Below are 663,981 nucleotides of genomic sequence, written 5' to 3'. Positions count from 1 at the left end.
CCGTGCCAATCGTGATAAACTCCTCAGCATAAGCCGCAGGCGACAAAAATGCGGCGATTGCGAAGGCTGTGATAGAAGATTTTTTGAGCACTTTGACACTCCTGTTGTCAGTTTTTTTGATCCTTGTGAGAATGGCTGATCCACCCGAAACTTCGTTTGGAATCAGCCATTCAGATGGCAAGGAACTAAGCGAAACCAGACAAGGCGTGTCTATACGGTAGATTACGTATAGGCTGGTGATTCAAAGAGCAGCCACCGCGATACGGCCTAGGTGAAAAGACCGTCTGGATTGACTATTGGACACAACAGCACAGCAACCCTTCCATCAAGATCACTCAGAGCCGGCCCGCAGGCGCAGATCACTGCGTGCGACGCTGGCGCTATGTCTGGCGGGGCTGCAATTCGTAGCGGTGCTGTCCGTGACATTGTCGACTTTTGTCAGCTCGGAAAAAGCCCTGCTACGGCAATCGCGGATTTCTCTGAACGAGGTCAGCGTCAATGTCATTGGCCAGGTGCGGAACTTTCTCAATCCGGCACAGCAAGTATTGGATGCCACCAGGCGGCTGGCGGAAAACGATGTGCTGGATATCAACGACACTTCGGCGCTGGAAAGCCATTTCTTTCAGCAAATTCAGGTGGCTCCGCAATTGGCGGGCATCTATCTGGCGGACCACAGCGGGCGGTTCGTCTATGTCATGCGGACCGAGGAGCCAGGCCGGTATCGCACAAAGGTGATCCCGCCCTTTACCGCTGAACTGACCGAGCATCCGGCAAGTTTTCAGTGGCGCAATGACCGGTTTACCCTTTTGGAAACGGCGCAATCCCAGACAGATACTTATGAGGCGCGCACCCGGCCTTGGTTTAGTATGGTATCCGAGGCGAAGGCCCCGATCTGGACCCAGCCTTATATCTTCTTCACCACCCGTCAGCCGGGGATTACGTATGGGGTGCCGGTTCTGGATGACGAGGGAAACATACGGGCCATTCTGGGGGTGGATATTCAGATTGACGCCCTGTCGGGGTTCTTGCTGGATATCTGGTCAGAGCGCCGCGGGGCCGCGCTGGTTTTGAACGAGGATGGTTCTGTCCTTGCCCACCCAACTCTTGTTCTGATCGACCAGGACGCGGATTTTGACAATCCTGAACTGCCAATGGTGGATCAGATTGACGACGAATTGGCCCGCCAGGCCTTTGGTGCTTTGGCGCAGAGGGGCAGCAGTCAGATCACCGGACCTGTTCATACTGATTTCGAGTTGGACGGTCAGGACTATGTTGCCATGTTGATCGATGTCTCGGAGCCCGGTTTGAACTGGCTGATCGGGCTCTATGCCGCCGAGGATAATTTTATTGGCGAAGTCAAAAAGAACCGGGTGCAAGGGATCTGGATTGCCCTGTCCATTGCGATTCTGACGGGCGCCATCGGTCTGGCGCTGGCGGACCGGATTTATGCCCCTGTGCGCATGTTTGCCAGTCAGACGCGCCGCCTGTCCAGTGGAGAGATCCCGGCCGGAGAAAGCCTGCACAGCCCCTATCGCGAGCTCGAGGATACCGGCGCGGCGCTGGCGCAGCAGGTGAGGCAGCGGCAGCGTTTTGAGGCGGCCTATGGGCGCACTTTTGATTTGGCGTCGCGTGGGATGGCACAGATTTCTCCCGAAACCGGCCGGTTTCTGCGGGTGAATGAGCAGCTTTGCGATATCATGGGGTATCAGCCGGGTGAGCTGGAAAAGATGACGCTGGCTGATATCCTGCCTGCAGATGGCAAGCAGATCGCTGTGACACTCCGCGAAACGCTATTGCAGGATTCTGAGTTTATCGTTGAAAATCCCTTTGTTCGAAAGGATGGGTCGAATATCTGGCTGCGTGTGAACGCGATTTTAATTCGCGACGAAAGTGGCGCGCCAGATCATGCGGTGGCCATTATCGACGACGTCAGTGACCGCAAGCTAGCCGAGGCTGAGGCCAGTCGTCTGAGCCGCGACCTGTCCCATGTGGCACGAGTGAACCTGATGGGGGAAATGGCATCGGGCTTGGCGCATGAGCTGAACCAGCCGCTCAGCGCGATTTCATACAATGTCGATGCGGCCATTATGACGCTGGACGAACTGGGCGAGACGGACCCGGAGTTGACCGAAATTCTCAGCGATGTTGACCGTCAATCGCGTCGTGCCGGTGACATCATTCGTGCCTTGCGCGATATGGTCCGCAAGGACCGGGGGCGGCAAACACCTTTCGAATTGGGGGGCCTAATCGCGCAGACCATCACCCTGATGGAGGCCGAAGCCAAAGCCCATGATTTAGCGCTGAGATATGATCGGGTAGACCTGCCGCCGGTGATCGGAAACCGGACTCAGATCGCTCAGGTTCTCGTGAATTTGCTGCGCAATGCGATCGACGCCTTGGCTCGAGACTCAGCCGGGGTCGGATCTATCGTGATCACTGCACATGCCGCAGAAGATGTTGTCGAAGTCCGGGTCGAAGACAACGGGCCCGGGGTTAGTCCCGATGTGGTACTGTTCAACACCTTCGACACACAAAAGGCCGAAGGCATGGGATTGGGTCTTTCGATCTGTCGCACGATCATCAAGACGAATGGCGGTGAAATCTGGCATGACCCGTCTGTTCTGTCGGGCGCGCGGTTCTGTTTCACCTTGCGGCGCAGCGACCGTTCCGGGAAAGAAGATACATGACCGAATTGACCGTCTATATCATTGATGACGATGATGATGTTCGTATTGCCTTGTCCCGTTCTTTGCGCAGGCGCGGCATGACGGTTGCGCATTTCCCGGATGCTCAGAGCTTTTTGGATCAGGTCGACGCAGATGCTGCTGGATGCCTTGTCCTGGACTACGGGATGCCCGACATGGACGGGCTTGAACTGCAAGATTACCTTGTCCGGCAGGATTCGACCCTTCCGATCATCTTCATCTCGGGGCATGGTGGCATCCCGGAATCTGTCCGTGCCACCAAGGCGGGGGCGATCGACTTTCTGGAAAAACCCTTTGACCTGAGCGTTCTGACAGACCGGATCGCAGTGGCTTGGGAGTTCGGAGAGAAGTTGCGCCAGCAAAAAGCGCGACGGCTGGATCTTGCGGAAAAGCGAGGGCGCCTTACGGATCGGGAAGACGAGGTATTGCAGTATATTCTGCGCAACCCCGGCCGCACCACCAGCAAAGAAATCGCAGCAGAATTGAATATCAGCCCGCGCACGGTCGAAATTCATAGGGGGCGCATTCAACTGAAAGTTGGGGTGAAAACCACAATCGAACTCTATGAGTTGTTTGGTAGATCGCCCTAGAGGTCGAACAAGAAAGCGCCCAGCCTACTGGCGGCCGGGCGCAGGTTCATCTCGACAGATTGACGGTTCGACTTCGGCTTTCGCGATACAAATGCCTCGGCTACGCGCGCATATTTGCACCGTTGGCATCGTATGCAGGTCCCCCCAGAACTTCGGCGTCGTAGAACTCGCCCAGGATTTCCACCTGCAGCTTGGTTCCCGGTGCCGCACTGCCCGAGGCGACATAGCCCATGGCCATCGACTTGCCGACACGGTGGCCGTAACCGCCGGACGAGACATAGCCGACCGCTTCGCCGTCTTTCAGGATCGCTTCGTCGTTTGAGACGTCGATACCGTCCACGTCGATGGTCATGGTGACCAGCTTTCGTGCCACGCCGTCTGCCTTGAACTTCTCGGTCGCTTCCCTGCCTACAAAGTCCTTCTTCCAGTTGATGAAGACATCCATGCCGGATTCGACCGCATTGAAATCAGGGCGGAAATCGGTGGTCCAGACGCCCCAGCCTTTTTCAAGGCGCAGCGACATCAACGCGCGTGCGCCGTACCAGCGATAGCCCAGATCGGCCCCGGCCTCTTCGATCGCCTCGGCCAGACGCAGCAGGTACATCGGCTTGCAGTAGATCTCAAAGCCCAGCTCGCCCGCGAACGAGATACGGTTCAGGATCACCGGCACGCCGCCTACGAAGGTCTGGCGCAGATCGCGGAACTTCAGCGCATCGGCGTTTACGTCGTCGCGGGTTATACGGGCCAGCAGTTCGCGCGATTTGGGGCCTGACAGCGCGATCCCGTGCCAGTCATCCGAGACATTGGCATAGCTCACGTCCGCAGGCAGGTCCGTTTCGAACCAGCGGCGGTGCGCATCCTGCATTGCGCCCGATCCGAACAGCATGAAATGGTCATCGCCCAGACATGCCACGGTCAGGTCACCGTACAGACGGCCTTTTTCGGTCAGCATCGGAGTCAGCGCCAGACGGCCCGGTTTCGGGACATAGCCTGCAAGAGTGCGGTTTAGGTAGTCTCGCGCCCCCGCGCCCTTGAACTCGTGCTTGGCAAAGTTGGCGATCTCAATGCCGCCCACGGCCTCTTGCACGGCTTTTACTTCGCGCGCCACATAGTCGTGGCTGCGGTTCCGCTCGAAAGTCGGGGTTTCATGCGCGTCTTCGGCGTTGTCAGCAAACCACAGCGCGTTTTCCAGGCCAAAGCCCTGACCCATCACCGCCCCCTTTTCGATCAGACGATCATAGAGCGCGGTGGTTTTCTGCATCCGGCCCTTTGGCAGCGTTTCGTTCGGGAAAGTCATCACGAAGCGACGCTCGTAGTTTTCCGAGGACTTGATGGTGCCCCAGTCCGGTGTTGCGAACTCGCCAAAGCGGGCCACGTCCATCGCCCAGACGTCGATCGAGGGCTCGCCGTCGATCATCCATTCGGCCATGGTCAGGCCAACGCCGCCGCCCTGACAGAAACCTGCCATGACGCCCACAGCGACCCAGTAGTTCTTCATGCCCGGAACCGGGCCGATCATCGGGTTGCCATCTGGGCCAAAGGTGAATGGGCCGTTGATGGTGTCCTTGATGCCGGATTCACCGATGGCGGGGATACGCTCGAACGACATTTCCAGACGGTCGGCGATGCGGTCCAGATCGGGTTGCAGCAGCTCGTGGCCGAAATCCCAAGGCGTGCCATCGACCTTCCACGGGGTCGATTTCGGCTCGTAGGTGCCCAGAAGCATGCCGTGGCGTTCCTGACGGAAGTAAATGTTGGCCTCATAGTCGATACCCGCAGGCAGACGACCGGCTTCACCCAGGATCTCCATGCGGTCCCTGATCATCGGGATCGCATCGGTGATCAGATAGTGGTGCTCCATCGGCTGCACCGGCAGGTGGATGCCCGACATATGGCCCACCTCACGCGCCCATAGGCCACCGCAGTTCACGACCTGCTCGGCATTAATGACGCCTTTGGGGGTGGTCAGATCCCAGCTACCATCAGGGCGTTGGGTCATCGACGTCACACCGCAATGGGTGAAGTATTGCGCGCCGTGGTGACGGGCGGATTTCGCAAAGGCGTAGGTCGCGCCTGAGGGGTCCACGTCGCCGTCCTGCTCATCCCAGAGCGCGGCGTGGTAGTGTTTGGGATCGATCAGCGGGTGACGCTCGGCCAGTTCCTGCGGGCTGATGAATTCCTGATGCAGGCCCATGTAACGCGCTTTCGAACGCTCGCGCTTGAGATAATCGTACCATTCCTTGGTCGAGGCCGCGTAGAAACCGCCGGTGATGTGCATGCCGACCGAGTGGCCCGAGGTTTCCTCGATCTCTTTGTACAGATCGATGGTATAGCTTTGCAGGCGCGATATGTTGGGGTCCGAGCTGATCGTGTGGATCTGACCCGCCGCGTGCCAGCTGGAGCCTGAGGTCAGTTCATCGCGTTCCAGCAGGACAACGTCCTTCCAGCCGAACTTGGCCAAGTGGAACAGGATCGAACAGCCTACAACGCCGCCGCCGATAATGACGACTTTGGCATGGGAGGGCAGTTGTTTGCCGGATGTGGTTTCATCTTTTTGAATCTCGGGCATGAGAGGGTCCTGTGTCTTTCGTTTAGCTGGGGAAGGGGGCTGTCTGCCCCCGCCGCGCTGGCGCGCGATTCCCACCGAGGATTTTTTTGGCCAGATGAAGAGATCCCGGTGCTAGTACCAGGCGTCTGGGATTTCTTCTTTGCGCTTGGCAACATAGGCGGCCAGTTCTTCTTTCTTGGCCTCGTCCATCTCAGGCGGCTGGTAGTCGTTCAACATTTGGTTCCAGCGTTCATAGGCGCGGCGGCGCATGTCCTTGGAGCCGCCTTCTTCCCAGCTTTCGACATTTTCGCTGTCGCTCAATCTGGGCTCATAGAACGCGGTCTGGTAGTTTCGCATGGTGTGGGCGCAGCCTAGGAAGTGTCCTCCGGCCTTGACCTCGCCATAGGCGTCGCGTGCAAAGGCCTCGTCACTAGTATCCAGGCCCTGGCTGAGCACTTTCTGGTAAGAGCCGAGACGGTCGGCATCCATGATCAGTTTTTCGAACCCGGTGCACAGGCCACCCTCGAGCCAACCGGCTGAGTGCAGCACGAAGTTGGCTCCGACCAGCATGGTGGAGTGCATGGAATCGGCGGATTCGTAGGCGGCTTGCGCGTCTTCGATCTTGGAGGCGGTCAACGAGCCGCCGCAGCGCAGTGGCAGGCCAGCCCGACGGGCCAGTTGTCCGATCGCATAGTTCGACATCACCGGTTCAGGCATGCCAAAGGTCGGTGCGCCGGATTTCAGCGACATGGATGACAGGAAATTGCCCAAGACAAAGGGCGCGCCGGGGCGCAGCAGTTGCACATAGGCGCAGACCATCATCGCCTCGGCCATGGCCTGTGAGACGCTGGCGGCAGTACTGACAGGACCCATTGCGCCGGACAAGATGAACGGAACCACGATCATGCCTTGGCCGCGAGTCGAATAGACTCGCGCCGCTTCGGTGACAACGCGGTCGACCAGCAGCGGAGAATTCGTGTTCACGTTGCCCATGATGACGCAGTTTTCGCGCATGAAGTCCGCGCCAAAGACAATCTCGGCCATGTCGACACTGTCTTGCGCCCGGCTCATCTCGGTGATTGCGCCCAGATGCGGTTTGTCGCTGAGGGTCATATGCGCAAACATCATGTCCAGGTGGCGCTTGCTGACCGGAACATCGCAGGGCTCGCAGGTGACGAACCCGCCATGATGCAGATATGGGTGCATGTAGGTCAGTTTGACCAGCTTTTCGAACGCGTCGATGTCGCCATAGCGGCGACCGCCCTCAAGGTCGCGTACGAAGGGCGCGCCGTAGACAGGTGCAAAGACCTGATTGCCTTCTCCGATCACCACTGATCGTTCGGGGTTGCGCGCGATTTGGGTAAAGCTCTTAGGTGCCTTGGCGCACAAGCTGCGAATCCATTGTGCGTCGGCCCGCACAATATCCCCTTCGACCCGCGCACCTTCACGTCGCCACAAATCCAGCGCCTGCGGATCGTCGCGAAATGCGATGCCTACATCCTGAAAAATCCAGTCAACCTGTGCCTCAAGCCGCGTCAGGGCCTCTTCGGTCAGAGGGTCGAAAAACGCCAGTTTGCGCTGGATGTATGGGGAGGCCGGAACCGAACCGGGCTCTGAACTGTGGGACCGGGATTGACGCGAACGCCGAGCCATAGTGAATCACTCCATTCTTTTTCGACATATTAAGACCTTGAAATGGCACTGTGATGCTTGAAAAAAAGAATGCGTAGCATAAACAGTATTTATGCAAGAACTCTGGAAACTTCTCGGATCTCCGCGGCATCTCGTGGTATTTGAAGCTGCCGCAAGGCTTCAATCCTTCACGCGGGCTGCGCAAGAGCTTAACGTCCAACAACCGGCGGTCAGTGTCGCGATCCGACGTCTTGAGGAGGGGTTGGGAACGGCGCTTTTTACCCGAAGCCACCGTCAGGTTGTCCTGACCACGGCAGGCGAGAGGTTGCTGGCCGATGTAACCCGCGCTTTTGAACAGCTCGCTCTTTCTGTCTCATCCATCCAACAGCTTGGTCAGACCGGATATGTGACTCTCAGCGCTTCGACGGCTTTCAATAACTATTGGATCATGCCGCGCCTTGCTGACTTGCAGCAGCAACACCCGCAAATTGACCTGAGATTGCAGTCCAGCGACCGGGACCCCGACATCGACGCGGAAAACATCAGTCTTGCAGTGCGGCAGGGGGACGGGAACTGGCTGGAATGCGAAAGCGCCCTGATCGCGCCCGAGGTGATCTATCCGGTTGCATCACCGCGCGTCATGGCGGCGGCTGTTGATCTGCGTAGCTTGCCCAATCTGCTGACCCAGCGCTTGATCCACTTGGAAGAGCCCATTCGTCAACGTCCAAGTTGGCGAGATTGGTTCGCGAATTTTTCGGTCAATACAGCGGTGCCGCAAACGGGTCTGCGTCTCAATGACTATGCTCTGGTCCTTCAGGCTGCTATGGCCGGTGAGGGCTTTGCCTTCGGTTGGAAACACCTGACAGACCGGCTGATTGAGCAAGGTCTGTTGGCGGCCAGACCGGAATGGCAATGGACAACGGGGAAGGGGTTTTACCTTATCTGGTCGAAGAGAAGACCCTTGTCTGATGATGCGCAGAGGGTCAAGGAATGGCTTCTTGCCACCGCGCAAGCAGAAGCCGGATAGACCTGCACAAAAGGGACCGTCTGGCCTTACATCAAATATTTTCCAGTACCTGCTGAAAGAAGCGGGCTGCTATCCCGAAGAGCCGACGCGGAATAGTGTGACCAGTAAACGGAGCCCTCGGCCGTCCACGTTTTGTCCTGAACACTTTGTGCGCTTGACGCAGAAAATACTGTGATATAGCGCAGAAGCGCACCCTTAACGGTTTTGGTGCGCGACCAGGCGGCGATTGAGGCGTTAATGTCCCCACCCCAAAAGTTTGTGTTCTTTCTGACGGATGAGTTTTCGCATCTGGCGTTTTCCTGTGCAGTCGAGCCTTTGCGAATTGCAAACCTGATCAGTGGTAAAGAACTATACGAATGGTCCTTGCGCTCGGAAGATGGGGTATCGGTTACGTCGTCGAACGGGTCTGAAACGCTGGTGGACGGGGATTTTTCTGTCGTCCCGAAATGTCATAGGTTGCTGGTGTTGTCTGGCATCAACATGCGCAATCATGTCAGCCGCCCCTTGTTGGCGGCGCTACGGCGTGAACGCGCAAAAGGAACAGAGATTGGTGCGCTGTGCTCGGGCGCATGGATATTGGCAGAGGCCGGTTTTCTGGACGGTATGAAAGCGGCCATTCATTGGGAATATCACGACAGCTTTATGGAAGAGTTTCCAGATGTGAATCTGGTGCGCAGTGTCTTTGTCGCGGACGAAAAATACATCACTGCCTCTGGGGGTACGGCGACCGCGGACCTGATGCTGCATTTGATCGAAGCGGATCACGGTGAAGACCTTGCCTTGGATGTCGCAGACCAGATGGTCTATGTCGCCGTTCGCAACGCCACCGCTGAACAGCGCGTTTCTTTGCAATCCAGAAATGGGATGCGCAACAAACATCTGGTCGGCGCGATCCGTGTCATGCGCGATCACATCGACGAACCGGTCTCGCCTTCGGTTATTGCAACGCAGCTCGGCATTTCGACCCGCCAACTTGAAAGGTTGTTCGGAAAATACCTGAATTCGACTCCAAAAAAATACTATGTCGAAATGCGCATGGACCGCGCACGGACGCTGTTGTTGCAGACCGAGGATTCGATCACCGATATTGCGTTGGCCTGCGGATATGAAAGCCCCGGTCATTTTTCGAAAGTCTATCGTGCCCATTTTGGCGTTTCGCCTCATGCGCAGCGCAACAAGATAGACTAGCTTCAAACGCCAGGGCCGACCCGGGGCTTCGAAGGTTGATTCGTGTCCCGTGCCCTTGTCGTGTCGCACGCGGCACCATCATGTCGCATCTATCAAATATGCTTCGCTCATTTTGACGCAGCCGCGTTCGGCAACTGCCATATTCTGTGAAAATCCTGGAGAATCCCGATGACCACAGAAACTCGCACCCGTTCCCGCTCTGGCGGTCGTTCTGCCCGGCGGGCCATTCGTACCGCTCCGGTGTTCGACATGCTTCCCGGCTTGACCCGCAACTTGCCGGTTTGTGAAGTCATGGACGGCGCCCAGGTAGAGTTGATCGACAATGCGGCCATGGACATTCTGGAGAATGTCGGTGTCCAGTTCCGCGACCCGATCGCGCTGGACGACTGGAAGAAGGCTGGTGCAAAGGTCGTTGGCGAACTGGTCTATCTGGATCGCAACATGGTGCGCGAGTTGATCGCAACCATCCCGGCGCAGTTTACATATCACGCGCGCGATCCGAAAAAGAATGTGAAGCTGGGCGGCAAGCACTCGGTCTTCGTGCCGATGACCGGCGCGCCCTTCCTGCGAGATCTGGAGGATGTGCGGCGAAACCCGTTGCTGGAAGATCTAGCGATGTTCCACAAGTTCAGCCAGATGATGCCGGCGCTGCACAGCTCGGCCCACCATATTGTCGAGCCCTACGATCACCCGATCAGCCAGCGTCACTTGCGCATCACATATTCGTCCATGAAATATTCCGACAAAATGTTCATGGGTATGACCACTTCGCCCAAAAACGCCGAAGACGTGATGGATATGTGCGCGATCCTGTTCGGCGATGAGTTCATCGACAACAATCCCGTCACCACGGGGAACTGCAATGGCAACAGCCCGCTGGTATGGGATGAAACCATGCTGGGCGCGATGCGCGCTTTCAGCCGACGCAATCAACCCGTTTTGTGCTCGCCCTTTGTGCTGGGTGGCGCAAACACGCCGGCATCCGTTCCCGCCACCGTGGCGCAGCTGACGGCTGAGGCCTTGTCGGCGCTGGCCTATACACAGGTGATCCGCAAGGGGGCCCCGGCGATCTGGGGTCACTATCTGTCGACTGTGTCGATGAAATCCGGCGCGCCGATGGCGGGCACACCCGAGATCAGCCTGATGAACTTCATGATCGGTCAGATGGCGCGGTTCTATGATGTTCCGTGGCGCACCTCGAACACTTTGGGCGGTGCCAAGACCTTTGACGCGCAGGCAGGCTACGAATCCGCAACAACGCTCAGTGCGGTGATCCATGCCGGTGCGAACTATATCTGGCACTCCGCCGGTTGGAACGAGGCGGGAATGCATTGCTCGGTCGCCAAGTTCATCGTCGATGCGGAACAATGCGCCATGGCCTATCGCATGGCAGAAGGCCCCAAATGGCACGACTTCGATCAGGCGCTTGCCGCGGTTCCAGATGTTGGGCCCGGTGGTCACTACTTGGGCCATCCGCACACGCAAGACAATTTCCAGGAGGCGTTCTTCATGCCGGAACTGTTCGACAACAACTCGATCGAGCAATGGCAAGCAGAAGGCAGTGTCGAGATTACCGAACGCGCGTTGAAACACGCCAAAAAACTGTTGGCCGAGTACCAAGAACCCAAATTGGACGAAGCCAAGAACGAAGAGCTATTGGATTACATCGCGCGCCGTGAACGTGAGATCCCTGCAGCTGATGAACTGAACCAGACTTACTGAGAAAAGTCTCTCCCCGTACTGGCCCGCCTCAATAGGCGGGCTTTTTTTCGAGGTGGGAAAACAATGTTGCGGGCAACCGAGCGGATCCGCCCGGCGCCCTGACTATTCTACACGCGCGCGCCATTCCTTCCACCGAAGCACGGCGTTGCCGCCGATTTCTCTGAAGGGTTGCGGTGGCAGTCGTTTTGGTTGAGCTTCTGCCGAGAAGTGCTGTGAGATGGCTGAACTGTGACCGCAGGCGAGTTCTGCCGCCGCGATACCTGTGAGGGTTCCGCGCGCAGTGCCCAGCCCGTTTTGAACGCAGCCGGAATAGACCCCGGTGTCGATTTCGCGGGTGACTGAAACGCCGTTCAGGCTCAGGCACAGGTGACCTGCCCATTGGTACTGCATCTTCATGCCAGCAAGCTGGGGGAAGCGCGCGTCGAATTTGCGCTGCATGACCTTTGAGGCGCGCGTCAGGTCGCGAGCAGTAGCGGTCATGCCGGGTCGTAAGGCGGCGCAGGTTCGGGTGATGATGCGGTTGCCGCCTTGTCCGGTGTCAATCCGGCGCATGGTGGTGCCCATGGGATCGGACGGGGTCACTCCCCAGCGGGGTTGGCCGCCCAGTTTCTCCAACGCATCGCTGCCCAATTCCGGGGTCATCGACGCAAACAGAAACAGATGCATCAAACGGTCGCGCTCGATCCCAAAGCTTTCAAGGTGGCCGTTGACGGTCAGGATCACCATGGGTGCCGTGACGCTGCCTTTCTCTGCCTGCACGCGCCAGTCTTTGCCTTCGCGGGCAAAGCCGGTGACAGGGCTGTTTTCAAAAAGACGCACGCCTTGCCCGACCAGACCGTCCGCCAACCCGCGGATATAACCGGCGGGCTGCAACATCACCGTACCTGACGTGTAAAGCCCTGACGTATAGTGGTGCGAGCCGGTCAGTTCATACATTTGCCGAGCATCCAACGTCTGGCTTTCTTCGCCCAACGATGTCAGGTGCTGCGCATAGCTTTTGTTGTGCGCCTCAGCCGTGTCGCTGACCGCCCCATTGACCTTGCCCGCCGGGTCAAAATAGTTCGGGTCGATTTGATATTCCTTAACGGCCATGCGGGCAAAACGGATCGCTTGTCGGTTCAGATCAATCATCTTGCGATCGTCACCGCTGCCTGCATAGTCGTCCGAGGCCAGATCATGCGGCAGGTCGATCATGAAACCCGAGTTTCTGCCTGCTGCGCCTTCGGCGATCCGACCGGCCTCAATGACCACAACTTTGGCCTCGGGTTGCAACTGTCTGATACGGCGTGCGGCTGTCAGCCCCGCAAAGCCCGCCCCAACAACGACAAAATCAGCAGTCTGGTCCTCGTCCAGCTCCGTCGGCTGAGCTTGCGGACCCAGAATCGTGTTCCAAGCAGCCGGTCCGCGTTGGACCGGCAGGGTTTTAGCGGTGTACCGCGTCAATTCACAGCCTCATCGGCGTCATCGGCAAGATCAATCCAGATGGTTTTCAGCTGGGTATATTGATCATGGGCATGGACCGAGTTGTCGCGGCCGCCAAAGCCCGACTGTTTGTACCCGCCAAACGGGGTCGAGATGTCGCCTTCGCCAAAGCTGTTGACTGTGACAGTCCCAGCCCGCAGGGCGCGGGCACCGCGAATGGCGCGTTTGGCATTGGCGGTGAAGATCGACGCACACAGGCCGTATTCGGTGTCATTTGCGACCGCGATTGCCTCGTCAAAGCCCGAGACTTCGATCACCGACAGAACCGGGCCAAAGATTTCTTCGCGGGCCAGAACGGCATTGTTGTCTGCAACTTCGACAACGGTAGCCTCGACAAAACCGTCCTTGGCGGTGCCGCCGATCAGCACGTTTTCAGCCTGATCCAGATAGCCGCAAACCTTTGTGTAGTGCCCCTCGGACACCAGCGCGCCCATGCGGGTTTCCGGGTCCAACGGGTCACCGATATTCCACTGTTTGGCATGATGCGCGATGCGCTCCAGCAGCTCGGCCTTGACGTCCTTGTGCACGATCAGACGGGACGAGGCCGAGCAGTTCTCGCCCATGTTCCAGAACGCCCCATTGACCAGATGCTGGGCCACGCGGTCCAGGTTTTCTGCATCATCTATCACGATGGCGGGGTTCTTGCCGCCCATTTCAAGCACCACCTCTTTGGCGTTGCTTTCCGCCGAATAGGTCAGGAACCGCTTACCGGTCACGGTCGAGCCGGTGAAGGACACCACGTCGACATCCATGTGGCGGCCAATGGGTTCGCCCACATCGGCCCCGCCGCCGGGAACAATGTTGAGAACACCGGCTGGAACACCGGCCTCCATCGCCAGTTCGGCCACACGCAACGCCGTCAGCGTGGTTTCCGCCGCTGGTTTGATCACCAGCGAACAACCCGCCGCCAGCGCCGGACCGATCTTCCACGCCAACATCAGCAGAGGGAAGTTCCACGGCAGCACAAGGCCGACTACACCGATGGGTTCGCGCACGACCATTGCGATGTGATCGTCAGACGCGGGTGACACCTGATCATAAATCTTGTCGATCGCCTCAGCATGCCACTTCAGACAATGAATCGTCTCGGGCACATCCACCGTTTCGCAATCATAGATGGTCTTACCGCTATCGATGCTTTCCATCACCGCAAGCTCCCGCGCATTGCGGGTCATCAGCTTGCAGAGTCGGATCAGTATGTCCTTGCGTTCGGACGGGTGCAGTTTCGACCAGCGGCCATCGTCAAAGGCTTCGCGCGCCTTTTCGACGGCAAAATCCACATCTTCCGCACCACATGCGGCGATCTCGGCCAGAGTCGCGCCGGTCGCCGGGTTGGTGCTGGTGAAGGTCTTGCCCGAGATCGCCGGACGGAAGCTGCCGTCGATAAAGGCACCGGTGGGCAGGTCCAGACCCGCGGCGATGGATTTATATTCGTCCTGTGTCAGCAAGCTCATGCCTTATCCCTCCGCCACGATGTCAGCGATTTTGCGTTTCAACACGCGCGTGACCTGTTCCAGCGCGCGTTTGTCATCCTTGTTCAGACCCTTCAGCGGCGGGCGCATGATGCCCGCGTCGATACCGTTCATGGTGACGCCGTGCTTGATGGTCTGGATGAACTTTCCACCCTGTTCCAGCACATGCATCAGCGGCAGCATGGCCGACATGATGCGGCGGCCTTTGTCAAAGTTCCCCTGGACCACGCAGGCATTGTACAGCGCCACATGTTCCGCTGGCAGGAAGTTCGACCCACCACAGACCCAGAACGGCGCGCCCCAGGCAAAGAATTCCAGCGCCTGATCGTCCATGCCGCAGCCCAGCTGGATATGCGGATAGTCACGCGCCAGCAGGTGTACCCGGTTGATATCGCCCGAGCTTTCCTTGATGCCGCAGAAGTTGCGGCTGCGACCCACGCGATCCAGAAACTCTTCGCCCATCATGGTGCCGGTTCGGTGCGGATAATTGTACAGCATCACCGGCAGATCAGCCGCCTTGTCGATGGTCAGCGCGTTCAGCGCGTTTTCCCGGTCGGTGGGCACCGAATAGGCCGGGCTGGCCAGCAGGATCGCATCTGCGCCAATCTCACGCCCGCCTGTCGCCAGCGCAATGGAATCCGGCGTCATCATCGCACCGGTGCCGACGACCAGCGGCAGGCGGCCATTCAATCGTTCATGGGTGAACTTCGCCAGCTCCAGGCGCTCGGCCACCGGCTGCGCATAGTTCTCGCCGGTGGACCCGCCCGAGATCAGGCCATGCACACCGTTTTCGATGAGATATTCGATCACATCCGACAGCGCGTCCCAGTTGACGCTGCCATCCTCGTGATATGGGGTCACGACGGGCGTGTAGATCCCTTCAAATTTGAACAGGGGTGTCATTTACATCCTCATGCAGGGGTTTTGCGCGCAAATGATCCAAGCGGTACATCAAGCCCTGCGGGCGTGACGAACAGCTCGATCTGGTCGCGAGACAGGTTCCAATGGTCGATGGCCAGCTGCGCGGCAGCCGCCTCATCGCCCGCCTCGATGGCGGCGATGATGGCATCGTGCTGACTGCTGGCGACTGATAGGTTTTCGGCCATGTGTTGGTCCTGCGGCTGATAAAAGGTCATGCCAATTCTGGCGTGGTCAATCAGCAGTCGCTTGAAGGACGGCAACAGATAGGTGTTATCTGCCATGGTGCCGGTAATCTCGTGGAACAGGTTGTTGGCCATTGCCCGGTCCGCACCCGAACCCGAGCGCAATGCCGTCTTGAAGTCTTCCTGTGCGGCTTTCAAATCGGCAAGTTGAGCAGTTGTGGCATTCTTTGCCGCAAGGCGCAGAATTGCCCCATAAATCATTGGTGCGGCCAGAAAGAAATCACGCAGGGTCGTGTACGACATCCCGGTTACCCGCGCACCGCGGTTTTCGCGAAGCTCCAGATACCCTTCGCCCGCTAACAGTCGGAACACTTCACGCAAGGGCGTGCGGGACAAGTCGAACTCTTCTGACAACGTGGCTTCGTCCAAATCTTCCCCTGGCGTCAGTGCAAGCGTCATCACCGCTGTTTTCAAATGCTCATACAGCTGCGTTTTCTTGCGTCGGGATGCATCTTTCATCTCAGGTCCTCTCATCGCGCGCCCCTGCGATCTGTGAAATCAGAATCGCGACAATGGGGGTTGTCTCTCGGTCAGATACCTTAAAATGCAAGTTGTATACAATTAAAATATTTTATCATCCGCACATAATTTTTGCTCGAAGGTCCAGGTGTAGGCCCTGTGATTGGTCGGCGAGGCCATGGGGCAGGCGTGGCGCGCGATGCGCACCCTGCGGGGTGCAACACTGGCCGTTCAAGACGGTAAAGTCCGGACATACAATTGAGACATGACCCGACATCCCCCTGAGACATAGAAACAGAACAATCATGACATCCGAATTCGATCTTGGATTGTCTGCTCGATGCGGGGCGATCAAACAGGTTTAAATTCTGTCCAATTCAACGCCGTCGGTTTGGGTTCATGCATGGATACAATTGATACAAATAGCGACATCAAATGGAAAAACTGTCATGGTTCTTTAACCTGTTCGCCAGTCGAACGCTCGCAAAGGACGGTGGTTTTGGAAGATTTTGCCCTACGCTCCGAACTTGACGCCAATGCGGCCATTGCCTTGCTGGAAGATGCGTTTTCCGGCGTCGCCTGCGGTATGGCGCTGTTGGATGAAGATCTGAATTTTGTTCTGGTTAACGAGAGCTTTGCGGATATCGCGTTCGGTGGTGAAACTGCATCTCGGTTTAGCGGGAAAGTGGACAAGATACCATTCGAGAACTGGTCTCTGGATCATTTCCAAACCCCGGATGGTTTGGAAGAAGTAGGGCTCAAGGCCGATCTGCGAAGAGCCATTACATCTTGCGAGCAGGGTATGGCATGGAAATTGCGGGACGGGCGACAATTTCAGGCTTCAGCCAAACGCGCCCAAATTGGCGGATATCTGGTCTCGACGACCGAGGTGACACCCCGCGATACGATGGAGGCCGCCGAACGCGCGCGGAACATGTTGCGTGAAGCGGTGGACGCCTTGGATGACGGGATCATGTTGTTCGACAGCGACATGAATCTTGAGGTCTTCAACACCCGCGCCTCTGAGTTCTTTCAAAGAGATGGCAACCGTTTCGAACCAGGCCAGTCGTTCGAGGCGATCTGGCGCCGTCTCGCGCTGGAAGGATTCTGGGTTCTGGAGGACGGCGTCGACCCAGAAGACCGTGCGCGGCTGGCGGTTGAAAACGTGCGAAACGGGGCCAAATACCGCGAAATCCGGCTGTCTGACGGGCGTGAACTGTTGGCCTCGTCGCACAAGACCGATCAGGGCGGGTACCTGCTGGTTTACCGCGATCGCACCGATCAGGCGCGGGTGGAAAACCTTCTGGAAGACGTCATCGAAAACCTGCCCGTGGGCGTCGCGGTCGAAGATGCAGACCATCGCCTGACCCATTGCAATGACGCGTTCAGCCGTTTCTACGGTATTTCGGGTGACGAATTGAAATCGCTATCGCGGGCGGATCGCATCGCCCAATTGTATGACAAGCTCGAGGCCCTGAACGACGTTCCTTGCGACGGCTTCCCGCTAAGCGCCCAACGCTCGATCATGCGCGCCCATAGCGAACAGTTCATCCCTGTTGAGATGAAATTCAGGGACGGGCGCCACATCCTGGCCGAACGTGCCTCGACCACACGGGGCGAGACCATTTTGGTGATGACAGACACGACCTCGCTGAAGGAAGCGCGGGATATGCTGCTGGACGCTTTTCAGGCGCTGGATGAAGGCATGGTGCTGTGCGACGGGGACATGAATTACGTCTTTGGCAATGACGCCTGGAAAAAGATGAATTTCGAAGGGGCTGAGCACATGATCCCCGAGGTCGGAGACAGTGTCGTTGAAAACCTCGCCGCCCTGATCGCCATGGGGCACTACGACATGGGCGGCATGTCGGGCGAGGAATACATGCAGTGGATGATGTCCGAGATGTCCCAGCACGGCAAACGGGCGCATGTGAAGTTCGCCAACGGCCGGCACATCACGGGTTCATCGCACCTGACCTCCTACGGTGGTGCGCTGCTGTTTGTGCGTGACATTACCGAACAGCAAAAGCTGGAAGCTGAACTGGAGCAACAGCGCGAGATCGCGCATCAGAACGAGAAACTTTCGGCTTTGGGCGAGCTTCTGGCTGGGGTCGCGCATGAGCTGAACAACCCTTTATCTGTTGTTTTCGGCTATTCTCAGATGCTGCAGGGCAAAATCAACGACCCGGTCTTGTCGGAACGTGTCGACCTGATCTGCCAGTCTTCGGAACGGGCGGCCAAGATCGTGCGTACTTTCCTGGCCATGGCACGGCAACGTCCTACTAGCATGGAACCCTGCCCGGTCAATGACATCTTGGAAACGGCGCTTGAGGTCTCAAGCTATTCCTTGAAATCCAACGGAACCGAAGTGGTTGTCGATCTGGACGGATCAGATCCCCATGTTACGGGGGATTTCGACCAGCTGGCACAGGTGTTTAGCAACCTGATCGTCAACGCGGGACACGCAGTGCGCAACAAGGGTGCGCGCGGGAAGATCACGGTTCGAACCCGGCATGAAGGCGGGCAGGTGCAGATCGACATTTCGGACAATGGCAACGGCATCCCCAAGGACATCCAGCCACGCATTTTTGAGCCCTTCTTCACCACAAAGGATGTCGGCGAAGGAACCGGGATTGGCCTGGCCTTCAGCCATCGGATCGTTGAAAGCCACGATGGCACTTTGACCGTGGCCTCGACCGTGGGGCAGGGGGCCACATTCACCGTTCGCCTGTTGGCATCGGAAGATGACAGCGTTCTTCTGACTGGTCCCGAGGTTGAACACCTGTCCAGCCGCTCGGTTCTGGTGGTGGATGACGAAGAGGGCGTCGCGCGGCTGATCACCGATTTGCTGACCGAGGCGGGATATACAGTGACCATGTCCACCGATCCGACTGCTGCACTGAAGTTGGCCGAGGCACAACAATTCGATGCGGTGCTGAGCGATTTCAAGATGCCTCAGATGAGCGGTGATACTTTCTATCGCGCTCTGCGGGCTGTTGCCCCGGAAAATGCCGCCCGAACCGGATTTATCACCGGTGACGCGATGAGTACGCAGGTCACAACCTTTTTCAAAACCTCGAAACGCCCCCATATCGAAAAACCCATTATGAAAGATGAGCTGCTGTCCCTGCTGACATCCTTGATCGGAGACTCCACGACATGACCGCCCCTCGAATTGCTATTTGCGATGACGAAGCCCCCCTGCGTCGCATGTTGCACGACCATCTCAGCGAATGTGGATATACCGTGGATCAGGCAGCCAATGCACAGGAATTGGCCGAACTACTGGAGGCCGGAGAGCCCGATCTGATCGTTCTGGATATTCGTATGCCAGGCAAGGATGGCCTGACCGCTTTGCGCGAAATCCGCGAAACCTCGACCGTTCCGGTGATGATGCTGACGGCGGCAGGGGATGTGGTGGACAAGGTGCTGGGACTGGAGTTCGGGGCCGATGACTATCTGGTGAAGCCAGTGGATCTGCGCGAATTGCAGGCCCGCGTCAACGCCGCCCTTCGGCGGAACAAATTTCAGACTGACAAGCAGGAATCGCTGAACAGGTTGTCGGGCACGGTACCTTTTGGAACCTGCCGCCTCGATCTGGATCAGGCCCGGCTTTTTGGTGCCGATGGGCAGGAAATCCCGATCACCGCGATGGAATTCAGCCTGTTGCGGGTTTTTGCAGAAAACCGCGGGCGTGTGCTGAACCGTGACCAGCTGCTGGAACAGGCCCATGATCGCGGGTGGGAGCCTTTCGACCGCTCCGTCGACCTGCGTATCTCTCGGATCAGGCGCAAGGTCGAACACAACCCGACAAAGCCCGAGGCGATCCGAACCGTGCGCGGCATTGGATATGTCTTCAGCTAGAGCGCTGCGGCCATGGTGAACCACACCCGCCGATAAAACGTCAACCCATTGATACAAATGAGACAAACCGCAACATCCTGCTGAGACAGACGGGGCGGATAAGGGGCTATGACAACCTTTTTGTATCGGAGAAACCCTATGCGTCTTGTTAAACCCGCCATCCTGACAGCCTGTATGTCGACCGGTATCGCCGCGCAGGCAAACGCGTGCGACATTGAACATTCCCTACGCTACTCGATCGACGGGCAGGGTGAGCACAGCGTGCATTTGAATGACGTCCTAATCGACAAAGGCGACCATTCAAGCGGTTTCGCGCGGCTCAGCAAAGGGCTGGTGGCCGGCATCAACGAGGTTTCGATCGCGTTCACGGCCCGTGATGCAAACAGCACGGCGCGCTACAGCGTCCACAAAAGCTGCAAGGGCGGCCTTCCAGATGAAACCCCGATTGCGCAGGTTAGCTTTGACAGCACGGCGACCAAGACGCTGCAATTTGACACCGAAGTGCAGGACACCGCAATTTATCCCGGCGTGGAAAGAACCGACGGCTCTGGTCTGATGGCCGCCGTGCAATCGCTGCAGGATGCCATTCGCAGCCGCAATAGCGACGCAGTGTTTGCTTTGCATGGGCCTCTGCTTGCCAACATGGTGGCCAACGGCGCGCCGCTGGAACGGATCAATGCGCATGTCGGCGGTATGATTGCCGAAGGCGAGCTGCACATTCAGGACGAGCTTGAGATGAAAGCTGTTCTGGACGGTCAAGCCTGGCAGGTGGTTGGCCCGCGGGGTGAACCGCCCGTGTCCATTACCCGGACGCATTCTGACGGCACCCATGGGTGGTCAAGTGGTACGTTGTGGATCTTTGTCGACGGAGCATGGGCCATTCTGGAACCCTGAGCGGAGGGTGTCGCGCCTGCGGGCGCAATGCAGCAAATCCCAAGAATTGAAACCCCAGCGCCCCGTTTTGCCCCTCTTCCGTGTCTTATCCAGTGAACTGACAGCAAAAGGGGTATTTGAAATGGTCGGAAAAACACTGATCCTTGGAGCCGGGCGGGGCGTTGGGCGCGCAACGGCGACCGCGCTTGCCAAAAAGGGACGAAACGTTGTTGCGGTATCGCGCTCGGCTGTGGATCTGGACAGTTTATGCGCGGAAACAGACAACGTCACGCCCGAAGTCATGGACGCGTCCGAGGATGGCGCGGTATCGGATCTGCTTGGAAAACACGATCCACACACGGTTCTACATATCGGTGGGATCAAACCGCAGATGGGGCCGATCAGCAGCTATGACTGGTCGGATTTCTGCGCGCCGTGGTTCAACGACACCAAGATAACCTTCGATCTGGCACAGGCCGCGTTGAACGGTGCCATACCGCAAGGCGGTACCGTCCTCACCTTTGCCAGCGGCGCAGCCCTGAACGGATCGCCCTTGTCCGGGGGGTACGCGGGGGCAAAACGTATGCAGCATTTCGTGATGAACTACGCGCAGATGGAAGCAGACAAACGCGGGCTCGGTCTGACCTTCGCCACGATCTACCCCAAACAGTTGATCGCGGGCACCGCCATCGCGCAAGAGGCAGCGAGAGCTTATGGTCAGATGCGCGGCGGCGGTGCGGCCAGCTTCATGCGCCAATGGGACACCCCCCTGACACCCGAGGCGATTTCTGCGCATATGTGCACCTTGGTCGCCCATCCCAAAGCCGGGGCCTATGGCATTGACGGCGCGGGCGTGGAAAACTTGGGGTGACATGAAGCCTGATTTGCCAACGACCAATGCCGCCCTGACCGCTGCACTGACGACACTGCGTCCTGATCTGCATCGCTTTCTGTCGCGTATGATGGGATCCGTCTTTGATGGCGAGGACGTGCTGCAAGACGCAATGCTTGCCGCGCTGCGCGCCATTGAGACGGGGGCTCGGGTCGAAAACCCCCGTGCATGGATGTTTCGGATCGCTCGGAACACCGCGCTCAACGCCATCCGCGCCCGAAAGTCGGAGCAGGCCATGAAATCCCGCCTGAGTCATTTCAAAGAGGTCACACAAACTTTGCCGGTTTCGGGCGGGACGGCGGATACGTTGCGCCCTTTGATGACGCTGACGCCCAGACAGCGCAGCGCTGTTATCCTGTTTGACGTGTTGGGATACAGCGCTAGCGAGGTGGCCGATATCTCGGATTCCAGCATCGACGCGGTCAAGTCGACGCTCAAACGTGGACGCGCGGCGCTGAGATCCGCGCCATCGGAGCAGCTGGGCGATCTGAACGACACTGACAAAGTGCTTTTGGCGCGATACACTGCCTGCTTCAACGCACATGACTTTGATACGATCCGCGCCATGCTGGCGGAGGAGGTGGCGCTTGATGTCGTCAGCATCGAACACCGCACCGGCGCTGAGGCGGTGGGCGGGTATTACTCAAACTACGCGAAGGTGACGGATTGGATGATGGTGCCCGGCCATGTGGACGGGACGCCTACGGTGTTGGTCTTTGACCGTGAAAAACCCGGCATTGCCCCGGTCTATGTCATTCGCCTGACCTTTTCGGACCAAAAACTGCTGCGCATTCAGGACTTTCGCTATGCGCGTTACGTGATGCAGGATGTTCACTGGCGGCGGGTATAACCTGATTGTCTCAGTTCAGGATGATAGACCATTCGCCGTCGATCCTGGCCCAATAGGTGCCAAGGGGCTGTGTCCAGGCGCTGCCATCGTACTTGTAACGGGACGTCAACGCCACATCGTACCCATCGGTCAGGCGTTGGAAGATCCTGCCATCAGCGGCGGGATAAAAGGTACTGTTTTCGGGCAAGTCAAAGATACCTTCTGTCACGGCATGGATCAGATGAGCAACAAGGGCATCCCGATCCAACCCGCCTTCGACACTCCTGTCTATGACAAGTTGCAACGCGCTCAGTACGGCTTGCGCATCCCGCGCAAGGACTGTGTCGCGAAACGCGTCATAGGCCGCAGCCAGCCCGTCAGGGTCCCCGGGTTCCAACGCTTCAAACAGAGGATTGCCGGGTTTCGTCAAATGAACCGAGAATGCCACTTCGCCCCCGCCAGACAGGTCAGCCTTGGAAGACGCCGCTTGACTTCCAAAACCCCCGGCACAGGCGGACCTGATCTGAAACATCGCGCTCTGATCACCTTCAAATCGAATGTGAACCCGGTTTTCGCCCTGAATGTTCCACTCGGCAAAGCCCAGAACGTTTTCATCTGGACCTACGAATTTGCGGTAGTACACGTCATTCAGAAAGATAATCGCGTGGCCGTCTTCGATGCTGAATTCAAGGACGTGTTTTAGATTGCAGCTTTGGGCGGGATGGGCCGCAATAGCAGCCGCAAAAAGGGCTGGTTTCCAAGGAAACATCATCTCTCCTGTCAAATTTTCGCAGAATAGGGTGTCGGCTTTTCCGTCCATCCTGCCCGTGCCGTGTGTCTGTAGTAGGTTGCGCCTCGTATCAAATGTATCACTGTCGCTCGGGTCAGATGCAGCCCTGAGAACCCGAAAAAGTGGTGGAATTACAATTGATACACTCCGCGGCATGCGGATGATACAAAGCGCATTCAGCATCCCCTCATCACGCGAAGATGGGCTGTTTTGCCCTCGCGGCTAGCATGGGGCAGGTCATATGAGCGCGACGAATTTCGTCCTTTTCACGATGGGGGTCGGTGGCACGGCCTTCGCCTTCTGGGGACTCTATACGCAGGCTGGGCAACAAAACTTTGACGGTATGAGCGGCATGATACCGTTCGCCGCTGGGGTTTTGGGCGTGTTGTTTCTGTTTCTGGCCATTCTTTTGGCGGGCTATCAGTATTTCTTTTCACCCATGGCTGTCGCGCCGGTGCCCCCGACTTTTCCTGATGCGCCGCGATACTCAGAGCAAAATCACTGGGTGTTGCTGCTTGCCCTTGTCGCGATGCTAGGCCTGTTTGATCTGTTCTGTCGCCTTACGGTTGGGGTTTCCGGTATCCTAATTGCGATTTCATGGTTCGAGGGCACCGGGTCTCATTGGGTGCTGGGCGCGCTTTTTGTCTTTGTGCTGTTTCTGCACGCCTTGTTTGCATCAACCTCGCTTGTCACCATCCATGCCCGGTATTTTGGCCAACCGGAACGCTCGGTCGTGGTTGGCCATGATTTGCACAACGAGGTGTTCCGGCTCTATCCCGCGGGCGAGATTGTCGCGACGTCCAGCGCCGTCCACGATGACAACGACGTGTTCACCGACCGTTTTTCCGATCTGCGATGGGAGAAAACCCTGCGGTTCGGCCAACGGGCCGAGGATACCTTGGGCTGGCAATCCTTCACCACAGCCGCAGCGATCAAGGCGGGTCTAATGCACTGCCTGACCTTGGCGATCCTCGGGCTGTTCTTTATCGGGCTGATTGGCTGGTCTGTCGACTATCAGGGGGATTTGGGTGATAGCTCGGGCCGACCCCTGGAAGATGGCTTTGCCTGGCTTTGGACCCATCACAGGGCTTTGTTTCTGGGCGCGGTTGTCGGCGGCACAGTCGCGATGATAGCTCTGGCCGCCTCGGTTCATGATCCGAAATTGGTTGCGCAACTTCAACCGGACGAGGTTTTTGCGCAGCTCCCCGATACAATCCAGTCCGGTGCGGTTGTTCAAGGCATTGTTACAGATCACGCCATTGAACAGTTGCATTTCAAAAACCAGTCTGGCCCGCGCGTCTCGCACTACAATGTATTGGTTCGCTTGGATGGGATTTTCGCCCGTCCGGTCTGGATGCGGATCTGCCTGGGCACTCAGAAATCGGTTCGTCTCTGGTTGGAAGGCACCGTCGCACAACAGGAATACGCCCAACCTTTTGTTGTGCAGCAGGATCTGTCGATCATGCCGCAATCGCTTCATGGTCAGCGGGTCGGGATCAGCGGTGAGTAGTTTCGTGCTTAACCCACAAACCAAGTCGCTTTCTTGCAGGATCACATAATGACCACACCCCCTCTCTCATGTTTCTGGAAGGGTTTGTCAGCGGTCTTGTCTACAGTGAATTGCAGCGCACTGCCGGTTAGTGAAGCGTTCGCGCAAACGGTTGCGGATAGTATGATATTGGCTGAAACACCTGTTCAGGAGGAAAAGCTTGAACTGGCTCCGGGCGATGACGGCGACCTTCGCCTTGAATGCCTCGAGGGGACCATGGACGTGATTGTCAACTCGGGGACCTATCGCCTTACCGATGGCGAAATTCTGGCGGTTCCGATTGCCAAACCCAGTGAAGTGGATCTGGAGTGCAGGTTTGCAAATATCAGGTTCTCGGCTGGAACAAAATGCTTTACACGCGGGCATCTTCGCGCGTTCTTTCTAACCGGAATGGCGATTTTGGAATGTTTTGACAGGCCGGTGCCCGCCTCACTTTCTGATCGAAGCTGATTTGGCCTGGAACTGCCTGTCCGAACCCAAATCAGGTTCAAGCCTTGTCTCTTTCCATCTGTTCCGGTCTTTCGATTGGGCGGTTGTCATCTCGGTACAAGGCCAAGTGCGCCCGAATGGCGCCGATGCATTCCGGTAGATCGCGGGCAATGGCGGCGTCATAGATCGCCCGATGTTCACGGCGTGTCAACTGAGAGAAGCCAAACCCTTCAATTCGGGACACCGCGCACATTCGGAAGGTGTCGTAGACCGATTTGTAGATCCGCATCAGCAGATCAGAGTTGCACGCCCCCAACAGTGTGCTGTGAAACACCCAGTCCTGCCGGGACCAGCGTTTGACAAACGGTGTGACATCTTCTGCTTGCTCCATACGCGCCTCGATATAGTCGAGGTTATGATGTGCCGCGTTCAGCGCCATCTCCCATTCGAAATCGCCCTGTTTCAATGCCAGCTCAACCGCTTCGCATTCCAACACCATTCGCAAGTGTGCCGCCTGTTGGAACGTTTCATCTGAGTGTTCCACGGCGCGAAACCCGTGGTTCTTTTCATTTTCGACAAACCCTTCACCGGCCAGGCGTAACAAAGCTTCGCGCAATGCTGCGGTCGAGCATCCGAATTCGTCTTTCAAGTGCTGTGGTTTCAGCCGCTGGCCGGATTTCCAACGCCCCCAAATCAACCCATCGCGCAGGGTGTCGTAAATATCGGCTGATGACGTGCTGTCAGGGGATATGTCCATGCCAAATGCCCTATGGGGCGGTTGTCATGGGGTCAAGAAATTTTGGCGAGAATTTTCCATTTCATTTTGCGGGCCATGTTCCAGAATTCAGGACTTTTGCATCCACCGGAACATTTGGAAATGGTCGAGACAGCGAAACGCCTCTGTCTCAGGTTACCCATCATTACCGCGCGGCGGTGGTGACAAAGAAATAGACCCACTCGCCCTTGAAATCCGGGTTGTCCGCACGGACTTCGGCAATGCGGGTCTTGAGGAATTGCAGATAGCCTTCGGCGGGTTCGACCAAGGGCCGCTCTGTCTGGTAAAGCGGCTCGGACGCGGCGAATGCGACGGCGATTTCCTGACCGTAGGGAGGGCCGATGGTGATGAACAAGCCCGGGTCACCCTGTTGCGCCGCGCCGACCTGTAACCGAGCCTTGGCGGGCGTTAGCTCCATCGGGGTGGAGGTGTTGGGTCTGAGGTGGATCACCTGTCCTTCGGCATCGAAATAATCGACATAGACATAGGCGTCATAATCGGCACCGGTCAGCTCCAGTACTAGTTGCTGGCCGTCAACATAGCGAAAGTCGCGAGCGTGGATATCCTGTCCGATCAGCAGCGGATTGGTGATCTGATCAGTGGATTGCGGCAGGCCCACATCGGCAATCCCGCTGAGCGCGCCGCATTGCGGGCGGGGCAGGATGCGAATGTTGTCATCCACCCGAATGTTGCTGCCCATCTGCGCTTGCAAGGCGGTCAAGACAGGGTTGCGCAATCCATCCTCAGGGATATGACCGATGACTTCCAAAGTATTGCTGTCAGGCCGAAACTGCACCTGAAGCCGCGCGCAGGGCACTTGCGCCAGCAGGCCGTCTATCCCGTCCCGCAGGTCTTGCGCGCTGGCACCGGCATCCTCAGGTCGCATGAAGCTTTGGATCGCAGCCAGTGAGACAGGGTCAATAGGGCCGTCGCCAGAGGTGGAAAAGACCTCGGACGCGCTGGTTTGCGGAACATCAGGGATGGTCTGGGGCAGGGCGACAGGTTCAGGTTGCAGAGGTCGGGCCTTCTGCGCTTTGGGGGCCGTAAGCTGGGCCGCCTGCGCCGCTGGCGGGTTCAGGACTACAGGTTGCGCTGACACTGCAGCCGAAACCAGTTGCACCGCTGCAACCTCAGCCGCTTGCAGCGGCGCGGCCTCGGCGGTGGTCTGAGCAATCACTGTGGCCCCGATGTCCTGAGGCGTTAGAGCCTGCGGCGCGGGTTCGGCGGCCACGACGGCTTGCTGTGGCAGGGGCGCGGCGGTGGCAGAAGACTGCGCGATTGCGCTTTGACCCAGTTGCGCTCCGGTGGCGTCCTGAGCCTGTGCGGCCTCTGGTTCTGGTCGGGCTTCAATGGCCTGACTTTGCTGCACCCGATGCGCTGAAAGCTGCATCCGGGTTTCGGGGACGGGCTGTTCCGCTACGGGATCAGGCTGAACGCTCCAGACAAGGGCGATCGCCCCACCGACATGCAGCAAGACCGAGCTTACCAACCCGATCCCCCATATAACCGGCCCCCGGATCACCGCACCGGCCCCGGTGGCGTCACCACCAGCACCACATCGCGCGCGCCCATCGCCTCGAACTGCGCAATCCGGGGTAAGATCGCGCGCAGGGCGGCGTCTCGGTGGGCGTTGATGCGGATTAGGACGTCCGGCTGCGTCGTCAGCAACGCCTGAATACGCGGTTCGATCTGGTCGGGTTCAATCGCCTCACCGTCCAGCGCCATGGTTCCGTCAGCGGCAACGGACAGGGTGACGCCACCTGCGGGCATGTCCGCACCGGTCAGGGCTGTGGGTGGTGAAACTTCGAAGGGCGCGGTGGCATCCATGCGACCGATCAGCATGAAGAAGACCAGCAGAAAGAACACAACGTCGATCAGGGCAATGATCGTCTCGGGGTGACGGCGCGGGGTGGGGCGGGTGATCTTCATGGGCGCGCCTCAAGCCGGACCACGCGCATGTTCACTGCCCCGGCGCCGGTGACAGTATCCATGACCGAGACAAGCGCTTGCAGTTTGGCCCCACCGGTCGGCAGAATGATGACCTGAAGTGCAGGGTTCGCTGTCAGGCGCGCCGTCATCTCATCGGCTAGTGCGTCCAGCGCCATCGCCTGCCCGCGATGATAGGGCGCCCCATCGCCACCAATACGAACCAGAAAGGTTTCCGAACCCGCCTGACCCGACGATGCCTGCGCAGGCCGATCGGATTGCGCCAGCGCCGGGATCATGTCGAGGTTCAGATAGGTCGACGTCACCATGAAAAAGACCAGCAGAATCAGCATCACGTCAATCATTGGCACCAACGAGATCAAGGGCCCCGTCGGTTTGCGTCTGTTCAGGCTGAGATCGCTGTCCATCGCCATGATCCTAATGCGCGCCGCGCTCCTCCAACACCATCAGACGGCCAACTGCGTTCTCGATGGATTGCGCGCCGGCCTCGGCCCGGCCCGACAAAAGCGAGGCGCCGATGGCGGCCGGAATGGCAACAACCAGCCCCGCAGCGGTGGTCAGCAACGCTTGCCAGATCCCTCCGGCCAGAACCGAGGCGTTGGCTGCACCCTGCGCCAACTCAAGCTCCTGAAACGACTGGATCATCCCAGTGACCGTGCCCAAAAGCCCCAGCAGGGGTGAGATCATGGCGATCAGCTCCAACACACGCAGCCAGCTGTTCATGGCGGCAAATTCCAGATTGCCGCGTCGGGTCAACTCGGCCATCAGGGCGGGGCCCTTGAAGCCGTCGATCAGCGCCTGCATGGCATAGGCGCAGACCCGATCGGCAGGGGATTTCCCCGCCGCAACCGCCTTTTGTGCGGTCTGCCGGTCGCCGCCCGACCATTGAACAAAGGCCGCATCCCGCGCCGGTCCGCCCGCGCGCACCGGGGCTAGCTTTATCACTTTGACGACGATCACCGTCAGCGAGAGCAGGGACAACAGCCCGAGAATGGCGATGATGGGCCCTCCGGTGCCCAGATTTTCCAAACCCGGCATGGCTTATTGCGCCAGATTGGCAGAGGTCTTGCTGTCCAGCGCCAGCAAAGGGAAGCAATCGACCGGGTCCGCGTTCTGCGGTTTGCAGGCGGGCAGATCGTGCAGCAGAACCTCTGATATGTCGGAACAGTCAATCTCGGGGATCTCGAACAATTTCAAAACCGTCCGTTGCACCGGCAAGGGGGCTGCGTCGATCGACAAGAGCCGGTCAATTACCCCGTTGGTATCAAGGATGGCCAGCGACATCTCGAACGCTTCAAAACTGTTGCCGGTCTGGTTTCGAAACAGAAAGAAGGCCCGGCAGCCGCCGGATTCGCCGGGTTCGAACTTGTTCAGCTCGATGGAAAGCTTGCCGTCCTCGGCCTGCGCGGTGACAGCGGCAAGCGACAGCGCAATGGCCGCGAATAGTCGTGATTTCATTCTTCTCCCCATTTTCCGATCTGGCAGTCTTGTTGACCAAACTCGCAAGCCCGTTTGCCGGTGAGACGCGGACCGGGCTTGTCTGATCATTGCAGCAACACCCCGCAGCCGAGAAGAAAAAAATTCCCGTGCAAGACAACTAACTTGGTTAGACATAAGAAAAAACGCGCCTCGGCGCTGGTGCGACCAAGTCATGTCGCAAAAAAAACGTATTTATTAGGTTTGACTTTACACCGGGTATGCGGCTGATTCATCACAGTGACTGCGCATGATGTGCGAAATGTGAGAAAATGTCGTGGCCCTGTGAAGTAGTTCATTTAGGTCGTCAACGATATCACGTTAAGCGGTGCCAACAAACAGACAAGTGGTGAATAACCGCGATGTTATTGGGGAGAGTATGAATTTATCGTCTTATCTGGAGCCCAGAAGCGAAGACCAGCCAAGCGGAGAAAACCTGGAATACGATCCGGCGTTTACCGATCTGGAAATAGCCGCGCAGCCCGGTGAAGAACGGCAGATGGGTGACGAGGTGGTCGCCGCCGAAGAACAGGATTGGGCTGAAGTCGAGACCAAGGCGCTGGCGGTCATGGAGAAAAGCCACGATCTGCGCGCTGCAATCTACCTGGGCGAGGCCGTGCTACACACCAAGGGTCTGCCCGCGTTTGCGACGACCCTGAACTATGCGAAATCCCTGCTTGAGGATTTCTGGGACACTTGCCACCCTGAGTTGGACGAAGACGATGGCGACGCCACGATGCGGATCAACGCGGTGCGTGGTCTGGCCTCGACCGACCGGATGGTGCGGGCGCTGCGGCGCACCGGTCTAACCGACAGCCGCATGTTCGGGCGCATGACCCTGCGCCATCTGGATGTTGTGGATGGCCGGATCAACATGCCCGCCGATCTGGATGATATACCGGATGCCAACGGCGTTGCGGCGGCCTTCAAAGATACCGATGACGAGGTTTTGGCGGCCAATGCCGAGGCAGTGTCTGCTGCGCTGGAAGATGTGGGTGCGATTGATGCGGTGTTTACGGACAAGACACCGGGCGAAGGCCCCAATCTGGACCCGCTGATCGAGGCGCTGAAAAGCATCCGACAGGCCTTGGCAAAATATGCCGATGTAGGCGAGGTTGCCGCCGAAGATGTGGCCGATACAAGTGCCCCCGCCGCAGCCCCGGCTGTTGCGGGCGGTGCCGGTGGCGTGGCCCCTGCGGGTGGCGGTGCGATCAACTCGCCCGATGATGTAACCCGGATGCTGGACCGCATCATGGACTATTACGCGCGGTGCGAGCCTTCCAGCCCGCTGCCAGTTTTGCTGGAACGCGCCAAGCGGCTGGTCAACGCGGACTTTCTTACGATTATCGAGGATATGGCCAAGGAAGGTCTGGACGAAGTGCGCCAGATTGGCGGCCTGAAAACCGATGATGACGACCATGGATTTTAATCCACTTCCGGCAAGGCCGGGGCGTGGACGGACACAAAAAACTGACGGATGAATCGAGGAGCAACAGATGGCTGACAGTTCACAAAAATTCATAGCCCGGAACAGGGCTCCGAGGGTTCAGATCGAATATGATGTGGAGCTTTACGGCGCCGAGAAAAAGGTACAGCTGCCCTTCGTCATGGGCGTCATGAGCGATCTGGCGGGCAAGTCCGAGGTGGAACAGCCTGCTGTTGCCGACCGGAAATTCCTGGAGATTGACGTCGACAATTTCGACGACCGGATGAAGTCGATGGCCCCGCGTGCCGCCTTTACCGTGCCCAACACGCTGACCGGTGAGGGAAATCTGGCCGTGGATATCACTTTTGAAAGCATGGATGATTTCAGCCCCGCCGCCATCGCGGCCAAGGTCGCACCGCTGAAAGAGCTGCTGGATGCGCGCACACAGCTGTCCAACCTGATGACCTATATGGACGGGAAAACCGGGGCCGAAGATCTGATCTCGAAAATCATGCAGGACCCAAGCCTGCTGAAGACACTTGCTGCGCAGCCCAAACCGGGCGGCGACGCTGCCGAGGAGGAATAAAAGATGGCCGATCAAGAAGCCAAGGTAGAAGCCACTGAGGGCGCAACAGCGTTCGGGTCCTCGGAATTCGAGGCTCTGCTGACTAAGGAATTCCGCCCGAAATCGGATCAGGCGAAAACCGCCGTTGAAAGCGCGGTCAAGACGCTGGCCGAACAGGCGCTGGCCAATACCGGCCTGATCTCGGACGACGCGCTGCGCTCGATCGAAGGGATTATTGCCGAGATCGACAAAAAGCTGACCGAACAGGTCAACCTGATCCTGCACCATGAAGAATTCCAGCAGATGGAAAGCGCGTGGCGCGGTCTGCACTATCTGGTGAACAACTCTGAAACCGACGAGATGTTGAAAATCCGCGTGATGAACATCTCGAAGAAAGACATGCACAAGACCCTGCGCAAGTTCAAAGGGACGGCATGGGATCAATCGCCGATCTTCAAGAAGCTCTATGAGGAAGAATTCGGCCAGTTCGGTGGCGAGCCCTATGGCTCGCTGGTGGCCGATTATCATTTCGACCACAGCCCACAAGATATTGAGCTGTTGGGCGAGATGTCCAAGATCGCAGCCGCAGCCCATGCGCCGCTGATCACTGGGGCCAAGCCCAGCCTGTTCCAGATGGACAGCTGGTCGGAACTGGCCAACCCGCGCGATCTGACCAAGATCTTCCAGACCCCGGAATACGCCGCATGGCGGTCCCTGCGCGAAAGCGAGGATTCCAAATATGTTGGTCTGGCGATGCCGCGTTTCCTGGGCCGTCTGCCCTACGGCTCCAAAACCGAACCGGTCGAGGAGTTTGCGTTTGAGGAAGATACCAGCGGCGCCAACAGCGACAGCTATAGCTGGGTCAACGCGGCCTATGGCATGGCGGTGAACATCAACCGGTCGTTCAAGGAATATGGCTGGTGCTCGCGCATTCGCGGTGTGGAAAGCGGCGGTACGGTCGAAGGCCTGCCCGCGCATACATTCCCGACCGACGATGGCGGCGTGGACATGAAGTGCCCGACCGAGATTGCAATCTCGGATCGGCGCGAGGCGGAACTGGCCAAAAACGGTATGATGCCTCTGATCCACCGCAAGAACACCGACTCGGCCACATTCATCGGCGCGCAATCGCTGCACAAGCCTGCGGAATATGATGATCCGGATGCCAGCGCGAACGCCAATCTGGCCGCGCGTCTGCCTTATCTGTTCGCCACCTGCCGCTTTGCGCATTACCTGAAATGCATGGTGCGCGACAAAGTCGGGTCGTTCAAAAGCCGTCAGGACATGGAAAGCTGGTTGCAGGAATGGATCAACCAGTATGTTGACTTCAACGCCGACATTTCCGCCGAAGCCGAGAAGGCACGCAAGCCGCTGGCCTCGGCCGAGGTTGTGGTCGAAGACGTCGAGGGCAACCCCGGCTATTACTCCTCCAAGTTCTTCCTGCGGCCGCATTATCAGCTTGAGGGCCTGTCGGTATCGCTGCGCCTCGTGTCTAAGCTGCCGTCCGAAAAGTCCGGTTAAATCAAAAACTTCGACGGCATGTGAAGTGGTTCACTGCCGTCGAATCAAACCTCGCATATCTCAGTGACATCACTAGTCCTTAAAGGAAGGTAAAATGGAAAACGTATTCATCAAAATGGACTTCCCCGGTGAAGCCCGTGAAAAACAACACTCTGGCTGGATCGCTTGTAAAGAGATCAGCTGGGAAGTTGCGCGTACCCTGGATATGGGTGACATGGGCACAACCCAACGTGGATACGCGAACGCGAATTTTGGTAAGGTCTCATTGACGACTGAGCTGAGCCAAGCGTCGGCCAAGCTGATGACGTATGTTGCCTCGGGCCGCGCCAACAAAGAGATGAAAATTCACCTCTGCCGGTCGGGCGATGACGAAAAGAAAGGCATGGAGCCTTACCTGATCTTCACTCTGCGCGACGCTATCGTCGACAGCTATTCGGTCTCGGGCGGTGAGGAATCCATTCCGTCGGAAAACTGGACTGTTGCCTATCGCGGTATCTCGATCAAATACCGCATTGCCGATTTCAGAGACGGCAAGCTCAGCGATTGCAACGAGTTCAAGTGGAACCTGGAAACCGGCGACGTCAGCTGATTTTCCCCACGATCCGGGCTTTGGCGGTATGTGCCGCCCAAGCCCACATTACCCAATTCTGACGATACGAGGGCCGCATGACGCCGGAAGACCATCTAAGAACAGGCGATCTGACTGCCACGCTTGCCGCCCTGCAAGACAAGATCCGCGCAAATCCCGCAGATGCGAAGCTGCGGATTTTCCTGTTTCAGCTGCTTTGCGTTCTGGGTGACTGGAAACGTGCGATCACCCAGTTAAAACTGAGCGCGGAAATGGACGAAGCGGCCACGATGATGGCCAAGACCTACCGCGAGGCAATCATCTGTGAGGTCTACCGCGAAAAGGTCTTTGCGGCGGAAAAGACGCCGATGATCTTTGGCGAACCCGAAGAGTGGCTGGCCCATCTGATCGAGGCGCAGAAACTGACTGCGGGCGGCAACTTCGATCAGGCGGCCGAGATGCGCGCCAAGGCTTTTGACGCGGCTCCTGCCACTTCGGGCACCGTGAATGGTGAGCCGTTCGAATGGATCGCCGATGCCGATATGCGGCTGGGTCCTGTACTTGAGGTCATCGTGAACGGGCGCTATTTCTGGCTGCCTTTCGCGCAGATTTCACGGCTTGAGATTGAGGCCCCCAGCGACCTGCGCGACGCGGTCTGGACCGCCTGTACCCTAACTGTTGCCAGCGGCGGCGAAGTCGCGGCGCTGATCCCGACGCGCTATCCCGGCACGACCCAGCAGGGCGACGACGCTGCACGGTTAGCCCGCGCGACAAGCTGGGTGGATGCGGGGTCCGAGACATTCGTGGGGCTGGGCCAGCGTCTGCTGACGACGGATCAATCGGATGTTGCGCTGCTGGATGTGCGCGAACTGGTACTGAACGTGGCCACCGAGGCCGGGGAAGCGGCAGGAGATGGCTGAGAAGACCCTTGCCGAACGCCTTCAGCCTTCGCTGCTGGACCGGCTGACTGACAATGCGCCGGACCAGTTGAAAGAAGGGCGCGAAGCGCGGGTCATCGACGTCGGGCGTCTGCGCGAGATTATCCAGCGCGACCTGTCGTTGCTGCTCAATACCACCGATCAGTCCGATCTGATTGATGAAGATATCTATCCCAATGCGGCCAAATCGGTTCTGAACTATGGCATCCGCGAAACCTCGGGAGCGTTTTCGACCTTGCGGCAGGCGCAGCGTATTCAGCGCTCGATTTCAGATGCGATTGAGGCGTTCGAGCCCCGGATCGTCAAGGGTTCGGTCTCGGTTGATTTGCGCTCTGAAAAGGGATCGGGCGAGATGCACGTGGAATATGACATCCGTGCCGTGATGTGGGCGCAGCCAATGCCGCTGGAACTCTATCTGCGCAGCCGGGTCGATGTAACGACCGGCGAAGTCGCAATCGAGCGGAGCTAGCGAGATGGACACACGGCTTCTGAAACACTACGAAACCGAATTGGCCTTTCTGCGTGAAATGGGGGCCGAGTTCGCGGCGGCCTATCCCAAGATCGCATCCCGTCTGGGCATGGAGGGAATCGAGGTCGTCGACCCCTATGTGGAACGTCTGCTGGAAGGCAGCGCTTTTCTGGCCGCGCGGGTGCAGCTTGAGCTTGAGATGCAGTTCCCGGCCTTTACGTCGAACCTGCTGGAAATTGTCTATCCCCATTATCTCGCGCCAACGCCGTCCATGATGGTGGTGCAGTTCGAACCGGATGTGGCCAATGCGGCGCTGAAGGAAGGTTATGACATTCCGCGCGGCACACCGTTGCGTTCGCATCTGGCCGAGGGCGAACAGACCGCCTGCGAGTTCCGCACCTCAGCGGACATGACCATGTGGCCGATCGAGATTACCGAGGCCGAATATATCGACGGTCGCGGTGAGCTGGTCGCGGCAGGAGTGGCTAGGGATACCGAGGCACGGGCCGGTATTCGCCTACGGCTGAACCGCACTGACGGCGCGCCGATGGCCGAGCTGGCGCTGGACAACCTAGTGCTGCATCTGGACACGCAAGGCGGCAAGGCCTGGTCACTGCATGAATTGCTGGCGACCCAATGCGTGGGCCTGACCGGGCGTTCGACCGATCGCCGCGCCGATTGGGCTGTGCGTTTGCCCGCGGCGGATGTGACCCCCAAAGGGTTTGAACGCGACGAGGCCCTGTTGCCGACCCCACGCCAGTCCTTTGACGGCTACCGCCTGCTTCAGGAATATTTTGCCATGCCCGAACGGTTCCTGTTCGTGGAACTGACAGGTCTGCAGCCGGCTTTGCAGAATTCGGCAGGCACGGATGTCGATATCTATATTCTCTTGCAGGACGGTATGCGCGATGTGGCCCCAGCGGTCACCCCTACGGCTTTTGCGCTGAACGCAGTTCCGGCGGTGAATCTGTTCCACCGCCGCTGCGACCGGGTGCATCTGACGCAGATGGACACGCAGCACCATGTGGTGCCGAACAGGACGGCCGGTCTGGACTACGAGATTTTCTCGATCCAGCGTGTCATCGGCATCAAATCAGATGATGAGGGCGACATCCCCTTCCGCCCCTTCTACAGCGACACAGACCTGACCGCAGCGGGCGACAACCACAGTGCCTATTACACGATCAAGCGGCGGATGCGACAGCGCAACGAAAAGGAACGCCTGCGCGGGGTACGCACGTCCTATCTGGGGTCCGAAGTCTATCTATCTTTGGTGGACCGGGCCGAGGCGCCGTATCCCGGCACGCTGGATCAGCTTGCGGTCGAGGCGCTGTGTTCGAACCGTGACCTGCCGATGCTGCTGGCAGCCGGTGGGGCGGATGTGTTTCATCTGCCCGAAGGTGGCCCGGTCAAATCAGTACGCACGCCGGTAACGCCGACCCGGCCCCATGCCACGTTGGCGCAGGGCGACGCGGCGTGGAAACTAATCAGTCATCTCAGCCTGAACTACCTATCCATCTCGGGCGATGGCAAGGAGGGCGGAGCCGGGGCGCTGCGCGAATTGCTGGGCATTTACGCGCCGTTGGGTAACCGCGTGACCGAGAAACAGCTTGAGGGCGTCGTCTCGGTCAACAGCCGCCCGATCGTGCGCCGCATGAGCGACGAGGTAATAAGCACCGCCGTACGCGGGCTCGAGATCACGCTGGGCTTTGACGAAAGCTTTTACGAAGGCACCAGCGTCTACGTTCTGGGCGCAGTGCTGGAACGGTTTTTCCGCAAATACACCACGATCAACAGTTTCACGGAAACCGTTCTGAAGACCGAAAGACGAGGAGAGATTGCCAGATGGCGACCGGCAGCGGGTCTGGGCAGGGTCATTTGAACCTGCTTGCCGCTCTGGCGGCGCATCCTGAAAGGCATCACGTCTTTCAGGCGCTTCGCGTGATCGAGGCGCATTATGCTGACGCGCCCCGTCTTGGGGAATCGCGCCGCCCGCGCGAGGACAAAGTGCGGCTGGGGCAAGAGGTCTCGCTGGCCTTCCCGCCCAGCACGCTGACCCGGTTTGAACCTGCCTCGGATGATGCACCGGGCAAGCTGAGCAACTTGTTCTTTGGCTATTTCGGCCCGCAGGGGCCCTTGCCACTGCATCTGACCGAATTTGCCCGCGACCGGCTGCGCAACCACCGCGACCCGACCTTTGTGGCCTTTGCCGACATGCTGACGCACCGGATGCTCAGCCTGCTGTATCGCGCCTGGTCTGCCGCTGAACCCGCACCCAGCTTTGATCGCGGCGATGATCCCTTTGAACAGAGGGTGGCCGCACTGGCCGGGTACAAAGGCACCGGCTTCGATAATCGAGACGCGATGTCGGACATGTTGCGGCGCTTCTTTGCGGGGCATTTGGGGTCAGGTACCAAAACGGCTGAAGGCCTGATCGCGATCCTGTCCGACTATTTCGGCGTCGAGGCACATGTGCAGCAATTCGTCGGCACCTGGCTGGAGCTAGAGCCCGACGACACATGGCAATTGGGTGCACCTGCGCGGCTGGGGCAATCCACCAGTATCGGCAACCGGGTCTGGTCGCGGTCTGCTAAGTTTCGCATCCGTCTGGGGCCCGTCTCGCTGGAGGACTACAAACGCCTGCTGCCTGGCGGGGTGTCGCAAAAACGTCTTGAAGCGATCCTGCGCACCTATGTCGGTGACACGCTGGATTGGGAGGTCAATCTGGTGCTGGCCGGTGACGAGGTGCCGCGCGCCTCGCTGGGCGGTACAACCCAATTGGGCCACACAAGCTGGATTAGAACCCGCGATGACCCGGACGAGGCCCGTCCGGATGCAGAGGATCTGATCCTATACCCCGGATACATGAACCAAGAATTCGAGGCCGACAAATCGGCCCCCAACGAGAGGTATTGAAGATGACGGAAATCAGCCGCGTGTCGCTGTTTGGCAAGCTGAACAAGCTGGGCTATCAGGCGATCGAAGGGGCCACCGTATTCTGTAAGATGCGGGGCAACCCTTATGTCGAAATCCAGCACTGGCTGCACCAGATCCTCAACGGTCAGGACAGTGATATTCACCGCATCATCCAGCATTACGATCTGGACCCCGGCAAGATCGCTTCCGAACTGACCCGTTCGCTGGACATGCTGCCGCGCGGGGCGTCTTCGATCTCGGACCTGTCGGATCATCTTATGGACGCGATGGAGCGGGGCTGGGTCTGGGGCTCGCTTCTTTATTCCGACAGCAAAGTGCGGACTGGGTATCTGATCCTCGGCATGCTCAAGACGCCTGCGTTGCGCAACATTCTGGCCAGCATGTCGCCGGAACTGGCGAAAATCGGCGCTGATGATCTGGCGGACAGCTTTGGTGAGGCCACCGAAGGCTCGCCCGAAGACACGCTGGGTGCGCAGGATGGCTCGAATGTTGGTGGCGGGGCCGAGCCGGGCGAGGCCAGCGGCGCGATGGCCCCCGGTGCCATGGGCAAGGGCGAGGCGTTGGAGCAATTCTGCACCGACCTGACCGAACAGGCCCGCAACGGTGAGATTGACCCGATTGTGGGCCGGGATGAGGAAATTCGCCAGATCGTCGATGTGTTGATGCGCCGCCGTCAGAACAACCCGATCCTCACGGGTGAGGCCGGGGTGGGTAAGACCGCCGTTGTCGAAGGGTTCGCTCTGCGGATTGCGCGTGGCGATGTGCCGCCTGCGCTGAAAGATGTGCGCCTGCTGGTGCTGGATGTGGGTCTGTTGCAGGCTGGTGCCAGCATGAAGGGAGAGTTTGAAAACCGTCTGCGTCAAGTGATTGACGAGGTGCAGGCCAGCCCAACGCCGATTGTGATGTTTGTCGATGAAACGCATACTCTGGTGGGCGCGGGTGGCGCCGCTGGCACGGGCGACGCGGCCAACCTGCTGAAACCGGCGCTTGCACGGGGCACGTTGCGCACCATCGGCGCGACCACATGGGCGGAGTACAAGAAATACATCGAAAAAGACCCGGCTCTGACCCGGCGATTCCAAGTTGTGCACGTCGAAGAGCCCGATATCCCCAAGGCGGTTCTGATGATGCGCGGCATTGCCTCAATGTTGGAAAAACACCACCGCGTGCAGGTATTGGATGAGGGGATCGAAGCGGCGGTGACTCTGTCCGCCCGCTATATCCCCGCGCGGCAATTGCCGGACAAATCAGTCAGCTTGCTGGACACGGCCTGCGCGCGGGTCGCGGTGTCTCAGCACGCGGTTCCGGCCGAGGTCGATGACAGCCAGCGCCGGATTGAGGCTCTGACCACCGAGTTGGAGATAATCGAACGGGATGAAACTGCTGGATATGACGTCGCCGACCGGCGCGAGGCGGTGAATGCCGCAAAAGAGGCGGAAGAGGCGCGGTTGGCCGAACTCAACGGGCGTTGGGAAGCCGAAAAGAAAGTGGTCGAAGACATCCTCGATCTGCGGGCTAAACTGCGCGCCGGCGGACAGGAGGTCGAAGGCACCGGCACCGCCGAAGGCGAAGCCGCGACCGAAGAAGCACCGGGTGCACAACCCATCGACCGCGACGCGCTGCTTGCGGAACTGAAGGCCAAGAACGCCGAGTTGGAAGAGGTGCAGGGCGACAGCCCCCTGATCCTGCCCATCGTTGATCATCAGGCCGTGGCCAGCGTTGTCGGCGACTGGACCGGTATACCCGTGGGTCGCATGGTCAAGGATGAGATCGAGACGATCTTGAACTTAGAAGACCGTCTGGCGCAGCGCGTCATCGGTCAGGATCACGCGATGAAGATGATCGCCAAGCGGGTGCAGACCAGCCGCGCGGGGCTCGACAACCCCAACAAGCCCATAGGTGTCTTTATGCTCGCAGGTACCTCGGGTGTCGGTAAAACCGAAACCGCGCTGGCGCTGGCTGAGGTGCTTTACGGGGGCGAACAGAACGTCATCACCATCAACATGTCCGAATATCAGGAGGCCCATACGGTCAGCAGCCTGAAAGGCGCGCCTCCGGGTTATGTCGGCTATGGCGAGGGTGGTGTTTTGACCGAGGCGGTGCGACGCAAGCCGTATTCCGTGGTGCTGTTGGATGAGGTCGAAAAAGCCCACCCCGACGTACACGAGATTTTCTTTCAGGTCTTCGACAAGGGCGTGATGGAGGATGGCGAAGGCCGTGTGATCGACTTCAAGAACACGCTGATCCTGCTGACCTCGAATGTCGGCACCGAAATGATCATGGATATGTGCGCCGATCCCGACCTGATGCCCGAACCCGAAGGCATGGCCAAAGCGCTGCGCGATCCGCTGCTGAAAGTGTTCCCTCCCGCCCTTTTGGGACGTCTGGTGACGATCCCCTATTACCCGCTTAGCCCCGATATGCTGGGCGAGATCACCAAGCTGCAACTGGGCCGCATCAAGAAACGCGTACAAGAGGCCCACGGCGTGCCGTTCGAGTACACGGATGCGGTGGTCGAAGAGATCGTCAACCGCTGTCAGGAGTTGGACAGCGGTGGGCGCATGATTGACGCGATTGTGACCAACACGATGCTGCCCGACATATCTGCCGAATTCTTGCGTCGTATGATGGAAGGGCACGAGGTGTCGAAAGTCACGATCGACGTCAAGGACAATGATTTCACCTATGGTTTTGACTGATCCCCGGCCACACCGGGCAGAAAAAACTCTGTTCTGAAATTGAGTTCACAGAAGGCGCCTTAAGAACTGTGGTTGTTTGAGGCGTCACTGCAAAAGGGAAAGGAAAACCAGTGGTTAAACACGTTGTCATGGACATGAAAAAGGTCCCCATCAAGGTAACAGGCCTTGAGATGGTGAAACCACCAGAACTGTCGTTCAAAGTGGTTGTCGAGCTGGACAAGAAGATGGAAAAAGGTGTCGAGAAAGACCCTCTTTTGCAGCAGGAATTTCAGGCCTCGGCCAGCGAGGTTTTGGAGCAGACCAAGAAGACGATCGAACAGAAATGCAAGGTGTTCGACAAAGCGTTTGTTCAGATGGTTAACAAGGGCGCATCCGACAAGGACATGCAAAAGCAGCTCAAGGGTCTGAACGACGCGATCAAGAATGACATGAAGATCGCTGAAAAAGGCGCTGAGCTGGCCGCGCAAAAGGCGTGGACCAAGCTTCAGGCCAAGAAAAAGGAATGGAAGAAGTTCAAGATCAAGGTTGCAGTGTCCATTGCAGGCACCGTGGCCGGTCTGGCTGTGTCCATTGCGGCGATGGCGACCTCTCCGTTCTCGGGGGGCGCGGGGGCCGCGTTCGGCATTCTTGGGCTGATCAAATCTGGTGTGTCGCTGGCCAAGGATATCGGCAAGCTTGCAACGGATATCGATACTGCCAAGAAACACCTGTTGGTCGAGTTGAAGGTAGTTGAGAAAGCCGCCCAGAACAAAGGCCTTTACGCCGCAAACGAAATTTCCGCCGCCGTGCTGAATGAATTCGTGGGCGTCGCACAACCTTCGATCAAGACCGTCGAAGATGCGGCGGATACGCTCAAGGCGAAATACGCCCAGATGGTCGTCAAGGTGCATGATCTGTCCAAAAAGCTGAACAAGGTCCTGAAGGAACAAGACAAGCTTAAGGCCGAGTTCTTGAAAGAGGTTGCCAGCAAGCTGAAGAAGCATCCGGTGAAGGACAAAAAGGCCCAGTTGACCATGATCAGTAAGGCTTTGGACACTGCATTGGCACCCAATTACAAGGCGGTCGATGAAGCGATCAGCAAGGTCCAGATAATGTATGCGGACACGCGAACATGGGCCCCGAAGATCAAGGACCTGATGAAGCGCGTCGCGCAGTTGAAGATCAAGGACCCCAAGGGCCTCAAGGTCTTCCGCGAAGGACTGAAATTTGCCGCGCTGGCCACATCGCCGATCGACGGAAACGCGATTGCGAACACCACCAAGGATCTGGCTTTGGGTGTCGGCGGCGCGGTTGGCGGGTATGCTTATGACAAGATCACCAGCAAGGCGCTGGACGGAACGGTGTTTGACGCCGCCTGACGCAGGTCAGGGTAAAGAATACGGGGCGCGCGGGTAGGACCGTGCGCCCCGAACGGACGACAGGAGGCAAAGTTGGAAACCGGAATCGGAAAGGGTGAAACGCTCCGTGATGCTGTGCGCGAATTTGTCGAGCGCAGGACGGTCACGAACACGATTTTGGGTGTGATCATCTTCAACGCGATCACGCTGGGCCTGTCCACCTCGTCGTCGATTCAGGCCAATATCGGTCATATCCTGAGCGTTTTCGACCAGATTGTTCTGGGCATCTTCGTCACCGAGCTGCTGCTGAAATTCTACGCCTATCGGATGAGCTTTTTCAGCAATGCCTGGAACATCTTTGACCTTGTGGTGGTGACACTGGGCCTGTTGCCCAACCGCGATGGCCTATCCGCCCTGCGGGGGTTGCGAGTCATCCGCGCGATGCGCTTGCTGTCGGTCATTCCGCAGATGCGATCCGTGGTGCAGGCATTGCTGGACGCGCTGCCAGGGATGGGCGCGGTGATCATCATGATTTCGATCGTGTTCTATGTCTTTGCCGTCATGGCCACGCTGATGTACGGTCCCGATTTCCCGGAATGGTTCGGCACGCTTGGTCGGTCTCTTTACACGCTGTTTCAGGTCATGACGCTGGAAAGCTGGTCCATGGGCATCGTGCGCCCTGTGATGGAGGTGCATCCCACCGCATGGATATTCTTTGTGCCCTTCATCGTCATCACTGCGTTTTCGGTGCTGAACCTGTTCATCGGTCTGCTGGTCAACACGATGCAATCGGCGGTGGAGGATGATGCGGTCGAGGAGTTCTCTCACCTTCGGGATCTGGTGCGCAGTGAAACAGATATCGTGGACGACCGGGTGAAAGAGCTGCTGGTCGAGGTCAGAGCCCTGCGCAGCGAAGTGGCGGAATTGAAAGGACAGGGGGATGGCTGACAATTCCCAGAAATTCATCGCGCGCAACAGGGCGCCGCGGGTTCAGATCGAATATGATGTCGAGCTTTACGGCGCCGAAAAGACGGTGCAACTGCCCTTCGTGATGGGCGTTATGAGCGATCTTTCCGGAAAATCCAAGGCCGAGACACCCTCGATATCCGACCGCAAGTTTCTTGAGATCGACGTCGACAATTTCGACGACCGCATGAAGGCGATGGCCCCGCGTGTCGAATTTGCCGTGCCCAACACGCTGACCGGCGAGGGCAACCTGTCTGTCGATCTGACCTTCGAGAAGATGAGCGATTTCAGCCCTGCACAGATCGCTTCGAAGATCGAGCCATTGCAGAAACTGCTTGAGGCCCGGACACAACTGGCCACGTTGTTGGCCTATATGGATGGCAAGGCCGGGGCCGAGGCGCTGATCGAAAAGATCCTGGCCGACCCGGCTTTGCTGGCGACATTGGCCAACAGCCCGGTTGACGCGCAGGACAGCCAATCGACGCTGGACGCCCTACGCGAAATGGCCCCGGAAGACGCGCCTCAGGACACTGCGGTCGCTGATGCGCTGGCCTCATTGCCCGAAGCCGAGGACACAGCGCCCCGGGATGAGACCTCGGATGTCTTGTCCGAGTTGTCCGCTGCAGCCCCCGAGAGCGCGCCGGAAGATACAACTGTGCAGGATGCGCTGGCCTCTGTTCCAGACGCGGTTGAGGCCGATGCCGAACCCGATGTCACCGCCGGAGTGCTGTCCGGCCTTGCCAACGCCGCCCCCGACGAGGTCCCGCAGGACACTGCAATCGAAGATGCGTTGGCGTCTATCCCCGAGACTGAGGAACAAGACGCGACAGATGACAGCGCGGATATCCTTTCGGAGCTTGCCGACGCGGCGCCCGAGGATGAGGAGGATACCAGCCTCGACGACCTGCTCGGCGATCTCGCCGATATGGCTCCGGATGAGGACGTTGAAGATACCTCTGCAGCCGATGCTTTGGCCTCGCTACCCGATGCGGTCGCGGAGGAAGATGCGGATGACAGCGAAGACATCCTCTCGGACCTTGCCGACGCTGCACCTGAGGATGAGGACGAGGATACCAGCCTCGACGATCTGCTCGGCGATCTTGCCGATATGGCTCCGGATGGGGACGACGAAGACATTTCTGCTGCCGATGCTCTGGCCTCACTACCCGATGTGGTCGCGGAGGAAGATGCGGATGACAGCGAAGACATCCTCTCGGAGCTTGCTGACGCCGCACCTGAGGATGAGGACGAGGATACCAGCCTCGACGATCTGCTCGGCGACCTTGCCGATATGGCTCCGGATGAGGACGTTGAAGATACCTCTGCTGCCGACGCTTTGGCCTCGCTACCCGATGCGGTAACAGAGGACGACGCGGATGACAGCGAAGATATTCTCTCGGGTATCGCTGCCGCCGCACCCGAGGAGGAAGACGAGGATTCCAGCCTCGATGACTTGCTGGGCGACCTTGCGGATTTGGCCTCCGACGACGAAGTCGGCGACGAATCCGACGATATTTTGTCAGACCTCAGTGACGCGACGCCCGACGAGGAAGATGAAGATACCAGCCTTGATGACCTGCTGGGTGATCTGGCGGATATGGCGTCGGATGATGATGAGGCTGAGGACAGTTCGACCGATGACGCCTTGGCGTCTTTGCCCGATGTGACCGAGGACGAGGATGATGACACGGATCTAGACGATCTGCTGACGGATCTTACCGATGACTCTGAGGAAGCGGACGAAGATGAGACGGATGATATTCTGAGCGCTCTCCCGGATATTGAAGAGGAGGCGGATGCAGATGACCTCGACGATATTCTGGGCGATCTGGCGGATACCGCGCCAGAGGAGGACGAAGCAGACGATCTGGATGCGCTGCTAAGCGATCTTTCGGACGACTCGCCCGAGGAGGACGAAGACACCAGCCTCGACGGTCTGCTGGATGATCTGACAGCAGAGGATGAAGACACGCCAGAGGATGATCTGGATGCGCTTCTGGCGGATGACACCTCTGACGATGATCTGGACCTCGATAGCCTGCTGGCCGATGACGCGGACGAAGCGGACGACGGGGATGAGTTCGATCTGGAAAGCTTGCTGGGCGATGACGACGAGCCTGCCTCGGACGATACGGACGATTTCGACCTCGACAGTCTGCTGGCCGAGGATGATGATACAGATGACGCCCCGACGCCGGACGGGGCCCAACCGGATGGTGAACCGGTGCTGGCCTTCGGCCGTATGAGCGCCGACCGGCCCGAGCCTGAACAGTTGAAACGCAGCCGGTTCCGCATTGCCATCTTTGGCGATTTCTCGGGTCGGGCGGCACGGGGGCAGATGGAAACAGGCGATGCGCTGGCTGCGCGCGCGCCGATCCTACTGGACCCCGATACGGTCGAAGATGTGATCTCAGGCTTTGCCACCACGCTGGTTCTGCCTATCGGCAAGGACGGCGCGGGGATCGAGGTCAAGCTGACCGAACTGGACGATCTGCACCCTGACGAACTTTATGAAAAGGTCGAGCTGTTCGAAGGGCTGTCGGGCCTGAAAAGCCAGCTTGGGGCCGGGGCAACCGCCGAACATGCGGCGAAGCAATTGACCGCTTGGGGCGAGGAATTCGGACGGGCCGTGGTTCCACCGCGCAAGACTTCGGGTGGCAATACCGTGCGGGCCGACTTGAAGCTCAGCGATTTTCAGAAGCTGATCGGGGACACGGACGGAGAGCTGGCGCAGCCTTCTCCGGTGGATGATCTACTGAAACGGGTGGTCGGGCCGCATATTCGCAAACTACCAAGCCCGGACGTTGCGGCGATGAAAACAGCAGTGGATGAGGCGCTGAGTGCGGCGATGCGCATGGTTCTGCATCATCCCGAATTCCAGTCGATCGAGGCGCAGTGGCGCAGTCTGGACCTGATCGCGCGCAGCGTTGAGGACGACGATACGCTGGACGTGATCCTCTATGATGTCTCAGCCGAGGAAATTGGTGCCGATCTGGCCTCGGAGGAAGATCTGGCGCAGACCGGTTTGGTCCGGCTGCTGACCGAGGAGCCGTTGGATGAGGAAAACGGGCGCGGCGGCTATTCCGCCCTGATCGGGCTTTATACGTTCGAGGAAACCCCCCCTCATGCCGAGTTGCTGGGACGTATCGGCCGGGTCGCCGCTCATGTGGATGCGCCTTTCATCAGCGCAATCACGCCCGCCTATTTGGACGTCAAGAAAGAGGACCGCCACCCGCTAGTGGTCAAGGCCTGGGACACGTTCCGCGCCATGCCTGAGGCCGGGCATGTCGGCCTTGCCTCGCCGCGCTTTTTGCTACGTCGGCCCTATGGGGCCAAATCCGAGCCCATCTATGAGTTTGAGTTCGAGGAATTCACCCAAACCGAAGGTCTGCGTGGCATGCTATGGGCCAATCCGGCGGTTCTAGTAACGATCCTGCTGGCGCGGTCCTTCAAACAGAATGGTAAGGCGATGAACCTCGGCTCGGTTATGAGCCTGAGCGGGGTGCCCTATCATTTCGTCAACGACCGCTATGGCGATCAGGTGGCGTTGCCTTGTACCGAACGCAACCTGTCGCTGGACAAGCACGAACATTCGGTTCAGCGGGGCTATATGCCGGTGCTTTCCGTCAAGGGACGGGATGAGATCCGGCTGGGATCGTTCAACTCGGTTGCAGGACAAGAACTTCTGGGGCCATGGTCAGGCGTTCCCGCCCCGGCGCCGTCGCCCGATATCCCCGCGGAACCTGAGTCTGAAGACACCCCCGCCGAGGAGGATTTCAATCTGGACGATCTGGGGCTGGACGACGATACCGGTTCTGACGATGACGCGTCGGATGATGTTGATGATTTGGACGACTTCCTTGCTTCCTTCGATAACGACACCGATGAAGACGAGGATGATGATGAAATGGACCCGGAGCTGGCCGCTCTGCTGGCCGATCTATAACGGCGTGTCCAACGCGATTTGGAAGGATTAGGAAATGTCTGACAATCTGCAAAGCAAGGAATGGCCGCTTCGGATCACCGGCAGTTACAAGTACAAGGAAGAAGAGCTCGTCATCCGCCGCGCGATCATCAACGAGAAGATGGGCGAGCTGACCGAGATACAGGTTGAGATGCTGTCGTCTGACAAGACCATCAAGCTGGAAGAGCTGCTGGGCAAAATCCTGACGATCCACATGGCTTCGGGCGAGGGGAAAGAACGCAAGTTCACCGGCACGATCGTGCGCGTTGAACGGCTGGCGCTGCGGGATGGGTTCGTGCATCTGCTGGCCGAGCTGCGCCCGTGGTTCTGGATGCTGCAACAGACCACCAACAGCCGCATCTTCCAGAACATGACGGTCGACAAGATCATCGAGGACGTTTTCAAAGCGCACGGATTCTCGGATTTCCAGAAGAAGCTGAGCGGAACTTATGAACAACGGGAATATTGCGTCCAGTACCGGGAAACCGATTTCGACTTTGTCTCACGCCTGATGCAGGAAGAGGGCATCTATTACTTCTTCGACTATGCCAAGGCGAATAACAAATATGAAACGTTGGTCCTGTGTGACGGGCTGTCGGGGCACACGCCGCTGAACGGAATGCCAGACCTGCTTTACCGGGCGGGCGACGACTACAAACAGCGCTTGTCTGACAGCGTGACCGAATGGGCCACCGCGCAGCAGATCGTTCCCGGTGTCGTTGCCTTGGGCGATTTCAATTTTGAGACACCCAGTGCCAAAATGGCCTCGGTGTCGAAAACCATCCTTTCGCCCGATCACAAGCACAATAAATATGAGCTGTACGACACGCCCGGTCATTACAGCGACGCCAACAAGGGCAAGCCGCGCGCGCAGGTTCGGATGGAGGCTGAAGAAACCGAATATGACCGCCGCCGGGGTCGTGCCTCGGTCCGGGCAATGGAGGTCGGAAAGACCTTCACCCTGAAGGAACATCCCGACAAGGATCAGAACCAGGAATATCTGGTCACGGCGGCCACCTTCTATTTGCAGACGACCGAAGGCTACGGATTTGTAAAGAACGAAAAGGATCTGGATACGGGTGCGCTGGAGTTTCCTGAAGACAACAGCGAAATGTATATGGTTGAGTTCGACGTTCAGCCCAAGAAGGTCCAGTATCGCAACGCCCGTACCACGCCCTGGCCGGAGATTGCCGGATTGCACACCGCAATTGTTACCGGCCCAGCGGGCAAAGAAATCTACACCGATAAATATGGCCGGATCAAAGTGCAGTTCCACTGGGACCGTGCAGGTAAAAAGGACGAAAAGACCTCGTGCTGGGTGCGTGTTGTCACCCCGTGGTCCGGTAAGAACTGGGGCATGATCCACATCCCGCGGATCGGACAGGAGGTCGTCATCCAGTTCGAAGAGGGCAACCCCGACAGGCCGATCTGCACCGGCATGTTGTATAATGCCGAAACGATGCCGCCTTATGATTTGCCAGCAAACCAGACGCAGTCGGGTATCATGACCCGGTCGTCAGAAAAGGGCAAAACCGACACGTTCAACGAACTGATGTTCGAGGACAAAGCGGGGGCGGAACTTGTGCGCTTTCAGGCACAGAAGGATCACCAAAAGTTGGTAAAGAACAAATCGACCATCACCATCGGCTATGACAAGTTGGACACGGGCGGCAATGGAGGCGACGGCTGTCTAAGCCAGGTGGTCAAGAAAGACGTTGATGAGACGATCAAGGAAGGTGATCACACGTTCAAGATCGAAAAGGGCAATCAGGACGTTTTCATCAAAACCGACCAGACGGAAACGGTTGAAGGCAAATCCACCCGAACCGTCACCGGCAACAACACCGAGACGATAAAGCAGGGCAACAAGACAACGACCGTGAAAATGGGGAACATTCAGGTCGACGCCAAGGCGGGGAAAATCACAATAACCGCGATGCAGTCGATCGAGCTTAAGGTCGGGACCTCTTCGATCAAGCTGGATCCGACCAGCATCACCGTCAAAAGCACGATGATCAACGTTAAGGCAAACGCCAAGCTTGACGCAAAAAGCCCACTGACGACGGTCGGCGGCGATGCTATGCTGACCCTCAAGGGTGGCGTGACGATGATTAACTAGGGGTCGGATGGATGAGCGAACGATTTGCCAATTTGACCAAGACACCCCAGATGCCCGCGGCCCGGATGCTGGCCGATGCCAATGCGCGATTGGGCACCAAGCTGGACGCGCCCGCCAGTGCGCCTCTGGATGTGGTTCTGGCTGAGCTAGATGAAAAAGGTGCCCCGATTGACATGCTACGACTGCTGGGCGTGGCTCTGCCGCCGCGTGAACGGGTATGGTGGTCCTGTCTGGCGGCGCGCGACTATATCGGCGAGGCGCCTGAACACAACACGCCGTCGCTGGCAGCGTCTGAGGCTTGGGTTTTTCGCCCGACGCCCGAGAATCGTGAAAAGGCCGAACAGACGATAGACTTGGCCGATCCGGATGATGAGACGATAAATTGCGCCATGTGCGCGCTTTATGCTGATGGGACACTGGGTACAGGTGAACTTGCTGGGATGACCGCTCCGCTTGGCGCGGCCGAGGCGCTGGCCTTTGCCATGAATGTCACCGCGATGGGTTATCATGAGGGCGACTTCGATGCCTATGTGCAATTGCTGATCGACCGTGGGCTTGATATCGCCCGTGGTGGAAACGGCAAGCTGGAGGCTAAGGAGTAGATATGGGATTTCCTCAGGCCCGCGTTGCGGATCTCCACACCTGTACCTTTCTGGCGCCACCGCCTGCGCCCCCCGCGCCGGTGCCTGCGCCGATGCCCATCCTGCCGCCCTGCTGCCCGACAGTGTTGGTGGGCAAGATGCCTGCGGCGCGAATATTTGACATGGCCACACCCGCCTTTCCACACCCGATCATCAAAGGCTCGGCGACGGTTTTGATTGGCAAGATGCCAGCTGCGCGGGTGATGGATACATGCGCCTGTGGCGGGCCCATCGTCAAAGGTGAATTTACCGTGCTGGTCGGAGGATGAAGACAGAAGAATGACGGTCACGCTCAAATTCCAATCCACCGGCGTCGTGCCGGGCGACGGGCGTCCTGTATCGATGCAGGGGGGATCGCTGACCGTAGGGCGTGGTCCGGCCAATGATCTTGTTTTGCCCGACCCCGAGCGGACGCTCAGCAAGAACCATTTCGTGATCGAGGATCACAATGGCAACGTGGTGATCGTGGACCTGTCGACCAACGGGACCTTTCTGAACTATTCCAAGATTGCTTTGGGTCGGACGCCGACGCCGCTGAACAATGGCGATGTGCTGACGGCGGGCGGTTATGAGATGGTGGTCGAGATCGGTGCCGATCTGCCTTCGTTCGAAGAGATGATCCCACAGCCGATGCAGCAGGGCAATGTCTCGCCCGGACAGTCGCAAAACGCGCCGGATCCCCTGGATTTGCTGGACGCGTCCTCGCCGGGCGGGGATTTTCTGGACGACCTGCTGGGTGGTGAAGCCCCCAAAGGGCCGGGCCAGATCGCAACGCCTGATCCCATGGACGAACTGCTGCCACCATTGGGTGATGATGACCCTTTCTTTGCCAAACCGGCGGATGCGCATCAGGGCATGGGGGCGAGCGACCCGATGCACAACCCCTCGGCTACGGATGCGTTTTCAGCGCCCACCAGTGGCGACGGCGCGAACCTGATCCCCGACGATTGGGATGACGATTTCCTGTCGCCGCCAGAGCCGTCCTCTTCGGACCCGTTCGCCGCGCCACCGCCGGAACCTGCCGCTCCACCGGCCAAGCCAACACCGGGCGGGCGGGCGGTCCCACCTCCGCCGTCGGAACCAGTGGCACCGGCGCCTGCGCCCGAGCCTGCAAATGAGCCCACAGTGGTCGAAACGCCTGCGCCTGCTGCGGCAAGTGGCGATCAATCCGCCGCCCGCGCGCTGCTTGAAGCGCTTGAGGTGGACGATCTGCGCATCGACGACGCCGATCTGCCCGCCACGATGGGCCGGATGGGACGCGTGTTACGGGCAATGATCACGGGTCTGCGCGAAATTCTGATGACGCGTACCTCGATCAAGTCTGAATTCCGGATTGATCAGACCATGATCAGCGCCGGCGGAAACAACCCGCTGAAATTTTCGATCAGCGCCGAACAGGCGATCGAGGCGTTGGTGAAACCGCGGGTCAAAGGCTACCTCGCCTCCGAGGAGGCGACCGCCGAGGCGTTGAACGATATCAAGGCCCATGAGGTCGCCATGGTCACAGGGATGGAGGCCGCGCTCAAAGGCGTGTTGTCGCGGCTCGACCCCGAGGTGCTGGCCGGGAAAATCGAAGGCTCCGGCAAACTTGGGTCACTTTTCAAGGGTAAGAAGGCCCAATATTGGGAAGTGTATGAAAAGATGTATGCGGAAATTTCGGATCAGGCCGAGAATGATTTTCACGATCTCTTCAGCCGGGAATTCGCGCGTGCGTATAAGGAACAGCTGGAAAAGCTGAAGTAACGCCCCAACGGGCGCAATAACAAGGGAGGGCAGCCATTGTCCTGGGACAGCAAGGTGCTTTGGACCGAAGGGTTGTTTTTGCAGCCCCACCATTTCCAGCAGGCCGACCGGTATACCGAGGCGCTGGTGGCCGGGCTTGCGCGCCGGGTGACACCCTATGCCTGGGGGCTGAGCGCGCTTGAGCTGGATGACGAGGTGCTCAAGGTCGGGCAAATAGCGCTCAAATCCTGTTCAGGGCTGACGCCGGACGGGCAGGTGTTTCGCGTACCGCAGGCCGAAGACCATCCGCCCGCTTTGGAAGTGCCCGAAACGATCAAGGATTGCGTTGTTTACCTGACCGTACCGCAGCGGCGCCAAGGCGCGTCCGAGGTGGATCTGAGCGGTGCGGAACAATCCGTCAGCCGCCTGCGTCCCGCCGAGCAGGAAATCACTGACGTGATGAGCCAGCAGAAAAAGCCGGTAACGCTGGGTGTTGGTAAGCTGCGACTTCAATTTGCACTGGCGGTGGACGATCTGGCCGACAAGCTGGCCATTCCGATTGCCCGCATCATCGAAGTGCGCCCGGACAAAGAGATTGTACTGGATCGCGGCTTTGTGCCCTCGGTCCTGGATGTGCGCGCAGCCCCGGCACTGGCGGGGTTCATGAACGAGCTTGAGGGAATGCTGTCGCACCGGATGCAGGCGCTGGCCGGGCGGCTGTCCGAAGGCGGACCTGCCAAGGGTGCCGCGGAGATTTCGGATTTCCTTCTGTTGATGGTGATCAACCGCAACCTGCCGCTGGTGCGCCATTTCGCCAATATCGAAAACGTGCATCCCGAACACGCCTACCGCGTTTGCGCCGCACTAGCTGGCGAGTTGGCGACCTTCATGAGCGCCGAGAAAGAAGCAGTGCAATTCCCCGCCTACCAGCACGACAACCTGACCGAAAGCTTTGCCCCGGTGATCCGAGTGCTGCGCCAATATCTCAGCTCGGTGCTGGAGCAGACGGCGATCTCGATCCCGTTGGAGCCGCGCAAATACGGCATTAGCGTCGGTGTGATTGCTGATCGCAAGCTGATCGGCTCGGCCGGATTTGTGCTGGCAGTTAATGCGGATATCCCCGCCGAAGACGTGCGGCGGCACTTCGCGGGTCAGGCCAAGACCGGCCCGGTTGAGGAAATCCGCCAATTGGTGAACTCGGCCCTGCCAGGCATCACCTTGCGCCCGCTGCCGGTCGCGCCGCGCCAGATCCCGTACCATTCGGGCGTGGTCTATTTCGAACTGGACGCAGCCAGCCCGTATTGGAGCAAGATGACCACTTCGGGCGGGATCGCGGTGCATGTGTCGGGGCAATATCCCGGCTTGCAGATGGAGCTGTGGGCGATCCGCAATCAGTAGCCGTCCGGGCCGCTGATTGGTACGAAACAAATTGATGGGGTTGCTTGCGTGGACCACTGGACTATGCGGGCGCTGTGAGGAAGCAGGTAGATCATGTCCGACAACGATCCTTTTGCCGAACCGGACGATACAGATAAGACGGTCATCCGCCCCAATCCGGGTGGACGACGTCAGGCCGGGACCATGCCGCAACAACCTGCCGCGCCTCAGCAACCGGCGGGCTACCCCGAGCCGATGGAAGCGCCACAGCCACAGCCTGCCGCAGATGGGGGCGGATATGGCGTGCCACCGGCGCAGGCCCCACAGTCGCGCCCGCCACAAGGCGGTGGGGAACAGGTGGCCGCAACCGGGATGAACCGGCTGAACGCCTGCGCCGCGCCTTTGTTTTCGCTGATCAGTCGTATACGCAACCGCGCCCAGCACATGGACCCTGACAAGCTGCGCCAAAGCGTGGTGGCCGAGGTGCGCAGCTTTGAAAATGCCGCCCTACAGGCGGGCATCCCAGCGCAATCGGTCAAGGTGGCGCGTTATGCTCTATGTGCGACGCTGGATGATGTCGTGCTGAACACGCCGTGGGGCGGTCAGTCTAGTTGGGCGACGCAATCACTTGTTGGCACCTTCCACCGAGAAACAGTGGGCGGGGATCGGTTCTACGACCTTTTGGCGCGGCTGGAACAGGAGCCTGCGAACAATATTGAGCTGCTGGAATTCGTCTACATGTGCCTGTCGCTTGGCTTTGAAGGCCGCTTGCGGGTCGAACAAGGCGGCCCGGATAAGCACTTGCAAATCCGGCAGGGCTTGGCGCGGGTCATCCGAGCGCAACGTGGCCCTGTCGAACGTGATCTGGCCCCGCATTGGGAAGGCGTGGACAAGCCTTACCGCGCGCTTAGCATGTGGAAGCCGGTCTGGATCGCGCTAGGCGTGACGGCGCTGTTGCTGGTGATCGAATTCAGCGGCCTGTCTTACGTTTTGTCGAACAAGACCGAAAATCTTGTGGGACAGATGTCGGTGATTGACGCGGGCCCGGTGACCGAGTTGCAGCGCCGCGCGCCACCGCCACCTCCGCCACCTCCGCAGGCGCAACCTCAGATCGCGAAGGTCGTCGAATTCCTTCAGCCCGAGATTGATGAGGGGCTGGTCGAGGTTTTTGAGAAAGGCAATACGCTGGTCATCCGCATCAAGGGGTCGGGCATGTTCGGGTCAGGCTCGGACAGTCTGCAAGACAAATTCCAAGAGCCGGTGCGCCGGGTCGCCGTGGCGTTGAATGCCGAGCCGGGCACGGTGATCGTGACCGGACATTCGGACAATGTACCAATCCGGTCAGCGCGCTTTCCATCCAACCTCGCCTTGTCGCTGGCGCGCGCAAAATCGGTGATGAATAAGATGTCGCCCGAATTGACCGACCCCGATCGCCTCAGCGCCGAAGGCCGGGCCGACAGTGACCCGATTGCCGACAATTCCACCCGTGAAGGCCGCGCCACCAACCGCCGGATCGAAGTCCTGTTGGTGCAGGAGGATACCCAATGAACATCCGTAGATTCTTCAGGTTCGTTTTCATGTCGATCTACACCGTGCTGTTCTTCACGGCGACGGCGCTGTCCTTGTGCCTGTACTTCTTTGGTCCGCTGATCGGGTCGGACGAATGGCGCCCGCTGGACGGGATGACCACCCGGCTGATCTGGTGCGGTGTGATCTACGCATTTTTCCTGATCATCGCACTGACCATTTTCTTTATCCGCCGCCGGCGCGAAAATAAGCTAACCGAAGAGATCACCGAGGCCGTCAGCGATGGCGGCGACATGATCGACAGTGAAATTTCAGAGCTGCGCGGTAAGCTGAAAACGGCGATGGCAGCGCTGCGCAAATCCAAGAACGGGCGGCGGCATCTGAATGAGCTGCCGTGGTACGTGATGATCGGCCCGCCGGGCGCGGGCAAGACCACAGCCATTGTGAATTCCGGCCTGAACTTTCCGCTGGCCGATGAGATGGGTAAAACTGCGATTGGCGGTGTGGGCGGCACGCGCAACTGCGATTGGTGGTTCACCGAAAACGCCGTTCTTATCGATACGGCGGGGCGTTACACGACGCAGGAAAGCGATGCTCAGGTCGACAACGCGGCGTGGATTGGGTTCCTGGGACTGCTGAAGAAATACCGAAAGCGCCAGCCGATCAACGGGGCGATGATCGCAATCTCATTGTCGGATCTGTCTTTGCAGGATGAGATCACGCAGAAAGAACACGCAAAAGCCGTGCGCCGCCGTCTGGAAGAGCTGCGCGAAAAACTAGGCGTGCGCTTTCCAGTTTATATCCTGTTCACCAAGGCCGACCTGATTGCCGGGTTTGCCGAGTTCTACGACAATCTGGGCAAGGAAGACCGTGAACAGGTCTGGGGTTTTACCTTACCATTGGATAAGTCCCGGTCTGAGCAATCTCCGGTCGCCGCCTTTGACGAGGAATTCGCGTTGCTGCTGGGCCGTTTGAACGCCCAATCGCTGGAGCGGATGCAGACTGAAACCGACCCCCAGCGCCGCGCCTTGGTTGCGGGCTTCCCGATGCAGGTGGCCTCATTCCGCAAAGTGGCGCATGAGTTCCTGACCGAGGTGTTTCAGGACAGCCGCTATCAGCACCGTCACATGCTGCGCGGGGTCTATTTCACATCCGGCACGCAAGAGGGCACCCCCATTGACCGGCTGATGTTAGGCATGGCGCGCACCTTCGGGATTGGACGTCAGGCGATTGGTTCGGGGCAGGGCTCGGGTCGATCGTACTTCCTGACCCGCCTGTTTGATCAGGTGATCTTCCGCGAGGCTGGTCTGGTCAGCGCCGATGACAAGGTCGAGCGGCGGTATAAGATCACCAAATGGGCCTCGGTCGCGGCGACGCTGATTGCCGCTGTTGCAGTGGGTGCCCTGCTGGTGCGCAGCTTTTCGGGCAATTCCGAGCTGATCGCTGAGGCGCAAGAGGGCGTTTCCGCCTATCAGGCTGCAGCGGCGACACTGCCACCCAGCCCGGTGGGCGACACCGATCTGGTGCCGGTGGTGCAGGCGCTGAACACGCTGCGCGATCTGCCTGCGAACCCGACCCTGTCCGACCCGGACCCTGAAACGCGCCTGACCTATGGCCTGTATCAGGGGGATGTGATTGGCACGCAGGCGACACAGACCTACCGCGCGGCGCTGAACCAGCGCCTTCTGCCGCGGCTGCTGTTGCGTCTCGAAGAACAGATGAGCGCCAATATCAACAACCCCGACGTGCTGTATGAGGCGCTAAAGGTCTATCTGATGTTGGGTTTGCAAGGGCCTATGAACCAGAACCTGGTCAAGGAATGGATGAATATCGACTGGACGGTGTCCTTCCCCGGCCCCTCGCGCGAGGAATTCCGCGCCGATCTGAACGACCATCTTGAAGCGCTGCTAAGCCAGCCGATGCAGGCCGTGGCCCTGAACGGGCCGATGGTTGAGCAGATACAGGGCCTGCTGTCCGAACTGCCGTTGGCGCAGCGGGTGTATAACGGGATCATCTCAAGCCCGTCCGCGACGGCTCTGCCGGAATGGCGGATCACCGAGGTCGGCGGCCCAGCGGTTGCGCGCGTTCTGGTGCGGTCTTCGGGAAAACCATTGAATGACGGGATCGAGGGGATTTTTACCTATCGCGGTTTCAATGACGTATTCGTGGGCGAAGCAGTTGGCGTAGCCAAACGGGTGCAAAAGGAAAGCTGGGTTCTGGGCCCGCGCGGCGAGGCGGAACAGACCGAACTGGCGCTGGCGGCGCTCAGCCGCGATGTTCTGGACCTGTATTACAACGACTATATCGCGCGCTACGACGCGATGCTGGGCGATATCGACATCGTACCGATGGAAAGCCTCAGCCATGCGGTCGAAGTGACCAATGTGCTGTCCGGGCCGACCTCGCCTATCGTCAACATCCTGAATTCGATCTCGGACGAGACGAAGCTGACAGAAAGCCGATCGGTTCTGCCCAATTCCGAAGCGCTGAGCGATGGGTTGTCCAGCGCAGCCAGCCTTGAGTTGCAATCGGCGACCTCGGTCCAGACGCAAATTCTGCTTGAGGCACTGGCTAAGTCCAGCGGCGCGACGGTGTCCGAGCCGGTGCAGGAGCCGGGTCAATATGTCGAAGATCGCTTTGCCTGGCTGCATCAGCTTGTTGATCGGCCCGAAGGGCAGCCCTCACAACTGGATCAGTTGATGGGGTCGTTGACGGGTGTCTATCAGGAACTGAACAAGATGTCCTTCAGCGGAACCTCGGGCGGTGAATCCGGGCAGGCTTTGCAGCAATTCCAACAGGAAGCGGCGCGCATTCCCGGCCCGATGGAACGCTGGGCGGTGCAGATCATCGACGGATCTTCGGGGATCACTTCGGACAGCACGCGAGCCTCGCTAAATGCGCGCTGGCAGGCCAATGTGCTGCCCTTTTGCGAGCAGGTCGTCACCGACCGTTACCCGTTCAGCCGCAGATCAGGTGCGGATGTGGCGATGGGCGATTTCAGCCGGTTGTTCGGCCCGCAAGGTCTGATCGACACGTTCTTTACGGACAACCTCGCCAAACACGTGGACATGCGCACGCGCCCATGGAGTTGGAAAAGCAGCGTGAACGAGGCCGATCTGGGCATCAGCCAGGCCGTTCTGACCCAATTCCAGAACGCCGCCGAAATCCGCGAGGCCTTCTTTGCTGCCGGACCACAGCCGCAAGTGCAATTCCAGATCATGCCCGAGGCGCTGGACCCCAAGGCCAAGGGCGTCACGCTTGAGATTGACGGCCAGTCGCTGGAGTTCCGCCATCGCGGCGGGCTGCCGTCGCCGATGGCGGTTACGTGGCCGGGGCAGGTCGGGTTGGCGCGGGTCACGTTCCAGCCCGACAAGCGCAACATCGAAAGCGTGCTGTCCAAGGACGGGCCATGGGCGTGGTTCCGTCTGCTGGACGCGGCCGAGGTGCGACGGACCAACGTATCGGACCGCAAGAAGGTGATCTTCAACGTCGGTGGCCGCATTGCGATCTTCCAGTTGCAATCCGGCTCGGTCATCAATCCCTTTGCCCTTCCGGCGCTGCAAAAATTCAGCTGCCCTAAATCGTTCTGATGCAGCGCAGCGGATTTGGCGCATTTGGTAAAATGCCGTCGGTCGGGGATTTCTTCCGACTGGGGGTGACGCAGGATTTCGTCCAGCCGTGGGACACGTGGATACAGCACAGCATGTTGGCCACGTCTGAGGCTTTAGGCGCGTCATGGGATGCCCACTACATGTCGGCCCCGATCTGGCGGTTCTGTCTGGCGCCGGGGCTGGCGGGGCCGCAAAAGATGCTGGGTGTACTGATGCCCTCGGTGGATCGGGTCGGGCGACGTTTCCCGTTGACTCTGGTGGCTGGGGTGTCCAACGAAGGTTCGGCCATTCTGACCCATTTCCGCGCGGATGCCGTGTACCGCCAGCTCGAAGATTTGGCCCTGGCTGCGCTTGAGGACGACATGACCCGCGACAAGCTGGCCGAGGGGCTAGAGGAGCTGCCCGTTCCATTGCAGGAACCCACATCCCCGGTCCGTGCCGAGGGCAAAACGCTGGTTCTGACGCGGGGCGAGGTCTCGGACAGCCTGTTGCCTGACCTTGCGGCGGGGCTGGTGTCGCATCGCTATCACACTCCGACAATCTGGAGCACCGAAATCGCCGGTGTCCCCCGCATGATGGTCTGCGAAGGTTTACCGCAAGGGGCAAACATGCAAGGCTTATTCAATCTTCACGCGTCAGTCTGGACCGAGGCACGACCAATATGAATTCAAGTCACCGCGTTCGGTACAGCGCCCGCAGCCATGTGGGCCTCAAGCGGAAGCTCAATGAAGATGCCATTCTGGCTCTGCCCGAAGAAAGCCTTTGGCTGGTCGCCGATGGTATGGGGGGTCACGAGGGTGGGGATTTTGCCAGTCGTTTGGTGGTCGATATGGTGGCCGCAATCCCGCCGGGCCTACCACCCGCGGACCGTCTGGTCACGTTGCGCGATGTGCTGCAACAGGCCCATGCCGCGATTGTGCGCGAGGCCGAGGCGCGCGGCGGCAAGACCATAGGCACCACCGTGGCCTGCATGATGCTGGCCAATGGCCATTTCGTCGGGCTATGGGCAGGCGACAGTCGCATCTACCTGCTGCGGGACAATCAGATTCAGATACTGACCACCGATCACTCGGTTGTTGCCGAACTGGTGCTGGCCGGGCAAATGAGCTGGGACGAGGCCGAGCAGCATCCGCAATCCAACGCCATTATCCGCGCGGTCGGGGTCGGGGATGTGCTAGAGCTGGACAAGATCCGGGGCGAAGTTCAACCGGGCGACAGGTTCCTGATCTGCTCGGACGGGCTGAGCAAATACGCGACCTTCCCGATGCTGCAAAAGGCTCTGTCCGAGATGCCGATTGAAACCGTCGCCGACCAGTTGATCCAGATCGCGCTGGACGGGGGCGGGGCTGACAATATCTCGGTGATCGTGGTCGATATTCCCTGAACCCCGCGCTATTGCGCGAGGGTGGTCAGGATACGGCTGTCCAGCGACAAAATCTGCGTTTCCACATTACGATCCTGTTCGCGCAGCGCCTCGGCATATCCGGCAGCGGATTCTGTGGTTGGGCGCAGCGTGTCGAACAGTTGATTGTCGGTATGCAGCACGATCACCTTGCTTTTGCCCAAGGTGCTATCATCGACCTGAAAGGCAATGCCGCCGTTTTCCTGACTTTCCGGAATGGAATAAGCCACGCGCACTGACAATGGCCCACTTTCCCCATCCCGCAGCGCGGCGATACCATTTTCCTGACGCGTGACATTGGGCAGCAGGTGGAACACATTGCCCGACACATCCAGCACCGAGACAGACAGGAACCCGTCTTGCACATCCTGCGGCAGGTCTACGTCGATCACCGGGTTCTGGCCGACAACGTAGTCTCCGGTCGGATTGGGGGCGTCGTTCTGTTCACCGTTATAGAACGCTATTGAGATATCGCTGGTGGGTGCTGTTGGCAGGAAATTCTCGATCAGGCAAAGAGTCGGGTTCAATACATTCACGCCGCCCAGATCTATCGGTCGCGCTCCGACCAAAGCGGTTAGAGCAGTGTCCAGCCCAGTCAGGCTGTCTTGCGAGGCCAAGGTGCCAATGACCCGAACCGGGGTCTCGGGGCCGTATCCGGCAGTGGGGGCATTCTCCAGCTTTAGCGCGCCGCAATCGGCTAGACCGGCCAGGATCGGTCGGATATCTGCGGCGGGCAGGAACAGCGGCTCAAGCTCCAGCTCGACAGTGCCTTGCAGTCCGGCGGGCAAGCCAGCCGAGTAAAGCTGTTCCAGCTTGTCATGCAGCGCCTGATCCGTGGTTTGCCCTGTCAATTGAGCGTCGTTTCCATTCACGACCAGCCGCCATTCATCCAGCTCCATCACTGTGTCGATAACGTCGCTGACCGCAGCGCCCCAGCTTTCCGAGATATCTCCGGACGCCAGCGTCAAATCAACCGTCCCGCCCTGATCGGTGATCTCGCGGGTCATGGCATCACGAGTGTCTTCCGAGGGCACAAAGCCGACGGCGCGCGGCGGCAGGCCCTCGCGCTTGTCCGCCACCAGCGTATAAGGTGCGGCCACGGGATATTGGGGCCCGGTAAAGCTGTCGAATGCGCCGCTGAAATAGGCACCGGCACCACCGCCGACAATGACCAGCGCGCCAAGGGCAGCAACCAGCCCGGTGCGTGATTTCTCGGGCGTTTGGGCTGGAGGTGCGGCGGGCGCGGCGACGGCAGGGGCCGGCTGCGCAGGAGTCGCTGGTTTACTTTTGGGAACGATAATCGTCGCGTCGTCATCGGTGTCAGCAGGGGGGGCTTGCACCTGTCCCGAGCGGGTCGAGGACAGAGCTCGCAAAACATCGCTGGCCGATTGATACCGGTCATCGGGGTCCGGCGCGGTCATCTTGTCCAGCACGGTTTTCAGAGGCTCGGGCACATCTGCAGTGTCCAGCGGTTGCTTTTTGCTTTCCACAACCTCCAACAGGTTACGCCCGGAATTGGCCTTTTCGCCACGGAAGTTTGCCAGCAGCAGCGCGCCCAGCGAATAGATATCAGTGCGCTGGTCGGTCTTGCCCGACAGCTGCTCGGGCGCGGCGTAGGCGTATTTGCCCGCGAACTCTCCGCCCACGATGGTTTCGGCACCGGGGTTGGTGTCCTTGGCGATGCCAAAGTCGATGATTACCGCCTGTGCCGGATCACCGTCACGCAGGATGATGTTGTCCGGGCTCAGGTCACGGTGGACGATGTTGCGCGCATGCGCGGCCTCAAGCCCTTCGCAGACGCGTTTGCAGATGGTCAGAATATCGTCTGCCGGCATGGGGCCATCGGCCAGTTTCCGGTCCAGCCCCGGCCCATCGACGTAGTCCATCACCAGATAGACATGTCCGTCGGCAGTGCGGTTGTTTTCAGAATACCGCACCACCGCGTCATGGCGGATGTCGCGGATTTCTTCCTCGCGGGTCAGCAGGACCAGATAATCTTCGTTGCTGGAGAACTCGGCCTTCAGCACCTTGAGCGCAGCCAAGCGCCCCGAAATTTCCGAACGCGCCCGGTAGACATCCGAGGTTCCGCCCCGCCCAAGGATCGCCTCGATCCGATATGTGTTGTTCACTAGATCGCCCGGCTGAAACAGATCGCCTGCGCGGGATTCAGTCATGCTGCCCTCGTTATTCTTTTGTCTTCAGAGGCTACGGATTCAGCCGAGGGCCTGGAATTCGACGCGACGGTTTTCGTCTGCGCGCGGATCGGATTTATTCAGCGGCTCGGCCTCACCCACGCCCAGCACCTCAAGCCGTTCGTCGGCGATACCGCAATCGCTGACTAGGAAACGTTTGACCTCTTTCGCGCGCAGCAGCGACAGGTTCTGGTTGTAATCCGCAGACCCGGCGCTGTCGGTGTGACCGATAATCTGGAAGACGCTCACATCCACGTTTTTCATCGCGTTACACAGCGCCGACAGCTTCGGCTTTTCGTCGTCGCGCAGCGCGGCAGATGCGAAATCGAACCGGACCTGAATATTGACCTGATCTTCGGCCGCAACAGGCTGATATTCCGCAGGCGCTGCGGCTACGGTGGTTTCCTCGACCGCAGTGGCGGCGGTATCGGTGTTGGACGGCACGATGACCAACCCACGCGTCTTTTGCTTGTTGAACGCGTCGGTGATCTCGTCTTCCGTCAATTCAGTGCTCTGCGCCAGCACAACCTGCGCCGAACAAATCAGCGCCACAACCGGCACCGCGATATATTTCCGAGGCGAGAATGCAATCATTACCAAAGTCCTTCCCTGTTTGACGGCAAGAGTATCTGTGCCTCAGGGACGCGGCAATGAAGAATGTCACATATAGGAGGCAGAAACGCAGGCAAATGCGTGACATCCCGACCGGTGGCTTTTAGGTTTGCTGCGACAGGCACGACAAAACAGGAAAATAAGGCAGATGCGCATTGTTCCAGCGATCATTCTTGGGGTCGCGATTATCCTTGCTCCGGTCATCTGGTATGTCTTCCCGCTGATCGTTCCAATTGAAGACGATTTCGAAGGGCCCGCCATCGATTCAGGCGCACGGATCGAGATCGAGATGCTTAGCCAGCAAGTTGAGGATATGCGCGCGGAAATTGAACGGCTCTCGCTTGAGATTTCGCGCGCTCAAAGCGGGGCGGCGGCACCGTTGCAGGGGGTCGATGGAGCGGATGATTATGGCTATGACAGCTCAACCCCCAACGAAATTATTGATGCCTATGCGCAGGTTGTGCTGATCGCCGACCGCAACAACGTCAATCAGGATCTGCAACTTGCCAGTTCATCCTTTCTGAAAGAGACGTTTGGACTCCCGCGTGAAGACCTGACGGATAGTTGCCAATCCATGACCAATCCGCGTCTTGAAGAGAATTTGGTGCTGGAAGAGGTCGGGCCGGTTCGTGTACGCATGCTGAAACCTGCAATCGAATCTCTGCGAACGGTGTTCGACAATATCCGCCGAACCGACCCCGACCTTTATGATCGTATCAACACGGCCGGGTCGCTTTGTGTGCGTCGGGTGCGCGGAGCGACATCGTCGGCCTCGGCGCATGCATATGGTCTGGCTGTCGACCTGAACGTCGACGGGGTTCTGGATACGCTGGGTGACGGGAAAACCCAGCTGGGCCTGACCATTCTGGCTGATTTCTTCCGGCAGGAGGGCTGGGTCTGGGGCGCGGCCTGGGGGCGCGAGGATTCGATGCATTTCGAGGTCAGCCGCAACAAGATTGAAGAGTGGCTAGAACAAGGACTTTTATGATTTTGTGTGTTGCACACGGTATTGTGAACTGGGACACGGACAACCATAGAATCAACTGAGATATGTATAGCCGCAATCCAAACGGGTATCCGGTGGTGGGAAATACAATCTTGCTTTGGCCTGGGGGCTGGGCTTTTCTAGGTACTGTTTCACGATTTCAGCAAGGGTAGCGAATGCCAAGATCTATGTATCGGACGATCACGCGAATTCCACGTCTCAGCATGATATTTGTATTCGTGACCATTGGTATTCTTGCGCTTTCTGATATGGCGCTTGCACAAAGCGCATCGAACCTTGCGCCATCTACGTTTCAGCCGCAAAATCAACGCAATACCGGGCCCGTTACCGTTGCACGCGATCCCGGTGCCCCGGTCCCGGAAGGTGCAGACCGGCTGTTTGTGACTGTTGGTAGGGTCGAGATCGAAGGCGCGCTGCCGCAGATGGAGGCCGCAAATGATGCCTTTATCGCGCGCCTTTCCGGCAAACGTGTTCCCGCGTCCGAGATCTTTGCTGCCACCAATCGTCTGGAAAGTGCTTACAACAATGCGGGGTTTGTCCTTAGCCGGGTCGTTCTGCCGCAACAGACCTTGCGCGACGGCGGGACGCTTCGGATCGTCGTGGTTGACGGGTTTGTCGAACGCATCGACGCTTCGAAAGTGCCCGAAAGGGTGCGCGATCGGGTCGTCAAAATTACCGAGCCGCTGATCGGAAAACGCGGCATTAAGCTACAACAAATCGAACGAGCCTTGCTTTTGGCGGGGGACACGTTCGGCATCCGGTTGGCCTCGACCCTGTCGGCGGGTCAGGCCAATGGTGGCACCGTTCTGACACTGGATGGTGAGTTCAAACAATTCACTGGCTCTTACGGGTTCGACAACACCTTGTCCGATGATCTTGGCCCCGTGAACCTGAGCCTTGGGCTGGAGTTCAACGGCCTTCTGGACCTGGGTGAGACATTCTATTTCAACCTTGGCGGCTCGCCCACGCGGTTCTTTTCGGACGATGCCGAATATCGAATTCTGGCGGCGGGTGCAGTGTTCCCCATTGGCTACAATGGCCTGACGATCAACGCCGAGGTCACGTCGAGCACAGCACAGCCCGACACCGATTTTCTGCCGAATGAAAGCGAATTCGAACGGTTTTCGCTACGTCTGTTTTATCCCTGGATCCGCTCCCGGCAGCTCAACTTGTCGTCGCAATTGATCCTTGATCGGATCAGCGACACGCAGGATCTGCTGATCGGCCCGTTCGAAATTCCGATCTTTGACGACGATATTAGCGTGCTGCGCGCGACGTTGGATGCCACGCGCGCCTATGACCATGGGGGCTTCCTGCGCGGCGGTGTGGTGCTGTCACGCGGTTTGGATATTCTCGGAGCGCGGACCTCGGTCGGGCCGGGCGAAACCCCGTTCTCGCGGCAGAATGCCGAACCCGAGTTCACCAAACTGGTTCTGTCGGGGCAGTATCAGCGCCCCCTGAGCGCCAACTGGTCGCTTAATGTGAACGGTCGGATACAGACGAGCTTTGGCGATGCGCTGGTGACGTCGGAACAGTTCAGCATTGCAGGCACCAGCGAACTGTCGACCTTTGACGCGGGGTCCCTGCGCGGTGATGATGGTTGGGTGGTTAGGTCCGAGGTCGGACGGTCCCAGCGTGTCGAAGTGGCGGGTTTTCCTCTGATTCTAAAGCCTTATCTGTTTGGCGCCTATGGCGAATTGGGTATTGAAGAGCCAACGATTCTAGAACAAAGCACAACCACGGCCTATTCCTACGGGATTGGGGCTGATCTGATTACGATTGAAGACTCGACGTACAAGTCGGGATCATTACGAGTTGAATATGGGAGGGGTGAACGCGATGACCTGGGGGAAGACGAAAACCGCTTCAGTATTGTTGCTAGTCGTAGGTTCTAAGTACCGCAACAGCATGCTGCGGGGTGCGATCCTGTCGGCAACGGCGGCGCTGTGGGGCACGACGGCGCTCGCGCAATCGCTGCCAACTGGTGGGACCGTGGCAGCTGGCACCGTGACGATCACGCAGCCCAGCAGCACGCAGTTGGACATTTCGCAAGGGTCGAACTCGGCCATTGTTAACTGGAATGGCTTTTCAATTGGTGCCGATTCAACGGTCAATATCTTCCAACCCGGACAGCAGAGTGTGATCCTGAACCGGGTGACGGGCGACACGACCAGTGAAATCCTTGGCCAGTTGAATGCCAATGGGCAGGTGTTCCTGGTTAACCCCAACGGGATTTTCATCGGTCCGAATGGTGCGGTCAACGCGGGCGGCTTTGTGGCCTCGACCTTGAACATAACTGATGAAGACTTCCTGAACGGGCGCAACAATTTTGCCGGAAACGGAGCCTCGGCGGCGGTGGAAAACGCAGGCACGATCTCGATCGTACCGGGCGGCTATGCGGCGCTGATCGGCGGCAAGGTCTCGAACTCGGGTCTGATCCGGGTGCCGCTGGGCAAGGTCGGGCTTGGCGCGGGTGAGCAGGTGACGCTGGATATTTCCGGCGACGGCTTTTTGCAGGTTGCTGTGCCCTCGGACAGCGATGACGCGATGATGGAGGCGCTGGTTACCAATTCCGGCCGGATCGAGGCCAATGGCGGATCCGTCCACCTCAAGGCAGCCAGCGCCCGCGATGCGGCGCGTCAGGTGATCAACATGTCCGGTGTGATCGAGGCGCAATCAGTGGGAGGCGTGTCCGGCGCTGTTGTGCTTGGCGGCAGCGGCGGTGCGGTTCAGGTCAGCGGCCGAATTGACACTTCGGCGCAGGAAACGCTGGTGGCAACCTCGCTACGGCCTAAAGTGCGCGGGGGATCAATCACCATAACCGGCGAAGCGATCACACTGGCGGGCGCAACGTTGAGCGCCGACGGGGCCGGGGGTGGCGATGGCGGCACCATTCTGGTCGGCGGCGATTTCCAAGGCGGCGGCACGCTTCCCACCGCGCAGACCACTTTTGTAGATGCGGGTACGACGATCTCGGCCGATGGCGGGGATGAGGGCAATGGCGGCCGCGTGGTCATCTGGTCCGACGATCTGACTGAATTCCATGGCCAGATCTCGGCCCGTGGTGGGGATATTTCGGGCGATGGCGGCTTTGTCGAGGTCTCGGGTCAGACCGATCTGGTTTATCGGGGTTTTACCGACCTTCGCGCCGCGAACGGGGAAACCGGCGAACTGTTGATTGATCCGGTGAACATAACGATCCCGGGCACGTTGACCGAAGCGGGCCTGGAAGCCCAGCTTGAATCTGCGGATGTGTTTCTGACAACGTCGATGGCCGGGTCGGATGCGGGTAATATTACGATTAACGCCGATATCGACTGGATGGCAGCCAATACGTTGTTCCTGGTCGCGGATAACGTGATCACGATCAATGGTGCGATCAACGCAGTCAGCGGAGGGTTGCTGTTGAACGCAATGGGAGCGGTTGACGGCGTTGGCCGGATCACCACCGGCCCCGGCGGCAGCATCAATGTGGCCACGTTCAACCTGGTGGCTGGTTTCTGGGACCAGGTCTCGGCCACATTGCCCAGCTTTTTCGCGGGGGATTTCATCGTCTCGCCCAACGCCACATTCCTGCGCGCCACGGGCGGAAACGGATCTGGCGCGAATCCGTTTCAGTTGACCGATGTCTACGGGTTGCAGGGCCTGAACGGCTCCAGCCAGTCATTTGCACTGGCCAACGACATCGACGCCTCGCCCACGTCCAGCTGGTCCTTCGGCTTCGTGCCTGCCGACTTTTCAGGCACGCTTGAAGGCAACCGCTTTGCGATCGACAACCTGTTTGTGAACAACGATTTCGTATTCGGCGGTCTGTTTGGAACTTTGAATGGCACCGTGCGCAACCTGAGCATCCGCAACGCCAACGTGACAGCGCAAGGCGGCGGCATTCTGGCCGGTGAAAACACCGGCACAATCTCAGCCGTCAGCGTCTCGGGGCGGTTCAACGGCAGTGACGACGTGTCAGGTGGCCTGGTCGGCATCAACAACGGCGGCACGATTGTCGACAGTTTCTCGACCGCGACCGTTTCGGTCGAACAGATCGAGGCCGATTTCGTCGTTGCAGGCGGTTTGGTTGGCGAGAACTCGGGCACGATCCGGCGTTCGCACAGTGTCGGCCCGGTATTGGGAGTTGGCTTCGGCGACTTCATTATGGGCGGCCTGGTGGGTGAGAACTCGGGCACCGTGGTGGATTCCTATTCGAACTCGAATGTCGATGGCACCAGCCAGTTCTCGGGACCTGCCAACACGGTAGCGGTCGGCGGGCTGGTCGGGTTCAACAATGGTGGTTCGGTCATACGCAGCTATTCCGACGGGTTTGTCGACTTTTCCGGCAGCGATTTCCCCTCGCTGGGCGGGCTGGTTGGCATTAACACCGGGTCGGTTTCAGCCTCGTTCTGGGATACGGAAAACTCGGGTCAGGGAACCAGCGCCGGTGGGACCGGTCTGACCACGTTTCAGTTGCGTGATACGGAAACCTTCTTTGCCATCGCTTCGGCTGCGGGGTGGGATTTCACTAATACATGGGCACCCGGTGTTGGCGAAGTCGGCCCGGCGAATTACACCACCTCGCCGGTGGTGTTCGCTATCCCCGATAATATCGCGGTACTGGATGGCGAAGAGCCACCAAACTTCACCACCGGCACGATCAATGGCGGCCCCTCGGTTTACCTGTTTGGCCCCGAGTCGGATTCACTGGACACCTCGACCGTGTTCCAGGGGCTGGAGTTTTTCGAAACCGAAGGGGGTGAGACCTTTTTCTTCCTGACGACGGACTTCCTGTCCAGTGCTGCAGATGTTGGCTATCAGGTGGCATCCCTTCCCGGCGCGGTCGTTACCGTTATCGACCCAATCCCGGTGCCGCCAACGCCCGAGGTCGAGGTGACGCCAACCGTTGACACAACCATTACCGGCGGCGGCGGAGGAGGTGGGACTGCCGTGACAACCGTGACCGAGGCCGAAACCGCGCTTGGAACGGTTGACAATGCCTCGCAGGAATTTGGAGGAGAGATCGCCTCTTGCGCAAGCAGCGGTGACAACGTCAGCGAGTATCTGGCCTGCTTAGCCGAGGCAATGGACGACTATGCCTCTGAGCTGGACGGTATCGTGAAAGGCCTGCCGCCGGGTCTGGAGTCGGTGGGTGACATCATTCGCGGTGCCAGCGCGGGTATCCGCGAGGCTGGTGACGAAGCCAATCGCCGCCTGTCGCTGGCCACTACCGCCGAAGAGCGCAACGCCATCCGCCGCGAGGCGGTTCAACAGGCCCGTCGGCAGATCCGTCAGGCCCAACGTGAGATCCGCAAGGCCATCACGTTGATAAGAGCAACCGATCCCGAGCTTGCCATCGTTCAGAACCAGCAGGTAGAAACGATTGTGGCTGCGGTCGGTCAAGCGGAAATCGGACTGACCCGCGCCATCGGGCTTTGATACGTCGGAGAGTGGACCTGTGCCTCTGAAACGTTGCTTCGCAGCGCTTATCCTGATGTTGTTCAGCGCAACCATGGTGCTGGCGGATAAGCGAGTTGCGCTGATCATCGGCAATTCCGATTACGTGTCGGTCAGCCCGCTGGACAACCCGATCAACGATGCCTCGGATCTGGCTATCGCGCTGGAAGGGCTGGGGTTCGAGGTGTTTCTGGGCACCGACCTGACTCGGGATGAGATGTTGTCGCTGGCAGAGTCCTATGGCACGACTGCTGCGGATTCCGATGTATCGCTATTGTTCTACGCCGGGCACGGGTTTCAGGTGAACGGACGCAATTATTTGGTCCCTGTCGATGCGCAGATCACCAAGCCCGAAGACATCCCTGAACAGACCATCCAGATGGAGGAATTCGTCAACCGGATGGAACGCTCGGACGGCATCCGTCTGGTGTTTCTGGATGCCTGCCGCGACAACCCGTTCGAAGGAACGGGACTCGAGGTTGGTGGCGAGGGTCTGGCACGGGTTGGCAGCGCGGCGGACTTCATGTTCGCCTATGCCACCCAACCCGACAACGTGGCCTATGACGGCACCGGCCGGAACAGCTTTTTCACCGAGGCGCTGCTGAGCCATATTTACACACCCGGGCAGGATATTTCGGATCTGATGATCTCGGTGCGCAAGGACGTGCTGGCCTCGACAGGGGGAAGGCAGATTCCGTGGGATAACTCGTCCCTGACGCGGCAGTTCCGGTTCGACAATAGCCCTGTCACGGCGTCTGAGGAGACGCTGCTGTGGCAGGTTGCCGCCAATGCGCAGGATGCGTCCCTGATGCAGCTCTATATGGATCGCTACCCGCAGGGCGCACATGTGAATGAGGTTGTGGCCTTTTTGGACCGGGCCGGGCAGGGGCAGACACTGACCCGCGCGGTGGCTGTCGAGGACAAAGACGAACAGGCTGAGCGTCTGTGGAAGCTGGCGCAGCGCAGCCGGATGCGCCCACTGCTGGAGTTCTATCTTGAGCAATATCCCGACGGTGCCCATGCGGCACAGGCGCAGCGTCTGATCGCATCCATCCCGCGCCCCGAGGACAGCACACCCGGCGGTATCTGCGAACGTCTGGCAACGCATCCACGCGACCGCACGGCCAGCATCCCCGGCGTGCCCTTTAGCCGTCTTCAGGAAAATGCCCTGACGGCCATTCAGGCGTGCAGCGCTGCAGCGGCGCAAACGCCTGATTTGACGCACTACGTGGCACTGTTGGCGCGAGCGACGATTGCCGCCGGTGACGTGGATCGGGCGGTAACGCTTTACAAGCAAGCGGCCGAAGCCGGGGACCTGCGGGCCATGGTCTCGCTGGCACAGCTGCATGAGGGCGGCACAGGCGTGTCGCAGGATCAAGCCAAAGCGCTATCTTTGTATGAACAAGCCGCCCAAGGGGGCAGCTTTGATGCGATGATCAATCTTGCCGTAACTCTGTTTGAAGGTCAGATCGTCCCCAAGGACGAAGCGCGCGCAATCGCGCTGTTGCAACAGGCAGCGAATGGGGGGTCAGCCAAGGCGACTTTCAATCTGGGCGTTCTGGCGCAGGATGGAATTACAGGTTCGCCCGATCAGGCACTTGGCTATTTCCAGCGCGCTGCACGTGAAGGCGAATATCAGGGCTATTTGGCAGCGGCGATCCTGCTGGACGAAGGGCGCGGCGTGCCCCGCGATCCGCTTGAGGCCGCGCGCATGTTGCTGCGTGGCGCGGCTGAGGATGACGGGGCGATCATGAACCAACTGTCGCTGGCCTCGGACCAGTGGACGCGCGAGACGGTGATGGAAGTGCAAAAGCTGCTGCAAAAGGCCGGGTACTACAACAGCACCATCGACGGTGTGCCGGGGCCGAATTTCATCTCGGCCCTGCAACAATGGCGCAGCGGCGGGTTCGATCCGATCATCCTGGCGGCGAACTGACGCCTCTAGTTCACCGGCACAAATTCGATCCGGCGGTTGCGGCGTTTGCCCTCTGCCGTGTCGTTCGAGGTCACGGGGCGGCTTTCGCCATAGCCCACAGTTACAAGACGTTCCGGCGCAATCCCCTGATCGACCAGATAGGCGTTCACCGCCTGCGCCCGCCGTTCGCTGAGCACCCGGTTGGCCGCATCTGATCCATCACTATCCGTGTGCCCACCGATCTCGATCGTCAGGTCCGGGCAGCGGTTCACGATGTCATGCAGGTTGGTTAGCAGCGGGATCGAGGCGTCGGACAAGCGCGCGCTGCCCGAGTTGAAATAGATATTGCCGGTGCGGGACAGGATCTCCATCCGGCCTTCGCAAGCCTCGCGGTCCAGATCACCCTTGGTCTCAAGCGCCGCAGCGCCGGGGGTGGCCGCAGCCGTGATCAATTGCGGCGGGGTGCCCGCCTGGGCGCGGTCGAACACAAACCCAAAGCTGACAAAGCCAAAGGGCAGTATGTCGACGCCCGCGGCCTCTTGCAGCTTGCCGCGACCCTCTTCGAGGTTGAAATCGGGCAGGGCGATGGCAATCGGCGTGGTATTGGCCACCGCCACGCGGTCATTGTCGACCAAAGTGATGGCGACCTGCGCGACGCCATCCTTGGTCACACCGTGTAGCGACAGAGAATAGGGAAGGTCGATGATCTTGTGCCGGGCCTGATGCAGGTCGACCAGCTTTTCGGGCGGAAGCTGGGCGGTGATAATGGCCTCGGGGTATTTGAAGGTTTCAAAGAACAAAAAGCGCATCCGCACGTTGCGCAGGTCGATCTTGGTATCCACGCTGTCCATCTGCACCCGGATCTCGGCGGCACCGTCCGGGCCGATCACGCCTGACAGGCTGGCAAACCCGCTATTCTCCGCGACCGAGCTTTTCTTGACCGACAAGAATTGCAACTCGGACGCGGCACCATCCAGCGTCCAGCCGTGTTCAAACGGATCAGCGCTTTGCGCCCATGTCGCGTTGGCCAGCATAAGGCTGGCTATGGCAAAAAAGCTTCGCATCAGGTTTGAACGCGGCATGTGTGACCCTCTTCCTATGCTTGATCGCCAATCCGGGATATGTCAGGCGATGGCCACAATAAAGTCAAACGATAGATTTAGATATATTCAGATTGGCATGATGCTACGACGTCACGGGTGTGATAAAAGAACGGCGACAAAGGATCCGACGTGTTTCGCATTTTCTACCCTCTGATTGCAATAATCAGCCTGGTATGGACCAGCCTCGCCTGGGCCGAGCCGCGCATTGCGCTGGTGATCGGAAATTCGGCCTATGGTTCAGTGTCGCCGCTGGACAATCCGGTCAATGACGCGACGCTGATTTCCGGCAAGCTGACCGAGCTCGGGTTCGAGGTTCGTAACCTGACCGACAGTTCCCAGATCGAAATGAAGCGTGCCATTGCCCAGTTTGGCCGCGATCTGCGGCAGGGGGGCGAGAATGCGGTGGGTCTGTTCTACTACGCGGGTCACGGGGTGCAGTCCTTTGGGTCGAACTATCTGCTGCCCGTTGATATCTCACTGAGCGACCCGGCCGATCTGGACCTGATGGCGGTCGAAGCACGCTCGGTCCTGCACCAGATGGCCTCGGCACATAACAAAACCAATATCGTCATTCTGGACGCCTGCCGGAACAACCCGTTCGAAAATCTCGCCGATATGGATGACAACGGTCTGGCCGAGATGAAGGCCCCCACGGGCACGTTTCTGGCCTATGCCACTGACCCCGGCGGCGTCGCGCTGGACGGTGAAAAGGGCAACAGTCCCTTCACGCTGAGTTTGGCGAGCCATATCGAAACACCGGGGATGGCCATCGAACAATTGTTTAAGAAAGTCCGCGTGGATGTGCTGGAACAGACCCGAGGGCTGCAAACGCCGTGGGATACTTCTTCGCTGACGCAGGATTTCGCTTTCTCCCCTCAGATCCAAACACCAATCGTCCAGAACCAGAGCGAAGATGAGCTATGGCATGAGGCGATCACAAACCGTGATCCGGTGCAAATCATGCTGTTCATGCGCGCCTATCCTGACAGTGTTCATGCTGACGAGGCCAGCGATCTACTGCAAACCGTGCTGGCCGAATCTTTCGGCACTGTGCCGCAACTCAAAGAACCGGCGCAAACAGTGGTCGAGGCGAACGAAACCGAACGTCTGATGTATGAACTGGCACTGGCTGATGACACGGTCCACGCCTACGAGGTCTATTTGCAGAGCTTCCCCGAGGGGGCGTTTTCAGACAAGGCTGCTGAACGTCTTGCAGCCTTGCAGTACGGCGAGGAAACCGTCACCCGCAAGACCGAGCCGGAGGCCGAGGTGTCAGAAATCGCGCCATCGGGCGATACCCCGATGACGCTGGACTCGATACTGGATTTCGGAAACGACCATGTGCGCGGACAGACGATCAATCAGCTGGTGGCAGGCGCGCCACTGTTTCCCCCGATCGAAGGGTTGCCGGATGAGCTGTGGAAAGACCAGTCTTGCTCGAACTGCCACCAATGGACGCCCGAGGACCTATGCAATCAGGCCCAGACCTATGTCAATCGCCCCGAGGCCGGGAATGTCGCCAAACAGCACCCATATGGCGGCGGTCTGAAGGTTAACCTGCGCCGATGGGCATTGGGCGGATGTCAGGGCTAAGGTCCTAGCCCGACAGTTTCGCCAGATCAGCGCTGAGCGCGCGTGCATCCGCGATGCTCTTTTGCAGGGCTGCAAGCCGGGCATCTGGCGTTGCACCGCCGGGGGCGTCGTTCAGGACGCGGTCAATGCGTGCGGCTGTTGCCGCGTCACCTCCTCCAATCGCATCCCGCTGTTGCAGTATTTTCAGTTTTAGCTGGGCCAATTCTGTTTCGGACCTGCGAATTTGCGCGGCCAACGCATCATTTCGAGCCTGCGCCGAAGCAACGTCACTCTCGGCGGAGGCGATCCGGTCGTCATAGGCTCCGGTGGCAATGCCCGAAACCCCGGCAAAGAACCCTCCATCCGCCGGGTCGGTCGTGGTCTGACATGCGGCCAGCACAATGCAGGGCAGGGCGGCAAAGCGGATCATTCTGTCCCCCATTACAACGACGACGCCAGATCGCTTGCGATCCCGCGCATTTGGGTGATCTGGTCCGACAGCGCTGTCAGGTCTGCATCAATGGGCGATGCCGTCTGACCACGGGCAATTGTCAGCGTTCGAGCCTCGGTGAACTCGGCCTGTCGTTTGGTGGCACCGTCTATGGCCAATTCCATCTGGGTAAGGTTGCCGTTGGCTTCAGCCAGTTCTTTTTCGATCAGCGCCGGGTCCGCCTTGCCCGCAGCGATGCTGGCGTTCAGCGCGTCCAACTCAGCCTTCTGGGCGGCCAATACTTGGTTCATGACAGTCAGCGTTGTCTGCATCTCGGAGGCGTTGCGGTCCAGATCTTCTCGGATCTGGCGCAGTCGTGCCTCGCGGCCGGCATAGTTGCGCTGAACAAAGGCCACATAGGTGCCGGCAAGCGCGCCAGCCCCCAAACCGATGGAAATCCCGCTTCCCGCATCGTCGCTACCACCCAGCCCAAAGCCGATCCCGCCGCCAATCGCACCTCCGGCGACGGCACCCTGAAGGATGGTCTTTTGCATGGCAGCGGCCTGTTTGACCAGATCTGCCTCGGCCTGCGTTGACCCAGTTGGCGCTGTCGCCGGGGCCGAAGTCTGGCTGCTGTCGCCGCAAGCCGACAGGACCAGAGACAGTGTAACAAGACCTGCGCCTATTCGGGTGGGATAAAATCGGCCAGCCATTGGTAACTTCCTTTTCTGCTATCATCTGCTTGCGACACATGCCGGAGGAACAGCGCCGCATCCCGACGCAATTGCGCGTCGGCAAAATTCAGGTCACGCGACTCCGACGCGGCACTTACAATCGAAATATTTATGTCGGGCGGGAAAAACACGACGGCGCGGCGTAGCACTTCGTCGTAGTAGCTGCGACTTTGGTCCAGCCGCCGCAGGATGATCCCGCGTGAACGGTAGATGTCGTAGATATCGTTTCGCGCCTGTTGCAAAACGGGCAGAGCGCTGTCATCTGAGCGGGCAATATCTTCGATTTGGCGCAGGGCATCTTCGGCAATGGTCAGTGTGCGTTCGACGCTGCGCAAGGCCACGATATCAGTGCGCAGCCGTTGCATCGTTGTGGCTGCCAGAAAAACCGAGACTTGCGCCGCATCCTCGAACAATTGCGCGGCCGAAGCGTTTTCAGGCATTGGCAGTCCCTGCCGGTACCTGTCTAACGCCGGGCCAAGATCACGGGTCAGCGGGTCAGTCAAATGCCCCAAAGCCATCAGGGCCGAGGCAAGTTGCTCGGGGTCTGCCTCGGTCATTGTGGTGGGGATTGGAGCGGCAATAAGAGGTGTCGCACCGTCCAGCCCCGATAGTTTCTCGTGCGCGAAAGATGCGAACAATCCGTCTGGAAAGGTCTGCAAATAGGTTTCGAACGCCCGTTTGTCTGAACTCGAGGCGATCTGCCTCCAATGTTCCAGATCGGCAGCGATGTCGTCTTGGGGCGTGCTGCCCGGCAAGCCCGGCGCAAAGCTATGTTCGTCCAGAACCGATTCCTCAACCCAAGGGATCTGGCGCCCTTCCGTCTCGAGCACAACTTGCTGGCGGACCCGACCCAGCATCAGTCGAACGTCCAGATCAGGGGTTGAGATATGGTCCAAAAGCCCCGAGGTGAACACGCTGTTCTGACCTTCGCCGTCATAGGCCACATTGCCGGGATCCGTGGCATAGGCGATCAACAGACCAGCGCCGCCGCGCATTCGGACCAGCCCTTGTTCCACTAACCCACTATCCGAAAACGGATTATTGCGGCAGGCGTCCAACAGCAGGATGCCAACATCCGGCCCTGCCTTGGCCATCACGTCCCGCACCCGGTCCAGCGTCATCGAACTGCGCTGCAGCGAGCCGAGATCTGACCCTTGGAAATCGGTGCCGATCAGGTAGTTCGCCCCACCGATTTGCACCCCGTGCCCGGCATAAAAGAACACGGCCATTTCCGCCCCTTGCGCCGCGATACCGAATTGATCCACCGCGCGTTCCATGGCTGCGGCGTTCTGGTTTAAGGCCTGAATGACGGTAAAGCCCAGCTCCTTTAACGCGTCGCTCAAGGCGGAGACATCATTGCCGGGGTTGCGCAGCGACATATCCGGCGATGCATAGTCCGAATTGCCGATCATCAACGCGACACGGTCCGAAGCAAGTAGCGGAGATGCACAAAGAACCGCGCAGAAAAACAGGGCAACTCGGCCAGCAATCAGGCGGATCACATTCATATACTCACATTACCGCAAAGAATCGAAAGACCACAATTCGTTTTCCCGCACGACGTTAAATTCGCGGGCTAGGCCGCGCCTGCCGCCTGGGACACAGTTTAGCTTGTCCGTTCCTTTGCCAGCCGTTTGGCAGCCTGATCCCCGGCAACGTCGACCTGATGCTTAAGCTCCTGTGCCACAACAATCATCGCCGCATGCGGGTTCAATTCGGTGTCCAGCGGGCGATAGCTGTTCAGCGCCTCAGACAGTTTTTTGGTGCGCTTCGCAAAGCTGGAAAGAATAGCGTGATCAGCAGAGTCGTCGGGGACAACATAGTTTTCGAGCAATTTGTTGATTTCCGGTGTCTTGAAATACCGAGAGTCCATGCCCGGTTTCGATTTCACCGCGCTGGCCTTGATCCGCGACCAGGCTTTCACGTCGGGCTCCACATCACAGGGCAACCAGTCCACATCCGCGTGCGAACCAATGGTTTCGAACTCTTTATCCTGCAGGGCCGCGCGCAGATAGGCGACCACGCCCTGACACACGTCCGCGCTGTCTTCGAACGCCTCGGGCGTCAGGCCACAGCTTTGCAGCGCGCGGCGGGCCTGTGCGTCGCCATCGATACAGGCACCATAGGCCAGAACGCATTTTCCAAGCGTGGTGTTGACCTTGATCGCTTCACGGGCGAGGCGGCGGTTCTTGGGCTGCTCGCGCGCCAAAACAAACAGCTCCCACCCCTTCTGGATTTGTTCGCGGCCATGTTTCCCGAACCAATAGCTGTTGAGGAACTTGCCGATCTTCTCGATGCTGGTCAGAACAGCCGCGCCGATATGCGTGGCATCGGTCAGCCGGGCAATTTCGGCCCCGACGCCAGCTGAATCGGCGGCGACCTGCGCCGCATCATGGGCGGTGCCTGCGATCAGCACGTCCCGCTCGCCTACCACGGCAGGTTCATAGGGGCTGTAGCTGCCACGTATCGCATTCATCTCGCGGCTCCATTTGTTCAGCGACTTGCGGCGGCGATGCAGCTTGATGCTGTCGGCAATCAGAGTGCGGATCTTGCCCAACAGTGCCGCGCCCGGCATGGCGGCCAGCAAAATGCCGGTAGCCCCTTTGGTGGCTTGATCAATCATTTTGATGCGCTGGTCGGTTTTCTTGACCTGCAGGGTCAGTTCCTCGACCGCCGACATCGCCCGCTCATACTCTTCAGCATAGATTTTCGGGTCGGAATATTGGTCCAACCGCGTCAAATCGGCCTGTTTTTTCAGTTTTTCAAGCCACTCGTCCTCTTCATCGATATCCGCCTCGACCGAGGCGACGAATTTGGGATCCTTCAGCAAAGTGGCGGTCACGTCGTCATAGAGAACCCGCACCTCGGCTTCGAGCTTCTTGTTGTTGCGTGTGGGTCGTTTCTCAATCTCGTCGATCTTGTCGATCATCGAGTCCAGTTTATCGTCCAGCGCCTTTTCATCTTCGGGTGACAGGTCAAGCGCGGCCACGTCGCGCGCATCCTGCGAAACCATGCTGTCGTAAATTTCGCCCAATTTTTTGAGCGCGCCCATAACCGCAGTCGGATCGGCCTTGTCCGGGTCCAACGACAGGAACAGTTTCACATCCTTCTGGTCCTCGGGCAGCTTGTATTTCTTGACCATGGCGCGGCATTTATCCATCGCCTTTTTCACCTTGACCCGGTCGGTCATAAAGCTTTCGTCTGCGATTTGCTGAGACAACTCGCGCGCTTCGTCCATGACCCCGCGCTGATCGGCGACGGTTGCCATGTTGCCGCTCATGCCGAAATCGGTCTGACCCCCGGCATGGGCCTCTTCCTCGAACGGGTTGGTTGCAAAGGGCGAGTCGCTGCCGTGGCCGCCCCAACCGGCCTCGATATCGCGCGCGTCCTTGTCGACGCGGACCGCATCCCCCTGCAAACCGGCGGTACCTGCAAAACTTGCCGCCACAGGCAACAGGGCCAGTTCCTTGACGAACGTGTCCCAATCACCTTTCTGGGCGGCCGCCACCATCTTGTCGATCATCTGGGTCGACATCCCGATGGCCTTGGCCAGCATCCCCCACGAGGCGGCCTCGTCCCGGCTGTCCTTGCCGGTGTCGCCCCAGCCGCCATCTTCACCCTTGGTGCCGCTGGCCGACATGCTTTCGCCTGCCGCGTCACACAGATCGGCGACCGCTTCGACCACCAGCTCGCGCGGATCGCGCAAGGTTCCCTTGGCCTTGGCCTCAGCCAGTTCGCTCAGCTTCGAGACTGCTTTTAGCCCGGCCTTTCCGGCCAGAATCCCGAACTTGGTCTTGTGTTCGCGGTTTTGCGTATCGGCGTCGCTGGTCAGTTCCTTGGCGGTGCTGCCGGCGGTCATGCCTGCCGCGAAGGCATCGGCCATCGCCCCGGCCAGACCAATCGCCACCTCGCGTTTCTTTTTCTTCTTGTCCCGCGCGCCTTCAACGGCCTCGACCGCACCAAGAGCTGCTGCAACTGCGCATTTGCGGGCAGCGTCCTGCCGCACGTATTCCCCATAGGCCTGGGTCATCTTGGCGGCCTTGATATTTCCCAGCTCGCGCTCAAGCTCGGCCTTGTCTGTCACTGAGGCGGTTTCCATCTCGGCCAGAATCCGCTTTTCTTCGCCCGCCAGCCAGTCGTCGTAGTCGCCTTTGCCGCCGTCCTCTTTGAATTTGTCGAATTGTGCCTGCGTCAATTGCAATTGCGTGACCTTGGCCTCGTCCTCGGCCAGTTCGGACAGGGTCATGCCGTCCTTGATCTCAAGATCCGCATATTCCAGCTTGTTCTGTTCAACCGACACGCCGTCCAACTCATTGCGCAGCTGAATCAGCTTTTCTTCGTCTTTTTCCGTCTCCATCTGCGCAACAAGAGTTTCTTCTTCCTGCGACAGCCAATCCTTGTAGCTTGTCGCGCCTTCCGGGTGGGCCTTAGCATAGCGCGCTTCGGTCAGATCAGATTGCGAAATCTTGGGGCGGTCCTCTTCGTCCATCTTCTTGATCTCGGCGATGGTTTTGCCGTCAATTACCAGATCGTCATATTCGTCGGGCATTTCATCATACGGGACGACATCGCCTTCGATCACATCCGCGCCCTTGAACTTCATGAATTCCGCAATATCGTCGCGGCTGGCCTCGGTGATCGACAGATTGGCGTAGTCGAGGGCCTGCGAACTTGCCAAATTCGCCGCGCCAATCAGTAATTTGGCGTTGCGCAGACCCGACCCCAGCTTGGAGCCGCCCATTTCCTGCCCTTCTTCTTCCGCCATCAGGCGGGTATAGATCGCGGTGGCATTGCTGAACACGTTCAGCCCCTCGGAAAAACTGTCGGGCACCAGGTTGGACGGAATGACCCCTTCGCGCACCAGCGGGGTCCACAGTTCCTTTTCGATGTCGCGGTCGCTGAACAGCCGCTTGCCATCCTTGCCTTGCAGCTTGGCAAGATCGTTGGATTTTTCGATCAGCGGTTCTAGCTTGGCATACATCTCGCGGATTGCAGCGGCGGCCTCGGGCGAGGAAAAGGCAAATTCCTCGTCGCCCTTTTTCAACTTCTTGAACTCACCCGCACGGTCGGCATAGCTGTCCCATTCGGCGTTCTCGATCTCGACCGGGATTTTCTTGTCGCCCACATTGGCCAGAACCTGAATGCGCTTGGGCGTTTTGATGCCCATCTTTTTCCACACAAGTCCGGCAGCAGGGTTCAGGGACATCGTGCTTTCGATGTTCTTGTCGTAAGTCATGACGACGAAATCCATATCGGACAAATGCGTCTTGAGGTCGGATTTGATCTTGTCGAATTCTGCGGTCTTCAACGTCGCGTCGATGAAACTCTGACGCTGTTCGAAATCATGCAGCTCATTGGCCAGTTCAGGGGCCAGAGTATCATTTTCACCGCAGACCTGTTTCAGCCATTCATGTTCTTTTTCAAATGCCATGATCTTTGTCCCCGGTTACGACTGTTTGACTTCGGCCAGAAGGTCGGCTTCGGTTTTTTCGAGGAAGTAGAGGAACCTGCGCACCGGGCGCCCGCCGTCAAACGGGTTGGTCTTGTAAAGCCCGCCGATCTTGCTTTCGTCCAGAAACCGCCTGTTGCGGCGGATCATGGCAAAGGCCTGTTCGCGCAGCGCAATCAGTTCGGGCATTTCCGCATCCTTGGCGCTTTTAATCAGATCTCGACATTCACCTGCCAGTTCCATCTTCAAGCTAACCTGTTCGGCGACGGATTTGATCGATTTTTCGTTGTTGTCGATCAAGGCCACAACCTTTCGAGCCGTTTCATCCGCGTCATCCGCATCGCTTGCCTTGATGGAAACAGGCTTGACGTGTTTGCCGTAAAACTCGTCTATTCCTTTGAAATAGGGCCTCAAGCTGTCGATCAATCTGTTCAGGATCATCTCGAACTTCTCAGCGGGCGGTTTGCCTTTCAGGTCCAGCGTCACATTTGCATCAGCAAACTCGCGCGCCTCGTCCATCAAACGTTTCGCTTCGTCGCGCAGCTCGTCCCAATCCTCGACCGTGACGGCAGATTTCGCGCGGCTTTTCAGCGCTTTCAGCAAGGTCTCATTGCTCTTGAAACTGTCCAGCACCGCCCCTTTGAGGTGTTTCTTTTCGGTGTCGATAAGATTGGAGAATTGGTCCCGCGCCTGTTTGTAGCGTGCCTTGGCTTTTTCGGCCTTTTCGTTTTGATCGCCTGACGAGTGCAGGTCCTGAAGCGCCTCTTTGAAGGCGGTACTGCCATGTCCCTTTATCGCGGCAACCAGATCCGAGGCGGTGCTCTTGTCCGAAAGTCCCTTGAAGGCCTTTTCTGCCTGGCTCAGCAAATTGATCTGGCGATCAATTCGGGCGACAAGCTTGTTCAACTCGGGATTGGCATCGTATTCGTAGGTAGTGTGATCGCCGATTTCGACCATGCCCCAAATTCTGGAAAACTCGACATCGAAGGTTCCCACATAGTCTTTGCGGTCGGCGGCGGCCTCAAGGGACTTCAGCATGCTCGCGTCGATTTTAAGGCCGTCGACCTTGCCGCCCTTGCCACTGCTATCCAGTTTTTTCGCAAAAGCCTTCAACGTTTCCTTGAATTGTTTGACATAAGCCTTGGTCTTGTCCTTTTGGGCGGATTTGAAGCGGCTTTCAAAATCCTTGTAAAGCTTGCGATGATCTTCCGCCGTATCGACCTGAGCACTCAGGTGCTTTTCAAAATAATTCAGGGTTTTGAGGCACTCGGGCAGGTTTGCAGGGTCTTTGACCTTTTCATTCGCGTCATCAAACTTGTCCTGATAATGCTGTTTCAGGGCCTCGGTGTATTTCAGAACGCCCTTATCCAGTAGGGTCTGCCACCGCTGGGCGCATTTTTCATATTCGACATAGTCATCGACATTATCCTCCAGAACTTTCAGTTCGGCGGCCATCTCTTGTTCGAAGGTTTCCAACAGCTCCAGATCGGCGCGGCCCAGTTCTTCGGACCCCGCAATCAACTGCATGACCTCAAGATTTGCGGCCAGCGGACGCAGCACTTCTTGCGGCAATCCGGTCAGACCGCGTCGGATCAACGGAATCGAGCGGCGGGTCTGCAATTCGCCGTGGCCCGTGGCATCCGCGCCTTCCTGTTTGATCTCATGATCCGAGATGGCCAGATATTTGGCCAGCTTTTTCTCATGAAACTCGGCGCATTCCTTGAAAAAGGCTGCCAGCAGTTTTTCACCGGCAGCGACTTCTTTTACCACCTTTTTCTGCCATGCCAGGATCTTGTCGACATCCTCCTCGAAATGGTCCTTGGCCTCGTCAAGTTTGGGCAGGTGCACATAGTTGGGCATGGTGTCGTTGAACTTGGCCAGCGCCTCGAAGGGTTTGTTCTTTTTGTCCTTGTATCTTGACGCGTATTTCTTGCGCATGTTGCTTGCGGTGATACGCATGTCCCTCATATGCCGGGTGGTATCGACCACCTCGCGCGCCAGGCTATCCAGCCGGTTGGCGTCGGCTTCGTCGGCCAGTTCTTCGGTCGATTTCCGGCTCGCGACCGCCTGTTCCAGATCCTGATCCTCATTCCCCAAAATCTCGCCTTTCGGGGTATCGGCGGCTTGGTTTTCGGACAGGGCCAATTTTTCGAGCGTCTCAAGGTACAGCAAACCATTCAGAACCGCCTGAGCTTTGGAATAATCCCCATCGGCGCACAGTTTCTCGGCCACTTTCGCGGCCCGTTTCAGCACGCGCTGCCCCCGGCGGGCGAGCTTGTCGTGATCGCTGTCCTGATCGCCCTTTTCGGCCTTTTGGTCTTGCAGATCGGCCAGATCGCCCCGCACGGTCTTGAGTTTCAGGTCAATCGAGGCCTTGAGCGCCGCAACTTTCTTGTCGCGCAGTTTCTTGTCTTTTTGGTGGTCACGGAAATCAATCGGATGCCGCCATGCTCTCAGCAGCTTGACCTCCTGCGAGGACAGCTCGAACTTCTCTAGTTCCCGATCTGTAAAAGTGAACAGCTCGGGGTCGAACTCATCAAGATCGGCACCCTCTTCGGTCATACCATAAAGCTGAGCTGCCGCCTGACTGATTTTCTCTTCGATGGACGTCCCATCGGGCCGGTCGGGCACCACTACGGATTTCAGTTTTAGGGCTGCCATCAACTTGGCGGCAAAATCGCGCGCCCGTTCGGCTTTTTTCGGATCTACAGTGTCGTCCAGTTCCTGAACTTCTGCGCCTTCAGGCATTTGCTTTCCCCCCAACGGACCTTTTAACTGGTGCTCAAGGCCTGTTTCATCTGTTCGACCGCCCCACCCAGCGTTTCGGCCAAAGTCATCGATACGTTCAGATCATTTCCATCCATGATCTGAATGGCCTCGTTCGTGTTCAGGAACTGGCCCATTTCGTCAAAAATGCTCTGCGCTTCGGCCTTGGCGTTGGGCAGCTTGTCCTCATTCGCGGCGTCAAGGCCCAGAAAGGCCGCATTCAACCGGGTATAAAGATTGTCGGAAAATCCGGTCAGGCCGTTATCGGCCAGAATCTGGCAATTTGGGTCTGGGAAACCCGCCAGCTCTTTCCGCAAGGCTTCGATCTGACCATTGGCCTGAGTGCAAGCCGCATCCCAGATATCGCGCACGCGTTTGGCCGCTTCCCGACCAAGCGGACCGGGGTCAAGACCTGCGGGGGTCGCATCAGCGCCTGCCAATTCCTGTTCGATCATCGCCAGCGCTTTCAGCGCAATAGGGTAGTCACCGGCCTCGGCCCGCGTGACCGCTTGCGTATATATCTTTTTGGGCTTTGCGAACTGTGCCGCATCCCGTTTCAGGGCCGCCGCCAGCATCGGTGCAATCCGGGCGCGCTCCTGTTCGTATTTCTGCTTGCCTGCCAGAGCGTCAGTCTGCCGGGTTTCGGGCTCCGCAGTACTCCCCGCTTGAATCTGGCCGGACAGAGCTTTGAGAATTTTCAACGCCATCTCAAAATTGCGCGCATCCGCTTCGGCCACCGCCTTGACCCAGGCCGCGTTGGCTTTGCCGCCGTCGATCCGGCCTGCATCGATCGCTTTTTTCAGAACGGGCTCAAACTTGGCCGAGCCGATTTGCCATTTCTTTTCGTTCAGATCGATAGGTGCAGGCGCTTCCTCGGGTTGCTGGTCTGCAGCGGTCATCGACTGAATCACCCGTTTGGCGACCTTGATCGCCCCGGCATAGTCGGTCTCTTCATCGCCGATCCGCACCGCATAGGTCCAAGCGGCTCTAATCTTGGATACATCGCCAGTCGAGGTCTTGAGGAATTGCAGTATTTTGGGTTCAACGGTCGATTTCAGCTGTTCCCATTTCGCTTGAAGCGGGTCGGGAGCTTGGGTTTCCGCGGTATCGCCCTCGGCATCCGCATCTTCGCCATCCTGTTCGATCAGGTTTCCCTGAGCATCCAGGATACACACTTTCATGGGCAGCTTGGCCAAAGTCAGAAAGGCGCGGGTCTTTTTGGACAGCCCGCCCAATTCATCGGAAAGAAGGGTCAAGTTTAGCGTATTGCCGTCAGCGTTACAGGTTCCAAAGGCGACCTTGGGAGTTTCTCCGGCCTTTTTCGCGTTTCGGCCCAACAGGTCTGGGGCCTTGATGCGGTCCAGCAGGAAAACGGTAGTGTCAGATTTCTTCCCCAAGCAAATAGCGAAATTGAGATCCCGTTTTCGGGCCGCCGCAATATGACCTTTGAGGTCTTTTACTACTGTCTTGTCCAATGCCATCTCTATGCCTCCCCCGAGCGCAAGAAAACGCGACGGTGCTGGCGGTAAACAAGATTTGCGACAGCACTTGGTAACGATCACACTTATAACTTCGCACAAATTTGAAATCTTTGCGCGCAAAACTCAACGAATTTTTGGTTTCTTTTGTGTTTAGTCTATGCCTTTGGAGTGTTTATCCGCCCCAACGCGTCCAAAACGGCAGCGCCGGTTTTAATTCCATCCAGAAATCTGACAATCTCCAAATTCTCATTTGGTGCGTGGTTAGCCTCGTCTGCGTTGGCATAAGGAATAACGAAGGCGTCCTTGCCTAATAATTTTGTAAAGACATAATCTGGCAGGGATCCCCCTACCGTGGGATAGATCAGAGGCTCGACCCCGCGGGCCGCGACAATCGCGTCGCGCAGTGGTTTGGCATATGGGCTGTCCAAGGGTGTCTTCGACGGCAGCATCCCGTTGTGGCGCACCACCTGAACGTTCGGGGCATGTCTGGCGACATGAGCCTCGATCCGCTCGAAAACGTAATTTGGCGTCAGCGGCTCAACCAGACGCACGTCGCATTTGGCAAATGCCTCATTCGGTAGAACCGTCTTGCTGCCGGGTCCGCCATAGCCGCCATGCAGGCCATTGATGGTCAGCGTCGGGTGGAACATCAGCCGGTCCCAATAGGGGCGCTCGAGCGGATCGTCCATCTGATCCAGTGCCAGATCTTCCATCACCGCCTTTTCGTCGTCAGGCAGGCGAGCCACGGCGTCGCGTTCCAGATTGGTTGGCGGGATCACCGGTTCGGTCAGGCCCTCAACCGTGATGTTGCCGTCGGCGTCTTTCATCGTGGCCAACAAGTGAACCAGCGTCCAGATCGGGTTGGGCACCACGCCGCCGTAATTGCCGGAGTGCACATCTCGCGCCGCCCCTTTGGCCACCAGATCGAACGAGGCCACGCCGCGCACGCCAAAGGTAATCACGGGCGCGCCGCTTTCATGCAGAGGCCCATCCGAGGTAACAACTAGGTCGGCTTGTAGTCGATCCGCGTTCTGTTGCACGAACTCGGCGATTTGGGGTGAACCGATCTCTTCTTCACCCTCCAGCAGGAAGATGACGTTGCAGGGCAGGGTGCCGTTCACGGCCAGATGCGTCTCAATCGCCAGAAGCTGCGCGAAGTGCTGCCCCTTGTTGTCGCCAATCCCGCGGGCCCAGATGCGGCCATCCCGCAGCGTTGGCTCGAAGGGCGGGCTGACCCACTGGTCCAGGGGGTCAGGGGGTTGTACGTCATAATGACCGTACAGCAGCACGGTGGGCTTTTCGGGATCAACGGTGGCGTGGCCTAGCACGAAGGGATGTCCCGGTGTTTCGACCAAACCAGCATCGAACCCAAGATCGGAGAGAAACCCGACCAGCATGGTCGCGACCTCGCGTATGCCAATGTCATGGGCCGAGATCGACGGGTGGCGCACATAATCCATCACCCGCGCGATGAAACTGTCGGCCTGCGTGTCGATATGGTCGAAAAGGGCTTGGGTCATTCTGTGTCTTTCATAAGAAATAGAGCGCCCGATGGGTGGACCGTCGCGGCCCACCCGGGTGCGATCAAGGCGGTGGTGTCCAACTGGGTCAGGATTGCCGGTCCGGTGATTGTGGCCTCAGCCCCAAGCGCTGCGCGGTCATAGATTGGCGTCTCGGCCAGCCCGGTTGGCCAATAGACCTGTTGCATCTGCAAGGGTGCGGGCTGGTCAGTCTTGTCCAACGTCGGAGTTTGCACCGGAGCGGTCTTGCCGACGGCCTCGATCCGCAATGTGACCAGCTCAATCGGAGCATCCAAAACGAAGCCGTACAGAGACCTGTGCGCCTCGCGGAACCGGGTTTCCGTATCGTTAGGTGTTTCGGCCCAATCGATCGCGATTTCCCCACCCTGTCCGTGAAAGCGCAGTAGGGCGCGGGCCTTAAGCGCCCTCTGCTCGGGCGCAATGCCTTCGTGATCCATCCAATCAGAGGCATCTTGCGTCAATTCCGCCACGATGCTGTCTCCCAAATCCTGATCGACCGGGCCAGGCTTAGGCAACGCCCGGGTGAATTCGGCCTTCATGTCGGCGGCCAACAACCCTGCGGCACAAAGTAGCCCAGGCGCGGCGGGGATCATTACTTGGTTGATCCCCAGTAAATCGGCCAAAGCACAACCATGCAGCGGGCCAGCCCCGCCAAAGGGAACAAGGGTGAAGTCGCGCGGGTCATGGCCGCGCTCGACGGAAACGGTGCGAACCGCGCCCACCATGTTGTTGTTCATGATGGCCAGAATGCCCTGCGCAGCCTCTTCCGGTGTCAGGCCAAGCGGGCGGGCGACATTGTCGGTGACGACGTCTTTGGCGGCCGTAACATTCAAAGACATCGCGCCGCCCAGCAGGGCATGGGGCAGGGTGCCCAAAGTGACATGCGCGTCGGTGACGGTGGCTTCGGCCCCGCCATGCCCATAGGCCGCCGGTCCGGGACGCGCCCCGGCTGAGTTCGGCCCGACCGACAGGGTGTTATGCGTCACCGCAGCGATAGACCCGCCCCCGGCGCCGATTGTCACCATATCCACCATCGGCAGGGACAAAGGCCATTCACCCACTTTGCCCTGTTGGGTCAGGTTGATCTGCCCGTCGCGGATCAGGCAGATATCGGCAGATGTGCCGCCGATATCCACAGTGATGACATCCTTAATCCCGCACGCCGCCGCCGCATCGACCGCGCCCACCACGCCTGCGGCCGGGCCAGACAGTGCGGTTAAAGCAGGTGCCGTGCGGATCGCTCCGGTCCCCGCGACACCGCCATTGGATTGCATCAGCAACAGAGGCGAGCTCGCCTGCGCTTCGGCCAGCCGGTTTTCCAGACGTGAGATATAGGTTGATACCCCCGGCATCACATTTGCGTTCAAGACGGTGGCCAGAGAGCGTTCGAATTCGCGCACCACAGGCAGAACATCCGTAGAGCAAGTGATGGCTACATCCGGCAGCGCCGCGCGCAACAGCTCGGCCACGCGTTTTTCGTGGGCGGGATTGGCATAGGCGTGCAACAGGCAGATGGCGATGGCCTCGACCTGCTGGGCGCGCAGGCTGTCCACCAGCGCGGTCACGCTACTTTCGTCCAGTTTTTCGACCACATGACCGCCGGTGCCGATCCGTTCATCGACCTCATGAATGCGGTCTGCCGGAACGGGCCTTGCCGGTTTGACCCAAGTGAACAGATTGGCGTGGCGCGGGATGTCTTGTCGCCCGATCTCAAGCACGTGGCGGAATCCGCGGGTCGTCACAAGGGCAGTGCGCGCGCCTTTGCCTTCGAGGATCATGTTCGTGGCAACGGTGGTACCGTGCAGAACGCGCGACAGGTCGGCGGCGCTAATCCCCGCATCCTCCAACACCATGTTCACGCCGGTCATAAACGCCTGCGACGGATCACTGGGCACCGAGGCGGTCTTGGCCCGCCACACCGCGCCAGAGCTGCGGTCAAGCAACGAGATATCCGTGAAAGTCCCGCCTATATCAACGGCCACGGCAAAGGACGGGTCAAAGAACATATCAGACGAGGGCATCGACATACTCCTGTCGGTAAAAGCGGCGGGTTTCGGGCCTGTTGGTGCGCAGGGTCTGCGTGGCTTGCACGTCCAGCGTGTCGCTCGCGACAACCACACCATATTCGGACCGGGCGGCATCAGCGGTGACAAAGCCGCTTAGAACATCCTGCAACACGGTCTCTGCGGGCCGGTCATAGGGATGGCCGTAGCCACCACCGCCCCCGGTCTCGATCCGCAGGATGTCGCCGCGTTTGAGCATGTTACCATCCGACAGCGGATCAAGGCGCACCTCTTGCGGCGTGCCCGGGTTCACGATGGCGATGCCATGGCGACCAGATTTGCCGCCGTGAATGCCCCATGGCGGGTTCTGAACGCTGTCGATACGGATGGCGACCATGGTTTCTTCGGCCAGAATTTCATATTCGCGGACGATCCCGCACCCGCCGCGATACCGACCCGCTCCGCCGGAATCCGTAACGATGCCATAGCTGCGCATGGTCACGGGATAGCCCGCTTCCAGAAACTCGACCGGATAGTTTTCCTGCGCCACGAAATAGACCGCATCTATTCCGTCCGCCGTGGACCGTGCGCCATAGCCAACGCCGATCCCATCCGCCAACAAGTAGGGTTCCAGCGTCCCATCCTTGGTGCGGTACTTCCCGCGCATGATGTTGACCACATAGGCCGAGTTCGCCGCCGGGGCTTCACCACCGCCCGCGTTCAACAGCCCGCACATGGCCGATATCATCCGCATCGCGGTCAGGCCGCGCAGACCCAGTGGGGCGGGGTATTCTGGTTGCAGAAAGCTGCCCTTGCGAAATAGGACCTCGTCCAGCGCATTGGGCCCCCCTGCATTGCAGACCTGACTGGGATCACCCCCCAGATAAAACAGACCCAGTGCCATACCGGGCACGCCGTTGTTCATCAGGTAGTTGATCGGGCCGGGGGCCTGATCGTCACTGTCGCGGGCGTCGAAAGTGAAATGATCCGTACCATCTGCGCCCTTTGCGCGAGTTAGCGAGAAGCGCATGTGGAATGGACCGTTGCCGTGCCCATCTGTGTCAATCGCGTCGGTGAAGGAATAGGTGCCGTAGTCGAAAGTCTCGGCCATCTTGTCCCGCACCAGATTTCGCGTGCGTTCCAGCAACTGCGCCAACGCGTCTTCGGTCACGTCCGGCCCGAACCGGTCGAGGATTTCACCCACTCGGCGCACGCCAAGTTCGACACTGGCCATGAGCGCGCGCATGTCGCCTTCGCTCTGCTCTGGATAGCGGGAATTGCGGTGGAAGATATCCAGCACAGCCTGATTGACGCGGCCCGCCTCGACCATCTTGGTCACGGGGATCATGACGCCTTCCTGAAAGATGTCGGTGGCATCAGGGCTGATCGAGCCGGGACGCAAGCCGCCTATATCGGCGAAATGCGCCCAGCTCATGACAAAAGCGCAGACACGGCCCTCACGAAACACCGGGGCCAGCAGGACCTGATCGTTGGAATGGGAAATCGCGCCGTATGAGCCGTAGCAGTCATTGTACCAGTAGACGTCGCCGTCCTGCATCGTCTCAATCGGGAATTTTTCCAACACGGGTCGGGTCATGTCGCCAAAGATCGGCACCATCGACCCCACGGCCATCGTGCCATTGCCGTCAAACAGCGCCGTATAGAAATCCTTCTTTTCGCGGATAAAGGCGGAAATGGCCGTGCGCTCGATCAGCGCCTCCATCTCGGATTGCGCGGCGGCAATGGCCCCGCGGATGATTTCGAGCGAGACCGGATCGCACAGCGCTGCTGTTCTAAGCGTTGAGGGCTTGTTCATGATCATCTCCCATCTGGTGAGCTGAGAAAAGGCACGGTGACGTAAACCGTGCGCGTATATGTGGCTGCCCCTGTCATTCTTCAGCGAAGTGACACGCGACGCGGCGCGTTCCTATGGGGCGAGGCATCGGGACTTCGTCGGCGCATCGGGTTTGCGCGCGGGGGCAGCGGTCGCGGAACACGCAGCCCGAAGGCGGATTTCGCGGGTCCGGGGCACCGCTGCCTATGGGCAGGGGATCGTGGCTTTGGTCCACATGGGGCGTAGGCACCGCCGCGACCAGCGCCTGACTGTAAGGGTGCAGTGGGGCATGCACGATGTCCTCGGTCGGGCCGTCTTCCATGATCCGGCCCAGATACATGACGATGGTGCGGTCACAGACATAGCGCACCAGCGCCAGATCGTGGCTGATATAGATCGCCGTCAGCCCCAGCCGGTCGCGCACATCGCGGAACACGTTCAACACGCCCGCCCGCACCGATACGTCCAGCATCGAGACAGGTTCATCCGCGACCACGAATTCCGGCTGAAGGATCAGCGCGCGGGCCATGACGACGCGCTGCAACTGCCCGCCGGAGAGTTGATGGGGATACCGCTCCAGAAACTGTTTCGGATCGCCCAGCCCGACCAACTCCAGCGCGTCGATGACGCGGGTATGCCATTCGTCACGCGGAATGCGGGCGTTGGCCAGCGGTTCTTCCAGCGTCTTTCGGATGGAATAGCGCGGGTTCACCGCATCGAACGGGTTCTGGAAAATCATCTGCGACCGGCTGCGGAAGGAGCGCAGCTCATCGCCCGACAGATCCTTGATCTCTTGCCCGTCAAACCGGGCCGAGCCACCCGTCACCTCCTCCAACCGCACAAGGATGCGACCCATCGAGGTTTTTCCGCAGCCGGATTCGCCCAGCAGACCGACGCTTTCGCCCTTGTTCAGGGTCAGCGTCACGCCATCCACTGCCTTCACGGTTGAGGGCAGCCCCATCATCGCTGAGATCGCGTTGCCGATCTTGTAGTGCAACTGCGCGTTTTCCATCTGGATCATCGGTTGTGTCATGCGGCGGTCCCCCATGTCGCAGGGTCCTGCGCCACTTCGCGCAAGGTGGCGGCCTCATCGGCACGATGGCAGGCGACGTGATGGTCGGCGGCGGCTTCAGTCAGCGGTGGCTCAGTGCTGCGACACAGTTCGGTGGCGAAGGGGCAGCGCGGGGCAAAGCGGCAGCCTTTGGGCGGATCAATCAGGTCCGGCGGGCTGCCCGCGATAGGGGTCAGAACACCGGTTCCGGCGGATTGCAGATCGGGAAACGCGTTTTTCAGCCCCATCGTGTAGGGGTGCAGCGGTTCATTCAGCAGGGTCGCGGTGTCGCAGTTTTCAACGACCTTGCCCGCGTACATCACCACCGTGCGGTCGCAGATATAGGCCACGACCGAGATATCATGCGTCACCATGATGACAGACAAGCCAAGGTCGCGTTGCAGGCTGCGCAACTGGTCCAGAATCTGGCGCTGAATGATGACGTCTAACGCTGTAACCGGCTCATCCGCCACGACCAGTTTCGGGTTCAGCGCCAGCGCCAGCGCAATCGCCGCGCGTTGCCGCATGCCGCCCGAGAATTGATGCGGGAAATCGCGGAGGCGACCCGGATCAATCCCCACCATCTCAAACAATTCGACGGCACGCGCGCGGGCTTGTTGCTTGCTCATCCCGCCTCGGTCGCGCAGCACCTCCAAGATCTGATATTCTACGCGATAGACGGGATCGAGCGAGTTCATCGCCGATTGTGGAATGAACGAAATATCGCGCCAGCGCAGGTTGTTCATTTCACGCTCGGACATCGCGGCAAGGTCTTGTCCGGCGAACTGCATCGCGCCGGCGGCAATACGCGCATTGTCGGCAATCACGCGGGTCAAGGCTCGGGCCATGGTGGTCTTGCCGCAACCTGATTCCCCTACCAAACCGACGATGGCGCCTTGCGGGACGTCGAAAGACGCCTCACTGACCGCGACCACATCCAGTGCGCCCACCTGATAGGCAATCGACAGGTCTTGGATGGAAAGAAGCGTGTCAGCCATTGTCAGCGCCCCAGCTTCGGAAACAGCAGGTTTTCATACCCACGCGAGATGAAGAAACCGGCACTGACCACAAGGATGATCGCCAGCCCCGGCGGGATGAACCAGTGATAAGCTTGCCGCGCCAACGCCTGACTCGCAAAGGCGTCCTGCAGCATGAAACCCCAGCTAATCGCATCCGGATCGCCGAAACCTAGGAAGCTGATTGATGCCTCGGTCAGGATGGCCCAGCCAATGGCGATCGAGCCATACAAAAAGCTCAGCGGCAGGATATTCGGGGTGATGTGGCGCAGGATGATCTTCAGATCGGAAGACCCGACAACACGCGCCGCCTCGACATATCCGCGCGAGCGCAGGGACAGGACCTGCGATCGGATCACCCGGCCCGTGTCGCGCCATAGCACCAACGCCATGGCGATGACCGTGTTCCATATCGACGGCTCGGAAAAGGCCGAGATCACGATGACGAAGGGCAGGAACGGGATGCCGAAGGCCACATCGGCCAGTCGCATTAGAAAGGCGTCGACACGGCCTCCGAAATACCCTGCCAGCAATCCCACGACCGAGCCGATGAACGCCACCATGAACGCCGCCGTGAACCCCACCAACAAGGCTGATCTGGCCCCCCAGACGATCTGGGAAAAGATATCGCGGCCAAGGGATGTGGTGCCTAGAATATGCCCCTCTTCCCCCGGCAACAGGTCCGAGGCGAGGTCGTAGTCCTCGGTATAAAGGATCTCGGTCGGGTCGTAAGGTGCAATCAGAGGCGCAGCGATGGCCGTGAAAATGAACAGCGCATAGATGATCAGACCTGCCAACGCGAACGGGTCGCCAACTGGCAGCTTGATCGCCTCGAATATGCGCGCAATACCTGAGGAGGTTGCCTTGACGCTGGTATCAGGCATGGGAAATCCTCGGGTCCAGGAAAGTATAGAGAAGATCCGCAATCAGGTTCATCGTGATGACCACGATGGCGATCATCAAAAATGCCCCTTGCGCCAGCGGATAATCCGAGGCGGCGACCGCGTTCACCAGCTCTCGCCCCAGACCGGGCCAGGAAAACACGCTTTCGACCACCACGTTGCCCTGAAGCTGATAGCCCACCGCGATGGCGAACGAGGTCATCACTGGCAGCAAAGCGTTTCGCGCGCCGTGCCGGATCACCACAGCCGAGGGCGACAGCCCCTTGATCTTGGCCATGGTGACGAAATCCTCTTTCATCACATCCAGCATGTTCGACCGCATCAGCAGCAACGGCAGTCCTTGCGAGTAAATCGCCAGTGTCATCATCGGCAGGAACAGATGCGAAAGGAAATTGGCCGAGGTATAAAGCTGCCACAGGCTGTCATAACTGGTGCCGGCTGACCGCGTGCCGCCAGCGGGGAACCAGCCCAGCGAGAAGGAAAAAATCGCCAGTAGCACCATGCCCAGCCAGAACTCAGGCATAGCACGGGTGGCCAGAACGGCGGGTAAGGCAGCAGCCTCGAACCGTGAATTGCGCTTCCAAGCCAGCCATGCCCCGGCGAGGATGCCGAATGTGTAAGCCACGATCAGGGATGAGAATGTCAGGATCAGCGTATTGGGCAGCAACAGCATGATCCGTTCGGCCACAGGTGTGCGATAGCGGAAGGAATAGCCAAGCTCACCCTGCAACAGATTGCCCAGATAGGTAAAATACTGTTGCCACAAGGGTTTATCGAGGCCAAATTGCCGGATCAGCGCCTCTTGCTGTTCGGCCGTGAAGGTCGGATCAATATAGGCGGCCAGCGGATTGCCGGGCATTAGACGGAACATCAGGAACAGGATCGTCACGACCGCCCAGAGGACGAGCATCAATTGCAGCGTACGTATTAGGAAAGGCTTGAGAGTGCTCATCTCTGTCCTGAAAGCGCCCCGGAGGGTTGGTTTGTAGTGGGAAGAATGGCGCGGCGGTTGCCCGCCGCGCCAGCCCGACGGAGATCAGTCCGCGAGTGTTTCCTTAACTCCGTCGGGATAGGTCAGCCGATCCCCGACGCCGCCATAGCCGGCCTCTTGCAGGATAGACTTGGCTACGTCGCTACCGGCTTCGAACCCGGTCACGACATCTTCGGCGTGCCAGTATTCCAACGCCGGGGAGACGACAGAGTTGGATGGAACGGCGAATTTCTTGAAGGCCGCGTTTACGATCAAGCGACGGTCGACCGCAGCCGACAACGCACGACGGAAGGCCGGGTCATTGAACGGCGGACGGCGCAGGTTGAAGGCCACGTAGCGGAAGCCGATATCGACCGTCGAGACGACCTCGAGGTCGCCATCCTGCTCGGCGGCATCCAGCAGCACTTGCGGATCGCCCTGGAAATCAGTGAGGAAGTTCAGCTCACCCGACCGCAACATCCCCAACGCGGCTTCGGCGTTCGGAACCAGACGCAGGATGAAACGCTCGGCCTTGGGGGCGTTGAAGTGATCGGCATTGGCCTCAAGCACGATTTCCTCATTCGGCAGCCAGCGCACAAACTTGTACGCGCCCGAGCCAATAGGGGTATCCTCCTGATAGCTTTCCGCATTCTCATCCTTCGTGGACAGATCGGCCAGAATGGGTTCCCACACATGTTTCGGGATGATGTTGATCTTGGCCAGGCTGGACGTCAGGAACGAGGCTGAAGGCGTATTCAGTGTGAACACGATTGTGTTGTCGCCCTCGACATCGACACTGGCGACATTGCTGCCAAAGGGCGCATACATCGGCGCCTCGCCGCCGGTGGTTGCCGCGTATGAAAAGACCACATCGTCAACTGTGACGGGCTTGCCGTCGTGGAATGTCAGGCCATCGCGCAGGGTGACAGCAATGGTTGTATCATCGCGCCAGTCATAGCTTTCCGCTGCCCACGGCTGCGGCAGGCCATCGGGACCCACACGGAAAAGACGGTCATAGATCAGTTCCGTCAGCCAATTATCGGTCACGCCCGAGATATAAAGCGGGTTCACCGCAATCACGTTGTCCGAGCTGTTGACGATGATATCCTTCTGATCGCCCGTAGGCGTCAGACCCAGCCACGTCCAATAGCTGCGAATGCCGATACCCGACTGATCCACCACCGAGGCAGGGTCAAACACGGTCTTGTCAAAGGCAAAGGCCTGCTGAGGATGCACCAGCATCATATTTGGCTGATCGGCGTCCAGAATTTCCTGCGCTTTCAGCACCAGTTTCTGCCGCGCTTCAGGGTCGACCGTCACGCGCTGTTCTTCGACCAGTGCGTCATATTCGGGGTTCTTGTAGCCGATGAAGTTATACCCGTTCTCGGCGGTTGAAGAATGGAACAGGTTATAGATGATTTCATCGGGGTCGGACCGCTCGGGCCGTCCGGCCATTTGCCAGGCCGTCACATCCCAGTCTTCGCGGTTATACCAGACCGCATCGGCCATTTGCGACCAGGGCATGACATTCACATTCACATCCAGCCCCAGCTTGCGCCATTCCTGGGCAATCAGCTGGATGGCCTGAAACTCGGCCGGTTGCGCGGCTTGTGGCCGTGTCAAAAGCTCAATCGTGCGGATTTGGTCCTGCGCGCTGGCACTTGCGGCCCAGAGCGATGCTCCGACGGCAAGTCCGGCAGCAGCCGTAACAAGAGTCTTCAATGTCGTTCTCCCGTTGGTTCGCCCACGATGCGCGCGGGCTGTTTTCATCATGGCGGTCGTTGTGGTGCCGCCTTATGCGCAATATCCGCTTCACGATTACCACCGTCTTGCAAGGTGATATTATTGTTTTACTCAATGAAACGTGTTTGCTATTGTTCATTCAGTAAAACATAGATTCGTTTAAAAGCAAGAGTGTCAGGGCTGCGCGTGTCACAAGATTCTTCCTACGCTGGAAAAGACCGAAAGTCGTATCGCATCGACGCGGTGGCCCGTGCCTTGCGCGTGATGGAGGCTTTGGCCGAAACCCCCGGCATCGGCGCGACGGCTCTGTCTGAACAGTTGGGGCTGACCAAGTCGATCGTCTTTCGCTTGCTGCAAACACTGGAGGAAGACGGCTATGTCCAGCGCGACCAGGAACGTGCGATCTATTCGCTTGGATACCGTATCGCGCTGCTAGGCGAACGGGTCGGGCGCGAGGGCGCCTTGCTGCAAGTGGCGCGCCCTGTGATGGACGCGCTACGGGATGATACGGGTGAGAATGTCAATCTAGTGATACGGGAAGCCACCGCGTCTGTGGCGATCGCAACGCGTGAGGGATTGCACAGTATAAGGCTTTTTGCGCAGCCGGGGCGGCGCGGGCCTTTACATGCGGGCGGAGCATCGATGCTGCTGCTGGCCTATGCAGAACCTAGTATCCGCGACAGTGTTCTCTCCTCTGAGTTGGAGCAATTCAGCCCGCACACCATCACCGATCCCGACCGTCTGCGCGAGGTTTTGCTGCTGATCCGGACCAACGGATACAATGTCGCGATCAACGATCTGGATGACGGGGCCTTTTCTATCGCCGCGCCGATTCAAAACAGCGCGGGCGAAATCATCGCGGGTATCTCAGTCGCCGGGGCCTCGGTCCGGTTGGATGAAGTGCGTCGGGCGAGCTACATCAAAAAAGCTATTGCTGCTGCCAATGAGATCTCAGAAAAGCTGACATTGGGCTGAGAAAAACCTTCGCTTTTGCGTCGAGTGCTTTCCATTTTTTGCAATTTCCGAGCTAGGGCAGCCGGCCTTGCGCGGAATCATTTTGTCTGCATATGTTTTATTAGACGCTACATCGTTGCACTCAATAAAACACTGGAGAAGCCTATGACCCCTCAGGAAACCGCCTTGCTGGACCAGGTTACGATTGATGAGCCTTGGGCGCTTGTAGAAAGCTTCTCGACCTTCAAGCGCGAGCATCCCGATGACGTCAATCGCGGCATGGATGAGGTGGTGGAACGTCTGACCAAACACGGCGTAGAAGTGAAGGTACATGAACCCGAGCTGTTCCTGAGTCTACCCGGTCAGGCCCGCATCGAAGCGGGCGGCGTGATTCACCGGGCCAAACCGCCTGCGTTCAGCGCTAATGCGCCTAACGGGTTCAGCGGACCTCTGGTCTATATCCGTGGCACGACCAATATGGATGAAGAGGACGCCTTTGAAAGCCAGCTTGAAGCGGGGCCCGAAATGGAAGCCCGTGTTCGAGGCAAGATCGTTCTGACCGAAGGGTTTGCCAGCCCGGCTATCATCTCGCTGATGGAAGGGTGCGGCGCAGTTGGGGTGATTGCGATCAATCCCGGCGTCGATATCCATTGGGGCATCTGCACGACGATCTGGGGCATCCCAAGTGTGAGTGACCTATACCGTAAGCCAAACATTCCGGCGGCGGCGGTGAATATGGAAAGTGGGCAGGCCCTGATCGAGCTGGCGAAATCCGGGGGTGATGCCACGATCTTTACCGAGATGGAGGAAGGCTGGTTCCGTTCAAAACTGCCCGAAATCACCATTTCCGGCACAGAAGAGCCTGAGAAATATGTGCTACTGCACGGTCATCTGGACAGTTGGGATGTGGGCGTCGGCGACAATGCCACCGGCGACGCGACGATGCTCGAGGTCGCGCGCGTGCTGTGGGCCAATCGGGACAAATTGCGGCGCACGGTCAAGATCTGCTGGTGGCCCGGACATTCGACCGGGCGGTACGCCGGATCGACCTGGTATTCGGACACGTTCGCGCTGGATCTGGATGAAAACTGCGTGGCGCAGGTGAATTGTGACAGCCCAGGCTGCCGGTGGGCGACCGAGTTCATCCATGTCTCGGTCATGTCCGAAGCGCATGATTTTCTGGCGGGGGTTATTCAGGATGTGGCCGGAAAAACGCTGCAATCCGAACGGCCGCATCGGGCCGGGGACTATTCCTTCAACGATATCGGGATTTCAAGTTATCTTATGCTGTCCTCGGCCATGACCGACGCGCATCGGGAAGAGCTGGGGTACTACGCCGTCGGTGGGTGCGGTATGAACATCGCCTGGCATACCGAAAATGATACGCTTGAGATCGCCAACAAGGATATCCTGTTGCGCGACATCAAGGTCTATCTGCTGGCCGTTTTCCGCAACGCAAATGCGGGTCTTCTTCCGATGGACTGGCGTGCGACAGCGCGGGAGTTTCAGGCGACGATCGCGGATTATCAGCAGCAGGCCGGGGACGGGTTCGACCTGTCAAATGCCGCCTCTGCCGCAGACGATTTGCTGGCGGAATTGGAAACCTTCTACGACCGCGCCGCCAAGGGAGATATCCCTCAGGCGAAGGCTAACGCGGCTATTCAGGACCTTGCCCGCATATTGGTTCCGCTGAATTTCAACCGCTCGGACCGGTTCCGGCATGATCCGGCCCTGACCATTCCACCCCTTCCCGGATTGGAAGAAGCAACAAAGATAGCGTCCCGATCCAAAGACCTTTGGGGGTTTTCACGAACAGAACTGGTACGGGGTCAGAACCACGTGATCGCAGGTCTGAGACGCGCGCGCGCGCGCTGCGCCATCTAGCCCGGGGGTTGCAGGCGCAGAAATTGAGACCAACTCCTGTGGTCGGGTAGCAAAACCCGGCCATTCATTCACACAGAAGTTTCATTTCTGATGCGTGCAACAAACTCCATGAAGGCGCGGATCACACGGACATCTGCCCGCTGCGTCAGATGAATCATGCTTTCTCCCATTTGCAGATCAACCCCTTCTAGCGGGATCTGCCGTATGCGATCATCCCGGCCAAATTCGGCCTGGGAAACGAACCCGATCCCTGCCCCCGAGGCGACCAATTCGCGCACGGCTTCGCGCCCTTCAGCGACAATGGCGGGATTTAATGTAATTCCGGCGCGCCGGGCTTCATCCTCCAGTTTCTGACGGGTTTTGGACCCTTTTTCGCGAAAGACCAAAGGATGGTTCTGCAATTCGGACATCGACAGAGACAGCAGATCATCCGAGACACGTTCGCGTGCGGCAAATCCGACGATCCGGGCTGAACCAAGGTCCAGCAAGGTCATGTCTTTTCCGGGGGAGGGGCTGCCAACAATGCCGATTTCCGCATTATAGGCTCGCAATTCGTCTAAAACGTCGTTCGTATTCCCACTGCGGACGGTGATCGTGATGTTGGGGTACGCGGCCCGAAACTGCCCCAGATAGTCAGTCAGGTGATGCGCGGAGTCGGCGATTATGCGCAACTCTCCATCAATGGCTGCGCGAGATTCCGACAGGAAATCTTCGATCTGCGCTTCGGTCTCAAAATATTGCTTTGTGAACCGGAACAGACGCTCTCCTGCGGCGGTCAAGACCACCTGCTTGCGATCACGCTGAAACAAAAGCAGGTCATGGTCCTGTTCCAACCGTCGGACCTGTTCCGAGACAGCGGGCTGGGTCAGAAACAGCGCTTCTGCCGCGCGGGAAAACCCGCCGTGTAAGGCCACATGATGAAAGGCACGAAGTTGACTGTAACGCACGAGGAACCACCGCAGCTCGATGTATAAGCCAGATTTATGGATAGATTGATAATAGCAATTTTACATATGGCAAACCTCGTTGCAAATCAGGCGTGAAAACCTGGTGCAGGATCTTGATATGACCGGACACGACACAGCGATCCCGAGGCCGAATATGGGCGAACCCTATCTTCTGACACCCGGCCCGCTGACCACTTCTTACGCGGTGAAACAGGCGATGTTGCGGGATTGGGGAAGCTGGGATGAAGATTTCCGAGCCATGACGCGTGAAATGCGTCGTCGGTTGCTGGCGCTGCTGGGCGAAGGTGCGGATGCGTTTGACTGCGTTCCCATGCAAGGCAGCGGCACATTCGCGGTCGAGGCGATGCTGGCCTCGTTCATTCCGAAAGAAGGCAAAGCGCTGGTGCTGGCGAATGGGGCTTATGGGCTGCGTTCGGCGCAGACGCTCGCCTATCTGGGGCGCGAACATGTGGTGCTGGACAAGGGCGACTACCTGCCGCCGCGCGGCGCGGAAGTGGCCGAGATTCTGGCGCATGACCCCGCGATAACCCACGTGATTGCTATCCACTGCGAAACAAGTTCCGGCATTTTGAACCCGGTCGAAGAAATCTCTGAAGCTGTCTACGCGGCGGGGCGCAAGTTGTTGATCGACTCGATGTCTGCTTTTGGCGCGATTGAGCTGAAGCCCTCCGACATCAGGTATGAAGCTGTCGTGTCATCGGCCAATAAATGCATCGAAGGCGTGCCGGGTTTTGGCTTTGTCATCGCCCGCAAGGAGGAGCTTGAGGCGGCCAAAGGCAATAGCCACTCACTATCGCTGGATGTGCATGCGCAATGGGCGCATATGGAAAAGACCGGCCAGTGGCGATTTACCCCGCCCACCCATGTGGTTGCTGCTTTTTTGGAAGCGCTGAAAGCCCATGAAGCCGAAGGTGGTGTTGCCGCGCGCGGCGCTCGCTATAGCCGCAACCGCGATGCGATGGTTGCGGGTATGCGCGCATTGGGGTTTGAGACGCTGTTGCAGAACCGTTGGTTGAGCCCGATCATCGTGACTTTCTTTTGCCCTGCGGACGAGAAGTTCGTTTTTGACCGCTTCTATGAGTTGATGAAGGGCAAGGGCTTTATCATCTATCCTGGCAAGCTGACTGTAGTGGACAGTTTCCGCGTCGGCTGCATCGGACAGATGGATGAACATGTGATGCGGCAGGTTGTGGCCGCCGCCAAAGACAGTCTGACCCAAATGGGGGTCGCCAGCGCGACACCTCCGGCGCAGGCTCTGAAAGAACGCGCCAAACTGGCCGCATAAGAGACAAGGACACGCCTATGACCATTCAAACTCCCGTGACCGCGAATGAGCGCGTCTACCCGTCCCCCAAAGTCCCCGCCATCGCCATCTGCCTGGACGGGTGCGAGCCGGAATATCTGGAAGTGGCCATTGCCAAGGGCCTGATGCCGACACTTAAACGTATTTGCGAGACTGGCACCGACCGACTGGCCCATTCGGTGATCCCCAGCTTTACCAACCCCAACAACCTGTCCATTGCCACCGGTCGTCCGCCGATTGTCCATGGTATCTGCGGCAACTACCTGATCGACCCTGACAGCGGCGAAGAGGTGATGATGAACGACGTGCGCTTTCTGCGCGCGCCGACCATCTTTTCGCAATTCTATGATGCGGGCTATCGTGTTGCCATGGTCACCGCCAAGGATAAGCTGCGCGCGCTGCTGGGCGCGGGCCTGAAATTCGACGAAGACCGCGCGGTGGCTTTTTCTTCAGAACGTTCGGGCGAGACTACCAAGGCCGAGCATGGCATCGACAATGCCAGTGCTTGGCTGGGCATGCCGGTGCCCGAGGTATACTCGGCGGATCTGTCCGAATTCGTCTTTGCCGCAGGCGTCAAGCTGCTGAAAGAGTTCAAGCCCGACATCATGTATCTGTCGACCACGGACTACATCCAGCACAAGTTCGCCCCCGAACAGCAGGGCGCACTGGATTTCTTCGCCATGTTCGACAAATACCTAGCGCAGCTGGATGAGATGGGCGCGGCCATTGTCGTCACCGCGGACCACGGCATGAAGCCCAAGCACAACGCTGCGGGTGAGCCCAATGTGATCTACGCGCAGGATCTGATGGATGAATGGCTGGGCGAAGGTCAGGCCCGCGTGATCCTGCCGATTACTGACCCCTATGTGGTCCATCACGGCGCGCTTGGCGCCTTTGCTACCGCTTATCTGCCCGAGGGCGCGGATCGCGCGGAGATCATGGCCAAGCTGGACGCAAGGGACGAGTTGATCCTGGTGGTGGATAAGGAAGAGGCAATCAAACGCTTTGAGCTGCCCGCCGACCGGATTGGGGATATCGTGATGATCTCGAGCGAGAATATGACGATTGGAACCTCGGCCGACCGTCACGATCTGGCCGCGCTGAAAGAGCCGCTGCGCAGCCATGGCGGCTTGACCGAGCAAGAGGTGCCCTTCATCGTCAACCGGGTCGTTGACCTAGGCAACGCGCCCGATCTGCGCAACTTTGATGCGTTTTTCTACGCCACAACAGCGGCGGCACAATAAGTTATGAAAGATCAGCCCATGACCGAGATCAGAAACGAAGGGATGCGTATCGGCGGCGAGATCGTCTTTACCGACGAGACCGTGCCAGTCCTGTACCCATACACCAACGAGGTGGTTGGCCACGTCCCCGCAGGCAAGGCCGAACATGCCCGCAAGGCGTTCGAGATTGCCGCTGCCTATAAACCGAAACTCACCCGCTATGAGCGCAGCCAGATCCTGCAGCGTGCCGGAGAGCTGATCGGTGAGCGCCGCGAATACCTGGCCAAGTGGTTGGTGCTGGAGCTTGGCATCTGCCACCAGCACGCGATTTATGAGACCAAGCGCGCGCAGGACGTTTATCAATTCGCCGCCGCCGAGGCACTGAAGGATGACGGTGAGATTTTTTCCTGTGACCTGACCCACAACGGCAAGGACCGCAAGATCTTTACAACGCGCGAGCCGGTGAATGCGATTAGCGCGATCACGCCCTTCAATCACCCGCTGAACATGGTCAGCCACAAGATTGCGCCCTCAATCGCCACCAACAATTGCATGGTGTGCAAGCCGACCGAATTGACGCCTCTAACGTGCCTGACGCTGGCTGATATCCTCTATGACGCCGGTCTGCCGCCCGAAATGTTCCAGGTGGTCACTGGCTGGCCGAACGATATTGGTGATGAGATGATCACCAATGACCACATCGACATCATAACCTTCACGGGCGGCGTACCGGTGGGCAAGTTGATTGCGTCTAAAGCAGTATACAAACGACAGGCGCTGGAACTGGGAGGCAATGACCCGCTGATCGTTCTGAATGACCTCTCGGACGCCGATCTGGATAAGGCAGCAACTATCGCCGTGGCCGGAGCAACTGGGAATTCAGGCCAGCGCTGCACCGCGATTAAGCGCATTCTGGTGCAGGACAGCGTGGCGGATAAGTTCGTGCCGCTGGTGCTGGAGAAGGCAAAGAAGATCAAGTTTGGCGACCCGCAGGACCCGGATACCGAACTTGGTTGTGTCATCCATGACAAGGCTGCTGAACTGTTCGAGAATCGCGTCTATCAGGCCGAGAACGAGGGCGCAGAAATCCTCTATCACCCTGGTCGCCAAGGCGCGCTGCTGCCGCCCATCGTGGTAGACAAGGTGCCCCATAACAGCGAGCTGGTGATCGAGGAAACCTTCGGCCCGATCATTCCCATCGTCCGCGTGCCAGACAGCGACGAAGAGGTCATGGCCATTTCGAACTCGACCGAATTTGGCCTCAGCTCGGGCGTTTGCACCAACGACCTCAATCGCGCCATCGCTTTTATTAACGGGTTGAACGTCGGCACCTGCAACATCTGGGAACAACCCGGATACCGCATCGAAATGTCACCCTTCGGTGGTATTAAGGACAGCGGCAACGGGGTCAAAGAAGGCGTTATCGAAGCGATGAAATTCTTCACCAACGTCAAAACCTATTCCTTGCCCTGGCCGGGGTAAATTGAAAGGCGTTCTTGTCTGCCGACGACAGAACCTTGGTGCCCGACTCTGGCCGATCGGGCGTCAGCTACGTTTGGGCGCGCTCAGCCGTGCGGATGTACCGCAATTTGAATTCCTGTTCGGCCTGATCATCGACATCGACTGTCTCAGGGTGCCTGAACGATCCTGAGAATGCTTTCGACGTTGAAATTCAGACGTTCTTCCAAAGCCTGCTCGTCCATCATGTTGCGCTGAAACAGAAATGATCCCGTAAAGCGGTTGGTCAGATAGTAATAGCCAATAGCCGCAATCGTAATGTTGAGCTGGGTTGCATCAATGCCCGCGCGAAATTCGCCAGTTTCCTGACCGCGCTTCAGGATCGACTCGACCATATCGACAAGTCCTCGGGTCGAATCCTGCAAGCTGGTCAGCGATTTGATATGCCGGGCGCGATGCAGGTTTTCACTGTTGACCAAAGTAATGAACTCGGGATTTTTGAGGTAGTATTTCCACGTAAATCGCACCAGGGATTCCAGTGCGTCTGACGGCGACAAGCTTTCGAGGTTCAGCTTGCGCTCGGCGCTGCGGATATCAAGATAGGCCTCTTCCAGAACGGTTCGGAACAAGTCCTCTTTGCTGCCGAAATAGTGGTACAGCATCCGCTTGTTAGCATCTGCCCGCTCGGCGATTTCGTCAACGCGCGCGCCACCCAATCCGTGTTTGGCGAATTCTTTTTTGGCCGCATTTAGTATTCGGGCCTTGGTCGCCTGGGCATCCCGCTTTCTACCCTTCTTTTCTGGTTCGCCCACGTCCTTGGTCCTCAATACTTTTTGTTACTGGCTTCTCTGCAACTTCAATATTTCAAATCCTGTTCCAGCGAAACCATCCAGCCGCGCAATATTGCAGTCGACCGCAGCCCAATTTGCGATCTGGGTTTCCTTTTCTTAACGCTTGACACATGCTCTCGTAAAGAAGTAACTAGTTAGTGCATAAAATTCGCACCTGAGAGGGTGTGTAGCTTGCGCCGAGGGGGAGCGGCACGTGCGTGTCTTTGCTTCTGACTGCGGATCCAAACGGGAGGACGTAATGTCATTTATCAAAAAATACATCGAACAAGAGACGATCACGCGTCGTAATCTGTTGCTTGCATCGGCTTATGGTGTTGGTGGTGCTGCGATTTCCAGCATGTTGGGGGGCATGGCGCGTGCGGCTATTACCGACCCGACAGTTGCATGGTCCTATCGCAACCGCACCAACCCATACTGGAACGAGATCGTTTCGGGCGGCGAGGCGTTTGTCGAAAGCCTGGGCAAGCCCAAGGACTTCCTGACTCACCTGATCAACGAGGGCTCTTCCGAGAAATCCTTGGCGGACGTCAAGGCGTTGCTGTCCAAAACCAATGGTGAACTGGCATTGGCCATCGACACCAATGATGCGCCCAATGCGCGTCCGGTGGTGGAAAGCTGTGTCGAGGCAGGTGCGTATGTATCCACGCTGTGGAACAAGACCGACGACCTGCACCCCTGGGACTTCGGCGATAACTATGTCAGCCACATGAGCTGGTCCGATGAAGGCCCGGCCGAACAGACGGCGCGAATTCTTCTGGATGCCATGGGCGGTTCCGGTGGGGTTGTTCATCTGGGCGGTATCGCGTCAAACAACCCTGCGATCGAGCGTCTGGCTGGACTGAACAACGCGCTGAAAGACTACCCCAACGCAGAATTGCTGGCAGCCGAGCCTGCCGACTGGGATACTCAGAAAGCCAATCAGGTCATGAGCGCTTTCCTGACCCGCTATGGCGACGACATCAAAGGTGTGCACTGCGCCAACGACACCATTGCTTATGGCGTGCTGGAAGCGCTGCGTGCGGAAGGTATCGAGGATATGCCCATCGTATCTTATGACGGTAACCCGCAGGCGGTTGAACTGGTCGGCGAAGGCAAGATTCTGGCCACTGTCTTTACCAACCCGCATTGGGGTGGCGGCATCACGGCGGCGCTGGCCTATTATGCCGCAACCGGTCACTTCAAGCCGTCCGAAGAGCCCAACGAGCACCGCGAATTCTACGGCCCGACCATCATGGTCCGCCCTGAAGACGCACAGGCGTTCAAGGCTGAATATCTGGACAGCGTCCCGACTTATGACTGGAAGGATTTCTGGTCCACGTCGAACGGCCAGATTCAGTATAAATAAAGTGATGGCGGGCCGGACGTGATCCGGCCCGCTCACACGGGTCTGCGGCGACAGCGACCCCCACCAATTCACTCAGTGGGAGAAAGCACGTGAGCAATGTGCTGACACGGGATGTTCTGATCAAATGGGCGCCCCTGATTGTCCTTTTGGTTCTGGTCCTGTTTTTCACAATGATGGAACCCCGTTTCTTTTCGCTGCGCAATTTCGCGCGGATCGGGATTTCGTCCGCACCGGCGTTGATGGTCGCAATCGGTGTGACCTTCATCATCATCATGGGCTCGATTGACCTGTCGATGGAGGGCACGGTGTCGGTTTGCGCTGTGGTGTTTGCCTTTGCCTTTATCGCCTTGGGCGGCACGTTGGCGTCGTGGGCGTGGCTGGCGATCCCGCTGGCGCTGTTGGTTGGTGGGGCCATAGGATTCGTGAACGGGCTGGTCCATGTCCTGCTGAAAATCCCGTCGTTCATGGCCTCACTTGCAATGGGTTTCGTTGGCACTGGGTTCGCGCTGCTGTTGACGGGCGGTGACCGTATCCGAGTCGAGGATGACCTGTTCCGGTCCCTGCTGACCGAGCGTTGGTTCGGGTTTCCTATCATGTGCTATGTCGCGCTGCTGTTCCTGCTGATCGCCTGGTTCATCCAGTCCCGCACCACGCTGGGTCGGAATTTCTACGCTGTCGGCGGAGGCGAGGAACTGGCCCATGCCTCGGGCCTGAACGTCAATCGCGTGCGGATCATGGGGTTTGCACTAGCCGGTATTTTCTATGCGGTTGGGGCCTTGTTGGCTGTGGGTCGGATCGGGATCGCGGAAACCGCGACCGGGTCGAACTTCATGTTCGTGTCGATTACTTCTGTCGTTGTTGGCGGCACCGCGCTGTGGGGCGGGATCGGGGGTGTGTGGAACACTCTGATCGGGGTCTTGATCGTCAACGTCATCAACAACGGCATGGTTGTGATCGGGTTGCCCGGCTACGTGCAGGACGGTGTTCTGGGCATATTGGTCATCGCTGCGGTGGTTCTGTCGACCGACCGTAAATCCGTAACCTTCGTGAAATAGGGGCGGGCAGATGTACGAACTGATCAATGTCGACAAGAAATTCCCAGGCGTCCACGCTCTGAAATCTGTGGATTTCAAGATCGGACGCGGTGAGATCGTGGGCCTCGTTGGTGAAAACGGCGCGGGCAAGTCCACGCTGATGAAGGTCATCTACGGCGCCTATCAGCCCGATGGCGGCGATATCACCATCGATGGCACCAAGGTTCGCTTTCAGAACCCGCGTCAGGCGATGGATCACGGCATCGGCATGGTGTTTCAGGAACAATCCCTGATCACCAACCTGACCGTGATGGAAAACATCTTTCTGGGGTTCGAGCAGCAATTCGTCAGCTATGGAGTGATCAACTGGAAAGCCATGGCCGAGGCCGCGCGCAAGCAACTGGCCAAGGTCAAGCTGGATATCGACCCGGCGACCACGACCTCGAAACTGTCCTTTGCACAGCGACAGCTGGTCGAGCTGGCCAAGGTTCTGACGCTGGAAGAACGGATCGATGGCGATCTGGTCATCCTGCTGGATGAACCGACCAGCGTGCTGGCCAAGGAAGAGGTTGAGCTGCTGTTCAGCCTCGTGCGGGAACTCACCAAACGGGCGTCCTTCATCTTTGTCAGCCACCGCATGGACGAGGTTCTGGACCTGTCAGACCGTATCTATGTGATGAAGGACGGCGAGGTTGTGGACGTTGTCGCCCATGATGACGCCGATGTGGATGCAATCCAGCACAAGATGGTGGGCCGCGACGTCGACAAGGAATATTACCGCGAACAAAAGCAAAAGCCCTATCAGGCCGAGGCGAAACCGTTGGTAGCCTTCAACGATGTCTCTGTGGCTGGAAAATACTCCGATATTTCATTCGACCTGCGCCCAGGAGAGGTTCTGTGCCTTGTCGGTACAGAGGGATCGGGGCGTGAGGCGATCCTGCGCACGATTTTTGGTCTGGAAACTCCGTCTTCGGGAACCGTCGCCCTCAAGGGGGAAACGGTTACCAAGTTTAACGCGCAGGCCGGGGTTGCCAATGGGGTCGGTTACATCCCTCGCGAACGCAAGGTCGAAGGCATCGTGGCCGGGATGAATGTGTATGAGAACATGACTCTCAGCCAGATGGGCAACTATGCCAATTCCGGCGTGCTTCGCATTGGTGAGGAGAAATCTCTGGCCAAGCAATGGATCGACCGTTTGGCGATAAAAACCCCCGATGTCTACAAGGATTGCGGCGGGCTGTCGGGCGGCAACCAGCAAAAGGTGGTGCTGGCCAAATGGCGCTCGGCGGGATCAGACATCATCCTGCTGGATCACCCGACGCGCGGTTTGGATATCGGCGCCAAGGAAGATGTCTATGACATGGTGCGTGAGATGTCGGATGACGGCGTCGGCATCATCTTGGTGGCAGATACGCTGGAAGAGGCCATCGGCCTCAGCCACAGCATAATCGTTCTCAAAGACGGTGTTGCCCAAAAACGTTTCGATTGCAGCCCAGGGGACAAGCCGTCGCTTTATGACCTTGTCCACCACATGATCTGAGGCCGGACCCATGAGCTTTGAACGCATCAAACCCCATCTGCCCTGGATCACGCTGCTGGCGCTTGTGCTGGTCGTGGGGGCTGCGGATGCTAATTTTCTGCGCCCGGCGAACCTGATTTCGATGATGGCCGACATTGTGCCGCTGTTCATCATGGCGCTTGGGATGACCTTCGCGATCTATATCGGCGGGATCGACCTGTCGGCACAGTCGGTGGCCAATATGACCACGGTTGTGGCGACAATTGCCCTGCCGACTTTTGGTATCGGCGCGGCGTTGATCTGTATTCTGGCCGGCATTGTTCTGGGCGCTGTCTCTGGTTTTGTGACGACTCGGCTATTTGTGCCGTCCTTTATCTCGACCCTGGCAGTGGGCGGCATCGCCTTTTCGGCCGCACAATACATGTCGGGTCAACGGGCTTTGTTCATGGATGCAGAGATGCGGGATTCGACCTTTGGCTGGATGACCGGCTCGGTCGCTGGTTTGCCCGCGGAATTGATCATTGCTGCAGTGCTGGTTCTGGGCGCGTGGTTCCTGCAGTCGCGCACCACCTTTGGGCGCGCGCTCAAGGCTGTCGGGGCAGGGGAACCGGCTGCTGTTGCCTCGGGGCTGAATGTTAACCGCATCAAGATCATGGCCTTTGCCCTGTCCGGTGGACTTGCGGCGATTGCAGGCTTGCTGTTCTCGGTCAAACTCTCCGGAGGCTCTCCCACTCTGGCGAACGGGTTCCTGCTGCCGGCAATCGTCGCGGTTCTGGTCGGTGGCACACCACTGACCGGAGGAGTAGGCGGGGTGATCAACACGCTGATCGGTACACTCATCGTGGCGGTAATTCGATCCTCGATGCTGTATTTCGAGGTGGACGCCACCCAGCAGCAGATGGTGTTTGGCCTGATCCTGATCACGGCTATCGCACTGACCATCGACCGCACAAAGCTGAGGGTCGTGAAATGACCGGAACCATGAGAGCGGCCGTTTTGGTGAAACCCGGCCAGTTCGAAGTTCAGGATGTGCCCCGTCCTGTCCCAGGTCGCGACGAGGTTTTGATCCGCATCTCTCGGGTCGGGATCTGTGGCACGGACATGCACATATTCAACGGGCACTACGCGGCCGAGAACCTGCCCATGATTCCCGGTCACGAATTCACCGGAACGATTGCAGAGCTTGGCCAGGGTGTCACGGGGCTGACCATCGGCGCGCCTGTGGTGGTCGATATGAATATCGGTTGCGGTACCTGCTATTGGTGTCGCCGCAATGAGATCCTGAACTGCCCCAATATGCAACAAATGGGCATCACGATGGATGGGGCTTTTGCCGAATATATCTCGGTGCCCGCGCGCTTGGTGATCCCTGCGCTCGGTGATGTAAGCGCCGGGGTTCTTGCCCTGACTGAACCGCTGGCCTGTGTCGTGCGTTGCGCGCGCAAGGCGAACATCAGTTTCGGTCAATCGGTTGTCGTGCTCGGCGCGGGCCCTATCGGCAACTTGCATGTACAACTGCTTCGCACAATAGGAGCGGCACCGATCATCGTGGCCGATCTGTCCGAGGAGCGCGTCAAAATGGCGCTGGAGGCCGGTGCAGACGTGGGTGTCAGCGACCCCACAAAGCTGAAAGACACTGTTCTGCACCATACAGATGGACGCGGTGCGGATGTGGTGATCGAAAGCGTGGGACTGCCTGCGCTTTACCAACAAGCGACGCGCCTGATCCGCAAAGGTGGTCACATCGCGGCTTTCGGTATCACCGGGGCGGGTGAGACCTTACCTGTCGATATTCTTCAAACCATTCTACAAGAGAACTCGATCAAGGGTTCGGTCGCGGGCATGGGGCAGGATATGCACGACGCGTTGACGCTGTTGACCTATGGGCGGATCAAAACCTGTCACTTTACCGGCGCATCTTATCCACTGGATCAGATACAGGCCGCTTTTGACAGTTTTGTCGACCGTCCGCAGGACCTCAAGACGCAGATAGCATTAACAGACTAGCCGCAATGGGAGGAGCGCACATGACTGTAGAAGTTTACACATCCAAACCCGAAGGCATGATCCCAAACAGCCGGTTTCCCCTGCTGATCCATCGCGGCGCAATACCCGGTGGCGGCGTGGATGCGGTCAAGGCCAGGTTTCGCAGCAATGGCTGGGGGAACAATTGGGAATATCCAGGTGTCTATGAATACGCCCATTTCCACTCGACTTCGCATGAATGTCTGGGCTGCGCGATTGGCTGGATGGAGTTCAACCTGTCCGTCGAGGGCTGGACCCGGGTCAGGATCGAGGCGGGCGATGTCATCGTCATGCCCGCCGGAGTCAGCCACGAGATGGTGGGTCATTCCGACGATATAATGATGGTCGGCGGCTACGCCGGGGGTCGCGACTGGGACAACATTCAGGAAGCCTTCCTGACGCCCGAGATGTTTCAGGCGGCCGCCAAGCGGATCATGATGCTGCCTATCCCGGACAAGGACCCCGCAACCGGGGATATCCTGCACCAATGGCATGATGCGCCGTCCTCTGTGGATGGCGGGTGGAATGATTTCCGCGACGGGCTGGACGCCTCGGCCTGACGCGCGCTTATTTCGGAGACCAGATGATGGACCAAAACGCACAGATACTGACGCCACCCTCCGAACCTCGTGAGTTCGGGTTCTTCATGGAGGGCAGCTGGGTACCTGCCGGAGACCGCGATCTGTTCGAGCGGTCTTCGCCCGGACATGGCGTGCCAGTTACACGTATTCCGCGTTGTACAGAGGACGATCTGAACACCATTGTCGCTTCGGCCCGCACGGCCTTCGACGACCGCCGGTGGTGTGGGTTGTCCGGGGCCGACCGCGCGGCGGTCTTGCTTAAAGCCGCTGAGTTGATCCGCCAGCGCACCGATGAAATTGCCTATTGGGAGACGCTGGAGAACGGCAAACCCATCAGCCAGGCGCGGGGCGAGGTCAGCGGTTGCGTTGGCATGTTCGAATTTGCAGCAGGTTTGGCGCGGGCTCTGCACGGTGACAGCTTTAACAACAGTGGCGATGGCGCCATGGGGATTGTCACACGCGAGCCCGTTGGCGTGGTTGGCCTGATCACGCCTTGGAACTTCCCTTTCCTGATCCTTTGCGAACGGGTGCCTTATATCCTCGCTTCGGGCTGCACGATCGTTGCCAAACCTTCCGAGGTGACCAGTGCCACGACCTTATTGCTCGCCGAGATCCTGTCGGAAGCGGGATTGCCGGATGGTGTGTTCAACGTGGTCACCGGATCAGGCAGCGTGATCGGCCAGAAGCTGGCGGAACACATGGATGTGGATATGCTGTCCTTTACCGGCTCGACCGCTGTTGGTCGATCGGTCGTTGCAGCGTCGGGGCAGAGCAATTTCAAAAAGCTAGGCTTGGAACTTGGGGGCAAGAACCCTCAGATCGTCTTTGCCGATGCCGACCTAGAAGACGCAGCCGATGGCGTAGCTTTCGGCATCGCATTCAACACGGGCCAGTGCTGTGTATCCGGCGCGCGCTTGCTCGTTGAACGCTCGGTTGCAGAAAAGTTTGCAGGCATGGTCGCGGACAAGCTGCGCAAGGTCCGCGTGGGCGATCCGTTGGACGAGCGCACCCAGGCGGGCGCGATCACGACAGACGCGCAGAACCGCACCATCCTGTCCTACATCGCCAAGGGTCAGGAAGAGGGCGCGACCCTGCTGATCGGGGGCGGAACGCCCGAAATCGCGGGTGGGCAATATATCGACCCGGTCATCTTCACCAATGCGACCAACGACATGGCCATCGCGCGGGAAGAGATTTTTGGACCGGTTCTGGTCGTCATCCCTTTCGACACGATTGACGAAGCGATCTCGATTGCCAACGATACTGAATACGGTCTGGCGGCAAGTGTCTGGACCAAGAATATCGACAAGGCGCTGACGATTTCTCGCCGTGTTCAGGCGGGACGGTTCTGGGTCAACACAACCCTGGCTGGGGGACCCGAACTGCCGATTGGCGGATTCAAGGCTTCTGGTTGGGGCCGCGAGGCCGGGATGCATGGCGTCGAGGAATATACGCAGATCAAGTCGATCCATGTCGAGATCGGCAAACGGTCACATTGGGTAGAGTAATGGCAATCGGATTTGACTATATCATCGTTGGTGGCGGATCAGCGGGCTGTGTTTTGGCCAATCGCCTGACCGAAGACGGCGCCGTCAAGGTGCTGCTGCTGGAGGCGGGCGGAAAGGACAATCACCCGTTGATCCACATGCCTGTGGGCTTTGCCAAGATGACGGACGGGCCGCATACCTGGGGTTTTAACACCGTCCCGCAAGTCAACGCCAACAATCGCGAAATCCCCTATGCTCAGGGCCGGGTGATCGGTGGTGGAAGCTCGATCAATGCCGAGGTGTTCACGCGCGGCAACCCGGTCGATTATGACCGTTGGGCCAATGAGGAAGGGTGCGAGGGCTGGGCCTTCAAGGATATCCAGAAATACTTCATTCGCTCCGAACGCAATGCGATCCTGTCCGGAGACTGGCACGGGACCGAAGGGCTTTTGGGTGTGTCCAACATCCCAGACCCGCAAGAGATGACCCGCGCCTTTGTACGCTCGTGCCAAGAGGCGGGCATCCCTTATAACCCGGATTTCAACGGGGCGGTTCAAGAAGGTGCAGGCGTTTACCAGACGACCACTTGGAATGCGAAACGCTGCTCGGCTGCTGTAGGATATCTGAAACCTGCGATGTCGCGCGGGAACCTGACGGTCAAAACTGGGTGTCAGGTGCATCGGATTGTCATCGAAAATGGCCGGGCGACCGGTGTTGAATTCGATCAGGGCGGACAGGTTGAGACGGCATCGGCGGATCAGGAGGTGCTGATCACTTCGGGCGCTATTGGAACACCCAAGCTGATGATGTTGTCGGGTGTCGGCCCCGCCGCGCATCTGCGCGAGCACGGGATCGAGGTGAAACAAGACTTGCCCGGTGTGGGTGAGAACCTGAACGACCATTTCGGCATCGATATCGTGGCCGAACTGAACGGGCACTATAGTTTGGACAAATACAACAAGCCCCATTGGGCGGCCTGGGCTGGAATACAGTATTACCTGTTCGGCTCAGGGCCTGTTACTTCGAACGTGGTTGAAGGCGGGGCGTTCTGGTATGGAGACGACACGGCCACGGTGCCGGATCTGCAATTTCATTTCCTTGCGGGGGCCGGTGCCGAGGCCGGGGTTCCCAGTGTGCCCAAGGGCAGTTCGGGCATTACGCTGAATTCGTATACTGTCCGTCCCAAGGCGCGCGGCACCGTACGTCTACGTTCGAACAAGGTCGAGGATATGCCGCTGGTCGATCCCAATTTCCTGGGTCACCCGGATGATCTGAAAATCTCGGTCGAAGGAGTGAAGCACAGCGTCGATATTTTTCGGCAGAAAAGCCTTCAAAACTACATCCGCAAAATTCACTTCCCCGGTGACAACGTGAAAACACAGGCCGAATACGAAGCCTATGCCCGCCAATATGGCCGTACCTCCTATCACCCAACATGTACTTGCAAAATGGGTGTGGATGAGATGGCGGTGGTCGATCCGCAAATGCGGGTGCGCGGGGTTGATGGGCTGCGAATCTGCGATAGCTCGGCGATGCCCAGCCTGATCGGATCAAACACCAACGCACCGACAATCATGATGGCCGAAAAAGCATCGGACATGATCCGGGGCAATCACTGAACTTGAAAGCGTTCCCCAAACTGGCGGTGCCGTATCCCGGCACCGCTTTTTTTCCTTAGTCCCACTCGGGGGCCCACGGCACTAGATCTTCGGTTACAATCCGGTATCCGGTTTGGGTCATCGCGTCGATCCGGTCCATGTCGATGCTGGACAGCGTGAAATCCATAACGTCGAAATTGGCCTGAATGTTGGCCCGTTTGGTGGACATGGTGTTGATCGACACCCCTTTTTGCAGAATCCAACGCAGCACGACCTGCCCCGCCGTTTTTCCATAGCCTGCGCCGATCTCGGCAAAAAGCGGATGCTTGAACACCTCGCCGCGCGCGACTGAGCAATAAGACGACAGCGGAATACCTGTCTCGGTGGCAGCGGCTAGCAGGACATCCTGATTCAGCAAAGGATGAAACTCGACCTGGTTCGAGACAATCGGCGCATCAATGATTTTTACCGCGTCACGCATCATCTGGGCGGTATAGTTCGATACACCAATATTCTTCGCCAACCCCTTTTCATAAGCTTGCGCCAGCAGTTGCAGCGAAGGTGCGATATCCCCTCCGATCGGCGGCCAGTGCAGCAACAGAACATCGACATAGTCCAGACGCAGTTTCTTGAGGCTTTCCTCGACCGAAGGCAAGAACTCTGCTGCGCCAAAATTGTCGGGGTGCACTTTAGTTGTCACGCAGATCTCTTCGCGGGGCAATCCCAGATCGGTCAGCGCGTCACCGGTTTCTTTTTCATTTCCATACATTTGTGCTGTATCGAAGGAACGATACCCAACCTCAGCCGCGATGCCCATTGCGGCGCGAAGCTCTTTCTCGGTCAGTGGAAAAGTGCCAAATGTACGTTGATTGGTATTCTGAAAGTATATGTTCACGATGATGCTCCCAAAGGACAAGTTTGCAAGTAACCTAATAGTTACTTGTATTCTGGTCAATTCCTTCGTTTTGGTAATTTCAGTTGCCTTTTGTCGCCCGCCAAGGCATAAACTTATAACCAATTAGTTACTTTCGTGAGGATCGCATGACAAAGCAGATGACAGCGCGCGAAGCGGCCAATCTCGTACCGGATGGGGCGACTGTGGCGGTGAATTCGTCCAGCGGTCTGTGCTGTCCCGATGCGGTTCTGAAGGGTTTGGGCGAACGTTTCGATGAGGAAGATGCGCCGACAAACCTGACCACCATTCATCCCATCGCGGCCGGAGATTTCTTTGGCACCAAAGGGGTCGATCATATTGCCAAACCTGGTCTGCTGACGCGGATCATTGGTGGCTCGTATCCGTCAGGTCCCAGCAATGCTGAACCGCCCTTGATCTGGCAGATGATCACGGGCGAGCAGGTGCGGGCGTATAACGTGCCCTCAGGCATCATCTTCGACATGCTGCGCGAAGCGGCGGCCAAACGGCCCGGTGTTCTGACCAAAGTGGGAATGGACACCTTTGTCGATCCTCAGATCGAAGGCTGCGCCATGAATGCAGCGGCGCGGGCCGAGCCCATTGTCAAACGAATGGAGTTTGAGGGCGAAGATTGGCTGTATTTCAAATCCATGGCCCCCAACGTTGCCATTATCCGCGCGACCACAGCTGACGAAAAAGGCAACCTGAGCTTTGAGCATGAAGGAGCCTATCTGGGCGCGATGGAAATGGCACTGGCGGCTCGCAACAATGGCGGTGTGGTCATCGCGCAGGCAAAGCGGATCGCGGCGGCGGGCAGTATCCGTCCCCATGACGTACATGTGCCGGGTATTCTGGTGGACGCGATTGTCGAAGCGCCCGATCAGTTGCAGACCACTGCCACAGAATACGACCCCGCAATCTCGGGCGAATTGACCCGTCCCATCGAAAGCTTTCGCACGGCCGAGTTCAACATTGGCAAGGTCATTGCCCGCCGCGTCGCGAAAGAACTGAAAGACGGCTGGGCCGTCAATATCGGTTTCGGCATCTCAGCCAACGTTCCGCGCATTCTGGTCGAAGAGGGGCTGCATGGCTCGGTCACATGGATGATTGAGCAGGGCGCAGTGGGCGGTGTGCCGCTGTTGGATTTCAAATTTGGCTGTTCGGCCAATGCCGAGGCGTTCGTGCCGTCACCGCATCAGTTCTGTTACTTCCAGGCGGGTGGCTTTGATGCCTCGCTTCTGTCCTTCCTTGAGGTGGACAAACACGGCTCGGTCAATGTCTCGCGCCTGTCGGCCATCCCGCACCGCACGGCGGGGGCCGGAGGATTCGTTGATATCACGGCGCGGGCGCGCAAGATCGTGTTCTCGGGCAATTTCAATGCGGGCGCAAAAATGACGGTCGAGAATGGGCAGATCACCATCCTGAAAGAGGGGAAAGTGGCCAAGTTTGTGGACGAGGTTGACCAGATTTCCTTCTCGGGCCAGCGCGCGCAGATGCAGGGGCAGGACGTGACCTATGTGACCGAGCGCTGTGTGATCAAACTGACCGATGATGGGCTGATGATCACCGAAATTGCACCGGGCCTAGACTTGCAGCGGGATATTCTGGATCAGGCAGCAACTCCCTTGCTGGTCTCGGAGGATTTGAAAACCATGGATGCCGATCTGTTTGATCCGGCATTGATGGGATTGGAGTTGCAGTCGGCGTGATGGACCATTTCCTGCTCGATATCCAAAACGGCATAGCTCGGCTGACGATCAACCGCCCGGACCGGCTGAACGCGCTGACCGAAGCGATGATGGATGATCTTTTGGCGTTGTGTCGTCAGATCGAAAGGGCAGAGGATGCACATGTTGTCATTCTGACCGGTGAAGGCAGGGCGTTTTGCGCAGGCGGAGACATTGATGCCTGGGCCGATCATACGCCCGATGGATTTGCGCGGCACTGGCTGCGCGACGGGCACCAGGCCTTGGACGCTTTGGCGCGGCTGCGGCAGCCGGTGATCGCTGTGCTGAACGGTCATGCGTTGGGGGGTGGGTTGGAACTGGCTGCTTGCGCCGATCTGCGCATCGCCGAGGCGCATATCCGAATTGGCCAACCCGAACCCGCCTTGGGCATCATTCCGGGCTGGTCCGGTACACAACGCACCGTGCGTCGTTTCGGAGCGCAAACCGTGCGCCGCATGGCACTGTTCGGAACTCAGTTCGACGCGGTCGAGGCCGAGCGTCTGGGGTTGGTGGATCAGGTCGTTGAACAAGGCCAAGGTCTGGCTGCCGCGACCGAACTGGCCGAAACGCTGCGCCATCGTGGGCCTATTGCGACCGAGTTGGTCAAAATGCTGATCAACGCCGCCGAGGGCGAAGAGCGTGAACGCGTTTTCGAAGTTTTGGCTGGCCGCGCTGCCGCTATGCAGCCCGAGCTTCAGACCGGGTTGGCCGCCTTCAAGGCCCGCAAAAAAGCAGATTTCTGGAAGTAACATCCAAAGGACACAAGCATGATCCGCCACCTTGTCCACCTGCGCTTTACTGACACCGTGTCAGAGGGTGAAAAACAAGCGCTCTACGATGATCTGGCCGCGCTTTCGGGCCATATCGACGGCATTCTGGATTTTCAGCACCGTAAGAATATCTCGGTCGAAACGCCCCTGGTGCGGGGGTTCAACGACATGTTCTGGTTTGATTTTCGGGACATTTCGGTGCGTGACGCTTACCTTGTGGACCCCACCCATCAAGAAATTGGCGGACGGATTGTGGCCAAACTGGAGGGCGGCGCGGACGGCGTCTTTGTCTGCGACATCGAGATGTAGCACCCGACAGCGCAGGTCAGTCCGCCGTGGCAGGGCCTGCGTGACGCTCAGCAACAGGCGCGAAAGCGGCTGACGATCGTGTCTAGAACCTCATCGGGGTCGTGTTTCCACCAGTTTTCGGCCGAGAAAATCTCGACCTCGCACAGCCCGTAATAGCCGGCAGATTCTACCGCATCACGCAGGGCACGCAGATCGGCGACGCCGTCTCCCATCATACCGCGATCGAGTAAGACGTCGGTCGTGTCGGCCAGCCAATCACACAGGTGATATCCCAATATGCGGCCTTGCGCTCGGCGGGCCAACGTGTCGGCCAGCGTAGTGTCCCACCAGACATGGTAAACGTCGATGGCAACGCCCACATTTTCTGCTCCAACAGCATCGCAAACATTCAGCGCATCCGCCGCTGTCATCAGACAGGTCCGGTTCCCGGCTGTCGCGGGGTTCAGGGGTTCCAGCGCTAGGTTAACGCCTCGGTCCGCTGCATAAGGCGCCGCCCGCGCCACCCGGTCGGCCAGGATTTTCTGACTGTCCAGAACGCCTTTGGTTCCGGGCTCTGGTCCGCCAGTGACGATAGTCAGGACGTTCGTCCCAAGGCCTGCGGCCTGATCAATGGCCAGGTAGAAATCATCCATAATCTGCTGGTCCGAGGGCAAGGCCAGCGGTCCGGTCAGAAATGGCGTCCGGCACAGACCGACCACTTGCATCCCTGCCGCGCGCACCCGGTCGCCGATTTCCACCTCGCGCCCACTCAACTCGCGCCGCCAGAAGGTGATGCCGCCATAGCCGAGCGCCGCGCAGGCGTCGATCACCTGCTCGGGCGACCATCCGGCACCATGGCCATCAAGATTGTGGCCTAACGTAGCCGTATTCAGCGCCAGCGCAGAATGATCGTCAGAGAAATCGCGCAAAAATCAGACCCCGTAGAGCTTCAGCATATGCCCCATGCGCGAAACCGCCAGATCAGGGTCGCGCAACAAGCCGCATTCATCTGCCATTTTGAAGCAATCGGTGAAATAGGGCAAAGACCGGGTCGCCTGCGCGCCGTTCAACATCACGAAATGATCCTGAAACCCGTTCAGCCATGCCAGAAACACCACGCCGGTTTTGTAGTATTGCGTGGGCGCGCGGAATATGTGCCGGGCAAGTGGAACGGTCGGGTCCAACGTCGCGCGGAAGGCCGCGGTATCACCTTCGCTCAGTTTGCTGACCGCATAGGCCGCCGCCGGGGCGAGGGGGTCGAATATCCCCAGCAGGGCGTGCGAAAAGCCTTGCTCATCACCCTCGATGAGTTCGGGGTAATTGAAATCGTCGCCGGTATACATCTTGACCCCGTCCGGCAGAAGGCGGCGCATGATGATCTCTTTTTCCGCGTCCAATAGCGAGATTTTAATGCCGTCGACCTTGTCCGGATTAGCGCGGATCACGGTCAGTGCGGTGTCCAGCGCATCGTCAAAACCTGCGCCACCCCAATACCCAGCAAGCTGCGGGTCAAACATCTCGCCCAACCAATGCAGGATAACCGGGTGATCGCAGGCCTCCAGCACATCGGAATAAACTGCGATATAGTCATCCGGCCCCGTCGCAACCTTGGCCAGCGCCCGAGACGCCATCAGGATAATGCGTCCGCCCAGCTTTTGGATTGCTTCGACCTGCTCCAGATAAGCGCGGCGGACATCGTCCAGCGATGTGGCATCTGCTGGGTCCAGATGATCCGTCCCACAGCCATTGGCGACCAGGGCATCCGGCAGCTCTTCTTTCGTGCGCCGGATCAGCTCTAGTGCTCCGGTCCAGTCCAGCCCCATGCCGCGTTGGGCGGTGTCCATCGCTTCGGCGATGCCCATACCCATCCCAGCCAGATAGTGGCGGAATTCCATGGTCTTGGCCCAATCCACCTGAGCGGGACCTGTAGGGTCGTGATCACCAAACGGGTCCGCCACGACATGGGCAGCGGAATACAGCACGCGGGCCGAATTGGGCGTCAGCTTCGACGGCGCAACAGGGGTGCCGACAAGGGCATAGTCATGCAGCGTTCCGGCCGTATCAGGCAGTTTGATCTTCATCAGTCGACCTCAGAAACGGGGGACCAGCATCCCGGCATCGGCCGAGATCACCTGTCCGGTGGTATAGGGAAGTTTGCCGCTGGCCAGCGAGGCGATGATATTGCCCATATCCTCGGGCTGACCGACACGTGGGAACAGGGTCAACCCATCCTTGGCGCGCTGTTCATAGCTGTCGATCACCGGGGCGGTCATCTCGGTCGCGATCAGTCCGGGCTGCACGTCGTAGACCGCGATATTCTCGGGACCCAGCCGCACGGCGAAGGTTTTCGACACCATAGCCGCCGCCGCTTTTGACGCGCAATATTCCGCGCGCGGCGCCGCGACTGCGGACGCGTTTGACGAGGTCACGTTGACAATTGAATGGAACGCGTTTGCATCTCGATCCCGCGCCAGCAGACGTTTGGCAAAGGCCTGAGACAGAAAGAACATTGCCTTGGTGTTGATTTCCATACAGCGGTCATAGCTTTCTTCGGACACCTCCAACAGATCTCCGCGCTGAAGAACGCCAACGCCGGCATTGTTGACCAAGGTCGTCAGAGGGCCCAGCTGGTATTCGATGGCCGACAGTTGCTCTTCATGAGCGTCGATGGCCGAGACATCGAACGCAGCCGCCACGGCCGGAACACCAAGGTCGCGAACCCTGTCCAGCGCGGCCTGCAACTCTGCGTCCGCTTCCGGGCCGTTCACAGCGATGGCAAACCCTTGTTTTGCCAAGGCTATGGCAGCCGCCAGGCCGATCCCGCGGGACGATCCTGTTACTAATGCAACCTGTCTGCTCATGTAGCAGCCCCTTTTGCAAGTAGTTCCCGTGCGATGATCATACGTTGAATTTGGTTGGTGCCTTCATAAATCTGGGTGATCTTGGCGTCGCGGTAAAGCCGTTCAACCTCAAAACCGCGAATATACCCGGATCCACCAAAGACTTGCACCGCATCCGAGGACCGCTGCACAGCCATGTCACCGGCAAAGCATTTTGCCATAGAACATGCCTTGGTTGCATCCTGACCTGCGTCGATCTTGTAAGCGGCAGAATGAACTAGCAAACGGGCGGCTTCGACGTCTTTGGCAATATCGGCCAACAACCACTGGACACCCTGAAAATCTGAGATCGGCTTGTTGAACTGTTTGCGCTGCTTCGCATAATCCGTTGCGGCTTCTAGACCGGCCTGACCGATCCCCACTGCAAGAGCAGCGATGCCTACGCGGCCTTTGTCCAGAACGCTCATCATCATGTGGAACCCGCGCCCTTCTGTGCCCAACAGCGCATCGGCCGGCAGGCGCACATCGTCGAAGGAGAGCGGGCCAACCTGGCTGGCGCGCTGGCCCATCTTGATCTCTTTCGGGCCGCGCGTAACGCCGTCAGCATGCAGGTCGACCATGAAAATCGACATGCCGCGATGCCCGGCCTCGGGGTCGGTACGAGCCAGAACAAAACCCACATCCGCAACGGGCGCGTTGTGAATCCAGATTTTACCGCCATTCAACACCCAGCCGTCGCCATCACGTACCGCCATAGTCCGGATGCCAGACACGTCGGTGCCCGCTTCGGGTTCCGTGATGCAATAGGCAGGGCGCATTTTTGCGGCCAGCAATTCCCCCAACCATTTGCTTTGTTGCTCGGCCGTCCCGTGGCGCACCAGTAGGGTCGTCACTAATTCAAGAAGGCCACATTGATCCGCGATTGAGGCGTAACCATGAGATAATTCCTCCATCACCAAGGCATAGGTTAAAGTGTCGAATCCGGGCCCTCCCAATTCTTCAGGTACGCCGATACCGAACAGGCCGAGTTCAGCCATTTGGTCATAGATTTCAGAAGGAAAACGAGAATCGCGATCTAGTTCTTCCGCGGCGGGGCGAATGACATCCTGTGCGAACTGGCGGGTCATATCGCGGACCTGGATATGTGTTTCGGTCAGAAACATGGTGGCGTCCCCAAATGTAACTAATCAGTTACTAATATGATGTCCTAGGTGCCCGCGTCAAGTGGCTTGATCGAGAGTGTGAATTGATATAAATAACCAAACAGTTACTTAAAAGAAGGCAGATCGGACCGCCCCGGTTTGCGCAAGGGAGGTTTGCATGACACCAAATTCCAAGGCCAAATTCGGCCGCGTAGATCTTGAAGTATCCACCTTCGGCTTTGGCACTGCGCCGATTGGCAACATCTTTCGCGAGATTGACGAGCAAACCTCGGACGCGATGATTCAGCACGCTTGGGATGCTGGTGTTCGCTATTTCGACACGGCACCAATGTACGGCCACGGCCTGTCCGAATTGCGCACCGGTCAAAGCCTGCGCTGGAAGAATCGGGACGATTTCATCCTGTCCTCCAAGGTTGGGCGCGTTCTGAAACCGGCGCGCCGTCAGGATATCAACTTTGAACCTTGGACCAATGCTGCCCCCTTCACCATGCATTTCGACTACAGCTATGACGGTGTGATGCGCTCGTTCGAGGACAGTCTGCAACGCATGGGGCTGGAACGGATGGATATCTGCTTTATCCACGATATCGACGTGTTCACCCGTGGCGACGAACAGCCCGAAGTGTTCAAGCAGGCAATGGATGGGGCCTGGAAGGCACTGGAAAGCCTGCGCAATCAAGGCATTGTCAAGGCGATTGGCGTAGGCGTCAACGAATGGGAAGTCTGCCACGCCGCCTTGGAACAGCGCGACTTTGACTGCTTTCTGTTGGCCGGACGCTATACGCTACTGGAACAGGATGCTTTGAATAAATTCCTTCCCATGTGTGAAGAGCGCGGCGCCGCCGTTGTCGTGGGAGGGGGGTTCAACTCAGGCATTCTGGCGACCGGCGCCAAAGAAGGGGCCAAGTACAACTATGCGCCAGCCCCGGCAGACATAATGGAAAAGGTCCGTAAAATCGAAGCCGTCTGCGCCGAGTATGATGTTCCACTGCCGGCAGCCGCGCTGCAATTTGTCGTCGCCCACCCGGCGGTACCGACCTTCATGGCTGGAACACGGACGGTCGAGCAGTTGGACCAGAACCTCAACTGGTTCAGCCACGACATTCCATCCGATTTCTGGGCCGATCTGAAAACCAAAGGGTTGCTGCGCGAGGACGCTCCGGTTCCCGCATGACTGGGCTCCTAAAGGCCGGCACCTACGGGTTTCATGACCTGGAAACCGGTGATCTTATACATACCGAAACGGCCGAGATATCGGCGGACCTGATCACGAGCTTTGCGAACCTGACCGGGGACCGTTACGCGCTGCACCTGGATGATGACGTCGCGCGCGCTCGGGGCTTCAGGTCTCGGGTGGCCCATGGACTTTTGGTGCTTTCGGTGGTCGATGGGCTGAAATTCCAGGCCGAAGCAAAACTGGGTGGTCTTGCTTCGTTGGGTTGGGATTGGCGTTTTGAAAACCCGGTATTTGCGGGCGACAGGATACGAGCTGTTCTGACGGTGACGGCAAAACGCATCACCGCGTCTGGCAAGCGCGGGATCATCGCGTTCCACTTCGATGTTCTGAACCAGGATGATCAGCGGGTTCAGCAGGGTACCAACGAATTGATCTTTGATTTATAGATGGGGAAGAGATGTCGGTTTCGATCTCGAAAAAGATGATCACGTACAGCGCGGCGTCCACAGCCGTTCAGGCGGCCATAGGGTACGCTCAGCAAAATGGCTGGGCAGTTGCCGCAATCGTCGTTGATGCCAGCGGTCACATGCTGGCGGCGGGGCGGATGGACAACGCGCCTGCGGCTGTTGCTGGATTTGCATTGGACAAGGCCCGAACCGCGGTTCTTGGCAAATCCACCCAGGATTTCGCAAAACGCATGCTGTCCGGGCCAGAGCTCCAACTGGGAATGGTCAATCGCCCCAATATTTGCGCATGGGAGGGCGGGATACCGGTTCACGAGAATGGAGTTCTGATCGGCGCGATTGGCGTATCTGGCGCAGCAGGGCCAGAGGACGTGCAATGCGCCAAGGCCGGACTCGACGCGATCGGCCTCTGACCTCAAGCAATCAATGCCCGGCTTCTGGCGTTGCCAGCGCCGAGCGCGCACCGAAACGAAAGCCCGGCTTATGCAGCCGGGCTTTTGAGCTTTGAGCGGCTCAAAGCCCCCATTTCTCGCGGTTCTGGTCGAAGAACCCTTGGGCTTTTTTGACTTCGATCCAGTTGTTCACATAGTTGATCCAGACCTGATCGCCCTGCGGCAGGATCATCGCAATCGGCGAGGGTGACCGTGGGCCCGCATTCTTGACTCGCACAACCGGGAATTTTTCTTCCAGCGTTGAGCCTTCGATATTCGAGGTGATGAACACGTCGGCACGCCCGGCGATCACCTCCTGAAAGCCGCGGGCCGGGGCCTCGACCACTTTGATCTCGGCATTCGGGAACCATTCACGCACACGTTTTTCAAAGGTGGTGCCCAAAGTGGTGGCGACCTTGACGCCCGGCTGGTTGATCGAGTCATACCCGTCGAACTTGTCAGCCTTGTCCTTGGTTGTGTAGGGGAACAGTTCGACCGAGATATAGCTGTCCGAAAACCCCGCGACCTTCATGCGCGGCGGTGAGATCGAGGCCGAGCCCGTCAGGTGGTACTTGCCTGCCACGACGCCGTTGACCAGTGTTTTCCAGTCGGTCGGCACATACTCGACCTCAACCCCCAGATCGGCGGCCAGTTCGTTCATGATGTCGATGTCATAGCCCTTGTAGCTATTGGTCGCCGGATCGCGCAGCGACATAGGGTTCCAATCCCCCGTCGTACCCACCTTCAGCACGCCGGAATCCAGCACCTCGTTCAGGGCCGACTGCGCGTGGGCTGCACCCGTCACGACCAGACTAAGCGCCGCAATGGCGGCGGCTTTGCATATACTCTTCATGGACTTCTCCTGTTGGTGGTGTTTCGACTTCGTGGCCGCTTTCGAGGTTGATTTAAGCGCAAAGCCAAAGATAACCTCAAGAAAATATTCTAATATCAACAAAAAGGGGCAGGTCGGCCAATGTCAGAAGCCGCCATAGAACTTGCGGGCGTGAACAAATGGTTCGGCGACTTTCATGTTCTGAAAGACATCAACCTGACCGTGAATGCCGGGGAAAAGGTCGTCATTTGCGGCCCTTCCGGGTCGGGCAAGTCCACGGTTGTCAGATGTATCAACCAATTGGAAAAGCACCAGAAAGGCGCGATCCGGGTGGATGGGGTCGAGCTGACCGACGATCCCAAATCCGTCGCCACGATCCGGTCCGAGGTTGGCATGGTGTTTCAGCAATTCAATCTGTTTCCGCATCTGACCGTGCTTGAAAACCTGACCCTCGGCCCGATCAAGGCGCGAGGCCTGTCCCGCAAGGAGGCCGAAGAAAAAGCCCGCCACTATCTGGACCGCGTCCATATCCCCGATCAGGCCGACAAGCGCCCCATTCAGCTTTCGGGTGGCCAGCAACAGCGCGTCGCCATTGCCCGCTCTCTGTGCATGGAGCCGCGCGTATTGTTGTTCGACGAGCCGACCTCGGCCCTGGACCCCGAGATGATTTCCGAAGTGTTGGACGTCATGGTCGAACTGGCGCAAGAGGGGATGACCATGGTTGTCGTCACGCACGAGATGGGTTTTGCCCGCAAAGTGGCCGACAAGATGATCTTCATGGATGCCGGTGAGATTGTTGAGGAAGGGCACCCCGAACATTTCTTCACCAACCCGCAATCCGAGCGCTGCCGCAAATTCCTGTCGCAGATTCTACAGCACTGAGAGAGGCCGATGAAAAAACTTCTGCTGATCGTGCCCTTGCTGTTGCTGGCGGGCTGTTCTTCGTCCCAGACTTGGGGCTGGTATGTGATCGACCCGACCACGCAATCGGGCTGGACGAATGTGAAATTCCTGATCTCGGGCATGTGGGCGACGATCCAGATCTCGCTGATCGCCGCCGTGCTGTCGATCGTACTCGGCCTGATGGTCGCGCTGCCCGGCCTGTCAGAGAAACGCGGCTGGCGCTGGGTCAACCGGATCTATGTCGAATTCGTTCGCGCGATTCCTCTGCTGCCGATGCTGTTCTGGGTGTTTTACGGCCTGCCCATCGTGTTCCAGTCCATGGGGTTGAACATCCCAATCGATCCTTTCTGGGGCGCGATCATCACGCTGGCGATTTCCGACAGCGCCTTTACGGCCGAGATTTACCGAGCGGGCATTCAATCCATCGCTCGCGGCCAACGCGAGGCGGCGCAGACCATCGGGCTGAACTATGTGCAGACCATGCGCTATGTGATCCTGCCGCAGGCGATCCGGCGCATTCTGCCGCCGCTGGCCAACCAGTTTATCTACATCGTCAAGATGAGCGCCTTTGCCAGCGTCATCGGGATGCAGGAACTGACCCGCCGCGCGAATGAGTTGGTGGTGACGGAATACCGCCCGCTGGAGATCTATACGCTGCTGATTTTCGAATACCTGATCCTGGTTCTGATCATCAGCGCGGGCGTACGTTGGCTGGAACGCCGCATGGGCGCGGATGAGCGCGGATAAGGAGAAATAGTCATGGACTGGAAAGACTTCATGGCCGAGACCGAGGCCAATATCGGCACCCTGTCAAAAGAAATCCCCGACACAGTGCGCGGCTTCGGTATCATGGGCAAGGCGGCGAAAACCGACGGCGTCCTCAGCGAAAAGACGAAGGAATTCATTGCTCTGGGGATTGCCATCGCCACTCGCTGCGACAGTTGCATCGGGTTCCACGTCAAGTCCCTGGTCCGTCTGGGGGTCACGCGCGACGAACTGTGCGAGGCCCTGTCCATGGCCACCTATATGGGCGGCGGCCCATCCTTTGCCTACAGTGCCAAAGCACTGAAAGCCTTTGACGAATTTTCGGAGTAACCCCCATGCGTCCTGATCTGGCCGGAGCTGAAGGCTACATTCGCAACACCTGGTATGTCGCCGGACGGTCCGAAGATTTTGGTCGCAACCTGACCGCCCTGCGTATGTTGGACGAAGAGATTGTCATCTACCGCGACACCGTTGGCAAAGCCATCGCGCTGGAAGATGCCTGCCCACACCGCAAACTGCCCCTGTCCCAAGGGACAATCGAGGGCGACCACGTGGTTTGCGGCTATCACGGGCTGACCTTCGGCTGTGGCGGCGAATGCGTCAGTGCGCCGACCCAGTTGGATAACCCCCCGCGCCGCGCCGCAGTGCATGCCTATCCGGCCGAGGATCGCTGGGGCTTTCTGTGGCTGTGGATGGGCGACCCGGAGGAGGCCAGCACAGATGATATCATCGACATCCCCAATTTCGACAACCCGGACTGGGGTAAAACCCAAAAGGGCGCGATGGAAATGGCGTGTCACTACCTTTATATTATCGACAACCTGCTTGACCCCAGCCATGTGGCCTGGGTGCACCTGACCTCATTCGCCGGGGCCGGAACCGACAACCGCCCGCTGGATCTGGAGGAAACAGAGAACGGAGTCATCGTCTCGCGCTGGATCGCGGATGAGCCCGCGCCACCCTATTACGCTCCAATCTTGCCCTTTGGCCCAAGCTGTGACCGCAAGCAGCACTACGAATGCCGCCTGCCCGCGACGGCGATCAATATGTCCGTCTATACTCCAACGGGCGAGGGCGGGGCGGACCGGCCCTTTTCAGCAAACGCGTTTGTCAATATTTCGTACAACTTCATCACGCCGGTCGATGGTGAGAATTCACGCTATTTCTGGTTCCAGCATCGCAACATGCATGCGGATGACACGGCCATGTCCCAACGCATGTTCGACGGGGCGGTCATGGCGTTCAACGAGGACAAAGAGGTGCTGGAACATGTCCAGACCGGCATGGCCCGCCGCAAGACCGGGTATATCAATCTGGGGCTGGACGCAGGCGCCATGCGGTTCCGCGCCCGTGTCGCCAAACTGATCGCCGGGGAAGAGGCCGCGCGACTAGCTGGCTGACAACCGACCGTTCGGGCCTTGTCCGACCTGTTGCGCAGGGGCGTCGAACACGGCCCGGATGCTGGGATAGGCCTCGAGAATATCGGAACCGCCCTCAATCAGCTCGGGCCGGAACACGCCGTGCTCCCACACGGCCACGCCGTCGACGCGGATTGTGGGGTCCAGCACGTTCAGGCAGATCTCGCCCGGCGCATAGTTTCCGCAGGTATGGAAATGCATCAAACGGGGGTTCCCAAAGGCCGAGCCGCTCCAGCGTTCGTAATTCTCATGCGCGGGGGTGGGGTAGGCGCAGCCAGGGTGAATGCCTGCGTGCCAGGAATGCATTGTCATCGGGTCTAGGTCGAACATCTGGCCGACCTTCTCGTAGTGCATCTGCGCGCAATGCACGTCCATTGGATGGCCCGAGAAGCCCGTTAACCTGTTGTCTTCAAACGCGACCGCAAGCGGTTCCTGCAAATCGCAGCCATATGGTTCGTAGAATTTCGACCCGGTCCCGACCAGAAACCCATCCTGTATGACCACGCCCGAAAACCCCGCCGAAGGTACCGGCGCAAAGACCGACATTGGAAAGCGGGTCACGCTGACATCCGCCGCACTGGCGGTCGGGAATGCAGCGCCCGGTCCGCAGAAATCGGTGCCAAGCGGGCAGGTGACATGAATATGCGTCGCATCCGCCAGCGCTGTGTTCACCGCATTCTTGAGAGCGACAAACCCCGCGTAGTCGGCCGAGCCAAATCCCGATCCCAACATCTCGACATCCAGCGCATAGGACATGATCGGCCGGATATTCGAAATCTCGGGATTAAAGCGAAGCTGATCACCCGTGCGCGACAGGAACAATGTGCGATCGGCTGCCTTCATTTCAGCCACGACGGACTGCGGCAATCGCGCTTCCATCGGGTCAAAGGGTATGGTTTGCACCGACGCCCTGACGCCGTTCTGACGGGCGCATTCCACAATAACATCAGCGATCTCGGAATCGTAATAGGCGTAGTCGGGGTCTTCGCGCAGCACAAGAAGGTGGTCGCCTGACGACAACCCGGCGCAGTTGAACAACAGGTTTTCAGCGCCCGCTTTCTGGTTCGGACGAATCATGATGGTGGCTCCTGCGCGATGTCACAGTGCAGACTATCCCGCTCACGATCCTGTGATCTAGCAAAAATGACTGTGCAGGAAAAATATCTGCTGACACCCGCGTTGCCTTCGCCCATAACCTGAGGTCGTTCTAGACAGGAGGCCCCGGCATGAGCGCTTGGATCGAAATGGTTTCGGATGATCAGGCCGAAGGCCGGTTGAAAGAGCTTTTGGACAAGGCTCGCACCCCGCATGGCACGGTCGACACCGTCATGCGCGTCCATTCCCTGCGGCCCGAAACGATGAACGGGCATGTCACGCTGTACCGCTCGGTCCTGCATTCCGACGACAACCAGCTGCCGTTTTGGTTTCTTGAGATTGTGGCCAGCTATACTTCGATACTGAACGATTGCACCTATTCGCTGACCCATCACTTCATGAATGTGCGCAACCTGTTGAAAGACCAAACCCGCAGCGACCGCATCTTTACTGCCCTGAAGGCGCACCGCCCCGAGGATGAGTTCGAGGGCAAAGAACTGGCGTTGCTGCGATACGCGGGCAAATTGACCACCGATGTCGGCCGAATGGTGAAATCGGACTTTGAGGCTTTGAAAATCGCAGGTTGCTCTGACGGAGAGATCCTCGAGGTCAATCAGGTCTGCGCCTATTTCAACTATTCCAACAGATTGCTCAACGGGCTTGGTGCAACGACCGAGAATGATGTCATTGGCTACTACAAGGCCGATGAGTAACCACAATAGGTGCCGCGCAACGCGCCCCTTGGACAGCAACGAACTAAAACCACGAGGCGACAATGCACATCAAATCGTTCGGCGTTGAAATGTGGATGAACGAGTTCGAGACAACTTGCGAGCTCAACCTGGCCGAAACCTGTGTGGAATCCATCACGTTGGGCGAGTTGTTTGAGATGTCTGGTCAACACAACAGCATTCTGAATGACCTGTCGGCGATGAAGATGTCCTATGGCGCAATCGAAGGGTCGGATCGGTTGCGCGATGCAATCAGCGGCATGTACGAAACCCTGAACCGTGACAATATCCTGACCACCCATGGCACCATCGGTGCCAATGCACTGGTACATCAAACGCTTGTGTCGCGTGGGGATCACGTGATTTCGGTCATTCCGACCTATCAGCAGCATTATTCGATACCCGAAAGCATTGGCGCAGACATCCAACTGTTGCACCTGCGGTCAGAAAACGCGTTCCTGCCCGACCTGGACGAGCTGCGCGCGATAATCCGCCCAGATACGCGGTTAATTGCGATCAATAACCCCAACAATCCAACCGGTGCGCTGATGGATCGTGCGTTGCTGGACCAAATCGTGGATATCGCCCGAAGCGTGGACGCCTGGCTGCTATGTGATGAGGTGTATCGCGGCACCGACCAGACCGGCGGCGGGTTTACCGCATCGGTCGCGGATATCTACGAAAAGGGGATCAGCACAGCCAGCACCTCAAAGACGTTTTCATTGGCGGGGCTGCGCGTGGGCTGGATTGCCGGACCAAAAGACATGCTGAACCAGGTGATGATCCATCGCGACTATAACACCATCTCGGTCGGTGTCGTGGACGAGTTTCTGGCCGCAATCGCGCTGGAAAACCGTGACAAGATACTGGCCCGCAGCCAAAGGATCACGCGCGAGAACCTTCAGATTGTAAAGGACTGGATCGCGTCGGAACCTCTGTTGAGCTGGGTCGAGCCTATGTCCGGTACCACCGCGCTGCTAAAATACGATCTGCCGATGACATCGCGCGATCTATGCGTCGCGCTATTGCAAGAAGAAGGCGTGATGCTGACCCCAGGCAGCGCGCTGGAAATGGAAGGCTGGCTACGGCTGGGCTATACTAATCCGACGGCAGATCTGAAGCTGGGGCTGGAACGTTTTTCGGGTTTCCTTACTCGTCATCGAGCCCACACAAGCAGCTGAAAACAAAAGCCAAGGGCATAGCTTGTGTGTTTGCTTGCGGTCCGAAAGCGGCTGAACAAAGGCCACTTCAAGTTATCGAATACGTCTTTAGTTGTTGAAGCAATCCAAAACAATGGGGTTCCCGTCCACATCTACAGCGCCCACATCAAATTTGATTTGAGGCGCGATTCGGGGGCGCGTGAAGGCAATCGAGGCGTATCTGCTTGGCGAGATGATAAAATCACCCAGTAAAGGAGTGTAGTCCAAAAAAGACTCGGTCATCAGCATCGTGTCGCCTTGCGCGAATAACGGAATGCGACTTGCGTACAAGTCTATTTCGTCATTTGTCAGGTCCAACAGCCCGTCAGTGGATTCGGACCAACAGAACTCCAGCACCCGTTGCGATTCATCCGCGCAATTTTCGGTACATTCGACCGTCGATATGCGCAGCTCGGTTGGATAGCCGTTATCAGTCAGGAACCTGAAGACACTGTCCATCCCGTCGAAATAGTTGGCATCAATAAAACTGTCTTCACGGCTAACCATGTCGGATACCGTATAGGTCGCCTTCGACTGGATATAAGACACCCGGATCGCGTCCTGGACCACAAGGCCGCCAGAGGTCAGTAGAATCAAAAAAGGAAGCACCATCCCCATTTCCACAAGTGCTGCGCCGCTTGTGTCATCTTTAAAGCGGAGGATTGCACAATGAATAGCGCGGGCATGTGTCTTGAGTTTGGAAAACATCAGAAGGGCTCGTTCACAAAGGCAGATTTTGAAACAAGGGCGAAATTGCCGAACTCATCATAGCGTGGCAAAGACCGCAAAGCGTTTATCGGGGGAAACAGAGAGCGCTGGATCAAACAGGCGCGTGCAATCATCAACTGATTTTCGATACCTGCCGTGAAATCAATCGGCGGCATATAGCCGTCCTCGGGAGTCGTATCCAGGCAATTGGTTTGACCCAGATCCAGATTCCAAACCGATCTTTCAACTTCGCGCACCTGCAACAACAGGCTTTCCGAGCAATCCCAGAGAATGATCCGGGCCAGCGTTTTGGCACACATCGCATCTTTGACGCTGTCGTGGTCTGGGTTGGGGATCAGACCCAGTCGCAATTCGCGAAATGTCTGGTCGGTTACCCGATCGAGAGAGATCTGCCGCATCTTCAGATGGGCAAACTCAAGCGTCAGAAAGAGCATCAGCAAAAGCAATGGCAGACAGAGCGCGTATTCGACCAGGACTGCACCATCTTCGTTTTTGCGCCAGCCCCGGATGCGCTGAAAAAAGGTCCCGTTTGCACGCCCGTGCGTTGCAGCAGAAGGGGTGGGGATTTTTGCGAAATTCATCATGATTCAAACACTCCAACTCAACTACTGCGTAAGGCGCAGGCGGTTGATTTGACGCGCAATCGATTGAAACGCCGAGTCGATGTCCAAGCTATTTACGTCATAGAAAAAGGCAGGGGACGAAGCGCAATCCAGCAAAGTTGCGTCACCCTGGGCATAGGTATCCATACCAATGGTAAAGATAGTGATGCCGTTATCTTTCGCTGCCTGACAGATTGCCGACGTGCGCGGATTTTTCGAGGTGTTTACCGTTTGGTCGATAATCCGGTTGTAATGGCCGACAGCGCTCCTGCGTCTGTCAACTCTGGCGAGAACAAGCTCGGCAAATCTGTATACCGGGAATTGGGCCCATACCTCTGGCCAAGTCAATTGAACCAGCGTTCCGTTCGGTCGGCTCACCCACCGGGCTGTAGATATTTCGAAAAAATCGTTGCGGGTTCTGGGGCGGTTCTGGAAATAATAGAACCTGTTTGTTCCACGTACCTGGACCACAGGTGAATTACCGGTCCTAAACGGCGGCTTGACGTCATAGCTCTGCGTGTTTTCTCCATCCGACATGACGATCAGATACTTGACTGTCTCATCGCTGGTGAATTCGTCGGGGACACCGCGCACGGCCGGACCAGACAGATATTCAAACCCCGGCTCAGTCGACAGAGATGACAAAACCGGTCGCAACGTAGGGTCCAACAAAGCGGCCCCCCATTTCGTCGCCATTTCAATCGAGGTAAAGCCGCCCGGCTGCATTGCTCTGATGCGCGCTTTCAAGACTTCGGGGTCTTCTGACCACGGTACAATGTCACGGGTCGCCGAATCTGTAGGGCAGGCGACCGTACCACTGGTGACCGAACGAGCCCCCGTACTTGGAGCATGATGCGCTGTCCGGTTCAACAAATCCGTCGTTGAAATCGCCGTGGTCTGATAATCAACCTCGTCGCTGAACGTCACGCAATGGGACAGGTTGTGCTCTGCCGTAACCGAGAAATTGCCCAACAGGGCTTCGCCAACCGAAACCTGTGTCGCAAAGGGTACGAGCGATATCGTTGTTCGCCCCGGCTGTCCAGGTCTGGGTTGCACCGCATCAACAAAAGCCTGAGCAGCAGGGATCAAAAGATCCATCCGAGACGGCGTTGACGCTGGGCCGGACGTCGCGCCCGGTGCCCAAGACATTGATCCTGAGTTGTCCAGCGCCACGGCAATTTCCAAATCCTGACGCGATTCCGTAGCGGCGCCGGCGACGGCCACATCCCAAGCTTCGTTGCCGACAACACGGGACAGGTATGCCGGGAGACGTTCACTGGCTTCGATCGATACGGTTCTCTCCGCAATGCCGCTGACAACAGTTACGTTATCCAGATTGTCTGCCAAACCTGCCTTGGCGAAAAAATCTTCGACCAAATCCTCGGGATCGAGCGTTTGCTCCAAATCAGCTGCCGCCAGGCTGGCTGCATCGGTTGTGTTTTGCAGCTTAACCCGTGTGTCCTCGGTCAGCGCTAATTCGAAGGCATATCCGATGAAGGCCATCATCGGGATGAACATTATCGCAACCAGAACCAAAACACCGCCTCTAGTGTCGCGCCGAAACCGCTCAGGCAGGCCACCGGAATTCATTAGATCGCAGTGTGGTTTCTTGTGTGAAGGTGCTCTGTTTTGCCCTTCGTTCAAATCCTCAAAACTCATACCCATCTGAACAACTCATTAAGTGTTGGAACCGTTGAAACGTCGAAAACAAACAGAACTTTACACCAAAATGAACCAATGATGAACCCAAAATGAACAAATTCCGACAAGATTTGGCCACAATCGTTAATTTGAAATAGTCGTTGAGGTAGACGCAAGGTTGCTGGAACCTTGTTTGCGCTTGGTAGCAGGTCAACACTCAGGTTTATAAAATTGCCTTTTAATCATGATGTTACGCCGAGTTGCACGCGATTGGAGAAGCTTTTCCCAAAAAGACTCCGCAGCCTTTTGGCCACGAAGCAAACTACCAGCGCAGATGTGGTGGTTTTGTTGTGCCCTGACTCTCAAACCTTTGAAATTCAGCTGATTACTCCGGATTTCGGCGACGATAGGGCTGTGGCGACTGCATTGTTTGCAAGAATCAAAGCAATGTTGCCTCTGAGCCAGTCGTATCAAGCGTGAAACCGGAAGTACGCATTGGATCGTTTGTCCAATAGCAGGCAGATCGCCGACGGTTAGATCACTGCGCCAAGGTCACTTGTTTGAGCCCGTCGAAAATTTCAGATTTGGCACTATCACTTAGACAGGGAACCGACAGGGCCACGTCAAAATCTGCGTGGTCTACATCGTCTATTTTGCCGTTTTCAGAAATTTCGTTGCCCAATTCGGTCAGGATAGTCTGACCTAGCCGCAGCAATTCAGGACGGATATCTGCCACAAGATCAAGCGGGTTTGGTACTTGAGTGTCGCCGCTTTGCCACTGGCTGAGCCAGCACCGCTGGATAGCCTTTGCTGCTTCGATCTGAGCGCGAAAAAACATCTGGACACTGGGGCCGGCCAGACCGGCCTGTTGGGAAGCTTCCACAGCGGCTTTCAGAACCACCGCTTCACGCGCGAGGTCTTCCACGTCGACCTCGTTTCGATACTTCCACGCGGCGACACCCTTCATCCATGACAGACGGTCGTTGATGGAATTAAACAGCGCATCCGTATCTGCGCGCGGCTGCGCAGAAGTCACCAAAAGCATGCAGACAAAAAGGCTAAAAGTCCCAATAGATTGTTTTAGCATGAACTCTGATCGTTATTTGGGGCGCAGTCGGTGCCGCGGAACTTGCGACTATTTCATAGTTTGTTTAGCCCAATGCGTTGTTGCGAACCACAAGAGTTGCGGACAGGGTCGTTCAGGGTCGTTCAGGGTCGTTCAGGGTCGTTCAGGGGCGGTTCCCAGAGATCGTTTTGATCAAAGGTTGCAGGTGTTTTTCGTACCGGCGCCACTTCTCTTTCGACGTCGCATAGAGAGGCTGGCGCACCTGCTGCACGCTGGCGGTGCGGACCCGGCGTTTGCCGGTATAGAATTCAAGGCAACTTTCTGACCAGTCCAACCCGCAATAGTCGATGAGCCCGCGCGCGACCTTGTCGATATCATCCACCAGCGCCTCATACCGGATCGTATGGAAGGCATCTAGAGGCAACACCGCCTGCCAATGCCTCATTAACCGCGTGTAGGCGTTGTAGTAACGCCCCAGCTCGACTTGGTCATAGCTGTGCAACTGGCTGCGTTCGAACAGGCGTGTGTAGCAGGACAGGCAGATATCCAGCGGGTCGCGGGTAACGTGAATGATCCGGGCATTGGGCATTAACGCATGGATCAGGCCCACCAGTTGGAAATTCGCGGGCATCTTGTCGACCACATGGGGCGCTTCACCGCCCAAACGGGACAGAATGGCCACGTAGTCTTCGGCGCGGCGGGTCAGATCGGCGCTCGACAGACCGTTAAGGGCGTGCGGTACGTTGTTGCGCCCGTCAGGCAGCGAGCCAAAGAGCTGTTGCATTTCATTCAACTCTCCGGCCCCGGCCACCAGCGGGTGGGCGTCCAGAATGGATTCCGTCAGCGTGGTGCCCGACCGAGGCATTCCCAGCACGAAAATCGGTTTTGCGCTAGAAATGCCATGGCGGCGAAGCTGCGCGATCCGGTCGGCTGTAAAGGTAGCAATCAGATCGTCGGTCAGCTTGTCCGTCTCGGCCGCATCGTAGGAGATCAAAGACCGCTTCAACTGCGCGCCTGCCTCGAATTGCGCGAAGGCCTCGTCATAACGTTGTAGCTTCTCGTAGCATTCCCCCATCGCAAACCGATACGAGACCGCCTTTTGCGGCAACATCTCGGCGGCCTTTGTCAAAGCCGCCTCCAAAGCTTGAAACACCGGACTATCCTCGGTGATCTTATTCAGCCGCGCCAAGGCGATTTGCGCGCTTAGCGGATCATCCGAGGTTTCGGCGGCGGCGGTGAACGCATCCCGCGCCGCGTCGAAATCGCCCTGTTCCATCGCCAGATGCCCCAGCGCCAACCGACTGGAGGTCATGTCCGGCTTGATCGCAAGCGCTTTGGCATAAAGCGCACGTGCGCTATTATCGTCCCCCAAATGCGCTTGGACCAACGCCATTTGATGGCAAGCCACCGCGCTTTCGGGGTCCAGCTTCAAGGCTTGTTCAGCCTCGATCAACGCCAGTTTGGGGTGGTTCTTTTCAAACAAGACCTGCGACAAACCCACGTAGCTTTCCGTCTTTGTCCCATCCAAAGAGATGGCGGCGCGAAAGGCTTTCTCGGCCTCATCCAAATTGCATTCCAACAGCGCGATACGGCCAAAATTGCGGCGCAGCTCAGCATCGCGCGGCGCAGTTTCGGCATGTGCTTCTGCCACAGAGCGGGCGGCGGCGACATCTTCAAGCTCAATCAGGACCGAGATCAGGTTGTTGACGGTCTCGGACGATGCTGGGTGAAGCCGAAGCGCCTGACGATAAAGCTGGGCTGCCTTGGCGCGGTCCCCTTGATCACGGGCGATGCTGCCCAGATTGTTCACAGCCCTATCCAAATCAGGAGACAGAGCCAACGCCCGTTCTTGTGCGGCTCGGGCTTTCTCAAGGTCTTCAAGGTCATAATAAACCAGACCGAGGTTGGACTGCGCCGCCGCATGCCCCGGCGCCAGACGGACTGCCTGTTCCCCGGCGGCGCGGGCCTGATCCAATTGCCCTGCGCTGCGCAGAATTTCAGTGTAGTTGGCAAGGTATTGAACGCTGTCGGGGCGCAACTGAACCGCGCGCTCAACCGCCTGTATGGCCGCATCGGTTTGTCCGGTCTGGAACGCGATCAGGCCCAATATGTGATGCGCGTCTGCATGTTTGGGGGCGGCAGCGATGATTTTGGACAAAAGCGGCACGGCTTGTGTCAGCGCACCCTTCTGGTACTGAGCCATGGCCAGCGAAAAGGCCTCCTGTACCGAGATCTGCTGACCCTGCGCAGTCATGATGCTCCTCCTCTGACACGGTGCCCGGTTATTCGGGTCCGGGCTGGTGTGAGAAAGGTGGTAGAGCATTCCTGACAATGCGTCCATCCGCCAGCTACGGCGGGTATGGGGTCGCTAAAGGCGATGATGACGTTTTCGTGTGATTAACCGCATAGACCCACGGCAGTTTCAATTTTAGCATGGGGTAGAAATTTACAGAAAAGGTGAAATGCAATGTTCCCAGACCGTAAATCCATCCTCCCGCTTCTTGTGATCGCATCAACCGCCATCGCGGGGATCGTTCAGGCAGACGACACCGATACCGAAAAGATGTCATTCTTCATCACCAGCATCGGGAAAGGGGATGGTGCCAATCTTGGCGGTCTGGAGGGGGCTGACGCCCATTGCAACGCATTGGCTGCCGCCGCCGGTTCATCCAAGACATGGGCGGCATATCTGAGCACAAGCATGGTGATCGACCGCAACACCGATCCGATGACCATCACCAACGGTATATCGGCGCGGGACCGGATCGGGACTGGCCCGTGGTATAATGCCAAGGGGGAAATGATTGCGCAGGATGTCGACAGCCTGCATTCGGACGCGGTCAATATCAGCCTGCAAACCGCGCTGGATGAAAACGGCAATCCGGTGAACGGGCGGGGCAGCAAGCCCAACCGGCATGACATTCTGACCGGCTCGGACAGTGCGGGGCATTTCTCGACCTCGGGTGGAGACAGCACATGCAGCAACTGGACCAGCAACAGCCCCGACGGATCGGCCATTGTCGGGCATCATGATCGCGTTGGGCTGAACGATGCGCGCAACATGGTGTCGTGGAATTCGTCCCACGGCTCGCGCGGGTGTGGCGAGGGCGATCTGCCCCGGTCTGGTGGCGCTGGCCTGTTCTATTGCTTCGCGGTCGACTAGCCTGATCCTGAAAACGTGACCGCAGCGCATGGGGCAAGGGTGTTAGAGTTCTCGTGACCGAGTTGGGAGAATTCCATGACCAGACTGCTTCTTGCGTTTGCAGCCCTTTTTCTTGCCACCAGCGCCGCGTTTGCCGAAACCGTTCGGTTCAAGGCGGCGGACGGAGTTGTTGTCACCGCCGATTTTCAAAAGCCCGGTGCCGCCTATGACACCGTCCTTGTCCTTTATCACATGGCCGGGGCCAGCCGGGGCGAATATGGTGATATTGCCAAGCGGCTGAACGAAATTGGCTATGCAACGCTGGCCGTCGATCAACGCTCGGGTGGCAAGTTCAACGGCGTAAAGAACGAAACCGCCGCCAAGGCAGGCGGCAACGTGGCATACACCGAAGCGATCCCCGACATGCAGGCTGCGTCAGCCTGGGCGCGTAAGAACGCGGGCGCGCGTCATGTCGGAGTTCTCGGGTCCTCGTATTCCGCGGGTTTGGTTCTTGTCCTCGCCGCGCAGGATCGCAAATTCGCCGATGCTGTCATGGCCTTTTCGCCGGGTGAGTATTTCGGTGGCAAGACCTATGTCACCAAACGGCTGGGTGATTTAAAAGATCCGGTCTTTTTGACCTCGGCCCGGAATGAGGCCGGTCAGTGGAAGCCCTTCGCCTCCAAAATCGCCGGTCCCGTCACCGGGTTTCAACCAGACGGGCGGGGTCGGCACGGGGCGTCGGCTCTCGTCAGTGCGGATGGGGCCGAATACTGGGCGGCACTAACCGCTTTTCTAGCCACGCACCTACCGGCAAAGGGAGGGAGTTGAGCGCATACCGCTCAACTTCTTTTTGACCTCGCTGCCCGGGTCTTAGTGACGTTTCTTGGGCGGGATCAGATCTGTGATCGTACCCTCGAACATCTCGGCGGCAAAGTTCACCGTCTCACTGAGCGTCGGGTGCGGGTGGATCGTGTGGCCCAGATCGACTGCGTCTGCACCCATCTCGATGGCCAGCGCAGTTTCGGCGATAAGATCACCTGCATTGGTGCCCACGATACATGCCCCTACGACGCGCTGATCTTCGGGATTGAACAGCAGCTTGGTGATGCCTTCGGACCGGCCATTGGAGAGGGATTTGCCGGATGCAGCCCAAGGGAACACGCCTTTTTCGAGCTTGATCCCTTTGGCCTTGGCCTCGGTCTCGGTCAACCCGCACCATGCCACCTCGGGGTCGGTATAAGCGACCGAGGGGATCAGCTTGGCGTCGAAGAACCGTTTGTGACCGGCGGCCACTTCGGCGGCGACCTTACCTTCGTGCACGGCCTTGTGTGCCAGCATGGGCTGGCCGACCAGATCACCGATGGCGAAAATGTGCGGCACACCCGTGCGCTGCCGGTTGTCCACCGCGATGAAGCCACGTTCATCAACCACAACACCCGCCTTTTCGGCGTCGATCAGCTTGCCATTGGGTTTGCGACCCACGGCGACCAGAACCTTGTCGAACGTGTCGGTGAAGCTTTCGCCCTTGTCATCCTCGAACGTGACCTTGAGGCCCTTTTTCAAGGGCTCAATCGCGGTCACTTTGGTCTTGAGGAAGATGTTCTCATACCGGCCCTTGATGCGGTTCATCAGGGGTTTGACGATATCCTTGTCGGCACCGGGGATGATCTGATCCATCAGTTCAACCACGGTGATGTTCGACCCCAAAGCGTCATAGACACAGGCCATTTCCAGACCGATGATACCGCCGCCCAGAACCAGCATCCGCTTGGGCACATCCGCCAGTTCCAGCGCCCCGGTCGAGTCGATCACGCGGTCGTCGTCATGCGGGATAAAAGGCAATTCAACCGGTTCAGAGCCCGCAGCAATGATGCATTGGTCGAAGGATACAGTGGTAATGCCATCGTCGCCCACAACTTCGATCATGTTCGGGCCCGAGAAACGGCCATAGCCGCGCACAATCTGAACCTTACGGCCTTTGGACAGACCGTCCAGACCGCCGGTCAGCTTGCCAACAACGCTGTCTTTGAAGGCGCGCAGCTCGTCCAGGTCGATCTTGGGCTTTCCGAAGCTAACCCCGTGTGCGCCCATCTCTTCGGCTTCGGTGATAACCTTGGCCACGTGCAGCAGCGCCTTCGAAGGGATACAGCCCACGTTCAGGCAGACGCCGCCCAGTGTCGGGTTGCGTTCGATCATGACCACCTTTTTGCCCAGATCGGCGGCACGGAAAGCGGCGGTGTAACCACCGGGGCCAGAGCCCAGCACAACTACCTCGGCATGCACATCGCCTTGACCGGTCGCCGTGCCGGTGGCGGCCACGGCCTGCGGCGCGGCGGGTGCCTCTACCGGAGCAGCTTCGGGCGCGGCCCCATCGGCTGCTTCCAATGTCAGGATCAGCGCACCTTCCGAGACGTTATCGCCTTCGGACACGGCAATCGAGACCACTTTGCCTGCGGCGGGGGAGGGGACCTCCATCGTGGCCTTGTCGGATTCCAGCTCGATCAGTGGGTCCTCGGCGGCGACGGTGTCGCCGACCGAGACAAGAATGCTGATCACGGGCACATCGGAGAAATCACCGATATCGGGTACTTTGACGTCCATCTGATCTCTCCTTACCACATCAGCTTGCGCATATCGCCCAACAGCGTCTTGAGCGTCACGCAGAAGCGCGCGGCCAAGGCGCCATCGACGGCCCGGTGGTCATAGCTGAGCGACATTGGCTGCATCAGGCGCGGCACAAATTCCTCGCCATTCCAGACCGGCGCCATTTTCGAGCGGGTCAGGCCCAGGATAGCCACCTCGGGTGCGTTGACGATGGGGGTAAAATGCGTGCCGCCGATACCGCCCAGCGACGAGATCGTAAAGGTCGCGCCCTGCATGTCGTTTGACTTCAGCCCACCTGCGCGGGCCTTGCCGGACAGCTCCATCAGGTCCTTGGAAATCTCGACAATCCCCTTGCGGTCCGCATCCTTGATGACCGGAACCACCAGCCCGTTGGGTGTGTCAGCCGCAAAACCGATATTGTAGTAGGATTTGCGGATCAGCTTATCGCCATCGGGATGGATGGACGAGTTGAACTCCCAATGCTGTTTCAACGCACTTACCGAGGCTTTGACGACAAAGCTGAGCAGAGTAACGCGATAGCCTTCTTCCTTGGCCATCGTATCCATTTCCTTGCGGTACTTGTCCAGATCGGTGATGTCCGCTTCGTCATTATGCGTCACATGCGGGATGTTCAACCAGGACCGGTGCAGGGCAGGGCCCGACAGCTTTTTGATCCGCGGCATTTCCACATCTTCCACGGGGCCGAATTTCGAGAAATCGACAACGGGGATCGGCGGGATGCCCATGCCGCCCGCCGCACCGACAGCAGCCGGGGCCGCCGCGGTTGAGGTTTTCAGGAACTTGGTGACGTCTTCGCGCAGGATGCGACCCTTACGGCCCGAGCCGTTGACCTTGGACAGGTCAATATCCAACTGGCGTGCAAAGGCGCGCACCGATGGCGAGGCGTGGGCCTTGCCGAACCCACCATCCACAACGGGTGCGGGTGCCGGGGCAGCAGGTGCTGCGGCCGGGGCCGGAGCGGCCGCAGAGGCGGGGGCTGCCTCAGCCGGGGCAGCCGGGGCCCCTTCACCTTCCAGCAGCAGGATCAGCGCGCCTTCAGACACGTTGTCGCCCTCGGCCACTTTGATTTCCTTGACGACACCAGCGGCCGGGGAGGGAACCTCCATCGTTGCCTTATCGCTCTCCAACTCGATCAGCGGGTCTTCGGCGGCGATGGTGTCACCGACCGAAACCAAAATGCTGATGACGGGAACGTCCGAGAAATCCCCGATATCCGGGACTGTTACTTCGATTGCCATGTCTATGTCTCCTCGTGCCCCGTGGCCTTAAACCAACCGGGGGTTCGGCTTGTCGCCGTCAATTTCATATGTCTTGAGCGCTTTCTCGAGCTCGGCCTTGGTCACAGCACCTTCGCGGTACAGATCGACCATGGCCGCCGCCGCGATGTGGTTGGCGTCGACCTCGAAGAACCGGCGCAGGTTCACCCGGCTGTCCGAGCGGCCATAGCCATCCGTGCCCAGCACGGTGTAGCGGCCCGGCACAAAGGCGCGGATCTGCTCGGCGTAGTTCTTCATATAGTCGGTGGCCGCAATGATCGGGCCTTTGGCTTTGGACAGCTGCTCGGTCACGTAAGGCACACGTTCTTCAGCCAGCGGGTCCAGGCGGTTCGCGCGCGCCGCGTCCTGACCATCGCGGGCCAGTTCGTTGAACGAGGTTGCCGACCAGATATCCGAGGTCACGCCGAAATCTTTCTTCAGCATCTCGGCGGCTTTCATCGCCTGCACCAGAATGGTGCCCGAGCCCATCAGGTTGACGTGCTTCTTGCCCGGCTTTTTGACCTCCTGGAACCGGTAGAGCCCCTTGATGATGCCTTCTTCAGCGCCCATCGGCATATCGGGATGGGCATAGTTTTCGTTCATCAGGGTCAGGTAGAAATAGATATCCTCCTGATTGCCATACATCCGTTGCAGGCCGTTCTGGATGATCACCGCGACCTCATAGCTGAAGGTCGGGTCATAGGTGATGCAGTTCGGAATGGTGCCCGCAAGGATATGGCTGTGCCCATCCTCGTGCTGCAACCCTTCGCCGTTCAACGTGGTCCGACCGGCAGTGCCGCCCAGCATGAAGCCCCGCGCGCGGCTGTCGCCTGCGGCCCAGGCCAGATCGCCAATCCGCTGGAACCCGAACATCGAGTAGTAGATGAAGAACGGGATCATCGCCACGCCGTGGTTGGAATAGGACGTCGCCGCCGCAATCCAGTCGGCCATGGCTCCGGCCTCATTGATACCCTCTTGCAGGACCTGACCGTTGGTCGTTTCCTTGTAGAACATCATCTGATCGGCATCTTCGGGGGTATAGTTCTGACCCGCTGGATTATAGATGCCCACGGAACGGAACAGCCCCTCCATCCCGAAAGTGCGGCTTTCATCCGGCACGATCGGAACCACGTTCTTGCCGATCCCTTTGTCACGCAGCAGCGTGGTCAAGATGCGGACAAAGGCCATGGTGGTCGAAATCTCGCGATCACCCGTGCCTTTGAGCTGCGCTTCGAACTTGGACAGGTCCGGGATATCCAGCGCAGGTGCGGTGCTGTCGCGTTTGGGGAACTCACCCCCAAGCGCTTTGCGCCGGTCCGCGAGATAGGCCTTTTGTGCATTGTTCAGCGACACGAACGGCGCGTTTGGCAAATCTTCGTCGCTGACCGGGATTTGGAACCGGTCGCGGAAGGCGCGCAGTTGATCTTCGGCCAGTTTCTTTTGCTGGTGTGTGGTGTTCTGACCTTCGCCAGCCGAACCCATGCCATAGCCTTTAACGGTTTTCACCAACAGGCAGGTTGGCGTGCCCTCATTCTCGGTTGCGCGTTTGAACGCGGTAAAGACTTTCTCAGGGTCGTGTCCGCCCCGACGCAGCGCCCAGATCTGATCGTCGGTCCAGTCTTCGACCAGCGCCGCGGTTTCGGGGTACTTGCCAAAGAAATGTTCACGGATATAAGCGCCGTCCTTGGATTTGAAGGTCTGATAGTCTCCATCGACCGTCTCATCCATCAGCTGGCGCAGACGACCGGTGGTGTCTTTCTCCAGCAGCTGATCCCAGCCTTTACCCCAGAGCAGCTTGATCACGTTCCAGCCTGCGCCGCGGAAGTCGCCCTCAAGCTCTTGCACGATCTTTCCGTTGCCGCGCACAGGGCCGTCCAAGCGTTGCAGATTGCAGTTGATAACAAAGATCAGGTTGTCCAGACCTTCGCGCACGGCAAGGTCAATAGCGCCCCGGCTTTCGGGTTCGTCCATTTCACCATCACCTAGGAAACACCACACTTTGCGGTCGGCCATGTCGATATGGCCCCGGTTGTGCATGTATTTCATGAACCGCGCCTGATAGATCGCCATTAACGGGCCCAGACCCATCGAAACGGTTGGGAACTGCCAGTAATCGGGCATCAGCCACGGGTGCGGATAGCTGGACAGACCTCCTCCGCTGACTTCCGAGCGGAAGTTTTCCAACTGCTCTTCGCTGATGCGACCTTCCATGAAGGACCGGGCATAGATGCCAGGGATCACGTGGCCCTGAAAGAACACCAGATCGCCGCCATGAATCGCCGATTTCGACCGCCAGAAATGGTTCAAACCGATGTCATACATGACCGCCGACGAGGCGAATGAGGCGATGTGCCCACCGTATTCGCTGCTGACCTTATTACGCCGCACAACGGTCGCCATCGCGTTCCAGCGGTTGATCGTGCGAATGCGCCATTCCATGTCCTGATCGCCGGGAAAGGCATACTGATCATCGACAGGAATGGTGTTCTGATAGGGCGTCGTTGCCGAAAACGGCAGGGTCGCCCCAGCAGCGCGCGCCTTTTGCACCGCTTTGTCCAGCAGGAAATGCGCGCGATTGGCGCCATCCCGTTCGATGACGTCTTCGATGGCGTCCTGCCACTCCTGAGACTCGATTGGGTCGATGTCGGGTTCAAGGTCTTTCATGTGGCAGGGTCCTTTCTTGTGTGTGTCCGCGCGTCAGACGAAGAACTGCGCGCCGTTGGCAGAGATGGTCGAGCCGTTGATGAACTGACTGTCATCCGAGGCAAGGAAGGCCACGCAACGGGCGATCTCCTCGGGCTCGCCCAGCCGTCCCGCTGGGATTTGTGCAATGATCGACTCGCGCACCTTCTCGGGTACGGCCATGACCATCTCGGTTGCGATATATCCGGGGCAGATCGCGTTGGCGGTGATGCCAGCCCGCGCGCCCTCTTGCGCCAGAGATTTGACGATACCCAGATCGCCCGCCTTGGTTGCGGCATAGTTCACTTGCGCGAACTGACCTTTCTGACCGTTGATCGAACTGATGACGATGATACGGCCAAACTTGCGCTCGCGCATACCGGGCCAGATTGGATGAACGGTGTTGAACACACCGGTCAAGTTGGTGTCGATCACGTCTTTCCACTGGTCCGGGGTCATCTTGTGGAATGGTGCGTCGCGAGTGATGCCTGCATTGGCCACGACAACGTCAATGGGTCCGAGGTCCGCTTCGACTTGCGCGATACCTGCGGCCGAGGCTTCGTAATCGGCAACATTCCACTTGTAAGTCTTGATACCTGTCTCGGCGGTGAAGGCGGCGGCCTTTTCATCATTCCCCGCATAAGTCGCGGCTACATTATATCCTTCAGCCTTCAACTTTCTGGAAATCGCTTCGCCGATACCCCGGCTACCACCGGTTACAAGTGCAGTACGTGTCATTTTCAATTCCTCCAATTAGTCAGAAACTTTGACCTAACTCACTTTGTTACGTAGCGTAATTTTCAGCGTACGGATAGGCCTGAGCGGAATACCAGCTATGCGTCTCAGGAAAAGTTTAACGTTAAACTATCTGAAAAACGCCACGCATAGCCTTGGGCGATTTACTTGATCCCTTCGTCATAGTTGCGGGATTTTGACATCTTGCCGATCCCCGGATTGAAAGAGTTTGTCGGATCGCAACACGTGTAATGCGCCGCAAGGTCGGGTTTGGCCTTATAGAGATGTCCGACATTATGTTCCGCCGGATATTCAGCACCACGTGCGTCGAACAGCTTCAGCATCGCAGCCTTCAGTGCTTTGGGATCCGCCCCTTTGCGCACCACATAGTCCTGGTGCATCACGTGACACATGAAGTGGCCATAGTAGAGTTTGTGAACAATCTGATCGCTGATCTCGGGCGGCAAAACCTCAAGCCAATCACGATCATTGCGGCGTAGGGCTACGTCCAGCGCGATGATGTCCTCGACCTCATCTGCGTGAATCGCCATGTAGCGCACCGCAGCACCAGCGGCTGCAAACCGGTGCAGACCCGCGATCTTGGCTTCGCGGGGGGTGCATTCGAAGAAACCTGCATCGCGCCCTTCGAAGAAGCCGGGCAACCAATTGCGGATCGCCTCGATGCCATCGTCCTTCATCTTCAGGATCAGATGATGTTCATAGGCCTCTCGGTATTCGATCATCCTCTTGGGCAGGACCTGCGGCAGGAGGCTGACTGCGGCCTGCATGAACCGGTCGGTGAAATTGCGCAGAAAAGGAATGCGCCGTAAACGTGCATCCACTGCGCCCTTCAGCGCAAAGAACATCGGCAAGCGATCTGTGCCCAACTTGTCGATCATCCACACCGTGTCCTTACCGTAGGCCTTAGTGATGTCGAACACGTCGCGCTGCATGTACTCGGCCGAGACTGGCAGGGACGCGAATTGCGACAGGATATGCCGGCGCAACTCGGCCAGATCGTCTGGGGAGTTGGTTCCGATATAAAAAACCTGTTCGGCCTCGTTCTTGGCGAAAGTGTCCAGACGCACGGCAAACACAGCCATTTTTCCGGCTGAACCCGCAGATTCAAACAGCTTCGCCTTATCCGCATTGTATCGTGCGGGCGTTTCGGCATCCACGTCGCGCACGATCTGCGCATAATCACTGGCCGAGGCGCGTTTATTCGTGGCCCCCGGATTGCGCTCGAACTGACCAGCATCGAGATTTGACAGTATCTGTTCCGGTGTCTCACCCAGGTCAATGCCCAGGTGGTTGACCAGCTCTAACGTGCCGTCTTCGGTGATGCGGGCATAGACCGACAGCTCGGTGTAAACCGGCCCGCGTTCAACCAATGAGCCGCCCGAGTTGTTGCAGACCCCACCCACAATCGACGCCCCGATGCACGAGGATCCGATCACCGAGTGCGGCTCACGCCCCATTGGGTCCAGCAACTTTTCCAAGGCAAAGAGTGTGGCACCGGGAAAGCTGACAACCTGTTCACCGCCGTTCAACGGTACCAGAGTGTCCATGCGGCGGGTGTTGATCAGAACCACATCGCGGTCATAGCGGCCCGAGGGTGTGGACCCTTCTGTCAGGCCGGTATTGGCGGCCTGCATGATGACGATCTTGTCGGCGGCAACGCAGGCTTGAAGAACTTTCCACTGCTCAAGCAGGGTGCCGGGTTGTACGACGCACAGCGCCTCGCCCTCGCCCGACCTGAACCCACGGCGGAACCGCTCGGTGGCGCGGGCGCCGGTCAGCACATGGCGTGACCCGACGATGGCGCGGAAGTCGGATATGAGGGTGTTGTTGGTCATGCCGCGGTCCGATGTACCTCGCCCTGAACCGTCATCGGATCGCGGAACCGCAGGTTGCTGCGGGACAGTTGGTCAACCCGGGTGACGCCCATCAGCTTCATGTCGCGCTCGATCTCGGCCCGCATCAGCCTCAACGCGCGTTCGACACCGGGCTGACCGGCAGCGGCCAGCGGATACAGATAGTGCCGTCCGACACCAACCGCTTTGGCCCCCAACGATAGTGCCTTCAGCACATGCGTGCCGCGCTGAATGCCGCTATCCATCATCACGTCCAGCTTGTCACCCACCGCGTCCACGATCTCGGCCAGTTGGTCGAAAGGTGTGCGCGAGCCGTCCAACTGGCGACCGCCATGGTTCGACAGGATGATCCCGGTGCAGCCGATCTCGGCCGCGCGGCGGGCGTCCTCGACGGTCATGATCCCCTTAAGGCAGAACTGACCGTCCCATTCGCGCACCATCTGGGCCACATCGTCCCAGTTCATCGACGGGTCCAGCATTTCGGTGAAATAGCCGCCGATGGAACTAGCCCCGCCGCTCATGTCCACGTGTTCATCCAGTTGCGGCAGGCGGAATTTCTCGTGCGTGACATAGTTGATGCCCCACATCGGTTTGATCGCAAACTGGATCATGCCGCCCAGCGTCAGCCGGAACGGGATCGAGAACCCCGTGCGCAGGTCACGTTCGCGATTGCCGCCGGTGATGCTGTCTACGGTCAACATCATCACCTCGACACCCGCCTCTTTGGCGCGCTGCATCATGGCCGAGTTCAGGCCCCGGTCTTTGTGGAAATAGAACTGGTAGACTTGCGGGTTTTTGTGTTTCTGGCGTAGTTCCTCCAGCGAAACGGTGCCCAGCGAGGATACGCCGAACATGGTCCCGTATTTCTCGGCCGCCGCCGCCACGGCGCGCTCGCCCTGATGGTGGAACAGGCGCTGCAGTGCGGTGGGCGAGCAATAGATCGGCATGTCCAGCTTTTGCCCCATGACGGTGACGGACATGTCCACGTCCTTCACCCCGCGCAACACCGATGGCAGCAGATCGCAGCGATCAAAGGCGTTGGTGTTCTCGCGATACGTCACCTCATCATCCGCGCCACCGTCGATATAGTTGAAGATCGGTCCCGGCAGGCGGCGCTTGGCCAGTTGGCGGAAATCGTGGAAGTTATGGCAATCGGTCAGACGCATGTCTCTTCCTCCTATCAATACGCGACGGATGGCAGCCAGGTGGCCAATGTGGGCCACAAGAAGACCAACGCCAGCCCGGTCAGTTGCAGCAGGACAAACGGGATGATGCCCTTGTAGATGTCGGTCAGTTTAATCTCTGGCGGGCAAACGCCCTTGAGATAGAACAAGGCAAAGCCAACCGGAGGTGTCAGGAAGCTGGTTTGCAACGTGACTGCCACTAGGATCACGAACCAGACCAGCGCGGGTTCGTCCAAGACGCCAAAGCCGGGGATGTCGATGCCCAGCCCATTCACGATCGGGCGCATCAGGGGCAGGACGATCAGGGTGATTTCGATCCAGTCCAGTACAAAGCCCAGCAGGAAAACGATGAACAGGATGAACAGCACCGTGCCACTTGCACCGAACCCGGTGGATTGCACCACATGTTCGATCAACTCATCGCCGCCGAGTTCGCGCAGCACATAAGAGAACACGGTCGCGCCCAGGAAGATCGCAAAGATATAGGCGGTGGTGTTGAAGGTCGACACCAGCACGTTCCACAGCTTTTGGAAGTTCAGCTTGCGATAGCCCAAGGCCAGCAGGGTCGCACCCAATGCACCGATGCCTGAGGCCTCGGTTGGCGTGGTCAGGCCTGCAAAGATCGAACCCAACACCGCGAGGATCAGCAGCAGCGTCGGGATGACAGCGATCAACACGTCTTTGACGGCTGCCCAATCGGGGGCCGTAGCGCCCTCGGGGACAGGGGCCGCGTCGCGTTTCACCAGCGCCAAGATGAAGATGTAAGTCAGGTAGAGGCCACCAATGATCACTCCGGGGAAGACGGCGGCCATGAACAAATCACCCACCGACAGGGCCATCTGGTCGGCCATAATGACCAGCATGATCGAGGGCGGGATTAGAATACCCAGCGTGCCCGACGCGGAAACGACGCCCGCCGCCAGCGTAGGTTGATATTTCTGCTGCATCATTGAGGGCAGCGAGAGCACGCCCAGCAACACGACAGACGCACCAATGATCCCGGTTGAAGCCGCAAGGATGATCCCGATCAGGGTCACGGTGATCGCCAAACCTCCGCGCACTGTGCCAAAGAGGCGCTGCATCGAAGACATCAGGCGCTCGGCCACGCCGGATTCGTCCAGCATCAGACCCATGAAGATAAACATCGGCAAGGCGACCAGAACCGCATTGGACATGGTCGCGTAGACCCGGTTCACCACCGCACCCAGCGTCAGATAATCCAGCCCGGTAAAGGTGCTTTCCAGCCCCGTCCACAGCATCAGGTCGTTGTCGAACAAATAAGCCAGCCCGCAATAAGCGACACCGACACCCGCCAGCACCCATGCAACCGGATAGCCGGTGAAGAGCAGCGCGATGAAGGTCAGGAACATGGCGATGACCAGCTTTTCTTCGGTGGTCTCCACCAGGAAGGTCAGGCCAACGCAGACGGCGGCAAAGACGGCCAGTACCAGCAGAATGCGGCGCAGGGAAGCGCCCTCACGTTCGCTTTCGGGGCCGTAGATCAGCGCGTGGCCGTCATGGATCAGCCGAGCGAGGGCGGCCAGCGCCAGCAGCACGAAGCTGATCGGAATGACGGCCTTGAACGCCCACCGTGCCGGCAAGCCAGTCGGGCTGTCAGAGCGTTCGTTGACGCGGAAGCTTTCGTAGAAATAGTCAAACCCCTGGTCGATCATCAGATAGATGAACGGGGTCAGCAGGGTCAGGATGCCGATGACTTCGATTACTCGCTGGGCGCGTCGGGAAAGCTGCATATGCAGCACGTCCACACGCACATGGCTGTCGGTGATCAGGGCATAGGAAATGCCGATCATCGTGACGATGCCGTAGAAATGCCACTGGATCTCATCCAGCTTGGGATAGTTCTGGCTGAAAAGGTAGCGCAGCGAAACCTGTGAAAAGATCGCTGCCATCAGCAGCACATTCGCCCACATCACGACATGCCCAACAGCCTTTACGCTCGAGTCGATGGCAACGGCAATTTTCTGGCGGTCTGTATCGGGGTGCTCCAGGAGGCCTTCATAGGCTTCGACCGGATCATTGAGGTCTTTAGGCGTGGCCATGGGTAATCCTCGCTCGGTTGACCGGCTTAGCCGCGGTCAAGGGATTGCAGGTACAAATCCTGAGAGAACCAGGGCGGCAGACGAAGGCGCCGCCCCGGCAGCATCAGCAATTTAGCTTACTGACGGGGGAGGAACGCGTTGGTTTTCCACAGGTCATAGCCTTCGCGGAACTGGGTCATGTCATCCATGACCTTGGCAAAGAAGGCGTCGTTCGCAGCCTCTTCAGCGGCAACCTCTTCCCAGGTGGCGCGGAAGGTATCCAGCATCTCGGGCGACCACTGCTTGATGGTGACACCGTTGTTTTCAACGTTGTCGATCAGTGCGGCGTGCTGAATCGCCTCACCTTCAGCAAAGCTGTCGGTCATCGAGGCCTTACAGGCATTTTCGATGATCGCCTTGTGCTGATCGCTGGCTTCGTTCCAAACGTCTTTGTTGATCATCAGCTCAAACACAGTCGCCTGCTGGTGCCAGCCGGGGAAGTAGTTGTACTTGACCAGCTTGTGGAAGCCCAGACGGGCGTCAATTGCAGGCATCGAGAATTCGGTCGCGTCAATCGCGCCTTTTTCCAGCGCCGGGAAGATCTCACCACCGGGCAGCAGCGAAGTGGCAACGCCCAGTTTCTGCATGACTTTGCCGCCCAGACCAAAGAAGCGCATCTTCAGGCCGTTCAGGTCTTCGGGGCTGTTGATCTCGGATGCAAACCAGCCTGATGTTTCAGGCGCGATAACTGCGCAGGGGATGACATGGACGTTATAGCCCGCCTGGTCATACATTTCCTGATACAGCGACATACCGTTGCCATAGTAGAGCCACGCCATGTATTCGCCGGCTTCGGGGCCGAAAGGTACCGCCGAGAACAGCGGTGCAGCCGGGATTTTACCCGCCCAGTAGCCGGCGGTTGTGTAGCCCGAGTTGATCTTGCCAGTCGACACCGCGTCCAGAATTTCAAACGGCGGGACCAGTTTGCCGGGTTCATAGACCTTCATCTTCAACGTGCCGCCCGACATCAGCTCAAGCTGTTCGGCCACGCGCGGAATAGGCGAGCCCAGACCGGGCAATTCGGTCGAGAATGCGATCGGGGTTTTCAACAGCAACTTATCAGCGGCAAGCGCGGGTGCAGCCATCAGGCTGGCAGCAACCGCAAGGCTCGTCAGGGTCTTTTTCATGAATTCTCCTCCGGGATGTTTCGGACGCAACGTCCAATCAATCTGTGACGCAAGGTTGTCTGGCGCCTTGAGTGGTCAATAAAGTTTACCATATCAATCAGTCAACAACTTTATTTACCACTGGCTTGGTCACGCAACTGCCCATCGGTTTGAAATTTTTCGCAACTGGAAAGAGTGCAAGAGCACCCGGCTTCAGTTTCTTTGCGATTTTTCTCTTTCAAAACAGTGAAAAGTGTACTTTCCGGGAATACAACCTGGCGGCAAATATTAAGTTGAATACTAAGGTCTCAAAGGTTAACTTATTTTACCAAGTGCTATGTACAGGACCCTGATCAGAAAGGCGGCCCGACATGACCCCAACTGCGATTTTTGAACCGATTGGCCACGAATCACTGGCGGACGCGGTGGTTGCGCAGATTGAAGATCTGATTGCCTCGGGCGTGTTGAAACAGGGTCGCAAGCTACCATCCGAGCGAGAGCTGGCCGAAATGCTGCGGGTTTCACGTCCAAAACTGCGCGAAGCGCTGCATACGTTGGAAGAACGCGGTCTTGTCACCACGCAGCACGGAGAAGGCACTTTTGTCGCCGCCCTGACCGGAAGCGCCATGTTGCCCGCTTTGCTGGCGCTCTATGAACGGCACGAACCGGCATTTTTTGATTATCTGGAATACCGCCGCGAACAGGAAGGGTTTGCCGCCCGTCTGGCCGCGCGTCGTGCAACCTCGGCAGACAAGGAGCGGATCTCTGAAATCCTGGCCGAGGATGAACGCGCTTGGCGTGAAGGGGATGCTCTGGCTTCGCGAGAGGCGGATTTCGCGCTGCACGCAGCCATTGTCGACGCAAGCCAGAACGCAACGTTGATCCACATGATGGCGTCAATTTATGAACTGACCCGCCAAGGCGTCTTTTACAACCGCGATTTTCTGAAAACCATCGACGGAACCGGCAAACAGTTGATGGAACAGCATCGCGAACTGGGGCAGGCCGTCATAGACGGCGACGAAACCCGTGCACAGAAAGCCGCGCACGATCACATCGATTTCGTCGAGGAATCCTTCAAACTCGGGCTGGAAAGGCGGCGTCGAGAAGCCATGGCGGAAAAAAGGCGCATCTTGTCGAACTCGATGTCGAAGTAGCGATCTGCAACCTGTCAGACGCCCGCGTTGCAGATCAACTCGTCACCGGCAAGGTGATCGATCAAAGCACGGACTCGGGTGGTAAGGCGGCGGTTCTGAGGGAACAAGGCGGCGACGACATAGGGGGTGACGCGATGGTCGGAGAACAGTTCGACCAATGCACCTGATTGCAGTTCTCTGGCGACCGTATAGGCCGGACATCGCGCGATTGCCGCGCCAGAGACCGCAAGCTGTGCTGACGCGGCCGGAGCATTCGCTTTCAACCGCCCATTCACCTGTACTGCCACATCCTCTCCATCAATACTAAACCGCCACAAGGCGGGTTCGGACATGTTGCCGTCCAGAATGCAATCATGGTTTGCCAACTCCAATGGATGTTGAGGCACGCCAGCACGCGCCAGATACGCGGGCGCCGCACAGATGATCAGGGGCATCGGCCCCAACTGCCGGATCTTTAGCGAGCTATCGCGCATCGGACCGATGCGGACGGCCAGATCTAGCCCTTCCTCTATGATCGACACGCGACGGTCGGATAGTTGCAGATCAATCTCGACCTCGGGATGTAGGGTGGCGAAAGCAGCCAGAGACGGCGCAAGACGGACAGAGCCAAACCCGGTCGGCGCCGAGATTCGAATAACGCCCTGCAAGGATGTCTGGGCATTTCTGACCGTTTCCTCCAACTCGTCAAACCCGTCCAGTAGCGGCTCACACATAGCCAGATAGGTCGCGCCCGCATCAGTCAGAGACACGCTGCGTGTGGTCCGGTTCAGCAATTGCACCCCCAGCGCGTCCTCCAAATCAGCCACGTATTTGCTGACCAGTCGCGCAGATTTGCCCAACCGCTGGGCGGCGGCAGTGAAAGAGGCGTTTTTGGCCACCAGCGCAAATGCGCGCATTCGGTCTATCTTATCCATGGTTATTGCGCCCTCTCAGGGCTTAATCATCCACCAAAAGTGGCAATTATCATCAACCCGTGCAAGCGTTATCTGTCGCTCCAGTTCACAGTTATTCAATGATCGGAGCCACAACATGTCTAACCCAGTTCGCATTCACCATTTCCCAAAGTCAGGCCATGCTCACCGGGCGCTGGTTTTCGCCAAGCTGGCGGATATCCCGCATGAGGCTGTCTTTGTCGATCTGGTCGCTGGTGCGCATAAGACGCCCGAGTTTCTGGCGATGAACCCCAACGGCCAAGTACCGGTTTTGGAAGATGGCGATGTGGTTGTCTCGGACTCGAATGCAATTCTGGTGTATCTCGCCCGTCAATACGCGCCGGACTGGATGCCCAGCGATGCGGTCGGGGAAGCTGAAGTCCAGAAATGGCTGACCCTGGCTGCGGGCGAAATCGCCTTTGGCTCATGCGCGGCGCGCTTGATTACTGTCTTTGGCGCCCCGCTGGACGTTGACTTCGCGGCAACCACCGCTGCCAAGGCGATGCAAAAGCTGGAAACGGGTCTGGAAGGCCGCGATTGGCTGGTCGGGGATCAACCCACCATCGCTGATGTCGCCGCCTATTCCTACACCGCCCATGCGCCCGAGGGGAATGTCTCGCTTGAACCCTATCCGAACGTGCGCGCTTGGATTGCCCGATTCGAGGCGCTGAACGGGTTCGAAGCCATGCCCGCAACCGCCGCTGGCCTTGTGGCCTGAACCAAACCCGCCCCAAGGTCGGCATGTCTGGCCTTGGGACTTTTGGCAACCGAAGGGATCAGGACGATGACCGATGCCGCAACTCCGTTCCACGCAGGCGAACTTGCCGCGCAGCAACGCGCGGGCGTTGGCTATATCGCCACAAAAGGCGCGCCTTTCATCCGAGAGTTCATGCCCGACCAGCACCGCACCTTTTATCAGGCGCAACCCTTTCTGGTTGCTGCGTCCGCAGACACAAAAGGCCGGGTCTGGGCGAGTATTATCGAAGGGCGCGATGGCTTTGTCCGGTCCCCTGACGCCCACACAATAACCTTGGACACAACCCCGGATCCATTCGACCCGCTGGCGCAGACACTGACAGCCGGAGCCGATATTGGCGTGGTCGGAATCGAGCTTGCAACAAGGCGACGCAACCGGTTCAGCGGCAGAACGCGGCCAACCGATAGTGGGCTCGCCATAGATATCCGTCAGACATTCGGCAACTGCCCCCAATATATCAACGAACGGGACTGGTGGCGGGTTCAACCCAACCAGCCCGTCCGGCCACTAACATCGGAAAGCCTCAATTCCGCACAGATCAAGCGGATTGAAGCCGCCGACACTTTGTTCATTGGCTCTGGTCAGCAAGGACAACAAGGGGCGGCCTCGAACGGGTATGATGCGTCTCACAGGGGGGGCGAGCCGGGATTTGTTCGCGTGATCAGCCCAAACCGTCTGCGCATCCCCGATTACTCGGGCAACAACTTTTTCAATACGATTGGCAACTTGCTCCAGGACCCTCGCGTCGGGTTGCTGTTTGTCGATTTCGAAACCGGTGGACTGTTGCATCTGACCGGGCGCGCCACGATTGACTGGTCTCCCGAAGAAGCGCGCGATCCGAACATTCTGCGCATGATAGAAGTCGAGTTCGACGCCGTGATCGACCGGCCCGAGGCGCTGACGCTCAGATGGTCAGCGCAACCGACACCATCCCGGAAATTGCTCGTCACCAACAAGGTTGTCGAGGCTGAGGGGATCACGTCCTTCCATCTTGCGGCAACCGACGGCGATCCGCTGAAGTTGTTTCAAGGCGGTCAGCACCTGCCCATCGCATTGGATATCCCGTCGCATGACAAAAAGGTCCGCCGCACCTATTCCCTGTCAGGAACAGCAGGAGGCGGCCACTACCGGATAACTGTCAAACGCGAGGCCAGTGGTGTCGCCTCACGTTTCTTGCATGATAACGTGGCCATCGGAGATGTTGTCGAAGCCAAGCCGCCCACCGGGGATTTCATCATTCCCCAAGGTGATGCGCCTTTGGTTCTGGTCAGCGCAGGCGTCGGTTTAACGCCGATGCTGGCAATACTGCACCAGCTCGCGGGGCAGGGGAGTCAACGCCCGGTCTGGTTCGTACATGCCGCGCGCAACGGGCGCCACCACGCCATGGCGGACGAGGTTGCACAGCTTGTGGCTACAAACCGCACCCTTAGAAAACGCATCTTCTACAGCACACCCGACAGCACAGACCAGCTGGGACAGGACTTTGACGCGACAGGTCGGATTTCGGCCACCGACCTTCTGGCGTTGGGTGTCGGACGCGATGCCCACTACATGCTGTGCGGCCCATCTGGGTTTGTAACCGATCTGAAATCGGGGCTTGAGAACGCGGACGTGCCGCCCGACCGAGTTCTGTTTGAGGTTTTTGGAACGACTAAATCATAGCTGTGAGAAAGCTATTTTGAATTTCGAACCCGGTATCAAAGGGTAGACAACCTCTTGTTGCGCAGCCTAACTTTTGGGAATTCGCAAAGGTAATGTGGTCGATCCCGGGTTCGACCCGCAGGATCGAAGGAGCGGGCCATTTCAGACGGAAACGCCAACGCAGCCGAAAATCGGTTCGTCCATCTTTCGACCCAAAAATTCCGCCCCAAGGAAAAGTTTGAATTCTGGCGCAGCCTGCACCCGTGGATTTCTATGGACGCGTCGGACCGATCGCGCGAGGCCAACTACAAAGGCCAGCTTTCCTATTTTGGCGCGCCCTCGGGCGCGACCTTCGGATTTACCCGTTCAGACGATACGACCACTTATTTCGGTCAACCGACGGGGGACTATTTGGTTCTTAGCTCGACAATTTCCGGGGCCGTTCGTCTTGAGACCAAGGATGGCGACGGCCAGACGGTAACGGCGGGGTCGAACCTGGTTGTTCTGGACGGTTCAGTCCCAGTTTCAACCCGCACACGAGATCATTCGCATGTCTACATGACCCTTCCGATGGAGCTGATCCGAGATCGGTTAGGGGCCGAGGTCCGTCTCTCGGGCAGGGGGGTTGCCCATATGGCACCCAATGGGTTGACCCCCTTCCTGGAAAGCCAGTTGCATATGATGGCCAAGGACTGCGCCCAGCTTTCTGAAGTTGAAACTCTGCATCTGATTGACTCGTTGCAAAGCCTGGCTCTGGGGGCCTTGTCGCGCCTGGGTTCTGATCCGCCACCTGCGGGCGCCCCTGCGCAAACGCACGCACTTCATACTGCTGCGACGCGTTACATCGCATTAAATCTTGGGGACGAAAACCTCAGGGCCGACTCGGTCGCGGATGCAATCCAATGTTCCAGATCGTCCCTGTTTCGCGCGTTTCAAGACCACAACGACACGTTCGGCAATCATATCCGTCGCGCAAGATTCGAACTGGCAAAATCCTATTTGGTGAACCAGCCAGACTTGCCGATCCAGATCGTGGCCCATCTTTGCGGCTATAAAACCCCGGAATCCTTTGGTCGGTTCTTCCGCGAGCAGGCCGGAATGACAGCATCGGCATATCGAGACAGCGGCGTCTAGACCTTTCCTATCCTAAATTCCTTGATCAGATCTTGGTTCTGACACGTTTTGTCAGGCGATTGAGACGTACTGGCAGGCCAATGTTCTGTCGAGTTGACCTGGCTTGTATATCCTCGTCTTTAACTTGGCACCTTCGGTTGATGTGGCTCTCCGGTCAACTAGCGACAGGTTGCTTCACAGAATGGGGTCGACCGAACACGTTTGAAAATTCCTCGTCAATCTAAGCGATATCGCGTCGAAGTTTTCCCTAATAACGGCTGACGCGATGCCCATCCCCGACTTCTGGCGATCACCTTCATGATCTTGGATCAGTTGCCCTGCAGGCTATGAGCTGGTCCTGATTGAAGTACGCCTTCTGGTCGGGGATGGGGTTTTCATAACTCCTGACTGGCTCTTGCCAAGACCAGATTGGTTTCGATTCAGTTCGCTCGCAATTTAACCAATTTCCCTTGGTTTCAAACTTGGAGACTTAAGCGGAAAACAGTTCTTTTAGCCTGCGATCCAGCGCCCGGTCGTCATCGATCAAAGCGGCAATAGTCGGGCGCGACAAGGCACGGGCTCGATAGGCGTTGAGATTTGGAAAGGCCGAGTGATCAACTTTTGCATGATCCGACAAAACGAAGAACCACGTCAGATAGGCATCCGCCGCCGAAAACCTGTTACCCAACAGATAATCGCGCCCGTTCAAATGATCCTCAATTATCTGAAACCTGAGCGGTGCCAGAGCTCGTACACGATCTTTCACTTCATCCGTGGCTTCCTTGTAGAACACCACACGAAACAGCCCCTTGTGCAGTTCCGTCGCGCAGAAAGCCAGCCAGCGCAGCATCTGAAAATACTCCGGGCTGTCAGGCGATATCCGGAAATCATTGTCTTTGGACTGTGCCTGAATCCAGGCAATGACTGCCGAGGTTTCGGTTAGTTTGGTTCCATCGTCAAAGCTGAGAACCGACACTTGCCCCAAGGGGTTCACGTCATAGAGCGAACCACCTGCCGCCAGATTTTTACTGCGCAGGTGCAACGGCTCAATTTCCAGTTCGACACCTGCTTCGGCTGCGGCGAACCGCGCAGCCAATGAACATGTGAATGGGGCATGAAAAAGCGTTGGCATAAACAGGTCCGATCAATTGCATTGGTAAGTTACTGCGCTCGGCAGAATAGACTCAAACTTGTCTGCAAGGACAGGCGTAAATACGGGGTCCGAACCTTGAGAAAATCCGCTTTCGTGATCGCCTGAAGGGTTAACTTGACGAGCGTCTTTTTGACGGTTGTAGTGCAAAAATACGAATTTGGATCGGATCGAATTATGCGAATTTTTGTGCCTTTTCTGGCGGCCACTTTCTTTCTGGCATTCTCGCTGAGCGCGGCACTTGCCGAAACTCAAGCGCACACAACCACCTCAGTTCATATGCGCGCAGGGCCAGGCACAAACTATCCCGTGGTGGCTTCATTACCGCAAGACGCAACGATCGAGCTTTATGGCTGTCAACCGGGCTATACTTGGTGCGACGTCTCCTGGAATTCGGCGCGCGGCTGGATCGCTTCGAACTACATTTTGGTTGATAGCGAGGGACAGACCAAGGTGATGAACCCCGTCATCGCAGCCGCATTGGGAATTGCCATTGTAGAGTTCAGCCAGGCCTATTGGGAAAACCACTATCAAGCCTATCCCTGGTTTGCGTATTGGAACCGCTACTACCATCCTTATCACCCAGCCCCCGGGCCGTATTGCTACCATTCACCACAAGACCCAGCCTGTCACTATCCACCGCATGATCCGAACCGGCTGTATCAGCCTGCACCGCATCATCCCTTCTATGGAAACGGATACTTCCATTTTCACCGCCACTGACTGGCACGGGTATTGTCGCTGAGAGCCTGAGGATAAGATCAGTAAGGTCGTGTTCAGCTGTTTGACCAGTGAACTTTTTGTTGGCGTTAAATAACACACGGTTTTTAACATAACATGGATTACAAGATCTACTACTGAAGCAAGGCGCGCTAACGAGCGCATGCGTCTCCTTTCATAAGATAACGAGTTAGAGAGGCAAAATTCCTTGGATTGAACCCGTCTACGCGACGCCGTCTGTGCATCTCAGTTTCGGAACGGCCCAGAAGTTCAAAGGCCAAACACATCCATGGCGTTCTTACCCGCCTTGAGCCCTGCGACCCATTCGGCTTCTTTGCCGATTTTGTCCTTCACGTCGGATAGAAGATCACGGGCAGCAACCGGAGAAAGGACCACAAGTCCGTCACGGTCACCCAAAATCAGGTCACCCGAAGCTATTTTGCATCCGCCGAAAGAGACTGATGCATTGATTTCTCCATCGTTGGCGCTGGTGGGGCCACGGGGCGTAATGCTTCGGGCGAAGACAGGAAAATCCTCCCATGAACCCAGCGTGTCTATGTCACGTACGGCCCCATCTACAACAACCCCTTTGCAGCCGAGGTCCCTCAGGTGCCCGCCTAGAATTTCACCTATCATGGCGAATTCGGTTTCACCGTTGGCGGCAATCACAACAACTTCGCCGGGCTTTGCATGGTCTAAAACGTGAATGACGCCCCCGAAATCAGGTGGCGAAACCGAGACAGTCCGGGCCCGCCCCAGCAGATGCAGTGGCCCGGCAATTAAGGTTCTTACCTGAATCGCCGGATCGATCAGACTGGATGGCTGCAAGTCGGCCACGATACTGGCGGGCACACCCCGCCACGCCTCGACTTGGCCCTGACTTAAGGGAATGTTTTCGGGATGTATGGTTACCGACATTCTTTACCCTTTCTCGGCAAGTTGACGCTGAACAGCTTTCGCCAATCGTTGGACGGCTTCGGTCAGTTTGGCCTCGTCGTTTAAGGTGAAATTCAGACGGATCCCCTGCCTGTTTTCCCCATGGGCATCAAAAACGCTACTAGGCGAAATACAAACCTTTTCGTCCAGCGCAATTTCAAACAAGCGGTCCGTGTCGATACTCTCATCCCGCGCACGAGCCCAGACAAACATGCCGCCTGCGGGCACCTCCCATTCGAACCACTCCGCCAGATAGGAATTCAGAGCCGCACACAGGGCATCTCGTCGCCTGCGATACATGTCCAGGACCTGCGATTGTGTTGCCTTGATCAAGTCGGATTTCAGGATTTCATACGTAATACGCTGGGTGATACCGCTTGTGCACATGTCCGACCCTTGTTTGGCAAGTGTCAGTGCGGAGATCATCTCGGGCCTCGCAATCACCCAACCCACGCGTAGACCAGGGGAGATCAGCTTCGACATCGTGCCCAGATAGACGGTGTTGGACAATTCCCCAGTCTGAAGCGCTAGATCAAGCAGGTTCGGGGGCAAAGGACCGTCGTAGCAAAGACTGCCATAGGGATCGTCCTCGACAAGCCATGCCCCGGTTTGACGGGACGCAGCCAGCAAGGTACGGCGCGCCTCCAATCCGACCAATCGTCCTGTCGGGTTAGAGAAATTGGGCACAGTATAGGCAAACTTTGCGCCTTTCATGGCTTGAAACGGGTCGAACGCGGCGGCATTCAGATCCATGTTTCGAAAGCGCGGGCGACGGGGTCGCCATGCGTCAAGGGCTCCCAGATAGGTCGGAAACTGCCCCGCAATCAGATCCCCTTCGTTCAGCAAGACCTTTCCCAACAGGTCGAGCGCCTGCATGCCGCTAGTTGTTATCAACACATTTGCGGCAGTCAGTTTTACGTTTTTGGTAGAAAACCGGTGCGCAATGGCATTGCGCAATTCCGGGAGGCCTTCGATCGGACCATATCCTAGTGTCTCGGTCGGGTGGGTCTCAATAACCCTTTGGGCCAGTTTTGCGATCTGGGGACCGGGATAGGTCGCAGGTTCAGGTAGCCCCCCAGCTATGTTGAGCAGACCGGGAATTTGACCGGCCGCGAGAAAAGCTCGTGTGATTTCATTTGTCTCAGACAACCAACCGGCAAAGGCTGCGGGCTCGACAACCGGCTCGCCCACACGTTCCAGTTTGTTTTCCAACTTCACATTAAGTCTCCTGATCGGTTCTTCGGGAGGATAGCCAATGTCGCGCGCGCTTTCTCGGCGTTCTTCGCTTTTATCCCTGTCAATATTGATGATTTGTGCTAACTTTTAGCTTTAAAATAGAGGAAAACGTTAATGTCCGACCCGGATAGTATCGACAAGCGCATACTGGCGGAACTACGGCGCGATGGGCGCCTTGCCATAAGTGATCTTGCCGAAATTGTTGGGCTTTCACCGACGCCCTGCGCCCGCCGGGTCAGAAAGCTTGAGCAGGCCGGGATTATTCGCGGGTATCACGCAGACATCTCGCCGGAAAATCTTGGGAAACAAATCTGTGTGCTGATTTCAGTGAAACTGGCGAAACACAACCCAGACGGCCATGCGGTTTTTCAACAAACTGTAAAACAGAGTTCCGAGGTCTCGGAATGCCTGATGGTGACCGGTGCGGCGGATTATATCCTGAAAGCCTGGTTTCCGGATATCGAGGACCTGCGTCTGTTCATTACCACCACGGTTCAAAACCTTCCCGAAGTTGCCGAGACCTCGACAATGTTGGTTGTGGGGCAAACCGATACCGGATTCGAGATGATGTGATCTATGTGATTGCGCCCTGCAAAACAGTGTCAGCCTACGCGCAAAATGTCACAAGGACGGCAAGGTCAACGCGATCCCTGGGAAGGCGATCAGCAGCACCACAAGCAATAGCGAGCAGAAAATGAACGGGAAGGCCGAGGTATAGATCTCGCGCATCGTAGTGCCTGGTGGGGCGACGCCTTTCATCACGAACAGCAGCAGCCCAAAGGGCGGCGTCGTAAAACTGATTTCCAGCGACAACAACATGATCAGGCCGAACCAAATCGGATCGAACCCGAGCGTTTGGGCCAGCGGGAAAAAGATCGGTACCGTCAGCAGCATGATCGAGATTTGCTCCATGAACATGCCCAGCAGCAGTAGGACGGCGAACATCACCGTCAGCATCGCCAGAGGGGCCAGATCGAACGCAATCGCCCAATTGACCAGCCCTCGGGACGCGCCGGAAAAGGCCAAGAGCTGACTGAACGTCGCCGAACCAAAGACGATCAGGTAAGCCATCAGCGTTACTTTGAGCGCGCCAATGACGGACTTCTTCATCGCCTCCCATGTCAGGCAGCGAAAAACGGCAGCGAGGATCAGTACACCCAATGCCCCGAAAGCCGCCGCCTCGGACGGGGTGACAAAGCCTTTGATCATTAGAACGATGATCACGACCATGACGCCGACCATCGGAACCACCTCGGTCATCAGCAATTTCAGGCGGTACCCCATCGACATCGGTTCGACGTCATAAGCCGGTGCGGCGGTCGGGTCGATCCGGGTCTGCAACCAGATCGTTCCGATATAGAACCCGGCCAGGATCAGGCCGGGAATGACACCCGCGATCAGCAACGCAGCGACGTCGATCTGCGCCAGCGTGGCCAGCAGAACCGCAAGCGCCGAGGGTGGGATGATGATCGCAAGGCCGCCCGTGCCCAAAATGGGGCCGATGCTCATGTGCGATTTGTAACCACGCCGCTTCATCTCGGGCACCATCAGCGACCCCAGCAGCGCGGTGGACCCCATCGACGACCCGGACAAAGTAGAAAAGGCCGTTCCCCCCAGAACAGTCACATAGCTGAGCCGCCCGGGCAATCGGCCAAGCAGCTTGTCGATTGCGTTGAACATTCGCCCACCAAGGCCGGTGTGAAAGAAAATCTCACCCATCAGCAGAAACAGCGGGATGGGCATCAGGGCGTATTTCGTCAACGCCCCCAGCCCGTTGTTGAGCAGCTGTGTCACCCCGCGCTCGCCGCCCATGAATACCCACGCCCCCAGAATATTCGCGGCCAGAAAGGCCAGCGCAACCGGCATTCCGATGGCCATCAGGAACACGATCGAGCCCAACAGCAGGGCAAGGGCCTCGTACCATTCCATTATTCATGTATCCCTGCTTCGCCGCTGTGCATCAGGTTAGGGCCAAACACAAAGCGTGAAAATTCAATCGCCATCAGCCCAAAGGACAGAGGAAAGGCGATAGTCAGCATCCAGCGGGGGAAGTAGTAGGCGCGCGTATCATAGTCCCCGCGTTCGATATTAGTCAGAACCAGATCGCCCCCCTGCCACGCAAGGATCAGGCAGACCAGCACGCAGGCAGCTGCGACCGAACGGCTGACGATCCGGCGCAGGTGCAATGGCAGAGCAGCCGTAACCAGCTCGATATGTACATGGCCCTTTTCGCGCACCAGCCAGGGAGCGCCCAGCATCGTCATATACAACAGCCCGTATTCGGCCGAGGTGAACAGCCACGCAAAAGGCTGAAGCCCTGCATTGCGCATCAGCACCGAGGTAATAACAGACAGCATAAGCCAGACCAGCAACAGCCCCGCCAGAATGGCCATGCCAAAAAGCACCGCATCATAGGCCTTTTTCATGGTCATGCCTGCATTGCCCCGAATTCCGGTCAGGCCCGCAGGGTTTCCGCGGGCCTGCCCTTGGTCTTAGTTTGCTGCGTCGAGATCGTAGAACAACTCGATCAGGCGATCATAGTTGTCGGTTCCACCCGGCTGTTCTGCCATAAGGCCATTCATCCGCTCCCACGTTTTTTCGCGCGCAGCGGCAAGGTAGTTCGCCTTGGCTTCACCTTCCAAGCTGACTACGGTCATGCCTGCAGCATCCAGCGCGGCGAAATCATCATCCCGTTTGCTGCGCAGGGCTTCGACGCTGTCTTTCTCATGCTGGATCGCCACGTCTTGAAGGATCGTCTTGGCCTCATCCGACAGCGAGTTCCAGCGCTCCAGATTCACAATGACGCCCAGATCGGTCGAGAAGAAACAGGGTTCGATCCGGTAGTTCAAAAATTCGTTCCATTTCAGGTCGATCAGACCGATCTGGGTCCAGCCGGTCGCGTCCACGACACCGCGTTGCAGGGCTGAATAGACCTCACCCGTTGGCAAGTCGATTACCTGCGCGCCCAGATAGTTGGTGAAGAACGCATTATACACGTTGTTGCCGCGCAGCTTTAGCCCTTCGACCTCAAGATTGCCATCGGCGTCAAAGCTGGGCTCATTCCGGGTCCAGAGGTTGTAGCAAACACCACTGTCGAACCAGCCGAGATACTTCAGACCCATTTTTTCCTGATGAATCTGATCGATCAGCTCTATCCCGCCATTCTGGCGGGTCTCAATCGCGGTCAGGTTTGAGGCTACCATCGCGTCTTTTTCAGGCAGCGCACCGCCGTAAAAAGAGCCCGGCGTATAAACCATATCGACAATGCCATCGCGCACCGCGTCGGGTTGCTGGAACATGCCGATGGCCTCGGGGCCACCGCGCACGTCAATCTGAATGACACCTTCACCCGCCTCGTTCACTTTATTAACAAAATCCAGAAAGCTCTGGGTGTAGATCAGAGTTTCAGGAAAGGCGTGCACGGCAGAGATTGTTTCTTCCGCCTTGGCTGCTCCGGCAACCATCACGGCTCCGGCGAACAGGCCAGCCAATGAGTTCAGTTTCATGAGTCTTCCTCCACATGTTGTTGGGGCAGTTTTCTGAATGCGCCCCTTGTTTTCGTGGCCTTTTGGCCTGTTGCGTCGTCTTTGCGCGACGTGGCTTATTCGCAAAGTGCAGGCCATGCCCAAGGCGCGGTCTGACTGCGGTGGTGTCGGTGAGCACGGATTGTCTGCGCGTGCTGTTGGGTCAGGTCAATGTCATCCCAGCCATTGATCAGCTTGACGCGCCATCCTTCGTCCAGTTCAAATTTCTCAGTGCGGCCTTCCAAAGTGAACCGGCCTTCGGGCAGGTCAACCGAAAGCTCTGCGGGCGCGTCTGTCAGTGTCTGAATAAGGCGTTCGTGCGTCGAATTGCTTACCCGTGCGGGTAGTAAACCGTTGTTGATTGCATTATTGGCGAAAATGTCGCCAAAGCTGGGCGCAATGACGGCGCGTATCCCAGCATCGACCAGAGCGTATACCGCTGCCTCGCGGGATGAACCGCTACCGAAATTCTGACCTGCCACCAGAATACTGATGTCTTCATGCCGGTTGAGCGGGAAGTCTGGGTGCAATTCTTCATCAGCGTTGCGCCGCATATCGTGCAACAGGTACCCTCCGTACCCATCGCTACGCGGAACCGACATGAACCGCGCAGGGATCAGTTGATCGGTGTCGATATTGTCAACAGCCAACGCCAGGGCCCGGCCCGTATGCTTGCTCCACCCGGCCATCACGCAGCCCTGCCCTGCAAAAATGGTCGAACATCCGTGATCGTACCTGTCACAGCAGCTGCAGCCACCATTGCCGGAGACATCAGATGCGTACGCGCACCGCGCCCCTGCCGGCCGCGAAAGTTACGGTTGGTCGACGAGGCGCAGCGCTTGCCTTCACCGACCAGATCGCCGTTCATTCCGACACACATGGAACAGCCGGATGCGGCCCATTCCAATCCGGCATCGGTGAAAACACGGTCCAGCCCTTCCGCTTCGGCCTGCGCCTTGACGCGCGCAGATCCCGGCGAGACCAAACCCGGCACTTTCGCACCGCGTCCGGACAAGACCAACGCGGCCTCTCGCAGGTCTTCGATGCGGCCATTTGTACAGGATCCGATAAACACCTGATCTACAGGGATGCCGTCCAGCGCGCGCCCCGCTGCCAATCCCATATAGTCCAGCGCATCGCGGGCGGCATTTGCCTTAGCAGGGTCCATCACGTCCGGATTCGGGATTGATGCTGATACAGGTAGTGCCTGTTCCGGACTTGTGCCCCATGTCACGGTCGGAGCAATGCCGGACGCATCCAGCGCAACGTCGCTGTTGAATACCGCACCTTCATCAGTGGTCAGCTTTTGCCACGTCCGGCAGGCCGCCTCAAAATCCGGGCCGTTCGGCGCATGTTCGCGGTTTTCGAGATAGGCAAACGTCACCTCATCAGGGGCCACCATGCCGAAACGCGCGCCTCCTTCGATGGACAGATTGCACAGGGTCATGCGACCCTCCATGGACAAGTCCCGCACCGTCTGCCCCGCATATTCCACTGCGTGACCTTGCGCACCACCTGTGCCCAGCATCGCAATCCAGTTCAGCGCGATATCCTTGGCCGAGACACCCGGACCCAACTGACCATTCAATGTAATCCTCATCGCCTTGGGCTTGCGTTGCCAGACGGTTTGCGTCGCAAGAACATGCGCAACCTCGGTCGCGCCGATCCCGAAAGCCAAAGCCCCAAAGGCGCCGTGCGTAGATGTATGGCTATCTCCGCAATTAATCAGCAGACCCGGCAGTGTCAGCCCAAGTTCCGGCCCGACCACATGCACGATACCCTGTGTCGGATCATCCAGATCGAAAATCCGCAGATTGTGCCGGGCAGCGTTGTTGCGCAACGTCTGGATCATGCGGGCAATCTTTGGATCAGAAATCCGGCCGCGATCGCGCGTCGGCGCATAGTGATCGACAACCGCAAAGGTCAGATCCGGTTCGGCCACGTGCAATCCGCGCTCTGCCAACTTGGCAAAGGCATGGTGCGAGCCTTCATGCACAAGATGCCGGTCCACCCACAGCAGCGACACGCCATCATCGCGCCGCAGCACCTCATGCGAGGCCCATAGCTTGTCGAGCATTGTACGCGGGGCGGTCATTCCTCGGCCTCGCTGCGGCCGATGGCGGGTTCCCAATGACGGGCTGACCCGGTTCCGACCCGCGCCAGAGGCATCTCAAGGCGGAACATGTCAGGCCGGTAAAGACCAGACAGGTATTCGACCCCATTGCCTTCGACATCCCGCACAATCCGTTTCAACGACAGCAGCGCCGAGCCAACCGCGACGCCCAAAGCCTCTGCCACGTCGGGGCCCGCAAGCGTTGCCGACACCGTCTGGTGCGCCTCTTCGATCTGCACGCCACCCCGTTCCAGCAGTTTGAACAACGGTGTCGTTGCAAGATCGCTTTCCGAGTAATTCCGGGCAATTTCAGCAGGAACATATGTTGTCAGGTGAGAAAACGGCACATCGTCTGTCAGGCGGACCCGCGTAGCAATCTGCACCTGCCGGTCGTCCTGAAGACCCATGGCTGTCGCCACCGCCTCGGGCGCTTTCCCATAGGAAAACGACAAGAGCCGGGCCGTCGTGCTTTGGCCCATTTCCACAAGCTGCGGCATCAAGGTGTTGAAGTCCATCGCCGCCCGCGCCCCATGCGGCGACCGGCCCGATACCCGTGTGCCACTGCCCGCGTGCCGTTCGATCAGGCCGTTGCCTGCCAGCGCCTCAAGCGCACGCCGGATGGTTACGCGGGACACGCCGAACTTCTCAGCCAGACGCTGTTCGCCCGGCAGGGTCTCCCCTGCCGACAACTGCCCCTCGGTGATCTGATCGCGCAGAGACAGGTAGACGCGCTGCGCCTTGGTTCCGTCCGGAAGATTGGCCGCTTTGATCTGGTTCACCCGATGATTCCCCTTTCCCAGCATTGGCAATCGTAAGAGGGACACTTCGAAAATCAAGCTTTAGTATTATGGGTCTTTCAAAAATAGTCTTACCATTGATGGCAAAGCTGTATTACAAATAATACCAATTGTGAGGGGTAAGCGGCGTGCCAATTGTCGAGCTACATGTGATAGAAGGCTATAGCGCCAAAGAAAAACAACGACTTGGCCAAGCATTGACTGACGCAGTGCGATTCGTCGTGCCTGCTCCGCCTGATCTCGTCACGGTGCTTATCCATGACCTCCCACCTGAAGACTATTACCGGGGTGGCCAGACCAGACAGCCCGCGCCAGCGAAGGATGACCCCGAAAAGATCGTCCGGGCTTTTCTGGCGGAGATGAGTGAACGCGCGCTCGACAAAGCGAAGACCCGACTGGCACCGGGTTTCGTGATGCACTTCCCCGGAGCACAACCGATGCACGACTTGTCCGAGTTGATGGACTGGGCGGCGCCGCGCTATCGCAGCATCGCCAAGAGCTATGAAGGCTTCGATGCAATGCAAGGCGTAAGCGACGCCGCGATTGTCTATTGCCGGGGCACCTTGTCCGGGCAATGGCCCGATGGGACCCCTTTCGAAGGCATCCGCTTTATCGACCGGTTCGAGGTCGCCGACAATCTGATCACGCAGCAGGATGTCTGGAACGACATCGCAGAAACAAGGGCACAGGCATGAGCGAGATTGACCCGATCACTCTTTCGGTTCTGGCAGGTCGCATGGAACAGATCGCAGATGAGATGGACGCAACCCTGTTCCGCGCGGCTTTCAACCCCATCATTGCCGAGGCGCATGACGCCAGCCACGGGCTATATTCGGCCACAACTGGCGACACATTGGTTCAGGGCAAATCCGGCCTGCCGATCTTTGTGGGCGTGATGTCATTTGCGGTGAAGGCTGTGATCGAAAAAGCTGCTGCAGATGGCGATCTGGAAGACGGCGACATTTATATCTTCAACGACGCGCATATTGGCGGCACGCATCTGTCGGACATGCGATTGGTGCGGCCCTATTTTCGCGATGGTCAGCTATTCTGCTATCTCGCCTCGGTCGGGCACTGGCATGACGTGGGCGGTGCGGTTCCCGGAAACTACAACCCCGCCGCAACGGATGTATTTCAGGAAGCGTTCGTTCTTCCGCCCGTCAAACTGGCGCGGAAGGGCGAGGTCAATCAGGACATCATCGACATCCTGCTACGCAACACCCGCCTGCCCCAATCCGCCATGGGCGATCTGAACGGCCAGTTGGGGGCGCTTGATCTGGGCGTTCGGCGAATGGATGAGCTGCTGGACGAATACGGCGCGGACACCGTATCAGCCGCGCTGGAGGCACTTGGCCATCGGGCCAAGGCGCTGATGCGCGCCGAATTGCAGGACCTGCCTGATGGCCGGTGGGAGGCCGAGGATTTCCTTGACAATGATGGCATCACGGACACGCCCCTGCGCATCAATATGGCGCTCGAGATATCGGGCGACCGGATGGTTCTGGATTTCAGCGGCTCTTCGCCTCAATGCGCAGGGCCGGTAAATATCGCTCTGCCGACGACTGTCGCAACGGCCTATGTTGCCATCAAGCATGTCTTCCCATCCCTGCCCGCCAATGCCGGGGTGATGCGGCCCATCGAGGTCATTGTGCCCGATGACAGTCTGCTTTCGGCCAAGTTCCCGGCCCCGACCGGCGGATATACTGAAACCATCTTACGAATGATCGACGTAGTCTTTTCCGCCTTCGCCAAGGCCGCGCCGGACCGGGTGGTGGCCAATGCCTATGGCACAATCAACGCTCTGTCGATTGCGGGCAAACGGTCGAACGGACAGCCTTGGGTAATGTTCAGCTTTTTCGGCGGTGGGCACGGCGGCTCGATCGAAAGCGACGGGTTGAATCACGGCAATGCGCCAATTTCCACTGCCACGATCCCGCCGATGGAAATCCTAGAGGCCGCTTATCCCGTTATGTTCCGGCAATGGGCCCTGCGCCCGGACAGCGCCGGGGTCGGGGCGCATCGCGGCGGTCTTGGGGCCGTCTATGAAATCGAAGTGTTGGAAGAAAACGGGGCCGAGGCTTTTTTGTTCGGCGAACGCGGACGTTTTGCGCCCAAGGGGATCGTCGAAGGTCAGGATGGCGCGATGAACGTCTTCACTTACGAACAGGATGACGGCTGGAAAGCCCCGCCTTTGGTTTCGAAAATGCGAGGGATCAAGTTGCGCCAAGGGCAAGCCGTCCGGTTGGAAACCCCCGGTGGCGGGGGATATGGTGCCGCGAAACACCGCGCGCCGGAAGAGATCGCCAAAGACGTTTCACGCGGTTTGGTCAGCCCCGATCAGGCGGATCAGGCCTATGGTTCCGCCTGGCGGGAGGTGGTGCAATGACCGGACATATGATTGGCGTCGATGTTGGCGGTACCTTCACGGATGTCTTCGTGTTGAACGAAGAAGATGGCACCGCAACCGTCGCCAAGGTGCCCACCACCCGCCCGGATCAGTCCAGTGGTTTCCTTGACGGAATCAGGCGCGAGGTCTCAGACCTGTCCGAAATTGCAGTGGTCGTGCATGGCACCACTGCGGGCACGAACGCCTTGCTGGAACGCAAAGGCGCGAAAACTGGGGTGATCTGCACCCAAGGTCTGCGCGACGTGCTGGAGATGCGCCGCCGCGACCGCCCCCGCACATGGGGGCTGCGCGGTGGTTTCGAGCCCGTCGTGGACAGACGCGATCGGCTGGAGGTGCCAGAGCGCACCTTGGCCGACGGCAGCATCCGCACCCGGGTCGATCTGGGTGCCGTGCGTGCGGCGGCCAATCAACTGCGCGATCAGGGATGTGAGGCCGTCGCGATCCTGTTCGCCAACGCCTATGCCAACCCCGAAAACGAGACCGCCGCCGTGGCAGCGGTGCGCGACATCTGGCCTAACCCGCATGTTTCGGCCTCATCCGAAATCCTGCCGGAAATCCGGGAGTTCGAGCGGTTTTCGACCACCGCGCTGAACGCCTATCTGCAGCCCGAGGTTTCGGGTTACTTGAACCGGCTTGAGAACGCACTGCACTCGGGCGGGTTCGATGGTGAGTTCATGATCGTGCAGTCCAACGGGGGTGTCATGGGCGTTGGTACCGCGTGCCAATTGCCGGTGCGCACCGCCCTGTCTGGCCCAGCCGCAGGGGTCATCGCAGCCGGTTACATCGCGCAATCGGCGGGGTTCGACAATGTTATCACCGGCGATATGGGCGGCACTAGTTTTGACGTCTCGCTGATTGCCGAAGGGCAGACGATGCTGTCGGCCCAGACTTCAATCGACTTTGGCATGGTCGTGCGCAACCCCATGATCGAGATCACGACCATCGGCGCAGGCGGCGGGTCAATTGCTTGGGTCGACAAGGGGGGGTTGCTGAATATCGGCCCGGAAAGTGCCGGTTCGAACCCCGGCCCGGTGGCCTATGGGTTGGGCAATGACCGCCCGACTGTGACCGACGCTAACGTGGTGCTGGGCCGGATCGACCCTGACAATCCCATTGGCGGCAAACTGGAAAGACTGGATGTCGAGGCGGCCCGTCAGGCGATTGACACTCATGTGGGTCAGCCACTTGACCTGTCCACGGTTGAGGCCGCCGAGGCCATCCTGCGTGTCGCCAATTCTCGCATGGCAGGCGCGATCCGACTGGTCAGTATCGAACGCGGGTTTGATCCCAAGCGGTTCGTCTTTATGCCCTTCGGCGGTGGTGGAGCACTGCATGCCGGGGCCATGCTGGCCGAGGTCGGCATCGCCCGCGCCATCGTTCCGCGCTATCCTGGCGTAACCTCGGCGATGGGCTGCGTGATTGCGGATATGCGGCAGGATTTCGTACAAACGATCAACACGCTGGTATCGCAGTTGGACAGCACCGCGATGGGGGCTTTCATGCAGGATCACGTCGATCAGGGTATGGCCTTGCTGGACGCCGCCCGAACCACGTTCGAGGCACGCGAAATCTCGTTCGAGCTCGACATGGCCTATGTGGGACAAACGCACACGGTACCGGTGCCGCTGACTGTCACCGTGTCGGACGGAAAGGTCAATCCGCCGGACAGCGCGGCCATAGAACAGGCTTTCGACACGGCCTACAACGCCACCTATGGCAGGCTACTGAAGAACGGTGTGCGCCGCATCCTGAACCTGCGCAGCGCGGTTACAGGCAAACGGCCGAAGTTCGACCTGTCCACGCTGGCCCCTTCAACGCAAGGCCCGGTACAGCCAATGGCAAAGCGGCAGGTCCACTTTGCCCAAAACTGGTATGACACGGCGATCTATGACCGTCTGTCCCTGCCGGTCGGGACAATTGTGCAAGGGCCCGCGATCCTGACCCAGCCCGATACAACGGTGCTGATCGAACCGCATCTGCAAGGCCGCGTGGATGCCTACGGCAACACGATCATCGAACCGCGGGAGGCGTGAATGAGCGATCCGAACACCTGGGACCCACAAAAGACGGCCCTTCTGACCATCGACCTGCAGAACGATTTCCTGCATCCCGAAGGCGCCTATGGCCGCGCCGGGCAATCGGCCCCCGCCATTGCGGCTTTGCCCGACCGCATCGCGCCGTTGGCACGGCGGCTGCAAGAGGCCGGAGGGCGCTATTTCTCTGCCCAGTTCACGCTGGTGCCCGATCGCAATGGCGAGCCGCTGATCGCCCCACACCTGAAACAGTTGCGCCCCTTCCTGACCACGGGCGATTTCGCCCCCGGAGAGTTCGGTCACGCATTGGTCGACGCGCTGCAACCTTGCGACTTCGTCATCGAAAAGGTTGCCTACTCTGCCTTCTACCAGACCCGGTTGGAATACCTGATGCGCGCCGTGGGGATCGAAAACCTGATCGTTGGCGGGATAGTTACCAACGGCGGCGTTGCCTCGACCCTGCGCGACGCGCATCTGCGCAATATTGAAACTGTGTTGCTGACCGACGGCTGTGCGGCCTTCCGGGATGAAGTTCATGAGGCAACGATCCTGTCACTGGGCACGGTCACACATCAACGCACCTGCGCCGAGGTCCTGAATTGGCTGGAGGGCGCAGCATGAACCTGAAATCCCGCCTGCAACGGCAAAAAATTCTTGTCGCGCCCGGTGTCTATGACGGGCTGACCGCCTCGCTTGCCGAAAAGGCGGGGTTCGAGGCGCTGTATCTCAGCGGGGCCGCCGTGGCCTATACGCGGCTTGGACGTCCCGATATCGGCTTGTCCACTGCCTCGGAAATGGCCGACACCATGACCCTGATCGCGGATCGGGTTGGGCTGCCGGTTATCATCGACGCGGATACCGGCTTTGGCAACGCGCTAAACGCACAGCGTACCATGCGGCTGTACGAACGCGCCGGAGCCTCGGCCCTACAAGTTGAAGACCAGACCTATCCCAAACGCTGCGGGCACCTGTCGGACAAATCGCTGATCCCGGCGCAGGAGATGGCCGGAAAGATCGCCGCCATGGCCGATGCACGCGCCAGTGCCGATACGCTGATCATCGCGCGAACGGACGCTATCGCGGTCGAAGGCTTCTCGGCCGCGACCGACCGCGCCGAAACCTATCTTGAGGCAGGCGCGGATGTGCTGTTCATCGAGGCTCCGCAGAGCCGAGAGCAACTCACCGCCATTGCCGACCAATTCGCCCACCGCGTGCCCCTTTTGGCGAACATGGTCGAGGGGGGCGCGACCCCCATACTCGGGGCCAGCGATCTGGAGGAGCAGAGCTATTCCATCGTCATCTTCCCTGGCGGTATCGTAAGGGCGCTGGCCAAGACGGCACAGGCTTATTACCAAAGCCTTGCCGCAAACGGCTCCAACAAACCCTTTGCGGATCGCATGTTCGACTTCGGTGGCTTGAACGAAGTTATCGGAACCGCCGATATGCTGGAAGCCGGGGCGCGCTATGACGACCCCCAGAGTTGAAAGCGCCCTGCCCGACCAATTTGATCTGAAGACCGGCACTTTGATTGTCGGCGCTGGCGCTTGCGGCATGGTCGCGGCCCTGTCTGCCGCTGAACAGGCGCAAGATGTGTTAGTGATCGAGGCTGACCCGGTCCCCAGCGGCTCAACCGCCCTATCCGCGGGGTTGATCCCAGCTGCGGGCACCCGATTGCAACAGGCCGCGGGGATCACCGATTCTGCCGCGCTGTTTGCAAACGATATTCAGGCAAAAGCCCATCATCAGAACGATCAGGCATTGGTTGACCTCCTGGCAGGGACTGCCGCAGAGGTCATTGACTGGCTGACCGATCGGTACGGCCTACCCTTTTCGGTTGTGACGGATTTCGACTATCCCGGACATTCCCGCAGACGGATGCACGGCCTTCCGACCCGCTCGGGCGAGGAACTGATCAATGCCCTGCGCAGCGCCTGCGAAGACGCGGGTCTGGACATCATCTGCGACCGTCGCGCAACGGTGCTGTATCGAGACGACGACCAGATCCTCGGTATCGCTGTCACCGGCCCGGATGACCTCGTCGAAACCATCGAATGCGACCGTCTGATCCTTGCCTGCAACGGGTACGGCGGCAATCGCGAACTGGTCGCCCAACATATGCCCCAGATCGAACAAGCCTTGTGGTTCGGCCACAGCGGCAACCGGGGTGAGGCCGTTTTGTGGGGTGAAGCACTGGGGGCCGACTTGCAGAACCTCGGTGCCTTTCAGGGCCACGGCAATGTCGCCCATCCACATGGCATCCTGATAACCTGGGCCGTCATCACCGAAGGTGGCGTCCAGGTGAACCGCGACGGCCAACGCTTCTGGAACGAGGCGCAGGGCTATTCCGAAGCCGCCCGTGCTGTGCTGTCTCAACCCGGTGGTGAAGCCTTTGCCATCTTCGACGAGAGCATCGCGGCGATAGCGCGCCAGTTTGAGGATTTCAAACAAGCCGAGGCAGTTGGGGCCATCCATTCGGCAAATTCAATTCAGGACCTCGCGACCCGCCTCGCCATGCCTGCTGACTCCCTGGCACAAACGCTGCGGGACATATCGGAAGGCGGTACAGACAGGTTTGGCCGCACTTTCAGTTCACCCCCTCTGACCCCGCCCTACAAGGGCGTACGTGTCACCGGTGCCTTGTTTCATACTCAAGGTGGTTTGAAGATCGACGCCTCAGCTCGGGTGCTTCGTGCAGATGGTGCTGCGATCCAGAACCTTTATGCTGGAGGAGGCGCCGCCTGCGGTGTCTCGGGTACCGGCGACAGCGGATATCTGTCAGGAAATGGCTTGCTGAGCGCGGTTGTTTTGGGGCGAATTGCTGGGCGACAGAACGGAGCCTTTCGTAGTCGCTAAAACTTCTAGGCCCGTCATTTTTGTCTGCGCGCAGCATCTTTGTCCGGAAAAGCGCGTGAAAACCTTGATAAACAGTAATCGCTGATCGGTTTTGGTAGCGCATCTTTTTGCTGGTCAAACCGCCCAAGGCAGCATCGCGCCAAGGTCGCGCGGCGGTGCAAATTGTGCTAGGGTCAGGACCTTGGATGCTGCGTATTGCTTTTTCTGGATTTTCGCCGCTCGCGCTTTTGCTGGGCCTTTTTTGTTATGCGGACCGGTTATTGCGTTGGCGGAAATCTTGGGCGCCAAATGCATGGCGCCTGTGATCAGAAACGCACAATATGACTATGTTTCGAACCTTCCCAACACATCCAATAACGCGCAGGACGTCGCCGCAGCACTGGGGCGTATCCACTTTGATGTGACCGAGCTCTACGATCTGGACTATCGCCACATGCGGCTGGCTCTTCGTGATTTTTCCGACAAGGCGGCGGGGGCCGATGTGGTGTTGGTCTATTTCGCCGGCCACTGGATCGAGATCGACAATACCAACTACCTTATCGCCTCCAATGCTAAGCTTAGGAATGACAGTCATAGACTTGGTCAACATGATCCGCAAAGGTCAATTCACGCCCGGATATCGTCCGATTCAACGGTTCGCGCAATTGGCAGGATAGTCACCTTTCCTGCTCAACCTACGTTGCCTTCGAAGAAACTCGCGACAAAACCCGTCGCCGGGCAGCCTGAAGATCTCTAATTCTGCCAGGAACGGCCTATTGACTGCATCGGCTTAACAACCGGGCAGAGCAATCTTTTGGCCGACCCGGACTGACCACCTCAGAATTGCTACGTCCGGTCATCGGGACTGATCGTCTGCCCTGCCGCGTCGAAAAATTGCAGTTTCTCGGGTGCAAAATGTAAGCCGATTTGTGATCCGGCCCTAATCTGTGTGTCCCCGCCAAGGCGAACCGTCACTTTCTCTTCAAACCCGCAATCGACGATGATGAACATATCGGCGCCAAGATACTCGACCACCTCAACCTTGCCGTCGCTGTGACCAGAGCCAGGTTCGACGACACTTATATGTTCCGGACGGATGCCCAGCATCGTGGCCGTACCAGTCCGATCAAACGGGCCACCTCCGCCGTTTTCCAGCTGAAACTGATCACCGGACACGGTGCAGGGAATGACGTTCATTTTCGGGCTGCCGATGAACTGCGCAACGAATAGGTTGGCGGGGCGTTCGTATAATTCGCGTGGGGTGCCGACCTGTGCGATCTTACCGAATTCCAGCACCACGATACGATCGGCCAGTGTCATCGCCTCGACCTGATCATGGGTCACGTAGATCATGGTACGGTTGAGGCTCTGGTGAAGCTTGGCAATCTCATAGCGCATTTCGACCCTGAGGGCCGCGTCCAGGTTTGACAACGGCTCATCAAACAGGAAGGCAGTGGGGTCACGCACAATGGACCGACCGATCGCCACGCGCTGTCGCTGGCCGCCGGATAAGTCTTTGGGTTTGCGCTCCAAATAGGATTCCAGCTTGAGGACCTCGGCGGCTTTTCCCACACGTTCGGCAATCTCGTTCTTGGATACGCCAGCCACTTTCAGCGAGAACCCCATATTTTCAGCCACAGTCAGGTGCGGATAAAGTGCGTAGGACTGGAACACCATGGTCAGCCCACGCTTTGAAGGTGGATTATCGGTGACGTCATCCCCATTGATCAAAAGTGACCCACGCGAGATGTCCTCGAGCCCACCGATCATCCGTAACAGGGTCGATTTACCACAGCCCGACGGGCCAACGAAGACGACAAACTCGCCCTCTTCGATCTTTAGGTCGATGCCTTTGATCACCTGCACTTCGCCGAACCATTTCTCGACGGATTTGAGTTCGATGCTGCCCATCAGTTTCTCCCTGCCCAATGCAGCCAGACGGCGGCAGTCCATGTGAACGAATTGCCACCGGCAGGACTCCCGGTAATCGGATCGTAGTATTCGGCAAACCCGTGGCCTGCGATCAGACGACCGGTTTTCAGGCGCAGCGCTTCGGCCTCAACCCCGTGGCCCATATCCTTCAGACCGAACCCCGCCAGCATGTTCATGAACGCCCATGTTGGCCCGCGCCAATATCGGCGTTCATCGAATTTGGGCGATGTGGGATCATAGCTGGGGATCGGGTGCGGAACCGTAGTCAGAACAGTTTTCAATCGGTCCAACATTTGCTGGGATTCGATGCCTGCATACCAGCACAGATAGCTTGCATTTGAGACGCTTTCAGCCCACTGGCCCGTATGCGCATCTCGAGCGTCAAAGGCTCCCAATGTTTCGTTCCATAGTGACTTTGCACCGGCGTCGAGCCGGTCCACGTCAGCACTAAGGCCTTCAGCACTGATCCCCAATTCCTCACTGATCGTCAGCAGATCGCGGGCGGCGCGTAGGGCTGTGAAACTCATGGTCGGGTCGGCAACACGGAACGGGTTCTTCTCCAGCAATTGCTGCTGATCCCAGCCCGCTTCACGCCCAATCTGCACTAGTTTGATGTAGCGGTCATAGTCGTATTTGGTGGGCCGGTCGGCGCTGTTCACGTGGCTGGTGTCGCGGCGCTGGTATTCCCCCACGTCCGAGGCATCAATGCCCGCCATCGCGCCATCCCAGTCCGGTGCATTGTCACGCCCTGCCTCCCACGGGTGGGTGGTGCAGACCGCGCCTTGATCATCAAGACGCCATCTCATAAACCACTGATGCCAAGCCAACATGGCCGGGAACAGGGCGCGGAGGCGGTCTTCACCAGCCGCGGGGTCTTTCTCCCATATCCGCCGCGCCATGGTGGCCGCCAGTGGTGGCTGGGTTACGCCAGACGAGGCAATTGGCCCAGTTCCGCCCCAGACATCCGGCCCGGGAAAATAGCCCGGATCCGGTTTGTGAAACAGGATATGTGGGAGCATTCCGTCATCCCACTGGCCCGAGAATAGCGTCTCAAGCTCAGTCCAGGCACGGTCGATATCGAACTCGGCAAAACCCAGCGCGGCGACCGCGCTGTCCCAGTTCCACTGGTAGGGATAGAGCCCGCTGGTTGGGATCGTATAGCCGCCCCGATCGTTGGCAATCAGGATATTGCGCGCGGAATCCGTCGGCGAAGTAAAGTGGTTCATGTCTGTCATCCTTTGACCGAACCTGCAGTCAGGCCCTTGGTCATGAAACGTTCAAGCCCCAGAAACAGGGCCATAATCGGAATGGTGGCAATCACCGCGCCGGCCATCAGGTGTTGGCGTGGGATTTCCGAGGAGTTCAGCATTGTGACGCCTCGGGTTAGGGTGAATTTCGAGGGATCGTCCAGCAGCATGAAGGCCAGAAGGAATTCGTTCCAAGCGATCATGAAGACATAGAGCGACACCGAGGCCAGCGCAGGAAGGCTGAGCGGCAGGGTGATCTTCCAGATCACTGCCAGGCGCGAGAGACCATCCATCAGACCAGCCTCTTCCACCTCGGTCGGGAGACCGCGGAAATACCCCTGCAGCATGTATAGCGCGACCGGGATAGTGGTGACCGGGTAGATCATGACGATGCCAAGGATCGAATTCCGCAACCCAGTGAGCGAGAAAGCTATATAGATCGGCAGCGCCAGAACGATCATCGGCACCATGTAGATCAGCAGAATCGAGCGTGAGAATGCCTTTTGGCCCTTGAACCGGAACCGCGCGACCGCATAGGCCCCTGGAATGCTGAAAGCCAGTGTGATGAAGACCGTCAGCACCGAGACGTAGAAGGACGTCCACAGGTACGAGCCGAAATTGAAGTCGCGGAACAGTTCTGTGTAGCTGCGAAACAGCGCCCAGCCCTGATCCAAATCCAGCGAGAAATCCAGCGGGTTCTGCAACAGGGCCTGTTGAGATTTGAGGCTGGTCATCACCATCACGTAGAAGGGGATGACGACGATGGCCGTGAAGAAGATGTATCCAAAACCAGTGCAGAACCGGATCACAGCGTCTTCATATTCATGACGGGTAAGTTCGCCAAAGGGCAGTTCTTTCAGGATTTCCGCCATCGACAGGTGCATAACGGCAGCAATCGCCACCACAGTGACCAGCACGGCCTGCAATGTGGTGTCCGAGCCAATCAGAACCGGGCCAAAACTGGTCAGGCAGGTTAGACCCAACAGGGCCGATACGCCCAGACGCGCAGAGGCATGGCGGGCCGGAAAGCGGACATACGCCAAACCCGCAAGTGCGCCCCAGATGACGCTCAGCAGAACCTGCGGACGGAAAGCAGCACCCGTGGCGAAGGACATTGTGACCGCGATAGTGGTAGCGATTACAACCAGCCAAAGCGCGCCTAGGATCGGGCCAGTGAAATAACCTTGTCGCATCACAGACCCTCCTCACGGCTAATGAACTTGAAAAAGACTAAGCTGAAGGTGATCAGGCACAGCAATATGACCACGGCCACAGCCGCGCCCGCCCCGATATTCGACACCGCAAAGGCCTGTTCATAGACGTTCACAGTCAGCGTGCGGGTTCCTGCATTGCCACCGGTCAACAGGAAGATGTCGTCGAATTTGTTGAACGTCCAGATGAAGCGCAGCAGGAACAGGACCGACAAGATGCCCAGCAGTTGCGGGATGCTCAGCAGCCAGAACTTCTGGAACGGTGACGCGCCATCCATATCCGCTGCCTCATACATGCTGCTATCGATGGACTGCATCCGCGCCAGAATGAACAGGAAGGACAGCGGGAAGTAGCGCCAGATTTCAAAGACGGTGACCATGATCAGCGCCAGCGGGCGTTCCCCGAAGAAGTTGATCGGCTCGCTGCTTAGCCCCATCTGCACAAGCAGCGCATTGGCCGAGCCTGAGAAGGGGTCGAACAGTGTTACCCAAGTAAAGGCCACGGCGATGACGGGGGCCACATAGGGAAACAGGTAAAGACCCCGGATGAACCCTTGTCCCTTGAAACTTTTGTTCAGTAGCAGGGCTGCAAAGAGCCCCATGACAAGTGCGCCGATGGTGCCGAAAACCGTGTAAAACAGCGTAACCCACAGCACGCCCCAGAACTCGTCGCCGTCGAACACACGGGCGAAGTTCTCCAGGCTGAACTCGAAATTCGTCAGAACACTGGGGCCGCTGCCAGTGACTGTTGGTTCTGACCCTTCAACCAGATCTTCGAACGCATCCGGGTCACCATCGACCGCAACAGGGACGCGAATACGCTCGCGTTGGCCACCTTCCAGCGTACCAAAGTCGCAGAACAGCTCTTGCCCGGTTAACGCACAAGGGGCTGCAATGTCGCCGAGTGGCATCACGCCATCGGGCAGGACATCCCGGACGGTCACGCCATCAATCGCAATATCCTGACTGGAGTTGCGCAGGCGGTATTCGATCCGCAGATCATCACCCGATCCACGCAGGCTTTCACGCACGACCGGTGCAGGAGGGCGCAGGTCAGACAGGGTGAAGGGTTTGAAGCTGATCCAGAAGATCGCCAGCAGGGGCAGGATCACAACCAGCGACACACTGATGATGGTCGGAGCCAGCAGCGTCCAGGCCAGACGCGCCTCGCGTTTGGCTAACGCCCCGGTTCCGGTCGGTGGGGTGGCCGAAGTCATAGTTTACCTCGAAGGGTTTAGGGGCAGCGGCGCGCACGCCGCTGCAGGTGCCGGGGTGGTTACTGAACCTTGCCCAACTCTTCGTTCATTGCCGCGATGGCTGCGGCCGCGTCGATCTCGTCGTCGATATACTGGCGCACGACGCGGTTTATGGCCTGGCTGTTGATCATCTTCGATGCCAACGCCAGTTGGCCTTCAGCCACACCCCAGCGCTGTGCCACATCCAGGCCGCCAACGATTTCGTCGATCATGGATTGTTCGTACAGATCACCCAGCGGGGCCTTGCGATCGACACCAACAGGTAGCTCTGCCCAGGCTTCCGAGAAAGCGGTTGGGTTGTCGGCATTGCCACGGCGGACTGGGAACTTGCCTTCCGGCGCGATGGCCAGCGTCTGGGTGTAACCTTCGTCCATAGCGTATTTCACGAACTCCATCGCTGCATCGGTATCGGCATCATTGGTGATACCAAAGTACCGCACATCCCCCCAAGCCGCGCCATCAGGGTTCGACGGACCCGACAGTTTGGTCACGATGCCGGTCTTGCCGGCCAGATCGCGCGAGGTCGGGTCGTCGTTGATCGTTGGCGGGGCGCTGTCACGCAGACCGGCCAGTTCGTCCAGTATGAATGGCGACCAGATGATCATCGCGGCCTTGCCGTCAAAATACAGTTCGCGCGATTGTTTCCAGAAAAGCTCACCCGGAGGTGACGCTTTGGAGATTGCTTTGTAGAAATCCAAAACTTCGGTAGTCTTGGCTTCGTCCAGCGGTTGGAACCCATCAGGGCCAACGGGACTGACGCCATTGGCGAGGAACACGTGCTCCAGCACCTGGCTCATGAAGTTTTCGTCAACCTTGGTGGCTGAGACAAACCCGTACATTTCCGGCGGGTTGTGCAAGGCTTCCAATGCGGCCTGAATATCCGCAAAGCTGTCGGGGGCCTCCAAACCCGCCTCGTCGAACAGGTCCTTGCGGTAAACGACCATCTGCGTCCAGCCATCGACTGGAACCGAGGCGGTTTCGCCGTTGAACGCAGCCATCGCCAAAGCACCGGGTGCAAAAGTGTCTGCGCCCAGTTCTTCGATCACTTCGGTCGCGGCTTCGGTGTCCAGAATGCCAGCCTCGGCCCAGGGCAACGCGTATTGCAGCGTGTGATAGACAACGTCCGGCAGGTCGCCAGCAGCAAAAGCGGCAGTCGCGCGTGTGCCCAGATCGCTTTCGGTGACAGGGATCACCTCGACCGTGGTGCCGGTTTCGGCTTTGAACTGGTCCGCCATCTCTTGCTGTTTGGCCAGGCGTTCGGGCTGCTCTTCAGTAGTCCAAAAACGGATTGTGTCGGCCTGCACGGATAGCGCTGTCAGCGCCAGCGCAAGTGACGAGCCAAGCATCAGCTTCGCAGCTTTGGGTGTTAGTTTCATCGGTGTCCTCCCCGGTTGTGTTCACGTCAGATGGTTTAGTTTCTGTGCCAATTCGTGTGACGTCAATTTTGGTGGCCCGTCAGAGCCACCTTCGATCAGAGTGGCCTCGGCCAGTTCTCGCAAGTCTGCAGCCACTTCGCCGCGGATTTGCCGGATCAGTAATGTCGCCAGCCGTACACCCGCCGCACGGGAATCGACGGAAAATGTGGTCAGTGCGGGCCGCGCGTAACGGCATTCCGGAATGCCGTCATAGCCAATCACCGAAACGTCGCGCCCGATCTCGAGCCCCTGATCCTGCGCATCCGCGCAGAACCCCAGTGCGGCGAGATCGGTCGCAAAGACAATCGCTGTTGGAGGTTGATCCCAGGCCATCAGTACTCGTCCCTGCGCTGCGCCATCTTCGCGCGTGCGCGCACCCTCCTGGATCAGATCCGGATCCAATGGCAGACCAGCAGCGTGCAGACCCTCGGCATAACCGTCACGGCGTAGATGCGCGTAGTTGAACTTGGGATCGCTCCCGACAAAGCCTATGCGTGTATGCCCCAAATTGCTCAGCCGCAAAACGGCATTGCGCATCGCGCTTTCCCCGGCAATGTCGAACCACGAAGTCTCGTCCCAATCGTTCGGTTGTCCATAGCCGGTACGACCATACAGGATATGAGGCACCCCAAGACTGCGCAGCAGGCCGATACGTGCATCCTTCACCGCTGTCCGCGGTAGAATAAACCCATCGGCTTTCCGTTCTTCGTAGAGGCGGCTAAGAACTTTTAGTGTGTCTTTCTCGGAGGTCGCCGTGGAAATCGTCATGGTCCAATCCAGGCAGCTTGCTGCTTCGCAGGCTCCGGCCAGAAAGTCCTGCAAGAAGGGATTGTGCTGATCCGGTTCCTCGCTGTTGATAACCATCGCTATCGCACGAACTTGCCCGGTTCGGATCGCCTGCGCATGGCTGAGCGGGCGGTATCCCAATACCCGAGCCGCTTTTTCAACACGTGCGCGCGTCGTCGAAGAGATATCCGGATACCCGTTGAGCGCGCGTGAAACAGTGCTTTTGGACAAGCCCAGATGCGCGGCCAATTCGTCCAGTTTCACCCGGCCCGAGACGGTTGCTGGACCGGATTGGTCACGCGGTGGATATGAAAGATTCGCAGTCATTGAAGCTATTTGTTTGCTCCGAAACCGGTTTCGGCAACAAAAAAGTTAAAATAAGTGCAACCTGGTTATTTTTTGAACGCTTTAAGGATCGCACCAATAATGAAAGGAAACACGTAGAAGGAGTTTGGCTCTCCTATCCCGACCGAGATGGTCAGGCGCAAGTAGCAAAACGAAACAGCGGAGCAGGATAGCAGGTTCACCAAGAGGCAAACCCGCCGAGCCGATCTCTTGATTTCGTGCAAAGTTGTGATCCCGACATCCATTGCGGGCCTCTGCCACGGGCCTATTGTTGCCTCGAACTGCAGACGGGTTTTTATCGGTCTTTGGGATGTTGTTAGCCAGTGAAAGGACACCTCATGAACTCTTTGGCTCAAGCTCTTCTAGGAGCCGCCGTATTCAGCGCTTCAATGGGTATTGCAGTGCATGCAGGCGATCTACAGGCTGGTGGTGAGATAGCTGGTCAATGCGCCGCCTGTCATGGCAATGCCGGGATCAGCACCGCAGATAATTTTCCAAACCTCGCAGGTCAAAAAGAAGGTTATATCAAGGCGCAATTGAAGGCATTCAAATCAGGGACGAGGAAGAACGATCTGATGAATGCAATTGCCGCAAACCTGACCGACGCGGATATCGAGAACCTGGCTACTTATTTTGCCAGTCTGCCCGGAGATGAAGCCGGCGCGGTCGCGAATAATGAAACTGGTTTGGACGGGTCACTCTTGAAGCTGCCAGAGGACTACGAAACAACTTTCACCCGATATCATCGCAAAGACTATGACGATCGCAAGCAAGTGCGGTTTTTCAGCGGTAACGACATTGCACTTGCCGGAGTGGCGGATGGAGGGCCTTTTGAACCCGGAGCCTATTTCCTTGTGGAAGTATTCGACGCCAAGAAGGACGCCGATGGCAATCTGCTCAAAGATGCCGAAGGCCGTCTTATCGCTGGTGAACGAAAGTTATACACCGCGATGGAAAAACGAACCGGGTGGGGTGATGGCGTGCCCGATATCTATCGAAATGACAACTGGCGGTATTCCGTGTTCGAAGCTGATGGCAGCAACAAAGTCGGCGTAAATGAAGCGCCCTGCATGGCGTGCCACAAGCCCCTGACAGAGGATGATTATGCCTTTACCGTTGATTGGGTGGAAGGTTTCCAATTCTCAAAGACAATCGGGTATTCTCACAAACTTTTAGAGTAAGTGTTTGAAGTTCCCTGTGCCTCATTGGCAAGGGCCAGTTGCAGAAAGACTAGCACCAAGGTGTTTTTTCCGCTCGACCTTGCCAGTGGGCTCTGGATGCCTATCGAATACGCCTTTTTGCCCACTGGCAATTGCATTTCTAGGCTGGATTGAGCCGGCTAATTGCGTTCTGATTTGACGACAACGCTTAAAAGTGCGCCGCTTTCTTGCGACGCGTCGATGATGACCTAGTGTGGGCCCAGGACGTTCGCGAAAACTTTGACAGTCGGATTCTGATGGCTTGCAACGATTGCTGGTCGGTGCCTTACATGTCGAAGCCAAAGTTGTTTAAGACAAAAGCGAACCGGTTATTCGACCCGCATCGCTTCGGTTTCGATGTTGATATCCACCTGATCACCCACCAGACCGTTTCCTACGCCATAGGCCATCCCAAACTCGCTGCGTTGGACCGATGTGTCGATAGACAGGCCAAGAACCATACGTTTGTGCCCGAACGGATACGTATCGGCTTTGTTGAGTTTTACGTTCAGCGTCACCGGTTGTGTGATCCCTAAAATCGTTAGGTCTCCGGTCACGGTACCCGCATCCGCCGAGGCCGGTTGACCCGCCATGGCGGTGAAGGTGATTTCCGGAAACTCGGACACATGAAGAAAATCTTTTGCCTTTACGTGCCCATCCCGCGCGTCGTGGAAGGTGTTGACGCTGTCGGACGCGATCACGACTTGCACATTCGCAAGTTCCTGCGTGTCGGTGTCATAGTCAAAGCTGCCCCGAACCTCACCAAAGATGCCCAGCGTTTTTGCGAAACCGATATGCTCGACCGTGAAGTAAACCGCTGTGTGATCGGGGTCGAGCTCATACCGGGCCATCTCAGCAACGGCTGCGACTGGGGTGGTGGCGATCAGAAAGCTTAAGGCTAGGTGGCGCATCGGTGGCCCTCGTCAAGTTGTCGAGTTAGGGTGCAAGACTTACCTGTACATAGTACGCATTCCGCATCGACAAAGAACATCAAATGTACGCTACCCGATTGATTTGCGTCACCTGGAACATTCACCGCGCTCGCGGGCATGACGGCCTTGTCGATCCTTCGCGCATCCACGGGGCCGTTGCATCAGACCTTGCCCCCCTAGCTCCAGATATCTTTGCCCTGCAAGAGGCGGATGAAGAGTGCAGGCCGCATGCAGGTCTTCTTGACATGAACCGGATATCGGCCGAGACCGGGCTTACCTATCAGCATGACGCGCCCGGCATGCGTTGGGGTCGTGACAGTGATGGGTTTCTGGGGACCATTCTGTTCCTGCATCCGCGCTTCAACGTCAGGCACAGGGATGTACTGGACCTGCCCGGCCATTGCTATCGCGGCGCGGTTGTCATCGAGGCCGTGTGTGACGGCATTTCCGTTCGTGTTATCTCGACACATTTGTCCCTGTTCCAGCCTTTGCGCGTCATTCAGATGCGGATCGTCGGTCAATACCTGCGTCGCCGCCCCGAGATGCAAAACATACTGCTGGGGGATCTGAATGAATGGCGGCCCTGGGGAGGGGCGATGTTTCAGCACCGTCTTATCGGGAGGTCGCTGAGCGGGCCGGTACGGGCAACTTTTCCAGCCAAACGCCCACTATTGCCCCTGGACCGGATTTTGACGGATCGCGAAGGCGCCGTCCGGGACATGCAGGTCTGCACATCGCGGGCCCTTCGCAGTGCCTCGGACCACCTGCCCTTGAAGGCCGAGGTCCTAATCGAGAAATCTGGTGAATAAAATGGCGTTTCAAGTGTTATCACATTAGCCAAAGCGGAATTACGCACTAATTTGAGTATGATGGTAACAGACGACCCGAAGAAACTACCATGAAAGCGCATCGGCCCCTGGGCCCGGTGACCCATTCCCAAGCGTTCTCGCCTGTGTCTGTATTTGCAGGGCAGGCAGTGGTGATGGGCGCAGGGTTGGCTCTGGCAGCGTCGATGGCCCTGCCCTCGGTCTTCTGGGCATTGTCCGCGTTTCTGGTCGCGACGGTCCTGTCTGGTGCGGGGTTGGTCAGCCGCTATCCGCACAACGTGCTGGGGCTGTGCAACACAACAACGCTGCTACGCGCCGCCTTGGTTGCTTTTCTGTTCGGCACCCTGTTCTTCACGACTGAGGTCTCTGGCTGGCTAGTCTTTGCGGTTGGTGCGTTTGCCTTTGCTCTGGATGGGTTGGATGGGTGGTTTGCCCGAAGGTCCGGTCTGCAATCCGACTTTGGCGCGCGGTTCGACATGGAAACGGACGCCGCGCTGGGGGCGGTCCTTGCGCTTTGGGTGATGTTGTCGGGGACCGCGCAGGCCTATGTGCTGATTTTGGGGTTCGCGCGTTACGCTTTTGTTGCGGCCGGGTGGGTTTGGCCGCAACTGCGCGGGAACCTGCCCCCTTCGTTTCGCCGCAAAGCAGTCTGCGTGGTCCAGATTGCGGCGTTGCTATTGCTGGTCTTCCCGCTGACCCCTGCCGCTGTGCTGGCGCCGCTGTCACTAACGGCGTCCTTGGCGCTCAGCTATTCTTTCGGGGCCGATATTCACTGGCTGTTGCGCCGATCGAAATGAAGCAGGTCCTGACACTCAGCCTCGGAACCGGCCTGATCTTTTGCGTACTGGTCCTGCCCAACCATCCCGGCACGATGACGTGGGCCGCGTTGAATCGCTGGCCGTTGGAATTGCCTGTGATCGTTGCGCTGATGATCGCCCTTGGCCGGTTGCGCGGACTGGCGACGGTGACTGCGCTGTTGTTGGTTGTCGCAACGCTGGTAAAAATTGCCGACTATGGCACGTTCATCGCCTATAACCGGACGTTCAACCCCATCGTCGATTTGTTCCTGATCAACGCCGGGTTCGGCCTTTTGACAACCAGCTTGGGCCTGCCGCTGACGCTTATGTTGGTGGTGCTGGGCAGCGCAGCCCTAGTCCTTTTGTTTGTCCTGCTTCAGTTCGCGTTGAAAGCCTGGGCCGATCTGCCCACACAAAACTGGATGCGAGGGGCGGCGGCGGCAGGTGTGCTGATGGCCGGTACATGGGCCGTTGCGGATGTGGGTCACCACCTTGACCAGTGGCGGTTCGAAGCCAGCCCGCCAGGTACGGCCTGGACCTCTCGCCTGATCTACAAGCGCGGGGCCGAGATGCAGGCGACTGCCGCCGATCTTGCCCAATTCCGCCGCAACGCGCAGTCTGACCCGATGCTTCAGGCCCAAGGCTTGCTTGACATGCTGGAAGGCCGCGATGTGCTGCTGATTTGGATCGAAAGCTATGGGCGCGCCAGTTTCGACAACCCGCTTTATGCACAAACGCATCAGCAAACCCTGCGGAGCGCCGAGGCCGCGATCAGAGAAACCGGCATGTCCATGCGCAGTGGCTGGCTGACCTCTCCGACGGCGGGCGGCGAAAGCTGGCTGGCGCATGGAACGCTGGCAACGGGGCTGTGGACCTCGGATAACGGGCGATACAACGCGATGATCGCCAGCGGTCGAAAATGGCTGTTCCACTACGCGCAGAGGGCTGGATACCAGACGGCAGCCATCATGCCCGCCATCACGCTTGCCTGGCCGGAAAGCAGCGCCATGGGTTTTGACCACGTGTTTGCCGCCGCAGACATTCCCTACCAGGGCAAACGCTTCAATTGGGTCACGATGCCCGATCAATTCACGCTTGCCGCCTACCCGGACCTACTGCCCCAATCCGCGCAGCCGCGCTTTGTACAAGTGGCGCTGATCTCGTCACATGCCCCCTGGACCCCGGTTCCCCGGATGATCCCTTGGGAGGAGATCGGAGACGGTTCGGTTTTTGACCAAATGGCCCAGCAAGGCCCCGCCCCCCGCGAGTTGTGGAAGGACCGAGACGCCGTGCGGGACGCCTATCGGCGGTCGGTCGATTATAGCTTGCAAGCCGTGTTTGCCCATGTGGCCAATCTGGGCGCGCAGGCGCCTTTGATCATTGTTGCAGGAGATCATCAGGCCGCAGGATTTGTGGCAGGTAGCGACAACCGCGATGTCCCCTTTCATGTCATTGGCCCGTCCGAGGTGGTGTCGCATCTCGCCCATTGGGGGCTGAGCGACGGGCTTTTGCCCGCGCCTGACACGCCGGTACGGCGGATGGATCGATTCCGCGATGACTTTCTGAGCGCATTCTCGTCCTTCGAGCCATTGGCGAAGGCCGCGCCATGATGGGACGTATGGGGCGCATACTGGGATCACTGGCGCTGTTGGGCGGCCTTCTTTGGTTCAGCGCTGCTGGCGATGTCTGGGCGCGGCTACGTGAGACCGACCTATACTGGGTTTTGGTCGCGTTCGTGGCCCTGACATGCAGCACGCTGTCGATGGCACGGCGCTGGCAACTGACCGCAGGCGCACTTGGGCTTGAGCTGTCCTATTTCGGCGCGGTGCGAGAATACTATCTGTCCCTGCTTGCCAACTCCGCCTTGCCCGGTGGCGTCGTCGGAGATGTCAGCCGCGCCATTCGCACCCGACATCACGGCGACCTGAAAAATGCAGCCCAATCGGTGCTGGCCGAGCGTCTTTTGGGTCAGGCCGCGCTACTGGCGATTGTGTTTGGCGGTTTGTTCTGGGCTCTGTTGATACCGGGCGGGATCGCATGGCCTGCGGCGACCGGCTGGCTGATAGCCGGCGCTCTGGCCGTTGCGGCGGGTCTGGTGATCTGGCTTGCAAAGGTCAGGATGACGGCGGGTTTCACCCGATTTTTCCTAAGGTTGCTGTCCCGGCGTGATATCACGGCGCATGCGGTTTTCGCGGCGGTTTTGCTGATACTGGGACTGTACGCCTGCGCCCGTGCCACCGGTACGTCCTTGCCGCCAGAGGCCTGCTATACCATCCTGCCCTTGGTCTTGTGTGCCATGATTGTCCCGCTGTCCATCGCCGGATGGGGCTGGCGCGAAGGTGCTGCCGCAGCGCTGTTCCCGCTGGCTGGTGCCACGCCCGAGGCCGGAATAGCGATGGGCATTTGCTATGGTGCTGTCATGTTACTGGCCGCCCTACCTGCGATTGGCTTTCTTCTTCTTTCAACCGACCATGCCCATAAGCGCAAACCATTGGAAAACGTATGATGAGTGCTGTTTTTGCAATACCCGGCGACAAAGACCAGCGCACTGGCGGCTATATATATGACGCCACGGTTTTGGACCTGCTGAATAAAAGCGGCTGCGCGACAACGCATCTGGAACTGCCCGGCAGCTTTCCCGACGCCCCGCCGCAGGACATGTCCCGAGCTGTGCGGGCGTTGAACGCCGTACCCGCCTCGGACCCGGTTATAATTGACGGTTTGGCCCTTGGCGCGATGCCGCCTGACGCGATTGCCGCGCTTGCTGCGCCTGTCATTGCACTGGTGCACCATCCGCTTGGTCTTGAAACCGGCACTGATCCGACCAAAGCTGCCGCGCTAATCCGCAATGAGGCCGCAGTTTTGGAACAGGTCGCGCATATCATCGTGACCAGCGCCCATATCGGACGGACGCTCCGATCCGATTTCGGGGTGCCTGCCGACAAGATCACCGTGGCTGCGCCCGGATTTGAACGTCCTCGCGCCGTTTCAGCGCCGGTTGACCCCCCGCTTATCCTCAGCGTTGGTCTACTGGTCGAACGCAAGGGGCATGACGTGCTGATCCGCGCGTTGGAGCAGATATCGGACATCCCGTGGCAAGCAGAAATCATAGGTCGGCCGCAAGACCCCGCCTATGCCGCCGCGCTCCAGGCACAGATTAAAACGGCGGGTCTGAAAGACCGCGTAACGCTTGTGGGTGAAGTCGGTGGCACAGCGATCGAGGCGGCCTATCAGCGCGCCTCTCTCTTTGCTCTGGCCACCCGGTACGAAGGCTATGGCATGGTCCTGAGCGAGGCGATGCTGCGCGGCCTGCCCGTCGTCTCATGCGCAGTCGGCGCGGTCCCGGACACCACCGGTGATGCGGCAGAGTTGGTCCCCCCGGACCAACCCGAGGCTTTTGCCCACAAGCTGCGCGCGCTGTTGCAGAACCCCGACCATCTTGCGCACATGGCCCGCGCCTCGGCTTTGCGGGCCGCAAGTTTGCCAACCTGGCAGGACACCGCAAACCAGTTCGCCAAAGTAATCGAAAGGTTTGCGTCATGACCTGCGCCCTCATTTACACCATGCAGATGCTATGAATTGGAAAGCTCATGTTTGCTGTTGAAGTCCGCGACCACGTGATGATCGCACATTCCTTGCCCTCGCCCGTGTTTGGCCCCGCTCAGGGGATGCATGGGGCCACATTTGTCGTGGATGCCGCTTTTTACACCGCCGATCTGGACGAAAACGGTCTGGTCGTCGATATCGGCCTGGCCACCGAGGCCCTGGCCCAGACGCTGGCCCCGCTGCGCTATACTAATCTGGACGAGGTGCCTGCCTTCAAAGGCAAGATCACTACAACCGAATTCCTTTGCCACCATATCTGGGAACAGTTACGCGATGTCGCAAAGACAAGAGGGCTTGGCGACAAAGGTCGCCTCAAGCGTATCCGCGTGCAGCTACACGAAAGCCATGTCGCGCGTGGGTGGTATGAAGCAGACCTCTGAAATCGGCTTTGAACCCGACTGGCTCAGCCTGCGGGAACCGGTCGATCACCGGTCTCGGGATCAGGATCTGCTGCGGCGTGCTGCGGGCTGTGTCGCTGAGGGGATGACGATCCTTGATCTTGGCAGCGGCACGGGTTCAACCGCTCGCGCCTTTGCCAATGCCGGATTTTCGGATCTCAACTGGCGGTTTGTCGACAATGATCCGGCCCTGTTGCGTATCGCGGCCTCGCGGCATCCCAACGCGCAGTGCGTGCAATGCGATCTGAGCCGCATCGACGGTCTTGATCTAAACCGGGTCGGATTGATCACAGCTTCGGCCCTATTCGACCTGATGCCCGAAAGCTGGGTGGACGCTCTAGTCAAGTGGGCCAGCGCAGCCGGTATTCCGGTTTACACGGCGCTCAACTATGACGGCGTGATGCGTTGGTCCCCCGCAGACCCACACGACGAGGGCGTCACCCAAGCCTTTAACCAGCACCAGCGAACCGACAAGGGGCTGGGACTAGCACTTGGCCCCGAAGCCGGATCACGCTTTGCAAGGGTTTGCGCGGCAGATGGCTATGCGGTCAGTTCGGCCCAAAGCCCCTGGCAACTTGGTGCTGAGGACACCACGCTGCACGCCAAGCTGTTGGCCGGAATTGCACAGGCCGCGCATGAGGTTGGCAAGGACGAGGCCCAGGATTGGGCCGCCGCCCGACAAAAGACACTGTCCCAGACGCTTGGTTTCATCGGCCATACCGATCATCTGGCGGTCCCAAGATGAACAACGGCAAGCCGGAATACGGAGATAACGATGCAGGACGTTGACGTAACACCCAAGGTCTGGGACCGTATCTTGTCTGTCCGTGCCGGTCACGGATGCTTATGCGACCCCGATTGGAGCGAAGGCGAAAAGCAGGCCCTTTCGATCTATGGCGCTCTGGCGCAACCGAAGTCCAGTGGCCAGGTCATTGGTCAGATTGGGCAGTCGCTGGATGGGCGCATTGCCACCGTATCGGGCGATGCCAAAGATATCTCGGGCAAGGATGGCCTTGTCCATCTGCACCGTCTGCGGGCGCTGTCCGATGCGGTTGTGATCGGGGTCAAGACAGCTCTTCACGACAATCCTCGTCTGACCGTGCGCATGGTCGAAGGTGAGAACCCCGTCCGCGTGATCATCGATCCAAACGGGCGCATGCCGGACGATATCGGGTTGATGCAAGACAGGTCAGCGCATTGCATTGTCATCCAGTCCGTCGACAAAGCCCGTCCCGATCATGTCGAGGTGATTACACTGCCGTGCACCCATTGGATTTCACCCGCACAAATCCTGAATGCCTTGCAGCAGCGGGGATTGAACCGCATCCTGATCGAAGGCGGTGGCATCACCATCGCCAAATTCCTTGAGGCAAATCTGTTGACCCACCTACATGTCGCCGTCGCGCCCTTGCTGATCGGCGCCGGGCCACAGGGCCTGACCACCTCTCCAGTCGAGCGTCTATCTCAGGCGCTGCGGCCCCGGACGGATGTCTATGGGCTGGGCTCGGATGTGCTGTTCGATTGCGCATTTGAACCCGCCTCTGCGCAGATCAAGCCATACCCCCTGCCCTGCCGGGCCGCCGTCCACACAAACTGACAGCGGCCCCCGGCACAAACCCGAAGATCAAAGGCACACCATGCAAGCCAATTCAGACCAAACGGCCCGCGCGTTGTGGATCACCCAAGCCGGAAAACCCGCGCTTCTGGACACGGTCCTTGGCGACAGTCCCGACGGCGTACGGATCAAGACGCTATATTCCGGCATCAGTCGCGGGACCGAGCGTTTGGTGTTTCGCGGGCAGGTTCCTAAGGCCGAGTTCGACACGATGCGCGCCCCTTTTCAGGAAGGCAGTTTCGAATTCCCTGTCAAATACGGCTATGCCGCCGTCGGAAGCATTCAGTCCGGCCCTCGGGCAGGAGAGCTCGTTTTTGCCCTGCATCCGCACCAAACGCAGTTCAGCGTGCCATCATCTGCGGCCATCCCAATCACTCCATCGGTCCCTCCCGCCCGTGCCGTGCTTGCCGCCAACATGGAAACCGCACTGAACGTTCTGTGGGACGCGGGGCTCGGCGCCGGTAGCCGCGTTACAATCGTCGGGGCTGGGGTAGTCGGGGCCCTGACGGGGTATCTCTACGCCCGCATGCCCGGAACCGAGGTCTGCCTTGTCGACACCAACCCCGACAGAGCCACAATTGCGCAGCAGTTGGGTTGCGACTTTGCGCACCCCGATCAGGTACCGCAGAATTCCGATGTGGTGATCCATAGCTCGGCCACATCTGCGGGGCTGGCGACCGCAATCGCCGCAGCCGGGGTCGAAGCCACCATCGTCGAAACCAGCTGGTACGGCACCCAACCCACCACCGTGCCACTGGGGGGCGCCTTTCATCGCAAACGCCTGCGGATAATCAGCAGTCAGGTCGGGCGTATTCCGGCCCATATGGCCGCACGCTGGACCTATGGAAAACGGCTGCGTAAAGCCATCGACCTACTTGCAGACCCGGTTCTGGATGCTCTCATCTCGGGTGAGACGGAATTTGACGATCTGCCACAAAGCTATGAGGCGATTTTGGACGCCTCATCAACGCTTTGCCATCGGATCAGGTTTGCCCGGGATTGACCATGGTGCTGGACATACAACACTGGCTTCCGTCAAACGCGTCGCACCATTTGACGGCCATGGCCGACGCCGCGTTAAGCGCCACGGCCGGCTTGCAGCAAGCCTTTGCAAACCGCGACGCGCTGCAGGTCGAACAAAAGACCAAGGGCGATTTCGTCTCACAGGCCGACCGCGAGGCCGAGGCACAGATCGCCCGGAAGTTGACCAGTGCCTACCCGGACTACGGCTGGCTGGGCGAGGAAACGGGCAGCCGCCTCGGTCAAGGAACCGACTTGCACTGGGTTGTTGATCCATTGGACGGCACGACGAACTTCGTGAAGGGCATTCCGCATTGGGCTATCTCAATCGCGCTGTGCGACAAAGACGAAATCGTCGCCGCCCTTGTGTGCGACCCAACAAAGAACGAGGTATTTTCTGCCGAACGTGGGACCGGGGCCTATCTGAACGGTGGACGCATTTGGGTCAGCGGCGAGAGCGACACACAAAACGCACTTTTTGCCACCGGGGTCCCTGCTGGCGCGCGGGTGACGTATCTGAAAGCTGCATTGGCGGATATCGAACGGCTGATGCCGAGCTGCGCAGGGATCAGACGCGGCGGCGCGGCGGCGCTTGATCTGGCTTATGTTGCCGCAGGCCGCGTTGAGGGCTATTGGGAGCGCAACCTTGGCGCTTGGGATATCGCCGCCGGGCTGCTACTGGTCCGCGAGGCCGGAGGATTGGTTCAACCCCTTTGGCCAAACACCGACATTCTGGCGACTGGGTCCCTGATTGCGAGCAATTCCGAACTCGCCACAGTGCTACGCAAGAACATCTTATGAAAACGCTCGGCAGATTGCGCCCGCGGAAGGTTGTCCTCTAAGGTGTTGTTTAAGAATTTCTGCCTAGCCATTTCGATTGGGATCGAGCAACCGAAGCCTTTGTCCTAGACGTGCCCGACGGATGGATGAAGATAGGCCACCTGTGGCATCGTAGCGGGGCTCATCCTTCTTCTAAAACCCGACTCTATCTTTACTGGTGAAACGGTTTCTATTCTGGATCACCTGAGCAGCACCGCTTCGGGCAACTATCTGACCAATGCGGACCTAGGATGCGAAAATGCGCAGCATGATTTTTTGCCTAAACAGTAAAATTAGATAGCTTTTTCTTATACTTATACTAAACGCCGACTGCAGACAACCAGCGTCCACACTGAGTCAAAACCGGTACGACAACACCGATAATTCGCTGCTTGAAGCACCGTCCAAAATACTTCTTGACGTTTTGTTGAAGCCTGTGGTTTTGTATATGAAACCGTTTTGCGGTGAATCGTTAAGATCGGCGAAGGGAGGCGCTGTGATGGCGAAGCAAGAGTCGGCGCTTCGGGCGCAACAAGGAACCGAAAGTCAGATTACCGTGTCCCTCAGCGGGATTGGTATGTCGTTTTCCGGTGTATCCGTTCTCCGAGACGTCGATCTGGTTTTTGACGGCGGTGAAATCCACACTCTCATGGGTGAGAATGGTGCCGGGAAAAGCACGCTGGTCAAGATCATCAGCGGCGTACAGAAGCCGACATTCGGAACGTTCCAGATTGACGGGGAAACCGTCACGTTCGACTCGCCGCGCGATGCGGAACAGCACGGTATCGTCATCATGCATCAGGAGCTGAGCCTGATCCCCGAAATGACGGTGGCCGAAAATGTTTTGCTGGGGCATGAGCCGCGAAAATTCGGCACCTTCATCGACCGCAAGGCTCTGAGGCAGAAGGCACGGCAGGCCCTATCGCGGTTCGGATTCACACTGGATATCGACACCCCGGTCAAAGACCTGCGTGTCGGAGAACAACAACTGGTTGAGATCGCACGCGCACTGCTGATGAATGCGCGATTGCTGATCATGGATGAGCCGACCTCGGCCCTGTCGCAGGCTGAAGCCGATATTCTGATGGAAGTCGTGCGCGATCTGGCGCTGCAGGGCGTCGCGGTCGTCTATATCTCTCACCGGATGGATGAGGTGTTCGAAATCTCGGATCGGGTCACGGTTCTGCGCGATGGTGACTTGATCGGAACGCGTCTGGCATCCGAGACAACATCCGCCGAACTAATCCGAATGATGGTTGGCCGCACGGTTGAGATTAACCCCGTTGAACGCCAGAACCCGGCGCAAGACGAAGTGGTTCTGCAGGTCGCGAACCTGTTGGCCTGGACCGGTAACCGCAAAGTTTTGGAAGATGTGTCGTTCGACCTCAAACGCGGAGAAGTGCTGGGCATTGGTGGCCTGCTAGGAGCCGGTCGCACCGAGCTTCTGGAAACACTATTCGGCGCGCGCGGCGGGAACTATCACGGGCAGATCACGCTGGAAGGCAAACCGCTGCGCCCGGTTAAACCGCAAGACGGGGTTCGCAACGGGCTGGCGCTGATCACCGAGGACCGCAAGGGGAACGGGCTGTTGCTCGAACGGTCAATCTCATCGAATGTGGCGCTGCCGCTGATGCCTTTGCAATCGCGATTTGGGCGGTACTCGGACGTCGAGCAGCGCAAACAGGCGTTGAAGGCGATCGAAACACTGAAAGTGGCGGCCACAGGGCCGGATCACCCGGTCGGAAAGCTGAGTGGGGGCAACCAACAAAAGGTCGTTTTGGGCAAATGGTTGGCGACGCAACCGCGTGTACTGCTGCTGGATGAGCCTACCCGTGGCATCGACATTGGTGCCAAGGACGAGATTTACGATCTGGTTGGACGGCTGGCAGATCAAGGCATCTCGGTCTTGTTCGCAAGCTCGGAACTATCCGAGTTCATGGCTGTCTGCGACCGCATGATCGTGCTGTGTGAGGGCCAGATGGCCGGAGAGCTTTCGCGCGACGAAATGACCGTGGATTCGATCAAAGCACTTGCGATGCAATTCCGCTAAGCGCTTGATCCTTAATCGAGAAAAGACATGACTGTTATGGAACCCAATAGCCCAACCTTAGAACAAAACCGCACCTCGGGCGCGGTGTTCATGCGGCTGCTGAACAAGACGAAACTCTACTGGGGCCTGGTTGCTCTGATCCTGTTCGGGGCGTTGACCTCACCGGTTTCGTCCAAGGGCAACAACATCTTTCTGTCGCTGGGCAACCTGACAGACATCCTGCGTCAGGTCTCGGTCACGGGCATTGTGGCGGTGGGCATGACGATGGTGATTTTTATCGCTGGTATCGACCTGTCTGTCGGGTCCGTCATGGCGCTGGGTACCGTGATATGCGCGATGTTGCTGACGCAAGAAGGATGGACCGCGGCAAGCTATTTTGGCGTGCCTGCCACCGGGATCGTCCTGTTTGTAGCCATCGCCGCCCTGATTTATTTCGTGCAAAGCAACCTGAACCGCACCTCGGACACAGCGGCCACCACAAGCGCGCCGTCACGGATGCTAAGCCGTCTTGTTGCCGCTGCAATTGCCATCGGTGTGATGGTTTGGCTGGCCGGTCAGGTGATGCCCAAGTTTGGCGTCTTGGCTGTGCTGATTGTGGTGCCCTGCATTGGGGCCGTGATGGGGACAGTAAATGGCGCCTTGATCGTCTATGGCCGCCTGCAACCCTTTATCGTGACGCTTGCAATGATGGTGGGTGCGCTGGGTCTGGCGCGTGTGATTGCCGGGCAGGATACCGCTGTCTATCCGGTCTACACCGGCAGCAACGCGACCGAGAATTTCGAAGTGCTGCGTCAATTGCTGTGGGGTGTTCTACCCGTGCCGGGCCTGTTCTTCCTTGCCGTCCTGCTGATCTTTTTCCTGATCACCCGTTTCACCACCTTCGGCAGCTATCTGATGGCTATCGGCGGCAATGAAGAGGCCGCGCGTCTGGCTGGCATCAATGTGGGCCGCAACAAGATCATCACCTATGCGCTGGCGGGCGGTTTGTCCGCGCTGGCTGGGGTGTTGTATGTGGCGCAGTTCCGCCAGGGCAAACCGGATGCCGGTCTTGGCTTGGAGCTGGACGCGATTGCGGCCGTGGTCATCGGCGGCACCAGTCTGATGGGTGGACGCGGCGCAATCATGGGAACATTCGTTGGGGTCCTGATCTTTGGCTTCCTCAGCAACATCCTGCAATTGAACAACATCGACAGTAACACGCAGCTGGTGCTGAAGGGCATCATCATCGTGGTCGCCGTCCTGCTTCAGGAAGGGCGATTTGAAGAGATCTTTGTCATGGCGAAAGAGCGCCTGGGCAGAGGGAGGAGGCTCTGACCTCGAATCTTGGCGGACCAAGGTCAGAGCAATCAGAACGCGGGAACATTGGAGTAACCCGCATCATGACTAAGGAGTAGACTATGAAAAGAAGAACATTTGGCAAGAGCCTGATGGCTGCCACCGCGCTCGCAACTTCGTTTTCGGCCTCGATGGTACTGGCGGCTGACAACTATGTGATCGGTTTCTCGCAGGTGACAACGGTTGAACCCTGGCGTGTCCAGTTCAACAAAGACCTGCGCGCCGAGGCCGACCTACACGACAATGTCGAGCTGATCATCGCCGACGCAAACGACCGCACCGAAAAGCAGGTTGCCGACGTCGAAAACTTTATCCGTCAGGAAGTTGACGCGATCCTGATCTCGCCGAAAGAATCCGCCGGTCTGACCGGTGTGGTCGAACAAGCCACTGACGCGGGCATCCCCGTCTTTGTTCTGGACCGTAACGTCGACACCGACAAATTCGTTCAGTGGGTTGGCGGCGACAACGAACTGATCGGCCGCGAGGCGGGCAAGTTCGCGTTGGACCAGCTGGGTGGCGCGGGCGCTGCCAAAGGCACTATCGTAGAAATCTGGGGGGGTCTGGGCACGCAAGCCGCGCACGACCGCGCCAACGGTTTCCACGAAGCCTTTGAGGGCGAAGAAGGCGTTACCTTCCTGCTGGATCAACAGTCGGGCGACTGGAAGCAGGATCAGGCCTATGACATCATGTCGACCGCCCTCCGTAACTATGAAGACATCACAATGGTTTACGGCCACAACGACCCGATGGCCTATGGTGCATATCTGGCAGCCAAAGACGCAGGCCGTGCCGATGACATCATCTTCATTGGTGTTGACGCGCTTCCGGGCGAAGGCGTGACTTGGGTTGCCAATGGCGAGCTGTCGGCCACCTTCCTGTACCCGACCCCCGGTGCAGAAGGCCTGCGTCAGGCACTGAAGCATCTGAAAGGTGAAGACGTTCCAAAATCGGTTGTCATGGGCACCGAGGCGATCACTTCGGAAAATGCTGGTGACGTCCTGAAGAAGAACGGCCTGTAAGGACCGTTCAGGCCGGTTTCCTTTCTCCTCCCTGTCGGGATGGCCGGCCGGACAAGCAGGGGCTTGCGCCCCTGCTGTTTTTTTTGGGAAAGCTACAAGAAAAGGTTCCGCCCATGTCCGAGCAAAAAACGAAACTTCAAAAATACTCCGCCCCCGCACTGGAAAAGGGGTTGGATATTCTTGAGTTTCTTTCGCTTTCGGACGTTTCCCCTACCCTGTCGCAACTGGCGCAGGGAATCGGGCGGTCGAAAAACGAGATCTTTCGCATGATGATCGTGCTGGAAGAACGCGGATACATTGAGCGGCAAGAAGGCGATCTGTTCAAATTGACAGGTAAGTTGGCTTTGCTGGGCGGCGACCGCACGGATAACGGCAAACTGGCCGAACTGGCCGAGCCGTATATGAATCGGTTGGCCGAGGAAATTGAGCTGTCCAACCACCTTTGGGTACCTAATGGCAAAAAAGAGTTGATCGTCGTCAACAGCGTTTCATCTTCGCAGAACTATGGGGTCACGGTTCAGGTTGGATACACCACCCCCGTGTTTCCGACCTCGGTCGGCGCATGTTTTCTCTCAGATTTTGCGCGCGAACACGACCGGTTAACCTTTCTTCGCAGCATCGTGCCCGGCGAAAGCGAAGACGCACTTCAGGAGTTTTCCGATCAAGCAGCAATCTGTGCCGAGCAGAACTATATTTCGCTTAGCAGCCCTGAAAGCAACGCGATCAGCGAGATTTCAACGCCCATCCGTCACGGTGCGGATCAATCCGTTATCGCGTCGCTGACAATCCCACATTTCGCATCCGCCCTGATCGACAACCGGCGCGAATTTGTAATCGACGCGCTGAGGGCAACTGCAGCACAGCTACAGACTAGTATTGCGACACGGATGCCGCTTCCGCGGACACCCTGGCATCAACTAGCCTGAGCATTGGTCAAAAGCATTCAGACCCCCTATACCCATCTCCAAAAACTAATGATCAGATTGCATGGAACTAGTGCGACGATTGCCAATCGGCAAATACCCGCATTCTCCTTTCCAAAGGGACTTTCCTAGCAAAATTACAGGATCAAACGCGGTAACTCGAACTATCCCGAAATGTCCTCGCATGTCGGGTATTCGTCCTCGAATATCATTGAGAAAAGCCCGCTTCGAGAGGATTTTTCACACCAGCGTTGAGCACTAACGTCGCCATCTATTCGTGGTGGTGGCGCTGATAGAGTTTTCGGAGGAGATAAAAATGGGCGAAATCACGCAACAGAACATTTGGCCGGACATGCAGATCGAAATAGATCCCAACAGCTACAGCTCGGTTGTTGAGATGTTCGAACAGGCCTTCCTGACATATCCCGAAAAGACAGCATACGTCGGGCTCGGCGGAAGCCTTTCCTACGCCGAAGCGGATCGGCTGTCGCGTGATTTTGCGGCGGTTCTGCAAGCCAAACTGGGCGTCAAGAAGGGCGATCGCATTGCGCTGATGGCACCGAATATTCTGGCGTTCCCGATTGCTATGCTGGGTATCATTCGCGCCGGTGGCGTGCAGGTGAACGTCAATCCGATGTACACGCCGCATGAGTTGGAACATCAGTTGAACGACGCCGGTGCCGAGATCATCGTGGTCTTTGGCGGCTCGACTTCCACGCTGGCTGAAGTGGTGGACAACACACCAATCAAGACGGTGATCACGATTGATCTGGGCGACACCACAACAACCAAAATTCCAAGCCCGCCAGTTGATGAGCGGCTGTCAAACACGCTGCGCTTTGCCGAATTGCTGGATGACGGTGAAGAACTGGACTTTGATCCACCGGTGATCACCGGGGATGACTTGCTGTTTCTGCAATACACCGGTGGTACAACCGGACTGTCTAAAGCAGCCGTTTTGACCCATCGCAACCTTGTGGCCAACACCGAGCAGACCAAAGCCGCGTTGCCGGAAGCCATGCGGCACGGGCAAGAGGTCGTTGTAACCCCCCTGCCACTCTATCATATCTTTGCGTTGATGGTGAATATGATCACCTACAGTTCGATCGGGGCGACAAACTATCTGGTGGCTAACCCGCGTGATCCAGAACAGCTGATTTCGGCCTATCGCGACAGTGGTTTTACGGTATCGACTGCCGTAAACACACTGATTGCCGGGTTGGCAGCCCATCCAGGTCTGAAGGACATTGATTTCTCGAACTACCGCGCGATGATCGGCGGCGGCGCACCGGTTCAGGAAGCCGTTTCAAACCGCTGGAAAGAAGTAACCGGCCATCACGTGCTGGAAGGTTATGGCATGTCCGAAACCTCTCCGGTGCTGACGCTGAACCCGATGGGGCAGGAAGAGTTCTCGGCCGCCGTGGGGTATGCGCTGCCTTCGACTGATATCATTTTTCTGGACGAAGATGATCATCAGGTCGGCGTTGGTGAAGCGGGTGAGATTTGTGCCAAAGGTCCGCAGGTCATGCAGGGTTATTGGAACCGCCCGGAAGAAACTGCATCGAACTTTACCGAAGATGGCTACTTCCGAACCGGCGATATCGGTGTGCGGGACGAAAATGGCCTGATCAAAATTGTGGACCGAAAGAAAGACATGGTTCTGGTCTCGGGCTTCAATGTGTATCCGAATGAAATCGAAGCCCATGTGGCCATGTTGGACGATGTTGCCGAATGCGCCGCAATCGGAGTGCCGGACGAGAAAACAGGCGAGGCGATCCGTTTGTTCATCAGTCTCGCCAACGGCTCTGACCTTACGTCGGATCAGGTAATTGAACATTGCCGTCAAGGACTGGCCGGGTACAAAGTTCCTAAACAGATCCGGTTCCTTGACGAATTGCCCAAATCAACCGTGGGCAAAATCCTTAGAAAAGACTTGCGGGAGTTGTGAACGATGACTCAGACAAAGAATTTTCCCGACGCCTACACTGTTGAGAATATCGAGGATCATGTGGGCCGTGTTTTCGGCCCCAGTGATCCGGTAACTGTTGATCAAGAGCGCATTCAAGGATTCGCGGACGTAACCGGCGATCAGCAATGGATCCACGTGGATGCCGAGCGGGCAAAGACCCATAGCCCCTTTGGCGGCCCCATCGCTCATGGCTACCTGACCCTATCGATGCTGGCCGCAGCCCAGATGGACTTGGGCATCGTGCCGGAGGGCAGCAAAGGTGTGATGAACTATGGGTTGGACAAGGTGCGTTTTCTGTCACCGGTTCCCAGCGGCGCTGACGTCGAAATCTCGGCTGTTCTAACTGGTGTCGAGCGCAAAGACGGCAATCGTATCATGATCCACTCGACCGTCACGGCACAGGTGGTCGGAGCGGAAAAGCCGGCTTTGATCGCCGAAACTCTGGCGATGGCCTTTAGCTAAAACTCCGAAAACAGGAGAACAAAGATATGTCTGACAAAGACCCCAAAGACGAAGGTTTCGCCGGCTCGATCTCGAATTTCTATGGCGCACTGGCAAAGCATCCCATGGAGCTGATGCGCATGGGCATGAACACGAGCAACGAGCTTTTCAGCGTATTCAGTGGCCTGAGCACTGCAAAATCCGAAACTACGGACAAGCGCTTTGCCGACCCGGTCTGGGACAGCAATCCGGCGTATCGTGCTCTCAAGGAAAGCTACATTGCCTGGTGTCGCAATGCCATGAAGGGCATAGACGACCTGGATCTGGACCACCGTGACACAGAACGTCTTCGTTTGCTCACCAACACCTTTTTGGACACCTGGTCGCCGACCAATGTGCTGATGGGTAACCCCGCGGCGATGAAGAAAACTCTGGAAACTGGCGGCGAAAACGTGGTGGCCGGGTTTCGGAACTTCATCGATGATGTCGTCAATAACAACGGGATGCCATCCTCGGTTGACCGTTCGAAATTCACCGTCGGAGAAAATCTGGGCATCACAAAAGGGGATGTCATCCACCGCGACAGCCTGCGCGAGTTGATTCAATACGCGCCCCAAACCGAAAAGATCAAAGCTACGCCGATCCTGATCGTGCCACCTCAGATCAACAAGTTCTATGTCTGGGATTTGTCACCCGAGCGGAGCCTTGTCGAATTTCTGGTGCGCGAAGGCTTTACGGTTTTCATCGTATCGTGGCGCAACCCTGGCCCAGAAGACGCTGACTATGGGCTTGACGAATATGTCCGTTCTCTGGACGAAGCTTCAGAAATCGTGGCCAAAGTCAGTGGTTCGGACAAGATCCACGTCGCGGGCGCCTGCTCGGGTGGGATCACGATGTCGATGTTGCTGAGCTATTGGGCCGCGAAAGGCATAGACCGCGCCGCAAGCGCCACCTTCTTGGTCACCATTCTGGACACCGATGGCGCCGCAAACACCTCAATGGGTCTGTTCGCAAACCTGGAAATCCTCGCCCTGGCCAAGATGATTTCAAAGACTAAAGGGGTTATCGAGGGCAGTGATCTGGCCAAGGTATTTGCATGGCTGCGACCGAATGATCTGATTTGGTCCTATTGGATCAACAATTATCTAATGGGCCAGAACCCGCCTGCCTTTGACATCCTTTACTGGAATGACGACACGACCAATATGTCCGCTGCTTTGCATGGCGACTTCATGGCGCTTCTGGAAGCCAACGGGTTGAAGAACGGTGTAAGCCAAGTGTTGGGTGAAACCGCTGATCTGTCAAAAATCACCTGCGATTCATTCGTACTGGGTGGCACCACGGATCACATTACACCGTGGGAGGGCTGCTATCGCACCGTGAACATGCTGGGGGGAACCTCTGAGTTTGTTCTCAGCTCCAGCGGTCATATTCAAGCCATTGTAAACCCACCGACGAACCGCAAGGCCAAATTTCAACGCATGGCCAACCCGCCCAAGGACTCGGAAACCTTTGTTCAGCAAGGCACCGAAGTCGACGGTACATGGTGGCTGCATTGGGCCGAATGGTTGAGTAAACGATCCGGCAAAGAGATATCTGCTCCGGCATCAACCGGAAGCAAGGACTTTCCAGCCCTTTGTGCCGCGCCTGGAAATTATGTTCATCAAAAAGCAGGTAAGGCATGAGAACGAAGCTGATCGCTGAAGAGACAACGGTAAAGATAGCCACCGCCAGCGTGTGGGGAAGGCCCGTGCGGTATGCCGATTACCACCCGGAGAATGCCGAGCAGACTTTGCTGTTGTTCAACGGGATTGGCGCAAATATCGAAAGCGCCAATCGCTTCATCAGCAGCTTTGACAATGTCAGGGTGATCATATTCGACGTCCCCGGTGTTGGCGGCACGCCAACGCCAACCTTGCCCTATCGACTGTCTCATGTCGCCGACATCGCGGCCACCCTGCTCAATCAGCTTGAAATTGAGAACGTCCACGTCTTCGGTGTTTCATGGGGTGGCGGTGCAGCGCAGCAGTTTGCCTATATGTACGATCACCGTGTCTTGTCTCTGACCCTAGCGGCAACGGCCGCCGGGGCAATCATGATTCCGGGGTCGCCGAAAACCCTGTTGAAGATGATGACCCCCAAGCGTCACAGTGATGCATCCTTCATGATCGACAACGCAATGACGCTGTATGGCGGAACTGTTGCCGTTCAGGAAGAACTCATGCGTGAGTTCTCAGATGCTTTGGACCACGGCACACCAGTCGGTTACCTTTACCAGCTTTCCGCGATGGTAGGGTGGACCAGCTGGCACTACCTTCCCAAACTGAAAATGCCTGCTCTGGTCTTGATGGGTGAAGACGACCCAATCGTCCCTGTCGTCAATGGCCGCATTCTTGCCAACCGCCTGGCCCACGGCAAGCTTGAAGTTCTGCCATGCGGACATCTGTTTATGGTAACCATGCCTGAACAAACAGCACAGCGTGTCGAGCAGTTCATTAAGGACGGCCATTGAGGAAGCTGGGCATGGCACGGCAGGGCCTTGGTCTACGGGAAATGCGCCTTGCGGCAACAGGCATCCTTATTACCCTTGTTTTGATCTATCTCGCGACATTCACGGCAACGGATCCAGGGTGGCCAACAAAGCTGCTTAGGGCCGCCGCCGGTGCTGGAATCGTCGGCGCGCTGGCGGATTGGTTTGCCGTCGTTGCCCTGTTTCGGCACCCTTTGGGCGTACCTATCCCCCACACAGCCCTTCTTCCAAGAAATCAGCAGCGTGTCGCGGTCAATGTCGGGCGCTTCATCGAAGACAATTTCCTGCAATCCGATCTGATCGTGAGCAAATTGCGAAACAGTGAGATATCTAAAAAGATCGCAATTTGGTTTCTGGAAGGCGATCGTGCTGACTATCTTGTCAGGCGCCTCATATCTGGCCTGAACCAGGCCCTGAGGGCAGACCTGAATGACGACGTGCAGGCTGTTCTGAGCAAAATGATCCGCAGACTGATTCACGAAGCCTCTGCGGATCCTAAAATGGCGTCCGAAATATCAAAACTCCTCCAATATGGGTTGACCGGACCAACGCTGACACGCGTCGTCTTTTTTTTGAGAGAAACCGTCGAAGAAAACCATAGCGCCGTTCGCAGGCTTGTGCGGGACAACAGCCGCTGGTGGATCGCGTCCCGGCTGGATCGAAACGCGTCCGAACTTATTGTGAATGGGTTGATCTCGGTTCTGGACGAACTTGCGAAACCCGAAAGCGAGTTGCGTCTGGATTTTGAACAGGCTGCCTCGGACATCCTGCGCAATGTCTCGAAGACCGATCAGTTGCAAACAATCATTGATAGTGTCGTGCAAGACTACACCCAAAATGACGCGTTTGAAGGAAAGCTTCGCGATCTGATCTGCAACCTTAAAAACAAGTTTGCTGACTATCTGGACAGCCAGGAAGCCATGGACGCAATTCAGGCGTCGCTGCGCAAGACCGCACAAGATCTAACGCAGAATCCAGTTCTGCAAGCAAAAGCGGACGATACGATTGCACGTTTCGCAGACAGCTTGCTGCCCGAAGTTCGCCCGCTTGTTGGATCATTTGTAACCCAAACCATATCAGAATGGGATCCGGACCTGTTGGTCGAGCGTTTTGAAACCGAAACAGGCAAAGATCTTCAGTTCATCCGTATCAACGGGTCACTGCTTGGGTCTGCGATCGGCGGTGTTCTGTTTTCCGTCGAGCACCTTTTCAGCTAATAAAAAAACCCGATGTCTCTGGACACCGGGTTCTTTGTCTTTACTCGCGCAAGGCTTACTTTTTGTCAGCCTTTGCCACGGCTTCGTCAACAGCGTTGAACAAAGGCGCCAGAGCAGCTTTGCTTTGCTCTTCGGCGATGTTGCTCAGGTCTTTGATCTGACCGCTGACCGCTTCGATCTGCTTGATTACGAACGCCTGGTGCTGTTCGGCAACTTTTGCAACACTGGCGGCTTTCGCAATGTTGCGGCCATGTTCAACAGTGTTGTCCAGGTTGGCACGGGCGAAATTGATCAGAGCCCGGTCAAATGCAACGATGCCATCAAAGGTCTTACGGATGGTTTCGTTTGCTACCGAACCGTACTGGCTCAGGTTTTCGCCATAGCCTTTGAAGTTCTTTGTAACGTCTTGGTACGAATCCGCGATGGACTGAACCATTGCGGTAACGTTCTTTTCTTCGGTCGATGTGGGTGCCTTTGCGGCAGTTTTGGGCGTAGCCATTTTGGCCTCCTTTTCAGTCAGGTTTGCTTGACAGGATGAATATACCTCTTGCGGGTGCTGCATTGCAACAAAATTGCTGCACTGCGGCATTCGCGGTGAGACTACTTATTCATTTAAAAACAACATCTTAAGCCGCATCACTCTAAGCTTCGAAATTACGTCAGGTCACTTTCAGGTCATTAATCGCTGAACGGCCAAGCCCCTTGGGCAGCGATTGGCAATCCGTTCCGCAACGTCCGGATTGCCAGCCTACAACGGCCTTAAAACTCGGGTAAAAGGTGCCAACAAGGTTCGCGGCAAAGCGTTCAGGCCGCAAACTCGTCTTCGCCGATTTCCATCAACGAATCCGAACCGCTCTGAATACTGGCAGCCAACGACAGGGTGCGCGGTAGTAGCTTTTCAAAGCAGAATCTGGCGGTTGCGAGTTTACCTTTGTAAAATGAAAGCTCAGTCGAACCCGCGTCTAGCGCCTGCTGCGCGGCGACAGCACTTTTCGCCCAGAAGAAAGATAACGTGACGTATCCCGAATACATCAGATAGTCGACGGATGCCGCACCAACCTCATTCGGATCAGCCTGCGCGACAACAGCGATTTCCTGGGTCAGCTTCCGCCAATCGTCGCATTTCATGTGCAAGGTCTGAAGAAGACCGCCCAAGTTTTTTGTTCCGGCGTGCGTCCGACAAAAGCTCTGAATTTCATCAATAAAACTGCCTAGTGCAGCGCCACCATCCAACAGGATTTTTCGACCCAGAAGATCCAGAGCCTGGATTCCCGTGGTCCCCTCATAGAGTGTTGAAATCCGCGCATCCCGCAGGTTCTGCTCCATACCCCATTCTGAGATGTATCCATGCCCGCCAAAGATCTGAACGCCATAGGATGCGGCCTCGTAACCGGCCTCTGTTAGAAACGCCTTGGCGATTGGTGTCAAAAGAGACAGCATCGCGTCTGCGGCCCGACGCATTTCGGGGTCGGCGCTGGTTTCGACTGTATCCACAAGCTTCGCGCAGTGCAGAACCAGACAACGGCCACCTTCAGCAACCGCTCGTTGCGTCAGCAACATCCGTCTGACATCTGGATGAACAATGATTGGGTCAGCGGCCCGCTCGGGGTGATGCGCACCTTCGGCTGCGCGCATCTGCAACCGTTCGCGTGCATAGGCCAAAGAACCTTGGTACGCGCGTTCCGCATGGGCAACGCCTTGTTGTGCCACACCCAAACGGGCGACGTTCATGAAAGTGAACATACACGCCAATCCCCGGTTCTCGGGCCCAATCAGGAACCCGCGGGCCTGATCGAAATTCAACACACAAGTCGAGCTTCCGTGGATGCCGTGCTTTTCTTCCAGCGAACTGCACACCACTCCGTTTCTGTCCGTGACCGATCCTTCGTCATCAACGTTGAACTTGGGCACGATGAACAGCGAGATACCCTTTGTTCCTTTGGGCGCGCCTGGCAGACGGGCAAGAACAATATGCACAATGTTTTCGGCCAGATCATGGTCGCCACAGGAAATAAAGATCTTGCTTCCGGTGATGGCATAGCTTCCGTCCGCATTGGGCTCTGCACGCGTTCGAACCAGCCCAAGATCTGTACCACACTGAGGTTCCGTAAGGCACATTGTGCCAGTCCAATCGCCAGAGATGAGCGGCCCCAGAAATTTCTGCTTCTGCTCCATACTGCCGTGACGGTTGATGGTCTCCAGCGCGCCGTGGCTTAGGACTGGGTACATTGTCCACGCCCAGTTTGCAGTTGCCATGAACTCGCTGACAGCGGTTCCGAAAGAGGCAGGCAAACCCTGCCCGCCAAAATCGGGATCGCCTGAGATCGAGGACCATCCGTTTTCTGTAAACTTCGCGTAGGCCTCGGCAAATCCGGTCGGAGTTTTTACATTCCCGTTTTCCAGACGGCATCCCTCGGTGTCGCCGATGCGGTACAAAGGCGCCACTTCCTGTTCGGCAAATTTGCCCGCTTCTTCCATGATCGCAGTCATGAGGTCCACATCCGCCTCAAAATCGGTGTCCAAAGCATCGAGATGGGCGTCGTAATCCAGGACTTCCTCAACCACAAAGCGGGCATCTCGTAGCGGGGGCGAGTAAACGAGCATATCTTATCTCCTCTCCTCTCAGCATTTCGGCGCCGATTTACGGAACGGATGAAGGCTGAGTCACAAACTTGTTGGACTTTACCGGCCATCAGACTTGATTGTTTATGGCCCAGCAGGACATAATAAATGACATTTCAGGCCAATTCTGCTTGGAACTGACGATCTGGCGTGTTGGGGAGGAACGTTGGGCGCACGAATATACAATACGGCAAAGCTGCACGCTGCAATGAATGCTTTGGAGCAGCACAATATCGACAGCCAACATATTTTTCACGGCACGGGGTTAGGCGCGGACCAGCTTCAGGATGAAGATCTTCGCATTTCATCGTCTCAGGTCATTCGGGTATTCCAGAACATCTCTGAAAAGCGATGGCATCCTTACATTGCTTATGAAATCGGCAACAGCATGCACGTTTCATCGTATGGCCTTTACGGGTACGCGGTGCTTTGCAGCGTTACCTACCGCGACACTGTCGAGTTTGCTCAGAAGTACCATTATCTGGCGACGCCAACGGCCAGCCTAAACTTTCAGCACTCAAAAGATGTGACGGCATGGGAGTCTGAGCCTTCAGTCGACAGAAACGTTACCAAAGATTTCTATTCATTTCTCGTCTGCGTTCAGATGGGTATCTTCAATTCGCTGCATAAAGACGTGTTGGGATCGGGGTTCGAAACGCACCTGATTCAAGTGCGTTTTGGTGAAGACAGTCCTAATTTGTTGCCCGCGGATGCTGCACCGAAAATTGAGTATGCCAGCGACAATAATCGTTTTCACATCAGGCCCGAAACCATCGATCAAAGATTGGAACTGGGAAATCATCTGACGTTCAAGCAGGTACAGCAGATCTGCGAAACAGAACTGTCGGAACTCATGAGACAAGAAGGCATCGCTGGCAAAGTCAAAAAGACAATTGTTCAGAACGCCGCTTTCTCTGAAACGATGGAAACGATCTCGGATCAACTTGGTCTCACCAGTAGAACCTTGCGCAGACGTTTGAAACAAGAACAGACGACCTTCAGCGAAATTGTCGACTCCGCGCGTACAGAACTGGCGATGAAGTACCTAAGGCGAGCCGACCTGAGCACTGACGAGATTGCTTATGTTCTTGGTTTTTCCGAGACTGCAAGCTTTGTACGCGCCTTCAAGCGTTGGACCGGAACAACACCCAAGAGCTTCCGATTGCCTCAATAACCCTGTCGCAATCAATGTCCTAAGGTTCCGTAGAATTTCGACAAATTCACCTTTCTCGCATCCGGTCGAAAGAAAGAAGAGATTTCTGTGCCCAGACGCAATCACTGAGAGTGCTTCCGAAATCCAAATCCCAAGTCCGACCGAAGCAGATGGCTAGTGGTTCAGAGTTGTTTCGGCGATGCGGAGTGTATGGAGTCATTGCCCAAGCAATATTGTCCGAAAATGTTAGATACTTGTCCGCCTCAGACGTGTTTGGTGCCCAGGCAAGATGACATACGCTTCAAAATCTTGCCGCGACTTGAAGCTCGCGACTGTCTAACAGAGGCACTCAGGTGACTTCCCTTTTTCGACCGATAGCATTCTTCGTCGTTCTGTTGGCCGCCGCCGGCGGGGTCTTACTGGTCGAATATACGCGGCCTAAGACCCTGATCGTTCAGGGTGAAGTCGAAGCGACGCGTATTGATTTGGCAACACAAGTACCGGGTCGTGTATCATCTGTGAATGTGGATTTCGGCGATCGTGTAAGTGCGGGTGAGACGGTAGTCATCCTCAACAGCCCTCAACTTGAGGCCGCCATGACAGCTGTCGAAGCGGCCTTTCTGGTGGCCAAGGCAAATCGTAATCTGGTCTTTTCGACACGCGCCGAAGTAATCGACGCACGTTCGGCCGAGTTGGAACGCGCGCGTGCGGCATTGGTTTTGGCAGAAAAGAACCATGAACGGATATTCAAGCTTGTTGAAAGGTCAACAGCGTCGGTTCAGCAATTGGACGAGGCCTTGAATAATCTTAGCGCAGCGCAACGTGCGGTGCAGGCCGCAACAGCCAATCTTAAATTATCTCAAAACGGCAGCAGTGCCGAAGAAAAGGCCGTTGCTGAGGCCCAGGTTGCACAGGCTGCGGCCGCTGTGCAACGTACCAGTACGGACTTGAAAGAACTCACGATCTCGGTTCCGATCGACGGACAAGTGACCGCCCGGCTGGCAGAACCCGGAGAGCTCTTTTCAGCCGGGGCAATCATGTTGTCTGTCGTGGACATCGACAACGCATGGTTCACCTTCAATATACGAGAAGATCTATTAGGCGACATTGCAATCGGCGACGTTTTGGATCTGCGCGTTCCCGCCCTGAACGACCGCATTGTCCCCGGCAGAATAAAAGCAATCAATGCCGAAGGCAGCTACGCCAACTGGCGCGCGACCAAAGCCACAGGTGATTTCGACCTGCGCACGTTTTCGGTTCGAATAGAACCCTTGACTCAAGACCTCAACCTGCGACCCGGTATGAGCGCGCTTATAACCTTGCAGAGGGGTTGAGCGATGCCGGGTAGACCGTGCGCCGGACTTCAACGGATCCTTCGGCGCGAGTTGCGTCAGATCGCGCGTTATCCGGCCTGGATAGTGATGTTGGTGCCAGCTCCGATCGCTTTGTTGGTGGTTCTGTCACTGATTTTTTCAGATGGGCTGCCAACGGACTTGCCAGTGGCTGTGGTGGATCTCGACCGCACGACCTTGTCCCGTCAGGCCATCCGGATGGTCGACGCAACCTCGGACGTTGACGTGGCACTTCAGGCTTCTTCCCTTGCGATCGGCAAAGAGGCGCTGGTGGCGGGCGATGTATATGCCGTGGTGTATTTGCCTGAGAACATGCAGCGCGACCTTCTGTCCGGCCGACAGCCTGAGGCGATCACCTTTTACAACAACCAGTATCTGACTGTGGGCAGCATTGTCGCTCGCGCGACAACCAGCGCCTTGCAGACATTTTCGGCCGGCGTCTCGCAAAGCGCCCTTATCTCAAGCGGGGTATTGCCTGAAGCCGCGCGCGAGGCTTTGGTTCCCATCTCGGTCCAGACCGCGCCGCTTTTCAACCCTGCCCTCGACTACGTGCAATTTTTGCTGGCCGCTTTGATGCCGGCCACATTGCAAGTCTTCATGATTGCCAGCGCAGCCATGGCGGTTGCCCGCGACATGCGCGTTCGTTCAGGTTCATCAAGGTTAGTTACACTGGGTCGAACGCCGTTCGGCGTTCTCGCGGGAAAACTGGTGCCTTACGCGGTTTTCAGCCTGTTTTCCCTCATCGTTGCTGACGCAATTATTTTTGGTTTCTTCGGCGCCCCGTTTCGGGGCAGCATTCCTGTCCACATGTGCTACACGGTTTTATTTGTCCTGTCCTGTCAGTGTTTTGGCGCAGTTGTCGGGACGCTGGCTGGCGAGGCCGTTGGCGCGCTAGGTCTGTCCGGTGTTCTGGCCGCCCCGGCCTTTGGGTTTGCCGGGGTCAGCATTCCACGGTTGACCATGAACACCTTTGCATGGTCTTGGGGCAGTTTGCTGCCATTGGTACCCTATCTACAGCTCAGAACCGATCAGGTTTCGCGCGGTGTGTCACCAGAGGTGTCGCTGTCAGGGTTTGCATGGCTGACCGCGCAAGTCCTCATTTACGGCTCTCTGGCAGCGCTGCTTCTGTGGCGCAAATCCAGACCGCGTGCCTTTGGTCAGGAGGGGCTGGCATGATTGCCTTATTCCACGCGGTATGCACGTCACTTAAGAACTTGTGGTATGACAAGAACGCGCGATCTGCGATGATCGTGGCGATCTGTATCTATGCACTGCTTTACCCCCAACCTTATGCGAATGAAGTTGTGCGGAACGTTCCGATTGCGGTCGTCGACTCGGATCAATCTACGGCTAGCCGAGAGTTTTTGCGGCGGATTGACGACACCGACTCGGTCGCCATTCATGCAGCCAATGACAATCTTCTTGCGGCGCAAGAGTTGTTTTACGCTCGGGAAGTCTTTGGGGTCGTATTGGTGCCGGCCCATTTCGAACGTGATCTACTGGGCGGCCTTCCATCCTCGGTGGCGGTTTTCGGTGATGGTGGGCACTTCACTTTGTACCAGTCGTTTTCCGCCGCCGTGCGAAACGCCAGCCAAAGCCTAGGCACCGAAGTTCGAATCCAACGGCTGGTGTCCTCGGGCATGGACAGCAATCGGGCACAGTCCATCGTCTCTCCACTCGAGATCACTGCGGTTCCGCTTTTCAATCCGCACGGTGGTTTCGCGACCTATATCCTGCCGGCGGCATTTGTTTTGATCCTGCAGCAGACTCTGTTGACCGGTATCGGATTGCTGCACGCGGGACGCCCTCAACTAAAGGGGTTGGAACTGATCGCGAGCCCATTGGCATACATCCTTTTGTACTTGATGTGGATTGTCGTCACCCGACTGCTCGTGCCAGCGGCCTATGGGATTTCTCGTGTCGGCGACATTCTTCCGATGTTGGTTGTTGCCCTACCTTTCCTGACGGCTGTCACGGCTATGGGCTTTGCTTTGCTGCGTGTTTTTCCGACCCGTGCGTCGATGATGTTCTTTTTGCTGTTGCAAGGCTTGCCGCTGTTTTTCTTGTCCGGAATTTCCTGGCCGACTGAATCCATCCCGGACATCATCCGTCTTATCGCGTTGGCAGTACCATCCACTTCGGCAACGGCTGCGTTTGTTCAGGTGGACCAACTGGGGGCAACCCTTCATCAGGTGTTGCCAAGCCTAAAACTACTTGCGGTACAAACACTGCTGTATGGCGCGATTGCCGTATTGCCAAAGAGAAGCAAGGTGGCACCCACTGCTCTGCGGTGATGTCGAAAAGGTCAGACGAGTCAACGTTTTGTCCTGAAATGGCATATCCGCAAACCCTAACTTTCCTTACGTAATGCCCCAAAACTACGGAATCAGGCCGAACACCGGCCATTGCCTGGAACGATAGGGTTACGACTATGGACCGGAACACCAAGACTAGCCAATGCATTAGGCCTGCGCAGGGGGAAACTCAAATCTCCGATCACTTCTTCGAGGCTGTATTTGAAAGGTCTTCCGGTAGGTGTTTTGAAATGAATCAGCAAAGTGGTTTTCCGTTCGAACTTGAGAAAAAAAAAGGCTATCAGGATGTCCTTTAGTGGTCGTAGAATTTTCCAACTGCCAGCCCTCACCCTCCTCGCGTTAGCTGCCTGTAGAGAGGAAGAAGTTTCCAAAACTGAACTGCCGCCTCGGCCAGTCTTGTCCATTGTGGTTGCAGATGTTGAGTCGGTTCGGCAAGCGACATATCCCGGACGCGCGCAAGCGGTTCGCGAGGTTAACATCGCGTTTGAAGTGCCCGGAAAAATTTTGGCGCGTCCCAGTGATGTTGGTACGACTGTAAAGCAGGGGGACGTTCTTGCCGCCCTCGATTCCGATCCCTACGTCGCCCGGGTCCATGCGCTGGAAGGACAACGTGCTGCGCTGGTGGCTACACTGGAAAATGCGAAGACTGAGTTAACCCGCCGCGAGCAGCTGGCGCAGAACGATTTTGTTGCCCAAGCGCGGGTAGATGATCAGATTGCACTGGTTCGGGCCACGGAATTCAATATCGATGCGGTTGAAGGGCAACTGGACGAAGCCCGGCTGAACCTTGGCTATACAACTCTTGAAGCCCCGTTTGACGGGGCAGTATCCAACACCTATGCCGAGCGATTTCAAAACGTTACGGCCGGTCAGCCAGTTTTGCGACTTCTCGACACGTCTCGGATTGAAATGGAGATTGCGGTTCCAGAAAGCCTGATAAATCTCGAGGAGTATGTCGAAGCTATCGAGGTTGAATACGCAAGCCTACCTGGTGTCAAAATTGAAGCGCAAATAGCGCGGGTCGGAAACGAAGCATCGGAATCCACCCGGACCTATCCGGTTACAATCGTGATGGAACAACCTGAAGGGGCCGAGATTCAACCGGGCATGGCCGGCCGCGCAACAGCGTTGGTCCGACTGCCCGAAGACTACGCCCAAACCGGGATTCAGGTTCCGGCTTCAGCGGTGTTCTCGCCCAATACATCTTCCGGGGACGAGGCCTTTGTCTGGGTCATCGACCCGGAAACCAGCACTGTCAGCGCAACACCCGTCACTGTAACATCTTTTGCTGATCGCGGTTTGTTGGTCACTGGTCTTGAACCAGGGGCAAGGATCGCCACTGCGGGGGTTAACACCCTGCAGGAAGGGCAAGAAGTCTTGTTGCCCAAAGTCGGAGAATGAACTGATGTCGATTGCGTCAATTGCGGTTCAGAACCGGTCGGTCACCTATTTTACCCTGTTTCTGATCCTCGTGATCGGTGCGCTCAGCTATTTTCGACTGGGCCAATTGGAAGATCCTGAATTTACTGTAAAAACAGCCATTGTCGCCACGCAGTACCCCGGTGCAAGCCCGTTGGAAGTTGAGCTGGAGGTGACGGACAGGATCGAAACGGCAATTCAGGAAATGCCCGAGCTGCGTTTTTTGACGTCGTTCTCTCATGCCGGTCTTTCAATTGTAAAAGTTGAGATCGAACAGGAGTTCTGGGCAGACCGATTGCCACAGGTCTGGGACCAGTTGCGTAACAAGGTACGCGATGTTGAAAGCCAGTTGCCACCGGGCGCCGGAACCCCTCTGGTCGCGGATGATTTCAGCTTTGTGTATGGCTTCGTGCTGGCCGTAACCGGTGATGGTTTCAGCCATGCCGAGCTTGAGGAATACGTCAAATCCATCCGCAAGGACCTGAACCTGGTTGAGGGCGTTTCTCGCGTCGAAACATGGGGCGTGCAGCCCAAGGTCGTCTATCTCGACGCATCAGAACAGCGTCTGCAGGATTTGGGCATATCGGCACTTGATTTTGTGTCGACCCTGAATGTGCAAAATCAGGTTGTCGAAGCAGGTGGGCTGAATATCGGTGATCGCCGGTTGCGCATCGCGCCGACAGGGCAGTTTCAATCACCACAAGATATCGGCGATCTGCAGCTGCGACCGGCTCTTGCCGATACGGTTCTGGATGCGGTCGAGAATCTAGATGCTCCGCTGGATCTGCCAATTCAACGAGATGCCGAGATCGTGCGGCTGCGGGATATTGTGGAAGTCCGTCAAGGCTATCTTGAACCAAAGTTCACCGAAATGCGCTATAATGGCTTGCCCGCTATCGGCCTGTCGATTGCCAACGTGTCCGGCGGCAACATCGTAGATACCGGCAAAAACCTCGAGGTCGCATTGGCCGAGATTTCCGCCCGCCTGCCCGTCGGGGTGGAATTGCATCGCGTGGCCTGGCAAAGCGATCTGGTTACCCAAGCCATCGACAGCTTTGTCGTCAACCTGGCCGAGGCTGTTCTGATCGTTCTGATCGTTGTGGCCGTGTTCATGGGTTGGCGGATGGGGATTATCATCGGCGCCGCGCTGCTGTTGACAATTCTGGCCACGTTTATCGTCATGTTTGTGCTCAAGATCGACTTGCATCGGGTGTCTTTGGGCGCGCTTGTCATTGCCTTGGGCATGATGGTGGACAATGCCATTGTCGTCGCGGACGGCATGGCCACGCGCCTGCGCAAAGGCATGGCCAAGGTTGACGCCGCGATCGAGGCCGCAAGCCAACCCAGTGTTGCGCTATTGGGCGCAACCATTGTGGCGTTGATGGCCTTCTTTCCGATCTATGCCTCTTCGGCCAGCGCCGGAGAGTATGCCGGGTCACTCTTTGTGGTTGTAGCAATCTCGTTGTTGATAAGCTGGATTATCGCAATGACGATCACGCCGCTTATGTGCATTGACCTGCTCAATCCTCCGAAAGAGATCGAGACACCCCGCGAAAGCGTCTTTACGCAGGTATTCCGCAATGTTCTCGGGGCGTGTTTGCGTCACCGTGGGATTACGGCTGTGGTTGCCGTGGCCTTGTTAGGGTCGGCTCTCTATGGGTTTGGCTCGGTTGACCGTCTGTTCTTTACCGACGCCACCCGGCAGCAGTTCATGGTGGATATCTGGGCCGAAGAAGGCAGCACCATTGATCACACGTCCGAACTGGCACAAAGGGTCGAAGAACGTCTGGCCGATGATCCCCGCGTCGAAGGAATCGCCACTTTCGTCGGCTCGGGTGGCCCCAGGTTTTATTTACCTGTTGACCCAGAATTTCCGTACGCCAGCTACGCGCAGGTTGTTGTGAACACCACAAGTCTTGAGGTGGTGAACGACCTGATTGCAGAGCTTGACCCGTGGACCATCGAAGCAGTGCCCGAGGCCATGGTGCGAGTTCGCAAATACACAGCAGGTCCCGGCAACACCTGGCCGTTCGAGGTGCGCTTTAGCGGTCCGGCGAATGCAGATCCGGCCGTCTTGCGTGATCTGGCTGAACAGGGGATAAACATCCTGCGCGCTTCAAATCATGCCAAAGATATCCGGCATGATATGCGTAATCGCGTGACCAAACTGGTGCCAGACTATAATCAGGTCACAGGTATTTGGACCGGGACTTCCCGCAACGATATCGCGAACGCTACAAGAGTTGCATTTGACGGTATGCCTGTTGGCCTTTACCGCCAGAACGAAGACCTGTTGCCAATCATCCTGCGCCGCACTGAAGAAGAACGTCAAACCGCAGCCGGAAATTTCGACAGTTTGCAGGTCACACCTGCCTTCACCACCAAAAGCTTGCCATTGGCCGCTGTCACGGATGGGGTGGGTGTCGAAATTGAAGATCCCACCATTGTCCGTTGGAACCGCCAGCGCTCTATCGCCGTTCAGGCGAGTCCGGTGGGTGTGACACTGCCCGCTTTGGTTCAGGATGTACGGGACCAATTCGAGGCTATCGAGTTGCCCCCTGGCTATCATCTGGAATGGCGAGGTGAGACTTTCAGCACCGCCGACTCGCAAGAGGCTTTGATACCCGGCTCAGGCCCTGCAGTGGTCATCATGGTGTTTATCATCGTGGCGCTATTCAATGCGTTCCGCCCGGCGCTGGTGATCTTTACGGTCGTCCCATTTGCCCTCATCGGCATCACCGGCGGATTGCTCGCGTTCGGTCAGCCGTTCTCGTTCATGGCATTGCTGGGCGCGATGAGCTTGGTTGGTTTGATGATCAAGAACTCGATCGTGCTGCTGGATGAGGTCAATGTGAACCTCCAACGTGGGCTGGAGCCATACGACGCTCTGGTCGAGGCAGCGGTTTCACGTTTGAACCCGGTATTGCTGGGTGCGGCCACGACTATTTTGGGAGTGTTGCCATTGCTACAGGATATCTTCTGGGTCGCGATGGCGACGACCATCGCTGCGGGTTTGACCATTGGTACAATGATAACAATGATCATGGTGCCCGTCTTCTACGCGATCTTCCACGGTGTTCGGCCAAAGTCAACTTGACGTTGCAACATCCAATCGGAGCATGTCAGAAGGCCATTTCTGAGTGTTTACTCCCGCCGTTGCTTCACGATCCTCTGGAAGGAATGGACGCCCCCAGTATTGAAGAAACACGCTAAGAGCGCGCGACTAACTCGCGCGCTCTTATGACTAATGGACGGCGTTCGCTCACATTGCCTAAACGTCGGAAAACGCGTGCCTCAGCGACTGCAAACACGAAGATGGTACGGATCAATTTAGTTCACAGGCTCGAGTGGTCTTTCCGCCTCACGCCTGTAGACGGTATCTACAGATCCCGGATCGCGCTCAATTCGCCATGATGACCCAAGTGTCCGAAGCCGACGCGAAGCACTTGGGTCGGAAAATTAAGACAAACAATCTTGGACTGACTATTTGAAGACCGGCTTTCGGTTTTCTGCAAACGCCTGAAACGCTTCCTGAAATTCGCTATGATCAAGCTGAGCAGCAAAATCCGTCAACTCTTCGGTGACCCTTATCCAGACATCACCCGTAAGAGGGCGGCGCAGAAGCGCTTTGGTTTTCATCAAAGCGTTCGGTGGCAATTCACCAAGCTCGGAAACCGCGGCTGAAACCGTGTCCTCCAGATCCTCGGCGGCGACAACCCCACTGACAAGCCCGGTTTCAAGCGCAACTTGGGCAGAGAACATCCGGCCCAGAAGCAAAAGTTCCGCCGCTTTGGCCTGCCCCATCAGACGCGGCAGGATGTAGCTGGCCCCGGCTTCGGGTACCAGACCAAGGTTGACAAAAGGCAGACGGAATCGCGTGCCTTTGGCCGCATAAATCAGATCACAATGCATCAGCATTGTTGCGCCAACACCGATGGCCACTCCTTCTACCTGTGCGACAATCGGCTTGGGGAATTTGATCAACGCTTCAAGAAAAGCCACAACGGGCGGATTTTCACCAGAGGCCGAGTTGTGAAAATCGCTCACCATGTTGCCGCTGGTGAAATCACCGTCTGCACCGCGCAGCCAAACCACTCGAATTTCAGGGTCTTTGGCTGCGGTTGTCAGGGCTTCGGCCAGACCAAGATACATCGACCGATCGATCGCATTTTTTTTGCCGGGGTTCGACATCGTTATACGCAGGGTAGAACCCAGTTTCTCGGTCGCGACACCTTGCGTGGCTGTATTTTCGTTCGTCATTTTCGTTTCTTTCGCAGGTCTATTTTCGGGTTGTCTGTTAGGCAGCGTTATAGCCAGCCAGGCGTTCGCTGATGATCTGATCAGCCTCGGACATGACGCGGTCCAACAGCTCCTGGCAGGACGGCACGTCATTGATCAGGCCAACAACCATGCCGCAGGACCAAGCACCGCTATCCATATCCCCGCCCTGCATGATACCCGGGTAGACACCGGCCACTTCGTCGATGATGTCTTCGAACTGAATTGTCTCACCCTTTTCTTTTTCCTTGGCCAGAATGCGCTCGACCGCCGGGTTGGTCATGACCCGTTCCGTGTTGCGCAGCGGGCGCATGACAAGGCGCGTGTCCAGTTCGGTCGCCGCGACGATGGCGTCCTTTACGTTCTGATGCACAGGCGCTTCCTTGGTGGCAACGAAACGCGTACCCAGATTGATACCCGACGCCCCCATAGCCAACGAAGCCACCAGCGAGCGGCCATCGGCCTGACCGCCGGACGCGACGAAGGGGATCTCCAACTCATCCGCGGCGCGGGGCAACAGGATCATGTTGGGCACGTCATCCTCGCCCGGATGCCCGCCGCATTCGAACCCGTCAACAGATACGGCATCGCAGCCGATTTCCTGCGCCTTGAGAGCATGGCGAACCGAGGTACATTTGTGGATCACCTTGATCCCTGCATCCTTAAGATACGGCATAACCTGCGCCGGGTTGCGCCCAGCCGTTTCTACAACTGTGACGCCACCGTCGATGATCGCCTTGATTAGGGCCGGGTAATCCGGCGCGTTGACGGTTGGCAGAAACGTGACGTTCACTGCAATAGGTTTGTCGGTCATATCCTTGCAACGCGCGATCTCATTTGCCAGATCGGCGGGCGTTTTCTGTGTCAGTCCAGTGATCGTTCCCAGACCGCCAGCATTTGAAACGGCGGCTGCGAGTTCGGCAAACCCGACATAGTGCATCCCGCCCTGAATGATTGGGCGTTCAATGCCAAAGAGTTCGGTAATTTCGGTTTTCATGGCCTTGGCCTCCGTGATGAGTCTGTTGTTGGCACCGCCTCTCAGGTGCCTCAGTTTTTGCGATTGGGGGCGGCGCCGCCGCCCCTTACCCCAGTTTTGATGCACCTAGCCAACCTGAACGTCAGATGAAAACAGGTGTTCGGCCAGCGTTTCCCCGACCTTTGAAACCGTTGCTCCGTTCTGTCCCGAAAGTGCTAAAGGTACGTGCATCCTGTACGCCGTTTTTCTATTCGCGATACGGTGTGTCATACCGGATTCTGGCGGAAAGCATGGCGTGACGTGGGGTCGAACTGGATTGCCGGTTCACTAGACGTCGGATCAGCCGGGTGTACTGTCACGACGGGCCAGAGAATGCCGCTTCACCTGAAAACCCTCGCGATTGTCAAATTTTTCAAGATAGAGCTGTCGTTCCCTTGTGTCTGGTCGGAAACCTACAACCAGAGCATATGTTAACAGGCACGGTTTTCTTCAGGAGCACACATGAGCAATACGTATTTCGCACCAAAAGGTGGGCATCCCGGACAAGACCAGTTGCTGACAGATCGCGCCGTGTTTACTGACGCCTATGCCGTCATCCCTAGGGGCACAATGCGGGACATCGTCACCAGTTTTTTGCCCTTTTGGGAAGACACGCGACTGTGGGTCATCTCGCGCCCGCTGAGCGGCTTTGCCGAAACCTTTTCGCAATACATCATGGAAGTTCAGCCCGGCGGGGGCTCTGACCGGCCCGAGACCGATCCCGAGGCGCAAGGCGTCTTGTTCGTGGTCGAAGGCAACGCGACATTGCAGGCCGGCGGTACCACCTATCAGCTCACCCCCGGTGGCTATGCCTATCTGCCTCCTGAAACCGATTGGACCTTGCGAAACCACGGTGAGGACACTTTGCGATTTCATTGGATCCGCAAGGCGTACGAAGCTTTAGAAGGGCTGGGCACACCTGATATCCTTGTTCTCAACGAAAACGACATTGCGCCAACACCGATGCCGGGCACGGATGGCAAATGGGCGACAACGCGATTTGTAGACCCAAACGACTTGCGCCACGACATGCATGTGACCGTCGTGACTTTTGAACCCGGCGCGGTCATCCCATTTCTTGAGACGCATGTGATGGAACACGGCCTGTACGTTCTTGAGGGCAAGGCCGTTTATCGCCTGAACAATGACTGGGTCGAGGTCGAAGCCGGGGATTATATGTGGCTGCGCGCCTTCTGCCCTCAGGCATGCTACGCAGGTGGGCCAGGGAAATTCCGGTACTTGCTATACAAGGACGTGAACCGCCACATGGCGTTGCGGACTGGACCCGCAGCGTTTCCACGACATCAGCGCCTTAGGTCCGCGGCAGAGTGACGACACCCCCGATCGCCTGCGTCAATTGATGGGCTGCCTCGATGACGGGGCGGCTTAGTCGCTCGATCTCGGCTTCGCTCACACGGCTTGTTGGCCCGGACACCGATATCCCGGCCACCGCTTCTCGATTGATATCGAACACGGGTGCTGCAATGCATCTCATGCCCGTGTTCTTTTCTTCGTTATCAATCGCGTAGCCCTGCGATCGGATGGCTACCAGATCCTCTTTCAGTGCATCCGGCTGCGTAATCGACCGATCCGTGAAAGCCTGCAACTCGGCGGCGGCCAACAAGCGATCCAGCCGATCTTCATCCATATAAGCCAACAGAGCCTTCCCAATACCCGAAGCATGCATCGGGGACAAAGTGCCCGGAGGGAAGAATGCACGGATGCTGGCGTGTGTTTCCACCTGGCTCAGAAACAACACTGCCCCTTCTCTCTCGACGCCAAGATTGGCGGTCTCTCCAGTCGCTTCCATCAGCTTTCGCATGACGGGCCGTGCCCGATCAACAAGGCTGGTTCGTCTAAGAAACCGCGAGCCTATAACAAAGGCGCGCGGGCCAATATGCCAGACCTGTTCATCACGATCGAATTCGACAAGCCCCCTGCCCTCCAGCGTCACCAGAATACGATAAACCGTTGCTGGGGACTGCTTCATTTCATCGGACAGCGTCGTCAAAGCCTTCCCTTGCGCTTCGCTCAGATATTCGAAAACCTCCATCGCCCTATCTAGGGACTTGATGGTATTTTGCGCGGTCTTGTCATCCCATCCTCGGGGTCTTCCCCTGGCTTTGCGACGGGACTCAGGCTCATTGTTCCGGAAATCCATAAAATACCTTTGATCTGTTTTGAAAGCTTAATTCATGATATGAAAAATGTAAGCTTATGACAACTATAAGATAAATGTCATTATCTGTATTTTGAAAAGTGTTTTCAAAATAATTTCCCGACGAACGCCTTGGTCGTATTGTTTGGTCAACGACGGAAGGAGACCACCCATGAGCTTTCAAAACCCCGTTTTCATTCCGGGTCCGACCAATATCCCCGAGAGCCTGCGCAAGGCCTGCGATATGCCCACGATCGACCACCGCTCGCCGCTGTTTGGGCAAATTCTGCATCCCGCGCGTGCCAGTGTTCAGAAAATCCTGAAAAGCAAATGCGCCGAGGTTTTTATCTTTCCGTCCAGCGGGACTGGCGGCTGGGAAACCGCTTTGACCAATACCCTGTCAGCCGGCGACAAGGTTCTTGCAGCGCGCAACGGTATGTTCAGCCATCGCTGGATCGACATGTGTCAACGTCACGGGTTGAATGTGAAAATCGTTGAAACCCCTTGGGGCCAGGGCCTGCCCGCCGACCACTACGAAGAGATTTTGACCGCGGATGCGAACCACGAAATCAAGGCGGTTATAGCCACGCACAACGAAACAGCAACAGGCGTAAAATCGGATATTGCTGCCGTGCGCAAAGCATTGAACGCCGCCAAGCACCCCGCCATGCTGTTTGTCGATGGAGTTTCGTCCATTGCATCCATGGATTTCCGCTTTGACGAATGGGGCGTAGACGTTGCGGTGACCGGATCGCAAAAAGGATTCATGCTACCCGCCGGGCTTGCCATTGTAGGCTTTAGCAAAAAAGCGATGGAAGCGACCAAAACCGGCACCTTGCCCCGCACGTTTTTCGACGTGCATGACATGGCCAAGGGTTACGCCAACAATGCCTATCCCTACACGCCCGCCGTCGGGTTGATGAACGGTCTCAATCAGGCTTGCGACATGTTGCTGCGTGAAGGTCTAGAAAACGTCTTTGCCCGCCACTACCGCATAGCTGAAGGTGTTCGCGCCGCCGTGAGCGCCTGGGGGTTGGAGCTTTGCGCAGCCAACCCATCGGTGTATTCAGACACCGTCAGCGCGATACGCACGCCGGACGGCTTTGATGCAACAGACATCGTTACCCATGCCGCCGAAAAATATGGCGTTGCTTTTGGTGTCGGGCTCGGCGAGGTCGCCGGTAAGGTGTTCCGTATCGGGCACCTTGGCAGCCTGACCGATGTCATGGCGCTGTCCGGCATCGCCACAGCTGAAATGTGTATGGCCGATCTGGGACTGAACATCCAATTGGGCTCGGGCGTTACGGCTGCACAGGAATATTATCGCGGTCATCCAGCCGTCGCGCAGAAGGACGCTGCATGATGAAGGATTGCACGATGTATATCCCGACCTACGAAGATATGCTCGACGCCCACAGCCGGATCGAGCCCTACATCCGCCGCACCCCGGTTCGAACCTCGGACTACCTCAATGAACTGACCGGGGCGCAGTTGTTCTTCAAATGCGAGAACTTCCAGGAACCCGGCGCCTTCAAAGTGCGCGGGGCTACCAATGCCGTGTTCGGCCTCAATGAGGAACAGGCAAAGAAGGGCGTCGCGACACATTCGTCTGGCAATCACGCCTCGTGCCTCTCTTATGCTGCAATGAAGCGGGGCATACCGTGCAATGTCGTCATGCCGCGCACCGCGCCACAGGCAAAAAAGGACACGGTTCGCCGCTACGGTGGAAAGATAACGGAATGCGAACCCTCTACCTCGTCGCGCGAAGCGACATTTGCCGAGGTTCAAGCAGCGACGGGCGGCGATTTCGTTCACCCGTATAACGATCCAAGGGTGATCGCCGGGCAAGGCACATGTTCGCGTGAATTCATAGAACAGACGGATGGCCTGGATGCTGTTGTTGCCCCGATCGGAGGTGGCGGCATGGTGTCTGGGACGTGTCTGACTCTTTCGACCTTAGCGCCCGAGACTGCAATCATCGCAGCCGAACCCGAGCAAGCCGACGACGCCTATCGCAGCTTCAAAGCAGGGCACATTATCGCCGATGATGCTCCAAAGACAATCGCCGACGGTCTTCTTGTCCCCCTGAAAGATCTCACGTGGCACTTCGTGTCGAACCACGTTTCCGAAATCTACACGGCCACGGAACAGGAGATCATCGACGCAATGAAGCTGACGTGGAAACACCTTCGGATCGTGATGGAGCCGTCCTCGGCCGTTCCATTGGCCACGGTACTGAAGAATCCAGACGCGTTCAAAGGCAAGCGGGTCGGTCTGATCATCACCGGTGGCAATGTCGATCTAGACAAGCTGCCCTGGCTGACTGTGTGACCACCCCCGACAGACATCAATCCCGATATAGGAACACGGAAATGAAAGACATGACCAATCTCGACGAATTCGAAGTCGGCTATGACATTCCGGCCAAGCCCGGAATGGATGAAGCCGATATCCAGACCCCTAGCCTCGTGCTGGATCTCGATGCACTGGAACGCAATATCAAGAAAATGGGCGACTATGCAAAAGCGCATGGTATGCGCCATCGCGTGCACGGGAAAATGCACAAATCTGTGGACGTTGCAAAACTTCAGGAAAGGATCGGTGGCGCCGTTGGTGTTTGCTGTCAGAAAGTTTCCGAAGCGGAAGTTTTCGTTCGCGGTGGCATCAAGGATGTTCTGGTATCAAATCAGGTGCGTGACCCCGCCAAAATCGACCGTCTTGCCAGCCTGCCAAAGCTGGGCAGCCGCATCATCGTCTGCGTGGACGATGTGGACAATGTCGCAGACCTGTCCGGCGCGGCCGTCGATCACGGGACGCAATTGGAAGTTTTTGTGGAAATCGACTGCGGTGCCGGGCGTTGCGGTGTCACGACAACCCCAGAAGTGATTGAGATTGCCAAAGCCGTAGTAGACGCCGAAAATCTGAAATTCACGGGCATCCAGGCCTATCAAGGCGCGATGCAGCATCTCGACAGCTATGAGGCGCGTAAAGAAAAGCTCGACACGGCGATTGCCATGGTCAAGGACGCTGTTGAAGGGCTGAAGGCGGAAGGCATTGAATGCGAATTGGTCTCGGGTGGCGGTACCGGATCTTATTACTTCGAATCCAACTCGGGCGTGTATAACGAGTTGCAGTGTGGGTCTTACGCTTTCATGGACGCCGATTACGGCCGTATTCTGGACAAGGACGGCAATCGCATCGACCAAGGAGAGTGGGAGAACGCCTTTTTCATCCTGACAAGCGTTATGAGTCACGCCAAGGCTGACAAGGCAATCGTCGATGCCGGCCTCAAGGCACAGTCGGTTGATAGTGGCCTGCCGGTCGTCTATGGGCGCGACGATGTCGAGTATATCAAATGTTCGGACGAACATGGCGTCGTCATGGACACGGACGGGGTACTCAAGGTCAACGACAAGCTCAAGTTGGTTCCGGGGCACTGTGACCCAACCGCGAACGTGCATGATTGGTATGTCGGCGTGCGCAACGGCAAGGTTGAAACCGTTTGGCCCGTATCTGCCCGCGGCCACGCGTATTGATGCCCGACACCCAATAGCAGGCAAATCCGGCTCAAAAAGCAGCCCGACAAGTCGCCCGTGTGCGTTCGCTTCCTTCCAGAGACGCACACGGGCGCGTGAATTCTGAGTGGAGAACAACATGTTGATCGTACCCGAGCGCGAAATCGGTGACCTGATGACCCGACAAGCCGCCTTTGACGCCGTCGAAAAGGTTTTTGCTGCGATGGCCGCTGGCGATGCCTACAATTTTCCCGTTGTTCGGGAAGCCATCGGGCACGAAGATGCGCTTTATGGCTTCAAAGGCGGCTTTGACCGCGCCGGCCTTACGCTGGGTTTGAAAGCAGGGGGCTATTGGCCGAACAACCTGGAAAAGCGCGGGCTTATCAACCACCAGTCCACCGTTTTCCTGTTCGATCCCGACACCGGCAAACCTTCGGCCATGGTGGGTGGCAATCTTTTGACCGCACTGCGCACTGCGGCGGCATCCTCTGTGTCGATCAAGCATCTCGCGCGCGCGGATGCAAAAGTGATCGGTATGATCGGCGCCGGCCATCAAGCCGCCTTTCAACTGCGCGCAGCACTCGAGCAACGTGCATTTGAAAAGGTCATTGGCTGGAACTACCACCCGGAAATGCTGCCCAACATTGAAAAGGTCGCCAATGAATCAGGCGTTCCATTCGAAGCGGTAGAACTCGACGGAATGACCGAAGCAGATGTGATCATCTCAATCACCTCGGCCTTTTCTCCTTCGCTCATGGCCAACCATGTCAGCCCTGGAACGCATGTCGCCTGCATGGGCACCGATACCAAGGGAAAGCAAGAAGTTGAAGCCGCGTTGTTGGCAAAAGCATCCGTCTTCACGGACGAGGTTGCGCAATCCATCACAATCGGCGAGGCGCAGCATGCCGTGGCCGAGGGCTTGATCAAGGAAAGCGATGTGGCACAGCTCGGCGCGGTTATCAACGGCACGAATTCCGGCCGGATATCGGACGATCAGATCACCCTGTTCGATGGCACCGGAGTTGGACTTCAGGATCTAGCGGTGGCCGCGTCCGTTGTAGAGTTGGCCGTAGAAAAAGGGATCGCTACCGACGTTGATTTCTGAGGGTCAAGGGAAACATCCGACACAGAACTAGTTGCACAAAAAGCTTGGCCACCAGTTCTTTTTCCGGTGGCTTTTTTTAGTCCATGATCATGAACGGCTCGGGGAACCAATATTCCTCAAGGTTGGGCCCGCTGCCAATTCTGTCCACGACCGCAAATAGACCCGGATCGTGAAGCGGGGTCAGCACGCCATGCCAGGTGTTGCGGTGGTAATTCACGCCCTGCCCCGGCGTTGTTTTGAAAGCCTCAGGCCTACCGGGGATGCCATCTTCATCACGAGCGACGACTACGACGAAGGGTTTGTCCGACAATGGCAGAAACGCCTGACTGCCGTCCGGGTGACGTTCAACCATTTCCAGCTTAATCGGAAGGCTGAAAGCCTTGGACTGAAACACGCTGATCCCGGCGCGACCGCCGTTGAAATCAAGCAAGGCACGGTCGTGATATCGAGCACAATTGCCTTGATTGATGTATTTGTCCGCGTTGCCAGACACCTCGATGACATCACCAAAGGGCGCGAAAACTTGCGACGTCAAGGGCCGGAGTTTCAGCGCAACCGTCATCCCGCAAATTTCTCGATCAAGCGCAGTTCTGCAATCCGCTCGACCTGGCGGCAGGCTTCGGCAAATTCGGTGTCCCGGTCGCTGTCGATGCGGCGATGGAATGCGTCAAGGATGCTTGCCTTCGTGTTGTCTTTGACCGCGATGATGAAAGGGAAACCAAACTTGGTGGTATATGCCTCATTCAGCACGGTGAACGTTGCGCGCTCATCATCGGTTAACATATCCAGACCGGCCCCGGCCTGTTCGGCGGTGCTTTCCTTGGTCAGCCGTCCAGCGGCAGCCAGCTTGCCGGCCAGATCTGGGTGGGCCGTCAGGACATCAAGCCGTTTCTCGGAAGGTGCCGTTCGAAAAACCCGCGCAAGTGCGTTGTGGACGCCAGCTGCATTGTCATGGGTTGGCCCCAGCTCAAGCTCATATGCGCCTTCCGCAATCCACGGGCTGTGTTCAAACACTCCGCCAAATTCGGACACAAAGGTAGACTGGTCCATTTCGGACGGGGTTAGGCGTTGCATGGGGGGGTGTTCCTTTGCCCAGTGGTCGGCAATCTGTTCGCGCGTTGCGAACCAGACGCCATCATGTTTCTTGAAATAGTCCAGCGCACGTTTCAGCGCCATCGCGCGACCTGGCCGACCAATCAATCGACAATGCAATCCAATCGAAAGCATTTTCGGCGCCCCTGCCTCACCTTCGGCATACAGCATGTCAAAACTGTCTTTCAGATAGCTTTCAAACTGTTCGCCATTTGTGAAACCTGCCTGGATCGCAAAACGCATGTCGTTGCAGTCCAAGGTATATGGCATGATCAACTGATCTTTGCCTCCGGTCTTGGTCCAATATGGCAGATCATCCGCATAGCTGTCAGCGATATACGCAAAGTCGCCTTCCTGGGCAGCCAGATCGACCGTATTCATCGAACAGCGGCCCGTATACCAACCGCGCGGAGGCTGACCAGTAACTTCAGTATGCAAGCGGATGGCTTCACGGATTTGAGCACGCTCTTCCTCCGGAGCCATATCCTTATGTTCAATCCATTTCAGCCCGTGACTGGCGATCTCCCATCCTGCATGCTTCATTGCCGCAACTTGCGCAGGAGCACGCGCCAAGGCAGTAGCAACCCCATAAACGGTTATCGGCAGATCCTGCAAAAGGTGATGCACACGCCAGAATCCCGCGCGACTGCCGTATTCATAGATCGACTCCATATTCCAGTGCCTCTGCCCCACCCACGGGGCGGCACCGGTGACCTCCGAGAGAAACGCCTCAGAGGCGGGGTCACCATGCAATATGTTGTTTTCACCGCCTTCTTCATAGTTCAATACGATTTGAACCGCGATCTTGGCACCATTTGGCCAGTTCGCTTTGGGCACTCGCCCAGCGTAACCGGTCATATCTCGTGGATAAGGCTTCACGTCAGTTTCCTTCTACTTGAATTGATCAATACCCCAGATAATTCGAGATATTTTTCAAAAAATACGAAAAACAGCTTCGGACAGTCTGCCTTTGCCCATTGACAAGAAATAAGATTAGTAACTGGGTGACTTGAGGAGTAGCGCAAATGACTGGTTACCTAACCACCCACGTCCTGGATACCGCGCGGGGCTGCCCCGCCCAAGGGTTAAAAATCGAGCTTTTCCGCATCGACGGCACAGATCGCAGTTTACTGAAAACACTGGTTACCAACGATGACGGCAGAACTGACGAACAAATATTGCCCGAAGCTGAGTTTTCGACAGGCGAGTTCGAGTTGATCTTTCATGCAGGCGCATATCTCGACGCGTCCGGTACCCCGCCCGAGGACCCACGTTTTCTAGATGTGATACCCATTCGCTTTGGGATGTCCGAACATTCGCATTACCATGTGCCTTTGCTTCTTTCACCCTTCGGGTATTCAACCTATCGCGGCAGCTGAGTAGTTTACCGAGAAGTATTGGCCGCAGCTATGGATGATCCAATACGTTCAATGATGAACTCCATGAAAAGCCGCGTCTTGGGGTCCTGCATGCGACGATGCGTGAACAGGCACGCCATCTGAATCGGTTCCGGGGGTGTTTTTTCGGCCACCGGGACCAGTTTTCCCGACTTAAGATGCTGGAAAATCTCAAATATCGGTTTCAACGCGATCCCGTGACCAGCAAGAGCCCAATCGGTTAGCACGTCACCGTCATCTGACTCATAGCGTCCCGAAACGCGAAACCGCTTTGGCCCGGAAGAGGTTCTTAGCAGCCATTGAAACTCGGTCGCGCCCGGAAAGCGCAGGCTCAGACACTCGTGGTTGTCGGCGATAATGTCATCACCGCTTTCAGGCATTCCGCGGCTTTTGATGTATTTCGGAGATGCACAGAGAACCCGCTCCACATCAGCTATCTTGCGAATACGCAAGTTGCTGTCTTCCGGCTGACCAAGGAAAAACGCCAGATCCAGCCCTTCGGTCGTCAGATCCACCTTTCGATCTGTCAGCCTGAGCCTTACATTCACCTCTGGATATTCAGCTAGAAACTTTGGCACTTGCGGCGCGATCAAGCGGCGACCGACCCCCAACGGGGCGGCAACATAAAGTGACCCTTTCAGGTTTTCAGTAATATTAACGATCTGCGCTTCTGCTCTTTCGACCGCCTCAAGAATTTCAGCAGCCCCCCGGTAGAACGATTTTCCCTGCTCGGTCGGGGTCAGGCTTCGTGTGGTGCGCTGAAACAATCGCACGCCCAGATGCTCTTCCAGTTGGGATATTCTTGCCGATGTCACAGCTGGAGAAACCCTCAGATCACGACCTGCCGCAGACATGCTGCCCAACTCGTAAACCCGGACAAAAGTTCTGATGTTATCTAGGTATGACATTTTTTTGCATTTTTTGATACTGCTTGGTCTTTGCTAGCAATACCAGAACAAATCGGACTCGCATAGAGTGCCGGAAAAAGGATACTGAGGAGCAAAGCCATGTATGACCTAGCCGTAATCTGGGAGTGGGTCGCCTTTTCTGTCCGCTGGCTGCACGTGATCACTGCGATGGCGTGGATTGGGGCGTCTTTCTATTTTATTGCGCTTGACCTCATGCTTAAACCGAACGCTGCGCTGCCGGATGGTGCCTATGGAGAAGAGTGGGAAGTCCACGGGGGCGGGTTTTACCACACCGTTAAATATCTGGTCGCACCCGCCAGCATGCCCGAGCACCTGACCTGGCACAAATGGCAGAGCTACACGACATGGCTTTCAGGTGCGGCATTGCTGATGATCATCTACTGGGTCGGAGGCGAGTTGTTTCTGCTTGATCCTACCAAAGTGGATCTGGCGCTGTGGCAGGGGATCTTGATCTCTGGCGGGTCACTGACAATTGGCTGGCTCCTTTATGATTACATGTGCAAATCCAAGTTAAGCGATCATCCCACCCTTCTCATGCTGCTCTTGTTTGTGATCCTCGTGATCATGTCCTGGGGCTACAATCAGATTTTCACCGGACGCGCGGCGCTGTTGCACCTTGGTGCGTTCACAGCCACCATCATGACGGCCAACGTGTTCTTTCAGATCATGCCGAACCAGCGAATTGTGGTCGAGGACCTCAAGGCAGGTCGAACCCCGGACGCCAAATACGGTAAGATCGCGAAGGTTCGTTCCACCCACAACAACTATCTGACATTGCCTGTCGTGTTTCTGATGCTGTCAAACCATTACCCGTTGGCCTTCGGGACCGAGTATTCGTGGATCATTGCCAGCCTGATCTTCCTGACGGGCGTGACCATACGGCACTACTTCAACACGATGCACGCAAATGGCAAGGGGCCGCATTGGACCTGGGGTGTTACGGTCATTCTTATGGTCGCGATCGCCTGGTTGTCTTCCGTTCGATCCGGCGAGACCTGGGAAGACGCAGAAGCGCGCGAACTGACGCCTTACGAGCAAAAATTTGCGTCAGCCGCCGGGTTCGAGGCCGCATATGACACCGTGCTGGGCAATTGCTCTATGTGTCACGCCCGAGAGCCCGTCTATGGCACGATGAAATGGGCGCCCAAGAAGGTCTACCTTGAAACACCCGGTGACGTCGCCCGACAGGCCGACCAAATATATCTTCAGGCAGGGATCAGTCACGCGATGCCGCCGCCATCCGCGGTTCAAATGGATGATGAAGCGCGCAAGACGATCATAGCATGGGTAAAGGAAGTCAGGGCTCAGTAAAACCGGACAGTACCAACCAGCGAAGGCGAAATCAGTCTAGTTTCTGATCTCGCTTGTTTTCAGTGAGACACAAAAAATCGCTTACTGTTCTGCGCGATATGTTCGACGAACAAACGCACCTTGGGATCCTGAAGCTTTTTGTGCGGGTACAAACACCCAAAAATCGTCGGCACTGGTGGCGTCTTTGGAAGGACCTCGACCAACTGTCCATTCACCAGGTATTCCCGCACGTCAAATCGGGGCTTGTTGACAATCCCCTTTCCTGCCAGCGCCCAATCCGTCAGCACGTCCCCATCATCGGCGTCGTACTTGCCGCGGACTTCCAACTTTCGAGGACCCATATCGGTATTGAGAGACCAAAAATATTCGGGCGATCTGGGATAGCGCAGCAATAGGCAGTTATGCGTCGGCTGTAGCAGGTCGTCTGGAGTATTGGGCACGCCGAAGTTGGACAGGTAGTCAGGCGACGCGCAAAGGACACGGTCGCAATCCGCGAATTTTCTCAGCTTCATGGTGGAGTCGCCGGGCTCTCCTATGAAGAACGCGATATCCAGGCCATCGGCCATTATATCCACTTTGCGGTCGGACAGGCGCATGCGAACCTCTGTTTCCGGGTACAGATCCGAAAACTCCGGGACCAGCGGCGCAACGATTCTACGACCGACACCCAATGGTGCGGTGATGCGAATTGCACCTCGGGGGGCGTCGGAAAAGCTGGCCACCCGCGCTTCGGCATGATCAAGCGCCAGCAGGACCGCTTTGGCTTCCTCATAGAATACGGAACCAACTTCGGTCGCCGTCATCGAACGGGTTGTTCTGTTGAACAGCCGCACACCCAAATGGTTTTCCAACTCTTTCAACCGCTTGCTAGCCACCGCCGGAGTCAACCTCAGATCGCGCCCGCCGGACGTGATGCTTCCCAGTTCCATCACTCTGACAAAAACCCGCAAACTTTCGATATATGACATTCAACCCTCCCGATGCGGTCAGATTGCGCTGAGGACCTGCTTTTTTCAATGATCAGTTGAAAGTATTTTCCATTTCCGACGATTTTAAGACTCAATCGTTGACTCTATGGTCCCCCGGTCACCTCCAAGCAGGCAGGGAGTAGGGAGAGCTTCATGACGTTTCGTACCGACATTCGTTTTGTCCTGAACGGCAGGGATGTGACCGTTCCAAGCGTGTCAGCAAACCAAACTCTGTTGGACTTTTTGCGACTGGAGCAACGGCTGACCGGCACAAAGGAAGGCTGCGCCGAGGGCGATTGCGGCGCATGCACTGTACTTGTCGGACGGCTTGGAAAGGCAGGTCTTACCTACGTGCCAGTTAATGCCTGTATTCGCTTTCTTGCGTCTGTAGACGGGTGTCATGTTGTGACGGTTGAACACCTTTCCGGGCCCAATGGACGCCTGCATCCGGTTCAGCAAGCCATGATCGACCATCACGGCAGCCAGTGCGGCTTCTGCACACCGGGCTTTGTGATGGCCCTGTACGCGCTTTGGATGAAAACGCCAGAACCGAGCAAAGAACAGGTCGAAACTGCCCTACAGGGTAATCTTTGCCGCTGCACCGGATATGAACCGATTGTACAAGCCGCGATAGCCGTCAGTCGCTATGGCACCCCAGCATCGGATCATCTGAATACCGAACGTGAAACCATGACATTGCGCCTGGCTGCGCTGAAGGACGGATTGCGGGTCGTTTCTGGCCCAGAGGATAACCTGAGTATCCTTCCTGCCTCTGTCGATGACCTGGCCGTCTGTCTGCAAACCTATCCAAAAGCCACGATCATTGCAGGGGCTACCGATGTTGGTCTTTGGGTCACCAAGTTTCTACACAAAATTGGGCCGGCGATCTTTATCGGTCATCTTGAAGACCTGCAAACAGTTGAACGACAGGGTTCCTTCCTCCTGATAGGAGCTGGCGCAAGCTACACCGATTGCCAAGAGCACCTGTCCAAGCACTTGCCACACCTTTCCCGGTACTGGGATCGCATTGCAGGATGGCAAGTGCGGAATATGGGCACGGTCGGCGGCAATATCGCCAACGGGTCGCCCATCGGGGACACGCCGCCAGTGCTGATCGCGCTCGGCGCCGAGATCACATTGCGTCGCGGTTCGGATATCCGGGCATTGCCACTCGAGGCTTATTTCCTTGAATACGGCAAACAAGACCGCCAACCGGACGAGTTTGTCGAAAGCATACGCGTTCCTCTGCCGAAACCCAATGATCTGGACGCGGCCTACAAGATTTCCAAACGCCGCGATGAAGACATTTCATCGGTCGCGGTCGGTATCCATATGACGGTCACGGACGGCATCATCAGCGATGCGCGCCTTGCATTCGGTGGCATGGCCGCCACTCCTAGGCGGGCCACTGCCACGGAAACAGCTTTAAATGGCCAGCCTTGGTCCCGCGAAAGCTTTGAGACCGCCGCTGCGGCACTGGCGCAGGATTTCTCTCCGCTCACGGATTGGCGCGCATCTTCAGATTACCGAATGCTGACCGCGCAAAATCTGCTGCTCAGGTTCTTTCTTGAAAACGACGCCGAAACAACTGGCCCTTCGCAGCTGGCCTGTGTCTGACAAGGAGACCCACAATGAAAGACAACGTTTCCATTATTGGCGCGCCGCACACAAACGTTAACCACGACAGCGCAGTCAAGCATGTCACCGGACGCGCCGACTATACAGACGATATCGCGCTGCCCGAGGGCACTTTGCACGCATATCTCGGTGTCTCAGACGTCGCACATGCCAAGCTTATAGGCATTGATTTCGCAGACGTTCTGGCAGTGCCCGGCGTGGTCGGGGTGATAACTGCAGATGACGTGCCAGGGGTCAACGACATCAGCCCGACACATCTGAATGATGAACCCGTTTTTCCGACCGACACTATTCAGTTTCACGGCCAGCCGTTGTTCGCAGTGGTCGCCGAGACCCGTGACATCGCGCGGCGCGCAGCGGAGTTGGCAAAGATAGAATATAAGGCCTTGTCGCATGCACTGGATCCGATTGCGGCGCAGGAAGCCGGGTATCCGCATGTAACAGCACCGCTCAAGCTGGAGCGCGGCAACGTAGACGCGGCACAGGAAACGGCCCCAAACAGAATCAAGGGTCGGATGCGGGTTGGTGGGCAGGATCATATGTATCTTGAAGGCCATATCGCCTTTGCCCTTCCGGGTGAGGACGATGACGTGGTCGTGCATTGCTCGACGCAGCATCCGTCGGAAGCACAGCACATGGTGGCCCATGTGCTTGGGGTGCCTTCCAATGCAGTTGTGGTCAATGTGCGCCGCATGGGCGGTGGTTTTGGCGGCAAGGAAAGCCAGATGAATCTGTTCTGCGCCGTGGCTGCCATAGCTGCGAAGAAGTGGAACCGAGCGGTCAAAATCCGGCCCGACCGGGATCAGGACATGACCGCCACAGGCAAACGCCATGACTTTGTGATCGACTATGACGTTGCCCATGACGACGACGGCCGCATTCAGGCCGTCGATGGCTGCTTTGCCGCGCGCTGCGGGTATTCGGCAGATCTGTCAGGTCCGGTCACCGACCGGGCGTTGTTTCACGCAGATAACGCGTATTTCTATCCAAATGTGCGCCTGAACAGCCGCCCGATGAAAACCAATACGGTGTCCAATACCGCCTTCCGCGGGTTCGGAGGGCCTCAGGGCGTGATCGCCGCTGAGCGGATGATCGAAGAAATCGCCTATGCCACGGGGAAAGACCCGCTGGATATTCGCAAGTTGAATTTCTACGGCTCAGGGGACCGCAACATAACCCCATACCATCAGGAAGTCGAAGACAGCATTCTCGACCGGCTGGTCGGAGAGTTGGAAGAGACATCGCAGTACCGCCAACGCCGTCAGGACATCATCGCGTTCAACAAGACCTCTGCTATTCTGAAGAAGGGCATCGCGCTGACGCCGGTCAAATTCGGCATCTCGTTTACGGCCACATGGTACAATCAGGCCGGGGCGCTGGTGCATGTCTACAACGATGGATCAATCCACCTGAACCATGGCGGCACCGAAATGGGGCAAGGCTTGAACACCAAGGTCGCGCAAGTTGTGGCCGAGGCCTTTCAGGTCGATTTCAGCCGGATCAAGATCACCAAAACAACCACTGAGAAAGTTCCCAACACCTCGGCCACTGCGGCGTCAAGCGGGACGGATCTGAACGGTATGGCAGCCTTGAACGCGGTTGAGCAGATCAAAGACCGTCTTGTGAAATTCGCCTCCGAAACCTGGGGGGTCACGTCTAACGAAGTGATCTTCCTCTCCAATCAGGTACATATCGGTCAAGATGTTCTGCCCTTCGAGGCCTTTATCAAACAGGCTTATCTAGCGCGCGTGCAACTGTCCGCAGCCGGGTTCTATAAAACCCCAAAGATCCATTGGGACAGAGCAAAAGGACAAGGCCGCCCGTTCTATTACTATGCCTATGGTGCCTCATGTTCCGAAGTGACGATTGACACGCTGACCGGTGAATATCGGGTTGAACGCACAGATGTGCTACATGATGTCGGACGCTCACTGAACCCGGTTCTCGACAAGGGTCAGGTTGAAGGCGCCTTTCTTCAGGGCATGGGCTGGCTAACCACCGAGGAACTTTGGTGGGATGATGCCGGTCGCCTGCGCACCCATGCACCTTCGACGTACAAAATCCCGCTCGCATCGGATCGCCCGCGCAACTTCAATGTGAAGCTTGCCGATTGGTCCGAGAACCGCGAATTGACGATCAAACGGTCCAAGGCTGTTGGCGAACCCCCATTCATGCTGGGAATTTCGGTGTTCGAGGCGCTGTCGATGGCGGTCGCTTCTGTCGCCGATTATCGGGAATGCCCTCGTCTGGATGCTCCGGCCACGCCGGAACGTGTGTTGATGGCCGTTGACCGTTTGCAGAAAAGCACTTGAGCCATGAACTCTGCCTTGTCCCTGAAAGAGTTTCTGTCCGCACAGCACAGCGTGATCTGCATCGCGCTAACGCGCGTACGCGGGTCCTCGCCGCGCAATGAGGGGACAGAAATGTTCGTAGCCCCCGAGGCGCTTTGGGGCACCATAGGCGGCGGGCAATTGGAATTCTTGGCCATCAATGCCGCGCGGAAGATGCTGGCTGATGGGGTTCTGCATCAAAAGATGGATGTGCCGCTGGGGCCCGAGATCGGCCAATGCTGTGGCGGACGGGTCGAGTTGAAACTGAACCGTATGCGCGCATCAGATAGGCACTCTGCTACGGAACGGGCGGCGCGTCGTGATAAAACGTTGCCCCATGTTTATGTGATGGGCGCCGGCCATGTCGGACGTGCACTGGCCAACCAGTTTCAGCATTTGCCTGTGCGTTGCATTCTTGTTGATACAAGACCCGAGGAAATCGAACTTTGCTCGGCGAATGTCGAAACTCGCGTAAGCGCAATCCCGGAATTCGAAATTCACGGTGCACCCGAAGGCAGCGCATTTGTCGTCCTGACCCACGATCACGGGCTGGATTTCCTGCTTACAACTGCAGCTCTTGAACGTCAGGACGCCGCCTATGTAGGCATGATTGGATCTGCGACAAAGCGGATAAAGCTCAGGAATTGGGCGCATAGACACTGTGACGGACAGTCCATCGAACATTTGAGATGCCCCATTGGGGCCAGCGGTAGCCGCGACAAGCGGCCCAGCATCATCGCCGCCTTCGTGGTATCCGAGGTGATGGCTGAACTGACCTCTGAAACTGCCGCGACCGCCCCGACCGGGGCAAACCAAGCGCCCCTCGTGGGCCACTATCACAACCGGAAAGGGAGATTGGCCTGACACTTGTCGGGCTATTCCGGTCATATCAGAGGAGGAAACCGTCATGGACGGGAGGACCTACGAATATAAGCTGTTTACGCGCAGCGATTTCAGCGCTTTTTGGGCGCTTTTTACTGACAACCTGGTAAACTTGCTGATCCTGTCTGGGGTCTGTCAATTCGTGTTCCAGATGCCGGCCGACATCGTGTATGGCCGTATCGTTCCAGGTGCGGCGATTGCAATTTTGGCCGGGGTCGCTGTTTACACCTATCTTGCCAAATATGCGGCAACCTTAAAGGGTGAAGATGTCACCGCGTTGCCTTACGGCATCTCGACACCGGTCATGTTCGTCTACCTTTTTGGTGTGATCGGGCCGATTTACTGGGCGACCAACGACCCAATGCTGGCTTGGCAAGTGGGCATCGGCGCCGGTTTCATGGGGGGCATCGTCGCGGCATTGGGTGCCATCGTGGGACCTTACCTCAAGCGCATTACCCCACGCGCGGGGATGTTGGGCACGCTTTGCGGGATTGCCTTGGTCTTTATCGGCTCCGTGCCGTTAGCCGAAGTTTTCGAGAACCCCATCATTGGTTTCACATCGCTGCTGTTCATTCTCTGGGGTTTGATCGGTCGTTTTCGCCTTCCGGGCAACGTTCCGGCCGGGTTGGTTGCGATTGCTGCCGGTACGGTCATTGCCCTTGTTCTGGGCGAGTCCAAAATTGACACAAGCGGTATCGGATTCTACCCCCCGATCCCCTATATCGGAGACCTGATCGCCGGTGTGCAGTACCTGTTCGCCAACCCGGAACTGTTCCTTGTTCTGATCCCAGTGCAAATTTACAACTTCATCGAAACCATGAACAACGTGGAATCGGCCGAAGCGGCCGGGGATCACTATCCGGTTGGGTTGTGTCAGGTTACCGATGGTGCAGGTACGATGCTGGGGGCTGTGTTCGGTTCGCCGTTCCCTACCACCGTTTACATCGGTCATCCGGCGTATAAGCGACTTGATGCACATGCAGGATATATCGTGGGCGTCGCGGTCGTGATTGCCGCTGCTGCCTTTGTCGGTTTTCTGTCTTTCCTTGCGGGGTTGATCCCGATTGCCGCTGCAGCACCGGTATTGGTGTTTGTCTCTGTCAGCCTGATCACCAATACCGCCTGGGCCGTAAAACCGATGCACATGGCAGCCGTATCTTTCGCGATCTTGCCGCACATTTCGGCCTTCTTGATGGTCAAATGGGGATCACTGATGAATGCACTGCGCAGCTCAGGCGTCGAGGGGCTTCCTTCGCTTGGTGACGAAGGCCTGACGGCCGCACTTCTCATGGAAGGGGCGCATTACGAGGGGCACCTTGCCCTGAGCCAAGGCGCGATCATCACAGGGCTGATCTGGGGTGCGATAGTGGCTGACGTAATTGATGGCCGCTTTCGGATGGCCGGAGCGTTCGCTCTGGCAGGTGGCCTTATGTCCTCGGTTGGGATCATTCATGCATACACGTTGCAGATGCCTCAGTTTGACGGGATCACCGTCGGCTACCTGATCGTCGGAACCTTCCTTTACGTGTATCCGATGCTCGCACCGAAAGGAGATCTGGAGCACCGCGTGATTGTCCCGGATGAACCTGACTTCATCGACGACAACACGCCGGCGCAGCAGGCCTGATCCGCATTGGGGCAGCCGCGCGGGCTGCCCCATCTCACCCCTCCTATAAACGAGAATTTTCATGACCCAGAGATTGCTGCGTGGTCGTCTGCTGACCTTCCATCGTGAGCCTCAGAACGGCAAAGACTTGAGCGCCTACACCTATCTTGAAGATGGCGCCCTGTTGATCGAAAACGGGATTATTCAGCAAACGGGCCCCTATGCCGAGCTGAGTGCAAAAGCCGTAAACGTGCCAGTGACGGATCACCGCCCGCATCTGATGATGGCCGGTTTCATCGACACACATATTCACTTCCCCCAGGTTCAAGTGATCGCCTCTTGGGGGGCCCAGCTCTTGGATTGGCTCAACAACTACACGTTCCCGGAAGAAATCCGGTTTGCGTCCGACGAACACAGCACGCTTATGGCGCGAGCGCTTTTCGATCAGCTTGTCGACCACGGCACAACGACTGCGGTCGCCTATTGCTCGGTCCACAAAACGTCGGCGGATGCATTTTTTACCGAAGCGACCAGGCGGAACATGCGCATGATTGGCGGCAAGGTTCTGATGGACCGGAATGCGCCCGACGGTTTACGGGACACGTCACAATCCGGCTATGATGACACAAAAGCCCTGATCGCCGATTGGCACGGCAAAGGTCGCAACGGCTATGTTATCACACCCAGGTTTGCAATCACGTCAACGCCGGATCAAATGAGGATGGCCCAGGCATTGGCACGGGAACATCCCGATTGCCACATCCAGACTCATTTGTCGGAAAATAAGGATGAGATCGACTATACAAAGCAGCTCTATCCGCATGCGCGCGATTACCTGGATGTTTACCAGTCCTTTGGACTGTTGGGGCAAAAAACACTTCTCGGGCATTCCATCCACCTCGAGGCACGGGAGATCTCGGCAATTGCAGAAACCGGCGCGCACCCTGTTTTTTGCCCGACCTCAAACCTGTTTCTAGGTAGCGGCCTGTTTGACCATAAAGGTCTGAGCATGCGCGGCATTTCAAACGGGATTGCGACGGATGTTGGTGCAGGCACCAGCTATTCGATGCTGCAAACCCTCAATGAAGGATACAAGATCCTTCAGTTGCAAGGTATGGCGCTGCATCCGTTACAGGCATTCCATTGGGCAACCCGTGGAAATGCCCGCGTTCTGGGCCTTGAAGACAAAATCGGCAGTCTCGATCCCGGAACCGAGGCGGATATCGTCGTCCTGAATGCGCGCAGCACACCGGCTATGGCCCTGCGTATGGATCGCGTTGACAGCCTTGCTGAAGAACTGTTCGTCTTGCAAATTATGGGCGACGATCGCGCGATTGAGGAAGTCTATATTTCAGGGTCACCCAGCAAGACCGTCCCGAAACAAGAAGCCGCTTCCACCCGCGCCCAAGTAACGGCCTAGCAGCGCCCGAAACGAAAATCCAAGCTGACCACTGTGACGGTCACACGGTTTTGGCGGACAGCGGCACTGCATCGAGAATTCCGTAGGGGTCCCAGTTGCTACCGAGTTAGACTGGCCACGACTCAGAATACCCTCAAACACCTGTGCTTTCGGAAAGGATGAACCATGCCCGAAGTCAAAGTTGCGCTGATGACCGGTACAGGCCAAGGCATCGGTCGAGGTTGCGCCATTGAAATGGCCAAGGCTGGCTACAAGGTCTCGTTGATGTCCCCGTCCAATCGATCGATCGAACTCGCACAAGAGCTTGGGGGAATAGGCCGTCGGGGCTCTGTGTTGGATGTCGATGATCTGCAAGCGATGGTCGACGACACCATGCACGAATATGGACGTATCGACGCAATTGTCAGCAATATGGGCCACGGGGGGTCAGTGCCCCAAGCCATCAAAACGGTTGGGTTCGACCCCGACTTTGACGGGCCGCTTCTAGAACTCAGCGACGCGCTGTGGCATGAAAGTTTGGACATGTATGTGCTGAACGTCGTCAAGATTGCCCGTATTGTCACTCCCATCCTGATTGAACAAGGTGGCGGCGCCTTCGTGAACATTTCATCCATGAACACGATAGAACCCCGCGCGCCCTACCCGATGAGCATGCTGCGCGGTGCCCTGCACAGTTTCTCAAAACTGTATGGCGACCGATATGCCCGTCACAATATTCGCATGAACAATCTGCTGCCAGGCTTCTGTGAGAACGTAAACCTGTCGGACCGCGCGCGTCGGGAAATCCCAGCTCAGCGGCCCGCAACCTTCGAGGAAATTGGACAGGCTTGTGTATTTCTTGCCAGCGAAGGGGCCCGGTATATTAATGGTCAGAGTATCCTGTCTGATGGCGGGATGAACCGCGCGGTACGCTAGGTGCAAGGCTGGAAAAGATGATCGTCAAGACACTCGAAGACATTTTGGGGACAGAACGGGATGTCTCTGGTCCGGGATGGAACAGCCGAAGATTGCTGCTGGCCTCTGACCGCATGGGATTTTCGCTGACCGACACAATCATCAAAAAGGGCGCGGCGCTTGAGTTGGAATACACCCACCATCTAGAGGCGTGTTATTGCATCGAAGGTCAGGGGCAGATCAGGGCTGCTGATGGCGAAACCTGGCAATCCCTTGAACCCTTCACCCTGTATGCACTGGACCGGCACGATCGGCATGTGGTGCAGGCCACTAACGCCGACCTTAGACTTGTCTGCGTTTTCACACCACCGCTCAGTGGGCAAGAAGTGCACCGGGACGATGGCAGCTATGCCCCGACCGAAAATCTTGAATAAGGCAGGTACTAAGCAGAGGACCTGCCAGCCGGAACCGCCCAGTGCTTTCTGTCAATCAGACCCTCGCTTTTTCGAATGCACTCCAGGCAGTTTCGAAGGCTTCAAAATCAAATCCCGGCTGTCGGGCGGCGTCCAGGATGATACGCTCGGTCGACAAAAGATTTTGAATGGCGGCTTCCAGTTGATCAATAATGTCTTCCGGCACAACCAACGCCCCATGTCGATCGGCGTGGACCAAATCGCCGGGGCACACCTCAAGTCCAAAGATTGAAACCGGCGTGTCAATCTCGCGGACATGGACAAAGCCGTGACTTGGCCCGACGGAGCCTGCGATGACCGGAAATCCCTTGGGCATGTCCCCAAGATCACGCATGACGCCATTGGTCAGGACGCCCGACATGCCGAACCCTTTATGAACCGTTGTATTGATCTCACCCCAATATGCACCGACGCATTCGGGATGGTCCGTATCCTCGACCACCGCGATGGTTGGGCCGGGCGGTTCGGCCATATATTTGTAGTAGGCCATGCGACGTGTTCGAATGACCTCTGGCGGCTCATTCGACGGGTGAACTGCAGCTATCTTGGCCGTGCGCGCGTAGCCAACGATCGCGGGTTCTTCAGGAGCGGAGCAGAGCATTGTACCGCGTGTAAACCTGTTGAACCCGCGCTGGCCCTGCGCCACTTCGATGGCGTTGCAGACAGTCGGCGTATCGACCTTACGAAGCAAAGACAAAAGAGACGGTGTCATGTGTTCTCCAACCAGCTCGAAAGGGCTTCTGTTGTTTCGTTTGGCTGTTCCAATGTAGGCAAATGACCTGCCCCATCGACGATTTTGAACGTGCTGTTTGGCAAGAGATCATCCATCAACTGATGACGCTCGATCGGGCATAGCCCGTCTTCTCGCCCACACAGAACCAATGTCTGTCCGCGATAGCTGGACAGAACCGCGCGCTGGTCTGGTCGGTTCATTAGTGCTTGCGACTGGCGCAGAAAGACGTCCGCTCCCAGATCGACCGCCATTTCCATGCAAAGATCCAGTATGCGGCCCTGACGAGAACTCTCGGCCAGATAGTTGGGTTTCATTTCCTCGCGCATCACTTGCTGCAGGCGACCTGCACGCACCGCTTCCATTTGCGGCCCGCGACGAGCTTTCACTTCAGGCAACTCGGCCAACGGATTTGTATCGAGCAACGCCAAACGTGCGACACGGTCGGGGGCTTGACGCAGCACCTCCATAGCCACAATCCCGCCCATCGACAGGCCCGCCAGTGCAAAGTGCGGTGGGGCATTTCCCAAGATGTCAGCTGCCATTGCCTCGACGCTATCGTGTTGGCTTAGCGGAAAGGTCATGACCGGCAAAACACTGGACAATGTTTCGATTTGAGGGCCAAAAAGCCGCGCGTCACACATCATGCCGGGCAAGAAGATCAATGGGGTCATAAGGAAACCAGCTTTGCGCCCTCTGACAGTGCGGACAGTTTGGCATAAGCAATCTGCGGATCGACCGCGCCGAAGCCTGCAAATGTTCCAAAGCCACAATCGCTGCCAGCAATCACCCGGTCGGCCCCTACAATCTGGGTAAAACGTTCGATCCGCTGGGCCACGAGTTCGGGATGTTCAACGAAGTTGGTGGTCGTGTCGACCACGCCCGGGATCAGAACTTTGTCGTCGGGAATCTCGGCCTTGCGGTCACGAAATACTGTCCATTCATGTGCGTGGCGCGGGTTCGAAGTTTCGAACAATACATAGCGTGATTTGGTCGCCATCAGCGCGCCAAACACTTTGTCCATTGCGATGTCGCAGCAATGCGGACCCTCGTAGTTGCCCCAGCAAATATGAACCCTCACGCGCTCTTGCGGAACGTTTTGAAGCGCATGGTTCAGAGCCTCGACATGCATATCCGCAATCTTGACGAACTCGTCGTCTGAAAGGTCGGTGAACAGCATGTGGCGGGACAAAGCCAAATCCGGACAATCCAATTGCAGATCCAAACCTGCGGCGACAATGGTTTCGTACTCCTCTTTCATAACGTCGGCCAACGCCGTCAGATACGCTTCGCGCGACGGATAGAAATCATTTTGCAAAAACAACGAGATTACACCCGGTGAGGCCGCGTTCATAAAGCCATGTTCGACCCCGTGCTGCGCCATAGCCGCTTTGAGGTTGGCAAGGTCTTTTTCCAGCTCTCCCTGCCCTTTGGACCGAACCTCGCCAGTGCACATTGGCCGTGCGTATTGCGGCGTGCCCCCACCCTCAGCCAGCCGTTGAAGAAAGCTGGGAAACATCTTCAAATCTGCGGGCGCGTTGCGGGGGCTGTCACCTGAAAATCCAAAATACCGATCCTTGACATAGGTCGCGTATGAAATTTTCGACGTTTCACCGTCACTGACTATGTCCACGCCGGCTTCGACCTGTTTACGAACCGTTTCGGAGACTGCATTTGCCATGCAAGCGTCAAAAGCATCCCCGACATAAGGCGTGTCGTTTTCGCGGGCGAAAATGAAATCCACAACGTCCTGCGTTCGAGGCAGAGACCCAACATGGGTGGTTTTGATCGTCATCAGAGCCTCCTGATATTTTTGCGCGCATTTTTGGCCTGCGCGTCTATGGTGTCCACGCTCATCCTATCCAAGTGGGGCCCGCCGGATCATCCGTTGCCGTGATCCGATAGAGACCCGCCTGCCCTGTCATCGAAGGGTTCACACAATAGGATTCACCAGGCAGGACCAAAGCCGTGTCACCGGTGGACAATGTGGTTTCATGATCGTTGATCGAAATGCGCCAGTGGCCGCTTGCAGGCATAAGAACGACGGCAGATGCTGCAACGGTTGGTTCGGTAACAGAAGTCCCCCGTCCAAGGAAATCGACCTCAAACCCGGGTTTGTCCTTGATTATTCCATTCTCACCGATCACCCGAACGGGCTTTTTGGCCGACAAAGCCATTAGGTCCCAATAGCGCGCAACATATTTGCCTACGACATCCTCAACCGGAACTTCGGGGTAGTCCTTCAATTGCTCTTCAGTCAACAGAGGCATCGGATGCACATTGTGTGGCAGTTCCTGCCCCTTTTTGGAATCGTACAAAACCCCATTGTCACCCAGCATCAAACCATGTGCCTGCGCATCTTCAATAACCTGAGGGGCCCAGGTCACTCCGCCGCCTGCATCGTCGCCGCCCAGGATCGACATGATCATCCCATAGTCCTGACCGACATTTTCGAAACCTCGGAAAATACCCGTGGGAATGTTGAAAATATCGCCTTCTTCGGCAATGAATTCACCCGCTGTGCCATAGCGGCCCCAGAAGAACCGCCAGCGCCCTTTAGCGACGAAAAAGACCTCGGCTGTGGTATGGCTGTGCAGTGAATTCCGGCATTTCGGAGGCTGCCCCGCAGCACCAATGTTAAAGCCAATCTTATCGGTGATATGGACGTGCTGATCGGGGCTTTCGGACACGCCACCGCCGATGATGGTAAAGTTCTCTTTCTGATCGCTGCCCGGAGTATGGGCGTCGATGAAGGCGGTTTTGCAGGGCTGCAGTTCGCCGTAGCGGACGATGCGTTGTTGGATTGTGCTCATGATGGTCTCCTTGAAAATGGGGGTGATGGGATCAATCCCGTCCCCCGGGAGGTCGGTTGTTCAAACGCCGCGCGCGCAGCGAGGCGCGATGCGTGTGAAAGCGCCGCGCCGCCTGACTGGCGTTCAGGGAGAGGCACATCGCAGCCACTCAGCCCTCCTGTCCCTGTAGCAGGATCTGTTTCCAGACCGAGGTCTCGTCGAACAAGGTGTATTCCCGGCGCAGCTGCGGCTGGCCGGCGATCAACTCGCCGAACTCACCGTGGCTGATGCCCAGAACATAGACCTGCGCACCTGTTGGCGCGCCAAAGACACCCCAGCCATCATGCTTGCCCCACAGGCTCCAGCGGATCGCGGCGCGAGGGGGCATATTCGGGTCATCGCGGCCAATCTGGTGCTCGATCTTGAACTCTGCGTTGGGGAAGCTGGCGCGCAAACCCATCCAGAACCGATCCACTGAGTCCCAGCCGTGACCGGTAACCCCGCCTACATACTCGGACTGAACAGCGCGGTCGTATTCGGTTTCGATTGCGCCCATATCGGCATTCATGATCCGGGTCAGGATATCGGCGTAACGCTGCCCCCATTCATTGTCGTTGCCGGTTCCCTTGTAGGGACCGGGCTGGTCGATCTCGGGTGTCAGCGGTTTGACACAGTTCTCAGGTCCACCTTCGCGCGCGATCAGATCGGCGGCGTATTCTTTGGGGTCCCAACCCATCTGACGCACGATCGCCCCCTGATCGCGGATCAGCCACTCGTCATTGATCTGATTGTCGATGGCGTGGCAGTCGGCGAGAATCCGATAGCGCAGTTTGGTTCCGGTCGCTTTACCGTAAACACCTTCGGCCAAATGTGTCGCGGTCGAGATGATCCGGTGCGAACTTAGCATCCCCTCTTCCGGAGTACCGGACCAGATAACATCCTCTCCAAGCAATTGACGGTCAGGAAATTCGGCCAGAGTCGCCATAGTCGCGCCGATGACGTTCTGGTTGCCCAGCACCACCGACCCGGGCGAGCGCACGACGATATCCTTGCTATAATAGTCATGCAGCGTGACGATGCCGCGATCTTCCCAGATCTCTTTGGTGATCCCGATGATGTAGTCCGGAAAATCCCGGAATTTCGGATCAAAGCCCTTCATGTCTCAGTCCTTTGTGGTTTCCACCCCTTCGGCAAACGCGCCGAAGTCCGCACGACCAGAGGCCCGTCTATGGCCACTTTGCGTGGTTCGGCCGTGGCCGGGGTGTCGATGTGGTCAAGCAAAGCGGTGACGGTTTCAGCCACCATCAGATTGGCGCGCTGGCGGATTGTCGTCAGGTTATAGGCGGGCCACCCGGCGGGCGGCACGTCGTCATAGCCGATGACCGAGACATCCTCGGGCACGCGCAGGCCCAGTTCAAAGCGGATCACGTCCATCACCGCCAAAGCCATGTGATCATTGGCCACAAACACGGCGTCGGGCCGTTTGCCGGGGGCAACATCAAACATCCGGCGGGCGGCGGCGCGGGCGTTTTCGGTGTGGAAATCTCCGACATCATGGGCGAACACATCCTGCCCACCTTCAGCCAGGGCCGCACGGAACCCTGCCTCGCGGTCACGCTGGGTCGAGGCACCCTGCCAACCCGCGATATAGGCGATACGCTTATGTCCTCCGGCCAGTAGAAACTCAGCCACTTTGCGCCCGCCCGCATAGTTGTCCGAGGCCACCGTGGTGATCCCATCAATATCCTGCGAACGGTTGAACAGCACCACCGGAACGCCGGCCTGCTGACAGCGCGTGGCGATATCCGACGACATCGGAACCGAGGCAAGAATGACTCCGTCCACCTGATAATCCAGAATTTCATCCATCACGCCATCAATATTCCCGGCCGAGCGTGAGGCCATGAAAATCAGCACGTGATAGCCTTGTTCCTGCAACGCATTGGAGAGCTTCTCCAGGGCCTCGGGGTAGAAGTAATTCTCAAGATACCCCACCACCAAACCGATGATGCGGCTTTTGCCCGACACCATGGCGCGGGCCAGAACATTGGGCCTGTATCCCAGTTCAGCGGCGGCTTTGCGCACTTTGTCTTCGGTCTTTTTGCTGACGGATGCACCAGGCGTAAACACCCGGCTGACCGCCGATTGGCTGACACCGGCCAGTTGCGCAACCTGCAGGGATGTGACCTTTTCAGCCATCAGTCCGCCGTCCACCCGCCGTCAATCAGCATCGAGGTACCGGTCACCAGCGCCGAGGCGTCTGAGGCCAGATAGGTGACCGCCCCCATGATGTCTTCGACTTCGCCCACGCGGTCGAGCTTGATCTTCTCCATGATCCAAGCGGCACGTTCGGGGTTATCAAACGTGGATTGTGTCAGTGGCGTGCGAATGAAAGTCGGGCAGACGGTGTTGATGCGGATGCGCTGTTTGCCCCATTCGATAGCCATCGCTTTGACCATGCCCTCAAGCCCGTGTTTGGTGGCGCAATAAAGCGCCCGGTCCACGCCACCCACATGGCCCATCTGGCTTGAGATATGAATGATCGACCCCGGCCTGTCCGCCGCCAGCAGCGCCTTGGCCGCATAGGACGACAGAAAATAGGCCGAGCGCAGATTGACGCTGGTAACTGCGTCGAAATCTTCAGGCGTGGTCTCCACAGCCGGGCTGTGGCGGGCGGTTCCGGCGGAGTTGACGACCACGTCAAAAGTACGGCCTTCGAATAGCTGTTTCAGCGCCTGCAAGTCGCCCTGATCCACCACGGTGGCCTCGGCCGACCAACCCTGCGCCTGCAGTGCGGCGACTGTCTCAGCCAGGCGATCCGCCCCGCGCGCAGCACAGACCACATGCGCCCCGGCCTCGGCAAGCGCCACGGCGCAGCCCTGACCGATGCCCGAGGAGGCACCGGTAACCAGCGCGGTTTTACCGTTTAGCGAAAACAAGGGGGTGCGGGGCAGGTCAGTCATCAATTCATTCCATCCGGTATTTCAATACGGCCCATATTCCGGGCCTTGTTGAATTCCCGCAGACGGGCGAACACGTCAACTCCCAGTTGGCGGTATGCGTCCAGAAGATCGACCAGAACCCAGTTTTCGCGGATCAGGCCATTCTCGAGCCGCCAGAAATCCAGGCTGCGCATGGTGATCCGTTGGCCCGAGGGCGCAATCCCCATCCAACCGTCATGGGTCACCGTCTGGATCATGTTCGGCCAGCCGGTGACGGCGGCATAGTCGCCATCGCCGAAAAAGTGATAGGTGATGTCATCCACATACTTCCCACGATCCGGCATCCCGTTCAGGAACGGAATCTGGTGCCAGTTGCGAAACCCAGCATAGCCGCGCCCAGTGCCGATTCCGGCGGGACCGTACCAGTTCATGCGGGGGTGCCAGAACTTCTCCATCTCCATAACCTCTGGCCCGCCCTCTGATGGGTGTTTCTTGAGGTGATCCAGCATGTCGATGATGTGCTGGCATGTCTGCTGGCCTTTATCGGCATCATATGGCCCCGGCAACAGACCATCCTGCGTCGCTGGGCCCGGAACATGCCATTCATGCCCAAGACTGGGGGCCATGGGCCAGGCGTTGGCCTGCATCATCACTTCGGGGATGTCCCACAGCGCCTGCATCTCGACGATCTTGCCGTCGCGGAAGCGATAGAATTCATGGAACCGCATTGTCACCTGATGGCCGGTCGGCGGGATATCCAGCCAAGGCCCGGTGAAGGTGCCGGTATAATAGCCGCCGCAACCGACCCAATCCGCGCCGTGTTCATCCGGCCCGGCCATGACGATGTAGTCGCGCCGCTCCAAATCAAGCCATGCGTCCAGCAGACCCTTAAAGGCGGTGTCATAGAAGGCATCGCTGCCGGTGCTGTCGCCAAACGGATGGCACAACCGAAACAGGGCGTCCGGGGCGCTGACCCTGGCCAGCGCCTGCCGCACACCCGTTTCGGTAAAGTCATACATAGCCGCCCTGACCGGCGCGATCAGGGCTTTATGCTGCGCATGAATATCACTCATTCGGCGGCGTCCCGATAGGGGGCCGCCTCGCCATAGGGCACGTTGATCCCGCCATAGCGGCGGACGCGGACGTTGCATTGCTCGGCATGACCCACAAAGCCTTCCAGCATACACAGGCGCGAGCCATATTCGCCGATCAGCGTCGCCGCCTCATCAGTCAGAACCTTCTGATAACTGTGTGTTTTCAGGTATTTACCTACCCAAAGCCCGCCGGTATAGCGCCCGGCTTTTTTGGTGGGTAGCGTGTGGTTGGTGCCAATCACCTTGTCACCGTTCGACACATTGGTGCGCGGCCCAAGGAACAGCGCTCCGTAGCAGGTCATGTTCTCAAGGAACCAGTCATCGCGGTCGGTCATCACCTGCACATGCTCAGAGGCGATATCATCGGCGACCTGCAGTATCTCGTCATAGGAGTCACAGACGATCACCTCGCCATATTCTTCCCAGGACACTTTGGCGGTGTCGGCGGTGGGCAAGATGCCCAGCAGGCGATCGACCTCAGCCAGAGTATCTTCGGCCAGCTTGCGCGAATTGGTCAGCAAAACGCAGGGGCTGTTATAGCCATGTTCGGCCTGACCCAGCAGGTCGGTGGCGCAAAGCTCCGCATCCGCTGCAGTCTCATCGGCGATCACCATGGTCTCGGTCGGGCCGGCGAACAGGTCAATCCCCACGCGGCCAAAGAGCTGGCGCTTGGCTTCGGCCACAAAGGCATTGCCGGGGCCGACCAGCATGTGCACGGGATCAATGGTTTCGGTTCCCAGCGCCATGGCGCCAATGGCCTGAATGCCGCCCATGACGTAAATCTCATGCGCGCCGCCCAGATGCATGGCTGCGATCACTGCCGGGTTCGGTTTACCCTGAAACGGAGGTGTGCAGGCGATGATCCTTGGCACACCCGCCACGCTGGCCGTCGCCACCGACATATGGGCCGAGGCCACCATCGGGAACTTGCCGCCGGGCACATAGCAGCCCACGGACTGCACCGGGATGTTCTTGTGGCCCAGAATGACGCCGGGCAGGGTTTCAACCTCGATATCTAGCATCGAGTCGCGCTGCGCCTGCGCAAAGTTGCGCACCTGTTCCTGCGCGAATTTGATATCGTTCAGCTCGCGCTCGGTCAGTTGGCCGATCAGCTCGTCGATCTGATCTGGCGACAGGCGAAACGAGGCGGGGGAATAGTTGTCGAACTTCTCGCTCAACTCGCGCACGGCGGCATCACCCCGGGTTTCGATGTCCTTCAGCGTGGCCTCGACCACGGCGCGGGTCTTGGCGTCATCCTCGGCCCGGTCAGCGTCGGACTTACCGCGTTTGAGATACTCGATAGCCATAATCCTGATCCTTACTTGTCGGGGCGAGGGGCGGTTTTCTCACCTCGGTCAAAGGCTTCCCAGCCCTCGCCGTTGAACAGATCCACACCCAGCTGCGCGGCCACATGGGCGAAATCCACGTTCACCCAGTTGTCGACGATCTTGCCATCGACCACTTTCCAGAAATCCATGTAACGGATTTCAACCCGTTTGCCGGTTGGGGCGATTCCGAGGAATTCGCCGGAATGGGTGGCCTCTTGCCGGCCAAAGGCGGCGGCCCATTCGCCCATGTAAAGACGCGCTTCGTCAATGCAGGTCTTGTCGGAAAACGCCGCCTGGAAGGGGCGCTGCCAGTTGTCCTGAAACTCTTTCAGGCCAGTTTTGGTGCCACAGCCCTGATTACCCAACCAGCGGAATCCTTGCGAGAAGAACTCGCCGATATCATCAATGCGGTGGTCATTCAGACCATCGACCATCGTCTCGATCACACGTCGCGTTTCATCCGTTTTGGACATGTCCGTATCACGGGTCAGAACGGCTTGTTCCGGGCGGGAACCCTTCATTTCTTTATCCTTTTACTGCGCCAGCGGTCAGGCCACTGACGATTTGGCGTTGGAAGATCATCACAAGGAAGAACAGCGGGGCGATGATCGACACCGCGGCAGCCACGGCGACCACCTGATCGGTCGTCGTTGTCTCGCGGTTGAACATGCCCGCAATGGCGGGGACCATCGTCTGGTTCTGCGCATCAAGCAGCAGCGAGGTCACAAGAAAGTCGTTATAGGCCAGCAGGAAGCTGAACAGCCCGGTAGTAATCACCCCCGGCCACATCACCGGCATGATCACCCGGCGGAAGGCCTGAAAGTGGTTGCAGCCATCAACCCGCGCGGCTTCGTCCAGTTCAGCTGGGATGTTCTGAAAGAACGAGCGCAGCATCCAGATGGTGAACGGCTGGTTGATCGCCACCAGCACCGCAATCACGGCGAAAGGCTTGCCATAAAGCGTCGGCGCATTCTCACCCAGAATAGGCGCCAGCCATTCGGCCGAATTGATGAAAACCGGCAGATAGCCCGCCACCAGCACGGAATGAGGCAGCGCGCGGAAGATCAGTGCGATCAGCAAAATCCAGAAGGCCAGTGTCGAGCCCGACCGCGCCAGGCCATAGCCGGCCAGCGTGCCTACGGTCAGCGATACGGTCACAACCCCGGCGGTCACGATCAGCGAATTTTTGAAGTTATTGGAGAAGCCCCGATCGACCCAAACGGTCTTGTAATGCTCAGTCGTTACGCCCAACACATCGCGACCCAAGGGGCCGAACAGTGGGTTCAGGATGTTTAGAACCGCGGGCAGGACAACAAAGAACACCAGCAAAAAGGCGATCAGCGCGACAAGCACTCCGACCACCCAACCGAACCATTCCTGACCCGGTGATGTGTATTCCTTGATCTTCGCGGGCAGCACTTTGGTCACGATCATGGCCGCGCCCCAGATCACTGCGATGCCAAGGATGATATCCAGAACCGACAACCCGTTGCCTGTGGCCAGCGTCGCGGGGCCAAAGATCACGTTCAGCGCGTTGCTGTCATAGGCATCCACAGGGGATTTGACGCTCATGATAGCGATCCAGACGATCGGGAAGGCGGCGACAAGGCACCAGAACGCGAGGAAGATGTTCGAGGTCAGCCGCAGGCTGAGAGGTTGGCGAAGCGCGCGCGAGGACATATCAGTGGCCTCCTTTATGGTCGCGCCAGGTGCGGCGCAGCGGCAGGATCAGAAGAAGGACGATCCCGATCATTGTCAGCATCGCGCTGGCCGAGGCCCGGCTGATCGACCGGTTGCCCGCCTGATCCGGCACGAGGAAGTCGAAGGTCAGCCATTGCAGCGAGATGACATAAGCTTGGCTCGAGAAACCGACGATCTCTTCGAACACCCGGTAGGCGTCCATCAGGTGGATCATCGACACGAAGATGATCAGCGGCATCAGATGCGGGATGACGATGTATTTCATGCGTTGCCAACGAGTCGCCCCATCGATCACGGCGCTTTCGAGACTGTCCTGGTTGACGGTCTGCAACCCGGCATAGAACACAACGGCCGCAAACGGGGCCACGTGCCAGACGCGGTAGAACATCATCAGGATTTCAATGGTCCACGCCTGCGCAAACAAGGCAATATCGCGGTTCAGCCACCACTCCAGCAGCGCGGTCAGGATGCCGTCCCCACGGAACAACCAGTTGATAGACAGTGCGCCGATCACCGGCGTGATGATGAAGGGCAATAGCGAAATAAAGATCACCGGTCCGCGGATTGACCCCGCGGCGTTGTTGATCAGAACCGCAATACCCAGCCCGAACCCGATGACCAGTGGCAGCGTGATCAGCGTGAATGTCAGTGTGAAACGCAGCGCCTTCCAGAAATTGATGGTGGACAGGACCGACCAATTGCCCTCAGTGATCGCGCGCCATGCCCGCTCGGGCTCCAGCACGTTGCGATAGCTTTGCAGGCCAACATATTCCGTCCGCGTGATAACCTCACCATGTTCATCCAGCTTGGGCTGCGATTTCAGCTCGGTCACGCAGGTCTGGGTCAGGAAGCCGGGCGTGCAGGTTTCGACCTCGACCGTCTCATAGACGGGTTGGGTGATATAAAAGCTCTGCTTGAACACGCTAACTAGTGGGAACGCGATAAAGAGAAGCATCATAAAGACAGAGGGGCCAACAAAGGCGGCAAATGTCCGGAAATTCATGGCTCTGCCTTTCTCATGGTTCTCGGGTGGGAAAAGAGGGAGGGCACGGGGCCCTCCCCAGAGAGGATCAGTTACTGATCAGACCGGCCTCTTTCGCGGCGGTGATGTAATCCGCCTCGATATCGGCCAGCGCGGTTTGCGCATCTTTGGCACCGGTCAGGTAATCGGCCAGACCATTGCCCAGCGACGTGTGCATGATGCCCATGGGACCAGATGCAGGATATGGTTTGGCACCACCTTCTGCCGAGGCCGCAGCGCCTGCAGCCAGCTCACCCGGTGTGTACGCCGTGCTCAGCCAGACAGCGGTGTCATTGTTTGCGCCAACCATCTCGGCATCGATACCTTCCATCACCAGACGGAAGGCCGCGTCTGCTTCTTCATCGCTCATGTTCGAGGCCAGGACGATGCCGTCCCACCAAACGGTCGTGGCCGGAACCGAGGACCCCATCGGCGCTGAGGCCATCGTGACCTTGCCGACAACTTGGCTTTCAGCCTCATCATTCATGGCAGCGGCCCGGCTGGCCCACAGGTTGGCCATGGCAATTTTGCCCTGTTGGAATTGCTGCTGGACATAGGTGGAGTCCGAGACGAGGTATTCCGGGTCCATATAGTCCGTCATCGCTTTCAGCGTTTCCAGCGCAGCTACGCCTTGCGCATTGTTGATTGCGGGCATGTTGCCGTCACCAAAGAATGCGCCACCTTCGCCCAGATACATGTTGACGAATTCCTGACCAAGGTTCCAACCGGTCTTAAAAGTGCCCCCGATCGGATAATCCATTACACCGGCTTCTTTGATCTTGGCCGCTGCGTCTATTATCTCGCCATATGTCTTTGGTTCTTCGATGCCCAGATCAGCCAAAACATCATTGCGATACATCAGGTGCTGCGCATTGACCATGAAAGCAATTGCCATTGTCTTGCCATCGACTTTGATCAGCTGGTTCGGCAGCAGGTTCTGGCCGTATTTTTCGACCAGATCATCCAGAGGCCGGATTGTGCCTGCGTTCAGCAAGGGCACAAGGGTCGCGTTGGAAACGCCGCCGATTTGATAGAGCGACGGGTTGGCAGCAAAGGCTTCGGGCTGCTTCTCGCGGAATTCCTGATCCAGCGAAGCGCTGAAGTTGCCGCATTCGGCCATCGCGTCCGTCACCGCTTTCCACGCTTCGAAACCCGCTGATAGCGACTTCAGCGGCACTTCGTTTTCATAAGAACAGGCCGCCGATGCACCGCTTGCTGCGATGGCCATGGCTCCTGCCATTAGGATCGTCTTGAGTTTCATGCGTTTCTCCCTGTCAGGATGGGTCCGTCGTCGACGCCCGGACCGCTGTTATGCCCCGAAGGGCTGTTGGCGGGGTTACTCCCCGATCCGCGCACCGCTTCCAGCTTCGAAGAGGTGACAGATTTCTGTAGGCACCGAGAATGAGACATCATCCCCGATCTCGGCGCGGAAAGATTTATCGGCCTTGACCGACACCAAAGCTCCACCGACCCGGACCGAGATCATGGTCGCGTCGCCCAGCAGCTCCAGCGTGTAGATCGGAGCGGTGATCTGGCCTGCGCCTTCAGCAAGGCTGGCATCCTCGGCCCGGAACCCCAGAGTCATAGGGCCATCAGGCGCGCTGACCGGAATTTCAACATGTTCAGCTCGGAATACGCCGCCTGTGACCTCTCCTTCCATCAGGTTCATGGCCGGCGAGCCGATGAAGCTGGCCACGAAAGTATTCGCGGGACGGTCATAGATTTCGGTCGGACTGCCGACCTGTTGCACCACGCCCTGTTTCATCACCACAACACGGTCGGCCAGAGTCATCGCCTCGATCTGGTCGTGGGTCACATAGATCGTCGTCACCGCCAACTCATGACTGAGGTTCTTGATCTGCGCCCGGGTCGAGACCCGCAGCTTGGCATCGAGGTTAGACAGAGGCTCGTCCATCAGGAAGACATTCGGTTCCCGCACGATGGCGCGGGCCAGCGCCACACGCTGCCGCTGACCGCCCGACAGTTCGGCCGGTTTGCGATGCAGAAAATCGTCAAGCTCGACCATAGCGCTGGCGCGGCGCACCTTGTCGTCATGGGTCGCTGGATCGATGCCGCGCACTTTCAGCGGAAAGCGGATGTTTTCATAGACGTTCATGTTCGGGTACAAGGCATAGCTTTGGAACACCATCGCCACGTCACGGTCCTTGGGTTCCAGATCATTGACGACCTTGCCGTCAATCAGAATCTCGCCCTCGGTCACGTCCTCAAGCCCGGCGATCATCCGCATCGTGGTGGTCTTACCACAGCCCGACGGGCCCAGCAGCACCAGAAACTCGCGATCTGCAATGGTCAGGTCGAAATTGTGAACCCCAATGAACGAGCCCCATCGCTTACCCACGTTGCGTAACTGAATTTCCGCCATGGTGCCCCCACAAAGATTCGCTTGCATACGTTTGCAAAACTGTAATTCGCATATATCAAATCAGGCAAGACATTTTTGCATACGTATGCAAGAATATTGGGAAAAACGCCCGATCAAAAGATTCGCGCGCCTCGCAACACTCTGACAATAAATGGAAAAATCGTGAGTTTTCAGACCCAAAAAAAACTTGTCTATGCGTTTCAAACGGCCATGGATACCGCAACAGAGCATGACATCCCAAAGGTGATGAGCCAATTCAGTACGACGGATTTGAAGTGGCGTGGTTTTCATCCCTTCAACGAAATCACCGGTGCTGACCAGGTTGCCCGGCAGTTCTGGCAACCTTTGAGGTCCAGCCTCGCCCACATGCAGAACCGTGTCGATATCCTGTTCGCGGGGCACAACTCACTACATGACCCAGACGACGTATGGGTCGTTTCCATGGGACATTTGATGGGGTTGTTCGACAAACCGTGGCTGGGTATCCGCGCGACCGGCAAGATGGCGTTCCTGCGGTATTGCGCATTCTACAAAGTCTCAGGCGACCGGATTGTCGAAACAGCGATGTATTTCGACATTCCGCATTTGATGGTGCAGGCTGGGCAAAATCCGTTTCCCCCGCAAACAGCGGCGCATTTGGTCCAACCCGGGCCGTTGACCCATGACGGCCTGCTGTGGAACGAGCAACCCATTGAAGAAGGCAATAAGACTCTGGCGCTCATCAATGCTATGATCTCGGATCTCGGGCAGTGGAACAGCGGAATGACATTGCAAGAGGAATTGGCCCGAACCTGGCACCAGGACATGATCTGGTGGGGGCCCGAGGGTATTGGCGCGACCTACACAATAGACCGTTATGCCAAACAACATTCCGGGCCCTTTCGTGCAGGTTTCACAGAACGCTCAAAGACAGAACATGTCTGTCGGCTGGCCGAAGGAAACTACGGCGGCTTCTTTGGCTGGCCAAACTTCACTGCAATACCGTCAGGAGGGTTCATGGGCATGCCATCCACTGGCAAGCCGGGCGAGTTTAGGGTGATCGACATTTATCGGCGCGCCGATGATAAACTGGCCGAAAACTGGGTGTTAATTGATTTGCTGCATTTTTGGAAACAGCAAGGGGTGGACGTTCTTACTCGGACAACGGGGATCAAACAAACCGGAGGATGAATGTGGACTTGCGCCACCTCAACTCCATAGAAACGGTGTAGAAAACAAGCATTTCTGGAAGTCGCGCACAAGGCGTGTACGGGTTTGCCAACAAAACATCGGTCCGCATTGCCCGCTGGATGCATTCGATAATGCTTTGAAGCTGCGGGCAAGACCGCCAACCAAATGAGTCATCTCCACTAGACTTTTCAATCCCCTATCGTACTGTTGCCGCATTATTTGGTCGGGGTATCCGTGTGTCGGTCAGGGTCGTATCACTCGTCTTAATGGCGTCGAGTTGGCTGTTTTGCGCGATCTCAGCTGCTTCTGGGGAAACTCTGTCTCATTGGGTGCAACTTGGACCGGATCGCGAAATAGTTGTCCGTGTTATCTCGGCGTCGCCAAAATGTCCTTTGCTACAAGTCGAAGGCCGTTCTGTCGCCATGCAGAAAAGGGCAACACCATCGGCCCAGTTCCCGGGCCACGTTTGCGAGCATCGGGCGCAGGAAACCCCTGGTCAGATATCTGTGGACACAAAGGTGCTCCCAACGCTCAGCCCGACCGTAGAACGTATCGCTGTCATTGGTGATACCGGCTGCCGCATTCGCGGAAACAGGGCCCAGGCCTGCAATGATCCGAGTGCCTGGCCCCTGACGAAAATAGCAGAGGAAGTCGCGTCCAGATCGCCGGATTTGATCATTCATGTCGGCGATTATCTGTACCGGTCTTCGGAATGCCCGGACGCGGAAAAATGCGGCGGCTCACCATTCGGAGACACGTTTCAGGCCTGGTCTGCCGACTGGCTAACCCCGGCGGAACAGCTGTTCCAGGCCGCGCCGTTTCTTTTTCTCAGGGGAAATCACGAAAATTGCGGACGTGGAGACAAAGGGTGGTTTCGGTATTTCGCAGACGGCCCGGTGCCGTCAGATTGCCCAGCAGTTTCCCAGCCATGGATCACATCTGTCGATGGGTTGGATCTGATCGTATTTGATTCCTCCGCCGGTCCCGCGCCTCATAGCAGCCCCGACTTGCTACCGGAATATTCGCAAATGGCGCGCGATCTCTTCGCAAGAACCAATGGCGAAGGCTGGCTTCTGACACATCGCCCGCTTTGGGCGAACATGCGCGCATTTGGGGAGCTGATTAACGGGGATGACACCCAGCGCGCAGCCTTTGGCGGTGCCATGCCCCAGGCCGTCACCCTCATCCTGTCGGGTCATATTCATGCGTTTCAAGCCATCGACCTGTCGGACGGTCCGGTTCAAAGCATCGTCGGCAACAGTGGCACGCAGCTTGATCCAATGCCCACAGGCGTTGCAAGGGATATCGAAATCGCCGGACACTTGGCAGACCTTGTGGTCAACAATGGCGAATTCGGTTTCTTGATGTTGACCAAGGGCACTGACAATACATGGCTGATGGAGGCCATTGGGGACACCGGGCAGGTTCAAATTCGGTGCCAGTTGGCCGAAAGCAGGCTCACCTGCATTTAACAGGCAGTCACTCTATGGCCTTGTTGGAAACCCAAAGGAGTTACTGAATCAGCCCACGAAAACGCGCCAGCAGGATAGGCGTCAGATACATCGGGATTTGGTAACACCCCACAAAAATCAACAATGGGGCCGCTGCCTCTTCCGGCAAAACGATCAGGAACAGGGCAATATTGCGATTGCCCGCGTAGATCGCAGTTGGAATGGACATGTCCAACCGTGCCCAGTTTGAAACCAACAATGCCCCGCTGACGAGGACGAAATTGATGGCAAGCGCTGCCATGAGCCAAAGAAGCAGAGCCAGAGGTTCGGTTTGCAAAAGCGGGCCTATCGCGCTCATCAACCCGACCACGACGACGCCCAGCAATAGGGCGGAACACCCGTCCAAGGCACCCTGTTCCCTTGGCTGCCCCATAACGGGCAACAGATGACGAATGGCAAATCCGATCCCGACCGAAACAAGGATCGCTGCAAGAAGGCCAAGCGACAAGCTGATCCCACTCAAAACCCCTCCACCAGCAGGGTCGAGGATAAGGAACACCGGAAGGGCCGTGATCGGAAACAACGCCGTTCCGATGACCAAAATCCGCATTCCCGGTGCCGGGTCCTGACCCATCATGATCGCGAAATTCGGAGCACCTGTCAGTGAAGGCGCAGCCAGCATCAAGGAAACCGCCATGGCCAAGGGGAAGTGCAATAGGTCCAGCGCCGCCAAGGTTACAATCACGATCAGCGGCAACACCGCTTGCAGAGCCACGATGCGCAGCACTGTCGCAGTCAAATCACTTTGGACACCCAACGCCTGTTTTGCGCCTACACGAATGCCGGTGACCAGCAGCAGCAAAACCACTAGAACCCCGACCCACGGACGCAGAAACTCGGCAAGGCCTGGGGTCAGCAATCCTGCAATTAGCCCGGCAATCAGGCAGTAGCGGCCTTGCTGCCCCAGCCAACCAAGCGCTGAAACCACCTGTCAGGGCGCCTGTCGCATGGTTTCAGGCAGCCACATGGCAACATCCGGGAACCAGATCAAAACAAAGCACATCAGCACCATGATCATGAACATCGGAAACGCAGCGCGGGTGATATAGCCCATCTCATGCTCTGTCATACCCTGCAGAACAAAAAGGTTGAAGCCGATCGGGGGCGTGATCTGCGCCATCTCGACCACGACGACGACGAAGATACCAAACCAGATCAGGTCGATCCCCGCCTCGCGCACCATCGGTTCGACCACCGCCATGGTCAGAACAACCGAGGATATTCCGTCCAGAAACATGCCCAGCACGATGTAGAACACCATCAGGATCATCAGCAACTCGAAGCGCGATAGCTCCATCGCGGCGATGCCGTCCGCCAAGGCGCGCGGCAGGCCGGTAAAGCCCATGGCCAGTTTCAGAAACGCAGCGCCCGCAAGGATCAGGGCGATCATAGCCGAGGTCCGGGTCGCCCCCATCAAGCTTTCCGTAAAGGTGTTCCAATTCAGCGACCTCTGACTGGCCGCAAGAACCAAGGACCCTATGACCCCGATGGCTGCAGCTTCGGTCGCGGTGGCGTAGCCCGCATACATCGACCCGATCACCACAAAGATCAGACACATGACCGGGATCAGAAAACGAGAGTTCTTCAGCTTTTCACCAAAGCTCATGAACGTTTCCTGTTTCGGGTTCCAGGCACCCGAGAACCACGAATACAGCGCCACATATCCCATGAACATCAGCGCCAGACACAGACCCGGAAACACCCCGGCAAAGAACAGTTGCGTGATGCTCTCATTCACGGTGACGCCATAGACGATCAGAGCCAGCGACGGAGGGATCATCAGACCCAGCGTCGCAGCACCCGCCAATGTCCCGATTACGATCCGCTCGGGGTAGTTGCGCGCCCGCAGTTCCGGGATGGACATCTTACCAACCGTGGTCAGCGTCGCGGCAGAGGATCCGGACACAGCCGCAAAGACCGTACACCCCACAATATTGGTATGCACCAATCCTCCGGGCAGCCGCGCCATCCAGGGCGACAAACCGCGGAACATGTCTTCGGACAGTCGCGTTCGGAACAGGATCTCTCCCATCCAGATAAACAGCGGCAGCGCTGTCAGAGTCCAACTGGAAGATGAAGCCCAGATCGTGGTGATCATCGTGTCGCCTACCGGGCGGGTCGTGAACAGCTCCATCCCGACCCAGGCCACGCCCATCAGCGCCAGGCCAACCCAGACGCCTGTGCCCAGAAGAAGGAACAGGACGAACAGGAACAGAGAGATTGCATAGATTTCTTCCATCGCCCTACTCTCCGAAACTCTGATCGACGAGATCACGCTGAATCCGGTGATCGCCCCGGAAAATGACATGCACGAGGTGATCGGTCAGCGAGATGGCGAGAATACCGCCCCCGACGACCATGACAGATTGCGGAATCCACAATGGCGTCGCATCCTGTGCCTGGCTGACTTCGTTGAATTTCCAAGACCAGTACGTGAACCAATAGGCGTAGTAGACAAAGTACCACATCACAGCTGCCGCAATGGTGAAGCACCAGATTTCCAGCACCCGACGAAACGCCTGCGGGACAGCGTTCAACAGGATCGAAACCCGGATATGCGCGCCCCGGTTCAACGCATTTGCAAAGGCAAAAAAGCTAGCCGCTGCCATTGCATAGCCCGCGTAATTCGCCGCACCGGGAAAGATTTCACCCGTCCAGCGCGCTACCATCTGCGCAACGATCAGCAACAGGATGGCGATCAGGCATAACGCAGCCAGCACACCGGCCGCAAAATAAAGAAGATCGAGAAAGCGGCGCAGGCCGCGCAAGGCACCCGTCATAGGTCGGTCTCCGGGGCAGAAAAGGCCCGGACCAGTTCAGAGGTCCGGGCAAAGGTACTTATTGCGCTGCGTTATACGCGTCCAGAATGGCCGCACCGGTATCACCCGCCGCTTCCAGCCACTCGGCGGCCATGGTTTCACCCACGCCCCGCAGATCGGACATCAACTGATCACCCGCCGGAGCAACCGTCATGCCGCCTTCGGCCAGACCTGCCAGGGTGAAGCCGGTATATTCCTTGGCGCGCCATGTCCCCGCGTATTCGGCCAACTCGGCACAGGCCTTGATCACGTTCTTGTTCTGATCAGAAACGCCGTTCCAAACGTCGTTGTTGATCAGCATGTAGTTGCGCGGCAACCACGCGTCGACGGAATAGAAATGGCTGAGGCTTTCCCAAACCTTCCGGTCATAACCGGTAGCCCCAGACGACACCATTGACTCGGCCACGCCTGTCGCAAAGGCCTGGCTGATCTCAGCCGCTTCGATGGACACGGGCAGCATCTTGGTCAACTCGGCCATGCGGGCTGTTGCATTGTTGTACGAACGGAACTTCAACCCTTCCATATCAGCGATGGAATTCACTTCCTTGTTAAAATACAGCCCCTGCGGCGGCCACGGTACAGAGTAGAGCATCGTCATGTTCTGCTCGGCTAGCAAATCCTGCACGTGCGGCAGCGCCACTTCGTACAGCTTCTCATGCTCGTCAAACGAGGACACGAGGAAGGGAACCGAATCCCAACCGAAGATGGCACTTTCATTCTGATGTCCGGACAGCAGACGCTCACCTATCGGCACCTGGCCGGTTTGAACCGCGCGTTTGATATCGGCCCCTGCATAAAGCGACCCGGAAGGGTGCGTGGTAATCTCGATCTCACCGCCGGTTCCGGTGGTCACACATTTGGCAAATTCCGCACCGGTTACTGAATGAAAGTTCGAGCCCGAATACGCCATGGGCAGATCCCACTTTTCCTGTGCAGTAGCGGGAAGCCCCAACACGGTCGCCGTGGCAATGGTTGCACAAGTTGTCGTAATTTTTGTCATTTTAGTCTCCCTGATGGTCAAAACTTCGCGGCTTCATGCAAAACGCATGGGATCAAATGCACCGATGTCGGTGTTGACTGGTTGGCCCGCGACAAGACCTGCGACGATCCTTCCCGTTTTTGGGGCACCGGTCAATCCAATGTGGTGATGGCCAAAAGCGGTAAACACCCCGGTTTCTCGCACCTCTCCAATCAGAGGCAAGCTGTCCGAGGGGGCCGGACGGTGTCCAAGCCAGGGCACCTCTGCCTTGTATGTCAGGTTTGGAAAGGCCGCCTTGGCCGTACGGCGCAACAGGTTCAGGGCTGCATCGTTGGGACCTGCGTCTAATCCGCCGAACTCGACCACTCCGGCGCAGCGCAAGCCCGCAGCCATTGGCGTTGCTACAAATTTCCCGCTAGCCACCATGATGGGATGGGACGGGCCACTTTCGGCGTCTTCGAATATGATGTGATAGCCACGCTCGGTCTCAAGTGGAATGTCCAAGCCCAGTTTCTGCATCAATGGCTTCGACCAAACACCTGTCGCCAATATCAGCTGATCGCAAGGATGCGGTCCTGCCGATGTCAAAACAGCGGACACCTTATCGTCCGTCATCTCGACATCCTTGATCTCGGCCTGCTGAATGGCGCCGCCGGCAGCTTGGAACACGTCTGCCAGAGCTTTTACATATCCACCGGGGTCCCGGACATAGCCATGATCCGCCATCGTTGCCAACAAACCGACCGAGGGCGCAAGGTTCGGCTCAAAATCACGCAGCGCACTTCCTTCGCGTATGATCGGTTCAAATCCCGCATCCCGACGCAGACCCCAAGTGTAGCTGTCCGCTTCGAAGGCCGCCCGGTCGGTATAGGCAAAGGAATAATCACTCTCCTGCACCCAATCCGAGGCGGCTGTACCCGCAACCAGGGATTTGTGTTGCTCGACACTGTCGGCGACGATTGTGGTCAACCCGCTGGATATGCGGCGGGTGTCGCTGTCATTTGCGGTGCCCAGATACTTGATCAGCCATGGCAGCAATTTCGGAAAGTATCCCCAGCGCACAAACAGCGGAAAGTCCGGGTTCATCAGCATCTTAGGCGCTTTTCGCACCAATCCCGGTGCCGTCACCGGCGCAACCGAACAGGCGGCGATCACGCCTGCATTGCCATGAGACGTGCCTTCGCCCGGCGGAAGCCGATCTATGATCGTCACGTCTGCATCAGAAAAGCGGCGCAGCCAGATACCTGTTGATACGCCGACAATTCCCGCACCTGCTATGATGATCCGTTTTGGAATGGTCTCGCCCTCTTTCTGTATACAGATCAATGCACAGTATTGCCTTCAAAGCAAGCCTTGCGTATTTTAGCTGCAAATCTCAGGGAAAACGGTTGTGACACTCGCAGTTTCCAATACCGAAGACACAGTCAGCACAGTTTATGCGCAGCTGCGATCCATGGCGGCCTCGTTTGCGTTCAAACCGGGCGAGCGGATCAACGAATCCGCACTGTCCCGCGACCTTGGAGCCAGCCGCACCCCCTTGCGCGAGGCTTTGAACAGGCTGGTGGCCGAAGGGTTCGTCGATTTTCATGCCGGGCGTGGATTTTTCTGCCGGGCCCTGACCGATGAGCGGATTACCCATCTGTACCAGGCGCGCATGGCCATAGAGTGTGAAACAGCACGCCAAGCAGCACTACGCGCCGAGTCCGACGCCCTAGACGACATCAACGCCTCGCTGGACAGTACAGCAGACGAATATGCCACGTGCTCGGATCCCTTGCGGTTGTTGGAGCTGGACGAGGCGTTTCACATGAACCTCGCGCGATTGGCCGACAATCCCGAACTGACGCGGCTGCTGACAACGATTTATGATAAGATCCGATTTGTGCGCGCGGCAGACCTGCGCAGCTTGCAGGCCGCTGGGCGGACCACAACCGAAAGGCATCGCATCATACTGGATCTGGTCCGGAATGGGGACGCAGAGGGCGCAGCGAAAGCGATGCGCCAACATATCGAAAACCGTGCGCAGCATGCGTCAGCCGCCGTGCGCCTTGCCTTCGCAGATCTTTATGCCCCGCAGGATACACCCTGATGACAACATTTGGCGGTAAAACCATATACGGAGCATCGGTCGGCATCCTGATGCTAAACACCCGATTTCCCCGCATTCCGGGCGATATCGGCAACGCCGGCACCTGGCCCTTCCCGGTGCAATACAAGATTGTCTCAGCGGCCACGCCAGACAATGTGGTCCGCGGCGATGCAACCCCGCTGCTGGGTGCATTCATAGAGGCCGGACAAGAACTGGTGGCCATGGGCTGCGATGGCATTGCCACTAATTGTGGCTTCCTCGTCCCGTTCCAAACCGAACTTTCGCGCGCGCTTGGGGTGCCTGTTGCATCATCCTCGCTGCTTCAGGCCCCGCTGATCCGTCAATCCCTGCCCGCCGATCAGGAACTGGGTATCCTGACGATCTCGTCCGAAACGTTGACCACCGCCCATCTTGATGCCGCCGGCATCCCCGAGGGAACTCCGGTCGCCGGCACGGGTGCCGGGTCTCATTTCACCACGCTCGTGTTGGGCGATGCTGCAGAGATCGACTTTGAACAGGCGCGCATGGACAATGTTCGCGCAGCCCAAAAGCTGGTTTCGGACCACCCCAATATCGGCGCGATCCTTCTTGAATGCACCAATATGGTCCCCTACGCCGCCGATATCCGCCGCGCGACGGGGCGTCCCGTTTTTTCCATCTACACCTACCTGCTTTGGTTCCAGTCTGGCTTGCTGCCACGGCGGTTCCCATCGCATCTTGACGATATCCCGCAGGACCAGCCATGAGCGACCATCGCATCATCGACCTGCGTGTCCATTGCGTTCACATCCCGGCGCAGGCCGTCCACTCACACGGTTCGGGCGATGTGGGTGGTATCAACGCAGCCCTGTGCGAATTAACCACAGATAGCGGCCTGACCGGATGGGGTGAGGCTTCACCCTGGCCCGTCTTTACCGGCACGCTAGAGGCCGCCGCCGCCGCGCTGCATGTGCATCTGCGACCGCACGTCGTTGGTCAGGATCCATGCCAAGTAGAGCCGACCATGACGCAGGCGGATCGCGTGCTGGTTGGTCATCCCGAAGCCAAAGCCGCTCTTGAGTCGGCGCTACTGGACCTGACCGGTCAGATCACCGGGTTGCCCATTGCCGAATTGGCCGGCGGTAGGCATCGCGGCGAAATACCGTTGAGCTTTTCGGTTGCGAATCCCGATTTCGGGGCCGACCTCGAAGATATTGCCCGCTTGTGGGGCGATGGGGTGCGTCTGTTCAAACTCAAGACCGGGTTCGCCGATCATGCTTTCGACCTCATGCGGCTGGAACACCTGCGTAACACATATGGCGAGGCAATACGCCTGCGGATCGACTATAATCAGGGGCTTCTGGCCTATGACGCCATCCGCCATATTCGCGACCTTGAAGCTTTCCGCCCGGATTTCGTCGAACAGCCGGTCCGGATGCATGAACGCGAAGCGTTGGCCCAGATCACACGCGCCGTCGATGTCCCCATCATGGCGGACGAGGCCGTGTTCAACGTGCATCAGGCGCTTCAGGGCGCCGGTGATCGCATTGCAAACATCTTTTCTTTAAAGACCGCCAAATCAGGCGGCATCCGGCGCTGTATCGAGATCGCCGCGATCGCCCGCGCAGCGGGGATTGATGTCTACGGAGGATGCATGTTCGAAACCTCGATCGCGCACATGGCAGGCGCCCATCTTATGGCGGCCATCCCCGACCTGACGCTGGGGTGTGAGTTCTACATGTCCACTTACTATGCCCAGGCCGACATTGCGCAGTCGCCCTTCCCCGTCCGGAACGGTCATGTGCAGGTTCCCAAAACGCCGGGGCTGGGCATCGCCCCGGACCCCGACATGTTGGGGCGGTATCGCACCCAGCTTTTGAAGGACACATGATGGCCGAATTAATACGAATGAACGGCGCGCAGGCTTTGTTGCGGATGCTTGAGCTGCACGATGTGACCCATGTGTTCGGCTTGCCTGGCGAGACAACCATTGGCTGGTACAAGGAATGGCGCGCCAATTCGGACATTGAATTCGTCCTCACCCGCGACGAACGCACAGCCTCATACGCGGCCGAAGCCTATGCCAAGATCACCGGCAAACCCGCCGTGCTCGAAGCACCAAGCCCCGGCGTCACCCATTGCAGCCCCGGCATCACCGAAGCGTTTCTCAGCTCGGTGCCGGTGATTTTCTTCTCGTCCGATATCCCGATCAATCAGGACAAAAGGCACGGGCTGACCGGGGTCGATCAAACAGCACTGTACGATAGCATCTGCAAGGAATCCTTCACGGTCACGAACGTCCGAGAAATTCCGTTTCTGCTGCGCCGAGCGTTTCGCGTCGCGACCTCGGGCCGCCCTGCCCCTGTTCATATCCGCATCCCGATCAACATCTTCGGTGAAGAGGCCGACCTGAACGACCTTTATGCCGAACCGGAATACGCAGCCTATCCGGCGCACCGACCCGTAGCCGATCACGGCAAGTTGCGGGGCGCCATCGACGCGTTGCTTTCGGCCAAGCAGCCCGCGATTGTCTGCGGCCAGGGTGGGCTGATCTCGAAGGCGGGTGACGTCATTCTGGAACTGGCCGAGCTTCTACAAATCCCGGTCGGAACAACCACGCCCGGCAAGGGTACTATACCCGAAGATCATCCCCTGGCGCTGCGGGTCATCGGTGCGCGTGGCGGTATGGAGTATTCCAACCAATATGTGCACGACGCCGATCTGATCTTTTTCATCGGGTCCAACACCGACAGCGCCGCGACCGATCATTGGAAACTGTATGGCGACCCACAGAACAAGACCTTTCTGCATCTCGACATCGCCGAGGCCCATATCGGCAATAACTTCCCGGTCAAGATAGGCCTTGCTGGTGATGCCCGAGCCAGCCTAGCCTATATGCTGGAAATCCTGAAATCCGAGCATCCGGGCTTGACCCGTCCCCGTATTGATCTGACCCAGACAAAGCGCACGGCGCTAGACAAGGTGTTCAACGCGAATATCCCGATGCCAGAGGGAACGATATCGCCCGTGAAGCTGTCGCAAGTGTTGGACCGGATCATGCCTGCCGACGCAATCGTCACCTCCGAACCCGGCGTCAGCGCTATTTACCCTTCTGCCCTTCTGACCTTCCGTGAGGCCGGCCGTCGCTATATCACCAATTATTCGATGGGCGCGTTGGGCTATGCCATTCCTGCGGGTCTTGGCGCGTCTTACGCCACCGAAGGGCCGATCATATCGCTGACGGGGGATGGGTCGATCGGGTTTGTACTGGGCGACATGGAAACCGTAAAGCGGTCGGGCAAGAACGTGACCATCATCCTGAATCGAAACGACAGTTTCGGTTGGATCCGGGGCGAGGCCATCTTGCTGGATGACGTCGACGCGCCCTGGACAACCGATTTCGGCGCCGTGGACTATCTGAAAGTGGCTGAAGGCTTCGGCTTTAAGACTGCCCGCATCACATCCGAAGACGAGATAGAGCCGATCCTGACACAGGCGATATCAAACCATGGCGCGAATTTTATCGAGATCATGGTCCCAACGCAGGACAAGATCATCCCCTTTGTCCCGAATTGGGTCCGCGTGGCCCGAACGAAAAATCTGCCTCATTTCTATTGATGGCCCGGGACAGCTACAAAAACTGCTCCTTGTGAATCGCCCCAGCCTTCCAGAGGGGCGGCCAGCAGATCATCCTCGAGAAGGTGCTGTCAATTCCACGACAGGCCCACAAGCTGCATGTCGGAAGGTAGCCCATGCGTCATTGCACAGCGCCGGACACAAAGAGGCCAAGTTTCTGATCTAAGTAAAGATTTAGGCCATTCTGGCCTCTGGTGCATTGTTGCGACAAAACTGTTCTATGAGTTAGGTTATCTGGCATGACATCCTTACAGAGTGACCTGATACAAGCCATCTACGACACCGTTGTCGCCCCCGAGGGCTGGCAGGACGTGTTGGACCGGGTGGCTGAGGCGGTGGACGCGCGCGGCTGCATCATGTTCGACCTCGTCGAAGATGCTTATGGGAAACAACAGCTTGTCGCCCCATTCATGTCGTCGCGATATGATCCGGCGGCAGTCGCGGGCTATGCCGAGGCATTCGCCAAATGGGAAATTGAAGACCAACGGCTTTTTGCTCGTCATTCCTCGATGGGTGACCATATAGACGTCATTGGTGAGGAAGTATTGGCCGAAACGCCCGAGGCCGTCGCCCGCCGTCCCAATGCTCAGGCAATGGCCGAATTCGGTATCATGCATCGCGGCGGCGCGTTGCTCAGCCGTGACCAACCGATGCGCGATCGGTTTTCCGTCCAGTTTTCGCGCCGCCACGGCCCATTGGGACAATCGGACAGAGCAATTTTATCAACCCTTCTGCCCCATATGGCAAAGGCCTGCGAATTGGCCCGACCCGTTCGACAATTAAGGTTGAGGTCTCAGGTTCTGGTTGACGCAATCGACCAGTTGAGGATCGGGATTTGTCTAGTTCGCGCGAATGGAACAGTGCTGGTCCACAATCAGGAGTTTCAGCGCCAGCTGGAAGAGGTCCGACTATTCCGCGTGACGCCCGAAGGCCGGTTGGAACCCCAGGCCGAAAAACACGGCGACTGGTTTCGTCGCATGACCCGTTCCGCAGGAAAACATGGCCGATTTGGTGCCCGACCCCGGAAAGAAGCCTTGGCTGCCGAAGATGAAACCGGACCTGTTCTGGCGGTTGAGATCGTGCCGCTTGCGTCGGATCGTGTTCTTGGCGAGCCTATTGAAAATACATTCATGGTTTGCAGTCTCGATACAAGCAGCGGCTTGGAACTCAACCAAGAGATGATCGACAAAGTACTTAAGCTGACCCCGTCGGAAAGCGCTTTGGTTACGCTTCTGGCTGAGGGCATGACAAACCGCCAGATCGCTGAACGCCGAGACCGTTCTACTGACACCGTCAATGCACAGGTTAAGACGCTCCTGTCCAAGACGAGTTGCTCTAACAGAACACAACTTATACGGCGCGTTTCCAGTATTGGCGGGCAATTTTTGACCAGCCGTTAACCCATTTGGGCGATGCGCCCGATAGAAATTAGCGGCCAAATGAATTGGACTAGGTTGGAGGAGCAATTACCATGTCTATTTCACTAGTTAATTATTTTCAGGGACCAATACTAACCGCTGTGAGTGTAACGGTTGCTACTTCTCTGGCTTCTCCGACCTGGTCACAATCAACTCTGCCGAAAATCGCAACATCGTGCTCACAAGGGGATGCGATGTGCCTTGATCAGGGCTGGAGTGATGAGCGCCGCCAATGGTGGTACACGACATCGCAGGGATCTCGCCTGTTGCCGCTGGACTGGGCCTTGGCGCTAAAGTCGGCAAATGGCGAAAATGAACTGTACAGCTCGGAAAGCCTTGTCGCATTCGGGTACCTCCCCAACCCGTATTCGCAGGACAACCCGTATGGATTGCCAGTCGGCTTTGCCGTGGACCATGACTCATCTGAAGATGCCGACCTGATGTGCGACCGTTTTCCAACAATGTGCGGCGCTGGCACAATGCGCGCACCTTGGGTTGGAATGAACTGTTCGGCCTGTCACACGACGGAAATCACCTTTGAAGGGCAGCGCGTACGCGTTGAAGGCGCGCCCACGCTGGCGCGGTTCGACGATCTGGTCAACAGCACGCAGAGCGCGCTAGAAGCGACGATTGCCGACCCAGATCGGATGCATGAATTCGCGCGCTTAGTGCTGCACGGCCCGGTGAATGACCAGACCAAAGCCGGTCTGGCAACTCAGTTGCAGGAACAAATCGATTGGATGGCGGCGCTACACGACATCAATCATTCCGATGTCACAGCCGGGCCCGGCCGTTTGGATGCCCAGGGTCACATCCTGACAAAAGTGTCGATGGTCATCGGCGCAGAGACGCCGTCAAATGCATTCTCGGCCGATGCACCGGCCAGCTATCCGTTTATCTGGAACACACATCAGCAAGCCAAGTTGCAATGGAATGGAATTGCCGAAGCCAGTGAGCCGATCCGGGTTTGGGGACGTGACACCGAGCTGACAGCACTTGTCAGGAACGTTTCCGAGGTTATTGGCGTGTTTGCTCATATTGAGGCCGATGACGGCTGGGCGATACGCGGCTATGACAGCAGCGTGCGCGTGCGCAACATGGTTGGATTGGAACGCCTGTTGTCGCAGATGACATCCCCCGTTTGGCCCCAGGACGTGCTTGGTGAGATTGATGCGCCCTTGGCGGCAAGGGGCAAAGACCTGTTCGAGGCTAATTGTAGGGGTTGTCATGCGCCTCTCGATCCCACAGATCTGGAATCGTCCGCGCAGATCGAGATGTTTGGCCTTGATGAGGCGGGGACAGATGTTTTCCTAGCTTGCAATACCTATCTTCGCACAACCGACGCAGGGAACACTGCCGGGCAACGCAGCATTCCTCTGAAGGGCGAGTGGATCGAAGAAACGGACGCGATCCACAAGATGCTGACCAATGCCGCCAGCGGGGCCATTGTCGGCAAGCTGGGTGAACTGGCCGATGCGGTATTTTCGCAAGTTGAACCAGAGGATGGGCGGGTCGGTTTCAGCGGCACGGGTGACAGTCCAATCTTGCCCGGTGTTGCAGACGAGGAAAAACGAGCCCAGGCAAAGGAATGTCTGAACACTGATCACCAGCTACTGGCTTACAAGGCGCGCCCTCTCAACGGGATTTGGGCCACTGCTCCCTATCTGCACAACGGATCGGTTCCCACACTTTATGATTTGCTTTTGCCTGCCGTGGCCCGCAACGTAGGTGAAGAGGTGACCGTCGCCGGTCCAGTACGCCCGGAAGAATTCGGTATCGGCTCTCGCGAGTTCGATCCCGTTAAGGTAGGCTATGTCAGTGATGTGCAAAATGCACCCTGGGTGTATCGCGTGCGCGATTCCGCCGGAAATATTATTCCGGGAAATTCAAACGCCGGTCACGATTACAACAATTCTGATCTGACCGACGACGAACGTTGGGCTATCGTGGAATATCTCAAAGGGCTGTAGGTGCCCATGAAGCTCCACGATCCTGACCAAGATCAAGGGAGAGATGGCATGTTGCATGGAATAACTCGCGCGTGTTCATTGGGACTTGTTCTAAGCGCAGTAGCGACCTGTGTCCTGGCCGAGATGCAAGACCAAGAAGTCTTCTGGACTGCACCAGCGGCAACCGGAGTTGAAGCTCAGCGCGCGCAGGAAGACCTTTATCTGAATCTGTTCAACACGGGCCGGCTTCGCTTCAAGTTGGTCCCGATGGGGGACCATAAGCGTCTTGAAGACGTGATGCGGGATCAGGGCGCTTGGGTCGGACCGATGACTGAGCCGGTGGCCGCGATGCTTTGTGCGGTCAACGGATCAGGTTGCAATCTGACCACAGCGCCAGTTGCCCAGGCACAGATAACCGACCACGGTGCGCATGTAGCCGGACTAGTAGGCGTCGGTCAGAACTGGACAGTCGGGAAGAACGATCTTGTCTGGATTCCCGATGTTGAAATCGTGCAGGTTTCGACCCCTGCCCCGGCCGAAAATGACGCTCGAGTCGAGATCAGGGGATTAAACGTCCAAAACCGGTGCCTGAGTGCAGATTATTGCGTCAATGACTACCAGCCCGATATACCTGGTTGGAATGTCAAAGGTCGCCTGCGCGAAGTCGTGGTGGCCACCCGCGACGCCGAAGGTCAGGGGCGCGCTCTGAAACTGATACCAGAGTTGAACGCACGTATTGAGCTGAGCGAAGACCCGTTACCCGACTACCAGTCAATCAAGTCTCAGAACAGCCTGCCCTACGATTTCCGCGACCCCTCTTTTCTGAAACTGGATGCTGGAATTGGGGCGGGCATTGTCGGTACCTTCTCAATCGAATCCCAAAGCACAACGTCGGATTCAAACGTCCACGCCCTGAGCGGCTACCAGCGTGAGCCGCTATCTGAGCACAGCCAAAAACTGTTTGATCATTTCTGCAACACGCAGCTGCACGGTAGCTGCCCGGATTTGTCCGACAAAAACCTGGACGGCCTTGTTATCGGTGTGATGGATCAGACACCGGAACATCGCCATTGCGATCTTGATATCAATGCCAAGGTTCTGGTCGACAACGAATTCGTTCCGACGCAAGCCTCCGGAGAAGCCGACGATGATGCGGCATCAACCGACACAGCCGTCGGATGTGATACCATGCGACTGGCCGGGCAGGTGCAGGGCATCGACCACGGAACTCATGTCCTAGGCATCATTGCAGCACCCCAAAACCAACGGGGCATAAGTGGGCTGCTGGGTGGGTTTGAGGACCTTTCTTATCTTCTCATACCGTTCAGTGAAACCGATGGCGTGCTCATCGACGAAGCCAAGGCACGCCAATTGGCCGATGCAATCGACAGCGCCGGATCCCTAAACGTCAGCGTCATCAATCTAAGCTTTTCCTACAACCTTAGGAACATAAGGCGCGCAGATAAGATTGGGGAAGCGATCAAGAAATGGCACCCCAGCATTCTGTTCGTTGTCGCCGCCGGCAAGGGCGGAAACCTGTTCACAGCGCCACCGGTCTCGTTCGGACAACCAGACGAGCTGCCGCCCTGTCTAAGCCCGCCAGCTTGCTATGCCAGTCACGTCGAGAACATCATCGGCGTGGTTGGATTGGAAACGGATCAGGACAATCTGAAGTTGCTCCACAATCTAAGCGACCCAACACAGTTTCGAACAAACTACGGGGCTTCTGTTTTTGACATCGGCGCGCCGGCTCGGGATATCCTGTCGACCGTTGGTGTGGATGGATTCGGGCCGCTGTCGGGAACCTCGCAAGCGGCACCGCAAGTGACGGCAGCCGCCGCGCTTTTGAAGAAAATCTCAGGCGCGAACCCGATCCAGGTCCGCCAACGGCTGACCTATACAGCGCGTATGTCGATGGATTCCATCGACAAAATCAACGGCGGTGCCTTGGACGCCACCGCTGCATTGCGCATTGACAAGGACTGGTTGCACATGGCCGACAACTGCAAGGTTGCGGGCGAATTCATCACGCTTGTCCGTGTCCTTGACGGAACGCCGCAAGAGGGCAGTTTCGATATCGTCCCCAACGACCAAGGCCCGTGGAGATATGTTCCGAAATTCGACATGCGCCGCATCCACTGGAATGCCGACGAAAACAAGGGCGTGTTTTTCTTTCGCGACGGACGCAATTTTACACGAATGGTCGCCTCGTACCTGTCTGCGCAAGGAAAGCAACATTTCTTGCGGATGCGAGTCGACCGGGCGTCCGAGGATTGCGCCGACAGCGTCAAGCCAGGTAGTGTGGCAGAGTTTCAATTATCACAAGTCGTCGACTATATTTCTCAGATGGACTGATGAGAGTGCGAGTCGCCTTCATAGCAGCTGTCCTGGGCGTTCTGGGCTACGAAGTCGCCGCCCAACCTTATGTAGGCAGCATAGTTGAAGACATCTCGACGCCACTCGCCTTTCCGCCTGATCAAGACGGGCTGACCTGCACAGGGTTGGTGTGGAACTTTCGCGTGGACGCGCCCGTACTTCCGGGCAACATCAAGCAACCCGAAATGAGGGTCCATCTGAACAATTTGGTTTTGCCCGACAACGACGCGTTTCACATCGAAATCGCAGACACATCGGGCAATGTCGTCGAAACGCTGGATCGGGCCGTTTTGGCGGGTCGCTCTGATATCTGGACCCTTTCAATCTCAAGCATTGCCGCAGAGGTATCGGTATTTGGTTGTGACGCCCTGACAGGGTTGGCTTTCGAGATCGACCAAATTGCATTTCCCTTTGAGGATTTGGAGCTGGAATCCCTTTACGGAACCAGCGATCTGATCGAAACGAACAGCTATACCGGCGCCGACAGCGATCTTGTTACCGAAAGCGCTAGCTCCGTCGCGCGCCTGTCGGTTATCAAAGACCGGACGGAAACCTATTGCACGGCGTTCCGGATAGGTCCTGATTTGGTGCAGACCTCAAGTCATTGCATTTCCGATGAAACGGACTTTTGCGAAACCACTCAGATCTGGTTTGACTATCACAAAAACGAATTTGGCCTACCCATTACTGGCCAAAAGGTCCGATGTCTTGAAATCGTCGACAGTGCCGCCCCTACCCAGGCGGATACGACCATTCTGCGAGTTCATCCCGAGCCGCATGCGGCCTACAAAATTGCCAGTTTCACGCCCGATTCACCGCAAGAAGGAGACCCACTGTTTGTACCGCAACACCCCGGAGGGCTTCCCCAGAAGCTTTCAATCGCCGACTGCGTTCGCCAGGAAGATATGCGCACTCAGGCACATCCCAACGCCTACGGCCACACTTGCGATACACTGCGAGGATCGTCAGGTGCCCCCGTTTTCAATCTGGCCGGAGAAGTCGTTGGCCAACACCGCGCGGGCCACACTAACCCCGAGGTCACAAATTGCCTGAACCTTGCGACACTTCCCCATTTGCTCGACCTGTCCACTGGCGTAACCGGACAGACCACAACAGCAAGCGCAGAGGCCTGTTGATGCCTAGACCAAACACTCCAACCGACTTATTGCTGTCGCTTGTGCTTGTCGCAGTATGGATTGCCTTTCCCGGCCCAACGGTGGCGCAGCCCGTCACCAAAGAAAACCCCAACGCAGATCAGCAAGCGATGGTCGATCACTGGACACGGCAGGCTCTGTCTGACGCAGTGAACGCCGGATTGCCTGTCCCGCAAGCCAACTATGAGGATCTTCTGCTGGCAGAGCCGCATCCGAGAGAAGCGTCTCAGTTGCTCGATGGACGGTTCACTGGCGAGACCGATCAGATCGCTCCGCAGGATGTCAATATCGCAGACCCGAAATCGGTTGCGTCCGTGCAAGAGGAAGCCGCGGGCATTGCCTCGGACGGTGCGTTTTTCTCTAGTTCTCGTCTTGTCCCCATGGATGCCAGGTTTCACTATCCCTACAGATTGAACGGTAAGTTGTACTTCACCAAATTCGACGGCAAGAATGAGGTCTGTTCAGCAGCGGTTCTACGCCCGAGACTGCTCTTGACCGCAGGGCATTGTGTGCATTTCGGGCGCAATAAAAGCTCGGGGTTCTACAAGAATTTCAAATTCGTACCTGCGTATCACGAAGGCCACGCGCCCTATGGCGAATGGTATTGGACCTGGGTTGGCACAACCCAAAGCTGGTCAGAATCCCGTCGAAAATTTCCCAACATCGCCGATTTCGCAATCATCGAAGTAGCCGATCAGAACGTCAACGGACGGATGATGCGGATCGGTGACATCGTGGGATGGGCGGGGTTTCGTACTTTCGCGCTTTCGCCCAATCACACTAAACAAGTAGGCTACCCGCAGAACCATGACAGCGGTGAGATCATGCATCAGGTCGATAGCGCATGGCATGCCGACGGTCAGGAAGGTGTTTCATTCTATGGGTCAGACATGCGCAATGCGTCTTCCGGCGCTGCCTGGTATGAGAATTTCGGTGTACAGGCGACAGGCCAGGTTGGAGCTCTTTTCGCCAGCCCAAACCGCATCGTAGGAGTGACATCCTTTGGTTTTGCAGAACAGGGAAAAATGATTCAGGCGAGCTCGCAACTCAACGATGAATTTCTGGACCTGCTATCCGTAGCCTGCCAACGCAAGATCGGAAATTGCTGACGATCCCTTTTCAAAGCCACTCTTGTGACCTGTTGATTTGCGAGTTGCCGATGGAACACCATCATACGGTCCATCATTTCTAACTTGTCATATTTGAGACCGGTGAATAGACATTCGGCCCATGACAACAGCCAAGCTCGCAAAAATTGATCACCAGCCCGCCACTCTGCGCGATATGGTGCAAGACAGGATGCGAGAGGCCATTGTCGAAGGTGTGTTTCAGCCGGGCGAGCGGCTAGTCGAACGCCCGCTATGCGAACAGCTTGGGGTGAGCCGGACAGTCATTCGGGAAACGATCCGCTATCTTGAAGCCGAAGGGCTGGTTGAGATCTTGCCCGGTCACGGGCCTATCGTCGCCTCCATGAGCTGGGATGACGCCCGTCAGATTTATGATATTCGTCGCCTGCTTGAAACGGCTGCGGCCGAGCAATGCGCGCGCAATATCGACGAAGACATCACCCGCAAGCTGGGGGCTGCGCTGAAGCGATTGCAAAAGGAATCCAAGGGCAAGACGCGGGGGGCTTTGTTCCGGGCAACTTCGGATTTCTACCAAGTGGTCTTTCATGGCGCAGGACATCACATTGCCTGGGAGGTCGTGCAACGTTTGAACGGTCGCATCAGCCGGCTTCGCATGTTGACGCTGACCTCGGCTGACCGTACCCGACCCGGCATTTCTTATATGGAAGACATTTTTTCCGCGGTCGTATCAGGCGATCCCGCCGCAGCGCGACGTGCCATTCAGCATCATCTGGACGAGGCGACGTCGGTCGCGGAACGTGTGTTTGCATCGCAGGATAATGGGCAATGACAGATCGGCCAAAAGGCTATTGGATCGCCAATGTCACCGTGTCAAACGCTGAGGCCTATTCCGACTATCAAGCGCTTGCACCGGAAGCCTTTGAAAAATACGGCGGCCGGTTTTTGGCACGGGGCGCGGCGGAAACGCTAGAGGGCCAAGACTGGCAACGGCGCGTCATTATCGAATTTGACAGCATAGAACAGGCTCGGGCTTGCTACAATTCGCCAGAATATCGCCTTGCACGCGAAAAACGGGCCCATGCTTGTCAGGCGGATATCGCTCTGATCGAGGGGTTGAACGGCGGCTGAGTTGCCTGGCCAAGCGCCATGAAGGCTCAAACACCTTGTATTCGCCGCAGGCGTATCGGGGCGAGTTTGGAATCAAGACGCGTCGCCGCATGTTTCAAGTCCATAAAACTCCAAACTCATCAATGTCTCGCCGTTATACTGAACGGTATCTAACCTTATTCCGCTTTCCAAACTTCATAACCTGACTTTTCGCACGCCGCGGACCCGTCGCGGAGACGCCCGGCCAAGGTGTTTTCAGGATTGACATCTTGGTCGATGGTATACCATCTTACCTTAAAAAACCACGACCTGCGATGGAGCCACAGCAATGCCTGCTGAAATTCGAAAAACACTGCTGCATGTCGAAGAGACGCTGATCGAAGGTGGCAAAACCGCCAAGACCCCGCTGAAGATGATCGCGGCGATTGCAGTGATCAGAAACCCCTGGGCCGGTCAGGGCTTTGTCGAAGACCTGCGCCCCGCGATCCATGATTGCGCACCAGGGCTGGGCGAGTTGCTAACCAGGATGATCCTGGATGCATCCGGCGGCGGCGACAAGGTCGAAGGTTATGGTAAATCCGCCATCGTCGGCGTGAATGGCGAGGTCGAGCATGCCTCGGCCCTGATCCACACGCTGCGGTTCGGCAACCACTATCGTGAAGCAGTGGGCGCGAAGTCCTATCTGGCCTTCACCAACACCCGTGGTCCCGCGAGCGCGCCGCTGCAAATCCCGCTGATGGACAAGAATGACGGCGGCAGACGCAGCCACTACCTGACCATTCAGCTTTCAGTCGCCGATGCGCCCGCGCCGGATGAGATCGTAGTTGCTCTGGGGGCATCGATTGGTGGACGTCCGCATCACCGTATCGGTGACCGCTATCAGGACCTCAAGGAATTGGGCCATGACGTTGACAACCCTGCGGCTGTCTAAGCCTTTCGGGCGCGTTACCTATTGCGAGGCGGGGCGAGGTGCCCCGCTGGTCTTGATTCATGGCGTGGGCATGCAGTCGGCTGCATGGCAGCCGCAGATTGAGGCGTTCTCGACGCAATACCATGTCATGGCGCTGGATATGCCGGGACATGGGGGCAGCGACGCGTTGGGCGGCACGCCAAAGTTACCGGACTATGTGGCTTGGTTGCACGCGGTTGTCGCCGCTCTGGATTTGGGGCCGGTCTGTTTGGCCGGGCACTCGATGGGCGCTCTGATCTCGGGCGGGTATGCCGTAACTCACCCGCAGAGGGTGGCGCGTGTTGCTTTGCTGAATGGCGTTTTTCGCCGCACGCAGGCTGCCCGAGATGCAGTAACAGCCCGCGCGCTTGAGATCCGCAAGGGCAGTTTTGATCTGGAAACGCCGCTAAAACGGTGGTTCGGTGACGCCCCGTCTGAACAGGTCGCCAGCGCCAAAGTGGCTGGATGGCTGTCTTCGGTGAACCTTAAGGGCTACGCTGATGCCTATGGGGCCTTTGCGGATGGGGATGAGGAATATGCGGACGGGTTTGCCAAAATCCCTTGCCCATTGCTGGCGCTAACCGGCGCACTGGACCCAAATTCGACGCCTGAAATGGCGCAGGCCATGGCAGATGCAGCTCCGCTGGGGCGCGCCGCCACCATCGAAGGTGAGCGCCACATGGTCAATCTGACAGCGCCCGAACAGGTCAATGCGATACTGGCCGACTGGTTGCAGACCCCGATGGAAGAAAGGGAAACCGCATGACGAGTTTTGATCCACGCGCGCTGAGGAACGCGTTTGGGGCATTCATGACCGGCGTCACGGTTGTGACGACCCATGATGAAGACGGCAACCCGCTGGGCTTTACCGCGAACTCATTCAGCTCGGTGTCGCTGGATCCGGCACTGGTGTCGGTCTGTCTGGCCAACAGCTCGCGGAACTATGAGGCGTTTGCCAATGCCAAGGGCTTTGCCGTCAACATCCTGTCGGAATCGCAAAAGGATGTGTCCAACACCTTTGCCCGCCCAGTCGAAGATCGCTTTGCCGCCGTGGACTGGCGCCCCGGTCCTGTTGGGTCGCCCGTGTTCGTTGGCGTCTCGGCCTGGTTTGATTGTTCGACCTTCAAAACGGTCGAAGCGGGCGACCACCTGATCCTGATCGGCAAGGTCGAAGCCTTTGACACCTCGACCGCGCCGGGGCTGGGCTATGCCCGTGGCGCCTATGTCACCCCGGCCGCCGAAGCCGAAGCGCTGAGCCAGAGTACAAACCTGATCGTCTCGGCCCTGATCGAGCGTGAGGGCAAGGTACTGCTGATCGGAAATGATCAGGGTCGTCTGACGTTGCCCGAAACCAAGACCGGAAAGAACGGGGCCTCAGCCGCCCTGAATCGTCTGATCGAGCAATGTGGTGTCCGCGCCGAGCCGGGGTTCATCTATTCCGTCTACGAAGACGAAGCGCGCGAACAACAGCACATCTCGTTCTTGTGCCAGGCGGCCGAGGGGGAACCCACCCAAGGCACCTTTACCGAACTGACTCAAACCACTCTGATGGACATTGCCGATGCCGCGATGTGCACCATGTTGGAGCGGTTCGCTCAGGAAAACCGCATGGGCAATTTCGGGGTCTATTTTGGCAATCAGGTCAGCGGCAAAATCCGCCCGATCTCATCTGAAAAAGAGTGACGCAATGAAGTTCTCGCTTTTTGCACATATGGAGCGCATCGATCCGAAGGATGATCAAAAACAGCTTTATGATGAATTCGTTCAGCTGTGTCAGATCGCGGATGAGGCCGGGTTCAACTCGGTTTGGACGGGTGAACATCATGGGATGAACTTCACTATCGCCCCGAACCCCTTCATCAATCTGGTGGACCTGGCCAACAAGACCATGAATGTGCGTCTGGGCACAGGCACGATCATCGCACCCTTTTGGCACCCGATCCGTCTGGCTGGCGAGGCCGCGATGACCGATCTGATCACCGATGGCCGGCTGGAACTGGGCATCGCGCGCGGGGCTTACTCGTTCGAATATGAACGCATGATGCCCGGTATGGACGCGTGGGAGGCTGGCCTGCGCATGCGCGAACAGGTTCCGGCGATCAAAAAGCTCTGGGCCGGGGACTATGCGCATGACGGCGAATTCTGGCAGTTTCCGAAAACCACCTCTGCCCCGCAACCGGTGCAAAAAGACGGTCCGCCGATCTGGATCGCCGCGCGCGACCCCAACAGCCATGAATTCGCCGTGTCCAACGGATGCAATGTGCAAGTGACGCCGCTGTGGAACGGAGACCCCGAGATTGAATCGCTGATGGGCAAGTTCAACGACGCCTGCGCCAAATTCCCTGATCAGCCGCGCCCCAACATCATGTTGCTGCTGCACACCTACGTTGCCAGCGACTCGGACGATGCGAAACAGGCCGCAGTCGAGTTAAACCGGTTCTACAACTATTTCGGCGCCTGGTTCATGAACAAGCGCGAGATTAATCAGGGTCTGATCGATCCGCTGTCAGACGACGACATCGCCGCACATCCGTTCTATACGCCGGAAGCGATTCAGCGCGATTTGGCCATCGGAACCGCCGAAGAGCTGGTGGAACGGCTGAAGAAATACGAGGCCCTAGGATATGACGAGTATTCTTTCTGGATCGACAGCTCAATGCCATTCGAGCGCAAGAAAGCCTCGCTTGAACGGTTCATCTCGGATGTGATGCCAGCTTTTCAGTAAGGACAGAATATGCAACAGTTTCAGCAGTATATCGACGGTGCTTTCTCGGACGGAGCCGCACAGTTCGAAAGCAAGGACCCGGCAACCGGCCAGCCCTGGGCTTTGATGCCCGAGGCCCGCGCCGAAGATGTGAACCGGGCCGTTTATGCTGCCGAGCGGGCATTTTTTGATCCCGAATGGACCAATATGACCGCAACGCAGCGGGGTAAGCTTTTGCTGCGCCTGTCAGAGCTGATCGCGGAAAACGCACCGCGTCTAGCCGAGCTTGAGACCCGCGATACCGGCAAGATCATTCGCGAGACGTCCGCCCAGATCGCCTATGTAGCCGAGTACTACCGCTACTACGCCGGTCTGGCTGACAAGATCGAAGGGGCTTTTCTGCCCATCGACAAGCCGGACATGCAGGTCTGGTTGCGGCGTGAGCCTGTGGGCGTCGTGGCGGCGGTGGTTCCCTGGAACTCGCAACTGTTCCTGTCGGCGGTCAAGATCGGCCCGGCTTTGGCGGCGGGGTGCACGGTCGTGCTGAAAGCCAGCGAGGAAGGCCCCGCGCCGATGCTGGAATTTGCTCGAATCTTCGATCAGGCGGGTTTTCCCAAGGGCGTTCTGAACATCATCACCGGATTCGGGCCTGATTGCGGATCGGTCCTGACCAGCCATCCGAAAGTGGCCCATGTGGCCTTTACAGGCGGCCCCGAAACCGCGCGCCATATCGTGCGCAATTCTGCCAACAATCTGGCCTCAACCTCGCTGGAACTGGGCGGGAAATCTCCGTTCATCGTGTTTGAAGATGCCGATCTCGACAGCGCCGTGAATGCGCAGGTGTCGGGGATTTTCGCGGCCACCGGGCAAAGCTGCGTGGCCGGATCGCGCCTTGTGATCCAACGTTCGATCAAGGACGAATTTCTGGCACGCTTGAAAGAAAAGGCCGAGAATGTGGTGATCGGATCACCTCAGGACATGGCGACCGAGGTTGGACCGCTGTGCACCCTGCGTCAGCGCGACCGTGCTCTTGACCTGATTGACCGGTCCGTTGCGCAGGGCGCGCGACTAGTCATTGGCGGGCAGGTGCCCGAGGGTGCGGGGTATTTCTTCCCCCCGACCATTCTGGATTGCACCGACGCGCCCGATGCGCCCTGCGTGACCAATGAATTCTTTGGCCCTGTTCTGTCGGTCCTCAGTTTTGAGACCGAGGCCGAAGCGCTGGCCATCGCCAATGACACGCAGTTCGGTCTAGCCTCGGGCCTGTTCACCCGCGACCTGACCCGCGCACACCGCATGATGCGGGGCATTCGTGCGGGCATCGTCTGGGTCAATACCTACCGCGCCGTCAGCCCGATTGCGCCGTTTGGGGGCTTTGGTTTGTCAGGGCACGGGCGCGAGGGAGGCGTTGAGGCAGCGCTTGAATACACAAAAACCAAAGCGGTGTGGCTGCGCACCAGCGATGACCCGATCCCGGACCCGTTTGTGATGCGGTGATTGCGGCAATTCGCGCGCCCGACAGCTGCGAGTTCCTGCATAAAACCATGAAAAGCCTGACCAGGACAACAAAGAAGCGCCAGCCTCCAACGTTGTTGAAAATTCCTCATTGGGATTGAATGCTTATTGAGGGGCGTTCACTGTAAACCTTGATTGGAATGTTGGACTTCAAACCCAACGGCACAACCAAGCAGAATTGGAGCGTCAGCATGGCTTGGCCCAGCAACCACAGGACAACCGAAGAGGATCGCCAGCGATGGCGTGACACATACGCCGATAGCGACGCTGCCGCAGGTATCGTAACCACGGAAGATTTCGAGCCCTTCAAACAGCGCAACGATATGTTCACCCGCGCATTCTGGGACGATACGGTGCGGTCGAAACATACGGATGGCTTCTTTCAAAGCTACCGAATGAAGGCGAACTATCGCAACGGTGACGGGTTTCGGCAAAAGGATTTTGCCCTTCGCAATGCCAGTTGGCTTATCTCCGATGTCATCAGCAATCGCTCGGCTGATCAGGGGCGGCGTGAAGGCTTTCAGGCACCGATCTCGGAAGACACGCCCGTCGCCGAAACCAAGGTAGAGATCGATAATCCAATGGCCATGGCGGCAGAGATCAAGCGTATCGCCCGGTTCTTTGGCGCAGATCTGGTTGGGCTTACCGATTTCGATGACCGTTGGATCTATTCCAGTCGCGTTGACACGCGGGATTTCTCGGACGCCGAAAATACGCTGCCCGTGGGGCTGACCAGCGTGATCGTATTGGGCCACAAAATGGATCAGGAACTGGTGGCAACCTATCCTTCGGCTTTGGCCGGAGCAGCCACTGGGCGCGAATACAGCCACGAGGCCGCAATCGTCATACAGTTGGCTGCCTATATCCGGAACTTGGGATATCAGGCGGTACCCTCAATGAATGATACCGGGCTGGTTATTCCCTTTGCTATCAAAGCCGGGCTGGGCGAATACGCCCGCAACCAAATGGTCATCACCCCGGAATTTGGCCCTCGGTTGCGGTTCTCCAAGATTTTCACCAACCTGCCTTTGAGCCATGACGCTCCGCGCCCGCTGGGGGTTCGGGCGTTTTGCGACATTTGCACCGAATGCGCAGATGCCTGTCCGGCAAAGGCCCTGCCCTATGGCCCACCCGAAGTCAGCGCGGCATCCGAGGCATCAGCCATCCAAGGTGTGCGCAAATGGACATCGGACGCCAAAGCCTGTTTCCAGTATTGGGCCAAACTGCAAAGCGATTGCGCGATTTGTATGCGCGTCTGCCCATTCAATCGCGACTTTGACAAATTGACCGACCGGCTTTGGCGAAAACTTGCACTTGGCCGCTGGCGCAAACTGGCCTTGTGGCTGGACAAACGCAGCAACCGAGCCAAACGCCTGAAGCCCAAGGATTGGTGGGACGGCGCATGACGGCAACGCGGTTTGTGCAATCTTATCGCCAGTGAGGTGGATAGGCCGCTTCGTACCCAGGAATAGCCTCTATTCGCCGCGCCCAGTCAGCAAGGTTCGGATAGTGTTCGTCCAGGGGCAGCACCTGAAGATCCAGCCCATCAGCGCCATCATAGTTAGCCCCGCGCAAAAGCTGCATCACGGCCGGAAAGACGATTAAATCGGCGGCCGAAATATCGGACCCGCAGACGAAATGCCGATTGGCAAGGTTCGCCTCCAGAGCTGACAGTTCCTGATACACAAGCTCGATTGCCGTCATGATCTCGTCGGCCTTTTCCGCTGAACGTTTGCGGAAAATTGGCCGGACCAAATTGCCAATCGGCGCTCTGAGGCGATCTCCGGCTTCACAGACGGTCTGCCATATTTCCGCAGTCTGCACCTTGTCGGTTCCGAACAGTGGCGGCTCTGCATAGGCCGCATCCAGATAGGCCAAGATCGCGTTGGTCTCTCGCACCGTTACGTCGCCATCCACAAGCACGGGAACATTTCCACGGGGATTGATCGCTAGAAACTCCGCACTCTTCTGCTCACCTGCCGAGTTGCTCAGGCGTCGCGCGTCGTAAGACAATCCTTTGACAGCCAGAGCGAGCATGACGCTCCAACAAGGCGGGCTTCCGCTTATGAAATAGCACGCGCGATCTGTCATGATGTCCTCCGATGCGTATGGCTAACCCGCCGCGGAGCATCTTGGCAATATGTCTGGCGATCAAAGGTTTGTGGGCTTTAAAACATGCCTTTGGGCAATAACACGGATAGCCGGGAGCGGAGTATCAAGCTGGGATTCAAGCAACGCAAGCCGTAAGAGAACGTCGCGAAGTTGCGTCAAAAAAGGCCTTATTCCACATATTGCTCTTTCATTTCTGCATCCAAAGTAGAACCAAATTCGCAAAATTCCGAATCTAATCTATGATAATTTCGGATACGCCAGTTTGTCGTCTCTGACACTTGATGGGCGGCACACCGGCGTGTTTCAATTTTCTGGCCACCCGGCGCAGATGGCCTTTGGCCGCAAACCAAGGAAAGGTCAGCTTTCCCAAAAACCTAAAAGGGCGAAACGACCCTACTAATACTCATAACAACACCAACAGAAAAACGACCAACGTGGAGAAATCAGATGAAGAAACTTACAACGCTTTTGGGGGGCGCATCCGTGGTGATCGCCGGACCGGCAATGGCCGCAGATATTGTTATCGGCGTTCCAAACTGGGCGTCAGTCAATGCCACAGCCCATATCCTCGAGGTTGTTATCGAAGAAAACCTCGGTCTGGATGTTGAACTGCAAAACGGCACCAACCCTATCGTATTTGAGGCGATGGACAGCGGATCGATGCACGTCCATCCCGAAGTCTGGATGCCGAACCAGCAAAACCTGCACGACACCTATGTCAAAGACAATGGAACTGTCGTGATGAACCAGAACCCCGTGCAGGCTGAACAGGGCATGTGTGTGCCCACCGCCACCGCCGAAAAATATGACATCAAGTCTATCGACGACCTCAGTGATCCGGACAAGATGGCCATCTTTGACACGGATGGAAACGGAACACCCGAGGTGTGGATCGGTGCGCCGGGGTGGGCTTCGACCGTGGTCGAGAAAATCCGGGCCAAGTCTTATGGCTATGACCAGATTTTCGATCTGACCGAATATGAAGAAACCATCGCTTATGCCAATCTGGCAAACGCGGCGAAGGCAGGCGATCCCTGGATCGGGTTCTGCTACAGCCCGCACTATATCTTTGTCACGCAGGATCTGACTGTTCTGGAAGAGCCCGCGCATGATCCGGCAACCTGGACCATCGTGCAGCCGACAGACGACCCGGATTGGCTGGAAAAATCCGAGGCATCCTCGGCCTGGAACGGGGCAACTCTGCATCTGCACTATGCCAAAGAGCTGGAAGAGAACTTCCCTGAGGTGGCCGCTCTTTTCAACAATTATCAGATGAGTGGCGATGACCTGAGCGCAATGGGCAAGGCACTGGCCGTTGACAATATCGAAGCCGCAGAATTTGCCCGTCAGTGGGTAAACGACAACGAAGACACCGTCATCGGGTGGCTGACAAACTAAGTCGCAGATATCCGGGCCGCCGAGATCTTCCCGGCGGCCCTTTGCATATCTGCGGGCGAAACTTCGCCGCACGAGGGACATATGGACGAACCTGTCGTAAAACTAGAAAATGTCTGGAAAATATTCGGCGCGCGCGCCGAGGAAGCCATGGCTGCCGTTAGGGCGGAAGGAATTGGAAAACCCGAAGTTCTGGAAAGATTTAATTGCGTGGTCGGCGTCCAAGGTGCGACGTTCGAAGTCCCCAGAGGAGAGATTTTCTGCATTATGGGCCTGTCCGGCTCGGGTAAGTCGACGCTGGTGCGCCATGTCAATCGGCTGATAGAGCCGACCGCCGGAAAGATCGAAATTCTAGGGCAGGACGTTTCGAAGATTTCCGAGTCCGAGCTGCGCCGTATCAGGGCACAGCAGATCGGAATGGTGTTCCAGCACATGGCGCTGATGCCGCATAGGTCCGTGCGCGATAACGTCGCCTACCCGCTTGAGATCAGAAAAATATCTAAATCCAAACGCTGGGCAGTATCGGACCATGCGCTCGGCCTTGTGAACCTCACCGGTTACGAGGATCGTTTGCCCAAAGAGCTGTCTGGCGGGATGCAACAGCGGGTGGGTATTGCCCGGGCGTTAGCCTCGGACCCCGAGATCCTGCTGATGGATGAACCCTTCTCGGCGCTGGATCCATTGATCCGGCTACAATTGCAAGACCAGTTCAAGGCGCTTGTGGCGCAGTTGCAAAAGACCACCCTGTTCATCACCCACGATCTGGACGAAGCCATCCGCATCGGCCACCGGATTGCGATCATGAAGGATGGTGTGATCGTTCAGATCGGCACTCCGGAAGACATCGTGATGAACCCCGCCGACGATTATGTGCGTGAGTTCGTTCAGGGCATTTCGAAACTCAAACTGGTCAAGGCGCACTCGATCATGGAGCCGATCGACAGCTATGCCGGGCCACTTGATGGCGCCCCGCGCGCGGATGAAGGCTCGGATCTGGATCAGTTGATTGATCTGGCAGTGGGAACTGATTTGCCCGTCGTCATCACGGATGCGGGCAATGACATCGGTGTCGTGACCAAGCCGCGCCTGCTGCGCGGCATTCAGGGGGGCAAAAATGACTGATGCAACCGCCGAGGTAAAAGTAACAGCAGCCTCCGACATCGAAGTCGACCGCGAAGCTTTGGACAAGTCCATTCAGGAATTTGCCGGCCCGAACGGAGATTATTATGTAAACGCGTTCCACAAAATTCACGACGCGACCAGCGCAATGCCCAATACCTTCAACAAATGGGCGGCAGCGCTGGGTCCGCTCTGGTCAGCCTCCCGCGCGATCTGGGGGATGTTCTGGGCGTTTTTGATCCTTGAGATCATCGCATGGGTCCAGATCGGGCGCGGCGCATGGGGCAATCCGGGGGCCGAGTTTTCGGACCGGGCAGCCGGACAGTTGGACCGTGCCGCCGAGTTGTTGGAACGCGCAGCAAACGCAACCGAGCAGTCGGATATCGATCGGTTCACGCGTTTGGCTGAAAACATCCAGAAGGCAGCAGATACCAGTCTGGAACGGGCGGCAGCTGCTCAGGCCGAAGCGACGGGAATCCTGCTCACCGGTCTGGTCATGCTCGTTGTATTCAAGCTGATACAGGGCCTTTACGCTGATCGCATCTATGAAAAACAGTATTCCAGATGGCGCATTGATCCCGACAGTACGGAAAGCGGCCGGTCCACGCGCAACACAGTTCTGGGCGCAGTGCTTGTAGCAGCGATCGCGCCGCTGATCGTCTATAAGTTCACGGTCAATGCGTCGATTGCGATGCTGGACGCATTCCCGGAAAAAGAGGTCTCGGCACTGTTTTTGGGTGAAGATGGCGGCACGTTGTTCTCAAGCCTTGCCAGTTGGATGGAGGCCAAGATCGACGCCGCAGCCCTTGCGGGCGGGGATGTGTTCGACGGGATTGTTGCCGGGGTACGCTCTGTCCTGGATGCGCTGACGGTGGCGTTGATCGGATCGCCGTGGCCGGTGGTGATGTTAGTGATCTGCGTCACCGCGTGGCGTGCGGCGGGGCCGCGCGTGGCGATCTTTACTGCCGCGTCTTTGGCTTACATCGCACTTCTGGGTTACTGGGATGTCGCGATGGAGACTGTGGCCCTGGTTGGTGCTGCCGTGTTGCTTTGCGTGGTAATCGGCATTCCGTTGGGTATCTGGTTTGGCAAATCAGCACGGGCCTACCGTGCGGCTGAACCGGTGCTGGACCTGATGCAAACGCTGCCCGCATTCGTCTATCTGATACCAATCATCGCCTTCTTTGGCACTGGCAATCCGCCGGGCATTCTGGCCACGATCATCTTTGGCATGCCGCCGGTGATCCGCCTAACGGCGCTGGGGATGCGAGGCGTGCCCGACAGCATCAAAGAGGCTGCCGTGGCCTTTGGCGCCTCAAAGTGGCAATTGCTCAAGGATGTTGAGATTCCGCTGGCGCTGCCTTCGATTATGACCGGGGTGAACCAGACCATCCTGATGTGCCTGTCGATGGTGGTGATCATCTCGCTAATCGGCGGCGGCGGTCTGGGCAAGGAAATCCTTGAGGCGCTACAATATGCGGCCAAGGGTCCGGGTCTGCTGGGCGGCTTTGCCATCCTGTTCTGTGCCATGGTCATCGACCGGATCGTGCAGGGGGCCTTCCGGCGAGAAGACGAGAAAATCTGAATGCATGCGCCCCCGCTTGACGGGGGCGTTTTTTTGAAGGGGGTGCAGATGGCCGACCGCTATGAACAGTCGATGATGGATAACCTCTATTGGTGGGGCGTGCCGACCCTGTTTCGCTGTCCCAATACCGGGCCCGAGGGTCAGGACATCGCCTTGGTCGGCGTCCCGCATTCCACCGGCAACGGCACGACTGAGCGGGATCAACATCTTGGCCCGCGCGCGTTGCGCCATGTCTCGGCCGTGCAACGCCGGGTGCATTCGGTGTTCGAAATCGACCCGTGGAACAGCGCCAAGATCGCCGATGTGGGCGACGTGCCCTTTCCGCGCGCGAATGACAACGAGGAATGCATCGAGCGTATCACGGCATTTTTCAAGGACATCGACGCAGCAGGCGCGCGGCCCGTATCAGTGGGCGGAGACCACTCGATCACCGGCGGCATCGTGCAGGCGCTGGGGCGTGGTCAACTGGCTAAAGGTGAGCCGATCAGCTTCCTGCATCTGGACGCGCATACAGATGTATTTACCAAGGTCGATCACTTTTTGGGCGCAAAGAAATCGGCCGCCCATTGGGGCGCTTACCTGGCCGATCAGGGGCACGTTGATCCAACGCGGTCTATGCAGATCGGTCTGCGAGGTCACCCGCGCAGTCTAGACTGGCTGCAACCGTCTTATGACTATGGCTACAACATCGTCACCATGCGCGAGTTCCGCCAGCGCGGGCTGGAGGACGTGGTGGCGCAGACGCGCGAAGTGTTGGGCGACCGTCCGGTCTATATCACCTTCGATCTGGATTGCCTCGACCCGACCGTCGCGCCCGCGGTGTCCAATCTGGAACCCGGCGAGAAGGGCTTCGAAATTGACGAAGCCGTAGGGATTTTGCGGGCCGCGCGCGGGCTGAATATCGTCGGCGGAGACGTCGTCTGCATGATGCCCACCAAGGACAGCCCCAACAACATCACTGCTTTAACGGCAGCGGCAGTGATGTTCGAGATGATCTCGATGATCGCCGAAAATGTCCGCTAGCGGCGGGCGTCCACGGCTTGCGCCAGAACACAGAGCAGTTCGAACATCAATGATATCCCCAGCCACGCGGTGCTGCCCGAAGCGTCGAAGGGTGGAGAAACTTCAACCAAATCGGCCCCTACGAGGTTGATCCCAGACATTTCCCGAATAACTTGCTGGGCCTGAAAGCTGTTTGGGCCGCCGATCTCGGGCGTTCCGGTGCCGGGGGCAAAGGTGGGGTCGACGAAGTCGATGTCATAGGTGCAATAGGTCGGCGCATCACCGACAATACTGCGCACCTCGGCCATCACATCGCCGATGCCGCGGTCGAACAGTTCTTCGATACGGATGATGCGGATACCCTGCTCCTCTCCCCACTCGATATCCTCGGTGTTATAGGCGGTGCCACGAACGCCGATCTGGACAAAGCGTTTGGGGTCCACCAACCCTTCTTCAACCGCGCGCCGGAAGGGGGTGCCATGGGTGAACTTGTGCCCACCGAAATAGGTGTCGAACAGGTCCGTGTGGCTGTCAAACTGGATAAGACCCAGCGGACCAGACCCGGCTAGTGCGCGCAGCACCGGCAAGGTGGTCAAGTGATCGCCCCCGGCCGTCAACGGAGTAATGCCGCGCGCGTGCAAGTCGGCGTAAAACATCGTGACGCGGTTCAGCGTATCCTCAATATCCACTGGGTTTGGCGCGACATCCCCAAGATCAGCACAATTGACCAACGAGAATGGCGCAACACCTGTCACCGGGTTCATTGCGCGGATCATCGTCGAATAGTCGCGCAACTGACGCGGCCCATGCCGTGCACCGGGGCGGTTGGTAGTGCCGCCATCCCAGGGGATGCCAATCAGGCCCAGTTCGACCTCGGCGATGCGTTCGTGATCCAACGTCATGCCCGGCAAACGCATGAACGTCGGAATCCCTGCAAACCGGGCCAGATCCATCGCCGAAACCGGCTGAAAAAAAGAGTTGGTCATGTGGTTCCTCTACCCTGTCATACTGCGACCCTAGCCGCTGACATCAGACTTGGGAATGGCCGGAACGGTTCAGATCAGAATATCAAAACGCCCTCGGATTTCGGCGTCTTGCTGAGGTGTGAGATATTCAGGATGATGGGTATCCAATATGCCTTTGGCCTTTTCCCGCGCAGCAGCCCAGGCGTCTGTTGCGCCTTCTTCTTGCCAGGTGCGGGGTTCATTCCGGTCGGCCAGCGACGGATAGAAATAATCGCGCTCCATCGCTGCATAAGTCTCGGCGCTGCCCAGAAAATGGCCGTCCCCAAGCACAGATTGGCATATCGCCTCAAAACCCAGATTTTCTTCGGTTACTTCGACTCCGCGCAAAGCCCTGTATGTGTGGGAATGCATTTCATCATCCAGTACAAAACCCTCGAAACTGGCCCCCAGCAGGGATGCCGTCATGCCTGAACTTTCGTAGATCAAGTTCCCTCCTGCCAAAGCGGCGGCCAAAGACGTCATCGCTTTTTCAACGCCGTATTGCGCGTCAATGGCCTTGGCGTCGGTCATTGACGCCGCCACGCCGGATGGCAAGCCTAGCCAGTTGGTGATTTGCGCGGAAGCAGCATTCAAAATCGCCGTCTCGCCACTGCCCCCGGCAAACGCTCCGGTGCGCAAATCTACGACAAAGGGCCAGTTCGAGAACACCATCGGAAAACCGGGACCGATTGTATTGACCATCACCAGACTAGCCAATGTTTCGGCCAGTGACTGGGCCAGAAACCCTGCAAGCGTTGCCGGTGCCGTTGCTCCCGCTTGGGCGGCTGTAATACAGGACATCGGGATGTTATGGGCGACGCACTCATAGACTACGTCCACCGCATCCTCGCCGTAGCGCAGCGGTGAGATCACCGGACTGATATGGGCCTTCAGAAAAGGCCGTTTGGAAAATTCGCCTGGCCCACCAGCCGCAATGTCCAGCATTTGAACAATAGGAGCTACGTTTTCGGCCAGCGTGAAAGAGGTCGCCACAGGTTTAGTCGTGTTGCGCAGCAGCGCATAGGCCGTGTTGATGTCCAGATCGCGCACGTCTGTCACATCCGTGGCCACGCAACAGCGCGTAAACCAGCTGACATTGGAAAGCATGTCTTGCAGACGCGTAAAGTCATGCAGATCGGCCAGGGTTGACGGGCGATACAACCCGGTCTCCAAATCCAGCGTCTGGACGGCTGCGCCACCAGTGCCGAAATACACGCTATCACCGCCTACTTCGATCGACCGCACCTTATCGCGGCCATGAAAGGTAAATGTCTTGGCGGCCGTCTGAATCGACCGCTGCACCATGGCGCGTGGAAAGACCAGCCTCTCTCGATCTCTCGGCTGAGCACCGGCTGCACGCAAATCCGCGGCAAGACGGTCGGGCACATTGCCCATGCCAAGCGTCTCCAGAAGACGCAAAGCTGTCTCAAAGATCTGGTCCAATTCTATCGGAGACAGAGGTTTGAACGCCCCGCCCCTCTGGCCGGGTGGACAGGGGTCGACAACCGGCCTGGCCGCGCGCTGCGCGTGCCGGGCCTTTCGACCGCTTCGCTTACCGCTTTCTGCTGGCATCGTACCTCTTACTGCCTATCTTTCGGCCAGCCTAATCGGCAATCACAGCCATTCGCAAAAGCGAACTGCGAATATCAATATCCTCAATCGCCGTTTCGATTTTTCCACACTGACAACACCTCTGTTGTCGCGCTGCTTCGTTCTTACGCAAAACTGGCTTTGTACCAAAAGGAGCATTGCCGATGAAGTCTCGCACCAAAGCTGTTGTGATCGGCGGCGGGATCGCCGGGTGTTCAACACTCTACCATTTGACACAGGAAGGATGGACCGACGTTGTTCTCGTCGAACGGAATGAGCTGACATCAGGCACGACATGGCATTCGGCTGCCCAGGTGACGAACTTTGGCATGAACCAGACGATGGTAGGGCTTAAGTCACACTCGATCCGGCTGTACAAGGAACTGGCCGAAGACCCCGACTATCCGATCAACTACCACCACGGCGATGGCGGCATCCGTTTGGCCAATACCGAGGCGCAGATGCAGGGTTATCGCCACTTTGCCTCGATGGCGCGCGGGATGGATGTGCATTTTGAGGTGATCGATGCACAGGAATGCGCGCGGCGGCATCCGCTGATCTCGACCGAAAACCTGATCGGCGGACTTTGGGACCCGCTTGATGGCGATATCGACCCGGCGCAGCTGTGTCAGGCCTTGGCCCGTCGCGCCCGAAAAGCAGGGGCCGAGGTCTATCGCAACACACCCGTCACGGCCCTGACCCAGCACAGCGACGACACGTGGACTGTACACACAGAACATGGCGACATTGACTGCGATGTTGTGGTCAATGCCTGCGGATACCGCGTGAATGAAGTCGGTGCGATGATGGGGGTGCATCATCCCGTCGCCTCGATGGAGCATCAGTATTTTCTGACCGAAGAGATCCCCGCCATCCGTGATGCGGGGCACCGCATGCCCCTGCTGCGCTGTCCGATCAGCGACTATTATTGTCGGCAGGAAAAGAACGGGCTGTTGCTGGGGTTCTATGAACAAAACTGCAAGACGTGGGGCATGGACGGGATCGACCCGAATTTCGTCAATGCGCTCTGCCCCGATGATCTGGACCGGGTGACCGACGTGTTGGAGGGCGCTTTTGCCCGCATGCCAGCCCTGATGGAGGCTGGGGTTCACACCGTGGTCAACGGCCCGATCACCTATACCATCGACGGCGCGCCTCTGGTCGGGCCGATCCCTGGCAAGCGCAACGCATTCTGCATCATCGGCCTGCGGGCAGGTCTGGGCGAAGGCGGCGGCCACGGTTGGCTGTTGGCGCAGCAGATCGTGCATGGTGAGGCATGCTATGACACATGGTGCCTCGATCCGCGCCGGTTTACCGGGCATGCGAATGTGGAACTGACCGCTCTGAAAGCCATTGAAGACTACCAGAATGAGTTTCGCTTTCACTTCCCCCACGAACACCGCCCCGCCGGACGACCGGCGAAGACGACGCCATTGACACCGGTGCTAGCGGCCGAAGGGGCTGAGTTCACGGTGATCAACGGATGGGAAAGGGTGGACTATATCAAGCCATCTCCTGAATTCACCCACGCCCTCAGTTTCGATTTTGACGAAACCTTTGATCTGGTCGCCGCCGAGGTTGCCAGCGTGCAGGCCGGCGTCGGGCTGGCCGAGGTTAACGGTTTCAACCGAATTGAGATCACCGGCGCTGACCGGCACAGCTTCCTGGATCGGATGCTCTGCGGCATTGTCACGCGAAAGACCGACCGGGTCGGTTTGGGCTATCTTCTGAACCAACATGGCATGATCAAGGCCGAGGCCACAGTTGCCAACCTGCCCGCCAGTGACCGCGGGCCCGAGAGGGTCTGGTACGGGTCAGCAGCTGCCAGCGAGTTCCATGACATGGATTGGCTGATCCGCCATATACGGGCAGATGAAGACGTGCAACTGCGAAGCCTGACCAATGACCAAACCATTCTGATCCTTGCAGGCCCCAAGTCGCGCGATGTTCTGTCGACCTGCGCGCGGGGCGACTGGTCGGCGCAGGCCTTCCCGTGGCTCAGCTTGCGCGAATGTTATGTCGGGTTCGCCCCGGCCACCGTGATGGCGGTTAGCTTTTCCGGTGAGCTGGCCTATGAAATTCACGTCCCCAACGCTTCGCTTTATGCGGCCTATCTGGCGTTACGACAAGCGGGTGAAGCGCACGGGCTGAACCTGTTCGGCGCCCGCGCGGTTGAATCCATGCGGATGGAGAAAAGCTTTCTGCATTGGAAGGCCGACCTGATCACAGAGTTCGATCCTTTTGAAACCGGTCTGGAACGCTTTGTGAAACTGGACAAAAGCGATTTCATCGGCCGCGATGCGCTGCTGAAACGACAATCTAACGGCCCGCGCAAAAAATTAGTCGCCTTGCAGCTTCAGGCTACTGACCGGCCTGCGCATCCGGGCGCGTCACTGATGCAAGACGGTCAGGTCGTCGGCACTGTCACTTCGGGCGCATGGGGACATCGGGTTGGCCTGAACCTCGCACATGCGTTTGTGAACCCAGCGCTAGCCGAAGTCGGAACCGAGATCGATCTGGATTCCTGCGGACAGATCGTGCGCGCCACGATCATTCCGCCATCCCCATACGATCCGGGGTTTGACCGGGTGAAGGCCTGATTTCATCCTCTCTGGCGAATTTCCCGTTGCCGTGGGTCGAAAACTTTGCTTGGCTTTGTTTCGAGGAAATCGAAACAACGGGTGTTACACGTGTCCAAAGCTCTAAGCCTGCGCTGGTTGGAAGTGTTCCGTCTGGTCGCCAAGTCAGGGTCGATCCAACAGGCTGCGTCCGAGACCAGCTTGTCGATCAGCACTGTCTCCAACCACCTGCGCAGCCTTGAAGCCGCGCTGGGGGTTGAGCTGGTCGACCATGGTCGGCGACCAATGGGCTTGACCCCAGCTGGTGAGGTCTTTGCCCGCTATGTGCGCGACGGACTGACCGTGCTGAAACGGGGTGAAGCCGAAATTCGATCCGGTAACTGGAAACACGCAACCGATCTGCGCCTAGCTCTGATTGACGATTTCGACAATCAGATCGCGCCGGATTTGTTCCGCTTTCTGGCGCAGGCGCTACCTCGTTGCAGTTTTCGCCATTACACTCGCCCCAGTCACGAGATTCTCGCTAACCTTCAGGAACACAAATTGGACGCCGGGGTGGCCACGCGGCCGTCAGAACGGACCGACGGGCTGATCGAATACCCTCTGATGCGCGATCCATTCATCGTGATTTTACCAATGTCCTATCAGGGTGCGCCCGAAAACCTGCTGAAGCCGGACGCGGAATTGCCCCTGCTGCGCTATTCTCGGGACTACATGATCGGCAAGCAGATCGAGATTCAGTTAACCCGCAGCAAATACAACCTGCCCAACCGGTTCGAGATGGAGTGTAATCATTCAATCATCGGGCTGGTCGCCGAAGGCAGCGGCTGGGCAATCACGACGGCCGCATGTTTTCACCGGGCTCAACGGTTCCATGACAGCGTCAAAGCGCTTCCGTTTCCGGGTCGGAACTTTGTGCGGACGGTCTCACTGTTCACGACGGAAGTGTACCCTGAAACAACTTCGAAACTGATCCAGAAGGTCATGACTCAACTGATCCGCCAACACTTTACCGAGCCGATGGCGGGAAGCCATGGCTGGCTAAAGAACGACTTCCGGACGATGGAAGGCGAGGCAGCCTAGCCTTTCGCCGGTGGGCCCAACGACTGACGTTCGACAATATGCGTATCCAGCCTTGATCCTGTTCCGTCTGACTGTTGTTCCAACATCGAAACCAGTTCCATAGCCGCCCTGCGCCCCATTTCCCGATGCGGGACGTGAACGGTCGTCAAAGCCGGTGAGACGATGCGGGCCAGTTCAATGTCATCGAACCCGGTGATGGACACATCGCGCGGCACGTTCAAACCCATTTCCCTGGCCCGATGCAGGGCACCAACAGCCAGAACATCGTTCCCGCATAGTACTGCGGTGGGCCGAACGCTCTGCGACATCAACCTATCGAACGCCGCGGCGCCATTTTCGATTTCATAAGATGTTTCAATGATGGTCAGGTCCAAAGGCGAAATACCATGCCGGGCTGCCGCCTGTTCTATTCCTTCGATCCGAAGTCGCGCCCGGTCATTGCCGGACCGAATGCCCGAAATCACGCCAATCCGCCTGTGACCCAGACCGATCACCCGGTCGGCCAGTTCGGCCATGGCGGCGCGGTTGTCAAATCCAACCGAAGGCAATTGTGCGTCCGGCAGAAAAGACCACGCAATCAGGGCCGGGATTTTGCGGCGCTCCAGCTCTGTGTAAATCTGCGGCGCACGATCATGCCCGATCAACAACAACGCATCCGCCCCCCGCGCGATAAGGGTGCGGATCTGCTCCTCTTCAATTTCGGGTTTGTAGGCCGAGCTTGAGACCAGCAGTGTATAGCCATGTGTGTGCAGCTCTTCCTGAAAGGCCTGCAGACCACGCGCAAAGATCGCGTTCTCCATAGTCGGAATGATGGCCCCGACGGTCAGGCTGCGATTCGCTGCCATGACCCTTGCAGCAAAGTTAGGCATGTAACCCAGCGCATCAACGGCCGATTGCACCCGTTCGCGCGTCGCCTTGACCACCCGGTCGGGGGTATTGAGACAGCGCGAAACGGTTGCGGTCGAAACTCCGGCCATTTTGGCGACATCGTCCAGTGTCGGCGCCGTTCGAAGTTTTGACATTCCCAATCCTGCCATTTGTCTTTGCCAATAAGTCTAGACGCAACGGCCGCCGTAGGAAAGCAATTATGTAAGCGCTTGCAATTTACATGTAAGCGCTTACAAATGATGTTGAACCGAATCTCGAGAAAGCCCAAGACATGTTCCTGACCGCATCAGTTATCGTCTTCGTGATCTACTTTGCGAACGTCGCAGTGGGCGCTTTTGCGGGTGGCGCATTTCTCGGCGATGTCGGAGAGATGTTGGTTCTGTTCGCGGCGTCGATCCTGTTCGTTGTCGCAATTCTGAAAAAGGAGGCTGATCGCAACGCAGAACGCGACGGCTGACTTTTTTGCTTGGGAGGGCAAACAATGAACAAGGATAAACTGGAACTGGCGTCGGCCGAGCGCCGCAATTTCCTGAAGCTCAGCGCCACGGGGGCATTCACGGCAGCCCTGGTCGCCGGGGCCGGCGGAGTGTTGTGGTCATCCGAGGCCGCCGCGCAGACCGCAAAGGAAGAACGCGAGCGTGAAAACGCGGCCGATCATGTGATGACCATCGCCACGGCCTATGTGCTGGGTGCGTCACGCAGCTATCCAATCATGCAGCTGGACCTGAAGGAAAACATCCAGAACGCCACAAACGGCAAGGTATATGTCAAACTAGCCCCCGGCGGGCAGTTGGGTGCGGGCGGATCGCTGGTTCAGAAGGTTCAGGGTGGTACAATTCAGGCCGCACAGCACTCGCTGTCGAATTTTGCACCTTTTGCCTCGACCGTTGACCTGATCAACATGCCGTATCTTTGTGGCTCGAACCAGAAATTCACCAACCTTGTGAACTCGGACACCTGGAAGAACGAGGTGCATCCCAAGGTCGAGGCCGCCGGCTTCAAGGCGCTGTTCTACGTTGTGATCGACCCGCGCGTGGTTGCGGTGCGTCAGGGTGGCAATGCAATCATCACGCCGGGCGACATGAGCGGTGTGAAGTTCCGCGTTCCGGGCTCGAAGATGCTGCAGCAATATTACCGTATGGCGGGCGCAAACCCGACGCCGGTTGCCTGGGGTGAGACCCCTTCGGCCATTAAGCAAGGTGTCGCGGATGCGCTGGACCCGTCAGTGGGCGCACTGTTCGTGTTCGGTTTCAAGGATATCCTCAGCCATGTGACCTTCACGCAGGCGGTGCCGGACAGTCAGGTCTATTCCTGTAACCTGGAGTGGTTCAATTCGATGCCGCCTGACGTTCAGGAGGGTATCATGTGGGGTGCGGAAATGACCGCGCATCAGAACCTGGCCAAAGTGCCCTCGGCCCGCGCCTATGCCATGGCCGAACTGAACAAGGCGGGGGTCGAGTTCCACTCGCTCAGTTCCGATCAACTGGCCGAATGGGAAAGCGTCGGCGGCTATCAGAACGCCGAATGGGATCCGTTTAAGACCGAGCTTGCCGGGTCGATGGACGCCTTCGAAAAGCTGGTCGAGGCCGCTGGCACGCAGGGCAAATACTACGTCCACGACGCTTAGCAGACAGGCGGCGGGCGCAGCGAGTGAGCCCGCGATCTTCCAAAGCAGCCGGACCTGAAGCAGGCCCGCCAAAAAAGGCTATGGCCCGGTTGCTCTTTTGCCGAGGGAACAGATGACCCTACTTCAAAACATAGACCGCAACGCCGAGCGCTGGCTGCTGCTGGTGTTTTACGTGATGCTGGTCATCACCATGGCCATCGAGGTTCTTCGGCGTGAGATTTTCGCTTTCTCGTCGATCTGGGGCGAAGAGATCGTCCGCTATTCTTTCATCTACCTTGCGTGGATCGGTGCGGCAGCAGCCGTAAAGGAACGCGCCCATATCCGCATCGACGTGATCATGCACTACCTTGGGCCGCGTCCCAAGGCGCTGCTGTATATCTTTGGAGATCTGGTGATGTTCGGCGTGGCGGTCATCGCGCTCTACTGGTCGTATGAGGCGGTGCATGTTTCGGCCAAGTTCGGTTCGGTGACGGACGGGCTGCGGGTATCGAAGGTGTGGTTCCTGATGGCCGTGCCCACCGGTTTTGCGCTGATGATCTGGCGTCTGATCCAGTCACTGATGCGCGATCTGAAATGCCTGAGGGACGGCACGCCCGTCTTCGAAGGCGACAAGCTGTTTGACTGAGGGGACACGTAATGCTTTGGGGTTCTCTCAATCAAACCGTTGAACTTGGGTGGGATTTCTACCTGCCTGTGATCCTGTTCGTTGGTCTGATTGCCTTGGCTGTGCCCGTCTGGGCGGCCATCGGCACCGCCGCCATCGTGATGCTGGTCATGTCCGGCGACCTGCCGTTGAGCCTTGTGGGCGAAAGCCTGTTCACCGGCATCGACGCCTTCGCCCTGACGGCCGTACCGCTGTTCATCCTGACCGGGGACGTGCTGGTGCGCACGGGGTTGTCGCGAAAGTTTCTGGACGTGGCCGAGGCGTTGACGTGTTTTGCCAAGGGTGGCTTTGGCTCGGCCACTGTTCTGGTCTGCGGCATGTTCGCGGCGATCTCGGGCTCGGACGCGGCGGGCGCTGCTGCGGTGGGCCGAATGACGATCAATCGGCTGGTCGAAAGCGGTTATCCCCGCCCCTATGCCTGTGCGCTGGTCGCGGCAGGGGCCTGTACCGGCATCCTGATCCCGCCCTCGATCGCCTATATCATCATCGGTCTTGTGCTGGGTATTTCGGCCTCGACCCTGTTTCTGGCCGCCCTCATCCCCGGATTGGCCATTCTTGTCTCGATCCTCGTGACCAACATCATCATGAACCGCATCTACGCCTACGAGGGTGGCGGCATGATGACCATGGGCGAATGGCTGGCCAATCTGGGCAAGGCGCTGAAATCCGGCTGGTATGCGTTCATCGTGCCGGGGATCATCTTCTACGGCATCTTCTCGGGCCGCCTGACGCCCACCGAGGCCGGTGCGACCGCTGTCGTCGTCACCATCATCATGGGCTTCATCCTGCGGACGCTGACGTTGGCTGATTTCCCGTCGATGCTGGTCAGTTCGGCTAAGGTGAACGGGGTGATCCTGCCGATCATCGCCTTCTCGGCTCCACTGGCCGAGGCACTGGCGATCATGGGCGTACCGCAGGGGTTCGTGACGGCCGTCACCTCGCTGACCGATGACCCCTATCTGCTGATCCTGCTGATGATCGGTATCCTGATCGCCGCAGGCTGCGTGATGGAGACGACGCCGAATATCGTGATCCTGGCTCCGATCCTGAAACCGCTGGCGGACAATATCGGCATGAACGAGATTCAGTTCTGCATTATGATGATCACCGCATTGGGTGTGGGCTTTATCACCCCGCCTTTGGGTCTAAACCTGTTCGTTGTTTCCGGGATAACCGGAGAATCAATTCTAAAAATCGCGGCGCGCGCCGTGCCCTTTGTTCTGACCATGCTGATCGTGGTAATCCTGATCGCCTATGTACCGGCGGTGTCGACGACATTGCTTCCTGCCATCTACCAATAGGACCTGCTGACCATGCCCCGTGACTATCTGAAAAAGGCGACATTGACGGCGCAATCTCATGCGTCCGAAGTGCACGACACGGTCAAGACGATCCTTGCCGAAATCGAGGCGGGTGGAGATGCAAAGGCGCTGGAATACGCCGCCAAGTTCGACAAGTTCGAAGGCAATGTGCTGATGACACAGGCCGAGATTGACGCCGCCATTGCATTGGTGCCCGAGAAGCTGAAGGCCGACATCCGCTTCGCCCATGACAACGTGCGCCGATTTGCCGAGGCCCAGAAAGCGACCGTGTCGGACGTCGAGGTTGAGATCGTACCAGGCGTGACCGCAGGCCAAAAGGCGATCCCGGTGGACGCGGCAGGCTGCTACGTCCCCGGCGGGCGCTACAGCCACATCGCCAGCGCAATCATGACCGTGACCACAGCCAAGGTGGCTGGATGTCGTCATATCACCGCTTGTTCGCCCCCGCGTCCCGGTGAAGGTGTGGCCCCAGCCATTGTCTATGCCGCCCATATCTGCGGTGCCGACAGCATCTTGGCCATGGGCGGGGTACAGGGCGTGGCCGCGATGACCTATGGCCTGTTCGGCCTGCCGCGCGCGAATATCCTTGTGGGCCCGGGCAATCAGTTCGTAGCCGAGGCCAAGCGCATCCTCTATGGCAAGGTCGGCATCGACATGATCGCCGGTCCCACAGACAGTCTGATCCTTGCCGACAGCAGCGCCGACGCGCATGTGGTGGCAACCGATTTGGTCAGTCAGGCCGAGCACGGCTACAACTCACCCGTTTGGCTGGTGACGGATGACCGGGCTTTGGCGGAAAAGGTGATGGAGCTGGTGCCCGCCCTGATCGAAGACCTACCCGAGTTGAACCGAGAGAATGCCTCGGCCGCGTGGCGCGACTATGCCGAGGTGATCCTGTGCGGCGACCGAGAGGAAATGGCCGCCTGTTCCGACTCTTACGCGCCCGAACACCTGACCGTGCAGGCCGAGGATCTGGAGTGGTGGCTGGATCGGCTGACTTGCTACGGCTCGTTGTTTTTGGGTGAGGAAACGACAGTGTCCTATGGCGACAAGGCCACCGGCACCAATCACGTCCTGCCGACTTCCGGCGCGGCCAGCTATACCGGAGGGCTGAGCGTTCACAAATACATGAAGATCGTCACATGGCAGCGGGCCACCCGCGAAGGGTCGAAGCCCATCGCCATTGCGACTGCGCGGATTTCAAGACTGGAAGGCATGGAAGGCCACGCCCGCGCTGCCGATGTTCGGCTGGCGAAATACTTCCCCGATGAACAGTTCGACCTGTCCGCAGATGGATGACCCGCGCGCGCTTTTTGACCTGACCGGTCGGGTTGCGTGTGTCACCGGCGCCAGTTCCGGCCTTGGGCGGCAAGCGGCCAAGGTTCTGGCCGCCGCCGGAGCAAAGGTCGTGGCTGTAGCCCGTCGACACGATGCTTTGGCCGGGCTGGTCGCCGAGATTGGTAACAGCGCGGCCATGGTCGCCGCCGACATCGCGGATAGGGACCAGATCGAAGCGGTGGCGCAAGATATCTCGGACCCTTTCGGACCGCCGGATATTCTGATTCACGCCGCTGGAATCAACACCCGCGAAGCGGCAGATGACGTGACCGGCCAGGGTTGGGATGCAACGCTGGCCCTGAATCTGAGTGCACCGTTTTTCCTGAGCCAAGCGCTGGTCCCTGCCATGAAAGACAAGGTCTGGGGCCGCATCGTCACGTTTGCATCCCTGCAAACCACCCGCGCCTTTCCCGGCGGTATCGCGTATGGCGCGACCAAGGCCGGGATCGGCCAGTTGACCCGCGCCATGGCCGAGGCCTGGTCGCCCCACGGTATCACCGCCAACGCCATCGGGCCGGGATTTTTTCCGACCGAATTGACACAAGCCGTGTTCGACGACGCCAAAAGGGCCGAGCGCAACGCCGCCCAGACCTGTATCGGGCGCAACGGACGGATGGAGGATATCAACGGGCCGATCCTTTTCTTATGCTCAAGGGCCTCGGACTATGTCACCGGACAGGTCCTGATGGTTGACGGGGGGTTCACAGCAAAATGAAAGCACTGGTGTATGAAGGCGTGGAACATGTGGCCTATCGGGATATGCCCGACGCGGCGCCTCAGGATGCCGAACATCTGATCCGGGTCGAGGCGGTGGGTATCTGCGGCTCGGACATGCACGCCTATCTGGGGCACGATGCGCGACGTCCTGCGCCGCTGATCCTGGGGCACGAAGCCGCCGGGGTAATCGTGGGCGGCCCACGCGATGGGGACAGGGTGACAATCAACCCTCTGGTCCATTGCGGCACCTGCACGGCCTGCCAATCGGGCCGGGTCAATATCTGCCCTAACCGCCAGATCATCTCGATGCCCCCCCGCGAAGGGGCCTTTGCGCAATACGTCGCCATGCCGGACCGCAATCTGGTGACGGTGCCTGACGACGTGCCGCTGGCCAAAGCAGCATTGGCCGAACCGCTGGCAGTGAGCTGGCACACGGCCCGGCTAGGGCTGGAGGCGCTGCATCCCGCGATGGATCGGCGCGCCTTGGTCATCGGCGGTGGCGCCATCGGGTTGGCCGCAGCGCTGGCGCTGAAGGCAATGGGTGTCAGCGATGTCACCATCACGGAACCCAACGACGCCAGACGCACATATGTGGCGAGTATTTGCCCCTTCAACCTGCGAGCTGAAACAACCGAGACATTCCCACTGGTCGTCGACGCGGTAGGCTTCGCAGCGACACGCCAGGCTGCCTCGTCACTGGTCGAACCGGGGGGTGTGATCGCTCATGTCGGCCTGGGCGACGGGGGCGGCGGGTTGGACATACGCCGTATGACCTTGCAGGAAATCACATTTATCGGCACCTATACCTATACGGTCGAGGATTTCCGCCAAACCGCAAGTGCCATTTTTGATGGCAGGCTGGGCGCACTGGACTGGATCGAAATGCGGCCCCTGTCCGAAGGTGCCGATGCGTTCCGTCAGTTGCGCAACGGATCGGTGGCCGTGCCCAAGATCATCCTCACGCCGTGGGATTAGGCCCGGCAGAAACGGAGGCATTCATGTATCAGAAAATTCTTGTGCCCATGGCGCTGGATCACGACATTTCACCCCACACACTGCAGGTGGCCCGCGCATTGGCTGCCGATGACTGCGAGATCGTGGCCTTGCATGTCTATGAGATGCCGCAGGGTTCGGTCAGCGCGTATCTGGACAAGGATGTGGTAGATGAAGGCTTTCGCGCCGCGCTGAATTTGCTGCGCGACAAGGTCTCGGGGCTCGAGGGCGTGAGGCCGGAAATCATCAAAGGCCACACCGCGCGTACCATCATTGATTTCGCCAATGAACACAGCTTTGACTGCATTGTCATCGGATCGCACAAACCGGGGCTTAGCGACTATTTCCTTGGCTCAACCGCCTCACGCGTCGTGCGCCATGCAGGCTGCGCAGTGCATGTGCATCGCCGAACCTAAACCGCTCATCGCGCTGGCAAAGCGCCCAATACAGGACGGACACACAGGATATGAACATAGACAAAAAGATCACGGATGATCTGGTGGCCAACGATATCTCGTTCGTCACCACCGTTCCGTGCAAGCAACTGGCCGGAGTTATTGCCGAGATTGACGCCCATGACAGCATCTACCACATCCCGTCGAATAAAGAGGATGAGGGCATGGGCCTGTGCGCGGGCGCATGGATGGGGGGCAAGCGCCCTGCGATCATCATGCAGAACACCGCGATCGGGGTAACGATCAATACGCTGGCCACGCTAATCCAGTACTACCGGATGCCCTTGCCCATGCTGATCTCGTACCGGGGCGAGCTGCGCGAACCCATCGCCTGTCAGGTGGAAATGGCCGTTCACACCAAGGCACTGCTGGCACAATTGAATATCCCGACCTACCACTTTCACAATCAGGCGGATGTCGAGGAACTGGATGCGATCCTGAAATACACCTTCATGTGCAACAAACCGGTCGCCATTCTGACCGACGCCAATTTCTGGGGAGGCTACGGCGACCAATGATCCGTTCTGACGTTTTGAAAGAAATCGCTCCGATCCTGCGTGAACAGCTTGTGGTCTGCAATATCGGTATTCCCAGTCAGGAATTGCACGCCATCGACGATCAACCCAGCAATTTCTATATGCTGGGGACAATGGGTCTGGCCTCAAGCATCGGCCTGGGCCTGGCGTTGTCGCAGCCCAAACCGGTGATAGTCATCGACGGTGATGGCTCGGTCCTGACCAATCTGGGCACTTTGCCGACCATCGCCAACAACGTAGCCGACAATTACATCCTGCTAATCGTCGACAACGGCTCTTACGGCTCGACCGGCGATCAACCGACCTACGCGGGACAGAAAACCTCGCTGACGAAAATGGCCGAGGCGGCAGGCTGCGAGCGCGTGATCGAGTGTCAGGCCGAAGACACCGGCCGGGTGCTGCAAGAGGCGCTGGATGCCAAACAGATGACCATCATCGTGTGTAAATGCGAAAGCGGAAACGCCAAGATGCCGCCGATCACGATGGACCCAGTCGTCATCCGCGACCGCTTTATGAAAACCGTGATGGCCTGATGCTAGCCACCATCCACAGTGCCGAAGATGCCCGTCGTCTGGCGCGGCGGCGTCTTCCGTGGATGGTGTTCGACTACATAGATGGCGCAGCCGGTACCGGACAAGGTGCGATACGCAATCGCGCGGCACTGGACGCCATGACCCTGTGTCCACGGGTATTGCGGGATGTCAGCGAGCGGACGTTGGAAACGCGACTTTTTGGCAAGCCCGCGCAGCGCCCCTTTGGCATTGCACCGATGGGCATGTGCAACCTGTCCGCGCCCGGTGCCGATCTGATGCTGGCGCGGTTGGCGGCGCGTTATGCCATACCTCTGGGTGTATCGACCGTCGCCTCGACCCCTATGGAGAAGCTGATCGAGATTGCCGAAGGGCACGCCTGGTTTCAGCTCTATTTCAGCGGAGACGGCGCGGGAACGTTCAAGCTGGTCGATCGCGCAAAATCAGCCGGGTACAAGACCCTTGTGCTGACCGTCGATGTCCCCGAAGTGGGTCGCCGCCCGCGCGAACTGCGCCACGGGTTCAAGATGCCCTTCCGCATCGGTCCACAGCAGTTTCTGGACTTTGCGATGCATCCTTGCTGGTCCTTGGCCACATTGCGGTCGGGAAAGCCTCAGATGGCCAATTTCCTGATGGAAGGTTACGAGTTCGACCGTACAGAAAGCCGAGCCAAAGCCACGTGGGAAACGCTGGCCCGCCTGCGTGACCAATGGGACGGAAACTTGGTGCTGAAGGGTATTCTAGACCCCGAGGACGCGCTGGCCGCAAAATCCGCCGGAGCCGATGCGGTTCAGGTGTCCAGCCACGGCGCACGACAGTTGGACAGCGCCCCAGCCGCCTTTGACGCCCTGCGCCAGATACGAGATGCCGTTGGGCCGGAATATCCGCTGTTTTACGACAGCGGGCTACGCTCGGGTGAAGACGCAGTCAAGGCTATGATTTCCGGCGCCAATTTTGTGTTCTTCGGTCGGGTCATGCAATACGCAATCGCCGCCGCTGGCGAGGCTGGGCTGCATCAGCTCTGGGACGTATTGAGCGATGAATTTAGCATCACAATGGCCCAGATCGGGGCCACTTCCATCGACGATCTAAACCCCTGACCATTTGGCTGAACTCTTCTGCCCAGGCTTTTTGACCACCAATTTCTAGGTTGGCTTCGTGGGTTCGGTCATCAGATGTGCAGCGGACTGGTTGAACAGGGTGGCGTGTTGCTGGGCCGTGGCCTTGCCCGAGAACTGAGCGTCCTTGTGCAGGTTGATCGCGTCGATCACCGCCGGGCGCGCTTTGATACGCTGACGCCAAGCGGCCACATTGGGGAACCCGTCCAGTGAAACTCCCAAGGGTTTCGCAATAAAGGCCCAAGGGAAACACATCATGTCCACGATGGAATAGCGATCCAGCATATACTCCCGACCTTGCAGCCAGGTTTCCATCACCGCCAGCGCGCGCTCGAATTCGCCCTTGTAGCGTTTATGGGCGTAGGGCTGATCTTCGGGGCTGTAATTCACGAAGTGACTCAGCTGCCCACCCATCGGGCCTTGGTTGGCGGCCTGCCAGAACAACCACTCGTTAAAGGCTATCCGTTCGGCCGGGGTTTGCGGCCCGAACTGTCCCGTGCGCTCAGCCAGATAGAGCAGAATTGCGCCGCTCTCGAATACGGTTTGCGGCCCATCAGGCGCGTCGTGATCGACAATTGCGGGCATTTTCGCGTTGGGGCTGATGGCGCGGAAGGCAGGCGTGAACTGGTCTCCGGCGCGCAGATCCATTGGGACGGTGCGATGCTCCAACCCCGTTTCGCCCAGCATGATCGCCACTTTCCAGCCATTCGGGGTAGGAGAATAGTAAAAGTCGATCATGAGGCGTCTCCTGACTGCGCCTCGGCGCGTACTGCGTCTGTATGTTCGCCCAGCTCTGGCGCCGGGCGCAGATCGGTTGCGGGAGTGCCGTGAAATACGGCGGCAGGGCGCGTTTGACGCAATCGGCCCGCCGAGGGGTGGTCATATTCTACGATCATCCCGTTGGCGTGCAATTGCGGATGTTGGCGCATCTCTTGCCGGGTCAGAACAGCGGCACAGGGCACCCCTGCCTTTTCCAGTTCGGCCAACAGGGTGTCCCGGTCGATTTCCTGCACGATGGTCTGGGTCAACTCCAGCCGGGCATGGCGGTTGATGTCGCGCAGCTCGGTCGTTTTAAAGCGTTCATCCTCCAGAATATCCGGACGGCCTGTGGCTTGGGCCAGCGCCTCCCAGTGCTTATTCTGCATGATCGAAATGCTGAGATAGCCACCGCTCACCCGGTAGATCAGGTCGTGGAAAGACTGGCTTTCCTCTTTCTCCATCTCATCGCCAACGAATGTGTGGCCGTTCATATCCGAGGCCCAAAGGAAAGCTGCCACCGTGTCCAGCATCGACAGGGTCACTTTCTGCCCCTGCCCCGTGCGTTCGCGTGCGAACAACGCAGCGGTGACCGCCTGGCTCGCCTGCACCGCCGTCAACTTGTCGGGCAGAATGGTGCGCACCAGACGCGGGCGTTCCTCGTCCGAACCCGCCTGAACCGTGGTCAGGGCCGACAAGGCCTGAATCAGCGGGTCATAGACCGGTTTATTCGCCAATGGTCCATCGAACCCGAAGCCCGAGATCGACATATAGACCAGACGCGGATTCAGAGCGCTTAACACCTCATAGCCCAGGCCCAAACGATCCACGACACCGGGGCGGAAATTCTGGATGAACACATCTGCGGTTTTGACCAGAGACTTGATCATCTCGATATCGTCAGGGTTCTTCAGATCCGCCACTACCGAGCGCTTGTTGCGGTTGTTATTGAGGTATGAGGCCGAATGCCCACCCCGCCGCGTGGCCACATGGCGGGTAAAATCGCCTTCGGCGCGCTCGATCTTGATGACATCTGCGCCCTGATCGGCCAGGATCATCGTGCTCATCGGGCCCGAGACCACAGCCGTCAAATCCACCACCCGGACGCCCGACAGCGGCCCGTTGCGCCGAAGGTTTTCGCTTTGTGTCATCGCCAGTTCCTTTTGATCCCCGCGCCGATGCTAACTCCGGCACCGGCCAGAACGTAGAGCAAAAAGCTGGGGTGTCGTCGTCCAATATGCAAGCACCCGCTGCAATTGCGCCAGTTTTGTGGACCAAGTGCTCACCTGTGAGGCCGTTTGCTGAAAACGCTTTGGCAACTCATCTTGTTACAAGCCTCAGGCGTTCTTCGGGCATCCCTGCGCAGCGCTTCATCTGTTGTACTCGCGCTGCGAATGTCTTGACGACCGCCGCACTAGACAAAGCCTTTTACCTGTAGGAACCTGTGGCCAAACAGAAAACAGGGAGACGTTTGATGAAACTGCTTTCCAGCACAGCTTTGGCTTTGATGGTCTCTGCAACGGTGGCGTATGCCGCAGGCGGCGGAGCCTGTGCAGTGGACAAAACACTTGTGGAAGGAACGCTGACCATCGCCACTGGGAACCCGGCCTATTATCCTTGGGTGATGGATGATGCGCCCGAAAGCGGTCAGGGGTTTGAAGCGGCTGTTGCCTATGCCATCGCTGATAAAATGGGTTTCAGCTCGGATGATGTCACCTGGGTCCGCACCAGCTTTGATGAGGCGATTCAACCTGGCGCGAAGAATTTTGATTTCAACATGCAGCAATACTCGATCACCCCCGAGCGCGAGGAAATGGTCGATTTCAGCCTGCCATACTACGCCTCGGCCATGGCGGTTCTGACAACTCAAAATGTGGTCGACAACGGCGCCCAAGCAACATTGGACAGCCTCAAGGGTTTGAAATGGGGTGCCGTGGCCACCACGACTGCGCTGCCGATCCTCAATGACCTGATCCAACCTGCGAGCGATCCGCTGCTTTACAATGACAATGCCGATGTGAATGCCGCCATTATGGCGGGCCAGATCGACGCCGCACTGTATGATCTGCCCACGGCACTATATCTGTCGGCCGTGGTGGTGGAGGGCGGCGCGCTCTTGGGTCAGTTCCCGCCGGACAAGTCGGAAAACCCCGATCAGTTCGGACTTCTGATGGAGGAAGGGAACCCGTTGAAGGAATGCGTCGACGCGGCGATCTCGGAACTAACGGAAAGCGGCGAGCTTGCCGCTATCGAGGCCCAATGGCTGGCCGAGGCCACGGGTGTTCCGGTCATCGAATAAATGAGCGAAACATCGGTGCAGAACAAGGCGACCGAGCGCTCTAGCTCGGCGCCCACGCGGCGTGAGGTCTATGAGGCCGGGATTCGGCGGCGCTCGAACCGGATCGCGTTGACTTCAACAGCTATCGTGGTGCTGGCCATTGTGGTGCTAGTGCCGCTTGCCCCCGGCTGGGATGCTGTACAGCGCGCCTTTTTCAACGGTCGGGTCTTTGCGGCGACGTTTCCCGGCCTGCTCGAGGCCTTTCTGCTGAACGTGATGATTTTCGCGTGGTCCGCGCCGCTTATTGCCATCACCGGCCTTGCCATTGCGCTGTGTCGCGACACCCGCGCGCCTGCGCTGTTTCCACTTCGGCTGTTCGGGATTGCCTATACCGATGTCTTCCGCGGCCTGCCGGTGGTTCTCGTCATCTATATCATTGGCTTCGGGGTGCCCGGCCTTGGCCTACCCAGGCCCTGGAACAGCCCCTATATCTGGGGCACCTTGGCGCTGGTGCTGGTCTACTCGGCTTATGTGGCTGAAGTTATCCGTTCCGGCATCGACTCGATCCATCAGTCACAACGATCCGCCGCAGCCTCCTTGGGTCTGAGCGATCAGGACACCATGCGTTTTGTGGTCTTGCCGCAGGCTGTCCGCAACGTTGTTCCTGCCAATATGAACCTCTTCATTGCCTTGCAGAAGGACGTGGCGCTTTTGTCTTTCATCGGTCCGGTCGAGATTTTTCGTCAGGCCGGGGTCTACAAATCGCTTTACGCGAATTTTACGCCCTATGTCGGTGCCGCGCTCATCTTCCTAGCCCTGACCATCCCTGCCACACGATATGCAGATTATCTGATGAACAAGCAGAACCGGGCGCGCACATGACGACGAAACTATCCTTGCGAGGGGTACGCAAACGGTTTGGCGATCACGAAGTCTGCAAAGGCATTGATCTGGACGTGGCCGAGGGCGAGATGGTCTGTCTGATCGGGGCGTCCGGGTCTGGCAAGTCGACGCTCTTGCGCTGCATGAACCTGCTGGAACCGATTGACGATGGCGCAATCTGGCTGGACGGCGTGGACATATCCGAGCCGGGGCTGGACCCACAGCCCGTGCGTCAGCAAATCGGCATTGTATTTCAAAGCTATAACCTCTTTCCCCACATGACCGCAGCCGAGAATGTGATGCTGGCCCCGCGTCGTGTACGTGGTTTGAACCGGCAAGACCTGCTTCCAAGGGTAACGCAGCTTTTTGCCCGCTTCGGGTTGGGCGAACGGATGGGGCACTATCCAGATCAGCTTTCAGGTGGCCAACAGCAACGGGTGGCGATCATCCGAGCGTTGGCGATGGAGCCCCAGATCATGCTCTTTGACGAGATAACAAGCGCGCTTGATCCCGAACTTGTGGGCGAGGTGCTGGATGTGCTGCGCGATCTGCGACAGCAGGGCATGACCATGGTGCTGGCAACCCATGAGATGGGTTTTGCTCGAGAACTGGCTGACAAGGTCTGCTTTCTGGATGCAGGTCGTATTCTGGAACAAGGCCCGCCCGAGGTACTTTTTGCCGCGCCGCAAGAAGAACGCACCAAGGCCTTTCTTGCGCGGGTCCTCTGACCATATTGGTCCCGCCCAGTGGGCGTCCGCAACATCCTTTGCTGCATCGTTTCCACCTTTACTGTTGCGCGCAGGCATCTTGTTATGGGTTGATCAAAGCAACTTGGTACTTGTCGAGAATTTCCGCCAGTTCAGCACCGTAAGAGAACAGGGGTTCGCTGCGGACTGATCGGACTTTGGTCATCCCACGTTCAAATACTGCCACATTAGACTGTTCATTCAGGCGGGATGAAAAAATGATCCCGTCGGGCTGATCTTTATGTTCATGAATGGCCAGTGACCAAATCTGTCCCAATTCATGAGACTGTGCCCGGACCGCATCTGTCGGGATCCGATAAGACAGGGTGCCTGACCCACGGAGGTCCAAAAGTTTCAAAGGTTCTGTTGTGGCGATTTGAACTATCGACCATCCTTGCAGATACTTTCGAGAGATGGGGATACCTTCTTTGCCGGCGCCCAGCCCGCTGTCGCGTATGATGGCTTCTAAAACGCAAGTTTCGACACTCGTCCCGAAATAAACAGTCGCGTACGCATCGGCAGTGCCGCTACCAATCCTGGGATCTGAGAAACGGCTTGGAGCGGGGCGAAACCCCAACGGGTTTGGATATCGTGTCTGAAACGCGCGAAAATGCGGCACCTGGTCAAGGTCAACAAGATTGAGATCGCGCGCGTGGAATGCCTCGGTCGGCAGGAATTCATCAGGAAACAGACTGTCTGGCATTAAGTTGTGCTACCGCCAAGTACACCATCTATATGCGCCAGAACTTTTGAGGCTTCTCCACGGCGAAGTTTTTCGTAGACGGGCTCTCCTTGCGCATCCGGAAAAGTTTCGGTCAGCATCCGATAGGCCGTCCAGGCGTCACCGTCCAAACGATCAATGACCTCGCTTAGTCCCTCAATTGTTTCTCCGGTCGGCAAGATTTGCCACTCGGGATATTTGAGCGTCTTCGGCCCCCCGCGCAAAGCAAGAAGCTGTCCCGATTTGCGGCGCTTGTCGATTGCTTGGCGTGTAACACCAATGAGATCGGCCAATTGAGGTGTGGTCAGCATCTCATCACCAGCAAGCACAGCTTTGCTCGCGGCAACGCCGCGTCGTTCAGCGGCGCGCAGTGCCTTCTCAAGCGGGCTATTGACCACGGAACCTGTCGACTTTGAAACTTCGACAAACTTTGCCAAAGTATATGATTTTTCGCGCCGACCGCCTCGGGCGTGTTTACCCTTCGAACCCTTCTTGACACCTGCCGTAAGCGTCTTTGCGGCGGGGATATCGGTATGAATCCTGACACTTCCCTGAACATACTCAACGTTACTGACGGCATGCTCCACGCCATAGAAGGCCTTTTGCGTACTAGGGTTGCCTGTCTGCGGAATGCTCGGCTCGGAACTATGACCAAAGGCCACAACCTCCTCTTCGCCCAGGTTGGACAACATGGTCCTCAAAGCGGCCCCGAGATCGGCATCACTTGCATTCATATCGAACGATGACACCTCAACCCCACCGGGCATCGCGGCGGAAGTTCCTGTTTTCATGTTTGTTTTTCGGGTCATATCGGAAACCGTTTTTGTGAAAGCGTGAGAAGCGATCAGTCCGCACTAGACTTCAACGGACACTGCTACGCTCTGCCAATATGGTATCAATTGACCATTTTGTCAACTTTAGCAACCTAGTCAACTTTGCCAACCTAACAAAAGCACCCGGAAGATTCCCTGTATGAAACTGACAACTCGCTGAAATGAATTATGAAATGCCCCAAATACGCCACCTCAGCGGACGATTGAGTGCACCTTAGCTACCACGATTTCCCACTAGGAGATTCATCTTCAACATAGCTACGGAGCGCGTCGATATCCGAAATCTCGGCATGGTTTCGATTGATATTCACACCAACTGTTTTGAGCCTGGAAAACGCTCGGCTTAGGCTTTCGGGTTTCATTCCCAAACGACCGGCAATAAGCATCTTGTCGTAAGGTAGCGACACGTCGCAACGACCTTCGTCGCTGTCGCAAAGGTTCAACAAAAACTCGGCGACCCGCTGAGCGCCCGTTTGCGCCTTGAGCTGCTCTAGTTGAGCGACCAACGAATGCAAATGGGTAAACGTGGACGCCAGGATTGATATTCCTATTTCGGGGTCCTCTTTCATCAACGAGATCAGGATCGGGCTGGGGATATGCATCAATTCGCAAGCCGATACCGCTTCGGCTGATACCGGATACGGTACGTTTCGCAGGGCCACAGCCTCGCCAAAACTGTCGCCGCGCTTGAAAACACTGACGACAGCTTCTGCGCCGGTCGGTGTAATGCGAAACAGTTTAATCCACCCCGCCAGTACAACGTGAACAGCCTTCGCAGTTTCTTCCTGAAGGAAAATTGTCTCGCCACGATCATATTGCCGCCATATCGCATGGCTCAACAGCGTCTCGACGTGCTGATCCGGCAAACTGCGCAGCAAAATCGACTGACGTGCGATCGCTTTTTGTGCTTCATGAGGCAAGAATACTCTCCCGGTGTCTTTTAAGCCGCCGAAAAACCACCGTCCGGGCAGACTGTCTTTAAGTTATGTCAAACCCGCAGCGTTCGCATCAATCTTTTGATGCCGAGTCAACTTGACAATTGTCATGTCGAAAGCTGCACGCCTGGCTTACCCTTGGTGCAACGCCAGCAATCCGGGGGAGCACGAAATGGACTACGAGCGATTTTTTACCCAGCGCCTTAATGCCCTTCGGGACGAAGGAAACTATCGTGTATTCATAGACCTGCAACGACGCTGCGGGTTTTTTCCCAATGCAAGGCAAACCGATGGCACCGCAGAACGAGATGTGCGCATCTGGTGTTCCAACGACTATCTGGGCATGGGTCAGCACCCCGCTGTCATTGCCGCCATGCATGACGCGCTGGATCGCTGCGGCGCAGGTGCGGGCGGCACGCGCAATATTTCGGGCACCACCCATGACCACGTGCTGCTTGAGGCTGAACTGGCCGACTTGCATGGCAAAGAGGCCGCGCTGCTGTTCACCTCGGGCTATGTGTCGAACTGGGCGGCGTTGGGGACGCTGGCGGCAAAAATTCCAGACCTGATCGTTTTCTCTGATGCGCTGAACCATGCCTCGATGATCGAAGGCATCCGCCACTCACGGGCACAGAAGGTGATCTGGGCCCATAACGACCTTGCAGATCTTGAGGCCAAGCTGGCCGCAGCCGACCCCGACGCGCCCAAGATGATCGCCTTTGAATCGGTCTATTCCATGGATGGCGATATCGCGCCCATCAAAGAGATTTGCGATCTGGCAGATAAATACGGCGCGATGACCTATTTGGACGAAGTCCACGCCGTCGGGCTGTATGGCCCCTGCGGCGGCGGTATTGCCGAACGCGAAGGGCTGATGGATCGCCTGACCGTGATCGAGGGCACGCTGGGCAAAGCGTTTGGCGTGGTGGGCGGCTATATCGCAGCATCCGCCGCGCTGTGCGATTTCGTCCGCAGCTTTGCCAGCGGGTTCATCTTTACCACCGCGCTGCCGCCCTCGATTGCGGCCGGGTCTGCGGCCTCGATCCGGCATCTGAAACAGTCGAATGTGGAACGCGACCTGCAAAAAGCCCGCGTCGCGCAGGTTCGGGCGCGGCTGGATGCCGAAGGTATTCCGCATCTGCCCAACCCCAGCCATATCATCCCGGTGATGGTGGGCGATCCGGTGAAGTGCAAATTTATCTCGGACACGCTGCTGGAGGAGTTCGGCATCTATATCCAGCCGATCAACTATCCCACCGTCCCCAAAGGCACCGAACGTTTGCGGATCACGCCCTCGCCCGTGCATACGGATGACGATATCGACCATCTGGTCGGTGCGCTGTCCGCGCTGTGGCAGCGTTGCCAGATCGCGCGGATGCCGATGGCAGCTCAATAACCAAAGCGCCCCCACGCTTGAAAGGCCGTCGCCCCTTGGGGTGGCGGTTTTTCATATTAGGTAGAGGCCAAACAACACCACTGCAAAGCAAATCAGACCAAAGCTGAAGCCGCGCAGCCAGGCAGGGCTGTGAGCAAGGTCCAAATAGCGGGCCAGGATGAGGCGCGATTTGATCAGCGCCAGCAACAGGATCGCTGCGGCCAGTGCCGATCTGGGGATCGGCAACGGGATCAGCAGGGCCGACGCAACAGTCAGCGCCAGCAAAGCCACCCAGGTGCGTGTGAGCGGGTTCAGGAGCCTCCGGCGGCCGTATTTGGAACAAGAAGAAAGTGCGGACATCGCCCTTATCCCAAAAGGTAAATAACAGGGAACAGCATTATCCAGACCAGATCGACCATGTGCCAGAACTGGGCGCCCGCCTCGATGTTGCGGGGGTGGTCGTGCCAGGCGACCAGCAGAAGCACACCCACACCGGCCAGCACATGTGCCGCGTGAAAGCCGGTCAGCAGGTAGTAGAATAGGAAGAACGGGTGTGTTTCGAACGAGATGCCCTGGGCGGCTTTGTCCGCGTATTCGATCCCTTTGATGATCAAAAAGACAACACCCAGAAGGGCCGCGCCGATCAGGCTGAACCGCGCAGCTTTGCCACGCTCAGTCTGCCGCCAATGCAGTGCCATTGCCGCCAGATACCCTGACGTTACCAGAACTGCGGTATTCAGGGCGGCTCCGGTTCGGTGCAGATGCGACTGCGCCTCGGCAAAGCCTGTCGGGTCGGTCAGGCGCACACCCATGAACGCGATCAGGCCCGCACCGAAAACCAGCAGTTCCGAAATAATCAATACCCACATCAGCAACTCGCCCGGAAGCTCGTCGATCAGAGAGCTGCCGCTCATGCGCCCACCAGTTGGCGGTAGATCTGTGGCAGCGCCATGGTCAGGCGGTGCGGGTCGGGGATGACGGCAAAGCCCCCCTGCCCGAACATGCGTGGGAACCAGCTTTTGCCGGTCTTGTCGATGGTGACGCCAAAGACCGATTGCCCGGCGCGGCGCGCCTCGCGGATCGCCATGCAGGTGTCCTCGATGCCGTGGCGGCCTTCGTAGTGGTCCAGATCGTTTGGTTTACCGTCTGTGATGACCAACAGCAAGCGGCGTTTTCGGTATTGCACCGCAAGATCGGCCGAGCAATGGCGGATCGCGGCCCCAAGCCTCGTGTAGTGGCCTGGACGCAGCGAGGCGATGCGTTGTTCGACGGTGCAGCCCATCGGCTCATCGAACTGTTTGCAGCGTTGCACATAGACGCGCTGGCGTTTCAGCGAACTGAAGGCGTGGATGGCGAAATCGTCGCCGCAGGCATTCAGGCCCCAGGCGAGTGCGGCCAACGCCTCGCGTTCGATGTCGATTACCGCGCGACCAGTGACAGCACTTTCGGTCGAGCGGCTGACATCCAGCAGGATCGAGACCGCCAGATCGCGTGCCTCGGGGCGGGATTGCATCCAGATACGTTCATTGCCTTCGCCGCTGGCGAAGCGGTCCGTTTCAGCGCGCACGGCAGCTTCGATATCCAGCTGATCGCCATCAAGATGGCCGCGCGTCATGACGCGGCCGGGACGCAGGGCCTCGAACTGACGTTTGACGGCGCGGATGCGGCGGGCGGTGGCGGGGTCTTTGTCAAACTCGGCGGAGTCGTCGCGTATATCGGCTTCGGACAACAGGACGTTCACATGGTCGGGCAGGTATTGGCCAGTGCGCACATCCCATTCGGGATAGAGGATGCGGCCAGACAGGCGTTCGCGGTTCACATCCTCGGGGGCCAGATCCAGATGTAGCTTAAGCTTGGTGGGCGGGGCTTTGGAAATCTGGCCCAACCCGATCTCTTCCTGATCGTCCGCGGCTTTCTTGGCGTTGTCGGGGTCGTCATCGTCGATGCGCCGGTTGATGTTCAGGAACTCAGCCCAGCTGAGGATGGCTTCGAACTTATGCAGGATGAAACTGTCACTGCGGTTCGCCTGATCCGATTTGCGACGGCGAGCGCGGTGGGTTTTTTCGCCGGATTCCTCAGGTTCACCTTCAGTGTCGGGGTTCTCGACCTCATTGTGTTCGGAAAAGCCGACGGTGCGCAGCTCTGGCCACAGGGGCACCGGGCGAAAGCGTTGATAGCCGCGCGGGGCCTCAGCCTGAAGGTCCAGATAGGCGCGGGCCCGGTCGGACAGCGGATGGGGATCACCCAGCATGTTTCGGATGATGTTTTCAACCGCCGCTTCGGCAGGGGGCAGATCGGGGACGCTGCGTTGATGCAGCAAACCCTTGCACAGCTCGGCATATAGCGGGCGCAGGCCGGGGGCATCTTCCAGGGTGTCCCTGACCATCTGCCGGGCCGCAGCCAGCGCGCGCAGATCAGCGCGCAGCAGGTCGGTTTCGTCTGTGCGGGTTCCGGCATGGGCCGCTGCAGCGGCCAGCCAGACATAAAGCGCACCATTGGCCTCGCGCAGCGGATAGACCGCTAATCGGTCGGGCAGACGCAGAACCTCTCCGTCGAACGAGGCGCGCGGCATCAGTTCGGCCTCGGTCGCCAGTTTGCGGCGCCAGCTTAGACGGTGGCGTGAAATCTCGGGTGAGACCGGGCGCAATTCAACGCCCGGGCTACCCCCAAGTCCTCTAAAGAGGACGGCCAGCCGCCCCGCGACCTCTGAGAGGTCGACCGCGGCTCCATCATGCACCTTGGGTGCATCGAGGCGGCTGGCAAGGGTGTGCCACAGTTTCCCGATCGTTTCTTCGGGTTCCCATGGCTCAAAATCGATCCTGACCATCGGCCGGCCTCACCCAAAGACAGCCGTGACAAGATCGAGGAGCCCGCGTTTGATATCCTCGTCATCTGTCAGAGGTTCAACCATAGCGGCAAGGATGGCGCGGTCGGTGGACATGCCCTGTGCGATCAGTGTCGCGGCATAGACGACCAAACGGGTGGAGACGCCTTCCTCAAGGTCCTGACCCTTGAGCCCGCGTAGCTTGTTCGCCAGCCGGATCAGCGGCTTGCAGCGTTCCAGCGGCAGGCCACTTTCCTTGGCGACGACTTCGGCCTCCATTTCAGGTGACGGAAAATCGAACTCCAGCGAGAGAAACCGCTGCCGGGTCGAGGGTTTCAGGGTTTTCAGGATATTCTGGTATCCGGGGTTGTATGATGCGACCAGCATAAAACCGGGCGCGGCCTCAAGCTCTTCGCCGGTGCGGTCGATCGGCAGGATGCGCCGGTCGTCGGTCAGCGGGTGCAGCACGACGGTGACGTCTTTACGGGCTTCGACCACCTCATCAAGGTAGCAGATCGCGCCTTCGCGCACCGCGCGGGTCAGGGGGCCGTCGACCCAGACCGTTTCACCGCCTTTCAGCAGATAGCGGCCGATCAGGTCGGCAGCAGCCAGATCGTCATGGCAGGCCACGGTATAAAGCGGGCGGCCAAGCCGGGCGGCCATATGGGCCACAAACCGGGTCTTGCCGCAGCCTGTCGGGCCTTTCAGAAGAACCGGCAGGTCGTTGTTGTAAGCGGCGCAGAACACATCGCATTCATCGCCTTGGGGCAGGTAGAAGGGGGCGTTTGCCGCCCCCTCACTCAGTTTCATGGAGCCGTCCATATCCATCACTCCGCAGGGGTTTCAGCTGCGCCGGATTCAATCACCTCTTTCCGGGGGACCCAGAGCGAGTAGATGAACAGCAGCGCGCCAAGGACAACGACCACACCAGACCCCAGACGCATCCAGTAGAAGATCGCAATCTGGTCCTGCACATCCATGAAGTAGTCTCCGACCACCCGCTGCATGTGTGTCTGGACGGTGCCACCGAAGGTCAGCACAAAGGTCATGAAGACCATGCCCGAGGACATCAGCCAGAACGATCCCATGTTCAGCACCTGATTATACGGATCGCGGTTTTTCAGGATCGGCATGGCATAGCTGAAGATCGCCAGGTTCAGGCAGACATAGGCGCCATAGAAGGCCAGGTGACCGTGGGCTGCGGTGATCTGCGTGCCGTGGGTATAGTAGTTCACCCCGTGCAGCGTATGCAGGAAGCCCCAGACACCGGCACCAAAGAAGGCCAGCGTCGCACAGCCCAGCGACCACAGCAGAGCGGCCTTGTTGGGATGGTCCCGGCGGCCTTTCCAGACCATGACAAAGGCAAAGGCCATCATCGCAAAGAACGGGATCACTTCGAGGCTTGAGAAGATCGACCCGATCCACTGCCAGTAGGCAGGCGTACCGATCCAGTAGTAGTGGTGCCCTGTGCCAAGGATGCCAGAGAACAGCGCGGCGGCGACGATGACATAGAGCCATTTCTCGACCACCTCACGGTCCACGCCTGTCAGCTTGAGCATCAGATAGGCCAGGATCGACGCCATGATCAGCTCCCACACGCCTTCAACCCACAGGTGGACGACATACCACCAGTATTGCTTGTCGAGCGACAGGTTGCCGGGGTTATAAAAGGCAAACAGAAACAGCAGCGCCAGACCCCACAGACCCAACAAAAGGATGTTGGTGATCGCGGTCTTCTTACCCTTCAGCACGGTCATCGACACGTTGTAAAGGAAGATCAGCGCGGCAACGACGATGCCGGCCTTGACCCATTTGGGTTGTTCCAGGAACTCGCGTCCCTCTTTACCCAGCAGCCAGTTGCCTTCGAACAGGTTGAACGTATAGGTCAGCACCACGCCCAGTGTTCCGAGGATCAGGATCGCCAGTTGCGCGTAGGCCAGCGTGGGCGAATGAATTTCGCGTTCCGCCTCTTCGGGGATCAGAAAGTACGCCGCACCAAAGAAGCCGGTAATCAACCAGACGATTAGGGCATTGGTATGCAGCATCCGCACGATGTTGAACGGCAACAGATCAGCCAGGAAGTTCGGAAACACATAGATCAGACCGGCCAGCAGGCCGCCGATCACCTGGATCGCGAACAGGCCCATTGCGAATGCGAAATACGCGTAGGCCACTTTTTGGGATTCATATTTCATTGTTCCGGTTCCCTTCTCAGCCCGCCTCGTTGGGCGGCCAGTCCTGAGCGTCAATATTGTCCGTCCAGATCAGGAAGTTCGCCAGATCGCGGATCTCTTCGTCGCTGAGGTTGAAATTGGGCATTTGCCGGCGACCGGGAATGCCGGTCGGCTGCGCCTCCATCCAGCCCTTGAGGGACTCAAAGGCCGATTCCGGGTCGTCCAGCACGCCCCAACGGGTCATGACGTTGCCGACTTCGGGGGCATAGTATGCGCCCTCGCCCAGGATCGTATGACAGTTGATACAGGCGTGTTTTTCCCAGACATGTTTGCCCCGGACCACGCTTTCATCCAGCTTGGCGGTGTTTTCCGACCGCAGGATATACAGATGGGAATGGGCCGACAAAGCCAGAAAGATGAGGATAAAGAACAGGGACCCGCCGTAGAATATATTGCGAGCCATGCTCTTGGTCATGACTTCACGCATTGCGCTCTCCTTTGCGCAGATTAGCTAGTATGGGCAGAATGGAGATTGGGCAGGCCCGGCTCCTTAACGAAAGTCAAGCCTGTGGGATTTTACGCGGATCGGGCTGCGCGGGCGCCCGTCAACGCGGGCCACATCGCAAGCAGATACAGGGCAAAAGCCGCAACCCACAGCCCGTCCGACAGCAGCATCGCCACCAGATAGCCCGCGTTCAGATCGGTGCCGATCCAACGGGTCAGCGCGGCGACGGCCATCAGCCCGTAGGCCACTACCATCGGTCCCGGCGCGACCAAATCGCGCCCACTGTGACCCAGTGCGGCGCGACTCATGACGGCCAAGGTCATACCCCCAACACAGCCGATGCCTAATACGTGCAGCGCGGCGACCTCATTGCCCAGGCCAAGCCCGGCCAGACCCCATAGGATCAGACCCAGCGCCAACATGCCCAGCCCCAGATGCAGCGCCAAAAGGATCGGTTGGTGCAGGGTCCAGCGAGTGCGCCAGCGTGCCATGCGCAGAACCTGAACCCCACCCAGCAGCAGGGCCAACGCCGCGGCAACCCGACCTATGCCGAAGACCAACACGCTCAGCGGCAGGGTCAGCGCCAACACCATCCCCGCCCTGTCCAACGCCGCGACAGATACCGGCCACTCCGCCTCGGGAACAGCGGCACGTTTCATGGCGTTGCGAGTAAAAGCTGGCGTAATCCGTCCTCCTAAAATGGCGATCATCGCACACAAGGTCAGCAAACCTGCGCGCAGGCCGGTTTGCAGCGTGTTTTCCGTCACCCCCATCCATTCCAGATGCGTTAACAGATCCGCCACCCAGATGAAGACCAGCAACAGCAGAAAAATCATGTTTTGCGGCTTCGGCCGCCGCATCAGCTGAGTCGCGATCTTGGCCGCCAGTATCGGCACAAAGGTCAGATCAACCGCCGCAACCAGAACCGGTGATATCATCCCTGAAAACCACATGGCCATCCGCCCTGCCAACCACATTGCGGCAGCCAATGTAATGAACCGCACGCGCGCGTCCGCCGCTCCTGTCCAGTTGGGAACTGCCGTCAGAAAAAACCCACCAAGCGCTGCGGTGGCATAGCCGAAAACCATCTCATGCGCATGCCACATTGGGGGCGTCATCCCGTAGTTCGGTGCCAGATAGGGCACGCTTAACCACAGACCCCAGACCAACCCGGCAAATAGGCCATAGAGCCCAGCGGACAGAAAGAAAACGCGAAACCCTTCCCCAAATACGCGGGTTAAGATTGTGGGCATGGCTGCTCTCCTTGACGGTTTTGGTCATCCTATCAAGGCGCTCAACCGCACTGCTTAACCAAAGTCAAAACCCGGCAAACATGCCCGTAAGACTCAGATTTTACTGCCGGATTTTCAGGTTTTTTCGCGGCTGACGACAAATTGCCTCGGCACTGTTGACTTTCGTCAAGGATCACCGGTCGCCGATGTCTCAGGCTTGGACCTGCCTCACCAGCAAACGGAGAGTGATCATGTCACTTGGAATCAGCTACAATAAAACCGGTCGCGCCTTTGGGGTCGGTTTGGCGATGCTGCTGGGCAGCGTCGCTGCACCTGCCCTGGCAGAAGAGCCAACCCTGAGCAAGGAAGCCTTTGAATCCTCGAAACAGCTGTACTTTGAACGCTGCGCCGGTTGTCACGGCGTGTTGCGCAAAGGGGCAACAGGCAAAAGCCTTGAGCCTGTGGTCGAGAAGAAAAATGACGATGGCACCGTCACCGTATCCGGTACCCTGAAACTGGGTCAGGAACGGCTTGAGAAGATCATCGCATGGGGTACCGAAGGTGGGATGAACAACTTCTCGGACGTCATGACCGAGGACGAAATCCGCGATATGGCGACCTACATCCAGATGGAGCCGCCCAAGCCGCCCGAGATGTCGCTGGAACAGATGATGGCGACCCGCAAGGTCTATGTGGAACCCGAAGATTACCCGACCGAGCCTCTGCATGGCCGCAACTGGGAAAACTTCTTTGTCGTCATTGAGCGTGACGTAGGCAAGGTGGCCGTGATCGACGGTGATACCAAGGAAGTGCTGGCGCATATCCCAACCGGCTATGCCGTGCACGTTCTGAAAGCGTCCGAGCACCATAAACTGGAAGAACCGGAAAATCCGGGCCGCTTCTGGTACACGATGGGCCGGGACGGCAAGATGACCAAGATCGACCTGTGGCAGAACCCTGAAAACATGCTCGTGGCCGAAGTCACCATTGGGTATGACGCCCGCGACGTGGCTGTTTCGGGTGACGGTAAATACGTCATCGGTGGGGCCTATTGGCCGCCGCACTTTGCAATTGTCGATGCCGAAACCATGGAGCCGAAAAAGGTTGTCTCAACGCGCGGTGTGAACGTGGACGGGGATTATGTGGAAGAAAGCCGTGTGGCCGCCATCTACACCACCCCGAACGAGCCCACATGGATTGTCGCCGTCAAGGAACTCGGCCAGCTCTGGCAGGTGGACTACACCGACCTGGACAACCTGCGGATCGACAAGATCGACAGCGCCAAGTTCCTGCATGATGGGTTCTTCGACCCAACCGGTCGCTACTTCCAGATCGCCGCAAACGCGTCGAACAAAATGGTTGTCGTCGATACCCAGACTCACAAGCTGGAAGCACTGATCGACACTGCGCCGCTGCCGCACCCCGGCCCTGGTGCAAACTGGGATGACCCGAATTGCGGTCCTGTTGCAGGCACAACCCACCTGGGCGAAGGCACGGTCACCGTTTGGGGTAACGACCCCGAAGGTCACCCCGATCAGGCATGGCAGACTTGCTATGAAGTTGAAACCGATGGACCCGGTCTGTTCATCCGGACCCACCCGGAATCAGACTATATCTGGGCCGACCAGACCAAACACCCCGAGCCTGAAATTCAGCAATCGGTGCAGGTCATCGACAAGGCCACCGGTGAGATCGTGAAAACGATCCAGATCACCGAAGAGGAAGGCAATGTCGCCGTCCACTTCGAGTTCAACCAGGACGGCTCCGAGGTCTGGGTTTCCAAGTGGAACCGCTCGACCTCGAAAGAGCCTAACGGTGAGATCGTGATCTTCGACGCCAAAACGCTGGAAGAGAAAGCGCGCGTGAAAGGTCTGTTCGCGCCGACTGGCAAGTTCAACGTCTACAACCGGTCGAACCACGTCACCTGACGGGTTCAGCACCAAACACCAGAAAGGGCGGGCCCCTCGCCCGCCCTTTCTTCGTTTGACTTCTCATCAAAATCCACAGGCCTGACACCCAGGGCCAGAAAAGAAAGCCATAACGGAGACTGGATATGACCTCCGAACCGGAAAAGAAAAAACCAATCTGGCGCCGGTATTTCCTGTGGGGAATGCCCGTGGCTGGAATCGCCGCGGCCTTTGTCGGCGGCATCATCTTCTGGGGCGGGTTCAACACCGCCATGGAAGCGACCAACACCAAGGAATTCTGCGTCTCGTGCCACGAGATGCGCGATTTCGTTTACGAAGAATACACCGGAACGATCCACGACGTGAACCGTTCAGGCGTCGGCGCCGTCTGTTCCGATTGCCACGTGCCGAAGGACTGGACGCACAAGATCATCCGCAAGATCAAGGCGTCTAAAGAGCTGTATGGCAAGATGGTCGGTACCATCAACACGCGCGAGAAATTCGAAGCCAAGCGCGTGCATCTGGCGATGAACGAGTGGGAACGGATGAAGGCCACCGACTCGCGCGAGTGCCGTAACTGCCACGATTTCGAATCCATGATGCCCGAGTTCCAGAAACCCCGCGCACGGCAGCAGCACTTGAACGCGATGACCGTGGGTCAGACTTGTATCGACTGCCACAAGGGGATTGCCCACTCGGATGCCCGTGATCGGGCGGATGAGGAGTATCTGGAAGAACTCGAGGCGCCGAACCCGGCCTTTATCCGCGAGATACCGGCTGAATATCTGGCCAGTCTGGAACGGATCGAAGCCAAAGAGGCGGCAGAGGCTGAGGCTGAAAAAGCTGCACGTGTTGCGCAGCAAGAGGCGGTGCAGGCCCAGATCGCAGCAGCTGTAGATGCAGCTGTGGCCGAGGAACGGGCCAAAGCCGCTGGCGAAGAGGCCGCCGCGCCCGCTGAGGGTGGCAGCGATGTCGGCACGAATATCGACTGGAATGCGGTCGCCAGCGCTGACATGAAACTGTTCTATCCGGGTCAAGCCTCGTTCGAATGGGTGCAGAATGGTCGATCACATGGGGGCGCACGGCCTTTGACCAAGGGCGGCGACAAATGCACGACCTGTCACGCCGCCGAGCTGGACGCGATCGGCAACAAGATTGTTGCCGGGGGAGAGCTTGAACCGACACCGATCCCCGGAAAACGCGGTGTGATCGACGCAACCGTGCAGGCGGCCCATGATGATGAGAACCTCTATATCCGCCTGCAATGGCCGGATGCGGGCCACAGCCCTGCCCCGTTCGTGGATGGTGGAAAGATGGACCCCGACAACCAGATCAAGGTGGCCATGATGATCACCGGCACCGGTATCGAAATGGGCGATCAGGTGGGTTGCTGGGCCTCGTGCCACGCGGACAACACCTATATGCCCTTTGATCCGGGCGCCGAGGAGATTGCAGCAAATGCGGATGTCTCGGGCCGTCTGGCCGCTCAGGACACAGTGACTAAGTATATCAGTGAAAGCCGGACCGAGATCGACACCAAAGGCCGCCGGGGCAAGCCTCTGGGTGGTTGGGACAAGCTGCACGCGGCTGAACAGATCGAGCAATATCTGGCTGATGGCACCTATTTGGACTTGATGCGCGTCTATGCCGATGGCAGCGCTAGCAACGGTTATCTGTTGGAGCAACGCGTGGTCAATGACGGCGAGATTGCCGCCTCGGCCAGCCTGGACGGCGGAATGTGGACGGTGGTCTTTACCCGTCCGCTGAACTCGGGCGCACCGGGGGATGTGCTACTGGAAGCAGGCAAAACCTACACCGTCGGTTTTGCAATCCACGATGATTTTGCCGCCGCCCGGTTCCACCACGTGACGCTGGATACCAGCCTGGCGCTAGACGACGACAGCGCGTTCATCAACGTGGTTAAACAGTAAACGGCAGGGGCCGGACGATCCGGCCCCTTCCCCAAAGAAGAGGAGATTTGGACGATGAAACCCCAACACCTTCTTCCCGCCCTGCTGCTTCTGGCTGCGCCCGCATGGGCGGATGACACTGCCGAACTCTGCGCCGAAGCCGAAGACCGCTATGTCGAGCTGTTCGGCCAGCCCTCATCCGCGGTCGAGGATGCCGAGGTGGTGTTGATGTACAAATACACCTTCTGCCCGGTCGACCTGACGGTCAAACCCGGGACCACGGTGCGCTGGGTCAATGTGGACAAGCGCACCAGCCATTCGGTGTTGCTGAAAGATGGCAGCGAGCCCGAAAGCGACCGGCTTTTCCCCGAGGAATCGGTTGATCTGACCTTCCTCACCCCCGGCCCGCAGGACTACCTGTGCGGACCGCATTGGGAGACACAGAACATGATCGGAATGATCACCGTCGAACCCTGAGCCGAGGCAACCATGCAGGCAGAACAAAGGAGCGCGGGCGCAAATCCCGCGCTCCTTAACTTTAGTCAAGGCAAGGCGGCCGAGAATGCGGGAACCTTGGGGCAAGACACGCCCGGCCTGCCCAGCAACGTCCCAGACACGCAGCGCGATTCCGGGTTCCGACTACATTCAGATCAAGCGAGTTAGCACATGAGCGGTAAGGTTTTTCTGATTGGCGCAGGCCCCGGCGACCCCGAGCTGATGACTCTGCGTGCGCTGCGGATGCTGAAGGAAGCGGATGTGGTTGTGTACGACCGTCTTGTTTCGGCCGATATTTTGAACCTGCACGCGGATGGCGCGCGGTTAGTCCCCGTGGGTAAGGCGCCCAAATGCCATACGGTGCCGCAAGATCGGATCAATGAAATCCTCGTCGACGAAGCCCGCGCCGGTCACACAGTCGCGCGCCTTAAGGGCGGCGATCCCATGATCTTTGGCCGTGGCTCTGAAGAGGCCGCCTATCTGATGGACCGTGGCATTCCTGTCGAATACGCGCCGGGGATTACGGCGGCGCAGGGGGCATCGTGCTCCACTGGCGTGCCGCTTACCCATCGCGGGATTGCTACGTCGGTGCAATATGTCACCGGGCACCGGCAGGCCGACAAGGTGCTGGATCTTGACTGGAAACGGCTGGCCGACCCGGACTCGACATTGGTTGTTTATATGGGCGTCGCCAATATCGGCCAGATCGCCATAGGCCTAATGACCGAGAACCTGCCCGGATCAACCCCGGTTCTGGCTGTCGGCAAAGCGACGACCCCGAATGAGCGCCGCATGGTGTCCCGGCTGGATCGGTTGGCGGCGGATGTGCGCGAGGCTGATCTGAAAGCGCCTACGCTGTTCATCATCGGCAAAGTGGTTTCGCTTTATGCCGAAAAGCCTTTGGCAGAGCTGTTGGAGCAAGCACATGGCTAGTCTCGCCCATCGCCGACCAGGGTTTCGCGACGTCGCGACGACCCGCAGTGCAGGCTGGACCGCGCGCGCCGCTCTGACAACCGCCGTGCTTGTGGCCACAACCGCCTTTGCCGCCGACACGCTGGACCCCAACGCCCTGAAACGGCTGGTCCACCAAGATTGCGGCTCGTGCCACGGGCTGTCGCTAAAAGGTGGACTTGGGCCCGATCTCCGACCTCAAAATCTTGAACACTATGACGCCGAAATTCTGACAGGCGTGATCCTTGACGGCATCCCAGACACCGCAATGCCCCCATGGCGACCCTTGATCAGTGAAGAAGAAGCCGAATGGATCGCCCGTTACCTGTTGCAACAGGAGACCCAATGAAACACCTCATCCTCACCCTTGCCGCGACCCTCTTGATGACCACGGCGCAGGCCGAACCCACAGCCACCGGAGATCTGGGCCTTGTGATCGAACGGGCCAAGGGCTCGGTCCTGCTGGTCGATCAATCCGACCGCGCCGCGCTGGCCCGGATCGAAGGGCTGGGCGACCTGTCCCATGCCTCGCTGGTCTATTCGCCCGACGAACGCTTTGCCTATGTGTTCGGGCGTGACGGAGGGCTGACCAAGGTTGATATCGTCACCCGCCAGATCGTGAACCGCGTCGTGCAGGCGGGCAACGCCATCGGCGGCGCGATTTCGGACGATGGCAAACTGGTCGCCGTATCCAACTATGAACCCGGCGGTGTGCGGGTCTTTGATGCGGATACGCTGGAGATGGTCGCCGACATCCCCACCGACAGCAAAACCATCGGTCTGGTCGACGCGCCTGGCCGCCGGTTCGTGTTCACCATGTGGGACACGGGCGAGACCTGGATTGCCGATTTCTCCAAGGGTGACCCGGCGATCACCAAGATCACCAACATGGGCAAAAACCCCTATGACGCGCTGATCACCGCCAATGGCCGCACCTATATCACCGGCCTGTTTGGCGAGGACGGTCTGACTGCGCTGGACTTGTGGGCCGAGACGCCCGAACCCATCCGCGTGCTGCCCAATTACGGACGCGGGCAAGAGGAAATGCCAGTTTACAAGATGCCTCATCTGGAAGGTTGGGCGCTGTCGGGCCGCGAATTCGTGCTGCCCGCCGTGGGTCATCACGAGGTACTGTGGATCGACGCCGACACCCTGACCGAGACCGGTCGCACACAGACGCACGGCCAACCGGTTTTTGCCATGGCACGTCCTGACGGGCGGCAGGTCTGGGTGAACTTTGCCCACCCGCTGAACGACACGGTTCAGGTGATCGACGGCGTCAGCAAAGAGATCATCCACGAATTCAAACCAGGACCCGCCGTGCTGCATATGGAATTCACTCCGCGCGGACATGAGGTCTGGATCAGCGTGCGCGATGCCAACAAGGTCATGGTCTACGACACGCAAAGCTTCGAGAAACTACGCGAGATCGAGGCCGACAGCCCATCCGGCATCTTCTTCACCGCACGTGCACACAAAACGGGGCTGTGAGATGATACATATCACCGACCCGATTGATCGCCGCCTGCTGGATGAGTTTCAACGCGATTTTCCTGTCACGGAACGTCCGTTTCAGGTTTTGGCAGATACTCTGGGTCTGGAAGAATCCGAAGTTCTGGATCGTCTGGAGCGGATGCGCAAAACCGGACGGATCACGCGGGTTGGAGCTACAATTGCGCCGGGCGCAGTTTCGGCCAGCACCTTGGCAGCCGTCGCCGCTCCGGAGAGCCGTTTAGAAGAGGTGGCCGCGCTGATAGACGCGGAACCCGGCGTTAACCACAACTACCAGCGCGAGGATGAGTGGAACCTGTGGTTTGTGGCCACTGGCCCAGACCGCACGCATGTAAACGAGACGCTGGCACGGATTTCCCGGCGCACCGGGTTACGCGTTCTGGACCTGCGGTTGGTGCGCCCGTTCAACGTCGATCTGGGCTTCCGCATGTCCGGCGCGGCGCGCCAAGTGCCTGGCCCGCGCCGCGTTGACCGTTCAGTCATGCGGGATGGCGACCGCTCCGTGTTGCAAGCACTCAGTTCCGGTTTGCCTCTGGTGGCCAAACCCTATGCTTTGCTGGCACATGCGCTGGGATGCAATCCCGCTCAGGTTATGAACCGGATCAGAGTTCTGCACGCGGCTGGTATCATTTCCCGGCTGGGCGTCATCGTGCGCCACCGCGCACTCGGATGGTCGGCCAATGCGATGGTGGTCTGGGACATGCCCGCCGAACGGGTCGAAACAGCAGGGCCCGCACTGGCCGCCCATCCCGGTGTGACCTTGTGCTACGAGCGCAACCCCGTCGAAGGCGTCTGGCCCTATCGTCTTTATTCCATGATCCATGCGCGTTCACGCACCGAGGCTCTGGAGATTCTGGCCGGGGCCTCAGCGCTACCCGAACTGTCGGGAACCAAGCACAAAGTTCTGTTCTCAACCCGTTGCTTTAAACAGACCGGTGCGTTGATCCAAGCCAAAGAGGTGGCCGCATGATGCTGGATGACACCGACCGCGCGATCCTGAACCGGATGCAAGATGACCTGCCGCTGACCTCGCACCCCTATGCAGCGATTGCCGACGAGTTGGGGATCGAGGAATCCGACCTGCTGGCCCGGTTGGGCCACATGAAAGAGGACCGCGTCATAACCCGGTTCGGACCTTTCTTTGACGCAGCCGCAATGGGTGGTGCCTTTTGCCTCTGCGCCATGGCCGTGCCTGCGCAGGAATTCGAAACCGTCCTGACCAAAGTCAATGCACATCCCGAGGTGGCGCATAATTATGAGCGTACGCACCGGCTGAACGTGTGGTTCGTTCTTGCGACCGAGACGCCCGAGGGGATCGCAACGGCAGCCGAGGCCATCGAACGGGATACCGGGATCACGGTCCTGCAATTTCCCAAACTTCAGGAATTCTTCATCGGTTTCCGGGTAGCAGCATGATTGACGCAAAAGAACGAGAGATTGTCGAAGCGCTGCAAGGCGGTTTGCCTTTGGTTCCCGCTCCCTATAGGCAAGTTGCCGATAATCTGGGGTTGGAAGAAGACGATCTTCTGTTCCGCCTGGCCGATATGAAATCGCGTGGCGTGATCCGGCGCATTGCCGCGGCGGCCAATCACTACAAGTTGGGCATGACATCGAACGGAATGACCGTCTGGGATGTCGAGGATACGCGGGTTGCCGATCTGGGCCCGCAGATCGGACTGCTGGCTTTTGTGACCCATTGCTATGAACGCCCCCGCGCCCTGCCCGACTGGCCCTATAACCTGTTCGCCATGGTCCATGGATCGGACCCGATCGAGGTCGAGGAAAAGCGCGCGGAGATTGCCGCTATCCTGGGTGATGCCTGCCGGGCGCAGGATATCCTCTATTCCACACGCATCCTGAAAAAGACTGGGCTGCGCCTGAAACAGAAAGGCTGAGGACCATGTTCCGCCTGACCGAATACATGCATCAACTGGTCGCCCCGACCCCGGTACGCCCGCGCCGCACCGGCCCGGTGAAGCCGGTGGTGATCTGGAACCTGACTCGGCGCTGCAACCTGAAATGCCGCCATTGTTATACCGTCTCGGCGGATGTGGCGTTCCCTGGCGAGCTCAGTCACGCTCAAGCCATGGTCACCCTTGAGGATTTGGGCCAGTTTCGCGTCCCGGCCCTAATCCTCTCGGGTGGTGAGCCGCTGGACAGGTTCGATTTCTTCGACATCGCCAAACGCGCCCGCGATCTGGTGCCGATGCTGGCGCTGTCCACCAATGGCACGCGGATTTACGATGAGACAGCCGACATGATCGCCGATGTGGGGTTCAACTATGTGGGCATCTCACTAGATGGGCTCGGCGCCACGAATGACTGGTTCCGCGGCGTTGAAGGTGCCTTTGCCGATGCCTTGCGCGGTGTGCGCGAATGCAAAAAGCGCGGTATCAAGGTGGGTCTGCGCTTCTGCCTGACCGAGGGCACCCAGCACCACCTGCCCGATCTGCTGCAACTGTGCAACGACGAAGGCGTGGACAAGTTCTATCTGTCCCATCTGGTCTATGCCGGGCGCGGCGACAAGAACCGGGGCGAAGATGCCGAACATCTGCGCACGCGCAAGGGCTTGGACCTGTTGCTGGACCGTGCGTGGGAGGCGGCGTCTGGCCGGCGTCCTCTGGACATCGTCACCGGCAATAACGACGCTGATGCAGGCTATTTCCTGAATTGGGTGCGCGCGCGGTTCGACGCGGACAAAGCCGCCCATGTGCGGGATCATCTGGCGGCCTGGGGCGGAAACTCCAGCGGGTTGGGCGTGGCCAATATCGACAATCTGGGCCGCGTGCATCCGGACACCTATTGGTCCGATTACACGGTCGGAAATGTGAAAACCAAACCGTTTTCCGAGCTGTGGACCAGCAATGATCCGATGCTCGCCATGTTACGCACCCGCCCGCGTCCGCTGAAGGGACGCTGCGGGGCATGCACGTTGAAGGACGTCTGTGGTGGCAATACTCGTATCCGGGCTTTGCAACTGACCGGCGATCCCTGGGCCGAAGATCCGGCCTGTTACCTGAGCAATCAAGAAATCGGTGTCGAAGATGCGCTAGAGCGGCTGCAAGTGACGCCATTCCGGGGGAAACGTCATGATCCGGCGCATCAATTCTTCTGACACTCTGAAAATCAGCGCGCTGTGCGCCCTGCTACTTGCGGGCACCTCATGGGCTGACGCGCCTTCGGATTACGCGGAATACTGCGCCTCGTGCCATGGCGAGAGCCGCTTGGGCGGCGTTGGCCCGGCGCTGATCCCCGAGACGTTGAAACGGATGCGCGGCCCCCGCGTGGCTGCCGTGATTGCCGAAGGACGCACGGCCACTCAGATGCCTGCCTTTGCCCATGAGCTGGATGCCTTGCAGATCGAAGAATTGGCGGGTTGGTTGAAATCCCCGTTGGAGACGGACCCCGAGTGGGGTGCAGCCGATATCATGGCCAGCCGTACACTGGACGATGACTATGTCCCTGTCGATGCGCCGATCTGGGACAGTGATCCGATGAACATCACTCTGGCGGTTGAGACCGGCGATCACCATGTCAGCGTGCTGGACGGCGACACGTTCGAGGTTCTGGACCGGTTTGAGACGCCGTTTGCCGTGCATGGCGGGCCGAAATTCAGCCCCGATGGGCGCTATGTGTTCATCATGTCCCGCGATGGCTGGGTGCAGAAATACGACATCTGGGCGCTGAAACAGGTGGGGCGCGTGCGCGCGGGCCTGAACAGCCGCAACATTGCAATGTCAGGCGATGGCAAATGGGTAGCCGTGGCGAACTATCTGCCCAATTCGTTGACGTTGCTATCGACCGAGAATCTTTCGGTGGCGTCGGTTATCGAAGTGAAAAGCAAAAAGGGTGTGCCCAGCCGAGTCTCGGCCGTGTATCAGGCGCCGCCGCGTGAAAGCTTCGTGCTGGCGCTGAAAGACGTGCCCGAAATTTGGGAGGTCTTCTACGGTGCCAACCCGCCGCAATTCGGGCTGGGCCATGATTTCCGCATCGAGGGCCAGTTCAAAAATCCTGACCCGTTCCCGGTGCGCAAGATCACCACGCCGGATTATCTGGACGATTTCTTTTTCGACCAGAGCTATGAATACGTTATGGGCGCCTCGCGCGATGGCAAGGGTGGACAGGTGATTGATCTGGTAATCGGGCACAAGGTGGCTGATCTGGACCTGCCGGGCATGCCGCATCTGGGATCGGGCATCACATGGCAGCATGGCGACACAACCGTTATGGCCACACCGCATCTTACCGATGGCACGGTGTCAGTGATCGACATGAAAAGCTGGGAGACCGTCAAACGGATCAAGACCGAAGGGCCGGGGTTCTTCATGCGCAGCCATGAGAACTCGCCTTACGTCTGGACCGATGTGTTCTTTGGCACTAACAAGGATGTCATGCATGTAATCGACAAGCAGAGCCTTGAGATCGTGAAGACCCTGCGCCCTGCCCCCGGCAAGACCGTGGCGCATGTGGAGTTCACCAAGGATGGCAGCCACGCTCTGGTGTCGATCTGGGAGGATGATGGCGCAGTGATCGTCTATGATGCGCAGACGCTGGAAGAGGTCCGCCGCCTGCCGATGCGCAAACCGTCTGGAAAATATAATGTCTGGAACAAAATCACCTTCTCGGAAGGCACCAGCCACTGACGGGCGCTGGCCGGTCTGGAAACTGTCCATCCTGCTTTACCCGGCCACGGCTTTGACCGTGGCCATCAACCTGTTTTTGGCTGGGTTGATCGCGCATACCCTTGGTTTTGCGGTCATTCCCCCGGTGACAGCGCTGATCTGGTCAGTGCCGTTGGGCGTGCCTGCAAGTTGGCTGGCGGGTCGTTGGCTGCGTGGACTGATGGATGAGGCCGACGGCTAAGTCGCGAAAACCTTCGCACCTAACAGAAGTCAAGTATCGGTCCGAGAGATTCCCCTAGAACTCTGGAAAAGAATACCGAGTTGGATTCTCTATGCCCGCCTCTAACCCTCTGCACAACCTCCCTGTTCGCGCGTCCCGCGTGGCTTGTGCATGGGCGGGCACCCTTCTTCTGCTGTTGCAAATGCTTGGCCCGGTTCTGGCGAGTCCCGGTCAAAGCATATGGGTGGAGATCTGCTCGGAGGCGGGGGCGGTTTGGGTTCAGGTGGACCTTGAGGAGGAGACCGATGACCCGACCGCGCCCTGCCCGAAATGCGCCGATTGCACCTTGTGTGCCGTCACCACGCTGGCGCAGTTGCCCGATCAGCCTCATCTGGTCCTATCCCAGAAGGCCGGCCTCGCCCTGTACCGGTGCGCCGATCAGAACCAACCCCATGATCAGGCCCGCTTGTGGCCTGAAACCCGAGGGCCCCCGCACGCAAACCTAAAAACAACTGAACGCGCCCCGCGCGCTTCCATGGCGTCTACTCAAAGTATCGGAGGTGCGCCATGGTCGTAAGTCGCGCATTCCAAGCCCTGCTGGCCTTCACCCTGTCCTGCCTGATGGCGATCAGCGCCCATGCCGACAGCCTCGCCAGCTTTCTGCCCGAGATTGAGCCTGCCGATTTGGTGCCCGGTGCCGATGCCTTTGGCCCGGTGCGCGAGGACGTCATGGTTGCCCCCGTTCTGAAAGGAGGCGAGACGGTGGCCTGGGCGTTCCTAACATCCGATTTCGTGGGCACCACCGGATATTCCGGCAAGCCGATCCACGTGGTTGCTGCCATCAATGACGAGGCGGTGTTGACCGGGGTGCAACTGGTCAAACACTCGGAGCCGATCGTGCTGATCGGCATTCCCAATGCGCGCATGGTTGAGCTGACCGAAGGCTATGCCGGGCTGGACCTGAAGGTTGAGGCCGAGACGGGCGGTGAGGGGCATGACCTTGATATTATCTCGGGCGCGACCGTCACGATCATGGTGATCGACGACAGCCTTGTGCGTGGTGGCATCAAGGTGGCGCGCGCGTTGGGGTTGGGCGGATTGGCACCGGCGCAGGCCGACGGGCCCAAGCGCGAGGTCGATATGGCGCAGGACGCCATCTATGACTGGACGACGCTGTCGGGCGACGGCTCAATCCGGCGACTGACGCTGGATATCGGGCAGGTCAATGCCGCGTTTGAGGCGACGGGCGATCAGCGCGCGATCAAACGCCCCGAACCCGGTGAACCCGATGACACCTATATCGACATGCATTTGGCACTGGTCTCGGTGCCGTCGATCGGCAAGTCGCTGCTGGGCGAGGCCGAATATCAGAACATGGTCGACTGGCTGGGCGAGGGCGAGCAGGCCATTCTGGTGCTGGGACGTGGGGCCTACAGCTTCAAGGGATCGGGCTATGTCCGGGGCGGGATTTTCGACCGTATTCAGCTGATCCAAGGCGACAATTCGGTGCGGTTCTTTGACAAGCAGCAGCGCCGTCTGGGCGAGGTTGCAGCACCGGATGCGCCCAGCTTCACGGAACTGGACATCTTCAAGATCCCCGCCGAGGCTGAATTCGACCCGGCCGAACCCTTCCGCCTGCAACTGCTGGCGCAGCGGGCTGTTGGCGCGGTCGAAAAGACCTTTCTGACCTTCGATCTGGGCTACAGATTACCCGAACACTATCTGCTGCCCGTTGCGGCCACCGTGGTCGTCGATGACGCCAGCGGTGAGGCTGCGGCAAAGGCTGCGCTGTGGCAGCGCATCTGGAAAGACCGCGTGGTTGAGATCGTGATCCTCGGCGCGATGCTGCTGGTGCTGACGGCGACCTTCTTCTTCCAGTTCCACGCCACCATGAATGCACGCGTGTTCTACTGGTTCCGCATCAGTTTCCTGACCATGACGCTGTTCTTCATCGGTTGGTACGCCAATGCGCAGCTGAGCGTGGTGAACCTTATGGCGCTGGCGGGCAGCCTGCGCACGGGCTTCTCGTGGGATGCCTTCCTGCTGGACCCGCTGGTGTTCATCCAGTGGTTCGCCGTCGCCGCCGCGCTGCTGTTTTGGGGACGCGGGGCCTATTGCGGCTGGCTGTGCCCGTTCGGTGCACTGCAAGAGCTGACCAACAAGATCGCGCGGGCCTTCAAGGTGCCGCAATGGATCTTGCCTTGGGGTCTGAACGAACGGCTCTGGCCAGCAAAATACATGATCTTCCTAGTGCTGTTCGGGATCAGCTTTGTCTCGATCCCGCTGGCCGAAACCTATGCCGAGGTCGAGCCGTTCAAGACCGCGATCATCCTGAAATTCATGCGAGACTGGCCTTTCGTGGTCTTTGCGCTGGCCTTGCTGGGGATCGGGCTGTTCATCGAACGGTTCTACTGCCGCTATCTGTGCCCGTTGGGCGGTGCGCTGGCGATCCCGGCCCGTATTCGCATGTTCGACTGGCTGCGCCGCTACAAGGATTGCGGCACCCCCTGTCAAACCTGCGCCAATGAATGCCCCGTTCAGGCAATCCACCCCACCGGTGAGATTAACCCTAACGAGTGCGTCACCTGCCTGCATTGTCAGGTGCTCTATCAGTCCGAGGACAAATGCCCCGTCGTTATCCGCCAGTTGAAACGGCGGGCCAAGACAGGGTCGGTGCAGATGAAGACTCCACTCGGACAACCACCGGCGAACCATCCGAACGCCAAACCGCAAACCGTTTCTTGATTGGAGGGACGATCATGTCAGACCAAGAAAACAAACTGAACATCACACGCCGCGGAATGCTGGGGGCGACCGCCACCGGTGCCGTAATTGCCGGGACCGGCCTGGGTTCGACCCTGATGACCGCGCGCGAAGCCAGCGCCGCCGCCAAGGCCCATCTGGAGCCGGGTGAGCTGGACGAATATTACGGCTTCTGGTCTTCAGGCCAGACCGGTGAGTTGCGCATTCTGGGCGTGCCTTCGATGCGCGAGCTGATGCGGGTGCCGGTGTTCAACCGCTGCTCGGCCACCGGGTGGGGCCAGACCAATGAATCGCTGAAAATTCTGACCGAAGGCCTGCTGCCCGAAACCAAGGAGTTCCTGGCCGCAAACGGCAAAGTTACCTATGACAATGGCGACCTGCACCACCCGCATATGTCCTTCACCGATGGCACCTATGACGGCCGCTATCTCTTCATGAACGACAAGGCGAACACCCGCGTGGCTCGTGTGCGTTGTGACGTGATGAAATGCGACAAGATCATCGAGATCCCGAACGCGCATGACATCCACGGTCTGCGTCCGCAGAAATACCCGCGCACCGGCTATGTCTTTGCCAATGGCGAACATGAGGCACCGCTGGTAAATGACGGCCAGATTCTCGACGATCCGTCCAAATACGTGAACATCTTTACCGCCATCGACGGCGACACGATGGAGATCGCATGGCAGGTGATGGTGTCGGGCAACCTCGACAACACCGACTGCGACTATCAGGGTAAATACGCCTTCTCGACGTCCTATAACTCGGAAATGGGCATGAATCTGGCCGAGATGACCGAGAATGAGCTGGACCACGTGGTCGTGTTCAACCTCAAAGGCATCGAAGACGCAATTGCTGCGGGGAACTATCAGGAGCTGAACGGCGTCAAGGTCGTAGACGGCCGCAAAGAGGCTGGCGGCAACCTGACCCGCTACATCCCGATCCCGAACTCGCCACACGGTGTGAATGCCGCGCCCGACAAGAAACACATCATGATCAACGGCAAGCTGTCTCCGACCGTGTCGGTGATCGATGTCGAAAAAGTCGACGCGCTGTTTGCCGACAACGCTGATCCGCGCTCGGCCATCGTCGCGGAACCGCAACTGGGTCTTGGCCCGCTTCACACCGCGTTCGACGGCAAGGGCAACGCCTATACCACCCTGTTCCTGGACAGCCAGGTGGTGAAGTGGGACATCGCCAAAGCGATCGAAGCCTATGGTGGCGCGGACGTCGATCCGATCCTCGACAAGGTGGACGTGCAGTATCAGCCGGGTCACAACTCGACCTCGATGGGTGAGACGGCTGAGGCTGACGGCAAATGGCTGATTTCGATGAACAAGTTCTCGAAAGACCGCTTCCTGAACGTGGGACCGCTGAAGCCTGAGAATGAGCAGCTGATCGACATCTCGGGCGACAAGATGAAGGTGGTCCATGACGGCCCGACCTTTGCGGAGCCGCATGACTCGATCCTTGTACACCGGTCCAAAGTGAACCCGGTCAATGTCTGGGATCGCAACGACCCGATGTGGGAAGATGCGCGCAAACAGGCCGAGGCCGATGGCGTCGATCTGGATTATGGCGCGGATGAGCCGATCCGGGATGGCAATAAGGTGCGCGTCTACATGACCTCGGTCGCCCCTGTGTTCAGCATGGAGAAGTTCACCGTCAAGCAGGGCGACGAAGTCACCGTCTATGTCACCAACCTGGACGATGTGGATGATGTAACCCACGGCTTCTGCCTGTCGAACTTCGGTATCGCGATGGAGGTTGCCCCGCAGGCCACCGCCTCGGTCACGTTCATTGCCGACCGTCCGGGCGTGCATTGGTTCTATTGCCAGTGGTTCTGCCACGCGCTGCACATGGAAATGCGCGGCCGGATGTTTGTTGAGCCGCGGAGCGCGTAGTCATGCGTTGGTCCCTGCTCATACCGCTCCTGCTCGGCTCGCCCCTTTGGGCGACGGACTGGGATGTGCCCAACCGGGCGGGGGCCATCAATCAGATACTGGCGCAGGCGGCGGATGGGGATACCCTCCGCCTGAGCCCCGGCACCTATGCCGAAACACTGGTTCTGGACCGGCCCATCACGATTGACGGGCTGGGACAGGCCACGATTGACGGACAAGGCGAAGGCAGCGTTATCACCGTGACCGGACCCGGCGTGACGGTGCGCGGGCTGACGGTGATCGGCTCCGGTTCAGACCATGACGGGATCGACAGCGGCATCCAACTGACCAAAACGGCCACCGCGCCTGTGGTCGAGGATAATGTGCTGCTGGGCAATCTCTATGGCATCGACATCCACGGGGCCAAGGACGGCATCGTGCGCCGCAACCGGATCGAAGGGCGGCAGGACCGCCACATGAACGCGCGCGGCAATGGGGTCTATGTCTGGAACGCTCCCGGGGCCGTTGTCGCCGACAATGACATTCAGTTTGGCCGCGATGGGATTTTCGTGAATTCTTCGAAGAAGAATTTGTTCACCGGCAACCTGTTTCGTGATCTGCGCTTTGCGGTGCACTATATGTATGCCGACAACTCCGTGGTCAGCAACAACGTCTCGATCGGCAACGATCTGGGCTATGCGGTGATGTTCACCTCGAATGTCAAAGTCACCGACAATGTGTCGATTGATGACCGCGAACATGGCGTGATGCTGAACTATGCCAACAAGAGCGTCATCACCGGCAATGTGGTCAAAGGTGCGAAAGAGAAATGCACCTTCCTCTATAACTCGAACAAGAACGACTTCACTGACAACTGGTTTGAAGGCTGCGGCATCGGCATCCACTTTACCGCCGGGTCCGAACGCAACCGGATCGTCGGCAACGCCTTTGTCGGCAACCGGACACAGGTGAAATATGTCTCGACCAAATGGGTCGAGTGGTCAGAAGACGGGCGCGGAAACTATTGGTCCGATTTCGCCGCCTATGATGTGGATGGCAACGGCGTGGCCGATGCCCCTTATCGCCCCAACGATTCAATGGACCATGTGCTGTGGACCCAACCCGCAGCCAAATTGCTGCTCGGCTCACCTGCCGTGCAGCTGGTGCGTTGGTCGCAATCGGCCTTCCCGGCGCTGTTGCCGGGAGGCGTGGTGGACAGCAACCCCTTGATGCAAGCCCCTGAACCCCCAGCTATGAAAAAGGTGCCTCATGACGGATAAGGCCCTGACGATTGACCAAGTCTGCAAAGACCGTGGCAAGACCCGCGTTCTTGACGATATCACCCTGTCTCTTGCCCCCGGTCAGCGCGTTGCGCTGCTGGGCCATAACGGTGCGGGCAAGTCAACGCTGATCAAATCCATCCTTGGCCTGACGCCGATCCATGGCGGAGCCATTCGGATCGGAGACGTCGCCCCCGGTACGGCGCAGGCGCGGCGAAAGACAGCCTACTTGCCCGAGGCGGTATCCTTCCACCCGGCCTTGACGGGCCGCGAACAACTGACACTGTTTGCGCAACTTTCGGGTGCGCAAGCAGATGTGCCCGGCCTGTTGGAGCGGGTCGGCCTCAGCGATGCGCTGGACCGCCGGATCGGAGCCTATTCAAAAGGAATGCGGCAGCGTCTGGGTCTGGCGCAAGTGCTGCTGGGTCAGCCCAAAGTGGCGTTGCTGGACGAACCGACCAGCGGGCTGGACCCAATCTCGCGGCAGGATCTCTATGCCATCATTGACGAATTGGCCGGGCAAGGCACCGCTGTCCTGATCGCCTCCCACGCATTGACCGAGGTCGAGGCGCGTACCGACCGCATCGCCATCATGCGCAAGGGTCGCATGGTGGCCGATGATACGCTGACCAACCTGTCGGCGCTGGCCGGTCTGCCAATCCGCCTGAAAGTGCGCGCCAGTACCAATCCTGACGCGTTGGCCGCCGAACTGGGTGGCAACCGGATCAACGGGGCTTCGGTCGAACTGCTCTGCTCTCCTGAAGACAAAATGGAGGCCCTGCGCCGCATCGCCGGGTTGGGCGACGCGGTGGCGGATGTTGAGATGACCCCGCCCAAGCTGGAAGACCTCTATCGCCACTACGCACAGGAGGGATCGCGATGACCCGCTTCCTTGCCATCACTCGCACCGAAATGCTGATCCTGCGCCGCAACCGCTGGCTGCTGGTCGCGACGTTGATCATGGTGCTGTTCGCGCTGGCGCTGACCTTTGCGGGCAGCGCGCCAACCGGCACGCTGGGGGTCGATATGCTCACCGTCTCGGTCGCCTCGATGACCACACTGTCGGTCTATCTTGCGCCATTGCTGGCGCTGATGATTTCTTTCGACGCCATCGCAGGCGACGTGGACCGGGGCAGCCTTTCCCTATTGTTGTCCTATCCTGCAGGGCGCGGAGAAATCCTGTTGGGCAAGTTCACCGCCCATCTGGCCGCGCTGGCCTTCGCCATGACCGTCGGCTTTGGCACGGCAGGCGCAGTGGCCGCCTTCTTTGGAGGCGCGGGGGCCGAAAGCCTGATAGCTCTGACGCGACTGATCCTCACATCCATCCTGCTGGGCGCCGTCTTTCTGGCGCTGGGATACCTGCTGTCTGCCCTGGCAAAGGGGGCTACGGCGGCAGCGGGTCTGTCGGCCGGGCTATGGCTGGTTTTTGTTGTCCTCTATGATCTGGGCCTGTTGGGGGCCGTCGTCATGGACAAGGGCGGCAGCTTCACCCAATCCGTCTTTCCGTGGGTGATGGTGGCCAACCCGGCCGACGCATTCCGTCTGTGGAACATTGCCGCGACCGAGGGTGTCGCCATGGCCTCCGGCATGACCGGGGCCGCGCAGGCCCTGCCCTTCTGGGCCGCGCCCGCCTCACTTCTGATCTGGCCGGTGCTTGCCTTCGCGCTAGCGCGACTGGCCTTCCGGAGGGTCGAACCATGAAGCGCCTATGCCTGATTGCCCTCATTGCCCTGACCGCCTGCAAAGAAGAGGTCGCCGAGGCCCCCGACCCGGTGGATCTAACCCCCGATGCGCTGAGTTTCTTCTGCCAGATGAACATCGCCGAACATGGCGGACCCAAGGGGCAAATCCATCTGGAAGGCTACCCTACGCCGCTCTTCTTTGCGCAGGTCCGCGACATGGTGGCTTATCTCAAAAGCCCCGAACGTGACGCCGCCATCACCGCCGTATATGTCAGCGACATGAGCGTCGCACCCAGTTGGCGACAACCCGGCATTTCCAACTGGATCGCCGCCGCCGACTCCACCTTTGTAGTCGGCGCCAACGTCGCGGGGGGAATGGGCGCGCGCGAAGTTGTGCCTTTTGGCGATGCCAGCGCGGCGCAGGCCTTCATCGACACTTATGGCGGCGCCGCCCTGACCCTGTCCGATATCCCCGATGCCGAAGTGTTGGGCCCCGTCGATCTGAACCTTGCGCTGGAGACCCCGTCATGACCGCCCTGACCCGCCGCCGGTTTCTGGCTATTTCCGCAGCCTGCGCCTATACTCCGGTTGCCGCCGCTGCGTCTGCGCGATGGCACGGCTCAGCATTGGGCGCAAAGGCCAGCCTACGCGTGGAAGGACTAACCAACACTGAAGCAGCACCCATTTTCGATGCCGTCACGGCCGAGCTGACCAGGCTTGAGAATATTTTCAGCCTGTATCGCCCTCACTCTGAGCTGAGCCGACTGAATACTGATGGACACCTGATAGCACCGTCACCCGAACTGTTGAAAGTTCTAAGCTTGTGTTCCGCGTTGCATGACGCCTCGGACGGCGCGTTCGACCCAACGATACAACCTCTCTGGATGGCGTTCGCCAAAGGAGCGGAACTCTCTGAACTGAATCGCGCGCAGCGCGGGATTGGATGGCACAAAGTGTTAGTAAACACGAATGCAATCCGCCTGCCAGATCCGGGATTTTCAGGATTGACCCTGAACGGAATTGCCCAGGGCGAAATCACTGATCGTATCGCAAGTCTGCTAAACGGGTTCGGCCTGCGCAATATTTTGGTTGATATGGGCGAGATATCAGCCCGAGGCACCCGTAGCGATGGAAGCGACTGGCAAGTCGGCCTGGCAGGTCCCAAGCATATCGTAAGGGGGCGGCTTTCGTTACGTGACCGTGCTGTCGCAACCTCGGCACCGGCAATGATGAAGCTGGCTGCGGGACATCACCACATTCTTGACCCAAAAAACCGAATGGCACCGCAGAGTACTGTGTCCGTTTCTGCCGCAAATGCCGCCTTGGCAGATGGGTTGTCGACTGCGCTATGCGTGACACCAGATAGGAAGGTCAGGTCAGTCTTGTCCCACTTCCCGGACGCCAAACTTGAGATGCTCGTCCCCTAGGCTCAGGACCCATTGATTTTCGTTTTGCTGCCAACCATGGCGAAGAAAAGACGGTCAAAATCTTCCTCTCAGCAATCGCGCTCGCCGCTTTGGTGATCTATCGGCCATGAGGCCTGAGCCTAAGCAGCAACTTGGGACTACGGCTGCGCTCGGTCTTGTCAGCGCATTTTTTACCGGATTCCGTTTTCGGTAAGACACTGTTCAATGGGGCCGGTAAGAGCCTGGTGTCGTGAGCGTCTCGCCGGAACGAGTCTCAGCACAATCAAATGAGCGCCCGAGACCTTATCCGCGGAACTTTGCTGCCGTAACCCTAGCAATCATCTCTTTCGGGCGGCTCAACGCCGATTACAATTGTCAACGCAGTGGAAACGCATCCGGAGTGATCTGCCCTGTCTCCGCTACTGTCCAACCGCGTGTTTTTAGTGAGTCCGTCGCTAAACCGGACATCTCGTCCGAAACAAAAAGCACGATGGGACCTTCGGTCGCCTCTGTAAGATTGGCAGAGAATGCATCCAGCGTTTCGGTCCAGCTCAGGTAGTCTACCGGAGCCATGACCACGGAATTGCCACTACCTCCGACGCCAATGATTGTGCCTTGTACGCGCAACTGGGACAGTGATTCTTTGGTCACGTGATACGTCCTGAACATGTCCAAGGTCTGCACCAGGAAACGCGCCTGACCTTCCGAGCCCACACTCAGGATCAACGGAAGGACATCCGCCCGGCCTTGCACCCCCTCAAGCGATTTCAATGAATCCGCCACCACAGCTTGCATGCTGAGCGTATAGTAGCTGTGCCGCAAAAAGCGGTCGACTTGATCACGCGGCACGCCGACGAACAAAAGCGTTTCCTCAACCTGCACGCGCAGATCACCGGGGGCGGTATCCCAAACCCAGTCACTGAGCCGCGAGGATGACGACAGGACCAACCCGCCCGGAACCAAACTGGTCAAGACATTGACGCCAAGCCCCCCGGCGAAGGCCGCCCAAGTAACCTCATCCAGCCGCGTGGCCAGGAGTTGATTGGTGGTATAGGGATCGACGCCCAATTCCTTGGCCAGACGGCGGCGCTGTTTGTCAAACCCAAGGATATTTACAGCAACATCTCCGCTGGCGCGCGCGACATTCTCAGTAAAGCTGCCCTGCGGACCGGCTTGTGAATCTGCCGAGCCTCCGGGAAGGTTAGAGGTGGTCTCGGGATCAACGCCGGGCAAGTTTCCCTCTCGGACATCGCCCAGTTTTTGCAGCCCCGTCTTGGCCGACCGTCCGGTACGTTTGAGAAACCGCCCGACACCTTCGGGCACACCTTTCAGAGTTTCCTTCGGCTGCTTCGCAAATTGGCGCAGGTTTTCAAACGTCTCTCCGGCTGTGTCTTCGGCAGCGTCGATGAATTGCTGGTCATTCTGGATATGGTCCAGCGCAGCAAGAGCTCGGATTTCGGCCAACCGCGCCTGCAACATACCCGGACCAGAGGCCGAGAATTGCCCGAACTGCGTCTCGATGCGGTAGGTCGCCATGTACCCATCCGTCGGGACCTGTTCGTCGATGCGATAAATCTCGGTCGCAAGCGGAACGTCCTGAACGCTTTCCTGCGCAGACAGTATGGGCTGTGCTTCATACTCGGCACTGAACGCAACTGTTGGCACAAACAGCAACACAATAGGAAATGCCTTAACAAAATTCATTCGTTCCATCCCTTTTCCGCGCATCCCGGCCAAATTGCACAAACACGGAACACGGGGACGCTGCAGATCTTCAATCATCCCGACAGCAAGCACCGAGATGTCTTTCTTGTCCAGTCCGGGGCTCCATACTGCGACGGGGGGGGCTATGGCGACGGCGTAGATGTGGAAGCCCATCTTGCGCTAAAGCTGCGATCCAATAGGCAAAATGGCCAAAAACCCGGCCTTGATATGATCAAAGAAACTACCGGTGGGTTCATGTCGGTTCAGCAAGATCGCACCATCCTCGCGGTAGGACCTCCAGGTGACGCGTTTTTCCTCGTCATATTGGACCGAATAGGTGTTTTGCTTCAAAGCTTCGTCAAGCGCAGCAACCGCGCGTCGCGTCAGGTCCGGCGAGTCCACAAGCACGCCCATTTCTGTGTTTATGTTGACCGACCGCGGGTCCCAGTTGAACGAGCCCACGAACAGGTATCGCTCATCGATGGTAAATGCCTTCGTGTGCAAACCCGCGCGCGACTGACCCCAATTCACCCCCCGCTGATTGACCCGGTCCGAGTCAGGGCGCAGTTCGAACAGTTCCACGCCCCCGTCCAATAGAGCGCGGCGTTCCCTTGCATAATGCGCATAAACCGGCGCCACATCGTTTGACGCCAGCGAATTGGTGACAACACGCACCTTAACCCCGCGATCCTCGAGTTCGCTCAGCCATTTAACCCCTCGCTTACGGGGCACAAAATAGGCTGAGATGACGTCGACCGAGCTTTCAGCCTTTTGGAAATAGGGTACCAACTTCGAGGCCAGAATGGGCTGATCATTGTCGACACCGGCTGCCTTGGACGGCGGGTCGGAATACAGTTTGGCCGGAACCCAGTCTAGCCTGAGCGTCTTGAGGGTAAAAGTCTCTTGCGCGGTCTTCTTGACCGCTGCCGCATACGGTGTTTTCAGGGCTTCATCGACCAGCGCATTCAGACGCACGCGGGCATCTGCCAGACCCAGAGTCTCGGGTTCGCCAATCACCGCACGGGCAGGAACAGCAAATTCGCTGTTCCAGTATTCGTCGAAATTGTCGGACACCTCGTTCACCACAGGCCCGGCGACGAAGATATCCAGATCTGCATAGTTAAACTCTTCCTTGGCCAGGAAGTACTCATCCCCCACATTGCGACCACCAACGATGGAAATAGTGTTGTCGACGGTTATGGATTTGTTATGCATGCGCCGGTTGATGCGTTTGAAATCGGTCAAACCTGCAACCAGCAGGCTTTGGTCACGCCAGAAAGGATTGAACAGCCGGATCTCGATATTTTCATGAGAATCCAGCGCGGCAGTCATCGCGTCGTAACCCGATGTATCCATGTCATCCAGCAGCAGCCTGACCCGTACACCGCGATCCGCCGCGTTCAGCAGGCTCAGCGCAAACAATTGCCCGGTCAGATCGTTGTGCAGTAGATAGTATTGCGCATCTATTGTCACATCCGCCTGCGACGCCAGAACCAGACGCGCGGCCAGTGCCTCTTCGCCGTTGCTGATCAGCTTGACACCCGACCGTCCGTCACGTGGATCACCCAGTTTGCGCACCGCTGTCGTCAACCTGCTATTGGAAGGGCTCTCGACCGCCCGCGATGGGACTTGAACAAAATCCCTAGGCCCAGCCGAACAGGCCGCCAGAGCGATCAATCCCAACAAAGGCCAAAGCAGTTTTCTCGGCATCTTCCTTCTTCCTTTAGCCTTAGTCGTTTGCCCGGATCGGTTGGGTTCGACGTCTCATTTACCGACTTACCTTAGCACCTTAGTATCCTGTACCGAGCTTTTTCGCATCGACCGCAAAGTACAGTTGGGAATCTCGCCAAAATCGCTTTCACTTTGCAGGGCGATGGCGGCGTTGGTTCTTAACCGAATCCAACGCCGCAAACGCTCTGATGCCTTCTGGAAATGCGATACGACCGGATGCTGGAATCGACGCGCAGGATCAGTTCACAGGCTGCCATTCCTCAGTCGGATCAAACCCGGTTATGCCTGCCGCCTTTTCCAGCGTGTCCTCGCCCAGAACAGCCTCGAACACGACACCGTTTTCCGAAACCATGAAACTGTGCACGCCGGTCTCTCCGAATTCTGCTGGAACGGCCAAAAGGGCATGACCCGCAACCATGTGGCCATTGACGATGTAGTCCATCGCTCCGCCGGGCGCCGCATCGGTTTGCTCTGTCAGGATACGGAAATAGTAACCTGAAAAGGGCTCGGGCGCGAAGTCGGTTTCGCCGTCACTGAAGCCAAAAGCCGAAGCGCGCGCGAAAAGCTCACCCAACAGCGTGTCTTCGGATGCCCAGAACAGCCCATCCCGCTGATCGGCAGAAGTCGAAATGATCTGGCTTGCGAATTCCCTGACCCCGTCGCCGTCTTGATCCTGCGACCGGAAATCGGCCTGTATTTCGACATAGGCCTCCATCAATTCGATCACGTCCAGCTCGTTGCGGCCGATTTCGCGCAGACGCACTTCTTCCCGGCCTGCGTCGTTGTCGAAAGACCATGATGTGTCCGTCTTTGCTATGGGCACCGGGAACAGCCAGCCTTCCTCACCCAGCGCAATCAGGACCGAGCCATCGTCTTGCGGCACAAGCCGATAGCCTTCTTTGTAGAGGGACAACAGTGCCAGCTTGTTGATCTTGTCCTCGACCGGGTTTCCATCGGAAAGATAGTCCGCAGCCTCTGGCCCGAAGACGGCCAGAGCAGCACCCACCTCAGGGCTTTTCAGCGCTGCGACCATCGCCTCAAGCGCCTCTTGCGGAGAGGCATATGCGGCAGGTTCAGCCCAGGCCGGACCAGTGAGAAATGCGGTGATTGCAGTTGCTTTGATCAAAGTATTGGTCATGCTCTTATCTCCTCCGCTGGGCTTTTTGGTGGCTGGCTTTGCCCCGTTGCGAAGCCGAGCGTGCTTTTTGCCCGCTGGATTTCTTGTGGGTCGCCTTCGGCTTGCTTACCGCTTTGGGCTTAGAGGCTTTGGTGACATGGGACTTGGTCCCGGATGGTTTCTTAACCGCTGGCTTTTGGGTCGGTTTCTTCACGGCCTTATTCGGCGTGGCCCGATTGACCTTGGGCGTACCCCCATCCTTCATGGTTTTCCGAACTGCTTCCGTTTTGGCCTGCGATCCGGGCCGGGAGATATCTGGCGCACCGGATTTCTGGGACAGTTTGCTTCGCAAGGCATCCGCGCTGCTGTCACCTTTGTCTATCGGCAGCTTGGTCTTACCCCCTGGATCCTTTTTGGAGGCAATCTTGTCTCGCGCCTGATCTTTCTTTCGATCATCCGGTTTCCAGCCATCGTCAGGACGATTGATGTTACCGTTCCCGATATTGACGTCATTGCCGATATTCACATTGCCGTCGATATCCAGATCAATATTCGGGTTTCGATAGATCGGGCCCCCACCCCAACCCCCGCAATTTCGACAACCCCAGTAGTCATTCCAGTCGTCGTCATCGTCAAAAATGGCGTCGATCAGGGCGAATGTCCCAAACGCGATAGCTCCGGTGACAATGGCGTCGCCAACAAGGTTGCTGTTGCTGTCGGTATAAACGACCTGAGGGTCATATTGCGGCACATAAACAACTTCGGGATCCGCAGGTTGGATAATGACGGTTTCGTCTTCCGTGACCTCGACAAGCTGTTCTTCACCCGATACGAGCGCACCGTTGTTGATCGCCTGGGTCCGCATGGTCTGAACGGCGACCATCACCTCGTCACTTTGGGCAAGCATGGCGTCGCCCATGGTTTCGGTCCATTCGATATGGGTGGCCATATCCTCGATCACTTCAGGGAAGGCGACGGCCAGAACCTCAACGCTTTCGTCCCATTCTTCGGCTTCGACGGCAGCTTGAATGACTTCGGGTTCCTCGCCGTCCATGCTGGCCAGCAACCGGTCGCTTTTGACGACTTCCATCGGGTTGGTCGCCGCAACCAGTATCTGAATCAAAAGCGTGTCCGGAAACAAAGCAATCGGCGCGACGAGATTTTCTAGCTCGGCCTGGGTAAGCAGATCGGTGTCTGAAATAGGTTCCGCGACACCCTCCTGTTCGGACTGCGCCCCCACTAACGTCGGTGTGAAAACCAGAAACGCGGATACAATCCAACGAACGATATCAGCCATATCTCCCCCCCTTTTTAGACAGCAAATGTCCGAGGTCCAATTCGCCGCGGACACACTGGAAAACTCATCCCGTTATTCGAATGCTTAAATTTATCTCATGTTGTCGCGGGAGGGGCTTCTATGTAAAGGGCCTTTGGCTCAAATGTCGGAACACCTGTTTGAAGAAGAGCATGGGTACTGCTGGTTTGCCGCTGGTACCTTCGACATTGGGACCCATGCACGACCACGGGCGAAGCCGGCGAGATCTCGCTGTTTTTTACAAACCGATCAAGCGACGTTCGTAGCCCGTACGATTTTTCGAACAGCGTTCGCTGCGTCAGGCCGGTCTCACGTCCACACCCTTAGAGCAACTCAATTCGGCGCGCTCTCTTGGGGCAAATAGCGATCCAACAGGGCGTCAACCAGACCCGAAAGAAGCCGGTCACCTTCTGGCTGATCAACGCGCAGAATATCTTCCAAAATGATGAACTGCTCCATTCCTGTCGTCATCGCCAACCGCTTTTTCAGATCCTCGAAGTCTGAGGGATTCATTCGACCACGAACAGGTTCAAGCGCTTCGCCAAATGCAGCCACGCGTCGGGCCCCCCGTATGTTTCTGCGCGCGTCCTCCAAAGCTGCCTTCAGTGACTCTGCCAGGAACTGCCGGAAATAGGCTTCGTGATCACGTGAGAAATCCAAGTAATATTGCGCAACCTTTTGCACACGGCTTCGTACGTCAGCGAGATCTTCCAATAGGCGCGAAGTCGGCAAAACCTCGAAATCCAACGTCGCATCAAGCGCCAAAACTCCGGGGTCTGAAAAATACCTGTACACGGTCGCACGGCTGGTTTTCGCACGATCCGCAACTTTCGCAAGAGTAACCTCTGTACCCTCGGCCATGATGTCGCGCGCCGCTTCCAGCAACGCCTCTCGGGTCCGGTTTTTCTGATTGGTTCGTGGGGCCAATATTCAAGTTCCTAAATGTTACACTTGTCTTATAAAGAGATGTATGTATCATAAACTCACTTTGATTTTAGTAAAGGGAATCTTCAACGTGGAACAGACTCGCCCGCGCATTTATCACCTTTTCGGCAATCTCTTGACCTTTCACGCGTTCCCTGCGGAGACCGGGGACAAATACGCAATCGTCGAAATCAAGACTGCGCCCGGAGCAGGCGCGCCTCCAAACCATCATGCCGGAGAGGAAGAGAGCTTCTTTGTTTTGGAAGGCGAGTTCGAATTTATGGTCGATGGGCAGACGCTTGGCGTTCGCGCAGGTGATTTTGTGAAAGTACCCGATGGAGCGGTTCACGCGTTCACATGTAAGGGGCCCCAAGCAGGTCGTTTGCTGTGCATCAACGCGCCCGGCGCAATGCATGACACATTCTTCACCGAAGCGGGTGAAGCAATGCCGGACAGCACGACAGAAATTCCTGAACCCGACGGCCCGCCAGACATCCCAGCAATCGTAGCTTTGGCAGATAGAATCGGCATGACAATCCTCGCGCCGGATCATGCTCCGACCTGAAGCGGGTCCTTTGTTCACGCGAGATGGGAGTACGAAAAATGAAATGCATAGGTTTGTTTTTGACCCCAATCCTTCTGCCGCTGGTCGCGATGGCTGAGCCGAGTATCGAACGCGGTGAGTACCTTGTACGAGGGCCAGCTGCGTGCGGAAATTGTCATACACCGCAGGGCTCCAACGGCCCGGACATGTCCAATGAGTTCGGTGGAATGTTGGTCGAAAAGAACGAGATGATGGAGGCCTGGGCCGTCAATATAACGCCAGGTAGCCGGATTGCAGACTGGAGCGACGCAGACCTGGTGCGCGCAATTCGGGAAGGCATCCGCCCGGACGGTTCTGTCATCGGACCGCCCATGCCCATCGGGCTTTACCGCAGCCTTAGCGACGATGACGTTATGTCCATGGTAATGTTCCTGCGCACCGTCCCCGCGAGCAAGAATGAAACGCCTTTTTCAACCTACAACTTCCCCCTTCCGCCCAGCTATGGGCCGCCTGTGGGCCCGGTGACGGCCCCGCCCGCTGGACCAAGCGTCGAGTACGGAGAATACCTCGCCGGGCCAATTGCACATTGTATCGAATGCCACACTACCTTTGGGCCACAAGGACCAATGTTCGACACGCATCTTGGCGCCGGAGGTTTTGCCTTTCACGGTCCGTGGGGGGTCTCCATTGCACCAAACATCACATCGCACGAGGATGGGTTAGCCCAATATAACGATGATGAGTTAAAGATGATGATCGCTTCGGGTGTACGGCCCGATGGCAGCCGAATGCGACCCCCAATGGGGTATGCGCATTATGCCCAGATGTCTTCAGATGATCTTCAGGCAATTGTCCTGTACCTTCGGACAATCCCGGCTCTACCGGACCCATGACTGGTCTGACACCGCCAGGTTTTTGTTGGGGTTCCCAGGGAATTTTGTAACGCGCGCGTTGCTGAAACAGAGCACAACAAATAGGCCAAACAGTTTTCACTATTCGGCGTTCTATTGCTTCGCTTGGCGGCCAAGAATGCCATGGCCACCGACCCTAGAGCGGTGCCAAGGGCGGATCGTCAAGACCATGGGAGACGGAATTCTGGTCGAATTCGCGTCTCCGGTCGCCGCGCTACGCGCCGGCCTGCAAATACAGGACAGTATGCACGCGCGGGAAGTAGGCGAACCAAAAGATCACCGTCTGCGGTTTAGTGTCGGGATAAACCTCGGTGACGTCGTAGTAGATGGCGATGACGTATTGGGCGACGCTGTGAACATAGCCGCTCGGTTGGAGAGTTTGTCGCCCGTTGGCGGCATCTGTATCTCGCGCCAAGTACGTGATCAGGTGAATGGACGCATAGACGCTGAATTCACGTCACTCGGGCTGCAAACTGTAAAGAACATTCCAAATCCGTTGGAAGTCTAGAGCGTAGACGTTGTAGGTGACGACGCCATTCCAGTGGCTCAGACCGGCCGCGACGTGACGAGTGTCGCCGGGTTGCCGTTTGAGATTGACACGGACGACCAGGATCAACTGTTTCTTGCGTCCGCATTGGTGGAAGATGTCACCTCTGCACTAGGACGTTTTCGACGGGGTGGAAACCGCTTGCGGGTCTCGGCGCGTTTGAACGGCGCAAAAGACGAAGAACAGGTTTGAGCCAACCACTGGGATGGGCCGGCAGACGATTTGTTCGCCATTCTCCACCAACTCACCGGGGCCATCGTCATGGGCGTCGAGCCCGAGATTGGCGCGCATGAGCGTATGCTTTCCCGCTGCGCACCGACCCACAGCCTTTCAGCCTAGGAGCTTTGTCAGCGCGATTTTACCATTTTGCACTCGCCACCCCCGAAGCGATGACAGAGTCACAACCTATTTTCGAAGCGGCCATCAAGGCAGATCCGGGCTATGCCCTGCCGCAGGCACTGTTGGCGCGCCAAAAATATTTACTGCCGAGACTGGGCGTTGCGAAAGACCCTGTCGCCACGATTGCCCATGAAGAAAAAGCCCGACGCGTATACCCGTACGATCCCGTGGTTTGGGCATTTCTGACCACGCAGGCAGCGGGGCTGGTTTGCCGGGGTGTTGAAAGCGACCTGGAGGCGGCAGAAGAAAGATCGCGCGAAGCGATACTTGCAAACACCAAAGTCTGGCATCCCGCAGCCATAGCTGCGCTTTCAGCGACGCGGCGCGGGGATCATGACACGGCGCAAAAGCTGGTTCAGCGGGCGAAAGAGACATTGCCAGTGTTCAGCGCATCCATGATTAGGCAGTCTCTCGGCAAAAGCGCGCAGACCGAGCCCTGGTCAAGCATTGCGGCAATGGTCGAGGAAATGGATCTTCCTTGATCCACGCTCACCACTTTGGCATTCACCGATCAAGCCAAGATTTTAACGGGCTACCGCTCTTTGACCGGAGTACCGCCAAATAGGTCACTCTTGTTTGTCTCGATGAGACTCCAACGCCATTTCGTCCAGAATACCGAACGCCACCGGATAAAAGTTTTCGAACAGATCAATTACCGCAGATTCCTCTGCAGGATGATGTTTGCCGTCGGCATCCGTCAGCCGTCCCATCCGATACACAATCTCGGTCCCTTCTTCCACCGGGGCCAATTCATAGGTCTCCAGGTTTGTAAGGCCCTCGATGGACGAATTGTGGAGAATATCGGTCACATATTCGAATGGATTCCAGTCGACGATCAGCATCTGAAAGTGAGCCGCCTCATGAATGCAGTGCAGGCGGACACCGGCTGACGTACGCGACACATCCCCTTCCCGATAGGCGTCTCTCAACATCATCCATCGCATCTTGAGTGCGGGGTCCGTAAGCATTTCCCAGGCAACCACCGGCGGGGCCTTCAGTATGTGCCGGGTTGTGAATACAGCCTCCTCATCGGTCACGCGCACAGGCCCGGCGATCTCTCGGTATTTTTGCCAAGCTGCCGCAAGGTCATAGACCCGCATGGGTACGTCACCAAAATGCTCGAACTGAGCGCTATATTGCATGAGATCCGATGTGATACCCATCGCCTGAAAAGCGTCTTCCGAGAACAGCGCATAGCTGCGTATCCCGGTCTCTTCCTTGACATCGGTCTTCGCCATGCGATGGACAAGTATGACATCGGCACCCGAGATATCCTTCATCGGACCGATCGACAGTTCTTCAAACTTTCCGTGATGCGCAAGGATTTTCAGATCGAGGTCGGCGACGTTCCGGCATGCATTGCAAGGGCAAGTCGTGTTCTGCACGATGTTCCGGCGGCGTTCGGCGAACGCTCGATACAGGCTTTCGCATATGTTGAGGAACGTTTCGCCAGATGGGAACGGCCCGCTGGAATAGGCAAGAACAGCGTCCCCTTCAAGGCCCCGCAGTTTCATCGGGTCTTTCAGCTCAAAAACAATCGCCTCAAGTAAAGACCGTATGATCGGGTTGGCGTGCTCCAACTCTGACCGCGTCAGATATCCGGTATACCCGGTAATATCGGCGATTAGTAAGTAACCGGTTTGAACTGGCATTCCCGTCTTCCCATTTACGCCCTGCCCGATGACTGTAGCTTCCGCCATAGTACCGGACAAGCAGATCAGCCCTGTCCCCTAGGCAGGAGCCCCGCGGAACAAAATCCGCATAGTTGGTCAGATACGACCACTGAAGCCAAAGGCGGTCCGAGGCGGTGCCAGTCGTGGAATGGACACTGCTATCCGAGGCTTTAGTTGTTGGTCCGCTGTTCCCAGTTTCGCTTGAGCAGGAATTGGTTCTTGAAATTTCTGAGGCCCAGCATCACTTCTGAATCCACGATGTCCTCGACCCCATGTATATGGTCTTCAAGGAAGGTCGCCAAATCGTCCGGCTCGTCGCAGACCAGTTCCACCATCAGATCGAACCGCCCCGTGACCCACAGGATATAGACAACACTGGAAACGGCACCCAGACGCGTTGCCACCGCTTGCGGTGTCGTGCCCGGCGCCACCTTCAGACAGATCATTGCATCAGCCTTGTATTCCGTGGCGGTCGGGTCCGCGATGGCCACGATCCGTAGCAGGCCCGCCTCTTTCATCGCGTTGACGCGATTGCGCACCGTGCCCTCGGACACATCGAGTTTTTGGGCAATCTCGGAAAACGGCATCCGCCCGTCCAGCTCAAGCATACGGACGATCTCACTGTTCAGACGCTCATCCACCGAATGCGTGCTGCGCTGACGCAAGGGTCTGTCCGCTTCTGGTTTGCGCGATAAGTTCACAGCGCGTCCTTCTTGTGTCTGTCGGCCCAACGGCCCGTTTTGTGAACTCCGATCATAAGGTCCAACCCGCCGGGACAGCAAACCGATTTCCGGCCCGATGCATCCTGACCCCGCTTATTGCTGCAAAAGCGCGCGGATATTGTCATCCAAAGCCGCCGTAAAACCGGCATCGTTGCCAGGATTGGCCGCGCAATGGCCCCAGGGCGAGTCATAAGGACGGAACCGGGCGTTTGGCATGTGCCGGGCCTCGATCTCGTTGTCTTCGGGCGGGAAATACAGGTCCTGCGTGCAGGGCATCAGGATGGCGCGAGCCTTGATGGCGCCCAACGCGGCCTTGAAATCGCCGCTATACAATGGCCCCGCCGCGATATCACCCGCTTGCCACGTCGCCAGCTTGGCCAGCAGATTGTTGGCATCCCAACTTTCGACATGATCAATCTCCCAATCCAGCAGCAGATCTTCGATCGTGTCGAACCCCAGCTGTTTATACAGTCCCTCGCGGTAGAAGGTCTGCGAAAACGCCCAGCCCGCATAGACACGGCCAAAAGCTTTTAGTCCGGCAACTGGCGGGCTGTCATAGTCGCCCCCGTTCCATGCCTGATCAGCACAGAGCGCGGCCTTCACCCCTTCGAGAAAGACGAAGTTATGCGGCGAGGTCCGGGCCGAGGCGCAAAACGGCAAGATCGCCTGCACCATGTCGGGGTATTGTGCCGCCCATTGATAGGACTGGCATCCGGCCATTGACCAACCGGCCACCAGCGCAATCCGATCGATGCCGAGATGGTCATGGATCAGCCGGTGCTGCGCCGCGATATTGTCCCACATCTGAACCAGCGGAAAACGCGGCCCGTCCTGTGGTGCGAGCGTGTTCGTCGGGGACGAAGATCGCCCGTTGCCAAACAGGTTCGGGCTGACGATGAAATGCCGCGCCGGGTCAATCGCGCGACCCGGGCCGAAAAACCCCTCGTTTCGGGAATTGGTGCCGGTGTAGAAGGTGGGCAGAACGATCACATTGTCACGTTCGGGCGCAAGCGTGCCATAAGTCTGATAGGCCAGCTTCGCATCCCGCAACACCGCGCCGGACAACAGTGGAAAATCGCCTAGCTCAAGAATCTGATAGTCTTGCGTCATGCCCGCCTCTGGCTGTTGGACCCGAGCGACCCCAGGGCCGTCCGAGGTGGAAATCAATAGAGCCGCAGGTATTCCTGCACTTCCCAATCCGTTACGGATTGGTGGTATCGCTCCCACTCGTCGTTTTTGTATTCCAGATACGAGTTGCGCATCACCGGTCCCATCACATGCGCGGCCATGTCGTCACCACGCAGCGCCTGAATGGCGTTCCACAAAGTACGCGGCAGGCGTCGAATGCCAAGTTCAGCCAGTTCGCTTTCTGTTTTGGAATACAGGTCGAAATCCGTGGGCTTGCCCGGATCGATCTTTTTCTTGATGCCCTTCACCGCGCAGCTCAAATGCATCGCCATCGCCAGATAGACATTCATGGTCATATCGCAGGCACGGTTTTCGATGCAGTGGCGGCTTTGCGGCAGACGGAACTGGGCTGAGCGGTTGTTGAACCCATAGGTGATATTGGTCGGCGCCCAGGTCACGGTGCCACCCTCGAACCCACCCACGCGCGGGACCAGACCATTATACGAATTCACCGTCGGACAGGTGATGGCAGTGATCGCCTCGGCGTGCTGCATCAGGCCGCCCACGGCCCAACGGCTTTCATCCGACCAGCCGCCATCGGAGGTTTCAAAGATATTCTCACCGGGGCGGCTTTCATGCTGCATCGACATATTGATATGCGCGCCCGAACGCCAATCGCCCACTGTCGGCTTGGGCATAAAGGTCACGAAGCAGCCATGCTTCTTGGCGACTTCTTTCAAAACAATGCGCAGAAAAGCCAGCCGATCGGACATTTCCAGCATGTTGGTATAGTGGAAATCCAGCTCAAACTGGGAATAAGCACCCTCGGCCACCACGTCGTGCAGGTTCCAGCCCAGCCCTTCGATAATGTCGATCATGTCCTTTAGGAAGGGCATCGAATCCACCGAATATTCCACGTCATAGCCAAAGGCCTGACGGCGCGGGCGCAGGCCCTGTGCCGGGTCGTCGTCGAAGGCTTTCACAGGCTGACCGTTTTCATCGTATTTCATCACGATAAACTCGGGCTCGACCCCGGCATAGCCAATGTAACCTTCCTGCGCGGCCTCGTGCATGGCGCGTTTCAGGGCCTGACGGGGGCAGACGTTGTAGGGTGCGTCCTCCCAGTAGAGGTCCGAGAACATGATCGCCATCGATGTGTCCCACGGGCAGACATAAACCGCGTCCAAATCGGGAACCACCACTTGATCGCTGTCGGCGGGGCTCAGCTCGGGGACGTAAGAGATCGAGTGCACAGCGAATTGCGGCCCCTTGCCCAGACACAGCGCCTCAAAATCGCTTATGGGGACAGGTTTGGTCTTTGGGATGCCGTGCAGGTCGATCCATGCCCCCATCACATATTTGACACCCGCATCCTCAAGGCGCTTTTTCACCTCAGGGATCTTGGGCCGGTTGCGTTCGACCGCGTCGTGAAAGCTGTCGTAGTAGATTTTGGCAGTGGGATTATCTTTTGGCATCTGGGCCTCCTCCTGTCAGCGGGCCGGAGCCCCGGCAATTAGCCGGGCACAAAGTCGTCGGGGTCGATGCCGGGCACTTGCGTGATACCGGCCAGTTGCTTCCAGTTATGGGGATAGGCGGCATAGAAGATCACACAGCGTGCGTCCGCCTCATACGAGATGTGATTGTCCTTGGGGATATACAGCACGTCGCCGCGGTTGCAGATATAGGTTTCGCCGTCGCACACCAGCCGGAAGGTGCCTTCCAGCACATAGATGATCTCATCACAGGTCAGATCCCACGGCACCTTGATGTTCTTTAGAACGTTGATCCCACCGCACATGGTCTTGCTGTATTCGCTTGTGACCATGGGCTTGATATAGGTGTCGCTGTCGCTTTCACCGATCGCGTTATAGCGATCCTCGACCAAATCCCATTTCATAAGTCTTGGTGCATTGCCCATGGTTCACGCCCCTTCCTTGGCCAGATGTTTCAGAATGCTTTCGTTCAGCTCGACCTTGTAGCCGTCCGGGTCCTCGCAGAACGCAATGACGCGGGTGCCGTTCTTCATCGGACCGGCCGGGCGAGTGATATTCACGCCTGCGGCCGCCAGTTCTTCGCAGGCCTTATAGACATCCGGTGTCTCGATGCAGATGTGGCCCCAGCCATTGCCCTTTTCATAGGGGTCTTCCTGATCCCAGTTCGCCGTCAGCTCCAACGTCGGGAACTCGGCCTCGGGGCCGTAGCCGATAAAGGTGTTGGTGAATTTGCCCTCGGGGTAATCGGTGCGTCGCAGGACCTGCATGCCCAGAATGCCGCAGTAAAATTCCAGCGACCTCTCCATGTCCATCACTCGCATCATGGTATGCGCCAAACGGAATCCACTGCTGATATTCTCGCTCACTTTGGTCTCCTCAATTCAGTGTTTTTCGAGTGTGGTCACATCCTGCGCCACCAGTTCCTGAAAGGCGCGCACGCTGTCTTCCCAAGCGGGCGACAACACGCCCCCGGCCTCGGAAACGGTCGAGGACCGACCCAGTTGCAGCCGCTCGGTCATCTCGTGATCTTCCTTGTGCACGTCCCACCACAGCTTTTTGAGGCCTTCGATCGCGTCGGGCGTCAGGGTTTGACCCTCGGTGGTATAAAGCGCCCTTTTCTGGACCATCGTTCCAGGACCGGTCGGAATGTTCAGGTAAACCCCCATCTGGTCAGGGAAATACCGACCCAGAATGAAGTTGGGATACAGCGTCAGATAGCGCGAGCTGACGCCCAGACTGCCGGATGTCCCGATCTCTTCATCCAGATCGACCGCGCTGCCAAGGCAGTTGCCGTCAACGATGGTATAGTGGTCGGCAAGCGGCTGATCCGTGGTCGAGGCATGGACGAACTGCACGTGATAGGGTTCGATGAAGTTCTCCATGATGAACTTCCAGTTGCATGCGATCTCTCCGAAATCGAGCGTTCCAATACAGTCGACCTTATCCCAGTCGATGCCCTCCAGACGCGCCTGCATCGAGGCGGAATAGGCATCGAAATCCGGCGCGCTACCGTCGAGATTGACGAAAACCCAATCGTTCCAGACATGGCTGCGCACCGGCACAAGGCTGTTTTGCGACGCGTCGAACCCTTCGGCCTGATGTTCGTTTACACCGCCGAAATGGGGTGCGGCACGCAGTTTCCCGTCCAGATCATAGGCCCAGGCGTGATAGGGGCAGCGGATCAGCTTGCCCACATTCTTAGGCGCATCCACCAGCGTCAGGCAGCGGTGGCGGCAGATATTGTGGAACGCCCGGATTTCGCCCGCCATATTGCGGACCAAAAGCAGCGGATGCCCGGCCAGCGTGACCGGCACCGCATCCCCGGCGGCCTGCAATTCATGGACAAACCCGACACAGACCCAGTTGCGCGTAAAGACCGAGGCACATTCGGCCTCCCAGAACTCCGCATCCTTGTGGGCCGCCGCAGGCAAGCCCCGTTTGGGTGTGGTTTCTTCGTAAAAAGACTCAAGCAACGAAGAGATCGTATTCATCGTTCAAGTTCCTGACGCAGAGTTTCAAAACCAAAATCGCAGGTGGGCTGCGGGTGTGTGGCCAATGTGGCTGTCAGGAAGTGAACTGCGAAATAATCACTCTGTCTAGATTTTTCTGCGAATTCGTTAAACTATATTGAAGTATCAGTAAGTTTATGTCGCATTTAGACCACTACTTTGTCGATTTCGTACCATTCTCACTAAAGAGTGACCCGACTGCCATAGGACAGCCGGGTCACGTTCTACCAATTTCGAAAGGAGGTCTGCGGTATCCGCAGAATCGCGGTGCCCGTTGCAGGCGGCGGACAACACCAAAGGCCCCTGTCCCGTCGACAGCAGGGCCAGAACAGGGCACCCTGCCCGGTCAGATATCCAGCGTGTTGTCTTTTTCCCAGCGCGAGAAATGCGACACGAACGAATTCCATTCCTGATGCTTCATCTTCAGGAACGCGGATGAGAATTCATCGCCCATCATCGCCTTCAGTTCCGTGTCCTTGTCGTATTCGCGCAGCGCGTCCAGCATGTTCAGCGGCAGCTTGGGCGCATCTGTGACAGTGTGCCCTTCGGCATACATGTCGATATCCCAGCGTTTGCCCGGATCAGCCTTGGACCGGATGCCCGACAGACCGGCGGCGATGATGACCGCCTGCAACAGGTAGGGGTTGGTGGCCCCATCGGGTAGACGCAGTTCGAACCGGCCCGGTCCGGGGACTCGCACCATATGGGTGCGGTTGTTGCCGGTCCATGTGACCGTATTGGGTGCCCATGTAGCTCCCGACATGGTGCGCGGCGCGTTGATGCGCTTGTAACTGTTTACCGTCGGGTTGGTGATCGCCGCCAGCGCGCTGGCATGTTTCATGATACCGCCCAGAAAGTGCTTGCCGCGCTCGGCCAAACCAACCTCGCCCGTCGGGCCATCACCTTCGCCTGCAAATACGTTGGTCTCGGCAACAGCCCCCGGTGCATCCCAGACTGAGATATGGGCGTGACAGCCATTACCTGTTAGCCCCTCGACCGGTTTGGGCATGAAGGTGGCGCGGAACCCGTGTTTTTCGGCCACGGATTTGGTCATGAACTTGAAGAAGGAATGCTTGTCGGCAGTACGCAGAACATCGTCAAACTCCCAGTTCATCTCGAACTGGCCATTGGCGTCCTCGTGGTCGTTCTGATACGGACCCCAGCCCAGATCCAACATATAATCGCAAATCTCGCGCACCACGTCATAACGGCGCATCACCGCCTGCTGGTCGTAACAGGGTTTTTCAGCGGTATCGAACGGGTCGCTGATCTGCTCCCCATCGGGGGTGAGCAAAAAGAACTCGGCCTCGATCCCGGTTTTGACATGCAGGCCTTCGGCGGCGGCCTCTTCGATCAGGCGGCGCAGCACGTTGCGCGGAGCTTGGGCGACGTCCTCGCCCTCCATCACGCAATTGGCGGCGACCCATGCAACCTCGGGCTTCCACGGCAGTTGAATGACCGAGGACGGATCGGGCACCGCCAGCATGTCGGGATGCGCGGGGGTCATGTCCAGATAGGTGGCAAACCCGGCAAAGCCCGCGCCCTCTTCCTGCATCTCGGCGATGGCTTGTGCGGGGACCAGCTTGGCCCGTTGTCCGCCAAACAGGTCCGTGAATGAGATCATGAAGTATTTGACACCATTATCCTTGGCGAAAGCGGCAAGATCCGTCGTCATACGCGTCTTTCCTTTCCCTGTTGTTGCAAAAAGCGCGCCCCCCGGTCAGGGTCGCGCCCGCTTGTCTCAGAACCCCGGCTTGCCCGGATACCAGTCTGTTCCCGCCAGAGGCACGCGCGCCATGGCGGCGGCTTCCATCGTCAGGGCGCACAGGTCTTCAGGCTCCAGATTGTGCAGATCATTGTGGCCGCAGGCGCGCGCGATGGTCTGCGCCTCAAGCGTCATGACCTTGAGGTAGTTGCGCAGACGCCGCCCGGCCTCGACCGGGTCAAGGCGCGCGGCCAGTTCCGGGGCTTGCGTGGTGATGCCTGCCGGATCGCGACCCTCGTGCCAGTCGTCATAGGCCCCGGTGGTGGTGCCCAGCTTCTGATACTCAGCCTCCCATTTCGGGTCATTGTCCCCCAAGGCGATCAGGGCCGCCGTGCCAATGGCCACCGCATCTGCACCCAAAGCCATCGCCTTGGCCACATCCGCGCCATTGCGAATACCGCCCGAGATCACAAGTTGCACCTCGCGATGCACACCCAAGTCTTGCAACGCCTGCACGGCTGGGCGGATACAGGCCAGCGTCGGAATGCCCACATGTTCGATGAACACATCCTGCGTGGCCGCGGTGCCACCCTGCATCCCGTCCATCACCACCACATCCGCCCCGGCTTTCACCGCCAGCGCCGTGTCGTAATAGGGACGCGTCGCGCCGACCTTCACATAGATCGGTACCTGCCAACCGGTGATTTCGCGCAACTCTAAGATCTTGATCTCAAGATCATCCGGCCCGGTCCAGTCCGGGTGCCGACAGGCCGAGCGCTGGTCGATCCCTTTGGGCAGGGTCCGCATCTCGGCCACGCGGTCGCTGATCTTTTGACCCAGTAGCATCCCGCCACCGCCGGGTTTGGCGCCCTGCCCCACCACAATCTCGATCGCGTCGGCTTTGCGCAGATCGTCGGGGTTCATGCCATAGCGCGAAGGCAGATACTGATAAACCAGTTTCGAGGAATGACCGCGTTCCTCGGGCGTCATACCACCGTCACCGGTGGTGGTCGACGTACCGGCAGCTGACGCTCCGCGACCCAGCGCCTCTTTCGCGGGGCCAGACAGCGCACCGAAACTCATGCCCGCGATGGTGATCGGGATATCCAGCTGGATCGGGTTCTTGGCAAAGCGCGTGCCCAGCGTGACCGAGGTGTCGCAGCGTTCGCGATAGCCCTCCAGCGGGTATCGGCTGACCGAGGCCCCCAGAAACAGCAGGTCGTCGAAATGCGGCACCTTGCGTTTCGCGCCGCCGCCGCGAATGTCATAGATACCCGTGGCCGCCGCCCGCCGGATTTCCGCATTGACCGGGTTGGAAAACGTCGCAGACTGTATCGGCATCGTGCGTGGTGTGTGATCGTCCATAACCGTCTTCCTCAGTATTCTGCCGCGTTGTCGACATCGAAATTGTAAAGCTGCCGGGCCGAGCCATAGCGTTTGAACTCTTCGGGCTTGGCATCTGCGCCTGCGCGCTCCAGCAGGTCGGCCAGCAGGGTCAGATGCTCGGGTCGCATCTCTTTCTCGATGCAATCGGCACCCAGACTTTTAACCGAGCCGCGCACGAATAGCCGCGCCTCATAGAGGGAGTCCCCCAACGCATCGCCCGCATCACCGCAGACCACCAGCGTACCGGCCTGCGCCATAAAGGCGGACATGTGGCCGATATTGCCATGTACCACGATGTCGATCCCTTTCATGGAAATCCCGCAGCGCGAACTGGCATTGCCCTTGATCACCAGCAACCCGCCATGGCCCGTGGCCCCGGCATACTGACTGGCGTCACCTTCGACGATCACGGTGCCCGACATCATATTCTCAGCCACGCCCGGCCCGACCGAGCCTTCAACCCGGATCGTCGCCTGTTTGTTCATCCCAGCGCAGTAATAGCCGGTCGAACCCCTAACGGTCACGTCGATCGGCGCATCCAGACCCACGGCGATCGCATGGCTACCCTTGGGGTTCACCACTTCCCAACTGGTCTGGTTGGTGTCGGCGCTCTGCGCCTGCAGGGTCGCGTTCAGACCACGCAATCCGTTTTCAGCGACATCGTAGCTCTGCATGTCAGTGGCTCCAGAAGTAAACGGTGGCGGGTTCGGGTTCCCAGACGCGGGCGTCTTCGATCCCTGGCAGGTTTACCAGCGCGCGGTACTCGCTGCCGAAAGCCACGTATTGATCGGTTTCGGCCATCACCGCCGGCTTGCAGGCAATCGGGTCGCGTACCACGCCAAACCCGTCCTTGGTGCCGACCACAAAAGTGAAGAACCCATCCAGATCCTCAAGGCTGCTTTCCAGCGCCTCACCCAGTGTTGCCCCATTCTGCATCTTCCAGGTCAGATAGGCGGCGCCGACCTCGGTATCGTTCATCGATTCAATCCGCACCCCTTCGCGCATCAGCTTGCGGCGCAGCGCGTTGTGGTTTGACAACGAGCCGTTATGCACCAGACACTGATCGCCGCCGGTTGAGAATGGATGGGCGCCTTCAGTGGTGACGGCGGATTCGGTGGCCATGCGCGTATGCCCGATCCCGTGGCTGCCATGCATCGACGACAGCGAGAAACGAGCCGCCACGTCCTTTGGCAGACCAACTTCTTTGTAGATTTCAATCGCATCACCATCCGACATGACGCGCATGGCGGGGCGCATCTCACGGATCGCCTGCCGCGCAGTATCGACCTTGTCAGCCTGCATCGACAGCACCGCATGCGTGTCATTGGCACGCAAATTGACTTCAGTTCCTACCGCCGCACTCAGATCTGAAGCGAGAGTTGCGAAATCGGCATCCGGGCTATCCGACTGCACCGTCATCTTTGCCTGGCCTGCCGACTGGGAACCATAGATTGCGATGCCGGCACTGTCGGGGCCGCGATCGGTCATGGTGATCAGCATATCGGTCAGCATTGAACCCAGTCTGGGCTCGAGCGTTTGGTCTTTGAGAAACAACCCCACAATCCCGCACATCGTCTGAGACCTTCTCTTGTTGTGTTGCCGATACCCTAAACCACGTCCCTCAGGGAAATCTACCCTTAAGAAAATTTTTTTCCCTATGCGAAAATACGTCTAGACAGATTCCTAAGGCGAAAGCGCTTTCATTTTCCTCATGGTAGGATAACTTTGCTGCCAAGAAAGACCGCATGAACGGGCAAACTGCGAATCGAAGCGGAAGGAAACAGGTGGCAAAACTGACCCAAGACCCGCATTCCGTAAGTTCAGGTGATCGAGAAAAGGTTCTTGAAGTCGCCATCGGCCGAGAAGTTCACGCCTTTCGCAAACAGCAGAACATCACTGTTGCAGATCTTGCGCAGATGACCGGGCTGTCGATCGGAATGGTGTCGAAAATCGAAAACGGGAATACATCGCCTTCTTTGACGACGCTTCAGGCGCTGGCGGATGCACTGTCGGTTCCACTGACCAGTTTTTTCCGTCGGTTCGAAGAACGACGGCTGGCCGTTCACACCAAGGCCGGACAAGGGGTCGAGCAGGAGCGAGAGGGCACACGCGCCAACCATCAATACAACCTGCTGGGCACCATAGGCGCCAACACGTCAGGCGTGATCGTCGAGCCCTATCTGATCACTCTGACCGCTGAATCCGACACCTTTCCGACCTTTCAGCACAGCGGAATTGAGACGATCTATATGCTGGAAGGCGAGGTTGACTACCGCCACGGTGATCAGGTCTATCCGCTGAAACCCGGCGACACGCTGTTTTTCGAGGCCGATGCGCCACACGGCCCCGAGCGTCTGGTCACGTTGCCCCTTCGCTATCTGTCTATCATCAGCTATCCGCAGACAAACTGAAGGGCGCCAGAAATTCAGCCGTCAAATATGGTTTGCGAAATAAGTCCAGTGACCAAACCCAAATCAGCCGACATCGATTTCTCGCATTCGTAAGACTTGACCGGGCATTGACAAGCATTGGAACGCCTTTCCCGACATTGACTTGGGACTTGTCTGACCCTTTTGAAGAAATCGACCGCTTTCAGGCCGACATGTCCTTAGGATTAGCACATCAGGTCGAAGACGACTTAATCATCAGGAACTTCTGTCAAACGACGCTCGTGCCAATAGCCCACGTACCGATAGCAGGACCGAAAGACAAAAGACCGATTTGGATCGTTGGGGCAAAGCAGCCGGGACCCTGATCCGGTTGTACGAAAGCCAACAAGTTCCGACAGAAGTGCACTGAGGTCGCGGCTCAGGTATCACTTGCAACCTTCCCTGCTCTTTCTATGCTTTCATTTGGTGGGTCTGGCCCACGGCCTATGCGCCCCAAGTCAATGATTTTACGCGACCTAATAAGTTGAAGAGCAAGACTAATACACAAAGAGCTTCGTCAAGAGCCAGATATTCAGTGCTTCAGGAGGGAACACCATGAAGAGAATTATTCAAACCGCCGCATTGAGCGCGGCTGCTTTCATTTCAGCCATTGCCGCAGGCAATGCGGAAGAATGGCGATTCAACAATTTTCTACCCGAAACCCGCCCAGAAACGGCAGAGCTGGAACGCTTTGTCGAAGAGGTCAACGCGGCCCTTGAAGGCGAGGATAAGCTGAAGCTTTATAGCGGCGGATCGCTGGGTCTTCCGAACACGGACACCCTGCGGTTCCTGCCAAAGGGTGCGGTCGAGATGAGCCTGATCTGGGCGAACTATCTGGGACGTGACGCGCCAGCGCTCAGTTCAGTTGTGGTTCAAGGCACCATTGGCTCGATCGAGGAATTCGAAAAGGCGATCCCGACAGTGCGCGAGATTTATCAGGAAGAGTTTACCGATTGGGGCGTGACCTCGGTGGGGTATGTGCCGATCCCGATGTTATCTGTGTCGGTCTTCTGCCGGGATGAGCCGGTGCGCACCATTGACGCGCTGAAATCGAAAAAGCTGCGCGTTTGGGCTCGCGATCAGGTTGAAACCTTCACACGCCTTGGGGTCGCCGCGCAGATCATTCCACAGGAAGAGATGTATGTGGCGCTGAAAACCGGCGTGGTCGATTGTGCACTTTATCCTGCGCTTTACGCACACACAGTGTCTTTGCAGGAGGTCGCCAAATATGCCTCGTTCCTGTATCCGATGGCGTCCGGCCCCTATGTGATCGGGGTCGCCACCGACAAATGGGACGCTACGGATGACGCCACCAAGGCGGCAATTGCGACCGCCGCAGACGCCTTGTGGGAGCGTACCAATCAATACGAGGACGATTTCGAACGCGAGCTGGCCGCACGTGAGCAGCTGGTCGCAGATGGTGTCACCTGGGGAGAAGATTTCTCGCAGGAAGACCGCGATCTGTTTGTGTCGAACGTCACCGAAATCTGGGCTGAACTCGCGGAAGAAGCTGGCGGCAACGCCCCTGCCTATCGTGAGCGTGTCCTGACCGCCCTGGGCCGCTGACGTCAAAATGGCGCTTAGTCCGGGAAACATTATCGCGCGGGGGCTGGACCGTCTGGCCCTTGCGTGCGCCGTTGCTGCGGCCCTCGGAATGGTCGCCATTGTCGGCATCATTGTCACCAGCGTATTGATGCGCAAATTTGCCAATACGCCGCTGCACATCACCGAAGAAGTGGTCGGCCTATTGCTCAGCGTTTCGTTGTTTCTAGGTCTGCCGATGGTGACGTTGCGGGCCAAACATGTGCGTGTGGCACTGTTGGCGGATTTTCTGAAAGGTCGACTGCATGTCGCAATACAGATCGCCGCCCTTCTGGTAGGTATCGTTTTTTTCCTGTGGTTGATCGTCGAAACTATTCCTTGGTTCGAATTCGCCTTCAAGCGCAACCTTAAAACAGAAACCACGCGCATTCTGCTTTACCCTTGGATGGCGCTTATGCCGCTGTCGCTTGGGCTGACTCTGTCTATCTTTGTGGCACGCCTTGTCGGCATTCTGGACAGGGTGGACGACGCCGAGGCCGACATCAAATGACCCCAACGAAAGAGACCAATAAATGTCGTTCTGGCTGACGTTGACAGGCGCGCTTGTTGCCACCGCTGGCACGGGCGTGGCCCTTGGAGCGGCGCTTGGTCTGACCGGGTTGACCATTCTGCACTTTTTCTCGAACGGGGCCACGTCGCTGGCTGTGGACGCAATCTGGAGCGTCTTCAATTCGTTCACCCTCAGCGCAGTTCCCATGTTCATCCTTCTGGGCGAGGTGCTACTGCGCAGTGGAATTAGCGAGCGGGCCTACTCCGCCTTTTCCCCGCTGTTTCGTCGCATCCCGGGGGGCTTGCTGCACACCAATATTGCAGTTTGCACCCTGTTCGGCGCGGTCAGCGGATCCAGTCTGTCTACGGCTGCGGCGGTGGGTTCGGTCGCATACCCTGAGATGTCGAAACGCGGCTATGACAAGGATACGATTGTGGGCAGCTTGGCGGGCGGCGGTACTTTGGGCCTGCTGATCCCGCCCAGCTTGTCTTTTCTGATCTATGGCGCGCTCACTGAAACCTCGATCGGGCGCCTGTTCGCCGCCGGTATTATCCCTGGTTTTCTGGTTGGTCTGATGTTCATGGCGTATCTGTTGGTCAGATGTACCCGAAATCCGGCCCTGGCCCCGCGCGACGAAGCCCCATTGCCGCTGCGGCAGACACTGGCGGGGTTCAAACAAATCTGGCCGTTGCTTGCGCTGATCATTGCGGTCATCGGCAGCATTGTCGGAGGGCTGGCGACACCGACCGAAGCGGCAGGCGTGGGCGTTGTACTGGCCGTGATCATTTCCTCCATATGGGGCGACCTGACCTGGAAGAAGCTTGTCGAAGCGGTCTATCAGTCGGTTCTGTTGTTTGCGTCGGTTGGGTTTTTGGTGCTAGGCGCGACGATACTGGCGAAATCGACCAGTATTCTGGGCGTGCCGCAACAGATCCTAGAAGTCGTGGCCGAAAGCGGGATGGGCACATACAGCGTGCTGTTGATCGTGGTGCTGATCTATCTGGTGCTGGGGTGCTTTTTCGACGGATTGTCGTTGATGATCATGACCTTGCCGGTCGTATTCCCATTGCTGACCGGGCTGGGCTTTGACCCAATCTGGATCGGGGTCATCATCACCATCGTCATCGAGATTGGTCAGGTCACACCCCCAGTAGGGCTTAACCTGTCGGTCCTGACCGCGCTGACCAACAACGAGGTTGGCTTGGGCCGTGTGGCAATTGCGACAGTTCCATACTGGCTCATCCACCTGTTGACCATCTTCATCCTGACGGTGTTCCCGGCACTAACCCTTTTTCTTCCCAACCTTTTGTTCTGAATGAGCGTAGTTGAGCTCTTGCAACGGACTGTTCCGGCCGAACAGGTTGTGTTGCAGAGTTTTTCTGCTAGCCAATGAGACTCGGCGTGTCTTCAAGTTAGACGGCCAGTTTAGCGAATTGTCGAAAGGGGCAGAGTCCAGGCGTGAATCGGCCCTCGTGGATCATCTTCGCGACTTCGATTTCAGCAACGGTTGCTGCAGTAAAACCGAAAGCTTTGAACCCAAGCATTGGTCAAGTTCGCCTTTTGATGAACCGGTGGTCCTGTCCACGATGTTGTTCTAGTGTTTCTGCCTCACCACCTCGACTGGAATCGGACATCAAAAGCCCTTCAGCATTTTGTTGATGGCTTTGATACCTGCTGTTTCTGCGCCGCTTTTGTCGATGACGATCTTTCGCGGCGACCCGCGGCTTCAGCGATCACGCCGGAATACCGTGTAACGCATCGGTTCAGTGTTGTGTGGTCTACCGCAACGCCGTGCACGGGTATGATTTCTTCTATATGTCGATAGGAAACACCGTAGCTGACGAAACCAGGGGCAATGGTCAAAAGTGTGAAACGCAAGCTGGTGCAAGCGCCAGTTTCGTTTTCCTCAAGATCAAAGTGCGGTTCGGCCAGCTTCGCCTATTGGGTTACGGCCCAGACCTGTCGTTGAGCAAGCTGCACTGCGGCTTCACCAAAGCGGTCACTCAACAGCCAACCGCAATACAGCAGGGGCAGTCCACCACCCAGACATTCACTGCTTACACCCAGTTCTTACGCCGCAAGAAGTTAGTCACGTCAGAATGTTTGATAACTTACTGGTTTTTCCACCCTTCAATCAGCCCGACCGCCGCCTGGGCGTAGCTCTGCGGAAACTGATCCGAGGTTCGGGCTTTCATAATCGTATGAAGGCCCAGCAAAAGACCGATCAGCACCCGTGCAGCCTCATCCGGATCGACCTCGGAACGGATGGCCCCGTCAACCTTTGCCCGGCTCAGTATCGCCGCAAACCGCCCTTCCAGTGCAGTCAGGTACCGCTCGATTCGCGTGTTGACCTCGGGATCAGAGCGGTCGAACGAACTAATCGAATTAAAGGCAAGACACCCGGCATCCTCAATCTTTGGCATTCGCTCGGCTGATACGATGCCCCGGAACCAACCAGCCAGATCGTCCAGCGCATAGGTTTCGGGATCAGGAAAGTGCCGGGCTTCGGCATTGTCCAAATAAGCATCCAGAGTCTTTAGAAAAAACTTTTCTTTTCCACCATAAGTGGTTTGGAGCGTGAACCGTGTCAGCCCCGTCTGCTGCTCCAACTCCCGCGTGCTGGCACCGTGGTATCCCCTTCGCCAAAACAGGTCCAAGGCACCCGCCACAGCACTGTCGTGATCCGTCTTGCGTTTTCGCGCCACAGATTTCTCCTTGCTATTTCTATCCATGTGGATAGTAATAAGTTCCTATCCACATGGATAGCATTAGAGATGCGCGGCAGCAAATGCTGCGTGATCGCACCTGAAACGGAGACCTGACATGACCGCCATCGACCCGGCACCCGGCGCATTAAAACCCGTCACCCTGCGCATGATCTTCATCCTGAACGCGCTGAAAATCCTGCTGGCCTTTGGTTTCTTCGCCGCCTTCAAATTCTACGGCCTGCAGGTCGGAGAGCTAGCTGGCCCGCAAGCCGCCAACCTGATGCTCTATACGATGCTGGGTTACATGGTCACCTTTGCCTGCATCGTCGCTTCCATTCTCAAGCGCAGCATGACCGGTATCCGTGCCGCAATTGCTGTTGATTTTCTGGTCTCGATCCCGGCGACAGCGGTTGTCGGCTTTGTCATCGCGATCATTAGCATGGGCCTGACATTCACCACCACTGTCCGCGCGTATTTTGCCTATCGTGTTTGAGATGAGCTCTTTGGCGAGTCACCCAGACATGATCGACGGGCAATGTATCTGCGGCGCGGTGCGCTATCGGGTGCAAGACAACATGACCGCCTTCAAATTGTGCTATTGCAACTTTTGCAAAAAGGCCTCGGGCTCGGCCCATGTTGCGAATGCTTTCACCACGCCTGACCGGATCGAATGGCTGGAAGGTCAAGAGCAACTGACATCTTTCAATGTGCCTAATTCCCAAGTGCGCCGGGTGTTTTGCCGAAGCTGCGGGACATCGCTTCCATTCAAGACACAGAACGGCAAGTTTCTGGTTGTCCCAGTCGGCAGCCTGTCACGCCCGCCGTCCCAGCCCGTTAGCGCGATTGTCGGCTGGGCGTCCCGACCCGCATGGTATAATGAGGCGCTGGGGTTAGAAGGCGTGGTCCTCCCGTTGAACTGAGCTGGACGTCCGCGCTGGGTTTTGCATTTTGCGAACATCAGGTCTGTGGTGGATATCGGCAAAGGCATTCATTTCCTGCAGGAAGATAATCCCCATCTGATCGGAGAAAAGCTGGAGGAGTGGTTGGCGCGCCTGCCCGCATGAACCTGTCCTGCCATCTGTAGTTGTTGAACCGTATACATAAATCAGATTTCCTGATTTTATGCTCTGACTATCGCCCAACGCGTTCAAAGGCCAAGCACCGGAGGGAACCCTGTTGAATCTGACGATCCCCATTCCTTTGATCCTGGCGGCTGTCCTGCCCGCTTTTCTGGACCGGTGCTCTGGGTCCGATACCAGCATCGCTCTGGGTGTGTTGGCGCGCGACCGGGTGGCCTTGACCGCGACGGCCAGCGAAATTGTCGTCGATTTACCAATTGCCGAAGGTTCCGTGGTCAAGGTAGGCGACACGCTGGTTCAGCTTGATCCCACATTGCAAAGCGCCAAGCTGGCACTGGCGCAGGCAGAACTGGAAAAGGCACAGGCCACGCTTCTGAAACTGCAGGTCGGACCGCGCGAGGAAGAAATTGCGATTGCCGAGGCCAAAGTAGCAGGCGCTGTTGCGCGTCTTGCCGATGCCGAGGCCATCTATGACCGAAATGCCAGACTGGTCGAGAACTCGGTCGTGACCGAGGCTCAGGTGGCAAATGATCTGGCCATGCGCGATTCCGCGCGGGCTGAATTGGCCAGCGCTCAGGAATCGCTGAAAGAGCTGGAAAACGGCACCCGTCCCGAAGATCTGGCGGTCGCCGAGGCCAATGTGCGAGCTGCCGAAGCCTCGGTCGCCGCCGAACAGACATTGCTGGATGATTTGACGGTCATAGCCACCCGCGACGGCGTTTTGGATTCCCTGCCGTGGAATTTGGGCGAGCGGGTGACATCCGGCAGCCCGGTTGCCGTGATGGTCACGGGCCAGACGCCTTACGCGCGCGTCTATGTACCCGAACCACACCGCGTCAATCTGAAACCCGGTGACACGTTGGAAGTGCGCGTAGACGGGCTGGCCGATCCGTTGGATGGCGTGATCCGCTGGATCAGCGACGACGCGTCCTTCACCCCATATTACGGGTTGAACAAGGACGACCGCACGCGCCTTGTCTATTTGGCTGAGATTGACCTGCCCAATGCCTCACCGGACCTGCCTGCCGGGGTCCCCGTACAGGTCCCCATGCCATGAACGATGTGGTCGTCTCGACGAAGGGCTTGACCCGCCAGTTCGGGGAAAACATCGCCGTCAACAATCTGGATCTTGAGATTCAAACCGGCCAGATCTACGGGTTTCTGGGACCGAATGGCTGCGGCAAAACCACGACAATGCGCATGCTGACTGGGCTGCTGACCCCCAGCAGCGGTGCGATCTCGGTTTTGGGCCGGTCAATGCCCGAAGCGGCTGAGCCGCTAAAAAATGAGATCGGGTACATGACCCAGATATTCTCGTATTACCGCGACCTGACGGTGCTGGAAAACCTCAGGTTCGCGGCGGAGATTTACGGCATTCCGGTAAAAACGGCCAAAGATCGGATCGATGAGTTGCTGCACACTTACGATCTGACAACGAATATCAATCAACTCAGCGGAAGCATGAGCGGCGGGCAACGTCAGAAACTGGCCCTTGCTGCAACCGTAATGCACCGACCTAAACTGTTGTTCCTGGACGAACCGACCTCGGCCGTTGATCCCGAAACACGTCGCACCTTCTGGGAACAACTGTTCGATCTGGTAGATCAAGGCGCAACGATGATCGTTTCGACCCATTTCATGGACGAAGCCGAGCGCTGTCACCGGCTGGCGATCCTGCAACACGGTGTGAAAAAGGCGGACGGGTCTCCGCGCCAGTTGATGGATGATCTTCAGGCCGATGTAGTTGAGGTTGAAGGGCCGGATCTGAGAAAGGTCAAACACGCGCTGGATGGCAAACCCAAGATCCTGTCGACCGCGCAAGTCGGGTCGCGGCTGCGTGTGCTTGTGGACAAATCCGAACCTCAACCGGTGGACATGTTGCGCGGCCAACTTGCTGCGTTTCCTGGCCTGTCCCTGACCCCGCAGAGGCCAAATCTGGAAGACGTGTTCGTCAGCGCCACACGGGGGCCAGAACAGTGATCTCGCCACGCCGCATCGCTGCTGTACTGAAGAAAGAACTGCTGCAACTGCGGCGGGATCGGATGACCTTTGCCATGGTCATCATGATCCCGCTGATCCAACTGCTTCTGTTTGGATACGCGATAAACACCAACCTGCGCCATGTCCCTGTCGCGGTGGTGGACCAGTCCGGAACCGAACTCTCCCGCACGCTGGCGCAGATCGTTCAGGCGACGCAGGTCGTGACCATCACCGAGCAGTTGACCACCCCACAAGAGGCCGAACGCGCAATAACCGAGTCCCGTGTGCGTGCTGCGCTAATCATCCCCCCGGACGTGAGCCAGCGCCTTGCCCGCAGCCCGTCTGTCGGGCTGGGCCTGCCCAACGCAACCAACCAGACAAGCAGCCGACCGGTTGCCCATTGGATCGTGGATGGTTCGGACACGATGGTGGCCAGCGCGATCAAGTCCATGCGCACAATGCCTTTGACAGAACTGCTGAAACAACCACCAAACCGGCAGGTGCCCACGTTCGAGGTGACGCTTTACTTCAACCCCGAGCAACGGTCGGCGGTCAATATCGTGCCGGGTCTTGTCGGCGTGATCCTGACCATGACGATGATCCTATTCACCTCAGCCGCCATCGTCCGCGAACGCGAGCGGGGCAATATGGAAATGCTGATCAACACGCCAATCCGGTCGATCGAACTGATGATCGGAAAGATCATCCCCTACATCTTTCTGGGCCTGATACAGGTCGCAATCATCCTCGGCCTCGGGCATGTCCTGTTCGATGTGCCAATAAACGGCGGATTGGGCACTCTGCTTGTTGTGACTTTGTTATTCATCGTCGCCAGCCTGTCGCTTGGGCTGGTGATTTCCACGCTTGCGCAGAACCAATTGCAGTCGATGCAGATGACCATCTTTGTCCTGCTGCCCTCAATCCTGATGTCAGGTTTCATGTTCCCTTTCGACGGTATGCCACCACCCGTCCAGATGATCGCTCAGGTCCTGCCGGCAACCCATTTCATGGACATGATCCGCGGCGTGGTCCTTCGTGACGCGTCGTTATACGAGTTACGCTGGGGAATTCTCTGGATGATCGGATTTGCGATATTCGGATTGCTGGCGGCAACTCTAAGATTCAAGAAACGGTTGGGTTGAAGATCGACCCTGATCTGCCGTTCCAGATTGGTACTGAATTCTGCAGTCGCATTCTACATTGCTGACATTTGCCAGACCTTCGATCTCTTGACCGGCGACGGCGTTGGTATGTTGGCGGCTCAGATCTGATGTACAGGGGCTGGCATTTTTCTTTTGGGGCCAAAGTGCTACAGGCTTGGCCGCGCAGTGGGCCAGCCGCCCGCCGTCAGGCGGTGACAAACACCTTCATTCCGATGGTGTCGTGGAAAGGAGCGCAGTCCATATCTGCAATACTAGCACCATCTACTTTGATGCGTCCTGTGCGCTGGAGACATCAAAGTCGCAAGATAGTCGACCCAACTTTAGTGTCGCCCATTGGCAACTTCACGAACCGTATTTGTAGGGCTTATGAGGGCAGGACTATTGCCCAACGACACTTCATTGAGAAAACATCTGAAGCGGCATGAATGTCACCTCATATACGAGATGACAATTGGGTTTATGCTTTTCGCGGCTCTTGCTGCGCGTGAGGACGATTTAAAGTCACAAAAGGTTGCAAGCCTCTCGCATCTCAGGCCAAAACAGCGCAGATGTTTGGCAAGGCTTGAATGACCGAGTTTTCAAGTCTCACCGTACCATTCGAATTGGACCTGCAGGTGCGCGGCATCTGACTGAACAAAAGGCAAGGCTTCGCTTTGAGCACTACAAGCAGCAAGTCGAGCTGCGCCAACTGAGCATTGGGTGGCCGAACACGAAAGACAGTATGCCAACGGGAAAGCAGTACGGGTCCGGGCGCACAAGCGAGGACAACCAACAAGCAGGGATGTACCTACGCGCGTCATAGGCTCGAAAATAAAGAGGTGAGTTTCTGACAATTGTTTATGAAGGGTAAGCGCGCAGCTACATTTTTTAGTACGGCCCAATCCTGCCATTAAACTGTGTGCTTAAACACCGCAGCCTACTCACATTGCGGACATTCACTGCCTTCATCCAAAAATGCCTTGCAGACCTTAGTATTACAACCTGAACGGCATACACATAGAGCGCTTTGCAGTTTTCCCCCTACATTCAATCCTATTGCAGCAAGTAGAATCAAACCGGTGAGACGCCGTTTACATTCAGATAGATCGCGTAAAGGCTGCTTGTTCCCGCCGCGAACAGTCGGTTCAGCTTGGCACCGCCAAAACACACATTTCCTACCATCTCGGGCATGTGGACCTTGCCGATCAGATCTCCTTGGGGGTTCAGGCAATGAACACCGTCTGCGGCGGAACTCCAGATGCGGCCGTCGCGGTCTGGCCTGAAACCGTCGAACAATCCGGCAGAGCAATTGGCGAAGACCTCACCTCCTGAAAGGGTTTTTCCGTCGTTCGATACGCTGAACCGGCGAATATGGGCCGGACCTTCCGGGTCATGCGTGATACCGGTATCCGAGATATAAAGTGCGCTCTCATCCGGTGAAAAAGCCAAGCCATTGGGTTTGACGAAATCAGTTGCAACCGCTGTGACCTCACCCGATGTCGGGTCTACGCGATACACGTGGCACACGCCAATCTCGCTTTCGGCGCGCTCGCCTTCATAGTCCATCATGATCCCGTAGGATGGGTCCGTGAACCAAATGGACCCATCCGATTTAACAACGACGTCGTTTGGTGAGTTCAGGCGCTTTCCCTGCCATGCGTCCGCCAGAACCGTGATGGATCCATCATGCTCGGTTCGGGTGACACGTCGGGTTAGGTGCTCGCACGACACCAAGCGTCCCTGCCGGTCTACCGTGTTGCCATTGGCGTTGTTGGAGGGTTGCCGAAACACCGAGACCGAACCATCTGTATCGTCCCATCGCATCAGGCGGTTGTTGGGAATATCCGACCACACCAGATAACGCCCGGCGGCAAACCACGCCGGGCCCTCGGACCACCGTGCACCGGTCCATAACCGCTCGACCCGAGCATGGCCGATGAAACAGGCCTCGAATTCGTTTTCGATGACTTCAAAACCGGTTCCGTCGAGAACGCCGTACATCCGTTTTCTCCTTCGTTTTTCTGTTTTCCTGGGGTGAAAAGCTGCGCACTCCAGGCAGTTCCGGGTCAGGCCAGAGATGGCCCAAAGGACCGTATAGGGGCGGTCACCTGACGATTGCGACCGTCAGGCACTTAGGCCTTTCAATTCATCCGGCAGCAATGCGTCCGGGATGTTTTGATAACTGACCGGGCGCAGCCAGCGTACGATCGCCAGTGTGCCGACGGAGGTCGCACGGACATCTGTGCTGGCCGGATAGGGCCCGCCATGCATCATTGATGAACACACCTCGACTCCGGTGGGATAGCCGTTTGCCAATAAACGACCTGCTTTTTCCTCGAGAATGGGCATCAGTGACTTGGCCAACGCGGCATCCGAGTCGTCCAGATGCAAGGTCAGCGTCAGCTGTCCTTCCAGACATTCCGCCAGCTGTTGCATCTGCTCTGTGTCGTCACACAAGACGATAATGCCAGCAGCACCAAATACTTCGTGCTGCAGCTTGGGGTTCGCCATCCACTCCGCCGCACTGACTTTGAACAAAGCAGGCACAGCGGCGCGTTTACCCGTCGCGGCACTGCAAGACGTAACCTCGACCATCAGATCGCGGAATTCGCGAACCCCCTGCTCATAAGCGCCAAGGATTCCGTCTGTTAGCATTTTCTGCTCTGCCGTGTCGTTCAGCGCGGCGACACAGGCGGTTTCCAATGCATCCGCATCCGGGCCTTTCAGCATCACGGCAACCCCGGGATTGGTGCAGAACTGTCCGGCCCCCATGGTCAGAGACGCGGCCCAGCCAGCGCCGATCTCGGTCGCGCGGGCACGCATCGCGTCTGGAAGGCAGAACATAGGATTGACCGAGCCAAGCTCACCATAAAAGGGGATAGGGTTTGAACGCGCATGGCATAGATCATAAAGCGCCCTGCCCCCGGCGAGTGATCCTGTAAAACCGACGGCAGTGATCTCGGGTTGCTGAACAAGGGCGGAACCCACCTCGCGCCCTGATCCTTGCAAGATCTGAAATGTAGCAGCTGGCATGCCGCAAATCTCGATCGCCTTGGCAATGGCTTGTCCTACAAGTTCAGCAGTGCCTGCATGAGCGCTGTGTCCCTTGACGATCACCGGGCACCCAGCAGCAAGGGCCGAGGCGGTGTCCCCGCCCGCCGTGGAGAAGGCGAGCGGGAAGTTCGACGCACCAAACACGGCCACTGGACCTATTGCTTTGTGCGTCAGGCGCAAATCCGGACGAGGGAGAGGTGTCCGGTCAGGGAGGGCGCCTTCTTTACGTATATCGAGATACCCAGTCTCTTCGATCAGATCTGCGAACATGCGTAACTGGCCCGTTGTGCGTCCACGTTCACCCACCAGCCGCGCCTCGGGCAGGCCTGTCTCAGCCATGCCGGTTTGCGTGATCTCGTCACCTAGCACATCCATCTGTTCGGCAATCGTGCGCAAGAATGTGGCGCGCTCGGTCCGCGATTTACCCGAGTAAGCGCGGAAATCGCAACGTGCGGCGCGGCACGCGTCATCCACCTGCGCGGCGGTGGCCTGAGCAAAGCTTTGGCCGTCAAGATCGTCTGAGGCACGCAGATTGTCTGACCCGACCCATGCGCCGTCGATCAGATTTTGTCCAAGTATCATTTTATTTTCCCCAATTCAGGACCATTGGGTCCAGCGGTTTTAAAAGGTCTATCAACCGGTCTCGGATGGCCGGTTGCAGCGGATCAATGGGATGGCGGCAGAACTCGGACCCGATGACGCCCCCTTCGACCATCGCCGCTTTGCAGGATTGCCAGCCGCATTGGCGGTTTTCATGGTTGATCACCATCGCCACCCGGCCATAGGCCGCCGTCGCCTCATCTACACGGCCTGCAAGGTGATGTGTGATGACCGGCTTTATCTGGTCCACGATCATGCCTGAGGTCATTGAGCCCGTCGCCCCTGCATCCAGATCGGCCAGTAAGGTTATGCCTTCCTCGCCATCAAAGGGTGCTTCAATCGCCTCTCCGCCTTCGGCAATCAGCGCCCGCAGCTTGTTCGCGGCGCGAGGGCATTCGATTTTGAACAGCTTCACCATCTCAATCTCTTGCGCCATCCGCACCAGCAACGGCACCGGCAGATCAACGCCCGACAAGGGCGCGTCTTGGACCATGATCGGAATGCCGACCTCGCCCACGGCTGCAAACTGATCATAGGTCTGCTGCGCGGTCCCCTTCAGAAGCGCCCCGTGATAGGGCGGCATCATCATCACGATGTCCGCGCCCAGATCTTTGGCGAATTTGGCCCGTTCCACTGCGATCTGCGTCGCAAAATGGCTGATCGTCACGATCATCGGCACGCGGCTCGCGACATGTTCAAGGCTGAGCCGGGTCAGGATCGCGCGCTCCTCATCCGAGATCAGGAATTGCTCTGAGAAATTAGCCAAAACGCAGATCCCGTCCGCGCCTTGATCGATCAGGCAATCCAGAACGCGCTTCATCCCTTCCAGATCAAGTGTTCCGTCTTCGTGGAATGGTGTCGGCGCAACGGGCCAGATACCGGTATAGCTCATGGACTACTCCGTAATCTCAAAGTGTTTCAGGTGTTTGTCCGTGATCTCAATCCCCAGACCGGGCTTATTGTCATCCAGATCAAGGAAGCCGTCCACCGCCTCGGGGTCACCTTCGAAGATGTAATAGAACAGCTCGTTACCTACCTCGACGTCGAAGACAGGGAAATATTCGCTGATCATGCAATTCGCGTTGGCCATGGTCAGATGATAATTATGCATCTGACCTGCATGCGGGATGACCGGTATCTGATGCGCCTCGGCAATCGCGTTGATCTTTTGTGCCGCCGTAATACCGCCCACGCGGTTGGTGTCATATTGCAGGACGCTGACGGCCTTTTTCTCGATCAAGTCCTTGCACCCGATGATCGAGAATTCATGCTCACCGCCCGAGATCGGGACGATGTTCATCGCATTCAGCTCGCGATAACCTTCAACATCGTCGGCAATCACGGGTTCTTCCAACCAGCGCGGTTCGTATTTAACAAGCTTGGGCAGCATGCGTTTGGCATAGTCCAGGTTCCAGCCCATGTAGCATTCGACCATCAGATCGACGTCATAGCCGATGACCTCGCGCACGGCCTCGACCCGTTTGAGGTTTTCACGCATGCCCGCCATGCCGTCCTTCGGCCCCCAGCCGAACCGCATTTTATAGGCGGAATAGCCGTTCTTTTGCGCCTCGGCGGCCTCGGCCTGCATCACATCGATCGGGCCAGAGTAGAGCTTGGAGTAATACACCGGGATCTTTTCCTTGGTGCGGCCACCCAGCAGTTTGAACACTGGCTTACCCGCCAGTTTGCCCATCAGGTCCCAGATCGCCAGATCAACGGCCGAGATCGCGATCATCCCGATCCCCTTGCGCCCCCAGGCGTGGCTGCGGCGGTACATCTTTTCCCACAGATAGGCATAGTCGAACGGGTCCTCGCCGATCACCAATGGCGCGAACCATTCGTCAATGGCGGCCTTCACCACCGAGGGTGCGAGGGCTGCGTTGCCGATGCCGATGGTGCCGTCTTCGGTTTCGATCTCGCAGGTCAGCCATTGGTGAAACCGGAAAGACGACATCGCATCGCCTTTTTCGTACAGCACGTCCGACGCGTTGGTGCAGAAATTGCCGGTGGGCGGGACGGTCGGTCCGGTCCAGTTCCAGACGCGGGTGCGTACGGATTTAATCTTGGTCATCTTTGTCCTCTCAGTCCGCGCGGCGTTCGGCGCGATGTGTTTTGGCCATGCGCACCAGCAGGTCGAATGCCTGCCGCGTTGCGCCCGGATTGGCCTTGTTCTGTCCGGCGATATCAAAAGCGGTGCCATGAGCCGGTGTGGCAACGGGGATGGGCAAGCCACCTGCAACCGTCACGCCGCGTTCAAACCCCATCAGCTTGATCGCGATCTGGCCCTGATCGTGATACATGGTCACGACCGCATCGACCTCGCCCCGCTGCGCCTTGAGGAACACCGTGTCCGAAGGCCATGGGCCCGTTACATTCAACTGTTTTTCCTGTGCTTGGCGCACAGCGGGTTCGAGGATGTCAATCTCCTCGCGGCCAAACTTGCCATTGTCCCCCGCATGCGGGTTCAGCGCCGCGACCGCGATGTTGGGGCGCGCCTTACCCGCCTTGCGCAGCGTGTCATTGGCCAGGTTGACGGCCTTCAACACCCCCTCTTCTGTGATATTGGCCGCGACATCCTTGAGGCCGATATGCGAAGTTACACGGGTCGTCATCAGCTCATCCAGAACGTTGAGTTCCGAGTGATAACCAGTATGTCCCATATAGCGCGCCATATAGCGGTGCTCATCCTCGGCATTCAGCCCTGCGGCGGTCATTGCCGCCTTGTTGAATGGCCCAAACAGAATGCCATCGACCTGTCCCTCCATCGCCAGATCCATGGCCTTGTCCAGACAGCGTAACGCGGTCGTGCCGCCCTCAACCGTTACTTCAGCAAGCTGGACATCCCCGGGCGAGATCGTGTCCATCTCAAGATGGATCAGGCCCGGCTGGTCCGACACTTCGTTTATTGTATTTAGCGGCACATCTAGTTCCGCATGCGCGGCACCGCGCTGCCAGAGGTGACTGTCACCAACCAGCACGATATCGGCAGCGTCCTGCACCCCCTCCTGATTAAGCAGTTTGGCGATCAGTTCCGGCCCGATACCCGAAGGGTCGCCGGGAACAATTGCAATGCGGGGTTTGGTCATGCCGCTTTCTCCCAATGTCTCGAAAATCCATCGGGCAAGATGACCATGACATCTGGCTCGTTGCCCGTGTCGAAAGTTTGAACCACCTCGAACGTATCAAGGTCGAACCGCTGCACCTGTTCGCAATCAACTGCGATGTAGGCAAAGTCCGCTTCGTCGTCGATACACAGGGCCAAAGGGTTCGCTGGTGTTTTTTGTTCGTGCAACAGCTTGCCTGTCGCTTCGTCAAAAACGGAAAACGACCTGCCAAAATGGTTCATTGTCAGAAGACGATTGCGCTTTTCATCGTAGTAGATGCGGCAGGGATCGTTGGGCGTCGGAAACGTGCGTTCGATCTCAAGCGTCTTCGTATTGATTACAGCCACTGTGTTCGAAATGCGTTGCGAGGTATAAAGCGTCGCTGTTTCTTCACGCAGGCAGCGCCCTTCGGGCTTTTGTCCGGTCTTGATCGAGATAGGCTCGATCGAGGCGTCGTAAGGATTGAACTTGGTAACGTCGCCTGACGTCAGATTCATCGCAAAAGCCGTCAGGCCGTCTTTGGTCAGCGCAAAGAGGTGCCCTTTGGTGCCCCCTGTTGGCGTGATGTGATCCCAACCCTGGTCGAAAGCGCGAGGGTTTTCCTTGACCAGCAAGTGACCCGACCATTCCGACAGGACGTAGAGACGCCCCTGCCCATCCAGCCCAATCCCGTGGGGTCGCGCGTGTTCACCCAGATCGTAGACGTGAACGATTTTTCTCTCTCGGATATCAATCACGATGACCGAGCGGCCGTGATTGCCAGCTATGTCTGAATTCTGCACACCGTAGTGACCCACATAGGCATAACGAAATTCGTCATCCACAACGAACTCGTGGGGGAACTGCGGCAGCTCCAGACACCCCTGCGATGCGCCGGTGTCTATGTCGTACCAGCTTATTCGATGGCTGCATTTTTCAACCAACATCATGGACTGCGCCATGTAGACCTCATCTGAATAGTAGATTGTCGAGGTGTCTGTGGCCGACCACTCACATATCGGCCACAGACGCACTCCTTAGCGTTCCAGCGCCCCGACGCCTGAGAAGCGGAAGGCTTCCTGTTCCAGCGCGTCAAGTTCTTCGGCACTCATCTGATCATGAGCAACCGTGATCCGGCCAAGGAAAACAAAGGGCAGTTCGTCTTGACGTCCTTCCAGATGCGCCTTGATCGCCTCGGCCGTGGCGGCCCCAACGTCATCGCCCATACGCATCGGCGTAGCATCCAGCTCACCCCGGCGGATGGCATCCAGTTCAAGGCCTGTGCCGCCCCAGCCGGTTGAGAACACGTCTTTCTCTTTGCCGACCGCGACCTGAGCCTCAACCGATCCCATCGCCATTGCAGTGTTGGCGTTGTGGATAATTGTAGCCTCGGGATAGGCTTGCAGGATCAGGCTGGTGCCTTCGAACCCGCCTTCACGCTGATACTCGCCGTAGTGTTCGTAAACGGTGTTCCAATTGCCTTTCTCCTCGACGCAGGCCTTGAAATCACCCGAGCGCTGATCGTCCGTGATGCCCGGAATACCCCGGTTCATCGCCATGGTCACATCATTGCCAAGACGCTCCAGCATGTAGTCGCACATGGTCAGTGCGCCCGCAGCCGAACTGAAGTCGAACCACGCATCGGGCTGATTGGTCAGGTCTTTGGGCGGTGTGTGGAAGGCCCAGACAAAGGTCGCAAAGCCGTCATTGCCTGCCATCTTGTCAATATTGTCGGCCTGAATGGCCAGTTCTGACGGCCCGAAGATCACGAAGTCATACAGATCTGCATCCTGAACCACCTGGTTGGCATAGGTCGATTGCAGGCTGTGCTCAATCTGGCGGCTGGCAAACTCGGTCGTCTCGTATTCAATACCCAGCTCTTCCAGACGTTTTGTCATCGCCAGATAATTACGCGCCCAGAAATCGGACGTATCCGCAGACGGATAGATCAGCGCAATCTGCAACGGCGCATCCTGCGTACCGGTGTATTTCACGGCTTCCGCGCCAGTCGTTGCCTGAAGCGCCTCAAGCTTGCCCTCGGCATTCACTTCGCCGGGCACCCAGTAATCTCGGTCGCCGATGCCGGGCAGTTCCTTCAGAGGCAGCTTGGTTTCCGCCATGGCCGAAGCGGCACACAGGCAAAACAGGCTTGTCGTCAGTAGTGCTTTGTTCAATTGTTTCACGGTAAGTCCTCCCTTTCGCGAACATTGTGGGGTCTTGCAGGTGCGCCAGGACTCCTACCTCCGGGCGCACCACTTTGATTGCCTTAGCCGCTTGGCGCAGGCTCGGTTGCCAGTCCCGCCCCAAGGGCCAGCAATAGGATCAGGGCGCCGATCAGCGCTGCAGAGAAGCGGATGAGTTTCTGCGCCTCCTTGCTGCGCAGAGCCGCCATCAGGCCATGCGCCCCGTCCCGGTCTTTCTTTTGCATCCAGGTGTACAGTGCGACCGAGCTGACTATCACCACACCCGAGGCGACGGATTGCCAGAAGAATTCGATCCGCAGGGTCACCAGCGCGTTGATCATCATCGACAGCAACAACACCCCGGCCAAAGATCCAATCATCGAGGCACGCCCGCCGAACAGGGACGTACCGCCGACAACAACCGCAGCGATGACGTGTAGATTGAAATAGGGGGCCGAGGTTGCCTGAATGGCGTTCAGCTTTCCGGTCAGCATGACACCAGCCATGGCTGCTGCAGCGCCCATCAGAACATAGGCATAGATCTTGTGGCGATCGACGGCGACACCGGTCATCTCGCTGGCCTCGGGGTTCGAACCGATAGCAATGGTGTAGCGCCCGAAATAAGTGCGGGTCAGGACCACGTAGCCGATGGCCATTGTAATCAGCCCCAGGACCACCGGGACTGGAATAAAGCCCGGGATCTGACCCCGTCCAATTTCCGTGATCAGGTCCGGGAAACGGGCCAGAACCAGACCTTTGGCAATCACCAGCGCCAGACCGCGATAGACCAGGTCCATCGCCAGTGTGCCGATCAAGTCGGGAACTTTGAACCGGGTAATGACCAGACCATTGATCAGACCCATCAGCGCCCCAAGGACAATTGCCAGAGGAACGGCGACCCAGGCGGGAAACCCGTATTGTTTGACCAAAAACGCCATGAGGATCGCGGACAGCGCCGCGATTGAGCCAATAGATAAGTCGATCCCGCGCTGGGTGATAACGAAAGTCATCGCCATGGCCATCGGCATATAGAGCGCCGCGTCCAGCAGGATCAGGTTCAGGTTGGTCAGACGGAAATATCGCGCGGGTTCAGCAATGCCCATAAAGATGAGGATCGCCAAGATCATTACCATTGGACCAATGAACGCCAGATAGGGCTCTAGCCGGTCCATGATGGTCTTTTGTTCGGGATTTGTGGTGGTTGCGGACATGTCGTTCTCCTTCACGCGGCCGCATCCTGGGCGCCGACAATCAGGCCCAGTACGTCTTGAACGGAACTATCCGCAGTTTTGACAACGCCAACGGCGCGCCCTCGGCGTTGCACATGAACGCGGTCGGCGACCTCGAAGACGTCGTCAAGCGAGTGTGAAATCAGTATTACGGCCAGACCCTGTTCGCGCAGCGCCTTGATCAGTTTCAGCGTCCGCGCGGTTTCTTGCGGACCCAAAGCTGCGGTGGGTTCGTCCATCACCAGCAAGCGAAGGTCTTCGTGATAAACCGCACGCGAAATGGCAACTGCCTGACGCTGACCGCCCGAAAGGCTTTCCGTCATGACATCCATTGACCGCAGCCGGACACCAAGGCGTTCTTCCAAAACCCGCGCGGCCTCGGTCTTCATGCGTTTGTTGTCCAGAAACGGAATGCCGAAAACGTTCTTGGTCAACTCATTGCCAAGAAACATGTTCGCTGCCGGCGACAGATGATCAGCCAACGCCAAAGTCTGATAAACCGCATCAATGCCATTCGCGATTGCGTCAGAGTGGCTGGCCATCTCCAACGGTTTTCCATCCATCAGAATGTGGCCTTCGGTCGGCTGATACACTCCGGTCAAAATCTTGATCAGGGTGGACTTACCTGCCCCGTTATCTCCAACAATAGCAAGCACTTCGCCCGCATATGCGGTCAGATCCACATCCTGCAGCGCCGTCACACCGCCAAAACGTTTGGTTATTCCTTGCATTTGAACCAATGGCTGGTCGCTCATGGTTTCCTCCTCTGCGCAAAGCTCCGCCATGGCGGTCAAAAGACCGCTGAGTTGGCTGTGCGCTGTGTCATTTTTTGAACGAGGCCCCTACCGATTCAGGCAGGGGTCGCCTGTTCGCTTACTTGCCCCAGATCTTTGCGTAAGCTTCGCGGTAGGGGCTGTCGGGATCGAACTGATTGCTGTCGCCAAGTTTTGCCAAACCTTCCTCGGTCACCAACGCAGGCGACGTGACATAGCCCGAGCATGGCTCGCCCTGAATGGCACGGTTCAACTCGTCGACCAATTGCCAGCCCTGCAGGTTCAGCGGCTCGGCCACTGTAATTGTCTGGTAGTTGCCGCTGCGGATACGTTGGAAAGCGGCCTCTGATCCATCACCAGCAGACCCAGCCTGCGGCCCATCTTCGGACGAGATACCCGCCGCCGCCAATGCAGGCCCCATGAAGTCGAAGTATAGATCGTTGATTGCAAGCGCATGGGTCCACTGATCACCATATTTCTGCAACAGGCTGGTGGTCAGCGGCCCCATCCGCGCCGAGGTATCGGCGATGGGCGTGTCGACATATTCAAGCACCGTACCGCCGGCAGCCTCAATGGTTTCCTTGATCCGGTCCGCTTTGTCGATGGCGATCTGATAGGTCGAATCGGTGAAGATGATGGCACCAACACCATCGGCGCCGTCATCCATCGCCCATTCCGCGGCCACCTCAGAGACGGTCATGGCATCGGTCGAGACATTGGCGAAAATTCCTCCGGGTGCGTCACACCCGATCTTGGGACCGGAGTGCCAGGCCACCATCGGAATGCCTGCGTTCACCACGCCTTCCAACGCGGCCTGCTGTTCGATGGCATCGAAGCCGTTGATGATAATCCCGTCAGGTTGCAAAGCCAGTGCCTGGCCAATGGCCCCGGTCCGGCCCTGAATAGAACCCGCACCGTCCAGAACGCGCACGTCCCAGCCAATGGTTCCGACGGCTTCCTCGACGCCATTGGTGACGCCCAGAATACCGCCGTTTTTCAGATCGCCCGCGACGACGACAATGGATTTACCCTCGGCGGCTTTGGGTCCGCTGGTGGGGCCGTCGAACGCCGTCTCGGCGGTCACCGGAAGTCCCAAACCCGTCAGAAGCGCAGCAGCGGATACTGCCATGAAAGTCCGTTTCAGCATAATCTCCTCCCTTATGCCGTTTACTTTTGAGCGCCTTTGCGACGCTGAGCGTAACCGGCAATACCGATTGCAATCAGCAGCGTGACACCGTTGAACATCGGCTCGACCCAGAAGGATCCTCCGAATTGCTGAATGCCCGAGATGCCAACAGCCAGGATCGCGACACCCACGACTGTTCCCCAAACATTCACGCGTCCCGGCTTGATGGTCGTGGACCCAAGAAAGGCCCCAACCAAAGCAGGTAACAGGAATTCAAGACCGACCGAGGCTTGCCCGATCCGCAATTTCGACGCCAGCAGCACTCCGGCAAAAGCCGTGATCAGCCCCGAAGACATGAAAGCGCCGATGACGAATTTCCGGGTCGGAATACCGTTCAGTTGCGCAGCGCGCTGATTGGCCCCAATCGCATAGAGATACCGGCCAATCGGCGTGTATTCCAGGATCAGCCACATCGCGACCGTGATACCCAGCACATAAAACCCCGTGATTGGCAGGCCGAACACGAAGGTGCCGTTGATTGCGTAGAAACTATCCGGCAACGCCCCAACCATCTGACGTCCGCCCGTGTGCCACAGTGCCAGAGCGTACAGCACCGTGCCCGTGCCCAAGGTCGCAATGAAGCTGTCAATTTTGGCCACCTCGACCAGCAGTCCGTTCAGGAACCCGGTTAGCAAACCCAGCGACAGGACGATTGCCACGGCAATCGGCCATGGAATTTCAAACGTGGTTTGTAACGAGATCGCAAGGATATGCCACAGCACGATCCCATATCCCACGGTTAGATCGATACGACCCGCCGCCATTGGGATCATCGCCCCCAGCGACAAAAGCGCGATAATCGCCTTGTCCGAAATAATCGCCCTTAGATTCAAAAGGGTCGGGAACGTGTTTGGCAGCAGGATGGAAAACAGGATGATCAGAAAACCTGTCAGCAAAACCAGGCCATAGACCGGTAGGAACCTGAGGATCCGTGTCTTTAGCGAAACATCTTTCAGCTCGGCCTTGGTTGGTTCCAGCGCATTGGATTCAAGCGATTGCATTCTCGTATTCCTTAACTCGCGACGGCGTTCGAGGCCGAAGCAGCTTGTATCAGGTTTTCAGTGGTCAGTTCGGTTCCGGTCAATTCGCGCACGATCTGACCCTGACTGAAGACAATGGCGCGATGGCAGATGGCTGCAACTTCCTCGAAATCGGTGGAAACGACGATGATGCCGACGCCCTCTTCCATTGCACGGTTCAACAGCGCGTAAATTTCTGCTTTCGCACCAACATCAACCCCCGCGGTTGGATCTTCGCAGATCAACAGCTTGCGTTTGGTTTCCAGCCAGCGTCCGATGACCACCTTTTGCTGGTTTCCGCCCGACAAGCTTTCAATCGCCATACTTTGATCATTGGGAGACAAGGCGACGTCCGCACCGATCCGGGTGGCGCTCTCTGTTTCAGCTTTGTGGCTCATGAACGACAACAGCGACCGCCCGATCGCGGCAGGGTTCAGGAACGTGTTCTCTCGGATGGTCAGTGACATGGCGACGGACTCTTCAGTTCTGTCCCGCGCAACCAACCCGATCCCTGATGCCATCGCTGTTTGCGGCGTGCTCAGGTCAGGCGTTTCACCATGCAGGGTTATCTGGCCGCTAAACCCTTCCGACCCGAACAGCGCGCGCGAGACGTTTTCATGACCCGCCCCGCGCAGCCCAACCAGCCCGACGATTTCATTTGTCTGCAACTGGAAGCTGACGTTGTGCGCTGCTTCCATGTTCAGGCCAGACACCTCAAGCAACGTTGCACCCGGCGGCATGTCTGGTTTCATCACCTGCCGCGTCTTGCGGCCGACGATCATATAAACCAACTCTTCGGGTGTAGTGTGGTCAATGCTGCGCAGTCCGACCATCTCTCCGTCTCGTAGCACGGCAACCCGATCAGCAATCTGAAAAATCTCATCCAGCCGATGCGACACATAGATCATGCCGACGCCTTGTTCCTTCAACGGGCGGAGGGCTTCGAACAGTCGTTCGACCTCGTCCGCAGGTAGGGATGCGGTTGGTTCATCCAGCACCAGATAGTCACAATCTACGGCCAAAGCGCGGGCAATCGCGACCAGAGACTTCTCGGTCCGCGACAAGTCCTGAACCCGCGTGGTCGGATCGAATTCACATCCCACCTTGTCCAGCGCGTCCTGTGCAAAGCTATCCACGGATTTCCAATTGATCAAACCGCCTTTTCGGGAATAGCCCAGAGCAAGCGCAATGTTCTCGGCCACGGTCATCCATTCGATCATGCCGAGATCCTGATGGATAAACGCCACGGACTGACGCTCGCCGAACCCGCCTGGACGATGTTCGTAGGGTTCACCGTTGATCAAAACCCGCCCTTCATCCGCTTTGTGAATTCCGCCGAGGATTTTGATGAGGGTCGATTTCCCGGCTCCGTTTTCTCCCAGTAGGGCAACAATCTCTCCGCGCTCGACATTCAGTGACACGTCGCGCAGCGCATAGGTGCCTCCGAAATGCTTCTTTATCCCGTCAAAGAACAGATTGTTTTGCGCTGTGCCGGGCACGGCTGTCTCCTCCTGGACTTGGGTCACCCTGATGCTCCTCAACATCGTATTGAGTTACCCGTAACGTTACGCTAGCATTCGCACAGACCCGCCCATTGTCAATAAAAAAGAGTTACCCGTAACGTAAATGAGCAGCGACACTGATAAATCAAGTAAAAACAATAAAGTAAGCCTTGCCGAGGTGGCAAAAGCTGCGGGTGTGTCTAAGATGACGGCCAGTCGAGTCCTGCGCGATGAAGGCGGGTTTTCGGAAAAAACGCGCGCGAAGGTTATGGCCGAGGTGGACAGGTTGGGCTACCTACCGAATCGGCTAGCGACGGTTTTTGCGGGCGACAAAAAATCCACTTTTGTCGGGGTCAGCATCCCTGAACTGGGCAACGAAATATTTGCGCAGGTTCTGGAAGGCATCGACCGAAAACTTGGTGCATTTGGCCACCAGACGGTGCTGGGACTGACCGAGCATGAAATCGACCATGAGGAAAAATGGATTGAGACCGTACTGTCCTGGCAACCTGCCGGGCTGATCATTACCGGTCGCTCACATAGCCAGAAAGCGATCCAGATGTTGCGCGGTGCTGGCATTCCTTTGGTCGAAATCTGGGACTTCAATTCCAGCCCTTTGGACATGTGCGTCGGGCTGAACCACTTTGACAGCGGCTATAGCATGGGTCGTTATCTGGCCGGAATGAATTACCAAAAATTCGGCTATGTCGGCACATCTCATGACGTGGCGAACGCGGCAACCGCACGCCTTAACGGCTTCTCTAAAGCCATCGAGGATGCAAACGGCCGACTGGAAAAACAACTGCTCCTAAAAGATACGCCAGGGTTTTACACCGGGTTCTACGGCACCGAGCAGCTGCTTGCCTCGCATCGCGATATCGAAGTCATATTCTATCAGAACGACAACATGGCGATTGGCGGGCTTCACTATGCCCAGAAAATCGGCCTGAGCGTTCCGGAAGATATCGGCATCGCCGGATGGGGCGATTTGCCAATTTCGGCAATACAACCTTATCGGCTGACATCAATCGCAGTTCCCCACCTTAAGATTGGCCAGATCGCAGCCGAGATGGTTCTGGCTCAGATCAACGGTGAACCAGCCAAGTCCACTACGGATGTCGGGTTTCGACTTATTCCAGGGAGCACAGTAAGGAAGTCGAGATCGGCTGAGTAAACACCGAAGCGGTGCGAGGAATGTATGCCAGTAATCGGCCCTCTACTTCCGTTGATCGGCGGGCATCGTCGAGGAGGCGCAGCGAACCAAAGGAAATATTCGCAGCACGCATACTATCAAAGCGAAGGTGTGAGTGAACTGAAGTCTAAGCCCGAACCAGCGGGGCTATGGTGTTGTTCACAGCTTTGAAGGCTCCAACGTGGCATAGTGCCAAGCCTCGCTATTGCCCCTCAAGCCACAGCAAAATTGCGCTCCAGTTCTTTACTGCCTTAGTCAACGCCTGAATCTTTCTTGAGTTAAGAACAAAGTACCCACCGGTAGCAGTAAGAAGCAAAAAGTCAGGCGACCGGAACGCGAACTAAATAGCACTTCGCAGCTGAATGAATCGGTCTTATTGTTCCTAGAAAAGGGGGATTGACGTGAGCAGAGCCGATATTTCGATCCCGGACGGGTCAAACCAGAGCCTTGATATCGCCATCTCAGCTGACGGGACTGCGGAAGTGGGGCGAACCTACAAAATACCTGCCCGATGCGGTATCGCTGTCAGGCTTGCGCGGGGGCAGGTTCTAAACATCGTAAATCCAAGTGGTCATCAGGTCTGTGACTTCTTCGCCTTCGCTGCCGAGAACCTAAACGAACATCTTTCGATGCCTCATCTGCACACTTCGATTGCATCAATCTTTCCAAAGGTTGGCGACGCCCTTGTCAGCAACCAGCGGAGGTCTTTGCTGACTATCGTCGCGGACACTTCGCCAGGCGTGCATGACACAGTTATCGCCTGCTGTGACCACGCGAGGTACCGCGAACTGGAATGTGAAGGGTATCACGACAATTGTGCGGACAACCTGCGCATGGCGCTTATCGCTATCGGGCTGAAAGCGCCGCTCATCCCCGCCCCGTTCAACATCTGGATGAATGTGCCGCTCAACCCGGACGGATCAACCAGTTTTGAAACTCCGGTCGCGCGGGCGGGCGATCGAATATCTTTGCGGGCCGAAGCCGATCTGGTCGCCGTGATGTCGGCCTGCCCTCAGGACATGACGCCTGTAAACGGCGAAGGGGTTGCGCCGGACAAACTGGAATTCTTTGTGTCAGCGGGCTGAACCGACAGCGCAGAAAAACTAGTTCTGAAGACGAGTTGTCAAAGCATAGGCGAGCGCCGTCCGAAATATCGGGTGAAGTATTAGAGCACTTTGTGGCCACACCTCGCGAACGGGGGCCTCGTGCAAAACACAGTATCCTGTGAAACGCGCGATATCTTGAAATCTGTTTCAACGATCATTGTGTTAAGGTGACAGAGATGGTCGAACTTATTGCTCTCTTAAGTATTTATTACAAATGCACGGCTCTTGCTGTCGATGACAAATTGACTCAATCAGAACGCTTTGCATGCAATAACGCCTATCAAGAAGCCAAACGGATATTTGTCCATGATAGTTTGGACAGCGAAGAAACGCGTTTGACAGCGCAGCAGAACATCCTTGCCTACAGACGCTTCAAGAGTTGGGAGTTTGAAAACGCTGATCTGGTTCGTGAGTTGCGAGCCGCGGAATAAGAAGCGACCCAATTGAGGATGAAGGCGTTCCAAAAGACGAACCAAAACACCCGCTACCGTTGCCACAATTCTGTATCGGGGTGGAATTGAGACCAAGCAAACCAAAAGGCTTGGTGGCTGCCAAGGTCTGATCCGTCTTTGCCTACGGCCCTAATCCCGCCGGCCGTAATTTCCAACCGAACGTTTTCGACAACAATCTCGTCTCCGCGTTGCAAAGCCAAAAGCGCGGTGCTTCTTTGAAATGCAACAGGCTTGCCCGAGGCTGTCAAAACACCAATGATATCCTCGTGAACGGGCAAACGCGGGTCGACATCACCGATCGGAAAGATGGGGCCGTTTGCGTCCCGTCCGTTGCGGAAATCGGGATCGCGACCCAGCGCATAGCGCTCAAGCAAAACCGTGGTATCCGGATACTCCGCTTTCCACGTGCCCCAGTCGGTAGTGATGACTGTGGCTTGATCAAGCTGCAAGCCTTTCTCGGCCAAGGGGCCCGTTACGGCGTGACCCAAGAACGTGTCAAACACAGAGTAGGTGTTCAGGTCGTACATCACTTTGTTGGATCGGTTCAGCAACCCCGAAGTCCGCAGAATCGGGCGCTCGATCCCCTCGGGCAAACCGTCGGTAAAATAAGCCTGCGCAGCCCCACACAAAGTGCAGTACGGAATACCGAGATCGCGACCACCCAAAGTGTCGTTTACCATCTCGCGCACTTCCATAATACGACGCGGATAGGCCCGATGTTCCCCATTTATAGAAATGCCAAAAACGACGTCGTCGTCTTGCAACCAAGTTGCGTCTTTGGCACTGCTGGTCTGTGGGTTGTCGGCGGCGGGGATACAATTGCATCCATTGTCAGTCGTGTCATAGAGGCGGTCATCAATAAGCACTCCGCCCCAGGATACCATCCTCCAGTCGATGTCGCCTTCGACAAAGATGCGTTCCCATCCGGGTACGATATTGGTGAAAATCGACCGTTTGTACGAAAGATATTCAGGCGGTGCGGGAATGTCCCACGCAATAAGATGGTCCGTCAAGTCACCCCAGCTGTTATCCAGCCTGATCTCTTTCCCCAAGAGCGCTGAAGCGGCAGTCGTCAGTTCTGTGTTCAACTGTTCTGAGGGCACAAATCGCATCAAATCGCTGATGATCCACGCCAATCGCGGGTCACCAGAAGATGCGATTTCAGCTAGTGCAAGCTTTTGATTTTCATCCCATGTCGACAGAACAACGCTGTCAACGAACGCAACCCGAAGCGCAAATTGCATCGCAGGGCTCAGCGGGTCCGTCGGCAGATCTGGTGGGTGGCCGAACTCTTCTATCACGTATTCAGGCAACTGCTTTGCCGTTTGTGCCTGCAACGGCTCCGAGTAAATAAAAGTCAAAATAAGAAACGACGCTGCAAAAAGAAGGCACCCAAAAGCATGGCTTTTGCGTGTCATCAACAAAGCTTTTTGATCAACCGTCTCCATAACCCCACCCATTGTCTGAGCACATACGCGCCTGAATGTCGTTGTTTCAGCAATACGACCCTGCGTGGCGCCCCGCGAAAGGTTGGACGATCTGCGCACGCAGGCAAAATCACTTTTGCGCCAAGCTTTGTGAACCGAGGCAAGCGGGCCAATCCAAGGCCCCAGCAGAGCCTTCAATACAGCGCGCCAATCTGCCAAACATGATCTCGATCCGATTGCGGCTCTTGTCGTATCGGACGGCAGTGTTGCGCTGTTTGCGACCCGGGACGCTCGCGCCAATCCCTATTTCTTTCACCGTTTCTCTGATCCAATCGGCACGATAGCCGCGGTCACCCAGCACCCATTCGACATTTGACAGACTGCCGATTAATGCTTTCACACCAGTTTTGTCGCTGACCTGACCCGCGAAGACAAATAGTTTCAAAGGGCGTCATTCGCCCTTGTGCATAAACCAATGGCGCACCATGGCTCATCTGTCACAAACCGCATGTCACTTTGCGTTCATGCCACCCTTGGTGCGCCCGATCTAACATGTTCAACGCTCGTTTCGAACGCGATGAATCACGCAGCAAATCGAAGTCAATTGGTCCTGAGCCTAGACAGCCTCGGATGGCAGGCCTCATGGTTTACTGCAGCTCAGAGATAGGAAAGACCATGATCGCGAAGCGAATGGAAAACCTGTACCCAACAAGATACGAAGCAGATATTGGCGTCACCCTTACACCGATCCTGTTAATGCAGGCGCCTCCTGCACTCGATAATGGGCGTCTTGGTCCGCACGTTCTGGCAGCGATCGGCGCCCATGTGGGGGCGACACACGGTGTCCAAACTGGGCGCGCGTGCCCTCAGCCATTTGCGAGACATAAGCTCTGAAGACCATCATGATCGACGAAGTCCACAACTAGCTCGCGGGCGGCTGTCGCGAGCAATGGCGTTTCCAGTCGAATGTGTATCCTGCTCAGACAGTTTCACAACTGTCCGACTTACACGCAAAAAGTCCCTGGTATCTCTCTGCGTCATTGGCGCTACGCTAGGTCTATGACCTGTAAGTCCTGTGCTACTTGCTTATTACCTCTCAGCACAGCGTCAGGCGAAGAGTTTCAAGTTCCCATGCGGTTGAAAGTCCGAGCTTTGAAAGGCGCAACCTGGTTGGAGCAACTATATTGCCTCGGAAGTCAGCATGTTGGTCGGTGAGTGGATTTGGCGCTACAGGTCGTACGGGTAGAACTTCGTCACGCGAGGTTCTGCTCCAAGTCTGGCCATGACCAGTTTGCTATGCTCGCTGCCGTGCACCTAGTGATGAAGCGACCATTGGCGGCTGTATCTATTGCGATGTGTCTTAGTCCCACGGCAGGTTTGGCATTCGCTGATCGACGCAACATATTCGATCAATTCGTTCACCTTTCATGCAGTTCGCTAGCCCCGGCAAAAGATGATCGCACATTTCAGAAGACCCGGTTGCCAGCACGAAACTCTGAGAACATAACGAAACCCGATTTTCTGGCAGCGGTGAAAAAGGCAATCGAACAAATCGGTGTAAAGGCGGATCGCACCTTCGAAATAGGTCGCCGGTGGCCTGTGGATACCCGTGAATTAAGGGAAAAAACCGGGCCAAATGTCCGGCAACTTGTCTGCGTCTTGCAATCTTGGTGTCGCGGCTTAATGCGTGAACGGCCATATTGATGCAAATATGGCCGTTCAATTGATGATTAGTTCGGTTAAGACACCCGCCACAAGGCACAGCGATCAGGAGGATCGCCTGCTTTTGGCAGTCCGCACAAAAAACTATGCGTTGGCCAGGCGGGCGTTCACGTACTCCCAGTTGACGATACCGTCGACGACAGCAGCAACGTATTCTTTGCGGCGATTGCGGTAGTCGACGTAGTAGGCATGTTCCCAAACATCGATACCCAAGAGTGGGACCATGTCGTGCACAAGCGGGTTTTCACCGTTTGGCGTCGACAAAACGACTAGTTTGCCCGAGTTGTCTATGGCCAGCCAGCCCCAACCAGAACCGAATTGTTTACTGGATACATTGACCAACTGCTCGCGGAATTCTTCAAAACTTCCGAAATCACTCTCGATCTTTTTCTGCAGGCTGCCGGGCACGCCGGTGCCGCCCGGAACCAGCATTTTCCAGAATTCGGTGTGGTTCCAGTGCTGGCCTGCATTGTTTAAAACGGTCTGATATGTCCCGCGATCCGCAGCCGCGGTCTTGATGATATCTTCCAGAGACTGGCCCTCAAGACTGGTTCCGGGGATCAGTTTATTCAAGTTGCGGGCATAACCGGCAGCATGTTTGCCGTGGTGCAGCTCCATCGTTTCTGCTCCAATTACAGGCTCCAGCGCACTGTGGCTGTAATCAAGGGACGGGAGTGTGTAGATTTCGGCGGCATTTGCTTTTTTTGCAAAAGCCGGGGCTGCAGCAACCAACAGACCCGAGCCGGCAGATGCAAGAAAACCGCGACGCGTTAGAGACATTTTTCGATCCTTTCCATTGCCTGCCGATTGAGCCGACAGATGTCTCAAAAACACCTGTCTGAGGCTTTTATTCGAAAGAGTTGGTGTACAAATCGCCGCACAGCTCGTTTGGGACAAGGCGATTGCGGATCACGGTAGGCCGTCTACCGCGCGGGTTACTCAGGTTCTACAACCTTACTGCACAGGTCGACCAGAAATTCGAGCGTAGTCTGGACATGTGGATAGGGGGCGATGTCGCTATGGGTCAGAACCCAAAGATCCAGTGATTGCGTTAAAAAGCCAGGCAGGGCTTCAATCAAATCTGGATTGTCCCCGGCCATAAACTTCGGCAGTGCGGCAAACCCCAGTCCGCTTTTGACTGCAGAGAGTTGAGCGTTTACGTTATCTGTTCTGGCCGCAATATTGCACTGATCCGTTATTTTTCGGAACTCGGTTTCCTGGACCGTGTTTCCAAGTGCGCCAGTGGCGACGACCACGTTATGCCCCAGAAATTCGTCCAGCGTATGGATCGGCTCAAGGTCGCACAGGTATTCCCGTGACGAGTAAATACCAAATTTTACTGTCCCAAGCTTTACCGCATTCACTCTGTACGCTTCTGGCTTACCCAGACGAACGGCAATGTCAGCCTCGCGGTTGTGCAAATTTACCTTCTGATTGGACAAAAGGAGGTCGATCTTGATGTTCGGATTCAACGTGTGAAATTCGATCAGTTTGGGCGCCAGCACCGACGCACCGAACCCTTCGGGCGCAGCGACCGACACCCTGCTGCCTTTGAAGTCACGATGCCCGCGCGCCACTTCGCCCATATGGCAAAGTTCCGTTTCGATCCGTTGCGCGATTTTCAGAATATCCTCGCCAATTGGTGTAAGCGCGACGCCCGTTGTCCCGCGATCAAACAGCGGCAGGGACAGCGCTTTTTCCAGGTCTCTCAACTTTCGCCCGACCGTTGCCGGGCTTTCGGACAATTGCGACGAGGCGCCTGCGATGCTTCCTGAACTCGCGACCGAAACGAGGAAGCGCAACAAGTCCCAGTCCTGTACCGGAATCTTTTCTAATGCGTCTGTCGCCGCGTTGTTGCTCATCTGTCCACACCCTTGTTCTTTACTTACTTTTTCACAATTCAACAGAAAAAAAACCGTCTTCAACTTTACTTGTTGTTTCGTGATTGGAAAAAAATTTCACAATTTTTTCTAAGACTTAACGTTTTATCCGAGGTCCCTTCTCAATTGATGATCCACCCTTCATTTTTGAATGGTTGAGACGAGTTTTCCCAAGCTCAGGTAACGCCGCGTGAGCGCATCAGCGTTTGCTTATTAGCTTGGAGTGTAAAATGAACCCTGATGAAATAATGAGCCCGATTATCGAGGGCGACGAGAACGACAATATGCTGATGGGAACGCCCGAAGACGACATTATCAACGGTCTGGGCGGCGATGATCAGATTGAAGGCCTCGGAGGCAACGACGTTCTGACTGGCGGTTTGGGCAATGACATGTTGGATGGTGGCGAAGGTATCGACACCGCAGCCTTCAATGACATTGACGTGCCCGTCGACGTTGATCTGGTCGCAGGTGAAGCAACGCGTGAGACAGGTTTCTCGGTTTCGATCGTAGATCAGCCTTTCGTAAACTTTGGTGATCCTGAAGACAGCCTGGTTGACGAAGCGCTGGCCGGAAATCTGTACTACAACATCCACACAGCCGATTTCCCCGGCGGTGAGATCCGTGGTCAGTTGGTGGTTGACGAAAACAACCTGGATCAGGACGGCAACGGTACGTTGACTCTGACCGCAGTACTGGATGCTGCACAAGAGCCCGGCCCGCTGTCGGATTCGTTGGCAACAGGTACAGCCAGCGTCACTGTCACTGTTGTTGACGGTGTCGCAACCTACTCGTCCGAACTGTCGGTAACCGGCCTGGCCGTATCCGACCTGCTGACCCCGATCCCAGGCGTGGTTTCGGCGATCCACCTGCACAACGCACCCGCCGGCCAGAACGGCCCGGTTGTGCGCGACTCGCTGGTTGATGCCGGTGGCGAACTGGCAAGCGCCGAAGAGGTTTCGGAAAACCCGTCGGGTGTTCTGAATGTCGAAGAAGTGACCACTCCGGATTCGGAAACTGACACTCTGACCAGCATCGAAAACATCATCGGTTCGGATGACCCTGACAACCTGATCGGTGACGAGAATGACAACGTTCTGACCGGCGGTCTGGGCGATGACACGCTGGATGGCGGCGAAGGCATCGATACTGCAGCCTTCAATGACATCGATGTTCCTGTCGAAGTTGATCTGGGTGCAGGCACAGCAACACGTGAGACAGGGTTTTCGGTTTCGATCGAGGATGCACCTTTCGTGAACTTCGGTGATCCTGAGGACAGCCTGGTCGACGAAGCGCTGGCTGGAAACCTGTACTACAACATCCACACCGAGGATTTCCCCGGTGGTGAGATCCGTGGTCAGTTGCTTGTTTCTCAAAACAACTTGGACCCTGAAGGGAACGGCACACTGGTTCTGACCGCACGATTGGACGCAGCTCAAGAGCCCGGCCCGTTGTCGGATTCAGAAGCAACCGGCTTGGCGACCGTGACCGTTACTGTTGAAAACGGTGTCGCAACCTACTCGTCCGAACTGTCGGTAACCGGTCTGGCCGTATCCGACTTGCTGACCCCGATCCCAGGCGTGGTTTCGGCGATCCACCTGCATAACGCGCCCGCCGGTCAGAATGGCCCGGTTGTGCGCGACTCGCTGGTTGACGCTGGTGGCATCCTGGCAAGTGCCGACGAAGTCTCCGAGAACCCCTCGGGCGTGACCAACATCGAAGAAGTGACCTTTGCTGTATCTGAAACCGATAGTCTGAACAGCATCGAAAACGTCATCGGATCGAATGACGGTGACGTACTGATCGGTGACGCGAACGACAACGTGTTGAACGGCCTGGACGGCGACGATGTTCTGAGCGGTCTGGGTGGCAACGATACTCTTAACGGCGGTGCAGGGGATGACACTCTGATCGGTGGCGGCGGTACCGATATCATCGATGGCGGCGAAGGCTTCGACACCAACGACTTTTCGAACATCAACGTGGGCGCCGCAGATCCGACGATCGCAGGTGTTCGTGTCACGCTGGCTGCTGATGGCAGCGGTACGGCCGAATACAATGGCGGTGGCGGAAATGGTCCTCTGATCCAAGAAACCTTTACCAGCATCGAAAACATCACCGGTTCGTCCAACGATGACGAGATTGTTGCGACAGGTGCTGCTCCGAACACCATCGACGGTGGTGCGGGTGATGATTTCATCGCTGGTGGCGGGGGTCTGGATGACCTGAGCGGTGGCGAAGGTATCGACACCAACAGCTTCCAGGGCATCGGTGCCGAAGTGATTGCGGATCTGGCAACAGGAAGCGCATCTTACGCGCCAAATGAAAACGTCACGATCTTCGAGACCTTCGACGGGTTCGAAAACCTGGATGGGTCTGCCAATGACGACCAGCTGTTTGGTGACAGTGGCGCCAACACCCTGACCGGCAATATCGGCAATGACCTGCTGGTTGGCCGTGGTGGCAACGACATTCTGGAAGGCGGCGAAGGCAATGACGTCCTGCAAGGCGGCGGCGGTAACGACATCACCGATGGTGGTGAAGGAATCGACACTGCTGATTTCCAAGACATCGGGTCTTCGGTCACAGCTAACCTGGCGAACGGTACTGCGACCTATGCAGCGCCGAACGGCAATGCGGTTGCGGACCAGCTGATCAGCATCGAAAACCTGACCGGGTCGGTCAACGACGACTTCCTGACTGGTGACGATGGTGACAACCTGTTGGCAGGCGCTGCTGGTGACGACGTCATTAACGGCGGTGCCGGCAACGATATCATCCGCGGCGATGCTGTCGGTGAAGGCGAAGCTATCACGGTGTCGGTGACCAACACACTGGGTGAAGGCGGAACCTTCCTGACACCCGTCTGGTTCGGTTTCCACGATGGCGCCAACTTTGATCTGTTCACAGTTGGTGAAGAAGCCAGCCTGGGTCTGGAACGTCTGGCCGAAGACGGCAGCGTCGAAGGTATCGCGGCTGAATTCAACCAGCAGGTTGGTGACAACGGTGTTGATGCGACAATTATCGGCGGCATCGGTGCTCCGGGACCGATTGATCCGGGTGAAACGGCCAGCTTCACGCTGAACGTCAATCCTGATCAGGTTGGGCAAGGTTTCTTTACTTGGGCAACCATGATCATCCCTTCCAACGACGCCTTCCTTGCCGTACCGGATGACGCGCTGGCTGATCCCATCTTTGACGAAGAAGGCAACTTCATTGGCCCGATTGTCATCGAACGCTTTGGCAACGATGTTCTGGATGCGGGAACCGAGGTCAACAATGAAGAAGGTGCAGCCTTCCTCAACCAGACCGCGCGCGATCAGGGTACTGCCGAGAACGGCGTCGTGGGTGCGCACCCGGGCTTCAACGGCTCGGAAGGCAATCCGGATGGTGAGCCTGTCAACATTCTGGGTGGAACAACCGCTGCCAACACGATTGTTGACCCGATCGAAGGGGACTTCACCCGCAACAATGGTGAAGAGCAGCTTCTGCGGATCGTGATCGACATTGCAGAAGGTGGCAATGACGAACTGTTCGGTGGTGCCGGCGACGACATCATCGATGGTGGCCGTGGCGACGACATCCTTGATGGTGGTGCCGACAACGATACCCTGATCGGTGGGTCTGGCCGCGACACGTTCACGTTCCGTCGTGGAACGGGCTTCGACGTCGTGGCGGACTTCTCGGCCAGCATCGAAGACGGTGACTTCCTGGATGTGTCAGACTTCGGTGTCACGCAGCTCGAAGAGCTCAGCATCACAGCCGATGGTGAGAACACCGTAATCGACCTGGGCAATGGTGATCAGATCACTCTCGAAGGGGTTAGCCCCGATGAGCTGGTGGCCGAGAACTTTATCTTCGCTGAAGAAGAAGTTGTCGCTCCGACCAATGGTGATGACGATCTGGTTGGCGGCGTTGGTGACGACGAGATCGAAGCTGGCAACGGCGACGATATCGTTGAGGCCGGTGCAGGCAACGACGTGGTCGACGGTGGCAATGGCGATGATGATCTGGATGGCGAAGCCGGAAACGATCAACTCATCGGCAGCAACGGCGACGATGATCTGGTCGGTGGTCTGGGTGACGACAACCTGGATGGCGGCAACGGTGATGACCTGCTGGAGGGCGGCGATGGTGCCGACACTCTGGACGGTGGTCGCGGTGACGACATCCTGGACGGCGGCCTGGGCAACGACATGATCGAAGGTGGTCGTGGCAATGACGTCATTGATGGCGGCGAAGGTGATGACGACATTTGCGGTGGTACCGGTGATGACATCATCAACGGTGGTGCTGGCAATGACCGTCTGGAAGGGAACCGCGGTGCGGATACCTTTGTCTTCGAAGCTGGCTTTGGCGACGATGTCATCGCTGACTTTGAAGCCTTTGCCAACGGCGACACACTGGACCTGACCTCGGCAGCGTTCGACCTCGACGACTTCGAGGATCTGGCCGCAGTCGCGTCGCAGGACGGTGATGACGTTGTCATCGACCTGGGTGCCGAAGGCAGCATCACTCTGCTGGGTACTCAGCTTGCCGACCTGAACGAAGACAACGTTCTGGTTTAACCCAAACACGGCGGCGGCCCAGACGGTCGCCGCCGTTCCATTCCTTTATGTCAGAAAGAGGGCCACCATGTCCCATAGTCCCCTCAAACGTACCGAGCTTGAGCAAGCGTTCCGTGCTGCTCGCCCGGGTCTTTTTGCCACCGGTGTCATCAGCATGGTGATCAACCTGACGATGCTGACCGGTCCTTTGTTCATGATTCTGGTTTATGACCGGGCATTGCCCAGCCAGAGCTACCAGACCTTGCTGGGTCTGAGCGTGCTGATGCTGGGGCTGTATTCTGTGTTTGGCCTGCTGTCCCTGGTGCGGTCCCGCATTCTGGTGCGTATCGGCAACCGGCTTGGCAACACGTTGGAAAAACGCGTTTTCGAGGCGCAAATTGAACGCTCGGTCAAGGAAGGCGGCGCCAAGGGGCGCGATGCCGTGGGCGACTTGGGCACGTTGCGCGACTTTATGGGCGGCTCGACCCCAGCGGTTATTTTTGATGCCCCCTGGACCCCGATCTATCTTGGCTTTGCCTATCTGCTGCATCCTTGGCTGGGCTATGCCGGTCTTGCCGGTGTGGTGTTTTTGCTGGCGGTGGCCATGCTCAACAACGTGCTGACGCAGCGCGGCGTAGCACGTGCCAACCAGTTTCAGGTTCGCAGCAATCGCGTTCTGAACGACGTCAGCCGCAACCATGAAGTCGCCCACGCGATGCGGATGCGCGACGATCTGTATGACCACTGGCACGGTCTGAACGGACAGGCACAAGTGAAACAGAGCCAGATCAGCGACATGGCGTCGACACTGTCATCCATCTCGCGGACCGTACGCTTGATTTTGCAATCCGCCGTTCTGGGTTTGGGTGCCTATCTTGCCATTTCGGGTGATCTGAGTGCCGGTTCGATCATTGCGGCCTCGGTTCTGGTTGGGCGCGCGCTTGCTCCTGCCGAACAGGCGATCGGTAGCTGGCGGCAATATGTTCTGGCCAGCGCTGCCCGCAAGCGTCTCAACAGCTTGCTGGAAGACTATCCTCCTGCCAGCCCATCGGTTCAACTGCCGCAACCGCGCGGTGTTCTCGAGCTGAAAAACGTCTTTGCGACCACCCCGAACGGCGGTGCAACGGTACTGCGAAACGTCTCCCTGTCGCTGGACCCTGGTGAGGTGCTTGCGGTTATCGGCCCCAGTGGATCGGGTAAATCCACGCTGGCCCGTGTGATCGTCGGTACGTTGGAACCCAGTCGGGGCAGCGTGCGGCTTGACGGCGCGGACATGAGCTATTGGAACGCCCTGCAACTGCGCGACTCTGTCGGCTACATGCCGCAGACGGTCGAGCTGTTCGACGGTACGGTCCGCGAGAACATTGCCCGTTTCCAAGCCGATGCCAGCGACGCCGATGTTGTCGCAGCGGCCCAAGCGGCAAATGCGCATGACCTGATCCTGAAGCTGCCCGATGCCTATGACACGTCTCTGGGCGAAAGCGGTAGCGCGCTGTCGGGTGGCGAGCGTCAACGGATCGGTTTGGCCCGTGTTCTTTACAAGAATCCGTCCCTGATCGTGCTGGACGAGCCGAACTCGAACCTGGATGCGGCTGGTACGGCGGCTTTGTCGATGACGATTGATCGTCTCAAAAGCGAAGGACGAACCGTTGTCATGATCGCGCATCGTCTTGGTGCCTTGAATCAGGCGGACAAGGTTCTGGTAATGGATGGCGGCAGGGTCTCGGCCTATGGCCCGCGGGACGAAATCCTTCGGACCTACTCGGAAAACCGCAACAAGAAAGCCAGCGCAGACGCAGAGACTGCTGCGCCAAAACGTGAGGGTAAGACCAATGCGTAACGCAAAGACAGCTCCGGCAGACGGAATTGGAAAGTGGGTTCTGCTTGGAACCGCGATTATGGGTCTGATGGTAGGCGGGCTAGGTTATTGGTCCGTTGCGACCCGCATCGACGGCGCGATCGTTGCCCCCGGCATGGTGGCGCTTGAGACGGATCGCCAGACGGTCCAGCACCTTGAAGGTGGCATTATTTATGAGATCCACGTCTCGGAAGATGATGCCGTGAAACAGGGGCAGGTTCTTGTCAGCTTGGACACGACGCGCGAACAGGCGGAACTGAATGCGCTGAGCAGCCAGATTGCAACTCTGACCGTTCGCAAGGCGCGGTTGCAAGCTGAATTGGCCAACCTGGACTTCCTGTCTTTCGCCTCGGAATTTGATCACAGCGAAGATATTCGCGAGATTTTCGAAAGCGAAGCGCAGCTTTTTGAAAGCCGTGCGATGGCAAAAGCTGCCAATATCGCTCAGCTTGAAACCCAGAAGGACGCGCTGTTGGCTCAGGTGGCAGGCCTGCGCAGCCAGATCAAATCGCAGGAAGCCAACCAGAGACTGACCCAGGAAGAGCTTGAGACTGTTTCGGTCTTGAACGACAAAGGTCTTGCAAACGTGACACGACTGCTTCAGGTGCGCCGCGCTGCGTTGGATATCGAAGCAAGCTTGTCCACGAACACAGCTCAGATCGACAGTGTGCAGGCCCAGATCGCCGAGGTCGAAAGCGCACTGATCAGCAATGCGGCCACATCCCGTGAAGCAGTCTCGACCGAACTATCCGACGTATCTCAGCGGTTGCGCGAAGTCTTGGAACGTAAGACAACAGCTCAGGACCGAATTGCTCGCAGCCAGATATTGGCGCCGCTGGACGGTCGGGTTCTGAACCTTGGATTCCACACCAAAGGTGGCGTTGTCGCGCCCGGGCAGGCGATTATGGATATCGTTCCGGTCGCCGAGCAGCCCATTCTTATGGCGAATATTCCCGTCACCGAAATTGACAGGGTCGTTCCCGGTCAAGACGCGCGGGTTCGTCTGACCGCGTTCAATTTCAACCAGACCCCAGAGTTGAATGGGTCAGTGAAATGGGTGTCGGCTGACACGTTGTCAGACCCTGCGACAGGCGCTGTTTACTATAGTGCCGAGGTAGAGATTCAATCCGAGGAATTTGCCAAGATCGAGGACAACGAGTTGGTTCCCGGTATGCCGGTGGAAGTACTGGTTTCAACCGGGGAACGACTGGTCATCTCATATCTGTCGCGGCCCATTCGGGATGCCATGTCCAAGACGTTCCGGGACGAATGAAACGGTAATTCCGCCCGAGAGGGCGGAATTTGTTTAGCAGGCAAGAACAATGAGAATCTCACTCGAGGCAATTGAGTCGTTTGCGATCCTGTGTAAGGTCAAGTCCTATTCGAAGACGGCTAAAGAGCTGGGTCGATCTCAGCCAGCCATAAGCAACAGGATCCGATCGCTTGAAACTCTGGTCGGGGTCAACTTATTTGAAAATGGTGACCCCAATCTAGCGTTGACGGAAAGCGGCCGCGAACGTCTGGATTGCAGCGAGAAAATACTGCAAAACATACATCGCATACGGAACATCTCAGACAGTAGAGGCAGCCAGCCTGTTCGCATCGCGTTTTTGTCAACGATCGAAGCTTTCCTGAATCCCTACAATTTATTTCACACGGCCCCCGATATCGCCCGGTCCTCGTTATTTATAGAAATGCAAAACTATGATGACCTCGAAGATCAAATTCGTTTCATCGAGGGGAATGTCGCGTATTCGGTCGTTCGGGACGAAAACTTGCCGTCACTCCGGAAAAGCTGGCCATTCACTATGCGCTGGATCGCCAGCTCTGATTTTCCATTAGAGAATTTCGGGGGCAGCACTCAGCTTCCGATAGTAGAGCTTTCTGAATTTGTTAGGTTTTCCAATGTCTTTTATTCAAAACTCGAATCCTTGGGCGTCGGATATAAGGTCGTATGCCGCGCGGCGGGCATCAACTCTTATCTGAATGCGATTTCTGCCGGTCTTGGCATCGGTTGCATCGGCGATTTGTTCGTCGTGCAAAAGATGAAATCCAGAAACCTGCGCTTTCTTGATAAAAGTTTAGGAGATTTTGGGCGACTCCATTTGGGTCGGTTCAACGTTGGAGATCTTTCCTACGACGCCGCAAAAGCGACGGGTATTTTTGATAAAGCAATCGACAATCAAAACCGGGTAATGCGGGAGTTTTTGTCTTCGATTTGAGCTGAAGTGTCCCAATCGGATTGGAAAGGACCTTCTCGCAGGATTGTGTTTCACACTTTTCACCGGTGACCTTGAAGTACATCTTTCGAACAAGCTGAATGCAAAGGCCGTTTTCAAGGCGGCATTGCCCTTATGTGCGCAAAATAAACACAAAATGACCACTTCACCGCCAACCCAGAAAAACTGGACAATCGTAGCACCTGATTGCTTAGCACCGGCATCGTTGAAGCGTAGGATTTTTCAACATCGAAAGCGCCTTAAAGTTCAAGGCACAGACGAAAGAATGTCGGTATTACATCGACGGGTTCCAAGTAGCGGCCACCTAACTTCGAACGCAAATCAAAAGTCCGTTCCGCGCAGATTGCCAAATCTAGGCTTGGGTCGACGTTAACCTATGGCGTATTGTGCCACTTTACCCTCGTCCCATTCCAAACCCATTCCCGGGCGATCGGGCGGGGTTACTTTGCCGTTGACCACTTCGTATGGGTCCTTGAGGATTGGATTCGCCCAATCGACCCACTCCAACCAATGCGCGCCCGGATCCGCACACATCAGATGCGTGCTAACCTCAGGGAAAAGATGCGACGACACCGGCCATCCTGCGGCGCGTGCAAGGCTTGAGGCCTCGAGCCAACCTGTTACCCCACCGATTTTCATGGCGTCTATCATGACCAAATCAAGCGCCCCCGCGCTTGTCGCTCGCGCCATGTCACCCGGCCCCCAATGGTTCTCACCCCCTTGAATAGGAATGGTAGAAACTGCGCGCAGTTCGGCCAGCCCATCATAATTGTCGAACGCAATCGGCTCTTCTATCCATCCCAACTTCTTCCCGGCCAAGACGGTTAGCCGCTGTTTTGCCTCAGCTACTGACAGCCCCTGGTTATAGTCAGTCACAATTGTCGTCGCCTCGCCGACCGCGGTCCGCACCTCGTCCAACACAGCCAGATCAGTGTCTACGTCGGGATAACCCAGCCGAACTTTCAAGGCTGAGAATCCGCCCTCTGCCAACAAGTCCCGGGCCTCGCCCGCAACCCTACCGGGTCCAATCAAGCCCATTCCATTCGAGTTGTAAGCGGAAAGAGCTTTCGCAGCGCCGCCCAGAACCTGATACAACGGTCTGCCAATAGACTGCCCAACAGCGTCCCACGCTGCCATGTCTATCCCGGCTATGGCCATCAGTGTAACCCCCTCGGTCCCCAGCAGTTTGAACTGCCCCAAGAGGCGCGTGTGCAGTCCACGCGGTTCCGCAGGAGTTCCTTCCACTACCGGCGCCAGATCGCGCAATAGAGCCGCCGTGGCTTTTAAGGCAATCGGAGAATACGTGAACAGGTAACTGCGGCCAACGGACCCATCACTTCGTTCGAGATCAATCAGCACCAAAGGGGCCATCGTAACCTGCCCGGTCATCACAACGACAGGGCGTCGCAATGGAACCAATACAGGGCAGATCTTCAGCTTTGTGATGGTGATTTCTGACACAACAACCAAGCCTTTCTTTTGCAGATTTAGAAGGCCACAGCGACCAGTTCTTTCGTTCACCAAAACCTACGCACAGAGCCGCTTCATCGCAATCACTGACCCCGAGCCTTAAACCTGTTCCTCAAACGCTCCGGGTTCCAATTCATCCCAGAACGCAAAGATAGCAGTCGCGTTCAATCCGGATCGCCATCCATGCGCGCGAAAATGCTCGCGATCCAGATCATCTGACAAGCCCGATAGAAAGAGCCTTTTATCTGCGTCGCGTTGCGTGGGGTTTCGCCGCGAAACCAAATCTTCAACCACCGACAGTTTCCGCGCCCGTTCCGTGCGCTCGGCCGCGCGACTTTCATATGCCTGATCTTCTTGTGCCTGATCAGCCTTTCGCTTCCGAGCGGCCTCCAAAATCTCGGGGCTGGGATCGGAAGGTACGGGCTTATCCGGAACTTTGTAGTCATCGCGCAAAGCCGCAGACAGATACCCTATCGTCGACTTTACGCCCTGTTGCCGTTCATTCATGTAATCCAGTTTTTGCTGAACATAGTCCTCACCATGTTCGGCGATCCATTGTCGGGCCAACCGATCCGCGACCCCCTGTTTACGCAGTTTTTTGTAAACCGGAAGATTACGGACCCCATCGCCGTCATCAATTTGGAACATGGCCATCTGCGGATTTTCCCGGATCAGAAACCGAATATCCGTGACCGCCCTGCCCTTTTTGCGAAACTCTGGTTCAATCACGATGTCCGAGCTTTTGTTCACCTCAGCCACTGCTGGCTTTATGATCTTGGCGTTCAAATGCTTGAAGCTGCCGTAATAGTCGCTGCCATCCACGCCCATCAGTTTGCGAAATACATCCAGCGCCCACCATCCCGTCGACCCGGTGCGTACAAAACGGTAGCAATTTTCATATAAGGCCAAGCCATGGCCTGAGCTGAAATTACGTTGGATATGTACATTGATCAGTGCATAGATCTTCGGATCGAACAGCTTTTGCGCCAACGCCGGAGAGTAAGCGTATTCGCAGATACCATTCTTGAGTTTGGCAAAACTCAAAAGCGACGAAACACCCCATTCCTGCCGCCCTTCTTCATCCAGCATGTCCCATTCGGCCACCGTCTCGGCAAGGGCGCGCAAGCTGGATCTGAGTGTGTCAAAATCGTTGGAATTATATCCGACCATCATGGCCAGCGTCCGCGCATCAATCGTGTGGGTCGCAGCTGATGTCAAAGTGTCGTAGGCATTTAGCAGCAATACATTTGACAGTTTACGCTGCAACAATGTGAGCTTGCCGCTGATATGAATAGCGGCAACGTTCTTTTTCACGGTCTCACGCCGCAGCGCGCCCGTGAGAGTATCCATATTGACCTGTGTCTCTGGCATTTTCCTGCCTGACTGCTCGTTTGCGTTATTCTGTCACGAAAGGTACCTTGATTTCAATTCTTATTGGGTGCCCAAATACAGGATGAGATACGTCCTGTAGACAGGTACCTTACTAGGTTGAACGGCGTGTCTTTCAGAGTTGATCTAAGGAATAGGACAACAGCGATCATCACGTGACGCTGAAACTAGGGGCTAAACGGCAATAATAGACTCCTTTTTCAGCCATTTGTGACGTCCCGAGAATCGGCGCTCTTGTTCCCGAGAACGGCAACCTTTCATCCCGCATTTGGGTTCCATTGATCCCGTATACAGGTACCCAACAGCCTGAATTCGGGTACCAAGTTGCATCTACCATGTTGATAATAAGTAATATTACAGCTGCAAAGTTTCTAAATACCCTAAAGAATCAAAACTATTTGTCGCTGCTTTTTCCTCGAATCCTACAGGTTTCGCAGCGAAACTGATTCCACAACCGCCTAAAACCCGAATAATTTTCAAACAAGGATAGCCCAAGAACAGAATGTACGTTAGATTGATGAATATACGCTGATAAGGCGAACATTTTCTGAGGCACCGACAGTGAACAAACCTGCACAACCTAGCCTGCCCCCCTATCTGAATCTTGATCCAGAGGCTGCGGCTGTCCGATTACCGGATCCTATTGGGACTCAGCGATTCGCGAAAGCTGCCGCTTTTTGCGCCAAAGGTCGTGATGATCTTGCCCGTCGTGGATACGCGCCCGATGGTGAAAAACGCTTGCGACGGTTTTCCACATGGGAAATCACCAAATACCTTATCCCGGTCGCTCCCGCCCATCTCCGGCGTGTGCTCAAGGCCAATCCAGAACTTCCTCAGGGCGAGGGAGAGGGCGGGTCCAAGTGGTTCACGTTGGAAGAAGTGCTGGCCCTACGCAAGTTCTTTGCCAGCGAAGGGGTCAGCACGAAAGAATACCTACCCTATCGTCCCGAAGGTCTGCCCGCCAAGGTGGTTTCGGTGGCGAACTTCAAGGGTGGTGTTGGTAAAACCAGCACCGCCGCGCATCTGGCCATGTCAGCCGCGTTGGACGGCTACAAAGTCCTGGTGATCGACTTGGATAGCCAAGGTTCGATGACTTCGATTTTGGGCGGCAATGTTGCAGATGAATGGCAAACCGTGTTTCCGCTGATCGCCAAGGACTATGCGCGTGCTGTTCAGCAGGAAAACCAGGTTCGTGCCGCAGCAGAGCAGCCGGAAATTCAGCTGGATGAAACGTTGCGAGAGGCGCTGACCACTCAGCCGCATGACGTCATCCAGAAAACGCATTGGCCCAATATTGACCTGATCGGTGCGCAGTTGAACCTTTACTGGGCCGAATTTCAGATTCCCGTCTGGCGTATGGGATTGCGCAGTTGGCCTCTGTGGGATGGATTGACCAACTTTTTGAACGATGACGGTGTTCTGGATGCGTATGACGTCATCTTTCTGGACACACCCCCTGCCCTTGGCTACCTGACCATCAATGCGCTGGCCGCGGCCGATATCTTGCTGGTGCCGCTTGGGGCGTCTTTTCTGGAGTTTGATTCAACCGGCCGGTTCTTTGACATGCTGTATTCGACATTCGCCAGTATCGAAGATGGCGAAAACACAGCCCACCGCGCTGCTGGATTGCCTGAGATGAAGTTCGAATGGGACGTGGTCCGCGCGATCATTACGCGGTTTGATGCGAGCCAACAGACCGATATGGCCAATGTGATTCAGGCCTATTTCGGCGATTTCATGAACGCTTATCGCCAGGATTATACCGCTCTGGTCGGACAGGCCGGCGAGCAAGTGAATGGAATCTACGAAGCGGATTACCGTGAATTCAACCGAGAAACATATGTCCGCGGACGCGAGACATTCGACAGAACCTATGCCGAGTTCAAAGAGCTTTTGATCGGATGCTGGTGGCGGGACGCTCAGATGGAGGAGCAGGCAGATGGCTAAGCGCAGAAGATTGACCGCACCGGACGCCACCGCGTTGCAGGAGATGGAGGAAGGTTTCGCCGCGAAACCGCAATCCAATCCGTTTGAGACCAACTCACTGACGCCCCCAATTGCACAGGTTGCGGCCGAGGCCGCAGCCCTCTCGGGCATGGCCGCTGTCACGGATCGCGCTGCCTTGGCTCAGGATCAGGGCGATGCCGAGCGTTGGCGCTTGGCGCAAAGTGACGGGTTGGTTGCACATAAGGTTGCTCTGGATGAGGTCGAGCCCGACTACATTCGGCGCGATCGACTGGACATCAACGAAGAGGAAATGGCGGAGTTGATCGAGTCCATCCGCGCGCATGGTCTTCGCACACCGATCGAAGTCACCGGGCTTGAGGACGGGTACGGGTTGATCTCGGGGTATCGGCGGTTTGAAGCGTTTCGGCGTTTGGCTGCGACGGATTCGAATTTTGCAGAGATCCCTGCATTCATCCGCGATGCCGGAGCGGGGCAGGGTGCTTATGTCTCGATGGTGGAAGAAAATGAGTTGCGCTCGAACCTAAGCCACTATGAGCGGGGGCGTATTGCGGTGTTGGCTGCAGGGCAAGGTGTGTTCGACTCGGTTGAAGACGCGGTCAATGCCTTGTTCTCGACTGCGTCCAAAGCCAAGAGATCTAAGGTTCGCAGCTTTGCGGTAGTGCATGAGGCCCTGGGCGACCTGCTTCAGTTTCCGACGGAGTTGACGGAGAAAGCGGGCCTCCAATTGGCGGCAGGATTGCGCAACGGTGCTCAGGCGCGATTCCGTGAGGCGCTAGACGGGGCCGAGGTACTGGATGCCCGATCGGAATGGAAGCTTCTGGAGCAGGCGGCAAAGGACGCGCCCGTGCAGCCTGTCATCAAGTCCCGAGGGGGACGTCCGCAACAGGTCGAACGCATTGATCCTGTGGCCTTGGCAAATGGAGGTTCGTTAAGCGCCGAGGTCGCACCGGGCGAGGTGCGTATCCGGGTAGAAGGGCGAAGCCTGGATCGTGAGGCCGTTGAAGTGCTGCTGCGTCAGCTTGCAGATCACATCGGTTAGTTTCGCTGCGAAACCCGCGTTTCAACGCTCGTTTGAAGCGATGTCTAGGGTGTCGGGTTTGTCTTGGGTGGGGCAGGGAAGGATTCTTGAGTGTGGTGTCAATGTGTGCTTCATTTGAATTGATCAAACTACTGGCAGGGCAGGGCTTATGACCCGACGGTGTAGTGACATCGACTTTGTTCACAGAAATCACCAGTAGAAAGTAGTGCGCAAAAAGATTTATTAATGAGCATTAAGTTCCAGAGATGCTGGAATACAGGACTATGCCGGAGAGCCTGACTGACGCGGGACGGTTCCTTCGCTCAGACAGAATGAAATCGAGGTTTTCTCTTGCTTTGCTGACCGCTCGATAGAGAAACATCCATTTTTCACAAATAAGGATTTTTGTCTCGTCTATACGCCATGAGCGAACTCAGACCCACTTTTGACAGCGGGCCCGTTCCGCGACCGGAGGTGCGAATATGATGATCCAACTGTTCTAGGTCGCGCGATCCACCTATACCCCTCGCTTGGGCATGATCTTTTCCTGATCGCGCTACGACGCGCCGTATCGCAGTTAGAAATAGACTCAGAGCAAGATCATATCCTTTGGATGAGGCACGTCCTTGGACGAGCCGGCTAACACCTGGCGACCACTGTTCTGGGAGTTTACTCGCCGGATCTTCGAACAGATCAGCGGGCAGACTACAGAGTTTGTGACAGAGCCGTTTACCTCGAATCTGTTGCAAATACCATTTCCGACATGCGGACTCGGTGTGTCAAAAGCTAAGCCCTTTTCGTAGCGCAAATTCTGAATTTAGTTCTCAAACCGCAAAGCAATGTTTTTTTGCGTTGCCACGCTTTGGCAAGTCAGAATCAGCCCCTTTGCAATGTCACCGTCGTCAAGCGCGATCCGGTTCCGCATATGGACGGCGCCTTCGGTCAGGTGGGCGATGCAGGCCCCGCAAACACCGGACTGGCAACTGAACGGCGGGTTTATTCCTGCTGATCGCGCAGCTTCGAGTATGGTCTGGCCCGCAGCAACCGGCAACTCATTCGACCTGCCGTTCATCTCAATTCGAGCCGTCGCCTCGATGCCGGGTACACTCATGTCGCTTTCACTATCTCCGCCGAAGCTTTCAAAGTGGATGCGGCTGTCCGGAACGTCCAGATTTTGCAGTGACGCCCGTACTTCTGCGTTCATGCGACCGGGGCCGCAAATCCAGTACTGAGCATCTTGGGCGACGGGAGGTGTTTCGGAAATTGCAGCCAAAATGGCATCAGTACCTACCCGCCCCGTACGCCAGGGGCTGAGCCAACTAAGTAAAGTAGGGCGTGACAACACATGGCGCACAGTAAAACGCTGCGGGAATTGCGCTTGAATCTGATCCAGTTCATCCTTGAAAAGAATGCCGCTTGCTTCCGTGTTGCCAAAGACCAGATGCGCAACCGAATGGGGTTCATCGGCCAAAACGGCATTGATCATCGCATAAAGAGGCGTGATGCCGCTGCCTCCACCGAAGAAATAATGCGTGCGCCGTTTCAAAGGCCCGGGCTGCAGCTTGAAATGTCCGAATGGCGGCATGACATCGACGGCGTCGCCAACCTTCAGGGTGTCACCCACGTGGTTCGAGACAATCCCATCTTTCACACGTTTCACGGTAATGCGCAGCGCAACCCCGGGTGGGTTCGAGATAGTATAGCTTCGCCTTTGCTCTTGCTCGTCCAGCTGAAACCTGACCGTCAAATGCTGACCGGCTGTCCATTGAAACAGATCGGTCGCGGAAGATGGAACATCAAAGGTGACGCTGGTAGCGGCCCCCCCAATCTCTTTGCGGATTTCTGACACAGTCAGAGAATGAAAGTCACGTTGCATCGGGAAATCCAATCATCGGTAGTCGCAAGTTGTCGTCAAAGACCGGATCACCGTTCCACCCAAGTAGGTTTCAAAGACAAATTCATCTGTCTGACGCATCTTTCCAGCATATCCCTGCCATTCATAATCCACCTGGCTCACGGCAGTGACGTAGCGGGTATCTTCCTCGGATCGCGCAGTTATCTGAAGTTCAGATCGTGCGGTTTCCGAGTGCCCCTCCAAAGCCTTGGTGAAGTCGGTTTCCTCCGCATCGGCGCTATCAGAGATCCGATATGAAAAACAATCATCCTGCTGACCCGGCCCGTATTTAAGTACGACCCGGTGCGTGGCCTCAGGGTGCCAGTTGTCCCATGTGGCCAACAGGCTCTGTTCGTCCTGGGCCTGCAAAATACGCGCAGCCATGTCCTCGGGGGCCTCCGACTGTGCTGTTAGCACCAGAGCCGAAGCGACTGCAACGCCGATCAGGGTGGCTTGGATGGATTTCATGATCCGTTTCCACATCGTTCAGTCGTCTTGCATGAAGGCCAGCACGGCTTTCTGGTGCTGCGTGATCGGGCTTTCGCCAACACCGGCAGGACCGATTTCAAGGTATGGACTTTTCAGAGACTTCTGCTGTTGTTCGCAGGCATAGATATCCTCGGTCGTGAAATCTCCGGATGCCATTGGGTCATCGTCACCAGCCGCATCATCACCGTGGTACTTTGCGCCGCCGAAATCCTTCCAGAAGCCCCAGCTTTTCCACTGTTGTTTCTGAAACGCCCAGTCCGAAACATTCGCCAGCTTTGTGCGATTTTCGATACGCGTCAGATCAGGCGCCAGAGGCGTGATGATGAACAAGTTCCAGCTTTCTTCGCTGGCCCCGATGCCGATACCCGGAAAGAGCATTGGAACCCATGCCCCGACATGCGGTTCAGGTATTGTACGCGGCATTGGCAAGTTGGCTTCGTGGTCCTTGGCGTATTCTGCTGATGGGGGCTCCCAAAAGTGGTAGTGCGGCCCCTTCCAACCGTATTCCGCCTTTGCATGGTCATACATGTGCAGCGTGTTCGAATGCAGATGGCTTAGGTGGTAGACGTCGACGTAGTTCTCAACAACGATCTTCCAGTTGGCCTTGATCTCATAGCTGTTTCTGCCATCAACATATTCGACCAACGCCTCGGGTTTGTGAGGGCCGAGAAAAGGATCGACCTCGCCGAACCACTTCGCCAAAGTCGGCGCGTCCGGGTCGGGATGCACAAACATCATGCCGCGCCAAACATCGACGCTTGCAGGCTTTAACCCAAGACAGGTCTTGTCGACACCGTTCGGAAACTCGGACGCCTCGTCAGGAACCGAGATCAGGTTGCCTTCCAGGTCATAGGTCCAGTCATGATACGGGCAGGTCAGCGCCTTTTGCGTTTTTCCAACTGCGCGGATCAGTTGGGTGCCCCGATGACGGCAAATATTGTGAAAAGCGCGCAGACGGTGATCACGACCCATGACAATGAACAGGTTGTTCAGGCCTGCCTGAACGGAAATGTAATGCCCCGGGCCCTCGACATCCTCGACCAATCCCGCGAACCGCCAGGTGCGCGAAAAGATTTGCCGCTGTTCCCGATCGAACCAGTCCTGAGAGGTATAAGCCGAGACCGGCAGGTGGTGGTACATTTTGGTCATGTCAATTCCTCAGGCAAGCAGGTGGGCGTATTGCGGAAACAGGCTGGCGGCGATCATCATCAGTCCCGACAAAGCCCACAGGCAAACTATGGCCCAGTAGAGCAAAGGGTCGTCATCTCGGTTGATCTCGAAGACCAGAAAGGCTTGCCGGTTCAGAACGGTTGGGACGATCCACCAAACAAAAAGCAGCCCCCATACCCAGTAGAGCTCTAAGACGGTGGCGATCAGCAGGATAGGCAAAGCAATGTAATTCGCCGTTCTGGCATGGCTCATGGCGTTGCCTCCAGAGTGGAGGCCAGCAAAGAGGCCGCCAGTTTCAATTCCGCACGCCAGACTTTGGGTGGGTCCAGCCGCGACAGGGCGTCCATACTGACAAAGATTGCAGAAATTCCCTGAGTCACGGCGCGAATGTGTGTATCTGGCGCGTTAGGGGTGGCACGCCTTAGGATATCCTCGACCACATCGAAAAACTCCGTAAGGCTGTCCATCAGATCTTGCCTCAGATCCGGACGATTCGGAACCGCGACCACCAATGCCTGATAGGCCAGCATCAACCGTGGATCGGTCCCGCTATCGTCGGCAAACAGTGCGTCTACAAGGTCAGACGGCGTTGCTCCGCCTGGCAGCGCCTGTCGGAGCCCTTCCAGCGACTCAGAAAAACCTGCAACAACGTAGCCGGCCAAGGCGGTTACCATTTCGTCCTTGTTTCCAAGGTAGTGACGCAGAAGCGGTCGTTTCACGCCAGCCATCTCGGCGATCCGCTCTTGCGTCGCACCGTTAAGCCCGAACCGCGCCACACATGTGAGATATGCGTCCAGAATTTCCTGAGATCTTTGGTCTTTTAACGAAGGTCGCGGCATATTGGCCCTATAAATTGTCAGTGATGACAAATAACTATGCTCGATAGTTTGTCAATGGTGACAATTTAACTTCTTCGTCTCAGGAAGGGTCGCAGTTTTTCGGTTGATACAAGGGAGGCGAGGCTAAGCGTGTGAGGCTTGCCTTCCACCAATCTCCGCATCGCGTCGGGGTCCAAGGGCAACGACTTCAGAATGCTGCCGGCCACTTAAACTTCTGCCTGGCTTCTATTCATTGGAACCTAGCGACAATGACCAAAAAAACCTTTGCGAACAACAAGCCTTAAGTCTTAAGCCGATGGTGAAGCATCTGCGGAAATGAGGTTCGCGACTGGAACAATCTGTGCGGTTATTTGATCTCTAAGCTGAGTGAGAGTCATCTCATCCTGTTTGATGAATTCGATAAACGCCTGATTTAATGCACTGAAGACAAGCGCGCCCAAATCTGTTGCCACCAGGTTTCGGCGAACTTTTCCTCGATCCTGCAGAACCGCAATCAATTCGGTTACTTGCGCCACCAACCGACGATCCTGTTCCGCATAGCGCCGACCGCTTGGCGTGTTGGGGTGTTCAATAGAATGGGCAATCGCCGTGCGCCACATTTCCTTTGAGAGGTATTCAAGCGAGTGATCGTAATACTGGAAAATCAACGCCAGTATCGCATCATCAACGCGCTGCGGAGGGTCGGTCAGGATGGGCGCGCCTGCGGCGATGACCTCTTCGACTTCCATCGCAACAGTTGCAATCAGAATGTCGCCCTTGGTTTCATAGTAGTTGTAAACTGTGCCGACAGACACTTCGGCCATTTCTGCCAATTCTTCGATTTTCACGGATCTATACCCGTGCGACCGGAATTTTATGGATGCAGCTTCGAGGATGCGACGCTCGCGCGCTGCTTTTTGCCGCTCTCTTAATCCTGCCATTTGGAAAAATGACCTCGTGTAGCACAAATCCAAATTTAGAGTTGACTAAAAAGATGAGGCTGTTCAAGTTTTTTCGAACAGACCCACTCAAAAACCGGGCGACCCACAATCAACAGGAGATGAGGAATGCAAACCGGACGTAAAATCCTTGGTGTGTCGGCACTGGCCCTGATGGCTGGCAATGCCTGGGCCGAAGGCGAACTGAATGCGCTGGTGTGGTGTGACCATACCGATCCCGAACTGATCGCTCCGTTTGAGGCGAAGCATAACGTCAAGGTCAATCTGCGGGAATACGAGGGAACGGGGGCGGCACTTGCACTGCTGGAGCAATCCAGGCCCGGCGACTGGGACGTGCTTGTGGTCGACGGGATCGATGTGTTCCGCGCAGTCGAGGCCGGTGTTCTGGCCCCGCTGCCCGAGGGCGCGGTCTCGACTGCGGATTACTTCCCCGAAGTTGTCATGGTCGAAAATAACACAGTTGACGGCGTGACCTATGCCGTGACCGAGAAATTTGGCTACAACACGATCTCGTACAACTCGGCCAAGGTCGATCCCGCTGATATGGAAAGCCTGAGCACTGTCTGGTCCGAGAAATACGACGGGCGGATTTCGATCTATGACTACTACCTGCCCGTGATGGGGCTGGCCGCCATTGCCGAAGGCATTGCAACGGACGCAATTGGCGCGGGAGATTTGGCAAAGATCGATGGTGTCCTTTCAACCATGCGAAGCCGAGCTGCCTCGGTCGCGGGGGTGGTTGCGGCGCAAACAGCACTGGCGACAGGCGAAGTAGATATCGTTGTGGGTGGGGGTGAGTGGCTGACGGCCGTGCTCGCCTCGGAACAGCCGGAACTGACATGGACCATCCCCAAGGAGGGCGCGGTTCGCTGGGCGCAATCCATCGGCGTGGTCGAGGGGGCCAGTAACCCCGATCTGGCGGTTGAGTTCATCAAGTACATCACCAGCCCCGAAGGGCAGGCCCGTCTGGCGACGTCTTCGTGCTTTTGGGGAATGCCCGCAAATGCCAAGGCCGGAGACGTTCTGACCGACGCACAAAAAGACATCCTGCGCTGGGATCAACAGCCTGACTATCTGGCGTTGACACAGCTTTACCCTGCGCCGGATGCAGATCTGGACATCGAAATGCAGGATCTGTGGCTGGAAACTCTGCAGCAGTGAACATGTCCAAGGACCAGGTCCGCGGCTGGGGCTTTGTAACCCCGGCCCTGCTGTGGACCATCGCCTTTTTCATCGTGCCTTTCGTTGTGATGGGCGCGATGAGCCTTGCTTCGCTTGAAGGGCGAACGCTTGTTTGGGATCTGTCACTGGCCAACTACGCCGAGCTGCTTGAAAAGAAATATCTATGGCGGGCGATCCTGGTTTCGCTGGAAATCACACTGACGGTGACGGTGATCTCGGTCGTGCTGGCTTATCCGCTGGCCTGGATCATTGCCTTTCGTGTGTCACCGCGCTGGCAGCGATTGGCCTTGCTGCTGGCGATCCTGCCGTTCTGGACATCTTACGTGGTGCGATCTTATGCGTGGCTGCTGGTACTGGCGCGTGAGGGTGTGGTGAACGAAACGCTGATGTGGATCGGAGCCATCGCCGAGCCGATCACGCTGGCCAATACGCGCTTTGCGACGGTGACGGGCTTTGTGCATTTCTTTGTGATGCTTCTGACCCTGACGATCTATGCCAACCTGATCCAGCTGTCCCCGAACTATCGCCGGGCGGCAATGGACCTCGGCGCTAACGCGTTTCAAACCTTCCGGCACGTGATCTTGCCGTTGACTCTGCCCGGTATCGTCACCGGAGCATTCTTGACCTTTGTCCTGTGTATCGGCGACTACGTCACGCCGCAGATTCTGGGCGGCAACACCGAACTGACCGTGCCACAGGTCATCATGGTGCAACTGGGACGGCGTGCGGATTTCCCGCTGGCTTCGGCGCTGGCCATTGTCTTGATGAGCATCGTCGCGCTGGCCTATCTGCTGTCAGCCCGCTGGTTAAGGCTTGACCGGTTATGATGCGCTTTCTGCCCTGGGCGTACCTGATCGCCGCTTTTGTCTTTATCTACCTTCCGGTGGGCGTGCTGGTCCTGTTCTCGTTTCAGGAAGGATCGCTGCCTGTGCCACCGTTCAACGGGCCGTCCCTGCAATGGTACCAGACCATTCTTGGGGACGAGGATTTGATGGCAGCGCTGCGCAATTCGATCCTTGTCGCGTTCGGGTCGTCTGCGGTTGCCGTGGCGCTTGGGTTTCTGGCGGCATACGGGCTTGCGCGGCACGTTCTGCCGGGATCGGCCCTGATCCGAGGACTGCTGATCGCCCCCCTGACGGTCAGCTACCTGATCGTCGGGCTGGGCCTGCTGATCGTTCTGACGCGCTCGGGCTTTGGCGTTTCGCTTTGGACCGCAGCCATCGGGCATGTGGTCATCAACTTGCCGCTGGCTTTCGCCATCATCTATGCCTCGATGGGAGCGCAACAGCAAAACGCCGAACGCGCCGCCCGTGATCTGGGCGCGTCCGAGCCCAAGGTGATCGTGTTGGTGACAATACCGATGTTACTGCCCTCGATTGCGGCAGCCTTTTTCTTGTCGGTCACACTGAGCTGGGATGAGTTTATTATCTCCTTCCTTCTGACCCGTTTTGACGTCACCTTGCCGGTTGAAATCTGGTCGCTGCTCAGGTCGGGCCTGTCGCCGCAACTGAACGCAATCGGCAGCTTTGTCTTCTTGATTTCAGTTGCGGTTGTGCTGCTGCTGGAACTCACCATCTTTCGGAAAGGCCGCCAATGACCGCGTCTGTCACGTTTTCGGGTCTCAATCACTGGTTCGGTCAGTTTCAGGCGCTGTCCGGGATCGACCTGCAGATCGAGGCCGGTGAATACGTGACTTTGCTGGGCCCGTCCGGCTGCGGTAAGACCACTCTTTTGTCGATCCTAGGGGGGTTTCTTGAGCCTACCCAGGGCCGCGTCCTGATCGGCGGTCAGGACATGACCCGTGTAGCGCCGGTCAAACGTCCCACGACCACGGTGTTTCAGGATTATGCCCTGTTTCCGCACATGTCCTTGCGCGACAATGTTGGCTTTGGCCTGCGTATGAGCGGTATGGGTCGGAAAGACCGCCACGCACGCGCCGAACAGATGCTGGATCTGGTTGGTCTGAAGGATGTGGCGCTCAAACGTCCTCATGCCTTGTCCGGTGGGCAGCGACAGCGCGTCGCCCTAGCGCGGGCCCTGGCGGTCAATCCGGACGTTCTGCTGCTGGACGAACCGCTGGGCGCGCTGGACCTCAAGCTGCGGCGATCCATGCAGGATGAGTTGAAAAGCATTCAGCAACAGATCGGCACAACCTTTGTCCACGTCACCCATGATCAGGAGGAAGCAATGGCGATTGCCGACCGGATCGTGGTCATGAGCCGGGGCCGGATCGAAGATCACGGTACCCCGGACCGGGTCTACCGCTATCCGGCAACCCTGTTCACGGCGGATTTCATGGGCGAAAATAACCACATTTCAGGTGTGAAATCCGGGGCGGGTGTAGAAACACCGTTTGGACTTTTGCCGGCCCAGAACGCCCCGGCCTCGGCCAAAGCCGCAATCTGTTTGCGCCCCGAGGATATCCGCGCCGACGATCAAGGCTCGTTCCCGATGGGGCAGGCCACGGTGACTGCGGCGGCGTTTTTCGGAACCTATTGCCGGGCGCACCTGTCGCCGGCCTGTGCCCCGGACCTGAGCCTGACGGCCTATCTGGCCCCTGACCGCCCTTGGGCGCAGGGCGATGTGGTATCGGTGTCCGCAGATGTCGAGAATTTTCGCCTGTTCGAACCGGAGACCCCCTGATGCAACGCGCGCAACCGCAGGATTGGTACCGCACAACCCGCAAAGGTGAAGACGTTACCCTGATCGATGAGCCTTTCATCACGCCTTTCTATCGCTGCAACATGTGGCATGTACGTGGGCGCGACCGCGATATGCTGGTCGACAGCGGCATGGGCGTTGTGTCGCTGCGAAAATGGGTGCCTCTGGTGACCGAACGTGCGTTGACGGCGGTTGCAAGCCACACCCATTTCGACCATATCGGTTGTCATCATGAGTTTGAGGACCGCGCGGTCCACAGGGCCGAAGCCGATATTCTGGCCAACCCGACGCGCGTGGCGACGCTGGCCGATCCTTATGTGACGGACGAGATTTTCGACAGTCTTCCGCCCTTGCCCTACCGATCCGACACGTATGCGGTCAGCGGCGCGCAGGCGACGCGGCTGCTGGACGATGGCGATATTGTCGATCTTGGGGACAGGCACTTCGAGGTGATCCATACACCGGGTCATTCACCGGGCGGAATTGCCTTGTGGGAGGCCGCGACGGGCATCCTGTTCTCGGGCGATATTGTCTATGATGGCGAGTTGATCGAAGACACCTATCACAGCAATGCTCAGGACTATTACCGCTCGATGGTGCGCTTGTATGATTTGCCGGTGGAAACCGTGCATGGGGGTCACTTTCCCAGCTATGGCCGGGATCGCCACCGCGCAATCATTCGCGCGTGGTTGGAAGGAAAGAACACGGCGCCATGACTGGCCTGCCCACCAGGATGAAAGCGGCGATCAGTACGGGGCCGGGTGCGCCGCTGGTCGTGACCGAGGTACCAGTGCCCATAGCAGGTCAGGGTCAGGTTCTGGTCAAACTGGAAAGCTGTGGGATTTGCCACAGCGATCTGCATCTGCGTGATGAAACGTTACCCAACGACGCTTATCCCAGAGTGTTTGGGCATGAAGGGATAGGGCGCGTTGTGGCTGTGGGTGCAGGTACTTTCAAGGCTCCGACTATTGGCGCGCGTGTCGGGTTGCCATGGCTTTACGACACCTGCCTTGCCTGCAAACCTTGCCGATCCGGGCTTGAGAACTATTGCCCAACGCAACAAGCGCGGGGCGTTGAACAGGATGGGGCTTTTGCAGAATATGCGGTGCTTGAGGCCCGCTTTGCCTGCGAAATCCCCGATCAGATCGACCCCATCACAGGCGCACCGCTGCTGTGCGCAGGGCTTACTGCATGGAGCGCGCTGAAACGCTCCAAGCTTGAGGCAGGCCAAAATGTTCTGATCATCGGGGCAGGGGGTTTGGGGCAATACGCTGTCCTGATCGCCAAAGCCCGTGGCGCGCGGGTGATCGTCGTGGATCAGGACCCTGCCAAGTTGCAGACGGCGCAAAACCTGGGGGCGGACTTGGGTATCCTTGCCGGTCCCGAAGCAGGCGCGGCTGTACGGCAGGCCGGAGGTGCCGATGTGACGCTGAACTTTGCGCCAACCCCTCGGGTCTGGCAGACAATCAAGGACGCTGTGAACCCGCTGAGCGATATTGTGGCTGTGGCTCTAGTGGATGATCCGGTTGATCTGTCGATGCTGTGGCTGATCGACGGGGGGCACAGGGTTTACGGTTCCTCTGTTGGGACACGGCAGGATTTGTTGGACTTTCTGAACTTTGCGGCGCAAAACCCTTTGGCAGTGAATGTTGAAACTGTACCGTTGGATCAGGTAAACCATGCGCTGGATCGGCTGCAAGCGGGGGATGTAGCCGGCCGTTTGTGCGTGGATTTCAGTCTGTAGCCAAGTATGTCACGACCCCGTTGCAGATCGTTGCCGCAATGGCAGTGTCGCCTGCGTTGCTGTCCGTTAGCATCCGGTCCAGCACCACTATATCAGCCAGCAAGCCGGGCGCCAGACGCCCAAAATGATCATCGCGGCGGCAGGCATAGGCCCCTTCGCTGGTATAGGCGGCAAGGGTGTCTTCAAAACTCAGACGCTCGTCCTTTTGATCGGCGTCCCAGACCTGCCGGGTCAAGGCGATGTCGATCCCGGTCAAAGGTGGCAGGGCTGCAATCGGCCAATCGCTTGAAAAACAGACACGCGCGCCCGTCTCTTTAAGAGTCCGCCACGTATAGGCGTCGGGCCATTGGTCCCTGCCGATGATCGAGGCCAGAGGCTCCAGCGGGAAATCCCCGCACCCCGGCGGATGCGGCGGCATGAACGAGGCGACCACATCAAGCGCGGCAAAGCGGGGCCGGTCTGCAGGGTCTAGCAACTCGATATGTTCTATCCGGTGCCGATTGCCCTGCGGGCCGTTGGCAGAGCGGGCGGCCTCATAACCATCCAACACCGCGCGTACGGCCCCATCCCCAATGGCATGAACCGCGATCTGGAACCCGCGCTTGTCCAGTTCCACCGCCAGATCGGAAAATCGGGCCGGGTCATGCAGCGGCGCACTTTTGTGGCCGGGTGTATCGGGGTAGTCCCGCACCCGGTATCCGGTGTGCGCATCCAGCGTGCCGTCCATGAAAAATTTGACCCGGTTGCACCACAGCATCGGGCTGTCCAGCTTACGCCGCATCTGCTCGGCAATCTTGATGTTTTCGACGGGTTCGCCGGGCGTGAAGTGATAGGGCAGCTCAAGCCGGCAACACAGATCGCCCTCGGCCTCGATCTCTTGTAGAAGACTGGCCTGATAAAGGTTGCCGTCCATATTGATGATCGTCGTGATACCGTGCTGGGCGCAGTATTGCAGCCCTTCGCGCATCAATGCCTTGTCGGTCTCGCGCTGAGCTTGCGTCACTTCTTGGGCCGGTTCGACCCCCTCCAGCCCCAGAACCTCGCGCCCACCATGGCGGCCAAGCGCCTGTATCGTGGCAACGGCCGGAGGCTCAATCAGCGTGCCAGTGGCGATCCCGTCCGGGTCCAATTCAATATGCGAACCCGGTCCCAGATCGCGCCCCCGTAGCACATCAGCAGCCTGTAGCGCCGCGGTATTTGCCCAGCCGTTGTGAAAATCCGCGCTTTGCAGCAACAGCGGGCGATCGGGGCATATCGCGTCAAGAATATGCCGGTCCGGATTTTGGCCACCGTCAAAACTCGCATAGGCCAGACCCTGTGCCACAAGCAAGTTGTCATCAGGGTTTTGTGCGGCAAATTCCTGAATGGCGCGGGTCAGTGCTGCAGTGCCCGTGATCGCCTCAAGCCGCAATACCTTCAGGGAATAGGCGCCGAAAAACAGATGCATATGGCTTTCGACAAAGCCCGGCAGAACCGTTGCGCCCTCGGCGTCGACGACCCGAGTGTCGACGGTACATAATGCCTTGATCTCTTCCGTTGATCCAACCGCTGCGACCCGATCCCCCGACACGAATATCGCCTGCTGTCGCGGGCCACCGGGCTCCATCGTGCGCAGATCGGCATTCACGATTGCAAGCGAAGAGGTCATGCGCGCGGCTTTCGACTAAGGGTGGGCTAGATTCAGTGCCACGGTGTCTGACAAATAGGGGTTCTCGTCGCGCGATTGGGCATAGGCATCTGGATCAATCGAGGCCGAGATCACCTGCCCGCCTTCCCCAGCAAAACCCAACTGCTGACCGTCCGGGGCCACGATCGAGGACATGCCCTGATAGGCATAGCTTTCGTCAGAGCCCGCGTGGTTGGCATAGACGACAAAGACCTGGTTTTCGAAGGCGCGTACCGGCACAACCTGTTGCGTAATGAACGCTCCAGCGGGGCCTTTGGCCATCGCGGTCGGCACAATGATAACCTGTGCCCCGGCATGCGCTAACCGACGCACGTTTTCAGGAAATTCGATATCGTAGCAAATCAGAAAACCAAGGGTTAGACCGGCCATTGTGGTCATCACCAAGGACCGCTCGGGCGTCTGGAAGATACCTTTTTCATAGGGGCCATACAGACAGTTTTTGCGATAGATCAGCGGACTATCAGAGTCATCACTGTCGATGATCATGGCGCTGATATAGCGGGCGTCGCCCTCGGCCTCTGGGAAACCGGCGACTAGGCTGACGCCGCTGTCCCGTACGGCTTGGGTCAACCGTTGCACCCATGGCCCATCCTTCGGTTGCGCCAGATCACGTAAGATCGCGCCGCGCCCGTATCCGGTGATGGCCAATTCAGGCGCAACCAACAGGTCTGCTTCCGAAGCGTGCAAGGCTTGTTCGATTTGGGTCAGCCGATCCTCGGTGCTGCCTTCGGCTTGCATCTGATATGCGGCGATCTTCATGTCACGCGTCCCTTGTTCCGGCGCAGTTCGATCAAATTTTCAGCGCCTGCAGCTGTGACGGTATTCAGCACGCTAGAATTTGCAAATAGTGCGTTGCAAAACGATACATTTCTCTGGCTCAATGCAAGGATGAAAATCACAGGCTCAGATATCCATCTTTTGACTGTTTTTGACAGTGTTGTTCGGAACCGGGGATTTTCGGCGGCTCAGGTTGAGCTGGGCCTTAGCCAGCCCACGATCTCGAACCACATCACCGCGCTCGAGGAACGTCTGGGCGTGCGTCTGTGCCAGCGTGGACGGCGCGGGTTTTTGCTGACTGAAAAAGGGCGGATGGTGCATCAGATCGGTCTTGCGCTGATGGACTCTCTGGATCAGCACTCGACCCATCTGGCCGAGTTAAAGGGCAACCTGGTAGGACGGCTGAAACTGGCCGTCGTGGACGCCACCACAACCGATGAGGCATTCAAACTGCCCCAAGCAATCAAGCAGTTCACCGAGGCCGCTCCCGCCGTGCGCATCGACCTTGCGATTTCCGAGCCGCAAGATATTCAGCAAGGCGTATTGGACGGTACGTACCATATCGGATTCGGAAGTTTTGATAATGTGAGCAATGGCTTGCATATAACCGATCTGTATTGCGAACATCATGCGCTTTATTGCTCGGACACCCATCCGTTGTTCTCGGCACCCGCGGACGCCCTTGGTGACGATACCATTTCTCAGCACGCTTGGGTTCATCGCGGGTATTGGAATCAGCAAAGGCAAAAGACCCAGCATTCCTCGGATCGAGACCTTTTTGTACAAGAAATTGAAGCGCAACTGATCCTGATCCTCAGCGGGGCCTATATCGGGTTATTGCCGCTGCATCTGGCCGCTGACTGGGAAGGTCGGGGGCGGTTGCGGCGCTTGCCCAACAGCAGCCGCGACTACTCTTGCGACATGCAGATTGTCACGCGATCCGGTGCGGCACCCAAGGTAAACACGCTATTCATCCAGATCCTTCGGCAGATGTACCAAGGGGATTACATTGCAAAATGAAAATGTAAGAGTTTGTGGAACGCTATTTTTTGACCCAATTGGGCGGCGTACGGTCCAAGAGACCCTTGTATGACTTCAGCCGCAGGACCCTCAATGCCAGACACGACCGCGCCGCGATACAATCAGCCTTTGGGTGGCAACGACATGCCCCGTTTCGGAGGCGGCACGACAATGATGCGCCTGCCAGCGCAGGAAACCGCCGCCGGGCTGGACGCTTGTTTCGTGGGTATTCCGATGGATATCGGCACCTCGAACCGGACGGGTACGCGTCACGGGCCACGTGCGATCCGGGCCGAAAGCTGCATGTTGCGGCCCTTCAACATGGCCACGGGCGCGGCTCCTTTTGCCAACATGCAGGTTGCCGATATTGGCGATGTGGCGATCAACACGTTTGATCTGAAGAAAACCATGGACATAATCACCGGCGCCTATGATCAGATTCTCAGCCACGATGTCGTTCCGGTCACACTGGGCGGAGATCACACGCTGACCTACCCGGTGCTGCGCGCGATCGCCCGCAAACATGGCCCAGTAGCCTTGATCCATGTGGACGCGCATTCAGATACGAATGACGAAATGTTTGGCGAAAAAATTGCCCATGGCACTCCATTCCGCCGTGCGGTCGAAGATGGGCTGCTGCAGAATGACAAGGTGTTCCAGATTGGCCTGCGCGGGACGGGTTATGCGCCTGACGATTTTGACTGGGGCCGCAATCAGGGCTTTACTGTCATTCAGGCCGAGGAGTGCTGGCACAAATCCCTGACCCCCCTAATGCAGGATATCCGCGCGCGGATCGGGGATGTGCCGACCTACCTGACCTTTGATATCGACAGTCTGGACCCGGCCTATGCGCCCGGAACCGGGACGGTCGAAATGGGCGGGCTGACCAATATTCAGGCGCTCGAAATCGTGCGCGGTTGTGCCGGGCTGAACCTTGTCGGAACCGATCTGGTCGAGGTCTCGCCGCAATATGATGTCAGCGGCTGCACTGCGCTGATCGGGGCCAACTTGGCCTATGAAATGCTTTGCGTCCTGCCCAAGAACCGGGCCAACTGAACAAAACCAACAGGAGATCACAATGCCAACCACCCTTTCACGCCGCCGATTTTTAGGTACCGCTGCCGCAACCGGGGCTGCCGCGCTGGCCGCACCCGCCATCGTGCAAGCCGCCCAGTCACTTAAGGTTGGAACCTATGGCGGGTTCTTTGAAGACAGCTTCAAGCAGTTCATCTTCCCCGAATTCACCAAGGCCACCGGGATCGAGGTGAACTCGGTGGCCGTACCTACCGGCGAGACATGGCTGGTGCAGATCAAGAACGCTGCCCGCGCCAAAACCGCCCCTGCGGATGTGTCGCTGATGGCGGGTATCCCGCGCAGCCACGGGGCGGATCAGAAAGTGTTCAAGGCGCTGGACGACTCCAAAATCCCGAACCTGTCGAACATGCCTGACAGGTTCAAGGACCGCTATGACGACGGTACCCTGTACGGCGTCGGCGCGGTGTCGTGGTATATCACTCTGTGCACCAATTCAGACGAAATCCCTGACGCGCCGGATAGCTGGGCCGCGCTGTGGGATGAAACCTACAAGGATCAGATCGGTCTGCTGGGCCTCGCGTCGAACTCGCATATGCTCGAAGTGACGGCGGCCACTTTCTTTGGTGGTACGGATATTCTGGACACCAAGGACGGTATCCAGCAGGTGTTCGACAAGCTGTCTGAACTCGTCCCAAATGTACGGCTTTGGTACAAAGACGAAGGCGCGTTCCAGCAGGCGCTGCAGGATGGTGAGATTCCGATGGGCCAGTACTATCACGACGTGGCGGGTCTTGCCGCTGCCGAAGGTTTCCCGGTGGTCTCGACCTTCCCGAAAGAAGGCGCGGTTGTGGATTCGGGCTATTGGATCGTGCCCGAACACGCCCAACCGGTGGATGAGATTCACGAGTTCATCAACTTTATCTCGGCGGCCGAAACGCAGGCCCTGTTGTCGCGCAACGTGGGCACCGCGCCGGTTGTCGACCCTGCGCTGACGGATTTGACCGAAGAAGAACTGGCGGCCGTCAGCAGCCCCAAAGCGCCGATCGTGCCGCGCTATGACATTTACAAGGATCACGCGGACTGGATTTCCGACACCTGGAATCAGATGATCGCGGGATAACACCACTCACGACACTGGCCCGTCCCGCGCAGGTGGGGCGGGCCGCTTCCTTTGTTGAAAGAATAGACCCTTATGCCCGGTTTAAGCATCGAAAACGTCACCAAGAAATTCGGCACCGTGACGGCCGTCAAAGATGTGAACCTTCAGTTCAATACCGGCGAGATGATCTGTTTTCTGGGCCCGTCTGGCTGTGGCAAGACCACTCTGCTGCGGATGATCGCCGGGCTGGACGAACCCACGCAAGGCACGATCCGGTTCGAGGATCAGGACCTGACCGGCGTGCCCGTACATCAGCGCAATATCGGCATGGTATTTCAGTCTTTTGCGCTGTTTCCGCATCTGAATGTGGGCGAAAACATCAGCTATGCGATGCGCATTCGGGGTCATTCCCGGTCGGAATGCGAAGACCGCGCGCGGCAGTTGCTGGATATGGTTCACCTTCCGGGGCTTGAGGATCGCAAGATCTCGCAATTGTCGGGGGGTCAACGTCAGCGCGTGGCTATCGCGCGCGCCTTGGCACTGAACCCGCAGGTGTTCCTGCTGGATGAGCCGATGTCAGCGCTGGATGCCAATCTGCGCGAGGTCATGCAGATCGAGCTGCGCAAGCTGCAGCAAGAGCTAGGGATCACTACCGTCGTCGTCACCCATGACCAGACCGAGGCGATGACGATGGCCGATCAGATCGTGGTCATGGGCAAGGCGCAGGTGCTGCAGACCGGTACGCCGATGGAGATCTACAAGACCCCGGTCGACAAATTCGTGGCCGGGTTCATCGGCACCAGCAACCTGCTGCCTGCCAAGATGTCAGGGCCTGACAGCGTGCATGTGAACGGGGCCGCTCTGAACGTGGGCGGCAACACAGGTCATTTTGCCCAAGGCGATGACGTTCTTCTGATGACCCGCCCGGAAGAGGTGTTCGTGCATCACCCCTCAGATGTGGATGTGGCCAATTCGGTCACCGGCACAGTGACATTCGTGCGCGATATCGGCGCCACGATCGAGATTTTGGTGGATTGCGCCGGGCACGAGGTGATTTCGGTCCTGACGCCAAAGGACTGGCCCAATGTGAAAGTGGGCGATCAGGTCCATGTAGAAATGCCTGCTGCGGCCTGCAGCGTTCTGGCGGTTTAGGAGGGGCGGGATGCAGAAAAGCGCGCTTTCCCGCTATATCGGGCTGATCCCGTCCTCGGTGATGATCGGGGCGTTTTTTGTGATCCCTTTCGTCCTGATCTTGCTGACCAGCGTGTCCACGCCAACCGATGACGGAGGCTATGCCACCGGCTTTGACCTGCAGCATTTTGAACGCTTCCTGACGTGGTTCTACATCGAACGGGCGCTGTTCTCTGCAGGTCTGTGCGCGCTGATCGCGGTGCTGAGCCTGCTGATCGCATACCCCTTCACATATTTCCTGACCACGTTCCCGCCGCGCACGCAGACATTCTGGCTGATCTACATTCTGGCGCAGCTGTCGCTGTCCGAGGTGCTGATCGCCTTCAGCTGGCAAATTCTGCTGTCCCGCACCGCAGGCGTGGCCAATATCCTTGTCTGGTTTGGCGTGATTGAGAAAAGCTTTGCCATGACCCCCTCTGCAGGCGCAGTGGTGGCCGCGCTGGTCTATCTGACCGTGCCGTTTTCGGTCCTGCTGCTGTTTCCCGCGCTCAGCCGGTTGGACAAAAGCTTGATCGAGGCATCGCGCACGTTGGGGGCCTCGCCTTTGCGGACGTTTTTCACGGTGATCATTCCCGTTACGCGGCCTGCGATCATCTCGGGCGGGGTCACGGTATTTGTGCTGACGCTGGGGGCCATCATCGTGCCGCAGGTTCTGGGCAAGCCCGAACATTGGACGCTGTCAGTGCTGATTACGGATCAGGCGATATTCAATTTCAATATGCCCTTTGCCTCAGCGCTGGCGGTGGTGTTGCTGGTTCTCAGCGCGACGGTGATCTGGCTGGTCACGAAATTCTCGGGGAAAAAGGCATGAGAGCGCTGCGCAGTATCTATCTGGCGCTGTTTGCGCTGTATCTGATCGGACCGATCCTTGTGATCGCGGCCGTGTCTTTCAACGCCAAAAAGTTTCTGGCCTTCCCGCCGCGCGGCTTTTCCTTCCGCTGGTATGCCGAGGTTTTCGTGGCGAATGACTGGTTCACTGCTTTGAAAAACTCTTTGTTCATCGCCTTTGCCTCGGCCAGTCTGTCGGTTCTGATCGCGATGCCGGTGGCATATTTCGCGTGGCGCTATGGCCTGCGCTATGCCAAGGCGCTGCTGGCGCTTGGGGTGGCACCGTTCATCCTGCCGCCTGTGATCATGGCGCTAGCCTTCCTGCTGTTTTTCACCGGGATTGGGCTGAACGGGTTGATGATCAACGTCATCATTGCCCATGCGGTCTTCCTGCTGGCGCTGCCTTTGGTCACGATCTCACTGGGGTTGGAAAGCGTCGATCACGCGCTGATCGAGGCCAGCCAGACCATGGGCGCCTCGAACGCCGTTGTCTTCCGCACGGTGATCCTGCCGATTGCCGCCCCCTTTGCCTTTGCGGGGTTTGCGTTCTGCTTTGTCCTCAGCCTGAATGAATACATCATCGCGCTCATGACCGTGGGCTTCTCGGTCGAGACGCTGCCGATCAAGATTTTTAACGCCCTGCGCTATGGGTACACGCCGGTTATTGCGTCGATTGCGGTGATCTTCATGGTGATCAATATCGTGATTTTTGCCCTGATCGCGCGGTTCTCGAACCTCGCTCGTATTCTCGGCGCGATGGAGTAACCGAGCCATGCCCCATGATCACGATCCTCTGGAAGAAGGCCCCGCCTTGCGCGTGCGCGCGTTGGAAGAGTTGATGGTGGCCAAAGGCCTGGTCAAACCCGAAACGCTGGACAGCATCGTTGAATATTATGAGCGCGAAACCGGCCCGCGCAACGGCGCGGCTGTGGTGGCGCGTGCGTGGACGGACCCAGAGTACAAAGACTGGTTGCTGCGCGACGGTTCTGCGGCGATCAATGCGATGGGGTTCAGCGGGTTCCAGGGCGAACATATCCGCGTGGTCGAAAACACGGATGCGGTTCACAACGTCATCGTTTGCACCTTGTGTTCCTGCTATCCGTGGCCGGTTTTGGGCCTGCCGCCCACATGGTACAAAAGCCCCGCCTACCGGTCGCGTGTGGTGCGCGAACCCCGTGCGGTTCTGGCGGAATTTGGTGTCAGCCTGCCCGATGAGGTGCAGATCAAGGTTTGGGACAGTACGGCCGAGATCCGCTATCTGGTTCTGCCACGCCGCCCCGACGGGACCGAAGGGCTTTCCACCGAAGAACTGGCTGATCTTGTCACCCGCAACGGCATGATCGGCACGGCTTTGGTTTAGGGGCAGGGGATGGACGGCATTCATGATATGGGCGGGATGCACGGGTTTGGCCCGGTGCCCTGCGAACAGGACCGGGCGTTTGACCACGACTGGCAAAAGCGCGCTTTCGCCCTGACAGAGGCTTTGGCGTGGTCCGTACCTTTCTGCGCCGATGAACACCGCGCCGCGATTGAACGTATCGCGCCGGAAGACTACTTGCGGCTGGACTACTTCGAAAAATGGACCGTGGCCGCCACAGCGCTGGTACAGGCGGCAGGTCTGGTTGATCCGCAGGAAGTCGCATCGGGCCGCAAACGGTTCGACATTGCATTGGTCGACCACCCAGCGGTTGGCCCGGCTGACATACTGGCGGCCACCAAAGCAGGGGCTGAGATGACATTTCCCGCAACCACCGCCGCGCCACGCTTTACCGTTGGCCAGTCGGTGCGCGTTCTAGCCAATAGCCCCGCCGGCCATACGCGGGTGCCGCGCTATGTGCGCAACCACGTGGGACAGATCACCTTGAATGCCGGAGTTTTCCAGTTTGCCGACACCATGGCCGTAGGGCAGGGACCTAGCCCGCAGCATTGCTACTGTGTTGAGTTCTTGGCGACCGACCTATGGGGCAATGACGCGGACCCGAAGGGTCGTGTCTGCCTGGATCTTTGGGAGAACTACCTTGAACCCGCTTGACGCGCATCAACAGGCAGCAGCCCAGCTACGCAGCTCTATTCCGGGGCTAAGCGAAGATAACCCGTTGTTCAGGGCTCCCTGGCAGACAAGGGTCTTCGCCCTTGTTGTGGCTCTGGTCCAACAGGGGCACTTTTCCTGGGCCACTTTTCAATCCCGATTGGCAGCGTTGGTGACAGAGACCGAAAAGCAGAAACATGCAACTTCGGCCGCGGCGGTGGAAGGCCTCTATTTCAATTGCTGGCTGCAGGCGATTGAAGAAACGCTGGAAAGTCAGGGGATGTTGAGTGCCCGAGACATTGACCAAAGGATTGCAGTAGTGCGTGAAACCGTCAAAGAAATCAGAGCTGCGCAATCTGGATCCTAAGGCCCCAAGACAACCTCACCTGCTCAATATCGAGGGTACTGGGGTAAACCGGTCGATTTCGGTACCCGCCTCAAAAGACCGGTTGGTAAAGTCACTGATGCCGGGCTAAAGCGCAGCTTCGGGTTCCGCCGAAATCTGCCCCTCCTGCACCACGGGTATCAGTGAAAATCTTTTCGCTATTGGTTTCAACTGAATGTCAGGTCACGGTTTCCGGCCAGCACGGACTGTAGAACCCGGGTGACTTGTGACCGCCGCATGACACGCGGAACAGCATAGGATGAGCGCGCTTCAGCCAGCGCATCGCTGGAAATTACACCGAAGTCCTTTGATTGGAGGTCGGTCAGGCTGGCGGGAATTCCAACGCGGTCCGCTAGGGCATCGACACGGGAAATGAACTGCTCGGCCAACAGGTCTGTGTCGTTTGAAGCGCTGGCAGTCAGTATTTGTTCCAGCTGAGCAAACCGCGCGGCGCAGGTCTTTTTGTTGAACCGCAACACACGCGGCAGAATGACCGCGTTGGCCAAACCATGGGGCGTATTGTAGTGCGCACTGATCTAATGTGAGATTGCATGCACATACCCCAGGCTGGCCTTGGTAAAGGAAAAGCCAGCCAGGAACGATGCCAGCGCCACCATCTCACGCGCATGTTCGTCATGACCATTTTCATAGGCAATCGGCAAATATTCAAACAGCAGCTTGATCGCCATTGCCGCATCGCGGTCGGTGTCGTCAAACCGATTGCGCGAGGTATATGCCTCGATCGCGTGGGTCAATGCGTCCATACCGTTGGCGGCAGTCATGGGCGCTGGCAGAGATTTCAGCAACCCGGTGTCAAAAGCGGCGGCAATCGGGATGTATTTCGGATCAACAAAGAACTTTTTCTTGTGCGTTTCGGTGTCCGATATCACCGCCGCGTTTGTCACCTCGGAGCCGGTGCCCGATGTGGTCGGTACCACATAGAACGGCAGCAGCGGCGCGTCGACTTTCAAAGTGCCGGTCAGCTTTTTCACCGACTTACGACTGGTGCTTGCGGCCGCAATCACCTTTGCAGCGTCGATGGCTGAACCGCCACCCACAGCAAAGACGGCATCGCATTTATTGTCGAGGCTGGCTTTCAGCCCCGCTTCAACTACGGCAAATGTGGGGTTCGGGATGATGCCGTCGAAGGTTGTCACGTGACAACTCCGGCCCTTCAGAAAGGTGATCAGGTCATCCAGCATTCCGTTTTGCAACAGAAAGCTGTCCGTAACGATCAAAGGACGCCTCTGCCCGTTCACCACCATCAAGTCGGCCAGTTTGCGGGCTGCATCCGGGCCTGAAAACGTTAGTGGTTTTTGCGGCGTGTAGAACGTGGACAGCGCCCGCAATGCGATACGAATAGGAGCGTGAAGCATGACAATCATCTTCCGTTAGCAATTGGCTTTTAGGGTGGCCCGACCCTTTGCACAGTTGGGGAGAGAGCGAAGGGATGCGCAGAGGATCGGAGCCAATTCTGCGGGTTCAGGGTTTCTGAACCGACGCAGGTGAAACTTGACGAGCAGTTTGAAGATCTTGCTGTCCCAAGATGTGCCAACGAACGTGTTGCCGTCCAATTTGCCTTCGCGGACAAAATCATTGGCATTTGAGAAGCTCGGGCCTTTCTCTTTGCCGTGACAATACCCCACCCCAGATGACCTGACGCCGCCAAAGGGTATGTCATCAACGTTCACTTGGGTGACAACGTCGTTGATGCAGACACCGCCCGAGTGGGTCTCGTGGGACGAGGCAGGAACATTCCGGTAGGTCGCCTGCAGCTCGGCAGGGAGATCGGGACCTGCATGGTCAAGTGCAACGACGTTCCGAACAGACATGGGGGTCTCTCACTCACGACTTAATGGGACAAGCACTGGCTTGAAACGTGCTACTAACATCGGGATTGGTCGGGCTTGAAAACATGTTCTAAGGGGACAAGTTTCTATCAATTTCGGACATGCGATTCACTGTGTTTCAAACGTGAACAGACGGTAAGAAACGGAAAACGCCCAGCCAGCGGGTCGGGCATTCCTTTGATAGTGACACCTGTCTACGAGACGAAATACAACGTCAATTCGGGAATGAAGGTTACAAGCAACAAAGCGATCAACATTAGGATGATGAAGGGGATGACCGACAGGCTTACCTCTGCGAACCGTTTCTTGAATGCCCCTGAAGCGACCAGAAGATTCAGCCCGATTGGCGGCGTCAGTAGGCCGATCTCCAGGTTGATGATCATGATGATACCCAGCTGAACCGGGTTGATCCCGAAATGCGCCGCAGCGGCCAGCAGAACCGGACCTAGCAGCAAAATGGCTGAAACAACATCGATCAGGCAGCCGACCAGCAGCAGCGCTGCGTTCAGTGCCAACAGGAAGGTCACCTTGCTGGTGAAAACGGTTTGCAGCCAGTCGGCAAAAGCCGCCGGAACCCCCTCGATCGCCAGAACTGACTTCAGCGAAAGCGCGACCGCGACGATCGGGAACAGAGTACCCAGCATTACCGCGGTCGAGACAAACTCTTCGAAGAAATCTTTGGATGACAGTTCGCGATAGACGATGAGTTCAACGAGAATGGCGTAGCCCACGGCCACGGCTGCAGCTTCGGTTGGTGAGAAATAGCCCGAGTAAATCCCGCCGAGCAGGATCACGGGGGTCATCAGTGCAAAGATGCCCTTACGAACAGCATCCCACAGCCGCTTGACCGAGAACGTCCCGCGCGCGTTGTTCAGGTTTGTGCCCATCGAATACAGCGCGAAGATAGCGGTCAGCAGAATACCCGGTATGATCCCGGCCAGAAACAAGTCGGCCACATTGGTCTCGGTCACGATGCCATAGATGATCAGCGGGATCGACGGCGGGATCAGAATGCCCAGCGTCCCCGCCGAAGTGACAGCCCCAATTGAGAATTTTTCGGAATACCCTGCCTCTTTCAGGGCCGGGTACATCACCACACCAACGGCCAGCAAGGTCGCAGCGGAGGAGCCGGACACAGCCGCAAACAGTGCGCAGGACAGGACCGACGCCATGCCCAGACCGCCTGGCATCCAGTCGGTCGCGGCGCGGACCATGGCGATCAGGTCACGGGCAATCGAGCCGCGCGACATCAGCTTTCCCGCAATGATATACATGGGAATGGCCAGCAGAACCTTATTGTCCATCGACGACCACAGGTCCTCGATAACATAAAGGACGTCTCCCCCGGCCCAGACCAGCTGGATATAGGCCGTGACGATCAGCAGGATCAGCACAACGTTCTGGCGCAGAGCCAGCATCGCGATGACGATCCCCAGAAGAATGATGCCGTCCATGTCAGATCTTCCTCAGTTCGGTTTTCACCATCGGGTCCCAGGCAAACATCAGATGTTTCAAAGCCGAGGACGCCAGCGCGTATGGCACAATGATCTGAACCGGCCAGAGCAAGATGTTGACCACCGGGACACGGTCGGCGAATTCCTTCGATTCCATGACGAACTCGACCGCGAAATAGGCGAAGACGAGCAGCAAAATCCCCGAAATCAGATCACCCAGCCGGTCGACAAAGGCGAATTTCAGGATGCCGTCGGCAAACTCGGGTCGGAAATGGGCGCCGCGCCCGGTGGCAAGGGTCAGACCGACCATTGCCGCCAGAATGCTGCACAGAACCGCAGTTTGCTGCGCGCCCCACAGAGCTTGCGATAGAAACTCGCGCGCGATCACATCCGCCAGCAGAAGCAGGGTTGTGGCAGCATATGCTGAAGCTGCCATAATGGCTTCGATCCTCATCAGAAACCGAAGTAGACCCATTGGATTAAGACCCGCAGGCTTGCTTGGCGGCTTCGATCTGCTCAAGGATCGAAACAGCTTTGGGGCCTAGTTGTTCAGCCAGTTCCTCGCGCAGCCCATCGGATGCGGCGCGCCAAGCAGCGGCTTCTTCGTCTGTCAGGTGTGCAACCGGAACACCAGCTCCTTCAAGTTGACCCAACAGAGCGGTTTCAGCACCCAGGATCGTGGCCGACAGGCCGGTGCCGCCCTCTGTGAAAGCCGACAGCCATTCTTTCTCTTGATCGCTCAGCTTCTTGTAGCTCCGGCCCGACACAGCAACGGTGCCGATCAAACGGGTGTGGTTGCTGACAGTGACATGAGGGGCCACTTTGTGGGTCCCGATGGCGATGCCGAACACGCCGGGTAGGAATGCCGCCTTGACGTTTCCGGTCTGCAAGGCCGGGATCGTGTCAGAGGTGCCCATCGGCACACCTACCGCACCAAGTCTACGTGCAAACAGTTCATCCGCCGTGGTTGCAGCCACGCGGACTTTTTGACCTTCCAACGCATCAGGAGTTCTGGCCGGTTCCTGCGAGAAAACCAGGTAATTGCCAACCTCCATCCAGGTCAGCGGCTCAAGGCCCGAATCCTGCAGGCTTGGGCCCAAAATCTCGCTCAGATGATTGAAGGCGACACAGCTGCCCTGTTCCGTGCTGTCATAGAGAAATGGCGAAGACACAAGATCCAGTTCCTGTCCAATCAGGGACAATGGAATGTTGGACACCATCACCAGATCCACACGACCCTTCATACCTTGCCGCAGGATTGTCTGTTCGTCGCCCAGCTGCGCATCGCCAATGACTTCGATTTTCAGTTCGCCACCTGACATCTCGGCGATCTGATCCGCAACACCCTGCGCCCATTGGCCCCAAGGCGATGACAGTGGCGCAACGGTTCCAAGTTTCAATACTGTTTCTGCCTGAGAGGCGGTACTGGTCAGGCTGGCTGCCAGTGCAATTCCGGCGACAAAAGATTTGAGTTTCATATTTTCCTCCTCACGTATTGGTCGCGGCGGTTGTCTTCCACCGACACCGGGGTTTCCGCGTCAAGCCGACGCCGGCGTTTCCAATTCCGTTAATGAAAGATTTGGCTTTTTCAAAAAATGTCGCGACTGGCCAGATAGTTGTCCTAAGCGGACATCTCGTTTTTTGACGCTAGGTAAAATTGGGAAATGTGTGTTTCACGCTGAATTGCTTTTGCTCCAGCTCACCTGAGCGGGAATGGCCTTGTTGTGCAGCACCGGCTTTGCCCGGCCTACATTGGATTAAGTACGTCCTAAGGTGTTCATGATTTTTAAACGGACCTCCCTCCTGTCCCCAAGAAGGTAGTGGCATTCTTCCGTCCAAAACCGCACTCGCAGCGATTGTCATGCACTGGCTATGAGGCCTGAACTTAGGGAGACAAAACTCAGACGGATCTCGGATCCGTTTTGATGAAAGAATTGGATGTTGCAGAGCAACCTTCCGAGCTATCCCTGCAGCCCGTGTTTCTTGATTTTGTTGTAAAGCGTGCGCGTGGTCATACCCAATTCTTCGGCGGTCTGCGCGCGACGGAAACCATTTCGCGTTAGGGCCTCGGCAATCCAGTCCCGCTCGGATACCGCGGCCCGAACCGGAGTTTCCTCTCTCGGAGCTTTCGAAATCCCCGTCGTTTTTTGGCGAAGGAAGTCGATAGCCTTGAGGTCAATCGTGGACCCTCCGGATTTGCGAATTGCACGCTGTACCGTGTGCTGAAGCTCGCGCACATTCCCGGGCCAATCGTGTTCGAGCATCAACCGCAACGCAGCGTTTGAAAACTTCGGAGGCTCGCCGCTCAACTGCCGCCCCAGATATATGGCCAGTTCAGGGATGTCATCCACCCTCTCGCGCAAGGGCGGCAGGGTGATTTCGTGACCGGAGATTCGATAATAAAGATCCTGACGAAACGCGCCCATCTCAATCAGGCCAGGGATGTCTTGGATGGTCGTCGAAATGATCCGCGCTTCGGCCCGTCTGAGTGTATGATCCCCAATCCTCTGCACGGTCTTTTCGTCGGTGAATTTCAGTATTTTGCCCTGATACGCAGGCTGTAAGGCGGAAATTTCGTCAAAGATGAGCGTGCCCCCGGAAGCCAGCTCCAAAGCGCCACGCTGAGTGCCCGTCGTTCCCAATGCGCCGGGGGCCTTGCCCAAAAGATGCACACCGCCTTCTTCGTTGTCCAAGGCGGGGCAATCCACAACAACGGGCTGACGCCGCGCTGCGGGCCCTGCCTCGTGCAATTTGAGGGCAGCGCGGCTTTTGCCGGTTCCCGTTTCGCCGATCAACAGGATCGGGACATCCTCATAGGCAAGATCATCAAGCTCTTCTCGGATCAACTGCATGGAGTAGGAAGATCCAACCAGTTCATGTTCAGTGGTTGGCGCACCGGTTTCGATCCGTGACAAGCTGGGAATGGCGGTGAACCCCTTTGTCACCTCATTCAACGTTTGTTCCACTGGCAGCCGGTCCAGCGTCGAGCCGGCCACGAAACCCTGCACACCGCAAAGTCGCGTAATCGCCAATGCTTCTTCGGGCGAAGTGATGGGTCCGCCATGGCAAAGCTTGTCCACCGAGGTGGGAACTCCTTCGAGAACGCGGTCAATTTGGGCGGCAGCTTTCTCTAACGTCAGGTGTGTGTTGACCCCGGTGCCACCGCTTGTGAATCCGATATTTACGCAGATTGCCGTCGCCCCGGCGTCGACCATTTTACGGGCTTGAGCGTTAGTCTGGACGTAAGCGAACACCCCTAACCCAATATTTGTTGCTTTCTTGACCATTGTGATTTCCCGGTCCAGCCCCAAGCCTTCCCGCTCGATCGCGGCGCCCAGACGTCCGTCGATCAAAGTTGTCGACGGGAAGTTGCAGATGCCGGAAAACCCCAGCGCTTTGGTGCGCCGCACCAGTTCCGCAATGTCGAGATTAGGATCGCTGACCGAAAACCCGGCATAGATCGGCGCGGTACACCGCCCCAGCATTTCGCGTTCGGCAAATTCAATTACCCACTCATTGGCCGCGCGGACCGGAAGGAAGCTGGTCAGGGAGGATGCCCCTTGAACCCGAAACCGTCCAGCATTTAGGGCCAGCAGGTAATCGGCCCCCGCCTTGTCCGCTGCCTTTGCGGTCAGGCCAGACCCGACCACGGCGGCGAACAGAAAGTTCTTGTCGCGCGCGCTCATGCTGCGGCCTCGTGCCGGACCAGCCCGTCCACGTTCAGTGTACCAAGGGGGACCGATCGTTCATGCCAGTCCGAGGTATAGGCATAGATAGCTACTTGCGGAACCTCAGCCCGGATCGTGTCGATGATGCGCTGCAGCGACCCAAGCACTAGCGCGCCGCTTTCCGCGGTTTCCACCTCAAGCAGTCCGGGATGTAGCACCAGACTTTCCAGCCCTGCCTTCAGAGCCGCGCGGGCTTGCGCGAGCGAAAGGAAGAACGCCAAAGTTTGGAACCCGGCCCGTTGGGCACGGGCCAGAAAGTCATATTCGAACTCGGGCGAGGCCGGGATGGTCGACATGGATTGCCTCAACGACCCGTCCAGCAGGATAGAAGATGGCCAGTTGGTGATGCCGCGATAGCCCAGCTCATACAACTGAGCAAACAAAGCCGCCTCGGACCCGAACGGGTCGCTGGCCAGCAGTGCGGCCCAACCGCCCTGACAGGGGGTTTCGCGGACGGCCCTGTTATGATCCAGCCGCGGCATCACAAATGCCAGATCAGCTTGCACGGCGGTCAGGCCGTTCAGAGCAGGGCAATAGATTCGGTTATCCGAAGGGGCAGCGGTAGACTGCGTACCGGTGAGCGTGAGAGTTGTCATGAACCTATTTAGGAAAGAATTTCCCTTATTGAGAAGTAATTTCTCACGTTTTCTGATATTTCCCAAAACAAAAAATGAGAATTTGGAATAACATATTGAAAACTAACATTTAAAAATTGATCTCCAAAACCTCTCGTTTCTGTTTTTGCCCCGTTTTCTGCGCCATGCTGCCCCTCAACGGGAGGAACCATGACACTATTTCTGATCGTCACCTTGAACGGGTTGACGCTAGCAGCGCTCTACTTTTTGGCGGCCAGTGGCTTCAGCCTGATCTTCGGGCTGATGCGCACTGTGAACATGGCTCATGGGGCATTGCTGCTGCTGGGCGGCTATGTCGGATACAGCATTGTCGATGTTACCGGGTCGTGGGGACTGGGTGTCATCGGCGGTGGTTTGGCCGCAGGTCTGGCCGGTGCCATCGTGCAAGCGGGGATTCTGGGTTGGATGCAGGGGGATGAGCTGCGTCAGACTCTAGCCTCGATTGCGATTTCAATCATCATGGCCGATCTGATGCTGTGGTACTGGGGCGGGCTAACCTATCAAGTAGAGCTGCCGGATGCCTTGGCCGGGGGGCAGCGCCTGCCGGTTCTGGGCGTTGGGTACGCCAATATTCGTCTGGCGCTGATGGGCTTTGCGCTGGTGGTCGGGATTGGCCTGTGGTTCCTCATCCAGCGGACACGTTTTGGTGCTGTGATCCGCGCGGGCGTGGATGATCAGGACATGCTGCGGGCGCTTGGCTATCCGATCAACCGCATCTTTGTCGTTGTGTTTGCCTTGGGCGGCATGTTGGCCGGAATGGCCGGGGTCGTCGCCGCCAGCGCGCTGTCGATTGCGCCGGGCACGGACCTGCAATTCCTGCTGTCTTCGCTGGTGGTGGTTATCGTTGGCGGTATGGGCTCGATCGGCGGGGCTGCGCTCGGTGCGCTGCTGGTCGGTCTGGCCGAACAATACGGTCTAGCCTACGCACCCACCTACGGCGTGGTGTTTACCTTTGCGATCATGGTGCTGGTGTTGGCGGTGCGGCCGCAGGGCTTGCTGGGAAAGGCCGAGCAATGAAACAGGCGCTGACCCTTGTCCCACTGCTGATCCTGCCCTTCGTGTTGAACGACTTTTGGCTGACGCAGGTGGCCACACGATCACTGATCCTGGGCATCATGGCGCTAAGCCTGAGCTTTCTGGCCACCTATTTGGGCGTCGTGTCCTTTGCGCAGGCCACAATGGCCGGGATGGCGGGCTATACCATCGCCTTTTTCGGACCGAACAGCGTGGGGATCGGCGTGCAGTTACCGTTCTGGGTCTCGATCCCGCTGGCGCTGACGCTGGCCGTGGTGTCCGGGGGGCTGATTGGTCTGATCGCGCGCCGGTCGCGGGGGATCTATGCCATCATGATCACGTTGGCGATTGGGGTGGCGTTCTTCTACTTCACCCGCCAGAACTATGCGCTTTTCAATGGCTGGACCGGCTTCTCCGGCGTCCGCGCGCCGCAGATTGCTGGCCTCAGTCTGCGCGATCCGCTGCCCTTGTACTTATTGTCTCTGGGCGTCGCTGCGCTGGCGCTTGCACTGGTCAGCGGCTTTGTCCGTTCGCCGCTGGGCCTGACCATTCAAGCGGTGCGTGACGCGCCGGGACGGGTGCTGGCGCTAGGGATTTCCGTTACCACACCCATCGTTGCGGCTTTTGCCTTCTCGGGCCTGCTGGCCGGAGCAGGGGGCATCCTGAACGTCTGGTATCAGGAACGCATCTCATCCTTTTCAGTCGGCCTTGGGCCCATCATCGACATCCTCATCATCTCGGTCATCGGCGGCTTACGCCATCCGGGCGGGGCGTTTGTGGGTGCGGTGGTCTTTGTCCTGCTGGACACCTTTGCCGTCGACCTGATCGACCGCGAGCGGTTCAACACACTGATCGGCGTCGTGCTGCTGCTCATCGTGATCGTAGCCCCCGGTGGGCTTCAACAACTGGCAAGCGACTGGATGGCGCGGCTGCGCCGTCCCGAGGCCCCAAAGAAATCAACTGTCTGAGCAAACTCATAGGGAGGAACCTGAAAAATGAATAAGCTCAAAATGGCTGCATCCGCGCTGGCGCTCTGCGCAATGGCGGTGCCTGCATCTGCCGAAGACGTCAAGATCGGCGTGATCTCAATTCTCGAAGGCGCGTTTGCTGCTTTGGGTCAGGATGGGATCCGCGGTGCGGAACTGGCGGTGCTGGAAACCGGTGGAGAGGTCGACGGCAATAAGATCGAAGTCATCACAATGTCGTCCGACGCCAGCCCCGACAGTGCTGTGAACGCAGCCCGCAAACTGATCGAGCAGGACGGCGTGGATATCATCGTTGGCCCGCTGTCGGGGTCCGAGGGTCTGGCCCTGCGCGATCTGTCGAAATCCTATCCCGGCGTGACCTTCCTGAACGGATCGTCGGCGGCACAGGATACAACCCTGCGCGACAGCTCTGACAACTTCTACCGCTTTGGCGGCGACGGGGCGCAATGGATGGTGGGCGTGGGCGACTATGCCTTTAACGACATGGGCTACAAATCCGTGGCTGTGATCGCCGAGGATTACTCTTTCCCCTACACGCAGGTTCTGGGCTTCATGACCGAGTTCTGTGAAGCAGGCGGCAAGGTGCCCGAGAAGTTCTGGACGCCGATTGGCAACAAGGATTACTCCTCGGTCGTCTATTCGATCCCGCAGGATGTTGATGCGCTGTTCGTGGCGCTGGGTGGCGCGGATGCGGTCAACTTCCTGACGCAATACAGCCAGGCGGGCGGCGACAAGCCGATCATCGGCGGCTCGATCACCATCGACCAGTCCATTCTGGACAGCAAAGGCCCGTTTAAAAAGCTGCTGGTGGGTGCGCCTGCGGGCACCCCGACCGTTGGTGATTATGACGGCGACGAATGGAAAGCCTTTACCGCCAGCTACACCGAAGCCTTCCCCGATGGCTTCTCGGCCCCCTCGATCTTTGCGCATCACTATTACATGAGCGCAAAGGCTGCGATGCTGGCGCTGGATGAGGTTGATGGCGACTTGTCCGACAATCAGGCGGCCTTCCGCGCGGCGCTGAACGATCTGACTTTCACCACCCCCACCGGCGGCACCATGCGGCTGGATAAGAACCGCAATGGCGTGATCGACAACTTTGTCACAGAGGTCTACGAGCGTGAGGATGGCACGCTTGGCAACCGCGTGGTCAAGGTTGTTCGCGATGTGGATCAGCTGCTGGGACAGGACGAAGAGGCGTTTCTGGCCTCGGGTCCGGTCAGCCGGGACAACCCCTCGTGCCCGTAAACCACTTACATAACACCGCCAATGCCCTGGAGGTCCGGGGCATTGGCAAACGCTTTGGCGGGTTCTGGGCGGTGCAGGATATCGACCTGACCGTCCGCCCCGGCGAGCGGCGCGCGATCCTTGGGCCGAACGGGGCGGGCAAGACCAGCCTGTTCAACGTGCTGACCGGAGATACCAGTGCCACGACCGGCCAGATCACCCTGTTTGGCGACAGCGTAACCCGTGAGCCGATCAACAAGAGAATTCAACGTGGGCTGCGTCGAACGTACCAGCACGCCCATCTGTTCAACGGCCTGACCGTGCGTGACACGCTGTTTCTGGCCGTGGCCGGGCTGCGGGGCAGTTGGCGGCAGGTATTGCCCCTGCGCGCCACTGACGCACGGCTTGCCGAGTCCGAACGTTTGGCCGAGATCGCAGGCGTGGCGGATGTGCTGGACCGCGAGACCTCGGAACTGAGCCACGGTCAGCGGCGACAGCTTGAGATTGGGATCGCGCTGGCCGAAAACCCGAAGATTTTGCTGCTGGACGAACCGGCGGCGGGGTTGTCGCCAGCCGAGCGGCCCAAGCTGAGCGCCTTGCTGATGTCACTGCCCAAGGATGTGACCGTGGTGCTGATCGAACACGATATGGATATCGCGCTGCAGACTTCGGAGAGTGTCTCGGTTCTCTATAACGGGCGGATGTTGGCCGAAGGGTCGCCCGACGACATCATGCGCAACGAGGATGTGCATCGCGTCTATATCGGAGGCGCCCATGGCCACTGATCTGCTGGAAATCCGCGGGCTGGACCTGCGCTATGGCTCAAGCCACGTCTTGCATGGCGTCGGCCTGAACGTGTCGGACCGCCTGCTGGGTATTCTGGGGCGCAACGGCATGGGCAAGACCAGCCTGTGCAACGCGATCATGGGACTGCATCCGCATTCGGCGGGGGAAATCCGCTTTGATGGCGTCGATATGACCGGACTGCCGCCCGAGAAACGCGCGCAGATGGGGATCGGCTACGTGCCGCAGGGGCGGCGGGTATTTCGGTCTTTGACGGTCGAAGAACATCTGCGGATCGTCGAACGCAAGGGTGGCGCGTGGTCGATAGACCGGGTTTATGAGACATTCCCGCGCCTGAAGGAACGCCGTCGCAATCTGGGCGACAGGCTGTCAGGCGGTGAACAACAGATGCTGGCGATTGGCCGGGCGCTGCTGCTGAACCCGCGCCTGATGGTGCTGGATGAGCCGACCGAGGGGCTGGCCCCCGCCATCGTCTCGGACGTGATTGATCTGATCGAGTTGATCGCAGGCGAAGGCATTGCGGTGTTGCTGGTCGAACAGAACATGCACGCGGCTTTGGCCGCCGTGCAGGATGTGGCCATCATGGTCGGCGGAGAAGTGGTCGAGCGGATGACGGCAGAGGCTCTGGAAAACGATCCGGCGATGCAAAAGCGCCATCTGGGGCTGGAACCCGGGCAGTCGGGCTAAGGGAGGGAAGGATGACAAAAAGAGCTTACGTGATCGGAACCGCTGACACCAAAGGGCCGGAATTGCGATACGTGCGCGATCTGATCGACGCAGCGGGGATGGAAACCGTCTTGGTCAACGTTGGCACCAAGGGCGGCGAGACCGGCATGGAAGTGACTGCTGCCAGTGTCGCCGCCTGCCATCCCGACGGGCCGGCGGCGGTGTTCGTGAATGATCGCGGGCAGGCCGTGACCGAGATGTCGCGGGCACTGACCGCCTTTGTCCTGGGCCGCGACGATCTGGGCGGCATCATCGGGCTGGGCGGCTCGGGCGGCTCGGGGATCATTGCTCCGGCCATGCAGGCTTTGCCGATTGGGGTACCCAAGGTGCTGGTTTCCACCCTCGCGTCGGGTGACGTCTCGGCCTATGTTGGTGCGTCGGATGTGAACATGTTCCACCCTGTAACAGATGTATCGGGGCTGAACCGCGTCTCGCGCCGGTTGCTGGGCAATGCGGCACACGCGCTGGCGGGGATGATGGCGAACGACGTGCCTGAGAACACCGATGATCGCCCCGCGCTGGTTCTGTCGATGTTCGGCGTCACCACGCCCGCCGTGCAGGCCATCACGGAAGGGCTGGCCGATGACTACGATTGCCTTGTCTTTCACGCCACCGGCAGCGGGGGCCGGTCGATGGAGCAACTGGTCGATCAGGGTGACGTTGCCGGGGTGCTGGACATCACCACCACCGAAATCTGCGACCTGATCGTGGGTGGGATGCTCAGTGCAGGTGAAGACCGGCTCGACAGCATTGCCCGCAGCAAACTCCCTTATGTTGGCTCGTGCGGCGCGTTGGATATGGCGAATTTCTGGGCACCCGATACGGTGCCCGCACAGTTCAAAGGGCGCAATTTCTATCACCACAACGCGCAGGTCACGCTGATGCGGTCCACAGCGGAAGAATGCGCACAGATAGGCGCGTGGATCGGCAACAAGCTGAACGCTTGTGACGGTCCGGTGCGCTTCCTGCTGCCCCTGCGGGGCGTCTCGGCGCTGGATATCGAAGGTGGAGCCTTCCACGACCCGGCAGCCAATGACGCACTGTTTCAGGCGCTGCGCGATACGGTGACACAGACCCCCGACCGACAACTGATCGAGTTGGACATGCACATCAACGATCCCGACTTTGCCGAGGCGGCGATCGCCAATTTCAAAGAAATCTACACCAAGAAGGATACCTGATATGGCAGTCACGGGACGCGCAGACATCCTCAGCCGCTTGCGGGCAAAGATAGCCGCTGGCCAAGTCATCATAGGTGGCGGTGCAGGCACCGGCCTGTCCGCCAAATGCGAAGAGGCCGGCGGCATCGACCTGATCGTCATCTACAACTCGGGTCGCTACCGCATGGCCGGGCGCGGATCTCTGGCGGGCTACATGTCTTACGGCAACGCGAATGAGATCGTTGTCGATATGGGGCGCGAAGTTCTGCCGGTCGTCAAGGACACCCCTGTTCTGGCAGGGGTAAACGCCACCGACCCATTCTGTCTGATGGACAAGTTTCTGGATGATTTGGGGGCAATGGGTTTCGCAGGTGTGCAGAATTTTCCCACGGTGGGCATCATCGACGGCCGCTTCCGGCGCGAACTTGAGGCCACCGGAATGTCCTATGACATGGAGGTCGAAATGATCGCCAAGGCCCATGAGCGCAACCTTCTGACCACGCCATACGTTTTCAGTGCTGACAACGCTGCCGAAATGGCGAAGGCGGGCGCGGATGTCATCGTCGCACATTTCGGTCTGACCACGGGCGGAACCATCGGGGCCGGGGACAGCGCACCGGATATAGCCGAATGCGCACGGCTTTACGACGAATGGGCCGCAGCGGCGCGCGCTTATCGCGACGACCTGATCTTTATCTGCCATGGCGGCCCATTAGCAGAACCCGAGGATGCACAGAAGTTCCTGGACCTCTGCCCGGACTGTCATGGCTTTTACGGAGCATCATCGATGGAGCGTCTGCCCACCGAACGGGCGATTACAGCTCAGACTGCAGAATTCGGAAAGCTGCAGCGGGGGGTTGAACGCTCTAAAGGGGTCGCATGACGACAAAACACCAACTTGCAGAACTAGTGCGCAATCAAAACACGATCGGAGAATAGGGATGATCGGAAAATTCATGCTTTCGGCGGATACACCGCAGGAAACGCTCGATTGGGGTAAGTTGAAGTGGATGAGCAGTCCGCCCGCTACAGGCGCCGGACAGCTTACGGTGATTGAGGTCAGCCTGGCTCCGGGCCACGGCCACAATTTTCACAAACACCCCGATCAGGAGGAAGTTATTTACTGCGTCGCGGGTGAGGTCGAACAGTGGCTTGGCAAGGAAAAGCGGGTGATGGGACCAGGGGACTCCGTCTTTATTGGCGCGGATGTGGTCCACGCCACGTTTAACATTGGCGATCACGAAGCGACTCTTCTGGCAATTCTGGGACCATGTGTCGGAGATATGGGGTACGAGATCGAAGATGTCGCGGACAAGGTGCCTTGGAACGGTCTGCGTTAGATTGCAGAAAAAGCGCCTAGGATTTTTGCACAAGAGTGCAGCCTTATCACTTCTGGACTTGGTGAGCAGGTCCAGACGCTGGATGGTGAAGGCCCACAATGCGAGATCATGTTTGGCTGCGTTAGCGGCTGGCACCTGTCGCGAAGCGGTACGACGTTTTCCTCACAGCAACTGCCCTCGACGCTTTGATCGTCTGTTGACTGTGAGCCCTGAGCCTAGCGTTGTTCCTGCCCGGTCCCAAGCACCTTGACCTCCAGCCAGTGGAAGGCAACTGCGATCAGGCCAGCGACCAGAATGTAGAATACCGCCAGCAACAGCAGTGGTTCATAGATGATGAACGTGTCCGAACGCACCCGCGATGAAACTGCATAAATGTCGACAACAGTGATGGTCGCCACCAGAGGTGTCGCCTTCATCTGCAAGATGGTTTCGCCGCCCAAAGTCGGCAACACATTGCGGATTGCTTGTGGCAACCAGATGCGGCGGAACATCGTCAGTCTGGGCATGCCGAACGACTTGGCGGCCTCTAGTTGCCCCTTGGCAACACCTTTGAAGGCCCCGCGCATAACCTCGCCCTCGTAGCCTGCATAGGACAGGGTCAACGCCAAAACCGCATAGGGCCAGGCCTGCCGCAGATACGGCCAGAGTTCAGACGAGCGTATCCACGGGAACTGAGGGAACAGTGACCCGAGACCGTAGTACAAAAGCCAAAGTTGAAGCAGCAAGGGCGTGCCGCGAATGATGGTGCAAAACGCTTTGGCCGGGGCAGCAAGATACCAAGGTCCAACAGCCTGCGCCAACCCAAGAGGCACCGCAAGACAGAACCCAAGTACGACCGTGACGACCAGCAGCCAAATTGTCGTCCAAATACCTTGCAAGGCCAGCGGAGCGTATTTCGGCAGCCAGTCCCATTGCAGCGAGACGGCACACCAGATGACGATCCCTGCGAAAATCAGCATCATTGCGACGCGATGCGGTTGCATCAGAGATCTAAGACTGATCATTTACTACCCCCTGTCAGAGAGGGTTGGCCACGGCGGGCCCATTTTTCAATCCGGCCGAAAATGACGCCAGAGCACAGGGTGACCATGAGGTACAGAAACCCGGCAGACAAGAAAAAGGTAAAATAGGCGCGGGTGCTGCTGGCGGCTTGTCGGGTTTCAAGGGTCAGTTCGTTGAAGCCAACGACTGCAAGCAGCGCGGTGTCCTTGGTGGCGATCAGCCATAGATTGGCCAGACCGGGCACGGCAAAGCTCATCATCGCTGGTATCGTTACGCGGCGCATGGTCATGAAGGCTGGCATGCCATAGGACTTGGCAGCTTCGATCTGGCCGGGCGGTACAGCCTGAATGGCCCCGCGCAGAATTTCGGTGGCATAAGCCCCCTGAACAACGCCCAGCACCCAGATGCCAGCGGCCACTCCGTTGATCTCGACCCGTCCGCCACCTACGGCTGCGGATATCTTGTTAATAATATCCGACCCTACATAATACAGGATCAGGATCAGGACCAATTCCGGCACAGCCCGGATAACGGTCGTGTAAATGGCAAGAAGATCGCGTGTGACCTTCCCGCCGTATAGTTTGCCATAAGCTCCGAACAGTCCGATCACTAGGCCGAGCGCATAAGCACCAAAGGCGATTTGCAATGAATTGGACAAACCGCGCAGCAGATTGCCGCCCCATCCCGGAGGCGAGAGCGACAGCAGCTCCGCGCTCTGCGCCAAACCTAGCGATTCCAGTAGTCCGGTCACGTTAATGGCTTAGTAGATGCTGGCGGAGAAGTAGTTCGAGGTGATCTTTTCATGTGTTCCATCCGCCAGGATGGCAGCGATACCCTTGTTCAACGCCTCTCGCAGATCATCTTGCCCTTTGCGGACACCGGCCCCAACGCCGCGCCCCAGAATGGCAGGATCATCTTTAACGGCCCCTTTGATTTCACAGCAGGCACCAGCGTCGGAATTCACAAAGTCCGCCATTGCGATGCTGTCGGCCTGTGTGGCGTCGATCCGGCCCGCAAACAGGTCCTGATTGGCTTCGTCCTGAGTTTGATAGACGCGCAGTTCCGCATCTTTGAAGTATTCTTGTGCATAGGCCTGGTGGATGGTCGAAGCCTGCACGCCAACAACTTTGCCCGCTAAGGATTCCGGAGTTGCATCGATATCGATCGACTTATCTGCGACGATGACCGCAGGAGTGTTGTAGTAGGGATCGCTGAAATCAATGGTTTTCAGACGTTCCTCGGTGATCGACATCGAGGCCATGATGGCGTCGATCTGCTGACCCGTCAGCGACGGGATGATACCGTCCCACGCAACCGGAGTGATGACGCAATCAAGTTCGGCCGCCGCGCAAACAGCGTTGATCACGTCGATCTCCCAGCCGACCCAGGTGCCGGAGCTGTCAAGCGACGCGAATGGCGGATAGGGTTCGGCAGCGATGCCAATCTTGACCTCTTCGGCACTGGCGACGCCAGCTGAAAGAAATGCAGCAGCAAGGCTGGATGCAAATATTTTACTGATTTTCATTATGTTACTCCCTGTTGGCTTTGTTTTGTTGGACTATGCGACCGAACTTAGAAACTGCTTTAATCGTTCAGACTTGGGGTTACCGAAAACCTCGGCAGGTGGTCCCTGCTCTTCAATTCGGCCTTGATACAGATAGACGACGTGATTGGCGACTTCGCGTGCGAACTTCATCTCATGAGTCACCAGCAGCATCGTCCGCCCTTCGGACGCGAGATCGCGGATCACGGTCAGCACTTCACCGACCAGTTCGGGATCCAGCGCCGAGGTCGGCTCGTCAAACAACATGACCGAAGGATCTACGGCCAGCGCTCGGGCGATTGCCGCGCGCTGCTGCTGTCCGCCGGATAGATATGCAGGGTAAGTGTCGGCCCGGTCGCCCAGCCCCACGCGCTCTAGCAACTCATGCGCACGCGCAATGGCCTGAGCTTTGGGAACCTTGAGTACGTGCACCGGCACTTCGATCACGTTCTCCAGAAGCGTACGATGGGTCCACAAATTGAACTGCTGGAAAACCATCGCCAGCCGGGTGCGTATACGCTCGATCTGTCGACGATTGGACGGGCTGCCATCGTCGTGCATCTCGACCTGCTCGCCACCTATCGTGATCTTGCCCGAACTCGGAGTTTCCAGGAAGTTGATGCAGCGCAACATTGTCGACTTGCCAGAGCCCGACCCCCCGATGATCGCGACGACATCGCCTTTATGCGCAGTCAAGGACACGCCTTTCAAAACCTCTAGCGGGCCGAAGGACTTGTGCAGGTCTTCAACCTTAATCGCTTCGTCATTCTCTGTCGTATGATTTGCGGGTGTAGCGGCTTTGGCTGCGTCCATATCCAGGCATCTTCTGATTTCAGCTTGCAGTAAGCCCCGAATCTCGTGATTATGCAAGTGTATAATAACTTCATGTCATGGATATGCCCGCGGTGCAGGACGATAGCCGAAAATTTACGCGTGAGTCCGCTGAGCATCGGCGCGAGGCATTGATATTGGCAACTCTGGACCTGATCGCCGAGATGGGGGTGCGTGGCGCAACTGTGCGTGAGATCGCGGCGCGTGCAAACGTGACCCAAGGTTTGATCCGACACTATTTCACCTCGAAAGACGAATTGGTGCACGCGGCCTACGAGCATCATATGAATACGCTGACCGTCAAAACGGCCGCCTATACCGGGGAAGGGACGGCGGTGTCTCGGTTGTCGAACTTTGTCGATGCGTCTTTGCGGCCACCAATTGTCGATCCCAAGGTCGTCGCCCTTTGGGCCGGATTTCTGAACAAGGTCCAGACGGACCCCAAAATGCAACATGTCCACCAGCGCACTTATGACTACTTCCGAGACCATCTCGAAGCGCTCATCGTCGCTGCGCTCAAGGAAACCCGGCGCGATGTGGAACCCTTCGAGGCGAAACAGTTGGCGATCGCGTGCAACGCGGTGATCGACGGCCTCTGGCTGGAAGGCGGTGCGCTTCCGGATGCGTTTGCCGAAGGCCAGTTGCCCCAGATCGGCCTAGACTCGGTCGGCGCAATTCTAGGTATCACGTTGAACAAAGAGGCAGCAGAGTCATGAGAACCTCAGCAGTAACAGCTCGGTTGGCGGGTTTGGGTGGCGCCAAATGGAGCGTACACCTGAAAGCTCGCGAACTTGTCAAAGCAGGTGCTGATATCGTCGAGATGACGATAGGTGAGCCGGATGTTCCTGTGCCCGCCTCTCTGATCGAGACTACGGTACATTCGCTGCAGGCAGCGCGGACGGGATATTCCAATGGTCGTGGAGAAGAGGGCCTGTTGGATGCGTTGGCCGAGCGATACTCGCTCCGCCGGGGACGCAGTTTTAAATCTGAAAACATCCTCTGTTTTCCCGGCACGCAAACCGCCCTTTTCGCGGTTATGGCCGGGGTTGCTGAGGCTGGCGACGAGGTTCTGGTCGGCGATCCGATGTATGCCACCTACGAAGGTGTCGTGCGCGCGTCAGGTGCAGACATGGTGCCCGTTCCCTTGCGACCCGAGCATGGATTTCGCCTTCAGGCTGAAGACATCGCCAAACGGATAACGCCGCGCAGCCGTGCGATCTTGCTGACGACGCCGCACAACCCAACCGGTGCGATCCTGACTGCGCAAGAAATTGCGGAGATCGGGCAATTGGCAATCGCGCATGATTTGTGGATCATAACGGACGAGGTTTACGAAGACCTGGTCTTTGAAGGGTCACAATTTGTCTCGCCCCTTGCGTATACGGAATTTGCGGATCGCGTCATCGGAGTTTCATCCATTTCGAAGTCACACGCTGCGCCCGGCTTCCGCAGTGGCTGGTGTGTCGGTCCATCCGACTTCTGCGAGGCACTGCTGCCTTATTCTGAAACCTTGCTGTTCGGAAATCAGCCCTTCATCGCCGATATGACCGAGAAGGCGATCCGTGACGGGTCAGAGGTTGCCTCTGGTATGGCCAAACGGTTCGCGCGCCGGGCCAGTTTGCTGGCGGATCGCTTGGGGGCCGACACTGAACTTGTTGTGCACCGTCCCGAGGCTGGGATGTTCGCACTCATTGATGTTGCGAACACCGGTCTTGATGGTGAGGCCTACGCATGGCGCTTGTTGCAAGCCGGAGTTGCTGTCATGCCGGGCTCGGCCTTCGGCGACAGCCTGAAGAACTGGGTGCGTGTGGCATTGACGATCAGTGACGATGATTTCGCCACCGCCATCACCCGCATTGTTGATCATGCCAACAACATACCGCGTGAGGTCGCATGAGCGCTCTGACAGTTGGGGAAGCTTTGGTCGCAGAGCTTCGGCGCCGAGAGGTGGCCTGTGTGTTCGGTATTCCGGGTGTCCATACCATCGAGCTGTACCGCGGTCTTGCGGCATCTGGCATTCGACATGTTACCCCTCGGCACGAACAGGGCGCAGGGTTTATGGCGGATGGCTATGCACGTGTATCGGGTAAGCCGGGCGTAGCTTTTGTGATAACCGGGCCGGGTTTGACGAATACGCTGACCCCTATGGCCCAGGCACGGTCGGATTCAGTGCCCTTGTTGGTGGTGTCCGGTGTTAACCCGACGGCATCGCTTGGAAAGGGCATGGGGCATCTGCACGAGCTGCCCGATCAACTGAAACTTGCGCAAACAGTCGCGTTGCTTTCTGAACAGGTTTCTGACGCCGATCAGCTGGACCCGGTCGTAGACCGCGCCTTTCAGCGTTTGACCACCGAGCGGCCCGGGCCCGTGCATATCGAGGTTCCCTTGGATGTGGCTGCCCATCCCTATGTCGCGGCGCCCATTGCCCTTTCCCACACCGAGTGTCAGGCAGGTACTGATCTGATCAGTGAGGCTGCAAGCCGACTGGCCGAGGCTGGGCGCGTCGTAATTGTCGCCGGTGGTGGTGCAAAGCGCGCAGAGGGTGCTTTGCAAGCGTTGGCCGAAGCGCTTGACGCGCCGGTTGTGCAAACCGTCAACGCCCGAGGCCTCATGCATGATCATCCACTGACTGTGCCTGCCAGCCCCAGCTTGCCGGCCGTGCGCAACTTGATTGAAGACGCAGATTGCGTGCTGGCATTGGGAACCGAACTTGGCCCCACCGATTTCGACATGTATGCAACCGGCCAGATGGCAGAGATGCACGGTCTGATCCGGGTGGACCGATGCCGTGATCAACTGGCCCGCCATACAGCCAAGGTTGCGATTCACGGAGATGTCGAACTGGTCGCACCTGTGCTGGCCGCGTCATTGCCAAAAACGGCAAAAAAGGGCGAAGGTGAAATGCGGGCCAAGCTTGCACGCACCGCTGCGTTGGACGAAATTGGCCCGGACTATCGCGAAATAGTTGATATTCTCAATGCGATCCGCGATGCGGTGCCCAATGCGCTTGTGATCGGGGACTCAACCCAACCGATTTATGCGGGTAACCTGTACTATGACCACGACCGTGCGGGTGGCTGGTTCAATGCTGCAACCGGATATGGTGCGCTTGGCTACGGAATTCCTGCGGCGGTCGGAGCTGCAATCGCCGCCCCTTCCACCCCTGTGGTGTGTATTGTCGGGGATGGTGGCGCCCAGTTTTCCCTTCCTGAAATCATGGCCGCCGTCGACGAAAACCTGCCTGTCATCTTCGTGATTTGGAACAATAGCGGGTACGGAGAAATTGCAACGTCGATGAGGGACGTCGGTGTAACAGTGATCGGTTGTAATCCTACGCCTCCCGATTTTGCGGCAACCGCAAAGTCTTTTGGCATTCCGTATCTTGAAGCTCGTGCGGAACCACAAGTGGTTGCGCGAAAGTTACGCGACGCTGTCGCCGTGAAAGGACCGTCCATGATCGAAATCACTGCCGCAAAACTTGCACCCACGAAAGACTGACCCATGACAGACCCCACTTTCGAGTTTTCACGCGCCATCACCCGTCGCCCTGCATCCACAATCGCAAACGGGCTGCGCGCTGAGGATGTCGGCGATCCAGATCTTGATGGGATGTTGGCAGCGCATCAGGCATATGTGGCTACCCTAAAGAGCACGGGTGCAGAGGTGATCGAGCTTGGTCCGCTCGATACCTTTCCAGACGCACAATTTGTCGAAGACACTGCTCTTTGCCTCCCTCAAGGCGTGGTTCTGATGCGGCCTGGTGCGCCATCGCGCATGGGCGAAGTCGCCGAAATGGCTCCGACCCTTCATGACTGCTACGATACGGTACGTGCGATCGAAGGCCCTGGTCATATCGAAGGCGGTGATATTATTGTAACCGGTCGGGAAATTCTGGTGGGCCGATCAGATCGTACCGACGCGGAAGGTGTCGCTGAACTGGCAAGGATAACTTCTGATTGGGGACACAAGCTGCGGGAAGTCTTCACGCCCAAAGGTGTGCTGCACTTCAAAACAGATTGTTCGCTGATGGATGCCGAGACCATCTTGTCCACCCACCGACTGGACGCATCAGGCTGTTTTGACGGCTACCGTGTGTTACATGTCGCCGAAGGAGAAGAAGCCGCTGCCAATGCCATCCGTTTCAACAATCTGGTGCTGATGGCCGCGGGCTTCCCTCGAACGGCCGATATGCTGGACCGCGCAGGCTATGAAGTTGTCGAGATAGACAACACCGATTGTGCCAAGTTGGACGGTGGTATGTCATGCCTGTCTCTAAGGCTTCCCTAGAGGTATCGCCAAGTAGTTCTGTCGCAAACTCTGGCCTATATGTATTGGGCTTGCGTCTAAAGTAACGTCTGTCGACCCAGAAGATGCGTTGCGAATTTGTGTCTAAGCCGACCGGCCATATCCCTGCGGCATCTTCCGGTGGGGGGTAAACCGGCAAGCCATCTGAATCGGGCCCGGCGGTGTTCCGCCCTAGGTTCGGTGAGAGGATGCCGCCGTCGCGCCGGACCTTCTCCAAAACGTGCCAAGAAAAGAAGCTTTGGTAGAAAGGTTGCGATCGTGGGCAAGAATCATATGACGACGACTGCAAAGATCTGGATCAGAATGAAGGGCATGACTTGGATTAATAGTGCGCCGATTACCAAGGTTCGAGCCATTGCCAAGCCAGGTTATCAGCTCGTGGCCCGCGCCAACTGACGGAACAGTTTGCCCGAGTTGAAGTCACACAACGGGCATCCGAATTGAGCAGATCCACATTGGATTTGTTGAAGCGTTAGTCGGGCGTTGCGCCGATTGAAATGATCTGCGTGCACAATGTGGTGGCCGCAGCAAGTGACCGAGCCGTGGTCTGGGCCATGGTCGGCAGGATCATCCATTCCAATGCCCACGCGCTGCCGGATCGTTCCTGTTCATGCACCATAGCATGGTGCATCCCGGACACCTGTACGGCGTTGAACCGCGCCAGTGTTACCAGCAGCTCAGCCAGAATGGGGTTCTGTTTGTGCGGCATGGCCGAAGATGTTCCGCCACCGGACAGCCTGATCTCGTCCACACCTTGTTGGGCCATCAGGCAAACATCCTGCCCCATCTTTCCCAGTGACCCCGAGATGCGCGACAGCAGATCGGCATACGCCACCAGTCTGTCGCGGGTGGTGTGCCAGCTTTGATCTGCCACATGCAGCCCAAGGGCATCGGCGATATGCTTCGCAAAATCGTGCTGCGCAAGCCCAATGGTCTGACCATCCCCGACGGGTCCGGCCAGTTGTACGCATTCCACGCGCGGGCGCAGGTCGGATAGGCTTTGGTGATAGCTGCGCAGCGGATCGCGCCAGGTTTTGATCCGGTGACCGACCAGGACGGGCAGGGCAGCCTGCATTCGCGTGCGTCCCATGACTTTGCGTCCGCCAAACTGTTCACTTAGATCGGCCAGCACGTCCGACAGCTGCGATAGGCGCGCTTGCAACAGGTTCGTGGTCTCACGCAAGGTCAACGCTAAGGCCGTGTCCATCACGTCTTGGGATGTTGTTCCGGTGTGAATGGCTTTGGCCAGTGGTCCTGCATCCGATGTAAGGGCCTGAACCAGTGCTGGTACAGGCAGCCCATCCGCCATGGTGCCAGCGCGCAAGGTATCCATACCGGGCACGGCTTGTTCAATCCATGCGGCAGCAGCGTCTGCTTGGTCGGCGGGGATTTTGCCGGTTGCGCCCAAGCCGCGCGAATACGCGGCCTCGAAGGCCAACATATGGGTAAGTGACCGCTCCGCCGACCAGATCTCTTGTGCCTCGGCATCTCCGAACAGGCCCGAAAACCAGGGGTGCGAGAACAGATCGGTCATAGTCTACGTCCTTATCTTGGGTCGTCCGGCCTAGCGTTAGGCCGCAGCCGGGCGCAGGCCCAGAATGGCGCGCGCCTGGTCTACACTCGCAACTGGGCGGTCGTGGGCGTGGCAAAGATCGACGGCTCTCTGCACCAGCGCTGCATTGGACGGGGCAAGCGTGTGGCGATCCAGACGCACGTTGTCCTCCAGCCCGGTGCGCACATGCCCGCCCGCCGCGATGGACCATTCGTTCAGCTTGATCTGCCCAGCCCCGATCCCGGCGGCGCACCACGGGACGTCTCCGAACAGGCGGTGCACGGTTTTGACGTAGAAGTCGAATACGTCACGATCCACGGGCATTGCATTGCGGACGCCCATGACAAATTGGACATAGGGCGTATCGGGCAATTGCCCCTCGCGGTGCATCCGGGCCGCTTGCAGGATATGCGAAAGGTCAAAGGCCTCGATCTCGGGTTTGACGCCGTAGGTTGCCATCTCGCTGGCCAGCCAGTTCACCAGATCGGGCGGGTTTTCATAAACGCGCGTCGGAAAGTTGTTCGATCCCACCGAAAGCGAGGCCATATCCGGGGACAGCGGCAACATACCCCCGCGCGCTTTGCCCGCGCCGGACCGCCCCCCGGTTGAAAGCTGTACAATCATGCCGGGGCAGTGCGTTTCGATCCCCTCCTTCAGCGCTGCGAACAAGTCGGGGTCCGAGGTGGGTTTGCCCTCGGCGTCGCGCACATGGCAATGAGCGATGGAGGCTCCGGCCTCGAAAGCTTCATGCGTGCTTTCGATCTGCTCCGGCACGCTGATGGGAACGGCCGGGTTATCGGCCTTGGTGGGCACCGATCCGGTGATCGCCACACAGATGATGCAGGGGGTTTGTGAGACAGGATCAGACATCGAAAAACACCGTTTCTGAAGGGCATTGTAATTGAATATCGAACCGGTAGCCGCCTTCCACCTGTTCCGCGATAAGAGTTTGCCTGCGCACGGGCTGCTCAATCAGGTTCAGCACCGGATCCGACGCATTTGCCGCCATTTCATCGGGGAAATAAAGCCGGGTGTTGAGGCCCAGATTGATCCCACGAGCAACGAGCCACAAGTTGATATGCGGGGCCATCACTGTACCGGTTTGGTCGGTTACAGCGCCTGGTTTGATCGTGTCGAACGCCCATTCGCCCGTGTCGAAATCCGGAATCACACGGCCCCAGCCACGAAAGCTCGGATCAACAGAGCCCTGACTGGGATAAACGCCATTTGCATCCGCCTGCCATGTTTCAATCAGTACATCCTTGACCGGCGCGCCGGTTCCGTCGCGCACCACACCGCGTACAGTGATCTTCGTCCCTGACGCATCTGGACCCGCGATGTCACGGCCCAACTCGTGCCGGTAGATATCGAACCCGGCGTCTCCGGGGGCCAGCCCGATATGCACATAGGGCCCCGCGGTCTGTGAGGGCGTTTCCTTGAGATAGTCCAGCTTTTGCACCATGGTTAGTTCCCCTCGGGCCGGTTTTCAAAATAGGTCGACCGCAGCCCGCGCAGCACGATGTCGAATTTATAGGCAAGACAGTCGAAGGGAACGGAGGCGTTGATATCCAGCGCGGCCACCAGTTGGTCAATCGCGCGCGGGTCGGGGATCGTGTTGATGATCGGGCACTTGGCAATCAGCGGGTCGCCTTCAAAGTAAAGCTGCGTGATCAGGCGCTGCGCAAAGCTGGTTCCGAAGACTGACACGTGAATATGCGCAGGTCGCCAACTGCTGACCCAGTTGCGCCAAGGATAAGCGCCGGGTTTGACAGTGCGAAACCGGTAGTAACCCTGATCATCGGTCAGCGTTCGACCGCAGCCGCCGAAATTCGGGTCGATGGCGGCCAGATAGGTATCTTTCTTGTGACGATACCGCCCGCCTGCATTGGCCTGCCAGATCTCGACCAGAGTATTGGGCACCGGGCGGGCGTTTTCATCCAGCACCCGTCCGTGCAGCAGTATACGTTCACCCACCGGATCACCGGTTGTTGCGAAATTGCGCAGCAAGTCATTGTCCAGCGGGTCGATGTCACTATGGCCAAAGGTCGGGCCGGACAGCTCGCTTGTGGTTCCTTCCAACGACAAAAGCGGCTGTGTCGGAGACCGCGTCACGCTGGTCTTGTAGTTGGGGTCCAAGGCTTGCGGATGCCAGGCCCGGTCGCGTGGGAAAAGCTGGGTCATTCCGCCATGTCCTCCATCTCGGAAAAGGTTTGTTTGGCAAGGGCAATGGCCCGATTGGCGCAGGGAACGCCTGCATAGACGGCGGCGTGCAGGAAAGCCTGAAGGATATCGTCTTTCGAAGCCCCGGTATTGGCGCAGGCGCGCACATGCATGGGGATCTCGTCAAAGTTCCGCGTCGCGGCCAGGAGTGCCAGCGTAATCATAGATCGTTCGCGCGGGGTGATCGTGTCATCCGCCCACAGCGTGCCCCACGCGGTTTCGGTGATCATGTCCTGAAACGGCGCGTCAAAGGCGGTTTTCCGGGCCTCGGCGCGATCCACATGGGCGTCGCCCAGAACCTTGCGTCGCACGGACATGCCGGTTGCATGGCGTTTCATCACGTTCCCCTTTTCGTCGGTCATCTTCAATAGGGCAACCCTACATAGTTTTCGGCCATCGCCTTTTGCGCGGCTTCATTGCTGCGCAGAAAGTCAATCTCGGCCCGTTGCATCTTGAGGTCAAATTCGGATTGGTCGGGAAAGCGGTGCAGAAGTGATGAAAACCACCAACTGAACCGCTCGGCCTTCCAAACCCGCGCCAGAGCGTTTTGTGAATAAGCGTCGATCCCGGCTTCAGACCCGTCGCGGTAATAGTCCTTCAAGCCCTGAAACAGGTAGTGCACGTCCGAGGCTGCCGTATTCAGCCCCTTGGCCCCGGTCGGGGGCACGATGTGCGCCGCATCCCCGCACAGAAACAGCCGCCCCCAGCGCATCGGCTCGGTCACGAAGGAACGCAGTGGCGCGATGGATTTTTCGATCGACGGACCGGTTACAAGGCGATCGGCATATTCCTGTGGAATGCGGCGTTTAAGCTCGGCCCAAAAGGCGGCATCGGTCCAATCTTCCGGATGATCGGACAGGGAACACTGGATGTAATAGCGACTCAGCGCCTCGTTGCGCATGGAGCACAGCGCAAAGCCGCGATGGGACGAGGCGTAGATCAGTTCGTGATGCACAGGCGGGGTTTCGGACAGAATGCCCAGCCAGCCAAAAGGATAGATCTTTTCGTATTCGCGCCGGACCGACAGCGGGATGGTTTGGCGGCTGACCCCGTGAAACCCGTCGCAGCCCGCGACGAAATCCGCATCGATACGCTGATCTTGCCCATCAGTGGTGAAGGTCACATAGGGGGCGTCGGATTCAGCGTCACGAATGGTGACGTTTTCGGTGTTGAAGATCATCGCGCCACCTGCGGCTTCGCGCGCGTCATAGAGGTCACGGGTCACTTCGGTCTGGCCGTAAACCAGAACCGGGGTGCCGGTATGGTGTTGGAAGTCGACCCGAAAGCAGTCCTCTTCGACCGCGATCAATGTGCCGCTATGTTCAATTGCCTCAGCATGCAGGCGCGCGCTGACGCCTGCCTGATCCATCAGGTCGACAAAGCCTTTCTCCAACACGCCCGCACGGATGCGTCCCAGCACATAGTCCTTCGTCCGACGTTCCAGAACGATGCTGTCGATTCCCTGCGTTGCCAGAAGCTGTGACAACAGCAAACCTGACGGCCCTCCGCCGATCACAAGAACTTGTGTCCGCATCTGATCCTCCTGTCCCCGCTGCGCAGGATTGCATTGCAGACGGGGTTTCGCAACGCATGGATGCCAGCATACCGTTGCGATTAAAGCATAAGGGGGCCATACATGACCCTATGCGATGGCCGGATACGGGCTGTGCAGGTTCAAAGGCTTTGACCTTGCGACGAAAACAGCGACAAAAAAGTTGCGATATTATGCATGTTATGCATTAAACTGCATCATGGCGCATCGCGCAGAGGAGGAGGAACCAATGAAGATCAAACGCACGCTCATCGGGGCGTTGGGGGCTTTGACCCTTGGCATGGGAACGGCGGCAAACGCGGCCGAGTATGAATTCAACCTGCAAAGCTTCTTGCCTGCCCAGGCGACGATTCCATCGAAAATCATCGACGTCTGGGCCGACAAGATCGAAGAGGATTCGGGCGGACGCATCGAAATCACCCGCTATCCCTCGATGCAACTGGGCGGCAAGCCGCCGGAACTTCTGGATCAGGTGATCGACGGCGTGATTGACATGACCTGGAACGTCATCGGTTATACGCCGGGCCGCTTCCCGTCGACCGAAGTGTTCGAGCTGCCCTTCCTGGTGAATGACGCCAAGCCCGCTTCGGCCGCGTTCTGGACCTTGCTGGAAGAAGACATTGCCGCGCGTGAGTTCTCGGACGTGAAGGTTCTGGGTGGCTGGGTCCACGGCCCCGGCATGATCCACGCCAACAAAGAGGTTCTGACGCCAGACGATTTCAACGGCATGAAAATCCGTGGCGCCTCGCGTCAGGTCAATGCCTTGCTCAGCACATTGGGCGCGACCCCGGTGGGTATGCCTGTGCCCGCGGTGCCCGAGGCGCTGTCCAAAGGTGTGATCGACGGCACGACCATTCCGTGGGAAGTGACCAAGGCGCTGAAAGTGCCGGAACTGGTGGAGAATCACACCGAATTCACCGGGCCGATGATGTATACCGTTACCTTCGTTCTTGCCATGAACAAGGACAAGTACGCCGCACTGCCGGATGATCTGAAGGCCGTCATCGACGACAACTCGGGTTTGGAATTTTCCATGTTCGCAGGCGAAGTCCAGCAGGGCTATGACGAGCCCGCACGTGAAATCGCGCTGGATCGCGGGAATAACGTGGTGACTCTGGACGCTGAACAATCCGCCGCCTGGGCCGAGGCCGCACAGCCTGTCTATGACACCTGGCTGTCCGAGATGAACGAAAAGGGCATTGACGGTCAGGCCCTGATCGATCGGGCCAAAGCGTTGATGAACGAGTACGGCAGCTAAGCCGGACCTTCCGCGCGGCGTATTCCGAACGCCGCGCGGCAATTATTCCAAAATCTGCATCGGCACCGTTGGTGGAGGGGACATGCACCAAACGATAGAAAAGCTGGCGCGCGGCATGGCATTGCTGGGCGGGGCGGTTCTGACGGCTTTGATCCTGTTGATCTGTATCTCGGTTCTGGGCCGGTCCCTCAATACATTGCTGCATGGGTGGCTCGGGCAGGTTGCGCCGGGCTTTTCCGAATGGGCGCTAGGGTTGGGCGTCGGGCCCATCAATGGCGATTTTGAGATTGTCGAGGCGGGCGTGGCCTTTGCAATCTTTGCTTTTCTGCCGCTCTGCCAGTTGAATTCGGGTCATGCGGTCGTGGATATTTTTACCTCGAAACTATCGCCTCGGGTTGACCGTATCTTGCGGATGTTGGCCGAGGTGGTCTTTGCCGCCGTTTTGGTCCTGATCGCGGTGCAGTTGTTTGGGGGCATGATGGCGAAGCTACGGTTTGGCGAGAATACGTTTATCCTGCAATTCCCCGTCTGGTGGGGTTACGCCGCCAGCTTTTGCGCAGCCGTAGTGGCGGCGGTCGTTGGTCTTTATATGGCGGGCATCCGCATCCGCGAATGCGCGACAGGAAAGGAACTCCTGCCGTGAGCGATCTCGCCATCGGGTTGCTGTCCTTTCCCGCTCTGCTTTTGTTGATTTTTGCCCGCGTGCCGATTGGGTTGGCAATGTTCGTCACCGGTCTGGTCGGCATCGTGACCGTCACCGGAAACCTGAACATTCCGCTAGGTCGTTTGAAATCCGAGACCTACACGACCTTCTCAAGCTATTCGCTGTCGATTGTGCCGATGTTCCTGCTGATGGGGTATTTTGCGACACTGGGCGGGATGTCTACGGCCTTGTTTAAGGCTGCCGAGGGCTTTCTGGGTCACCGCAGGGGCGGTGTGGCCATGGCCGCGATCGGAGCTTGCGCGGGGTTCGGGGCGATCTGCGGATCGTCGCTGGCCACGGCGGCCACGATGGGGCGCGTGGCGCTGCCTGAGTTACGTCGGTATGGCTATGCCGGTGGCTTTTCTACCGCCACGCTGGCCGCAGGAGGGACGTTGGGCATTCTAATCCCGCCTTCGGTCGTGTTGGTGATCTACGCGATCCTGACCGAACAGAATATTGCCAAGCTGTTTCTGGCCGCATTTATCCCCGGCGTTCTGGCGGCTTTGGGTTATGTGATTGCCGTCTCGGTCTATGTGCGCCTTTACCCAGACAGCGCCGGAACCCGTCCCGCCGTGCCCTACCGCGAACGGTTTCGGTTGCTGCTGGACGTCTGGCCCGTGCTGGTTGTCTTTGGCGGCGTCGTCGGCGGCATCTATGCGGGGTGGTTCACGCCCACGGAAGGCGCTGCTGTAGGGGCGGCTGGAACTGGCTTGATCGCGGTTGCGAATGGGGGGCTGACATGGTCGACGCTGAAAGACAGTTTCACCACCACAGCCAAATCCACCGCGATGATCTTTTTCATCATTCTGGGCGCAGGGTTTTATAACGGGTTTCTGGCGCTGACGAATGTGCCGCAGGAACTGGCGAATTTCGTGTTGAGCCAGGGCTTCAGCCCCTGGGCAATTCTGGCGCTGATCCTGGTGTTTTACCTGATCCTGGGCTGCGTAATGGATAGCCTCAGCATGATCCTGTTGACGATTCCCATCTTTTACCCGGTCATATCTGTGCTGGATTTCGGCTTGGTCGACCTGATCGCGATGCAACATGATGCAGCCCGTGCTGCGATGGCCGGAGCTGCCGACATCGCTCCTGAGATTCGTGCTGAAGTCGAAGCCCTGATGGCTTCGGGGGCCGAGATTAGTCGCGATTTGCAGAAAGAGATCGATATCCGCATCACACAAGGCATGGCGGACCGCATCGCCGAAGAGCGCACAGCCATCTGGTTCGGTATCCTCGTGCTGATCGTAGTAGAGGTAGGGTTGATCACGCCGCCGGTCGGGATGAATCTGTTTGTGATCAACACGATGGACCGTGAAACCCGCATGACCGAGACCTACAAGGCCGTGCTGTTCTTTGTCGGATCTGACATCCTGCGTGTTGTCCTTTTGGTGCTGTTCCCGGCGATCACCCTATTCCTGATCCCATTTGGCTGACCTTTGCTGAGTTGTGCAAGAAAATGCACAAACGCAAAAAACACTGTTGCAAACATATCCGGGAGATGTGCATTATAACGCATATTTCAGGCGTCGAGGCGGAATTTTCCAAAAACCTCGATTCGAATGATCCCCGAACGAGGCGACCCATAGGGGAGATGGGTCGCGCAGCAGGGTGATTGTTTTTCCGGCAAGCAGCCGCTGGCCTGTCGAGGGGAGGAGGAACCCGTGTCAGAAAACCAGAATGCAGCCCTTTGGTTTGTGGATCGTCACCTGCGCGAAGGGCGCGGTGACAAAGTGGCATTTCACGAGGCCGACGGACAGCAACGCACCCTGACCTATCGCGCCTTGGCCGAGGAAAGCGCACGGTTTGCGGGCGCGCTGGCGCGCCATGACGTGCGCCGGGAAGAGCGCGTCGCGATGGTCGTGCTGGATCAGATCGAATTTCCGATCCTGTTCTGGGGCGCGATAAAGGCCGGGGCCATTCCCGTGCCGATCAACACATTGCTATCCGCGCCGGTTTACGCCGCGACCCTGAACGATAGCCGCGCGACGGTCCTGATCGTATCGGCCAAGATGTGGGACACGGTCGCACCTGCGATCCAAGGCAACACAAATCTGCGGCAGGTGATTGTCATAGGCGACGCGCCCGATGGCACCACCAGCCTTGAGGCGTTCATGGATGGGGCCACGCCAGTGGAAACCGTCACGTCGGAAAGTGATGAGGCCGCGTTCTGGCTCTATTCCTCGGGCTCGACGGGTTTGCCCAAAGGTGTGCGCCATGTGCAGTCCAGCCTTCGGGCTACCGCCGACACATTCGGGGCGCAGGTGCTGGGTATCCGGGAAGAGGACGTGGTGTTCTCGGTCGCCAAGCTGTTCTTTGCTTATGGGTTGGGCAACGGGCTGACCTTTCCGCTGTCGGTTGGGGCAACGACGATCCTGCTGGGTGGCCGCCCAACGCCGGATGTGGCGTTTCAGATCATCGCCGCGCACAAGCCGACGCTGTTTTGCGGTGTGCCCACCTTCTTTGCCGCGATGAATGCGCGGTTCGAGGCGGGCGATCTACAAAGCGAACCAAATCTGCGCCTGTGTACATCGGCTGGCGAGGCGCTGCCGCGTGAGGTGGGCGAAGCATGGGAGAAGAATATGGGCGCGCAGATCGTAGATGGCGTGGGCTCTACCGAGATGCTGCATATCTTCCTGTCAAACCGGCCCGGCGACATTGTCTATGGAACCTCCGGCACGGCAGTGCCGGGCTATGACGTGCGTCTGGTCGACGAAGCCGATCACGAGGTGGGCGATGGCGAAGTGGGCGAGCTGCTGGTGCGGGGTCCTTCCTCTGCCGAAAGCTATTGGAACCGGCGCGAGAAATCGCGCGCGACTTTCGAAGGGCATTGGACCCGGACCGGCGACAAGTATGAGCGCACAGCCGAGGGTCGCTATATCTATTGCGGGCGCACGGATGACATGTTCAAGGTGTCTGGCATATGGGTCAGCCCGTTCGAGATTGAACAGACGCTGATCGAACATCCCGCCATTCTGGAGGCCGCGATTGTGGCCCATGCCGACGAGCAAGGCTTGGACAAGCCCCGCGCCTTTGTCGTTCTGAAAGATGGTCAAAGCGCGGATGCGATCGGGGATCTGAAGGACTTTGTCAAAGACCGGATCGGCAAGTGGAAATATCCGCGCTGGGTCGAGGTGGTGGACGATCTGCCCAAAACCGCAACCGGCAAAATCCAACGTTTCAAACTGAGGGAAACCGCATGATCTGGCAGGATGGCGGCTCGGGCCGCATGGATGTGAACGGCAAGGAATTGGAATACGGCATCTGGGGCCCTGCGCCACAGGATGCGCCGACCATCGTGATGCTGCACGAAGGGCTGGGGTGTTTAGCGATGTGGCGGGATTTCCCGGTCGAGATTTCGGCGGCAACCGGTTTTGGTGTTCTGGCCTATTCCCGTGCTGGCTATGGCCAATCCGATCCAGCAGAATTGCCGCGCCCGCTGGACTACATGACCGTCGAAGCGCAGCAGGTTCTGGGTCCCGTTCTGGATCAGGCTGGCATTCGGCGGGCGGTTCTGCTGGGCCATTCCGACGGTGCGACGATCGCGGCGATCTATGCGGGTTCGGTCTCGGACCAGCGGGTGCGGGGGCTAATCCTGATGGCGCCGCATTTCTTTACCGAAGAGATGGGGTTGGCTTCGATTGCCGCCGCGCGGGAAGCGTTTGATACCGGCGACCTAGCAGGGCGGCTGGCGTCTTATCACCGCGACCCGGCGGCGACATTTAATGGCTGGTGTGATGCGTGGCTGGACCCCGGTTTCCGCACCTGGAACGTGGCGGATGTTATCGACTACCTGCGCATTCCGACGCTTGCGATTCAGGGGCGTGAAGATCAGTATGGAACACTGGCTCAGATTGCCGAGGTTGAAACCCGCAGCTATGCCCCGGTCGAAACAGCGATACTGGACAATTGTCGACACGCCCCTCAGTTTGATCAACCCACAGCAACCCTGACAGCAATCGCAGAGTTCACCGCCCGGCTTGAGCGGTTGGAACACGCAATGCCTGAAATGGCATGACCAGCGACTGTTGGCCTCCGCACGCTTACGTACCGGGTCAGACAGCGCGTCACCCCGAAGGTCTGTTTGACCCGCTGAAAACCGGCCTGTCGGATGTTGCGCCGTCGGATCTGCAGAATACATCGGCCTGGACCAGCGGTTTGGCCTTTCTGAGCGAAGGGTATTTTTGGGAGGCGCATGAGGTGCTCGAGGCCGTCTGGCTGGCCTGCCCACCAAATTCGCCAGAACGTCTGATGGTGCAGGCGATTATTCAATACGCAAACGCCTGTCTGAAAGGCCGGATGGGGCAGCCTCGCGCGATGGCGCGTCTAGTGACCTTATCCGACGATCTGGCTCGCGAGGCGATGGACCGGGCAGGAGGGGCTGTTCTGGGTTTGCATGGTGAAATGTGCAAGATAATGCACAAGATAGTAGAATTGGGGGATGAGAATGGCAAAAAATGTATCTAGAAGATGCGTTATTTTGCACTCATTCCTTTACTCGATACATGCAGCGCACTATTCTGCATGACTGAACTTAGGAGTTGCACATGACCAAGGTCATCAATTTTCAGACCGATCCATCGCAATATCGCCATTGGCGGGTGGAATATGATGGGCCGGTTGCGAACCTGTTTATGGATGTCGACGAAGATCAGGGATTGTTCGAGGGGTATCAACTCAAGCTGAACTCTTACGATCTGGGCGTCGATATCGAACTGGCCGATATCGTGCAACGGATGCGCTTTGAGCACCCCGAGGTGAAAGTGGTTGTCATGCAATCCGGTAAGGACCGGGTGTTCTGCGCGGGCGCGAATATCCGCATGCTCGGCGGCGCGGCGCACAGTCACAAAGTGAACTTCTGCAAATTCACCAATGAGACGCGCAACACCTACGAGGCTGCTGAAAAGGACAGCGGCCAGAAATATATTGCTGCCGTCAAAGGCGCCTGCGCCGGGGGTGGTTATGAGCTGGCGCTGGCCTGCAACCACATCATGCTGACCGATGACAGCACCTCCTCGGTCGCACTGCCCGAGGTGCCGCTGCTAGCGGTTCTGCCCGGCACGGGTGGGCTGACGCGGGTGACGGACAAACGCAAGGTGCGGCGCGATCTGGCCGATGTGTTCTGCTCGACCGAAGAAGGGGTCAAAGGTAAGCGGGCACTGGATTGGCGTCTGGTGGATGAGGTCGTGCCGAACTCCAAGTTCGACGCCACTGTGCAAGAACGTGCCCGCGAATTCGCCGCTGCGATGCCCAAGCCGCATGCTGCCGGGGTTGTTCTGGGTCCGTTGGACAAGACGGTCGGCGAAGATGGCTCGGTCACATATAGCCTGATTGAGGTGGCTGTTGATCGGGATGCCCGCAAGGCGACCGTGACGATCAGCGGCCCGGATGCCGACGCGCCGCAGGACATGGCCGCGTTCACCGCGCAAGGGGATCAGGCCTATCTGTTGCGGCTGGCGCGCGAACTGGACGACGCAATTCTGCACCTTCGCCTGAACGAAATGGAACTGGGCCTGCTGGTCTTCCGCACCCAAGGCGACCCCGAACTGTTCCAAGCGCATGAGGCGTTGTTGCTGGCCAATCGCGATCACTGGTTGGCTAATGAGGTGCTGCAATATTGGAAGCGCCTACTGAAACGGATCGACGTCACTTCGCGTTCGATGTCGGCGCTGGTCGAACATGGCTCGTGCTTTACAGGTATTCTGGCCGAAATCCTGTGGGCGGTGGATCGTACGTATATGATGGAAGACGAGTTCGAAGGCGACAATCGTCCCTTGGCGACGGTCACTCTGACCGATGCCAATTTCGGACCTTTGCCTATGGGCAATGATCTGACCCGGCTTGAAACCCGGTTCTATGGCACGCCCGATGCGGCTGGCCAGATGGAAGACCATAAAAACACCGCGCTGGATGCCGAAGCCGCTGACGAGTTGGGCCTTGTGACGATGATCCTGGATGACATCGACTGGGAAGACGAGATCCGCATCTTCGAGGAAGAGCGCGCCTCGTTCAGCCCTGATGCGATGACCGGGATGGAGGCGAACCTGCGTTTCGCCGGTCCCGAAACCATGGAAACTCGCATCTTTGGCCGCCTGACCGCGTGGCAGAACTGGATTTTCAACCGTCCCAATGCGGTGGGTCCCGATGGCGCGTTGCAACGGTACGGCACCGGGTTGCGCGGCGAATATGACATGGAACGTGTGTGACAGGTTCCCCCCGAGCTTCATCAGGAGAAAGACATGCTAGACGTCATCAACGTAAGTTACGACACTCAGATCCCCAACAATGTCGGCCTGAGCCAGGACCGCAAGGTTCTGAAAGCGCTTGAGAAATGGCATCCCGGCTATATCGACTGGTGGAACAAGCTGATCCCACAGAACTTTCAGGACTCCATGGTTTACCTGCGCACCGCCGTCAGCGTCGACCCCAAAGGTTGGGCCAAGTTCGACTATGTGAAAATGCCGGAATACCGCTGGGGCGTTCTGCTGGCTCCGCAGGTCGAAGAGCGCATCATTCCAATGGGTGAGCATAAGGGTGAGAAAGCATGGCAAGAGGTGCCGGGCGAATACCGCAACATGCTCAAACGTCTGATCGTCATTCAGGGCGATACCGAGCCGGGCTCGGTCGAACAGCAGCGGTTCTTGGGTCTGACCGCGCCATCGCTTTATGACATGCGGAACCTGTTTCAGGTCAACGTGGAAGAAGGCCGCCACCTGTGGGCGATGGTCTATCTTCTGCAGAAATATTTCGGCAAGGATGGCCGGGAAGAGGCGGATGACCTGCTGATCCGGTCCTCGGGCTCCGAAGAAGCGCCGCGGATGCTGGGTGCCTTTAACGAAGAAACACCCGATTGGCTGTCCTTCTTCATGTTCACCTATTTCACTGACCGTGACGGCAAGATGCAGCTGGAAAGCCTTGCGCAATCTGGGTTTGACCCGCTCAGCCGGACCTGTCGCTTTATGCTGACCGAAGAGGCCCACCATATGTTTGTGGGCGAAACCGGTGTCAGCCGTATCGTGCAACGCACCTGCGAGGCGATGAACGAGGCCGGTCTGACCGACCCTTATGATATCGGCAAGGTCCGCGATCTGGGCGTGATCGACCTGCCGACGATCCAGAAAAAGCTGAACCTGCACTATTCGCTGTCGCTGGACCTGTTCGGGCAAGAGGTTTCGACCAATGCCGCCAACGCTTTCAATGCGGGTATCAAGGGCCGGTATATGGAGAACCGTATCGACGACGACCACATGCTGCAAAGCGACACTTATGCAGTGAAATCCATTGTTGATGGGGCGATCGTGACGCAGGATGTGCCCGCGCTGACCGCGATCAACATGCGGTTGCGCGACGACTATGTTCGCGATGCCTCGGGCGGCGTCGGGCGCTGGAACAAGATCATTCAGAAAGCCGGGATCGAGTTCAATCTGGCCCTGCCAGACGAGGCGTTCCACCGTCAGATCGGCGTCTTTGCCGCGATCAAGGCTAATCCCGAAGGTGATATCATCTCTGAAGCGGAATGGGCCGCGAATGCCGACAAATGGCTGCCGTCCAAGGAAGATGGGGCCTATATCCAGTCGCTTATGGTGCCGTGCTATGAGCCCGGCAAATACGCAGGCTGGATCTCGGCCCCGAAGGTCGGGATCGACAATAAGCCCGGCGATTTCGAATATGTGAAACTGCACATGGCTTGATCTTGGGCCTGTTTGGCAGGGTAGTGGGGATCCCCTCTGCCCGCCGCATCTTGCCAGCCAACGCGGGAAGGACATGGATGATGGCAGCGGAACGTTCCGCACTCAGCGCAGACAAGGCCGAGATACAGCCCAATCACTCGGTGATCCGGGGGCGTTGTCTTGGCTGTGACACCTGCACCGGAATCTGCGCTGCACTTATCGACGCCATGACCCTTCCCGCCCTTATCCAGCGACGGCATAAATCATGAACAAACCCATCAAACAGCACCTGATCGACCCGGAAATCTGTATCCGTTGTTACACGTGCGAGATGACCTGCCCCGAACAGGCCATCGAACATGACGACAACAACGTGGTTGTAAACGCCGACCTGTGCAATTTCTGCATGGATTGCATCCCGGTCTGTCCGACCGGCTCAATCGACGAATGGCGCGTGGTGACCGAACCTTACAGCCTGGAACAGCAATATGAGTGGGAGGAGTTGCCGGAACAGGAGGATCTGGGCTCGGATGACGCCGACACCGGGATAGAGGCGCTGGATGATGCGATGGCCGCGTTGCTGGCCGATGCCCATAAGGGTGCTGGTGGCAAGTCCAAGGCCCCGGCCACGGCATCGAAACCCACGATCAACCTGTACAATTTGGGTAAACCTGTTCAGGCCGTTGTGCAGGGTAATTACCGCCTGACCGAGGCGTCCTCGGACAGTGATGTGCGCCATATCATTCTGGATTTTCAAGGCCGCCCGATGCCGGTTCTGGAAGGGCAGTCGATCGGGATCATCGCGCCCGGCACAACCGATGAAGGACAACCGCATCTGCCGCGGCTTTATTCTGTGTCCAGCCCGCGGGATGGCGAACGTCCCGGTTTCAACAACGTCTCACTGACCGTCAAACGCGAAGAGGGCGGCGTTTGCTCGAACTATGTCTGTGATCTGCAAAAGGGTGACACGGTCAATGTCACCGGTCCATTCGGATCGACTTTCCTGCTGCCCGACGACCCGGATGCGCGTATCCTGATGATCTGCACCGGCACCGGCTCGGCCCCGATGCGCGCCTTTACCATGCGCCGTCAGCGCAAGGTGGGCACCATTCACGGTGGCATGACGATGTTCTTCGGAGCCAGAACGCCTGACAGCCTGCCCTATTTCGGGCCGTTGCAGAAAGTGCCCAAGACGCTGTTGGATCAGCATCTGGTATTCAGCCGGCAAGAGGGGCAGGACAAGGAATATGTTCAGGACAGGATGCTGGCCAAACGGGACATCGTTGCCGATCTGCTGCAAGACCCCAACAGCTATGTCTATATCTGCGGCCTGCGGGATATGGAGGACGGGGTTGAGCAGGCCCTGACCGAAATTGCGGCGGGCGTAGGGCAGGACTGGACCGCGCTACGGGACCAGATGCGCGACGCCGGTCGGTACCACGTGGAGACCTATTGATGTCGGCCCGGCCAGCCTCGGCCTATCGACATGATATACGGGTGACATGGGGCGATTGCGACCCAGCCCGCATCGCATATACCGGGCGCCTGCCATGGTTCACGCTGGATGCGATCAACGCCTGGTGGGAAGAGCATCTGGGTCAGGGCTGGTACCAGCTGGAACTGGACCGCAATGTCGGCACGCCCTTCGTCCGGCTTGAGATGGACTTCAAAGCGCCGGTCACGCCCCGGCACACGCTGGCCTGTCACGTATGGCCCAGTCGGTTGGGCACATCCTCCATCACGTTTTGCGTCGATGGCGAACAGGACAGCCAAATATGCTTTTCGGCCCAAACGGTCAGCGTCTTTATCGTGGCGGACGCGTTTGAAAAACGCCAACCGCCGCAGGATATCCAAGACCTGTTGGCTCCGTTTTTGCGTGACGCGGAGCAGACCGGGACATAACCGTTTTCCTTTTTGGTCCGGCGAACGTATTGTGCATTATTATACACATTCGGAATTGCGGAACATGGCGGAAATTACAACCTTCAGCGGGGTGTCGACCCAGATCGACACAGAATCCGAGATCGAACGCAGCATCTCGGCGCTGATGGTGCAGGTGGGCGAACGGGTCCGAAGCGCGCGTGAACGCAAGGGCATTTCTCGTCGGGTTCTGTCCGAAAGCTCGGGCGTGTCACAGCGCTATCTGGCGCAGCTTGAATCCGGGACAGGGAATATTTCGATCGGGTTGCTGCAACGTGTGGCGCGTTCTTTGGATCACCGGATCGAGTGGTTTGTTGGCGCAGAAGACCCGTGGAACTCCACCAGCCTGCGCGTGGCCGAATTGTTCTCTGCCGCCGACAGCGAAACGCGTGATCAGGTGTTGCAGGCCCTTTCACCCGACAGCGATCAGGCGGGTCGGGCACAGCGTATCTGCCTGATCGGGTTGCGTGGTGCCGGGAAATCGACGCTGGGCAAACGGGCCGCTGAACAACTGGATGCGCCGTTTCTGGAGCTGAACAAGGAAATCGCCCTGCACGGCGGAATGCCGATTGACGAGATCCTCGCCCTTTACGGGCAAGAAGGGTACCGCAAGCTTGAGGCCGGATCGCTGGACCGGGTGATCGAAAACTATGACCGCGTGATCCTGGCCGTGGCCGGTGGCATCGTGTCCGAGCCCGAAACGCTCAACAAGCTGTTGTCCAGTTTCCATACGATCTGGCTGAAGGCCTCGCCGCAGGAGCATATGGACCGGGTGCGCGCACAGGGTGATGAGCGGCCCATGGCGGGCAATGCCGATGCGATGGAGCAGCTGACCTCGATCTTGGCCAGCCGCGAGGTTCTTTATGCGCGGGCGCGGTTCATGCTGGACACGTCGGGGCGGGCGCTGGATCAGTCGCTGGATGAATTGGTGACGATGATCCGGACGCAAAAGCTGTTGGATGCTTGACCTAGGACTATATCCACACAAAAGTGAACTATAACGCAGAAGGAGCCGATGATGGCCGTGGATGTCTGGCGTCAGGGGACCGTCGGGTTTGTCAGGCTGAACAACCGGCCTGTGAATGCCATCGGTCTCAGTGTTCGGCAGGGCCTGTGGGATGCGTTGGCTTGGGTTCAGGCACAGAAAGGTCTGTCGCGGGTGGTACTGCATGGATCGCAACGCGTATTTGCTGCGGGCGCGGATGCGCGAGAGTTTGACGCGCCGCCGGTTGCGCCGCATTTGCCGGAGATTTTGAATGGGATCGAGGCCTCGGACGTGCCGTGGGTTGCGGCGATAACGGGGGTTGCGTTGGGTGGTGGGTGTGAGCTGGCGCTGGCTTGCCGCTATCGGATCGCGGCGCCGGGTGTCCGGATTGGCCTGCCCGAGGTGACGCTGGGCGTGGTGCCCGGCGCGGGCGGCACGCAACGCTTGCCGCGCCTGATCGGGATTGCGGCGGCGGTTGATTTGATTGCAACCGGCAAGCTTGTCCCCGCTGAACAGGCCGAAGCCTTGGGGCTGGTGGACAGTATCGCAGAGGACCCGGTGGATGTTGCGCGGCTTCTGGATGTAGGCACGCTGGAGCTGTCTGTGCCACCCGGATTGCGGGACTGGCCTGCCGCAGATGACACGGCGATTGCGGCCGCGCGCGCCGATGTCGTGCAGCGGATGCCCCACCAGATCGCGCCGACTCGGGCGATTGATCTGGTGGCCCTGTGCGCCACGACCCCTTTGTCGGACGCAATGGCCCAAGAACGCGCCGCGTTTCTGGACTTGCGGCAAGGCGCACAAGCCCGCGCCCTGCGCCATATCTTCTTTGCCGAACGCGCTGTGCGGGGGCAGGACACCCCCAGCACTAGCCATATCGCAAATCGTATTCTTGCCCGGTACCACGAAGCGGCGGATACGGTGCTGATGGATGGCTCGACCCCGTGGGAGGTGGACGAGGCCATGGTCGAATTCGGCTATACCATGGGCCCCTACGAGGCGCAGGACCTGACCGGTGTGGACATCGCCCTTGCCAATCGCCGCGAAAACGCCTCGCGCGACCCGAACCGGCGATATGTTCCCATCGCCGACCGGATGATCGAGTTGGGCAAACTGGGCAAAAAGGTCGGCGCAGGCTGGTATCGCTATCCCGGCGGGGGCGGCAAGGTCGAGGACCCGATTGTGGCTGACCTCGCGCTGGAAGAGGCGCATTTTGCCAAGATCACCCGCTGCGACTACGCCGCGGATGAGATCACGGACAGGCTGCTGAGCGCCATGATCAACGAAGCGGTCGCCCTGTTGGACGAAGGCATCGCAACCGCGGCCCGCGAAATCGATTGTGCCAGCGTGACAGAACTTGGCTTTCCACGCTGGCGCGGCGGGCTGTTGCACTACGCAGACACAATCGGGGCCACGACCCTTCTGGCGCGACTGGAGACTTACGCGCAAGAAGACAGCCTGGCCTGGGCGGCCAGCCCGTCCCTGCGGCTTTGCGCCGCACAGGGTATTTCCCTGTCCGACTGCTTTCCCGGCTAAGGCCTAGCCGATCAGGATATCCGCCATCCGTTCGCCAATGATCACGGTGGGCGCCATCGTGTTGCCGGTTGAAACGCGCGGCATGACCGAGGCATCGGCGATGGACAGCCCCTCAAGCCCATGAACAGAGAGATTGCCGTCGACGACGGACATCTCATCGCGGCCCATTTTGCAGGTGCAGCTTTGGTGGAAATAGGTACCTGCTGCGTTGCAGGCGAAATCCTTCAGGCTGGCCTTGTCCAGTGGCCCCGGCATCACCTCGCGCTTGGCGTATTCGGCCATCGGCGCGGCGTTGCCAATTTCACGGCACAGCTCGATGCAGGTGGTCAGAGCGGTCAGGTCGGCCTCTTCTCGCAAGAACCCGCCGTCGATGGCAAGGGGGGCGGTCACGTCAGCGCTGGTCAGACGCACACTGCCGCGGCTTTGCGGGCGCACCAGACCCGGCGCAATGGTCCATGCACCGGGCGGAACCTCGGTCTGCGCGCCGGTGACCTCTGATGCATAGGGCACCTCGATGTGGAACGGTTGCAGGTCGGGCGTGTCCAACGCCGCATCGGATTTCCAGAAAAACGTGGCCTCGGCGGCGCTGTTGGCGGGGGGAAGGGGGGTGTTGTATTCCCAGATGCACCCGGCGGCCAGAATGTGATCCTGAAAATTCTGACCGACGCCTTGCAGGTCGTGTTTGACCTCGATCCCCAGTGGTTTCAAATCCTGCGCCCGGCCGATCCCCGATTGCATCAGGATGCGGGGTGAGTTGATGGCCCCCGCCGACAGGATCACCTGAGATCCGGCGGTGACAGATTGAACCTCACCATCCTTTTCGAAGGTGACGCCCGTCACCTTGGTGCCATCCATCGTCAGCGCATGCACGGTCGCCCCGGTCAACAGCGTGATATTGGGCTGCGCCAATGTCTCCCACAGGTAGGAGGCGGGCAGGTTCAGACGTTGACCGTCACGGATACGCACATTGGCCAGTGCCGCGCCGCCGTCGCCCTCCATCATCGCGCCGTTCATGTCCTCGAAGGCGGGGATGCCTACGGTACCGCAGGCCTCGACAAAGGACTGGGCCGAGGGGTTGATGTTGCGCACCTGATCCACGTAAAGGCGCCCTCCGGTTCCGCGCCGGTCGGGGTCGGGCGCGCCCTGCCAGTCCTCGATCCGTTTGTAGATATCCAGCACCGAGGCATAGTTCCACGCGTCATCCCCGGTTTCAGCGGCCCAGAATTCGAAGTCATTCTTGTGCCCGCGCGCCCAGATCATCACATTGATCGAGGACCCGCCGCCGACAACTTTTCCCATCGGCAGGATCAGAGAGCGGCCATTCACGGCATCGCTGGGATCCGCTGTGTAACCCCAATCCCGCTCGGACCGGATGTTTGTGGGCCAGAGCAGCGGGTTCAGCACCGCGTCGATCTGGTCGGTATCTCCGGCCTCAAGCACCAGAACGCTGGCGCCGGTTTCGGCGGCCAACCGGCCTGCAACGACGGCCCCGCCCGAGCCTGATCCGATGACGATATAGTCATATTGCGGGGCCAGTGCCTGTGCGTTGTAGCGCTGAGTGATCGCCGCATCGCCCAGGGTTTGCGCCGCAGCCTGAACCGCCAATGCGCTTGCCCCTGTGGCAAGGGCCAGTTGAACAAACCGGCGGCGGCTGATCCGGCCATGCAGCAGACCCGCCTGCAATGCGTTGAACATATCTCCGGCCAGCAGGTCCAAAGTTGGCTTCAATTTCATCTGTCTCTCCCTGTTTTCAAACGGTCCGTTGCTGCGCAACGGTCATGTCTTTTGGTCCGGCCAAAGGGCTGGTTTGGAACGGGGCGAACCCCATCTAGGTCGGAAGCTCCTTCAGTGCGGCGACAGGACCCCGAGGATCACGCGCATCGCATTCGGTAGTCGCGGGGCGTCATTCCGTATTGCGCTCTGAAGTTCCGGGTCAGGCTTTGGTGATGTCCAAACCCCCAACGCAGAGCGATTTCGTTGATCGACATGCGCGCGCAGCGCGGGTTTCGCAGGTCGTCGGCGATCCGGGCAAGCCGCATTTTTCGGATAGTGGACGAGATCGACCGGTTGTCTCGTCCATAAATCTCAGTCAGCCGCCGAACCGACATGCCCATCCCGGCCGCCAGCACGTTCCGGTCAAAAGACGGATCGCGCAGGTTGGCTTGAATGGCGGCATCGGAGCGCAACAGAATCTGCTTTTCGGGCTTGGACAGCTCGAACGCTGTTTCCCCGAGCGAGGCCAAACCGGTCACGAACAGGTCAAGGATGGTCGTCTGCATTGCGTGTTGCACGGCCTCACCTGCGGTATCTGCGGCCTCGACCAGTTGCACCACGCTGGACCCCGCAACGCGCCCGATGGCGCTGTTCCCGGACACTGTGATCCCGGTGAACTGATCCGCATTGGGCAGATGGGCCAGCAGGTCTTCGCGTGGGATTTGCACGACCAACTGACGGAATCCGTCTTGCAGGTCTATGCTGTAGCGATCCGTGCTGCTGTAGAGTGTGAAATCGCCGGGCCGCAGATGAGCCGCGCGCCCGCATTGGCTGATGGTGCCCTCTTTGGCGATTTGCAGGCTGATCAGAAAGCTTTCCTCGCTGGCGCGTGAGACGTCCTTCTGACGGCGGCGCACCAGTTGCTGGCTGCCGGTCACAAAGGATGTGGACAGGCGCGACATACGGTTGAGTGAGATCTCGCCGTCGAAGGCCTCGGGGCGGTCGCAGTGGCAATCGAGCATAACGTAAGCGTCGCAAACCGCCTCGCGCCAGAATGCAAACCTGTCTTTCCGCCGAACGCTATTGGTGCTGAGCAAAGACGTCATGTTGGAAACCCCATCTCCCGTCAGTTTTCTATCATGAAACCGTTGTTTCAAGAAACCTTGCCGGTATGTCGCCCATTCTGACCCGTCTTTCCGCTCAGATTGAGAAATCGGCCACCCGCAGATGTGCCACAGTACGGATCAGACCCGACCGATACTGAAGGAGATTGCCATGACTGCCCCGTTTAAAGCCGCCGCCGTTCAGGCCGCTCCCGCCTTTCTTGACCTGGATGCGGGGATCGACAAAGCGATCAAACTGATCGAAGAGGCCGCTGCGCAGGACGTTAAGATCATCGCTTTCCCTGAGACCTGGCTGCCCGGTTATCCCTGGTACATCTGGCTGGATGCGACCGCGCTTTACATGCCGTTGGTGCCGAAATACGCGGCAAACTCGATCGTGGCGGGCAGCCCGCAGGATAAACGGCTGGCGCAGGCCGCGCGCGACAACAACATGCATGTGGTGATGGGGCTGTCGTGGAACGTGAACGGCACGCTTTACATGGGTCAGTGGCACTATGGGCCGGATGGCGAGGTCATCTCGCGTCGGCGCAAGCTGAAACCCACCCATGTTGAGCGCACGGTTTACGGCGAAGGTGATGGCAGCGACATGGTGGTCTATGACACCGATCTGGGCCGGGTCGGGGCCTTGTGCTGTTGGGAACATATTCAGCCTTTGAACAAATACGCGATGTTTGCGCAGAACGAACAGATCCACATCGCCGCCTGGCCCAGCTTTTCGGTCTATGAAGGTGGGGCCTATGCCCTGGGCCCCGAGGTCAATACCGCCGCCAGCCAGGTCTACGCAGTTGAGGGGCAGTGCTTCGTGCTGGCCGCCTGTGCAACCGTGTCCGACGAAATGGTTGAAGCGCTGTGCGACACACCGGTCAAGCAGCAGCTTTTGAAAAAGGGCGGTGGTTATGCTCGGATTTTCGGCCCCGACGGATCGCCTTTGGGCGAGGTCATCCCGCCGGACCAAGAAGGGTTGGTGATTGCCGAGATTGACCTGAACATGATTGCCATTGGCAAGGCAGCAGCCGATCCCTGCGGGCATTATTCGCGCCCTGACGTGTTCAGGCTGATGTTCAACAACAAACCCAGCCCGCCGGTCATGGCTTTTGACAATGAAGACGCGCGCGAATTTGCGGGCGCAGATGGTCGGACCGCATCACAAGCATCGCAGGACGGTGCCGAAACCGCGACATGATACGAACCTGATCCGGCGCATTGAACACAATTGATCGCGCTCGGCAGATAATCCTTGCAAGGGGAAGGATGCACCTGATCTTGTGTCCAGATGCTGGCGAGCTTTTGGGGGGAAAGAGCGTGCAGGACGGGCAGGACAAAGACTACGAACGCGAGCTGCGAATTCACGAGGCACTGGACGTTGCGTCGACGACGCCTGTATTTGCACTGTCTTTCCTGATGGCTTTTGTCGTTATGATTTTGCAGTTCGGCCCTGCAAACCTGACGCTTCCCGCGGTCGTATCTTTGGCATTGTTGCTGGCCATGAATGTAATGGGGATGAAAAGTTATTACGCGCTGCGTAATAAGCCCAGGCCAAAGTCGATCTCGAAACGTCGCTTGAAAGTTATCCTCATTACCTCCGTGATCCTTGGAACAACATGGGGTTGCTTCAATTTTTTCATGATGCCGGTTTTGGCGCCGCACGAGCAGATGGTTCTGTATCTGTTCGCCTTTATCGGCGCGTTTGGCGGTTCTACGACTTTTTCGCTGAGGGTGACGTGGGGCTTCTCCAGCCCGGTCCTGTTTCTGACCTGGCTGTCCATGCTGCTGTGGGGACCGCTGGAGTGGTATTTCAACACGCTCACAATCTTGGGCACGGTTTTGGCGATTACGCAGCTCACGTTCCTGACCAGAAAAAGCGCAATCAACGGGATCAAGTTGAGTTTGGCGAATACCAAAGCGCTGAACGAACAACTTAAGGCCGAAGGTCGGATACGTGAACTTGCTCGCATCCCTGAAGAGAACCCCAACCCAGTCTTGCGTATCAGTGATGAGGGCAAGCTTATTTACGCCAACCGGGCCAGCGCACCATTGATCAAGGCGCTGGGTTTCAAGGTTGGCGCGCAGGTCGCAGCCGATTGGCGCGAGCGGGTCTCACGCGGCATGACCGAGGACGAGCGGCAGGATTTCGAACATGCCGCCGGCGACTTGATCTACGCGCTGTTGCTTTGGCCGGTCCCGGATGGGGGCTACGCGAATGTCTACGGCCGCGACATCACCACTCAGAAACGGGTCGAAAGTGAATTGCGCGTCGCCCGCGACATTGCCGAGGCGGCCAGTCAAACCAAAAGTTCGTTCCTTGCCAATATGAGTCACGAGCTGCGCACGCCCCTGAACGCCATCATCGGTTATAGCGAGTTGATGCTTGAAGAAGCGATAGACCAGAATGATGAAGCCAACCTGAACGACCTAAAAAAGATTCAGTCCGCGGGGAAACATCTGCTGGCGCTGATCAACGACGTTCTGGACCTGTCCAAGATTGAAGCGGGCAAGATGGAGTTCACTCTAGACACGTTCGACATCTCTCAGGTGATCAACGACGTCAGTACCACGGTGCAACCTTTGGCCGAGAAAAACGACAACACGCTGGAAATCTCGTGCCCCGAAGATATCGGCGAGATGGTTTGTGACCTGACAAAGGTCCGACAGGCGCTGCTGAACCTGCTGTCCAATGCCTGCAAGTTCACCGAAAACGAGAAGATCACGCTGTCGGTCGTGGAGTCTAACGAAGGCGGTCAACTGGAATTTGCCGTCTCCGACCATGGGATAGGTATGTCACCGGAGCAGGCTGACCGGATTTTCAACGCCTTTACACAGGCCGATTCCTCGACCACGCGCAACTATGGCGGCACTGGGCTGGGTCTGTCGATCACCAAAGCCTTTTGCGAGCAACTGGGCGGCGATATTCACTGTGACAGCACGTTGGGTGAAGGGTCGACCTTTACCATCCGGCTACCGCGCATCTGCAAGGACCCGTCCGCTGATCTGTTGCAACGGGCCGAATTTACCGAGGGCAGCGTGAACAGCGATCCAAACGCGCCGCTTGTTCTTCTGGTTGATGACGATCCAACTGTGCATGATCTGCTGGGGCGACGTCTGGTTCGCGAAGGCTATCGCGTGCTGGCTTCGACCAACGGTGATCAGGCTTTGGAACTAGCACGGACAACGCGGCCTGACGCCATCACTCTGGATGTTTTCATGCCCGAGATCGACGGCTGGGCAGTGTTGTCCAAACTGAAAGAAGACCCAGAACTGGGGAATATCCCGGTTATCATGCTGACTTTCGCCGAGGACCGAAAACGGGGCCTGTCTCTCGGGGCCAGCGAGTATCTGGACAAGCCGATCGACACAGTCGCGCTGCTGAAGGCCCTCAAAGAGCATTGCCCAACGCAACCAACCCCGACGGTCCTGGTTGTCGAAGACGAAGTTGCAACCCGCGAATTGATCTGCCGCGTCCTCGGCCGGGAGGGTTGGCAGATCGACGAGGCCGTCAACGGGCTGGACGCGTTGCAACGCTTGTCTCAATCTGTTCCAGACGTGATCCTCTTGGACCTCATGATGCCTGAAATGGACGGGTTCGAGTTTCTGGCCGGAATGAAGAAAAACCCCGACTGGAAAGATATACCGGTCATCATTGTGACCGCCAAAACCCTATCCAGCGAGGATCGAATACGTCTGAATGGATCGGTCGATACGCTGATCCAAAAGGGAGGGGACGAAATTGAAACCATTCTTGCCCAATTGAATGAGATTCTGCTCACCTCCAGGTCTGGGGAAACGTGAGCAGAAGAACTCTTTTTAACGGCTCGATTGGTGGAAACACACCTTGGGCCAGACCTTTCCAACCGAGCGCAGCCAGAGCGTGTGAAGACTCCGCGATCCAGCTTGGCTATATGATTGCGGGGTTCTATTCCAGATAAAGCGCTGTTGCCCCCGCGATCTGAGGTGCAGCAGTGAAAGTGTTGCTCATTCTTGGCGGCCGCGCATGGCTTTGGCGCGCTCTGTATGCAGCTTGCGGAAATGTTCGTCAGATTCGGGGGTGCCGTCATGGAGGCTGCCGAACCATTTATCCAGCGGCACGTTGCTTTCGCCGAAATTTACGTTGTGATAGCGGTGGTGCAAATAGTGCATATAGCGGTCATTGCGCAGGGCCAGCTCATCTCCAAACACGATTTCATCGAATCCTGAATGGCTGACTGCAGGGCCGAGGGCAGTCTGGAACCCGTTGAACATCATGTGCAGCGGATGGCTGGGTACGATCACGTGAATCAGCATGCACGAGAAATAGATCAGATGTTCAACCGGATGCATTGCCAATCCGGACCAAGGGCCGACATTCACGTTCTTGTGGTGCAGGAAATGTACCCAGTCATACAGTGGTTTCCAATGGATCAGCCGGTGAATCCAGTAGAAGTGAAAGTTGCGCCAGAACGGAATTGCCATCATGAGAAGGCAGAACAGGATCGGATGCTCGGCCGGATCAAGATAGGGCATCCAGCCATTTGCATAGCCCCACCACAGGAAACATTCGTAACCGGTCCAGATCAGTGTACCGACCTGCGCCCAGAAAATATTGTCCCAGACCTGATCACTGAAAAGGAAAGTAGCGTTGTTCTTTGCCTGCCAGTTGGCGTTGTACTTTTTTAGACGCCCCTGCATTTTGAAACCGCAGAACCACAGGTGGATTATCCCAGTCCAAACCCAGATCAGCACAAGATTGCGCAAGAAAATCTCACCCATCCAACCAAGTTGGAAAGTTTCCATGCGCGACAGTTCTGGCGTGAACCAGACATAGCAGACGCCGATCAGGACCATGTAAATGGCAAACCACGGAAAGAAAAACCCCGGAAAACCAGTTAGCCATTTGAATATCTTCGGGAAATTCAGCGGATCGTCCAGCACCGGTTCAAGAAAAACCGGGCGGCCCGACCACCACTCACCACGGCGGTTTCGTTCCTGACCATGTTCGTCAATCGTGATCTTGGGCTTTTTCGCCATTTCATGTCCTTCCCACACCCAAACCCGGAAAAAAGGGCGCTACTGACCTTATACTCGGATAGAGAGGAGCCTGCATTCCGTCAACAAAAGTTTCGAAACTGTCTTGGAATGGCGAAAAAATAGACATCTCCCAAAATAATCTTGACGTGACTTCAACCTGTCCTTACGCCTTTTGACATGGACGACTCCTCTGCCCTGCAATCCTCGCCGGATATTTACGACAGCCTGCGCGATGGGCTGATCTGGGGGCGATGGAAGTCTGGGGAACGTCTGAAACCTCAGCACCTCAAGGTCGAGTTCGGCAGCACCACCGCAGCCCTTCGTGAGGCATTATTGCGGCTGGCCGGAGAAGGTTTTGTCGAAAACGAAAAGAACCATGGTTTCCGCGCAGTCGAGCATTCGGAAGACACGTTTCGGCAGGCGGCGCATCTGCGGCTTTTGCTGGAATGCGAAGCGGCTGAAATGGCGTTGAAACAAGGGGATTTCGAATGGGAAATGGCGCTGAACGCGGCGCATCACAACCTTGAATTTATCGAGGTGCGTATGGAGCAGGCGGATGATATTGAACCGTTTCTCAGGCGCTGGTCCCGGCAGGACTGGGTGTTTCACAGCACATTGTTGGGGGCGTGCAAATCTGATCTGCTGATGCAGACCTACAAGTCCGTCTACGACACGTTTCGAATGTACGCCGTATCCCGGATCGCCGGGTTCGGGTTCTCGCAGGTCACGCGGGGCGAACATCGGGCGATTTATGATGCTGCCATCGCCCGCGACTTGCCTGCTTGCCTTGATGCGATACGCGCGCATTTGGCGTTGTATGAAGACAATAACCGCCTGCCAGACAGGTTGGCGCCCAAGGGAGGAAAAGGGACATGAGCAAGATTGCTTTGGTGACGGGCGGCGGCTCTGGCATTGGCAAGGCCTGTGCGGTGAAGCTGGCCGAAAACGGATACACGGTTGTGGTCACCGGACGGCGGCAGGAACCGCTGGACGAAACTGTTGCTGCCATGGGCGGCGGGTTAGCTTTGGCCTGCGACGTGACGGATGCGGCACAGGTTGATGCCCTGTACGACCAGATCAAACAAGCGCATGGGCGTTTGGATGTCCTGTTCAACAACGCCGGCAACAATGTGCCCGCAGCGCCGATTGGGGATATCCCACCCGAGGATTTCCTGACCGTGATGAACGTAAACCTCTATGGAGCGTTTCTGTGCGCGCGGGGGGCGTTTAACCTAATGCGCGATCAGGACCCGCAGGGCGGACGGATCATCAACAATGGCTCGATCTCGGCTGCGGTGCCCCGACCCGGATCAGCGCCCTATACAAGTTCCAAACATGCAATCACGGGCATGACCCGGTCGATCTCGTTGGATGGTCGCCCGTTTAACATCGCGTGCGGCCAGATAGACATTGGCAATACGGCGTCCGAAATGACCTCGAGAATGTCCGGCGGTGTGCCGCAGGCGGACGGGTCGATAAAGCCTGAACCAGTGATGAGTGTCGAGAACGTGGCGCAATCAGTTCTGCATATGGCCGATCTGCCGCTTGAGGCGAATGTCCAGTTCATGACCGTCATGGCCACCAACATGCCTTTCATCGGGCGCGGGTGACCCAGGTGGACACCATTCGTGCATCGCATGGCCATGACGCATTTCACAGAATCTGAGGGCTATATGGCCGAGAAAATCCGCGCCTGTTCAACGGGCGACATCGAAGAAGAGGACGTATTTCGCTTTGATTATGGGGACAAAAGCCTGATCATCATCCACGGCCCGGACGGAAATTTTTATGCCACCGATGGTTATTGCACCCACGAAAAGCAGCACCTGTCCGACGGGCTGGTGGACGAGTTCAACATCGAATGCCCGCTGCATTTCGGGGCCTTTGATTACCGCACCGGCGACCCCACCGCAGCACCAGCTTGCGAGGCGCTGAAAACCTACCCTGTCGCTGTTGAAGGCGACGATGTTTATGTTGAGATCTGAACCATGACCCTATTTGACCTGACCGGAAAAACTGCCCTTGTCACCGGATCCTCTCAGGGGATCGGATTTGCGCTGGCGCGAGGCTTGGCCGAGGCCGGTGCCTCGGTGGTGTTGAATGGCCGCGATACGACCAAACTGGATGCAGCCGTTGCCAAGCTGGCCGGCGAAGGTCACAGCGTCACGGCGCTGCCTTTCGACGCCACCGATCATGCGGCCGTCAAGACTGCAGTTGACGAATATGAGAGCGCAGGACAGATCGACATTCTGGTCAACAACGCCGGGATGCAGTTTCGGACAGAACTGGAGAATTACCCCGCCGAGATGTTCAGCAAGCTGCTGGAGACCAATATCTCAACGGTCTTCAACGTTGGGCAAGCCTGTGCGCGGCATATGATCGGCCGCGGTGCGGGTAAAATCATCAACATCGCCAGCGTTCAAACCGCGCTCGCCCGGCCCGGCATTGCGCCTTACACCGCGACCAAAGGCGCCGTAGGCAATCTGACAAAGGGTATGGCCACTGACTGGGCCAAGCATGGGCTGCAATGCAACGCAATCGCGCCGGGCTATTTCGATACGCCCCTGAATGAGGCGCTGGTCAACGATCCCGAATTCTCGGCCTGGCTGGAAAAACGCACCCCGGCGGGCCGCTGGGGCAAGGTCGAGGAACTGGTGGGGGCCTGCGTGTTCCTGTCGTCCCCGGCATCCAGCTTTGTCAACGGACATACTCTGTTCGTGGACGGCGGCATCACGGCGAGCTTGTAAGCCATGCGTGCGATTGTCATTCACTCCGCCCGCGACCTACGTATTGAAACCCGCGAAGTGCCAGAGCCAGGATCCGGTCAGGTTCGCATAAAAATGGCCGCAGGGGGTATTTGCGGCTCGGATTTGCATTATTACAACCACGGTGGTTTTGGCACGGTGCGCCTGCGCGAGCCGATGATTCTGGGGCATGAGGTTTCGGGTCACGTCGAGGCGTTGGGCGAAGGTGTCGACGGGCTGGCAGTTGGCGATTTGGTTGCCGTGTCCCCATCGCGGCCCTGCGGGAAATGCCAGTACTGTGCCGAAGGTCTGCGCAATCATTGTGAAAACATGCGGTTTTACGGCTCTGCCATGCCGTTCCCGCATATTCAGGGCGCGTTTCGTGAGGTTCTGGTGGCAGATGCCAGCCAATGCGTGCGTGCAACGGGCCTGACGGCGGGTGAGGCGGCGATGGCCGAGCCGCTCTCGGTTGTGTTGCATGGCACCCGGCGCGCGGGAGAAATTCTGGGCAAGCGGGTTCTGATCACCGGCAGCGGTCCCATTGGCACTCTGGCTGTGCTGGCTGCACGTGCAGCAGGGGCGACCGAGATTGTCGTGACCGACCTTGAGGATAACGCGCTTGGCTTTGCGTCTCGGGTGGGTGCCGATCGGGTCATCAACGTGGCGCACGATAGCGACGCGTTGGCCGCCTATCAGGCGGGCAAAGGCACCTTCGATATCCTCTACGAATGTTCCGGCAGCCCCCAGGCGCTGGCCGCAGGCATTGCCGCGCTGCGTCCGCGCGGCATCGTTCTGCAACTGGGTCTGGGCGGAGACATGACCATCCCTATGCAGATGCTGACCGCCAAGGAACTGGACCTGCGCGGCTCGTTCCGGTTCCACGAGGAATTCCCCACCGCCATTGCCCTGATGCAGAATGGCAGCCTGGATGTGAAACCGCTGATCTCGCACACGGTGCCTTTGGACCAGGCGCAGGCGGGCTTTGACCTGGCGGGGGATCGAACGCAGGCAATGAAGGCGCAAATCGCATTCGGATAGGAGCCCCAAGCGAAATCCTTTTTTAGAAGCTCAGGACTCGGAATGAGAGGCCAATTTGCTGGGCAATGCCCCAGTTAAACAGCTTGCCGCTGAGTTCGATCAGGTTCAGCGGTCCCCACTACGGGATCACGACCAAATACCAAGACCTTGTGTTGCACGCAGGCCAGGCTCAGCGCGTCATTCTCCACCAAGATGAAACGATTGTGGCTCTAAATAACGCAAAAAATCGGACTATCTGCCCGACTTATTGAACTGCAAATGGGGTAAGGCTTTCCTTGAACTGTTCAATGAACTCTAACGTCACCAGCGACGGTTGCTTCAGGATAGGCCGGACGAGCGAAAGGGTATGTGGAAGTTCAGGTGTGAACGGTCGAAAGCTAAGACCACGTGAGGCGTATTGCACGGCGTCCAACTCGCTGACGACAGAAACGCCTACGCCTTTCATGGCCAGCTCGCAGGCCGCGGTAAACTGCCTGACCTCGATATGCGAATTCAACGTCGCATTGACGTTGTGAAAGGCTTTGGAAAGCCTGCTGAAGAAATCGCTGTCTCGTCGGGTGTGGATCAGTTTGCAGTCAGCAAGATCCGCTGGTGCTATGGTAGACAGGTTTTCAAGGTGATGTCCTGTTGGGAAAACGCAAACGGTGCGGACGTCGATGTTGTTGCTTTCAACCGCAGGATGACCGTTGAAACTGTCTGTTATGCCGAAATCATATTGCTCTCCGATCATCCATTCCAGAATGCGCTCTGGCCGGTCCGGTTCGATCGTCAAAGTCACTCCGGGTCGATCTTTTAAAAACCCTGCAACCACGTTGGGCAGATGGCTGGTTGCAAATCCGGGAAGGCAGGCAACGCGAATATGCCCTGCCTTGCGCTGCGTGATGTCCTGGCTGACATCCGAGATTTGATTCATCAACTCAAGGACGCGTTCAACGCTAGGCAGGAGGTAGCGCACCTCTTGCGTGGGAACCAAACGACCTTCTCGACGGTCGAAAAGTTGAAACCCAAGCGACTTTTCAAGATCTGAAAGTAGCCTGCTGACAGCCGGTTGGCTTACGCCCAAATCGACTGCGGCCGCCGTGACCGAGCCATTGGTCGTCACGGCCATAAGTGCTTCCAATTGCCGGACCCGCAGAGTTTGGTTCATCGCTGTTTCCAATCGTTCCCAAGCTTTCATAACACCATGTTATTTTTTTATCCATCAGATCGGACTTGAATTATAATTCTGTGCGTTTAACGTCGGGAAATCGTCATGTGTGCCGAAGCTGTTGAGCGGTCGGTATTCAACGAAGCATCGAACCTGATGCATGGGAGGAATCATGAAAAAGAAATTTCTCGGCGCTCTTGCCGTAACAACTGCTTTGTCTCCGGTGGCGGCAATGGCGCAGACCGAAGTTCAGTTCTGGCACGCTTTCACAGGTCGTCTGGGTGAGCTTGTGAAAGCCCAAGTGGAAGAATTCAACGCAAGCCAGGATGAATTTGTCGTGGTGGAAAGCCACAAGGGCAACTACTCGGAAACCTTGAACGCAGGCATCGCGGCGTTTCGCGCGGGGGAACAACCCCACATCCTGATGGTGTTCGAAGTCGGCACTGCCACGATGATGTCCGCCGAGGGAGCTGTCAAACCTGTGTTTGAGGTCATGGCCGAAAGCGGCGCATCCTTTGACCCCGACGCCTATATCGGCGCCGTCAAAGGCTATTATACCACGACCGATGGCGACATGCTGTCCTTGCCCTTCAACTCGTCGACGCCAGTTCTGTGGGTCAATCGTGACGCTTTCGAAGCTGCCGGTGTTGATCCCGACACCGACCTGTCTACGTGGGAAAATGTCGGCACGGTTTTGGATCAGTTGAAAGCAGGCGGTGAAGACTGCCCGCTGGTCACCGCTTGGCAGAGCTGGATTCACCTTGAAAACCTGTCCGCATATCACGACGTCCCGTTTGCCTCGAAGGACAATGGGTTTGCCGGTCTGGACACCGAGTTGATGTTGAACGGGCCCACGCAGGTCGCGCACCTGACTGCCATGGGTGATTGGGCCAAGGACGGAAAATTCATCTATACCGGTCGCCGCAACGAAGGCGGAGCCAACTTCCGGTCTGGCGAGTGCGCACTGTTTACCGAAAGCTCAGCGGGCTATGCGGGCATCAAGGCCGAGGCCCAGTTCGACTTTGATGTCCGCCCGCTGCCCTATTGGTCTGGCGTGATCAGCGAGCCGCAGAACACGATTATCGGCGGTGCTTCGCTTTGGGTGATGGAAGGCCATGAGGACGATGCATATAAAGGCGTTGGCGAGTTTCTCAGCTTCCTGTCGACCTCTGGTGTTCAGGCCGATTGGCACCAGAATACTGGCTATCTGCCGATCACCGCCGAAGCCGGTGTCGAGACGCGCAATGCAGGGTTCTATGAAGAGAACCCTGGCACTGATATTGCCGTGATCCAGATGACCGCGAAAGAGCCAACCGCTAATTCCAAAGGTCTGCGTCTTGGGTCGTTCGACCAAATCCGCGGCATTATCGACGAGGAACTTGAGGCGATCTGGTCGGGAGAAAAGACCGCACAAGAGGCGATGGACAGTGCAAAAGAACGCGGAGACGCCCTGTTGCGCCGCTTTGAGACTGCAAATCGCTAAAATTAAAGGCACATGTGGGTCGGTCCTGGCCCACATGTTTATCTGCTGATGGGCCTCTAGGATGGAAAAACGCGTCACCTTTCGCGGCTGGCTTTTGCCACTAGCACTGATCGCGCCGCAAGTCATCATCTCGGCCGTTTTCTTCTTTTACCCCGCAGGTCAGGCGATCTGGCAATCTTTGTTTATCCCCGACCCGTTCGGGTTATCTTCGCAATTCGTTGGATTGGGCAATTTTGAATTCCTGCTCAGCGACAAGTTCTATCGTGCGTCTTTCGTGACCACCGCGGTGTTTTCGACGCTGGTTACGCTCTGCTCAATGATTCCGGCGCTGTTTCTGGCGGTTTTGGCGGATCGGCTGATCAAAGGATCGGGCGTCTATCGGACGCTGTTGATCTGGCCCTATGCGGTCGCGCCTGCTGTGGCCGGGGTGTTGTGGCTGTTCATGTTCAACACTCGCGTCGGCGTGATCTCATGGTATCTGGGCCAGCTTGGCTATGATTGGAACCACGTTCTGAACGGGACCGAGGCGATGGGACTGGTCGTCGTAGCTTCGGCCTGGGGGCGTATCAGCTACAACTTCCTGTTTTTCTTCGCAGCCCTGCAATCGGTCCCCAGATCGGTGATCGAGGCCGCCGCGATCGACGGCGCCCGCTTTTGGCGGCGGTTCTTCACCATCGTGTTGCCATTGCTGTCGCCAACCGCGTTTTTCCTGCTGGTGGTGAATGTGGTCTATGCGTTCTTTGAAACCTTCGGGGTTATCCACACGATCACCGGGGGCGGGCCGCAACAAGCCACGACCATTCTGGTCTACAAGGTCTTTTCCGACGGGTTCGTGGGGCAAGATCTGGGATCGTCCTCGGCCCAGTCGGTCATCCTGTTGGTCGTAGTTGGCCTGCTGACCATCATCCAGTTCAAATACGTGGAAAAGAGGGTGCACTACTGATGGCCGCCCAACAACACGGAATGGTCGAGAAACGCGGCGCGGGAATCTGGCTGACCCATGCCTTCATGATCCTGGGCGTTCTGATCATCTTCTTTCCGATCTGGCTGGCCTTTGTTGCCTCGACTGTCACGCAGGCTGATATCGTGTCGCCCCCTATGCCGGTGATGCCAGGGGACCAGTTCTGGGTGAATTACAAGGCGGCGCTGTTTTCAGGCGTCAACGTGCCCGTGGCGACGATGCTGTTCAACAGTCTGGTGATGGCCATCGGCATTGCCGTGGGTAAGATCATCATCTCGCTGCTGTCGGCCTTTGCGATTGTTTACTTCCGCTTTCCCGGTCGTCAGACATTTTTCTGGATGATCTTCATCACCCTCATGCTGCCGGTCGAGGTGCGGATCGTTCCTACATTCGAGGTTGTGGCCGGGTTTGGTATGCTCAACAGCTATTCGGGGCTGATCTTCCCGCTGATCGCTTCGGCCACCGCGACCTTCCTGTTCCGTCAGTTCTTTCTGACCATTCCCGATGAATTGGCCGAGGCCGCACGTGTCGATGGTGCCCGCCCGATGCGGTTTTTCATTGATATTGTCGTGCCCATGAGCCGCACCAATATCGCGGCGCTGTTCGTGATCCTGTTCATTTATGGCTGGAACCAATATCTGTGGCCGCTGCTGATCACCACCGATCCGGAAATGAACACCATCGTAATGGGCATCAAGCAGATGTTCCCTTCGGGCGATGATTTTGCCCATTGGCCGACGATCATGGCCACATCCATACTGGCGATGATCCCGCCGGTCATCGTCGTCGTATCCATGCAAAAGCTGTTTGTGCGCGGCCTTGTCGATAGCGAGAAGTAAGAAATGGCAACTGTAACCCTGCAAGACGTCAAGAAAAGCTTTGGTCCCACGGATGTGATCCACGGCATCGACATCGACATTGCCGACGGAGAGTTCATTGTGATCGTCGGCCCGTCGGGCTGTGGGAAATCTACGCTTTTGCGCATGGTGGCCGGTTTGGAAACCGTTACTTTGGGCGAAATCCGCATTGGCGATGAGCGCGCCAATGAGAAAGAGCCGATGGACCGCGACATCGCGATGGTGTTCCAGAATTATGCGCTCTATCCGCATATGTCGGTGCGCCAGAACATGGGCTATGGGCTGAAGATCGCTGGACTGCCTAAGACGCAAATTGATGCGAAAGTGACCGAAGCGGCCAAGCTGTTGCAGCTTGAGCCATTGTTGGATCGAAAACCCAGACAGTTGTCCGGTGGCCAGCGTCAACGGGTGGCAATGGGTCGGGCCATTGTTCGCGAACCAGCTGTTTTCCTGTTTGATGAACCGCTCTCGAATCTGGACGCCAAGCTGCGCGTGCAGATGCGCCTTGAAATCCGTGAACTTCAGGAAAAACTTGGGATTACATCCCTGTACGTGACGCATGATCAGGTCGAAGCCATGACAATGGCGGACCGGATGATCGTGATGAACGCAGGCGTGGCCGAGCAGATCGGAACTCCGCTTGAGGTTTACGAAACGCCGAAAACACTTTTTGCAGCGCAATTCATCGGCAGCCCCGCGATGAATATTTTTGACGCGCGCCGCGAAAACGGATTGATCAAGGTTGGGGATATCGAGATTGGCCCTGCACAAGGCCCGGATGCCAACCTAATGCTGGGTATCCGTCCCGAACATTTGTTTGCTGACAATAGCGGCCCCTTTGAAACCAGTGTACAAATGGCAGAGCCGTTGGGCGCAAACACGTTGCTACACGGCCACCTTGCCAACTCTGGCGCTACAATCACGATCAGTCTTCCGGGCGTCCACCCTATCGAAGGTCACCACCCGAAAATGCGGTTTTCGGTTGCGCCCGAGCATATGCACTTGTTTGACAGCAAAACAGGTAAGCGGCTGGAAAGCTGATACCGTCCCCGCGGAACAAGGTTTGTGGGTTCAAATGCTGTCCTGGCCTTGGGACATGCTGGTCCCTTACGGCATCGACGCTCTATTGAACTTTCGGCACGGTCCTGATGCTGTACTTTAATTTCGCGGTCCGGCCACGCTGTTTCGCGAAACGATTCTGTGATCCAAATAGACCGAGCCGGTCGAAAAGGGTTTCTTTTCAAGTTGTTCCAGCAATATTTCCATGGCGCGTTGTCCAATAAGGTTCCGGGCCTGATGCACTGTGGTCAACTCAGGCTGGAAAATACGAGCGAAAGGGACGTCGTCAAAACCCATGACGGATATATCATCCGGTACCGAGTAGCCGTGCTGTTGCAGGCTTCGTATGACCCCCATGGCGGATTCGTCGTTTGCGCAAAACACGGCAGTCGTGTCGGGCCAGTTTTTTGCCAGGTGGTGCCCTGCGTGTTCACCGTCTGAGTAAACGAAGCCTCCGTCTATGAGGCGAATGTGGTCTGACAGCCCCGCTTCGGTCATTGCTTTCACATATCCATCTCGCCTGTCTTTGGTCAGCGTATTGTCCTGAGGTCCGGTGACATGGGCGATTTTTCGGTGACCTTGTTCAATTAAGTACCGTGTGGCGTCGAATGCGGCCCTTTCATTATCCGTGCCAACGTGCGGATAAGGTGTTCCGTCCAGGCGTTCTGAGATCGAAACGGCAGGGGTGCCTTCGGGTAGCATTCCGTCTGGGGGCGCTTCCCCGTTCAGGATCAAGGCCCCGTCCGCGCGTCCATTGCGCAGGTTTTCGAGGATATTCGCGTAGCGCGTGCTATCCCCGTTTGTGTTGCCTATCAGAATTGTCAAATTTGCGCGGGTGGCAACCTCTTCGATACCGGAAAGGATTTTCGAGAAGAAGGGGTTGGAGATATCCGGGAGGATGACAAGTATAGTCCCGGACCTGTTGCGACGCAGCATCTGTGCAGCAGTATTGACGCTGTAGCCTGTTTCCGAAACGGCGGCAAACACTGCATCCCGTGTTTTTTTAGAAACGATATCAGGGGATTGCAGCGCCCGACTTACTGTAGCCGTCGAAACTCCGGCCACCCGTGCAACGTCCCGAACCGTGGGTCTGTTGTTCGATTTCTTTGTCATGTCAGCCAGTAATAGCAGCGAAAAAGACAGAATGTAATCCTTTACATTAAAAATGAAAACGATTACATAAGATTCGAGACGGGTGTGCGATTTTGCCTTGGGAGGGGAAATGAAGCTGGGCGTGAACCTGCTTTGTGTCGGTGGATTTATCGACCAGTCGCAGCTGAAGTTCTGTCAGTTAGCGGCTGAAGTAGGGTATGACGGTGTTGAAATTCCCGTGCTCGAAGGAACAGCCGATCACTATGAATGGCTGGGCGGCGAATTGGACGCATTGGGGTTGGAGCGAACATGCACCGCGATTACGCCTGACCCGAATGCGGACCCCACCAGTGCTGATCCTGAAATCCGCGAGCGTGGGCTGGAGCATCTGGACTGGATCGTGGATTGCGCCAACGCACTGGGTGCTCAAACCATCGGGGGACCTTTCCACGCACCGATCGGCCACTTCACCGGCAGTGGTCCGACTACCGAAGAATGGAAACGCGGTGCTGATGCTCATCATCGGATGGCAGAAAAGGCATCAGTGCAAGGAATGCGGTTGGCGCTTGAGCCGCTCAACCGGTTTGAGACCCATTTCCTGAACACCGCCCAACAGGCCGCGCAATACTGTAAAATGGTCGATCATCCCGCTTTTGGGATCATGTACGATACCTTTCACGCACATATCGAGGAAAAAGAGCAGGCAAGGGCAATCGCCGCAGTCGTTGGTCAAATCAACGTGCTGCACATTTCTGAAAATGATCGGGGCACCCCTGGAACAGGGCAGATTGATTTTGGGCGGGTTTTCTCATCCGTGAAAAAGACCGGGTTCGACGGATGGGTCGTTATGGAAGCCTTTGGCGCAGGCGTGCCGGAACTTGCTGCGGCTACGCGTATCTGGCGCCCCATGTTCGATACTCCTGCGCAGTTGTTTCGGGACAGTGCTGAGTTCATTCGTAAGAATTGGGCCCAAGCATGACCGGTGACGCAATCTTTGAGATGAAAGGGATCACCAAGGTTTTTCCAGGGATCAAAGCGCTGGATTCGGTCAGTTTTTCGGCTCGGGCTGGTGAGGTCCACGCGTTGGTCGGAGAAAACGGCGCGGGCAAGTCCACCCTGATGAAAGTTCTGTCGGGTGTTTATCAGGCGGAGGAAGGGGAAATATTCCTTCGCGGTCGGAAGGTTCGGTTTCAGCATCCGCTGGAATCGCTCACCCAGGGTGTGAGTGTGATCTATCAGGAGTTCTCGCTGCTGCCGGACAGAACAGTGGCCGAGAATATATTTCTGGGTCGCGAACCAACCAACCGGTTTGGTATTTTGGACGCCGCGAGGATGCGGCGCGAAACGCGCAACGTGCTGGCTTTGTTTGGAGATCGCCATCGGTTTGGACCCGACACGCTGGTCAGTGATCTGGACGTCGCGCAGCAGCAGATGGTTGAAATCGCGAAAGCATTGTCTTTGAACGCGCAAGTGATCGTCATGGACGAGCCAACCGCAGCCCTAAACGATGCGGAATGTGACTTGCTGTTTCAACTGGTCGAAGACCTGCGGGGGCAGGGGCGTTCGATCGTCTATATTACCCATCGTATGCGCGAAATTCGGCGTCTGGCCGACCGTGTGACCGTCATCAAGGACGGAAAAGTAGCTGCCGCGTTTGATGATGTGCCCGAAACCGGCCAAATCGTAGAAGCTATGGTCGGGCGAGACATCGGGCATTTCTATCCCGACCCCGCAACATCGGACGAGGTCGGCGCACCGGTTCTGACCGTGCACGGTGGGGGTAACGCGCGCTTGTTCGACATTGATCTTGAACTGTGTGCAGGTCAGATCACCGGATTCGCAGGTGTTCAGGGGGCAGGTCGCACTGCATTGGCGTTGGCCTTGTTTGGCGCAGAACCCTTTGAGACCGGCACAGTGTCGGTCGAAGGGCAACCGGTTTCGCTGACAAGCCCGCGCAAGGCCGCCAAGGCGGGCATCGCCATGTTGCCAGGTGATCGCAAGGCCGAGGGGCTCATGCTGATGCAATCGGTTCGGGACAACGGAATGATCTCGGCACGCGCGTTTTCCAACCCCTTGGGCGCGCCGAACAATACGTCGGTTGCGACACTGGATCAGATGGATAAGCTGTTTGACGCCTTTGACCTGCGAGCTGCGAATTACGAGGTCGAGATTCAGTCTTTGTCCGGCGGTAATCAGCAAAAGGCCATCGTTGCCCGCTGGCTGTCCTTGGCTCCAAAAGTCCTGATCTTTGTTGAACCGACCAGAGGGATCGACGTCAACACCAAGGCCGTCATCTACGCTCAGATGCGCAGTTTGGCACAAGACGGCGCGGCGGTTATGGCAATCTCGTCTGACTTGCCCGAGGTTCTAGGCATATCGGACCGGGTTCTGGTGATGAGCGACGGTAAAATCGTGGCCGAATTTGGATATGGCGCCAGTGAGACTGAGGTCATGCATGCAGCAACTGAAGCGCATTTGGGACTTGAAACCTCATGAAACCTGCGCGCTCAAGAAATCTCATGGCTTTTGCGCCGTTCTTGCTGCTGATGGCTGCGATCGCCGTCTATGTCATCGTGGCCGTGCTGACAGGCCAGACACAATTCCTGACGGTTGAAAACCTTCTTGGTCTGTTGGGGCGCTCGATTGCCCTTGGGATCACGGCAGTGGGCCAGACCTTTGCCATATTGATCGCGTCAATTGATCTGAGTGTCGCGAACTTAATCTCGGTATCTGCCGTTCTGGCGTCGTCAATCATGTCGGGCGATCCTTCGATGATGCTGCCAGCGATTGCCGCCGTTTTGGCTGTGGGTGTTGTGGTCGGGTTGATCAACGGGCTAATAATCACCCAGTTCGAAGTCAACCCACTGATCGCTACTCTTGGCATGGCGCTCGTCCTGCAGGGCCTTCTGAGCGCCACGTTCAACAATTTTGCCGGCGAGGTGCCAGAAGAGTTCCAGGTTTTTGCCTATGGGCAAGTCGGGGGAATTTCGATCAGTCTGATCTTTCTGATCGCGCTGACCGTGGCCGCTTGGGTGTTTCTGCGCTTTACCCGCGCCGGGTCGAATATCTATTCAGTTGGAGGCAATCCGGACGCCGCCAAATTGGCGGGTATGCGGACAACCCGCGTGGTCATCATGGCGCATGTGATCTGCTCGGTCTGCGCCACCATTGCGGGGTTGTATCTGGCCAGTCGGTTGCGTTCGGGCGCGCCGTGGATTGGGCGGGACGGGGTATATGATCTGGAGTCCATCGCTGTGGTGGTGATCGGCGGCACGGCGCTTTCAGGTGGGCGCGGAGGTGTTTGGGGCACCCTGATGGGGGTGATGATTTTCTCGCTGATCGACTCGATTTTCAACATTGCCGGTGTCGATGCCTTCGCGAAACAGATCCTGCGCGGGATCATCATTGTGGCGGCTGTTGCCGTCTATGCAGTGCGGAGCCGGAGGATCGAGGCGTGATCGAACGGCTAAAGCAGATCAATCCCGTCTTTCTGGTACTGGCACTTTTGTTTGTGGCGATTGCGATCCTGTCGCCGTATTTCCTGCAGCCTACCGGGTATATGAATTTTCTCAAACGGGCCGCTCCGATCGCAATTTTGGCCGTTGGGCAATTGTACGTCATCAATTCGGGCGGATTCGACCTGTCGGCAGGGGCGTTGGTAACTTTGACCGTGATCGGCAGTTCTATTCTGCTGGATGGCGACGCTAGCGCGACGTGGTGGGTTGTCCTGGTCATGCTGGGTGTAGGTGTGATTGTCGGAACGGCGAACGCGCTCGTGGTGTCGTGGCTCAAAGTGCCATCGATAATCGCTACTCTGGGGATGATGATCACGCTCAGCGGTGTCGCTCTGACATGGTCAGGTGGGGCTCCTCGCGGTTATCTGCCAGAGAACTTTAGGTTCTTCGGCCGGTATTTGATCAAGGATGTGCCGCTGATCAAGATTCTTCCGGTGGCGGTCATCGTTATGGTCATTGTCTGTGCCGGTATGTGGTGGCTGATGCATCGCACCAATTACGGCAAGCGTCTGATTGCGATGGGCGACAACCCAAAGGCTGCATTGCTGGCGGGCGTCCCGCTTACCGAGACCAGGATCATCGCTTTTGTCGTATCTTCGGTCTCGGCTGTTATCGCCGGGATCCTTCTTGGCGGCTTTGCGGGGGTGTCCACAGATGTGGGTGTCGGGCTGGAGCTGCAGGCCATTACCGCTGCTGTGATCGGCGGTGCGCAATTGCTAGGCGGGCGCGGCACTGTCGGGGCAACGATCGCAGGTGCGCTGGTATTGCAGGCGATGTTCACGCTGCTCAACATTCTGGGCTTCCCAAAGCCGATCCGGGACGTGGTTCAGGGTCTGATTTTGATCTCGGCGGTGGTGATCGCCGGATACCGACGACGCCGATCAGGGGGATAGGCGCCCGAAACTTTTCAGAGGAGGAAAACAAAATGATCAACAAGTTTACAGCGACAGCCTTGGCGGCTTTGGTGGTAGCGCTTCCCGCGCAAGCACAGAATTTCGATGACCCGGTGGAGTTCGCCAAACAAAAGGACATGCTGGGGGCTGCCGCCAACGGCGATGCTGAAACACCCTGGTTGCAGTACTATGGCGACGTGATGGCTGATACGTCGGCGTACAAGAAAGACGGCCCTCATACGATTTGTTTTTCGAACGCGGGCGTCAACAATCCTTGGCGCGTAGTTGGTTGGAATACAATGCAGGCCGAGGTCGAGCGGCACGACAACATTGCGGACTTCGTTGTGACCGATGCGGAAGGCTCGGATGACAAACAGATCGCCGATATCGAAGATTTGCTGGCTGGCGGAACTTGTGACGCCTTGATCGTGTCCCCCAACACGACAGCAGCCCTGACCCCCGCTGTGGAAAAAGCCTGCGCGCAATTGCCGGTCATCGTGTTTGACCGCGGCGTAAACACGGATTGTCCCGTGACGTTTATCAAACCGGTCGGCGGGTATGGTTTCGGCATTCAATCGGGCGAGTTCATCGCCGCCAACGCACCCGAAGGCTCGGACGTGCTGATGTTGCGCATCCTGCCCGGCGTGGATGTGCTGGAAACCCGCTATTCGGCGGCCAAGCGCATCATGGAAGAGGCTGGGTTAAATATCGTAGGGGCCGAGTTCACCGATGGCGACCGTGCCAAGACCAAGGCGATTGTCGAGGATTATATCCAGCGCGGAACCCAATTGGGCGCAGTTTGGATGGACGCGGGTGCCACTTCAGTCGCCGCTATCGAAGCCTTCGAAGATATGGGCTTGGAGGTTCCGATCGTAACCGGCGAGGATCAGCAGGATTTCCTACAGAAATGGCAGGAGATTGGCCTGAACACCATTGCTCCGACCTACCCGACTTATCAGTGGCGCACGCCTATCCTGGCAGCTCTAAAAGTTTTGGATGGCGAGGCCATTCCTGGGCCGGAATGGAACCTGCCACAACCGGCGATCACCAGCGACAATCTCGGCGATTTCGTGAACCCCTCCATGCCTCCGCTGCACTACGCAGCCTGCGGGTGTGAAGACATGCCCGGCTACCCTGAACGCTGGGGTGGCAAATAACTGTGTGAATTCACCGGGGCTGCTTGAGGCCCCGGTATTCGGAATTTGAAAGGGAGTCTGTGATGTCGGGTGCAATCAAAGGGCCAGGACTGTTTCTTGCGCAGTTTGCGGATGATGCCGCGCCGTTTAATTCGCTGGGGTCGATTGCGGAATGGGCGGCCGGTCTGGGGTACAAGGCAGTGCAGATCCCGACCTTTGATGGGCGGCTGTTCGACTTGGACAAGGCGGCGGACAGTCAGACCTATTGCGACGAAATACTTGGCACCTGCCGCGACGCAGGGGTTGAGATAAGTGAACTGTCGACCCATTTGCAAGGCCAGCTGGTTGCCGTTCACCCGGCTTATGATCCAGCTTTCGACGCCTTCGCGCCCCAAAACATGCACGGCGACCCAAAAGCGCGGCAGGATTGGGCTGTGGACCAGGTGAAGAAAGCTGCCATTGCGGCCCGGCGCTTGGGGCTGGACACAACGGTAAGTTTTACCGGATCACTGGCCTTTCCCTATCTTTACCCCTGGCCGCAGCGCCCCCAAGGTCTAATTGAAGAAGCCTTTTCCGAGCTTGCCCGTCGCTGGCGTCCGATCTTTGACGCCTATGCAGAACAGGGCGTTGCCATCGGATTTGAAATTCACCCTGGCGAGGACGTCTTCGACGGAGCCACCTTCGAGATGTTTCTGGATGCGGTGAACGGGCACGAGGCCTGCCAGATCAACTACGATCCCTCGCATTTCCTGTTGCAGCAGATGGACTATCTAGAGTTCATCGACCTCTATCACGAGCGCATCTGTGCTTTCCACGTCAAGGATGCCGAGTTCAACCCGACCGGTCGCCAAGGTGTCTATTCCGGTTATCAAAGCTGGACCAACCGGGCGGGGCGGTTCCGCAGCCTTGGCGACGGGCAGGTAGATTTTGGGGCGATTTTCTCGAAGCTGACGCAATATGGATATGACAGCTGGGCTGTTCTGGAATGGGAATGCTGTCTAAAATCGCCCGAGCAGGGCGCTGCCGAGGGCGCGCCCTTCATCGCGCGTCATATCATTGAAACCACGGACAAGGCCTTTGACGATTTCGCAGGCGGCGAAGTAGATCAGGCCATGATCCGATCCATGCTGGGGTTGGGCCAATGACACCATTGAAACTGGGCATGGTCGGCGGCGGAAAAGGCGCCTTTATCGGAGCCGTACACCGAATTGCCGCCCGGCTGGATGGGCAGTGGCAGCTGGTGGCCGGTGCGCTGTCTTCCGACCCGCAGCGCGCGGCGGCCTCGGCGCAAGAGCTGGGGCTTGATCGGAGTTATGCAGATTTTCGTCAGATGGCACAGGCCGAGGCAGCGCGCGACGACGGTATCGACGCCGTAGCGATTGTGACGCCCAACCATATGCATGCCGATCCGGCGATTGCGTTTCTTGAAGCGGGGATCCACGTCATTTGCGACAAACCTCTTTCCGCCACGGCTGAGGATGCCGCGCGCATCAAGGCCGCAGCCGAGGCGTCATCCGCCCATTTCATCCTGACGCACAATTACACCGGCTATCCGATGATCCGGCAGGCACGTGAGATGGTGCAGGCGGGTGAGTTGGGTAAGTTGCGGCTGGTGCAAGTCGAATACGCGCAGGACTGGCTGACCGAACCGGCGGATGCCGACAACAAACAGGCCGACTGGCGCACGGACCCTGCACGGTCGGGTGCTGGGGCGATCGGCGATATCGGCACACACGCTTTCAATCTGGCGCATTTCGTGACGGGTGAAGTGCCCTCACATCTGGCGGCGGACCTTTCAAGCATGGTGCCGGGCAGGCAAGTGGACGACAACGCCCATATCCTTCTGCGCTATGGCAATGGTGTGCGAGGCATGCTGTGGGCCAGTCAGGTGGCTGTGGGAAATGAAAACGGGCTGCGACTTCGGGTCTATGGCGACAGGGGCGGGTTGGAATGGTCGCAGGAACACCCCAACCATCTGTACTTTAGCCGCTTTGGTGAACCAACTCAGGTTCTGACCCGAGGGTCGGCGGCAACATCAGAAACCGCGCGCGCGGCCACCCGCATTCCGCCCGGTCACCCTGAAGGCTACCTGGAAGGGTTTGCGACGATTTACAAGGACGCAGCGGCGCTGATCCGAAAAGATCAAGATCGCCAAGATCTATTGCCTGAGCTGAGTGATGGTTTGCTGGGGATGGCATTCATCTCGGCTGCATTCAAATCGTCCGATAGTGATGGCGTGTGGCAGCCGGTCTCAATCCAGTAAGGTAACTGAGCTTGCGCCGAACCTAATGACGGCAGTGACCCGCCAGACGCTTGGACTCCAAGGTTGTCTGTGGTTTCGCCGTAGGTTTTGTCAAAATCTGCGCAGTCTATTTGGGATCATAGACATACCCGATCCCGCGTACGGTCCGGATGATCTGGGGCTTTTCGGGGTTTGTCTCCAGTTTTCGGCGCAACCTGGAAATACGGATGTCGATACTGCGATCAAACGGGTCCCAGGACCGATCATGCGCATGTTCAAGTAGTTGGTCACGGTTCAGAACACGCCCTTTGTTTTCCGCAAAAACCTTGAGCAACCTGTATTCCATGGCCGTCAACTGAACTTCTGACCCATCTTCGGCCAGAAGTTTGGCGGCCTCTTTATCCAGTACATAATGTCCGAATGCGGCCTGTTCGGCGTCAGTCGAACCCGCCGCGGGTCTGTCAGTCAGGGCTTCGCGGCGTAAAATGGCCTTGATCCGGGCTTCAAGTTCGCGAAGATCGACCGGTTTTCCTAGATAGTCATCTGCGCCCATCTCAAGCCCGATAATCCGGTCTACAACGTCGCCCGCTGCCGTCAGCATGATGATCGGCGTCGTGTTTTCTGGTCGCAGAGATCTGAGGATGGACAAGCCGTCCTCTTTGGGCATGTTGATATCCATAATCATCAGGTCGACCGGCACATCTGCAACAATCGCGCGCAGTTCTTCGCCGCCAGAGGCAGTTGAGACCTGATACCCGCGTTTGCCCAGATATTCCTGCAACATCTCACGCACGTCGATTTCATCGTCGCACACCAGAATGTGGCATTGCTGACTATTCATCTGACAAGTCCTTCTGGTCTGCAAGCAACTGCCCGACAAGTGTCCGGAGTTCCGAGGGTGATACGGGTTTTTCAAGGTAGGGAAGGCCGGATTCCTTCAGTAAACCCAAAGAGCTTTCGCCCATCGTGTCACCGGTGATATAGGCGGTTTTCTTCAGCATCTTGGGGAAGCGCGTTCTCAACGCTTCAAAAATCTTACGACCATCGACACCCGGCATGTTCAGATCGCTTAGAAAGATATCGTATGACGATATCTGCAGCCGGTTCAGCGCCTCTTCACCCGAGGACACGAAGTCTACCTCGAACCCTTCCCGTCGCAGGATCTCGGCATTCAATTCCCCGACTTCGATCTCGTCATCCACTACTAAGGCCCTATGCCTGGATGCGGCTGGAATGGAGTCTTTTGTGTCATCCGAACAGGTGCTTTCGTCAGAGGCGATTGGCAGGGTAATTCGGAAACACGTGCCAGTGCCTCCAGTTTGCTCCAGCCTGATCTGACCACCATGGGACAGTATTATGCGGTGACAAAAGGCCAGGCCGATGCCTGTGCCATCGCCGACCTCCTTGGTGGTGAAGAAGGGCTCGAATATCCGCGGTGCTATGGTTTTGGGGATGCCGGGGCCGTTATCCTCGACCGTGATTTCGATCATGTTAGTGTCTGCTCGGGTTTCGGCAGACAACGTGATACGATCGCCGACACCCGAAGATGTCATCGCCTGTTCCGCGTTGATAATCAGGTTGATGATAACCTGCGTGATTTGATCAGCGTCCCCTGCAATGGGTGGCATATCCTGCGGAACAACGCGAGAAATATTGATCTCACCCGAGGTGCTGCCATAGCCCGCCACATCGGCAGCAGTTTCGATCAAAGTGAGCACATCGACAGGTTCGATCTTGCTGGGTTTCTGCCGTGCCATCGCAAGAAATGTCTTGACGATCTTGGCGCAGCGTTCCGCGGCGTTGCCGATCTTTTCAATTCTGACTGTCAGGTCCGGATCTGTTATCTCTTCCTTCAACATCAGCGAATGACCCACAACCACCGACAGCGGATTGTTAAGCTCATGGGCGACACCGGCAAGCAGCTCTCCCAGGGCCGACATCTTTTCATTCTGGAATAGCATCTCGCGCTGTTTTGTGAGTTCGGCTTCGATGGCCAATTCGTCTGTAAGGTCACGCGTATTCGAAACGATGACCTCCTCGCCATTGAATTCGATAAGGCGAGACGAATCCGCGGCCCAGAATTTACGCCCACGCGCGTCAACGAACTCCATCCGCCGATCTTTCAGCGCCCCTTCTTTTCGCAGGTCGTTCAAGTATCGCTCGCGCTCGGCCGGGTCGGCATAGTAGGATTTGGAGCTTTCGGTGTCGCCAAACAGTGCTTTGATCTCGGGCGTGGCAAACAGGACCTTGCCCGTTTCTGCATGAGTCATGTTGATCGCGGCAGGGTAGGCCTCCATGACCTGTCGGATCAGCGCATCGGCTTCTTTTTGCACGGTCAGGTCGATGATGCTGGTGACTATGACTTCTTCGCCTTTGTAGTCGATCAGCTGCGAAGAGATTGACGCCGGAAACGTCGCGCCCGCGGCGTTCACCAGATCCAGCTTGTAATCTTCGACCCGGCCATCGGCCAAAAGCAGAGTGATGAAATCTGCGCGTTCTTCCGGGTTCAGATAATGCTCGCGCGCGGACTTCGAAGGGCCGAACAACTGCAACGCCGCTGGCGAGCGATAGAGGATCTGTCCATCGCCAATGCGCGCCATTGTGACAACGGCAGAACTGGCATCCAGCACCTTTCGGATCAGCAGGTCCCCATCGCGCTCTTCAACCTCAGCCTGCTTTCGTTCAGTGATATCCTCGCGCGTGACGACGAAACCGCCGAACTTCGTTGGATGAACAGAGACCAGAAACGTCCGCCCATCCGTTTCAAGAAGCTCAAAGTCCTGAATGAAATCGATACCATTGGCCAGCCGGTCCGAGACCCATTGCTGTTCATTGCCGACGGCGTCGGCGTAGATGCCGCGCCGTGCCGTTTCGCGCATCAGGATTTCCCAGTCGAGGCCCGGCTCCAGCAGGTCGCCAACCCCTTTGTTCATTTCGGCATAACGTTGGTTGAACATTACCAGACGACGATCGTCGTCATAGAGGGCAAACCCCTCTTTCAAGGACTCGATCGCGTCGCGCAGAAGATCCCGCGCCTTTTCGATTTCTTCAAGATCAGTTGACGAGTCCATGTTCATTCCGAATGTCTAGAATATCAGTGTTTCAGTGCCATTTCAAAATCGGCCTGCTGTGTTTCAATTGTTTCAAGGCGTGCATTTTCCTGCCACTGACGTTCGAAAACATGGCGTGTTTGGAACCGGATAGCGCGTTGTGTGAACGGCTTCACAGAGCAACAACTGAAACACGAACCGCTGATTTCAGAAATCACATTGAAACATAAAACGCCCAGTTTTGATCCATCAAAATTGTAATTGGGTCAGAATGATGAGTATTTCTTTTATCACTACCGAAACAACCAACGCACCGATTGTCGCGTTGCATTCCTCGGCATCAAATGGTGGCCAATGGGGTCAGTTGGCAAAGGATCTGGCGGGGCGGTTTTCTCTCCATGCCTTTGATTTGCCCGGCTACGGGCTCGATCCCATTGAACCTGACATGTCCCAGACTGGCGCGGCAATTTCGGCAGCACCTGTTCTGCGCGAGATCGAAGCACTGGGACGCCCCGTGCATCTGGTCGGTCATTCCAACGGTGGCGGCATCGCGATCAAGATCGCTCTGCTGCGCCCTGACCTGGTGAAAAGCCTGACGCTCTACGAGCCGGCAATATTTCATTTCCTTGCTCAAGGGAATGACCTGAGCCAAGTGCTGTTTCGCGACATTCAGCACGTGTCGGCGACGGTCTCGACTGCGGTATCCACGGGTGATCCCGCCAGTGCGATGCAGCACTTCCTGAACTTCTGGAATGAAGATGGATTTTGGGAGGCGCTGCCCGAACAGGCCAAAGATCGCTTAGCCGCGATGGTGCCCTCGGTCCTGCGCGATTTCGAAAATGGTTTCGCCGAAGACTGGGATCTGTCCGAACTGTCCAGGCTTGAAATGCCGACTCTGGTCATGACCGGGCTGGAATCACCGCAGATTGCGCAGCACGCGGCAGTGGAAATCGCGCAGGCGCTGCCCAATGCGCGGATGGCGCTGTTGCCCGAGCTGGGGCACATGGCTCCGATCTTCCAGCCGGAATGGGTCAACTCGCGGATCATTGAACACGTGGCCAGCGCCGAGCGGCCCGCCGTGAACATCAGCTGGCCAAGCGGGAAAGCCGCCTGAACCACATAAATTCAGCATTCAGCAAGAAGGATTGAGATCATGAATGTTCAAACATCTACCACGGCCACCCCGGACTTTACGGCTATTAAAGCCAAACAGAACGTTGCCTGGGGGTCTGGCGACTACAGCAAAGTGGGCGTGACCCTGCAGATCACCGGAGAAGAGCTTGCCGAGGCGATGGCTATGACGCCAGGTGCCAAAATTCTGGATGTCGCGGCCGGGAATGGCAATGCCACCCTGGCGTTCGCCCGGCGGTTTTGCGATGTCACGTCGACCGACTATGTTGAAACTCTGCTGCAGGCCAGTAGCCAGCGCGCCAAAGCCGAAGGTCTGTTTGTGACCTACAAAGTTGCCGACGCCGAGAACCTGCCTTTCGGGGATCAGACTTTTGATGCGGTGGTTTCAACCTTTGGTGTGATGTTCACGCCCAATCAGCAGCAATCCGCGGCCGAGCTTCAGCGCATGGTTCGTCCGAGTGGCAAGATCGGTATGGCAAACTGGACACCGGACAGTTTCATCGGACAGTTGTTCAAAACCATTGGGAAGCATGTGCCACCGCCTGCGGGTGTGAACTCTCCGGCGCAATGGGGCAGTGAAACCTGGGTTCAAGAGACGTTTGGAGGCAAGTGCGAAATCACGTCTTTCCGGCGCAAAACCTTTATGTTCCGCTACAGATCGGCCGAGCATTTTCTGGAATACTTCCGCACGTTCTACGGCCCGATGCAGAAAGCGTTCGAGGCACTGGATACGTTAGGGCAAGCCGCTTTGCGCGACGATATCATGGCATTGATCCGGGAATTCGATGTGTCAACAAATGACACGTTGTGCATCGCGTCGGAATACGCCGAGATCATCGCGGTACGACGCTGATTTCAAACAGCATTTCTCCAACGTTTCAACGCATCTTTTCAGGAACGTTGGAGAAATGCGCATGAGCATATCAGGGTATACGGGTGAAGAGTAATTTTCAGATAGGGATTTGTTTAAATGGTTGAGCGCACACTTTATGAGAAATACGGCGGGTTTTCAAAAATCAGCAAAATCGTGATTTCCTTTTACGACACTCTGTTGGACAACGATGAGGTCGGCCCGTTCTTTGATCATGTGGACATGACGAAAATGGTGGACCATCAAACCAAATTTGTCGCATCTTTGTTGGGTGGCCCGGCTTCTTATACAGACAAACAACTGCGTCAGTTGCATTCACATCTTGAGATCACGAATGCTCATTTCGATGAGCTGGAAACCGTGTTGCAAGGCGCGCTTCAAAAACACAACGTGGCGCAGGACGATATCGCTGTTGTCCTGGCAGAATTCGGGAAACGTCGTCCTCTGATTGTTAGGTAAACCATGACTATCGAAGCCATCAATGAACAGTTGCTGCGTGCCATCGGTGTGGGTGTTGCGCTTTTGGATCGCGAAACACTTCGGTTCGGTTTCCGCAACGATACGTTTGAGGATTGGTTCAATACCGAAACTCAATCGTCGCATTTGCAGCAGCTATTCCCCGATCTGGAGATTGAGACGGTTCGCAAGAGCTTGTTTGAATCCGGACGCTACACCTCGGAAATCAGTTTCAAGAAGAAGCGCCGGACATTGGTGATCGCGCTGGACTTTACAGTCGCACATGATGATGTGCTGGTTCTTGTCTGTCAGAACATCACCCGCATCAAAGAGCTGGAGTCCATGATCGATTCCTACTCGATGATGGTTGAGCGCAATACGCGTGAGCTGAAACGAGAAAAGGAACAGGTTGAAAAGCTGTTGCTGAACCTGATGCCGCGGTCTGTCTACGAGGAATACAAGACCTTTGGGGTCGTGACGCCGCAGCTTTACGATCCAGTGTCCGTCCTGATGCTGGATTTCGTTGGTTTCACCGAGATGGTAGCTTCGCAGGACCCCAGCGTGACGGTCACCGAGTTGAACGACATCTACAGCGCCTTTGACCGGATCGGTGAGCAATTCGGTTGCGAGCGTATCAAGACCATCGGCGACGCCTATATCACGGTTGCAGGTTTGCCGGATCCGACGCCGGATCACGCAAAGGCAATCGCCAATACGGCCATTCGTTTCGTCCGCTATCTGACCCGCCGCAACCTGAGCCATCCGCACCAGTGGCGCTGTCGGATCGGGCTGGCCTCGGGTTCGGTTGTGGGCTCGGTCGTGGGTATCCAGAAATATGTCTACGATATTTTTGGACCGGCGGTGAACCTGGCCTCACGCTTGCAAGAGTTTTCGGAACCGATGCAAATCACCGTTCAGGACGAAGTCGCCGAGGTGTTGAAAGATCAGTTCGACATTGAAAGTGTTGGCCTGAAATCCGTTCGTGGCTTTGAACAGCAGGAAATCTGGCGCCTGACGGACAGGGATTGAATGCGTTTTGGCTGTGTCGCCGTCATCTGAGATTTTGCGCGGCAGAGCCTTCCAAAGACACCCAAAGCACCTTTGCATCTTCCTTGCTGGTCGAGATGCAGCCGTGCCCCATTCCACTGTCGTAGTAAAGCGAGTCTCCGGCTTTCATTGGAAGCGGGCGGTAATGTTCGGACACAAAGATCAATTCGCCACTGATGACGTACATGAACTCTTCTCCGCTATGTCTGATCCAGTTCTCGAACTCTGAGACATCGCGGGCCTTGATCGTGGCGATATAGGGCAGCATCCGTTTGCTGGTTAGTTCAGGGCACAATAGCTCGTGCAGATATGTGGGGGTGTCCCGTGTTTCGCCCTGCCCTTTGGGGGTGAAGTCGCGCCGACCCGAAATGCCTGTTTGACCCGATTGCAGGAATAACTGCGGCGTGCTCATATCCAGCGCCTGAGTCAGCCGTCGAACGATGTCAAAGCTGGGGCGGGTCTGGTTGTTTTCGATCTTCGAGAGTGTCGAGCGCCCGATTCCCGCCGCCCGCCCGGCCTCTTCCAGAGTCCAGCCTTTTGCACGCCGCGCGTCCCGAATGGACCGGCCCAGTGCCGCCCCATCGTCATGTTCTTCCGCATTGGAAACATCGCCGGGGGTATCTTCAGACATGTATTCTCCTTGTTTTTCAAAGATTAGCCGGTTTTCCCAAGCTGCACAACTTCACAATTTTGAGAATAATGTTGCTTTAAGAGATAAAATTCCACTATAGGAAACAAAATCTCTTACATGGGATTCGATACTACGGGAGGAGACAATGTTCAAAACTTCGCTCAATACAGCAGACCCGGTTATCGCTGCGTCGATCGCACGCGAAAGCCAGCGGCAGGCTGAGCAAATTGAATTGATCGCGTCAGAGAACATCGTCTCTCAGGCTGTGATTGAGGCCCAAGGTTCCGTGCTGACCAACAAATACGCCGAAGGCTATCCGGGTCGTCGCTATTATGGCGGGTGCGAATTTGTGGATGAGGTTGAAGCCGAGGCAATCGAGCGGCTGAAACAGCTTTTTGGTTGCGAATTTGCCAATGTGCAGCCGCATTCGGGTGCTCAGGCAAACGGGGCTGTCAAATTGGCTTTGCTCAGCCCAGGTGACACGATCCTTGGAATGTCGTTGGACGCTGGCGGCCATCTGACTCATGGTGCAAAACCCGCGCAATCGGGCAAGTGGTTCCGGCCAGTACAGTACGGACTGACCGATGCGGGGTTGATTGACTATGATCAGGCGGCGTCTTTGGCGCGGGCCGAGAAACCCAAACTGATCATCGCAGGTGCGTCCGCCTATTCCCGGACAATTGATTTCGCCCAGTTCCGCCAGATCGCGGACGAGGTCGGGGCCTGGTTGCTGGCCGATATGGCACACATTGCAGGGCTTGTGGCAACGGGCTTGCACCCTTCGCCGGTCGGTCATGCCCATGTGGTGACGTCAACTACGCATAAGACGCTGCGTGGTCCGCGCGGTGGCATCATCCTGACCAATGATGCGGCGCTGGCCAAAAAGCTGGACTCGGCGGTGTTTCCGGGCCTTCAGGGAGGCCCTTTGATGCACGTGATCGCAGGCAAGGCCGTCGCGTTTGGCGAAGCACTAAAACCTGAATTCTCAACCTATATGCAACGGGTTGTCGACAGCGCCTCGGCCCTGGCCGAAGTGATGATGGCGCGCGGTTGCGACATCGTTTCCGGTGGTACGGACAATCACCTAATGCTGGTCGATCTGCGCCCCATTGGGGTGAAAGGGAAAGACGCCGAAGCCGCGTTGGAGCGTGCAGGTTTTACCTGCAACAAGAACAGCGTTCCCGGAGACCCGGAAAAACCAACTGTGACCAGCGGTATCCGTTTGGGCACTGCCGCCGGTTGCAGCCGTGGGTTCGGGCCGGATGAATTCCGCCAGATCGGCCACTTGATTGGCGATGTCCTGGACGCGCTGGTCCGGGCGCCCGAAGGCGATGCGACCGTTGAAACACGGACCCGCGATCAGGTCCGCGCCCTGTGCGCACAACACCCCATTTACTGAGAGACGACCCATGAACATTTATGACATGATCGTCATTGGCGGCGGCCCGGGCGGCTATGTCGCGGCCATTCGCGCCGCCCAATTGGGGTTGAAAGTGGCCTGCGTCGAGGGGCGCGGGGCGCTGGGTGGTACCTGTTTGAATGTGGGGTGTATCCCCTCCAAAGCGTTGCTGACCTCCTCGGCCAAATATGCCGAACTTGCACATCTCTCCTCCCATGGCATTGCGGTCGAGGGGGCCAGCATCGACGTACCCGCCATGATGGGGCGCAAGGACAAGATCGTGGGTGATCTGACCAAGGGCATTGGGTTTCTGTTCAAGAAAAACGGCGTTGAGCTGATCGAAGGCTGGGCACGCATTCCCGCCGACGGGCAGGTGCAGGTTGGCGATGATATCTATGAAGCCAAGAACATCCTGATCGCCACCGGGTCCGAACCGACGCCGCTGAACGGGATCGAGATTGATGAGCAGCACGTATTGAGTTCGACCGGAGCCTTGGCGCTGGATACGGTGCCGGATCATCTGGTTGTTGTCGGCGCGGGCGTGATCGGGCTGGAACTTGGGCAAGTCTGGGCGCGTCTTGGCGCTAAGGTTACGGTGGTTGAATATCTCGACCGCGTGCTGCCCGGCATTGATGGCGAGATTGCGAAACTGGCGCAACGAGCCTTGTCCAAACGGGGGCTGAAATTCCAGTTGGGGCGCGCGCTGAAGGCCATCGACAAATCAGAAACCGGATTAACGCTTACGCTGGATCGGGTCGGCAAAGCCAAGGAAGAGGTGATTGAGGCCGACAAGGTCCTGATCGCCGTCGGCCGCCGTCCCGTTACGCGCGGGTTGGGGCTGGAAGATCTGGGGATAGCTCTTGACCCGCGCGGCTTTGTTCAGGTTGACGGGAAGTTCCGCACCTCGGTGCCCGGTATCTATGCCATCGGCGATTGCATCCTCGGCCCGATGCTGGCCCACAAAGCCGAAGAGGATGGCGTCGCCTGTGTCGAGATGCTGGCCGGGCAGGATGTTCACGTGGACTACAACACCGTACCGGGTGTTGTGTATACCGACCCCGAGGTCGCCTCGGTCGGCGCAACCGAGGAGGCGCTGAAAGAGGCCGGTACCGACTACACGGTCGGCAAGTTCGCCTTCATGGCCAACTCGCGCGCGCGTTCGACCGGGGAAACCGACGGCGCGGTAAAGGTTCTGGCTGACCCGAGCGGCAAAATTCTGGGCGCGCATATTTGCGGAGCCCATGGCGGCGATCAGATCGCAGAACTCGTTCTGGCGATGACCAAAGGCGCCACCGTCGCCGATGTTGCCGCGACCTGCCACGCACATCCAGCCATGGGAGAGGCGGTGAAAGAAGCCTGCCTCGACGCCATGGGCCGCGCGATCCACGCCTAAGGAAGTTCAGCCAGATGACCATCCAGCTTCGCCCTCGCCACCCGGAAAAGGCCAAAAAGGCCGACAGCGTGATCCCGCGCAAGCCCAAGTGGATACGCCGGAAAAAAATCGAAAGCGCCGAGTACTATGAGACTCGCCGCCTGATGCGCGATCACGATCTGGCAACTGTCTGCGAAGAAGCCGCCTGCCCGAATATCGGCGAATGCTGGTCCAAACGTCACGCCACCATGATGATCATGGGCGAGGTCTGCACCCGCGGTTGTTCCTTCTGCAACGTCGCAACCGGACGCCCGGATGCGCTCGATGTGTTCGAGCCGGGCCGCGTCGCGTCAGCGGTCAAAAAGCTGGGCCTGCGCCATGTGGTGATCACATCCGTGGACCGTGACGATCTGACTGATGGCGGGGCCGAACATATCGCACAGACCATCCGCGCCGTGAGTCATCAAAACCCCGGCACCACGGTAGAGGTCCTGACCCCCGACTTTCTGGGCAAGGGCGGCGCGGCGGAGGCCGTCTTCGAAGCTGCGCCGGATGTGTTCAACCACAATCTTGAAACGGTCCCGCATCTCTACCCGACGGTTCGTCCCGGCGCACGCTACTATACTTCGCTGCGCCTGCTGGACGACGCCAAACGCGCCAATCCCGAGATTTTCACCAAATCCGGTCTGATGGTCGGGCTGGGGGAAAGCCTGGATGACGTGCGGCAGGTGATGGACGACCTGCGCGCGGCACAGGTCGATTTCCTGACGGTTGGGCAATATCTGCAACCGACCCCGAAACACCATCCGATCGACCGGTTCTGGGCACCGGAAGAGTTCACCCAGCTGGAGCAGATCGCGCGCTCCAAGGGCTTTCTGCACGTGTCGGCCACACCGCTGACCCGTTCGTCGTTCCACGCGGACGAAGATTTTGCCGCCCTCAAGCAAGCTCGCCAGCGGGCGATTGCTGCCGGGGCATAACCAGACGCACTAGGGAGGAATACCATGGAAGCGTTAAATTCAATCGTAGGGGCCATCAATGGCGTCGTTTGGGGACCGCTGATGCTGGTTCTTATCCTCGGCGTCGGCTTCTTCCTGCAGGTCGGGCTGAAATTCATGCCGATCCTGCGCATTGGCACAGGCTTCAGCCTGCTGTTCAAAGGCCGCGAAGGGCAGGGCGAGGGGCAGATCAGCCCGTTCAACGCGCTGATGACCTCGCTGTCGGCAACTATCGGTACGGGCAACATCGCTGGTGTGGCCACTGCTGTCTTCCTGGGCGGTCCGGGTGCTTTGTTCTGGATGTGGATGACCGCCCTGGTGGGCATGGCCACCAAATATGCTGAAGCCGTCTGCGCGGTGAAATATCGTGAGAAAGACGAGCTGGGTAACTATGTCGGCGGCCCGATGTACTACATCAAGAACGGCCTCGGCGCGAAGTGGGCCTGGCTGGGTGTAGCTTTTGCCCTGTTCGGCGCGGTCGCAGCTTTCGGTATCGGCAACGGCGTACAGGCAAATGGTGTTGCTCAGGTGTTGGAGGCCAATTTCGGCCTGAATACTTCGGTCACCGGCGTTGTTCTGATGGTCTTGACCGCAGCTGTTATCCTGGGCGGGATCACGCGCATCGGTGCTGTCGCAGGCAAGCTGGTTCCGTTCATGGCTGTTGCCTATATCATCGCGGGCCTGCTGGTTCTGCTGATCAACATCGGCAACATCGGACATGCGCTGTCCCTCGTCTTCACCTACGCATTCACCCCGTCCGCCGCCGAAGGTGGGTTCGCGGGCGCAGCCGTCTGGGCCGCCATCCGCTTTGGTGTGGCACGTGGTGTGTTTTCGAACGAAGCGGGTTTGGGTTCCGCCCCGATTGCGCACGCCGCTGCCGAGACTAAAGGTCCGGTAAACCAGGGCCTGATCGCGATGCTGGGTACGTTCATCGATACCATTATCGTCTGCTCTATCACCGGTCTGGCAATCATCGCGTCGGGTGCCTGGACATCCGGTGAATCCGGTGCGGCGCTGACCAGCCATGCGTTCGAACTGTCGCTGCCGGGTATCGGTGGGTATTTGATCGCCATTGCCCTGTCGATCTTTGCCTTCACCACTATCCTTGGCTGGTCCTTCTATGGCGAAAAATGTGTCGAGTTCCTGCTGGGTGTGAAATCCCTGATGCCCTACCGCGTCCTGTGGATCGTCATGATCTACTTCGGCGCAACTGCGGATCTGGGCTTCATCTGGCTGCTGGCGGACACGCTGAACGCCATGATGGCTGTCCCGAACCTGATTGCTCTGGCCCTGTTGAGCCCAATCGTCTTCAAACTGACGAAAGAGTTCTTCGCCTCGGGTGGTCAGTCCGAAGAGCCGGAGGCAAAACCCGCCGAATAGGTTCGGCCCGACCAAAACGGGGGGCCAACCCGGCCCCCCGCCTTTGAAACAGAATTCCATATCTCGAGGAGAGACGTGATGGCCAAGAAAATCCTGCTGCCGATTGATCATACGGATGACCGTTCCTGGAAACTGGCTCTGCCGGTCGCGTTGGAACAAGCGAAATTCTACGGCGCCGAACTGCACGCGGTTTCCGTCATCCCCGAGATAATTCAATTGCCGAACCTGCCTGCGAATTATGGTGCCGGTGCCAAGGATCACGTTCGCAACGCGGTCCAGGCCATTCTGGATCACGGCGATGCCTCCGATGTGGCGATCCACATCGAAGAAGGCAGCGTCTACCGTGAAATTCTGAAACTCGCCTATAAAGAGGGGTTTGATCTGATCGTCATGGCCTCCACCAAGGGCGATTTCCCGAATTATGAAATTGGCCCGAACTTGGCGCGGGTGGTGCGGAATGCGCACTGCACTGTCATGGTCGTTCGCGACCAATCCCGCTATTTGAAAGGTTATAGATATGACATTACCGCGGCGCACGCCTTTGTATGACTTGCATGTTGAGTTGGGCGGGAAGATGGTTGATTTTGCTGGGTGGGAGATGCCTGTTCAGTATTCTTTGGGGATTATGGGTGAGCATTCGCAGTGTCGCGAGAGGGCTGCGGTGTTTGACGTCAGCCATATGGGTCAGGTGATTCTGCGCGGTGAGAATGTGGGGGAAAAGCTGGAAGCTTTGTGCCCGCAGGCTTTTGCGACGCTGAAAGAGGGCAAGGCGCGCTACGGTTTTTTTACGAACGAAGACGGCGGGATCATGGATGACCTGATCGTGTCGAATGCGGGGGACCATTACTTTGTGGTGGTGAACGCGGCGCTGCGGCATCAGGACATTCCGCATATGCAGGCCAACCTGGACGGCGTCGAGGTGATCGAGATCTTCGACCGTGCGCTGGTTGCGGTGCAGGGACCCAAGGCCGAGGATGTGGTGGGCGATCTCTGCCCTGCGGCGCGGGATCTGAAGTTCATGGAAACCACGGTGGCGGATATCAACGGCGTTGAATGCCGTATCTCACGCCTGGGTTACACCGGTGAGGACGGGTACGAGATCTCGATCCCGGAGGACAAGGCCATAGAAGTGACCCGCGCGTTCCTGGCGCATGAGGATTGTGAAGCCGCCGGTCTGGGCGCGCGCGACAGCCTGCGGCTGGAGGCGGGGCTGTGCCTTTACGGCAATGACATCGACCAGAGCACCTCTCCGATCGAAGCTTCGTTGGCTTGGGCAATCCAGAAGCGCCGCAAGGAAGAGGGCGGCTTTCCCGGCGCCGCGCGTATCCAAAAGGAACTGGCCGAGGGGCCTGCACGCAAGCTGGTGGGCATCAAGCCGACAGGTCGAGCGCCTGCACGTCAGGGCGTGGAAATCCAATGCGCCGAGGGCAATAGCATTGGCCAGATCACCTCGGGCGGGTTTGGCCCCACGGTGGGTGGACCGGTGGCGATGGGCTATGTGGCGGCGGGCCATGGCGCGCCGGGCGAGGTGGTCAACCTGATCATCCGGGGCAAGCCGCAACCGGCCGAGGTTGTGGCGCTGCCCTTCGTCACCCAGAATTACAAGCGTTGAAGTCAGGAGAGAAAGACCATGGCAACCTATTATTCCGAAGAACATGAATGGCTGGATGTGGACGGCGACACGGCCACGCTGGGCATCACCAAGCACGCTGCCGAGCAGCTGGGCGATGTGGTCTTCGTGGAACAGCAGGAAGTGGGTGACGAGTTCGAGAAAGACGGCGAGATCGGCGTGATCGAATCCGTCAAGGCGGCCTCGGAACTCTATGCGCCGGTGGATGGCGAGATCACCGAGGTCAACGAAGCACTGGCCGACAATCCCGGCGCGCTGAACGAAGACCCCGAGGGTGAGGCGTGGATCTACAAGATCAAGATCGCGGACGCGTCGCAACTCGAAGATCTGATGGACGAAGCTGGCTACAAGGCCTTCATCGGCTGATCCAGACCGGGGCCCTGTACAGGGCTTCGCCCGTTCGGGCCGAACCGGCTCGTGATGATGTATCGGAGGCCTGCGTGGTCTCCGCCCGACCTGACTTATTCATAGGAGCGCTGCAATGGCTTTCAAACTGACCGACTACGAAGCCTATGACTTTGCCAATCGCCGCCATATCGGGCCCAGCCCGACCGAGATGCGCGACATGCTCAAGGTAATCGGCTTCAAGACGCTGGACGCGCTGATCGACGCCACCGTCCCGCCCGCGATCCGCCAGAAAGAGCCGTTGGACTGGGGTCCGGCGATGACGGAACGCGATGCGCTGTTCCATATGAAAGAGGTGGCGAGCAAGAACAAGGTTCTGACCTCGCTGATCGGTCAGGGGTATTATGGCACCACCACGCCCGCGCCGATCCTGCGCAACATCCTGGAAAACCCGGCCTGGTACACCGCCTATACGCCCTATCAGCCCGAGATCAGCCAGGGCCGGCTTGAGGCGCTGTTGAACTTCCAGACCATGGTCAGCGACCTGACCGGGCTGGATGTGGCCAATGCCTCGCTGCTGGACGAAGCCACCGCCGCGGCTGAGGCCATGGCGATGGCCAAGCGCGGTGGTCGGTCCAAGGCCAATAACGCCGCCTTCTTTGTCGACCGCAACTGCCACCCGCAGACCATCGCTGTGATCAAAACCCGCGCCGAGCCCTTGGGCATCGACGTACAGGTGGGCGATCCCGACCAACTGGAAGCAGGCGCCGTCTTTGGCGCGATCTTCCAATACCCCGGCACCCACGGCCATGTGCGCGACTTCACCGCCGAGATCGCGGCGCTGCATGAACACAAAGCGATTGCCATCGTCGCCGCCGATATCCTGTCGCTGGCGCTGCTGAAGTCACCGGGTGAGATGGGCGCGGATATCGCCATCGGATCGACCCAGCGCTTTGGCGTGCCGATGGGCTATGGCGGGCCCCATGCCGCCTATATGGCGACCACCGACAAGCTGAAGCGCGCGATGCCGGGCCGGATCATCGGTGTCAGCATCGACAGCCGGGGCAACAAGGCCTACCGCCTGGCGCTGCAGACCCGCGAGCAGCATATCCGCCGCGAAAAAGCCAACTCGAACGTCTGTACCGCGCAGGCGCTGCTGGCGGTGATGGCCTCGATGTACGCGGTCTATCACGGCCCCGACGGCATCAAGGCGATTGCGCAATCGGTGCACCGCAAAACCTCGCGCATGGCCGCCGGTCTGGAAGAGGCGGGCTTCTCGGTCGAACCCGAGGTGTTCTTTGACACCATCACGGTCGAGGTCGGCCACTTGCAGACCACCGTTATGGAGGCCGCCGTTGCCCGTGGCATCAACCTGCGCAAGGTCGGCGAGACGAAAGTGGGCATCAGCCTGGATGAACAGACCCGCGCCGAGACGATTGAGGCGGTTTGGGGCGCCTTCGGCATCGACCGTCAGGATGACAGCTCGAACGTGGCGTACCGCCTGCCGGATTACGCCCTGCGCGAGACGCCCTATCTGACTCACCCGATCTTCCACAAGAACCGGGCCGAGGCCGAGATGACCCGCTATATGCGCCGTCTGGCCGACCGCGACCTGGCGCTGGACCGGGCGATGATCCCGCTGGGATCCTGCACCATGAAGCTGAACGCGACGATCGAGATGATCCCGGTCACATGGCCCGAGTTCGGCAATCTGCACCCCTTTGCTCCGGAAGATCAGGCGCAGGGCTATCATGAGATGATTGCCGATCTGAACGACAAGCTGTGCCAGATCACCGGCTATGACGCGATCTCCCAGCAGCCCAACTCGGGCGCGCAGGGCGAGTATGCAGGCCTGCTGACCATCCGCAACTATCACTTCGCCCGCGGCGAAGGGCACCGCAATGTCTGCCTGATCCCAACCTCGGCGCACGGGACCAACCCGGCCTCGGCGCAGATGGTGGGCTGGCAGGTGGTGCCGGTGCAATCGGATGAGAACGGCAATATCGACCTGAATGACTTCCGCGCCAAGGCCGAGAAGCATTCGGATCATCTGGCCGGCTGCATGATCACCTACCCCTCGACCCATGGCGTGTTCGAGACCACCGTGCAGGAGGTCTGCCAGATCACCCATGACCACGGCGGTCAGGTCTATATCGACGGGGCCAACATGAACGCCATGGTCGGCCTGTCGCGTCCCGGAGACATTGGCGGCGATGTCAGCCACCTGAACCTGCACAAGACCTTCTGCATCCCGCATGGCGGTGGTGGCCCCGGCATGGGCCCGATCGGCGTCAAGGCGCATCTGGAAGAGCATCTGCCCGGTCACCCGGAATACGGCACCGCCGTGGGGCCGGTCTCTGCGGCGCCCTTTGGCTCGCCCTCGATCCTGCCGGTCTCATGGGCCTATGTGCTGCTGATGGGTGGTGCGGGTTTGACGCAGGCGACCAAGGTTGCGATCCTGAACGCCAACTATATCGCAGCGCGTCTGCAGGATGCCTATCCGATCCTCTACACCTCCGAATCCGGTCGTGTGGCGCATGAATGCATCCTCGACACTCGACCCTTGGACGCCGAGGCGCATGTGACCGTCGACGATGTCGCCAAGCGTCTGGTCGATTCAGGTTTCCACGCCCCGACGATGAGCTGGCCGGTGGCCGGCACCCTGATGGTGGAGCCCACGGAATCGGAACCCAAGGACGAGTTGGACCGCTTCTGCGACGCCATGCTCTCGATCCGCTCCGAGGCGCAGGACATCATCGACGGCAAGATCGATGCGGAGAACAACCCGCTGAAAAACGCCCCCCACACGGTGCGCGATCTGGTCGGTGACTGGGACCGGCCCTATAGCCGCGAACAGGCCTGTTTCCCTCCGGGCTCCATGGGCGTCGACAAATACTGGTCCCCCGTCAACCGCGTCGACAACGCATACGGAGACCGAAACCTCGTCTGCACATGCCCTCCAATGGACGCATACGCGGAAGCGGCGGAATAATACTCAGATAAATCCCCCGCCCCAGCGGGGGTTTTTCTTAGGGGACGAAGCCTTTCGGTACCCCGAATGGTGGAGAGTCCACGCTGGATCCCGTCAGTGCGTTGAGGAATGCCACGAGACTTGCGATGTCAGCTTCGGACAATTCCAATGGCGTGATGTCCATCTTGCCGCGCACACGCGCCATTTCCAACCGGTCGTCCCAGACGACGAAATCGGCTTTGTGCAACCAAGGAACGTTCGGCAGGTTAGCCATATCACGGGTCCATTGTGACAGGCTGCGTTCTGGATTCAGGTGGTGGCGTATCATGCTTTCTAGGTCCGGAAATGCTCCATTATGCCCATAGGGCGCCGTCAGAGCGACGTTTCGCAACATCGGAGTGCGAAAGCGATAAGCATCCTCCAGCCGGTCGCTTTCCCCCATGCGGCCAACGTCACGCACGTAGGGGTCCCATTGCCGCGTGCGACCTGGCCCAAAAGGGGGCAGGGCTAAGGCGTGAAATTCCTGATCTGACATTAGTGGCCCTGAATGACAGGTCGAACACTGGGCTTTGCCGTAGAACAGGTCCATCCCGTCTTTCTGCTCTGCCGTCAGCGCCGAGGAGACACCCGCGAGGTATTGATCGAACGCGCTGTCGGTGCTGCGCCATTCAACCGCCATGAAAGCGGCTAAGGCGTTGGCGATCTGGGTGATTGTGATATCCTCGGTCGTGTTGACCTCATCAAAAGCAGCGACCATGGCCGGGCCATAGCGCGGATCGGTGCGCACGCGCTTGGCAAGGATAGGCCAGCCCAGATCAATTCGGTCGGCAACCGCTCCGGTCACCTGATTTTCGCCGACATTGCCGGCCATTTCGAATTGCGAGGTCAGCGGGAACAGCGCCTGTGCGGCGAGCAGCGAGTTCAGCCCCTCAGGCAACCATTCCTGGGCCGGAGAATTGAATCCGTTGCCGTAGACATCCGAGATGCTCAGGCGGCCATCGTGGAATACGGTGTGAAGCTCTTTTGCCCCAAGGTTCCAAAGCCCCGGTGAATTGCGCGGGATGCGCTTGCGGATCTTTTCTGCGCCCACGCCGGGCATGCGGTTCGGTCCCAGACCCTGTCCGCCTTCACCGATCCCCAAAGACAACCCGTCCGACGTGCCGAAATCGGGGTGATGGCAATGGGCGCAGGATATGTTCTGATTGCCCGACAGGATCGGGTCGTAAAACAGTTGATGACCGATGGCAGCCTGTTCCATATCAAAGAGGATAAAGTCATCATCGGTCAGCGGGCGCGGCAAATCCTGAGCCGCAGCCGCACCGACGAAAAGGAAGAAAACCCAATGCGCCAGCTTGTATTTGCCCTTTGCTTTCTTGCCACCCCGGCGCTGGCCGAACTGGAACAGGCGCGTGACATGATGGAGGCCGGGGAGTTCGAGGCCGCACGCGAGGAACTGATGCCAGCCGCGCGGTCTGGCAATGCCGAGGCCGAGGAACTGATCGGCGTCATGTACGGCCTTGGGCTGGGGGTCGAGCAGGATTACGAGCGGGCGTTTGATTGGTATCTGCGTGCTTCGATGAAGGGACATCCGGGGGCGCAATCGGGCGTCGGTTGGTATTATGAGCTGGGTCTGGGCATGCCCGCGCCCGATCTGGTGCGGGCGTATATGTGGTACACGCTCAGCGCGATTGGCGGTGATCCCGATGCGGCGATCAGCCTTGAGGAAGTGGTCAAGAAAATGTCGCCGGAGCAGATTGAAAGAGCGCATGTTCTGGTCAACGACTACAAAGGGTGGATGTACCCGTTTCGGTAAGGGCCGGACGAAGCGCCCGGCCCCTTTCGCTTAGTTCAGATCCGCATCGCGAGAGGCGTTGATATCAGCCTCGGCTGCAGCAACCGCTTCGGTCAGGGCGTTGAACACCTCGTCCCCGCGGGCCACGTTGGACTGGAACCAGTCATAAACCGGCGTTGCGGCCTCTTTGAACGCAGCTTTCTGGTCGGGTGTCGGCACATAGAGATCCCCGCCACCGGCGACGAAATCTTCATAGGCTTGGATCGACTTGCGCTTGGGCGAGGCAAAGGTGGCCTGCTGCAGAGCATAGAACCCATCGACCACCACGCGGCGCATGTCCTCGGGCATCTCCTGGAACTTGGCGTTATTCATCCACCATAGCGCGCCCATATAGGCGTGGCCGTCCAGCGTGACGTATTGCAGACCGGCATCGGGGAATTTCATACCCATGATGTCGGTGATGCCGTTCTTGGACCCTTCAACCACACCGGTCTGGAAGCTGGTGAACAGTTCCGGCCATGGGATCGGAGTAGGCGATGCACCAAGTGCCTTGACCAGCTCTTGCGGCAGGTCGGCGACCACGGTGCGGATTTTCAGACCTTCCATATCGGCAGGTTCGGCGATGCGACGCTGGGTGTTGGCGAAGTTGCGCCAGCCGCCGGTGTTTCCGATGGTCATCAGACGGATCGCGCCACCGGAATCCTCGAGCGCCATGTCGCGGACCTTGCGGGTGAAATCGCCTGACAGAACATGCTCGGCCACGCGGTCATCGGCCATCAGGTAGGGCAGATCGAGGACCTGCACGTAGGGGAAGATGCCCGACGCGCCGCCCGAGGTAGAGATGTATATGTCGATCGTGCCGTCAGCCACGCCTTGCAGGCACTCGGCCCCGTTCGAGCACAGCTGCGTCCCGATGAACAGTTCCACCTCGATGGCGCCGTTCGAGGCAGCCTCAACATAGTTCTTGAAGACGATCAGACCATCATAGTCTTCGTCGTTTTCGTTTGAGTTCGCTGTGGCGCGCAGGGTGTAATCAGCAGCCGTTGCAGCTAGTGCGGATGCCGCCACCAGCGAGGTGGCCACCGCAGCGGTTTTGATGAAGTCTCTGAGCATTCGTTTCCTCCCTGTGATACTCAGTTCAGTTTGCAAATCCCGTTATCCTCGGGATCGTCATGGATAGTGCGGGGACATAGGTGATCAGGAAGATCACTATGATTTCGACAGCCAGAAACGGCAGGATCGCCTTGGCAATGGTTTCGACCTTTTCGCGCGATACAGCGGCGGCCACGAACAGGACCAACCCCATGGGCGGAGTGGCCAGGCCGACGGTCAGGTTGACACTCATGATAATAGCAAAATGGATCGGGTCTACGCCGAGGCTTGTGAAAATGGGCGCAAGGATGGGGCCAAGGATGATGATCGCGGGGCCTGCATCCAGAAACATGCCGACGACGAACAGCAGCAGGTTGATCAGGAACAGCAGGATCAGCGGATTTTCCGACAGGCCAAGGATCAGTGCCGCCAGTTGTTCAGGCGCGTGGCTAAGGCTGACCACGGTCTTGAATGCCATCGCAGCGCCCACCAGCAGCAAAACCACCGCGGAGGTCAGACCCGCATTGCTGAGGATCTCGGGCACTTCTTTCAGGGTCAGCGTGCGCAGGACGAAGAAGCCGATGATGAATGCATAGCCTACAGCGACCGCAGCAGCCTCGGTCGGGGTGAAGATGCCGCCGAGGATGCCCCCCAGAATGATGACGGGGGTCAGCAGCGGGAAGAACGCTTTGAGGCTTGCCTGACGACGCTCGGACCATGTGTATTTGCGGCTGGCGACGGGGAAGTCGTATTTGTCGGCCATGACTTTGATCATCAGCATCAGGCCGACGCCAACCATCACGCCTGGAACAATGCCTGCCAAAAACAGGGCGGCCACGCTTTCACCCATCACATAGGCATAGATGATCATGATGCCCGAGGGCGGAATGATTGGCCCGATCACCGAACTGGCCGCCGTGATCGCAGCGGCGAAGCGGCGGGTATAGCCCTGTTTCTCCATCGCTGGGATCAGCATCGAGCCCAGTGCCGAGGTATCGGCGACCGCCGAGCCCGACAGGCCGGCAAACAGGATCGAACTCAGGACATTCACATGGGCCAGACCGCCGCGCAGGTGCCCCATCAGGGCCTGAGAGAACTCGACCAGACGAATGGTGATGCCACCACGGTTCATCAACTCTCCGGCCAGCATGAAGAAGGGGATCGCCATCAACGGGAAGCTGTCCATACCGTTATAGACGTTCCGGTACAGCAGCGTGATGTCGTTGGTTTGACCGTTCAGCCAAAGCAAAATGCCGGGCGCGGCCAAAAGCGCGAAAAAGACCGGCAGGCCGATCATCAGGAAAATCAAGAAGGTGGGCAGGAACCAGATCAGCATCTATTCAGCCCCCACCGGTGCATCTGCGATTTCGGGTAGCAGGTCTCCGCCGCCCATCATCTTGACGATCGACCGCAGGATAAGCTCGATATTGACGACCAGCAGCAGGAATACCCCCACCAGCAACGATGCCATCATCCAGCTGCGCGGAACGCGGTACCACTCGTCAAACCCCAGCGAGGTCGGAATATAGAGCGCCGCCGTGGCGAAGCGGCCGCCAAAACCCGTGACCTCGGACCAGCCGATATTCACGGCGACGGCCAACACTGCCAGCGAGACGAAAAGCAGAAACAGCATCAGAAGCTGGCCAATAACGCGCGGCAGCATCATGGGCAGCATATCAATGGCGACAAACCCGCCGCGCCGAAACGCGGTAGGGGCCATCAGCCCGGTCATCCACAACATGCAGAAGCGCGCGGCTTCGTCCGGCCAGGGCAGGGCGTTGCCTAAAACGTATCTGAAGAACACCTGAATCAGGATTGCGATCACCATCAATGCAATCGCAACGACACCAACCGCGCGGCCCAAACGCAGCACGGTTTCGTTCACGAATGCAATCGGCGCAAGCGCCGTTGCCAGTCCGCCCATGCGGATCCTCCCTTGTTCAGCCGCAGGTTTGTCCCGCGGTCGTCAAATCGCGCTTAGTGCTGCGCAAATTGGCCGAGTTTCCCGGCGTAGAATGTCAGCGCGTCTCCGTCCGCCATGCTGACTTTCAGGACTTTGCCCACCACGATCACATGATCACCTGCATCGTGATAGGCGTGCTGTTCACACTCAAACCGCGCCAGACAATCCGGCAGCAGAGGTGTTCCGTTCCCGCAGCGGTCGTGGTCGATATCCCGCAGGGCGAACGCGTCCTTCGAGCAGCCAAAACATAAGTCGGCCTGTTCCGACGATAGCACGTGCACGCTGAAATGGCGCGCCTTGTGGAAATAGGGGAACCGGCGCGAATTGCGGTCGCCTGCCCACATCACCAGCGGCGGGTCCAGCGACAGCGATGAAAAGCTGTTGGCAGTGATGCAGACCGGACCATCGTCGCTGTCACAGGTGACAATGGTGACGCCGGTTGCAAACTTGCCGAAAGCGTCCCGCAGGGTGCGGGTGTCGTCCTTGTGTGGGATGAAAGTGTGGCTCATATCCTTTGAGATTGCGTTCATCATGGTACCTCATGCCCCAGCGCCGCCTCATACAGGCGGAACCAGCTTTCGCGATCCAGATTGACTTTTAAAGCGTCCGAAAGGGTTTTGATCCGGCCCAGATTGTTCGTGCCCATTACCGGAAGGATTCCTGCCGGATGCGCCAACAAAAAGGCAACAGCCACCGCCGCGCGATCTACGCCGAATTCAGCGGCAATCTCATCGGCCACGACACCGACCGGAGGGTTTCCAGCCATCAGCAGCCCGCCCCCCAGCGGAGACCACGCCATAACGTGCTGGCCGTGCTGTTGATGAAAGGCCAGATCGCCATTGGTGAAAGGGCTGATCTGCCCCAGCGAGATCTCGATCTGGTTCGTGACCAGACGCGTGTTCATGGCTGATTGCAGCAGGCTCCAGTCCCACGGGCGGAAATTCGACACGCCGACAGCGCGCACCTTGCCGCTGGCGACCACCTCATCCAGTGCGGCGCCGGATTCGTGGTGGTCCATGAACGGATCAGGGCGGTGGATCAGCAACAGGTCAATATGGTCGATGGCCATCTCGGTCAGAGAAGTATCGACCGATTTCAGGATATGCGCGCGCGAGGTGTCGTAGTATTTGACTTTGGCGTCCGAATACCGTCCGCAGGGCGCGACGATATCGCATTTGGTGACGATCTCCATCTTTGACCGCAGGGACGGGTTGGCGCGCAGGGCGGCACCCAGAATGCCTTCGGCCGTGTAGTCGCCGTAGATATCCGCCTGATCGAAACTGGTGATCCCCTGATCCAGACAAGCCTGTATCTTGGCCTCGACATGCGCGGCCGAGGTGTCATCGTCATCCCCGATGCGCCACATGCCGTAGACAATGCGGCTCAGTTCCAGCGTGTCAGATAGTTTCACACGGTGCATCAGCGGCGAACTCCGGCGCCCAGCGGGGTGGCCGGGGTTTTTGCAGGCACGCGCCCGTATTCTTCGGGCAGCGAGCAGGTTTTCAGATTAGGCAGGACGCGGGCCCCGAAATGCTTGGCCTCATCCATGTGCGGATAGCCTGAGAAGATGAAAGCGCGGATGCCCATCTTTTGATATTCTTCGATCTTGGACATCACCTGATCGGTCGATCCGACCAAAGCTGCCCCACAGCCCGAGCGCGCGCGGCCAACACCTGTCCACAGGCCCGGTTCTACATAGCCATACTCATCCGCCAGATCGCGGTTCTTGGCCTGATGCGCCACGCCCAGAGAGGTCGAATCCAGCGCCCGTTCCCGGATCGCACGGCCATATTCGTCATCCAGCTTCGAAACGATGTAGTCCGCATATTCCTGCGCTTCAGCCTCGGTATCGCGGACGATCATGTGAACGCGCAGGCCGTAATCCAGCGTGCGGTTGTAGTTTTCAGCCACGGCGTGAACGGCTTTCATCCGTTCGGCCAGTTGATCCTTGGTTTCGGGCCACATCAGGTAGACGTCGCAATGCTCGCCGCAAAGATCGAGCGCAGAGGGGGAGTAGCCTCCGAAATACAGCAGCGGACCGCCGGTCTGATAGGGCTTGGCCGGGTCAGTGGTCAGACCAGAGAAGTTATAGACCTCACCCGCATGGTTGATCTCATCCTGTGTCCAGGCTTGCTTGAGGATCTCGACCACCTCGCGGGACCGCTGGTAGCGGAACGCGCTGTCGGCCTTTTCGCCGGGGAAATCGGACGAGATGATGTTCACCGTCAGCCGCCCTTGCAGCATGTGATCCAGCGTCGCAATGGTGCGGGCCAGCATGATCGGCTGCATCTCGCCACAACGCACAGCAGCCAGCAGGTTGATCCGGTCCGTGATCGGCGCGCAGCCAGCCACGAAACTCAGCGTGTCCTGACCGACCTGATAAGAAGACGGGCACAGGATGTTTCGGAACCCTTGCGCCTCGGCCTCGCGGACGATGCCGGAACAATGCTCCCAACTCGACCGGAGGTCACCATCCGGGACACCCAGAAACTGATAATCGTCTGAGCACAGTGCGGCGAACCACGAAACCTCGGCCGCATCCAGATCGGGGGATGTGATGGGGACGATGGTCATTTGATTCGTTCTCCGTGCATCTTTTTACTTTCCTCTTGCGTAGCAATCACTTTGATGTAGATCAATAGTGTATCAATTTTTTCTGCGACTCGGTGAAGCACCCCGAAAATGACTGCCAACAGCCGCAATCCCAACGCGCTGCCGATCTATGTGCAGATCGCCGAGCTTCTGATCCGCGACATCGCCGCGGGCCGATTGATCGATGGTGAGCGTTTGCCGCCCGAACGGGACATGGCGGCGAACCTCAACGTCTCGGTCGGGACGCTGCGAAAATCGCTGGCGGAGCTTGAGAAAAAAGGGATGTTGGAGCGTATCCAAGGCTCGGGCAATTACATCCGCGAGACCGGGACGCAGAACAGCGTCTATGCGATGTTCCGGCTGGAGCTGCCCGAGGGCGGGGGCCTGCCGCGCGCGGATATCCTGTCGGTGGATCATCTGGAAAAGCCCTCCGATCTGCCGGAATTCGGTACATCGACCAAGGGATCGCGGGTGCGCCGGATGCGCTATTTGAATGACACAATCATCGCGGTCGAGGAAATCTGGCTGGATGAGTCCGCTGGAAAGGTGGATCAGGCGCTGCTGTCGGATTCGCTTTATCGCTATTACCAGCAGCAGCTTGGGTTCTGGATCACGCGGGCTGAGGATCGGGTTTCGGTCCGTGCGCTGCCCCATTGGACGCCTGAGACCTTCACCAAACCCGCTGGCGAAACGGCCGGTTATATTGAGCGGTTCAGCTGGTCCGAGGGGCCAGAACCGGTCGAGTTTTCAAAAACGTGGTTCGACCCGGATCGGGCCACCTATGTCCAACGTCTGAAATAAAAGGAAAAACGCATGACCCGGACCATCCATTACGGGCTGATCGGTTGCGGCATGATGGGGCAGGAACACCTGCACAATATCGCGTTGCTGGACGGCGCGCGAGTCTCGGCGATTTATGAGCCCGACGCCGCGATGGCCAAAGCGGCGCGGACGATTGTGCCGGATGCGCAGATGGTGGGTTCGGTCGAAGATCTGCTGGCCGTGGGCGATCTGGATTGCATCGTGATTGCCAGCCCCAATCATTTGCACGTGGATCAGATCGAGCAGATCGCGCGGGTGCTGCCATTGCCTTTGCTGGTCGAGAAACCTCTGTTCACCGACCCTGCAGATGCGGCGCGGCTTGACGCCATCCAGCGTGACTACCCTCATCCGATCTGGGTGGCGATGGAGTATCGCTATATGCCGCCCATCGCAGCCTTGATTGAGGGGGCGCAGGTGACCGGCGGTGTCAAAATGCTGACCATCAAGGAGCACCGCTTTCCCTTCCTGGAAAAGGTCGGCAACTGGAACCGCTTCAACCGCAATACGGGCGGTACCTTTGTCGAAAAATGCTGTCACTTCTTCGACCTCATGCGCCTGATCCTGCAATCGGACCCCGTGCGCGTGACAGCCAGCGGGGGGCAGGCTGTCAATCATTTGGACGAGGCGTATAACGGCGAAACACCCGACATTCTGGATCACGGCTATGTCATGGTCGATTTCGCCTCGGGTGCGCGAGCAATGCTTGAGCTGTGTATGTTCGCGGAAGGTGCGCGGTATCAGGAGGAGATCTCGGCCGTCGGGCCGGACGCGAAGATCGAGGCGCTGGTGCCCGGACCGGGCCGTTTCTGGCCCGAGCATCTTGGTGATGCGCCGGTGCCGCAACTGATCGTTAGCCCACGTGCGCCTAAGGGACCGGTCGCCAAGGACATCCCCGTTGATCCAACGCTATTGGCCGCGGGTGACCATAACGGGTCTACTTTCTATCAGCATCAAGGATTCCTAGCCGTCCTGCGTGGTGATAAACCCGCCCCCGAGGTGACTCTGCAGGACGGGATGTGGGCTGTGCGCATGGGTCTGGCCGCACAACAGGCGCTGGAGACCGGAGAGGCGGTTTGGCTCTAGAATTACTGAGCGGCCTCTTTATGATGTGTCGACGCCAACAGTGTCGCCAGTTCCGGGCGGCATGAGCCGCAATTGGTTCCGGCCTGCAACGCCTCACCAATGGCTTCGACGCTCATCAGCCCTTTGGTCTCAATAGCGGTCAGGATGGTGTTCACGCCTACGTCTAAACAGGAACACAGAACAGGGCCGGGATCGGGCCGGTCCGCAGGGGCCAAGCCTGACAGCAGGTCGGGCACCTGTGGCAGAGTCGCCAGATAGTCGCGCATCACCGCCACGGGCTCGGGAGAGATGAACAAGGCAGCGACCAATCGTCCGTCTTCGTAAAACGCCAGCCGCGCCATGCCGCGCGCTGGGTCTTCGACGATCGTTATCTGCGCCTCGGGCAATCCGAAAAGATCACGCGCGGCGGTTTGCCAGTTATCTATTCTATCTATCCCGGCCAACTCCGCGCGATAGCCGAGTTTTGTGGGGGTCTGCGCCCAATATTCGCACGAAGGTCGCATTTCGCGATCTGACACCGCAAACCCATACCATTTGGCGTCAAAGCGGGTGACGCTCACCACGGACGCTTTGCTTTCGGGCTGTCCCGAAACCGGGTCCGTCGCCGCAGCGACCACGGCGTCGATTCGGGCCGCAGGGGCGGTTTCTCCGGTCCAGTGGATCGGCGCAAAGACCTGTCCTTGTGTGACATCGCGTGTGATCCGCGCCCGCAGGATGGATGCGCCATGCGGGCTTGCGACCTGCACCAGATCGGCGGGGTTAATGCCCTTGTCGCGGGCGTCATCGGGGTGAATGTCCAAAAACGGCTCGGGCAGATGCGCGGACAGGCGCGCCGACAGACCGGTACGGGTCATCGTGTGCCACTGATCGCGCAGCCGACCGGTGTTCAGCCAGAATGGATAACGCGGTTCTGTTTTGGCCGCAGGCGCGCGCCATGTAACTGGTAAAAGCCGCGCCTTGCCGTCGGGGTGATAGAATTGCCCATCCGTAAAGAACCGCCCGCCCTGCCGTGTGGCGGTGACAGGCCAGCGCGTTGGCTGAAGAGCGTCATAACCCGCTGCATCCAGATCGCTGAGGCCCGAGATATCGAAATCGCGTCCAAACTTGGCGGCAATGCCGGACAAGGTTGCATTCTCACGAAAAATCTCTCCGGGAGTTTGATAATCGAAGGCCGAGGCCCATCCCATCCGTCGTCCGACCTCGGCCAGAATGTCCCAATCCGCGCGCGCTTGTCCCGGTGCGGGCAGGACCGAACGTTGTCGGCTGATCGTACGGTCGGAATTGGTGACTGTGCCGTCTTTTTCGGCCCACGCAGCGGCGGGCAGCAGCACATCGGCCAGCCGCGCCGTATCGGTGAGGGCGGTGATGTCAGAGACCACGGTGAACGGGCAGGCCGCGATGGCATCGCGCACCGCGTCGGCCTCGGGCATTGAAACCACGGGGTTCGTGTGGATCACCCACAGCGCCTTGACGCGCCCGTCGCCCACGGCGCGGAACAGGTCCACGGCCTTGAGGCCCGGGGCCTCGGGCATGGCCGGGGCCGACCAGAAATTGCGCACGGCGGCGCGATGATCGGCGTTTTCGATATCCAGATGACAGGCGAGCATATTGGCCAGTCCACCAACCTCGCGCCCGCCCATGGCATTGGGCTGGCCGGTGACTGACAACGGGCCGCAGCCGGGCTTGCCGATCCGCCCCGTGGCCAGATGGCAGTTCAGGATCGCGTTGACCTTGTCGCTGCCAGAACTGGATTGGTTCACGCCCTGACTGAAGATCGTCACGACCTTCTCAGTGCCCATCCACATCTGGCAGAACTGCGCGATATCGTCGGTGTCGAGACCGGTGACGGAGACATCGTCGGCCAGCGCACTGTCCAGCGCCGCTTGAATGCCGGTGGTGTGGGGCAGGAAATCCGTATCGACTAGCCCGGTTGCGTCGATCTGCGTCAGCAGATGGTTGAACAGCGCGACGTCGCTGCCCGCTGCCAGCGGCAGGTGCAGATCGGCACTGTCACACGATGCCGTCCGGCGCGGGTCGATCACGATGATCCTGGTGCCGCGCGCCTGCCGCGCCGCCATCAGGCGCTGATACAAAACCGGGTGGCACCAGGCCAGATTGGAGCCGACCAGCACGACCAGATCGGCCTCGTCTAAATCCTCATAGGTTCCGGGCACGGTGTCAGTGCCAAAAGCGCGTTTGTGGCCGGCGACCGTCGAGGCCATGCACAGCCGTGAATTCGTGTCGATATTGGCCGAGCCGATAAAGCCCTTCATCAGCTTGTTGGCGACATAGTAATCCTCGGTCAGCAACTGGCCCGAGACATAAAAGGCGACTGAATCCGGCCCGTGTTCGGCGATCGTGTCGCGGAAACGGTCGGCGACCAGTTGCAGCGCGTCGTCCCAGCCAGTCTCTTTGCCCGCAACCACGGGTACCAGCAGCCGCTGCGACAGGCCCACCGTTTCGGCCAAAGCCGAGCCTTTGGAACACAGCCGCCCCTGATTGGCCGGGTGATCCGGGTCACCGGTGACGGTCAGGCCGCCCGCGCCATCCGGTTGCAGCAGAACACCGCAACCCACCCCGCAATAGGGGCAGGTTGAGCGCGTGGTGCAGGCACTCAGGTCTTTCACGCGGCGCTCCTTTGCCCCAATGACGTGCTGTCGAGCAGGATACGCTCACCGTCCAACTGCACCGGGTAGGTGGCGATCTGGCCTTCATCCGCGCCTTGTGCCTGACCTGAGTGCAGGTCGAACACCCAGTTGTGCAGCGGGCAGGTGACCGACTGGCCGTGCACGATGCCTTCGGACAGAGGGCCGCCTTTGTGGGGGCAGGTGTCCGAAGCTGCAAATACCTTGTTCGCGCCCGTGCGGAACAGTGCGATGCAGCCCACGGGCGTTTTCACCACGCGTGCGCCGCGCAGGGGGATGTCGTCGATATGTCCGATGTCGATCCAGCTCATTCTGCGGCCTCCAATGTCAGATCGGCCATGGGCGCAAAGCGCGGGGCCTCTTTGGCCTGCTCGGCCCATGGGTCTTTGCGGTAGATGGACTGGCTGAGTTCGAACCGCTCAACCAGCGCGCGGCGGTTTTCCAGATCATCCACCACGGTTTCCTTGATCCAGTCGAGGCCTACCTTCGCCATCCATTTATACAAACGGTCCAGATACTTACCGCCCTCGCGATAGGCCTGGGTGACGGCCATCACGACCTCAATCGCCTCGTCCTCGGTGGGAACCTGCACCAGCAGTTCGGTTTCCTTGACGTCCATGCCCGCCGCGCCGCCGATGCTGATCTGGAAACCCGAGTCCACGCAGACCAAACCAATATCCTTGCAGGTCGCCTCGGCGCAGTTGCGCGGGCAGCCCGAGACCGCCAGCTTCAGCTTGTGCGGCGTCCACGAACCCCACAGGATTTTCTCAAGCTTCACGCCCAGCCCGGTGCTGTCCTGCGTGCCGAACCGGCAATGATCGGTACCGACACAGGTTTTCACCGTGCGCAGACCTTTGGAATACGCGTGGCCCGAGACCAGCCCGGCCTTGTTCAGATCGGACCAGATATAGGGCAGATCCGCGCCTTTCACGCCCAGCAGGTCGATGCGCTGCCCGCCGGTGACTTTGACCGTGGGCACATCGTATTTCTCGGCCGCATCGGCGATGGCGCGCAGTTCCGCCGGGTTGGTGATGCCGCCCCACATACGGGGCACCACGCTGAACGTGCCGTCCTTTTGAATGTTGGCGTGTTTGCGTTCGTTGACGAAACGGCTTTGCGGGTCGTCCTGATATTCCACCGGCCAGTCGGCCAACAGGTAATAGTTCACCGCCGGGCGGCAGACATGGCAGCCGTTCAGCGTCTTCCAACCCAGCTCCTGCCAGACGGCCTCCTGACTTTTCAACTCCTGCGATTTGATCAGGCGGCGGACGTCTTCGTGGGTCAGCTCGCAGCAGCCGCAGACGGGCTGAGCCGTGGGCATCTGGAAGTCATCGCCCAGTGTGACCTGCAACAGTTGCTCGACCAGCCCTGTGCATGTCCCGCAGGAGGCGCTGGCCTTGGTGGTCGCCCGGATCGCGCCCAGATCGGTTGCGCCGCCTTCAATAGCGGTGGTGATGTCGGATTTGCAAACGCCGTTGCAGCCGCAGATTTCCGCCTCAGGCGGCAATGCTGCAACGGCTGAGAGAGGGTCCGCAGAGCCGCCCCCCTGATAGGCCGGGCCAAAGATCAGAGTTTCACGCATCTCGGACACGTCCTCACCATCGCGGATCAGGCCGAAGAACCAGTTGCTATCACCGGTGTCGCCATACATGACCGCGCCGACCAGCTTGTCACCTTCCAGCACCAGCCGTTTGTAAACGCCGCGCGCCGGGTCGCGGAACACGATGTCCTCGCGGGTCTCGCCCTCAGCAAAGTCGCCTGCGCTGAACAGATCACAGCCGGTGACTTTCAGTTTGGTTGAGAGCGAGCGCTGTTTGAACGCCGCATCCTCGCCCAGCAGGGTCTGTGCTAGCACTTTGGCTTGGTCGTAGAGTGGCGCGACAAGGCCAAAGACCTCGCCCTGATGTTCGACACATTCACCGACGGCATAGATATCGGCGTCCGAGGTGATCATCTGGTCATCCACATGAATACCCCGCCCCACTGCAAGGCCCGTTTCCTGCGCCAGCGCGGTGTTGGGGCGGATGCCCACAGCCATCACCAGCAGGTCGCAGGGAAGCTCGGTGCCGTCCTCCAGCAGCAACGCACGGGCCTTGCCATCCTTGCCCGCGATCTCGGTCGATTTGGCATTGAGCAGAACGGTGATGCCTTTTTCTTCCAGCGATTTCTTGAGCAGATAGCCTGCAGCAGGGTCCAGCTGACGCTCCATCAGATGGCCCATGATGTGCACGACGGTCACATCAGCGCCACGCGCGGCCATGCCTGCGGCGGCCTCAAGCCCCAACAAGCCGCCGCCGATCACGACGACCTTGTTGCCCGCGCCCATGCCCATCATCTGTTCGGTGTCTTCCAGATCGCGATAGGCGATCACACCGTCCAGATCGTGCCCCGGCATCGGGATCATGAAGGGGTTGGAGCCGGTGCCGAAGATCAGCTTGTCATAGGGAACATGGCCGTTTTCGCCTTCGACGACTTTCAGCTCGCGGTCAATTTTGACCGCCTTCTCGCCGAACCGGCAGGTGATTCCGCGTTCCGCATACCAGGCGTCGTCATGGGTGACGATGTCTTCATAGGTTTGATCACCTGCCAGAACCGGGCTCAGCATGATGCGGTTGTAGTTTCCGCGCGGCTCGGCGTTGAACAAGGTGATATCGAATGCATCGGGGGCAGCGTCGGTCAGGTGTTCCAACACCCGACCCGAGGCCATTCCGGCTCCGATGACAACCAGTTTCTGTTTCATGGCTTTCACTCCGCGGCAATGGCTTTGGGGGCAGGGGATTTAGGCTTGGGTTTGGCCCCATGCTCGTATTCCTCAAGGAAATCCAACACCTCTTGCCGGTATTCGTAGTAATCAGGATGGGCCAGCAGCGCCTTGCGGGTGCGCGGGCGCGGCAGGTCGACATTGGTGATCTTGCCGATCGTGGCCTGCGGGCCGTTCGTCATCATCACCACGCGGTCAGCTAGCAGGATCGCCTCGTCCACATCATGGGTGACGCAGATGGTGGTGACTTTGGTGCGCGACCAGACCTCCATCAGAACCTCCTGCAGCTCCCACCGGGTGAGGCTGTCGAGCATCCCGAAGGGTTCATCCAACAGCAGCAGTTTCGGCGACAGGGCAAAGGCGCGGGCGATGCCCACACGCTGACGCATCCCGTTCGACATATCAGCGGCGGATTTGTCCATCGCGTCGGCCAGACCGACCCGTTCGAGGTAGTATTCCACCACATCCTGCCGCTCGGCCTGGCTGGCGCGCGGATATACGCGGTCCACACCGACCGAGACGTTTTCCTTGGCCGTCAGCCACGGGAACAGTGAGGGCGACTGGAACACCACGGCGCGTTCAGGATCGGCGCCTTCAACGTGGCGGCCATCCAGCTTGATCGCACCCTTGGAGATTTCGTTCAGACCAGCGGCCATGGTCAGCACCGTGGACTTGCCACAGCCCGAGTGACCAATCAGCGAGATGAACTCGCCTCGGTTGAGTTTCAGGTTGAAATCCTCGACCACGGTCAGCGGGCCTTTGGGCGTGGGGTAGACCTTGTGCAACTGGCTGAAATCCAGATAGCGATCTTCGATCAGACCCGACTGCGCCTCTTTCACCGCCGCAGGTACACCGTGGATCGGGGTCACGTCGGGCAGGGTCTTGGTGCCCTCGACCTTGGCCTCGATCCCCACATCCATCAGGTATTTCGTGACCTCACCGCGCAGCGCCTTGAACGTCTCATCATGGTTCATGGCGGACCGATCACGGGGGCGGGGGATCGAGACCTTGAACTCGGTCCCGAGCGTGCCATCCGGGTTCAGCGGGATGATGCGGTCGGCCAGTAGGATCGCTTCGTCCACGTCATTGGTGATCAGGACACAGGTCTTGCGGTCGGCCTCCCAGATCTTTTCGATCTCTTCCGCCAGATTGCCACGGGTCAATGCATCCAGCGCCGAAAGGGGCTCGTCCAGCAGTAGAACCTCGGGGTCCATCGCCAGAGCACGGGCCACGTTCACCCGCTGCCGCATCCCACCCGACAGCTCGGCAGGGCGGCGACCAGCGGCGTGGCTGAGGCCCACCATGCGAATGTAATGGGCTACCTTTTCCTCTTTCTCGGCCTTGGGCATCTTGGGGAACACCGCGTCCACGGCCAGCCGCACATTGCCCGTGACCGTCAGCCACGGCATCAGCGAGTAGTTCTGGAAGATCACCCCCCGCTCCGGCGCGGGGCCGGTGATGGCCTTGTCGCGAAAGGTGACGTTGCCCTTGGAGGGGAATTCGATCCCCGCCATCAGGTTGATCAGCGTGGTTTTGCCGGTGCCGGAAAAGCCCAGCAGTACCACGAATTCACCTTCCTGAACCGAGAGGTTGATGTCTTTCAGCACATCCGTCGCAGCGGTGCCGGTGCCAAAAGATTTGCTGACATTCTTGAAGTCGATCACAGCCATTTGGGTCACCGGTTGTCGGAGAAGGTAAACAGCGACTGCAGCGCATACATCACGCGATCCAGCAGGAAGCCAATGATGCCGATGGTAAAGACGGCAACCATTATCTTGGCGAGTGAGCTGGACGAGCCGTTCTGGAACTCATCCCAAACAAACTTGCCCAGACCGGGGTTCTGCGCCAGCATTTCAGCCGCGATCAGAACCATCCAGCCAACGCCAAGCGACAGACGCAGGCCGGTGAAGATCAGCGGCAGGGCCGAGGGCAGCACCAGCTTGGTGATCTTGGTATAGGTGTTCATTTTCAGAACCTTGGAGACGTTCACCAAATCTTTGTCGATCGACGCCACACCCAGCGAGGTGTTGATCAGCGTGGGCCACAACGAACACAGCGTCACGGTAATGGCCGAGATCAGGAAGGATTTTGCGAACCAGCCGTCATTGGTGACGTAAACGGCCGACACGATCATGGTCACAATCGGCAGCCAGGCCAGCGGCGAGACCGGTTTGAAAATTTGGATAAGCGGGTTCAGCGCGGCGTTTGCGGTTGGCGACAGGCCTGCAGCGATGCCCAGCGGAACGGCGACGATGGTTGCGATCAGAAAGCCGAAGAACACGGTTTTGATCGAGGTCCAGATTTGGTTGTAGTAACTCGGCGCGCCGGTATAGGCGACCTCTTTGACCTTTTCGGGCTGGCCCGCGTCGATGAACTTCTGGTTGCGCTTTTCAACCATCGCCTCGAACTTGGCCTTTTTGGCGGCCTTGGCCTGTGCGTCCTTATGCAGGCTAATGGCTTCGGACCAGACCTGCGCCGGACCAGGCACTGCGCCCAGCGAGGTTTGCACCTTGGGTGCCAACGTGCCCCAGAGAACCAGAAAGGCACAGATGGCCAGCAATGGTACGACCAGCAGGCGCCAAATCTCGCCCATCTGGGCGCGCGGGTTGTCGCCTGCACCGGCCTTCAGGATGGGGGTGATCCAGGCCAAGCCCAAAACCTGAAACCATTTGTCGGCGGCGTTGATCCGGGTGAACAGGCGGGCGCGTCGGGCCTCGCGTTCAGCATCAGCGGATAGCGTATCGTGGTCGATGGCTGTCATCTTGCGGTCTCCTGGCCCGGTCGTTCAGCGCCGGACGGGGGTGGAATTCTGTGAGAGAGAAGGAAGCCCCCCAGCCACCAAGGGCCGGGAGGCAGTGGAGTTAACCCTGAACTTCGGTGCCGACGACGACCTGTTCGCCTTTCAGGCCAATCGGCAGGCTTTGCAGATAGGCGTTGGGCGTGCGGGCGTCATAGGGAATGCCGTCGATGATATCCTCGGCGGGCGTGGGGGCCTTGTAGCCGTCGCTCTCCCACGGGAAGTCGGCCTCATTCGCCAGACCCTCATCCACCAGCATTTTCGCGGCTTCCAGATAGATGTCCGGACGATAGACCGACTTGGCGACCTCGTCATACCACGCATCGGTCTGCGGCTCGGCGATCTGGCCCCAGCGGCGCATCTGGGTCAGGTACCAGATGGCGTCCGAATAGAACGGGTAGGTCGCGTTATAGCGGAAGAAGACGTTGAAATCGGGCACTTCACGTTTGTCGCCCTTTTCATATTCGAACGTGCCCGTCATCGAGTTCGCGATCACGTCGTAGTCCGCACCCACATATTCCGGCTGGCTCAGCATCTCGACCGCGGCGGGGCGGTTGGCGTTGTCGTTTTCATCCAGCCACATCGCAGCGCGGATCAGGGCTTTAGTCACGGCGCGGGTGGTGTTGGGGTACTGCTCGGCGAACTCGGCATTGATGCCGAACACCTTTTCGGGGTTGTTCTTCCACAGCTCATAATCGGTGATGACCGGCACGCCGATGCCTTTGAACACGGCCTGCTGGTTCCAAGGCTCACCCACGCAATAGCCATAAATTGTGCCCGCTTCCAACGTGGCCGGCATCTGCGGCGGAGGCGTCACCGACAGGAACACATCCGCGCCGATCTGGCCGGTCACATTCTCGGGGCTGTAGTAACCGGGATGCAGACCACCCGCCGCCAGCCAGTAACGCAGTTCGTAATTGTGGGTCGAAACCGGGAAAACCATGCCCATGTTAAAGGGCTTGCCTTCGGATTTGTATTTCTCGACCACCGGGGCCAGCGCCTCGGCCGAAATCGGGTGCTGCGGGCGGCCGTCATCCATTTTCGGGATGTTGGGCTTCATCTCTTCCCAGACCTCGTTCGACACGGTGATGCCGTTGCCGTTCAGGTCCATCGAGAAGGGAGTGATGATATGCGCCTCGGTGCCGTACCCGATAGTTGCGGCCAGCGGCTGACCGGCCAGCATATGCGCACCGTCCAGTTGACCGTCGATCACACCGTCCAGCAGGACTTTCCAGTTAGCCTGTGCCTCAAGCGTCACGAACAGACCCTCGTCCAGAAAATATCCGTTCTCATAGGCGACGGCCAGCGGGGCCATGTCAGTCAGTTTGATAAAGCCAAAGGTCAGCTCGTCCTTCTCCAGCTCCAGCGTTTCGGCCAGCGCGGGGCTGATCAGGGCGGTGGTGGCGACAAGGCCTGCAAGCAATTTCTTCATGTGGGTCTGTCCCTTTCTTGGTCCCGGTCTACCGGGTGGGTGAAAAACAAAAGCCGCTGCACGCTCTGACCGGGAGGATTGGCCAGAGAGTGAGCGGCTTTGCTCAGTCGTTCCCAAACTTTGGGAGGAATTCTTGCGGCACACGCCTTTGCGTGCCGATGGGTTCAGAGTGGTAAATGCGCCGCTGCCGATCAAGTGATTTTGCTGCGATGCGGCGTTAAATTCTGCAATCGCGCGGTGCGGCACGCGCGTCTGCCTAATTCTTGGGCGTCAGATATCCTGAGGGTCAAAAATGCGCCCATCCAAGAACGCATCCCGCTTCAGCGACAGCTGCCCGTTATGGGACGCAACCGGTGTGGTTTCACGAATCGCGCCCTCAAGTTTTTCCGAGGCACCGGGCAGATCCGCCCCCAACCCTGCCAGTTGATTGCGGTAGATATCGCTGCGAAACACGCTGCCCGCTTGGGCCAGCGCCAGATGCGGGTCCAGACCGTATCGTTGCGCCAGACGGTGGGCGATCCACTTGGCCTGACTGCGCCATGGGAAGTTTGCGGCCCCGTCGTGGAACTCGATAAATCCCGGCACCTCGCGCTGTTCGGCGTGGCCTGTGATGGTAAAGCGCCCCGAAAGCGCCCGGTCGATCAGTTCCGAAGGCAGGTTCAGATAGGTGTCTCGGGCAAGGATTTCAGCGGCGGCGGTGTGGCTGCCCGGCTGGCCCAGCCAGCGCCCGGCGCGCCAGACCGCTCGCATCAGCTTGCCCAGCAGGTGCGGCTCGGTATCCGCCCAGTCGGTGCGCACGGCCAGCACCTTTTCCGGCGCAAAGGCCCAGATCGCCTGACCGGGCAGCAGTAACGCCCCCGCCTGCGATTCCACGGCGACCGAGCCCCAGGGCTCGCCCACACAGAACGCATCCACATCGCCCTCGGCCAAAGCCTGCGCCATCAGGGGTGGCGGGATGGTGCGCACCTCGACCCCGATTTTGGACAGTTCGGTAGCCTCAAGCCAGCAATGCAGCAGTTCCACATGCAGCGAGAACGGGAAGGGCACGCCGAAGACCAATGGCCCATCCGCGACCGAGGCCAGCGCGGCGGCGGCCTTGAAGGGGTCGCGAAAGTCGAACTCATAGCCCGAGTCGCGTAGGCGGGTTTCCAAAGCGCGGCTAACGCCGATCACGTCGCCATTCACCGACAGGACCGAGACGGCAGACAAGGGCTGTGTCACCCCACCCAGCCCCAAAGCCATTGCAACAGGGACCGGCGACAACAGCTGCGCGGCATCCACCCGCCCAAAGGCCAGCATGTCGCGCACGGATGACCATGAGGGCGCGGCGATCAGGTCCAGTTCGACCCCTTCGGCGCGGGCCAGACCCATCTCATGCGCCACGATCAGGGGGGCGGCGTCCACCAGCGGTACATAAGCAACGGGTAGGGTCACAGCGTTCATGACAACAGCCCCGAGGCCGTGACCAACGCCTCGGCCACGTCGGCGACGCGGCGGCCCTGATCCATCGCGGCCTTGCGCAGCAAGGCATAAGCCTCTTCTTCCTCGACCCCGCGCGCCTTCATCAGCAGCCCTTTGGCGCGGTCGATCACCTTGCGTTCCTCCAGCGCACGTTTGGTTTCGGCCAGTTCGCGGCGCATCTGGCGCACGATCTGGAACCGCGCGATGGCCGCATCCAGCACGGGCTTCAGCCGATCCGGCTGCATCCCGTCAACCACATAAGCCGACAAGCCCGCCTCAATCGCGGTCGAGGCCAGATCTCCGGCTGCGCCCGAGACGAACATGGCCACGGGCCGTTCTAGAGGCCCGGATGCAAGCGTCAGTTCCTCAAGCATATCGCGGGTCGGGTTGTCGATGTCGATCAGCACCACATCCGGAATCAAGGCGGCGATCTTGCGCGCAAGGCTGGAGACATTGCCGATCACGTGCACATCATAGGCCCCGGACGCGTTGAGTGCGTCGACGATGGCAATCGCACGCTCGCGGTCTTCCTCTACTACGACAATGGTTAGGGTGTCTGGCATGGCACCTTTTCACCGGGTGGCTGCGCGATCTCAAGAGTTCGGTGGCTTTTCCGTCGGGACGCGAGACTGAGTGCCTAAAAAACAGTCAACCCCGCCGGGTGAATGTTCATGGCTCGCAAATCTTTTCGCCTATCGGAAACCTACGACCGTTTGCGGAGCGAAAAGTGATGTCGTTTTTCGGCATTCAAACGTCTTTTCCGCTTGCTGCACTGCCGAGGGGTTTCTAGGTGTGGCGGCGGGACACCCCTCCCCAACGAGGGGCGTGTATCTGGAAGGGTAATACAGATGAGCACAAATACACCGGCAACGCGGCCGGCGAATCCGCGTTTTTCCTCTGGCCCCTGCGCCAAACCCCCCACATTCGAGCTGTACAAGCTGGCCGACGCTGCGTTGGGCCGGTCGCACCGTGCGGCGGTGGGCAAGGAAAAGCTGAAGGCGGCCATCGAAGGCACGCGTGAGGTGCTGGGCATTCCGGCGGATTACAAGATCGGCATCGTTCCCGCCTCGGACACCGGCGCGGTTGAGATGGCGCTGTGGTCGCTGTTGGGCGAACGCAAGGTCGAGATGCTGGCCTGGGAAAGCTTTGGTGCCGGTTGGGTCACGGACGTGGTCAAGCAATTGAAGATCGACGCCGAGGTGAAAACCGCCGAGTATGGGCAGATCGTTGATCTGGCCTCGGTCGATTTCGCCAATGATGTGGTGTTTACGTGGAACGGCACGACCTCGGGCGTGCGGGTTCCCAATGGCGACTGGATCGCGGATGACCGTCAGGGTCTGACGATCTGTGATGCGACTTCGGCTGCATTTGCGATGGACCTGCCGTGGGACAAGCTGGATGTGACCACGTTCAGCTGGCAAAAAGTGCTGGGTGGTGAAGCAGCGCACGGGATGCTGATCCTCAGCCCGCGCGCGGTTGAGCGGCTGGAAAGCTACACCCCCGCATGGCCGCTGCCCAAGATTTTCCGCCTGACCAAAGGCGGCAAGCTGATCGACGGTATCTTTACCGGGGCCACGATCAACACGCCTTCGATGCTGGCGGTCGAGGACTACCTGTTTGCGCTGGACTGGGCGCGCTCGGTCGGTGGGTTGCAGGGCCTGATTGCCCGCGCAGATGCCAATGCTGGAGCGGTTCATGCCTTTTGCGATCAAAACGACTGGATCGCCAATCTGGCCGAGGATGCGGCGACGCAATCGAATACGTCAGTCTGCCTGAAATTCACCGATCCGCGCATTCAGGATGGGACGACATTCGCCAAGGCCGTAGCCAAACGTCTGGAGGTCGAGAATATCGCACTGGACATAGGTGCCTATCGCGACGCGCCCGCGGGTCTGCGCATCTGGTGTGGCGGCACGGTCGAGACCTCGGACATTCAGGCCATGCTACCGTGGCTGGCCTGGGCTTTTGAGGCAGAGATCGCTGCGCAATCGGCAGCCGCCTGACAAGATTTTTCGACGAAAAATCTGGGCCCGCCTGTGGCCCGGACATCTCCCTATATTCAAGGACCAGAGAAATGGCCCCCAAAGTACTCGTATCTGACAAGCTCAGCGAAACCGCCGTGCAGATTTTCCGCGATCGCGGCATTGATGTGGATTTCATGCCCGATCTGGGCAAGGACAAAGACAAGCTGGCCGAGGTGATCGGCCAGTATGACGGCCTTGCCATCCGTTCCGCCACCAAGGTCACGCCGACCCTGTTGGAGAAAGCCGACAATCTGAAAGTCATCGGCCGGGCCGGGATCGGCACCGACAATGTCGACAAGGAAGCGGCCAGCAAGAAGGGCGTGATCGTGATGAACACGCCCTTTGGCAACATGATCACCACCGCCGAACACGCCATTGCGATGATGTTCGCCGTGGCGCGGCAAATCCCCGAGGCCAGCACCTCGACCCATGCGGGCAAGTGGGAAAAGTCCAAATTCATGGGGATTGAGCTGACCAACAAGACTCTCGGCGTCATTGGCGCAGGCAACATCGGCGGCATCGTCTGCGAACGCGCGCTGGGTCTGAAGATGAAGGTCGTCGCCTATGATCCCTATCTCAGCGAAGAGAAAGCCGCCAAGATGGGCGTTGAAAAGGTCGAGTTGGATGACCTGCTGGCCCGCGCGGATTTCATCACGCTGCATGTTCCGCTGACCGATCAGACCCGCAACATCCTGAGCCGTGAGAATCTGGCCAAGACCAAGAGAGGCGTGCGCATCGTCAACTGCGCCCGCGGCGGTTTGGTCGACGAAGACGCGCTGGCCGAGATGCTGCAATCGGGCCATGTGGCCGGTGCCGCCTTTGACGTGTTCAGCGAGGAACCGGCCAAGGAAAACGCTCTGTTCAACTTGCCCAACGTCGTCTGCACACCGCATCTGGGGGCAGCTACGACCGAGGCGCAGGAAAACGTGGCGCTGCAGGTGGCCGAGCAAATCTCGAACTACCTGCTGACCGGGGCGGTTGAAAACGCGCTGAACATGCCGTCCGTGACCGCCGAAGAGGCCAAAGTCATGGGGCCGTGGATCAAGCTGGCCGGGCATCTGGGCAGCTTCATTGGGCAGATGACGGATGAGCCGATCAAGGCGATCAACATCCTCTATGACGGTGTCGCCGCTGAGATGAACCTGGCCGCGTTGAATTGTTCTGTCGTTGCGGGGATCATGAAAAAGGTCAATCCCGATGTGAACATGGTGTCTGCACCGGTGATCGCGAAAGAGCGCGGAGTTAAAATCTCGACCACCAATCAGGACAAGACCGGCGTTTTCGATGGCTATGTGAAGGTCACTGTTGTCACCAGCAAGCGTGAGCGTTCGATCGCTGGGACTGTATTCAGCGATGGCAAGCCGCGGTTTATTCAGATCAAAGGCATCAATATTGATGCCGAGGTCGGGGCGCATATGCTCTATACCACCAACGAAGACGTGCCGGGCATCATCGGTACGCTGGGTCAGACCATGGGCGAGAACGACGTGAACATCGCGAACTTTACCCTTGGCCGGTCCGAAGCGGGCGGCGAAGCGATCGCGCTGCTGTATGTGGATGAACCTGTCCCGGCCGAGGCCCGCGCAAAGTTGGCCGAAACGGGGCTGTTTACCCAGATCAAACCTTTGGAATTTGACGTGGCCTAGTAGGCAGTGTTGAATTTCTGAGACTATCCCAACCCGCGCCACCTAAGGCGCGGGTATTTTCTTTGTCAGGGGCGGTTTTCGCGTCACAAGCAAAGTGATTTTCGACCCGAGGTTTTTCATGACGTCTGCCATTTACGCCATTGGCGATATTCACGGCCAGCTTGAGATGTTGCGAACCGCCCTGCGCCGGGTCGAACAGGATGGCGGCCCGGACGCACGGGTCGTGTTTCTGGGGGACTACGTGGATCGTGGGCCGAACAGTCGCGGCGTGCTTGACCTGTTGATCGAAGGTCGGCGCGCTGGGCGCAACTGGGTCATGGTGCGGGGTAATCACGACCGGATGATGGCGCGGTTCGTGCAGGATTGCGAGGTCGCAGACAGCCATCTGCCCGTTGCGCTCAGCTGGTTGCATCCGCGTTTGGGCGGGCGCGAGACGTTGGCCTCTTACGGTGTGGATGTCACCGACAATGACCGTATCATCTATGTTCATCAACGCGCGGTCGAGGCTGTTCCACCGCAGCATCTGGATTTCCTCAATGCTCTGCCGAACTATCACCAAGAGGGCGAAATGCTGTTCGTTCACGCGGGTATCCGACCGGGCCTTCCGCTGGAGCAGCAATCCGAGAATGACCTGATCTGGATTCGCAACGAGTTTCTGATCGAGGCCGCGCCGCATCCGTGGCTGATTGTCCACGGCCACACACCTGTCGATCAGGCCGAGCATTGCGGCAACCGTGTCAATCTGGATGCGGGCGCAGGTTATGGCCGTCCATTGGCCACGGCGGTGTTTGAGGGGCGTAAGTGCTGGCTTTTGACCCCGACTGGACGCGTGCCGCTTAGGTAAACAGGTCGGCGAAACGCGCGCGCAGGGCGTTTTTCTGCACCTTGCCCATCGTGTTACGCGGCAGCTCGTCCAGAACGATCAGTTTGCGGGGATGTTTGAAACGCGCCAGTTCGGCCTGCGCACGGGCCATGATCGCGTCCAGATCAGGGGTCGCGCCGGGTTCCGCCACCAGCAGGCCCACGGGGGTTTCGCCAAAATCTGGGTGCGGTACGCCGATCACGGCGCTTTCCAACACGCCGGGCTGGTCGTCCAGCAGCATCTCAAGTTCCTTGGGGTAGATGTTGAACCCGCCTGAGATGATCAGATCCTTTCCGCGTCCGACGATATGGACATAGCCATCCTCATCCACTCGCCCCAGATCGCCGGTGATGAAAAACCCATCCTCGCGCAGCTCGGCAGCGGTTTTCTCGGGCATTTGCCAATAGCCTTGGAAGACGTTCGGGCCGCGGACTTCGATCATGCCGATCTCGCCCTGCGGCAGGGTCTCGCCGCTGTCGGGGTCGGTCACTTTCATTTCGACGTCGGGCAGGGGGAAGCCAACCGTGCCCGCGCGACGCTCGCCGTCATAGGGGTTTGAGGTGTTCATGTTGGTCTCGGTCATGCCGTATCGTTCAAGGATGCGGTGGCCGGTGCGTGTTTCGAACCGCTCATGGGTTTCCGCCAGCAAGGGGGCCGAGCCCGAGATGAACAGTCGCATATGCTGAGCCAGATCACCGGTGAACCGATCATCCCCCAACAGGCGGGTGTAGAAGGTCGGCACCCCCATCATTGAGGTCGCCTGCGGCATCAGGCGCAGCACATCGTTCAGATCGAACTTCGGCAGAAAGATCATCGACCCTCCCGAGGCCAGCACCACATTGGTCGCCACAAACAGCCCATGTGTATGGAAAATGGGCAAGGCATGCAGCAGCACGTCTTCGGCTGTGAACCGCCACACCTGCACCAATGTTTCCGCATTCGATAGCAGGTTGGCTTGAGACAGCATCGCGCCTTTGGACCGCCCGGTGGTGCCGGAGGTATATAGGAAGGCGGCCAGATCGTCCTCGGTCCGGCGCGCGGGCTCGAACGCGGGCAACATCCCCAAGGCGCGCCGCATCAAACTGCCCGAGCCATCGGCATTCAGCGTCTCGAGCCGCGCTTCTTGCATCTTGGCCAGCGGTGCCAGGGCGGTTTGGTTCGCGTCGTCGCACACAACCAGCGATGCGCCGCTGTTTTCGATGAAATAGGTTAGCTCGTTGACGGTGTAGGCGGTGTTCAGGGGCAAAAAGACCAACCCGGCCTGCGCGCAGGCGGCATAGAGTGCCAAGGCCTCGGGCGATTTTTCGATCTGAACGGCAACCCGGTCGCCCGGTTCCAACTCGTAACCAACCAGCGTGTTTGCGAGCCGCGCCGCCATATCAAGGAATGCGGCATGTGTGATAACCTCGCCATCCGGCAGATGCAGAAACGGCGTGTCCTTACCTGCGTGAATGCCAAACAAGCGGTCGTATAGCGGGTTTGCCATTCTGTCTGCCTTTGTCAACGGAACTGTTGCCTGCGAATCTGGCGTGGATTGGCACAGTGGTAAAGCCCAATTTGACGCGCTCAGAACTGGGTGGTCATCCGGTATCCGGCGCCGAAATACATTTTGGCGTAGGTGACGGGTTGCCCCTCCAACCATGTGATGCGTTCACCGGTAAACACCGGCTCACCTTCAGGCAGGTCCAGAAAACGGGCGACGGTCGCGTCCGCCCGGCTGGCTAGAAAGCTGAGTTCCACATTGGTGAACGGCACAGTCTGGATCAGCCACTCATTTGGGCCGATTGCCGAAAAATCCGCCTGCGCCACTTGCGGCACGCTGTCCACTACAATCCATCGGTCTTCGTATTGAAACGGGGTATTGCCCGAAAAATGCATGCATCGCACATGCACGGTGCTTTGGTCGGGCCGCAAAGCAAGACGCGCGGTCAGCCAATCCGGGGCGACAGTCGTCTCGGCTGAGACCAGTGCATAGCGATAGGTGCCACCGGTCGCTTCGACCTCGTCCCGGACCATGGGTATGCTGAACCGGGCCTGCCGCTGAGGCGCGCTGAGCACACGGGTGCCAGCCTTGCGGCGGCGTTCCAGATAGCCTTCATCCGCCAGTTCCCGCAAGGCGCGGTTGACGGTTGTGCGGGTACAGGAGAATTCAGCTGCCAAATCCTGTTCGTTGGGCAACAACGAGTCTGGCTGCCATTCGCCCGAGCGGATGCGCGCCAAAACAGTTTTCTTGATGTCTTTGTAGCTGGTGGTCTCGGTTGATTGCGGCATGTACCCTCGGCTTTCGGATGCGTTCTAGACCGCGGACAAAAGATCGGCAATTCCTACCCTGTAGGCAGAAATGATCTCGTCGCGGTTCACGTGGCGGCCTTGCCGCACCATATGCCGCCCGGCAGACCACAGATCGGTCACGACCCCGTCATGGGTGGCAAAGCACAACCCGTCCAACAACTGATCGTCGGTCAATGCGCAAAGGGTCGGGTGGGTGCGGTCGATGGCGACCATATCAGCCAGCTTGCCCACCGCAATCTGCCCTGCATCCCGCGATAGGGCCTGCGCGCCGCCTTCAGCTGCCCCGGTATAAAGTGCGTGGCCCACCGATCCGGCCTGCTGAACCAGAACCGTGCGTTCCCGGTCGCGAAGACGTTGGGAATATTCCAGCATCCGCAATTCCTCGGACAGGGAAATCCGGACGTTCGAATCCGACCCGACCCCAAGCCGTCCGCCCGCCTGCATATAAACCGCGCCGTTGAAGATCCCATCACCCAGATTGGCCTCGGTGATCGGGCAGAGCCCGGCAACAGCGCCCGAGCGCGCCATGGCCTGCGTTTCCGCATCGGTCATATGGGTCGCATGGATCAGGCACCAGCGGTCATTCACATCGGCATTGTCCAACAGCCAAGACACGGGCGTCGCGCCCAATGCGGTCTGAACATCCCGCACCTCCTGCGTTTGTTCGGCAATGTGGATATGTACCGGGCCTTGCGGTGCCGCTTGCAACAGGCTCTGCAAGTCGGACGCAGAGGTCGCACGCAGGGAATGGGGCGCAATGCCCACAAGACTGTCGGGATGCGGCGCCCCTTTGCGGCAATCTTCGACCAGGCGCAGATAGGCGTCCACGCTATGACCGAACCGCAACTGCCCGCCCGCAAGCGGCTCTTGCTGAACGCCGCCATAGGTGTAAAGCACCGGGAGATGGGTTAGGCCTATTCCGGTCTGTTGCGCAGCGGCAAATATACGTTGGCTCAGTTCCGAGCGGGTCTCGTAGGGCTGCCCGCCGGGTTGGTGGTGAACATAGTGAAATTCACCGACCGAGGCGTAGCCTGCCTCTTGCATCTCTATGAAAACCAAAGCTGCGATGGCTTCGATCTGGTCGGGCGTCAACCGGTCCAGAAAGCGGTACATCAGGGTGCGCCATGTCCAGAAGCTTTCCCGCCCGTCGGCGCGGGTTTCGGTCATTCCGGCCATGGCGCGTTGAAAGCTGTGGCTGTGCAGGTTGGCCAAAGCGGGCATCAGAACGTCCACCTGATCGTCCTGCGGCTGAGGCCGCGCGCCGGTTTCGATCCGACTGATCCGGCCTTCTTTCACCTCGACCCTAAGGTCCGAGACCCAGTCAGAGCCGATCAGGGCGGTTTTGGCGTGCACAGTCATCGGGATTCCATTTTGTGTAGACTTTAGTGTTTTATAAGTATACGTAAAAAATAACGAGAAAGGGAGCCCAAAAGAATCCTCATGGTAAAAAAATCGGTTCTTCTAAGTGCGCATATGGCAACCATGGTTGAGGGCACGGGGCCGTACGGCCTGTGTCAGAACGCGGCAATCGCTGTCGACGGGGGGCGGTTCGTCTGGGTGGGCGCTCGGGCAGATATGCCCTCGGATTATGCGGATTGGCCGATTCAGGATTTTGGCGACCGGCTGATCACGCCAGCCCTGATTGACGCGCACACGCATGTGGTGTTCGGTGGCAACCGCGCCGCCGAGTTCGAGATGCGCCTGAACGGGGCCAGCTATGAGGAGATCGCCCGCGCCGGAGGAGGGATTCTGTCCACTGTGACCTCTACGCGTTCAGCCAGCGAAGAGGCGCTGCTGGCAGATGCCCTGACGCGCGTGGATGCACTGCTGGCCGAGGGGGTCAGTTGTATCGAGGTCAAGTCCGGCTATGGCTTGGATGTCGCGACCGAGCTTAAGATGCTACGCGTTGCACGGCGGATCGGGCAGGCCCGGCCGGTGCGGGTCAATACCAGCTTTCTGGGCGCACACGCCGCGCCGCCGGATTACCGCGCGGATCCCGACGCCTACTTGACCGAGATTTGCATTCCCGCCCTGCGCAAGGCCCATGCCGAAGGTCTGGTCGATGCGGTGGATGGGTTCTGTGAGGGCATAGCTTTCAACCCGACCCAGATCGCCAGGGTGTTCGATGTGGCGCGGGAGCTTGGTTTACCCGTCAAACTGCACGCCGAGCAACTCTCCAATCTGGGCGGCGCCAAATTGGCCGCAGCCTATGGGGCGCTGTCGGCGGATCATGTGGAGTATCTGGATGGCGAGGGCGTCTCGGCCATGGCGGATGCGGGTACGGTTGCGGTTCTTCTGCCCGGTGCGTTCTATACTTTGCGGGAGACCCAGAAGCCTCCGGTCCAACTGCTGCGTGACCGAGATGTTCCGATTGCGCTGGCGACGGATTGCAATCCGGGCTCGTCACCTTTGGCCTCGCTATTGCTGACCATGAACATGGCCTGCACCCTGTTCCGCTTGACGCCAGAAGAGGCGTTGGCCGGTGTAACCCGAAACGCTGCGCGCGCTTTGGGGCTGGCGGATACGGGACAAATTGCGCCGCACCTGCGGGCTGATCTTGCGGTCTGGGATGTTTCTCATCCGGCGGAACTGGCTTATCGCATTGGCTTCAACCCCTTGCACGCGCGCCTGTTCGGAGGATCGGAATGACCGAGCTGACCCTGACCCCCGGCGCAGTCACTCTGACCGATTTGGCGCACGTGTATTGGCAAGATGCCACCGTGACGCTGGACCCCGCATGCAAGCCTGCGGTCGAGGCCGCAGCCCACCGCGTGCAGGCCGCCGCGCGGGGCGCAGACCCTGTTTATGGCGTCAATACTGGCTTCGGCAAACTGGCCAGCCACAAAATCGCGGCGCAGGATACATCTACCCTGCAACGCAACCTGATCCTCAGCCATTGCTGCGGGGTTGGCCCCGCAATCTCGCGCCGCGTGACCCGGTTGATGATGACGCTCAAGCTGTTGTCCTTTGGCCGTGGGGCCTCGGGCGTGCGGTGGGACTTGATCGAGCTGCTCCAGCAAATGCTGGCACGTGGTGTGACACCTGTCATCCCGGCGCAGGGATCGGTCGGGGCATCGGGCGATCTTGCCCCTTTGGCCCATATGACCGCCGTGCTGATCGGTGCAGGTGAGGCCGAAGTGGACGGGACGGTCCTGCCGGGGCTTGATGCGCTCAAAAAAGTCGGGTTAGAGCCGATTCAACTCGGTCCGAAAGAGGGGCTGGCATTTATTAATGGGACCCAGTTCTCGACAGCATTTGCGCTGACAGGGCTGTTTCAGGCCTGGCGTGCAGCGCAAAACGCTTTGGTGGTGTCTGCCCTGTCGACCGACGCGATCATGGGTTCGACCGCGCCGTTGCGCCCCGAAATCCACACTTTGCGTGGCCATCGCGGCCAGACTGAGGCGGCCAGCGCCATGCGTGCGGTTCTGGACGGGTCGGAAATTCGCGAAAGTCACCGTGATGGCGATACGCGGGTTCAGGACCCTTATTGCATCCGTTGCCAGCCGCAAGTCACGGGCGCGGCCATGGATGTGATGCGCCAAGCGGCGGCCACGCTTGAAGTCGAAGCCAACGCCGCCACCGACAACCCGCTGGTTCTGGAGGACGCGATTGTCTCGGGCGGGAATTTTCACGCCGAGCCCGTGGGCTTTGCCGCCGACATGATCGCATTAGCCCTGTCCGAGATCGGAGCCATCGCGCAACGACGCATCGCCCTGATGGTGGACCCGGCGCTGAGTTTTGATCTGCCGCCCTTCCTGACACCCGAACCGGGTCTGAACTCGGGCCTGATGATCGCCGAAGTGACAACTGCGGCACTGATGAGCGAAAACAAGCATCTGGCCAACCCCTGCGTCACCGACAGCACGCCGACCTCGGCCAATCAGGAGGATCACGTCTCGATGGCGGCCCACGGCGCGCGACGGCTGACGCGGATGGTCGAGAACCTGAACTATATCCTGGGGGTCGAGATGCTGTGTGCAGCCCAAGGCGTGGAATTCCGCGCCCCGCTGGTAACAAGCGCCCCGTTGCAGCAGGCCGTAGCCCGGCTGCGATCCGATATTCCAGCCTTGTCCGAGGATCGTTATCTGGCGCCAGAGCTTGAACAGGCGAAGGTGCTAATTGCCGATGGGTGCGTGTTGGACGTGGTCAAACTGCCCATGCCGGAGTTGTTCTGATGCAGGTGGTTTCGGTTCGTTCCGGTGACAGCCCGATTGTGCTGGGTCAGCCTCATGGTGGAACCCATGTGCCCGATGACATCGCAGCGCGGTTAAACGACATTGGCCGGGGGATTGCGGACACAGATTGGCACATAAACAGACTCTACGACGGGGCATTTACCGATGCGACGGTGGTGCAGTCCCATATCCATCGCTATGTCATCGACGCAAATCGCGACCCGGGGGGTGTTTCGCTCTATCCCGGTCAGAACACGACGACGCTGGTTCCGCTGACCGATTTTGACGGCCAACCGATCTGGGCCGATGGGCAAGAGCCCTCAGCGGATGAAATCGAATCCCGGCGTCACGCCTATCATGCGCCTTATCACGCCGCGCTGCTGCAAGAACTACACCGCGTGCGCGAGCGTCATGGGGTGGCGATCCTGTTCGATTGCCACTCTATCCGGTCCCGAATTCCGTTTCTGTTCGAAGGGGAATTACCCGTTTTCAACACCGGCACGAATGACGGTCAAAGTTGCGCACGCGTCATCGAACAGGCCGTGCAAGGGGTGGCTGAGGGTGCCGAAAGGATGCCCGCGGTGCTGAACGGACGCTTTCGTGGTGGTTGGACAACCCGCCACTATGGGCGACCAGATCAGAATATCCACGCGATCCAGATGGAGTTGGCGCAGCGCTCTTACATGGACGAAGCGCCGCCGTGGACGTGGCGCGCGGACCGGGCTGCGGCCTTACGGCCTTATCTCACCGACATGCTCACCCGCCTCAATGACCTCGCCCGATCGGGGGCACTGACCAATCAAGGAGCCCAGACATGAGCGATCCACGCAAAAACACCCGTGATATCTATCCGCCCACTGGCCCTGAGTTGAACGCCAAAAGCTGGATGACAGAGGCGCCTCTACGGATGCTGATGAACAACCTGCACCCGGACGTGGCCGAGAACCCGCATGAGTTGGTGGTTTATGGCGGGATCGGGCGCGCCGCACGGACTTGGCAGGATTTCGATACTATTGTGGCGGGTTTGAAGGATCTGGAAGAGGATGAGACGCTGATTGTCCAGTCTGGCAAGCCCGTGGCCATCATCCGCACCCACAAGGATGCACCGCGCGTTCTGATCGCCAATTCCAACATCGTGCCGCATTGGGCCAACTGGGATCACTTCAACGAACTCGATAAGAAGGGCCTTATGATGTACGGCCAGATGACGGCCGGCTCGTGGATCTATATCGGCACGCAGGGCATCGTTCAGGGAACCTATGAGACCTTTGCCGAGGCCGGGCGTCAGCACTATGGCGGCGACCTGACCGGCAAGTGGATTCTGACCGGCGGCTTGGGTGGTATGGGCGGCGCGCAGCCATTGGCGGCCGTCTTTGCCGGGGCTTGTTGTCTGGCGGTGGAATGCAACCCCGACAGCATCGACTTCCGCCTGCGCACCAAATACCTGGATGAAAAGGCCGAGACGCTGGACGACGCGCTTGAGATGATCGACCGCTGGACCAAAGCCGGTGAGGCGAAATCCGTCGGTCTGCTGGGCAATGCCGCCGAGGTTTTCCCCGAGATCTACCGTCGCATGGACGAGGGGGGCATGCGCCCCGATATCGTCACCGATCAGACCAGCGCCCATGACCCGATCAATGGATACCTGCCTATCGGCTGGTCCATGGCACAGTGGCGGGAAAAGCGCGAAACAGAGCCTAAGTCGGTGGAAAAAGCCGCACGTGCGTCTATGAAACAGCATGTGGCGGCCATGGTTGATTTCTGGAATGCAGGCGTGCCGACACTGGATTACGGCAACAACATCCGGCAGGTGGCGCAGGATGAAGGGCTGGAAAACGCCTTTGCCTTCCCCGGTTTTGTGCCCGCTTATATCCGTCCGCTGTTCTGCAAAGGGATCGGCCCGTTCCGCTGGTGCGCCCTATCCGGCGACCCCGAAGATATCTACAAAACCGACGCCAAGATGAAGGAACTGTTCCCAGAAAACGAGCACCTGCACCGCTGGCTCGATATGGCGCAGGACCGCATCGCATTTCAGGGTCTGCCCGCGCGCATCTGCTGGATCGGGCTTGGGGATCGGCATCGCGCAGGGCTCGCCTTCAATGAGATGGTGGCTAATGGTGAACTAAAGGCCCCCGTGGTGATCGGGCGGGATCACTTGGACAGCGGTTCTGTTGCCAGCCCGAACCGCGAGACCGAGGCGATGTTGGATGGCTCGGATGCCGTCAGCGACTGGCCTTTGCTGAATGCGTTGATCAATACGGCCAGCGGGGCGACATGGGTGTCGCTGCACCATGGCGGCGGCGTTGGCATGGGCTTCAGTCAGCACGCGGGTGTGGTGATCTGCGCTGACGGGACCGAGGACGCCGCGCGGCGGCTCGAGCGGGTGTTGTGGAACGATCCGGCCTCGGGCGTGTGGCGTCATGCGGATGCGGGGTATGAGGCAGCGAAGGATTGCGCCCGTGCGCATGGGCTGCGGTTGCCGGGTATTCTGGGCTAGGGCGCATCTGTCCTCTGGTGAAAATGCTGCACCTGCGATATCCCGCAGATGAGCTTGCCGGAGATTGAAGATGTACGTTGCCACCCTTTTGACTAACCCTGACAAAAATGCGCTGGAACAGAGTCTGGTCGACTCCCTGCGTAACGCCTGGGGCGGCGGCGATGTGCAGTGGTTGAACCCGGATGAGGCGGCAGAGTTTTCGCTGTCAGGCCTGCCGGACAATCAGTGGGACGTGTGGGCTGATTTGCAGAAAATGGGTGTCGATCTGGTGGTCCAACCCGCCAACGATCGCCGCAAGAAGATGCTGCTGGCCGATATGGACAGCACCATGATCCAGCAGGAATGCATCGACGAACTGGCCGATGAGGCCGGTGTTGGTGAGCGGGTCAAAGACATCACCGCGCGGGCCATGAACGGCGAGCTGGATTTCGAGGGGGCGCTGACCGAACGTGTTGGACTGCTGAAAGGGTTGGATGAGGCCGTGATCGACAAGGTGCTGGCCGAACGTATCACCCTGATGCCGGGTGGTAGGGAACTGGTCGGCACAATGCGGGCGCATGGTGGTTATGCCGCGCTGGTTTCGGGCGGGTTCACGGCGTTTACGGCCAAGGTCGGGGCCGAACTGGGCTTTGATGAGAACCGCGCCAACACGCTGCTTGCCGAGGGCGGCAAGCTGACCGGTGATGTCGGGCGTCCCATCCTGGGTCGTCAGGCCAAGGTGGATGCTTTGGAACAGATCACTGCGCGGTTGGGTCTTTCCGAATCGGATGTGATCGCCGTGGGCGATGGCGCGAATGATCTGGGTATGCTGGGACGGGCCGGAACCGGGGTGGCGCTGCACGCGAAACCTTCGGTCGCGGAACAGTGTGAGGTGCGGGTAAACCACGGAGATCTTTCGGCTTTGTTGTTCCTGCAAGGCTATGCACGATCTGAGTTTGCGGCCCGTTAGCACGGCGCGGCTTTCTTTTATTTAACAAAAATGTTAAACAATGGTCATGAACACTCTTCTGACCACATTTTCCGCGTTGTCTGACGCCACACGGTTTTCCATCGTCGAGCAGCTTATGCAGGATGGGGAACTACCCGCCGGAGACCTGATCGAAGGGCGCGGCATGTCCGGCGCCGCTATCTCGCGCCATTTGAAACTGCTGCGCGAGGCGGGGCTGATAAATCAGCGCGTAAAGGGCAGCCAGCGGATGTATTCGATCCGCCCCGAGGGGCTGCGCGCGATTGCGGAATGGACCATCTCGAAACGTCAATTCTGGGAAAGCAGCCTGGACCGTCTGGGTGATGCAATCGAAAAGGAGACCTCATGGCCGATTTGAAACTGGAGCGCGCTTACCCGCTTGCACCGGACGATCTGTATGCGTGGATCAGCACCCCCAACAAGCTTCTGCAGTGGTGGGGACCCGAAGGGATGCATGTGCCCGAGCACAACCTGGATTTCTCTCGCACGGGTCCGTGGTATTCGGTGATGCAAAATGGCGAAGGGCAGCGGTTTAAGGTTTCGGGTCATGTGACGCATGTCGATCCGCCCAAATCGGTTGGGTTCACATGGGGCTGGCATGACGATCAGGACCAGCGCGGAGCCGAAAGCCATGTGATGTTGGTGGTCGAGGCAGCAGAAGAGGGTGCAAAGTTGATCATCGACCACCGCGAGTTGGGCGATGACGAAATCGCAGCGAACCACACCAAAGGCTGGACGTCGACGCTGAACAAGCTGGCCGCACAGCTGGCCTAGTTTTTCATCACGAAGGCATAAGGGAGGAAATAAATGCCACAGTTTCTATTTGTCTATCACGGTGGTCATACCCCGACCGACCCCGCTGAAATCGAAGCGACCATGGCCGCCTGGGGCGCTTGGTTCGGCGGAATGGGCGAGGCACTGGACATCCCCGGAAACCCGGTTGGCCAGTCTTACACCGTCAGCAGCAGCGGTGTTGTTGACAATGGCGGCGCCAATCCGGCCTCGGGCTTTACAGTTGTCAAAGCCGAAAGCATGGATGCTGCGACCGAGATAGCCAAGGGTTGCCCGATGGTTATCAACGGGTCCGGCTCGGTCGAAGTGGCCGAGATTCACGAGATTGAGATGTAGCCTTTAGCTGGGGAACCCCGGCGCGGGTTTGATCACGCCGCATTCCAGCCCTCGACGGCTGTATTGCGTGGCGTTCAGAAATTCGCGGGTGGCCGGGTGGTCGGCCTCCAGCACGCCCAAGCTGACCAGAATCGCGGCAATGGCGCATTCGCTGGCGCGGGTGGTGCCGTCGGTGATCTTCAATGCCACGCCCATGCGTTTTTCGGGTAGGATTGCGATGAACACAGCCTCGGCACCGGTTTTGATGGCAACGCGACCACCCATGGCGCGCATCAGTTCGGTGCAGGCGCGAGTTTCACCGGCGACCAGCTCGGGGTGTTTCATCATTGCGGCCGTCAGCTGTTGCGCCGCGTCGCTGGCCCGGTCCGACCGATCCGCGGCGCTGGCAAACCACGCCATCGAACGCGCCAACCCGACCAGCGAGGTCGCAAAGTTCGGGGCCGAGCAGCCGTCGATGCCGTAGGCGGGGCTGGTCTCGCCCGTTGTTTCCTCAAGCGCGGACAGGCAGGCCTGTTGTACGGGGTGGTCGATTTCCAGATATTCCGGTCCGGCGCCCATATGCTGAGCAACGGTCAGAAACCCGCAATGCTTGCCCGAACAGTTATTGTGAATCTGACATGGCGTGTCATCGGCTAATATTAACCCGTCGCGCGCAGCCATGTCCTGTGGCTCTTGCGGGCCGCAGCGAAGATCGGGTTCCGCCAGACCCAGGTGGTCCAACCAGGCTGAGACGCGATCGGTATGAATATGCGCTCCACTGTGCGAGGCACAGGCCAGTGCAAGATGTTCCGAGGTCAGCCCGTACTTCGCCGCTGCACCCGAAGTGATCAGCGGCAATCCCTGAATCATCTTGGCCGAGGATCGCGGATAGATCACAGCGTTCGGATTCCCCCAACTTTTAACGATCTGTCCGGTATCGTCGCAGATCACCGCATGCCCAAGATGTAGGCTTTCCAACAGGGGTCCGCGCCACAGTTCTGTCATTGGTACGGCTTGTGTCATTAGAACATTCCTTAACATGCGCAAAATTCTGCCAATCGCTCTTTCGCCTGTGGCGAAACCTGCGTTACAGTGTGTATGTCGGCAATCATCGGAAGACGCAACGTACAGACGGATCAGGCAGGGTCCGCACGCATTTCCGGTGGGTATGAGGTAATGGGTCGAGCTAGGAGGCTGGACGATGGGATCAAAGCTTGTCCGCGTGATCGCGGGCCTGTGCATAGCAGGATTGGCAACAACGGCAACTGCACAACAGGCGACGAGCACGAACAGGGTGGCAGCCAAAACGGACTGGAGCGTCTTCGTCGAGGATGACCCGACTGAATGCTGGAGCGTTTCCGCCCCCAAGGAAACCGTGAACACCCGCGGTGGGCGGGTCGTGTCGGTACGGCGCAGCGACATTCTGCTGTTCGTGTTCTACCGCCCCAACGCCGAGGTCAAAGGGCAGGTGACGTTCACGGGCGGCTATCCATTTGCACCGGGATCGACTGTCAATCTTGATATCGACGGCACCAAGTTCGAGCTGATCACCGAAGGTGAATGGGCGTGGCCCGCAACCGAAGGTGAAGACCTGAAGGTGGTCGCAGCCATGAAGCGCGGGACCGAGGCCGTCCTGACGGCGCGCTCGGAGCGTGGGACACAGACCAAGGACACGTTCTCGCTGCTGGGGTTCACCGCCGCGATTGAAGACGCCGAGACGCGCTGCACCAACTAGACTGGGAATTCCCCTGATCGCTGCCCTGCCAGTCTGGCGGGGTTTTTGCGTTGCGGCAGGGCATTGTGCAGCGTTCTGGAGGCGGCATTCGTATTCGAAATTTGATTCCAGTCAAAGAATTGAATGCAAATATCTGCATGTATAAGGCTCTGAACTAGGGAAGGAGCCCGACATGCAAACGAAATCACTCACCGCTCTCTTGATGATGGTCGCCCTTATCCTGAGTGCTTGCGAGAAAGAGGCCGATACATATCCGATCACGGGCGAGCAATGCGGGCCGGATGATCCGGTTCAAACGCTGGACGCGACGGATTGCAATATCGTGCCACCGGGCATTTGACGCATGCGGGTCCCATCGTGGCACGGCCATGTCGTCGTGTCTGGGGCTTCGACGCTTTGGGGTAAAACCGGGCCTGTGCTAGTATTGGGCAACCAACAGGGAGCTGCCCGATGCGCTTTGCATTTTTGATTTTGTTTCTGTCTTCCGCTGCCAGTGCTGATCCAACTCTAGAATGTCTGGATGCTGGTTCTCAGATAGAGATTGGCGCATGCGTGGGCGCGATGGAGGACCGCGTCAATCAGGCGATAGATGCAAGTTACGACATTGCCATGCAATCGGCCAAAGAACTGGATGATGTTACCGGACGTGTTGTGGCAGTGCCCGCGTTGGACAGCGCGCAGACCGCGTGGCTGGCTTACCGCGATGCCCAATGCGAGGCTGTTGGCGCGTCGTTTGGTGGTGGGTCAGGTACCGGCATTGGCATTACCGCCTGTCGGGTAGAGTTGGGCCGGGCACGTGTGGACGAATTGCTGCGCTACGCGAATTAAACGCGACGATTTCTTTTGATCTTTGCGCTAGGTCCTATATAGAGGCGCATCCCAAGCCAGAATCTGCCGAGATAGCCCCATGTCGCCCAAAGCGCCGATCACTCAAGACGTCATGACCATCCCCCGCAAGCTGCCCGAGGGGAAGGTTAACCTTGTCGGTCTGACTCGCGACCAATTGCGCACGACGCTGGTCGCACATGGCACGCCCGAGAAACAGGCCAAGATGCGCACCGGGCAGATCTGGCAGTGGATCTATCAATGGGGTGTTCGCGATTTTGCGCAGATGACGAACCTCGCCAAAGCCTATCGGGCCCAACTGGCCGAGAGCTTTGTGATCGAAATTCCCGAGGTCGTAACACGGCAGGTGTCCGAGGATGGCACCCGCAAATACCTGTGCCGCATTGCAGGCGGGCACGAGGTTGAGGTGGTCTATATCCCCGAGGACGATCGCGGCACGCTGTGTATTTCCTCGCAAGTGGGCTGCACGCTGACCTGTTCTTTCTGCCATACAGGCACACAGAAACTGGTGCGCAACCTGACCGCGGCCGAGATCGTGGGTCAGGTGATGATGGCCCGCGATGATCTGGACGAATGGCCCACCCCCGGCGCGCCCAAGGATGAAACGCGCCTGCTGTCGAACATCGTTTTGATGGGCATGGGCGAGCCGCTTTACAATTTCGACAACGTGCGCGACGCGATGAAGATCGCAATGGACCCCGAGGGAATTTCCCTGTCCCGCCGTCGGATTACGCTTTCGACCAGCGGTGTGGTGCCCGAGATTGCCCGCACGGCGGAAGAAATCGGCTGCCTGCTGGCGATCTCGTTCCACGCCACTACGGATGAGACCCGCGACGTGCTGGTGCCGATCAACAAGCGCTGGAATATCGAAGAGCTGCTACACGCACTGGCCAGCTATCCCAAGGCGTCTAATTCGGAGCGGATCACGTTCGAATACGTGATGCTGGATGGCGTCAATGACAGCGACGCCGACGCGCATAGGTTGATTGACCATATCAAGCGCCACAACATCCCGGCCAAGATCAACCTGATCCCGTTCAACGAATGGCCAGGCGCGCCTTATAAGCGCAGCTCGAACAACCGGATCCGGGCGTTTGCGAATATCATCTATCAGGCGGGTTATGCCTCCCCCATCCGCAAAACGCGGGGCGAGGACATCATGGCAGCCTGTGGTCAGTTGAAATCCGCAACCGAGCGTGCGCGCAAATCGCGCAAGCAAATTGCAGCCGAAGCGGGCCTCGACGGATAGTAAGCATAAAATTTGATCGCCCCGTAAACAGATTTAATGCGTCTGCGTCTGTCTATTGCATGCTTTTTTTGGTATGTTTGCCAGGTCAAAACTTGGGTACTTCGCTCACATCCATGCACAATGGGGTGAGAGTCGAGTGCCCCGTGATGGCGAGAAGACCCATGGCCGCTATCTAATAGCCACTCACAAGACGTGCGGCGTTTCTGTGAACCGAATTGAACAGATAGGCCATATGAATGTTTGTGCAATTGATACGACAAAACCGCAAAATTCTATTGGGGTTAGGATTGGCAGGCTTGGTGGCGACCGGAGTCGCGGCCCAGTCGAATGGTGAAAACGCGCATCTTGCGATCGAAAACCCGGCGGATCTAACCAAGGAAGAGGCGCTGAGTATCTATGCCTCATTACAGCGCCGGATGGCGCGGGGATACGCCGCCGCGCAGATGGATGAGCTGCGAAATTATCAGAACTGGCCTTTGTTCAACGATGCGCCCTATATCTCGGAAACCCATGGCAGGCGGTTCGTAAACAGCTATGCCAACCGGATGGCGCACAATTACGGCACGCTGCAACCGGGTGAAAAGCTGCCTTTGGGGTCGGTGTTGGCCAAGGACAGCATGACTGTCACGGATGAGGGCAACACCCATCCCGGCGCCTTGTTCGTGATGGAGAAACTGGCCGAAGGCGCCAGCCCGGATACGGCAGATTGGCGCTATATCATGGTGATGCCGGACGGGTCGGTCTTTGGCGACACGATGGGCGACCGCGCCAGCGCCGTGTCTTATTGCCACGATTGTCACGAGGCCGTGGCGGATAGGGACTATACATTCTACGTGCCCGAAGAATATCTGGTGCAGAACTGAGCTTTCCTATCGCCCGAACCGGGCGGTGCCGATCACGTCGATCAGGCTTTGCCTGACGGGTTCGGGCTGCGATTCGACGGCGTTCAGCACCTCGCGCAGTTCGGCGCGCAACCCGTGCATCTGGTCGATCAGCGAGATCATCATCGATAGTGCATCTGCTTCCATCTCGTACTGGTCGTGTAACTCGCAGGCCAGCTCTAGTCGGGCCACGTCAAGGCTATGATAGACCAGCCCTTGTTCGGTGCTTTCAGGGATCACGATTTCGGCGGCCAGATACTCGGTCAACCGGGCTGAGGTCAGGCGAGTCACGGTTGCGATCACTTCGGATTCGGTCAGGGTGCGGGTCATGACGGCATTCCTTTGCGAGGATCATAGCGGTGTGTGTCACGCCACGTTTCCATGAAAGCCTTTAGGTCATCGTCGATCTGGTCCGGCATGGCGACGGTCAATTCGATCAGTTGGTCGCCCCGGTCGGAAGAACCGCGTTTTTTCACCCCTTTGCCCCGCAGCCGCAGGGTTTTGCCGCTGCTGGTACCCGGCGGCACGCTGACATTGACGCCGCCGTCAATAGTTGGCGCGGGGACTTTGCCGCCCAGAATGGCCTCATCAATGGTGATGGGCAGGGTGATGTGGATGTCATCACCCTGACGTTCAAACACCGGATGAGGTGCGACTGTCACGGTGACCAGAGCATCACCTGCAGGCCCGTCGCCAAACCCGGGATCCCCCTTGCCGCGAAGTCGGATGGTTTGGCCGTCTGTAATGCCTGCCGGGATCTTAACCTCGATCCGGTCGCCGTCAGGCAATGTCAGTTTCTGGCTGGCGCCAAACACAGCGTCCAGAAAGCTGATCTGCAGGCTGTAGCTGCGGTTATGCCCCGGCGCATGGAACCCCTGACTGCGTTGACCATAGTTGGCGCGCCCGCGCATGAATTCGGCGAAGATGTCCGACATATCGTCCGGGTCTGCCGCGCGCCCGCGATAGGGGTTTCCGGCAGCCTCGGCATAGTCACGATAGTATTGTTGTTGCGGACGCTCCTGGCCCGAGGCGTCAATCTCACCCCGATCGTATTGCGCCCGTTTCTCGGGGTCTTTCAGCAGATCATAAGCGGCGGCTGCGGCTTTGAATTTTGCCTCGGCCTCGGCGTCGCCGGGTTTCAGATCGGGGTGACAGTCCTTGGCGATACGCCGATAGGCTTTCTTGATCTCGGCGTCGCTGGCATCCTTGGCAACACCTAAAACGGTATAGGGATCGTCGCTCATCTCACCTCTCGTCGGTGGGGGTCTGACCTTGATACTTGGGTTTTATCATGCGATTTCAAAGACCCAAAAGAAAGAGGCTTTTGAAATACCTCGCTAAATCGCTTAATCCTGCTAATATCTGCATGTTTTGAATTGATTGCTGACGGAGACTTTAATGACGCGCAGACTCAAGTCCGTTCTGGCCCTGCTGGCTGGGAATGCCATCGGGTTGCTGCTGGCGGCGATCTTGCTGCCTGAATTTGCGATCCGGCCGATCTCGTTCATCGTGGTGGTGATCGTTTTCACGCTTATTCAATGGGTCGCCGAGCCACTGATCCTGAAACTGGGCGCAAAGCGCGCGCCTGCAATCAAGGGCGGTATCGCGTTGATCGTGACCTTTGTCGGGTTGCTGCTGACCGATCTGATCACAAATGGTCTGACTGTGGGCGGTATTTCGAACCTGCTGGCCGCAACCTTGCTGGTCTGGCTGGGGGCGTTGATCGCCAGCATCGTGCTGCCGATCTACGTGTTCACTGAACTGCGCGAGCCCAAGAAATAATCACAGCGCGTTAAGGCTGGCGTTTATCGCCTGCCACAACTCCACGACCGGCTCACACCCGACCGAAAGACGGATGAAGGCCGGGTCCACATCGTCGCCCCAGCGCGCGCGGCGTTCGGCTGAACTGTGGACGCCTCCGAAGGATGTGGCAGGACGAAGCATCGGGCAGGCGTTGATGAAGGTTTCGGCTTTGTCTTCACTGTCCAGCGTGATCGACAACAGAAACCCGAACCGCGTTGTCTGCGCTTTGGCCAGCGCGTGCGCGGGGTCAGAGGGCAGACCGGGATAGCGGATAGCTTTCACCGCAGGGTGATCCGCTAGCCGCTCGGCCAGTACCTGCGCCGAGGCGCACATCCGGTCGAACCGCACATCCAGCGTCTCTAGCCCGCGATGCAGCAGCCATGCCTCATGCGGGCCGGGGATCGCGCCAGAGACTTTGCGCCATTCCTCGACCCGCTCCATGATCTGCGGATTGCGGCTGGAGACATGGCCCATCAGCAGGTCGGAATGCCCACCCATCGCCTTGGTGTCCGAGGCGACAACCACATCCACGCCCAGATCCAGCGAGCGCTGGCCCAGCGGGGTCATGGTGGTGTTGTCAGCAATCGTGATCCCTCCGGCCGCGCGGACGGATTGTGCAATCGCGGGCAGGTCCATCATGTCCAGACCAGGGTTCGATGGGCTTTCGACAAAGACCACATCGAATCCCTCAAACCCGCCCTCAGTGAAACCGGTCGTGGGGCGTTCGGTGACGGACACACCCAGACCCGACAGGAACCGATCCGCCAACACGCGGGTGACGTAGTAGCCGTCAGAGGGGATCAGGATGCGCGACCCGGCCTTGATGGTGGCAAACAAAGCGGCCGAGATCGCCCCCATGCCCGAGGGGAACACGAGGCAAGGCGCGTCCTCCAGATGGGCCAGAACATGTTCCAGATGCACCCATGTGGGGTTGTCGACGCGGCCATAGGTTGCCAAACCATCCGGCGCGCCGGGCAGATGGTACATGCTGCTTTGCGTGAGAGGCAGCGCCACAGGGTCGCCTGCATTCAGGGCATTGCCGCGCAGGTGCAGCATCTCTCCGGGTTTCGGGGCCATCGTTCAGCGCCCCGGAATGTCGTCGCGGGGCGGGGCGGGTTCCCAGTTCTCGATGATGTCGACAGCCTCTTGCGCGGTGTCGACAAAACGGAACAGGTCCAGATCTTCTTCCGAGATGGTGCCCGCATCCGCCAGCGCCTCCCAGTTGATGACCTTTTCCCAGAACGCGCGGCCAAACAGCAGGAAGGGCACGCGGTCCATCCGGCCGGTCTGGATCAAAGTCAGGGATTCAAACAGCTCATCCATGGTGCCAAAGCCACCGGGGAAGATGGTGATGGCCCGGGCGCGCATCAGGAAATGCATCTTGCGGATGGCGAAATAGTGGAAGTTGAAGCTGAGTTCCGGCGTCACGTAGAGGTTCGGCGCCTGTTCATGCGGCAGCACGATGTTCAGCCCGATGGAACAGCCGCCCGCGTCCTGCGCGCCGCGATTGCCAGCCTCCATCACGCCGGGGCCACCGCCAGTGACAATGACATTCTCGCGACAGCCTGTCTGGTTCGACTTCTCGGTCATCAACCGGGCAAATTCACGTGCTTCGTCATAATACTCCGACAAGTCAGCCAGAGTTTTCGTGCGCGCATTGTGTTTTTGCGACGGTTCCGGGATGCGCGCGCCGCCGAACATGACGATGGTCGAGGTGATCTGACGTTCGCTCATGATCATCTCGGGCTTAAGCAGCTCCAATTGCAGGCGTACCGGGCGCAGCTCATCGCGGCACAGAAACTCGTCATCGGCAAAGGCAAGACGATAGGCGGGCGAGCGTGTCTGCGGCGTGTCCGGCACCTCGCTCGCGGTCGAGCGGTCGGTCTGCGCGTCGCGAAACGGGCTGTGGCGGTCTTCTCTCATATGTGAGGTTTCCCTGCTTGCGTGTTTGCAAAACAGCTATAGGGTTCGCGGTCAGAGCGCCAGTCACGGAAGTACAAGAATGAATTGGAAGAACGAAATTTCAGCAGCCGCAGACCGGATCGCCGGGTACGCACAGGTTACACCCGTGATGGAAAGCCGCGTTCCGGGCTACCCGATTGAGTTGAAGCTGGAGCACATGCAGCACACTGGCAGCTTCAAAGCGCGTGGGGCGTTTAATACGTTGCTCAGCATGGATGTCCCAGAGGCCGGTGTCGTGGCCGCATCGGGTGGCAATCACGGCGCAGCGGCGGCCTATGCGGCGCAGACGCTGGGCTATCCGGCCAAGATTTTCGTACCCGAACTGGCGGGTCCGTCCAAAATCGCGTTGATCGAACAAACGGGAGCAGACCTGAGTGTTGTGTCTGGCGAATACGCGAACGCGCTAACGGCGGCGCAGGATCACGCGACGCAGACCGGCGCGATGCAGATCCACGCATATGACGCGCCGGGCACCGTCGCCGGGCAAGGCACGTGTTTCGCCGAATGGGAGGCGCAAGGCCTGCAAGCCGACACAGTTCTGGTCGCTGTCGGTGGCGGAGGGCTGATCGCCGGGGCGCTGGCGTGGTTGCAAGGTGCGCGCAAGGTCGTGGCGGTCGAGCCCGAGACCTCATGCGCTTTGAATGCCGCATTGCAGGCCGGGGAGCCGGTCGATGTCCCGGTCTCGGGTATTGCGGCAAATGCGCTGGGCGCGCGGCGGATCGGATCGATTTGTTTTGGTCTGGCGCAGGGCATGACCTCGGTCTTGGTCAGCGATGCGGCCATTGCCGATGCGCAAAAGCGGCTTTGGCAAGCGCATCGGATTCTGGTCGAACCGGCAGGTGCTGCGGCTTTGGCGGCGTTGATCTCTGGCGCGTATAAGCCCGCGCCGGGGGAAAAAGTGGCCGTGCTGGTGTGCGGGGGCAATATTTCACCCGACCCGCTGATGGGCTGAGAATGCGGCTTGTGATCTTTGGGGTCGGATTTTATCTATAATCCATGAGCGCGACCATTGCCGACACCATCTACGACAGCTTGAGCCAGCAGATCATAACCGGCGCACTGACCGCCGGGGAAAAGCTGCGTCAGGATCATATTGCACGGGCCTTTGACACCAGTCATGTGCCGGTGCGCGAGGCTTTGCTGCGGTTGCAGGCCCATGGGCTGGCCAAAAGCGAACCCCGTCGTGGAATGCGCGTAACAGCGCTGGACCCGGTTGAGATGCGCGAAGTGATCGAGATGCGCGTCGCGCTGGAGCCTCTGGCGCTGCAATACGCGGTACAGAACCTGACACCTAATGCCCTGGTACGTGCAGAAGAGGCGCGACTTGCCTGTGATGCGGCTGAAACCATGCCGGAATGGGAAGCCAGGAACCGCGCCTTTCATCGCGCCATTCTGACGCCCTGCGGGTTGCCGCGTTTGCTGCGTACAATCGACGATCTGCACATCGCAAGCGCACGGTATCTGTTCGCGCATTGGCGGCCGAAATGGGAGCAGCGGGTCGACAGCGACCACGCCGCGCTGATGCAGGCGATGCAGAAGAAAGACACCGCCGGAGCGGTTGCCATTCTGGTGCGCCATATCCGGCGGGCAAGCTAGACGGCGCGCAAAACACCGCAGTGTCGATGTCCTGACGTAAACGCGCCCGCCTTCGTCGCATTGCGTCATTGTTTTCGTCTGCGTATAGGCAACACCAACGTGAACAGATTCGTCAGGGAGCCCCGAAATGTCCAACGCGCAACTGGAAGCCGCCATCGAAGCCGCATGGGAGGCACGCGATACCATCACCCCCGCCACCACCGGCGAAACACGCGAGGCCATCGAAGACACGCTGAACGCGCTGGACAGCGGCACGCTGCGTGTTGCTGAAAAGCTGGACAGTGGCGACTGGCACGTGAACCAGTGGGCCAAGAAAGCGGTCTTGCTGGGCTTCCGCATCAAGGACATGGAAATCCAGACCGGTGGCCCACAGGCCGGTGGCTGGTGGGACAAGGTGGACAGCAAGTTCGCCGGTTGGGGTGAGAACCAGTGGAAAGCCGCAGGCTTCCGCGCCGTGCCCAACTGTGTGGTCCGCAAATCAGCCTACATCGCGCCCGGCGCGGTTCTGATGCCGTCTTTCGTGAACCTCGGCGCCTACGTTGACGAAGGCACGATGGTCGACACGTGGGCCACCGTTGGGTCCTGCGCGCAGATCGGCAAGAACGTCCACCTGTCGGGCGGCGTCGGCATTGGTGGCGTGTTGGAGCCGATGCAGGCCGGCCCGACCATCATCGAAGACAACTGCTTTATCGGAGCCCGGTCGGAAGTGGTCGAGGGCTGCATCGTCCGCGAAGGCTCAGTTCTGGGCATGGGCGTGTTCATCGGCAAATCAACCAAGATCGTCGACCGCGAAACCGGTGAGGTCACCTACGGCGAAGTGCCGCCCTATTCGGTGGTCGTTGCTGGCTCCATGCCGACCAAGAACAACATCAGCCTCTATTGCGCTGTGATCGTGAAGCGGGTGGACGAAAAGACCCGCTCGAAAACCGGGATCAATGAACTGCTGCGCGACTAAACCCCGCGCCAGTCGAATACAGGCCGCAGCCCCGCGCTGCGGCCTTTATTGTTAGCCCTTGACCGGATAGCGGTCGGCTTCCTCGAACACGTCGATCACCCGCGACCCGGCCTTAATCTTACCGCCATGTTCCACACCTGAAGGGATCGAGTAACTGTCGCCGGGTCGGTAGATGCGTGTCTCATCCCCGATGGTCAATTCGATCTCGCCTTCAATGACCGTGCCCCATTGCGCCTTGTGCGAATGCATGGGCAGTTCGAAGTCTTGCAAAAAGGTAAAAAATGCCACCAAACCGGCGTCCGAGCGGATCACGGCGGATTGTACCACGTCCTCGGGGAACGGGACGTCGAGGCTGGGAAAAATGGTAATGAAATCTGGATAGGTCATATGGCCCCCTCTTGGCTGATGGCGTCACTATGGCCAGATGCCCGCCCTCATGCAATCGCTTGACCGGACAGGGGCGCGCGGCTATGGCCCCCAACATGGAAAAGCAAAAGAAACCCTCCCGTCAGCAAGTTTACACCCTGCTTGTGCAGATCGGCCGCAAAGAAGGCGACGGCCTGCCCGAAGGCGCGACCGGGGCGGCGTTGATGTGCTTTGCCAGCGGCGTGGATGAGGCCGAGGCGGTGCGCGAAACCGTAGCGATCCTGAAACAAGCCGACACCGCGCCTTTGGACGTGACCGGCTATGGCACATTGGCCGAGCGCGAAGCGCAGGGCCATGACATCGACCCGAATGAGCGCGCCCTGATGCAACGTGCGCTGGACGAGAACGCGGTCATTGTTGCTCAGATGACGCCGTTTTTCGGGAATGAAGACGCGGTCTAGTTCCGCGCGCCGAACCACTTTCGGTAAATCTCGTCATAGGTGCCGTCTTCGCGCAGGGCCAGCAGTGCCTGATTGACGTCTTCCACCAAGGGCGAGCCGGTCGGGAAAACGATCCCGTAGTTTTCGCGCAGGAAAATACCGCCGGTCATCGAAGCGAACCTGCGACCCTGATGCGTGGCATAGTAGGACAGGATCGGGGCATCGAACACGACGGCGTCCAGATCCTCGGCTTCGAACGCGGCCAGCAAGGGATCAAGACTGTCATAGCCTGCAAACTCTATCTCGCGCCGGTTCAGGAAACTGGCAGCGGTCGAGCCCGAGATCGTGCCGACCTGCTTGCCATAAAGGTCATTGACCGAATTCACGTTGCCGCTGATCGCATCCACCGTCATGACCGAGGTGATGCGCGCGGTGAACACCGAAACGATGAACAGGGACGACACCACCAGCACCACGCCCAGCAGGCGGCCAAAGGGGGTGCGCGGCATCCGTTCCTCGAACCCGCCATTCACGACCAGATTAAGCGCCCACCAGAAGGACGGAAACCATGCCTCATCTAGCTTGCGGTCGAAATAGGGCTGCGAGCGGCGCTCGAACACCCACATCAGCATCCCTCCGCCCAGCAGGATGGCAAAGGCCAGCCCGATGGCGATGAACAGCTCAACCGACAGCAAGGCTTGCAGCAGAGACGGGCGGCGCACCGCGTCCGAGGGAACCATGATCTGCAAACCGGCCTCGAAAATCGGTTGGCTGAAATCCATCTGCGTTTCACGCGCGGCGGTGATCGAGATATTGGCGATGGCCAGATCAGACGTGCCGTCTTGCACCGCAACCAGCATGTCGCCGAAGCCGTCTACGCGGTCGATCTCGTAGTCCCAGCTCAGGGCCTCGGCCAAAGCAGCCAGCAGGTCCATCGAGAATCCCACATCCGCCCCATCCTCGACATATGAGAACGGAGGACGGGTCACGGTGGTGACCGACAATGTCTGCGCCTGGCTTTGCTGTGCGAGAACCGCGAAAGTCAGGCAGATCCATGTGACAAGAATGCGAGTCATCAAAATTACCTGTTTCGCGGCCCTGTAACGCGAATTTATCGGGTGGGACAAGGTGGTCGCTGGGTCACACCTGATGTTTTGTTGGGGTATCACCCCGAGAGTTCTGTCAAAAAACGAGGTGAAGTGGCCGACTCAGGGGTTGGCAATTGGGCCAATTCGTTGAATCTGTGCGCGAACCTGCGTGTGAGGAATGGGAAAGGGGCAAAGATGACAGACCCGGTAGAGTTGACGGCGGAGCTGATCCGTTGCCAATCGGTCACACCCGAGGAGGGCGGAGCGCTGGTTCTGCTGGAAAATCTGCTGTCCGGCGCAGGCTTTGACTGTACCCGCGTAGATCGCGGTGGGGTCAGCAACCTATTCGCCCGTTGGGGCGACAAGGCGCATCCGCGTAGTTTTGGTTTCAACGGCCATACCGATGTTGTTCCCGTCGGCGATGAGGCCGCATGGACCACGCCGCCCTTCGCGGCGCAGGTGAAAGACGGTGTGATGTATGGGCGTGGCACCACGGATATGAAGTCCGGCGTGGCGGCCTTCGCTGCTGCCGCGGTTGATTTCGTGCGCGACACACCCCCCGACGGTGCGGTGATCCTGACCATTACAGGCGATGAAGAGGGCGACGCGCTAGATGGCACGACCGCCCTGCTGGACTATATGGACAGCGCAGGGGAACAGATGTCGGACTGTCTGGTTGGTGAGCCGACCTGCCCTAATACAATGGGCGAGATGATGAAGATCGGGCGGCGTGGCTCGATGAATATCTGGTTTACCGTGACTGGGGTTCAGGGCCACGCGGCCTATCCGCACCGAGCCAAGAACCCGATGCCCGCAATGGCGCGGCTGATGGACCGGTTGGCCAGCAACGAGCTGGACCAGGGTACAGACCATTTCGACGCCTCAACACTGGCCGTGGTAACGATCGACACGGGCAACCCGGCAACCAACGTGATCCCTGCACAATGTACCGGGGCGGTTAATATCCGGTTCAACGATCTGCATTCCGGGGCCAGCCTCAGCGATTGGTTGCGGGCCGAGGCCGCTGCCGTGGCCGATGAGTTCGGGGTTGAGATCGACCTGCGCATCAGGATCTCGGGCGAGAGCTTTTTGACCCCGCCGGGGCCCCTGTCCGCACTGGTCGCCAAGGCGGTTGAGGCGGAAACCGGTGTGGTGCCCGAGATGTCGACCACGGGCGGCACCTCGGACGCGCGATTTGTGAAAAATCACTGCCCGGTGGTGGAATTCGGGCTGGTGGGCCGCACGATGCATCAGGTGGACGAATGCGTCGAGGTAGCCCAGATCGAACAGCTTAAGGCGATCTATACGCGCATCCTGCGGGACTATTTCGCCTGAGATGCAGCGCACCCTTGTGATCATGGTCAAAGAGCCGCGTCCGGGTCGGGTGAAAACCCGGCTGGGCCGCGATATCGGTATGGTTGGCGCCGCGTGGTGGTTTCGCCACCAGACCCGAAACCTGATCCGGCGGCTGCGCGACCCGCGCTGGCAGATCGTGCTGGCGGTTTCGCCCGACCGCGAAGGGCTGAACAGCCGCATCTGGCCCACCGACCTGCCGCGCGCAGCGCAAGGGCGGGGAGATCTGGGTGACCGGATGGGGCGAATGTTGCGCGGGATGCCAAAAGGACCCGTCTGTCTGATCGGGGCGGATATTCCGGGCATCACGCGTAGCCATATTGCCCGCGCGTTCACAGCGCTTGGCGGAGCGCAGATGGTGTTCGGCCCTGCGCCCGATGGCGGGTATTGGCTGGTGGGCGCGCAAAGATACGGTGCGCTGCCCGACGGTCTATTTAGCAATGTGCGCTGGTCCACCGAACATGCGCTGGCGGATACGCTGGCCTCGATCCCCGGTCAGCGGGTGGGGCTGCTGGACCCGTTGCGTGATGTGGACACGGTGGCGGATCTGAAACCTTGATCCGTTTTTGGTCATGACGCCGTCGCACGCCCGTGTTACGCCAAATATATGAGTCGCATACCCACCAAGCAGGAGGTCCTTGACTGGATCTCGGCGAACCCCACCCTGACCTCGAAACGTGATATCGCCAAAGCCTTTGGGATCAAGGGCGCGGCGCGGATCGACCTGAAACGCATCCTGCGCGAGCTTGAGGCCGACGGCCATCTGGAAAAGCGCAAGCGCAGCTATGGCGACCCGGATCGTCTGCCGCCGGTCAGTGTGCTGCAGGTGAAGGCTCCGAACGCGGATGGCGATCTGTTCGCTCGTCCGCTGGAGTGGCATGGCGAAGGGGTCGAGCCTGTTGTGCTGCTGATCACCCGCGCCAGTGACCCTGCGCTGGGCGAGGGCGACCGGATTTTGGCCCGCCTGACCGTGGTGCATGAGGAAGACCACAATTATGAAGCCCGCCTGATCCGCCGCATTGGCACCAACCCGCGCAAGATCGTCGGCATCTTCCGCAAAGGGGCCGAGGGCGGGCGGATCGTGCCCATCGACAAAGCGGGCCAGAATGAGTGGCTTGTTCCCGATGGTGCGGTGCATGGCGCAAAGGATGGGGAACTGGTCGAGGCCGAACAGGCTGGGCCCAAGAACCGCATGGGCCTGCCCCGCGCCCGCATCGTAGAACGATTGGGCGATCCAACCGCGCCCAAGGCGGTGTCGCTGATTGCGATCCACCAGCATGGTATCCCCGACGACTTCCCGGACAAGGTGATCGCCGAGGCCGACAAGGCCAAACCCGTCGGTCTGAAAGGGCGCGAGGACCTGCGGGATATGCCGCTGCTGACCATCGACCCTTCGGACGCGCGGGATCATGACGACGCCTGTTACGCGCACGCCGATGACGACCCCAAGAACCCCGGCGGCCATGTGATCTGGGTCGCCATCGCCGATGTCGCCGCCTATGTGCAGCCCGGCACCGCGCTGGACCGTGAGGCACGCAAGCGCGGCAATTCCAGCTATTTCCCAGACCGCGTGGTTCCAATGCTGCCCGACCGTCTGTCGGGCGATCTGTGTTCACTGCACGAAGGCGTCCCGCGCGCCTGTATCGCCGTGCGGATGCAGATCGACGCCGAAGGCAACAAGATCGGTCATCGTTTTGTACGGGGGCTGATGCGGTCGGCCGCGTCACTGCACTATGCTGAGGTGCAGGAGGCCATCGACGGGTCGCCGAATGATCGCACCGGCCCACTGTTAGAGACAGTTCTGAAGCCGCTCTATGCCGCTTATGCCGCGTTGAAATCCGCGCGTGCGGTGCGACAGCCATTGGAGCTGGACCTGCCCGAACGCAAGATCGTCCTCAGCGACACCGGCGAAGTGACCAGCGTGGCGTTTCGCGACCGGCTGGATGCTCATAAGTTGATCGAAGAGTTCATGATCCTCGCCAACGTGGCTGCTGCTGAGACGCTGATTGCCAAACGCCGCCCGCTGCTGTTCCGCGTCCACGAAGAACCCGCGCCCGAGAAACTGGAGAGCCTGCGGGAAACGGCTCAGGCTGCCGGTTTGAACCTTGCGAAAGGGCAGGTGCTGCAAACCCGCCACCTCAACGCGCTGCTGAACGCCGCTGCTGGAACCGAAGATGCGGAACTGATCAACCTGACGACCCTGCGGTCGATGGCACAGGCCTATTACAACCCCGAAAACTTCGGCCATTTCGGTCTGGCGCTGCGGAATTATGCACATTTCACCTCGCCCATCCGCCGCTATGCGGACCTGATCGTGCATCGCGCGCTGATCTCGGCCCATGGCTGGGACAAGGATGGGCTGACCGAAGATGAAATCGCGCGGCTGGACGAAACCGCCACCCATATCTCGGACACCGAGCGGCGTTCGATGATGGCCGAGCGTGACACAACCGACCGCTATCTGGCCGCCTATCTGAGCGAGCGGGTGGGTAACGAGTTCACCGGCCGTATCAGTGGTATTGCGCGGTTCGGGGCCTTTGTGAAAATGGACGAAACCGGCGCTGATGGGTTGGTGCCCGTGCGATCCTTGGGGCGTGAGTTTTTTCATTTCGACCGCGAGGCCGGGACGCTGATGGGATCAGACACCGGGCTGATTATCGCCATCGGCCAACGCGTCACCGTGCGCCTGACTGAGGCGACGCCGGTTACGGGCGGGCTGGAGCTGGAGCTGCTGTCCATCGACGATCAGACCCTGCCGCGTGGGCGGGGTCCGGTGAAACGCGGCGCGCGGCGAAAGGCGCTCAGCAACAAGCGAAAGAAAGAAAAGATCAAGCGCAAGGTCGAACGCAAGCGCCGGCAGAAGTAGGCGCCCTGGCCGGGCCTCAGGTCACGAACCGGTGCCGTCAGCATGCGTTCGCTGGGCAAAACACGGCGCATCGGTCTTTTGCGCGCTTTGTGAATTTCCCGTTTTGCGCTATTCTTGGCCTTGAGCAGTAATCAGGACATTCGACATGCGTAAAAGCATCAGCGGCGCCGTGACCGTCGCGCTATGGGCGTCCCTTTTGCAGGTATCGCCGGGTCACGCAGAAGACGGGTCAGGGGCTTTTCAGGTGGCCTCGGCGGATGTGACGGTTTCGCTGCGTCCGGCCTTGCGGCCATCGACACAGGAGTATCGGGTGGCAACCGAAGGAAACGCACGCTTTCAGGCATGGTTGGGCGCCTTTCGCAAACGGGCGCTGGAACAGGGGATTTCGGCGGGTACTTTGGACCGGTCACTGACCGGGCTGACCTATGACAAGGACGTCATCAAACGGGACCGCAATCAGGCCGAGTTCTCAAAACCGATCTGGGACTATCTGGATTCCGCTGTGTCGAGCAAACGCATCGCTGGTGGGCGTGCCGGGTTGGATGACTACAGTCAAACCCTGAACAAGATCGAAAAGAAATATGGCGTCGAAAAAGAGGTTGTGACCGCGATCTGGGGGCTTGAGACCTCGTATGGATCATTCAAAGGCGGGGATCAGACGATCCGCTCGCTGGCGACATTGGCCTTTGACGCCCGCCGCGCGCAGTTTTTCGAGGCGCAGCTGGTTGCGGCTTTGCAGATAGTCGAGGCCGGGGATGTAGCGCCGTCCAATATGGTTGGAAGTTGGGCGGGTGCGATGGGGCATACGCAGTTCATGCCGACCTCGTATCTGGAACATGCGGTGGATTTCGACCGCGATGGTCGCAGGGATATCTGGGCCGATGATCCAACGGATGCACTAGCCTCGGCCGCGTCTTATCTGGCGCGCCATGGGTGGAAAAAGGGTCAGCCCTGGGGGGTCGAAGTGCGGTTGCCTGAAGGGTTCGACTATAGCCAGGCGCGGCGGGATTATACTCTGAAACCATCGCAATGGGCGCGGCAGGGGGTGGTGACACCGCAAGGCCGTGCGGTTCCCAACCATGGTAAGGCCGCGATCCTGCTGCCTGCTGGTGGGCAGGGGGTTGCGTTGATGGTCTTCGACAATTTCCGGGTGATCGAGAAGTACAATAGCGCGGATGCCTATGTGATCGGGGTCGGGCACCTGTCGGACCGTTTGGCGGGTGGCGCGCCGTTTCAAGGCGCGTGGCCACGTGGCGACCGGGTGCTGAGCTTTACCGAGAAGAAAGAGCTTCAGACCCGCTTGACTGAAGCCGGGTTTGATACGCAGGGCGTGGATGGACGCACGGGCCCAAATACGGTCAATGCTGTGCGAGAATATCAGCTCGCGCAGGGGTTGGTGCCGGATGGCTACCCGTCCCTGCGGTTGCTTGAGCGGTTGAGGTAAAGGGGGCGCTGCCCCCGCCGCGGCAGGCCGCGACTCCCCCGAGATATTTTTGGCCAGATGAAGCTGCGCGGATCAATTGGCGGCTCTCATCAATCCCTGTTTGGTGATTTCTGCATGCGCTTCGTCCAGTGATTTGTGGATGCGCAGGAACATTTCGTCGATATCCGCAGGTGTCACAATCAGCGGTGGCGAGATAATCATGCGGTCGCCGACATGGCGCATGATCAGATTGTTGGCAAAGCAGCGCTCGCGGCAGATCAAGCCGATCGTTCCAGCTTCGGATGCGAATTTTGCACGGCTGGATTTGTCCGGGGTTAGGGCGATTGAGCCCATCATGCCGACAATTTTCGCTTCACCCACCAGCGGGTGGCTGGTCAGAGCTTCCCATTTTTTTTTCAGGTAGGGGGCGGCGACGTCGCGGACGTGGTCCACTATGCGTTCCTCTTCGAGGATGCGCAGGTTTTCCAACGCCACGGCAGCGGCAACAGGGTGACCGGAATAGGTATAGCCGTGGTTGAATTCGGTATCGCCGATAACTTTGGCGATGTCGTCGTTGACGATGGACCCGCCGATGGGGGCGTAGCCCGAGCTTAGGCCCTTGGCGATGGTCATGATGTGCGGGCGGATGCCCATGGTTTGTGAGCCGAACCAGCTTCCGGTGCGACCGAAGCCGCAGATCACCTCATCGGCGATCAGCAGGATTTCGTATTTGTCGCAGATGCGCTGGATTTCCGGCCAATAGGTTTCGGGAGCTACAATCACGCCACCCGCGCCCTGCACGGGTTCGGCGATGAAGGCTGCAACGCGGTTTTCGCCCAACTCCAGAATCGCCTCTTCCAATTCACGCGCACGGGCCAGGCCGAACTCTTCTGGCGCCATGTCGCCGCCCTCGGCCCACCAGTTGGGTTGATTGATATGATGGACATTTGGGATCGGAATGCCGCCCTGAGCATGCATCCCAGCCATTCCGCCAAGCGACGCTGAGCCTACGGATGAGCCGTGATAGGCGTTGTGGCGGCTGATGATGATATTCTTGTCAGGCTGGCCTTTTTCGGCCCAATAGGTGCGAACGAGGCGGATATTGGTGTCATTTGCCTCGGACCCGCTGCCTGCGAAAAACACATGGTTCAGATCGTCTGGCGCCAGTTCGGCCAGTTTGTTGGCCAAGGCGATGGCGGGAACATGGGTCGTCTTGAAGAAGGTGTTGTAGTAGGGAAGCTCGCGCATTTGGCGGGCGGCGGCATCCGCCAGTTCATCGCGGCCATAGCCGATATTCACGCACCAAAGCCCGGCCATGGCATCCAGAATCTGTTCCCCTTCACTGTCGGACAAATAGATACCTTTGGCACGGGTAATGACGCGCACACCGTCCTTGCTCAGGTCAGCATTGGTCGAGAAAGGGTGCATATGGTGGGCAGCGTCCAGCGCCTGCAACTCGGCGGTCGGCATGTGGTTGGTGATGGTCGACATCGGGGAATCTCCTGCAAGAGCGGTTGGCGATCACAATATGATCAAATTTTCCCCTGTCAATCGAATCGCATTATTCTAGGACGTCGATAGTGCTCCGGCCATCAGTTCCATCCCTTGTTCGATGTCTTGCGCGGTGGCTTTTGCAACGCGCTGGGGGTCTTGATCACGCAGTGCCGAGACGATGTCCTTATGGCGATCCGGCAGGCTTTGAGTTCCGAACCGGCCGCATACGACTCGTAGGGACGGGCCGAACCGAAGCCACAGACTTTCGGCCAAATCGTTCAGAATCGGGGCGTCAGCATGAGCGTACAGAGTTTGGTGGAACTGGTGGTTCAGGCGCAGATAGCCGCCGACATCTCCGTCCGCGATGGTGCGGTCCAATCGTTGATCGATGCGGGCGAGCGCGTCTATCTCGGCCTTGCTCATGTTAAGGGTCGCACGTCTGGAAAGCTCTGATTCTATTGCAATTCTTGCGAAAATCATTTGCCCGACATCACTGTCCTTCAGCAAAGGTACACTGACCCGACGGTTGCCTTGAAACACCAGTGCGCCGTCCGAGATCAGCCTTCGGATCGCCTCGCGTACAGGGGTCATGCCAACTCCAAGCGAATCAGTCAGTCCTTGTATGGTGACAGGCTGTCCGGGCACCAGATCGCCGTACATGATCTGTGCGCGCAGTGTCTGATAGACCTGTTCATGCGCCGGCTGTTTCTGATCCCCGGAGACCTGTGAAACCGCCTTATTTTTGATCAAATCCAAGTGGTTTACCCTATTTTCGACTATGTTGACTTGCCAGGAATCTGACCTCGTGAAACCATACGATGGATCGGGGGAAAACGCAAAACTTGATCAAATCCAAAAAAACGGGAAAATACCCGCACACTTGCAGGGAGAAGAAAATGTCAATCAAAACGCTGACACTGACAGCGGTCATCGCATTGGGGACTTCGGCGGCCTTCGCCGAAGAGGTGCGTGTCTACAATTGGTCGGACTATATCGACGAGGAGCTGCTGGAGAAGTTCGAGGCCGAAACCGGCCTGACGCTGATCTACGATGTGTTCGACAGCAACGAAGTTTTGGAAACCAAAATGCTGGCTGGCGGATCGGGCTATGATGTGGTTGTGCCCTCGGGCACATTCCTTCAGCGCCAGATCCAGGCTGGGGCTTTCCAGCAACTGGATACGTCGCAGTTGGACAATTCAGGCAACCTTTGGGATGTCATTCAGGAACGCACTGCGGGCTATGACCCCGACAACGCCTATTCGATCAACTACATGTGGGGCACCACCGGGATCGGTGTGAATGTTGGCAAAGTGCGTGAGCTGCTGGGCGACGATGTTGCGCTGAATAGCATGGAACTAGTGCTGAAACCTGAGAATATGGAAAAGCTGGCCGGTTGCGGCGTTCATTTCCTGGATGCGCCCGCGGAAATGATTCCGATGACGCTGCAATTTTTGGGCGAAGACCCTGACAGCCATGATCCCAAGGTGATCGGCAAGGTCGAAGAAGTGCTGACCAGCGTGCGCCCCTACATCCAGAAATTCCACAGCTCGGAATACATTAACGCGCTGGCCAATGGCGATATCTGCGTGGCCGTGGGTTGGTCGGGTGATATTCTTCAGGCCCGTGACCGTGCCGCCGAGGCCGACAACGGAGTCGAGATTGAATATCACCCCTTCGCCGAAGGCTCGCTGATGTGGTTCGACCAGATGGCGATTCCGGCGGATGCACCGAACCCGGAAGGTGCGCATAAGTTCCTGAACTTCATCCTGGATGCCAACAACATGGCTGCGGCGTCGAACTATGTGTACTACGCCAATGGCAACAAGGCCTCGCAAGAGTTTCTTGAGGAAGACGTGATCGGCGATCCGGCGATCTATCCGGACGACGCAACGATGCAGAATCTCTACATCACCACGCCCTACCCGGCAAAAACGCAGCGGGTTGTGACCCGTCTGTGGACCAAGATCAAATCGGGTACCTGATCCGATTTCCTAAGGCAGGGCGGGTTTTCCGCCCTGCCGTTTTTCCCAAGATTGCCGAACGGGGGCTGTAGTGAACTCTGACGTCTTTGCGCCGTGGGAAGACCCACAGGCGAAACCCTTGATCCAATTCCAGAATGTCACCAAGCGGTTTGGAGACTTTACGGCAATCGACAACCTGTCTCTGGATATTTTCGAGAAAGAATTTTTCGCTCTTCTGGGGCCTTCGGGCTGCGGCAAGACCACAATGATGCGGATGTTGGCCGGGTTCGAGACGCCCACCGAAGGCCACATCATGTTGGGCGGTCAGGATATCGACCCGATCCCACCGAACAAGCGGGCGGTGAACATGATGTTCCAATCCTATGCACTGTTCCCGCATCTGAGCATCTGGGAAAACATCGCCTTTGGTCTGCGCCGGGACAACATGCCCAAACGCGACCTTGAGGACAGAGTCGAAGAAATGCTGCGCCTGACCCGGCTGACGCAATTCGCGCGTCGTAAACCGCACCAGATCTCGGGCGGGCAGCGGCAGCGGGTCGCTTTAGCACGGTCTTTGGCGAAAGCGCCAAAACTATTGCTGCTGGACGAACCGTTGGGCGCGCTGGACAAGAAGCTGCGGCAGGACACGCAGTTCGAGCTGATGGATATTCAGGAAAAGACCGGCACCACCTTTGTCATCGTGACCCACGATCAGGAGGAAGCTATGACCGTGGCCAGCCGCGTGGCCGTTATGGATCAGGGACAGCTGATGCAAGTCGCCACGCCGGACCGGATTTATGAGAACCCCAACTCGGTCTATGTCGCAGACTTTATTGGCGACGTGAACATCATTGAAGGCCGCGCCACCGCCAATGGTGAAGACACCTATCAGATCGATTGGGCCGAAGGGCAGGCCCCGTTGACCGCGACCTCGGCCAAAGGGTTTGCGCGGGGGCAGGCCTGTCATCTGGCCATCCGCCCCGAGAAGGTAACTATCTCGGCCGACCGCCCGGCGGACGCGATCAATGCGGTGCAAGGCAAGGTCCATGACATCGCCTATTTGGGGAACCTGTCCACCTATCACGTCGAATTGCCCAACGGCACGATCATCAAGGCGCAGACGGCCAATACCCGCCGTATCTCGCGCCGTTCATTCACGTGGGAAGACCCGGTCTGGCTGTCCTGGACAGCAACGGCTGCGGTTCTGCTGGCCGACTGATGCGCCGCGCCTTTCTGATCGCCGTCCCCTATGTCTGGCTGCTGGCGCTGTTCTTGGTGCCGTTCTTCATCGTCCTGAAAATCTCGCTGTCGGATATCGCGCTGGCGATTCCGCCTTATACGCCGACGCTGGATTTTTCGCAGGGCTGGTCGGGCATCAAGGATTTCTTCAGCCAGCTTGACCTGGAAAACTATGTCTGGCTGACCGAGGATGACCTTTACTGGAAAGCCTACCTGTCCAGCGTAAAAATCGCTCTGATTTCGACGTTTTTGACCCTGCTGGTGGGGTATCCGATCGCCTATGGCATGGCCCGCGCGCCTGCCGAGTGGCGCCCGACGCTGATGATGCTGGTGATCCTGCCCTTCTGGACCTCGTTCCTGATCCGCGTTTATGCGTGGATGGGTATCCTGTCGAACGAAGGTTATCTGAACCAGTTGCTGCTGTGGACAGGGCTGATCTCGACCCCGCTGACCATTCTGAACACCAACACTGCCGTCTATATCGGCATCGTCTACACCTATCTGCCGTTCATGATCCTGCCGATCTATTCGGCGCTGGAACGGATGGACGAATCTCTGATCGAGGCCGCCGAAGACCTTGGTTGTTCGCGGGTTCAAGCCTTTTGGCTTGTGACAATCCCGCTGTCGCGCCCCGGTATCATAGCAGGCTGTTTCCTTGTGATGATCCCGGTGATTGGCGAATTCGTCATCCCCTCGCTTCTGGGTGGGTCAGGCACATTGATGATCGGCAAGGTTTTGTGGGAGGAGTTCTTCTCGAACCGCGACTGGCCCGTGGCGAGCGCCGTGGCCGTAGTGCTGCTGCTGATCCTTGTGATCCCAATCGTGCTGTTCCAGCGCAACCAGCAGAAACAGACGGAGGCCGAGCAATGAACAGGCTGAGCTGGTTCAACGCGGTCTCGCTGACGCTGGGATTTGCGTTCCTCTATATCCCGATGATCATTCTGATCATCTTTTCCTTCAACGAAAGCAAGCTGGTCACCGTCTGGGCTGGCTTCTCGACCAAATGGTATGGTGAGCTGGTCCAGAACGAGGCGTTTCTGGATGCGGCATGGGTGACAATCCGGGTGGCTGTGTTCTCATCTACGCTGGCGACCATTCTGGGCACCGCCGCCGCCTATGTGCTGGTGCGTGGGGGGCGTTTCTTCGGTCGAACGCTGTTCTCCGGTATGATCTACGCCCCTCTGGTGATGCCCGAGGTAATCACCGGCCTGTCGCTGCTGCTGCTGTTCATCGGCATCGGGCTGGATCGCGGTATCCTGACCATCGTTCTGGCGCATACGACCTTTTCGATGTGTTTCGTCTCGGTCGTTGTCTCGTCGCGTTTGGTGACGTTCGATCAGTCGCTGGAAGAGGCCGCTCTGGACCTTGGTTGTTCGCCCGCGCAAGCGTTTCGCCTAGTGACATTGCCGATCATTGCGCCTGCCGTGATTTCCGGCTGGTTGCTGGCCTTTACCCTGTCGCTGGATGATCTGGTGATTGCGTCCTTTACCTCGGGGCCGTCGGCGACGACCTTGCCGATCAAGATTTTCTCGGCGGTCAGGCTGGGCGTCAGCCCCGAGATCAACGCGCTGTCAACGTTGATGATCGCCGTCGTGACAGTGGGCGTCATTACCGCGTCGCTGGTGACAAAACGCGCCATGATGCGACAAAAGCAGGATGAAATGGCCGCGGCACGGGCCGAATGAAACGGCTGTTTCCGGACTATACCTATGGTCCCGGCCCAAGGCAGGGATGCTGGTGGGACGAAACAATTGCCGCCCCCAATTGGCCGGAACAGTCTGGGGATTTGGTCGTTGACGTAGCCATTGTTGGCGCGGGTTTCACTGGCCTGTCCGCCGCGTTGCATCTGACCAAGGCCGGGGCATCCGTCGCTGTGCTTGAGGCCGAAACGCCCGGCTGGGGGGCGTCTGGCCGAAATGGTGGGTTTTGTTGCCTGGGCGGGTCGAAGCTTAACCCCAAGGCCATGACCCGTCTGTTCGGTGAGGCGGCGACAGCGGGCTATGCGCAGGCCGAGGAAGATGCCGTGCATTTGGTCGCCGATCTTCTGAGCAGTTATGAAATCGACGCCGATACCCATTCCAAAGGTGAAACCCAACTGGCGCACAATGCGCGGGCAATGGAGAGGCTGAGGAAAAGCGCCGAGACCTCGGGTGTCTTGCACGAAGCTGCAGACTTGCCCGCCTTGGGGTTCGGTGGCGCGTTCCATGGCGGATATACCACCCCCGTCGGGTTTGGTCTGAACCCAAGGAAGTACCTGTACGGGCTGGCAGACGCCGCCAAAGCGCGCGGCGCCCAGCTCTTTCAGAGAAGCCCGGTGTCAAAAATTGTCAAAACAGCGAACGGCTTTGATGTCCAGACGCCAACTGGCCGGATACAGGCGACAAATGTTTTGATCTGCACCAACGGATATTCCAGCGAGGATGTTCCGGCCTGGATGTCTGGGCGTTATTTGCCTGCGCAGTCGACCGTTCTGGTGACGCGGCCTTTGACGCAGGCCGAACTGCAGGCGCAGGGTTGGACTTCGGATCAGATGTCATATGACACCCGGAATTTGTTGCACTATTTCCGCCTGATGCCGGATCGTCGGTTCCTGTTCGGAATGCGCGGCGGCCTTCGGTCCTCGTCGCGTGCCGAGGCCGCCATTCGCCAAAAGGTTCGCCATGACTTTGCGGCGATGTTTCCCGAGTGGCGCGGGGTGGACGTCACTCATATGTGGTCGGGGATGGTGTGCCTGTCCCGCAACCTGATGCCCTATGCCGGTCCGGTGCCAGATCAGCCTGGCATGTTCGCCGGGTTTGCTTATCACGGCAACGGTGTCGCGATGGGAAGCTTTTGCGGACGGGCTCTGGCTCAACTGGCTTTGGGGCATAACCCGGACTTGCCAGAGCCGATGACCCGCAGGCCCGGTCGGTTCCCCCTGGGGCGGTGGCGACGCGCCCTGATGCCGCCTGCCTACGCGATGATGGGGCTTGCGGATTTGTAGCGCGGTCAGAGGGACGCGATTTCCAGTTCTAGCCCGGCGGCATAATCGTCGGCCCCGTTCTCGATCCGCCACAAGCAATAGGCCGCCATCCGCCATGCATACCAGGGGCGCAGCGCGTTGAAACGCGCGAGGATTTGAGGCTGGTCATAGGAGGTCAGAAACGCCTCCTCCTCCTCGGGCGTCAAGGGTGCCCCGCGATAGAGGCGCTGCATAGCTGGGGACAGGAACAAGGCGATATCTTCGCAGGGGTCCCCCAGCGCTGGGCATTGCCAGTCAATCAGCGTCAGACTCATATCCGAAACCAGGATGTTTCCGGCTACCGGGTCGCCATGGATGAGGCACGTGTCCGGCGTGGCGGCAACATGGGTCTGCGGGCAAAGCTGTTCCAACCGCTGGCGAACTTGTGTCTTGCACAGACCCAGAATGCGCCGCGTATGATCCCGTAGGTCGTCGCTGCCATTGCATCCGTCGGGTGCGTCAATCCGGATTTCCATACTGTGCAGCCTGCGCAGCAATTGAGCCACCTGCGCGGCCCCGGTTTGCCAGGGCGCACCGGGCGCGTGATCATAGAACACCCAATGCCCATCACTATCCTGCCCCGCCGCCCGCAAGCGCGGGGCAAACCCTGTGGGGGCAAGTTCCGTAAGGCAGAGCGCCTCAAGCCGGGCATCGTTTCGAAACAGAGGATTGCGCAGCCCTGAACGATACAGTTTGAGCACCTTGTCTCCGTCTCCGCCCAGAACCTTCCAGACCTGATTGGTGCGCCCGCCATAAAGGGTCTGAAAACGCGCACCGGCCTCGACCAGACCTGAGCGGCACAGATCATCCACAAGGCGGGGCGGAGGTGCGTTTGAAGCGGGCAGAGGGATCACCGGGTCAGGAGTTGAGTCGCGCGTTGCACAGCTTTGGCCTGTCCCGGCGCGCAGATCAAGTTCCGGCTCGAACGCCCGAGACCAGACCGGCCGGTATGACCTGCCCGTTTTCGAGGGTCAGCAACACCGTATCCTCGCCCACCTGAGCCTCGATCACTTGCGCGTATGAGGACATGGGCTGCGTCGACAGAACCTCTTCCCCGTCATAGCTTTCCAATGCGGCAGAGTAGGTTCCAGCCGGAAGCGGCGTGCCGTCCTCTTTGGTTCCAGCCCAGACAAACACGGAATCGATGGTTTGAACGGTGATCCGTTCAACCTCGGCCCCGTCTGCGTCGCGGATAACCAGAACGGCACCGTCCGCCGCCGGAGCGGCCTGGCCGTAAAGTGTCACCGGCGCGCCGTCGAACTGGAATGGAGAGGTGCTGCGCACATCCATGCCGACCCAACTGGCTAGTTCCTCCAGATTCATGCTGCTCATCGACAGGGTCAGGGCCGTCAGCAGGTCATTTGTCTGCACCTGTTGTTCCACCATCGAAAACTGCGCCAGTTGTGCGGCGTATTCCGAGGAATCCAGCGGCTCCAACGGGTCTTGGTGACGGGCCTGAGCGGTCAGCATCAGCAAAAAGGTTTCAAAATCCGAGGCCAGCGCGGCCGTCTGACCTGAGGACGCCGCCAATGGATTGGCGTTCTGCGTGGTTGAAGCGATAGGAGAGATCATGAGTCACAGCCTTATGTCGATGCGCCCGGACGTGCCAAGGTTGACCGGGCGCTGGAGAGTGGCAGAGGTGAGTTCGGATTGTACCGTCTCAGAAATAGAGTTTTCGCCGGAGTCCGATGAGTCCTGTCCCTTGTCGGCGGAGTTGCCAAGATCGAAAGACAGATCGCCGAAGCCGAGGCTTTTGAACTCGGCCTCAAGCACAGCAAGATGGCGGCGCATCAAGTCCAGCGTCTCGGGACGTTCCGCCGCGATGGTCAGATGCAGCCCATCATCACGCCCATTCAGAACCATCGAGACGCGCCCCAGTTCTTCGGGGTTCAGCGCGATTTCCACCGCACCTGATTGAGGCCGTGTGGTGATCGCTGCCGCCATCTGTCCGGCAATGGCCCGAGCAACTTCGGACCGTGCGGTCGCTGGCAGATTTGTCGTCGCCGTATCGCGCACCGATGCGGTCGCGCCGGTTTCCTTCACGATCAGGCCGTCCTCTACCTCGGGGAGAGGAGTTGAATCGGTGTGTGCAGCGGCATTTTCCGATACCAGAAGTTGCATCTGCATTAGGTTGGGTACTTGGGTCGGTGCAGCAGGTGGTTTTGGATTTGCAGCCGACTCAACATGTGGCTCCTGGGAAATCGGCGAAGTTAGAACTTCCTTCTTTGCGGAAAACGACGTTGGAGCCGCAGCGATTGCAAAAGCAGGAACTGACCTGCTCTCTGCTTTTGGCAATGTCGGAAGATTTGGTGAATCCTCAGGCAAGTCATCGTTGAAAACAGGCGATACCTCGGCGCGTCGATCGCCCATATTGCGCTTCGGAGGTTCTGCAAGAGCTTCGTCAGATCGTATGCAATCACCCGTTTCCGCCAAATTGTGCGGAATCCCAGCAACCGCCGGCGCAGCGTCAGGTCGCGACAGTGGGTGCGATTTGATCGTCTGCGAACCTGTTTCAACAGGCAAACCTTTTTCCACGACTATCTGCAGATCCTTGGCTTCTTGCCCATCCGAGTCGGGCACCGTTTCGGTATCCAGCAGAGAAACAAGATCTTCTGTCGATTCGGATAGGCTCTGCTCGGGCGGCGCCTGATCATCCAGAACGGATTGAAAAGACATATCGGCCTTTTGTCCTGAACCATCGGCAGGTTGGGGAGAAATTTTGGCGTTATTTTGGGCGGGCATCACCGCTGTAAGAGGATTGGGCATTTTGCTCCCACTCAGGTTGTCTGGCCACAAACCTGCCCGCAGGAAGTTACGTTTATTTTAACTGCTTTCCTTTTTGATCGAGAAAGTTCGATGCAAATTTCGGAGAAAGCGATGAAGATTACAGCACCAGCCTTCCCTGCAATGCCCGCGTCCTCGGCGGATAGAATCAAGGCCGCAGCGGTCGAGCTTGAGGCGGCATTCCTGTCGGAAATGCTGAATTCCGCCGGGTTGGGGGAGGCACGCAGTTCGTTCGGAGGCGGTGCGGGCGAAGATCAGTTTTCCTCGTTCCTTGTCCAGCATCAGGCCCGCCAACTGGCCGAAACCGGTGGCGTGGGCCTGTCGGAAATTCTGTTTCAATCAATGATGGAGACAACCAATGATGACCAAACCTGACATGGGGCTTCTTAAGTCTTTGGAAGAGGTTCTGGACCTTGAGCGCAACGCGCTGGTGCAGGGTGATCTGGATCAGCTGACCCAGATGGCGCCCGAGAAGGAAAAGCTTATCGATGCAGTCAATGATTTGCAGGTGCTGGACAGCGAAGATCTGATTCGTCTGCAAGACAAGGTCGCGCGCAATCAGGCGTTGCTTGGCAGTGCAGCGGACGGAATTCGCGCCGTTGCAGACCGCATGGCCGAACTGCGCCGGGTACACGGCGAATTCAGCACCTATGGTGCCGACGGGCAGCGCAGCGATTTTGCCGTGCGCAGCCACGCCAAGCTGGAAAAACGCGCCTAGGTGGCGGTTTGATTCAAATCCAAAATTTCCAGCCCAGGGGCTTTAGCACTCCGTTAGGAGATCAGGGGCCAAGGTGATCGGGCACTTGAAACAGCAAGTGGCGCGAACAGCCGGACGGCGGATCGCACAGATCAGAAAGACGTTAAAGCCCGCAAGTGGTGCGGGGTTAGCACGGGCGCAAAGGGCCCATACGTAAAAAGGAAGAAGCTATGTCCAGCATTCTGACCAACAATGGCGCAATGGTTGCGCTGCAGACTCTGAAATCGGTCAACAAAAATCTGGCGATGACCCAGAACGCGATCTCGACCGGTAAAGACGTTGCCACGGCCAAGGACAATTCAGCGGTTTGGGCGATCTCGAAAGTTATGGAATCCGACGTCAAAGGATTCAACGCGATTAAAGACAGCCTAGCTTTGGGCGAATCGACTGTTGCTGTGGCGCGGAATGCTTCGGAAACCGTGACCGATCTTCTGAACCAGATGAAGGGCAAGATCGTCGCAGCGCAAGAAGACAACGTGGATCGGGCCAAGATCAACGATGACGTAACTGCGTTGAAAGATCAGATTTCTTCTGTTGTCAGCGCTGCACAATTCAATGGTCTGAACCTGGTTGACGGTTCGGCCGGTACAGCCTCGATCCTGGCGTCTCTGGATCGCGACTCTGCGGGGAATGTGACCGCATCGTCGATTTCGGTTGCGTCGCAAAACCTGTCCACCGGCGGCTATACCAGTAAGGGTGTTCTGGCGGGTTCGGACAATGTGACCTCTGACAACGATGCGGCGGGTTTCACGATGGACAAGTCCGGCGGCACCGGAGATATCGTGATCGACAGCTCTACCGACAACTTTGCGGCGGGCGACAAAGTGTCAATCACGATTGGCGACAAGGTTGCGTCCTACACCGTTCAAGACGCTGATCTGGACCCCTCGGGGACTTACGATGCGGCTTATACGGATGCCATCGTTGCAGTTGGCCTGAAGAATCAGATCGACTCCCTAGGCATTACCGGCGTCGCGATTGACTACGACTCGGGATCTCCTGGCACGCTGACCTTTGTAACGGGTACCGCAACAGCGGGCGCGGATGCGGACCGTGACGTGACCGTTTCGGCGCAGTTCACCAATGCGAACGCGGGTGGCCTGGGTGCTTTGGCTTCGATAGACGTGTCCACGGATGCAGGCGCACAGGCTGCGCTGGGAACCATCGAATCGCTGATCGACACCGCGATTGATGCTTCAGCAGCCTTCGGTTCGTCGCAAGGCCGGATTGAGACCCAGAAAGAGTTCATCTCGAACCTGGCGGACTCGTTCAAATCCGGTATCGGCTCGCTGGTAGACGCCGACATGGAAGAGACCTCGGCCCGTCTGCAAGCCCTTCAGGTGCAGCAGCAGCTGGCCACCCAGTCGCTGTCGATCGCCAATCAGGCGCCGCAGTCGATCCTGTCGCTGTTCCGTTAATCTTCGGAACTTGGCCGGGGCGTGGAAGCGCGCCCCGGTTCTGACCGCCCTAAGACGGCCCATTGGAAGGATTTCAAGTGATACCGCAAACTCTTGCACAGCGTGCCTACGTACAAACCGCCGCCCCGACGCGCACGCCGCGCGACACCGAATACGAGGCGATTTCCAAGATTACGCATCGCCTCAAGGCAGCAGCAGCTCGTCAGAAATCCGATTTCGGAACTTTTGTTCAGGCGTTGCACGAAAACCGTCGGTTGTGGAACGTCTTGGCCAGTGGCGTCGCGGATTCCGACAATGCGCTGCCCAATGATCTGCGCGCGCGGATTTTTTACCTTGCGGAATTTACCGAGCAGCACAGCGGTCAGGTGTTGGGCAACAAGGCGACGGTTGAACCCTTGTTGGAGATCAATATGGCAGTGTTGCGCGGGCTCAGGCAGATGGGGGCAACCTAATGGGTGGGCTGGTGCTGAAACTTGCCCCGAAAGAACGGGTGCTGATCAACGGCGTGGTTGTCGAGAACGGGGACCGTCGCAGCCGGTTTTCAATTATGACGCCGCAAGCCAATGTCCTGCGTTTGCGCGATGCTATTCACCCGGATGAAGTGAACACGCCCGTCCGCCGCGTTTGTTATGCGGTACAGCTGGTGCTGTCGGGCGATATGGAGCCGGATCAGGCGCGCCAACAACTGCTGCGACGTGTCGAGGAGTTGAGCCAGGTGTTCACTGACGCCGATAGCCGAAAGGTGTTGGCTGAGGCCACAGAAGCCCTTTTGGCTGAGCAATTCTACAAATGCCTCAAGTCCCTGCGTACGTTGTTGCCGCGGGAAGAGCGGTTGATGGCCTATCAGCAATGACCTTTCAGCCCGTCATACCTTCTGGCGGTCTGGTTGGCTGGCGGTTTTTGCAGCGTACTTATGACGCGCAACTCGACAGTTTCGCAACGTCAGCGGTCAATGAACGCCAGACGCGGTATTTTCTGGACAATATCTCCAAAGTGCAGACCGCCGAGGATTTGGTTTCAGATCGACGGTTGCTGCAGGTGGCACTAGGCGCTTTTGGGTTGGAGGACGATATCAACAATCGGTTTTTCATCCAGAAGGTGCTGTCAGACGGCACTTCAGCGGACGACGCCTTGTCAAACCGGCTGTCTGACAAACGGTATCGTGAGTTTTCCGAAGCGTTCGGTCTTGGTCCGGGGGAAATTCGTAGAACCGGCTTGGTCACATTCATGGAGGACATTGCGCGGGACAATGTCGTGTTCCGATTTGAGGTCGCGGTGGGTCAATCTGACGAATCCATGCGTATCTCGCTCTTTGCCCAGCACGCCCTGGCAGATCTGGCGACGCAGGAGGGCAGTGCAGATACCAAGTGGTTTGAGTTGATGGGTTTGCCACCGCTGCGCAATATGATGGAAACCGCGCTTGGACTTCCGTCCAGTTTGGGCCAGTTGGATATCGATAAACAGTTGAACGTGTTCAAAGACAGGCTCTCACGCCTGACGGGCTCGGACGATCTGGCGCAGTTCACGGATGACGGGGCCATAGCCGAACTGACGGACAGGTATCTGGCGCGCAGCCAGATCTCGCAACTACAAAATACGATATCGCCCGCGCAAACGGCTTTGATCCTTTTGGGCGGCTAGGGTCTCGGCGTTCACCGGTCCAATATGTGATCAGCGGCTGTTTTAAGCGCAAAGGATGGCACCGGCTGAGACACATTATGGAGCGCGACATCCCCAAGGGGCAGCGCGTCGGCGCAGGCTGGGACAATGTCGGACGAGACGACGATCCTGTGACCCACGGTCTTACCATATTCCCCCAATCGCGCGGCGATGTTGGCGGCCTGACCGATTACGGTGAAATCAAGCCGTTCGCGGGATCCGACATTGCCATAGGTCACGCGCCCATAGGCGACGCCGATCGAGCAATCGCAATGGGCATCGGATCCCGAGGCCCGAAACTCACCAAGCTTTTCAACAATACCGATCGCAGAGCGCTGCGCATTGGCACGGGCCGTGATCGAGTTCTCACCTGCGGGGAACACGGCCAAAACAGCGTCGCCGATAAATTTCAAAACCTCGCCGCCATTGTCATGCACGATGCCCGAAACGGTTTCAAAAAACCCATTTAACAGGCTGATATAGCGGGTGCGGCCCAGTTTTTCCTCTAATCGGGTCGAGTTGCGCAGATCGCAGAACATGATTGCGGCGTCGATCTCATCCCCGTCGCCGCGCCGAATTTCACCACCCAGAACCCGCGCGCCGGACCGCTTGCCCACATAGGTCTCCAACAAAACCTGCGCATTTTCGCGCTGCATGAACACCTCGTAGAACCGGGCAATCACCGCCGAGCATTCAAAGACAAGACCTAGATTCTCGGTCGTGAACCCATCCGGGTGGTCGCTGGTCAGAGTCAGAACATTGGTGCGACCATCGGAAAATGGCAGGGGCATGGCGACGTAATCGGTCGCACCCTTGGCGCGCAGGTCTTCGATAATGGGAAAACTGTTATACGGGTTGTCGTCACTCAGCCGCTGGCGAACTCCGCCCAACCCGTTCGAGACATGTCGCAACGGGCTGTTGATATAGGCCGGATGGTCGTGAATTTCATAGGTTGGCACATTGGTCGAGATCTCATCCTCGCCCTTTTCCCAAATGTAGTGCTTGCCCGCGATCAGCGGATGCAGCGACCAGACCAGAATGCTGAGGCGTTGAATGGCAATGCCGTGCTCCAGCATCTTCTCGGACAGCGCTTTGGTAAAGGCTTCCGAGGTTTCGATTTCCGAGGCGCCGCGCATCAGCCAGTCAATCAAAGGGCCGCTGATATTGCCGTCTTGGGGTTGTTCAAGCGTATTGCCACCCAGATCAAGCCGGTCATAGGCGTTGGGCAGGAACCCGATATGGCCCTGAATGGCCTTGCTTTCGGGCAGCGCGTCCTCATACGCCCAGACCGAGTTCGCAAGGCGCTGATCCCCAAGGACCACGTCATGATAGGTTGCCGTTCCCTTGAACGGGCAGAAGGTTTGCAATTCGGTCTCTTCGCTCAATTCGACAGACACATCTGCGCGGGGGATGTAGATCGTCGGAGGCAAGCGGGTTTCATACATCACCACGGCGTTGGCACTTTCAGCCAGCAGCACGTCGCCGCGATAGATGGCGATCCGACCTTTTAGTCGTTCAACCGAGATGCGATAGCCTGTGGAATGCGGAGTGGTGTGGACGTTCATCATCGACCTCCCTGTCCGGGGTCCTATAAGGATGGGACTTCGGACCGGGAATGCCAAGAGGGACCGCGCACAGTTTTTTGCACATGCGGCGTGCGCGGCGGCGGGGTCAGACCATCTGGATCACGTCTTTTTCGATCGACAGCATATATCCCCGTTTGGCGATATTCTTGACCAGCAACTCACTGACCATCTGATTGCCTAGCGCGTCGCGCAGGCGTTTGATCCGGGTTGCCCCGGCGGCCTCTTCGCAATCGGCGGCGTCCTTGCCCGAGATCACCGCCTCGATCTGGGCACCGGACAGGACTTCGTCATCCAGACGGGATTCCGCCAGAACCGACAGGGTCTCCATCGCGGCGGGGGTCAGTTTGAAATCCATATTGTTGAGGTAGACGGTGTTTTCCTCGCGGCTGATCAGCAGGGATGTGACCTGAATACCGGTACGCTCGATCTGGGCCATGCGGCGGTTCAGAAGGACCAGCATCACCAAAAACACCAACGCAGTGACCAGCATCGCGCTGGCAAAGACCAACAGCACGAAGATCACCATACGGTAGCTGGACAAGGTGTCGGCAAATGCAGTGCCGGATTGCGCCAGAATTTCCAGCAGGCGGATCTCGGCCTGTGTGGTCAGGTCGCTTTCGACGAACAACCGCTCGACCCGGGCATTGAACGCGTTTGCGTCGGGCAGGGACCAGAACAGGAAGACGGCGGCAGTGATCAAGATCAGGACAATCGCGGCAATACCAGCGCCGACCAACCGTACCCCGGATCGCCGCGCGTCAGTAACGGAGATAGAATTTTCCGGCATCGGCCTTCCTCTTGTCCAACCCTTCCGGTCCGAAAACCGACATCACGTTCAGCAGGGTCCAGCCCGAGGTGCGCAGCCGCTGGGACACCTCTTGTTGCGCCTGACCCTTGTTGCAGGACGACACCTGCATGACGCCGTAATGCAATCGCAATGGATTGTCCTGCTTGGCTTTGTAATCCGCAAAGCAATCCGCCGCAGACGCCGCCGTGCCGAGCGATATCAGGGCCGCGAAGGCCAGAGAAGAGAGGATAGGTTTCATAGGCTGCATCCTGCGCATGTGTTGCCCTGATATTCAATATCCTAAGGGGTTTGCGTGCCCTGATATTCGATAACAATGTCCCGATATTGCTTGTCGGAGGGCGGTGAACCCAGTGTTGACCCAACGAATTCACGAGCCCAGCCGGGTTCGTCGCAACACGGTCAAAAGGACACGCATCATGCACCGGAAATTTATCGCCCTGATCATCGCAACTGCCGTCGCTGTTACGGGTGTTTCAGCCTCGCAGGCGCGGGCTGCGGATGCCAAGGATATTCTGGGCGGTCTGGCCGCCATCGCCATTATCGGCGCGGGCGTTCACTACTATAACAAGGAAAAGGACAAGAAACGCGCCAGCCGTCACCAAACGCATATCCAACCCCATCACCCGGTGCGTCCCCGCCCGCACCATCTGGCGAAATACGACCTGCCGCAGAAATGTCTGCGCACCTTTGATCACTATTCACCCCGTCATCAATTGCTTGGAACCGGGTGCCTCAAGAAACACTACAAATATGCCAATAGCCTGCCGCGAGAGTGCAAAGTCGGTTTCTGGAATGGCAAGAAGGTCAAGCGGGCCTATGAACCCGCCTGCCTGCGCCAGCAAGGTTATCGTGTCGTTTACAAGTAACCGTTTTCGAGCAGGAGCGGCGTCGCAGAAGCGCCGCGCAGGAGGGGGTGGCGCAAGCCGCCCTCTCTTTTTTGTTGCGATAAGGTCCGAAACAGGATTTTCCAAAAGGATGACGACACCAACCTACGATATTGAACAGACCGCCATGGCTGACGGGTTTCTTCGGATCGCCGGGGTGGATGAGGTGGGCCGGGGCCCCTTGGCCGGGCCTGTTGTTGCCGCAGCCGTGATTCTGAACCCGGTCGACATACCTCAGGGACTGAATGATTCTAAGAAGCTGACAGCTAAACGTCGCGCGGCTTTGGAGGCGGCCATTCGCGAACAGGCTGATTTCGCAGTGGCTGAGGCGACAGTGGCCGAGATAGACGAGCACAACATCTTGCGCGCTTCGCATCTGGCAATGGAGCGCGCGGTGGCCGCTTTGAACCCTCCGCCGGATTTTCTGCTGATCGACGGGAACATGATTCCGCGCGGGCTGACCATCCCTGCGCAAGCGGTTGTCAAAGGCGATGCGCGGTCGGTGTCGATTGCGGCGGCCTCGATCCTTGCGAAAAACTGGCGCGATCAGGTGATGGTGGATTTGGCGCAACAGCATCCCGGCTATGGGTGGGAGTCGAATGCGGGCTATCCGACAAAAATGCATCGCGAAGCGCTGCGAAATCTTGGTGTGACCCCACACCATAGACGTTCGTTTAAACCGGTCCACAATATCTTGTATCAAGAGTAAATCGTAAGCTGCTGATTCAAAAAAGAAATTGACGGCGATTCGTCTTTGACTCATCCTTGTCTCAACCAAATGAGCGCAAAAGCGCCGTGGACACTTGAGGCAGTGATATGACTACGACCACCAAAAAGGGCGCAAAAGCGCTCCCTTTAAACACGATTCTATCCGGGGACTGCATCGATGTGATGAACAGTCTGCCCGAGGCGTCGGTTGACCTGATCTTTGCGGACCCGCCGTATAATTTGCAGCTGAAAGGCCAGTTGCACCGCCCGGATAACTCTCAGGTGGATGCGGTTGATGATCACTGGGATCAGTTTTCCAGCTTCGGTGCCTATGACCAGTTCACTCGCGAATGGCTGAAAGCAGCGCATCGTCTGTTGAAGCCCAATGGGGCGATCTGGGTTATTGGCTCTTATCACAACATCTTCCGGGTTGGCTCGGCCCTTCAGGATGCGGGATACTGGATTCTGAACGACGTGGTTTGGCGCAAATCGAACCCGATGCCAAACTTCCGTGGCAAGCGGTTCACCAATGCGCATGAAACGATGATTTGGGCGTCCAAACGTGAAGGTGCAAAATACACGTTCAATTACGAGGCGCTGAAGGCGCTGAATGAGGGCGTACAGATGCGCAGCGACTGGGTGCTGCCGATTTGCACAGGGCATGAACGTCTGAAAGATGAAAACGGCGATAAGGCGCATCCAACGCAAAAGCCTGAATCGCTGCTGCATCGGGTGCTGGTCGGTTCGACCAATCCGGGCGATGTGGTGCTGGACCCGTTTTTTGGTACGGGCACGACCGGCGCTGTCGCCAAGATGCTGGGCCGCGAGTTCATCGGGATCGAACGCGAAGAAAGTTATCGCAAGGTCGCCGAAAAGCGCATTGCCAAGGTTCGCAAATTCGACCGCGAGGCGCTGGAGGTCAGTGCCAGCAAACGCGCCGAGCCGCGCGTGCCGTTCGGCCAGTTGGTCGAACGCGGCATGCTGCGTCCGGGGGAAGAGCTCTATTCCATGAACCAGCGTCACACGGCCAAGGTGCGCGCCGATGGCACGCTGGTCGGGCAAAATGTCAAAGGCTCGATCCATCAGGTGGGGGCCCATTTGGAAAACGCGCCTTCCTGTAACGGCTGGACCTATTGGTGCTTCAAGCGCGACGGCAAGACCGTGCCGATCGACGTGCTGCGTCAGCAAATCCGGGCTGAAATGCACAACTGAATACCGCCGGTGCCTGTGGCCTGACACAAGGCACTAAGCCTTGCCCCGCCGGTCTTCGGCGGGGTCTTTTGTTTTCATCACATTCTCACTTCTATATGACTTCTGCAAAGCCCGCCGCGCACCGAGGGAGCCTCAGCCATGTCGGACACCACAGCCAGTCAATCCCGCTTCAGCCGGTTTTTCGTCACTCGCCCGGATCCGGTCGACTTGGACAACAAATACACCGAGGCCGCGCTAGAGAGACACAAGCGAGAAGGACTGGAGCTGGCGGTACGCGCACGTTGGATCGCCATGGGGTTGACCGGCATTCTGCTGGTATTCCTGAACCCTCATTGGGAGGTGTTGTGGTACCATTTCATCCTGTTGCTGATCTGCGCCAATGGCTGGTTGATCCGACGGGCGGGGCAGGTCGGGCAGTCGCGGACCGAGTTGCTGCTGATCTTTGTGGACCTTCTAATCATGACGCTGGGGATGATCGTCCCGAACCCATTCAGTGACGATGTGCGCCCGTTGGCGATGCAGTACCGGTTCGACAACTTCCAGTATTTCTTCATCATTCTGGCCGCCGGGACATTGGCTTATTCTTGGCGGACGGTTGTGGCGATCGGGTCCTGGACCGCGATGATGTGGACCGTTGGCTGGATCATTGCATGGTGGGTCGCCACGCCGATCCCTGGTATCAGCGAGCGCGTTGCCGAAGCATTAGCGGAGTACCCGGATGTGGCTGAGTTGATGGACCCAAACAGTTTTATGCCCTCGCAACGCATTCAGCAGGTGGTTGTTTTTATCATGGTCGCGGTCACGCTGGGCATTTCGATGAGGCGGCTGAATCGCTTGCTGATGACAAACGCCGGGCTTGAGCGGGAACGGGCAAACCTGTCGCGCTATTTCTCGCCCAATGTGGTGGATGAGCTGAGCCAGAATGACGAACCGCTGAAGCAGGTGCGAAAAGAGAGTATTGCGGTTCTGTTTATTGATATCGTGGGCTTTACAAAATACGCGGCGGGTCGTGATCCTTATGAAGTGATCGAGGTGCTGCGCGGGTTTCATGCGCGTATGGAAACTGAAGTGTTTCGCCATCATGGCACGTTGGACAAATATCTGGGCGACGGGTTGATGGCGACCTTTGGCACGCCGGTGCCGACGCCTTTGGATGCCAGCAATGCGGTGGCCTGCGCGCGCGACATGACCCGTGTGATCAATCAATGGAATACTGACAGGCGCCGCGCGGGTGAGCCGGAAATCCATGTGGGTATCGGAGTGCACTATGGGCCGGTGGTTTTGGGCGATATCGGCGCGAACCGGTTGGAATTTGCAGTGATCGGAGACGCGGTCAATGTGGCGGCCAAGCTCGAGGCTTTGACCCGAGTCAAAATGGCTCAGGTGATATTGAGCGACGAGGTTTGCAGCCAGCTTACAATGGAAGGACACAATGCCGCGACCCTGACAGAGGGGTTTGAAAAGCTGCCGGGCCAGACCGTGCGCGGGGTTGAGCACCCCATGGATATCTGGGTGATGCGGGCGCTTCCGCCGATCTGAATTGCATCATAGATGCAAGGCAGATCGTTGGGCCGGGCAGCGCGCGGGCGCGCGCTGCGGTCACGCTCGAGGCAGCGGGTTTTGCGATTTGTTGTAGGGTTTCCAGTTGCTGACCTCGGGGTAGTAGTGGCGTCTCCAGGCGCGAACGCGCGGATTCATGACGCGCCGCCAAACGGGTGGGATCATGGCGGCGACGGTCATCACAGGGTAACCGTAGGGCAGTTGCGGAGCGGTGTCTTCGGAATGGTGTTGTAAAAGGGGAAAACGGCGATTGGGTTTATAGTGGTGGTCCGAATGCCGTTGCAGATTGATCAGCAGCCAGTTTGACGCTTTTTGTGATGCATTCCAGGAATGCTGCGGCTTGACGTGTTCGTATTTCCCATCGCCCAGATGCTTGCGGGTCAGGCCGTAATGTTCGACATAGTTGACCAACTCCAGCTGCCAGATCGCGACACCGGCCTGAAGCAGGAACAGGGCGACGCCGGACCACCCTCCGACCCCAAGAGCCAGCAGCACCATACCGCCCTGCAACACCCAATAGCGCCAGAAGGGGTTCGAAGCGTCCGTCCATGGGCGGTCTTTCCGCGCCAGCTTGTCGCGCTCGGCCTTGAAGGCTGAGGTCAGGCACTGCCGCAGGACGCGGGGATAAAAGCGGTGAAACCCTTCATTATAGCGGGCGGTCACTGGGTCTCGAGGGGTGCCGACATAGCGGTGATGCACCAGCAGATGCTCGGACCGGAAATGCGAATACAGGACCATGGCCAGAAGAATATCGCCCAGCCAACGCTCGAACCGGCCTTTTTGATGCATCAGTTCGTGGCTGTAGTTGATCCCGATTGTGCCAGAGATGACACCCATGCCGAAGAACAACCCGATCTTGGACGCCAAGGACAGGTGATCAGTGTGGGTGGCAAACCAGATCAGACCGAACAGCGTGATGAACTGCACCGGGACCCAGATATTGGTCAGCAGGATGTACCAGCGCAGGCCTTTGTCGGGGGTGTCGGGGTCCGCGTTGTTCAGCTCCAGCCCGGTCAGCAGGTCAAGTATGGCAAAGGCCCACCAGGTGAAAATAGGCACAAGAAGAACCCACCAGCCACCAAGGGTGGCCGATATCCAGATTATGGGAATCAGCATGAAGGATACCCAGAAGGGCAGCGCTGATTGCCAGCGGGACAGGGTGTCGGATGAAATCATGCGCCAACTCCGAATGACCGCTTCTGGGATGCTCCAGAGGCCTTTTTGAAAAACCTGTTACTGCCCGAGCCAGAGGTCAAGCGCCTTGCGCATCACAGTTGGAAGAACTTTGGGTCGGAACGTGTGTTTGTCCATGATGATCAGGTCATTCGGGGCTAGATCTCCCGGCAGGGGGGCGGTCCAGATGCGCAGAATCAGGTGGAAATGGGTGAAGGTGTGGCGCACCTCGCCGGGCAGTGCCTGCCAATCCGCCGGGAAGGGCGGTGTCTCGGCTGGCGCATCCGACCAATCTGATCCGGGCCAGCCCAACATCCCACCCAGCAGGCCTTTGTCCGGGCGACGCTCAAGCAGCAGCGCGCCATCGTTACGCTGGGCGATATAGACATGGCCATAGCGCGTGGGCTTTGGTTTTTTGGGCGTTTTGCGCGGCAGGTCAGCCTGCGTTCCGGCCTTGCGCGACAGGCAGGGATCGCGCAGCGGGCAAATCCCGCAGGTAGGTGATTTGGGCGTGCAGATCGTGGCCCCCAGATCCATGACAGCCTGCGCGTAGTCTCCGGGTCGTACGTCAGGTGTCAGCGTTGCGGCTTTGTTCTTTAGCGCAGGTTTCGAGCCGGGCAGCGGGTCGTGAATGTTGTAGAGCCGGGCCATGACGCGTTCGACATTCCCATCCAGCACGGTTTCGGGGCGGTCAAAGGCGATGGCCGAGATTGCGGCGGCGGTATAAGGGCCGATGCCGGGCAAGTCCAGCAACGTGTCATAGGTGTCTGGGAAGATGCCGTCGTGATCTTCAGCCACCGCTCGCGCGCATTTCAGCAGGTTGCGAGCGCGGGCGTAGTAGCCCAGCCCGGCCCATTCGCCCATGACCTGATCATCTGGGGCGGCGGCGAGCGCCTGCACCGTGGGCCAGCGCGTTGTGAACCGCATGAAATAGTCTCGCACGGCGGCCACGGTGGTCTGTTGCAGCATTACCTCGGATAGCCAGACACGATAGGGGTCAGGCCGCACTCCGGCGGCGCGGTCAACGGGGCTGACGCGCCACGGCATCTTGCGGGCGTGGCGGTCGTACCAGTCCAGCAATTCGCTGCTGACGTCAAATTCGCCTGTGTCACGCAATTTTTAATCATCTCCCTGTCGGGTTTCGCTGGCGCCCGGTGTCCTGCCCTCTACAATAGTAGTGCAGGAGTTGGAAACCAGATGCAGCGCAGACGTTCTTCGACCCGCGGGTTCAAACGCACCGCGACATTGCTGAACGACCAGATCAGACGCGCCGGTGAAAGCCGGGGCTTTGCCGTGTCGCGCCTGTTGACCCATTGGGCCGAGATCGTGGGGCAGGACATGGCTGCCATCGCGCGCCCTGTGAACGTGGGCTATGGCAAAGGCGGCATGGGGGCGACGCTAACCGTGCTGACCACTGGCCCGCAGGCACCGATGCTTGAGATGCAAAAGGAACAACTGCGGGGCAAGGTGAACGCGGTTTATGGCTATAACGCCATCAGCCGGGTGCGCATCACCCAGACCGCTCCGACAGGATTTGCCGAGGGGCAGGCCAGTTTCGATCACAAACCGAAAGTGGTGAAACCCACACTGAAACCGGAAATCGCGGCCGAGGCGGACCGGGCAGCGCAAGACGTCCATGATGGCGACCTGCGTGCAGCCCTTGAACGTCTGGGTCGTAACGTTCTATCCAAACAAAAACGCTGAGAAAGGGCTGATACATGAGCCGTATTGCAACCGGAATTTGCGCGGCCGTCGCCATTGCCGCAGGCAGCTTTTTGCTGTCGTCACCGAACGCATCATTTTCGTTGATCGGCAGCGCCGAGGCGCAAGAGGCCGAGCTGGACACCTCGACCATCGTCGAGATGACCCTGGGGGCCGAGGACGCGCCGGTCGAGATCATCGAATATGCCTCGTACACTTGTCCGCATTGTGCGAATTTCCACAAAGGGCCGTACAAGCAGCTCAAGAAGGATTTCATCGACACTGGCAAGGTCAAGTTTGTCTACCGCGAGGTGTATTTCGACCGCTACGGCCTGTGGGCGTCGATGGTGGCGCGTTGTGCCGGTCCTGACAAGTTCTTTGGCATCTCGGATCTGATCTATGAAGGCCAGTCCGAATGGACCCGCGCGGGTGGCCCGGCTGAGATCGTGGATGAGCTGCGCAAGATCGGGCGTCTGGCCGGGATCGACAATGACCAGCTTGAGGCCTGTCTTCAGGATGGCGACCGTGCCCGCACCCTGGTGGCCTGGTACCAGGAAAACGCCGAGCGTGACGGCATTCAGGCCACTCCGTCGTTTATCGTGAACGGCAAAGCAGTCGAGAACCAGTCCTATGACGCGTTCAAGAAGCTGATCGAAGACGAGCTGGGCAGCTAAGCCTGTATGGCGACCGGCCCTTTTGGGCTGGTCGATTTTTAGGGCGATGGGGCAACTTGCAAGAGCATTTGTTTGACCCTGTCGCTGTCCGCGACCTTTAGGCGAACGGGTAGGGTGATGACCTTGCTGCGGAACGCCGCGGGCAGGCGGACGGCGTCTTTCTCGGTCGTGACCATCTGTGCACCGAGCAGGCGCGCCTCATTTTCCAACCGGGTCATCAACGCCGGGGTCAGTGGCTGGTGATCGTCCAGTGCTTCGGCCCGCAACAGGGTTGCGCCTTGCTGGCGCAGGGTTGCAAAGAACTTCTCCGGGTGGCCGATCCCGGCAAAGGCCAGAACCGGCGTGTCGGCCCAGTCCATCCCGGTTTGCAGCGCCTCGACCACACCCGTGGCGTGGGGAACGGTCAGCTTCAGCCCCCATCTATTGGTGAATTCGGTCTGCGCGGCGGCATCCCCTAGTGACAGGACGAGATCGGCACGTTTCAGGCCCACATCGACCGGTTCGCGCAACGGTCCGGCAGGCAGGCACAACCCGTTGCCGAACCCGCGCTGGGCATCCACCACGATGACCGAGAAATCCTTGGCGACCGAGGGGTTTTGAAACCCGTCATCCAGCACGATCACCGTCGCTCCGGCCTCGGCGGCGGCTTTGGCCCCGGCGGCGCGGTCCTTTGCCACCCAGACATCGGCAAAGGCGGCCAGCAACAGCGGCTCGTCCCCGACCTCGGCTGCGGAATGCTTGGCCGGATCAACACGCACCGGCCCGTCCAGCGATCCGCCATGGCCGCGTGTCACCACATGGGTCTGATGCCACGCATCGCGCAACTGTTCGATCATCCAGATCACGGTGGGGGTTTTCCCGGTGCCGCCCGCATTCAGGTTGCCAATGCAGATCACCGGCACACCGGGTGTTAGACCCGGCTGGGCCGCAACGCGCCGGGCGGTTGCGGCCGCGTAAAGTCGCCCAATCGGAGACAGCAGTCGTGCCGGGATTGCCAATCGGTCGGGTGCGGTATGCCAGAAATCAGGTGCCTGCATGATCTGATCCCCGCTGATCCAATGTGTCCTGCACCAATTCGATCAGGCGGTCCGCCTGCGGTGCGCCCTCGGTCACGACCTGCCATCCGGCCAGCGCCATATCGGCGGCGCGGTCCGGGGCCAGGCTTTCCACAACAGCGTCGCCCAGTTCGGTTGCACTTCTGACCACTCTTGCGGCACCCACCCAGTCAAGTTGATCGTATATCTGTTGGTGTTGATGTACAAACTGGCCGTGAATAACCGCCGAGCCCAGGGCAGTCGCAATCAACGGATCCTGCCCGCCTGACCCCCGCTCCAGCGTGCTGCCGATGAAGGTCACGGCCGAAACGCGCTGCCAGAGACCCAAAGCTTCGGCATCCGAGGACAGGATCACCTGCGTGTTGTCCTCGATTGTTCCGCCTTCATCCCAGTTGACGCAGCGCAGGTCCATCGCCTCAAGCCGTCGGTGCAGCGGGGCTGCCTCGTAGATATCCGCGACATGCAGCACAAGGGCCAGCCTGGGCAGCATTCGGGTCGCTTGCCTATGGGCGCTGAGAACCGAGATGAATTCCTTGTCCTGCACCCAGGAAGCCAGCCACACGGGGCGACCAGACAGGGCATGCGTCATCTCGATTAACTCATCCTCAGGCCAGGGGCGGGGGTTGGGGCTGACCAGAAGGGGCGGAGCTGTGCCCACTTTCGAGGACGAGATACCCAGCCGGCGGATTTGCCGGGCGGCTTCGTTATTCGTGGTTAGGATGGAGGTGAAACTGTCGAAGGTCAGTCGGGTCAGGTCTGGCAGCCAGCGTCCACCCGGTGCGATGTTGAAGTGATAGGCGGCTTCGGCAAGGATCAGAGGGATGCCCCTTTCCTGCGCCCGCGTGATCAGGTTGGGCATCAGCCCGCCGCCAATCCAAAGGCCGATATCTGGGCGCCAATGCTCTAGAAAGGCGCGCGCGGCGCCGGTCTGTTCGGATGGCAGGTTGATCAGGGGAAAGTCGCCCGACGGCCAGCGAGACAGGTCTGCATCCGGCGGGGCCGTCAACAGGATCGACAGATCGGGTCGGACCTGTTGCAGGCGTTGACAAAAATCAACCACTGCCCGCTGCCGATCCCGTGCGCCGATATGTATCCAGATCAATTCACCCCCGGGGCGTGGGGCGTAGGCGGTGTCTCCTGCGCTGGACACCCCCCAAGACAGGACGCGATAGGCCGTCAAGCTCATCGAGCGCGTCTTGGTCATGACCAGGGCCCGGTGCTTTCCGGCTCCAGCATGTTGGTTATACGGCTGTGCAAGGCGGCCCCTGCAGCGACGACCCCATTTAGGCGGGGATGCGGGTTGTTGAAGCGCAGCGGCCCGCCCATTCGGTCGGAACACACTCCGCCCGCTTCGCGGATGATCAGATCACCGGCGGCGATATCCCATTCCCAGCTTGGGCGCAGCGTCAGCATCCCGTCGAACCGCCCTTGCGCAACCGTAGCCATGCGATAAGCCAGCGAAGGGCGGTAGTTGCGCTGAAAGCCGGGAATTGTGCCATTGCGCCAATGGCTGGCGTCCATATTTGGTCTGGCTGCCAGAACTTCAGCGCTGTTCAGATCGTCGATGCCAGACACGCGTATTGCGGTGCCGTTTAGCGTTGCTCCCTGCCCTTTGGCTGCCGCAAAAAGCAGGTCGCGGCGGGGTAAGTATATAACAGCTGCCGTAACTTCTTGGCCTTCTGTAACGGCTAGCGAATGCGCCCAGGTCCGCGAGCCTTCGGCAAAGCTGCGCGTGCCGTCGATCGGGTCGATGATGAACACCCGGTCTTTTGTAAGCCGCGCTTGGGAATCCTCGGTCTCTTCGCTGAGCCAGCCATAGCCGGGCCGGGCAGCAGGCAGCTTCTGCTCCAGCATCGCGTTCACCGCCAGATCGGCTTCGGTCACCGGGCCCGCGCCGCCGGGTTTGTCCCAGCGCTGGGCCGTGGTGCCCGAATAGCGGGTAGCGATCTTTCCGGCCTCCAATGCGGCGTCGATCAGCAGGGGCAGGTCAGTTGCCGGCAAGTGTCATCCCTTCGATCAGCAACGACGGCACCACGCGCGACAGATAGGGGCGAGCGTCATTGGCCGGAACGATCCGTTTCAACATGTCGCGCAGATTGCCCGCAATGGTGCATTCATTGACTGGATAGGTGATCTCGCCATTTTCGACCCAAAAGCCTGATGCGCCGCGGGAATAGTCGCCTGTATTGGGGTTGATGGTTGACCCGATCATCGACGTCGCCAAAAGCCCGGTTCCCATATCGCGCAGCAGGTCAGCCCTGCTTTGATCACCCTGCGTCAGGCTCAGGTTCCAGTTGCTGGGAGACGGGGGCCCCGAGACCCCGCGAGCAGCGTTACCCGTCGAGGTCATGTCCAACTTGCGCGCACTGGCCAGATCCAAGGTCCACCCGGTCAGAACGCCGTTTTCGACAATCGCCCGGCGTCGGGTTGGCAGGCCTTCGGCGTCAAACGGGCGGGATCCGGCAATGCGCGGGCGATGCGGGTCTTCGATCAGGGATATATGCTTGGGCAGAACCTGTTCGCCGAGACAATCCGACAGCCAGGATGCGCCGCGCGCAATGGCTGCGCCGTTGCTGGCCCCTAGCAAATGCCCGATCAGCGAGGATGAGATGCGCTCGTCAAACAGAACCGGAAAGGTGCCGGTGGTTGGTTTCCGTGCGCCCACTTGCTGAACCGCACGCTCCCCGGCGGTGCGGCCGATCTCGTCGGGTGCGCGCAGATCGGTCTGAAAGGTGCGGCTGTCACCATCATAGTCCCGCTCCATCCCGGTGCCTTCGCCCGAGATCGCCACGCAGGATGTTGACCGGCTGGACCGAGTATAACCGCCGGAAAATCCATTGCTGGCTGCCAAATGCACCCGGTGCGTCCCATAGGCCGCCGCCGCATCCGAGACCTGAGACACCCCGTCAACAGCCAGCGCCGCAGCCTCGGCGGCCAATGCGTCCTGCAACAGGGCTTCGGCCGTGGGTTCGGGGGTGGGATCAAACAGCTCCAGCGCCTGCATGTCCCAGGTTTTGGCAAGCTGGTCTGGGTCGGCGAGGCCGGTAAAGGGGTCTTCGGGGGCTTCGCCTGCCATGGCGACGGCACGTTCGGCCATTGCCGTCAGGGTCTCGGGGCGGCTGTCCGAGCTGGATACGATCGCCTGCCGCTTGCCCAGAAACACACGTAATCCAAGATCGGTACCTTCCGACCGTTCGGCGTGTTCCAACGCCCCGGCGCGCACCTCGACCGACACGGAGGAGCCGTCCAATACAATGGCATCGGCAGCCTCGGCCCCCGCTTTGCGGGCCGCATCCAGCAGGTTCTGGCTGATTTCTTCGAGTGCGCGGGTCATGAGGCCTCCGGGTGTGGTTGTATTGGACCTAGCCCCGGACCGGGCATCCCGCAAGGCCCCCAATGCCATTGGGCACAACGAAGTTGCGTGAACGCCGGGCGCATTTCAGGGCAATGGAAAATCGTCACCGTATTCGAACCGGAAAGGACGTCAGAGGGCAGGTGATGACCACCCTCTGACAGTGCAGGTCACTTGATGCGCTGACCATTGGCCAGAATTTGGCCATCCTCGGTGAATTCGATCTTGGAATTCAGCGTATCGGGTTCTTCGCCGGGAACGGCCATGAGACCCATCATCATCCGCGCGCCCAGAGCATCGCTTTCCGCAACCAATCCCATGCTGATCAGCGTGTCGATCAACTTATTGGCCCCGACCAGTTGTAGCGTGGTGCTGCCGACGGGTGTGGGCAGGCCGCCCAGTTCTTGCGTATTGGTGTTGTCGAAGGTGAAATCGCCCTCACCGGTCAGTTTCGCCCCGACCAGAGACACCAGCAGCTCGTTGATCTTCAGCGAATGCAACTCACCCGGCGCGTCTTCGGACAAGGCCAGCGACTCGACTGCTTCGGGGTCGAAGAAATCGGTCAGGATTTTTGCAGTGCCCGCCGTATCCAAAGCAATGGTGGCCGGATCACGCGGCAGCGCACCTGCGGGGTCAAAGATGCTCCACAATACGTCCGACATGGTGAAATCGGTCAGGTTGAAGGCGAAGCCGAACGGTTGAATTTCTTCGGATTTCTGCACCGGGAATTCGAATTTCAGCCCGGCATTGGCCATCGCAATCTCGATCGGGAAAGGCAGGTCTGCCGTGGTCACTGCCAGTTTGGTGCTGTTCTGCTCCAGATCATAGGCCAGACGCTGCGCGTCAAAGCTGGCCCCGAACCGCCCCCCCTCAGAGGAACTGCTCATGTCAAAGCTTTCTCCGTCCGAGGTGCCCGCGATGGCCGTTTTGCCGGAGGCATAGGTAAACAGCCCCGAGAATTCGAAACCATTTTGGTAAAAGGCCAGAGGGTCCGAGACATCGAAATTCGACGGGATAACGTTGGTGCCTTCAAACGCAAGCTGTTCCAACTTGCCGCCGATCTTGCCGGTATCGTCGTTTTCAGGGTCGTCGAAGGCCAGATCATAGCTGAGTGCGCTGGCGGTGAAGGTCTGGTCTATATCGCGGTTTTCACCGATCTTCATGCGCGAACTGCCCGCCAGATCGGCAAGCTGTACGGCCACACCCAAAACGTCGCTGGGCAGAGTTTCACCATTGGCCGTTATCTCGTCCAGCGTGATCCCCAATGTGTCGGCGCTATAGTCATAGGTCATCTCATCCGGGCTGCCCGACACGACCATGTTCAGACCTTTGTGGGTATACAGGATCTTGGCCGAGAACGCCTCGCCCTCACCCTCACCCGAGACAGTCATCGGCAGAGTTTCGGGCAGGGAAATGCTGACGGTTCCATCACCGTTTTCGGTCAGCGTCATCTGCGGGACCTGCATTTTAAAGCTGCTGTCCTCTTCGGGCAGAACCATGTTCAGGTTCATGTCCGTGATGCTAAGTACATTGCCATTGGCTGATTGCTGCGCCTCGACCGTGTAGCCCATCTGGGACAGATAGCTTTGCCAGTCGTTCCACACATCCTGTGCAGTAACATCGGCAAACGCGCCTTGGGAAATGACGGCATAGGCCAAAACAGCGCCGCTGCTGCGGCGAAGGAAAACGGACATTACAAGAACCCTTCTTGATCAATTTTGCGGGCATCGTCGTGCCTGTGGCGTCGGGCGTCAAGGGGCAAGGGCTGGACCCTTTCCCCGTTAGCGGGGTAGAGGTTTACACAATCTCAAAACAACGGAGGTACAGGGTCCACATGCAAGGAAAAACCGTACTGATAACTGGGGCCAGTCGCGGCATCGGGGCCGAAGCAGGGCGCGTTTTTGCCGCGGCCGGGGCGAATGTCGCCCTTGTTGCGCGCAACAGGGACCAGATCGATGCTCTGGCGGCTTCGCTGGGGGAGAATGCGATTGCGTTGCAATGTGACGTCAGCGATTTTGCGCAGGTCGAACAGGCCGTGGCCGATTGCGTGGACCGCTTTGGCGGGCTGGACGTGCTGATCGGCAATGCGGGTGTGATTGATCCGATCTTTCATCTGTCGAATGCCGATGTCGAGGCTTGGGGTAAGGCGATCGATATTAACCTCAAGGGCGTTTTCTACGGGATGCGCGCCGCGTTGCCGATTATGCGGGCAGCCGGTGGGGGGACGGTGATCACCATCTCGTCCGGCGCGGCCTCGAACGCGATTGAGGCGTGGAGCCACTATTGCGCCTCCAAGGCCGGGGCGAAGATGCTGACCGAGTGTTTGCATCTTGAGGAATCTATTCACGGCATCCGCGCGATGGGGCTATCTCCGGGTACTGTGGCCACGGATATGCAGCGCGTGATCAAGGCCAGCGGCATCAACGCCGTCAGCCAGTTGGAGTGGAGCGATCACATCCCCGCCGATTGGCCCGCGCGCGCGTTGCTATGGATGTGCACCAAGGACGCCGATGAGTTTCTGGGTGATGAGATATCGCTACGCCGCGAGGACATTCGACAACGGGTAGGTCTGACGTGATTGAGTTAAGTAAGGCGGACGGGCTTTGGACCGTTACGCTGAACAACCCCGGAAAGGCCAATGCGCTGACCGGGGCAATGCTGACCGAACTTTGTGAAATAGCCGAAGCCGCGACAGAGGCACGCGCCTTGATCCTGACCGGTGCTGGCAAGGTGTTCAGCGCTGGTGCCGATCTGGATGAGGCGCGGGCAGGGCTGGCAACCTCGGATTTGTGGGAACGTCTGTCCGGAGCCATTGCAGCGCTGCCATGCCTGACCGTGGCGGCCCTGAACGGGACGCTGGCGGGCGGGGCCAACGGGATGGTTCTGGCCTGTGACATCCGCATTGCCGTGCCCACGGCCAAGTTTTTCTACCCGGTCATGAAGCTGGGGTTTTTGCCTCAACCGTCTGATCCGGGTCGTATGGCAGCGCTGATCGGGCCATCCCGGACCAAGATGATCCTGATGGCCGGGCAAAAGATCGCAGCGGATGAAGCCTTTGCCTTCGGTCTGGTCGATCGTGTGGTTGAACCTGACGCATTGATTCAGACGGCACAGGATCTGGTGTTAGACAGCCTGAGCGCCGATCCGAAAATCGCGGCTGGAATTGCCGAGCTTTGCCCATGAGATTATCTGCCATCCGTCTTCGGGTCGCGGACCCTGAACGCCTGTCAGAGTTCTACGGCGGGCTTTTGGGTATGCACGCGCAAGAACAGGGGGCGAGCCTGCGTCTGGGATATGCGGGCGAAGATGCTGATCTGCTGCTGATGCCCGGGGGTGGGGGCTATAGCCACGACCAAGGCCAGCGCTATTGGAAGATTGGCATTACCCTTCCCGACGTCGATCTGGCAGCGGCCTATCTGCGGCGACAGGGGGTTGAGGTCTCGACCCCTCGGCAGTTTCTGGACATCGGCTATATGTGCCACCTGACCGACCCCGAGGGGTTTGTCATCGAACTGCTGCAACATGATTTTGAGGGCAACCGCTCGGACAACGCGGCGGACCCCAGTGATCCTTTTGCGCAGGCCCGGATCGGTCAGATCACCCTGCGCACAGGCGATATCGGGGCCGAGGACAGGTTCTGCCGCGCGCAGGGCATGCGCCTTTTGTCGATGCAGGATGTTGCCCAGTATGGGTTCGATCTGCATTTCTATGCCTTCACCGACGATACGCCCCCGGATGCCGATCCGTGGGCCGTGGCGAACCGGGAATGGCTGTGGAAACGTCCCTACACGACCTTGGAATTTCAGAACGTGGCAGGTGCACAATTCGCACCCTCGCCGGATTGTCGCGGGATCGAGATCGAAGGGCTGCAAGCCCCTATCCACGATGCGTTCGGGGATCGCGTCTGGCCGGGCTGATCACCGTCCGCGCCGCTTGCCTGGAACTTTTGAGCGAAAGCCGGGCGGGCGTTTGCGCACCCAGTTCAGGAATTTCTCAATTCGAGGGTGTGTACGCAGGGCCTCGACCGTGTTGAAATTGCGGGCCAGTTCGGCTTCGGACAATGTGGCGTGGACCTCTTTGTGGCAGATCACGTGCAGTAAAACCGTGGGCCCGCCCTTGCCCCCTTTGAGTTTTGGGATCAGATGGTGCAGGCTTCCGCCCCCGTCAGGAATGGGGCGGTCACATAGCGGGCAGATGGGGTCGCGGTCGGGCATGGGGCAGACTGTGGCTCAGGGCGTGCGAAAGGCAAGAGGACAGCAATGGCACATGCAGTTGTAATCGGTGCCGGGCCTGCGGGTCTGATGGCGGCAGAGCAGCTTGCCGCAGCGGGTCACGACGTGCTGGTGGCCGAGGCCAAGCCTTCTGTCGCGCGCAAGTTTCTGATGGCAGGCAAATCCGGCTTGAATCTGACCAAGGATGAACCGTTCGCAGCGCTGATGCCCAACTATGGCGGCGCAGCGGATTGGCTGCGCCCGATGGTGGCCGAATTTGATGCCGACGCCGTGCAGGATTGGGCGCGTGGGCTGGGACAAGAGCTGTTCACCGGCTCGACAGGACGGGTGTTTCCCACTGTGATGAAAGCCTCGCCGCTGTTGCGGGCCTGGCTGCGGCAGTTGGACGAGGCGGGTGTGCAGATCCGAACCCGCTGGCGCTGGCTGGGTTGGGATGGCGACGCGCTGCGTTTTGACACGTCTGAGGTGCCGCAGGTTATCAAACCCGACGCGACCGTGCTGGCGCTGGGCGGGGCCAGTTGGGCGCGGCTAGGATCAGATGGGCAATGGGCGAAGATGCTAGCAGAGAAAGGTGTGGCGCTGGCTTCGTTCGAACCGGCGAATTCGGCGCTGTCGGTGGCGTGGAGCCCGCATATGCAGCCGCATTTCGGCAAGGCGCTGAAATCGGTGCGCTGGATGGCCGGAGAGTTGCACAGCAGGGGTGAGGCCACGATCTCTGCCACCGGGCTGGAAGGCGGCGGGCTGTATTCGCTTACACCGGCGCTGCGTCGGGGAGCGGATCTTAATGTCGATCTGGTGCCCGATCTGGGTGCGAAAGCTCTGCAGGCGAGGTTTGAGGCAAAAAGCGCGAAAACAACGTTGTCTCAATGGCTGAAAAAGGCTCTGAAACTACCGCCGCAGAAAATTGCTCTGTTTCATGAGATGTCCAAGCAAGCAGGTGCGCCGCAAGGACACGAAGCGGCGTCGCTCAAACACTTACCCATCCTTGGCGCGCAGTTGCGTCCGATGGACGAGGCGATCTCTACAGCAGGTGGGATTCAGCGCGACGCCATGGATGACCACCTGATGCTAACGGCCAAACCCGGCGTGTTCTGCGCGGGTGAGATGCTGGATTGGGAGGCTCCGACGGGGGGATATCTTTTGACAGCGTGCCTTGCCACCGGGCGCTGGGCCGGGCGTGGGGCCGTGCAGTGGCTGGCGCGCTAACGCGACCGGGCCAGCATTGCTAGGCGGATCATGGCGCGCTCCACCAATGCCATGGCGGGTGCGGTTTGACCGGCGGAACGTAAGGACAGGTCCGTATCGGTCAGAACGGTCAGCGCGGTTTGCAGCTTTGGCGCGCCCCATCCCTGTGCCTGCCGCAGAATCCGGTCGCGCCGTTTGCCATAGACCGGCGGACGCAGCTTGCCGATACCCTGCGCCGCCCCACCAGGGTCCGAGGCGCAGGCGTAGAGCGTACGAAAATGCCGGGTGGCCCCAATGCACAAAGTCACCGCATTGGTGCCCTGCGATTGCAAGCGGCGGATCAGAGGACCAATTTCGCCCGCGCGGCCCTCGGCCACCACGTTCAGAACATCGTCCAACGCGGCCTCGGTCGAGCGGGGGGCGCAGGCTTCGATATCTTCGATGGTCAGGTCAGAACTGTCGTGGCGCTTGTATAGGGACAGCTTTTCAATGGATTGCGCAAAGTCACCGGGGCTGATTCCGGCTGCGAGTTCGGTTATCGCCGACATCGAATCGGTCGGGATGTTCTTCAACCCGGCCTGGGACAAAACCCGTTCGACCTCGGCCCGTGATGGGGGATCGTCGTAGATGCCGACCGCATAGGCAGAAGGGTGTGCTTCAAAGGCCTTGCGGATTTTCGAGCTGGGTTTCAACTGCCCGGCGGTGACGATGATCTGGGCGTCACCGGGTGCCCAATCCTCGAATGCAGCAAGGATCGCAGGGGCGGCAACGTCGGTGGTGTCCTCGACAAACACGGCGCGCGGGCCGGGGAAGAACCCGACGGCTTTTACTGCATCCAGCAACAGGGCCGGGTCGCCGCGCAGATCGCTGCCGGGCATCCGCGTCAAGCGCATCTCTTCTTCGGCATTTGCGCCCAGAAGGGCCGCCAGAACCTGCTGGCGCTTCAACGCCACACGCATCGCATCCGAGCCGTATATCAGCAACCCAAGCTTGTCGGCGTCAGGCCGCGCAAAATACCCCTCAGCCTCGCGTGGGCTGAGCTTCATGTGCCAAGTCCCGGGACGGTGTAAAGCTCGGTTACGATCTGGTCCGACAGAATCACCATCAGCCGCTGCAGCGCATCCCGCTCGTCCGCCAGAGTCGACACGGTCGAACCGGCTGCGGAATAGCCGACGAAATTGTTCACCCGACCCGAGGCCAAAATCTGCCCGGTCTCATTCGACCGCAGCGCGTAGGTCGCGGTGCCTTCGATATTCAGACGGTTGGTCTCGTTGGTCTGGGTGATCGCGGCAGAACGAACTACAGTCGAGACATCGACATCAAGATTATAGGCGTTACCCGAATTTGCACTGCGGCCCAGCCGTTGTTCCAGATTCTGGACCAGCAGAAAACTGTTGGTTGAATTCGGCGCCGATACTGTGACACGTCCGTCCAGAGCCGCGCCAGCGCCACCGGGGGCATAGACCGGTTCAAAGCCGCAGGCAGCGAGTGCCAGCGGCAGCATCAACAGGGTTCTGCGGTCAAACAACGACATTCACGATCCGGCCCGGTACAACGATCACCTTTTTAGGCGCATTGCCATCCAGCGCCTTTTGCACAGCTTCGGTGCTGAGCGCGATTTTTTCAACCTCGGCCTTGTCCATTTCCAACGGAACGCTGATTTCCGCGCGGCGCTTGCCATTGATCTGAATGGGCAGGGTGACGGTATCGTCGACCAGCATCTCCTCATCTGCGACGGGCCACGCGGCGGTGGCAACCAGCCCCTCACCGCCCAGCAATTGCCACAGCTCTTCTGACAGGTGCGGGGTCATCGGGGACATCAGCTGCGCCAGTGTTTTGGCCGCCTGACGTTTGGCATCTGCGCCCGCCTTGGATTTCGCCAGTGTATTGGTAAAGGCGTAAAGCTTAGCGATCGAGGCATTGAAACCAAAGGATTCGACCCCGCCTGACACATCATGAATGGCTTTGTGCATTTCACGCAGCAGGGTTTCATCCTCGGCATTGGCGGGCGCATCGGATTCGGCGATCTCAGTGGCGATGCGATGCACGCGGCTGAGGTGCTTAAAGGCGGCCTCGGCTCCGGATGCGGTCCATTCCACGTCGCGTTCGGGCGGCGAATCGGACAGCACAAACCAGCGCGCGGTATCTGCACCAAAGGCCGAGATAATGCTGACCGGATCCACCACGTTTTTCTTGGATTTCGACATCTTTGCCGAAGGGATGATCTCGACCTCGGTACCGTCGGCCAGTTTGCCGTCGGTCACGTCCTCGGGCAGGTGATAGACCGGTCGGCCATTGGTGTCGCGGGTCTGGTAGATTTCGTGCGTGACCATGCCTTGAGTGAACAGCGCGTTGAACGGCTCGATGGCCTTTTTGGGCAGGTGGCCGGTAATCTGCATGGCCCGCGCAAAGAAGCGCGAATAGAGCAAGTGCAGAATCGCATGTTCGATGCCGCCGATATACTGATCCACGTTCATCCAGTATTCGGCCTCGGCCAGATCGGTCGGGGTTTCGGCGCGGGGCGCGGTGAAACGAGCGAAATACCACGACGAATCGACGAACGTGTCCATCGTGTCGGTCTCGCGTTTGGCCGGGGCCCCGCAGGACGGGCATTCGCAGTCACGCCAGGTCGGGTGACGATCCAGCGGGTTGCCGGGTTTGTCGAATGTCACATCGTCGGGCAGGCGAACTGGCAGGTTCTCTTTCTTTTCGGGCACCACACCACAGGAATCACAATGCACCACGGGAATCGGGCAGCCCCAGTAGCGCTGGCGGCTCAGACCCCAGTCGCGCAGGCGATATTTGGTGACACCTTCGCCCCAGCCCGCCTTTTCGGCGAAATCTACGGTGGTGTTGATGGCCTCATCACCCGTCGCCTCAGTGAGGCCGGCGAAGTGATTCACCCAGCGGACTTTCTCGGTTTTCGGCGGAACGAAAGCGATTTTGTCCACCGGGGTGTCATCGTCCAGTGCAAAGAATGTATCGACCACTGGCAGACCGTATTTGCGGCAGAAGTCCAAATCACGCTGGTCATGGGCTGGGCAGGCAAAGATTGCGCCGGTGCCGTAATCCATCAGGATGAAGTTCGCGATCCAGACTGGCAGTTCCCAATTCGGGTCCAACGGGTGTTTGACGGTGATGCCGGTGTCATAGCCCAGCTTTTCGGCGGTCTCGATCGCTTCTTCGGTGGTGCCTCCCTTGCGGCATTCGGCCACGAATTCAGCGACTTCGGCGTTTTCAGCCTCCAGCTGCTTGGCAATCGGGTGATCGGGGGAGATACCCACAAAAGACGCGCCCATCAGCGTATCGGGGCGAGTCGTGTAGACGGTGATCGGCTCGGCACCATCGGTGCGTTCAAAGCTGAACTGCAGGCCGCGCGATTTGCCGATCCAGTTTTCCTGCATCAACCGCACCTTGGCGGGCCAGTTTTCCAGTGTGTCCAGCGCGCCGAGCAATTCTTCGGAATAGTCGCTGATCTTAAAGAACCACTGCGTCAGTTCGCGCCGCTCGACCAGAGCGCCCGAGCGCCAGCCGCGCCCGTTTTCCACCTGTTCATTGGCCAGAACAGTCATGTCCACCGGGTCCCAGTTCACCACGGCGTTTTTGCGGTAGACGAGCCCGGCCTCAAGCATATCCAGAAACAATGCCTGTTGCTGGCCGTAATATTCCGGGTCACAAGTGGCGAATTCGCGCGACCAGTCGATCGACAGGCCAAGCGGTTTCATTTGCCCTCGCATGTCGGCGATGTTGCCGTAGGTCCAGTCTTTGGGATGGCCGCCGATAGCCATCGCAGCGTTCTCGGCAGGCATCCCGAATGCGTCCCAGCCCATTGGATGCAGCACGTTGTGCCCAGTCGCCAGTTTGTGCCGCGCGATCACGTCGCCCATCGTGTAGTTGCGTACGTGTCCCATATGGATTCGGCCAGACGGGTAGGGGAACATCTCAAGCACGTAGTATTTCGGCTTGTCCGCCTTGTGATTAGCGGCAAAGATTCCGGCCTTGTCCCAGGCCTCTTGCCATTTTGCTTCGATTTCGTTGGCCGAGTAGCGCGACATCGTGCGGTCCTTCGTGAATGAAAACGCCGGGACAGAGCCCGGCGTGGTAATATTGTGATTTGCAGCGGGTGGCTAGAGCTTGTTGTCCGCAATCCGCAACTGGCGGGCGCGCGACAGGATTGCATCTTCAACCGCGCGCGTGGTTGCAGCGCTGACAGGAGCGCCTCCGCTGGTTTGAAGCGATACCGAAAGCGAACGCGCCGCGAGGGCCGGATCACTGATATGCACTGTGGCGCGATATTGACGACCACCACCCGGAGGTGTGCCGTAACCCGTTACGATTACACCGGTAAAGGGGTCCACCTCTTCGACAGGTAAGAAGTTCAGAATGTCCAGAGACGCCGACCACAGGTAGCGATTCACATTGGTGACCTGCTCGGCATCAGCGGTATCGAACACATCCCAGATCGTCGAGCGATTCGGGTCGTTCAATTCGCGCTCGGAAGAGCTGGTGCCATCCGACGTCAGCTGCAGGTTTGGATTCGGTGGCTCAGAGTTGCCCAACCCGCAAGATGAGACCAGGGCGGTCACAAGGATCAAACCGAAAATCGTCTGCGGGCGCATCGTCGAAGGGTCCTGTATCATTGGGTCTCACTCGTTCAGAGATACTCCTAGACAAGGTCAGGTGCCGCAACAAGTCTATTCTTGTCACTTTAGGGTGGGATTGACTGTGTGACGGGGCGGGTAACCTACTGTGGCATCCTTGCACCAATTCGTGGCCAATGCAGCGCGGGCTTTATGCCAAGCTTGCGCGAAGGGGGTAAAAAGAGCGAAACGGTTCCCGTGCTGAGACACGTGCAACGACATGTGTCGAGTAGAAAAACTTTGAAACCGAGGGAAACAAGATGAAAAAAGTTCTCTTCGCATCGACCGCTCTGCTGGCAACCGCAAGCATGGCGTCGGCCGAAATCAAATTCAGCGGCTACGGCCGCTTCGGTATTGGGTACCTGGAAGATCGTTCCGGTGCCGTGACCAACATCACCGTCACCACCACCACGTCCGGTGTAATCAATGTTGGTACCGGTACTGCCGTTGTTGACACCGACGACGTGATCCTGATCTCGCGTTTCCGTCTGAACATCGACGGTATCGTTGAAACCGATAGCGGCGTTGAGTTCTCGGCTCGTGTTCGTCTGCAAGCTGACGAAAACGCCGGTAACGGCGAAGCTGGCGAAGCTCAGCTGAGCGGTGCACGCTTCACCGTTCAGTACGGTGGTCTGCGTGTTGACGCGGGCAACGTATCGGGTGCCTTCGACAACTTGGCAAACTACTACGGTAACGAGCCTGGTCTGGAAAACTTCATCGGCCAGTATTCGGGCGTGAACTATGACTTCCTGGCCTTCTCGTCGACCGGCGCGGGTTCGAACGCTGTGTTCTTCCAGTACGCTGTTGGTGACTTCGCGTTCGGCGCGTCTTACGACACGGCGACCGGTGCCATTAATGGCGACAAAATTGATCTGGACCGCTGGGACGTCAGCGCAACCTACACCTTCAACAACATCACCGCGGCGATCGCTTATGGTGAAACCGACGCTGGTGTTGATGGCCTTGACGATCCGAGCCTCCTGGTCTTCACCTTGGGTGCAGACTTCGGCGACTTCTCGGGTACTCTGTTCGTCGCTGACGATAACACCGAAATTGATCTGACCGACGGCACTGCATGGGGTATTTCAGCGGCCTACAATGTTGGCTCCGCTCTGACCCTGACCGCAGCTTACGGCGACGGTAACGCGGATGGTGACACTGAGCAGTACGGTATCGGCGCGATCTACGACCTGGGTGGCGGTGCATCGCTGCAAGGTGGTATCGGCAACAGCGACTGCGACATCTGCGAAGACTCGTCTCTGCGCGCAGACTTCGGTGCTCGCTTCAACTTCTAAGTTGAGCTGAACCGCAAGGTTTAAGGGCAGGTCTTCGGACCTGCCCTTTTCTTTTGCGCCGACTTGGTGTTTTCCTGCGCGCAGGTCAATTCGAGGGAACCCATGCCGCTGCACGATATCTCAAACCGTATCACCAAGGCCGAGGCTGCCGCAGGACGCGTTGCTGGCAGTGTCAAACTGATCGCGGTGTCCAAGGTCCAGCCGAACGACCGCGTACTGGACGTTCTGGCGCAGGGCCACAGGTGCTTTGGGGAAAACCGGGTGCAGGAAGCGGCCGGAAAGTGGCCCGGTTTCATGGAAATATATCCCGATGTCGATTTGCACCTGATCGGCCCTTTGCAAACCAACAAAGCCCGTCAGGCGACCGAGCTGTTCAGCACAATACACTCAGTTGATCGCCCCAAGCTGGCCAAGACACTCGCACGGTTGGCGCATGAAGTGGGCGCGTGCCCTGACCTGTTCATTCAAGTCAACACGGGGGAAGAGGCGCAAAAGGCTGGCATTAAACCATCCGAAGCTGACACGTTTATTGCCGAATGCAGGGCGCTGGATCTGCCGGTCGTCGGGCTGATGTGCATCCCTCCGGTCGATGAAGAAGCCGCACTGCATTTTGCATTGCTGGCGAAGATCGCCGCCCGCAATGGGCTTGAGGGGCTGTCGATGGGTATGAGCGACGATTTCGAAAAGGCCATCGCCTTGGGTGCAACCCATGTGCGTGTCGGCTCGGCGATCTTTGGCGAACGCATCAGGCCCGAGGAATAACTACCCGCGTCCCGGGCAGCACCCTTTGCGCGATCCAGTGCAGATGATCGCGCCGAAAGGCAATGCAACCTTCGGTCGGAAATCCGGGTCGCCGCCATTGATGCAGAAAAATGGCCGACCCACGACCCGGAACTGCATTGGGCCAGTTCCAATCCGTCAGCAGCACAACATCGTAGAGCGGATCAGCGCGGCGCAGTCTCTCGTGGCTGAACGGGTAGGGCGCACGTACCAATTGATTATATCGAGAATCGCTTGCGTCATCGGACCACAGATCCTGCGGTCCAGTCGGGATGGCCCAAGAGATAGGCGCCACAACACGATCCGGTCGGTACAGAAGCCCGACGATGTGATGAATGCCGGTCGGGGTCGCCCCATCGCCCTCGCGTTTGTCGTTGCTCAGCCCGCCTTTGCCGATTGAGCAAGGAAACAAACGCCCGGCAAACCGAACGCCGCGCGGGGTCAGAACCAGATCTTGCGGGGTCACAGCAAGTGGCCGGACTTGGCCGCCTTGGTTGCCAGATATCCGCGGTTATGCGCGGTTTCGCCCACCTTCAGCGGTACACGCTCGGTCACGGCGATGCCGGTTTTCTCCATCATCGCAATCTTGGCAGGATTGTTCGTCAGCAATCGGACCGAGTTGAATCCCAGCGATTTCAGAATATCCGAACCCAATCGGAAATCACGCTCGTCATCCTCGAAACCCAGCCGGTGGTTGGCTTCGACCGTGTCGAACCCCTGATCTTGCAGGAAATAGGCGCGCATCTTGTTGGCCAACCCAATGCCCCGCCCCTCTTGGTTGAGGTAGAGCAGCACCCCGGCGCCCTCCGAACCCATCTGCGCCAGTGCCCCCCGCAGTTGCGGGCCGCAATCGCATTTCAAGCTGCCCATCAGGTCGCCGGTGAAACAGGCCGAATGCAGCCGCGCCAATACTGGTTTGCTTCGGTCCGGTCGGCCGATTTCGATGGCGTAATGTTCTTCGCCGCCATCTTCGGGGCGGAATACGTGCAACCGGCCTGCCTCGGACACCTCCATCGGAAGGCGCGCGGCGACAACGGCATTCAGGATGCTGCGATCGGCCAGATGCGGTGCGGCGCGAGTGTGGTCGATGCAGGTCAGACCGTGCGCCGCGGCAAATGCGCGCCCGTCCTCGACCGGGACCACAACGGTTGCGGGCAGCAGACGCGCTGATTTGGTCAGCGCAATGGCGATGCGGTGCAGATTGGCATTACCCTGACGTTCCGTCATCAGGGGGCCCTTCATAGGTGCGTTCAGATCGTCCGAAGGGTCGGCCACAGCCTGAACCCAACCGATATCGGTATCTGCCGGAATGACCACCCGCGCGAGATCACCGTCATAGGCCCGCGCTTTCAGAGTCTCAGCTCGTCTTACGGTGATTGCAACCACTGGCTCGCCGCCAAGGCTGCGCAAATCCGCAAGCCGTTGGGCGCTCAGGGTTTCTGAGGCAATGGCCAGCACGCTGAACCCACTGTCATCCGTTAGCACGACCGGGACACCCATACGCAGGTCCGCGCGGGCGCGTGCCAGCAGTTCCGATATGTCGGGGATAAGACTCATTTATGTTACCCTGTAACGATCAGCCTCTTTCTGTATCCTGATCCGCAGGAAATGTGAAATAATTCCTACTCGCCGGACACGAGGGCGTGAGACGATTGCAGCAAACCTTGTTGATTGCATATTCGACACGCAAGTGTCCGAAAAGGCTTAGGAGGACCGGGAATGGCACAGCTTAAGAAAATCCTGCTGGTGGATGATGATGAAGACCTGCGCGAGGCGCTGAGTGAGCAGCTCGTGATGACAGAAGACTTTGACGTGTTCGAAGCGTCAGATGGTGCCTCGGCCATGGAGCGAGCCCGCGAGGCGATTTATGACCTTGTTATTCTGGACGTCGGTCTGCCTGATACGGACGGGCGCGAGCTGTGCCGCCTGATGCGCAAGCAGGGCGTCAAAAGCCCGATCCTGATGCTGACCGGTCACGACAGCGACGCCGACACCATTCTGGGCCTGGATGCCGGTGCCAATGACTATGTTCCTAAGCCGTTCAAGTTCCCGGTTCTTTTGGCTCGCATCCGTGCCCAGCTGCGCCAGCACGAACAGTCCGAAGACGCCGTCTTTGTTCTTGGGCCGTATACGTTTAAGCCTGCGATGAAGATGCTGATCACCGAGGAGGATCGCAAAATCCGCCTGACCGAGAAAGAGACGAACATCCTTAAGTTCCTCTACCGCTCGGCGGATGGCGTGGTCGCGCGCGACGTGCTGCTGCACGAAGTGTGGGGTTACAACGCTGGTGTCACCACCCATACGCTGGAAACCCACATCTATCGCCTGCGTCAGAAGATCGAGCCTGATCCGTCCAATGCTCGCCTTTTGGTCACAGAATCAGGCGGATATCGTCTGGTCTCTTAACTGCCGGTGGATTGATGTGGATCAAAGTGATACCCTGAAGTCATCATTAGGTTACTCCCAACCCGCGCATGTCCGGGTTATGACATGTACCTCCCTGTTGGACTGCCGGGCCTGATGGCCCGGCCTTTTTTTGTGTAACGAGTCTGTATGACGCCCGGCCACCGTCCGTGACCACCCAAATTCCGGACGCGCTTGACTTGTCCCCCGGTACCGGTGCCAACTCGGCCCATCGTTTTGGGGGGATGGGATTTGTCCAGTGACATTCGTGAATTGTTGAAGATTGAAAAGCCAATTTTGTCAGCGCCGATGGGGGGCGCGGCGGGACCGGATCTGGTGGCGGCTGTCTGCAATGCGGGCGGTTATGGCGTCATCCCGTTGTGGGGCAAGCCCGCGGCGCAGGTTGCAAGCGGCATTGAGGCGGTGCGTGCCCTGACGGACCGGAGCTTTGCGGTCAATATCAACCTTGAATTTCCGTATGAGGAACAGCTTCAGACCTGTATCGACAAACAGGTTCACGCGGTTTCGCTGTTCTGGGGGATGGAGCCTGAGGCGATTTCCAAAGCCAAAACGGGCGGCTTGCTGGTGATGGCCAGCGTCGGCAACGCAGCCGAGGCCAAGGCGGCGGAAGAGGCTGGCGCAGATATCATTGTCGCCCAGGGGTGGGAGTCCGGAGGCCACGTCTGGGGCCAGGTCGCCACCATGGCGTTGATTCCCGCCGTTGTGGACGCGGTTTCGGTTCCGGTTGTTGCGGCGGGGGGCATTGCGGATGGGCGCGGCATGGCGGCTGCTTTGATGCTGGGGGCTTCGGCCGTTTGGGTCGGCACCCGGTTTCTGGCCAGCGCTGAGGCCACGATTCATGACGAATACCGCCGTCGCATCCTGAACGCGACCGAGGCGCAGACCGAATGGTACTACGACCTTTATGATGTGAAATGGCCGCAAGCCCCGCATCGGGCGCTGGACAATTCCACCGCACAAAAGTGGAAAGACGCAGGGTCCGCCGCGCCGGGCCAGCGTCCCAACGAACAGGAAATTATCGGCCACCGTCCTGATGGTGAGGCCGTGGTGCGGTACCAAAGCTATACCCCGCTGCCCGAAACACAGGGCGATGTCGAGGCAATGTCGCTTTGGTCCGGGCAAGGCGTTTCGATGGTGCGCGAGGTGATGCCCGCCGCACAGATCGTCGATGAGATATTCAACGAGGCGCAAGCCCTGCTGAATGCGGCGCCTTCGCGGCTCTGACATACCGGTTTTTCCGATGGCACCCCGCCCCGCACCGCGTTAACGTCGCGCCCAACCGCGACAGAGGAATCCGCTATGCCCTTTACTCTTGCCACCTGGAACATCAACTCGGTCCGCCTGCGCGAGCCTATCGTGCTGAAATTGTTGCAGGAAGAGGCCCCAGATGTGCTGTGTCTGCAAGAGTGTAAATCCCCCGTCGAGAAGATCCCGACCGAAGGCTTTGCGGAACTGGGGTATACCCACATGGTCGCGCGGGGGCAAAAGGGCTATAACGGCGTCGCGATCCTGTCGCGTATCCCGATGGAGGAGGTGGGCGACAAGGATTTCGCCGGTCTCGGCCATGCCCGCCACATTGCGGCACGGCTGGAAAATGGCGTGACCATCCAGAACTTCTATGTCCCCGCCGGTGGCGATGTACCCGACCGCGAGGTCAACGAGAAGTTTGGGCAAAAGCTGGACTACCTCGCCGACATGCGCGATTGGTTCCGCACTGACAAGCCCGAAAAATCCATTCTGGTCGGCGATTTGAACATCGCCCCGCGCGCAGACGATGTATGGTCGCACAAACAACTGCTCAAGGTCGTCTCGCACACCCCGATCGAGGTCGAGGCACTGGCTGAGACCCAGGATGCAGGCGGTTGGGTTGATGTTACCCGTCAGGACATCCCCGAGGGGCAGCTCTATAGCTGGTGGTCCTACCGCGCGCGTGACTGGGATGCAGCGGACAAGGGGCGGCGACTGGATCACGTCTGGGCCACGCCCGATATCTCGAACGCGGGACATTCCAGCCGCGTTCTTCGCGACGCGCGCGGGTGGGAAAAACCCAGCGACCACGCCCCGGTCTTTGCCACATTCGACCTGTAATCGCGCAAGTCAGCCCTTGGTTTCTGCCTGTTGCGGTTGCATATAGGGCGCAAGTACGAACGAAAGAGTGACTGCCATGGACCTTCTGAATACCGCCCCCGACTCTGACGCTGCCGACCTGATAAAGGACGGGTCCGAGGCCACCTTCATGGCCGACGTTGTGGAAACCTCGCAAGAGGTGCCGGTCATCGTCGATTTCTGGGCCCCGTGGTGCGGCCCGTGCAAAACGCTGGGCCCGATGCTGGAAGAGGCCGTCACCGCCGCCAAGGGCGCGGTCAAGATGGTCAAGATCAACGTGGACGAGGCGCAGATGATCGCCTCGCAAATGCGCATTCAGTCGATCCCCACGGTCTATGCCTTTTTCAAGGGTCAGCCTGTCGACGGGTTTCAGGGCGCGCTCCCGGGGTCCGAGATCAAAGCGTTCGTTGATCGGGTGATCGAGGCGGCAGGCGGCGAAAGCCCCGGTGGTCAGTTGGACGAAGCTGTCGCGGCGGCCGAGGAAATGCTGGCCGAAGGTGCGGCAAGCGATGCGGCCCAGACTTTTGCCGCGATTTTGGGCGAAGATCCCAACCATGCCGGCGCTTACGGCGGTCTGGTGCGCGCGCATATCGCCGCAGATGATCTGGAACAGGCCGAGGCAATTCTGAACGGTGCCCCGGCCGAAATCTCCAACACTCCGGAACTAGAAGCCGCCCATGCGCAGTTGGAACTGGCCAAGCAGGCTGCGGATGCGGGCCCCGTGGCCGAGCTGACTGCGGCGGTTGAGGCGGACCCAGACAACCATCAGGCACGCTTTGATCTGGCGCAGGCGCTGCACGCGAACGGGGACGTGGAAGAGGCCGTCGCGCAATTGCTGGACCTGTTTCGCCGCGACCGCGAGTGGAATGACGGCGCCGCCAAGGCGCAGCTCTTCACGATCTTTGATGCGCTCAAGCCAAATGACCCGATTGTCTTGAACGGGCGGCGTAAACTTAGCTCGATGATATTTGCCTAATTTCTGAACAGAGCTACACTCCGTTCTATGATGCATCCCGCCGACCTGCCGGAAACGGTATCCGTTTTTCCTTTGCCCGGGGCGTTGCTGTTGCCCCGTTCGCGCCTGCCGCTGCACATTTTCGAGCCGCGCTATTTGCAGATGCTGGACGATGCCCTGAAAACGCCTGAGCGGTTGATCGGAATGGTGCAGCCGAACCCCTGTCAGAGCAACGACTCCAAACTGCATCAGATCGGTTGCGCCGGACGCGTCACTCAGTTCTCTGAAACCGAGGATGGGCGCTATCTGATCACGCTGACCGGCATTTCCCGGTTTCGGGTGAAATCTGAGCTCGACGCTTTTACCCCTTATCGGCGGTGCGCGGTGTCATGGGACGGGTTCGACCGGGACTTGGGCAAAACCGAACAGGATGACGGGTTCAATCGACCGCGGTTCCTGAATCTGTTGGAAAAATTCTTTTCGTCGCAGAATCTTTCGACCGATTGGGACACGCTGAAAGACGCGGATGATGAGTTGCTGGTAAATTCGCTGTCCATGCTGCTGGATTTCGACCCTGAAGAGAAACAAGCCCTGCTTGAGGCCCCGTGCTTACGGACCCGGCGCGAGACGTTGGTAACATTGATCGAATTCGCCATGCGCGGCGGATCGAGCGAGGAACATTTGCAATGACTGAACACGCGTTTGACCGTCACATGCTCGAGGCGCTGATTTGCCCGCAGACCCACACGACCCTGCACTATGATGCGGACAAACAAGAACTGGTGTCGAAAGCCGCCGGGCTGGCGTTTCCGATCCGCAATGGCATTCCGGTGATGCTGGTGGATGAGGCGCGCGAGCTGGACTAGATCGCGCGGCCTTGCAGCAGTTTCGGCAGGTCTCCGGTCAACCCGGCAGCCTCGCGCACAAAGCCGCGTCGTAGGCCTGGCAGTGATCCGACGATTCCCATCCCGATATCGCGGCCTGCACGCAGAAGCGGATTGTCGTTTGAAAACAGCTTGTTGAACACGTCTGTCGCCATCGCCAGCGAGGCCGTGTCAAAGCGCCGCCACTCCTGATAACGCTCTAACACCAGCACCGATCCGATATCCTCACCCCGTCGCCCGGCCAGGGTCAGAACCTCGGCCAATGCGCCCACATCACGCAGACCGGCATTCAGGCCTTGCCCTGCGATTGGGTGCATACCGTGGGCGGCGTCGCCTACCAGCGCCATGCGGTCGCCGATAAAGGAATTGGCGATGGTCAGGTTCAGCGGATAGGTGAACCGATCACCTTGCAGCCGGATGTCGCCAAGAAAATCGCCGAAGCGGGGGCGCAGGACTTGCATATAGTCACCCTTGGACAGGGCATTGATGCGCTCGGCAGCTTCGGATCGTTCGCTCCAGACGATCGAACTGCGATTGCCAGTCAGCGGTAGGATGGCCAGCGGGCCGGGCGGCATGAAGAACTGATGCGCGATACCGTGATGGGGCAGGTCATGTTCAATCGCACACACCAGCGCGGTTTGGCCGTAATCCCACCCCGTCCGCTTGATGCCCGCGCGCGCAGCGGTGCCGCTGCGGCGGCCATCGCAGCCCACCAGCAGCCCGCCCGTCACGGTCGCGCCATCATCCAGTTTCACGGTCACGCCGGTCGCGTCAGCCTCTTGCGCGACAACCGTGCGTCCGTTGATCTGCGTGATCCGGGTCTCCTCGGTCATGGCGTCCAGAAAGGCACGACGCAGGTGGCGATCCTCGACCATGTAGCCCATCGGACCCTCTTCGATCTCGGCATGGTCGAAATGCATGAAGAACGGCGAGGGGCCCGCGCCCGCATGTCCATCCGTGACCTTGATTTCAAGCATCGGCTGGGCGTGATCAGAGACTTTATCCCACACGCCCACAGCATCCAGCAGCCGTTGCGAGGCCAGCGCCAGTGCATAGGCACGGCCGTCAAACGCCGCATTCTTGCGGACTTTCTGGGCCAGACTGTCGATCACGGTGACCGAATGCCCCGTTTGTGCCAGCGCCAAAGCCAAAGCCGGGCCGTTCAGCCCGCCGCCTACGATCAGGATATCGGTCTTGTGTTCCATGGCCCGCAATATGCGCGCCCTTTCGGGATTGTCCATGTGCGGTCCTGTCGCTACCGTCGCCTCACAGCAGAATTTTCCAAGGGGGTAGGGATGCAGGACTGGCTGACCATGACGGCGTGTGATCTGGGGCGGGGGATCGGAATGGGCCAGATTGACCCGGTCGAGCTGACCGAGACCTATCTGACCGCCATCGACGCCCATCCCCACCGCGACCGCATCTATGCGCGCGTCACCCATGATCGCGCCCGGGCCGAGGCGAAAGCCGCGCAGGATCGCGCCGCGCTGGGCCTTCGGCGGTCACTGCTGGACGGGGTGCCGATCAGCTGGAAAGACCTGTTCGATACCGCTGGCACCGGGACCGAGGCCGGATCGGCCCTGCTGAAAGGTCGTGTGCCGCAGGCGGACGCGGTTGTCGTGCGCAACGCCACGGCCATGGGCACGGTTTGTCTGGGCAAAACCCATATGAGCGAGCTGGCCTTCTCGGGCCTTGGCCTGAACCCCATCACCGACACACCGCCCTGCATTGATGATGTGGATGCCGTGCCGGGCGGGTCATCCTCGGGCGCGGCGGCCTCGGTCGCTTGGGGCTTGGCGGCCTGTGGGATTGGGTCCGACACCGGAGGTTCGGTGCGTATTCCATCCGCATGGAACAATCTGGTGGGTCTGAAAACAACCGCAGGGCGGGTCAGCCTTGAAGGCACGGTGCCGCTGTGCCTGCGCTTCGACACCGTGGGCCCGCTGGCCCGGTCGGTTGAAGACGCGGCGCATATGCTGGCCCTGTTGGAAGGCGGCACACCCGCCGATCTGCGCGGGGCCAGTTTGAAAGGCCGCCGCTTTGCCGATCTGCAAAACATCGCTAAGGATAACCTGCGCGACGCTCCTCGTGCCGCGTATGACAACGCGCTGGAGCGTCTGCGCGATGCAGGGGCCGAGATCGTGCCGCTGGAAGTGCCCGAACTGGCGGATGCGATGGCGCTGTCCGGTGTGCTTTACACCACCGAGGCCTATGGCCTGTGGCGCGATGTGATCGAAGCCAACCCGGATGCGATGTATCCAGAAATCCTCGAACGGTTCCGCACGGGCAAGAATGTCTCGGGTGCGGATTACATCGCGGCGTGGTCCAAGCTGAAGGCCTCTCGCGCTGCCTGGGATGCGGCCACATCCGGGTTTGATGCTGTTCTGGCTGCAACAGCGCCGATTCTGCCGCCCAATCTGGAGCGTTTGCTGACCGATCACGACTACTACGTCACCGAAAACCTGCTGGCCCTGCGCAACACGCGGATCGGCAACCTGATGGGTCTGGCCGCGCTGACCTTGCCGACAGGAACACCGGGCTGCGGGTTGATGATGATGGGCTATCCGGGGTCCGAGGAGGCTCTGCTACGGATCGGATCAGCGGCCGAGGCGGCATTGGCCTGAATGCCACAATCCCCTGATTCGCCGCCACTTTGTCTGGACGAAGTGGGGTGTGGCCTGTAACCTGCCTGAAAACGGGGCGATATGATCCCGAACTTGAGGCAGTAGATATGAATTTCCCCGAGCGGTTTTCGAACCTACCGGAATACGCGTTTCCGCGTCTGCGCACTCTGTTGGACCACCACCAGCCGGGCGGAGACGTGATTCACATGACTATCGGCGCGCCGATGCATGATTTCCCGGCTTGGGTGACGGATGTGATCGCTGAGAATGCCGCAGGATTTCAAGGCTATCCGCCCAACGAAGGCTCACCCGAGCTGCGTGGCGCGATCACCGACTGGATCGCGCGCCGCTATGGCGTGACGATGGACCCCGACACCAACGTGATGGCCCTGAACGGCACGCGCGAAGGGCTGTACAACGCGGCCATGGCGCTGTGCCCCGAGGAAAAACATGGTCAGAAACCGGTCATCCTGTGCCCGAACCCGTTCTATCAGGTTTATATGGTGGCCTCGATCTCGGTCGCGGCGGAACCTGTTTTTGTATCGGCCACTGCTGCCACTGGCCATCTGCCCGACTATGCAGGTCTGCCCGAGGATGTGCTGAACCGCACCGTCGCGGCCTATATCTGTTCGCCCGCCAACCCGCAGGGAGCTGTGGCCTCGCGCGACTATTGGGCTGAACTGATCGGGTTGGCTGAAAAATACGATTTCCGCATCTTCGCGGATGAATGCTATTCCGAGATCTACCGTGACGAGGCACCGGTCGGCGCGCTGACCGGCGCGCAAGAGATGGGCGCAGACCCCGAACGTGTGGTTCTGTTCAACTCACTCTCGAAGCGGTCGAACCTGGCAGGGTTGCGCTCGGGTCTGATTGCGGGCGGGCCGGATACGATTAAACGGGTCAAACAGCTGCGCAATTATGCAGGCGCACCGCTGCCCCTGCCGTTACAGGCCGCTGCGGCACGGGTTTGGGCGGACGAAGAGCATGTCATCCAGAACCGCGCGCTTTATCAGGAAAAATACGCCATCGCGGATGAGGTGTTTGCAGGTGTGCAAGGCTATATGTCACCCGAGGCCGGGTTCTTCCTGTGGCTACCGGTCGACAACGGCGAAGAGACGGCATTGAAGCTGTGGCGTGAAACCGGGGTTCGGGTTCTGCCGGGCGCATATCTTTCCCAAGGCGATCCGGGGCAAAACCCGGGCGAGCATTTTATACGGGCCGCGCTTGTGGCTCCAAAAACAGAGTTGCAGCAGGGGCTAATCACGCTCCGCGACTGCATCTATTCGTGAGGTACGAGGGCAAAATGGCATCATTGAACGCGCGCAACCGCGATCCATTGCTGGACAGTACAACGCAAGCCGCCATTGAACGGCGCAGCAAAGAGCTGATCGGGATTGCCTTGATCCTGCTGGGGTTGGCCTCGGCGGCGATGATCTGGTCCTACACGCCGGATGATCCGAACTGGATGGTCTCGACCGATGCGCCGGTGCAGAACTGGATGGGGCGGATTGGGGCCTCGATCGCGGCACCATTGTTCATGATCGTGGGCTGGGGCAGTTGGAGCATCGCCTTGGTCCTGATCGGCTGGGGCGTGCGCTTTGCCGGGCATTTTGGCGAGGATCGCGCGATTGCACGGCTGATCTTTGCGCCGATTTGGATTGCCGTCGTCTCGGTCTATGCAGCGACTTTGGTGCCCGATGAGGCTTGGCGGTCGACCCATAGTTTTGGTCTGGGCGGGCTGTTTGGCGACACCGTCATGGGCGCGTTGCTGACACTGTTGCCGGTCGCATCGCATTTCATGGTCAAGCTGATGTCACTGGCCATGGCGTTCGGGATGCTGGCGCTGGGCGTTTTTGTTCTGGGCTTCACGCGCGACGATGTGCGCAAAGGATTCCGGGCGTTTCTGCTGGGTTTGGTTATGTCCTATGACGGGTTGATGAATCTGCTGGGTCGTGGGGCCGCCGCGACCGCGCAGGCCGCCCGTGATCGCCGCGCGCAATGGGATGAGCGCAAGGTCGCACGCGCCGAGGCCGCGGAGGCTGTGTTCGAAGATGAACTGGCCTACGCCGACCCGGTCTTTGACGAACCGCCGCTGACCGCGCCCGAGCCCGCGAAACCGGGCCTGCTGTCACGCATCCCCGATCTGATCCGCCGCCCCGATCCGATGCCCGAGCCCGAACTCATTGACCGGGACTCTCTGGTCGATGTTGACGAGATGCCAGGCGAGGACCGCATCCGGTCGAAGATTTCCGCCGCTGTACGCAACCGCAAGGTCGCCGCGGGTGAGATGGCGCCCGAACATGATCCGAACCTGCCGCTAACCAAAGGGCGGGGGCGTGGGCCTGATCCGTTGATCCTGAACTCAGGTGCGGGCGAATTGCCGCCGGAACCGCCGATGACTTCGACTGGTTTGCCGCCCGAGCCGATGCTGACGGCAGAACCGACCGAATGGCAGGAGCCCTTGCATCAGGATTTTGCGCCCGAGCCGGACTATGATGAGGCCGTGTTCGAGGATGAGCCGATGGTTGAACCCGAGCCCGCCCCTCAGTCGCGCCCGGCGATGAAAATTCCGGTGGCTGAACCGCGCAAACCGGTTGTCGCACAGCCTGTACGCCGCGCGCCTCAGCCTTCGCGCCGCGCGCAAGCCGAAGCGCAGCCTGCGCTGTCGTTCGAGGACAAGCATTCCGATTTCGAATTGCCGCCTTTGGGCCTGCTGGCCAACCCGGCGAACATTCAACGTCATCACCTCAGCGATGAAGCGTTGGAGGAAAACGCCCGGATGCTGGAAAACGTGTTGGATGACTATGGCGTCAAGGGTGAGATCGTCAGCGTTCGCCCCGGCCCCGTTGTCACCATGTATGAACTCGAGCCTGCGCCCGGTCTGAAAGCCAGCCGTGTGATCGGTTTGGCCGACGATATCGCACGCTCGATGTCGGCGCTGTCGGCGCGTGTTTCGACCCTGCCGGGGCGCTCGGTCATCGGGATCGAATTGCCCAACGAAAATCGCGAGATGGTGGTGCTGCGTGAAATCCTTGCCAGCCGTGATTTCGGCGACGGCAACCATGCGCTGCCGTTGGCCTTGGGTAAGGATATCGGCGGTGAGTCGGTCGTGGCGAACCTTGCCAAGATGCCTCACCTGCTGATCGCAGGGACCACAGGGTCGGGTAAGTCGGTGGCGATCAACACGATGATCCTGTCGCTGCTCTATAAGTTGACACCCGATGAATGCCGCCTGATCATGATCGACCCCAAGATGCTGGAACTGTCGGTTTATGACGGTATCCCGCATCTGCTGTCGCCCGTTGTGACTGACCCGAAAAAGGCGGTTGTCGCCCTGAAATGGGTCGTGGGCGAGATGGAGGACCGCTATCGCAAGATGTCCAAAATGGGCGTGCGCAATATCGCGGGCTATAATGGCCGTGTGAAGGATGCGTTGGCCAAGGGCGAGATGTTCAGCCGCACGGTCCAAACGGGCTTTGACGACGAGACCGGAGAACCCACCTTCGAGACCGAAGAATTCGCACCCGAGGCGATGCCCTATATCGTCGTTATCGTCGACGAGATGGCCGACCTGATGATGGTCGCGGGCAAAGAGATCGAAGCTTGCATCCAACGTCTGGCGCAGATGGCGCGGGCCTCGGGTATTCACCTGATCATGGCGACGCAGCGGCCCTCGGTCGATGTGATCACCGGCACGATCAAGGCAAACTTCCCCACCCGGATCTCGTTCCAGGTGACCTCGAAAGTCGACAGCCGCACCATTTTGGGCGAGATGGGCGCCGAGCAACTGCTGGGGCAGGGCGACATGCTCTATATGGCCGGCGGGGCCAAGATCACCCGTTGCCACGGCCCTTTCGTGTCGGACGAAGAGGTCGAAGAAATCGTCAACCACCTGAAACAGTTCGGCCCGCCCGATTACATGAGCGGTGTCGTCGATGGTCCGGCCGAGGAAAAGGCCGACAATATCGATGCAGTTCTTGGCCTGAATACCGGTGGCAACACCAATGGCGAGGACGCTCTCTATGATCAGGCTGTGGCGATTGTAATCAAGGATCGCAAGTGCTCGACCTCTTATATCCAGCGGAAACTTGCCATCGGTTACAACAAAGCCGCGCGTCTGGTTGAGCAGATGGAGGACGAAGGCGTTGTTTCCGCTGCCAATCACGTCGGAAAGCGCGAAATCCTCGTCCCCGAGCAATAGGATATTTAATAACAAGGGCAGAAGGCCTATCTGTGCCTCATGAAACAGATTGCTTTTGCCCTTGCTTTGACATTGTCCGCACCCGCCGCGTGGGCGGCGGACAAGCTGCCGCTATCGCAGATATCAAACTACCTGAACGAGCTGAAAACCGTTGAGACCACGTTCACGCAGATCAACGATGATGGCTCGCTCAGCACCGGGAAATTGTGGATCGAACGCCCTGGCAAGATGCGGTTCGAATATGATCCGCCCAACAGCGCAGTGGTACTGGCGCGGGCTGGAACCGTTCAGATATTTGATCCCAAGTCCAACCAGCCGGCTGAGCAATATCCACTAAAACGTACGCCCCTGTCGCTGGTGCTGGCGCGGAATGTAAATCTGGGACAGGCCAATATGGTGGTCGGTCACGATTTTGACGGTACCGCCACGGTCGTGACGGCGCAGGATCCCAAGAACCCGGATTCGGGTCGGATCGAGCTGATGTTTACCGGTGATCCGGTCGAACTGCGCAAATGGGTGATCCACGATAACGCAGGCAGCCAAACGACCGTTCTGCTGGGTCAGCTGGAAACTGATGGCAAGCTGAACAGCGACCTGTTCACGAAAAGGACGCGGAGCGGGTCAGGCGATCGCTGACCCGCTGGGCTGTTAAATTCGGCAGCCCGCCAGCTGCGCCTGATAGAGTTTGGCGCGCGCGTCCACATCATTGGCCACGTTCAACAACCATGTTTTGCTGTAATGGCTCCCACGAGCGTAGCCGGTATGGCCTTCGTGATAGGCCAGATACTGGTTGCGGGTGTCATGCAGCTGGATGCCGTTGCGCTGGTTGGTTTTGTTCATGTACCAACCGATGAAATCCGACGCGTCGCGGATACGGTCGCGCTTGGCGCGGCGCTTGCCGGTTTCGCGCTGGTATTCCTCCCACGTGCCGTCCAAAGCTTGACTGAACCCATAGGCGCTGCTTTGGCGGCCCATCGGGATGACACCCAACACGTATTTATGCGGGGTGCGCGCATCGTGGCGATAGCGGCTTTCCTGATAGATCGTCGCCATCTGAACGTGGACGGGGACACCCCATTTCCGCTCGGTGCTTTTGAAGGCCTTGATAAAATCGGGCCGTTCGCGGGCAATGCTGCACGCGTCATTCAGCTTGCTGGGCGGCTGTTTGGAGCCGCCACTACAGGATGCCAAAAGCAGCACCCCGAAGAGTACGATAAGAATTCTGCTCATGTGCCTCGTGCCTTTTTTCTTTATTCTAGCGCAGATTGAGCCTTTAGGAAATCACAATCGCTACAACACAATAGCTAGAATTAAAGGCAACGCGCCCACAGATAGGACAGTTGACACCATAACCAGGCCTGCGACGGCGTCTGCATCGGCCTCGAACCGTTCGGCCAGCAGGTACGAGGTCACAGCCACCGGGGTGCACAATTGCAGGACCAGAACGCCAAACGCGACGCTATCCAGGTCAAATACCAGCGCGATGCCCCAGCCCAGCCCAAAGCACACCGCCAGTTTCAGCGCAGACAGCCAAAGCGCCTGTCCCAAACTGCGCGAGGTCAGCCGCGCGATCGCCACGCCCAGCGTGATCAGCATCAGGGGGATGGCCATTTGCCCAAGCAGATCCAGCGTATTGGTCAGGAAAACGGGCGTTTCCCAACCGCGCCACAGGAACAGGGCACCCAGCAGGGTGGCCCAGACCATCGGTTCGCGTGCGGCTTTGCCGAACGCACCTTTGCCCGCCACAAGATAGATCCCATAGGTAAAGGAAAAGAGCGCCGTTACAGCCAGAAAAACCACCGCAAAACCCAGCCCTGCCTGCCCAAAGGCGAAGATGCACAGCGGCACCCCCAGGTTGCCTGTGTTGCCAAAGATCAGCGGGGCCAGAAATGTGCGGCGATCCAAGCCGCTGAGCCGCACGAACAGGCCAAAGGCCACCGCAAGCACCACATGCCCGGTGATGGCCGCCAACGTGAACCGCGTCAGCTCGGTGGCTGTGATCTCGGTCTGCATCAGGGCGACAAAGATCAGACAGGGCACCGCCAGCGTAACGCCCAGACGGGTCACAAATTGCAGCCGGTATTCGAACCCCAGCTTGACCCACGCAAATCCGATCCCGGCCAAAAGAAAGACCGGAGCCGCAATTTCGAACACTGTTAGTAGAAGGTTCACAGACTGTTTCCCTTAAAATCCGATCATTGATTGGCATTTCCGCCGGGAAAAGAGTAGTAAGTTCTTTGGGGGCTGAAGATATGCTGAAGACACATGCCAAGTACAAATTGGGCCAGGTGGTCCGCCACAAGAAACATCCCTTCCGAGGGGTGATTTTTGACGTGGACCCGGAATTCTCGAACACCGAAGAATGGTATCAGGCCATCCCCGAAGATAGCCGCCCGATCAAGGATCAGCCGTTCTATCATTTGTTGGCCGAAAACGACCAATCCTTCTATGTTGCTTATGTTTCTGAACAAAATCTGGTTGCCGATCAGTCCGGCGAGCCGGTGGAACATCCTGATATTCCAGACATGTTCGGCCCGTTTGAAAACGGCGCATACCCGCTGCATTTCCACCTAAATTGATCGGCGCATCGTGCGCGTTCAGGATCAGTAGCCAAGAGCGCAACCGTCTTTTCGGGGGTCGCTGGCACCTTCCAGAACACCGTCATCGCGGATTCGGATAGCCTGCGCTCCACCCAGTGGCGTTTCCGGGATTTGAACGTTGTGGCCCAGATCTGACAATTGTTGCACGACGCTGGGCGGAATTCCGCGTTCCAGTTTCATAACGTTTCCATCGGCGAAGGCGCGCGGGGCGTCGATGCTGTCCTGCAATCCCAACCCGTGATCCGTCAGGTTGGACAACAGGCGTGCGTGTCCGGTGGGTTGAAACGATCCGCCCATTACGCCGAATGGCATGGTGATGCGGTCGTTCTGTTTCAGCATACCGGGAATGATCGTGTGCATCGGGCGCTTGCCCGGCCCCATCTCATTCGGATGTCCGGCCTGCAAGGTAAAGCCAGCGCCCCGGTTTTGAAGCAGTATCCCGTATTTCGGTGAGGCGATGCCCGACCCAAAACTGTGAAAGATCGAATAGATCAGCGACACGGCCATTCGATCCCGATCGACGACGGTAATATAAACCGTGTCCTTGTGGATCGCCTCGGTCAGCGGAGCGGCGGCTGGCATCGCCCGCTTGGGATCGATCAGGGCAGCGAGCCGATCTGCCAGTGCCTGATCGGTGAACTTTTCAGCCTGCGCGGCGTGATCTGGATCGGCGACAAAGCGATTGCGCGCGTCATAGGCCAGTTTTGAGGCCTCGGCCTCGACATGAATACGTTCCGCGCTGAACGGTTCCATCCCGGAAAGGTCGAAGTTTTTCAGAATGTTCAGCAACAAAAGCGCCGTCGCCCCCTGACCGTTGGGGGGGTGTTCGTACATCTCGACACCGTTGTAGCTGCTGTTGACTGGTAGGGTGACGGTACATTGGGTGGTCCGAAAATCTTCGATCGTGTGAACACCACCCAATTGCGACAGTGCGGCAACCATGTCCTCGGCAATGTCGCCGGTATAAAACGCATCGCGCCCGTGTTGTGCGATTTGGCGTAGAACTTCTGCCTGACCCGGAGAGCGGAAGATTTGCCCCGTTTTGGGGACCTTGCCGTCGATCAGGTAGTGATCTCGCGCGGATCCTTGCAGCGTGGCTGCCCCAATATTCCAGTCCAAAGCCACGCGCGGGGCCACAGGCACGCCGGTATCCGCATAGTGGATGGCAGGGCTAAGGACCGAATCCAACCCGATCCGGCCCTCGGTTTCGGCCAGGTGGCAAAAGGCATCGACCGCGCCTGGTATTGTCACCGCCTCGGGCGAGGTCAGGGGAACCGCATTCAGACCCTGTGAGCGCAAGGCGTCCGCATTGGCCATCGCGGGAGCGCGGCCTGATCCGTTAAGGGCGCGGATTTTGGTTTCGCCAGCACGGTTGAACAGGACAAAGCAATCTCCGCCCAATCCGGTCATCTGTGGCTCGCATAGTCCCAGCAGAACTGCGCCCGCAATCGCGGCATCCATCGCATTACCGCCCTGTTCCAGAATGCTTATCGCAACTTGCGCAGCCAGCGGGTGCGATGTTGCGCACATGCCTTCCGTTGACAGGACTTCGGACCGACCCGGAACGTGAAAATCGCGCATAAATGTATTCCCCAATAACTCGCGCCGAAGGTATCGCGCGGCGGTTTATTGTCCAGTCAAATCAAGGGGAAATTCCTCGGCGCCGTTCACTGGGTGGGGGCTGTGACACTTGGCGCCGAGGGAAGCTATCTGAGCTACAGGTAAGTGTATGACCCTGATTTGCGGCGCGACAATGGTTCGATTTGGGCGTTATTGTGACCTTTTGCCTGTCACTCGGCATCCGGGAAATCAAAGCGCAGGGACAGCCTGTTGCAGCCGTTGCTGCGCTCATACCGGATATCGCTGGTCAATTCATGGATCAGGAACCAGCCAAATCCGCCCTCGGGCAGTTCGTCGCGCGATGACCCCAGCGCCGACGGCATACCTTCGGGCACCCGAAATCCGGGCAGAGGGTTGCCGGTGTCCGAAATCAGTATTTCAAGCCAGTCTTGGTTCAGCCGACACCGCACCTTGACCTGAGCGGGTGTGACCCCGGCATAGGCATGTTCGACCACGTTGTTGATTGCCTCGGCTAGCGCGATTTTTACGTCCCCCGCCTTGTGCGCGGGCAGGCCTTGCGCTTTCAAGCAGGCGCTGAGCTGAGCGATGCCCGCGCTGGCATCGGACGCTGTGGCTGAGAACTGAAGATCCAGGCAGTTACCGGTACACATGGGCAGGGCGCTTATTCATTCGATCTGCGGGCTCAGTCGGCGGCGGACGCAAGCGCGTCGCCCAGCGTCGGGTATAGCTTGAAAACCGTGTCCATACGGGTCAGGCGAAAAACCTTTTCGACAAAGGGGTGCAACCCCGCCAGATCCAGCCTGCGATCACTGCCAAGCTGTTTCATGGCGGCGACGATCGCCCCGAGACCGCTGGAGTCGATGAATTCCACCCTCGTCAGATCTAGCACCACCCGCGCAGCACCGCCTTCGGCCTCTTGCCGCATCTCTTCCTTGAACTGGATGGCCATGGCGGCGTCGATCCGGTCGCAATGCACCGTGATAATCTGGGCCGAGTCGGTTGTTTTGCTGGTCAGGCTCATGCGCGCCGGTCCTCTGAATTGCAAATCATGCGTAGAAATACGCTAGACGCCAATTCTTACCATTCGGTATCCATCCATACGGAAAAGCAGAAAAGGAGCCTCCCGATGAAGCAAGTTGTAATCGCAGGTGCAGCACGGACCCCGATGGGTGGGTTTCAAGGGATGTTCGATGGCGTCAGCGCCGCTGATCTGGGCGGAACGGCAATCCGCGCCGCCTTGCAGGGCGCCGGGGCCGACACTGTGGACGAGGTGCTGATGGGCTGCGTCCTGCCCGCGGGTCAGGGCCAAGCCCCTGCGCGGCAGGCAGGTTTCGCCGCCGGTCTGGGTGAAGAGGTGCCCGCGACCACCCTCAACAAGATGTGCGGATCAGGGATGAAAGCTGCGATGATGGCCTATGACCAGATTGCCTTGGGGCACGCAGACACGATGGTCGCCGGCGGGATGGAGAGCATGACCAACGCCCCCTATCTTCTACCCAAAATGCGCAGCGGTGCGCGGATCGGGCATGGGCAGGTGGTTGACCACATGTTTCTGGACGGGCTCGAGGACGCCTATGACAAGGGGCGTTTGATGGGCACTTTCGCCGAGGATTGTGCCGAAGCCTATCAGTTCACCCGCGAGGCACAGGATGACTACGCGCTGCAGTCTCTGTCAAACGCGCTGGAGGCACAAGAAACCGGCGCTTTCGCGGATGAAATCACGCCTGTCACCCTGAAAACGCGCCAAGGGGACGTTACACAATCCACCGACGAACAACCCCTTTCGGCCCGGCCCGAGAAAATCCCGACTCTGAAACCGGCCTTCCGCAAGGATGGAACGGTGACAGCGGCCAATGCCTCGTCAATCTCGGATGGGGCGGCGGCCTTGGTGCTGGCGTCGGAGGAAGCCGCCCAGGCGCAGGCCCTGACCATCCGCGCCCGTATTCTGGGCCATGCCAGCCACGCACAGGCCCCCGGCCTGTTTACGACTGCCCCGGTGCCTGCCGCGCAAAAACTGCTGACGCAGATCGGTTGGACCACTGATGATGTGGACCTGTGGGAGGTGAACGAGGCCTTCGCCGTCGTGCCCATGGCCTTTATGCACGAAATGGGTTTGCCGCGTGACAAGGTGAACGTGAATGGCGGCGCGTGCGCTCTGGGCCATCCCATCGGCGCATCCGGCGCGCGGATCATGGTCACATTGCTGAATGCTCTCGAGAAACGAAACCTCAAACGCGGCGTCGCGGCCATCTGCATCGGGGGTGGCGAAGGCACCGCCATTGCCATAGAACGCGTTTGACCATTCTTCTTGTTTCAAATACGGCGGGGGAGTATTGAGTCACCGGCTCAAGAGGGGGCAGCGCCCCCTGATACCCTTGCCTCAAAGTGCTGCCATGACCGTTGACTATTCCACCCTCGCAAAAACCATCGCCGCCCTGACCGAGGGCGAAACGGATCAGGTCGCCCTGATGGCCACTGTCACCTGCGAGGTGCATCACAGCGATGACCGCTTCAACTGGACCGGGTTTTATCGCGTGACCGAGCCCGAGGTGTTGAAGATCGGGCCGTATCAGGGCGGACATGGCTGTCTGGTGATCCCGTTTGCACGCGGTGTTTGCGGCGCAGCGGCCCGCACCAGAGAGGTGCAGCTTGTGCCGGATGTGGACGCTTTCCCCGGCCATATCGCTTGTGCGTCCTCGACCCGGTCGGAACTAGTGCTGCCTGTTTTTGACTCGCAGGGTGAGGTGATCGCGGTGTTTGATATCGACAGCGATCTACCAAATGCGTTTACCCAAGCGGATGCTGATGAGCTCGCTGCCATCTTGCGCGATGTGTTTGCGCGTTAAGGTCGGTTAGCCCAGCAACGGGGGCAGATAGGTGAAGGCCGCATAGCAAGCAGCGGCCTGAACTATCAGAATTGCAAACAGCCATGCTGAAAACCGGCCTTTGCGGGTTTTGTGGCGAAAAATCCAGCGCCCAACCACGGCTCCGGGGCCGCCACCCAGCGCCGCCAGCCACAAAAGGCGGCGTTCCGGCACCCGGCGCTTGCGCCGCCGCGCGCGCAGTTTGTCCCAGCCAAAGGCCAGCAGCGTCAGGGTATTGATCGCCCACAAATACATCACTGCAATCCACATGCGTGACCGATACCGAACCCGGCCGCGTGACCCAAGTGAAAAAACGCTTGGTTTTTTCATCGATTCGCGCCATCGTGAAAAACAGGGATGAAATTTCACGACAACGCGGAGCGGCAATTGAACTCTCAGGCCCCCCAAAGCGCGACCCTTGGTGCCGATATCCGCGCACTGCGCAAAGCGCGCGGGCTGACGCTGAGCGAGATTGCGGCAAAGCTGAACCGCTCGGTCGGCTGGCTCAGCCAGGTTGAGCGGGATATGTCCGATCCGTCCATCTCGGACCTGCGGCAGATGGCCGATTGTCTGGGTGTACCCATGTCGATGCTGTTTGCCCATTCTGCCGCCCCGGCGGATGAACAGGGTTATGTGGTCCGCGCAGGCTCGCGCCGTCCAATGGGATCGGGTGAGGAAGGACTGATCGAGGAATTGCTCTCACCCGATCTGACCGATGATTTTGAGATGGTGCATTCCACCTTCGAGCCCCGCTCGCAGATGCAGACCCCTGCCAATCGTCCGACGCAAGAGGTGGGCTATATGATCTCGGGGCGGTTGGACCTAACGATTGGAGGACGGCAGTTCTCGGTCGGGCCGGGCGACAGTTTCCGTATCAAACACGAACCCTATCACTGGGCGAACCCCTATGATGAGCCCGCCGTGGCCATCTGGGTCATCGCCCCGCCGGTGTATTGAATGAGCTTCGAGGCCTGGACCATATTCGCTCTGTTCTGGGTGGTGTTCGTCACCACACCGGGGCCGAATGCGGTCAATTGCATCTCAAACGGAATGAGCCTGCCCTTTGCCAGGGCTATGTTGGGCGTGCTGGCGATCCTGACACAGGCCAGCGCCTTTTTGATCCTGTCCGCGCTGGGCGTCACGGCGCTGATCGCGGCGTCACCCACCGGGTTTTTCATCGCCAAACTGATCGGCGCGGGGTTCTTGATCTGGATGGGCATCCGCGGCTGGATCAATGCCAGCAAACCCGCGCCCGCGTCCGAGCGACCCGCGCGCCACGTCTATCTGCACGCACTGGCAGTGGCGACCATCAATCCGAAAAGCGTGGCCGGGTATCTGGCGGCGTTTTCGCAATTCGTTCAACCCGAGGTTCCGGTCTGGCAGCAGATGGGAGTGATCATGCCCACCGCTCTGGTCATCACAACGCTCAGCTACACCGGATTTACCTTGTTGGGCGCGCTGATGGGCAAGGCCGCGCTGGGCGCTGTGTTCAATATCTGGGTCCGCCGCGTGATGGCGACCTGTTTCATCATCTACGGTGTGTTGCTGGGTACCAGCGCAACGCCTACAGCAAGGGGGTAAAGACATGCACACCGGTTCCTGCCTCTGCGGCAAGGTCGCCTTCACCATTGACGGAGACCTCGCCGCACCCAACGCCTGCCATTGCGGCCAATGCCGCAGGCAATCGGGTCATCTCTGGGCCTCCTGCGAAACCCATCAGGACAACCTCAGCTTTACCTCCAGCGAGACGCTGGGTTGGTATCGCGCCTCGGACATCGCCAAGCGCGGCTTTTGCAGCGCCTGCGGCTCGTTCCTGTTTTGGCAGCATAATGATGAGGACACGATTGCGGTTTCAATAGGGTCTCTGGACGAGCCCACCGGCTTGAAACTCGCCCAACATATCTTCGTCGCCGACAAGGGCGACTACTACGATATTCAGGACGATCTGCCCCAGCGGGCATACTAACAGGGAAGCAAAACCATGAGTAATTTTCCAACCAAGGCCCGTGTGGTCATCATCGGCGGCGGCGTCGTCGGCTGTTCATCGCTTTACCATCTGGCCAAGAAGGGCTGGACCGACTGCGTTCTGCTGGAAAAGAACGAACTGACAGCGGGCTCGACGTGGCACGCGGCGGGCAATGTGCCGACCTTTTCGACCTCATGGGCGATCATGAACATGCAGCGCTATTCGACCGAGCTGTATTCGCGGCTGGCGGATGAGGTCGATTACCCGATGAACTACCACGTCTCGGGCTCGATCCGTCTGGCGCACAGCAAGGAACGGATGCAGGAGTTCGAACGCGCCCTGTCCATGGGTCGCTATCAAGGCATCCCGATGGAGATGTGGACGGCGGAGGAAGCCAAACAACGGTATCCCTTCCTTGAAACCCATGATCTTGAGGGCGTTCTGTATGACCCTACCGACGGCGATATCGACCCGGCGCAGCTGACGCAGGCTCTGGCCAAAGGCGCGCGGGACATGGGGCAAAAGATCATCCGTTTCTGCCCGGCAACCGGGGTGACACAGCACGACGATGGCACATGGACCGTTCACACCGATAAGGGCGATATCGACTGTGACTACGTGGTCAACGCCGCCGGGTACTATGCGCAGCGCGTGGGCGAATGGTTCAAACCCTTTGGCGGGCGCACGGTGCCTGCGATGGTCATGAGCCACCAATACCTGCTGACCGACGAAATCCCCGAGGTTGAGGCATGGTCGAAGGAAAACGGTGGCAAGCTGCCGCTGCTGCGCGACGTGGATATCTCGTACTACCTGCGGCAGGAGAAGAACGGCTTTAACCTTGGCCCGTATGAGCCCAACTGCAAGGGCCATTGGATGACCGAAGACGATCCGATGCCCGAGGATTTCAGCTTCCAGCTTTGGAACGATGATCTGGACCGGATCGAAGATATCGTCACCGACGCGATGGAGCGGGTGCCGCTGATGGCAACCTCGGGCGTGGGTCGGGTGATCAACGGGCCGATCCCTTACGCGCCGGATGGGTTGCCTCTGATCGGGCCGATGCCCGGCGTAAGCAACGCGTTCGAGGCGCACACCTTTACCTTCGGCATCGCGCAGGGCGGCGGCGCAGGCAAGGTGCTGGCCGAATGGATCGTCGATGGCGCGACCGAATGGGATATGTGGGCCGTCGACCCGCGCCGTTACACCGATTACACCGATCAGGACTACTGCAATCAGAAGGGTATGGAGGTCTACGGCAATGAATACGCCATGCACTTCCCGCATCATGAATGGCCTGCAGCGCGGGACAAAAAGCTGTCTCCGGTCCATGACAAGATCAAGGAACTGGGCGGCGTGATGGGTGCCTATAACGGCTGGGAACGCGCTAATTGGTTCGCCAAGCCGGGCGACGATACCTCGCTGGATGCGACGCATACATGGGGCCGCTCGGGCCCGTGGGAGCAGCGGATCAAAGAAGAATGCGAGGCCGTGCGCGACCATTGCGGCGTGCTGGACCTGCCGGGTTTCTCGCGCTTCATGGTCAAGGGGGAAGGCGCGGCCGAGGCGCTGCGTGGGCTGGTGACGGGTGGTCTGCCCAAGGTGGGCCGGATCAATCTGGTCTATATCGCCGACGACCGGGGCCGCATCCTGACCGAAATGTCCTGCCTGCGTCTGGGTGAGGATGAGTTCGTCATGATCACCGCCGCCACCGCGCAATGGCATGACCGGGACATTCTGGTGAATGCGATGCCCTCAGGTGTCAGTGTCGAGGATGTGACCACCACACGCGACACGCTGATCGTCACCGGCCCAAAATCGCGTGAGATCCTGTCGGGTCTCACCGATGCCGACCTGTCGCTGGGCTGGCTGACCCATCAGGCCGCCACTGTGGCAGGGAAACCCGCCTATCTGATCCGCGTATCCTTTGCTGGCGAACTGGGTTGGGAGGTTCACGCTCTGAACGACGACATGCCTGCGATCTATGACGCGATCCTTGAGGCTGGTGCCACGCCGTTTGGCATGTATGCGCTGAACTCGCTGCGGATCGAAAAAGGCTACCGCGCGTGGAAGGGAGATCTGTCCACCGATTACTCGCTGTTGGAAGGCGGGCTTGGGCGTTTTGTCAAACTAGACAAGCCGCAGGATTTCCCCGGCAAGGCCGCGATCCTGAATGAAAAGCAGCAGGGGGTGAAGAAGTCGTTCGTGACCCTGACGGTTGAGGCAGGTGACTGCGACGCGCCCTATATGTCCTGCATCTGGCAAGGCGATCAGATCGTGGGTGAGACGACGTCCGGCGCATGGGGCTATCGCGTGGGCAAATCCATCGCGCTGGGCATGATCAAGTCGGAACTGGCAAATCCGGGCACCGCGTTGGAGGTCGAAATCTACGGTCAGAAATACCCCGCTGTGGTGCAAGAGGATCAACCCCTCTGGGATCCGGCCAACGACCGGCTGCGGGCCTGACCATGGCTGTTCCGCGCGTTATGCAGGGCGTTCACCTGACCCGCCACGGCGGGCCAGAGGCGTTGGAGTGGCGCGAGGATATCCCGGTGCCGCAACCCGGACCCGGTCAGGTTCTAGTCAGGGTCGCGGCAGCCGGGGTCAACAACACCGACATCAATACGCGCGTCGGCTGGTATTCCTCAGACATTACCGGCGCGACGGATGCGGTGGATCAGGAGGTCGAGGCCGGGGGTTGGGGCGGTGCGTTACGCTTCCCGCGCATTCAGGGCGGTGACTTGTGCGGTATCGTTGAACTCGCAGGGCCAGTGACTGGCTTCACCAAAGGCCAACGCGTAACTTGCCCTATCAACCTGCCGCGCCCGCGTCCGGGTAACCCGACCGGCTTCATCGCGCTGGGGTCTGAGATCGACGGGGCCTTCGCGCAATACTGCCTGGTTGAGGCGTCGGACCTCTATGACGTCTCAGCGTCTCCGCTATCTGATGCCGAGATCGCGGCCATTCCCTGCGCTTTTGGAACGGCCGAGAACCTTCTGACCCGCGCAGGCGTGACCGCCGGACACAAGGTTCTGATCACCGGGGCCTCGGGCGGGGTCGGTCTGGCCGCTGTGCAACTGGCCCGGCTGCGCGGAGCGACCGTGTGGGGTGTCACCAGCCCAGCCAAAGCCGATGTGGTCAAAGATCAAGGGGCTACGGATACGTTTGACCGTAGCGCGCCCTTGCCGAAAGACATGTTCGATGTGGTGATCGACGTCGTCGGCGGTCCCGCGTGGCCCGACCTGATCCTGTCGCTGAAACCCGGCGGGCAGTATGCGGTATCTGGTGCCATTGCCGGCCCCATCGTTCAGGCCGATCTGCGCGATATCTATTTGCGCGACATCACCATCCACGGCTGCACACATCAGGCGTTCGAGGTTTTCGGACGATTGGTCGAGCTGATGAATGCAGGCCGCATCAAACCTTTGATCTCAAAAACCTATCCGCTAAGAGATATCGCCAAAGCGCAAGAGGACTTTCAGTCCAAAGCATTTGCGGGAAAACTGGTTCTCATTCCCTGAGGAAAGGTAAGGCTATGGCGGATATAACCCTGTTGGACGGCTCGATCGGGCAGGAATTGGTCAAACGCGGCGGCGAAAAACCCACACCTCTGTGGTCGACGCGCGTGATGATCGACCAACCCGACCTGGTGGGTCAGGTCCACGCGGATTACTTCCAACGGGGCGCGACGGTTGCCACCACCAATACCTATGCCGTCCACCGCTCGCGCTTGGTGCGGGAAGGGATCGAGGATCAACTGCCTCATCTGATTGACCAAGCGTTGACCCAGGCCGAACGTGCGCGCGGATCACGCCACAAACGGATTGCGGGGGCGCTGGGGCCTCTGCTGGCGTCGTACAGACCAGACCTGAAGCCCGATGTAGACGATGCAGCGGTGAAATTTTCCGAACTGGTGCAGATGATGAACGACCGGGTGGACCTATTCCTGCTGGAAACCGTCTCGTCCCTGCAAGAGGCCGAAGGCGCGTTGCGCGGGACGGAAAGCGCAACCAAACCCGTCTGGCTGGCGCTGTCAGTGATGGACAATGACGGCACCCGCCTGCGTTCGGGTGAGCATCTGGCGCAGGTTGCGCCGCTGGTCGATCGCTTCGCGCCCGATGCGGTTCTGATCAACTGTACTCGCCCGGAATCGGTGATGCCCGCGCTGATGATCCTTGAAACGATGGGCCGCCCTTACGGGGCCTATGCCAATGGCTTCACCGGCATCACACAAGGGTTCTTGGAAGACGCCCCCACCGTTGACGCACTGCAAGAACGTCATGACCTGACCCCCGAAGCCTATGCCGATTTCGCCATGTCCTGGGTCGAACACGGGGCCACCATTGTCGGCGGCTGCTGCGAGGTCGGCCCCGATCATATCGAGGCGCTGGCCCACGCGCTGCACGCCGCCCGACACCGGATCGTCTAGGGCGATGGCGGGTCAGCAGCATTTCGATATCCTCGTCGCCCCCGGCTATGTGCTGCTGGAACTGGCGTCGCTGGTCGAGGTGCTGCGGCTGGCCAATCGCGTCTGCCCGCACCCGCCCTTTACCTATGCGTATAAGTCGCTGAAGGGTGGACCGATCCATTCCAGCAGCGATGCGATGATCCAGACCGAGGCTGTCAGCACCCAGCCCAAGGCGGATTACCTGTTTGTCATCGGCAATACCGACCCTGACCATCCCGACCTTTCGCTGGGCCGCGTGGTTTCGGATTACACATATCGCGGCGCACAGGTGTTTCTGCTGGCCGAAGCCGCCAGTCGTTACATCGACGAACACGGGACCGAGGATATGGCAACCCATTGGGAAAACGCCTCATTCCTGCGCGAACGCGGCGCCCGGTTCGAGGCCAAGCTCTCCATCGCCACCCAGCAAGGCGCCGTCGTCACCTGCGCGGGGATGGAGGCGACGACGGATGTGGCGCTGTCGGTGATTGGCCGTCACATCTCGGGGCCCGCCAAGATGACCGTGGCCGATATCATGTTGCACGAGAACATCCGCGATTTTTCTTCGATGCAGCCGTTTTCCGGCACGCGTTTGACCGCCACCGGGGATGCCAAACTGGACCAGTGCATCAAGCTGATGCAGGCCAATATCGAAGATCCCCTGCCGATCCATCAGATCGTCGAGGAACTGCATCTGTCCAACCGCTCGCTTGAGCGGAAGTTCAAGACCTTCTTCGGCACCACCCCCAACGGTTTCTACCGCGAGATGCGGCTGGCCAAGGCCAATAACCTGCTGCTCAATACCACCATGAGCGTGCGCGAGATCGGCCTTGCCTGTGGATTCCCAAACGGGTTTTCCTCGGTCTACAAAAGCTTTTTCGGCGTCACGCCCTTTGTTCTGCGCCGGGAAAAGCGCGCGACATATCGGTGAAAATTACTAGTATTGTGACGTTTTTGGCGCATTTATTGTCGATCCTTCGTGGCATTTTGGCCAAACCTGACAGAGTGGAGATTTCAGGATGGTTGATCTTCCCCAAAAGGCCCGCGTGGTCATTATCGGCGGCGGCGTCATTGGATGCTCGGTCGCATATCACCTGACCAAGAAGGGCTGGAGTGATGTCGTTCTGCTGGAGCGCAAGCAGCTGACCAGCGGCACCACATGGCATGCCGCCGGTCTGATCGCACAGCTGCGGGCGACGGCGAACATGACCAAACTGGCGAAATATAGTCAGGAACTTTACGGCTCGCTCGAAGAAGAAACCGGTGTTGCCACGGGGTTCAAACGCTGCGGCTCGATCACCGTAGCTTTGACCGAGGAGCGTAAGGAAGAGATCTATCGTCAGGCTGCCATGGCCCGCGCCTTTGGGGTCGAGGTCGAAGAAATCTCGAACGAGCGCGTCAAGGAGATGTACCCGCATCTGAATGTCGAAGACGTCAAGGGCGCGGTCTATCTGCCGCTGGACGGGCAGGGCGACCCGGCCAATATCGCACTGGCGCTGGCCAAGGGCGCGCGGCAACGCGGCGGGGTCGTCAAGGAACGGGTGAAAGTCACCGAGATCGTCAAACAGGGACGCAGGGTCACGGGCGTCGACTGGGTCGCCGATGATGGCAGCACCTCGGGCCATATCGAATGCGATATGGTCGTGAACTGCGCGGGCATGTGGGGGCATGAGGTCGGTCGTATGGCAGGCGTGAACGTCCCGCTGCACGCGTGTGAGCATTTCTATATCGTGACCGAAGGCATTGACGGCCTGACCCAGCTGCCGGTTCTGCGCGTGCCGGATGAGTGCGCCTATTACAAGGAAGACGCGGGTAAAATCCTGCTGGGCGCGTTTGAACCCAACGCAAAACCCTGGGCGATGGAGGGCATCCCCGACAGTTTCGAGTTTGACCAGTTGCCCGAGGATTTCGACCACTTTGAGCCGATCCTTGAGGCGGCGGTCAATCGGATGCCAATGCTGGCCGAGGCGGGGATTCATACCTTCTTCAACGGGCCGGAATCTTTCACGCCCGACGACGCCTATCATCTGGGCCTCGCGCCTGAGATGGACAATGTCTGGGTCGCTGCCGGGTTCAACTCGATCGGTATCCAATCCGCAGGCGGCGCAGGCATGGCGCTGGCCGAGTGGATGGATAGCGGTGAGAAGCCGTTTGATCTGGGCGATGTGGATATCAGTCGGATGCAGCCGTTTCAGGGCAACAAGAAGTATCTGTTTGAAAGGTCCAAGGAAACGCTGGGCCTGCTTTACGCCGACCATTACCCCTATCGCCAAAAGGCCACCGCGCGTGGCGTGCGGCGCACGCCGTTCCACCATCACCTGCTGGAACACGGTGCCGTCATGGGTGAACTGGCCGGGTGGGAGCGCGCCAACTGGTTCGCCAATGCAGGTCAAGAACGCGAATACCACTATAGCTGGAAACGTCAGAACTGGTTCGAAAACTCTGCCGCCGAACACCGCGCGGTGCGCGAGAATGTGGGCATGTATGACATGTCCTCTTTCGGCAAAATCCGCGTCGAAGGGCCGGATGCCGAGGCGTTCATGAACTATATCGGCGGTGGCGACTACGCGGTGCCCAATGGCAAGATCGTCTACACCCAGTTCCTGAACCGCACCGGTGGGATCGAGGCAGACGTGACCGTCACCCGCCTGACCGAGACCGCCTATCTGGTGGTCACCCCCGCAGCCACGCGCTTGGCCGATCAAACCTGGATGCAACGCCACGCGGGTGGGTTCAACGTGGTCATCACCGATGTCACCGCAGGTGAGGGCGTTCTGGCCGTCATGGGCCCCAACGCACGCGCATTGCTGCAAAAAGTCTCGTCCGCTGATTTCTCGAACGCGGCCAACCCGTTTGGCACAGCGCAAGAGATCGAGATGGGCATGGGCCTCGCCCGGGCGCACCGTGTCACCTACGTGGGCGAGCTGGGGTGGGAGATCTACGTCTCTTCCGACATGGCGGGGCATGTATTCGAAACCCTCCACGAGGCCGGGCAGGATATGGGTCTGAAGTTATGTGGCATGCACATGATGGATACATGTCGGATCGAGAAAGGCTTCCGCCATTTCGGCCACGACATTACCTGCGAGGATCATGTGGTCGATGCCGGGCTGGGCTTTGCCGTGAAAACCGACAAGGGCTGCGACTTCATCGGACGCGAGGCAGTGATCGCACGAAAGGAAACCGGACCACAAAGCCGGTTGGTCCAGTTCAAGCTGGCTGACCCAGAACCACTGCTGTTCCACAACGAACCCATTCTACGCGACGGCGAATACGTGGGATATCTGAGTTCTGGCAACTATGGCCACACATTGGGCGGCGCTATCGGTTTGGGCTATGTACCCTGCGCCAGAGAAAAGGCAGCGGACGTTCTGAACTCCAGTTATGAGATCGACGTTTGTGGTGTAAAGGTCAAAGCCGAAGCTTCGCTGAAACCGATGTATGATCCCAAATCGGACCGAGTAAAGGTTTGAAGCGTGGAAAAAGGGGGCGCTGCCCCCGCCGCCCTTTCCGGGCGACTCCCCCGGGATATTTGAGGCCAAATGAAGCAGGAATCCTTCATTCATCTGGCCAAAAATATCTCGGAGCGCGAGGCAGAGCCTCGCATCTTGATGCGCAGACTTCGGTGCGACGTATCAGATTTCTTGATAGGGTTCTTCACAGTTTTCTTGGTTCCAAAAACCATTTGATTTGCCATAGAGGAAATGGGCACCAACCGGAGACCAAACGTGGCAGATACCCCCACACCAATGAACCGTGAAGATACGCCAAAGGGGTTGGCCTTAGCAGTAACGGCCTATGTTTTGTGGGGCTTTCTGCCTCTTTACATGAAAGCGATGGCGGATGTCGGGCCGGTTGAGATTGTGGCGCATCGGATCATCTGGTCAGTACCGGTCGCCGGGGCGTTGCTGGTCGTGTTGGGACGAACACAAGATTTGAAGGCCGCGCTGCGCAATCCGAAGATGTTGGGCATGGCTTGTTTGACGGCGGCGCTGATCTCAGTGAACTGGGCGATTTATGTTTGGGCCATTGCGAGCGGGAATGCGTTGGATGCGGCGCTGGGTTACTACATCAACCCGTTGTTCAGCATTGCGCTGGGCGCTGTGTTGCTGCGGGAGCCGTTGAACCGTGCGCAGCTTGTCGCTGTGGGGTTGGCAGCGACGGGCGTTTTGGTTCTGATCTGGCAGGCGGGCAGCCTGCCATGGGCAGCTTTGGGATTGATGGTGAGCTGGGGGTTCTACGCCTTTTTCAAACGTTCGCTTCCCATCGGACCAAATCAGGGGTTTTTGCTTGAAGTGCTGATCCTGCTGATCCCGGCCTTGGTTTATGTGACGTGGCTAGGTGCGCAGGGGACAGGGCGGTTTGGGGTCGCGGCTTCGGATACGATGCTGCTGCTTGGCTGTGGTATCGTAACCGCGATTCCGTTGTTGGTTTATGCCAATGGGGCCAAGCTGGTGCGCCTGTCTACGATGGGGATACTCCAATACATCGCGCCGACCATGATCTTCATCACCGCTATCACTATGTTTGGCGAGCAGATCGACCAAGGCCGCATGATCGCTTTTCCGATGATCTGGGCTGCACTTGTTATCTATTCGATCCCGATGATCCGGCAGATGCGCGCTCAGCCTTGATGCAGTAGATGGGCGGCGGCCTCTGCCCAGATCGCATAGGTTTTGGGACTGGGATGATAGCCATCTGGTGCGGCCAGTGCAGGATCGTCCGGTAAGTCGATGGCCAGGTGCCGGGCTTGCGCATATTGTGCGACAACCTTTTGAAGCGCCCGGTCCAGCCTGGCTGCCTGTTGACCCAGCACCCAGGCCAGAGGGTGGGGTAGCGCGGGAAAGCGGTGCATCTGTGGAACCGCCGTCACAACAACGCGACGCACCTCCAATGGACCGGTCAAAAGTTCCATCAACCGGGCCTGCCGGTCTGCGAATACCTTCGCAGATACAAGACGGGTCACGTCGTTGACGCCCAGAGCCGTGATTGCCATGTCGAAGGGACCGTCCAAGCCCTGCAGTCGGGCGATCGTGTCTTCGGTGGTATGGCCAGTGGTGGCCTCCAATTGCCATTCGACGCAGTAGTGACGGGATAGATTGCGCACCAGACACCCTGACAGGGCTTGCGTTTGCGTACCAGCGCCCACCCCAGCGGCCGAACTGTCGCCTGCAATCAGCAAGCGCAGACGCGGACCGCGGCCGAAACGCCCGGCGCGGGGGCCTGTCGGTTCAGGCAGCAGCCGCGCGTTCCGCCGCACGGCCAGCCCTTGTGCCGCCAAGACCGGCAGCAGCGGGACCCGCAGCAATTGATCGGCGGCGAAGGGCATCTTAGCTGAGCGCGTCTTTGAACTTGAGGAACCGCGCGTCGGTCATAACACGGGACATCATCGCTTCGCGCAGAGCGCCAATGGTTTTGTAGGGGCGCATGACGACCTCGAATTCCTGAATCAGGCCTTCGTCGCTCAGAGTGATCAGGTCGACACCCACCGCATCCAGTTCTCCGACCTTGCATTGGAATTCCAGCGCCCAGTCCTTGCCCTCTCCCATGATCCGGCGATAGCGGAAATCAGAAAACACCTGCCCCACATGCCCCAGCACCGCGGCCACGGGTTCGCGACCAGACCATGTGCTGTAGTAGGTTGGGGGCGAGAAGCGCACGTCCTCGGCCAGCAATTCATGGATCAGGGTTTCGTCCCCTTTGGCGACGACCTCTTGCATGCGGGCGATTGTGGGGTGCATGTGTTCTCCTCCGCTTTGGGCCAGATTTGCTGAACTGTTGAGTTCAGGCAAGGCCGACGTTGCGGGAGGTTGCGCTGTAGGATAGGCAGGCGCGCATGAGCGACGCCTATGATCCCCCCCTGACACCCTTAGATGTGCTGCACGAAGATGCCCACCTGATCGTGGTCAACAAGCCTTCGGGGCTGCTATCCGTGCCAGGGCGAGGTGACCATCTGGCCGATTGCCTGCTGACGCGGGTTCAGGCCGCGTTCCCGCAGGCGCTGTTGGTGCATCGGCTGGATCGGGATACGTCGGGTGTGATGGTATTTGCGCAGACGCCCCATGCGCAGCGTCATCTGAGTATGCAGTTCGAAAAGCGTCAGACCCGCAAGACCTATGTCGCCCGCGTCTGGGGGCAGGTTGCTGACAAGACCGGCACCGTTGACCTACCGCTGATTGTCGATTGGCCCAATCGTCCGCGCCAGATGGTGTGTCATGAAACCGGCAAGCCCGCCGTGACCGACTGGCGCGTGGTAAAACATGAGGGTCAGACGACCCGCATCCGGCTGTTTCCGAAAACCGGCCGCTCGCACCAGTTGCGGGTGCATATGCAGGCGTTGGGCCATCCCATTCTGGGCGACCCGTTCTATGCTGAGGGTCCGGTGCGGGACTTCCCGCGCCTGATGCTGCATTCCGAGGAGTTAAGGCTAAAAAGCCCCGGTGGCGGCGCGTCGATGAAGTTTCGCGCCAAGGCAGACTTTTAGAACAGACCAACCCATAGCAGTTTTAAGTTCCCAAGGGATAATCGCCTTTTGCGCCGACGCGGGGCGCACGGTTGGCGCGCGGCCATGATCTCGCGCTCGATCTCGAAGGCGCGCAGCCTGTGGCCTTGGGACCATGGGCCCAATTGCAGTGTCATCATCACATGATTGTCGCGGCTTGGCATGGGGACCTCCTTCATTTCAGGTCCAATTTGGCGGGTCACTGCTGACACCACCTTGTCAGGGGGCTGTGTTAAGGTGTCAGCAGATCAACCCCGGAGACGCCGATGCGCCGCTCGACCCGCTTGTTTGAAATCATCCAGATCCTGCGCGCCACAGACGCGCCGGTCACAGCCGAGGCGCTGGCCGAAAAGCTCGAAGTGTCGGTGCGTACGGTGTACCGCGACATCGCCGCGCTTCAGGCGCAACGCACTCCGATCGAGGGCGAAGCCGGGGTCGGTTACATGATGCGGCGGGGGTATGACCTGCCGCCCCTGAATTTCGACGCCGAAGAGGTTGAGGCCCTGTGGGTTGGGTTGTCGATGCTGGCCCGGACGGGTGACAGTACCCTGCAGCAGGCTGCCGACCGGGTGTGTCGCAAGATCGAAGCCCTGCGTGCGCCTGCGGATTGGCTGCAAGTGGCCCCCTGGGGGGCGCCAATGGATGACCCTGCCAAGGGATGTGTCCCGATTGTTAATTACCGTGAGGCGATCCGTTCGGAACGCAAACTGCGCATCACCTATGTGAACGCCGAAGGCCAGCGGACCGAGCGTATCGTGCGGCCTGTCGCGCTGATCTACCACATCGAATGCACCATGCTGGCGGCGTGGTGCGAGCTGCGCAACGGGTTTCGCCATTTCCGCACCGACCGCATCTGGGCCTGCGCCCCGACCGAGGATCACTTTTGCGGGCAAGGCGCGCCTTTGCGTGCGATCTGGCAAGAAAAGGACCCTTGGACTGATCCCACGCCACCGCACTGAACGGAGTGATCCCGCCACGTTCACCCGATTGTTGCTTGAGCCTGCGTTCAAGCGGCGCGATATAATGCGGGAAAGAACGTGGCCCCGGCAAACGGGCGCCAGAGCAGAAGGTGAACTTATGACGATTTCCAAGTTTTTTGTTGCCGCCGGGCTTAGCTCGGCTTTGGTTTTGGGGGCCTGCACGGACCCCGGTACGCTGAACCTGCCCGCTGATCCCAACCAAAACGCCAAGCAAGGCGCGATTCTGGGTGGTCTGGTTGGCGCAGGCGTTGGCGCGATTGCCAATGATTCCGACCCCTTGTTGGGCGCATTGGCCGGTGGGGCCATCGGGGCCGCTGGTGGCGGTATCATCGGCAACCAGTTGGACCAGCAGGCCGCCGAGCTACGCCAGCAACTGGCCAATGACGGTATCATCATCGTCAATGCCGGCGACCGCCTGATCGTGACCGTGCCAAATGACATCACGTTCAACACCGACAGCGCCACAGTGCGCCCGGCGCTGCGGGCCGACTTGGTGAAGGTCGGGCAGAACCTGAACAAATATCCCAACTCGAATATTCAGGTCATCGGCCATACCGACAGTGATGGCGAGGCATCCTATAATCAGGGTCTGTCCGAACGCCGTGCACGCTCGGTCGCGGATATCCTGCAAGCCAATGGCGTGAACGGATCGCGGATCACCACGATCGGTCTGGGTGAAAACCGTCCTGTCGCCTCGAACCTGACCGCCGTGGGCAAAGCGCAAAACCGCCGCGTGGATATCGAGATCACGCCCAACTGACGGGGCCGCTCTGATAAGAGCGATTTATGCACATTGACTGCGCGTCAACCATGCTTTGGCGCGCAGCATTCTTGGACTAACTAAAAGGAAACGAACAACCCGGAGTTTCCTCATGTCCGAACCGATCCTGCTGGGCCTCTCTGGCTCATTGCGCAAAGACGCCACCAACCGCAAGCTGCTGCACGAGGCGGCACGCCTGTTCGAGGCGGGCACTTTCATTGACGCTGACCTGAACCTTCCCCTTTATGATGGTGATCTGGAGGCGCACGAGGGTATTCCCCCAGCGGTTCAAACACTGTCCGACCAGATCGCGCAGGCCCATGCGGTGATTATCTCGACCCCGGAATACAACAAAGGGCCGTCGGGTGTTCTGAAAAACGCGCTGGATTGGGTAAGCCGCACCAAGACAAAACCATGGGTTGACAAGCCGGTTGCCGTGATGTCGGCTGCCGCAGGTCGCGCCGGGGGTGAGCGCGCCCAGATGGTGCTGCGCGGCTTTATGGTGCCGTTTCAGCCGCGCATTCTACAAGGGCCCGAATTCCATCTGGCAGACAGCTCGAATGAGTTTGACGAGGCTGGCCGGCTACGCAGCGACAGGTACGAGAACATGCTGCGGAGCCTGATGCAAAAATTGCGCGCCGAAGCAGGTCTCTGACCGGTTGTTCGGGACGGGCCGGATGCCTAGTCTGGCCCCATGCAACAGGACATCCAGACTGATATGATCGACCCGGTGCGCGCCTGTGCGATGCAGGCCGCGCTGGGTCAGAAGCCCTCCATCTCGGCAGACACGGTGCTGCCGCCTTTTTTCCATCAGCTTTACTTCTGGACGACCGAGCCGCCACAAGGACTGGGTCGCGACGGCCATCCGAAACGGGGCGGCTTGATCCCCGATATGGGCCTGCCACGCCGTATGTGGGCGGGTGGGCGGCTGAGCTTCCACACCCCTCTGGTCGCCGGTGAGCGGGCCGAGCGTCGCTCGGTCTGCGAAAGCACCGCGCGGAAAACCGGACGCAGCGGGCCTTTGGGATTTGTGACACTGCGCCATGAGATCTCGCAGCGGGGCAGGCTGTGCTTGACCGAATGGCAGGATCTGGTCTACCGCGAAGACCCAACTGGCCCGGCCCCCACACCCCCGAAGGCGCGGACAGATGAGACCGAGACGCAGCAAGTCGCCTTCGACACCACGTTGCTGTTTCGATACTCGGCACTGACCTTCAATGGCCACCGTATCCACTATGATCTGGATTACGCGCGCGATGTCGAAGGATATGCGGGGCTGGTTGTTCACGGCCCGCTATTGGCGCAGTTGCTGATGCTGTTTGCCGAGGCACAGATGGGACCTTTGGCGCGGTTTTCCTTCCGGGCGTCGTCGCCGCTGATGCATTTCGAAACCGCAACCTTGTGCCGGAACGGATCCGACCTGTGGGTGCGTGGTCCCGACGGGCGTCTATGTATGCAGGCTGAGGCGCATCCTCGGTCAGAGTGACGCTTCGGGGCGGAAGTCCTCGGGGATGGTATCACGCCCCTCAAGCATCAGATCGGCCATGACCTTGGCCACTTTCGGGGCCATGCCGAAGCCGATCTTGAACCCTCCGTTGGCGATGAACTGTCCATGATGCAGCGGATGTGCCCCCAACATCGGGGCGCGGCTTTTGCTGCGTGGGCGAATCTCGGCCCAGCGTTCGATCACTTCAGCCCCGTGCAGCAGCGGCACAGCCCGGATGGCGCGGTCCAGCACGTCGTCCAGTGCATCATCGGTGCTGGTTGGATCGTCATAATCACGTTCGGAGGTCGACCCAATCGCCAGCGTGCCATCCGCATGGGGGACGAGGTGAATGGCATCGGCAAAAAGCTGCGGCACTTCTCCGGCATCAAATCGCAAAAGGGCGGCTTGTCCTTTTACGCCATTGCCGACCGTCTTGCCCAAGGTGTTATTGAGCTCCTGTAAACCGGCCAACCCGGTGGCGTGGACAACCTGCCCCGCGTCGGGCGCATCGGTCTGAACCCGCACGCCCATCACCTGCAACGCAGCGACCAACGCGGCACAGGCCCGGCGCGGATGCATCCGCGCGCTGAGTGTGTCGTGGATCACAAATCCAGTGGGGCTGGGCGGGCACCATGCGCCTACTTCAGTGGTCTCGACCACGCGCCACTCAGCCCGGCGCTGCCATAGTTCGGCCGCCGTCACCGCGCGAGCGTGGGCCAGTTCCAACATGCGTTGATCCGCGATGGGTTGCAGCCGCCCCAATCGCCCATAACCCGGTGAGACGCCGCCCGTGGCCTCAACCTGCGTCCAGAACGGCTCGGCCATGATCAGGCTGTCGAATTGAAAGGCTTTCTTGGCGTTCCAGTTCTCGGGCACATGCGGGGCCAGCGCACCCACTAACCCGCCGCTGGAACCTGCGCCGGGGCCAAACGGGTCCACCAACTGCACCTTGGCGCCACGTCGGGCGCAGGTCCACGCGATGGACAGGCCAAAGATACCCGCGCCCCGCACCGTCACATCGACCATTGCCAAACCTCATTTCCTTGTTCAGTGTCGCGCCGCTTAGCTACAGGATTCCCCGATGGCAGACCAGCGTGCCGAACTGACATGGCGGGACGGGCAAATCCCCGTCTCGGACCGTTTCGACGATCCCTATTTCTCGCTCCAGAACGGTCTGGAGGAAACGCGGCATGTCTTTCTGGCGGGCAATGATCTGCCTGCACGGTTCGCGCCGGGGTTCCGCATAGCCGAGCTGGGATTCGGCACCGGGCTGAACATGCTGACGGTCTGGTCTGCGTGGGAGATCTCGGGCCAGACAACCCCGCTGAGTTTCACCAGTTTCGAGGCCTACCCCATGGGTCGCGATGACATGGCCCGCGCGCTGGACGCCTTTCCCGATCTGACCCCTTGGGCCGAGCGGTTTCTAAGCGCATGGCAGGGTGGGGCTTGTGATCTGAGCACCCTGCGGCTGGAGGTGATCGAGGGCGATGCGCGGAAGACTCTGCCTGCGTGGTCCGGGCAAGCGGATGCGTGGTTTCTAGACGGGTTCTCGCCTGCCAAAAACCCTGAACTATGGGGCTCAGACCTGATGCAACAGGTGGCGGATCACACGGCCAAAGGCGGCACTGCGGCGACCTATACGGCGGCCGGATTTGTTCGGCGCGGACTGGCCGATGCGGGCTTCACCGTGGCCCGAGCCCTCGGATATGGCCGCAAACGTCACATGACCCGCGCGGTGAAGGAATGAGCCAGCAGAACAATATCCGCGCCGGTATCGCGCTGATGATCGCGGCGACGGTTGTGTTTGCGTTGCAGGACGGGATCTCGCGCCATCTGGCGGCGACCTACAACACCTACATGGTCGTCATGATCCGCTATTGGTTCTTTGCGGCTTTTGTGATCGCATTGGCCGCACGCGCGCCCGAAGGGCTAAAGGCAGCGGCACAGACCAGCCAGTTGGGCTTGCAGGTCTTCCGGGGCGCCTTGCTGGCGGTCGAGGTTTGCGTGGCCGTGTTCGCCTTTACGGTGCTGGGCCTGATCGACAGCATGGCGGTGTTCATCTGCTATCCGCTGCTAGTGGCGGCGCTCAGCGGGCCGGTTCTGGGCGAAAAGGTCGGCTGGCGGCGTTGGCTGGCAATCGGTGTGGGGTGCGTCGGGGTTCTGATCATCCTGCAACCGGGCGTGGGCGTGTTCAACCCGTGGGCCATCGTGCCGCTAATCTCGGCCTTTCTGTTTGCGTTGTATGGCCTGCTGACCCGCTATGCTGCCCGCAAGGACAGTGCGGCCACCAGTTTCTTTTGGACCGGCATAGCCGGGGCAGTGGCGATGACCTTGGTCGGCATGTGGTTCTGGGAGCCGATGGCCCGTGCCGATTGGGCGTGGATGTTACTGCTTTGCGTCGGAGGTGTCTCGGGTCACTGGCTACTGATCAAATGCTATGAGCTGGCCGAGGCCAGCGCGGTGCAACCTTTTGCCTATTTCCATCTGGTCTGGACCGCTATCATCGGTATCTCGATCTTTGGCGAAGCCCTGCGCCCCGAGGTCATTCTGGGCGCGGCCTTGGTCGTTGCGGCAGGCCTCTTCACCCTATGGCGCGAACGCCGCCAGGGTTGAACCCGTCAGCTCTTGCGAGAACGGCACCGGCAGGGCAGGCTGCCCCAGCCGTGCGCGGTAAACCGGCAAGCTTTCCGCCACGCGCATCACGTAGTTACGGGTTTCGCTGAAGGGGATTGTCTCAATCCAGTCGACCACGTCAATCTCGCCTGCCCGCGGGTCGCCATAGCGTTCCATCCACGAGATCGGACGGCCCGGCCCGGCGTTATAGCCAGCCGCCATCATCACCACATTGCCGTTGAAGTCCTCGGCCAGACCGGACAGGTAATTCGCCCCCAGCTTGGCGTTATACTGCCAGTCCGACGTGAGGCTCGAGGTCTTGTGCCCGCTAAGGATGCCCAGATTCCGCGCCACGTTCTGGGCGGTGGCGGGCATCACCTGCATCAGTCCCCGCGCACCTGCGCCGCTGATCACGACGGGGTCAAATTCGCTTTCGCGACGGGCAATGGCCAGCGTCATCTCTTTGGCCATCGGAAGACCCAGATCAGCCACCGGATGCACCGGGTAATAGGCCGCAGGCAAAACAATGCCCACTGTGGCCGCGCGCTTGGCAATCATTACGGCCAGATGGGGTTCTTTCAGTTCAATGGCCAAATCGCCCAGTTGGTTGGCTTGCGTGGAGTCCAGGCTTTCGACCAGATGAGTCAGGAACCGTTCCGACAGGTTGTCCTCACCAGCCTGCAACAGCAATAAACCGGCCTCTAACACGCTGGAATCGGCAAAATCAGCCTGCTTCCAATGTGGTGCCCGGCGCGGGTTCGCCAATTCGCTGTCAAATGGACGCCCAATCTGTTCGGCCGCCAGCAAACCATAGAATGAAGTCTGATAGTCCGCCCCCATCGCATAGGCCGCATAAGCCTTGTCCGCATCGCCCAGCGCCGCGTAGGCTCGCCCCAGCCAATACCCGCCGCGTCCTTTCGAGATCGGAGATGCTACTGCATCCGAGAAATTCTGGAAATGCCGAACCGCCGTGGCCGGGTCATTCAGTTTCCGCAGCGCCAGAAACCCGGCCAGCCACTCCAGATCGGCATAGCCATACCCATTTTCGGGCGTCATATGGTGATTGGCCGCGATTTCATAGGCTTTGGCCGCGCTGCCATTGCGCATCTCAAGCCGCGCCAGCCGGCGGCGGCCCTCGGCCCATTTGTCGGGCTCACCCAGTGCATCGGGCCCGGTCGAGCGCGCGAGCATCAGGTCAATCGCGCTGTCGTCCAGCTCTTTCTTGTCGCGCCAGACAAAGCGGTCAAAGGCCAGCCCAGGCGCATCCACCAGTGATTTAGGCACTGCGGCAACCTTGCCATCCACGCCGGGCTGGCGTTTTTGCAAGGCGATCCGCGCCTCGGCCAGCTTGCGCTGATCGGCGCTGACCAAAGGCAGCATCTGCCCCGCACTGACCAGATGGCCATCCCACAGCATCCGATCCAGCCGTGCCGTGTGATGAGGTCGCAGCATGGCCTCAAAATTCTCAAGATAGTTTTTTTGCAGACCCGCCCCCATGGGCATGGTCCGCCATGCGGTCACGATATCGGCCTCGGCATCCCCGGTGCGTCCCTTGGCCTTCAGTGCCACGGCGTAGTTCAACGCCCCCTCAGCGGTTTGCGGCGGGAGGTCGTCATAGAACTTCACCACCCGGTCGGGATCAGCCCCGGTAAAGGCTGGCTCGCTCTTGCGCCGCAACCAGGCCAGGCCAGGCCAATCAGGACGTCGATCCAGAAATACCAGTACATCGCCCGAGGTCCCGAACCCTTCACGCAGCCAATGCCAGACGATGATATCGCGCGACACCGATCCTCGTGCACCGGATTCGCGCAACGCTGCGTTCCAGTCACCCTTGCGCATCTCATTCATCCCGGCGCGCAGATCGTCTACCGCATCGGCCTTTGCTTGCCCGAATGAATTCAGAATCACAGCTGTCAAAAGCGCCAGAACGCGTGTCATGCCTTGCATTTCCCAACCAACCAAGGATAGAGCCATTCAGGATAAACTTTGCACCGCCGGGATCAACACACATCGCCAAGATTGTGATGCCGCGCGAGGCAAAAAATTGCTAACCGCACACCAAGGAGCGTGTCATGTTCAAAGGCTCAATGCCAGCCCTCGTCACCCCGTTCACAAACGGCGCGTTGGACTTGGATACGCTCAAACACTTGGTCGAGTGGCACATTCAGGAAGGCTCGACCGGATTGGTCCCTGTGGGCACGACGGGTGAAAGCCCCACACTCAGCCACGATGAACACGAAACCGTCGTGGCCGAGGTGGTCAAAGCTGCCGCCGGTCGCGTGCCGGTGATCGCGGGCGCGGGTTCAAACAATACCGATGAAGCCATCCGCTTTGTGCAATTTGCTCAAACGGTTGGGGCAGATGCGGCTCTTGTCGTGACCCCATACTACAACAAGCCCACGCAAAAAGGGCTGATCGCACATTTCCGCGCGTTGCATGAATGCGCGGATATCCCGATCATCATCTACAATATTCCGGGTCGTTCGGTCATCGATATGTCGCCCGAAACCATGGGCGAACTCGCAAAACTGCCGCGTATCATCGGCGTCAAAGATGCGACAGGCGATCTGGCGCGGGTCAGCCAGCAACGCGCCACCTGCGGTCCGGATTTCTGCCAGTTGTCGGGCGAGGACGCCACAGCGCTGGGCTTCAACGCCCATGGCGGCGTCGGCTGCATCTCGGTTACTGCAAACGTAGCCCCCAAACTCTGCGCCGAGTTCCAGCAGGCCACGCTCGCGGGCGACTATGCCAAGGCACTGGACTATCAGGACCGTCTGATGCCTCTGCACGAGGCGATCTTCATCGAACCCGGCCTTGTCGGTGCCAAATACGCACTGTCCAAACTGGGCCTGTGCAGCACCGAGGTCCGCTCGCCGCTCACGGAATTGGAAGACAGCACCAAGGCCGCGATCGAGGCGGCGATGAAACACGCGGGCCTGCTGTAACGCCGGGCCTCAACCCGGGTCCGATCTTCATCTGGCCATAAATATTCCGGGGGTGAATTGAGCCGCAGGCTCAAGAGGGGGGCTGGCCCCCTCGTGCCCTATCGCTTGCCGTAGTACAGGCCAACAACATGCTCGGCCTGCGCAAAGAACAACCAGCGCGACACCGCAACTCCTGCCAAATGAGACAACACCGCCAAGGCGGCAAAGAAATGGCTGAACGGCAAAACCAGCAGTAACACCGGGACCATGAAGGCCAGAACAAACGCGATGATGCGCAGTTTCTCGGCGTGTTTGCGACCTACTACAAAGACGAATTCGCGCAAAAGGTAGTTGGTTCCCGTATGCGGCGGTTCAAAGGCCCGTACCGCGCCACGCGCACCCAGTCCGGTGGCAGTGCCAAGGTCTGTGCCAGAGGTGGCAAAGGCTTTGTCCCCTAGCCACCAATAAAATGCCTGAACAAACGCCGCCGCCAGCAAAAGCGGAACGGCGAGGCTCGTCTGACCCGCCAAGAGCGACCCACCTGCAAGGCTGAAGCTGAGAAACATGGCTGGTGTCAGTTTCATGTTCCAGCGGGGGATCGTTTTGAGCTGGGTATAGATCATCGAGGTTGTGAAAACGGTCGCCAACGCGAATCCGGCGCCGATAAGGCCGAAAAACCCCCAACGCTGGCCAAAGAAAACAAGACCAATGGCATAAAGCCCCATCACGAGCAAAGCGATCACAGCACACCAACCCTCACGGCTGAGCCAGCTGGAACGCCATTGGGTGAATGCCTTCAAAGCCCGTTCCGGGTGGCCAAGGTGGAAGGTCGAGGCCATCAGCCCTCCGACCGACAGGCCGTAGGCGATGACAAAAAACACAAAGGCCACCCAGCCCGAAACGTCGGGCATCCCGAGGCCCAGAAAGAACAGCAACCCAAATCCCAGGCCTGAAAGTGTGGTGAAGATGATGACGGAAGGGGCTGGATGCATCAGAGCTTCTCCAGTGTTTTATCGAGCCAACCAAGGAAGCCTTTGGGTTCTTCAGCGACTGGGGCCAGAAGCGGGGCGAGGATGTCGATCTGGTCCTCAATCTGGTCCTTGGGCCGCGGCGGCAGGTATTTGTTGACGGGTTTGGTGCCCATTTCGGGCATCAGATCCATGCCCTCGCGTTCGGCGACCAGCTTGCTGACATCGCTTTCCGGGTCGCCGAGGTCTCCGAAATGACGAGCGCCGGCGGGGCAGGTGCGCACGCAGGACGGCACGCGATCCACCTCGGGCAGGTTCTCATTATAGATGCGATCCACGCAGAGGGTGCATTTCTTCATCACGCCCTCCGCCTGATCCAATTCGCGCGCGCCATAGGGGCAGGACCACGCACAAAGCCCGCACCCAATGCAGTCGCTTTCATTGACCAGAACGATCCCGTCCTCGACCCGTTTATAGCTGGCCCCGGTGGGGCAGACGGTGACGCAGGGGGCATCCTCACAATGCAGGCAAGACTTGGGGAAGTGGATGAGTTGTGCGGGACCTTCAGCGGGTCGCACCTCGTAGGAATGCACGCGGTTGAGGAAGGTGCCCGAAGGGTCGGCCCCATAGGCGTCCTGATCCGACAGTGGCGCGCCGTAGTTTTCGGTGTTCCAGCCTTTGCAAGAGATCACACAGGCGTGGCAACCGACGCAGGTGTCAAGGTCGATGACGAGGCCCATTTTGCGGTCGGTCGATGAGGGGAGCTGGGTCATGTGCTTTGACCTCCGCGTAGGTGGTGAGGGTCGGTGCGAGGGGCCAGCCCCTCGCGCTCCCCGGGATATTTTTGGCCAGATGAAGATTGGATCCTGCTCATTTGCCAACCTTCCATGCCAAGTCCTTGGGGCCGGTGCCGACTGGGGACTGAATCGGGGCGAATTCCGGCTGGCTTTCGGCGTTGGATGGCGGATCGGCCTTTTCGATCTTCACCTTGAGGTCGAACCACGCGGCCTGCCCGGTGATCGGGTCCGAGTTGGCCCAGCGCATTCCGTCGCCTTTTGGGGGGAGGAGTTCATGGATCAGGTGGTTCAGCAAGAAGCCCTTGGTGGCTTCGGGTGCGTCCTCTTGCAGGGCCCAGGCGCCTTTGCGTTTGCCGATTGCGTTCCAGGTCCAGACAGTGTTGTCGTTGAGCGCGGCCATCTCCATCACGGGCACGGTGATTTCGCCGTGGGGCGAGGTGACTTTGGCCCAATCGCCATCTTGCAGGTTATGCTCGCGCATCAGTTTGGTCGGCACATAGAGCGGGTTGCGTCCGTGCAACTGCCGCAGCCATGCGTTCTGGGTGCCCCAGCTGTGATACATCGCCATGGGCCGTTGGGTCAGGGCGTTGACGGTGAAACCTTCGTTTCCTTGCTGATCGGTCTCGTACCATTTGGGCAGCGGGTCCATCGTGTCTTTGAGGCGCTGGCGCAGGTGCTCGGGGGGCTGGCGGTTGCCATGCCCTTCGGCGGCCAGTTGGAATTTGCGCATCGGCTCGGAGTAAAGCTGAAACAGGTAGGGTTGTGGGCTGTCATAGAGGCCCATGCTGACCGCCCAGTCCTGATAGGCCGTGTTCCACGGTTTGTAGTAATCCGCACCTTCGGGGATATGGGCGACGTAGAAGCCGCCATTGTCTATATAGCGGTTCAGCTGGTCTGGATTGACCGCGCCGCGCCCTTCTTTGTCGCCATCCTCGCCCCGGAACCCCGCAAGCGGTCCGATGCCCGGTTTGCGTTCGTGGTTGACGATATAGTCGGCGTAGTCCTTCCATTTGGGCGTGCCGTCTTCGTTTGTGAAGCCCGGCAGACTCATGCGGTTGGCCAGTTCGATCAGAACCGACTGGAACCCGCGCACGTCGCGGTCGGGCTCGACCACTGGCCAGCGGATCGCGTCGGCGGCGGCATCGGCCTCGCAGATCGGGCGGTCCAGCAGCGAGATACAGTCGTGCCGTTCGAGATAGGTGGTGTCGGGCAAGATCAGGTCGGCATAGGCCACCATTTCCGAGGAATAGGCATCCGAGTAGATGATCTTGGGGATGACATATTTGCCGTCTTCGGTTTTGGCCGAAAGCATCTCCATCACGCCCTTGGTGTTCATGGAGGAGTTCCACGACATGTTCGCCATATACATGAACAGCGTGTCGATCTTGTAGGGATCACCAGCGGCGGCGTTCGAGATCACCATATGCATCAGCCCATGGGCCGACATCGGGTTTTCCCAGGTGAACGCCTTGTCGATGCGCTGCGCGTTGCCGTGTTCGTCCAGCAGCAGGTCTTCGGGGCCGCGTGGGAAGCCAAGGTGCGGGCCTTCCAGAGGGCGACCGGGGCGGCGGTCTCCGTGCGGGGTGGGGTGCGCCTCGACCGGTTTGGGGTAGGGTGGTTTGAAGCGGAAACCGCCGGGGACCTCGACCGTGCCCAGCAGGATTTGCAGCACGTGCAGGGCGCGGCAGGTCTGAAAACCGTTGGCATGGGCTGAGATGCCGCGCATGGCGTGGAAGCTGACCGGGCGGCCTGTCATTTTCGAATGTTTTTCGCCCCGGAAGTCGGTCCATTCGTGGTCCAGCTCGATCGCCTCGTCAAAGGCGACGCGCGCGATTTCGGCCGCAATCGCGCGGATGCGTTTGGCCGGGATGCCGCAGCGGTCGGCGACTTTTTCGGGGGCGTGGTCGTCGGACAGGTATTTCTCGGCCATCAGGTGAAAGACCGGGCGGTGCGTAACGCCGTCTTTGTCATAGGTGGCTGAAAGGTCCGGACGGACACCGGGTTTGTCAAAGGCAGTTGGTTCGCCAGTCACGCGGTCGATGACCAGTGGCTTGCCGTCGTCGTCGCGTAGGAACAGCCCCTTCTCGGGGCCTTCGGCGGCGTTCACCAGAACAGGCGCGTTAGTGTAACGGCTGAGATAATCGAGGTCGATCTTGCCCGCTTTCATCAACACATTTATCAGCGACAGGATGAACAGACCGTCGGTGCCGGGTGTGATCCCGACCCAATCGTCGGCTACCGCGTTATAGCCCGAGCGGATCGGGTTCACACCGATCACCCGTGCGCCGCGTGACTTGATCTTGCCGATCCCCATCTTGATCGGGTTGCTGTCGTGGTCCTCGGCCACGCCGAACAGCATGAACAGCTTGGTATGCTCCCAATCGGGCTGGCCGAATTCCCAGAACGCGCCGCCCATGGTGTAGATGCCACCCGCCGCCATATTGACCGAGCAGAACCCGCCATGGGCTGCATAGTTGGGAGTGCCGAAATTCTGCGCCCAGAAGCTGGTGAAGCTTTGGCTCTGGTCGCGGCCGGTGAAAAAAGCCAGTTTCTGCGGGGCGGTCTCATGCAGCTCGTTCAGCCAGCCGACAGCGGTGCTGATTGCCTCGTCCCACTCGATCTCGCGGAACTCACCCGAGCCGCGTGGGCCAACTCGGCGCAGCGGTTTGCGCAGGCGTGAGGGCGCGTTGACCTGCATGATCCCGGCGCTGCCTTTTGCGCACAGAACGCCCTTGTTCACAGGGTGGTCGCGGTTGCCTTCGATATAGGCAACCTTGCCGTCCTTCATGTGGACATTGATGCCGCAGCGACAGGCGCACATGTAGCAGGTGGTCTTGCGGACCTCGTCGGAAACCTTGGGCGAGGTGTCGATCACTGGCTGGTTCAAATGCGCCCCCTTTTCAGCTTGCGACCCGATCATTCCCATGTTTTGCGAAAAATCGGAATAATTTTTTCGTTTTGATGGCTTGAGACGACTTATGTCCCGGCATCATTGTGTTGCGCCTGAACGGCGGTGACGGCGATCATGTGCAGGATGTCTTCGGACGAACAGCCGCGCGACAGGTCGTTTGCGGGTTTCGCCAGCCCTTGCAGCACCGGGCCGATGGCCTCGACCCCACCGATGCGCTGGGCGATTTTATAGCCGAGGTTCCCAGCATTCAGGCTGGGGAAGACAAAGACATTTGCCTCACCCTTGAGCGGTGATTCTGTGGCCTTGGTTGCGGCGACTTCGGGAACGAAGGCGGCGTCGAATTGCAGCTCTCCGTCGATCAGCAGGGTTGGGTCCTTGGCGCGGGCGATCTGTGTGGCCTCGACCACTTTGGACACTTTGGGGTGATCCGCGCTGCCCGAGGTAGAAAAGGACAGCATCGCTACGCGCGCCGTTTCGCCGGTCAGGGTGGTGTAGGACTCAGCTGAGGCGCGGGCAATTTCCGCCATCTCTTGCGCGTCAGGGTCTACGACCAATCCGCAATCGGCGAAGATGCGGGCGCCTTTGACGTCGTGATGGTCCTGACAGAACAGCATCAGGAAGAAGCTGGAGACCATCGCCGCCTCGGGCGCGGTGCCGATGATCTGCAACGCAGCACGCACAGTGTCCGACGTAGTCTCGACCGCGCCACCGACTGTGCCGTCGGCGATGTCCTGTTGCACCAGCATGGCGGCATAGGTCAGCCGGTTGGTGACCTGCTGGCGCGCGTCCTCCAACGTCAGGCCTTTGTGCTTGCGCCGCTCATGCAGGGCCTGCGCAAGGCCGGGTGTCAGGTCAGAGGTGGCCGGGTCGTGAATGTCGATCCATTCCGGGTCATATCCCTCGTGTGCGCCAAGAAGGGCCGAAACTTCGGCCTTGTCTCCGATCAGGATGATCCGCGCGACATTCTCTTTCACGGCCTTGACGGCCCCTTCGACAACGCGGGGATCGTCGCCCTCGGACAGGGCGATGATCTTGTCCGACGCGCTTGCCGTCCCGAGAATGGCGCGCAGAGGCTTCACGCGGATTACGCCCCGGCCTGCGGGGTCATGTCATCGGCGGTGACGCCTGCAACGGCCACTGGTTTCTTCATCGCGTCGCGGCGGAAGGGCTCACCCAGTTCTTGGTTGATCATGGCTTCGATCAGGGTGGTGATGCCGTTCTTCTGGTCCTCGATGGCCTGATTCAGGGCGGCTGTCAGCTCGTCCATGGTGCGTGCCACCACGCCTTTCAGGCCGCACGCCTGCGCGATACCGGCGTAGGAGACCTTGGTGTCCAACTCGGTGCCCACAAAGTTGTCGTCGAACCACAGGGTCGAGTTCCGTTTTTCGGCCCCCCACTGATAGTTGCGGAAGACGATCTGCGTAATCGCGGGCCATTCTTCGCGCCCAATGGCGGTCAGTTCGTTGACCGCGATGCCAAAGGCACCGTCACCCGCAAAGCCCACAACCGGCACGTCGGGGCAGCCGATCTTAGCCCCCATGATCGAGGGCAGGCCATAGCCGCAGGGCCCGAACAGGCCCGGGGCCAGATATTTGCGGCCATCTTCGAAGGACGGATAAGCGTTGCCGATGGCGCAGTTATTGCCGATATCGGACGAGATGATCGCCTCTTTCGGCAGGGCGGACTGGATCGCGCGCCACGCCATGCGGGGGCTCATCCAGTCGGGCTTGGCTGCGCGAGCGCGCTGGTTCCATGTGGTGCCTGGATCGTCATCCTCGTGGTCCATGCTGGACAGTTGCTGCGCCCAAGCGGATTTCTTCTGAGCGATTTTCGCCTTGCGCTCATCGCGACCGGCGTCGCCAGCTGTGTCGCTGAGATTTGCCAGAATGCCATTGGCCACCTTGGCCGCATCGCCGATGATGCCAACCGAGACCTTTTTGGTCAGGCCGATCCTATCCGGGTTGATGTCGACCTGAATGATCTTGGCATCCGCCGGCCAGTATTCCATGCCGTAGCCCGGCAGTGTCGAGAACGGGTTCAGACGGGTGCCGAGGCACAGAACCACATCGGCCTCGCTAATCAGCTCCATACCCGCCTTTGAACCGTTATAGCCCAGCGGGCCAGCGAACAGCGGGTGCGAGCCGGGGAAGGCGTCATTGTGCTGGTAGCCGACACATACCGGCGCATCCAGACGCTCGGCCAGTGCCTTGGATGCCTCAATCCCGCCTTCGGACAGAACCACGCCCGCACCGTTCAGGATCACTGGATTCTTGGCGTTCGACAGCAGCTCGGCCGCCTGCGCTACGGCGCTTTCGCCGCCCGAGGGACGTTCGAATTCTACAATCGCGGGCAGGTCCACATCGATGACCTGAGTCCACATGTCGCGCGGGATGTTCAGCTGCGCAGGAGCGCTGGCGCGTTTGGCCTGCATGATCACTCGGTTCAGAACCTCGCACACGCGGGTCGGATCGCGGACCTCTTCCTGATAGGCGACCATGTCTTCGAACAGTTTCATCTGCTCGACTTCCTGGAAACCACCCTGACCGATGGTCTTGTTCGCGGCCTGCGGCGTGACCAGCAGCAGCGGGGTGTGGTTCCAATAGGCGGTTTTGACGGCGGTGACAAAGTTGGTGATACCGGGGCCGTTCTGCGCGATCATCATCGACATCTTGCCGGTGGCGCGGGTATAGCCATCGGCCATCATGCCGGCGCTGCCCTCGTGCGCGCAGTCCCAGAACATGATCCCCGCCTTGGGAAACAAATCTGAGATCGGCATCATGGCCGAGCCGATGATCCCGAACGCATGTTCGATCCCGTGCATTTGCAGAACCTTAACAAAGGCCTCTTCGGTGGTCATTTTCATCTGGTTGATCTCCGCGCATATATGAGTTTGGCCGGGCTGGCAGCCCCGCCTTTAGATATGGTTTTGGCGCAAGGGACAGGGTGGCGTTAGGGCCAGAAGTCAGGGCGGGTTAGGTCCAGATCGAAGTCAAGCTTTGCGGATCGTCTCGGCGATCCGTTTCACGCCTGGATCAATTCGGTCCTGCGGGATCGAAGAATAGCCCAGGCGATAGAAATTCCGCGGCCGGTTTGCGCCAGAAAAGAAGGGCACGCCGGGCTCGATATGCACGCTTTGGTCTTGTAAGGCTCGGGCCAGATCGGTCGTGTCTATATGCTCGGGGGCTGACATCCACAGAGATGAGCCACCCATGATCCCCCGACCGGCGACGGTCAGACCATGGAGTTCAACCGCCTTGTCCATCGCTGCGCGTCGATACGCCAGCGCTTTGGACATGCGCCTGATCTGTGCATCGTAATGGCCAAGCGACAGGAAATAGGCCGCCGTGCGCTGGACATGCCCCGGCGGGTGGCGCAGAACCAGCGACCGAAGGGCGCGGGCTTCGCGGATGAACGGCGCGGACCCGACCATGTAGCCAAGGCGCAGTCCGGGAAACAGCGACTTCGAGAAGCTGCCTACATAGATCACCCGCCCGTCCTGATCCATGGATTTCAGAGCCGGAGAGGGCGCACCCAGAAAGGCCATCTCGAATTCATAGTCATCTTCGACCACCATCGCATCCAAAGCGCGGGCGCGCTCCAGCAAGGCAGTGCGGCGTTCGACCGGCATGGTGGCAGTGGTAGGGCTTTGGTGGCTGGGGGTGGTAAAGATCACATCGGTCTGCTCGGGCAGCGCATCTGGCGGCAGCCCGTCACGGTCCACGGCGACCGGAGCCATTTTGCAGTCTGAATGGCTTAAAAGATCGCGCAGAGCATAATAGCAAGGGTCCTCGATCACCGCCGTTCGATTGCGGTTCAATAAGATGCGCGAGGCCAACCACAATGCGTTCTGCGCGCCCAGCGTGATCAGAATCTCTTCGGGTCTTGCGGCGATCCCGCGGCGGGGTAGGGTATGGCGGGCGATGAATTCGACCAGAAGAGGGTCGTCCTGATCCACATAATCCCCGGTCAGGGAATCGAAATCCTTGTGCCCCAGCGCCCGCACCGCACACAGGCGCCAGTTGGCATGATCGAACAGCGACCGGTCGGCCTGACCGTAGATGAATGGATAGCGGTAATCGCGCCAGTCGCTGGGCTTTGTCAGAGTGTCCCCGTCCGAAAATTTGCGCGCCAGGGCGGTGCTCCAATCCACAGTCTCGTCGCCGCGCGGGGTGGGCGTGTATTTCGGGGGAACCGGCGCGTTTTCCGACACATAATACCCCGACCGCCCCTTGGCTGTTAGATAGTCATTGGCCAGAAGTTCCGTATAGGCCAACGTCACCGTGATCCGGCTGACGCCCAGATGGGCAGCCAGTTTGCGGGATGAGGGCAGTTTCTCACCTACATGAAAACGGCCTGACAGGATACCTTCGGCAATCATCTGCTGGATCTGCGCTTGCAGAGTGCCCTGACCGTTGAGTTCCAGAAAGAAAGTGTCGACCGAAATACCCATGCGTATCTTATAGGGTGGACTTATGGGGGGAGCAATCTGGACTTACGCATTTTTGACTGTTGACGGGGTGATGCGAATAACCTAAATAACTAGAAATCTAGTTTAATGGAGTTGTGAAATGTGGGAAGCCGCCGCTGCGGGATTTTCTGCCATGGGGTCCGAGGCCCGGCTGAAGGTTCTAAAAACGCTGGTCCGCGCCGGTGAGGCCGGTCTGACGGTTGGAGAGATCCAGGACCGAACCGGGATTGCACCGTCAACGCTGGCACATCACCTGCGGTTTCTGGCCGCCGGAGGGGTGGTGCAGCAGGAGAAGATCGGCCGAACCACGACCAACCGCGCGAACTATGACGAGTTGAGGAAACTGGCGCAGTTTATCCTGTCCGAGTGCTGCGCCGACGAAGTGGGAAAGGCCGCAAACGATGGCTGAGCTAACACAAAACCCGAAGGTTCCGGCGAAAGTTGCGCAGGACCTGATCAAGACACCTTGGGCGGTGATCTTGGTCCTTCTGATTGGGGTCGCCGTTCTGGACCCGGCCAATTGGACCGAAGTGGTAACGTTTGCAGGCAAGGCGTTGGCGCATACCGGGCAGTATATCCTTTTCGCTGTGTTGCTACTGTCCTACCTCAAAGCAACGGGGGCCGAGGTCATGGTCGCCCGCGCTTTTGAAGGGCGCGAAACGCGGATGATATTCCTCGCCGCCCTGTTCGGAGGGTTGGCCCCGTTCTGTTCCTGCGAGGTGATCCCCTTTATCGCCGGTCTGCTGGCGCTGGGCGCGCCTTTATCTGCGGTTATGGCGTTCTGGCTCAGCTCGCCTCTGATCGACCCGCCGACCCTGCTGATCACGGCGGGTGCATTGGGGTGGCCGTTTGCCATCGGTAAGGCCGTCGCCGCCGTCGCTTTGGGTCTGTTCGGAGGCTTCGTGGTGCGTGCCTTGATGCGCGGCGGAGCGTTCGCCGAACCTCTGCGCGTTTATAAACCTGCCGGGTGCTGCGGTTGTGGACCTAAACAGGACGAGAAACCGGTCTGGGCCTTCTGGAAAGAGCCCGAACGCCGCACGCGGTTCCGAGCTGAATTTGTCCAGAACGGGATGTTCCTGCTGAAGTGGCTGGCTTTGGCCTATGTACTCGAGGCGCTTCTAGTTAGCTATGTGCCCGCCGACCTGATCGCGCGTGTGGTTGGGGGCGAAGGCATTGTGCCGATTGTCATCGCGGCGCTGGTCGGAATGCCTGCCTATCTGAACTCTTACGTCGCACCGCCGTTGCTGGCGGGGCTGACCGAGCAGGGCATGAGCGCAGGCGCTGCCATGTCGTTCATGATCGCAGGCGCGGTCAGCTCGATCCCGGCGATGGCGGCAGTGTGGTCGCTGGTCAAGCCACGGGTCTTTGCGACCTACCTTGGGCTGGGGATCACCGGGGCGATCATCGCAGGGGTTATCTTTCAGATGATCTAAAGGAAAAACCGCCCGGAGATGCCTCCGGGCGGTTTTGCTTATTGGTTGGCCTCGCAGAGGCTCGGCATTTTGAACCGGTACCGGGGCTCTTGGCTTTTGACGTAGACGCGTTTTTCGACGCAGGCGGTATCGCCGACGGTGCGAGCTACGTGTTCCTTGGATTCGTCGATCGAGATGGTGGACCCGTCGGGCAGTTGAACCGACGCGATGACGCCGTGTTTCAAGTCTCCATTCATCGGGGTCGCCGTCAGAACCGCAACCGTCAGGTACGAGTCGTGTTCATGCGCGCCGTCATCGTTGAGTATCAGCAGCGCTGCTGCGACCGAGACTGTGCCGACGATCGCCACCATCAGCAGGCCCCATGTTTTCAGAAATGCATAGATCGACACCGCACGGTGCGGGCCGAAGACAGAGGACAAAGCATTCAGCATAGGTATCTCGTGCAAAAAAGCCCCGGCCGTTTCGGACCGGGGCTGACTAAGTATCAGAAGCGCGGATCTTCGTCTTCTTCCTCGTTGCCGCCGCCTTTGGGCAGGTTGAAGAAGCTGTCGGCGTCGATGATCGGCTCATCGTCTTTTTCCTCGACTGGGTCATCGGACAGCGAGAAGGTTTCCAGCCCCTCGATGGCGGTCGGGATTTTCGGTGCGGCGTCCATTTCCAGCGACTGCTCGGTCGAAACCAGCTTGCGGCGCTCATCATCGCTCATGACGCCACCTTCGGCGGCTTTCTTCGCGGCCGCTTTCTGGACAATTGCGTCCAGCTCGGACTGTTTGCACAGGCCCAACGCAACCGGGTCGATCGGCTGCATGTTGGCGATGTTCCAATGCGTGCGCTCGCGGATCGACTGGATGGTGGGCTTGGTGGTGCCGACCAGCTTGGCGATCTGTCCATCGCTCAGCTCGGGGTGGAACTTAACCAGCCACAGGATCGAGTTCGGACGGTCCTGACGTTTGGACAGCGGGGTATAGCGTGGGCCACGGCGCTTTTCCTCACCTGCCGCAGCGGCGTTGAACTTGAGCTTCAGCTTGTGCAGCGGGTTGTTCTGGGCCGAGTCAATCTCGTCCTGGGTCAGCTGGTTGTTGGCGATGGGGTCGAAACCCTTGACGCCAGCAGCCACGTCGCCGTCTGC

At 58.3% G+C, this 663,981-nt stretch carries 601 protein-coding genes and 5 pseudogenes (1 of these 606 cut by a window edge); 356 read left to right on the top strand and 250 right to left on the bottom strand.

The window, feature by feature from the left end; genetic code table 11:
* Positions 1-296: 296 nt before the first annotated feature.
* Positions 297-2,687 (top strand): sensor histidine kinase, encoded by a 2,391-nt coding sequence (locus tag GOV80_RS07615; protein ID WP_170783655.1) that lies wholly within the window; start codon positions 297-299, stop codon positions 2,685-2,687.
* Positions 2,684-3,295: a response regulator transcription factor gene (locus tag GOV80_RS07610; protein WP_170783653.1), complete on the top strand. Its 612-nt coding sequence runs from the start codon at positions 2,684-2,686 to the stop codon at positions 3,293-3,295. Before GOV80_RS07615 ends, GOV80_RS07610 begins: the two co-directional genes overlap by 4 nt.
* A 100-nt stretch (positions 3,296-3,395) precedes the next feature.
* On the opposite strand, the gene GOV80_RS07605 is transcribed toward GOV80_RS07610, so the two are convergent.
* Positions 3,396-5,864 (bottom strand): GcvT family protein, encoded by a 2,469-nt coding sequence (locus GOV80_RS07605; protein ID WP_170783651.1) that lies wholly within the window; start codon positions 5,862-5,864, stop codon positions 3,396-3,398.
* A 111-nt stretch (positions 5,865-5,975) separates the two neighbouring features.
* A complete protein-coding gene (locus GOV80_RS07600; protein ID WP_170783649.1) occupies positions 5,976-7,496 on the bottom strand; it encodes a trimethylamine methyltransferase family protein in 1,521 nt (506 codons plus the stop codon).
* Between the two features lie 133 nt (positions 7,497-7,629).
* On the opposite strand from GOV80_RS07600, the gene GOV80_RS07595 reads away from it, so the two are divergent.
* From GOV80_RS07595 to GOV80_RS07585, 3 genes are all read left to right on the top strand, one after another.
* Positions 7,630-8,502 carry a LysR substrate-binding domain-containing protein gene (locus GOV80_RS07595; protein ID WP_331252389.1) on the top strand — a complete coding sequence of 291 codons (873 nt, stop codon included), beginning with the start codon at positions 7,630-7,632 and terminating at the stop codon, positions 8,500-8,502.
* 237 nt (positions 8,503-8,739) lie between these two features.
* Entirely contained in the window at positions 8,740-9,690 is a 951-nt protein-coding gene (locus GOV80_RS07590; protein WP_170783644.1) for a GlxA family transcriptional regulator, read from the top strand.
* Positions 9,691-9,858: 168 nt separating this feature from the next.
* Complete coding sequence (locus GOV80_RS07585) at positions 9,859-11,412, top strand: trimethylamine methyltransferase family protein (protein ID WP_170783642.1); 1,554 nt, start codon at positions 9,859-9,861, stop codon at positions 11,410-11,412.
* 102 nt (positions 11,413-11,514) lie between these two features.
* On the opposite strand, the gene GOV80_RS07580 is transcribed toward GOV80_RS07585, so the two are convergent.
* From GOV80_RS07580 to GOV80_RS07565, 4 genes are read right to left on the bottom strand one after another with little or no spacing between them, the layout of a single operon-like run.
* On the bottom strand, positions 11,515-12,855 hold the full coding sequence (locus tag GOV80_RS07580) for an NAD(P)/FAD-dependent oxidoreductase (RefSeq protein WP_170775593.1): 1,341 nt from the start codon (positions 12,853-12,855) through the stop codon (positions 11,515-11,517).
* Positions 12,852-14,348, bottom strand: coding sequence for an aldehyde dehydrogenase (locus GOV80_RS07575; RefSeq protein ID WP_170783640.1), 1,497 nt, complete (start codon positions 14,346-14,348; stop codon positions 12,852-12,854). Before GOV80_RS07575 ends, GOV80_RS07580 begins: the two co-directional genes overlap by 4 nt.
* Positions 14,349-14,351: 3 nt before the next feature.
* Positions 14,352-15,269 (bottom strand): dihydrodipicolinate synthase family protein, encoded by a 918-nt coding sequence (locus GOV80_RS07570; RefSeq protein WP_170783638.1) that lies wholly within the window; start codon positions 15,267-15,269, stop codon positions 14,352-14,354.
* 8 nt (positions 15,270-15,277) lie between these two features.
* The gene (locus GOV80_RS07565) at positions 15,278-15,988 is read right to left on the bottom strand and encodes a GntR family transcriptional regulator (RefSeq protein WP_170783636.1); all 711 of its coding nucleotides are present in this window, start codon (positions 15,986-15,988) and stop codon (positions 15,278-15,280) included.
* Positions 15,989-16,487: 499 nt separating this feature from the next.
* Here GOV80_RS07565 and GOV80_RS07560 point away from each other — a divergent pair, with 499 nt between their 5' ends.
* From GOV80_RS07560 to GOV80_RS07540, 5 genes are all read left to right on the top strand, one after another.
* Positions 16,488-19,151, top strand: a complete 2,664-nt coding sequence (locus GOV80_RS07560; RefSeq protein WP_170783634.1) for a PAS-domain containing protein — start codon at positions 16,488-16,490, stop codon at positions 19,149-19,151.
* Positions 19,148-19,852, top strand: coding sequence for a response regulator (locus GOV80_RS07555; protein WP_170783632.1), 705 nt, complete (start codon positions 19,148-19,150; stop codon positions 19,850-19,852). The genes GOV80_RS07560 and GOV80_RS07555 overlap by 4 nt, the downstream gene beginning before the upstream one ends.
* 138 nt (positions 19,853-19,990) lie before the next feature.
* Positions 19,991-20,746 (top strand): hypothetical protein, encoded by a 756-nt coding sequence (locus tag GOV80_RS07550; protein ID WP_170775582.1) that lies wholly within the window; start codon positions 19,991-19,993, stop codon positions 20,744-20,746.
* Between the two features lie 121 nt (positions 20,747-20,867).
* The gene (locus GOV80_RS07545) at positions 20,868-21,596 is read left to right on the top strand and encodes an SDR family oxidoreductase (RefSeq protein WP_170783630.1); all 729 of its coding nucleotides are present in this window, start codon (positions 20,868-20,870) and stop codon (positions 21,594-21,596) included.
* A complete protein-coding gene (locus tag GOV80_RS07540; RefSeq protein WP_170783628.1) occupies positions 21,559-22,467 on the top strand; it encodes a sigma-70 family RNA polymerase sigma factor in 909 nt (302 codons plus the stop codon). Before GOV80_RS07545 ends, GOV80_RS07540 begins: the two co-directional genes overlap by 38 nt.
* Positions 22,468-22,477: 10 nt before the next feature.
* Here GOV80_RS07540 and GOV80_RS07535 read toward each other — a convergent pair whose 3' ends face one another.
* Complete coding sequence (locus GOV80_RS07535; protein WP_170783627.1) at positions 22,478-23,215, bottom strand: hypothetical protein; 738 nt, start codon at positions 23,213-23,215, stop codon at positions 22,478-22,480.
* 262 nt (positions 23,216-23,477) lie between these two features.
* On the opposite strand from GOV80_RS07535, the gene GOV80_RS07530 reads away from it, so the two are divergent.
* On the top strand, positions 23,478-24,746 hold the full coding sequence (locus GOV80_RS07530) for a hypothetical protein (RefSeq protein ID WP_170783625.1): 1,269 nt from the start codon (positions 23,478-23,480) through the stop codon (positions 24,744-24,746).
* A gap of 48 nt (positions 24,747-24,794) precedes the next feature.
* Positions 24,795-25,235, top strand: coding sequence for a hypothetical protein (locus GOV80_RS07525; RefSeq protein WP_170783623.1), 441 nt, complete (start codon positions 24,795-24,797; stop codon positions 25,233-25,235).
* Positions 25,236-25,272: 37 nt separating this feature from the next.
* Here the strand turns inward: GOV80_RS07525 and GOV80_RS07520 are convergent, their stop codons facing one another.
* The 6 genes from GOV80_RS07520 to GOV80_RS07495 form a co-directional block, all read right to left on the bottom strand.
* Positions 25,273-25,971, bottom strand: a complete 699-nt coding sequence (locus GOV80_RS07520) for a GntR family transcriptional regulator (RefSeq protein WP_170783621.1) — start codon at positions 25,969-25,971, stop codon at positions 25,273-25,275.
* A 163-nt stretch (positions 25,972-26,134) separates the two neighbouring features.
* A complete protein-coding gene (locus tag GOV80_RS07515; RefSeq protein ID WP_170783620.1) occupies positions 26,135-27,478 on the bottom strand; it encodes a DUF4384 domain-containing protein in 1,344 nt (447 codons plus the stop codon).
* A 29-nt stretch (positions 27,479-27,507) separates the two neighbouring features.
* Positions 27,508-27,918, bottom strand: coding sequence for an ExbD/TolR family protein (locus GOV80_RS07510; RefSeq protein WP_170783618.1), 411 nt, complete (start codon positions 27,916-27,918; stop codon positions 27,508-27,510).
* The gene (locus GOV80_RS07505; protein ID WP_170783616.1) at positions 27,915-28,343 is read right to left on the bottom strand and encodes an ExbD/TolR family protein; all 429 of its coding nucleotides are present in this window, start codon (positions 28,341-28,343) and stop codon (positions 27,915-27,917) included. The genes GOV80_RS07510 and GOV80_RS07505 overlap by 4 nt, the downstream gene beginning before the upstream one ends.
* 10 nt (positions 28,344-28,353) lie before the next feature.
* Positions 28,354-28,974 (bottom strand): MotA/TolQ/ExbB proton channel family protein, encoded by a 621-nt coding sequence (locus GOV80_RS07500; protein WP_170775562.1) that lies wholly within the window; start codon positions 28,972-28,974, stop codon positions 28,354-28,356.
* A 3-nt stretch (positions 28,975-28,977) separates the two neighbouring features.
* On the bottom strand, positions 28,978-29,394 hold the full coding sequence (locus GOV80_RS07495) for a hypothetical protein (RefSeq protein WP_170775560.1): 417 nt from the start codon (positions 29,392-29,394) through the stop codon (positions 28,978-28,980).
* A 397-nt stretch (positions 29,395-29,791) separates the two neighbouring features.
* Here GOV80_RS07495 and tssA point away from each other — a divergent pair, with 397 nt between their 5' ends.
* The 21 genes from tssA (at position 29,792) to GOV80_RS07390 (ending at position 59,183) form a co-directional block, all read left to right on the top strand.
* Positions 29,792-30,841, top strand: coding sequence for a type VI secretion system protein TssA (gene tssA, locus GOV80_RS07490; RefSeq protein WP_170783614.1), 1,050 nt, complete (start codon positions 29,792-29,794; stop codon positions 30,839-30,841).
* Between the two features lie 67 nt (positions 30,842-30,908).
* Positions 30,909-31,424, top strand: a complete 516-nt coding sequence (gene tssB / locus GOV80_RS07485; RefSeq protein WP_170356373.1) for a type VI secretion system contractile sheath small subunit — start codon at positions 30,909-30,911, stop codon at positions 31,422-31,424.
* Positions 31,425-31,427: 3 nt separating this feature from the next.
* Positions 31,428-32,924, top strand: a complete 1,497-nt coding sequence (gene tssC / locus GOV80_RS07480) for a type VI secretion system contractile sheath large subunit (RefSeq protein WP_170775556.1) — start codon at positions 31,428-31,430, stop codon at positions 32,922-32,924.
* Between the two features lie 94 nt (positions 32,925-33,018).
* Positions 33,019-33,513, top strand: a complete 495-nt coding sequence (locus tag GOV80_RS07475) for an Hcp family type VI secretion system effector (RefSeq protein WP_170775553.1) — start codon at positions 33,019-33,021, stop codon at positions 33,511-33,513.
* A gap of 77 nt (positions 33,514-33,590) precedes the next feature.
* On the top strand, positions 33,591-34,412 hold the full coding sequence (locus GOV80_RS07470) for a type VI secretion system accessory protein TagJ (protein WP_170783611.1): 822 nt from the start codon (positions 33,591-33,593) through the stop codon (positions 34,410-34,412).
* Positions 34,405-34,899 (top strand): type VI secretion system baseplate subunit TssE, encoded by a 495-nt coding sequence (tssE, locus tag GOV80_RS07465; RefSeq protein ID WP_170783609.1) that lies wholly within the window; start codon positions 34,405-34,407, stop codon positions 34,897-34,899. Before GOV80_RS07470 ends, tssE begins: the two co-directional genes overlap by 8 nt.
* 4 nt (positions 34,900-34,903) lie before the next feature.
* On the top strand, positions 34,904-36,781 hold the full coding sequence (tssF, locus tag GOV80_RS07460) for a type VI secretion system baseplate subunit TssF (RefSeq protein WP_170783607.1): 1,878 nt from the start codon (positions 34,904-34,906) through the stop codon (positions 36,779-36,781).
* Positions 36,745-37,815 (top strand): type VI secretion system baseplate subunit TssG, encoded by a 1,071-nt coding sequence (tssG, locus tag GOV80_RS07455; protein ID WP_170775544.1) that lies wholly within the window; start codon positions 36,745-36,747, stop codon positions 37,813-37,815. The genes tssF and tssG overlap by 37 nt, the downstream gene beginning before the upstream one ends.
* A gap of 2 nt (positions 37,816-37,817) precedes the next feature.
* Positions 37,818-40,535: a type VI secretion system ATPase TssH gene (gene tssH / locus GOV80_RS07450; RefSeq protein WP_170775542.1), complete on the top strand. Its 2,718-nt coding sequence runs from the start codon at positions 37,818-37,820 to the stop codon at positions 40,533-40,535.
* Positions 40,536-40,645: 110 nt separating this feature from the next.
* Positions 40,646-41,893: a hypothetical protein gene (locus tag GOV80_RS07445; protein ID WP_331252395.1), complete on the top strand. Its 1,248-nt coding sequence runs from the start codon at positions 40,646-40,648 to the stop codon at positions 41,891-41,893.
* A gap of 72 nt (positions 41,894-41,965) precedes the next feature.
* Entirely contained in the window at positions 41,966-42,820 is an 855-nt protein-coding gene (locus tag GOV80_RS07440) for an ion transporter (RefSeq protein ID WP_170775539.1), read from the top strand.
* On the top strand, positions 42,813-46,784 hold the full coding sequence (gene tssB / locus GOV80_RS22655; RefSeq protein WP_170783605.1) for a type VI secretion system contractile sheath small subunit: 3,972 nt from the start codon (positions 42,813-42,815) through the stop codon (positions 46,782-46,784). The genes GOV80_RS07440 and tssB (GOV80_RS22655) overlap by 8 nt, the downstream gene beginning before the upstream one ends.
* Positions 46,785-46,818: 34 nt before the next feature.
* Positions 46,819-48,921 carry a type VI secretion system Vgr family protein gene (locus GOV80_RS07430; RefSeq protein WP_170783603.1) on the top strand — a complete coding sequence of 701 codons (2,103 nt, stop codon included), beginning with the start codon at positions 46,819-46,821 and terminating at the stop codon, positions 48,919-48,921.
* Between the two features lie 11 nt (positions 48,922-48,932).
* Positions 48,933-49,523 carry a DUF6931 family protein gene (locus GOV80_RS07425; RefSeq protein WP_170772288.1) on the top strand — a complete coding sequence of 197 codons (591 nt, stop codon included), beginning with the start codon at positions 48,933-48,935 and terminating at the stop codon, positions 49,521-49,523.
* A 2-nt stretch (positions 49,524-49,525) separates the two neighbouring features.
* Positions 49,526-49,831: a PAAR domain-containing protein gene (locus GOV80_RS07420; protein ID WP_170356385.1), complete on the top strand. Its 306-nt coding sequence runs from the start codon at positions 49,526-49,528 to the stop codon at positions 49,829-49,831.
* Positions 49,832-49,841: 10 nt separating this feature from the next.
* Positions 49,842-51,305 carry a type VI secretion system-associated FHA domain protein TagH gene (tagH, locus tag GOV80_RS07415; RefSeq protein ID WP_170783601.1) on the top strand — a complete coding sequence of 488 codons (1,464 nt, stop codon included), beginning with the start codon at positions 49,842-49,844 and terminating at the stop codon, positions 51,303-51,305.
* A 36-nt stretch (positions 51,306-51,341) separates the two neighbouring features.
* Complete coding sequence (tssK, locus tag GOV80_RS07410) at positions 51,342-52,682, top strand: type VI secretion system baseplate subunit TssK (RefSeq protein ID WP_170755852.1); 1,341 nt, start codon at positions 51,342-51,344, stop codon at positions 52,680-52,682.
* A 93-nt stretch (positions 52,683-52,775) separates the two neighbouring features.
* Positions 52,776-54,209 (top strand): type VI secretion system protein TssL, long form, encoded by a 1,434-nt coding sequence (gene tssL / locus GOV80_RS07405; RefSeq protein ID WP_170783599.1) that lies wholly within the window; start codon positions 52,776-52,778, stop codon positions 54,207-54,209.
* Positions 54,206-57,778, top strand: a complete 3,573-nt coding sequence (gene tssM / locus GOV80_RS07400; protein ID WP_170783597.1) for a type VI secretion system membrane subunit TssM — start codon at positions 54,206-54,208, stop codon at positions 57,776-57,778. The genes tssL and tssM overlap by 4 nt, the downstream gene beginning before the upstream one ends.
* Positions 57,778-58,464 (top strand): type VI secretion system-associated protein TagF, encoded by a 687-nt coding sequence (gene tagF, locus GOV80_RS07395; protein ID WP_170783595.1) that lies wholly within the window; start codon positions 57,778-57,780, stop codon positions 58,462-58,464. The genes tssM and tagF overlap by 1 nt, the downstream gene beginning before the upstream one ends.
* Positions 58,461-59,183, top strand: a complete 723-nt coding sequence (locus GOV80_RS07390) for a PP2C family protein-serine/threonine phosphatase (RefSeq protein ID WP_170783593.1) — start codon at positions 58,461-58,463, stop codon at positions 59,181-59,183. Before tagF ends, GOV80_RS07390 begins: the two co-directional genes overlap by 4 nt.
* An 8-nt stretch (positions 59,184-59,191) precedes the next feature.
* Here GOV80_RS07390 and GOV80_RS07385 read toward each other — a convergent pair whose 3' ends face one another.
* Both GOV80_RS07385 and GOV80_RS07380 read right to left on the bottom strand, forming a co-directional pair.
* Positions 59,192-61,375: a serine/threonine protein kinase gene (locus GOV80_RS07385; protein WP_170783591.1), complete on the bottom strand. Its 2,184-nt coding sequence runs from the start codon at positions 61,373-61,375 to the stop codon at positions 59,192-59,194.
* A 39-nt stretch (positions 61,376-61,414) separates the two neighbouring features.
* A complete protein-coding gene (locus tag GOV80_RS07380) occupies positions 61,415-61,987 on the bottom strand; it encodes an OmpA family protein (protein WP_170783589.1) in 573 nt (190 codons plus the stop codon).
* Between the two features lie 166 nt (positions 61,988-62,153).
* On the opposite strand from GOV80_RS07380, the gene GOV80_RS07375 reads away from it, so the two are divergent.
* The 4 genes from GOV80_RS07375 (at position 62,154) to GOV80_RS22730 (ending at position 70,389) form a co-directional block, all read left to right on the top strand.
* Positions 62,154-62,993, top strand: coding sequence for a M15 family metallopeptidase (locus GOV80_RS07375; RefSeq protein ID WP_170783587.1), 840 nt, complete (start codon positions 62,154-62,156; stop codon positions 62,991-62,993).
* A gap of 173 nt (positions 62,994-63,166) precedes the next feature.
* Complete coding sequence (locus GOV80_RS07370; protein ID WP_237215699.1) at positions 63,167-64,906, top strand: ShlB/FhaC/HecB family hemolysin secretion/activation protein; 1,740 nt, start codon at positions 63,167-63,169, stop codon at positions 64,904-64,906.
* The gene (locus GOV80_RS07365) at positions 64,851-68,435 is read left to right on the top strand and encodes a two-partner secretion domain-containing protein (protein WP_170783585.1); all 3,585 of its coding nucleotides are present in this window, start codon (positions 64,851-64,853) and stop codon (positions 68,433-68,435) included. The genes GOV80_RS07370 and GOV80_RS07365 overlap by 56 nt, the downstream gene beginning before the upstream one ends.
* Positions 68,436-68,454: 19 nt before the next feature.
* Positions 68,455-70,389, top strand: a complete 1,935-nt coding sequence (locus GOV80_RS22730) for a caspase family protein (RefSeq protein WP_170783583.1) — start codon at positions 68,455-68,457, stop codon at positions 70,387-70,389.
* Positions 70,390-70,394: 5 nt separating this feature from the next.
* Here GOV80_RS22730 and GOV80_RS07355 read toward each other — a convergent pair whose 3' ends face one another.
* Positions 70,395-71,450: an OmpA family protein gene (locus GOV80_RS07355; RefSeq protein WP_170783581.1), complete on the bottom strand. Its 1,056-nt coding sequence runs from the start codon at positions 71,448-71,450 to the stop codon at positions 70,395-70,397.
* A 150-nt stretch (positions 71,451-71,600) separates the two neighbouring features.
* On the opposite strand from GOV80_RS07355, the gene GOV80_RS07350 reads away from it, so the two are divergent.
* Positions 71,601-73,064: a caspase family protein gene (locus GOV80_RS07350; RefSeq protein WP_170783579.1), complete on the top strand. Its 1,464-nt coding sequence runs from the start codon at positions 71,601-71,603 to the stop codon at positions 73,062-73,064.
* Between the two features lie 4 nt (positions 73,065-73,068).
* Here the strand turns inward: GOV80_RS07350 and GOV80_RS07345 are convergent, their stop codons facing one another.
* From GOV80_RS07345 to GOV80_RS07280, 14 genes are all read right to left on the bottom strand, one after another.
* Positions 73,069-73,473 (bottom strand): hypothetical protein, encoded by a 405-nt coding sequence (locus tag GOV80_RS07345; protein ID WP_170783577.1) that lies wholly within the window; start codon positions 73,471-73,473, stop codon positions 73,069-73,071.
* A gap of 11 nt (positions 73,474-73,484) precedes the next feature.
* Complete coding sequence (locus tag GOV80_RS07340) at positions 73,485-74,186, bottom strand: hypothetical protein (protein WP_170783575.1); 702 nt, start codon at positions 74,184-74,186, stop codon at positions 73,485-73,487.
* Positions 74,156-75,715: a caspase family protein gene (locus tag GOV80_RS07335; RefSeq protein WP_170783573.1), complete on the bottom strand. Its 1,560-nt coding sequence runs from the start codon at positions 75,713-75,715 to the stop codon at positions 74,156-74,158. The genes GOV80_RS07340 and GOV80_RS07335 overlap by 31 nt, the downstream gene beginning before the upstream one ends.
* Before the next feature lie 98 nt (positions 75,716-75,813).
* Positions 75,814-79,638, bottom strand: a complete 3,825-nt coding sequence (locus GOV80_RS07330; RefSeq protein ID WP_170783571.1) for a hypothetical protein — start codon at positions 79,636-79,638, stop codon at positions 75,814-75,816.
* A 15-nt stretch (positions 79,639-79,653) separates the two neighbouring features.
* Positions 79,654-82,404, bottom strand: coding sequence for a hypothetical protein (locus GOV80_RS07325; protein WP_170783569.1), 2,751 nt, complete (start codon positions 82,402-82,404; stop codon positions 79,654-79,656).
* Positions 82,405-82,427: 23 nt separating this feature from the next.
* Positions 82,428-83,903, bottom strand: a complete 1,476-nt coding sequence (locus GOV80_RS07320) for a hypothetical protein (RefSeq protein ID WP_170783567.1) — start codon at positions 83,901-83,903, stop codon at positions 82,428-82,430.
* Between the two features lie 155 nt (positions 83,904-84,058).
* A complete protein-coding gene (locus GOV80_RS07315) occupies positions 84,059-85,423 on the bottom strand; it encodes a M20/M25/M40 family metallo-hydrolase (protein WP_170783565.1) in 1,365 nt (454 codons plus the stop codon).
* Positions 85,420-87,465 (bottom strand): hydantoinase/oxoprolinase family protein, encoded by a 2,046-nt coding sequence (locus tag GOV80_RS07310; RefSeq protein WP_170783563.1) that lies wholly within the window; start codon positions 87,463-87,465, stop codon positions 85,420-85,422. Before GOV80_RS07310 ends, GOV80_RS07315 begins: the two co-directional genes overlap by 4 nt.
* Positions 87,452-89,263 (bottom strand): hydantoinase B/oxoprolinase family protein, encoded by a 1,812-nt coding sequence (locus tag GOV80_RS07305; RefSeq protein WP_237215697.1) that lies wholly within the window; start codon positions 89,261-89,263, stop codon positions 87,452-87,454. Before GOV80_RS07305 ends, GOV80_RS07310 begins: the two co-directional genes overlap by 14 nt.
* Positions 89,264-89,336: 73 nt before the next feature.
* A complete protein-coding gene (locus GOV80_RS07300) occupies positions 89,337-90,314 on the bottom strand; it encodes an ABC transporter ATP-binding protein (RefSeq protein ID WP_170772243.1) in 978 nt (325 codons plus the stop codon).
* Complete coding sequence (locus GOV80_RS07295) at positions 90,311-91,330, bottom strand: ABC transporter ATP-binding protein (protein WP_170783559.1); 1,020 nt, start codon at positions 91,328-91,330, stop codon at positions 90,311-90,313. The genes GOV80_RS07300 and GOV80_RS07295 overlap by 4 nt, the downstream gene beginning before the upstream one ends.
* A 2-nt stretch (positions 91,331-91,332) precedes the next feature.
* A complete protein-coding gene (locus GOV80_RS07290) occupies positions 91,333-92,232 on the bottom strand; it encodes an ABC transporter permease (protein WP_170772239.1) in 900 nt (299 codons plus the stop codon).
* Positions 92,225-93,202 carry an ABC transporter permease gene (locus GOV80_RS07285; protein ID WP_170772237.1) on the bottom strand — a complete coding sequence of 326 codons (978 nt, stop codon included), beginning with the start codon at positions 93,200-93,202 and terminating at the stop codon, positions 92,225-92,227. Before GOV80_RS07285 ends, GOV80_RS07290 begins: the two co-directional genes overlap by 8 nt.
* 84 nt (positions 93,203-93,286) lie before the next feature.
* Positions 93,287-94,942 (bottom strand): ABC transporter substrate-binding protein, encoded by a 1,656-nt coding sequence (locus GOV80_RS07280; protein WP_237215695.1) that lies wholly within the window; start codon positions 94,940-94,942, stop codon positions 93,287-93,289.
* 207 nt (positions 94,943-95,149) lie between these two features.
* Here GOV80_RS07280 and GOV80_RS07275 point away from each other — a divergent pair, with 207 nt between their 5' ends.
* Together GOV80_RS07275 and GOV80_RS07270 are read left to right on the top strand one after the other, a co-directional pair.
* A complete protein-coding gene (locus GOV80_RS07275) occupies positions 95,150-95,938 on the top strand; it encodes an IclR family transcriptional regulator domain-containing protein (protein WP_170783554.1) in 789 nt (262 codons plus the stop codon).
* A gap of 144 nt (positions 95,939-96,082) precedes the next feature.
* Positions 96,083-97,801, top strand: coding sequence for a M28 family peptidase (locus GOV80_RS07270; protein ID WP_170783552.1), 1,719 nt, complete (start codon positions 96,083-96,085; stop codon positions 97,799-97,801).
* A gap of 68 nt (positions 97,802-97,869) precedes the next feature.
* Here GOV80_RS07270 and GOV80_RS07265 read toward each other — a convergent pair whose 3' ends face one another.
* Entirely contained in the window at positions 97,870-98,748 is an 879-nt protein-coding gene (locus GOV80_RS07265; protein ID WP_170772229.1) for a LysR substrate-binding domain-containing protein, read from the bottom strand.
* Between the two features lie 118 nt (positions 98,749-98,866).
* Here GOV80_RS07265 and GOV80_RS07260 point away from each other — a divergent pair, with 118 nt between their 5' ends.
* From GOV80_RS07260 to phnY, 3 genes are read left to right on the top strand one after another with little or no spacing between them, the layout of a single operon-like run.
* Entirely contained in the window at positions 98,867-100,054 is a 1,188-nt protein-coding gene (locus GOV80_RS07260) for a 2-aminoethylphosphonate--pyruvate transaminase (RefSeq protein WP_214646808.1), read from the top strand.
* 17 nt (positions 100,055-100,071) lie between these two features.
* Positions 100,072-101,316, top strand: a complete 1,245-nt coding sequence (gene phnA, locus GOV80_RS07255; RefSeq protein ID WP_170783550.1) for a phosphonoacetate hydrolase — start codon at positions 100,072-100,074, stop codon at positions 101,314-101,316.
* An 18-nt stretch (positions 101,317-101,334) separates the two neighbouring features.
* Complete coding sequence (phnY, locus tag GOV80_RS07250; protein WP_237215693.1) at positions 101,335-102,777, top strand: phosphonoacetaldehyde dehydrogenase; 1,443 nt, start codon at positions 101,335-101,337, stop codon at positions 102,775-102,777.
* Positions 102,778-102,923: 146 nt separating this feature from the next.
* Here phnY and GOV80_RS07245 read toward each other — a convergent pair whose 3' ends face one another.
* Positions 102,924-103,565: a TetR/AcrR family transcriptional regulator gene (locus tag GOV80_RS07245; RefSeq protein WP_170783546.1), complete on the bottom strand. Its 642-nt coding sequence runs from the start codon at positions 103,563-103,565 to the stop codon at positions 102,924-102,926.
* 277 nt (positions 103,566-103,842) lie between these two features.
* Here GOV80_RS07245 and GOV80_RS07240 point away from each other — a divergent pair, with 277 nt between their 5' ends.
* From GOV80_RS07240 to GOV80_RS07205, 8 genes are all read left to right on the top strand, one after another.
* The gene (locus GOV80_RS07240) at positions 103,843-104,949 is read left to right on the top strand and encodes a sugar ABC transporter substrate-binding protein (protein WP_170783544.1); all 1,107 of its coding nucleotides are present in this window, start codon (positions 103,843-103,845) and stop codon (positions 104,947-104,949) included.
* A gap of 89 nt (positions 104,950-105,038) precedes the next feature.
* Positions 105,039-106,004, top strand: coding sequence for an ABC transporter permease (locus tag GOV80_RS07235; RefSeq protein ID WP_170772218.1), 966 nt, complete (start codon positions 105,039-105,041; stop codon positions 106,002-106,004).
* Between the two features lie 10 nt (positions 106,005-106,014).
* Entirely contained in the window at positions 106,015-107,523 is a 1,509-nt protein-coding gene (locus tag GOV80_RS07230; RefSeq protein WP_170783542.1) for a sugar ABC transporter ATP-binding protein, read from the top strand.
* Between the two features lie 10 nt (positions 107,524-107,533).
* Complete coding sequence (locus GOV80_RS07225; protein ID WP_170772214.1) at positions 107,534-108,475, top strand: ABC transporter permease; 942 nt, start codon at positions 107,534-107,536, stop codon at positions 108,473-108,475.
* Positions 108,472-109,509, top strand: coding sequence for a zinc-dependent alcohol dehydrogenase (locus GOV80_RS07220; RefSeq protein ID WP_214647974.1), 1,038 nt, complete (start codon positions 108,472-108,474; stop codon positions 109,507-109,509). Before GOV80_RS07225 ends, GOV80_RS07220 begins: the two co-directional genes overlap by 4 nt.
* 20 nt (positions 109,510-109,529) lie before the next feature.
* Positions 109,530-110,087, top strand: coding sequence for a hypothetical protein (locus GOV80_RS07215; RefSeq protein WP_170772211.1), 558 nt, complete (start codon positions 109,530-109,532; stop codon positions 110,085-110,087).
* A gap of 23 nt (positions 110,088-110,110) precedes the next feature.
* Positions 110,111-111,616, top strand: a complete 1,506-nt coding sequence (locus GOV80_RS07210) for an aldehyde dehydrogenase family protein (RefSeq protein WP_237215691.1) — start codon at positions 110,111-110,113, stop codon at positions 111,614-111,616.
* Positions 111,616-113,214, top strand: a complete 1,599-nt coding sequence (locus tag GOV80_RS07205) for a GMC family oxidoreductase (protein WP_170783540.1) — start codon at positions 111,616-111,618, stop codon at positions 113,212-113,214. The genes GOV80_RS07210 and GOV80_RS07205 overlap by 1 nt, the downstream gene beginning before the upstream one ends.
* A 55-nt stretch (positions 113,215-113,269) precedes the next feature.
* On the opposite strand, the gene GOV80_RS07200 is transcribed toward GOV80_RS07205, so the two are convergent.
* Positions 113,270-114,088, bottom strand: coding sequence for an aldo/keto reductase (locus tag GOV80_RS07200; RefSeq protein WP_170783538.1), 819 nt, complete (start codon positions 114,086-114,088; stop codon positions 113,270-113,272).
* A 146-nt stretch (positions 114,089-114,234) separates the two neighbouring features.
* Between GOV80_RS07200 and GOV80_RS07195 the strand changes: the two genes are divergently transcribed.
* Genes GOV80_RS07195 through GOV80_RS07185 form a run of 3 tightly spaced genes read left to right on the top strand, consistent with a single transcriptional unit; the run spans position 114,235 to position 116,912 of the window.
* The gene (locus GOV80_RS07195) at positions 114,235-115,815 is read left to right on the top strand and encodes an acyl CoA:acetate/3-ketoacid CoA transferase (protein ID WP_170783536.1); all 1,581 of its coding nucleotides are present in this window, start codon (positions 114,235-114,237) and stop codon (positions 115,813-115,815) included.
* Positions 115,815-116,582, top strand: coding sequence for an enoyl-CoA hydratase/isomerase family protein (locus GOV80_RS07190; protein WP_170772202.1), 768 nt, complete (start codon positions 115,815-115,817; stop codon positions 116,580-116,582). Before GOV80_RS07195 ends, GOV80_RS07190 begins: the two co-directional genes overlap by 1 nt.
* An 18-nt stretch (positions 116,583-116,600) precedes the next feature.
* Positions 116,601-116,912, top strand: coding sequence for a Dabb family protein (locus GOV80_RS07185; protein ID WP_170783534.1), 312 nt, complete (start codon positions 116,601-116,603; stop codon positions 116,910-116,912).
* Positions 116,913-116,959: 47 nt separating this feature from the next.
* Here the strand turns inward: GOV80_RS07185 and GOV80_RS07180 are convergent, their stop codons facing one another.
* Genes GOV80_RS07180 through GOV80_RS07165 form a run of 4 tightly spaced genes read right to left on the bottom strand, consistent with a single transcriptional unit; the run spans position 116,960 to position 120,894 of the window.
* Positions 116,960-117,820 carry a sugar phosphate isomerase/epimerase family protein gene (locus GOV80_RS07180; protein ID WP_170783532.1) on the bottom strand — a complete coding sequence of 287 codons (861 nt, stop codon included), beginning with the start codon at positions 117,818-117,820 and terminating at the stop codon, positions 116,960-116,962.
* Positions 117,821-117,823: 3 nt separating this feature from the next.
* Positions 117,824-118,972, bottom strand: coding sequence for a dihydrodipicolinate synthase family protein (locus GOV80_RS07175; RefSeq protein ID WP_170783530.1), 1,149 nt, complete (start codon positions 118,970-118,972; stop codon positions 117,824-117,826).
* Between the two features lie 9 nt (positions 118,973-118,981).
* The gene (locus tag GOV80_RS07170) at positions 118,982-119,752 is read right to left on the bottom strand and encodes a 3-ketoacyl-ACP reductase (RefSeq protein WP_170783528.1); all 771 of its coding nucleotides are present in this window, start codon (positions 119,750-119,752) and stop codon (positions 118,982-118,984) included.
* Positions 119,749-120,894, bottom strand: a complete 1,146-nt coding sequence (locus GOV80_RS07165; RefSeq protein ID WP_170783526.1) for an acyl-CoA dehydrogenase family protein — start codon at positions 120,892-120,894, stop codon at positions 119,749-119,751. The genes GOV80_RS07170 and GOV80_RS07165 overlap by 4 nt, the downstream gene beginning before the upstream one ends.
* A gap of 157 nt (positions 120,895-121,051) precedes the next feature.
* Between GOV80_RS07165 and GOV80_RS07160 the strand changes: the two genes are divergently transcribed.
* The 3 genes from GOV80_RS07160 to GOV80_RS07150 are packed head-to-tail and all read left to right on the top strand — an operon-like array spanning position 121,052 to position 122,948.
* Positions 121,052-122,068, top strand: coding sequence for an aldo/keto reductase (locus tag GOV80_RS07160; RefSeq protein WP_170783524.1), 1,017 nt, complete (start codon positions 121,052-121,054; stop codon positions 122,066-122,068).
* The gene (locus GOV80_RS07155; protein WP_170772187.1) at positions 122,065-122,517 is read left to right on the top strand and encodes a MaoC family dehydratase; all 453 of its coding nucleotides are present in this window, start codon (positions 122,065-122,067) and stop codon (positions 122,515-122,517) included. Before GOV80_RS07160 ends, GOV80_RS07155 begins: the two co-directional genes overlap by 4 nt.
* An 11-nt stretch (positions 122,518-122,528) precedes the next feature.
* The gene (locus GOV80_RS07150; protein WP_170783522.1) at positions 122,529-122,948 is read left to right on the top strand and encodes a GlcG/HbpS family heme-binding protein; all 420 of its coding nucleotides are present in this window, start codon (positions 122,529-122,531) and stop codon (positions 122,946-122,948) included.
* A 100-nt stretch (positions 122,949-123,048) separates the two neighbouring features.
* Here GOV80_RS07150 and GOV80_RS07145 read toward each other — a convergent pair whose 3' ends face one another.
* Positions 123,049-123,819, bottom strand: a complete 771-nt coding sequence (locus GOV80_RS07145; protein ID WP_170772183.1) for a transporter substrate-binding domain-containing protein — start codon at positions 123,817-123,819, stop codon at positions 123,049-123,051.
* A gap of 120 nt (positions 123,820-123,939) precedes the next feature.
* On the opposite strand from GOV80_RS07145, the gene GOV80_RS07140 reads away from it, so the two are divergent.
* The 4 genes from GOV80_RS07140 to GOV80_RS07125 are packed head-to-tail and all read left to right on the top strand — an operon-like array spanning position 123,940 to position 126,866.
* The gene (locus GOV80_RS07140; protein WP_170772181.1) at positions 123,940-124,680 is read left to right on the top strand and encodes an amino acid ABC transporter ATP-binding protein; all 741 of its coding nucleotides are present in this window, start codon (positions 123,940-123,942) and stop codon (positions 124,678-124,680) included.
* A gap of 9 nt (positions 124,681-124,689) precedes the next feature.
* On the top strand, positions 124,690-125,448 hold the full coding sequence (locus tag GOV80_RS07135) for an amino acid ABC transporter permease (RefSeq protein WP_170772179.1): 759 nt from the start codon (positions 124,690-124,692) through the stop codon (positions 125,446-125,448).
* 12 nt (positions 125,449-125,460) lie between these two features.
* Positions 125,461-125,796 (top strand): carboxymuconolactone decarboxylase family protein, encoded by a 336-nt coding sequence (locus GOV80_RS07130; protein WP_170772177.1) that lies wholly within the window; start codon positions 125,461-125,463, stop codon positions 125,794-125,796.
* Positions 125,797-125,801: 5 nt separating this feature from the next.
* Entirely contained in the window at positions 125,802-126,866 is a 1,065-nt protein-coding gene (locus tag GOV80_RS07125) for an aromatic ring-hydroxylating dioxygenase subunit alpha (RefSeq protein WP_170783520.1), read from the top strand.
* Here the strand turns inward: GOV80_RS07125 and GOV80_RS07120 are convergent.
* Complete coding sequence (locus GOV80_RS07120) at positions 126,855-127,961, bottom strand: hypothetical protein (protein ID WP_170772173.1); 1,107 nt, start codon at positions 127,959-127,961, stop codon at positions 126,855-126,857. The genes GOV80_RS07125 and GOV80_RS07120 overlap by 12 nt on opposite strands.
* Before the next feature lie 149 nt (positions 127,962-128,110).
* Between GOV80_RS07120 and GOV80_RS07115 the strand changes: the two genes are divergently transcribed.
* Positions 128,111-128,692, top strand: coding sequence for a carboxymuconolactone decarboxylase family protein (locus GOV80_RS07115; protein WP_170783518.1), 582 nt, complete (start codon positions 128,111-128,113; stop codon positions 128,690-128,692).
* 62 nt (positions 128,693-128,754) lie between these two features.
* Positions 128,755-129,891 (top strand): aminotransferase, encoded by a 1,137-nt coding sequence (locus GOV80_RS07110; protein WP_170783516.1) that lies wholly within the window; start codon positions 128,755-128,757, stop codon positions 129,889-129,891.
* 87 nt (positions 129,892-129,978) lie between these two features.
* On the opposite strand, the gene GOV80_RS07105 is transcribed toward GOV80_RS07110, so the two are convergent.
* From GOV80_RS07105 to GOV80_RS07085, 5 genes are all read right to left on the bottom strand, one after another.
* Positions 129,979-130,617 carry a TadE/TadG family type IV pilus assembly protein gene (locus GOV80_RS07105; RefSeq protein ID WP_170772167.1) on the bottom strand — a complete coding sequence of 213 codons (639 nt, stop codon included), beginning with the start codon at positions 130,615-130,617 and terminating at the stop codon, positions 129,979-129,981.
* Positions 130,617-131,222 carry a TadE/TadG family type IV pilus assembly protein gene (locus GOV80_RS07100; protein ID WP_170783514.1) on the bottom strand — a complete coding sequence of 202 codons (606 nt, stop codon included), beginning with the start codon at positions 131,220-131,222 and terminating at the stop codon, positions 130,617-130,619. The genes GOV80_RS07105 and GOV80_RS07100 overlap by 1 nt, the downstream gene beginning before the upstream one ends.
* 21 nt (positions 131,223-131,243) lie before the next feature.
* Positions 131,244-132,905, bottom strand: coding sequence for a TadE/TadG family type IV pilus assembly protein (locus GOV80_RS07095; protein ID WP_170783512.1), 1,662 nt, complete (start codon positions 132,903-132,905; stop codon positions 131,244-131,246).
* Positions 132,906-133,419: 514 nt separating this feature from the next.
* On the bottom strand, positions 133,420-133,917 hold the full coding sequence (gene aroQ / locus GOV80_RS07090) for a gamma subclass chorismate mutase AroQ (protein WP_170783509.1): 498 nt from the start codon (positions 133,915-133,917) through the stop codon (positions 133,420-133,422).
* 193 nt (positions 133,918-134,110) lie between these two features.
* Positions 134,111-136,201, bottom strand: coding sequence for a tetratricopeptide repeat-containing sulfotransferase family protein (locus GOV80_RS07085; protein WP_170783507.1), 2,091 nt, complete (start codon positions 136,199-136,201; stop codon positions 134,111-134,113).
* Between the two features lie 213 nt (positions 136,202-136,414).
* Between GOV80_RS07085 and GOV80_RS07080 the strand changes: the two genes are divergently transcribed.
* Both GOV80_RS07080 and GOV80_RS07075 read left to right on the top strand, forming a co-directional pair.
* Positions 136,415-137,110 (top strand): hypothetical protein, encoded by a 696-nt coding sequence (locus GOV80_RS07080; RefSeq protein ID WP_170783505.1) that lies wholly within the window; start codon positions 136,415-136,417, stop codon positions 137,108-137,110.
* A 75-nt stretch (positions 137,111-137,185) separates the two neighbouring features.
* Positions 137,186-137,917, top strand: a complete 732-nt coding sequence (locus GOV80_RS07075) for a CocE/NonD family hydrolase (RefSeq protein WP_170783503.1) — start codon at positions 137,186-137,188, stop codon at positions 137,915-137,917.
* A 42-nt stretch (positions 137,918-137,959) separates the two neighbouring features.
* On the opposite strand, the gene lpdA (GOV80_RS07070) is transcribed toward GOV80_RS07075, so the two are convergent.
* The 8 genes from lpdA (GOV80_RS07070) to GOV80_RS07035 all read right to left on the bottom strand — a co-directional run bounded on the left by lpdA (GOV80_RS07070) (position 137,960) and on the right by GOV80_RS07035 (position 150,671).
* Positions 137,960-139,690 carry a dihydrolipoyl dehydrogenase gene (gene lpdA / locus GOV80_RS07070; protein WP_170783501.1) on the bottom strand — a complete coding sequence of 577 codons (1,731 nt, stop codon included), beginning with the start codon at positions 139,688-139,690 and terminating at the stop codon, positions 137,960-137,962.
* An 11-nt stretch (positions 139,691-139,701) separates the two neighbouring features.
* The gene (gene aceF, locus GOV80_RS07065; protein WP_170783499.1) at positions 139,702-140,952 is read right to left on the bottom strand and encodes a dihydrolipoyllysine-residue acetyltransferase; all 1,251 of its coding nucleotides are present in this window, start codon (positions 140,950-140,952) and stop codon (positions 139,702-139,704) included.
* 27 nt (positions 140,953-140,979) lie between these two features.
* Positions 140,980-143,634, bottom strand: a complete 2,655-nt coding sequence (gene aceE / locus GOV80_RS07060; protein ID WP_170783497.1) for a pyruvate dehydrogenase (acetyl-transferring), homodimeric type — start codon at positions 143,632-143,634, stop codon at positions 140,980-140,982.
* A gap of 33 nt (positions 143,635-143,667) precedes the next feature.
* On the bottom strand, positions 143,668-144,390 hold the full coding sequence (gene phbB, locus GOV80_RS07055; RefSeq protein WP_170772146.1) for an acetoacetyl-CoA reductase: 723 nt from the start codon (positions 144,388-144,390) through the stop codon (positions 143,668-143,670).
* 161 nt (positions 144,391-144,551) lie between these two features.
* Complete coding sequence (gene dld, locus GOV80_RS07050) at positions 144,552-146,243, bottom strand: D-lactate dehydrogenase (RefSeq protein ID WP_170783495.1); 1,692 nt, start codon at positions 146,241-146,243, stop codon at positions 144,552-144,554.
* Positions 146,240-147,427: an alpha-hydroxy acid oxidase gene (locus GOV80_RS07045; RefSeq protein ID WP_170783493.1), complete on the bottom strand. Its 1,188-nt coding sequence runs from the start codon at positions 147,425-147,427 to the stop codon at positions 146,240-146,242. The genes dld and GOV80_RS07045 overlap by 4 nt, the downstream gene beginning before the upstream one ends.
* 14 nt (positions 147,428-147,441) lie before the next feature.
* On the bottom strand, positions 147,442-149,505 hold the full coding sequence (locus GOV80_RS07040) for a TRAP transporter large permease subunit (RefSeq protein WP_170783491.1): 2,064 nt from the start codon (positions 149,503-149,505) through the stop codon (positions 147,442-147,444).
* Positions 149,506-149,621: 116 nt separating this feature from the next.
* Complete coding sequence (locus GOV80_RS07035; protein ID WP_170783489.1) at positions 149,622-150,671, bottom strand: TRAP transporter substrate-binding protein; 1,050 nt, start codon at positions 150,669-150,671, stop codon at positions 149,622-149,624.
* 350 nt (positions 150,672-151,021) lie between these two features.
* Between GOV80_RS07035 and GOV80_RS07030 the strand changes: the two genes are divergently transcribed.
* Positions 151,022-151,807: a FadR/GntR family transcriptional regulator gene (locus GOV80_RS07030; RefSeq protein ID WP_170772135.1), complete on the top strand. Its 786-nt coding sequence runs from the start codon at positions 151,022-151,024 to the stop codon at positions 151,805-151,807.
* A 14-nt stretch (positions 151,808-151,821) separates the two neighbouring features.
* Here the strand turns inward: GOV80_RS07030 and GOV80_RS07025 are convergent, their stop codons facing one another.
* Positions 151,822-152,721: a LysR family transcriptional regulator gene (locus tag GOV80_RS07025; protein WP_170783487.1), complete on the bottom strand. Its 900-nt coding sequence runs from the start codon at positions 152,719-152,721 to the stop codon at positions 151,822-151,824.
* A gap of 115 nt (positions 152,722-152,836) precedes the next feature.
* Between GOV80_RS07025 and GOV80_RS07020 the strand changes: the two genes are divergently transcribed.
* The 3 genes from GOV80_RS07020 to GOV80_RS07010 all read left to right on the top strand — a co-directional run bounded on the left by GOV80_RS07020 (position 152,837) and on the right by GOV80_RS07010 (position 156,271).
* A complete protein-coding gene (locus GOV80_RS07020) occupies positions 152,837-153,457 on the top strand; it encodes a glutathione S-transferase family protein (RefSeq protein WP_170783485.1) in 621 nt (206 codons plus the stop codon).
* Positions 153,458-153,523: 66 nt separating this feature from the next.
* Positions 153,524-155,158: an FAD-binding oxidoreductase gene (locus GOV80_RS07015; RefSeq protein ID WP_170783483.1), complete on the top strand. Its 1,635-nt coding sequence runs from the start codon at positions 153,524-153,526 to the stop codon at positions 155,156-155,158.
* Positions 155,159-155,410: 252 nt separating this feature from the next.
* The gene (locus GOV80_RS07010) at positions 155,411-156,271 is read left to right on the top strand and encodes an AraC family transcriptional regulator (protein WP_170783481.1); all 861 of its coding nucleotides are present in this window, start codon (positions 155,411-155,413) and stop codon (positions 156,269-156,271) included.
* A 469-nt stretch (positions 156,272-156,740) separates the two neighbouring features.
* On the opposite strand, the gene GOV80_RS07005 is transcribed toward GOV80_RS07010, so the two are convergent.
* Positions 156,741-157,382, bottom strand: a complete 642-nt coding sequence (locus tag GOV80_RS07005) for a glutathione binding-like protein (protein ID WP_170772125.1) — start codon at positions 157,380-157,382, stop codon at positions 156,741-156,743.
* Positions 157,383-157,517: 135 nt separating this feature from the next.
* Between GOV80_RS07005 and GOV80_RS07000 the strand changes: the two genes are divergently transcribed.
* Positions 157,518-158,123 carry an SH3 domain-containing protein gene (locus GOV80_RS07000; protein ID WP_170783479.1) on the top strand — a complete coding sequence of 202 codons (606 nt, stop codon included), beginning with the start codon at positions 157,518-157,520 and terminating at the stop codon, positions 158,121-158,123.
* Positions 158,124-158,390: 267 nt separating this feature from the next.
* Here GOV80_RS07000 and GOV80_RS06995 read toward each other — a convergent pair whose 3' ends face one another.
* Together GOV80_RS06995 and GOV80_RS06990 are read right to left on the bottom strand one after the other, a co-directional pair.
* The gene (locus GOV80_RS06995) at positions 158,391-159,038 is read right to left on the bottom strand and encodes an RraA family protein (protein WP_170783477.1); all 648 of its coding nucleotides are present in this window, start codon (positions 159,036-159,038) and stop codon (positions 158,391-158,393) included.
* 3 nt (positions 159,039-159,041) lie between these two features.
* A complete protein-coding gene (locus tag GOV80_RS06990) occupies positions 159,042-160,274 on the bottom strand; it encodes an aminotransferase-like domain-containing protein (RefSeq protein WP_336510136.1) in 1,233 nt (410 codons plus the stop codon).
* A 132-nt stretch (positions 160,275-160,406) separates the two neighbouring features.
* Here GOV80_RS06990 and GOV80_RS06985 point away from each other — a divergent pair, with 132 nt between their 5' ends.
* Positions 160,407-160,865, top strand: coding sequence for an Lrp/AsnC family transcriptional regulator (locus GOV80_RS06985; RefSeq protein ID WP_170783475.1), 459 nt, complete (start codon positions 160,407-160,409; stop codon positions 160,863-160,865).
* 48 nt (positions 160,866-160,913) lie between these two features.
* On the opposite strand, the gene GOV80_RS06980 is transcribed toward GOV80_RS06985, so the two are convergent.
* From GOV80_RS06980 to GOV80_RS06955, 6 genes are all read right to left on the bottom strand, one after another.
* Entirely contained in the window at positions 160,914-162,221 is a 1,308-nt protein-coding gene (locus tag GOV80_RS06980; protein WP_170772117.1) for a TRAP transporter large permease, read from the bottom strand.
* Entirely contained in the window at positions 162,221-162,724 is a 504-nt protein-coding gene (locus tag GOV80_RS06975) for a TRAP transporter small permease (RefSeq protein ID WP_170783473.1), read from the bottom strand. The genes GOV80_RS06980 and GOV80_RS06975 overlap by 1 nt, the downstream gene beginning before the upstream one ends.
* A gap of 60 nt (positions 162,725-162,784) precedes the next feature.
* Positions 162,785-163,798, bottom strand: a complete 1,014-nt coding sequence (dctP, locus tag GOV80_RS06970; protein ID WP_170772115.1) for a TRAP transporter substrate-binding protein DctP — start codon at positions 163,796-163,798, stop codon at positions 162,785-162,787.
* A gap of 95 nt (positions 163,799-163,893) precedes the next feature.
* Positions 163,894-164,505, bottom strand: coding sequence for a 3-isopropylmalate dehydratase small subunit (leuD, locus tag GOV80_RS06965; protein WP_170783471.1), 612 nt, complete (start codon positions 164,503-164,505; stop codon positions 163,894-163,896).
* Positions 164,505-165,911, bottom strand: a complete 1,407-nt coding sequence (gene leuC, locus GOV80_RS06960) for a 3-isopropylmalate dehydratase large subunit (protein ID WP_170783469.1) — start codon at positions 165,909-165,911, stop codon at positions 164,505-164,507. The genes leuD and leuC overlap by 1 nt, the downstream gene beginning before the upstream one ends.
* Complete coding sequence (locus GOV80_RS06955) at positions 165,908-166,708, bottom strand: GntR family transcriptional regulator (RefSeq protein ID WP_331252110.1); 801 nt, start codon at positions 166,706-166,708, stop codon at positions 165,908-165,910. The genes leuC and GOV80_RS06955 overlap by 4 nt, the downstream gene beginning before the upstream one ends.
* A gap of 146 nt (positions 166,709-166,854) precedes the next feature.
* Here GOV80_RS06955 and GOV80_RS06950 point away from each other — a divergent pair, with 146 nt between their 5' ends.
* The 8 genes and pseudogenes from GOV80_RS06950 to GOV80_RS22340 form a co-directional block, all read left to right on the top strand.
* Positions 166,855-167,421 (top strand): tautomerase family protein, encoded by a 567-nt coding sequence (locus tag GOV80_RS06950; RefSeq protein WP_170772107.1) that lies wholly within the window; start codon positions 166,855-166,857, stop codon positions 167,419-167,421.
* On the top strand, positions 167,418-169,112 hold the full coding sequence (locus tag GOV80_RS06945) for a hydantoinase B/oxoprolinase family protein (protein ID WP_170783467.1): 1,695 nt from the start codon (positions 167,418-167,420) through the stop codon (positions 169,110-169,112). Before GOV80_RS06950 ends, GOV80_RS06945 begins: the two co-directional genes overlap by 4 nt.
* Positions 169,109-171,166, top strand: a complete 2,058-nt coding sequence (locus GOV80_RS06940) for a hydantoinase/oxoprolinase family protein (RefSeq protein ID WP_170783464.1) — start codon at positions 169,109-169,111, stop codon at positions 171,164-171,166. The genes GOV80_RS06945 and GOV80_RS06940 overlap by 4 nt, the downstream gene beginning before the upstream one ends.
* Positions 171,167-171,787, top strand: coding sequence for a cysteine hydrolase family protein (locus tag GOV80_RS06935; protein ID WP_170783462.1), 621 nt, complete (start codon positions 171,167-171,169; stop codon positions 171,785-171,787).
* A complete protein-coding gene (locus GOV80_RS06930; RefSeq protein ID WP_170783460.1) occupies positions 171,784-172,650 on the top strand; it encodes an isocitrate lyase/PEP mutase family protein in 867 nt (288 codons plus the stop codon). Before GOV80_RS06935 ends, GOV80_RS06930 begins: the two co-directional genes overlap by 4 nt.
* Complete coding sequence (locus GOV80_RS06925) at positions 172,631-174,019, top strand: FAD-dependent oxidoreductase (RefSeq protein ID WP_170783458.1); 1,389 nt, start codon at positions 172,631-172,633, stop codon at positions 174,017-174,019. The genes GOV80_RS06930 and GOV80_RS06925 overlap by 20 nt, the downstream gene beginning before the upstream one ends.
* Before the next feature lie 292 nt (positions 174,020-174,311).
* A pseudogene (locus tag GOV80_RS22345) lies at positions 174,312-174,557 on the top strand (caspase family protein); the annotation flags it as partial.
* A gap of 34 nt (positions 174,558-174,591) precedes the next feature.
* Positions 174,592-174,675 (top strand): annotated as a pseudogene (locus tag GOV80_RS22340) (IS6 family transposase); the annotation flags it as partial.
* Between the two features lie 169 nt (positions 174,676-174,844).
* Here GOV80_RS22340 and GOV80_RS06915 read toward each other — a convergent pair.
* The 6 genes from GOV80_RS06915 to GOV80_RS06890 are packed head-to-tail and all read right to left on the bottom strand — an operon-like array spanning position 174,845 to position 182,172.
* The gene (locus tag GOV80_RS06915; protein WP_170783456.1) at positions 174,845-175,909 is read right to left on the bottom strand and encodes an ABC transporter ATP-binding protein; all 1,065 of its coding nucleotides are present in this window, start codon (positions 175,907-175,909) and stop codon (positions 174,845-174,847) included.
* The gene (locus GOV80_RS06910; RefSeq protein WP_336510135.1) at positions 175,909-177,156 is read right to left on the bottom strand and encodes an MGH1-like glycoside hydrolase domain-containing protein; all 1,248 of its coding nucleotides are present in this window, start codon (positions 177,154-177,156) and stop codon (positions 175,909-175,911) included. Before GOV80_RS06910 ends, GOV80_RS06915 begins: the two co-directional genes overlap by 1 nt.
* 5 nt (positions 177,157-177,161) lie before the next feature.
* Positions 177,162-178,370, bottom strand: a complete 1,209-nt coding sequence (locus GOV80_RS06905) for a carbohydrate ABC transporter permease (RefSeq protein WP_170783452.1) — start codon at positions 178,368-178,370, stop codon at positions 177,162-177,164.
* Positions 178,370-179,605: a carbohydrate ABC transporter permease gene (locus GOV80_RS06900; protein ID WP_170783450.1), complete on the bottom strand. Its 1,236-nt coding sequence runs from the start codon at positions 179,603-179,605 to the stop codon at positions 178,370-178,372. Before GOV80_RS06900 ends, GOV80_RS06905 begins: the two co-directional genes overlap by 1 nt.
* A gap of 59 nt (positions 179,606-179,664) precedes the next feature.
* A complete protein-coding gene (locus GOV80_RS06895) occupies positions 179,665-181,020 on the bottom strand; it encodes an ABC transporter substrate-binding protein (RefSeq protein WP_170783448.1) in 1,356 nt (451 codons plus the stop codon).
* 21 nt (positions 181,021-181,041) lie between these two features.
* Positions 181,042-182,172, bottom strand: a complete 1,131-nt coding sequence (locus GOV80_RS06890; RefSeq protein ID WP_170783446.1) for a LacI family DNA-binding transcriptional regulator — start codon at positions 182,170-182,172, stop codon at positions 181,042-181,044.
* On the opposite strand from GOV80_RS06890, the gene GOV80_RS06885 reads away from it, so the two are divergent.
* Both GOV80_RS06885 and GOV80_RS06880 read left to right on the top strand, forming a co-directional pair.
* A complete protein-coding gene (locus GOV80_RS06885; RefSeq protein ID WP_170783444.1) occupies positions 182,154-182,363 on the top strand; it encodes a hypothetical protein in 210 nt (69 codons plus the stop codon). The two genes, GOV80_RS06890 and GOV80_RS06885, sit on opposite strands and share 19 nt — an antisense overlap.
* 165 nt (positions 182,364-182,528) lie before the next feature.
* Positions 182,529-183,371: a cytochrome P460 family protein gene (locus tag GOV80_RS06880; RefSeq protein WP_170783442.1), complete on the top strand. Its 843-nt coding sequence runs from the start codon at positions 182,529-182,531 to the stop codon at positions 183,369-183,371.
* Positions 183,372-183,718: 347 nt separating this feature from the next.
* Here GOV80_RS06880 and GOV80_RS06875 read toward each other — a convergent pair whose 3' ends face one another.
* Positions 183,719-184,300 carry a YceI family protein gene (locus GOV80_RS06875; protein WP_170783440.1) on the bottom strand — a complete coding sequence of 194 codons (582 nt, stop codon included), beginning with the start codon at positions 184,298-184,300 and terminating at the stop codon, positions 183,719-183,721.
* An 83-nt stretch (positions 184,301-184,383) separates the two neighbouring features.
* Here GOV80_RS06875 and GOV80_RS06870 point away from each other — a divergent pair, with 83 nt between their 5' ends.
* The 19 genes from GOV80_RS06870 (at position 184,384) to GOV80_RS06780 (ending at position 204,887) form a co-directional block, all read left to right on the top strand.
* Entirely contained in the window at positions 184,384-185,130 is a 747-nt protein-coding gene (locus GOV80_RS06870) for an endonuclease/exonuclease/phosphatase family protein (RefSeq protein ID WP_170783438.1), read from the top strand.
* 89 nt (positions 185,131-185,219) lie between these two features.
* Positions 185,220-185,945 (top strand): CDP-alcohol phosphatidyltransferase family protein, encoded by a 726-nt coding sequence (locus tag GOV80_RS06865; RefSeq protein WP_237215686.1) that lies wholly within the window; start codon positions 185,220-185,222, stop codon positions 185,943-185,945.
* A complete protein-coding gene (locus GOV80_RS06860) occupies positions 185,942-187,555 on the top strand; it encodes a sulfatase-like hydrolase/transferase (RefSeq protein ID WP_170783436.1) in 1,614 nt (537 codons plus the stop codon). The genes GOV80_RS06865 and GOV80_RS06860 overlap by 4 nt, the downstream gene beginning before the upstream one ends.
* A complete protein-coding gene (locus GOV80_RS06855) occupies positions 187,552-188,451 on the top strand; it encodes a lysylphosphatidylglycerol synthase transmembrane domain-containing protein (protein ID WP_170783434.1) in 900 nt (299 codons plus the stop codon). The genes GOV80_RS06860 and GOV80_RS06855 overlap by 4 nt, the downstream gene beginning before the upstream one ends.
* Entirely contained in the window at positions 188,451-189,488 is a 1,038-nt protein-coding gene (locus GOV80_RS06850; RefSeq protein WP_170783432.1) for a glycosyltransferase family 4 protein, read from the top strand. Before GOV80_RS06855 ends, GOV80_RS06850 begins: the two co-directional genes overlap by 1 nt.
* A 47-nt stretch (positions 189,489-189,535) precedes the next feature.
* Positions 189,536-189,931: a 6-pyruvoyl trahydropterin synthase family protein gene (locus tag GOV80_RS06845; protein ID WP_170783430.1), complete on the top strand. Its 396-nt coding sequence runs from the start codon at positions 189,536-189,538 to the stop codon at positions 189,929-189,931.
* A complete protein-coding gene (locus tag GOV80_RS06840; RefSeq protein WP_214647973.1) occupies positions 189,915-190,694 on the top strand; it encodes a class I SAM-dependent methyltransferase in 780 nt (259 codons plus the stop codon). Before GOV80_RS06845 ends, GOV80_RS06840 begins: the two co-directional genes overlap by 17 nt.
* Positions 190,695-190,724: 30 nt before the next feature.
* Positions 190,725-191,546, top strand: coding sequence for a RibD family protein (locus GOV80_RS06835; protein WP_170783428.1), 822 nt, complete (start codon positions 190,725-190,727; stop codon positions 191,544-191,546).
* A gap of 40 nt (positions 191,547-191,586) precedes the next feature.
* Positions 191,587-192,567 (top strand): zinc-dependent alcohol dehydrogenase, encoded by a 981-nt coding sequence (locus tag GOV80_RS06830; RefSeq protein WP_170783426.1) that lies wholly within the window; start codon positions 191,587-191,589, stop codon positions 192,565-192,567.
* Positions 192,568-192,569: 2 nt separating this feature from the next.
* Positions 192,570-193,385, top strand: coding sequence for an inositol monophosphatase family protein (locus GOV80_RS06825; RefSeq protein ID WP_237215683.1), 816 nt, complete (start codon positions 192,570-192,572; stop codon positions 193,383-193,385).
* Positions 193,386-193,902: 517 nt separating this feature from the next.
* Positions 193,903-195,453: a sugar ABC transporter ATP-binding protein gene (locus tag GOV80_RS06820; RefSeq protein ID WP_170783424.1), complete on the top strand. Its 1,551-nt coding sequence runs from the start codon at positions 193,903-193,905 to the stop codon at positions 195,451-195,453.
* A 27-nt stretch (positions 195,454-195,480) separates the two neighbouring features.
* Positions 195,481-196,767, top strand: a complete 1,287-nt coding sequence (locus GOV80_RS06815) for an ABC transporter permease (protein WP_214647972.1) — start codon at positions 195,481-195,483, stop codon at positions 196,765-196,767.
* 83 nt (positions 196,768-196,850) lie between these two features.
* Positions 196,851-197,807, top strand: coding sequence for a substrate-binding domain-containing protein (locus tag GOV80_RS06810; RefSeq protein WP_170783422.1), 957 nt, complete (start codon positions 196,851-196,853; stop codon positions 197,805-197,807).
* A gap of 113 nt (positions 197,808-197,920) precedes the next feature.
* The gene (locus GOV80_RS06805) at positions 197,921-198,733 is read left to right on the top strand and encodes an IclR family transcriptional regulator (protein ID WP_170783420.1); all 813 of its coding nucleotides are present in this window, start codon (positions 197,921-197,923) and stop codon (positions 198,731-198,733) included.
* Between the two features lie 313 nt (positions 198,734-199,046).
* Complete coding sequence (locus GOV80_RS06800; protein ID WP_170783418.1) at positions 199,047-200,678, top strand: AMP-binding protein; 1,632 nt, start codon at positions 199,047-199,049, stop codon at positions 200,676-200,678.
* A gap of 3 nt (positions 200,679-200,681) precedes the next feature.
* The gene (locus GOV80_RS06795; protein ID WP_170783416.1) at positions 200,682-201,161 is read left to right on the top strand and encodes a MaoC family dehydratase; all 480 of its coding nucleotides are present in this window, start codon (positions 200,682-200,684) and stop codon (positions 201,159-201,161) included.
* Between the two features lie 26 nt (positions 201,162-201,187).
* Positions 201,188-202,825: a PHA/PHB synthase family protein gene (locus tag GOV80_RS06790; protein WP_170783414.1), complete on the top strand. Its 1,638-nt coding sequence runs from the start codon at positions 201,188-201,190 to the stop codon at positions 202,823-202,825.
* Positions 202,822-203,652 (top strand): alpha/beta fold hydrolase, encoded by an 831-nt coding sequence (locus GOV80_RS06785; RefSeq protein WP_170783412.1) that lies wholly within the window; start codon positions 202,822-202,824, stop codon positions 203,650-203,652. Before GOV80_RS06790 ends, GOV80_RS06785 begins: the two co-directional genes overlap by 4 nt.
* Before the next feature lie 11 nt (positions 203,653-203,663).
* Positions 203,664-204,887, top strand: a complete 1,224-nt coding sequence (locus tag GOV80_RS06780) for a DUF445 domain-containing protein (protein WP_214647971.1) — start codon at positions 203,664-203,666, stop codon at positions 204,885-204,887.
* A 55-nt stretch (positions 204,888-204,942) separates the two neighbouring features.
* Here GOV80_RS06780 and GOV80_RS06775 read toward each other — a convergent pair whose 3' ends face one another.
* Both GOV80_RS06775 and GOV80_RS06770 read right to left on the bottom strand, forming a co-directional pair.
* Positions 204,943-205,386 (bottom strand): phasin family protein, encoded by a 444-nt coding sequence (locus GOV80_RS06775; RefSeq protein WP_170783408.1) that lies wholly within the window; start codon positions 205,384-205,386, stop codon positions 204,943-204,945.
* Positions 205,387-205,691: 305 nt separating this feature from the next.
* Positions 205,692-207,491, bottom strand: a complete 1,800-nt coding sequence (locus GOV80_RS06770) for an acyl-CoA dehydrogenase C-terminal domain-containing protein (RefSeq protein WP_170783406.1) — start codon at positions 207,489-207,491, stop codon at positions 205,692-205,694.
* A 184-nt stretch (positions 207,492-207,675) separates the two neighbouring features.
* Here GOV80_RS06770 and GOV80_RS06765 point away from each other — a divergent pair, with 184 nt between their 5' ends.
* The 6 genes from GOV80_RS06765 (at position 207,676) to GOV80_RS06740 (ending at position 216,845) form a co-directional block, all read left to right on the top strand.
* Complete coding sequence (locus GOV80_RS06765) at positions 207,676-208,683, top strand: AraC family transcriptional regulator (protein WP_170783405.1); 1,008 nt, start codon at positions 207,676-207,678, stop codon at positions 208,681-208,683.
* A gap of 332 nt (positions 208,684-209,015) precedes the next feature.
* Positions 209,016-209,996 carry an HlyD family secretion protein gene (locus tag GOV80_RS06760; protein WP_214647970.1) on the top strand — a complete coding sequence of 327 codons (981 nt, stop codon included), beginning with the start codon at positions 209,016-209,018 and terminating at the stop codon, positions 209,994-209,996.
* A gap of 3 nt (positions 209,997-209,999) precedes the next feature.
* Positions 210,000-211,190 carry an ABC transporter permease gene (locus GOV80_RS06755; RefSeq protein WP_170783402.1) on the top strand — a complete coding sequence of 397 codons (1,191 nt, stop codon included), beginning with the start codon at positions 210,000-210,002 and terminating at the stop codon, positions 211,188-211,190.
* Positions 211,187-212,308 (top strand): ABC transporter permease, encoded by a 1,122-nt coding sequence (locus GOV80_RS06750; RefSeq protein WP_170783399.1) that lies wholly within the window; start codon positions 211,187-211,189, stop codon positions 212,306-212,308. Before GOV80_RS06755 ends, GOV80_RS06750 begins: the two co-directional genes overlap by 4 nt.
* Before the next feature lie 264 nt (positions 212,309-212,572).
* A complete protein-coding gene (locus GOV80_RS06745) occupies positions 212,573-213,730 on the top strand; it encodes an efflux RND transporter periplasmic adaptor subunit (RefSeq protein WP_170783397.1) in 1,158 nt (385 codons plus the stop codon).
* Positions 213,731-213,734: 4 nt separating this feature from the next.
* The gene (locus GOV80_RS06740) at positions 213,735-216,845 is read left to right on the top strand and encodes an efflux RND transporter permease subunit (protein ID WP_170783395.1); all 3,111 of its coding nucleotides are present in this window, start codon (positions 213,735-213,737) and stop codon (positions 216,843-216,845) included.
* Between the two features lie 386 nt (positions 216,846-217,231).
* On the opposite strand, the gene GOV80_RS06735 is transcribed toward GOV80_RS06740, so the two are convergent.
* Both GOV80_RS06735 and GOV80_RS06730 read right to left on the bottom strand, forming a co-directional pair.
* Positions 217,232-218,008 carry an enoyl-CoA hydratase gene (locus GOV80_RS06735; RefSeq protein ID WP_170783393.1) on the bottom strand — a complete coding sequence of 259 codons (777 nt, stop codon included), beginning with the start codon at positions 218,006-218,008 and terminating at the stop codon, positions 217,232-217,234.
* Between the two features lie 37 nt (positions 218,009-218,045).
* Positions 218,046-219,023, bottom strand: coding sequence for an NAD(P)H-dependent flavin oxidoreductase (locus GOV80_RS06730; protein ID WP_170783391.1), 978 nt, complete (start codon positions 219,021-219,023; stop codon positions 218,046-218,048).
* A 480-nt stretch (positions 219,024-219,503) separates the two neighbouring features.
* Here GOV80_RS06730 and GOV80_RS06725 point away from each other — a divergent pair, with 480 nt between their 5' ends.
* Positions 219,504-220,373, top strand: a complete 870-nt coding sequence (locus tag GOV80_RS06725) for a bifunctional allantoicase/(S)-ureidoglycine aminohydrolase (RefSeq protein ID WP_170783389.1) — start codon at positions 219,504-219,506, stop codon at positions 220,371-220,373.
* Here the strand turns inward: GOV80_RS06725 and bhcR are convergent.
* Positions 220,354-221,202, bottom strand: a complete 849-nt coding sequence (gene bhcR / locus GOV80_RS06720; RefSeq protein WP_170772054.1) for an HTH-type transcriptional regulator BhcR — start codon at positions 221,200-221,202, stop codon at positions 220,354-220,356. The two genes, GOV80_RS06725 and bhcR, sit on opposite strands and share 20 nt — an antisense overlap.
* Positions 221,203-221,371: 169 nt before the next feature.
* Here bhcR and bhcA point away from each other — a divergent pair, with 169 nt between their 5' ends.
* From bhcA to bhcD, 4 genes are all read left to right on the top strand, one after another.
* Positions 221,372-222,562 (top strand): L-aspartate--glyoxylate aminotransferase BhcA, encoded by a 1,191-nt coding sequence (gene bhcA / locus GOV80_RS06715; RefSeq protein ID WP_170783387.1) that lies wholly within the window; start codon positions 221,372-221,374, stop codon positions 222,560-222,562.
* Positions 222,562-223,530, top strand: a complete 969-nt coding sequence (gene bhcB / locus GOV80_RS06710) for a beta-hydroxyaspartate dehydratase BhcB (RefSeq protein WP_170783702.1) — start codon at positions 222,562-222,564, stop codon at positions 223,528-223,530. The genes bhcA and bhcB overlap by 1 nt, the downstream gene beginning before the upstream one ends.
* 41 nt (positions 223,531-223,571) lie before the next feature.
* Complete coding sequence (bhcC, locus tag GOV80_RS06705) at positions 223,572-224,735, top strand: 3-hydroxy-D-aspartate aldolase BhcC (protein WP_170772052.1); 1,164 nt, start codon at positions 223,572-223,574, stop codon at positions 224,733-224,735.
* A gap of 118 nt (positions 224,736-224,853) precedes the next feature.
* Positions 224,854-225,819 carry an iminosuccinate reductase BhcD gene (gene bhcD, locus GOV80_RS06700; protein ID WP_170783385.1) on the top strand — a complete coding sequence of 322 codons (966 nt, stop codon included), beginning with the start codon at positions 224,854-224,856 and terminating at the stop codon, positions 225,817-225,819.
* 76 nt (positions 225,820-225,895) lie between these two features.
* Here the strand turns inward: bhcD and GOV80_RS06695 are convergent, their stop codons facing one another.
* On the bottom strand, positions 225,896-226,381 hold the full coding sequence (locus tag GOV80_RS06695; protein ID WP_170783383.1) for an ureidoglycolate lyase: 486 nt from the start codon (positions 226,379-226,381) through the stop codon (positions 225,896-225,898).
* Positions 226,378-227,790, bottom strand: a complete 1,413-nt coding sequence (gene puuE, locus GOV80_RS06690) for an allantoinase PuuE (RefSeq protein WP_170783381.1) — start codon at positions 227,788-227,790, stop codon at positions 226,378-226,380. Before puuE ends, GOV80_RS06695 begins: the two co-directional genes overlap by 4 nt.
* A gap of 146 nt (positions 227,791-227,936) precedes the next feature.
* Here puuE and uraH point away from each other — a divergent pair, with 146 nt between their 5' ends.
* Positions 227,937-228,290, top strand: a complete 354-nt coding sequence (gene uraH, locus GOV80_RS06685; protein WP_170772047.1) for a hydroxyisourate hydrolase — start codon at positions 227,937-227,939, stop codon at positions 228,288-228,290.
* Positions 228,291-228,295: 5 nt separating this feature from the next.
* Here the strand turns inward: uraH and GOV80_RS06680 are convergent, their stop codons facing one another.
* Positions 228,296-229,216 carry a LysR family transcriptional regulator gene (locus GOV80_RS06680; protein ID WP_170783379.1) on the bottom strand — a complete coding sequence of 307 codons (921 nt, stop codon included), beginning with the start codon at positions 229,214-229,216 and terminating at the stop codon, positions 228,296-228,298.
* A gap of 99 nt (positions 229,217-229,315) precedes the next feature.
* Here GOV80_RS06680 and GOV80_RS06675 point away from each other — a divergent pair, with 99 nt between their 5' ends.
* Positions 229,316-230,548 carry a urate hydroxylase PuuD gene (locus GOV80_RS06675; RefSeq protein ID WP_170783377.1) on the top strand — a complete coding sequence of 411 codons (1,233 nt, stop codon included), beginning with the start codon at positions 229,316-229,318 and terminating at the stop codon, positions 230,546-230,548.
* 59 nt (positions 230,549-230,607) lie between these two features.
* Here the strand turns inward: GOV80_RS06675 and GOV80_RS06670 are convergent, their stop codons facing one another.
* The gene (locus GOV80_RS06670; RefSeq protein ID WP_170783375.1) at positions 230,608-231,516 is read right to left on the bottom strand and encodes a LysR family transcriptional regulator; all 909 of its coding nucleotides are present in this window, start codon (positions 231,514-231,516) and stop codon (positions 230,608-230,610) included.
* A gap of 153 nt (positions 231,517-231,669) precedes the next feature.
* Between GOV80_RS06670 and xdhA the strand changes: the two genes are divergently transcribed.
* From xdhA to GOV80_RS06635, 7 genes are all read left to right on the top strand, one after another.
* A complete protein-coding gene (gene xdhA, locus GOV80_RS06665) occupies positions 231,670-233,133 on the top strand; it encodes a xanthine dehydrogenase small subunit (RefSeq protein WP_170783373.1) in 1,464 nt (487 codons plus the stop codon).
* Positions 233,134-233,147: 14 nt separating this feature from the next.
* Entirely contained in the window at positions 233,148-235,466 is a 2,319-nt protein-coding gene (gene xdhB / locus GOV80_RS06660; RefSeq protein ID WP_170783371.1) for a xanthine dehydrogenase molybdopterin binding subunit, read from the top strand.
* Between the two features lie 3 nt (positions 235,467-235,469).
* On the top strand, positions 235,470-236,348 hold the full coding sequence (gene xdhC / locus GOV80_RS06655; RefSeq protein ID WP_170783369.1) for a xanthine dehydrogenase accessory protein XdhC: 879 nt from the start codon (positions 235,470-235,472) through the stop codon (positions 236,346-236,348).
* A 43-nt stretch (positions 236,349-236,391) separates the two neighbouring features.
* The gene (locus GOV80_RS06650) at positions 236,392-237,993 is read left to right on the top strand and encodes a xanthine/uracil/vitamin C permease (protein WP_170783367.1); all 1,602 of its coding nucleotides are present in this window, start codon (positions 236,392-236,394) and stop codon (positions 237,991-237,993) included.
* A 61-nt stretch (positions 237,994-238,054) separates the two neighbouring features.
* Positions 238,055-239,392: a guanine deaminase gene (guaD, locus tag GOV80_RS06645; protein WP_170783365.1), complete on the top strand. Its 1,338-nt coding sequence runs from the start codon at positions 238,055-238,057 to the stop codon at positions 239,390-239,392.
* 165 nt (positions 239,393-239,557) lie between these two features.
* A complete protein-coding gene (locus tag GOV80_RS06640; RefSeq protein ID WP_170772028.1) occupies positions 239,558-240,307 on the top strand; it encodes an SDR family oxidoreductase in 750 nt (249 codons plus the stop codon).
* 17 nt (positions 240,308-240,324) lie between these two features.
* The gene (locus GOV80_RS06635; RefSeq protein ID WP_170783363.1) at positions 240,325-240,720 is read left to right on the top strand and encodes an ectoine synthase; all 396 of its coding nucleotides are present in this window, start codon (positions 240,325-240,327) and stop codon (positions 240,718-240,720) included.
* A gap of 55 nt (positions 240,721-240,775) precedes the next feature.
* Here the strand turns inward: GOV80_RS06635 and GOV80_RS06630 are convergent, their stop codons facing one another.
* From GOV80_RS06630 to GOV80_RS06565, 14 genes are all read right to left on the bottom strand, one after another.
* On the bottom strand, positions 240,776-241,471 hold the full coding sequence (locus GOV80_RS06630; protein WP_170783361.1) for an RraA family protein: 696 nt from the start codon (positions 241,469-241,471) through the stop codon (positions 240,776-240,778).
* Positions 241,468-242,163 carry an alpha/beta fold hydrolase gene (locus GOV80_RS06625; RefSeq protein ID WP_170783359.1) on the bottom strand — a complete coding sequence of 232 codons (696 nt, stop codon included), beginning with the start codon at positions 242,161-242,163 and terminating at the stop codon, positions 241,468-241,470. The genes GOV80_RS06630 and GOV80_RS06625 overlap by 4 nt, the downstream gene beginning before the upstream one ends.
* A complete protein-coding gene (locus GOV80_RS06620; protein ID WP_170772020.1) occupies positions 242,160-243,284 on the bottom strand; it encodes a cobalamin-independent methionine synthase II family protein in 1,125 nt (374 codons plus the stop codon). The genes GOV80_RS06625 and GOV80_RS06620 overlap by 4 nt, the downstream gene beginning before the upstream one ends.
* 58 nt (positions 243,285-243,342) lie before the next feature.
* On the bottom strand, positions 243,343-244,302 hold the full coding sequence (locus GOV80_RS06615) for a cupin domain-containing protein (protein ID WP_170783357.1): 960 nt from the start codon (positions 244,300-244,302) through the stop codon (positions 243,343-243,345).
* Between the two features lie 148 nt (positions 244,303-244,450).
* Positions 244,451-245,440: a nuclear transport factor 2 family protein gene (locus tag GOV80_RS06610; protein ID WP_170783355.1), complete on the bottom strand. Its 990-nt coding sequence runs from the start codon at positions 245,438-245,440 to the stop codon at positions 244,451-244,453.
* Positions 245,437-246,480, bottom strand: a complete 1,044-nt coding sequence (locus tag GOV80_RS06605) for a LacI family DNA-binding transcriptional regulator (RefSeq protein ID WP_214647969.1) — start codon at positions 246,478-246,480, stop codon at positions 245,437-245,439. The genes GOV80_RS06610 and GOV80_RS06605 overlap by 4 nt, the downstream gene beginning before the upstream one ends.
* Entirely contained in the window at positions 246,480-247,244 is a 765-nt protein-coding gene (locus GOV80_RS06600; RefSeq protein ID WP_170783353.1) for an SDR family NAD(P)-dependent oxidoreductase, read from the bottom strand. The genes GOV80_RS06605 and GOV80_RS06600 overlap by 1 nt, the downstream gene beginning before the upstream one ends.
* Entirely contained in the window at positions 247,244-248,296 is a 1,053-nt protein-coding gene (locus tag GOV80_RS06595) for an ester cyclase (protein WP_170783351.1), read from the bottom strand. The genes GOV80_RS06600 and GOV80_RS06595 overlap by 1 nt, the downstream gene beginning before the upstream one ends.
* Entirely contained in the window at positions 248,293-249,624 is a 1,332-nt protein-coding gene (gene hisD, locus GOV80_RS06590) for a histidinol dehydrogenase (protein WP_170783349.1), read from the bottom strand. Before hisD (GOV80_RS06590) ends, GOV80_RS06595 begins: the two co-directional genes overlap by 4 nt.
* Before the next feature lie 11 nt (positions 249,625-249,635).
* Positions 249,636-250,166, bottom strand: coding sequence for an ester cyclase (locus tag GOV80_RS06585; RefSeq protein ID WP_170783347.1), 531 nt, complete (start codon positions 250,164-250,166; stop codon positions 249,636-249,638).
* A 4-nt stretch (positions 250,167-250,170) separates the two neighbouring features.
* Positions 250,171-251,325, bottom strand: coding sequence for a carbohydrate ABC transporter permease (locus tag GOV80_RS06580; RefSeq protein ID WP_170783345.1), 1,155 nt, complete (start codon positions 251,323-251,325; stop codon positions 250,171-250,173).
* A gap of 1 nt (position 251,326) precedes the next feature.
* The gene (locus tag GOV80_RS06575; protein WP_170772004.1) at positions 251,327-252,349 is read right to left on the bottom strand and encodes a carbohydrate ABC transporter permease; all 1,023 of its coding nucleotides are present in this window, start codon (positions 252,347-252,349) and stop codon (positions 251,327-251,329) included.
* 67 nt (positions 252,350-252,416) lie between these two features.
* Positions 252,417-253,628: an ABC transporter substrate-binding protein gene (locus GOV80_RS06570; RefSeq protein WP_170772002.1), complete on the bottom strand. Its 1,212-nt coding sequence runs from the start codon at positions 253,626-253,628 to the stop codon at positions 252,417-252,419.
* A gap of 75 nt (positions 253,629-253,703) precedes the next feature.
* The gene (locus GOV80_RS06565; RefSeq protein WP_170783343.1) at positions 253,704-254,750 is read right to left on the bottom strand and encodes an ABC transporter ATP-binding protein; all 1,047 of its coding nucleotides are present in this window, start codon (positions 254,748-254,750) and stop codon (positions 253,704-253,706) included.
* 210 nt (positions 254,751-254,960) lie between these two features.
* Between GOV80_RS06565 and GOV80_RS06560 the strand changes: the two genes are divergently transcribed.
* Complete coding sequence (locus tag GOV80_RS06560) at positions 254,961-255,920, top strand: nuclear transport factor 2 family protein (protein WP_170783698.1); 960 nt, start codon at positions 254,961-254,963, stop codon at positions 255,918-255,920.
* A gap of 266 nt (positions 255,921-256,186) precedes the next feature.
* Complete coding sequence (locus tag GOV80_RS06555) at positions 256,187-257,392, top strand: metallophosphoesterase family protein (protein ID WP_336510133.1); 1,206 nt, start codon at positions 256,187-256,189, stop codon at positions 257,390-257,392.
* A gap of 40 nt (positions 257,393-257,432) precedes the next feature.
* On the opposite strand, the gene GOV80_RS06550 is transcribed toward GOV80_RS06555, so the two are convergent.
* Genes GOV80_RS06550 through GOV80_RS06530 form a run of 5 tightly spaced genes read right to left on the bottom strand, consistent with a single transcriptional unit; the run spans position 257,433 to position 262,525 of the window.
* Complete coding sequence (locus GOV80_RS06550; protein WP_170783341.1) at positions 257,433-258,359, bottom strand: hypothetical protein; 927 nt, start codon at positions 258,357-258,359, stop codon at positions 257,433-257,435.
* A 3-nt stretch (positions 258,360-258,362) separates the two neighbouring features.
* On the bottom strand, positions 258,363-259,670 hold the full coding sequence (locus tag GOV80_RS06545; RefSeq protein ID WP_170771995.1) for a TRAP transporter large permease: 1,308 nt from the start codon (positions 259,668-259,670) through the stop codon (positions 258,363-258,365).
* A 4-nt stretch (positions 259,671-259,674) separates the two neighbouring features.
* Entirely contained in the window at positions 259,675-260,211 is a 537-nt protein-coding gene (locus GOV80_RS06540; protein WP_170783339.1) for a TRAP transporter small permease, read from the bottom strand.
* Between the two features lie 58 nt (positions 260,212-260,269).
* The gene (locus tag GOV80_RS06535; protein WP_170783337.1) at positions 260,270-261,250 is read right to left on the bottom strand and encodes a TRAP transporter substrate-binding protein; all 981 of its coding nucleotides are present in this window, start codon (positions 261,248-261,250) and stop codon (positions 260,270-260,272) included.
* A 33-nt stretch (positions 261,251-261,283) separates the two neighbouring features.
* Positions 261,284-262,525 (bottom strand): FAD-dependent oxidoreductase, encoded by a 1,242-nt coding sequence (locus GOV80_RS06530; protein WP_170783695.1) that lies wholly within the window; start codon positions 262,523-262,525, stop codon positions 261,284-261,286.
* A 94-nt stretch (positions 262,526-262,619) separates the two neighbouring features.
* Here GOV80_RS06530 and GOV80_RS06525 point away from each other — a divergent pair, with 94 nt between their 5' ends.
* The 17 genes from GOV80_RS06525 to GOV80_RS06445 all read left to right on the top strand — a co-directional run bounded on the left by GOV80_RS06525 (position 262,620) and on the right by GOV80_RS06445 (position 282,599).
* Entirely contained in the window at positions 262,620-263,318 is a 699-nt protein-coding gene (locus tag GOV80_RS06525; RefSeq protein ID WP_336510132.1) for a GntR family transcriptional regulator, read from the top strand.
* The gene (locus GOV80_RS06520; RefSeq protein WP_170783335.1) at positions 263,318-264,064 is read left to right on the top strand and encodes an aspartate/glutamate racemase family protein; all 747 of its coding nucleotides are present in this window, start codon (positions 263,318-263,320) and stop codon (positions 264,062-264,064) included. The genes GOV80_RS06525 and GOV80_RS06520 overlap by 1 nt, the downstream gene beginning before the upstream one ends.
* Positions 264,061-265,188: an enolase C-terminal domain-like protein gene (locus tag GOV80_RS06515; protein WP_170783333.1), complete on the top strand. Its 1,128-nt coding sequence runs from the start codon at positions 264,061-264,063 to the stop codon at positions 265,186-265,188. The genes GOV80_RS06520 and GOV80_RS06515 overlap by 4 nt, the downstream gene beginning before the upstream one ends.
* Positions 265,188-266,915: a thiamine pyrophosphate-binding protein gene (locus tag GOV80_RS06510; protein WP_170783331.1), complete on the top strand. Its 1,728-nt coding sequence runs from the start codon at positions 265,188-265,190 to the stop codon at positions 266,913-266,915. Before GOV80_RS06515 ends, GOV80_RS06510 begins: the two co-directional genes overlap by 1 nt.
* A gap of 257 nt (positions 266,916-267,172) precedes the next feature.
* Positions 267,173-268,333: a helix-turn-helix transcriptional regulator gene (locus GOV80_RS06505; RefSeq protein ID WP_170783329.1), complete on the top strand. Its 1,161-nt coding sequence runs from the start codon at positions 267,173-267,175 to the stop codon at positions 268,331-268,333.
* A gap of 212 nt (positions 268,334-268,545) precedes the next feature.
* Entirely contained in the window at positions 268,546-270,321 is a 1,776-nt protein-coding gene (locus GOV80_RS06500; RefSeq protein ID WP_170783327.1) for a di-heme-cytochrome C peroxidase, read from the top strand.
* Positions 270,322-270,369: 48 nt separating this feature from the next.
* Entirely contained in the window at positions 270,370-272,655 is a 2,286-nt protein-coding gene (locus GOV80_RS06495; protein WP_170783325.1) for a S8 family serine peptidase, read from the top strand.
* Positions 272,655-273,812, top strand: coding sequence for a trypsin-like serine peptidase (locus GOV80_RS06490; protein ID WP_170771977.1), 1,158 nt, complete (start codon positions 272,655-272,657; stop codon positions 273,810-273,812). Before GOV80_RS06495 ends, GOV80_RS06490 begins: the two co-directional genes overlap by 1 nt.
* The gene (locus tag GOV80_RS06485; RefSeq protein ID WP_170783323.1) at positions 273,812-274,939 is read left to right on the top strand and encodes a trypsin-like serine peptidase; all 1,128 of its coding nucleotides are present in this window, start codon (positions 273,812-273,814) and stop codon (positions 274,937-274,939) included. The genes GOV80_RS06490 and GOV80_RS06485 overlap by 1 nt, the downstream gene beginning before the upstream one ends.
* A gap of 121 nt (positions 274,940-275,060) precedes the next feature.
* Positions 275,061-275,747 carry a GntR family transcriptional regulator gene (locus tag GOV80_RS06480; RefSeq protein WP_170783321.1) on the top strand — a complete coding sequence of 229 codons (687 nt, stop codon included), beginning with the start codon at positions 275,061-275,063 and terminating at the stop codon, positions 275,745-275,747.
* A complete protein-coding gene (locus GOV80_RS06475) occupies positions 275,744-276,046 on the top strand; it encodes a DUF1330 domain-containing protein (protein WP_170783319.1) in 303 nt (100 codons plus the stop codon). Before GOV80_RS06480 ends, GOV80_RS06475 begins: the two co-directional genes overlap by 4 nt.
* 307 nt (positions 276,047-276,353) lie before the next feature.
* Positions 276,354-276,956, top strand: a complete 603-nt coding sequence (locus tag GOV80_RS06470; protein ID WP_170783317.1) for an amino acid synthesis family protein — start codon at positions 276,354-276,356, stop codon at positions 276,954-276,956.
* On the top strand, positions 276,928-277,740 hold the full coding sequence (locus GOV80_RS06465; RefSeq protein ID WP_170783315.1) for an alpha/beta fold hydrolase: 813 nt from the start codon (positions 276,928-276,930) through the stop codon (positions 277,738-277,740). Before GOV80_RS06470 ends, GOV80_RS06465 begins: the two co-directional genes overlap by 29 nt.
* Positions 277,737-278,657 (top strand): flavin reductase, encoded by a 921-nt coding sequence (locus GOV80_RS06460; RefSeq protein ID WP_170783314.1) that lies wholly within the window; start codon positions 277,737-277,739, stop codon positions 278,655-278,657. Before GOV80_RS06465 ends, GOV80_RS06460 begins: the two co-directional genes overlap by 4 nt.
* A 4-nt stretch (positions 278,658-278,661) precedes the next feature.
* On the top strand, positions 278,662-279,699 hold the full coding sequence (locus tag GOV80_RS06455; RefSeq protein WP_170783313.1) for an LLM class flavin-dependent oxidoreductase: 1,038 nt from the start codon (positions 278,662-278,664) through the stop codon (positions 279,697-279,699).
* A 9-nt stretch (positions 279,700-279,708) separates the two neighbouring features.
* The gene (locus GOV80_RS06450) at positions 279,709-281,175 is read left to right on the top strand and encodes an aldehyde dehydrogenase (protein WP_170783312.1); all 1,467 of its coding nucleotides are present in this window, start codon (positions 279,709-279,711) and stop codon (positions 281,173-281,175) included.
* Positions 281,176-281,384: 209 nt separating this feature from the next.
* Positions 281,385-282,599, top strand: a complete 1,215-nt coding sequence (locus GOV80_RS06445) for a 4Fe-4S double cluster binding domain-containing protein (protein ID WP_170783311.1) — start codon at positions 281,385-281,387, stop codon at positions 282,597-282,599.
* A 22-nt stretch (positions 282,600-282,621) separates the two neighbouring features.
* Here GOV80_RS06445 and GOV80_RS06440 read toward each other — a convergent pair whose 3' ends face one another.
* Positions 282,622-283,284: a glutathione S-transferase family protein gene (locus GOV80_RS06440; RefSeq protein WP_170783310.1), complete on the bottom strand. Its 663-nt coding sequence runs from the start codon at positions 283,282-283,284 to the stop codon at positions 282,622-282,624.
* A 468-nt stretch (positions 283,285-283,752) separates the two neighbouring features.
* On the opposite strand from GOV80_RS06440, the gene GOV80_RS06435 reads away from it, so the two are divergent.
* From GOV80_RS06435 to GOV80_RS06420, 4 genes are all read left to right on the top strand, one after another.
* On the top strand, positions 283,753-284,703 hold the full coding sequence (locus GOV80_RS06435) for an ABC transporter substrate-binding protein (RefSeq protein ID WP_170771954.1): 951 nt from the start codon (positions 283,753-283,755) through the stop codon (positions 284,701-284,703).
* An 81-nt stretch (positions 284,704-284,784) separates the two neighbouring features.
* Entirely contained in the window at positions 284,785-285,822 is a 1,038-nt protein-coding gene (locus GOV80_RS06430; RefSeq protein ID WP_170771952.1) for a quaternary amine ABC transporter ATP-binding protein, read from the top strand.
* Positions 285,815-287,404 carry an ABC transporter permease gene (locus GOV80_RS06425; protein WP_170771950.1) on the top strand — a complete coding sequence of 530 codons (1,590 nt, stop codon included), beginning with the start codon at positions 285,815-285,817 and terminating at the stop codon, positions 287,402-287,404. Before GOV80_RS06430 ends, GOV80_RS06425 begins: the two co-directional genes overlap by 8 nt.
* A gap of 48 nt (positions 287,405-287,452) precedes the next feature.
* Positions 287,453-288,427, top strand: coding sequence for an arginase family protein (locus GOV80_RS06420; RefSeq protein WP_170783309.1), 975 nt, complete (start codon positions 287,453-287,455; stop codon positions 288,425-288,427).
* On the opposite strand, the gene GOV80_RS06415 is transcribed toward GOV80_RS06420, so the two are convergent.
* Positions 288,424-289,392, bottom strand: a complete 969-nt coding sequence (locus GOV80_RS06415; RefSeq protein ID WP_170783308.1) for an agmatinase — start codon at positions 289,390-289,392, stop codon at positions 288,424-288,426. The genes GOV80_RS06420 and GOV80_RS06415 overlap by 4 nt on opposite strands.
* Before the next feature lie 69 nt (positions 289,393-289,461).
* Positions 289,462-290,982 (bottom strand): trimethylamine methyltransferase family protein, encoded by a 1,521-nt coding sequence (locus tag GOV80_RS06410; protein ID WP_170783307.1) that lies wholly within the window; start codon positions 290,980-290,982, stop codon positions 289,462-289,464.
* 182 nt (positions 290,983-291,164) lie between these two features.
* Here GOV80_RS06410 and GOV80_RS06405 point away from each other — a divergent pair, with 182 nt between their 5' ends.
* Positions 291,165-293,600, top strand: a complete 2,436-nt coding sequence (locus GOV80_RS06405; RefSeq protein WP_170783306.1) for a GcvT family protein — start codon at positions 291,165-291,167, stop codon at positions 293,598-293,600.
* A gap of 90 nt (positions 293,601-293,690) precedes the next feature.
* On the top strand, positions 293,691-294,662 hold the full coding sequence (locus tag GOV80_RS06400) for a LysR substrate-binding domain-containing protein (protein WP_170783305.1): 972 nt from the start codon (positions 293,691-293,693) through the stop codon (positions 294,660-294,662).
* On the opposite strand, the gene GOV80_RS06395 is transcribed toward GOV80_RS06400, so the two are convergent.
* Positions 294,659-295,684 carry a LacI family DNA-binding transcriptional regulator gene (locus GOV80_RS06395; RefSeq protein ID WP_170783304.1) on the bottom strand — a complete coding sequence of 342 codons (1,026 nt, stop codon included), beginning with the start codon at positions 295,682-295,684 and terminating at the stop codon, positions 294,659-294,661. The genes GOV80_RS06400 and GOV80_RS06395 overlap by 4 nt on opposite strands.
* Before the next feature lie 137 nt (positions 295,685-295,821).
* Between GOV80_RS06395 and GOV80_RS06390 the strand changes: the two genes are divergently transcribed.
* From GOV80_RS06390 to GOV80_RS06340, 11 genes are all read left to right on the top strand, one after another.
* Positions 295,822-296,007, top strand: coding sequence for a hypothetical protein (locus tag GOV80_RS06390; protein WP_170783303.1), 186 nt, complete (start codon positions 295,822-295,824; stop codon positions 296,005-296,007).
* Between the two features lie 24 nt (positions 296,008-296,031).
* On the top strand, positions 296,032-297,177 hold the full coding sequence (locus GOV80_RS06385) for a TRAP transporter substrate-binding protein (protein ID WP_170771934.1): 1,146 nt from the start codon (positions 296,032-296,034) through the stop codon (positions 297,175-297,177).
* Positions 297,178-297,289: 112 nt separating this feature from the next.
* Complete coding sequence (locus GOV80_RS06380) at positions 297,290-297,802, top strand: TRAP transporter small permease (protein WP_170755068.1); 513 nt, start codon at positions 297,290-297,292, stop codon at positions 297,800-297,802.
* An 11-nt stretch (positions 297,803-297,813) separates the two neighbouring features.
* Positions 297,814-299,142 (top strand): TRAP transporter large permease, encoded by a 1,329-nt coding sequence (locus GOV80_RS06375; protein WP_170771930.1) that lies wholly within the window; start codon positions 297,814-297,816, stop codon positions 299,140-299,142.
* A 12-nt stretch (positions 299,143-299,154) separates the two neighbouring features.
* Entirely contained in the window at positions 299,155-300,462 is a 1,308-nt protein-coding gene (hisD, locus tag GOV80_RS06370) for a histidinol dehydrogenase (protein ID WP_170783302.1), read from the top strand.
* Entirely contained in the window at positions 300,455-301,216 is a 762-nt protein-coding gene (locus GOV80_RS06365) for an SDR family NAD(P)-dependent oxidoreductase (protein WP_170783691.1), read from the top strand. The genes hisD (GOV80_RS06370) and GOV80_RS06365 overlap by 8 nt, the downstream gene beginning before the upstream one ends.
* Entirely contained in the window at positions 301,213-302,193 is a 981-nt protein-coding gene (locus GOV80_RS06360; protein ID WP_170783301.1) for a zinc-dependent alcohol dehydrogenase, read from the top strand. The genes GOV80_RS06365 and GOV80_RS06360 overlap by 4 nt, the downstream gene beginning before the upstream one ends.
* A gap of 23 nt (positions 302,194-302,216) precedes the next feature.
* On the top strand, positions 302,217-302,627 hold the full coding sequence (locus GOV80_RS06355) for a universal stress protein (RefSeq protein WP_170771922.1): 411 nt from the start codon (positions 302,217-302,219) through the stop codon (positions 302,625-302,627).
* Positions 302,628-302,677: 50 nt separating this feature from the next.
* Positions 302,678-303,184 (top strand): sulfopyruvate decarboxylase subunit alpha, encoded by a 507-nt coding sequence (gene comD / locus GOV80_RS06350; RefSeq protein WP_170771920.1) that lies wholly within the window; start codon positions 302,678-302,680, stop codon positions 303,182-303,184.
* Positions 303,181-303,735 carry a sulfopyruvate decarboxylase subunit beta gene (gene comE, locus GOV80_RS06345; protein WP_170783300.1) on the top strand — a complete coding sequence of 185 codons (555 nt, stop codon included), beginning with the start codon at positions 303,181-303,183 and terminating at the stop codon, positions 303,733-303,735. Before comD ends, comE begins: the two co-directional genes overlap by 4 nt.
* Positions 303,735-304,832: an alpha-hydroxy acid oxidase gene (locus GOV80_RS06340; RefSeq protein ID WP_170783299.1), complete on the top strand. Its 1,098-nt coding sequence runs from the start codon at positions 303,735-303,737 to the stop codon at positions 304,830-304,832. The genes comE and GOV80_RS06340 overlap by 1 nt, the downstream gene beginning before the upstream one ends.
* Before the next feature lie 45 nt (positions 304,833-304,877).
* On the opposite strand, the gene GOV80_RS06335 is transcribed toward GOV80_RS06340, so the two are convergent.
* On the bottom strand, positions 304,878-305,588 hold the full coding sequence (locus GOV80_RS06335; RefSeq protein WP_170783298.1) for a glutathione S-transferase family protein: 711 nt from the start codon (positions 305,586-305,588) through the stop codon (positions 304,878-304,880).
* On the bottom strand, positions 305,585-306,757 hold the full coding sequence (locus tag GOV80_RS06330) for a CaiB/BaiF CoA transferase family protein (protein ID WP_170783297.1): 1,173 nt from the start codon (positions 306,755-306,757) through the stop codon (positions 305,585-305,587). The genes GOV80_RS06335 and GOV80_RS06330 overlap by 4 nt, the downstream gene beginning before the upstream one ends.
* 320 nt (positions 306,758-307,077) lie before the next feature.
* Here GOV80_RS06330 and GOV80_RS06325 point away from each other — a divergent pair, with 320 nt between their 5' ends.
* From GOV80_RS06325 to GOV80_RS06315, 3 genes are read left to right on the top strand one after another with little or no spacing between them, the layout of a single operon-like run.
* A complete protein-coding gene (locus tag GOV80_RS06325) occupies positions 307,078-307,905 on the top strand; it encodes an ABC transporter substrate-binding protein (protein ID WP_170783296.1) in 828 nt (275 codons plus the stop codon).
* Positions 307,906-308,766 carry an amino acid ABC transporter permease gene (locus GOV80_RS06320; protein WP_170783295.1) on the top strand — a complete coding sequence of 287 codons (861 nt, stop codon included), beginning with the start codon at positions 307,906-307,908 and terminating at the stop codon, positions 308,764-308,766.
* On the top strand, positions 308,763-309,494 hold the full coding sequence (locus GOV80_RS06315; protein ID WP_170783294.1) for an amino acid ABC transporter ATP-binding protein: 732 nt from the start codon (positions 308,763-308,765) through the stop codon (positions 309,492-309,494). Before GOV80_RS06320 ends, GOV80_RS06315 begins: the two co-directional genes overlap by 4 nt.
* Positions 309,495-309,576: 82 nt before the next feature.
* Here GOV80_RS06315 and GOV80_RS06310 read toward each other — a convergent pair whose 3' ends face one another.
* The 3 genes from GOV80_RS06310 to GOV80_RS06300 all read right to left on the bottom strand — a co-directional run bounded on the left by GOV80_RS06310 (position 309,577) and on the right by GOV80_RS06300 (position 311,986).
* A complete protein-coding gene (locus tag GOV80_RS06310; protein WP_170783293.1) occupies positions 309,577-310,215 on the bottom strand; it encodes an RES family NAD+ phosphorylase in 639 nt (212 codons plus the stop codon).
* Positions 310,215-311,042, bottom strand: a complete 828-nt coding sequence (locus GOV80_RS06305; protein WP_170783292.1) for a hypothetical protein — start codon at positions 311,040-311,042, stop codon at positions 310,215-310,217. Before GOV80_RS06305 ends, GOV80_RS06310 begins: the two co-directional genes overlap by 1 nt.
* 242 nt (positions 311,043-311,284) lie before the next feature.
* The gene (locus GOV80_RS06300) at positions 311,285-311,986 is read right to left on the bottom strand and encodes a Crp/Fnr family transcriptional regulator (RefSeq protein ID WP_170783291.1); all 702 of its coding nucleotides are present in this window, start codon (positions 311,984-311,986) and stop codon (positions 311,285-311,287) included.
* A 187-nt stretch (positions 311,987-312,173) separates the two neighbouring features.
* Between GOV80_RS06300 and hemA the strand changes: the two genes are divergently transcribed.
* Positions 312,174-313,397: a 5-aminolevulinate synthase gene (gene hemA / locus GOV80_RS06295; RefSeq protein ID WP_170783290.1), complete on the top strand. Its 1,224-nt coding sequence runs from the start codon at positions 312,174-312,176 to the stop codon at positions 313,395-313,397.
* Positions 313,398-313,448: 51 nt separating this feature from the next.
* Here hemA and GOV80_RS06290 read toward each other — a convergent pair whose 3' ends face one another.
* The 7 genes from GOV80_RS06290 to GOV80_RS06260 all read right to left on the bottom strand — a co-directional run bounded on the left by GOV80_RS06290 (position 313,449) and on the right by GOV80_RS06260 (position 320,132).
* Positions 313,449-313,736, bottom strand: a complete 288-nt coding sequence (locus GOV80_RS06290) for a cytochrome C oxidase subunit IV family protein (RefSeq protein ID WP_170783289.1) — start codon at positions 313,734-313,736, stop codon at positions 313,449-313,451.
* A 5-nt stretch (positions 313,737-313,741) separates the two neighbouring features.
* Positions 313,742-314,290 carry a cytochrome c oxidase subunit 3 gene (locus GOV80_RS06285; RefSeq protein ID WP_170783288.1) on the bottom strand — a complete coding sequence of 183 codons (549 nt, stop codon included), beginning with the start codon at positions 314,288-314,290 and terminating at the stop codon, positions 313,742-313,744.
* Complete coding sequence (locus GOV80_RS06280) at positions 314,287-316,203, bottom strand: nitric oxide reductase activation protein NorD (RefSeq protein ID WP_170783287.1); 1,917 nt, start codon at positions 316,201-316,203, stop codon at positions 314,287-314,289. The genes GOV80_RS06285 and GOV80_RS06280 overlap by 4 nt, the downstream gene beginning before the upstream one ends.
* A 9-nt stretch (positions 316,204-316,212) precedes the next feature.
* Entirely contained in the window at positions 316,213-317,022 is an 810-nt protein-coding gene (locus GOV80_RS06275; RefSeq protein ID WP_419555620.1) for a CbbQ/NirQ/NorQ/GpvN family protein, read from the bottom strand.
* A gap of 5 nt (positions 317,023-317,027) precedes the next feature.
* The gene (locus GOV80_RS06270; RefSeq protein ID WP_170783285.1) at positions 317,028-318,395 is read right to left on the bottom strand and encodes a cbb3-type cytochrome c oxidase subunit I; all 1,368 of its coding nucleotides are present in this window, start codon (positions 318,393-318,395) and stop codon (positions 317,028-317,030) included.
* Between the two features lie 16 nt (positions 318,396-318,411).
* Positions 318,412-318,861 carry a c-type cytochrome gene (locus tag GOV80_RS06265; protein ID WP_170771892.1) on the bottom strand — a complete coding sequence of 150 codons (450 nt, stop codon included), beginning with the start codon at positions 318,859-318,861 and terminating at the stop codon, positions 318,412-318,414.
* 89 nt (positions 318,862-318,950) lie between these two features.
* Positions 318,951-320,132 carry an NnrS family protein gene (locus GOV80_RS06260; RefSeq protein WP_170783284.1) on the bottom strand — a complete coding sequence of 394 codons (1,182 nt, stop codon included), beginning with the start codon at positions 320,130-320,132 and terminating at the stop codon, positions 318,951-318,953.
* A gap of 230 nt (positions 320,133-320,362) precedes the next feature.
* On the opposite strand from GOV80_RS06260, the gene GOV80_RS06255 reads away from it, so the two are divergent.
* The 20 genes from GOV80_RS06255 to GOV80_RS06165 all read left to right on the top strand — a co-directional run bounded on the left by GOV80_RS06255 (position 320,363) and on the right by GOV80_RS06165 (position 340,763).
* Positions 320,363-322,039, top strand: coding sequence for a cytochrome D1 domain-containing protein (locus GOV80_RS06255; RefSeq protein WP_170771888.1), 1,677 nt, complete (start codon positions 320,363-320,365; stop codon positions 322,037-322,039).
* A gap of 125 nt (positions 322,040-322,164) precedes the next feature.
* Positions 322,165-323,949: a NapC/NirT family cytochrome c gene (locus tag GOV80_RS06250; RefSeq protein ID WP_214647966.1), complete on the top strand. Its 1,785-nt coding sequence runs from the start codon at positions 322,165-322,167 to the stop codon at positions 323,947-323,949.
* Positions 323,950-324,003: 54 nt separating this feature from the next.
* Positions 324,004-324,405: a cupredoxin domain-containing protein gene (locus GOV80_RS06245; RefSeq protein ID WP_170783283.1), complete on the top strand. Its 402-nt coding sequence runs from the start codon at positions 324,004-324,006 to the stop codon at positions 324,403-324,405.
* A gap of 189 nt (positions 324,406-324,594) precedes the next feature.
* The gene (gene cobA, locus GOV80_RS06240) at positions 324,595-325,356 is read left to right on the top strand and encodes a uroporphyrinogen-III C-methyltransferase (protein ID WP_170771884.1); all 762 of its coding nucleotides are present in this window, start codon (positions 324,595-324,597) and stop codon (positions 325,354-325,356) included.
* On the top strand, positions 325,349-325,723 hold the full coding sequence (locus tag GOV80_RS06235; protein ID WP_237215678.1) for a c-type cytochrome: 375 nt from the start codon (positions 325,349-325,351) through the stop codon (positions 325,721-325,723). The genes cobA and GOV80_RS06235 overlap by 8 nt, the downstream gene beginning before the upstream one ends.
* Positions 325,720-326,865: a cytochrome D1 domain-containing protein gene (locus GOV80_RS06230; RefSeq protein ID WP_170783282.1), complete on the top strand. Its 1,146-nt coding sequence runs from the start codon at positions 325,720-325,722 to the stop codon at positions 326,863-326,865. Before GOV80_RS06235 ends, GOV80_RS06230 begins: the two co-directional genes overlap by 4 nt.
* Position 326,866: 1 nt before the next feature.
* Positions 326,867-327,856 carry a siroheme decarboxylase subunit beta gene (gene ahbB / locus GOV80_RS06225; protein WP_170783281.1) on the top strand — a complete coding sequence of 330 codons (990 nt, stop codon included), beginning with the start codon at positions 326,867-326,869 and terminating at the stop codon, positions 327,854-327,856.
* Positions 327,853-328,302, top strand: a complete 450-nt coding sequence (locus GOV80_RS06220) for an Lrp/AsnC family transcriptional regulator (RefSeq protein WP_170783280.1) — start codon at positions 327,853-327,855, stop codon at positions 328,300-328,302. The genes ahbB (GOV80_RS06225) and GOV80_RS06220 overlap by 4 nt, the downstream gene beginning before the upstream one ends.
* On the top strand, positions 328,299-328,781 hold the full coding sequence (gene ahbB, locus GOV80_RS06215; RefSeq protein WP_170783279.1) for a siroheme decarboxylase subunit beta: 483 nt from the start codon (positions 328,299-328,301) through the stop codon (positions 328,779-328,781). Before GOV80_RS06220 ends, ahbB (GOV80_RS06215) begins: the two co-directional genes overlap by 4 nt.
* A 5-nt stretch (positions 328,782-328,786) precedes the next feature.
* The gene (gene nirJ, locus GOV80_RS06210; RefSeq protein WP_170783278.1) at positions 328,787-330,001 is read left to right on the top strand and encodes a heme d1 biosynthesis radical SAM protein NirJ; all 1,215 of its coding nucleotides are present in this window, start codon (positions 328,787-328,789) and stop codon (positions 329,999-330,001) included.
* Positions 329,976-331,529 (top strand): nitrite reductase, encoded by a 1,554-nt coding sequence (locus tag GOV80_RS06205; RefSeq protein WP_170783277.1) that lies wholly within the window; start codon positions 329,976-329,978, stop codon positions 331,527-331,529. The genes nirJ and GOV80_RS06205 overlap by 26 nt, the downstream gene beginning before the upstream one ends.
* The gene (locus tag GOV80_RS06200) at positions 331,486-331,749 is read left to right on the top strand and encodes a hypothetical protein (protein WP_170783276.1); all 264 of its coding nucleotides are present in this window, start codon (positions 331,486-331,488) and stop codon (positions 331,747-331,749) included. Before GOV80_RS06205 ends, GOV80_RS06200 begins: the two co-directional genes overlap by 44 nt.
* A 91-nt stretch (positions 331,750-331,840) precedes the next feature.
* Positions 331,841-332,305 (top strand): DUF2946 family protein, encoded by a 465-nt coding sequence (locus GOV80_RS22635; protein ID WP_331252105.1) that lies wholly within the window; start codon positions 331,841-331,843, stop codon positions 332,303-332,305.
* Complete coding sequence (locus tag GOV80_RS06195) at positions 332,296-334,473, top strand: NosR/NirI family protein (protein WP_170783275.1); 2,178 nt, start codon at positions 332,296-332,298, stop codon at positions 334,471-334,473. The genes GOV80_RS22635 and GOV80_RS06195 overlap by 10 nt, the downstream gene beginning before the upstream one ends.
* A gap of 14 nt (positions 334,474-334,487) precedes the next feature.
* The gene (gene nosZ / locus GOV80_RS06190; RefSeq protein ID WP_170783274.1) at positions 334,488-336,395 is read left to right on the top strand and encodes a TAT-dependent nitrous-oxide reductase; all 1,908 of its coding nucleotides are present in this window, start codon (positions 334,488-334,490) and stop codon (positions 336,393-336,395) included.
* A 2-nt stretch (positions 336,396-336,397) separates the two neighbouring features.
* Complete coding sequence (locus GOV80_RS06185) at positions 336,398-337,654, top strand: nitrous oxide reductase family maturation protein NosD (RefSeq protein WP_170783273.1); 1,257 nt, start codon at positions 336,398-336,400, stop codon at positions 337,652-337,654.
* Positions 337,644-338,537 (top strand): ABC transporter ATP-binding protein, encoded by an 894-nt coding sequence (locus tag GOV80_RS06180; protein ID WP_170783272.1) that lies wholly within the window; start codon positions 337,644-337,646, stop codon positions 338,535-338,537. Before GOV80_RS06185 ends, GOV80_RS06180 begins: the two co-directional genes overlap by 11 nt.
* The gene (locus GOV80_RS06175; protein ID WP_170771859.1) at positions 338,534-339,355 is read left to right on the top strand and encodes an ABC transporter permease; all 822 of its coding nucleotides are present in this window, start codon (positions 338,534-338,536) and stop codon (positions 339,353-339,355) included. The genes GOV80_RS06180 and GOV80_RS06175 overlap by 4 nt, the downstream gene beginning before the upstream one ends.
* Entirely contained in the window at positions 339,352-339,867 is a 516-nt protein-coding gene (locus tag GOV80_RS06170) for a nitrous oxide reductase accessory protein NosL (protein WP_170783271.1), read from the top strand. Before GOV80_RS06175 ends, GOV80_RS06170 begins: the two co-directional genes overlap by 4 nt.
* Complete coding sequence (locus tag GOV80_RS06165) at positions 339,864-340,763, top strand: FAD:protein FMN transferase (protein WP_170783270.1); 900 nt, start codon at positions 339,864-339,866, stop codon at positions 340,761-340,763. The genes GOV80_RS06170 and GOV80_RS06165 overlap by 4 nt, the downstream gene beginning before the upstream one ends.
* 354 nt (positions 340,764-341,117) lie before the next feature.
* Here GOV80_RS06165 and GOV80_RS06160 read toward each other — a convergent pair whose 3' ends face one another.
* From GOV80_RS06160 to GOV80_RS06140, 5 genes are all read right to left on the bottom strand, one after another.
* Positions 341,118-342,446: a hypothetical protein gene (locus tag GOV80_RS06160; protein WP_170783269.1), complete on the bottom strand. Its 1,329-nt coding sequence runs from the start codon at positions 342,444-342,446 to the stop codon at positions 341,118-341,120.
* 180 nt (positions 342,447-342,626) lie between these two features.
* The gene (locus GOV80_RS06155) at positions 342,627-344,156 is read right to left on the bottom strand and encodes a phospholipase D family protein (protein WP_170783268.1); all 1,530 of its coding nucleotides are present in this window, start codon (positions 344,154-344,156) and stop codon (positions 342,627-342,629) included.
* Positions 344,157-344,415: 259 nt separating this feature from the next.
* Positions 344,416-345,315 carry a DUF2950 family protein gene (locus GOV80_RS06150; RefSeq protein ID WP_170783267.1) on the bottom strand — a complete coding sequence of 300 codons (900 nt, stop codon included), beginning with the start codon at positions 345,313-345,315 and terminating at the stop codon, positions 344,416-344,418.
* Positions 345,316-345,319: 4 nt separating this feature from the next.
* Positions 345,320-346,591, bottom strand: coding sequence for a DUF3300 domain-containing protein (locus GOV80_RS06145; protein ID WP_170783266.1), 1,272 nt, complete (start codon positions 346,589-346,591; stop codon positions 345,320-345,322).
* Positions 346,592-346,942: 351 nt separating this feature from the next.
* Entirely contained in the window at positions 346,943-347,536 is a 594-nt protein-coding gene (locus GOV80_RS06140) for a TetR/AcrR family transcriptional regulator (protein ID WP_170783265.1), read from the bottom strand.
* A gap of 88 nt (positions 347,537-347,624) precedes the next feature.
* Between GOV80_RS06140 and GOV80_RS06135 the strand changes: the two genes are divergently transcribed.
* The 3 genes from GOV80_RS06135 (at position 347,625) to GOV80_RS06125 (ending at position 349,496) form a co-directional block, all read left to right on the top strand.
* Entirely contained in the window at positions 347,625-348,098 is a 474-nt protein-coding gene (locus tag GOV80_RS06135; protein ID WP_331252434.1) for a cupin domain-containing protein, read from the top strand.
* A 59-nt stretch (positions 348,099-348,157) separates the two neighbouring features.
* Positions 348,158-348,970, top strand: a complete 813-nt coding sequence (locus GOV80_RS06130) for a c-type cytochrome (RefSeq protein ID WP_237215676.1) — start codon at positions 348,158-348,160, stop codon at positions 348,968-348,970.
* A 136-nt stretch (positions 348,971-349,106) separates the two neighbouring features.
* Entirely contained in the window at positions 349,107-349,496 is a 390-nt protein-coding gene (locus GOV80_RS06125; RefSeq protein ID WP_170783263.1) for an adenylate/guanylate cyclase domain-containing protein, read from the top strand.
* Between the two features lie 150 nt (positions 349,497-349,646).
* On the opposite strand, the gene GOV80_RS06120 is transcribed toward GOV80_RS06125, so the two are convergent.
* Positions 349,647-349,826, bottom strand: coding sequence for a hypothetical protein (locus tag GOV80_RS06120; RefSeq protein ID WP_170783262.1), 180 nt, complete (start codon positions 349,824-349,826; stop codon positions 349,647-349,649).
* Between the two features lie 98 nt (positions 349,827-349,924).
* Here GOV80_RS06120 and GOV80_RS06115 point away from each other — a divergent pair, with 98 nt between their 5' ends.
* Positions 349,925-350,416: a hypothetical protein gene (locus GOV80_RS06115; protein WP_170783261.1), complete on the top strand. Its 492-nt coding sequence runs from the start codon at positions 349,925-349,927 to the stop codon at positions 350,414-350,416.
* Positions 350,417-350,500: 84 nt separating this feature from the next.
* Here GOV80_RS06115 and GOV80_RS06110 read toward each other — a convergent pair whose 3' ends face one another.
* From GOV80_RS06110 to GOV80_RS06060, 11 genes are all read right to left on the bottom strand, one after another.
* Positions 350,501-351,586: a DUF2652 domain-containing protein gene (locus GOV80_RS06110; RefSeq protein ID WP_170783260.1), complete on the bottom strand. Its 1,086-nt coding sequence runs from the start codon at positions 351,584-351,586 to the stop codon at positions 350,501-350,503.
* A gap of 191 nt (positions 351,587-351,777) precedes the next feature.
* Positions 351,778-352,308 carry an Lrp/AsnC family transcriptional regulator gene (locus tag GOV80_RS06105; protein WP_336510128.1) on the bottom strand — a complete coding sequence of 177 codons (531 nt, stop codon included), beginning with the start codon at positions 352,306-352,308 and terminating at the stop codon, positions 351,778-351,780.
* 114 nt (positions 352,309-352,422) lie between these two features.
* On the bottom strand, positions 352,423-353,439 hold the full coding sequence (locus GOV80_RS06100) for an alpha/beta fold hydrolase (RefSeq protein WP_170783259.1): 1,017 nt from the start codon (positions 353,437-353,439) through the stop codon (positions 352,423-352,425).
* A 53-nt stretch (positions 353,440-353,492) separates the two neighbouring features.
* Complete coding sequence (locus GOV80_RS06095) at positions 353,493-354,932, bottom strand: glutamine synthetase family protein (protein WP_170783258.1); 1,440 nt, start codon at positions 354,930-354,932, stop codon at positions 353,493-353,495.
* A 38-nt stretch (positions 354,933-354,970) separates the two neighbouring features.
* Entirely contained in the window at positions 354,971-355,375 is a 405-nt protein-coding gene (locus GOV80_RS06090) for a cupin domain-containing protein (protein WP_170783257.1), read from the bottom strand.
* 3 nt (positions 355,376-355,378) lie between these two features.
* A complete protein-coding gene (gene gloA, locus GOV80_RS06085) occupies positions 355,379-355,816 on the bottom strand; it encodes a lactoylglutathione lyase (RefSeq protein ID WP_170783256.1) in 438 nt (145 codons plus the stop codon).
* Between the two features lie 15 nt (positions 355,817-355,831).
* Positions 355,832-356,941 (bottom strand): aromatic ring-hydroxylating oxygenase subunit alpha, encoded by a 1,110-nt coding sequence (locus GOV80_RS06080; protein ID WP_170783255.1) that lies wholly within the window; start codon positions 356,939-356,941, stop codon positions 355,832-355,834.
* A gap of 364 nt (positions 356,942-357,305) precedes the next feature.
* Positions 357,306-358,634, bottom strand: a complete 1,329-nt coding sequence (glnT, locus tag GOV80_RS06075; RefSeq protein ID WP_170783254.1) for a type III glutamate--ammonia ligase — start codon at positions 358,632-358,634, stop codon at positions 357,306-357,308.
* A gap of 66 nt (positions 358,635-358,700) precedes the next feature.
* Complete coding sequence (locus tag GOV80_RS06070; protein ID WP_170783253.1) at positions 358,701-360,029, bottom strand: FMN-binding glutamate synthase family protein; 1,329 nt, start codon at positions 360,027-360,029, stop codon at positions 358,701-358,703.
* Between the two features lie 11 nt (positions 360,030-360,040).
* Positions 360,041-360,724, bottom strand: coding sequence for a GltB/FmdC/FwdC-like GXGXG domain-containing protein (locus GOV80_RS06065; protein WP_170783252.1), 684 nt, complete (start codon positions 360,722-360,724; stop codon positions 360,041-360,043).
* Between the two features lies 1 nt (position 360,725).
* Complete coding sequence (locus GOV80_RS06060; protein WP_170783251.1) at positions 360,726-361,622, bottom strand: class II glutamine amidotransferase; 897 nt, start codon at positions 361,620-361,622, stop codon at positions 360,726-360,728.
* Positions 361,623-361,795: 173 nt separating this feature from the next.
* Here GOV80_RS06060 and GOV80_RS06055 point away from each other — a divergent pair, with 173 nt between their 5' ends.
* The 4 genes from GOV80_RS06055 to GOV80_RS06040 all read left to right on the top strand — a co-directional run bounded on the left by GOV80_RS06055 (position 361,796) and on the right by GOV80_RS06040 (position 365,886).
* The gene (locus tag GOV80_RS06055) at positions 361,796-362,461 is read left to right on the top strand and encodes a helix-turn-helix domain-containing protein (RefSeq protein WP_170771820.1); all 666 of its coding nucleotides are present in this window, start codon (positions 361,796-361,798) and stop codon (positions 362,459-362,461) included.
* Between the two features lie 573 nt (positions 362,462-363,034).
* Positions 363,035-364,045 carry a TRAP transporter substrate-binding protein DctP gene (gene dctP / locus GOV80_RS06050; RefSeq protein ID WP_170783250.1) on the top strand — a complete coding sequence of 337 codons (1,011 nt, stop codon included), beginning with the start codon at positions 363,035-363,037 and terminating at the stop codon, positions 364,043-364,045.
* A 7-nt stretch (positions 364,046-364,052) separates the two neighbouring features.
* Positions 364,053-364,571, top strand: a complete 519-nt coding sequence (locus tag GOV80_RS06045; protein WP_237215674.1) for a TRAP transporter small permease — start codon at positions 364,053-364,055, stop codon at positions 364,569-364,571.
* Positions 364,572-364,593: 22 nt separating this feature from the next.
* A complete protein-coding gene (locus GOV80_RS06040) occupies positions 364,594-365,886 on the top strand; it encodes a TRAP transporter large permease (RefSeq protein WP_170783249.1) in 1,293 nt (430 codons plus the stop codon).
* A 97-nt stretch (positions 365,887-365,983) separates the two neighbouring features.
* Here GOV80_RS06040 and GOV80_RS06035 read toward each other — a convergent pair.
* Together GOV80_RS06035 and GOV80_RS06030 are read right to left on the bottom strand one after the other, a co-directional pair.
* A pseudogene (locus GOV80_RS06035) lies at positions 365,984-366,449 on the bottom strand (DDE-type integrase/transposase/recombinase).
* A gap of 233 nt (positions 366,450-366,682) precedes the next feature.
* On the bottom strand, positions 366,683-367,276 hold the full coding sequence (locus GOV80_RS06030; protein ID WP_170783248.1) for a TetR family transcriptional regulator C-terminal domain-containing protein: 594 nt from the start codon (positions 367,274-367,276) through the stop codon (positions 366,683-366,685).
* A gap of 118 nt (positions 367,277-367,394) precedes the next feature.
* On the opposite strand from GOV80_RS06030, the gene GOV80_RS06025 reads away from it, so the two are divergent.
* The 5 genes from GOV80_RS06025 (at position 367,395) to GOV80_RS06000 (ending at position 371,480) form a co-directional block, all read left to right on the top strand.
* Positions 367,395-367,772 (top strand): hypothetical protein, encoded by a 378-nt coding sequence (locus tag GOV80_RS06025; protein WP_170783247.1) that lies wholly within the window; start codon positions 367,395-367,397, stop codon positions 367,770-367,772.
* Positions 367,773-367,782: 10 nt separating this feature from the next.
* A complete protein-coding gene (locus GOV80_RS06020) occupies positions 367,783-368,199 on the top strand; it encodes a GFA family protein (protein ID WP_170783246.1) in 417 nt (138 codons plus the stop codon).
* 256 nt (positions 368,200-368,455) lie between these two features.
* Positions 368,456-369,415 (top strand): HlyD family secretion protein, encoded by a 960-nt coding sequence (locus GOV80_RS06010; protein ID WP_237215671.1) that lies wholly within the window; start codon positions 368,456-368,458, stop codon positions 369,413-369,415.
* The gene (locus tag GOV80_RS06005) at positions 369,412-370,338 is read left to right on the top strand and encodes an ABC transporter ATP-binding protein (RefSeq protein WP_170771808.1); all 927 of its coding nucleotides are present in this window, start codon (positions 369,412-369,414) and stop codon (positions 370,336-370,338) included. The genes GOV80_RS06010 and GOV80_RS06005 overlap by 4 nt, the downstream gene beginning before the upstream one ends.
* Entirely contained in the window at positions 370,335-371,480 is a 1,146-nt protein-coding gene (locus GOV80_RS06000) for an ABC transporter permease (RefSeq protein ID WP_170771806.1), read from the top strand. Before GOV80_RS06005 ends, GOV80_RS06000 begins: the two co-directional genes overlap by 4 nt.
* Positions 371,481-372,551: 1,071 nt before the next feature.
* On the opposite strand, the gene GOV80_RS05995 is transcribed toward GOV80_RS06000, so the two are convergent.
* The 12 genes from GOV80_RS05995 to GOV80_RS05940 form a co-directional block, all read right to left on the bottom strand.
* Positions 372,552-373,481: an SMP-30/gluconolactonase/LRE family protein gene (locus GOV80_RS05995; RefSeq protein WP_170783245.1), complete on the bottom strand. Its 930-nt coding sequence runs from the start codon at positions 373,479-373,481 to the stop codon at positions 372,552-372,554.
* Positions 373,482-373,604: 123 nt separating this feature from the next.
* A complete protein-coding gene (locus tag GOV80_RS05990; RefSeq protein WP_170783244.1) occupies positions 373,605-375,116 on the bottom strand; it encodes an aldehyde dehydrogenase (NADP(+)) in 1,512 nt (503 codons plus the stop codon).
* 1 nt (position 375,117) lies between these two features.
* Positions 375,118-376,026: a dihydrodipicolinate synthase family protein gene (locus GOV80_RS05985; protein ID WP_170783243.1), complete on the bottom strand. Its 909-nt coding sequence runs from the start codon at positions 376,024-376,026 to the stop codon at positions 375,118-375,120.
* Positions 376,027-376,029: 3 nt separating this feature from the next.
* The gene (locus GOV80_RS05980) at positions 376,030-377,205 is read right to left on the bottom strand and encodes an L-rhamnonate dehydratase (protein ID WP_170771798.1); all 1,176 of its coding nucleotides are present in this window, start codon (positions 377,203-377,205) and stop codon (positions 376,030-376,032) included.
* A gap of 10 nt (positions 377,206-377,215) precedes the next feature.
* Positions 377,216-378,220, bottom strand: a complete 1,005-nt coding sequence (locus GOV80_RS05975) for a 4-hydroxythreonine-4-phosphate dehydrogenase PdxA (protein ID WP_170771796.1) — start codon at positions 378,218-378,220, stop codon at positions 377,216-377,218.
* Positions 378,217-379,179 (bottom strand): hypothetical protein, encoded by a 963-nt coding sequence (locus GOV80_RS05970; RefSeq protein ID WP_170771795.1) that lies wholly within the window; start codon positions 379,177-379,179, stop codon positions 378,217-378,219. Before GOV80_RS05970 ends, GOV80_RS05975 begins: the two co-directional genes overlap by 4 nt.
* A gap of 75 nt (positions 379,180-379,254) precedes the next feature.
* Positions 379,255-380,400: a substrate-binding domain-containing protein gene (locus GOV80_RS05965; RefSeq protein ID WP_331252101.1), complete on the bottom strand. Its 1,146-nt coding sequence runs from the start codon at positions 380,398-380,400 to the stop codon at positions 379,255-379,257.
* A gap of 83 nt (positions 380,401-380,483) precedes the next feature.
* Positions 380,484-381,611 carry an ABC transporter permease gene (locus GOV80_RS05960; protein WP_170783242.1) on the bottom strand — a complete coding sequence of 376 codons (1,128 nt, stop codon included), beginning with the start codon at positions 381,609-381,611 and terminating at the stop codon, positions 380,484-380,486.
* Between the two features lie 11 nt (positions 381,612-381,622).
* Positions 381,623-382,384 (bottom strand): ATP-binding cassette domain-containing protein, encoded by a 762-nt coding sequence (locus tag GOV80_RS05955; RefSeq protein WP_170783241.1) that lies wholly within the window; start codon positions 382,382-382,384, stop codon positions 381,623-381,625.
* Between the two features lie 118 nt (positions 382,385-382,502).
* Complete coding sequence (locus GOV80_RS05950) at positions 382,503-383,549, bottom strand: substrate-binding domain-containing protein (protein WP_170771789.1); 1,047 nt, start codon at positions 383,547-383,549, stop codon at positions 382,503-382,505.
* A 20-nt stretch (positions 383,550-383,569) separates the two neighbouring features.
* Positions 383,570-384,589, bottom strand: a complete 1,020-nt coding sequence (locus GOV80_RS05945) for an ABC transporter permease (RefSeq protein ID WP_170783240.1) — start codon at positions 384,587-384,589, stop codon at positions 383,570-383,572.
* 11 nt (positions 384,590-384,600) lie between these two features.
* Positions 384,601-386,133: a sugar ABC transporter ATP-binding protein gene (locus GOV80_RS05940; protein ID WP_336510126.1), complete on the bottom strand. Its 1,533-nt coding sequence runs from the start codon at positions 386,131-386,133 to the stop codon at positions 384,601-384,603.
* A gap of 100 nt (positions 386,134-386,233) precedes the next feature.
* Here GOV80_RS05940 and GOV80_RS05935 point away from each other — a divergent pair, with 100 nt between their 5' ends.
* The 3 genes from GOV80_RS05935 to GOV80_RS05925 all read left to right on the top strand — a co-directional run bounded on the left by GOV80_RS05935 (position 386,234) and on the right by GOV80_RS05925 (position 388,838).
* Complete coding sequence (locus tag GOV80_RS05935) at positions 386,234-387,283, top strand: LacI family DNA-binding transcriptional regulator (protein WP_170783239.1); 1,050 nt, start codon at positions 386,234-386,236, stop codon at positions 387,281-387,283.
* 419 nt (positions 387,284-387,702) lie between these two features.
* Positions 387,703-388,386 (top strand): urea carboxylase-associated family protein, encoded by a 684-nt coding sequence (locus GOV80_RS05930; RefSeq protein WP_336510125.1) that lies wholly within the window; start codon positions 387,703-387,705, stop codon positions 388,384-388,386.
* Positions 388,387-388,583: 197 nt separating this feature from the next.
* On the top strand, positions 388,584-388,838 hold the full coding sequence (locus GOV80_RS05925; RefSeq protein ID WP_170771785.1) for a hypothetical protein: 255 nt from the start codon (positions 388,584-388,586) through the stop codon (positions 388,836-388,838).
* Positions 388,839-388,891: 53 nt separating this feature from the next.
* Here the strand turns inward: GOV80_RS05925 and GOV80_RS05920 are convergent, their stop codons facing one another.
* Positions 388,892-390,103 carry a DUF3179 domain-containing (seleno)protein gene (locus GOV80_RS05920; RefSeq protein ID WP_237215669.1) on the bottom strand — a complete coding sequence of 404 codons (1,212 nt, stop codon included), beginning with the start codon at positions 390,101-390,103 and terminating at the stop codon, positions 388,892-388,894.
* A gap of 391 nt (positions 390,104-390,494) precedes the next feature.
* Positions 390,495-390,737: pseudogene (locus GOV80_RS05915) on the bottom strand (transposase); the annotation flags it as partial.
* A gap of 101 nt (positions 390,738-390,838) precedes the next feature.
* On the opposite strand from GOV80_RS05915, the gene GOV80_RS22725 reads away from it, so the two are divergent.
* The gene (locus GOV80_RS22725) at positions 390,839-391,180 is read left to right on the top strand and encodes a TniB family NTP-binding protein (RefSeq protein WP_419555618.1); all 342 of its coding nucleotides are present in this window, start codon (positions 390,839-390,841) and stop codon (positions 391,178-391,180) included.
* A 912-nt stretch (positions 391,181-392,092) separates the two neighbouring features.
* On the opposite strand, the gene GOV80_RS05905 is transcribed toward GOV80_RS22725, so the two are convergent.
* Together GOV80_RS05905 and GOV80_RS05900 are read right to left on the bottom strand one after the other, a co-directional pair.
* Complete coding sequence (locus GOV80_RS05905; RefSeq protein ID WP_170783235.1) at positions 392,093-392,788, bottom strand: superoxide dismutase; 696 nt, start codon at positions 392,786-392,788, stop codon at positions 392,093-392,095.
* Between the two features lie 155 nt (positions 392,789-392,943).
* Entirely contained in the window at positions 392,944-393,870 is a 927-nt protein-coding gene (locus GOV80_RS05900; RefSeq protein ID WP_170783234.1) for a LysR family transcriptional regulator, read from the bottom strand.
* Between the two features lie 266 nt (positions 393,871-394,136).
* On the opposite strand from GOV80_RS05900, the gene GOV80_RS22520 reads away from it, so the two are divergent.
* The 4 genes from GOV80_RS22520 (at position 394,137) to GOV80_RS05880 (ending at position 402,515) form a co-directional block, all read left to right on the top strand.
* Positions 394,137-398,456 carry a CHRD domain-containing protein gene (locus tag GOV80_RS22520; protein ID WP_214647963.1) on the top strand — a complete coding sequence of 1,440 codons (4,320 nt, stop codon included), beginning with the start codon at positions 394,137-394,139 and terminating at the stop codon, positions 398,454-398,456.
* Between the two features lie 67 nt (positions 398,457-398,523).
* Positions 398,524-400,275, top strand: a complete 1,752-nt coding sequence (locus GOV80_RS05890) for a type I secretion system permease/ATPase (protein ID WP_170783232.1) — start codon at positions 398,524-398,526, stop codon at positions 400,273-400,275.
* Positions 400,268-401,566: an HlyD family type I secretion periplasmic adaptor subunit gene (locus GOV80_RS05885; protein WP_170783231.1), complete on the top strand. Its 1,299-nt coding sequence runs from the start codon at positions 400,268-400,270 to the stop codon at positions 401,564-401,566. Before GOV80_RS05890 ends, GOV80_RS05885 begins: the two co-directional genes overlap by 8 nt.
* Positions 401,567-401,615: 49 nt before the next feature.
* On the top strand, positions 401,616-402,515 hold the full coding sequence (locus GOV80_RS05880) for a LysR family transcriptional regulator (RefSeq protein ID WP_170783230.1): 900 nt from the start codon (positions 401,616-401,618) through the stop codon (positions 402,513-402,515).
* A gap of 387 nt (positions 402,516-402,902) precedes the next feature.
* Here GOV80_RS05880 and GOV80_RS05875 read toward each other — a convergent pair whose 3' ends face one another.
* Positions 402,903-404,054, bottom strand: coding sequence for an enolase C-terminal domain-like protein (locus tag GOV80_RS05875; RefSeq protein ID WP_214647962.1), 1,152 nt, complete (start codon positions 404,052-404,054; stop codon positions 402,903-402,905).
* A 48-nt stretch (positions 404,055-404,102) separates the two neighbouring features.
* Positions 404,103-405,374: a replication initiation protein gene (locus tag GOV80_RS05870; protein ID WP_170783229.1), complete on the bottom strand. Its 1,272-nt coding sequence runs from the start codon at positions 405,372-405,374 to the stop codon at positions 404,103-404,105.
* A 579-nt stretch (positions 405,375-405,953) separates the two neighbouring features.
* On the opposite strand from GOV80_RS05870, the gene GOV80_RS05865 reads away from it, so the two are divergent.
* Positions 405,954-407,339: an AAA family ATPase gene (locus GOV80_RS05865; RefSeq protein ID WP_170783228.1), complete on the top strand. Its 1,386-nt coding sequence runs from the start codon at positions 405,954-405,956 to the stop codon at positions 407,337-407,339.
* Positions 407,332-408,399 carry a ParB/RepB/Spo0J family partition protein gene (locus tag GOV80_RS05860; protein ID WP_170783227.1) on the top strand — a complete coding sequence of 356 codons (1,068 nt, stop codon included), beginning with the start codon at positions 407,332-407,334 and terminating at the stop codon, positions 408,397-408,399. Before GOV80_RS05865 ends, GOV80_RS05860 begins: the two co-directional genes overlap by 8 nt.
* A 232-nt stretch (positions 408,400-408,631) precedes the next feature.
* Here GOV80_RS05860 and GOV80_RS22720 read toward each other — a convergent pair whose 3' ends face one another.
* From GOV80_RS22720 to GOV80_RS05825, 7 genes are all read right to left on the bottom strand, one after another.
* Positions 408,632-408,796, bottom strand: a complete 165-nt coding sequence (locus GOV80_RS22720; protein WP_170771759.1) for a DDE-type integrase/transposase/recombinase — start codon at positions 408,794-408,796, stop codon at positions 408,632-408,634.
* 399 nt (positions 408,797-409,195) lie between these two features.
* Positions 409,196-410,254: a ferredoxin--NADP reductase gene (locus GOV80_RS05850; RefSeq protein ID WP_170783226.1), complete on the bottom strand. Its 1,059-nt coding sequence runs from the start codon at positions 410,252-410,254 to the stop codon at positions 409,196-409,198.
* A 12-nt stretch (positions 410,255-410,266) separates the two neighbouring features.
* Complete coding sequence (locus GOV80_RS05845) at positions 410,267-410,740, bottom strand: hypothetical protein (RefSeq protein ID WP_170783225.1); 474 nt, start codon at positions 410,738-410,740, stop codon at positions 410,267-410,269.
* Between the two features lie 18 nt (positions 410,741-410,758).
* Complete coding sequence (locus GOV80_RS05840) at positions 410,759-411,910, bottom strand: aromatic ring-hydroxylating oxygenase subunit alpha (RefSeq protein ID WP_170783224.1); 1,152 nt, start codon at positions 411,908-411,910, stop codon at positions 410,759-410,761.
* A 9-nt stretch (positions 411,911-411,919) separates the two neighbouring features.
* Positions 411,920-412,183, bottom strand: a complete 264-nt coding sequence (locus GOV80_RS05835) for a hypothetical protein (protein ID WP_170771751.1) — start codon at positions 412,181-412,183, stop codon at positions 411,920-411,922.
* Positions 412,180-412,770, bottom strand: coding sequence for a TetR/AcrR family transcriptional regulator (locus tag GOV80_RS05830; RefSeq protein WP_170783223.1), 591 nt, complete (start codon positions 412,768-412,770; stop codon positions 412,180-412,182). The genes GOV80_RS05835 and GOV80_RS05830 overlap by 4 nt, the downstream gene beginning before the upstream one ends.
* A gap of 287 nt (positions 412,771-413,057) precedes the next feature.
* Positions 413,058-413,690 (bottom strand): TetR/AcrR family transcriptional regulator, encoded by a 633-nt coding sequence (locus GOV80_RS05825; RefSeq protein WP_170771747.1) that lies wholly within the window; start codon positions 413,688-413,690, stop codon positions 413,058-413,060.
* Positions 413,691-413,816: 126 nt separating this feature from the next.
* Here GOV80_RS05825 and GOV80_RS05820 point away from each other — a divergent pair, with 126 nt between their 5' ends.
* From GOV80_RS05820 to GOV80_RS05795, 6 genes are read left to right on the top strand one after another with little or no spacing between them, the layout of a single operon-like run.
* On the top strand, positions 413,817-414,869 hold the full coding sequence (locus GOV80_RS05820; RefSeq protein ID WP_170771745.1) for an extracellular solute-binding protein: 1,053 nt from the start codon (positions 413,817-413,819) through the stop codon (positions 414,867-414,869).
* Between the two features lie 2 nt (positions 414,870-414,871).
* Entirely contained in the window at positions 414,872-415,717 is an 846-nt protein-coding gene (locus GOV80_RS05815; protein WP_170783222.1) for an ABC transporter permease, read from the top strand.
* Positions 415,714-416,487: an ABC transporter permease gene (locus GOV80_RS05810; RefSeq protein WP_170755823.1), complete on the top strand. Its 774-nt coding sequence runs from the start codon at positions 415,714-415,716 to the stop codon at positions 416,485-416,487. The genes GOV80_RS05815 and GOV80_RS05810 overlap by 4 nt, the downstream gene beginning before the upstream one ends.
* Positions 416,484-417,533, top strand: a complete 1,050-nt coding sequence (locus tag GOV80_RS22715) for an ABC transporter ATP-binding protein (protein WP_170783221.1) — start codon at positions 416,484-416,486, stop codon at positions 417,531-417,533. Before GOV80_RS05810 ends, GOV80_RS22715 begins: the two co-directional genes overlap by 4 nt.
* Complete coding sequence (locus tag GOV80_RS05800; protein ID WP_170783220.1) at positions 417,533-418,267, top strand: MBL fold metallo-hydrolase; 735 nt, start codon at positions 417,533-417,535, stop codon at positions 418,265-418,267. Before GOV80_RS22715 ends, GOV80_RS05800 begins: the two co-directional genes overlap by 1 nt.
* Positions 418,264-419,295, top strand: a complete 1,032-nt coding sequence (locus GOV80_RS05795; RefSeq protein WP_170771737.1) for an alcohol dehydrogenase catalytic domain-containing protein — start codon at positions 418,264-418,266, stop codon at positions 419,293-419,295. The genes GOV80_RS05800 and GOV80_RS05795 overlap by 4 nt, the downstream gene beginning before the upstream one ends.
* On the opposite strand, the gene GOV80_RS05790 is transcribed toward GOV80_RS05795, so the two are convergent.
* A complete protein-coding gene (locus GOV80_RS05790; RefSeq protein WP_170783219.1) occupies positions 419,285-420,943 on the bottom strand; it encodes an amidohydrolase in 1,659 nt (552 codons plus the stop codon). The genes GOV80_RS05795 and GOV80_RS05790 overlap by 11 nt on opposite strands.
* A 15-nt stretch (positions 420,944-420,958) precedes the next feature.
* Positions 420,959-421,741: a carbon-nitrogen hydrolase family protein gene (locus GOV80_RS05785; RefSeq protein WP_170783218.1), complete on the bottom strand. Its 783-nt coding sequence runs from the start codon at positions 421,739-421,741 to the stop codon at positions 420,959-420,961.
* A 159-nt stretch (positions 421,742-421,900) separates the two neighbouring features.
* Here GOV80_RS05785 and GOV80_RS05780 point away from each other — a divergent pair, with 159 nt between their 5' ends.
* From GOV80_RS05780 to GOV80_RS05740, 9 genes are all read left to right on the top strand, one after another.
* Positions 421,901-422,779, top strand: a complete 879-nt coding sequence (locus tag GOV80_RS05780) for a LysR family transcriptional regulator (RefSeq protein WP_170783217.1) — start codon at positions 421,901-421,903, stop codon at positions 422,777-422,779.
* Positions 422,780-422,872: 93 nt separating this feature from the next.
* Positions 422,873-423,835 carry an agmatinase gene (gene speB / locus GOV80_RS05775; RefSeq protein WP_170783216.1) on the top strand — a complete coding sequence of 321 codons (963 nt, stop codon included), beginning with the start codon at positions 422,873-422,875 and terminating at the stop codon, positions 423,833-423,835.
* A 22-nt stretch (positions 423,836-423,857) separates the two neighbouring features.
* The gene (locus tag GOV80_RS05770) at positions 423,858-424,934 is read left to right on the top strand and encodes an ABC transporter substrate-binding protein (protein ID WP_170771727.1); all 1,077 of its coding nucleotides are present in this window, start codon (positions 423,858-423,860) and stop codon (positions 424,932-424,934) included.
* 72 nt (positions 424,935-425,006) lie between these two features.
* Positions 425,007-426,065, top strand: coding sequence for an ABC transporter ATP-binding protein (locus tag GOV80_RS05765; RefSeq protein WP_170771725.1), 1,059 nt, complete (start codon positions 425,007-425,009; stop codon positions 426,063-426,065).
* Positions 426,066-426,075: 10 nt separating this feature from the next.
* Positions 426,076-426,915, top strand: coding sequence for an ABC transporter permease (locus GOV80_RS05760; RefSeq protein WP_170783215.1), 840 nt, complete (start codon positions 426,076-426,078; stop codon positions 426,913-426,915).
* Entirely contained in the window at positions 426,912-427,697 is a 786-nt protein-coding gene (locus GOV80_RS05755; protein WP_170755832.1) for an ABC transporter permease, read from the top strand. The genes GOV80_RS05760 and GOV80_RS05755 overlap by 4 nt, the downstream gene beginning before the upstream one ends.
* Positions 427,698-427,704: 7 nt before the next feature.
* Positions 427,705-428,292 (top strand): nitrile hydratase subunit alpha, encoded by a 588-nt coding sequence (nthA, locus tag GOV80_RS05750; RefSeq protein WP_170783214.1) that lies wholly within the window; start codon positions 427,705-427,707, stop codon positions 428,290-428,292.
* Between the two features lie 9 nt (positions 428,293-428,301).
* A complete protein-coding gene (nthB, locus tag GOV80_RS05745) occupies positions 428,302-428,964 on the top strand; it encodes a nitrile hydratase subunit beta (protein WP_170783213.1) in 663 nt (220 codons plus the stop codon).
* On the top strand, positions 428,951-429,328 hold the full coding sequence (locus tag GOV80_RS05740) for a nitrile hydratase accessory protein (protein ID WP_170783212.1): 378 nt from the start codon (positions 428,951-428,953) through the stop codon (positions 429,326-429,328). Before nthB ends, GOV80_RS05740 begins: the two co-directional genes overlap by 14 nt.
* Positions 429,329-429,513: 185 nt before the next feature.
* On the opposite strand, the pseudogene GOV80_RS22310 reads toward GOV80_RS05740, so the two are convergent.
* The 7 genes and pseudogenes from GOV80_RS22310 to GOV80_RS05705 form a co-directional block, all read right to left on the bottom strand.
* Positions 429,514-430,722: pseudogene (locus tag GOV80_RS22310) on the bottom strand (iron-containing alcohol dehydrogenase).
* Between the two features lie 15 nt (positions 430,723-430,737).
* Positions 430,738-431,178, bottom strand: coding sequence for a hypothetical protein (locus GOV80_RS22240; RefSeq protein WP_214647961.1), 441 nt, complete (start codon positions 431,176-431,178; stop codon positions 430,738-430,740).
* A gap of 212 nt (positions 431,179-431,390) precedes the next feature.
* A complete protein-coding gene (locus GOV80_RS05725) occupies positions 431,391-432,650 on the bottom strand; it encodes a TRAP transporter large permease (protein ID WP_170783209.1) in 1,260 nt (419 codons plus the stop codon).
* Position 432,651: 1 nt separating this feature from the next.
* A complete protein-coding gene (locus GOV80_RS05720; RefSeq protein ID WP_170783208.1) occupies positions 432,652-433,086 on the bottom strand; it encodes a TRAP transporter small permease in 435 nt (144 codons plus the stop codon).
* Between the two features lie 43 nt (positions 433,087-433,129).
* Positions 433,130-434,128 (bottom strand): TRAP transporter substrate-binding protein, encoded by a 999-nt coding sequence (locus GOV80_RS05715; protein WP_170783207.1) that lies wholly within the window; start codon positions 434,126-434,128, stop codon positions 433,130-433,132.
* Between the two features lie 483 nt (positions 434,129-434,611).
* Positions 434,612-436,336 carry a phosphoenolpyruvate hydrolase family protein gene (locus tag GOV80_RS05710; protein ID WP_170783206.1) on the bottom strand — a complete coding sequence of 575 codons (1,725 nt, stop codon included), beginning with the start codon at positions 436,334-436,336 and terminating at the stop codon, positions 434,612-434,614.
* A complete protein-coding gene (locus tag GOV80_RS05705; RefSeq protein WP_170783205.1) occupies positions 436,333-436,974 on the bottom strand; it encodes a phosphoenolpyruvate hydrolase family protein in 642 nt (213 codons plus the stop codon). The genes GOV80_RS05710 and GOV80_RS05705 overlap by 4 nt, the downstream gene beginning before the upstream one ends.
* A 189-nt stretch (positions 436,975-437,163) precedes the next feature.
* On the opposite strand from GOV80_RS05705, the gene GOV80_RS05700 reads away from it, so the two are divergent.
* The 8 genes from GOV80_RS05700 to GOV80_RS05665 are packed head-to-tail and all read left to right on the top strand — an operon-like array spanning position 437,164 to position 444,270.
* On the top strand, positions 437,164-438,030 hold the full coding sequence (locus GOV80_RS05700; RefSeq protein WP_170783204.1) for a branched-chain amino acid ABC transporter permease: 867 nt from the start codon (positions 437,164-437,166) through the stop codon (positions 438,028-438,030).
* Entirely contained in the window at positions 438,027-438,995 is a 969-nt protein-coding gene (locus GOV80_RS05695) for a branched-chain amino acid ABC transporter permease (RefSeq protein WP_170783203.1), read from the top strand. Before GOV80_RS05700 ends, GOV80_RS05695 begins: the two co-directional genes overlap by 4 nt.
* Positions 438,996-439,022: 27 nt before the next feature.
* Positions 439,023-440,261 carry an ABC transporter substrate-binding protein gene (locus GOV80_RS05690; RefSeq protein ID WP_170783202.1) on the top strand — a complete coding sequence of 413 codons (1,239 nt, stop codon included), beginning with the start codon at positions 439,023-439,025 and terminating at the stop codon, positions 440,259-440,261.
* Positions 440,252-441,025, top strand: a complete 774-nt coding sequence (locus GOV80_RS05685) for an ATP-binding cassette domain-containing protein (RefSeq protein WP_170783201.1) — start codon at positions 440,252-440,254, stop codon at positions 441,023-441,025. The genes GOV80_RS05690 and GOV80_RS05685 overlap by 10 nt, the downstream gene beginning before the upstream one ends.
* Positions 441,015-441,731, top strand: coding sequence for an ABC transporter ATP-binding protein (locus tag GOV80_RS05680; RefSeq protein WP_170783200.1), 717 nt, complete (start codon positions 441,015-441,017; stop codon positions 441,729-441,731). Before GOV80_RS05685 ends, GOV80_RS05680 begins: the two co-directional genes overlap by 11 nt.
* Positions 441,732-441,742: 11 nt before the next feature.
* Entirely contained in the window at positions 441,743-442,951 is a 1,209-nt protein-coding gene (locus GOV80_RS05675) for a Tm-1-like ATP-binding domain-containing protein (RefSeq protein WP_170783199.1), read from the top strand.
* Between the two features lies 1 nt (position 442,952).
* Positions 442,953-443,813: a phosphoenolpyruvate hydrolase family protein gene (locus GOV80_RS05670; RefSeq protein ID WP_170783198.1), complete on the top strand. Its 861-nt coding sequence runs from the start codon at positions 442,953-442,955 to the stop codon at positions 443,811-443,813.
* Between the two features lie 58 nt (positions 443,814-443,871).
* Positions 443,872-444,270, top strand: coding sequence for a cupin domain-containing protein (locus GOV80_RS05665; protein WP_170783197.1), 399 nt, complete (start codon positions 443,872-443,874; stop codon positions 444,268-444,270).
* A 215-nt stretch (positions 444,271-444,485) separates the two neighbouring features.
* On the opposite strand, the gene GOV80_RS05660 is transcribed toward GOV80_RS05665, so the two are convergent.
* From GOV80_RS05660 to GOV80_RS05645, 4 genes are read right to left on the bottom strand one after another with little or no spacing between them, the layout of a single operon-like run.
* Complete coding sequence (locus GOV80_RS05660) at positions 444,486-445,274, bottom strand: ABC transporter permease (RefSeq protein WP_170783196.1); 789 nt, start codon at positions 445,272-445,274, stop codon at positions 444,486-444,488.
* The gene (locus GOV80_RS05655; RefSeq protein WP_170783195.1) at positions 445,271-446,023 is read right to left on the bottom strand and encodes an ABC transporter permease subunit; all 753 of its coding nucleotides are present in this window, start codon (positions 446,021-446,023) and stop codon (positions 445,271-445,273) included. Before GOV80_RS05655 ends, GOV80_RS05660 begins: the two co-directional genes overlap by 4 nt.
* 9 nt (positions 446,024-446,032) lie before the next feature.
* Entirely contained in the window at positions 446,033-446,797 is a 765-nt protein-coding gene (locus GOV80_RS05650) for a transporter substrate-binding domain-containing protein (protein ID WP_170783194.1), read from the bottom strand.
* 33 nt (positions 446,798-446,830) lie between these two features.
* The gene (locus tag GOV80_RS05645) at positions 446,831-447,628 is read right to left on the bottom strand and encodes an ABC transporter ATP-binding protein (RefSeq protein ID WP_170783193.1); all 798 of its coding nucleotides are present in this window, start codon (positions 447,626-447,628) and stop codon (positions 446,831-446,833) included.
* A gap of 77 nt (positions 447,629-447,705) precedes the next feature.
* On the opposite strand from GOV80_RS05645, the gene GOV80_RS05640 reads away from it, so the two are divergent.
* The 4 genes from GOV80_RS05640 to GOV80_RS05625 are packed head-to-tail and all read left to right on the top strand — an operon-like array spanning position 447,706 to position 451,933.
* Entirely contained in the window at positions 447,706-448,362 is a 657-nt protein-coding gene (locus GOV80_RS05640; RefSeq protein WP_174819411.1) for a TetR/AcrR family transcriptional regulator, read from the top strand.
* On the top strand, positions 448,359-449,543 hold the full coding sequence (locus tag GOV80_RS05635) for a pyridoxal phosphate-dependent aminotransferase (RefSeq protein WP_170783192.1): 1,185 nt from the start codon (positions 448,359-448,361) through the stop codon (positions 449,541-449,543). Before GOV80_RS05640 ends, GOV80_RS05635 begins: the two co-directional genes overlap by 4 nt.
* Positions 449,540-451,144, top strand: a complete 1,605-nt coding sequence (locus GOV80_RS05630; protein ID WP_170783191.1) for a 5-guanidino-2-oxopentanoate decarboxylase — start codon at positions 449,540-449,542, stop codon at positions 451,142-451,144. Before GOV80_RS05635 ends, GOV80_RS05630 begins: the two co-directional genes overlap by 4 nt.
* Positions 451,145-451,147: 3 nt before the next feature.
* Positions 451,148-451,933 carry an arginine deiminase family protein gene (locus tag GOV80_RS05625; RefSeq protein WP_170771697.1) on the top strand — a complete coding sequence of 262 codons (786 nt, stop codon included), beginning with the start codon at positions 451,148-451,150 and terminating at the stop codon, positions 451,931-451,933.
* Between the two features lie 490 nt (positions 451,934-452,423).
* On the opposite strand, the gene GOV80_RS05620 is transcribed toward GOV80_RS05625, so the two are convergent.
* From GOV80_RS05620 to pobA, 6 genes are read right to left on the bottom strand one after another with little or no spacing between them, the layout of a single operon-like run.
* Positions 452,424-453,485 (bottom strand): 3-carboxy-cis,cis-muconate cycloisomerase, encoded by a 1,062-nt coding sequence (locus GOV80_RS05620; protein ID WP_170783190.1) that lies wholly within the window; start codon positions 453,483-453,485, stop codon positions 452,424-452,426.
* 36 nt (positions 453,486-453,521) lie between these two features.
* Positions 453,522-454,373: a 3-oxoadipate:acetyl-CoA acetyltransferase gene (locus tag GOV80_RS05615; protein WP_170783189.1), complete on the bottom strand. Its 852-nt coding sequence runs from the start codon at positions 454,371-454,373 to the stop codon at positions 453,522-453,524.
* Positions 454,366-454,965, bottom strand: a complete 600-nt coding sequence (gene pcaG, locus GOV80_RS05610; protein ID WP_170783188.1) for a protocatechuate 3,4-dioxygenase subunit alpha — start codon at positions 454,963-454,965, stop codon at positions 454,366-454,368. The genes GOV80_RS05615 and pcaG overlap by 8 nt, the downstream gene beginning before the upstream one ends.
* 2 nt (positions 454,966-454,967) lie before the next feature.
* Complete coding sequence (gene pcaH / locus GOV80_RS05605; RefSeq protein ID WP_170783187.1) at positions 454,968-455,684, bottom strand: protocatechuate 3,4-dioxygenase subunit beta; 717 nt, start codon at positions 455,682-455,684, stop codon at positions 454,968-454,970.
* Positions 455,681-456,061: a 4-carboxymuconolactone decarboxylase gene (gene pcaC / locus GOV80_RS05600; RefSeq protein WP_419555617.1), complete on the bottom strand. Its 381-nt coding sequence runs from the start codon at positions 456,059-456,061 to the stop codon at positions 455,681-455,683. The genes pcaH and pcaC overlap by 4 nt, the downstream gene beginning before the upstream one ends.
* Before the next feature lie 26 nt (positions 456,062-456,087).
* A complete protein-coding gene (gene pobA, locus GOV80_RS05595; protein ID WP_170783185.1) occupies positions 456,088-457,257 on the bottom strand; it encodes a 4-hydroxybenzoate 3-monooxygenase in 1,170 nt (389 codons plus the stop codon).
* Positions 457,258-457,504: 247 nt separating this feature from the next.
* Between pobA and GOV80_RS05590 the strand changes: the two genes are divergently transcribed.
* From GOV80_RS05590 to GOV80_RS05530, 13 genes are all read left to right on the top strand, one after another.
* Positions 457,505-458,533, top strand: a complete 1,029-nt coding sequence (locus GOV80_RS05590) for a TRAP transporter substrate-binding protein (protein WP_170783184.1) — start codon at positions 457,505-457,507, stop codon at positions 458,531-458,533.
* An 82-nt stretch (positions 458,534-458,615) separates the two neighbouring features.
* Positions 458,616-459,176, top strand: coding sequence for a TRAP transporter small permease (locus tag GOV80_RS05585; protein ID WP_170771681.1), 561 nt, complete (start codon positions 458,616-458,618; stop codon positions 459,174-459,176).
* Positions 459,173-460,669 carry a TRAP transporter large permease subunit gene (locus GOV80_RS05580; RefSeq protein WP_170783183.1) on the top strand — a complete coding sequence of 499 codons (1,497 nt, stop codon included), beginning with the start codon at positions 459,173-459,175 and terminating at the stop codon, positions 460,667-460,669. The genes GOV80_RS05585 and GOV80_RS05580 overlap by 4 nt, the downstream gene beginning before the upstream one ends.
* A 228-nt stretch (positions 460,670-460,897) precedes the next feature.
* Positions 460,898-462,436 carry a benzoate-CoA ligase family protein gene (locus GOV80_RS05575; protein ID WP_170771677.1) on the top strand — a complete coding sequence of 513 codons (1,539 nt, stop codon included), beginning with the start codon at positions 460,898-460,900 and terminating at the stop codon, positions 462,434-462,436.
* Positions 462,433-463,251 carry an alpha/beta fold hydrolase gene (locus tag GOV80_RS05570; RefSeq protein WP_170771675.1) on the top strand — a complete coding sequence of 273 codons (819 nt, stop codon included), beginning with the start codon at positions 462,433-462,435 and terminating at the stop codon, positions 463,249-463,251. The genes GOV80_RS05575 and GOV80_RS05570 overlap by 4 nt, the downstream gene beginning before the upstream one ends.
* Positions 463,248-463,700 carry a DUF309 domain-containing protein gene (locus tag GOV80_RS05565; protein ID WP_170783182.1) on the top strand — a complete coding sequence of 151 codons (453 nt, stop codon included), beginning with the start codon at positions 463,248-463,250 and terminating at the stop codon, positions 463,698-463,700. Before GOV80_RS05570 ends, GOV80_RS05565 begins: the two co-directional genes overlap by 4 nt.
* Before the next feature lie 80 nt (positions 463,701-463,780).
* Complete coding sequence (gene boxC, locus GOV80_RS05560; RefSeq protein ID WP_170783181.1) at positions 463,781-465,439, top strand: 2,3-epoxybenzoyl-CoA dihydrolase; 1,659 nt, start codon at positions 463,781-463,783, stop codon at positions 465,437-465,439.
* 33 nt (positions 465,440-465,472) lie between these two features.
* Positions 465,473-466,924, top strand: coding sequence for a benzoyl-CoA 2,3-epoxidase subunit BoxB (boxB, locus tag GOV80_RS05555; protein WP_170355230.1), 1,452 nt, complete (start codon positions 465,473-465,475; stop codon positions 466,922-466,924).
* An 80-nt stretch (positions 466,925-467,004) separates the two neighbouring features.
* Positions 467,005-467,172, top strand: a complete 168-nt coding sequence (locus tag GOV80_RS05550) for a hypothetical protein (protein ID WP_170783010.1) — start codon at positions 467,005-467,007, stop codon at positions 467,170-467,172.
* Positions 467,169-468,359 (top strand): benzoyl-CoA 2,3-epoxidase subunit BoxA, encoded by a 1,191-nt coding sequence (gene boxA, locus GOV80_RS05545; protein WP_170783180.1) that lies wholly within the window; start codon positions 467,169-467,171, stop codon positions 468,357-468,359. The genes GOV80_RS05550 and boxA overlap by 4 nt, the downstream gene beginning before the upstream one ends.
* Positions 468,359-468,805, top strand: a complete 447-nt coding sequence (locus tag GOV80_RS05540) for an acyl-CoA thioesterase (protein WP_170783179.1) — start codon at positions 468,359-468,361, stop codon at positions 468,803-468,805. Before boxA ends, GOV80_RS05540 begins: the two co-directional genes overlap by 1 nt.
* Before the next feature lie 64 nt (positions 468,806-468,869).
* Positions 468,870-469,790, top strand: a complete 921-nt coding sequence (locus GOV80_RS05535; RefSeq protein ID WP_170783178.1) for a helix-turn-helix transcriptional regulator — start codon at positions 468,870-468,872, stop codon at positions 469,788-469,790.
* 51 nt (positions 469,791-469,841) lie between these two features.
* On the top strand, positions 469,842-471,344 hold the full coding sequence (locus GOV80_RS05530) for an enoyl-CoA hydratase-related protein (RefSeq protein ID WP_170783177.1): 1,503 nt from the start codon (positions 469,842-469,844) through the stop codon (positions 471,342-471,344).
* 3 nt (positions 471,345-471,347) lie between these two features.
* Here GOV80_RS05530 and GOV80_RS05525 read toward each other — a convergent pair whose 3' ends face one another.
* Together GOV80_RS05525 and GOV80_RS05520 are read right to left on the bottom strand one after the other, a co-directional pair.
* On the bottom strand, positions 471,348-473,078 hold the full coding sequence (locus GOV80_RS05525) for a GMC family oxidoreductase (RefSeq protein WP_170783176.1): 1,731 nt from the start codon (positions 473,076-473,078) through the stop codon (positions 471,348-471,350).
* A gap of 137 nt (positions 473,079-473,215) precedes the next feature.
* The gene (locus GOV80_RS05520) at positions 473,216-474,163 is read right to left on the bottom strand and encodes an AraC-like ligand-binding domain-containing protein (protein ID WP_170783175.1); all 948 of its coding nucleotides are present in this window, start codon (positions 474,161-474,163) and stop codon (positions 473,216-473,218) included.
* Between the two features lie 169 nt (positions 474,164-474,332).
* Here GOV80_RS05520 and GOV80_RS05515 point away from each other — a divergent pair, with 169 nt between their 5' ends.
* Both GOV80_RS05515 and GOV80_RS05510 read left to right on the top strand, forming a co-directional pair.
* Complete coding sequence (locus GOV80_RS05515; protein ID WP_170783174.1) at positions 474,333-475,364, top strand: carbon-nitrogen hydrolase family protein; 1,032 nt, start codon at positions 474,333-474,335, stop codon at positions 475,362-475,364.
* 68 nt (positions 475,365-475,432) lie between these two features.
* The gene (locus GOV80_RS05510) at positions 475,433-477,967 is read left to right on the top strand and encodes a hybrid sensor histidine kinase/response regulator (protein ID WP_170783173.1); all 2,535 of its coding nucleotides are present in this window, start codon (positions 475,433-475,435) and stop codon (positions 477,965-477,967) included.
* Positions 477,968-478,150: 183 nt separating this feature from the next.
* Here GOV80_RS05510 and GOV80_RS05505 read toward each other — a convergent pair whose 3' ends face one another.
* Positions 478,151-479,182: a sterol desaturase family protein gene (locus GOV80_RS05505; protein ID WP_170783172.1), complete on the bottom strand. Its 1,032-nt coding sequence runs from the start codon at positions 479,180-479,182 to the stop codon at positions 478,151-478,153.
* Positions 479,183-479,359: 177 nt separating this feature from the next.
* Here GOV80_RS05505 and GOV80_RS05500 point away from each other — a divergent pair, with 177 nt between their 5' ends.
* From GOV80_RS05500 to GOV80_RS05480, 5 genes are read left to right on the top strand one after another with little or no spacing between them, the layout of a single operon-like run.
* Positions 479,360-480,058: a GntR family transcriptional regulator gene (locus GOV80_RS05500; RefSeq protein ID WP_170771650.1), complete on the top strand. Its 699-nt coding sequence runs from the start codon at positions 479,360-479,362 to the stop codon at positions 480,056-480,058.
* Complete coding sequence (locus GOV80_RS05495) at positions 480,055-480,792, top strand: SDR family oxidoreductase (RefSeq protein ID WP_170771648.1); 738 nt, start codon at positions 480,055-480,057, stop codon at positions 480,790-480,792. The genes GOV80_RS05500 and GOV80_RS05495 overlap by 4 nt, the downstream gene beginning before the upstream one ends.
* A 27-nt stretch (positions 480,793-480,819) precedes the next feature.
* Positions 480,820-481,167, top strand: coding sequence for a non-heme iron oxygenase ferredoxin subunit (locus tag GOV80_RS05490; protein ID WP_237215704.1), 348 nt, complete (start codon positions 480,820-480,822; stop codon positions 481,165-481,167).
* Between the two features lie 3 nt (positions 481,168-481,170).
* A complete protein-coding gene (locus tag GOV80_RS05485) occupies positions 481,171-481,929 on the top strand; it encodes an SDR family oxidoreductase (RefSeq protein ID WP_170783171.1) in 759 nt (252 codons plus the stop codon).
* Positions 481,930-481,932: 3 nt separating this feature from the next.
* Positions 481,933-482,964: an L-idonate 5-dehydrogenase gene (locus GOV80_RS05480; protein WP_170783170.1), complete on the top strand. Its 1,032-nt coding sequence runs from the start codon at positions 481,933-481,935 to the stop codon at positions 482,962-482,964.
* A 244-nt stretch (positions 482,965-483,208) separates the two neighbouring features.
* On the opposite strand, the gene GOV80_RS05475 is transcribed toward GOV80_RS05480, so the two are convergent.
* Positions 483,209-484,111, bottom strand: coding sequence for a LysR substrate-binding domain-containing protein (locus GOV80_RS05475; protein ID WP_170783169.1), 903 nt, complete (start codon positions 484,109-484,111; stop codon positions 483,209-483,211).
* A gap of 172 nt (positions 484,112-484,283) precedes the next feature.
* On the opposite strand from GOV80_RS05475, the gene ugpB reads away from it, so the two are divergent.
* The 4 genes from ugpB to GOV80_RS05455 all read left to right on the top strand — a co-directional run bounded on the left by ugpB (position 484,284) and on the right by GOV80_RS05455 (position 488,453).
* Positions 484,284-485,594, top strand: a complete 1,311-nt coding sequence (gene ugpB / locus GOV80_RS05470) for a sn-glycerol-3-phosphate ABC transporter substrate-binding protein UgpB (protein ID WP_170783168.1) — start codon at positions 484,284-484,286, stop codon at positions 485,592-485,594.
* 61 nt (positions 485,595-485,655) lie between these two features.
* On the top strand, positions 485,656-486,537 hold the full coding sequence (gene ugpA, locus GOV80_RS05465) for a sn-glycerol-3-phosphate ABC transporter permease UgpA (RefSeq protein ID WP_170783167.1): 882 nt from the start codon (positions 485,656-485,658) through the stop codon (positions 486,535-486,537).
* Positions 486,538-486,557: 20 nt separating this feature from the next.
* Entirely contained in the window at positions 486,558-487,394 is an 837-nt protein-coding gene (gene ugpE / locus GOV80_RS05460) for a sn-glycerol-3-phosphate ABC transporter permease UgpE (RefSeq protein ID WP_170783677.1), read from the top strand.
* 3 nt (positions 487,395-487,397) lie between these two features.
* On the top strand, positions 487,398-488,453 hold the full coding sequence (locus tag GOV80_RS05455) for a sn-glycerol-3-phosphate import ATP-binding protein UgpC (protein ID WP_170783166.1): 1,056 nt from the start codon (positions 487,398-487,400) through the stop codon (positions 488,451-488,453).
* Positions 488,454-488,570: 117 nt separating this feature from the next.
* On the opposite strand, the gene GOV80_RS05450 is transcribed toward GOV80_RS05455, so the two are convergent.
* Positions 488,571-489,584 carry a LacI family DNA-binding transcriptional regulator gene (locus GOV80_RS05450; protein WP_170783165.1) on the bottom strand — a complete coding sequence of 338 codons (1,014 nt, stop codon included), beginning with the start codon at positions 489,582-489,584 and terminating at the stop codon, positions 488,571-488,573.
* A 109-nt stretch (positions 489,585-489,693) separates the two neighbouring features.
* Between GOV80_RS05450 and GOV80_RS05445 the strand changes: the two genes are divergently transcribed.
* The 7 genes from GOV80_RS05445 to GOV80_RS05415 all read left to right on the top strand — a co-directional run bounded on the left by GOV80_RS05445 (position 489,694) and on the right by GOV80_RS05415 (position 497,370).
* On the top strand, positions 489,694-490,542 hold the full coding sequence (locus GOV80_RS05445; protein WP_170783164.1) for a sugar phosphate isomerase/epimerase family protein: 849 nt from the start codon (positions 489,694-489,696) through the stop codon (positions 490,540-490,542).
* A complete protein-coding gene (locus tag GOV80_RS05440) occupies positions 490,539-492,059 on the top strand; it encodes a sugar ABC transporter ATP-binding protein (protein ID WP_170783163.1) in 1,521 nt (506 codons plus the stop codon). Before GOV80_RS05445 ends, GOV80_RS05440 begins: the two co-directional genes overlap by 4 nt.
* A 23-nt stretch (positions 492,060-492,082) precedes the next feature.
* Complete coding sequence (locus GOV80_RS05435; RefSeq protein ID WP_237215664.1) at positions 492,083-493,021, top strand: ABC transporter permease; 939 nt, start codon at positions 492,083-492,085, stop codon at positions 493,019-493,021.
* Positions 493,018-493,971 carry an ABC transporter permease gene (locus GOV80_RS05430; RefSeq protein WP_170783161.1) on the top strand — a complete coding sequence of 318 codons (954 nt, stop codon included), beginning with the start codon at positions 493,018-493,020 and terminating at the stop codon, positions 493,969-493,971. The genes GOV80_RS05435 and GOV80_RS05430 overlap by 4 nt, the downstream gene beginning before the upstream one ends.
* A 32-nt stretch (positions 493,972-494,003) precedes the next feature.
* Positions 494,004-495,128, top strand: a complete 1,125-nt coding sequence (locus GOV80_RS05425) for a substrate-binding domain-containing protein (RefSeq protein WP_170783160.1) — start codon at positions 494,004-494,006, stop codon at positions 495,126-495,128.
* A gap of 62 nt (positions 495,129-495,190) precedes the next feature.
* Entirely contained in the window at positions 495,191-496,252 is a 1,062-nt protein-coding gene (locus tag GOV80_RS05420; protein ID WP_170783159.1) for a sugar phosphate isomerase/epimerase family protein, read from the top strand.
* On the top strand, positions 496,249-497,370 hold the full coding sequence (locus GOV80_RS05415; RefSeq protein WP_170783158.1) for a Gfo/Idh/MocA family protein: 1,122 nt from the start codon (positions 496,249-496,251) through the stop codon (positions 497,368-497,370). The genes GOV80_RS05420 and GOV80_RS05415 overlap by 4 nt, the downstream gene beginning before the upstream one ends.
* Before the next feature lie 106 nt (positions 497,371-497,476).
* On the opposite strand, the gene GOV80_RS05410 is transcribed toward GOV80_RS05415, so the two are convergent.
* Positions 497,477-498,190, bottom strand: a complete 714-nt coding sequence (locus tag GOV80_RS05410) for a response regulator (protein ID WP_170783157.1) — start codon at positions 498,188-498,190, stop codon at positions 497,477-497,479.
* Positions 498,183-500,420: a hybrid sensor histidine kinase/response regulator gene (locus GOV80_RS05405; RefSeq protein ID WP_237215662.1), complete on the bottom strand. Its 2,238-nt coding sequence runs from the start codon at positions 500,418-500,420 to the stop codon at positions 498,183-498,185. Before GOV80_RS05405 ends, GOV80_RS05410 begins: the two co-directional genes overlap by 8 nt.
* A gap of 253 nt (positions 500,421-500,673) precedes the next feature.
* On the opposite strand from GOV80_RS05405, the gene GOV80_RS05400 reads away from it, so the two are divergent.
* The 4 genes from GOV80_RS05400 to GOV80_RS05385 all read left to right on the top strand — a co-directional run bounded on the left by GOV80_RS05400 (position 500,674) and on the right by GOV80_RS05385 (position 503,886).
* Entirely contained in the window at positions 500,674-501,513 is an 840-nt protein-coding gene (locus tag GOV80_RS05400) for an alpha/beta fold hydrolase (protein ID WP_170783155.1), read from the top strand.
* 39 nt (positions 501,514-501,552) lie between these two features.
* The gene (locus GOV80_RS05395) at positions 501,553-502,383 is read left to right on the top strand and encodes a class I SAM-dependent methyltransferase (RefSeq protein WP_170783154.1); all 831 of its coding nucleotides are present in this window, start codon (positions 501,553-501,555) and stop codon (positions 502,381-502,383) included.
* A gap of 117 nt (positions 502,384-502,500) precedes the next feature.
* On the top strand, positions 502,501-502,860 hold the full coding sequence (locus GOV80_RS05390; protein WP_170783153.1) for a group I truncated hemoglobin: 360 nt from the start codon (positions 502,501-502,503) through the stop codon (positions 502,858-502,860).
* 3 nt (positions 502,861-502,863) lie between these two features.
* Entirely contained in the window at positions 502,864-503,886 is a 1,023-nt protein-coding gene (locus tag GOV80_RS05385) for an adenylate/guanylate cyclase domain-containing protein (RefSeq protein WP_170771605.1), read from the top strand.
* 22 nt (positions 503,887-503,908) lie between these two features.
* On the opposite strand, the gene GOV80_RS05380 is transcribed toward GOV80_RS05385, so the two are convergent.
* Positions 503,909-504,535, bottom strand: a complete 627-nt coding sequence (locus tag GOV80_RS05380; RefSeq protein WP_170771603.1) for a helix-turn-helix domain-containing protein — start codon at positions 504,533-504,535, stop codon at positions 503,909-503,911.
* Positions 504,536-504,680: 145 nt separating this feature from the next.
* Here GOV80_RS05380 and glyA point away from each other — a divergent pair, with 145 nt between their 5' ends.
* From glyA to gcvP, 8 genes are all read left to right on the top strand, one after another.
* A complete protein-coding gene (gene glyA, locus GOV80_RS05375; RefSeq protein ID WP_170783152.1) occupies positions 504,681-505,934 on the top strand; it encodes a serine hydroxymethyltransferase in 1,254 nt (417 codons plus the stop codon).
* A 10-nt stretch (positions 505,935-505,944) separates the two neighbouring features.
* Positions 505,945-507,327: a dihydrolipoyl dehydrogenase gene (lpdA, locus tag GOV80_RS05370; RefSeq protein ID WP_170783151.1), complete on the top strand. Its 1,383-nt coding sequence runs from the start codon at positions 505,945-505,947 to the stop codon at positions 507,325-507,327.
* Between the two features lie 14 nt (positions 507,328-507,341).
* Complete coding sequence (gene lipA / locus GOV80_RS05365) at positions 507,342-508,286, top strand: lipoyl synthase (RefSeq protein WP_170771597.1); 945 nt, start codon at positions 507,342-507,344, stop codon at positions 508,284-508,286.
* A 24-nt stretch (positions 508,287-508,310) separates the two neighbouring features.
* Positions 508,311-509,684, top strand: coding sequence for an alanine/glycine:cation symporter family protein (locus GOV80_RS05360; protein WP_170783150.1), 1,374 nt, complete (start codon positions 508,311-508,313; stop codon positions 509,682-509,684).
* Between the two features lie 78 nt (positions 509,685-509,762).
* Positions 509,763-510,233, top strand: a complete 471-nt coding sequence (locus GOV80_RS05355) for a universal stress protein (RefSeq protein WP_170783149.1) — start codon at positions 509,763-509,765, stop codon at positions 510,231-510,233.
* Positions 510,202-511,296: a glycine cleavage system aminomethyltransferase GcvT gene (gene gcvT, locus GOV80_RS05350; RefSeq protein WP_170775890.1), complete on the top strand. Its 1,095-nt coding sequence runs from the start codon at positions 510,202-510,204 to the stop codon at positions 511,294-511,296. The genes GOV80_RS05355 and gcvT overlap by 32 nt, the downstream gene beginning before the upstream one ends.
* 18 nt (positions 511,297-511,314) lie before the next feature.
* Positions 511,315-511,680 (top strand): glycine cleavage system protein GcvH, encoded by a 366-nt coding sequence (gene gcvH, locus GOV80_RS05345; RefSeq protein ID WP_170775892.1) that lies wholly within the window; start codon positions 511,315-511,317, stop codon positions 511,678-511,680.
* Between the two features lie 115 nt (positions 511,681-511,795).
* Complete coding sequence (gcvP, locus tag GOV80_RS05340) at positions 511,796-514,651, top strand: aminomethyl-transferring glycine dehydrogenase (RefSeq protein WP_170783148.1); 2,856 nt, start codon at positions 511,796-511,798, stop codon at positions 514,649-514,651.
* Positions 514,652-514,688: 37 nt separating this feature from the next.
* On the opposite strand, the gene GOV80_RS05335 is transcribed toward gcvP, so the two are convergent.
* The gene (locus GOV80_RS05335) at positions 514,689-515,888 is read right to left on the bottom strand and encodes a cytochrome-c peroxidase (protein ID WP_237215660.1); all 1,200 of its coding nucleotides are present in this window, start codon (positions 515,886-515,888) and stop codon (positions 514,689-514,691) included.
* Positions 515,889-515,972: 84 nt separating this feature from the next.
* Here GOV80_RS05335 and GOV80_RS05330 point away from each other — a divergent pair, with 84 nt between their 5' ends.
* Entirely contained in the window at positions 515,973-516,443 is a 471-nt protein-coding gene (locus GOV80_RS05330) for a tetratricopeptide repeat protein (RefSeq protein ID WP_170783147.1), read from the top strand.
* Positions 516,444-516,473: 30 nt separating this feature from the next.
* On the opposite strand, the gene GOV80_RS05325 is transcribed toward GOV80_RS05330, so the two are convergent.
* From GOV80_RS05325 to GOV80_RS05300, 6 genes are read right to left on the bottom strand one after another with little or no spacing between them, the layout of a single operon-like run.
* Positions 516,474-517,535 (bottom strand): TRAP transporter substrate-binding protein, encoded by a 1,062-nt coding sequence (locus GOV80_RS05325; protein ID WP_170355481.1) that lies wholly within the window; start codon positions 517,533-517,535, stop codon positions 516,474-516,476.
* A 25-nt stretch (positions 517,536-517,560) separates the two neighbouring features.
* Complete coding sequence (locus GOV80_RS05320) at positions 517,561-518,850, bottom strand: TRAP transporter large permease (RefSeq protein WP_170783146.1); 1,290 nt, start codon at positions 518,848-518,850, stop codon at positions 517,561-517,563.
* Positions 518,851-519,438 carry a TRAP transporter small permease gene (locus GOV80_RS05315; RefSeq protein WP_170783145.1) on the bottom strand — a complete coding sequence of 196 codons (588 nt, stop codon included), beginning with the start codon at positions 519,436-519,438 and terminating at the stop codon, positions 518,851-518,853. It lies immediately after the preceding gene.
* 53 nt (positions 519,439-519,491) lie between these two features.
* A complete protein-coding gene (locus GOV80_RS05310; RefSeq protein ID WP_170783144.1) occupies positions 519,492-520,007 on the bottom strand; it encodes a flavin reductase family protein in 516 nt (171 codons plus the stop codon).
* Positions 520,007-520,897 carry an aldo/keto reductase gene (locus GOV80_RS05305; protein WP_170783143.1) on the bottom strand — a complete coding sequence of 297 codons (891 nt, stop codon included), beginning with the start codon at positions 520,895-520,897 and terminating at the stop codon, positions 520,007-520,009. The genes GOV80_RS05310 and GOV80_RS05305 overlap by 1 nt, the downstream gene beginning before the upstream one ends.
* Complete coding sequence (locus tag GOV80_RS05300) at positions 520,897-522,051, bottom strand: LLM class flavin-dependent oxidoreductase (RefSeq protein WP_170783142.1); 1,155 nt, start codon at positions 522,049-522,051, stop codon at positions 520,897-520,899. The genes GOV80_RS05305 and GOV80_RS05300 overlap by 1 nt, the downstream gene beginning before the upstream one ends.
* 108 nt (positions 522,052-522,159) lie before the next feature.
* On the opposite strand from GOV80_RS05300, the gene GOV80_RS05295 reads away from it, so the two are divergent.
* Both GOV80_RS05295 and GOV80_RS05290 read left to right on the top strand, forming a co-directional pair.
* Entirely contained in the window at positions 522,160-522,870 is a 711-nt protein-coding gene (locus GOV80_RS05295) for a GntR family transcriptional regulator (RefSeq protein WP_170783141.1), read from the top strand.
* Between the two features lie 12 nt (positions 522,871-522,882).
* Positions 522,883-523,974, top strand: coding sequence for a Gfo/Idh/MocA family protein (locus tag GOV80_RS05290; protein WP_170783140.1), 1,092 nt, complete (start codon positions 522,883-522,885; stop codon positions 523,972-523,974).
* Between the two features lie 2 nt (positions 523,975-523,976).
* Here GOV80_RS05290 and GOV80_RS05285 read toward each other — a convergent pair whose 3' ends face one another.
* The 8 genes from GOV80_RS05285 to GOV80_RS05250 all read right to left on the bottom strand — a co-directional run bounded on the left by GOV80_RS05285 (position 523,977) and on the right by GOV80_RS05250 (position 535,633).
* Entirely contained in the window at positions 523,977-526,601 is a 2,625-nt protein-coding gene (locus tag GOV80_RS05285) for a molybdopterin-dependent oxidoreductase (RefSeq protein WP_170783139.1), read from the bottom strand.
* Positions 526,598-526,930, bottom strand: a complete 333-nt coding sequence (gene nirD / locus GOV80_RS05280) for a nitrite reductase small subunit NirD (RefSeq protein WP_170783138.1) — start codon at positions 526,928-526,930, stop codon at positions 526,598-526,600. Before nirD ends, GOV80_RS05285 begins: the two co-directional genes overlap by 4 nt.
* A complete protein-coding gene (gene nirB / locus GOV80_RS05275; RefSeq protein WP_170783137.1) occupies positions 526,927-529,359 on the bottom strand; it encodes a nitrite reductase large subunit NirB in 2,433 nt (810 codons plus the stop codon). Before nirB ends, nirD begins: the two co-directional genes overlap by 4 nt.
* A gap of 5 nt (positions 529,360-529,364) precedes the next feature.
* Positions 529,365-531,050, bottom strand: coding sequence for an ABC transporter ATP-binding protein (locus GOV80_RS05270; RefSeq protein WP_170783136.1), 1,686 nt, complete (start codon positions 531,048-531,050; stop codon positions 529,365-529,367).
* A gap of 5 nt (positions 531,051-531,055) precedes the next feature.
* A complete protein-coding gene (locus GOV80_RS05265) occupies positions 531,056-532,141 on the bottom strand; it encodes an ABC transporter permease (RefSeq protein ID WP_170783135.1) in 1,086 nt (361 codons plus the stop codon).
* 100 nt (positions 532,142-532,241) lie between these two features.
* The gene (locus tag GOV80_RS05260) at positions 532,242-533,609 is read right to left on the bottom strand and encodes a CmpA/NrtA family ABC transporter substrate-binding protein (protein ID WP_170783134.1); all 1,368 of its coding nucleotides are present in this window, start codon (positions 533,607-533,609) and stop codon (positions 532,242-532,244) included.
* Between the two features lie 270 nt (positions 533,610-533,879).
* Positions 533,880-535,052, bottom strand: a complete 1,173-nt coding sequence (locus GOV80_RS05255; RefSeq protein ID WP_170774958.1) for an ABC transporter substrate-binding protein — start codon at positions 535,050-535,052, stop codon at positions 533,880-533,882.
* Positions 535,049-535,633, bottom strand: coding sequence for an ANTAR domain-containing response regulator (locus tag GOV80_RS05250; RefSeq protein WP_170754698.1), 585 nt, complete (start codon positions 535,631-535,633; stop codon positions 535,049-535,051). Before GOV80_RS05250 ends, GOV80_RS05255 begins: the two co-directional genes overlap by 4 nt.
* Before the next feature lie 285 nt (positions 535,634-535,918).
* On the opposite strand from GOV80_RS05250, the gene GOV80_RS05245 reads away from it, so the two are divergent.
* The 3 genes from GOV80_RS05245 to GOV80_RS05235 all read left to right on the top strand — a co-directional run bounded on the left by GOV80_RS05245 (position 535,919) and on the right by GOV80_RS05235 (position 539,584).
* Complete coding sequence (locus GOV80_RS05245; protein WP_170783133.1) at positions 535,919-537,073, top strand: phosphoserine transaminase; 1,155 nt, start codon at positions 535,919-535,921, stop codon at positions 537,071-537,073.
* A 71-nt stretch (positions 537,074-537,144) separates the two neighbouring features.
* Positions 537,145-538,740, top strand: a complete 1,596-nt coding sequence (gene serA, locus GOV80_RS05240; protein WP_170774951.1) for a phosphoglycerate dehydrogenase — start codon at positions 537,145-537,147, stop codon at positions 538,738-538,740.
* A gap of 118 nt (positions 538,741-538,858) precedes the next feature.
* The gene (locus GOV80_RS05235; RefSeq protein WP_170783132.1) at positions 538,859-539,584 is read left to right on the top strand and encodes a metallophosphoesterase family protein; all 726 of its coding nucleotides are present in this window, start codon (positions 538,859-538,861) and stop codon (positions 539,582-539,584) included.
* Here the strand turns inward: GOV80_RS05235 and GOV80_RS05230 are convergent.
* The 3 genes from GOV80_RS05230 to GOV80_RS05220 all read right to left on the bottom strand — a co-directional run bounded on the left by GOV80_RS05230 (position 539,577) and on the right by GOV80_RS05220 (position 543,253).
* A complete protein-coding gene (locus tag GOV80_RS05230) occupies positions 539,577-541,088 on the bottom strand; it encodes a malonate--CoA ligase (RefSeq protein WP_170783131.1) in 1,512 nt (503 codons plus the stop codon). The genes GOV80_RS05235 and GOV80_RS05230 overlap by 8 nt on opposite strands.
* A gap of 80 nt (positions 541,089-541,168) precedes the next feature.
* Positions 541,169-541,873 (bottom strand): GntR family transcriptional regulator, encoded by a 705-nt coding sequence (locus GOV80_RS05225; protein WP_170783130.1) that lies wholly within the window; start codon positions 541,871-541,873, stop codon positions 541,169-541,171.
* Positions 541,874-541,897: 24 nt separating this feature from the next.
* Positions 541,898-543,253 carry a formimidoylglutamate deiminase gene (locus GOV80_RS05220; protein WP_170783129.1) on the bottom strand — a complete coding sequence of 452 codons (1,356 nt, stop codon included), beginning with the start codon at positions 543,251-543,253 and terminating at the stop codon, positions 541,898-541,900.
* A gap of 81 nt (positions 543,254-543,334) precedes the next feature.
* Here GOV80_RS05220 and hutI point away from each other — a divergent pair, with 81 nt between their 5' ends.
* The 8 genes from hutI to GOV80_RS05180 all read left to right on the top strand — a co-directional run bounded on the left by hutI (position 543,335) and on the right by GOV80_RS05180 (position 550,661).
* Positions 543,335-544,543 (top strand): imidazolonepropionase, encoded by a 1,209-nt coding sequence (gene hutI, locus GOV80_RS05215; RefSeq protein ID WP_170783128.1) that lies wholly within the window; start codon positions 543,335-543,337, stop codon positions 544,541-544,543.
* Complete coding sequence (gene hutH, locus GOV80_RS05210) at positions 544,540-546,069, top strand: histidine ammonia-lyase (RefSeq protein ID WP_170783127.1); 1,530 nt, start codon at positions 544,540-544,542, stop codon at positions 546,067-546,069. The genes hutI and hutH overlap by 4 nt, the downstream gene beginning before the upstream one ends.
* Positions 546,069-546,887 (top strand): N-formylglutamate deformylase, encoded by an 819-nt coding sequence (gene hutG / locus GOV80_RS05205; protein ID WP_170783126.1) that lies wholly within the window; start codon positions 546,069-546,071, stop codon positions 546,885-546,887. The genes hutH and hutG overlap by 1 nt, the downstream gene beginning before the upstream one ends.
* Entirely contained in the window at positions 546,884-548,566 is a 1,683-nt protein-coding gene (gene hutU / locus GOV80_RS05200; protein ID WP_170783125.1) for a urocanate hydratase, read from the top strand. Before hutG ends, hutU begins: the two co-directional genes overlap by 4 nt.
* Before the next feature lie 70 nt (positions 548,567-548,636).
* A complete protein-coding gene (gene serB / locus GOV80_RS05195; protein ID WP_170783124.1) occupies positions 548,637-549,515 on the top strand; it encodes a phosphoserine phosphatase SerB in 879 nt (292 codons plus the stop codon).
* Positions 549,516-549,561: 46 nt separating this feature from the next.
* Positions 549,562-549,891 (top strand): ArsR/SmtB family transcription factor, encoded by a 330-nt coding sequence (locus tag GOV80_RS05190; protein ID WP_170783123.1) that lies wholly within the window; start codon positions 549,562-549,564, stop codon positions 549,889-549,891.
* A complete protein-coding gene (locus GOV80_RS05185) occupies positions 549,879-550,307 on the top strand; it encodes an SRPBCC family protein (protein WP_170783122.1) in 429 nt (142 codons plus the stop codon). The genes GOV80_RS05190 and GOV80_RS05185 overlap by 13 nt, the downstream gene beginning before the upstream one ends.
* 33 nt (positions 550,308-550,340) lie before the next feature.
* Positions 550,341-550,661, top strand: a complete 321-nt coding sequence (locus GOV80_RS05180) for a YciI family protein (RefSeq protein ID WP_170774927.1) — start codon at positions 550,341-550,343, stop codon at positions 550,659-550,661.
* Between the two features lie 3 nt (positions 550,662-550,664).
* Here GOV80_RS05180 and GOV80_RS05175 read toward each other — a convergent pair whose 3' ends face one another.
* Positions 550,665-551,663, bottom strand: coding sequence for an asparaginase (locus GOV80_RS05175; RefSeq protein WP_170783121.1), 999 nt, complete (start codon positions 551,661-551,663; stop codon positions 550,665-550,667).
* 178 nt (positions 551,664-551,841) lie between these two features.
* Here GOV80_RS05175 and GOV80_RS05170 point away from each other — a divergent pair, with 178 nt between their 5' ends.
* From GOV80_RS05170 to GOV80_RS05150, 5 genes are all read left to right on the top strand, one after another.
* A complete protein-coding gene (locus GOV80_RS05170) occupies positions 551,842-552,375 on the top strand; it encodes an invasion associated locus B family protein (protein WP_170774923.1) in 534 nt (177 codons plus the stop codon).
* Between the two features lie 172 nt (positions 552,376-552,547).
* Positions 552,548-552,715: a hypothetical protein gene (locus GOV80_RS05165; RefSeq protein ID WP_170783120.1), complete on the top strand. Its 168-nt coding sequence runs from the start codon at positions 552,548-552,550 to the stop codon at positions 552,713-552,715.
* A 110-nt stretch (positions 552,716-552,825) separates the two neighbouring features.
* Entirely contained in the window at positions 552,826-553,203 is a 378-nt protein-coding gene (locus GOV80_RS05160) for a lysozyme inhibitor LprI family protein (protein ID WP_170783119.1), read from the top strand.
* A 79-nt stretch (positions 553,204-553,282) separates the two neighbouring features.
* Positions 553,283-554,470 (top strand): dual-specificity RNA methyltransferase RlmN, encoded by a 1,188-nt coding sequence (gene rlmN, locus GOV80_RS05155; RefSeq protein WP_170783118.1) that lies wholly within the window; start codon positions 553,283-553,285, stop codon positions 554,468-554,470.
* 236 nt (positions 554,471-554,706) lie between these two features.
* Positions 554,707-555,333, top strand: coding sequence for a cytochrome P460 family protein (locus GOV80_RS05150; protein WP_170774916.1), 627 nt, complete (start codon positions 554,707-554,709; stop codon positions 555,331-555,333).
* A 6-nt stretch (positions 555,334-555,339) separates the two neighbouring features.
* Here the strand turns inward: GOV80_RS05150 and GOV80_RS05145 are convergent, their stop codons facing one another.
* Both GOV80_RS05145 and GOV80_RS05140 read right to left on the bottom strand, forming a co-directional pair.
* Positions 555,340-555,681 (bottom strand): hypothetical protein, encoded by a 342-nt coding sequence (locus GOV80_RS05145; RefSeq protein WP_170774914.1) that lies wholly within the window; start codon positions 555,679-555,681, stop codon positions 555,340-555,342.
* Complete coding sequence (locus tag GOV80_RS05140) at positions 555,678-556,595, bottom strand: DnaJ C-terminal domain-containing protein (protein WP_170774911.1); 918 nt, start codon at positions 556,593-556,595, stop codon at positions 555,678-555,680. Before GOV80_RS05140 ends, GOV80_RS05145 begins: the two co-directional genes overlap by 4 nt.
* A gap of 154 nt (positions 556,596-556,749) precedes the next feature.
* Here GOV80_RS05140 and GOV80_RS05135 point away from each other — a divergent pair, with 154 nt between their 5' ends.
* Positions 556,750-557,133, top strand: a complete 384-nt coding sequence (locus GOV80_RS05135) for a hypothetical protein (RefSeq protein WP_170783117.1) — start codon at positions 556,750-556,752, stop codon at positions 557,131-557,133.
* Here GOV80_RS05135 and GOV80_RS05130 read toward each other — a convergent pair whose 3' ends face one another.
* Positions 557,134-558,231 carry a cystathionine gamma-lyase gene (locus tag GOV80_RS05130; RefSeq protein WP_170783116.1) on the bottom strand — a complete coding sequence of 366 codons (1,098 nt, stop codon included), beginning with the start codon at positions 558,229-558,231 and terminating at the stop codon, positions 557,134-557,136.
* Between the two features lie 3 nt (positions 558,232-558,234).
* Entirely contained in the window at positions 558,235-559,077 is an 843-nt protein-coding gene (locus GOV80_RS05125; RefSeq protein ID WP_170783115.1) for an LOG family protein, read from the bottom strand.
* A gap of 79 nt (positions 559,078-559,156) precedes the next feature.
* Here GOV80_RS05125 and GOV80_RS05120 point away from each other — a divergent pair, with 79 nt between their 5' ends.
* The 3 genes from GOV80_RS05120 to dapD all read left to right on the top strand — a co-directional run bounded on the left by GOV80_RS05120 (position 559,157) and on the right by dapD (position 561,667).
* Positions 559,157-560,068, top strand: coding sequence for a threonine/serine dehydratase (locus GOV80_RS05120; protein WP_170783114.1), 912 nt, complete (start codon positions 559,157-559,159; stop codon positions 560,066-560,068).
* 44 nt (positions 560,069-560,112) lie between these two features.
* Positions 560,113-560,712 carry a GntR family transcriptional regulator gene (locus GOV80_RS05115; protein WP_170783113.1) on the top strand — a complete coding sequence of 200 codons (600 nt, stop codon included), beginning with the start codon at positions 560,113-560,115 and terminating at the stop codon, positions 560,710-560,712.
* A 127-nt stretch (positions 560,713-560,839) separates the two neighbouring features.
* Positions 560,840-561,667 (top strand): 2,3,4,5-tetrahydropyridine-2,6-dicarboxylate N-succinyltransferase, encoded by an 828-nt coding sequence (dapD, locus tag GOV80_RS05110; protein WP_170783112.1) that lies wholly within the window; start codon positions 560,840-560,842, stop codon positions 561,665-561,667.
* Positions 561,668-561,718: 51 nt separating this feature from the next.
* Here the strand turns inward: dapD and GOV80_RS05105 are convergent, their stop codons facing one another.
* Positions 561,719-562,054 (bottom strand): cupin domain-containing protein, encoded by a 336-nt coding sequence (locus tag GOV80_RS05105; RefSeq protein ID WP_170783111.1) that lies wholly within the window; start codon positions 562,052-562,054, stop codon positions 561,719-561,721.
* 95 nt (positions 562,055-562,149) lie between these two features.
* Between GOV80_RS05105 and GOV80_RS05100 the strand changes: the two genes are divergently transcribed.
* Complete coding sequence (locus GOV80_RS05100; RefSeq protein WP_170783673.1) at positions 562,150-562,494, top strand: hypothetical protein; 345 nt, start codon at positions 562,150-562,152, stop codon at positions 562,492-562,494.
* Here the strand turns inward: GOV80_RS05100 and GOV80_RS05095 are convergent.
* Complete coding sequence (locus tag GOV80_RS05095; RefSeq protein WP_170783110.1) at positions 562,491-563,549, bottom strand: transporter substrate-binding domain-containing protein; 1,059 nt, start codon at positions 563,547-563,549, stop codon at positions 562,491-562,493. The genes GOV80_RS05100 and GOV80_RS05095 overlap by 4 nt on opposite strands.
* A 207-nt stretch (positions 563,550-563,756) precedes the next feature.
* On the opposite strand from GOV80_RS05095, the gene dapE reads away from it, so the two are divergent.
* From dapE to GOV80_RS05075, 4 genes are all read left to right on the top strand, one after another.
* On the top strand, positions 563,757-564,896 hold the full coding sequence (dapE, locus tag GOV80_RS05090) for a succinyl-diaminopimelate desuccinylase (protein ID WP_170783109.1): 1,140 nt from the start codon (positions 563,757-563,759) through the stop codon (positions 564,894-564,896).
* Between the two features lies 1 nt (position 564,897).
* Entirely contained in the window at positions 564,898-565,473 is a 576-nt protein-coding gene (locus GOV80_RS05085) for a TIGR04282 family arsenosugar biosynthesis glycosyltransferase (RefSeq protein WP_170783108.1), read from the top strand.
* Positions 565,474-565,521: 48 nt separating this feature from the next.
* Positions 565,522-567,780, top strand: a complete 2,259-nt coding sequence (rnr, locus tag GOV80_RS05080) for a ribonuclease R (protein WP_170783107.1) — start codon at positions 565,522-565,524, stop codon at positions 567,778-567,780.
* A 145-nt stretch (positions 567,781-567,925) separates the two neighbouring features.
* Positions 567,926-569,224: a lytic murein transglycosylase gene (locus GOV80_RS05075; protein WP_170783106.1), complete on the top strand. Its 1,299-nt coding sequence runs from the start codon at positions 567,926-567,928 to the stop codon at positions 569,222-569,224.
* Positions 569,225-569,296: 72 nt separating this feature from the next.
* Here GOV80_RS05075 and GOV80_RS05070 read toward each other — a convergent pair whose 3' ends face one another.
* On the bottom strand, positions 569,297-570,694 hold the full coding sequence (locus GOV80_RS05070; RefSeq protein WP_170783105.1) for an aspartate aminotransferase family protein: 1,398 nt from the start codon (positions 570,692-570,694) through the stop codon (positions 569,297-569,299).
* A 75-nt stretch (positions 570,695-570,769) separates the two neighbouring features.
* Positions 570,770-571,453 carry a GntR family transcriptional regulator gene (locus GOV80_RS05065; RefSeq protein ID WP_170774884.1) on the bottom strand — a complete coding sequence of 228 codons (684 nt, stop codon included), beginning with the start codon at positions 571,451-571,453 and terminating at the stop codon, positions 570,770-570,772.
* 140 nt (positions 571,454-571,593) lie between these two features.
* Here GOV80_RS05065 and GOV80_RS05060 point away from each other — a divergent pair, with 140 nt between their 5' ends.
* The 5 genes from GOV80_RS05060 (at position 571,594) to GOV80_RS05040 (ending at position 576,880) form a co-directional block, all read left to right on the top strand.
* Positions 571,594-572,679 (top strand): polyamine ABC transporter substrate-binding protein, encoded by a 1,086-nt coding sequence (locus GOV80_RS05060; protein WP_170774881.1) that lies wholly within the window; start codon positions 571,594-571,596, stop codon positions 572,677-572,679.
* Positions 572,680-572,749: 70 nt separating this feature from the next.
* Positions 572,750-573,877 (top strand): ABC transporter ATP-binding protein, encoded by a 1,128-nt coding sequence (locus tag GOV80_RS05055; RefSeq protein WP_170774879.1) that lies wholly within the window; start codon positions 572,750-572,752, stop codon positions 573,875-573,877.
* Positions 573,877-574,767: an ABC transporter permease subunit gene (locus GOV80_RS05050; protein WP_170774877.1), complete on the top strand. Its 891-nt coding sequence runs from the start codon at positions 573,877-573,879 to the stop codon at positions 574,765-574,767. Before GOV80_RS05055 ends, GOV80_RS05050 begins: the two co-directional genes overlap by 1 nt.
* Positions 574,764-575,582 (top strand): ABC transporter permease, encoded by an 819-nt coding sequence (locus tag GOV80_RS05045; RefSeq protein ID WP_170774875.1) that lies wholly within the window; start codon positions 574,764-574,766, stop codon positions 575,580-575,582. Before GOV80_RS05050 ends, GOV80_RS05045 begins: the two co-directional genes overlap by 4 nt.
* Positions 575,579-576,880, top strand: coding sequence for an NAD(P)/FAD-dependent oxidoreductase (locus GOV80_RS05040; RefSeq protein ID WP_170783104.1), 1,302 nt, complete (start codon positions 575,579-575,581; stop codon positions 576,878-576,880). Before GOV80_RS05045 ends, GOV80_RS05040 begins: the two co-directional genes overlap by 4 nt.
* Before the next feature lie 5 nt (positions 576,881-576,885).
* Here GOV80_RS05040 and GOV80_RS05035 read toward each other — a convergent pair whose 3' ends face one another.
* From GOV80_RS05035 to GOV80_RS05025, 3 genes are read right to left on the bottom strand one after another with little or no spacing between them, the layout of a single operon-like run.
* Entirely contained in the window at positions 576,886-577,752 is an 867-nt protein-coding gene (locus tag GOV80_RS05035) for a phosphotransferase family protein (protein WP_336510121.1), read from the bottom strand.
* Positions 577,753-577,807: 55 nt separating this feature from the next.
* Positions 577,808-578,470, bottom strand: a complete 663-nt coding sequence (locus GOV80_RS05030) for a flagellar hook capping FlgD N-terminal domain-containing protein (RefSeq protein ID WP_170783103.1) — start codon at positions 578,468-578,470, stop codon at positions 577,808-577,810.
* Between the two features lie 3 nt (positions 578,471-578,473).
* Complete coding sequence (locus GOV80_RS05025; protein ID WP_170783102.1) at positions 578,474-579,664, bottom strand: flagellar hook-length control protein FliK; 1,191 nt, start codon at positions 579,662-579,664, stop codon at positions 578,474-578,476.
* Positions 579,665-579,775: 111 nt separating this feature from the next.
* Between GOV80_RS05025 and GOV80_RS05020 the strand changes: the two genes are divergently transcribed.
* The 6 genes from GOV80_RS05020 to GOV80_RS04995 all read left to right on the top strand — a co-directional run bounded on the left by GOV80_RS05020 (position 579,776) and on the right by GOV80_RS04995 (position 583,498).
* A complete protein-coding gene (locus GOV80_RS05020; RefSeq protein ID WP_170774867.1) occupies positions 579,776-580,057 on the top strand; it encodes a rod-binding protein in 282 nt (93 codons plus the stop codon).
* Positions 580,041-580,400: a flagellar protein FlgN gene (locus tag GOV80_RS05015; protein ID WP_237215658.1), complete on the top strand. Its 360-nt coding sequence runs from the start codon at positions 580,041-580,043 to the stop codon at positions 580,398-580,400. Before GOV80_RS05020 ends, GOV80_RS05015 begins: the two co-directional genes overlap by 17 nt.
* A gap of 209 nt (positions 580,401-580,609) precedes the next feature.
* On the top strand, positions 580,610-581,857 hold the full coding sequence (locus GOV80_RS05010) for a flagellin (RefSeq protein ID WP_170774865.1): 1,248 nt from the start codon (positions 580,610-580,612) through the stop codon (positions 581,855-581,857).
* Between the two features lie 77 nt (positions 581,858-581,934).
* Positions 581,935-582,309, top strand: a complete 375-nt coding sequence (gene flaF, locus GOV80_RS05005) for a flagellar biosynthesis regulator FlaF (RefSeq protein ID WP_170774863.1) — start codon at positions 581,935-581,937, stop codon at positions 582,307-582,309.
* Positions 582,309-582,710, top strand: a complete 402-nt coding sequence (gene flbT, locus GOV80_RS05000) for a flagellar biosynthesis repressor FlbT (protein WP_170783101.1) — start codon at positions 582,309-582,311, stop codon at positions 582,708-582,710. Before flaF ends, flbT begins: the two co-directional genes overlap by 1 nt.
* Entirely contained in the window at positions 582,707-583,498 is a 792-nt protein-coding gene (locus tag GOV80_RS04995; RefSeq protein WP_170783100.1) for a DUF1217 domain-containing protein, read from the top strand. Before flbT ends, GOV80_RS04995 begins: the two co-directional genes overlap by 4 nt.
* A gap of 11 nt (positions 583,499-583,509) precedes the next feature.
* Here GOV80_RS04995 and GOV80_RS04990 read toward each other — a convergent pair whose 3' ends face one another.
* From GOV80_RS04990 to GOV80_RS04980, 3 genes are all read right to left on the bottom strand, one after another.
* Positions 583,510-585,081 (bottom strand): DUF427 domain-containing protein, encoded by a 1,572-nt coding sequence (locus tag GOV80_RS04990; RefSeq protein ID WP_170783099.1) that lies wholly within the window; start codon positions 585,079-585,081, stop codon positions 583,510-583,512.
* A gap of 106 nt (positions 585,082-585,187) precedes the next feature.
* On the bottom strand, positions 585,188-585,889 hold the full coding sequence (locus tag GOV80_RS04985; RefSeq protein ID WP_170774855.1) for a winged helix-turn-helix domain-containing protein: 702 nt from the start codon (positions 585,887-585,889) through the stop codon (positions 585,188-585,190).
* A complete protein-coding gene (locus tag GOV80_RS04980) occupies positions 585,861-586,148 on the bottom strand; it encodes a hypothetical protein (RefSeq protein ID WP_170774853.1) in 288 nt (95 codons plus the stop codon). The genes GOV80_RS04985 and GOV80_RS04980 overlap by 29 nt, the downstream gene beginning before the upstream one ends.
* Before the next feature lie 178 nt (positions 586,149-586,326).
* Here GOV80_RS04980 and GOV80_RS04975 point away from each other — a divergent pair, with 178 nt between their 5' ends.
* The 4 genes from GOV80_RS04975 (at position 586,327) to GOV80_RS04960 (ending at position 590,253) form a co-directional block, all read left to right on the top strand.
* Positions 586,327-586,776 carry a hypothetical protein gene (locus GOV80_RS04975; protein ID WP_170774851.1) on the top strand — a complete coding sequence of 150 codons (450 nt, stop codon included), beginning with the start codon at positions 586,327-586,329 and terminating at the stop codon, positions 586,774-586,776.
* A gap of 109 nt (positions 586,777-586,885) precedes the next feature.
* The gene (locus GOV80_RS04970; RefSeq protein ID WP_170783098.1) at positions 586,886-587,503 is read left to right on the top strand and encodes a ribonuclease HII; all 618 of its coding nucleotides are present in this window, start codon (positions 586,886-586,888) and stop codon (positions 587,501-587,503) included.
* Positions 587,504-587,610: 107 nt separating this feature from the next.
* Complete coding sequence (locus GOV80_RS04965; protein WP_170783097.1) at positions 587,611-588,714, top strand: site-specific DNA-methyltransferase; 1,104 nt, start codon at positions 587,611-587,613, stop codon at positions 588,712-588,714.
* Positions 588,715-588,852: 138 nt separating this feature from the next.
* Positions 588,853-590,253 (top strand): adenylate/guanylate cyclase domain-containing protein, encoded by a 1,401-nt coding sequence (locus GOV80_RS04960; RefSeq protein ID WP_170774845.1) that lies wholly within the window; start codon positions 588,853-588,855, stop codon positions 590,251-590,253.
* Positions 590,254-590,313: 60 nt separating this feature from the next.
* Here GOV80_RS04960 and GOV80_RS04955 read toward each other — a convergent pair whose 3' ends face one another.
* Positions 590,314-591,450, bottom strand: coding sequence for an alkane 1-monooxygenase (locus GOV80_RS04955; protein ID WP_170783096.1), 1,137 nt, complete (start codon positions 591,448-591,450; stop codon positions 590,314-590,316).
* A 57-nt stretch (positions 591,451-591,507) separates the two neighbouring features.
* The gene (gene mutY, locus GOV80_RS04950; RefSeq protein WP_170783095.1) at positions 591,508-592,563 is read right to left on the bottom strand and encodes an A/G-specific adenine glycosylase; all 1,056 of its coding nucleotides are present in this window, start codon (positions 592,561-592,563) and stop codon (positions 591,508-591,510) included.
* 81 nt (positions 592,564-592,644) lie between these two features.
* On the opposite strand from mutY, the gene GOV80_RS04945 reads away from it, so the two are divergent.
* Positions 592,645-593,151, top strand: coding sequence for a DUF721 domain-containing protein (locus GOV80_RS04945; protein WP_170774840.1), 507 nt, complete (start codon positions 592,645-592,647; stop codon positions 593,149-593,151).
* Positions 593,152-593,165: 14 nt separating this feature from the next.
* Entirely contained in the window at positions 593,166-593,822 is a 657-nt protein-coding gene (locus tag GOV80_RS04940) for a DsbA family protein (protein WP_170783094.1), read from the top strand.
* 38 nt (positions 593,823-593,860) lie between these two features.
* Here the strand turns inward: GOV80_RS04940 and lpxK are convergent, their stop codons facing one another.
* The 5 genes from lpxK to GOV80_RS04915 all read right to left on the bottom strand — a co-directional run bounded on the left by lpxK (position 593,861) and on the right by GOV80_RS04915 (position 599,923).
* Positions 593,861-594,859 carry a tetraacyldisaccharide 4'-kinase gene (gene lpxK, locus GOV80_RS04935; protein ID WP_170783093.1) on the bottom strand — a complete coding sequence of 333 codons (999 nt, stop codon included), beginning with the start codon at positions 594,857-594,859 and terminating at the stop codon, positions 593,861-593,863.
* Positions 594,846-596,081, bottom strand: coding sequence for a 3-deoxy-D-manno-octulosonic acid transferase (locus GOV80_RS04930; RefSeq protein WP_170783092.1), 1,236 nt, complete (start codon positions 596,079-596,081; stop codon positions 594,846-594,848). The genes lpxK and GOV80_RS04930 overlap by 14 nt, the downstream gene beginning before the upstream one ends.
* Positions 596,078-596,878 (bottom strand): inositol monophosphatase family protein, encoded by an 801-nt coding sequence (locus GOV80_RS04925; protein WP_170774832.1) that lies wholly within the window; start codon positions 596,876-596,878, stop codon positions 596,078-596,080. The genes GOV80_RS04930 and GOV80_RS04925 overlap by 4 nt, the downstream gene beginning before the upstream one ends.
* Entirely contained in the window at positions 596,865-598,211 is a 1,347-nt protein-coding gene (locus tag GOV80_RS04920; protein ID WP_170783091.1) for a TldD/PmbA family protein, read from the bottom strand. Before GOV80_RS04920 ends, GOV80_RS04925 begins: the two co-directional genes overlap by 14 nt.
* 188 nt (positions 598,212-598,399) lie before the next feature.
* Positions 598,400-599,923 (bottom strand): DUF2125 domain-containing protein, encoded by a 1,524-nt coding sequence (locus GOV80_RS04915; RefSeq protein ID WP_170783090.1) that lies wholly within the window; start codon positions 599,921-599,923, stop codon positions 598,400-598,402.
* Between the two features lie 140 nt (positions 599,924-600,063).
* Between GOV80_RS04915 and GOV80_RS04910 the strand changes: the two genes are divergently transcribed.
* Genes GOV80_RS04910 through GOV80_RS04900 form a run of 3 tightly spaced genes read left to right on the top strand, consistent with a single transcriptional unit; the run spans position 600,064 to position 602,146 of the window.
* Positions 600,064-600,807, top strand: a complete 744-nt coding sequence (locus GOV80_RS04910; RefSeq protein WP_170774826.1) for an SDR family oxidoreductase — start codon at positions 600,064-600,066, stop codon at positions 600,805-600,807.
* A complete protein-coding gene (locus tag GOV80_RS04905; RefSeq protein WP_170783089.1) occupies positions 600,804-601,412 on the top strand; it encodes an enoyl-CoA hydratase-related protein in 609 nt (202 codons plus the stop codon). The genes GOV80_RS04910 and GOV80_RS04905 overlap by 4 nt, the downstream gene beginning before the upstream one ends.
* Positions 601,409-602,146, top strand: a complete 738-nt coding sequence (locus tag GOV80_RS04900) for a VOC family protein (protein WP_170783088.1) — start codon at positions 601,409-601,411, stop codon at positions 602,144-602,146. The genes GOV80_RS04905 and GOV80_RS04900 overlap by 4 nt, the downstream gene beginning before the upstream one ends.
* Here the strand turns inward: GOV80_RS04900 and GOV80_RS04895 are convergent, their stop codons facing one another.
* Positions 602,147-602,443, bottom strand: coding sequence for an HNH endonuclease (locus tag GOV80_RS04895; protein WP_170783087.1), 297 nt, complete (start codon positions 602,441-602,443; stop codon positions 602,147-602,149).
* A gap of 45 nt (positions 602,444-602,488) precedes the next feature.
* Here GOV80_RS04895 and GOV80_RS04890 point away from each other — a divergent pair, with 45 nt between their 5' ends.
* Entirely contained in the window at positions 602,489-603,667 is a 1,179-nt protein-coding gene (locus tag GOV80_RS04890) for a TIGR03862 family flavoprotein (protein ID WP_170783086.1), read from the top strand.
* Here GOV80_RS04890 and holA read toward each other — a convergent pair.
* The 4 genes from holA to GOV80_RS04870 all read right to left on the bottom strand — a co-directional run bounded on the left by holA (position 603,664) and on the right by GOV80_RS04870 (position 608,265).
* The gene (gene holA, locus GOV80_RS04885) at positions 603,664-604,692 is read right to left on the bottom strand and encodes a DNA polymerase III subunit delta (protein WP_170783085.1); all 1,029 of its coding nucleotides are present in this window, start codon (positions 604,690-604,692) and stop codon (positions 603,664-603,666) included. The genes GOV80_RS04890 and holA overlap by 4 nt on opposite strands.
* Positions 604,689-605,180 (bottom strand): LPS assembly lipoprotein LptE, encoded by a 492-nt coding sequence (gene lptE / locus GOV80_RS04880; protein ID WP_170783084.1) that lies wholly within the window; start codon positions 605,178-605,180, stop codon positions 604,689-604,691. Before lptE ends, holA begins: the two co-directional genes overlap by 4 nt.
* Positions 605,167-607,701, bottom strand: a complete 2,535-nt coding sequence (leuS, locus tag GOV80_RS04875) for a leucine--tRNA ligase (RefSeq protein WP_170783083.1) — start codon at positions 607,699-607,701, stop codon at positions 605,167-605,169. The genes lptE and leuS overlap by 14 nt, the downstream gene beginning before the upstream one ends.
* 72 nt (positions 607,702-607,773) lie before the next feature.
* Positions 607,774-608,265 carry a DUF3576 domain-containing protein gene (locus GOV80_RS04870; protein ID WP_170783667.1) on the bottom strand — a complete coding sequence of 164 codons (492 nt, stop codon included), beginning with the start codon at positions 608,263-608,265 and terminating at the stop codon, positions 607,774-607,776.
* A gap of 281 nt (positions 608,266-608,546) precedes the next feature.
* Here GOV80_RS04870 and GOV80_RS04865 point away from each other — a divergent pair, with 281 nt between their 5' ends.
* Entirely contained in the window at positions 608,547-609,581 is a 1,035-nt protein-coding gene (locus GOV80_RS04865) for a porin (RefSeq protein ID WP_170783082.1), read from the top strand.
* A gap of 102 nt (positions 609,582-609,683) precedes the next feature.
* Positions 609,684-610,343: a YggS family pyridoxal phosphate-dependent enzyme gene (locus tag GOV80_RS04860; RefSeq protein ID WP_170783081.1), complete on the top strand. Its 660-nt coding sequence runs from the start codon at positions 609,684-609,686 to the stop codon at positions 610,341-610,343.
* Here GOV80_RS04860 and GOV80_RS04855 read toward each other — a convergent pair.
* Together GOV80_RS04855 and ribA are read right to left on the bottom strand one after the other, a co-directional pair.
* Complete coding sequence (locus GOV80_RS04855; protein ID WP_170783080.1) at positions 610,327-610,827, bottom strand: L,D-transpeptidase family protein; 501 nt, start codon at positions 610,825-610,827, stop codon at positions 610,327-610,329. The two genes, GOV80_RS04860 and GOV80_RS04855, sit on opposite strands and share 17 nt — an antisense overlap.
* Complete coding sequence (gene ribA / locus GOV80_RS04850; protein ID WP_170783079.1) at positions 610,824-611,918, bottom strand: GTP cyclohydrolase II; 1,095 nt, start codon at positions 611,916-611,918, stop codon at positions 610,824-610,826. Before ribA ends, GOV80_RS04855 begins: the two co-directional genes overlap by 4 nt.
* 162 nt (positions 611,919-612,080) lie before the next feature.
* On the opposite strand from ribA, the gene GOV80_RS04845 reads away from it, so the two are divergent.
* The 6 genes from GOV80_RS04845 (at position 612,081) to GOV80_RS04820 (ending at position 616,712) form a co-directional block, all read left to right on the top strand.
* Complete coding sequence (locus GOV80_RS04845) at positions 612,081-612,767, top strand: response regulator transcription factor (RefSeq protein WP_170355386.1); 687 nt, start codon at positions 612,081-612,083, stop codon at positions 612,765-612,767.
* A 249-nt stretch (positions 612,768-613,016) separates the two neighbouring features.
* Positions 613,017-614,009, top strand: a complete 993-nt coding sequence (locus GOV80_RS04840; RefSeq protein WP_214647958.1) for an NAD(P)H-dependent flavin oxidoreductase — start codon at positions 613,017-613,019, stop codon at positions 614,007-614,009.
* 75 nt (positions 614,010-614,084) lie between these two features.
* A complete protein-coding gene (locus tag GOV80_RS04835) occupies positions 614,085-614,873 on the top strand; it encodes an exodeoxyribonuclease III (protein ID WP_170783078.1) in 789 nt (262 codons plus the stop codon).
* 76 nt (positions 614,874-614,949) lie between these two features.
* Positions 614,950-615,867, top strand: a complete 918-nt coding sequence (gene trxA, locus GOV80_RS04830; protein WP_170783077.1) for a thioredoxin — start codon at positions 614,950-614,952, stop codon at positions 615,865-615,867.
* A gap of 27 nt (positions 615,868-615,894) precedes the next feature.
* Positions 615,895-616,536, top strand: a complete 642-nt coding sequence (locus tag GOV80_RS04825) for an LON peptidase substrate-binding domain-containing protein (RefSeq protein ID WP_170783076.1) — start codon at positions 615,895-615,897, stop codon at positions 616,534-616,536.
* Positions 616,533-616,712, top strand: coding sequence for a Trm112 family protein (locus GOV80_RS04820; RefSeq protein ID WP_170355381.1), 180 nt, complete (start codon positions 616,533-616,535; stop codon positions 616,710-616,712). Before GOV80_RS04825 ends, GOV80_RS04820 begins: the two co-directional genes overlap by 4 nt.
* Here the strand turns inward: GOV80_RS04820 and GOV80_RS04815 are convergent.
* Entirely contained in the window at positions 616,709-617,971 is a 1,263-nt protein-coding gene (locus GOV80_RS04815; protein ID WP_237215656.1) for an FAD-dependent monooxygenase, read from the bottom strand. The two genes, GOV80_RS04820 and GOV80_RS04815, sit on opposite strands and share 4 nt — an antisense overlap.
* Before the next feature lie 54 nt (positions 617,972-618,025).
* Here GOV80_RS04815 and GOV80_RS04810 point away from each other — a divergent pair, with 54 nt between their 5' ends.
* From GOV80_RS04810 to GOV80_RS04795, 4 genes are all read left to right on the top strand, one after another.
* Positions 618,026-619,354, top strand: coding sequence for an amidase (locus tag GOV80_RS04810; protein WP_170783075.1), 1,329 nt, complete (start codon positions 618,026-618,028; stop codon positions 619,352-619,354).
* A 107-nt stretch (positions 619,355-619,461) separates the two neighbouring features.
* A complete protein-coding gene (locus GOV80_RS04805; RefSeq protein ID WP_170783074.1) occupies positions 619,462-620,643 on the top strand; it encodes an aminotransferase class I/II-fold pyridoxal phosphate-dependent enzyme in 1,182 nt (393 codons plus the stop codon).
* A 14-nt stretch (positions 620,644-620,657) separates the two neighbouring features.
* Positions 620,658-623,555, top strand: a complete 2,898-nt coding sequence (locus GOV80_RS04800) for a DNA translocase FtsK (RefSeq protein WP_170783073.1) — start codon at positions 620,658-620,660, stop codon at positions 623,553-623,555.
* 39 nt (positions 623,556-623,594) lie between these two features.
* Positions 623,595-624,191, top strand: a complete 597-nt coding sequence (locus GOV80_RS04795) for a LolA family protein (protein ID WP_170774792.1) — start codon at positions 623,595-623,597, stop codon at positions 624,189-624,191.
* Positions 624,192-624,203: 12 nt separating this feature from the next.
* Here GOV80_RS04795 and GOV80_RS04790 read toward each other — a convergent pair whose 3' ends face one another.
* Both GOV80_RS04790 and GOV80_RS04785 read right to left on the bottom strand, forming a co-directional pair.
* Positions 624,204-624,785, bottom strand: a complete 582-nt coding sequence (locus GOV80_RS04790; RefSeq protein WP_170774790.1) for a transglycosylase SLT domain-containing protein — start codon at positions 624,783-624,785, stop codon at positions 624,204-624,206.
* 60 nt (positions 624,786-624,845) lie between these two features.
* Positions 624,846-625,727: an AEC family transporter gene (locus GOV80_RS04785; protein WP_170783072.1), complete on the bottom strand. Its 882-nt coding sequence runs from the start codon at positions 625,725-625,727 to the stop codon at positions 624,846-624,848.
* An 80-nt stretch (positions 625,728-625,807) separates the two neighbouring features.
* Between GOV80_RS04785 and hspQ the strand changes: the two genes are divergently transcribed.
* On the top strand, positions 625,808-626,134 hold the full coding sequence (hspQ, locus tag GOV80_RS04780) for a heat shock protein HspQ (protein WP_170774786.1): 327 nt from the start codon (positions 625,808-625,810) through the stop codon (positions 626,132-626,134).
* Between the two features lie 24 nt (positions 626,135-626,158).
* On the opposite strand, the gene ggt is transcribed toward hspQ, so the two are convergent.
* The 3 genes from ggt to GOV80_RS04765 all read right to left on the bottom strand — a co-directional run bounded on the left by ggt (position 626,159) and on the right by GOV80_RS04765 (position 628,757).
* Positions 626,159-627,736, bottom strand: a complete 1,578-nt coding sequence (gene ggt / locus GOV80_RS04775; RefSeq protein WP_170783071.1) for a gamma-glutamyltransferase — start codon at positions 627,734-627,736, stop codon at positions 626,159-626,161.
* A 209-nt stretch (positions 627,737-627,945) separates the two neighbouring features.
* Entirely contained in the window at positions 627,946-628,386 is a 441-nt protein-coding gene (locus GOV80_RS04770) for an ATP-binding protein (protein WP_170783070.1), read from the bottom strand.
* A 32-nt stretch (positions 628,387-628,418) separates the two neighbouring features.
* Positions 628,419-628,757, bottom strand: coding sequence for an STAS domain-containing protein (locus GOV80_RS04765; RefSeq protein ID WP_170783069.1), 339 nt, complete (start codon positions 628,755-628,757; stop codon positions 628,419-628,421).
* Positions 628,758-628,862: 105 nt separating this feature from the next.
* Here GOV80_RS04765 and GOV80_RS04760 point away from each other — a divergent pair, with 105 nt between their 5' ends.
* Positions 628,863-630,035: an acetyl-CoA C-acyltransferase gene (locus GOV80_RS04760; RefSeq protein WP_170783068.1), complete on the top strand. Its 1,173-nt coding sequence runs from the start codon at positions 628,863-628,865 to the stop codon at positions 630,033-630,035.
* A 94-nt stretch (positions 630,036-630,129) separates the two neighbouring features.
* Complete coding sequence (locus tag GOV80_RS04755) at positions 630,130-630,582, top strand: GAF domain-containing protein (protein WP_170783067.1); 453 nt, start codon at positions 630,130-630,132, stop codon at positions 630,580-630,582.
* 6 nt (positions 630,583-630,588) lie between these two features.
* Here GOV80_RS04755 and GOV80_RS04750 read toward each other — a convergent pair whose 3' ends face one another.
* Entirely contained in the window at positions 630,589-630,855 is a 267-nt protein-coding gene (locus GOV80_RS04750) for a DUF1294 domain-containing protein (RefSeq protein WP_237215654.1), read from the bottom strand.
* A 102-nt stretch (positions 630,856-630,957) separates the two neighbouring features.
* Between GOV80_RS04750 and GOV80_RS04745 the strand changes: the two genes are divergently transcribed.
* The 9 genes from GOV80_RS04745 (at position 630,958) to rarD (ending at position 641,644) form a co-directional block, all read left to right on the top strand.
* Positions 630,958-631,557 (top strand): helix-turn-helix domain-containing protein, encoded by a 600-nt coding sequence (locus GOV80_RS04745; protein WP_237215652.1) that lies wholly within the window; start codon positions 630,958-630,960, stop codon positions 631,555-631,557.
* Positions 631,558-632,181 (top strand): LysE family translocator, encoded by a 624-nt coding sequence (locus tag GOV80_RS04740; protein WP_170783066.1) that lies wholly within the window; start codon positions 631,558-631,560, stop codon positions 632,179-632,181.
* Positions 632,182-632,185: 4 nt separating this feature from the next.
* Complete coding sequence (locus GOV80_RS04735; RefSeq protein ID WP_170783065.1) at positions 632,186-632,566, top strand: GFA family protein; 381 nt, start codon at positions 632,186-632,188, stop codon at positions 632,564-632,566.
* Between the two features lie 15 nt (positions 632,567-632,581).
* Positions 632,582-635,029 carry a GcvT family protein gene (locus GOV80_RS04730; RefSeq protein ID WP_170783064.1) on the top strand — a complete coding sequence of 816 codons (2,448 nt, stop codon included), beginning with the start codon at positions 632,582-632,584 and terminating at the stop codon, positions 635,027-635,029.
* A gap of 2 nt (positions 635,030-635,031) precedes the next feature.
* Positions 635,032-636,084, top strand: a complete 1,053-nt coding sequence (locus GOV80_RS04725) for an alcohol dehydrogenase family protein (protein ID WP_170783063.1) — start codon at positions 635,032-635,034, stop codon at positions 636,082-636,084.
* Positions 636,085-636,098: 14 nt separating this feature from the next.
* Positions 636,099-636,992, top strand: a complete 894-nt coding sequence (locus GOV80_RS04720) for a homocysteine S-methyltransferase family protein (protein ID WP_170783062.1) — start codon at positions 636,099-636,101, stop codon at positions 636,990-636,992.
* A gap of 4 nt (positions 636,993-636,996) precedes the next feature.
* Positions 636,997-637,941, top strand: a complete 945-nt coding sequence (locus GOV80_RS04715) for a GlxA family transcriptional regulator (RefSeq protein WP_170783061.1) — start codon at positions 636,997-636,999, stop codon at positions 637,939-637,941.
* Between the two features lie 88 nt (positions 637,942-638,029).
* Complete coding sequence (locus GOV80_RS04710; RefSeq protein ID WP_170783060.1) at positions 638,030-640,483, top strand: GcvT family protein; 2,454 nt, start codon at positions 638,030-638,032, stop codon at positions 640,481-640,483.
* Between the two features lie 276 nt (positions 640,484-640,759).
* Positions 640,760-641,644 (top strand): EamA family transporter RarD, encoded by an 885-nt coding sequence (gene rarD, locus GOV80_RS04705; protein ID WP_237215701.1) that lies wholly within the window; start codon positions 640,760-640,762, stop codon positions 641,642-641,644.
* Here the strand turns inward: rarD and GOV80_RS04700 are convergent.
* Complete coding sequence (locus GOV80_RS04700; protein ID WP_170783058.1) at positions 641,635-642,339, bottom strand: SGNH/GDSL hydrolase family protein; 705 nt, start codon at positions 642,337-642,339, stop codon at positions 641,635-641,637. The two genes, rarD and GOV80_RS04700, sit on opposite strands and share 10 nt — an antisense overlap.
* 1 nt (position 642,340) lies before the next feature.
* A complete protein-coding gene (locus GOV80_RS04695; RefSeq protein ID WP_170783057.1) occupies positions 642,341-642,751 on the bottom strand; it encodes a nuclear transport factor 2 family protein in 411 nt (136 codons plus the stop codon).
* 95 nt (positions 642,752-642,846) lie between these two features.
* Between GOV80_RS04695 and GOV80_RS04690 the strand changes: the two genes are divergently transcribed.
* From GOV80_RS04690 to GOV80_RS04670, 5 genes are all read left to right on the top strand, one after another.
* Positions 642,847-643,494, top strand: coding sequence for an RluA family pseudouridine synthase (locus GOV80_RS04690; protein ID WP_170783056.1), 648 nt, complete (start codon positions 642,847-642,849; stop codon positions 643,492-643,494).
* 284 nt (positions 643,495-643,778) lie between these two features.
* Positions 643,779-644,471 (top strand): helix-turn-helix transcriptional regulator, encoded by a 693-nt coding sequence (locus GOV80_RS04685; protein ID WP_170783055.1) that lies wholly within the window; start codon positions 643,779-643,781, stop codon positions 644,469-644,471.
* A 118-nt stretch (positions 644,472-644,589) separates the two neighbouring features.
* Positions 644,590-645,252, top strand: coding sequence for a YiaD family glycine zipper/OmpA-like lipoprotein (locus GOV80_RS04680; protein ID WP_170783054.1), 663 nt, complete (start codon positions 644,590-644,592; stop codon positions 645,250-645,252).
* Between the two features lie 112 nt (positions 645,253-645,364).
* On the top strand, positions 645,365-645,907 hold the full coding sequence (locus tag GOV80_RS04675; RefSeq protein ID WP_170783053.1) for an NADPH-dependent FMN reductase: 543 nt from the start codon (positions 645,365-645,367) through the stop codon (positions 645,905-645,907).
* A 39-nt stretch (positions 645,908-645,946) separates the two neighbouring features.
* Positions 645,947-646,738: an HTD2 family dehydratase gene (locus tag GOV80_RS04670; RefSeq protein ID WP_170783052.1), complete on the top strand. Its 792-nt coding sequence runs from the start codon at positions 645,947-645,949 to the stop codon at positions 646,736-646,738.
* Here the strand turns inward: GOV80_RS04670 and GOV80_RS04665 are convergent.
* A complete protein-coding gene (locus GOV80_RS04665) occupies positions 646,730-647,764 on the bottom strand; it encodes an NAD(P)/FAD-dependent oxidoreductase (RefSeq protein ID WP_170783051.1) in 1,035 nt (344 codons plus the stop codon). The genes GOV80_RS04670 and GOV80_RS04665 overlap by 9 nt on opposite strands.
* 55 nt (positions 647,765-647,819) lie before the next feature.
* Here GOV80_RS04665 and mnmC2 point away from each other — a divergent pair, with 55 nt between their 5' ends.
* Positions 647,820-648,485: a tRNA (5-methylaminomethyl-2-thiouridine)(34)-methyltransferase MnmC2 gene (gene mnmC2, locus GOV80_RS04660; protein WP_170783050.1), complete on the top strand. Its 666-nt coding sequence runs from the start codon at positions 647,820-647,822 to the stop codon at positions 648,483-648,485.
* On the top strand, positions 648,482-649,351 hold the full coding sequence (locus GOV80_RS04655) for a DMT family transporter (RefSeq protein ID WP_170783049.1): 870 nt from the start codon (positions 648,482-648,484) through the stop codon (positions 649,349-649,351). Before mnmC2 ends, GOV80_RS04655 begins: the two co-directional genes overlap by 4 nt.
* Here the strand turns inward: GOV80_RS04655 and GOV80_RS04650 are convergent.
* Positions 649,325-651,289 (bottom strand): lytic transglycosylase domain-containing protein, encoded by a 1,965-nt coding sequence (locus tag GOV80_RS04650; protein ID WP_170783048.1) that lies wholly within the window; start codon positions 651,287-651,289, stop codon positions 649,325-649,327. The genes GOV80_RS04655 and GOV80_RS04650 overlap by 27 nt on opposite strands.
* 134 nt (positions 651,290-651,423) lie before the next feature.
* Between GOV80_RS04650 and dapA the strand changes: the two genes are divergently transcribed.
* Positions 651,424-652,296: a 4-hydroxy-tetrahydrodipicolinate synthase gene (gene dapA / locus GOV80_RS04645; protein WP_170783047.1), complete on the top strand. Its 873-nt coding sequence runs from the start codon at positions 651,424-651,426 to the stop codon at positions 652,294-652,296.
* A 98-nt stretch (positions 652,297-652,394) separates the two neighbouring features.
* Here dapA and GOV80_RS04640 read toward each other — a convergent pair whose 3' ends face one another.
* The 6 genes from GOV80_RS04640 to pdxR all read right to left on the bottom strand — a co-directional run bounded on the left by GOV80_RS04640 (position 652,395) and on the right by pdxR (position 661,401).
* Complete coding sequence (locus tag GOV80_RS04640; RefSeq protein ID WP_170783046.1) at positions 652,395-653,267, bottom strand: dimethyl sulfoxide reductase anchor subunit family protein; 873 nt, start codon at positions 653,265-653,267, stop codon at positions 652,395-652,397.
* On the bottom strand, positions 653,267-654,016 hold the full coding sequence (locus tag GOV80_RS04635; RefSeq protein ID WP_170783045.1) for a 4Fe-4S dicluster domain-containing protein: 750 nt from the start codon (positions 654,014-654,016) through the stop codon (positions 653,267-653,269). Before GOV80_RS04635 ends, GOV80_RS04640 begins: the two co-directional genes overlap by 1 nt.
* A 97-nt stretch (positions 654,017-654,113) precedes the next feature.
* On the bottom strand, positions 654,114-656,960 hold the full coding sequence (locus tag GOV80_RS04630; RefSeq protein WP_170783044.1) for a molybdopterin oxidoreductase family protein: 2,847 nt from the start codon (positions 656,958-656,960) through the stop codon (positions 654,114-654,116).
* Positions 656,961-657,016: 56 nt separating this feature from the next.
* On the bottom strand, positions 657,017-658,030 hold the full coding sequence (pta, locus tag GOV80_RS04625) for a phosphate acetyltransferase (RefSeq protein ID WP_170783043.1): 1,014 nt from the start codon (positions 658,028-658,030) through the stop codon (positions 657,017-657,019).
* Positions 658,031-658,035: 5 nt separating this feature from the next.
* A complete protein-coding gene (xsc, locus tag GOV80_RS04620) occupies positions 658,036-659,814 on the bottom strand; it encodes a sulfoacetaldehyde acetyltransferase (RefSeq protein WP_170774724.1) in 1,779 nt (592 codons plus the stop codon).
* A gap of 126 nt (positions 659,815-659,940) precedes the next feature.
* Positions 659,941-661,401 carry a MocR-like pyridoxine biosynthesis transcription factor PdxR gene (gene pdxR / locus GOV80_RS04615; RefSeq protein WP_170783042.1) on the bottom strand — a complete coding sequence of 487 codons (1,461 nt, stop codon included), beginning with the start codon at positions 661,399-661,401 and terminating at the stop codon, positions 659,941-659,943.
* A gap of 118 nt (positions 661,402-661,519) precedes the next feature.
* Here pdxR and GOV80_RS04610 point away from each other — a divergent pair, with 118 nt between their 5' ends.
* Positions 661,520-661,828 carry an ArsR/SmtB family transcription factor gene (locus GOV80_RS04610; RefSeq protein ID WP_170783041.1) on the top strand — a complete coding sequence of 103 codons (309 nt, stop codon included), beginning with the start codon at positions 661,520-661,522 and terminating at the stop codon, positions 661,826-661,828.
* Positions 661,821-662,852 (top strand): permease, encoded by a 1,032-nt coding sequence (locus GOV80_RS04605; RefSeq protein ID WP_170783040.1) that lies wholly within the window; start codon positions 661,821-661,823, stop codon positions 662,850-662,852. Before GOV80_RS04610 ends, GOV80_RS04605 begins: the two co-directional genes overlap by 8 nt.
* 38 nt (positions 662,853-662,890) lie before the next feature.
* On the opposite strand, the gene GOV80_RS04600 is transcribed toward GOV80_RS04605, so the two are convergent.
* Positions 662,891-663,283 (bottom strand): hypothetical protein, encoded by a 393-nt coding sequence (locus tag GOV80_RS04600; protein WP_170783039.1) that lies wholly within the window; start codon positions 663,281-663,283, stop codon positions 662,891-662,893.
* Between the two features lie 53 nt (positions 663,284-663,336).
* Positions 663,337-663,981 carry the 3' portion of a DUF1013 domain-containing protein gene (locus tag GOV80_RS04595; RefSeq protein ID WP_170774713.1) on the bottom strand. Its footprint extends 117 nt past the window's final position, so the window shows 645 of its 762 coding nt (coding positions 118-762); its start codon lies beyond the right edge, outside the window — the gene reads right to left on this strand; the stop codon is at positions 663,337-663,339.

The sequence above is a fragment of the Ruegeria lacuscaerulensis genome (assembly GCF_013034685.1).
GTDB lineage: Bacteria > Pseudomonadota > Alphaproteobacteria > Rhodobacterales > Rhodobacteraceae > Ruegeria > Ruegeria lacuscaerulensis_B.
The sequence above is the reverse complement of the archived record's forward strand: the minus strand, read 5'-3'. Positions and strand labels throughout refer to the sequence as shown.

Excerpts from the sequence above, each read along its gene's own strand:
- GOV80_RS07610 (WP_170783653.1), top strand. The coding sequence starts at position 2,684 with ATGACCGAATTGACCGTCTATATCATTGATGACGATGATGATGTTCGT.
- GOV80_RS07605 (WP_170783651.1), bottom strand. The coding sequence starts at position 5,864 with ATGCCCGAGATTCAAAAAGATGAAACCACATCCGGCAAACAACTGCCC.
- GOV80_RS07600 (WP_170783649.1), bottom strand. The coding sequence starts at position 7,496 with ATGGCTCGGCGTTCGCGTCAATCCCGGTCCCACAGTTCAGAGCCCGGT.
- GOV80_RS07590 (WP_170783644.1), top strand. The coding sequence starts at position 8,740 with ATGTCCCCACCCCAAAAGTTTGTGTTCTTTCTGACGGATGAGTTTTCG.
- GOV80_RS07585 (WP_170783642.1), top strand. The coding sequence starts at position 9,859 with ATGACCACAGAAACTCGCACCCGTTCCCGCTCTGGCGGTCGTTCTGCC.
- GOV80_RS07575 (WP_170783640.1), bottom strand. The coding sequence starts at position 14,348 with ATGAGCTTGCTGACACAGGACGAATATAAATCCATCGCCGCGGGTCTG.
- GOV80_RS07570 (WP_170783638.1), bottom strand. The coding sequence starts at position 15,269 with ATGACACCCCTGTTCAAATTTGAAGGGATCTACACGCCCGTCGTGACC.
- GOV80_RS07565 (WP_170783636.1), bottom strand. The coding sequence starts at position 15,988 with ATGAAAGATGCATCCCGACGCAAGAAAACGCAGCTGTATGAGCATTTG.
- GOV80_RS07555 (WP_170783632.1), top strand. The coding sequence starts at position 19,148 with ATGACCGCCCCTCGAATTGCTATTTGCGATGACGAAGCCCCCCTGCGT.
- GOV80_RS07550 (WP_170775582.1), top strand. The coding sequence starts at position 19,991 with ATGCGTCTTGTTAAACCCGCCATCCTGACAGCCTGTATGTCGACCGGT.
- GOV80_RS07545 (WP_170783630.1), top strand. The coding sequence starts at position 20,868 with ATGGTCGGAAAAACACTGATCCTTGGAGCCGGGCGGGGCGTTGGGCGC.
- GOV80_RS07540 (WP_170783628.1), top strand. The coding sequence starts at position 21,559 with ATGGCATTGACGGCGCGGGCGTGGAAAACTTGGGGTGACATGAAGCCT.
- GOV80_RS07535 (WP_170783627.1), bottom strand. The coding sequence starts at position 23,215 with ATGTTTCCTTGGAAACCAGCCCTTTTTGCGGCTGCTATTGCGGCCCAT.
- GOV80_RS07530 (WP_170783625.1), top strand. The coding sequence starts at position 23,478 with ATGAGCGCGACGAATTTCGTCCTTTTCACGATGGGGGTCGGTGGCACG.
- GOV80_RS07525 (WP_170783623.1), top strand. The coding sequence starts at position 24,795 with ATGACCACACCCCCTCTCTCATGTTTCTGGAAGGGTTTGTCAGCGGTC.
- GOV80_RS07520 (WP_170783621.1), bottom strand. The coding sequence starts at position 25,971 with ATGGACATATCCCCTGACAGCACGTCATCAGCCGATATTTACGACACC.
- GOV80_RS07510 (WP_170783618.1), bottom strand. The coding sequence starts at position 27,918 with ATGAAGATCACCCGCCCCACCCCGCGCCGTCACCCCGAGACGATCATT.
- GOV80_RS07505 (WP_170783616.1), bottom strand. The coding sequence starts at position 28,343 with ATGGACAGCGATCTCAGCCTGAACAGACGCAAACCGACGGGGCCCTTG.
- GOV80_RS07500 (WP_170775562.1), bottom strand. The coding sequence starts at position 28,974 with ATGCCGGGTTTGGAAAATCTGGGCACCGGAGGGCCCATCATCGCCATT.
- GOV80_RS07495 (WP_170775560.1), bottom strand. The coding sequence starts at position 29,394 with ATGAAATCACGACTATTCGCGGCCATTGCGCTGTCGCTTGCCGCTGTC.
- tssA (WP_170783614.1), top strand. The coding sequence starts at position 29,792 with ATGAATTTATCGTCTTATCTGGAGCCCAGAAGCGAAGACCAGCCAAGC.
- tssB (WP_170356373.1), top strand. The coding sequence starts at position 30,909 with ATGGCTGACAGTTCACAAAAATTCATAGCCCGGAACAGGGCTCCGAGG.
- tssC (WP_170775556.1), top strand. The coding sequence starts at position 31,428 with ATGGCCGATCAAGAAGCCAAGGTAGAAGCCACTGAGGGCGCAACAGCG.
- GOV80_RS07475 (WP_170775553.1), top strand. The coding sequence starts at position 33,019 with ATGGAAAACGTATTCATCAAAATGGACTTCCCCGGTGAAGCCCGTGAA.
- GOV80_RS07470 (WP_170783611.1), top strand. The coding sequence starts at position 33,591 with ATGACGCCGGAAGACCATCTAAGAACAGGCGATCTGACTGCCACGCTT.
- tssE (WP_170783609.1), top strand. The coding sequence starts at position 34,405 with ATGGCTGAGAAGACCCTTGCCGAACGCCTTCAGCCTTCGCTGCTGGAC.
- tssF (WP_170783607.1), top strand. The coding sequence starts at position 34,904 with ATGGACACACGGCTTCTGAAACACTACGAAACCGAATTGGCCTTTCTG.
- tssG (WP_170775544.1), top strand. The coding sequence starts at position 36,745 with ATGGCGACCGGCAGCGGGTCTGGGCAGGGTCATTTGAACCTGCTTGCC.
- tssH (WP_170775542.1), top strand. The coding sequence starts at position 37,818 with ATGACGGAAATCAGCCGCGTGTCGCTGTTTGGCAAGCTGAACAAGCTG.
- tssB (WP_170783605.1), top strand. The coding sequence starts at position 42,813 with ATGGCTGACAATTCCCAGAAATTCATCGCGCGCAACAGGGCGCCGCGG.
- GOV80_RS07430 (WP_170783603.1), top strand. The coding sequence starts at position 46,819 with ATGTCTGACAATCTGCAAAGCAAGGAATGGCCGCTTCGGATCACCGGC.
- GOV80_RS07425 (WP_170772288.1), top strand. The coding sequence starts at position 48,933 with ATGAGCGAACGATTTGCCAATTTGACCAAGACACCCCAGATGCCCGCG.
- GOV80_RS07420 (WP_170356385.1), top strand. The coding sequence starts at position 49,526 with ATGGGATTTCCTCAGGCCCGCGTTGCGGATCTCCACACCTGTACCTTT.
- tagH (WP_170783601.1), top strand. The coding sequence starts at position 49,842 with ATGACGGTCACGCTCAAATTCCAATCCACCGGCGTCGTGCCGGGCGAC.
- tssL (WP_170783599.1), top strand. The coding sequence starts at position 52,776 with ATGTCCGACAACGATCCTTTTGCCGAACCGGACGATACAGATAAGACG.
- tssM (WP_170783597.1), top strand. The coding sequence starts at position 54,206 with ATGAACATCCGTAGATTCTTCAGGTTCGTTTTCATGTCGATCTACACC.
- tagF (WP_170783595.1), top strand. The coding sequence starts at position 57,778 with ATGCAGCGCAGCGGATTTGGCGCATTTGGTAAAATGCCGTCGGTCGGG.
- GOV80_RS07390 (WP_170783593.1), top strand. The coding sequence starts at position 58,461 with ATGAATTCAAGTCACCGCGTTCGGTACAGCGCCCGCAGCCATGTGGGC.
- GOV80_RS07385 (WP_170783591.1), bottom strand. The coding sequence starts at position 61,375 with ATGACTGAATCCCGCGCAGGCGATCTGTTTCAGCCGGGCGATCTAGTG.
- GOV80_RS07380 (WP_170783589.1), bottom strand. The coding sequence starts at position 61,987 with ATGATTGCATTCTCGCCTCGGAAATATATCGCGGTGCCGGTTGTGGCG.
- GOV80_RS07375 (WP_170783587.1), top strand. The coding sequence starts at position 62,154 with ATGCGCATTGTTCCAGCGATCATTCTTGGGGTCGCGATTATCCTTGCT.
- GOV80_RS07370 (WP_237215699.1), top strand. The coding sequence starts at position 63,167 with ATGCCAAGATCTATGTATCGGACGATCACGCGAATTCCACGTCTCAGC.
- GOV80_RS07365 (WP_170783585.1), top strand. The coding sequence starts at position 64,851 with ATGACCTGGGGGAAGACGAAAACCGCTTCAGTATTGTTGCTAGTCGTA.
- GOV80_RS07355 (WP_170783581.1), bottom strand. The coding sequence starts at position 71,450 with ATGCCGCGTTCAAACCTGATGCGAAGCTTTTTTGCCATAGCCAGCCTT.
- GOV80_RS07345 (WP_170783577.1), bottom strand. The coding sequence starts at position 73,473 with ATGATCCGCTTTGCCGCCCTGCCCTGCATTGTGCTGGCCGCATGTCAG.
- GOV80_RS07340 (WP_170783575.1), bottom strand. The coding sequence starts at position 74,186 with ATGGCTGGCCGATTTTATCCCACCCGAATAGGCGCAGGTCTTGTTACA.
- GOV80_RS07335 (WP_170783573.1), bottom strand. The coding sequence starts at position 75,715 with ATGAATGTGATCCGCCTGATTGCTGGCCGAGTTGCCCTGTTTTTCTGC.
- GOV80_RS07330 (WP_170783571.1), bottom strand. The coding sequence starts at position 79,638 with ATGGCATTTGAAAAAGAACATGAATGGCTGAAACAGGTCTGCGGTGAA.
- GOV80_RS07325 (WP_170783569.1), bottom strand. The coding sequence starts at position 82,404 with ATGCCTGAAGGCGCAGAAGTTCAGGAACTGGACGACACTGTAGATCCG.
- GOV80_RS07320 (WP_170783567.1), bottom strand. The coding sequence starts at position 83,903 with ATGGCATTGGACAAGACAGTAGTAAAAGACCTCAAAGGTCATATTGCG.
- GOV80_RS07315 (WP_170783565.1), bottom strand. The coding sequence starts at position 85,423 with ATGACCCAAGCCCTTTTCGACCATATCGACACGCAGGCCGACAGTTTC.
- GOV80_RS07310 (WP_170783563.1), bottom strand. The coding sequence starts at position 87,465 with ATGCCCTCGTCTGATATGTTCTTTGACCCGTCCTTTGCCGTGGCCGTT.
- GOV80_RS07305 (WP_237215697.1), bottom strand. The coding sequence starts at position 89,263 with ATGAACAAGCCCTCAACGCTTAGAACAGCAGCGCTGTGCGATCCGGTC.
- GOV80_RS07300 (WP_170772243.1), bottom strand. The coding sequence starts at position 90,314 with ATGACACAACCGATGATCCAGATGGAAAACGCGCAGTTGCACTACAAG.
- GOV80_RS07295 (WP_170783559.1), bottom strand. The coding sequence starts at position 91,330 with ATGGCTGACACGCTTCTTTCCATCCAAGACCTGTCGATTGCCTATCAG.
- GOV80_RS07290 (WP_170772239.1), bottom strand. The coding sequence starts at position 92,232 with ATGCCTGATACCAGCGTCAAGGCAACCTCCTCAGGTATTGCGCGCATA.
- GOV80_RS07285 (WP_170772237.1), bottom strand. The coding sequence starts at position 93,202 with ATGAGCACTCTCAAGCCTTTCCTAATACGTACGCTGCAATTGATGCTC.
- GOV80_RS07270 (WP_170783552.1), top strand. The coding sequence starts at position 96,083 with ATGACCCCTCAGGAAACCGCCTTGCTGGACCAGGTTACGATTGATGAG.
- GOV80_RS07260 (WP_214646808.1), top strand. The coding sequence starts at position 98,867 with ATGACCGGACACGACACAGCGATCCCGAGGCCGAATATGGGCGAACCC.
- phnA (WP_170783550.1), top strand. The coding sequence starts at position 100,072 with ATGACCATTCAAACTCCCGTGACCGCGAATGAGCGCGTCTACCCGTCC.
- phnY (WP_237215693.1), top strand. The coding sequence starts at position 101,335 with ATGACCGAGATCAGAAACGAAGGGATGCGTATCGGCGGCGAGATCGTC.
- GOV80_RS07240 (WP_170783544.1), top strand. The coding sequence starts at position 103,843 with ATGTCATTTATCAAAAAATACATCGAACAAGAGACGATCACGCGTCGT.
- GOV80_RS07230 (WP_170783542.1), top strand. The coding sequence starts at position 106,015 with ATGTACGAACTGATCAATGTCGACAAGAAATTCCCAGGCGTCCACGCT.
- GOV80_RS07225 (WP_170772214.1), top strand. The coding sequence starts at position 107,534 with ATGAGCTTTGAACGCATCAAACCCCATCTGCCCTGGATCACGCTGCTG.
- GOV80_RS07220 (WP_214647974.1), top strand. The coding sequence starts at position 108,472 with ATGACCGGAACCATGAGAGCGGCCGTTTTGGTGAAACCCGGCCAGTTC.
- GOV80_RS07215 (WP_170772211.1), top strand. The coding sequence starts at position 109,530 with ATGACTGTAGAAGTTTACACATCCAAACCCGAAGGCATGATCCCAAAC.
- GOV80_RS07210 (WP_237215691.1), top strand. The coding sequence starts at position 110,111 with ATGATGGACCAAAACGCACAGATACTGACGCCACCCTCCGAACCTCGT.
- GOV80_RS07205 (WP_170783540.1), top strand. The coding sequence starts at position 111,616 with ATGGCAATCGGATTTGACTATATCATCGTTGGTGGCGGATCAGCGGGC.
- GOV80_RS07195 (WP_170783536.1), top strand. The coding sequence starts at position 114,235 with ATGACAAAGCAGATGACAGCGCGCGAAGCGGCCAATCTCGTACCGGAT.
- GOV80_RS07190 (WP_170772202.1), top strand. The coding sequence starts at position 115,815 with ATGGACCATTTCCTGCTCGATATCCAAAACGGCATAGCTCGGCTGACG.
- GOV80_RS07185 (WP_170783534.1), top strand. The coding sequence starts at position 116,601 with ATGATCCGCCACCTTGTCCACCTGCGCTTTACTGACACCGTGTCAGAG.
- GOV80_RS07175 (WP_170783530.1), bottom strand. The coding sequence starts at position 118,972 with ATGAAGATCAAACTGCCTGATACGGCCGGAACGCTGCATGACTATGCC.
- GOV80_RS07170 (WP_170783528.1), bottom strand. The coding sequence starts at position 119,752 with ATGAGCAGACAGGTTGCATTAGTAACAGGATCGTCCCGCGGGATCGGC.
- GOV80_RS07165 (WP_170783526.1), bottom strand. The coding sequence starts at position 120,894 with ATGTTTCTGACCGAAACACATATCCAGGTCCGCGATATGACCCGCCAG.
- GOV80_RS07160 (WP_170783524.1), top strand. The coding sequence starts at position 121,052 with ATGACACCAAATTCCAAGGCCAAATTCGGCCGCGTAGATCTTGAAGTA.
- GOV80_RS07155 (WP_170772187.1), top strand. The coding sequence starts at position 122,065 with ATGACTGGGCTCCTAAAGGCCGGCACCTACGGGTTTCATGACCTGGAA.
- GOV80_RS07150 (WP_170783522.1), top strand. The coding sequence starts at position 122,529 with ATGTCGGTTTCGATCTCGAAAAAGATGATCACGTACAGCGCGGCGTCC.
- GOV80_RS07145 (WP_170772183.1), bottom strand. The coding sequence starts at position 123,819 with ATGAAGAGTATATGCAAAGCCGCCGCCATTGCGGCGCTTAGTCTGGTC.
- GOV80_RS07140 (WP_170772181.1), top strand. The coding sequence starts at position 123,940 with ATGTCAGAAGCCGCCATAGAACTTGCGGGCGTGAACAAATGGTTCGGC.
- GOV80_RS07135 (WP_170772179.1), top strand. The coding sequence starts at position 124,690 with ATGAAAAAACTTCTGCTGATCGTGCCCTTGCTGTTGCTGGCGGGCTGT.
- GOV80_RS07130 (WP_170772177.1), top strand. The coding sequence starts at position 125,461 with ATGGACTGGAAAGACTTCATGGCCGAGACCGAGGCCAATATCGGCACC.
- GOV80_RS07125 (WP_170783520.1), top strand. The coding sequence starts at position 125,802 with ATGCGTCCTGATCTGGCCGGAGCTGAAGGCTACATTCGCAACACCTGG.
- GOV80_RS07120 (WP_170772173.1), bottom strand. The coding sequence starts at position 127,961 with ATGATTCGTCCGAACCAGAAAGCGGGCGCTGAAAACCTGTTGTTCAAC.
- GOV80_RS07115 (WP_170783518.1), top strand. The coding sequence starts at position 128,111 with ATGAGCGCTTGGATCGAAATGGTTTCGGATGATCAGGCCGAAGGCCGG.
- GOV80_RS07110 (WP_170783516.1), top strand. The coding sequence starts at position 128,755 with ATGCACATCAAATCGTTCGGCGTTGAAATGTGGATGAACGAGTTCGAG.
- GOV80_RS07105 (WP_170772167.1), bottom strand. The coding sequence starts at position 130,617 with ATGTTTTCCAAACTCAAGACACATGCCCGCGCTATTCATTGTGCAATC.
- GOV80_RS07100 (WP_170783514.1), bottom strand. The coding sequence starts at position 131,222 with ATGATGAATTTCGCAAAAATCCCCACCCCTTCTGCTGCAACGCACGGG.
- GOV80_RS07095 (WP_170783512.1), bottom strand. The coding sequence starts at position 132,905 with ATGGGTATGAGTTTTGAGGATTTGAACGAAGGGCAAAACAGAGCACCT.
- GOV80_RS07085 (WP_170783507.1), bottom strand. The coding sequence starts at position 136,201 with ATGACTGCGCAGGGTCAGCAGATCTCGGTACAGGAGGCCTTTTCGCTG.
- GOV80_RS07080 (WP_170783505.1), top strand. The coding sequence starts at position 136,415 with ATGTTCCCAGACCGTAAATCCATCCTCCCGCTTCTTGTGATCGCATCA.
- GOV80_RS07075 (WP_170783503.1), top strand. The coding sequence starts at position 137,186 with ATGACCAGACTGCTTCTTGCGTTTGCAGCCCTTTTTCTTGCCACCAGC.
- lpdA (WP_170783501.1), bottom strand. The coding sequence starts at position 139,690 with ATGGACGTCAAAGTACCCGATATCGGTGATTTCTCCGATGTGCCCGTG.
- aceF (WP_170783499.1), bottom strand. The coding sequence starts at position 140,952 with ATGGCAATCGAAGTAACAGTCCCGGATATCGGGGATTTCTCGGACGTT.
- aceE (WP_170783497.1), bottom strand. The coding sequence starts at position 143,634 with ATGAAAGACCTTGAACCCGACATCGACCCAATCGAGTCTCAGGAGTGG.
- phbB (WP_170772146.1), bottom strand. The coding sequence starts at position 144,390 with ATGACACGTACTGCACTTGTAACCGGTGGTAGCCGGGGTATCGGCGAA.
- dld (WP_170783495.1), bottom strand. The coding sequence starts at position 146,243 with ATGACCAACAACACCCTCATATCCGACTTCCGCGCCATCGTCGGGTCA.
- GOV80_RS07045 (WP_170783493.1), bottom strand. The coding sequence starts at position 147,427 with ATGCGTCTGACCGATTGCCATAACTTCCACGATTTCCGCCAACTGGCC.
- GOV80_RS07040 (WP_170783491.1), bottom strand. The coding sequence starts at position 149,505 with ATGGCCACGCCTAAAGACCTCAATGATCCGGTCGAAGCCTATGAAGGC.
- GOV80_RS07035 (WP_170783489.1), bottom strand. The coding sequence starts at position 150,671 with ATGAAAAAGACCCTGACGAGCCTTGCGGTTGCTGCCAGCCTGATGGCT.
- GOV80_RS07030 (WP_170772135.1), top strand. The coding sequence starts at position 151,022 with ATGACCCCAACTGCGATTTTTGAACCGATTGGCCACGAATCACTGGCG.
- GOV80_RS07025 (WP_170783487.1), bottom strand. The coding sequence starts at position 152,721 with ATGGATAAGATAGACCGAATGCGCGCATTTGCGCTGGTGGCCAAAAAC.
- GOV80_RS07020 (WP_170783485.1), top strand. The coding sequence starts at position 152,837 with ATGTCTAACCCAGTTCGCATTCACCATTTCCCAAAGTCAGGCCATGCT.
- GOV80_RS07015 (WP_170783483.1), top strand. The coding sequence starts at position 153,524 with ATGACCGATGCCGCAACTCCGTTCCACGCAGGCGAACTTGCCGCGCAG.
- GOV80_RS07010 (WP_170783481.1), top strand. The coding sequence starts at position 155,411 with ATGGACGCGTCGGACCGATCGCGCGAGGCCAACTACAAAGGCCAGCTT.
- GOV80_RS07005 (WP_170772125.1), bottom strand. The coding sequence starts at position 157,382 with ATGCCAACGCTTTTTCATGCCCCATTCACATGTTCATTGGCTGCGCGG.
- GOV80_RS06995 (WP_170783477.1), bottom strand. The coding sequence starts at position 159,038 with ATGTCGGTAACCATACATCCCGAAAACATTCCCTTAAGTCAGGGCCAA.
- GOV80_RS06985 (WP_170783475.1), top strand. The coding sequence starts at position 160,407 with ATGTCCGACCCGGATAGTATCGACAAGCGCATACTGGCGGAACTACGG.
- GOV80_RS06980 (WP_170772117.1), bottom strand. The coding sequence starts at position 162,221 with ATGGAATGGTACGAGGCCCTTGCCCTGCTGTTGGGCTCGATCGTGTTC.
- GOV80_RS06975 (WP_170783473.1), bottom strand. The coding sequence starts at position 162,724 with ATGACCATGAAAAAGGCCTATGATGCGGTGCTTTTTGGCATGGCCATT.
- dctP (WP_170772115.1), bottom strand. The coding sequence starts at position 163,798 with ATGAAACTGAACTCATTGGCTGGCCTGTTCGCCGGAGCCGTGATGGTT.
- leuD (WP_170783471.1), bottom strand. The coding sequence starts at position 164,505 with ATGGCCGGGTGGAGCAAGCATACGGGCCGGGCCCTGGCGTTGGCTGTT.
- leuC (WP_170783469.1), bottom strand. The coding sequence starts at position 165,911 with ATGACCGCCCCGCGTACAATGCTCGACAAGCTATGGGCCTCGCATGAG.
- GOV80_RS06945 (WP_170783467.1), top strand. The coding sequence starts at position 167,418 with ATGAGCGAGATTGACCCGATCACTCTTTCGGTTCTGGCAGGTCGCATG.
- GOV80_RS06940 (WP_170783464.1), top strand. The coding sequence starts at position 169,109 with ATGACCGGACATATGATTGGCGTCGATGTTGGCGGTACCTTCACGGAT.
- GOV80_RS06935 (WP_170783462.1), top strand. The coding sequence starts at position 171,167 with ATGAGCGATCCGAACACCTGGGACCCACAAAAGACGGCCCTTCTGACC.
- GOV80_RS06930 (WP_170783460.1), top strand. The coding sequence starts at position 171,784 with ATGAACCTGAAATCCCGCCTGCAACGGCAAAAAATTCTTGTCGCGCCC.
- GOV80_RS06925 (WP_170783458.1), top strand. The coding sequence starts at position 172,631 with ATGACGACCCCCAGAGTTGAAAGCGCCCTGCCCGACCAATTTGATCTG.
- GOV80_RS06915 (WP_170783456.1), bottom strand. The coding sequence starts at position 175,909 with ATGGGCAGCATCGAACTCAAATCCGTCGAGAAATGGTTCGGCGAAGTG.
- GOV80_RS06910 (WP_336510135.1), bottom strand. The coding sequence starts at position 177,156 with ATGAACCACTTTACTTCGCCGACGGATTCCGCGCGCAATATCCTGATT.
- GOV80_RS06905 (WP_170783452.1), bottom strand. The coding sequence starts at position 178,370 with ATGCGACAAGGTTATTTCACTGGCCCGATCCTAGGCGCGCTTTGGCTG.
- GOV80_RS06900 (WP_170783450.1), bottom strand. The coding sequence starts at position 179,605 with ATGACTTCGGCCACCCCACCGACCGGAACCGGGGCGTTAGCCAAACGC.
- GOV80_RS06895 (WP_170783448.1), bottom strand. The coding sequence starts at position 181,020 with ATGAAACTAACACCCAAAGCTGCGAAGCTGATGCTTGGCTCGTCACTT.
- GOV80_RS06885 (WP_170783444.1), top strand. The coding sequence starts at position 182,154 with ATGAAAGATTCGCAGTCATTGAAGCTATTTGTTTGCTCCGAAACCGGT.
- GOV80_RS06890 (WP_170783446.1), bottom strand. The coding sequence starts at position 182,172 with ATGACTGCGAATCTTTCATATCCACCGCGTGACCAATCCGGTCCAGCA.
- GOV80_RS06880 (WP_170783442.1), top strand. The coding sequence starts at position 182,529 with ATGAACTCTTTGGCTCAAGCTCTTCTAGGAGCCGCCGTATTCAGCGCT.
- GOV80_RS06875 (WP_170783440.1), bottom strand. The coding sequence starts at position 184,300 with ATGCGCCACCTAGCCTTAAGCTTTCTGATCGCCACCACCCCAGTCGCA.
- GOV80_RS06870 (WP_170783438.1), top strand. The coding sequence starts at position 184,384 with ATGTACGCTACCCGATTGATTTGCGTCACCTGGAACATTCACCGCGCT.
- GOV80_RS06865 (WP_237215686.1), top strand. The coding sequence starts at position 185,220 with ATGAAAGCGCATCGGCCCCTGGGCCCGGTGACCCATTCCCAAGCGTTC.
- GOV80_RS06860 (WP_170783436.1), top strand. The coding sequence starts at position 185,942 with ATGAAGCAGGTCCTGACACTCAGCCTCGGAACCGGCCTGATCTTTTGC.
- GOV80_RS06855 (WP_170783434.1), top strand. The coding sequence starts at position 187,552 with ATGATGGGACGTATGGGGCGCATACTGGGATCACTGGCGCTGTTGGGC.
- GOV80_RS06850 (WP_170783432.1), top strand. The coding sequence starts at position 188,451 with ATGAGTGCTGTTTTTGCAATACCCGGCGACAAAGACCAGCGCACTGGC.
- GOV80_RS06845 (WP_170783430.1), top strand. The coding sequence starts at position 189,536 with ATGTTTGCTGTTGAAGTCCGCGACCACGTGATGATCGCACATTCCTTG.
- GOV80_RS06840 (WP_214647973.1), top strand. The coding sequence starts at position 189,915 with ATGAAGCAGACCTCTGAAATCGGCTTTGAACCCGACTGGCTCAGCCTG.
- GOV80_RS06835 (WP_170783428.1), top strand. The coding sequence starts at position 190,725 with ATGCAGGACGTTGACGTAACACCCAAGGTCTGGGACCGTATCTTGTCT.
- GOV80_RS06830 (WP_170783426.1), top strand. The coding sequence starts at position 191,587 with ATGCAAGCCAATTCAGACCAAACGGCCCGCGCGTTGTGGATCACCCAA.
- GOV80_RS06825 (WP_237215683.1), top strand. The coding sequence starts at position 192,570 with ATGGTGCTGGACATACAACACTGGCTTCCGTCAAACGCGTCGCACCAT.
- GOV80_RS06820 (WP_170783424.1), top strand. The coding sequence starts at position 193,903 with ATGGCGAAGCAAGAGTCGGCGCTTCGGGCGCAACAAGGAACCGAAAGT.
- GOV80_RS06815 (WP_214647972.1), top strand. The coding sequence starts at position 195,481 with ATGACTGTTATGGAACCCAATAGCCCAACCTTAGAACAAAACCGCACC.
- GOV80_RS06810 (WP_170783422.1), top strand. The coding sequence starts at position 196,851 with ATGAAAAGAAGAACATTTGGCAAGAGCCTGATGGCTGCCACCGCGCTC.
- GOV80_RS06805 (WP_170783420.1), top strand. The coding sequence starts at position 197,921 with ATGTCCGAGCAAAAAACGAAACTTCAAAAATACTCCGCCCCCGCACTG.
- GOV80_RS06800 (WP_170783418.1), top strand. The coding sequence starts at position 199,047 with ATGGGCGAAATCACGCAACAGAACATTTGGCCGGACATGCAGATCGAA.
- GOV80_RS06795 (WP_170783416.1), top strand. The coding sequence starts at position 200,682 with ATGACTCAGACAAAGAATTTTCCCGACGCCTACACTGTTGAGAATATC.
- GOV80_RS06790 (WP_170783414.1), top strand. The coding sequence starts at position 201,188 with ATGTCTGACAAAGACCCCAAAGACGAAGGTTTCGCCGGCTCGATCTCG.
- GOV80_RS06785 (WP_170783412.1), top strand. The coding sequence starts at position 202,822 with ATGAGAACGAAGCTGATCGCTGAAGAGACAACGGTAAAGATAGCCACC.
- GOV80_RS06780 (WP_214647971.1), top strand. The coding sequence starts at position 203,664 with ATGGCACGGCAGGGCCTTGGTCTACGGGAAATGCGCCTTGCGGCAACA.
- GOV80_RS06775 (WP_170783408.1), bottom strand. The coding sequence starts at position 205,386 with ATGGCTACGCCCAAAACTGCCGCAAAGGCACCCACATCGACCGAAGAA.
- GOV80_RS06770 (WP_170783406.1), bottom strand. The coding sequence starts at position 207,491 with ATGCTCGTTTACTCGCCCCCGCTACGAGATGCCCGCTTTGTGGTTGAG.
- GOV80_RS06755 (WP_170783402.1), top strand. The coding sequence starts at position 210,000 with ATGCCGGGTAGACCGTGCGCCGGACTTCAACGGATCCTTCGGCGCGAG.
- GOV80_RS06750 (WP_170783399.1), top strand. The coding sequence starts at position 211,187 with ATGATTGCCTTATTCCACGCGGTATGCACGTCACTTAAGAACTTGTGG.
- GOV80_RS06740 (WP_170783395.1), top strand. The coding sequence starts at position 213,735 with ATGTCGATTGCGTCAATTGCGGTTCAGAACCGGTCGGTCACCTATTTT.
- GOV80_RS06735 (WP_170783393.1), bottom strand. The coding sequence starts at position 218,008 with ATGACGAACGAAAATACAGCCACGCAAGGTGTCGCGACCGAGAAACTG.
- GOV80_RS06730 (WP_170783391.1), bottom strand. The coding sequence starts at position 219,023 with ATGAAAACCGAAATTACCGAACTCTTTGGCATTGAACGCCCAATCATT.
- GOV80_RS06725 (WP_170783389.1), top strand. The coding sequence starts at position 219,504 with ATGAGCAATACGTATTTCGCACCAAAAGGTGGGCATCCCGGACAAGAC.
- bhcR (WP_170772054.1), bottom strand. The coding sequence starts at position 221,202 with ATGGATTTCCGGAACAATGAGCCTGAGTCCCGTCGCAAAGCCAGGGGA.
- bhcA (WP_170783387.1), top strand. The coding sequence starts at position 221,372 with ATGAGCTTTCAAAACCCCGTTTTCATTCCGGGTCCGACCAATATCCCC.
- bhcB (WP_170783702.1), top strand. The coding sequence starts at position 222,562 with ATGAAGGATTGCACGATGTATATCCCGACCTACGAAGATATGCTCGAC.
- bhcC (WP_170772052.1), top strand. The coding sequence starts at position 223,572 with ATGAAAGACATGACCAATCTCGACGAATTCGAAGTCGGCTATGACATT.
- bhcD (WP_170783385.1), top strand. The coding sequence starts at position 224,854 with ATGTTGATCGTACCCGAGCGCGAAATCGGTGACCTGATGACCCGACAA.
- GOV80_RS06695 (WP_170783383.1), bottom strand. The coding sequence starts at position 226,381 with ATGACGGTTGCGCTGAAACTCCGGCCCTTGACGTCGCAAGTTTTCGCG.
- uraH (WP_170772047.1), top strand. The coding sequence starts at position 227,937 with ATGACTGGTTACCTAACCACCCACGTCCTGGATACCGCGCGGGGCTGC.
- GOV80_RS06680 (WP_170783379.1), bottom strand. The coding sequence starts at position 229,216 with ATGTCATACCTAGATAACATCAGAACTTTTGTCCGGGTTTACGAGTTG.
- GOV80_RS06675 (WP_170783377.1), top strand. The coding sequence starts at position 229,316 with ATGTATGACCTAGCCGTAATCTGGGAGTGGGTCGCCTTTTCTGTCCGC.
- GOV80_RS06670 (WP_170783375.1), bottom strand. The coding sequence starts at position 231,516 with ATGTCATATATCGAAAGTTTGCGGGTTTTTGTCAGAGTGATGGAACTG.
- xdhA (WP_170783373.1), top strand. The coding sequence starts at position 231,670 with ATGACGTTTCGTACCGACATTCGTTTTGTCCTGAACGGCAGGGATGTG.
- xdhB (WP_170783371.1), top strand. The coding sequence starts at position 233,148 with ATGAAAGACAACGTTTCCATTATTGGCGCGCCGCACACAAACGTTAAC.
- xdhC (WP_170783369.1), top strand. The coding sequence starts at position 235,470 with ATGAACTCTGCCTTGTCCCTGAAAGAGTTTCTGTCCGCACAGCACAGC.
- GOV80_RS06650 (WP_170783367.1), top strand. The coding sequence starts at position 236,392 with ATGGACGGGAGGACCTACGAATATAAGCTGTTTACGCGCAGCGATTTC.
- guaD (WP_170783365.1), top strand. The coding sequence starts at position 238,055 with ATGACCCAGAGATTGCTGCGTGGTCGTCTGCTGACCTTCCATCGTGAG.
- GOV80_RS06640 (WP_170772028.1), top strand. The coding sequence starts at position 239,558 with ATGCCCGAAGTCAAAGTTGCGCTGATGACCGGTACAGGCCAAGGCATC.
- GOV80_RS06635 (WP_170783363.1), top strand. The coding sequence starts at position 240,325 with ATGATCGTCAAGACACTCGAAGACATTTTGGGGACAGAACGGGATGTC.
- GOV80_RS06630 (WP_170783361.1), bottom strand. The coding sequence starts at position 241,471 with ATGACACCGTCTCTTTTGTCTTTGCTTCGTAAGGTCGATACGCCGACT.
- GOV80_RS06625 (WP_170783359.1), bottom strand. The coding sequence starts at position 242,163 with ATGACCCCATTGATCTTCTTGCCCGGCATGATGTGTGACGCGCGGCTT.
- GOV80_RS06620 (WP_170772020.1), bottom strand. The coding sequence starts at position 243,284 with ATGACGATCAAAACCACCCATGTTGGGTCTCTGCCTCGAACGCAGGAC.
- GOV80_RS06615 (WP_170783357.1), bottom strand. The coding sequence starts at position 244,302 with ATGAGCACAATCCAACAACGCATCGTCCGCTACGGCGAACTGCAGCCC.
- GOV80_RS06610 (WP_170783355.1), bottom strand. The coding sequence starts at position 245,440 with ATGAAGGGCTTTGATCCGAAATTCCGGGATTTTCCGGACTACATCATC.
- GOV80_RS06605 (WP_214647969.1), bottom strand. The coding sequence starts at position 246,480 with ATGGCTGAAAAGGTCACATCCCTGCAGGTTGCGCAACTGGCCGGTGTC.
- GOV80_RS06600 (WP_170783353.1), bottom strand. The coding sequence starts at position 247,244 with ATGACTGACCTGCCCCGCACCCCCTTGTTTTCGCTAAACGGTAAAACC.
- GOV80_RS06595 (WP_170783351.1), bottom strand. The coding sequence starts at position 248,296 with ATGAGTGATATTCATGCGCAGCATAAAGCCCTGATCGCGCCGGTCAGG.
- hisD (WP_170783349.1), bottom strand. The coding sequence starts at position 249,624 with ATGGCTATCGAGTATCTCAAACGCGGTAAGTCCGACGCTGACCGGGCC.
- GOV80_RS06585 (WP_170783347.1), bottom strand. The coding sequence starts at position 250,166 with ATGAAGGGTTCCCGCCCGGAACAAGCCGTTCTGACCCGTGATACGGAC.
- GOV80_RS06580 (WP_170783345.1), bottom strand. The coding sequence starts at position 251,325 with ATGTCCTCGCGCGCGCTTCGCCAACCTCTCAGCCTGCGGCTGACCTCG.
- GOV80_RS06575 (WP_170772004.1), bottom strand. The coding sequence starts at position 252,349 with ATGAATTTCCGGACATTTGCCGCCTTTGTTGGCCCCTCTGTCTTTATG.
- GOV80_RS06570 (WP_170772002.1), bottom strand. The coding sequence starts at position 253,628 with ATGAAACTCAAGACGATCCTAATGGCAGGAGCCATGGCCATCGCAGCA.
- GOV80_RS06565 (WP_170783343.1), bottom strand. The coding sequence starts at position 254,750 with ATGGCGGAAATTCAGTTACGCAACGTGGGTAAGCGATGGGGCTCGTTC.
- GOV80_RS06560 (WP_170783698.1), top strand. The coding sequence starts at position 254,961 with ATGGATACCGCAACAGAGCATGACATCCCAAAGGTGATGAGCCAATTC.
- GOV80_RS06555 (WP_336510133.1), top strand. The coding sequence starts at position 256,187 with ATGGCGTCGAGTTGGCTGTTTTGCGCGATCTCAGCTGCTTCTGGGGAA.
- GOV80_RS06545 (WP_170771995.1), bottom strand. The coding sequence starts at position 259,670 with ATGGAAGAAATCTATGCAATCTCTCTGTTCCTGTTCGTCCTGTTCCTT.
- GOV80_RS06540 (WP_170783339.1), bottom strand. The coding sequence starts at position 260,211 with ATGACGGGTGCCTTGCGCGGCCTGCGCCGCTTTCTCGATCTTCTTTAT.
- GOV80_RS06535 (WP_170783337.1), bottom strand. The coding sequence starts at position 261,250 with ATGACAAAAATTACGACAACTTGTGCAACCATTGCCACGGCGACCGTG.
- GOV80_RS06520 (WP_170783335.1), top strand. The coding sequence starts at position 263,318 with ATGACAACATTTGGCGGTAAAACCATATACGGAGCATCGGTCGGCATC.
- GOV80_RS06515 (WP_170783333.1), top strand. The coding sequence starts at position 264,061 with ATGAGCGACCATCGCATCATCGACCTGCGTGTCCATTGCGTTCACATC.
- GOV80_RS06510 (WP_170783331.1), top strand. The coding sequence starts at position 265,188 with ATGGCCGAATTAATACGAATGAACGGCGCGCAGGCTTTGTTGCGGATG.
- GOV80_RS06505 (WP_170783329.1), top strand. The coding sequence starts at position 267,173 with ATGACATCCTTACAGAGTGACCTGATACAAGCCATCTACGACACCGTT.
- GOV80_RS06500 (WP_170783327.1), top strand. The coding sequence starts at position 268,546 with ATGTGCCTTGATCAGGGCTGGAGTGATGAGCGCCGCCAATGGTGGTAC.
- GOV80_RS06495 (WP_170783325.1), top strand. The coding sequence starts at position 270,370 with ATGTTGCATGGAATAACTCGCGCGTGTTCATTGGGACTTGTTCTAAGC.
- GOV80_RS06490 (WP_170771977.1), top strand. The coding sequence starts at position 272,655 with ATGAGAGTGCGAGTCGCCTTCATAGCAGCTGTCCTGGGCGTTCTGGGC.
- GOV80_RS06485 (WP_170783323.1), top strand. The coding sequence starts at position 273,812 with ATGCCTAGACCAAACACTCCAACCGACTTATTGCTGTCGCTTGTGCTT.
- GOV80_RS06480 (WP_170783321.1), top strand. The coding sequence starts at position 275,061 with ATGACAACAGCCAAGCTCGCAAAAATTGATCACCAGCCCGCCACTCTG.
- GOV80_RS06475 (WP_170783319.1), top strand. The coding sequence starts at position 275,744 with ATGACAGATCGGCCAAAAGGCTATTGGATCGCCAATGTCACCGTGTCA.
- GOV80_RS06470 (WP_170783317.1), top strand. The coding sequence starts at position 276,354 with ATGCCTGCTGAAATTCGAAAAACACTGCTGCATGTCGAAGAGACGCTG.
- GOV80_RS06465 (WP_170783315.1), top strand. The coding sequence starts at position 276,928 with ATGACGTTGACAACCCTGCGGCTGTCTAAGCCTTTCGGGCGCGTTACC.
- GOV80_RS06460 (WP_170783314.1), top strand. The coding sequence starts at position 277,737 with ATGACGAGTTTTGATCCACGCGCGCTGAGGAACGCGTTTGGGGCATTC.
- GOV80_RS06455 (WP_170783313.1), top strand. The coding sequence starts at position 278,662 with ATGAAGTTCTCGCTTTTTGCACATATGGAGCGCATCGATCCGAAGGAT.
- GOV80_RS06450 (WP_170783312.1), top strand. The coding sequence starts at position 279,709 with ATGCAACAGTTTCAGCAGTATATCGACGGTGCTTTCTCGGACGGAGCC.
- GOV80_RS06445 (WP_170783311.1), top strand. The coding sequence starts at position 281,385 with ATGGCTTGGCCCAGCAACCACAGGACAACCGAAGAGGATCGCCAGCGA.
- GOV80_RS06440 (WP_170783310.1), bottom strand. The coding sequence starts at position 283,284 with ATGACAGATCGCGCGTGCTATTTCATAAGCGGAAGCCCGCCTTGTTGG.
- GOV80_RS06435 (WP_170771954.1), top strand. The coding sequence starts at position 283,753 with ATGAAGAAACTTACAACGCTTTTGGGGGGCGCATCCGTGGTGATCGCC.
- GOV80_RS06430 (WP_170771952.1), top strand. The coding sequence starts at position 284,785 with ATGGACGAACCTGTCGTAAAACTAGAAAATGTCTGGAAAATATTCGGC.
- GOV80_RS06425 (WP_170771950.1), top strand. The coding sequence starts at position 285,815 with ATGACTGATGCAACCGCCGAGGTAAAAGTAACAGCAGCCTCCGACATC.
- GOV80_RS06420 (WP_170783309.1), top strand. The coding sequence starts at position 287,453 with ATGGCCGACCGCTATGAACAGTCGATGATGGATAACCTCTATTGGTGG.
- GOV80_RS06415 (WP_170783308.1), bottom strand. The coding sequence starts at position 289,392 with ATGACCAACTCTTTTTTTCAGCCGGTTTCGGCGATGGATCTGGCCCGG.
- GOV80_RS06410 (WP_170783307.1), bottom strand. The coding sequence starts at position 290,982 with ATGCCAGCAGAAAGCGGTAAGCGAAGCGGTCGAAAGGCCCGGCACGCG.
- GOV80_RS06405 (WP_170783306.1), top strand. The coding sequence starts at position 291,165 with ATGAAGTCTCGCACCAAAGCTGTTGTGATCGGCGGCGGGATCGCCGGG.
- GOV80_RS06395 (WP_170783304.1), bottom strand. The coding sequence starts at position 295,684 with ATGTCAAAACTTCGAACGGCGCCGACACTGGACGATGTCGCCAAAATG.
- GOV80_RS06390 (WP_170783303.1), top strand. The coding sequence starts at position 295,822 with ATGTTCCTGACCGCATCAGTTATCGTCTTCGTGATCTACTTTGCGAAC.
- GOV80_RS06385 (WP_170771934.1), top strand. The coding sequence starts at position 296,032 with ATGAACAAGGATAAACTGGAACTGGCGTCGGCCGAGCGCCGCAATTTC.
- GOV80_RS06380 (WP_170755068.1), top strand. The coding sequence starts at position 297,290 with ATGACCCTACTTCAAAACATAGACCGCAACGCCGAGCGCTGGCTGCTG.
- GOV80_RS06375 (WP_170771930.1), top strand. The coding sequence starts at position 297,814 with ATGCTTTGGGGTTCTCTCAATCAAACCGTTGAACTTGGGTGGGATTTC.
- hisD (WP_170783302.1), top strand. The coding sequence starts at position 299,155 with ATGCCCCGTGACTATCTGAAAAAGGCGACATTGACGGCGCAATCTCAT.
- GOV80_RS06365 (WP_170783691.1), top strand. The coding sequence starts at position 300,455 with ATGGATGACCCGCGCGCGCTTTTTGACCTGACCGGTCGGGTTGCGTGT.
- GOV80_RS06360 (WP_170783301.1), top strand. The coding sequence starts at position 301,213 with ATGAAAGCACTGGTGTATGAAGGCGTGGAACATGTGGCCTATCGGGAT.
- GOV80_RS06355 (WP_170771922.1), top strand. The coding sequence starts at position 302,217 with ATGTATCAGAAAATTCTTGTGCCCATGGCGCTGGATCACGACATTTCA.
- comD (WP_170771920.1), top strand. The coding sequence starts at position 302,678 with ATGAACATAGACAAAAAGATCACGGATGATCTGGTGGCCAACGATATC.
- comE (WP_170783300.1), top strand. The coding sequence starts at position 303,181 with ATGATCCGTTCTGACGTTTTGAAAGAAATCGCTCCGATCCTGCGTGAA.
- GOV80_RS06340 (WP_170783299.1), top strand. The coding sequence starts at position 303,735 with ATGCTAGCCACCATCCACAGTGCCGAAGATGCCCGTCGTCTGGCGCGG.
- GOV80_RS06335 (WP_170783298.1), bottom strand. The coding sequence starts at position 305,588 with ATGATCGACTTTTACTATTCTCCTACCCCGAATGGCTGGAAAGTGGCG.
- GOV80_RS06330 (WP_170783297.1), bottom strand. The coding sequence starts at position 306,757 with ATGACACAAAGCGAAAACCTTCGGCGCAACGGGCCGCTGTCGGGCGTC.
- GOV80_RS06320 (WP_170783295.1), top strand. The coding sequence starts at position 307,906 with ATGAGCGAAACATCGGTGCAGAACAAGGCGACCGAGCGCTCTAGCTCG.
- GOV80_RS06315 (WP_170783294.1), top strand. The coding sequence starts at position 308,763 with ATGACGACGAAACTATCCTTGCGAGGGGTACGCAAACGGTTTGGCGAT.
- GOV80_RS06310 (WP_170783293.1), bottom strand. The coding sequence starts at position 310,215 with ATGCCAGACAGTCTGTTTCCTGATGAATTCCTGCCGACCGAGGCATTC.
- GOV80_RS06305 (WP_170783292.1), bottom strand. The coding sequence starts at position 311,042 with ATGACCCGAAAAACAAACATGAAAACAGGAACTTCCGCCGCGATGCCC.
- hemA (WP_170783290.1), top strand. The coding sequence starts at position 312,174 with ATGGACTACGAGCGATTTTTTACCCAGCGCCTTAATGCCCTTCGGGAC.
- GOV80_RS06290 (WP_170783289.1), bottom strand. The coding sequence starts at position 313,736 with ATGTCCGCACTTTCTTCTTGTTCCAAATACGGCCGCCGGAGGCTCCTG.
- GOV80_RS06285 (WP_170783288.1), bottom strand. The coding sequence starts at position 314,290 with ATGAGCGGCAGCTCTCTGATCGACGAGCTTCCGGGCGAGTTGCTGATG.
- GOV80_RS06280 (WP_170783287.1), bottom strand. The coding sequence starts at position 316,203 with ATGGTCAGGATCGATTTTGAGCCATGGGAACCCGAAGAAACGATCGGG.
- GOV80_RS06275 (WP_419555620.1), bottom strand. The coding sequence starts at position 317,022 with ATGGACGGCTCCATGAAACTGAGTGAGGGGGCGGCAAACGCCCCCTTC.
- GOV80_RS06270 (WP_170783285.1), bottom strand. The coding sequence starts at position 318,395 with ATGAAATATGAATCCCAAAAAGTGGCCTACGCGTATTTCGCATTCGCA.
- GOV80_RS06265 (WP_170771892.1), bottom strand. The coding sequence starts at position 318,861 with ATGCGTGAAGTCATGACCAAGAGCATGGCTCGCAATATATTCTACGGC.
- GOV80_RS06260 (WP_170783284.1), bottom strand. The coding sequence starts at position 320,132 with ATGCCCACAATCTTAACCCGCGTATTTGGGGAAGGGTTTCGCGTTTTC.
- GOV80_RS06255 (WP_170771888.1), top strand. The coding sequence starts at position 320,363 with ATGTCACTTGGAATCAGCTACAATAAAACCGGTCGCGCCTTTGGGGTC.
- GOV80_RS06250 (WP_214647966.1), top strand. The coding sequence starts at position 322,165 with ATGACCTCCGAACCGGAAAAGAAAAAACCAATCTGGCGCCGGTATTTC.
- GOV80_RS06245 (WP_170783283.1), top strand. The coding sequence starts at position 324,004 with ATGAAACCCCAACACCTTCTTCCCGCCCTGCTGCTTCTGGCTGCGCCC.
- cobA (WP_170771884.1), top strand. The coding sequence starts at position 324,595 with ATGAGCGGTAAGGTTTTTCTGATTGGCGCAGGCCCCGGCGACCCCGAG.
- GOV80_RS06235 (WP_237215678.1), top strand. The coding sequence starts at position 325,349 with ATGGCTAGTCTCGCCCATCGCCGACCAGGGTTTCGCGACGTCGCGACG.
- GOV80_RS06230 (WP_170783282.1), top strand. The coding sequence starts at position 325,720 with ATGAAACACCTCATCCTCACCCTTGCCGCGACCCTCTTGATGACCACG.
- ahbB (WP_170783281.1), top strand. The coding sequence starts at position 326,867 with ATGATACATATCACCGACCCGATTGATCGCCGCCTGCTGGATGAGTTT.
- GOV80_RS06220 (WP_170783280.1), top strand. The coding sequence starts at position 327,853 with ATGATGCTGGATGACACCGACCGCGCGATCCTGAACCGGATGCAAGAT.
- ahbB (WP_170783279.1), top strand. The coding sequence starts at position 328,299 with ATGATTGACGCAAAAGAACGAGAGATTGTCGAAGCGCTGCAAGGCGGT.
- nirJ (WP_170783278.1), top strand. The coding sequence starts at position 328,787 with ATGTTCCGCCTGACCGAATACATGCATCAACTGGTCGCCCCGACCCCG.
- GOV80_RS06205 (WP_170783277.1), top strand. The coding sequence starts at position 329,976 with ATGATCCGGCGCATCAATTCTTCTGACACTCTGAAAATCAGCGCGCTG.
- GOV80_RS06200 (WP_170783276.1), top strand. The coding sequence starts at position 331,486 with ATGTCTGGAACAAAATCACCTTCTCGGAAGGCACCAGCCACTGACGGG.
- GOV80_RS22635 (WP_331252105.1), top strand. The coding sequence starts at position 331,841 with ATGCCCGCCTCTAACCCTCTGCACAACCTCCCTGTTCGCGCGTCCCGC.
- GOV80_RS06195 (WP_170783275.1), top strand. The coding sequence starts at position 332,296 with ATGGTCGTAAGTCGCGCATTCCAAGCCCTGCTGGCCTTCACCCTGTCC.
- nosZ (WP_170783274.1), top strand. The coding sequence starts at position 334,488 with ATGTCAGACCAAGAAAACAAACTGAACATCACACGCCGCGGAATGCTG.
- GOV80_RS06185 (WP_170783273.1), top strand. The coding sequence starts at position 336,398 with ATGCGTTGGTCCCTGCTCATACCGCTCCTGCTCGGCTCGCCCCTTTGG.
- GOV80_RS06180 (WP_170783272.1), top strand. The coding sequence starts at position 337,644 with ATGACGGATAAGGCCCTGACGATTGACCAAGTCTGCAAAGACCGTGGC.
- GOV80_RS06175 (WP_170771859.1), top strand. The coding sequence starts at position 338,534 with ATGACCCGCTTCCTTGCCATCACTCGCACCGAAATGCTGATCCTGCGC.
- GOV80_RS06170 (WP_170783271.1), top strand. The coding sequence starts at position 339,352 with ATGAAGCGCCTATGCCTGATTGCCCTCATTGCCCTGACCGCCTGCAAA.
- GOV80_RS06165 (WP_170783270.1), top strand. The coding sequence starts at position 339,864 with ATGACCGCCCTGACCCGCCGCCGGTTTCTGGCTATTTCCGCAGCCTGC.
- GOV80_RS06160 (WP_170783269.1), bottom strand. The coding sequence starts at position 342,446 with ATGAATTTTGTTAAGGCATTTCCTATTGTGTTGCTGTTTGTGCCAACA.
- GOV80_RS06155 (WP_170783268.1), bottom strand. The coding sequence starts at position 344,156 with ATGCCGAGAAAACTGCTTTGGCCTTTGTTGGGATTGATCGCTCTGGCG.
- GOV80_RS06150 (WP_170783267.1), bottom strand. The coding sequence starts at position 345,315 with ATGACCAATACTTTGATCAAAGCAACTGCAATCACCGCATTTCTCACT.
- GOV80_RS06145 (WP_170783266.1), bottom strand. The coding sequence starts at position 346,591 with ATGGCTGATATCGTTCGTTGGATTGTATCCGCGTTTCTGGTTTTCACA.
- GOV80_RS06125 (WP_170783263.1), top strand. The coding sequence starts at position 349,107 with ATGCCATGGCCACCGACCCTAGAGCGGTGCCAAGGGCGGATCGTCAAG.
- GOV80_RS06120 (WP_170783262.1), bottom strand. The coding sequence starts at position 349,826 with ATGCGCGCCAATCTCGGGCTCGACGCCCATGACGATGGCCCCGGTGAG.
- GOV80_RS06115 (WP_170783261.1), top strand. The coding sequence starts at position 349,925 with ATGACAGAGTCACAACCTATTTTCGAAGCGGCCATCAAGGCAGATCCG.
- GOV80_RS06110 (WP_170783260.1), bottom strand. The coding sequence starts at position 351,586 with ATGCCAGTTCAAACCGGTTACTTACTAATCGCCGATATTACCGGGTAT.
- GOV80_RS06100 (WP_170783259.1), bottom strand. The coding sequence starts at position 353,439 with ATGACGCAAGACTATCAGATTCTTGAGCTAGGCGATTTTCCACTGTTG.
- GOV80_RS06095 (WP_170783258.1), bottom strand. The coding sequence starts at position 354,932 with ATGCCAAAAGATAATCCCACTGCCAAAATCTACTACGACAGCTTTCAC.
- GOV80_RS06090 (WP_170783257.1), bottom strand. The coding sequence starts at position 355,375 with ATGGGCAATGCACCAAGACTTATGAAATGGGATTTGGTCGAGGATCGC.
- GOV80_RS06080 (WP_170783255.1), bottom strand. The coding sequence starts at position 356,941 with ATGAATACGATCTCTTCGTTGCTTGAGTCTTTTTACGAAGAAACCACA.
- glnT (WP_170783254.1), bottom strand. The coding sequence starts at position 358,634 with ATGACGACGGATCTTGCCGCTTTCGCCAAGGATAATGGTGTCAAATAC.
- GOV80_RS06070 (WP_170783253.1), bottom strand. The coding sequence starts at position 360,029 with ATGGACGATCACACACCACGCACGATGCCGATACAGTCTGCGACGTTT.
- GOV80_RS06065 (WP_170783252.1), bottom strand. The coding sequence starts at position 360,724 with ATGCAGAGCTACGATGTCGCTGAAAACGGATTGCGTGGTCTGAACGCG.
- GOV80_RS06060 (WP_170783251.1), bottom strand. The coding sequence starts at position 361,622 with ATGTGCGGGATTGTGGGGTTGTTTCTCAAAGACCAAACGCTCGAGCCC.
- GOV80_RS06055 (WP_170771820.1), top strand. The coding sequence starts at position 361,796 with ATGAACGGGCAAACTGCGAATCGAAGCGGAAGGAAACAGGTGGCAAAA.
- dctP (WP_170783250.1), top strand. The coding sequence starts at position 363,035 with ATGAAGAGAATTATTCAAACCGCCGCATTGAGCGCGGCTGCTTTCATT.
- GOV80_RS06045 (WP_237215674.1), top strand. The coding sequence starts at position 364,053 with ATGGCGCTTAGTCCGGGAAACATTATCGCGCGGGGGCTGGACCGTCTG.
- GOV80_RS06040 (WP_170783249.1), top strand. The coding sequence starts at position 364,594 with ATGTCGTTCTGGCTGACGTTGACAGGCGCGCTTGTTGCCACCGCTGGC.
- GOV80_RS06025 (WP_170783247.1), top strand. The coding sequence starts at position 367,395 with ATGACCGCCATCGACCCGGCACCCGGCGCATTAAAACCCGTCACCCTG.
- GOV80_RS06005 (WP_170771808.1), top strand. The coding sequence starts at position 369,412 with ATGAACGATGTGGTCGTCTCGACGAAGGGCTTGACCCGCCAGTTCGGG.
- GOV80_RS05995 (WP_170783245.1), bottom strand. The coding sequence starts at position 373,481 with ATGTACGGCGTTCTCGACGGAACCGGTTTTGAAGTCATCGAAAACGAA.
- GOV80_RS05990 (WP_170783244.1), bottom strand. The coding sequence starts at position 375,116 with ATGATACTTGGACAAAATCTGATCGACGGCGCATGGGTCGGGTCAGAC.
- GOV80_RS05985 (WP_170783243.1), bottom strand. The coding sequence starts at position 376,026 with ATGAGCTATACCGGTATCTGGCCCGTTGCGCCGACACCATTCCACGAA.
- GOV80_RS05980 (WP_170771798.1), bottom strand. The coding sequence starts at position 377,205 with ATGACCAAGATTAAATCCGTACGCACCCGCGTCTGGAACTGGACCGGA.
- GOV80_RS05975 (WP_170771796.1), bottom strand. The coding sequence starts at position 378,220 with ATGACCAAACCCCGCATTGCAATTGTTCCCGGCGACCCTTCGGGTATC.
- GOV80_RS05970 (WP_170771795.1), bottom strand. The coding sequence starts at position 379,179 with ATGGCGCAGTCCATGATGTTGGTTGAAAAATGCAGCCATCGAATAAGC.
- GOV80_RS05960 (WP_170783242.1), bottom strand. The coding sequence starts at position 381,611 with ATGTCCGCAACCACCACAAATCCCGAACAAAAGACCATCATGGACCGG.
- GOV80_RS05955 (WP_170783241.1), bottom strand. The coding sequence starts at position 382,384 with ATGAGCGACCAGCCATTGGTTCAAATGCAAGGAATAACCAAACGTTTT.
- GOV80_RS05950 (WP_170771789.1), bottom strand. The coding sequence starts at position 383,549 with ATGCTGAAACGGACTTTCATGGCAGTATCCGCTGCTGCGCTTCTGACG.
- GOV80_RS05945 (WP_170783240.1), bottom strand. The coding sequence starts at position 384,589 with ATGCAATCGCTTGAATCCAATGCGCTGGAACCAACCAAGGCCGAGCTG.
- GOV80_RS05935 (WP_170783239.1), top strand. The coding sequence starts at position 386,234 with ATGAGCAGCGACACTGATAAATCAAGTAAAAACAATAAAGTAAGCCTT.
- GOV80_RS05925 (WP_170771785.1), top strand. The coding sequence starts at position 388,584 with ATGGTCGAACTTATTGCTCTCTTAAGTATTTATTACAAATGCACGGCT.
- GOV80_RS05920 (WP_237215669.1), bottom strand. The coding sequence starts at position 390,103 with ATGCAATTTGCGCTTCGGGTTGCGTTCGTTGACAGCGTTGTTCTGTCG.
- GOV80_RS22725 (WP_419555618.1), top strand. The coding sequence starts at position 390,839 with ATGTTCAACGCTCGTTTCGAACGCGATGAATCACGCAGCAAATCGAAG.
- GOV80_RS05905 (WP_170783235.1), bottom strand. The coding sequence starts at position 392,788 with ATGTCTCTAACGCGTCGCGGTTTTCTTGCATCTGCCGGCTCGGGTCTG.
- GOV80_RS05900 (WP_170783234.1), bottom strand. The coding sequence starts at position 393,870 with ATGAGCAACAACGCGGCGACAGACGCATTAGAAAAGATTCCGGTACAG.
- GOV80_RS22520 (WP_214647963.1), top strand. The coding sequence starts at position 394,137 with ATGAGCCCGATTATCGAGGGCGACGAGAACGACAATATGCTGATGGGA.
- GOV80_RS05890 (WP_170783232.1), top strand. The coding sequence starts at position 398,524 with ATGTCCCATAGTCCCCTCAAACGTACCGAGCTTGAGCAAGCGTTCCGT.
- GOV80_RS05885 (WP_170783231.1), top strand. The coding sequence starts at position 400,268 with ATGCGTAACGCAAAGACAGCTCCGGCAGACGGAATTGGAAAGTGGGTT.
- GOV80_RS05880 (WP_170783230.1), top strand. The coding sequence starts at position 401,616 with ATGAGAATCTCACTCGAGGCAATTGAGTCGTTTGCGATCCTGTGTAAG.
- GOV80_RS05870 (WP_170783229.1), bottom strand. The coding sequence starts at position 405,374 with ATGCCAGAGACACAGGTCAATATGGATACTCTCACGGGCGCGCTGCGG.
- GOV80_RS05860 (WP_170783227.1), top strand. The coding sequence starts at position 407,332 with ATGGCTAAGCGCAGAAGATTGACCGCACCGGACGCCACCGCGTTGCAG.
- GOV80_RS05850 (WP_170783226.1), bottom strand. The coding sequence starts at position 410,254 with ATGCAACGTGACTTTCATTCTCTGACTGTGTCAGAAATCCGCAAAGAG.
- GOV80_RS05845 (WP_170783225.1), bottom strand. The coding sequence starts at position 410,740 with ATGAAATCCATCCAAGCCACCCTGATCGGCGTTGCAGTCGCTTCGGCT.
- GOV80_RS05840 (WP_170783224.1), bottom strand. The coding sequence starts at position 411,910 with ATGACCAAAATGTACCACCACCTGCCGGTCTCGGCTTATACCTCTCAG.
- GOV80_RS05835 (WP_170771751.1), bottom strand. The coding sequence starts at position 412,183 with ATGAGCCATGCCAGAACGGCGAATTACATTGCTTTGCCTATCCTGCTG.
- GOV80_RS05830 (WP_170783223.1), bottom strand. The coding sequence starts at position 412,770 with ATGCCGCGACCTTCGTTAAAAGACCAAAGATCTCAGGAAATTCTGGAC.
- GOV80_RS05825 (WP_170771747.1), bottom strand. The coding sequence starts at position 413,690 with ATGGCAGGATTAAGAGAGCGGCAAAAAGCAGCGCGCGAGCGTCGCATC.
- GOV80_RS05820 (WP_170771745.1), top strand. The coding sequence starts at position 413,817 with ATGCAAACCGGACGTAAAATCCTTGGTGTGTCGGCACTGGCCCTGATG.
- GOV80_RS05815 (WP_170783222.1), top strand. The coding sequence starts at position 414,872 with ATGTCCAAGGACCAGGTCCGCGGCTGGGGCTTTGTAACCCCGGCCCTG.
- GOV80_RS05810 (WP_170755823.1), top strand. The coding sequence starts at position 415,714 with ATGATGCGCTTTCTGCCCTGGGCGTACCTGATCGCCGCTTTTGTCTTT.
- GOV80_RS22715 (WP_170783221.1), top strand. The coding sequence starts at position 416,484 with ATGACCGCGTCTGTCACGTTTTCGGGTCTCAATCACTGGTTCGGTCAG.
- GOV80_RS05800 (WP_170783220.1), top strand. The coding sequence starts at position 417,533 with ATGCAACGCGCGCAACCGCAGGATTGGTACCGCACAACCCGCAAAGGT.
- GOV80_RS05795 (WP_170771737.1), top strand. The coding sequence starts at position 418,264 with ATGACTGGCCTGCCCACCAGGATGAAAGCGGCGATCAGTACGGGGCCG.
- GOV80_RS05790 (WP_170783219.1), bottom strand. The coding sequence starts at position 420,943 with ATGACCTCTTCGCTTGCAATCGTGAATGCCGATCTGCGCACGATGGAG.
- GOV80_RS05785 (WP_170783218.1), bottom strand. The coding sequence starts at position 421,741 with ATGAAGATCGCCGCATATCAGATGCAAGCCGAAGGCAGCACCGAGGAT.
- speB (WP_170783216.1), top strand. The coding sequence starts at position 422,873 with ATGCCAGACACGACCGCGCCGCGATACAATCAGCCTTTGGGTGGCAAC.
- GOV80_RS05770 (WP_170771727.1), top strand. The coding sequence starts at position 423,858 with ATGCCAACCACCCTTTCACGCCGCCGATTTTTAGGTACCGCTGCCGCA.
- GOV80_RS05765 (WP_170771725.1), top strand. The coding sequence starts at position 425,007 with ATGCCCGGTTTAAGCATCGAAAACGTCACCAAGAAATTCGGCACCGTG.
- GOV80_RS05760 (WP_170783215.1), top strand. The coding sequence starts at position 426,076 with ATGCAGAAAAGCGCGCTTTCCCGCTATATCGGGCTGATCCCGTCCTCG.
- GOV80_RS05755 (WP_170755832.1), top strand. The coding sequence starts at position 426,912 with ATGAGAGCGCTGCGCAGTATCTATCTGGCGCTGTTTGCGCTGTATCTG.
- nthA (WP_170783214.1), top strand. The coding sequence starts at position 427,705 with ATGCCCCATGATCACGATCCTCTGGAAGAAGGCCCCGCCTTGCGCGTG.
- nthB (WP_170783213.1), top strand. The coding sequence starts at position 428,302 with ATGGACGGCATTCATGATATGGGCGGGATGCACGGGTTTGGCCCGGTG.
- GOV80_RS22240 (WP_214647961.1), bottom strand. The coding sequence starts at position 431,178 with ATGTCTGTTCGGAACGTCGTTGCACTTGACCATGCAGGTCCCGATCTC.
- GOV80_RS05725 (WP_170783209.1), bottom strand. The coding sequence starts at position 432,650 with ATGGACGGCATCATTCTTCTGGGGATCGTCATCGCGATGCTGGCTCTG.
- GOV80_RS05720 (WP_170783208.1), bottom strand. The coding sequence starts at position 433,086 with ATGGCAGCTTCAGCATATGCTGCCACAACCCTGCTTCTGCTGGCGGAT.
- GOV80_RS05715 (WP_170783207.1), bottom strand. The coding sequence starts at position 434,128 with ATGAAACTCAAATCTTTTGTCGCCGGAATTGCACTGGCAGCCAGCCTG.
- GOV80_RS05710 (WP_170783206.1), bottom strand. The coding sequence starts at position 436,336 with ATGAGCGCGCGCGACAAGAACTTTCTGTTCGCCGCCGTGGTCGGGTCT.
- GOV80_RS05705 (WP_170783205.1), bottom strand. The coding sequence starts at position 436,974 with ATGACAACTCTCACGCTCACCGGTACGCAGTCTACCGCTGCCCCTTCG.
- GOV80_RS05700 (WP_170783204.1), top strand. The coding sequence starts at position 437,164 with ATGACACTATTTCTGATCGTCACCTTGAACGGGTTGACGCTAGCAGCG.
- GOV80_RS05695 (WP_170783203.1), top strand. The coding sequence starts at position 438,027 with ATGAAACAGGCGCTGACCCTTGTCCCACTGCTGATCCTGCCCTTCGTG.
- GOV80_RS05690 (WP_170783202.1), top strand. The coding sequence starts at position 439,023 with ATGAATAAGCTCAAAATGGCTGCATCCGCGCTGGCGCTCTGCGCAATG.
- GOV80_RS05680 (WP_170783200.1), top strand. The coding sequence starts at position 441,015 with ATGGCCACTGATCTGCTGGAAATCCGCGGGCTGGACCTGCGCTATGGC.
- GOV80_RS05675 (WP_170783199.1), top strand. The coding sequence starts at position 441,743 with ATGACAAAAAGAGCTTACGTGATCGGAACCGCTGACACCAAAGGGCCG.
- GOV80_RS05670 (WP_170783198.1), top strand. The coding sequence starts at position 442,953 with ATGGCAGTCACGGGACGCGCAGACATCCTCAGCCGCTTGCGGGCAAAG.
- GOV80_RS05665 (WP_170783197.1), top strand. The coding sequence starts at position 443,872 with ATGATCGGAAAATTCATGCTTTCGGCGGATACACCGCAGGAAACGCTC.
- GOV80_RS05660 (WP_170783196.1), bottom strand. The coding sequence starts at position 445,274 with ATGATCAGTCTTAGATCTCTGATGCAACCGCATCGCGTCGCAATGATG.
- GOV80_RS05650 (WP_170783194.1), bottom strand. The coding sequence starts at position 446,797 with ATGAAAATCAGTAAAATATTTGCATCCAGCCTTGCTGCTGCATTTCTT.
- GOV80_RS05645 (WP_170783193.1), bottom strand. The coding sequence starts at position 447,628 with ATGGACGCAGCCAAAGCCGCTACACCCGCAAATCATACGACAGAGAAT.
- GOV80_RS05640 (WP_174819411.1), top strand. The coding sequence starts at position 447,706 with ATGGATATGCCCGCGGTGCAGGACGATAGCCGAAAATTTACGCGTGAG.
- GOV80_RS05635 (WP_170783192.1), top strand. The coding sequence starts at position 448,359 with ATGAGAACCTCAGCAGTAACAGCTCGGTTGGCGGGTTTGGGTGGCGCC.
- GOV80_RS05630 (WP_170783191.1), top strand. The coding sequence starts at position 449,540 with ATGAGCGCTCTGACAGTTGGGGAAGCTTTGGTCGCAGAGCTTCGGCGC.
- GOV80_RS05625 (WP_170771697.1), top strand. The coding sequence starts at position 451,148 with ATGACAGACCCCACTTTCGAGTTTTCACGCGCCATCACCCGTCGCCCT.
- GOV80_RS05620 (WP_170783190.1), bottom strand. The coding sequence starts at position 453,485 with ATGACCGATCTGTTCTCGCACCCCTGGTTTTCGGGCCTGTTCGGAGAT.
- GOV80_RS05615 (WP_170783189.1), bottom strand. The coding sequence starts at position 454,373 with ATGTCTGATCCTGTCTCACAAACCCCCTGCATCATCTGTGTGGCGATC.
- pcaG (WP_170783188.1), bottom strand. The coding sequence starts at position 454,965 with ATGGTGCAAAAGCTGGACTATCTCAAGGAAACGCCCTCACAGACCGCG.
- pcaH (WP_170783187.1), bottom strand. The coding sequence starts at position 455,684 with ATGACCCAGCTTTTCCCACGCGACCGGGCCTGGCATCCGCAAGCCTTG.
- pcaC (WP_419555617.1), bottom strand. The coding sequence starts at position 456,061 with ATGAAACGCCATGCAACCGGCATGTCCGTGCGACGCAAGGTTCTGGGC.
- pobA (WP_170783185.1), bottom strand. The coding sequence starts at position 457,257 with ATGCGGACACAAGTTCTTGTGATCGGCGGAGGGCCGTCAGGTTTGCTG.
- GOV80_RS05590 (WP_170783184.1), top strand. The coding sequence starts at position 457,505 with ATGAAGATCAAACGCACGCTCATCGGGGCGTTGGGGGCTTTGACCCTT.
- GOV80_RS05585 (WP_170771681.1), top strand. The coding sequence starts at position 458,616 with ATGCACCAAACGATAGAAAAGCTGGCGCGCGGCATGGCATTGCTGGGC.
- GOV80_RS05570 (WP_170771675.1), top strand. The coding sequence starts at position 462,433 with ATGATCTGGCAGGATGGCGGCTCGGGCCGCATGGATGTGAACGGCAAG.
- GOV80_RS05565 (WP_170783182.1), top strand. The coding sequence starts at position 463,248 with ATGACCAGCGACTGTTGGCCTCCGCACGCTTACGTACCGGGTCAGACA.
- boxC (WP_170783181.1), top strand. The coding sequence starts at position 463,781 with ATGACCAAGGTCATCAATTTTCAGACCGATCCATCGCAATATCGCCAT.
- boxB (WP_170355230.1), top strand. The coding sequence starts at position 465,473 with ATGCTAGACGTCATCAACGTAAGTTACGACACTCAGATCCCCAACAAT.
- GOV80_RS05550 (WP_170783010.1), top strand. The coding sequence starts at position 467,005 with ATGGCAGCGGAACGTTCCGCACTCAGCGCAGACAAGGCCGAGATACAG.
- boxA (WP_170783180.1), top strand. The coding sequence starts at position 467,169 with ATGAACAAACCCATCAAACAGCACCTGATCGACCCGGAAATCTGTATC.
- GOV80_RS05540 (WP_170783179.1), top strand. The coding sequence starts at position 468,359 with ATGTCGGCCCGGCCAGCCTCGGCCTATCGACATGATATACGGGTGACA.
- GOV80_RS05535 (WP_170783178.1), top strand. The coding sequence starts at position 468,870 with ATGGCGGAAATTACAACCTTCAGCGGGGTGTCGACCCAGATCGACACA.
- GOV80_RS05530 (WP_170783177.1), top strand. The coding sequence starts at position 469,842 with ATGGCCGTGGATGTCTGGCGTCAGGGGACCGTCGGGTTTGTCAGGCTG.
- GOV80_RS05525 (WP_170783176.1), bottom strand. The coding sequence starts at position 473,078 with ATGAAATTGAAGCCAACTTTGGACCTGCTGGCCGGAGATATGTTCAAC.
- GOV80_RS05520 (WP_170783175.1), bottom strand. The coding sequence starts at position 474,163 with ATGACGTCTTTGCTCAGCACCAATAGCGTTCGGCGGAAAGACAGGTTT.
- GOV80_RS05515 (WP_170783174.1), top strand. The coding sequence starts at position 474,333 with ATGACTGCCCCGTTTAAAGCCGCCGCCGTTCAGGCCGCTCCCGCCTTT.
- GOV80_RS05510 (WP_170783173.1), top strand. The coding sequence starts at position 475,433 with ATGCACCTGATCTTGTGTCCAGATGCTGGCGAGCTTTTGGGGGGAAAG.
- GOV80_RS05505 (WP_170783172.1), bottom strand. The coding sequence starts at position 479,182 with ATGGCGAAAAAGCCCAAGATCACGATTGACGAACATGGTCAGGAACGA.
- GOV80_RS05500 (WP_170771650.1), top strand. The coding sequence starts at position 479,360 with ATGGACGACTCCTCTGCCCTGCAATCCTCGCCGGATATTTACGACAGC.
- GOV80_RS05495 (WP_170771648.1), top strand. The coding sequence starts at position 480,055 with ATGAGCAAGATTGCTTTGGTGACGGGCGGCGGCTCTGGCATTGGCAAG.
- GOV80_RS05490 (WP_237215704.1), top strand. The coding sequence starts at position 480,820 with ATGGCCATGACGCATTTCACAGAATCTGAGGGCTATATGGCCGAGAAA.
- GOV80_RS05485 (WP_170783171.1), top strand. The coding sequence starts at position 481,171 with ATGACCCTATTTGACCTGACCGGAAAAACTGCCCTTGTCACCGGATCC.
- GOV80_RS05480 (WP_170783170.1), top strand. The coding sequence starts at position 481,933 with ATGCGTGCGATTGTCATTCACTCCGCCCGCGACCTACGTATTGAAACC.
- GOV80_RS05475 (WP_170783169.1), bottom strand. The coding sequence starts at position 484,111 with ATGAACCAAACTCTGCGGGTCCGGCAATTGGAAGCACTTATGGCCGTG.
- ugpB (WP_170783168.1), top strand. The coding sequence starts at position 484,284 with ATGAAAAAGAAATTTCTCGGCGCTCTTGCCGTAACAACTGCTTTGTCT.
- ugpA (WP_170783167.1), top strand. The coding sequence starts at position 485,656 with ATGGAAAAACGCGTCACCTTTCGCGGCTGGCTTTTGCCACTAGCACTG.
- ugpE (WP_170783677.1), top strand. The coding sequence starts at position 486,558 with ATGGTCGAGAAACGCGGCGCGGGAATCTGGCTGACCCATGCCTTCATG.
- GOV80_RS05455 (WP_170783166.1), top strand. The coding sequence starts at position 487,398 with ATGGCAACTGTAACCCTGCAAGACGTCAAGAAAAGCTTTGGTCCCACG.
- GOV80_RS05450 (WP_170783165.1), bottom strand. The coding sequence starts at position 489,584 with ATGACAAAGAAATCGAACAACAGACCCACGGTTCGGGACGTTGCACGG.
- GOV80_RS05445 (WP_170783164.1), top strand. The coding sequence starts at position 489,694 with ATGAAGCTGGGCGTGAACCTGCTTTGTGTCGGTGGATTTATCGACCAG.
- GOV80_RS05440 (WP_170783163.1), top strand. The coding sequence starts at position 490,539 with ATGACCGGTGACGCAATCTTTGAGATGAAAGGGATCACCAAGGTTTTT.
- GOV80_RS05435 (WP_237215664.1), top strand. The coding sequence starts at position 492,083 with ATGGCTTTTGCGCCGTTCTTGCTGCTGATGGCTGCGATCGCCGTCTAT.
- GOV80_RS05425 (WP_170783160.1), top strand. The coding sequence starts at position 494,004 with ATGATCAACAAGTTTACAGCGACAGCCTTGGCGGCTTTGGTGGTAGCG.
- GOV80_RS05420 (WP_170783159.1), top strand. The coding sequence starts at position 495,191 with ATGTCGGGTGCAATCAAAGGGCCAGGACTGTTTCTTGCGCAGTTTGCG.
- GOV80_RS05415 (WP_170783158.1), top strand. The coding sequence starts at position 496,249 with ATGACACCATTGAAACTGGGCATGGTCGGCGGCGGAAAAGGCGCCTTT.
- GOV80_RS05410 (WP_170783157.1), bottom strand. The coding sequence starts at position 498,190 with ATGAATAGTCAGCAATGCCACATTCTGGTGTGCGACGATGAAATCGAC.
- GOV80_RS05405 (WP_237215662.1), bottom strand. The coding sequence starts at position 500,420 with ATGGACTCGTCAACTGATCTTGAAGAAATCGAAAAGGCGCGGGATCTT.
- GOV80_RS05400 (WP_170783155.1), top strand. The coding sequence starts at position 500,674 with ATGAGTATTTCTTTTATCACTACCGAAACAACCAACGCACCGATTGTC.
- GOV80_RS05395 (WP_170783154.1), top strand. The coding sequence starts at position 501,553 with ATGAATGTTCAAACATCTACCACGGCCACCCCGGACTTTACGGCTATT.
- GOV80_RS05390 (WP_170783153.1), top strand. The coding sequence starts at position 502,501 with ATGGTTGAGCGCACACTTTATGAGAAATACGGCGGGTTTTCAAAAATC.
- GOV80_RS05385 (WP_170771605.1), top strand. The coding sequence starts at position 502,864 with ATGACTATCGAAGCCATCAATGAACAGTTGCTGCGTGCCATCGGTGTG.
- GOV80_RS05380 (WP_170771603.1), bottom strand. The coding sequence starts at position 504,535 with ATGTCTGAAGATACCCCCGGCGATGTTTCCAATGCGGAAGAACATGAC.
- glyA (WP_170783152.1), top strand. The coding sequence starts at position 504,681 with ATGTTCAAAACTTCGCTCAATACAGCAGACCCGGTTATCGCTGCGTCG.
- lpdA (WP_170783151.1), top strand. The coding sequence starts at position 505,945 with ATGAACATTTATGACATGATCGTCATTGGCGGCGGCCCGGGCGGCTAT.
- lipA (WP_170771597.1), top strand. The coding sequence starts at position 507,342 with ATGACCATCCAGCTTCGCCCTCGCCACCCGGAAAAGGCCAAAAAGGCC.
- GOV80_RS05360 (WP_170783150.1), top strand. The coding sequence starts at position 508,311 with ATGGAAGCGTTAAATTCAATCGTAGGGGCCATCAATGGCGTCGTTTGG.
- GOV80_RS05355 (WP_170783149.1), top strand. The coding sequence starts at position 509,763 with ATGGCCAAGAAAATCCTGCTGCCGATTGATCATACGGATGACCGTTCC.
- gcvT (WP_170775890.1), top strand. The coding sequence starts at position 510,202 with ATGACATTACCGCGGCGCACGCCTTTGTATGACTTGCATGTTGAGTTG.
- gcvH (WP_170775892.1), top strand. The coding sequence starts at position 511,315 with ATGGCAACCTATTATTCCGAAGAACATGAATGGCTGGATGTGGACGGC.
- gcvP (WP_170783148.1), top strand. The coding sequence starts at position 511,796 with ATGGCTTTCAAACTGACCGACTACGAAGCCTATGACTTTGCCAATCGC.
- GOV80_RS05335 (WP_237215660.1), bottom strand. The coding sequence starts at position 515,888 with ATGGAACAGGCTGCCATCGGTCATCAACTGTTTTACGACCCGATCCTG.
- GOV80_RS05330 (WP_170783147.1), top strand. The coding sequence starts at position 515,973 with ATGCGCCAGCTTGTATTTGCCCTTTGCTTTCTTGCCACCCCGGCGCTG.
- GOV80_RS05325 (WP_170355481.1), bottom strand. The coding sequence starts at position 517,535 with ATGCTCAGAGACTTCATCAAAACCGCTGCGGTGGCCACCTCGCTGGTG.
- GOV80_RS05320 (WP_170783146.1), bottom strand. The coding sequence starts at position 518,850 with ATGCTGATCTGGTTCCTGCCCACCTTCTTGATTTTCCTGATGATCGGC.
- GOV80_RS05315 (WP_170783145.1), bottom strand. The coding sequence starts at position 519,438 with ATGGGCGGACTGGCAACGGCGCTTGCGCCGATTGCATTCGTGAACGAA.
- GOV80_RS05310 (WP_170783144.1), bottom strand. The coding sequence starts at position 520,007 with ATGAACGCAATCTCAAAGGATATGAGCCACACTTTCATCCCACACAAG.
- GOV80_RS05305 (WP_170783143.1), bottom strand. The coding sequence starts at position 520,897 with ATGCACCGTGTGAAACTATCTGACACGCTGGAACTGAGCCGCATTGTC.
- GOV80_RS05300 (WP_170783142.1), bottom strand. The coding sequence starts at position 522,051 with ATGACCATCGTCCCCATCACATCCCCCGATCTGGATGCGGCCGAGGTT.
- GOV80_RS05295 (WP_170783141.1), top strand. The coding sequence starts at position 522,160 with ATGACTGCCAACAGCCGCAATCCCAACGCGCTGCCGATCTATGTGCAG.
- GOV80_RS05290 (WP_170783140.1), top strand. The coding sequence starts at position 522,883 with ATGACCCGGACCATCCATTACGGGCTGATCGGTTGCGGCATGATGGGG.
- nirD (WP_170783138.1), bottom strand. The coding sequence starts at position 526,930 with ATGAGCTGGATCGACATCGGACATATCGACGACATCCCCCTGCGCGGC.
- nirB (WP_170783137.1), bottom strand. The coding sequence starts at position 529,359 with ATGAAACAGAAACTGGTTGTCATCGGAGCCGGAATGGCCTCGGGTCGG.
- GOV80_RS05270 (WP_170783136.1), bottom strand. The coding sequence starts at position 531,050 with ATGGCTGTGATCGACTTCAAGAATGTCAGCAAATCTTTTGGCACCGGC.
- GOV80_RS05265 (WP_170783135.1), bottom strand. The coding sequence starts at position 532,141 with ATGACAGCCATCGACCACGATACGCTATCCGCTGATGCTGAACGCGAG.
- GOV80_RS05260 (WP_170783134.1), bottom strand. The coding sequence starts at position 533,609 with ATGAAGAAATTGCTTGCAGGCCTTGTCGCCACCACCGCCCTGATCAGC.
- GOV80_RS05255 (WP_170774958.1), bottom strand. The coding sequence starts at position 535,052 with ATGAACGCTGTGACCCTACCCGTTGCTTATGTACCGCTGGTGGACGCC.
- GOV80_RS05250 (WP_170754698.1), bottom strand. The coding sequence starts at position 535,633 with ATGCCAGACACCCTAACCATTGTCGTAGTAGAGGAAGACCGCGAGCGT.
- GOV80_RS05245 (WP_170783133.1), top strand. The coding sequence starts at position 535,919 with ATGAGCACAAATACACCGGCAACGCGGCCGGCGAATCCGCGTTTTTCC.
- serA (WP_170774951.1), top strand. The coding sequence starts at position 537,145 with ATGGCCCCCAAAGTACTCGTATCTGACAAGCTCAGCGAAACCGCCGTG.
- GOV80_RS05235 (WP_170783132.1), top strand. The coding sequence starts at position 538,859 with ATGACGTCTGCCATTTACGCCATTGGCGATATTCACGGCCAGCTTGAG.
- GOV80_RS05230 (WP_170783131.1), bottom strand. The coding sequence starts at position 541,088 with ATGGCAAACCCGCTATACGACCGCTTGTTTGGCATTCACGCAGGTAAG.
- GOV80_RS05225 (WP_170783130.1), bottom strand. The coding sequence starts at position 541,873 with ATGCCGCAATCAACCGAGACCACCAGCTACAAAGACATCAAGAAAACT.
- GOV80_RS05220 (WP_170783129.1), bottom strand. The coding sequence starts at position 543,253 with ATGACTGTGCACGCCAAAACCGCCCTGATCGGCTCTGACTGGGTCTCG.
- hutI (WP_170783128.1), top strand. The coding sequence starts at position 543,335 with ATGGTAAAAAAATCGGTTCTTCTAAGTGCGCATATGGCAACCATGGTT.
- hutH (WP_170783127.1), top strand. The coding sequence starts at position 544,540 with ATGACCGAGCTGACCCTGACCCCCGGCGCAGTCACTCTGACCGATTTG.
- hutG (WP_170783126.1), top strand. The coding sequence starts at position 546,069 with ATGCAGGTGGTTTCGGTTCGTTCCGGTGACAGCCCGATTGTGCTGGGT.
- hutU (WP_170783125.1), top strand. The coding sequence starts at position 546,884 with ATGAGCGATCCACGCAAAAACACCCGTGATATCTATCCGCCCACTGGC.
- serB (WP_170783124.1), top strand. The coding sequence starts at position 548,637 with ATGTACGTTGCCACCCTTTTGACTAACCCTGACAAAAATGCGCTGGAA.
- GOV80_RS05190 (WP_170783123.1), top strand. The coding sequence starts at position 549,562 with ATGAACACTCTTCTGACCACATTTTCCGCGTTGTCTGACGCCACACGG.
- GOV80_RS05185 (WP_170783122.1), top strand. The coding sequence starts at position 549,879 with ATGGCCGATTTGAAACTGGAGCGCGCTTACCCGCTTGCACCGGACGAT.
- GOV80_RS05180 (WP_170774927.1), top strand. The coding sequence starts at position 550,341 with ATGCCACAGTTTCTATTTGTCTATCACGGTGGTCATACCCCGACCGAC.
- GOV80_RS05175 (WP_170783121.1), bottom strand. The coding sequence starts at position 551,663 with ATGACACAAGCCGTACCAATGACAGAACTGTGGCGCGGACCCCTGTTG.
- GOV80_RS05170 (WP_170774923.1), top strand. The coding sequence starts at position 551,842 with ATGGGATCAAAGCTTGTCCGCGTGATCGCGGGCCTGTGCATAGCAGGA.
- GOV80_RS05165 (WP_170783120.1), top strand. The coding sequence starts at position 552,548 with ATGCAAACGAAATCACTCACCGCTCTCTTGATGATGGTCGCCCTTATC.
- GOV80_RS05160 (WP_170783119.1), top strand. The coding sequence starts at position 552,826 with ATGCGCTTTGCATTTTTGATTTTGTTTCTGTCTTCCGCTGCCAGTGCT.
- rlmN (WP_170783118.1), top strand. The coding sequence starts at position 553,283 with ATGTCGCCCAAAGCGCCGATCACTCAAGACGTCATGACCATCCCCCGC.
- GOV80_RS05150 (WP_170774916.1), top strand. The coding sequence starts at position 554,707 with ATGTTTGTGCAATTGATACGACAAAACCGCAAAATTCTATTGGGGTTA.
- GOV80_RS05145 (WP_170774914.1), bottom strand. The coding sequence starts at position 555,681 with ATGACCCGCACCCTGACCGAATCCGAAGTGATCGCAACCGTGACTCGC.
- GOV80_RS05140 (WP_170774911.1), bottom strand. The coding sequence starts at position 556,595 with ATGAGCGACGATCCCTATACCGTTTTAGGTGTTGCCAAGGATGCCAGC.
- GOV80_RS05135 (WP_170783117.1), top strand. The coding sequence starts at position 556,750 with ATGACGCGCAGACTCAAGTCCGTTCTGGCCCTGCTGGCTGGGAATGCC.
- GOV80_RS05130 (WP_170783116.1), bottom strand. The coding sequence starts at position 558,231 with ATGGCCCCGAAACCCGGAGAGATGCTGCACCTGCGCGGCAATGCCCTG.
- GOV80_RS05125 (WP_170783115.1), bottom strand. The coding sequence starts at position 559,077 with ATGAGAGAAGACCGCCACAGCCCGTTTCGCGACGCGCAGACCGACCGC.
- GOV80_RS05120 (WP_170783114.1), top strand. The coding sequence starts at position 559,157 with ATGAATTGGAAGAACGAAATTTCAGCAGCCGCAGACCGGATCGCCGGG.
- GOV80_RS05115 (WP_170783113.1), top strand. The coding sequence starts at position 560,113 with ATGAGCGCGACCATTGCCGACACCATCTACGACAGCTTGAGCCAGCAG.
- dapD (WP_170783112.1), top strand. The coding sequence starts at position 560,840 with ATGTCCAACGCGCAACTGGAAGCCGCCATCGAAGCCGCATGGGAGGCA.
- GOV80_RS05105 (WP_170783111.1), bottom strand. The coding sequence starts at position 562,054 with ATGACCTATCCAGATTTCATTACCATTTTTCCCAGCCTCGACGTCCCG.
- GOV80_RS05100 (WP_170783673.1), top strand. The coding sequence starts at position 562,150 with ATGGAAAAGCAAAAGAAACCCTCCCGTCAGCAAGTTTACACCCTGCTT.
- GOV80_RS05095 (WP_170783110.1), bottom strand. The coding sequence starts at position 563,549 with ATGACTCGCATTCTTGTCACATGGATCTGCCTGACTTTCGCGGTTCTC.
- dapE (WP_170783109.1), top strand. The coding sequence starts at position 563,757 with ATGACAGACCCGGTAGAGTTGACGGCGGAGCTGATCCGTTGCCAATCG.
- GOV80_RS05085 (WP_170783108.1), top strand. The coding sequence starts at position 564,898 with ATGCAGCGCACCCTTGTGATCATGGTCAAAGAGCCGCGTCCGGGTCGG.
- rnr (WP_170783107.1), top strand. The coding sequence starts at position 565,522 with ATGAGTCGCATACCCACCAAGCAGGAGGTCCTTGACTGGATCTCGGCG.
- GOV80_RS05075 (WP_170783106.1), top strand. The coding sequence starts at position 567,926 with ATGCGTAAAAGCATCAGCGGCGCCGTGACCGTCGCGCTATGGGCGTCC.
- GOV80_RS05070 (WP_170783105.1), bottom strand. The coding sequence starts at position 570,694 with ATGTCGACCATCACCAACCACATGCCGACCGCCGAGTTGCAGGCGCTG.
- GOV80_RS05060 (WP_170774881.1), top strand. The coding sequence starts at position 571,594 with ATGTCAATCAAAACGCTGACACTGACAGCGGTCATCGCATTGGGGACT.
- GOV80_RS05050 (WP_170774877.1), top strand. The coding sequence starts at position 573,877 with ATGCGCCGCGCCTTTCTGATCGCCGTCCCCTATGTCTGGCTGCTGGCG.
- GOV80_RS05045 (WP_170774875.1), top strand. The coding sequence starts at position 574,764 with ATGAACAGGCTGAGCTGGTTCAACGCGGTCTCGCTGACGCTGGGATTT.
- GOV80_RS05040 (WP_170783104.1), top strand. The coding sequence starts at position 575,579 with ATGAAACGGCTGTTTCCGGACTATACCTATGGTCCCGGCCCAAGGCAG.
- GOV80_RS05030 (WP_170783103.1), bottom strand. The coding sequence starts at position 578,470 with ATGATCTCTCCTATCGCTTCAACCACGCAGAACGCCAATCCATTGGCG.
- GOV80_RS05025 (WP_170783102.1), bottom strand. The coding sequence starts at position 579,664 with ATGCCCAATCCTCTTACAGCGGTGATGCCCGCCCAAAATAACGCCAAA.
- GOV80_RS05020 (WP_170774867.1), top strand. The coding sequence starts at position 579,776 with ATGAAGATTACAGCACCAGCCTTCCCTGCAATGCCCGCGTCCTCGGCG.
- GOV80_RS05015 (WP_237215658.1), top strand. The coding sequence starts at position 580,041 with ATGATGACCAAACCTGACATGGGGCTTCTTAAGTCTTTGGAAGAGGTT.
- GOV80_RS05010 (WP_170774865.1), top strand. The coding sequence starts at position 580,610 with ATGTCCAGCATTCTGACCAACAATGGCGCAATGGTTGCGCTGCAGACT.
- flbT (WP_170783101.1), top strand. The coding sequence starts at position 582,309 with ATGGGTGGGCTGGTGCTGAAACTTGCCCCGAAAGAACGGGTGCTGATC.
- GOV80_RS04995 (WP_170783100.1), top strand. The coding sequence starts at position 582,707 with ATGACCTTTCAGCCCGTCATACCTTCTGGCGGTCTGGTTGGCTGGCGG.
- GOV80_RS04990 (WP_170783099.1), bottom strand. The coding sequence starts at position 585,081 with ATGAACGTCCACACCACTCCGCATTCCACAGGCTATCGCATCTCGGTT.
- GOV80_RS04985 (WP_170774855.1), bottom strand. The coding sequence starts at position 585,889 with ATGCCGGAAAATTCTATCTCCGTTACTGACGCGCGGCGATCCGGGGTA.
- GOV80_RS04980 (WP_170774853.1), bottom strand. The coding sequence starts at position 586,148 with ATGAAACCTATCCTCTCTTCTCTGGCCTTCGCGGCCCTGATATCGCTC.
- GOV80_RS04975 (WP_170774851.1), top strand. The coding sequence starts at position 586,327 with ATGCACCGGAAATTTATCGCCCTGATCATCGCAACTGCCGTCGCTGTT.
- GOV80_RS04970 (WP_170783098.1), top strand. The coding sequence starts at position 586,886 with ATGACGACACCAACCTACGATATTGAACAGACCGCCATGGCTGACGGG.
- GOV80_RS04965 (WP_170783097.1), top strand. The coding sequence starts at position 587,611 with ATGACTACGACCACCAAAAAGGGCGCAAAAGCGCTCCCTTTAAACACG.
- GOV80_RS04960 (WP_170774845.1), top strand. The coding sequence starts at position 588,853 with ATGTCGGACACCACAGCCAGTCAATCCCGCTTCAGCCGGTTTTTCGTC.
- GOV80_RS04955 (WP_170783096.1), bottom strand. The coding sequence starts at position 591,450 with ATGATTTCATCCGACACCCTGTCCCGCTGGCAATCAGCGCTGCCCTTC.
- GOV80_RS04945 (WP_170774840.1), top strand. The coding sequence starts at position 592,645 with ATGCAGCGCAGACGTTCTTCGACCCGCGGGTTCAAACGCACCGCGACA.
- GOV80_RS04940 (WP_170783094.1), top strand. The coding sequence starts at position 593,166 with ATGAGCCGTATTGCAACCGGAATTTGCGCGGCCGTCGCCATTGCCGCA.
- lpxK (WP_170783093.1), bottom strand. The coding sequence starts at position 594,859 with ATGCAGGCACCTGATTTCTGGCATACCGCACCCGACCGATTGGCAATC.
- GOV80_RS04930 (WP_170783092.1), bottom strand. The coding sequence starts at position 596,081 with ATGACCAAGACGCGCTCGATGAGCTTGACGGCCTATCGCGTCCTGTCT.
- GOV80_RS04920 (WP_170783091.1), bottom strand. The coding sequence starts at position 598,211 with ATGACCCGCGCACTCGAAGAAATCAGCCAGAACCTGCTGGATGCGGCC.
- GOV80_RS04915 (WP_170783090.1), bottom strand. The coding sequence starts at position 599,923 with ATGTCCGTTTTCCTTCGCCGCAGCAGCGGCGCTGTTTTGGCCTATGCC.
- GOV80_RS04910 (WP_170774826.1), top strand. The coding sequence starts at position 600,064 with ATGCAAGGAAAAACCGTACTGATAACTGGGGCCAGTCGCGGCATCGGG.
- GOV80_RS04900 (WP_170783088.1), top strand. The coding sequence starts at position 601,409 with ATGAGATTATCTGCCATCCGTCTTCGGGTCGCGGACCCTGAACGCCTG.
- GOV80_RS04895 (WP_170783087.1), bottom strand. The coding sequence starts at position 602,443 with ATGCCCGACCGCGACCCCATCTGCCCGCTATGTGACCGCCCCATTCCT.
- GOV80_RS04890 (WP_170783086.1), top strand. The coding sequence starts at position 602,489 with ATGGCACATGCAGTTGTAATCGGTGCCGGGCCTGCGGGTCTGATGGCG.
- holA (WP_170783085.1), bottom strand. The coding sequence starts at position 604,692 with ATGAAGCTCAGCCCACGCGAGGCTGAGGGGTATTTTGCGCGGCCTGAC.
- lptE (WP_170783084.1), bottom strand. The coding sequence starts at position 605,180 with ATGTCGTTGTTTGACCGCAGAACCCTGTTGATGCTGCCGCTGGCACTC.
- leuS (WP_170783083.1), bottom strand. The coding sequence starts at position 607,701 with ATGTCGCGCTACTCGGCCAACGAAATCGAAGCAAAATGGCAAGAGGCC.
- GOV80_RS04870 (WP_170783667.1), bottom strand. The coding sequence starts at position 608,265 with ATGCGCCCGCAGACGATTTTCGGTTTGATCCTTGTGACCGCCCTGGTC.
- GOV80_RS04865 (WP_170783082.1), top strand. The coding sequence starts at position 608,547 with ATGAAAAAAGTTCTCTTCGCATCGACCGCTCTGCTGGCAACCGCAAGC.
- GOV80_RS04860 (WP_170783081.1), top strand. The coding sequence starts at position 609,684 with ATGCCGCTGCACGATATCTCAAACCGTATCACCAAGGCCGAGGCTGCC.
- ribA (WP_170783079.1), bottom strand. The coding sequence starts at position 611,918 with ATGAGTCTTATCCCCGACATATCGGAACTGCTGGCACGCGCCCGCGCG.
- GOV80_RS04845 (WP_170355386.1), top strand. The coding sequence starts at position 612,081 with ATGGCACAGCTTAAGAAAATCCTGCTGGTGGATGATGATGAAGACCTG.
- GOV80_RS04835 (WP_170783078.1), top strand. The coding sequence starts at position 614,085 with ATGCCCTTTACTCTTGCCACCTGGAACATCAACTCGGTCCGCCTGCGC.
- trxA (WP_170783077.1), top strand. The coding sequence starts at position 614,950 with ATGGACCTTCTGAATACCGCCCCCGACTCTGACGCTGCCGACCTGATA.
- GOV80_RS04825 (WP_170783076.1), top strand. The coding sequence starts at position 615,895 with ATGATGCATCCCGCCGACCTGCCGGAAACGGTATCCGTTTTTCCTTTG.
- GOV80_RS04820 (WP_170355381.1), top strand. The coding sequence starts at position 616,533 with ATGACTGAACACGCGTTTGACCGTCACATGCTCGAGGCGCTGATTTGC.
- GOV80_RS04815 (WP_237215656.1), bottom strand. The coding sequence starts at position 617,971 with ATGGACAATCCCGAAAGGGCGCGCATATTGCGGGCCATGGAACACAAG.
- GOV80_RS04810 (WP_170783075.1), top strand. The coding sequence starts at position 618,026 with ATGCAGGACTGGCTGACCATGACGGCGTGTGATCTGGGGCGGGGGATC.
- GOV80_RS04805 (WP_170783074.1), top strand. The coding sequence starts at position 619,462 with ATGAATTTCCCCGAGCGGTTTTCGAACCTACCGGAATACGCGTTTCCG.
- GOV80_RS04800 (WP_170783073.1), top strand. The coding sequence starts at position 620,658 with ATGGCATCATTGAACGCGCGCAACCGCGATCCATTGCTGGACAGTACA.
- GOV80_RS04795 (WP_170774792.1), top strand. The coding sequence starts at position 623,595 with ATGAAACAGATTGCTTTTGCCCTTGCTTTGACATTGTCCGCACCCGCC.
- GOV80_RS04790 (WP_170774790.1), bottom strand. The coding sequence starts at position 624,785 with ATGAGCAGAATTCTTATCGTACTCTTCGGGGTGCTGCTTTTGGCATCC.
- hspQ (WP_170774786.1), top strand. The coding sequence starts at position 625,808 with ATGCTGAAGACACATGCCAAGTACAAATTGGGCCAGGTGGTCCGCCAC.
- ggt (WP_170783071.1), bottom strand. The coding sequence starts at position 627,736 with ATGCGCGATTTTCACGTTCCGGGTCGGTCCGAAGTCCTGTCAACGGAA.
- GOV80_RS04770 (WP_170783070.1), bottom strand. The coding sequence starts at position 628,386 with ATGTGTACCGGTAACTGCCTGGATCTTCAGTTCTCAGCCACAGCGTCC.
- GOV80_RS04765 (WP_170783069.1), bottom strand. The coding sequence starts at position 628,757 with ATGAGCCTGACCAGCAAAACAACCGACTCGGCCCAGATTATCACGGTG.
- GOV80_RS04760 (WP_170783068.1), top strand. The coding sequence starts at position 628,863 with ATGAAGCAAGTTGTAATCGCAGGTGCAGCACGGACCCCGATGGGTGGG.
- GOV80_RS04755 (WP_170783067.1), top strand. The coding sequence starts at position 630,130 with ATGACCGTTGACTATTCCACCCTCGCAAAAACCATCGCCGCCCTGACC.
- GOV80_RS04750 (WP_237215654.1), bottom strand. The coding sequence starts at position 630,855 with ATGTATTTGTGGGCGATCAATACCCTGACGCTGCTGGCCTTTGGCTGG.
- GOV80_RS04745 (WP_237215652.1), top strand. The coding sequence starts at position 630,958 with ATGAAATTTCACGACAACGCGGAGCGGCAATTGAACTCTCAGGCCCCC.
- GOV80_RS04740 (WP_170783066.1), top strand. The coding sequence starts at position 631,558 with ATGAGCTTCGAGGCCTGGACCATATTCGCTCTGTTCTGGGTGGTGTTC.
- GOV80_RS04735 (WP_170783065.1), top strand. The coding sequence starts at position 632,186 with ATGCACACCGGTTCCTGCCTCTGCGGCAAGGTCGCCTTCACCATTGAC.
- GOV80_RS04730 (WP_170783064.1), top strand. The coding sequence starts at position 632,582 with ATGAGTAATTTTCCAACCAAGGCCCGTGTGGTCATCATCGGCGGCGGC.
- GOV80_RS04725 (WP_170783063.1), top strand. The coding sequence starts at position 635,032 with ATGGCTGTTCCGCGCGTTATGCAGGGCGTTCACCTGACCCGCCACGGC.
- GOV80_RS04720 (WP_170783062.1), top strand. The coding sequence starts at position 636,099 with ATGGCGGATATAACCCTGTTGGACGGCTCGATCGGGCAGGAATTGGTC.
- GOV80_RS04715 (WP_170783061.1), top strand. The coding sequence starts at position 636,997 with ATGGCGGGTCAGCAGCATTTCGATATCCTCGTCGCCCCCGGCTATGTG.
- GOV80_RS04710 (WP_170783060.1), top strand. The coding sequence starts at position 638,030 with ATGGTTGATCTTCCCCAAAAGGCCCGCGTGGTCATTATCGGCGGCGGC.
- rarD (WP_237215701.1), top strand. The coding sequence starts at position 640,760 with ATGAACCGTGAAGATACGCCAAAGGGGTTGGCCTTAGCAGTAACGGCC.
- GOV80_RS04700 (WP_170783058.1), bottom strand. The coding sequence starts at position 642,339 with ATGCCCTTCGCCGCCGATCAATTGCTGCGGGTCCCGCTGCTGCCGGTC.
- GOV80_RS04695 (WP_170783057.1), bottom strand. The coding sequence starts at position 642,751 with ATGCACCCCACAATCGCCCGCATGCAAGAGGTCGTCGCCAAAGGGGAC.
- GOV80_RS04690 (WP_170783056.1), top strand. The coding sequence starts at position 642,847 with ATGAGCGACGCCTATGATCCCCCCCTGACACCCTTAGATGTGCTGCAC.
- GOV80_RS04685 (WP_170783055.1), top strand. The coding sequence starts at position 643,779 with ATGCGCCGCTCGACCCGCTTGTTTGAAATCATCCAGATCCTGCGCGCC.
- GOV80_RS04680 (WP_170783054.1), top strand. The coding sequence starts at position 644,590 with ATGACGATTTCCAAGTTTTTTGTTGCCGCCGGGCTTAGCTCGGCTTTG.
- GOV80_RS04675 (WP_170783053.1), top strand. The coding sequence starts at position 645,365 with ATGTCCGAACCGATCCTGCTGGGCCTCTCTGGCTCATTGCGCAAAGAC.
- GOV80_RS04670 (WP_170783052.1), top strand. The coding sequence starts at position 645,947 with ATGCAACAGGACATCCAGACTGATATGATCGACCCGGTGCGCGCCTGT.
- GOV80_RS04665 (WP_170783051.1), bottom strand. The coding sequence starts at position 647,764 with ATGGTCGATGTGACGGTGCGGGGCGCGGGTATCTTTGGCCTGTCCATC.
- mnmC2 (WP_170783050.1), top strand. The coding sequence starts at position 647,820 with ATGGCAGACCAGCGTGCCGAACTGACATGGCGGGACGGGCAAATCCCC.
- GOV80_RS04655 (WP_170783049.1), top strand. The coding sequence starts at position 648,482 with ATGAGCCAGCAGAACAATATCCGCGCCGGTATCGCGCTGATGATCGCG.
- GOV80_RS04650 (WP_170783048.1), bottom strand. The coding sequence starts at position 651,289 with ATGACACGCGTTCTGGCGCTTTTGACAGCTGTGATTCTGAATTCATTC.
- dapA (WP_170783047.1), top strand. The coding sequence starts at position 651,424 with ATGTTCAAAGGCTCAATGCCAGCCCTCGTCACCCCGTTCACAAACGGC.
- GOV80_RS04640 (WP_170783046.1), bottom strand. The coding sequence starts at position 653,267 with ATGCATCCAGCCCCTTCCGTCATCATCTTCACCACACTTTCAGGCCTG.
- GOV80_RS04635 (WP_170783045.1), bottom strand. The coding sequence starts at position 654,016 with ATGACCCAGCTCCCCTCATCGACCGACCGCAAAATGGGCCTCGTCATC.
- GOV80_RS04630 (WP_170783044.1), bottom strand. The coding sequence starts at position 656,960 with ATGATCGGGTCGCAAGCTGAAAAGGGGGCGCATTTGAACCAGCCAGTG.
- xsc (WP_170774724.1), bottom strand. The coding sequence starts at position 659,814 with ATGAAAATGACCACCGAAGAGGCCTTTGTTAAGGTTCTGCAAATGCAC.
- pdxR (WP_170783042.1), bottom strand. The coding sequence starts at position 661,401 with ATGGGTATTTCGGTCGACACTTTCTTTCTGGAACTCAACGGTCAGGGC.
- GOV80_RS04610 (WP_170783041.1), top strand. The coding sequence starts at position 661,520 with ATGTGGGAAGCCGCCGCTGCGGGATTTTCTGCCATGGGGTCCGAGGCC.
- GOV80_RS04605 (WP_170783040.1), top strand. The coding sequence starts at position 661,821 with ATGGCTGAGCTAACACAAAACCCGAAGGTTCCGGCGAAAGTTGCGCAG.
- GOV80_RS04600 (WP_170783039.1), bottom strand. The coding sequence starts at position 663,283 with ATGCTGAATGCTTTGTCCTCTGTCTTCGGCCCGCACCGTGCGGTGTCG.